This is a genomic window from Microbulbifer mixtoriginis (SeqCode) (assembly GCF_052467945.1).
This window is the reverse complement of sequence record NZ_CP174328.1, coordinates 636,885-1,559,630: the sequence shown is the minus strand read 5'-3', so window position 1 is coordinate 1,559,630 and position 922,746 is coordinate 636,885. Positions and strand designations below refer to the sequence as shown.

At 48.2% G+C, this 922,746-nt stretch carries 815 protein-coding genes, 15 tRNA genes, 10 pseudogenes and 2 riboswitches (2 of these 842 running past the window's edge); of the genes and pseudogenes, 306 read left to right on the top strand and 534 right to left on the bottom strand.

The genetic code is table 11. The features are described from left to right. The 11 genes from ACJJIJ_RS06880 to ACJJIJ_RS06830 all read right to left on the bottom strand — a co-directional run. Positions 1 to 832, bottom strand: partial view of a sulfatase-like hydrolase/transferase gene (locus tag ACJJIJ_RS06880; RefSeq protein ID WP_444939032.1) — the beginning only. Its footprint begins 878 nt before the window's first position; the window shows 832 of its 1,710 coding nt (coding positions 1-832); the start codon lies at positions 830 to 832; the stop codon falls past the left edge of the window. Between the two features lie 264 nt (positions 833 to 1,096). Further along, positions 1,097 to 1,663, bottom strand: a complete 567-nt coding sequence (gene pgsA, locus ACJJIJ_RS06875) for a CDP-diacylglycerol--glycerol-3-phosphate 3-phosphatidyltransferase (RefSeq protein WP_252085819.1) — start codon at positions 1,661 to 1,663, stop codon at positions 1,097 to 1,099. A 106-nt stretch (positions 1,664 to 1,769) separates the two neighbouring features. After that, positions 1,770 to 3,584, bottom strand: a complete 1,815-nt coding sequence (gene uvrC, locus ACJJIJ_RS06870) for an excinuclease ABC subunit UvrC (RefSeq protein ID WP_444886106.1) — start codon at positions 3,582 to 3,584, stop codon at positions 1,770 to 1,772. Positions 3,585 to 3,623: 39 nt separating this feature from the next. Then, positions 3,624 to 4,277, bottom strand: coding sequence for a response regulator (locus ACJJIJ_RS06865; protein WP_252085817.1), 654 nt, complete (start codon positions 4,275 to 4,277; stop codon positions 3,624 to 3,626). Positions 4,278 to 4,759: 482 nt separating this feature from the next. Beyond that, a complete protein-coding gene (gene murB, locus ACJJIJ_RS06860; protein ID WP_444939031.1) occupies positions 4,760 to 5,776 on the bottom strand; it encodes a UDP-N-acetylmuramate dehydrogenase in 1,017 nt (338 codons plus the stop codon). A gap of 10 nt (positions 5,777 to 5,786) precedes the next feature. Further along, complete coding sequence (gene kdsB / locus ACJJIJ_RS06855) at positions 5,787 to 6,554, bottom strand: 3-deoxy-manno-octulosonate cytidylyltransferase (RefSeq protein WP_252085814.1); 768 nt, start codon at positions 6,552 to 6,554, stop codon at positions 5,787 to 5,789. Further along, the gene (gene lpxK / locus ACJJIJ_RS06850; RefSeq protein ID WP_444886104.1) at positions 6,544 to 7,578 is read right to left on the bottom strand and encodes a tetraacyldisaccharide 4'-kinase; all 1,035 of its coding nucleotides are present in this window, start codon (positions 7,576 to 7,578) and stop codon (positions 6,544 to 6,546) included. Before lpxK ends, kdsB begins: the two co-directional genes overlap by 11 nt. A gap of 8 nt (positions 7,579 to 7,586) precedes the next feature. Next, complete coding sequence (msbA, locus tag ACJJIJ_RS06845) at positions 7,587 to 9,401, bottom strand: lipid A export permease/ATP-binding protein MsbA (protein WP_444939030.1); 1,815 nt, start codon at positions 9,399 to 9,401, stop codon at positions 7,587 to 7,589. A gap of 116 nt (positions 9,402 to 9,517) precedes the next feature. After that, entirely contained in the window at positions 9,518 to 9,937 is a 420-nt protein-coding gene (locus ACJJIJ_RS06840; protein WP_252085811.1) for an ExbD/TolR family protein, read from the bottom strand. A 15-nt stretch (positions 9,938 to 9,952) separates the two neighbouring features. Beyond that, complete coding sequence (locus ACJJIJ_RS06835; RefSeq protein WP_252085810.1) at positions 9,953 to 10,576, bottom strand: MotA/TolQ/ExbB proton channel family protein; 624 nt, start codon at positions 10,574 to 10,576, stop codon at positions 9,953 to 9,955. 73 nt (positions 10,577 to 10,649) lie between these two features. Then, positions 10,650 to 13,223, bottom strand: a complete 2,574-nt coding sequence (locus tag ACJJIJ_RS06830; protein ID WP_444939029.1) for a DNA internalization-related competence protein ComEC/Rec2 — start codon at positions 13,221 to 13,223, stop codon at positions 10,650 to 10,652. A 285-nt stretch (positions 13,224 to 13,508) separates the two neighbouring features. Between ACJJIJ_RS06830 and ACJJIJ_RS06825 the strand changes: the two genes are divergently transcribed. After that, a complete protein-coding gene (locus ACJJIJ_RS06825; protein ID WP_444885053.1) occupies positions 13,509 to 14,486 on the top strand; it encodes a porin in 978 nt (325 codons plus the stop codon). A 130-nt stretch (positions 14,487 to 14,616) separates the two neighbouring features. Here ACJJIJ_RS06825 and ACJJIJ_RS06820 read toward each other — a convergent pair whose 3' ends face one another. Next, positions 14,617 to 16,101, bottom strand: coding sequence for a bifunctional 2-methylcitrate dehydratase/aconitate hydratase (locus ACJJIJ_RS06820; RefSeq protein ID WP_444939028.1), 1,485 nt, complete (start codon positions 16,099 to 16,101; stop codon positions 14,617 to 14,619). A gap of 230 nt (positions 16,102 to 16,331) precedes the next feature. Here ACJJIJ_RS06820 and ACJJIJ_RS06815 point away from each other — a divergent pair, with 230 nt between their 5' ends. From ACJJIJ_RS06815 to ACJJIJ_RS06755, 13 genes are all read left to right on the top strand, one after another. Beyond that, positions 16,332 to 16,949, top strand: coding sequence for a Crp/Fnr family transcriptional regulator (locus ACJJIJ_RS06815; RefSeq protein WP_444939027.1), 618 nt, complete (start codon positions 16,332 to 16,334; stop codon positions 16,947 to 16,949). 117 nt (positions 16,950 to 17,066) lie between these two features. Next, positions 17,067 to 17,627, top strand: a complete 561-nt coding sequence (locus ACJJIJ_RS06810; RefSeq protein ID WP_444939026.1) for a cytochrome P460 family protein — start codon at positions 17,067 to 17,069, stop codon at positions 17,625 to 17,627. Positions 17,628 to 17,850: 223 nt separating this feature from the next. Beyond that, positions 17,851 to 19,149 carry a prephenate-dependent tRNA uridine(34) hydroxylase TrhP gene (trhP, locus tag ACJJIJ_RS06805; RefSeq protein ID WP_444939025.1) on the top strand — a complete coding sequence of 433 codons (1,299 nt, stop codon included), beginning with the start codon at positions 17,851 to 17,853 and terminating at the stop codon, positions 19,147 to 19,149. Positions 19,150 to 19,648: 499 nt separating this feature from the next. Further along, positions 19,649 to 20,899 (top strand): efflux RND transporter periplasmic adaptor subunit, encoded by a 1,251-nt coding sequence (locus ACJJIJ_RS06800; protein ID WP_444939024.1) that lies wholly within the window; start codon positions 19,649 to 19,651, stop codon positions 20,897 to 20,899. Positions 20,900 to 20,934: 35 nt separating this feature from the next. Beyond that, positions 20,935 to 21,651, top strand: coding sequence for an ABC transporter ATP-binding protein (locus ACJJIJ_RS06795; protein ID WP_444939023.1), 717 nt, complete (start codon positions 20,935 to 20,937; stop codon positions 21,649 to 21,651). Beyond that, positions 21,648 to 24,083: an ABC transporter permease gene (locus ACJJIJ_RS06790; protein WP_444939022.1), complete on the top strand. Its 2,436-nt coding sequence runs from the start codon at positions 21,648 to 21,650 to the stop codon at positions 24,081 to 24,083. Before ACJJIJ_RS06795 ends, ACJJIJ_RS06790 begins: the two co-directional genes overlap by 4 nt. An 89-nt stretch (positions 24,084 to 24,172) precedes the next feature. Then, complete coding sequence (locus tag ACJJIJ_RS06785) at positions 24,173 to 25,069, top strand: alpha/beta fold hydrolase (protein ID WP_444939021.1); 897 nt, start codon at positions 24,173 to 24,175, stop codon at positions 25,067 to 25,069. Between the two features lie 191 nt (positions 25,070 to 25,260). Continuing rightward, positions 25,261 to 25,578 carry a heavy metal-binding domain-containing protein gene (locus ACJJIJ_RS06780; protein ID WP_252085798.1) on the top strand — a complete coding sequence of 106 codons (318 nt, stop codon included), beginning with the start codon at positions 25,261 to 25,263 and terminating at the stop codon, positions 25,576 to 25,578. Between the two features lie 243 nt (positions 25,579 to 25,821). Then, positions 25,822 to 26,700, top strand: a complete 879-nt coding sequence (locus tag ACJJIJ_RS06775) for a S1 family peptidase (protein ID WP_444939020.1) — start codon at positions 25,822 to 25,824, stop codon at positions 26,698 to 26,700. Positions 26,701 to 26,744: 44 nt separating this feature from the next. Then, complete coding sequence (locus ACJJIJ_RS06770; RefSeq protein ID WP_444939019.1) at positions 26,745 to 27,206, top strand: nuclear transport factor 2 family protein; 462 nt, start codon at positions 26,745 to 26,747, stop codon at positions 27,204 to 27,206. 1,002 nt (positions 27,207 to 28,208) lie between these two features. Continuing rightward, entirely contained in the window at positions 28,209 to 33,335 is a 5,127-nt protein-coding gene (locus tag ACJJIJ_RS06765; protein ID WP_444939018.1) for an alpha-2-macroglobulin family protein, read from the top strand. A 44-nt stretch (positions 33,336 to 33,379) separates the two neighbouring features. After that, complete coding sequence (pbpC, locus tag ACJJIJ_RS06760; RefSeq protein ID WP_444939017.1) at positions 33,380 to 35,698, top strand: penicillin-binding protein 1C; 2,319 nt, start codon at positions 33,380 to 33,382, stop codon at positions 35,696 to 35,698. A gap of 16 nt (positions 35,699 to 35,714) precedes the next feature. Next, the gene (locus ACJJIJ_RS06755) at positions 35,715 to 36,086 is read left to right on the top strand and encodes a hypothetical protein (protein ID WP_444886090.1); all 372 of its coding nucleotides are present in this window, start codon (positions 35,715 to 35,717) and stop codon (positions 36,084 to 36,086) included. Positions 36,087 to 36,123: 37 nt separating this feature from the next. Here ACJJIJ_RS06755 and ACJJIJ_RS06750 read toward each other — a convergent pair whose 3' ends face one another. Next, positions 36,124 to 36,555, bottom strand: coding sequence for a MarR family winged helix-turn-helix transcriptional regulator (locus tag ACJJIJ_RS06750; RefSeq protein ID WP_444939016.1), 432 nt, complete (start codon positions 36,553 to 36,555; stop codon positions 36,124 to 36,126). 121 nt (positions 36,556 to 36,676) lie between these two features. Here ACJJIJ_RS06750 and ACJJIJ_RS06745 point away from each other — a divergent pair, with 121 nt between their 5' ends. From ACJJIJ_RS06745 to ACJJIJ_RS06735, 3 genes are all read left to right on the top strand, one after another. Then, positions 36,677 to 37,006: a cupin domain-containing protein gene (locus tag ACJJIJ_RS06745; RefSeq protein WP_444890406.1), complete on the top strand. Its 330-nt coding sequence runs from the start codon at positions 36,677 to 36,679 to the stop codon at positions 37,004 to 37,006. 147 nt (positions 37,007 to 37,153) lie between these two features. After that, entirely contained in the window at positions 37,154 to 37,702 is a 549-nt protein-coding gene (locus tag ACJJIJ_RS06740; protein WP_444939015.1) for a GNAT family N-acetyltransferase, read from the top strand. Between the two features lie 107 nt (positions 37,703 to 37,809). Further along, positions 37,810 to 38,286, top strand: a complete 477-nt coding sequence (locus ACJJIJ_RS06735) for an AgmX/PglI C-terminal domain-containing protein (protein ID WP_444939014.1) — start codon at positions 37,810 to 37,812, stop codon at positions 38,284 to 38,286. A gap of 130 nt (positions 38,287 to 38,416) precedes the next feature. Here the strand turns inward: ACJJIJ_RS06735 and ACJJIJ_RS06730 are convergent, their stop codons facing one another. Both ACJJIJ_RS06730 and ACJJIJ_RS06725 read right to left on the bottom strand, forming a co-directional pair. Further along, complete coding sequence (locus ACJJIJ_RS06730) at positions 38,417 to 39,019, bottom strand: nitroreductase family protein (RefSeq protein ID WP_252085787.1); 603 nt, start codon at positions 39,017 to 39,019, stop codon at positions 38,417 to 38,419. A gap of 117 nt (positions 39,020 to 39,136) precedes the next feature. Further along, positions 39,137 to 40,042, bottom strand: a complete 906-nt coding sequence (locus ACJJIJ_RS06725) for a LysR family transcriptional regulator (RefSeq protein WP_444885071.1) — start codon at positions 40,040 to 40,042, stop codon at positions 39,137 to 39,139. A gap of 103 nt (positions 40,043 to 40,145) precedes the next feature. Here ACJJIJ_RS06725 and ACJJIJ_RS06720 point away from each other — a divergent pair, with 103 nt between their 5' ends. Then, positions 40,146 to 41,090: a DMT family transporter gene (locus ACJJIJ_RS06720; protein WP_444939013.1), complete on the top strand. Its 945-nt coding sequence runs from the start codon at positions 40,146 to 40,148 to the stop codon at positions 41,088 to 41,090. Positions 41,091 to 41,139: 49 nt separating this feature from the next. Here the strand turns inward: ACJJIJ_RS06720 and ACJJIJ_RS06715 are convergent, their stop codons facing one another. Further along, on the bottom strand, positions 41,140 to 41,385 hold the full coding sequence (locus ACJJIJ_RS06715) for a DUF2164 domain-containing protein (protein ID WP_152453703.1): 246 nt from the start codon (positions 41,383 to 41,385) through the stop codon (positions 41,140 to 41,142). A 197-nt stretch (positions 41,386 to 41,582) separates the two neighbouring features. Here ACJJIJ_RS06715 and ACJJIJ_RS06710 point away from each other — a divergent pair, with 197 nt between their 5' ends. After that, positions 41,583 to 42,419, top strand: coding sequence for a DUF4349 domain-containing protein (locus ACJJIJ_RS06710; protein ID WP_444939012.1), 837 nt, complete (start codon positions 41,583 to 41,585; stop codon positions 42,417 to 42,419). A gap of 143 nt (positions 42,420 to 42,562) precedes the next feature. Here the strand turns inward: ACJJIJ_RS06710 and ACJJIJ_RS06705 are convergent, their stop codons facing one another. Further along, positions 42,563 to 45,190, bottom strand: coding sequence for a TonB-dependent receptor (locus ACJJIJ_RS06705; protein ID WP_444939011.1), 2,628 nt, complete (start codon positions 45,188 to 45,190; stop codon positions 42,563 to 42,565). A gap of 271 nt (positions 45,191 to 45,461) precedes the next feature. Between ACJJIJ_RS06705 and ACJJIJ_RS06700 the strand changes: the two genes are divergently transcribed. After that, on the top strand, positions 45,462 to 45,929 hold the full coding sequence (locus ACJJIJ_RS06700) for a transposase (RefSeq protein WP_444939010.1): 468 nt from the start codon (positions 45,462 to 45,464) through the stop codon (positions 45,927 to 45,929). After that, positions 45,824 to 46,258: pseudogene (locus ACJJIJ_RS06695) on the top strand (IS5 family transposase); the annotation flags it as partial. The gene ACJJIJ_RS06700 and the pseudogene ACJJIJ_RS06695, both read left to right, overlap by 106 nt. Positions 46,259 to 46,329: 71 nt before the next feature. Here ACJJIJ_RS06695 and ACJJIJ_RS06690 read toward each other — a convergent pair. From ACJJIJ_RS06690 to ACJJIJ_RS06665, 6 genes are all read right to left on the bottom strand, one after another. Beyond that, positions 46,330 to 47,004: a 2OG-Fe(II) oxygenase gene (locus ACJJIJ_RS06690; protein WP_444939009.1), complete on the bottom strand. Its 675-nt coding sequence runs from the start codon at positions 47,002 to 47,004 to the stop codon at positions 46,330 to 46,332. Positions 47,005 to 47,299: 295 nt separating this feature from the next. Then, the gene (prpF, locus tag ACJJIJ_RS06685) at positions 47,300 to 48,481 is read right to left on the bottom strand and encodes a 2-methylaconitate cis-trans isomerase PrpF (RefSeq protein WP_444939008.1); all 1,182 of its coding nucleotides are present in this window, start codon (positions 48,479 to 48,481) and stop codon (positions 47,300 to 47,302) included. Then, the gene (acnD, locus tag ACJJIJ_RS06680; protein ID WP_444939007.1) at positions 48,482 to 51,079 is read right to left on the bottom strand and encodes a Fe/S-dependent 2-methylisocitrate dehydratase AcnD; all 2,598 of its coding nucleotides are present in this window, start codon (positions 51,077 to 51,079) and stop codon (positions 48,482 to 48,484) included. A gap of 129 nt (positions 51,080 to 51,208) precedes the next feature. Beyond that, entirely contained in the window at positions 51,209 to 52,336 is a 1,128-nt protein-coding gene (prpC, locus tag ACJJIJ_RS06675) for a bifunctional 2-methylcitrate synthase/citrate synthase (protein ID WP_444885078.1), read from the bottom strand. Positions 52,337 to 52,434: 98 nt separating this feature from the next. Further along, positions 52,435 to 53,313: a methylisocitrate lyase gene (gene prpB / locus ACJJIJ_RS06670; protein ID WP_252085778.1), complete on the bottom strand. Its 879-nt coding sequence runs from the start codon at positions 53,311 to 53,313 to the stop codon at positions 52,435 to 52,437. A 3-nt stretch (positions 53,314 to 53,316) separates the two neighbouring features. Next, positions 53,317 to 53,997 carry a GntR family transcriptional regulator gene (locus tag ACJJIJ_RS06665; RefSeq protein ID WP_444890418.1) on the bottom strand — a complete coding sequence of 227 codons (681 nt, stop codon included), beginning with the start codon at positions 53,995 to 53,997 and terminating at the stop codon, positions 53,317 to 53,319. A 305-nt stretch (positions 53,998 to 54,302) separates the two neighbouring features. Between ACJJIJ_RS06665 and ACJJIJ_RS06660 the strand changes: the two genes are divergently transcribed. Beyond that, complete coding sequence (locus ACJJIJ_RS06660) at positions 54,303 to 54,830, top strand: DUF2062 domain-containing protein (protein WP_252085776.1); 528 nt, start codon at positions 54,303 to 54,305, stop codon at positions 54,828 to 54,830. On the opposite strand, the gene ACJJIJ_RS06655 is transcribed toward ACJJIJ_RS06660, so the two are convergent. The 6 genes from ACJJIJ_RS06655 to ACJJIJ_RS06630 form a co-directional block, all read right to left on the bottom strand. After that, complete coding sequence (locus ACJJIJ_RS06655; protein WP_252085775.1) at positions 54,820 to 55,242, bottom strand: hypothetical protein; 423 nt, start codon at positions 55,240 to 55,242, stop codon at positions 54,820 to 54,822. The two genes, ACJJIJ_RS06660 and ACJJIJ_RS06655, sit on opposite strands and share 11 nt — an antisense overlap. 10 nt (positions 55,243 to 55,252) lie before the next feature. After that, positions 55,253 to 56,512, bottom strand: a complete 1,260-nt coding sequence (locus ACJJIJ_RS06650; protein WP_444939006.1) for a lipoprotein-releasing ABC transporter permease subunit — start codon at positions 56,510 to 56,512, stop codon at positions 55,253 to 55,255. Continuing rightward, positions 56,505 to 57,257 carry a lipoprotein-releasing ABC transporter ATP-binding protein LolD gene (lolD, locus tag ACJJIJ_RS06645; RefSeq protein ID WP_444939005.1) on the bottom strand — a complete coding sequence of 251 codons (753 nt, stop codon included), beginning with the start codon at positions 57,255 to 57,257 and terminating at the stop codon, positions 56,505 to 56,507. Before lolD ends, ACJJIJ_RS06650 begins: the two co-directional genes overlap by 8 nt. Before the next feature lie 72 nt (positions 57,258 to 57,329). Then, on the bottom strand, positions 57,330 to 58,571 hold the full coding sequence (locus tag ACJJIJ_RS06640; protein WP_444939004.1) for a lipoprotein-releasing ABC transporter permease subunit: 1,242 nt from the start codon (positions 58,569 to 58,571) through the stop codon (positions 57,330 to 57,332). 51 nt (positions 58,572 to 58,622) lie between these two features. After that, a complete protein-coding gene (locus ACJJIJ_RS06635) occupies positions 58,623 to 60,257 on the bottom strand; it encodes an alpha/beta hydrolase (RefSeq protein WP_444939003.1) in 1,635 nt (544 codons plus the stop codon). A 135-nt stretch (positions 60,258 to 60,392) separates the two neighbouring features. Further along, positions 60,393 to 62,027 (bottom strand): alpha/beta hydrolase, encoded by a 1,635-nt coding sequence (locus ACJJIJ_RS06630; protein ID WP_444939002.1) that lies wholly within the window; start codon positions 62,025 to 62,027, stop codon positions 60,393 to 60,395. Positions 62,028 to 62,211: 184 nt separating this feature from the next. On the opposite strand from ACJJIJ_RS06630, the gene ACJJIJ_RS06625 reads away from it, so the two are divergent. Together ACJJIJ_RS06625 and asnS are read left to right on the top strand one after the other, a co-directional pair. Further along, positions 62,212 to 62,508 (top strand): hypothetical protein, encoded by a 297-nt coding sequence (locus tag ACJJIJ_RS06625; RefSeq protein ID WP_252085769.1) that lies wholly within the window; start codon positions 62,212 to 62,214, stop codon positions 62,506 to 62,508. A 274-nt stretch (positions 62,509 to 62,782) separates the two neighbouring features. Then, positions 62,783 to 64,189, top strand: coding sequence for an asparagine--tRNA ligase (gene asnS / locus ACJJIJ_RS06620; RefSeq protein ID WP_252085768.1), 1,407 nt, complete (start codon positions 62,783 to 62,785; stop codon positions 64,187 to 64,189). A 58-nt stretch (positions 64,190 to 64,247) separates the two neighbouring features. Here the strand turns inward: asnS and ACJJIJ_RS06615 are convergent, their stop codons facing one another. Then, complete coding sequence (locus ACJJIJ_RS06615) at positions 64,248 to 66,209, bottom strand: GMC family oxidoreductase (RefSeq protein ID WP_252085767.1); 1,962 nt, start codon at positions 66,207 to 66,209, stop codon at positions 64,248 to 64,250. 582 nt (positions 66,210 to 66,791) lie between these two features. Here ACJJIJ_RS06615 and ACJJIJ_RS06610 point away from each other — a divergent pair. The 3 genes from ACJJIJ_RS06610 (at position 66,792) to ACJJIJ_RS06600 (ending at position 68,544) form a co-directional block, all read left to right on the top strand. After that, complete coding sequence (locus ACJJIJ_RS06610) at positions 66,792 to 67,166, top strand: hypothetical protein (protein WP_252085766.1); 375 nt, start codon at positions 66,792 to 66,794, stop codon at positions 67,164 to 67,166. Positions 67,167 to 67,458: 292 nt separating this feature from the next. Then, positions 67,459 to 68,100, top strand: a complete 642-nt coding sequence (locus ACJJIJ_RS06605) for a hypothetical protein (protein WP_252085765.1) — start codon at positions 67,459 to 67,461, stop codon at positions 68,098 to 68,100. Between the two features lie 174 nt (positions 68,101 to 68,274). Next, positions 68,275 to 68,544: a hypothetical protein gene (locus ACJJIJ_RS06600; RefSeq protein ID WP_252085764.1), complete on the top strand. Its 270-nt coding sequence runs from the start codon at positions 68,275 to 68,277 to the stop codon at positions 68,542 to 68,544. A 108-nt stretch (positions 68,545 to 68,652) separates the two neighbouring features. Here ACJJIJ_RS06600 and ACJJIJ_RS06595 read toward each other — a convergent pair whose 3' ends face one another. From ACJJIJ_RS06595 to ACJJIJ_RS06570, 6 genes and pseudogenes are all read right to left on the bottom strand, one after another. Continuing rightward, positions 68,653 to 69,528, bottom strand: a complete 876-nt coding sequence (locus ACJJIJ_RS06595) for an alpha/beta hydrolase (protein ID WP_252085763.1) — start codon at positions 69,526 to 69,528, stop codon at positions 68,653 to 68,655. Between the two features lie 359 nt (positions 69,529 to 69,887). Next, entirely contained in the window at positions 69,888 to 71,258 is a 1,371-nt protein-coding gene (locus ACJJIJ_RS06590) for a M23 family metallopeptidase (protein WP_444939001.1), read from the bottom strand. Positions 71,259 to 71,261: 3 nt separating this feature from the next. Continuing rightward, the gene (locus ACJJIJ_RS06585) at positions 71,262 to 72,758 is read right to left on the bottom strand and encodes a peptidoglycan DD-metalloendopeptidase family protein (protein ID WP_444939000.1); all 1,497 of its coding nucleotides are present in this window, start codon (positions 72,756 to 72,758) and stop codon (positions 71,262 to 71,264) included. 22 nt (positions 72,759 to 72,780) lie between these two features. Beyond that, positions 72,781 to 73,158: a BlaI/MecI/CopY family transcriptional regulator gene (locus ACJJIJ_RS06580; RefSeq protein ID WP_444938999.1), complete on the bottom strand. Its 378-nt coding sequence runs from the start codon at positions 73,156 to 73,158 to the stop codon at positions 72,781 to 72,783. Between the two features lie 375 nt (positions 73,159 to 73,533). After that, positions 73,534 to 73,728 (bottom strand): annotated as a pseudogene (locus ACJJIJ_RS06575) (DDE-type integrase/transposase/recombinase); the annotation flags it as partial. 17 nt (positions 73,729 to 73,745) lie between these two features. Next, positions 73,746 to 73,949: pseudogene (locus ACJJIJ_RS06570) on the bottom strand (transposase); the annotation flags it as partial. Between the two features lie 316 nt (positions 73,950 to 74,265). On the opposite strand from ACJJIJ_RS06570, the gene ACJJIJ_RS06565 reads away from it, so the two are divergent. Further along, entirely contained in the window at positions 74,266 to 74,427 is a 162-nt protein-coding gene (locus tag ACJJIJ_RS06565; protein WP_444938998.1) for an FAD-dependent oxidoreductase, read from the top strand. Between the two features lie 8 nt (positions 74,428 to 74,435). Beyond that, complete coding sequence (locus ACJJIJ_RS06560) at positions 74,436 to 75,374, top strand: FAD-dependent oxidoreductase (protein ID WP_444938997.1); 939 nt, start codon at positions 74,436 to 74,438, stop codon at positions 75,372 to 75,374. A gap of 212 nt (positions 75,375 to 75,586) precedes the next feature. On the opposite strand, the gene ACJJIJ_RS06555 is transcribed toward ACJJIJ_RS06560, so the two are convergent. From ACJJIJ_RS06555 to ACJJIJ_RS06540, 4 genes are all read right to left on the bottom strand, one after another. Further along, positions 75,587 to 78,715 (bottom strand): efflux RND transporter permease subunit, encoded by a 3,129-nt coding sequence (locus ACJJIJ_RS06555; protein WP_444938996.1) that lies wholly within the window; start codon positions 78,713 to 78,715, stop codon positions 75,587 to 75,589. Next, on the bottom strand, positions 78,712 to 80,070 hold the full coding sequence (locus ACJJIJ_RS06550; protein ID WP_444938995.1) for an efflux RND transporter periplasmic adaptor subunit: 1,359 nt from the start codon (positions 80,068 to 80,070) through the stop codon (positions 78,712 to 78,714). The genes ACJJIJ_RS06555 and ACJJIJ_RS06550 overlap by 4 nt, the downstream gene beginning before the upstream one ends. A 27-nt stretch (positions 80,071 to 80,097) precedes the next feature. Further along, positions 80,098 to 80,766 carry a TetR/AcrR family transcriptional regulator gene (locus ACJJIJ_RS06545; protein ID WP_444885096.1) on the bottom strand — a complete coding sequence of 223 codons (669 nt, stop codon included), beginning with the start codon at positions 80,764 to 80,766 and terminating at the stop codon, positions 80,098 to 80,100. A 355-nt stretch (positions 80,767 to 81,121) separates the two neighbouring features. After that, a complete protein-coding gene (locus ACJJIJ_RS06540) occupies positions 81,122 to 82,522 on the bottom strand; it encodes a tryptophanase (protein WP_444938994.1) in 1,401 nt (466 codons plus the stop codon). A gap of 959 nt (positions 82,523 to 83,481) precedes the next feature. Between ACJJIJ_RS06540 and ACJJIJ_RS06535 the strand changes: the two genes are divergently transcribed. Continuing rightward, positions 83,482 to 84,306 (top strand): hypothetical protein, encoded by an 825-nt coding sequence (locus tag ACJJIJ_RS06535; RefSeq protein WP_444938993.1) that lies wholly within the window; start codon positions 83,482 to 83,484, stop codon positions 84,304 to 84,306. A 285-nt stretch (positions 84,307 to 84,591) separates the two neighbouring features. Here the strand turns inward: ACJJIJ_RS06535 and ACJJIJ_RS06530 are convergent, their stop codons facing one another. Both ACJJIJ_RS06530 and ACJJIJ_RS06525 read right to left on the bottom strand, forming a co-directional pair. Continuing rightward, complete coding sequence (locus ACJJIJ_RS06530) at positions 84,592 to 84,957, bottom strand: VOC family protein (RefSeq protein ID WP_444900876.1); 366 nt, start codon at positions 84,955 to 84,957, stop codon at positions 84,592 to 84,594. 181 nt (positions 84,958 to 85,138) lie between these two features. Then, entirely contained in the window at positions 85,139 to 86,362 is a 1,224-nt protein-coding gene (locus tag ACJJIJ_RS06525; RefSeq protein WP_444938992.1) for a CaiB/BaiF CoA transferase family protein, read from the bottom strand. Between the two features lie 141 nt (positions 86,363 to 86,503). Between ACJJIJ_RS06525 and ACJJIJ_RS06520 the strand changes: the two genes are divergently transcribed. After that, positions 86,504 to 86,821, top strand: coding sequence for an Mpo1-like protein (locus ACJJIJ_RS06520; protein ID WP_252085752.1), 318 nt, complete (start codon positions 86,504 to 86,506; stop codon positions 86,819 to 86,821). Between the two features lie 6 nt (positions 86,822 to 86,827). Here ACJJIJ_RS06520 and ACJJIJ_RS06515 read toward each other — a convergent pair whose 3' ends face one another. Next, a complete protein-coding gene (locus ACJJIJ_RS06515) occupies positions 86,828 to 88,252 on the bottom strand; it encodes a TyrR/PhhR family helix-turn-helix DNA-binding protein (protein ID WP_444938991.1) in 1,425 nt (474 codons plus the stop codon). A gap of 195 nt (positions 88,253 to 88,447) precedes the next feature. Between ACJJIJ_RS06515 and phhA the strand changes: the two genes are divergently transcribed. The 3 genes from phhA to ACJJIJ_RS06500 all read left to right on the top strand — a co-directional run bounded on the left by phhA (position 88,448) and on the right by ACJJIJ_RS06500 (position 91,266). Further along, positions 88,448 to 89,254: a phenylalanine 4-monooxygenase gene (phhA, locus tag ACJJIJ_RS06510; protein ID WP_252085750.1), complete on the top strand. Its 807-nt coding sequence runs from the start codon at positions 88,448 to 88,450 to the stop codon at positions 89,252 to 89,254. Positions 89,255 to 89,553: 299 nt separating this feature from the next. After that, positions 89,554 to 90,030 (top strand): Lrp/AsnC family transcriptional regulator, encoded by a 477-nt coding sequence (locus ACJJIJ_RS06505; RefSeq protein WP_252085749.1) that lies wholly within the window; start codon positions 89,554 to 89,556, stop codon positions 90,028 to 90,030. Positions 90,031 to 90,096: 66 nt separating this feature from the next. Further along, positions 90,097 to 91,266 (top strand): cation:proton antiporter domain-containing protein, encoded by a 1,170-nt coding sequence (locus ACJJIJ_RS06500; protein WP_252085748.1) that lies wholly within the window; start codon positions 90,097 to 90,099, stop codon positions 91,264 to 91,266. On the opposite strand, the gene ACJJIJ_RS06495 is transcribed toward ACJJIJ_RS06500, so the two are convergent. From ACJJIJ_RS06495 to ACJJIJ_RS06485, 3 genes are read right to left on the bottom strand one after another with little or no spacing between them, the layout of a single operon-like run. Beyond that, positions 91,263 to 94,412, bottom strand: a complete 3,150-nt coding sequence (locus ACJJIJ_RS06495) for an efflux RND transporter permease subunit (protein WP_444938990.1) — start codon at positions 94,410 to 94,412, stop codon at positions 91,263 to 91,265. The genes ACJJIJ_RS06500 and ACJJIJ_RS06495 overlap by 4 nt on opposite strands. Beyond that, a complete protein-coding gene (locus tag ACJJIJ_RS06490; protein ID WP_444938989.1) occupies positions 94,405 to 95,643 on the bottom strand; it encodes an efflux RND transporter periplasmic adaptor subunit in 1,239 nt (412 codons plus the stop codon). The genes ACJJIJ_RS06495 and ACJJIJ_RS06490 overlap by 8 nt, the downstream gene beginning before the upstream one ends. Beyond that, complete coding sequence (locus tag ACJJIJ_RS06485; protein ID WP_444938988.1) at positions 95,643 to 97,079, bottom strand: efflux transporter outer membrane subunit; 1,437 nt, start codon at positions 97,077 to 97,079, stop codon at positions 95,643 to 95,645. The genes ACJJIJ_RS06490 and ACJJIJ_RS06485 overlap by 1 nt, the downstream gene beginning before the upstream one ends. Positions 97,080 to 97,394: 315 nt before the next feature. Here ACJJIJ_RS06485 and ACJJIJ_RS06480 point away from each other — a divergent pair, with 315 nt between their 5' ends. After that, positions 97,395 to 98,579 carry an acyl-CoA dehydrogenase gene (locus ACJJIJ_RS06480; protein ID WP_252085744.1) on the top strand — a complete coding sequence of 395 codons (1,185 nt, stop codon included), beginning with the start codon at positions 97,395 to 97,397 and terminating at the stop codon, positions 98,577 to 98,579. Positions 98,580 to 98,654: 75 nt separating this feature from the next. Here ACJJIJ_RS06480 and ACJJIJ_RS06475 read toward each other — a convergent pair whose 3' ends face one another. After that, on the bottom strand, positions 98,655 to 99,536 hold the full coding sequence (locus ACJJIJ_RS06475; RefSeq protein WP_252085743.1) for a DMT family transporter: 882 nt from the start codon (positions 99,534 to 99,536) through the stop codon (positions 98,655 to 98,657). 267 nt (positions 99,537 to 99,803) lie between these two features. Here ACJJIJ_RS06475 and ACJJIJ_RS06470 point away from each other — a divergent pair, with 267 nt between their 5' ends. The 3 genes from ACJJIJ_RS06470 to ACJJIJ_RS06460 are packed head-to-tail and all read left to right on the top strand — an operon-like array spanning position 99,804 to position 102,992. Next, positions 99,804 to 100,421 (top strand): trimeric intracellular cation channel family protein, encoded by a 618-nt coding sequence (locus ACJJIJ_RS06470; protein WP_252085742.1) that lies wholly within the window; start codon positions 99,804 to 99,806, stop codon positions 100,419 to 100,421. A gap of 52 nt (positions 100,422 to 100,473) precedes the next feature. Further along, positions 100,474 to 102,117, top strand: coding sequence for an alpha/beta fold hydrolase (locus ACJJIJ_RS06465; protein WP_444938987.1), 1,644 nt, complete (start codon positions 100,474 to 100,476; stop codon positions 102,115 to 102,117). Positions 102,118 to 102,152: 35 nt separating this feature from the next. Beyond that, positions 102,153 to 102,992, top strand: coding sequence for a sulfurtransferase (locus tag ACJJIJ_RS06460; protein WP_444938986.1), 840 nt, complete (start codon positions 102,153 to 102,155; stop codon positions 102,990 to 102,992). Between the two features lie 143 nt (positions 102,993 to 103,135). Here the strand turns inward: ACJJIJ_RS06460 and msrA are convergent, their stop codons facing one another. Further along, positions 103,136 to 103,759 carry a peptide-methionine (S)-S-oxide reductase MsrA gene (gene msrA, locus ACJJIJ_RS06455; protein ID WP_444885109.1) on the bottom strand — a complete coding sequence of 208 codons (624 nt, stop codon included), beginning with the start codon at positions 103,757 to 103,759 and terminating at the stop codon, positions 103,136 to 103,138. A gap of 174 nt (positions 103,760 to 103,933) precedes the next feature. Here msrA and ACJJIJ_RS06450 point away from each other — a divergent pair, with 174 nt between their 5' ends. After that, positions 103,934 to 104,467 carry a J domain-containing protein gene (locus ACJJIJ_RS06450; protein ID WP_444938985.1) on the top strand — a complete coding sequence of 178 codons (534 nt, stop codon included), beginning with the start codon at positions 103,934 to 103,936 and terminating at the stop codon, positions 104,465 to 104,467. 24 nt (positions 104,468 to 104,491) lie between these two features. On the opposite strand, the gene ACJJIJ_RS06445 is transcribed toward ACJJIJ_RS06450, so the two are convergent. From ACJJIJ_RS06445 to ACJJIJ_RS06435, 3 genes are read right to left on the bottom strand one after another with little or no spacing between them, the layout of a single operon-like run. Next, positions 104,492 to 105,289, bottom strand: coding sequence for a methyltransferase (locus ACJJIJ_RS06445; protein ID WP_444938984.1), 798 nt, complete (start codon positions 105,287 to 105,289; stop codon positions 104,492 to 104,494). Continuing rightward, a complete protein-coding gene (locus ACJJIJ_RS06440) occupies positions 105,286 to 105,615 on the bottom strand; it encodes a nucleotide pyrophosphohydrolase (protein WP_444924953.1) in 330 nt (109 codons plus the stop codon). Before ACJJIJ_RS06440 ends, ACJJIJ_RS06445 begins: the two co-directional genes overlap by 4 nt. Continuing rightward, positions 105,605 to 106,333, bottom strand: a complete 729-nt coding sequence (locus ACJJIJ_RS06435) for a DUF599 domain-containing protein (RefSeq protein ID WP_252085735.1) — start codon at positions 106,331 to 106,333, stop codon at positions 105,605 to 105,607. Before ACJJIJ_RS06435 ends, ACJJIJ_RS06440 begins: the two co-directional genes overlap by 11 nt. A gap of 175 nt (positions 106,334 to 106,508) precedes the next feature. Here ACJJIJ_RS06435 and ACJJIJ_RS06430 point away from each other — a divergent pair, with 175 nt between their 5' ends. From ACJJIJ_RS06430 to ACJJIJ_RS06415, 4 genes are all read left to right on the top strand, one after another. Next, on the top strand, positions 106,509 to 109,418 hold the full coding sequence (locus ACJJIJ_RS06430; protein WP_444938983.1) for an insulinase family protein: 2,910 nt from the start codon (positions 106,509 to 106,511) through the stop codon (positions 109,416 to 109,418). Positions 109,419 to 109,539: 121 nt separating this feature from the next. Continuing rightward, positions 109,540 to 110,283 carry a carboxy-S-adenosyl-L-methionine synthase CmoA gene (gene cmoA / locus ACJJIJ_RS06425; protein WP_444938982.1) on the top strand — a complete coding sequence of 248 codons (744 nt, stop codon included), beginning with the start codon at positions 109,540 to 109,542 and terminating at the stop codon, positions 110,281 to 110,283. A 6-nt stretch (positions 110,284 to 110,289) separates the two neighbouring features. Then, entirely contained in the window at positions 110,290 to 111,267 is a 978-nt protein-coding gene (gene cmoB, locus ACJJIJ_RS06420) for a tRNA 5-methoxyuridine(34)/uridine 5-oxyacetic acid(34) synthase CmoB (protein ID WP_444938981.1), read from the top strand. Between the two features lie 187 nt (positions 111,268 to 111,454). Beyond that, positions 111,455 to 112,840, top strand: a complete 1,386-nt coding sequence (locus ACJJIJ_RS06415) for an L-serine ammonia-lyase (protein WP_444938980.1) — start codon at positions 111,455 to 111,457, stop codon at positions 112,838 to 112,840. Positions 112,841 to 113,105: 265 nt separating this feature from the next. On the opposite strand, the gene ACJJIJ_RS06410 is transcribed toward ACJJIJ_RS06415, so the two are convergent. Further along, a complete protein-coding gene (locus ACJJIJ_RS06410) occupies positions 113,106 to 113,573 on the bottom strand; it encodes a hypothetical protein (protein WP_444938979.1) in 468 nt (155 codons plus the stop codon). Between the two features lie 128 nt (positions 113,574 to 113,701). On the opposite strand from ACJJIJ_RS06410, the gene ACJJIJ_RS06405 reads away from it, so the two are divergent. Then, positions 113,702 to 114,886: a serine hydrolase domain-containing protein gene (locus ACJJIJ_RS06405; RefSeq protein ID WP_444938978.1), complete on the top strand. Its 1,185-nt coding sequence runs from the start codon at positions 113,702 to 113,704 to the stop codon at positions 114,884 to 114,886. Positions 114,887 to 115,002: 116 nt separating this feature from the next. Here ACJJIJ_RS06405 and ACJJIJ_RS06400 read toward each other — a convergent pair whose 3' ends face one another. From ACJJIJ_RS06400 to ACJJIJ_RS06390, 3 genes are all read right to left on the bottom strand, one after another. Further along, positions 115,003 to 116,970: a hypothetical protein gene (locus ACJJIJ_RS06400; protein ID WP_252085728.1), complete on the bottom strand. Its 1,968-nt coding sequence runs from the start codon at positions 116,968 to 116,970 to the stop codon at positions 115,003 to 115,005. 402 nt (positions 116,971 to 117,372) lie between these two features. Next, complete coding sequence (locus ACJJIJ_RS06395; RefSeq protein WP_444938977.1) at positions 117,373 to 120,492, bottom strand: efflux RND transporter permease subunit; 3,120 nt, start codon at positions 120,490 to 120,492, stop codon at positions 117,373 to 117,375. 9 nt (positions 120,493 to 120,501) lie between these two features. Then, positions 120,502 to 121,614 carry an efflux RND transporter periplasmic adaptor subunit gene (locus ACJJIJ_RS06390; RefSeq protein WP_444938976.1) on the bottom strand — a complete coding sequence of 371 codons (1,113 nt, stop codon included), beginning with the start codon at positions 121,612 to 121,614 and terminating at the stop codon, positions 120,502 to 120,504. A gap of 104 nt (positions 121,615 to 121,718) precedes the next feature. Here ACJJIJ_RS06390 and ACJJIJ_RS06385 point away from each other — a divergent pair, with 104 nt between their 5' ends. Both ACJJIJ_RS06385 and ACJJIJ_RS06380 read left to right on the top strand, forming a co-directional pair. Next, positions 121,719 to 122,285, top strand: a complete 567-nt coding sequence (locus ACJJIJ_RS06385) for a TetR/AcrR family transcriptional regulator (RefSeq protein WP_444938975.1) — start codon at positions 121,719 to 121,721, stop codon at positions 122,283 to 122,285. A gap of 19 nt (positions 122,286 to 122,304) precedes the next feature. Then, positions 122,305 to 123,204 (top strand): ABC transporter six-transmembrane domain-containing protein, encoded by a 900-nt coding sequence (locus ACJJIJ_RS06380; protein ID WP_444938974.1) that lies wholly within the window; start codon positions 122,305 to 122,307, stop codon positions 123,202 to 123,204. A gap of 232 nt (positions 123,205 to 123,436) precedes the next feature. Here the strand turns inward: ACJJIJ_RS06380 and ACJJIJ_RS06375 are convergent, their stop codons facing one another. The 5 genes from ACJJIJ_RS06375 to ACJJIJ_RS06355 form a co-directional block, all read right to left on the bottom strand. Next, positions 123,437 to 123,784, bottom strand: coding sequence for a hypothetical protein (locus tag ACJJIJ_RS06375; RefSeq protein WP_252085723.1), 348 nt, complete (start codon positions 123,782 to 123,784; stop codon positions 123,437 to 123,439). Continuing rightward, a complete protein-coding gene (locus ACJJIJ_RS06370; protein WP_444938973.1) occupies positions 123,765 to 125,075 on the bottom strand; it encodes a thaumatin family protein in 1,311 nt (436 codons plus the stop codon). Before ACJJIJ_RS06370 ends, ACJJIJ_RS06375 begins: the two co-directional genes overlap by 20 nt. 306 nt (positions 125,076 to 125,381) lie before the next feature. Continuing rightward, the gene (locus ACJJIJ_RS06365; protein WP_444938972.1) at positions 125,382 to 127,076 is read right to left on the bottom strand and encodes a hypothetical protein; all 1,695 of its coding nucleotides are present in this window, start codon (positions 127,074 to 127,076) and stop codon (positions 125,382 to 125,384) included. 432 nt (positions 127,077 to 127,508) lie between these two features. Continuing rightward, entirely contained in the window at positions 127,509 to 128,150 is a 642-nt protein-coding gene (locus ACJJIJ_RS06360; protein WP_252085720.1) for a Fic family protein, read from the bottom strand. Positions 128,151 to 128,440: 290 nt separating this feature from the next. Then, entirely contained in the window at positions 128,441 to 129,196 is a 756-nt protein-coding gene (locus tag ACJJIJ_RS06355; RefSeq protein WP_444938971.1) for a tyrosine-type recombinase/integrase, read from the bottom strand. Positions 129,197 to 129,767: 571 nt separating this feature from the next. Here ACJJIJ_RS06355 and ACJJIJ_RS06350 point away from each other — a divergent pair. Next, positions 129,768 to 132,008: pseudogene (locus ACJJIJ_RS06350) on the top strand (ribonucleoside triphosphate reductase). A 2-nt stretch (positions 132,009 to 132,010) separates the two neighbouring features. Continuing rightward, positions 132,011 to 132,637 carry an anaerobic ribonucleoside-triphosphate reductase activating protein gene (locus ACJJIJ_RS06345; RefSeq protein ID WP_444938970.1) on the top strand — a complete coding sequence of 209 codons (627 nt, stop codon included), beginning with the start codon at positions 132,011 to 132,013 and terminating at the stop codon, positions 132,635 to 132,637. A 141-nt stretch (positions 132,638 to 132,778) separates the two neighbouring features. Here the strand turns inward: ACJJIJ_RS06345 and ACJJIJ_RS06340 are convergent, their stop codons facing one another. Next, positions 132,779 to 133,552, bottom strand: a complete 774-nt coding sequence (locus tag ACJJIJ_RS06340) for an FMN-dependent NADH-azoreductase (RefSeq protein WP_252085717.1) — start codon at positions 133,550 to 133,552, stop codon at positions 132,779 to 132,781. A gap of 121 nt (positions 133,553 to 133,673) precedes the next feature. On the opposite strand from ACJJIJ_RS06340, the gene ACJJIJ_RS06335 reads away from it, so the two are divergent. Further along, positions 133,674 to 134,549, top strand: coding sequence for a LysR family transcriptional regulator (locus tag ACJJIJ_RS06335; protein WP_444938969.1), 876 nt, complete (start codon positions 133,674 to 133,676; stop codon positions 134,547 to 134,549). Positions 134,550 to 134,642: 93 nt separating this feature from the next. Here the strand turns inward: ACJJIJ_RS06335 and ACJJIJ_RS06330 are convergent, their stop codons facing one another. The 4 genes from ACJJIJ_RS06330 to ACJJIJ_RS06315 form a co-directional block, all read right to left on the bottom strand. Then, on the bottom strand, positions 134,643 to 134,852 hold the full coding sequence (locus ACJJIJ_RS06330; protein ID WP_020412807.1) for a cold-shock protein: 210 nt from the start codon (positions 134,850 to 134,852) through the stop codon (positions 134,643 to 134,645). Between the two features lie 315 nt (positions 134,853 to 135,167). After that, a complete protein-coding gene (locus ACJJIJ_RS06325) occupies positions 135,168 to 135,995 on the bottom strand; it encodes an SDR family NAD(P)-dependent oxidoreductase (protein ID WP_444938968.1) in 828 nt (275 codons plus the stop codon). Position 135,996: 1 nt separating this feature from the next. Further along, on the bottom strand, positions 135,997 to 136,965 hold the full coding sequence (locus ACJJIJ_RS06320; protein ID WP_444938967.1) for an SDR family oxidoreductase: 969 nt from the start codon (positions 136,963 to 136,965) through the stop codon (positions 135,997 to 135,999). 13 nt (positions 136,966 to 136,978) lie between these two features. Then, positions 136,979 to 138,322 (bottom strand): flavin-containing monooxygenase, encoded by a 1,344-nt coding sequence (locus tag ACJJIJ_RS06315; RefSeq protein ID WP_444938966.1) that lies wholly within the window; start codon positions 138,320 to 138,322, stop codon positions 136,979 to 136,981. Between the two features lie 117 nt (positions 138,323 to 138,439). Between ACJJIJ_RS06315 and ACJJIJ_RS06310 the strand changes: the two genes are divergently transcribed. Continuing rightward, a complete protein-coding gene (locus ACJJIJ_RS06310) occupies positions 138,440 to 139,444 on the top strand; it encodes an AraC family transcriptional regulator (protein ID WP_444938965.1) in 1,005 nt (334 codons plus the stop codon). Positions 139,445 to 139,548: 104 nt separating this feature from the next. On the opposite strand, the gene ACJJIJ_RS06305 is transcribed toward ACJJIJ_RS06310, so the two are convergent. The 15 genes from ACJJIJ_RS06305 to ACJJIJ_RS06235 form a co-directional block, all read right to left on the bottom strand. Next, positions 139,549 to 139,872: a hypothetical protein gene (locus ACJJIJ_RS06305; RefSeq protein WP_444938964.1), complete on the bottom strand. Its 324-nt coding sequence runs from the start codon at positions 139,870 to 139,872 to the stop codon at positions 139,549 to 139,551. Positions 139,873 to 139,966: 94 nt separating this feature from the next. Then, a complete protein-coding gene (locus ACJJIJ_RS06300) occupies positions 139,967 to 140,284 on the bottom strand; it encodes a hypothetical protein (RefSeq protein WP_252085710.1) in 318 nt (105 codons plus the stop codon). A gap of 162 nt (positions 140,285 to 140,446) precedes the next feature. Further along, positions 140,447 to 140,749: a hypothetical protein gene (locus ACJJIJ_RS06295; RefSeq protein WP_252085709.1), complete on the bottom strand. Its 303-nt coding sequence runs from the start codon at positions 140,747 to 140,749 to the stop codon at positions 140,447 to 140,449. 206 nt (positions 140,750 to 140,955) lie between these two features. Next, positions 140,956 to 141,468 carry a hypothetical protein gene (locus ACJJIJ_RS06290; protein WP_444938963.1) on the bottom strand — a complete coding sequence of 171 codons (513 nt, stop codon included), beginning with the start codon at positions 141,466 to 141,468 and terminating at the stop codon, positions 140,956 to 140,958. 430 nt (positions 141,469 to 141,898) lie between these two features. Further along, positions 141,899 to 149,050, bottom strand: a complete 7,152-nt coding sequence (locus tag ACJJIJ_RS06285; RefSeq protein ID WP_444938962.1) for an FG-GAP-like repeat-containing protein — start codon at positions 149,048 to 149,050, stop codon at positions 141,899 to 141,901. Positions 149,051 to 149,741: 691 nt separating this feature from the next. Beyond that, positions 149,742 to 150,638 carry an SMP-30/gluconolactonase/LRE family protein gene (locus tag ACJJIJ_RS06280; RefSeq protein ID WP_444938961.1) on the bottom strand — a complete coding sequence of 299 codons (897 nt, stop codon included), beginning with the start codon at positions 150,636 to 150,638 and terminating at the stop codon, positions 149,742 to 149,744. A gap of 116 nt (positions 150,639 to 150,754) precedes the next feature. Further along, positions 150,755 to 152,128, bottom strand: a complete 1,374-nt coding sequence (gene gad / locus ACJJIJ_RS06275; protein WP_444938960.1) for a glutamate decarboxylase — start codon at positions 152,126 to 152,128, stop codon at positions 150,755 to 150,757. A gap of 14 nt (positions 152,129 to 152,142) precedes the next feature. Next, the gene (locus tag ACJJIJ_RS06270; RefSeq protein ID WP_444938959.1) at positions 152,143 to 153,660 is read right to left on the bottom strand and encodes an amino acid permease; all 1,518 of its coding nucleotides are present in this window, start codon (positions 153,658 to 153,660) and stop codon (positions 152,143 to 152,145) included. A 134-nt stretch (positions 153,661 to 153,794) separates the two neighbouring features. After that, a complete protein-coding gene (locus ACJJIJ_RS06265) occupies positions 153,795 to 154,598 on the bottom strand; it encodes a class I SAM-dependent methyltransferase (protein ID WP_444938958.1) in 804 nt (267 codons plus the stop codon). A gap of 35 nt (positions 154,599 to 154,633) precedes the next feature. Beyond that, positions 154,634 to 155,002, bottom strand: a complete 369-nt coding sequence (locus ACJJIJ_RS06260) for a SpoIIAA family protein (RefSeq protein WP_252085700.1) — start codon at positions 155,000 to 155,002, stop codon at positions 154,634 to 154,636. 77 nt (positions 155,003 to 155,079) lie between these two features. Then, positions 155,080 to 155,643 (bottom strand): hypothetical protein, encoded by a 564-nt coding sequence (locus ACJJIJ_RS06255; protein ID WP_444888870.1) that lies wholly within the window; start codon positions 155,641 to 155,643, stop codon positions 155,080 to 155,082. A gap of 291 nt (positions 155,644 to 155,934) precedes the next feature. Then, complete coding sequence (locus ACJJIJ_RS06250) at positions 155,935 to 156,390, bottom strand: hypothetical protein (RefSeq protein WP_444898332.1); 456 nt, start codon at positions 156,388 to 156,390, stop codon at positions 155,935 to 155,937. Positions 156,391 to 156,730: 340 nt separating this feature from the next. After that, a complete protein-coding gene (locus tag ACJJIJ_RS06245) occupies positions 156,731 to 157,378 on the bottom strand; it encodes a YiaD family glycine zipper/OmpA-like lipoprotein (protein WP_252085697.1) in 648 nt (215 codons plus the stop codon). Between the two features lie 675 nt (positions 157,379 to 158,053). Beyond that, a complete protein-coding gene (locus tag ACJJIJ_RS06240) occupies positions 158,054 to 158,281 on the bottom strand; it encodes a SlyX family protein (protein ID WP_252085696.1) in 228 nt (75 codons plus the stop codon). Beyond that, positions 158,278 to 159,423, bottom strand: coding sequence for a serine hydrolase domain-containing protein (locus ACJJIJ_RS06235; RefSeq protein WP_444938957.1), 1,146 nt, complete (start codon positions 159,421 to 159,423; stop codon positions 158,278 to 158,280). The genes ACJJIJ_RS06240 and ACJJIJ_RS06235 overlap by 4 nt, the downstream gene beginning before the upstream one ends. Before the next feature lie 109 nt (positions 159,424 to 159,532). Here ACJJIJ_RS06235 and ACJJIJ_RS06230 point away from each other — a divergent pair, with 109 nt between their 5' ends. Then, positions 159,533 to 159,997 (top strand): PaaI family thioesterase, encoded by a 465-nt coding sequence (locus tag ACJJIJ_RS06230; RefSeq protein ID WP_252085694.1) that lies wholly within the window; start codon positions 159,533 to 159,535, stop codon positions 159,995 to 159,997. Between the two features lie 51 nt (positions 159,998 to 160,048). Here the strand turns inward: ACJJIJ_RS06230 and ACJJIJ_RS06225 are convergent, their stop codons facing one another. After that, positions 160,049 to 160,882, bottom strand: coding sequence for an ion transporter (locus tag ACJJIJ_RS06225; RefSeq protein ID WP_444888866.1), 834 nt, complete (start codon positions 160,880 to 160,882; stop codon positions 160,049 to 160,051). A 186-nt stretch (positions 160,883 to 161,068) separates the two neighbouring features. On the opposite strand from ACJJIJ_RS06225, the gene yciH reads away from it, so the two are divergent. Then, positions 161,069 to 161,392: a stress response translation initiation inhibitor YciH gene (gene yciH / locus ACJJIJ_RS06220; RefSeq protein WP_252085692.1), complete on the top strand. Its 324-nt coding sequence runs from the start codon at positions 161,069 to 161,071 to the stop codon at positions 161,390 to 161,392. 34 nt (positions 161,393 to 161,426) lie between these two features. Here yciH and ACJJIJ_RS06215 read toward each other — a convergent pair whose 3' ends face one another. Further along, positions 161,427 to 163,967 (bottom strand): hypothetical protein, encoded by a 2,541-nt coding sequence (locus ACJJIJ_RS06215; RefSeq protein ID WP_444938956.1) that lies wholly within the window; start codon positions 163,965 to 163,967, stop codon positions 161,427 to 161,429. Between the two features lie 189 nt (positions 163,968 to 164,156). Next, positions 164,157 to 164,807, bottom strand: a complete 651-nt coding sequence (locus ACJJIJ_RS06210) for a TetR/AcrR family transcriptional regulator (protein ID WP_252085690.1) — start codon at positions 164,805 to 164,807, stop codon at positions 164,157 to 164,159. A 215-nt stretch (positions 164,808 to 165,022) separates the two neighbouring features. Here ACJJIJ_RS06210 and ACJJIJ_RS06205 point away from each other — a divergent pair, with 215 nt between their 5' ends. The 6 genes from ACJJIJ_RS06205 to ACJJIJ_RS06180 all read left to right on the top strand — a co-directional run bounded on the left by ACJJIJ_RS06205 (position 165,023) and on the right by ACJJIJ_RS06180 (position 172,785). Beyond that, positions 165,023 to 165,916: an SDR family oxidoreductase gene (locus tag ACJJIJ_RS06205; protein WP_444938955.1), complete on the top strand. Its 894-nt coding sequence runs from the start codon at positions 165,023 to 165,025 to the stop codon at positions 165,914 to 165,916. Further along, positions 165,916 to 167,523: an acyl-CoA carboxylase subunit beta gene (locus ACJJIJ_RS06200; RefSeq protein ID WP_444938954.1), complete on the top strand. Its 1,608-nt coding sequence runs from the start codon at positions 165,916 to 165,918 to the stop codon at positions 167,521 to 167,523. The genes ACJJIJ_RS06205 and ACJJIJ_RS06200 overlap by 1 nt, the downstream gene beginning before the upstream one ends. An 83-nt stretch (positions 167,524 to 167,606) precedes the next feature. After that, positions 167,607 to 168,773 (top strand): acyl-CoA dehydrogenase family protein, encoded by a 1,167-nt coding sequence (locus ACJJIJ_RS06195; protein WP_444938953.1) that lies wholly within the window; start codon positions 167,607 to 167,609, stop codon positions 168,771 to 168,773. Positions 168,774 to 168,782: 9 nt separating this feature from the next. Then, positions 168,783 to 169,586, top strand: a complete 804-nt coding sequence (locus ACJJIJ_RS06190; RefSeq protein WP_444938952.1) for an enoyl-CoA hydratase/isomerase family protein — start codon at positions 168,783 to 168,785, stop codon at positions 169,584 to 169,586. Next, complete coding sequence (locus ACJJIJ_RS06185) at positions 169,586 to 171,610, top strand: acetyl/propionyl/methylcrotonyl-CoA carboxylase subunit alpha (RefSeq protein WP_444938951.1); 2,025 nt, start codon at positions 169,586 to 169,588, stop codon at positions 171,608 to 171,610. The genes ACJJIJ_RS06190 and ACJJIJ_RS06185 overlap by 1 nt, the downstream gene beginning before the upstream one ends. Before the next feature lie 11 nt (positions 171,611 to 171,621). Then, a complete protein-coding gene (locus ACJJIJ_RS06180) occupies positions 171,622 to 172,785 on the top strand; it encodes an acyl-CoA dehydrogenase family protein (RefSeq protein ID WP_444938950.1) in 1,164 nt (387 codons plus the stop codon). Positions 172,786 to 172,869: 84 nt separating this feature from the next. Here the strand turns inward: ACJJIJ_RS06180 and ACJJIJ_RS06175 are convergent, their stop codons facing one another. Further along, on the bottom strand, positions 172,870 to 174,615 hold the full coding sequence (locus ACJJIJ_RS06175) for a DUF885 domain-containing protein (protein WP_444938949.1): 1,746 nt from the start codon (positions 174,613 to 174,615) through the stop codon (positions 172,870 to 172,872). Between the two features lie 947 nt (positions 174,616 to 175,562). Between ACJJIJ_RS06175 and ACJJIJ_RS06170 the strand changes: the two genes are divergently transcribed. Beyond that, entirely contained in the window at positions 175,563 to 176,195 is a 633-nt protein-coding gene (locus ACJJIJ_RS06170) for a YrbL family protein (RefSeq protein WP_252085682.1), read from the top strand. A gap of 178 nt (positions 176,196 to 176,373) precedes the next feature. Here the strand turns inward: ACJJIJ_RS06170 and ACJJIJ_RS06165 are convergent, their stop codons facing one another. From ACJJIJ_RS06165 to ACJJIJ_RS06110, 12 genes are all read right to left on the bottom strand, one after another. Beyond that, positions 176,374 to 176,814 (bottom strand): hypothetical protein, encoded by a 441-nt coding sequence (locus ACJJIJ_RS06165; protein ID WP_444938948.1) that lies wholly within the window; start codon positions 176,812 to 176,814, stop codon positions 176,374 to 176,376. Between the two features lie 94 nt (positions 176,815 to 176,908). Beyond that, positions 176,909 to 177,355 (bottom strand): GNAT family N-acetyltransferase, encoded by a 447-nt coding sequence (locus ACJJIJ_RS06160; protein WP_444938947.1) that lies wholly within the window; start codon positions 177,353 to 177,355, stop codon positions 176,909 to 176,911. 51 nt (positions 177,356 to 177,406) lie between these two features. Then, positions 177,407 to 177,868 carry a GNAT family N-acetyltransferase gene (locus tag ACJJIJ_RS06155; protein WP_444938946.1) on the bottom strand — a complete coding sequence of 154 codons (462 nt, stop codon included), beginning with the start codon at positions 177,866 to 177,868 and terminating at the stop codon, positions 177,407 to 177,409. 167 nt (positions 177,869 to 178,035) lie between these two features. Then, the gene (ybaK, locus tag ACJJIJ_RS06150) at positions 178,036 to 178,503 is read right to left on the bottom strand and encodes a Cys-tRNA(Pro) deacylase (protein ID WP_444938945.1); all 468 of its coding nucleotides are present in this window, start codon (positions 178,501 to 178,503) and stop codon (positions 178,036 to 178,038) included. A gap of 377 nt (positions 178,504 to 178,880) precedes the next feature. Beyond that, entirely contained in the window at positions 178,881 to 179,534 is a 654-nt protein-coding gene (locus ACJJIJ_RS06145; protein ID WP_444938944.1) for a hypothetical protein, read from the bottom strand. A gap of 184 nt (positions 179,535 to 179,718) precedes the next feature. Continuing rightward, entirely contained in the window at positions 179,719 to 180,255 is a 537-nt protein-coding gene (locus tag ACJJIJ_RS06140) for a hypothetical protein (RefSeq protein ID WP_444938943.1), read from the bottom strand. A gap of 90 nt (positions 180,256 to 180,345) precedes the next feature. Further along, positions 180,346 to 180,768: a hypothetical protein gene (locus tag ACJJIJ_RS06135; protein WP_444938942.1), complete on the bottom strand. Its 423-nt coding sequence runs from the start codon at positions 180,766 to 180,768 to the stop codon at positions 180,346 to 180,348. 278 nt (positions 180,769 to 181,046) lie between these two features. After that, positions 181,047 to 181,481: a hypothetical protein gene (locus ACJJIJ_RS06130; RefSeq protein WP_444938941.1), complete on the bottom strand. Its 435-nt coding sequence runs from the start codon at positions 181,479 to 181,481 to the stop codon at positions 181,047 to 181,049. A gap of 122 nt (positions 181,482 to 181,603) precedes the next feature. Then, entirely contained in the window at positions 181,604 to 182,059 is a 456-nt protein-coding gene (locus ACJJIJ_RS06125) for a DUF2059 domain-containing protein (protein WP_444938940.1), read from the bottom strand. A 1,316-nt stretch (positions 182,060 to 183,375) separates the two neighbouring features. Continuing rightward, the gene (locus tag ACJJIJ_RS06120; protein WP_252085672.1) at positions 183,376 to 183,840 is read right to left on the bottom strand and encodes a DUF2489 domain-containing protein; all 465 of its coding nucleotides are present in this window, start codon (positions 183,838 to 183,840) and stop codon (positions 183,376 to 183,378) included. Continuing rightward, positions 183,840 to 184,769, bottom strand: coding sequence for an AEC family transporter (locus tag ACJJIJ_RS06115; protein ID WP_444924917.1), 930 nt, complete (start codon positions 184,767 to 184,769; stop codon positions 183,840 to 183,842). Before ACJJIJ_RS06115 ends, ACJJIJ_RS06120 begins: the two co-directional genes overlap by 1 nt. A 6-nt stretch (positions 184,770 to 184,775) precedes the next feature. Further along, on the bottom strand, positions 184,776 to 186,191 hold the full coding sequence (locus ACJJIJ_RS06110; protein ID WP_444938939.1) for a DNA recombination protein RmuC: 1,416 nt from the start codon (positions 186,189 to 186,191) through the stop codon (positions 184,776 to 184,778). Between the two features lie 31 nt (positions 186,192 to 186,222). Between ACJJIJ_RS06110 and murI the strand changes: the two genes are divergently transcribed. From murI to ACJJIJ_RS06095, 3 genes are all read left to right on the top strand, one after another. Then, complete coding sequence (murI, locus tag ACJJIJ_RS06105) at positions 186,223 to 187,263, top strand: glutamate racemase (RefSeq protein ID WP_444938938.1); 1,041 nt, start codon at positions 186,223 to 186,225, stop codon at positions 187,261 to 187,263. A 102-nt stretch (positions 187,264 to 187,365) separates the two neighbouring features. After that, entirely contained in the window at positions 187,366 to 190,065 is a 2,700-nt protein-coding gene (locus tag ACJJIJ_RS06100) for a PD-(D/E)XK nuclease family protein (protein WP_444938937.1), read from the top strand. Next, positions 190,062 to 193,520, top strand: coding sequence for a UvrD-helicase domain-containing protein (locus tag ACJJIJ_RS06095; protein ID WP_444938936.1), 3,459 nt, complete (start codon positions 190,062 to 190,064; stop codon positions 193,518 to 193,520). Before ACJJIJ_RS06100 ends, ACJJIJ_RS06095 begins: the two co-directional genes overlap by 4 nt. A 419-nt stretch (positions 193,521 to 193,939) precedes the next feature. Here ACJJIJ_RS06095 and ACJJIJ_RS06090 read toward each other — a convergent pair whose 3' ends face one another. After that, complete coding sequence (locus ACJJIJ_RS06090; RefSeq protein ID WP_444938935.1) at positions 193,940 to 200,089, bottom strand: NACHT domain-containing protein; 6,150 nt, start codon at positions 200,087 to 200,089, stop codon at positions 193,940 to 193,942. Positions 200,090 to 200,137: 48 nt separating this feature from the next. Then, positions 200,138 to 200,476: a helix-turn-helix domain-containing protein gene (locus tag ACJJIJ_RS06085; protein ID WP_444938934.1), complete on the bottom strand. Its 339-nt coding sequence runs from the start codon at positions 200,474 to 200,476 to the stop codon at positions 200,138 to 200,140. A gap of 124 nt (positions 200,477 to 200,600) precedes the next feature. Between ACJJIJ_RS06085 and ACJJIJ_RS06080 the strand changes: the two genes are divergently transcribed. Both ACJJIJ_RS06080 and csrA (ACJJIJ_RS06075) read left to right on the top strand, forming a co-directional pair. After that, positions 200,601 to 200,801, top strand: coding sequence for a hypothetical protein (locus ACJJIJ_RS06080; protein ID WP_444938933.1), 201 nt, complete (start codon positions 200,601 to 200,603; stop codon positions 200,799 to 200,801). 981 nt (positions 200,802 to 201,782) lie between these two features. After that, positions 201,783 to 201,971: a carbon storage regulator CsrA gene (gene csrA / locus ACJJIJ_RS06075; RefSeq protein ID WP_282932586.1), complete on the top strand. Its 189-nt coding sequence runs from the start codon at positions 201,783 to 201,785 to the stop codon at positions 201,969 to 201,971. 204 nt (positions 201,972 to 202,175) lie between these two features. Here csrA (ACJJIJ_RS06075) and ACJJIJ_RS06070 read toward each other — a convergent pair whose 3' ends face one another. From ACJJIJ_RS06070 to ACJJIJ_RS06060, 3 genes are read right to left on the bottom strand one after another with little or no spacing between them, the layout of a single operon-like run. Further along, positions 202,176 to 202,337, bottom strand: coding sequence for a hypothetical protein (locus tag ACJJIJ_RS06070; protein ID WP_157954055.1), 162 nt, complete (start codon positions 202,335 to 202,337; stop codon positions 202,176 to 202,178). Further along, positions 202,334 to 202,867, bottom strand: coding sequence for a hypothetical protein (locus tag ACJJIJ_RS06065; RefSeq protein ID WP_108733461.1), 534 nt, complete (start codon positions 202,865 to 202,867; stop codon positions 202,334 to 202,336). Before ACJJIJ_RS06065 ends, ACJJIJ_RS06070 begins: the two co-directional genes overlap by 4 nt. Before the next feature lie 48 nt (positions 202,868 to 202,915). After that, positions 202,916 to 203,887 (bottom strand): 5'-nucleotidase, encoded by a 972-nt coding sequence (locus ACJJIJ_RS06060; RefSeq protein ID WP_444901483.1) that lies wholly within the window; start codon positions 203,885 to 203,887, stop codon positions 202,916 to 202,918. 461 nt (positions 203,888 to 204,348) lie between these two features. Here ACJJIJ_RS06060 and csrA (ACJJIJ_RS06055) point away from each other — a divergent pair, with 461 nt between their 5' ends. Then, entirely contained in the window at positions 204,349 to 204,528 is a 180-nt protein-coding gene (gene csrA / locus ACJJIJ_RS06055) for a carbon storage regulator CsrA (protein ID WP_299587153.1), read from the top strand. A 174-nt stretch (positions 204,529 to 204,702) separates the two neighbouring features. Here csrA (ACJJIJ_RS06055) and ACJJIJ_RS06050 read toward each other — a convergent pair whose 3' ends face one another. From ACJJIJ_RS06050 to ACJJIJ_RS06030, 5 genes and pseudogenes are all read right to left on the bottom strand, one after another. Continuing rightward, positions 204,703 to 204,978: a hypothetical protein gene (locus ACJJIJ_RS06050; protein WP_444938932.1), complete on the bottom strand. Its 276-nt coding sequence runs from the start codon at positions 204,976 to 204,978 to the stop codon at positions 204,703 to 204,705. A 468-nt stretch (positions 204,979 to 205,446) separates the two neighbouring features. Then, positions 205,447 to 205,887 (bottom strand): acyl-CoA thioesterase, encoded by a 441-nt coding sequence (locus ACJJIJ_RS06045; protein ID WP_444938931.1) that lies wholly within the window; start codon positions 205,885 to 205,887, stop codon positions 205,447 to 205,449. Continuing rightward, complete coding sequence (locus ACJJIJ_RS06040) at positions 205,884 to 207,050, bottom strand: iron-containing alcohol dehydrogenase (RefSeq protein ID WP_444938930.1); 1,167 nt, start codon at positions 207,048 to 207,050, stop codon at positions 205,884 to 205,886. The genes ACJJIJ_RS06045 and ACJJIJ_RS06040 overlap by 4 nt, the downstream gene beginning before the upstream one ends. 1,253 nt (positions 207,051 to 208,303) lie before the next feature. Continuing rightward, on the bottom strand, positions 208,304 to 208,903 hold the full coding sequence (locus ACJJIJ_RS06035; protein ID WP_444938929.1) for a dihydrofolate reductase family protein: 600 nt from the start codon (positions 208,901 to 208,903) through the stop codon (positions 208,304 to 208,306). A gap of 70 nt (positions 208,904 to 208,973) precedes the next feature. Next, positions 208,974 to 209,497, bottom strand: a pseudogene (locus ACJJIJ_RS06030) (GFA family protein). A gap of 537 nt (positions 209,498 to 210,034) precedes the next feature. On the opposite strand from ACJJIJ_RS06030, the gene ACJJIJ_RS06025 reads away from it, so the two are divergent. Continuing rightward, a complete protein-coding gene (locus tag ACJJIJ_RS06025; protein ID WP_444938928.1) occupies positions 210,035 to 210,916 on the top strand; it encodes an SDR family oxidoreductase in 882 nt (293 codons plus the stop codon). On the opposite strand, the gene ACJJIJ_RS06020 is transcribed toward ACJJIJ_RS06025, so the two are convergent. Then, the gene (locus tag ACJJIJ_RS06020; protein ID WP_444938927.1) at positions 210,911 to 211,816 is read right to left on the bottom strand and encodes a LysR family transcriptional regulator; all 906 of its coding nucleotides are present in this window, start codon (positions 211,814 to 211,816) and stop codon (positions 210,911 to 210,913) included. The two genes, ACJJIJ_RS06025 and ACJJIJ_RS06020, sit on opposite strands and share 6 nt — an antisense overlap. A 113-nt stretch (positions 211,817 to 211,929) precedes the next feature. Here ACJJIJ_RS06020 and ACJJIJ_RS06015 point away from each other — a divergent pair, with 113 nt between their 5' ends. Then, positions 211,930 to 212,352 carry a PACE efflux transporter gene (locus tag ACJJIJ_RS06015; protein WP_444924895.1) on the top strand — a complete coding sequence of 141 codons (423 nt, stop codon included), beginning with the start codon at positions 211,930 to 211,932 and terminating at the stop codon, positions 212,350 to 212,352. A gap of 706 nt (positions 212,353 to 213,058) precedes the next feature. Here ACJJIJ_RS06015 and ACJJIJ_RS06010 read toward each other — a convergent pair. Further along, positions 213,059 to 213,307, bottom strand: a complete 249-nt coding sequence (locus ACJJIJ_RS06010; protein ID WP_444938926.1) for a hypothetical protein — start codon at positions 213,305 to 213,307, stop codon at positions 213,059 to 213,061. A gap of 223 nt (positions 213,308 to 213,530) precedes the next feature. Continuing rightward, the gene (locus tag ACJJIJ_RS06005) at positions 213,531 to 213,872 is read right to left on the bottom strand and encodes a DUF1877 family protein (protein WP_444938925.1); all 342 of its coding nucleotides are present in this window, start codon (positions 213,870 to 213,872) and stop codon (positions 213,531 to 213,533) included. A gap of 260 nt (positions 213,873 to 214,132) precedes the next feature. Here ACJJIJ_RS06005 and ACJJIJ_RS06000 point away from each other — a divergent pair, with 260 nt between their 5' ends. Next, positions 214,133 to 214,267 (top strand): carbon storage regulator, encoded by a 135-nt coding sequence (locus ACJJIJ_RS06000; protein WP_444938924.1) that lies wholly within the window; start codon positions 214,133 to 214,135, stop codon positions 214,265 to 214,267. A 220-nt stretch (positions 214,268 to 214,487) separates the two neighbouring features. On the opposite strand, the gene ACJJIJ_RS05995 is transcribed toward ACJJIJ_RS06000, so the two are convergent. The 5 genes from ACJJIJ_RS05995 to ACJJIJ_RS05975 all read right to left on the bottom strand — a co-directional run bounded on the left by ACJJIJ_RS05995 (position 214,488) and on the right by ACJJIJ_RS05975 (position 218,596). After that, positions 214,488 to 215,045 carry a hypothetical protein gene (locus ACJJIJ_RS05995; protein WP_444938923.1) on the bottom strand — a complete coding sequence of 186 codons (558 nt, stop codon included), beginning with the start codon at positions 215,043 to 215,045 and terminating at the stop codon, positions 214,488 to 214,490. A gap of 66 nt (positions 215,046 to 215,111) precedes the next feature. Further along, complete coding sequence (locus ACJJIJ_RS05990) at positions 215,112 to 215,693, bottom strand: hypothetical protein (protein ID WP_444938922.1); 582 nt, start codon at positions 215,691 to 215,693, stop codon at positions 215,112 to 215,114. A gap of 518 nt (positions 215,694 to 216,211) precedes the next feature. Then, positions 216,212 to 216,664, bottom strand: coding sequence for a hypothetical protein (locus tag ACJJIJ_RS05985; protein WP_444938921.1), 453 nt, complete (start codon positions 216,662 to 216,664; stop codon positions 216,212 to 216,214). Further along, entirely contained in the window at positions 216,651 to 217,325 is a 675-nt protein-coding gene (locus ACJJIJ_RS05980) for a response regulator (RefSeq protein ID WP_444888822.1), read from the bottom strand. The genes ACJJIJ_RS05985 and ACJJIJ_RS05980 overlap by 14 nt, the downstream gene beginning before the upstream one ends. Then, positions 217,325 to 218,596 (bottom strand): sensor histidine kinase, encoded by a 1,272-nt coding sequence (locus ACJJIJ_RS05975; RefSeq protein ID WP_444938920.1) that lies wholly within the window; start codon positions 218,594 to 218,596, stop codon positions 217,325 to 217,327. The genes ACJJIJ_RS05980 and ACJJIJ_RS05975 overlap by 1 nt, the downstream gene beginning before the upstream one ends. A gap of 190 nt (positions 218,597 to 218,786) precedes the next feature. Between ACJJIJ_RS05975 and ACJJIJ_RS05970 the strand changes: the two genes are divergently transcribed. After that, complete coding sequence (locus ACJJIJ_RS05970; protein ID WP_444938919.1) at positions 218,787 to 219,614, top strand: DUF2306 domain-containing protein; 828 nt, start codon at positions 218,787 to 218,789, stop codon at positions 219,612 to 219,614. A 357-nt stretch (positions 219,615 to 219,971) separates the two neighbouring features. On the opposite strand, the gene ACJJIJ_RS05965 is transcribed toward ACJJIJ_RS05970, so the two are convergent. Continuing rightward, positions 219,972 to 220,736 carry a hypothetical protein gene (locus ACJJIJ_RS05965; protein ID WP_444938918.1) on the bottom strand — a complete coding sequence of 255 codons (765 nt, stop codon included), beginning with the start codon at positions 220,734 to 220,736 and terminating at the stop codon, positions 219,972 to 219,974. An 89-nt stretch (positions 220,737 to 220,825) separates the two neighbouring features. After that, the gene (locus ACJJIJ_RS05960; RefSeq protein WP_444938917.1) at positions 220,826 to 221,332 is read right to left on the bottom strand and encodes a GNAT family N-acetyltransferase; all 507 of its coding nucleotides are present in this window, start codon (positions 221,330 to 221,332) and stop codon (positions 220,826 to 220,828) included. Positions 221,333 to 222,396: 1,064 nt separating this feature from the next. Here ACJJIJ_RS05960 and ACJJIJ_RS05955 point away from each other — a divergent pair. Continuing rightward, positions 222,397 to 222,891, top strand: a complete 495-nt coding sequence (locus ACJJIJ_RS05955; RefSeq protein ID WP_444904556.1) for a DoxX family protein — start codon at positions 222,397 to 222,399, stop codon at positions 222,889 to 222,891. Between the two features lie 447 nt (positions 222,892 to 223,338). On the opposite strand, the gene ACJJIJ_RS05950 is transcribed toward ACJJIJ_RS05955, so the two are convergent. The 3 genes and pseudogenes from ACJJIJ_RS05950 to ACJJIJ_RS05940 all read right to left on the bottom strand — a co-directional run bounded on the left by ACJJIJ_RS05950 (position 223,339) and on the right by ACJJIJ_RS05940 (position 224,717). After that, entirely contained in the window at positions 223,339 to 223,740 is a 402-nt protein-coding gene (locus ACJJIJ_RS05950) for a VOC family protein (RefSeq protein ID WP_444938916.1), read from the bottom strand. A gap of 180 nt (positions 223,741 to 223,920) precedes the next feature. Next, positions 223,921 to 224,352 (bottom strand): annotated as a pseudogene (locus tag ACJJIJ_RS05945) (IS5 family transposase); the annotation flags it as partial. Then, on the bottom strand, positions 224,250 to 224,717 hold the full coding sequence (locus tag ACJJIJ_RS05940) for a transposase (protein WP_444938915.1): 468 nt from the start codon (positions 224,715 to 224,717) through the stop codon (positions 224,250 to 224,252). The gene ACJJIJ_RS05940 and the pseudogene ACJJIJ_RS05945, both read right to left, overlap by 103 nt. Before the next feature lie 739 nt (positions 224,718 to 225,456). Here ACJJIJ_RS05940 and ACJJIJ_RS05935 point away from each other — a divergent pair. Beyond that, entirely contained in the window at positions 225,457 to 226,509 is a 1,053-nt protein-coding gene (locus ACJJIJ_RS05935; protein WP_252085628.1) for a DMT family transporter, read from the top strand. 162 nt (positions 226,510 to 226,671) lie between these two features. Here the strand turns inward: ACJJIJ_RS05935 and ACJJIJ_RS05930 are convergent, their stop codons facing one another. The 10 genes from ACJJIJ_RS05930 to ACJJIJ_RS05885 form a co-directional block, all read right to left on the bottom strand. After that, positions 226,672 to 227,115 (bottom strand): hypothetical protein, encoded by a 444-nt coding sequence (locus ACJJIJ_RS05930; RefSeq protein WP_444904554.1) that lies wholly within the window; start codon positions 227,113 to 227,115, stop codon positions 226,672 to 226,674. Positions 227,116 to 228,502: 1,387 nt separating this feature from the next. Further along, on the bottom strand, positions 228,503 to 229,861 hold the full coding sequence (locus ACJJIJ_RS05925) for a serine hydrolase domain-containing protein (protein WP_444938914.1): 1,359 nt from the start codon (positions 229,859 to 229,861) through the stop codon (positions 228,503 to 228,505). A 717-nt stretch (positions 229,862 to 230,578) separates the two neighbouring features. Continuing rightward, complete coding sequence (locus tag ACJJIJ_RS05920; protein ID WP_444938913.1) at positions 230,579 to 231,739, bottom strand: acyltransferase family protein; 1,161 nt, start codon at positions 231,737 to 231,739, stop codon at positions 230,579 to 230,581. Between the two features lie 255 nt (positions 231,740 to 231,994). After that, complete coding sequence (locus tag ACJJIJ_RS05915) at positions 231,995 to 232,351, bottom strand: VOC family protein (protein WP_444938912.1); 357 nt, start codon at positions 232,349 to 232,351, stop codon at positions 231,995 to 231,997. Positions 232,352 to 232,456: 105 nt separating this feature from the next. After that, a complete protein-coding gene (locus ACJJIJ_RS05910) occupies positions 232,457 to 232,783 on the bottom strand; it encodes a hypothetical protein (RefSeq protein WP_252085622.1) in 327 nt (108 codons plus the stop codon). A 488-nt stretch (positions 232,784 to 233,271) separates the two neighbouring features. Continuing rightward, positions 233,272 to 233,766 (bottom strand): HD domain-containing protein, encoded by a 495-nt coding sequence (locus ACJJIJ_RS05905; RefSeq protein WP_252085621.1) that lies wholly within the window; start codon positions 233,764 to 233,766, stop codon positions 233,272 to 233,274. 489 nt (positions 233,767 to 234,255) lie between these two features. Continuing rightward, positions 234,256 to 235,203 (bottom strand): 2-dehydropantoate 2-reductase, encoded by a 948-nt coding sequence (locus ACJJIJ_RS05900; protein WP_444938911.1) that lies wholly within the window; start codon positions 235,201 to 235,203, stop codon positions 234,256 to 234,258. Positions 235,204 to 235,717: 514 nt separating this feature from the next. Next, positions 235,718 to 236,302, bottom strand: coding sequence for a hypothetical protein (locus tag ACJJIJ_RS05895; RefSeq protein WP_444938910.1), 585 nt, complete (start codon positions 236,300 to 236,302; stop codon positions 235,718 to 235,720). 16 nt (positions 236,303 to 236,318) lie between these two features. Further along, positions 236,319 to 237,455 (bottom strand): dipeptidase, encoded by a 1,137-nt coding sequence (locus tag ACJJIJ_RS05890; protein ID WP_444938909.1) that lies wholly within the window; start codon positions 237,453 to 237,455, stop codon positions 236,319 to 236,321. A gap of 18 nt (positions 237,456 to 237,473) precedes the next feature. Beyond that, positions 237,474 to 239,141 (bottom strand): amidohydrolase family protein, encoded by a 1,668-nt coding sequence (locus ACJJIJ_RS05885; protein WP_444909831.1) that lies wholly within the window; start codon positions 239,139 to 239,141, stop codon positions 237,474 to 237,476. 184 nt (positions 239,142 to 239,325) lie between these two features. Here ACJJIJ_RS05885 and ACJJIJ_RS05880 point away from each other — a divergent pair, with 184 nt between their 5' ends. The 9 genes from ACJJIJ_RS05880 (at position 239,326) to pcp (ending at position 248,057) form a co-directional block, all read left to right on the top strand. After that, positions 239,326 to 240,231: a LysR family transcriptional regulator gene (locus ACJJIJ_RS05880; protein ID WP_252085616.1), complete on the top strand. Its 906-nt coding sequence runs from the start codon at positions 239,326 to 239,328 to the stop codon at positions 240,229 to 240,231. Continuing rightward, positions 240,203 to 241,489: an NRAMP family divalent metal transporter gene (locus ACJJIJ_RS05875; RefSeq protein ID WP_252085615.1), complete on the top strand. Its 1,287-nt coding sequence runs from the start codon at positions 240,203 to 240,205 to the stop codon at positions 241,487 to 241,489. Before ACJJIJ_RS05880 ends, ACJJIJ_RS05875 begins: the two co-directional genes overlap by 29 nt. A 694-nt stretch (positions 241,490 to 242,183) precedes the next feature. Continuing rightward, positions 242,184 to 243,257: a 3-deoxy-7-phosphoheptulonate synthase gene (locus ACJJIJ_RS05870; protein WP_444938908.1), complete on the top strand. Its 1,074-nt coding sequence runs from the start codon at positions 242,184 to 242,186 to the stop codon at positions 243,255 to 243,257. A 282-nt stretch (positions 243,258 to 243,539) separates the two neighbouring features. Beyond that, entirely contained in the window at positions 243,540 to 243,995 is a 456-nt protein-coding gene (locus tag ACJJIJ_RS05865; protein ID WP_444909833.1) for a hypothetical protein, read from the top strand. A gap of 182 nt (positions 243,996 to 244,177) precedes the next feature. Beyond that, entirely contained in the window at positions 244,178 to 244,786 is a 609-nt protein-coding gene (locus ACJJIJ_RS05860) for an OsmC-related (seleno)protein (protein ID WP_444888801.1), read from the top strand. A 260-nt stretch (positions 244,787 to 245,046) separates the two neighbouring features. Further along, the gene (locus tag ACJJIJ_RS05855; RefSeq protein WP_444938907.1) at positions 245,047 to 245,448 is read left to right on the top strand and encodes a hypothetical protein; all 402 of its coding nucleotides are present in this window, start codon (positions 245,047 to 245,049) and stop codon (positions 245,446 to 245,448) included. 707 nt (positions 245,449 to 246,155) lie between these two features. Beyond that, positions 246,156 to 246,617 carry a hypothetical protein gene (locus ACJJIJ_RS05850; protein WP_444938906.1) on the top strand — a complete coding sequence of 154 codons (462 nt, stop codon included), beginning with the start codon at positions 246,156 to 246,158 and terminating at the stop codon, positions 246,615 to 246,617. 257 nt (positions 246,618 to 246,874) lie between these two features. After that, positions 246,875 to 247,294 (top strand): ester cyclase, encoded by a 420-nt coding sequence (locus ACJJIJ_RS05845; RefSeq protein ID WP_444890558.1) that lies wholly within the window; start codon positions 246,875 to 246,877, stop codon positions 247,292 to 247,294. A 94-nt stretch (positions 247,295 to 247,388) separates the two neighbouring features. Next, positions 247,389 to 248,057, top strand: a complete 669-nt coding sequence (pcp, locus tag ACJJIJ_RS05840; RefSeq protein ID WP_444890559.1) for a pyroglutamyl-peptidase I — start codon at positions 247,389 to 247,391, stop codon at positions 248,055 to 248,057. Positions 248,058 to 248,211: 154 nt separating this feature from the next. On the opposite strand, the gene ACJJIJ_RS05835 is transcribed toward pcp, so the two are convergent. After that, a complete protein-coding gene (locus tag ACJJIJ_RS05835; protein ID WP_444938905.1) occupies positions 248,212 to 248,673 on the bottom strand; it encodes a cupin domain-containing protein in 462 nt (153 codons plus the stop codon). Positions 248,674 to 249,052: 379 nt separating this feature from the next. Here ACJJIJ_RS05835 and ACJJIJ_RS05830 point away from each other — a divergent pair, with 379 nt between their 5' ends. The 3 genes from ACJJIJ_RS05830 to ACJJIJ_RS05820 all read left to right on the top strand — a co-directional run bounded on the left by ACJJIJ_RS05830 (position 249,053) and on the right by ACJJIJ_RS05820 (position 254,398). Further along, entirely contained in the window at positions 249,053 to 250,537 is a 1,485-nt protein-coding gene (locus ACJJIJ_RS05830) for an MFS transporter (RefSeq protein ID WP_444938904.1), read from the top strand. Positions 250,538 to 250,642: 105 nt separating this feature from the next. Further along, the gene (hrpB, locus tag ACJJIJ_RS05825; RefSeq protein ID WP_444938903.1) at positions 250,643 to 253,219 is read left to right on the top strand and encodes an ATP-dependent helicase HrpB; all 2,577 of its coding nucleotides are present in this window, start codon (positions 250,643 to 250,645) and stop codon (positions 253,217 to 253,219) included. A gap of 177 nt (positions 253,220 to 253,396) precedes the next feature. Then, positions 253,397 to 254,398 carry an endo alpha-1,4 polygalactosaminidase gene (locus ACJJIJ_RS05820; protein WP_444938902.1) on the top strand — a complete coding sequence of 334 codons (1,002 nt, stop codon included), beginning with the start codon at positions 253,397 to 253,399 and terminating at the stop codon, positions 254,396 to 254,398. A gap of 68 nt (positions 254,399 to 254,466) precedes the next feature. Here ACJJIJ_RS05820 and ACJJIJ_RS05815 read toward each other — a convergent pair whose 3' ends face one another. From ACJJIJ_RS05815 to curA, 8 genes are all read right to left on the bottom strand, one after another. After that, positions 254,467 to 254,901: a nuclear transport factor 2 family protein gene (locus tag ACJJIJ_RS05815; protein WP_444885221.1), complete on the bottom strand. Its 435-nt coding sequence runs from the start codon at positions 254,899 to 254,901 to the stop codon at positions 254,467 to 254,469. Next, positions 254,885 to 255,760 (bottom strand): patatin-like phospholipase family protein, encoded by an 876-nt coding sequence (locus ACJJIJ_RS05810; protein ID WP_444938901.1) that lies wholly within the window; start codon positions 255,758 to 255,760, stop codon positions 254,885 to 254,887. The genes ACJJIJ_RS05815 and ACJJIJ_RS05810 overlap by 17 nt, the downstream gene beginning before the upstream one ends. Before the next feature lie 234 nt (positions 255,761 to 255,994). Continuing rightward, the gene (locus tag ACJJIJ_RS05805; RefSeq protein WP_252085601.1) at positions 255,995 to 256,873 is read right to left on the bottom strand and encodes a patatin-like phospholipase family protein; all 879 of its coding nucleotides are present in this window, start codon (positions 256,871 to 256,873) and stop codon (positions 255,995 to 255,997) included. Positions 256,874 to 257,000: 127 nt separating this feature from the next. Then, on the bottom strand, positions 257,001 to 257,879 hold the full coding sequence (locus ACJJIJ_RS05800) for a patatin-like phospholipase family protein (protein WP_252085600.1): 879 nt from the start codon (positions 257,877 to 257,879) through the stop codon (positions 257,001 to 257,003). A 35-nt stretch (positions 257,880 to 257,914) separates the two neighbouring features. Beyond that, entirely contained in the window at positions 257,915 to 258,775 is an 861-nt protein-coding gene (locus tag ACJJIJ_RS05795) for a patatin-like phospholipase family protein (protein WP_444938900.1), read from the bottom strand. A gap of 304 nt (positions 258,776 to 259,079) precedes the next feature. Further along, positions 259,080 to 259,670, bottom strand: coding sequence for a Fe-S biogenesis protein NfuA (gene nfuA, locus ACJJIJ_RS05790; RefSeq protein WP_252085598.1), 591 nt, complete (start codon positions 259,668 to 259,670; stop codon positions 259,080 to 259,082). A 117-nt stretch (positions 259,671 to 259,787) separates the two neighbouring features. Then, complete coding sequence (locus ACJJIJ_RS05785) at positions 259,788 to 260,468, bottom strand: type 1 glutamine amidotransferase domain-containing protein (RefSeq protein WP_444938899.1); 681 nt, start codon at positions 260,466 to 260,468, stop codon at positions 259,788 to 259,790. 41 nt (positions 260,469 to 260,509) lie between these two features. Beyond that, the gene (gene curA, locus ACJJIJ_RS05780; protein ID WP_444939570.1) at positions 260,510 to 261,532 is read right to left on the bottom strand and encodes an NADPH-dependent curcumin/dihydrocurcumin reductase; all 1,023 of its coding nucleotides are present in this window, start codon (positions 261,530 to 261,532) and stop codon (positions 260,510 to 260,512) included. A gap of 257 nt (positions 261,533 to 261,789) precedes the next feature. Here curA and metH point away from each other — a divergent pair, with 257 nt between their 5' ends. Together metH and ACJJIJ_RS05770 are read left to right on the top strand one after the other, a co-directional pair. Further along, the gene (gene metH, locus ACJJIJ_RS05775; RefSeq protein ID WP_444938898.1) at positions 261,790 to 265,485 is read left to right on the top strand and encodes a methionine synthase; all 3,696 of its coding nucleotides are present in this window, start codon (positions 261,790 to 261,792) and stop codon (positions 265,483 to 265,485) included. A gap of 10 nt (positions 265,486 to 265,495) precedes the next feature. Beyond that, a complete protein-coding gene (locus ACJJIJ_RS05770; protein ID WP_444938897.1) occupies positions 265,496 to 265,717 on the top strand; it encodes a DUF2970 domain-containing protein in 222 nt (73 codons plus the stop codon). 919 nt (positions 265,718 to 266,636) lie between these two features. Here the strand turns inward: ACJJIJ_RS05770 and ACJJIJ_RS05765 are convergent. The 9 genes from ACJJIJ_RS05765 to ACJJIJ_RS05725 all read right to left on the bottom strand — a co-directional run bounded on the left by ACJJIJ_RS05765 (position 266,637) and on the right by ACJJIJ_RS05725 (position 280,942). After that, positions 266,637 to 267,602, bottom strand: coding sequence for a polysaccharide lyase (locus ACJJIJ_RS05765; protein WP_444938896.1), 966 nt, complete (start codon positions 267,600 to 267,602; stop codon positions 266,637 to 266,639). A 161-nt stretch (positions 267,603 to 267,763) separates the two neighbouring features. Then, positions 267,764 to 268,057 (bottom strand): hypothetical protein, encoded by a 294-nt coding sequence (locus tag ACJJIJ_RS05760; protein WP_444938895.1) that lies wholly within the window; start codon positions 268,055 to 268,057, stop codon positions 267,764 to 267,766. Positions 268,058 to 268,429: 372 nt separating this feature from the next. Next, entirely contained in the window at positions 268,430 to 268,693 is a 264-nt protein-coding gene (locus ACJJIJ_RS05755) for a TonB family protein (RefSeq protein ID WP_444938894.1), read from the bottom strand. A gap of 128 nt (positions 268,694 to 268,821) precedes the next feature. Continuing rightward, a complete protein-coding gene (locus ACJJIJ_RS05750; protein WP_444938893.1) occupies positions 268,822 to 269,112 on the bottom strand; it encodes a hypothetical protein in 291 nt (96 codons plus the stop codon). Positions 269,113 to 269,278: 166 nt separating this feature from the next. Continuing rightward, positions 269,279 to 269,617, bottom strand: coding sequence for a hypothetical protein (locus ACJJIJ_RS05745; protein WP_444938892.1), 339 nt, complete (start codon positions 269,615 to 269,617; stop codon positions 269,279 to 269,281). Then, entirely contained in the window at positions 269,614 to 278,601 is an 8,988-nt protein-coding gene (locus ACJJIJ_RS05740) for an RHS repeat-associated core domain-containing protein (RefSeq protein ID WP_444938891.1), read from the bottom strand. Before ACJJIJ_RS05740 ends, ACJJIJ_RS05745 begins: the two co-directional genes overlap by 4 nt. A 690-nt stretch (positions 278,602 to 279,291) precedes the next feature. Then, positions 279,292 to 279,792: a hypothetical protein gene (locus ACJJIJ_RS05735; RefSeq protein ID WP_444938890.1), complete on the bottom strand. Its 501-nt coding sequence runs from the start codon at positions 279,790 to 279,792 to the stop codon at positions 279,292 to 279,294. Positions 279,793 to 280,016: 224 nt separating this feature from the next. Then, complete coding sequence (locus tag ACJJIJ_RS05730; RefSeq protein ID WP_444938889.1) at positions 280,017 to 280,349, bottom strand: hypothetical protein; 333 nt, start codon at positions 280,347 to 280,349, stop codon at positions 280,017 to 280,019. A gap of 347 nt (positions 280,350 to 280,696) precedes the next feature. Then, on the bottom strand, positions 280,697 to 280,942 hold the full coding sequence (locus ACJJIJ_RS05725) for a hypothetical protein (protein ID WP_252085590.1): 246 nt from the start codon (positions 280,940 to 280,942) through the stop codon (positions 280,697 to 280,699). 876 nt (positions 280,943 to 281,818) lie between these two features. Here ACJJIJ_RS05725 and ACJJIJ_RS05720 point away from each other — a divergent pair. The 4 genes from ACJJIJ_RS05720 (at position 281,819) to ACJJIJ_RS05705 (ending at position 287,580) form a co-directional block, all read left to right on the top strand. Next, entirely contained in the window at positions 281,819 to 282,079 is a 261-nt protein-coding gene (locus tag ACJJIJ_RS05720) for an SDR family oxidoreductase (RefSeq protein ID WP_444939569.1), read from the top strand. 768 nt (positions 282,080 to 282,847) lie between these two features. Then, complete coding sequence (locus ACJJIJ_RS05715) at positions 282,848 to 283,810, top strand: alpha/beta hydrolase family protein (protein ID WP_444938888.1); 963 nt, start codon at positions 282,848 to 282,850, stop codon at positions 283,808 to 283,810. A gap of 1,576 nt (positions 283,811 to 285,386) precedes the next feature. Further along, complete coding sequence (locus tag ACJJIJ_RS05710) at positions 285,387 to 287,048, top strand: nitrite/sulfite reductase (protein WP_444938887.1); 1,662 nt, start codon at positions 285,387 to 285,389, stop codon at positions 287,046 to 287,048. Beyond that, positions 287,032 to 287,580: a DUF934 domain-containing protein gene (locus ACJJIJ_RS05705; RefSeq protein ID WP_444938886.1), complete on the top strand. Its 549-nt coding sequence runs from the start codon at positions 287,032 to 287,034 to the stop codon at positions 287,578 to 287,580. Before ACJJIJ_RS05710 ends, ACJJIJ_RS05705 begins: the two co-directional genes overlap by 17 nt. 187 nt (positions 287,581 to 287,767) lie before the next feature. On the opposite strand, the gene ACJJIJ_RS05700 is transcribed toward ACJJIJ_RS05705, so the two are convergent. The 4 genes from ACJJIJ_RS05700 to ACJJIJ_RS05685 all read right to left on the bottom strand — a co-directional run bounded on the left by ACJJIJ_RS05700 (position 287,768) and on the right by ACJJIJ_RS05685 (position 290,041). Next, entirely contained in the window at positions 287,768 to 288,274 is a 507-nt protein-coding gene (locus ACJJIJ_RS05700; protein ID WP_444938885.1) for an IQM protein middle domain-containing protein, read from the bottom strand. A 200-nt stretch (positions 288,275 to 288,474) separates the two neighbouring features. Further along, positions 288,475 to 288,681: a hypothetical protein gene (locus ACJJIJ_RS05695; protein ID WP_444938884.1), complete on the bottom strand. Its 207-nt coding sequence runs from the start codon at positions 288,679 to 288,681 to the stop codon at positions 288,475 to 288,477. Positions 288,682 to 288,922: 241 nt separating this feature from the next. Then, positions 288,923 to 289,723 (bottom strand): nucleotidyltransferase domain-containing protein, encoded by an 801-nt coding sequence (locus tag ACJJIJ_RS05690; protein WP_444938883.1) that lies wholly within the window; start codon positions 289,721 to 289,723, stop codon positions 288,923 to 288,925. 138 nt (positions 289,724 to 289,861) lie between these two features. Further along, the gene (locus tag ACJJIJ_RS05685) at positions 289,862 to 290,041 is read right to left on the bottom strand and encodes a hypothetical protein (RefSeq protein ID WP_444938882.1); all 180 of its coding nucleotides are present in this window, start codon (positions 290,039 to 290,041) and stop codon (positions 289,862 to 289,864) included. A gap of 300 nt (positions 290,042 to 290,341) precedes the next feature. Further along, positions 290,342 to 290,458: riboswitch (TPP riboswitch) on the top strand. A gap of 57 nt (positions 290,459 to 290,515) precedes the next feature. Here ACJJIJ_RS05685 and ACJJIJ_RS05680 point away from each other — a divergent pair. The 6 genes from ACJJIJ_RS05680 (at position 290,516) to ACJJIJ_RS05655 (ending at position 295,946) form a co-directional block, all read left to right on the top strand. After that, positions 290,516 to 292,684: a TonB-dependent receptor gene (locus tag ACJJIJ_RS05680; protein ID WP_444938881.1), complete on the top strand. Its 2,169-nt coding sequence runs from the start codon at positions 290,516 to 290,518 to the stop codon at positions 292,682 to 292,684. 141 nt (positions 292,685 to 292,825) lie between these two features. Beyond that, a complete protein-coding gene (locus ACJJIJ_RS05675) occupies positions 292,826 to 293,101 on the top strand; it encodes a hypothetical protein (RefSeq protein ID WP_444938880.1) in 276 nt (91 codons plus the stop codon). Beyond that, the gene (gene pnuC / locus ACJJIJ_RS05670) at positions 293,094 to 293,756 is read left to right on the top strand and encodes a nicotinamide riboside transporter PnuC (RefSeq protein WP_252085582.1); all 663 of its coding nucleotides are present in this window, start codon (positions 293,094 to 293,096) and stop codon (positions 293,754 to 293,756) included. The genes ACJJIJ_RS05675 and pnuC overlap by 8 nt, the downstream gene beginning before the upstream one ends. A 21-nt stretch (positions 293,757 to 293,777) precedes the next feature. Then, complete coding sequence (locus ACJJIJ_RS05665; RefSeq protein WP_252085581.1) at positions 293,778 to 294,650, top strand: choline/ethanolamine kinase family protein; 873 nt, start codon at positions 293,778 to 293,780, stop codon at positions 294,648 to 294,650. Positions 294,651 to 294,883: 233 nt separating this feature from the next. Continuing rightward, positions 294,884 to 295,345 carry a nuclear transport factor 2 family protein gene (locus tag ACJJIJ_RS05660; protein ID WP_444888773.1) on the top strand — a complete coding sequence of 154 codons (462 nt, stop codon included), beginning with the start codon at positions 294,884 to 294,886 and terminating at the stop codon, positions 295,343 to 295,345. Positions 295,346 to 295,502: 157 nt separating this feature from the next. Next, the gene (locus ACJJIJ_RS05655) at positions 295,503 to 295,946 is read left to right on the top strand and encodes a YtoQ family protein (RefSeq protein ID WP_444938879.1); all 444 of its coding nucleotides are present in this window, start codon (positions 295,503 to 295,505) and stop codon (positions 295,944 to 295,946) included. A gap of 146 nt (positions 295,947 to 296,092) precedes the next feature. On the opposite strand, the gene ACJJIJ_RS05650 is transcribed toward ACJJIJ_RS05655, so the two are convergent. After that, positions 296,093 to 296,221: a hypothetical protein gene (locus ACJJIJ_RS05650; RefSeq protein ID WP_444938878.1), complete on the bottom strand. Its 129-nt coding sequence runs from the start codon at positions 296,219 to 296,221 to the stop codon at positions 296,093 to 296,095. Positions 296,222 to 296,341: 120 nt separating this feature from the next. Between ACJJIJ_RS05650 and ACJJIJ_RS05645 the strand changes: the two genes are divergently transcribed. Next, positions 296,342 to 297,004: a class I SAM-dependent methyltransferase gene (locus ACJJIJ_RS05645; protein ID WP_444938877.1), complete on the top strand. Its 663-nt coding sequence runs from the start codon at positions 296,342 to 296,344 to the stop codon at positions 297,002 to 297,004. 101 nt (positions 297,005 to 297,105) lie between these two features. Here the strand turns inward: ACJJIJ_RS05645 and ACJJIJ_RS05640 are convergent, their stop codons facing one another. Next, on the bottom strand, positions 297,106 to 298,398 hold the full coding sequence (locus ACJJIJ_RS05640; protein WP_444938876.1) for a phosphoinositide-specific phospholipase C-related protein: 1,293 nt from the start codon (positions 298,396 to 298,398) through the stop codon (positions 297,106 to 297,108). A gap of 938 nt (positions 298,399 to 299,336) precedes the next feature. Between ACJJIJ_RS05640 and ACJJIJ_RS05635 the strand changes: the two genes are divergently transcribed. Together ACJJIJ_RS05635 and ACJJIJ_RS05630 are read left to right on the top strand one after the other, a co-directional pair. Further along, positions 299,337 to 300,467, top strand: a complete 1,131-nt coding sequence (locus tag ACJJIJ_RS05635) for a hypothetical protein (RefSeq protein WP_444938875.1) — start codon at positions 299,337 to 299,339, stop codon at positions 300,465 to 300,467. A gap of 2 nt (positions 300,468 to 300,469) precedes the next feature. Beyond that, on the top strand, positions 300,470 to 301,297 hold the full coding sequence (locus tag ACJJIJ_RS05630; RefSeq protein ID WP_444938874.1) for a hypothetical protein: 828 nt from the start codon (positions 300,470 to 300,472) through the stop codon (positions 301,295 to 301,297). Positions 301,298 to 301,534: 237 nt separating this feature from the next. Here ACJJIJ_RS05630 and ACJJIJ_RS05625 read toward each other — a convergent pair whose 3' ends face one another. After that, a complete protein-coding gene (locus ACJJIJ_RS05625; RefSeq protein WP_444938873.1) occupies positions 301,535 to 302,542 on the bottom strand; it encodes a zinc-dependent alcohol dehydrogenase family protein in 1,008 nt (335 codons plus the stop codon). A 675-nt stretch (positions 302,543 to 303,217) separates the two neighbouring features. On the opposite strand from ACJJIJ_RS05625, the gene ACJJIJ_RS05620 reads away from it, so the two are divergent. Continuing rightward, entirely contained in the window at positions 303,218 to 303,592 is a 375-nt protein-coding gene (locus tag ACJJIJ_RS05620; RefSeq protein WP_444938872.1) for a SirB2 family protein, read from the top strand. Between the two features lie 60 nt (positions 303,593 to 303,652). On the opposite strand, the gene ACJJIJ_RS05615 is transcribed toward ACJJIJ_RS05620, so the two are convergent. Together ACJJIJ_RS05615 and ACJJIJ_RS05610 are read right to left on the bottom strand one after the other, a co-directional pair. Next, positions 303,653 to 305,125: an alanine/glycine:cation symporter family protein gene (locus tag ACJJIJ_RS05615; protein ID WP_444885250.1), complete on the bottom strand. Its 1,473-nt coding sequence runs from the start codon at positions 305,123 to 305,125 to the stop codon at positions 303,653 to 303,655. Between the two features lie 310 nt (positions 305,126 to 305,435). Continuing rightward, positions 305,436 to 306,290 carry a beta-keto acid cleavage family enzyme gene (locus ACJJIJ_RS05610; protein WP_444898427.1) on the bottom strand — a complete coding sequence of 285 codons (855 nt, stop codon included), beginning with the start codon at positions 306,288 to 306,290 and terminating at the stop codon, positions 305,436 to 305,438. A 291-nt stretch (positions 306,291 to 306,581) separates the two neighbouring features. Here ACJJIJ_RS05610 and ACJJIJ_RS05605 point away from each other — a divergent pair, with 291 nt between their 5' ends. Continuing rightward, the gene (locus ACJJIJ_RS05605) at positions 306,582 to 308,528 is read left to right on the top strand and encodes a S9 family peptidase (RefSeq protein WP_444938871.1); all 1,947 of its coding nucleotides are present in this window, start codon (positions 306,582 to 306,584) and stop codon (positions 308,526 to 308,528) included. A gap of 38 nt (positions 308,529 to 308,566) precedes the next feature. Then, complete coding sequence (gene greB, locus ACJJIJ_RS05600) at positions 308,567 to 309,067, top strand: transcription elongation factor GreB (RefSeq protein ID WP_252085569.1); 501 nt, start codon at positions 308,567 to 308,569, stop codon at positions 309,065 to 309,067. A gap of 122 nt (positions 309,068 to 309,189) precedes the next feature. Here greB and ACJJIJ_RS05595 read toward each other — a convergent pair whose 3' ends face one another. Next, positions 309,190 to 310,413, bottom strand: coding sequence for an enterotoxin (HBL) (locus ACJJIJ_RS05595; RefSeq protein WP_444938870.1), 1,224 nt, complete (start codon positions 310,411 to 310,413; stop codon positions 309,190 to 309,192). A gap of 542 nt (positions 310,414 to 310,955) precedes the next feature. On the opposite strand from ACJJIJ_RS05595, the gene ACJJIJ_RS05590 reads away from it, so the two are divergent. The 3 genes from ACJJIJ_RS05590 to ACJJIJ_RS05580 are packed head-to-tail and all read left to right on the top strand — an operon-like array spanning position 310,956 to position 314,316. Continuing rightward, a complete protein-coding gene (locus tag ACJJIJ_RS05590; protein ID WP_444938869.1) occupies positions 310,956 to 312,536 on the top strand; it encodes a hypothetical protein in 1,581 nt (526 codons plus the stop codon). A gap of 10 nt (positions 312,537 to 312,546) precedes the next feature. Next, positions 312,547 to 312,909 (top strand): hypothetical protein, encoded by a 363-nt coding sequence (locus ACJJIJ_RS05585; protein WP_444888763.1) that lies wholly within the window; start codon positions 312,547 to 312,549, stop codon positions 312,907 to 312,909. An 18-nt stretch (positions 312,910 to 312,927) separates the two neighbouring features. Further along, positions 312,928 to 314,316, top strand: a complete 1,389-nt coding sequence (locus tag ACJJIJ_RS05580; protein ID WP_444938868.1) for a hypothetical protein — start codon at positions 312,928 to 312,930, stop codon at positions 314,314 to 314,316. Between the two features lie 27 nt (positions 314,317 to 314,343). Here the strand turns inward: ACJJIJ_RS05580 and ACJJIJ_RS05575 are convergent, their stop codons facing one another. Next, the gene (locus tag ACJJIJ_RS05575; protein WP_444939568.1) at positions 314,344 to 314,691 is read right to left on the bottom strand and encodes a hypothetical protein; all 348 of its coding nucleotides are present in this window, start codon (positions 314,689 to 314,691) and stop codon (positions 314,344 to 314,346) included. A 580-nt stretch (positions 314,692 to 315,271) separates the two neighbouring features. Between ACJJIJ_RS05575 and ACJJIJ_RS05570 the strand changes: the two genes are divergently transcribed. From ACJJIJ_RS05570 to ACJJIJ_RS05560, 3 genes are all read left to right on the top strand, one after another. Beyond that, positions 315,272 to 316,996 carry a hypothetical protein gene (locus ACJJIJ_RS05570; protein WP_444938867.1) on the top strand — a complete coding sequence of 575 codons (1,725 nt, stop codon included), beginning with the start codon at positions 315,272 to 315,274 and terminating at the stop codon, positions 316,994 to 316,996. A gap of 227 nt (positions 316,997 to 317,223) precedes the next feature. After that, entirely contained in the window at positions 317,224 to 317,661 is a 438-nt protein-coding gene (locus ACJJIJ_RS05565; protein WP_444938866.1) for a MarR family winged helix-turn-helix transcriptional regulator, read from the top strand. A gap of 13 nt (positions 317,662 to 317,674) precedes the next feature. Then, on the top strand, positions 317,675 to 318,409 hold the full coding sequence (locus ACJJIJ_RS05560) for a siderophore-interacting protein (RefSeq protein ID WP_444938865.1): 735 nt from the start codon (positions 317,675 to 317,677) through the stop codon (positions 318,407 to 318,409). 215 nt (positions 318,410 to 318,624) lie between these two features. Here ACJJIJ_RS05560 and ACJJIJ_RS05555 read toward each other — a convergent pair whose 3' ends face one another. After that, a complete protein-coding gene (locus tag ACJJIJ_RS05555; RefSeq protein ID WP_444938864.1) occupies positions 318,625 to 319,170 on the bottom strand; it encodes a hypothetical protein in 546 nt (181 codons plus the stop codon). A 491-nt stretch (positions 319,171 to 319,661) separates the two neighbouring features. On the opposite strand from ACJJIJ_RS05555, the gene ACJJIJ_RS05550 reads away from it, so the two are divergent. From ACJJIJ_RS05550 to ACJJIJ_RS05540, 3 genes are read left to right on the top strand one after another with little or no spacing between them, the layout of a single operon-like run. Continuing rightward, entirely contained in the window at positions 319,662 to 321,200 is a 1,539-nt protein-coding gene (locus ACJJIJ_RS05550) for a type I restriction-modification system subunit M (protein ID WP_444938863.1), read from the top strand. Beyond that, positions 321,190 to 322,455, top strand: coding sequence for a restriction endonuclease subunit S (locus ACJJIJ_RS05545; protein WP_444938862.1), 1,266 nt, complete (start codon positions 321,190 to 321,192; stop codon positions 322,453 to 322,455). The genes ACJJIJ_RS05550 and ACJJIJ_RS05545 overlap by 11 nt, the downstream gene beginning before the upstream one ends. Continuing rightward, on the top strand, positions 322,452 to 323,159 hold the full coding sequence (locus tag ACJJIJ_RS05540; RefSeq protein WP_444938861.1) for a YecA/YgfB family protein: 708 nt from the start codon (positions 322,452 to 322,454) through the stop codon (positions 323,157 to 323,159). The genes ACJJIJ_RS05545 and ACJJIJ_RS05540 overlap by 4 nt, the downstream gene beginning before the upstream one ends. A gap of 556 nt (positions 323,160 to 323,715) precedes the next feature. Here ACJJIJ_RS05540 and ACJJIJ_RS05535 read toward each other — a convergent pair. Further along, the gene (locus tag ACJJIJ_RS05535) at positions 323,716 to 323,895 is read right to left on the bottom strand and encodes a hypothetical protein (protein ID WP_444938860.1); all 180 of its coding nucleotides are present in this window, start codon (positions 323,893 to 323,895) and stop codon (positions 323,716 to 323,718) included. 149 nt (positions 323,896 to 324,044) lie between these two features. On the opposite strand from ACJJIJ_RS05535, the gene ACJJIJ_RS05530 reads away from it, so the two are divergent. From ACJJIJ_RS05530 to ACJJIJ_RS05515, 4 genes are all read left to right on the top strand, one after another. Further along, the gene (locus ACJJIJ_RS05530; protein ID WP_444938859.1) at positions 324,045 to 324,665 is read left to right on the top strand and encodes an NHL repeat-containing protein; all 621 of its coding nucleotides are present in this window, start codon (positions 324,045 to 324,047) and stop codon (positions 324,663 to 324,665) included. A 373-nt stretch (positions 324,666 to 325,038) separates the two neighbouring features. After that, the gene (locus ACJJIJ_RS05525) at positions 325,039 to 328,338 is read left to right on the top strand and encodes a type I restriction endonuclease subunit R (RefSeq protein ID WP_444939567.1); all 3,300 of its coding nucleotides are present in this window, start codon (positions 325,039 to 325,041) and stop codon (positions 328,336 to 328,338) included. Between the two features lie 7 nt (positions 328,339 to 328,345). Further along, entirely contained in the window at positions 328,346 to 329,140 is a 795-nt protein-coding gene (locus tag ACJJIJ_RS05520) for a M48 family metallopeptidase (protein ID WP_444938858.1), read from the top strand. Between the two features lie 46 nt (positions 329,141 to 329,186). After that, entirely contained in the window at positions 329,187 to 330,491 is a 1,305-nt protein-coding gene (locus ACJJIJ_RS05515) for a patatin-like phospholipase family protein (protein WP_444938857.1), read from the top strand. 49 nt (positions 330,492 to 330,540) lie between these two features. Here the strand turns inward: ACJJIJ_RS05515 and ACJJIJ_RS05510 are convergent, their stop codons facing one another. From ACJJIJ_RS05510 to ACJJIJ_RS05500, 3 genes are all read right to left on the bottom strand, one after another. Beyond that, a complete protein-coding gene (locus tag ACJJIJ_RS05510; protein ID WP_444898436.1) occupies positions 330,541 to 332,220 on the bottom strand; it encodes an NAD-dependent malic enzyme in 1,680 nt (559 codons plus the stop codon). Between the two features lie 683 nt (positions 332,221 to 332,903). Continuing rightward, the gene (locus tag ACJJIJ_RS05505) at positions 332,904 to 333,353 is read right to left on the bottom strand and encodes a GyrI-like domain-containing protein (protein ID WP_252085556.1); all 450 of its coding nucleotides are present in this window, start codon (positions 333,351 to 333,353) and stop codon (positions 332,904 to 332,906) included. Positions 333,354 to 333,528: 175 nt separating this feature from the next. Continuing rightward, positions 333,529 to 333,912 (bottom strand): SpoIIAA family protein, encoded by a 384-nt coding sequence (locus ACJJIJ_RS05500; protein WP_444938856.1) that lies wholly within the window; start codon positions 333,910 to 333,912, stop codon positions 333,529 to 333,531. Between the two features lie 274 nt (positions 333,913 to 334,186). On the opposite strand from ACJJIJ_RS05500, the gene ACJJIJ_RS05495 reads away from it, so the two are divergent. Beyond that, positions 334,187 to 334,654: a transposase gene (locus ACJJIJ_RS05495; protein WP_353505443.1), complete on the top strand. Its 468-nt coding sequence runs from the start codon at positions 334,187 to 334,189 to the stop codon at positions 334,652 to 334,654. Beyond that, a pseudogene (locus ACJJIJ_RS05490) lies at positions 334,552 to 334,983 on the top strand (IS5 family transposase); the annotation flags it as partial. The gene ACJJIJ_RS05495 and the pseudogene ACJJIJ_RS05490, both read left to right, overlap by 103 nt. 483 nt (positions 334,984 to 335,466) lie before the next feature. Here the strand turns inward: ACJJIJ_RS05490 and ACJJIJ_RS05485 are convergent. After that, positions 335,467 to 336,627, bottom strand: coding sequence for a serine hydrolase domain-containing protein (locus ACJJIJ_RS05485; RefSeq protein ID WP_444938855.1), 1,161 nt, complete (start codon positions 336,625 to 336,627; stop codon positions 335,467 to 335,469). 472 nt (positions 336,628 to 337,099) lie between these two features. Beyond that, positions 337,100 to 338,554 carry an arylsulfatase gene (locus tag ACJJIJ_RS05480; protein WP_444938854.1) on the bottom strand — a complete coding sequence of 485 codons (1,455 nt, stop codon included), beginning with the start codon at positions 338,552 to 338,554 and terminating at the stop codon, positions 337,100 to 337,102. Between the two features lie 47 nt (positions 338,555 to 338,601). Here ACJJIJ_RS05480 and ACJJIJ_RS05475 point away from each other — a divergent pair, with 47 nt between their 5' ends. Then, positions 338,602 to 338,769: a hypothetical protein gene (locus ACJJIJ_RS05475; protein WP_444938853.1), complete on the top strand. Its 168-nt coding sequence runs from the start codon at positions 338,602 to 338,604 to the stop codon at positions 338,767 to 338,769. A gap of 289 nt (positions 338,770 to 339,058) precedes the next feature. On the opposite strand, the gene ACJJIJ_RS05470 is transcribed toward ACJJIJ_RS05475, so the two are convergent. Next, positions 339,059 to 340,108, bottom strand: a complete 1,050-nt coding sequence (locus ACJJIJ_RS05470) for an HAD family hydrolase (protein ID WP_444938852.1) — start codon at positions 340,106 to 340,108, stop codon at positions 339,059 to 339,061. Positions 340,109 to 340,315: 207 nt separating this feature from the next. Here ACJJIJ_RS05470 and ACJJIJ_RS05465 point away from each other — a divergent pair, with 207 nt between their 5' ends. Beyond that, a complete protein-coding gene (locus ACJJIJ_RS05465) occupies positions 340,316 to 342,526 on the top strand; it encodes a tetratricopeptide repeat protein (RefSeq protein ID WP_444938851.1) in 2,211 nt (736 codons plus the stop codon). 50 nt (positions 342,527 to 342,576) lie between these two features. Here the strand turns inward: ACJJIJ_RS05465 and ACJJIJ_RS05460 are convergent, their stop codons facing one another. From ACJJIJ_RS05460 to ACJJIJ_RS05380, 17 genes are all read right to left on the bottom strand, one after another. Then, on the bottom strand, positions 342,577 to 343,926 hold the full coding sequence (locus tag ACJJIJ_RS05460; RefSeq protein ID WP_444938850.1) for a hypothetical protein: 1,350 nt from the start codon (positions 343,924 to 343,926) through the stop codon (positions 342,577 to 342,579). A gap of 18 nt (positions 343,927 to 343,944) precedes the next feature. Next, positions 343,945 to 344,688: an outer membrane lipoprotein-sorting protein gene (locus ACJJIJ_RS05455; protein WP_444938849.1), complete on the bottom strand. Its 744-nt coding sequence runs from the start codon at positions 344,686 to 344,688 to the stop codon at positions 343,945 to 343,947. A gap of 37 nt (positions 344,689 to 344,725) precedes the next feature. After that, positions 344,726 to 345,955, bottom strand: coding sequence for an ABC transporter permease (locus ACJJIJ_RS05450; RefSeq protein WP_444938848.1), 1,230 nt, complete (start codon positions 345,953 to 345,955; stop codon positions 344,726 to 344,728). 2 nt (positions 345,956 to 345,957) lie between these two features. Next, positions 345,958 to 346,662: a hypothetical protein gene (locus tag ACJJIJ_RS05445; RefSeq protein ID WP_444938847.1), complete on the bottom strand. Its 705-nt coding sequence runs from the start codon at positions 346,660 to 346,662 to the stop codon at positions 345,958 to 345,960. Continuing rightward, the gene (locus ACJJIJ_RS05440) at positions 346,659 to 347,393 is read right to left on the bottom strand and encodes an ABC transporter ATP-binding protein (protein WP_444938846.1); all 735 of its coding nucleotides are present in this window, start codon (positions 347,391 to 347,393) and stop codon (positions 346,659 to 346,661) included. The genes ACJJIJ_RS05445 and ACJJIJ_RS05440 overlap by 4 nt, the downstream gene beginning before the upstream one ends. After that, complete coding sequence (locus ACJJIJ_RS05435) at positions 347,393 to 348,127, bottom strand: tetratricopeptide repeat protein (RefSeq protein WP_444938845.1); 735 nt, start codon at positions 348,125 to 348,127, stop codon at positions 347,393 to 347,395. The genes ACJJIJ_RS05440 and ACJJIJ_RS05435 overlap by 1 nt, the downstream gene beginning before the upstream one ends. Positions 348,128 to 348,148: 21 nt before the next feature. Next, the gene (locus ACJJIJ_RS05430) at positions 348,149 to 348,403 is read right to left on the bottom strand and encodes an acyl carrier protein (protein ID WP_252085543.1); all 255 of its coding nucleotides are present in this window, start codon (positions 348,401 to 348,403) and stop codon (positions 348,149 to 348,151) included. 2 nt (positions 348,404 to 348,405) lie between these two features. Next, entirely contained in the window at positions 348,406 to 349,542 is a 1,137-nt protein-coding gene (locus tag ACJJIJ_RS05425) for a hypothetical protein (protein ID WP_444938844.1), read from the bottom strand. Next, positions 349,539 to 350,453: an alpha/beta fold hydrolase gene (locus ACJJIJ_RS05420; protein WP_444938843.1), complete on the bottom strand. Its 915-nt coding sequence runs from the start codon at positions 350,451 to 350,453 to the stop codon at positions 349,539 to 349,541. The genes ACJJIJ_RS05425 and ACJJIJ_RS05420 overlap by 4 nt, the downstream gene beginning before the upstream one ends. Beyond that, positions 350,450 to 352,417, bottom strand: coding sequence for an NAD(P)/FAD-dependent oxidoreductase (locus tag ACJJIJ_RS05415; protein WP_444938842.1), 1,968 nt, complete (start codon positions 352,415 to 352,417; stop codon positions 350,450 to 350,452). Before ACJJIJ_RS05415 ends, ACJJIJ_RS05420 begins: the two co-directional genes overlap by 4 nt. Then, positions 352,417 to 354,270 (bottom strand): acyl-CoA dehydrogenase family protein, encoded by a 1,854-nt coding sequence (locus ACJJIJ_RS05410; protein WP_444890617.1) that lies wholly within the window; start codon positions 354,268 to 354,270, stop codon positions 352,417 to 352,419. Before ACJJIJ_RS05410 ends, ACJJIJ_RS05415 begins: the two co-directional genes overlap by 1 nt. Next, positions 354,263 to 355,282, bottom strand: coding sequence for a hypothetical protein (locus ACJJIJ_RS05405; protein WP_444938841.1), 1,020 nt, complete (start codon positions 355,280 to 355,282; stop codon positions 354,263 to 354,265). Before ACJJIJ_RS05405 ends, ACJJIJ_RS05410 begins: the two co-directional genes overlap by 8 nt. Before the next feature lies 1 nt (position 355,283). Beyond that, entirely contained in the window at positions 355,284 to 355,811 is a 528-nt protein-coding gene (locus ACJJIJ_RS05400) for a hypothetical protein (RefSeq protein WP_444938840.1), read from the bottom strand. After that, positions 355,808 to 356,644: a hypothetical protein gene (locus ACJJIJ_RS05395; protein WP_252085536.1), complete on the bottom strand. Its 837-nt coding sequence runs from the start codon at positions 356,642 to 356,644 to the stop codon at positions 355,808 to 355,810. The genes ACJJIJ_RS05400 and ACJJIJ_RS05395 overlap by 4 nt, the downstream gene beginning before the upstream one ends. After that, positions 356,641 to 357,681 (bottom strand): hypothetical protein, encoded by a 1,041-nt coding sequence (locus ACJJIJ_RS05390; RefSeq protein ID WP_252085535.1) that lies wholly within the window; start codon positions 357,679 to 357,681, stop codon positions 356,641 to 356,643. Before ACJJIJ_RS05390 ends, ACJJIJ_RS05395 begins: the two co-directional genes overlap by 4 nt. A 3-nt stretch (positions 357,682 to 357,684) precedes the next feature. Beyond that, positions 357,685 to 358,833, bottom strand: a complete 1,149-nt coding sequence (locus ACJJIJ_RS05385) for a type III PLP-dependent enzyme domain-containing protein (RefSeq protein WP_444938839.1) — start codon at positions 358,831 to 358,833, stop codon at positions 357,685 to 357,687. A gap of 150 nt (positions 358,834 to 358,983) precedes the next feature. After that, the gene (locus ACJJIJ_RS05380; protein ID WP_444938838.1) at positions 358,984 to 360,456 is read right to left on the bottom strand and encodes a class I adenylate-forming enzyme family protein; all 1,473 of its coding nucleotides are present in this window, start codon (positions 360,454 to 360,456) and stop codon (positions 358,984 to 358,986) included. A gap of 974 nt (positions 360,457 to 361,430) precedes the next feature. Between ACJJIJ_RS05380 and ACJJIJ_RS05375 the strand changes: the two genes are divergently transcribed. After that, on the top strand, positions 361,431 to 363,002 hold the full coding sequence (locus ACJJIJ_RS05375) for a DUF1254 domain-containing protein (protein WP_444938837.1): 1,572 nt from the start codon (positions 361,431 to 361,433) through the stop codon (positions 363,000 to 363,002). Here the strand turns inward: ACJJIJ_RS05375 and ACJJIJ_RS05370 are convergent. Beyond that, complete coding sequence (locus ACJJIJ_RS05370; RefSeq protein ID WP_444938836.1) at positions 362,996 to 364,012, bottom strand: AraC family transcriptional regulator; 1,017 nt, start codon at positions 364,010 to 364,012, stop codon at positions 362,996 to 362,998. The two genes, ACJJIJ_RS05375 and ACJJIJ_RS05370, sit on opposite strands and share 7 nt — an antisense overlap. A 111-nt stretch (positions 364,013 to 364,123) precedes the next feature. Between ACJJIJ_RS05370 and ACJJIJ_RS05365 the strand changes: the two genes are divergently transcribed. Further along, positions 364,124 to 365,653 (top strand): flavin-containing monooxygenase, encoded by a 1,530-nt coding sequence (locus ACJJIJ_RS05365; RefSeq protein ID WP_444939566.1) that lies wholly within the window; start codon positions 364,124 to 364,126, stop codon positions 365,651 to 365,653. 322 nt (positions 365,654 to 365,975) lie between these two features. On the opposite strand, the gene ACJJIJ_RS05360 is transcribed toward ACJJIJ_RS05365, so the two are convergent. From ACJJIJ_RS05360 to ACJJIJ_RS05350, 3 genes are all read right to left on the bottom strand, one after another. Further along, positions 365,976 to 367,988 (bottom strand): alkyl/aryl-sulfatase, encoded by a 2,013-nt coding sequence (locus ACJJIJ_RS05360; RefSeq protein ID WP_444938835.1) that lies wholly within the window; start codon positions 367,986 to 367,988, stop codon positions 365,976 to 365,978. Between the two features lie 269 nt (positions 367,989 to 368,257). Then, entirely contained in the window at positions 368,258 to 369,412 is a 1,155-nt protein-coding gene (locus ACJJIJ_RS05355) for an acyl-CoA dehydrogenase family protein (RefSeq protein WP_444938834.1), read from the bottom strand. 303 nt (positions 369,413 to 369,715) lie between these two features. Next, positions 369,716 to 370,225 (bottom strand): Lrp/AsnC ligand binding domain-containing protein, encoded by a 510-nt coding sequence (locus ACJJIJ_RS05350; protein WP_252085528.1) that lies wholly within the window; start codon positions 370,223 to 370,225, stop codon positions 369,716 to 369,718. Between the two features lie 141 nt (positions 370,226 to 370,366). Between ACJJIJ_RS05350 and putA the strand changes: the two genes are divergently transcribed. From putA to ACJJIJ_RS05330, 4 genes are all read left to right on the top strand, one after another. Beyond that, positions 370,367 to 373,513, top strand: a complete 3,147-nt coding sequence (putA, locus tag ACJJIJ_RS05345) for a bifunctional proline dehydrogenase/L-glutamate gamma-semialdehyde dehydrogenase PutA (protein WP_444938833.1) — start codon at positions 370,367 to 370,369, stop codon at positions 373,511 to 373,513. A 377-nt stretch (positions 373,514 to 373,890) separates the two neighbouring features. Beyond that, entirely contained in the window at positions 373,891 to 374,244 is a 354-nt protein-coding gene (locus ACJJIJ_RS05340; RefSeq protein WP_444888726.1) for a hypothetical protein, read from the top strand. A gap of 115 nt (positions 374,245 to 374,359) precedes the next feature. After that, complete coding sequence (locus ACJJIJ_RS05335; protein ID WP_252085523.1) at positions 374,360 to 374,899, top strand: hypothetical protein; 540 nt, start codon at positions 374,360 to 374,362, stop codon at positions 374,897 to 374,899. 72 nt (positions 374,900 to 374,971) lie between these two features. Continuing rightward, positions 374,972 to 376,155, top strand: a protein-coding gene (locus tag ACJJIJ_RS05330; RefSeq protein ID WP_444938832.1) for an IS3 family transposase whose coding sequence is annotated in 2 segments (ribosomal slippage) — positions 374,972 to 375,254 and positions 375,254 to 376,155 — 1,185 coding nt in all. Because the reading frame shifts where the segments join, the coding sequence is not laid out codon by codon here. A 150-nt stretch (positions 376,156 to 376,305) separates the two neighbouring features. Here the strand turns inward: ACJJIJ_RS05330 and ACJJIJ_RS05325 are convergent. Next, positions 376,306 to 377,349: an AraC family transcriptional regulator gene (locus tag ACJJIJ_RS05325; RefSeq protein ID WP_252085522.1), complete on the bottom strand. Its 1,044-nt coding sequence runs from the start codon at positions 377,347 to 377,349 to the stop codon at positions 376,306 to 376,308. A 229-nt stretch (positions 377,350 to 377,578) separates the two neighbouring features. Here ACJJIJ_RS05325 and ACJJIJ_RS05320 point away from each other — a divergent pair, with 229 nt between their 5' ends. The 5 genes from ACJJIJ_RS05320 to ACJJIJ_RS05300 all read left to right on the top strand — a co-directional run bounded on the left by ACJJIJ_RS05320 (position 377,579) and on the right by ACJJIJ_RS05300 (position 383,681). Continuing rightward, on the top strand, positions 377,579 to 379,441 hold the full coding sequence (locus tag ACJJIJ_RS05320; RefSeq protein WP_444938831.1) for a DUF3604 domain-containing protein: 1,863 nt from the start codon (positions 377,579 to 377,581) through the stop codon (positions 379,439 to 379,441). A gap of 104 nt (positions 379,442 to 379,545) precedes the next feature. Next, positions 379,546 to 380,460, top strand: coding sequence for a peptidylprolyl isomerase (locus ACJJIJ_RS05315; RefSeq protein ID WP_444938830.1), 915 nt, complete (start codon positions 379,546 to 379,548; stop codon positions 380,458 to 380,460). Continuing rightward, positions 380,450 to 381,511: a HupE/UreJ family protein gene (locus ACJJIJ_RS05310; RefSeq protein ID WP_444938829.1), complete on the top strand. Its 1,062-nt coding sequence runs from the start codon at positions 380,450 to 380,452 to the stop codon at positions 381,509 to 381,511. The genes ACJJIJ_RS05315 and ACJJIJ_RS05310 overlap by 11 nt, the downstream gene beginning before the upstream one ends. Before the next feature lie 635 nt (positions 381,512 to 382,146). After that, on the top strand, positions 382,147 to 383,004 hold the full coding sequence (locus ACJJIJ_RS05305) for a hypothetical protein (protein WP_252085518.1): 858 nt from the start codon (positions 382,147 to 382,149) through the stop codon (positions 383,002 to 383,004). Between the two features lie 197 nt (positions 383,005 to 383,201). After that, the gene (locus tag ACJJIJ_RS05300; RefSeq protein WP_252085983.1) at positions 383,202 to 383,681 is read left to right on the top strand and encodes an AAA family ATPase; all 480 of its coding nucleotides are present in this window, start codon (positions 383,202 to 383,204) and stop codon (positions 383,679 to 383,681) included. A 19-nt stretch (positions 383,682 to 383,700) separates the two neighbouring features. Here the strand turns inward: ACJJIJ_RS05300 and ACJJIJ_RS05295 are convergent, their stop codons facing one another. Together ACJJIJ_RS05295 and ACJJIJ_RS05290 are read right to left on the bottom strand one after the other, a co-directional pair. After that, positions 383,701 to 384,336: an MIP/aquaporin family protein gene (locus tag ACJJIJ_RS05295; RefSeq protein ID WP_252085517.1), complete on the bottom strand. Its 636-nt coding sequence runs from the start codon at positions 384,334 to 384,336 to the stop codon at positions 383,701 to 383,703. A gap of 278 nt (positions 384,337 to 384,614) precedes the next feature. Continuing rightward, positions 384,615 to 386,018: an MFS transporter gene (locus ACJJIJ_RS05290; RefSeq protein ID WP_444938828.1), complete on the bottom strand. Its 1,404-nt coding sequence runs from the start codon at positions 386,016 to 386,018 to the stop codon at positions 384,615 to 384,617. A gap of 136 nt (positions 386,019 to 386,154) precedes the next feature. Between ACJJIJ_RS05290 and ACJJIJ_RS05285 the strand changes: the two genes are divergently transcribed. Further along, the gene (locus ACJJIJ_RS05285; protein WP_444938827.1) at positions 386,155 to 386,946 is read left to right on the top strand and encodes an amidohydrolase family protein; all 792 of its coding nucleotides are present in this window, start codon (positions 386,155 to 386,157) and stop codon (positions 386,944 to 386,946) included. A 54-nt stretch (positions 386,947 to 387,000) separates the two neighbouring features. On the opposite strand, the gene ACJJIJ_RS05280 is transcribed toward ACJJIJ_RS05285, so the two are convergent. After that, complete coding sequence (locus ACJJIJ_RS05280) at positions 387,001 to 387,966, bottom strand: UDP-glucuronic acid decarboxylase family protein (protein ID WP_444938826.1); 966 nt, start codon at positions 387,964 to 387,966, stop codon at positions 387,001 to 387,003. A 372-nt stretch (positions 387,967 to 388,338) separates the two neighbouring features. Between ACJJIJ_RS05280 and ACJJIJ_RS05275 the strand changes: the two genes are divergently transcribed. Continuing rightward, positions 388,339 to 389,058 carry a glycerophosphodiester phosphodiesterase gene (locus tag ACJJIJ_RS05275; protein ID WP_252085513.1) on the top strand — a complete coding sequence of 240 codons (720 nt, stop codon included), beginning with the start codon at positions 388,339 to 388,341 and terminating at the stop codon, positions 389,056 to 389,058. 107 nt (positions 389,059 to 389,165) lie between these two features. Here the strand turns inward: ACJJIJ_RS05275 and ACJJIJ_RS05270 are convergent, their stop codons facing one another. The 6 genes from ACJJIJ_RS05270 to ACJJIJ_RS05245 all read right to left on the bottom strand — a co-directional run bounded on the left by ACJJIJ_RS05270 (position 389,166) and on the right by ACJJIJ_RS05245 (position 396,699). Beyond that, the gene (locus ACJJIJ_RS05270) at positions 389,166 to 390,347 is read right to left on the bottom strand and encodes an FAD-dependent oxidoreductase (RefSeq protein ID WP_444938825.1); all 1,182 of its coding nucleotides are present in this window, start codon (positions 390,345 to 390,347) and stop codon (positions 389,166 to 389,168) included. A gap of 9 nt (positions 390,348 to 390,356) precedes the next feature. Further along, on the bottom strand, positions 390,357 to 391,331 hold the full coding sequence (locus tag ACJJIJ_RS05265) for an NAD(P)-dependent oxidoreductase (protein ID WP_444938824.1): 975 nt from the start codon (positions 391,329 to 391,331) through the stop codon (positions 390,357 to 390,359). A gap of 15 nt (positions 391,332 to 391,346) precedes the next feature. Then, complete coding sequence (locus ACJJIJ_RS05260) at positions 391,347 to 392,369, bottom strand: class I SAM-dependent methyltransferase (protein WP_444890645.1); 1,023 nt, start codon at positions 392,367 to 392,369, stop codon at positions 391,347 to 391,349. Positions 392,370 to 392,749: 380 nt separating this feature from the next. After that, a complete protein-coding gene (locus tag ACJJIJ_RS05255; RefSeq protein WP_444938823.1) occupies positions 392,750 to 394,141 on the bottom strand; it encodes an MFS transporter in 1,392 nt (463 codons plus the stop codon). Between the two features lie 166 nt (positions 394,142 to 394,307). Continuing rightward, the gene (locus tag ACJJIJ_RS05250) at positions 394,308 to 395,369 is read right to left on the bottom strand and encodes a LacI family DNA-binding transcriptional regulator (RefSeq protein WP_444890647.1); all 1,062 of its coding nucleotides are present in this window, start codon (positions 395,367 to 395,369) and stop codon (positions 394,308 to 394,310) included. Between the two features lie 76 nt (positions 395,370 to 395,445). Next, the gene (locus ACJJIJ_RS05245; RefSeq protein WP_444890648.1) at positions 395,446 to 396,699 is read right to left on the bottom strand and encodes an MFS transporter; all 1,254 of its coding nucleotides are present in this window, start codon (positions 396,697 to 396,699) and stop codon (positions 395,446 to 395,448) included. A gap of 430 nt (positions 396,700 to 397,129) precedes the next feature. On the opposite strand from ACJJIJ_RS05245, the gene ACJJIJ_RS05240 reads away from it, so the two are divergent. Both ACJJIJ_RS05240 and pgmB read left to right on the top strand, forming a co-directional pair. Continuing rightward, positions 397,130 to 399,481 (top strand): glycoside hydrolase family 65 protein, encoded by a 2,352-nt coding sequence (locus ACJJIJ_RS05240; RefSeq protein WP_444938822.1) that lies wholly within the window; start codon positions 397,130 to 397,132, stop codon positions 399,479 to 399,481. Further along, a complete protein-coding gene (pgmB, locus tag ACJJIJ_RS05235; RefSeq protein WP_252085505.1) occupies positions 399,478 to 400,149 on the top strand; it encodes a beta-phosphoglucomutase in 672 nt (223 codons plus the stop codon). The genes ACJJIJ_RS05240 and pgmB overlap by 4 nt, the downstream gene beginning before the upstream one ends. A 485-nt stretch (positions 400,150 to 400,634) precedes the next feature. Here the strand turns inward: pgmB and ACJJIJ_RS05230 are convergent, their stop codons facing one another. From ACJJIJ_RS05230 to ACJJIJ_RS05205, 6 genes are all read right to left on the bottom strand, one after another. Continuing rightward, entirely contained in the window at positions 400,635 to 401,087 is a 453-nt protein-coding gene (locus ACJJIJ_RS05230) for a cupin domain-containing protein (RefSeq protein WP_252085504.1), read from the bottom strand. Between the two features lie 68 nt (positions 401,088 to 401,155). After that, the gene (locus ACJJIJ_RS05225) at positions 401,156 to 402,154 is read right to left on the bottom strand and encodes a hypothetical protein (protein WP_444938821.1); all 999 of its coding nucleotides are present in this window, start codon (positions 402,152 to 402,154) and stop codon (positions 401,156 to 401,158) included. Between the two features lie 142 nt (positions 402,155 to 402,296). Then, positions 402,297 to 402,704, bottom strand: coding sequence for a PaaI family thioesterase (locus tag ACJJIJ_RS05220; RefSeq protein ID WP_252085502.1), 408 nt, complete (start codon positions 402,702 to 402,704; stop codon positions 402,297 to 402,299). A 246-nt stretch (positions 402,705 to 402,950) separates the two neighbouring features. Continuing rightward, positions 402,951 to 404,324 (bottom strand): nucleotide 5'-monophosphate nucleosidase PpnN, encoded by a 1,374-nt coding sequence (gene ppnN / locus ACJJIJ_RS05215; RefSeq protein WP_252085501.1) that lies wholly within the window; start codon positions 404,322 to 404,324, stop codon positions 402,951 to 402,953. A 455-nt stretch (positions 404,325 to 404,779) separates the two neighbouring features. Then, a complete protein-coding gene (locus ACJJIJ_RS05210) occupies positions 404,780 to 405,652 on the bottom strand; it encodes an alpha/beta fold hydrolase (RefSeq protein ID WP_252085500.1) in 873 nt (290 codons plus the stop codon). Between the two features lie 433 nt (positions 405,653 to 406,085). Next, entirely contained in the window at positions 406,086 to 408,368 is a 2,283-nt protein-coding gene (locus ACJJIJ_RS05205; protein WP_252085499.1) for a TonB-dependent receptor, read from the bottom strand. Positions 408,369 to 408,755: 387 nt separating this feature from the next. On the opposite strand from ACJJIJ_RS05205, the gene ACJJIJ_RS05200 reads away from it, so the two are divergent. From ACJJIJ_RS05200 to ACJJIJ_RS05190, 3 genes are all read left to right on the top strand, one after another. Continuing rightward, positions 408,756 to 409,112, top strand: a complete 357-nt coding sequence (locus ACJJIJ_RS05200; protein WP_252085498.1) for a hypothetical protein — start codon at positions 408,756 to 408,758, stop codon at positions 409,110 to 409,112. Between the two features lie 334 nt (positions 409,113 to 409,446). Beyond that, on the top strand, positions 409,447 to 410,073 hold the full coding sequence (locus tag ACJJIJ_RS05195) for a LysE family translocator (protein WP_444938820.1): 627 nt from the start codon (positions 409,447 to 409,449) through the stop codon (positions 410,071 to 410,073). A gap of 62 nt (positions 410,074 to 410,135) precedes the next feature. Continuing rightward, complete coding sequence (locus tag ACJJIJ_RS05190; RefSeq protein ID WP_252085496.1) at positions 410,136 to 410,492, top strand: DUF4870 domain-containing protein; 357 nt, start codon at positions 410,136 to 410,138, stop codon at positions 410,490 to 410,492. A 189-nt stretch (positions 410,493 to 410,681) separates the two neighbouring features. Here the strand turns inward: ACJJIJ_RS05190 and ACJJIJ_RS05185 are convergent, their stop codons facing one another. The 7 genes from ACJJIJ_RS05185 to ACJJIJ_RS05155 form a co-directional block, all read right to left on the bottom strand. Further along, positions 410,682 to 411,431 carry a M12 family metallo-peptidase gene (locus tag ACJJIJ_RS05185; protein WP_252085495.1) on the bottom strand — a complete coding sequence of 250 codons (750 nt, stop codon included), beginning with the start codon at positions 411,429 to 411,431 and terminating at the stop codon, positions 410,682 to 410,684. A 226-nt stretch (positions 411,432 to 411,657) separates the two neighbouring features. Further along, positions 411,658 to 412,335 carry a protease inhibitor BamI-like protein gene (locus ACJJIJ_RS05180; protein ID WP_444938819.1) on the bottom strand — a complete coding sequence of 226 codons (678 nt, stop codon included), beginning with the start codon at positions 412,333 to 412,335 and terminating at the stop codon, positions 411,658 to 411,660. Positions 412,336 to 412,826: 491 nt separating this feature from the next. Further along, positions 412,827 to 413,648 (bottom strand): reprolysin-like metallopeptidase, encoded by an 822-nt coding sequence (locus ACJJIJ_RS05175; RefSeq protein WP_252085493.1) that lies wholly within the window; start codon positions 413,646 to 413,648, stop codon positions 412,827 to 412,829. A gap of 246 nt (positions 413,649 to 413,894) precedes the next feature. Further along, positions 413,895 to 414,509 carry a protease inhibitor BamI-like protein gene (locus ACJJIJ_RS05170; RefSeq protein ID WP_444938818.1) on the bottom strand — a complete coding sequence of 205 codons (615 nt, stop codon included), beginning with the start codon at positions 414,507 to 414,509 and terminating at the stop codon, positions 413,895 to 413,897. A 389-nt stretch (positions 414,510 to 414,898) separates the two neighbouring features. After that, the gene (cobN, locus tag ACJJIJ_RS05165; RefSeq protein WP_444938817.1) at positions 414,899 to 418,831 is read right to left on the bottom strand and encodes a cobaltochelatase subunit CobN; all 3,933 of its coding nucleotides are present in this window, start codon (positions 418,829 to 418,831) and stop codon (positions 414,899 to 414,901) included. A 20-nt stretch (positions 418,832 to 418,851) separates the two neighbouring features. Then, the gene (locus tag ACJJIJ_RS05160) at positions 418,852 to 419,199 is read right to left on the bottom strand and encodes a DUF2149 domain-containing protein (RefSeq protein ID WP_020414951.1); all 348 of its coding nucleotides are present in this window, start codon (positions 419,197 to 419,199) and stop codon (positions 418,852 to 418,854) included. Then, positions 419,199 to 419,729 carry a MotA/TolQ/ExbB proton channel family protein gene (locus ACJJIJ_RS05155; RefSeq protein WP_444938816.1) on the bottom strand — a complete coding sequence of 177 codons (531 nt, stop codon included), beginning with the start codon at positions 419,727 to 419,729 and terminating at the stop codon, positions 419,199 to 419,201. Before ACJJIJ_RS05155 ends, ACJJIJ_RS05160 begins: the two co-directional genes overlap by 1 nt. Before the next feature lie 225 nt (positions 419,730 to 419,954). Here ACJJIJ_RS05155 and ACJJIJ_RS05150 point away from each other — a divergent pair, with 225 nt between their 5' ends. After that, entirely contained in the window at positions 419,955 to 422,126 is a 2,172-nt protein-coding gene (locus ACJJIJ_RS05150) for a TonB-dependent hemoglobin/transferrin/lactoferrin family receptor (protein ID WP_444938815.1), read from the top strand. A gap of 257 nt (positions 422,127 to 422,383) precedes the next feature. Here ACJJIJ_RS05150 and ACJJIJ_RS05145 read toward each other — a convergent pair whose 3' ends face one another. Next, entirely contained in the window at positions 422,384 to 422,590 is a 207-nt protein-coding gene (locus ACJJIJ_RS05145) for a DUF2905 domain-containing protein (protein WP_252085488.1), read from the bottom strand. Positions 422,591 to 422,710: 120 nt separating this feature from the next. On the opposite strand from ACJJIJ_RS05145, the gene ACJJIJ_RS05140 reads away from it, so the two are divergent. From ACJJIJ_RS05140 to ACJJIJ_RS05130, 3 genes and pseudogenes are all read left to right on the top strand, one after another. Next, on the top strand, positions 422,711 to 423,490 hold the full coding sequence (locus ACJJIJ_RS05140) for an NUDIX hydrolase (protein ID WP_444938814.1): 780 nt from the start codon (positions 422,711 to 422,713) through the stop codon (positions 423,488 to 423,490). Continuing rightward, positions 423,491 to 424,414 (top strand): ADP-ribosylglycohydrolase family protein, encoded by a 924-nt coding sequence (locus tag ACJJIJ_RS05135; RefSeq protein ID WP_444938813.1) that lies wholly within the window; start codon positions 423,491 to 423,493, stop codon positions 424,412 to 424,414. A gap of 225 nt (positions 424,415 to 424,639) precedes the next feature. After that, positions 424,640 to 424,840, top strand: a pseudogene (locus tag ACJJIJ_RS05130) (IS481 family transposase); the annotation flags it as partial. A 94-nt stretch (positions 424,841 to 424,934) separates the two neighbouring features. On the opposite strand, the gene ACJJIJ_RS05125 reads toward ACJJIJ_RS05130, so the two are convergent. From ACJJIJ_RS05125 to ACJJIJ_RS05090, 8 genes are all read right to left on the bottom strand, one after another. Next, a complete protein-coding gene (locus ACJJIJ_RS05125; protein ID WP_444938812.1) occupies positions 424,935 to 425,687 on the bottom strand; it encodes a hypothetical protein in 753 nt (250 codons plus the stop codon). A 512-nt stretch (positions 425,688 to 426,199) separates the two neighbouring features. Next, a complete protein-coding gene (locus tag ACJJIJ_RS05120; protein WP_444938811.1) occupies positions 426,200 to 426,505 on the bottom strand; it encodes a hypothetical protein in 306 nt (101 codons plus the stop codon). Continuing rightward, entirely contained in the window at positions 426,498 to 426,734 is a 237-nt protein-coding gene (locus ACJJIJ_RS05115) for a hypothetical protein (RefSeq protein WP_444885327.1), read from the bottom strand. Before ACJJIJ_RS05115 ends, ACJJIJ_RS05120 begins: the two co-directional genes overlap by 8 nt. Positions 426,735 to 426,746: 12 nt before the next feature. After that, positions 426,747 to 426,998: a hypothetical protein gene (locus tag ACJJIJ_RS05110; RefSeq protein ID WP_252085482.1), complete on the bottom strand. Its 252-nt coding sequence runs from the start codon at positions 426,996 to 426,998 to the stop codon at positions 426,747 to 426,749. A gap of 4 nt (positions 426,999 to 427,002) precedes the next feature. Then, on the bottom strand, positions 427,003 to 427,200 hold the full coding sequence (locus tag ACJJIJ_RS05105) for a hypothetical protein (RefSeq protein WP_152453974.1): 198 nt from the start codon (positions 427,198 to 427,200) through the stop codon (positions 427,003 to 427,005). Between the two features lie 24 nt (positions 427,201 to 427,224). Further along, positions 427,225 to 427,449 carry a hypothetical protein gene (locus tag ACJJIJ_RS05100; protein WP_444938810.1) on the bottom strand — a complete coding sequence of 75 codons (225 nt, stop codon included), beginning with the start codon at positions 427,447 to 427,449 and terminating at the stop codon, positions 427,225 to 427,227. A 59-nt stretch (positions 427,450 to 427,508) separates the two neighbouring features. Then, positions 427,509 to 427,778: a hypothetical protein gene (locus ACJJIJ_RS05095; RefSeq protein ID WP_444938809.1), complete on the bottom strand. Its 270-nt coding sequence runs from the start codon at positions 427,776 to 427,778 to the stop codon at positions 427,509 to 427,511. Positions 427,779 to 427,877: 99 nt separating this feature from the next. Beyond that, positions 427,878 to 428,192, bottom strand: coding sequence for a hypothetical protein (locus ACJJIJ_RS05090; RefSeq protein ID WP_252085480.1), 315 nt, complete (start codon positions 428,190 to 428,192; stop codon positions 427,878 to 427,880). A gap of 149 nt (positions 428,193 to 428,341) precedes the next feature. Here ACJJIJ_RS05090 and ACJJIJ_RS05085 point away from each other — a divergent pair, with 149 nt between their 5' ends. The 6 genes from ACJJIJ_RS05085 to ybiA all read left to right on the top strand — a co-directional run bounded on the left by ACJJIJ_RS05085 (position 428,342) and on the right by ybiA (position 436,460). Continuing rightward, positions 428,342 to 429,808, top strand: a complete 1,467-nt coding sequence (locus ACJJIJ_RS05085) for an MltF family protein (protein ID WP_444938808.1) — start codon at positions 428,342 to 428,344, stop codon at positions 429,806 to 429,808. 22 nt (positions 429,809 to 429,830) lie between these two features. Further along, positions 429,831 to 430,253, top strand: coding sequence for a DUF805 domain-containing protein (locus ACJJIJ_RS05080; RefSeq protein WP_444916243.1), 423 nt, complete (start codon positions 429,831 to 429,833; stop codon positions 430,251 to 430,253). 1,170 nt (positions 430,254 to 431,423) lie between these two features. Next, positions 431,424 to 431,825 carry a hypothetical protein gene (locus ACJJIJ_RS05075; protein WP_444885330.1) on the top strand — a complete coding sequence of 134 codons (402 nt, stop codon included), beginning with the start codon at positions 431,424 to 431,426 and terminating at the stop codon, positions 431,823 to 431,825. A gap of 1,010 nt (positions 431,826 to 432,835) precedes the next feature. Then, positions 432,836 to 433,897, top strand: coding sequence for a PQQ-dependent sugar dehydrogenase (locus ACJJIJ_RS05070; RefSeq protein ID WP_444938807.1), 1,062 nt, complete (start codon positions 432,836 to 432,838; stop codon positions 433,895 to 433,897). Between the two features lie 109 nt (positions 433,898 to 434,006). Further along, positions 434,007 to 435,653, top strand: a complete 1,647-nt coding sequence (locus ACJJIJ_RS05065) for an amidohydrolase (protein WP_252085476.1) — start codon at positions 434,007 to 434,009, stop codon at positions 435,651 to 435,653. Between the two features lie 249 nt (positions 435,654 to 435,902). Then, a complete protein-coding gene (ybiA, locus tag ACJJIJ_RS05060) occupies positions 435,903 to 436,460 on the top strand; it encodes a riboflavin biosynthesis intermediates N-glycosidase (protein WP_252085475.1) in 558 nt (185 codons plus the stop codon). A gap of 190 nt (positions 436,461 to 436,650) precedes the next feature. Here the strand turns inward: ybiA and ACJJIJ_RS05055 are convergent, their stop codons facing one another. The 4 genes from ACJJIJ_RS05055 to ACJJIJ_RS05040 all read right to left on the bottom strand — a co-directional run bounded on the left by ACJJIJ_RS05055 (position 436,651) and on the right by ACJJIJ_RS05040 (position 444,413). Next, the gene (locus ACJJIJ_RS05055; RefSeq protein ID WP_444938806.1) at positions 436,651 to 438,903 is read right to left on the bottom strand and encodes a M12 family metallopeptidase; all 2,253 of its coding nucleotides are present in this window, start codon (positions 438,901 to 438,903) and stop codon (positions 436,651 to 436,653) included. A gap of 564 nt (positions 438,904 to 439,467) precedes the next feature. After that, on the bottom strand, positions 439,468 to 441,684 hold the full coding sequence (locus ACJJIJ_RS05050) for a M3 family metallopeptidase (RefSeq protein WP_444938805.1): 2,217 nt from the start codon (positions 441,682 to 441,684) through the stop codon (positions 439,468 to 439,470). A 501-nt stretch (positions 441,685 to 442,185) separates the two neighbouring features. Beyond that, positions 442,186 to 442,980 (bottom strand): class I SAM-dependent methyltransferase, encoded by a 795-nt coding sequence (locus ACJJIJ_RS05045; RefSeq protein WP_444938804.1) that lies wholly within the window; start codon positions 442,978 to 442,980, stop codon positions 442,186 to 442,188. 23 nt (positions 442,981 to 443,003) lie between these two features. After that, entirely contained in the window at positions 443,004 to 444,413 is a 1,410-nt protein-coding gene (locus ACJJIJ_RS05040) for a serine hydrolase domain-containing protein (protein WP_444938803.1), read from the bottom strand. 375 nt (positions 444,414 to 444,788) lie between these two features. On the opposite strand from ACJJIJ_RS05040, the gene ACJJIJ_RS05035 reads away from it, so the two are divergent. Then, positions 444,789 to 445,589: an IclR family transcriptional regulator gene (locus ACJJIJ_RS05035; RefSeq protein WP_444938802.1), complete on the top strand. Its 801-nt coding sequence runs from the start codon at positions 444,789 to 444,791 to the stop codon at positions 445,587 to 445,589. Between the two features lie 76 nt (positions 445,590 to 445,665). Here the strand turns inward: ACJJIJ_RS05035 and ACJJIJ_RS05030 are convergent, their stop codons facing one another. Both ACJJIJ_RS05030 and ACJJIJ_RS05025 read right to left on the bottom strand, forming a co-directional pair. Further along, complete coding sequence (locus ACJJIJ_RS05030) at positions 445,666 to 446,793, bottom strand: acyl-CoA dehydrogenase family protein (RefSeq protein WP_444938801.1); 1,128 nt, start codon at positions 446,791 to 446,793, stop codon at positions 445,666 to 445,668. A gap of 27 nt (positions 446,794 to 446,820) precedes the next feature. After that, complete coding sequence (locus ACJJIJ_RS05025) at positions 446,821 to 448,020, bottom strand: acyl-CoA dehydrogenase family protein (protein ID WP_444938800.1); 1,200 nt, start codon at positions 448,018 to 448,020, stop codon at positions 446,821 to 446,823. 457 nt (positions 448,021 to 448,477) lie between these two features. On the opposite strand from ACJJIJ_RS05025, the gene ACJJIJ_RS05020 reads away from it, so the two are divergent. The 5 genes from ACJJIJ_RS05020 (at position 448,478) to ACJJIJ_RS05000 (ending at position 455,339) form a co-directional block, all read left to right on the top strand. Then, the gene (locus ACJJIJ_RS05020; protein ID WP_444938799.1) at positions 448,478 to 450,355 is read left to right on the top strand and encodes an acyl-CoA synthetase; all 1,878 of its coding nucleotides are present in this window, start codon (positions 448,478 to 448,480) and stop codon (positions 450,353 to 450,355) included. 56 nt (positions 450,356 to 450,411) lie between these two features. After that, positions 450,412 to 451,614 carry a 3-oxoadipyl-CoA thiolase gene (locus ACJJIJ_RS05015; protein ID WP_444938798.1) on the top strand — a complete coding sequence of 401 codons (1,203 nt, stop codon included), beginning with the start codon at positions 450,412 to 450,414 and terminating at the stop codon, positions 451,612 to 451,614. Positions 451,615 to 451,674: 60 nt separating this feature from the next. Continuing rightward, positions 451,675 to 453,777: a 3-hydroxyacyl-CoA dehydrogenase NAD-binding domain-containing protein gene (locus ACJJIJ_RS05010; RefSeq protein ID WP_444938797.1), complete on the top strand. Its 2,103-nt coding sequence runs from the start codon at positions 451,675 to 451,677 to the stop codon at positions 453,775 to 453,777. A gap of 128 nt (positions 453,778 to 453,905) precedes the next feature. Continuing rightward, positions 453,906 to 454,856: a DMT family transporter gene (locus tag ACJJIJ_RS05005; protein ID WP_444938796.1), complete on the top strand. Its 951-nt coding sequence runs from the start codon at positions 453,906 to 453,908 to the stop codon at positions 454,854 to 454,856. A gap of 21 nt (positions 454,857 to 454,877) precedes the next feature. Continuing rightward, positions 454,878 to 455,339, top strand: a complete 462-nt coding sequence (locus tag ACJJIJ_RS05000; protein WP_020414922.1) for a PaaI family thioesterase — start codon at positions 454,878 to 454,880, stop codon at positions 455,337 to 455,339. 104 nt (positions 455,340 to 455,443) lie between these two features. Here the strand turns inward: ACJJIJ_RS05000 and rho are convergent, their stop codons facing one another. The 4 genes from rho to ACJJIJ_RS04980 form a co-directional block, all read right to left on the bottom strand. After that, positions 455,444 to 456,382 (bottom strand): transcription termination factor Rho, encoded by a 939-nt coding sequence (gene rho / locus ACJJIJ_RS04995; RefSeq protein WP_083922871.1) that lies wholly within the window; start codon positions 456,380 to 456,382, stop codon positions 455,444 to 455,446. Positions 456,383 to 456,527: 145 nt separating this feature from the next. Further along, positions 456,528 to 457,418, bottom strand: coding sequence for an alpha/beta fold hydrolase (locus ACJJIJ_RS04990; RefSeq protein WP_444938795.1), 891 nt, complete (start codon positions 457,416 to 457,418; stop codon positions 456,528 to 456,530). 59 nt (positions 457,419 to 457,477) lie between these two features. After that, positions 457,478 to 457,726, bottom strand: coding sequence for a hypothetical protein (locus tag ACJJIJ_RS04985; protein ID WP_444938794.1), 249 nt, complete (start codon positions 457,724 to 457,726; stop codon positions 457,478 to 457,480). 260 nt (positions 457,727 to 457,986) lie between these two features. Further along, the gene (locus ACJJIJ_RS04980) at positions 457,987 to 458,874 is read right to left on the bottom strand and encodes a LysR family transcriptional regulator (RefSeq protein WP_444938793.1); all 888 of its coding nucleotides are present in this window, start codon (positions 458,872 to 458,874) and stop codon (positions 457,987 to 457,989) included. 126 nt (positions 458,875 to 459,000) lie between these two features. On the opposite strand from ACJJIJ_RS04980, the gene ACJJIJ_RS04975 reads away from it, so the two are divergent. Beyond that, positions 459,001 to 459,609 carry a short chain dehydrogenase gene (locus ACJJIJ_RS04975; RefSeq protein ID WP_252085459.1) on the top strand — a complete coding sequence of 203 codons (609 nt, stop codon included), beginning with the start codon at positions 459,001 to 459,003 and terminating at the stop codon, positions 459,607 to 459,609. A 300-nt stretch (positions 459,610 to 459,909) separates the two neighbouring features. Beyond that, entirely contained in the window at positions 459,910 to 460,005 is a 96-nt protein-coding gene (locus tag ACJJIJ_RS04970) for a helix-turn-helix domain-containing protein (RefSeq protein ID WP_444938792.1), read from the top strand. Between the two features lie 936 nt (positions 460,006 to 460,941). Here ACJJIJ_RS04970 and ACJJIJ_RS04965 read toward each other — a convergent pair. Both ACJJIJ_RS04965 and ACJJIJ_RS04960 read right to left on the bottom strand, forming a co-directional pair. Next, positions 460,942 to 462,117, bottom strand: a complete 1,176-nt coding sequence (locus tag ACJJIJ_RS04965) for a glycosyltransferase family 4 protein (protein WP_444938791.1) — start codon at positions 462,115 to 462,117, stop codon at positions 460,942 to 460,944. Between the two features lie 270 nt (positions 462,118 to 462,387). After that, a complete protein-coding gene (locus tag ACJJIJ_RS04960; protein WP_444938790.1) occupies positions 462,388 to 463,311 on the bottom strand; it encodes a DMT family transporter in 924 nt (307 codons plus the stop codon). A gap of 502 nt (positions 463,312 to 463,813) precedes the next feature. On the opposite strand from ACJJIJ_RS04960, the gene ACJJIJ_RS04955 reads away from it, so the two are divergent. Both ACJJIJ_RS04955 and ACJJIJ_RS04950 read left to right on the top strand, forming a co-directional pair. Further along, positions 463,814 to 464,188 (top strand): transposase, encoded by a 375-nt coding sequence (locus ACJJIJ_RS04955; RefSeq protein WP_444938789.1) that lies wholly within the window; start codon positions 463,814 to 463,816, stop codon positions 464,186 to 464,188. Next, positions 464,178 to 464,609: pseudogene (locus ACJJIJ_RS04950) on the top strand (IS5 family transposase); the annotation flags it as partial. The gene ACJJIJ_RS04955 and the pseudogene ACJJIJ_RS04950, both read left to right, overlap by 11 nt. A 217-nt stretch (positions 464,610 to 464,826) precedes the next feature. On the opposite strand, the gene ACJJIJ_RS04945 reads toward ACJJIJ_RS04950, so the two are convergent. The 10 genes from ACJJIJ_RS04945 to ACJJIJ_RS04900 all read right to left on the bottom strand — a co-directional run bounded on the left by ACJJIJ_RS04945 (position 464,827) and on the right by ACJJIJ_RS04900 (position 471,224). Beyond that, complete coding sequence (locus ACJJIJ_RS04945) at positions 464,827 to 465,051, bottom strand: hypothetical protein (RefSeq protein ID WP_444938788.1); 225 nt, start codon at positions 465,049 to 465,051, stop codon at positions 464,827 to 464,829. A 310-nt stretch (positions 465,052 to 465,361) separates the two neighbouring features. Then, the gene (locus tag ACJJIJ_RS04940) at positions 465,362 to 465,784 is read right to left on the bottom strand and encodes a DUF4279 domain-containing protein (RefSeq protein WP_444938787.1); all 423 of its coding nucleotides are present in this window, start codon (positions 465,782 to 465,784) and stop codon (positions 465,362 to 465,364) included. A 106-nt stretch (positions 465,785 to 465,890) separates the two neighbouring features. Then, the gene (locus ACJJIJ_RS04935) at positions 465,891 to 466,529 is read right to left on the bottom strand and encodes a LysE family translocator (protein WP_444890687.1); all 639 of its coding nucleotides are present in this window, start codon (positions 466,527 to 466,529) and stop codon (positions 465,891 to 465,893) included. Between the two features lie 125 nt (positions 466,530 to 466,654). Next, on the bottom strand, positions 466,655 to 467,068 hold the full coding sequence (locus ACJJIJ_RS04930) for a DDE-type integrase/transposase/recombinase (RefSeq protein WP_444939565.1): 414 nt from the start codon (positions 467,066 to 467,068) through the stop codon (positions 466,655 to 466,657). A 12-nt stretch (positions 467,069 to 467,080) separates the two neighbouring features. Then, a complete protein-coding gene (locus ACJJIJ_RS04925) occupies positions 467,081 to 467,449 on the bottom strand; it encodes an IS3 family transposase (RefSeq protein WP_444938786.1) in 369 nt (122 codons plus the stop codon). 44 nt (positions 467,450 to 467,493) lie between these two features. Beyond that, positions 467,494 to 467,847, bottom strand: coding sequence for a transposase (locus ACJJIJ_RS04920; RefSeq protein WP_252085131.1), 354 nt, complete (start codon positions 467,845 to 467,847; stop codon positions 467,494 to 467,496). Positions 467,848 to 468,458: 611 nt separating this feature from the next. Then, positions 468,459 to 468,959, bottom strand: coding sequence for a hypothetical protein (locus tag ACJJIJ_RS04915; RefSeq protein WP_444938785.1), 501 nt, complete (start codon positions 468,957 to 468,959; stop codon positions 468,459 to 468,461). An 89-nt stretch (positions 468,960 to 469,048) separates the two neighbouring features. Continuing rightward, the gene (locus ACJJIJ_RS04910; protein ID WP_444938784.1) at positions 469,049 to 469,672 is read right to left on the bottom strand and encodes a LysE family translocator; all 624 of its coding nucleotides are present in this window, start codon (positions 469,670 to 469,672) and stop codon (positions 469,049 to 469,051) included. A gap of 164 nt (positions 469,673 to 469,836) precedes the next feature. Beyond that, positions 469,837 to 470,469, bottom strand: coding sequence for a hypothetical protein (locus tag ACJJIJ_RS04905; RefSeq protein ID WP_444938783.1), 633 nt, complete (start codon positions 470,467 to 470,469; stop codon positions 469,837 to 469,839). A 521-nt stretch (positions 470,470 to 470,990) separates the two neighbouring features. Continuing rightward, entirely contained in the window at positions 470,991 to 471,224 is a 234-nt protein-coding gene (locus ACJJIJ_RS04900; protein ID WP_444938782.1) for a hypothetical protein, read from the bottom strand. A 683-nt stretch (positions 471,225 to 471,907) separates the two neighbouring features. Between ACJJIJ_RS04900 and ACJJIJ_RS04895 the strand changes: the two genes are divergently transcribed. After that, a complete protein-coding gene (locus tag ACJJIJ_RS04895) occupies positions 471,908 to 472,849 on the top strand; it encodes an IS110 family RNA-guided transposase (protein WP_252082793.1) in 942 nt (313 codons plus the stop codon). 43 nt (positions 472,850 to 472,892) lie between these two features. Here ACJJIJ_RS04895 and ACJJIJ_RS04890 read toward each other — a convergent pair whose 3' ends face one another. The 17 genes from ACJJIJ_RS04890 to ACJJIJ_RS04810 all read right to left on the bottom strand — a co-directional run bounded on the left by ACJJIJ_RS04890 (position 472,893) and on the right by ACJJIJ_RS04810 (position 485,508). Then, complete coding sequence (locus ACJJIJ_RS04890; protein ID WP_444938781.1) at positions 472,893 to 473,186, bottom strand: hypothetical protein; 294 nt, start codon at positions 473,184 to 473,186, stop codon at positions 472,893 to 472,895. A 99-nt stretch (positions 473,187 to 473,285) separates the two neighbouring features. Next, positions 473,286 to 473,594 (bottom strand): immunity 53 family protein, encoded by a 309-nt coding sequence (locus ACJJIJ_RS04885; protein ID WP_444938780.1) that lies wholly within the window; start codon positions 473,592 to 473,594, stop codon positions 473,286 to 473,288. Positions 473,595 to 473,700: 106 nt separating this feature from the next. Beyond that, on the bottom strand, positions 473,701 to 473,994 hold the full coding sequence (locus ACJJIJ_RS04880; RefSeq protein ID WP_444938779.1) for a hypothetical protein: 294 nt from the start codon (positions 473,992 to 473,994) through the stop codon (positions 473,701 to 473,703). Positions 473,995 to 474,117: 123 nt separating this feature from the next. Next, positions 474,118 to 474,711 carry a hypothetical protein gene (locus ACJJIJ_RS04875; RefSeq protein ID WP_444938778.1) on the bottom strand — a complete coding sequence of 198 codons (594 nt, stop codon included), beginning with the start codon at positions 474,709 to 474,711 and terminating at the stop codon, positions 474,118 to 474,120. Between the two features lie 128 nt (positions 474,712 to 474,839). Continuing rightward, the gene (locus ACJJIJ_RS04870) at positions 474,840 to 475,226 is read right to left on the bottom strand and encodes a hypothetical protein (RefSeq protein WP_444938777.1); all 387 of its coding nucleotides are present in this window, start codon (positions 475,224 to 475,226) and stop codon (positions 474,840 to 474,842) included. Between the two features lie 511 nt (positions 475,227 to 475,737). Further along, a complete protein-coding gene (locus ACJJIJ_RS04865) occupies positions 475,738 to 475,926 on the bottom strand; it encodes a hypothetical protein (RefSeq protein ID WP_353374909.1) in 189 nt (62 codons plus the stop codon). A gap of 103 nt (positions 475,927 to 476,029) precedes the next feature. After that, positions 476,030 to 476,347, bottom strand: a complete 318-nt coding sequence (locus ACJJIJ_RS04860; protein ID WP_444938776.1) for a hypothetical protein — start codon at positions 476,345 to 476,347, stop codon at positions 476,030 to 476,032. A gap of 70 nt (positions 476,348 to 476,417) precedes the next feature. After that, positions 476,418 to 476,849, bottom strand: coding sequence for a hypothetical protein (locus tag ACJJIJ_RS04855; RefSeq protein ID WP_444938775.1), 432 nt, complete (start codon positions 476,847 to 476,849; stop codon positions 476,418 to 476,420). 85 nt (positions 476,850 to 476,934) lie between these two features. Next, positions 476,935 to 477,546, bottom strand: coding sequence for a hypothetical protein (locus tag ACJJIJ_RS04850; RefSeq protein WP_444938774.1), 612 nt, complete (start codon positions 477,544 to 477,546; stop codon positions 476,935 to 476,937). Between the two features lie 991 nt (positions 477,547 to 478,537). Further along, positions 478,538 to 479,038, bottom strand: a complete 501-nt coding sequence (locus ACJJIJ_RS04845; protein ID WP_444938773.1) for a hypothetical protein — start codon at positions 479,036 to 479,038, stop codon at positions 478,538 to 478,540. Positions 479,039 to 479,152: 114 nt separating this feature from the next. Next, the gene (locus tag ACJJIJ_RS04840; protein ID WP_444895879.1) at positions 479,153 to 479,428 is read right to left on the bottom strand and encodes a hypothetical protein; all 276 of its coding nucleotides are present in this window, start codon (positions 479,426 to 479,428) and stop codon (positions 479,153 to 479,155) included. Between the two features lie 120 nt (positions 479,429 to 479,548). Further along, positions 479,549 to 479,959, bottom strand: a complete 411-nt coding sequence (locus ACJJIJ_RS04835; protein ID WP_444938772.1) for a hypothetical protein — start codon at positions 479,957 to 479,959, stop codon at positions 479,549 to 479,551. 128 nt (positions 479,960 to 480,087) lie between these two features. Next, a complete protein-coding gene (locus ACJJIJ_RS04830; protein ID WP_444938771.1) occupies positions 480,088 to 480,543 on the bottom strand; it encodes a hypothetical protein in 456 nt (151 codons plus the stop codon). 541 nt (positions 480,544 to 481,084) lie between these two features. Beyond that, positions 481,085 to 481,471 (bottom strand): hypothetical protein, encoded by a 387-nt coding sequence (locus ACJJIJ_RS04825; protein WP_444938770.1) that lies wholly within the window; start codon positions 481,469 to 481,471, stop codon positions 481,085 to 481,087. An 860-nt stretch (positions 481,472 to 482,331) separates the two neighbouring features. Beyond that, complete coding sequence (locus ACJJIJ_RS04820; RefSeq protein WP_444938769.1) at positions 482,332 to 483,723, bottom strand: class II 3-deoxy-7-phosphoheptulonate synthase; 1,392 nt, start codon at positions 483,721 to 483,723, stop codon at positions 482,332 to 482,334. Between the two features lie 68 nt (positions 483,724 to 483,791). Continuing rightward, positions 483,792 to 484,982 carry an amino acid aminotransferase gene (locus ACJJIJ_RS04815; RefSeq protein ID WP_444888645.1) on the bottom strand — a complete coding sequence of 397 codons (1,191 nt, stop codon included), beginning with the start codon at positions 484,980 to 484,982 and terminating at the stop codon, positions 483,792 to 483,794. 25 nt (positions 484,983 to 485,007) lie between these two features. After that, positions 485,008 to 485,508, bottom strand: coding sequence for a MarR family winged helix-turn-helix transcriptional regulator (locus tag ACJJIJ_RS04810; protein ID WP_444898529.1), 501 nt, complete (start codon positions 485,506 to 485,508; stop codon positions 485,008 to 485,010). Between the two features lie 266 nt (positions 485,509 to 485,774). Between ACJJIJ_RS04810 and ACJJIJ_RS04805 the strand changes: the two genes are divergently transcribed. From ACJJIJ_RS04805 to ACJJIJ_RS04785, 5 genes are all read left to right on the top strand, one after another. Next, positions 485,775 to 486,908 (top strand): homogentisate 1,2-dioxygenase, encoded by a 1,134-nt coding sequence (locus tag ACJJIJ_RS04805; protein ID WP_252085437.1) that lies wholly within the window; start codon positions 485,775 to 485,777, stop codon positions 486,906 to 486,908. Between the two features lie 75 nt (positions 486,909 to 486,983). Then, positions 486,984 to 487,613, top strand: coding sequence for a maleylacetoacetate isomerase (gene maiA, locus ACJJIJ_RS04800; protein WP_252085436.1), 630 nt, complete (start codon positions 486,984 to 486,986; stop codon positions 487,611 to 487,613). A gap of 190 nt (positions 487,614 to 487,803) precedes the next feature. Continuing rightward, entirely contained in the window at positions 487,804 to 488,088 is a 285-nt protein-coding gene (locus tag ACJJIJ_RS04795; protein WP_252085435.1) for a 2TM domain-containing protein, read from the top strand. Between the two features lie 338 nt (positions 488,089 to 488,426). After that, entirely contained in the window at positions 488,427 to 489,902 is a 1,476-nt protein-coding gene (locus tag ACJJIJ_RS04790; protein ID WP_444938768.1) for a ricin-type beta-trefoil lectin domain protein, read from the top strand. A gap of 509 nt (positions 489,903 to 490,411) precedes the next feature. Beyond that, on the top strand, positions 490,412 to 490,855 hold the full coding sequence (locus tag ACJJIJ_RS04785) for a CopD family protein (RefSeq protein ID WP_444890698.1): 444 nt from the start codon (positions 490,412 to 490,414) through the stop codon (positions 490,853 to 490,855). A gap of 184 nt (positions 490,856 to 491,039) precedes the next feature. On the opposite strand, the gene ACJJIJ_RS04780 is transcribed toward ACJJIJ_RS04785, so the two are convergent. Together ACJJIJ_RS04780 and ACJJIJ_RS04775 are read right to left on the bottom strand one after the other, a co-directional pair. After that, positions 491,040 to 492,044 carry a hypothetical protein gene (locus ACJJIJ_RS04780; protein ID WP_444938767.1) on the bottom strand — a complete coding sequence of 335 codons (1,005 nt, stop codon included), beginning with the start codon at positions 492,042 to 492,044 and terminating at the stop codon, positions 491,040 to 491,042. A gap of 544 nt (positions 492,045 to 492,588) precedes the next feature. Next, positions 492,589 to 493,254 (bottom strand): phytanoyl-CoA dioxygenase family protein, encoded by a 666-nt coding sequence (locus ACJJIJ_RS04775; RefSeq protein ID WP_252085431.1) that lies wholly within the window; start codon positions 493,252 to 493,254, stop codon positions 492,589 to 492,591. 1,109 nt (positions 493,255 to 494,363) lie between these two features. Between ACJJIJ_RS04775 and ACJJIJ_RS04770 the strand changes: the two genes are divergently transcribed. The 8 genes and pseudogenes from ACJJIJ_RS04770 (at position 494,364) to ACJJIJ_RS04735 (ending at position 501,829) form a co-directional block, all read left to right on the top strand. After that, positions 494,364 to 494,978, top strand: a complete 615-nt coding sequence (locus tag ACJJIJ_RS04770; protein ID WP_252085430.1) for a bactofilin family protein — start codon at positions 494,364 to 494,366, stop codon at positions 494,976 to 494,978. A gap of 71 nt (positions 494,979 to 495,049) precedes the next feature. Then, positions 495,050 to 496,282 carry a class I SAM-dependent methyltransferase gene (locus tag ACJJIJ_RS04765; RefSeq protein ID WP_444938766.1) on the top strand — a complete coding sequence of 411 codons (1,233 nt, stop codon included), beginning with the start codon at positions 495,050 to 495,052 and terminating at the stop codon, positions 496,280 to 496,282. Further along, positions 496,282 to 497,592 carry a MotA/TolQ/ExbB proton channel family protein gene (locus ACJJIJ_RS04760; protein WP_444890702.1) on the top strand — a complete coding sequence of 437 codons (1,311 nt, stop codon included), beginning with the start codon at positions 496,282 to 496,284 and terminating at the stop codon, positions 497,590 to 497,592. The genes ACJJIJ_RS04765 and ACJJIJ_RS04760 overlap by 1 nt, the downstream gene beginning before the upstream one ends. Further along, positions 497,585 to 498,286, top strand: a complete 702-nt coding sequence (locus ACJJIJ_RS04755; protein ID WP_444890703.1) for an OmpA/MotB family protein — start codon at positions 497,585 to 497,587, stop codon at positions 498,284 to 498,286. Before ACJJIJ_RS04760 ends, ACJJIJ_RS04755 begins: the two co-directional genes overlap by 8 nt. Continuing rightward, positions 498,283 to 499,296: a hypothetical protein gene (locus ACJJIJ_RS04750; protein ID WP_252085426.1), complete on the top strand. Its 1,014-nt coding sequence runs from the start codon at positions 498,283 to 498,285 to the stop codon at positions 499,294 to 499,296. The genes ACJJIJ_RS04755 and ACJJIJ_RS04750 overlap by 4 nt, the downstream gene beginning before the upstream one ends. 443 nt (positions 499,297 to 499,739) lie before the next feature. Continuing rightward, complete coding sequence (locus ACJJIJ_RS04745; protein WP_353505443.1) at positions 499,740 to 500,207, top strand: transposase; 468 nt, start codon at positions 499,740 to 499,742, stop codon at positions 500,205 to 500,207. After that, positions 500,105 to 500,536 (top strand): annotated as a pseudogene (locus ACJJIJ_RS04740) (IS5 family transposase); the annotation flags it as partial. The gene ACJJIJ_RS04745 and the pseudogene ACJJIJ_RS04740, both read left to right, overlap by 103 nt. Positions 500,537 to 500,674: 138 nt before the next feature. Then, entirely contained in the window at positions 500,675 to 501,829 is a 1,155-nt protein-coding gene (locus ACJJIJ_RS04735; RefSeq protein WP_444938765.1) for a serine hydrolase domain-containing protein, read from the top strand. A 501-nt stretch (positions 501,830 to 502,330) separates the two neighbouring features. On the opposite strand, the gene ACJJIJ_RS04730 is transcribed toward ACJJIJ_RS04735, so the two are convergent. The 5 genes from ACJJIJ_RS04730 to ACJJIJ_RS04710 form a co-directional block, all read right to left on the bottom strand. Beyond that, a complete protein-coding gene (locus ACJJIJ_RS04730) occupies positions 502,331 to 502,492 on the bottom strand; it encodes a hypothetical protein (RefSeq protein ID WP_444890705.1) in 162 nt (53 codons plus the stop codon). Positions 502,493 to 502,731: 239 nt separating this feature from the next. Continuing rightward, a complete protein-coding gene (locus ACJJIJ_RS04725; RefSeq protein WP_252085423.1) occupies positions 502,732 to 503,106 on the bottom strand; it encodes a hypothetical protein in 375 nt (124 codons plus the stop codon). Then, the gene (locus ACJJIJ_RS04720; RefSeq protein ID WP_444938764.1) at positions 503,099 to 503,653 is read right to left on the bottom strand and encodes a sigma-70 family RNA polymerase sigma factor; all 555 of its coding nucleotides are present in this window, start codon (positions 503,651 to 503,653) and stop codon (positions 503,099 to 503,101) included. The genes ACJJIJ_RS04725 and ACJJIJ_RS04720 overlap by 8 nt, the downstream gene beginning before the upstream one ends. 10 nt (positions 503,654 to 503,663) lie before the next feature. Continuing rightward, positions 503,664 to 504,464 carry a DUF6249 domain-containing protein gene (locus ACJJIJ_RS04715; protein ID WP_252085421.1) on the bottom strand — a complete coding sequence of 267 codons (801 nt, stop codon included), beginning with the start codon at positions 504,462 to 504,464 and terminating at the stop codon, positions 503,664 to 503,666. Positions 504,465 to 504,529: 65 nt separating this feature from the next. Further along, positions 504,530 to 504,817 carry a hypothetical protein gene (locus ACJJIJ_RS04710; protein WP_252085420.1) on the bottom strand — a complete coding sequence of 96 codons (288 nt, stop codon included), beginning with the start codon at positions 504,815 to 504,817 and terminating at the stop codon, positions 504,530 to 504,532. Between the two features lie 177 nt (positions 504,818 to 504,994). Here ACJJIJ_RS04710 and ACJJIJ_RS04705 point away from each other — a divergent pair, with 177 nt between their 5' ends. The 3 genes from ACJJIJ_RS04705 to ACJJIJ_RS04695 all read left to right on the top strand — a co-directional run bounded on the left by ACJJIJ_RS04705 (position 504,995) and on the right by ACJJIJ_RS04695 (position 506,857). Further along, on the top strand, positions 504,995 to 505,600 hold the full coding sequence (locus ACJJIJ_RS04705) for a DUF924 family protein (protein ID WP_252085419.1): 606 nt from the start codon (positions 504,995 to 504,997) through the stop codon (positions 505,598 to 505,600). After that, complete coding sequence (locus ACJJIJ_RS04700; protein WP_444885390.1) at positions 505,600 to 506,217, top strand: LysE family translocator; 618 nt, start codon at positions 505,600 to 505,602, stop codon at positions 506,215 to 506,217. The genes ACJJIJ_RS04705 and ACJJIJ_RS04700 overlap by 1 nt, the downstream gene beginning before the upstream one ends. A gap of 343 nt (positions 506,218 to 506,560) precedes the next feature. Further along, complete coding sequence (locus tag ACJJIJ_RS04695; protein WP_252085417.1) at positions 506,561 to 506,857, top strand: YebG family protein; 297 nt, start codon at positions 506,561 to 506,563, stop codon at positions 506,855 to 506,857. Between the two features lie 170 nt (positions 506,858 to 507,027). Here ACJJIJ_RS04695 and ACJJIJ_RS04690 read toward each other — a convergent pair whose 3' ends face one another. The 3 genes from ACJJIJ_RS04690 to ACJJIJ_RS04680 form a co-directional block, all read right to left on the bottom strand. After that, complete coding sequence (locus tag ACJJIJ_RS04690; protein WP_444938763.1) at positions 507,028 to 507,423, bottom strand: MAPEG family protein; 396 nt, start codon at positions 507,421 to 507,423, stop codon at positions 507,028 to 507,030. 167 nt (positions 507,424 to 507,590) lie between these two features. Beyond that, positions 507,591 to 508,892: an amidohydrolase family protein gene (locus ACJJIJ_RS04685; protein ID WP_444938762.1), complete on the bottom strand. Its 1,302-nt coding sequence runs from the start codon at positions 508,890 to 508,892 to the stop codon at positions 507,591 to 507,593. Next, positions 508,889 to 510,301 carry an amidohydrolase gene (locus ACJJIJ_RS04680; RefSeq protein WP_444890708.1) on the bottom strand — a complete coding sequence of 471 codons (1,413 nt, stop codon included), beginning with the start codon at positions 510,299 to 510,301 and terminating at the stop codon, positions 508,889 to 508,891. Before ACJJIJ_RS04680 ends, ACJJIJ_RS04685 begins: the two co-directional genes overlap by 4 nt. Before the next feature lie 318 nt (positions 510,302 to 510,619). Between ACJJIJ_RS04680 and ACJJIJ_RS04675 the strand changes: the two genes are divergently transcribed. Beyond that, the gene (locus ACJJIJ_RS04675) at positions 510,620 to 512,254 is read left to right on the top strand and encodes a two-component system sensor histidine kinase NtrB (protein ID WP_444938761.1); all 1,635 of its coding nucleotides are present in this window, start codon (positions 510,620 to 510,622) and stop codon (positions 512,252 to 512,254) included. Between the two features lie 102 nt (positions 512,255 to 512,356). Here ACJJIJ_RS04675 and ACJJIJ_RS04670 read toward each other — a convergent pair whose 3' ends face one another. The 7 genes from ACJJIJ_RS04670 to ACJJIJ_RS04640 are packed head-to-tail and all read right to left on the bottom strand — an operon-like array spanning position 512,357 to position 517,407. Beyond that, positions 512,357 to 513,523 carry a glutathionylspermidine synthase family protein gene (locus tag ACJJIJ_RS04670; RefSeq protein WP_444904411.1) on the bottom strand — a complete coding sequence of 389 codons (1,167 nt, stop codon included), beginning with the start codon at positions 513,521 to 513,523 and terminating at the stop codon, positions 512,357 to 512,359. Positions 513,524 to 513,526: 3 nt separating this feature from the next. Beyond that, the gene (locus ACJJIJ_RS04665; protein ID WP_444938760.1) at positions 513,527 to 514,150 is read right to left on the bottom strand and encodes a DUF1190 domain-containing protein; all 624 of its coding nucleotides are present in this window, start codon (positions 514,148 to 514,150) and stop codon (positions 513,527 to 513,529) included. A 12-nt stretch (positions 514,151 to 514,162) separates the two neighbouring features. Then, positions 514,163 to 514,579: a DUF350 domain-containing protein gene (locus ACJJIJ_RS04660; RefSeq protein WP_252085410.1), complete on the bottom strand. Its 417-nt coding sequence runs from the start codon at positions 514,577 to 514,579 to the stop codon at positions 514,163 to 514,165. A 15-nt stretch (positions 514,580 to 514,594) separates the two neighbouring features. Beyond that, positions 514,595 to 515,248 (bottom strand): YjfK family protein, encoded by a 654-nt coding sequence (locus ACJJIJ_RS04655; RefSeq protein WP_252085409.1) that lies wholly within the window; start codon positions 515,246 to 515,248, stop codon positions 514,595 to 514,597. After that, entirely contained in the window at positions 515,233 to 516,306 is a 1,074-nt protein-coding gene (locus ACJJIJ_RS04650; protein WP_252085408.1) for a potassium channel family protein, read from the bottom strand. The genes ACJJIJ_RS04655 and ACJJIJ_RS04650 overlap by 16 nt, the downstream gene beginning before the upstream one ends. 4 nt (positions 516,307 to 516,310) lie before the next feature. Further along, the gene (locus ACJJIJ_RS04645; protein WP_252085407.1) at positions 516,311 to 517,006 is read right to left on the bottom strand and encodes a PspA/IM30 family protein; all 696 of its coding nucleotides are present in this window, start codon (positions 517,004 to 517,006) and stop codon (positions 516,311 to 516,313) included. Next, a complete protein-coding gene (locus ACJJIJ_RS04640) occupies positions 517,003 to 517,407 on the bottom strand; it encodes a DUF2170 family protein (RefSeq protein WP_444885397.1) in 405 nt (134 codons plus the stop codon). The genes ACJJIJ_RS04645 and ACJJIJ_RS04640 overlap by 4 nt, the downstream gene beginning before the upstream one ends. Positions 517,408 to 517,555: 148 nt before the next feature. On the opposite strand from ACJJIJ_RS04640, the gene ACJJIJ_RS04635 reads away from it, so the two are divergent. Then, complete coding sequence (locus tag ACJJIJ_RS04635) at positions 517,556 to 517,861, top strand: DUF6471 domain-containing protein (RefSeq protein WP_252085405.1); 306 nt, start codon at positions 517,556 to 517,558, stop codon at positions 517,859 to 517,861. A 101-nt stretch (positions 517,862 to 517,962) separates the two neighbouring features. Here the strand turns inward: ACJJIJ_RS04635 and ACJJIJ_RS04630 are convergent, their stop codons facing one another. The 6 genes from ACJJIJ_RS04630 to ACJJIJ_RS04605 form a co-directional block, all read right to left on the bottom strand. Continuing rightward, positions 517,963 to 518,265 (bottom strand): hypothetical protein, encoded by a 303-nt coding sequence (locus tag ACJJIJ_RS04630; RefSeq protein WP_252085404.1) that lies wholly within the window; start codon positions 518,263 to 518,265, stop codon positions 517,963 to 517,965. 104 nt (positions 518,266 to 518,369) lie between these two features. Beyond that, on the bottom strand, positions 518,370 to 521,069 hold the full coding sequence (locus tag ACJJIJ_RS04625) for a DEAD/DEAH box helicase (protein WP_444938759.1): 2,700 nt from the start codon (positions 521,067 to 521,069) through the stop codon (positions 518,370 to 518,372). A gap of 91 nt (positions 521,070 to 521,160) precedes the next feature. Further along, positions 521,161 to 521,712 carry a GmrSD restriction endonuclease domain-containing protein gene (locus ACJJIJ_RS04620; RefSeq protein ID WP_252085402.1) on the bottom strand — a complete coding sequence of 184 codons (552 nt, stop codon included), beginning with the start codon at positions 521,710 to 521,712 and terminating at the stop codon, positions 521,161 to 521,163. A gap of 257 nt (positions 521,713 to 521,969) precedes the next feature. Further along, positions 521,970 to 525,077, bottom strand: a complete 3,108-nt coding sequence (locus ACJJIJ_RS04615) for an efflux RND transporter permease subunit (protein ID WP_252085401.1) — start codon at positions 525,075 to 525,077, stop codon at positions 521,970 to 521,972. Between the two features lie 45 nt (positions 525,078 to 525,122). Next, positions 525,123 to 526,187, bottom strand: coding sequence for an efflux RND transporter periplasmic adaptor subunit (locus tag ACJJIJ_RS04610; RefSeq protein ID WP_252085400.1), 1,065 nt, complete (start codon positions 526,185 to 526,187; stop codon positions 525,123 to 525,125). A 34-nt stretch (positions 526,188 to 526,221) separates the two neighbouring features. Next, positions 526,222 to 526,749 carry a TetR/AcrR family transcriptional regulator gene (locus ACJJIJ_RS04605; protein ID WP_252085399.1) on the bottom strand — a complete coding sequence of 176 codons (528 nt, stop codon included), beginning with the start codon at positions 526,747 to 526,749 and terminating at the stop codon, positions 526,222 to 526,224. Between the two features lie 172 nt (positions 526,750 to 526,921). On the opposite strand from ACJJIJ_RS04605, the gene ACJJIJ_RS04600 reads away from it, so the two are divergent. Then, positions 526,922 to 527,317, top strand: coding sequence for a YchJ family protein (locus ACJJIJ_RS04600; protein ID WP_252085398.1), 396 nt, complete (start codon positions 526,922 to 526,924; stop codon positions 527,315 to 527,317). Here ACJJIJ_RS04600 and ACJJIJ_RS04595 read toward each other — a convergent pair. Both ACJJIJ_RS04595 and ACJJIJ_RS04590 read right to left on the bottom strand, forming a co-directional pair. Next, on the bottom strand, positions 527,314 to 527,538 hold the full coding sequence (locus ACJJIJ_RS04595; RefSeq protein ID WP_252085397.1) for a hypothetical protein: 225 nt from the start codon (positions 527,536 to 527,538) through the stop codon (positions 527,314 to 527,316). The genes ACJJIJ_RS04600 and ACJJIJ_RS04595 overlap by 4 nt on opposite strands. Before the next feature lie 133 nt (positions 527,539 to 527,671). Then, positions 527,672 to 528,835, bottom strand: coding sequence for an RtcB family protein (locus tag ACJJIJ_RS04590; protein WP_444938758.1), 1,164 nt, complete (start codon positions 528,833 to 528,835; stop codon positions 527,672 to 527,674). A 499-nt stretch (positions 528,836 to 529,334) separates the two neighbouring features. On the opposite strand from ACJJIJ_RS04590, the gene ACJJIJ_RS04585 reads away from it, so the two are divergent. Then, positions 529,335 to 530,075, top strand: coding sequence for a pseudouridine synthase (locus ACJJIJ_RS04585; protein WP_444938757.1), 741 nt, complete (start codon positions 529,335 to 529,337; stop codon positions 530,073 to 530,075). Positions 530,076 to 530,176: 101 nt separating this feature from the next. Here ACJJIJ_RS04585 and ACJJIJ_RS04580 read toward each other — a convergent pair whose 3' ends face one another. The 6 genes from ACJJIJ_RS04580 to ACJJIJ_RS04555 form a co-directional block, all read right to left on the bottom strand. Next, on the bottom strand, positions 530,177 to 531,442 hold the full coding sequence (locus ACJJIJ_RS04580) for a patatin-like phospholipase family protein (RefSeq protein WP_444938756.1): 1,266 nt from the start codon (positions 531,440 to 531,442) through the stop codon (positions 530,177 to 530,179). 168 nt (positions 531,443 to 531,610) lie between these two features. Then, entirely contained in the window at positions 531,611 to 532,624 is a 1,014-nt protein-coding gene (locus tag ACJJIJ_RS04575; protein WP_252085393.1) for a YhdH/YhfP family quinone oxidoreductase, read from the bottom strand. A gap of 54 nt (positions 532,625 to 532,678) precedes the next feature. Next, positions 532,679 to 533,824, bottom strand: a complete 1,146-nt coding sequence (sohB, locus tag ACJJIJ_RS04570) for a protease SohB (RefSeq protein WP_444938755.1) — start codon at positions 533,822 to 533,824, stop codon at positions 532,679 to 532,681. 47 nt (positions 533,825 to 533,871) lie between these two features. Then, the gene (locus ACJJIJ_RS04565; RefSeq protein ID WP_444938754.1) at positions 533,872 to 534,522 is read right to left on the bottom strand and encodes a cation/multidrug efflux pump; all 651 of its coding nucleotides are present in this window, start codon (positions 534,520 to 534,522) and stop codon (positions 533,872 to 533,874) included. 45 nt (positions 534,523 to 534,567) lie between these two features. Continuing rightward, positions 534,568 to 535,383 carry an NAD(+) diphosphatase gene (gene nudC / locus ACJJIJ_RS04560; protein ID WP_444885409.1) on the bottom strand — a complete coding sequence of 272 codons (816 nt, stop codon included), beginning with the start codon at positions 535,381 to 535,383 and terminating at the stop codon, positions 534,568 to 534,570. Positions 535,384 to 535,403: 20 nt separating this feature from the next. Continuing rightward, positions 535,404 to 537,113 (bottom strand): FimL-related protein, encoded by a 1,710-nt coding sequence (locus tag ACJJIJ_RS04555; RefSeq protein WP_252085389.1) that lies wholly within the window; start codon positions 537,111 to 537,113, stop codon positions 535,404 to 535,406. Positions 537,114 to 537,487: 374 nt separating this feature from the next. On the opposite strand from ACJJIJ_RS04555, the gene nhaB reads away from it, so the two are divergent. Beyond that, positions 537,488 to 539,023 carry a sodium/proton antiporter NhaB gene (gene nhaB / locus ACJJIJ_RS04550; protein ID WP_444939564.1) on the top strand — a complete coding sequence of 512 codons (1,536 nt, stop codon included), beginning with the start codon at positions 537,488 to 537,490 and terminating at the stop codon, positions 539,021 to 539,023. 113 nt (positions 539,024 to 539,136) lie between these two features. Here nhaB and dnaQ read toward each other — a convergent pair whose 3' ends face one another. From dnaQ to ACJJIJ_RS04535, 3 genes are read right to left on the bottom strand one after another with little or no spacing between them, the layout of a single operon-like run. Further along, complete coding sequence (gene dnaQ, locus ACJJIJ_RS04545; protein WP_444938753.1) at positions 539,137 to 539,865, bottom strand: DNA polymerase III subunit epsilon; 729 nt, start codon at positions 539,863 to 539,865, stop codon at positions 539,137 to 539,139. A 19-nt stretch (positions 539,866 to 539,884) separates the two neighbouring features. Further along, the gene (gene rnhA / locus ACJJIJ_RS04540; protein ID WP_252085386.1) at positions 539,885 to 540,316 is read right to left on the bottom strand and encodes a ribonuclease HI; all 432 of its coding nucleotides are present in this window, start codon (positions 540,314 to 540,316) and stop codon (positions 539,885 to 539,887) included. 50 nt (positions 540,317 to 540,366) lie between these two features. Then, complete coding sequence (locus ACJJIJ_RS04535; protein ID WP_444938752.1) at positions 540,367 to 541,155, bottom strand: class I SAM-dependent methyltransferase; 789 nt, start codon at positions 541,153 to 541,155, stop codon at positions 540,367 to 540,369. A gap of 223 nt (positions 541,156 to 541,378) precedes the next feature. On the opposite strand from ACJJIJ_RS04535, the gene gloB reads away from it, so the two are divergent. Then, positions 541,379 to 542,161, top strand: coding sequence for a hydroxyacylglutathione hydrolase (gene gloB, locus ACJJIJ_RS04530; RefSeq protein ID WP_252085384.1), 783 nt, complete (start codon positions 541,379 to 541,381; stop codon positions 542,159 to 542,161). Between the two features lie 203 nt (positions 542,162 to 542,364). Continuing rightward, positions 542,365 to 543,921: a LysM peptidoglycan-binding domain-containing protein gene (locus ACJJIJ_RS04525; protein WP_444938751.1), complete on the top strand. Its 1,557-nt coding sequence runs from the start codon at positions 542,365 to 542,367 to the stop codon at positions 543,919 to 543,921. Positions 543,922 to 544,014: 93 nt separating this feature from the next. On the opposite strand, the gene ACJJIJ_RS04520 is transcribed toward ACJJIJ_RS04525, so the two are convergent. The 11 genes from ACJJIJ_RS04520 to ACJJIJ_RS04470 all read right to left on the bottom strand — a co-directional run bounded on the left by ACJJIJ_RS04520 (position 544,015) and on the right by ACJJIJ_RS04470 (position 559,461). Then, entirely contained in the window at positions 544,015 to 545,898 is a 1,884-nt protein-coding gene (locus ACJJIJ_RS04520; protein ID WP_444938750.1) for a SurA N-terminal domain-containing protein, read from the bottom strand. Positions 545,899 to 546,017: 119 nt separating this feature from the next. Beyond that, complete coding sequence (gene hbs, locus ACJJIJ_RS04515) at positions 546,018 to 546,290, bottom strand: non-specific DNA-binding protein Hbs (protein WP_067086576.1); 273 nt, start codon at positions 546,288 to 546,290, stop codon at positions 546,018 to 546,020. A gap of 257 nt (positions 546,291 to 546,547) precedes the next feature. Continuing rightward, complete coding sequence (gene lon / locus ACJJIJ_RS04510) at positions 546,548 to 548,953, bottom strand: endopeptidase La (protein WP_252085381.1); 2,406 nt, start codon at positions 548,951 to 548,953, stop codon at positions 546,548 to 546,550. A gap of 274 nt (positions 548,954 to 549,227) precedes the next feature. Further along, complete coding sequence (gene clpX / locus ACJJIJ_RS04505; protein WP_252085380.1) at positions 549,228 to 550,514, bottom strand: ATP-dependent Clp protease ATP-binding subunit ClpX; 1,287 nt, start codon at positions 550,512 to 550,514, stop codon at positions 549,228 to 549,230. Positions 550,515 to 550,678: 164 nt separating this feature from the next. Then, complete coding sequence (gene clpP, locus ACJJIJ_RS04500; protein WP_252085379.1) at positions 550,679 to 551,320, bottom strand: ATP-dependent Clp endopeptidase proteolytic subunit ClpP; 642 nt, start codon at positions 551,318 to 551,320, stop codon at positions 550,679 to 550,681. 186 nt (positions 551,321 to 551,506) lie between these two features. Continuing rightward, positions 551,507 to 552,820 (bottom strand): trigger factor, encoded by a 1,314-nt coding sequence (gene tig / locus ACJJIJ_RS04495; protein WP_252085378.1) that lies wholly within the window; start codon positions 552,818 to 552,820, stop codon positions 551,507 to 551,509. 183 nt (positions 552,821 to 553,003) lie between these two features. After that, a tRNA-Leu gene (locus tag ACJJIJ_RS04490) sits at positions 553,004 to 553,088 on the bottom strand. 170 nt (positions 553,089 to 553,258) lie between these two features. Beyond that, complete coding sequence (fadA, locus tag ACJJIJ_RS04485) at positions 553,259 to 554,434, bottom strand: acetyl-CoA C-acyltransferase FadA (protein ID WP_444890727.1); 1,176 nt, start codon at positions 554,432 to 554,434, stop codon at positions 553,259 to 553,261. An 11-nt stretch (positions 554,435 to 554,445) separates the two neighbouring features. Further along, positions 554,446 to 556,602 carry a fatty acid oxidation complex subunit alpha FadB gene (gene fadB, locus ACJJIJ_RS04480; protein ID WP_444938749.1) on the bottom strand — a complete coding sequence of 719 codons (2,157 nt, stop codon included), beginning with the start codon at positions 556,600 to 556,602 and terminating at the stop codon, positions 554,446 to 554,448. Between the two features lie 279 nt (positions 556,603 to 556,881). After that, a complete protein-coding gene (locus ACJJIJ_RS04475; protein ID WP_444890729.1) occupies positions 556,882 to 557,511 on the bottom strand; it encodes a helix-turn-helix domain-containing protein in 630 nt (209 codons plus the stop codon). Positions 557,512 to 557,604: 93 nt separating this feature from the next. Continuing rightward, a complete protein-coding gene (locus ACJJIJ_RS04470) occupies positions 557,605 to 559,461 on the bottom strand; it encodes a beta-ketoacyl synthase (RefSeq protein ID WP_444890730.1) in 1,857 nt (618 codons plus the stop codon). Positions 559,462 to 559,599: 138 nt separating this feature from the next. Between ACJJIJ_RS04470 and ACJJIJ_RS04465 the strand changes: the two genes are divergently transcribed. Continuing rightward, a complete protein-coding gene (locus ACJJIJ_RS04465; RefSeq protein WP_444890731.1) occupies positions 559,600 to 560,586 on the top strand; it encodes a GlxA family transcriptional regulator in 987 nt (328 codons plus the stop codon). Here ACJJIJ_RS04465 and ACJJIJ_RS04460 read toward each other — a convergent pair. Both ACJJIJ_RS04460 and ACJJIJ_RS04455 read right to left on the bottom strand, forming a co-directional pair. Next, positions 560,566 to 561,219 carry a class I SAM-dependent methyltransferase gene (locus ACJJIJ_RS04460; protein WP_444938748.1) on the bottom strand — a complete coding sequence of 218 codons (654 nt, stop codon included), beginning with the start codon at positions 561,217 to 561,219 and terminating at the stop codon, positions 560,566 to 560,568. The genes ACJJIJ_RS04465 and ACJJIJ_RS04460 overlap by 21 nt on opposite strands. Position 561,220: 1 nt before the next feature. Next, positions 561,221 to 561,712 carry an Hsp20 family protein gene (locus ACJJIJ_RS04455; protein WP_252085371.1) on the bottom strand — a complete coding sequence of 164 codons (492 nt, stop codon included), beginning with the start codon at positions 561,710 to 561,712 and terminating at the stop codon, positions 561,221 to 561,223. A gap of 147 nt (positions 561,713 to 561,859) precedes the next feature. Here ACJJIJ_RS04455 and thpR point away from each other — a divergent pair, with 147 nt between their 5' ends. Next, positions 561,860 to 562,450 carry an RNA 2',3'-cyclic phosphodiesterase gene (gene thpR, locus ACJJIJ_RS04450; RefSeq protein WP_444938747.1) on the top strand — a complete coding sequence of 197 codons (591 nt, stop codon included), beginning with the start codon at positions 561,860 to 561,862 and terminating at the stop codon, positions 562,448 to 562,450. Positions 562,451 to 562,514: 64 nt separating this feature from the next. Here thpR and ACJJIJ_RS04445 read toward each other — a convergent pair whose 3' ends face one another. Then, entirely contained in the window at positions 562,515 to 563,513 is a 999-nt protein-coding gene (locus ACJJIJ_RS04445) for a coiled-coil domain-containing protein (protein ID WP_444938746.1), read from the bottom strand. Positions 563,514 to 563,997: 484 nt separating this feature from the next. Between ACJJIJ_RS04445 and ACJJIJ_RS04440 the strand changes: the two genes are divergently transcribed. Next, positions 563,998 to 564,351: an HPF/RaiA family ribosome-associated protein gene (locus ACJJIJ_RS04440; protein ID WP_252085368.1), complete on the top strand. Its 354-nt coding sequence runs from the start codon at positions 563,998 to 564,000 to the stop codon at positions 564,349 to 564,351. A gap of 168 nt (positions 564,352 to 564,519) precedes the next feature. Here the strand turns inward: ACJJIJ_RS04440 and gorA are convergent, their stop codons facing one another. Then, positions 564,520 to 565,875 (bottom strand): glutathione-disulfide reductase, encoded by a 1,356-nt coding sequence (gene gorA, locus ACJJIJ_RS04435; RefSeq protein WP_444938745.1) that lies wholly within the window; start codon positions 565,873 to 565,875, stop codon positions 564,520 to 564,522. A gap of 229 nt (positions 565,876 to 566,104) precedes the next feature. On the opposite strand from gorA, the gene ACJJIJ_RS04430 reads away from it, so the two are divergent. Further along, positions 566,105 to 566,617 (top strand): hypothetical protein, encoded by a 513-nt coding sequence (locus ACJJIJ_RS04430; protein WP_252085366.1) that lies wholly within the window; start codon positions 566,105 to 566,107, stop codon positions 566,615 to 566,617. Between the two features lie 66 nt (positions 566,618 to 566,683). On the opposite strand, the gene ACJJIJ_RS04425 is transcribed toward ACJJIJ_RS04430, so the two are convergent. From ACJJIJ_RS04425 to ACJJIJ_RS04410, 4 genes are all read right to left on the bottom strand, one after another. Next, the gene (locus tag ACJJIJ_RS04425) at positions 566,684 to 567,820 is read right to left on the bottom strand and encodes a TIGR01620 family protein (RefSeq protein WP_252085365.1); all 1,137 of its coding nucleotides are present in this window, start codon (positions 567,818 to 567,820) and stop codon (positions 566,684 to 566,686) included. Next, the gene (locus tag ACJJIJ_RS04420) at positions 567,820 to 569,289 is read right to left on the bottom strand and encodes a YcjX family protein (RefSeq protein WP_444938744.1); all 1,470 of its coding nucleotides are present in this window, start codon (positions 569,287 to 569,289) and stop codon (positions 567,820 to 567,822) included. Before ACJJIJ_RS04420 ends, ACJJIJ_RS04425 begins: the two co-directional genes overlap by 1 nt. Before the next feature lie 104 nt (positions 569,290 to 569,393). Next, positions 569,394 to 570,203 carry a GIN domain-containing protein gene (locus ACJJIJ_RS04415; protein WP_444924674.1) on the bottom strand — a complete coding sequence of 270 codons (810 nt, stop codon included), beginning with the start codon at positions 570,201 to 570,203 and terminating at the stop codon, positions 569,394 to 569,396. Positions 570,204 to 570,336: 133 nt separating this feature from the next. Next, entirely contained in the window at positions 570,337 to 570,765 is a 429-nt protein-coding gene (locus tag ACJJIJ_RS04410; protein WP_252085362.1) for an HIT family protein, read from the bottom strand. A 334-nt stretch (positions 570,766 to 571,099) separates the two neighbouring features. Here ACJJIJ_RS04410 and ACJJIJ_RS04405 point away from each other — a divergent pair, with 334 nt between their 5' ends. The 4 genes from ACJJIJ_RS04405 (at position 571,100) to tcdA (ending at position 573,339) form a co-directional block, all read left to right on the top strand. After that, the gene (locus ACJJIJ_RS04405) at positions 571,100 to 571,459 is read left to right on the top strand and encodes a globin family protein (protein WP_252085361.1); all 360 of its coding nucleotides are present in this window, start codon (positions 571,100 to 571,102) and stop codon (positions 571,457 to 571,459) included. A 131-nt stretch (positions 571,460 to 571,590) separates the two neighbouring features. After that, positions 571,591 to 572,055, top strand: coding sequence for an FKBP-type peptidyl-prolyl cis-trans isomerase (locus tag ACJJIJ_RS04400; protein WP_252085360.1), 465 nt, complete (start codon positions 571,591 to 571,593; stop codon positions 572,053 to 572,055). 35 nt (positions 572,056 to 572,090) lie between these two features. Further along, positions 572,091 to 572,546 carry a thiol-disulfide oxidoreductase DCC family protein gene (locus tag ACJJIJ_RS04395; protein ID WP_444924672.1) on the top strand — a complete coding sequence of 152 codons (456 nt, stop codon included), beginning with the start codon at positions 572,091 to 572,093 and terminating at the stop codon, positions 572,544 to 572,546. Then, entirely contained in the window at positions 572,533 to 573,339 is an 807-nt protein-coding gene (tcdA, locus tag ACJJIJ_RS04390; RefSeq protein WP_444938743.1) for a tRNA cyclic N6-threonylcarbamoyladenosine(37) synthase TcdA, read from the top strand. The genes ACJJIJ_RS04395 and tcdA overlap by 14 nt, the downstream gene beginning before the upstream one ends. Here the strand turns inward: tcdA and ACJJIJ_RS04385 are convergent. Then, positions 573,336 to 574,187, bottom strand: coding sequence for a LytR/AlgR family response regulator transcription factor (locus ACJJIJ_RS04385; RefSeq protein WP_444938742.1), 852 nt, complete (start codon positions 574,185 to 574,187; stop codon positions 573,336 to 573,338). The genes tcdA and ACJJIJ_RS04385 overlap by 4 nt on opposite strands. 164 nt (positions 574,188 to 574,351) lie before the next feature. Here ACJJIJ_RS04385 and ACJJIJ_RS04380 point away from each other — a divergent pair, with 164 nt between their 5' ends. After that, positions 574,352 to 575,548, top strand: coding sequence for an acyltransferase family protein (locus tag ACJJIJ_RS04380; protein ID WP_444938741.1), 1,197 nt, complete (start codon positions 574,352 to 574,354; stop codon positions 575,546 to 575,548). Positions 575,549 to 575,551: 3 nt separating this feature from the next. On the opposite strand, the gene ACJJIJ_RS04375 is transcribed toward ACJJIJ_RS04380, so the two are convergent. Beyond that, a complete protein-coding gene (locus ACJJIJ_RS04375; RefSeq protein WP_444938740.1) occupies positions 575,552 to 577,216 on the bottom strand; it encodes an aminotransferase class V-fold PLP-dependent enzyme in 1,665 nt (554 codons plus the stop codon). Beyond that, on the bottom strand, positions 577,213 to 578,001 hold the full coding sequence (locus tag ACJJIJ_RS04370; RefSeq protein WP_444890740.1) for a TatD family hydrolase: 789 nt from the start codon (positions 577,999 to 578,001) through the stop codon (positions 577,213 to 577,215). The genes ACJJIJ_RS04375 and ACJJIJ_RS04370 overlap by 4 nt, the downstream gene beginning before the upstream one ends. Before the next feature lie 32 nt (positions 578,002 to 578,033). On the opposite strand from ACJJIJ_RS04370, the gene ACJJIJ_RS04365 reads away from it, so the two are divergent. Beyond that, positions 578,034 to 578,666, top strand: coding sequence for a LysE family translocator (locus ACJJIJ_RS04365; protein ID WP_444938739.1), 633 nt, complete (start codon positions 578,034 to 578,036; stop codon positions 578,664 to 578,666). Positions 578,667 to 578,750: 84 nt separating this feature from the next. Here the strand turns inward: ACJJIJ_RS04365 and ACJJIJ_RS04360 are convergent, their stop codons facing one another. Next, on the bottom strand, positions 578,751 to 579,233 hold the full coding sequence (locus ACJJIJ_RS04360; protein WP_444885437.1) for a hypothetical protein: 483 nt from the start codon (positions 579,231 to 579,233) through the stop codon (positions 578,751 to 578,753). A gap of 499 nt (positions 579,234 to 579,732) precedes the next feature. On the opposite strand from ACJJIJ_RS04360, the gene ACJJIJ_RS04355 reads away from it, so the two are divergent. Further along, a complete protein-coding gene (locus ACJJIJ_RS04355; RefSeq protein ID WP_444938738.1) occupies positions 579,733 to 580,857 on the top strand; it encodes a M14 family metallopeptidase in 1,125 nt (374 codons plus the stop codon). Between the two features lie 72 nt (positions 580,858 to 580,929). Here ACJJIJ_RS04355 and ACJJIJ_RS04350 read toward each other — a convergent pair whose 3' ends face one another. Further along, positions 580,930 to 581,811 carry a hypothetical protein gene (locus ACJJIJ_RS04350; RefSeq protein WP_444938737.1) on the bottom strand — a complete coding sequence of 294 codons (882 nt, stop codon included), beginning with the start codon at positions 581,809 to 581,811 and terminating at the stop codon, positions 580,930 to 580,932. Positions 581,812 to 582,189: 378 nt separating this feature from the next. Between ACJJIJ_RS04350 and ACJJIJ_RS04345 the strand changes: the two genes are divergently transcribed. The 3 genes from ACJJIJ_RS04345 (at position 582,190) to ACJJIJ_RS04335 (ending at position 585,778) form a co-directional block, all read left to right on the top strand. Continuing rightward, the gene (locus ACJJIJ_RS04345) at positions 582,190 to 582,732 is read left to right on the top strand and encodes a hypothetical protein (RefSeq protein ID WP_444938736.1); all 543 of its coding nucleotides are present in this window, start codon (positions 582,190 to 582,192) and stop codon (positions 582,730 to 582,732) included. Beyond that, positions 582,632 to 583,834, top strand: a complete 1,203-nt coding sequence (locus tag ACJJIJ_RS04340) for a phosphatidylinositol-specific phospholipase C domain-containing protein (RefSeq protein ID WP_444938735.1) — start codon at positions 582,632 to 582,634, stop codon at positions 583,832 to 583,834. Before ACJJIJ_RS04345 ends, ACJJIJ_RS04340 begins: the two co-directional genes overlap by 101 nt. Positions 583,835 to 584,014: 180 nt before the next feature. Beyond that, complete coding sequence (locus tag ACJJIJ_RS04335) at positions 584,015 to 585,778, top strand: M28 family metallopeptidase (RefSeq protein WP_444938734.1); 1,764 nt, start codon at positions 584,015 to 584,017, stop codon at positions 585,776 to 585,778. Positions 585,779 to 586,350: 572 nt separating this feature from the next. Here ACJJIJ_RS04335 and ACJJIJ_RS04330 read toward each other — a convergent pair. From ACJJIJ_RS04330 to ACJJIJ_RS04270, 13 genes are all read right to left on the bottom strand, one after another. After that, entirely contained in the window at positions 586,351 to 587,985 is a 1,635-nt protein-coding gene (locus ACJJIJ_RS04330) for an AMP-binding protein (protein ID WP_444938733.1), read from the bottom strand. A 140-nt stretch (positions 587,986 to 588,125) separates the two neighbouring features. Next, on the bottom strand, positions 588,126 to 588,473 hold the full coding sequence (locus ACJJIJ_RS04325; protein WP_252085347.1) for an SCP2 sterol-binding domain-containing protein: 348 nt from the start codon (positions 588,471 to 588,473) through the stop codon (positions 588,126 to 588,128). An 83-nt stretch (positions 588,474 to 588,556) separates the two neighbouring features. Continuing rightward, on the bottom strand, positions 588,557 to 590,350 hold the full coding sequence (locus tag ACJJIJ_RS04320) for an acyl-CoA dehydrogenase C-terminal domain-containing protein (RefSeq protein WP_252085346.1): 1,794 nt from the start codon (positions 590,348 to 590,350) through the stop codon (positions 588,557 to 588,559). Positions 590,351 to 590,526: 176 nt separating this feature from the next. Next, positions 590,527 to 591,597, bottom strand: a complete 1,071-nt coding sequence (locus ACJJIJ_RS04315; RefSeq protein ID WP_252085345.1) for an AraC family transcriptional regulator — start codon at positions 591,595 to 591,597, stop codon at positions 590,527 to 590,529. A 4-nt stretch (positions 591,598 to 591,601) separates the two neighbouring features. After that, a complete protein-coding gene (locus tag ACJJIJ_RS04310) occupies positions 591,602 to 591,802 on the bottom strand; it encodes a hypothetical protein (protein WP_252085344.1) in 201 nt (66 codons plus the stop codon). 339 nt (positions 591,803 to 592,141) lie between these two features. Next, a complete protein-coding gene (locus tag ACJJIJ_RS04305) occupies positions 592,142 to 593,530 on the bottom strand; it encodes a class II fumarate hydratase (protein WP_444938732.1) in 1,389 nt (462 codons plus the stop codon). Between the two features lie 58 nt (positions 593,531 to 593,588). After that, positions 593,589 to 594,035 (bottom strand): DUF4399 domain-containing protein, encoded by a 447-nt coding sequence (locus ACJJIJ_RS04300; protein ID WP_444938731.1) that lies wholly within the window; start codon positions 594,033 to 594,035, stop codon positions 593,589 to 593,591. Between the two features lie 294 nt (positions 594,036 to 594,329). Beyond that, entirely contained in the window at positions 594,330 to 594,764 is a 435-nt protein-coding gene (locus ACJJIJ_RS04295; RefSeq protein WP_152456343.1) for a hypothetical protein, read from the bottom strand. 211 nt (positions 594,765 to 594,975) lie between these two features. Continuing rightward, positions 594,976 to 597,027 carry an NAD-dependent DNA ligase LigA gene (gene ligA, locus ACJJIJ_RS04290; RefSeq protein ID WP_444938730.1) on the bottom strand — a complete coding sequence of 684 codons (2,052 nt, stop codon included), beginning with the start codon at positions 597,025 to 597,027 and terminating at the stop codon, positions 594,976 to 594,978. Positions 597,028 to 597,182: 155 nt separating this feature from the next. Beyond that, on the bottom strand, positions 597,183 to 598,217 hold the full coding sequence (gene zipA / locus ACJJIJ_RS04285; protein WP_444938729.1) for a cell division protein ZipA: 1,035 nt from the start codon (positions 598,215 to 598,217) through the stop codon (positions 597,183 to 597,185). A 23-nt stretch (positions 598,218 to 598,240) separates the two neighbouring features. Beyond that, positions 598,241 to 601,744, bottom strand: a complete 3,504-nt coding sequence (gene smc, locus ACJJIJ_RS04280) for a chromosome segregation protein SMC (protein ID WP_444938728.1) — start codon at positions 601,742 to 601,744, stop codon at positions 598,241 to 598,243. A 328-nt stretch (positions 601,745 to 602,072) separates the two neighbouring features. Next, on the bottom strand, positions 602,073 to 603,326 hold the full coding sequence (gene ccmI, locus ACJJIJ_RS04275) for a c-type cytochrome biogenesis protein CcmI (protein ID WP_444938727.1): 1,254 nt from the start codon (positions 603,324 to 603,326) through the stop codon (positions 602,073 to 602,075). Beyond that, the gene (locus tag ACJJIJ_RS04270) at positions 603,323 to 603,841 is read right to left on the bottom strand and encodes a cytochrome c-type biogenesis protein (protein WP_444939563.1); all 519 of its coding nucleotides are present in this window, start codon (positions 603,839 to 603,841) and stop codon (positions 603,323 to 603,325) included. The genes ccmI and ACJJIJ_RS04270 overlap by 4 nt, the downstream gene beginning before the upstream one ends. Before the next feature lie 184 nt (positions 603,842 to 604,025). Here ACJJIJ_RS04270 and ACJJIJ_RS04265 point away from each other — a divergent pair. The 6 genes from ACJJIJ_RS04265 (at position 604,026) to ACJJIJ_RS04240 (ending at position 605,545) form a co-directional block, all read left to right on the top strand. Next, positions 604,026 to 604,101, top strand: a tRNA-Val gene (locus ACJJIJ_RS04265). Positions 604,102 to 604,149: 48 nt separating this feature from the next. Further along, positions 604,150 to 604,226, top strand: a tRNA-Asp gene (locus tag ACJJIJ_RS04260). Between the two features lie 446 nt (positions 604,227 to 604,672). Beyond that, a tRNA-Val gene (locus ACJJIJ_RS04255) sits at positions 604,673 to 604,748 on the top strand. A 48-nt stretch (positions 604,749 to 604,796) separates the two neighbouring features. Further along, a tRNA-Asp gene (locus ACJJIJ_RS04250) sits at positions 604,797 to 604,873 on the top strand. A gap of 471 nt (positions 604,874 to 605,344) precedes the next feature. Beyond that, positions 605,345 to 605,420: transfer RNA gene (locus ACJJIJ_RS04245), tRNA-Val, on the top strand. Between the two features lie 48 nt (positions 605,421 to 605,468). Beyond that, positions 605,469 to 605,545: transfer RNA gene (locus ACJJIJ_RS04240), tRNA-Asp, on the top strand. A 110-nt stretch (positions 605,546 to 605,655) separates the two neighbouring features. Here ACJJIJ_RS04240 and ACJJIJ_RS04235 read toward each other — a convergent pair. Further along, positions 605,656 to 606,114, bottom strand: a complete 459-nt coding sequence (locus ACJJIJ_RS04235; protein WP_444938726.1) for a GFA family protein — start codon at positions 606,112 to 606,114, stop codon at positions 605,656 to 605,658. A 375-nt stretch (positions 606,115 to 606,489) separates the two neighbouring features. Further along, on the bottom strand, positions 606,490 to 607,350 hold the full coding sequence (locus ACJJIJ_RS04230) for a patatin-like phospholipase family protein (protein ID WP_444938725.1): 861 nt from the start codon (positions 607,348 to 607,350) through the stop codon (positions 606,490 to 606,492). Between the two features lie 182 nt (positions 607,351 to 607,532). Between ACJJIJ_RS04230 and ACJJIJ_RS04225 the strand changes: the two genes are divergently transcribed. From ACJJIJ_RS04225 to ACJJIJ_RS04215, 3 genes are all read left to right on the top strand, one after another. Beyond that, the gene (locus ACJJIJ_RS04225; RefSeq protein ID WP_444938724.1) at positions 607,533 to 608,030 is read left to right on the top strand and encodes a PH domain-containing protein; all 498 of its coding nucleotides are present in this window, start codon (positions 607,533 to 607,535) and stop codon (positions 608,028 to 608,030) included. A 111-nt stretch (positions 608,031 to 608,141) separates the two neighbouring features. Beyond that, on the top strand, positions 608,142 to 608,876 hold the full coding sequence (locus tag ACJJIJ_RS04220) for an esterase/lipase family protein (protein ID WP_444938723.1): 735 nt from the start codon (positions 608,142 to 608,144) through the stop codon (positions 608,874 to 608,876). Between the two features lie 140 nt (positions 608,877 to 609,016). Continuing rightward, positions 609,017 to 609,478, top strand: a complete 462-nt coding sequence (locus ACJJIJ_RS04215) for a GNAT family N-acetyltransferase (protein ID WP_444938722.1) — start codon at positions 609,017 to 609,019, stop codon at positions 609,476 to 609,478. Positions 609,479 to 609,496: 18 nt separating this feature from the next. Here ACJJIJ_RS04215 and ACJJIJ_RS04210 read toward each other — a convergent pair whose 3' ends face one another. From ACJJIJ_RS04210 to ACJJIJ_RS04190, 5 genes are all read right to left on the bottom strand, one after another. After that, complete coding sequence (locus tag ACJJIJ_RS04210; protein ID WP_444938721.1) at positions 609,497 to 611,005, bottom strand: PepSY-associated TM helix domain-containing protein; 1,509 nt, start codon at positions 611,003 to 611,005, stop codon at positions 609,497 to 609,499. A 46-nt stretch (positions 611,006 to 611,051) separates the two neighbouring features. Then, positions 611,052 to 611,690, bottom strand: coding sequence for a hypothetical protein (locus ACJJIJ_RS04205; protein ID WP_444938720.1), 639 nt, complete (start codon positions 611,688 to 611,690; stop codon positions 611,052 to 611,054). A 38-nt stretch (positions 611,691 to 611,728) separates the two neighbouring features. Further along, positions 611,729 to 613,933: a TonB-dependent siderophore receptor gene (locus ACJJIJ_RS04200; RefSeq protein WP_444938719.1), complete on the bottom strand. Its 2,205-nt coding sequence runs from the start codon at positions 613,931 to 613,933 to the stop codon at positions 611,729 to 611,731. A gap of 437 nt (positions 613,934 to 614,370) precedes the next feature. After that, the gene (locus ACJJIJ_RS04195; protein WP_444890760.1) at positions 614,371 to 615,945 is read right to left on the bottom strand and encodes an AbgT family transporter; all 1,575 of its coding nucleotides are present in this window, start codon (positions 615,943 to 615,945) and stop codon (positions 614,371 to 614,373) included. An 89-nt stretch (positions 615,946 to 616,034) separates the two neighbouring features. Beyond that, positions 616,035 to 617,045 carry a tryptophan--tRNA ligase gene (locus tag ACJJIJ_RS04190; protein ID WP_444938718.1) on the bottom strand — a complete coding sequence of 337 codons (1,011 nt, stop codon included), beginning with the start codon at positions 617,043 to 617,045 and terminating at the stop codon, positions 616,035 to 616,037. A gap of 613 nt (positions 617,046 to 617,658) precedes the next feature. On the opposite strand from ACJJIJ_RS04190, the gene ACJJIJ_RS04185 reads away from it, so the two are divergent. Beyond that, complete coding sequence (locus ACJJIJ_RS04185; RefSeq protein WP_444938717.1) at positions 617,659 to 618,342, top strand: glutathione S-transferase family protein; 684 nt, start codon at positions 617,659 to 617,661, stop codon at positions 618,340 to 618,342. Between the two features lie 213 nt (positions 618,343 to 618,555). Next, positions 618,556 to 619,290 carry a 4'-phosphopantetheinyl transferase family protein gene (locus ACJJIJ_RS04180; RefSeq protein WP_444938716.1) on the top strand — a complete coding sequence of 245 codons (735 nt, stop codon included), beginning with the start codon at positions 618,556 to 618,558 and terminating at the stop codon, positions 619,288 to 619,290. Between the two features lie 43 nt (positions 619,291 to 619,333). Here the strand turns inward: ACJJIJ_RS04180 and ACJJIJ_RS04175 are convergent, their stop codons facing one another. From ACJJIJ_RS04175 to ACJJIJ_RS04165, 3 genes are read right to left on the bottom strand one after another with little or no spacing between them, the layout of a single operon-like run. Further along, a complete protein-coding gene (locus tag ACJJIJ_RS04175) occupies positions 619,334 to 619,852 on the bottom strand; it encodes a MaoC family dehydratase (protein ID WP_444885459.1) in 519 nt (172 codons plus the stop codon). Between the two features lie 25 nt (positions 619,853 to 619,877). Next, positions 619,878 to 620,405 carry a MaoC family dehydratase gene (locus ACJJIJ_RS04170; RefSeq protein WP_444890765.1) on the bottom strand — a complete coding sequence of 176 codons (528 nt, stop codon included), beginning with the start codon at positions 620,403 to 620,405 and terminating at the stop codon, positions 619,878 to 619,880. A 45-nt stretch (positions 620,406 to 620,450) separates the two neighbouring features. Beyond that, positions 620,451 to 621,311 (bottom strand): HpcH/HpaI aldolase/citrate lyase family protein, encoded by an 861-nt coding sequence (locus tag ACJJIJ_RS04165; protein ID WP_444890766.1) that lies wholly within the window; start codon positions 621,309 to 621,311, stop codon positions 620,451 to 620,453. Between the two features lie 185 nt (positions 621,312 to 621,496). Between ACJJIJ_RS04165 and ACJJIJ_RS04160 the strand changes: the two genes are divergently transcribed. Then, complete coding sequence (locus ACJJIJ_RS04160; RefSeq protein ID WP_444938715.1) at positions 621,497 to 622,708, top strand: CaiB/BaiF CoA transferase family protein; 1,212 nt, start codon at positions 621,497 to 621,499, stop codon at positions 622,706 to 622,708. Positions 622,709 to 622,764: 56 nt separating this feature from the next. Here ACJJIJ_RS04160 and ACJJIJ_RS04155 read toward each other — a convergent pair whose 3' ends face one another. From ACJJIJ_RS04155 to ccmA, 8 genes are all read right to left on the bottom strand, one after another. After that, positions 622,765 to 623,358 (bottom strand): IMPACT family protein, encoded by a 594-nt coding sequence (locus tag ACJJIJ_RS04155; protein ID WP_444938714.1) that lies wholly within the window; start codon positions 623,356 to 623,358, stop codon positions 622,765 to 622,767. Next, positions 623,321 to 623,905, bottom strand: coding sequence for a DsbE family thiol:disulfide interchange protein (locus ACJJIJ_RS04150; protein ID WP_444885463.1), 585 nt, complete (start codon positions 623,903 to 623,905; stop codon positions 623,321 to 623,323). Before ACJJIJ_RS04150 ends, ACJJIJ_RS04155 begins: the two co-directional genes overlap by 38 nt. A gap of 17 nt (positions 623,906 to 623,922) precedes the next feature. Then, complete coding sequence (locus ACJJIJ_RS04145) at positions 623,923 to 625,908, bottom strand: heme lyase CcmF/NrfE family subunit (RefSeq protein WP_444924643.1); 1,986 nt, start codon at positions 625,906 to 625,908, stop codon at positions 623,923 to 623,925. Then, a complete protein-coding gene (ccmE, locus tag ACJJIJ_RS04140; protein ID WP_252085318.1) occupies positions 625,905 to 626,354 on the bottom strand; it encodes a cytochrome c maturation protein CcmE in 450 nt (149 codons plus the stop codon). Before ccmE ends, ACJJIJ_RS04145 begins: the two co-directional genes overlap by 4 nt. 82 nt (positions 626,355 to 626,436) lie before the next feature. Then, a complete protein-coding gene (ccmD, locus tag ACJJIJ_RS04135) occupies positions 626,437 to 626,661 on the bottom strand; it encodes a heme exporter protein CcmD (RefSeq protein ID WP_252085317.1) in 225 nt (74 codons plus the stop codon). Position 626,662: 1 nt separating this feature from the next. Beyond that, entirely contained in the window at positions 626,663 to 627,406 is a 744-nt protein-coding gene (locus ACJJIJ_RS04130; RefSeq protein WP_252085316.1) for a heme ABC transporter permease, read from the bottom strand. Positions 627,407 to 627,419: 13 nt separating this feature from the next. Further along, the gene (ccmB, locus tag ACJJIJ_RS04125; protein ID WP_252085315.1) at positions 627,420 to 628,133 is read right to left on the bottom strand and encodes a heme exporter protein CcmB; all 714 of its coding nucleotides are present in this window, start codon (positions 628,131 to 628,133) and stop codon (positions 627,420 to 627,422) included. Further along, the gene (gene ccmA, locus ACJJIJ_RS04120; RefSeq protein ID WP_444938713.1) at positions 628,120 to 628,794 is read right to left on the bottom strand and encodes a cytochrome c biogenesis heme-transporting ATPase CcmA; all 675 of its coding nucleotides are present in this window, start codon (positions 628,792 to 628,794) and stop codon (positions 628,120 to 628,122) included. The genes ccmB and ccmA overlap by 14 nt, the downstream gene beginning before the upstream one ends. A 314-nt stretch (positions 628,795 to 629,108) precedes the next feature. On the opposite strand from ccmA, the gene ACJJIJ_RS04115 reads away from it, so the two are divergent. Further along, positions 629,109 to 629,816: a 2OG-Fe(II) oxygenase gene (locus tag ACJJIJ_RS04115; RefSeq protein ID WP_444898607.1), complete on the top strand. Its 708-nt coding sequence runs from the start codon at positions 629,109 to 629,111 to the stop codon at positions 629,814 to 629,816. 391 nt (positions 629,817 to 630,207) lie between these two features. Here ACJJIJ_RS04115 and ACJJIJ_RS04110 read toward each other — a convergent pair whose 3' ends face one another. Next, entirely contained in the window at positions 630,208 to 630,390 is a 183-nt protein-coding gene (locus ACJJIJ_RS04110; RefSeq protein WP_444898608.1) for a PA3496 family putative envelope integrity protein, read from the bottom strand. Positions 630,391 to 630,822: 432 nt separating this feature from the next. On the opposite strand from ACJJIJ_RS04110, the gene ACJJIJ_RS04105 reads away from it, so the two are divergent. Next, positions 630,823 to 630,898 (top strand) — tRNA-Arg (locus ACJJIJ_RS04105). Between the two features lie 336 nt (positions 630,899 to 631,234). On the opposite strand, the gene hdeA is transcribed toward ACJJIJ_RS04105, so the two are convergent. Both hdeA and ACJJIJ_RS04095 read right to left on the bottom strand, forming a co-directional pair. After that, entirely contained in the window at positions 631,235 to 631,717 is a 483-nt protein-coding gene (hdeA, locus tag ACJJIJ_RS04100; protein WP_444938712.1) for an acid-activated periplasmic chaperone HdeA, read from the bottom strand. A 289-nt stretch (positions 631,718 to 632,006) separates the two neighbouring features. After that, entirely contained in the window at positions 632,007 to 632,678 is a 672-nt protein-coding gene (locus ACJJIJ_RS04095; protein ID WP_252085310.1) for a hypothetical protein, read from the bottom strand. A 307-nt stretch (positions 632,679 to 632,985) separates the two neighbouring features. Here ACJJIJ_RS04095 and ACJJIJ_RS04090 point away from each other — a divergent pair, with 307 nt between their 5' ends. Then, positions 632,986 to 633,228: a hypothetical protein gene (locus ACJJIJ_RS04090; protein WP_444938711.1), complete on the top strand. Its 243-nt coding sequence runs from the start codon at positions 632,986 to 632,988 to the stop codon at positions 633,226 to 633,228. A 97-nt stretch (positions 633,229 to 633,325) separates the two neighbouring features. Here ACJJIJ_RS04090 and ACJJIJ_RS04085 read toward each other — a convergent pair whose 3' ends face one another. Together ACJJIJ_RS04085 and ACJJIJ_RS04080 are read right to left on the bottom strand one after the other, a co-directional pair. After that, positions 633,326 to 633,643: a hypothetical protein gene (locus ACJJIJ_RS04085; protein WP_444938710.1), complete on the bottom strand. Its 318-nt coding sequence runs from the start codon at positions 633,641 to 633,643 to the stop codon at positions 633,326 to 633,328. Between the two features lie 125 nt (positions 633,644 to 633,768). After that, positions 633,769 to 635,709: an aconitate hydratase gene (locus ACJJIJ_RS04080; protein ID WP_444938709.1), complete on the bottom strand. Its 1,941-nt coding sequence runs from the start codon at positions 635,707 to 635,709 to the stop codon at positions 633,769 to 633,771. 833 nt (positions 635,710 to 636,542) lie between these two features. Between ACJJIJ_RS04080 and ACJJIJ_RS04075 the strand changes: the two genes are divergently transcribed. Further along, positions 636,543 to 636,782: a hypothetical protein gene (locus tag ACJJIJ_RS04075; protein ID WP_444888564.1), complete on the top strand. Its 240-nt coding sequence runs from the start codon at positions 636,543 to 636,545 to the stop codon at positions 636,780 to 636,782. 364 nt (positions 636,783 to 637,146) lie between these two features. Here the strand turns inward: ACJJIJ_RS04075 and ACJJIJ_RS04070 are convergent, their stop codons facing one another. Further along, positions 637,147 to 637,371, bottom strand: a complete 225-nt coding sequence (locus ACJJIJ_RS04070; RefSeq protein ID WP_444938708.1) for a hypothetical protein — start codon at positions 637,369 to 637,371, stop codon at positions 637,147 to 637,149. Positions 637,372 to 637,797: 426 nt separating this feature from the next. On the opposite strand from ACJJIJ_RS04070, the gene ACJJIJ_RS04065 reads away from it, so the two are divergent. Then, positions 637,798 to 638,478 (top strand): hypothetical protein, encoded by a 681-nt coding sequence (locus ACJJIJ_RS04065; protein WP_444938707.1) that lies wholly within the window; start codon positions 637,798 to 637,800, stop codon positions 638,476 to 638,478. Between the two features lie 28 nt (positions 638,479 to 638,506). On the opposite strand, the gene ACJJIJ_RS04060 is transcribed toward ACJJIJ_RS04065, so the two are convergent. Continuing rightward, on the bottom strand, positions 638,507 to 638,938 hold the full coding sequence (locus ACJJIJ_RS04060; RefSeq protein WP_444939562.1) for a 3TM-type holin: 432 nt from the start codon (positions 638,936 to 638,938) through the stop codon (positions 638,507 to 638,509). Then, positions 638,931 to 639,176, bottom strand: coding sequence for a D-Ala-D-Ala carboxypeptidase family metallohydrolase (locus ACJJIJ_RS04055; protein ID WP_444890777.1), 246 nt, complete (start codon positions 639,174 to 639,176; stop codon positions 638,931 to 638,933). The genes ACJJIJ_RS04060 and ACJJIJ_RS04055 overlap by 8 nt, the downstream gene beginning before the upstream one ends. Before the next feature lie 430 nt (positions 639,177 to 639,606). On the opposite strand from ACJJIJ_RS04055, the gene ACJJIJ_RS04050 reads away from it, so the two are divergent. Then, positions 639,607 to 640,218: a hypothetical protein gene (locus ACJJIJ_RS04050; RefSeq protein WP_444938706.1), complete on the top strand. Its 612-nt coding sequence runs from the start codon at positions 639,607 to 639,609 to the stop codon at positions 640,216 to 640,218. 254 nt (positions 640,219 to 640,472) lie between these two features. Here the strand turns inward: ACJJIJ_RS04050 and ACJJIJ_RS04045 are convergent, their stop codons facing one another. Then, a complete protein-coding gene (locus tag ACJJIJ_RS04045; RefSeq protein ID WP_444938705.1) occupies positions 640,473 to 642,389 on the bottom strand; it encodes a hypothetical protein in 1,917 nt (638 codons plus the stop codon). A gap of 1,103 nt (positions 642,390 to 643,492) precedes the next feature. Here ACJJIJ_RS04045 and ACJJIJ_RS04040 point away from each other — a divergent pair. Beyond that, complete coding sequence (locus ACJJIJ_RS04040; RefSeq protein WP_444939561.1) at positions 643,493 to 644,578, top strand: tyrosine-type recombinase/integrase; 1,086 nt, start codon at positions 643,493 to 643,495, stop codon at positions 644,576 to 644,578. Between the two features lie 214 nt (positions 644,579 to 644,792). Further along, positions 644,793 to 645,293 (top strand): hypothetical protein, encoded by a 501-nt coding sequence (locus tag ACJJIJ_RS04035; RefSeq protein WP_444938704.1) that lies wholly within the window; start codon positions 644,793 to 644,795, stop codon positions 645,291 to 645,293. Between the two features lie 108 nt (positions 645,294 to 645,401). On the opposite strand, the gene ACJJIJ_RS04030 is transcribed toward ACJJIJ_RS04035, so the two are convergent. Next, positions 645,402 to 645,710: a LexA family protein gene (locus tag ACJJIJ_RS04030; RefSeq protein WP_444939560.1), complete on the bottom strand. Its 309-nt coding sequence runs from the start codon at positions 645,708 to 645,710 to the stop codon at positions 645,402 to 645,404. A 1,222-nt stretch (positions 645,711 to 646,932) separates the two neighbouring features. Between ACJJIJ_RS04030 and ACJJIJ_RS04025 the strand changes: the two genes are divergently transcribed. Further along, positions 646,933 to 647,775, top strand: coding sequence for a hypothetical protein (locus ACJJIJ_RS04025; protein ID WP_444938703.1), 843 nt, complete (start codon positions 646,933 to 646,935; stop codon positions 647,773 to 647,775). A 40-nt stretch (positions 647,776 to 647,815) separates the two neighbouring features. Here the strand turns inward: ACJJIJ_RS04025 and ACJJIJ_RS04020 are convergent, their stop codons facing one another. Continuing rightward, entirely contained in the window at positions 647,816 to 647,938 is a 123-nt protein-coding gene (locus ACJJIJ_RS04020) for a hypothetical protein (RefSeq protein ID WP_444938702.1), read from the bottom strand. A gap of 138 nt (positions 647,939 to 648,076) precedes the next feature. Between ACJJIJ_RS04020 and ACJJIJ_RS04015 the strand changes: the two genes are divergently transcribed. Both ACJJIJ_RS04015 and ACJJIJ_RS04010 read left to right on the top strand, forming a co-directional pair. Beyond that, a complete protein-coding gene (locus ACJJIJ_RS04015; RefSeq protein WP_444938701.1) occupies positions 648,077 to 648,562 on the top strand; it encodes a hypothetical protein in 486 nt (161 codons plus the stop codon). Further along, positions 648,556 to 648,852, top strand: a complete 297-nt coding sequence (locus ACJJIJ_RS04010; RefSeq protein WP_226646540.1) for a hypothetical protein — start codon at positions 648,556 to 648,558, stop codon at positions 648,850 to 648,852. The genes ACJJIJ_RS04015 and ACJJIJ_RS04010 overlap by 7 nt, the downstream gene beginning before the upstream one ends. Before the next feature lie 60 nt (positions 648,853 to 648,912). On the opposite strand, the gene ACJJIJ_RS04005 is transcribed toward ACJJIJ_RS04010, so the two are convergent. After that, positions 648,913 to 649,314, bottom strand: coding sequence for a GmrSD restriction endonuclease domain-containing protein (locus ACJJIJ_RS04005; RefSeq protein ID WP_444938700.1), 402 nt, complete (start codon positions 649,312 to 649,314; stop codon positions 648,913 to 648,915). On the opposite strand from ACJJIJ_RS04005, the gene ACJJIJ_RS04000 reads away from it, so the two are divergent. The 3 genes from ACJJIJ_RS04000 (at position 649,274) to ACJJIJ_RS03990 (ending at position 650,588) form a co-directional block, all read left to right on the top strand. Further along, on the top strand, positions 649,274 to 649,606 hold the full coding sequence (locus tag ACJJIJ_RS04000) for a hypothetical protein (RefSeq protein WP_444938699.1): 333 nt from the start codon (positions 649,274 to 649,276) through the stop codon (positions 649,604 to 649,606). The genes ACJJIJ_RS04005 and ACJJIJ_RS04000 overlap by 41 nt on opposite strands. Then, positions 649,606 to 650,253: a hypothetical protein gene (locus ACJJIJ_RS03995; protein WP_444938698.1), complete on the top strand. Its 648-nt coding sequence runs from the start codon at positions 649,606 to 649,608 to the stop codon at positions 650,251 to 650,253. The genes ACJJIJ_RS04000 and ACJJIJ_RS03995 overlap by 1 nt, the downstream gene beginning before the upstream one ends. 113 nt (positions 650,254 to 650,366) lie before the next feature. Continuing rightward, positions 650,367 to 650,588, top strand: a complete 222-nt coding sequence (locus tag ACJJIJ_RS03990; protein ID WP_444938697.1) for a helix-turn-helix transcriptional regulator — start codon at positions 650,367 to 650,369, stop codon at positions 650,586 to 650,588. Between the two features lie 128 nt (positions 650,589 to 650,716). Here the strand turns inward: ACJJIJ_RS03990 and ACJJIJ_RS03985 are convergent. Continuing rightward, a tRNA-Ser gene (locus tag ACJJIJ_RS03985) sits at positions 650,717 to 650,804 on the bottom strand. Between the two features lie 140 nt (positions 650,805 to 650,944). Further along, the gene (locus ACJJIJ_RS03980) at positions 650,945 to 651,511 is read right to left on the bottom strand and encodes a nitroreductase family protein (protein ID WP_252085300.1); all 567 of its coding nucleotides are present in this window, start codon (positions 651,509 to 651,511) and stop codon (positions 650,945 to 650,947) included. Between the two features lie 241 nt (positions 651,512 to 651,752). Here ACJJIJ_RS03980 and ACJJIJ_RS03975 point away from each other — a divergent pair, with 241 nt between their 5' ends. Further along, positions 651,753 to 653,147, top strand: a complete 1,395-nt coding sequence (locus tag ACJJIJ_RS03975) for an adenylate/guanylate cyclase domain-containing protein (RefSeq protein ID WP_444885488.1) — start codon at positions 651,753 to 651,755, stop codon at positions 653,145 to 653,147. A 13-nt stretch (positions 653,148 to 653,160) separates the two neighbouring features. On the opposite strand, the gene cyoD is transcribed toward ACJJIJ_RS03975, so the two are convergent. The 17 genes from cyoD to msrB form a co-directional block, all read right to left on the bottom strand. Further along, a complete protein-coding gene (cyoD, locus tag ACJJIJ_RS03970; RefSeq protein WP_252085298.1) occupies positions 653,161 to 653,481 on the bottom strand; it encodes a cytochrome o ubiquinol oxidase subunit IV in 321 nt (106 codons plus the stop codon). After that, positions 653,474 to 654,100, bottom strand: a complete 627-nt coding sequence (locus tag ACJJIJ_RS03965; RefSeq protein ID WP_252085297.1) for a cytochrome c oxidase subunit 3 — start codon at positions 654,098 to 654,100, stop codon at positions 653,474 to 653,476. Before ACJJIJ_RS03965 ends, cyoD begins: the two co-directional genes overlap by 8 nt. A 6-nt stretch (positions 654,101 to 654,106) precedes the next feature. Continuing rightward, on the bottom strand, positions 654,107 to 656,182 hold the full coding sequence (locus tag ACJJIJ_RS03960; protein ID WP_252085296.1) for a cbb3-type cytochrome c oxidase subunit I: 2,076 nt from the start codon (positions 656,180 to 656,182) through the stop codon (positions 654,107 to 654,109). Continuing rightward, a complete protein-coding gene (locus tag ACJJIJ_RS03955; protein WP_444890781.1) occupies positions 656,179 to 657,054 on the bottom strand; it encodes a ubiquinol oxidase subunit II in 876 nt (291 codons plus the stop codon). The genes ACJJIJ_RS03960 and ACJJIJ_RS03955 overlap by 4 nt, the downstream gene beginning before the upstream one ends. A gap of 376 nt (positions 657,055 to 657,430) precedes the next feature. Next, positions 657,431 to 657,907: a hypothetical protein gene (locus tag ACJJIJ_RS03950; protein ID WP_444938696.1), complete on the bottom strand. Its 477-nt coding sequence runs from the start codon at positions 657,905 to 657,907 to the stop codon at positions 657,431 to 657,433. 85 nt (positions 657,908 to 657,992) lie between these two features. Further along, positions 657,993 to 659,555, bottom strand: a complete 1,563-nt coding sequence (locus ACJJIJ_RS03945; protein WP_444888546.1) for a hypothetical protein — start codon at positions 659,553 to 659,555, stop codon at positions 657,993 to 657,995. Positions 659,556 to 659,847: 292 nt separating this feature from the next. Continuing rightward, positions 659,848 to 660,678 carry an NADPH-dependent 7-cyano-7-deazaguanine reductase QueF gene (gene queF, locus ACJJIJ_RS03940; RefSeq protein ID WP_444898620.1) on the bottom strand — a complete coding sequence of 277 codons (831 nt, stop codon included), beginning with the start codon at positions 660,676 to 660,678 and terminating at the stop codon, positions 659,848 to 659,850. A gap of 8 nt (positions 660,679 to 660,686) precedes the next feature. Further along, entirely contained in the window at positions 660,687 to 661,460 is a 774-nt protein-coding gene (locus ACJJIJ_RS03935) for an ABC transporter permease (RefSeq protein ID WP_252085291.1), read from the bottom strand. Beyond that, a complete protein-coding gene (locus ACJJIJ_RS03930) occupies positions 661,457 to 662,392 on the bottom strand; it encodes an ABC transporter ATP-binding protein (RefSeq protein WP_444938695.1) in 936 nt (311 codons plus the stop codon). The genes ACJJIJ_RS03935 and ACJJIJ_RS03930 overlap by 4 nt, the downstream gene beginning before the upstream one ends. 200 nt (positions 662,393 to 662,592) lie before the next feature. Next, a tRNA-Gly gene (locus tag ACJJIJ_RS03925) sits at positions 662,593 to 662,668 on the bottom strand. Between the two features lie 39 nt (positions 662,669 to 662,707). Beyond that, positions 662,708 to 662,783, bottom strand: a tRNA-Glu gene (locus tag ACJJIJ_RS03920). Positions 662,784 to 662,897: 114 nt separating this feature from the next. Further along, a tRNA-Gly gene (locus ACJJIJ_RS03915) sits at positions 662,898 to 662,973 on the bottom strand. 34 nt (positions 662,974 to 663,007) lie between these two features. Then, a tRNA-Glu gene (locus ACJJIJ_RS03910) sits at positions 663,008 to 663,083 on the bottom strand. Between the two features lie 118 nt (positions 663,084 to 663,201). Then, a tRNA-Gly gene (locus ACJJIJ_RS03905) sits at positions 663,202 to 663,277 on the bottom strand. Between the two features lies 1 nt (position 663,278). Continuing rightward, positions 663,279 to 663,354: transfer RNA gene (locus tag ACJJIJ_RS03900), tRNA-Glu, on the bottom strand. 161 nt (positions 663,355 to 663,515) lie between these two features. Then, the gene (locus tag ACJJIJ_RS03895) at positions 663,516 to 664,292 is read right to left on the bottom strand and encodes a DUF1499 domain-containing protein (protein WP_444910063.1); all 777 of its coding nucleotides are present in this window, start codon (positions 664,290 to 664,292) and stop codon (positions 663,516 to 663,518) included. Beyond that, positions 664,289 to 664,708 (bottom strand): peptide-methionine (R)-S-oxide reductase MsrB, encoded by a 420-nt coding sequence (msrB, locus tag ACJJIJ_RS03890; protein WP_252085288.1) that lies wholly within the window; start codon positions 664,706 to 664,708, stop codon positions 664,289 to 664,291. Before msrB ends, ACJJIJ_RS03895 begins: the two co-directional genes overlap by 4 nt. Positions 664,709 to 664,833: 125 nt before the next feature. Between msrB and ACJJIJ_RS03885 the strand changes: the two genes are divergently transcribed. After that, positions 664,834 to 666,048: a pyridoxal phosphate-dependent aminotransferase gene (locus ACJJIJ_RS03885; protein WP_444939559.1), complete on the top strand. Its 1,215-nt coding sequence runs from the start codon at positions 664,834 to 664,836 to the stop codon at positions 666,046 to 666,048. Then, on the top strand, positions 666,048 to 666,449 hold the full coding sequence (locus ACJJIJ_RS03880) for a hypothetical protein (RefSeq protein WP_252085286.1): 402 nt from the start codon (positions 666,048 to 666,050) through the stop codon (positions 666,447 to 666,449). Before ACJJIJ_RS03885 ends, ACJJIJ_RS03880 begins: the two co-directional genes overlap by 1 nt. 27 nt (positions 666,450 to 666,476) lie before the next feature. Here ACJJIJ_RS03880 and ACJJIJ_RS03875 read toward each other — a convergent pair whose 3' ends face one another. Genes ACJJIJ_RS03875 through ACJJIJ_RS03855 form a run of 5 tightly spaced genes read right to left on the bottom strand, consistent with a single transcriptional unit; the run spans position 666,477 to position 671,213 of the window. Then, on the bottom strand, positions 666,477 to 667,424 hold the full coding sequence (locus ACJJIJ_RS03875; protein ID WP_444938694.1) for a class I SAM-dependent methyltransferase: 948 nt from the start codon (positions 667,422 to 667,424) through the stop codon (positions 666,477 to 666,479). After that, entirely contained in the window at positions 667,425 to 668,588 is a 1,164-nt protein-coding gene (locus tag ACJJIJ_RS03870) for an ATP-NAD kinase family protein (protein ID WP_444938693.1), read from the bottom strand. Further along, positions 668,579 to 669,730, bottom strand: a complete 1,152-nt coding sequence (locus tag ACJJIJ_RS03865; RefSeq protein WP_444938692.1) for a 4-phosphoerythronate dehydrogenase — start codon at positions 669,728 to 669,730, stop codon at positions 668,579 to 668,581. Before ACJJIJ_RS03865 ends, ACJJIJ_RS03870 begins: the two co-directional genes overlap by 10 nt. Next, a complete protein-coding gene (locus tag ACJJIJ_RS03860) occupies positions 669,727 to 670,620 on the bottom strand; it encodes a 5'-3' exonuclease (protein ID WP_444938691.1) in 894 nt (297 codons plus the stop codon). The genes ACJJIJ_RS03865 and ACJJIJ_RS03860 overlap by 4 nt, the downstream gene beginning before the upstream one ends. Then, complete coding sequence (locus ACJJIJ_RS03855; protein WP_444938690.1) at positions 670,617 to 671,213, bottom strand: elongation factor P hydroxylase; 597 nt, start codon at positions 671,211 to 671,213, stop codon at positions 670,617 to 670,619. Before ACJJIJ_RS03855 ends, ACJJIJ_RS03860 begins: the two co-directional genes overlap by 4 nt. 292 nt (positions 671,214 to 671,505) lie before the next feature. Here ACJJIJ_RS03855 and ACJJIJ_RS03850 point away from each other — a divergent pair, with 292 nt between their 5' ends. After that, positions 671,506 to 672,192 (top strand): hypothetical protein, encoded by a 687-nt coding sequence (locus tag ACJJIJ_RS03850; RefSeq protein ID WP_252085280.1) that lies wholly within the window; start codon positions 671,506 to 671,508, stop codon positions 672,190 to 672,192. 89 nt (positions 672,193 to 672,281) lie between these two features. Here the strand turns inward: ACJJIJ_RS03850 and tusA are convergent, their stop codons facing one another. After that, positions 672,282 to 672,548 carry a sulfurtransferase TusA gene (gene tusA / locus ACJJIJ_RS03845; RefSeq protein ID WP_444938689.1) on the bottom strand — a complete coding sequence of 89 codons (267 nt, stop codon included), beginning with the start codon at positions 672,546 to 672,548 and terminating at the stop codon, positions 672,282 to 672,284. A gap of 74 nt (positions 672,549 to 672,622) precedes the next feature. Between tusA and ACJJIJ_RS03840 the strand changes: the two genes are divergently transcribed. Then, the gene (locus ACJJIJ_RS03840) at positions 672,623 to 672,913 is read left to right on the top strand and encodes an antibiotic biosynthesis monooxygenase family protein (protein WP_444938688.1); all 291 of its coding nucleotides are present in this window, start codon (positions 672,623 to 672,625) and stop codon (positions 672,911 to 672,913) included. Here ACJJIJ_RS03840 and ACJJIJ_RS03835 read toward each other — a convergent pair. The 4 genes from ACJJIJ_RS03835 to ACJJIJ_RS03820 form a co-directional block, all read right to left on the bottom strand. Continuing rightward, positions 672,888 to 673,526 (bottom strand): alpha/beta family hydrolase, encoded by a 639-nt coding sequence (locus ACJJIJ_RS03835; protein ID WP_444938687.1) that lies wholly within the window; start codon positions 673,524 to 673,526, stop codon positions 672,888 to 672,890. The two genes, ACJJIJ_RS03840 and ACJJIJ_RS03835, sit on opposite strands and share 26 nt — an antisense overlap. Then, entirely contained in the window at positions 673,519 to 673,743 is a 225-nt protein-coding gene (locus ACJJIJ_RS03830; protein WP_252085276.1) for a YheU family protein, read from the bottom strand. Before ACJJIJ_RS03830 ends, ACJJIJ_RS03835 begins: the two co-directional genes overlap by 8 nt. 81 nt (positions 673,744 to 673,824) lie before the next feature. After that, positions 673,825 to 674,637: a class I SAM-dependent methyltransferase gene (locus ACJJIJ_RS03825; protein WP_252085275.1), complete on the bottom strand. Its 813-nt coding sequence runs from the start codon at positions 674,635 to 674,637 to the stop codon at positions 673,825 to 673,827. A 22-nt stretch (positions 674,638 to 674,659) separates the two neighbouring features. Further along, entirely contained in the window at positions 674,660 to 674,959 is a 300-nt protein-coding gene (locus ACJJIJ_RS03820; protein WP_444938686.1) for an MTH1187 family thiamine-binding protein, read from the bottom strand. 130 nt (positions 674,960 to 675,089) lie between these two features. Here ACJJIJ_RS03820 and ACJJIJ_RS03815 point away from each other — a divergent pair, with 130 nt between their 5' ends. The 4 genes from ACJJIJ_RS03815 to mnmC all read left to right on the top strand — a co-directional run bounded on the left by ACJJIJ_RS03815 (position 675,090) and on the right by mnmC (position 678,733). Then, complete coding sequence (locus ACJJIJ_RS03815; protein ID WP_444938685.1) at positions 675,090 to 675,620, top strand: glycine cleavage system transcriptional repressor; 531 nt, start codon at positions 675,090 to 675,092, stop codon at positions 675,618 to 675,620. A gap of 94 nt (positions 675,621 to 675,714) precedes the next feature. Further along, entirely contained in the window at positions 675,715 to 676,188 is a 474-nt protein-coding gene (trmL, locus tag ACJJIJ_RS03810) for a tRNA (uridine(34)/cytosine(34)/5-carboxymethylaminomethyluridine(34)-2'-O)-methyltransferase TrmL (protein ID WP_252085272.1), read from the top strand. Between the two features lie 12 nt (positions 676,189 to 676,200). Beyond that, on the top strand, positions 676,201 to 676,740 hold the full coding sequence (fldB, locus tag ACJJIJ_RS03805) for a flavodoxin FldB (protein ID WP_444938684.1): 540 nt from the start codon (positions 676,201 to 676,203) through the stop codon (positions 676,738 to 676,740). Between the two features lie 13 nt (positions 676,741 to 676,753). Continuing rightward, positions 676,754 to 678,733: a bifunctional tRNA (5-methylaminomethyl-2-thiouridine)(34)-methyltransferase MnmC2/FAD-dependent 5-carboxymethylaminomethyl-2-thiouridine(34) oxidoreductase MnmC1 gene (mnmC, locus tag ACJJIJ_RS03800; RefSeq protein ID WP_444938683.1), complete on the top strand. Its 1,980-nt coding sequence runs from the start codon at positions 676,754 to 676,756 to the stop codon at positions 678,731 to 678,733. A 51-nt stretch (positions 678,734 to 678,784) separates the two neighbouring features. On the opposite strand, the gene ACJJIJ_RS03795 is transcribed toward mnmC, so the two are convergent. After that, on the bottom strand, positions 678,785 to 679,417 hold the full coding sequence (locus ACJJIJ_RS03795) for a DUF502 domain-containing protein (protein ID WP_252085269.1): 633 nt from the start codon (positions 679,415 to 679,417) through the stop codon (positions 678,785 to 678,787). A gap of 9 nt (positions 679,418 to 679,426) precedes the next feature. On the opposite strand from ACJJIJ_RS03795, the gene ACJJIJ_RS03790 reads away from it, so the two are divergent. Continuing rightward, positions 679,427 to 680,218 (top strand): glutaminyl-peptide cyclotransferase, encoded by a 792-nt coding sequence (locus ACJJIJ_RS03790; protein ID WP_252085268.1) that lies wholly within the window; start codon positions 679,427 to 679,429, stop codon positions 680,216 to 680,218. 2 nt (positions 680,219 to 680,220) lie between these two features. On the opposite strand, the gene ACJJIJ_RS03785 is transcribed toward ACJJIJ_RS03790, so the two are convergent. Then, positions 680,221 to 680,652, bottom strand: coding sequence for a hypothetical protein (locus ACJJIJ_RS03785; protein ID WP_252085267.1), 432 nt, complete (start codon positions 680,650 to 680,652; stop codon positions 680,221 to 680,223). A gap of 163 nt (positions 680,653 to 680,815) precedes the next feature. Between ACJJIJ_RS03785 and recQ the strand changes: the two genes are divergently transcribed. From recQ to ACJJIJ_RS03770, 3 genes are all read left to right on the top strand, one after another. Then, positions 680,816 to 682,621 carry a DNA helicase RecQ gene (gene recQ / locus ACJJIJ_RS03780; RefSeq protein ID WP_252085266.1) on the top strand — a complete coding sequence of 602 codons (1,806 nt, stop codon included), beginning with the start codon at positions 680,816 to 680,818 and terminating at the stop codon, positions 682,619 to 682,621. Between the two features lie 161 nt (positions 682,622 to 682,782). Beyond that, on the top strand, positions 682,783 to 684,294 hold the full coding sequence (locus ACJJIJ_RS03775) for a CoA-acylating methylmalonate-semialdehyde dehydrogenase (protein WP_444938682.1): 1,512 nt from the start codon (positions 682,783 to 682,785) through the stop codon (positions 684,292 to 684,294). A 123-nt stretch (positions 684,295 to 684,417) separates the two neighbouring features. Beyond that, positions 684,418 to 684,690: a hypothetical protein gene (locus ACJJIJ_RS03770; RefSeq protein WP_252085264.1), complete on the top strand. Its 273-nt coding sequence runs from the start codon at positions 684,418 to 684,420 to the stop codon at positions 684,688 to 684,690. 103 nt (positions 684,691 to 684,793) lie between these two features. Here the strand turns inward: ACJJIJ_RS03770 and ACJJIJ_RS03765 are convergent, their stop codons facing one another. The 3 genes from ACJJIJ_RS03765 to djlA all read right to left on the bottom strand — a co-directional run bounded on the left by ACJJIJ_RS03765 (position 684,794) and on the right by djlA (position 687,565). Continuing rightward, positions 684,794 to 685,699, bottom strand: a complete 906-nt coding sequence (locus tag ACJJIJ_RS03765) for an OmpW/AlkL family protein (protein ID WP_252085263.1) — start codon at positions 685,697 to 685,699, stop codon at positions 684,794 to 684,796. 612 nt (positions 685,700 to 686,311) lie between these two features. Next, complete coding sequence (locus ACJJIJ_RS03760) at positions 686,312 to 686,620, bottom strand: BolA family protein (protein WP_444938681.1); 309 nt, start codon at positions 686,618 to 686,620, stop codon at positions 686,312 to 686,314. 162 nt (positions 686,621 to 686,782) lie between these two features. Continuing rightward, positions 686,783 to 687,565, bottom strand: a complete 783-nt coding sequence (gene djlA, locus ACJJIJ_RS03755) for a co-chaperone DjlA (protein ID WP_444938680.1) — start codon at positions 687,563 to 687,565, stop codon at positions 686,783 to 686,785. Positions 687,566 to 687,803: 238 nt separating this feature from the next. Here djlA and ACJJIJ_RS03750 point away from each other — a divergent pair, with 238 nt between their 5' ends. Beyond that, positions 687,804 to 688,421, top strand: a complete 618-nt coding sequence (locus ACJJIJ_RS03750) for a hypothetical protein (RefSeq protein ID WP_252085260.1) — start codon at positions 687,804 to 687,806, stop codon at positions 688,419 to 688,421. A 42-nt stretch (positions 688,422 to 688,463) separates the two neighbouring features. On the opposite strand, the gene ACJJIJ_RS03745 is transcribed toward ACJJIJ_RS03750, so the two are convergent. Next, positions 688,464 to 689,366, bottom strand: a complete 903-nt coding sequence (locus ACJJIJ_RS03745) for a LysR family transcriptional regulator (protein WP_444938679.1) — start codon at positions 689,364 to 689,366, stop codon at positions 688,464 to 688,466. Positions 689,367 to 689,499: 133 nt separating this feature from the next. Here ACJJIJ_RS03745 and ACJJIJ_RS03740 point away from each other — a divergent pair, with 133 nt between their 5' ends. The 4 genes from ACJJIJ_RS03740 (at position 689,500) to ACJJIJ_RS03725 (ending at position 693,071) form a co-directional block, all read left to right on the top strand. Then, positions 689,500 to 690,147, top strand: coding sequence for a hypothetical protein (locus ACJJIJ_RS03740; protein ID WP_444938678.1), 648 nt, complete (start codon positions 689,500 to 689,502; stop codon positions 690,145 to 690,147). A gap of 1 nt (position 690,148) precedes the next feature. Then, the gene (locus ACJJIJ_RS03735; RefSeq protein WP_444890803.1) at positions 690,149 to 690,811 is read left to right on the top strand and encodes a type 1 glutamine amidotransferase; all 663 of its coding nucleotides are present in this window, start codon (positions 690,149 to 690,151) and stop codon (positions 690,809 to 690,811) included. A 271-nt stretch (positions 690,812 to 691,082) separates the two neighbouring features. Then, entirely contained in the window at positions 691,083 to 691,634 is a 552-nt protein-coding gene (locus ACJJIJ_RS03730) for a hypothetical protein (protein ID WP_252085256.1), read from the top strand. Positions 691,635 to 692,549: 915 nt separating this feature from the next. Then, the gene (locus tag ACJJIJ_RS03725) at positions 692,550 to 693,071 is read left to right on the top strand and encodes a hypothetical protein (protein WP_444938677.1); all 522 of its coding nucleotides are present in this window, start codon (positions 692,550 to 692,552) and stop codon (positions 693,069 to 693,071) included. A 362-nt stretch (positions 693,072 to 693,433) separates the two neighbouring features. On the opposite strand, the gene ACJJIJ_RS03720 is transcribed toward ACJJIJ_RS03725, so the two are convergent. The 4 genes from ACJJIJ_RS03720 to ACJJIJ_RS03705 form a co-directional block, all read right to left on the bottom strand. After that, on the bottom strand, positions 693,434 to 693,895 hold the full coding sequence (locus ACJJIJ_RS03720; RefSeq protein ID WP_252085254.1) for a THO complex subunit 7 family protein: 462 nt from the start codon (positions 693,893 to 693,895) through the stop codon (positions 693,434 to 693,436). Positions 693,896 to 694,220: 325 nt separating this feature from the next. Further along, positions 694,221 to 695,537 carry a sodium ion-translocating decarboxylase subunit beta gene (locus tag ACJJIJ_RS03715; RefSeq protein WP_252085253.1) on the bottom strand — a complete coding sequence of 439 codons (1,317 nt, stop codon included), beginning with the start codon at positions 695,535 to 695,537 and terminating at the stop codon, positions 694,221 to 694,223. A gap of 19 nt (positions 695,538 to 695,556) precedes the next feature. Next, on the bottom strand, positions 695,557 to 697,344 hold the full coding sequence (gene oadA / locus ACJJIJ_RS03710) for a sodium-extruding oxaloacetate decarboxylase subunit alpha (RefSeq protein ID WP_444938676.1): 1,788 nt from the start codon (positions 697,342 to 697,344) through the stop codon (positions 695,557 to 695,559). Positions 697,345 to 697,400: 56 nt separating this feature from the next. Beyond that, positions 697,401 to 697,634 (bottom strand): OadG family protein, encoded by a 234-nt coding sequence (locus tag ACJJIJ_RS03705; RefSeq protein WP_252085251.1) that lies wholly within the window; start codon positions 697,632 to 697,634, stop codon positions 697,401 to 697,403. A 591-nt stretch (positions 697,635 to 698,225) separates the two neighbouring features. Between ACJJIJ_RS03705 and ACJJIJ_RS03700 the strand changes: the two genes are divergently transcribed. After that, positions 698,226 to 699,245 carry a tRNA dihydrouridine synthase gene (locus tag ACJJIJ_RS03700; protein WP_444888919.1) on the top strand — a complete coding sequence of 340 codons (1,020 nt, stop codon included), beginning with the start codon at positions 698,226 to 698,228 and terminating at the stop codon, positions 699,243 to 699,245. A gap of 18 nt (positions 699,246 to 699,263) precedes the next feature. Here the strand turns inward: ACJJIJ_RS03700 and ACJJIJ_RS03695 are convergent, their stop codons facing one another. The 10 genes from ACJJIJ_RS03695 to ACJJIJ_RS03650 all read right to left on the bottom strand — a co-directional run bounded on the left by ACJJIJ_RS03695 (position 699,264) and on the right by ACJJIJ_RS03650 (position 709,046). After that, the gene (locus ACJJIJ_RS03695) at positions 699,264 to 700,076 is read right to left on the bottom strand and encodes an outer membrane lipoprotein-sorting protein (RefSeq protein ID WP_444938675.1); all 813 of its coding nucleotides are present in this window, start codon (positions 700,074 to 700,076) and stop codon (positions 699,264 to 699,266) included. Then, positions 700,069 to 701,283 (bottom strand): ABC transporter permease, encoded by a 1,215-nt coding sequence (locus ACJJIJ_RS03690; protein WP_444938674.1) that lies wholly within the window; start codon positions 701,281 to 701,283, stop codon positions 700,069 to 700,071. Before ACJJIJ_RS03690 ends, ACJJIJ_RS03695 begins: the two co-directional genes overlap by 8 nt. Beyond that, on the bottom strand, positions 701,271 to 701,954 hold the full coding sequence (locus tag ACJJIJ_RS03685) for an ABC transporter ATP-binding protein (RefSeq protein ID WP_444938673.1): 684 nt from the start codon (positions 701,952 to 701,954) through the stop codon (positions 701,271 to 701,273). Before ACJJIJ_RS03685 ends, ACJJIJ_RS03690 begins: the two co-directional genes overlap by 13 nt. A 23-nt stretch (positions 701,955 to 701,977) precedes the next feature. Then, positions 701,978 to 702,586, bottom strand: coding sequence for a hypothetical protein (locus ACJJIJ_RS03680; RefSeq protein ID WP_444938672.1), 609 nt, complete (start codon positions 702,584 to 702,586; stop codon positions 701,978 to 701,980). A 335-nt stretch (positions 702,587 to 702,921) separates the two neighbouring features. Then, the gene (locus ACJJIJ_RS03675; RefSeq protein WP_444938671.1) at positions 702,922 to 704,205 is read right to left on the bottom strand and encodes a gluzincin family metallopeptidase; all 1,284 of its coding nucleotides are present in this window, start codon (positions 704,203 to 704,205) and stop codon (positions 702,922 to 702,924) included. A gap of 511 nt (positions 704,206 to 704,716) precedes the next feature. Next, a complete protein-coding gene (locus ACJJIJ_RS03670; RefSeq protein WP_444938670.1) occupies positions 704,717 to 705,778 on the bottom strand; it encodes an Ldh family oxidoreductase in 1,062 nt (353 codons plus the stop codon). A gap of 122 nt (positions 705,779 to 705,900) precedes the next feature. Next, entirely contained in the window at positions 705,901 to 706,662 is a 762-nt protein-coding gene (locus ACJJIJ_RS03665; protein ID WP_252085242.1) for a LytR/AlgR family response regulator transcription factor, read from the bottom strand. Then, positions 706,650 to 707,672, bottom strand: coding sequence for a sensor histidine kinase (locus tag ACJJIJ_RS03660; protein ID WP_444888503.1), 1,023 nt, complete (start codon positions 707,670 to 707,672; stop codon positions 706,650 to 706,652). The genes ACJJIJ_RS03665 and ACJJIJ_RS03660 overlap by 13 nt, the downstream gene beginning before the upstream one ends. Before the next feature lie 8 nt (positions 707,673 to 707,680). Beyond that, a complete protein-coding gene (locus ACJJIJ_RS03655; RefSeq protein WP_444938669.1) occupies positions 707,681 to 708,859 on the bottom strand; it encodes a TonB-dependent receptor in 1,179 nt (392 codons plus the stop codon). Continuing rightward, a complete protein-coding gene (locus ACJJIJ_RS03650) occupies positions 708,810 to 709,046 on the bottom strand; it encodes a hypothetical protein (protein WP_444938668.1) in 237 nt (78 codons plus the stop codon). Before ACJJIJ_RS03650 ends, ACJJIJ_RS03655 begins: the two co-directional genes overlap by 50 nt. A 301-nt stretch (positions 709,047 to 709,347) precedes the next feature. Here ACJJIJ_RS03650 and ACJJIJ_RS03645 point away from each other — a divergent pair, with 301 nt between their 5' ends. The 3 genes from ACJJIJ_RS03645 to ACJJIJ_RS03635 all read left to right on the top strand — a co-directional run bounded on the left by ACJJIJ_RS03645 (position 709,348) and on the right by ACJJIJ_RS03635 (position 711,761). Beyond that, positions 709,348 to 710,934: a VCBS domain-containing protein gene (locus ACJJIJ_RS03645; protein ID WP_444938667.1), complete on the top strand. Its 1,587-nt coding sequence runs from the start codon at positions 709,348 to 709,350 to the stop codon at positions 710,932 to 710,934. A gap of 14 nt (positions 710,935 to 710,948) precedes the next feature. After that, on the top strand, positions 710,949 to 711,242 hold the full coding sequence (locus ACJJIJ_RS03640; protein ID WP_444885542.1) for a hypothetical protein: 294 nt from the start codon (positions 710,949 to 710,951) through the stop codon (positions 711,240 to 711,242). Positions 711,243 to 711,431: 189 nt separating this feature from the next. Then, entirely contained in the window at positions 711,432 to 711,761 is a 330-nt protein-coding gene (locus ACJJIJ_RS03635) for a hypothetical protein (RefSeq protein WP_252085237.1), read from the top strand. 170 nt (positions 711,762 to 711,931) lie between these two features. Here the strand turns inward: ACJJIJ_RS03635 and ACJJIJ_RS03630 are convergent, their stop codons facing one another. Then, the gene (locus tag ACJJIJ_RS03630) at positions 711,932 to 713,143 is read right to left on the bottom strand and encodes a hypothetical protein (protein WP_444938666.1); all 1,212 of its coding nucleotides are present in this window, start codon (positions 713,141 to 713,143) and stop codon (positions 711,932 to 711,934) included. A gap of 190 nt (positions 713,144 to 713,333) precedes the next feature. Next, positions 713,334 to 714,920, bottom strand: a complete 1,587-nt coding sequence (locus tag ACJJIJ_RS03625; protein WP_444938665.1) for a sodium:solute symporter — start codon at positions 714,918 to 714,920, stop codon at positions 713,334 to 713,336. 265 nt (positions 714,921 to 715,185) lie between these two features. Between ACJJIJ_RS03625 and ACJJIJ_RS03620 the strand changes: the two genes are divergently transcribed. From ACJJIJ_RS03620 to ACJJIJ_RS03600, 5 genes are all read left to right on the top strand, one after another. Then, positions 715,186 to 716,406 carry an ROK family transcriptional regulator gene (locus ACJJIJ_RS03620; RefSeq protein ID WP_444938664.1) on the top strand — a complete coding sequence of 407 codons (1,221 nt, stop codon included), beginning with the start codon at positions 715,186 to 715,188 and terminating at the stop codon, positions 716,404 to 716,406. A 96-nt stretch (positions 716,407 to 716,502) separates the two neighbouring features. Continuing rightward, positions 716,503 to 717,486: a glycoside hydrolase family protein gene (locus ACJJIJ_RS03615; protein WP_444938663.1), complete on the top strand. Its 984-nt coding sequence runs from the start codon at positions 716,503 to 716,505 to the stop codon at positions 717,484 to 717,486. A gap of 450 nt (positions 717,487 to 717,936) precedes the next feature. Continuing rightward, positions 717,937 to 720,441 carry a TonB-dependent siderophore receptor gene (locus ACJJIJ_RS03610; protein WP_444938662.1) on the top strand — a complete coding sequence of 835 codons (2,505 nt, stop codon included), beginning with the start codon at positions 717,937 to 717,939 and terminating at the stop codon, positions 720,439 to 720,441. Between the two features lie 205 nt (positions 720,442 to 720,646). Then, positions 720,647 to 721,567 (top strand): ROK family protein, encoded by a 921-nt coding sequence (locus ACJJIJ_RS03605; RefSeq protein ID WP_444938661.1) that lies wholly within the window; start codon positions 720,647 to 720,649, stop codon positions 721,565 to 721,567. Between the two features lie 231 nt (positions 721,568 to 721,798). After that, entirely contained in the window at positions 721,799 to 722,698 is a 900-nt protein-coding gene (locus ACJJIJ_RS03600) for an alpha/beta hydrolase (RefSeq protein ID WP_444938660.1), read from the top strand. 68 nt (positions 722,699 to 722,766) lie between these two features. Here the strand turns inward: ACJJIJ_RS03600 and ACJJIJ_RS03595 are convergent, their stop codons facing one another. The 9 genes from ACJJIJ_RS03595 to ACJJIJ_RS03555 all read right to left on the bottom strand — a co-directional run bounded on the left by ACJJIJ_RS03595 (position 722,767) and on the right by ACJJIJ_RS03555 (position 731,323). Continuing rightward, the gene (locus ACJJIJ_RS03595; RefSeq protein ID WP_252085229.1) at positions 722,767 to 723,777 is read right to left on the bottom strand and encodes an alpha/beta fold hydrolase; all 1,011 of its coding nucleotides are present in this window, start codon (positions 723,775 to 723,777) and stop codon (positions 722,767 to 722,769) included. Between the two features lie 442 nt (positions 723,778 to 724,219). Continuing rightward, positions 724,220 to 725,176 (bottom strand): hypothetical protein, encoded by a 957-nt coding sequence (locus ACJJIJ_RS03590; RefSeq protein WP_444938659.1) that lies wholly within the window; start codon positions 725,174 to 725,176, stop codon positions 724,220 to 724,222. A gap of 242 nt (positions 725,177 to 725,418) precedes the next feature. Beyond that, positions 725,419 to 725,793, bottom strand: a complete 375-nt coding sequence (locus tag ACJJIJ_RS03585; protein ID WP_444885553.1) for a hypothetical protein — start codon at positions 725,791 to 725,793, stop codon at positions 725,419 to 725,421. 78 nt (positions 725,794 to 725,871) lie between these two features. Then, positions 725,872 to 726,243 carry a hypothetical protein gene (locus ACJJIJ_RS03580; RefSeq protein ID WP_444885554.1) on the bottom strand — a complete coding sequence of 124 codons (372 nt, stop codon included), beginning with the start codon at positions 726,241 to 726,243 and terminating at the stop codon, positions 725,872 to 725,874. A gap of 382 nt (positions 726,244 to 726,625) precedes the next feature. Continuing rightward, positions 726,626 to 727,054, bottom strand: coding sequence for a hypothetical protein (locus ACJJIJ_RS03575; RefSeq protein ID WP_444888485.1), 429 nt, complete (start codon positions 727,052 to 727,054; stop codon positions 726,626 to 726,628). Positions 727,055 to 727,183: 129 nt separating this feature from the next. After that, on the bottom strand, positions 727,184 to 727,783 hold the full coding sequence (locus tag ACJJIJ_RS03570) for a hypothetical protein (RefSeq protein ID WP_444938658.1): 600 nt from the start codon (positions 727,781 to 727,783) through the stop codon (positions 727,184 to 727,186). A 74-nt stretch (positions 727,784 to 727,857) separates the two neighbouring features. After that, positions 727,858 to 728,205 (bottom strand): cupin domain-containing protein, encoded by a 348-nt coding sequence (locus tag ACJJIJ_RS03565; RefSeq protein ID WP_444938657.1) that lies wholly within the window; start codon positions 728,203 to 728,205, stop codon positions 727,858 to 727,860. Then, positions 728,205 to 729,632 carry an RDD family protein gene (locus ACJJIJ_RS03560; protein ID WP_444938656.1) on the bottom strand — a complete coding sequence of 476 codons (1,428 nt, stop codon included), beginning with the start codon at positions 729,630 to 729,632 and terminating at the stop codon, positions 728,205 to 728,207. Before ACJJIJ_RS03560 ends, ACJJIJ_RS03565 begins: the two co-directional genes overlap by 1 nt. Then, positions 729,632 to 731,323 (bottom strand): Hsp70 family protein, encoded by a 1,692-nt coding sequence (locus ACJJIJ_RS03555; protein ID WP_444938655.1) that lies wholly within the window; start codon positions 731,321 to 731,323, stop codon positions 729,632 to 729,634. Before ACJJIJ_RS03555 ends, ACJJIJ_RS03560 begins: the two co-directional genes overlap by 1 nt. A 263-nt stretch (positions 731,324 to 731,586) precedes the next feature. On the opposite strand from ACJJIJ_RS03555, the gene ACJJIJ_RS03550 reads away from it, so the two are divergent. Next, positions 731,587 to 733,248, top strand: coding sequence for a SulP family inorganic anion transporter (locus tag ACJJIJ_RS03550; RefSeq protein ID WP_444938654.1), 1,662 nt, complete (start codon positions 731,587 to 731,589; stop codon positions 733,246 to 733,248). Positions 733,249 to 733,467: 219 nt separating this feature from the next. Here the strand turns inward: ACJJIJ_RS03550 and pdxH are convergent, their stop codons facing one another. Next, positions 733,468 to 734,106, bottom strand: a complete 639-nt coding sequence (gene pdxH / locus ACJJIJ_RS03545; RefSeq protein ID WP_444938653.1) for a pyridoxamine 5'-phosphate oxidase — start codon at positions 734,104 to 734,106, stop codon at positions 733,468 to 733,470. A gap of 277 nt (positions 734,107 to 734,383) precedes the next feature. Here pdxH and ACJJIJ_RS03540 point away from each other — a divergent pair, with 277 nt between their 5' ends. From ACJJIJ_RS03540 to ACJJIJ_RS03505, 8 genes are all read left to right on the top strand, one after another. Next, on the top strand, positions 734,384 to 736,012 hold the full coding sequence (locus ACJJIJ_RS03540; RefSeq protein WP_444938652.1) for a 5-guanidino-2-oxopentanoate decarboxylase: 1,629 nt from the start codon (positions 734,384 to 734,386) through the stop codon (positions 736,010 to 736,012). Between the two features lies 1 nt (position 736,013). Beyond that, complete coding sequence (locus ACJJIJ_RS03535) at positions 736,014 to 737,447, top strand: aldehyde dehydrogenase family protein (protein WP_444898682.1); 1,434 nt, start codon at positions 736,014 to 736,016, stop codon at positions 737,445 to 737,447. Positions 737,448 to 737,512: 65 nt separating this feature from the next. Continuing rightward, positions 737,513 to 737,641: riboswitch (SAM-I-IV-variant riboswitch) on the top strand. 58 nt (positions 737,642 to 737,699) lie between these two features. Continuing rightward, positions 737,700 to 737,915, top strand: coding sequence for a hypothetical protein (locus ACJJIJ_RS03530; protein WP_152454298.1), 216 nt, complete (start codon positions 737,700 to 737,702; stop codon positions 737,913 to 737,915). Between the two features lie 80 nt (positions 737,916 to 737,995). Further along, complete coding sequence (locus tag ACJJIJ_RS03525) at positions 737,996 to 739,195, top strand: glycine C-acetyltransferase (protein WP_444924578.1); 1,200 nt, start codon at positions 737,996 to 737,998, stop codon at positions 739,193 to 739,195. 87 nt (positions 739,196 to 739,282) lie between these two features. Next, positions 739,283 to 740,308, top strand: coding sequence for an L-threonine 3-dehydrogenase, zinc-binding type (gene tdh, locus ACJJIJ_RS03520; RefSeq protein ID WP_444885566.1), 1,026 nt, complete (start codon positions 739,283 to 739,285; stop codon positions 740,306 to 740,308). 157 nt (positions 740,309 to 740,465) lie between these two features. Further along, positions 740,466 to 741,284, top strand: coding sequence for an AraC family transcriptional regulator (locus ACJJIJ_RS03515; RefSeq protein ID WP_444890848.1), 819 nt, complete (start codon positions 740,466 to 740,468; stop codon positions 741,282 to 741,284). A 118-nt stretch (positions 741,285 to 741,402) separates the two neighbouring features. Next, a complete protein-coding gene (locus ACJJIJ_RS03510; protein WP_444938651.1) occupies positions 741,403 to 742,020 on the top strand; it encodes a LysE family translocator in 618 nt (205 codons plus the stop codon). 383 nt (positions 742,021 to 742,403) lie between these two features. Continuing rightward, positions 742,404 to 743,315 carry an alpha/beta fold hydrolase gene (locus ACJJIJ_RS03505; protein ID WP_252085211.1) on the top strand — a complete coding sequence of 304 codons (912 nt, stop codon included), beginning with the start codon at positions 742,404 to 742,406 and terminating at the stop codon, positions 743,313 to 743,315. 153 nt (positions 743,316 to 743,468) lie between these two features. Here ACJJIJ_RS03505 and ACJJIJ_RS03500 read toward each other — a convergent pair whose 3' ends face one another. The 4 genes from ACJJIJ_RS03500 to ACJJIJ_RS03485 form a co-directional block, all read right to left on the bottom strand. Then, positions 743,469 to 744,713: a cation:proton antiporter gene (locus ACJJIJ_RS03500; protein ID WP_444938650.1), complete on the bottom strand. Its 1,245-nt coding sequence runs from the start codon at positions 744,711 to 744,713 to the stop codon at positions 743,469 to 743,471. 589 nt (positions 744,714 to 745,302) lie between these two features. After that, positions 745,303 to 746,586, bottom strand: coding sequence for a hypothetical protein (locus tag ACJJIJ_RS03495; RefSeq protein WP_444938649.1), 1,284 nt, complete (start codon positions 746,584 to 746,586; stop codon positions 745,303 to 745,305). Positions 746,587 to 746,939: 353 nt separating this feature from the next. Continuing rightward, entirely contained in the window at positions 746,940 to 748,238 is a 1,299-nt protein-coding gene (locus ACJJIJ_RS03490; RefSeq protein WP_444938648.1) for a hypothetical protein, read from the bottom strand. A 215-nt stretch (positions 748,239 to 748,453) separates the two neighbouring features. Then, a complete protein-coding gene (locus ACJJIJ_RS03485; RefSeq protein ID WP_444938647.1) occupies positions 748,454 to 749,053 on the bottom strand; it encodes a LysE family translocator in 600 nt (199 codons plus the stop codon). Positions 749,054 to 749,187: 134 nt separating this feature from the next. Here ACJJIJ_RS03485 and ACJJIJ_RS03480 point away from each other — a divergent pair, with 134 nt between their 5' ends. Next, on the top strand, positions 749,188 to 749,658 hold the full coding sequence (locus tag ACJJIJ_RS03480; RefSeq protein WP_444938646.1) for a DUF6841 family protein: 471 nt from the start codon (positions 749,188 to 749,190) through the stop codon (positions 749,656 to 749,658). Between the two features lie 46 nt (positions 749,659 to 749,704). Further along, the gene (locus ACJJIJ_RS03475; RefSeq protein ID WP_444938645.1) at positions 749,705 to 750,166 is read left to right on the top strand and encodes a hypothetical protein; all 462 of its coding nucleotides are present in this window, start codon (positions 749,705 to 749,707) and stop codon (positions 750,164 to 750,166) included. Between the two features lie 244 nt (positions 750,167 to 750,410). Here ACJJIJ_RS03475 and ACJJIJ_RS03470 read toward each other — a convergent pair whose 3' ends face one another. After that, the gene (locus ACJJIJ_RS03470; protein WP_444938644.1) at positions 750,411 to 751,559 is read right to left on the bottom strand and encodes an epoxide hydrolase family protein; all 1,149 of its coding nucleotides are present in this window, start codon (positions 751,557 to 751,559) and stop codon (positions 750,411 to 750,413) included. A gap of 128 nt (positions 751,560 to 751,687) precedes the next feature. Here ACJJIJ_RS03470 and ACJJIJ_RS03465 point away from each other — a divergent pair, with 128 nt between their 5' ends. Both ACJJIJ_RS03465 and ACJJIJ_RS03460 read left to right on the top strand, forming a co-directional pair. Further along, the gene (locus ACJJIJ_RS03465; RefSeq protein ID WP_444888466.1) at positions 751,688 to 752,776 is read left to right on the top strand and encodes a PA0069 family radical SAM protein; all 1,089 of its coding nucleotides are present in this window, start codon (positions 751,688 to 751,690) and stop codon (positions 752,774 to 752,776) included. A 60-nt stretch (positions 752,777 to 752,836) separates the two neighbouring features. Then, positions 752,837 to 753,115, top strand: coding sequence for a GIY-YIG nuclease family protein (locus ACJJIJ_RS03460; RefSeq protein WP_444885578.1), 279 nt, complete (start codon positions 752,837 to 752,839; stop codon positions 753,113 to 753,115). 31 nt (positions 753,116 to 753,146) lie between these two features. Here ACJJIJ_RS03460 and tmpT read toward each other — a convergent pair whose 3' ends face one another. From tmpT to ACJJIJ_RS03445, 3 genes are all read right to left on the bottom strand, one after another. Further along, positions 753,147 to 753,785 (bottom strand): thiopurine S-methyltransferase, encoded by a 639-nt coding sequence (gene tmpT, locus ACJJIJ_RS03455; protein WP_444938643.1) that lies wholly within the window; start codon positions 753,783 to 753,785, stop codon positions 753,147 to 753,149. A gap of 274 nt (positions 753,786 to 754,059) precedes the next feature. Continuing rightward, positions 754,060 to 754,587, bottom strand: a complete 528-nt coding sequence (locus tag ACJJIJ_RS03450) for a DUF1097 domain-containing protein (protein ID WP_444888464.1) — start codon at positions 754,585 to 754,587, stop codon at positions 754,060 to 754,062. A gap of 290 nt (positions 754,588 to 754,877) precedes the next feature. Then, the gene (locus tag ACJJIJ_RS03445) at positions 754,878 to 755,573 is read right to left on the bottom strand and encodes an SDR family oxidoreductase (protein ID WP_252085199.1); all 696 of its coding nucleotides are present in this window, start codon (positions 755,571 to 755,573) and stop codon (positions 754,878 to 754,880) included. Positions 755,574 to 755,627: 54 nt separating this feature from the next. Between ACJJIJ_RS03445 and ACJJIJ_RS03440 the strand changes: the two genes are divergently transcribed. The 6 genes from ACJJIJ_RS03440 to ACJJIJ_RS03415 all read left to right on the top strand — a co-directional run bounded on the left by ACJJIJ_RS03440 (position 755,628) and on the right by ACJJIJ_RS03415 (position 761,372). Next, positions 755,628 to 755,948 carry a DUF3301 domain-containing protein gene (locus tag ACJJIJ_RS03440; RefSeq protein ID WP_444888462.1) on the top strand — a complete coding sequence of 107 codons (321 nt, stop codon included), beginning with the start codon at positions 755,628 to 755,630 and terminating at the stop codon, positions 755,946 to 755,948. A gap of 14 nt (positions 755,949 to 755,962) precedes the next feature. Beyond that, positions 755,963 to 756,211, top strand: a complete 249-nt coding sequence (locus tag ACJJIJ_RS03435) for a DUF1653 domain-containing protein (protein WP_252085197.1) — start codon at positions 755,963 to 755,965, stop codon at positions 756,209 to 756,211. Positions 756,212 to 756,372: 161 nt separating this feature from the next. Then, positions 756,373 to 757,440 (top strand): saccharopine dehydrogenase family protein, encoded by a 1,068-nt coding sequence (locus ACJJIJ_RS03430; protein ID WP_444938642.1) that lies wholly within the window; start codon positions 756,373 to 756,375, stop codon positions 757,438 to 757,440. Between the two features lie 254 nt (positions 757,441 to 757,694). Continuing rightward, positions 757,695 to 758,201, top strand: coding sequence for a phosphatase PAP2 family protein (locus ACJJIJ_RS03425; RefSeq protein ID WP_444888459.1), 507 nt, complete (start codon positions 757,695 to 757,697; stop codon positions 758,199 to 758,201). After that, entirely contained in the window at positions 758,198 to 759,271 is a 1,074-nt protein-coding gene (locus tag ACJJIJ_RS03420) for an MJ1255/VC2487 family glycosyltransferase (RefSeq protein ID WP_444888458.1), read from the top strand. The genes ACJJIJ_RS03425 and ACJJIJ_RS03420 overlap by 4 nt, the downstream gene beginning before the upstream one ends. 298 nt (positions 759,272 to 759,569) lie before the next feature. Beyond that, complete coding sequence (locus ACJJIJ_RS03415; RefSeq protein ID WP_444938641.1) at positions 759,570 to 761,372, top strand: acyl-CoA dehydrogenase; 1,803 nt, start codon at positions 759,570 to 759,572, stop codon at positions 761,370 to 761,372. Between the two features lie 31 nt (positions 761,373 to 761,403). On the opposite strand, the gene ACJJIJ_RS03410 is transcribed toward ACJJIJ_RS03415, so the two are convergent. From ACJJIJ_RS03410 to ACJJIJ_RS03355, 12 genes are all read right to left on the bottom strand, one after another. Then, on the bottom strand, positions 761,404 to 762,756 hold the full coding sequence (locus tag ACJJIJ_RS03410; RefSeq protein ID WP_444938640.1) for an ATP-binding protein: 1,353 nt from the start codon (positions 762,754 to 762,756) through the stop codon (positions 761,404 to 761,406). Between the two features lie 12 nt (positions 762,757 to 762,768). Further along, positions 762,769 to 763,443 (bottom strand): response regulator transcription factor, encoded by a 675-nt coding sequence (locus ACJJIJ_RS03405; RefSeq protein WP_252085191.1) that lies wholly within the window; start codon positions 763,441 to 763,443, stop codon positions 762,769 to 762,771. Between the two features lie 39 nt (positions 763,444 to 763,482). Further along, positions 763,483 to 763,800 (bottom strand): PepSY domain-containing protein, encoded by a 318-nt coding sequence (locus ACJJIJ_RS03400; protein ID WP_252085190.1) that lies wholly within the window; start codon positions 763,798 to 763,800, stop codon positions 763,483 to 763,485. A 63-nt stretch (positions 763,801 to 763,863) separates the two neighbouring features. Continuing rightward, a complete protein-coding gene (locus tag ACJJIJ_RS03395) occupies positions 763,864 to 764,436 on the bottom strand; it encodes a glycine zipper 2TM domain-containing protein (RefSeq protein ID WP_444888455.1) in 573 nt (190 codons plus the stop codon). A gap of 89 nt (positions 764,437 to 764,525) precedes the next feature. Further along, positions 764,526 to 765,044 (bottom strand): DUF3106 domain-containing protein, encoded by a 519-nt coding sequence (locus tag ACJJIJ_RS03390; RefSeq protein WP_444910134.1) that lies wholly within the window; start codon positions 765,042 to 765,044, stop codon positions 764,526 to 764,528. Further along, positions 765,037 to 765,321 (bottom strand): hypothetical protein, encoded by a 285-nt coding sequence (locus ACJJIJ_RS03385; RefSeq protein WP_444938639.1) that lies wholly within the window; start codon positions 765,319 to 765,321, stop codon positions 765,037 to 765,039. Before ACJJIJ_RS03385 ends, ACJJIJ_RS03390 begins: the two co-directional genes overlap by 8 nt. Continuing rightward, a complete protein-coding gene (locus ACJJIJ_RS03380) occupies positions 765,305 to 765,670 on the bottom strand; it encodes a hypothetical protein (protein WP_444885591.1) in 366 nt (121 codons plus the stop codon). Before ACJJIJ_RS03380 ends, ACJJIJ_RS03385 begins: the two co-directional genes overlap by 17 nt. Then, complete coding sequence (locus tag ACJJIJ_RS03375) at positions 765,667 to 766,206, bottom strand: RNA polymerase sigma factor (RefSeq protein ID WP_252085185.1); 540 nt, start codon at positions 766,204 to 766,206, stop codon at positions 765,667 to 765,669. Before ACJJIJ_RS03375 ends, ACJJIJ_RS03380 begins: the two co-directional genes overlap by 4 nt. A gap of 120 nt (positions 766,207 to 766,326) precedes the next feature. Then, a complete protein-coding gene (locus tag ACJJIJ_RS03370) occupies positions 766,327 to 766,773 on the bottom strand; it encodes a hypothetical protein (protein ID WP_444910137.1) in 447 nt (148 codons plus the stop codon). Positions 766,774 to 766,905: 132 nt separating this feature from the next. Next, entirely contained in the window at positions 766,906 to 768,270 is a 1,365-nt protein-coding gene (locus ACJJIJ_RS03365) for an L-cystine transporter (RefSeq protein ID WP_444885593.1), read from the bottom strand. A gap of 145 nt (positions 768,271 to 768,415) precedes the next feature. Further along, complete coding sequence (locus ACJJIJ_RS03360; protein WP_444938638.1) at positions 768,416 to 768,769, bottom strand: TlpA family protein disulfide reductase; 354 nt, start codon at positions 768,767 to 768,769, stop codon at positions 768,416 to 768,418. A gap of 22 nt (positions 768,770 to 768,791) precedes the next feature. Then, entirely contained in the window at positions 768,792 to 770,183 is a 1,392-nt protein-coding gene (locus tag ACJJIJ_RS03355; protein ID WP_444910139.1) for a YihY family inner membrane protein, read from the bottom strand. A gap of 108 nt (positions 770,184 to 770,291) precedes the next feature. Between ACJJIJ_RS03355 and arsC the strand changes: the two genes are divergently transcribed. The 4 genes from arsC to sppA all read left to right on the top strand — a co-directional run bounded on the left by arsC (position 770,292) and on the right by sppA (position 773,561). Beyond that, the gene (gene arsC, locus ACJJIJ_RS03350; protein ID WP_252085180.1) at positions 770,292 to 770,636 is read left to right on the top strand and encodes an arsenate reductase (glutaredoxin); all 345 of its coding nucleotides are present in this window, start codon (positions 770,292 to 770,294) and stop codon (positions 770,634 to 770,636) included. After that, a complete protein-coding gene (gene wrbA, locus ACJJIJ_RS03345; protein WP_444888452.1) occupies positions 770,637 to 771,251 on the top strand; it encodes an NAD(P)H:quinone oxidoreductase in 615 nt (204 codons plus the stop codon). A 10-nt stretch (positions 771,252 to 771,261) separates the two neighbouring features. After that, entirely contained in the window at positions 771,262 to 771,609 is a 348-nt protein-coding gene (locus tag ACJJIJ_RS03340; protein WP_444890870.1) for a DUF2069 domain-containing protein, read from the top strand. Positions 771,610 to 771,692: 83 nt separating this feature from the next. Then, positions 771,693 to 773,561 (top strand): signal peptide peptidase SppA, encoded by a 1,869-nt coding sequence (gene sppA, locus ACJJIJ_RS03335; protein ID WP_444938637.1) that lies wholly within the window; start codon positions 771,693 to 771,695, stop codon positions 773,559 to 773,561. Between the two features lie 35 nt (positions 773,562 to 773,596). On the opposite strand, the gene ACJJIJ_RS03330 is transcribed toward sppA, so the two are convergent. The 21 genes from ACJJIJ_RS03330 to leuC form a co-directional block, all read right to left on the bottom strand. Further along, complete coding sequence (locus tag ACJJIJ_RS03330; RefSeq protein ID WP_252085176.1) at positions 773,597 to 773,890, bottom strand: DUF3175 domain-containing protein; 294 nt, start codon at positions 773,888 to 773,890, stop codon at positions 773,597 to 773,599. Positions 773,891 to 773,962: 72 nt separating this feature from the next. Then, entirely contained in the window at positions 773,963 to 775,183 is a 1,221-nt protein-coding gene (locus ACJJIJ_RS03325; RefSeq protein ID WP_444938636.1) for an MFS transporter, read from the bottom strand. 24 nt (positions 775,184 to 775,207) lie between these two features. Next, positions 775,208 to 777,232 (bottom strand): transglutaminase TgpA family protein, encoded by a 2,025-nt coding sequence (locus tag ACJJIJ_RS03320; protein ID WP_444938635.1) that lies wholly within the window; start codon positions 777,230 to 777,232, stop codon positions 775,208 to 775,210. Further along, positions 777,232 to 778,233, bottom strand: a complete 1,002-nt coding sequence (locus ACJJIJ_RS03315) for a DUF58 domain-containing protein (RefSeq protein ID WP_444938634.1) — start codon at positions 778,231 to 778,233, stop codon at positions 777,232 to 777,234. Before ACJJIJ_RS03315 ends, ACJJIJ_RS03320 begins: the two co-directional genes overlap by 1 nt. A 4-nt stretch (positions 778,234 to 778,237) precedes the next feature. After that, entirely contained in the window at positions 778,238 to 779,149 is a 912-nt protein-coding gene (locus tag ACJJIJ_RS03310; RefSeq protein ID WP_444885921.1) for an AAA family ATPase, read from the bottom strand. Positions 779,150 to 779,328: 179 nt separating this feature from the next. Next, positions 779,329 to 780,510, bottom strand: a complete 1,182-nt coding sequence (locus ACJJIJ_RS03305) for an O-succinylhomoserine sulfhydrylase (RefSeq protein WP_444938633.1) — start codon at positions 780,508 to 780,510, stop codon at positions 779,329 to 779,331. 102 nt (positions 780,511 to 780,612) lie between these two features. Next, on the bottom strand, positions 780,613 to 782,100 hold the full coding sequence (purF, locus tag ACJJIJ_RS03300) for an amidophosphoribosyltransferase (RefSeq protein ID WP_444885603.1): 1,488 nt from the start codon (positions 782,098 to 782,100) through the stop codon (positions 780,613 to 780,615). Between the two features lie 42 nt (positions 782,101 to 782,142). Then, entirely contained in the window at positions 782,143 to 782,637 is a 495-nt protein-coding gene (locus ACJJIJ_RS03295; protein ID WP_444938632.1) for a CvpA family protein, read from the bottom strand. Between the two features lie 365 nt (positions 782,638 to 783,002). After that, positions 783,003 to 783,662 carry an SPOR domain-containing protein gene (locus tag ACJJIJ_RS03290; RefSeq protein ID WP_252085169.1) on the bottom strand — a complete coding sequence of 220 codons (660 nt, stop codon included), beginning with the start codon at positions 783,660 to 783,662 and terminating at the stop codon, positions 783,003 to 783,005. Beyond that, positions 783,643 to 784,914 carry a bifunctional tetrahydrofolate synthase/dihydrofolate synthase gene (gene folC, locus ACJJIJ_RS03285; RefSeq protein WP_252085168.1) on the bottom strand — a complete coding sequence of 424 codons (1,272 nt, stop codon included), beginning with the start codon at positions 784,912 to 784,914 and terminating at the stop codon, positions 783,643 to 783,645. The genes ACJJIJ_RS03290 and folC overlap by 20 nt, the downstream gene beginning before the upstream one ends. An 81-nt stretch (positions 784,915 to 784,995) precedes the next feature. After that, positions 784,996 to 785,850, bottom strand: a complete 855-nt coding sequence (accD, locus tag ACJJIJ_RS03280) for an acetyl-CoA carboxylase, carboxyltransferase subunit beta (RefSeq protein WP_252085167.1) — start codon at positions 785,848 to 785,850, stop codon at positions 784,996 to 784,998. Positions 785,851 to 786,010: 160 nt separating this feature from the next. Continuing rightward, positions 786,011 to 786,820, bottom strand: a complete 810-nt coding sequence (gene trpA, locus ACJJIJ_RS03275; RefSeq protein ID WP_444938631.1) for a tryptophan synthase subunit alpha — start codon at positions 786,818 to 786,820, stop codon at positions 786,011 to 786,013. A 92-nt stretch (positions 786,821 to 786,912) separates the two neighbouring features. Next, positions 786,913 to 788,136 (bottom strand): tryptophan synthase subunit beta, encoded by a 1,224-nt coding sequence (gene trpB, locus ACJJIJ_RS03270; protein WP_252085165.1) that lies wholly within the window; start codon positions 788,134 to 788,136, stop codon positions 786,913 to 786,915. Between the two features lie 189 nt (positions 788,137 to 788,325). Beyond that, positions 788,326 to 788,937, bottom strand: coding sequence for a phosphoribosylanthranilate isomerase (locus ACJJIJ_RS03265; protein ID WP_444938630.1), 612 nt, complete (start codon positions 788,935 to 788,937; stop codon positions 788,326 to 788,328). 137 nt (positions 788,938 to 789,074) lie between these two features. Beyond that, complete coding sequence (gene truA / locus ACJJIJ_RS03260; protein ID WP_444938629.1) at positions 789,075 to 789,968, bottom strand: tRNA pseudouridine(38-40) synthase TruA; 894 nt, start codon at positions 789,966 to 789,968, stop codon at positions 789,075 to 789,077. A 163-nt stretch (positions 789,969 to 790,131) separates the two neighbouring features. After that, positions 790,132 to 793,560 (bottom strand): motility hub landmark protein FimV, encoded by a 3,429-nt coding sequence (locus ACJJIJ_RS03255; RefSeq protein WP_444938628.1) that lies wholly within the window; start codon positions 793,558 to 793,560, stop codon positions 790,132 to 790,134. A gap of 197 nt (positions 793,561 to 793,757) precedes the next feature. Then, on the bottom strand, positions 793,758 to 794,753 hold the full coding sequence (locus ACJJIJ_RS03250; protein ID WP_252085161.1) for an Asd/ArgC dimerization domain-containing protein: 996 nt from the start codon (positions 794,751 to 794,753) through the stop codon (positions 793,758 to 793,760). A 190-nt stretch (positions 794,754 to 794,943) separates the two neighbouring features. Then, positions 794,944 to 796,059: an aspartate-semialdehyde dehydrogenase gene (asd, locus tag ACJJIJ_RS03245; RefSeq protein ID WP_444938627.1), complete on the bottom strand. Its 1,116-nt coding sequence runs from the start codon at positions 796,057 to 796,059 to the stop codon at positions 794,944 to 794,946. 87 nt (positions 796,060 to 796,146) lie between these two features. After that, on the bottom strand, positions 796,147 to 797,205 hold the full coding sequence (gene leuB, locus ACJJIJ_RS03240) for a 3-isopropylmalate dehydrogenase (RefSeq protein ID WP_444939558.1): 1,059 nt from the start codon (positions 797,203 to 797,205) through the stop codon (positions 796,147 to 796,149). Between the two features lie 30 nt (positions 797,206 to 797,235). Beyond that, positions 797,236 to 797,883 (bottom strand): 3-isopropylmalate dehydratase small subunit, encoded by a 648-nt coding sequence (gene leuD / locus ACJJIJ_RS03235; RefSeq protein WP_444938626.1) that lies wholly within the window; start codon positions 797,881 to 797,883, stop codon positions 797,236 to 797,238. Continuing rightward, positions 797,883 to 799,331 carry a 3-isopropylmalate dehydratase large subunit gene (gene leuC, locus ACJJIJ_RS03230; RefSeq protein WP_444885613.1) on the bottom strand — a complete coding sequence of 483 codons (1,449 nt, stop codon included), beginning with the start codon at positions 799,329 to 799,331 and terminating at the stop codon, positions 797,883 to 797,885. Before leuC ends, leuD begins: the two co-directional genes overlap by 1 nt. Before the next feature lie 154 nt (positions 799,332 to 799,485). Here leuC and ACJJIJ_RS03225 point away from each other — a divergent pair, with 154 nt between their 5' ends. The 3 genes from ACJJIJ_RS03225 (at position 799,486) to ACJJIJ_RS03215 (ending at position 802,596) form a co-directional block, all read left to right on the top strand. Then, positions 799,486 to 800,358 carry a LysR family transcriptional regulator gene (locus ACJJIJ_RS03225; protein WP_252085156.1) on the top strand — a complete coding sequence of 291 codons (873 nt, stop codon included), beginning with the start codon at positions 799,486 to 799,488 and terminating at the stop codon, positions 800,356 to 800,358. A gap of 210 nt (positions 800,359 to 800,568) precedes the next feature. Further along, positions 800,569 to 801,306 carry a TIGR04219 family outer membrane beta-barrel protein gene (locus tag ACJJIJ_RS03220; protein ID WP_444885614.1) on the top strand — a complete coding sequence of 246 codons (738 nt, stop codon included), beginning with the start codon at positions 800,569 to 800,571 and terminating at the stop codon, positions 801,304 to 801,306. A 237-nt stretch (positions 801,307 to 801,543) separates the two neighbouring features. After that, entirely contained in the window at positions 801,544 to 802,596 is a 1,053-nt protein-coding gene (locus tag ACJJIJ_RS03215) for an NAD(P)H-dependent flavin oxidoreductase (RefSeq protein ID WP_444898719.1), read from the top strand. Between the two features lie 521 nt (positions 802,597 to 803,117). On the opposite strand, the gene ACJJIJ_RS03210 is transcribed toward ACJJIJ_RS03215, so the two are convergent. The 21 genes from ACJJIJ_RS03210 to ACJJIJ_RS03110 form a co-directional block, all read right to left on the bottom strand. Next, complete coding sequence (locus tag ACJJIJ_RS03210; protein ID WP_444938625.1) at positions 803,118 to 803,876, bottom strand: sporulation protein; 759 nt, start codon at positions 803,874 to 803,876, stop codon at positions 803,118 to 803,120. A gap of 169 nt (positions 803,877 to 804,045) precedes the next feature. After that, complete coding sequence (locus ACJJIJ_RS03205; protein WP_444938624.1) at positions 804,046 to 804,384, bottom strand: hypothetical protein; 339 nt, start codon at positions 804,382 to 804,384, stop codon at positions 804,046 to 804,048. 170 nt (positions 804,385 to 804,554) lie between these two features. Then, positions 804,555 to 804,926, bottom strand: a complete 372-nt coding sequence (locus tag ACJJIJ_RS03200) for a VOC family protein (protein WP_444938623.1) — start codon at positions 804,924 to 804,926, stop codon at positions 804,555 to 804,557. Between the two features lie 378 nt (positions 804,927 to 805,304). Continuing rightward, entirely contained in the window at positions 805,305 to 805,826 is a 522-nt protein-coding gene (locus ACJJIJ_RS03195) for a P-loop NTPase family protein (protein WP_444938622.1), read from the bottom strand. A gap of 402 nt (positions 805,827 to 806,228) precedes the next feature. Beyond that, a complete protein-coding gene (locus ACJJIJ_RS03190; protein WP_444885620.1) occupies positions 806,229 to 806,744 on the bottom strand; it encodes a hypothetical protein in 516 nt (171 codons plus the stop codon). A 445-nt stretch (positions 806,745 to 807,189) separates the two neighbouring features. Then, complete coding sequence (locus ACJJIJ_RS03185) at positions 807,190 to 807,657, bottom strand: GNAT family N-acetyltransferase (RefSeq protein ID WP_444938621.1); 468 nt, start codon at positions 807,655 to 807,657, stop codon at positions 807,190 to 807,192. 36 nt (positions 807,658 to 807,693) lie between these two features. Next, complete coding sequence (locus tag ACJJIJ_RS03180) at positions 807,694 to 807,837, bottom strand: hypothetical protein (RefSeq protein WP_444885621.1); 144 nt, start codon at positions 807,835 to 807,837, stop codon at positions 807,694 to 807,696. 864 nt (positions 807,838 to 808,701) lie between these two features. Continuing rightward, a complete protein-coding gene (locus ACJJIJ_RS03175) occupies positions 808,702 to 808,986 on the bottom strand; it encodes a hypothetical protein (protein WP_444885622.1) in 285 nt (94 codons plus the stop codon). Positions 808,987 to 809,156: 170 nt separating this feature from the next. Further along, positions 809,157 to 809,519, bottom strand: coding sequence for a hypothetical protein (locus ACJJIJ_RS03170; RefSeq protein ID WP_252085146.1), 363 nt, complete (start codon positions 809,517 to 809,519; stop codon positions 809,157 to 809,159). 170 nt (positions 809,520 to 809,689) lie between these two features. Continuing rightward, entirely contained in the window at positions 809,690 to 810,019 is a 330-nt protein-coding gene (locus ACJJIJ_RS03165; protein WP_444885623.1) for a hypothetical protein, read from the bottom strand. 94 nt (positions 810,020 to 810,113) lie between these two features. Continuing rightward, positions 810,114 to 811,010, bottom strand: a complete 897-nt coding sequence (locus ACJJIJ_RS03160; RefSeq protein ID WP_444938620.1) for a hypothetical protein — start codon at positions 811,008 to 811,010, stop codon at positions 810,114 to 810,116. A gap of 710 nt (positions 811,011 to 811,720) precedes the next feature. Continuing rightward, positions 811,721 to 812,056, bottom strand: a complete 336-nt coding sequence (locus tag ACJJIJ_RS03155) for a hypothetical protein (protein ID WP_444885625.1) — start codon at positions 812,054 to 812,056, stop codon at positions 811,721 to 811,723. A gap of 148 nt (positions 812,057 to 812,204) precedes the next feature. Next, a complete protein-coding gene (locus tag ACJJIJ_RS03150) occupies positions 812,205 to 812,744 on the bottom strand; it encodes a class I SAM-dependent methyltransferase (protein ID WP_444885626.1) in 540 nt (179 codons plus the stop codon). 129 nt (positions 812,745 to 812,873) lie between these two features. Then, entirely contained in the window at positions 812,874 to 813,125 is a 252-nt protein-coding gene (locus ACJJIJ_RS03145) for a hypothetical protein (RefSeq protein WP_444885627.1), read from the bottom strand. A 69-nt stretch (positions 813,126 to 813,194) separates the two neighbouring features. Beyond that, the gene (locus ACJJIJ_RS03140; RefSeq protein WP_444885628.1) at positions 813,195 to 813,821 is read right to left on the bottom strand and encodes a hypothetical protein; all 627 of its coding nucleotides are present in this window, start codon (positions 813,819 to 813,821) and stop codon (positions 813,195 to 813,197) included. Positions 813,822 to 813,899: 78 nt separating this feature from the next. Then, a complete protein-coding gene (locus tag ACJJIJ_RS03135) occupies positions 813,900 to 814,457 on the bottom strand; it encodes a hypothetical protein (RefSeq protein WP_444885629.1) in 558 nt (185 codons plus the stop codon). Between the two features lie 112 nt (positions 814,458 to 814,569). Further along, positions 814,570 to 815,157 carry a GNAT family N-acetyltransferase gene (locus tag ACJJIJ_RS03130; RefSeq protein WP_444885630.1) on the bottom strand — a complete coding sequence of 196 codons (588 nt, stop codon included), beginning with the start codon at positions 815,155 to 815,157 and terminating at the stop codon, positions 814,570 to 814,572. A 537-nt stretch (positions 815,158 to 815,694) separates the two neighbouring features. Beyond that, complete coding sequence (locus tag ACJJIJ_RS03125) at positions 815,695 to 817,059, bottom strand: IS4 family transposase (RefSeq protein WP_444938619.1); 1,365 nt, start codon at positions 817,057 to 817,059, stop codon at positions 815,695 to 815,697. Between the two features lie 197 nt (positions 817,060 to 817,256). After that, the gene (locus ACJJIJ_RS03120) at positions 817,257 to 817,559 is read right to left on the bottom strand and encodes a hypothetical protein (protein ID WP_444938618.1); all 303 of its coding nucleotides are present in this window, start codon (positions 817,557 to 817,559) and stop codon (positions 817,257 to 817,259) included. A 76-nt stretch (positions 817,560 to 817,635) separates the two neighbouring features. Further along, positions 817,636 to 818,025, bottom strand: coding sequence for a hypothetical protein (locus tag ACJJIJ_RS03115; protein WP_444898732.1), 390 nt, complete (start codon positions 818,023 to 818,025; stop codon positions 817,636 to 817,638). Positions 818,026 to 818,095: 70 nt separating this feature from the next. Next, positions 818,096 to 818,533, bottom strand: coding sequence for a hypothetical protein (locus ACJJIJ_RS03110; RefSeq protein ID WP_444938617.1), 438 nt, complete (start codon positions 818,531 to 818,533; stop codon positions 818,096 to 818,098). A 1,209-nt stretch (positions 818,534 to 819,742) separates the two neighbouring features. Between ACJJIJ_RS03110 and mutS the strand changes: the two genes are divergently transcribed. From mutS to ACJJIJ_RS03090, 4 genes are all read left to right on the top strand, one after another. After that, positions 819,743 to 822,403: a DNA mismatch repair protein MutS gene (gene mutS, locus ACJJIJ_RS03105; protein WP_444938616.1), complete on the top strand. Its 2,661-nt coding sequence runs from the start codon at positions 819,743 to 819,745 to the stop codon at positions 822,401 to 822,403. Between the two features lie 137 nt (positions 822,404 to 822,540). Then, the gene (gene fdxA / locus ACJJIJ_RS03100) at positions 822,541 to 822,864 is read left to right on the top strand and encodes a ferredoxin FdxA (RefSeq protein WP_252085117.1); all 324 of its coding nucleotides are present in this window, start codon (positions 822,541 to 822,543) and stop codon (positions 822,862 to 822,864) included. A gap of 66 nt (positions 822,865 to 822,930) precedes the next feature. Then, on the top strand, positions 822,931 to 823,599 hold the full coding sequence (locus ACJJIJ_RS03095) for a polysaccharide deacetylase family protein (RefSeq protein WP_444938615.1): 669 nt from the start codon (positions 822,931 to 822,933) through the stop codon (positions 823,597 to 823,599). Positions 823,600 to 823,690: 91 nt separating this feature from the next. Further along, a complete protein-coding gene (locus ACJJIJ_RS03090; protein ID WP_252085115.1) occupies positions 823,691 to 823,858 on the top strand; it encodes a DUF1328 domain-containing protein in 168 nt (55 codons plus the stop codon). 44 nt (positions 823,859 to 823,902) lie between these two features. Here the strand turns inward: ACJJIJ_RS03090 and ACJJIJ_RS03085 are convergent, their stop codons facing one another. Beyond that, on the bottom strand, positions 823,903 to 824,445 hold the full coding sequence (locus tag ACJJIJ_RS03085) for a carboxymuconolactone decarboxylase family protein (protein ID WP_444938614.1): 543 nt from the start codon (positions 824,443 to 824,445) through the stop codon (positions 823,903 to 823,905). Between the two features lie 85 nt (positions 824,446 to 824,530). Here ACJJIJ_RS03085 and dinB point away from each other — a divergent pair, with 85 nt between their 5' ends. The 5 genes from dinB (at position 824,531) to ACJJIJ_RS03060 (ending at position 828,918) form a co-directional block, all read left to right on the top strand. Next, a complete protein-coding gene (dinB, locus tag ACJJIJ_RS03080) occupies positions 824,531 to 825,610 on the top strand; it encodes a DNA polymerase IV (RefSeq protein WP_444938613.1) in 1,080 nt (359 codons plus the stop codon). A gap of 445 nt (positions 825,611 to 826,055) precedes the next feature. Beyond that, entirely contained in the window at positions 826,056 to 826,577 is a 522-nt protein-coding gene (locus ACJJIJ_RS03075; protein ID WP_444909065.1) for an RNA polymerase sigma factor, read from the top strand. Positions 826,578 to 826,590: 13 nt separating this feature from the next. Continuing rightward, positions 826,591 to 827,040, top strand: coding sequence for a hypothetical protein (locus ACJJIJ_RS03070; protein ID WP_444909064.1), 450 nt, complete (start codon positions 826,591 to 826,593; stop codon positions 827,038 to 827,040). Positions 827,041 to 827,111: 71 nt separating this feature from the next. Continuing rightward, positions 827,112 to 827,660, top strand: a complete 549-nt coding sequence (locus tag ACJJIJ_RS03065) for a hypothetical protein (RefSeq protein ID WP_444885640.1) — start codon at positions 827,112 to 827,114, stop codon at positions 827,658 to 827,660. Between the two features lie 493 nt (positions 827,661 to 828,153). Then, positions 828,154 to 828,918: a substrate-binding periplasmic protein gene (locus tag ACJJIJ_RS03060; RefSeq protein ID WP_444938612.1), complete on the top strand. Its 765-nt coding sequence runs from the start codon at positions 828,154 to 828,156 to the stop codon at positions 828,916 to 828,918. A gap of 162 nt (positions 828,919 to 829,080) precedes the next feature. Here the strand turns inward: ACJJIJ_RS03060 and ACJJIJ_RS03055 are convergent, their stop codons facing one another. The 5 genes from ACJJIJ_RS03055 to ACJJIJ_RS03035 all read right to left on the bottom strand — a co-directional run bounded on the left by ACJJIJ_RS03055 (position 829,081) and on the right by ACJJIJ_RS03035 (position 833,699). Next, on the bottom strand, positions 829,081 to 829,857 hold the full coding sequence (locus ACJJIJ_RS03055) for an SDR family NAD(P)-dependent oxidoreductase (protein ID WP_252085108.1): 777 nt from the start codon (positions 829,855 to 829,857) through the stop codon (positions 829,081 to 829,083). Position 829,858: 1 nt separating this feature from the next. Continuing rightward, on the bottom strand, positions 829,859 to 830,635 hold the full coding sequence (locus ACJJIJ_RS03050) for an SDR family oxidoreductase (RefSeq protein ID WP_252085107.1): 777 nt from the start codon (positions 830,633 to 830,635) through the stop codon (positions 829,859 to 829,861). 70 nt (positions 830,636 to 830,705) lie between these two features. Next, positions 830,706 to 831,761 (bottom strand): phosphotransferase, encoded by a 1,056-nt coding sequence (locus ACJJIJ_RS03045; RefSeq protein WP_444938611.1) that lies wholly within the window; start codon positions 831,759 to 831,761, stop codon positions 830,706 to 830,708. After that, entirely contained in the window at positions 831,754 to 832,986 is a 1,233-nt protein-coding gene (locus ACJJIJ_RS03040) for an acyl-CoA dehydrogenase family protein (protein ID WP_444938610.1), read from the bottom strand. The genes ACJJIJ_RS03045 and ACJJIJ_RS03040 overlap by 8 nt, the downstream gene beginning before the upstream one ends. A 35-nt stretch (positions 832,987 to 833,021) precedes the next feature. Then, complete coding sequence (locus ACJJIJ_RS03035; RefSeq protein ID WP_444938609.1) at positions 833,022 to 833,699, bottom strand: histidine phosphatase family protein; 678 nt, start codon at positions 833,697 to 833,699, stop codon at positions 833,022 to 833,024. A 108-nt stretch (positions 833,700 to 833,807) separates the two neighbouring features. On the opposite strand from ACJJIJ_RS03035, the gene ACJJIJ_RS03030 reads away from it, so the two are divergent. After that, the gene (locus ACJJIJ_RS03030) at positions 833,808 to 834,701 is read left to right on the top strand and encodes a LysR family transcriptional regulator (protein WP_444938608.1); all 894 of its coding nucleotides are present in this window, start codon (positions 833,808 to 833,810) and stop codon (positions 834,699 to 834,701) included. Positions 834,702 to 834,913: 212 nt separating this feature from the next. Further along, positions 834,914 to 836,950: an NADPH-dependent 2,4-dienoyl-CoA reductase gene (locus tag ACJJIJ_RS03025; protein ID WP_252085102.1), complete on the top strand. Its 2,037-nt coding sequence runs from the start codon at positions 834,914 to 834,916 to the stop codon at positions 836,948 to 836,950. A gap of 138 nt (positions 836,951 to 837,088) precedes the next feature. Here the strand turns inward: ACJJIJ_RS03025 and ACJJIJ_RS03020 are convergent, their stop codons facing one another. After that, positions 837,089 to 838,360, bottom strand: coding sequence for an MDR family MFS transporter (locus ACJJIJ_RS03020; RefSeq protein ID WP_444938607.1), 1,272 nt, complete (start codon positions 838,358 to 838,360; stop codon positions 837,089 to 837,091). A gap of 574 nt (positions 838,361 to 838,934) precedes the next feature. Between ACJJIJ_RS03020 and ACJJIJ_RS03015 the strand changes: the two genes are divergently transcribed. The 3 genes from ACJJIJ_RS03015 to ACJJIJ_RS03005 all read left to right on the top strand — a co-directional run bounded on the left by ACJJIJ_RS03015 (position 838,935) and on the right by ACJJIJ_RS03005 (position 845,981). Further along, positions 838,935 to 843,314 (top strand): CapA family protein, encoded by a 4,380-nt coding sequence (locus ACJJIJ_RS03015; protein WP_444938606.1) that lies wholly within the window; start codon positions 838,935 to 838,937, stop codon positions 843,312 to 843,314. A 542-nt stretch (positions 843,315 to 843,856) separates the two neighbouring features. After that, positions 843,857 to 845,422 carry a carboxylesterase/lipase family protein gene (locus tag ACJJIJ_RS03010; RefSeq protein WP_444938605.1) on the top strand — a complete coding sequence of 522 codons (1,566 nt, stop codon included), beginning with the start codon at positions 843,857 to 843,859 and terminating at the stop codon, positions 845,420 to 845,422. Positions 845,423 to 845,432: 10 nt separating this feature from the next. Further along, positions 845,433 to 845,981: a histidine phosphatase family protein gene (locus ACJJIJ_RS03005; RefSeq protein ID WP_444938604.1), complete on the top strand. Its 549-nt coding sequence runs from the start codon at positions 845,433 to 845,435 to the stop codon at positions 845,979 to 845,981. A 78-nt stretch (positions 845,982 to 846,059) separates the two neighbouring features. Here ACJJIJ_RS03005 and pepN read toward each other — a convergent pair whose 3' ends face one another. Further along, a complete protein-coding gene (gene pepN / locus ACJJIJ_RS03000; RefSeq protein ID WP_444938603.1) occupies positions 846,060 to 848,690 on the bottom strand; it encodes an aminopeptidase N in 2,631 nt (876 codons plus the stop codon). Positions 848,691 to 849,690: 1,000 nt separating this feature from the next. Here pepN and ACJJIJ_RS02995 point away from each other — a divergent pair. The 3 genes from ACJJIJ_RS02995 (at position 849,691) to ACJJIJ_RS02985 (ending at position 853,405) form a co-directional block, all read left to right on the top strand. Continuing rightward, a complete protein-coding gene (locus ACJJIJ_RS02995) occupies positions 849,691 to 852,681 on the top strand; it encodes an intermembrane phospholipid transport protein YdbH family protein (protein ID WP_444938602.1) in 2,991 nt (996 codons plus the stop codon). Between the two features lie 191 nt (positions 852,682 to 852,872). After that, complete coding sequence (locus tag ACJJIJ_RS02990; protein ID WP_252085095.1) at positions 852,873 to 853,067, top strand: YnbE family lipoprotein; 195 nt, start codon at positions 852,873 to 852,875, stop codon at positions 853,065 to 853,067. 11 nt (positions 853,068 to 853,078) lie between these two features. After that, positions 853,079 to 853,405, top strand: coding sequence for a YdbL family probable chaperone protein (locus ACJJIJ_RS02985; RefSeq protein WP_444885655.1), 327 nt, complete (start codon positions 853,079 to 853,081; stop codon positions 853,403 to 853,405). A 115-nt stretch (positions 853,406 to 853,520) separates the two neighbouring features. Here ACJJIJ_RS02985 and rpoS read toward each other — a convergent pair whose 3' ends face one another. From rpoS to ACJJIJ_RS02915, 14 genes are all read right to left on the bottom strand, one after another. Beyond that, complete coding sequence (gene rpoS / locus ACJJIJ_RS02980) at positions 853,521 to 854,570, bottom strand: RNA polymerase sigma factor RpoS (protein WP_252085093.1); 1,050 nt, start codon at positions 854,568 to 854,570, stop codon at positions 853,521 to 853,523. A gap of 202 nt (positions 854,571 to 854,772) precedes the next feature. After that, entirely contained in the window at positions 854,773 to 855,510 is a 738-nt protein-coding gene (locus tag ACJJIJ_RS02975) for a peptidoglycan DD-metalloendopeptidase family protein (RefSeq protein WP_444909052.1), read from the bottom strand. Between the two features lie 221 nt (positions 855,511 to 855,731). Next, the gene (locus ACJJIJ_RS02970; protein ID WP_444904172.1) at positions 855,732 to 856,694 is read right to left on the bottom strand and encodes a DUF368 domain-containing protein; all 963 of its coding nucleotides are present in this window, start codon (positions 856,692 to 856,694) and stop codon (positions 855,732 to 855,734) included. After that, positions 856,691 to 857,362 (bottom strand): protein-L-isoaspartate(D-aspartate) O-methyltransferase, encoded by a 672-nt coding sequence (locus ACJJIJ_RS02965; RefSeq protein ID WP_444885658.1) that lies wholly within the window; start codon positions 857,360 to 857,362, stop codon positions 856,691 to 856,693. The genes ACJJIJ_RS02970 and ACJJIJ_RS02965 overlap by 4 nt, the downstream gene beginning before the upstream one ends. Before the next feature lie 48 nt (positions 857,363 to 857,410). Beyond that, positions 857,411 to 858,376 (bottom strand): tRNA pseudouridine(13) synthase TruD, encoded by a 966-nt coding sequence (gene truD / locus ACJJIJ_RS02960; protein ID WP_444938601.1) that lies wholly within the window; start codon positions 858,374 to 858,376, stop codon positions 857,411 to 857,413. Further along, complete coding sequence (gene ispF / locus ACJJIJ_RS02955) at positions 858,366 to 858,851, bottom strand: 2-C-methyl-D-erythritol 2,4-cyclodiphosphate synthase (protein ID WP_252085088.1); 486 nt, start codon at positions 858,849 to 858,851, stop codon at positions 858,366 to 858,368. Before ispF ends, truD begins: the two co-directional genes overlap by 11 nt. Next, complete coding sequence (gene ispD / locus ACJJIJ_RS02950) at positions 858,851 to 859,570, bottom strand: 2-C-methyl-D-erythritol 4-phosphate cytidylyltransferase (protein WP_444938600.1); 720 nt, start codon at positions 859,568 to 859,570, stop codon at positions 858,851 to 858,853. The genes ispF and ispD overlap by 1 nt, the downstream gene beginning before the upstream one ends. Continuing rightward, the gene (locus ACJJIJ_RS02945) at positions 859,567 to 859,854 is read right to left on the bottom strand and encodes an FtsB family cell division protein (protein ID WP_444885661.1); all 288 of its coding nucleotides are present in this window, start codon (positions 859,852 to 859,854) and stop codon (positions 859,567 to 859,569) included. The genes ispD and ACJJIJ_RS02945 overlap by 4 nt, the downstream gene beginning before the upstream one ends. 85 nt (positions 859,855 to 859,939) lie before the next feature. Next, positions 859,940 to 861,226, bottom strand: coding sequence for a phosphopyruvate hydratase (gene eno / locus ACJJIJ_RS02940; protein ID WP_444938599.1), 1,287 nt, complete (start codon positions 861,224 to 861,226; stop codon positions 859,940 to 859,942). A gap of 226 nt (positions 861,227 to 861,452) precedes the next feature. Further along, positions 861,453 to 862,298, bottom strand: a complete 846-nt coding sequence (gene kdsA, locus ACJJIJ_RS02935) for a 3-deoxy-8-phosphooctulonate synthase (protein WP_444885663.1) — start codon at positions 862,296 to 862,298, stop codon at positions 861,453 to 861,455. A 55-nt stretch (positions 862,299 to 862,353) separates the two neighbouring features. After that, a complete protein-coding gene (gene pyrG, locus ACJJIJ_RS02930; protein WP_444938598.1) occupies positions 862,354 to 863,988 on the bottom strand; it encodes a CTP synthase in 1,635 nt (544 codons plus the stop codon). 125 nt (positions 863,989 to 864,113) lie between these two features. Beyond that, entirely contained in the window at positions 864,114 to 865,436 is a 1,323-nt protein-coding gene (gene tilS / locus ACJJIJ_RS02925) for a tRNA lysidine(34) synthetase TilS (protein WP_444938597.1), read from the bottom strand. A 199-nt stretch (positions 865,437 to 865,635) separates the two neighbouring features. Then, positions 865,636 to 868,215 carry a glycoside hydrolase family 3 protein gene (locus ACJJIJ_RS02920; protein WP_444938596.1) on the bottom strand — a complete coding sequence of 860 codons (2,580 nt, stop codon included), beginning with the start codon at positions 868,213 to 868,215 and terminating at the stop codon, positions 865,636 to 865,638. A gap of 303 nt (positions 868,216 to 868,518) precedes the next feature. Continuing rightward, positions 868,519 to 869,850, bottom strand: a complete 1,332-nt coding sequence (locus ACJJIJ_RS02915; RefSeq protein ID WP_444938595.1) for a sugar MFS transporter — start codon at positions 869,848 to 869,850, stop codon at positions 868,519 to 868,521. A gap of 353 nt (positions 869,851 to 870,203) precedes the next feature. Between ACJJIJ_RS02915 and ACJJIJ_RS02910 the strand changes: the two genes are divergently transcribed. Beyond that, positions 870,204 to 871,376: a sensor histidine kinase gene (locus ACJJIJ_RS02910; protein ID WP_444938594.1), complete on the top strand. Its 1,173-nt coding sequence runs from the start codon at positions 870,204 to 870,206 to the stop codon at positions 871,374 to 871,376. Then, positions 871,373 to 872,209 (top strand): LytR/AlgR family response regulator transcription factor, encoded by an 837-nt coding sequence (locus ACJJIJ_RS02905; protein WP_444938593.1) that lies wholly within the window; start codon positions 871,373 to 871,375, stop codon positions 872,207 to 872,209. Before ACJJIJ_RS02910 ends, ACJJIJ_RS02905 begins: the two co-directional genes overlap by 4 nt. A gap of 178 nt (positions 872,210 to 872,387) precedes the next feature. On the opposite strand, the gene ACJJIJ_RS02900 is transcribed toward ACJJIJ_RS02905, so the two are convergent. The 7 genes from ACJJIJ_RS02900 to ACJJIJ_RS02870 form a co-directional block, all read right to left on the bottom strand. After that, positions 872,388 to 873,647 (bottom strand): sugar MFS transporter, encoded by a 1,260-nt coding sequence (locus ACJJIJ_RS02900; RefSeq protein WP_444938592.1) that lies wholly within the window; start codon positions 873,645 to 873,647, stop codon positions 872,388 to 872,390. 328 nt (positions 873,648 to 873,975) lie between these two features. Continuing rightward, positions 873,976 to 874,932, bottom strand: a complete 957-nt coding sequence (locus tag ACJJIJ_RS02895) for an acetyl-CoA carboxylase carboxyltransferase subunit alpha (protein WP_252085077.1) — start codon at positions 874,930 to 874,932, stop codon at positions 873,976 to 873,978. 92 nt (positions 874,933 to 875,024) lie between these two features. Then, the gene (gene dnaE / locus ACJJIJ_RS02890) at positions 875,025 to 878,543 is read right to left on the bottom strand and encodes a DNA polymerase III subunit alpha (protein ID WP_444898768.1); all 3,519 of its coding nucleotides are present in this window, start codon (positions 878,541 to 878,543) and stop codon (positions 875,025 to 875,027) included. A 58-nt stretch (positions 878,544 to 878,601) separates the two neighbouring features. Continuing rightward, a complete protein-coding gene (locus ACJJIJ_RS02885) occupies positions 878,602 to 878,817 on the bottom strand; it encodes a DUF1289 domain-containing protein (protein WP_444898769.1) in 216 nt (71 codons plus the stop codon). Next, entirely contained in the window at positions 878,810 to 879,346 is a 537-nt protein-coding gene (locus tag ACJJIJ_RS02880) for a gamma carbonic anhydrase family protein (protein WP_252085074.1), read from the bottom strand. The genes ACJJIJ_RS02885 and ACJJIJ_RS02880 overlap by 8 nt, the downstream gene beginning before the upstream one ends. A gap of 98 nt (positions 879,347 to 879,444) precedes the next feature. Next, complete coding sequence (locus ACJJIJ_RS02875; RefSeq protein ID WP_252085073.1) at positions 879,445 to 879,969, bottom strand: methylated-DNA--[protein]-cysteine S-methyltransferase; 525 nt, start codon at positions 879,967 to 879,969, stop codon at positions 879,445 to 879,447. Then, positions 879,966 to 881,432 carry a DNA-3-methyladenine glycosylase 2 gene (locus tag ACJJIJ_RS02870; protein WP_252085072.1) on the bottom strand — a complete coding sequence of 489 codons (1,467 nt, stop codon included), beginning with the start codon at positions 881,430 to 881,432 and terminating at the stop codon, positions 879,966 to 879,968. Before ACJJIJ_RS02870 ends, ACJJIJ_RS02875 begins: the two co-directional genes overlap by 4 nt. Before the next feature lie 604 nt (positions 881,433 to 882,036). On the opposite strand from ACJJIJ_RS02870, the gene ACJJIJ_RS02865 reads away from it, so the two are divergent. Beyond that, a complete protein-coding gene (locus tag ACJJIJ_RS02865) occupies positions 882,037 to 884,622 on the top strand; it encodes a thrombospondin type 3 repeat-containing protein (RefSeq protein WP_252085071.1) in 2,586 nt (861 codons plus the stop codon). Positions 884,623 to 884,680: 58 nt separating this feature from the next. Here the strand turns inward: ACJJIJ_RS02865 and ACJJIJ_RS02860 are convergent, their stop codons facing one another. The 6 genes from ACJJIJ_RS02860 to ACJJIJ_RS02835 form a co-directional block, all read right to left on the bottom strand. Next, a complete protein-coding gene (locus ACJJIJ_RS02860; RefSeq protein ID WP_252085070.1) occupies positions 884,681 to 885,463 on the bottom strand; it encodes a PhzF family protein in 783 nt (260 codons plus the stop codon). A 198-nt stretch (positions 885,464 to 885,661) separates the two neighbouring features. Continuing rightward, complete coding sequence (locus ACJJIJ_RS02855; protein WP_252085069.1) at positions 885,662 to 886,093, bottom strand: hypothetical protein; 432 nt, start codon at positions 886,091 to 886,093, stop codon at positions 885,662 to 885,664. A gap of 385 nt (positions 886,094 to 886,478) precedes the next feature. Then, positions 886,479 to 887,138, bottom strand: coding sequence for a glutathione S-transferase family protein (locus ACJJIJ_RS02850; RefSeq protein WP_444938591.1), 660 nt, complete (start codon positions 887,136 to 887,138; stop codon positions 886,479 to 886,481). A 311-nt stretch (positions 887,139 to 887,449) separates the two neighbouring features. Further along, positions 887,450 to 889,168, bottom strand: a complete 1,719-nt coding sequence (locus ACJJIJ_RS02845) for a DUF8614 domain-containing protein (RefSeq protein WP_444938590.1) — start codon at positions 889,166 to 889,168, stop codon at positions 887,450 to 887,452. Positions 889,169 to 889,240: 72 nt separating this feature from the next. Then, positions 889,241 to 891,073: an ABCB family ABC transporter ATP-binding protein/permease gene (locus ACJJIJ_RS02840; protein ID WP_444938589.1), complete on the bottom strand. Its 1,833-nt coding sequence runs from the start codon at positions 891,071 to 891,073 to the stop codon at positions 889,241 to 889,243. A gap of 121 nt (positions 891,074 to 891,194) precedes the next feature. Beyond that, positions 891,195 to 891,980, bottom strand: coding sequence for an SDR family NAD(P)-dependent oxidoreductase (locus ACJJIJ_RS02835; RefSeq protein WP_252085065.1), 786 nt, complete (start codon positions 891,978 to 891,980; stop codon positions 891,195 to 891,197). Between the two features lie 430 nt (positions 891,981 to 892,410). Here ACJJIJ_RS02835 and ACJJIJ_RS02830 point away from each other — a divergent pair, with 430 nt between their 5' ends. From ACJJIJ_RS02830 to ACJJIJ_RS02815, 4 genes are all read left to right on the top strand, one after another. Further along, entirely contained in the window at positions 892,411 to 892,917 is a 507-nt protein-coding gene (locus ACJJIJ_RS02830; protein WP_444938588.1) for a DoxX family protein, read from the top strand. Between the two features lie 95 nt (positions 892,918 to 893,012). Then, positions 893,013 to 893,888, top strand: coding sequence for an SMP-30/gluconolactonase/LRE family protein (locus tag ACJJIJ_RS02825; protein ID WP_444938587.1), 876 nt, complete (start codon positions 893,013 to 893,015; stop codon positions 893,886 to 893,888). Further along, positions 893,888 to 894,349, top strand: coding sequence for a cupin domain-containing protein (locus ACJJIJ_RS02820; RefSeq protein ID WP_444938586.1), 462 nt, complete (start codon positions 893,888 to 893,890; stop codon positions 894,347 to 894,349). The genes ACJJIJ_RS02825 and ACJJIJ_RS02820 overlap by 1 nt, the downstream gene beginning before the upstream one ends. 350 nt (positions 894,350 to 894,699) lie before the next feature. Then, positions 894,700 to 894,891, top strand: coding sequence for a hypothetical protein (locus tag ACJJIJ_RS02815; protein WP_252085060.1), 192 nt, complete (start codon positions 894,700 to 894,702; stop codon positions 894,889 to 894,891). Between the two features lie 393 nt (positions 894,892 to 895,284). On the opposite strand, the gene ACJJIJ_RS02810 is transcribed toward ACJJIJ_RS02815, so the two are convergent. Both ACJJIJ_RS02810 and ACJJIJ_RS02805 read right to left on the bottom strand, forming a co-directional pair. Next, the gene (locus tag ACJJIJ_RS02810; protein WP_444938585.1) at positions 895,285 to 895,929 is read right to left on the bottom strand and encodes a hypothetical protein; all 645 of its coding nucleotides are present in this window, start codon (positions 895,927 to 895,929) and stop codon (positions 895,285 to 895,287) included. 246 nt (positions 895,930 to 896,175) lie between these two features. After that, complete coding sequence (locus ACJJIJ_RS02805; RefSeq protein WP_252085058.1) at positions 896,176 to 896,547, bottom strand: nuclear transport factor 2 family protein; 372 nt, start codon at positions 896,545 to 896,547, stop codon at positions 896,176 to 896,178. Between the two features lie 114 nt (positions 896,548 to 896,661). On the opposite strand from ACJJIJ_RS02805, the gene ACJJIJ_RS02800 reads away from it, so the two are divergent. Next, entirely contained in the window at positions 896,662 to 897,540 is an 879-nt protein-coding gene (locus ACJJIJ_RS02800; protein ID WP_444938584.1) for a LysR family transcriptional regulator, read from the top strand. A gap of 108 nt (positions 897,541 to 897,648) precedes the next feature. On the opposite strand, the gene ACJJIJ_RS02795 is transcribed toward ACJJIJ_RS02800, so the two are convergent. Beyond that, positions 897,649 to 898,689, bottom strand: a complete 1,041-nt coding sequence (locus tag ACJJIJ_RS02795; protein ID WP_444938583.1) for a helix-turn-helix transcriptional regulator — start codon at positions 898,687 to 898,689, stop codon at positions 897,649 to 897,651. A gap of 212 nt (positions 898,690 to 898,901) precedes the next feature. Here ACJJIJ_RS02795 and ACJJIJ_RS02790 point away from each other — a divergent pair, with 212 nt between their 5' ends. Next, entirely contained in the window at positions 898,902 to 899,408 is a 507-nt protein-coding gene (locus ACJJIJ_RS02790; RefSeq protein ID WP_444938582.1) for a nuclear transport factor 2 family protein, read from the top strand. A 61-nt stretch (positions 899,409 to 899,469) separates the two neighbouring features. Here ACJJIJ_RS02790 and ACJJIJ_RS02785 read toward each other — a convergent pair whose 3' ends face one another. The 3 genes from ACJJIJ_RS02785 to ACJJIJ_RS02775 all read right to left on the bottom strand — a co-directional run bounded on the left by ACJJIJ_RS02785 (position 899,470) and on the right by ACJJIJ_RS02775 (position 904,699). Next, positions 899,470 to 900,081: an NUDIX hydrolase gene (locus ACJJIJ_RS02785; protein ID WP_252085055.1), complete on the bottom strand. Its 612-nt coding sequence runs from the start codon at positions 900,079 to 900,081 to the stop codon at positions 899,470 to 899,472. 110 nt (positions 900,082 to 900,191) lie between these two features. Further along, positions 900,192 to 903,356, bottom strand: a complete 3,165-nt coding sequence (locus ACJJIJ_RS02780; RefSeq protein ID WP_444938581.1) for an efflux RND transporter permease subunit — start codon at positions 903,354 to 903,356, stop codon at positions 900,192 to 900,194. A gap of 32 nt (positions 903,357 to 903,388) precedes the next feature. Beyond that, entirely contained in the window at positions 903,389 to 904,699 is a 1,311-nt protein-coding gene (locus ACJJIJ_RS02775; protein WP_444885690.1) for an efflux RND transporter periplasmic adaptor subunit, read from the bottom strand. A 102-nt stretch (positions 904,700 to 904,801) separates the two neighbouring features. On the opposite strand from ACJJIJ_RS02775, the gene ACJJIJ_RS02770 reads away from it, so the two are divergent. Together ACJJIJ_RS02770 and ACJJIJ_RS02765 are read left to right on the top strand one after the other, a co-directional pair. Next, a complete protein-coding gene (locus tag ACJJIJ_RS02770) occupies positions 904,802 to 905,341 on the top strand; it encodes an NUDIX hydrolase (RefSeq protein WP_252085052.1) in 540 nt (179 codons plus the stop codon). A gap of 102 nt (positions 905,342 to 905,443) precedes the next feature. Continuing rightward, positions 905,444 to 905,971, top strand: coding sequence for a hypothetical protein (locus ACJJIJ_RS02765; protein WP_252085051.1), 528 nt, complete (start codon positions 905,444 to 905,446; stop codon positions 905,969 to 905,971). 43 nt (positions 905,972 to 906,014) lie between these two features. Here the strand turns inward: ACJJIJ_RS02765 and ACJJIJ_RS02760 are convergent, their stop codons facing one another. The 5 genes from ACJJIJ_RS02760 to nhaA form a co-directional block, all read right to left on the bottom strand. Continuing rightward, entirely contained in the window at positions 906,015 to 906,344 is a 330-nt protein-coding gene (locus ACJJIJ_RS02760; protein ID WP_444890953.1) for a YqfO family protein, read from the bottom strand. 79 nt (positions 906,345 to 906,423) lie between these two features. Next, positions 906,424 to 907,278: a thioredoxin gene (gene trxA / locus ACJJIJ_RS02755; RefSeq protein WP_444938580.1), complete on the bottom strand. Its 855-nt coding sequence runs from the start codon at positions 907,276 to 907,278 to the stop codon at positions 906,424 to 906,426. Between the two features lie 39 nt (positions 907,279 to 907,317). Continuing rightward, positions 907,318 to 907,698: an MmcQ/YjbR family DNA-binding protein gene (locus ACJJIJ_RS02750; protein WP_444938579.1), complete on the bottom strand. Its 381-nt coding sequence runs from the start codon at positions 907,696 to 907,698 to the stop codon at positions 907,318 to 907,320. Positions 907,699 to 907,707: 9 nt separating this feature from the next. After that, the gene (locus tag ACJJIJ_RS02745; protein WP_444938578.1) at positions 907,708 to 909,078 is read right to left on the bottom strand and encodes a hypothetical protein; all 1,371 of its coding nucleotides are present in this window, start codon (positions 909,076 to 909,078) and stop codon (positions 907,708 to 907,710) included. 97 nt (positions 909,079 to 909,175) lie between these two features. Next, positions 909,176 to 910,669, bottom strand: coding sequence for a Na+/H+ antiporter NhaA (gene nhaA / locus ACJJIJ_RS02740; RefSeq protein WP_444890955.1), 1,494 nt, complete (start codon positions 910,667 to 910,669; stop codon positions 909,176 to 909,178). Between the two features lie 124 nt (positions 910,670 to 910,793). Between nhaA and ACJJIJ_RS02735 the strand changes: the two genes are divergently transcribed. Together ACJJIJ_RS02735 and ACJJIJ_RS02730 are read left to right on the top strand one after the other, a co-directional pair. Then, positions 910,794 to 911,555, top strand: a complete 762-nt coding sequence (locus ACJJIJ_RS02735; RefSeq protein ID WP_444898788.1) for a TlyA family RNA methyltransferase — start codon at positions 910,794 to 910,796, stop codon at positions 911,553 to 911,555. Positions 911,556 to 911,860: 305 nt separating this feature from the next. Further along, positions 911,861 to 912,364 carry a thermonuclease family protein gene (locus ACJJIJ_RS02730; protein ID WP_444898789.1) on the top strand — a complete coding sequence of 168 codons (504 nt, stop codon included), beginning with the start codon at positions 911,861 to 911,863 and terminating at the stop codon, positions 912,362 to 912,364. Positions 912,365 to 912,524: 160 nt separating this feature from the next. On the opposite strand, the gene ACJJIJ_RS02725 is transcribed toward ACJJIJ_RS02730, so the two are convergent. Continuing rightward, a complete protein-coding gene (locus tag ACJJIJ_RS02725; protein WP_444938577.1) occupies positions 912,525 to 913,916 on the bottom strand; it encodes an amidohydrolase family protein in 1,392 nt (463 codons plus the stop codon). Positions 913,917 to 914,964: 1,048 nt separating this feature from the next. Here ACJJIJ_RS02725 and ACJJIJ_RS02720 point away from each other — a divergent pair. Next, complete coding sequence (locus tag ACJJIJ_RS02720) at positions 914,965 to 915,963, top strand: bile salt hydrolase (protein WP_444939557.1); 999 nt, start codon at positions 914,965 to 914,967, stop codon at positions 915,961 to 915,963. 119 nt (positions 915,964 to 916,082) lie between these two features. Here ACJJIJ_RS02720 and ACJJIJ_RS02715 read toward each other — a convergent pair whose 3' ends face one another. The 3 genes from ACJJIJ_RS02715 to ACJJIJ_RS02705 all read right to left on the bottom strand — a co-directional run bounded on the left by ACJJIJ_RS02715 (position 916,083) and on the right by ACJJIJ_RS02705 (position 917,527). Further along, positions 916,083 to 916,478, bottom strand: coding sequence for a GNAT family N-acetyltransferase (locus tag ACJJIJ_RS02715; RefSeq protein ID WP_444938576.1), 396 nt, complete (start codon positions 916,476 to 916,478; stop codon positions 916,083 to 916,085). A 49-nt stretch (positions 916,479 to 916,527) separates the two neighbouring features. Next, positions 916,528 to 916,995 (bottom strand): OsmC family protein, encoded by a 468-nt coding sequence (locus ACJJIJ_RS02710; protein ID WP_444888354.1) that lies wholly within the window; start codon positions 916,993 to 916,995, stop codon positions 916,528 to 916,530. Positions 916,996 to 917,182: 187 nt separating this feature from the next. Then, entirely contained in the window at positions 917,183 to 917,527 is a 345-nt protein-coding gene (locus ACJJIJ_RS02705) for a 4a-hydroxytetrahydrobiopterin dehydratase (protein WP_252085039.1), read from the bottom strand. Between the two features lie 264 nt (positions 917,528 to 917,791). Here ACJJIJ_RS02705 and ACJJIJ_RS02700 point away from each other — a divergent pair, with 264 nt between their 5' ends. Next, positions 917,792 to 919,615 (top strand): DUF885 domain-containing protein, encoded by a 1,824-nt coding sequence (locus ACJJIJ_RS02700; protein ID WP_444938575.1) that lies wholly within the window; start codon positions 917,792 to 917,794, stop codon positions 919,613 to 919,615. Positions 919,616 to 919,635: 20 nt separating this feature from the next. Here ACJJIJ_RS02700 and ACJJIJ_RS02695 read toward each other — a convergent pair whose 3' ends face one another. After that, complete coding sequence (locus ACJJIJ_RS02695; protein WP_444938574.1) at positions 919,636 to 920,322, bottom strand: sterol desaturase family protein; 687 nt, start codon at positions 920,320 to 920,322, stop codon at positions 919,636 to 919,638. A gap of 212 nt (positions 920,323 to 920,534) precedes the next feature. Here ACJJIJ_RS02695 and ACJJIJ_RS02690 point away from each other — a divergent pair, with 212 nt between their 5' ends. Beyond that, the gene (locus ACJJIJ_RS02690) at positions 920,535 to 921,452 is read left to right on the top strand and encodes a LysR substrate-binding domain-containing protein (RefSeq protein ID WP_252085036.1); all 918 of its coding nucleotides are present in this window, start codon (positions 920,535 to 920,537) and stop codon (positions 921,450 to 921,452) included. Positions 921,453 to 921,637: 185 nt separating this feature from the next. Here ACJJIJ_RS02690 and ACJJIJ_RS02685 read toward each other — a convergent pair whose 3' ends face one another. Further along, on the bottom strand, positions 921,638 to 922,746 hold the 3' portion of the coding sequence (locus ACJJIJ_RS02685) for a fumarate hydratase (RefSeq protein WP_444890964.1). Its footprint extends 400 nt past the window's final position; only the last 1,109 of its 1,509 coding nucleotides appear in the window; the start codon falls outside the window, past its right edge — the gene reads right to left on this strand; it ends in the stop codon at positions 921,638 to 921,640.

Below are 922,746 nucleotides of genomic sequence, written 5' to 3'. Positions count from 1 at the left end.
GCTTGTTGGCTTCAGCGTTCTTACGAATGAACGCTATGGTACGGCGCTCCGCCTCGGGGTCGAACTTGCTGAAACACTCATTCGAAGTCCCGCACCACTCCCTACCAGGCTGTCCTTTTTCACCTTCAATATTCATGACCCAACCGGTGGGAACCAAACCGGGGTTATCCAGGCGATAAGGGTCTGGAGGGTATATCTCAGGAAACATACCCAGCACCGCATTTACGGCATTAGCTTGAGGGTTAAAAAGAGAGGTTATCTGGTTCATTGGGGTAAATAACGCCTCATCAAACCCCTGGTTGTGCAAGTAGCTCTCCTCAATATCTCCTAAGTGGCCTTTCCCAAAGAACCCAGTGGCATACCCGGCTCTGGACAGCACCTCCGCAATGGTTACTTCCTCAGCACGAAGCCCAGAAAATTCATGGGGCATCCCCACAGCCCCCATGCCATAACGCACCGGATGGCGACCGGTAAGCACAGCAGCACGGGTTGGAGTACAGGAAGGTTCAGAGTACATGCGAGTAAAGTTGATACCCTCTGCGGCCATCTTATTTAAGTTGGGTGTTGAGTAACCGAAATTTTTTTGTAATGCAGGAAATCCAACAGCGCCAAAGGCGGTGTCATCCCAGAGAAGGAAAACAATATTGGGGGGCTGCCCATATTTATCCCGTAGAGCCTGTAACCGCCTGGTTATTTCTGAGTCTTCTTGCTGCCAGCGCTCACCATTTTGCATTTTCAACACATAGTATTCAGCGTCATGCACTATCTGTGCCTGCACAGGCATCCAGCTCAGAAACACCAGTAACCCGATCAAGATTTGCCTCACTTTCACAGTCCATCCTCCCTCAGTAAGTGTGGCTGGAAGTGCAATACTTTTATTAACAGTGTTACAACCCCAATGCATCACTCTAGAAGAAAGGTGTCATAGGAGCGCTATAAGTGGCGACAACTAGAAAGTTTTTATGAGTGGCCAGGACTTACAGAGGCCCTGCGGTTCTGCCAGAGTGGAAAGAATTTAAGTCGTGGAGGGATAGGTGCCCCACAGGATGCAGAAGGGCACCTAAAATAACAAGATTGGCAATAACAGGGATCTAGATCACAGAGACTTATGATTATCAGCCATCAATACAGGCCAGGCTGCGCGTAAGTACATCACCATGGTCCAAAGGGTCAGAGCCGCGGCAATATACAGCAGTAGATAGCCCAGAGTTTCCATTACAGGAAAGTCGCGGACATCAAAAGCGAGAAGAACTATGATTGCCGCCATTTGTGCAGTTGTTTTTATCTTCCCGACATAGGACACAGCAACACTACTGCGCTGCCCCAGTTCTGCCATCCACTCGCGCAAACCTGAGACCGCGATCTCACGGCAGATAATAATGGCTGCAGCCACAGTGAACCAGGCACTTTTGTGCAGACCCACAAGCAATACAAGCGCAGTAGCTACCATTAACTTATCTGCAACAGGGTCAAGAAAGGCGCCAAAGGCAGTGCTCTGATTAAGTTTCCTTGCCAGGTAGCCATCAAGCCAGTCGGTAACTGCGGCAGCTGAAAAAATAACTGCAGAAGCAATGTAACTCCATTTATAAGGTAAATAGAAAACCAAAACCAGGACAGGTATCAGTGCGACGCGAAGCAGTGTAAGTTGGTTGGCGAGTGTCATACTTTTCTCTGTTCTTGCGGAGGGCGTACGTTATCAAGCTGTGGGACAAATTGAAACGCTCAATGAGAAACCCGGAGAAAAAATCCGCCGCCTGTGCCCTGCATTTTTACTCGTGATGTAGTGCCGAGTATATATCCTGCGCAAGCTTGCGACTGATGCCATCTACACTAGCAATTTCTGTCACTGTAGCCTTCTTAATTTCCTGAAGACCGCCAAAATGGCGAAGCAATGCGCGTCTACGTGCGGGGCCCACGCCAGCAATACCCTCCAGAGGGGACTCCCTTCGTTTTTTGTCACGCCGCGCGCGGTGCCCGGTAATTGCAAATCGATGGGCCTCATCTCTAACCTGTTGAATCAGGTGCAATGCCGGGGAGTCCGCCGAAAGTACCAGCTCCTGATTACTGGAAACGATATGTAAGGTCTCGAAACCTGCTTTACGGGTAGTGCCCTTGGCCACTCCGATTATCTGAACACCTACAACGCCCAGGCCATTGAGGGTATCCACCGCCTGACTGACCTGCCCCTTGCCACCGTCAATTAACAGGATATTAGGGAACTTACCCTCACCTCCCGATAGGCGCGTGTAGCGACGCTTAAGTGCCTGCCCCATTGCAGCGTAATCATCACCAGCCTGAATGCCATCAATATTAAAGAGACGATAATCTGACTTAACTGGACCGCCTGAATCAAAAACCACACAAGAAGCAACCGTGGCCTCACCCGAGGAGTGGCTGATGTCGAAACATTCCAGCCGCTCAGGCAACTGTTCCAGTCCAAGCACTTCTTGAAGGGCCTCAAAACGACTAAACAACTTCTGCTGCGCTGCAGTGCGGCTACTTAAATTCTGCTGAGCCGCCTGCTGGGCCATTTCCACCCAGGTAGCGCGCTTGCCTCGCAGTTTATGGGTAACTGAAATGTCTCGCCCTGCCTGAGCACCGAGTGCCTGCTGCAGCGGAACCACATCTTCTATAGATTCCGAGGCTAGAATTTCACGGGGAATTTCTCTTGGACTACCGAGATAAAATTGAGCTACAAAGGCCGAAAGCAATTCAGGGTGGCTTAAGCCCAATCGCTCACTGGGAAAAAAGCTGCGACTACCAAGAATTCTCCCCTGTCGGATAAAAAGTACATGAACACAGCAGCTACCACCCTCGGTGGCAACACCATGGACATCAACATCCCCTGTATCACCCTCTGCCACTTGATCTGCTTGAAGACGCCGTAGTGCGGATATTTGATCCCTGAAGCGCGCGGCCTTTTCAAACTCCAACGCTCTTGAGGCTTCATCCATTTCATCGGCCAGTTCACGAATAATATTATCGCTCTTGCCAGTGAGAAACATTTCTGCGTGGCGTACATCCTGGCGATACTCCTCGGGACTGATGAAGTCTACACAGGGTGCCGTACAGCGCTCAATCTGATATTGCAGGCAGGGCCTGGATCGATTGCGAAACACGCTGTCTTCACAGGAGCGAATACGAAAAGTCTTTTGCAAAAAATTCAGGCTATCACGTACAGAAGAGGCGTTGGGAAAAGGACCAAAATAGCGGCCTTTCTTTCGCTTAGCTCCACGATGGAGTGCTATACGGGGAAAAGTGTCAACACTGGAAAGAAAGATGTAAGGATAGCCCTTATCATCTTTCAGCATCACATTGTAAGGCGGACGCTGGGATTTAATCAGGCTCTGTTCGAGTACTAATGCCTCGGTTTCACTACGAGTAACAGTTACTTCGATGTTGCCGATCTTCTGCACCAGCGCCATGGTCTTGGCTGTGAGCCCAGAGCTGCGAAAATAACTGGCAAGCCGATTGCGTAAATTTTTCGCCTTACCCACATAAAGTATATGGTTACTGGCATCGAACATTTGATAGACGCCAGGCTTACGGGTAACTGTAGAGAGAAAACGCTTGCTATCGAACATCTGACAACCGGTCTTGCCGCTTCAGTAAATACACGGATATTAGAGCGCTGCTTCCGGGTCGAGTATCTGGTACTTGACGGCAAGCAAGGTCAATTCCACATCGCTGTTAATATTCAGCTTTTCAAATATCCGATAACGGTAGCTATTTACGGTTTTAGGGCTGACCGAAAGGGACTTGGCAATCTCAGCAACCTTGGCTCCATTCACAATCATGTCCGCAGTTTGCAACTCACGTTTAGAAAGTTTTTCAAAGGGAGAAAGGTTATCCGATTGGCCTGAGACATTGCGCAGAGCCATTTTGGTAGCCATGGAGTTACTTATAAAAACTCCACCATTCATTACTGTATGAATTGCACGCACCATCTCTTCAAGATCTGCCCCCTTGGTCACATAACCCATAGCACCGGCTTGCATAAGGCGGCCAGGAAACAGGTCGTCATCCAGGGCGCTAACAGCCACTACTTTGACTTCAGGACAGCGGTTTAACAGCTTGCGGGTCGCCTCCAAGCCACCCATTCCTGGCATTTTTACATCCATCAAGATGACATCAACCGCAGTCTCACGCACGAATTCCAGCGCTTCTTCGCCACAATTCGCATCGCCAACAACTTCAATATCCTCGACGTCACTCAGCATGCGCGAAATCCCCATTCGCACAAGGTCGTGATCATCCACCACTAAGACTTTGATCAAGCTATCCCCAACTACGGATAAGTGCAGTGGCTACGCAGCGTACAATCCCCTCGCGCGTGCTCTTGAACTGCGTTCTTCTTTTTACTCACGGAGAAACTACTCCGCGCAGATCCTCCCCAAGAATCCAGTCGCAACATACCAGACAAAAACGCTACTGCAAAGCGCCACCACCGTTTCAAATGCTGTTTAACCGATGTTTAGCCGCAGGATCTTGGCTTGTATATAGCGATTAATTATAACCTAGAAACGTAACAGCTAATCATTCTGCACTCAAGCCGGCCTTTGCCGCATGACTTGAGGAAACGAAAATTCAAGAAATAAAAAAAATTTTTTGTACTTTGCAATAGTCAATAGATTTTATATTTCTAACAGCTATAGCAGAATTCTTTATAGAAACCAGTATAAAGTCCTGCCATCAAAACCAGACAGGACTTGGGGGTCGCACTTTGCGAATACTCGAAAGGCAGTTTATTTACTGAGCTTTAAGGGTAAAAGCGTGGCTCCGGCTCGAGGGAAACACCAAATTTTGAATGTATATCGGCAGCAATATCCTGAGCAAGCTGTACTAATTCACGGCCTGCTCCCCTACCAGGATTAATCAGCACCAGTGCCTGGCGCTCATGGACTCCAACCGCACTGCGTCGTAAACCACGCCAGCCAGCGCGATCTATTAACCAACCAGCGGCAAGCTTCCAATCCTCGCCGGCAGCGAAAGCAACTAGATCGGGATGCTCTGCTTTTAGACTCTGATAGAGATCCGTATCTACCACCGGGTTTTTGAAAAAACTCCCGGCATTGGGGATCTCAGTAGGCAAAGGCAGTTTGTTACTCCGGATATCAATAACTGCTTGAGCAATCTGAGTAGGTGTCGGGTGGTCTGCATCCCAATTGTGCTGCGAAATATATTGGCGCAGTGCCGGGTAGTCTACGCGCGGCTGCCAGTCTTGTGGCAACTGCAAATTCACCTGGGTAATAACATACTGGTCGCGCAGACGCCCTTTAAAAACACTATCCCGATAGGCAAAACCACAATCGTCTTTAGTAAAATCGTGCAGCTCACCTGTGGCAACTTCCATAGCCTGCAAGCTTGTAAAGCGATCACACAACTCGATACCGTAGGCACCTATATTTTGGATCGGTGCCGCACCAATCTTACCGGGAATCAGAGCAAGATTTTCAAGTCCACCTATGCCACTGCTGACAGTAGCCATAACCAGCTGGTGCCAATTTTCCCCAGCCGCAGCTTCAATAGTATGCCCCTGACTATTGGGCTCTATTAAAAGTCCTCGCAAGTCGACCTGGATAACAAGACCTGGGAAATCATCGGTCAACACAACATTGCTACCACCCCCCAAGGGTAAGATTGGTAATTTCTGTGTTCTGGCGAAGGCCAATGCCTCTCGCAGCTGATCCAGGTTTTGCACCCTGGCAAAGTGGGCGCTACGAGCCGAAATTGCCAAGGTATTGTGGGGCTGCAGGTCAATATCAGTTTCTATCATGCAGGTAACTTTAACCGAGAAGCTCACGCATTCGCTGGAGATCCTGCTCGGTATCTACACCACCGGGCACCTCCGCACAGGCAACAGCCACATGAATATTCTCATCGTGATACAAAAAACGCAGCTGCTCTAGGGCTTCAAACTGCTCCAGTGGCGCCACTGGCCAAGTAACAAAACTTTGCAGCAGCGCTACACGATAAGCATAGATACCGATATGACGGCGCGGTTCCAACCCCTGCGGCAACTCATTTGCGTGCACAGCAAAGGCATCGCGCGGCCAAGGTATTGGCGCACGGGAAAAATAGCGGGCTAACCCGGATTGTGCAGCAACCACCTTAACAATATTAGGGTTGCGGAAATCTTCCACCGCAAGAATAGGTTCGCACAGGGTAGCCACACCGGCGCGGGTATTTTCCGCAAGGTTAGCGGCTACTTGATTAATTACCTGAGCGGGAATTAAGGGCTCATCCCCCTGTACATTCACCAGAATACGGTCATCGGCTAAACCCAGGTTAACAGCGACTTCCTGTAGGCGGTCAGTGCCCGATGCGTGATCAGCAGAGGTCATACACACCTCACCGCCAAAGCCACGAACTGCCTCCGCTACTCGCATATCGTCGGTGGCAACGATGACCCTCTCTGCATCACTCTCGCAAGCCCTCTCAAAGACATGCTGAACCATGGGTTTGCCGGCAATATCTGCCAAGGGCTTGCCCGGTAAACGACTGGAGCCAAAGCGGGCGGGAATAATGACATCAAATGAGTGTTTATTTTTCATCTTTGGAGAACTGTTGCAGGTGCTGGTGCACCTTCTGATAAAAAAGATCTGGCAACTTGGCACGCACTTCCAGCGCCCACCAGTGACTCTCCCAGAAATCGCGACACTTCACCGCGTCTTTCATCGTCATAATCACTGGTGTCTCGCCATCGAAATGCAGCTCCTGGGGGCTGAACTGGTGATGATCCGCAAAGGGCTGCTCCATCACCTTGTAGCCCATACGTTGCAGTGCGCGGAAAAAACGTTTGGGGTTTCCTATCGCTGCCACCCCATGGCAGGGGCCTGGCTCAGGGCCTGAGGTCAGGCGCAGCGTAGAGGTCTGATCAAGGTTAAACTGGTGCCAGCAGGCAGGCTCCAGAGTCATCTGGTATTCCAGTAGCGCACCGCACTGCTGTTTCACACTGGCTTCAGGCTCGCCATTACTCACCACCAAATCGACACTCTGTAAACGACTAATGGGTTCCCGCAAAGGGCCACGAGGGAGCATATGCCCATTGCCGAGACCGCGACTGCCATCCACCACGCAGATTTCAAAGCTTCGCCAGAGGCTGTAATGCTGTAAACCATCATCAGAGAGGATCACATCACACTGGTGGTAATCAACTAACGCCCTCGCCGCTTCGCTGCGATTGGGGGAAACCATCACCGGTACCCCGGTGATCAAATGCAACATCAGCGGCTCATCACCGGATTCCAGAGGGTGAGACTGAGCAGTTACCTGGTAGGGATATTGCTCTGCACGACCGCCATAGCCACGGCTAACAATCCCGGGATTTTTACCCCTCTCTTTTAGCCAGCGAGCCAACTCTGCCACCAATGGCGTCTTACCGGCACCACCGACGGTGATATTGCCTACAACAATAACAGGTACCGATAGTGGTTCCGGTGGGGTGCGGGAACTGATCACTCTGCGCCGATTACTCACTCCGCTATAGAGCAACTCCAAAGGCGTAAGCAGAGATAAGGCAGGGCTTGTACCGTCTTTCTTGTACCAGCGCTTGTTGAACCAGTCTTCCAGTGACATCCAGTGCCCTAACCCATTGTCTGCTGTTGTAATAATGTGGCATAGCGCCCACCGCGGGCGAGCAGTTCGCTGTGCTTGCCGCTCTCTACGATACGCCCTTTCTCCATAACCAGGATTCGATCGGCACTTTCAATCGTACTGAGACGGTGGGCTATCACAAAGGTGGTGCGATTTTTCATAACTTCTGTCAGAGCCGACTGGATATGGCGCTCTGATTCATTGTCCAGTGCTGAAGTTGCCTCATCGAGAATCAATACCGGTGCATCTTTTAATAGCGCCCGCGCAATAGACAATCGCTGTCTTTGGCCACCGGAAAGCATCTGGGCATTGTCTCCCAATACAGTTTCCAAACCTTGAGGTAGCTCCTCAATAAAGTTAGCCGCATGCGCCAACTCGATAGCCCGCAAGACATTCTCTTTCGGTGCGCCTTCCAAATCGCCATAGGCGATGTTGCGATAGACGCTGTCGTTAAATAGGACGATATTTTGGGACACCATGCTGATATGTCGGCGTAAATCTTGTAGGGGAACCGTTGAAATATCGACTCCATCAAGAAGGATGCGCCCGCCAGTAGGCTCGTAAAAACGCGCCAGCAGACTGGCAAGCGTTGTTTTACCGGAACCCGACGCCCCTACCAGCGCAACTGTTTCGCCCGGCTCCACCGAGAAGCTAATATTCGACAGCACCGGGGGAGCGGCCTCATCGTAACTAAAATCGAGAGACTCAAAGGTAACCGCACCACGCACCGGCTTGGGCAACACCTCGCGGCCGCCCTCTGGCTCACTGGGGGTATCCATTACTTCGAAAATACTTTCCGCGGCGGCAATTCCCTTCTGAATATCTGCAAAAACTTCTGAAAGACTGCGAACCGGCTTGGCCAGAGAAGCTGCGGCACCAATATAAGCGGCAAAGACCCCCGCGGTCATGGATTCCACCATACCCGGAGCCAGGGCAAACCACACAATAGTGGCAGTAGATAGGCCAACCAGAATCTGAATCACCGACACGCTGGCATTGTTGGCCACCACCAGCTTCATAAATTGTCGGCGGTTATTGTCACTGGCAGATTCAAAACGTGAATTCTCATATTCTTGGCCACCATACATCCGTACTACTTGATAGCCATTAATCGCCTCCTGGGTAACATGAGTGACATCACCCATGGAGTTTTGGATGCGATGGCTCAGTTTACGGAATCGTTTGCCCACCGTACGCACGATTAGAGCAATCAAGGGGGCAAAAAGGAAAAAGGTCAATGTCAGCTTCCAGTTCACCAACAACAAGTAAGCCAGCAGCGCAACGGTAGTAAAAGTCTCGCGAAATAAAACCTTAACCGCCTTGGTAATGGAATTGGTAACCTGCTCAACATTGTATGAGACTTTGGAAATCAGGTAGGCACCCGTGTAACGATCAAAATAAGCACTAGGCAGCTGGCCAATCTTCTCAAACAACTGCGAGCGCAACTGGTGAATAATTGCGCGCCCCACATAGGCGAGACCATAACTGCCAACAAAGTTACCAATCGCACGCAGGAGAATAATGATGAGCATGGCCAGAGGTACCAGCCAACGCGCAGTCTCCTGTGGCATTACCCCATCAGGATAATAGGAGGCTACGTATTTCGAGAGAAAACCTCTGCTTTCTTGGATGCCAGCGCCCACCGCATCTAACAGCAGCTCCGTAACGGCAATTAAGCTGACGCCCATGGTGGAAAACAGGAAAAATCCCAGCACTGCAACAGCAAAAATCGCTAGGTGCGGCCGAGCGTACGCGAGTAAACGACGATAGGTGTGCGCCCCGTGCTGTGGTTTACGGGGGGGCATGGTTACTTTCTTCATACAGACCAATGACTGGACTCGCCCCAACCCCTTAGGCAGTGGGGCGAGTACGCTCGCAAGGCTAATCGTCCATCCCTGGCATTAAAGCAAAGCCTAGCGCGCTAGTTCTCTTCTGGTTGCCGTGTAGTAATGCTTAGGTTGACAAAGCCTAGCTGTCCAGCGGCATCCATTGCCCGCACCACAGCCTGATGGTGAGCTGTAGCGTCGGCGGTTATCACAAGCGGGCGATTGTACTCGCCTGCAGAAACTTCCGACAGCGCAGATTTCAAAGTGGTCAACTTTTTGTTGATCAACCCCTGGCCATTTACCGAATAAGAACCATCGGCACTGATCAGAATTTCAACAGAACGAGGCTGCTCTTCTGCCTGAGGCCCAGCGGCCTCGGGCAAATTTAACTTCAAATGGCTCTCTTTGGTGAATGTGGTCGACACCATAAAGAAAATCAGCAGAAGAAAGACCACATCGATTAATGGCGTAAGGTTTACCCCATCCTGCTCTTTGGTTTGGCGGCGAAATTGCATCTATTGCTACCTCACTCAGGCCGCTTTTTCAATTTTGCGGTCACTGTGTAAGGCATCCACCAGCTTCACGGCTTCCTGTTCCATGGTTACCACAATAGTATCCACTCGGCGCTGGAAGTATCTGTGCGCCATTAGCGCTGGAATCGCCACAGTCAAACCCGCCGCCGTAGTAATCAGAGCCTGGCTGATACCACCGGCCAAAATACCCGCATTGCCGGTGCCCTCCAGCATAATTGCCGTGAAAACCTGGATCATACCGATGACAGTCCCAAGCAAACCGATCAATGGCGCAATCGCGGCGATGGTGCCGAGGGCATTGAGGAAACGCTCCAGCTCGTGTACTACCTGGCTTGCAGTTTCCTCAATACTGTCTCTCATTACTTCACGGCCGTGGCGGGAATTGGAAAGTCCTGCGGCAAAAATTCGTCCGAGTGGGCTGGAATCACGCAGCTCCTTAAGTTTCTCACTATTGACCTGGTTGCTTTTTAGCCACCCCCACACTTCTCCAAGTAAAGTGCGCGGTGCAATACGCTGGGGATTCAGCGTCCAAAAACGCTCAATGCTGATAGCAATAACAGCAACGGAACACAACAGGATCGGCAACATCAACCAGCCGCCAGATTTTATTATTTCAAACACTTTTCTTGGCCCTAAACAGCGAGAGGGATTTCAGGAATTTCTTCTGCATCTTAGACGCAGGAGTCGCACTTTATCACAGCTGCTCTCGGCGGCTAAGTCTTCCACTAGGCTCAGCCTCACCATTGTGATCCGCATACCAAAACCGTGGCGCTGAACGACCCCAGCTGATCACAGGCTCCGAGGTGCCTCTTTGCCAAGAAAGCTCGACAGCTCCACTTTGTGCTGTATTAAAAATTTGTGTATCCATCGCACGATAACGTGCGACTACATTCGCATGGGGATGGCCAAAATGATGACGATAGCCTGCGCTGAATATCACTCGCTCAGGCCTTGCCCAGCTCAGTAAAGCCTGGGATGAAGAAGTCTTAGAACCATGATGAGGCGCCACCAATAAATCTACTGGCTTCTCCATTGGATAAAGCTCCACAAGACGGCGTTCTACGGAGCTTGTGATATCCCCAGTAAGTAAAATACGCACCTGTTGCCATTCAATTAGAACCACACAACTTTGATCATTTTCCTCTCCATCAATTTTTTTTTGCAGTGGCCATAACCAACGTACAGAGAGCTCACCGAAATAAAGCCTTTCACCCGCGACACAGGAGTCTGCTCGAATATCAAAATCCCCCACCAGTTTTTTTCCCAGTTGCCCTGGAGCATAGAAATTATTGACGGGCAGTGACTGCAATAGCGCCGCCACCCCACCCGCATGATCCCTGTCACCATGGCTGACGACCAACACATCGAGCTCTCTCACCCCGACTCCACTCAAATAAGGAGCAACGATGGCCCCTCCAGCACTCCAACCCGATGGCGAGAGAGGTCCGGTGTCAAAGACAAGGCGCGCTTCTTGGGAGCGGACCGAGAGAGCCAGACCCTGGCCAACATCCAAAGCGGTGAAAGTAAGCCCCTGACGACCTGGTGTCGAAACAGGCAGCATAGATTGGAGCAAAGGAAGCAGAAACAAGCAGCCGAGATATCGTCCCGGCACCCCCCTGGGTAAGATTAATAACAGGGCGCCCAGTGCGGATAAGACAAGCAGGGTTGTGCTTTGAGGCGTTATCAAAGGCTGCCAGGTAGGAACAAAATCCCGGGCATACTTCAGCATTTCCATGAGAAGAGTCAGTTGCCAGTCGGCAAATTTAAAGCACCAGATTCCAAGGCCAGTCCCTAACAGTAAGGTGCCAAGCATCAAGGCCGGCAGTATTATCAAGCCAAGCCAGGGAATTGCCATCAGGTTCAGCAGCATTCCGCCAGAGCTGTACCCAGAAAAATACACTACCGAGGGTAAAATCAAACCCAGCGCCACCAGCCATTGGCTACGCAATAATTGTACAAAGGTGGAGAACCAGCGTAAAAACCAAGCTTCCACGTGCCTTTTCATCCCCACATGAGCACTCGCCTCACTTCCCTCCACACCGTTCTCCGTTGTCCTCTCTTGCCTAACAGAGCTACGCCCAGAAAACCCCAAGAGAAGCGCACCCACAGCGGCGAATGACAGCCAAAACCCGACTCCGAAGAAAGCCAATGGCTGGATAAATAGCACTAATGCCAAAGCGAGAGAAAAAGCCAAGCCAGCACCTACCCGTCGCCGCCAATGCCAAGCCAGCAGCAATACCCAGGTCATCACCAGGGCCCTTTGGGCGGAGAGAGGAGCGCCAGCCAACAAGGTATAGGTTAGAGTGCCAATAAGCGCCAACAACATCGGAATCCACCTGGGACAGGTCCCCATCAATACCCCGAGAGCCCTCGCCAATACCTGCCCCAACAGCAGTAAAAACCCAGCCACCATGCCCACATGCAGGCCCGATATTGCCAAAAGGTGTGCCGTCCCTGTCTGCTTTAACAGGTCACTGTCGGCACGGGAAAGGCCGCTGCGATCCCCTAGTAACAGTGCTGTAACCAGAGCGCTTTGGTTTATCGGTAGCCTTTGAAGCTTCTGCCTAAAAGCATCTCGCAGGGCGGATAGCCCCATGCCCTGGCTCAACCACTGTGGGTCGCCATTTTGCGGGCGCACATACCCCGTTGCATAAACACCCCGCCGTAAGAGCCAGCCCTCATAGTCAAAGGTATGGGGATTTACACTACCGCGTGGACGCTTTAACCGCACCGGCAAATCCCAGTGGCTATTACCTCGCAGCAGCCTTTGCACCTCAACATCTGCGCGGTACCAGGTGAGATAAAGAAGGCTGCCTGAATGAACTTCCCCCGGCCCCGCCTCCAGTATTCTCGCCTGGAAGCGTATATCCCGGGTAGCGCCCCTCTGTAACGCTGGATTACTCCTCACCTCGGGGAGGGATACAACCTCAACCCTTAGGCGTTGATCAATGCCATGAGCCGATTCAGGTAAACGCTGCTCAAGCGCGGCTTTATTGCTCGATAAAGCCCAGAGAGCACCGAGTAACGAGATGACAAGTAATAGGCAAAGAGCGCGTGTTTGAGGGAGGGAAACCAACAATAGGAAGGCAATAATATATACCCACAGTACTCCCCCTATTTCTGGTAGAAACGGCAACAAACCAATAGCAGCAACTGATAGAGAGAAGACCCAAAGGGCCAGCGTAGGGCTCCATAGCCACAGAGTAGTCTTAGGGTCCCAATCCACATCCAGCCTGCACTTTTTTTGTACAGGATTTATGGTTCTCATCCTTGTCCGAAGCCCCGTGATAGCAATAGATCAGAAAATTTGACACCGCACACAAAACAGGCACCATAGAACCAAAACATGTCTATAACCGGCGCGCCATGCCGCATAGTGACTGCCTTAACTGCTATACATGGCACCCGCTGGTCATATTTTTTTAAGAAAAATGCCATGTTTAACATGTTTGTAATATTCAGGTCGCAGAATCCGCACCAAATCGAGGGGCAACCAACAGACTGAACGGAAGGCTTCCCCTCAACCCACAACCATAAACTGTGCGAGACGACTATGAATAAGACCGCTCTCTCTCTGGCCATTGTTGCCATGATCCCGACTCTGGCCAACGCCCAAGAAGAAGGCGATGTCCTCGACTTTTACGGCAAAGCCAATGTTACCTTCCAGTCTGCTGACGAAGGTGACGGCTCTGTAACCGATGTTCAAAGCAACGCTTCCCGCCTGGGCGTTAAGGGTGAGATCGCCCTGACCGACGGCATCAAGGGTATCTACCGTATGGAATACGAAGTAGATATGGACGGCGACGCTGATGACACTTTCTCTCAACGCAATATCTACGCTGGACTGGAAGGCGGCTTCGGTCAGGTAATCGCGGGTAAGTTCGACACCCCTTTGAAAGTTGCCCAGAAGAAAGTTGACCTGTTCAACGACCTGGAAGGCGATATTAAAAGCCTGATCACCAGCAGCGACAACCGCGAAGAAGACGCTCTGCAGTACACTACCCCGTCTTTCGCGGGCTTCAAAGCTTCTGCTGCTTATATCAGCAATAAAGATGAGGTAATTGGTTACGAGATCATTGGCCAAAATGATGATGGCAGTGACATCTTAGGCAAAGAAATCAAGCGCAATAACGGCATCTCCACTTCTATTGCTTACGATAACAACGGCGTTTACATGGCCTACGCTTTCGACCAAGACGTTGAAGGCCAGGACGTTGACGTTCAGCGCTTTGTAGCCCAGTACAACATCGGCCCTGTACAGGTTGGTGCCCTGTTTGAAGACCAGGAAAACGCTGACGGTGAAAACGCTGACGGCTGGATGAGCTCTGTAGCGTACAAAATCGAGCAGTGGACTCTGAAAGCACAGTACGGTCAGTCTGACATTAAGAAAGAAGACGGCGAAACTTACAGCCTGGGTGTTGACTACAAGTTCAACAGCGCCGCTAAAGTATTCGGCTTCTACACCGATGAAACAGCTGATGGCGATTACGACCGCAGCTATGCCGGTATCGGTGCTGAATACAAGTTCTAAGAGCGCTTTTAACGACGATCATCCGAATTGGGAAGCGCTGTTTGACCGTCGTATGATTTAAGAGCTTGAATTAGGCGGCCTATGGTCGCCTTTTTTATTGGAAATTCCAAAGCTGCAATGCGGCAGTTTATCAAATTACCAACTTATCCATAAAAAGATGTACCGGCATTGCCTGCAGCCGCTGCTGATCGGCAAATATAGCTAAAAGCTTCTTCACGTGACCTGAGGGGAAACGGCTAGCCAGATTGAAGCGACATTTTTCCTGCAAAAGCGGTATCCCTTCCTTACGACGGCGACGATGACCGAGCGGGTATTCCACCACTACATTCTCTGTTGCCTTACCCCCCCTAAAAAATACCTGCACACCATTCGCAATTGAACGCTTATCCGGATCAAGGTAATCCTTCGAATAGCAGCCATCCTCAACAACGGTAATTTTCCCGCGCAGCTCATCAATTTCCGGATGGGACTGATGGAATTCATCCTCATAAAAACTAGCCTGCAAATCCCCAAATAAAAGAGCCACAGCCACGATATATTGCAGGCAGTGATCGCGGTCCGCCGGATTGGAGAGGGGGCCGGTTTTACTAATAATTCGTATTGCGGATTCGTGAGTAGTCACGACAATTCTCTCTATGTCTTGCACCCTGCCCCTTACCAATGGATGTAAAACTATCGCGGCTTCACAGGCCGTCTGGCCATGGAATTCTGCCGGGAAGGAAATCTTGAAAAGGATATTCTCCATTACATAGGTGCCGAATCGACGCGGAAACCGGAACTGCCGCTCCTCCAACGGTTTTATTACCTGATCAGCATTGGTTTTACTGAAAGCCACGTCATAAAAGCCCCACTGCTTCGCAGTAAGTACGGTTGGTATACCCATCTCACCACGCATGGCCATATCCGCCAGGAGAACTCCCCTTGCCGAGGCATCTCCTGCCGCCCAAGATTTACGCGAACCCGTATTGGGGAAGTGCCTGTAGGTACGCAGGGCACTACCATCTACCCAGGCCTGGGAAATCGCCGCCAGTAATTCTTCCCTGCCTCCCCCCATCAACCAAGTAGCAATCGCTGTAGAAGCCACGCGAACCAACAATACATGGTCCAAGCCGACGCGGTTAAAGCTGTTTTGTAATGCCAGAACACCTTGGATCTCATAAGCCTTGATCATCGCCTCCATCACCTTTCCCATTGTCAGGGGCTCTTCCCCTGCACTCAGCCGCTTCTGAGAAAGGAAATCGCACACCGCCAAGATAGCGCCCAGATTGTCAGATGGATGCCCCCACTCTTCGGCCAGCCAAGTATCATTGAAATCCAGCCAGCGGATAGTACAGCCTATATCCCAGGCAGCTTTAACCGGATCCATGCAAAATTGGGTACCCGGCACACGAGCCCCATTGGGCACCACCATCCCCTCAACTAGAGGGCCTAATAGTTTCGTACACTCGGGAAAACCCAGTGAAAGAAAAGCACAACCCAAGGAATCCATCAGGCAGTAGCGCGCTGTTTGCCAGGCCTCATTGGAATAAACTTCAAAATTGAGAACGTAATCGGCTATATCCTGGATTACCTGATCATAAATTAGATGGCCAGTTTGGTCTGAGTCGGTGCGCATAGCAGAAGGCCTGATAGTACTGTGAAGAAATTAAATAAGCCTAGTAATTTTTTAGTTGTATCTTTCATTTTGTAAATGGATAACAAGATTTGAGCGCTACGACATTGATGGCTTGCTTTTTTGTGTATATTGTCATCCTGTGAATTTCACTAATATTCGACCGAGATTGAAAAGGTAAGAGGGTTTGTGATTAGTCTATACACTCCAACCTCCAATAAGAAAACACTAAATTGCAAACAATAGCGACTAAAACAAAAAGAGTATGCTGTACCACAGAAACAGTTTTATTTCGTCAGGGAGTGGCCTCCCGAAATATTTATTTTATACATGCCGGTTATGTTCTTATCCATAAAGTGGACTTTAATGGCAACCGGGGACTTGTAGACCTGTATGGGCCAGGCTCCTGGTTTGGCCCAGGTCTTGGCGGAAATTCACAAGAAATAGAAGCAATTGCCAAAATAGGTTGTGAGCTAGAAGTCGCTTTTCCAGAAAATCTCAATGACCTGTTACATTCACTGTCACAAACCCAGCAAGACCTTATAGAGCATCTAGCCAACAGAGAGTCTTTATTACAACAGCGTATATTTCAGCATATAACCGCGCCCCTAGCTGTCAGATTGGCAAGTTTATTATCCCAACTCTTTCATTTTCAGGGGCAACCTTGCGCTCACGGGCATGAATTAGATGTAAAGCTTTCCCAATCTGAGCTAGCGGCTATGGCCGGCGGCAGTAGACAAACCGTTAGCCAACTACTTAGCACCTGGAAACACAAAGGCATTATTGATTACACACGCCAACATATTTGCCTACTAAACAAAGGCGCCCTCGAAGGCTTAGCGCAAGGCTAAATTTGGTTTTAGTGTCAGCTAGCTGACAGTTGATCGTCCCTCTCCTCCCTATACTTCCAAAAAATGAGGGCTAGACCTAGTCCCCACCTCCATGGAATCAACATAGGAAGAGGCATTATGCGCACAATCTGCTTTGTAACACTGGGAATACTGTTTAGCCTACAGGCCATAGCCCAAGAGAATCTAAAGTCCACTTTCAGTCATTTCGTTGACGCACAGGGAAACATCACATTACCCAAGGATTACCGCCAAGAATGGACATTTCTCGGCTCTTACCAAGTAAAGTCATCCAGCGGCAAGGGCTGGGATACTCACATTGTTTACACTCAACCTGAAGCAGTTAAAGCCTTTCGCAAAAATGGAAAATTCCCGGATGGCGCAGTCCTGGTAAAAGATGTCAACAGCACCAAATCAGAACCATTAACCACAGGCTTGGCTTACTACTCTACTGATCTCCAGTTCACCTTTATGATGGTAAAGGACACTGAAGGGAGATTTCCCAAGAATGAGGCCTGGGCAGAAGGTTGGGGATGGGCTTTATTCAAGCCAGGGGTAGCAAAAAGTGAAACCAAAACCTGGAAGGGCAGCGGGCTTAACAACTGTTTTGGATGCCACTTACCAGCCAAGAATAATGACTGGGTGTATACACAAGGCTATCAACAGGTCCTAAAGGATTAACAAGTAAGCAGCATATATAGAGGTTATTTGTCAATTATTCGGCTATAGAAACAAGCATAGCCCTCTCCAAATCAGCTTATCACTTCCACCCCAGCACTAATTGATTTATATCAATTAGTGCAATCTTGATTACCGTTAACATGCGGCCGCGTCCGACTATTCCACTATGAGTTTTTCTGTGTTCAAACCTGAGTTACTGTCCCCCGCAGGGACTTTAAAAAATATGCGATATGCGTTTGCCTATGGTGCCGATGCCGTTTATGCAGGCCAGCCCCGCTACAGCTTGCGTGTGCGCAATAATGAATTTAAAAATATTGAAACCCTGCGCCTAGGTATAGAAGAAGCACACCAGCAAGGAAAACAGTTCTATATCGCTTCCAATATCGCCGCCCACAACGATAAAGTTCGCAGTTACCTGCGGGACCTGGAAGAAATTGTTGAAATGGGACCTGACGCCCTGATTATGTCCGACCCAGGCCTGATAATGATGGTAAGGGAGCGTTGGCCTGATCTGCCAGTCCACCTATCCGTACAGGCCAATGCGGTAAACTACGCGACCGTAAAGTTCTGGCATCGCCAGGGGTTATCTCGGGTGATACTTTCCCGAGAACTGTCCCTGGATGAGATTGAGGAAATTCGCCAGAAAGTGCCTGAGATGGAGCTGGAAGTCTTTGTCCACGGTGCACTCTGTATCGCCTATTCCGGGCGCTGCTTGCTATCCGGTTATATGACCCATAGAGATGCCAACCAGGGCGCCTGCACCAACTCCTGCCGCTGGCAATACCAAGCTCATGAAGCCAAAGAGAATGAAGTTGGCGAATTGATTCATGTGCAAAACCAGGAATCTATCCAAAAACCCATCCAGCAACCCACCTCCGCCAGTGACAATACTTCCCAGGCCTTTTTACTACAGGAAGAAGGTCGCCCTGGCGAATATATGCCGGCCTACGAAGATGAGCACGGTACCTACATCATGAACTCCAAAGATTTACGGGCCGTACAGCATGTCAAGCGCCTCACGGAAATGGGGGTTCACTCTTTAAAAATCGAAGGTCGCACCAAATCCCACTACTATGTGGCTCGTACTGCTCAGATCTATCGTCGCGCGATAGACGATGCTGCAGCAGGAAAAGACTTTGACATGAAGATGATGGACGAATTGGAAACCCTCTCAAACCGGGGCTACACGGAAGGTTTCTACCGTCGCCATCCACCAGCAGAATACCAGCAATATGAAAAGGGGTTGATATCAACTCCGGGCCAACAGTTCGTAGGCGAGCTTATTGACGGAAGTCCTGAGTATTTGACGATTGATGTTAAAAATCGCTTTGAACGCGGTGATCAATTGGAGTTAATGACTCCCAGCGGTAGCTTGTTCTTCCCCTTGGAACAAATGGAGAATACGGAAGGCAAAGCGATCGATGTAGCGCCGGGATCCGGGCATATCGTGCAGATACCTCGACCAGAAGGAGTCGATGACGATCAGCTTCAACAGGCGCTATTAGTCAAAGCTCTGGGATAACCCTGGGTTTGTAATTTGCACTAAGGCTTATCTAGCCTCTCGTTTTGCAAACATATTTTGTTAAAGGTGTAGTGGTTTAGAAAATCTACCGGATTCACTAAGCCACGACACCTTTATTCCCACTACATCTCCACAATTTTACTTGTGAATCGATCCTCAAAATTCATTGGGTCATCGTTAAACTTCTCAAGTGACTGCCCTCCTCACAATATTCAAACCGTCCTGTATTTCCCCACCATTCACCGCAAGCAACTGGTTCTTGTGCCAATTTTCCTGCATTTTCTGCCTCACCTAAAACCCTTATACAGCCCTGAGTTTTGATCACAAAAATATGCTCGACAGTACTAATTACAAGATAAGAACCCGCCCTCCCTCGGAGTTCCAACAGGAATACACCCGTTTTAAATAGTTATGATTTTCCACCTCTAACTCGCCTCCGCATCAAGGTTTCACAGCAGAAAAGCGTGTAACGATTGCTTAACCAAGGAAATGCCGCAATATGGATATTATTAAACCTAAGAAACGCCCCCTGATTAAGCACCCTTTAATGCTGGGTGGCGCTGCTCTAGCTTTTGTGGCATTTACCAGCACCCTCCTGTTACTTCCTGACAGCGCCTACAAAGTTGAGCGGGAACAGCTGATGTTGGGTACCGTCCAACGGGGAGACCTGCAAGTTGTGGTAGATGGCTACGGTAGGCTGCGTTCAGACAAGCAGACTTTAATTACCGCCCTAACCGCAGCGAATGTTGAAAAAATCATGTTGCGTCCCGGTGCAGAAGTACAAAGTGATAGCATCATTATGCAGCTGAGTAATCCAGAGTTAATGCGCGACCTGGATGCAGCCGAAACCTCCCTGGAACAAGAGGAAGCTAATCTGCGTCGGCTTGTTCTGAACAACCAGCGCGATGTTCTCGCGGAGGAAGCCATACTCGCGGAACTGAACTCCAATTACCAAGTGATCAAGTTGCGTCGCGAAGCTGAGGACGAGCTGGTAAAAAGTGGAGTGGTTTCCCAGCTCACCTACCAAACCACCGTCTTACGCCAGGAACAGATGAAAAAACGTGTGGACCTGCAAAAACAGCGTATCAACCACCTGCGCAAAGTCGCTGTCGAATCAGAGTTAATCCAGCGCGAGCAAATCAACCAAGCCCAGACCCAACTGCAGAGTATCCAGCAACGTGCAGACCGACTGACCGTACGCGCCGGCCTGGACGGCATACTACAACGACTGCCAGTAGAGCTGGGGCAAGGTGTCGCCCCCGGCCAGGAGCTGGCGCTGATCGGCAGCGAGACAGATCTACTCGCCCTGGTTCAAGTCCCACAATCCAAATCAGAGCAACTGGAGGTTGGCCAGCCCGCTGAAATTGATACCCGCAGGGAAAAAGTTGAAGGTATGGTAACCCGTATTACTCCTGAAGTTCGGGACGGCAATATTGAAGTGGAAATTGCTTTTAGCGCGGGCACGCCAGAGTCTGCCAGGCCACAGCTCAACGTCGATGCCCGGATCTTCACTGCCACGATGGAAGATACGCTGTTCGTCGAGAGGCCTATCAATGTGCAGAGGCACAGTGAGGCCAATCTCTTCCTGATTAATGAAAACGGGGAGGAAGCGGCACTCCAGCCCATCAGCTTCGGCGAGGAGTCAGGTCGATATATCCAGATCACCCAAGGCCTCAATGAAGCGGACCGTATCATCCTCTCGGATATGGCCAATTTTAATGAAGCTGAGCATATCCAGATTATTGACTAAAGCCTGAAACCCAAAGCGAGAACAGGGAGTTCGCAATGTCCAAGCCAATCCTTCATATGGCCGGGATCACTAAGGTGTTCAGCACCGAAGAAATGGAAACTCACGCCCTGCGGGGCGTTGACCTGAGTATTTACTCGGGGGAATTTGTTTCTATCTGCGGCCCCTCGGGTTGCGGTAAATCCACACTTCTCTCGATTCTCGGCCTGCTGGACCTCCCCACCAGCGGCAGCTATGAGATTGAAGGCACTGAAGTCGCTCAATTGACGCTAAGTGAGGCGGCGACAATTCGTAACGAGAAAGTAGGCTTTATCTTCCAGTCCTTTAACCTGATTGACGAACTCTCTGTGTACGACAATATCGCCCTGCCCCTGCGATACCGACGCAATCCCATTCCCAAGTCTGAAGCCGACAAAAAAGTGAAACACTGCCTGGAGAAGGTGGGGATGAGTCACCGGGCCTCTCACAAACCTAATCAGTTATCCGGTGGCCAACAGCAGCGAATCGCCATAGCCCGGGCGCTAGTTGGCAATCCATCCCTACTGCTGGTGGACGAGCCCACCGGCAACCTGGATTCCCACAATGGCGATGCAGTAATGGAAATGCTGCAGCAGCTCAACAATGAAGGGACCACCCTGTGCATGGTGACCCATGACCCTCGTTATGCAGACATGGCCAGCCGCCAATTGCATCTGCTGGATGGAAAAATCTCAACGCCGCAGCCAATAAAAGAGCCCCATGAGATGGCCCTATGATCACCACAAAGGACCTGTCCATTGCCTTCCAGTCCCTCAATCGGGCGCGGGGCTACGCCACCACTATTATTTTAACCCTGGGTATCACCCTCGGCGCCCTGGTAACGCTATTTAATCTCAACTACCAACTGTTAGCCGCACCCCTACCCTACCCGGACGAAGATCGGCTGTATGTCGTGAATGGTAATCTCTACCAAAACAAGCAGCTGCGGCTGGAAAACAACAGCCAATACCCCGCCCTGGTTAAAATCTATAAAAACGACAGTTTCTTCGAGTCCAGCGCCCTGGTGTACTTCTGGGAAGATGTGGTTCGCAATTTATCCGGATCACCACGGGTTAACGTTTCCTATGTCTCTCCAGAATATCTCCAGCTGGCTGGAGCACCCTTGGCCCTGGGCAGACAATTCAATGCCGATGAAGGGCTCGACAGCCGAGTCCCTGTGGCGGTTATCAGCTATCAAACCTGGGAGCAGATGTTCCGGCGCAACCCAAATGTCTTGGAGCAAAGCCTGCAATTTGGGGAGGTGGACTTTCGCATTGTCGGCGTCACTGCCAAAGACTTCATTGAACCCCAAATCTATAAGCAGGGCCGGCAAACGGCGGTCTGGCTGCCCTGGGATTTTAACGATACACAAGTAGAGCGCAGAAATAATTGGAGAGGCTTCCTGCCTTTCCGCATGCTCACAGGAAAGCTGAAGCCGGGCATTGACCCCGCCAGTGCGGGGCATGAATTGAGCACATTAATGGATGCCCAGTATCAAGCGGCCCTAGCGGGAAGATCCTCTTCGGTAGAAAGGTCCGTTGAATACCGACTCACTCCCTTCGCCAATAAAGTACTTGGCGACAGCGCCACGCGAACCCTAATGGTTATGGGCGGTACACTGGTACTTCTGTTAATTGCCTGTGCCAATGTTACCAACCTGATTCTTTCTCGTGCAGCCAAACAACAACGCAATATGGCGATACAGGTCGCATTGGGCGCACACAAAAAACATATCTTTTTGGCCCTGCTATGTGAAATCGGCCTACTAATGTTAGGGGCTGCATTACTTTCTCTACTTTTAGCCCTGGGATCGACGGAAGTACTAAGGGTGATGGCTACGGAACAAATTCCTCGCATTCAAGAGCTCACCTTAAACTGGCAGACACTGGTTTTTGCACTGTTGTGTGCCTTACTTCTCGCCCTATTCTTCTCAGCCATAGTCAGTCGCCAGGTTAATTACCGCGCACTGAATCAAATGCTGCAGAGCAGCGGCAAAGGCTCCGGTGTACAAATTTCACCACTGATCCGCAAAGTCCTCATCAGCAGCCAAGTGGCGATGACCAGTTTGCTTATCGTCGCCAGCTTGCAGATTTTCCTGCAAGCTAACCGACTGATTAACCAGCCCTTTGGCTTCCCCTTGGACAACGTTCAAGTGATGACTCTGAATATCGGCAATCTTAGGAGCGCCCCCACTACCGAACGGGAGAGTTACCTAAAGGCCATCAGGCAGAGATTGCTGGAGCACCCTAAAGTACAAAATGCCAGCCTGAGCTTAAACACTCCTATCTCTATCAGCCGGCCACTCTGGACCACCTCCCTGAGTCATGATGCCAGCCGACAAAACCCGATGATGGCCAAGACCACAGTAGTCGACGAAAACTACCTTTCCATTTTGCGTATGCCACTGGTAGCTGGCCGCCATATCAATGCGGCTGAGTTTTCCGATAACAATCGCATGATGCTCGTCAACGAAACCCTGGCCCAGCAACTGGAACCGGATGGAGAAGTGTTAGGCAATCGCTACTACTGGCGAGGTGACTTGCCCTACCAAGTGGTAGGTGTAGTGCGCAACGCAAGCCTGCCTGGCAAAATGGAACCCGCCCGCTTATTTGTGCGCGGTATCAACGTGAGCTATCCCCTACTGGTACTCAGACATAAGCCTCACCAACCACTCAGCACCACAGAAATCAATTGGGAATTTGCCCAAGTAAACAGGCAGTACAAAGTTTCCGAGCTATTCTCCCTGGAGCAGGCGCGAGACCTACTCCTAAGCAATGACCGAGTCTCAGTTTGGGTAACCACCGCCCTAACATTACTGGCACTCAGCCTCGCTGCCATCGGTATCTTTGGAGTGCTCAGTTACAGTGTACAACTGCGGCGCACTGAGCTTGGCGTGCGCATGGCAATCGGCGCCCGCCCAGCGACGATTTTCTATCACACCCTGATCGATAGCCTGATTCCCGTAGTTATCGGTATCGCTGTAGCGACTTTGGTAGTGGTCCCACTGGCACTTTGGCTTGAGCAAAGCGAGTTCAGCATTGAAACCAGCCTCTGGGGCTGGCTGCTGCCACCACTGCTTATTATCGGCCTGACCGCTTCGGTTACCCTGCTTTCTGTATGGAAAATAATCAACAAGCCCGCGATTTACGCATTGCAAGGAACAAGATAAATACTTTCCATCTGATAGCCGCTGCTTGAGGTTGCGCGCTCATCGTGCAATCTTTACAGCAAGTACAACAATAAGAAATGGAGCAGCCAATGCAACCTCAGCAATGGTTATCAAATGGAAAGATATTTGATTATCAAAACCACCAACTCTTCTATGTCGATAGCAACCCAAGCTGTCGACATAAACCAGTACTGCTTTTGATTCACGGTTTTCCAACCAGTAGTTATGACTGGCAAAAGGTATGGACCCAACTGACAGAGCACTATCGCTGTATTGCTATGGATATGCTGGGCTTTGGCTATTCAGACAAACCCAAACAACATAACTACAGTATCCACCAGCAAGCTGATTTACATGAAGCTCTTCTGCAACATTTAAACATCAACAAGGTCCACCTGTTGGCGCATGACTATGGGGATTCCGTAGCACAGGAGTTACTCGCCAGAGCCAACAACGGCGGCACTACAGGGTATATCTCGGTATGCCTGCTGAATGGCGGTCTATTCCCAGAAACTCATCAAGCTCGCCTCGTGCAGAAACTCCTGCTTTCTCCTATTGGCTCTCTAATCAATAAACTCATGCGCTACCAGCAGTTTTGCCGCAGCTTCAGTGCCATTTTCGGACCAGAGACAAAACCCTCCGACAGAGAATTGCGAGACTTGTGGCAAATTCTCCAATATAAGAATGGCAACCGGCTCCTCTATAAACTGATCACCTACATGTACGACAGGCGCAAACATCGTCAGCGTTGGATCGACGCGCTAAACCTATACCCTGGCCCCCTACTGCTAATCAATGGCTCATTGGACCCAGTTTCAGGGAAGCATATGGTGGATCGATTTCGTCAATTGATAGATCGGGCAGCAGACATTATTGAGCTGGGAAAGATTGGGCACTATCCGCATTGGGAGGCGCCTGATCATGTGGTAAGTGCGTACTTAAATTTCGTAGAGGCGGAGAAAAAAGAGCATTTAATGCTTTCTTGAATATCCTAGATAGTTCTCTATTGCGATCATGATGGCAAGAAGCTGGGTGTCAAAATCCCAGTCTAATTCCAAGCATCCCCAATAATAAGGCGTATTTTTAGTTTCATCAAAATGTAATACTTTCTTCTTTTCAAGGCATGTCCCATGCAATCATAGTAAGAACCATACCAAGCAACATTAAGAAATGTATCATGATCTACTCAACCACTGAAACCGTACCAGGATATGAAATTAAAGAGATACTCGGAGTGGTTACCGGTAACGTTGTTCAATCCAAGCATATTGGTCGTGATGTTATGGCGGGCTTAAAGAGTATCGTTGGCGGTGAGATAAGAGGCTATACAGAAATGCTATCCGAAGCCAGAAATAAGGCCCTTCAACGGTTGATTGATAGTGCCCAGCAGAAAGGAGCCGATGCCGTAGTAGGTATCCGATTTTCAACAAGTGCCATTATGGAAGGGTCTTGTGAAATGATGGTCTTTGGGACTGCCGTCAAACTAAGGAAGTGATATCCCCTAACCAACAATTAGTGCCTATTTTGAAAGATTCCGTAAAATATAGCTTTTACTGCTAGTTAGCTTCAATTCAGGGATACGAGGTTCCGAAATTAAATTCAATGGAGCCTCTAATTTACAGCCCAATATCTGGCGATAGGATTCACTAGTGGCAACTAGGCCAAGGCCTCTACGTCAGATCTATTTTTTTCAGACATCAATGATCTATATAACCAATAACTTACAGAAAGATCGCTCATGATACGCACAATTAAATATCTTTTTCTTTCCTTCCAATTAGTATTAACACCTGTGGTAATAGCAATAACCATTCGCGATGATGTGAGTGACTCAAGATACCGTATCGATGCCTCTGAACTCCCCGCACTTGTAGATTTACCGGAAGAAGGACACGGTGTACTTATCTCCCCAGAGTGGATTGCGACAGCTGCGCATGCCGTTACTTGGCAACACTGTATTGAAGAGGTCACCATTAAAGGCACTTCCAGAAGGATCGATAAGCTGGTGATACACCCCGGCTACAAGAAGATACCTCAAAGGATGATTGATGAGGCACTAGAAACGGGAGATGCCAGTGAAATTGAAGCATTATTGGCCACATCCGATGATATTGCCTTAATTAAACTCTCTCAGCCTATGATTGGTGTTAATCCGGTAGGAATTTACCGTGAAAGTGATGAGCAAGGAAAAATAGTAAAACTGATCGGAAAAGGAGCAACGGGTACAGCTGACCTCGGCCATGACCCCAAAGGCCCCAATCGAACAGAACTCCGCAGAGCATTTAACATAATCTCATCAACTCAAAATCGTTGGCTTGGCTATGACTTTGATCAAGCCCCGAATGCGTTGCCACTTGAAGGTATGTCTACAAATGGCGACAGTGGCGGCCCAGTACTAATTGAAATTGATGGCCAGTGGTTACTCGCAGGACTCACATCCTGGAAGCACGCGGAAAACGTTGATATACGAACCTTCCGCCCTGGCACCTATGGCCAGACTTCCTATTCCATTCGCTTAAGTCATTATGCAAGCTGGATTGACGCAATGATTTCTAATGATTCATCTACTCAGCAATCTGTCAAAGCAGAATCTGATAGCTCATCAACTAACCAATAAACCGTTATTCTACAACTCCCACAACAAGAGTTATCCAAGGAAATATGATGTACAAATTAATACCTTTAATCCTGTTAACTTTTTTAAATTCATATGTATATGCCAATTCCGCTGAGGACAACATCAAAATACGCAGAGCCGTACTCGATTACATTGAATCACAACAAAAAGTTGAACCAAGCCTAATGGAAAGAGGTTTAGATACGAAACTAGCCAAGCGAACCTACTGGAAATCCAAAGATGGCTCAGAATTCATCATGGAAACAGACTATGAAACCATGGTTTGGTTGGCCGAAAACTACAATAAGGAAGGCGATAAATTTACAGAGTCCCCCAGGGTTGACATCAACATACTTGATATTGATAACCGGGTAGCCTCGGTAAAGCTTACAGTCGATGATTGGATTGATTATATGCACTTATATAAGAATGATAAAAATAACTGGAAAATCATTAACGTTCTCTGGCAGTACCATGATACGAAAAGACATATTAACAAAAAATGAACTAGACATTAAAAATACCCTGTGGGCTTCCCACACAAATAGATACTACTTCTTAAGAAGTTCTTATTTATAAAAAAATATCCCCATAAGCTTAACAGGCTAAGTGCTAGAAAAAGTAGCAGCGAATACCATAAAAAATGATGACTGTTTCAAAAATCTGTCTTTGCCTTATAGCAAGCTCAATATCAATTCTTATTGCCACTATGGAATACTGGCTAGGCCTAGATGGTAACGAGTTGTTTCTAGCCAGAAGTGTTTCAGCTATGGTATCTGTCGGGCAGAGTAACCTAATTTATCCAGAACCGACTTTAGTTGCTGGCAATGGCGGTATTACAGAAGTTCGAGTCATCTTCATGGCGCTGTGTCTATCGACTCTCCTGGCCTTAGGCTCATTCGTATTGGTCACAGTTAATAGAATCAAACATGGTTCCCACAAACTCTATCTACCTTTAGCATTCTGCTCTGCAGTTCTCTGCCTAAGCATTATTTATGTTGGGTTTCGGTCTGGCATTCAGTATAGTCTTTGAAGTGTGCCAAGCTCGAGCCTGTGCCCACACACAACACAAAAAGGAGCACCAAATTGAAGAGGATCACCGTCGCCCTACTATTCTTACTAGCAGCCATTGCCTGCTATGTATTTGGTGTGCCTGTTGGCGGGGCCTTTTTTCTCGCTTTGGGTGTTGTTTTTGAGGGGATCTTTTGGATAAAACTATTCAAACGCAGAAGAAAGTCAGCCTAATAACTTGATATTTCTACCTAGGCAAAGACATGTTGGCAGTTTAATCGAGCCTAAGCAACCCTACTTGCGCGACTTCATTTAGCAATAACAAACCATATTCTCCTATTGCCGATATTTCCTTTGCTCCTTATCCCACCTTCGCTAATACTCATTACCAAGCTCAATACCCTTACTAACTCACATTGAGCAATACGAAAGCTTGAGACAACGTTCAAGACCAACTAAATTATCCGCCACTTTCTTCTACCAACTAGGAAATATCCATGTTCACTCACCGCTTACCGCGTTGGATTGCGGTCTTTCTTCTCTGTCTTGTTGCTATAGCCTGCACGCCAGAGAAGCCAGAAAAGCTGAGCGAGCCCTCTACTAAAAAGGCATCTACCCATGGGGCACTCAAAAGCGGTGATGAAAATTCAAAGGAAGAAACACCCCCATTAGTCTCTACCCCAAGGGCTAGTGTTAATGAGGCTAGTAGTGAGACCGGATCAACAACTTCCGATACCAAATCCCTAAGCAAGTCCAGTGAAGAAGCTCCTTCGCAGGCTGCTACTTCCAACAACGACACGATGCCGCTGGTTGCGGATTCAACGGAAAGTGCTCTTAAGGTGCTCCATATAGGTGAGCGGGTCTACAAAGATGCGCGAGCTATTGCGGTGATTTTTTCTGACCCACTGCTGGGGAATGCCCATTTTGGTTCCTACCTAACCCTCACCCAGGAAAATGGTGAAGATGTCGATGGGGGCTGGGTTTTATCTGACAACCAAAAGATCCTTTACTTCACCAACATCGAGCCGAATACACGCTACAGTGTAGCGATACACCCCGGCCTGCCCAGTAAGGATGGATTCGAGTTACGAAAGTTAAAGAAGGAAACTGTTCACACTCGGCGTATCGAACCCAGTATCAGCTTCTCCAGTAACGGCAGTATATTTCCAGTTACGGTAACACCTGGGTTGCCAGTGACTGCCGTCAGCATTGAAGCGGTGCAAATCCATTTTCACAGAGTGAAGCCTGAACACTATTCCGCCTTTCTTAGTCTGGTTAACAATCAGTCTCTGAAGTACTACTACCAGTTAAGGGCACTGAACAATGTTGCTGAGTTAGTCTACAGTGCACATTTTGATCTAACCCAAGAAAAATATGTTCAGCGAGATTTCGACCTCTCCATAGGCCATATTGAACCATTAAATCAGCCAGGCATTTATGTTGCTGTCATGCAGCCGGCCGGTGTGTACAACACCAATCTTTTCGATGTCACCCACTTTTCTATTTCCAACTTGGGTTTACATGCCCGTTACTACCCGGAAAGCATTGACCTCTATGTTTCCTCGCTGGATAAAGGAGAGTCTCTGGAAGGCATCCAGGTGGAGTTATTGGACAATAAAGGTGGGTTGATCCAGCAAGACAGCACCTCTGAAGAGGGACATGTTCGTTTTCTGCTCAGCCAGGAGCAGGAAAACTCTCAGCGCTTTTTTGTTGCGAAAGACCCGGATACAGGCCATTTCTCTCTGTTGGACTTGCGCGAACCGGCGCTGGACCTGTCAGACTTTCAATTAGGCCAACGCCCTTCCCGGCCGATGGAATTCTTTATCTATGGTCCCAGGGACTTGTACCGTCCCACAGAATCTATCCAGGTTAGCGGCCTGCTACGCAATTACGACGGGCGCTATTTAAAAGACCTGCCAATCAAGGCGGAATTGATTAAACCCGATAATACCAGTGCCCGCTCATTCACCTGGCACGCCAGCGCGCCGGGATACTACGAGAAGCTGCTTCCCCTACCTCAAAATGCTCCGACGGGTGACTGGCGCCTGGAAGTCGAATTGGCCGATGGACGCAAAGTGCGCTACCCATTCAAGGTGGAGGAGTTTCTACCGGAACGTATGAAGCTGGTATTACAGGATGGTGAAGAGCGCAGCCTGGTTCAGGGGCACGATAAAGCCTTGGAACTGGAAGTTGAAGGTAGCTATCTGTACGGTGCTCCGGCCGCCAACAACCGCTTGGAAACTCTGGTACAAGTCAGCCACTACCGGGAACCCTTCCCTCAATGGGAAGGGTTTTTGTTTGGGGACGCCACTGAGCGATTGCCCGCGCGCCAGTTTAATGCGTCCACCATTGAGCTGGATGCTGAAGGGCTTGGCAAATTACCGCTGCGATCCCGTTGGAATCACGCGAAGAGCCCGCTGAAAATTAATCTGGTTTCGAGCCTGTTCGAGTCCGGCGGCCGCCCCGTAACTCGGCAACATCCCGTTCTGGTTTGGCCCGAGCATCCAGTAGTCGGCATTCGCCCTAACTTTGGCAAGGAGAATCCCTCGGCCAATAGCCGACCGGAATTCGAAATTGTTGTAGCCGATGCACTAGGTGAACCGGTCACAGGCCGCAATCTCAGTGCGGTATTAATCTCAGAGGATCGCCAATATTTTTGGGAGTACTCCGCTAGCCAGGGTTGGCACTATGAATACTCCACTGCCGAGTTCGAATCTTTCAGCCGCCAACTGCAATTTAATGAAGAGACTCCCCTGAAACTCACGGTGCCTGTGGAATATGGCCACTACCGTTTAGAAATTACCGATACTAATAGCGGAGCCACCAGCAGCCTGCGCTTCCATGCTGGGCGCGACTGGTATTACTGGTGGCGTAAGGACCAAGTAGCGAAAGGCCAGGCGGCCCGCCCGGATACCGTGGCTTTATCTTTAGATAAACCCAAATACTCACCTGGAGATTTAGCACAACTCACTATAGTGCCGCCGGCAGACGGTGAAGCGCTGGTGTTGGTAGAGAGCGATCGATTGCTGTGGTCCGAGCGTGTATCGGTAGAGAAATCGGGCACCAAAGTTGAAATTCCCATTTCAGCAGACTGGGACAGTCACGATACTTATATTTCCGTAACCGCACTGCGCCCGGCCGATAAGAATGAGCGTATCGCCCCTAATCGCGCTTTCGGACTGGCTCATTTGCCACTGGACCGGGAAGCTCGACGCTTGCCTGTGCGCCTGGAAGCCCCGGCACGCGCCCTGCCCGGCTCAGAGATAGAAGTCACCGTAATCACGGACCTGGATTCCATCGGCAAAAGTGGCGGCACAGCCTGGACCACCTTGGCAGCAGTAGATGTGGGCGTACTCAATATCACCCGCTTCGAAACACCAGATCCCTTTGAAGCCTTTTTCGGCCAGCGCCGCTATGGTGTCGATGTCCGCGATATCTATCACCGAATTATTGAGTCTGGTAATGGCAAGCTGTTGGAGCAACGCTTCGGTGGAGATGCTGAACTGGCGCGTGGTGGAGAAGAGCCTAACTCCGATGTGCAGATCGTTTCGCTATTTTCCGGGCCAGTGAAATTCGATCAGCAAGGCAAAGCGAAAGTTTCCCTTCAGCTGCCGGAATTCAATGGCAGCCTGCGCCTAATGGCGGTGACATTTAGTAAAGAGGGGTTCGGCAGTACTGAAGGAGATCTAACAGTAGCCTCTCCATTGGTGACCCAAGCAGCACTCCCCCGCTTTATGGCTCCCGGGGATAGCAGCAAGCTGGCGCTGGACCTCAATAATCTGAGTGGCCGTAGGCAAAAACTAACGGTGGAAATGCAATCTGTCGGTGCAGTAGACATGAAAATGGGGGAGCGCTTGTTAGAACTGGCCGATGGCGAGCGCAAGACTTTGCGATTTCCAATTACTGCCAAAAACGCCACTGGTGAAGCGGAGTTCCAACTGATAGTAAATGGTGCAATAGATGAACATGGCCAGAATATCACCATCGAACGCCAGTGGCGCCTGGGTGTTCGCCCAGCCTGGCCCGCCACCACGCACACCCAGCGCCGTCTTCTAAAGCAGGATGAGAGTTTCAGCCCGGATAAGGCTTTCCTGGATTCTCTGATGCCGGACACGGTACAAACATTAGTATCCCTGGATAGCCGCCCGCAATTGCAACTTCAGGGCCACCTAGCAAATTTGCTTCGCTATCCCTATGGCTGCTTGGAGCAAACTTCCAGCCGTGTTTATCCACTGGTGATGGCAACGCCGCTACAGCAACAAAAATTGGGCATCGAACCCCTGGACGAAATCGAGCGTGCAAGACGTATTGATACAGGTATCGAACGTATCTTCAGTATGCAAAAAAGCAACGGCGGTTTTGGCCTGTGGAGTGCGGAATCAGCAGAGAACCAATGGCTCACCGCTTATGTGGCCGACTTACTTCTGCGCGCTCGTGATCAAGGTATTGTGTTCGATAACACACGCCTGGAGTCCACCCTCAAGCGTCTGCAGGAATATGCCCGCGAGCGCGGTAGCTTTTATCAACAGCGCTACAGTAGTGACCCTGACTTTTACGCTTATGCTGCCCGTTCCTATGCCGCCTATGTGCTATCCCGTGTGCAAAAAATCTCGCTCGGCCAATTGCGCAGCCTTTACGAAAGCGGTGCTGACTTAACCCGATCCCCTCTACCACAGTTACATATGGCAATTGCCCTCCAGGCCATGGGCGATAACACCCTGTCTCAAGAGGCCTTACAAAAAGCCCTTTCCATTGAGCGCAAGCGCCTTAGTTACTACGGCGATTATGGCTCTAACCTGCGCGATACTGCACAGATGATCTCCCTATTGCTGGAGCATAATTTGGCTACCGACAAAGCCGAAGAGATGCTGTTTGAAATGGTGAATCTGCTCCGTGAACGGGAGTACCTAAGCACGCAGGAACGAGGCAGTATATTTATGGCCGGCGTTCAGTTACAGCTTAATGGCGGTGAAAATTGGTCTGCTTTTTTAAAAACCATTGATGGTTTACGGGAAGTGAATGATGATAATCCGCACAATACTCTCTTCCGTGGTCGTGAAGCTGCAGAGGTATTTGAGGTAACCAGCCAAATAGAAAAACTCTTCGCTGCTATTACCATTAATGGCTACAGCATACAGGCACCTACAGAGGTGATGGATAAAGGCGTTAAAATCACGCGCAGCTACCATAATCTGAATGGTTCAAGTGTAATACCAACTCAGGTGCGGGAAGGTGAACTCTATCTGGTGCGCCTGCAAATCGACGCGGACCGACGCCTGCCCGATCTTCTCGCAGTAGACCTGCTACCCGCAGGGTTTGAGCTGGAAAACCAGAACCTCGCCGATAGTGTCAAAGTGGATGAGCTTAAATTCGACGGTAAGAGTATCGCCCAATGGCAGGACGACCAGGACAATATACAACACATGGAATTCCGCGATGATCGATTTGTGGCAGCCTTGGATCAATCTGAGTGGAAACCCACCAACCTCTTTTATATCGCCCGAGCAGTAACTCCCGGTCACTACCAGGTACCACCTCCCTTTGTGGAGGATATGTATAACCCTGAACGCTTTTCCATTGGCAAGAACCCAATGGCGCAAGTACAGGTAATCGGCAAGCATTGAAACTGTTAGCCACACTAATAGCTCGATGGAAAAACAGCAGCCGCATGTTTCGCGTGCTGCTGATCTCACCTTTCTTTCTTTTAGTCACATTGTTGGCCCTGGATACTATTTTCCCCCCACCTTTGCCTGAAACACATGGTTTTGCGCGGGTAGTGGCTGATCGCCATGGTAAGCCACTGCGTTTCTTCGCTGATAATCGCAGCGTGTGGCGTTACCCCATCACGCAAGATGAAGTAGCGCCACGATTTATCGAGGCACTACTCACCTATGAGGATCGCCATTTTTATCAGCACCCAGGTATCAATCCCTTTGCGCTCGTTCGGGCGGCCAGCCAATACCTTCGCAATGGACATGTGGTCTCCGGTGGCTCCACCCTGACCATGCAGGTAGCGCGCCTGCTAGATCCACATCACAGGACTTTAATCGGTAAGACCAAACAAATGTTGCGCGCCCTGCAATTGGAATGGCATTTCAGCAAGCAGGAAATTCTCGATCTCTACCTCAATCTGGCACCTTACGGCGGCAATATTGAAGGCGTGGAAGCCGCCAGCCGTTTATACCTGCGTAAATCGTCCGCCGATCTCACCCACGCCGAAGCGGCACTTCTGGCAGTATTACCCCAAGCGCCCAGTCGCTTGCGACCGGACAGGTACCCAAATCGAGCACAAAAAGCTCGGGATAAAGTTCTGACCCGGTTACAGGTCTACGGCGTTTGGAGCGCAAACGAGGTCGAGCGCGCGCAGCTAGAAAACGTTTATGCGGAGCGTCTGGAATTTCCACAGAATGCCCCTCATTTATCCCGCTGGCTGGTAGAAAGCATCGGTGATCAAGAGGTGATTAACACCACCATAGACGGCAATATTCAGCGTGGACTGGAGGACTATCTGCGCGATTATATGGAGAGCTATCCGCAGAAAACTTCTGCCGCCGTTATAGTACTGGAGAATTCCGACTTATCTGTACGCGCCTATGTGGGAGCCTCCCATTTCGGTGACAAACGTCGATATGGCTATGTAGATATGGCGAGAGCCACGCGCTCGCCCGGCTCTACTCTCAAACCATTTCTGTATGGACTGGCAATCGATGGAGACCTGATCCACAGCGCCTCCTTGCTCAGTGATGCACCGCGAATTTATGGAGATTACCGCCCAGAGAATTTCCATCGTGGTTTTTCCGGCCCGGTCAGTGCTACTGCCGCTTTGCAGCGTTCTCTCAATGTCCCAGCCGTGCAATTGCTGGAGTACTACGGCCCCGGCCGATTCGCAGCGACACTGGAAAATGCCGGCCTCTCACTACAATTTCCCAGCGGCGGCAAACCTAATCTAGCCATGATTTTAGGTGGCGTTGGCACCCGCCTGGACCAACTCACCGGACTTTATGCAGCCCTAGCGCGCGACGGGCTATCCGCAGCACCCCGCTATTTACCCGAAACTCCACTGCGAGAGCGGTACCTGATGTCTGCAGAGGCCGCCTGGATCACATTTGAGATGCTGGCTTCCAACAGTGGTGGCTCACGCCGCTGGCGCAATCTAGTAAGGCAAAGCAAAGCAGATATTGCCTGGAAAACAGGCACTAGTTACGGCTACCGCGATGCTTGGGCGATCGGTGTAACCCCCAGCTATACCGTAGGAATTTGGGTAGGTCGCCCAGACGGCACCCCCCTCCCGGGCTACTACGGCTCCATCAGTGCAACGCCATTGTTAAACGCAGTGATTTCATCTCTACCAGGTAACAAGCAGCAACGCCTGGCAAGACCCGAATCAATAATCCAAACAGAAATCTGCTGGCCGTTAGGAGGCCAGAAGTCGTTAACCGAAGATGAACTCTGCCACCAACAGCGCAATGCCTGGCTTATCAAGGACCGGGCGCCCCGAACCCTCCCCCCAAAAGGAGAACCTTTACGTGCTGCACAAACTTACCACTTCTTTGCCAACCAACAGGGCTTGCGAGTAAAACCCAGCTGTATGGACTCCTCTGCTACAAAGAGAAGCCTTGCCCTGTGGCCAAAGGAGCTGGAGTCCTGGTTGCCCACCAACCAAACTCGGAACCAACAAATCCCACCGACAGCGCCCGAATGTAACGCCCCAACCGCAACTACGGGTACCCCACTGAAAATTGTCGGTGCCATCAATGGTAACCAATACCTTCCTACCGGTAACAGCGCTCCTTTACCACGTATAAATCTCAGCGCGATAGGAGGACAAGGGAAACGCTACTGGTTTATCAACGGCGAACCCAAGGATGAAACATTGGGCACTCAAAATTTTGCACTCTCACCACAGAGTGGGCAACATCAAATTGCAGTGTTGGATGAGAGCGGGAATGTGGATCGGATTGAAATATATGTAGGAATTAACGATTAAATTTAGCACTATCAATATGGACAGAGATAAAAGCTATCGCAGGGCTTGTGAGCTCCAAACTTCTGGGAAGCTTTCTCAAGCTCTCCAGCTTTATGCACAGTTAACGGCCTCATCTAATGACCCAAGATATTACATCGCTTATGGTATGTGCCTCCAAGAATTAAATCATTGGAAACAATCTATAGCGGTTTTAAAAAGAGCCATTGATCTAAAGCCCCACTACTGCCTACCAGATGCACAACTTTCTCTAGCGATAGCTTACCTTAAAGTCAATCAGAAAAAGGAAGCGATAAAGCTACTGAGTCTTTGTGCATCAAGGGCTCCTGAATACCCAAGTTATGAGTCAGTTCCAAACAAAGCCAAAGAGTTATTAAAAAATCATAAATAACAAACCAAAGTGATGGACGATTGAATAAGGTCCAACCCTATTTTTTCAGCCGGGATAAAATTTTATGACACAGTGAGGTCAAGTCCTGTTGCTCTTCAGCCGTTAATCTGACCTTGCAGGCCATATCTTCAAGTATATGAGAGGTTTTCTGCTTTAGATCGCGCCCTTTTCGAGCGAGGACAATCACTTTTGCCCGCTCGTCCACGCTGGACTTTTGCCTCTCGATAAACCCTTTAGCCTCTAGGCGTTTCAGCACTTGAGTCAAGGTGCCTGCATCCAGGTAAGTCTGATGGCTTAGCTCTTTGATAAAAACAGAGTCTTCATTCCAAAGGCTCATCATCACCAGAAACTGCGGGTAGGTAAGATCAAACTGATCAAGCTCCGGCCTGTATTCACGCACCATAGAGTTCGCTGTCGAATATAAGGCAAAACACACCAACTCTTGGAGATTGAACTCTTTTGGAGTCATTTTGATTACTCACTGAACAGATCTATATATTATGCGCGCAAAGTACTTGACGGTAAACCCGAACTTAAACAACAATACTTTGCGCGCAAAATATTGTTGTTTAAGATGGAAGAGTACTGCTATGAATCAAGTGAATTTTTCTGGCATCACGTCTAGTCACTGGAAGAATATTGAAGCCAGGGAGGTTGCTCCCGGCATATTCGAGAGAAGTCTTTGGAGAGAGGAAGCAGGAAGCTGGGTGTCTGTCTTCGAGTTTCTACCTGGAGCCAGATACCCAGGTGTGGAAACACATATTGACGGTGCAGAACAAATTTTTGTGATTTCAGGGATCTTTAATGATGGCAGAGACGATCATCCCGAGGGATCATTTATTCACAACCCCATTGGCTCAGCACATATTCCCCAGTCAGAAACAGGATGTACTGTCTTGTTGAAATTTCAGGCAGCTTAAAATTTTTTTTTACCGTCTTGGGGTCCTATTCCTGGCATAGGGCGCCCGGGATGCAGTCATTTACAGCCGTCCCTTTTCCCCTTCTGCCAACTCAAATGTTTTAACAATTCTTTAAAGATTACACAGCTAATTTTTATAGGCTAAATTTTGCTTTCACCCTATTCATTACTCGAATTCCCAGGCATTACTTTGAAATTAGTACCCCCTTCAGCAATCTATGAGGCTAGTTATCGGCAATATATAGAAGAGCTGAATGATGAAGAGCGCTATCCCTTTCCTATGGATTTTGATCATGCAAACTTCGAAGCTCTCATCCAAAAGCTCATTAACTTTGCACAGGGTAAAAACCTACCGGAAAGCTTTGTCCCAAGTTCTACACTATGGCTTATTGATAAAACTGAAATCGTAGGCGTCACCAATATTCGCCACTACCTGAACGATAGAGTTACCCACTGCGATGGGCACATTGGTTTGGGGATCAGACCCAAGTATAGAGGTAAAGGGTACGGTAAACGCCTGATGGAGCTCTCGATCCAGTGGCTTCAGGAAATGAAAGCCGGGACAATTCACATTCACTGTCACAAAGACAACCCCGCCTCTGCCAATACAATTACGGCATGTGGTGGATTATTGGATTCTGAGATCGAAGCAGATGGGAAAATTGTACAAAGATACCTTGTAAAGCCTGGCGATTAATTGTTACAGAAAATTCACGAACCTTAGGTTTAACCAATTAATACGCTAATCTCCCCCTAGAGGTAGCATCTAAAGTAGACTAAGTACTTGGTCAAGAATATCGAAGTATGAATGGAAAAATGAACCGATTTACTTATCAAAGCTTATTCTGTATCAGTCTCACACTCTCCAGTAATCTTGCAAGCGCGGAAATTTATCAGTGGGTCGATCAAAGCGGAAACGCCAGCTTCTCTGATAAAAAACCACCAGCCATAGCAGATGCCACCCTTAAAAAAACCGTTAAGAAAAAGCGAGAGCGTAGCAGAGTAGAAATTCAGCAGGTATTTGATAAACACAAAGGCCAGCTTTATCGTTTATACTTGAGTGCGCGCAAACAAGACCCTGACCTTGAAGGCGGCGCGGAATTTATTATCGATATTGAACCTAGTGGTGAAGTCGCCAATATCGCATTGGCCAGCTCCAGCCTCGATTCCAAGCCGTTTACTGATCAGTTAATGGCAAAGATTCAGGAATTTAACTTCGGTGCCAGCGACACACGAAGAATAACAATTCACTACCCGATTCATTTTTTACCCACCCAATAACCGCCAATTGACTTTGTGCTCTAATCCACTTGTGATCAATTATCCCACTAGCGGAGATATGGATAATTGATCACAAGAACAGCCTACAGATTGCAAGCATAAATACTAAACTACGGTATGTAAGTTATGCTCAAAATTGGTTTTCAAATAACACTTCACCCAATGCTAACTGGCCACCACGTCCATTCGCTGCTTTGCTAGCCTTACCCACGACTATCATCATTCCGATCAGATAACCTTCTGGCAGGTTTATAAGCTCGGCCACTTTATCTGAGTCAAACCCAACCAGTGCGCCGGTGTCATAGCCCAGTGCTTTTGCCGCAAGCATCATGGTTTGCGCCGCTAAGCCACAGCTCCTTATTGCTTCATCTCGCTGCAATTGAGGTTTATCTCTATAGAAATCAGTTAGCATCGGGACTAAAAGTTCCCTCGCCTCTCTGGGTGCATCAGCCCAATAGCGTTCTGGTCGATCTTTCCAAGCGTTTATATCTGCACAAAGAATAATCAGCTCAGACGCATCTTCCACTTGCTGTTGACCCCAGGCAGCATCCTTAAGTCTGCTTCGAAGCCTGGAATCTGTTACTCGCAGGAATCTCCAATGCTGAATGTTATAGGATGTTGGCGATAACATTGTGGCTTGGATAAGCTGGTTAAACTCACTTGATGTCATCTTTTCAGATACATCGTAATGCTTGACCGAACGGCGAGTTTCAACAGCAGTGAACAGGTCCATAATTTCCCTCTGACAATTAATCATCTTGTGAATGTCGATGAGAGAAAGCTTATTGGGTTTCTCCTGGCTTGATAATGGGCTCTTTTGTTAAAAGATTGTTGAGAAAAAGTTTACAAACTAACAATCCCAATAGGGAATGTCGCCACCAAAGTACTCAATGGCAAAGTCTATAAAGGCCCGTACTTTGGCAGGCATATACTGCCGCTCCGGAAATACGGCATAAATAGTCTTGGCCGGCATTTGATATTCTTCAAACAAAGGCACCAGGAGACCACTCTTGATATCCGCTCCTGCGACAAAAGTCGGCAGGCGGCCGATGCCAAGCCCCTGGAGAATGGCTTCCCGCAGCGCTTCACTGTTATTGACCTGGTAGTTACCCCTGACTTCTATGGTGTGTAGATGGTTATCCTGAATAAAATTCCACTCTTTTACATCCCTGGAATAAGTAAACATCAAACAATTGTGCTCTGTTAACTGTTCAAGCTCGATCGGTTTGCCGAACTCTTCCAAGTACGCGGGAGAGGCACAGAGCACGCTTTGCAGAGGCGCCAGCTTGCGGGCAATCAAACTGGTATCAGGCAGGTCACCACCACGGATAGCGATATCAAACCCCTCTCCAATCAGGTCTACCACCTTATCGTCCATCACCAGATCAATCGTGATTTTTGGATAGCGCTTGAGAAACACTGGGATAAGCGGTGCCAAATGCAACCTGCCAAAGGACATTGGGGCATTGATTCGCAAGCGCCCCTGAGGCTCACCTTGAAGCTGAGTCACGGCATCCTGAGCGTCCTGTGCGGCCTGATAAGCGATTCGGGCATGCTGAAAAAAATGCTCGCCCGCCTCTGTCAAGCTCAGCTTGCGGGTGGTGCGATGCAATAGTTTTACCCCAAGTTGCTCTTCCAGCTGACTGACCCGTTTACTAACTGCAGACTTGGATATCCCCAGCAACTTGGCGGCCGGGGAAAAGCCACCGGTTTCGGCCACTGTGACAAATACCGGTATGGCTGCAAAACTTTCCATAAACTACTGTTTCCTTTTTCTCAACAGTATGTATCTTAATTGATGGATTATCAGTTTATCAGAAACAAGTTACTCTGATCTCGCTTTTATTGAGGGAAGAGTCATGCGCGAACTTTCAAGGGGTATCAACCCTACAGCAACGGCAAGCAGCGGCACATCATTGTGGTGGGTTCACGGCTTGATGATAGCCTGCACATTACTGGTCGCTGGCTCATTTCCTGTTGGTGCGTTAATCGCCGATTCGTTACCGGCAGATTGCTTGATGATGATTCGGTTCTTAATTGCAACAGGGCTATTTGCGCCCTTCATATTCTTAAAGCATGGATTTCAGCTTCCACACCCCAAAAAGCTACTGGGTTATGCGCTACTCAGCATCCCATTGGTTATCTTTTTCTGGTGTATGTTTGAAGCGCTCAAATACACCACAGCAGTAAATACCGGCGCCCTTTTTACAACCGTTCCTGCAATGACTGCCGTCTTTGCCTTGATCATCAATGGTGAGCGTAGCAGCGCCCGCAAAGTCATCGGTCTTACCCTTGGAACATTGGGTGCGGCCTGGATTGTATTTGAAGGGAGTATTACAACAGCGATAACGCTGGATCTAAATAGAGGGGATTGGATATTCACCTTAGGTGCTATATCGCTCAGCTTGTATAATCCACTGATCAAGAGAGTCCACTCAGGGGAGCCTACAGAGGTTATGACATTCTGGGTTATTCTATTTGGCGCCCTCTGGTTATTACTGCTTTCATTCCCAAGTTTAAGCCAAATAGAATGGCGGAATATACCTATCGAAACTTACGGAGGGCTATTCTATTTAGCCTTATTCACAACATTAATCAGTTTTTTCCTACTGCAATTTAGCACAATAAGAATCGGGGCGACCAAAGTTGCAGCATACAGCTTCTTGAATCCGGTATTTGTACTGGCATTGGCTACAGCATTGGAAATGACGAAATTTTCTATCAACTTTATACCTGGAATAATCTTAGTATTTGCAGCCATGTTATTTATCCAGGCAGAAAAACCCAAGAAAAAATACCCCTGAACAACTCAAGAACAATAGAATCAAATTGCCATCAATAGGGGCAACATTTCTAGTCGACAGTCTTTTCTATTTCATAAATTGCATCAGAAATATCTTCCAATTTAGAGGACACTATTACCTGAGCATCATGTAAACCTTGATTATAAAACCCTGCCCCCATCTCCTTTGCAAGAAAATCAATAAAGAACTCCGCTTCAAAACTGCCAATCTCCAACTCAAATTCTTTAGATAAATAACCCCTAATCTTTTCGATTAGCTCTAACTTTCGCCTTTCTTCCAGTTCTATTGTCGACATCACCTATCTTCCATCAATACACAAATTTAGAACAAACACTCAGCCCCATATGAGAATAACATAAATGTTGAGACCCTTAATGAATCCCAAATGCATGACTCCAAGTAAACAACATGTACAGCGGCGCATATCTTTATAAGCAAACCGGACAATGTTAGATTCGAATCTATTCGGATTAACTAAAAAACGGGATCAAAATGAGACTCTTTAACTACGTCTTTGCCCTGCTTATATTGGGCAGTAGCTCTGGCTGCTCAGAATCAAGCAGTGATAGATCAACAACTTCATACAGTCCCAATGCCCATACCACCAGCAACAGGGTTGCAGATATCCGGTTCCCGGAACCTATCACAGCGGGCAATCGAGGTGGACAAGATCAGTATATTGCTTACGAACATTTCCTGACAGCTGAACTACCTGCTGAAGAAGTTGAACCTGTATACCACAAACTCCAATTACTTTGCCAACAGGAGATGGAGAAAAAATGCACTATATTGCATTCTAGTCTCCGCAATGATGAAAAGCCCTACGGAAGGATTCACCTTAGAATACACCCCACCGGAGTCGATAAAATCATTGATCTGGCATCAAAGCAAGGAGGAGTGATACAGCGGGAAACCAAAGCAGAAGATTTACAGGATGTCATTATCGACGGCCAAAAACGACTTGAAATGTTACTCCAGTATCAATCGAGACTTATAGAACTGGAACAAAAATCTGCGAGTGACATTGATACTCTAATAAAGGTTGCTGAAAAGTTAGCATCGGTACAATCTGATATTGAGTATTCACAAGGTAAAAAAGCTAAACTGCTCAAGCGAACTCAGATGGATGTGGTTGAAATTGAGTTACACTCAAAATCTTATACTTCTTTCTGGAGTCCCATATTAGACTCCCTATCTCATTTTGGTGAAAATTTGTCTGATGGGCTATCTGAAGCAATCACTGCAATCGCCTACCTTTTACCCTGGATGCTTATCGCCCTATTTGTATTTTATCTGATTCGCATAATTTGGCGTAAAACCAGAACCTAGCAGTTTACATAGCCCCAAGATACACGCATGTCTTGATATGGGCTAAAGTACTCGTGAGAAGTTTTGACTTCACTCACAAGCCATAAAAAAAGCCGGACCATCTAAATTGACCCGGCTTTTTACTATGGAGTAACAGTAGCTACTTAGAAGTTGTAGTTAAAGCGTACACCGTAGCTCATTGGAGTGGAGAATGGCCCAGATACGAGGCCATCACTTCCATCAGCGTAGTAGGGAACAATCTCATCAGTCAGGTTATTACCAAAGGCTTCAACGTTCCACTGATCGTCCGGACTTACATACTTCACGGAAGCATTTACCATCCAGAAGGAATCACGACTGTCATCAAAAGCAGAAGTATCACCAGTGGGGAAGTCGTGCTTGTCAACATTCCAGTAGGTCAGATAAGACTCATCTTCCCAGTGGATGCCTATAAACGGAATAATTGCACCGCCGTGGACCAACTCAAAGGTGTGATCATAATTGATTGTGAAGCTGAATTCAGGTGATACAGGCAGCTCATTACCCTTCAAATTTCGGAAGAGCTCTTCATTAGTATTGTCATGAGCTAAACCGTAATCCGAAATTTCGAATAACGCTTGGTTATTGAAATTCCAGCGGTTCTGAAAATCAGAGGTGATTTCTGTTTGCATCCAGGTAGCAAAACCACTGATTCGGCCATTCGGATAGGGGGCCCAGTCAAACTCTAACTCTAGCCCCATAATCTCTGCGCTAGCAGCATTCTTAGTAAGGTAAATGACGACGGGCTCGGTCGTAATTTCACCTGCGTTCTCACCTTCTCGCTCTACCGCATAGTACGAGTATGCAGTATCAGGTGCAGCTAGCTGCATATCCTTATAGTCGGAGAAAAAGAAGGTACTAGCCAGATTTAGTCGACCATCCAAGAAGGTACCTTTTGCTCCTAGCTCCCAAGTAATGACCTTCTCCTCATCATAGCTAGTGTCAATTACCTGTTGAACAACCCGGTTTCCCTCATCATCGTAGATGTACTCAGCCGTGTCCGGGTCTTGCTCATATTGGATGACAACATCACCCAAACCCCCGGACTTAAATCCACTTGCAACATATGCATACAGCATGACTTCATCTGTCAGGTCATAATCGAGACCAATTCGAAAGTCGGATGAATCCCAGCTCTTGCTGGCATCATTGTAAGTATCAATTGTATAAATTGAGCTGTCAGCAAAGTGGTTGGTAGAGAAGCTATTAAAGGTGCCCTGTAAATAGGCAGGGAAGCAGCCATACTCTTCATCTGATTCAGTGGACCAGTCTCGAGTGCAACTCAGGTTATTACCACCTACATCACTCTTCTCATCTTCCGTATATCGACCACCAACAGTTAGGTGAAGGCTATCAGTAAGGTCATAGGTAGCCTGAGCAAATACTGCGCTGGCTTCTATAGTTCTATCTGGCTGCTTCCAGAATACGGCATTATCTAATGAGGCCAGGAAGTAACCATTCAGATCAGTGGTCTCGTGGAAATAAAACAAACCTGTAATCCACTGTAAGGGACCATCACCTGTAGATTGCAACTGTAACTCATGGGAGTAAGAGACATTTTCTGAGTCTCTAATGCTCATACTCATATCCCAGGTATTGCGACCAGCATCAATATCAATCAGGTTGCTTCGTTCCTGAACTGCATACCCGGTGTTATACACAAACGCCATGGTATCGCTGAAATCCCAGCGGAAGTTAGAACGGAATGAAGTCATGGTGAGATCAAGTTCACCTGGTACATTCACCGCTACGGTGTACTCATCAGCACCGGAGCCGTAGTAGGTTTCACAAGTTGTTCCATCTTCGCGCTGCTCAGCCTTTTCACAGTCAATAGTGTTGATGCCGCCTGCACTACTATCCTGATAGTGTTCCGCTACGGCATACCAAGAAATATCGTCAGTCGGTTCCCATAACGCACCTATACGCACCGCTTGCTGATCAACATTCCCATAAAAATCTTCAGCATCCGCCCTAACCAGCTGATAGTCTGTGGCTCCTTCAGCGTTATTCGCCTGAATAAAAGTTGTGATTGCGTTATCAGCTAATACGCCCGCACCTACAGAGTCAGCATCAATATAGCGATTATCCCACTGGTTAACGTCATAAAACCCGGTAAGGTAGGAATCCCGTGTCTCATCCATAAAGGACGCACGAAGAGCAAAGGTATCTGAAACCGGAATATTGATAACGCCTTTGACCAGCTCTTGATTCCAGCGACCAAGCTCAACGCCCACGGAACCTTCGAACTCATTAATTACCGGTCTTTTTGAAATAACATTAATGGCACCAACAGTAGAATTACGCCCGTAAAGAGTACCTTGAGGCCCACGCATGGCTTCTACCCTTTCAGAGTCAAACATCATTGCCATTGCAGACTGGGGGCGCGAAGAATAAATACCGTCGAAGTGTAAGCCAACAGCTGGATCACCAAACTCAGTAGTATTGGTAGAGCGAACACCACGCATAGAAATCACTGGTGAAGACTGAGAAGCATCATAGCCGATATCCACATTGGGAATTGTACTGCCCAGATCTTTTACATTCTTAATACCCTGACGATCTAACTCTTCCTGGGTGAAAGCGGAAATGGCTACTGGAGTTTCCATCAGGTTGGTTTCGCGCTTCGTCGCAGTTACAGTGACTTCTTCCAACGCCCAGTCATCTTCTTGATTACTAGCTTCCTGTGCCCAGGCTGAGGCCACCGCTATATTGGCCATTGCAATCGCAAGGGTAAGTGGTTTTTTAATTGTCATTGATGTCTCTCCAATCTGCTGCAACAGGAAAGCCGGTTTGATTGTTATGCGTGGCTTACCTACGGGCCGTCGGCTGTACGTCGGCTAGGTTAAAGTCTCAAAAAGGAGAGTTCTGTGAAACTGAGATACGATGGGGCGGATCGCGATTAGGATCAATCGGATCTCTAAATCAATCGAAAGGTGATTTAGTACCCTATAAACCCTGCGGTTACCGCAGGGTACTAGAAGCTGTTTCATAACTTGAAATCAGTTATTCTTGCGACCTCATGGAATGATAAGACCAGTAAGTGTGAGTAGATTTAAGTCAGAATTAACCGACGCTCAGTGGAAATTGATTGAGCCTTGCCTTCCCCAGCTAAAACGTGGAAAAGGAGGTCCCAAACCCATTGATAACCGTGCATGTTTTGAAGGTATCTTGTGGATTTTGCGCTCAGGAGCACGATGGAAGGATCTCCCCCCATCTTACCCTTCGCCGAGTACTTGCTGGAGAAGGCTCCAGTTTTGGGAAGAGCAAGGCGCTTGGTTGGAGGCTTGGAGAAAATTTCTCGGACAGCTTGATCAAAGATCCCTGCTTAATTGGGAAGAAGTCTTTTCGGATGGTAGCTTTGCTTCAGCAAAAAAAGGGAAGCAGAAGTCGGAAAAACTAAGCGAGGAAAGGGTACAAAGTGGATGGTGGTGGTCGATGGCGAAGGTATTCCATTGGGAGGCACCGTTACTTCGGCCTCACCAGCAGAAGTAAATTTATTACATCCACTACTCGATGTTACCTATGAAAATACAAAAATTCGACGACTAGTGTACGACAAGGCTGCAGATTCTGATCCACTACGCCATAGTTTGGCCCGCCGTGAAATTGACCTGATTTGCCCTCACCGTAGGAATAGAAGAAAACCTTCGAAACAAGATGGCAGAAAGCTTAGGAGATATGTGCGACGTTGGAAAGTTGAGCGAACTTTTGCATGGCTAGGGAACTACCGTCGTTTAGTTGTCAGGTGGGATCGCTACTTATCTTCATACAGAGCTTTTTTCTATATTGCCTGCATGTTAATTACGCTAAAGAAATTATGAAACAGCTTCTAGTAGGTTTACCTAGGTAGGTGGCTCACTAGAGGTTAATTTTAAGCGGGTAACTCATTAATTTAACGGGGCGGATCAACCCGATCGGTTACTGAAGTATTTACCCGAAACCAGCCTGCAATGGAGTAGCGATCCCGATTAGCTGGTAGAACTTCGTGGGGAAACTCCTCACTTAAGAAAGTCACTACCGTTCCCATTAACGGCGTTACTTTGGTGCCGACCCTATCCTGCTCATCTTTGTAGAGCACAAGCTCACCAGCATCCGCAGTGCTCCAGCCTGGATTAAGATAGACGACCAATGAGAGCACCCGGTTCGCCTCTCCGCGAAATGCATCGTAGTGCCTTTTGTAGTAGTCCCCAGGCCGGTAATGGGCAAAATGGCTTTCAAATGAGAAGAGCCCCAGAAAAAGATGCCTATTGAGATAAACCTGAAGCTGGCCCGCCCAGCTGAACCAATCTCTTCCTGTAGCAGATTCCCCGGTAATCCAACAAATTTCATCCGTTCGCACGAATTCATTCCGTAGGTAATCGTCACCTCGCCCGACCCCTGCATCAATAAATTTCTCTCCGTTCATTTCCTGCTGATAGGTAAAAAGCGCACTGGAGAGTGATTCGGGTAGTGCGGCATGGCGAATACTATAGCCCTGCTCGGTAAGATCCCTAGCGATGTGTGCAAATAGAGTTTCATCTATAGTGTTATCGCCACCGAGCGACATTAACGATTTGGCTGCTACCAAGTTTATTTCCTGCTAACAATAAGAGGCACGGCGATGTGTAATTTCGCCAAGAGCACTACCTAATAATCAAACTGTATTCTTATAGAAACAGCGTAAGACCCGAGTGAGACTGCGGCCAGGATAAGCCAGGGGCTGGAATGGGTGGCTCGGGGTGCAGGGAAAGGTAGCCCAAAGCTGTATGAGAGTCTACGAAAGTATTGTGTGAGCCGGCTAATAAAATAGAAACCCTTCAAGAGTACAAGCCGACCACTAAAAAGGGGCGTATCACGCCCCTAAAGATGTGATTATACCAAGACTAGAAACTATCGCCTGGCACTCGCACCCAGCCTTCCATCAGGATGCGCGCACTACGGCTCATAATGGCTTTGGTGGCAACCCACTGGCCATCCACGACTTTAGCATGGGCTCCAACCCGCAATGTGCCGGAAGGGTGACCAAAGCAGATGGAGTTACGATCACCCCCACCGGCAGCGAGGTTTACCAGGGTGCCGGGAATCGCAGCTGCAGTACCGATAGCTACAGCAGCGGTACCCATCATGGCGTGGTGCAGCTTACCCATGGAGAGGGCTCGCACGAGCAAATCAATATCTTGCGCCGCTACCTTTTTTCCACTGGAGGCGATGTAGTCCTGTGGCTTGGCGACAAAGGCAATCTTCGGCGTGTGCTGCCGGGCCGCGGCCTCCTCCACAGAGGAAATCAGGCCCATATTCACTGCACCGTAGGCACGGATGGTCTCGAACATGGCGAGTGCCTTGCTATCGCCATTAATGGCATCCTGAAGCTCAGTGCCGGTATAGCCAATATCTTCCGCATTGACGAAGATGGTGGGGATGCCGGCATTGATCATGGTCGCCTTGAGTACACCAATCCCGGGCACTTCGAGATCATCGACGGGGTTACCGGTGGGAAGCATGGCACCCTCGCCGTCCGAGGGGTCCATAAACTCAATTTCCACTTCGGCTGCCGGGAAAGTTACACCATCCAGCTCGAAATCCCCGGTTTCCTGCACTTCACCATTGGTAATAGGCACATGGGCGATAATGGTTTGGCCAATATTGGCCTGCCAAATGCGCACTGTACAAATACCATTTTCTGGAATTCGCGCAGTATCCACAAAACCGCTATTAATCGCAAAAGCTCCAACAGCCGCAGTGAGATTACCGCAGTTACCACTCCAATCGACCATGGGCTTATCGATGGAAACCTGGCCAAACAGGTAGTTCACATCGTGATCGGGCTTATCACAGGCAGACAGGATCACTGTTTTGCTGGTGCTCGAAGTGGCTCCACCCATCCCATCGGTATGCTTTCCGTAAGGGTCCGGGCTGCCAATTACCCGCAACAGCAAATTATCACGGGCCTCTCCTGGAACCTGTGCAACTTCGGGTAGATCCTGTAAACGGAAGAAAACGCCCTTACTGGTGCCCCCGCGCATATAAGTCGCGGGGATTTTGACTTGAGGAGCAAATTTCAACATTTAAGCCGTCGCCTCTGCTTCGAGGAAGTCTTTCGCAAAGCGCTGCAAAACACCCCCAGCCTCATAAATGGAAACCTCTTCTGCAGTATCCAAGCGGCAGGTTACCGGAGCTTCAACTGTCTCACCGTTGGCGCGGTGGATCAGTAGAGTCAGCGTGGCATGGGGGGTACGCTCACCGATTACGTCGAAACTTTCAGTACCGTCGATACCCAGGGTTTCGCGAGTAATTCCCGGCTTAAACTCTAGCGGCAACACACCCATACCGATCAGGTTAGTGCGGTGAATACGTTCAAAGCCTTCGGCGGCAATCGCCTCCACGCCGGCCAGGCGTACACCTTTCGCAGCCCAATCACGGGAAGAGCCCTGCCCATAGTCGGCACCGGCAATGATAATCAGCGGCTGCTTCCGATCCATATAAGTCTCGATCGCCTCCCACATACGGGTAACCTGCCCTTCCGGCTCGACACGAGCCAGAGAGCCCTGGCGAATCTCGCCCTTATCATCGCGTACCATTTCGTTGAGCAGCTTCGGGTTGGCGAAAGTTGCACGCTGGGCAGTGAGGTGGTCACCACGGTGGGTTGCGTAGGAGTTAAAGTCCTCTTCCGGCAATCCCATCTTCGCCAGGTATTCACCGGCAGCACTGCTGGCCAGAATGGCATTGGACGGAGACAAGTGGTCGGTAGTGATATTGTCACCCAGCACCGCCAGCGGGCGCATGCCCTTCAAGCTGCGCTCGCCTGCCAAGGCACCTTCCCAATAAGGTGGGCGGCGGATATAGGTACTCATCGGGCGCCAGTCGTAGAGTGCGTGGCCCTGCTCTTCTGCGGCATCCCGCTCTTCGAACATGGGAATATACACATCGCGGAACTGCTGTGGCTTCACGCTCTGACGTACGATCGCATCAATCTCTTCGTCGCTGGGCCAGATATCTTTCAGGGTAATCGGGTTACCATCGGCATCGTATCCCAGCGCATCTTTTTCGATATCAAAACGGATGGTGCCGGCAATAGCGTAGGCAACGACCAGCGGCGGTGAAGCCAGGAAAGCCTGCTTGGCATAGGGGTGGATACGACCATCGAAGTTGCGGTTTCCGGACAGGACTGCAGTAGCATACAGATCGCGGTCGATCACTTCCTGCTGGATTTTCGGGTCCAGGGCACCGCTCATGCCATTACAGGTGGTACAGGCGAAAGCCACTACGCCGAAGCCCATCTGCTCCAGATCCGGTAGCAGGTCGGCCTCTTCCAGATACATTTTTACCGTTTTGGAACCCGGTGCCAGGGAGGACTTGACCCAGGGCTTGCGGGTCAGGCCGAGCTTGTTCGCATTGCGGGCAATCAGGCCTGCGGCAATCATATTGCGCGGGTTGCTGGTATTGGTGCAGCTGGTAATCGCGGCAATAATCACAGCACCATCAGGCATCTCACCAGCTTTCTCTTCCCAGGCCTTGGCGATACCGCGATTGGCCAGTTCCGAGGCCGGCAGCAGCGCGTGAGGGTTGGAGGGGCCAGCAAGGTTACGACCTACTGTGTCCAGATCGAACTTCAGTACGCGCTCGTATTCGGCATCCTTCAAGGTATCGGACCAGAGGCCCGTTTCCTTGGCAAACTTCTCTACCAAAGCTACCTGCTCATCATCGCGGCCGGTGAGTTTGAGGTAGTCGATGGTTTGCTCATCGATGGAGAACATGGCCGCAGTAGCGCCATACTCTGGAGTCATATTGGAAATAGTGGCGCGATCCCCCAGGGTCAGGTTGGAAGCCCCTTCACCGTAGAATTCCAGGTAGGCTCCGACCACACGCTCGCGGCGTAGGAATTCAGTGAGGGCCAGTACCAAATCGGTACCGGTAATCCCGGGCTGCAATTTTCCGGTAAGTTCGACCCCAACGATATTCGGCAGACGCATATAAGAGGCGCGGCCGAGCATCACGCTCTCAGCTTCCAGGCCGCCAACGCCCACAGAAATCACACCCAGAGCATCGACCATCGGCGTGTGGCTGTCGGTACCAACACAAGTATCAGGGAAGGCCACGCCTTCGCGCACCTGCACCACCGGAGACATTTTCTCCAAGTTGATCTGGTGCATGATGCCGTTGCCGGGGGGAATCACATCCACGTTTTCAAACGCGGTTTTGGTCCAGTTGATAAAGTGGAAACGATCTTCGTTACGGCGCTCTTCTACCGCACGATTTTTTTCAAAAGCATCCTTCTCAAATCCGGGGTGCTCAACCGCGAGGGAGTGGTCCACAATCAACTGGGTGGGAACAACTGGATTTACCTTGGCGGGATCACCGCCTTTATCGGCAATGGCATCGCGCAGACCGGCCAGGTCTACCAATGCGGTTTGACCGAGGATATCGTGGCACACCACTCGCGCCGGGAACCAGGGGAAGTCCAGCTCGCGTTTGCGCTCGATAATCTGCTTCAGGGAGTCGGTCAGTTTTTCCGGCTCGCATCGACGCACCAGGTTTTCCGCCAGAATACGTGAGGTATACGGCAGTTTGGCATAGGCTCCGGGCTGGATCGCGTCAACCGCGGCGCGGGTATCGAAATAATCGAGGTCGGTACCGGGCAGTGATTTGCGGTAATCAGTATTCATAGCTAGGTAAATCAGTTCAGTCGAATCTTTTTAAAATCGTATCTCTTCTGAGAGAGGCTCCAGATCACCCAAAAAGGCAACCTGAAGCCGGCACACTGGGTGTGCCTCATTTCAATAGTGAAATGAAAATTAACCGCGCTCGGCGATAGGCGGTACTTCGCGCGGTTCGACACCTACATATTCAGCGCTCGGGCGAATAATGCGGTTGTCTGCACGCTGTTCAAATACGTGGGCAGCCCAGCCAGTAACACGCGACATTACAAAAATCGGCGTGAACAATTTGGTGGGAATTCCCATAAAGTGATAAGCGGATGCATGGAAAAAGTCGGCATTACAGAACAACTTTTTCTCGCGCCACATGACTTCTTCGCAGCGTACGGAAACCGGGTACAAGACCTTATCGCCCACATCTTCAGACAGCTTTTCAGACCAGGCTTTGATGATCTCGTTGCGCGGATCGGATTCGCGATAAATCGCATGGCCGAAGCCCATGATTTTCTCTTTGCGCTCCAGCATACCCAGCAGCTCTTTCTCTGCTTCATCCGGGTTGGCAAAACGCTCGATCATTTCCATTGCCGCCTCGTTGGCGCCGCCATGCAGCGGGCCACGCAGAGTGCCGATCGCTCCAGTAATACAGCTAAACAGATCAGACAGAGTAGAGGCACAAACACGCGCAGTGAAAGTGGACGCATTAAACTCGTGCTCTGCGTAGAGGATCAGGGAAACATTCATCACCTGCTCATGCAGGGCATTGGGTTTCTCACCGCGCAGCATATGCAGGAAGTGGCCGCCGATGCTGTCATCGTCGGTATCCGTTTCAATGCGCACGTTGTCGTGGGTGAAACGATACCAGTAGCAAATGATGGAGGGAAAAGCAGCCAGTAAGCGGTTGGCTTTTTCCAGCTGCTGCGCGAAGGACTCTTCCCCTTCCAGGTTGCCCAGCATGGAGCATCCAGTACGCATTACATCCATCGGATGGGCATCGGCGGGAATACGCTCCAGCACTTCTTTCAGTGCTTGCGGCAAACCGCGCATACCTTTTAACAAGGCCTTGTATTCCGCCAACTGGTCGCTGGTGGGCAGCTCCCCGTAGAAAATCAGGTAGGCAACTTCTTCAAACTCGCAGTGTTGGGCCAGGTCTTTGATATCGTAACCGCGGTAAGTGAGGCCGGAGCCGGATTTACCTACCGTGGACAACGCAGTTTTACCCGCAACCTGGCCACGCAAGCCGGCGCCACTCAATGCTTTTTCTGCCATCTTCCTTATCTCCCCTTTGTAGGCACAGTTTCTGTGTTCGTCCGAAAACCGCCATGCAAGCAACCTAACCCGGCATCTCACACGGTTTATAAAGTGAATTACTTCTTGAACAGCTCATCGAGCTTCTGCTCGAATACGTGATAATTGAGGTAGTCGTAAAGCTCCTCGCGGGTCTGCATGGTATCCACTACCGCTTTCTGGTCACCATTTTGCAGAATGCTGGTATACACATTCTCCGCCGCACGGTTCATAGCTCGGAACGCCGACAGCGGATACAGTACGATATCTGCACCGGCTTCGCCCAACTCTTTGGCGTTATAGAGCTCGGTTTTACCAAATTCGGTGATATTCGCCAGAATCGGCACGTTCAGCGCGTCTTTAAATGCGCGATAGTGCTCCAACTTGGTGACAGCTTCCGCAAAAATACCGTCTGCACCAGCTTCGATACAGGCCTGAGCGCGTTCAACAGCGGCATCCAAACCTTCTTGGGCGAAGGCATCAGTGCGGGCCATGATAAAGAAGTCATCATCGGTGCGTGCATCCACGGCAGCTTTGATGCGATCCACCATCTCCTGCTTGGAAACAATCTCTTTATTCGGGCGGTGGCCACAGCGCTTCTGTGCCACCTGATCTTCGATATGCACCGCTGCGGCACCGGCGCGAATCATTTCTTTGACAGTACGGGCGATGTTGAAAGCGCCACCCCAGCCGGTATCAATATCCACCAGCAACGGCAGCTCACTGGCTGCAGTAATACGGCGCACATCCTCTAGCACATTGTCTAGGCTGGTCATACCCAGATCCGGCAGGCCGTAGGAAGCATTGGCAACACCAGCACCGGAAAGGTAAATCGCCTTGTGGCCAATACGCTCGGCCATAATGGCGGAATAGGCGTTTATGGTGCCAACCACTTGAAGCGGTTGGTTCTCGGCAAGGGCGCTGCGGAAACGCGCGCCGGCGGAAGGCTTTTGGCTCATGCTCTACCTCAGTTTATTTTCAATATTCTGCCTGGAAGCACGGATATGTCGGCGCATCAACAGCTCCGCCAATTCACCATCCCCCGCTTCTATGGCTTCGATAATGTGGCTGTGTTCGCGAAAAGCGCGCTGTGCCCTGGGGCTGGCCATGCCCAGCTGGTAGCGATACATACGAACACGGTAATAAAGACGGTTGCACAGGGTGTCGATCAGCAGATCATTCTTCGAGGCCTGCACAATACGGAAATGGAAGTCGAAGTCTCCCTCCGGCTGAAAATACGCCTTACCGGCTTGCAGCTCTTCCTGCTGTTCGTGGCGCGACAACATCTGGCGCAGTTCCAACAGGTCTTCCTCGCTGCGCTGCTCGGCGGCAAGGCGGCAGGCCATGCCCTCCAAAGCTTCGCGCACTTCGTAGAGTTCCAGCAGACCACGCTCACTCAGCTCCACCACACGGGCACCTATGTTTACCCGGCGCTCCAGCAAACCCAGAGACTCCAAACGCATCAAGGCTTCACGCAAACTGCCGCGACTGGCATTGAAGCGGCGGGCCAATTCCGGCTCACTAATCTTGCTGCCTGCAGGTATGCGACCTTCCACAATTTCACCGCGCAAGGTCAAAAACAGGCGCTCAGCCAGGCTCTGATGTGGCTCCCGCAAGGGGCTGTTGGCTCCAGTGACACCCATATGACTTTAACATTGTCGACAATTCTTTGGGATTGCAGACCATAAATGAGTGCGACCTGGGCGTCAACTCGAATCCACATGACTAATTGTTGACAATTAATGGCGTAAAATGACTTCTTTCACGGTAGTAGTTTTGCCATCACTAAGTGGGCATAATAGCGCCCGCGCCAGATACGGCATGCCCTACCACCCTGGGCGCTCTATGCTTATCTGGGGTAGGGAAAAAATCCCGACGAACGAATTTTCCAAACCCCGGTACAGCACTCATTAACAAGGCTGCCAGCACCCAGGTTTCAGATAGAGTTATGCCGAAGAGTATTATCAGGCGATGGCTGCCAAGCCCCGAAGAAATCCGAGCCAAGAATGGGCTCAAGTTTCTGGGGACTCTTCTCCACGATCCCAACCTATTTCACCTGAACCGACACTCAGTTTCAGTCGCCTTTGCCGTTGGCGTGTTCACCAGCTTCCTGCCATTGCCAGGGCAGATGATTATTGCCGCACTGCTCGCTCTATGGCTGCGCTGCAATCTTCCGCTATCGATTATTCTGGTATGGATCAGCAATCCGGTGACTATGCCGGCAATCTTCTACAGCACCTATAAACTGGGCGCATGGATTCTGGGCACGCCCCCGGTGGACTTTGATATCGAGCTCTCTTGGGAGTGGTTGACGGAAGAAGTAGGGAAAATCTGGATGCCGCTGTTTTTTGGCTCAGTGCTGGCGGGGGTTTTCTTTGCCACTATCGCCTATTTTTCTATGCGCGCCCTGTGGCGCTGGCATGTAGTAAAACGCTGGAAGCTACGTATTGAGCGCCGCTCAGCGGTCAGCAGCTAGCCTCACTTCCAAAGCACTTGTCGACCCAACCCAAAGCCGCAGCGCCTGCTGCTATGGCCAGCAATGCTGGCAGGGCATGATCGGTGACAGCCCCCAATGCCAGGGCTACAAAAGTCCCTAGCAAAAAAGATATGGATGCAGCCTTAACCCGACTTCCTGCGGCGGTTAAGGCCACCACCCAAACCACCACCAAGGCAGAGATCATAGCGCCCAGGCAGATCAACCATAGAGGTAAGACCTGCCAACCTGCGGCATAGCACACAGATCCTTCGCGCATACCATCCGGGCAGAAGGTCATTACCCGCCAGCTTTCAAATTTAAGGCTCGCCACAAGAACGAGGACCCAGGCAGTAAGTGCCGCCGGTAGCGGCAGCAGTTTGCGCAAAACATGGAAAGCCTTGCTCGGCACCAATCAAAACCGCCTATTCGTTACGCAGCGCCGCGGCAGGCTGCACACGACTGGCCTGGAACGCAGGATAGAGCGTGGCCAGCAGACTGAGCAGGAAGCCCGCACCAACTACCAAAGCCACATCTGCCCAAGATAGTTCTGATGGCAGATAATCCACCGGATACACATCGGACTTAAGGAACTGAATGCCTAATGTGGATTCAAGGCCCGCCACCAGGTCGGTGACCGCCAGTGAAGCCAGGACCCCCAATACACCGCCAACGAGCGCGCCAACTAATCCCACTAACGCCCCCTGACTGACAAAGGTGAGGAGAATCTGCCGTGTGCTAGCGCCCATTGTGCGCAGAATGGCGATATCCGAGTGCTTGTCGATTACCACCATCACCAAAGTCGAGACCACATTAAAAGCGGCAATGGCAATGATCAGCAGCACCAGCAACCCCACCAGATTGCGGGACATCTGGATCGCTTGGTAGAGATTACCGTGGGTGCGACTCCAATCAGTACCGTAATAGCCATCGCGAGGCAGGTCTTTCAAAAGTCGCCGCATAATCCAGTTGGCTTCCAGCATTTCGTTCACACGTAACTGGATGCCGGCGCCACCCTTTTGGCCAGCCAGGCCCTGGGCCTGCTCCCAGGAAACCAGGGCCAACGATTGATCCAGAACTGTCCCAGAATGAAAGACCTCCGCCACCTTGAAACCGGCCACACGAGCGGCGCGGCGGCTACCCGAGGCAGCATCGTTATTGGGCACTATCAAAGACAGGTAATCGCCCTGCTCCACTCCCAGTTTTTCTGCGATTCCGCGCCCGAGAATTACTCCCGGCTCGGAATCATCAAGCATGGCTGAGAAAGCATTGGGGCTGAGGAAATCATTAATATTCGATACATTGACGATGGTGTCCGGATTTACGCCCTGCACCAACAGTGGTGTAACCTCACTGCCACGACGAGCCAGTGCGTTCACCTGCCAAACTTCCGCCGCGGACTCCACCTCAGCATCCGCCGCCAGCTGATCGCGCAGAGCAGGCCAATCCACCGCCACAGTGGCGTTATAGATAGTCGCGTGGGGCATGATGCCAAGAATACGCTCACGCAGCTCGCGATCGAAGCCATTCATTACCGACATCACCACGATCATCAAGGCAACGCCGAGAATCAGACCAATCATCGACAGGCCGGAAATAAATGACACAAGGCCTACGGAGTCATCGCTGCGGCGCTGGGCCCCGGCATAGCGCAGGCCGATAAAGGCTGGGAGTGGCTTAAACATGATCACCTTGGTGCCAATCACTGAGAAGCTCGCCATCCACTAGGTGCAAGCAGCGATCCAGGGCTGCGGCAAGGTCCGGGTCATGGGTGACAATCACAAAGCTGATACCCATCTCCTGATTGAGTCGGTCCATCAATTTGTGAATCTCCCCTGCCGTGGTTCTATCCAGGTTGCCGGTGGGCTCATCCATCAGCACACAGGCAGGGCGAGTCACCAGCGCCCTCGCAATCGCTACACGCTGGCGTTCTCCCCCGGAGAGCTGCGAAGGCTTATGATCAACCCTCTCACCCAGGCCTACCGCTTCCAGCATGGATTTGGCCTCGGTCCGTGCATTGGTCACGCTGTGCTTACCGATCAGCAGTGGCATTGCCACATTTTCCAAGGCACTGAATTCATTGAGCAGGTGGTGAAACTGGTAGACAAAACCGAGACTGCTATTACGCAACCAGCCGCGCTCATTGGCATTGAGTGTCGCCAGGTTCTGACCGGCCACCCAAACCTCTCCACTACTCGGCGTATCCAACCCGCCGAGTAAGTTGAGCAAGGTGGATTTGCCGGAGCCCGAGGCCCCCACGATGGCAAGCTTCTCACCCCGCTCTACTTGCAACTCCACACCACGCAGAACCTCAAGATCTCTGCCGCCCTGGCGATAGCTCTTGCGCAGCTGGCGGCAGGCCAGGACAGCATCACCGGGAGCCGTTGCCGGCCTCGCCTTCTCAGTGTCTATTTCCACTCGACTATTCATCAATATTTGCCGCTTCCAAATTCTGAGAAATCACTTTAGATGTTGATCGTATCTATATGATTTATATGACAATTATTCGTAACGCAAAGCTTCCGCTGGCTCGATTTGGGCCGCCCGCCATGCGGGCAGCAGTGTCGCTAATAAACTCATACAGATAGCGGCGGATAAGACTACCACTGCATCGCCAACACGAAACTCCGATGGCAAATAGCTCACGAAAAATACCCGCGGATCAAAAATCTTGGCGCCCAAAAGGTTTTCCATCCAGCTCACCATCTCGGTGAGATTGAGCGCGATTAGGATACCCAGTAAGGCGCCAGCAAATGCGCCTATCAGCCCGATCGCACTGCCCTGGACAACGAACACTGCCATTATTTGGCGTGAAGTGAGCCCAAGGGTTCTGAGCACGGCGATATCGGAGCGCTTGTCCGCCACCATCAGCACCAGGGCCGAGACAATATTAAAAGCCGCTACGGCTACGATGATCATCAACATTAAAGTGACCACCGTCTTCTCCATCTTCACCGCCTGAAACAGGCTTCCCTGGGAATGGCTCCAATCCTCACCACTAAAACCCTCTCCGAGGGCCGCGGCGTAGGGCTCAACCCTACCCAGAGCATTATCCATATCGTCAAAACGCAGCTGTAATCCCTGCACCCTGCCGGACATGCGCATTAATCGGGCTGCATCCTCTACATTCATCAATGCCACATTTTGGTCCACCTGAGCGCCTACCGAGAAAACTCCGGCGACGGTAAAGCGTTTGGTGCGTGGGAAGATACCAGCGGGAGTTACTGCCACCTCGGGCAGGGTCAGAGTGACAGACTCGCCGGGCAGCACATTGAGCTGCTGGGCGAGAATACGGCCGAGCACTATTTGGTAACTGCGGGGCTGTAACTCATCCAGGCTGCCCATCACCATGTGTTCGCCCACTTCAGAGACATCGCGTAGGGCCTTGGGATCTACACCTTGGAACTCGACCCCGTGGCTATCGCCGTAGGCGCTCAACAGGGCAAACCCTTTTACAAAGGGACTCACCGCCTCCACATGGGGCTGCTGTTCAAGCTTCTGAGCCACGCCCTGCCACTCTTGCAAGCCGCCTTCGCGCTCGATAAAACCGTGGGGAACCACGCTCAATATTCGCGTTTTCAACTCACGATCGAAGCCGTTCATCACAGAAGTCACGACGATCAAGGCAAGAACGCCCAACGCCATGCCAATCAGGGAGAAGCCATTAATAAAGGAAATGAACTGCTGCCTGCGGCGGGCAGCCACATATCTCAGGCCAATAAAAAGGGGGACAGGTTTTAACATAGAGCCGATTTAAACGGAAAATAGTCAAGAAATCCAAGGATTTAGACAACTTCAGCGCTTGGGAAAAATTTTTAGCTTAGCCCGCAGGCGCTGCAGCTCTGCCTCGCTCCAATCCGGAGGCTCGGTCAGGGCAATCCAGGCGAGCGTGTATCCTGCTGCCGAATAGCGGTGTCCGAAATCCCGTGGTGTGACCCCTACATTAAAGTCCGCTAACAGCTGCAACATAGTGACAACAGGGAACCAGCGAAGGTCCGGAGACACATCGGGCCCTCTGGGGCGCTCCAGCCAGTCAGGTCTGCGAAACGCCCAGCGAAAGTCAAAAAAGACAATCGGATCACTCGCATGCTGCAGGAAGGCGATACGGAATCTACCCCAGGGCTTCTGCCCCAAATAACCACCGTACTGATTTCCAAAGCGCACCACCTCTCCCCCTTTAAACTGGGGGAGCCAAGCGGGAGTGCCGGGATCACGATTATCGGTAATCATTCTCCAGGACCGCATACTAAACGGAGGGCCAGCCCAAAGAGCACCATTAATGGGGCTATCAATCACATCGTAGAACTGAAAGGAGTCTTCAGAGAGCTTGGCTCCTAAACTTAGCCCGTATAGATAAAGTCTGGGGCGAGTGTTTACCGGTAGCTCCTCCCAGTAATCGTAAATCACCTTGAACAGTATGCGAGCGGATGTTCTGATCGACTGAGCATCTGTAAACAATACGATGGGGCCCGGTAAATACGAGTACTGTACGGCCACTGTAGCTACATCTCCTCGGTACAGAAATTCAAGAGAATTCACTGCCCCTGGGTCGATCCAGCCATCCCCAACCGGGGTTGCAATCAGCAAAATTTCTCGCTCAAACGCCTTTACGCGCTTCAACTCTTCAAGTGCCAATAGTGCACGCTGCTGTGGCGTGTCTGCTGAGTGCACTCCCACATAAACTCGAATGGGGTCCATGCCCTCCCCTGCAACCTCCCGAATATCCTCCGCAGATGGCCCAAGAGACAAAAATCGGCGCCCCTCATGTCCCAACCTATCCCAGGCAAGTAGCGAGTTCGCTCCACCTGACTTGCTGGGATCTTGCGGAGGCGGCAAGTTCGCAACAACAATCAGATCCAGCTTTTCATAGATAAGTGAGACTGCATAGAGGCCCGACTGCAACAACACTCCATTCAACACACTCCAATAAAGTAGCAACGCGACAAGCAGCCCAGTAAGGGCTGCCACCCTTGGAGGGATGGTCTTTTCTAAACGGGCAGATACGCGCAAAACCACCCTGAGAAAGCCTTTGCCTGCCCATCTAAAGAGCAGGAATACGCAGAGCGCAACAACACCAATCGTAATTGGGGCGACGCCAGAAATTGCCGGCATGCCCATCAATGAGCGCACTGAATTCTGCCACTCCGTCCCCTGCCTAAGAAAAACTAAAATAAGGCTGACACCCAAAATAATTATCAGCCCCCTCAGTATTTGTCGCTGCCGATGGTCTAGCGGGATATCGGGAACCACCAAATACTTCCAAACATAGCGGACCAGCACAGACAGTGAATATCCAACGGTGAATGAAAAACCGGAAAGAATACCCTGCACATAGGCATTGCGAGGAATCAAAGAAGGAGTGAGGCTCAGAGCGAAGAATATCGCGCCCAACAGTAAACCTGAAATTGAGAAAGCGGTTAATTTTTGCATTCATGCCGCCGATAAGCTTGAGCCCCAGATCAAAATGGCTTGTGCCAACTTCTCACCGAACAGCCCCATGTAACCCAATAAACAGCCAGAAATGTTTTTGATCTTGAAAGAGTACCTTCTTACGGCAGACCGCACTCAACGCACTGGATAAGTTCTGAGCTTTTCCCGTAGACGCTTTAACTCCTCGTCACTCCAGTCGGGCGGCTCGGTTAACGCCATCCAGGCGAGGACATACCCTTCAGGTGCATAGCGGTGTCCGAACCCCAGTGGCGCAATCCCCAAGTTTAGGTCTGCCAGTAGTTGCAGCATGGTCACTATGGGAAACCAGTAGAGGTCTGGAGAGACATCCGGCCCTCGTGGGCGCTCCAACCAATCCGGCATTTGAAACATCCAACGCAGATCAAAAAAGACTATTGGATCACTGGCGTGCTGCAAAAAGGCGATTCGAAAGCTTCCCCAGGGTTCCTGCCCTAAATAACCGCCATATTGATTACCAAAACGAACAACCTCTCCCCCCTTAAACTGCGGTAGCCAGGCTGGGGTTCCGGGGTCGCGACTATCCGTGATGATGCGCCAGATGCCTGTGCCAAATGGCGGCCCTGCCCAGAGTACGCCATCGATAGGATCATCAATAATGTCATAAAAATCAAAGGAGGCTTCTGATAACTGAGCACCGAGACTCAAGCCAAAGAGGTACAGCCTTGGGCGAGTTTCAACTGGCAGTTCCTCCCAGTATTCGTAGATCACCTTAAACAAAGCCCTGGCGGAATCCAGCCCATATTGATTATCTGTTAATAATGCAATCGGGCTTGGCAAAAAGGAGTATTGGGTAGCGACGGTAGCCACATCCCCTCGATAAAGAAATTCCAGGGAGTTTATAGCCCCAGGATCTAACCAGCCTTCGCCAGTGGGTGTCGCAATTAGCAATATCTCTCTATCGAATGCATTGAGGCGCTTTAGTTCAGCAAGTGCCAGGAAGGCTCTTTGCAATGGCGTTTCTGCAGCCCGCAAGCCTACAAAGACCCTTATCGGCTCTTTACCTAACCCGGCAACCTCACGGATATCCTCCACAGAGGGGCCAAGGGTTAAAAAGCGACGCCCCTGATGCCCGACACTTTTCCAAGTTAATAGAGAGTCCGCACCGCCAACCTTGTCGGGGTCCTCAGGTGCCTTCAGCCCTTCTGCAATTGCCTGATCATGTTTTTCCCAAATGACCGAGACAATATGCACTCCTACCTTCAGGAGCACCCCATTTAGAATGCCCCAGTAAAGTGCCACTGCCACCAGCAGCCCAATGAGCAAAGCCACCCTTTCAGGAATATGCACGGATAGATACTTGGTAACAGCATGAATGACTCGGCGAAACCCTTTACCCATCACCCAGAATGTGAGAAAGACCAGCAGGGCCACGGACCCCACGGTAAAGGGCCCGATCCCGGTAACCGGCTGCATACCCATCAAGGCCCGCACCGAGTTCTGCCAGTGCGCCCCCTGCCAAAGAAAAATAATGATCAGGCATATGCAGGCAACCAGCGCTAAGCGTTTAAGCACTCTGCGCACCCCAGGACTGAGAGGAATGTCGGGAAGCTCAAAGTAATTCCACAGCCAGTGCATAAACAAGCCGATCACATAGCCAAAAGTGAAGGAGGTTCCGGCGAGAACACCTTGCATGAGGGCAGTGCGTGGAATCAGAGAGGGCGTAAGAGAGAGAGCAAAGAGAATAGCGCCAAGCAATAGCCCCAGAACTGAGAAGGTTTTTGAGAGTCGCATCCATGCCCGCCCACAGGACTAAGCCCAATGGTCAGCCTAGCACACACATACCCTCCTTCCCCGGACCTTTTTCCCCTGCAAGGCGCCTTCTTCGGTATAAAAACGTGAAGAAGTCCAAGTGTTTTGGCATTTTTTCTGTTTTAATGGCCCGGCGTATTCGAACACCTAAATCGGAGAACAATAAATGTTCAGCAGAAATCGCAACGGAGTGGCCCAGATCGCTGGTACCGTGGCACTTCTTTTGGCATTTGGCGCCCAGGCAAAAACCCTGGAGATTCCTGTAGGCTCCCAGGGCGCAGAGCTGTCCTTTGGTGAAGCTCGCGGCATGAAGAAAAACGATATCAGCACGCGCCTTGGTGAGCCCCTCAGTATTATGGGCCCCGTCGGCGAGCCCGCTATCACCCGCTGGGAATACAACGACTTCTATGTCTTCTTTGAGCGAGACACAGTACTGCACACGGTGAAGAAGCCGCGCGGCTAGGCCCGTGCGATTTTGGGGCAGGTATCGAATCCAAGCCCCACTCCCTCTTTCCGCAAGCCGCCAAGCGCTTTCTTTACCCACGCAATCCTGATGCTTTTCAATGGCGCCACCCAAATAGGCCCCTATCCCGGCAAGCTTTCAAATTGCCAAGGGACTGGATTTCCCCTCAGCAACAGGTCAATATGCCCGCCGTAACTTCACCTTGGTGGCGTGGTCAGCTTTTAGGCAAGCCGGCAGAACACCACCTTCAGGACTAGCGAGAAACCGATAGAAAATGACAGTAAAAGTCGAATCCGTAGATAGCCTATTAAAATCCACCGGCCGTGAGGGCGAAGAAGTTCGCGTACAGGGCTGGATCAGAACCCGTCGCGACTCCAAAGCCGGTCTTTCTTTCCTGGCAGTACACGACGGCAGTTGCTTTGACCCTATTCAGGTCATTGCCGAGAATCATCTGCACAATTACCAGTCTGAAGTGCAGCGCCTGACCACCGGCTGTGCAGTGGATATTGTTGGAACCGTCAAGCCTTCAGAAGGCAAGGGCCAATCGATCGAGTTGTTAGCTTCTGAAGTTCAAGTGGTCGGCTGGGTAGAAGACCCGGACACCTACCCAATGTCCCCCAAACGCCACACCATGGAGCACCTACGCGAACACGCGCATCTACGCGTCCGTACTAATGTCAGCGGCGCGGTGGCTCGAGTTCGCAACTGTATCGCTCAGGCGATTCATCGCTTCTACCACGAGAACGGCTTTAACTACGTACACACGCCCATTCTCACCGCCTCTGACTGTGAGGGCGCCGGAGAAATGTTCCGGGTTAGCACTCTGGATATGGAAAACCTGCCACGCAACGAGCAGGGCGCTATCGATTACAGTAAGGACTTTTTTGGCGAGGAGAGCTTCCTTACCGTATCTGGCCAGCTGAATGTTGAGAGCTACTGTCTGGCCCTATCCAAGGTTTACACCTTTGGCCCCACCTTCCGTGCGGAGAACTCCAACACCACTCGCCACCTAGCCGAGTTCTGGATGGTAGAGCCGGAAGTGGCTTTTGCCGATCTGGCCGATATCGCTGATCTATCTGAGCAAATGCTGAAGTACATCTTCAAAGCCGTACTGGAAGAACGTGCCGACGATATGGCCTTCTTCGCCCAGCGCATCGATAAAGAGGCCATCAGCCGCCTGGAGAACATCATCGAGAATGATTTCGCTCGCATCAACTACTCCGATGCCATCGAAATCCTGGAAAACTGTAAAGAGAAGTTCGAATTCCCCGTCTCTTGGGGCATAGACTTGGCCTCTGAGCACGAACGCTACCTGGCTGAGAAACACTTCAAGAAGCCAGTGATTGTTCTGAACTATCCGAAGGATATCAAAGCCTTCTATATGCGTATGAACGATGACGGTAAAACTGTAGCCGCCATGGATGTACTGGCACCGGGTATCGGTGAAATTATCGGCGGTGCCCAGCGTGAAGAACGCCTTGAGAAGCTCGACGAACGCATGGATGAAATGAACATCCCCAAAGATCACCTCGACTGGTATCGCGACCTGCGCCGCTACGGCACAGTGCCTCACGCAGGCTTTGGTCTGGGCTTCGATCGCATCGTGTCTTACGTAACTGGCATGGGTAACATCCGCGATGTTATCCCCTTCCCGCGCACACCAAAGAACATCTCGTTCTAATTAAAAAGCCCCGCTCTGCGGGGCTTTTTCTTTTTCAACCTGGGTTTAGCAGGCCCTATCAGGCAATCTGGCCCGTTGCCGCCGCAATAATATCATCGCTAGCTTTTTCACTAATCATATACACCGGCACCACGATAAAGAAGCCCGGAATACGTGGAAATACCGAAGCATCCACCACTCGTAAATTATTGGTGCCATGTACCCGAAATTTACTATCCACTACTGCCATTGGATCACTGGCTGGCCCCATTTTATTGGAACAGGAAGCGTGGTGACCCCATGCCTGATTTTTAACAAACTGACCGATTTGCTCATCGGTCTGCACATCTCCACCGGGCAATAACTCCCTGGCTACCTGCTGGCCAACGATAGGGGCCGACATAATATCCCGGGATATTTTTACACCCTCGACTACCGCCTGTAAGTCTTTTTCATAATCACCACTACCCTCATCAAAATAGTGAAAATTAATCTCTGGGGTGTCCTGCGGATTGGCAGAGCGCAAAGTTACCCGCCCAGCCGTATTATTAGTATGACCTTTAAGTACGATCCAGGAGAAGCGATCTTTGTAGTCCCTTAGCGCCTGAGAATAACCGGGGTAATAACCGTGGAAATCAGAGGGCGCTCCAAAAATAAACAAATCAGGATCTGGTAGGTCGGGGTGGGAGCGCTTCACCAAAGACAGTACTGGACCATTGCCACTGTAGGGGCCTTTATTCAGCCAACCGTAGCGATATCGATTCAGACAGGGATCACCCTGCTCGCCCCAGGTACAATCCTTGAGAAGGGCCAAATCCTCGGTCATCTCACTAACAATGCCGACTTCGTAGCGATCCTGCAAGTTTTCACCTACACCCGGCAAGTCAACTATCTGATCAATTCCGTGCTGAAAAAGCTCTTGGCTAGGACCCACTCCGGATAATTTCAGCAGCTGAGGACTATTGAATGCCCCTCCCGAAAGAATCACCTCCCTACTCGCCCTCACCTGCCGCATAGTACCAATGGAGCCGGCATCATCGTGATAAGGGTCAGCCTTATAGAGGTTCGCCCCCTCCATAAACTCCACCCCAATAGCCGTTTTACCTTCAAACATCACCCTTGTTGCCAGCGCATTGGTGCGAATATGTAACAGGTTTGGATAGCGACTCTGGGTATCCAAAAGGTGCTCCCGTACGCTCTTGCGACGACTCCTGCTATCTGCAGCCATCGGGGCAATAAAAGGCCCCTCCTCTCCCGAGGCCACATCCCAGTGATTGATATCTAAGCGTAGGTTTCCAGAAATAATCTGTTCAAGGGCTCCCTCCAGTCCGTATTTCGCCAATGCTGCCTTGACGATTTTTAATATTGCCGGGTCTTCCAACAGCAAAGCCGGATTACCTCTGTTAGTAGGAAGCCATCCATCAAAACCATGGCGAGAGGGATTCGAAAAAATTGGACGGGAAACATATTGGCATCGCTCAAGCCGCTCAAAATATCGCCGCATATTGCTGCTGCCCCAAGAACTATCTCCTGTCGCTTGAGCAATACGGTCAAAGTCATTGTTGTGGGGATAGACAGTAATCAGCGCATGGTGTGTCGTACAGCCCCCTATAGTACTAGCCCGCGGATATAAAACACCTTTACCTGGAATATACTTATCATCCAGCTGTTGTTGATTAAAATCCGCGTAATGCTTAATAAAGAAATCCCAGCTCAGCTTGCGGTCTTCTGACGCAAAAGGGTGCCAAGCGGGAATATTATGTGTGTCATCACTAGGGTCATTGGCCCCCGCCTCAAGCACCAATACCGAAAAGCCCGCCTTTGCCAGGTTTGCCGCTAATGGACCCCCTCCCGCACCAGAACCAACAATTACGTAATCATAAACATCATAAAACTGATTTGAACTACCCGAAAATGCAGAGCCAAACCCAGAAGCAACAGCACCTGCTGCCAAGCCCATTTGAAGGGCGCGCTTGGTAAAAGTTCTTCGGTCAATGCCTGCTAGATGATTTTTTTTCTCCGGCGTTTTCTTCTTATCCATATTAGTTATTCGCTCTAATGTTTTAAAGGCTGCACGACGCACGCTAAGGGATGAAACAGATACAATCTAAAAAACCAATACTAATTATTTAACTCTAAAGCTTTTCAAGCCTATCTAGAACGTATTTTTAAGCAACCAGTAAAATCTCGTTTTAAAACGAGCATCGCAAAATGTCAGCACAATGAGTTATAACAAACTAAGCCTTTTCGCCACCCAGAACTCCAATCTCAACCCCAAGAGAACCTTCTCCAACAACGCCTCTATCAAAGCCATTACCCTCATAAACTGGAATTTTTGATTAACTTGCGAGTTGAACTCCCCCGGAGTTACAAAAGGCGACAAAATGTGAACTAGTGTGAACTTTACACTCGCCAATTATCGAATTTTATAAAATATAACAGTTAAACAATCGTACTTGTTGCGCCAAACACCAAGCCACAGTTATGATTCAAGTCATGAAGCAAAAAAATTAAAAAAAACACTTCTGCTTTCAAAAAAGCAGAGAAGATAAAAAGCTTCTGAATTAGCAACTATCAACAGCTATTGACCAATGGCCAAATTGGTTTTAAAAGGGAGAAAGAGATGTCCCTCAGAGAAATCTATATTGACTCCAATTCCTTACCAAAATTTGGTTATTCCAGAGAGGAGGATGTCAATATGCTGATATCTAATCTGGATACTACCTTTCTAAATAATATCAGCATCGTTATTGCAAACGGAAAAGGAATAAGAATCTTCGACCAAGAGAGCATTAATCAATCAACGCTCATCGGATGGGTCTGTCGCTTCCCTGCCGGAACAACCCCTCCAAACGGCCTAAGAATTACTGAGCAAGGCCCTGGGCAATATTACATTTCCCCTGAAAGAAATATGACAGCAACACGTTTTATCGAACTGCTAAAAGAAATGTCTCTGAAAGCAATAACTCTTTTCAAAAGAGCCGATAAAGCCATTTAGTGCTATTAAACACAAGCAAGCAAACCAATAACAATCGAAGGTCTTTACTGCCTACAGACTTACTAAATAATACTGTAGGCAAAAATTAAAAAAGGCTTTTCCCTGAAGATTTTATTTAATCCACTCTCTTTTAATTTACCTTAACTGTAAGTAATACTAAAGAAGTGGCCACTTAAACATTCCTTTTGAAAATAACTACGGATTTAAATCAACATCAATTCGTTTTGCCTTAAAAAACCACCTTAAAAAGAACCCAATAGAAACAACCCCCTATATTGAAGGAGAATACGCTATGCCCAATCAAGTCCGGAGTCGCACTACTGCTACCAGTTGCAATGACATGCTCGCCGATCTGAGCACCGCTCTGGGAGTACCTCAAGCCAATATGCGTTGTATAGGTGTTATGATACAAGCAGGTAAAACCCTAACGTCATTTAGTAATTTTAAGAAGACCATAGGCGGTGGACATGTATCACCATTTGTTGTGGACGCCAACGGATTACAGAGCTGGGACGAAGTCTGCGACAGCAGCTGGCAAACCTGGGCACAAAACTCTGCCACTGGTGAAACCCATGGGACTGTAAATGATGTTATGTTCTACCCAAGCTCAGCAAATGACATCACTATCTATGTACACCCTGCTACAAATACCGAAGTAGCAACTGTTGTAAATAGAGCCCAACAGCTCTTGAACGCCACCAATCTTGTTTATAACCACAACCCAACTCTTACCTCCAGCTTTCCCACAAGTGGAGACTGCGTTACCAAGAGTGCCTGGGTAATGGGGGCCTTCTCCTATTCAAAACCTATGCAAGGTGCAGTAACTCCCTGGGGACAAGCGGTAATCTATGAAGCCTACACATCACCAGTTAACTTTATGAGTAAATGGGTTAAGATTAAAAACAAGGGCTGTAAGCTTGGTGTGATGAACTAATATCTGGCTATAAGATAAATTCTTTATCAAGGCACCTGCACCTATAACCCGGCGAAGAGTTAGGCAAGTTCTGTTCTCTTTTGCCGGGCCTCTAACTGACCACATCGAAGAGAAGTGTTCGATGCTATAGTTAGTCCAGACGCCCCCTAATAACCACTGCTTGAGGAATATCTAATGGTTTACCTCTTTATGCAGGCCTCAGTGAAAGATTTTGATAAATGGCAGAGAGTCCTTATAGACTTCATGCCAATTTTAAAGCGAATGGGCAGTACAAATACATCAGTGTATCAAGAAATAGGCAGCCCCAATAATGTGACCGTGATTCATGAATTCACCTCCAAGGTGAAAGCTGAAGCATTCGTGAACAGTAACGAGTTACATGACTCCCGAAAAGAGGCTGAAGTCATAGGTACACCTAAGATTTGGTATACCGAAATGCTATAAAAAGACTAGCTTCATATACACACCAAGGTGCCCTCCACTACTTAGGTTTCACCTATTTACTTTGAGCAGATGATCAAAGAGCTTACCTGAATTCAATGTCGTGATGCATTAGTGCATCTTCCACTGATCCTGATAAAGCCACCTTAAACCTTTTGCCAAGCCAATTGGAAAGGTTGAATAGTGATCAGCCCCGCTTACCACCTCATCATTGAGAGACATACCCTGATAATTTCGTGAACGCAAACGCCCAACAAAGGCCTTGTGACCGCCCACCATGTCATGATTCATCCTCCCGTTTTCTTGAGTCTCCAGAGCACCAGTTGCAAGGTAAATATTTGCACTTAATGACTTATTCCTTTTTGAATACGCCTCCTCAACATCAAAAATCATTTCATTTTTATACCAAAGCGATGGGCTAGTGAGAATATAACTGGAAAACAGATCCGGCTTATTCAACAATACCCAGGCTCCAAATGACCCGCCTAAAGACTGACCAGCCAAGATTCTTTTTATAGGATTTGTACGATAATTTTTCTCTACAAACGGGATAACCTCTCCCTCAATAAACCTAAGATATTCTGGAGCACCGCCGGTCTTGTAGCGCCTCCAACTTTTATCAACCACCGGGGTAAGATCCCGCACTCGACTAAACTGTCCCAGCTCCCCTTGCGCAAAAGAGATACCGATTACAATCGCCTTATTCATACTTTTCAGATGTGTCACACCTGCAGCAACTTTGAAAGTATAAGGGCCATCATTTAGATAAAGGGTGGGATAAGTTTGATCACTCTGAGAATCATCATAATAGCCAGCAGGCGTTTTAATGTATAAATCATATTTTCGCCCTAATATTTTTGAATGAATTGTAAAAACCTCAGAATTATCTAGCTCAAAAGCTCCAGGCTTGGGAACAACAAGTTCTTCAGCCAGCGCAGGAACGGAACATAGGAATAACACGACTACAATATATTTTAACTTATACACACCCTACTCCTCAGAGTTTACTTTTATACTCTAAAAACTTTTTCCTACCCAAATAGCAATCAGATCATAAAAGCATCAATTACCACAGGTATATGAGAGACACGCGGCATAGAAGCGAAAATAAAAAATTACTTGGCAACAAGTAAGGAGTTTAGATTTTTATATCCAACCGAGACAATTATCTCACTCAAAGGTAAATCTCAGGTCTCTGCTTTCCTACTCTCATTATTAATAAACGATCACTATCGGAACCAAACATGCAGTACAGCTAAGCTCAAGCTCTGCCACCCACGTAAGATAGAAAAATGCTCTATCATTTATACTGGGCCCCTAGCTCAAACAAACAAATAAATAATCTTTCAGCTTTTAAGTGCCTTGTAGACCCTTAAGGTTTCATCTACCGCCTCAACAAATTCATAAAAGCGCTCCAAACTTTTTCCTGTTAAACGATCAGAAGTAGGAAGATCCAATCTAAGTGGATCTATTGCTTTACCATTTTTATGAATTTCATAATGTAAATGCCGCCCCTTAACCCTACCTGTAGCCCCGAGATAACCTATCACCTGCCCTTGCTTCACTTTCATACCGGCCTTGACACCCTTGGCATAACCTTTAAGGTGCGCATAAATAGTTTGAATACCCGATTTGTGGACAATGCGAATATAATTTCCAAAGCTACCAAAGTAAGAGGCCCTTTCTATAGTGCCATCTCCAGCGGCAAGTATTGGTGTACCTGATGGAGCACCAAAGTCAAGGCCATTATGCATTCTTGTATACCCCAATACTGGATGTTTGCGTCTGCCGTAATATGATGATAGACGTGCATTCTTTAATGGGGTCTTCATAAGGAAGCTTCTTGAGCTTTTTCCACTAGGGTCCAAGTAATCAACAACGCCTGACTCACGATCTTCATAGCGATAAAGGGAAACGAAATCACTTTCTAGAGAAATCTTAGCAACATGTATTGCATTGAAAACTTCATCACCCTCTATATCATCCCTCAAAGTACTATAAAAGATGGAAAAGCGATCACCTGAACGAATCTCACGCTGAAAATCTATCTCGTAACTTAAAATTTCATTCAGCTTAGTCAGTATCGCATTATTCAAACCAAGCTGTAGACCAGACTTATATAAGCTACCTGTAATCTCACCTTCCACATAATGTTTTTGCAAAGTAGTTGGGTTTTTCTTCTTGATAACGATGAGTTTTTGACTAGATTTCTTAATCTCTAGACTCTCAGCAAATGCCAATTTCACCCCAACACTTTGAAACCGTAATTGCTCATCAAAAGTTAATTGAAAAACCTTCCCCACTGGTATTGCATTGACATCAAAGTGCTCAGATAAAAGCTGTATGACTCTATATGCATCCTTATAACCAACGGAGTTTTCAATAAGCAAGGATAACAAACCCTGATTTTTAGCAAGCGATACGGACTTTATTCGGTCATATTTATTGGTAACAAGGGATACACCACCCATTTCAGACTCATCAATTTGAGTATTTTCCACCCTCAAATAGAACCTATCCGTTTTTGCCGAATAAAATATAGACAGAACATCTTCATTAAGCTTAAAGACACTCTCTTTCTGATCAAAAGACTTTGCCTGCAGTACCTTTGGGTATAGCAGCACCATCATTAGAATATAAATCAATTTAAGAGTAATACTGCCAAAAGAAAACGGTATTCTTTCAGAATCAGCATTTCCAACTAGATACTTTTTCATATTTCAACCAAACCACAATGCAAGCAAATGTTCCGGATCAACTCTTTCACCTTGCTCAATCAACTCAAAATGAAGATGAGGACCTGTTACTTTCCCTGTAACACCAACTGTTCCAATCTTTTGCCCGGCTTTCACATTTTCACCTACCCTCACCTCCCGAGAATCTAAATGCGAGTAAAGTGTCTGTGTATTATCTCCATGATCAATAATAATTATCTTTCCGTAATTTCTATGTTTGTAGTGATCAGTTGAAACAACAACAATTCCACTAGCAACAGAAACTATTGGCGAACCCAGCGGAGCTGCAAAATCCGTACCAAGGTGAGATTTCCTTCTGAACTCCTCTAAACCTCCAAATTGACTGCTTATACGTGCACCTTCAACCGGGGCTGTCCATGTTTCTTTTTTAGAGCTAGCGATTGAAAAGCTAGAACTTACAAAAACTCCAAAAAATATTAGAAATATGGTAAAAAATACAAGTGTTCCCCTAAAGATCCCTGAAGCCAACCTATTAAGCTCAGAACTTTCACAAGCAGCCTCCCTGATATTCACCACTCTCTTTTTAAAAAAAGATAACTGATTAGCCTCTTCAAATACTGAAAAGGCAGCAACACCCTTACAACTGTCTTGCCCAGAGCACTGCTGTAATGTTCGTAACATTGCCTGGGCATATACTCTTCCACTTCCTATTTCGGAGGATTTTAATACTTCTCGGTCGCAGGATAGCTCAATAGCCCATAACATTTGCTCTTTAGCCCACCTAACAAATGGAATGAACCATAAAAAACTCACCAAAACATGGGCAACCATGATAAGCAAAGGGTCTCGCCTTCTTATATGGGTTAATTCGTGCTCCATAATTAATTGTCTTTCCTTGGTATCCATCGATATTAGATAACCAGGCAAAACGAGCCTCAAGTTAAGCAAACCAAAAACGAAAGGTGAGCACTGGGCCTTTGTAACAATTAGCTTTACATTCTTTTTAGACAGGTAATCAGACTGTTTACTGGTTAGCAGATTATTGACAACTTGTCGCTTGAGGTCCACCTCATTAGCAATATCCAGCATTTTAACCAATCGACTATGCCTTCTAAACATCATTATCAGGCTTAGTAATACCCCACCAAGATACAAAATCATCCAGGAGCCCGTTAGAATGTCGATATAATTCAAAGTTAGTGTTTTATCCTCCAGCTGGGCACTTTCAATTACTGTATAACTAAAAGCCGCCTCTGGAGGCGTAAGATCATATCTAAATTCAGGCACCAAGCCTGTTGAAAAGAAACCCAATAATTGCGCAAGAAAAAATGGCAGACTAATCACACATAAAACACACCCCCAAAAGCTACGCCAGCTAGTAACACGCCTAGACTTAAAACTGGCCAGAGAGGTTATTGCTCTTACAGTGATATAAATGAAGCATGCCCAAATTACGGAAAATATGGATGTAACAAAAAGATTGGGCGTAAAGAATAACAACGAGGATAGTAATTCCTGCATATAATCTCACAGCCTCCCCGATTCAGTCTGCTTCAGGCCAGGCATTCAACATTTCCTGTAGCTCTTCCAGGTCTTGGTCATTCATTAATTTACTGTTAGCAAACATAGCTATAGGAAGCGGACCATCCAGCTCAAGAACCCGTAAGGCGAAGTCTGTGGCATATTGTGCAAGTGTTTCGACCTTTTCAAGAGCTGCCTTATAGACTTGAATGCCGTGTACTTCAGACTGAATCACAAAAGACTTATCCCGCATTCTATCCAACGTTTTCCTGGTGGATGAATAGGACCAGCAGAGTTCTGATTTCACCTCTTCATGCAATTCTCTTGCACTTAGTGGACTCTGCTTCCAGAGTGCCTTTAGCAAAGTAAGCTCTGAGGGGGAGGGTTTGGCTTCTCTCATTTATTTTCTTCTCGTGACTTTAATCGCATTTCCGCTACATCTGGCGCAAGTGTGCGACATGAGTCGCATGGGGTCAATTCTAAAGTTGTCACAAGAAGTACCTATCAGACCTTGGTTGATTTTTAATCAAGACTGGTAATAGAGGGGGCCCTTAATAAAAATTACAACACATGAAATATTTAGGGGCACAAGCTCAGCGACTAAATAGAGTAGTGCTAAAGAGTGATGACAGACTTAAAAGAGCACTTATGTAGTGGTCTACTATTTCCGGACAGTAAGTAAAAGTTTTTCTTCCACTTCGCAGGCGGTATTCCATCATTGTGTTGGTACGGACCCTACCAATTGTAGTAAGTCATCAGGTAGTGATTTTGTTTCGCCTTGATACAACTGGAACATAACTCCATCGGGCCTTCCTCGCTGCTTCCAGGCCATTTCCAGTGCCATTATAGTTAATGCTGTATCTGTTTCCCCTGAGAGGGCCCACCCAACGATACGGCGAGCATGCAAATCTATAACGGCAGCTAGATAACACCGGCTTTGACCAGCCCAGATATAGCTAATGTCACCACACTAAACTTTCCTCACCCCTTGATTTTTTGTTGCTCGGTGATAAGCCCTTTACTTGTAGGTGTCTCTCGACCACACTCTACCTCTAGTTGCTCCACCCAACCTCGGATAGCTGTTGTACCAACATTTAGCGACCGGGTCGCTTCAGGGATTGAAGAGCTTTGATCTACTACTAGGCGGGCAGCATCTAGTTTATATTCGGGGCACCATACTCCAAATTTTATTCGACTAGCTTGTTCATGAACCTACTCTTTACATTCTTAGTTGTAGCTTCAGATCGCTCACTCGCAGTCCCACCCTACCAATAGCACCCACAAAAAAACAATGCTATTTTCTACAGCACTCTAAATAAATGACAATAGTCTGAAACGCCCCCTCAACATTTAAATTTGATCCATTTATTATTGTTGCACCAAGCTGTAGGAAGGTATGTCGATTGGATGCCAGGTAATATATTTTTTTTAAAATCATCAAGTTAGCCCCCAGAGATAGCAAGCACATCAACCCCCAATAAACTATATTTACTAGCCCTTAACCAAGATGCATCCTTACACTCAAATGCAAATTAAAACGCCAGGAGTTAATGAATTGAAGATATTAATTGTTGGTGCTGGCCCCACCGGCTTAACTGCCGCGATAGAATTAGCAAGACGTGGAATAACTCCAACTATTATTGACAAGCGAGAAGGCACCTCCACATAAGCCGAGCAGTGGGCATAACACCAAAAAGTCTCCAACTACTCTCACCATCCGGAGTTTCAGAACGACTAATAAAGGAAGGAGTAGAAATGGATGGATTACGAATTTATAGAAATAGCTCATTGGTATTAGAAATGCCTCTCCATTCTGAGCATACATTTTTTCCAACAATTCTAGGATTACCCCAAGATAGAACCGAATCGATAATGGTTGATGTATTTAAAAACCTGGGAGGCTCAATTAAATATAATTTAAAGTTAAACGATCTCAAGGACAATGGAGAAAGCGTTCTTTCTATATTTTCAGATGGATCAGAAGAAAATTTCGATACAGTTATAGGGGCCGATGGCATTAAAAGCGCTGTTAGAGAATTATCTAACATCAGATACCCAGGTACTGACCTCAATCAACTTTGGTCAATCGCCGATGTCGATGTTAGAAATTGGCGACACCCGGGAAAAATAACATTAGTTCAAGTCTCACCTGGAATAGTGGTTGTTGTTGCGCCAATGGGAGCTATTCGCTATCGACTCGTAGCAAGCCACGAAGACGCCTTGGCAGCCTTGCCCTTACCAATAGATGTCATTAAGCTCCATCGAAAAGGCACCTTTCGCATCTCGATTCGCCAGACGGATACCTACTCCAAAGCTAATATTCACTTAGCTGGAGACGCGGCACACTGCCATGCCCCGGCAGGAGGGAGAGGCATGAACTTAGGTATCGCTGACGCAGCAGAATTAGCTAGAAGAATTGTCGAGGGAACTGTTGAGGGTTATTCTTCCCTCCGTCATAAAGAAGGCGCCGAAGCGATACGAGTCACCGAAGAAGGCCGTGCGATGACGGCCGGAGTAAATTGGCAGCAAAGAGTAAAATTCAAAATGCTCTTATCCTTTGCAAACACTTTCGGATTTGTCAAACAGAGAATTGGACGCTTTCTTGTTGAATTTTAGCCTAACAACCTAAACAGAATCTTTATCACTTGAAAAATGTAACAAGCTAAAGAGCACAAAACTAGCCTTATAACTTCGAAGAAGATAAAAGAGTTTAAAGTCTGAAATGCATCGATAACAAGAAAGCACTCTCTAACACTAATTAAAAAGTGCACCAATACCAAATGACTACCTCAATGTTAGAATTTAGAAAGCGTCGACTCACTTTTTTCTTACCCGGTAGCAAGTACTCCGTCCCCAGATAGCTCCCTCCCCTCAACTTCCTCTTGAGGTTCCGTAAACCCAAAGTCCTCCAAAATTCCATAAAGCGCCGGCAGCAACAAAAGGATCAACACCGTTGAGCTACTGATTCCAAATACAATACTGGTTACCAGGGGTACCAAAACCTGGGCTTGCAAGCTTGTTTCAAACAGTAGGGGCAAAAGACCAGCGATCGTTGTAAGGGAGGTCAAGAAGATTGCGCGGAAGCGGTCGCGACTGGCTTGGCTTGCAGCGCTATGAACATCCATACCCTCGCGTACACGCCGCTTTACAAATTCCACCAATAGGATGGAGTCATTCACCACAATACCGGCGAGAGAGACAAAGCCCATCATACTTGGCATAGACATATTCTGCCCCATAATTAGGTGGCCCCAGATAACGCCGATCAACGCTAGTGGAATGGCGACCAATACAATTAAGGGCTCTACATAGCTGCGAAATTGTAAAGATAATATCAGGTAGATACCAATAGCACCGACCAACAAGGCGCTGCCGATGGACTTACCTGTGACTTCACTGTTCTTAATCTCTCCCTGCATATCGACACGAAGACCGGGAAATTCTTTTTTAAGTTCAGCGAGGAATTTCTCTTGGGTATCCCCAAGCACCTGGCCCGCATTAGCTTTCTCAGTAAAGACGTCGGCAAATACACTTACTACTCGTTCACCATCTATTCGCTGAACCCGTGCGTAATCACGATTCATCTCAACATCGGCAATGGCAATCAAGGGGACGCGCTGCTTGGTAACAGGATGGATAATGACCAGTTCATCAAAACGGCTCAGGGCTCCACGGGAATCCGCATCCATACGCACTTGGATCTCATAGGTTTCTCCCCGGTACTGAATCTCATCAATCTCCATTCCTTGATAAGCCGCACGTAACTGGTTGGCAACATTACTGGCATCCAGGCCAGATGCGTAGGCACCCTCACGCATTTTTATGTTTAATTGCGGCTTGCCTGGACGTAGGTCATCCACCACATTCACTACACCGTCGTATCCTCGCAGCCAATTCTGCAAGCGAATAGAAACCTCTTTCAGCTGATCCAGCTCCAGTCCGCTGATGCGTATGTGAATAGCACGGCCCGCGGGACCTAAGGCTGGTTCTTTATAAAGAATCGCGATCGCACCAGGGGTTTCACCTGCAGCCTCACGCCAAGCATGGCGCAATTCATCCAAACTGGTTTTACGCCCTTCCGCAGCCAGTAAGTCGACATTAATCGTTGCCACATGGGGTCCAGTTTCAAAGGCATCGCCATTGACACCAAAGGTTACACTTGCGTGATTGACGAGAGGAGCGCTTTCCCTTTCAGAAAATTCAGCGGCTACTAAATCAAGAGCATCTAACTGTTTATCGACCAGTTTTTCCATATTCTGCAAGGAGGTACCCTGAGGCATTAGGATGCGAGCTTGCAGCAGATCGCCCTCCAAAGTTGGAAACCCCTGAAACTTCACAATCCCAGCCGGCAACAAACTTACAGTCAAGAAGAATAGACCGAGCACCCCACCAACAAAGGCGTAACGGTATTTAACAGCCCAATCTGCCGCACGCCCCACACTCTCACGCCAGCCTTCAAAGCGTTTGGCAAAAGCCTTCTTCCAAGCGGGTGTTCGGCTTTTGTGTTCAAGCGCATGGCGCAAGTGTGCAGGCAAAATTAAGAAGGCTTCTAACAAGCTAACAATTAATACTGAAATCAGGACAATCGGCAGCACTTTAAGCACCTGCCCCATATCCCCTTTAATACAGATCAGCCCACCAAATACCATCACTGTGGTTGCAAAAGAAGACAGGACTCCACGGGCAACGCGCTTGGTCCCAATCACTACAGCCTCTAACGGGGAGCGACCATCGCGATGTTCGCTGGCAATACTTTCTGAAAGTACTATGGCATCGTCCATCAAAATACCGATAGCAATTAGTAAACCTACCAAGCTGATCATATTGATGGATACGCCCATGGCGGTGATCAGGGCAAAGGAGCCTAGAAAGGATACCGGCAGTCCCATCACTACCCAGAATACATAGCGACCACTAAAGAAAAGATATAGCGCTAGGGCGACCAGAATCAGGCCCTGCCAGGCATTGGAGATAATCATTTGCAATCGATCGGCAACGATGGAGGCGCTGTCTTGGGTAAGGGTTAGCTTGATCCCCTCGGGCAACTTCGCACTTTCACGATCGACAAAAGCACGCACAGCTTCCAGTACACGCAGGCTATCATCCACACTGTTTTTTTCTACATTGAGCAAGGCTGCGCGATGACCATCGAAAATAATCTTGTCCTCCGCCAGCTCAAAGCCATCATAAATTTTCGCGATATCGCCAAGGCGCACTTCGGCACCATCTTCGCCTTTAAGGACTACAAGATTTTCCAACTCTTCTACGTTACGGCGCTCTTCAGTAAAACGCAGCTGATATTCACGATCAGGTGTGGATACCTTGCCGGCAGGCATATCAATGGCTTGCTGATCAATAATATTGGCCAACTCCATCACACTGAGCCCGTACTGGCGCAGGTTGTAATCGGATATTTCGATCTGCAGCTGATGATCTGAGAAGCCCGAGATACGCACTATAGGGATGGCTGGGTCACGCAGTAATTCGCGGCGATAGTGTTCCGCCAATTGATTCAATTGTGGCAATGGCAGATCGGCACTGATAGCAATACTGACAACGCCTTGAGTGCGCCCCATTTCCTTGACTACCGGGCGCTCGCTCTCTGCTGGCAGCGAACCAATGCTATCAACCGCAGACTCCACATCCGCAACAAACTGGTTCATATCTCCAGCTTCCTGCATTTTCAGGGTCATCAGCCCGAGATTATCCTTAGCTTCACACAAGCGTTCATCAATAAAGCTGATACCGTCAGTGGCCTCCTCCAAAGGAAGGCAAATACTGTCTTCGACCTCAGCAGCGGCGGCACCGGCATAGGGGACGGAAACCTGCACTTCGAATTTATCGATTTCCGGCATGGTTTCGCGCTTCATACTGGGTAGGACAAACAGTCCGCTCAACATGAGTGCAACCATTAACAGGTTCGCTGCGGTGGGGTGTGCGGCAAAAAAACGAATCACTGCAGTGTACCTCCAGTATTCACCACCACGGCCTGCTGGCCGCTGCTCACAGACACGTCCATACCATCAATCGCCGGTATCACATCGGTGACAATAACCTGCTCACCGGGCAACAAGCCTGCACGAATTACCGTAGTATCGCCCTGATGGTAATCCACCTGCACCTGCCGCAGGCGTAACTTGCCATCCTCCACCAGATACACCCTACCCTCATGCAAGGCCCGGCGGGGAATGGCTAGGGCTGGAGCGGAGGGTGCTATTAATTCAACACGAGCATACATGCCTCGAAACAGCGGCGGCTTTTTTCCGGCGAGGGCTTCGCCATAGGGGTCGTCTACGGCAACCATTACTGAAAGCGTACGACTGGTACTATCGAGGGCCCCTCCCAGACGTACGACCTGGCCCTTCCACTCATTGTCTCCAGGCCCACCAACCAGAGTGATGCGCGCCTCCAAGCCCAATAGTATTTTGGGAAGCTCTTCTGGCGCTGGCACAAGGTCACTGCCTGGCCTGAGATTACGCAACAGTGGCGCCACATGAAGCATGGGAAGCTCAGCTGCAATTTCCACTTGATCCAGACCACTGGCATCGAATAAGCGCGCATTGCCTGCCACATATTGATTTTCCTCTACATGGACCTCACCAATACGCGCATCGAAGGGTAAGGTTACCTGGGTACGCTCCAGACTGTATTTACTATCGCGCACTTGAGCCTCAGAGCGCGCAATCTGGGCCTCGATTACCTTGCGGCGCGTTGGAAATAAGGAGAGCTGACTGGTTTGGTTTTGCACTTCCTGACGCAGGCGCAGTACATTTTGCTCTTCGACATCCACACTTGAGCGAGAAACCGTGCCCTTGGCCACTAACATTTGCTTGCGCTCTAACTCTTTCTCACCCAGCTTCAACGTACGTTCGGCAATCTCCAAAGAGCGTTGGCTATTGACCTCCTCCACCTTGAGTTCCTGCAAATTAGCACGGTTAGCTGCCAAATCACTTTCAGCCCGCGCCAAGGCTAATTGGTAGCTAGTGTCATCAATTTTCAATACCAGGGTGCCGGCAGGAATAATATTTCCACTCTCTAACTCCGGCGCCGTGTAGACTATCCGACCACTCACCTCAGCATTGGCTTCAAGAAAGGTGCTGGGTTTCACTTCACCGTAAGCTACTGCTTGGGCACGTAGCGGCAGCTCTTGCACCAACACAACATTTACCGGGGTGATCAATGCATCCCGCACATCGTGGTTGGGCGGGCTCTTACTCATGACCAATGCCATTGAAAGAGAAATACCAACGGCAACAAGAATAGGAAGCGTCAGGCGGCGATTCATCAGTTTCTGTAGCTGGACCTTTTTCATCACCACCAATCTCCCAATATTCGACTGTTACTCGGCTATAGCGTTGTTGGCCACTCCATGGAGCAGCAACTTAACGGTGTGGTCAATCCACTTATCGCTGGTTTCTTCATCCAACCTAAAAGAGAAAATCTCCTTGAAGGGATCCCCCGCGATAAAGGGGAATGCAACCAAACTGACAAAAGAAATCGGCATAAGATTAATATCTAAATCTGGACGTAGGTGGCCGGCGCATTGAAGTGCCTGTAAGAGCTCCCGCAACATAGGGCCCAGTACAGATGCCAGTCTATCGGTGAATAAATCGCGCATTCGACCAGGCTTGGAGGCCACCTCCCCCACAATAAAACGGGGTATCCAGGGCTCACGGATATAAAGGCGGATAATACGAGCCATTGCATCCCTCAGGGTTTCTAGACTGGGCTCCTTATCCCCCAGACTCATAGTGAGAAATGCCGGGCCACTCTGCATAAACTGACCGCGTATAACCTCGATAATCAGCCCTTCTTTACCGTCAAAGTGATAGCTGATCATGGCGGAATTTACCCCAGCACCCTGAGCGATCTCGCGAATTGAGATATCTCGAAACGCTTTCTCACGAAGAAGTCTATGGGCAGATTGCATCAGGGACTCACGTACCTGCCTTTCACGCTCTGGGTCCCTGGGCCGTCCACGGCCACGACTGGGTGTGGTGTTAGTCAACTTGATATCCAATTTAATTAATCGATTGATTAATTAAATTGGATATTTGCCGAGAATACAAGATAAAAACCAGACTAATAAGTCACAAACTAAAGGGTCTCTCCGCGGCACTCACACAAAAAGTACTGCCAGACTGCCCCGTCATTCCAGGAGCCCTTGGCTCATTAGAAAACTGGGGAGCAGCCTTTAGCACCTGGGTACATTTATCGCCAACGGACAGGGAAAGAAAAAGCCAGCGCGTAGTAGCAGATCAGAACTTCAGACAAAAACAAAAAAAGGCCCACGAAGGGCCCTTTTAGGGAGGTAAATGACCCAGCAGAAAAAACTAAAAGAAATTTCCTGAGCCATCCATTACTTACAGAGACTTAAATCTAGCCGTAAAGTGTCGCAACACTGGCGGCTCATATTCAAAGGTCAGCCCCTTCAATTCATGTGCTCGATTCTGCAGCTCTATAATCGCATCAGCGATATAGTCCATATGATCATTGGTATATACACGACGCGGAATCGTCAGGCGCATCAATTCCAAATCCGCCTTCTTCTGTTCACCGGTTTCCGGGTCACGCCCCAACAATAAGGAGCCAATTTCCACCGCACGGATACCCGCTTCCAGATACAGCGCGTTAGTTAAAACTTGTGCGGGGAATTGCTCTGGTGGGATATGCGGCAGAATCTTAGCCGCATCGACAAACACCGCATGGCCACCAGTTGGAGACTGAATGGGCACCCCACCCTCGCGCAAACGCTCACCTAAGTAGGCTACTTGGCTGATGCGGTATTGCAGGAAATTTTCATCGGCGGCCTCATAAAGACCCCGCGCCAATGCTTCCATATCACGCCCCGCCATGCCCCCGTAGGTTACAAAGCCCTCCATAGGTACGCAGCGGGTACGCACCGCCTGGAAAAGCTCCTCATGATCACGGATACAACATAGGCCACCAATATTCACCATCGGATCTTTTTTGGCAGACATGGTCAGCATATCGCCGTATTGATACATCTCGCGAATAATCTCCAGGATCGACTTGTCCTGATAACCTTCTTCGCGCTGCTTGATAAAGTAGGCGTTCTCACAGTAACGTGCCGAATCGATCACTACTGGAATATCGTATTTCGCGGCTATCTCATATACTGCGCGCATATTCGCCATGGAAACTGGCTGGCCACCCGAGCTATTGCAAGTTACCGTGGTGATAATTGCACAAATATTATTCGCCCCATGCTCCTTAATGGTCTCGACCAAAAGATCCAGGTCAAAATTACCTTTCCAGTCATAAGCCGTTAAGGTATCAAAGGCCCGCTTGTCCAACACATTAACCGCTTTGCCACCATTCAACTCAATATGGCCCGCGGTGGTATCGAAGTGATAGTTGGAGATAAAGACTGGTGTAGTACCACCACGTACCTGGCGCATACGCTCAATCAGAGCGGGAAACAGGATCTGTTCAGCACCACGGCCCTGGTGGGCGGGAACGGTTAATTTATAACCAAAAAAGTGCTCCACTGCTTGGCACAAGTTGTAATAGTTGCGGCTACCTGCGTAAGACTCATCCCCCAACATCAAACCGGCCCACTGGTTATCGCTCATGGCCCCAGTGCCAGAATCTGTTAGCAGATCAATATAGACATCATCACTGCGCAGTAAGAAAGGGTTCAAACCAGCTTCCGCCAGAGCCTTCTCTCTATCGGCCAAAGTGGTCATTTTGATCGGCTCAACCATCTTAATCCGGAATGGCTCAGGAATACGCTTCATCATTATTTTCCTTATCAATCCTGACAGCGTGAACTGAATTATTGACTCAGTCACACTGCATGCTGTTTTTAACGCGGATATAGTACAGATGAAGTGGTAAATGTGCGAATGAGAAGTGATTGGAAGTAGGATTGCCTTACCTGTGAAAGGTATAGAGGGTATCAAGATACTAGTAGCGTGGACTAACCCTACATATATGGTTTTGACGATTTTTTATAGGCATATATACCAAACATGAAAAAGATTGCTGGTGATAGAACAGTTGCAAAGAAAAATCTTAGCTACTTACCATGCCAAAGTAATAACGCCGCCAGTGATTTAAAAATCAACTTCTGGGTAGCCAGGTGCGTCAACTTTTAACATTCTAACTGGATCCATCTCGGCCATTTCTTCAAAATCTCTCTGAGTAATGGAAGGCCCATCGAAACAGCTTAAACCCACAAGTGAGCCAACACGGACAGGCCTCATAGTAGCCACATTGCTAGACCCTACCTAAACCCACTCACCGTAAAAATAAACTCACTTGCATGAATATTCATACACGTTTCTACTCTGCCAATATAACGAAGCATATTCACACAAGCTCACCTAATCATTATTAAACCTTAAAAGAGCAAAAGACTAACAAATATGGAATTACAGTACCAAATACAGTGCACACCTTGAAGCCAGCTTTATTTACTTATTTAAAACCGTACTGTAAGCTCTCCACAAATTATCGGATAATTTTAATCACGGAGGGATAAATTAATTCAGATATTTTGCCTCAAGCGATCAATCGTTTGAAAAAACTGAAAGTTTTCACAACTTATTTCACACTTAAAGACTTAAGGTCCATCTTTCAAGAGACACTATTTCAAAGTGTGACATTTAACACATCAAGTGGGCAGGCCAACAACCTTACTATTTAGACCTTCAGCATCACTTGATGAAAAAATACAATTATTAAGCAGTAGATTGATATGTTTCCTAAATATACCTTAGTAGCAGCTATTTCTGCAGCGTTCCTTGCCTTTGAAGCACAAGCAAAAACCTTCAAATACGAAATTCAAGATATTACTTCATCTAATGCCTCATTACAGTATCCAGGCCTCGACTTAAATGGAGCCGACTCTGCAACACTGATCATTGATCAAGCAGATCCTTCATCTCCCGCTGTGATAACCTCGCTAGATGTAAACTTCCCCAATGCGTCCAAATTATCCGTAAGGAATTTCAACTCCACTAATGGATTACACCGGGCCACAGTTGGCAACACCTGGGTATACCGCCAACTCAACATTGAAGTGCATGGTGTAGATTTTCAAAATTCTAGCGATCAGAATATTTACATTGACGGCTTTGTATCTGAAGCAGAGAGTTTTATCGGTGCAAATCAACCAGGAAACCAAGGACAGCCATTATTTCATGTCGGAGGTCGCTTGGTTGATGTAACCCCAGGAAAAGTCACTGATATTAAAATTCTTACTCTCGACGGGAACAGGCTCAGATTATCACTAAACGACAAGATAGCGGCGAACCCAAACAACAACCATGAGAGTGTCATCGTTATTGATTCACTATGGTTTGGAAACGGGGAAGCAAAGCTATATATCCCGATCCCTATGGCTAACAATGAAGCTAAATTTGCTGCGCCATACAAACTCAACATATCTACAACTTCTGGTCCTGAAGGGGATGAACACTTCATTCATGTACTCGCAAAAGACGAGCGCGGCAACGAATTCCCCACCGCGGAATTCCCCCTCCAGCATCTGCTCGAGGAAGCTTACCGTAACCACCAATAGTTTTAGTTAAACCCTAATACTCTAAAAGTGGAAATGAGTGGCTTTGCTGGATTTATTTTACAATACTCCTTCAAAGTCACTTCCATATCTATACTCTTTATCCAGAAATGGAAAAGTCTAAAACCAACAGCTCTATAAATTTCCAATTGATCATGCTGAGCGACAACAACGTTGACAAACCTGTTGCTCCCAGCCGACTGATGATAACTACTGATAAGCTCTTCCAATGTCAGATTGAACATCTCAGATCAGTAACATAAAGCCTTTTAGCGGGTCTTTAACCACCTAAACCAACGCATTCACTTCCACCTTGATCCCCACCGGATCAAAAAATACCAACTGCCTTAGATTACGGCCCGGTACATCCCTTTGCTCGCTGGCAACACCCAACGAATCCAACTGTTGTTTTATCGGTTGAAGATCCTCGGTAAGGAAAGCCATATGGTCCAAATAGGGCTTTGTCGCTTGTTGTTCAGAGACTTCTCCCTCCATGAGATGGACAATCGGTTTGCCATTACCGTAGAGCCAGAATCCGTTGTTTTTAAGGCTTGGTCGCTCTCCCTCTGTGAGGCCAAGGACTTTTGTATAGAAGTCCCGCAACTGCAGCAGCTGACTCCAAGGTGCAGTGATATTGAAATGGTCCAATTGCATAACGCTTCCCTGTGCTATTTCCTTCATAAGATATAGGCAAAAAATAAACCGTTTACGAGCCTATCACGATCTATTCACAGCATGCCTTAAGAGCCGGGCTTCCTTGCCTCCCCCCAGTTAAATCTGACTCAATATTGTGATTTAAGCCCGGTAAAATATGTTTGCCGGGCCCAGGTATTAACTACACGACGCCGTTGCGGCGCAGTTGGTTAATTTGCTGCTCATCTTTTCCCAGTAACTCGCGCAGCACTTCTTCGGTGTGCTCACCCAATACCGGTGGAGCCTGCTGGTAATCGAGGGCAGATTCGGAAAAGAGTACCGGGTTGCGAACAGTTTTTACTTTGCCGGCTTGTGGGTGATCCTGCTCCACCACCATACCTCGCGCTTGCACCTGTGGATCGGCAAAGACCTCTTCGAGAGTATTGATCGGTCCACAAGGCACATGGGCTTCGCTGAGTTTTTCCAACCACCAGGCAGAGTTCTGCTTGCGGGTGGCATTCTCAATTTGAGGGATCAGCTCATCGCGGGCTATTACCCGTGAGGAATTACTGACATAAGCGGGATTTTCTGCAAGCTGTTCTATACCCGCGATCTTACAAAAACGCTTGAACTGGTCGTCGTTGCCAACCGCCAACATAAAATAGCCGTCTTGCGAGGGCACAGCCTGGTAAGGCACGATATTGGGGTGGCCTGTGCCCTGGCGCTCGGGACTTTTACCCGAGGTGAGGTAGTTCTGGGCCTGATTAGCAAGCCAGGACACCTGGGTATCCAGCAGGGCCAGATCAATATGCTGCCCCACTCCCGTCTGCTGGCGGTGCACTACGGCGGCAAGCACCGAGGAAACCGCATACATGCCCGTCATCAGGTCGGCAACGGCCACCCCCACTTTTTGCGGCCCGGCACCTGGCTGCCCTTCGGGCACACCAGTGATACTCATCAATCCGCCCATCCCCTGAATCATGGCATCGTAGCCGGCGCGGTTTTTATAGGGGCCGGTTTGACCGAAGCCGGTAATGGAACAATAAATCACTCCAGGATTAATGGCCTTGATAGCTTCATAATCCAGGCCGTATTTTTTTAGGCCACCTACCTTGTAGTTCTCCAGAAGAATATCGCAGCGGGCAGCCAGTTGTTTAATCAAGTCCTGGCCGGCTTCCGTGGTGATATCTACAGTGACCGATTTCTTGCCGCGGTTGGCACTCAGGTAATACGCAGCATCGGCGGTGTCATTGTCCTCGGCGTCTTTGAGGTAGGGAGGGCCCCAGTGACGAGTGTCATCACCGCGCTCAGGGCGCTCCACCTTAATCACTTCGGCGCCAAAATCGGCGAAAACCTGTCCGGCCCAGGGGCCTGCAAGAATACGACTGAGATCGAGTACTTTGAGATGCGCGAGCGGTCCTGCCATAACTTCCTCGTTTCACTAATACGGGGTGCATCCCCGAAAATTTTTGCGGCAGACTAACAGATATTCCCGATATGCGCCCAGCTTGGAAGACTATTGAATTGGCCTTACACTGCGGGAGCAATAAAAATAAGGAGGCATAGCATGGCTGCTATAGAAGCCCAAAAATTCGAATCTTTCCGCGACTTTTACCCATTCTACCTGCAAGAGCACAGCAATCTAACCTGCCGACGATTGCACTTTATTGGTACCAGCCTCGTATTTGCCACCGTGATCGCAGCGATCAGCACAGGCAATATGCTGTGGTTTGCCGCTACACCGCTGGCTGGTTATGGTTTTGCCTGGATTGGGCATTTCTTTTTTGAACACAATCGTCCTGCCACTTTTAAGTACCCCTTTTATAGTTTTATGGGGGACTTTGTGATGTTTAAGGATATGCTGTTGGGGCGTATTGAACGCTGAACTCGCCTATTTTTTGTGGGCCGACAGGCCGTATTTACGCAGCTTGTTGGCCACAGCGGTATGGGAAATGCCCAACTCCTTGGCTAGCTCTCTAGTAGAGGAGCGCCCCACCAACAATTCACTGAGTAATGATCGCTCCAGCTGCTCCATCATCTCTTTGTAGCTGAGCCCCCTGCCCCATTCCCGCCAGGGTAAACTCGCCGGCACGGTTAAGTCCGGAAGGTCCTCAATATCTATTGTGCTGGCGCCACGACGTTTACAGCTGCCCAGGGCAGCTGCCAGGTAGTCACGTAAACCATTGAAGTTTTGCGGCCAGTCATGGCGGCGAATCAGTTCGAGCACCTCCACTGGCAAAACAGGCGCCTCCTGATCGGGGAACTCCTGTCGTAAGAGTGTTTCAGCAAATCGTGGTAGCGCCGGTCGCATATTACGCAAAGGAGGCAAGACCAAGGAGAGCGCACTAAAGTGCTGAGCTAGAGCCGGCACCAATGACCGAGGCTCGGAACAAGTGGCCACTAAGCGTATTGAAGGTGGCAGGCCGCGCAACCGGCGGGCGATTGTCAGCTGGGCCTCGCCATCCAGCTGATGAAGATCCTCCAAAATTAAGGTTCCAGTTGAGCGCAGATGCCTGGGGATTTCCATTTTCCCATTCTGGGGCACAATACGGTGGCAATCTGCACGGGCAGCAGCGGATGATAAATAATGCACCGCACAGGCAAAAGTAGTTTTACCGGTCCCCGCCTCGCCACAAACCAGCAAAGGAGAATTCAATTCAGAGAGGTCCTGCAGTTGCAGGCAAGTCTCCCGGCGTAAATCAAAATCCCACAGCGCCACAGGGGGTGGAAGTCCTGCAGCAAACTCACTTTTCTCCGCAGGTTGCATACGCAACACGGCACCGGCCAAAGAGTCCACATCACCAGTGTTATCTAAGGCTATCGGTGACCAGTCCACTCGGAAATTTTGACCCCGCACCACAACTGGGAGCCCAAAACGGGGCACCGCAAAATCTCTCAGCAGCTCGGCCACTTGCATCAACGGTAGAAAACGCTGTAACTGTAAACCCGGTACCCGATCGAGACTGACCCCGAAGGCGCGCGCAGCAGCAACGTTAGCGGCAATAACCCGGCCGGCATGGTCCACGCTGAGCACTGGATCGGTCACGTGCTGTAAGAGGGTATCCAGTTCAAAATATCGCCGTTCCAAGGGTAGCAACGAGATGCGCCTGACCCTTTGGACACCGGGAACACGGTAGAGAGACTTCTCAATAGCCTGGTACTGGGTTGTGAGCATACCTGGCGCCAACAGGTAGACCTTATCTCCACTGTCCCCCCCCAGCTCCCCAGAGGTTACATTAATCCGATATTCGCCAAATATTTGCATAATTTCATGCAAAATACCGACACGATTAGCGCAGGTTATTTCGACTCTCACCAGCCCACCTGTAAAGTTTTCTTTACAAAAAGTGTAAGAGGTTTGTATTGGAGGGCGCAATACCTCCACGCTAAGCCTCCCCTAAATGCAGGCCTCTGACTAAAAATAGAGGAGACACATAACAACAAGGATTCAGCGGCGGGGCCACTAGCCTTCAACACTTGGAGAGACTGGCAGGCCGCAGGAGACAAAATCATGAAAAAAGAAGCAGCCAAGAAGAGCACCCAGTACGTGGCCCGAGAGCCCAACGCCGAGGGCTTTATTGAGTACACCGAGCTGGAACATCAAACCTGGCAGCGCCTGATAGAGCGCCAGCTGGAGGTATTGCCCGGTCGCGCTTGTGATGAGTATATGCACGGCCTTGAGCTGCTCGACCTGCCCCGCGATCGCATCCCCCAGCTTGAGGAAATCTCCTCTGTACTGCGCCGGGAGACTGGTTGGGAAGTGGCACGTGTACCCGCTCTGATCGGCTTTGAAACCTTTTTTGGCCTGCTCGCCGATCGCAAATTCCCTGTTGCCACTTTTATTCGTACCCCTGAGGAATTCGACTACCTACAGGAACCGGATATCTTCCACGAAATTTTTGGCCACTGCGCCATGCTCACCAACCCGGCCTTCGCCAACTTTACCGAGAAATATGGCCAGTTAGGTCTAAAAGCCTCCCCTAAAGAGCGTGCTTATCTGGCGAGACTCTACTGGTTCACCGTGGAGTTCGGTCTGCTCAGCACCGAAGACGGCCTGCGTATTTACGGAGGCGGTATCCTTTCCTCTCCCAAGGAAACTCTCTATGCACTGAGTAATGAACCAGAGCGCTTCGACTTCAGCGCCATCGACGCACTGCGCACGCCTTATCGTATCGACATTGTGCAGCCGGTTTATTATGTACTGAACAATTTGCAGCAGCTGCAGGAGCTTACCGAAATTGACCTGATGGCCATGGTGCGCGAAGCCATTGAGCTTGGTTTGTTCGAGCCCCGCTTCCCGCCGAAGAATGCCGCCTAAAAGTTATCTGCCGGGCGCTACCGCAGCGCCCGGCACTCTCTCTCCCATATCCTTTCAATACCCGCATCCACTTCCTATTTGCACAAAGTGCTCTCATTGAAGTTGCACTTGGGGAAAATTCCACTACCGGCGCAATTCCCATGAGCCTATCGTTACGTCAGGTGGAAAAGGAAGAGGCAAACTACCTGCCAGCCTTCTAACCACCCAGAACATCAAACCACCGCCAGGGCAATGCCAGTGAGGGCTTCTACTTCGATACAGGGACACAAGACCCTAGGCCAAGGGAGCGCTGTAGCACTATGTCCTCACTTGACGCGATTGATAGACACCTGCTCGCTATTCTGCAATCGGACGTCAGCCTTTCTATTGAGGAGCTGGCGGAGCGTGTGGGACTCACAAAGACCCCTTGCTGGCGCCGGGTGCAGAAGCTGGAAAAAAGCGGCATCATCCGCCGCAAGGTCGCCCTGCTCAATGCGGAAATTCTGGGCCTGCCAGTTTCGGTGTTCGCCCAGGTAAAAACCGACCAGCATACCCCGGAGTGGGCAGAAGCCTTCTCAAAGCATGTAGGACAACTACCGGAGGTGGTGGATTGTTACCGAATGGCCGGGGACTACGACTACCTGCTGCGGGTGGTAGTGAGCGATATTTCTGCCTATGACCGCTTTTACAAGGAGTTGATCAGGCACGTAGGCATCAGCGATATCATTTCGAATTTCGCTCTGGAGCAGATCAAAAGCACCACTGAGCTGCCCATTCCCTCAGAAAACCAGGAGTGATAAGGGTTTAGCTGTTCGCCCATCTGTGGATAATGATGAGACCTCGCTCACTTTCAAGGATGACTTGTGGCGGACAGCTCCCTCTTCCAATCCTTCTTTCTCATTTTTAGTGGCGCCGCGATAGTTGCCACCCTGGCACTCTTCGGCCGCCAACCCTTATTAGTCGCCTATATCGCCCTGGGTGTACTGCTGGGACCATCTGGGCTTGCGGTCATCGATAATCTGCGCCTGCTCTCAGATATGTCCAACGTGGGCATCATTTTCCTGCTGTTCCTGCTGGGGCTGGATATGCAGCCCCAGGCATTGGTCTCGGTGCTGCGCAAGGCCACTTTTGTTGGCATTATCAGTTGCGCCATCTTCCTGGGTATTGGTTTTTCTATCGGTCAGCTGTTTGGCTTTACCACCATGGAGAGCTGGGTGATCGGTATGGCCTTGATGTTTTCCAGCACCATTATCGGTATCAAGTTATTGCCTACCACGGTACTACACCACAAGAAGCTGGGGGAGTTGATGGTGGGCCTGTTACTGTTTCAGGATTTTGTCGCCATCGTCTGCTTGATGATTCTGCTCAGTGACAGCAGTGGGGATATGCATCTGGGACAAGTAGCCCTATCTTTCGGAGCCCTGCCCTTATTAGTAGCGTTTGCTTGGGTAGTGGTGAAATACCTGTTGCTGCCACTGTTTAGCCGTTTCGACCGCTTTCACGAGTATGTATTTTTGATGGCGCTGGGCTGGTGCATGGGCATGGCGGAACTGGCAGAAACGCTGGGGCTGTCACGGGAGATTGGCGCATTTATCGCCGGCATCACCCTCGCCGCCAGCCGGATTTCCCAGTACATAGCCCTCAATTTGAAACCACTGCGGGATTTCTTTTTGATCCTGTTTTTCTTCAGCCTTGGCGCCCAGTTCAAACTGTCAATGCTGCCGGAAATTCTGGTTCCTGCACTGGTAACTGCCGTGGTGGTGCTGCTAGCCAAGCCGGTGGTATTCCGCTATCTACTCGGTGGCCACAGCGAACTCAAAATATTGGCCTGGGATATCGGCTTCCGCCTGGGGCAAATCAGTGAATTCTCCCTACTGATCGCCCTACTCGCCTTTAGCCAGAACCTAATCGGCAGCGAAGCTTCGCACCTGATACAGGCCACCGCCATCCTGACCTTCCTGGTGTCCTCTTATATCGTGGTGATGAATTTCCCCAACCCTATCGCCACCAAAGACGAACTGCGCAGGGATTAAACCTGCGCAGGCCTGACTAGGGATTTAATCGCTACTTTCGCCTTCTCCAACAACAAGGGAATATCCTTTCCGAACATCAGGTAAAGGCAGGGAACCAACAAAAGAGAAATAGCTGTAGCTGCGAGAATTCCGTAGCCGAGGGAAATCGCCATCGGAATCATAAAGCGCGCCTGCACCGAGGTTTCAAAAATCATCGGCATCAGGCCGCAGAAAGTGGTAACCGTAGTCAGCACAATTGGGCGAAAACGGCGCGCCGCTGCGCGCTTAATTGCAGTTTCCAGATCAGCACCCTCATTGCGCAAGCGGTTGCTGTATTCGATCATCACCAGGGTATCGTTAATAACCACCCCGGCGAGCGCCACCATACCCAGCAGGCTCACCATACTGAGGCCATAGCCCATCCCCAAATGGCCGAGCAACGCGCCGATCACACCGAAGGGAATGGCAATCATCACAATTAATGGCTGTATGTAGCTCTTCAGCGGAATCGCCAGCAACAGGTAGAGCACCGCCATCGCCAGCATAAATGTCATCCCCAGTGAGGCGAGCCCCTCACGCTCATCCGCCTGACGTCCCTCATAGGAGATACCGAGGCCGGGAAATTCCGCTTTCAGTTGCGGCATCACACTGATATTCAGCTCGTTAATCACCAGTGCCGCCTGATCGCTGGGCTCCACATTAGCAGTAACCGTAGTCACCCTACGCCCTTCGCGACGGTTGATTTTGGCGTAGGCCCGCCCCTGCTCAATTTCGACCAGGTCGAGAAGTGGCAGCCACTGGCCATTGCCGGCGCGGATCATCATATTGTGTATATCGTCCATCGTAACCCGCTCAGTTTCCGGCAGGCGCACCATCACCTTCACCTGGTCCCGTCCGCGTTGTTGACGCAAGGCTTCGGCCCCATAGAGGGAGGCACGCAGCTGGCGGCCAATTTCCTCCGCAGAAACGCCCAAGCTCTTGGCCGTTTCCGTCAGGGTCAAGTCGAGCTGGGTTTTACCAAGAGAAATACCTGCATCGATGTCGCTGACATTAGGGAATTTCTCCAGCTCACCAGCCAAGCGTAATGCGGCCTGTTCCAGTATGTCCGTATCCGTGTGGCGGAGCTCTACAGTGAGAGAGGAACCGGCACCGGGCCCACCGCGATCGGATGCAGTAATTGCGCTGAGAGAACCGGCTATCGGCCCCACCTCCCTTCTCCACTGACGTACAAACTCCCCGGTAGAAAAACTGCGCTGATCCGCCGCAACAAAATAGGCATCCACCTGAATCGCATCATCCCCGATCAGGCCACGACTACCGAGGAAAACCCGATCCCGATCATATTGTTCGAGCACTCTATCGGCCGCATCAATAATCTGCGTCCTGGCTTTTTCCAACTGCTGTTGAGGGGTACCGGTAGGGAAAGTTACCGCGAAACGTCCGGAATCCCGCTCCACTCGCGGCATTAAGGTAAAGCCCATACGCCCGCTGGCCGCATAGCCCGCCATCACCAACAAGATGGCAATAGCGATGGCAATGGTGCTGTAGCGGTGCGCTACACAAAGGTTCAAAAAGGGACGGAAACGCCTCTGCACAAAACGGTCCAGACCACGAGCCAACAATTTTTGTCGAGCGGCGAAGCGGCGGGCCCGCCGGCTCTTATAACCCCGACGTGAATGGGCCAGGTGCGCCGGCAAAATAAACAGCGCCTCCACCCAGGAGATGATAAATACCGAGCCCACCACGAAAGGAATTACGCCAAAAATCTTGCCCATAAAGCCGGGCAATTCCATTAAAGGAATGAAGGCGACGATATTGGTGAGGATGGCAAAGGTCAGTGGTACCGCTACCTGGCGAGCACCGGCAATAGCCGCCTCTATATTGCTATAACCTTTCTGCCGCCATTCGTGAATATTTTCCCCCGCGATAATGGCATCATCCACCACAATACCCAGGGCGATAATAAAGGCGAACATACTCACCATGCTGATTGAGATATCCAGCCCAGGCAGAAACAGCAGTGAACCGAGGAAACTGGTGGGAATACCGAGGGTCACCCAAAATGCCAGACGCAATTCCAGGAAGGCACCGAGTACCACAAATACCAGCAGCAGGCCGATAAATCCGTTCTTCAACAGCAGAGAGAGGCGCTCTTTAAAGATCTCCGAGTCGTCATCGCGAATGGTCAGCGTCACTCCTGGCGGCAGGCTGGCTCTGACCTCATCGATCACTTCCCGCGCCGCCTCGCTGACACTCATCGGTGTCTGCTCACCTACGCGGTAAATTTTGATACTGACGGCGGGCTCCCCGTTAAACACCATATTGCGCGCCTCGTCCTCGAGGGCATCGCTGATATTGGCGATATCACGCAGATACACCGGGCCGCCGCCACTGCCACGGGTCACCACCACATTGCCGAACTCGCGCGCCCAATCACGCCGCTCGGTAACCCGAACCAGGATTTCGCCGGCATTGGATTTAACACTGCCGGAGGGAATATCCACCGCCGCGTTTTTTACCACCTGGGCAACTTCTGTCAGAGTCAGGCCATAGCGCCGCAAATCGTCGCGGCGTATCTCAACGGCCACTTCCAGATCTCGAACGCCCTGGGCCTCCAACTGGGTGATACCGCTGTGCGCCTCCAGTTTGTCGTACACCTGCATGGCCAGGGCGCGCAAACTGCGATCATCCAGATTGCCATGCAGGACCAGGTCCAATACGTCGCGCTTGCGCTCGGCCAGACTCACCTGTGGGCGCTCAATGTCACCGGGGAAGGTGGTCACCGAATCAATGGCCTGCTGAATATTCTGAAAAACCAAATTGGCATCCGCATCGCCCTCAAGTTCCAGAATCAGTGAAGCGCTACCCTCGTTGGCCGCACCGCGCATCTCTTTAATGCCAACAATACCCTGTACCGCCTGTTCGGCGGCCACCAATACACCACGCTCCACCTCTTCCGGACTGGCGCCGGGATAAGAAATGGAAACCGTCACCCTATCCAGACTGAACTCAGGAAAAACCTCTTTCTTCACCACCAGGGAGAAAACCAGCCCGCCCACAATCAGGACCAACATTAACAGGTTGGCGGTTACATGGTTGCGCGCCATCCAGGCGATAGCGCCCTGGCGGGTATCAATAGTCGCATCACTTCTTTTGCGCTCAGTCATTGTCACCCCCAGTTTCACGGCGCCGCGCTCCGGCACCTGGGGCCTCACTGGCTGAAGCGGCAGCATCGGCGGGCAGCTCTTTGACCGAACGGGGGCCTGCGGCAATCCGCACCGGCATACCTTCAGTAACAGTGATCAGGCGAGTCGTAACCAGTGTTTCGCCACCGTTTAGCCCCTTATCGAGCACAGCAAAATCGCCGCTGGTATAGGCAACCTCAACCGGCTGGATACTGGTGCGATTGTCGCGCACTACCCAAACCAGGTTGTCATCTTGCAGGGCCGTAAGGGGGATTCGCACCAGCGCCTCCTCAGCTCGTGAGACAATTTCCACCCTGGCCAAATCATTCAGCAAAAGCTGCGGCTGAGAGGGGTCCAATACAGAGAGAGGATCTTTCAATTCCACCAGTACGCGTGCCAGCCGCCCCTGCTCCTCAAGCACCGGTATCACCCGAACAAACTCTCCATGGCGGAAACTGCCGGCGGACCACTGACTGCCATAAATGCGGACTTCCACATCGCCGCTATCCAGACGGTGTAATTGGCTAGCAGGTACCTCAACAGCAATCTGGAAGCGGCTAGCGCTGGCCAAACTGTAGAGATTAATCCCGGGGGATACTCGATCCCCCACATCCACATTACGCGCCACCACCAATGCGTCAAAAGGAGCACGCACTTCGGTCAGGCGCAGATTGCGCTGCGCCAGAGCCACCTCGACCTCCGCCGACTGCACGGCTGCTTCGGCTGCAGCTTTCTGGGGTTCACGCAATACCAGTGCGCGGTCGGCTTCTCCCAGAGCAGTGCCGAGCAGCTCGTACTCTTCCTGTGCCACCTGCTGCTGCCCCAACTCCTGCTGTAACTCCGCACGCCGGCCAGCGAGGGTGCTCTGAGCGGATTTCAGGGCCAATTGGTAGGGCTCAGAATCAATACGCAGCAGCACTTTACCTTTGGGTAGAACCGCGCCCGGCCCCAGATCGTAGTCGAGCCATTCCACCTGTCCGTCTACCAAAGGCTGCAACTCCGCCAATTCGCGCGCGGTCACTTTTCCCAGGGCGCTTAAAGTCATGGGGAAACTCCCTTGCTCCGCCACCGCCACATCCACAGCCGGCGGTGGCATCTTGCGCTCACCACGAGAGACTGTGGGTTTCTCCCGCAGCATCCAGGCGGCAATCACAGCCGCCAACACCAGTAAAGCCACAGGTATGAGCGAGCGCGGATTGAACTTCTTTAACATCAACTATTTCCCTCCAAGTACAACTCCAGGTCTACGGGCTCCGGTTCGGGCAGGTCTTGTTGCGGCAGCCCCCCGGACAGTGCGCGATATAAGGTGACTCGGTTTTGCAGCAGCTGGCGTTCGGCAGACAACACTTCACGAGCCAGGCTCTGCTGTTCGGTGGTAGCCGTCAGCAGATTGAGAAAATCGACAGCACCGCGTGTATAGGCACGGTTGCGCCGCTGCACGATCAGGTCGGATAAACGCTTTCGTTCTCGCAGGTGTTCGAGTTCCCGATTCAAGGCACCTTCGCGAATCAGGGCCTGCTCGACTTCTGACAGTGCCTGATTCACGGTTTCTCGATATAGCGCCCAACGTTCCTGCAAAGCCGCATCCTGTTGCTGCCTTGCGGAACTGAGCGCACCGCCATCGAAAATCACCCCTTCCAGGGAGGCGGCGATAGCCAACAGCCAGTTCTCGGTAATATCACTGATGAGGCTGGTACCGTTACTGGCCACAGCAGATAGACTCAGTACGGGCAGCCTGTCCGCCCAGGCCTGATCAGCCAGGTGGTAATCCTGCACCAGCTTGCGCTGGGCTTCCCGTACATCTGGGCGCCGTAGCAACAGTTGCGATGGGATGCCTGTATCAGGCAGGGCCGGCAAAAACGGCAGACTCGCCTCTTTGTGGATATATCCAGTCAACTGATCCGGATTGATGCCCAGTAAAGTGGCCAGTTGCACCTTCAGCACTTCAATATCGGCGCCTGTCTGTTCCAGCTCCTGCTCAGAGCGCTGCACCAACTGGCGCTGCTGCAGCACATCGGCGGCATCGCTGACCCCGCGTGCAAAACGCGACTCCAGCACCCTGAGAGACTTCCGATTAATTTCCAGCTGCTGCAGCAGTAAGTTGTGCTGCCCCCACTGTTCGCACAGCTGCAACCAGGTTGAGGAGACTTCCGCCGCGAGGCTCAGAGCGGCGGTCTGTAGATTTTGCTGCTGGGCCTGAAGCCCTGCCTCAGCCGCGCTGGCTCCGGCGCGCACGCGTCCCCAGAGATCCAGCTCATAACTGGCAGCGATACGGGTACTCCAGCTGTTACCCTCGTTGGAAGGGTCGGTAAATTCCCCAGAGGAGTAGCGCTGCTCGGTATTTTCTATCTGGGCCGTCACTCGGGGGAACAGCCCTGAACGGGCTCCACGGGCCGCCGCCGCAGCTTGGTGCAGGCGCCAATAGCTGGCCTGCAAGCTGGGATTATCCCGCAGAGACAGTTCTACCAGCTGGTCGAGCTGAGGATCTTCAAACCCTCGCCACCACCGGACATCGGCCGCCTCAGTACCCGAGGCGCTGAATGTCTGCGGCAGAGACAAAATATCCTGCGGCTCGACAGTCTCAAGGGGCTGAGAGGAACAGCTGGCCAGCAGTGGAACACAAATTGCCAAAACACGGTAAAAGCCCAAGAAAAATCACCGGAAAAGTTTTTAAAAACAGGAAAAACAGAGAATTATTGCGCCCATTATCTTCCGACAAAAATAGCTCGCAAGGCGTTTTACCCTTGTTTACACAGCCATGCTCAAACCAGTCTAAATTTTGCTGCCGTTAGGAGTGCCCCATCGCAGCTACTTAGGTATGATGCGCCACAATAAACTGAATGGTCACTGGGTTTTGCCGCGGGATGCTTGCCAATGTCCCTTTCAAGATTCGGCAACTTTTTTGCCGGATTGGCGACAAACCCCAGTGCCGATTAATAACGGAAGAAGTAGAAGAGACTAGCCATGAGTAAACATCAGCCACTCGCCCACTGGGACGACATCCTGCTGCTGGACCAGCAGTTGACCGACGAAGAACGCATGGTGCGCGATGCCGCACGCGAATACTGTCAGAACAAGCTGATGCCGAGGGTCTTGGAGGCCAACCGCCACGAGATTTTCGACCGTGAAATCATGAGCGAAATGGGCGAGCTGGGCCTGCTGGGCTCCACCATCGAAGGCTACGGCTGTGCCGGTCTCAACTACGTTTCCTACGGCCTGGTAGCCCGCGAAGTCGAGCGGGTGGACTCTGGCTACCGCTCCGCAATGAGCGTGCAATCCAGCCTGGTAATGCACCCGATCTACGCCTACGGCAGCGAAGAGCAGAAACAGAAGTACCTGCCCAAACTGGCCAGCGGAGAGTGGGTTGGCTGTTTTGGCCTGACCGAGCCGGATGCAGGTTCCGATCCCGGCGGTATGAAAACCCGCGCCAAAAAAGTAGACGGCGGCTACCGTATCAGCGGCGCCAAGATGTGGATCACCAACAGCCCCATTGCCGATGTATTCGTGGTTTGGGCCAAAGATGACGAAGACATCATTCGCGGTTTCGTACTAGAGAAGGGTATGGAAGGCCTGAGCGCGCCGAAGATTGAGGGCAAGTTCTCCCTGCGCGCCTCCATCACCGGCGAGATCGTGATGGACAATGTCTTCGTACCCGAAGAAAACAAGTTCCCCGAAATTGGCGGACTGCGCGGCCCCTTCGGCTGTCTGAATCGCGCCCGCTACGGTATTTCCTGGGGCGCCATGGGTGCCGGTGAGTTCTGCTGGCACGCAGCGCGCCAGTACGGCCTGGACCGCAAGCAGTTCAACCGCCCACTGGCTCAAACCCAGCTGTTCCAGAAGAAGCTGGCCGACATGCAAACCGAAATCACCCTGGGTCTGCAGGCTTCCCTGCGCGTTGGCCGCATCATGGATGAGAACAAGCAGTTCGACCCCACCATGATCTCCCTAGTGAAACGCAATAACTGCGGCAAGGCCCTGGATATCGCCCGCGTTTCCCGCGATATGCACGGCGGCAATGGTATCTCCGACGAGTTCCACGTGATTCGCCATGTGATGAACCTGGAAGCGGTAAATACCTACGAGGGCACCCACGATGTTCACGCCCTGATTCTGGGCCGTGCCCAAACCGGCCTACAAGCGTTCGTCTAACGCCTCACCGGGCGCCACCCGCGGCATACGCGGGTGGCGCGCTCGCAGTAAACTTTTCTCCCTTTTAGCGCACTGCTATTGCCTGGCCTGTGCCTCTATCGCCTGCACATTAATCACACAAAAAGCAATTCCGATAAAAACCAATAGAGATGCACCCCACTCCATCGCATCCATCGATTCGCCTAAAATCACCCAGGATCCCATCAAACCAAATACCGGGACCAGCAGCCCAAAGGGGGCAACAAAAGCAGCTGAATAACGCCTAATCAAGTCCCCCCACCAAACATAAGCGAGCAACGTAAGGAATAGGCTTTGATAGAGGATCGCACCCCAGGCTATTGGCGAGGCCTCCAGTAAATGCTGAACGGGCTTTCGAGTTTCCAGGAAATAGGACAATACGAATAGAGGAATTGGCGGCACCAGCGATGCCCAGACCATCAGATGGAATAAATTTACTCCCCGCATTCTTTTCAAAGCCAGATTAGCAATGGCCCAAGCCATACCCGAGCCCATCAAGAGCAAAAACCCTTTCTGCGTTGTGGCCCCTCCCTTATCAGCATCAATGAAAAACAATGTAAAGCCAGCGGCCGCTATCAACAGACCCACAAGCTGCTGCCAACTTATTTTTTCCGCAAAAAAGCAGATACTGAAAATTAAGGTAAAAATCACTTGTGACTGCACCAGCAGCGAGGCAATTCCTGCCTGCGCATCAGTGCGCATCGCCAAGTAAACCAGTCCCGTAGTGAGAAGCTGTAAAAATACGCCGATCAGGACAACATTCCATACTGAGGTTTTTGGAAAAGGGAAAAACCAAACAAATGGAATAGACGCCAAGGCATATCTCATCGCCGTGAGCATCAAAGGGGGAACATCACTGAGAGCCAACTTAACAATCGGATAGGCCATACCAATGATGAATACACAAGCCAGTGCTTTTAAAATGCTATGAATTGGCATGTTAAGAGTTATCCATCCTGTGCTTCTGCCCGTTTCGCTGCCACTTCAGCAGGCTCTCTTTTTAGCGTTTATAGGGGGGTAAAAATTTTTGGAGCGGAAGAAAACAACTCCCCGCTCTGCCAAACATAGCAACCGCTAACGGAATTGCTCTAATGCCCCACTCTGCACGACCTCACACTTCTCTCCAGCGGCAAAGTAGACGATTCCCTTTGCTTAAATAGAAGTGCTATTCTCCCCTGCCCGCCAATTCCAGGATGTAATGATGATATGGATGAGCTGCTGCATTGGTTCGATATGATCGGTATCGCAGTCTTTGCCTTTAGTGGCGTACTCGCTGCAGGTCACAAGCAGATGGATTTATTTGGCGCAGTAGTACTCGCCTGTGTTACCTCTACGGGAGGGGGCACCATCCGGGACATCATCCTCAATATCCCCGTATTTTGGCTGCAGGACACCTACTATTTGTGGATTGCTGTCGCGACCGGTGTAATTAGTTTTTACCTGATACGCTATCTACAGGTACCCATGCGCCTGCTGATGGTGGCAGACGCTATCGGCCTCTCGGTGTTTGTAGTAATCGGCACGCAGAAAGGTTTAGAACTTGGCTATTCCGCCACTATTGCGATCGTAATGGGCATGATGACCGCCACCTTCGGAGGAGTAATTCGCGATGTACTTTCCGGCGATATCCCATTGCTCTTGCGCCGGGAGATCTATGCCACAGCAGCTCTTACCGGCGCCGCTGTATTAGTTGCCTTGGATGCCAGTGGCAAGTTGCCGGGGGATCTGGTGATTGCCATCGCTGTAGTGGTGACCTTGTCAATTCGCTTAGCGGCCTTGCGATGGAATCTATCCGCTCCCATTGCCCGATTTGGCAATCATTGAGCGACTCAATTTACAAAACCCAGAACTTTTTCGGCCCACAGGAATACTCTTAGTGCGAAACTTCCGCCCACTGACCGCCTCCATCATTTTGATCGGCCTGCTGATGAGTGCCTGTGATCGGTCTGAACAGGGGGCAACTTCCCCCGCAGCGAAAAAGCCCAGAAGTTATACCCACCTATACCCCAGATCCTGCTGGTTCAAAACAGACGACAGCTGGCCCGCCACTCAGTGCTTCATGATGGAGGTACCGGAGGATTACGCCCATCCAGAAAGGCGCAAAATCCGCTTCCCGGTTATACGCTTTCGCGCCAAGAATCCAGCGCCAAACAAGGCCCCGCTGCTGCATCTCGGGGCGGGTGGCCCCGGTGCCAGCATGGGCCTGGAACCAGAAAACGCCAGCGATTGGCTATGGCTGAATTACGCCGCCATGACTGTAGAGGATGGGCGCGATCTGATTGTGATAGACCCGCGCGGCACCGGCATGGCAAGGCCGCGCCTTACCTGCAGCGAATTTATCGAAGATGCGCAGACAGCTTTCCAGCGCAATCTCTCCCCGGAAGAAGAAGCACGAGTCTTCGCCTTCAGTATGGAGCGCTGCTATAGCCGCCTGAGCAAGGGCGCAGATATGGCGCAATACAACAGCTCGGTGATTGCGCGGGATGTAGATGAACTACGCAAGCGGTTAAAAATCGATAAACTCGACCTCTACGGCGTTTCCTACTCCTCTCGCTATGCCCTCACCTATGCGCGGGATTTTCCCGATTCAACCCGCGCCTTGGTACTCAACAGCGCCGTCTTTCCTAATATTGTCTACACCCAACAGTTGGCACAAGATTCACTGGCAGCTTACGAGCGCGGCCTCAAGCACTGTATTGAAGATGCGAAATGCAACAGCCGCTACCCAGACTTGCGCCGCCGCCTGGAAAATCTGGTGCAAACCCTGGATGAAGAACCGCGCACGATCTCCATCAAACACCGCTATTCCAACCAGCCCTATCCCTTTGTACTCACTGGCCAACGTTTGCTGCGGGTACTGTTCCAGGCCCTATACAACGAGAACTTTTACAGTGAATTACCAAAACTCATTGAGGGCCTGGAAAACAGTAGCGATGAAGGTCTGAAGCCCGCGCAAAAGGCCATAGGGCACTTTATGGAGATCGTATTGGACCCCTACTTCGGCGATGCCGCCGGAGTTAGCCATTTCTGCTATGAGGAAGCCCCCTTTGTCGATTTCGACGAGGCCCGCGAGAGCGCCGAGGACACTGGCATTCTCGGCGGTGCCGTACGCTCAGACCTGAAGCTGCTACAGTTACAATGCCGTATCTGGGCGATTCCCGCCGCACCACTGCTGGAATCACAACCCATCGCCACTCCCGCGCCGGTTATGGTGTTACACGGCGGCCTAGATCCTGTTTTATCAGCCGAAGATGTAGATGTAGCGCGCAAGGCACTACCCAATCATCAGTGGCTGCTCTTCCCTCAATTGGCACACGATATTATTTCCGCCAGCAGCTGTGCCGAAAAAGCGGCAGCACGCTTTCTCGATAACCCCACAAGCGACCAGACCGAGCCCACCCAAACCTGCCGCAAGCAGGAACTGGCCGATCAGATCCAGGATGAACAGCAGGGGCAGAACCAAGATGAACAGACAGAGGCTCCTTCCAGCGGAGTACAGGCCCCAGAAAGCAGCCCTTAATCAATTGGTGTCTTTGAACGACAGCAGGAAACAGCATGGACAGAGTTCGCAGCGCTTCGCTTATTGAGGTGGAAGACTTACAGGAATTAATCGCTAACAAAACCGTAGGGATTCTGGATTGTCGCTATGACCTCGCCGATAAGGAGAGTGGCGCCCTGGCGTATGCAGCGGGGCATATTCCCGGAGCCCACTATGCCAGCCTGCATAGGGACTTGTCGGCCCCTACCCATCAATTAGGTGGGCGCCATCCTATGCCCAACAGCGCTCAGTTCCAACAGTTCGCTCGCAAACTGGGGATCAACGCCGAGACGCCAGTCGTTGTCTACGATGATAATCGCCTGGGCTTTGCCGCACGGGCTTGGTTCCTGTTTTTCTTCTTTGACCACACCAATATTAAGGTTCTCAATGGGGGCCTGCGGGCTTGGCTCGATGCCGGCCTATCGCTAGAGACCCGTGAACCCACCATCACACCAGAGGGTAATTTCAAAGCAAACCCCAAAGATAACCTGCTGGTGCACTACGAAACCCTCAAGGCCTCCCTGGGCAATGCACCCTGGCAGCTGATCGATGCCCGCGATAAGGATCGCTTCGCCGGAAAACACGAACCCATAGACCCTATTGCCGGCCATATTCCCAGTGCGATTAACCAACCCTGGCGCGAAATGACCGATGATGAGGGTAAAGTGAAGTCAACGGTGGCACTCCAAGCACTATGGGACGCTCGCTCCGATGGACGTCCTATTCTGAATTACTGCGGCTCCGGGGTGACAGCTTGTGTGAACTATTTTGCCCAACAACTTGCCGGACGCCGGGACTCCCTGCTCTATCCCGGCAGCTGGAGTGACTGGTGCGCGCATCAACGGCAAGGGAAATAAAGCGGAAAGCAGTGCTCCCAATAAACGCACCATGAGCTGACATGACAGACCATGAAAAAGCTGAGCAAGAAATAAAATAAGATTATTGGGCAGGCAGGATTAAGGGGCGGTGGTTACCGCCCCTCTGGCCGAACGGATCTGACTCAATCGTACATAGGGTTGCGTAATATTGGGCAGATGGCCTCTTTATTTTTCGCCATATACTGCTGGTGGTATTCCTCGGCGTAATAAAATGGCTGGGCCATGCTGATTTCGGTAGTAATCTCACCGCGCTGCTTTTCGTTCAAGGCTGCTTGCACCGCTTCTTTACTCGCTTCCGCTTCTTTCTTTTGCCCCTCGTGAGTGCAGAAAATACAGGAGCGGTATTGGGAACCGATATCATTGCCCTGGCGCATTCCCTGGGTGGGATCATGCATATCCCAAAAAGTTTTTAGTAATTCCGAGTAGCTGACCTTGTTGGGGTCAAACACTACCTTAACGACTTCGGCATGCCCGGTACGCCCACTACATACCTCATCGTAATTTGGATTCTCGGTGGCACCATCCGAGTAACCCACCGCAGTAGCATAGACACCGTCAATGTCCCAAAACTGTTTCTCCGCACCCCAGAAACATCCCATGCCAAAAATTGCGACTTCCATGCCTTCGGGGAATGGCTCCTGGATTGAATTGCCGTTGACATGATGGATACCGGTGATTTCCATCGGCTGTGGTCGGCCGGGCAAAATCTGATCCGCATCCGGGATCTGGAATTTGTCGTATTGCATACTGTTATCTCAAGTGCTGAAATTTTCTTCAAACAGGATAGCCTCAAGCCCTCATTCCGCCCAGAGATTGGAAAGGCTTGAGGCGAGCCATGTTAACCTGACAATCCATGGGATCGAAAAGATATTTAAGCCCTGGGCACAAACTTGGCAAGTGCAGAACCTAAGGAGCCGCCATTGGCACGTTTAATTCTTCTAATACTGATCTTACTCGGCATCTGGTATGCCTGGCAGAAAATCAAGTCCAGCTCTAAAGGCGATAGGCGCAAACAGATTTTCTTTATCACCCTACTGGGTGCAGCAGTCATCGTAGTGTTACTAGCCGTCAGCGGAAGGCTGCACTGGGTCGGTGCCATGGTTCTGCTGATCCTACCGGTGCTGGGCCGCCTGCTCAATCAACTCACTCGTTTAATGCCCTGGCTGGCCCCCTTGTTTGAGCGTTATGCACGCAATCGACAAAATCAAAGCCAACAACAAGAACAAGAACAGGAACCCCATCAGGAACAAAAAGCCGCCCAGGCCGACCAAGGGCCGCCTCTGAGTGAACACGAAGCGCGACGAATTCTAGGCGTTGGCGCCAATGCCGGACGCGATGAAATTATCGGCGCTCACCGCAAGCTTATTCAAAAACTACACCCGGATCGCGGCGGCAACGACTATCTAGCCTCACGAGTAAATGCCGCCAAAGAACTGCTGCTGAATACGCTCTGATCGCAACTCTTTATCAGGGCAAGGTTATTCTGGTACACGACACAAGAGGTGAACATAGCGCGCCAACTGGCGATAAGGATCGGTCTGAGAATACTCCAATTCTTTTTGTACGATTGCCGCAGCGGGTAACTTGTCACGAATAGCAGGCGTCATAAAATCGTGAAAGCAACGAATACCGCTGTGGCAGATCACCTCAAAACCGGCCTCCTGCAGCCAATTACTCACCCACTCCAATAGCAGTGGGTTTTGTGGTGTCAGGCTCCCGGGGTGCCCACCCCAATAGTCTTCATTGATATTGCGCTCCAGCTGGCGAAAACTGCCACGCTGCAACAAGCGAAATTCCAGCGCGCGCCGATTGTAAAAAGTGAGGGACAAATGGCCACCCGGCTTGAGCAAACGGTGTAGCTGCTGTAAGGCCAAGCGTGGCTCCTCCAGCCATTCAAGCACTGCATGGCAAATCACAAGGTCCGCGCCCTGCAACGCTTTCATCTGCGCCAACGCCTGTAGGGGCTTATGCAAAAGGGTTACCCGCTTTTGTAAATGTCTCGCCTCAACTTCAGCGGCAGCGTGCTCCAGCATTTGCGCCGAAATATCTGCCAAGTACACCTGATGCCCCGCAGCCGCCAGGTCCATGGCAAAGTGCCCCTGGCCACCACCTGCATCCACGATTTTTAAGGTGCGCGACTCCCGGCTGACGATCGCAGCTAAATCCCGATTCAACACCGCCAGACGGATATCCCCCTTGAGGCCGCCATAAATACGATCGCGAAATCGATGCGCCAGGTCGTCAAAGTTCCTGTCACTGAAACCTGCCTCACTCATGGAGCCCCACCATTTACAACTTCTCTCGCGCGGCGCTCGTTTTCCGCAATCTTATCGCGCAGCGCTAAATCCATATTCACCCCCAGCACCTCTGCCAACTTACACAGGTACATCTGGATATCCGCCAGCTCTGTAGCAACTTCTTTAGCATTCTCACTTTGCATCAGCGAATGAATATCCGCGTCTTCGCGCCATTGAAAATGCCGATTCAACTCAGCCACCTCTACCGAAAGTGCCACCCCCAGGTTCTTTGCCGTATGTAGTTGCTCCCAGCCCCGCAGCTTGGCTACCTTGTCAAAAGCTGCCACAATTTCACTATTTTCCACTGAACTTCTTCCTCTGCTGGCGCTCCAGGCCGCCCTCCCGCGCCGCCAAAATCGAGTTGAGTGCGCGGGACATAAATTCCCGCCGATACAAGACACAAACCACAAAAAGGTAACCGGCAATAAACAGCAGCGGATGGATAAACCAGCCCAGCACCGACATGGAAAAGTAATAGGAGCGCAGGCCGTAGTTATAACTGTGCCCGGCGTGGTCGATCACCTTAGCGGTGCTGATAGCAAAACGAAGGCGCTCATCCTCCGACAGTTCACCCGCTTCCGGCGGAGGTGCGGCTCCAATCAACACATTGGCAAACGAGTATTGGCGCAGGGACCAGGTGAAATTGAAAAAGGCGAAAATAAAAATCAGGATAAGCAGCATCACTTTCAGTTCGAACTGCTCAACCGTGGTGGGCTCGGCAAAAGGCAAGCTGGTGAGCACTTCGATGGCAGCTTTGTTCGCCGTTAAGGCCGTCACCAGGCCCGCCAAAATTAGAATACTTGTGGAGGCAAAAAAACCAATCACCCGCTCCAGGTTACTGAGGATTGCGGTATCTGCCATGCGCATATCCCGATCGAGCATGCGCAGCATCCACTCCACCCGGTACCACTGCAATGATGATGTGAGACACCAAGTCTCTTTGGCTTTCTTGCGTGCAAAGACGGTGTAACCGACCCATGTGATTAAAAAGCCAGTGACGCTGGCGATATCCAACCAGGACAACCTCTATCTCCCTGTTCGTCTACATTTATGCCGGGGCTTCGGTAGGTGAAGTCTTCGCCTTGCTGACATCCTTGTCAACACTGTCTTTCCGGTGTGTGCAAGCGGTAGAATAGCGCCCTTTCACCGGCAGCAGAGGCCGGCCAGAAAATTTTCTATAACTCCAGGGAGCTGTCTTTTGAACAACTCACATCCTGCATTTGAACTGGTTACCAGCGCAGATATCGATTCCCTCGGCGTACGTGTCGAGGAATACCGCCACACCACCACCGGTGCCCAACACCTGCACATTGCCGCAGACAACGCGGAAAATGTTTTCCTGGTGGCACTGCGCACTGTGCCTCACGATTCCACCGGTGTGGCCCATATTCTTGAGCACACCGCACTGTGCGGCAGTGACAAATACCCGGTGCGCGACCCTTTCTTTATGATGATTCGGCGTTCACTCAACACCTTTATGAATGCCTTCACCAGCTCGGACTGGACCGCCTACCCCTTTGCCAGCCAGAATCGCAAGGATTTCAATAACCTTCTCGATGTCTACCTGGATGCGGTATTTTTCGCCACACTGGACCCGCTGGATTTTGCCCAGGAGGGGCACCGCCTGGAATTCGCCGAAACCGAAAACACCAGCAGTGAGCTGGTTTACAAAGGCGTGGTGTTCAATGAGATGAAGGGCGCCATGAGCTCGGTCAGCTCGCAGCTTTGGCACACCCTGAGTAAATATCTGTTCCCCACCACGACTTACCACTTCAACTCCGGTGGTGAGCCTACAGATATCCCCAAACTCAGTTATAAGGAATTGGTAGATTTCTACCGCAGTCACTACCACCCCAGCAACGCCATTTTTATGACTTTCGGCGATATTTCCGCCGCCGAACACCAGGCAGCTTTCGAAGAAAAAGCGCTGCACAAATTTGAGAAGCTGGACAAGACGATCGAAGTGGGCCGCGAAGACCGCTATCACGCCCCGCTCAAGGTGGAAGAGCACTACCCGCTTAGTGGTGAAGCACTGGAAGAAAAAACCCATATCGTTCTGAGCTGGCTACTCGGCGACGTTACCGATCTGGAAGAGGCCCTCACTGCACACCTGCTCGCCGGCGTGCTGCTGGATAACAGCGCCTCCCCACTGATGAAACTGCTCGAGACCACTGACCTCGGCACCTCCCCCTCCCCCCTTATCGGGCTGGACGATTCCCAGCGGGAGCTGGTATTTGTCTGTGGCATTGAAGGCAGCGAGCGCGAGCGCGCCGACGAGCTGGAAAAACAAGTGCTCGCCGTATTGGAAGAAGTCGCCGAGAAAGGCATCCCCTACGAGCAAGTAGCTGCCAGTCTGCATCAGTTGGAACTGCAACAGCGCGAAATCGGTGGTGACGGCTACCCCTATGGCCTGCAGCTAATCCTTACCGCACTCACCGGCGCCACTCACCGCGGTGATGCGGTTGGCCTGCTGAATATCGACGCTACCCTGGAAAAATTGCGCGATCAGATCAAAGACCCGATGTTTATCGCCAATAAAGCGCGCGAACTCCTACTGGAAAACCAGCACCGCGTGCGCCTGGTGATGAGCCCGGACGATAAACTGGCCGGGCGTAAAGAGCAGGCGGAAAAGGCGCAGCTGGCACAGATCAAAGCGCGCCTTAGCGAGCAGGAAAAAGCGCAAATAGTCGAAACCGCCAAGGCCCTCACGGACCGCCAGAATCGCGAAGACGATGCCTCCATCCTGCCCAAAGTGGGGGTAGAAGATATTCCCGCAGAAATGCCGGATGTCGAGGGTGAAATCACTGAGATCGGCGAACAAAAACTCACCCGCTACAGTGCTGGCACCAATGGTCTGGTTTACCAACAAATGGTATGCGCCCTGCCCGAATTTAGCGAAGAAGAAAAGGCGCTACTGCCCTACTACTGCCAGGTATTGAGTGAGGTTGGCCTCGCCGATAAAGACTACCTGGAAGTCCAGCAGTGGCAGACCCGTGTCGCCGGTGCCCTGCACGGTTTCACCAGCAGCCGCACCGCCATCGACAACCTGGATCACCTGTCCGGCCACTTTATTCTCTCCGGCAAGGCACTCTCTCGAAACCAGGGTGAACTCACCGAGTTGATGCAGGCCACCATGGCGCAGGTGCGCTTCGATGAGCACGCCCGTATCAAAGAGTTATTGCAACAGACCCTTGCGCGCCGCGAACAGGGTGTTGTCGGCAACGGCCATGCCCTCGCCATGGCAGCCGCCAGTGCTGGCTACAATCGCGCAGCCTGGGAGAGCCACGCCAGCGGTGGACTGCTTGGCCTGCGCAACCTGAGAGCCATGGTCAAAGGGCTCGATGAGAAAGATGGCCTGCAGCAACTTTCTGCGCACTTCCAGGCAATCCACAACAAAATCCTCGCCGCCCCGCGCCAGTTCTTGCTTATTGGCGAAGAGGAAAAACTCAGTGACTTCAGCCAAGCACTGGCACCACTTATCTCTTCATCCAGCACGGCTGCGGCCAATCCGGACGCACCTTTCGAGCGCAGACGGGTACAGGAGCTCTGGGTGGCCAACAGCCAGGTGAATTTCTGCTCCAAAGCTTACGCCACCGTACCCATGTCGCACCCGGATGCCGCACCGCTGTCCGTATTGAGCGGTTTCCTGCGCAATGGCTTCCTGCACCGCACGATTCGCGAACAGGGCGGCGCCTACGGCGGTGGTGCCGGACACGACAGTAATATCGGGGTGTTCCGCTTTTACTCATATCGCGATCCGCGTATGGGAGAAACTCTAGAAGACTTCGATGCCTCTCTGCAGTGGTTGGCCGAAGGCAAGCACAAAGAAGAGCAAGTGGAGGAATCGATCCTCGGTGTGATCGGCGGCCTGGATAAACCCGGCTCCCCCGCCGGTGAGGCCAAAAAGAACTTCCACTCAGGCCTCTATGGACGCAGCCACGAAGTACGCCAACAGTTCCGCAAGCGGGTAACCGAAGTTACTTTGCAAGACCTGCAGCGCGTTGGTGCCACTTACCTGGAACCGTCCAAAGCCAGCACCGCGATTGTCACCGGCCCCCAGGGCAGTGAAGCGGCTGCGACGCTCAACCTGCAAGAAGAAAAACTGTAATTGAGGCAGGCCCCCGGCAGCTTTAGCTACCGGGGGCCTGTTTTACCCGCTTGCAAATAAATAGTACTCGGCAGTAATCATTTCTCCTGGATCCATGCCGTGATCCCTAAGCGAAGTCCCGATGAGCAAACAAGATAATATCTACGCAAACCCACTGGGCCAGGTGGCCGGCTTTGAATTTGATCGGCAGGTGGTGCAAGTCTTCCCGGACATGATCAAGCGCTCCGTGCCCGGCTACACCACCATCGTGGCCATGATCGGCACCCTCGCGGAACGCTATGCCCAAGCGGGCAGCCGTTGTTATGACCTGGGCAGCTCACTGTGTGCCGCCACCCTGGCCATGCGCCACCGTATTCCCGCAGCAGACTGCGAAATCATTGCCGTAGATAATTCCGAAGCGATGGTATCCCAGGCGCGCACTGTACTCGAAGCGGATAGCGGTGAAGTACCCGTGCAACTCATTTGCGACAACCTGCAAAACGTAGCGATTGAAAACGCCTCCGTTGTGGTACTGAATTTCACCCTGCAATTTATTCCGGTTGAGGAGCGCGAGGAAATCCTGCGCAAAATCCAGCAGGGGCTGCGCCCCGGTGGCATCCTGATTATTTCCGAGAAAGTGGACTTCGCCGATAAAGACCACAATGAACTGATGATTGAGTTACACCACTCTTTCAAGGCCGCCAATGGCTACAGCGCACTGGAAATTGCACAGAAACGTTCCGCTTTAGAAAATGTGCTGATTCCAGAGACCTTAGACACCCACCGCTCTCGCCTTAAGAGCGTCGGCTTCACTAGCGTCGATGTCTGGTTCCAATGTTTTAACTTTGCCTCCCTGATCGCCATCAAAGGCACCCCCGATAAGTAAGTACCCGTGATTGACTACACCCAACTCTACCAAGGCCTGCAACATATCCCAGAGCTGCGCAGCTGGCTGGCTCAGCTTCCTCAGCAGGTAGCCGAAAACCTAAGTCCGCATCGCTGGGGCGACCTGCCCGACTGGCGCGCAGCTGTCGAAGCCCTACCGAATATCGCTCCCTCCAGCATCGAGCTCAGTAATAGCGTGCGTATCGGCAAGGCCAGCGACGCCTCGCCTCAGCAATTGCAGCGACTGGAACAGGAACTGAGAAAACTACACCCCTGGCGCAAAGGCCCCTGGGAAATATTCGGCCTGCCTATCGATACCGAGTGGCGCTCCGATTGGAAGTGGGACCGGGTACTGCCGCACCTCGCGCCTATGGAAAACAGACTGGTACTGGATGTTGGCTGCGGCAACGGCTACCACTGCTGGCGCGCCTATGGCGCTGGGGCCCGGCGGGTGATCGGCATAGATCCCTCGGCAAAATTCGTCGCGCAGTTTTACGCCCTGAAAAAATATCTCGGCGACGAACAGCCGGTAGACCTGCTGCCACTCGGCATCGAAGCCCTGCCCGCAAATCTGCGCGCCTTCGATACCACCTTCTCCATGGGTGTGCTCTACCACCGCCGCTCTCCAATGGATCACCTGCGCGAGCTGCGTGAGACCCTGCGCCCCGGTGGCCAGCTGGTGCTGGAGACCTTGGTGATTGATGGCGGGCTCGGGGATTGCCTGGTGCCAGAGGGCCGCTACGCTAAAATGCGCAATGTATGGTTCTTTCCCAGCTGCGCCACACTGGAAAGTTGGCTGCGCAAGTGCGGTTTTCGCGATCCTAGGACAGTAGACATGAATATCACCAGCCTGGAGGAACAACGGCGCACCGACTGGATGCACTTTGAATCACTGGCCGACTTTCTCGATCCGCAATCACCGGACAAAACAGTAGAAGGTCACCCCGCGCCCAAACGGGCTGTTTTGGTCGCGGAAGCGCCATAGCTTGTTTCACAGCCACAATCTGGAAACTCATAAATTCCGCAAAAGCCGTAACAAATAGAATTTTGTACGGAATAGCGACTGCCATCTTGATTGTTGCGCCTTGTAGGGCAAAGTGCGCCCCCAAATGGTGCAACTATATCCTTAAGGGAAGGCCGCGACTGTGTGCGGCCCAGCGCAGAGAATTTATATGAGTATTAGCGTATTTGAACTGTTTAAAATTGGCGTAGGCCCCTCTAGCTCCCATACGGTGGGCCCAATGGTCGCCGCCCGCCAATTTGTTCAGGACCTGCGCGACCGCGACCAACTCGCAAAAACCGATCGTATTCAAGTACACCTTTACGGTTCCCTGGCCCTGACCGGTATCGGCCACGGCACCGATATGGCGGTACTGATGGGACTGCTTGGCCAAACCCCCGATACCATCAATGTCGATAGTATCGATGAGAAGATGGCCGCCATTCACAGCGAACAAGCGCTGACACTTAATGGTGACCACAAAATAGAATTTGTTCGCGATCGCGACCTGCTCTTCCATATGGAAGAGTTCCTACCGCAACACTCTAACGGCATGACCTGCCAAGCCTATTGCGGCGAAGAACTACTATTCGAGCGCAGTTATTTTTCCATCGGCGGCGGCTTTGTTCTCTCAGAAGAAGACTTCGCTCACAAAGAAGAAATTGCCACGCTGCTGCCCTACGATTTCAGTAGTGCCGAACAGCTGATGAAGATCTGCGATCAGCACGACTGGACCATTGCCCAGTTGGCCATGGAAAACGAAAAAGCATTTCGCAGCGAGCAGGAAGTCAAAGACCGCCTGTGGAATATCTGGAAAGTGATGAAAGCCTCCATAGAGCGGGGCTGCCAACAAAAAGGAATTCTGCCCGGCGGCCTGAAGGTACGCCGCCGAGCCGCCGAGCTCTATCAGGAGTTGAGCAAACAAACAGCGGAAGAACGCAATCGCGGCCTCGCCATCCTCGACTGGGTGAGTTTGTTCGCGCTTGCCGTCAATGAAGAAAATGCTGCTCGCGGACGTATCGTTACCGCCCCAACCAATGGGGCCGCCGGTGTTATTCCCGCAGTGATCGCCTATTACGTGGAATTTGTGCACGACCCGAAAGTGCACGGAGAACTCAAAGAGCAGGTGGTGAAATTTATGCTCACTGCCGGCGCCATCGGCATGCTATTTAAGAAAAATGCCTCTATCTCCGCCGCCGAAGTGGGCTGCCAGGGTGAGATCGGCGTAGCCTGCTCAATGGCCTCCGCAGGCCTGGCCGCCGTGGAAGGCGGCAGTAATCAGCAAATCGAAAACGCTGCCGAGATTGGCATGGAGCACAACCTGGGCCTCACCTGCGATCCCATCGGCGGCCTGGTGCAAGTGCCCTGTATCGAACGCAACACCATGGGCGCGGTAAAAGCCATCAACGGCGCACGCCTGGCCCTACGCGGCGACGGCTCCCATATCGTACCGCTAGATAGCGTGATCGAAACCATGCGCCAGACCGGTATCGATATGCAGAGCAAATACAAAGAGACTTCTCTGGGCGGGTTGGCCGTTAACGCCGTTAACTGCTGATGGGTTTCTTTATGCCGGGGCTGGGTTTGGCCTCGGCAAGCTTGCCCTTTCAAAAATGCACACCCTAAACATGCTCATCTCTTGTCATTAAGGCAGGATCACTATCGAGAACTATTCAATTGGAACCTTAGAACCACGGTATTGTTGGAATGTCTCATGTCCCCTATCAGTTGTTTACTCCGCACTCTCTTAGTAGCTTCATAAACCATGAACATTATTGAGCAAAGGTGTTATTACTCCATAATTCACCTTCCTCAAAGGCAAATTATTGTTTAATAGAATGCTCGCCATCTGAATGAAGTGCAACTTCAGTAAGTGCCCGTTTTATTTCCTCGAGCTTTTCGGGAAGGCTGAACCCCAGATGTTTATTGAGCCTATCCAGTGAACGCTCTAACTCCTGAAATGTTTCAAGTATTTTCTCTACCTGCAGCTTTCCTTTATCTGTCAGAAAGAAAAGCCTCCTTCGCTTATCACTTGAGTCATCTTCATGCTTAATGAGTGAGAGCTTAAGTAACTTCGGAAGTTTCTGCTTAATAAGCTGAGGGGAGGAGTCTGTCTCACGAGCAATTTCATTCAATGACAATCCATCCAATCGATGCAAAGTCACGATGATTGAGCAAGATTTAACCGGAACTTGCACACCATTTCTCGTGAGAATTATCTCGCACTGCTTGGTGATAAGAGTAGAGATAGTCTCCGCAGTCTTGCCAATAAAGTAATTCTCAGGGCTCATAAAAGACAACTCTCATCCATCTTTCAAATTAATTTGGGGCTCATCAGCAGAGTATTGATGCTTGATTCTACCATAACCTTCAAATATATTTATAAACATGTTTATAAATATATTTATGGAGGGTAGCAATGCGGACAAAATGGATCATCTTCACTCTTTTCTTACAGTCTTGGGGAGCGCTAGCTCAAACAAACTGCTCTGTTCAATTACAAGACCTTTCAAAGGATATTGAAGCTCTTAGAGTTGAGGCCGATATACCGGGGATAGCGATAGGAGCAGCGTTAGACGGAGAATTGGTGTATGAAGAAGGTTTTGGCTTTGCTGACAAGTTACACAAAACACCGGTTACTCCCTCCACTATTTTCCAGATTGCCTCAGTAACCAAGCCAATCACAGCTTTGGCGGTAATGGAGATTGCTGATAAGCACTTGGTCGAACTAGAAAGTTCTGTGACTCTTGAACCAGGCTCTCTCCTAGTAAACCCCCATCACCCCTCAAAGGAAATCACCCTACTCCAACTGCTTACACATACATCCAGCATACAGGATGGTATGTATTATGAGGTGGATTTCAGAACGCCCGGGCAAGATTCAGCAATGAAGCTTTCCGAGCTGCTGGAAGATATCCTTCTAGAGAATGGCAAATATTATTCAGCAGATAAGTCTTTCCTGAAATCCCCGCCCGGGGAGCAATGGAGCTACAGCAATATGGGCTATAACTTGTTGGGCAACTGGGCCGAGCAACAATCTGGATTGAATTTAAAAGATTGGACTCAGAAAAACTTCTTTGAGCCATTGGGAATGGATCATACCTTCTGGACTATAGCAGATACGTCTGGGTTAGAAGTCGCAACGCCTTATCAAGCCCTTTCTGATGGCCAGCTTGTCGCAGTTGCACAAAGTAGTACTCCCGGATATCCGGCAGGAATGTTGCGCTCAACAGTTTCAGATTTGACAAAATTCTTCGGTGCGGTTGCTAATTCAGGTGTATTTATGAGGGAGACTATTTCCTCCCAAAAGGTGCTTCAAGAGATGTTTGCTGAGCGCTCCATGAGTGGCATTCCAGACCATCTGGAAAGTCAACTTGTTGCATGGAATAGCTATAACTACAAAAAGCGCTCCTATTTAAGCCATTGGGGTGGCAATATTGGGGTATACACGGCCGCTTATGTTGCTCCTGAAACAGGGCTTGCACTTGTCATTCTCACCAACAGGAGTGCAGAAAGGCCTCAAATTAATATGCTTAAAGAGCTATCTAAAAAAATCTATGATGTAGTTGAAAGATGTAATACTAAGACTGCAGTGGCAAGTTAAAATCATATTAAATAGATACGAATTGAGCCTTTAATTATTTTAAACTCACAGAAGCGGTGCAAATATAAGCATCAGAAATTGCGAGGGTAGGCAAGCCTACCCCCGTAAAAAGATGATTAGTTCACACTTTTAGAGTGGTAAACAATCGCTTGCCAGACGTTCTGCTGCCCGCCGATGTAGTTCTCAAAGGTGGGGTTCTTGATATAGTTCCAGGCAACTTTGCCGTTACCTAGATACATTGGCTCATCCAATCCACCCCATCCATAATCGGTGAGTTTTACTGGCCCTTCAAGTACATTGAGGTCTGCGTCAATCTCCATCACATAGTAGGCTTTAGGTACCAACATACGCATAGCCTCGCCTTTCTTGTTGTAACTGCGATTGTAGGGAAGGTTATCGGAAATACACTGGAACTGTGCATAACCAAACAAGTAGCGGCCATTCTTCAAGTCGACGAGCTGGGGGTCACTAATTTGGCAGTCGGAATCTTCCGCCAACCAATTGATACCAACTCCCTCAATATTACCTTCCCAATCAACCTTAGCAATACCTACACGAGTTAAGGAGGATTCATCCAGGGCGCCGCCAGAATAGAGTCCTTGCCTTGGTATCAGTGAATAGTCACCCTCATCATATTCGATTTCCTCGAGATACGAGAAGAAGCAATTCTTATTGGCCTTATCAGCACATTGATCATCAAAGGGACCATCTCCACTGGTATCAATACCGAGTGTATCCTGTAAGAACCTATCCATATCCTCATCTTCGATGTACTTCGGTGAGACGATAACAGATAAATTAGTATTAGCATCAACTGGGACTACTGTGTGCCCTCCCCCGTTGGAAATCATTGCACTTGTTGTAGGAACCACGTGATTGTAGGTGCCTTCAAGGACAGAGGAGCCATCATCTTCCATTTTGATGGCAATTGCATTCAAGCCAGGAGAGGGATGGTATTTATTCCCATCACTGGTACAGAGCGCACCAAACATTTCGTTGCCAGGGTTATAGAAAGCCCGGATATTCAGTACATGACCATGTCCACATAGCCAATACCACCCCCTACGCTCATCCCCAGTCATGGTCATTGACCAGTCGTCCCGGTCGATCACTGTAAGTCCCGCAGAATAGTGAGAACCGCTAACCAGTACTCGAGCAGTCACGGAAAATGCATAACTGGTTCGTCCCTTACTGTCATCCTCAACATATAATAGTTCTTGGGTGCCAAGATGAGTGCCACCATGCATTTTATTAACAACGTAAGCATCAGGTACTTCGGACAAAGGCTTGTTATCCCACTCCATCAGCCAAATCTGATCGTTATACTTTTTCTCATTATCGGTACCTGCAACAGCGTCAAGATTGTCCTCAATCTTCATCCAGCCAATACCGTGCTCTTCAATTAGATCTTTCTTAACATCGTATCGCTCACTAGCCTTATATTCTGTGTTACACAAAACAGCAACCCTGGAGCAGTCTGCACTAGCTGTTATACCGTGAGACTCATAACACTGTTTCAGAATCGTGGTATTGCCAGTTTGATCAAAACTTGAAGTTTCAGGGTTGTATTGGAGTTCATAGACAGAGCCATAGGTTGGATTTGAGGCACTTTGTCCTTCAGATAAGGTCGTGGATACAAACATCCGAGGCTTATCTGTATCAGTCGCGCAGGTCGCAGTGTAGCTACGAATAGGGATATCGATATTTTCTTCATCTTGCTCACTATCTGTTCGGCCAATATAGTGTGCAAGCTGGTAAACTTCCTGGGCGTTTACCATTGCATCAGGTAGGGTGATATCTGTAGCAGTTATAGTGGCAAACCCCAGATCGGAAGTAGAAACATCTCCAACCGTTACCGTTGAGGGATCATTATCGGGAAGGGGCGTATCGCTCCCAGTATCGCCGGAACCACTATCACCTCCTTGGTTATCGCCACCCTGATCACCACCATTATTACTGCCACCATCACCCACAGCTGGTGTCTCAGGTTCAGAGTCTGAAGAACCGCCCCCTCCTCCGCTACACGCAGCCAAAGCTGCAGTTAATGCCAGCACCAGTAAATTTTTGCTAAATAACTTGTCCATAATCGCCTGAAATCTTATTTTTTGATTTGTGTGTTAGGTAAGGATTAAGAATTAAGTTCCAATGAGTTACGAAATGAAAATACGAAAAGAATTTTATTTTTTCGTGAATAATTTTCTGTGTCGCATTTAAAAAAATGAAGAAACTAAAGCCTGCCTATATCGGTGCCTTTCTGACGATATTTGTCACCTATATACAAATTGCGTTAGAGATGCTCTCTACACTCATAAAGCTCTATTCAAAATGGGGGATATTATTCAGCATGAGCACTCCCGAATTGCTTATTGATGACAGCCGAGCACCTGCTTCCGCAAAAAACTGGAGGCTTTAGCAGCAAATAAATGAACGTCTAGCCAGCGCTCGCTCCTAAACGTTAACTCATCAGCTTAACCTTACAGCTTATGTCACCTAAGCGAGACTTGCCCAGGATAAGAAGCACTATCGCTTTTCGAAGCAATTTTGCTCTGCCTAAAAGAAAGCAACAGAGGGATCAGGATTAGAGTAATCGGTGTAGCAAATAGCTCCCCGAACACTAGGGATATAGCCGCTGGCTTTAAATATTGGGCTTGCTCGCTGGTTTCGGCTAATAAGGGTAGCAACCCACAGATAGTAGTCACCGTAGTTAAGAAAATTGCCCTTACGCGACTTTTCCCAGCTTGAAGTAGCGCTGTTTTTACTGGCACACCCTGCGTGTAGAGTTGATTAAATCGGCTCATTAATACTAGGGAATCGTTAATCACTACCCCAGTCATTGCCATCATTCCAAATAAGGATAATAAGCTTACTGGGGAGCCCAGTAGGCCGTGTCCAATAATTGCCCCCGCAAAGCCCATTGGAATCACCGACATAATAATCACTGGTTGCCAATAGGATTTTAATGGTATCGCCAACAAAACGTAGATAAGTAAAAGCGTCAGCAACATGGACTTCTTAAATCCAGCCTGTACTTCTACTATTTCGGCAAATTCACCAACAGCTTTAATTTGGACACCTGGGTAAAGGCGCTCCAGTTCTAGCACCAGCTCTTCCTTTAGCCGCTCCCAGTTTTTTTCCGGTGAACTGACAGAACGATTCTGACGCCAGTAGATGCTGACCACTTCATCGCGATCTCGCCGATAAATTACCTCCGGTTCCCGCTCATACTTCAGCTTCGCTATTTCACCTAAGCTTACGTAGCTGTTGTTGCCCAGGTTAATGGGAGTGGCTTTTAACTGCTCGATTGTTTTAGTCTGCATTTGAGGTAAGCGAGCCAATACCAATGTCTCTTCCCCGTTATCCAACAGCCTGTGTATCTCAATCTGGCCGAATGCACCTCCAATCACAGAAGCCAGATGACTTTGATCAATTCCCAGGCTGGCTCCCCGCTCATTGACCATAATTTTCAGCTGTCTTTTGGCTAGCTGGCTATCATCGTAGACATCATTCACGCCGGGTAACTCTGCGAGTGAAGCCTTGAGACGGTTAGCCACTTGTTTCGCCTGATCCCGATTGCTGGCAGAAACCGCAATAGCAGTATCGCCCGCCGGTTCTTCCGTAAGGCTAAACTTCACTGCATAGCTCCCCTCTAAAACACCTGTTTGCAGCCGTAGCTCCTGCAAAAAGCGGTTGCTCTCTACTCTGGCCAGGGCGTCATGTGTTAATTCCGCTGTCAACTCTATGGTCTTGGTGCCTTCCTTTGACACGATATACTTGCTAACAGGTGACTCCGGAAGTTCATACTCCTGTTGCAATCTATTTGCGGTGCGCTTGATGGCCTGTTCAAGTTGATCGGTATTACGTTCCGCTAAAGTATTTGCAACTCCATGCTGCATAGTGACTTTAACCGTGGCATAGCGTCCTGGAATTTCGGGAAAGAATACTGAAGCGATATGTCCCTTGAACATAGCGCCATATGCCAGCAGCAAAAAGGTGACAAATAGACTGATACTTGTTTTCCGGTTTGCCAGGCTCAATGACAAAAGCGGAATATATATCTTATCTGAAAATTGATTTAATAAACGGTTACATTTCTCTCTGGCGATCTCAATCCATCGTTTTATTGTGCCACTAGTTTGAGTATGCGTTTTTGGATAGCTTAAATGCGCGGGCAATATAAATTTGCTTTCAATTAATGAAAATATCAGTGCAAATATCACTACAGCAGAGAATCCTGACAGCACCTTTGCCAACTCATTTTCAATCCATAGCATCGGTGAGAAGGCCGCGATTGTAGTCAATACGCCAAAAACTGTGGGCACGGCTACGGCTTCAACCCCCTTCCAGGCAGCTTCTTTGGTGTCAGTTGTATTTTGTCTCGCCTGGTGAATACTTTCACCGACCACAACGGCATCATCTACCAATATCCCCAGTACCAAAATCATACCGAATAAAGTGATATCGTTGATGCTGTAATCCAGGGAAGGAAAACCCATCAATGTAATCGCACCAGCCAGGGATATGGGAATACCTAAGGCAACCCAAAAGGCTAGCCGCGTATCTAAAAAAAGCACCAATAGCAATAAGACGATTAATAATCCCTGCAAGGCGTTGGAACTTAGCAAGTCTAATTGCTCGGAAATATAGGGAGACATATCCGCCATTACATCCAACTGCATGTTCCTGGGTAATGTCGATTCCAATGATTCTAATACTGATTTTGTGGCTTCATGGATATGAAACAGGTTGTCTTTTTGGCTGGTGGATACCATCAGTGCGACTGCAGGTTGCCCTTGATATCGAACAATACTGTCGGTTTGCTCATAATCTCGCTTAACAGTAGCGATATCACTGAGTCTCACTCGTGCCGTCGATGTAGTAATAATGGGGATATTCCTCAGTTCCGCCAAATTGTCAGCCAGGGAACTACCCTGCAGCACAATATTTCCATTAGCCGTTCTTAATTCACCACTGCGATATTCCACTGACCACTGGCGAATACGTTCCGTTAGGTTTTCAAGAGATAAACCGTAGCGTTGAAGTTTCCTGAGGTCTGGCTCTATAGCCAATAGTTGCTTTCTTTTACCCAGGTTTGTCACTTTGGAAATAGCAGGATGTTTCTTAAGCGCTCGCTCTACTCGTGAGGATACCTGCTGAAGCGAATCATTATTGTCACCGCCGTAGACCATGACAAACGCCGCAAGATTCGTATATTCACTGCGATAAATACGCGGCCGCTCCGCCAATACGGGAAAGCCTTCGATACTTTCAACTTGATTACGAATATCTTCAATCAAACGATCCAGCTTCACATTAGTATTTTTTTTCACTACTAATAAAGCGTAACCTTTGCTTGATTGGCTGGTTATGCGCTTTATTCCTGCAACACCACTAATAGCTTCCTCAATACGCTGTGTAATGCCTTCATCTACCTGGCGGGCAGTACCGCCGGGGTAGACAACGGAGATTTCGACTTCCGTAGGTGGAATTTGTGGAAAGCTTTCCACCCGCAGATTTTGAAAGGTCAGCGTGCCTGCAACCAGAATGAACGCCATGAGAAGGTTAGCGGCAACTGGGTTATCCAGGAACCAGTGTGAGAGTGTTTTCATATGCAGGCCTTAGTGGATAGTCATTGCAACCGCTTGACCTTCTAAAAAGTTGGTCAAAGGAAAGCGAACAAGCTGACGATTCTGATGGGGTCGATTCTTGTAACGAAATAGAACCGAATCCGGCCGCATATCCAGTAGCTCTATCTCTTCCAAAAGTAGGGATTGTTCAGAAACGCTCCATACTTTCCCATCTTCTGTAAGAACCGATGCTGGTGCACTGACAACATAGCTCTGTGTGTTGCCTGCAAACACTACATCGACCTGTTGATCAGCAAGCAAAGGGGTCTCGCGCTGAAAGGGGTTAGCCACTTGCAACATAAGGCTGCGCTGACGGGTGGCCGCATCCATAATTGGGCTTAGGTAACGGACCGAGGCCTTCCATTGTTGTCCATCAGGCGCCTCCATTGTGATTTTGTAGGGGCCTTGCTGAAGGCCGTTTAAGCGCTGCCAAGTCTGCTCGGAAAGCTCAACTTTGACATCCAGGTAGTCACTGGCTGCTACTCGAAAGAGTACATCCCCCTCATTTATCCATTGGCCAGGATGGATTAAATCGGCAATAACCACCGAGTCAAAAGGTGCTTTAATTTGTGTATCAGCCAGCCTCTGCTGGGAGGATGCGAGAGCTCCCCTCGCCGCTTCTCGATTTGCCTCTGCGGCTTTGACATGCGGCTCTAGTCGGCCAAATGATGACTTCGCTTTATCCCCGCGTTTTGCCACGTATTGACGCATGAGTATTTCGGCCAAGTTGAGTTCAGCCTCTGACACCCTGGCTTGAGCAGCACGGATTTCAGCCAGGTAAAAAGTATCCTGTAGCGACGCCAGTATTTCTCCCTTCCTAATGAGACTGCCCGGCATTGCGTGGTTAGTAATATGGGTGACACGCCCGCTCACTGATGCGATAACCTCAGTCGCCCAGCGGGGTTGTGTTATGCCTGTTGTTTTTACTTCAAGCTGAGCATCCGCCGGTACTGCCTCCACGACAGTAACAGTAAGGCCAGACTCTTTGGGCTTCTCCACCATGGCTGCAGGCTGCTGCTCAGCCATAAGCCATAGCCCCACCAAGACCAGCAAGCTGGTGGCAACAATACCTGCAGCTCGCCGCTTTAACCAGATTCCCGCCATTTTCATCATGCCTAGGCAACTTACATTTTATGGAACACACTTGAACCATAACCAATAGTACATTATGATACAAGCATGTTCCATAAAGTTCAGGTAATAACTCCATGGCTGATCACCTAGATGCACGTATTCAGAAGTCACAAACTGCGATCATGAAGGCGGGTATGGAACTCCTGAGTAAAAATAGGGAGGCATCCTTTAGCGATATTGCCCGGGCGGCCGGAGTTGGGCGCACTACCCTTTACCGCCTTTATGACACGAGAGAAAAGCTGATTAAGGCGGTTGCGATTCACTGCCTGGAGGCATTTGATAAAGCCACCGAACACTTGGAAAGCGAGGCTGAATCGGCTCTGCAAGCCTTCCACCTGATGTTCAAGGCGATTTTTCCGCTGTCGGCCGAAATGGAGTTTTTAATGAAATTGGGAGACTTTGATGAAGATGACCCAGAGCTCACCACAATCTATGAGAAACAAGAGAGTGAAATCGCGACATTGGTGGAATACGCAAAATCTGAAGGCAGCCTGTCCAAGAAACTTCCTACTTCCTGGGTGGTAAACCTGGTAGAGGGCCTGCTTTATACATCCTGGCTAACAAAAAATACAGAATCCATAGATCACGATACGCTGGCCGATTTAGCGTTTCACACATTTTGCAATGGCGTTGCTCGTTAAGCATTGAGAGTGTTGTTAAATGACTCAGCCAGTTACCACTGTTTCAAAGTCAACAGATGATGATTATACAAAAGGCAAGCACAAATATTCTTTACTTTCGATTTTTACCCGATTTAAGTGGCGAGTATCCTTGACCCTATCGCTAGTCGTTATTGAAACACTCCTCGAACTACTTTTTCCACTTGCCATCGGCTGGGCTATCAATAGTCTATTAGAACAGTCCTACAATGGCATCTATCTTTTGGCAACCTTAGGTAGCATTTCTATTCTTATAGGAAGCGCCCGAAGATTTTACGATACCAGAGTCTACGCACATATTTATCAAGTAGTTACTTCGGAAATGGTAGCCCGTGAAAAAGTAAAGAAGCAGTCTGTATCGACTATTACTGCGCGCTCCAGTTTGTTAACTGAAATTGTCGAATTTTTTGAAAACAGCCTACCGGAAATTATTACCGTTACTATTGGCACGGTGGGGTTACTCATTATTATTAGCGCCATCAATCTCAATATCTTTCTCGCTTGCCTGGCTCTCCTAGCTCTGATTACCCTGATCTATTGCGTAATCGGGAATACCAATTACCAGCTGAATGAATCTTATAATAATGAGCTGGAATATCAGGTTGATGCGATTAAACAGCCAAATGTTGAGCACGCAAAAGCCCACTTCCGGCGTCTTATGCGGTGGAATATTGAATTGAGCGACCTGGAAACAGGCACCTACTTTATATTATGGGCTGGCATAGTCGCTTTGTTTGTTTACGCTCCCATAGCGGCAATCGATGGGGGCCTGGTTAACTATGGATTGATCGTTGCCCTGTTAATGTACGTCTTCGACTTTATTGGGAAGGTATCTGCGTTACCACTCTATGTTCAGCAGGTTATTCGTTTGAAGGAAATTTCAAATCGGATTGGCTCATAAGGAAAGAGTATTTTTATTGTCAAAGGCACTTCCCCTTGTTCAAAACAGCTGGGGAATTCACCAAATACTGGCTCTATATCAAACTAAACTTTGAAAGTCGCTTTCAAAGCTTAGTACAGTCACAATTGACTGCCGGCACTTTCTTTCTGCTATTGAACCTACCCATAAACAACGGACACGTCACTAAGACGACAAGTAATCATAGATGTTTTCTATCCCCAATCGCCTTATATCAAAGGGCTTCTTCGCCGCTATTACCTAGCAACAAGTAGAGTGCTGGCCACTTATCATCCAAAGTAGCTGAAAATTCTATGCAGCACCTCTTCCCACCAGCTGGGAGATATTGACTATTGACATCATATTCCAATAGCCCTTGAATCCCCCAAGCTGGGAATTTGTTTAAACACAATGAGCACTCTGCTTGAAATTTTGCGCCTGACATACACTTATATTCTGGCGCAACAAATTCATTCTTACACTCTGGGCAGACTACTTTCCAGATGATTTCAGACCACGCCTCAGGAACTTCCTGTACTTTCTCTTTGTCTGACAACTTCCAGCTATTTAAAAACAATAACAAAATCTGTTTCTGCGGGACACGCGAAATCCCCGATGGCATCATCAAAAGCATAGCGATAAACATGTTTAGACGTGGGCGCTTTTAAGTTTTTGACATACGTAGAATTATTCGCCCCAATTTTACCTGGAGACTGGTCACAACTTGTCGGCGAACTGTAGTCCCCTGTACAGCAAAACAAATCGACTTCATTGTTAGATTTAATTCTCGCATATGTACAGGGGCTCATACAGCCTTTAAAGTTATTTTTTTTAGATACCAAAGTAAGATCCCAAGGCTTCCCGTCATTTTTTGTAGGTAATTGAGAGCTGGCTTTACAAACAGATTCGTCGATACGCAGCACACCCAAAGGATTACTAGAATCATAATAACCGGCACCTAGAATATTTGAGTTCTCTGGGGGTATTGTATAGGTACAATACGCTGGCGCTGCGGGATAAGCTATTACACTGATGTTATACCCGTCTACCGCAGACACATCAAAATTAGTAGCGCCCTTTGGGATTTGTTCATTATCTTTGTTTATTTTTACAGACAAACTTGTATATTCAATTTTTGTGGCATAGGGATTTTTACCATTTCCGTAACCTCCCGTATTCACCCATTCGCATTGACTGTTTGGGCATATTTGGTAAGCGGTCATAGTAAATGCGGATGACTTTAATCCAGCGAGAAATTTAGACCCCCCCCCTGATTTAACATCAACCGAAAAAACCTTGCTGGACCCTTTGTCAATCTCAAACAGATTTTGCGTATTTTTACAATTATTGTTCTTTGGGTTGACCTTTTTGGTGCAAATCATACCAACTTGAATCTTTGGGTATTTTGTTTGATTCTTAAAGGTAATTTTACGATTACCATAATTTGTTATTGCCGGCTTACTCGGGGCCGATTTCCCAGGCCAAACCTGTGCACCAAAGGCAACTGTATACACATTTGAATTACTCACAGGATTATTAATAACCGCTCCAGGACAGCTTGTAGACTTACTATTAACTTTTCCGTTTTTCATAGCAAATGTACAGCTTATCCATTCATTTTTTTTATTTTTGTAATAGAGCTTATAGGTACCTTTTAAACTAGCGTTATACTCTCCAAGAAATGCCTGCTGCGTAGAACTATATAGATAATCAATTTGTACGCCTCCACTATACACATAAACCGGGTAGCTAACATTAGTAGGTAATTGCCACATTAAGTAATTTTTTGCGCCTGCCAAACTCACATTTGGGACTACAATGCCCGCCGATAGTGAAATGCACCATGCTGAAACGTGTTTTATTACATTTTTCATATAGTGTCTCCTTCCAATTTTATAGCCTGTCGCAACGACATGTGAGATATTTGCTATTTCTGTGCACCGCCATCATCGGCTAAAACCGATGATAAAACGTTTTTCCCCACAGTTTACCAGGTTCATTATGAACTTAGTCAACCTATCACTATTTCACCAATCTGATTTACAAGACACCATTATTAATACCATACATCTCTACCTATTTGCTTCGTAAGCGGATTGTCATCGCCTGAGCTTCGGTAGTCGCCTTTCTATTAATGATGATTATCGGCTCCTGATTCATATTCCAATGCTCTCCAGCTTCTATTCCCCGTATAGCCCAGATCTATATAGTTTTGAAGTGTCAATTTCCCATTTTTCCTGATTTATTGTATGACCTTTGAGCCTAAAAACCTTTTTCTCTAGCGTTGGAGAAGCAAGCTTTGTCACGCGCTCAATGTACTTATCTACGAGATCAGGCAACTGCGCTAATCCATCACATTTGGGAAGTACATTCTTCAAAATATTGCAGTTAAGTGCTTGAATTCTGGCGGACTCCAAATTATTCCAACTTTTATATGATCCAAAGCTGGAATTTACCAGAACCCCTTTTTGATAGGTAAGAGCTTTGGTATCAATTATATGGGGAAAGCAATCTACTATATACTGAGTTCTTTCTATTTCGGAAAGGGTGTCAAATTTCTCATGTTGAGTAATCGCCTCATTTATACGTCTCTCCAGGTTCTTTACCATACGTGCGCCCTCTGGATAGAGTGTGGCTTTGGCCTGAACTAACAAGACAACGCTAGTCCGTTCGCAATATGCTAATAGATCGATTTCGGTGCTGCCAATATCCTTCCCAAGGAAAACATTATATCCGTTCGACTCAAAATGTTCCTTAGCTCTATTTAGCAATATCGGTTCAAATTCCCTGGAAATCTTCTTATCGAAGTTGTATTTTCTCCTCAGAGACTTGTTATTCATAATACTTATCACGAGATTTCTGCTTGATAGTAGTGTTGTTGTCGCCCCTGGAGAGAAGTAGATCTGCTCTTGTAAATTCCAAAATGGAGGTAAAAACCTTTTACTGATACTTTCCCGATTATCAGCATCGCTGAAGAAGAACTCGGTGAATTTTTCAAAGTCCTGACCATTTGATTTGGTCAATTCGTTCACCAGACTCCTCAATTCCGACTTCTTAGCAACAACCATTGCGAGGTCATGGTATAGATCTTTTTCGGCAGCACTTCCTATGAGCTGATTTACCTCGAGGTAGCTGTAGACTGATTGAGTAGCAAGCAAGTAGGCTTCGCAAATAGCCAGAAATGCCCGCCTAGTGTCTCTAAAACCTTTAGGGCTCGAGAATCCTATTTCACAGTAGAAGGAATCAGGCACAATGAAAGCTTCACTAAAGGAATTAGCGTTTAGCTCGTAAAGCCGTTTGATGAGTGTTTTTCCCTTCAGTACCTGTAGCGGTTCGCTCCGAGATAAGCGTCGCTTTGTAGCTTTATGAAATTCAAGCTTTGCTCCAGAATCGTTACCTTGAGAGTTCTTATAAAAAGGCAGACTCAAGTGTGTCAATACCTCGTCACGAATCTCAAACTTAGCTATCTCCTCGGAGGCATAGAAAATAGATGAACTTTCGTTATCTGTTCGCTCAAACTTATAAACACCAGCGTGAAGTAACGGAAATACTTGATTCAAAGTAGCGCACTGGAACAAAATATCGAAATCCCTATGTTCAATTTCTAATAATCGATTTCGGCATTCTATCGTGCTCATAGGTGTGAAATCGAAATTGTCTTTTTCGAAGATGAACATAAATGGGGTGAGAAAGGCTGAATCTGGTGTGCCGGTTTCGACTAGATGGAGAGCGGTTATTTCACACATTAAGTTGAATGCCATACAAAACGGAAGTTCTAGTATGGGGTTAGCATTAAAGTCCTCGTCAATTTTTGCTTCTAACGCTTCCAAGGCATGATCCTTTATAGTGGTGCAACTACCTACAAGTGGTTGCACACGAACAGCCCAAAAATCGAGAAGTTACCAATAGAGAATCGTTGCAATAAATTCATCTACAATACAAAGCTACTCATCTTCCTATATCCTCTGATTTGATCAAGATTCCGTAGATCCAGTTAATCGAGTCACCATTAACTTGCCACTATCAGGTTTTATTTTCTCAACATATTCAACTACTCGATCAGCACTTCGGAAAACTTTGGCTCCAGGGCGCCCAGTCAGCATTAGAAGATAGCGTGGCTTACATGGATCAGAGGCATCTGCTATCCATAGGTGAAAGCACCGTGATTTGGCAGCCTTCTTCGGTTTAACTACCTCAAGTTCAAACTCTATAATACGACCTGATGCAACTAACGCTTTTAGTCCATTCTCTTGGAGGCCGTATTGAATTGATTCAGGCATTTTGCTTCCTTTCAAAATGAGTTGCTGTTATCCAAAGTCAACGTGATACTTTGCCAGAAAATCGATCATCTCAGACTCATTACCGTTATCATAAAACCGGATCATTTTGGTATTGAATTCAAGCTTTGCTTTTGCAGGCACCAAAATAGGGGAAATACCTTCGGACAGCAGGGCACCATTCATCATCAGCCGGCCAGTGCGCTTATTCCCATCCCAGAAGAACTGATTGCGAGCCATCTGCAAAAATAGGGAGCAAGCCCGTACCTTAGTGTCCTGAATCGTCCCCAGTTTGCCGATCATTTCGTTCCACTTGGCATCCAGGGTTTCTGCCTTTGGAGGGGTGTATTCAGTACCAGAGATTCGTACATTGCCAGTTCTAAAGCAGCCCCAATCCAGAGCCTCTTCTTTGGCAACCAGGTCTTGAAGACTGCACGCTACCTCTTTTGTTACTGCGAAGCGTTCGGCCTCGATCAGTCCAAATAGCTTCTCCCAGCTGGCCTTCTGGTTTAGCACCAGGTTCTGCTCGCTCAGGGTATGCCCACCAACTGTAATCCCATCTAACAGCGTTTGGACCTCTGGCAATGTGAAAGGTGAATCTTCCAGTGCGGCAGTATCAAACACGAACTGCGTCATATAATGCTTGCACTGAAAAAGTAGTTTCTTATTCATATAAAAATCCATTAGTTTTGCTTCCTCAGTCCTTATGGTCACTGGACAATCAACCCTTGCGTCCTATTGAGAGTAAATATATTATGTACCACCCCATCAGTCAATATATTATTTACCTATTTTGAAGAAAATTCTCACCCCTGACGAAATTATTGATCAAATGAAAGATCGTTTAGATCTCACTACCGATGTTGAATTGGCCAACCTTATTGGCGTAAAAAAACAAAATATTAATCAGTTTCGTCAGGGAAAAGGAGGGAACTTACCTTGCCGTCTTTTCACCGCCCTGCTTAATGAAAATCAGGCAATTTCAACCCTAAACAAGAATTCTTAAATACTTCCTTGATACGTTTTTCCCAAGGGTCGATATAAATTAAGGTCATATCTGCTGTAGAATGACCCAAAATATCTTGAATCAATTGAAGGTCAAATCCCTTACGGTCCATCCAGCTCGCAAGACTACGCCGCCCACTATGGCTAGAACCACCATGAATTCCGGCTTGCTTTATAAGGTCACGCGCAAGGTTCTCGAATGAACCACACACCAGAGTTGTTTTTATATTTCCATCGGCATCAGGATATTTCTTGAAATTGAAAGATAGCTTGCGCCACTGTTTACCTTTCAGAGATAGAAATACCGGACTATCTGGTGCTAGCCCACCAAAAGTCCCATCTTCACTGAGCATTACACGATCCTCTATGCGCTGTGCCCGAAGATCCTCTAGTGAAGCTCTCTGCTGTGGAACTAAAAGGTATACCGTTCGAGGCTTCCCTGTCTTGGTATATGTTCCAGGCAGCCTAAAAGCCTGCTTTAGCTCACCTGTTGAGTGGTATATATCCCCAATTTTTAGCTGTGCGACTTCATTGATCCTTAGTCCGCTACCAAATAACATCCAAATCAGAGCTACATTCCGCTTCCCTGTATCGCCCCGCGAAGCTGCCCACAGGATATGAGCCAACTGCTTTGGCTGCTCCACGATCTCAGCCTGTCCTGAGCCAGGCACAGTGACTGACTCCAACCTATTCACAGGTCTAGTTCTAGCCATAGGTTTCCCCTGATTATCACAAATACATCATATCTCGTACCTGTGACAATGGTTGTTAATGCGCCATCTGATTAGCTCAAAGCTAGCAAAACCGGGCCTTGATGGGAATGTTTGCAGGCGGGCAACTCTAGCGAAAAAATCGGGGGACTGACACGTGTCAGTGCAGTTGTTTTTAAAATTATCAGCTGGGAGCCAGGTATAAATTTAGTAAGCATCCCACCCTTTGTCGGTACAAACTTGGCAGCCACTAAGCTCCGATGAGTCAAGCTTTAGTTATTAAGCTCACCTCGGCTTTTGGTGCTACAAAGGTTCCGGCCATTGCCGGGTTTGCAGAAGCGACAATTCCAGGTAGTAAACGAAACGTGCTAGTTACAACTCCGTTCGTGGTCTTCATATCTTTCCCCATTTTCAAATTGCCACTTCCTTAATATTTTTTAGCTAGACACCTCAGCTACCTAACACCACATAATGTGCCACAAGTTAGCAGTACGCACTATATATAGTGATCCAGATCAAGTGCTTCTACCTTGCTCTTTTATAAGCTTCCCGCACAATCTGTGAAGGAAGGCCCATGACAAGTACCACTACTCCAGAAATTGACAGTGCGATATCTCCTACTCAAAACCTAAGCAGTTTTCTGGTGCGAAAGCGGGATGGGCGCGCTGTGGCCTTTGACCCACAACGAATTACCGCGGCGTTGATACGCGCAGGACAAGTAACTGGTGAATTTGGTGAGGATGAAGTTGATTGGCTAACCCAGGGCATCTTGAAGGTGATTAATCATCGCTTTGATGCAGCGACACCAGTCGATATTGAGGAAATCCAAAATATCGCCGAGCAAATATTAATCAATTGCGATTACATAGATACAGCACGGGCCTATATCGCCTATCGGGAGCGGCATGCGCGCATACGCAATGACCAACAAACTCTGGTAGATGTTGGGGCTTCCATTGAAGAATATCTGGAGCAGGCGGACTGGCGTGTCGCTGCCAATGCCAACCAGGGCTACTCCCTCGGCGGCCTGATTTTAAATAGTGCCGGTAAAATGATTGCCAATTACTGGCTAAATCATGTCTATTCCCCGGAGATTGGTGCAGCCCACCGGGATGGCGATTTACACATCCATGACCTGGATATGTTAGCCGGCTATTGCGCAGGCTGGTCACTACGTACCCTGCTGCACGAGGGGTTGAATGGGGTTCCCGGCAAAGTGGAGTCTGCACCGCCCGCCCACTTGACCAGTGCAGTTGGGCAGATCGTTAACTTTCTTGGCACATTGCAAAACGAATGGGCTGGAGCCCAGGCATTTAGCTCCTTCGATACTTATCTCGCACCCTTTGTTCGCAGGGATCAGCTGGATTACGCCAGTGTGCGCCAGTGCATGCAAGAGCTGATTTTTAACCTGAACGTGCCATCCCGCTGGGGCACCCAGACTCCCTTTACCAACCTCACTTTCGATTGGGTTTGCCCTCAAGACTTGCAAGACCAGGTGCCGGTGATTGCCGGCAAAGAAATGCCATTCACTTATGGTGACCTGCAGATGGAAATGGACCTGATTAACCGCGCCTATATTGAGGTGATGAGTAAAGGGGACGCGCGCGGCAGGGTCTTCACTTTCCCAATTCCAACTTACAATATCAGTGAGGACTTTCCCTGGGAGAGCGAAAATGCGGAACGGCTATTTGCCATGACTGCCCGCTATGGACTGCCCTACTTCCAAAACTTTATTAACTCAGACCTCAGTCCAAACATGGTGCGCTCCATGTGCTGTCGCCTACAACTGGACCTGCGAGAGCTGCTTAAACGGGGCAATGGATTATTTGGCTCCGCGGAACAGACCGGCTCTCTCGGTGTAGTAACGATCAACTGTGCACGTCTGGGCTATTTGTATAAGGGGGACTGGGACCTCCTGCTCGCCCAGTTAGATAAACTACTGCTACTTGCACGGGATTCCCTGGAAGTGAAGCGCAAAGTGATTCAGCGGCATATGGACGCCGGCCTGTTTCCCTACACGCGTCGCTATCTTGGCACACTGCGTAACCACTTCTCCACCATTGGCGTTAACGGCATTAATGAAATGCTGCGAAACTTTAGTGAAGACCGTGAAAGTATCGTCACAGAGCCTGGTAAAAAACTTGCCGAGCAATTGCTCGATCATATTCGTTTGCGAATGACACAGTTCCAGGAACAAACCGGCCACCTCTATAATCTCGAAGCCACACCGGCTGAGGGAACTACTTACCGTTTTGCCCGCGAAGACCAAAAGCGCTATGAGGACATTATTCAGGCCGGCAGCACGGAAGCACCTTACTATACCAACTCATCCCAGCTGCCAGTCGGCTTTACCGATGATCCTTTCGAAGCTTTGGCCCGGCAGGAATCCCTACAATCCCGTTATACGGGTGGCACTGTGCTGCACCTATACCTGGGCGAACAACTGCCAGATGCCGATAGCTGCCGCCGCTTATTACAGCGCGCCCTGAAAAATTATCGGCTGCCCTATATCACAGTAACTCCCAGCTTTTCTATATGCCCAGTACACGGCTACCTGAGTGGCGAACACGAATTCTGTCCCCGCTGCGATGAGGCCCTGCTCGCTCGTGAGCAATCTTGCTGCAGCGATTAAAACCAACCACCAAGGAGAGACATCATGAATAAACCAACCTCACCACTCAAAAATGAAGAGCGCACGCGCTGTGAAGTCTGGAGCCGGGTGATGGGCTATCACCGCCCGGTCTCCTTCTGGAATCCAGGCAAACAATCGGAACACAGGGAGCGCCGCTTTTTTGTTGCTGGTAGTGACAAATAACCATGGCTGAAAAGCTGCGCATTGGCGGTTTTACACCATTTACCGCTATCGACTTCCCTGGTGAATTGGCCGCGGTAGTCTTTTGCCAGGGATGCCCCTGGCGTTGCCGCTACTGCCATAATGGTGATCTGTTGCCGGCCCGCGCGCCTAGTGCCTACGACTGGGACCAGATATTGGGGTTCCTCGCCAGCCGGCAAGGACTGCTGGATGCGGTGGTATTTTCTGGCGGGGAGCCAACTGCCCAGGGGGCACTGGAAGCCGCCATTGCCCAAGCCCGAAGCCTGGGGTTTAGGATAGGTTTACATACTGCCGGGATCTACCCTCGAAAACTGAGTCGCTTGATCCCCAGTTTGGACTGGGTTGGGCTGGATATAAAGGCGTTGCCGGAAAATTACCCAGCCATTACCGGGGTAGAAGGTAGCGGTACCGCACCCTGGCAAAGTGTAGAGCTACTCGTCAAGGCTGGAACACCTCTGCAAGTACGCCTTACCAGACATCCTCACCTCACCAGTGATGAGGAGCTAGCTCAAATTCAGGAGAAGCTTCACAACAGTGGCGTTCATCATTTAGAGGTGCAACGCTGTAATACTGAGCAAGCGCTTGACCAAACCCTGAAGTTTATTTCATAGAGCTAAAAAACTTGGGGGACGAAATAGAATCGATGGTCGGCCAAGGACATCTTCTTTTTATGACTCTTCTGATGGCGGGCTCAAAGGCCAGTAAAGAGGCCTAGCTTGGCCTCTTCCCGATAGGACACCAGTGCCAGCAGTTCAATCTTGCATTTGAGCAATACCTTGCTTTCTTAGGGCGAGCGCTTTGGGCTGTGTTGAATGAGAGTGAGTAAGTTGGCTTTTGAGTTTAGTCGCAAGCTCTTCGGCCAATGACTGACTTTGCAATAAAGCCTGGTTTACCGAATTTCGATGCCGTTGATCCGCAAACTCCTGGAATTCCGCATTGATTTCATATACTTGATCGACCCCCAGGTAATGGCTCAGTGTCCTGATATGAGGACCCAAGTGATTCATGTTCTCGCGTATTCCTCCCTCTGCAAAGCCAAATTCTCCAGCAGAAGTAATTAGCACCAGCATCTTTCCCGACATAATGGGCTCAAGCGGATAGTCTCCACGGGCCAAGTCAAAGGTGAAGGTCTTATTAATACGTATCACCTGATCGAACCAAGCTTTTAAAGCCGCCGGCATACCGTAGTTGTACATTGGGGAAGACATTACTATGACATCCGCCTGGTCAAGCTCATTAATCAAAGTATCCGATAATGCAACTAGGGATTTTTGCTCTTCACTACGCTGATCTTCTGGAGTGAATACAGAGGCAATCCAATCCTGGGTAATGAATCCTGGCGGGGTCTGGCCAACATCCCTATAGATGAGTTTATCTCTTGGTCTTAGCCCAAGCCAACGCTTCACAAAACTTGCGGCAACGGCCTTGGAGATAGAGGAGTGTTTTGGTATGTCCCTATACTCCTCCGGCACCTGAATAGCCCCAAAAATCTGGGCGCTGGCTTCAATATGAAGAAGGGTTTTCATCTACTAGACCTCGAAAAATTCATCATTTGGTCCAGCGATAGTGCAGCCTACAAGCATTCTTGACAAATGAGATATTTTTCCTTATAGATGAATTAATTTCATCTATAAGGAAGAGTAGTCCATGTATCCAAACCTACCCTCCCTCAATTCCTTAAAGGTTTTTGATGCGGCTGCGAGGCTCGGTAGCTTTAAGAAAGCTGCAGAGGAACTCTTTATTACCCCTACAGCAGTATCCCATCAGATAAAAAGCCTGGAAGAAACGCTAGACAGTCAGCTGTTTGAGCGTAAAACCCGCGCAATACAATTAACAGAAGAAGGAAGGCTACTCGCAGAAACAACTTCACGAGCCTTTCAGCAACTTGCCGCAGCAATAGGTGAAATCGCTAACTCAAATCGTGTGATTGCTGTCAGTACAACTTCATCTTTTGCGGCTCTGTGGCTGGTTCCCCACCTGGAGCGCTTTTATCAGAAGCATCCTGGTATCGAGATATCCATTTCGACCGGTGAACAGATAGATGATATTGAGCGCGACCGACACATTGATGTAGCTATTCGCTACGGTGAATTTGATCCAAAAGCCAAAAATAGTACAAGGCTTATTACTGAATCAGTGGGTATGTATGCTACGCGGAACTACTTAGCAAACATAACCGACCTCGAGCAGGCGCAGCTATTAGAAACCAAATGGATCAACCAATCTTTAACCCCATTCAGTTGGAAATCCTTACTTGGCGACTTCAATAAAAACCTTACCATTCGTCAATATGATCAGGAGTATCATGTCATACAAGCCGCATTGGCTAGCCAGGGGATTGCTTTAGTCAGTTCCCTACTAATTCAGAATGCCTTACAGAACAGATGGTTGTTGCCGTATAAAAGCACAGCTATAAAGCAAAAGGCTGAAGGGCTTTCATATTACGCAGTAATCCCAGGCCGTAATATAAATAACAAGCAGATTAGTGTGTTTCTTGATTGGCTACTCGAAGAAATAGAATAAACTATATATACAATTTATACGATATCGCCCTTACGAGCAAAACTCGAAAGGGCGATAAACAAGCCATCACTAAAAAGCAATAAGACTTAAAAATTAAAGGCAAATAATATTTTCTGCCTGAGGGCCCTTGGCACCCTGGGTCACTGTAAATTCTACAGCTTGCCCTTCCTGCAATGTTTTAAAGCCACTGCTGGCAATATTGCTGAAGTGTGCAAAAACATCGGGGCCGGATTTTTGTGCAATAAAACCAAAACCCTTGGCTTCATCAAACCACTTAACAGTACCAGTCGTTGTGTTAGACATAATAAATATCCTGAGAAAATAAATTGATCATAGTTGACCTGTTGGTCGAGCGGGCAAAAACTGAGAATTTAAAAGAGACAGAACGAAGGATTATGACTAAAACTACGAGTTGAACTAAAATAAAAACTGGGCGTTTATACCAGCTATCAGGATAGTAGCACCTAAAGCTAACTCTTGTCTATAAAAATAGAAATTAAGGGAAGGAATGAAGCAGATAACTCAATAGCTGTATTATAAATGGCCTACTTTAAAGATTTTCCTCCTAAGCTATAGTTCACTCAGCGTCCTAGAGTGCTCCCACTAGGGAGTTGTACCTTAGGGAGTGGTACCTAGCTCCATACGAAAGCGCCTTCTTAACTGTTTGAGAAAGGTCGTCGGGGCCAGCCTGTACAAGTAGGCTCCAATCAGGCTTATATCTTTTGGAAACCAACGCTCCCTGCCCTTTTCCAGTGACGTCAAAATCTGATTGGCCATCCACTCAGGGCTACGCACCGCTCCCACGGTGCTCCTTTGGTGCCTGGCCTGCCCACCATCTCCAGCTAGAGCGTTTTGCTCAATCGCTGTAGCCAGGAAACTTGGGTAAACCATTAATACACTAACTCCATCGTTCCGCACTTCCTCACGGAACACCTCAAAATACTGGTGCAATGCACTCTTGGCTGCACAATAGCCCGCGCGCCCCAATACCGGCATCCATCCAGCCATTGAACTGATATTTACCACACAGCCAGAGGCCGCTTTTAGCCCCGCAAACAAGCCTTGAGTAAGCTCTACCGGTGCATGGTAATTCACCACCATCACCTTGCGAATAACCGTGCTGGACGTTTGTGAAGAGAGACTTCGATGCGTAATGCCGGCATTGTTTACCAACAGATCAACTCTCGAGTACTCATTCTGTAAGGATTCAACCAGCTCCTCTACGGCCAAATAATTTGATAGATCAACGGTATATATTCTGACCCGAACATCGAGAGCCCTAAGCTGGGCCTCTCTTTGGCGAAGTTTTTCGGTTGAAATATCGACCAGAACAAATTCAGCTCTATATTTTTTTGCAAGGCACAGGGTAATTGCCCAACCCAAGCCTTCGGCAGCCCCTGTAATCACAAAAGTCTTCTGTAAATTTTCCGGCTGATTTTTGTCCATTTCAACTGTCCTCCACAAGCAAGGGCGATTTACTGGAGAGCGCTACAATGCCGAGAGATTTTTCTGCAAACAGGCGGAAGACTTCTCTGGAAGTCTTCTCCGGAATAAAGCCCAACTCTTCTTTCAAGCGGCGGTTATTCAATACCGGTCTGTATTGCAAAAAGGCTACATGGCCTGGGTGGGTATCTGTTAAGTAGAGGCTGTAACCCAGCCAGAGAACCGCTTTTATCAGCCAGACTGGTGGCCTTACCAGTGGCTTAGACAGAGTCTGAGCTATTTCCCTGGGGCTAAGACTGCCATCACCGGTTAGATTGAATATGCCACTAGCCCCAGTACTCACACCAAACGTAAGTGCGCGGATCACATCCTGGTCCCAGATAAAAACAAAGGGGGAATTGTGCCCACCGGGATCCAGAAGTACTTTTCGGCTAAAAAGTGCGCTGATTTTGTTATTGGTCTTTGCACCCAACACAGAAGACACGCGAAAAACCAGCTGTTTGAGATACGGATACCGCTCACGGTATTCAGCCAGCAACTCCTCTACTTTACGCTTGTTATTGGAGTAGCCAAATTCAGGGTTCCCCCTCAAAGGGTGATGCTCTTCGAGTTTGGGCGGATTATCCGGATAATAACCATAGGCGGCGCCGCTACTTGTCACAGTGATATGTTCAACCCCAGCGTAGAGACAAGCCTCTAATACATTCCTTGTGCCTTCCACATCTATACGGTATTCAGCAGCATGATCACGGCCCGCTGCCATCACCGACGCTAGATGAATCACATGGGTTATAGATTCCGCCTGAATAAACTGGCCAAGGTCTTTATCACAAATATCCCGCGCCAGAACGGGAAAACTTGCGGTTCTAGTTCGAATATCCACCCCGATCACAGGGAAAGTCTTCCTCAATTGCTCCCCGAGCTGATGACCGATATATCCCGCCGCCCCAGTAATCAAAACCCGTTTGTTCATTCTGAGGCTCCTGTCAGGAAGTCGCTTCTGATCTAATTGTATGAAAAACCTCCTCTCGTGGTAGCAGGTCTTTTTGCAAACCTGCCTTGTGCGTTCTGAGTGCCTTTAAATAGGCGTCTTTGTGTACGTAATACGCCATGCGCTCAAGGTCCAGATAATGCATACCGCCGTTTACACGATTTGCTGATCTCTGCTGGATGATTTTCCTAAATCTACTAGCAGACGGCGCACCAGAAATTAATTGGCGAATATAAAGGGCAACAAGCTCTGCTTGCTTGTTACGCCCTTCCCAGCCCAATCCAGCCGCCTCCACCATACCCATCATAAATAGGTTATCGGATTCAGGATGAAATACATTCAGATACAGGCTCGGTGCATAACCACTCCAGTTCAGTTCACTGCTATCGATAAACGGATAGTGCAACTTGTAACCGGTGGCCTGTACGATCAGGTCATATTCTCCACATCCACCCTCTGAGAACTTCACCTTATTCCCATGCACCGATTTGATATCAGACCTAGGGTTGATATCGCCATGGCCAATATGATGCAGCAGTAAGGAGTTGACTACCGGGTGGGATTCAAAGAGTCGGTAATTGGGCTCTGGCAAACCATATTGAGATGGGCTGCCTAAAGAGAATTTGACCAGCGCTTTTGTAAGGCGCCGCTTAACAAAGAGCGGTAACCGAAGCTTGCCGCCCAGCTGATCGATAGGCTTACCGGCTATGTACTTCGGCAGAAAGTAATAGCCTCGGCGCAGGCTGATATCAACGCTTTTCGCTTTATGGACTGCGTCTACAGCAATATCCGCTCCACTGTTGCCACAACCAATCAACAGGACTCTTTTTCCAGCAAAGATTTCAGAGGACTGGTATTGTGCAGAATGTAACAACTCCCCACTAAATTGGCCTGGAAGTGCGGGTTGATTGGGGTGGTGCAAAGTGCCGCTGGCAATGAGTAATCCGCTAAACTCCCGAGTTCTTTCCTGCCACTTTCTACGAGTGGTAATCAGCCAGTTTTCTCCACTGCGCTCGCATCTCAAAACTTCTGTGTCGAACTCGTAATGGCCGTAAAGGCCAAATTCTCTCGCATAGGAGCAAAAGTAATCCCGCATCTCCCGATGGCTTGGGTAGTCAGCAACACTCTCCCCCATCGGAAACTCAGCGAATTCAGTCATTTTCTTGGAGGAAATAAGATGGGCCGACTCATACATAGTGCTGGTGGGGTTATCAATATCCCATAAGCCACCCACATCACCGTGCAACTCAAAGCCGATACAGGGAATACCATGCTTGAGTAAATTTCGAACGGTGCAAAGCCCCATAGGGCCGGCACCAATTACGGCGTAAGGTTTCACGGTAGTTACCCCTCCCTGTTGACTTGTTTAAGAGCCGAGTCAGAAGGAATATATCGTGACAAACACCCTAAGGATCGTCATTATCGGGCAGGTACTGGTTATTTTGGGACATTCATAATGGATTTGACCGACACCAGAAGCGTTAATCTGAGCTATACCAAAGCTTTACTAGAGGCTCTAGCCAGCATGGATCTCCCTATACCTGGGGAAACCAACAGAATCCTGTCCCAAATACACCAGAAGGAACGCATCTCTATTCATCTGCAGGAGCGGCTGTGGGAGTCGGTAATCAATAGCTACCCCGACACTTTACTGGGTATTAAGCTCGGGCTTGCCATGCAGGCCAACCAAATCGGCCTAGTAGGTTACCTGCTGATGACGCAAAAAGATTTGGGAGAGGCGATAGAGCAACTGATTAGTTACCACCCACTGCTGGGCGAAGGTGGGCACTTTGAACTGCGACGCGATGCGTTCTCGGTAAACCTCTGCTACCACCCCAACTTCCTGAATTTCGCACAAATCCGGGTAGAAACGGTGCTCGCTGCCTGTATTGCGCAAACCCGAATTTTAACCGGTGGGAAGTTTCAGCCCCTTAAACTACTGCTCGCCTACCCTGCGCCTAGCCTTGCCCTGCAGCAACGCTATCAGGCACTGTTACAAATACCCGTTGAGTTTAATGCAGGGGTTTCGGCAATCCAATTCCCCACTAAAGATCTGTCGCTGCCATTAATCGCCGCAGATAAAGAAGTGGAGGCCTGTTTAAAGCCAAAGGCAGAAGCCCTCCTACAGGCACTTACACAGAAAACCCAGCATCGGAAAGTAACCCTATTGCTGCAGCAAACTCCAAACTTAACACGTGAACAGGTCGCACAGCGCCTTTGCCTTAGCCCAAGGCACCTAGCGCGAAAATTACAAGAAGAACAGCTTAACTTCCGTGTACTACAGGATGAGGTACGCAGCTATTATGCAAAACAGTGGTTAAGAGAGGGGGAAAAAACCAACCTGGAAATCGCTGTAGCGCTTGGGTACACGGATGAGAGTGCGTTTGGAAAAGCTTTTAAGCGTTGGGGTGGAGTAACACCCAGCGCTTATAGGGAAAGCCACATTATAAATTCTGAATAAACTTGATCAGGTCATTTAGAATTCATTGACTTACCTAGCTTATAGGCAGCCGGCAACAGAGCTAGTCTTTACCACTGCCTTTGCATCTATCATTACCACAAACCTTAAACGTCTTCAGAAACTCTAATAGAGACAGCATTCATATCGCTGCCATCACAGCCTTTCACCCTAAGGGTCACCTTCGAGTTGGTGTGATAAGCGGAGAGTGCTATGGAGAGAATATGATCAAACATTGGGTTAGTTAAACTGACCTTTAATCTTGCAGAAGCACAGTCTTCCACTATGACATTTTCATTAGACTCGATATAGAGCTCGGCCAAGCCCCAACCTATCCCAACACTTTTAATGGTAATTGGAGGCGTAGTTGTATCCGCCATAGCAACTTGAGAAATAAAGAACAACAAAAAAACGCAAATATATTTTTTCACAAAAACTTCCGATACTATCATTCGACTCAACAACAAATCCTAACCACGCAGGATTCTATTTGGCCCACACTCATAAGCCTAAGAGCTTAAGGGATTAGTCTGTAATCTTGATCGCCACTGCATTCATATCGGTTCCATCACAGCCTTTCACCCTAAGGGTTACTTTCGACTTGGTATGGTAAGCGGAGAGTGCTATGGAGAGGATATGGTTAAACATCGGATTGGTTGAACTTACCTTCAACCTTACATTTGAACAATCTTCCACAATGACATTTTCATTGGACTCAATAAAAAGGTCACTTGACCCCCAGCCGGTACCAATAGCTTTAATAGTAATTAACGGAGTGGAAGTATCCGCCAAAGAAGCCTGAGCAACAAAAGACAATAAAAAGACAAAAATAATTTTTTTCATAAAAAAATTCCGCAAACCATACTTACAGCACTTAACAGGCAAGACCTGACATACTGATTGCCACCCTACCAAAAGCTACCAGAGTAGCCTCAAAACCTTATTATCAAGCATTAAAACTTCAGCCGATAAAAAATCACAAAGCCCACTTGGAAATTTAAGAGGTTAGAAATCCTGATAAAGATAATCTATTGACTTTCTATTACCCTCACAAACCTCAACCCTCACTGCAACCTCAGCACCTGTAGCTGCCGCTGATAGCAATATAGAGAACCATGCTTTTTTAATTTCAGAATCAAGTGCAAATTCATAGTACTCATTAAGAGAGCCATTACACGAATCTTCTTTTAACCGGAATTTTACAGATTCGCCACTAGGGTAAATCCTATCAACCAGACCAATATTAGTCACAGCTAACGACTCTGCCGATAGAATAAAAAGAAACAATAAAATGGATGCTTTTTTCACACCAACCTCCAAAAAACCACAAACGAAACAATAAAAACAGCTCAAAGAAAATAAGACAGATCTTATCTTGCCTTTAACTTGGCCTTACCTGGCCAAAAAGATATTCTCGAAAGCCAAACCAGCATCGGCAATTCACCCCCAACCCTAGCATTCTCACAAAGAGCCATATAACGCCAATACTTTATTCTTACCCCAGTAAAAGTTAGCTATTGCCGATCACAACCCAGCCACTTAATCTCAAGCCTTTCAGCAATATCTTTATGACCACGGTACTTTAGAAACTCTAAGGACTCAGGGTACCGCTCACTCAACTTACAAACACCGTTTAATCTCTCAAAATAATTGAGAAACCTCTCATTTCCTGACGCCAACGATACCCAGTAAAGAGCTTCATCTTCTAATGTAAAGTATCGCCTATAAGCATCTATACCTCGCTCACAAGGAAACTCCTCTCCTGTCATCAAGAGCAAAGAATTTTTTATAAACAAATACTTTTCCCTCTCACTTGTATCAGGATCTATAGAACATAAAAACTTATCAGTATAGACAGGCTCACCATTCGAATAATTACGCATTTCCGGAATCAACTTTATCAAAGTTGATTCTGCCCCATCTATAAAACCAGATACCTTTCCACTCAAATCTGAATGCCCAGTATCTGATTGTGCCTGAGAACAGCCACAGAGAAGCACTATTAAAACTATCAAAGACCTAGCCATCAAAATACACTATAAAAAGTCATTCTCGAAAGCCAAATTAGCACCGACCACTTACCCAGAATCCTACTATTCTCACAAAGAGCCATATAACGCCAATACTTTACTTTGACTCCAATTATTTCTGCCTCCTTCGCCTCTTCCCATCCACCGTACGGAAAAGTAAAGGCAAAAGAAACACCCTGCAAATTCCTCCTAGAAGAATCGTCAACAGTATCGGCCAAGGTGAATGTAAGTAGATTGAGCATACCGACAAAATAAGCAAAGCCGCCCCCTCAACAGTCAAGTAAGAGAACTTAACAAGCTTATTCAGAGCAAAGACTTCTCCACATAAATTACATCTAACTTTACCACTTACTGAATAAGCAATAACATCAAGTGAAGAAACACCATTTCTTCCACAGTTTTTACATTTCATACCCATCAACTTCAATTACTTACCCAATAAAATCCTGCTAGTGATCCCATCAAGTCTATTCGAGACTCTTTCTCGTGTGGCTTCAGGTAGCTGCGGAAGAATCGGCTGAGTTACATCCACAGTATCAAAGAAAATCTGATTATCTTTGGCAATTTGTTCAATATTAAAATAAACATCCCCCATACCAGCTACGAAACTTAGAGATGGGCCGGCCCCTCCCCCCAGAAGATACCCTGATCCAATTGCCGTAAGCTGCCTGGATAAGAGCAACTCTCCATTATCTAAAATTGCATCCCAACCCTTGTTCAAAACCTGTTGATTCGCATGAAGTGATAATCCAATAGCCTCTCCTAGCAGCATATTCTCAACAGTTGTTGCTTGCACTTGCTCACCTTTTCCATACCCTCCCAACAATCTAGATTCATGCCTGGCATACCTATGTACCCCCCTAAAGAAAGACTTGATACCAGATCCAACTTCAGACGCTTTTTGTGCGAGGCTTGAACTTTCCTGGTTAAATAAATGGGCATATGCTGCAGTTTCGGCACCATTGGCAAACTTACCGCCAGTAATTTTACTTATAGTTCCTCCAACTGTTGCAGCGATGGTTGTGCGCCCAAGAATACTCCCCATACTTTTCCCGCCGACTGCTGATATCCAGCTGGAGCTTGCATATTTTGTAAATCCTGCACTAATAAAGCCATGCCCAAACTTTCCACCCTGAAGCTCACTCATTATCCCGCCAGTCATTCCATGAGCTAAAACAGTTGCAGTATCACCTATCATATAGGAGGCTCCCCCAATTGCGCCAAAAAGGCCGCCGGATAGCGCTCCAATTACTCCCGACTTTAGAACATCTCCACCTGATGCCCCACTTAATGCCGCAGCCGAAACGCCACTAACAAAGCCCGCAGCAGCACCGGCCAAACCACTAGCAATAATAGATCCATTGATAGAACAAACTAATCCTGTTGTTGCCAGGTAAGCAGTCGCTGCGCCATAAGTCACTACCGATAGTGCAACCACAGCAGCCACTTTGAGCACATCTTTAAAAGCGAAATATCCACTTGGGTCAGTTGTATTCAGCGGATTATTCCGTACATAGCTATAGCGGTTGTACATCTGTGTATCGGCAGCGGCTTGAACAAACGGGTCCGCCTGCATAAAGCGCCCCAAACGCGGATCATAGATACGGCCATTCATATGAATCAGCCCCACCTCATCCAGCATTTCATGGCCGGTGTAACCACGGGTGGTTCGGCTGTGATCGAAGTTCGATAGCGCCGTAAGGGATAACGTATTCCAATTGGCGCTATTGCGGCGCTGCCCCCAGGCATCGAAGGACATTTCCTGCACCACCTTACCGGCCTTATCGGTAATCAGGTCCATGGAACCCAGGTGGTCCTTGTAGAGGAACAGCTTATCGGTGGAGAGTACCTTGAATTCCTTGTCGGTTTTTACGGTATAGACCGCCGTACCCAGCAAGTGACGCTTCCACTCGATCTCATTGGGCTTACTGGACTTCTGGATACGCTCGATACCGCCGATATACCAGGTCTCTGTCACTTCCCCGTTACTACTATTGGTGTCCTTGCGGTAGTAGCGGCTATGGCTGGGGCCATAGAGGAACTCAGTGGTGTTATTTCCCTTTTTAATCAGGGAGGCTTTATCGAAGGTGGTGTAGTTAATAGTACGGCCACCATCAAAGCCATCGGAAGTCATATTGCCGTTGAGGTCATATTTATAGCTAACGCCTCCGGCGGTTGTTACCGCATGGGGGCCAGCACCATTTTCACCATAGACATACTCCCCTACGCCGGCTTTAAAAGTGATATTGCCGATAGCGTTATAACGGATATCCTGTTCGGAGACGCTGAGGCCACTACAGTTGACGTTGCTGCTACCTATGTGGGTTTTAATCAAACGGTTGAGCTTGTCATAGCAGAAGCTCTCTCGAAGATCCTTGCTTCCACTCTGGTTGTGACGGCTGGTGAGATTGCCGAGGGTATCCCACTGGTAGCTGATATCTTGGATACCAAAGGTTCCCAATACCGTAGAGGTCTGCTTTGTTAGGCGGCCGCTGGCAGCTTCGTAAGTAAAATTAGACGTTGCGCCGTTACCCAATAGCTGCTCTTTCAGTTGGCCGCGAGCAGTCTGGGCTTTCACTTCCTGAATCAGGTCTCCGGTGGCCAGATCTACTACCTTGTAGAGATATCCATAGGTATTGTAGAAATTATGAGTCCCTGATTTGCCACCATCGAGCATGCTATCGAGCGCATCGTAGCTGTATTCGACACGACCATGGCCATCAAATACCGTGGTGGTGACATAAGAGGGTTGTGTACCAGCCCCATCAAAGTCCACCGCCTGGATATGATTTCGGCCTACCTGGTCATATTCGTACACCACCTGATAGCCAGAGACGCTGTCCATGACCATCTCCACCTGGCCCAAACCATTGGCGGCACTGTCATAGAACCAGGAGACATCGCTAGAGGGGGCACTAGAGCCTTTAGACTTTTCAATACGCGTGGACTGTCTGCCCAATTGGTCGTAGGTTAACTCTACGGTGTGGCCATTCGCATTGGTTTGCTTTTTCAACTCACCAAAGCCGGTATATTCGTAGTGCCACTCTCCCTTATCGGGATCGTCCATACGGACTTTACGGCCCAGATCGTCATATTCGATTGTGACCACAATGGGATAACTGAGACCGTCGCCCTCATCGATATGTGCACCGGCAGTATTCGCCTTGCCCCAAGATTTGGCTTTATGCAGATTACCCTGGCTGTCATATTCGTAGGTGAGGCGGCCATCGATCGCATCGATGACTTCTACCAACTCACCAGCCACATTTTTGATCTCAGTTTTTTGCTGGCCTTTATCATTGGTGGTGATCGTCTTTAGGCCGCTATAAGTCATACTGGACACAGAGTCATCAGACGCAGTGACACGGCTTGGGCGGCCGAGCAGGTCATACTCCATTTTGGACCATAGGCGGGTATCACCAGAGAAATAAGGCTCACTGGCAAACTTCACGCGGCCCAGGTTATCGTATTCTTTATCGGTATAGATTTTCCTGTTGAAGCCCTTGGTTTCAGTTCTTATAGAGCGCCCCAGTGCGTCGAAGTATTCCCTACTCCAGCTACCGGTACTGCTATGAGTGGTCACCATATATTGTGCACCGGCCGGACAGGCGATAACACAGCGCTCATAGTCCGTCAGTTTATCCGCGCCGGTATTACTCTGACTGATGGTTTCACGGCCGAACTTATCGTAGGCAAACCCGGTTTCCAGCCCATTCATCCCCTTCACTTCCAGCGGTGCGCCAAAGTGATTTCGGGAAACCACCCTTTCGGTTAGGTGATCGAGGGCATTGTAGCTTTCAAACACATAGCGGCCGGAAAGGTCATACACCGTTCTTGCACTACGAGCGGCTTCGCCGGGAGCAGTTACCGTCTTCTTATTAACGTTGCCAAAATTGTCATACTCATAAGCGGTAGTCTGCTTGTATTCTGGCTTATTAGGCTCAATAACCTCGGTTTTTAAAAGACCGTTGAGCACACCCGATGCATAATAAGTAAAGGCTGACTCGCGGATATGGCTGGGCATACCCGGGCGAGTACTGGTCACCTTTGTTGCAGTTAGGCGGCCCTTTTCTTTTTCCCAGACACTGCTGCCATAGGTATTTTCCGTTTTCTTAACAAACTGGTCGCCGGAGATGCCGTCTTTTGTGACAACGTCGATACTGAGCGCATTGCCATAGGCATCGTAGCTGTTTGTGGTGGTAACGCTTTGCAGCAATTCTCCCTGGGTGCTACCGGCATCCTTCAGGTCATAAGTTTCTTCTACTGCTTGATAAATATAAGGTTGATAAGGCGGCAGTGGTTTCCCACTACCATTCCAGCCCTGTAGACGCCAATTGTTGCTCGCCCGGCTGAGCAGCTGCCCATCGGCAGTGCGGGTTTCGGTCTTTAGCGGCATGCCCACAAAGGGGAAGTCCTGACGGTAGGTAGTTTCCGTCACTACGCCGGTTTGGTTATCGGTTGTGCTAATTTTCTGGAAACCCAACATACCCCGGCCAGCGGCCTGGAGTTTCATCTGATGGTAGTGGTAGGAAACCGAGCTGAGGGCAGACTGGTTAACAGAACCCGGTGCGGCAGCGGCGGCAGGGGCAGAACTTTCCACCTTAGCAACCAGGTACATAGGGCTCAGAATATCCAATACCGGCTTATCTTTACCTAAGGTGTGACTATCCGCAGGTAAATCCCAATCGCCATTCAGTGCGGTATAGAAAGCATCAGTGCTGCCTTCCGTTGCTACATCCAAACGAGTGTAAAGCTCGTCGTAGCGCATGTTCTGATAAGTAATATTGGTAATATTACCAAGGCCATTATCTATCTTATTAATTACATTGCGCGGAATATTTTTATATTGAGAATCGCGGGTATTATCCAGGCGGGTGTAAACGATACCACTAGAAGCATCATAGCGGTGATAATCGGCTTCTCCATCGCCATTCGTGTCCGCAAACCATATCATGTCATTTGAAGCTATAGTGCCACAATAGGTAGCACTGCCCGAGCAATCAGAGAGATGATCAAAAAGTCTGCTATCGGAAGAGTCAATAAATTCGCCGGTATTTTGATCAAAGTAGCGAACTTTCACATCATTCCAAGGAGAAGAAACCGGCCAGACGAAATCCTGATAACCATCGTTATTCAGGTCTACAAAGGAGCCCCTGCTACTTCCAAGGTATCCCAAATCCTTAAAGCCTGTGCCAGTGCTGAGCATGCTATAAAAGCTACCGGAATTCCCAGGGTAGGCAATATCCGTGAGACCGTCGCCATTAATATCTATTGCAATAGGGCTTTTTGAAGTATTCGTCGTCGAGAGCACGCCGATAGAGCGGAATTCCTTCGCTTCTTGATCAAATACGGCGGCTTCGAATCCAGCGGAAGTGGCCACCAGAATATCCATAGCGCCATCACCATTAAAATCGCCCAAGGTATCGGGCAGACGTCCGCTGGACTTCATACTGGCAGCGCCAGAAATATTCAATGGGTAACTGGTGTATTCATCACTAAATTTATAGTAATTTTTAATTGACACCTCTCTCCCTGCCGACTCTAAAAGGCGTACAACAACTTTCGCTCCAGAACTGCTGCTGTAGCTAATAGAAATATAATCGGCCAGGCCATCACCGTTAAAGTCGGCAAAAATGACATCTTTATTGGTTCTACGGGTAGTAATTGGCCTGGAATCCAATTTCCAGCGCTTGCTCGCGGTATCGTAACGACTTAGATAAACAAGCCAAGTGTTCGCAGGGAGACCACCATAATTGGAGCGTGGGTCATATATGGCCAGATCATGGCGACCGTCACCATTAAAATCCAATACCCGGATAGCGAAGTCTTCACCAACATTAGCGCCGGTAAAGTACTCAGAAGTGAACACGCCGCCGGTAAAGTCCTGCTTTACAAAAACTGAACCATATGAAATCGCATATTTAACGCGAATATCCGTATCGTTCCCATCATCATCGTACCCTTCGATCCAGACGATATCCTGCTTACCATCACCGTTAAAATCGGCGTACTTGTAATCAGATAGGAAACGGTGCTTAGTGGGCGAGAAATCGATAGCTTCCCACTTCTCTCCAAATTGGTGCCATGGCGCCTGTAGCCATTCGAAACTGATCGCAGGGAGGCAACTAGAACCTACGCACTCCTGTATGGATGTCAGCAAGGAAGTTCGATCATTATAATTTTCCTTGGGAATGAAGGGCAGAACTGGGTTATACCCCAGATTGTACTCACGAATTACTTTACCATTAGAGCTGGAGGTGATTTTTTCCAGGCGCTGAGTGGTTTTAAGTTCATAGCCTGCGGTATAGCCCCGAAGGTGCTCTGGGCGGTCTTCATAGAAAAATCTTACTTCCGCTTCATAGGAGCCCGAACCATAGGCATAGCGGATAGACCGAACTCGGTGCCCTGACTCCGAATCACCCTCATACAAAAACTCGATTGGATTACCAACACTATCCTCAAAACGATTCTGTGCCCAAGTGAGTACATTGCTCCCTGCAAGTTGCTTGGAATCACTACTATTCCCGTAGTAACTGATCGATCCATCTTTACGTTCCACTTTAAAATAAGACGGCTTACCAAGGCTGCCACCTATTGATGTGACTGTGGCAAAAGAATCCATCTCAGTTTTATATACCGCACCAACTGCGCCATATTGAGAGCCACTAACTTGTATTAGGCGCTGACCATCGAGGCAGAATCTATCTGATTCGGTCCAGTTAATAGGCCGAACATTACCATCAATTGATAGTGTCTGGCGGCAGCGGGAAACCCCAGAAAGGCCACCAATAGCCCAGCCTTTACCAACCAGGCCATTGCCTCCACCACTGCTATAGTTCAGTGAAATTTCTGGTACAACTCCCGCTGTACCTGCAGCAGTTGCGATTGGGAAGGAGTAGGTTGCCGCGCCGGATTCATTGACCCGGAACTGCCCACCAGAAGCCCCAGCCATATTGGGCGATTGGATAGTGGCTGGAGTGGAATATTCACCAAAAGCGCCGGATTCGTCTGCATGAAAAACAAAGTCCCCCGCAGTGATATCCTCTCTGCCATCTTCATTCTTATCCTGTATCACAATAGAGTCGACACCTACACTGGCGAGGATTGCTGCCGCATAAGCTATTGTGTCATCACTGTTATCGGTGGAGAGAGTTTGAATAAGCGCTGGCAAGCCATTTCCCTGTGCATGAATAATCAGAGGCATAGAGGCAAGAAGGAGCAAATCTGTTGCACCGTCACCATTAAAATCGCCAAATAAGGAAAGGTTTTTTTCTAATTTTTGAAGATTGGCAACTTCCAAATCGGTAAGAGTCGTCTCTAACGGATCGTCATAACTTTCCTTGTCCTTGTTTAAGTACAAGACAAAATTAGGTAACTGAGGCATTACCAGAGGGGTAACAATGTCTCCATGTAAAAGAACTAATGGACGATTATACTCAAAGTATAAGTCTTCACGGCCATCATCGTCGATATCACCCTGATAAATGGTATATCCATTTTTTTGAATCCCCGTAGCTGCAACTACTTTAGAAGAGAAAGCGGCACAAAAAGCCAACAGAAAAAACAACGAAATACGCATAAATATCTCTACAAAGACATCAACGGGGATTCAATCTATCAAGGCAAAAAATGGAGACTTATACCTTATAACTACGCTTTAGAAGTATTATTTTCTAACTAAAACTTCTTAAAAATAAGCATCCTCGGATCACAGCAAACCCCTTTAAATACACTGATCCCGAGGGAGCGCGGAGTATAATAGGCGCATATTTTTTAAACAAACCAAAAACCTGACCTGAAATTTATTTTGACTTCTCGGTCAATAAAAGTCGGGATGCAATTTCATTAAAATGGCGTTAAAGATAAAAAAAACCAAATTAACGTAATAAAAAAGAAAACAGTTTTAAAAATTAGGTATCAAAATATGCAAGAAAAGTTCAAATTTTTATACAGCCTCACTCAAATAAATCACGACTCACAACCACCAAGCAGTCATATTTTTTAACCTGTAAATCCTGCATCACCCAAACAAGCAACAAGAAACTAAATAATGAAAACAATAGAAAACAGCACACCAATTTAAAATAAGGAATTAAAATTTTTTAAATGGTTATACAAAGTCCACTCAGGTAAATCGATAACCTTCGAGAAGAAATTAGAGAATCACAGGCTATTGACCCTGAGCAAGACTTAAACGCGAAAGGCAGTCACATTGACCAAGGAAATTTAGCAGCTAAGACCAATCAACCCCACTGTTTCATTATTAAAAATTATTGTCCCCTAGATAAATCTTGTATCTTAGGACGATAGAGGTATCTACCTCGGCAGGGCAGACCAAACCACTCCAGGCAACCAGCATCTAAAACTGTCACCACTGCCCCACCCTTTTGATCTTCACAAAAAGCGATATTGGTGGGGCGCTTCCCGCAAGTCGGAATGCGCTCAGCCACCCTGCCATCGTGATCTAAAACACTCACATCACCCTGACCAAATACGGCACAGTAAAGGCGGCCATCATCACCAAAAGCCATTCCATCAGGCCCAATAAATTCTTCTGGTGATCCCAGGTTAACATTTCCAAATAGCTCAGATTCACCGAGGGCTGAGGAGCTGAGATCGTAGCGGTAGATATTTCCTGTTAGGGTTTCTGCCACATACAGTAAGTCATCGGCATCAAATGCAATGCCATTTGGGAATAACAAACCCGTATCTACTAAGCGTAATACGCGGCCATTACGAGGGTCAATTTCAAATACCCGCCCATCATAATCACACTTTCGGAAGTCAGGGCGGATTGCCTGCCCCTCAACAAAGCTATCCGGATCAATGCCGGAGTCCGTCATATACAGCAAACCATTTTGACTAAATACCAGGTCATTGGGCCAAAGATAGGGGCGATCTGCAGGTCCCTGATAAGTATTGAGGACTGTTCCATCGGGCCTCATGCGTACCAGCTTTTTCCCCCCGCCTCCCGCTATCCAAAAATTGCTATCGCCATCGATCGCCATTCCATTGGGCCGCCAGCCGGGATGGCCGACCTGATGATATCCTCCTCGTATATCAATGCGACTAACACAATTCCGTGCGCTCGACATTTCAGCAACAAATACCTGACCATCAGGCAAACAGACCGGGCCTTCCGGTTCCTGCAAGTCACTGTTCAGCACACACCTTTCCATAGGATTTACCGTTGAATTCGATCTTCTCTGCAGAACAATTTAAGTCGCTCTACTTTTTTACTCATCGATTATTTAAATAATCATTACAGAGATATCTCAAATTCTTAACATTTACTCGCCGCTACCTTATGAGGATCATGCAATTTTGGTGGAGTGGCATTACCCCCATGCTGCTCTAGCCACTCACACGCATGGATAATATCGTCAGCAAGGCCTTCAATCGCATTCAGATTAAGGTGTGGGCGCACTACAATACGCAAGCAATTTACCGATTGAGCATTAGGCGGCATTGAATAGGCGGATAATACCCAGCCGCGTTCACGTACCTTGTCAGATATATCGTATTCATTGAAATTGGTATATTTAGAATTCAGGGTCATCGACACTACAGGAATACGCTGGGTTTTATTCATAATTTCGAAGTAGCCGCTTTCTACCAGACGATGGCGTAATTGCTGCGCATTCGCCAAAGTGTGCTGCATAATATCTCTATAACCTTCGAAACCGAGACGAATAAAGTTGTAGTATTGATAGGCAACCGGTGATGCATTCCGGCTGAAGTTCAAAGTTGCCGTGGGCATCTCTCCACCCAGGTAATTGACATAAAACATCAGATCTTCATCAAAAACGGAACGCTCTCGAAAAATCACCCAGCCTAGCCCCGGTGGCACCAAGCCAAACTTATGCCCCGACGCATTAATAGATTTCACCCGCGGCAGGCGAAAATCCCATTGATAGTTGGGGTATAAGAACGGGTTTACAAATCCCCCAGAGGCACCATCAATATGCATTGGGATATCATGACCTGTTTTCTGCTGGTAGCGGTCTAACCAATTATGGATAGCGCGAAAGGCGTCGTCTTCTCCAGTGAAAGTCTGCCCGGCAATCGCCACCACCGCGATGGTATTTTCATCTACCAGCTCATCCAGATGCTCGCTATTAAAGCGGTAATGCCCAGGCTTTAGGGCTGCTATGCGCGGCTCCACATCGAAATAGCGCATAAATTTTTCCCAGACAATTTGAACATTGGCCCCGGTAACCAGGTTTGGCTTGGAAGCATCCCTGCCGGCCTTCTCTCTCTTTTTGCGCCAGTTCCATTTATGGGCCAATCCCGCCAACATACAAGCCTCGGAGGAACCTATAGTTGCAGCGCCATAGGGCTCCACTCCTTTAGGGCCATTCCACAGTTGATGCAGCCAGCGCACCATACGCGCTTCCATAGCAAATAACTGCGGATACATATCGTGGTCGATATAATTTTTCAGGTAATGTTTTTTAGCGACATCGAAAGCTTCTGGCTCGGTAAATGTAGTGACAAAAGAAGAAAGATTCATGGCCGGCTTGGCATCAGACCAGGTCTCACTGGTAACAATCGCTTCCGCCGCATGCGCAGAGATACTCCCCCTGGGGAAATGATCCTCGGGGATATCCTCATTGTATTCATCGAAAAACATATCGAATGGCGACTTTTGCTTCACGACCGACCTCCTTGTCACTCGTTAATGTCGGAAAAAGATTGCTGCTTATGCCCACCCTCTTTACGCCAGGAAGGCTTACGCAAGTAGAAAATAAATAGCGGAATAGTCACCGTAATAACAATTCCGGAAAAGACCAAAGCTACATACAGCCTGGGGTCACTCACTGAAAGCTGCTGAGGAGGAAAAAAGGACACCAACAGCGCAAAAGAAACTGCGGCCATGCCAGTGCCTGCAGTAATCCAAACGCCGGGGATTCCACCGGGAATTTTAAAACCCCTGGGAAGGTCTGGCTGGGTGTAGCGCAAACGGATAACCGCAGCAAACATCATTAAGTACATAATGATATACAGGCTTATCGCCATGACCGAGATCAAAACAAAGGCGGTCGATACATTATCCACCAGGATATAAATCGATGAGATGAGCAAGACAATCAAGCATTGGGCGTAAAGGATATTTTTCTGTACGCCGCGAGCATTTTCCCGCTGAAACCAGGGGGGCAGCATGCCATCCTGGGCGGTGGCCAATAGCCCTCTGCTGGGACCGGCTAACCAAGCCAGGGCTCCCCCGAGGGCACCGTAAGCAATCAATCCCGCCAGAATCTGAACCGGCCAACCAATACCCAGCAACTGGGAAAACCCCTGACCAAACGCTGTGAATAACCCCGTCTCTATAGATATCTGTTGATAGGGAAGGATGGCAGAAATGGCGAGCGCCCCAAGCGTAAAGATCAGAAAAGAAACGGCAGCGGCAATGCCAATAACAACCGGATAACCACGGCGGGCGTTGGGCATTTCTGAGACATGGCTGGCCTGGGCCTCAATTCCTGCGAAAGAGAGCAGTATCCCTCCAAGAAAGGCTACTGCACCGAGACCAGTAATGTGGGGAAACCAGCGTGGATGTACTTGCCCATCTTCCCTTACAGCTACAGCCGGGTCGGTAGCGGTTTCCCAGCCCAAGGGGTTTCCCATCACCACCCAACCCACTGCCAGGGCAATAAGAATCAAACAAGGCATGAATGTTCCCACCAGGAATCCATACTTGGTGACTACCACCAGAAACCTGGTTCCCGAAAGGGCGACAGCAGTGGCAATAAGGTAGGCAACGATACAGAAGCCGCCGATATAGTAGGTATTACTGGCGAGATTCTGCTCTCCGAGCGCATAAGCAATAGCGGCTGCGGCAAACCCCAACTCGGTGGGATACCAGACCACACACTCCACCCATTGCAGCCAAATAGCGACAAAACCCATTTTGGGCGTAAAAGCCTCTCCCACCCAGGTATAAACACCGCCGGTGCGGTCGGAGAAAGCACTGCCCAGTTCGGCTGCCACCAGTCCTGCCGGAATCAAAAATAACAGGGCGGAAATGCCGATGTAGAAAAACATCGTCATCTCCTCCTGCGCCATCATGGGCAAATTGCGAAGGCTGGTTACGATCGTTGCCGCGGTGAGAAAGCCTAGAGCGCTGGCAGAGAATATTTTACGGTTGGATATATCTGGTTGCTGCGATTCGCCGATGTTACGCCTCACAGCTACCCCCCCACTCTATCGGATTAGGTACTTAGCGAATGACTATCTGCCAGTGTAGATAAGTTAGGCAATGACTTAAGGTGTAGAAAATCCAAAAATACTAGTAGGTGCCAACTCTATTTAAAATCCGCCTATTACCCCGGCACACCGTGCTTGGTATAAATATCGAAACGCCCTGACTTCCCTTCAAAAGAAAGCATTGGCTTTTTATCTGCAAGATATGGTGCCAGCTTGGGACGTTTGACCACGGTGCGGTAATAACAGGCCCTGAGCGCCGGCTCTAGCAGATCGTCCGCGTCCAGGTCTTCTCCAACCAAGTGATGAAAAGCCACCATCTCTTTTTTTACCTTGGCACTTTTGCCCCGGGGCGGAAACATGGGGTCCAGATAAACAACCGGCCAAGATTCCTCACTCTGCTGGGCCAGCCAGTCTGCGGCCGGTGCAATATCATCGGCCAAAGATAAAAGCCCAGCAATGGCGGCCAATTCCGGGTCGGCAGTGGCAGCCTCCTGCAATCGCCGCAAGCCATCCTGAAGGAGCAAGCGCACAACCGGATTGCGCTCAAGCATCTTCACTTCGCAGCCCAGAGTCGCCAGGACAAAAGCATCACGGCCCAACCCGGCAGTGGCATCCAATACGCGAGGGTAAAAACCAGGGCGCAAACCCACAGCCTTGGCAACTGGCTGGGCTTTACCCCCACCATATTTGCGTCGGTGCGCCAAAGCCCCACCAACGAAATCGACAGAAACTGGCCCCGGTGCTTTGCGCCCGGTCGCACAGAGTTGCAACTGCTCTCCACAAGCTAATACTTGGGGAACCTCATTAATTTCGCTGGGGGAAGCAACACCCAAACAGGGAAGGTTGAGTTGACTGGATAATTCCTGGGCGTTGGGCAGGTCTGCGGAAGTCGTCGCAATAATGGCCAAGACTGGACTCACCGGCACTCCATATAACAGTTAAACGGTGCGCGATGCTAACCCGGATTTTTTAACCATGCCAGGGCTTCAGGATAATCATTTAGGGGGAAAGGCCGAACCTCCGCACTGATAAAATGGCAAACCAGGTGCGGCATAAATTTCAGAACCGGGTTGTCTGACACCACCGCAATCCTCTGGATATGCTTCTCGTGATTATGTACAAAGCGAAAATGCGAGACCATCGCGACAAAATTTTCCCAGCCCGCAAAATCTTCAGCGTCAATCAGTAAACCCTCTATCCTGCCCTGCTCGCGAATAATCGGATCTATTTTTTCTGCCAGCTGATGAAAATCCTCTGCGGTAAATTTTCCACGCGGCCGAACCTGTAAAACGGTATGTCCCTGTAGCCATTTATGTTCGATCATTTTGCACAGGTTGCGGGCCGCCTCAACAGGTGGCCCGCAATATCTCCTTATTAACTGAGTATCTAATAATCCTTTTACTAGGGCTGGTCTTCGTTGTTGTCCACGCCCTGATCCATCTCACTATCGCCATCCGGTGTAGTGCTATCCATATTGTCTGCACCTTCCACAGCTTTCTGGGCCTCATTGGCGGCATCTTCCGCTACGCTGCCCGCTGGGGTATCTGAACCTGCATTGGGCGTATCTGCAGAGTCCCCTTCTGCGCCAGGCTCACCAGGACGCCCACGAAGAGCACCCGCGGCGCCAGCATCCCCTGTCGATCCAGCCCCCGATCCAGCCCCCATAGTATCCGGGCCTTCCCCACTGCTGGAGCCATTCCCCCCAGGCGGTGTTGGATCTGTCTGCCCAGAGCCTTGTGGCATCTGTGCATCGGGGTTACCCATACCGTCTGGTGGCGTGGTAGTACTATTGGGAGTAGTTGAATCACTTCCGCTGCCAGGTGGCTTGGAACTGTCATTCATCTGCTCACTATTGGGAGTGTTCATCGAATCGTAGGCTTCCTTGGCCTTATGTTCGCCGCTACGCGACATAAAGTATCCGATGATCAGCAGCAGGATGATCAGTGGAATCAATAGCTTCTTCATATATCGACCTCTCGACCCCAGGCAGTTACAAGAATTGCGCTCTTGCTTGGCCAGCCCCCAGGGTTCTGGGAACCTACTTCCGCGCGATAATCGCTGGCCTTGCAGCCTCTTGACGCCGAAGCAAAGGAAGTTCAACTTCAATCGGCCAAAGAAGGTGGCGCCAATAATGATAAGAATAACCCGGCATGAGGGTTCTTCAAGGCTCGGGGGTTACGCAGAAGAGTCTGGATTGCTGTAACTGGCCCGCGACTTACAACTGAATATTCTAATGAGTGCGGCTTTTTGGAGAAATCAGCCTTGGGAGCTGAATTCATTGAGCTCAGCCAACAGTGCCTCAGCCTCCGATTCAACAACCGCGGAATCACAGCTCTGCAACTGCAACCTGCCGTAGCTATCGAGCCTGGCAAAAATCAGATAGCGCTCGCCCTTTTCAAGCTTCTTGTCGCAATATTCCAACCCCAGGCGAAAGGTAATTTGGTCCGCCACAATACCTTTCCAGACTTGGCCTGGCACCGCGGAATAGACATAGCCTGAAATCGCCGTGACACCCGGCTCCGACAGCGCGCTGTCTACATCCCGGTGAATACCAATGACCTCCACCTGTGCCACTACGGCAGCCGCGCCAAATCGGACCTCCAGGTTAGTGCTGGATTCCGCCATTTCCTCCTGCCAGGCAAAAACCTGGATGGCCACTAGCACTAAGGCAAAGACCCATAAGGATTTCCATTTGAACAGGCGATGACTCACGGCTTTGCTCCACTATTTACTTATTAGTAGATGTAGAGATAGCACAGCCAACCAGCCAGTCGCCGGGTTTTTTAGCCTTCAGCTATGCACCGGAATCATTTGTCGGAGCAAAACTTATATGGGTGCAAAAAACGTCCAGGGTATCCGCTAGAACCTTGTGCAACTCAGTGCCTAATAGAAATCGAAAGGAGAAGATTTATACAGAGGGAAGGGCTTCAACTGGAATTTTATTAGCTGAAAAAGAAAAGTAACTTCACTGCGAACAAGACTTCCACCTGGGCTTGGGGTTATCGAGACGCAGTGATTGACAGTGCAGCCGTTTACCCGCTGCACAAAGTGTTTACAGAGGCAGTAACTCCAACTCAACACGACGGTTGGCCTGACGGCCAGACTCAGAACTATTGCTGGCCAGCGGGTAGCGCTCACCATAACCAACAGCCTGTACGCGGCCGGAAGAAACGCCGTTATGGCTGAAGAAGCTCGCCACAGAGTTAGCCCGCTGCTCACTCAGGGACTGGTTATACACGTCGGAACCAGTGCTGTCGGTATGGCCACTCACGCGGATGGCGGTCTTATTAAACTCCTGCAAAACTACCGTTACGGATTCGAGCGTGTCATAGAAATCCGTGCGAATATCTGAGCGATTGGAACCAAAAGTGATGTTGCCCGGCATGATCAGGCGAATGTTGTCCCCTTCACGTTGGACTCTCACACCACTGCCTTCCAGACGCTGGCGCAAAGCCATTTCCTGGCGATCCATGTAGTAACCGATACCACCACCAATCGCGGCACCGCCCAGAGCACCAGTCAGAGCTCCCTTCTTGCGGTCTTTCTTACTCGCTGTTGCCACGCCGACAATAGCACCTGCTACGGCACCTATTCCGGCCCCCTTGGCGGCATTACTGGTTTTGCTTTCACCGGTGTAGGGATCCAGGGTGGAACAGCCTACCAGTGAGCCCATAGCGAGAATTGCTACCCAATGTTTCATTATTGGTTCTCCTAACGCACTTTTAATAAATGGGTATCGGGACGCACTGAACCCAGTGCTCCATCACAGTGCCGGCATTATCCAGCTAAAAGCTGACCGGCGGCTGAATCAACCCAACCAAATTATGTGAAGATTACGGCGAAGCCATTACCAGTTCTATTGACCAGTCCCCATTGCAAGCATCGAATTTCCAGCTTGCGGCACTTTCGCACTAAGTTGCTGCACAAAAAGTAAACGCTGCAAACTTCTTCCACAGCTTCTGTGGATAACTTTGTGCATTAATAAACGAAGGTCCCCGCCAGGCGGCATTGACTCTCGCTTACAGCGATTTGTTTATTTTTTAAACTCTCTAGTTTTCTCTTTAAAAACAACGAGTTATAGGCGACGCAAGAAATTATGTACCAGCTGGGCCGATAAATACTAGAGCGCCAGTTAGCCCACTATTGAGTGTGGAAAAGTTTGTCAATAGCAAAGACGATACAATACAAACTTTTTTAGACGCTTTAATACTTAAGGCAGCGCCGAAGTGACATCGAGTTATTTTCAATAAATTTTGGCGATGCCTGTCGACATAAATTTCATCAAAGCCGGCAAATTTGTATTTCTGCGCCAGCATATTATTAAGGCAATCAAGTGGCGTGCCCGCCTACTTTATTGCCCTGCTTTTAATGTTCCTCAGTAATGAGGGGGTTTTTCGTCGACTGGCTTGCCGCCAGCCTGCATTTCAAAGGTCAGCGCGCTGTACTTCTCTCCAAGCTCACGCATTCTTGCTACTACAGAGCGAATATCCGCATCTTGGCGTGCAATGACATCATTCAATTGAGAAATCGTATCTTCCTGAAAAGCCAAGCGAGTCTCCAGCTCGTCGATTCGCTCCATCAGTTTTAAAACGTCTTCTGTCATTTCAATAATCCGTACAGAGTCTCGACCAAGCTAACTGCGCGGCGATCCATAAACAGGCTCTGCCCCAGTCGTGTAGTGATATAACCCACCCCCAGTCCCTGCTCCGGATCGGCAAAGCCGACGCTGCCCCCAGCACCAGGGTGACCAAAACCTTGCTTTCCACCAAAACGCAGATCGGCCGCCTGAGTACTACGGATAAAGCCACAGCCAAAACTCACCTCGGCCTGCAATACTTTATCCCGCCCACGGCTCTGCTCTCGTGAAGCCTCATCGACCCATTTTTGCCCCAGGGTAATTGGATTTCCCCCCGCCAGGTCCCCGTAAACTGCAGCAAGATCCCGCGCACTGAAATGGCCATTGGCTGCAGGAATCAGGGCACCGCGCCACTCGGGGCTATTGGTGCCCATCATCAAGCTAACGGGGTTGCTAAACGCCATGGCCACGGGGCCTTTGCGATCCTCTTTAATTGCCCGGCCAATGGCATTCTCACGCAACTCCGGCAATGGCTGTTTCAATGGGCTCACATCGGCAATTCGGCTTGAACTATGCCCCAGCGCACCAAAGCCGCCATCGAGATTGAGGGGTTTGGCTAGCATTTCCCGATAAAGTTCCAACAGAGGTTTTTCAGCAACCCGTTCGATCAGGCCGCCCAGGCTCCAGCCGTAGAGAAAAGGCGCATACCCCTGTTCACTACCCGGCTCCCACCAGGGGGCTGTTTCGGCAACCGCATCGCAGGCCGCTTGCCAATCGTAAATAAGGTTGTCTTTAACCCGCTCGCGAAAAGCGACCAAACCACTGCGATGGCTAAGTAATTGTCGCGCGGTGACAGATTCTTTGTGCTGTGCAAATTCCGGCCAATAGTCTGCAACCGGGCGATCCAGATCCAGTTTGCCAGCCTGTACTTGCTGCATAGCTAGCAGTGCCAGTACACCTTTGCTGGATGAAAACACATTGACCAGAGTCTCTTCGGTAAAGGGTTGCTCCCCATCCCGATCGGCGCTGCCCGCCCACAGGGAGCAGATCAACTCGCCATGCTGGCGCACCGCGAAGGCGGCACCGGTATCTCCACACTCGCGAAAATTCTTTGCGAAAGCCTCTAAAAGGGCTTCAAAACCGGGGGCGCAAAAGCCGTATATTTCCATGTATCTAGGTCCAAATAATTTGGGTAACTCTATTGCAGGTCCGCAAGGTTAGTTTCTTCCCCTCCCTGGCGCAAATCGTTACTATGCGCGTCCACAGCGAGGGATAGTTATGACTGAGCAAATCGCCATTCAGGATCAGATTCAAGGCAACCACTGTTTTGGCTGCGGGCCGGACAATGACCAAGGCCTGCGTATTAAAAGCTATTGGGTAGAGCCGGATAAGTCCCGCTGTCTATTCACTCCCAGCCCTTACCACAATGCAGGGCCCGCTCAATATTTGAACGGTGGCATTATCGCCACAGTCATCGATTGCCACACTGTGTGTACCGCTATCGCCGATGGCTATCTGCAGGCTGGTCGCAAGGTAGGTAGCGGAGACAAGATCTGGTTTGCCACCGGCAAGCTGGACATAAAATACCTGGCTCCCGCCGCTATTGATCAACCAGTACTCTTGGAAGCCACCATTGTCGAGCGCGGCCCCAAGAAAACTATCCTGCACTGTGAACTCAGCAGTGACGGGCGCCTCTGCGCTAAGGCCGACGTGGTCGCGGTACGTGTACCCGATGAATGGTAATCCGCAAAAATTTGGGTTAGCGGGAGCCTCTGTGAGGCACCCGCAATCAAATCAAACCTCTTCCACTTGTAAAGACGGCTCGAGCCGGTAACCACAAAACTTGCAAAATTCAGCATCTGGATCATGGACACTGCGCCCGCAGTTGTTGCAGCGGTGATGCTTGCGTTCGCGATGCATCTCACCGGCCAGCTCTGCAGTCAAAATTCCGGTGGGTACAGCGATAATTGAATAACCAATCAACATGGTCATGGCCGCTATCGCCTGACCCAGTGGCGTATGCGGAGAGATATCCCCGTAGCCAACCGTGGTAATCGTTACAATGGCCCAGTAAACACTGGTGGGGATGCTGGTAAATCCATTTTCCGGCCCCTCTACCACAAACATCAATGAGCCGAAGATGACGCACATCACTAGTACGCTGGAATAAAACACCAGGATCTTTCGCCGGGCCAAACCCAGGGCCCGCAGTAGCAGGTTGGCATCCTGTAAATAACGCACCAGCTTCAATATCCTGAAGATTCTCAACACCCGCAGCAAACGGATTACCAACAGGTAGGTTGCACCGGTATACAGAAGAGCCAGATAGCTAGGCAGAATTGCCAGCAGATCAACAACACCGTAGAAACTGAAAATATACTTGCGTCTGTTTACTGAACAATAGATACGGGCGGCATATTCCAGGGTAAACAGCCCGGTAAAAAGCCATTCCAATGTGATCAGGAGCGTGCCGTAACGGTCAGCTATTGGTCCAATTGAAGCCAGCAGTACCAGTGCCACACTAATTAAAATTGCCCAGATCAAAAACACATCAAAGTTGCGCCCTGCGGGCGTCTCGGTGCCAAAGATCACTTCATTGAGCAGTTTGCGACGTCCAGTCAACGCCATGGATCAACCTCTTCTACCAGCTACCAAGGATTTGCGCTCAAATTTTACCTGCTGGGGGCTGGTGGGTCGCCCCCTATTCCATTCTCATCCAGATATTCAGCCGCGACCTCTTTGACTTCCCCCACGCCTCGGGCACAATCGCGCCCCAGTTACCCTGTGCAACAATTTTTTGGAGAGCGCCCAACCATGGCCAAGGAGAACCGTCTCGTTTATTCCACCGACCGCGGTCGTATCAAAGAAGAGCCCGCAGCAGAGAAGCGTCACCAGGGTGATGGGATTGTGCGCATCCAAAGAGAGACTAAAGGACGCAAGGGCAAAGGGGTTACCTGTGTGCGTGGCGTGGACGGCACCGATGGTGAGCTGAAGTTACTACTGGCGGAATTGAAAAAACGCTGTGGCTGCGGTGGTGCCCTGAAAGACGGTGTGATCGAAATCCAGGGCGACAAGCGCGCGGAAATCAAAGCGCTATTGGAATCCAAAAACTACAAAGTGAAGCTTGCCGGCGGATAGAGCCTGGCGACAACTCATTGAATACCAACAGGCTCTAAACCGCTTGCAGGAGACGTAAAGGATTCACTTCCAGCTGCCCTTCTCTATGCAGACAACGTTGCAGCAGGGCCGCCAGCTGGATTTGATAGCGCTCCAGAATTACCGTACTTGCATAGTTACAGCGGGACTCCATAGTACGCACCACAGCCAATGCCTCCTGGTGGCGCTGCGGTAGCTGTTGCAATGGCTCGCGTTTTGCCTTGATACAAAGTGCGCTATCCAAACCCTGGGCTTTTAATAGCTCAGAAGACTCCACTGTGGCAAAGGTCGCATCCAACTCCCGAGCAGAGAGGGCCAGGTATTTCTGTACCAATTCCCGCTCGGCAAGACCTGGAGATAAGCGGCGTGAGAATACAGAGAGACTGGTGCTGTACCCCGCAAGGCGCTCAAGGTGTGTGGCCAGAGCGTCGTAGGCAGCCAACTGGCTAAGCATTCCCCTAGCCTGCTGGCGCTCCCGTGCCGGCATAGCGACTAAAGCCAAGCACAACCGTTGGTAAAACACCGAGTAGATCTTCTGCAGCTGACGCTCGATTTCCTCCAACTCAGACCGCTTTAACGCCGATGCTTCCTGCGCCGCTGCAAGGCTTGCGCTATTCAGAGAGTATTCCTGTGGTTCGATACGCACCTTGGCCCGAATCAGCGCCGCGCCAAGTTGCACCGACACCATAAGTTGACGTGTGCTCTCACGTTGTTCCCGGAGTTCACGCAGCTCAATGAGCTTGCTCCTTAGCCAATTGATACTGGCCTGTAAATCCATCGCCTGCATTTCCTGAGTCGCAGGCCTGCGTAGTGGCAGCAGGTTGAGCGGCGGCAGACGGTTAAAATAAACAACCAGGATCTGTAGCGCTTCCTCCGCTTCGCGACTGGCACAAAGTAATCGGCGATTCTCCACAACCTGACAGTCCGACGCGCCAGCCTCCCCGCTGACCTCACTGGCCAACTTGGGAAAATCGGCAAAAAGCTCCGTGCAGCCAAGCTCCCTTTGTAGACGCCCACTAATATTGCGCTTTTGAACCACCTCAATACGCTGTAGATCCGCCGCCTCAAAAACATCCCAGGGGTCACTGGCCTGAGCCATCGCAAGCTCAATGGTATTACTGGTTTCCTCATCCAGATTGTTCAGTGTCCAGGCTACAGCGGCAGGGATGTTCTCAAAACACTGCCCCACTGCCGAGGCCTCGCGGGCGGTCTCGGCAACCATTAGGTCGGCATGCACCAGGCGATGCCAGTTACCGGCAAATTCGGCAAAAGCCCCACTGCCAATCAAGTCAGCAGCCCAGAGATCAGCTCGGCATTCCAGATAGCGTGCGCTACCCCGAGTGACAATACGGTGCAGGTTTTCTAGCCGCTCAATCAATGGCAACAGAAAGTGGCCACAAGTTGCCAGTAATTGATGTAAGGATTTCAGCGGACCCGGCTCCCCGTTTCGGTACAACACACTTCGCTCATTTTCCAGTGCCCACTGCATCAGTTCCAAGCGCCTAACACCATCTAACACCAGCCAAGCCAGTAGCCCATTGAGTTTTCCCTGATAAAAGCCAAGGCTGCGTGCCACTAACGCCAGGGTATCGCGGCCACTAAGGGAAGCCACACTGGCCAGGCCCAGGTTTAACCGCAATTGCTGACGCATCACCTCAGAAAACCTGGGCTCGCAATAAATACGAGCGTCTGGGCTGACTATCAGCCCCTGCACCCTAGGCAGTTTCGTTGCACTAGACAATTGCTCAAGTAAGGGCAATAAATCTTGGTTGTCCGCTTGCTTCAGAGGGACTTCGCCAGGCCTTGGACGCATTTCTCGAGGGAAGCAAAAATAAGGTAAAGCGACCAGCAACAATAAAAAAATAAAGACCGCCGCCCCCCCTAGACTGATGAGTAAAGTGCCACCAGTTAACTCCCCCTGCCAAACTGCCAAGGGAGTTTGCCAGAGCAGTGCACCGGCACCATAGAGACACAGAGCTGCCAAGCCGATAAAAATTGTAGGTACCGTTAAAGCAGGGAGTAATCCGAAAAGCACTCGCCAACCCACTGTAGCCAGCTGCGTTTTTCTATTGCTGAAGAACGCCCTCTTTTCATTGGCTTCAGGCTCTGTTGCCTGTGGTTTGACCTTTTCGGAATCCATAGGGGGGGCAACGCTTCCTTTGGCATTGCTCACCGAAAGCGATTTCTCTACCTCTTGCTCTCGTGCAGTCCCAACCTTGGATGCACCTGCCGTGGCCGTACTTGTCGGCATCTTTTCTGCTGCATTGGCCTTGCGCCGTTGGGCCACTTTGATTTTTGCAATCAGCTGTTGGTTATCGAACTTTCCCGCAGGGCAAACCTCGGCACGAAGACCGATCTTGTGCAGCTTGGCCCTGTACTCCAGGGCCTGTGACGATGCCAGGCTGTCTTTAATCACCCAGCCTTTTAACAGTAATCTGCGAGCCTGGGCCTCAGGAACCGAAAATAGTTTGGCGATATCCCGAGTCACAGCCCCTGCTTCTTTGGCGTGGAGTGTCCTTCCCGTGGAAACCACCTGGTATAAATCCTGGCCCGCCATTCCCTTCTCCTGTCACCAAGTGACACTTATTGTCACATTCTTATCATCTTGCGCGCAGGGTAAAAGATTCGGAGAAAAACAGGTGCGCACCAGTTCTCAGGAAACTCTTCAAAAGAGAGAAATTGGCAGGAAAGGTGGCAAAGTGCACAGTTTTAACGGCACCTTGCCAGTAACTCGTATTGTTAACGCTTAGGATTTGGGCGCGAAGATTTGATAGGCCCGATCGGCGAGCTCGGGAATGGTCAATCCATTTTCCCTGGCTTTAAACCAGCTGTAGGTATGGCTCAATGCACCAACCATAAGTCGGCGCACCACTGTGGCATCCCCACCTGGGCAACGGGCGGAATTGATTGCATCCAGCCATATTTGCTCGTACTCATCGCGCAGCAACAACACCTCTTTCTGGCTTTTATCTGACAGACTACGCCACTCCATTACCAAGATGGAAAAGCCCGGCACCGCCCGCTCGTGAATCGCCTCAAGCTCTGACTGAATACAGGCCCGCAGTCTTTCCTGAGGTGACGCGGCCTGCTCCACCGCACTACGCATACGAGCACTGGCGAAAATAGTTACCTCCTTCATCACCTCGCAGAGAATCTGCTCTTTGCTGGAGAAGTGATGAAAAATACTGCCAGACAGAATGCCCACTTCCGCCGCCAGGTCTCGCACAGTAGTACGTGAAAAGCCCTTTTGCTCAAACAGGCGCGCGGCAGCATTGAGCAATCGCCCCCGCGGGGAGGCCGGGTCAGTAAGCTCTCCTGCCTTTACCAGGGTTCCAATCAGTTGCTGTGGCGACATAGCACCTTGCACCTCTACCACCACTTGTGCGCCCTCTTGCACGAAACACTCCCAATTCTTTGCTTTCTTTTTTGCTTTGTTTTGCAGACTAATCGGCAACCTAACAATCACACAATCAAAAAGGCGCCAACCCTTGAATACCAAGCGCTTGCTTGGTAGCGTTAAGCTATTCTGCGTTTTCCCACACGCAGGCGCAAGCGCCAACAAGAACAATAAAAACTGAATAGGCCTTAAAGGCCCAAGAAAAGGAAACTTTCATGCGCTATCAAAGCCAGCTGCGCTCAGGCAGCTTTAGCGAGCAAACCTATATCATCACTGGTGGCGGCAGTGGTATTGGCCGTTGTATCGCCCACGAACTGGCCAGCCTCGGCGCCCATGTTGTATTGATTGGGCGTAAATTGGACAAGCTGGAAAGGGTTGCCGGTGAAATCAATAACGATGGTGGCGAGTGCAGTTTGTTCAGTCTGGATATTCGCGATGAAGAGGGTGTTCAGGAAACGGTTGGGCAAATTGTCCAGGCCCGAGGCCAAATTCATGGATTGGTGAACAATGCCGGTGGCCAGTTCCCCTCCCCCCTTGAGCAGATCAACACAAAAGGCTTCGATGCTGTTGTACGCAGTAACCTGCTCGGTGGATTCTTAATGTCCCGAGAAGTCTTTGTGCAGTCGATGAAACAGTATGGCGGCAGTATCGTAAATATCACCGCAGATAACGCCGGCGGCATGCCAATGATGGGCCACTCCGGTGCCGCTCGCGCAGGCATGGAAAATATTACCGAAACCGCTGCATTGGAGTGGGCGCCTTTTGGCGTTCGAGTTAACGCCGTGGCGCCAGGCTATATTCTTTCCAGCGGCTTTGATACTTACGACCCCAAATTCCTGCGCGAGCTACTACCGGGCTTCCGTAACAGTATCCCCCTCTACCGATTGGGAGAGGAAGCGGAAGTTAGCGGGGCCGTGTGCTTCCTACTTTCCGATGCGGCCAGCTATATCACCGGACAAACGCTGCGTATCGATGGTGGCTCCAGCCTCAAGCACCACTCTCCTCTTTGGCAGCCACAAGCCGCGAACAACTCTAAACGCTTTAACGGATTCCATCGCAAACGCCGGCCTCAAGTTGTGGAAGAGTTGGAAGCGGAGGGCAAGCTCTAATGCAGCCGATTGATTCCCAGCTCGACAACCGCTCGGCAGAATTCAATGACAACCAAGCTGCCATGCTCGAGCAGATCAACCAGTTTCGTGAAGCTGAGCAACGTCCGGTTCAAGCTGAAAAAAGTAAGGCTGCCCGCTATCGTGAACGGGGCTGGCTGCTGCCACGGGAGCGCCTTAATTTGCTCCTCGACCCCGGCGCCCCTTTTGTCGAACTGTGCTCCCTCGCCGGCTATAAATTGTTTGACGACCAGGACGGTACCGGTGCAGGTGGCGGTGCCATTTGCGGCATCGGTCAAATCAGTGGTCGACGCTGTATGGTGCGGGTTGATAACTATGCCGTAAAAGGCGGCACCATCTCACCAGCCGGGATGGATAAAGCCCTGCGAATGCAGCGGATCGCTCTGGAAAATCATTTGCCGGTAGTCGCCCTGGCGCAAAGTGGTGGCGCCAACCTGATGTACGCCAGTGACACTTTTGCTCCCGGTGGGCGGGGTTTTGCCAACCAGGCGCGAATGTCCGCCGCCGGTATTCCGCAAGTTACTGTGGTACACGGCGGCGCTACTGCTGGCGGCGCCTACCAGCCAGGCCTGTCAGATTATGTCGTCATGGTGCGCGGGCAAACCGGTATGTACCTGGCTGGGCCGCCGCTACTAAAAGCTGCCACCGGTGAAATTGCCGATGCGGAAAGCCTCGGCGGAGCAGAAATGCACTGTACCGAATCCGGCAGTGGCGATTACTTAGCAGAGAACGACGCCGATGGTATTCGCATAGCAAGAGAGATTGTTGCTGCCCTACCCTCACCCATTAAAAGCTCAGTACAAAAAGATTACCGAGACCCACTGCACCCTATCGACGACCTGCTCGGCCTGATTCCAGCAGACAGTAAAAAGCCTTACGACGTGCGCGAAATACTGGCTCGTATCGCCGACGGCTCCGCCATGCTGGATTTTAAGCCGGAATTCGATCGGCAAACCGTGTGCGGCCATATTCGTATCGAAGGCTTCCCTGTGGGAATTATTGGGAATAACGGCCCGATCACCCCCAAGGGCGCCAACAAGGCCGCGCAGTTTATTCAGTTGTGCGAACAGAGTGGCACGCCACTGCTGTTTTTGCATAACACCACCGGGTTTATGGTGGGTACCGAGGTGGAGCGCAACGGCATCATCAAGCACGGCGCCAAAATGATTCAGGCCGTGGCCAATGCCAGCGTACCAAAACTCAGCATTGTCGTGGGCGGCTCCTATGGGGCCGGCAACTACGCCATGTGCGGTCGCGGATTCGATCCCCGCTTTATTTTTGCCTGGCCCAATTCCCGCACCGCAGTGATGGGCGCAGCCCAGGCCGGTAAGGTAATGCGCATCGTCACAGAGCAGAAAATGCAACGCAGCGGCAGTGTGGATGAGGCGGTATTAGACAAATTGGAAAACGATACCAGCGCATTTATGCAGGGCAATTCCGATGCTCTCGCCTGCAGTGCGCGTCTCTGGGATGACGGCATTATCGATCCCCGCGATACGCGCAAACTTTTAGGTATGTTGTTAGAAGTTTGCAATGAAGCAGAGCAGAGCAAACTTAACAAAAATACCTTTGGCGTAGCTAGGTTTTAATTCGAAAAACCTGGGCAACAAGGAAGTGCAGTTGCCCATTTACACAATCACCGGGTTCACACTTCAAGGCAGGGAAAATAATAATGATATTTAGCGATCAACACCGGGAACTGCAGCGCACCGTACAAAACTTTGTACAGCAGGAAATCAATCCCAACGTGGCCGAATGGGAAAAGGCCGGCCGCTTTCCCATCCGCGAAATTTTCCAACAACTGGCCGGTCTGGGCCTGCTAGGCATCAGCAAGTCCACAGACTTCGGTGGCCTGGGTCTCGACTTCAGTTATGAAACCGTTTTCCTGGAAGAGCTGGGCGGTGCCCACTGTGGCGGCGTGCCCCTGTCGATTTCGGTACAGACTTCCATGTGCACCCCTGCCCTGGCCAACTTCGGCACCCAGGATCTCAAAGAGCAGTTCCTGATTCCCGCCGTGAACGGAGAGATGATCGGCGCAATCGCCGTATCCGAACCCGGCGCCGGTTCCGATGTTGCCTCAATTAAAACCACTGCCAAAAGCGATGGCGACGACTATGTGATCAACGGCAGCAAGATGTGGATCACCAACGCCCCCTGCGCAGACTTTTTCTGCACCCTGGTGAATACCAGTGAGGGCAAAGCCCACAGCAACAAATCCCTGATCATTATTCCGGCAAAAACGCCAGGGGTACGCATCGGCGAAAAGCTCGACAAACTGGGCATGCGCTCATCAGAAACCGCCCCTATCTTTTTTGACAATGTGCGAGTGCCCAAACATTTCCGCATCGGCGATGAGGGTGCCGGATTTCTATTGCAGATGCTTCAGTTCCAGGAAGAACGCCTGGCCGGCGCCGCGCTGAATTTAAAAGGCCTCGAGCACTGTGTAACCAGCACCATTGACTATGTGCGCGAACGCCATGCCTTTAAAGCGCCATTGATCGACAATCAAACTATCCATTTTGCCCTCGCAGAAATGCAGACTGAAGTGGAATGCCTGCGCTCTCTAACCTGGCGTGCGGTGGAAGCTTATGTGGCAGGTGAAGATGTCACTACTCTTGCTTCAATGGCCAAGCTCAAGGCTGGCCGCCTGTCCCGCTCTATCCCCGATCAGTGCCTGCAGTTCTGGGGTGGCATGGGCTACATCGAGGAGACTGTCATCAACCGCGCATACCGGGATAGCCGTCTCACCGCTATCGGCGGCGGTGCAGATGAAGTAATGCTCGGCATTATCTGTAAGCTGATGGGCATACTGCCCAGCAAACGCAAACCCACCGCGTGAGGTCATGCCATGGAGACAATTATTGATGAAACCATCGGCATCGCCCGCCATCTCACACTAAATCGCCCGCAACAGCGCAACGCCATCAGTTTGCAAATGGTAGATGAGCTTCTGCAAAAACTCGCAGAAGCAGAAGAAGATCCTCAGGTGCGAGCGTTGGTACTGCGGGGTGCAGAACACAACTTCTGCGCCGGTGGCGATATTGCCGATATGCTCAATGCTCAGCAGGGCGCAAGCGATGGAAATAGTGATGCGTTCTTCCACCTCAACCGCCGATTCGGCGAATTGATGGAGCGATTTAATCGCACTCCCCTGGTAGTCATTGCGGTATTGGAAGGTGCCGTAATGGGCGGTGGTTTTGGGCTCGCTTGCAGTGCCGATATTGCCATTGCCGATCGCAGTTGCCGCTTTGCCCTTCCGGAAACCCGCCTGGGTTTACCGCCTGCACAAATTGCTCCCTTTGTCGTGGCACGGGTCGGCCTCTCCCAGGCCCGGCGCCTGGCCCTGAGCGGAGCAAAAGTCAATGCACAGCAGGCCTTGGAAATTGGGTTAATCCATCAGCTACTCGATAATTCCGAGGCCCTTGAAGGCGCGCTGCAGGAACACCTGGGCGCGATCAATGCCTGTGCTCCCGGCGCCCTGGCAACGACCAAGCAAATCTTGCTGGATGCGGCGCGGGTGAGTGATGAGACTGCCCTCGGCCAACTGCTCGACAGCGCTGCGCAACAGTTTTCCCGCGCAATTCAAGGCCATGAAGGGCGCGAAGGCGCCCGTGCATTTCTGGAAAAACGATCACCGGAGTGGCAGCACTGATGTCGACAACAGAGACCCTGTTAATCGCCAATCGAGGCGAGATCGCACTGCGAATTATGCGTACTGCTCGGGCGGAAGGCTATCGCACAGTCGCCGTCTACAGCGATGCGGACTCCGATGCACTTCACCCACAAGCTGCCGATATCGCCGTAGCCATTGGCGGGCAGACTTCGGCAGAGTCCTATCTGGATATCCAAAAAATTCTCGACGCGGCTAAAAAATCCGGAGCCACCGCCATCCACCCCGGCTACGGCTTTCTCGCTGAGAATGCGGAATTTGCCAGCGCTTGCGAAGAGAGTGGACTGAGTTTTGTTGGCCCGAGTGCCGAAGTCATAGAACTGATGGGCAACAAACGCAAAGCCAAGGAGTTTGTTGCCGCAGCCGGCGTACCCTGTATTCCCGGCTTCCAGGGTGCCCAGGACGACGACACCCTGATCGCCGAGGCGCGGCGCATTGGCTTCCCGTTAATGATCAAAGCCGCCGCAGGCGGTGGTGGGCGCGGCATGCGCCTGGCTCACGGAGACAACGAGCTGGCCTCCCAGTTGCGCGCTGCCCGCAGTGAATCCATGAGTGCATTTGGCAGCGACGAGTTAATTCTGGAAAAGGCACTGGTCAACGCTCGCCATATCGAAATCCAGGTATTTGCGGATCGTCATGGCAACTGTATTCACCTGGGGGAGCGAGATTGCTCCGTACAACGACGCCATCAAAAAGTGGTCGAAGAGTGCCCTTCCCCGGCGGTCGACACCCAGCTGCGGGAAAGAATGGGGCAAGCCGCAGTCGACGCCGCGCGAGCCTGCGGTTATTTAGGCGCGGGCACCGTAGAGTTTCTACTCTGCCCCAACGACGAATTCTATTTCCTGGAAATGAACACCCGCTTGCAAGTAGAGCACCCGGTAACAGAAATGGTAACCGGTTTTGACCTGGTAGCTTGGCAACTGGCAGTAGCACGCGGCGAAGCCCTATGCGTTTCCCAGCAGCAAGTCACCCAGCATGGCCACGCCATTGAAGTCCGCCTGTATGCCGAAGATCCGGAACAACAATTCCTGCCCCAGGCCGGAAAAGTGCTCCACTGGAAGGCGCCAAAGGGGCAAGGAATCCGTATCGACCACGCTTTGAAAAGTGGTTGCGAAATTACGCCATTTTACGACCCCATGCTCGGCAAATTAATTGCCTGGGGGCAGGATCGAGAAGAAGCTCGGCGTAAGCTAACCCAAGCCCTGACCCAGCTGGAATTTATCGGCCCTAAAAACAATATCCATTTCCTGCAGAAGATCCTGGCCGAATCACAGTTTATCGCTGGCGATGCCGATACCAGTTTTCTCGACCAAAACAGCACGCTGACATCCGCAGAACCAGTTCCAGCAGTAATCGCAGCCCAAGCCACATTACTTAATCACTTGCACCAAGCCAACCCTCAGGATCGGCGTAGCGGCCGCAGTGACTGGCGCAGTGGTGACAACAGCGTGCCGATCAACTACCGACTGGAAATTGCAGGACAAACCCTAAACTGTGAGCTGCTGGCGTTAGTAGATAATTCTTATCAAATCTCAGTAGGCGACCAGCAGTTCCTGATTCAGTGGGTCCATTTTGAGAAATCACAAAAAGAAACTGGAGTTTATAGCGCTGAACTCCTGCTGGATGGCGTTAGCCAAAAGAGACTGTTTCTAGCCAACCCAAGCAATCTGCATCTCCTGTTAGACGGCAGGCAATTTCATTTTGTCGATATCACCCACGCCCCCGCCAAATCGAGCCTTAACGAAGGCAGTGGCCGTATCACGGCCCCTATGGACGGTTGCCTGGTGCAGGTATTGGTTGAGCCCAATCAAAGCGTTCAGCGGGGAGACACTATCGCCTTAATGGAAGCCATGAAAATGGAGCACGCCCTGCGCGCAGACCGCGACGGTACCGTAATTAAACTAGGCGCCTGTGAAGGAGACCAGGTACGCGGTGGCCAGCTGTTAGTTCAGATCGAAGCCGCTCCCACGGAAACCGCCAAAATCCCCAGCGACGCTACTTCCTAAAGGAGATCAGCATGTACGATATTGATGCCTCCCGTATGGCAAGCCCCTTCTATGACGAAGGCCATCAGGAATGGCGCACCCAGTTGCGCCGCTTTGTCGACCGCGAGATTACTCCCTACATTACTGAATGGGACGAAGACGGCCAGCTACCCGCCGAGCTTTGGAAAAAAGCCGCAGAAGTTGGCCTTCTGCAGATGAGTTATCCGGAAAACTACGGCGGCATCGAAACCGATGTCTTCCATATGATTGTTGCCGCAGAGGAGTTAGCCCGTCCCGGCGCTGGTGGCCTCTACGCCAGCCTAATGGTCCACGGCATTGCCCTGCCCCCGTTACTGCACTATGGCAGTGAAGCCCTTAAAGATCAGGTTATTCCCTCGGTATTACGTGGCGAAAAGCATATTTCCCTGGCAATTACTGAACCCGGCGCAGGCTCCGATGTAGCCAATCTCCAGTGCCGCGCAGAGCGTGATGGGGATGGCTATATCGTTACCGGCGAAAAGACCTATATCACTGGCGGCATGCGCGCTAACTGGTTTACTGCTGCCGTGCGCACTGGTGAAGAAGGCTTCGGCGGTATCTCCCTGCTCTTAATCCCTGCGGATACCAAAGGGGTTAGCCGGCAGCTCCTCGATAAAAAGCAGGGCTGGTGGTGCTCTGATACGGCCAGTATCTTTTTTGATCAGGTGCGCGTGCCCGCGAGCAATCTAATTGGCGGTGAGAACCAAGGTTTCTTACCCATAGTGCACAACTTCAATCGCGAACGCCTGGGCATTGCCGCTTCCTGTGTAGAATTCAGCCGGGTCTGTTTGCAAGATGCCATTGAGTGGGCCCAAGAGCGCCAAACTTTCGGAAAGCGCCTCGCCAATCACCAGGTGATTCGACACAAGTTTGCCCAGATGCTTCAACGCATCAATGCCACCCAAGCCTATCTGGACCTCTGCGCCTGGGCGGAGCAACAGCATCAGCTCAAGGTAGCCGATATCGCTCTACTCAAAGTCCAAGCCACAGAAACCCTTGAATTCTGCGCCCGGGAAGCGATGCAGGTGTTAGGTGGCGCAGGCTATATGCGTGGCAGTCGGATTGAGCGTATCTATCGTGAAGTGCGGGTGAATGCGATTGGTGGCGGATCTGAAGAAATAATGCGGGATCTGGCTTCCAGGCAGATGGGAATTTAGAGGAGCAGGATAAAAGCCTCTTGCTAAGCCTATTTATAACTCAGTCCCGCATGGGTGTGGGACTGAGTTAGTAAAGATCCTAAATTAACCTTTCTTCTTTTTTTCGATAAAGTCCCTTACCTGTTCACTCAGTACGGCCATAGGGACATTGCCATTTCTCAGAATAATCTCATGGAAGTCCTTAATATCGAAGTCCTCACCCAGTTCATTCTGCATCAGTTCTCGCAAGGCGAAAATCTCGAGGGCACCAGAATCATAAGAGGTAAGCTGGGCGGGCATTACTGCCATTCGGTCCATTAGAGTCCTCGGGCCTTTCGCAAATGAAGCGCCAGAATCCTGCAAAAACTCCGCAACTTTTTCATCACTCCAACCGAGTACATGCATTGCGCTATCCGCTACCATACCTCGGGCAGGCCAAGCACGCCTAAGGATTTTGGTGGACCCGTACTGATACATCCCAGCTTCTTCCGCTAGATGTTCAGAGTACCTGCCCCAACCTTCAGCAAAAGCAGAGTTAGACAAGGCATCTTCTATTTTATGAAACTTTTCCTGCTCTTGAACGAGAGCAATTTGCATATGATGGCCCGGGTATCCTTCATGGATAGTTACCTTCTCTGCAGAAGCGTATGACTCATCCTGATAGGTTGTCGGGTCATATCCAAATCTTGCCTTTCGCTCCTTAGTGCCCGGAATATAGTGTGCACTGCGACCAGAACCCTGCTCATGTTCAGGGATGGCCTTCACTTCCATTTCGATCAAAGGCATTTCATGGAAAAAGTCTACGGTTAAATCTCTAGACTTATCTACCAAGCGCTCAAAAAACTGATGCATTTCATCAGCGCTGTTAAATTTCTGAGTTTTATCCTCACTGGCACTTGCCACTGCCTCAGAATAGGAATCTACTTGATAGAACTCCTTGCCTAAGCGAACCACTTCGCTCTTGTTTGCGTTGACAGCACTTAAACCCAACTCAAAAACTTCTTCTGGTGTTCTCTGCAATGTCGTATAAGAACGATACTGAGCCATATAGCATTCACGGCCATTAGGAATCGCATGGATGCCAAGCTCGGCTCTGGCTTCAGGTAAATAGGTGGATTCTAGAAAATTCTTATAATTCACCATTGAGGGGATAACGTGATCTGAAAGCACCTGTTTAAATGCTGCCTTAAATTCCGGGTCCTTAGCTTTCTTCGCTAAACCCAGGAAAGGATGCTCATCAATGGGTACTTGGGTCAAACCATCAACTTGCTGAATGACTCGCTTCACCACGCTTTGGGGTGCGGAGTAACCTTGCTCCAACCCACGGCGGAGATTAGCTATTTCTTGCTGATAATAACGAGCCGCGTCAAGCCAACGCTCAATCGCATCTGCCCTTTCTTGGGCAGTTTCAACCGGCTGAACCTCCGTCAAAAAGCCAAGTATGATATGGGGACCGAACATATGATCAACAGACCAGAGTTCAGTCTTACAGACCCTTAAGCCAACATTCGACTCCAATCGCTCTTTCAGCTTGAAGTAGAACACTTTCTCTTGATCACTTTTTAGCCCATTCAGATCTATTTCAGCCAATTTACTGAGAATTTTGTCCTCAGAGGCCGCTAGAGAGGCAGAGTTCGCGGGGGAGTTACTTAAGAAAAGGTTGTGTTTCTCCAGCTCCATATCGGAGAAGTAAGCATATGGTTGGAAGTTTTCTAAATAAACCTCAGCATATTGATCCGCTAGGTCATGGAGTAGTGCTGAGTCATCTACAGCTTCACTGCCTGCCACATCAGTTTGGTTATCGGCAACAGTGCACCCCATAAGAACCGATGAAACTACCAATGCACCCAAACCCGCTCTCTTTACATTAATCATTCTTATAAGACCGCAACATAAAATTAACTAAAAAGGCTTCTAAAAAGAAAACTTCAATTTTCTATTTTATAGTAAGCACTGAAATAAAATGAGTTTCAACACCCCAAATGCGAAGTATCGGCGAAGCGAGGGTATTGATAGATAAACCCCAAAGATAAAGTGCATGACTCTTTTAGCTGATAGAGTCAACAGTGGGGAGGAATAGTCATTAGGCTTCGGTTAGACTATTGCTTGTGTCTGAAAATTTAAGATAGAAAATCATCGCAGTAAATGATAAGAAGCATAAGTTAATCTTTAAAAAAATCGAGCATTATCAGATTTCATTAAACCTAAAGAAAATACTTCTGCTCCTCACCGGCAATAGGTATGCCCACATAGCCATTGACGGCAGCTTTCCCAAAAGAGCACCCTTAGCACACATATAACCTCTATTCAATTTATAAAAACATATTCCTTCAAACGTTTTGCTTAGCACTCTCTATTACTTTCTCAAATCAGATTTTCGATTATTTTTCGTGCACGCAGCATCAGTGGCCTCCATGGCCAGCCCTTACGGGGCTTGCAGAGCCATTCATACTCAGCATTGCGACTGTTTGAAAGGTCTAGACACTCCAGCAAAGCCACGTCTTGATTTAAAGCCAGCGGCATCACGAAATTATTCAGAGACTCTCTTAGTCTTCAGAAACATACATCTACTCACTCCCTAACTACCAATTTCTAAACCACCGCACCTATACAAATAAAGTCCACTAGAGTTTACAGCCAGTATCAGCACAGCAGTTAAACTCATTTTCTTTTAACTAACATTTCGCAAGAGAAAAAGTAAATATTAACTATAATTAAGCAGTCATTCCCTTTGATCAGCTACCAAGCCTCAAAGTGGAATACAAAATAAAAAAGACTAGCTTTCTTGAGCAAGCACTATGGATATGCAGTTAAGGTTAGACCAAGCCATCGCAAAGGGAAATGAGAAACTAGTATTTCCTCACCCGGAGTCAGATGATCTCCTTATTAAAGTAATCAGTGATCAGTTTAGAAGAACAATGGATTACAAGTTTTCCATTTCCACTCGGCTACGCCGACTTACTTACTATTGGCCATACATAAAGGAGGTTTCTGAGCACATCTATTTACGTGAAGGTAAAGTGAAAGATACGCACTTTGTACAAGAATTTAAAGGATTCGTGGATACTAACTTAGGACTGGGTATTACTGTAAGAGCCGTTAAAAAACATACCGGAGAGCTGGCTGACACTCTTCATAAACTGATCAGCAGCAAGGAGTTCAACCAAAAGCATATCGACGGTCTTATTGACCTACTGAAATGGCTAGAGCAGACCTTTATTGTCGTTCGTGACTTACGGACAGTTAATATTGTATGGGATGAGATTAATGGTCATTTTGTGGTTATTGACGGCATTGGTAGCCGCAGACTCCCTTCTCTAAGAACGATATCCCGCTTATATAACCAGAGAGCTAACCGAAGGTGCACAGCCAAATTACGTAGACTCGTGAACAAAGAACTTAAAAAGTCTGGGTATGAGTTACTCTTTTAGAGATACATCCAACCCCATATACCCTCTTCTTTGAGATAGCAAAGTTATGTTGGCCACATCAGATATTAATGCAAAGCTTTTAGAAACTACTTCTATTTTGAGCAAAAGGATCATGCAAATTATGCGATGCTTTAGGTTCTTACTGTTGTATTTTTAGTGACAATTCTTAACAGCTTGGTTAGGCCTCGCGGGATAAACGCTCCCATGACTGATACAAGCCTAGCAAGTAGGTTACACCTAAAGTAAAACACAATGCTGAACTAACAAGCCAAAAGGTTAATGAGTTATCTGGAAAAGCCGGCATTATAAAGTAAAAACCGAGCGCCCTCACAAGCAACACTAGAGATATAAGTGTCAGCCCTGTGCGTAATAATGGGACTCTGAGTATATGGCCAGCCCCGGAAAAAGCATAGGCAGACCAAACTAGCAAAACACTCACAATAATCCCTGTAACTATTGTAGGATAAGAATCTCCAGCTTCAGCCATTTGAGCCATTGCCTCTCCGGCACCTAAAAATCGATACCATTCCGCACCAAACAGAATACAACCAGCATGCAACCCTGCAACGATCAGAGTAAGTATTCCCGCCAATCCCAAATAATTAAATCTACCAGTCATATTTGATTCCTTAGAAAGAGCTAGCCCATCGCCTAGGTAAAATTAGGACAACCTCTGGGAGCCCTGTAGGGTCAGAGTATTAAGCATCGAGATGCTAACACTTCTTATTTGAACAAACCATTTCGATAGCCTGCACCGGCGTACCATTATATTCAGCAATGAACTCTTTAGTTGTTTCAAATCCAACCTTTTGATAACACTTGATTGCAGGCCAATTAGATTTTGCAACGAACAACTTAGCTTGGCCACTGATCTTTGTTAGCAGAAACTCAAGTATCGACTTCCCTACCCCTTCCCCTCTGGCACTCGGGTATACAAACAGAGCTCGAATTTCTTGCTGGAACATTGCGCCATAGCCAAGAATTGTTTCATCTTCGTAGACGTAAATATCTGACTCCCTTAGCGCTGACAGCCTCTTCGCATCTTTTTCCAACGGCAGAAACTCAAATTCCACAGCTTCAAATCTAAGCTCATCTAACTTAGAGAGAGTATAGATCTCCAAGATTCTTGGAAAGTCTGTAGCAATGAACGTTCGAATCATACTGAATGCTAAATTTTCTAGTGCCTATCGCACATTGATTTTTGCTCAGTGTCATTTCAACTTAACTTTATACGTTGTAAATTTACTGCCATATATTTCAGATTCATAAATATCCTCAGAGATTTTTTCCAAGAACTTATAAATAGGACGAGTATGATGAAAGTTGACCAATACCTCATCATGATTAAGCTCCCGCGCCCACCTCATTAGATCTTGAAACACTATTCTACCTACCCCCCAAAACTGGTCATCAATGACAATCGCGATCTCATACTTTCCACATTCTTGTTGAATTCCACACCAACCAGCTAATTCATCATCAACAATAATGGCTCTAACTCTACAACCTGCCTCTTTATCTACCTCTATTTTTGAATGCATCCACTCTGTTACTGTTTTAAGTGTAAATATCTCATGCTCAATCAAATGCTTTCTTGTCTTATAGCCATTTAATATAGGCAGAAATTTGTGCGGATTAACCTCGCTAAATTTTAGATATTCGATAGCTTTCATAGTATTTTCAGCTTTATTGTTCGCAATGGTGTATCAATCCCCATTACCAGCACACCCCTTGTGTAGTTTGAAGCGTATGGAATTGCTAAGTTTAGCCCTTGAAAGTTTGTATTTTGATCATAATCACTCCCCACTAGTTTAATCACTCAATACAATTAGATGTCGAATTACTGACATATTTCAGAAAAAACTCCGCTGACAAGACTTGCCAAGTCATCAGGAGACAGCTCTATTTCAAGCCCCCTACGGCCCGCACTAATATAAATCGTAACGTTATTTCTAGCCGAAGAATCAATGATGGTTTTAAGTCGCCTTTTTTGACCTAATGGGCTAACACCTCCTAACACATAACCAGTTGATCTTTCTACATCTGATTTTGGAGCCATTGTGGCTTTCTTAGCGCCAACAGATTTTGCTAAGAGCTTCATACTGAGCATTGATGAAACCGGAATTATCCCAACGGCCAGCTCTTTGTTTTCCAGGCTAACAACTAGTGTTTTGAAGACCCTAGACTCAGGCACCCCTAATTTTTCAGCAGCCTCCAATCCGTATGATTCACTCGATGAATCATGCGTGTATTCATGTACTTTATGAGAGATTTTAGCCTTCTTGGCCATACTAATTGCTGGTGTCATTTTACTCCTGAGCCTCTAATATCCGTAACTGGGCGACAGGTAAGTAGCATTACTTTCTCATTGAAAACCAAAGGTCTCTACAACCTATTAGTGTTTATGCCTTGCCATACCTTATCAATTAGTCACCATAACAGATTGCAGCTCTCAAACGAATGAAGAAATCTAAAGAACCCTGATCAATTAGTTTTAGAGTAAAATTTTTACGGCGAGAAGGTTTTCATAGATACCAAAGAAACTCAAGCTAAGATTAATTCCTATTTTTTTAGATTCAGTCGTTACATTGTCTAAAACTTCATACAGCCCAATACTGAAAATTCGCACCAGGCATTCCCCATGCAGCACATAAGCGAAATAAAGCTGCGATTAATAATCATGTATTAAGAGGACTGATTGATGCGTGGTATCGCCCAACGTACAACCCCTGCAATCCATAGAAACCCTATAAGGCCTCCTAGATAAACATTCATAGTTCCCCCCGGGGCTATAAAGCCTTTGTGACCGAATACAGTAATGGTTTCAATTGCCTGCTCTATAAAGAAAATGACACTGAGCCATGTAAGCCAGCGCGGGATCTCAACATATTTATCAAATCCTACAACAAGGAAAGCTACCGCCATCGCAGTTGTTGACCCATTCACCAAAGGCCCCCAATAAGAAGATATGTCAAAGAGTGTACGCGCAACTGCAGGCTCTAATCCTTCAGGATGAAGTGCCAACCCTGCCCATAACCAAGCCTGTACCTGGGCAGTGATGGCAAACCCAAGTACACCTGCCAGAAAGATATACCTACTCGGCTTTGGTAACAAAGCTGAAACCTGCCCACCAAAGATAGCGAGGCCAAGAGAAAAGAAAGCGGCTGTCCAAGCATAAAATCGAGCACTCGATCCATTATTTAAAAACCAATGGACTATTTGCTCACCACTAGAATCGATAGTTGGATACGAGCTGCCTAATGCGACAAAACCAGCCACATAAAATGCGCCAGTAATCAATATATTTATCAGTAAAATCTTTGACGGTTTTATGCTCATATAGGGCAGACCTTTATGAAACGTGAAACATCACCATTTATAGACCTCTGCATCAGAAATGGTAACCATTCAGCCTAATAGAGATGTAATGACAGTCGCTTTAGCCGTCTATATTGTACTCCTGCGGCCTCTTAGCCAGATATAGGTTGCACCACTTCGCCTATTAGTAGAATTTAAATGGGGCTCAGCTTACAAGAGGCGGCTTAGTCTGGTTTTTTACTCTCCATACCACCCTTTCTAATCGAATTAGGTAAGCGCGTCTGTAGACAGCATAACTACCCCAAGCAGCACCAATTGAAGCGACACAGAAGATAATATAAAAGCTTGATAACGCTTGATACCTTACCAAAAAGCTAACGGCAGTAAGCATACATAAAGCTGCCACACCAGCCACTTTCATTTTTCCGGTAATTATCGCATAACCTCTATAAACAGAAGAGTGATATAGCCCGCAAACTACCGAAATAACAATACATAAAATCAACCCCTCAATATCGAAATTAGGATTAGCCAAAATAATGAAGGGGAAAAGACACCCTGAAGCGGATGAAATTTTTTCTCCCTTAAAGCCAGCCTCCTCCCAAAAAATACTGTAAAGATGATTGGGATCTCGCTCTGACTCAGTTGACGCCTTTAACCAAAGCGAAATCAAAAAAATGACCCCAAACAGACCTAGGACAAGAAGACCAAATAAAATCACCCCAAGTAAAATATCATTCATAATCTAATTTGTACTTAAGACCTCAGGCGCCCACAGCTAAGAACTAACAACATAGAGTGCGGCTATCGGGTGACGATATTTATTAACTTATCAGCAGGATTCAACATGAAGCCTCCACTCAGGTGAATAGCGCGAGTAACTATAGTCTTCTGAGTATTCACTGATATAACTGTACCCGGGACCTCGCCCAGATAGTTTGACCAGAAACTGCTGAAAGTTAGCAAGGATATCACCACTTCCGTATACTCTTAAAATGTTCCGGCTATTCCAATCATCCATTGAGAAGTAGTCGTTAGCCCTGTTCTGAAGAGCCGTAAAAAGCTCCTCTTTTGTTTCATCACAAATAATCTCGATTGATATTTCTGACTCAGACATCATGAGCATTGGCTTATTTGAACTAATAGCTATTCCAACAATATCAGCGAGCCGTAAGTAATCCTCTGAATTCGCATATAGGACAAGATCATCAATCAACCCATTTGACTGAAACATTTGTCTTGCTTCTATTTTCACTACATTTCCCCCCGCAATATCCGAAATGCTAACAACTCACATCTTTCACCATCCACTAACAAATGGTGATACTCATATTTAGACTGACATATCCAGAACCTCAAGTTTAGTGTAGGGGTTAATTTAGACAGTTATCCAAACAGATAAAAACGAATCCTATATAGCTAGTCAGTGGTTTTCACTATAAAAATTCGAGACAGAAACAACGTATCTTTCACTTCCAGCTTGGATTTCATTATTTACACTTAACGATTTATCGTTTCGCTCGCCCAATTTTCTCATGCACTTTCGAAAATCCGAAGGACTTTTTCACCCACCCAAATCATAAAACCCATCATTAAGCAGCTCATGCCACCACCGAGCATTGCGGCAGCCAGTGCATTAATACCGTATGCCTGCTCACCGTTTACAGTGATTGCTCCAAGATTAAAAAACCCAACAATGCCAAGAAGCAACCATAACAACCCAATACTGCAACAGCATGCTAAAAGGCAACGTTTGAAAGTAAATGTGTTTTGACTTTCATCCATCGCCCCCTGCAAAGGGGTGGATCCAGACAACTTCACAATCTGAGCATTTAGCTCTTGAATCTCCACCCTCTTCTTGGATAGCTCAGACTGAAGTTCACTATATTTTTCTCGGTACTTTTCCTGATCTATTCCATCAATAGCTTCTTGCAACTCTTGAATGGTGTAATCTTCAACTTTCTTCATAGTTAACACGTCATTTATCTCAGCTTTTACACATGGCAGAAGCGCATCACAATAAAATAATGGAAAATTAATTTACCCCCCAAGCACCCCTCAATTCTTAATCAAGCCCCTCCAGCTTTTCTTTAAACTCTTGATCTATCGCAGCTAATTGCGGAAGTACAGATTGAACCTGCCCCCTCTGATATCTTTGTTATGCCCGCTACAATTTCTGGAAAATTTTTCGAGAAAGCCTTTCCGTGATCACTTTTATAGAATGCCAGTATACTTTTCAGCTCTTCTTCCGAGAATACACTTGCGTACAAATCTGCATACTGCCTCTTTACCTCCTCGGACTGAAAAGTAGAGAAGAGTAGATTATTGATTTCGTCCATGTACTCCCTCATTAATGGCTTGGCTTTTTCAGGAATATCGAACTGCTCCAACTGACGAATTTGCATAGCACTTAGATTCTGAACTATAACATCCGTTTGAGAATCAAAATCCATAATCGCCATCAACTCCATAGCCAAATCAACCTTAGGCTGCTGAGCAGACACCCCCACAGAAATAAACGCAACCAAAAATAATATACTTTTCACTTTAACCTCTATACTTCACCTTGAAAATTAAACACATCAATCAGTCAAGCTATTAAGATACTGAATTCATACCTCATGCTTATCTGGCACAACCTTAACAAACCTCACCAGTTCAAACAGTGAGCCTTCGGGCCTTAAGAAGCCACCCATAAAATATTCACATATTTGACTAACATTATTTCTTTGGCCAAAGGGCACATCTTCAAACTCCTGAATATATCCAGCCACAATTTTAAATACCGAAAAAATATTTTTTCAGGAAACCCCTGCAATTCCTTCTAGAATATTATCTTTCCTTTTTTGTACTATTCATAACCAACCACCAATGACGTAGCACCCAGCGAATGCGATCTCCCAGTGAGGTCAAGGATGCAATAGAAAATCCAGCGCTCTACTTTGGCTTGTTAGTCATTAACCGTCCGAATGAATCTCTTTGGGTCCGAAGGATATAGTCTGAGCTCTTTTCTCTGACCATTTTTTTCATATAAGAGCAAAACTCCCACGGAACACTTCTCAACTTTTACAAGATCTATTTTCTTCAACTGGCACTCACACCCCCAAATTTCTGGCAAGAAAAATAGCGAAAATGGAAAGTGAGGGCCAATTTCTATTTCTCTCCCTGTGATTTTAATCCACAAGCAATTACTAGCCCCGCCAAGCACTCGAAAGATACTTAATGAGCAACCTGAAACCCACTTATCCACATAAGTTGCACCTTTCATATTAGGTCGAAATATATGCTTCCCGTTTGCTTTTCGAAAAATAATGGAGAAAAAGAGGACTATTAATACTTCCATACGCTTTATATCAGCTAGCAATTAACTCTATGCAGGCGCTTTTATAACACCCTTCTCTACATCTCTAATCTGCTTAAAAAGCAGAAATAAGAGCTTCAGTAAATGAAAGCTATCGACGATAGAGTCACCTGGCAGACAGATAACACCGGCTCTTTACATATTCGCTTTCTTTACTTTAGATAAAACTGCTAATTTCATTAAAAATCAATGAGTTAGCCCACTCCCAAGTGCGGCAAACAGACGAAGCTGGTTTTGGCTTTAGATACCTTGAGCGGATTAGGCTAAAAAGCAGGCTATATGTCAACTTATAAAAACAAGGAAACATATCTAAGCTGGCGTTTACACTTAATAGCAGGTGAGTTAATTGGGATATATTTTCACAAATATGAGATTTAATAAAAAAATAGTCCGAGAGGAAATTCAGAATAGCTTGAAGAGGAAGGCTTCGCCTAATCTCAACGAGCAGATTTCTGCTCGCTGAGTACTTTTAAATAATGAATCACTTGTCAGTTTTTGAGTTCAAAAAGTACGACCCAAAATACGCTTAGCTGCATCTAGGGCGAAATCTTTATAGTCCGCTTCCACCTGCGCCATCTCCAACTCATACTGGAATTGTTCTTTGCGCGGGAGTGCTTTCCATTCTTTTAGAATTGGAATATGGCTGGTTTTTTCTGCAATGGTGTAGAAAGCAACAAACTCTTCTCGCACACTATCTTCCACCTGAAGCGCATCCAGAAGTACGCGGATGCGAATGGAAGCTTCAGTAAGCCCTACTCCATCATCCAGTAGTGAACGCGCAATAATCTGAATGCTATCGTTCACTCTTTGGCGCTGCTCTTGTGCGGCCTGCTCCAATTCAGCTAGTTGTTCGGCCTGTTTTTTTTGCGCTGCGGAGAGCTTGCGCAGATAGTAGCCGGCAATAACGGCGAGGGTGAAGATAATTAAAGCCGCAATAACCAGCAACCAGATGGGAAATTCCGTCATTAGATATACACCTTAAGCAAAGCCAGCCCAATGCTGGCAGATACAACAGAAAGCAAAGTGCTGAGACCAACAATATTGGCCGCCAGCTGGCTGTTACCACCCATGGAGTGGGCCATAACAAATGCCGATATCGCACAGGGTGAGCCGGTAATCAGCAGCAGGTAGCCGAGATACTGTGGGCTCAGACCCATACCCCAACCAATAGCTACTGTGAGCGCCGGCACAGCCACTAGTTTCAGAAATGAAGACATTAAGGCCGTTGGGGAACTGCGCAACAGCTGGCCAAACTTCATGCTGGCGCCTATACAAATTAGCCCCATAGGCAGACTGGCAGAGGCCAGAATTTGAATCGTATCGAGCACCACTTCTGGCAACTGAATACTCACCACTCTAAAAAGAATGGCCAGAATTACAGCGATGATGAGCGGATTCTTACCCAGCTCAGCCAGTAACATACCCAGGCCAAACTTTTTGTCCTTATCGTAAAAAACGAACAGGATCACCGCGAATACATTGAATTGGATGGTAAGTGCTGCCACCAGCACGGCCGAGTGAGAAACCCCAACAGTGCCAAAGGCTTTTTCCACCCAGGCGAGGCCGACAATAGCTACGTTGCCGCGGAAGGCGCCTTGGATAAACGCGCTTCTATCTTTCACTGCTATTGGTCTGGCCAGTAACCAGGAGAACGGCAATATAGCGAAAGTCCCCAAAACTGCTGCGGTGATCAAGGGGATTTCTTTGGATGGCTGCACGGTGGAACTATAAATACTGTTAAAAAGCAGCGCCGGCAGCATTACATTGAAAACTAATGCAGTAGCATCATTAATAAATGGCTGATGCAGCATGCCCTGCCGTGTGAGCAGATAACCACCGACGATCATTAAAAAGATCGGGCCGGTAACCAGCAGAGCAAAAGCCAGATTTTCCATCGTTATTTATTCGTCCAGTGCCAGTTCAGCCTGGGGAAGTGCCTTGAGCGCTGACTCTTCGGCTTTATCGCGCAAGTCTGCAGAAATTTGTTTGCGGGTCTTGGCACCCAACTTACGCAGACTATCGATACGTTTCACCGCATTACCGCGGCCTGTCGCCAGTCGCTTGTAAGTCTGTTGATAAGCGTCATCGGCCTGGCGCAGGCGGTCACCCAAAGCATCCAGTGACTCCAGCACCATAGCAAACTGGTCATGCAGCTTGCCGGCTTCGTCGGCGATTTTTTCCGCGTTCTTGTTTTGTTTCTCGTAGCGCCAGATATTCTCGACGGTGCGCAGGGTCGCCATCAGACTAGTGGGGCTCACCAGGACAATTTGCTTCTCATAAGCGAAACGGAACAAGTCCGGGTCCGCCTGCATCGCCAACATATACGCAGCCTCAATAGGCACGAAAATAAAAACGAAATCCAGGGTGCGCACACCCTCCAGCTGCTCGTAGGCTTTCTTGTTAAGGCCGGTGATATGGGCGCGCAGGGAATTCACATGCTGTTTCAGGGCTTGGGTGCGCTCCTCATCGGTTTCCGCCGAGCTATAGCGCTCGTAGTCCACCAGGGAGACCTTGGAATCGATAATCAAATCTTTGTTTTCCGGCAGGCGCACAATCACATCCGGCTGGCGCCTTCGGCCATCACTCGTCAGCGTTACTTGCGTTTCGTATTCGCGCCCCTTCTGCAAGCCGGATTCCTCCAGCAAGCGCTCCAACACCACTTCACCCCAGTTACCCTGAATCTTGCGATCTCCCTTCAGGGCCGAAGTCAGGTTCAGGGCCTCATCACTGATGCGCTGGGTTTGCTCGCGCAGGGCTTTGATCTGCCCCAGCAGGCTGTTGCGCTCGGCATTTTCGCGATCGTAGACATGCTCTACTCGTTTGCGGAAATCCCCCAGCTGGCGCTCCAGCGGATCGAGACTTTTGCGCAGGCTGTCTTCACTGCGGCGCACGAAGCTCTGCTGCTTCTCCTCAAAAATCCGGTTGGCCAGATTCTCGAACTGTTCCCCCATAGCAACGCGCATCTGCTCCATCAGCTTGCGCTGCTCCGCCAGGGCCTGCTCTCCTTTTTCTACCAGTACCTGGCTGCGGGTGAGCTGTTGTAACTTAGCCGCCAGCTCACCGCGCAAAGTATCCACCTCTTCACCCAACTGGGTTTCCCGCTCACGGCTGGTATCCAAGTGTGCCTGTATGACTTGCTGCGCCGCTAAGGTTTCTCTCTGAGCTGCTACCGCCTCCTGCTGCGCTGCTTGCACTTGCAGGATTCTTCTGCGCCCAGCAGAACGGCCCACCCAGAAGGCGAGTCCCAGCAAAATCAACAAGGCGATAGCCGCTAATAGCACGTGATCGGCGTTTAATTGCAGCGGGAACGCTGGCATATAGAGGTACTCCCAGACCCGGAATAGAAGTGTGAAGCAGGCTTCTGCTCAGACCAAGCGCCCGCAATCGACATACCCACTACTAGCCGTGGGCGAGGCGGCCATTCTAACAGCTTGGCCAGGGAAAGTACTCTTAACCCCAATGAAGCCTGCCGAGGATGCGTGGCGCAGCAGTAACTTACAAAGGGTTTTGAGGTATTCTTTGAAGATTGGTTTCGATGTTGGTACTCCAGAACGCATGCACAAACACAGCGCCCACCCAGATAGCCTAGCCCCCAGCGCCCTGATCTTTGATTCCGGCGTGGGCGCCATCAGCATTGCGCGGGAAATCCGCCGCCTGATGCCGGGCCTGACCTTGCACCTGGGTGTGGACAACGGATTTTATCCCTACGGCAATAAAAGCGAAGAGGAGCTGCGCCCCCGCATCGTCCAGCAGGCCCAAGCCATGATGGAGCACTGCGGGGCCGATATTTTAGTGGTGGGCTGCAACACCGCCAGCACCCTGGCCCTACCCCAGTTGCGCGAATCTCTGAAAAAACCCGTAGTGGGTGTTGTGCCTGCAGTGAAACCCGCCGCTGCCGCCAGCCGTTCCCGCACTATTGCCCTGATTGCCACCGAAGGCACCGTCAATCGCCGCTACACCCGCGAGCTGATCGAGCAATTTGCCAACGGCAACCGGGTAATTAATGTGCCCGCACCGGAATTGGTGCATCTGGCGGAAAGCAAATTGCGCGGCGAAGCCATCAACGCAGAGGATTTAGAGCCTGTCTTGCACCGCGTATTCCACACCGCCGGCGGTGACCAAGTGGATATTGCCGTATTGGCCTGCACCCACTTTCCCCTGCTGCGGGAAGAACTGGACCAGTTCGCCCCTCGCTCAATCCAATGGCTGGATTCCGGCGAAGCCATCGCCCGGCGCGTACGCTGGTGGCTGGAAGAACTTGAGCTGATGCTGCCGGATACCCCAAACACTGGCCGCCTGATCACCAGCACGGTTGACCTAACCGGCAATATAGAACGGGCCTTCCGCGAGTTCGCTCCAGTTGCCGAACCCCTCGCACCTAACCCCTAACAACAAGCCATTAAATAACGAGAACCGCGTAACAGAGTTGACAGCTCCGTCACAAACCGCGACCGTTCCCCGAATAACAAGCCCTAACCGGTACCCGAATTCATGCTGAAGCCGGCATTTCCCGCTCTCGAAATATTTGCACAGCTGCCCCCTGGCGGACTGCTGCTCACCCCCAACAACCGTTTGCGCAACCGCTGCCAACAGGTGTTTGCCGCGCAGCAGTCGCCCGGTGCCTGCTGGATGCCGCCGCCGGTGGAATCCCTGCGCAGCTGGCTGGACAAGCTCTGGTTCCAGCTGCAACAGCGCAACTGGCAGCCCGCCTTGCAACAGGTATTGAATCGCGAGCAACGGCAATTACTCTGGCAGCGCGCCCTGGATGAATCCCTGGACCGGCAACTGCTCAACAGCCAGCAACTGTGCCGGGATGCCGATAGCGCCCTGGCGCAGCTGCTCCAATGGCAGCTGATCTCCGATCTCTCGCAAATAGATGAAGCGCTAACTCCCCTACTGGAACAGTTCGCACTCTCTATGCGCAGCGACGAGCTGCCGTTGTGCGCCATGATCAAGGCCTTTGCCACTGAGCTTCAGGCCCACAGCGCCATCACACCAGACCAGCGAGATCAATTGATCCTGCGCGCATTCCAGGAAGGCATTCTGGAACCCGTCGCGCAAATTGATACCGCCGGCTTTGCCCAGATTTCGCCCCTCGCCAATGCCCTGATTCACGCAGGTGCAGCAAGTGTTTTCGAAAGACCGGGACTCACCCAGCAGAGTGAATTATCCGTAGCCGCCTGCGCCGATTTGGATGAAGAACTCTATCAGGCGGCCCTTTGGGCCGGGCAAAAGCTCGCCGAAAACCCCGGCCACAGTGTTGGCATAGTGGTGAATAATCTGGGCCAGTGCCGCGCCCAGGTGGAAGCCGTATTTTCCCGCGTGCTCGAACCCCAATACCTGGACCCGCAGCAACCGCGCTACACACTGCCGTTTAACTTCTCCGCCGGTACGCCACTGGCGCAAACACCGGTCGGCAGCGCCGCCCTGCAATTGCTATCACTACTGCAAGACGAATGGGATTACCCTCAATTGCAAAATATCCTGTTCAGCCCTTTCTGGGGTGACGACAGTGAAACCTGGCTGCGCAGCGCCCTGTTCCGCCGTTTACAAAAACTGGAACTTCGCCGCATCGACGGCGCAACCCTGCGCTACTGGGCCGAGCGCAGCGCAGAAGTCCTCCACTTGGAATCACCGCAACTGCCCCGCCAGCTGGAACAAATGGCCGAACGCGCCCGGCGCTGGCAGCGAGCCCCCGCAGAAATTTGGGCCGCGCGTTTTTCCGAAACACTTAGCGCATTAAATTGGCCCGGCAGCCGCAACCCGGACAGCCAGGAATACCAACAGCTGATGCAGTGGGAATCCATCCTGGAAGAGTTCGCCGCACTCAGCGCCTGCGGTGGCAACCTTACCCTCACCCAGGCCCTGCAATTGCTGCGTCAGATTGCCAGCCGCACCCCCTTCCAGGCGGAAACCCGCGATGGCCCCTTACAAATTCTCGGAGTACTGGAAGCCGGCGGCCTCGCTTTCGATCACCTGCGCCTGGTCGGCTTCGGCCAACAGCAATGGCCACCGGCACCCGCACCCAATCCGCTGCTGCCGATTCAATGGCAAAAACATTGGAAGATGCCCCGTGCCAGCGCCGAGCGGGAATTGGAACTGGCCCGCGAACTCACCGCCGACTTGCTTAATGCCAGCGGCAATATCGTCGTGAGTTACACCTGTGAAGAGGACGGTGTGCAGCAAGGCCTGAGCAGCTTGTTTGAAAGCCCACAACAAGCCCAGCACTTTGCCGAAGGCGCCCTGCACAATCACTACAACCAACTGGCGCAAGCCTGCCAGCTGGAAAAAATCGAAGACAAAAAGCTACCGCCACTCACCCCCGCCGAATGCGAGCGGGTGCGCGGCGGTGCCTCGGTGCTCAAGGCCCAGGCCCTGTCCCCATTAAATGCGCAATTGCGCTTCCGCCTCGGCGCCAGCAATTTTACCCAACCGGATATCGGTCTCGGCCCCGCCGAGCGCGGTAATGTGGTGCACCAGGTGCTGGCGGAATTCTGGCAACAGTGCGGCACCCTCGCACAACTGCAAGCTATGGACGACGAGCAACGCCAAGCGCAAATCGAGCGCGCGGTGGAGCGCTCCCTCGGCAGTGTGCGCAAAAAATACAATCACCTGCCGATCGGATTTTGGGCCATGGAAAAGCAGCGCCTGGAGCGCCTGCTGCAACAATGGCTGTCCGTGGAACTGGACAGGCCCAATTTCTCCGTAGAAAAAGTCGAATGGGAACAAGCCGTGGAAATCGGCGGGCTGCACTTTAACCTGCGCCTGGACCGGCTGGATCAACTCGCCAGCGGCGAACAATTGGTGATCGATTACAAAACCGGCGTCCCCAGTATTCGCGACTGGCTAACCCAGCGCATCCGCGAACCCCAGCTGCCGCTCTACGCCCTATTCCAACCGGACGCCCACGCCATCGCCTTCGGCCAGGTGCGCAACGGCGACTGCAAATGGAATGGCTGCGGAGACCTGGAGCACCCCATTACCGGCATTAAAGCCGTGGGCGATACGGAAAAAGAATCCCCCTACGGCACCTGGAGCAATCTGGTTGAGCACTGGCGCTACAGCCTGGAATCCCTCGCCACTGAATATCGCAGCGGTGTAGCCACCCTCGCCTTTGATCGCCCCACCGATAACAACAGTGACCTCTGGCCCCTAAACCGCTGGCCGGAAAGGGAGCAAATAACCGAATGAACGAAGTCGTGACTACTCCCGCCCTGCGCCGCCCCATCGATGCCGACGCCCGTAGCCAAGCCCTGGATATCAGCCGCAGTTTTGCCGTGTCCGCCCCGGCGGGCTCCGGTAAAACCGGCTTGCTCACCCAGCGCGTATTAAAGTTGCTCGCCGCCTGCCAGCAGCCAGAAGAAGTGTTGGCCATTACTTTCACCCGCAAAGCCGCCGGTGAAATGCGCGAGCGCCTGATCGACGCCCTGCACAGCGCCCGCGACCAAGTCCGGCCAGATAATCCCCACGATGCCATCACCTGGGATTTAGCCTGCGCCCTACTGGAGCGGGATCGCGAACTGGAATGGGAACTGCTGCAAACACCCCAGCGCCTGCGTATTCAAACCATCGACGGCCTCTGCCGCAGCCTCGCCAGCCAACTGCCGATCGAAAGCGGCCTTGGCGCACCGGGTGAACCCCTGGAGCGCACCCAAATCGCCTTCGAACTGGCCGTGGTGAACCTGCTCAAACACCTCGATGGCGAAACCCCAGATGCAGACCTACAGCAACTACTGCTCCACCTGGACAACGACCTGGGCCAGCTCAATAAGCTACTGCGCATTTTGTTGGACAAGCGCGAGCAATGGCTCAGCCCACTTTTGAGCGTTAACTTCGACGGCGCCCAGGATTATTTCCATTTTGTCATCGATGAACTGGTAGCAGAAAAGCTGCAAGATCTCACCACAGCCCTCGGCAGTTACGCCGGGGAACTGCTGGAGCTGGCCAGTTATGCCGGCGGCAATTTGCAAAAGGAAAACCCCAGCCACGGCCTGTGCCTCTTCGCCGAACTGGACGATTTCCCCAGCACAGATAGCAGCGGTCTGCCCGCCTGGCTCGCCCTCGGCAGCCTGCTCCTCACCACCACTGGAGATCTGCGCAAAGGCGGCGGCATCAATAAAAAACTCGGCTTTGGCCTGCCGGATAAAAAAGATCCCGAACGCCCCATCGCCGAAGAATACAAACAGCGCATGAAAGACCTGCTGGCAGAACTGGCCGGCAACGAACTGCTGCTCTCCGCCCTGCGGGAAGTGGGCAAACTCCCCAGCGGACTGCAACAGAGCCAATGGCAACTGCTGCAAGGGCTCGCCCAGGTACTGCCCAAATTGGTCGCAGAATTAAAGTTGGTCTTCCAACAGCTGGGCGCCACCGACTATACCGAAGTGGCCCAAGCCGCACTGATTGCCCTGGGCGATAGCGATAACCCCACAGACCTGGCCCTAAAACTGGACCTGCAAACCCAGCATATTCTGGTGGACGAGTTCCAGGACACCTCCCACACCCAGCTACAACTGCTGGAAAAACTCACTGCCGGCTGGCAGCAGGGAGACGGCCGCACCTTATTTATTGTCGGCGATGGCATGCAGTCCTGTTATGGCTTCCGCAATGCCAACGTGGGTATTTTCCTGGATGCGCGCGCACGCGGTATCGGTGAAGTGCCCCTGGAAACCCTCGACCTCCAGGTAAATTTCCGCTCCGAAAGTGCAGTGGTAAACTGGGTCAACGAGACTTTCCAAAGGGCCTTTCCGCAAGCGGACAATATCGGGCGCGGCGCCGTGCGCTATCTGCAATCCGAAGCTTTTAAAGGCAGCAAATGGGCCGAACCCTCGGTAAATTTTTACGGCTGCATCGATGACGAAGACCGCAGCCGCGAAGCCACCCAAGCGGTTGAACTGGTGCAGCAATTACAAGCGCAAGATCCGGAGAGCCGCATCGCCATTCTAGTGCGCAAGAAAAAACACCTGCAGAAGATTCTGCCGGCCCTAAGCGCCGCCAATATCGCCTTCCAGGCCCCAGAACTGGCGCCACTCGCCAGTAAAATGGTGGTGCTGGATTTACTCAGCCTCACCCGCGCCCTGCTCGATCCCAGCGACCGAATCAGTTGGCTGGCCGTACTCCGCGCCCCCTGGTGCGGACTGCAACTGCCAGACCTTTACACCCTGGCCAACTGGGGCAATGGGGATATCACCGTAACCGATACCAGCGCGCGCCCATTATTAATGGCCTTGCAGGAAGTGGACGATATCGCCCTGCTCAGCGATGAAGGGCGCACACGCCTGGCCCAAGTGGCTCCCAAACTGCTGCACGCCTGGCAACAGCGCGGCCGCAAACCCCTGCGCACCTGGATTGAAGGCCTCTGGCTGGAACTGGGCGGCCCCGCCACCGTCGCGCAAAAATCTGACCTGAATAATGTGCAGGATTTTCTGCAATTATTAGAAGCCTTCGATACCGGCGGAGCCATTACTGACTGGCAACAGTTCACCCTGGCCCTGGAACAGCTCTACGCCCGCCCCGCCCAGGATGCCAAAGTGCAGGTGATGACCATTCACAAATCCAAAGGACTGGAGTTCGAACATGTACTGATCCCAGGCCTGGACCAAGGCGGCAAACCCGGCAGCGACCAACTACTGCGCTGGAGCGAATGGCTCAGCCGCGAAGGTGAAAGCCGCTTCCTGCTCGCCCCCAAAAATGCGCGCGGCGGCCGCGACCCGGTTTTTGAATACCTGAAGCACGACAACAGCGATCGCGAACGCCTGGAAGGCACCCGCCTGTTGTATGTAGGCTGCACCCGCGCCATCCGCTCGCTGCATCTTTTAGCCTGCATCAATCGGGATGAAAAAAAGGGCCACCTGAAAGCCCCCGGTAGCGCCGCCCTACTCGCCGGCATCTGGCCCAGTGTTTTGCACCATCAGGAAAGCGACTGGTGCCACTGGCTGGAAGCGGAAGAACCCCTGCTCAACCAGGAAGAAGCCAGCAGAGATCACGACTACCTACTGCGCCTGCCCAACCAATGGCAACCCCAAGCCATGCCCCGGCAGGAATGGCTGGCCCAATACCGCATGCCAGACTACCAACCCAAAACAGAGGAAGAAGACAATATTCCCGAACTGGGCCAGGTAGCCCTGCGCTGGTTAAAACACGCCGGCACCGTAGCCCACGAAACCCTCGCCACCATTGCCGAGACCAATATCAACGACTGGACACCCAGCAAACTGGAAGCCCAACGCCCCCTATGGCAGCTGCGCCTGAAACAATTGGGACTATCCGCCACCAGCCTGGACCGCGCCGCCGAGAAAGTGGAAATCGCCGTACGCAACAGCCTCAACTGCCCCACCGGCCGTTGGCTATTGGATGGTTCACTAAGGGAGTCCGCCTGCGAACTGGAACTCCACAGCGGCGGCCGACAGTTAAGGCGCTCCATTGTTGACCGCACCTTTATCGACAACGAAGGTACCCGCTGGATTGTCGATTACAAAACCGCAGAGCCCGGTGGTGAGGAAAGCCAGGAAGAGTTTATTGCGGCTCAGCTAGAGCAGTATCGGAATCAGTTGGAGAATTACCGCAAGCTCTTTTATGCGCGGGGGGAACGGAATATTCGGTGTGCTTTGTATTTTCCGTTGATGCAGAGGTTGGTGGAGTTGGATTAGATTTAGTATTGGAACTTGAACTTTTTGATTCCCTAAAAAAGTAGCAGAGAGCCACACTGGTAAATGAGCATCTATTGCTACTTTATCGAAATGTTGCTCTTCTTCTCTAGGGAACATGCGGAACGAGCTTTCAAAGAAGCCCAACTCAATTCTAATCAGTAGTGTGTTAGAGGTATGCCTCAGTACGTTTTTCGGGCCTTCCTGTTGCAACTGTAGCTATTTTAAATGAGAGGGCAAGGTGCAGCTGTATTATTTTCTCCCCCTGGAGCACTCAAAGATAAGCCATTTATAACCCTTTCGGCTTCTAGAGAAGATCTAATTGCGGAATACTATAAAGGCGAATTACCTAGCATAAAAAGCGCAGTGGGAAAACCAATAAACATCTGAGAAACATAAAGCCACTCTACATCTAAATACAGTTACCACCTATTTCTTCGCTGAATATTCTGTGTCACAGGATCATATGTACCACGGCCATAACTCCGCACAACAGCATTAGCTTTAACTGCAGCATTACCAGTGTTTTCTCGGATTTTGACTATTGCATCATCTGAGGCAACGACTAACCATCCATTAGAGCAGATGTCATCCATTTTGGGAGGTTGCCGGGAGATAGGACCATCTTTCCAATAGATGCTTTCAACCATTACATCACCTTTCTCATTTACCCATCGAAACGTTCCCTCATTCGAAACAGACCACCCCAAAGAAAAACCTATAGATGGATTTAACGCTAGCCACTCATTGCCTCCGTGATCAATGTGTGAACCTGTACCATAAATTACCAGCGATGGCTCATCAGTAGCAATGATTTCAGGGTAATCAATTGCAGACCAGTGCATCATGCTTGGAAATAAAGCAGTAGGTGACTTAGCATCTACATCACTATTCCAATCTGGATGACAGACTGTAGACATACGAATTTCCGTTGGCAAATCCCAATCTAACCAACTCCAAGTTGTTAGCTCACCAATAATTTGGCTCCCTGCTTCAATACTATCAACAAACTGCGTAAAACCCTGTTCAATGTCTCCCAACCATTCATCATAATTGTGGGGTATATCTCGATCTTTCGCGTTAGGTACAGCAATGCAATCAGGCCGAATCGTGGGTTCAAGCGCCAATAGCAATTCATCACTACGTTTGAAAATAGCTTGCAGAAGATCTATTCCCTGGTGAGGTATTCGTCCTGCATCCCACAATTCGCATACCACATAAGAGAGTGCAAGCTTTGCCACTTTAGGTCGCAACCTATGATAGGTCAGCTTGAGTCCAATCCCCTCCATCCAGTTTTTATAAGCTTCTTCCGCTTGCTTATTCCACTCACTCTCTGGAACCAGAGTTTTCATAAGTTCAGAAACCCTGTATGCCAAATTCTCAAATGGTACGTTTGACATATCAGCCACAAGCTTTACTTCAGCCATTAAAGGCCTAAGCAGCTCAACCGGATCATCAACATCAGGAAAAGTTTCCCCAGGACGGATGGCGGAAAAAGGAATAGCTTCCTTTCTATTATTTATTTCTGGCAACTCCAGTTCGTATACCAAGGGCAGATTTGATCGCTCTTTTGGAGGCAATCTACCTTTTATTTCTAGCCTATTAGACAAATCTAAGGCAGCCATTCTCACACTAAAGTCATCCGACGCACATAGTGAAGATATTTCATCTTCAAACTGAAGAAAAAACCCCTTGAAATCATCCGCCAAGCTACTTAACAAAGACAATATCTTTATCTGTGTCAGTCCAACTTTGTCTATTCTATTAGCCACTTGCCTCCGAACTTCTGGCCAATTATCTTCAAATTTAGACAAATCAACGATTGCCTGGTGAGCCATATCCCCTAACTCTGGAATTCCTACATCGAACATTTCGAATGCGAACTCAATTAGTAAGCTGGCATGAGCCTTCTCTTCAATGCCAGCTAACAGAGTCGGTGGCTTTTCGGCACTTTGTTTAAAATCGTCTAACTGGTATACGTGATCTTTGATTTCCTTCCAAATAGCCAGAACGTCTCTATCCTCGAAGAGGATGTCGGCTATCTCTTCCAAATTCCAAACTAAACTGCTCGGGTATCGAAATTCACCAATATAATCATCCACCAAGCATGAAATCGCTTTAGGTCGCCACTGTTTAGCATCTATTTCAACAAGTGCCTTAAATATCGACTGCCTAGAACCTCCATCCCAATGCAAATCCCAGCCTTTAGCGTCCGAGTTATCGAATAGACCTTCAAGCAAGCTGTTCGCCTTATCTACTTCACCGAGTGAAGACAGAGCGCCAGCAATAGAAGAAACAACATTATTATCAGGCTTAAATGGCTTTAATAACTTATGAAGCTCGTCCAATTGATGGAGGTTCATGCCCCCTAAAAATGGTTGAATCAAATTCACCCACCGAAAAAAATCGACAGACTCTATAGATCGAAGAAGCTGGAATAAGCTTTCAGCTGAGTTTACTTTCAACTGAACTTCTTCATCTGTAAGCTTTTCCCCTGTATTTAATGTCAGAGAGGGCTCATGAGTAACATGTTTTTCTTGAGGTGTAGAAATCGCCATAGATGCATAAGGACTATTGTCCAACCCAGCTTCCCTGACGCCAAGCGCTACCCCCTCTAACCACGAGTATCGATTTGAAGGTAATAGATGTGTTCTGATAGATGTGATTAGTTCTTCTATCTCCTCCGTCACGCCATCATTAGAAGATAGGCAACGGTGAGACACCAATTTTTTGGGCAGTTCAGAAGGGTTGTACTCTTCGAAAGGAATCAGTAGCTTTCTCACCGTCACCGATATTTCTTTAAAGGGGGGATCAGAGCTATCAAGTATTCCAGAGAGTAGCCCTGTTAGCCCCGGAGCATAGTGAAGTCCTTTATGGTCGAATAACCATCTCAATAGCTTTAAACCATATTGTGGATTCCAACTCGTGGCAATAGCGATTAGATCAAGCCCTGCCTCATGAGTGCCGCGACCATTTCCCGACTGTTCCAAATTTACTAAAGCCAAAGAGAATCGACATATTTCATCGTAAGCCAAATCAGGATATTGATTGACCAACCTACCCAGCCAAGATACCCAATGAGAGAACTGCCTATCTTTTCTATGATGTATTCCAAAAGACCCCATAAAGACCTTTGGCACCAGGTTGGTCGCTCGACCAGGCTCACCAATCTTTGACCAAATTATAGAAAGCTCATAGTACTCAGATATTTTGGAGTGAATTTCGTCGAAATCGGGTATCTCTTTTTCGATTTGATCGAGAACGTCAACTAAACCATCCCTGCCATCCCCTTCTTCATACAAAGTAAAAGCGATTTCTCTTCGCCAGCTAGTCGGCCAATATCGTCTATTCCAATCTTTTCTAAAAGCATCAGCCAAAGCCAAAATACAGTCATGCCCGTGCTGAGATGTAGCCCTTATTACGAAGTTAAAGTAATCTACAGCTGCTGATTCAAACTCATACCACCCAGTCCAATCTCTTGTTTGACTATACGGCTTACGTAACAAATCAAATGATGGCTTTATTTCTTGAACGATAAGACTTGGCAGTATCTTCTCTCCAGCCCAACCTCGCCCCCAAATGCTTGAAAACCTGACTAAAGCACGTTCAAATAAGACGTTTCCTGTGTATCTTTCGTCACTTTCTTTTGGAACCACCTTAACTGGGTCAACATCTTGACCTAACGCTGCCAGTAATCTATTAAGCCTAATTCTATCTGTGAACGGGCTTAAGTTCTTCCATTGGCCGTCAAGGCCATGCTTATACAGTTTTGGCTGTTCTAAGTTTTCAAACCACTTTTTAGTTTTCTCTAATCTTCCGTTGGTTCTGTAATCCAGCTCAGCAACCAAAAACCTTTCTGAAAACCCCAAATCATCGCCTTCATTTTCAGACCAATCAATAACTGTTTTGAATGCAGCGCCTATCAAAGCCGATGGATATTGGCTAATACATATCGAGAAGCATAAATCTAAGAGGCTATCAAAGTGCTCTTTTTTTTCTGACAAGAAAGAGAAAAGTTCATCTATTTTTCTTTCGGCTTTTGTTTCGTAAACACCATTGATCAGCCGCCTCATTAAGCGAGCGTGCAGGTCTTCATCATCGCTACTCCATAACCCCGCATCATCATCTTTATACTTCGTCTGATGTATAGTCGATACAATATCACCTAGCGGAATGAAATGATGAGCCACATCAGCCCATCGCTTCAAATCTTGAGATCCACCATGATGAGGATCAACTCTATCCCCACCCGACAAATAACTTAGCGGCTCGGCTGATTCAAACACTCTTTTAGCTTCACTAAAGAACCCGTTCTCAGCAAGAACTTTAGAAAACATGAGTGCTTCAGAATCGCTTACCCTGAGCAACTCCCCATCGAACATATAATTAAGCGCTGAACCTATCCCCTCAGATGAAAACAAGAGATTAAGTACATCGACCTCATTAAGGGCGTCCGCTCGCTCTCTGAGTTCACACTCAATTAAGATACACCTAACTACCGCAAGCGGATCATTTAGCTCCTTCGCTGATAATAGGACAGCATCAATGTCATCTGTCACACTCGAAATATTCCGAAGACTAAAGAACTGCTCTCTAAAATAATTTTGCGTCCCTGCATCAATGACAGCTTCCATCTGCTGAGAATTAAAAAGATGGTAAACAGCCTCCCATCGCATTGGATCGCTATCAGATGATTGAAGACAGCGCTCAGCCAATACCTTGTGATATTCTATATTTTTCGAATCATCAAAATTTCCAAATAGATTTCGGCTAGTTTTATCCAAAATAAACTGCCTAAAACTGTTATGGAAAAATCGCCAACTTACATCACTATCCTTCTTAAAGTAATGTGATGCACTCGATATAAACTCGCGAATGGTTGAGTGATCTGACCATTTATCAAGAACTTGAGTATTTAATGGCACTCTCAATCTTGATAACAACGCAAGCAAATCAACAAGGTTCTGGTTGCTCTCTATTTGCCTCCAATAAACCGAGTAACTTTGCTCAATATGCCCTTGGTAAAGAGGAAACTCATCAATAACTTCATCAAAACTCCTACCCGAACTGCCGGTGATAAATTGCAGCAAATAAACCAAAGACAGTGGGTGCCCCAACGATTTTTCGAAAATCTTCTTTTTATTATCATCTGTTAGTTCGGTACAACCTGGCCATTCGTTTATGGCCGCATAGACGTTTGACCGAGTTAGAGGGGATATGACAATGGTTCGGCCTTCATATCTGACATGCTCTTTTATCATGTCAGAGAGGTTGTCCAACTCTAACGTCTGACTCCCAAGAATAAATATCACGCCTTCAGGCACGGTGTTAGGAGGGGGTAAATCTGACAACAAGCTCTGTAGCGGATTTTGCTCTCGCTGGATGTGGTCTAAACCATCTACCATAACAATGGTGACTACGTCATCATTTTTCCATTTTTCGTGGGCTTGCTGAAGTTGCTCCCCTAACAACGACAGATATTCTTCTCTTGACCCAGCCTGCCCAGAACTTTCACCACGAAAACCGTGACTTCTTAGCGACAAGGTTATGTCATGAAGAAACGTAGTCGCTTCACCACGCCCTTGGTACGTGCTATCTGGAACATACGCATAATATCTAACTAACTTATATCCCGATTTATATTTTAAAGTATGGGTAAGCGTTGTTGACTTTCCCGAACCAGGACTTCCTAGCAATGCAACATAGCCTTGCTTGGTTTCTGACAAAACATCAGTTATTGAACTAACAGTTTCTTCAATTTCTTGATAAGTTCGATCGATAGGGAATTCGTGAACAAACTTATACTTAAATCTATGGGTCCATGCCAACCTATCCAACATATCATCTTTAGATAGCTCAATAATTCGACGCTCACCTCCAGCCATTTGCGTTAGGAGGATGTATATTTTTCCAATATCCTCTTGTTTTCTTGCTTGCCCCTGATTAGTTACAGGAATGTCGGCTGGCCGTTTATAGTTGAATTCAAGCTCACAACAACGAATAAATATTAAAAATTGATCATCGTTAAACCCAGATCTACGCTGTAGATCCAACAATGTCTCCTTCCAGCACGCGGCGGCATTATCAAGGCCTGTTGTGCACCATGATCTATCGAACCAGCACTCTTTTAAAAATGCTTGAAAGTGAGCATGTTGGGGTGGTGTTTCGCCCACAGGAATTTGGGCTTTAGGGTTTGAGCTAGGTACTAGTTTGTGAAGCAAATGGACCTTTACTATTCTTTCTTTGTAACGCTCATTTAGGTCTGTCCACCCTTCTGTAAGCTGTCTGAAAAGGCTAAGTTTTTCATCTCCCTTTTTTGTAGTACTATCTCTTACAAAATCGGCATAACTTATTGCTTCAGTATATTCCGCCCACTTCACCTGATACGCATCAAGCTTACCTGTAGTCGCTATAAGTATGTCATCCAAGCTTCCTGCATCTGGGTCAGCTACTCGAAACCACTCTAGACTTCCATCAAGCAAAGCTTCATATATTAGGCTTGCCGCTATTTCATACTGCGGCACATAACCTAACATTGCTGTACGCTCACCATCCCCGGAGTTAGTACCCATAACGGTTAATTAGCTCCTTTGGCTGTTTATCTTTGTTTTTCATGCTTATCAATTTGCAATTACCAATGCAGCTATTGCCGCAGCACTTAGTAGCAACAACCCAGTATTTGATTTCTTCTCGGTCTCTACAGCTATACCATTCTTTATCGCGTTATCGAACGTTTGCTCAATACTGGCCGTCACTTCTGCCATAGACACACCATAGCGCCTCGACAACTCAAAAAGCTGCTCCATGCTTAGCGAATAATCGCCTTTCTCTAACCTAGATAAGCTGGACGTCCCTAGGCTCAAGCCATCCACTGCTTCGCTCTGATTCAAACCAGCAGTTTTACGATAGTGAGCCAACACAGCCCCAACCACCTGATCAAACACAATTCCAGATTGCATGTTGAGAACACCGTAGAGTTAGTGATTCGCTAATTTAGCAATTTTAATATTTTATCAATTATGAGGAATTTTAATGTTACAGGTAGTTATTGTCTATATGGGGCTGTACAAGCACTGAGCTCTTATGTCCGATAGAGCGAGGGATGGCAAGCCAATGTTGATATCCAACACTTGGCGAAATGGCACAGTTAAGGAAGAGTCGTGGGATCAAATCGTCGGCAATTGGAAATTTGAAGTTCACGATATTGAGATAGTCACAGCACCGAGCTTAATACTTGCCAAAGCGAGAAGCTGTATCAACAGGGTTAAATACGACCTTTTTTAATACAACTAGGCATCCCCTCCTTTCCATCGAAAGGAGATCCATATAAGGATCGAAAACGAAAAAAAAGTGGGCAGTAGAGACGGTGAGAACGGATTCACAATGAAAGGAGCCCTGCCCAAACCTCCTCCCCTTTTTTATCGTCATAGTGGCATCTTTGAGAGCACACTATCTCCACACGTATCAGAATGCAGCTTCCCAGGCTCTATAAGTGAAAAATCAACACTAGCTGGAATGATCAGCTGAGTTCACTATATAGCTAGCGTTGCTGCAATCTTTTTACACTAACTTCTATCAGTTACCTTTTCCCATTCATCTTCATATCCGACTGAACGAAAATAGGTCATCAACGTAAAGAGCAATCCTGGGCACCCACCAATTACAAAATATAATCCCCAGCTATATCGACTAAAGCATTAACCAGCACCAAATACGGGAGCACAATAAGCAATTAAGGAAACCAGCCTTTCAGCACAGAAACTTAGAGAAATATAGGCGCGTAAATTTTCTTATTGGAATATATTAAGTTTTATTCAGTGTCACAGCTAAGTAGAATTGATAAATGTCTATCAGTATGGCGGGTTGCGATCAAGCAAATTTCTACGATCGCTGTCCTCTAGCAAAGATCCCGAAATTCCTGAAGAGTCCATACTTTCAACGAGAGAACCACAACGTGAATTAAGAATAGAGAAAAGGCGCTGACCCAAGGTGCTGCAACACCAGGGGCCAGCTAACCAAATTGATAGAACAAGTATCAAGATGGCTGTATGCATACTACGCTAGAAACCCGCTCGTCTTCAATAAAGTGGAGCACAATCAGCAGCTTGGAGCGATTCCCCAAGCTCTGGGGGCCTAGCGCCCACCTTTTCCTATTCTGCGCCCACCGTCCCCGCGCCCCACCCCATTCTTCCACCAAGAACCACTTACCAAGCTCCCCCACCAAGGAATGCCCATCCACAGCTAGAGTATCGGTAGGAAGAAAACATGTTGATCCTAAAGCGCCGTACAGGCGAAAACCTGAGAATTGGAACGAATGTCTCGATCACAGTGTTGGAAGTGAAGGGAAATCAAGTAAAGATAGGCATCCGCGCCCCCAAATCCCTCCCCGTCCATCGTGAAGAGATCTATGTGCGTATCGAGAGAGAACGAAAAATAAGCAACGGAAGGCGTTGAGGAAAGGTTCTCCAAGGAAGGAAGCTCCACCTCAATAAAGTCGCTATTAATAGCTAGTTATCTTCGAGGTATAGGGCAGTGAACTTACATAGCCCTCTTTACAACTACAAAAATTCACCTCTCCACAGAAAGGTAAAAGTCAACACAAATTCGATCGAACAAGCAGTATAACTAGTTCGCAGAAGACTGTGGTCGTTTTTTAACCTATTCTTCTTCATCACTACGATCTATTAAGTTTTCCGGTGAGCCCAAAGTGCTATCTTTTTCAAGCTCTTCCTTAATATCTTCAGGAAGTGGCTTGAACAACTCTTTTGCCCTCTCTTCGGCTTTCTTTTTTGCCTGTTCGTATCTTTCTTTATCGTTCATAAGTCTCTTACCAGATAATGTGGATTGCCTTTCTTTGAACCAACCAATTTAAACCCACCATGAGACATATAGTACTTTATGAGTTTGTCATTCATAGGCTCCATGATGCGAATTTTCTTTGCACCAATTAGATCCCCATAAATTTCATACGCCAATAGAGAAATACTGAACATTTCACCGGCGTATGGACAATTCTTAGGCGCTCTCTCTATAAAATCTAAACGCATTTCGGTGCCCTTGAATGTAGGGCGACCAAGGGACATTGAACATAGAGTATTTCCTAACCAAACTGACATATCGAATGACTTCGGGTAGAAAATCTTATAGCTCCGGGAAAATTCCCAATCCCATGAAACCTTTCGTTCAGCAGTATCCTTCCAAGCCTGGAAAGCATTTAAGGTTTTGTGGTCTATACCTTCAACATTCAGAACGCCCTTCAGGTTTCCGGGCAGGCTTTCTTTTGCTATATCTCTTGCTTGCGCTCGAAATACATCATACCGCTCTAACGTTTCCTTATGTGACGGCTGCATGTTTCCTCCTTAAATATGCTTACTGAGATTAATGATAATCATTCAGCTTTAGGTAACCAACTCTAGCTGGTCACCAGCACTTTCGTGTTTAAGATCTGAGTTATTAGCAATACCAAATGGAATATGCACCATAGGTATATCACCAGTATCTGACTTAAGGTGACTTCTTTGGTCATCAAAAAACATGTGAGGTTTAAGCCTGGTTAATATCCTCTCTTTTACCATCCCACCTAAAAAGAACATTTCATTAGCACTTACCCCCCAATCTTCAAGAGTTGTAATGACCCTTTCATGAGCAGGTGCATTTCGGGCAGTTACAATCGCAGTCCTAAGTATACGCTTATAGTTTCGGTCTCTTTCAACCTCTTTATCCTCTAATTCTTGTAGAGAGGATAACTTTTTAAATAGATCTGCCAGCGGCCCCGGTTGATGAGGAATTGCAGACTTTTTTACTTCATATTCATGAAACTCTGGTAAGTCCCCATCTTTGAATATGGCTTCCGCCTCATCATCAGCAATCACACCATCAAAATCGAATGCGATTCTTAACTCATCATCACCATCATCGTTTACAATCTTACTAGGTAATACAACACCAGCAGGGAATCCTGCATCTATTGCATTTTGGACATCCACTTCATTTGCTGAAAGAAAGAGTGATGCATTAAACGCTGGAACATACTCATAAGGAGACTTCCCTTCGACAAAAGCTGCCCTAGAAATATCAAGCTCATAGTGTTTAATAGAGCGGAATACTCTTTTGCCTGTGGTAGCAGAATTCCTCGATAATAAAACCACTTCAACCGGGACCTCATCCTTAAATCGCTGATTTACCTGAAGGAACCGTCGGATAAATGGAAAAGCAACACCTTTTTTAAGAACATTATTCAGATTCGCTTCTTGAAATTCTTTGTAGGCTTTTGGGCCTTGATTTTCGAAAACGGCATTTGATTCTGACAGGTCAAACAATGCACTCGATGATACTGCTATCACAAGCTTACTTTCGATTGGATATGGCATCAACTATCCTTCAGGTTGATTAGGCGTCCTGCGCAGCCACCGCAGAAGCGGTACCATGCAACCATGGACATCCACTAATAAAAGTATAAACCGGCAAGATTCATAATTGAACAGGGAAATAGCACAGAAAATAAAGATGCATTAAGAAATATAAACCAAACAAATTATTTAAAATAATTTAATTAGCCTGTATTTATCTTTCTATATTCTGTGTGTACTCAACAAATCTGGACACCCACCAAATAGAGTTGTGGTCCGACCAATCATGGACATTAATAAGTGAAAGCCTGATATAGATGGGTAATGATAACGCGAATGACCATTTGAGCCTAGCGCCCGCCTTTTCCTATTCTGCACCCACCGCCCCCGCGCCCCACCCCACTCTTCCACCAAGTATCACTTACCAAGCTTCCCCACCAAGGAATGCCCACCCACAGTTTGAGTATCGGTAGGAAGAAAACATGTTGATCCTAAAGCGCCGTACAGGCGAAAACCTAAGAATTGGAACGAATGTCTCGATCACAGTGTTGGAAGTGAAGGGAAATCAAGTAAAGATAGGCATCCGCGCCCCTAAATCCCTCCCCGTCCATCGGGAAGAGATCTATGTGCGCATTAAAAAAGAACACAAAGTAGGCAATTGAGAGTGTTGAGGGAAGGCTCACCAAGGAGGGAGGCTCCAGACGATCCTCCTTCCTTTAGTTAACAAATCTAGCTCTTTGCTGAGCCGTAACCAAATAGTTAGGCTTGAGTTTTGCCACTGCTTGCTCGGTCAAGCAACATTGAAGGCAATACATCAGCGCAATAACTTGTTAGAGCTAAAGTGGTTCCCTGCTGAAATTGGTAATTTGTTGACCAAAAACTTCTATTGCTTGATTTTCTAAACGTTCCTTGAGGCCAATAACTTCTAGATAATCATTCCCAGCATCTGCCACTTCATCCTCATCTTCAGATGTTTCACAAATAGACTTTAAACGCTCAGCTTCATGAGTTATTGCTTCAAGTATTATCCGAGTTTCCCAATCACATAGTGATGAGTTCATTTCTTTTATATGTGTCATAACGCAATCTGCTTTTTGAATACCTTCTGACATTTCAATGCCAGTTTTGAAAGTAGCCCCTTGAATTCATCGAGGGGCATATTTGCTGTTGGAGCGATACTATTATGCCTATCAAAAGAGAACAAAAAGTAGGCACTGAAAGGCAGTGGGAGCAGATTCACAATAGAGGGGCCCCACCCAAACCTCCTACCCTTTATCATCATAATGGTATCTCTGAGGGCACACTATCTCAAAGATAGCCAATGTCGCAGCTCTATAGTTACCTTCATATGTATCAGAAAGCAGCCCCCTCTATAAGTGAAAAACCAACACTAGCTGGGACGATCAACTGAGTTCAAGACATAGTTAGCGTTACTGCAGTCTGTATACTCTAATTTTATCAGTTACCTTTTCCCATTCATCTTCATAACCAGCTGAAAGAAAATAGGTCATCAGTGTAAAGAGTAATCCCGGACACCAACCAATTAAAAAGTATAATCCCCAACCCTATCGACTAAAAAGTTAACCAGCACCAAATGATGCAATTTGTAACGCCTTGAGTAATTGACCAGAAATTTTTGTCGGCTGTTCGGTATGGCGATTAACAAAGACATGCGTCATAGAGCCATGCGCACATGCATTTTCTTGATTTTCTTTAAAAATCGCGACACCATATTCCACCGAAGAATTGCCTATTCTATTAACCCTAAAAGCACCAAGGATTTTTTCAGGGTAAGAAATACCGGCCAAATAATTACAATCAGATTTGACTATGTAACCAATGTTCTCACTGGCTTTAATATCTAATTCAGCCTTATTAATCAAAAAGCTGTTCACAATGGTGTCAAAATAGGAATAGTAAACTACATTATTTACATGCCCATACACATCATTATCCATCCATCTGGTAGTTAACTCTTCAAAATAAAAATAATCTGTACGTAACACAGCCAGCTTACTCACAAAGCCTCCTCATAAGCAGCCTGATAAATCAGGAGTGCATCATCATGAGACAGCGGTTTCGGATTATTGATTAGTAAGCGAGTTTGTAGCATTGCATCAGTGGCGAGCATCTCTAAATGGTGCTCGCCAATATCTAATTGCTTTAAGGTCCGGGGTAATTTTAATCGTTCAATTAGCCGCTCAATAAAGGCAATGAGATCAGAACACACTTTTTGATCTGATTGAGACGTATTTATGTGTTCACAAATATATGGCGCCAATTCACTATAGAGCTTGGCTGTATCACTCTGATTAAAGCGCATTACATGTGGTAATACTAACGAGTTGCCCAATCCATGAGGTACATGAAAATGCCCCCCTAATGGGTAAGCTAGAGCATGTACAGCGGCAACTGGTGCATTGGCAAAAGCCTGACCTGCAAGGCAGGCACCCAATAACATATTTTGTCTTGCTTCTATGTCCTCGCCATGATGTGTGGCCTGTTCTATATTTCTTGATAGCAATAACAACGCCTGCTTAGCTAGCATATCTGAATAGGCATTTTTTTTATGCTTAGACGTATATGCCTCTATGGCATGCACCATAGCATCAATGCCAGTTGCAGCAGTCACATGAGCTGGTAAACCTAGAGTTAATTGTGCATCTAATAAGGCAACATCTGGTAATAATTGTTTAGCGACGATGCCATCTTTGGTGGTTTCCCCTGTTGTTAAAACCGCGATGGGTGTTACTTCTGAACCGGTGCCAGCAGTGGTAGGTATTAAAACCAAAGGTACGCGACCTCCTTGAACTCGTTCAAGCCCATATAGCTGTTCTAGAGGTTGGTGAGAATCCATCATTACAGCAACAACTTTAGCGGTATCCATTGAACTGCCACCACCAAATCCAATTACACCATCAACATTATGCTGCTTTGCTAAGGCTACTGCCGACAATACGATCTGCTCTTTAGGATCAGCACTAACTCCATCAAAGATAATGGTCGCGAATTTACTATGTAATTGCTCCTTCAGTTTCTCAACCAAACCACAATTTACAATACCTTGATCAGTGACCACTAACAACTTAGTTATATTTAGTTGGTCACATATCTCACTAATTTTATTTAACCCGCCAGGGCCGTTTATAATCGATTTTGTAGTATTAAACTCAAAACTTAACATAGGATTGCCACCGCCTTAATTATTATGTGTTACAGTTTCGTTTGGCTATAGTTCCATTTCAAATCCTAGGGAACTTCTGATTAGCTCAAAGTGAATTTGGTGCTAATCAGTTGTCAGTCAAGACTACGATAAATGAATCACCAAGTCACCAAGTCACCAATGTAGATACGCCGATTAAAGGGCTACTCAATAGTATTGCGAAATAAAGATGCACGTTGATACTGATCGTATTATTGGGCTTAGTGAATAGCCGGTTTGGCTGAATAGGTCCCATGCAAAGCCTTATAACGCAAACTCCCGACTGCAAGTCTACCTGGATGTATTCAAAATGTGCCGCAAGAGGCCTATGTTCTTTACTCTTGCTCCAATAGTACCCTTTATAGTAACGGTATTTCATTTATTCTAGAAATATTACCTCAAGCAGAGATATGAGATTTATAAGATTCTCTGACGTATCTAGATCATTTGGCAGCTAAACCTCTCTCCAGCCCCTCATCCAGTGTGAGCACGCTCAACGTATCTGGTAATGACGCACGAGATTGGGCACGGGCCAGCGATAAATCCAAGGCTTCAATGCCATATAGACTAGGCCGTTAACCGAAGTTTATACCTAACTTTCTTCTCCTTCGCGCTACTCCACCATTGGGGAACTCAGGCCAAAGGCGCTTTTCAAACGATATATTGAAGTTCACAGAGCCGAAAGACGATCCTGCAAATTTAGCAAATTGTGAGCGTAAAAAAGAACCAGAAGTAGACACTGAAAGGTGGTAAGAACAAACTCTTTAAGAAAGGAAACTCCAGCCGAGTCTTGTCTATAGAAGATAAAATTGTATTAGACGGCAAGATACAGATATCGCACAAACACCCAAGTCAGTAACTGCATTGTTTACCGGCTGATGCATTGACCGGTTATGCCCTTTTAACCTAAAGGGATGAAGTCGATTGGGATTTTAGACAGCTCATTGTGTAAATCTTGATCGATTTTACCAGTCTGATTTCTGCCATTCCACAATCTATTCAGATGGGGTATGGTATGTAATATTCTACCTAAAATCTTCATCGTCGATTAAACCATCATTTTGTATTTGGTTTGCAAATAGCTCAATGTGCTCTTTAATCTTGTCGAGTGCCATTTGCATCAATGGTCACTCTGTGGATTCTCTTTTGCGTTAACAGAGAAAATTACTCAACACTAAAAAAAATATTGCCTTGCATCAAAGACCATAAGAGTGAGTGTCTATCTAAGTATAATTTCATACTGCACTGCGATCTAGTGATTGATAGAAGTGCATAAAGGCTCCTGAAGGACACGTCGCAAATTTTATAAGTTTGTATTTCGACGAAATTTCACCGTTTTCAAATAAGCGTTTTCCTTCGCCAACAACTATTGGAAAGGTCCAAAGTCTAAGCTCATCTACCAAGTTATGCTTAAGAAGTAACTGCACTAATTGCCAACTACCGTGTACCTGTAACAGGGGCCCATCCATTTCTTTAATTTTGGCGATCTCTACAGCTGCATTAGAGCCCTTTAGTTTGAATGAATTATTCCATGCTAGGTCATCAGTACCTGATGTTACCACGTATTTTTTTGCCATATTTAGTTTGTCTGCTGCTGGATTATCAGGTTCGGCACTGGCAAAATTTGAGGCAAATAAATTATATGTATTACGCCCTAATAGCAGGTCATACGGTTCCTTCATTGCCTCCTTTGAAACCTGTTCCATAACGTCATCCCAACAATCTTTTGCCCAACCACCATGACGGAAGCCGCCTGAAAAATCTTCCTCGGGTATACTGGGTGCTTGCATTACACCGTCAAGAGTTTGAAATATCAATATGGCTAAATTTCTCATTGGCTGATTCTCTCGAGGGGTAAATCCTTTATGGCATCTTATGCAGGCTTACCCGTGGAAATAAAAATCTTCAAACGTTGTATAAAACGCCTCTTAATAACAATCTCAAACAAGCAGGAACGTAATAAGCTCCCACTAGACATAGCTCGAACTGTCTTGTAGGCCTCTGGCCCGAGTGGCTATAATCACATCTTTGGCACTTTTTCAATCTTTGTAAATCTGGGTCCATATAATCCCAAGGTTCGCCGCTACTTTCATATACGATCATCGTAGGGTTGAATTGCTCCAAATCATGAAGACTTCCGGCATGGACAAATTCTAACCACGGCATACCACTGTTTTCTGCATAATTATGCGAACCGCAACGAGGACAAAAACCCCTCCTTGCTGCATTTCTACTATCCGCCTGCTTCTCATGAAACGCAAGATCACCGTTTATGATTAAATTCCGCGAGGAACAGCAATATCGGCAATGTGCCCTGCGGCACTAACTTTCTGGCAATCTGTACATTGGCCATGCCCCGCCATTACAGGCTCTTCGGAGCAATTATAACTAATAAAACGGTACAAACACTCTCCGGATATTTTGGGCATGAATTTCTACCATTACTTACGAAATTAAAGTCACTAGTCTACCATTTCATTTTTTATGTATAAGTGTGTGTATGAGCCCTGACGATCAACTTATCCGTTCCGATTGCCCTATCTTGAATGGACTGGATGTATTTGGCGATAAATGGACGCTAGTTATTCTAAGAGACTTGCTATGTGGTAAAGAAACCTATAGCGAATGGAATACTTGCCATACATTAATAATAAATGGATTAGCAAAATAAACTGAATACCAATACCCGATGACACCCGCCACCCAAATTAGGTGATCATTTAATCAGAAGGCGAAATCACAAATTTCAAATCTGATGCAGACGATATTTTAGTATTTAGACTGGAGAGTAGTCAGTCATGGTCCACTTTAAGTTAATTACCCCCTAAAACCTGTCGGTCGCTTAGATACGTTGATGCAGCGAAAACTTTCGTAGTATCTGTTTGATAGATGGTACATAACTGTAAGATTTTTTAGACCTTAGGCAAAGTATGGGCTACTTCATTCATTACTTTAAAGGTTGAATCATGCAGAAAACTATTACGATTATTGGCGCCACAGGTCATTTAGGTCGTCAGGTAGCACGAAAACTGGATCAAAAAGGTGTAAAGGTAACTGCGATCGTGAGGGACGTAATTAGCGCTCGCACTAACCTCCCAGAGAGTATCCAGCTTGTCGAAGCAGATGTCTCGGACAAAGAGAGCTTGGTCTCGGCATTGGTTGGTACCAAAACGCTTTATATTACCCTGAATACTACGTCACTTGACCCTAGCTTACCCTTTCACACTGAACGTGAAGGAGTGATTAATATCGTTGAGGCTGCAAAGGTTACTGGTGTGCAGCACATTATGCAGATTGCGGGTATTGATTATCTACACCCGGAATTAGCAGACAAGGGCCTAGAGTATGAGACCAATATAATCCGTAAACCAGGTATAGAGGCCATTAAAAATTCTGGCATTGATTACACTTTCTTCTTCTGTTCGTTCTTCCTAGATACTTTTCCTACATTCATTGAGAACGATCAATTTGCTATCATCGGTAATCATGTTCACCCTATCTATTACACCAATACAACAGATCTGGCAGAGATGATCGGTAATGCTATCGGGAATGAGATGGCTTACAACCAGAGTTTTTCGGTTCAGGGTACTGAGGGGATGTCTTTGCCTGAAGCAGCCAAGATGTTTGTCGAGGGCTATTCTCCGGGAACAGAAATTGTCCTTCACCCTATCGCCGCCATTGCAGAAATGGGACTGCCCGAAGAACAGGCAGTATTCATGGAGCATATGCTGACTTACGTGGAACAGCTAAAGGAGCAACCATTAAGTCAAAAAACTTGGCAGGTGTTAGGTAAACCAGAAACAACTATCACAGATTTTGCCCGAGATCTGTCAAACGCTTCATAGCGACTGATCCTTGTTCAGTATTGCGTCCTCTGTGCTCAGCCACTTCATCAAATCAGTGGCTGCGGGACCCAGTGGACGCTTACTGGACCAGATAATATCTACACCATGTGACAGCTCTTTCTCCTGCTCAAATACTAGGGGAAGCTGTATCAGTTTTTTCGCCGCTATCCCCTTCGCAACCACGTGTAGTGGCAATACTGCCCAGCCCAAATTGGCCTCGACAAGGTCAAGTGCATCATCAACCCGTGACACACTCCACACGTCGGGAGACACCAGCCAGCGAGTTTGGCTGGATATCTCAAACTCCTGCAATAAGATTTGTCGGTATTGTTTCAGGTCTTCCCAGGTAACTTCAGTGAGTCTCGCAATCGGATGATCAACGCAGGCGATGCCTGTAAGCTTCAGTTGGCCCAGGGCTCTGAAATCGCATCCAGCGGGCACTTCATCCAGTTGTGTGATAATCCCGAGTTGGGCTATATCCCCTTCAACCCAGGTCTGTACATCCTGAACACTTCCCGCTCTGAGCGTAATTTGAACATTCGGATATTTGGTCTCAAACTCTTGAAAGAGTCCACCCAGGTTTTTAATACGAACATGCTGGGCAATAGCCAACGTCAACCGGGCCTCGACATCCAGAGACAACCCCTGTGCGATCGCCATCAATCGCTCACGCTGCTCGATAAGATTCCGTGCGCGTTCCAGCAGTGACTCACCAGCGTCCGTCAATCGCGGGTATCGTTGACTTCGATCAAATAGATTGACTCCCAAGTCAACCTCAAGGTTCGATACCAGTGAGCTGATTACCGACTGTGCCTTTCCACATTTACGTGCAGCCGCTGAGAACGAGCCAGCCTGCTCAGTAGCTACAAATGCTTCCAGTTGTTCAATAGAAACTGCCATTCATTCAATCTATCTATTTAACGTATGGTATCTAACTTTTTCCATCTAACTTAACTATATATCATTCAAGCACATTTTCTCAAGCAGAGTGAGTATGGTTGATGACTTATTCATTGAAGAATCGTTTAGTACAAGCAATTTCCTACGAGTTTTTTCTGCTGCTCACGGGTGGCCTACTAGTGGTTCCAATATTTGATTTGGAGGTACACCAGTCGCTCGCAATTGCTGTTGGACTATCACTATTTGCGTTGGTCTGGAATATGATTTTCAATCACGCCTTTGACTGGTACTTATTGAATATACGTAAAAACCCAGAAAAGACATTTATCGTTAGAGCCATACATGCGTTATTGTTTGAGGGGGGTATGTTGGTACTGACGTTGCCAGTAATCGCCTGGAGCTTTAATCTGACTATCCTAGAAGCATTTATGCTTGAGATAGTCATGGTGATTTACATCGTGATATATACCTATGTATTCAACTATTGGTTCGATAGACTGCATAGCTCGTTTCGAGTTACTGCACACAAACGTTAAAGGTCTGCTCCACAGTCTATTTTAGGTCAGATGTAGGCACCAATTAAAATACACTACGTCAAAAGCAAGTGCCTATTTATCTGTAATTTTTCCTTTTCTTGTTATATTTTATACCAGTTAATAAAAAAATAATGATAATCCTGGCTCCCCATTTCTGCCAGACTCAGAGTAATTGAGCCAAAGCAACATCCACCCAAGAGGGAGAGTTGCCACCACGAATCGAATTAAGAGAACAAATATATTGACTTGATACTTGGCATAACTTCCGTTTGATTTACAAAACATGGCAAACGTACAAAGGATTGCAAATAACTTGGTTTATATAAAAAATACCGAAAATTTGAAATTATTACCTCTATCACAACTCACCTAAAAATATAACCCAAGCATGGACCCGCCGAAGGTCGAGTACACCCGCCTTTTAAAAATCATACTCAGGAATTGAACCCTAAGCTCTTCTCATTTTTTATGGTTTGGATTTTGGAGAATGGGTATTTTCATTCCAAGATACACGCACTCAGCGCCACATGAGGGACACAAACCATTGAATTATCTGTTAGATCTCACTTGAGTGCTTGCAAACATTCATAACAAACGAATTTATGAGTACTCATAATTCTCTACTATTGATACATAACGTTCATATTTGCGGTGGCTGAACACTCCGACTTCGATAGCGACGCACAATATAGGCTTGTTAATTGATTTAACAACCACCATCACCACTCCCTCCATCTCCACCACTAAAGCCACCAGAATCACCACCTCCGGAGTCACCAGCAAAGCCAGAGCGCTGAGTCACTCCAAACTTCACAATAAACCATAGCAAACTGGATATTAAAAAAGCTGCAAATACAAACGGGGCAAAAGTAGAATTAAGCGGCTTCTTGGAAGCAAGATCAATCAAATACCACGATCCAACTAAGCCGATTAGATTAATGAGGAATGATTTCATCTACTCTCCATGGATCATTTGACGTGGTTATATAGACCTTTTGTTATGAAATGTAGTTTGAGGTACTATGGCGTGACCACCCAAAAATGAAGCTTAGTAACAAAAGACACTAAGATAAATTTGTTGTGTTCTGCTAGCATATTACCACCAATATTCCGTTACCCACGTTTTTTGCGGACCGAACAAAATCGGTAAACTGAACTAGGTAGTTACTAATATCTATTTAGGGGTAATCAGCTTCATATACACCTAAGTGCCGCAAAGTGTGTGAATCATAACGCTGCATAATCGCTGACGACTCACATTCGTCTAAATACATTGCAAGCTCACTGATAGCTTCAGGTGAGTGAGCTTCACAATGTTCACACACATCTTCACATTGCCTGCCGGTATTTAGAAATGATGCATTTTCATCTTGGGTTATCAGATAACTGATGCAGCCCCAAGACCTATCAAGTGATAGCGGCGTAACAGACTCATCTATTCCATCTACATAGCTCTTACCTTGACCGGTCTCTCGATATTGTTCCTTCGTGATCTGATAAAGAGTCGCTCTTAAACCCATACTTGTAATTTACCTAAGGCACATAACTGTTAACTCAAAATTAACATCTATTTATCATGCTTCCTTATAATTCGAAAGCCCGTCAGCTTAACGACACAAAAAGTCAGCAGCTTGGAGCAATTTTCCAGGCTCCGATTGCCTAGAATTCGACTCTTTTATTCTACACATCGCTACCCTCTATCCTTTTACCTGGCATCAATGACCAAGCTTCCACACCAAGGAATGTTCACTCACAGCTTGAATGCCTTTAGTAAAGAAATATGTTGACTATAATACGTCGAATCGGCGAAAACTTAAGAATCGGAGCGTATGTCTCAGTCAAATTGACAGAAGTGAAGGAAAATCAAATAAAGAGATTCATCCATGCCCCCCAAATCCCTCTCCATCCGCCGTGAAGAGATCTATGTGCATATCAAAAGAGATACAAAATAGACTTTGAGAGTAAACTCAATAAGGACGAAGACTCCGGCTAAGCCAGCTCTATAGAAGTCATAATTTCGTTTGGCAGTAAGATACAGTTATCGCACTAACGCTACCGTAATACCCCGAAAGACACTCATCGGTTTGAGGTCCTGCACAACTTTGCTGCCCTTTCGCTAATGAGCTTTTTACAATTCACTTTCGTTTCCAAATATCGAAATCGCAGTTGCTGGCAACTGCGAAGTAATCTCCACACCACGAAAACCCAAAAGCTTCAATAAAATCAGTTCTTAGCTTTATGCAGCCATCTTGGAACCTCTCAGATAAAGGGGCAGCAGTTGGGTCGCAAAAGTACAAATCATGTTGTGGCCAATTAGGAGAATAACATATCAAAGATTCTCCAATACATGTACTATTGGGAAGTCCTCCACCATTTTGACCGGCAATCAAGATACGTTCCTCAGATAACTCTCCTATCCCCTCACAAAATATTCCCGAATCATCAATTCCTACAAATTCTTCATAATCTCGAGCTACTTTTTCAGCCGAGTCACAGTTAACAAGCGATCTACCAGAGGTTGATACGATAAGTGCTAAATTACTTTTTTCCTTAGAGAAGCCGAAGCCAATAAAGCCCCTAATCGCGATACCACCTACACGCTCCCATCCCTCTGGACAATCCGAGTTTTGGATTTTTGCCAAGAGGTTTATAAGCCTCTTTCGGTTTTCTTCAAGGTATCCAGGCATACTCATAAATTATAATGACCCCGTAATAGACATGTACTTGTGAACAACCTAATTGTCACGTTTGTTAAATGCTTACTTAGTTGCACTGCTTAACACCCAAAATCCGATGGGCCAAACTGCTAACAAAGAGTAAGTGATCAGGTTGGCATTACGCACCTTAATCTTGACACTTACTGAGGGTAGCGTTTTGTTTAGCTTTTGCGAAATAAAATACTCTGACCACCATGACGCAAAGAAGAAAGGGATCAATAATATCAATCCTGCAGCTGGGATCATCCAGTTTAGGTCTTCCTCATATGGTATTAGCCATGGCGCCTGCCAAGTAACCGCTAGTATTTTACCCATGAGTGAATCAATTCCGTAGACTCCACCGCCACCAGTAACTAGTTGAATCAAAACAAGAAGAAGCCAAGCAAGAGGAATACCTATAATTGTTGAAGCTACATTAGAAATACTTACTGTTTTCAAAGATTGGACGAGAGGAAGCGTCATGCCCTTTGATATATAAAGTGTTTCTATGGCTATGATCGGTACAAGCGAAACCAGAAATGTTGGCATAGCCAAAAATAACATCGGTACACCAGCATTAGCGTAGGCTATACCGGGAGCAAGTAGGGCTAAAAAAGCTAATAAGATTTTGCTTGATTTATGCACACTTCCCTCTTGGCATTTAACTGGTAATTCAAAAGCAGCATCTATATATCATGCTTCTCCCTAATTCCAAAGCTCATCAACCTGATCACACAAAAAGATACAGTGGATCAAGAAGCCTTCTGTAACGGGTATACATATTTAAGGAAAGATTTTGATAGAAGCCTGAACAAGGATCTGCTGGTCTAAACATTAATCATCAAGCAGGTAAATATTGTTTCAGCAAAGCTTATGCAGGAAGCTATCGATCGAGCTTCGGAGAAAAAGCAATGCACTTACCGGGAAGATTCTTTTCGAGTCACTTCGTGATAATACTAGCGGACAGGTGTTTTACTTTGAAAGTTTTGGTGGTGATCAAAATCATTTAGACGGGTGAAGTTGTTTTCCAAAAACGACCCGGTTAGGGCTTCAAAAGTACAAAGAGAAATCGATTTGTCTGACTTCAGAAAGAAGCTAGCAAGTTAATAACAAGCTTGGGGTTTAAGGTGCCGGGTAGCTAGTGCAATCCCCGAGCGTATACATTACTGCATGCCCTTCTCAACCGGCGCTTCTGCTACCGTAGGCCAGACCAGTCCCGCCCTTGTTACTACGAGCAGCAGTACAAAAGACATCTCCAATGCGAGGAAAACGCCAATAGGGTGATTGGGTACGCCGCGTAACAACAGGTAGAGCAAATAGCTCATGGCAAGCAGATTACCCACAAGCGTAACGTTAAGGCCGTAACCACGTTCTTGCCAGAGTGGTTTGCAGAGCAGGAAGTTCAACACCGCGGTGCCGGCAAGCATCATGCCGGGCAACATCAACAGCAAGCGACGGGATAAACCCATTCCGTCGCTGGTTACTAGTGGCCAAACGGCTGTAAAGTGACCTTGAGCTCCGAGGGTGAGGAACAGCCCCAGAATTACTGCGCCGATGGCAGCAAGCCGATACAGTGCATTGCGTTGCAAAGCGCGTGTTGACCTAGAAACCGACATCGCGCTCCCCTACGGTGGCCAGGCCACATTCGTAAGCGAACACGACCGCCTGTGCACGATCGCGTAACCCCAGTTTGGAGAGCAAGCTGGAAACGTGGGTTTTCACAGTGGCGGGGCCAATAAACAGAGCCTCGGCAATCTCGGCATTGCTCTTGCCAGCGGCGATGGCCTCCAGTACCTCACGCTCGCGAGTAGTGAGGCGTTCCAGGCGTTCTGACAGGTTGCGCCCTGCCCCCAATTTCTGTGCGAACTGGCTGATCAGGCGTTGAGTGATGCCCGGTGCAAGCATGGCACCGCCCTCTGCTACGGTGCGTACTGCCTGCACCAGTGCCTCCGGGGGAATATCCTTGAGCACAAAGCCACTGGCCCCTGCCCTCAACGCACGAAACACGTATTCATCGGGATCGAACGTAGTCAAAATAATGACACGGCAAGTTGCATCACTAGCTTCCAGGATGCGTGCCGTGGCTTCCAGCCCGTCCATCTCCGGCATGCGGATATCCATCAGGATGATATCCGGCTGATGCGCTCGTGCGGCTTCAACTGCCTCAATGCCGGTACCCGCCTCGGCGACCACCTCAATATCGGGCTCATTGTTCAGGATCAGCGCAAAACCACACCGTACCAAAGCCTGGTCATCCACCACCATCACTCGCAACATTATGTTTTCACCATTCCTATGGGTAGTTGTGCATATACCTCAAAACCACCACCATCTACTGCGCTGGCATACAGATGGCCGCCGAGCAATTCCGCGCGCTCGCGCATGCCTGCAATGCCGTGCCCACCGCCAGGCTGCTCGTCAATAGTTGCTTCCACCATGGGCCGGTCGCCAGTGGTGTTGCCATCATCGGCTACACGAATCACTAGAGTCTCATGGTCTACGCGCAGGCTCACTTGAACCCGCGCAGCAGCTCCAACGTGCTTGATGACATTAGTGAGAGATTCCTGAACGATACGATAGGCGGTGAGAGCGACGCTGGTCGGTACATTTTCCAGCATGCCGTGGGTTTCGTAGTCGACCTCGGTTAACACCTGCCGGACCTTTTCAATCAGAGCCGGTAAATCATTGAGACCCGGTTGCGGCGTGAGCGCGGCGTCGCTACTGGCCGGGCGCAGTACGCCAAGTAAATGGCGCATTTCTGTCATGGCCTGACGGCCAGCAGCCTCCACCGAAGCCATGGCCTCACTGGCGGCTTGCGGGTTATTGCGGCTGATGGCCCTGGCGGCACCGGCTTGCACGGTCATAAGGCTCACCTGATGCGCCACCACATCATGCATCTCGCGGGCGATTCGTGTGCGCTCGGCCGCTACCGCACGCTCAGATTCGGCATTGCGTTCACGCTCCAAATACTCAGCTCTCTCTTCCAGTAAACGGAGATATTCGCCGCGAAAACGCAGCCGGCGACCGATATACCACAACGCCCATACCAGCATCACCGTTACTGTGCCTGCCGCAGTTGGTTGAACCGGAATACCCTGATCAATCGCCACAAAAACCAGCGTTGCGATAACTCCGATAAAACTAGCCCGGGTGTTGGCCTCGTAGCGGCCAAGGCTATACAGCGAAACCGCCATGGCAACGATGCCATCCGCCGGTAAACCCAGTTCCAGCAATATTGTTGCGCCGAGAATAACGGCCTGTACCTGCCAGGGGTGTGTGCGACGCCACAACAGAGCGAAGGAGCCAACGAACGCACACTGGAAAGCAATAACATCCCCCAGATTTTGCATGGCCAGCACTTCCCGCGCCTCGTCGCGCGACCACATCAGTAGCGTCAGCAAAAACATGAGCAAGGCGATGAGCAGATCAGTCAGGTGCGGCCAGCGTTCGAATGGCCCGCGGAAGGGCTGCCACACCGGAAGCTTGGGTAGTTCCGAGCTGGTGTTGAGCGGATTCGACGCAGGTGTATTTAGGGACGAGGATTTCATTTCCGCATGCTAAACCAGGCGCAACCAGCTGTCATGGGGCTTTCGGGGGAGGCGGGAGCAGTCGCATCTCCACCTTTTGGGGGAGGTCAGATTCCTGCCTGTGGCCGATGTGCGTGTGCCTGGAAAAACCGAACATGCTCGGCAGGCACATTCAGCCCAAGCACGCACCATAAACGCCTGGAGAAACCCCATGAACGACGCTGTACTCAGCCAAACACTGCCGCGACCATTCGACACCCGGCGGGCCGTTTACCTGTCGGTAAAAACCTGGTTCTGCATCGCAACCATCGGCCATGCGATCTTCTTTGCCTATATCCTGGCCGTCTTCTACCCACCCATTGCCGAATCGGGGGTGCACGGCTTGAAAGGACTGCACCTTCCGGCAGGCTTCCGCGAGGGAGATACACTGGGTAATCTCGCTTCGGTGAGTCACGTGCTATTGGCCGCAATTGTAATCGGCGGTGGGCCCCTGCAGCTGATCCCTTCGGTGCGACGGCATGCCCCCAACTTCCATCGCTGGTTGGGACGCAGCTATCTGCTGACTGCCGTCATCGCCAGTATTGCGGGGCTCTACATGACCTGGACGCGGCACACTATTGGTAATTTAGTGTCGCAAATCAGCATCACCATGGATGGCATACTAATTTTGGCGTTTGCCTTTCTGGCGGTGCGTACCGCGATGACCAGACGCTTTGCTGAGCACCGTCGCTGGGCCTTACGCCTATTTATGGCTGCCAGTGCGGTGTGGTTCTTCCGCGTGGCCTTGATGGGCTGGGCAATGCTCACCGGCGGCTGGGGGGTCAACTGGGAATCTTTTACCGGGCCATTCCTGTATGCACTGGGCTTCGGTCAATACCTGCTCCCGCTGGCCATGCTGGAATGGTATTTTCACTGTCAAAAGCGTGGAACCGCACAAGGTACTCAGATTGCTTTTGTCAGTACCCTGATACCTTTGACTGTGTTTATGGCCATTGGTATTTTTGCCGCTACGATGGGAATGTGGTTGCCACGGATCTAAGCTCATATAGCCAAATTATCGTGAATGAAGCTCTTCCTTTAGTTTGGCTGTAGAAGTCCAGGGTTCGTGAATCTAGCTGTTGCAGAGATACTCAAGCTACTGACTGCACTGCGAGAGCTAAACAAAACACTATGAGCCAGCTAACTAAATGGAAGTAGAGACTTACTACTAAAAACTCGCGGAGATCTCCTTATCATCCACAGTATAAGAAAGCAGCTTCAACCACCTTGTACCACAGCAAAAAAAACTGTAAGGATTGGTAGCTTAAAAGCTTGAAAAGGTAGCAACGTCAATTTTTATACTAGTTCAGATAGAGTTTTATGATGAATATTAATCAAACTATGCTATGAGACATAGTTAACTAGCAGCTATCAAATTATCCCAATAATCTGCGCTGTTATCTGTCCAAAAGAAGCGATCTGGATTCGATTGGCTTCGTGCATATGTATAATCTTTAACCACTCTTTTATTAAATAAGAGTTTTACTGACTTTAATTCATTATGTATCCTATAATCAGACGAATCTGGACTTGAGCATAATTTGTTATAAAATATAGACTCAAAGACTTCTAAGTCTCCATCAATAATTTTAATTTCGGAGCTATCTGACTCACCAATGATTGAGGTTTGATCAACCTCCACAACACTATTCTCATTCCACAATCTTATATAGTTACTCGCTTTAAAAGTGGAGGAGATATCACACAACAACGTATTCTCAGAGGTTAGTAAACTATCATTACACCTTTCACCAAGTAATTTCTTAATAAAACCATGTAACTTATATATATTTCCGTTGATTAATATTTGGTTTGCAGTATATACGGCAGGCCTGTAGCTATCTTGGACATTAAGGTGAGCAAAGCAATCATGAAAACCACCTTCGTCTGACGTCAATAGCCAAACATCATTATAGCTGAGTATCTTATCCAAATTAGGAGGGTCAAAAGGTCGCTGTGAACAAAATACAAAATCAGTAAAGTTTCTGCCGGTACAGACGGAGTATAAAACTTTCCCGTAGCTAAAATGGTTAATTTCAAATAAAAGCATCTCAATTAAAGATTTGCTTATCTCATTGTTTTTTGGGGAAACACGTATCCGATTTGTAATAACATTTGTCAACTTAAAGTCTCCTTGTCAAGCTGATATAAAACGACTAAAAAAACGGCAAGGCTTAACAAGGCTAAGTAGCCAATCAACGTGACCGATTCTTAACCTTGTACCGAGAATGCCTCGTGGTACGCAACCTCTCCCTGCGGAAAACTGCTACCAAATGACAGTGCCAGGAAGTACTCAGCTGGAACCCCTGGCAAAACCAATCCATCGATCACCTTGAAGCCAAAGCGCCCATAGTAATTAGGGTCCCCAAGTACTACACAACCCTCTGCCCCCTTTTCTTTAAGGTTTGCAAGAGCTTTCTCCATAAGCTTCGAGCCAACTCCCCTTTCTTGATACTCTGGCAATACTGAGATCGGCCCAAGTCCAAACCAGTTGGTCGAGCTATCAGAAATGTTTACTGGTGAAATGGCAACGTGACCTACAATTTCTCCATCTGACTCAGCCACCAGAGATAAAGATAATGCACCTGCCTTGCGAAGACCCTCCACAATAAGCTGCTCAGTGTGATTAGTATGTGGAGCATCCCGAAATGCTAGGGCTGTAACTCGGTGGATTGCCTCAACATCTCCACCACTTTCATTACGAATTTCAATATTCAATTTATGATCTCTTAAAGAGGTTAACAGTTAATTCAAAAATAGCTGTTCTATATTATGCATCTTTAAATTTACAAAATTTATCATACCTACTATACAAAGAACACAACCCAGGCCCCAACCTTACCTTCCGGCTTTAAGCCACTTTCCAAGCGAACTCATCAAGGAATGCCCACCGCAGTTTGAGCACCGGTAGAAAAGAAAGAGATTGATCAAAAATACCGAAACGGTAAAAAATAACAACTGGGGATAATATTTCGGTTACAGAAGAGGAGGCAAAATGGGCAAATCTTTAAAGAAGAAAGAGTATGCTTTTTTGCTCTTGTTTTTGTCCGAGCTTCTTATAAATTCTTGAATTAAGCCAGGCGGCATTTTCCATTTTTACATTTCTCCCCATTAAAATCTCTCTCCTTGATATAGCCACTCACTGCCTCCTGTTCCTTATCGATTATTTTGTTCACCACGATTGCAAAAGGGCTACAGGATATTCTGATCCATCTCCACACTTGACCATAAGTGAGTTCCGGCAAAAATCAGAAATAGGTGTAAAGCTTCCATTGGATAAGTAGCTCTGCGGGCCTCCCAACCACAAACACGTCATATGGCGCGAAAAAGGTCAATCATCGATTTGATTTGCCCTGACATTTGAATAGGCTAAGATGGTGGAAGCATTGCGGATTGTATTGCATTTGTCGTGTTTTTTAATATCTCTCTAGCTTTCGCCCCCGAAAGTGAGTGCGCAGTCAAGATAGGTCACTGGCATTTATGATATGCCCAATCATGCCGATTCGATGTATAACGAATAAGGCAATTTGCGTCTGCGCAAGCTATTTTAGCTGCGCTTAATACCCAAATAAAAATAATTTATTTACGACGCAATATTAATGACTGAGCTGGTTACTTGCTTGCAGACAGCTCCCAGAAAAAAGACGTTAAAATATACACACCCACAGGTGGAAATATAAATATCTCAACATTTGGTACCGACTGCAAGGAAGACTTTAAAAGCATACGAAGCATTTAAAATTAAACTGACAGTTAGAATACAGCCATATAAGAAGGCGCTTATGTTTACACAAAATTCTCCACTGACGAAGAAAATACTTGTTGGTGCTCATAATTGGGAATGGATACCTATCTTAGTAGCACGTGTGTCATTGGGGTTATTCTTCTCAGTATCTGGGTATAACAAGCTATTTGTACCTGAGAGACATGCAGACCTAATAAATTTAATGAAAGAAATAGGAGTGCCCTTTCATGAGCTTATGGCTATATTTTTAGCTTCTGTAGAATTTTTTGGTGGCTTACTATTAATAGCAGGGCTTTTTTCTACAATTGTTGCGATTATACTAATTATCGTAATGATTGTTGCTATCACCACTGTTGAAATTGAGCATGTCATCCCCAAAGGCATAGGGCCATTGGATTGGCTAAGCTGGTTTATTTACCTACCCCAAGTTTTATATATTATTTTATTTGTATGGTTAATAACTACAGGTCCTGGTCGATTTAGCTTAGATTACCTAATCGCTGATAAGCTAGGCATTAATAACCACAATTAAAGAAGTTGAACTGCTGTCATAGTTAGTACAGTTATTTCTTCAATCTTAATCCGAATCTGGCAACCCTATTGAAAACATATACCCCTAGACACCTACAAAACAGAAGTACAATTCATCTAGACTAACAGTTAAAAAGAATACTTAGAAAAATTAAAAATCAACCAGCCAACTTTACATCCTTTAATATGAAATTCGAGTACCCTGAATAAATTGAAAAGCCCCCAAGCTTTAAGAGCCTATTGCCCGCCTTCCCCATTAAAGCCCATCACTTACTCTGCCGCCAGGCACCAGGCATCGCTCACAATGCTTCCCCACCGGGAAACACCCCGAATTGATCTTCAATAAAGATAAACAGGTTGAACTTGATTAGACTGCAAGATGCATCAAGTCTGGATTGTCGAACTAACTTGCTAAGTAATACACAGCTATAGCTATTAGCTGTCTTTTTTATTTATTGTTACCAGCCACAGTGCCTGAAAAATTATTGTAGTATTTAAACTCAAGTAAATTGCCCGCCGGATCTTTAACCACAAATTTACCAGCCTCACTTTCAGAATCCTCACCTCTCACTAGTGGTTCCAGTACAAATGGGATCGAATTGTCTTTGAGTAAAGCTAATATTTCACTCCACTGTTTTTTCTCTAGTAATGGGCCAAAGTGATCTATAGGCTTGGCTACCATTCCATCCTTTTCTTGATGTATAGTAATTTGATGTCCATAGAATATTATATCAATCCATTCTCCTGTATCTCGGCCTACAGCACAGCCAAGTAGGTTTACGTAGAACTCCCTTGCCTTTTCTAGGTTTGGAACAACGAACGATAGATGAAACGGCTTGATATCTAGCACTCCTTTCACAAAGATACAGTCGAAGTAACCATTGGCTACCCACCAGCAAAGTATAAACTACCAAGACTATTGACTGAAGAAGAAAGTTAAACGAAGCATGAAGAACCAGCTAACCAAGTTAGTTCGAGATAAAAGAGTAAAATATATTCATTACTCTGGAAAAAATCCCTAGAAGCTGTTTCATAACTTCTTTAACGTAATTAACATGCAGGCAATATAGAAAAAAGCTCTGTATGAAGATAAGTAGCGATCCCACCTGACGACTAAACGACGGTAGTTCCCTAGCCATGCAAAAGTTCGCTCAACTTTCCAACGTCGCACATATCTCCTAAGCTTTCTGCCATCTTGTTTCGAAGGTTTTCTTCTATTCCTACGGTGAGGGCAAATCAGGTCAATTTCACGGCGGGCCAAACTATGGCGTAGTGGATCAGAATCTGCAGCCTTGTCGTACACTAGTCGTCGAATTTTTGTATTTTTATAGGTAACATCGAGTAGTGGATGTAATAAATTTACTTCTGCTGGTGAGGCCGAAGTAACGGTGCCTCCCAATGGAATACCTTCGCCATCGACCACCACCATCCACTTTGTACCCTTGCCCCGCTTAGTTTTTCCGACTTCTGCTCCCCTTTTTTTGCTGAAGCAAAGCTACCATCCGAAAAGACTTCTTCCCAATTAAGCAGGGATCTTTGATCAAGCTGTCCGAGAAATTTTCTCCAAGCCTCCAACCAAGCGCCTTGCTCTTCCCAAAACTGGAGCCTTCTCCAGCAAGTACTCGGCGAAGGGTAAGATGGGGGGAGATCCTTCCATCGTGCTCCTGAGCGCAAAATCCACAAGATACCTTCAAAACATGCACGGTTATCAATGGGTTTGGGACCTCCTTTTCCACGTTTTAGCTGGGGAAGGCAAGGCTCAATCAATTTCCACTGAGCGTCGGTTAATTCTGACTTAAATCTACTCACACTTACTGGTCTTATCATTCCATGAGGTCGCAAGAATAACTGATTTCAAGTTATGAAACAGCTTCTAATCACTAGGACCTAACACCCACCTTTAACAAGTCGAGACTCTCTACCTTATGTTCACCAAACTGAGACTACAGGCACCACTTATTACCAAGCTTCCCCAGCTCAGAATACTTACCTTGATCTTGAGTGTCAGCAGAAAACGAGCCGATTAACCATTAGCGCTCAACCGTCCAAAACTAAGAATTATTTACAGTGTCTCAGTCACCGTGCAGGAAGTGAAAAACGATCAAGTAGTTATGGACTTCCAAGCCCTAGACCTCACTCTATCCACCGAGAAGAGATCTACCACCTTAGGCAGTCGAACATCCATTAGCGTCACTAACTCATAAAAACTTTCAGCTCTTAAAAATATCCATCTCTTGACTGTTTGACGATGCAGCATAAGAGATGAAATTACGCCTATAAAATCCATCCGCTCAATCAGATTTCACAATCATGTTTTCCGAACTAAATTCGAATATTTTACTGAGCGCAGGTGGAAAGTGTGTAACATTGCCTCAAACATTGACCAGAAAAATCACTCTGACGTAGATATATAGATTAATTTTAACTGCTTTTAGGCAGCCGATTATGAGATTTAGTCTAAACTAATCCAGATTAGAATGACCCACTTTCACTATCAGATAAGTCGTAGTTGGTAAAGGGCGAGGTAAATCCGTTTAAGCTTGCCATAGCACTCAGGGGATTCAAAATGGAAAATCAGCACACCGTAAAAAGTACCCGATTTTGGCTATGGATTTCGATTCTTATCTTTGCCGCTTCCAACTCTGTTGTTGCGAAAATTGGGGAGCTCGGTGCCCATCATCTCATTAATGGAAACAATCCCATATCATTTTGCAACCTTTTGTTCGCAGGAAATCTCTTGGCGGGTATCACCCTTTTGATAATCTATAGGAAAGATTGGCGCCTCAGCATCTTAAAACAGTACCCTTTCAAGGACTGGTTTTACATGTTTGTGCTCATCTTGATGTCTGGTGTTCTTGCCCCAGCTTTCTTTTTTATTGCTCTAATGATCACAGAGGTGACCAATGTCGTTTTAATCGCAACTTTAGATGCTCCCTTAGGACTCTTATTTGCTTTTTTAATGTTCCGGGAGAAGCCAACAGGGTTCTCAATAGTGGGTGCCCTTGTGGTAACGGTTGGTGTTATTGCAATTTTTGTGCTACATCAACCTCCGATGGAAGATCCAATGAGCATGAAAATGCTGAATCTTGGAAATCCAGCAATGAACCAATTCCTAGAAACCCTCCCCAAAGCTGGAGAAATTTTAACCGCTGTAGCAACACTCTTAGGCGTCATTGCCGTTCAGGTCAGTCGGAAACTGCTTGATCGCGTCCCTATTGGCGTCTTTTCAGTTTTCCGCATGCTTGCAGGTGTGATCCTCTTCTCCGTCATTGTCCTCTCTGTATTTGGAGCCAACCACTTTAACGACCTCCTTTCCCCATTCCTCTGGGTGTGGATGCTTGTATATGGAGCGGTCATTATTGTTTTTGGGCAGATCACCTGGTTTAAAGGGCTCCAAGGAGGGGCCAGCTCTGCCGACATCTCTATCGCTACCGCCATCACCCCCGTAGCAGGCACTTTCTTCGCCTTCGTTATCCTTCAAGAGATTCCAAACTTTGCTCAAATTATTGGAGGAATTATTATCATGGCCGGAATAGGAATCTCACTACTCGGTCAATATCGTGAACAAAAAGCCGTCGAAATGAAGTATGAAAAGCCATGCTCATTTAAGGGTGTATAAATCAGTATTTTACTGATCACATTTTATATTTAATTTAGAGTTACAGGTTTAAGTTAAATCTATCATTAAAATAACACCTTAAGCTAGATCATTAGCTTACGTTTTCAAAAAACAGGGTTCAGAAGCATAGGGAATTTAATTGACGGATATGCTGATTAAAGGTTATTCAAGTATTTGACTTTCAATTCTTTTTAAATCTGCATGAAAAGCCGCCTCCATCTCTTCAAAAAAATCGTCAGAGGCTTCTTTATCTTTATTTTTGATTTTTTCCATCATTTTTTCCCGCCAAGCTTCAACACTTGCTTGAGATCTATATACCCTTTCAAAATATGGCTTAAGAGCATTTATTTTAACTCCAGCAACCAGCATATCTCTTTCAGACCTGGCGTTATGAAACTCCAGGACAGCTTTCCTTATACCTTTATATGCTTTTTTACGCTCTTCTAGCTCTTTCATAAGGAGCTCTTGCCTTACCAATAATTTTGCCTTTTTTATATCATTATCATATGAAGCATTTAAAAGTAAATATTGGGATACACCCGTTAAGAAAGCCCCAGCGAAAGCGGAGAGTAAAATAACTTTCCACTCTACTTTAACTTTCGACATAGATTTAACCTTAAAATATAATGTTTTAATGAAAAATACTCAGAACAATGAAAAGCCCAACGTAAAACGTAAAGCCCTTCAACTAGCGCATATTTAAACCTAAAATCTAAATCCATTATAACATATAAAAAAGAACCATTTGAAACCAAGGTCTTTTAGTCACCCCAAATTTGCCAGATTAAACTGTAGTTAAAGGCTTCCTTATTAAAATTTACATGCACCCAAAATGCGTATTTAACTGTATTACTTGTCTAAGCAGGGATATATGGCGATCTTGTAAAAATTATTCTACTCAGGCCAGGCTTCATAATTAGATTAAGTACCGAACCGTCGACCCAATGCTTTGATCACATGCTTAAATCTGAAGCCAGCTGAGCCAGAGATACTTTAATCATTCTCTAGCGGAATACTTGCATATAGATTATTGAGTTAAGATAAGAATTAAACTAATTGTTAGAGAGAGAATCCACGTCCCCTAAATTCCTTCTCATCTACCACAAAGATGATTTATATGGAGATCAAAAATTGATCGATTGTAGGGCTTGTAGAGAGTGAACCTAGCTTCAATCATCGTAATAAAATCAAGACAATTTTCGAGCTATTACTCGATGGCTAATAAAATTACCCTTGTCAAACTTGCCAAAATCCATGATCAACAGCGCCATTGATATAAATAGCGAATATCCCTTTACCAGGTATCTCTAATAGTGGAACCGCAATCTTTGCCCCTTGAGCTTTAATAAAGCTTATGGCTTTTTCTATGTCCTCAACAAGCCAATATGGGCGAACTACGAGCTCTTCTGACTCTCGTAAAGGTCGAAGCACATCGACGATACTGCCATCTTTTAAGCTACATGTTCGAGCTCCACCGAGAAGTTCATCAGCATCATCAAATCAGACATTATGAGCAGCTTCGTATGCTGCACATACTTTATCTACATTTAGAGTAACAATTTCTAAATGGTGTATTTTCATAATTCTCAATTAGTAGATTGAATTACAAATTCTTCAGATATGGTTACTGAATATGATGATATTACTCTTTGATTTTTTACAGGGTGATTCCGACATTTCTTTTAATTTATCCAAGCCATTTCAGTTGATTGCCCAAGCGACTTCTGTCGAGCCTTCTACTTTAATTCTACTGTGCGAAACAAAACTACAAGAATCTTCATGAGTTTCTGGGATTACCCCCCCTATTATTAGAATAGGCATTAAGAATATACCTATCGTAGCAGTGGGAGCATTATCCATAAGAAGCTTTCCCATATTTGATTACACATGAATACGATAAAGAAAGATTAAGTCAACTTTCATATTATCCTTATACCTGATGACGGCAATTTACCCCCTCTCTATCCTTCTTTTAAGAGGGGGTAAAATATTTCTACAACTTGACTGCCTGCTGGGGCTTTACGGCGAGATCATTATAGAAACTCATGACCTGCTTACCATTTTTATCCTGCTCAATAACCATATAGGTCAAAGTATTCTCGAAATAGAAACTATTCTCAGACATTGGAATAATTTCGTATTTTGGACCACCACTTCGTTGAGAATAAAAAATTCCATCTTCCAAAGATAATGTCCTAACGGAATTTTCATCAATCTTATAGCTACCCAGAAGCCCTTTAACTTTACTTTCATCTAATTCGACTGATTTAAACTTCGGCACAGGTATATCAAGAACTTCAGCTGCTAATAACTTACTAATTAAACTTGGGTTACGGCTACTTAGATTACTTAAGGCGGCAATGTACAAATCTTCAGATGGAATATAAAATGCATCAGTAGTAAAACCTGGTATACCACCACTGTGTGCTACCATGTCATATTCATTAAGTTTTCCGATGCCCAACCCATAGCCATAATTTGACATAGAATCATCATTCAACTTGAACGGTTCAATCATTTTCTGATAACTTTCTTTGGAAAGTACCTCGCCATCTCGTAAAGCTTTGAACCATATATCCAGATCTGTCACAGTAGATAAAAGTGCTCCAGCAGCATGAGGCCACATCATATCGATATACGTAGCATTAACTACGCCATCAGGTGATGTATCATAACCATTAGCCCTATTTGGGATAACTTTGGAACCACCATAGTAGCTAGATTTCATACCGACTTTCTTAAAAATATTTTCATCGATAAAATCAGCATATGATTGCCCACTAGCAACTTCAATAATTTTTCCCAAAAGAACATAACCCGTATTCGAATAACGCATCTGCTCGCCTGGCTTAAATTTCATCGGGTGCTTGGCAAATCGAATTAGCATATCGTCAATGGTTGTCGGCAACCGTATTTCTTTAGCAAAAATCTCCTCATCTTCAGTGTAATTAGCAATACCAGAAGTGTGAGTTAAAAGATGCTCAATGGTTACATCACTCCCTTCAGTTGGAAAATCAGGTGCATATTTATGAATATTATCCGTTAGTGAAAGCTTACCTTGTTCCTGCAACATCATTATTGCTGCTGCAGTAAACTGTTTAGTGATAGAACCCAAGCGAAATACACTATTAGCTGTCAAAGGTATATTGTGCTCTAGATTTGCGAGGCCATGAGCTCCCTGGAAAATCACCTTTCCTTTTTTACTGATAATAACGGCGACACCAGGCTCATCTATTTTAACGTTTTCCACCAAAATTTCTTTGTAACGCCTCTGCCTATCCTCTATCACATCAGCAAAAGACACATTTAAATTCAACATCAGTAGAAATATGCCAAGTATTAATCTTTTCATTTTACCCCTATCCTTTTGTAACGAATTTGCACAAAGAAGCTTCTCAAAAATCGAATATAACATTGATTTTATTTTTTATTAAAAAATTATTCCAATTTTCACTTTAAGTAACTGCTATCTTTACAGTTTACTTAATCAAAACTATCAATTTAAGAAGAGCAATTTTCCGAATCAGTATATGATAGGGTGAGACGTTGAGTAGTCCGGGTTTACTCTGAAGTAAAATTGATACTATAGTCTTACTTGCCATCTTCTAGGTTAGATTTTTGTACCAGATATATTGAGCTGTTCTGCTGTAGTGAGGATTACCATTCATGGCCAGGCAAACTCCGTAGTCCAATTAAACTTGCAAGAGTTTCTTTGCTACTCTTTTCCATTTAAGTACATCTACCGTCTAAGGGACCACCACGCTCCTCCAGTAAGCCCCCTCATCGCAGAGCCCACTTACAGCTTTATCATCAGTGGGAAGTTAAGATTTTAATACTAACTCTCAGAACCAGCTACATCCAAAACATTAAAACATACGTCTCACCTACAATACTAGGTGCTAAAAGTAGCTGATTAGAGACAGATGCCCTCAGCCAAAGTAGTCCTATAAATTATTATGTGACCACTCTCCTAATAAATTTAGAAAAACTCATCACGGTACTCCATCTACTCTTTATAACAATCATGCCTTATCAGTTAGAAACTGCAATTCTCAAACTTACACTGCGATTACCTGACAGTCCCGTGAATTGTTTTATTGCAAACAATATCATCACTTACGTTACTTCTTCTAGGCTTAAGCCCAAAGAGTCTACGAGTTACGTTGAATGGATATACAACTAACAAGCATATAGCTGTAGTTATCAAAAAAGAACCAACAGCTAGTACCATAGCTTTATACGTCAAAGACATTGACAAGCTAATTACAAAGTAACCAAGCACAACGATGACCGTTTGGTGAAAAATGTAAAATGGATATATCAGTTCATTACTAAATTTTAGCCATTTAGGGGTGCTTGCTAGGTGGCGCTGAGCATAACCTAACAGGGTCAATAACGCTGACCAGGCGACCAAACAACCTACAAACCACCAAATTGACCAACGAGCTTGCAACGACAAATACTCGCTTAAGTCCGGAGAATAGTAATAAGCATAAAAAATTAATGAGCTGACCAGCAACCACAGAAAGTTTACCTTCCGATACTTCTCTAATGATGCCCAAACCTTCCGAGACTGTATGAAAAACATACCGACAAAGAAGAAATAAAGATAAAACAAAGTGGAAGACAGGTTGCCTATACCATGACCATTATCAGGAAAATATAATTTCAGACCCACTCTGATTACAATCAATACCAAAACTAATCCAAATAGACCACTTGATGTATCCGACAAACACTCTACAAATCCTTTAAATGAATTTGACCATTGTGACCTTAGAAAAAAATAAAACGGTACTGCAAGCAAAGAAAAGAAGACCAAGTACTCAATAAACCATAGATGGTTTGAATCAAACTTAAGAGCAAGCTGAGGAAGGGCCTGCAAAAATGAGTCATATTGGCCAATATCCTCAATATAATTCTGAGGCGGCACAACAATTAACACCCCTACAAGTAAAGGAATAAACAATCTGAAAAATTTATCTCGTAAAAACTGAGATGGATAGACTTTGCGGAGCAACAATACACTTCCTACACCAGCAACAAAAAATAGTGTTGGCAGCCTGAATTGCTCAAAATATACCATAACATCATCAAGCAGCTTGCTAGACTCCGCATTCATGATATGCCATTCATCCCCATTAAATGGCATTAATGCATGGTGTAGGAATACCGCCAAAATCAATATGACTCTCAACCAATCCAGCTCGGAAACCCTGACGTTATTCATACAGCTCTTTCCATGACATTCTAAATTTCAATAGCATATAACTTGCCTACATTCCCTTTTGGCGGCAATAAAAAACAATTTTAGCAGACTTAAGCTTTAACAAAAGCTGCCATAAGGCCGCTATGCATTACTCTTCTTTTCAAGACGCTTCCTATCAAACTCTATCAATTGATAGTTATAACTCTATAAACTATTACACCAAAAGCAGACAACCTAAAGTTAAAAATCACCCACCTCATTGAAATAACATAAATCCTATTCAAAAAAACATATTTTGTTTCCATCTAAACCTCTTACATATGCGGCAAATTTCAAGCCCCGCTGAGCTGGTTTACCCGCACAGGTGCCACCCAATTCAACCGCTTTATCATATAGTCTTACCACCTCTTTCTTTGATTCAGCATTAAATCCAACCATTGTTCCATTTCCATTCGTAGCTTCTTCCCCATCAAAGGGCTCTGCCACCGAAAATGTAAACTCTTTGTACCACCAAAAAGTCATCCTTTCATTAGAGAATAGTTGTTCAAATCTCGTATCTTCAAAAAGTGAATTGTAAAACCTTATTGATGCCTCCAGATCATTACTACCGAGAACCACATAGTTCATCTTCATATCATGACTCCATAAATGTGGCCAACAATATTAAGCACTCAACATAAGAATACATAGATTCTTCACCACAGAGAGGCTGGCTACAAAATATCTACCCACCATGACTTAACCGTCCTTCTCATAATATATCCACAGACAGAAAAAGCCGACCACTGTGCCGACAGGGAAATTGAGTAAGCAGAATATTGAATAAGGGATAGCTATTTTGTATGCCCCTCTATCCTCTTGAATCAGCTTTATACCTGCTGCCAGACCAATAGAATTGATAGACATCAATAACACTAAAAGAACTATGAATGCCCACGATAACAACTCAGGAAATTCACTAAAAAAGAAAAAATAGAAAACAACAAAACCCAAAATATATATTATAAGTGATAGAAAAGCATATATTGATAACGCCCAACCAGCCAACTTTTCTTTGCTGCACATTACAATCTTCCCTTGGTGCCCAGCACCTTATTTATAATCTTTATCTAATACGAGTATCATTTCACCCTCAAACCTGATGCAAGTTATATTTCAACTCACTATCGAATCTAAAGATTACGGCGCCAATTAAAAATGAGTTCAAATCCCAACCAAAAATAAACCCAAAAACTTCTATGTTTTAAGTAAGGTTCACAGTAATTCGGCTATCAAGGCTTAAGACTACTCAAAACAATCAAGTCGACAATACCCCCTTGATCTGTTAGCATCGGTTTCCACATCCTACAAAAGCAGATCAAGCAGTAGATAATCACTGGCTTCTGCCAACACGTGCATCATTTTTCCCAGTAACCATATCAGGATTTAAGGAAAGAGATATATCAATTGGCTGTTAATTTATAATCTTGGAGTTTCTTAATAAAGTGACGTCAATTTTGAATGCTTCTTATTAGAAAAAACGTACCATTTTACTCAGAGGAATCTCGAATAATCTATCCTCTAGTGACACTCCGCTGTAACCGCTTAAGGCCTTCACTAGCAATACTCTCAAAGCATAAATCTAATTCGGAGAAGATATCCCAACGTTCCACATCTAAGATATGTGATATTCGGTCTATTATTTGGAGCTCAAGCTCCTCTACGCGCTTACCTTTCCACAACTTGTCTGAGAGCGCTATCGCTAGCTCTTCTATCGTACATTCCATATCACTCCAACGGGCATGAGAAAGACAGCATCGAGCGATTGCTGGTGTAAAACCTTTTGATAGTAATATCCTTTCACCTTCAGGTTCATGCTGTGATCCTGGGCCATACATTTCATTGGTATGTATAATTTTCCCAATATCATGTATCACTACACCAACACGGACAAAGTCCGGATCGAAATTCACTTTCATTTCGATAAACTTTTTAATCAGGAGATCGGCCGCCTCACCAACTAATGTAACGTGATTAATGAGATGCTGGGGCGCATCCAGATTGTCCAATAACTGAAATGCTTCTTCTCTAGTTCTCAGAATCTAGTCCTCTAGTTGTTACGAGCGTGCCTTTACTTAGTGGGGATGCCTCCCCTTCATTTACCTGCTGCCTGCTATCTATGGTCCGTGCTGAAGCCACCTTTTAGGTGAGGAACACAGTCACGGGCCCCTCCAGCTAATATTATTACTATAACAATCGTTTTCGATAATGACATCACACTGATCCGGTAGCTCCAGGGGATTCCGGATACACGAGACCATTGAGGCGTAGTTGTAATGGGGAGGGCGAGATAGGTCACTACATGACCACATTGGCGGAATCTGGTTAAACGGGAGTTATCAACTACTCCAAACCATTAACCCAAGAACTCCATGATTGTGTTTTTATGAAGTAACCCCGAATCCGACTCAGCAACGGCTTATTTTTGTACACTGATCAAGGAAATGGGAGCAAAACGTTTGAATCAAGCGCTATATACGGGGTGTTTACTCAACTTGTTATACCCCATTGCGCATAGGCTCGCCATTGGCCCAGGGCTTCAATGCCCCGTAGACAAAACTGTTAACCGGTGTTGCTACCTTCAGCTGCTTCCCTCTTTGCACAACAGCACCATTTAGAGACTCAAGCTCTAGGCGCCTTCCAGATGCTATATCGAAGTACATCGAACCAAGAGTCTTATTGAGTACTCCAGGGGGCAACTCCCTCTCCATATGCCTAATTGTACGCTCAACCGTATCCTCCGAAAGCTCTATTCCACTTCGCCGTGCTAAGGAATAAACCTCACACATAATGTCAACAAATAACTCACGAGAGGCATGGCAGGCTAGAAGCGTACCCACAGGCAATCGTGTGAGTGCTGTCATTCCATTCACCGCACAGATGAACAGGAACTTCTCCCAAATAGCCCGAGTGATATCATCACTGACATCAGCGACAACCCCAGCTTGTATAAATGTATCTTTAAGCACTTGGGTGCGCTTTGAGCCAGTTGCATTTGGATCACCAAAGACAAGTGGGCCGGGATATCTGTGCCGCACAACTCCAGGCTCTTCGATCGCCACATTAGTCCATGAGATACCGCCCAGAATAGCTTTTCGCCCAAAGGCTTCGTTCAGGGAATCCAAGGAGTCGACACCATTCTGCAGGGTAAGCACCTTTGTGTCTTCACCTACAGCACGGGCGATAAGCTTTATGGCTGCTTCGGTATCGTAAGTCTTAACGCAGAATAGGATTAGATCCACTCCCCCCACCGAAGTCGTAGTCTCCGCAGCATCAACCTGGATAGTAAAGGGCTCTTCTTCAAGTGGCAGCACCGTTAAACCACGCTCTTTAAGTGCCTTCAGCTGCCTCCCTCGAGCAATAAAGAGCACTTTGTGTCCTGCCCTCGCCAGGTGGCCACCAAAGTAGCTTCCGAGGGCTCCGGCGCCCATAACAATAATATTCATCTCGTTCTTTTCCCCGCGCTTCAAATGGTCTTTTAACCATATCGACTTGCTAAGAATAGCAATCAAAAGGGCTTTGAAAGCAACGCCTAACTATTACTTTAGCTTTTGCATTAAGACCTGGAGAAAAAAATCTACTCGACTATTGCTGTTAGGAAAAACGAACCATGTTATGAGCCCAACCAGGTGTGTTTCTCGTAAAAAGATAGATAGCCATCCCCCAGCCTTTGAATGCTGGTAGTAGTGTAGATCCTTTAAAGATAAGGGATACTTTATATAAAAAAGAATTTACTGATAGCCGGATACTAATAAATTGCCGGCTAGGTTGCTACCCCAGACAGCCAAGTCATTGCGTATGACGAATGGAGCTGGCCCGAAGCAGAGAAACACTTAGGGCCTATTCACCTAAAAGACCAAAAAAATTTCTGAAAATCAGATGAGTATAAGCTGTGCGCTCTCTATGGTTTCCCCTAAAATAAAATACTTTATAAGGATTGATAATATTTGATTTTTGTCACTAACAGCTTTTGGGCTTTATCGACTGAAGTTCTCTCCATACAGGATGAGAGGAATTCTGTGGAGAAACAATAAAGTACCACCGAAGCTCACTCGTTTTTTTACAGTTAACTTGATCCCCTTTAAAGTAGAGGGTCTGTTCTTTTTTAGTTACAAATGGCTCAATCCACTTTATCTGGCCAGTATACTTGCCATCAACCCACTCCATTGTAATAGCAGGGTCATACTCTTTGCCTTCAGTGACAGCTTTGTACAACCCCCTATAGTAGGCGGCTATAAAATTCTGGATTTCGAACTTTCCAAAAACTTGTTTCTTCTCTGGCTTGTGGGTCCAAGAAAAAGCATAACTAAAAAAATCTTCTTTTTCTTGTTTATACATGCCAGGCAGAAACACAAGCTCTTCAATACCATTCAAGGTGATATCTGAGGCAAATTCGATCGGAAAAGGAATTACTTCAGTCTTTGAATTTTTTGGAAATTCTGAGTAAGTGCTAAGCTCTTCAGCAAAAAGAAAAGGTGAAAAGAGAAGCGTAACACAAACAACCAGTCGAGATAGAACATCATCAAACTTTATATATTTAACCATTGAATCTCACCTTCCTTTAATTCCATACGGTAGCAAAAACACGCAACCAGTTTTTACCAATTATTTTTTCTACCACTCGATCAGGAATTCCTTTTTGGCTTAACTTATAGGCAATAAGCTCCATCCGTCTCTCGGAGTTTAATTCCGGAATAAAGGGTGGACGATTTGGTGTTTCGCCGGGCGCCGAAATTCCAGCCGCAATACGACGCTCAACTTCCTTACGAATACTTTCTCGATACTCAGGACCATCATTGACCGGCACTACGCCTTGGTCACTACCTATGGCAACATGATCTTCACCGCATACTTTATAGGCATGCAGTATATGTTCGATTACCACATCGGCCTTTATTTCATGCTCGCCACCTTCCAAAAATGGCATTAAGTAGATTCCAACCAAGCCACCGGTGTCTGCAGCAGCTTTTAATTCTGTATCGTCATTATTTCTAGGGTGGTCGTAAATTGCGTTGCAGCCAGTATGAGAGATCACAACCGGTCTTTTTGATTGACGGATAGCACTGGAAACTGTCTTCTTTCCTGAATGCGAGAGGTCGATCAGAACTTTCTCCGCCTCCATTATTTCTATGGCTTTCTTGCCAAGGGAAGTTATCCCTGAATCCTCCTTAACGAGACCACCGCTGCCAAGGATAGAAGGACCATTATAGGATACCTGCATTATCTTAACGCCCATTTTGGCGAATTCTGAAATACCTGAAAGTGACTCATCAAACATTTCAGTTGATTGGAATCCCATTATGATACCGAGTTTACTCTCCTGCTTCGCTTTCAGGATATCTGATGCGGATTGAATTAAGCGCAAGTAGTTTGAGTTCTGCTCGATGATGGACTTGGCTTTTTCAACCTTCTTTAAAGTCTCGGAATAGTCATCACCTGGATAGGGAACTGTCATATTCAAGGCACTAATCCCCGAGCTCTTGAATATTCCCAGGGCTTCTTCAGAGACTGGCTCCCTGAGCGAGAATGCTACGCTGAGACCATCAATTACAATCGATGAACCGTATGAATTCCACGTTGATTTTCCTGCATTACCCCCAGAAAAAGCATTTAATATACCCGAGTTAATAGCCAAATATGAACCAACGCCACCTGATACTAGAGATTTAATTAGTGCTCTTCTATTTATATCGCTCATAAGATCCCCACTCCAGAATTAATCAGTGCTTCGTGAAGCAATACATTCCACTTCAGCTTTGGCATCAAGTGCCAGGCCGCTCGCTGCAAAAGCACTCCTCGCTGGTTTTTTCCCACTGAAGTACTGGATGTAGACGTTGTTCGCCGCTGGCCAATCATCAATATCAGCGAGCATCAAAGTACACTTAACTACATCGTCAAAGCCCAGGTTTTTGCTCTCAAGAACTTGGCCAATATTCTTCATTGTTTGATGCATCTGAGCTTCCAGACTTTCACCTGCCAAGGTTAAAGTTGAAGGATGATTACCGATTTGCCCGGATAACCAAATGGTTCCATTCATTTCACGTGAAGAAGAGAAAGGCAACTGTGGATCGTCACCAATAAAAATAAAACGACCGTTCTTTACTACATGAGCTATCGCCTGGCTATTTTCAATATTTGTTTCGGGACTTTCTGAAAGCACAACCATGTTTGCTTTCTTTCCCTCTTCAATACTACCGACAGAACCTTCTATCCCTATCACTTTCGCAGCATTTAAAGTTGCAGCTTGAATTGCCTCGAGAGGTGTCATGCCGATTTCATCTACGAGCAGCTTTAGCTCATGATGAATCATCGGTGTAGTGTCATTTTCAAGGTCACTAAATGCATCCGTGCCAGCAGCAATGGTAATGCCGCTTTGATAGGCAAATTGTGTCATTTGTGTACTGAGCTGATCAAGCTGCCTGTATTTTTCGTTTAAGTCATTTCTTCTTTCAAATACTGTAAGCGTCGCATCTAATATTGTCCCTTTCTCTTTCATCGCGTCAAAAAGATCTAAATAGCTATCTTTTTGTAGCATTTTTTCCCAAGTTGAATCATCGAATTCAGCAGTTTTCCTGCGCCACGCCTTGAAGTTATCAACTAACTGAGCGGACATATCAGAGGCATGTGAAATAGTCTCAACACCAGCATTGACAATATCCAAAGGTTTGGAGGGGCCAATATAAGCATGCGACCAGACTTTTAAACCATGTCTTTTGGCTGCATTTGCAAGCAATGGCACTGTCTCGGCCTCAACATCTGCATATATCTTGATGCCTGTTGCACCAGCGCCTATGGCCTGGAGCATTACTGAGTCCATATCTGAATTATGATCTACCGCTCTCATCCATGTTGTGTGGCCTGGTGTACGCCCTTTAGCTGAGGCAATGGTTCTCGGATCCGAGAAGAAGGATTCCCCACCAATAATGACTGAAAAGTAGATATCTGGCGAAGCGATGGCGTCGACCTCTGCTTGACGTCTTAAGTAGGCCAAGGCTCGCGCATCACCGCCCATATCTCTCACAGAAGTGACGCCACCACGAAGCAGGTATCGAAGTCGCTCAGTAGTGATTGACAATTTATCCCAGCTATCCGGATCTGTTGCATGGTGGACATGCGCATCTATCAGGCCGGGGATTACAAACTTCCCTTTTAAATCGACAACACTGGCCCCCCTCACTTTGGAGAGCTTATTCGTTGAAGAGATTCTCTTGATCTTATCGCCTTCGATAAGAATCGACTGTCTTTCATCAATTTTGAGCGATTTAACGTCCACTATATTGGCGTTAATGAGCAAGACTTGCTCCAGCTTACTATCCTCTGCGAATACAACGCCGTTGGTAGCAATGCATAGAGCCACTAGAATAAAAATTTGTTTTATTTTCATGTACTTATCTAAAAGAAGACTGTGGGGATTTTTAACCTAATAGCAAAATTTTGCGTCATTTGGGATGCACTTTAAATGTCATTTAAGTTTATAGTGTATAAACTATTGGTTTATTATACTTATCGGTAAACTCCAGTTTACGCCCACCGTAAGAAGAGAAGAAGACTAGCCATCAGGGGAGTCAATGAACAAGTTACACGCCCTTGAGGCATACTGTTTGGTATGCGAAAAGCAAAACTTTGCAGCTGCTGCTCGCGAACTCGGCATTTCCGCAGCAATGGTTGGTAAGTACATTAAGCAGTTAGAAGAGGAACTTGGCTGCCTGCTGGTGATGCGCAATACACGCAAAGTATCAATAACCGAAGCGGGCGATGATTACTATAAGCAAATTTCACCAATACTAAAAAAACTCCACTCCGTCGACCAGGCGATGTCAGAATATAATCAAGAGCCCAGAGGCAGGCTATCGATATCGACCAGCATAGAGCTAGGCAGTCAATATTTTTCAGGATTGATTGCCAATTACCGCAGGCTATACCCTCAGGTATTTCTGGATTTTCACCTCAGCAATGACCCACTCGATTTACTCGACAATAAAATCGATCTCGTTTTTAGAATCGCACCAGAATTACCCGACTCTAGCTATATCGTCCAATCTATCGCGAAAACTAAGCTAGCACTCTGGGCAAGTGATTCTTACATTGAGAAGAATGGGCTCCCTGAAAACATGGAATCATTAAAGAAGCATCAATTACTTTTCTTTAACCACAGCATACGAGGGGATCACTGGCTATTTCAAGACAAAGAAGAGATAAAAAAAATCAAACTCCCCTGGGCTTGGCAATCTAACAATGGGAGGCTATTGAATGAAGCAGCTGCTGAAGGACAAGGAGTAATCCAAGCGCCTTTTTACTCTGTCAAATCTTATGTCGACTCTGGCCAACTCACTGAGATTTTACCTAAATTCACAATAAAGCCACTGACTATTTTTGCGCTCTACCCTCATCGCTGCGAGCTTTCCTTGAAGGTTAAAACCTTTATCGATGTGGCTAAGAGCTATTTTGAGCAACATCATTCCGAGCAGTTCTGATTTAATGGATGTATTTAAACGCACTTTCTCAAACCTAGGCCCTGGAATTATTTGGGCCGCAAGCAGTATTGGCGTGTCTCATATCGTGCAGTCTACTCGCGCAGGAGCAGATTACGCCTTCGCTTTGATTGGTTTTATTTTCCTAGCTCATTTAGTCAAATACCCTTTTTTCAAAATCGGTCCAGAGTATGCAGCTGTCACCGGCGAGAGTTTATTGGAAGGCTATAAAAAACACAGTCGAGTTGGTTTTTATAGTTATATGGCTCTCACATTTCTAACAATGTTCTTTGTTCAAGCTGCAGTTACGATTGTCACCGCTGCTTTAGCGCTCAATTTATTTGGCGATATCCTAAATGTTTCAGAGTGGTCTGCCATCATTCTGGTCATTACCTGTGCAATATTGATTGCTGGCCAATTTAAATGGCTGAATGAAAGCTTAAAGTGGATGGTCCTCATACTGGCTATTGCCAGCTTGATCACACTCATTTCTGCAATAAGTCAATATGGGCTTCTTCCCTCTAAATCCTATTTAACAGCCGATATAGCACCAGCTGTGAGCATCGCATTTGTTGTCGCCTTAGTCGGCTGGATGCCAACTTCGATTGAAGTTTCTGTTTGGCACTCTATTTGGTCGGAGCGAAGGATAAAGGAAAAACCAGATAGAGGGTATGCCAGGAAATCTCTCGTATTTGACTTTAAGGTTGGCTATTTCACCAGTTTGTTATTAGCGATTGTATTTGTATGGTTAGGTGCACTAGTAATGTTTGGGAAAGATATTGAATTATCCCAATCTGCAGGCATATTTGCTGGTCAGCTAATCAATATTTATACCGAATCTCTTGGTGACTGGAGCCATTTAACAATCAGCATTATCTGTTTTGTCGCGCTTTTCTCAACCACCTTTGCAGTCTCCGATGGCTTTCCTCAAGTTTGGCGAAGTGCCTTGAGATCATCGAATAGCATCAAGATTCCAGAAAATAGAGTCTACGTATCCACCCTTGTTATACTAAGCCTTATAAGCTGGTTTATTATCTCCCTATTTGCTGATCAGTTAAAAAACCTTATCGACTTTGTAACTACTTTATCTTTCGTTTGTGCTCCAATCTTTGCTTTACTCAACATTCTTGTTATGAACGGGAAATGGGTACCAAGAGAGTATCACTTAAAAGGGTGGTACTTAGTTTATACTTATGCCTGCCTGTGCCTAATGATAGGTTTTAGTTTTTACTTTATTTATTGGCGCTTCTTGAGTAACTAACGATTTCTTTGCAACATCAACAGACTTGAAAAGTCTATAAAAGTAAAGCTCAGGGATGAGCGCAACATCTAAGGTCATCTAAGCCTTAGAGATCAATCCCTCTTCATCTTAAGCTTTCCTAGTACTTTGTTGACACAAGTTGCAGTCCGGGGAAATCAGCTTTCGCCATGAATACTGCCCCTCATTTTCAGGGGTACTTCTGAACTCTCCTGCACAGGTTATATAAGTAGTTTTAGCTACAGACTAAATTTTTTACCCTGAGTTAAGCCACCTAAGCAGTTGGCATTAGATCTATCAAGGTGGTTACTTGGAATGCTATTCCTACCTCTGTAAAACTGAACTTCTCACATAATGAGTGGCTCACCATAAGCTAGCTCCTTTCAGCATGAACAACCCCGAAAGGAAGGCCCATTGATCACCTCTTAATCACTGGGTACTCATAGGTAGGCTTGTACTCAACTGATGAAGCTCCAAATCATCACTTCTTCCACGCCAAAACTCTCCTAAGCGACTTCCTCTAAACGCTCCTGAAGTGCCAAACTGTCATAGGAAAAATTCAAATGTACATCCCAAAATCAGGCCAAATATTTGGTTGCAAATGAAACCCTCGCCCTATTCTTTGCGGCACAGTAGGATAAGTCATCCGCCTGCAGGTGCAGAGCGGCACTAAGGAACAGAGTAATCAGAAGACGCTATGACTACACAGCAGTTCGACGACCTGAATGTCGTCTCCCAGGAAGTCCTGATCAGCCCGGAGATGCTGAAAGCAGAGCTACCCATTAGCGATGCAGCCGAAGCGACCGTCGCCAAAGGGCGCAGCGCCGTGCGTGATATCCTCGATCGTAAAGACCACCGCTTGATGGTGGTTATCGGACCTTGCTCCGTTCACGATGTGGACGCTGCAATGGATTATGCCAAGCGCCTGAAAGCGGTGGCAGATAAGGTTTCCGATACCCTGCTGATAGTAATGCGAGTCTATTTCGAAAAGCCCCGCACCACAGTTGGTTGGAAGGGCCTGATTAACGATCCCCACTTGAATGATTCCTTCAAGATTGAGGAAGGCCTTCATATCGGCCGCAAGCTACTTTTAGATGTCGCCGAACTGGGGCTGCCCACCGCGACAGAAGCACTGGATCCAATCTCTCCCCAATACCTGCAAGATCTGATTTCCTGGTCAGCCATTGGCGCACGTACTACCGAATCCCAAACCCACCGGGAAATGGCCAGCGGCCTCTCCTCTGCTGTGGGCTTTAAGAATGGTACCGATGGCGGATTAGAAGTAGCGATTAATGCCTTGCAATCTGTCGCTAATCCCCACAGATTCCTCGGTATCAACAAGCGCGGTCAGGTTGCCATTATTCATACCTCCGGCAACCCTTATGGCCATGTTGTGCTTCGCGGCGGTAATGAAAAACCGAATTACGATTCGGTCAGTGTTGCCATGTGTGAAAAGGAACTGCGTAGCGCCGGTATTACCCCCAATATCATGGTCGACTGCAGCCACGCCAACTCCAATAAAAATCACGAATTACAGCCCCTGGTGGTAGATAACGTGACTCACCAGATTCTTGATGGTAATCAATCAATTATTGGCATTATGGTGGAGAGTAATCTGAAAGCCGGTAATCAGAAGATTCCCGCCAATCTGAATGACCTGGAATACGGCGTCTCTGTTACCGACAAGTGTATCGATTGGGAAACTACCGAGTCCCTATTACTGGGTATGGCCGAACAATTGCGAGAGCCACTGAAGAGTAGAACTTTCTAAGTATGTGACTTTATAGGGGGCTGTGCCCCCCCTTTCTCTAACTGGCAGCTATTTATTTCTAATACTGGCTGCCAGCCCCTCCCAAGCGCCCTCATGGCGAGCTTAGATATCTCCTAACCACCAAAAGCCTCAGAAAGGCTGACAATGGGACGCCGTAGGAGTACCCTCCCCACAGTAAACAGGGCATAGGAAGCGGTTTTCCCCCAGTTTTCCAGATAGGCAGGGAACCAAACCTGTATAAATATTGATCAAGAATAAATTTTTTAGAATAGAAGCAGCTAAATGGAACTGCAGTCTAATAAAATACTTACCTATATACTGGGTGGTTTTGTTCTGATATGGCTCTTTGTGAGCCTTAGCTTTGCCCTAGATACTGGCTCTGTATTCTCCTGGATTGCCACCACCCTACTTTGCCTTCTCGCCGTAATCACTTTTTCGTTCAAGAAAGATCACTATATTGATTTTGAAACTAGGCAATACGTGTCTCAAAATCGAATTCTCTGGCACAACTGGACAGAAGAAAAGCCTCTCACGATTTTCAAAGGTATTAAAATAGTTTCCTACTCTTACCACTCTAAAGAGAGCAGAAGTGGCCATACCAGCTATCAGGTAGTGCTTATTTTCAAATACGCGACTTTTAATGAGGGCATTACTGCAAGGTCCTACCAGCAATTAAAAGAAGCTCAACGCTATGCTTATGAGTTAGAACAACGGACAGGCCTAGCACTGCTTGACTAAGATCATTAGACAGATACCATAATTCCTAAAGGCTCTGCGAAAAACATCACATTTAAACACCCTGATTTTCCCCCAGCAATTGGGGAGCCCTCAGCAGAAACTCTAAACTACCGACATTTATATACTCTTTTCAGCATCTGGCACTTTCAAAGCCAACCCACAACCATTAAGAGGTACCCACTATGGAGTCCGTAGAATGGGATATGTCCTCGACAACCATTGTTCGTAAGCTTAATGATGACGCTGAGCAAGATACATTTCCTCCACCTCACCTGGACAAAGTGAAACAGGGGGAGCTTTTAAGATTTCATGCCCATATCAATGTGGAACAAATGCCCCAAGGACATCACCTAAAGAAGGCAACTATTTTCTCGAATGTACCTAATGGAGGAACTTGGGAGCTGATATGTGATGAAGGAACTGCGGTTGGAGGCCGGGGTAGCGCTCCATCACCCATCATGTACTTTTCTGCAGGGTTGGCACTCTGCATGATGTCTCATGTAGAGATGCTGGCACAACTCTCTAATATTCAACTTAAGCAGGTTAGGCTTGAACAAAAGACCGAATTTTCAACCACTCTTAACTTTGGTGGAATTCAACCCGAAAAGGTATTTGGCCAGGGTGACCGGGTGGAGATTCACTTGATTATAGAAAGTGATGAGACGGAGGAAAAACTCGTGGAGTTTGCCCACTGCTGCCGGCAAGCCTGTATGTCGCTGCAAACGGTAGCCAAAGCCACACCTGTCACAACCTCTCTTTATCTCAACGACAAACCTATACCTTTTACATAAACCAAGCTGGCTTCGTGATACTCAGGGTGAAGCGCTAACAGACAGACCATGAAACCAAAAGCTTCTGAATTTAGACCTTTACCCCCTATGTAAAACCACCTATAGATTATTTTGCTCAATTTTTGTAGAAAAGTGAAAATGTCTTTATAAATCGCATTAAAATTATCTTTCTCACAGCAGATAGGAGCCCTAAAACACACATTGGGGCTTACATTTGACTAAAGTAAAATTCTGCTAGGTTGCGCGAGGGAGGTCGCAGAATGCATTTTTTATTTTTGGTACTATTGTTATTATACTTTGCCAATCTCAGCACTGCTCAAGAGCGACTCGCACAACTTCCAGCTGACGCCCAGCCACTACAAATTTTCGGAAAAACTTACTACCAAAGTGGCAATAACTTCTATGCATTTAGTGAAAAGGGACGTTACTACTATCCGGTAGATCCTCCTACCGCTATTCGCCAATATGAACGCCCAAGAAACCTATCTTTTCGTTCTACTCGTCCGGAACCAGGGCCGCGGCTGACTCGAGGACAAATTGCAGGCTGTATGAATATGGCAGCAGACAAGGCTAATGCCAATCCTGCTAAGGGCGGCAAAGTCTATATACGCGAATACAATATGTGTTTAGAAAACACCCGTAGGCTATTACCAAACCCGTAGTAAATGAGGAGCTTAATTCAGAAGACTTTTTAACCCCCCCATCTTTTGCGAGCGACTAATAGCTAGACTGGGTGACTTTTCATCTGCGCTCAACAATACGCTTTGATACACTATGATAAGAGATTAAGAACTATCAAAACCAGCCAAATACAAAGCAACAATCCCACCAAGTCAACCGATGTAGCAATAAAACATAGTAAATACCCTATCCAGCCACTAGCCAACCCTGCTCTGCATGGCAAACATCACTCCCTGGAAGACATCCGCACCTCCAGAAAAGCAGGCCCCACTAGTGTCCTTATATAGGTTAAACACAACAGGTATCATTAATACTCACAGAATCCCCCCCCCACAGCCACGCAACTGAAAATAAAAAAATACATTCATCTCATGGCAAAGCCCTTTTCAGGGCTAGACGACCAAAAGATAATCAACTTCATATCCCCCCAACTGAAAAACACTTTTACCTGCCCTGTTGTTACCTTTGCCATGTAGTAGAATTTAAATTCCCTAAAAACATCATCAATTAGAGCAATTTTTGCACCCCAAGAAAATATCAGAAAACTTTACTATTGGTTTATTTTCCTTTATTTCGTTGTAGTCTTTAAAACTAGTGGTGAAGCAACCGAAACTTCCAATAGAGCGCATTGGGACACAACACACATTTGAGTAGACTTGTTGCCAAGTTGGGAGAAGGAGAAAACGTTATGCGCTATTTATTTTCAATGATCTTACTGTTCTCTCTTGCGGGGTACGGTGTAGCCCAAGAGCGTCTCGCTCAGCTACCTGCCGGCTCTTCACCAGTACAAATACTCGGCAAGACTTACTATCAAAGCGGAAATACCTTTTATGCCTTTAATGAACAAGGCCGTTATTTTTACCCAGTAAATCCGCCCACTGCTATCCGTCAATATGAGCAGCCCAGAAATATGTATTGGCGCGGTTCTCAGCCCCGTTACTACTGGCGCGGTTCTCAGCCTCGTTATTACTGGCGCGGTTCTCGACCTAACTACTATTGGCGTGCGCCTACGCCTCGCTACTACGGTCTGACTCAAGACCAAGTAAGAGGCTGCATGAATTTCGCGGCAGACAAAGCGAACCGTAACCATGCGAATGGTGGTAAGGTCTACATCCGCGAATACAATCAGTGCATCAGTAACTACCGCTAACAGTATGAGTAACTGATGACCTATCAATAGAGTTTGCGAAGCAAACTAAAGGGGCCGCAAGGCCCCTTTCTTGTTGATTGAACCTTTCTGAAACCTTTGTCGAACAATATCAAAACAATACGCAATCGGAAGACTGGTCGAATAGCCGTGTAAAAGGAAAATTTCTAGCAGCCTCAATAGGGCATTTTTCCTTCTCTACACTATGCTTGCCCTGCCTAACAACACAAATGTCGCCATCCACAATCTTGGAGAGCACTATGTCCGCCAACCATAAAGCAACTTCTAAAAAGTTACTTGAGCTCTGGGGGGACAATACCCCACATGAAGCCTCAGATTATTTATCTGCCAATTACAAAAATCACCAAATGCCAGATGCCTCTGGAGGTACATCAACAGAAACACTGGAAGAGTGGCAAGACTTAGTGAAGGAGTTTCACAATAGCTTCTCCGACGTAAAAATGGAGATTTTACTGCAAGTTGCAGAGGGTGATTATGTATGTACCCGTTGGCGCGTAACGGCCACTCACACAGGTAAATTCATGCAGTATGAGGCCACCAATAAAACCAGCAGCTGGACAGGCACCCATACCGATCGCTACGAAGGTGGAAAGATGGTAGAAAGCTGGGTGGATTGGGATAAATACTCTTTCCTTGAGGAGTTGGGGCTGATCAAGTAAACCCTAGGAACTAAAACCCCGGATCTGGCAAATGTGAATTCGGGGATTTAGTTAGATACTGATCTCATCGAATTACTATCAACAATAAACTGCCATGACAAAAGTTCTTGTTACTGGATTTGAACCCTTTGGCCATACACCAATCAATCCGGCCGAATCCGTGATGCGTGTACTGGATGGCACCCGTATTGGCAGCGCTGAAGTCTGCGGCCTACTTGTGCCAAACAATTTTTTCGAATGTATCGAGGTCGTCACGAGAGCTATTAACGAACTTCGCCCACAAGTAGTGATGATGCTCGGTGAATATGCCGGCCGTGCAGTTATCACTGTAGAGAGAATTGCACAAAACTATAATGACTCAACACGCTACCGCCTTAAAGATAACCGTGGGGTGGAGATGCAGGATGAGCCCACCATACCCAATGGCCCGGTGGCCTATCGCAGTAATCTACCGCTTCGCGCAATGGTAAAAGCCATGCGCAATGCCGGTGCTCCCGCAGATATTTCCGACACTGCCGCCACCTTCTGCTGTAACCACCTGATGTATGGGGTACTTCACTATATTATTACCAATCAGCTGGATATTCGCGCAGGCTGGATACACCTTCCTCAATTACCTCAAGTAGCCGCGCTGGCAGAAAACATCGGCACCCCCAGCATGTCGAGAGAGACAGCGGCTCTCGGAGTACATGCCGGAATTGAAGCTGCACTGGGGCACACTGAGGATATTGATGAACCTATTCTCTCCAAGCCCCAAATTTAGCCCGGTTTCAGTGTTGAATATTTACACTGCCTGATGCCCAGAGAGATGTATTTCTAATGAAAAGCAAACCTGCTCCGATAGGCTCACAATCAATAATTCTTCACTTAACTCATGGGTGGCATATCCTTCTCCACTAGCTTTTAATAGTCCGTCGCTAACCGATAGCAGTATCGCCCTGGGCACTGATTAATACGAACGCAATTCTGCAGGGTTTATCTCCCCGATTGACCCAGTTATGAATGGTAGCTCGCTGAATTAAAGCATCACCTTCCGATAAGTGGATTACCGTATCCCCCCCCATCTCCATGTCGATCTCTCCGGAGAGTACAATTGCATAATCCAGGCTATCTGTGCGGTGTATACGAGGAGTTACCCCAGGACCAAACTCCACCACCTTGAAGATTGAGCCACCAGGTATCACAGTGCCAACCTCACGTGCGCCCTTATCACTATTCTCTGAGTCAATCTCTACGGGCAGCTCAACTGTCGTCCAGAATTGTTGCTGTTCCATATGCGAGCGCCAGCTAGATATATGTTCACCGCTGTCATCTAGAACCACAATAGGTCTACCAGAATTATCATGCCCTGTTACTACACGCCTTAAATTTAGCCCCATACCTTTCTCCACTCAGATTTCAGATCAACTTAATCAACAATAGATGCCCCCTAAAATTTGATAGGTTCAAGTAGACAACCAAATAATGAACATCACTGTCATATATTGTTACTGTCCAACCCAATAAGTAATAGCTCCCCTATAACAAAGCTATAACTTCTAATATCAAGCATTCAATTACCATACATAATGAGATTCTAGAGACACTCCAAAATTCTGATAGCAGATACATCTTCATTTATTGAGATATTTTACTTACAAGCTAAAAAGATCCCCTCACTTTCCCTAAAGTCATGATTAATTGGACGGCATGAGTAACCAAACGGAACTTCCTTATCAACATCGATGGTGGGTACTAGGCGGCCTTGGACTTGGCCTAATGATCATCAATATTGATGTCACCGTGATCAACCTTGCGATCCCTACTATAGGAGAAAATTTTTCCGCAAAAATCTATCAGCTGCAGTGGGTTAACAATATTTATCTTATTGCTATGGGCGGGCTAATCATTACTACGGGTAAGTTTGGAGATCGATTTGGTCATAAAAACACCCTCATGCTGGGCATAACCATTTTTCTTCTAGGATCAGTAATTGCCAGTGTAGCCCCCAACCTTGAGACCATAATCGCCGGCAGGTTTATACAAGGATCTGGCATGGCAGCCTCTTTCGGCATGATTTTTGTTCTAGCGGAAAGCCACTTTCAAAAGTCTGAACAAGGCCTAGCCGTTGGCCTACTGGTGATCTTTACCGCTACAGCTCAGTCAATAGGCCCGATTCTAGGCGGCTTTATTGTCACCCACCTTGGTTGGAGATGGGCCTTTTTAATCAATATTCCTGTATGCTTATTATGTCTCGCCATCTTGCAAATTTTCGCAAAAAGAGACGTTCAAAACAAAAAAATATATATCCATTACAAATCAGGATTTCTTATTCTTGCTGCCTACCTCCTAATATTACTTTCACTTAACCTTGAACCTCACAAAGGAATAGCCAGCTTTCAGTTTATTCTGCCTCTTGTATCTTCTTTAGTAATCTTAATTTTTGTTTTCCTATGGCAGAGAACCTTACCCCAACCATTGATAAACTTAAACCTACTCCAAAGCAAACTTTTCCAAGGATTACTTATAACTCGTGCATGCTTTCAAATGATATTTGGCTCTTTCTTATTTATTTTACCTTTATACCTAGAGAATATACTTGGTTATGAAGCTGCCAAGGTTGGCCTCATCATTCTCACAATGACAATATTCTTATGTTTTTCCTCAATTGCAACTGGAATATTCAATAATAAATTTAACCCCATCCCCTCCATCGTCTTTGCCCAATTTACCTGCCTAACAGCTGCTCTATCACTAATACTGATGCCAGATAAACTGTCCTGGCATTACCTCATATTCGGCATGGTTTTTATGGGCATTACTGCTGGAATAATGTACTCCTCAACCAATCTTGCAGCAGTTCAAAGTGCCCCAAAAAATGAAAAGGGAGCAGCTTATGGGCTGTTCATCTCTAACACCTACCTCTGGTATGCTGCAGGAATATCATTCACAGGAATAATAGTAAGCACTGTCAGTGTCCGAACTTTCACAAAGCTCTCAAAAGAAACTCTCCCCAATGAGTACCAAGTTAGTATGTTGGATGTTCTCCCCTTTATAACTGGAGCTCAACCTCTTAAAAACATAACAAAATTTTTCCCAGATTCTTCGCTACATTCTCAGGTTTTGGAGTGGGGGCAAGCATCATTTCACTCTGGATTTCATGCGTTAATGATCGCTTTTCTCTGCTTATCGCTGACTGGGTTACTGGCTAGTTTACTTTTCAGAAATACCACTCAGTTTCTTAGCAAAGATGGGGCATTATAAGTAGTCATCAGTTACAAATAGTACTCAGTGCCAAATAATTACTACTTTGTAGGAGTACAATAGCCCCATACACTCACATCCCTTAATCCTCTATAATTCTCTGCTATGCCAGAGTTACCAATTTATTCCGCCCTACCAGAGTTATTCAAAGCACTGGAAATACACAACAATGTGGTACTGCAAGCTCCTCCTGGCGCAGGCAAGACTACCGTTGTTCCCTTGGCCCTGCTCGAAACCGATTGGTTGGGGCAACGCAATATCATTATGTTGGAGCCCCGTCGCCTGGCTGCGCGCACGGCTGCGGCACGTATGGCTGCCCAGCTCGGAGAGAAGCTAGGCGAGACTGTGGGTTACCAGGTCCGCGGGGAACGGCGGCGAAGTGCGAAAACCCGTATCCTGGTTGTTACTGAAGGTATTCTTACCCGGCTGCTACAGTCTGATCCGGAACTGTCAGAAACCTCGCTGGTTATTTTTGATGAGTTTCACGAGCGCAGCCTGCAAGCCGACCTATCCCTGGCACTGTGCCTGCAATCCCAGGAATATCTGCGCGAAGACCTGAAACTATTGGTGATGTCTGCAACCCTGGAAACCGAGGCGGTAGCCAGGGTGCTCGGCGGTGCGCCAGTGGTCAGTAGTGAGGGGCGCAGCTTCCCCGTACATATCGATTACCTTGGCCAGCGGGAGGATCCTGAAGATCACCGCTCTATGCCCACGCTCATGAGCCGCAAGATTCTCGAAGCACTTCGCAAAGAGTCAGGCAGTGTACTCGCATTTCTTCCGGGAGTTTCCGAGATTCGCAAGGTGGAGGAGTTACTGCGCGAACAACTCGCCTCTGCGGATGGTCTCAAACCAGATAGCATTATTCTCACCCCACTTTATGGAGACTTGACCCGCGAACAGCAGGATCAGGCCATCGCCCCGGCCGCTCCCGATCAATGCAAAGTGGTGCTAGCAACCAATGTGGCAGAAACCAGCCTGACGATTGAGGGAATCAGCATAGTTGTGGATTCCGGCTTAATGCGAGAGTCTCGCTTCGATCCTAACAGCGGTATGAATCGGCTGGAGACCTGCCGAATCTCACAAGCCTCTGCCACCCAGCGCAGCGGCCGCGCCGGGCGCCTCAGCGAAGGGTTCTGCCTGCGACTGTGGAGCGAGGGCCGCCAACGCAGCCTCAGCAGTAAAAACACCCCCGAAATAATACGCAGCGATTTGGCCCCCCTGGCGCTGGAATTAGCCCAGTGGGGAGTCAGTGATCCCACCGACCTGAGCTGGCTGGACCTTCCCCCCACAGGTCCTCTAGCCCAAGCCCAGGCACTATTAAAGCAACTGGGCGCACTAGACCAAGACTTGCGCATCACTCCACACGGCAGCGCCATGCTATCCCTGGGTTGCCATCCACGCCTCGCCCATATGATGCTTCGCAGCCTCGACTGGCATCTATCACAACAGGCCTGCCTACTCGCGGCGCTACTGTCAGAGAGGGATATCTTCCGGGGGGAAGCACGCTGGGATAGAGACATCAGCAAACGTATCGAAGCACTACAGGCCCATCCTAAGGGGCAAAATATCGACCGCGGTGCGGTGCAACGTATTCGCCAGCAAGCCAACACTTGGCAAGGGCAATTAAAGGATTTCAAGCCGCAAGAACCTCGTATCAGCGATAGTATTGATCAGGCCGATAGAGTCGGGGTGCTATTGGGGCTCGCCTATCCGGATAGAATTGCCAAAAGCCGCCAAGATAGTGCACGCCGCTACCTGCTTTGCAGCGGCCGAGGCGCACATTTCTCGCACGAAGACGCCCTGGCTCTCAGCGACTTCCTTGTGGTTGCCGAACTGGATGGACTGGGGCGCGATGCGAGAATCCAGCAGGCCGCTCCAATTTCAAAAAACGCCTTACAGCGCTGTTTTTCCGACCAAATCGAGAAAAATACCACTATTCGCTGGGATGATACCGCCGGGCGTGCCGAAGCCCTGGAGCAGGTCACACTGGGCAAACTAGTGCTGCAGCAGCAAGTCGCCAAAGATGTTCCATCAGAGTTATTGAGCCGGGCACTACTTGATGCCATTCGCCAAAAAGGGCTTTCTCTACTGCCTTGGAGTAAAGAAGCCCTACAATTTCGCGCGCGGGTGGCGTTTTTGCGAAAGGAGGAAAGTGGCAAGTCACCACTGGAAGGCACTCCGCTGCCCGACTGGAGTGATGATACGCTGTTGCAGGACCTTGAGCGCTGGCTATTACCGCATCTACATGGCTTCCATAAATTTGAGCAGCTCAAGCAGCTGGACCTGCTCAATATTCTGCGCGCACAACTCGACTGGGCCCATATTCAGCAGGTTGATGAGCTGGCTCCCAGCCACTACACCGTACCCAGCGGCTCACGCATTGCTATCGATTACGAAGCATCCCCACCAATCCTGGCTGTGCGCTTACAGGAACTCTTCGGCCTGGCACAAACCCCCGCAGTTTTGCGTGGGGGATACCCGCTAATGATTCACCTGCTCTCCCCTGCTCGTCGCCCGGTACAGATCACTCGCGATCTGGCTAATTTTTGGGCAAACACCTACGAAGAGGTCAAAAAGGAGTTGCGTATCAAATATCAGAAGCACTACTGGCCAGATGACCCCCGTACCGCGGTCGCCACCAACAAGACTAAAAAGAGAATGGATAACCCCAGGGGCTCCTAAGAGCCCCAAATCAAGTTTTTCAGCCCTGTTAAGTCCACATTCAGCAATCCCCCACTAGATTGCAGCAATTTAAGTTGGCGTTTGCCAATGGGGAACAATATCTGTACTTTTCTGCCAATAGATTACTAACAGACAAAACATCTAAGCTTAACTATTACATCTAGTTGGAGAACGACCTTGCATAGGAAGCTAGCGCTATTTTTCAGCCCACTACTCTTTCTTGGCTGTAGTGATGATTTACCCGACATCATTATTCCCGTAAATATCGATTACGATGAAGAAATGCGCCTGTTTGTGGAGGATATCAGCAAGTATGCAAAGGGCCTTGAGCGAGACTTTATTATCGTTCCGCAAAACGGTATTGAGCTGATCACCACCAATACCAGGACCAATGGCCCGGTAGATGACGCCTATGTGAACTCTACCGATGGTATCGCCCAGGAGGCGGTCTTCTTTGGGCAGAACGGTAATGTAGACCAACCCACCAGTGAAACTGAAAGTAAGCGCCTGCAGGACTATCTCAACCTGGCCAAAGAGAAAGGCCGTGAAATCCTGGTGACCGATTTTGCCAATAGCGAACGCAATATTGACGAGTCTTACGAGAAGAACGAAAACGCCGGCTACGTCTCCTTCGCTGCCGACGATACGCTTCTGGACAATATTCCTTCCTACCCAGAAAAACCTTTCAATGTGAACAATGACGACATTGATAAACTGGAAGATGTCAAAAATTTCCTTAATATCACCAATACTACGAGCTTCTCCACACCCCAGGAATTCGTGGACAAGTTATCCGAAACCGACTACGACCTGCTGATCATCGACTTATTCTTTAGGGATAACCAGACCTATACCGAAGAGCAGATCAAGCAATTAAAGAAGAAGAACAATGGCAGGAATCGCCTGCTGATGGCCTATGTCAATATTGGCATGGCCCAGAGTAACCGCTACTACTGGCAAAGCTCCTGGCCCGCCGATCCACCGGCCTGGCTACTGGACGAAGTCCCCAATGAATCGGGCAACTATTACGTGGAGTACTGGAAAGCCGGCTGGCAGGACATTATCTATGGCAACAACAGCTCCTATATCTTCAGGATCGTAGATGCGGGCTTCGATGGTGCTTATATGGATGGCATCGACGTTTTTGAGTATTTCGATTCCCTCGAAACCGAGGAATAAGCGTAAACCTCACTTTCATGGAGCCTAAAACTCCACCCATCACCAACTGGATGGGTGGAAATTGGAAATCAGGCCGGCTGGGAGTCCTTGTACTGAGTCACATACTGGGACAGGCGGCCGGACATCTCTTCCGCCAGCTTCTGCAGGGCGTTGAGGGGACGTATCATCACCTCAAACTCCACGATCTTGCCATTCTCATCAAAGCGAATGATATCCAGCCCTTTAAGGCTCTTGTCACCGATGCTGGCCTTAAACTCCAAAGCCAAATCGCGGCCTGACTCGGTGGTGAAGCTGCGATCATATTCAAAGCTTTCAAATACCTGCATCACTGTATTGAGGATCAGGCAGACCGCCGCAGAGCTGTGGTAAGGCTTAAAGAACGCCGGTGAGCGGAATACCGCATCCTCCGCAACGATAGTGGGCAGGCGACTGAGGTCCCGCTCCGCAACCATCTCGTGCCACAGGGCGATTGATTCCGCTATTGGGTTATTGGTATTGCTCATCGAGCATCTCCTGTTCAAGCATATGTTTTTGTAAAAACTCCCGACCATCGGTACGGCCGAGCTCGTAAGTCTTTTGTGCCAACTCAGGGTTGGTGTAGTCCCAAACGCTGAGATAAGGCGGCCGCGAGGGCTGCACATAGGTCCAAAGCTGCTCTCCGCGGCGCCTGGTGAAGCGGCTTGGATAGCGGGGGTAACAGCGGCTGAGCAGAATCAACACCCGTCCCGCCTCACTATCCAGCCCAGCCACGGGGATATTGTCCACGACTCCACCATCGAGCACGGGATCTCCTGCACGACGCAAACGCGGTGTAAAAGGCGGCGTACAGGATGAGCAAAGAATGAGCTCCACCAACTCTTCCACACTCTGGCAATCCTGTGCGCGGTAAAAGTTCTGCTTGAAACCCAGGCCCAGAGCTATTTTTGGATGAAGACTGCGCAATAAGTGCTTATCGGTGTAATAGGCCAAAGCCCCCACCCCAAACGCCAACCCTGCGGGCAAAAGGCGCGGCGGGTGTACAACACCAATCTGCAAATCTGCAGCCGCACTCAGGGGCTCAAGGCCATCGCGAAATAAATCCAGCATGGCATTGCGGTAAATTCCGTACTGGGGAAACACCCGCTCTTTCTTTAGCACGTTGCCCCAATAAGCGTTCTTGCGGTTGGCGGCAAAAGCCGACCAGAAGTGCTCCCTACCCGCCTCAATACGCCCCATCAGGATCAGGCTTGCCATTAGCCCCCCAGCAGAAACTGCGGTTACCCGCCTCGGAGACAGCCCGATTTCTGCGGCAACAGACTCCCAAAAGCCAATCTGCCAGGTACAGCGACCGCCGCCACCTGCAAATACAACCTGATCAAACATGCATCCTTTCCTGTTCAATGGGCAAACTGCCCTTGTAAAGCCTAAAGCCGCTCTCCACTTAGGGCACCGCCGCACAAAGCTTATATGCAACTAATTGCATAAGCTAATGGATTCAGCAGGCTAGTGCAACCAGAGGCCTCAGCACTGCCATCCCAGGCATTTCCACCAAGAAAGCAGCCCCCTATACTCCCACGCGGAGTCACCCAACTTTTAAAATTAATCAGCAAAATTAACTTAAAGCGCGATTAGGTCATCACTAAGGGTTGAGCCCTCTCTAAGCCTTCTCAATACGGCCTTACCATCAGCTCGACCTATCTCCAAAGTCTTGTTAACCGCTTCCGGGTTAGTGAAATCCCACACTTTAATCGGCAACGTTTTAGAGGGCTGCACATAGGTCCATAGCTGTTCACCTTGACGCTGGGTGAAACAGTCAGGGAAATCACGGAAGCGACTGGTTAGCAGAATTAACACCCTGCCCTCTTTGCTATCCAAACCGCCAACCGGCACATTGTCCACGATTCCGCCATCCAGAATTTCCCTGCCATTCAGATGGAGCCTTGGAGTAAATGGGGGGGTGCAAGAGGAACTCAGAATTAGATGTTCCAGTTCATCCATATTCTTACAATCTTGAGCGCGGTAAAAATTCTGGCGGAAGCCAAGTTTAGTGGCTGCCGTGGAGTGCAGATTGCGGGTAAATCCCTTGTCGGCATAATAAATAACTGCACCAAAAGTTAGCGCCAAAGGGCCGTACATCCAGGCGGGCGGGTGGCTAACCGCCAGACGCAGCTCAGCCACACTCTGCAGGGCCTGAGGCCCGTTTTCAAACAGCTGTCGAATCCCATCGCGGCAGATAGCGTATTGGGGAAAAACCGCCTCCTGCCTAAATAAATTACCCCAATAGATATTTTTGCGATTGGTACTAAAAACTGAGCGAACATAGTCCACCGCCTCCGGGCCCCTGTCGATCAGCAGTAAGCCCGCCACAAGACCACCCGCCGACACAGCACTCACCACTCTGGGGGATAGATTGATTTCACCAGATACAGATTCCCAAAAACCAATCTGCCAGATACAACGGCCGCCACCGCCGGCAAAAACTACCTGATCAAACATTGAAAAGCTCCCTGTTACCACTGTACCGCTCTTCCTGAGCCGGCACTTACCGAACTTCCCCCGTTGAATAAATCTAATCTGTAGCAATCATCTCTTGGCAACTGTTTATGCCGGTTAAAATACCGGGTTACTTTTTCTGCGAGCCCGTATAAAAACCCCGCTCAGCCAACATGTTCTGCATAAATATACGTCCATCGCGGCGCCCTATTTCATAAGCATTGATCAAGCCTTCAGGATTAGTGAAGTCCCAAACACTAATGGGGGGCGACTGTGATGGCTGCACATAAGTCCACAATTGCCTGCCTTGAGACTGGGTAAACCAATCGGGAAAGCCCCGATAGCGACGGGTCAGTAAAATAAGCACTCGCCCTTCACCAGGGTCAATGCCCTCAACCGGTACATTGTCCACTACCCCACCATCCAAAACTTTTTTCCCCGCCAAACTCAACCTTGGCGTAAATGGTGGTGTGCACGATGAACTCAGGATCAGCTGCGTAAATTCTCCGATATCAGTACATTCCTGAGCGCAGAAAAAATCCTGTTTGTAACCCAACCGCCGCGCCACTTTTGGATGCATTTTGCGGTGCAAATATTTGTTGGAATAATAAATTGCCCCTCCAACAGCCAATGCCACTGATGCTGGCAGCCAATTGGGTGGCCGGGAAACAGCAACCCTGAGTTCCGCGGCGGATTTCAAGTCTTTAAAGCGGTCGCTAAACAGCTCTTGGATACCTTCCCTATAGATTTCATAATGGGGAAACACTGGCGCCTTACCCAAAAGGTTTCTCCAATACACATTGCGAGGATTCGCATTGAATACCGATGAGAAGTAATCCACCGAAGCAGTTGCTCTACCAATCAATATCAAACCTGCAATCATGGCCCCCGCAGAAACCCCTGTGAGCACTCTCGGTTTGAGCTTTATCTGGTCGGCAATCACTTCCCAAAACCCAATTTGCCAGGTACAGCGCCCACCCCCACCGGCAAATACCACCTGATCAAACACCCTTTAATTGCTCCGCCTAGCAATAACCCAATTCTTCACTTGGCGCTCCCCTCTGGAGAATATGCCGCCAGGAATGCCTCTCCATCGGCATAACCCGCATCAAAGGCCTGCCACACACTCTGTGGATTGGAAAAATCCCAGACGCTCACCGGCAAGGGCCGGCTCGGCTGCACATAGGTCCAGAGTTGCTCACCCTTTTGGCAACTGAAATGATTTGGGTACTGGGGGTAATTGCGGGTTAACAGAATCAGTACCTGACTAGGCCCCGGCTTGAGCCCGCCTACCGGCACGCTATCTACGATACCGCCATCCAGGACCTCTCTACCCCGATCCTGTTGCCGGGGAGTAAAAGGTGGCGTGCAAGAGGAGGAGAGGATCAGTTTTTGCAGATCGCCCACATTGTTACAGTCTCGTACCGAGTAAAAGGACTGTCGATAACCAAGGCGCTTGGCGGTGTTTGGGTGCAGAGAACGAGTGAGAAAGGTATCGGAGTAATCAATACCAACTCCGATAATTAGTGCTAAAGAGCCATTTAACCAGCCCGGCGAATGGCTAACTGCTATTCGCATTTCTGCAGCCTCTCGCAGGCGTTCAAAACCGCCCTCAAACAGTCGGTTCATACCATTACGGTAGATGTGGTGATGGGGAAATAGCGGGTCTTTACGAAAGAGATTGCCCCAGTGAACGTTGCTGGGATTTTCCTCGAAGGCCTCGGCAAAATACTCTACTGCATCCAAGGACTTGCCCATCAATATCAGGCTGGAAACCAGGGCGCCGGCTGAGACGGCACTCACCACCTTGGGTCTAAGTTGAATCCTGTCTGCAACAGACTGCCAAAACCCAATCTGCCAGGTACAGCGCACTCCTCCACCGGCGAATACCACCTGATCGAACATAGAACTCTATCCCGGCCTGCCCGCTATAGCCACTGAAGTCAGAGCGCCTACAAGGCGCCATACGCCCCTTTTGAGCGTGGATACCACCCCAGCTACAAATCCAAGAGGTCTTTAAAATATATACGGGGCAGGCAAAGTCCGGGGCGGCCCAGGCGCCTTCAGAAGTAAATAAGGAGTGCAGCGACAGGTAAGAAGGGAGGCAAAATCATAAGAAAGGAACTAACCAGTTCAGACAAGCAAGAAAAAAGGCGAAGTATTACTTCGCCTTTTAATTCTCTCCGGGAAGAGCATACGGTCCCAACTATTAGTAATAAGCCTGAGACTTATCAGTGTGATCGGTAATATCTTTAACACCGGCCAGTTCGGGGATTTTCTCTTTTAGAGTTTTCTCAACACCTTCTTTCAAGGTCATATCCACCATGCCACAACCCTGGCAGCCGCCGCCAAACTTCAACACGGCAAATTTATCCTCTGTGACCTCCACCAGGCTCACCTGGCCCCCGTGAGCCGCCAGCCCGGGGTTTACCTCATTGAAGAGTACATAGTTAATACGGTCTTCTATTGGGCTGTCATCGGTGATCTTCGGCATTCGCGAGTTGGGCGCGCGAATGGTGAGCTGGCCACCCATTTTATCGGAGGAGTAGTCAACCCTGGCATCGTCCAGGTAAGGCACACTGCGGCCTTCAAAGTAGGCCTTGAGGCCGTTCATCTCCATCACCACATCTTCTGCCTCCTCCTCGCCGGGGCGACAGTAGGCAATGCAAGTTTCGGCACTGGGAGTACCTGGATTGGAGACAAACATACGAATCGCGATTCCCTCGCAGTCCTGCTTGGCCAGCAGTTCCTTCAGGTACTCCTGCGCGGATTCAGTGATGGTGACATTCAGTTCTGACATAAGCCTTCTCAAATAACCGAGCTTCTTTGTCGGGTATTTTACTCTCAGAAACGCCCAAGTGAAACCGGTGTGTTTTTCGGGAGGGTGGCGGCCCCGGACACCCCCCCAAAAAATGGCTCATACGGGGATCATTCCCATCAGGGTTTGTGCCACATCCTCCGAAGAAGCGGGGTTCTGACCAGTGACCAGTTTGCCATCCACGACCACATAGGGTGCCCAATCGTCTTCGCTGGAGTAGTTGCCTCCGCGATCTTTAAGCATATCCTCCACCAGAAAGGGCACAACATCTACCAATCCCACCGCCTCCTCCTCGGAGTTACTAAAGCCGGTGACACTCTTGCCGGAAACCAAGGGATGGCCGCCTTTGCACCGGGTATGGCGAAAAATGGCCGGTGCATGACACACAGCACCTACCGGCTTATCAGCCCCATAGAACGCCTCAATCAGGGAAATGGAATCCTTATCCTCTGCCAGATCCCAAAGGGGGCCGTGACCACCGGGGTAAAAAACAGCATCGAAATCCGCCTCCTGCACATTGGCAAGCTTGCCCGTATTGGCAAGCGCTTGCTGGGCTGCCGGATCCTGGCGGAAACGCAGGGTGGCATCGGTCTGGAAATCTGGTTCATCACTTTTGGGGTCTAGCGGTGGTTGCCCGCCCTTGGGGGAAACCAGAGTAACTTGCGCCCCGGCATCTTTGAAGACGTAGTAAGGCGCGGCAAATTCCTCCAGCCAAAAACCAGTCTTCTTACCGGTATTGCCCAGCTTATCGTGTGAAGTCAAAACCATTAAAATTTTCATCGGCGACCTCCCTGGTGCCTGTTATTGATTCAATTCTGCAATTAATCATCGGTACCCAAGCGCACCACGACTTTGCCAAAATTCTCCCCCTGTAATAACCCCATCAGGGCGCGGGGCGCTTTTTCCAATCCCTCCACCAGATCCTCACGGTATTTGATGCGACCCTCGCCAACCCAGTGACTCAAACCAATAATAAAATCGCCGAAGCGCTCATATTGATCAAAAATAATAAATCCTTGGATTTTAAGGCGCTTGGTAAGGATTTCACGCATCAACAAGCTCAGGCGATCCGGACCCTCAGGCAATGACGTAGCGTTGTAGTGAGCAACCAGCCCACACACGGGAACCCGGGCAAAGTCATTGAGAAGCGGTAAAACTGCATCAAATACATCTCCGCCCACATTTTCGAAATACACATCCACACCGTCTGGACAGGCCTCCTCCAACTGCTCGGGAAACTCCTCCGCTCGGTGGTTGAGACAGATATCAAAGCCCAACTCCTCTACCGCGTAGCGGCATTTTTCTGCTCCACCGGCAATACCAACTACCCGGCACCCCTGAATTTTACCAATCTGCCCTACAGTGGAGCCCACAGGGCCAGTAGCTGCAGCGACAACCAGAGTATCCCCTGCTTTTGGCTGGCCAATTTCCAACAGCCCGTAATAGGCGCTAATACCCGGCATACCCAAAACACCGAGTGCGTAGGAGGGATGGCTGGGATTTTTACCAAGATTCACCAACCCTTCACCATCTGAGATTGCGTAATCCTGCCATCCGCAATATCCCAGCACCCAGTCTCCCTCTTCGAAATCATCCAGGTGTGACACAAGCACCCGACTTACTGTGCCACCCACCATAACGCCCCCCAGGGGTACCGGCTCTGCGTACGATTTGGCATCACTCATACGGCCGCGCATATAGGGGTCCAGGGAAAGAAAAACCGTTCGTAACAACACCTCACCCCGAGCAGGTTCGGGCACCCCCAACTCCTCAATACTAAAATTGTCTTCGCTCGGTGCCCCTTCGGGCCGGGAAGCCAATACAACCCGGCGGTTCTTATCCATTGATTGCACGATGTGTCTCCTTCACTGAGCCAGACTTTCACTTGGCACAACCTTTTGTACCATTGGCGAGCCAGGCCCTCTCCTGAGCTTTTATGTCTGCTGAAGGCCAAACTATAGATAGAAATTGCACGCCGTTAGCAAAAAATTACCGGTTATTGTGTCGTGGTATTTTTTGTCCATCAATTTAGCCCCTGTTGACAAGTATCCGTGTGCTAAGATTGATGCCTTTCCCGCCATAGACAATTAAGGATTGGTCAATGTCTGCGCTTTCCCGTAATCAACGCCTGGAGCAACTCAAAGCCGCGCTCGCTCAGCGCATCCTGATTCTCGACGGCGCTATGGGAACCATGATTCAGCGGGAAAAATTACAGGAAGAAGATTACCGCGGCGCCCGCTTTGCTGACTTCCATAAGGACCTGAAAGGTAATAACGACCTTTTAAGCATTACTCGTCCCTACCTGATCGAACAAATCCACCGGCAATACCTGGAAGCTGGCGCCGACATTATCGAGACCAATACTTTTAATGCGACTGAGCTGTCCCAGTCTGATTACGACATGGAACATCTTGTAGTAGAGCTGAATCGAACCTCAGCAGAAGTGGCCCGCCGCGCGGCGGATGCCCTCTCCACCCCAGAGCGCCCCCGCTGGGTGGCCGGGGTGATTGGCCCTACCTCACGTACCGCCAGTATTTCCCCGGATGTCAACGACCCGGGTGCGCGCAATGTGACTTTCAATGAGCTGGTACACAATTATGTGGAAGCCGGCCGCGCCCTGATTGAGGGCGGCAGTGACCTGATCCTGATTGAAACCATCTTCGACACGCTCAATGCCAAGGCGGCCATTTACGCCATGCAGCAGCTGTTTGAGGAGCTGGGCTTCGAGTTGCCGATTATGATCTCCGGCACCATCACTGACGCCTCCGGCCGTACCCTCTCCGGCCAGACTACCGAGGCGTTTTACTACTCCATCGCCCACGCCAAACCGATTTCTGTAGGCCTTAACTGTGCCCTCGGCGCCACTGAGTTGCGCCCCTATGTGGAGGCCCTATCTGGTGCCTGTGTCACTTATGTTTCCGCGCACCCCAATGCCGGCCTGCCCAATGAGTTTGGCGAATACGACGAAACCCCGGAGCAAACCGCGGCGATTGTGGCGGAGTTTGCCCGCAGTGGCTTTATCAATATTCTCGGCGGTTGCTGCGGCACCACGCCGGAACACATCCGCGCCATTGCAGAGGCGGTATCCGATATCCCTCCGCGCCAGTTGCCCGAGATCAAACCGGCTTTACGCCTTTCCGGTTTGGAGCCTTTTGTGGCCGACGAAAGCGCCCTCTTCGTCAATGTGGGCGAGCGCTGTAATGTGACCGGCTCCGCCCGTTTCAAGCGACTGATTCTTGAAGAGGATTACGATACCGCCCTGCAGGTCGCCGCCGCTCAGGTGGAAGATGGCGCGCAGGTGATTGATTTCAATATGGATGAGGCGATGCTCGATGCACACGCCGCCATGCGCCGTTTTCTCAACCTGGCAGCCACCGAGCCCGACATCGCTAAGGTGCCCTTTATGGTGGACTCCTCCAAATGGGAGGTGATCGAGGCCGGGCTGCAGTGTATTCAGGGTAAACCCATCGTGAACTCCATCAGCCTCAAGGAAGGCAAAGAGGAGTTTATTGAGAAGGCGCAACTGTGCCTGCGCTATGGTGCCGCCGTAGTGGTGATGGCCTTTGATGAGCAGGGTCAGGCGGATACCTTTGAGCGCAAAATCGAAATCTGTAAGCGCAGTTATGAAGTATTGGTAGAGGAAGTCGGTTTCGACCCCACCGATATTATTTTCGATCCCAATATTTTCGCTATCGCCACTGGTATTGAGGAGCACAACAACTACGCGGTGGACTTTATTGAGGCCTGCCGTTGGATTCGTGAGAACCTACCGGGTGCTCAAATCAGCGGTGGTGTCTCTAACGTTTCCTTCTCTTTCCGCGGCAACAACCCAGTGCGTGAGGCCATCCACTCGGTATTCCTATTCCACGCCATCAAAGCCGGCCTGAATATGGGCATTGTCAACGCCGGTCAGCTGGCGGTCTATGACGAGCTGCCTGAAGAACTGCGGGAAAAGGTGGAAGACGTCATCCTCAATCGCAATGACGAAGCCACCGAAGCCCTACTGGATATCGCCCCCAAATATATGGGTGAAGGCGGCGGCACAACGCGCAAGGAAGACCTGAGCTGGCGTGAGCTGCCGGTCAAAGAACGTCTGGCGCACTCCTTAGTAAAAGGAATCAACAACTATATCGAGGCAGACACCGAAGAGGCCCGCGCCAATAGCAGCCGCCCCCTGGATGTGATCGAAGGTCCGCTGATGGACGGTATGAATATCGTTGGCGACCTATTTGGCGAGGGCAAGATGTTCCTGCCCCAGGTGGTGAAATCGGCACGGGTGATGAAGCAGGCCGTCGCCTATTTACAACCGTTTATCGAAGCGGAAAAAACCGAGGACAGCCGGCCCAACGGCCGTATCCTTATGGCCACGGTAAAAGGCGATGTGCACGATATCGGCAAGAATATCGTCGGGGTGGTGCTGGCCTGTAACAATTACGAGGTAATCGACCTCGGCGTGATGGTGGCCGCAGAAACTATTCTGCAAACCGCCCGGGAAAAGAATTGTGACATTATCGGTCTATCCGGTTTAATCACCCCCTCCCTTGATGAGATGGTGCATGTCGCCGCAGAAATGGAACGCCAGAAATTCGATATTCCTCTGCTGATTGGCGGTGCCACCACTTCCAAGGCACACACCGCAGTAAAGATTGATCCCCAATTCAATCGCAATCAGGTAGTGTATGTGGCCGATGCCTCGCGCGCTGTGGGGGTGGCCAGCAGCTTGATTTCCGAAGAACTGCGCCCCGCCTTTGTTGAAAAGGTCCGCGCGGAATATGAAAAGGTGCGCACCCGCACCGCCAATAGAAAGCGCAACGACACCCGGCTGACCTATGCGGAAGCCCGCGATAACGCCCCTGAATTCGACTGGCAAAATTACCAACCCGTAAAACCCAAAAAATTGGGAATTACCGTTATCGAAGATTTTCCCCTGGAAAACCTCCTCGAGACGCTAGACTGGACACCCTTCTTTTTATCCTGGGATCTGGCGGGCAAGTATCCGGCTATCCTCAAGGATGAAGTGGTCGGCGAAGCTGCCAGCGATCTCTACCACAATGCCCAGCGCCTGCTGAAAGAGATGATTGCCAAAAAGCAGCTGCGCGCCCGCGCTGTGTTCGGTTTGTGGCCCGCCAATAGCATCGGCGACGATATCATTGTGTACAAAGATGAAGCGCGCAATGATGAACTGGCGCGTTTACATCATATTCGCCAACAGGTACAAAAGATGGGCGGCGATGGTCTGTGCCGTTCACTGGCGGACTTTGTCGCGCCTCTGGATTCCGGCTATATCGATTATGTCGGCGGCTTCGCAGTTACCACTGGCATCGGCGCCGACGAACTGGCACAGAGCTACGAAGCCAAGCACGATGACTATAACGCAATTATGGTGAAGGCCCTGGCAGACCGGCTGGCAGAATCTTTTGCTGAAACCTTGCACCGCCAAGTACGCAAGGAATACTGGGGCTATGCGGCAGACGAAGAGTTGAGCAATGAGCAGCTAATCAAAGAAGCCTATCAGGGTATCCGCCCGGCGCCCGGCTATCCCGCCTGCCCGGACCACTCAGAAAAGGCGACTTTGTTCAGTTTATTGAACGCCGAAGAAAATGCCGGGGTCAGCCTGACCGAGCATTTCGCCATGATGCCAGCGGCCGCAGTCAGCGGCTGGTACTTCGCCCACCCGCAGGCCAAATACTTTAATGTCGGTAAAATCGGTCGGGACCAGCTGCAAAGCCTGGCCAAGCGCAAAGGAATTAGTGAACAGGAACTGGAGCGCTGGCTGCGCCCAAATCTCGAAGAGTGAGGATCCCCCCATGCAGGAAAATAATAAGAAACGAGCAAGGAAGCCCGGACTAGGCCAGATTGTACTAAGCACTCTGGCAGGGGCCATTGGAGTTCAGAGCAACAAGAACCGAGAGAAGGACTTTCAAAGCGGCAGCATGATGCACTTTGTTGTCGCCGGAATTGCCTTCACCATTTTGTTTGTCTTAACCCTAATACTGATCGTAAAGACCGTACTGGGCAATATGGGCTAAAGCTCTCCCCCAGCTAGAATTCTCTCAGCAAAAGCGGGCTCCTCGCCCGCTTGATCACTCAAATTTCTGCCTAAATAGATTTCAGCCCAAGCAGATAGCCCCAAGGAAGGTATTGCTGTGAGTCATAGAGGGGGATTTACGGAGAAGTACCCGGTACGGCTCGGCTCCGGGTCGGGACATCATATGGGTCAGCGGGTAGCAACCCAGAAAATACAGGTTGCAACAAAGATAGCGACCAGAGCTACAGCGGCGATGGCATCTGCGAAATTGTCTTCTTCCGGGGTAACAGCTACTTCTTCCTTCATCGAATTTCTCCGATTACACATTATTGTTATTCAAAGTAGGTGAGCCGCAGGCAGCGGCATATCAAGTAGAGCAAATTGAGCCTGCAGTTGCAAGGCAGGCCGGGGTTGGATTGTAGATCCGTCCATTTATAGGGACAGGGCCTGTCTTATCCAGCATTTAATGACCGATATTACTGCGATTGCAACTTGAGTGATTACAGGCTCTCACGCTTAGGGCGCTAACTATATTCGCCAACGCACCGGCAATTTCCATACTAAATCGGTAATGCTACGCATGCCCTAAATTGTACCGTGAGCCCATAATGGGCTTGAGCTGTTAGTAGGCGCATTTCTAGTACAATTCCCAAGACTCTGCGTGACCAATCACGATAGATTTACCAACTTACAGGACCGCTTCGTAGATAGATCAACCATTAGTAAAAGTGGAAATTATAAAGCTAAGCGCATCCATGGTGTTATGAAGTTTATAGCGCTTATACTTATTACTTGGCTCAAATATAAAAACCCGGAACCCTTATTAGGAGTTCCGGATTTTTCCTAACCAGATCAACAAACCAAAGAGTTCAATTGATCGTCTTTAAGAATTTCTATTAAGAATTTTAAAAAATTAACATTTAAAGAGAACACGGGGCATTTGTAGCCGGATAGGAACAAAGAGGTGCCTCATTTACAACCTTAAGACTACAACAGGCACTCGCACCCCCTGGCAAGGCTCCGCAACCAGTTCCCCCACATGAACCACAGGAATTCTTACAGCAGGCACCATTAGTTGTATATATTCCGCCTTCTTTATATTCACACCTCCAAGCATCCTTGCCGGCGATACGTTTACCGTTTTTTACAGTAAAGTTATCAAAGTATGCCTTAACAGTCTTTGTTGGCGCCCACTCCTTAGTTGAGCCTCCATGAAAAGTACTGAACAGAAAGGTATCTACCAGTGCATTCATGCTGCCTGTTAGACGTAGCCCATGCTTCTCGCTAATTTTATTACCATCCACATAAAGCTCGGCGAAGCCATCCGCATTATTGGCAGCAGTATTCATTTGTACAAAAAGCTCTACTCGATACCATCTGTGTAAATCAAATTTAAAGTCTGTTAAGTTGGCAAAGCTATCACCGCAGGCTCTCTGTCTATCCTGGTGATAAACATATAACTTCGGACTACCCTCACCATCAAACATGACACGAACACTCCAGCCTTTAGGATCTATAGGTTTGCACCCCGTAGTACCTGTTCCTCCACCTAAACCGTGAAGCTTGCCTCCCCTAACGAACTGGAAATCACTATGAAACTTCACGTCATAACTTAGGGTTGCAGAACTAACAGAATCGGTCAGTGGTAATCTGCCTGTAATGCGCTCAGAACCTTCGCTATAAGGCACATAGCTAGCCTCAAGTAATCTGTTGGGGCCTATAGTAGGAAAAGTAATCACTTTTAAGTGATTACTTTTTATTTTGAGCGGTGAGTTATACTCAAAATTCATTCTAAATAAAGCATGGTCTGTATATTCACTTGCAATTGAAATGTTTGAAACCATTAAAACAGTTACAATCGTTAAAAAGGTAAAAAGTTTCTTCATAATCCTTACCACTCAGAAAAGCCCCTAAGGCTAGCCAACTTCGGAAAGAAGCTAAAGCCTCACTCCATGATTGACAATCGAACAACCGACTATCACGCCCTGAATTTTAACAGCTTAAAGGCCTTCCTTCGACAACAACTTTCAAACAAGTAAATATCTTATCAACCAATTTCAATATGCTTCAAACCTATCCATATTTTCACTTCATATTCAACTAAAGAAGGAATCATATTTGGCAAGATAAATAGCATAATCTGATTTAGTGTTCTCAATGACCTTTCGAAAATACCAATCTGCAAGATGATCACAGTGCTTTTACCATTGTCGTCCACCCGCTTAAAGCAGCTGCGAACTGGGCCGTAGGTGAAGCGTGTATCGTGGCCGCCTTTAGTGACCAAGCTGGGTTTATCAAAGACGGTATAGTCCAGCGTACAGCTGCCCGAGTCGCTACTCATGCTGCCGTTGTTGTCGCACTGATAGCTGGTATTGCCGGTATCATAGTAGCGTATCTCTTGGGTAACAGTTTAAATACAAGTCTGATAGAGGCATACTTGGCACAGGCAATTGAAGCCATTCTATTCAAAGCTCTTTAGCAAGCCCTAGCTATAGCTGTGATCGCCACAAAGATCGGTTTTTGGCAAAATTATGAAACTCAAAACTTATTACTGAGTTCGAAAAGGGGGATATATCTTAAAAGCAGAGCCCCAACAAGTACTTTGCCGAGGCTATTAAGTAGTGGTTCCGTTAGATAGAAAGTGTTATTTAAGCGTAGGGAATTCAATCTCCTCTTTATCATTAGGGACAAAATAAATATCTAGCTTTCCTCTCTATCCTTTATATCTAGGATGCTCTTCACCTAACTCAAAAATTATTAGAAAGTAATAATCCTTAAGAATAGAGGCCTTACCTTTCTGCTTATAGGGTTCAAACTGGGAGCCCCTTAGATACCTTATTGCAGCTGAATTAAATGCAGCGCTCGGGCTGAAATCTACCACATTAAGATTATTCGCAATTCCTTGCTTACTTATATCTCCTCGAACAAGCACCCAACCTTCTTGGCCTTTATCAAACTCAGTTTTAGGGTAAAGCATTTTCGGTTAAATAGTTCTTCGAATCTTCCACTCAACCCCCCTATTCAGCATTTGTATATTTGACTTTTCGCTGATAGGTATCACATTTAGTGACATGCAAGAAGCTAGAAAGAGGTAGCACAAGAAAATTAATTTAGTTTTCGATAGTGACATAATCTTAGTTCTCCACTGGTATTACCGGCTTTGGTTACCGCACGGGGGCGTGGGCCACTGTACTCATAGCTACCAACGCCCGTTTTATAGGTGATATTACCGGTATCATCGTAGCGCACCTCCTGGATGGGAGTTTGGCTGCCGGCCTGATAGTGGCGCGCATAGCGCAGGCGGTTAAGGCCGTCGTACTCAAAACGTTCCCGCAGGTCCTTGCTGTAACTACCATCGCCACTGAGGTCGGTTTTGGACAGTGTTATAAAGTTCAAGTACAAGACCTGGTACTGGACTCGGTCAGGGTGATATACACTAAAAACAAAACCCCGGCAGATTACTCTGCCGAGACTTCTTAAATAACTGCTCAGCCAAATCGAATGATTTATTTTGGCGCCAACACTTTATTCAGACCCTCAATATTCAGAGAGTTCTACATGCTTAGCGGATAAAGTGAGAGTTTATTACCTCTTGTTTTGCGTTGATTTCTACTTTAAAGCTTGGCATTTTTGGAGAACTCCCTCTCTGCCCAGCAGGCATATTTGGATCTGAAAAAATCACGACATAATTATCTCGCCCAGCTTTATATAGAGATATTTTATACTCTTCAAAATTATTAATTTTTTTCCTTAATTCGGAAACAGCAATCTCAATAACTTTATAGTCTTTCATGGTTATTACACTTAACTCGTCAACCATACCCTTACTTCCCTTGTGATCTGCAAAAACTGCTGAAGACAACATCAACATAAAAAATAGTATAATTTTGATTCTTCTCATTTGATAATATACTCCATTCCATTTGATGGATTATAAGCCCTAAACACCCCACTAGGAGTCCCCAAATAGCCTCTGTAATATGATTTCCCTTGCCCATCAATAGTAATACCATAAATATCACCTGCCCCTAATTCATTTGAGAAATGATCAGAGTTAAAATCATCCCTAAGAGGGTTACTCGTTCTAATAATATCTCCGTTCGAGTTTATTATGGAGTAATCTGCATGCGTATGATAATCACCAACAATAACGGCCCCTTCAGGAACAAGGTGCGCAGCAGAAGAAAGATTGAATCCATCTTCTGTGCCTGCCATAGGTTTTGTATACCCGTAAGTACCATTTTCGCTCCGGTAAATATACCCACCGTATTCAAGGTTATCTTTGATTGACTGAGGATTTGCTACTGATAAAGCTTCAACGGCTTTCTGATCTTGAACACTTGCACACTCAAGTGGAACAGAACAAAAATTTGTTGTGTCTGCACTACCACTCTTATTTCTAGCGCTTAGATCTCCTGGATTCGCTATCGAACTAACAATACTCGCAAAAGCAGCAGTCGCCGCCCCATTAATAAACTTGCCACCTGTAGCCTCAGATACCAGCCCTGAAACCACCATCTTAACGGCTATATGCGTATTTTTCCCAAATCCACCACCGACTCCCGACGAGACAAAACCATGGGCAAACTTTCCACCACCCAGTTTTGCCAATATACCTCCGGTTACTCCACGGATTGCAATATTAGTCGGACTCCATCCTTGAGGCATGGCGGAAAAGGCTGCCGCTGAAACTGCTGCAAAGACACCATTGCGGAAAGCTAACCCTATATCTCCAGTTACCTGATACGTCTGATTCGCATTATAAGCGGCAAGAGCCGCCGGACAAGCAGCATTAGAAGCTACGCAAATAGCAACTTGTGCAACAGCATTCAAAAGTGGCTTCCCAGCCATATAACGATGAAGATCACGGTTATTTAAGAAGGCATTCCTGAATTTATTCCAGGAACTATACCCAGAAGGATCCGTATAACTCAGCGGATTATTGTGTACATAGGCATAGCGGTTGTAGCCTTGTACCGAAGTTACCCCATCAATTAGCGGATCAGCGGTTAAGAAACGTGACAGGTTGGGATCGTACACCCGGCCATTCATATGAATAAGGCCCACCTCATCCATCATTTCATGACCTGTGTAACCACGGTTACTACTTAAATGATTAAAAGCACCAACGTTTAAAGTCTTAACCGTATTCGAGGGGCCAGAACCGATACGCTCCCAGTTCAACGGGTTGCGGCGTTTGCCCCATGCATCAAAGCTGTATAGCAACTTGTTACCTGCAGCATCTTCTGCAACCTGCCCCTTACTATCAGTAATGACATCCAGGGAGCCCTGTAGGCCTTTGTGTAAATACTGAGTGCTTGTACCGGCAATTTCATCCGACGCATCTAGTTGTACTCGCTCAACAGCAACCCCCGCAATATTGCGGCGATAGAAGCTCTTTATATGGGCTCCGGAGGTACTGCGCTCAATCACTTTCTCGACGCTGCCGATCTGCAAGGTAGTCACAGTACCTTTGCCATTGTCGTCCACACGCTTGAAGCGACTACGGTCGGGACCATAATAAAGGTGGGTTTTATGACTATCTTTGGTGAGTAAACTTGGCTTATCAAATACCGTATATTCCCTTATGCGGTTATTTGAACCGCGCACCATGTTGCCATTTTCATCGTATTCATAACTAAGGCTTCCAGCTTTTGTCACAGCATGTGGTCGAGCACTATCGTAACTATAATTTCCAACCCCACTTTTAAATCTGATGTTTCCGGCATCGTTGTAACGCACTTCCTGTACGCTAGCTTCGCTACCACCACTATAGAGCCGTGCATAGCGCAGGCGGTTCAGGCCATCGTACTCAAAACTTTCCTGTAGATCCTTGCTGTAACTACCATCACCACTGAGATCGGTTTTAGACAAAAGGTTGCCGATAGCATTCCAGTCGTAATGCAGATTCTGCACTTGACCTACCCCAGGGTTAATATCTGTGAGGATACTGGTGAGGCGATAGTGCTGAGGGTGATACTCATAAGTGGTTGTGAGGCCATTACCCAATAATACTTCTTCTACCTGTCCGCGCAGGTTCATGCGCTTCACACGGTAGTAGTAACCCTGCCCGGCAGGAGCCTTCACATCCCGCACACCCACCTTATACCCATAGCTGTTATAAACAGTTTCCATGCCATATAGGTAATTTTGTTGGCGAGCTACCTGCTGATTACTGGCGTCAAAGCTACGCTTGACACGGCTGTACTTGTCATAGGTGACCTTCTCATAAAAATCTCCTTCGCCATCAAGTACACCCAACACCGTCGTAGTTTCACCCAGGCGACCGTAGATATCGTAGTGCATTAGCTTAAGGAAGCTAATGTCCTCCATATTTGTATTGCAGCTACCGTTAATAACTACGGAAGCTTGGGCTACGGCCACCAGTTTGCCATCGAATCGGTATTTGGAATTACAACCAGGATCCTGGTCGTAGTACCAACGGCTAAAGTTCTGTAGCTTGCCTGTTTGGCTACTGGAATTGAAACTAGTGTAATCGGCTCGAGTCACCATACGGCCAAGGGCATCATAGGTCATGGTGGTACCCTGCCCCTTGGCATCCTTCTGCCAAGCCAACTCGCCAAAACCGTTATAGCCGTAGGTCCATGTGCCCTTATCCGGATCTACCAAGCGTTTCTTACGACCCAGATTATCGTATTCAATACTGGTTACTGAAGTTTCGCCACCTCCGCTATTCAATACACGAACATGTCGGAGGTTGCCATCAGCAAAATATTCATACTTAAGTTTTCCTCCGATGTTATCAGTGACTTGGGCCAGCTCACCGAGCACATTTTTCTGGGTAACCTTAGTTTGCTGTGCACAATTTTTAGTAGTTTCTCTCAGACCATTGTAGGTAATGGTGCTATCACATTGGCCACTGGGTGCATCCACTTTGGTGGTGCGTCCTAGAATATCGTAGGAGTAAGAGGTCCAACGCGGAGAGCTGCCGCTTTTATAGGGATCGGAAATCTTTTTAACACGGGACTGCACATCGTACTGGGTATCTACAAATACAGATTTACCATGAAAGTCCTGAGTTTGTTTGCGGATCTCCCGGCCCAGACGATCGTGGTACATTACCGTTTTTGTTTTATCGATACCGGTAGAAGTCACCTTAAAATGCGCCGGTACACCAGCGACCGTAGGGCAGCCACCGCTGTCAGCGCAGAATGTACTCAGGGTCGTGCTATGACTACCTGTCTCATGATGCTCAAAGTAGCGAGTACCAAATTGAGAGTAGGCATAAGTGGTGGCCACCCCACTAATATCAAATACTTTACCTGGTTGGCCAAAGGCATCCATTCCCAAATACTGCTCTACCGTTTGACTAAGCGCATTAGTCTTACTGGTCGGAAAGCGCCCATAGCTGTCATAACCCGTATGGCTAGTACGGCTTTGACCAAGCGCATCGGTCACAGTAGCTGCAATACGATTACCAAAGCGATCGTGTTCGTAACGGGTGTGCAATTCTTCTACGCTACCTTTGGCTACCCATTCATCAGTTAAAAGGCCGGTCTGGCCGTCATAACCAAAATGTACAGTGCGCTTGATCTGTGGTGCAGCCAAGCTACCTTGCCTCTGAGTAGTGACGCTGCTCTCACTCAGCCGCGCCAAATGCCAGCGGCTGCTGCTAACCACATTATTATATTTGTTACTTGTGGTTTTGCTCTGAACAAGGTTATTTGAAGCATCATAATTTTTAACCACCACAGAGCTCACATTGCCATACTTGATATCAACATCAGCCGTGTAATTAGTGGTAGTCACCACCTTGCCCAGATAATGTCCATCCAAGCTATAAGACTTATCCTGCGCTTGGCTGATATAGGGCATTACTGTTTTACCGGATACCGGCTCAACCGATTTAAGCGTATTAATAGAACAGCTAATCAGCTTAAGGCTGGATTCACTACAGGAAGCCGGAGTTTTGATATTGCTGGCATTGGGCTCTATTACTTTAGCCGTTTGTGAAGGCATCCCTATGTAAGGGTAGTCTTGGCGATACCGGGTTGTTATCTTCACCTTGTTTTGAGGGTCATAAGTGGTAACCGACTCAAAACCGAGGAAGCCGCGCCCACCACTCTGCATACGCGCACCTGCATAGTGGTAATGAGCCTCTACAGTATTGTTATTGTCATTCGCCGCCGGCGCATCAGAAATCACTTTCTTCACCACGTACATCGGTGAATACAAGTCAAAAACGGGTGAACCGCGTCCATAATTTAGCTTGAAGGAGCCCTTCTTCCGATTATAAATATTAGCACTGTCGTCATTTAGGCGTGCATATTGAATTTCTGTTCTAACGCCGAAACCATTCTCAACAGATTCAAGAATATCAACTGGTTTATTACCATGCTTAGGTTTGAGGATACGCACATACTTATCTGTAAAACCAGAACCACTAAAGAACCCTGAGCGGGTGCGCATATCATCGCAGTGGTTTTCTTTTTCATCACGGTTAGCGCACTTTTCAACGATTTCAGGGCGACCATCCCCAGTCACATCCATAATATAGTGACTGTGGTCACTCTTATCTACGCCAAGTATTAACCCAGTCTTGACTCCTGTACCAAAGCCATTTGATTTATTGGGGAGCACATATAAATACTGGTATTCGTTATTTATTTTATCGTTAGCGTTCGGGTAAAGAATGTCGACCAGACCATCCATATCCCAGTCATATAACTGAATATTGTCATCTACGATGGCTGGTAGAGCTTTTGCGGTTATAAATTTAACCCCATTAAAGTGATAAACACTCCAGGCACTTTTATTGCTGACCCTAAAGAGTAAATCAGGTAAGCCATCACCATTGAGATCACTCACCATGTGCTCAGTGGACCCACCACTATTAAAAATTTGCCTTGAAAAGACAGTAGAATGCCCACCATTAACATTGGACATCAACACAACAAAATGATAATCGGTCTTTGAAGTAATATCATTATAACAATCGATAGATGGCTCGGTACAACGCCAGTTAGTTGACACAATCGCAGTTAAGTCTGCAATTCCGTCACCATTGAAATCAGCCACGATATCTTTATCACGAACATTCACATTAGTTCGATTTATATATAAGCCAGTTCTTCCCCCAGGCGGGGTAGAACTGGGAAGAGACAAACTTCTTACTACTTCACTATTTTTGAATGATAACTTACCCGAGCTGCTGCGCTGCAGCTCCCTGATTTTAAGGTTAGGTGATTGACTCCTGAAATGATCAGCGTTACCCCCAGTAAAATAGATATAGTCGGGCAAACCATCTGCATTAAAATCATGCATTTTACCCAACTGACCTTTTTGGAAAGTAATTGCTGTAGGAGTATCAGTTACATTAAACCCAGATCCATTAGAGTAATTGACTTCCCAATATGTAGAACTGTCGGAAATTGGCGCATGCAGTAAATCATCTTTACCATCATTGTTGTAATCTAATAGGTGCCATTCCTCACGCTCATTGGAACGAATTCGCATTTGCCCGGGCTGAATGGCAAGCGACCCTTGCTTAGTGCCTAAAGCAACTCGAATATAGCGTTTTCCATGACTACCGTCGTAGCGAATAAATACAAAGTCTGTAAGTCCATCACCATTTACATCGCCATATTTACCACCTTCAAAGCCAGAGTGAAAAATATTGGGATTAGCAAGCCCTTTAACAAGACCAGCACCATCAGACTTTGAATAGGTAAATACCGTTGGTTTACGACAATTACTCTTTACACATTCCTCTACTTCTTCGAGCAATAATCGACCTGTCCCACTCTTTTTATAGGAAAACTTATAGCGCCGTATTTCCTCGGACTCTGCCGTAGAGATGATTGAGGTCAATCGTCTCGTCGAAGCGGACTTTTGTCCAAAACGATAGCCATAGCGTTTATCTGAACGATTAGTATCGTAGTTAAACTCTATTCGGTTAACGAGAATATCATTACTTCCACCCGAATAATCTATGTACTCAATGAGGTGTTCACCAATATTATTATCTTTAAGATAGGAGTATTCAATTCGATTGCCGACACTGTCTGCTTGCTTGTTGATATACCAAGCATTGATACTCTGAGAATCATCTGTTAGGCCATAGTAAGAAATGGACCCATCCTTACGATAGACCTCAAAGCCTTTTTTACTACCGACGCCGGTCGATACCACCTTGACCCTGAGAAAAGAATCCAGGGATGTCCTATATTGAGTGCCAATACCACCGTATTGGCCAGATGAGACTAATTTTAGGCGCAGACCATCGAGACAGAATCGATCAAACTGGCTGCCATTCACTCCATCTTCTTCAAAAGATTTTCGACAAGCGGTTATTGCTGAGAGCCCACTAATGCCCCAACCAACACCCAGTGGACCATGCCCCCCAGAACTACTATAGCTAACACTAACGCTAGGCACACTACTGCCCGATGAGGGACCAACTGGAATCGGTAGGCTATAGGTGGCCGCACCAGACTCACTGACACGAAACTCTCCAGGCACAATACCTACACGATCTGAGGCCAATACTGCGGGATCAGTATTCGCTAGGGCAGTAGCCTTGTGTGGTGGTGTATCTACGGAAACAGGAGGAGATGAAAGCTCTACCTGCACAACTTCTGTTACTGCTGTAGCAGAGCAACTAGAAAAACTGGAAACCTGATTACAGGCACGGATTTTATAAGCAAAGAATCCACCATCAAGACTAAAAGACTTAGACAGATTATCCAGGTTTGTATGTTTGATTACTGTAGAGTTATTCCAAGAAACAGTTCCATCCACGGAAGTGGCTGTACCTGAAAAAATTTCATAACGAACCAAGTTGCCACTGCTACTTCCCCAATTCAGGTCAACACTTCCCGTTCGGGAGAAAAGCGGAGATAAATTTAAACTATTAGGCTTACCCGGTTTTTTAGCCACAATAACAGACTTATAGTTACCCGTTCCCGAACACCCCCTCAAGTTACAAGCTACAAGATGATATTTATAAACACCATCATCCCGCTTCAATTGTGTACCTGTAACCTTGGATGGAGAAGTGGAACTAGTAGAAACAGTTTTTAAAAATTTACCTCCTTCATAAATTTTGTACTGATATACAAACTCATTGGAGCGATCACTCCAATTCAAACTTATACTGCCGTTAGAGCTATTGGCTATAGAGTCCAAAACGGGGGCAGACGGAAGAGGCTGATTCCAAACAGTAATGCCTACTGTAGCGCTCCAACTAACGCTGCAACCTGAAGAGTTACAGTTTTTACTACGGAACTCCCAGCTTCCATCTGTTAAACCTGTAGCAGTAAAATCTACTGCTCCAGCTGTGCTGTAAGAGCTATCAGAGGGCCAAGCAGTGCCTTTTTTTCGCTTCTGCCAACGTACGGAGCTGATCGGCCCAGTACTATGGGATTTTAAACTGGCATTACCATTGTAAGATTTATTATTTTTTATCGAGAGAGTAGCCTTATTGGGAACAATGACTACCGTAGCTGAAACGGATGCATAGCCTGCATAATCAGGCTCCGGGCAGTTAGGAAAGCTACCTAATAAACACGTTTGGCATGAATATCGATAGCTGTAGGTCCCACTAGCACTCAAAGTCTCAGAGAATATTGCCCCAGAACTGAATTTAGCACTGCTAACTTTGACATTATCTCGCTTTAACTCACAACGCTCGGCCCTTGGCCAATCAGTATTAAAAACTAAAATCACCTTTCCAGACTTGGATACTGACTGCAATGCAATGTTGGGTAACTTTAGATTAATTGTCTTTTTGCTTGTCCATCCACTACAAGACTCAACCTTATTATATGTTTTACACGCCCTCACACGATAGGAATAACTACCGTTTTTTGTTTTAGTAAATGTTTTACTTAATCCTGTTTGGCTCCAGTTCCCTGTAGCATCACCCGTCTGTTCAACTTTATACCTAGAAGCGCCAGATACCGAGTCCCAGCTGATCTTGTAAACCCCGTTAGAATCATTACCGGGAACAACAAGATTCTTAGGAACACCTGGAGCCCGGGAAACAGTGACATTTGATGAAGTTTTATACGAGCTTGTCAAACTCCCTTGAATCACGGCAACCCTATAGCTATAGATACCGGTTCCCCTACCTGTCAGCGTCTTTTTAGTGAGATTTCCCTTATATACTTCGACCCATGAGCCACTGTTTTTCTTCTCTTGCAGTATATATTTTGACGCACCAGAACCCGCATTCCATGAGATTGCAACACTCCCATTTGTACTTTTAGAGGGGACAGTAACCGAGGTCGGTGTTCTAGCAACGGTTATTGCCTGAGAGTACACATAGCTGCTACACGCAGTAAAGCATGCTTGCACTCTATATTCATATTTACCCGTTGATCGACCAGCCAATGTCTTTGAAAGCCCCCCACCGGAGTAAATATCACTCCAGGCTCCTCCGTTCTTTCGCTCCCACAATATGTACTTACCTGGAGTTTTTGATGCTTTACCCCAACTAACCTTAAACCCGCCAGTTTTGCTAGTTTTAGGTAAAGTAACAGCGCCTGGTCCAGCAATACTTACCTTGACCGTATGGCTACCTCTTTTAAAGAAAAAACCCGGTTCATAGCAGTGCCCATTGCGACCCCATTGTAGACATTCATTCCCAGCCCACAAATCAAAACGATAAGTTCCAGTCCCTAAGTTATAAGTCTTTGTTCCTCCGCTAGGACTTACGCTATAGGTTCGATAGAGCGAACCACTCTTATAAATTCTAAACTCAGCCTTTGAGGCAGGAGAAATCTTAGAGTAAGTAAGCTTGACAGTTCCCGTGGAACTATTGGTTGTTCCGGATATGACTCCAGCCAAGGCAAGACCAGAGAAAGAAAAGTAAAAAAATACAAATGTAAAAATGCTAAAAATAGCCTTCCAATCCCTGGACACACTGAACTCCGATGTAATTAACTACGAGGCTTCCACCTCAAAAACAGGTCGCGGAGTCTATCGTATAAGCTTTCCAAAGGGAAATTATGCGCCTTACTAAAATGCACAAACTGTCTTTATACTCCAATTGAAACCATCGTTCAGATTTAGAAACTCTATTTAGCCACCAAAAATCCTCACAAAAACCAACCAAAAAACACCCTAGAATAAAATACCTTGATCCACATCAATTAAATTTCAGATCAAACAAATCAAGCTTACACAGAAAATAAATTTCCACTCTAAAAGTGCGTGATTAGCCCCTACACTAAAGCCTTTACCGGCATAAGTCCCATCCAACCAACATTTAGGCGGAATAGTTAAACCAAAAAAAACGACATCAATAAACACCTAAAAATGCAAAGGGCAAGGCTTACAAAAATACAACCCATATTAAAAGTGCAACTTCAAGATATCAGCTGAGCGACCCTTACACTCATGGCCACAAACTATTACAACTTCATCTGCAAAAACTCACAAAACGACCAATATCATCTATAAATTGCACACCTGTACAATACTTACATTACTCTTAGAAATATTCACAATACAGCCCCCAAGAGAACCTCTCTCTTGAAGGCCACATTGTCTATTTCATAATTTTCAACAGCAGAACTTCATTACTTAAGACTGTAATTCACTTAACTATAATTAGAGTGCGACCCTGATATCTTTCGGCGGATGACAATGAAATACTACATAGGTGGTATCCGGAGTGTAGTAACATGTAACATCATAGTGATAACCATCATCTTGCTCATTTTTTTGCACAGAGGGGAACATCTTCTTATTTTCTTGAAGTGTCTGTCCTTTTAACCACTGATTAACAAAGTAATCTTTTACTATCACTGCAGCAGTCTCTGCACGCGCCTTGTAAAAGGTACTCAGCACTTTATCTGCACTAGGGTTATCCTTATAATAAATCTGGCTTCCATCGGTATTTCTTTGTTGTATATCGTTTTTACTGCAATATCCATGCACTATTTTATCGTGCTTAGACTGATAACCGAGCTCAAGATATACCGATACATTCATCGTCAAAATAGAACGGCTACCATTTTCATGGGGCTTTGGATTTTGATAGTGCAAATCAAAATCACCAACAGGGTGAACAGCAGCTCCCATCTCCTTTATATCTTTTGGTAATGGCATAACATTTCCTTTTATGAAGTTAATTTAAGTTTTCGCTTCAATCCAAATTACACAACCTTTTTTCTCATGTGTAATCCTTACTCAAACAATCATGAGCGATCTCAATATGGGAGATAAGGGAGTTGTTATACAGAGTGAAGCTTTTCATCTTCATAAACACGGAAATTAAATTTTTTCAATTTCCTAATCAGGGTATTCTGGTACCTGTTTGGGCCAGCAAATCTTTAAACTAGTTTGTTACCAGCAGTATCTTTGTCTACCAGCCCATTACTATCGTTGATGAGATTCAAAGAGCCTTGGAGATCTTTGCGTTCATCCTGTTGGCTGGCGGATTCACCGTGTGTATTCAGATCGACACACTCGATAGCAATCCCTGTAATATAACGGCGATAAAAGCTCTTGATAGTGGCACCGGAGGTGCTGCACTCTGTCGCTTTCGCTACCCTGTCGATCTGCAGGGTGGTTACAGCACCTTTGCTATTGTCGTCGACACGCCTGGAGCGGCTGCGGTCTGGCCCGAAAGTAAGGTGTGTATCGTGGCCGCTCTTAGTCACCAAGCTAGAATTGTGTAGTCCAGCGTACGGCCGCCCGAGTCGCCACACATGTTGCCGTTGGTATCGTACTGAGAGATGATATTGCGGCTTTGGTTACCGCATGGATGGGGACGTGAGGCATTATATTCATGGCCACCAACGCCAGTTTTATAGGTGATATTGCCGTCATCATTGTAGCGAATCTTCTTGGTGGTAGCTTGACCGCCGACCTGATAGGGGTGCGCCTAACGCTGCGATTGAGGCCCCCGCACTTCAAAATGTTCTTTCAGGTCCTTACGATTGCTACCATCACCATTGAGGCCAGTTTTAGAGAGCAGGTTGCCGATGGCATTCTAGTCGTAATGCAGATTCTACACTTGACCCACACCGGGGTTGAACTCCGCGAGACATACTGCAGAGGCAGTAATCTTGTGGATTGTAGTAGTGAGATCATTGGCAAGCAGGACTTCTTCCACCCGGCCACACAGGTTCATGCACTTAACCCGATAATAGTAACCACTGCCTGCGGGGGCGGTTACACCGAGCACACCCACTTTATAACCGAGTACGTTGCAGGCTGTTACTACACCGCGCAAGTAGCCCTCACCATTGGCCACTTACTTGCCCTTAAACTCGATACATTTACAAGCGGGTACATATTGAAGAACCAACGGCTAAAATTCCGAAGAATGCTCAGTTGGCTATAGGAATTGAAGCCTATGTAATCGAAACGAATCATTATGTGACCGAAGGCATCTCTGGTTGTGTACGAGAGTATCGCAGGAGTAATTCGTCCAGCGAGGGGAGCCACTACTGATACCCGCCCCTCCCTGAGAGTCATTAATACCGAAACTACTGAGCACTCTGAGCGCCGAGGTACTACCACTGAATGAAGAGCTCACCTACAGAGGAATAATATAGGTCTCCAAGCCGGATTCGCTCACGCAAAACTCCCTGGGTAAGATGCCAATATAATTGGGAACTAACACATGGGTGACGATAGCCTTACAGTTCGACACCTTCACAATGACCGGTGGCGGAACTTCATCAACCATAACAATACCCATAGAAATCGTATTTAGCAGCTACTGCAACTCTATACATGGTTACTGGCACGGACCTGAAAGGTAAAGAAGCCTTTTTACCCAACGAAAGCGTTTTGCTCAAACGCTTGGAATCTGTGTACTTACTTAGAGCAGCTATACTCCAACTTACCCACCCTTCTGCCGAAGATACAGTACCGAAAACTATTTCAAAATGCACTGCTGTACCACTAGCACTTCGCAAGTGAGATCAACTTCACCGGTGCGCGAGCAATTTTTCTATAGATTGAGAGATTTTGGTGCATCTTTCAGTGATGCACAAATAAATCTGTTCGCGACAGAACGAATGTATTGCAAGTTTTACCCCCTACTAATAAGATTTACAAGAAGTAAAATATAAAACCTATTAAAAAGGAAATTACCTTTCCGAAACATAGACCTCAGTTATAAATTAAATGGTGCAACTCTATTCACTCTGGGGCAATTCTGCCCCCCATGTGGGATGCAATGCTAGGGCAAGGCATTGAGCGTGAAACAGCAATAGAAGGGATTTCTAAAGAAATACCTCTTGGGGTTATGGGAGAGCCAAAGGATGCTGCATACGCAGCCCTTTATCTAGCCTCAGAAGAATCTAAATATATAACTGGCACTGATTTGAATATCGATGATGGCATTTTAGCTGGCAGCACAGCAACTCCAAACAAGGAGTAAAAAAATATAAAACACAACTTCCTATTAGGGAGCATATAACGATGAAGCAACATTTGTTTATTTTCAAGGAGAGCCTGCGCAGACCCTGCCCTTCCCTGCCGTTCAGAAAAACTATAAACATTTATATCAAACTAGTATTTTGTCATACACCTTAACTATACCAACACTATCACACGTGGCCTTTAGTGAATTTTTTTGAAAGGGATGGTGTTCGCCATATTTATATGAAAGAGAGATAAAGAAAGGGCTTTCATTTGAAGCCATACATGTACAACAGATAGCGCCACACGAGCAGATAAAATTAAATCTTACTCGAGAATCGAACTCTAAGAGCCCAGCGACCATAAAGATATTAGAGAAATTTGGTTGGCTGTTAATATTTAAACCCAGCAAACAATTACAACTTAAGCCGGAAATACTTACGGTGCAAACTCACTCGCCAGGCTTATTATGGAAATTGAAATATCAATAGAACATATCAAAGAGCAAATTAATCTTCCCCCAGACAACTTTAGGATACTCACTAAAACTTAAAAAATTACAAGCACCAACCTTATTACCATGGAAATATAACGTAAATTTAGCCACTAGGATTTTCCTAAATATACCTTATTAGAATTAATAAACCATAAAGCATGATGGATCAATTTTAACTTGAACATACATACCACCAAGGTGCAATCAATTAAACTACCGCATCAATACGTCAAGAAAGACTCCTTACAGGGTCTAAGAGCATTCTTTTTGAACAAGTTACTGAGGCGCAATATGAAAACTCTCCTTAAATTATTTTTTATAATCTTTCTTGCCGGTGCCGCTAAGGCCAACAGCATTGATGAGCATAGAGTTAAAAGAGCTGATGACACCAATATATCCTATTATCAAATTCAGCAATCACCTAGCAAACCAAGTGAAACTTTACTACTGATACTTCAAGGCTCAGACTGTAATAGTGTTTTAAAAATAGAATCAATATTTACCGATTATAAAAACATATGGCCAGAAGCTGACCTCCTCCTAATTGAAAAGTACGGCATCGACAGCAAATTAAGCTACAGCCTAGAGGATGAGCGAACTGACTGCCCTGATCAGTACATCCAAAATGATAACCCTGAACAGCGTGTATCTGACATTCAAGATGTTTTAGATGCTGTCAGAAAAAATTATAAATATCAAAATTATATAATACTTGGAGGAAGCGAGGGCGCAGTAATAGCCAACTTAGCTACAGCAAGGATTGATTATATTGATGCAACCATCTCTTTTAACGGAGGAGGCCGCAAGTTTATTGACGACCTCATACACAGCATTACATTAAATCACCCAGTTAGTGAAGACCCAGAAATGAGTATTAAAGAAGTTAAAAATTTTGCAGCTCAGATTCTTAATAGTGAAGAATTTGACTTTGAAGCAAGCCAACATAGCTATAACTGGTGGCATCAATCACTCGCAATTGATCAACAAGAAGTTCTTATGAGCGTCGACATACCTTTGCTAATTATTCAAGGTGGGAGAGATTTATCTGTTTCTCCTCAAATGGTTGATAAAATGATGCTAACCCTTGAAGATCTTGGAAAAGATAATATTGAATACCGAAAATACAAAGAACTTGACCACGGACTAAAGGATATCAACGGGAGAAACATGCGCAAAGAGGTGGTTAAAGATATTAATCTGTGGCTAAAGTCCAAACTTAAAACTTCTAACAAATCTCAGATACCGGCCAATTAAAATACTAGAAACCACTTCATGGCTTCTTGATCTCAAACAATAAGTACAATTGGTAAGGGAGGCTCAGGTGATTGATTCACCCCCTCCCAACCTAGAGAAAAGAACTAATAAGCTACCACCAATTGAGCGAAAACGAACGGTACCAGCTTTACAGATTGCGAACACCCTTAGGAAGCAATTGCTAAGCTACTGGGGAAACATCTCTCGATGACTAATCGAGAACTATAACGCAATACTGATTTTCGGGGAAAAATCACCCATAGCAAGCTTACAAAGTAAAAAGAATAATTAATGGTGTATGGCAACAAATAAACAGCCTTACCCGGAAAGAGTGAAGCCCTCAAAACTTTACGTACCCCAGAAGAAAATCTTGAGCATACCGCCCTACGCATGCCATATTTATGTTTATATAAGGGCTGTGAAAAATAATTTTTCCGCAAAACTCCGCAACGCAAATAGCTCTTAGCTTTTTCAGGATTCATAAAGTGAAAAAAATCTGCAGAAAAAACTAGCATGAAAGATTTATCAGGCTGGACTTACAATAATAACAAGCCGATCACATCTCTTCCCTTTACGTGGTTAGCGGGAGTGGCTATTAAAATGAAGGTACGAATAACACGTACAAATATAATAGCATTAAAGGGAATAATTTGCGGCACGTTATAGAGGGGCAAGGATGAGAGGATTCGGGTGGAGCATCCATCTTTTCTTTCAGGCTAAATTCCAGAGGAAACCTCAATGCTGGCCGGGAAACCTTCTGGAGCCTAGACGGGGCTTTTTCTAACGCCGGTGAGCCTGCGGAGAGCACGCCTAACCGGAATCAGTGCCAACCAAAACTGAATTCTTTCCCCCTTGTCTTCACCAAATGTTATTCAAATGTGATCTGAACCTGGCAAGTGAATTGAGAGCATTAACGGGGCGCCAATAATGAAGAACTAACCCCATTTCTTTGCCACCTTGCAAGAATTCCATTATCGGAGCCGAAGCTACACCCACAATCTACGCTCATTATAAGCGCAGTACAGCTGCATCAACCTCAAATCGAGACTCTTGGTGTGAGCGATGATGGATTCATTCTCGCAGAGAATACACGAGGGGACTCCTAGGAATGTAATCCTGCGAGAGCCGCTATAGCCACCCAGCCAATAAAATCAGACTTACAGCAATCCAGAACCGACATACTTGAGCATCTCCCCCAGAGATTCTTAAACCAGCAACCTCCATAACAAGCTCATGACCATTATCGAAGACCGTAAAGGTGAGCATCAATGTTGCCCTCTCCATTGGTGCTCCTTGGCTTCACACGAGTTACCCAAGCTACCCCTCAGAAAAGCGTTGTCGCTATACTCCACAGGTACAACCGCAATCAAATATGATCAACGGGGACAGAAGACGCTTACTTGCCGGTTCTCCTAAGCTAGCGGTACCCCTCTTATAACTGTTGGTTACAGACATAGCGGAAAATATTGTTATTTATTGCATAAGCGTACTGGTATGTTAGGCGCCAGCGGAGAACCATCCGGGGCTTGCCCCCCTCTCCACCATCCGCGCACAAAGGCAATGGAATCAAGCTGTTATGTATCGATACGACGACCGGGATCGCGCCATCATCAATGATCGCGTTGCCCAGTTCCGCGGCCAGACGGAACGTTACCTCGCCGGCGAGTTGAGTGAGGAACAATTCCTGCCACTGCGCCTGCAAAATGGCCTCTATATTCAGCGACTGGCCCCCATGTTGCGCATCGCCGTGCCCTACGGCCTGCTCAACAGTAGCCAGCTGCGCCGTCTCGCCCGCGTCAGCCGAGACTACGATAAAGGGTACGCGCACTTCACCACGCGCCAGAACCTGCAGTACAACTGGCCCCAGCTGGAAGATGTACCGGCCATTCTGGCCGAATTGGCCGAAGTGGAGATGCACGCTGTACAGACCAGCGGTAACTGCATCCGCAACACCACTTCTGACCCCTATGCGGGCATCGCTCTCGACGAGATTGCCGACCCCCGCCCCTACTGCGAGCTAATCCGCCAATGGTCCACCTTCCACCCGGAATTCGCCTTCCTGCCGCGCAAGTTCAAAATCGCGGTTAGCGGTTCCGAGCAGGACCGCGCTGCGATTCGTGTACACGATATCGGTGTGCAGATTGTGAAGCGCGGCGAAGAGATTGGCTTCCAGGTGCTTGTCGGCGGCGGTCAGGGCCGCACGCCGGTTATCGCCGAAACCATCCGCGATTTCCTGCCGGAGGAAGATCTGCTCTCCTATCTGGAGGCGATTGTACGGGTATACAACCAGCTGGGCCGTCGTGATAACAAATACAAGGCGCGTATCAAGATTCTGGTGAAAGCCCTAGGCCCCGAAGAATTTGGCCGCCGCGTGGAAGAAGAGTGGCAGCACATTAAAGACGGGGTAGAGAAATTGACCCCAGAAGCTCTGCAGTGGGCCAAGTCCTTCTTTACCGAGCCTGACTACAAGAGCTTTGATGGTACAGCCAGCGAGGCAGCCCTGCAGCAGCAGGCTGATAGCGACAAGGCTTTTGCGCGCTGGCTGGACCGCAATACTTACCCTCACCGAGTACCGGGTTACCGCGCTATCAAGCTCTCCACCAAGCCAACGGGTGTGCCCCCTGGTGATGTCACCGATCGCCAGCTTGAGGCCATCGCCGATCTGGCCGATGCTTACAGTTTCGGCGAAGCCCGTGCCACCCACGACCAAAACGTGGTATTGGCCGATGTGGAACAGGGCCAACTGTACGAGCTGTGGCAACAAGCGCGCAAACACGGCTTTGCCACACCCAATATTGGCACTCTCACCGATATGATTTGCTGTCCCGGCGGCGACTACTGCTCCCTGGCCAACGCCAAGTCGATTCCAGTCGCCGAAGCCATTCAGCGCCAATTCGACGATATGGATTACCTCTACGACCTGGGCGATCTGAATCTGAATATTTCCGGCTGCATGAATGCCTGTGGTCACCACCATGTGGGCCATATCGGCATCCTCGGTGTGGACAAGAAAGGCGAGGAGTTCTACCAGATACAACTAGGCGGCAGTGCTTCCAACGAAGCCAGTCTGGCCAAGGTACTGGGCCCCAGCTTCTCTCGCGCAGAAGTTACCGGGGTGATCGGCAAGATCCTCGATCTCTACATCGAACAGCGCCAGACAGAAGAGCCCTTTATCGACACCTATAACCGCATCGGCCTGCAGCCCTTCAAGGAGAGAGTCTATGCCAAAGCCAGTTAAGCTGGGCCCACAGCCGGGCAACCCCTCCGAGCTAATTCTCAATGGTGAGGTCAGCGCCAATGATTGGCAGCTACTACCTCAACTGGAGGAAGAGGGAACCATTGATCCAAATACCCTGCCCTCCGGCAAGCTGATCCTACCGCTGCGCCAGTGGTTAGCCCATCGGGAGGCCCTGGCAGAACGCAGTGCAGAAGTAGGGGTCTGGATAGACAGCGACGAAGGTGCTGAGCTTATCGGCAACGAGGCGAATAATTTTCCGTTGATCGCAGTTAACTTCCCGGCATTTGCCGATGGCCGCGGCTTTACCGCCGGCCGTATGCTGCGCGAGCGCTTTGGCTTTAAAGGGGAGCTGCGTGCGGTGGGTGGCTTTATGCGCGACCAGCTCACTTACCTGCAGCGCTGTGGCTTTAACGCCTACGCTTTTGAAGGCAACCAATCCCTCACCAGCCTGAGAGAATCCCTACAGGATTTTGGGGACAGCTATCAGTCCGGTGTAGATCAACCTCTGCCAATGTTCCGCAGACGCTTCTAAGGTCGATACTCGACTGAGTGTGCCCCTGTCCACATAGGCAAGGGCACACTGCTTCTACCCCGGCATTATCCTCTTCTATTTCCCCAATTAAATACCTTGCCTGAACCCCCTCACAAATCTCATATACAAAAAACCGAGGTCTACCCAAGCCCTTCCCAGCCCCCCTATTAAGCACTAACCAAACCAACTAGATCGCCGCGTCGAGAAGTGCTAACCCATTACCATAAACAACATCGGGCCCAGCCCCCGATACACGAAATGGTATCTGATTCAAATCCCCACCGAGCGTACTAATAGCAAGCGCCACCCGCTTCAATTCCCGGGCACCTGGCCTGTAGTGGCCACTGTGGTTATTGACCTCAAGTATTTGATAACCAGCGCCCAGCACAATGGTTCCTGCACCCAACACCGCCCCCCCAGCCAGAAATGAGGAATGATGGAAATGACCTAAATTTTTTCTTCCGACATAGAAATTACGCTGTGAATCCACAACATAAATTATGTTGCCCGCAGTGTTTTGCAGGATACCCAGCTCAAACCTTCTTTGCGTAGGAATAACCAGCATGTTTCCTGTAAATGTGGCCAGATGTTTCTGCCTATCCCGGTCGGAGAGATAGCGGACATTGCCATTACGGCCATGGGTCGCCTGGTGGTTGGGATGATGAACTTCCGGCCAATAAGGAGTGGCTACCATTTTTGCCCCCCTTGAGCGACCTAAAAGCCCCAGCGTTTTCAATGTAGAACGCAAATGTCTCCAGCGACTTCTTGCTCTCTGTCTTTTCTCTGCCTCAGTCATAAGATGCTTCCTTCCATCCGGTGAATAAAGTTGAAACAGGGGATCTCCCTAAAGTTCACTGAAAGAATATGGAAAGCAGCATGAACAGCTAATGAACACTATGATTTTAAAAATGCCTCAAGGTGAAAATCACCCTTCACCTGTAAGACCATGTAATGATACCCAGAAATTTTTAAACCATTTTTTAAAAGAGAGCCATGATAAAAGCTGGCCTCCCGTGAAATAGAAAGAAGAAAACTTGATGCTTGAGTTGCATTTACAATACAAGCAATATCTACTGAGAAAACTACAGGAGGTTTAACCAATCCATTTCCATCCATCCGGAATGGTAAAATTGTTCAACTGCTCCCTGAAAAAGTAGTGCCAGGACCACCGGTAAGCGCCCTAATCCCAAGCGGTAGAGCTATGCCAACCAAAACAAAAGTCTTTGTTGATTTTTTTGAAAAATGAACTAACTTAAGCTCGCAAACAATAAAACTGAGAAGCCGAGAATAAAATACCCACTATCCAAGCTGAATCAGCCAGGCCCCAAATTTTAAAGAAATATCACTTAAGATTTACACCAAGCACCCAATGAAAAACCTTATCAAAACTTTGTAAATCTAATTTAGGTCGTTCTTCAATTGAGTTAGCCACTCCGCGATCCAGCTTGGCATTAATCCAATCATCAAGTTGAGCATCCAGAATCACAAAACTGCCTTCATCCAACCCCTTTTTCTGCTCAATCAAATTGACTATCAGCTTGAATAGCCATTCCTCTTGATCATCCTCTAGTAATTCTTCGCACACTTGCATAAAGTTGACTGGAGGGATTGACAGAAATCTTTTTATATAAAGTACATTTAGAATTGAGCGTATTACATATAACAGCTTTTTAACCTTAATTTCCTTAACACCAGCGTCCTTTTCTTGCACAAATTTTGTATAACAGTTAAACCCCATGCTGATATAGTGATGCGCTAAGGCCCGCGGCTGCCAACACTTGAGTGCCAGGCTCCGAAGTTCATCCAAAACCTCTTGCCGTTTGAAATACACTTTTGGTGAAAACAGCCACTCGATTAATGTCGGATTGCTGCCCCTTAACAGTCCCAGGGTTTTATTGATATCCCAGCCAACAAGGTCAAGCTCATCCCCCAAGGTCTTATCGAAAGGCACTTCTACAACATCTCTTGGAGTCCCAAGTGTCAAATAGTGGTTAAGATCTCGCTTGTAAATAAAACGTACATCCCAATCACTATCCGGCGACTCAAAGCCCCACGCCCGACTACCAGACTCACAGGCATATAAAATTTCTATACCTTTCTCAGCTTCAAGTGCTTTTAACTTTTCTTGTACTACCAATTCCATCAATTTCTCTCTACCAATCTACCATGGGCAATGGACAAAAGTTACTATTCAAGAGAGTGACACTGCCTTTGAAAGGCCACTATTAGCCCCTTCAACGTAGGAAGTCACCACACGATGAATACTTGCATATACCCTACTCTACTTACCGCCCCTTTTCTGCACCTTGTAGCCACCAACCAAATACCCCAGCAACGATCCGATAAGCACTGGGATAGAGATCAAACCAATCAGCAACCAGCGGTCCTGCTTAAAATGCACATCGAAGTGAACTAATGCGGTATAAGCAACTGCACCCATCATTACAACAATGACAAACATTACAAGCCAAGTGACAAAATTTGCTGACAAATTCAAACCGCAGCTTTTACAGACACATTTTATCGAGTTGAGACCACTACACCAGCCAATCAGAGAGATAGGCTTCTCATTACAACCTGGACAATTTTTCACTGTTACTCCAACCCTAAATCTAGCCACAGCCTGGCAACCGAAAACTAAAATTATATTGGATATTCTTTAATACCAATACTTCTGCCCCCCCATAACCAGGCGGCCTAATCTCAATCAAAAACGCCTTCCTGCCCATAAAAGGCGAAACATCTGCTATCATCGCGCCCGCAAAAACCTAAGGGGTGGCCAAGGCCTGAGATGCAAAGGGATCAAGAAGATCACCTTAAGCAAACCCTTGAACCTGATCCGGTTAATACCGGCGTAGGAATAGGTAGGCGTGCCAAAGCCCTCCCCTCGTCGCTCTCCGGGTCTCTTTCATTAGTGTTGATTCGAGAGAGAACCATGAAAAAACTGTTCACAATCCGCCCGATTGCTCAATCTATCGGCCTTGTGGCTGGCCTGTCCGCTGGGCTAGCAATGGCCGCTAAGCCCATGGAGGGCGGGCTTGAGGAAGTGGTAGTGACAGCTCAATTACGTGATACCAACCTGCTAGATCTACCCGGCAGTGTCAGTGTAATCGGCACCAGCAGTATTGAGGCGCGCGGAGCTGGCAACCTGGACCAACTCCTGAACATGGCACCTAATGTCAATTTTTCTACGGGCGCCTCACGGGGGCGCTTTATCCAGGTTCGCGGTATCGGTGAACGCAGCCAATTTATCGACCCAGTAAACCCTTCAGTCGGCTTGGTTATTGATGGTATCGACTTCACAGGCCTTGGCCTGGCCGCCAACACCCTGGACATAGAACAAGTCGAGATTCTACGAGGCCCGCAAGGCACCTTGTATGGTGCCAATGCCCTAGCAGGCCTGGTCAATATGCGCAGTGCCGCGCCCACTTCAGAAACAACGGGCAAAGTCTCCGCCGAGTTGAGTGAATACGGTGGTCGCAGCCTTACCGCCATTGGCAGCGGCAGCCTGACTGAGCAGCTTGGCTACCGTATAGCCGCCAGCGAGCGAAAGTCCGACGGCTATATAGAAAATCAGTACCTAGGTCGTGATGACACGAACAATATTGATGAATCCGTACTGCGCGGTAAGCTGGCCTATTCTCCCAGTGACGATTTAAAACTCGGCCTCACCCTTTTCTACCTTGACGCCGATAACGGCTACGATGCCTTCTCTCTATACAATACCCGCAAGACCCTCTCCGACAAGCCCGGTCGGGACCAGCAGGAAAGCTGGGCTGGCGCTTTAACTGGGCAGTGGTCTGGTAACGAGAATTTCACTCTTGAAGCCACCCTAAGCCATGCCAATTCCGATACCGAATACGGATACGATGAGGACTGGAGCTATATCGGATTTCACCCTTTGGAATACAGCCAAACTGACAATTACCAGCGGGACAAAGACAACGCCAGCCTGGATTTACGCCTGCTCTCCACTGAAAGCTCCAAACTCTTTGCGGGGCGCACTAGCTGGGTACTGGGGGGTTATCATCGTAATGAGCAAGAAGACCTCCTGCAGACTTCAGGAAAAACTAAAGGCACAATCACGGAATACAGTTTTTTTAGCAGTGAGTTTGATACCAAAAACAGCGCTGTTTACGGACAGCTGAGCACCACACTAACCGACGCTCTCAACCTGATTACCGGGCTTCGCCTGGAAAAACGCAGCGCGGATTATTCTGATTCCTATTCCACTAAGGCAGATAGCAATGAGGATTTGTGGGGTGGAAATATAACCCTGGAATATCATTATTCTGAAGACACGCTACTGTACGCCACCGTTTCACGCGGCTATAAGGCAGGGGGTGTGAACGGTGCGATCATCGCAGAGTTCGCGGGTAATGAAGAAACTTACAGGGAGATGTTCGAGTTTGATACAGAGCATTTGCTTAACTACGAACTCGGCGCCAAAGGCAGCTGGCTGGATAACCGCCTACAGGCGCAGCTAGCAGCTTTCTACCAAGACCGCAGCGATGTTCAAGCCAAACAATCACTCTTTAATCCAGAAAGTAAAAAGTTTAGGGAATACCTGGGTAATGCAGCAGGTGGTGAAACTTACGGCTTTGAGGCGGAAATAAATTTCCAAGCCACGGATACTGTGCGCCTCTTCGCTTCTGCAGGCTGGCTAAACGCCGAGTTTGAAAACTTTATAAGCAGTACCCACGTAGATACAGAGAAGGATGAAGAAACCGGTACGGTACTATCTCCGGTAAATCTGGATGGGCGTGATGTAGCTCATGCGCCAAGCTATCAGTTCTTCACTGGCACCGAGATTGATCTCACTACCCACTGGGTACTGCGTCTGGAATTGGAAGGCAAGGATGAGTTTTACTTCTCTAATAGCCACAATGAAAAATCCACGGCCTACGAATTGGTTAACGCCCGCCTCACCTATCGGCTTGATAACTGGGAAGTCTCTCTATGGGGTAGAAACCTGACAGGTGAGGATTACTATACCAGAGGCTTTTATTTCGGAAATAACCCAGTTAATGGCTATACCTCAGAAGCTTATTATCAACAGGGTGAACCACGTATTGCCGGGATAACCGGTACTTATACTTTCTAATAGGACACCTTGTAATTTAGCAAATAGCCAATGGTTAACGCCCGTGAATTATCAGATACATAGCTATCTGATAATTCACGAACTTAATCGGGTTGGATAGATAGAAGCCAAGGATAGTTACCCCCTGGCTCTCGGCGAATAATGAGAAAAGCTATGCAGCTCTCCGCAGAAATCAGCATGTACCCTCTCAAAGATGAGTACATACCCAGTATTCGAGCCTTTATTGGACGCCTGAATAGCCATTCAGGCCTGAGAGTAATCACTAACACTATAAGCACTCAGGTATTTGGCGAATATGATTTGCTAATGGATGTTCTCAAAATAGAAATGCGCAAATCCTATGAGCAGTTTGGACGCGCTATTTTTGTTTGTAAATTTATTGATGGCGACCTAGCCCCGGCAAAACCCCATGCTTAACTCAGAGCTCCTAGAAATTCTGCGCACCTCAATTGCAGCCATGTCTCTTTGGGAAGTGGCAGCTGTTGTTCTCGCCCTTGCTTACCTGTTATTGGCGATGCGCGAGAAAATCAGCTGCTGGTATGCTGCCTTTATCAGCACGGCAATCTATTTAGTTTTATTTTGGGATGTCAGCCTGCTAATGGAATCAGCACTGCAAGTGTTCTACCTGGGCATGGCGATTTTTGGCTGGTGGCAATGGCGTCATCACGAGGATAAAAACAAAGATTTAAGAATTCATCGCTGGCCACTGCAAACCCACTTGATGGTGATTAGTGGTGTTTTCCTGCTAACCCTAGTATTCGGTTATCTGCTAGATAACTTTACCAGTGCCGCCCTACCCTATCTCGATTCTTTCACCACTTTGGGAGCTGTGGTCACCACCTATATGGTGACCCGCAAAGTTTTGGAGAACTGGATCTACTGGATTGTAGTGGATGGGGCCTCCATCTACCTTTACCTGGATAGAGGGTTGTACCTGACTGCGCTCCTCTTTTTACTCTACGTGGTATTGGTTGTTATTGGCTTTTTCCAGTGGAAATCCATCTACAATAAGCAAAATCAGCCCGGGCTAACCTCTTTAACGGGAAGACAAGCTTCCGCCGCTTTACAGTAGCAATTCGCCCTCTCTATATCTATGAGCCAAAGCCCAAGCGACATCATTCCCTGCGACTGGCATCAGTGGAGCCAGTCCAGACCTAGGTTTATACAGACCTTGGCAGGTGGGCAGACCAATCGAACCTATTTAGTTTCATCAGGGGAAGAGCTCCTGGTTATTCGCCATAACTCCCCACTTAGCCAAGCGCTGGATCTCGACCGGGCAACAGAGGCCCAAGTCCTCAACCAGGCCTCTCGCGCCGGGCTCTGTGCTCCCCTTATCTATTGTGACCCTCATTATCACTATTTGGTAACAAGGTTTATTCAAGGCCAGCCCTGGCACAAAGAGGGCCCCAGCGCTTTGAAGCGGCTTGCCAAACGACTTAATAGCATTCACTCTCTCTCGCCGGTTAAGAACCACCTGGATATTGATCAGAAAATAGACCGCTATTGGTCATCGATTAATACTCAAGCTGATTTCTATCCACGCCTTAAACAATTACACGGTCAACTATCCAGCAGTATTAGCGCTTTAAAGGCTGTAAGTGATACTCCCAGTCTCTGTCATAATGACCTTACCAAAGAAAACCTGATCGAAAGTACCAACGGAGAGCTAATCGCAATCGACTGGGAATATGCTTCCATGGGAGATCGATTTTATGACCTTGCCGCTTTGGTTGAGGAGCACCAATTTTCCCCTGCGGAGCAACAACAGCTACTGGTCAATTATCTCCATCGCCCACCAAATGGAGATGATAGGCAGCGCCTTTACCATTGGCGGCTTATCTATAAATATCTATGTGTGCTTTGGCATGCACTGCAATGGAGTGCAAAAAAGGCCTCTTGTGACTCAAGCGCCATCGAATCTCAATGCCAGGCGATATTAGAGTTAGCTGCATCCCGGCCGGATTAGTAGCTCCTTAGTAAGCCCACCTCATCAACCCGGCAAAAGCCCTGCCGAGCCCCCAAATAAACATAACAGGAATTAAAGGGGAGCCTTTATGGGTGAAGCCTTCCTAAATAATACAGCTCAAGATACCAACCACATAAGATCAGTATTGACCGGCCATTGCTTTGCAAAGATATAATCACTGCAGACCTGCAAAGGTTTACATCAAAATGCACGAGTATAGGGAGATACACATTATGACCAGAACTTTCTTCGGCTTGCTACTCCTCTTCGTCACCGCCAGCTGCTACGCCGACAAGAGGCCTGAAGCTTTTAACACCATCGACAAACTTTTTGCCGCCATGTCAAATTTTGATCATCAGGCAATGAGAAGTACGGTTACTGATTCATTCATCCTTTTAGAACATGGGGAGATCTGGACCATAGAGGATCTTGTTAATGTAGTTAAGCCCGCTGGTTACACCCGAACGAATTACTTCAGCATCATCAACTACGAGCAGCAAGGCGAATTACTGACTGTCAATTATTGGAACAAAGCCAACTTTACCCAGAAAAACAAAAGCGAGGATGTTATCTGGCTGGAGAGTGCCGTCCTAGCCAAGGTAGATGGGAACTGGTTACTCCGCCAAATGCATTCTACCCGGCTACCAGCTGGTAAAACGCCCGATAAAGTAACCTTTATCAAGCAAAAACTCTAAATTTAAAGTTAAGCTCAATGTGCTGGCCTTAGGGCCAGCCCTACATTCACTGTAGAGGCTACAGCCAATACCGTGTCTTTTCCTATCCACTGCAGCATCATGTAAAATAAGCCGAACTATACGATACATAGTGCTTATTATCCCAAGAGGCGGCCCCATGAAGCTAAAAGTGTACCTTTCCGGTGAAATTCATTCTAACTGGAGAACCCAAATTATAGAGGGTTGCAAAAATCTAGGGTTAGATATCACCTTTTCATCCGCAGTGACTGATCACGATGCCAGTGATGCAGCGGGTGATGGCCTTGGTGAAGAGTCCAACTCTTTTTGGCGTGATCATAAATCGGCCAAGGTCAATGCCGTCCGAATCAAACACTCTATTGAGAACTGCGACCTGGCCATCATTCGCTTTGGAGAAAAATATAAGCAGTGGAACGCCGCATTCGATGCCGGTTACTGCGCAGCTCTGGGAAAGCCTTATATCACCCTACACGATGAATCCCTGGTTCACGCCTTGAAAGAAGTCGATGGTTCAGCCCAAGCCTGGGCCCAGAGCCCTGCACAAGTTATCGATATTCTGAAATACCTCACTTCCCAGGCTTAACGCCATATGTCACCATCTCCGGCCAATGACCGGCGGTGGTTTGTCGTATAATCGCTCACCTTCATTTTCCCCACTCTTTTTAATCTGTAGCTACTTATGCCTGGAGTAACTGATCGGTTTTCCCCTTGATATGACCTATTAATCCATTAGTATTTCATACCAACATCTTCATGTTTTGCTATATCCCACTGTGTCCAACCAATCCAGTAATAGATGGCGCAGACATAAACCGAGGCAAGGATACTGACCTTAAAGGCCACAAATGTACGATTCATATAATTAAACTCAGGAGATCAATTAAAAGGTTCTGGCGGGTTTCCCACGATAAACGCTTACATCCTCAATCAGGAACAACCTTATCAGCTATCGGCCACCCCAGTAGCTTGGAGAGTATCATGAGAATAAGTAAAGAAGTCTGGAAGGGCCAAGCCGCATATTCCAAGACACTGTTATGGCTATATGATTTTTGGGTGTTATTTTTATCAAATCGCTTTATTTGGCGCTGCCCTACACCAATAATTCTTCGGCAATTTGATGAAAATGTAAGCGTCAATCACTTGGACGTGGGTGTCGGCACTGGCTATTTTATGGATAAATGTCATTTTCCCTCACCTCATATCAGATTGGCACTTATGGATTTAAACCAGAACTGCTTGGATATCTCAGCAAAGCGTGCTGCAAGATACAAACCTATTCTATTTCACACAAACGTACTGGGTGAAATGCCTAATGATATAGAGCCATTTGATTCCATTTCTGTTAATTATTTATTCCATTGCTTACCGGGGAGACTATCAGAAAAGCTTATTGCCATAGATTATCTTAATAAACTACTCTCAGATCATGGCACTATCTTTGGCTCTACAATTTTACATGAAGGTGTTTACAAAAGTGCAATCGCCAAACGATTAATGACCTTCTACAACAAGAAAGGAATATTTTCTAACACCCTAGACAGCCAGAAAGATCTGGAGAATTTCCTGCAAAGTAGATTCTCAGAATATTCAATAGAAATTCGGGGCTGTGTTGCACTTTTCTCAGCAAAGAACAAGCGATAAACCCAGCCCCCAACAATTGCGAGAATACTTGGTAAATATTACTTCATCATTAAGGCCACCTCTCTCCTTGATTTCCTCTTATTTGAAGCAGCAGTATTATTCTATTGTTTGTTCACACCCTTTTGCCAAAGGCCTTCCTGATTTAGGTCATGATACGCTAGCCAAACTGTGGAAACCCCAGCTCCGATCTTGGCACTCATAAGGCGTGCATTGTCATAGCCATTGAATGGAACATCAAAAACTGATCCTGGGTACTCATATTTACAAGCCACTTCTCCTTGAGACCAGTCCGCATCAGCAGCAGTAACCTTCCAGTCACCTTCATCACGGCAAGCAAAGCGATAGCTTTTGGAGCACGCTACATCATTAAAACGACCGTTCACCTTTGAAATAGCGCAATGCTCATTGCCATTCCAGTTGTTCGGCTCCGTACTTTCCCAAGACCAGAGTAGGTCTTCGGGCTCAAGATGCCCAGCACTACCATCACCATTGAACCAGAACATTTCAAATATATTGAGCCCACAGGAAAGATAGCTTTTTACATTAGACTCAGTGATTTCTTTGTCTTGCGGCCCTTTACCACCACTACCAATGCCATAAAGAGTGCTTGGATCGTGTAACCGCGTCATTTGCTTGCTTGCCGAGGTCGTCATTAACTCACAAGTATTGGGATCTGTAGGTTTACTAAATTTGTCTTTGTGGAACCCCTGATATTGCAGACCGAGATGTACCACAGACCTAAAGCTCCCTGATTGTGGACAGATTAAATCCGTATTTACAACGACTATATTTTTTCCAGAATCCAACACATTCTGCTTACTCAAGGAATCCACCGGTAAGCCGGCACAACGATTAGATCCCCCTCCAGAGAAACTCGCCTCATAAAGATAGCTTCCTAACTCAGCTCTCAACTGACTGGCTATCTGGCCATAATGATCAGAATTTATTTCAAGTTTCAATAATATGACTGACTGAACATTCCCCTCTTCCAACCAACGAACAATACTTTCCAGCCCACGGCGAAACTTTTTTTCACCACCAAAGCAGACACCATGACATAACCGCAGCTGATTCTCCCCAAAAAATGTTCCGTAATCGCCGACATCTAAAGTAAGCTCACGCACACCAGAGTTTAACTGATCATAGATTGAAATATCCTGATTGGGATCCGCCCAGTAGGCACTGTCCCACTCCCGCGCATTATAAGAGTTGTGAGTACCCACCCATTGCGAATGGTTGAAAGGCACATCTTTATCTAACTGTTCTTGCAGGGACAGTTGTATAACACCCTGAGTTGTTGTCGACTTGACGCCCGGAACTAGAAAAAGGCCCACCATAAGAATTACTAGCCGCCGATAAAGGGATAATTTGATCATTTGTTTTTTTATTGTCATGATATACCTGTGTCACTATAGTGACTTTATTGTTATTTCGCCTTGCGAAAGGCATATATTCCAAGTCGGAACCTCTAGATATTAATCAAACAAATAATCAAATCATAGAATAAAACCAAATCTGATTGACTGGATAGGTATATAAGGAACAACAGCTTCTATTTTTACCTGACAGTAAAGCCACCCAAAAGAAAATCAATTTGACTTTAAAGACGCCAGGTTCATGCTAATAGTACCAATCCTTAAAAAGCATACAGCTGACCCTCACATAAACCCATGCTTATAACCGCACCTGGAAAGCAGGCCAATCCCATCACTCAACACAGTTAAAATAATTTATATTTTTTATTGAAATCACCAACCAAAAAGCGAAATAAAACTATACAAAAAAGGGCTGTATTTCTTGCCCCAATAATGAACTCAAACAATTGGATTTGAGAGCCAACCATAAAATTCAGACCAACAACTTCACTGAAGAGCATCGCCTCAGTTACTCCCTCCCAACCGCTATAAAGCGAGAAAAGAATAGGACTTACAGAAAATTTTCTCTGAAAGAAAAACACTAGAAAATCATTTGTGGATCGCAATAATACGTATCGCAAAACACAAAAAAAATCGCTAAGACAGCAGAAAATCAAGTGATCCAACAACAGCCATAACCAAAAAGGACACACCCAACCTCCTCTCAGGCGACTATGTTAAGGTTATTCTCAGCACAAAAATTACAGCCAATTACACCTAAGCAAGACTCTCAACTCATCACCCACAACCCCAAAATATTACACACGTACCACATTCTCTCTATGTGAAATAAATCACATAAAAACCCTTATCGGCATTAGTTTAGATTGGCAGATATCAAGTCACTCCATGATATGATCGCGCAATGGATTTAGCGCCTTAGCGCTATGGTGAATGACTATCAGGGATGAGAGTATATGGCTAACCCTCACAATATTGACTACACAGGCTTTATCTTTTTCCACGAAACCACTAAAGGACAAAATGGAAAGCCTGTCTTTATTGATCCAAAACTGCTTCCTCGGTTTATTGATTTGATCGATATCAACTCGGAGGCGGGCAGAAAAACGGCAAACCAAATGAATCAGCTCAGCAGTACCGCTGCTGGAATCACCTCCGAAAGTAACCAAACTAATGGCTTTCAACACCGCGAAAATATAGGGGCTGTACAGGTTAGCTATACCGTGTATCAAGAGGGCAATAGTCATAATAGAGGCCCTGGTGTTTATATCACAGAGCTCAAGCGGGCCAATGGAGAATCAGGTAGAGAGTCTCTACCCGCAGGCTTCTATCTATCAAATTTTAAGAATAATGAGTGGAGGCTAAGCACGATTAAAGATGACACTATTCCTACAGTAATTGGGGCAATTGGCGCAGTATTTACTGGTACGGCTTACAGTGCCCGTACTAGCGCAAAAGCATATGGTGACTACTTAAAGACCACAGGAAATGCAAACCAAAAGCAACTAAATGATTGTTTTTCGCTCTACTATGCTCCAAGCTATCTCGTCGATGAGCTTGGAGTCTGGAAAACGGCGACTCAGAAACTCTCTGGACCAGACGCCGGACCTCGAGAACTTGCCCGTCTGTTATATAAATCGCTACCTTGGGATGAGAGAGATCAAACCTTAAAGCATCATTGGTATGTTTTCGGAGAAGGTGCCAAGATGCTCCATCGCACCTTGAAGGAGTTTAGCCAGATAGCCGGAGGAAAAAAGCTACAGCAGCACTGTTTTTATTTTGTCAACCCACGAGAGAATCTAGGGCTTTTGATGCGGGAAATTGAAGCCGTAGGTGCACAGACGAAAAAGACCAGTTACAGGCATAGCCTGGATGATATAGCCAGTAAGGTGCACCAAGTAAAGGATGGAGATAACACGGTGATTGGTCTGCAGAAAATGGATGCACCTTGGTCTGAGTTCGACAAAATGATACAGGGGGGCAGCAATTATTATCAAAACAAATATATAAATAGTATTGACAATAATCGTACTTTCTCAGACGCGGCTATAAGATTTGTAAGAAACTTCAAAGATGGATGGAGTTGAGTATGGCCCAGATAGATTCACTGGACTTAAGCCGCCCTACTATTGAGCAACTTGATGATCTTTACTGGTTACCCTTTGATGCGCTACCCGTACACCACTACGACTTAGGCGACTGGCACCTGTCATTTACTGGGAGACTGGAGCTACAAACTTATGGGGAGCACCGTTATGCCCCATATACTACACCTATCGACAAAGAGGATAGCTATCCAAGATTTTATGGTGGACAACCACTTTGGGACAATAAGAGCCCCTATATTTGGTTTGAATTGCATTCAATCAATGTCGGCTGCAGTGTAGATGTTGGGCCGGACGATGCCTGGATTGTTGGCACCGCTTGCTTCGAGATCCGAGTGATCCAGATACGGGACCCATCCAAATCTGGAATCTTCGACCTCGCTGATCAAGACCAGTTAATGCAATTTATATTCAACAAGCATAAAAATAACCTAGATCACTTTCAAGAATTCGGAAGCGAGGATTTCTTTAGCGCCTGGAGTCCCGGTGAGATCCAGGAGTATATGTTCAAGGGAAGGAACTGGTACGAAATAATTGATGGAAACAGAGGCCTAAATTGGTGTTTTAATTTGTATACTAATTTGTCAGACAAACACCTTTTGCATATCGCATATACACCAGACCAGTTCTGGCCTCCATATCATATTCCCAGCGAAAAAGCCTTGCGCATTAGCAAATCTCCTTTATGGGACTTTATGGATAACCTGGAGCTTACCAAAATGGAGAAAGGCAGCCAGGTCGTTACTGGTACCATAGAGCGAGAGACTACAAGCTCCTGGGGAGAAGATACAGAAGATCTGAGCGGCTGGTAAAGTATTTTAATTAGCGGGCTTACCTAGAGCAGCTTACATATTTAAACATTATTATTTGCGAAAACTATAAAATACAGATTCTTATTTTCTCCGGTAAAAAATTAACTAGCTGACTAGAGTGTAAAATAAGGATAGCCTGAAGTTAATAAGCTACTCCGCAACTCCTAATATAGAGTGCCCTAAAAGGGCACCTATAAGTCAGTGTGACGCTTTTCTTACCAGAAGATGTCTTGTGAGTTAAATGTTTAGCGACTCACCAACCAAAAGAACCTTACCGTTACGCTCACCTGCCGCAGCAACTTTAACGGCTTCCTTCACATCGCTAAGGGGATAAGTTGCATGAATTGGTGCAGAAAGCTTACCCTGGGCAACGAGGCTCGTAATGGTTCCAAACACTTCCTGCTGCCGCTCAGGTGAAGCATTAGCAAACCACTTGGCCAGCCAGAACCCACGTACAGTAATATCCTTAAAGATAATCACCCCTGGAGCAAGCAGACATGGTTCACCGCTCAGGGCACCATAGTTGACCAGTGTGGCACCCTCACTAAGGGCTTCACCCAGCCTAGCAGTAGCCATTCCCCCAACGGCATCTATACCCAAGCGAATCTCAGCACCTGCGGTTGCAGCTTTAACCCTCTTGGCTAGGCTCTCCCCTTCCTGATCACCATCTACCAGCACCACATCGGCACCGGCTTCTAGCATTGGCTCAATCAGCGAGGATCTGCGAACTACATTGACTACCTTCAGACCACGAATTTTTGCCAAACTTGTCAGATAAGTTCCTACCGCAGAGTTTGCTGCGTTTTGAATCACCCAGTCTCCCTCTTTCAGATCGACGAACTCACTGAGCAGGAGGTAGGCCGTTGGGGGATTAATGGTAATCATGGATAGTTGTATGGGATCTACCTCATTTGGCAGAGGAATAAGTCCCTTAGCATTTGCCACCATGTGCGTGGCCCAGGTGCCACTGCCAACGGGCAACAGAACAGTTTGGCCAATATCAAGGCCTGACACATTCGGACCCTGCTTAACTACCTTGGCAACACCTTCGTTCCCGCCAATGGCAGGCAGAGGCGGTAACATGCCATATTCACCGGTCAGCGTGAGTACATCTGAGGGGTTGATAGGTGTAGCCAGCATTTCCAGTAATACCTGCCCCTCTTCCAGTTCCGGCTCATTAAACGGAACCGCCTCAATCACATCCTGCGGCACAGGGCCGCGCTCACGATACTCTGCCTTTAGCATATCGACATATCCTTTAAGAAAAATAGCTTTCACTAAGCCGTAAACAATTTCTCTCACTGCCTCTCGAGTAACACTCGTATTTACCGGCCATTTCGAATTGTTCAGTCTACTCACCATGAGAGAGAGTTCAAGAATATCCACCAAACAGATGTAGGCTAACTGTAATCGTGCGATAGAAACAGGACTGAATCGTAAAGTCAAAGTATCTATTGAAAGCAAGTTGCTTTACAAAAGCTCACTGGTCACTCAAACAAATATCTTTGACACCCAGCATCTACTCGGTTGATTTTTTTCAAACTTAATAAAAGCCTGTTACCTCTTTACTCCTTATCTCCTCAGACTCTCACACTATCCTGCATCAGCAACGCAACAAACACTCCAAGATTAAAAAGAAATAGAGGTAAGCCTTAGAGAACATCACCGGAGTGCAAATCACCAGCAACTTATCCAAATGTCAACATGGAGCCGCTTGCCCCTTCACCACTAACTGATAAATATTGAATATGGATAGGGTTCAATTTCTTACGCAGAAAAGTACCCTTCTATCTTTTTGATGTACAGAATCGCGATGAGCCGCTATTATCAGCAGCGGCTCTAGTTGCACTCTTAGCAAACTTGGTGACTTTTACACCATGACTAAGAAATTTAATTTGAAACAACCCTTTAGCTTTATAGATGTTTACCTACACACTGATTAAGCATACCCATATCACAGCCGCAGTACTTAGCCTTTCTCTTTTTCTGTTGAGAATGGGGTTGGAGTTCTCAGGAAAGCCTCACTGGAGAAAAACCTTCCTTCGCTGGATGCCCCATGCCAATGATACTCTGCTGTTATCTGCGGCTGTAGCGCTGGTTGTTATCGGCAGCTGGAATCCGGCTGTCTTCCATTGGCTTGCAGTAAAGGTTGCGCTAGTATTCGGTTATGTGATTGCCGGATTCTTCGCACTGCGCCAGTCCATGCCTCAACCTACACGCATCATTGCGGCTCTTTTGGCCATGGTGCAGATTGGCTTTATTTTTTATCTGGCAATTCAAAAGCCTGCTCTCTAATACAACTTTTTATTTAATTTGCCCACAAAGCCAGTGCTCACAACTCAGTGGGCAGCGAGCTCAATTCCGATCCCATACTGTGTGATCAATCCCTTTAATATCGTATTTTCTCGCATCAAACACCGGCTCCTTAATTCCTTGATTAAGCTGTGCTTCATAGTCTCCCAGCACTTTGAAAGCGACACCGGAGAGCAAGGTAATAGCCAATATATTGGTAGAGGCCATAAATCCCATCGCCACATCTGCCATGCGCCAGAGCAAGGTAAAATTCTCAGTACTTCCACTGTAAGAAACCCAGGCACCAAACAGGATAAAAATTAAAAAAATTATCCGATAACAAAATATAGAAGTGGGAGTATGGTAAAGATAAAAAATATTGGTTTCACCGTAATAGTAATTACCAATAATCGAAGTAAAGGCAAAAAACAGCAGTGCAAACGCCACGAAACCACTTCCCCAGGAACCCACCACGCTAGACAGAGAGTCCTGAGCTAATTTAACTCCCTCCACATTGCCCACCATATACACATCGGCAACTAAAATAATTGCCGCGGTACAGGTACAGATAACAATGGTATCTAGAAAAACGGAAGCCATTTGCACATAGCCCTGCACTAGTGGATGCTTAACATCCGCTGCTGCACCCACATTCGGTGAAGAGCCAAGCCCCGCCTCATTGGCAAATAGCCCACGCTTTATTCCATTGGAAACTACCGCCCCCAGGGCTCCTGCGCCAGCCTGTTCCAGCCCAAAAGCATTCCTTAATATCATACCCAGAATCTTGGGCAACTCCCCCAAGTTCATCAGCAAAACCATAAACGCCACTGTTAAATAGGCGATAGCCATAAAAGGCACCACCACTCCGGCAAAGCGCGCGATAGAGCGGATACCACCAAACACAATAATGCCCGCAATCACAGCTACCACAATCCCGACCAGCATGGGGTTGATTTCCCAGGCGTCGTTTAGGGCCGTGGCCATTGCGTTCGACTGAATGGAGTTGAAGACAAAGCCGTAGCACATCAGTAAGAAGATGGAAAAACTTACTGAAAGCCACTTCCAGTTAGGGCCTAGGCCTTTTTTGATGTAGTAAGCCGGTCCTCCACGGAAGGTCCCAGGTTGCTCACCTTTCTCTTTATAAACTTGCGCGAGGGTATTTTCGACCATGCTGGTGGCCATACCGAGCCAAGCCACCATCCACATCCAAAAAACCGACCCAGGACCCCCAGCAGTAATTGCCACGGCAACACCCGCCAAACTACCGGTACCAATCCGTGCTGCGGCACTGGTGGCAAACGCCTGAAACGCGGAAATTGAGCCCGGATGATCCTTATGAATACCGCGCACCATTACCATCGCCATGTGACCAAAGTGGCGGAATTGAATAAAGCGACTGCGAATGGAAAAGTAAAGGCCAATAGGCAGCAAAGCGATAATGAGGACACCGAGCCACCACTGCCCTTCAATCCCCCCCCACAAAAGCCGGTTGGCCCAATCAATCGCCTTGATTATTCGGTCCAACAACTCTTGCATCCACCGCTCCCTGGCACAGCCTATATTTATGCATAGATCAACCGCTGGAAACGGCTATCCCCACTAAAGACTAGCAGCCGCTACAGTGCTAACGGGTAGGTAACCAAGCGGACCTTTTGCAGGAAAAGTAAGAATCACTTGGTTCTACGGCGCTTAAAAAATCCAGACCAGCTGGAAAGGGAGGCGAAAAGGATTCTCGGCGCTCAATCAAGATAGAGCAGGCATAAAATGGGGAAAAATCGACAGAAGGTGGGCTCTGAGAGATAGACCAGTGACACTGAGGGCCCACTGGTCTATGCACTGAAAAGAATTAGCAGAAGATTTCCCGCGCCCGCTCTGGAGACACCACCTTACGACCACTCTCTTCTGCGATCACGGCCAAAGCCTCAATCAACTGGCCATTGCCAGAGGTGCGCTCGCCACCGGGCAAATAGAAAGTGTCCTCTACTCCTGAGCGTAAATGGCCGCCCAGCTCCGCGGTCTTGCGGTGCACCGGCCAGATTTCCTCGCGCCCAATCACAGTACTCTGCCACAAGCTATCTGCACGCATATATTTAGGCAGCAACTCCAACAGCTCGGGATCCGCTGGCATACCAGAAGCCACCCCCATCACCAGGTTATAGTTGGGCTTATCTACCATACCCACATCGGCATACATACCAACGGAGCGGACAATACCTACATCAAAGCACTCAAACTCCGGCCTGGTACCCGTTTCACGACATACCGCCAGCAGTTCCTCCACTTTGTCTACCGGATTATCGAACACCATCGGCGGCCAGGCCCAGGTGCCGTTGGAACGGGCTTTTAAGTAATTCAAGCTGCCCGCATTGCAGGCGGCGATTTCCGGCTTACCTGCGCGCACACACTCGAGAGGTCCGCGCTGGTCCCGACCGATAGTGCCGGTGGAAAAATTTAAAATAACTCCGGGGCACTTAGCCCGAATTGCATCGGCAATTTCCAACGCCACTTGCGGTTCCCAGCTGGGAAGATGCCCCTTGCCCGGCTCTTGAGCCCGAAAATGTACATGCATTACCGAAGCCCCGGCATCAAAGGCTTCGCGGGCTGAGTTTGCCATTTGTTCCGGCGTTACCGGAACCGGGTGTTGTTGCGGATTGGTGAGCACCCCGGTTAGGGCGCAGGTGATTACCACTTCATCGGACATCGCAGGCTCTCCTGAATTATCTTTATTTGGGCCGCTTTAGGTTCGGCACACTAGGCTTTGCCGAATTCCGCTGATTGTCATGCTCTCAGTACCTGCGCCTCATCCGTGCGCGAAATACCCTGAGCCGCATCCATACTTTGGGGTTAATGAAGGAGGTATCAAACCCCGCCACCAAGCGCTTGCTTGGTCATCAAAGACTAACACAGGCTTTAACCCGTAAAAAGGCACCTTGTATCGCTAAAACAGGCCCGGCAGAATGCAAAAAAATCTAATTTAGGAAACCGGTATCCGATGAGTGATCACTCCATAACAAACTCCACCCCTTATGGCAGCTGGAAATCTGCAATCAACGCAGAATTATTGGTTGAAGGCAGTGTTCGCCTGGCGGAAGCCAGCTTGGTGGATGGGCGTTACTACTGGTTAGAGTCGCGTCCTTCAGAAAAGGGGCGTAATGTTCTGGTGCAGTATTGCCCGCAAAATGGCCGGCGCGATCTTACCCCCACCCCACTGAGTATTCGTTCCAAGGCGCACGAATATGGCGGTGGTAGCTACCTTGTCCACGGCGACACCCTGTACTTTGTACTTGCGGAAGATCAGCGTATTTACCGGATGGAGATCGGCAGTGACCTGCCTGAGGCTATTACTCCAGAGAGTGAATCCCGCTATGCGGACCTACACCTCGACACAAAAAGAAATCGTCTGATTTGTATTGAAGAAGACGACAGCGGCCACGCTAAGGGACAGGAAGCACGTGCACGAATTATCGCCATCGACCTACAGTCTCCGCTGACTACCCCCCCAAGGGTTTTGGTTGAAGGCGCAGACTTCTACTCAAACCCCACCTTGAACACCAGCGGAGACCAGTTGAGCTTCTTGCGCTGGCATCACCCCAACCTGCCTTGGGATGGCACCGAACTGTGCCTGGCCACTCTGAGTGAGCAAGGAGAGGCCATTGAGATCACTCAAGTGGCCGGCGGAGATAACGAATCCATATTCCAACCCCAGTGGTCGCCATTGGGGCAGCTTTACTATGTCTCCGACCGCAATAACTGGTGGAATTTATACAAGCTGGGACAAGATACCCCGCTTTGGAAAAAAGAGGCTGAATTCGCCACACCGCAGTGGGTGTTTGGAATGTCCACTTATGGCTTTATCAGTACTGAGGAAATTCTCTGTACTTACACCGAGAATGGCCTTTGGTATTTGGCCAGCGTAAATACCCTTACTGGTGAACACCAGCTGATCCAGCAGCCCTACTGTGATATCGAGAGCCTGCGCTGTGAAAATGGCAAAGCGATTATGATTGCCGCCGCAAGAGACAGCTTCCCTGCAATAATCACTTTTGATCTGGCAAGTGAGGCCCTTGAGACAATCGCCAGCAGTAACAAACGCTCACTGCCTGCCGAACTCTTCTCCAGCGCCCAGGCCATTACTTTCAATGTCGATGAGCGAGAGGTACACGGATTTTACTATCCCCCACACAACCCGGACTTCAAGGCACCAAAGGGCGAAAAACCTCCGCTTATTGTTTTTAGCCATGGCGGCCCCACTGGAGCCACCTCTGCCGGCCTCAATTTGAAAGTACAGTACTGGACCAGCCGCGGCTTCGCCATTCTGGATGTGAATTATTCCGGTAGCACCGGTTATGGCCGCGAGTACCGCGACCGCCTTACCGACAAATGGGGCATCTATGATGTGGAAGATGTCTGTGCAGGCGCCGAATACCTGGTCAATCAGGGTTTGGCCGATCCAGAGCGGCTGCTGATCAAGGGTGGCAGCGCAGGCGGTTATACCGTGTTAGCAGCACTGACTTTTCACAACACTTTCAAAGCCGGGGCCAGTCATTATGGAATCGGTGAATTGAGCAGTCTCGCTAAAGACACTCACAAGTTTGAATCCCGCTACCTGGACAAATTAGTCGGCCCCTGGCCATCCGCCGAAGCAATCTATCAGCAACGCTCTCCTATTCATCATGTGGAGCAACTGAGTTGTCCGGTGATTTTCTTCCAAGGTTTGGAAGACAAGGTAGTACCACCAAACCAGGCGGAAACTATGGTGAGAGCCCTGAAAGAGCGCGGTATTCCGGTTGCCCATATCACCTTTACCAATGAAGGGCACGGCTTCCGTAGTGGAGACAGCATCAAAATGGCCCTGGAGGGAGAGCTGGAATTTTACAGCCGTATTTTCAATTTTCCCCTGGCTGAAGCCGGCCCCGGAATTACCATTGAGAATCTGTAATCAATCATCCCAAACCTTTAGAGGAAGCCATTAATACCATGGGAAGATGGAGACCACCGCGCCCGCGCGGCTCCCGCTATATCACTGCGGAGGGCGCGCAACGTATGCGCGCCGAAGTTAAGCATCTATGGGAGGAGGAGCGCCCCAGAGTCACCCAGGCGGTAAGTGATGCCGCTAAGCTGGGCGATCGCTCGGAAAATGCCGACTATATCTACGGTAAAAAGCGCCTGCGTGAAATAGACAGCCGTGTGCGTTTTTTGACCAAACGCCTGGAGGAGATCACCGTAGTAGATCAAGTGCCTGAAGACCGTGAAAAAGTCTTCTTCGGTGCCTGGGTCACGTTGGAAGATGAAGAAGGTGTAGTCATAAGCTATAGAATCGTTGGGCCAGATGAGTTTGATGTAAAAGCCGGCCTGATCTCTATGGATTCTCCCGTAGCTCGTTCATTGCTAGGGCGCAGACTCGACGATGAGATAGATATTCGTCAGGGGGAAAAATGGCAGACTTATTTTATTACTGAAATCCGCTACGAAGAGTAGAAGCCAACTCCTCATAACTCTAAGCATAACAGCAGGAAAAATAGATAGATTTTTTATTGATAAATAAAAAAGGCTTATTTCCCTCGAAATAAGCCTTTGAATCAATAGTGAGTTATCTATTTCTAGAGGCTGTTGTAGTACTGAATTACTCCAACCGCTTTGCCACTGGCAAAAGCAGACTGAACCTGATCTGAGCTCATACCAATTGTCAGGTCTGCATCATTCACATTAAGCTCAAGATACAAGCTGCCCGCCTGGGAATAGGCATCATCCCATTCAGTAATCGCATCATTGAGGTCATTGATTACGGCCGAGAAATTAGCGCCCTCCTCGTCAGAAATGGCTGTCTGAATATCACTAATGGCGCCAGATACATCACTTTCAAGAGTTTGCCACTCTTGCAATACAGCCTGCAAATTATCTTCTACCTGCTGGGTCTCCTCAGCGAGCTGCCCAAAGCTTTGCGACAACATCTGAAGAGTTGATACATCTGCAGTTACCAGATTCATTTCTGCTTGCTTAGCCTTGATGCTCTTTTGGTCTGCAACAATTTTGGCAGCATCCAATGCAATAAAGGTGCTTGCCACTGCAGCCACTGGCCCCATAACGAACCAGGTTAACAGGCCTTCAGGGAAGGCTACTATAGAAGCGACAGTACCCAAAGAAATAGCCGTAGCATCCGCAATACCAAGAGCAACAATACTTGTTGTCAGTGATTTGATATCTGCCTGAAGATTTTTTATTTCTTTCTTTAAATCAGCAATTTGCTGTTCATCGGCCTGCGCATCCTGAACAGACTTATCGGCAATTGACTGCAATTGAGTCGCCATATCAGGCAATTTATCCTGAAAACCTTGAATTGCCTGAACTGCGCCGCTGATAAAGGTCGAAACAATACCCAGTTGAGAGGTGATTGAATCCAGGTCGTTCTTCAATATATTAAGAGCCGATGTATTACCTGGGTCACTATTGAGTGTATTCGCCTGGGTTAAAGCATCCTGCAACAACTGACTGATAATACCGTTGTAACTTTGCACCTCACTGGGCACATCCAGAAGCCTGGCCAGTACATTATTTACCCAATCGAGCGCGTCGGTATTGGCCTGTGTATAGGCCGCTACAAACTCACTCCAATCCGGCGGATTTTGATTTAAGGTAGGCAAGCTTGAGGACAAAACGCTAGTCACCAGAGTGTTTATTGCAACTACATTCTGCTTGTATGTATTCTGAGTTTCGCGAATAGATGGAGCACTATGCTTGAAAGCTTTTGCTAATGAAAGTTTCACCACCACTGGGCTGGAACTTTTCTCCGCCACCAAATCTACGTCATCACTTACCTGTGACATATTTATTTCTCTCTTAATGAATATTTAAGATGAAACCTGAAATCTCCAAGAAACACCTTGATTTAGGCGCAGCCCAATATAGCAAGCTTTAACTGTAACCAATATGCCACCCCTTATAATGAATCGGAAATAGAAATATATTTATATTCACATCTCAAATATAGAGTGCCAAACCCAACGCAATGAGCACCTCAATAGCCAGTAAAAATTGAAATAAGGGATAGATTTCTCAACAGTATGCCTGACGGAAAACTCATTTGCTCTGACCTATAGAACTATAAATACCGCACCCATTTTTCAATCCAATAAAATCGTTGAATTAAAGGGTGTTTAAAATACCCCCTGAAAACCTAAAATTTTAAACTTAATCAGACCGACCTATCTTTATATAAGCCCCAACCCCAAGTAAGCATCAAAGCAAATAAGCCGCCGAAAGTATATCCGCTCAACAATTTACTATGCTTAATAACATGCCAAATAGAAAAGGTTGCAATTCCGCCAATAGTAAATATTGAGCCACCCATCGCATCCAGGAGACACCGATGCCAATGGCCAATGAAAGCCCCTACCCACTCAAAGATGCTTTAAAGCGTGCCCGGTTTGATTTACTCCCTGCCTTTAACAAACAGCCTACTGAATTATTGAAACTCTTTCGCGAGGCCCTGACTCTTCAACAATCGATATTATCTCACTCATGGAAAGAACTAGATCAACAGGCACGGCTCTGTATAGGGTTGGGCTATGGTGAGTATCGCAATCTTCAAGGCCACTTAGAAAGCACCAACTATCTGCACTCTCTGCATCACCGTATGGGTTTAGAGTTTCTGTTTGTGCTGCGTGGCATTGCTATTGGTGAGAGTCGAAACCAATGGTCTGAAAACCTTGAGCAGCGAATTCGCAGCATGGACCCCGAAGATCGGTTAAATAAGATTCTCGTTAAAGCAGAAGAATTAGCCGGTAATAAGCTCTCAGAACAGACTCTCACGCGTTTACGCAAAAAAATTGCAGGCCTGGACGAGAGAATTAACCTGCAGGAATCCATGGCCAGATTAGCTAATGGGGAGATAAAAAATATAGACTTGTTAAAGGCTTATTTTCCAGAAAATACATCTTCAATGGCCCTGAGATTAAACAGTGCCGCAGATGCTGTCATCATGTGCCTAAGTCGAGGGCTACTCGCGCTAACACATGCTCAATTCAATATTGCTCTAGATACTGAAGCAGCTAGTACCGACTTTTCCAAGCGCAATATACATTCCATTAAAACGATTATAAAAGTATTTTCCAGCCTACTTAAAAGTGGTCACAAGCGTATTTACAGCGCCCTACTTCTTGGAAAATCAGTGGAGATCAAACAGGCGTGCTTGTTTCTGGCCGGAGATATTGAGAGCAAGCTCCCCCAGTTCGCAAGCGCTCAAGCTGTAATACACAACACAATTACCGAATTATTGCGACGTGGTAGTGGCGGCTTGGCGGAGAGGCTTGGCGATCTCGCGGTGGATGCGCACTTTCTCACCCGCATCGCCATCGCTAGCCAGGCTGCCTGTTATCGACTTGCGCTTGGTTGCGAGGGGCTTAATTCCGATAGAGAGATCAAAAACCTTCAAAAAAATATCTACACCATGCCTTTTTCAGCAACGCTTCCCAACGGTAAAAATAAAGAACTGGCGAAGCTAGAAGCCAGTCCAGAGGGAGAGTTTGTTGAAATCAGGGGCTTTGTCGAAGAGGTCACCTCCCCACCTCAGGAGGGCGGCATGCTATTAAGCCACCTGATGTTGAAAGATCCCTCCAGTAATGCCGAGGCAAATGCCGTGGTGCGCTTTGCTCACCTACCACATGCCGGTATTTGTCCAGGCGCTTTCTGCAGACTCAGTGGCACTTATAGACATCACTCAAGCCTGTTCGATGGTAAACCCGCCGTTGAGGTCGATTCCCTGGCCCTGGCCGAGATTGGTAAGTCCAGCTTCGAAGTGAGCTTTATAAGGCTCGCCAACCGTTGGTTCCAGCCCTGGCGTAGCAACGCCAATCTCTACTGGTCTCTTGGTGCCCACCAAGTTGATGAGCACTCTGAGGCCACCTTGGGGGCCGGAGAGCTACTATTTACGCCCCTAATTCGTCCTTAGGAGGGCTACTATGCCACCAGATGATGGATGCATGACAGAACTGGACAGAGTCCACGACCAGATTGCGGAATTAGATGTACTTCTGGCGATGGCACAGCTGGCAAAAGCGGAGTGGCACGCCGCCAAAGAGGCAGTGCGCAGCGAATGCCTGGAGACAGCGATACCCAGCCTGCCCAACTTACATCAAAAGGATGAAATGGATTTTCCCATAGAGCCAATGGATCACGCAGTATCCGAGTGCATTGAAACTCACCCAGACGTGCTCGCTGCCTGGGACCTGTTCGAACAGATAGCCCTGGAGCTCGAAATTGAGTTGGAAGTAGCCCACGCACTACTTGATGAATACAAAGCCTGCTCCCACGCACTGATTTGAGGAGACTTTTGCTGGCAAATGACCACCATGCGATTTATCGCCAATTTACGCCGGCAGACACTGGATGCCTTTGCCAACCATATGATTACCGCCGGAGGCTACCTGCTATCTGCCCACCGGATTACCAATCCCAATCTGCAAATGGCGGCAGAAGTGCGCCGCAGAGGGTTGCCCCTGTTTGCCGATAACGGCACCAAACAACTGATTGATGCGGTCATCTCGCAGTTCTCTGAAGAAGCCCGACAAGTAACCCTGCGGGTAAAAGCTCTGCGCCGTCAACTGGGTCAACTGCCCCGCGGTAATGAAGTCCCAAAAGATTTGCGCATATTGGCAGATACACTGGCGGAGAGAGTACTGGCCAACTGTAATGAGCGTTCAAATAGCATTGATACCAATCTCCCGCTGCAACGCCAGCTATTAATGCATCCCACCCACCTGATCGCTCAGGAGGACTTTGCCACTACCTGCCTGGTGGCTTTGGACCTGGAGCGGGAAATTACCGGCTGGCGACCAGAGCGTATCGCCGCGCGTAATCGTCAGAGCCTGAGACTATGGGAAAAAATCTCTGAACACCCACTAAGCCAAGGCTTGACTGTTTATGCAGTACTGAGCGCAATGGATTACAACACCGGCCGGGACGCCGGCCGGCTGGCCGCACAAAGCGGAGTGCATTCAGCTGCCATAGGACTGGCCAGTATTTGCGGGGATTTAAATGCGACAGACTTCTTTGTGCTCAACCGAGCCTCTTTCAAACTGGATAGGCCTGTACCACGCCGTTATGTGCGCTTGGCACAAGTGCTTAAAGGCATTACAGATGGCTACCAGGATCACAACATACCCTTGCAAAGATTCCACTGCCTCGGACTCGGTGCTCCATCACTGCTGCCAATTGCCGCAGCTGCCCTGCCGGCAAATACCCAGATTACCGCCGATGCCACCAGCCCAATACATGCCGCAGCTAAAGACCGTGTGCTCTACGATCCGGAGAATTTTGGCGACCGGGCAACCACCAGAGAAATCGTTGAGCGAATAGTAAAAGGGGGCAACTGGCCCTTCCTCAGCCCATTCACCCAATCTTTCAAACAACGTTTTGGACACGACCCCGAAGCCGCCCGAGACTGGTGGAAAGCCCAAGGGCAACCACCTATTAGCAGGGAGACCTTACAACAACCCAGCAATCTCAGCACGGCACTGCCCCTATTCTGCGAGGCAAACCCACAAATTCGGTCTATCGCTCGGGATACCTGGATAGCACACAATCACTGGGTTCTGGGGGAATTAACTGAGAGTAGAAGCGGCCCGCAAAGACACGAACTTGCTTATCGTATTATTGATCACTGGCTGGAGGGGCCTTCAACAACGACCAGCCGGGGCTTGAAAGCCGCCAAAAGAATCCTGTTAATGTAAACCGATCAAAAAAGGAACCAAGCGGAATTACTCAGCCCACTTTATGGTAAGCGCGGCAACAATCCCCCAGATCCAATTAAAAAATACTACAAAAATTGGGGTAAGCGCCCCCAGCTCAAGCCCTGCCATACCTTTACCGGCCATCACAGGAAAAACAACAAAAAGCTGGAACGCCGTGGGGAGTAGGCTCAAGATGCTTCCTTTTAACAACAGCTTTGATGGTAGGAAAGGAAGAATAAAAAACAGCCCCCAAATGCCACCCCATACCACTCTGGGATATAGCCATTCAGCAGATAATGAAGGGGTGATAGATACCCCAAGAGATGGGGTTATTCCAAAATCCCCAAACAGCCAGACCACAACGCTATTTGCCACAGCACCCAAACAGCCGGCCGCAAAGAAAATTAGTAGTTTTTTCATTTTTTGCCCCAGAACCTGTAGAAGCCTAAACCTTAAACGCTGACTTTAAAGTAGCAAACTTAAATCCGCGCCAAGATTTCACGCCTGAATAAATTAGAGACGTCCAAGCCAAGCTCCTTATCAACAGACTAACACCACCACTACAAATTTTTACGGCAGCAAAAAGTAGCAACCGTTCAACGCCTTTTATTCGCACCCTCCTGCACAGCCCTCAAAAGACTACAAAACCCACCAACCTGTAATAGACCATCTACCCCCTAAGCAAATAGCAAACTTATTTTTAATACCAAACCGTACCAATTAACAAGCACTAAAATTCATTGTTAAGACATAAAAAATAAACAATCAGCCCCAAAAGAAACCTAAGTAAAAATATATTTTAAAAGTGAGAACCAAGGGACCCAGCTGATCGAATCGGCAACCTTCAGCGAGAGAAAATACCTATCGTTTAATCCAATAAATTCCTGTAATACACAAGTGGTACATTTATGGTGTTTAGCACCAGAAATCAAAATCAAAATAGGAACAAGTACTGATGAAAGTGCCAGTAGTAGGAATGCTGTACCCGATTTTTTTAGGATTGGCGATACATTCAGCCAGTGTCAATGCGCAGTCTTTTGATCAGAGCGCCTATCAAGATAGGCAGCTGCAATATATTGAAGAGGGCGTTTCTTCCACTAATGATACCGCTGTCGTCTTACAGGCATACACCGGCGATGAGCTCAATTGGGAGGCGCTGAATAAGAATTTGGATGTCCTGCGTAATGGCGGCAAGAAGAATTCAGACTTCACCCTTACCAGACTCATCCGTATACTGTTTTTCCGCCCAGAAATCAAAGATGAACTCTTTGCTGCTTTGGACGGATACCACTTCTGGTTTAAGGAAGGCGGCACTGGGGATCACGTCTTCGCCTCTGAAAACCATATGATCATGTACACATCTGCCCAGTATCTTCTACAGGAAAAGTACGGTGCATTTGAAGACGACAGAACTTACAAGCGCTTAAAGCGCTACCTGGAAGTAAAAAACCAGTATGGTTTCTATGAGTTTTACTCCCCGGTCTATTACCCCTACACCTTATCTGCGCTACTTAACCTCGTCGATTTTTCTGAAGATGCAGAAATTCGCGAGCTGGCCACGGGCGCTGCGCAACGCTTGCTGCAGGACATACTGCTGGTCACCAACGACCAGGGCATCCTTTTCTCAGCCGCAGGCCGCAGTAATGATGGCTACCGCAGGAACGGTTCCGGCGGCAACATCAACCGCATCATTTACCTGCTAACGGGGCTCGGTAAGGAATCAGTGAGAACACCGAGTCCCGCAGGGGTAATGCTGGCCACCTCTGGCTTGGAAATTACCGATGATATCTTCAAGTATTTCGGTAAAGACCTGAATATGAATTACTCGGTAGGCCACTCTCTCGGCGATGCCAGAAACGATATTTATGCTGATTTCCCCCGCGAAGAGCGCGTGCCTTTCTATTGGAGTCAGGGAGCTTATTTCCACCCGGATGTAGCTGCCGATACCGCTTGGTTCGTCAGTAAATATCAACTTGAAGGCTATGAAGGACTGAAGGCCTTCGACCAGTTCCTGGGGCTTTCAGAAGCTGCCGCCCCTGCTGCCGCCAAGGCCGGAGCGGTATTCAGCCGCAGCTCCGTGCTCTCTGGCGCTAACTTTTCCATGTATAAGGATGGCGGTGTGATGATGCACTCCATTCAGAATTACTGGGGTGGTCGCCAGGGCTATCAGCAAACGCCTTGGATTGCCACTACCGGCACCCAATCGGTCTGGGCGAAGGTTGGCGATGGCAACAGCACCATGCAAAACGATCACCATCCCAAGATTAAGCAGGTGAATAATGTTGCCGTCATCCAATACAACCCCTATCCGGCAATTGAACTGTTCCATTCGGGCGGCTCCAACGTGGCATTGCAGTGGCCCGAAGGTTTCGAGGAGGAGAAGCGCAGCGGTAACTGGAAATTCGGCAAGGAAGACGACGGCTATATCGCCGTGCGCTATCCCTGCGGCAACGGCGACTCCAACACCGTTAGCTGCGACTGGAACGAGCAAACCTGGGTAGTGATTATGGGTAGCGAGGAGCGCTATGGCAGCTTTGAAGCCTTTAGTCAAAAGGTGCTCAATGAAGTCAGCTACGATGCCGACTGGGAGTGGCACGGCTCCTTCTGGAAGGGCACATTGAAATATGTGTATGACTCAGACGTAAAGTTTGATGGAACTGATATCAGTTTAACCTGGTAAGCGTGACTCCTTTCGCTCTTGGGGAGGGGCTCCCCTCCCCTTTAGTCGGCTTTTTAGCTTTCAATACTCCGCGCCCAAAGGCGAAAGCTTTCTGCAAAGCTCTCGCCCTAATCTCTCCGCCGCCGAAAAGCGTCTTTCGGCCCAAAACAATACTCTTCAATTTAGTTGACACAATCAACCACCTAAAATAAAGTTGACAATATCAATCAAGTTAATGCGGCAACCCTGTGAGCTACTCAGTCAACGAAACCCTGCACCAGCTGATCCACGCTTACAAAAAGCAGCTGCGGATCAGCATTCAGGAGCAAAGAATTGACCTTCCGGTAAATCATATTCGCGTGCTCAAGGGAATTTGCAAGTATCCGCAGAGTACCGCACGGTCAATTGCACTGCGAATGAATCAAGATAAGGCCCAGATTACACGGGTACTTAATGAGTTGGTTCAATCCAAACTTATCAAAAAAACAGACAACCCTAATGACCGCCGCAGTCAGTTCCTTGCTCCCACAGCATCAGGAAAAAAGATTCTTGAAAAAGTGCATAACCTGGAAACAGAGGTTATCGCTGTAATGACGCACAACCTGAGCGAGAAAGAACTCAAGGCATTTGCCCATATTGCCAGCGTTATGATCGAGAACCTGACCGAATACTCTACTTCAGATTAAGGAGCCTCAATACATGGCTGAAAAACGCACACGAGAGCTGGTCGTTTTGCGCTCCACAAAAGTCTCAGAACACATGCTACGTATCACTCTGGGTGGCGAAGGGTTGGAATCCTTTCCCTGCGACCAGGAAAGCGCCTATATAAAACTGGTTTTCCCCCAGGGTGAAGGTGAACGCCCACTGATGAGAAGCTATACCATCAGGCACCAACGGCAGGCAGAAATCGATATCGACTTCGCTTTGCATGAACATGAAGGGCCAGCCTCAAATTGGGCGGCCAATGCACAACCCGGCGACTCTATTCTGATAGGAGGGCCAGGCCCCAAGAAGCTAGTTAACCCAGAGGCCGACTGGTTTTTGCTCGCTGGCGATATGACCGCCCTACCCGCCATCAGTGTTAACCTGGCCCAACTACCCGAGGAGGCCAGCGGATACGCGGTGATAGAAGTTTCAAGCGAATCGGATATTCAGCCACTGAAACACCCAAAAAACCTCCAACTGTACTGGGTGGTAAATTCCTTCCCCACCGGCGAACTACTGCTTCCTAAGATTCAGGCACTGCCCTGGCTTCCAGGCCAAGCCGCCATTTGGGCCGCCTGCGAATTTAATAGCATGCGTCAGTTACGAAAATTTTTTAAGCAGGATAAAGAAATCCCCAAAACCCATATTTACATTTCCAGCTACTGGAAACTTGGGGACTCTGATGAAGGGCACAAGCTCGCGAAAAAACTGGATAACGAACAGGCCTAAAGGGAAAAACTAACAGGTTTTAGAGGCCAAAAAAGCAGCGGGGAGTAACCCCCTCTGCTGGGGGCTTATTCGGCACTGACACTATGTACGTCAACCCCAAGTGCGCTAACCCCAAAATAGTTTGCCCGCATTTCACAGCGGCGTTATGTTTTCACACCTCAGTAGCAGAAACTCTCCATTACTATAAGGAAAACCACTTTCGCGAAAATTACTCTTTATCCTGATCGATCCATCCGATACCAATAATTAGCAATATAACCCCGTTCATCTACCTGTAGCGCCTGGCGGGTAATTTCTGGAATGCCATTCTCACAGTGCCATGCATAGATAGTCACCCGCCCAGTTACAACGGCTGGTATAGATTCCGACGCAGGGTTGCTCTTACAGTAAGCGGCAATTGCCTCACTTGGCTCCTTCGAAGTGTCCGCCTTTTCTTCACAGGGAAGATTGGCGCCGACAAAGCACGCATAGACTCCGCCATGCATACAACGCCAAAAAGTACCCCCCGCAACCCAATCCCTCGGGGCACCGGCAGAAATACCAGCCGCCTGGTAAATACCCGATAACACTACCTGCGGTTTTGCCGGGCCGATATAGGGTTCTTCCGGGCTATCGGCATTGACCACAACTCGACAATAAGCCACGGGGTCATTAAAGGCCCCAAGATACCTTCCTTTATTTTGCTCCGTCTCGGCCAGGCTCAAACTCCCACTGAATCCCAGAACCAGGCTCGCCAAGATACATGCAATATGCCGAATCATATTTGACCTCCTCTCCCTGCTAACAAGCCCCAGCCACTGCTCTGGCGTCATTAGCGCCTCAACAGTCCTTCCGCGAACAAGGCTCTCTATAGATTAGCCAGCCCAGCCATACCGAAGGCCCACCACAGCAGCGCAAAAAATAATCAAGGAGAGTCTGTCGCCAACACGAATTATCCGGCAGTGACTTCCACGACCTAAGCCGCTGCATCACGCTCAGGATATAAGGGTATAAATGCCCTTGACGCCATCCGGCAGCTGAATCACCATCCCCGACATTTAGCGCAACGCGGGCTTGGCCCGGCCTTGTCTGGGAAGCTCCCACACCATCGGGCAACTGTTCCAGAGCAGGCCCGACCAGCGAGCCATCCAAACAGACAGCAGCGTAAAACCGGGTAACAACGCCCGCGACAACACCTGTAGCAATGCCAGCGCAAACCGAATTCAATTGGACCATAGCGCCCCAGCAGTACACAAAGGACAAGAAGCACCCCATGAGCAGCAATAGCGCCGCCGAACAAATCAGCCAGGACAGCATCAACAAGGCCCTGTGGAATGCCTGCGATACCTTTCGCGGCACCATCAGCGCCGATACCTATAAAGACTTTATCCTCACCATGCTGTTCCTCAAGTACATCTCCGATGTGTGGCAGGACCACTACGAGGAGTATGTGGAAACCTACGGCGACGAGCCGGAGCTTATCGAAGAGATGATGAAGAGCGAGCGCTTTGTACTGCCGCCCAGTGCCAGCTTCTACACCCTGTACGAGCACCGTCACGAGCCCGGCAATGGCGAGCGTATCGATCAGGCCCTGCACGCCATCGAAGAGGCCAACGGCACCAAGCTCAAGGACGCCGGCAAGAGCGTGTTCCAGGATATCTCCTTCAATACCGATAAGCTGGGCGAGGAGAAGCAGAAGAACACCATCCTGCGCCACCTGCTGGAAGACTTCGCCAAAACCGAACTGAACCTGCGCCCCAGCCGCGTGGGCAACCTGGATGTGATCGGCAACGGCTACGAATACCTGATCAAGAACTTCGCCGCCAGCGGCGGCCAGAAGGCCGGCGAGTTCTACACCCCGCCGGAAGTGTCTGAGTTGATCGCCGAACTGCTCGACCCCCGCCCCGGCGATCGTATCTGCGATCCTACGTGCGGCTCCGCCTCCCTGCTGATGAAGTGCGGGCGCAAGGTGCGGGAACACCACAACAGCAAGCAGTACGAACTCTACGGCCAGGAAGCCATCGGCTCCACCTGGTCTCTGGCCAAGATGAATATGTTCCTGCACGGCGAGGACAACCACAAAATCGAATGGGGCGATACCATTCGCAATCCCAAGTTGCTGGACAAAAACGGCAACCTGGACCTGTTCGATATCGTCACCGCCAACCCGCCCTTCTCCCTGGACAAATGGGGCCACGACGAAGCCGGCAACGACCCCTTCGGCCGCTTTCAGCGCGGTGTACCGCCGAAAACCAAGGGGGACTACGCCTTTATCCTGCATATGATCGAAACCCTCAATCCCAAGAGCGGGCGCATGGGCGTGGTGGTGCCCCACGGCGTGCTGTTCCGGGGCTCTGCTGAGGGCAAGATCCGCAAGCAGCTGATCGAGGAGAACCTGCTGGACGCGGTGATCGGCCTGCCGGAAAAACTCTTCTACGGCACCGGCATCCCCGCCGCCATCCTGATCTTCGCCCGCGACAAGCAGGACGACAGCGTGATGTTTATCGACGCCTCGCGGGAATTTAAAGCGGGCAAAAACCAGAACCTGCTTACCCAGGACAATATCGACAAAGTGGTGGCCACCTACCGCCAGGGCGCCGACCTGGACAAATACGCCTATGTGGCCAGCCTTAAGGAAATTCAGGATAACGACTACAACCTGAATATCCCCCGCTATGTGGATACCTTCGAGGAGGAGGAAGAGATCGACCTGCTGGCCGTGCGTGCCGAGCGGCAGCAGCTTAAGGCTCAGTTAAGCGAGCTGGAAGGGGAAATGGAGCAGTATTTGCAGGAGTTGGGTTATGACTCATAAAACAGTGGCTGGCAACCTACCAGATAAGTGGGTAGGAGCTTTAATAAAAAATGTTTGTAGGGTTGTAAGGGGTAGTTCTCCTCGCCCGGCTGGCAGCCCCCTATATTTTGATGGTGATTTTTTGCCATGGGCAACAGTTGCAGACATAACCAGTTCAGCTGAAATGTATCTGAAATCTACTAAATCCATGCTTACTAAAGCTGGGGCTGAGAGGACTCGTATAACAGATCCTGGAACTCTGATGCTCACAAATAGTGGAGCAACGTTGGGTGTTCCTAAAATTTCCTCAATAAAATGTGGTGCAAACGATGGAATTGCGATGCTGTTAGAGCTTGACGGTATCGCAACAGAATATGCCTACTATTATTTATTATCAAAAACTCAGTATTTTCGTGACGTTGTCGCCCCCGGTGTTGGACAGCCAAACTTGAATACCGACCTAATTGGCGATTTTCCGATACCTATCCCACCGCTCCCCGAACAAAAAAAGATCGCCCAAATCCTATCCACCTGGGATAAGGCCATCGACACCACCGAAAAACTGCTCGCCAGCAGCCGCCAGCAGAAAAAGGCCCTGATGCAGCAACTGCTGACCGGCAAAAAGCGCCTAAAAAGCAATACGATTTCTTTCAAGAAGACTCGATATGGCGAAATACCTGAAGACTGGAATTACCCAGCCATAAAGGACATCGCTATTCAACTCTCTGAAAAAAACAACAAAAATCACAACTATCCAGTTTTATCTTGCTCAAAGCATACGGGCTTTGTGGACTCTTTAAAGTACTTTAAGAAAAAAGTATATAGTGATGACACCTCTGGATACCGAATCATTCCTCGGAATTGCTTTGGGTTTCCGTCCAATCATATTGAAGAGGGCTCTATCGGCCTTCAAAAGTTGTACGATTTTGGAATTGTCAGCCCAATCTATGTTGTCTTTGATATTGATAGGGCCAAGGTGAATGGCGACTACCTTATCGCAATTCTAAAAACTGAACATTATCGTCAAATATTCTGTGCAGCAACAAATGCATCTGTAGATCGTAGAGGTAGCCTGCGTTGGAAGGAATTTAGTGCGATTCACGTTCCTTTACCGCCACTAGAGGAACAACATTCCATCGCATCTATTCTAGCAAACGCCGATCGAGAAATCGAAACCCTACAACAAAAACTCGACTGCCTAAAGCGGGAGAAAAAAGCCCTGATGCAGCAGCTGCTCACCGGCAAGCGCCGGGTTCAGATAGGGGAAGTCCAATGACTTTTAGCGAAACCCTCGATCTCGATACACCCATCAGTGAAGCCGATCTGGAATTTATTGAGGACGTGCTGCTCAAATACGGCAACGACGATTCGGTACTGGATATCTGCGAACTGGACGGTTTTCTCACCGCCCTGGTGTCGGGCCCGGAAATGATTCCCCCCAGCCGCTGGTTCCCCGAAATCTGGGGCGGCCCCGGCAATGAACCGGAGTGGCAGAGCGAGGAGGAGATGCAGCGCTTTACCGCGCTGCTGTTCCAGCTGATGAACAGCAATGCCATGATGCTGGTGGAAACCCCCGCAGAGTTCAGCGCCCTATTCCGCATCACCGAGCGAGAGGGCGAAGCTCCCTTCGCCATCGTCGAGGAGTGGTGCTTCGGCTATATGCGCGGCGTCGACCTGGGCCAATGGCCCAACCTGCCCGCAGAACTGGATACCCAGCTACAAGCCATCGCCCTACACGGCCGCGAGGAACACTTCGATCACCTCGGCACCCTCACCGATACGGAGCATCAGCAAAGCATCACCCAAATAGAACCCGCCGCCCGCGCCCTGCACCGCCACTGGCTGCAACAGCGCGCCCCGGAACTCTCAACCAACCCCAGCCCCCACCGCACCAAGCCTAAAACCGATTCCAAAACCGGCCGCAACGACCCCTGCCCCTGTGGAAGCGGTAAAAAGTTTAAACGCTGCTGTTTGCATTGATAGCGGCCATACACAAGGCCGCGTATAAAATACAGAACGCTTTCCCACTGAACAGAATACGCTGCACTTCAGATGTCCTGTGAAGACATCTAAGAAGCGCCCAATCGACATCTATACCCTACAGGGTCCGGGCACAGCGTGTTCTCTTTCTTCCTCTTTCCAGTAACTGCTCCTTTCCAGTCGACGAAAACACACACCGCCCAAATGCCAACTTTTAAAAACCCATTGCTGAGACGAATCTATTTTTGAAAATTCAGTGGCTGCCGCTCCAACCAAAAAATTCACGACACCCTATTTCACAAAGCCAAATTAATTGATAAACGCGTCACGGCAACAACCTATAAATACCGCCCCAACTAGCCCGCAATTATTTAATTTTTACAATTTACTTTGAGCTGGCTGACCACTTCCAAGATGGCACCAACCACCTGTAGGAATCCCCGCCCTTTTAACGGTGGAGCATATTAAATAACAGGCCTTTGCTTTAAGATCGCTTGAAACAACTGATTAGGAGGTTTTTATCAAGCCGAGTGGCCAGCTCTGTTCTTTAGCCCTGCTATTTAGTGGAAAGAAATATAACCAGCCACAAAGCCTCAATCTCACTTTTTGCAATAATAGCCGCCACTGGATAGGCCGTATCCAGCGTTTGAAAAATAAATAGGCTAGCACAATGTAAGTCTTTGCTGGAAAGTGCTAAGTGCATATAAAACACTTTTCCTTTCAAAAGACCGCGCATACTTTTTGCCTGGAAACTTTTGACAAAAATGACACCAAGGCTCCAGCTGGCTTATTTGTTAATTATCCAGTGAATTCACTTTTAGCCTTCATATTTTGGTACCCCGAAGCATCAGAAAAACTGATCCCAAAACCCAAAGGAGATTAACCATGGAAATGAACTTTAAAGACAGAGGATTCCTCTCAACGTGGTACTTAAATATGGTCACTTTTGATAGAGAAGATAACCTGTGGTGTGTGGGAACTTCTAATAATATCGGAAAGTGGAATTCAAGAACTTTTGGTCTCGTTGACAAAAAAGAGTACAACCAATCCTGGGATTCCAAGATGATTGCATTTGATAAATCAAATGCCATGTGGAGCGTTGGGACTAAAGGTAATCTTGCCAAGTGGAATACCACCACTGGAGCCTGGGAGGAACCGGACATTGCAAAGCCCTGGGACCTAAAGATGATTGCCTTCGATAACTTTGGAGTAATGTGGTGTGTAGGCGCCGACGGTAATGTAGGTCAATGGAACCCCATTGACGGCAAGTGGGATGATCAGGGTGATCTCGGCGGCTGGAAACTGGATTGGATTGCCTTTAGGCCCGGTGACCCAAGAAATGATATCTACTGCGTGGGAACCGAGCACAACCTGGGACTTCACGACCCCAAATTCCCGAATGACACTTTCCATATCGCCTCCAATTTTGAATGTAAAAGCCTCTTTTTCCATGAAATATTTGGATATTGTATCGGTACTGAAGGCAATATGGGTGTCTCAATTTAATAGGCACTAGCTTTAGCGACTGGATAATATCCACACGCTAGTTACAGCCCCGCCCAAGGAGTGCCTTTTCCCACTTCTTGGCGCGGTGCAATACTCACAAGGACAATAATCCAGCAGTGAGATAAGCACTCCGCTACTCAGTACAGATACCCATACCAGGGACCCCCCAAAACCACCGGCCAGTAAAAGCAACAACAACAGCTAGCCTACGGCTTCCAACCTCACAGCTCTCAAACCAACGCCGCTTGCGGCACCATCTCGCAAGCGGCGGGCTGGCAATCGCCCCTTTCCACTTGCTCCACAGCCCATAAACGGAGAAACTTTTATCCCAATAAAAATGGATTTCCCTTTGGAGACATGCATTACCGTGGAAATGGATTACACAGCAGTACCGAAATTCCAAGAAGAATACACCGCAAAGATCCCCGCCCTGGCCCTGTTGTGCAATCTGGGCTGGTCGTTTTTACCACCCGCCGAGGCCCACCAAGCCCGTAGTGGGCGCCAGGACCAGGTGGTGCTCACCAAAATACTGCGCCGTGAGCTGGGCAAACGGACCTTCCATTTCGCCGGTAAAGAGCAGCCTCTCTCGCAAAAATCCATCGACCACCTGATTGGTATCGTATGCAGCCCTGCGCTGAACAAAGGGCTGCCGGCAGCCAATGAGGAGCTGTACAACCACCTGCTCTACGGCATTTCGGTGACCGAATTTGTCGATGGCAAAAAAGCCACCCCCACTATTGCCCTGATCGACTGGCACACCATCGAAAACAATCACTTTGCCTTTACCGAGGAATTCAGCGTAACCCGCGCCAGCGGCGTAGAGACCCGCCGCCCGGATATGGTGTGTTTCGTTAACGGTATTCCCCTGGTAGTGATCGAAGCCAAGCGTCCGGATGGCAAGAAAGGCCCCTCTATCGACGAGGGTATCTCCCAGAGCCTGCGCAACCAGCGCCACGATGAAATCCCGAAACTGTTCGCCTACAGCCAACTATTATTGTCAGTCAACGGTGCCGAGGGTCGCTACGGCACTTGTAACACCCCTGCAAAATTCTGGGCGGCCTGGCGCGAGGAAGATATCGCCGATGAGGAAATGCTGGCGATCAAAAACCGCCCCCTTTCCAGCGAACAAATCCAAACTCTGTTTAAACAGCGCTCCCCATCAGATCTGGACTGGTACCAAACCCTGATCGCCGGCGGCGAGCTGGCCCTGGGCGGCCAGGATCGGTTGTTAATCAGCTTGCTATCGCCCCAGCGACTGCTGGAGATGGTCCGTTACTTCACTCTGTTCGATAAAAAGGCCGGCAAAATCGTCGCCCGCTATCAGCAGGTATTCGGTATCAAACGGCTCTTGGAGCGCATTGCCCAACGCAGCAATGACGGCGCGCGGGAGGGCGGCGTAATCTGGCATACCACCGGCTCCGGCAAATCCTTCACCATGGTGTTTTTAAGCAAGGCGCTGATCTTCCAGCCGAGTCTCAAACAGAGCCGCCTGGTTATTGTCACCGACCGGGTGGATCTGGAGCGCCAGCTCAGCAATACCTTTGCCAGCGGCGGCGAACTGGCGGGCAAGAAAGATAAGGAAGCGGCGATGGCTACTTCCGGCAAGCGTTTGGCCCAGCAGATTGGCAGCGGCAATGAGCGGATTATCTTCTCGCTGGTGCAAAAATTTACCGGCGCCACTGCGCTGCCGGAATGCCGCAATGACAGTGCCGACCTGATTGTGCTGATCGACGAGGGCCACCGCAGCCAGGGCGGCGAAAACCATATCCGTATGCGCCAGGCCCTGCCCAATGCCGCCTTTGTGGCCTTTACCGGCACGCCTCTGCTGAAAGACGACAAAACCACCAATAAATTCGGCCCCATAGTCCATGCCTATACCATGCAGCGGGCGGTGGAGGATCGCACCGTAACCCCACTGCTGTACGAAGAGCGTATCCCAGACCTGAATGTTAACGAGCGCGCAATTGACCGCTGGTTTGAGCGCATTACGGTGGGGTTAAGTGAGGAGCAGCAGGCAGATTTAAAGCGCAAGTTTGCCCGTAAGGGAGAGATTTACACTGCAGACGATCGCATTCGACTGATTGCTACCGATATCGCCACCCATTTTGTTAATAACATCGATGCGGGTTTAAAGGGCCAGCTGGCCTGCGATAGCAAAGCCACTGCCATCCAATATAAAAAGTACCTGGATGAGGCCCAACAACACTGGCCAGAAGCGCAGAGATTTAAATCGGCGGTAGTGATCAGTGCACCGGATACCCGCGAGGGCAACGAGGCGATAGATGAATCCTCGATGCCGGAGGTGGTGAAGTGGTGGAAAGACAATGTGGGCTCGCAAAATGAACAGCGCTACACCCAGGGAGTGATTGAGCGCTTCGATAAAGACGACTCCCTGAAACTGCTGATTGTGGTGGACAAACTACTGACAGGATTCGATGAGCCCAAGAATACGGTGCTGTATATCGATAAGCCCCTCAAGGAACACAATCTGATCCAGGCGATCGCGCGGGTCAACCGCCTGCACCCGGATAAAAAGTTCGGCCTGCTGATCGATTACCGGGGCATCCTGGCAGAGCTGGATACCACCATGCAGAAATACCAGGATCTGGCCGCGCGCACCCAGGGCGGTTACGATATCGACGATATCGCCGGGCTCTATAGCCCCATGAGCAGCGAGTACAAGCGCCTGCCCCTGTTGTATAAAAACCTTTGGGGCATTTTCGCCGGCGTAAAAAATAAGCAGGACACCGAGCAACTGCGCCAGGTGATAGTGCCCAAAATTGAACAGCGCAATGGTGAGCTAGTTGATGTGAACCTAAAAGTGCGCGAGGACTTCTACGAGGCACTGACCCACTTCACCACCTGCCTGAAAGTAGCCTTGCAATCGGCCACCTTCTTCGAAGACAAAACTTTTACGGATAGTGATCGCCAGCACTACAAACAGACGGTTAAACAATTTGCCAGTTTGCGCCAATGGGCGCTACAGCAAACCGGAATCTCTGTGGACTATGACCAATACGCGGCCCAGGTAAAAAACCTGTTGGATAAGCATGTGGTGGGCGTGGAAATCTTAGAGCCCGAGGGTAAATACGAAGTCAATAAAATGGGCAAGGCGGAGCGGCCTGAAGATTGGGGGGAGGACAAAACCCGCAACGAAACCGATATTATCAAAACCCGCGTCACCCGCATGATCGAACAGGAGTTGCGCGACGATCCCTATGCCCAGGAAGCCTTTTCCAAGTTACTGCTGCAAGCCATTGAGGAGGCGGAAAAACTGTTCGACCACCCACACAAGCAGTACTTACTGTTCGAAGCGCTGGAAGCCCAGGTAAAAGCCCGCACCCTGGATGAAATCCCCAATGCCTTTGCCGATAACCGCCACGCCCAGGCCTATTTTGGTGTATTCAAGAAAAACCTGCCGGAGGTTTTTGCGGTTGGTGATAGCCAGGTGCAGGATAAGTGGATCAAGCTAGCTTTCGAGGTGGATACGGCTGTTAACCAAGCCGTAATGGAACACTCCATCAACCCGGAAAATATCGAGTCAGAGATCAAAAAAAAGCTGACACCCAAATTATTTATGGAGTGTAAATCCATCGGCAGTGGTATGGAGCAAACCAGGAAAATGGTGGAGATGATCCTACAGATCACCCGCGTTGGTTTAAGCGGAGACTAACCTCGGCATGAATGTGCCCATTACTTCCCCCCCAACTAACCCCAACTCCCGGCAACTGAGCTTTGCCTATGGGGATGAACGCATCACGTTTGAATGCCAGCCCCGCTCCCAGGCCAGTGGGCGAGTGCTGATCAAAGTGCACCCCGACTGTCGTGTGGTGGTCAGCGCACCGGAGCCTATCGATAACGATGCGGTATTAAAGGCGGTAAAAAAACGGGGACGCTGGATTTACCAGCAGCTGCGGGATTTCCGCAAAGCGTTGGAATATATAACGCCACGGCAATATATCAGCGGCGAGAGCCACTACTACCTGGGCAAGCAATATCTGCTGAAAGTCATTGAGTCTGAAGACACCCAACAACAGGTGAAATTACTGCGCGGCAAGCTGGAAGTATCCGTGCGGAAAAAAGACCCCGAAAGGGTGCGCCTGCTTTTGGTCGAATGGTACAAGTCACGCGCCAAAGAAATTTTTCACCGCCGCCTGGATACTCTGCTTGAGCAGACCCTGTGGGTTTCCGGGCGCCCGCCCCTGCGTATCCTCAGTATGAAAACCCAGTGGGGCAGCTGCTCCCCCCTGGGGCGTATTACCCTCAATCCCCACCTGGTAAAAGCGCCGCGCCAGTGCATCGACTATGTCATTTTGCACGAGCTCTGCCATATCGCCGAACACAACCACAGCGAGCGATTTTACCGTTTAATGAATCAAGTGATGCCCAGGTGGGAAGGCACGAAAAACAAACTGGACGCTATGGCGAATTTGATTCTGGGTGATACCCTGCCCCATTCTTTTAGCCGATACTAATTTCAACTTTCGTATGGAACCTACTGCCACCTCAGGGAAAGATCATATGAGTAACACAGCGTGGGTGACCAGCGCCATCTCCGAAGCCGATACTCTTTGGCAAAATTCGCGTACATCGATCGAAGGCAAGTCATTTAGTGATGTGCAGGACTCTAACGGCCTCCAGTATGTCGACCTGGTGATGGAAGGCGGTGGCATGCTAGGGATTGCACTGGTGGGCTACACCTACATCCTTGAGAAGGCCGGTATTCGCTTTCGCAAGGTTGCAGGTACTTCTGCAGGTGCCATCAATGCACTATTTTTAGCCGCTGCCGGTACGCCGAGCTCACTTAAGAGTGCAAAGTTACTGGATATTATGGCTAAGGCGGACTTTGCCAGCTTTGAAGATGGTGAGCGCTTTGCGCGTAAAACCGTGCAGCGCCTGCTCAAAGGCAAAGGGCTTTTTAGTAGCCTGGCCCTACACCCATTCGACTCCCTGCGCACCTGCAAACAGCTATTGCGAGATAAGGGTCTCAATCCTGGCGACACTTTTAGCCAATGGTTGCAAGAAGAGTTACGCCAGCTGGGCATTACCAATACCGCACAACTTAAGCAGCGTATCAACCAGTTTCCCACTCTCCATTATCGGGGAGAACCAGATCATCAGGTGGGCGCTGCAGAAGTGGCGCTGGTAGCAGCGGATATTACCACTGAGACACGGGCTGTTTTTCCCGCAAAAGCCCCTCTCTACTTTAGCAACCCGGATGCGATAAATCCTGCCGAATTCGTACGGGCCTCTATGTCTGTGCCGGGCTTTTTCAAACCCTATACAGTGAAGAATATTCCCCAGCTGGATGAATGCAGCTCAGTGGCTGAGAACTGGCGCAGTATCAAGGGAATTGGTGATCCCAGGCTGTTCTTTAAAAATGGTTTCCCTAAAGAAATTCAGTTTGTGGATGGTGGCCTGGTATCCAACTTCCCCTTTGATATCTTCCACAAGCCAGTCGGTACCCCCAAACTACCCACTTTTGGCATTAAGTTGGAAGTGGACCACTATCAACCCAAGTCTGACAAGGTGGGGCGCTTTGCCATGGGGCTAATCAATACCTGCCGTAACATGCTCGACAACCATGTGCGGGCCAGCCTAAATGCGGAATACCACACGCTGGTGAAAGAGATCGCTATAGAACCTATGACCAACGGCGAGCATCCTCACTGGTTGGATTTCGCCATGCCAGGAGAACACTGCGAACACCTGTTCCTGTCCGGCGTAAGGGCGGCGATCGAGTTCCTAAGCAACGGATTTCAATGGGAGGATTATCTTGTTCTGCGCAGGCCGGAAGTTTTCTACTCTGGGGAGCAGTTGGCTTAAGGAAAGAAAGCCGGGTAAAAAGTACCCGGCATAGATTTTTTAAGGGTGATTAGAAGGAACGGCGTCGATAGCTGCGATAGTTTGCGTGCCAGAAGTTGCGCTTGAGAGACCTCTCTAACTGCTCGTGGCTCACTTTCGGGGCAACTCCATCAAGCTGTGCCTGGGCAGCTACAGCTCTGGCGATATCAATGCTCACCTCACGAATATCATCCAAGTGCGGTAGCAGTGCGCCCTCCCCCTGTTTCACCACTGGAGCCTGCTCCGCCAGGGCGTTAGAAGCTGCCATCAACATGCCATCGGTAACCCGCGTGGCGTTGGCTGCGATCACCCCAAGACCGATACCTGGGAAGATATACACATTGTTGCACTGAGCAACCGGATGGTGGCGCCCATCAATTTCCACGGCAGCAAAAGGACTACCGGTAGCCACCAGCGCCTCTCCCTTAGTCCAGGTATATATTTCCGTGGGAGTCGCCTCCGCGCGGGAGGTGGGGTTTGAAAGCGGCATCACCAGTGGGCGCTCATGGCCAGCTTGTAACGCCTCAATTACTTGTTGGTTAAACAACCCACCCTGCCCGGATACGCCAATAAGAATACTCGGCTTCACCCTACTGATCAGACTCTGCAGGTCTGACTCGGGCGCCCCATCGAAGATATCCGGTGACTGAGCCAGCGCCGCCTGGAAGTCATGCAGCCCCTTCATATCCGAGGTGACCAATCCATAGCGATCAAACATAAAAATACGCGAGCGCGCATCCGTATCACTAAGCCCCGCCTGTACCATGGCGGACACCACCTGCTCAGCAATTCCGCAACCGGCAGAACCAGCACCCACAATCAAAACCCGCTGGGCTGTTAAGGGCTCCTGCCAGGTTTTACAAGCAGCCAAAATAGTACCCAGGGTAACAGCGGCGGTACCCTGGATATCGTCATTGAAACAGCAGATTTGATCCCTATAGCGCTGCAGTAACGGCATGGCATTCGTTTGAGCAAAATCTTCAAACTGCACCAAAACCTTGGGCCAGCGACGCTTCACCGCCTCGATAAACTGCTCTAAAAACTCATCGTACTCCTTCTGAGAGATACGCTCATGGCGCCAACCCATATACATAGGATCGCTGAGCAGAGTGCGGTTATTGGTGCCAACATCCAAAGTGACCGGAAGTGTGTAAGCTGGGCTGATACCACCACAGGCGGTGTATAGAGACAATTTTCCAATGGGAATACCCATGCCACCAATACCCTGGTCGCCAAGACCGAGGATACGCTCACCATCGGTAACGACGATAACCTTGACGTTTTCCTTAGTGGCACTGCGCAAGATATCATCTATGTATTCTCGGTCTGGGTAGGAAACAAACAGACCTCGATGGTTGCGATAAATATTAGAGAATTCCTCACAGGCCGCCCCAACGGTAGGCGTATAGATGATCGGCAGCATTTCATCAATATGATGCTCAATCAGGTAAAAGAACAACGTTTCATTATCGTCCTGTATACCACGCAAAAAGATATGCTTATCCAGGCCAGTCTTACACTGTTGGTACTGGTAATAGGCCCGTCGAGCCTGTTCCTCAATAGTCTCTACATTGGTCGGCAAGAGACCCGCCAGATTAAACTCGAGCCTTTCCTCTAGGGTAAATGCACTGCCTTTGTTTAGCAGTGGCATTTCCAGTAGAGAGGGGCCAGCATGCGGGATATATAAGGGACGCTTTTCGTTGTTGCTCATAAACCTGCTTTTTCAATGCGGTGATAGACGAGACATATTGCGCAAAAAGCTTCCAACCTTACTGAATAATGCAAAGGGAGCCACTAATTTGCACAGACCCGCCAGTCCAAGGGGGCTTAAAGACTATCTAGTGTTATGGACTTTAACAAGGCCTACCCTCTGCACCTTGGGATCAGGATAAGTGCCTTTTAATCATGCTAGCTTGCTTTTTACCGATGCTCTCAGGGCTGAGACTAAACGACTCCAGGAACAACGAGAGTAAGAAATAAACAACTGCGAAGCCTGTAAGGAGAAGTGTGCTGCCCACCTGTATTTCCCTCCTAGCCCCATAGTTTCATGGGAATTTTCAAGAGGAAGTTAGGAAAATGTGGTTAGAAAACTTGAAGGAGGAAGAATTGGTACCTGCAAAGACAAAATATCGAAGAGGCGGAAAATAGGATGTCACCAACCAGCACCTAATGCACAAGCGAACCGAGACAGCAATAGTAGTACTGTCTATTTTGGCACTAGGACATGTCCATAGTGACCATGCTGTCTATCTGGGCGTTTTGAAGTTTTGGTAAAGCAGGCGATCATTTTTCAACCATCAGAAAGCCTTTCGGAAAAAGCTCTTTGTAGAAGCGAAGCAAGATAGAGGGGCCCTAAACCTGTAGGCACAGTCTTCTTAGGAACCCCCAAGGCCACTATTTGATTGAAATGGCAACTCTTATCTCATTTGGGCTCAGGTAATGTTCAAAGTCTGTGGTGTAGGCTCTTTGATGAGGACAATCTGGAGAGGAAAAGTAATTCCATATCTCACCCCATAAGTCGATAACCGTCTGCGGCATTTCTCCCTGGGCGGAAAACACCAGATACTTACCCGATTGCACATGTATCGGCTTGAAATCTTCGGACATATCTGTTGAAAGCAGATCTGAGCAAGCATAGATATCAAACAACCCGCTATGGTCTGACTCATAGTTGGTATAGACCCCATAAATCTGGGGAGCTCCCGTAAACTTGGGAGCTGCCTCGGTACTAAACTTCTCCCACAGGGGAGCTATTTGCGCAGTAGAGGCATCCGCCTCATTCTCATTCTTTGTTCTTGCGCAGAGCCCCACCAGATCAAAGCCGGGAATTTGTTCAACGACCATAACTACCTCATTTTTATCAATTATTGATGTTACTTGTAATCCAATACACAGCTAAGTGCATGGATGAACAACTAAAGGGGTTCACCTTAAAGCTAAGGGTAGCTACTTCCATGTAGTAATTTCCTTGCTTTGAGCCCCAAACCGAAGAAAAATTCCACAACTACCTCTTGTTGAGTTAATCGAGTTTTTCTGGCCTGTAACGGTTGAGAAATTGAACCGCCTCGTCACGCTGTTCCAAAGAGAAGCACTGGATATCTATATTCCTAAATATCTTATCTTCAGCCTTCACGATCTTTTGTAGCCATTGCTTATCCGTCAGAATGGCTGCCGCAGAGATATTAGAAATACCAACATTAACCAAGTATTTCAATTTTTCTAGCACTGCCGAGAACTCAAGCCCCTTAAATGACTCAATTTCCTCATAGATAGTGATCCTCTTATACTTCTCACCAAGCAACTTTGCTTGAGCCAAAGTCTCGGAAACATCACTTTCAGTAATTGAATCAGATACCCTGAAAGCGAGGCTATTAGGAATACCGATATCTATCGCTTTGATCATCTCGTTAATCCCATTTCCAATAATCTATAGTCAGGAATTAAAAATATGGTGTGGACAGTACCATCCCATTTTTCACATTAAGCTTATTTTAACCGCAGGGTAAAAGTATCAGGAGGAAATACTCTACAATGCTCTGCTAGAATCTGCTTTCTCTTTGATTTGCAAGGCCATCTCTTTCGTTAAGATTTGCCCACCTAACGACCAGTTTTCTGCCTCAACCAAGTCTAGAAGCTGTTTCATAACTTGAAATCAGTTATTCTTGCGACCTCATGGAATGATAAGACCAGTAAGTGTGAGTAGATTTAAGTCAGAATTAACCGACGCTCAGTGGAAATTGATTGAGCCTTGCCTTCCCCAGCTAAAACGTGGAAAAGGAGGTCCCAAACCCATTGATAACCGTGCATGTTTTGAAGGTATCTTGTGGATTTTGCGCTCAGGAGCACGATGGAAGGATCTCCCCCCATCTTACCCTTCGCCGAGTACTTGCTGGAGAAGGCTCCAGTTTTGGGAAGAGCAAGGCGCTTGGTTGGAGGCTTGGAGAAAATTTCTCGGACAGCTCGATCAAAGATCCCTGCTCAATTGGGAAGAAGTCTTTTCGGATGGTAGCTTTGCTTCAGCAAAAAAAGGGGAGCAGAAGTCGGAAAAACTAAGCGAGGCAAGGGTACAAAGTGGATGGTGGTGGTCGATGGCGAAGGTATTCCATTGGGAGGCACCGTTACTTCGGCCTCACCAGCAGAAGTAAATTTATTACATCCACTACTCGATGTTACCTATGAAAATACAAAAATTCGACGATTGGTGTACGACAAGGCTGCAGATTCTGATCCACTACGCCATAGTTTGGCCCGCCGTGAAATTGACCTAATTTGCCCTCACCGCAGGAATAGAAGAAAACCTTCGAAACAAGATGGCAGAAAGCTTAGGAGATATGTGCGACGTTGGAAAGTTGAGCGAACTTTTGCATGGCTAGGGAACTACCGCCGTTTAGTCGTCAGGTGGGATCGCTACTTATCTTCATACAGAGCTTTTTTCTATATTGCCTGCATGTTAATTACGCTAAAGAAGTTATGAAACAGCTTCTAAAGAAACCCACACATGCTGCCTAAAACTCTCATCTCCGCCGCCTTCGACCTCCACCATAATATCACTGATTTTTTTGCAGTAACTCCTTCTTCACACGCTCATCAACTAGCTCTTTAACTGTTGTAATTGTTACATGTGGCATAAAACCCTCCAATTGGTACTAAGTGAAATTTAGAAAATCAATCAAACTTAAAACAACTCTACAGAAGACAAAAAGGTATTAGATAGAACCATCTCTCGATGGGATGTAATAACTGCAGAGCTAAAAGATGCAGGGTAGCAATGACTAAAAATTCATTCTTAAACTCAAACTCTCCACAGGTCAGCACCCCTTCTACTACAAACCTACCAAATACTGTATATAAATACAATACTGGATCAACAGCAATTAATTTCAACTCAGGATCGGGGATACCTCGCAATCCAGAGACTACGAGGCCGACTTAAGGTACACGCAGAGAGTTGAGTCTTCTATTTTACTTGCTCATTACTATGAAAGAGATCTAGGGTCTTTAGAGAAAGGGCAACCAGATCCACACTGGATTCCAAGTCCACGTTCTTTATAACGGTCACTGCCCGCTGGTGTTCAGGACAAAGTATCAGCACACTTGTACTTCCTATACTTAGCCCCGTGTGGTATAGCAAATTAGGGTGTACTTGGAGAATACGCCTTATATCCGCATACTCTTCCGAGTTATATCCAGCTAAGAAATCTTGCCCCCCAAGAAACCAACCAATACCAATATTGGTTTCTGTTCCATCTGAAAGTTTAGAGTTAGTAAATAGCTCAGAAATGGATTCCTCCTGCAGAAAACCAGGCTTCAGATGAGAAAGCGCAAATTTCACCACATCTTTTGGCGTGGATAATATTCCACCTCCAGCATACTTATAGCTACTATTCACCTCTGGAGAATTTATAAGCACACCTGTAAAAAAAGAATAAGCGCCCTGTCTACTTGGGATAATTGGTGCCGCATCATCAAAGGTAGTTCTCTTCAATCCTAGAGGTTCAAAAACTTCAGTACTAACTATCTCCTTAAAGGTTTCCCCTTTTGCTGACTCCATTGCCGCACTCAGTAGAGTCCAATTATAAGTAGAATAACTCTGATCCGAACCGGGAATAAAAAGCAAAGGGTCATTTTTAAAAATATTCAAAGCTTCTAAAGTGTTGTTGTATTGCACATTCGAGAGAAACTCATGCGGAATAATGTAGTCACGAATTCCAGCGGTATGATTGGTTAACTGGCGCAAGCTTATCGCTGGGTGGGTTTCAGGCCAGTCTGGCACCAAAAGTCTTACCTCTGAGTCCAAATTTAAAACTCCCTGCTCTACCAGACGCATCAAAGCAGCCGCAGTAATCACCTTAGAAACGCTTCCAATACGGAGTTTTGTTTTTTTGGTCATAGGAACTTTAGACTCAAGATCTGAATACCCAAATCCTTTAGCCCACTGAGTGCCATTAGTATCGCCAACGGCCACGCTAATACCAGGAACAGTATCTGAGGAAACGGCCTGTTCAAACAAAAGTTTTGCTTGCTGTGGAGCACTAACAGCGCCCTTTGATTGTAGGGGCAACCATAGAGCCGCTGAAGCGATCAATATTATAAATTTATACATATCACCAAATTCCATTTGTAAATTTCATATACAGAAACGCCGATAAGGCGCCTGAGACACTATACAGGCATATAAAGGGAGTAAGCTAATTTAACTTTTGATCAGGCAGATAAGGTACGATAGAACCGAAAACAAGGGGGAAAGATAACTTAAAATAACTTTTTGACTTTAAGAATTGAACACTATTCAAACTTTGGGGAAACGCCTTGTTTTAGATTAAGGGCAAAATCATTAGGTTACCTTTAAAACCACAGCAACTATAATTGACACCCCTAAACCTGAATGACGATTTGTATCAAACCAGAGCGTTGTTAATTACAACAGCTTATTGCTACGCATCAAAGTGCATCCAGGAGAAATCACCTATGTGCTTTACTTGACTTAAAGCGATTACTATAGACCTGAGCTTCCTACCCTCCCTCTCTATTTAGAGAGTAATTCATCACCTTTTCATGCCCTGTGACCTAATTTAGCGCCCTATGAAAATTCAGTTACTACCCGAAGCCCCAGCCTCTAGCTGTTTTTGTACTTTTTCCAAATTGAAAGAGCCGGGAACTTGACTGGGGGGGTATTCCTTCATGGTGCTCAGGAACTTGGCAGCGAGCTGCTGCATAGGAACCAATACAAATGCACGATCAATAAACCAATCATTATAGGTATTGGAGCTATGTTGTGCTTTTTCGAAAGGATCCTGACGTAAATTAAACAGTAAGGGAATACGCAGTTCAGTAAAAGGTTCGCGCCAGACTTCAAAACCTTTACCACGATTCTCCAGGAAAATGGCTTTCCATGGCTCGTAACGCATAGCGACTATTTGACCATCATCATTAACATATATAAATTCCTTTCGTGGTGACAACTTGGCCTTACCAGAAAAGTAATCCAACATGTTATAACCGTCGACATAGTTGCGATAGCGGCGACCGTTCAATTCTACCCCCTGCTTTAGTTGCTCTTTGATATTAGGGTTTCCGCCGGCGGCAGCCAGTGTTGGCAGCCAGTCTTCATGGGAAACGATGCCTGTTAGGGTAGTGCCAGCTGGAAATTTTCCAGGCCAGCGAACAAAAGCCGGTACCCGATAAGCCCCCTCCCAGTTGGAGTTCTTTTCACTGCGAAAGGGAGTTGTGGCCGCGTCAGGCCAGGTATTGAAGTGTGGTCCATTATCGGTGGAATAAAATACAATCGTATTGTCAGCAATTTTCAGACGATCGAGTAAACTCAGTAATTTTCCCACCAGGATGTCATGCTCTACCATGCCATCCATATACTCGTTGCTGTTCGGCCCAGCCAGATTTTTATGCTCCTCTCGCACATGAGTACGAAAATGCATCCGAGTAGCATTCCACCAGACAAAGAAAGGCTTTCCGGCCTGATGAGCACGCTCTATAAAGTCAATAGCTGCAGCTAGAGTTTCATCATCAATTGTCTCCATGCGTTTTTTAGTGAGCGGGCCTGTATCCTCAATGGAGCCACCCGCATAAGACTTGATCACTCCGCGTGGGCCAAATTTTTTGCGGAATTCAGGATTTTTGGGGTAATCGCGATTCTCTGGCTCTTCTTCAGCATTGAGATGGTAGAGATTTCCGAAAAACTCATCAAACCCATGGTTAGTGGGCAGATGTTCATTCCGGTCACCCTGGTGATTCTTACCAAACTGACCAGTAACATAACCGAGGCTTTTCATAACCGTGGCAATTGTCGCATCACTCTTTTGCCAGCCTTCCTTGGCTCCTGGGAGCCCTACTTTGGTCATTCCAGTACGCACTGGCACATTACCTGCCAGGAAAGCGGCCCTTCCGGCCGTACAAGATTGCTGGCCGTAGTAATCGGTAAATGACAGCCCCTCAACAGCCAATCGATCAATGTTGGGCGTGGCATAACCCATCATGCCTCGGCTATTAAAACTGATATTCCAAATACCGATATCATCCCCCCAAATCACCAGGATATTGGGCTTTGTAAGCGGGGTGTCCTGAACTTGAACCTCCGGTGGGGCTTGAGTTTGCCCCTGCTCCTCCAACTGAGGCTGAGGCTGAGGCTGAGGCTGAGGCTGAGGCTGAGGCTGAGGCTGAGGCTGAGGCTGAGGCTGAGGCTGAGGCTGAGGCTGAGGCTGAGGCTGAGGCTGAGGCTGAGGCTGAGGCTGAGGCTGAGCAATAACGTGCCATTGCAAAAAACACAATACAATTGCACCCATGAACAATCGACGGAATACCAGAGGGGATGAAAACATATTGGGTCTCATAAATCATTTAACACCTATAGAGAATGCATATAGCGACAAATAAACCTCTATTGACAACAAAACCCTTTTAAAAATTACTGGTGTCAATAGATGTAAATTCACGCTTTTTTGGAAGGGTAATACAACAAGATTAGACAAACTTGTTTAAAGCGTTCATTAGAGAAGGTTTTGCGGCAATGAATTTAAGGGCATGAAAGATGGATGTTAACCACCATCCTCAACCGGTGTTTCAGATATTTCCTTTTCAGGTGTGGTGACTTTAGACTGAGGAAAAACCATTGCCCAGTCTTTTGCCATATCTACTACCGTCCACCCATAGAGTTTGGCAGCTTTTAAAGCCTTATCCAGGTGCCCTACCTTAGAGCCACTATCATAAGACCACTCCCTCTTACTGTCGGTATGGTGAACTAACATGCCAAAACGAGGCCCTTTACCGGAAGTAGACCACTCCAACATCTGCAAATCACCGTCTGAATTTCCAGCAACAAAAATTGGGCGGAACCCAATAACCTGGCTTATGCCAATAGGCTTACCTACACCATCATTCACGAAGTCAAGTTTATCCGTTGTAATGATTTGAGGATGACCATCATCATCTTCATACCGTAATTTAAAACGGCTACCAATAACCTGTTCTGGCGGGATACCGTAGAAGCTCATTGAGAGTGCCCTAATGAAATCAACTCCACCACCTGAAGAAATATAGGTTTTAAAGCCATTTGCACGCAAGTACTCCAGCAATTCATGCATCGGCTGATAAACCATATTTCGATAAGACTTTCCCGTAAGGGGGTTTTTGGCGGCAGTAAGCCAGGAATTTACAACCTTATTAAATTCCGTATCTGTCATACTTGTTTGAGTCGTACTGATTATTTTTAACCTATCCGCTTTGCCAAGGGTCAATAAGCTATGAAAATCTCCTTTTAGAATGGAGGCAAAAGGTTGCTCCTTCTGCCACTTCGGGTGCTCAGGTGCCAATCGCTTAATCTCATCTATCGCAAAAAGTAACTGAACGTAAGCAGGCTTCTCCGCCCACAAAGTGCCATCGTTATCGAATACAGCAATACGCAGCTCTGGAGGAACAAAGTCGGAACTGCCTTCTCGCGTCACTTTTTTTACAAAACTTATGATGTCAGATTTTGTTGACGTATTATTCCATGATGGAAGATCTGCACTCACACCTGTGCTGGAAAAGAAAATATTTATCAGAAGCAGCAAGCAAAAAACTGTCAATTTTCTTTGAGAGAAAGCCATTAGGTTAAGAGACTCAAGTAAACATGGATTGCTTGAAGTGGCACACAATGAACTAATCTTGGCTTGTCAAAGCCAGATCAATCCAACAGAAAAGTCAATAAAACTAAATATATGATAAATATAGCTGGAAAAATTTACATAATTTTCATTGTTCTCGTTCTATTACCACTAGCTGGATGTGGCGGGCATAAGAATGAAAAATCCGAAATGGGTAAAACTGATGAAAACGAACCTATCTTAACCACTACCCATCAGATAAATCATTCGAAGAAAGAGCACGCAACATATACCGGTTCAGCATCCTGCCAAAACTGCCACCAAAAAGAAAGCACTGCCTGGAAAGACTCCCATCACGCGCAAGCCATGATGCCAGCCAGTGAAGACACTGTCCTCGGCAACTTCGATGGAACCACCTTTGACCACGGCGGAGTAACTACAACCTTTTACAAGCGCAAAGGAAATTTTTTTGTCGAGACCGAAGGAACTGAAGGTGTTCTAGAAAAATTCCCCATTTCATACACTTTTGGGGTAACTCCTCTCCAGCAATACTTGATTCAATTTTCCGGCGGGAGGCTACAGGCGCTCAGTATCGCTTGGGATAACCGTCCAGCAGTAGATGGTGGTCAACGCTGGTTCCATTTATACCCTAATGAAAAGATCGAACATACAGACTACCTACACTGGAGTGGTATTAATCAAAACTGGAACTTTATGTGTGCGGATTGCCACTCTACTAATCTACAAAAAAATTACGATCTTCAAACCGATACATTTCAAACCAGTTGGTCTGAGATAAATATCGCTTGTGAATCCTGTCATGGGCCCGCCTCCAAGCATCTTCAATGGGCTCAGAATCAACAACAGAGCCTTCAAAATTTTGGCTTTACTCATGAATTACAGAGGATAAATACAAACCAGTGGAAAATGAACCTTGAAACTGGCATAGCCTCAAGCAAATCAGCCAAGGTCGCCAAAGAAATACAAACTTGTGCACAATGCCATTCCAGGCGCGCGACATTCTCACCTGGCGCAACTGCTGGGAGTAAATTTTTGGATCACTATAACCTCGCCCTGCTACAACCACCCCTCTATCATGCGGATGGCCAAATTAACGAAGAAGTCTATGTCTATGGCTCTTTTTTACAAAGTAAAATGTATAGCGCAGGCGTCACCTGTAGCAATTGTCATGAGCCCCATAGTTTACAGTTACGTAGCAGTGGCGACGGGGTTTGTGCCCAGTGCCATCTATCTGAGAAGTTCGCTCAAACCGATCATCATCTTCACCCAATAAACAGCCCCGGATCGCGATGTATCAATTGTCATATGCCAGCAAAGAACTTTATGCAGGTAGATAGCCGCCGCGATCACAGTTTTCGCATCCCCCGTCCAGACCTTTCAGATCAATTAAAAACACCAAATGCCTGTATCAATTGCCATAAGAATCAAAGCAATCAGTGGGCTGCTGAAGTTCTGCGCAAGCGATTTGGCCCGGCAGAGACAAACCACTTTGGCGAGGCTCTACACGCAGGCCTTACAGGAGCATGGGATGCAGAGAAGAAACTAAGTAAATTGATCCTAGACCGAGAACAGCCAGCAATCGCTAGAGCAACCGCTATAACCTTTCTGGCGGAATACCTCAGCCGCGATTCTGTACAATTATTGCAATCCATAGCACAAAGCAATGAACCACTACTCAGTCTGGCACTGGCACAGTCATTAGATAGAATACCGGAGCAATTACGACCTGCCTTGGGAATACCTCTACTCTACGAGCGAGAACGCGTCACCCGCTCTTTGGCCGCCAATGCTCTAGCAACCTTACCCCTGGGAAATTACCCTGCTCAGGTTCGCCAGCAATTTTCTCTGGCACTTCAGGAATATATAACCTCAGAATTGTTTAACAGTGATCGACCAGAATCCTTATCCAACTTGGCGGGTCTACATCAACAGAGAGACAACTCTCAGCAAGCAGAAGTATTCTATCTTCGAGCTATAAGTAAAGCACCCTATTACACACCTGCATACATCAATCTGGCAGACCTTTATCGAATAAAGGGAAAAGAGAAAAGTGCAGAAGAAGTGCTGCGAAACGCTCTGGATAAAGCAGAGAGGAAGGCAGCAATACAACACTCCTTAGGGCTATCATTAATACGACAGAAACATCACTCAGAGGCTATCGCTTATCTCAAACAGGCCTCTGAGTCTAAACAGACTGATAGCCGCTATATATATGTCTATGCGATCGCACTACACTCCGCCGGCAACTCTACACAAGCCCTGGCAACGCTTGAGAAGGGGCTTGAGCAATTCCCTTCCTCGATAGATATCCTTCGGGCTTTAATCTCCATTAATCGAGAATCCGGCAACCTGGAGAAGGCTAAAAAATATGAAAACTTCCTTGCTGGAAGCAATCAGTAGTCCCAAAAGCCTTCTATTGTTTTAGTTGAAGCTAAACAATTAGTAGATGACTAAAAATCGTAATAAAAACTCAAGCGGAGCAAGTGCTCATTCGGAATTAGACCAAACTCACAGCTCTCACAGCCACTAAACACTTGGGCCTGAAGTCTAGTGCTGAAATGCTCTGTCCAATTTTGGATTAATTCCAAGTTATGATACTGGCTCTGATCATCAATGTTATATTGAATACTCTGACGATACTGAAACTTGCGTTCAATCCGGGTGTTACCCCACATAAAAAACAAATACTCCCGGCGCAACTGTCCCACCGATAACAGCTCATAGCTATCAATCAGGAAATTAAAGGCAGCTGGCGCCTGAACGGACTGTAAACCTTGCTTGGCAAGATCCACTTGTTCGATAACCTGGTCCCACTCTTCTGACTCATACCCATGTTCGTTGTATAGATATTCTGCCGTAATATCCCAGCCGCCTTTAAGGCTCATCTGAGCACCTAGCACTGCTTTTAGGTAACCGTGATCCTGTAGACCTCCATAGGAGATATCACTAGCCACTGGCAGCTGGCGCTGCTGTTCCCAGGCCCCTTCAAATCGTAGAGTTATATTATCACGTGCCAATGCACTCAAACCCAGGGCCGCATTCAGTTCTCCACCGTCCAACTGGTGTACTACTAACCTGGTATCCAGATCTCCCTCCCTATTCAGAACCAATGCATATTGATACTCGTGGTCAGCAAACGGATGGTCCAGATTCCGATCCAGATTATCTTCCACTTCAGCAATGTAGATACCCGCGTTCCAGTCACCGTAGCGAAGATCCAGATGCGCCATATCCCAACCCTGTTGTTGGGTCAGATCATCTGTATCCAGATTTGGCCGGTCATAGACAGGCTTGAGTAAGTTGGCAGGGGACCAATTGTAACCATTACTCCACTGAGGTTTGATCCTGCCAATATTAATACCCAATCTCCGGCTAGATGTGTACGAAGATAAGTAGCCCTCCAATAGGTAGGCATTGAACTCTTCTGAAGAGGCGCCACCATCATCCACCTTATAGTCTTGAATAAAGGTTAGGCGAGTAAAAGTAGAAAAGTGTGACCCCGATAAAAACTGACTACTGAAATCCAGTGCTAGCAAAGATTCTCTTTCACTAAATTGTAGATTTCCTGGGTTAAAATACTGGTCTCCCCGCACGCTATTCTGCTGCTGATAGGCAATAGCGGAAATATCATAATTCCAATAATAACCACTTTCCCTATTACTGGATGAAAGATCTTGTAATTTAGAACTCTCAGAGAGCTCATTAGAGAAAGGGTCTTTATACTCTTGCGCACTAGCTAAAGCAGCTGAGGCAGAGACACTTAAGATTATGGCCAGTTTATGCTGGATTAAATTTGGCATCGCCATGGTCTTTCTATATTAATTCAGCTTACCCAATGAAGCCTTCTGGAAAATAGCCTGATCCAATTCCTTGAGATGGTAATCATCGAATTTCATCCAGGTATAGTTTTCCTGCAACAAGGCATCCACGAGAAGGAGCTTATGTAATTTCAATTCATCGCCAAAGGTTTTATATTCTTTGTAAAAAGCTGTTTTCAGCAGACGATCTGACCGGGAATAGAATTCACTCTTAAAGGGTTGGTTTCCTTCTGTCTTTTCCATCCACACTTTCACTTTTGCATAAGCCACACCTGAAGCCGTTGAAGTTAACTCCAACAACCAGTAATCCTGCCCTTCGAGGGTTTCTTCTCCAATAATTTCTGCACGATAGTCTCTGGAGAAATTAGTCCCAACAACATCTCCATTACTGGTTTCCCCGATCAGTCGCTGAGACGGTGCAATACGAATAACTCGGCGAGTTCCGGGAATATAGAGCCACATATTGTTACCTTCCTTTAACATGGCCCTCCCCTTTTCACGAGCGGGAGATTCAAAGTGAATCAAAGACTTATCGTTAAACACTTTAACACTAAGCGTATTAGTTCGAGGTTCTTTATCTTTCTTATAGCTTATATTAGTAATATTAAAAACAAACCCTTGATCCTTATACCCCCTAACTTCATCTAATCGATTCACCAGGGATTCAGCCGTTACCTCAGCCACTGCTGGTACAACTAGGGAGAATAAAAACCCAACAAAAAAAATAAAACGGCTTCTTTTCATCTCTTTACCCTACACCTATAAACCTATTGCATTACCGTCAAGTGAACCTCAACGCATTCACTACCGGTATCCTGGAAGCCTTTACTGCTGGATAAACACTAGAAATTAAGGAGACCAAAAAACCCAAGGCAAAGGTTTTGATAAGAATCTCATTAACCACAAATACCCTTATCGGGTAATCCTGAGTACTGCCCGGCGGCCGCGGCATCATCCATTCGGCATAAGTAATGCCCTTTGCCGCAAGAATTCCGATAAGCAATCCTAAGAGGCTACCGATAATACCTAAAAACACAGACTCTAAAAGAATTAAGCCAACTACCTGCGTAGGTGTCCCGCCCATGGCTCGAATAGTCCCGATCTCTCGGGTGCGCTCCATCACAGCCATCAACATGGTATTGGATATGCTTAGAGCTACAATCACCAGGACAATTACGGTGATAAAACCAAACACTCCATTAAATAGGCCAACAACCTGATGATAATAAGCCGCCAAGTCCCACCAGCTTCTTAATTCCAGCCCTAGATTCTGTTGCTTAAATGCCTTACGCAAGGCGTCTACAGCCAGATCGGTTTGTTCAGTTTCTTCAAGCAATACAACCAGCCGGGTTAGATCCGAGGTATAAAGTAATTCCTGCGCAAGGGGCAAATTGACTCTGAGTAAGCGATCATCCAATTCCTTCACACCAGTGGTCACCACACCGGCTATCTGAATGTCTACCGCATTTATTGCTCCATCCTGGGTGCTTGCAAGCAATGTTAGGTAGTCCCCTACCTGAGCGTCCAGGGAGTTGAACAACCCCTCTCCCAAATGCGCAGCAGCAACATCCTCAGGAAATAGATCTTCACCTTCTACAATATGGATTGCAGAGGAAAGTAGTACCTCTTTTTCAGCATCGATACCAATACCCGATATTGCAATTGACTGCTTCCCATCACTCAGAAGACCATTAAAATTCAGTCGCGGTGCAACAACTAAAGCCTGGCTCTTCTCTTCAATTAGCTGGGTAATCTGCTCTAAGCTGGCAGAGGGAATCAGGTACTTTTCTGGCTCGGCTTTACCATATTGGTTGTAGCCATCGGCATAAATCTGGATATGCCCTAGCTGCGATCGAATCATGCTTTCACGCATGCCATCGTACATGGACTGAACAAAACCACCGAACACAATCAAGCTGGTACAGCCAAAAATAACCGCCGCAAGGGTGATTATACTGCGTCGACCGTTTCTAAGAATATTTAACAGCGCTACCTTCCAACCCAGAGTCATAACTAAAGTTTCTCCAGGGCCAGGCGAGATTTTTTCGCCCACTCGGTTTCTGAAGCTGTCAACCTTGTCCAGAGTTCTCTGGCTTTATCTGCCTGATCATTACGTTCATAGGCCTGTGCAAGGTAGTAGTCGACAAATGCCTGGAACTCATCACCGTACTTACCACCAATTTTTTGTTGAACTAACTCCAGGTCTTCTACTGCATAGCGGGCCCGTTTCAAGAAGGCCGGCATATTTGCGCAGCTGATGCCCCTCTGCAATCTTGCCCCAAGATTGAAAGGGGCCTGCTTTACTGCCCTATCCATCATGCGATTTCCCCGCCTTGAAAATAAGGATAGCTTTGCTAATTGATCGAGATAGAAACTAGATCGAAAGGAAATTGCCGATCCTAGAGCGGCACTCAACTCTGGATCATTGTTCAGCGTGCTCTTCAATTTGGTCATTTTTTGTTCCAGGGATTCCACTTGTTCAACTCGTGTATCCCCTGAGGAAGTCAGCAATGCCAATTTGGCCAAGTAAGCAATTTTCTTTTGTTCTGGTGTGGATTCTTCATTTAAATCTTCAACCAGGCGAACTCTCTCGAGGTTAGAAGAGGGGATCTCTGAAGGGGGTGTGTACTCCTCAGCAATCACCTTTGGAAGGCTGACAAACAGAAAAAAGAAAGCTGTAAGTACCTTCAGAAACTCCTGTGTGCTAAGTATTTTCATACCTCAACCCCCGAACTTGTAATACTGGATCTATCATACCCATTGGCCAGAACGTCACCACTAAGGCGATCACTCACTAACTCTCCATCTAAAATAGTAATCACTCTGGATGCCAGGCTAGTTACATAATCGTCATGTGTTGAAATAACAAAGGTTATGCCCTGCTCTCTATTCAACTTCTGTATCAGCGCCATGATCGTTTCTGAGGTTTTCGAGTCCAGATTTGCCGTAGGCTCATCTGCTAATACAATATCAGGCCGTGTGACAATCGCCCTGGCTATAGCTACCCGCTGCATCTGCCCCCCCGATAACTGGGTTGGTCTTTGCCCAGCCTGTTTTTCAAGGCCTACATCTTTCAGTGCCTGCAGAGCCCTTGCTTTGGCATCCTTCACTCCCCTGAGAGTCAGTGGATACATCACATTTTCCAGGGCTGTAAGCACTGGTATCAAATTAAAGGACTGAAATACAATGCCAATGTGCCGGTTTCGGAATTTTGAACGCTTGTGCTCTCCCAATTTACCGATATTGACACCGCCAACCTGAACAGTGCCGGAATCGCACTGATCAAGAGCCGACAAAATATTAAGCAAAGTACTCTTACCACTACCGCTAGGCCCCTTCACAGCGAGAAATTCGCCTTTTCCCAAGGAAAGAGTGATATCTTTTAGGGCGTCTACCCAGATATCACCCATGGCATAGCGTTTAGATACATTGCGCAATTCAACCAACATTAGGCTTCGCCCAAAGTAATAACCATTTGACTCAACTGCTCACAGGCATCCAGCATGGTAGAAGGACATTCAGCCAAACTTTCTGCTTTCTGGTAATAATCCAGAGCTATATTAAGTTCATTACTATTATCCAACCCTTTAATCCTGTAGGCATTAGCGAGAGCCAGATACACAAGTTGTTTGACTTCCCCAGGTAAAGCATCATTATCTTTTTCTATCAGAGCTATGAACCAGTCTTCATCTTCAAACACTCTGTCAAAGTGACCGCTAACTTCACCAACAAAAGAAAAAGTGAGCAGCCGAACCAGTCGCACATTAAAGTCAGAGCTAGCTTGTAGCGCCGCTTCATCCACTTGATTCATCGCTTGACGCAGACGATAAAGTTTATACAACCCCATGGCCGGATCGAACATGGCACCAGCCAACTTACCTTCATTGGAAAAATAGGCTGCTTTAATCAGCATATTTTCAGGATCTTGTTGGTAGGCGGTAGCCAGTAAATTATCCGCTCTGTCTATTTCATTGTGGTAGCTGTACAGCTGCCCAAGTTGCAACATTAATTCAGGGTCAGATTGATTCTGATCCAGCTCAGCTATCAGAAACTCCAATTGTTCAAATTCAGTTTTGCTATAGTCTATCTTTTTGAAGTCAATGGGAGCAGCCCCTGAAAACCAGGCAATAATGTTACCAATCAGAAGACTACTTATTAATATTGTTAGCATTTTCTTAAACATGGGCTACCCCCTAAAAAAGATTTAAATCTCAGCTGAATTTTCGAGCAACTGTGTATCCATTTCCTTTAGGGTAGTGTGCTCATCAAAAACCAGATTTTCTGGGCTCATCACACCAGGATAAAGCTGTTCACAAATCAATATCACTTCAACAATATTGAGTGAATCCACACCCAACTCAGCAATAGGGGTATCCGCATCAACAGAATCAACATTCAGCATAAGAGCGATCTGCTCACAGAGTTCCTGTACTTTGCTCTCTACGACTGCTGTAGACATACCTAATCTCCAGTTACATTACCAACTTTCAAGGGATAGAATCGCAACAAATAATCTAGGGTCAAAGCATATATACATACATGCTGCTCACCTTCAGAGTATTTCTGTTGCCGCTTAATAATCTTGGCGCTAATCATAGGGGGTATAAAAAACCAGATACGTGAAAGCCATCGGTTTCCGTAAAAAAACACCCTCTGAAAAGACTCATAAACATTAACTACAGGGTTGTCACCCAAAGAGAAAATTTGATTCAGACCATCCTTTTCTTTCAAATTACTCTCGTCGACAAGCCTGACCTCCTTACCTAACTCTGCACCCAGAATATTCAGATGAAAAAGAATAAAAGGATGATACAAATACTCTGCCAGGTAGACATCCCTATCCTGTTCCTTACCAGAAGCTTCCCAGCTCGATTCAAGCTGATCATTAATCTCTCTAACATAGTTTTTCAGATCAATGCCTTCAACCTTTCTGGACTTGTGCGCCGCTTTAAAGATATCTGACCTTTGACGATTAAACCCAAATTTTCGGGGCAGGCTATTTTTACTAATTTCGCACAAAAGCTCTTCACAAGCTTCTACTTGCTCAAACACTTGAGCAAAGAACACATGATCGAAAGGTGTAAATAATTGTGAAGCCACCATGGGGAGAAGATTGTATAAGGCCTCCCCTCTGCTTTGAGGCTTTACCAAAGCAGCCTTCAAATTAGGTTCTGTAGCAAGAGTATCATCCAGCCAGATTAATGACTCAGCTGTGATCTTCACCTCATCACCCGGAAAAATCATTCTGACATTTTCCAGCAGGCTTTTTCTTTCAGTAGGAAACCCGAAATATTCAAGCTCAACCAAATAGTTCAGATCGACTTTATCTGCACCTACGGCCAAAAATGAGGACAATTTCGCACTGATGAACAGTTGCTCATTCAGGGTAAAGTAATACAGGGGCAAATTGAACAAATCTGCAACTTTAATGTGAAAGCAATTGCGATCACTTCTCTGGATAACACCCTTATGCTTAACCTCTGATGTGCTCAATAATTTTTTATATTTATCGGGGTATAAGTCCAACACAGAGAACTCCGCACCCACTGCTAGTGTTACAGGTTTTACCCCAGAAATATCATAAACCATTTGTTTCACAAAGCAGCCTCCAATCGCCTCTCTACCACCTTATCGAGCCAGCTGGAGATCGGTTTAGCCGAAGCTGAGATAGCTGACATATGGGTAGCATTGGGAATCTCAGTTAAATAGGATTCTACTTTAGGTGAGATATACCAATTCATTACCGTATATAAGGTATGTGCATCGACTACTTCATCGTACTGGCCCACGGTGATATGACACGGGATATCAATACTGGCGAATAGATCGGTATATCTCTTAATAGTGTAAGCACTAAGTAAGTTGAAGCTACAATCAAGTACCCTACCCTGATTACCAGCAGCTGAACCTACTGGAGGGAAGCTTAAAACAGGCATCCGCCTGAATGCAGGAATAAGCATCGCCAGCCAATATTTCCAAAGATTTATTTTGGGCAAATTTTTCTGCTCTGGGCCCGCCATTGGTCTGCTGTGTCGCCGTTTACGAAAATAGCGGATAAAGTACTCAAGTCCTGAAGTGGCAATATCATACTTTCGAGTTTCTTCTGCCTGGGTTAGCGGTGGTGCTATAGCAAAAAAACCCACGATGTCCTTGGTACCATATATTCCGAGGTATCTCAGAGAGGCAAGAGAGCCGGCGCTATGCCCACCGAGTACAAAACGGCGAACTCCTCTCTCCTTGAGGTGCGCTATCAGATCCTGCAGATCATCCTGTAATTGGTTCGGATAATCCAGATCTCCAGGACGCCCCTCACTTTTCCCATGCCCTCGCCAATCCGGTAAGCAAATGGACATTCCCTGTTTGTGTAGCATTCGCCCAAACATTAAATACCACTGACTGCTAAAAGTGCTGCCGTGCATACATATGAGCGCGGTCTCTGTATCTTCTGCTGGCAGCCAGCGAAATGCCAGATTCTTACTATCACGCGCTTTGAAAAACTCTTGAATCACACCGCCTCCACTACAGGACTTTCTGAGGCTTGTTGATCCATTCCCATAGCTTTTCTCTGGTCAATTACAGAATCCATAATGCTGTCGGGTTGGCTACGTGCAAATGCCAAGAAAACCGGTACCATACCTGGCATCGCAATGTATTCCTGATTTTGAGACCAGAGCGATTTGGCTTTTTTAGCGAGCTTGTCAAGTTCATCTATAGTTAGCTCTCCGGAAGAATCCTTAATTTCCAGTGCTTCCGTATGGAAAGAGTCTTCCGTCACTCTAACTTGAACAGGGCGCTCCGCCTCATCTGAGAGTATTCCTGAGAATTTTTCAGAAATTTTCTCCAGCAACCACCCCTTGTCGGCAGTGCTTAAATTGGGCCTCCCCAATAAATCCGGCAACAATATACTTTGCTGAACTACCATTTTGTTAGCTAGCCCAGGGAAATCCAATTTGGCCTCAATCACCTTGAGAAATATCTCAACCCACAACTTTACCCTTAAATCAATGCGCCAACCATCCCGACCAGCAGTACCCATCAGGTAGACAAAATACTTGTAATGATCCGCTCCAGACTCAAAAAATCCTTCATCATTCCTACGGTAATAACGACCTTCCGATTTAAGAACTTTCGCGGTATCTATCAACTGCCTCTGCAATATAAGCTCCAATGCCATATAACCCCGGCGCAGGTAACTTTTACGTTGCCAGTACTCCTGATCCAGGTAACTGTCTGACATATAGTCCCAGGCGATTTCCAGAAAATAAGCAGCAGTGTTATATGCCAACAGAGGTGAGCAAAGCTCAGCAGAATCAATAACCGGGTATACATTGGCCACATGAGCATAGAGGCCTTGATAAAACTCTTTTACGGTCTGATTCGCAATGGCTAGCTCCTGATTCAGTATATTCTGGGCTTTACCTCTATCAGGTTCAGCGAGATCCATAAGGATATATTTACAGATATGATCATTAAACAAAGCGATCATATCGCCACCACCACTGAACAGGGGATCAAGAAACATAGAGGCAAAACCAGAGGTAGCCCAACGATCGGGGAAAATAAATTCATCCGCACGATAGGCAAGCTGCCCCCAAGCTTCAAAATCCACCAGCTCAGCGCCATCTAACAATTCTGAAATTGCCTGATAATTCATCAGGAATTCCAGGAAGCTTTCACGCTTGGTGGGTGGTTTTTCAAACTTATCCTTTTCACCGACAATTCCGACACTGGTGTAGCCACCACTCAGTGGAATAAACCACACCCAATAGCCATCTCCGGAAAAATGATTGGTAGATAAGAAACGGCCAAAAGCCCGTTTTCTCCAAGATTCATCTCCCATGGAGTCAATATCCCGGATATTCTTGAAGCGTCCCCAGGAAGAGAAGTGCTCGGGTACATTCTCCTGGCGTGTTAACTTTTTATGTTTCTTTGCAAAGCGATTGCGCCCACTACAATCCACCAACCAGCGAGCTGCAATCTCAGTGTTGCAATCAGCCACAGACAGCTGAATGGAATGACGGTTATCGTCAGACTCAATACTGAGGCCCTTGGCTTTCACACCCATAAGAACTTGAATACCATCTTCCCGGTTCATTTCAACCAGGTCCGCCTCCAGGCGAGCTCTGTCCAGCTGGAAGGCTGGATGAGGCGGAATACTAGTAGTTCCGTGCTCACTCATTTCGGTTAGAGACAAGCTGTGATCAGGTTTATCAAAGAAAAAGCGCAAACCGTTTTTCGGAAGGTGGTTCCTATAGAGATAATTAACCAAGCCCAACTGCTTCATAAAGTAATGGCCGGTCATCTCAACAGTAGCCTCCCCCACTTTTGCACGGAAACTATCACTGGCTTCTACAACCAAAATTGAAACATCCTGGCCACCGCGTCTAATTTGCCGAGCCAGAGTCAACCCGGCCCAGCCACCGCCAATGATGACAACGTCATATTCTTTTTGTATTTGATCGAAAGCATTCATCACAGCGATTCCACCCCAGTGAGAAGAGAATCCCATACGGGAGAGTCAACCTGACAAAATGAATCATGATCCTGAATAATGTCCATCACCATCTTGGTTCTGGGTAATTCATTCCTGATAAAGAATTTAGCGCTAGTGACCTTCGACTCGTAGAAAGCTTTATCCCCCTCTCCTTTACTCAGGCGACTGGATGCACTACAGGCAGCTTCTAGCAACAACCAGGCAAGAGTAATGTCCCCCATCATGTGCAGAATACGAGTACTGTAAGCCGGAATTTTGAACATCTCTTTGGTCCTGACCCACACATGTACGGTTGTCAGGACAGTCTCCAAGTGCTCAAAGGATTCTTGAAGGCGGCTAAATTCGGTTTTGAAATTGGGGAAATCACCCGCTCTATTAATAAATGATTCAAACTCACTCTTATAAATTTGAAACAGCTTGCTGGAGTTGCCCAGCCCTAACTTATCTCGGATAAGATCCTGGCTTTGGATATAATTAGTTCCTTCCCAAATGGCGAGTACCTTGATATCCCGAGCATACTGCTCAATACCCAATTCTTTCAGGTAACCTTGGCCACCACAGGTCTGAATGGCCAGTTCACAAATGCGCCATGCCTGATCACTGATATAGGCTTTCACCACGGGAGTCAGCAGGTTTACCAGCCCCTGATGATAGGTAGCCTCAGTTTTCTTAGCCTCATCCCCCTCGAATGTCTTGAGTAAGCTTTCAGATAGGGTCAGCTTGGCGATCAAGGCCCTGCAGCCCTCAACCTTGGATTTCATTTCCAGTAACATGCGCTGCACATCTACATGCTCAACAATATTGACCCTGCTTGCCGTAGCGCTGAAGCTTTCATGAAAACGTTTACCCTGAATGCGTTTACTGGCATAGGCTAGAGCGTTGTAGTAAGCCGAGGAAGCCATTCCCAGGGCATAAACCCCTGTGCTAATTCTTGCCTGATTCATCAGGGTCAAGAACTGCAATAATCCAACATTTTCCCGATCACCTAGTAAATATGCACGGCATTGGCCATTCTTGCCGAAGGTAAGGTGAGTATTGGCACAACCTTTAAAACCCATTTTGTCAGCAAGGGAGATACATTCAACATGATTAAACTCTCCTAGGCTACCATCTTCTTCAACCCAGTATTTGGGTACGATAAAGCAAGACAAGCCATAGGTTCCCGAGCCACTCTTCTCCCCTCTACCCATCACAAAGTACAAGGTATTATCTGTTAGGTCGTGCATACCAGCACTGATTAGGTACTTTTCGCCGGTGAGTAAATAGGTACCGTCTGCTTGCCGCGCGGCCTTGGTATCGACCAGGGAAACATCACTGCCAGCCTGTGGCTCAGTCAAACAAAGGCAAGAAGTCCACTCAGAAGTAGCCAATTTGTCCTTAAATAGTGCTTTTTGAATTTCTGAACCATATTTTTCTACCAGGGTAGAAGATGGCAAACAAAAACCACCATAGGTCATAAAGCTGGGGTTGGCCCCCATAAACATTTCTAACAGCATTTGCATTATAAAGGGCGGAAGATCGGTTACCTGACCGCCACTGCTAGAAGATAAGTCTCCCCATTCCTCTTTAAAACGACTCCACATCTCCGGAAAAGAGGAAGGCAGCTGTACCTTGCCATCAACCAAGTGGCAACTTTGTTCATCAGCCTCTTGATAACCTGGTCCCAATACCTCAGTAGCAAATTTTTTCGCACGCTGCAGAACATCATCTACGATTTCAGCAGAGCAATCACTATAGCGTGGGTGCTCAAATAGTGTTTTGGCCTGATGAAACTGGTCTTCAATAAGAAATTTAAATTCCCGCAAATCAGACTTATAGATATTTCTACCCATGTTTGGCTCCTTGATTTTCCAAGAGTGACCGCCAGCTGCCGGAACCCAGCACCCAGTGAAATATTTGATTATGTCTTCCCCGGTATTTTTTCTGGGGATAAATCATGGCGCCGCGAACATGAGGAAGGTGATCCTGGCCGTGTGCATCTTCGAGACTTTGTGCTGCATTAAAACCCTGATAAGCCTCTTCAAGAGAAACGGTCTCTGTGTTCACCAGACGGGAAAGCAGCTGTCCATTTGCTTGTGGGGTTCTGTGTACCCGGAGGCAACCAGCCCTACCACCGCCACCAAGAGTGATTATCCAGAGACCTTCAATTTCGTCTCTCAAACAATATTTATCAATCTCCGCAAGAGGCTTAATACTAAGATAGTGAAGCCCATCAAGCTCAACACTAGGCAGCCAATGAGTTTTATCCTCATGAGAAAAGCCTTTCAGCAATCCTTTCGCCCAGCGAGATTGAATATCAAAGGACACTACACGGCAGGAATTGTCCAGATCAGTCGCCATTAATTTCTTGAGGTTTTGCACCAGCTCAGGCGCCCCATTGAGTGATGGCGCTTGCGATAAAATATCACAACTGGAAATTTGGCATAAACTCCGTTCGTGGTAATGCCTACATAACCAGGAAACTGCCACTCCTGTAATCACATCCAAACCGTCCTGCCCAGGCTTTATTCCTATACCCAGGGCATCCAGGCATTCCTGCTGCCGCTCTTTACCCAGCTCTAAATTTATAACTAGGGCGTCTTCTTCATGACGTTTGGAATAACTTAAAAGCGCAGCATGAAAACTGGTACATGCACTACCTACAAATTGAATGTTATGCCCAGCCTCTTCCAGCTGAACTAGAAACTCAACAACCGGTCGCTCCAGTAACACATTAGCCTCGCCGGCTGAAACGATATATACAAGCTCTGGGATATAATCCAATCCTGAAAGGTAATGGTTTAGGGAGTTCAACAGTTGCTCTGTTTCCCCTTTATGATCAACCCAGAGGCTTCTTATATACATTTTATGCGGTTCCTTCCCTGGCCATTTTTTCAATGGAACCAAAACCTAATTCCAATAATTTTTCAGAGTATAAAGAAACTAATTTTTCACAGTTCTCTGTAGCAGATATCCTGATGTGAATACTATTATTGCCTGCTTCCAGAGGGTGTCGTACCAAGTTATCCTCAATAACCAGATACGGTTTGCCCTCCCTTTGTAAGATATATTCCTCAGCCTGAATATCCTGCAACATTAAGACCCGCTCATGTAGAAATACTTTTGGCATTCTTCCACCAGCAGGCATCTGCATTCTCATCAAGATTGTTTCGATCAAAACCCCAGATTGATCCAAGCACTCCAATAGCTCAACCAAGAGTTGATAGTGCTCAGCAAAGCTTAAAAGTACTGGTGTTGTACCCACCGGTAACTGAGAAATTGCTAGAAAATCAGATTCACCTTTCAAGGGCAATGTCTGGGCTGCGCAAAGTTTAGGGGTTTGCGGATAGGGATTGCGCAGTAACCTACTGGAAAGCTCTATCACTTTACTCATACCGCCTCCGCCAAGTAAAAAGTGCTACCCTGGTCAACCCTAACTTCAGCCGTACAGTAATAGCCATTGAGAGCAATAGAACATACCAATAGCTTCTCTTCCTCTTGGAATCTACCCTCAACTCCGTGGCTAATAATGTTTAACCAGGGATCACTACCAAAACAGTGCCCCCACCTTTCATGAAGATCGGGAAGCTGCTGGAAACTACTGAGTAAACGGGTAAATATTTGTCGTATGTTTTCTGGAAAAAATGGCAAAGATAAAGTTAGATCCTTCCCAGCACTGGCCATCTTTCTGATAATTGTTGCAAACTCTGGTGTTGTGTTATAGGTAACCGCACAACCGGCTGTAATATCTTCCACTCTGAATGAGTCGACTTCCAAGAGCAATGTGCATAAACCAAAGCCGCTCCTGCCCCAATTTTCATTACTCTGCCAAAAGCTTAAATCCAGCACATTGGCATCCAGAATACTGACTAGTACATAACGTACAGCTGGATTTTGTCGCAAGTAATAGCGCAGGCTGTAACCCCAGGATGCACACTCATAAGTGTTCACAAAACTGGTCACAGGAATACTTGGTCGATTTTTCAGAGAGTTTAAATCGTCCGTATTAACGGCCCCAGTCGTAAAAGGTAGCTCAATCATGGTTGAACAAAGAAAGTGTCGGTTAATCTCAGCCCTTACCTCCTCTGGAATAACCTCTGTTACACGAGCACTCTGTTCAGATATAATTTCACCGATTTGTGCGAAGGCTTCTTGCAAGCCTCCACTCTCTGCAAAAGTAATATTTTCTATGGGGGTAAATGCCGCTGACTTCAGGTATAAGCTCATAGCCGATGCCCTTTCGCCTTACTATAAATCTCGAAAAAGCAGCGGTAGGAACTTCCTTCCATCTTGGTAAACGCCAGCAAATCCCGCTGGCGAGTTTTGCTTTGTACCTTACCCGAAGATACCAAGTGCAAAAGTAATTCGTTACTGGCAAATTTTGTTGCCAGCACTCTATTCACACTATGCATTGAGAAGATGGTGGCCGAGGTTTGCTCATTACAGAGATAAATCAGATACTCGACAATCTCCTGATCCGCAACAGACAACTCAACCTCCCCTTGATCTCGTAACCAAAGCACAAAGTGCATCAGAGACTTCACAAAACGGGGACGCACAAGTGTCAGGAAGCGATTAACACTCCCCAGACCACCTTTGCTAAGCAGCATCTCTTTAGTAACTGGGACACGACCACGGCAGTTCCCCAGTTGCAGCTTGCCATCCAGGAAGGGCTCACCAACAGATGACTGCTTCAATTCAGCACAGAGTTCAGGAGGCAGCATCAATGTAACTGGGAATGGCCTTGCTGCCTGTTTGGCAACAACCATGGCAAACCCTAGCTTTTGTGCCTCTATACCATGAATTTTATTGATATTAAGCTGCAAAACACCATCATCATCCTGTATCTCAGTCTTCCAGCTCTGCAGGCTTGGGCCACCGGGGTCTGTCATCAAGAAGTGACCAAAAATCCCCTGCTCCACCCAGTTATTCACTTGAGCCAGCTGATCTTCAGTCGCCGTCAGGCTCATCATGATGGAACCAAACAGTCCTATCATTTCATGGAAATGGTGGGCCAACCCCTCATCGCGCACCTTGTCAATAATTTGATCAATAACAAAAGTTTGTTCAAATTGTTCTAGTGGCTGCTTGACCGATGGCTCTCGAAGAGGGGCAGGCTCTGTCAGAGGGTCTTCAATGATCATTGAAGCGTCGAACAGACGCACACAGGCCTCCTCAAGAAGCCCTTGCAGTGAAGCTGGCACTGGAGAAACGGAAGAAAGCTGATTGATTACAAAGCTGCCGGCAATAGATTGCAGTTCCATAAGTTACTCCATGAGGTAGGATTTAGCAGAAGGTAAACTCAGGAATGTAGCAACGGTATAGCTCGCGTTATAGGCTCCGCAATTGCTGAAAACAGCCAGGTCACCAGGCTGTACAGGTCCGCCTTTTATTTCACCGATCACATCTTCCTTGTTACAGGAAGTACCTACCAGCAAACAGCTCTCTGTACTGCTCTCAAATTCCAATATTTCATCGCCACGCAATATCAGTGGCTGACTGAAGCGTTTAAAAGTACTTTCCGTTTTCGCTAAAAGAAAGTTCTGCGCCATGCCGCCATCACAGATTCCGTACTGCTGCCCTTCTATCGATTTCACGTAGCGAATCTGAGTTACAAAATATCCCGCACTGGCAACCAGAGCACGCCCACTTTCGTGGGCGATTTTTATGTGAGAGGGAAATTCACCAAGTAATTCCCTATATTGTTCAAAATTAAAATCAATACTTTCCCAATCCAGATCAAAGCCACCGCCAAGGTTAACTAAATCAATGGCATAGCCGAGCTCCCTCTCAAATTTCTCAACTATTTGCAAAGCTGCTTGCGCAGTATTAAAAGCGAGCTTTGCGAAATTATAGGATCCTCGGAACACATGGAATCCATCAACTTTCAACTCATGTTTTTTACAGAATGCCAATGCCATTTCAACATCACTCCAACCAAAGCCAAAGTGGTCTCTTCTCGTGGTTACCGGAGCCTTCTCAAATTGATCCAAGGTACTGGGGTTCAAACGAAGTATCAGCGGATTAATCGGACGCTTCCCCTGAAACTCCTTAACGATTTCTAACTGGGATAGATTATCGATCACCAGTGTGCACTTACTTGCAATTGCCGCTCTGAGGAAACTTTTATCTGCGGAAGGGTTATTGATATAGCGAGGGCTTTCACCTCGAGGGAGAAGATTCAACTCCCCCACAGAAGCAATTTCAACTCCATCTTCAAAAACATGACCACTACGTACGACAAGATCAAGGCAGCTATTCGCCTTTAGGGAATATATGAGAGATGTTCCCAGGCGGCCTTTCAGTTTTTGGTAGTTATCGGCAATATCTTTTAGGGAGTAGACATAGCACGGTGTTGAAAAGTGTTGCCTTTGCTGGCCCAGCTGGGCAACGAGCTTTTCCAATGAAGCTTTCATGATATCACCAGGATAAATTTAAATTCATTCTTATATAGGGCACAAATATTTCAGCCGTATTTACGACTTACCGGTCTAAAATATTATTTATTAATAAGCTAGTACGCTGCCCGCCGACCAAATAGTCTCAGTATTTCCAACTGAGAAAACTCATGCTTGAAGCTCTTGTTCAAGTTTTTTCTTATCAATTTTGCCGTTTGCTGTTAGGTCGATTGATTCAACAAATCGCACTTCCCTCGGAGTGTAATCAGCATCCAGATTCTCTTTCAACCACACTTTGAGCTGCTGTTGATTTTCGGGCGTGTTTTCCTGCAGTTCAACTACACAAACCGCAACCTCATTTTGAAACTTATCTAAAGAACCGAGCACTACACTGAGGTGTACCAACGGGCATGTATCAATTACGGCTTCCAAATCTTTGGGGAAAAGGCAAAAACCTGCTTGCTTGATCAGATCCTTGGAGCGCCCCCTGAAGTAATAGAAACCCTCCTGGTCCCGACTAAATAAATCGCCAGTAGCAAGCCAGTTATCATCCCGGTACAGACCATTAAAGATTTGTGCCCCCCCTTGAGCACAGGGATCGTAATATGCCTGCATAACTCCGGAGCCACGCACGAAAAGCTCACCAATTTCATTGGCCTCGGCCTCTCTATAGGCGTTGGTACCGGCATCCATCAGAAAAATTCGAGCATCTAGGCCGGGAATAGGCTTACCCACAGACCCCATCTTCTGCTCCCAAAGTTCCGGTTCCAGATAAAGGGCCCTTTTACACTCAGTGAGACCATACATTGAGAAAACATCGAGCGCCGGACAATATTCTTTCCAAGTGCGAATGACATACTCAGGTAGGTGCCCACCAGTATTGGTTAAAGCGCGAAGTACAGAAAGATCAGGTTTTACCAGTGTCAAAATTTTCGCCAAGGAAGCCCCCATCGCCGGAACAATGGGTAACACTGAAATTTTCTGATCAGATATTACTTTCAAAGCATGAAGAGGGTTGAACGTTTTATCGTAAAGAATTGTTGAGCACCCCGTTTTGAGGGCAAACAACACCTGGTATAAACCGTAATCAAATGACAATGGTGAAAGGCAGAGTATGCGATCCGTCTCAGCCAAGCGAAGATACTGCGAGAGTGAATCCAGAGAAGTAAGCACATTCTGGTGGGTGAGCATTATGCCCTTTGGCTTACCGGTACTTCCCGAGGTGTAGATAATGAGGGCCAGGTCAACACCTGTCACCCTGACAGGTGTACTGAGTTCAAATAATCGCTGCTGCGATCGATAAGTAGCCAGCGAAATAACTTTTTCACCTTCCACAATGGCTTTGGCATTGCAGTCGCTTGCTATTGCACTCACTGCGGATTGTGAGGCATCACCCTTGACGGGAACCACCACCAAACCGAGGTGCCAGGCCGCCAACATTGTTGCCACTGTAGGAATATCGTTTTGCGCTCTGATTACCAGCCTGTCTCCATGGACCAACGGAGTATCGGCCAACTGCAAAAGAGACAGAGCCCTCTCACAGCATTGATTTGATAAGTTTTCCCCAGTCAGATTTTCAAGGCTTCCACTCCAGAAGCCACTAATAACCCTATCGAACAGGTCGGCAAGCGAGAACATCATTAGTCCAAATATTTTTTTTAAAAATTATTCTATAGCTCCCGACTTCCCCCCAAAAAAGAAACTGGAGCTACCTAGATGGCACGATCATTTTATAAAGTGAGCTCTCCATAATGACAAGCATTATCTTGAAATCCTGTGATGAAGTTTTCATTCCGGCTCATGCAGTTCAGGAAAGTCATAATTTCCTAAATTTTTTTTATGTTGACTTTTGATTATTATTGAACAGGACATTCAGCAGAAAAATAATTTTATTGGTGAGCAGCAAAGGGAAACTATTTTTTAGTGACACCTTGAATTCCGCAAATCGGTTATTAATGTGCAAATTATTTCCATTATTAATGAGGTTTATCTCTAAAGTATCTCACCACTCTCAATAGTCACATGGCCAACCTAAACTTTTGAAATTGACATTATATCTTTAAGTTGTTGACCTTTTGTTACATTAAACATCTAACAAAAAAATTATTTACTGTGCTTCTCGGCATTAAATCCATCAAGCACCACGAACTCAGAAGCAACACAGCCATTCCAGTGCGCTCTTTGAGGAGTTATTGGCGACACTTCCATCAGGCTAATGGCCAAACCCTTAACAAGAATTGGTGGAAAATTAAGCCAAAAAAGGCTTTTAGAAGTAGCGGCTAATATAATCAGACCAACGCTTGGTTTTGATCATGAAGAGTCTTGCGGGATTCACTTGGCTTTTAATTTCATGCGGCACAAATAGTTTCACTGGAAACAATATAGGCAAAGCAGAAGCCGATTTATTGGCTTCCAGCCGCCGCAAAAACCTGAACCATCAGTCACTAAATATTTCCCAGGATGTGCTTGCGTCGATAGTTTTTTGAATCGCATTCCGGTCAATGCATCTCGCTACAGAAGTTGTAAACGATAAAGATGATTTATGTGATTTGCAGCCCGAGTTTTTACTGCATCAGTCTTATGAGCTGTCATAGAAAATCAAAGAGGAATTGAGATTGAACAGTTGGCCATTGCCGCTCACCCACCAGCCGCAAAAATCCAACATAACCTCGCGGATGATTTTTCTCACTCCATTAATCCTCATTGCGCTATTGCATCCTAACCTAAGCGCTGATGTGAGTAGGGAGTCTGTAGAATCCATCAGTACACCAGATAAAGTAGAAAGCAGCATTGGGCTGCTCAAGTTTCGCGATGGCGCCCCTTATCCCGATACGGCAGAGAAACTCTACGACTACCTGGATCATATGCGTGCAGTAGATAGCTTCTTAAAAGGCATTCAAGGGGCCTCGGTGCACGGATTAATGAAAGGCGCTCGTGAGCTGGGAGCTAAAGCCGCCAATGAGGTTTTAATCTTTGATCGGCTGATGAATTCTGAATCTCTATTTCTAACCGGAAACACATCGACGATTTACACCCTCGCCTTTCTGGATCTCAAGCGCGATGGCCCCACTGTGCTGCATTCACCACCAGGGGTTTCGGGAGCATTTAATGATGCCTGGTTCCGCTATGTGGAGGACATTGGTCGCTCCGGGCCAGATAAAGGGCGCGGCGGTAAATATCTGGTTCTTCCGCCAGACTACAAAGGCAATCTGCCCTTTGGGTATTTTCCCGTCTACCCTCGCTCTTTTCGAGTATGGGTATTTATGCGCTCACCTGGGGAACAGCCATTGGAAGCCGCCGCCCAAAGTGTCAAAGACCACCTCAGGATTTACCCCCTCTCCAGAAAGGGAACCCCCCCGCCGATGGTGTTCATTAGCGCTTCGGGCAAGGCCTTCAATACCATTCATCCCAACAACTACAAATTTTATAAACACCTCAATGAAGTCATTCAGTACGAATGGATTGGCATGCTGAACCCGGAAACTCGCGGCCTGTTTGCCTCTATTGGTATCGAAAAAGGCAAAGCGTTTAGCCCCGATGAACGCATGACCAAGATCCTTACCGATGCCGTTGCCATCGGCAATGGCATCGCCCGCTCTATCGTCTGGTATCCCCGCACCGACAAATCCCTTGCCGATATCAAGATCTACCCCGGCACCGACAGCGCCTGGGTAATGGCATTTCCCGGCAAGAATATTTTCTTTAATGGCCCCGATGGCAAAACCATCAATAGCGATGCACGGGTCAGCTATTTCTACCCCTACACTGGGGTAAGTCCGGCAATGATTGCCCTTGAGCCCGGCAAGGGCTCTGATTACGCCATCGCCTTTGTCGATGAAAATAAGGAGCCCTTCGATGGCACCAAGAAGTACAAACTGCACTTACCGCCGGAGGTGCCTGTCAACGCTTTCTGGGCCGTTAATATCTACGACAGCCAGACCCGCTCACAGCTCAAGACAAGCCAGAAATTCCCCTCGGTAAGCAGCCAGAGCAAAGGGGTCAAACAAAATTCCGACGGCTCTTACGATATCTACTTTGGTCCCCAAGCCCCCAAGGGCTTCGAACACAACTGGCTGGAGACAGTACCGGGCAAGGGTTTTTTTGTGATATTGCGACTCTATGGCCCCCTGGGGCCCTGGCTAGAGAAGACCTGGCGCCCAGGAGAGGTTGAGCCCACAGACTATTGATCGGCAGGGGCCAGCCGGCGACGGTAGTTACGCGGCGTATCCGAAAACCACCGCCGACAAGCGCGCTGAAAAGTGCTCTGCTCCGCATATCCCAGCAGCCCGGTAATCTGTCCCAGAGCCAGCCCGGTATTTGCCAAGTACTCCGCAGCCATCTCCCTGCGCACCAGGTCCAACAAGGCATCAAAGCGCAAACCCTCACCTGCCAGACGTCTCTGCAGAGTACGTGGGTGCAGACTTAAGTGGGCCGCGACCACCCCCACCTGATACTGGCCAGTAGGCAGCAATTGCCGCATCAAGTCCCTAACCTGTGTACTCAGAGAGGCATCAGAAGAAACAGACTGCTGCTCTAAATAATTGATGGCCAACCGTTTGGTAACCGGATCGGCACAAGCGAGCGGAGTATCCAGCTGCTCTGCCGGGTACTCCATGGCGCAGTAACCGGAAAGGAATTCCACCGGGCAGGAAAAGTATTCAAAGTAATCGGCGGGATCGGTCAGAGCGGCATGTGGCAACAGGACTCGCTGCGGTGCCACATTCGCGCCCATCAGCATTTGCAACATCACCAGCGCATTCCCCAAGGTTTGCTCATGGATCTGATGAAAGCACGATAAAGCCGGATCGAGTTGATCGAATACCAGGCGCTCTAAAGTACCACCAGGGACCGATTCAATCCGCAAGTGAATAGCGGGGCTGTGCAATGACATAAATCTAGCCACCACCAGAATCGCCTCTCTGGCCGAAGTGGAGTTGCAGGCTATCACCGCAATCCCCCCCAATCGATCGACCCCCTGTCTTGCTGCCAGACGAAGGGCAAAGTCAGCGCACTGTAACCGCTCGGCGGTTAGCTCCAGCAAGCGCGCTACCTCCAAGTGTGACAGCAAGCGGCTATCCGATATGACAATATCCTCAGGAATACTGAATTTCGTAAGAAATGTGCGGGCATCTCCTCCAAGCTCCGATGCCAGTTCGCTATACCCCGTAAGCACACTGGCTCGTATCAAACTACCCATTGCTCCTCCAGGGCGCCAGCTGACGCCTCAAGATAATTTTTTGTCGCAATGTAGCAATAAAAAGGCTCCACATCTACGCAGTCTATTGCGTCTAAAGACACAAGAAGGATGATGATTTTGCAACCACTTCACTTTGATTTGCTAATTATTGGAGCCGGGCTTTCCGGTATCGGAACCGCCTGCCACCTGCGCCGCGAATGCCCCTCCAAGAAAATTGCCATCCTAGAGCGTCGCTCTCAAATCGGAGGCACCTGGGATTTATTCCGCTACCCAGGTATTCGTTCGGATTCAGATATGTTCACCTTTGGCTTTGACTTCCGCCCATGGCCGGGACTGAAAGTACTGGCTGATGGACCCTCTATCCGCCAATACCTCATTGATACTGCAGACGAGTATGCAGTTAGTAGAGATATTCACTTTAATGTCGACCTCTTCAGCGCCAACTGGGATAGCCAAAAAGAACTATGGATTCTGCAGGGAAGCAATACTCAGAGCGGCAAGCCCTGTTACTACAGCTGTAAGTTTTTAATCTCATGTACCGGGTATTACGATCATTCCCAGGGATATCTCCCAAAAATTCCTGGTGCCGAACAGTTTCAGGGTGACTACATCCACCCCCAGCACTGGCCGGAAGAACTGGATTACCAAAACAAAAAAATTGTTGTGATTGGCAGTGGTGCCACCGCTATTACCCTGGTACCCGCCCTGGCTGATCAAGCCAAGCATGTCACCATGTTACAGCGCTCTCCTAGTTATGTTATTTCCGTACCCGCGTTCGATAAACTCTCGGCGCTGTTACTAAAGTTTCTACCAAAATCCTGGGTTTTTAATTTTGCGCGCTGGCGAAATATAAAAATACAACGCTGGCTCTTTAAGGCTTCTAAACACTGGCCACATTTTATGCGTAAACTGTTCCTGCGGGGTGTTCGCAAAAGCCTACCCAACGACTTTGATATGCGTCACTTCACACCGAGCTACAGCCCCTGGGATCAACGTATTTGCGCAGTGCCCGATGATGATTTCTTTGCAGCAATAAAATCAGGCAAAGCCTCAGTAGAAACTGGGGAGATAAAAGCCATTGACAAACAGGGTATCGAGTTGGAATCAGGGCAACAGATCGATGCGGATATCATTATCACAGCTACCGGATTAAATATCCAAGTGCTCGGAGGCATGCAGCTGAGTGTTGATGGCAAGAAAGTACCCATCAGTGAGAAGCTCACTTACAAAGCTGTGCTCTTAGAAGGTGTCCCCAATATGTCTTGGGTGTTTGGATATACTAATGCCCCCTGGACCCTAAAAGCAGATATCTCTGCACGCTACATCTGCCGTTTAATCAATTATATGGACGAGCATCAACTTGATATATGTCTACCGGTTGATAGCGAGGGGTGCGCAGAAAGTGACTCTGTGATGAGCAGCCTGAGTTCCGGTTATGTCAGAAGAGGTAATCATGCACTTCCCCGCCAGGGGAATAAATATCCGTGGCGCCTACTGAACAATTACGAACAGGATTGCAAAATTTTACTACAGGGATCTATTGCGGATGGAATCCTTACCTTTCAGAAGGGAAAAAATGCTATAGAGCCAGAAACAACACGATTAACAAGCAATCAAACAGAGGAAATCGCTACTCATTGAACCTCACTTACAAATATTAAAAATCAACTTTTCATCATGGGCCACACATCTTTTTTAATACACCTTCGCTATAGAAATTAGATAATGTGGCCTTACAAGCCCACACATAAACAGTCAGAGTAAAAATCACCATGAATTAAATCTTTATATTTTATCTCCAAGAAACTCTAAAGTTCGCAATCTCTTCCAGAGCACCATTACCTTCAAGCATTTCTACCCAGGTGCTTCATCCATAAACACTCCGAATCAAGCCCGGAAGATTTAAAACACAAAGATTTACATAACACTAAACCATCTCCAACAAGAAGTATAAGAAATGGCATTACGGCTGCTCCTCTGGAGCATTTATATTCATAGGTTCTGGAGTAACCAGATTCCACCAAAAATCAAACTTATCCATAAGGGAAAGCAATACCTTTAATTGCCCCACATCCCCATCAATTTTCACCGCACCTTCATTCATTTTTTCCTCTATAGAGGATGCGCCCAGGATAATATCGTTGAGATCATTGCGATTAAGAGTAACGAAACTTTGGGGCTTTTCTATTGGGGGGCCGTAGTTGAGCACAGCATTCTCAAGAACAAGAGAGTAAGCTTCCTGTATGTCCGGCAAACTAATATTAATAGCAATCTGCTTCCCGGTGGCCTTGGGACCATTTAATCGAATCCCCAGGTAATCAAAAATAAGTACGGTAGGCATACTGCGGATTGTATCGGCGCTTGCTGTTAATGGTACTGGCAATCGCTCTATACCATCGCGCAACTCCCTGGCGCCACTTAAAAAAAAGTTTCTCCAGGTTCCATTTTCTTGTTGGTAACCCATCTGCTCCAGCGCATTCGCCAGCAGATCACGTGCGGCGCGGTTGTTAGGCTCAGCAGAAACGAGCTTATCCAACACCTCCGCCACCCAGCGGTATTCTCCAGCCTCATAGTCCTTTTTGGCTTGTTTTATGACATTAGCGGCCCCACCCATATATTGGACGTATTTTTTACCCGCAGCAGTGGGTGGCATCGGGTAGAGACGCGCTGGATTTCCATCGAAAAACCCAAGGTAATAGTTCCATACCGCGCGGGTATCGTGATTGACACTGCCATAATATCCACGATTGGCCCAGTATTGGGAAAGCTCTGGGGGCAGTTGCATTAACTCAGCAGTCTGGACCATGTTATAGCCATGATTAGCCAATCGCAGGGTCTGGTCATTGAGGTACTTATACAGGTCGCGCTGCTTTTTCAAGTGGTTGACGACCTTCTCCTGCCCCCAGGTGGGCCAGTGGTGTGGAGCAAAGAGCACCTCCGCCTGCCCCCCCCAACGCTGAAGTGTCTCATTGAGATAGCGGGACCAGGCCCGGGCATTGCGCACCTTGGCGCCGCGCAGGGTATAAAGGTTGTGCAGTGTGTGAGTGGCATTCTCCGCAGCAGTAAGCGCCTTTAATTCGGGAATATAAAAGTGCATTTCTGCTGGGGCCTCGGAGCCCGGTGCCATCAAAAACTCAAACGTGAGGCCATCAATTTTTCTTGTTTCACCAGTTTTACTGATCGTATCAGTAGGCTCAATCAGAGTGACGGTACCTGTGGACGTTTCCAGCCCCAAGCCCGATCCCAGAGTACCCATTGGGCCTTTGGGTATAAGGTTGCCATACATAAAACTGGCACGGCGTGCCATATGATTACCGGCAAACACATTTTCACTGACCGCCTCAATTAAAAAATCTTTGGGTGCGATCACTTTCACCTTGCCAGATTTTACCTCCTCCTCATTAACTACCCCACGTACACCGCCGTAATGATCGACATGGCTGTGGGTATAAATCACTGCCACTATCGGTTTATTTCCCCGGTGCTCACGATATAAATCCAAGCCGGCTTTTGCGGTTTCCGTAGAGATTAAGGGATCCATAACAATGACCCCGGTATCCCCTTCAATAAAAGTGATATTGGAAAGATCTGCGCTGCGTACCTGATAAATATGCGGAATCACTTCATAGAGACCGCCCTGGGAAATTAACTGGAGCTGGCGCCAGAGGCTTGGATTAGCGGTGGCTGGGGCTTGTTGATCATTCGCGAACTGAAAGGCCTGCAGATTCCATACTTGATTGCCTTTTTCATTGTTGATAATGCCGTCATTCAAAAGCGGGGCAATAAACCCCCTTTTTACATCGGCAAAATCCTCTCGATTGGCAAAGGGCAGCTCTTTCAGCACTGCCTGATTTGCTTTTTTTGTAATCACGCTGGCAGGCTTTGGTTCATGTGCCAGCAGTGAGTAAGGGATGGAAAACAACAAAAATAAGATGAGAGTAGTATTTTTAGTGAAACTATTTTGGTGTTTTTTCATTTTTCTCACCCGATCTTAAGCCGCGCCAAACCCTGCAGCGGACCTGTCGATAAACAAAAAATAATGATAGAGGCCAAAACTCTCCTATAGAGGACAGGAGGGATTATAGGCAGGTAGAAGGCAATCGTTTGGAACTGACCCCGCGAAGAAAGGCGGGGCCAGCTAGGGTGTCCTGGCTGGGACACTATAAGGTGCGGCTCCGGGGGCACTGGGCAAGTCGGAAATAGTCCACCTCCCCAGGGCCACAAGTCACTGGCTACATAAATCCATCAACGCACATCGAGTAGATGCCGGGCGATAATCAGGCGTTGTATTTCGCTAGTTCCCTCGTAAATAGTGGTAATGCGTACATCGCGGCTCATACGCTCCAGCGGATACTCGCGGGTATAACCCACCCCACCGTGAATTTGTAGGGCCAGGTAGCAGGCTTCATTGGCTTTTTCACTGGCAAACAGCTTGCCCATAGAGGCCGCAGGGCCGAATGCCTGACCGGCATCTTTTTGCCATGCGGCTTGTAACAACAGCAAACGAGCACCTTCCAACTCGGTATATTTATCAGCCAGTTGCCACTGCAAACCCTGGAATTGCGCCAACTTCTTGCCGAATTGCTCGCGCTCGTGCATGTAACTGCGAGCACAGTCCAATGCCTCAAGACCGATGCCCAGCGCTAGTGAGCCAATACCAATGCGCCCACCGGCCAACTCGCCGGCGGCAATGCGGAAACCGCGGTTCTTTGCACCCAACAGATTGGCGGCGGGGATTCTGCAATTGTCGAAGGATACTTCATTGGTAACAGACGCCTTCTGCCCCATCTTCTCCTCGGCCTTACCGATAATCAGACCCGGTGTGCCAGCCTCCACCAGGAAGCAACTAATGCCTTTGCCTTTGGCCGCCTCGGGATCGGTTACTGCCCAAACTACAAAAATGCCAGCGAACTCAGCACTGCTGATAAACAGTTTGCTGCCACTGAGCACATATTCGTCACCGTCTTTCACGGCGCGGGTGCGCATGGCTGCGGCATCGGAACCTGACCCCGGTTCTGTCAGGCAAAAAGAACCCGCGGCATATTCACCGCTGCAAATCTTGGGTAAATACTTTTGTCGCTGCTCTTCATTGCCGACGGCCTGGATGACCTCGGCCACCATATTGGTAACAGAAGTGGTCGTAGCCGTGGAACTGCAGCCGCGGGCGAGCTCGGTAATCGCCAGGCTGAAAGCTATGGTGCCGGCACCGGTGCCACCGTAGTTGGAATCGATATTGATCCCCATAAAACCCAGTTCAGCCAAGGCTTTCAGCTTGGCCAGCATCAACTCGCGGTTACCGGTTTTATCGAGCTCTGCGGCGATGGGCTTCAGTTCGCTCTCGGCAAACTGACGCGCCGCATCCTGAATCATCTGCTGCTCTTCGCTCAGTGAAAAATCCATACAGTACCTACTTTATCGTTATCGCGGTTGGATGGGCGGCACAGGGCACCGCTCACTCATAATGTTGAGGATAATAAAATCCTGGCAGACATTGGTTGCCAATTCGCCATTTTCCCCTGGGAAATCTGCAATCAATAGAAAGGTTTGCGGTGCTGGGAAGTGTTTAGGTGTGTAGCCCTGTTCGAGCTTATCCCAGAAAGATACCTAAGAGTGCTCTCTCCCCCACCGTCTCGGCAACCTTGTTTGTTTATTATCTGCCAAGTGGTGAGCGTTTCGGCCATCCTTGACCGTTCAAACGCAGGCCTAGCGCCTGGTAGTTTTACCTTTAGGCTCTGGATCAGGTACCGCCACGGCAGTATCTGTTTTTACTTCCTCCATCACCACATAGGTGTGGGTTTCCCGTACACCCGGTACCGAGGCCAGCTTCTCACCGAGAAAACGGCGGTAACCCAGCATATCCTTAATGCGAATCTTCACAAGATAATCAAAGCCGCCGGCCACCATATGACATTCCTGCACTTCCTCAAGGCCTGCCACATGCTGGTTAAAGGCCTCCAGGGCCTCGGTAGCGGTGTTATTCAACGTCACCTGGATGTATACCACCAAGCCGGCATGAACCTTGAGAGGGTCCAGCAACGCCACATAATCACGGATAAAGCCCTCTCGCTCGAGGCGCTTGACCCGCTCCAGGCAGGGGGTGGGACTGAGGTTCACACGGCGCGCCAACTCCACGTTTGGCAGGCGGCCATGCCGTTGAAGAATCCGCAGTATTTGGCGATCGATACGATCCAGATCTTCCAACTGTCGAGACATTACAAAATACCCTACTGGCAATCACGCATTTAGGCGTGATATTTAACCACAACCGTCGCCAAAATGGCGATTAATTCTAAGCACTTTCGCACATAATCCGGTCTTTTATTCTGACCCTAGATATAGAGCTTGGGAGACGATATGTCGACAAACTTCGCCGGAGATCTCCAGAATGCCCGAGAGCGGGCACACGAGTATTTGCACGCCGACGAAAACCAATGTGTTAGCGAGCTCCTGGCCGCCCCCCGCCCCAGTGACGCCCTACGCAAGAAAATTCTGAACACCTCGCGCGAGCTGGTGCGCCACTCGCGCCAGCAGCGCAGCAAGCGCGGCACACTCGATGCCTTCCTGCAGCAGTTCGGCCTTTCCAATAAAGAAGGCGTGGCACTGATGTGCTTAGCGGAATCCCTCCTCAGGGTTCCCGATGCTGATACTGCCGACAAACTGATTGCCGAGAAAGTGCATTCCGGCAACTGGTCCAGCCATCGTGGCCAGTCAGATTCTCTGTTCGTGAACGCCTCCACCTGGGGGCTGATGCTCACCGGCAGCGTGGTCGAGCTGGACCCGGATATCACCGAGCGCCCCTCTCATTGGATGAAGCGCCTGATCAGCCGCATCGGCGAACCCATGGTGCGCACTTCTATGATGCAGGCCATGAAAATTATGGGCGGCCAATATGTATTGGGCCGCACCATCGAGGAAGCCCTGAAGCGCGGCCCCAAGGAAAACCTGCCCGGCACCCGCTTCTCCTTCGATATGCTCGGCGAAGGTGCGCGCACCATGGCCGACGCCCAGCGCTATTACGACGCCTATATGATGGCCATCGAAGCCATCGGCAAAGACAACAGTAAACGCGATGTCGTCGAAGCCAACGGCATCTCTATCAAACTCTCCGCCCTACACCCCCGCTACAGCGTATTGCAGCGCGAGCGTGTAATGGGCGAACTACTGCCGCAGGTAAAACGCCTGTGTGTGGCCGCCGCCAAATACGATATGGGCCTGAATATCGATGCGGAAGAGGCCGAGCGCCTGGATATTTCCCTGGATATTTTTGAAGCCCTGGCCCGCGACCCGGAACTGAAAGATTGGCAGGGCCTCGGCTTTGTTTTGCAAGCCTACCAGAAGCGTGCCCCCCATGTGGCCGACTGGCTGATTGCCCTGGGCCGCGACACCGGCCGCAAGCTGATGGTGCGCCTGGTTAAAGGCGCTTACTGGGATAGCGAAATCAAGCACGCCCAACAAATGGGCTTGAGCGATTACCCGGTGTACACGCGCAAATGCCACACCGACTTGTCCTACCAAGTGTGTGCAAAAAAACTGCTGGACGCGGAAGAAGCGATTTACCCGCAGTTCGCCACCCACAACGCCTATACCGTGGGCCTGATTTTGGAAATGGCCGGCGAGCGCACCAATTTTGAATTCCAACGCCTGCACGGCATGGGTCACCTGCTCTACGCACAGATCGAAGCCGTACACGGCAAGCGTGTACCCGTGCGGGTTTACGCCCCTGTGGGTGCCCACCGCGACCTGCTGCCCTACCTGGTGCGTCGCCTGTTGGAGAACGGCGCCAACAGCTCCTTTGTGAACCGCTTTATGGATGAAGACACACCCATTGAAGCACTGGTGCAGGATACCCTCGATTTAAGCGAAGCCTGCAACCCACTCCGCCACCCGCAAATTCCTGTACCGGAGAATATTTATATGGGCGCAGAGGCCCTGCCACGGAAAAATTCACACGGCATAGAACTGACCGACCCACTCGCAGTAGAACCCCTGCTGGAAGAAGTACAAAAACAACAAGGCAAGCACTTCCTCGGTGGCCCTATTGTTGATGGCGTAATGGGCAAGTCTGAAGAGCCGGTTTACAACCCAGCCAGCGGCGAAGTAATCGGCCATACCGCCAATACCGACAAACATTTAATTGAGCGGGCCTACGCCTCCGCCACCGAAGCGCAGATCGACTGGGACCGACAGGGTGGCAACAGCCGCGCTGAGATTCTCGATCGTATCGCCGACTTCTATGAGAAGAAAACCAACGAACTGGCAGCCATTATCTGCCTGGAAGCGGGCCGAACTCTCAACGACGGCATTAGTGAAGTGCGCGAAGCGGTAGACTTCTGCCGCTATTACGCCAATGCCGCGCGCCAACACTTTGCTGAGCCCACCGAGCTGCCCGGCCCTACCGGTGAAAAGAACCAACTGTTCCTTGGCGGCCGCGGCGTATTTGTGGCCATTAGCCCCTGGAACTTCCCCCTGGCCATCTTTACCGGCCAAGTGGTTGCCGCCCTCGCCGCCGGTAATGCCGTACTGGCCAAGCCCGCCGAGCAAACCCCAATCATCGCCGCCCACGCCGTGCGTATCATGCTCGACGCCGGCGTTCCCCCCAAGGTGCTGCACCTGATTACCGGTACCGGCGCCGCCGTGGGTAAACTGCTGATCGAAGATCCGCGCCTGGGCGGCGTAGCCTTTACCGGCTCCACCGAAACTGCGCGCCTGATCAACCAACAGTTGGCCGCTAAAGAGGGCCCGATCGTACCGCTGATCGCCGAAACCGGCGGCCAGAATGTCATGGTCGTAGACTCCACTGCCCTGCCCGAGCAGGTAGTGGACGATGTAATTCAATCCGCCTTCCTGAGTGCCGGCCAACGCTGCTCCGCCCTACGTATTTTGTGTGTGCAGGACGTAATTGCAGATAACCTGCTCAATATGCTCAAAGGCGCTTGTGAAGAATTGACCCTTGGCGACCCCAGTAAACTGGAAACCGATATCGGCCCAGTGATCGACGAAAAAGCCCTGGTCTTGCTGGAAACCCACCGGGAACGTATGGCCAAAGAAGCAAAACCGCTATTTGCCTTCGACGAAAACAAAAAACCCGGCCAAGGCACCTTCTTCGGCCCGCAAGTGGTAGAAATTGAAGATTTCTCCCTGCTCAAGCGCGAAGTCTTCGGCCCCTTCCTGCACGTGGTGCGCTTTAAAGCCGAAGAACTGGAGGACGTGATCCGCCGTATCAACGCCACCGGCTACGGCCTCACTTTCGGCCTGCACTCCCGCATCGAAGGCCGCGCCGACGCGGTATTCAAGCGTGTGAACGTGGGTAACTGCTACGTAAACCGCGATATGGTAGGCGCAGTGGTAGGTGTAAACCCCTTCGGCGGCCAAGGCCTCTCCGGCACCGGCTTCAAAGCCGGCGGCCCCCACTACCTGTTCCGCTTTGCCACCGAAAAAACCAAAACCATCAATACCGTTGCCACTGGTGGTAATACGCAACTGTTTAGCTTGGGGCAGTAAGCCTTCAGCGCTGAGAGAGCGGGCCAAGCCCGCTCTTTTTACTTTAAAATCACAATCACCGATCACCCCCTCCCCACCTCACAGCCCCACCCTATTTAGCCAAACCCACAGATGTCACTGTTAAATGGCAATAATGCTTAAAACAATGTAGCTACGGCGCTGTTCGCTCGATTATGCCAAAATCAAAAGCCACGAAATAACAAGGTAACTATGCAGCTTCTTATATCCACATTTTTACGTTCGTACTAATTATGTCTTAAAGACTGAATTTTCTTGTTTTTTTCGCTAGGCCGGTAGCTTATGGTGTTGGGATATATGAATGGGGATATAATACAGCTGCTTTTGAATACACTGTTATGAATCAAAAAGGTGAATTTATGGATGAAGTTAACGGCGCAATGGAGAGTGTAAAGGTTGGTTTGTCATTACTCTCAGATGCCATTGGACTTGCCAAAAAAACTAAAGATGCTCTGCCTAATTCGAAAGATAAAGATCTAATTGATAAGGGGCTTAACGAAGCTGAAAAAGCATCGAAATTGGCGGAAGCTCAGATTGCTCAAGCTTTGGGATATAACCTCTGCAAGTGCACATTTCCTCCTCAAATAATGTTGTCAGCAGGTTACAAAGAAAATATAGAAGATTTTCGTTGCCCAAAATGCTCTAAAAGTTCTATTGCTCCAAAGAAAGTAGTTTCCAGACCTCAGACTATCAAGCCTATGGGCCCAAGGTAGAAACTCATAACAAGCACATCAACTTCGCTCCAGCCACTACGTGGCTTCCGCCGAACAGCCCACGCTTTGCACGGTCTGCCGGTTATGCGGGGCGTTATATGTATGGAAGCATCTCATGAAATTTAAAGGTTATTTTTTCATATTGATTCTGGTTGTCTCTGGCTGTACCACCTACCAGTTAGAACCCGTAGTGAAGCAAGCAACCCATGAATCTCCCATAAAAATACACTCTTATTCAATTAGTATTAGTGAAAATACAAAAGTATGGACTAGGAATGATATTCTTGAAAAAACCAAAGAATCCCTAAATACTAGCGTTAGGCTAGACTCCGTCCCAGTACACACAGCCCAAGCTAAGAGCAATTACCACCTTGATATAGATATCAAATATTGGCACGGAGGTGCAGGTGGCGATTCTTTTATTAGTGCGCTGAGCTTAGGCCTCATCCCAACTTGGGGAGAAAATAAAGACCTCTTCATATATAAATTTGACCTCTATAAAAACGGAGAGCTCCATCATTCTAATACCTATTCAGTTAATGAAAAACATTATAGTCATATACTCCTACTACCTTTTACAATCATAGATTTAGTGTCGCCCAATAAACCACTTGAATACTATGTAGAGACCCTACATGCTAATAAAAACATATAACAAGGCGTTCAAAATGGACACTGATCTTGCCCCGTTTTAACGGACACCAAAGTCAAACAGACGAGGTGTCTTATGCCGAAATACAACAAACCTAGAAAGACTTGGCAGTATTCAAACGAATTCAAAGTGAAAGCGGTAATGCTTAGCTTGATAGAGGGTGTTCAAGTTAAGGAAGTGGCCGAAACTCTCGATATTCACCCTTTTATGCTGTCACGATGGCGAAAAGAGTTTCAGGAGGGGAAGATTGTGGCAGATAAACGAAGAAAGCTTACTGGTGCAGTCTCTAAAGCAGAGAAAGAACTTTCTAGGGTAAAGCGTTTAGAGGCGGAGAATCGTAAATTAAAGCAGGAGCTTGATTTGTTAAAAAAGTGGCAACGGTTTCTTGCGGAGGAACATCAGCAAGATATCGATTCATCCAGAGGTTCGGATCAGAACTAGGTATCAAAAGAACTTGTCAGTGGCTGGGAGTATCGCGCAGTGGCTATTATGATTGGCTGAAGAGGCAGCGATCGCACCGAAAACACCAAGATGATGATCTAAAGGTTCAGATTCAAAAGATTTCGGATGACTCTGCAGGGCGCTATGGTAGTCCAAGAATTTGGAAAGCCCCGCTGACCAAGGGATATGAAGTTAGCCGTAAGCGCGTAGCCCGGCTGATGCAGGAATTAGGAGTCGTAGCCAGAGTTACGAGAGTGACACGTAGGGCACCAGGCATAAAGCGTTTCCTAGCCTCTGGGGAGAATCTTAGACCGGATGGAGCTGTGCCTAAAAGCAAGAATCGAGTTTGGGTTGCTGACATAACCTACCTTAAAATTAAGGGGCAATGGCAGTACTTGTCAGTGGTGATGGATTTGTATTCTCGCCGAGTAATCGGTTGGAGTTTAGATACGAAAAGAACAACAGAATTAACCCGAAGAACCCTGATGAATGCTGTAAGGAAAAGAGGATCACAACCGGGATTAATATTACACACGGACAGAGGTGTAGAGTACAGAGGGTCCGAGTATCAAAAAGAGTTGAAAAAATATGGAATCCAGCATAGCTTGAGTAGAGCGGGTAAATGTACGGATAATGCCCATATGGAGTCGTTCTTTCATAGCTTAATAGCTGAACTGATTAGAGAAACTAGATTCCAGACAATGAGCCATCTAAAGTATGCTTTGGCTCGATATATTAATGATTTTTACAACCGTAGGCGGCTGCATTCAGCTCTAGGCTATCAATCACCAATAGAATATGAGCGAATAGCAGTATGAAAAGTAGTGTGTCCGTTTTATCGGGGCAAGATCAAGCCTCAAGAATGTCAGGGTCACCGACACCAAACAAAAGAATATTTAGACTCAATTAGTCTCACATATAAAAAATTCAAATATAGCCGTTGTCTCTTTGGAAGATCATACTCGCACTCAGTCTATACCTATTTCAATCGAGACATTTTCACTACAATTATTCCGGAATTCGCGCGGTGATTGTCCAGTCCATTTTTTGAAGCTTCGAGAGAAACTACTAGTATCACAGAAACCTAGTTTATAGGCAATTAAAGTGATAGGAAGCTCATGTTGTTTAAGGTATTGAACCGCTTGATATTTACGTATTTTATCCAGAATGATCTGATAACTGGAATTTTTTTCTTTGAGTTTTCTATGTAGGCTACGACAACTAATAGCAAGCTCCCTGGCCACTGCCTCTTGTGAAAAATCTCCTGAGGGCATCAGGTCAATAAGCACTCTATTAGTCATGCTGACTATGTCACTCTTCCGCAATCGCTCTAAATAACTTATCAAGGCCTGTTCATTAATGCTAACTAACTCATTGTTTCCTGAAGCGAGCTTCCGGTCAACAAACTCTTGCTTAAATCTAATCTCACAAGAATCAGCCGAAAAATTGATCGGACATCTATACATCCGTTGATGGTATTTAAGAACGGAAGGTCTCGGTCTCTGTAGATTAATAGATATTAAGTGTTGATGGACATCTGGGCATATCTTCCCAATGGACTTTATTAGCAAAGCCATAAAGGCATCTATAGCATGAATACTTGGTTCATAAATAAAGTCATCGACTTTTTTCCAAGATACTATAACTTGCTTCTTTTCATCATGTATATTAATTCTCATTGCGGTGGTGACCACCTCTGAAAATCGTGCTGACCTCAATAAACTTTCTCTAATGGAGCTACTCGACAAGTGAGCATAACTTAGAGCGTGAAGATTTGTATGTTTGACGTACTTAGTAACTTGCAATCCAATACAATCATCACCTGAGATAGCTTCGGCGAATTCCCATAGTTTTTTCATATTATCTAGAGGTATTCTTTGATTTGCATCCTCAATACATTTTGGGTCAATTTCTGCACACCGTAGGATTTCTTGGGCAGAACAATATGGTTTCAAGGTCTCAATAATGGGTAATACCCAGGTTGCAATGGTCGTGTGTCCATACTCAGCCATTTACACATATGTCCTAATTAGTCAAGAGATTGGCCTTATCGGCAAAGAAACCTATAAGCCAATCGATTAGCATCCACTGACTCATTTCCTTGCCTGTCAAGATTATCCTAACAATCTTGGCATGTTAAGTGAGTCTATGCTTTAAAAAAGCTAACCGACTATAACAATTAAAAACATGAAAAGTCTTATAAAAAAAGTTGTGTATCTTACCGGGCTGGCAGTAATCACTGTGCATCATGTTGCTATTGCCAATGAGCCGACTCAGCTTTTTTGGGGAGATATGCACCTTCATACCTCATACTCATTTGATGCCTTCTTAAGCCAAAATTATTCGGCAACCCCGGATACCGCTTACCGCTGGGCAAAGGGGCAACCGGTCATTCACCCTTATACCCATGCAAAAGTACGTATCGATACACCTCTGGATTTTCTAGTAGTATCGGATCACGCTGAAGGATTGGGCGTTATGAGAGCAGTGGTTAATGAAACAGATGAGCTCGATAGCGAGATGTCCTTTTATCAGTCGATGATGCGCTGGTTTGCCAAGCAGCATATTCGCTATAAGGTATCGATCAATGAGGGTATGGATATTTTCAATCAGCTCCTGCCAGCTAAAGCACTAGACTCGGAAACCTACCTTGATCCTGTCCAGGATCCAGCTAACCAGCCCCCGGAACCAGTGCTTGGAGATTTGAATAAAACCCGGACAAACGCCTGGAACGATATAATCGACGCCGCAGAGCGTCACAATAACCCCGGTACCTTCACCAGCTTTATTGGCTGGGAATGGAGTTCAACACCAACCGGGGCTAATTTACACCGGGTCGTGGTGTCCCCAGATGGTGCAGAAAAGGCTAAGCAGTATCTTCCTTTTGGGTCTGACCAGAGCCAGTATCCAGAGGATTTATGGTACTGGTTAGATGAGACTTCTCAACGAACTGGCAGTGAATTTATTGCCATTCCTCATAACTCCAATGTTTCCAAAGGCTACATGTTCGCAGAAACCACACTGCGCGGTGAGCCAATTGATGCACAGTATGCGCGCACACGTATGCGCTGGGAGCCCTTAGTCGAAATAACACAAATTAAGGGGGATTCAGAAACCCATTCAAAACTTTCACCGCGAGATCCCTTCGCCGACTTCGAAAATTATCCATTTTACTTACAAGCTGATCCAGAGGCTTACCGTATTGCTAAAGGTGACTTCATTAGATCCGCCTTACGTACTGGCCTTGAGATACAGGATAAGATTGGTGTAAACCCTTATAAGTTGGGTTTTATAGGGTCCACGGATTCACATACTGGTATGTCTACTGCAGAGGAGAACAATTTCTGGGGTAAATTTGCCCATGATTCCATACCAACTAGCAAGCGTACCAACACTGTCATTGGCGGGACCAAGGCTACTGGCTGGAATATGTCTGCTTCGGGACTCGCTGCCGCTTGGGCAGAAGAAAATACAAGAGAGAGCCTTTTCGCTGCGTTTAAACGCCGTGAAGTCTATGCCACTACCGGACCTAGAATACAGGTACGTGTCTTTGCCGGCTGGAACTTCCCTAAGCACGCCATAGATGCTGAAAATATCGCCGAATTGGGATACATCCATGGCGTACCTATGGGAGGAGATTTGACCAAACCACAAGAAGCTAACAAACCAATTCAGCTGCTCATACGTGCGGTTAAAGATCCAAAAGGAGCAAATCTGGATAGAATCCAAGTTGTTAAATCCTGGTTGGATACGACAGGAAAAAGCCATGAAAAAATATTCAATGTTGCTTGGTCTGGGGAACGTACTCTTAACAACCAAGGGAAATTAGATTCTGTGGGTGATACAGTAAATCGAGAAACAGGACAATATACCAATAAGATTGGTTCTATTGAATTATCCACTTTATGGCAAGACCCAGATTTTGATGTAAATGCACGCGCTTTTTACTATGTTCGAGTATTGCAGATCCCTACTCCACGCCATTCACTCTACGATGCCGTAGCCTCAAAAGAAATTAATGATGGAAGTATTCAGATACCACCTGAAGGGCCCGCGGTTCTCCAGGAGCGTGCTTACACCTCTCCTATCTGGTATACCCCTTAACATCTTTAATAAACCCGATAACTAAAGAAGCCTGATGGTTAATTTCGTTAATCCATTCTGATGAAGAATAGAAACTCTCTATAAATATCAATGGAGGACATTAAATGCAGTGGAAGTTTGAAGAACTAAGAAAAGAACCCCTGCTACACTTTTTCATTATCGCATTAATACTATTCATCGCTGCAGAATTTCTAAACAAAGATAATAAATTCAATCAAGAATACACCCTACTTATAAACGAAGACAAGATCATTGAACACCTCCAATTTCAGAAAAAAACATTCAACCAGACATTTGCTAGACGCTATTGGCAAAGCCTAACTCAAACTGAAAAATTCAACTTGATTGATGATTACATTAGGGAAGAAATACTTTATCGAGAAGCGATTAATCTAGGTTTACAGGAACATGATCAAATTATACGAAGACGCCTTATTCAAAAGCTGGACTACGTAACTGGAGGATTTTCTAGTAAAATAAGTATCACTGATGAAGATTTGAAAAATTACTTTCAACTTAATCAAGAAAAATATCGCATCGAAGCATCAATTACTTTCACCCATGTTTTCTTTGATGCAAGGCATTACTCTAAAGAAAATTTAGAGGAGACCGCCAAGCAGACTTTGGATCAACTTTTAAAACAATCAATCCCTTTTGAAAAATCCTCCCTCTATGGGGATAGGTTTCTTTTCCATCGAAACTATGTAGAACGAACTTATCAACTAGTAGCTAGCCATCTCGGAAATACTTTGGCGCAGAATGTTTTCGACCTGCCCTTAAACACCTGGTCTGGCCCGCTTGAGTCCCCCTATGGTCTACACCTTATATTGGTTAGCGATCACAAAAAAAGTCGCCTACCCAGCCTTACCGAGGCCTACCCCTTAGTTCTAGAGGATTATCGACGAGAAAAACTGGAAGTGAATAAAAAAATGAAATTTAAAGAATTGCTGGCTGAGTATAGAGTTGAGTGGGATAACTCCTTACCTTATGTGCCTATGGACACAACCTATGCTAAATAGAAGTCTCTACAAGACCATTACAACCATTATAATTTCGTTACTAGGTACAATCTTTAATAATCTAAGCTTTGCGCATGATGGAAGACCGCTTTACATTGAATTAAAAGAGATCTCGGAAAGCAGATACAACCTTCGCTGGAAAACACCGCCAGTTATGCAACCAGGTACTGAGCCTGAAGTAAGTTTGACAGGAAATTTTTGCCAAAGGCACTCAACTACATTAGATTTTTCTGGACGTCATGTTAAGAGCTATCTATGTCAAGCCTCCCACCTTCATGATTTTAAAGGAGCAGAAAACACCCTTAAACTAAAAATCTCATACCCAATTGCTAACCCTGCCTTATCAAGCTTAATTCAATATAAAAAATTTAAGAGTGACACAATCAACATCTTTAATGGCCCAAAGATCTTAGTAATAGACTTGCCTTACAAATTAACCATTTGGGAGTGCGTTAAACAGTATATCGAAGCTGGATTTCTACATATACTAGAGGGCTATGATCACTTGCTTTTTGTATTTTGTTTAGTATTTATTGCCCAAGGTCTTAAGAGTATTTTAGTCGCTATTAGTGGATTTACATTAGGACACTCCCTCACATTGGGGCTCGCAAGTTTAAATCTATTCTCCATTAGAATTGATGTTGTAGAAGTTTTGATTCCATTAAGCATTATGTTTCTAGCCGCAGAAATTGTATACGCCATTGAGCGAGGTAATAAAAACACTTTGACCTGGCGTTATCCTGCTATTGTAGCTGGTGGATTTGGGTTGTTACATGGGTTTGGGTTTGCCAGCGCATTAACAGAATTAGGTCTTCCACAAAGTCAGAAAATCATCGCTTTATTTAGCTTTAATATAGGTGTAGAGCTTGGGCAAATACTCTTTGTTTTAGTCTTGATTGCTTCAATTTTCCTGATCAAGTGGATCTTTTCAAGATGGAGCGTTTCATTTTTTTATAAATATACCTTGGCGCCGTCAAGCTACATTATTTATCCAGTTGGAGTAGTTAGTGCATATTGGTCAATCGACAGAGCTCTGGGTTTGATTTACTAAGTTAAGTAAACTGTTAACTTTAGGTTAAATCGATATTAATCCAATAAAGCATTTCGAACCCTGAAAGATCCAAAAGGGTCAGCTATATCGTATTATTTGTACTATCGCTATGAAAAGAATGCTGCGCTTGCAGTGCTGCAACTCAATGAAACATCGTTCAAATCATACCCTGCAGGGGTATCAGACCGACATATGATAAGATTCATAAGGTGCCAAACTTTCCATATCTGGTACATTCCACTTCATCATTGCCTCATAAAGAGACTAACTAAAACGTCAGTACAGATATTGAAGTCCCACTGAAGTGTGCACATTGGTGCCAATTAGGTGTAAGTGTTCATAGCTGGCTCTTTTCAGATTCTTTCATCTCAAGCCAGTAATCCAACCCTTAAAGTCAGTGTGCCAAGAGGTAATTTGCTTGAGAAGTGAGTATGCTAGTATTCGCTCGGTTTGTAACGGGTAGCTATAGGTAAAGGCATTTGGTATACAGCCTCTTCAAAATATGGTTTATATCAAATTTTACTCACAACCTGTCTTGCTATACCTATACCTTTTGGTTAAGTAATTTTCTTACGCTTGAAGAACTAATAATAATGAGAAAATGCTGAACATTTAATTTCATCAAGGGATTTCATATGACTCCAGATATTTTCACCGACTTAAAAATCCAGCAAATGATTAAATTTTGCTCTACTGGCTATGATGTATGGGGTAAAATTATCAAGAGAGATGTCAGCAACAACTACGTTGCTGGCCGCGATCGTTCTATAGAAGGTCAGATATATTGGAATCACCTTAACAGTGAAGTTAGTTGTATTTTGGCTATTCACTCCTTTCTCAGGGAATACTTAACTTCTAAAGTGCCAGCTAGTGAAATCTCACAGCTTGACGCGATGAAAAACAGCTTTTTGTTGACGGTTGTAGATTATCAAAGACTTTGCTCCACAGCACACCTTGCAAAAAATATTGACAATAAAATTGAGAAAAACAATGCTCTCAAAAAAGACAGAAAAATTAACCTTGGCATTTCAACTTCTTCTTTAGCATCATCCATCCATGATATCCCCTCAAAGATCAATGGAATTGTGGCCACTATACTTGCACTTAAAAGTCTAAAACAAAATCTTGGGGCGGTGGATACCAGTTGGAGCGAACACTATAGAGCTGTCCGTCGTGATTTTCTGGCTATTGCTTCAAATATCATTGGTCTTTTTGCACCAACAGCGGTAGGAAATACAATTATTGTCGCGTGGATGTATAGCGATATACGAGACCTTAAAAATTTTAATAAAACCGGTCTAGAATTATCAGAAAACAAGCAGAAACTCTTAGATGCTGCTGGCAAATTCAGTGGCGATACATCCATAGGCGACTTCTATACTTACGTGCTTGTAACAGCGCTGGCAGAGCATTACGGTTTTTCTCCGAACAACGGAATTAAGTATAATCCACAGCATCCGCATCTGAATATGGCGAAAGTTATTATGGGGTAGAGTATAACTATCGGCTATTTTACATCACAAGAAAATATCTATTCAAAGCGCAGAAATAGTAATATTGGTCAACCTTAGTATCGAGACAAGCTAGGCACATACATCGTTCTTTGCTACTACTTCTGCTCTTAAAATCAACAGGAAGAGTTATTAACTAATTCTATTCAACTATTTTATAGGATACATCATTGAGCAAGGTGTTAATATTTGGTAACTCAGCCTCAGGGAAATCCACTCTAGCAAAGTATCTTTCCCAGAAGTTAGGACTTGCACATTTAGATTTAGACACTTTAGCATGGCTGCCAACCTCTCCCCCGCAAAGAATGCCTCTAGATGAATCTCAATTGAAGGTCATTGACTTTCTAGAGAAACATGAAAACTGGGTGGTAGAGGGGTGTTATACAGATTTATTAGAAATTCTGGCTGACCAAGCCACTGAAATCATATTTATGGATCTTAGCATTGAGCAATGTATACACAATGCCAAGTCTAGGCCATGGGAACCGCATAAGTATGACTCTAAAGAAGCTCAAGATTCAAATCTAAATATGCTGGTTAATTGGATAAAGGATTATAAAACAAGGCTAGATACCTTTTCTTACGACTCACATTTGAAATTTTATGAATCCTTCCAAGGAAAGAAATCTATTTACAATAAAAATCAAACTTATACTTAAGAGGGGTGATTCTACAATGCTACTGAGTATGTTTACTGGGCCTAAATAGTAAATAACTAATCAATGCTCCTACAGCTCCACCAACAAAGGGCATGAATAAATAATCCCAGCTCCAGGCCTTTGTTGCCAAAGCCACAGCCGGGTTTAAAATTCCGTATGAAGCGTTGTGGGATACAATCAACCCTAGCAGTAGTGAGCCACCCACAACAATCCCTGAGGTGGCCTTACTTATATCTTTATTATATGTCGTAGACATAACCCCAAAACTAAAGAAAGCAGTCCCCAATGCTTCACCAATGCCGCTAAAAACAGAGGCTTTATGAGAAACCAGCCAACCTTCCTGCCCCAATGGCACATACATAGTTACCATCAGCAACGCCAAAACTCCTCCACAAATTTGAACAATTACATAACCCAGAAAGTCTTTAAAGCTAATCTTCTTGGAAATTAACATGGAAAAAGAAATTGCTGGGTTGATATGACAGCCAGAAATGCCCCCAAGGAGATATACGCATAAGCCCAATGCAAGCCCCGCAGCAATAGGTGTCGCTATGGGAAAAGGGTTGGTTGGGGTTAGAGAGGTTAATACCGCTGCAGCGAGAATGAAGGTACCAATCAATTCTGCAGATAACTTTTGTATAAAAGTATAATTCATAGGCATCCTCTCAACATCAGCAAATTACTCTCAGCATTAATACAATCGGTTTGACTGAAAAATTGTTTTTCTATTGGGCACTTAAAAAGTGCCTAGATGATTGTAGACTATCAAACATCATAGAATAGCTTGATTTAGATCCGGTTTTACGTGCTTTTTATTTACCAAAGATGTTTCTATTGATTAAATAGCTTTCAATCATTGAAGAGTGATCACTGAGAATCTATGGCCTCCCTAATAACTTAAGTTAGAGCACCTAATAAATTCTCTAAAGAGCTTCACAAAATCCCCTCTTCTTCATAATCTACCTTCACATCTTTACCTGTTACAAACAAAACACACACTACAAAGCCTGCCAAGGCAAGGTAGGCATTGACTGTAAAAGCTCTATCAATACCAGTGGGAAGATCTGGAGCCATAGCAACGATGGTGGTATTCATTCCTAATCCTAATGCCCCACCGGCTATTTGATACATATAAAGTATTGCTCCAGCTAGACTTGATCGCGATGGATCGACTACCGTTATCGCCGCAGTCGTTATTGTGGAATAGAAGAGCCCAACCCCCGCACCCAGAATCATCAAGCCGGGAATAAGCACCGGATAGGTGGTATTGGCAGTCATATGCGAAAGCATAAACATTCCGATACACATACAAATGGTACCGGCAGAAACAATCACTTTAGCTCCAAGCTTTTCATACAAACTGCCAGATATATAGGAAACTATGCCAAATACCGCCATCATTGGTAACAACCCTATTCCAGAAAATGCTGCTGAGTAACCCCTAACCTTGGTCAGAAACTGAGGGATATAGAGCAATACTGCAAAAAAGACCACAGAGAGTAGTAATGTTGCCATGCCCGCCGCAAAGAACTTATTATTTGTAGCTACATCTTCAGGGATTAAGGCATTCTTGCCAGCATTGCGTTCTACGATGATAAAAAGCCCCAAAAATATCAAGAAAACTGCAAATAAAGAGACTATCCAGGGGCTTTTAAAGCCAAAGTCTACCGCCAAATCCAGCGCAACGAGCAAACCAAACAAAGAGATAGACAGGGTCGTTACTCCTGCATAATCTATTTTTTCATCAATTTTATCCGGACTGTCATCGGCGATCACCTTCCAACAAACTAGGCAAGCCAGAATCGCAATGGGGATGTTAATAAAAAAGATCCAGCGCCAACTAGCTAAATCAGTTAGTATTCCTCCCAACATTGGCCCAATGGCATTGGATGCTCCGCAGACTGTCATAATTAGGCCACCCGCCAAGCCTGAACGATCCTCCGGCATTAATCCATAGATCATCCCAAGAATGGCCGGCCACATCATTGCGCCTCCAATACCCATTAGTGCCCGAGATATTAGGAGCATCCACATGTCTACAGCCAGTCCACCAAGAAGAGAAAAAAAGACAAAGATTGCAGTGCCGATAAAGAAGATACGTCGGCGCCCAAACATATCGGCCAAGCGCCCTCCGGAGATGATTAGAACGCCAAAGACCAGGGTATATCCGTTTATTACCCACTGAGCCGTAGTGATATCAGAGTTAAACTCCTTCTCCATTGCAGGAATCGCTACAGAGAAAGCTGTGAAGTCATTTGCAATAAGAAATACCGCTAGACTGAGTGCTACCAAACCCCAAAATTGGGTTTTTGTCAGGGGAGTCCTAGTTTCTGTCATGGTATCCTTCCCGGCACTTATTTTTACAGCATGAACTAAAAAATCATTCTAGAAAGTTTGGCCTATCTGACCCTTTTAGTATTAATTTTTTGTGAGCGCATTACTTTTAGAAAGTCACTCAACCCAAAGTCTTTAGATGTTATTTATTATGCCTACAGATAGAACTGCTATTTTCGACAGTCATTTTCACATTATTACCCCTGGTTTTCCTCTTTTTTCAAATCAAGGATTTACGCCTGATTTCTTTACCACCAGCGACTATTTGGACCGGGTAAAAAATTACGACCTTCTCGGTGGTGCAGTTATTTCTGGGTCTTTTCAGCGTAATGATCACACCTACCTAATCGATGCTCTAAAAAACCTAGGGAAGAATTTTGTAGGAGTGATCCAGCTTCCGCCAGATACCAGAGATGAAAAGATATTGGCGCTCAATGAACATGGCGTCCGTGCTGTAAGATTCAATCTAAAGCGTGGGGATTCAATCTCTGCAGCAACTATCAAGGATTTCGCACAAAGAGTCTATGATCTGGCCAATTGGCATGTAGAACTCTATGTAGATTCAGCCAACTTGGCCCCTCTAGAAAGCACCTTACTAACCCTACCCAGCGTGTCTATTGATCACCTGGGATTGAGTCAATCTGGGCTCAAGTTGCTGCTATCTCTTGCCGAAAAAGGTGTACGAGTGAAAGCAACAGGATTTGGGCGCCTGGACTTCAATCCATCTAACGCCATTAAAGATCTTTATCAGGCTAACCCTAGCTGCCTTATGTTCGGTTCAGATTTACCGTCTACTAGAGCACCGCGTCCTTTTCGAGATGAGGATGTCACATTAATTAAAAATACTCTGGATGAAACGGGAGCTAACCAAGTACTTTGGCAAAATGCAAAAGCATTTTATTTTCACCAGAATGAACGGATAGGAAGTTAATGTGTATTAATCTATCAATCAATATTGCCAACTTCAATGTTTAAGGCTTTGAAATTAATTTTTCAATAAGCCAGAGCTCCCTCTTGCACAAAGCAGCTTCTCAAAGTAAATAATGGTTTGTTTAAGTCCATCGTTTAGCTTTACTTTGGGCTCCCAATTAAGTAAAGATTTTGCCTGATCAATAACTGGTTTACGCTGACGAGGATCATCTCTAGGTAACGGTAGGTAGATCAATTTTGAAGTTGACCCCGTTAATGAAAGTATTCGCTGAGCCAGCTGACTAATAGTAATCTCAGATGGATTTCCCAGATTAATGGGGCCCGTTATGTTTGCTGGTGCCCCCATCAAGCGAATCAATCCTTCAACTAAGTCATCAACGTAGCAAAAGCTTCGTGTTTGTTGGCCTGTACCATATATGGTTATATCATCACCCTTAAGCGCCTGAACGATGAAGTTACTTATTACACGCCCATCATTTGGGTGCATTCTTGGTCCGTATGTATTGAAGATCCTACCTACTTTTATTTGCAATCCATATTGACGGAAGTAACTGAAAAACAGGGTTTCAACACACCGCTTCCCTTCAATATAACATGAACGCATACAAACCGGATCTACCTTTCCCCAGTACTGCTCAGACTGAGGATGCACTTCAGGGTCTCCATAGACTTCGCTTGATGAAGCCTGGAGTATTTTGGCGTTAACTCGCTTTGAAAGGTCAAGCATATTAATTGCGCCATTAATATTAATCTTTAGCGTCTGTACTGGATCAACCTGGTAATGAATTGGCGAAGCTGGGCAAGCCAGATTATAAATTTCATCAACATCAACATATAATGCGTTTGTTACATCATGCTGAATAAAATTGAAACATGAATTCGATAACAGATGTTTTATATTGTGCTTTACCCCCGTGTGTAAATTATCAGCGCAGTAGACATCATGTCCCTCTCCCAATAATTTTTCACATAGATGAGCCCCTAAGAAGCCGGCGCCACCTGCAACCAATATTCGTGACATTATAATTCCACATTTAAAATACCAAACCTATAAATCATAGAATCGAATAATACACATAAGCCATAAACCTATCAAATACACCATCTTTAAGATAGAGTTAAATATAGCCACTTATTATTTATGCCCTAAAGATAGTTGTATCACAACATTTCACGCCACTGTTAAATGGTAAGCCCCACAAGGATTCATAATTCAACCCATTACAGTGACCTATTAAGACTCAGCCAAATTAGCTAAGGAAACACATTACTACTTGAGAGAACACCCATTAACACTTACAAACCAATATTGATTAGTATTAATAACAACACAATCTTCTAGAATATACCTTATAAATCATTTATTTATATCAACTACTTGGACTTTCTGAAAATGGCATTAGGCACCCTCTTCTGCTTTGCTCACCGAGGTTACCAAGGCTTGTTTAGTGAAAACACGCTACAGGCAATTGGCGAAGCACTGGATTTGAAGGTTGGAGGAGTAGAAATTGATATATGGAATATTGGCGGTCAACTTCTTGTTACTCATGATAGGCGCCTAGGTCGTTTGCAACCTGGGAATACAATTATTACAGACATGCAACCAGAAACTCTTAGAGCTATGCCTCTACCCTGCGGCAGTAAGATTCCAACGCTACAAGAAGTCTTAGACTTAATAGGTGACAAGGCTCAATTAAACATAGAACTCAAAGGCCCTAATTGTGCGACACTATTGGCACAAGAGATTCGTACATTTGTTACAGATAGCGGGGCTACTTTTGATCAATATATAGTATCTTCATTTGATCAATTACAATTATATGAATGCCTACGCCTACTACCAGAAGTTCGTCGCGGTGTAATAATAGTTGGGGTTCCCCTCGATCTAGCCGCATGTACAGCCCCTTTGAAAGCTTATTCACTACATACTGCCTTGGACTTCCTCCACAAAGATTTACTTAACGATGCCAAATATCGAGGGTTAAAAAACTATATTTTCACAGTAAATAACCCTGACGACTTAGCACTACTTGCCTCACAGGGTGCGGATGGAGTATTTACTGACAGACCACAAATGGTCTTGGATTTCAACAAAAAAATTATGGGCGCATAACCAACCAATCAAAAACTTAATCGGCAATTATTTTTGACTTAAAAATAAAAACATTTACGCGAACATTTAGAACCTATCTTAATTGATCCTCGCGCCCCCTTAACACTTCAAACTTGCAAAGCGGCTCTTTTTACAGACCAAGGTGACAAATCAAACAAAGGTGCCTCATCCAATACTAGGCGCTTTAAATTTTCCCCAATCACTGGGGCAAACTTAAAGGCTTGACCTGAACCATGGCTAAAAATAAAAATATTTTTGCTCAAACGGTCTAATACAAACCCTGCATCTGTACTCATTGTATAAGGACATAAGTGCGCCTCTGAGCGGGATCTAACACCTTCTATATAAGAAAATACAAAATCGTCTAGAATTTGCAGTAGCTCTGTAGGAATCGTCATATTCGCAGAGGGAGTGTAATCTGACCTTTTTAACTTGTCTGGTGCCCAATCAATACCTATTTTGATCAAATCTGTGCCGTTCTTCTTATCCCCCATACAAGGAAACCCATAGTAAAGCCCTTGATCAGGATCATTCTTTGCTTTTTCCTGAAAACAGAACCACTGTGGATAGGTATCCATACGATCTCTTTCAATCGTATAGTACGCCCATAACATTGGCCAAATCTGAAGCTGTACCTGATACCCAAATAGTTCAAGGAAATATCTAGACCAAGGGCCTGCTGCTATAATACAACGCTTGGATGAAGCTTTAGTACCATCCTCAAGTAGGACATTTACATCAGTACCATCAGAGACCGAAACCACTTTGGTTCCTAACCTAATTTTATGGCCACAACGAATCACTTCATTTTTCCAAAAACTTAAGGACTCGCAGGATAACACAGCGCCTGCTGCTGGCTCAAATAGCCCTTGCCAGCCGGGCTTGGTGCGCAGTGGCCAGCGCGCACTAATTTCCTTTGCAGTCAACTCTTCAAGAGGTATTGATTGCCTCTGCATGACTTGTTTAGCCGCACAGATACTCCCTTCAATGGTTTCCTCCCCCCAGTCTTCACCATAAAATAACAGGCCATGGGATACTCTAAGTTTTTTACCATAATGTTTTTCCTGAGATTCCCAAAGTACATTAGAATATTTTGCAGCTTGGCAGTAATATGGATTGGAGTACATCGCTCTGAACATTCTCGTACTACCGGAGCTACTACCAAAAGTATTTCCAATCTGGAATTGGTCACAAACTAGAATGGAATCCACAGATTTGCGTAGCGCATATGCTGAACTAAGACCTGCCATACCCGCACCAATGATTATCACATCGTAGTAGCTTGTCATCTTAACGCTCTAACCGTAGCCAACAAACTGTCTTCCTAAATAACTAAGATGGGGGTACCCAGATTCCAATTTTTTAAAGCAGGCTTCAGAAATTTTACTAAATATAAAATGATAGACTTGCCGTGGATTCACAGACCGCCAAACCTCTGGGTTGTAAAACTCAATAGAATCAGCCATCACTGCACCGGCACTAGAAAGTCCTTCATCAAATACTATCGTGCCTTTTTCTTCCAATATTTGTTGAGCTCCAGATACAAAAGGTAAGTTAGCCACACAAACCAATACTCTAGCCTTTAGATTCCTAGCCAAAGCAACATCAATTATCCGGGAGGCTGAGGCGAGAACAACAATATCCCAGTCCTGTGAAATCCAATTTTCTATATTTTCAGAATTGACGGCACCTGAAATACTACCTCGCTCCAAGATATGATCATAGACAGATACCAGCTCTCCCATTTTTACCAACCTTTTAACGATTCTGCTCCCAACAGCACCTGCACCATGCACTAAAACTCTTGCCCTGGGGATATTGAGTGCGGATTTTCCCGCTGCAATAGCACCTAAAGCACCTGATGCCGTAGCTTCTGCATAATGCATCTTTGAACCTAATGCGGCTAACACATATTGGGTTTTCGCAGCTAGACGCATCACTTGTGTATCTCCAAAGTTAAGGTCTGCACCAGTGAACATATCTCCTTTTCTTTTATTGAGCTCTGATGATGCTATGGTAATAATTTCACCAAAGGATGCTTGCGATATGCTATTGACATTTGCAACAATTTTCCCCCCCCTAAATCCTGTATGATAGGTTTGGTGCTTAACCTGCATTCGCTCTGCTAACTGACAGGCTTCATCAGCAGCATATTCATCCTTCTGATATTCTAATACTCTCAGACCGCCATTCGCTGGCAACGAACTTCTTTTAGCGCAAGCGAAATGGATTGTTCCACATGACATTTCAATCGAAAGTAAATCTACACTCATGATAGATCCACCATATCAGCGACGCTCCAAGCGAATATAGTGATGAACATAATCCATACTATATTGATTGGGACTATTGAAAATACGTTCCTGCAACTCATCATATAACTTTGCAATCGCAGTAGAACTCCCTCCATACTCAACAATTGATGTATGGAATGTTCGCTCACTCCAACTCCGTATAGTTTTCATCAGCCCCTCGGAAAAGGCTGAAGCATTTCCATCCAAATCAAACTGACTGCGATATGGGCATGGTGTCATTTGTATTGACACTTCATGCACGATCCAGTTTTTCTTATGATGAGGCATATTAAGAACCTGCCAAATATCTTCATCTGTACGATAATAATTTTGAAATACTGCACCTTCAAAGGCACTTTTCGATATTTCCCCAGCTTCATACAGCTGCAACCAAATATCATACAGCGTGTCAAACATATCTTTATCTTTTGCGTTATTACCCAGCAAATGGCCGCTTTCATCCTGAGCCAAATCCACAAGAACAAATTGACCACCCACCTCAAACTCCCAGGCTCTCGCCTCAAGCAGTGAATCAAAATCATTCACGGACTGCGCTCTGAAGGGTTCGCGCCGAAAGCCACTCACCTTGTTTGCGTGTATGTGTTCTAAAAAAGTGTCAGGCATTTTAGATAGCCAGTGCATTGTGGTAGCCGCCAGAGCAATATTGAGTGAAGCCTGGGGTGCCACATGATTATAAAAGCTACTGGGTTGTATAAAGACCACTAGATTTTCAAACTTAGCTCTTAATTCGTTTAGATTATCAGCGAGTGTTAACAGATCACTGGATGGTAAATCATTAGCGATATGGTATATCGGTTTATCACCGAGTTTTTTAAATAGTCGCCCCCATAATTCCATAGAAGTTCCACCATCTGCAGCGCCATAATCGATAGTGTTACAAAATTTTTTATTTGGTATAGAATCCAAGGCACACAGAAATAAAGGCCAACTTTTATCAATACAGATCTTAGCTCCCAAAGTTTCCTGGGAGTAATTCTGTAACATCCCTATACTCATAGACTAATCCGCCCTCTGTGTTTCTTGCCACTTCCTGTCTAAACAGGAAACATTTAGAGTAATTATAATGTTGACAGATTACCGCAAGGTGGGGCGAACTCTTAATAATTACTAAGCAAACAATACAGACTAGCATTTTAACCATTATTAGAAATAGCCTCTAAAATCTAGCTGTTTTTCTCCGTATCAACTCTTCGTACACTCTCACCCTATACAATTAACTCTATAAAGACTGTTTACCTAAGAATGAATCCTCCTAGAGGTATTTTTCCCAGAAAAATATTTACGCTGGTATAAATATCCAGACAACATTGATTGTTAGAAAAAAGGAGGCTTTAGGCTTTTTGAAAATAAAAGGAACTACTACCCTCTTAGATATTTTATTTTGTACTCCCTACCCTACGAGGCTCCCCCTCAACAAAAAAAACTGATACCACCAGCCCAATGAGTGCTAAGTAGGCATTAATTGTGAAAGCTCGGTCTATACCGGTTGAGAGATCTGGGGCTAAGGCAATTATGGTGGTATTCATTCCCAAGCCTAATGCGCCGCCGGCGATCTGGAACATATAGATAATCCCGCCTGCCAGACTCGATCGGTTGCGAGCAACAATGGTCACTGCAACTGTAGTCACTGTCGAAAAGAAAAAACCAACCCCGGCACCAAGCACCAATAGGCCTGGTATCAACTCCCGGAAACTGGTATTTACTTGTATATGGGAGAGCATGAACATTGCTACACTGATAAATACCGAGCCTATCGCTATGATCACCTTGGCTCCTATTTTTTCGTAAAGCCTACCGGATATATAGGAAACTAAGCCGTAAGCCATCATCATCGGCATCAGCCCAATGCCGGCCAATGTTGGGGAATAACCCCGCACTTTGGTGAGAAACTGTGGAATATATACAAGCGCAGAAAAGAAGACTACTGAAAGCAATAAGGTCACTACACATGCCGCAAAGAAACGCCTGTTACTCATAACATCTTTGGGAATTAGTGCATCACTTCCGGCATTACGCTCAACAGCAGTAAAGCCTCCCAGAAAAAACACGCTAATGATAAATAAGAGGACAACTATCGGACTTTTAAAGCCCAGTTCTACGACAAGATCCAAGGCCATTAACAAGCTAAACAAAGAAATAGAGAGTATCGTCACTCCCAGGTAGTCAATATGCTCGTCAATCTTCTCTGGCTTATCATCAGCGACCGTTTTCAAGCAGCCTAAACACACTAATGCTGCGACTATAACATCGAGAAGAAATATCCATCGCCAACTCGCAAACTCGGTTAAAAAACCTCCTAACATTGGGGCAAAGGAGTCAGAGATTCCACACACACCCATGATTAGACCGCCGGCCAGGCCCGAGCGCTCTTTTGGTATGAGTTCATAGACCATCCCCAATATTGCCGGCCACATCAGCGCCCCACCAATTCCCATCAAGGCTCTGGACACTAGCAGCATCCAAATATCCATGGAAAAAGCGGCAAGCAGCGAAAAGAAGGCAAAAAAACCTGCACCTATAAAAAAAATGCGTCGCCGCCCATAAATATCAGCCAAACGTCCACCCGTGATAATCAGAACACCAAATACGAGGATGTAGCCGTTGATAATCCACTGGGCTCTTGTAATGTCAGAATTAAACTCTTGCTCAATGGTGGGGATGGCGGCGGGGAATATGGTTAGATCATTTGCCACCAAAAATACAGCGAAGCTGAGGCCAATCAGCGCCAACAACCTCTCTTTACTTTTGAAAGTATTGGAATCTGCCATTGAGTTCTACCGAGCGCGCTCTTTTATCAGAGCAAAGATCGTTGCTTTGACAGTTTGGCTTATTAGGTTGTAGAGCAACGGACTCGGCGGAAGACTGGCGTGCCTGGAGAACCAGAAGAAATTCAAGAGCGCTTAAGACAGCTCCAGGGGGAGCTGCCAAGATTGATTACTGACTATATTCCTGGATCGGTTGGAAATCAGGGTTGGCGCCACAGGAAGAGCGTACCACCAGTTCGGTTGGCAGCACTGCTGGCTCTGCTGTCTTATCACCGATCAACTGCATCATCTTCTCCACCATCAGCTCACCGCCACGCTGGATATTCTGGCGCACAGTCGTTAGTGGGGGCGTATAGAAAGGCGCGATGGGGATATCATCAAATCCAACTACTGCAATGTCGTCGGGAACCTTGTAACCCTGGCTCTGCAAAGCCTTGATGGCTCCCATTGCAATGCTGTCACTTGCGGCGAAAATCGCATCGAAGCTCAACCTCTCGGTTTTTAGCAAGTCTGCAATGGATTGATAACCGCTTTCGCTGGAGAAAGAAACCTGAATTTGACGCTCGCTATTACCCAGCCCCTCTGCGGTAAGTGCGGCCCTATACCCCTCGTAGCGACCGTAAATTTCGGGGTGCGCAGTATCACCAAGAAAGAGGATGTTACGACGTCCCAGCTTGAGTAGGTGCTCGGTGGCCTGGCGCCCTCCCATCTGATTGTCACTACTTACAATGCAGTAATCGAGATCTGGTTTGGTAGTACCTCCCCATACTACCAACGGATCGCCCTGGCGTTGTAGTTCACGCAGGGGGCTGTCGTCCACCCCTTGTCCAATCACAATTACCCCATCGGCGCGGCGAGACCCCATTAAGTAGGCATGCCAATCGTCACTTGTAACGATACGATTTGAAAACAGTAGATCATATCTGTGCTCGGCCAAGCGATCGGCAATCGCGCCAATCATGTCCAACATAAAGGGGTCGGAAAAAGTCTGACCTCCGGCGCTTCCGGTATTGATGACGACAGAAATGGTATGGCTGCGTTTTAAACGCAGATTGCGTGCACTCTCGTTGATTTTGTAATTCATACTACGCGCGATTTGCTGAATACGCTCCCGAGTCTTTTCATTGATTAGCGGGTTGTTATTCAGCGCGCGGGAAACAGTGGATTCAGAAACTCCCGCCAGCCGTGCAATATCGGACATGGAGACGGGAGAGGAGGAATCCTTAGGCATGCGTACTTCACCTTGTTCGCGGGAAATACGCCATCTTAGGCGTGCTACAAGAGTTTGTAAAATGAACTCTGATAGCTCAAACCGTCAACTTAGCTGAGGCCCCAACTTCTCGCCCTTCCACAGCCCTACGGAAAAAGAACAAGCTGACTAGAATTACCGAGATCGGCACCAGTGATAAGTAAAAGGCCACCTGACCATCAAAGGCTTCAAAAACCGAACCCGTAATCAGTGAACCGGTAGTGCCCCCTAGCGCAGAAAAAATCACCAGAAGCCCGGTCATCGCCGAATGCTGATGGGTCGGTAGTGAACTCAGCATCACCGAGTTGATTGCCGGATAAATGGGGGCCATAAACAGGCCAATCAGAGGCAGAATAAAGGCCGCAATCGGCGCATTGAACCAGTTGATATCCGGGTTGGCCTGCACATCACTGGATAGCGGCAGAGTCAGTACCACCAGTAATGCCATTGCCAGCAGGCAGACATTCAGCACTGGGTACCAGTGTAAACGCCGCATAATAGCCCCAGCCCCCAAGCGGCCCAAGGCGAGCCCTGCGGCAAAAATACTGGCAGCCTGGACGCTCATCGCCGCTGGTAGCTTCAAAATTTCATTGTTAAACGTGGGCAACCAGCTGCCGATACCCTGTTCGATCAACACATAGATAAAAACGGAAATTACATAAATATAAACCAGGGGCTTGGCCATCAGTTTTATCATTGCCCAGAAATCCTGCCGTGGACTGGTGCCTTCAACCCGGGTACCCGACTCATCCATTTTTGTCAGCGACAATAAAATAAAGGCAAACAGACAAATCGCAGCCAGCACCCAATACACACTCAGCCAAGCTATGGAACCTGGATTGGCTGAGTCGATAAAGGCACTAAACAGCCAATACCCACCAAGAACCCCCACCATAAATACCCCCTCCAGGGTATTCACCATACTCGCATGTTCATTTGGACCACGGGTTAACAGGCCCACAGTTGAATAAACCGCGACCTTCACCAAGGCAAATGCGACTCCCACGGAAAGGAACAGTAGTTTTGCTGTCCAGAAACCTGGCAATAGGGGCATGGCAATACAAGCCCCGGTAACAATAGCGAGCCCCATCAGCATGGCCCGCTTAAATCCGAAACGCGGCAGTTGCGAAGCCACCAGAAAAGATACGATGCCGATGGGGATATCCTTAAAGCCCTCCAATACACTGGCTGCAGATTTACTCACGCCGTAAGTATTAATCACCTGCAGTATCACAGTACCGACACTGTTCAAGAGAATGGCGAATACAAAGTAGATGGCGAATAGGGAAAGCAGTATGCGCTGATTGTTCATAAGGAAATCTTTATCGGTCTATGGCTCAGGCGTGCAGCCGTACCAGCCTGTTATTGTACATTTTTTGATCTCTTGGTGTGGGTTGATGACTGTAAATTTTCACGCCCCCAGAACTCAACAGTATGACTTACCACAAAAGAATTGCAATCGTTTGCAATGTTTCAAACTGCCAAATAGAGACCATTCAGCGATCGCCGGTCAGACTAGCGGGTTACTAGATAACAACAATGCTAATAAATTCATTATTATCAATAAGTTAAAGAATTTTTACACTCACAAATAGCACATAGCTACCGTAGGAGGAGATTTTTTTACCTCCGAAATGCAATCGATTGCATTTTAATGTGTACAAGCGATAGACTGCAGGGAGTTGCTCGAAGCGCTAATCACTTCGGCAAAGCACCTAACCATCAGTTTCTGTGTAAGTGGTATGAAGAAAGAACAACAACATAAGCTTGAAATTCACCCCTGGGGCCTGCTGGAAAGAGAGTTTCAAGCGGATGACTACCCTCTTAACGCCACCCTATTCTCCCTGGGCAATGGTTTTATTGGCCTGAGAGGCACCTTTGAGGAAGGCTTTGATCCCGAGCCCTTTTCTGATGGCTGTTACCTCAATGGGGTCTATGCCAGTGAACCTATTCGCTACGGCGAGGCTGCTTACGGCTACGCCCGCAATAATCAGCGCATGCTAACAGTACCGGACGGCAAGGGTATTCAAATCTGGGTTGATGGAGAGCGTTTCAACCTCGCTGAGGGTGAAATACTCGAGTATGAGCGCCATCTGGATATGGCCAGCGCAACCCTTGCGCGCAGCCTTACCTGGCGTTCACCTCTTGGAAAAACCCTCAGGCTCAAAACCCAGCGCCAAATCTGCCTAACTGAAAAACACCTAGTGCTCATCCATGTTGAAATCACTCCACTGGATTTTGGTGGGGAGATACGCTTGTTAACGGGGCTGGATGGCAATCTCGACCAAGCCGAGCGCAGTGACGATCCACGCCTGGCTTCCCCCATTGACCAAGGGGATATCCAATGGCTGAATAACGTCGCCGATGGTGACTACTTGGCACTGGCGCTCTCAGTTAGAAGCAGTGGCTATGAGATTCGCTGTGCCGCCACACACCGCCTGCAGGCCAGTGCGGGCCACACAATGACTAATCTGCGCCATGAAAACCGAGTAGCCACCGAATACCGATGTGTTGCCCAACGGGGTAAACCCATAGGACTGACCAAATACCTAGCCTACTTCGCAGAGCAAAGGGCTGAGCCGATTGAAGCTGGATCACTTCGCCAATACCTTGAGCTCAACGCCAATAAAAGTTTTGCTGAATATGCCAAGGCCCAACGCATAGAGATGGATAAATTCTGGCAAGAATCCGATATCCAGGTACTTGGCAACGACAGCCTACAGCAAGGTATTCGATTTAATCTTTTCCACCTATTCCAATCCCTAGGCAGGGATGGACGTACGAATATCGCTGCTAAAGGGCTCTCGGGAGATGGTTACGACGGCCATTACTTCTGGGATACAGAAATCTATGTATTGCCGTTTTTTCTCTACACCCAGCCCAATATGGCCCGCCACCTGCTGGAGTATCGCCACTCGATCCTGGATGCGGCCCGTGCCCGTGCCCGAGAGCTGGCGATCAGCAAGGGCGCACTCTTTCCCTGGCGCACCATTGGCGGGGAGGAGTGCTCTGCATACTACCCTGCCGGCACCGCCCAGTTTCATATCAATGCGGATATCGCCTATGCGGTTCGCCACTACAGCCGAGTCACTGGCGATACAGAGTTTCTGCGGGCAAAAGGGGCGGAGCTGGTTATTGAGGGGGCCCGCCTATGGATGGAAATTGGCCACTTCAACCCTCGCCGAAACAACCAATTTTGTATTAATGAAGTCACTGGCCCGGATGAATATACTGCGTTGGTAGATAACAACTTCTATACCAACCTGATGGCCCGTGCGCATTTGGAGTATGCTGCAGAGGTATACCAATGGTTGCAATCCTTTGATCCAGAAGCGTGCCTGGCCTTGGCCCAGCGTATAGAGTTGGGCCCACAGGAGCCCATGCTTTGGGCAAAAGCCGCAAAGGCCATGTACCTTCCCTACGACCAATCCCAAGGTATCCACCCGCAGGATGATGGCTTCCTCGACAAGCCAGTGTGGGACTTTGAGCAAACACCGGCAAATCATTACCCCCTGCTACTGCACTACCATCCACTGGTAATTTATCGACATCAGGTTTGCAAGCAGGCAGATGTAGTCTTGGGACTATTGCTCGAAAGTTCCGAGTTTTCCATCGAACAAAAACGCCGCGACTTCGATTTTTACGAACCGCTCACTACACACGATTCCACCCTATCCGCCTGCATCCACAGCATTATTGCCAGTGAGGTGGGATACCCTGAAAAAGCGCTCGACTACTTCCAGCAAGTAGCACGAATGGACCTGGACAATCACCACAATAATACCCAGCACGGTATCCATACCGCCTGTATGGGCGGCACCTGGATGTGCATGGTGCAGGGCTTTGCCGGTATGCGCCTGCATGGTACCGAATTGAGCTTCGCCCCGTTTGTACCCGAGGGTATGGAAGGTTATCGCTTCCGTCTGCAATTCCGTGGTCGCACCCTGGAAGTGGACATCAATTACAGTAATGCCAGCTATACCCTGATAACTGGCGAGCCCATCAACCTTCATCACATTCATGAACCCGTATTTCTCGCAGTAGGCGAAACCCAAACATTTGAGATAGCACCGCCAGTGGAGGTAACACAGTGATCTATCGTGCTGCAATTTTTGATCTGGATGGTGTACTCGCAGATACCGCACGACTACACCTGAAAGCCTGGCACCAACTGGCCCAAGAACTCAAGCGCCCATGGGCTGAAGATACCGGTGAAAGGCTTAAGGGATTGGAGCGTATGGCCTCATTGGAAGTGATTCTTGGGGAAGAGAGCGATCGGTTTAGTGAAAAGGAAAAGATCGATCTAGCTAGCAGAAAAAATAGTTATTATCAGAAACTGATTCGCAGCTTATCTCCAAAAGATCTACTGCCCGGTGCTGGGGAGCTTCTCGCCTGGTTAAACGAGAAACAAATCCCCATCGCCCTGGCCTCAGCCAGTAAGAATGCGCAGGCCGTTTTGCAAGCATTGGAGATATCACATTACTTCTCAACAATTGCCGATCCAGAACAGTCCGCACCTAAACCCTGCCCGGATATTTTCCTCGCAGCAGCGCAAGGCCTACAAGTTGAACCTGAACTCTGTGTTGCCTTTGAGGATGCTGCTGCCGGGGTCGCTGCGATCAAAGCCGCCAAGGGAATGACTGCTGTTGGGGTGGGGAGTGAAAATTCCCTGAGAAAAGCTGATTTTATTGTCGGCAGCCTGTCGGAGTTCGTCCCTAAAGACTTTTTTCTTTCTGCTATCCACGCAGCTTCAATCAGTTAAATGTAAGAACTGTTTCAAAATCAATATTCAAGCTGAATAGAAAGATTGCTCTCCTTCTATTCAGCATTACTTGCTTTCTAATATTGTAAAGAGGTAGCCCACTAAATAGCGACTACTAACAGTCTCTCCCTAAAGCTAAACTTTACTGCTACAATATATTTAACACGCACTAAGGTTACTTCCAAAAACCAACCCCGACAGAAACGAGATATGAAAGAAAGGGCCACCAATCAATAGATTGGGGAGAAATCACCCTACGCATATATGGAAAATACGTGTACTCGAAGAAATAAAAACCAGAATAAGTATCTGACCTTTCCTAAGAATTCACTGAGTGATTGAGCAAAATTACCAGCCCCATTTCCCCAGACTTATAAACCCCAAACCAACGATCAACCCCTAAATATAGTAAGGAATATATGATCTACAATGCTATTGACACCCTTTCCCCCTTCATTTGCATGAGAACAACCACCCATCTAAAACTAAATAAACTTCAACATGTCGGAATTTATGGAAATTAATTTTTTAGCCTCAATCGATTGTGGATCTATCAGACTAAAATCAGCAAATTCAAATCCTGGCCCAACGGAGCAGCCTACCAGTACTGTCTTTCCAATAGGTTCAGCTGCCTGCCAAGTTCCAGCTGGAACAACCTGACAAAACGTATTATTATTGGACGAAATTTCCATCCTCTGAACATTCTTATCCAAGTCATTCCAAGTATAAAGATAGAGTCCTGCGCCTTGATATAAATTCCACACCTCATCCGATTGCACTTTATGAAATCGGCTTACCTCGCCTTTATCTAATGAAAAATAAATGTGAGTGAGCGCTGATCTTCTCTGCCCTTTGTTATTGGTCACCACTGCATTGGACCTGAACACTTCAAGAAATCTCCCCCCTTCAGGGTGTTCAGATAATTTGATAGGCTGCATGACTATTCCTTTAAGACCTATAATGAAATTAACAATAACCTTAAAATTGATCCCAACCAAAGAGGCACTTAATTCTCACGTTTTTCTTTTGACAGATTTTTGGCAATATTAGCTATCGCCTCTTCCATTAAAACCAAACCATTCAAGTAAGGTATCCAATACTTATCAAGAAGGGATTTATAATTCCAGCGCCCAACATATAAACCGTTCAGTGTTGCGTAATCTGTGAAATTTGGCTCTTCCTTTGAAATAACTCTTCTAACAACTTCACCAACTGTATAAAAATGAATTGGATGCCATATATGTTTATGAGCCTTTAAGCCATATTTATCAAACTCACTGCTGATTATCCCTTGAAGTTTGCTTTTGCGATTTACACTGTTAGCATGTGTTAACTCATGAAAAAACATTTCTAATGCAAGCCAGCCTGAGTAATCTGAATAGGTACTATTGATAATAGTTTGAGAACTTCTTCCTGAAGTGGTAGCTCCCTGTCGCATACCAGGCTTATAGACAATATTTACTGTATGCGCATTTACTAGCAGTTTTTCACCAAAGAGGTCTTCGAGCCGGCTAGCAATTGGGTCACCATACACATCCAGTTTCTCCCGTAAGCTTAGATACCACCTAAAGTTACTTTCTCTATGCAGACCCCACATTTGCTCATTATAAAGAGTGGAAAGCTCCTGCAAATGAGCATATAAGTTATTATTAACTGATTCAGAATCGACAGGAGTGCCTGATAAAAGCAGGGCTGTTAGATCTGCCACTTCCCCGCTAGACCGAATAATATTAATATTTTGTTCAGCCCCATGTGTAATATAATCATTGATCGTCCTCTCGAAGAGGTACAACTGATCAGCAACAATGCCTTCCTCCTTCTTTAAAGCCGCATATAGATTTTTATCTCTTGCCAATTCATACAAATATAGATGTAAATTCAATAACGGCTCATTTTTAAAGCTCACCAATCGCCAACCATCTAACTGGTCAGATGCCTTTTCTTCTGCGAGAACGGGAAAAACTAAAGAGAGCAATATTAGAGCAAGTAGAAATGGACGAAGCATTAGAAAAGCACCAGCGGGTTATTCTTATAAGGCAAGGGAAGAGTGACACTGATCGATCATCCTCCCAATATGGTAAGAATATAACTTCCAGAAGGAGCCCCTGCAAATAAGTACTGCTGTTCAAGCTGGGGGCAATCCTCAGTCACGGGTATAAAATCAATTGCGTGCAGCGAAACAATGCCAACTTTTTACCCGTACTCTTACAAACTACAGAAGCATCCCATACCTGAGTGGTCCGCCCCATATGAACAGGTGTTGCAGCACAAAGAACAATCCCATCCCGAACTGTTCCCAGATGATTCGACTTCAGTTCAACAGTAGTAAAGCCAGAAGCCTTTTCTGGTAAGTTCGCCAAGCAACCAATACCACAGGCCGTATCGGCCAAAGAAACGACGCTACCAGCATGTAAGTAACCATTAGGTGCCAAATGAGGCTCCAAAATTTTCATCTCTGCATGGATCTCGCCCTCAGCAACTTTCACAAGTTCAATCCCCAGAAGCCCTGGAAGCTTACCTTTGCAAATCTTGTTGTAATAGTTATGGTCCTTCATATAAATCCTTATTAACAACTAACTGGTCATAATAACAACCCAATTAAGGCAAAAATTTCTCTTTAGCCCCACTAAACATCTTCTTATATCTAGGTTTCACAGCAAACTTACAAAGGGAGTGTAGTTATTCTGTACATAATAATTATTTTCCCAGGGGCCTTCTCAAATAGAGGACAGCACTGTAAAGAACCCTACCCCACCTAGCACCCCCTTGCACATTACTATTTCTGGTAGAAAATTCTGAAACTACTTGGAAATTACCTTATAGCAGGGAACATACTCTTTACCCGGCAACTTCATTCTCTGTTGTTTCACAAAAGACTCCAGCATAATATCAATGCTGCGCATAATGCTCGAATCACCACGCAGCTCATAAGGTCCATACTCCTCAACCATCCGAATCCCTTCATTTTTCACATTGCCAGATACAACGCCAGAGAATGCACGTCGCAGATTGGCAGCTAATAGATAGGGTTCTTGGCTTTTATGTAAAGCGAGGTTCAGCATACTTTCATGAGTTGGTATAAACGGCTGCTGAAATTCATTAGCGACTTTTAACTTCCAGTTAAAATAATAGGCGTCATCCGTTGCTTTGCGGAAGGACTTGACCTCTTGTATGCCTACCGACATTTGTCTAGCCACTTCCTGTGGGTTATCAATAATAATTTGGTATCTTGAACGAGCTTCCTTACCCAAAGTAGAAGCGATAAATTCGTCAATACGAACAAAATATTCCGTTGCACTAGGTGGGCCGGTGAAGATAACAGGGAATGGCTGATCCTTATTTTCTTCGTGTAGGAGTATCCCCAGGAGATAGATGATCTCCTCAGCAGTACCCGCCCCCCCTGGGAAAACCACAATTCCGTGGCCTGTGCGTACAAAAGCTTCTAAGCGTTTTTCAATATCTGGGAGAATAACCAGTTGATTGACGATTGCATTTGGTGCTTCTGCAGCAATAATACCGGGTTCGGTAACACCAAGGTACTGTCCATGGCGATCGCGCTGCTTGGCATGTCCAATAGTGGCACCCTTCATTGGCCCCTTCATTGCTCCCGGCCCACAACCGGTACAAATATCAAGGTGGCGCAAAGCCAACTCATAACCTACCTGCTTAGTATAATCGTACTCTTCAGATAAGATTGAGTGCCCTCCCCAGCATACTACCAGCCTAGGCGTGCGGACTCTATCGAAGGTACCGGCATTTCTCATAATATGAAAAACCGCATCGGTAATGCCCTGAGAGGAGGTTAAGTCATGTAACTTACTGCCGGTGATTTCACTATTTACATAAATAATATCTCTCAGTACCGCAAACAAATGCTCTGCAATACCACTGATAATTTTGCCATCAACAAAAGCACTGGCTGGAGCGTTTTTAAGCTGTAGTTTTATACTGCGCTCTGTGGGGACAACAGAGATATCAAAATTAGCAAAGGTTTCCAGAAGCTCCTTACCATCATCCATAAAACCGCCACTATTTAGCACCGCTAGTGAGCAGTTTCTAAAGGTTTGGTATTGTGAACCACGACTCTCGCTACTAAGCCGATTAATTTCATACTTGGATAGGATCTCAAACTGCCCTGTAGATGAAACCTGTGCATCGATAAGATCAATAGACATGCAACCCTCTTATTGAACTGAGATTGGGATCTTTACATAAAATAGTGTTCTGGTGCTATAGAAGTGTAATCTAAGTTGATGACTAGGCTTCTTTTTAATTAAACCGAGGCAATTGGATTTAATAGCCAAGAAAAGTTGACGTACAACTAAACCATTCACCTGAGACAGGAAGTGCCAACAGAGGAACACAGGCCTAACTCTTTGGGACTGAGTCGCGATTCACATTATTTTGACCCAGTTTACATCTTGATCACAGGTACTCTTTGGCTGGTCATTGCAAGTAGGCACTACTTATTAAGCCCGTACCATGAAAACCGTCCCACCTATTGGTTCAGGCTTAATTTGACCATTACCCTTTTTAGGGACAACACATTACCAGATCAACCCTGAACACATTTATAAAAATAAAAATTCTCACTAAAATTGAGCTCGGGACTCTTTAATATCATCAAACTTTAGTTTGATGTCCTACGTCCCAGGCCTTCTTCAGGGGAAGGCTTAACTTTAGATAAAAGTTGATTCAGTTCTTCAAGTACAATCCACGGATCGGTTTTATCGTACAGATGCGAGGAGTATTTCATAATTACATGCTTGGCGTTGTCACTAATCTTGGTGAGTTCAATTTGCGACTGATCCCAAGTCCTGTTGTAAACGTCTACATCTGCATAACTCATTTTAGTCTGACGAATTGCGGTATGTGGCAACCCTCTACTCATAACCGTGATTGGAATCTCTTTCTTTAACTCATAACGCTCTGGTTTTGATGCAGACTCTGCAAAATCTTCGAAGGAATGCTTTTCCTTTTCCCACTCCATAATCCACTGCATCGTTGCCCATCCCTCCTTGGATAAAGAAGACTTCAGGTTTCTGTACCAGGATTCATGGGCTGCATCCACAAATAGAAGGGCAGACACCCTGCTGGGGTTTTCACTTGCAAATGCCCTTGCTACTAAACCACCAAATGAGTGGGCCACAAGAACTACGGAGTCCCATTTTTTAAACTCCACAAAAGCCTCAAGCTCAGCAGAAAGCACATCCATCGATCTAACTTTTGGAACGGCATGAGCACTTTTTCCAACTCCAGGCCGATCGTAGATACAAAGCATAAAATCATTAGAAGAGAATTTATGAAAGGTATTTTTATAGGTACTATGCGCATCTAACCCCATACCTGAAACCATCAATACTACTTTTTTACCCTCACCCTCCTCTTTACAAAGATAGGATATTGTATTCCTTCCAATGGTAACAAACTCATATTTATGCTCATCTTGCGCCCAAACTGAGCTACAAAGAACACTGAGTAAAAATGCGGTATAAATTTTCATAATCTTCCTTGGAATTTATAGCTTACATAATATCTACGGTGAGTATCGGCACCCAAAACATTGTCAAACCAGTAACTCCTGTCCCTCATTCACCTAAATCAAATAACACTATTTACCCGACACAGACGTAGCTCTTAATGCTGCATATTTAACTGAAAAATATACCTGCCGAAAGAACAACTCGTACAACTTACCAATTTAGCCAGCAACATCTACAAGCACTATCCCAGAAAACCTTTGCCAGGGAAATCACTATAATATTTACTTTATAAGAGGCTCGTTAATTGATAGGGACAATAATCAATCTTAATAATGCTGAAAATTTGACCAAGTCGAGCATTTTAAGGACAAGTGGCAAGAAGGCATAAAAAAGCCGCACAATAGAAATTGTGCGGCAAAGCTCATAAAACCTGCGGGAGAGGTTTGAGTCAAACTAGAAGTCGTAAGCGATGCTTAACTTGATATTGCGCGGCAGGATATAACGAACATTGGTTGCCTGAGGATCCCTTGGGTCTCCCTCGGTGATACCCTCCTCATCGGTGAGGTTATCCAGTGCAAGCTGAACGGTAATATCGTTTAAGTAGGCCACTGCTCCAAAATCCACTTTGGTATAACCCGGCAGCGTCACAGAGTTTTTACTGTCATTGAAACGATCACCCACTCGGCTTACTCCACCAAACATCGCCATATCAATATTGCTGATCGTGAAATCATAGTTCTGGCTTAGGCGTACTTGGTACTCGGGCTGGCGCATCACTTGATTACCTTTAAAGTCACCGCGGGTGATTTCTGGCTTCTGCAAAGTTGCATTCAGGCCCAAAGTGAAGTCACCCCAGTGGGCCTTGCCATCAAGCTCAAGGCCCAACGCCTCTGTTTCCAGGCGAGCGCATGTGGTGCTACCAATAATGCAATCAGGCATTCCCTGGGTTTCATTGTAGAAAAGGGTGGCAAACAGCGAGTAGTCTTGATCCTGCAGCTTGTAGCCCAGCTCATATTGGTCAATATCGATAATCAGATCGGAACCCGCGCGGAAGCTCTCGCCAAACTCGCGATAATTATCAAAGTCCGCGAATTTGAAGCCTGAATTTATACGGAAGAAAGCCCCCATATTCTCAGCGAAGGCCCAATCTACTGCAGCTGTATAGGCAGTACCCTCTTCATCCGCCTTATAGGTGTTAAAAATACCATCACGAACACCTTCATCTACTGAGTAGTTAGTTTCACGATTTGCAGAGCGCACACCCAAATCAAAAGTGAAATCGCCCAGGTAAAACTCACCAGCAATGTAGAATGCGTTTTCTCGGGCATCACCTATCGCTTCAAGATCATGGCTCCAACAGAGAACTGGGTCGAGTTCTTTATCATCACAAGAAATATCGCCAGCAACTTGCTCACCATCATGACCAAGTACATAGTACGCTTGGTTTCCAAGACTCCACCACTCATCAACTTCCCAACTAGAAGTGTAATAGCCTGCGGTTACCTTAAAGTCATCCCACTCTTTGGCTAGGCTGATATCGTTGGTCGTTGCCTCAATATCTTTTCGTACTACCCAAGCACCGAATTGCTGCAACAAAGTTTCATTACTGACCTCAGCCCCAGACACGGTAGTAGCTGAAGTCACGCTTGTACCATCGTCGTATCGCAACTCACTAGGTAATACCGGGCGACCATTGGGTACAAAACCTAAAGTATCAGCATTACCACTGGTCAAACCAAAACGCTCAGTAAGGCTCCAGCCATTACCCAGGTCCAGCTCAAGGTAGGCGCCAGATACGCTGCCGTCCCAACCACGGCCTTCTCCCATATCAAAAGTTTCCCAGCGCGTTTCAGAGCCACCATTTCCGTCGGCCTGGGAAATGGGCACTGAAACTTTGCGATTGCTGGGACCCACTTGGGTGTAGTCAGTTGCCAGGAAGGAAGCATTTGGCAGATACCAGGTGCCAGTATCTTTAGTATCTCGTACGTAGAAACCGGCTTTGCCGTTGTCCATCTCTTTAGTCAGGTGCAAGGTGAACTGGTGACCTTCTTCCGCATCAAAACCGGCATCGCGAATACCGGGAGAAGAACTCACATACCCACCCATCATGTAGTACACATCTTCGCTGAGCTTCCCGGTCAGAAGGGCATCAGCCCTTTGAAGGTCATAGTCCGAAGTGGTGTATTTAAAGCGACCCTCGGTTTCTTCGGTCCCCTCTTTCAAAATGAAATTGGTCGTGAGACCCGGCTGGCCGTTAGAGTAGACCGGATTAGGGCCACCGCGCAGGCCTTCTACACGCTGGATCGTCTCATCCACACGGAATAGAGAGGAGTTTTCCATGAAAGAAAGAGTCGGTGCCGGGTAAAGTGGCAAGCCATTCATAGAGACCGTCACAAACGGAGCGTCACTGCCGCCCGGAAATCCCCGTACATCAATGTTTGCACCAGATACGCCGCCAGAGCTTTCAACCCAAAGACCTGGGATAGACTTCAGCAAATCTGCAGTGCTAGACGGGGAGGCTTTACCGATTTCATCGTCACTCAGGGTTGTGATTGAAAAGCTCGCATCCAGCTTTTTTATACCGGCACCACCTGGGGTTCCCGTGGTGATCACTTCCTCAATCACCCTATCTTCAGACGCCAATGGTGAAGTGGCTTCCTGAGCTGTGGCATAGCCCCAGAAGCCCAGCTGCATGGCCCCAAGTGGTATAGCCAGCGCTAGAGGATTCTTCTTCATTAAAACTTCCCTCTCATCGTCATTCTTATTGGATTTTGAGATGTGTCTGGCACACGCCAATGCAAACGATTGCAATTTATGTACCCGTCCTGTGAGACGACACTTTGGAACAACTATAAAGCAGGATTGCAATCGATTGCAATGCGGTTGGCAGGGTAATTTGTGGCTATTTCCTGTATTTGGTCATATTTGCTAAGGAAGTAAGATTCCGCCAGACATCCTCCCGGTGAAGTGAGCAGACGCTGCCACAGACTTTAAGACGTATTTATTGCTTTGAAAGGGGCCAATGCGTTTCTAAAGTAGAATTATGTGAATACACGGAAGGAATCCTTGATGTAGCTGACAAGGATGTATTTAGAAGTTCAGTGCCACCATTGAGGGCTCAAAATGACCAGTTCTTCATGTCATCAGGCGGACAACCACTCCCATAAGCACGGCCCCCACTGCGGGCATGCCGCTATACGGCATGGAGACCATGTTTGTTATTTGCACAATGGCCATCTACACCATCCCCACCATGGCCACTATGATGAGCACGTGCTGGAAGTCAGCAGCAAAAATCCCGCGAGCTGCAATCCTATCACTACCAGCACACACGCCACTCATGTCCATGGGGAAAACTGCGGACACGAACGTATTCCCCATGGAGATCACGTCGATTATCTGGTAGATGGACACCTGCATCATGTGCACGGTGATCACTGTGATGATCATGGCCCAGTGGAAATGATACAGGAGCAGTAGGGGCCTACTGAGAAGCAGAGGCGGGGTTGATTGTGCGAAGATCCAAATAAACTAAAGGTTACACTATCAACCCTAGCCTGCTTTCGAAAAAGGTGAATACCCCTTTACAACCAAGAGACTCACAAATAAATACTCTTAATAAAGACTCATTTTCTGACTTAAACCCAAGACTCTGATTATCTCACCAATAACCTTCCTCTCCAGATAATTACGCTGCATCATCTAAAGCAAAAGTACAATTTGCATTTCCTCATAACATGACATTACTTTTCAGGGGAAGTACTGATCCCAGGGTTATAATCCCCCAGCTACAAGTCCCCTAGGAGCTTTCTTTGTGCCCGAGATTCATATTTTGACCGCCTTCCTTGGTGCATCTGCCCTATTGGCCATCTCACCAGGTCCAGATTTAGTATTGATATCGACCTACTCCGCCACAAGAGGTTTTTTGGCTGGATTTTTAATCGGTTTGGGGATTTTCATTGCAGGACTTATTCAAACGCTACTCGTCGCATTTGGCCTCGGCCAAATAATGCAGGCCATGCCATTGGTCGCCATAGTAGTAAAAACTGTCGGAGCCCTCTATCTTGCCTGGCTTGGATTTAATCTATTGCGTAGCTGGCGCGCCAACCTCTCTGTTCAGAACACTAAACCTGTAACAGAAAGGCTAACTCCTTGGCAGCTCGTCAGTAGAGGCCTGATTAATAATTTAATGAACCCGAAGGCGCTTTTATTTTTTAGCTTGTTCTTACCGCAGTTCACCACAAGTACAGAGCCCCTTACGCCCCAAATATTACTTCTTGGCATTCTGCTCAGTACCACAGCCCTCATAGTCAATACAATATTTTCTCTTTCATTTAGCCGGTTGGGACACGTATTTAAACAGCCTGCAGCATTTACTCGACATTCGGAGGGCATCCTGGGGGCTATTGGCCTTGCCGCTCGCCTAGCAACAGAACGCTAGCCGGGTGAAATTCAGCCATATTAAAGTTTACATGAAACGTAAAATCGCAAGAGAAGGCATTTATGGATAGCTATAAACCATGGGGACTAGATAGAAATACGTTTCTAATGCTCCTACACCTGAGTCAACTGGCCTGGATTATTATTCCTGGTGCAGGCTTTGTATTACCAGTCATTATGTGGGCAACCACAAAAGATCAGGTTCCAGAGATTGACAGGCATGGAAAGATGATTTTCAACTGGATGATCAGCCTGTTTATTTACTCTATTGTGAGTACTATTCTTATCGTTCTCGGCGTAGGTCTTTTGGGGTTGATCGTGCTCGCTTTAATCAATGTAGCTTTTATTCTTATTGGGGCCATCCGAGCCAATGAGGGCGTTTTTTGGCGCTACCCACTCAGTATTCGCTTTTTTCAATAAGTTTAAAGATTGCCTGCTCCAGACGTGTATAGCTTAAGTGGTATCCGCGTAATTTTAGCGACTAACAGTCGTCAAACTAAAAAGCCGGAGAAAACCCCGGCTTTTTTCTAGTCAAAGACTAGAGGTGCAAGCAACTGCCACTAAATATAAAATGACGGCTTGCTTTGATCATATAGATACAGCGAGTTATTAGTAATAACCTGCAATATCATCTACGATCGGGCCAATTGCGCGGTACGCGTTTGAGATATCAACACCATTTCTTCTTTCACCACAAGGTAAACCATCACAGGCTACCCAATCCGGATCTGAGAAAATATCAAACTGGGTTGTAGTACCGAATACATGCGGATAAGCCATAATCGTGGTAAACCTATTTTGTACACCATGGCCATAGCCATAGGAGTACACGCCAGGAGTACCTTGCTGAGCAGTAGAGTGACTCAGGCCCATATTGTGGCCAAGCTCATGAACGAAAGTGTTGTAGCCACAGTCTACGGCAGTGATGCTATAAGCTTGATCACGGGTAGAAGCATACATTGTGCCATTGCTACCTTGACCAACCCAGGCGATACCACAAGTGGTATAACGACCATCAGTTTCGGCCATGCCCAACAAAATGATCATGTCCGCTTTTTTTGAAGCACGCCAGTTCTGGTAGCTGCTACTCGCGGTGATAGTATCGATGTCACTTTCTGTAGGGCGGCGATCTGTGGAGGTTCTCGCTGTACCTACCAAGTTTAGCTGAATATCAACAAGGTTATTTTTAAAAGAATTATTGGCATAAGCAATATACTGATCAATTTTTGCAGAAATATCGCCAGTATAAGCTGCCGCTTGATCTGTATATACAATGCCTACATCAACAGTTTCAGCCTGTGCAAAACCGGAAACTGCAGCAGCTGCAACGGCAGCAGCTAAACTTTTTTTGAGACTCATTGTAGTCTTCCTTTTTTTTATATAATTAATGCATGTACTTTTTTGGCAGCTGCAAAAATTGATCAACTGCCAACATGACATGCTTTTGCACCCTAACCCGCAAAGAAACCATCCTTTTTTTCCAACCTATCGAGAAAATAAACTCTTAATATTTACGGGTTACCTATAGACACATCCCTTGTCAACCTAAAGATTTGAAACTATGCATCCCTCATCTTTAGATTCTTTACAGCTCATCTTCAACTAAAAGATCGCCGCCTTCTAATTTCTTACCTTGGGACGATGGTTTTCTACGTAGATCACCGTTTTCTACATGACCCTGAATTAAAGCCCCATTAGGCGCAATCCATGCAAAACCATCTTGTGCCTCCATAGTGTAAGAGCCCGATGGCAGGTTCAGCTGAGCATAAACCACATCCTTTCCTAGCGTTATTGTGGCCCCAAAGAGGCGTGCATGCCCCGGAAAGTTTAATTCCAAGCTTTTGTTTCCACTCGTGTGCTGTTGAATACTTCCCACCTGAGCATCGTAGTCACCTTCCACTCCAGGAAGATCCATATCAACATATTCGCCTATCTCTAAATTCCTTAACATATCCACGTTAAGCTCAAGATAAGTTTCACCCTTGAGATCTTTTGGTAGGCGACCATTTTCATGAAGTACCTGCTTGGCTAACTCTGACTCTTCCCAAAGAATATTTTCAACTTCTTCCAGAGGCTCATCCATTGCAGATGCCTCACCTTCAACAACTTCATCCAAAGAGTCTTCTACAGGAAACCTATCAATAGCCAGTTTAGGCTCTGGAATTTTTGCGACCTGTCTTTCAGTATTAGACTGCCCTTTAGACCAAAAATAATATCCAGCCCCTAGCAAGATCACCAAAACAGGAATTATCAACTTCTTCACAGCTCACCACCCCAACATTCATTTATTAAAATAACACTCCCGAAACCCCCAAGCTTCAGAAGAAAATTTTTTCTCGCAACATCAACCAGAAAAGGTTACTTCCAGACATTCTCGCCATCGCCCAGACTCAGACGAAGAATGGTATCAGGACCTCAAAATATTTTTTTAAAACACTTCACAGATAAGAAAATAAAAAAATGATCGCAACTGAAGCCGACAACAAAATCATAAAAAACTGCAAACCTCATCGCAACCAACAAATATAAGTCCTTAAAAATATTGAGAAGTTCATCCACTTGAGGAACTTAAATGGTTATAAAGCTATAACCAAAAAAAAGGATGCGATAAATTACACCAAAAGATAAAAAAGACACCTGCAGAACAAGTCAACCCAAAAGTTAAAGAACAAAAAAAGGGAGGGCAAAGCCCTCCCCAAAACAATGGAGTTAACAGTCAATAACTTCTCAACAAATCAAGAGAGTAAAAGTAGATTAATAATAGCCAGCTACATCATCAATAATCGGCTCCAATGCTCTATGAGCATCAGCCCGATTTCTCTCGCCACACGGTAACCCGTTGCAGATTTTGCCTGGATCAGAAAATGTATCCAGTCTTTCAGCGCTTCCAAATGCAGATGGATACGCCATAATAGTGGAGAAACTGTTATTTACACCGTAACCAAGTCCCCAACGGTAAACATAACCACTGGTATCACCTTGTTGGCGAGAATGAGTCAGCCCCATGTTGTGGCCCAGCTCATGAATAAATGTAAGATCAGTACCCCCACAATCAACTGCAGTCAAACTATAGGCCAAGCGCTTGGCACTAGGATCCATTACACCGTTACTACCTATTCCGCCCCAGGCTACTCCACAGCGGGTACCAAGAAAGCGTCCATCTTCCCAAACTTCTTCGCCCTTGCCTAACAGAGCAACCATGTCGGCTTCAAAAAGTTGACGCTGCACCCCAACTGGGCCGGGAGCAACTTGCGTAATTTCAGCGTAGGTCGGCGTACTATCCTCGGCAAAGTACTCAGTTAAGCCAGAAAATTCATTGAGGTTGTCTCCATTAATGAGGAGGTCCTCCTTGGAATACTCTCTTGAGTCTACCAATTCCAGCTGAATATCCAGGCCATTATTCTCGTAAATACGGTTAGAAGTACTGATCAGATTATCAACCATTACGGAAATATCACCAGTATACTGAGCCGCAGGGTCGGTATACCAAACCGCAATTTTTATCGTCTCCGCACTTGCCGCCCCAGAGATGGTAAGAGCCGTTATAGCGGCAGCCAAACTGTTTCTTAGCTTCATAGCAGTTCCTTTTATTATTAAATTATTTACCCCAACCTTTGTGATCCAACCAATGAAACCGGTTACATCTTTGGTCAAACTGATCAAATCACAAAATGCACTCGCCTTAACTGGAAAATAGATTACTCCCTACTCTCTTTTCCACCTGTACAAGCAATCGCTTCTGGCAGTAACAGGCACTTCAAGCAGCACTCCCTTTGCTGCTAGCCAGGTAAGGTAACTCCTACCCCAACATTAGATAAATTCTTACTTTAATTTTACCTCTTCCTCCAAGTGACTCCTGGTTAAATCTTTTTTCGAAGCCACCCAAGCATAATTTCCCTGCGCCTCTAGGGAGTATGAGCCTGAAGGCAATGTTAAATTACCATATACCGAGTTTTTGCCAATTGTGAAATTTACAAAATACACGCTACCATAACCAGGCAGGTTCATTTGTACACTTTTATTCCCACTGGCATGCTCCTGGACTTTATCCACCTGAGCATCGTAATTTCCCTTCACCCCAGGCATTTCTATATCAACATAGTCTCCAATAGATAAATTCTTCAGAGCCTCTACATCAATCTCAAGATATGTCTCTCCATTTAAATCAAGCGGCAAGCGTCCTGACTCATGTAAAACCTGCCTTGCGACATCCGATTCTGCCCACATCAAGGCACTATCAGGGTTCGCCTCTTGCTCTTGGGCGGAAGGCATCACTACCACTTCTTCTGTAGATTTAGTTTCAGTTGGAACAATTTTCTTGGAGGGAGGTGAGACTGGTTTTTCAGTAATCGGTTGTGGGCTATCTGTTTGACTCTTTGCCCAGAAAAAATACCAGCCCGCACAAAGGAGAGCAATCAGTGGAATTATTTTTCTCATTAGCTTCTCACTGCAAAATATTTATGCTAGCTCAGAAAAAATCTCAATGGTGCTGATTACTTAATGAGCTACAGCAAAACCGAGACTTAACCTTTCCTAACATGGACCACTATGCTGAGACGCTTAATGCTAATTTCCACGCAATTAATTTTTCAGAATTATTTCACAAAAATGTCATCCCTGAATGGGTAGCCTGTGAGTGTTCTCTGACTTTACCTGCTGGATACGAAAAAATATCGACAGGTTCCTGAAAAATGACAACAACATTAGCTTAAAATTTTTTCTGCCAAAAAAGAAAAAGCCAGCAACGCTGGTAAGAATTGCTGGCCTTAACTGATCAAAAAGTGACTTTAGGATTGGCTTTTATCGCCACGGGTAACCCCCAATGCCTAGACATGGGTCACTCGCAGCCCTCCCCCCTCAAAAAAGCGCTCAAAAAATACGCTAATAAATCCAGTGATAACAATTGCCAACAGTAATAACCACAAGAAGTCCCGGGGCTTATCCTGAGCTGCGGGCTCTTTTACTTCTTCTAGTTTCTGCCCACTAACTTGCTGAGACGCGGGAGCGCTGGCAGCGACATTATCTACCGTCTGGCCACTCACAAGCGGGGCAAGACCAAATCCAAGGGCCTGCTGATTCACAAAGTCAGTAAATTTCTCATTGTCTGTTGCTACGTCGTGCTGGTTGGCGAGCTCGGTGTAAGTCTCCACCATTTTCCTTAGCGTTTCTGCATCGGCAGGCCAGTAGCCTTTGCGCACAGCCTCCAGCATACGCTCCAGCATTTGTGCCAGGGCTTCCGCATTGTGCTCCTCAAAGAACTCACGCATATCCATTTGGTATTTATCCTCCACGTAGACCTCAAACATCTCCTGCCATTGGTCGTCGCGGATGGTTTCCGGAGTCATCACCTCCCAGCCCCACATGTTGTTCACGCGATCCAGGATTGCCGTTGCGCCGGCATAGCCGGATTCCTGCATCGCCTCAATCCAACGGGGATGGAAATAACGGCTACGCATTTCCTGATTGACAAATTCTCCCAGGGTCTGGGTTTTAATGTTGTCCTTGCGACGCAAGTTGGAGACATACATTTCGGGTGTCTTACCGTCGAGATTGCGCACCGCAAGCCCCATACCACCAAAATACTGGAAAGGGTCATCATTAGTCATCATTGCGTAGAGATTGGTGGAGCGCGAGAATATCACTCCATCGGTACCGGAAAGCACCTTGCTATAAAGTGCAACATTGCGCTGGTCATCGCTCCAACGGGATTCATCCTTACCATAGGCAAAGCCCATGCGGCGCATATACAGATCGGCCAGCTTGTCGTCTGTCTCCCAGCTGTCGGAAGCCAGGCTGGCACCATTCAGGCCGGTACCATAATTGCCACTTTCATTGGAGAAAATGCGTACAGAGGAAAGATAGCGCGCATCTTCTTCGGAACTGCCTTCTTCCTTTAATTGCTTTAATAAGGCCTGGCTGTGGCGATAGACAAAGTTGTTCTCCTCCTTCATCTGCGCCACTTTATCGATGGCTTCCGCCAGCCACAGCATCACATTAGGGAAAGCATCGCGGTAAAGACCCGTAGCAGAGATCACCACATCGATACGAGGGCGCTTTAACTCTGAATAGGGAATCACCTCAGTTCCAGTAACATTGCCCTGCTGATTCCATTTGGGCTTGAGACCCAGCGCATGCAGTATTTGTGCTTCCAACGCACCTTGGTGGCGCATCGTCTCCAGGGACCAAAGGGAAAATGCCAGCTTATCCGGGAAACGGCCATGTTTTTCCCGATAATCGGCAATGGTCTGCTCCATCAGTCGAACACCGGCCTCATAAGCCTCCTTGGATGGCACCTTAGCCGGGTTGAATCCAATCAGGTTGCGACCGGTAGGCACTGCCTGCGGGTTACGAATAGGGTCACCCCCATAGCTCACCGGAATGTACTCACCGTCAAGCGCCAACATCAAGTTTTGTAGCTCGGCGACACCGGCAAAGTTATCGGCATACTCCCGACCCTGCTGGAGGTGATTTTGCAGCTCTTCAGAAAGTTCCGGCAATTGGTGGCCAGCCAGGTAGGCATTTAACAGCTGATAACCCGGCTGTGCTTCTAAGGCGACTACATTGCGTTCATCCAGCAGCTGCTCCGCCGGCAAAGCCAGGCCCTGCTCCTTCTCATATTGGCCAGCAGCTGAAATATAGTTTTCACCCAGCATTTGCAGCATGGTGCTGGTGAGATGCTCTGACTTGGGCAGCTGACCAAAACGATGGATACCCAGTGGTTGGCTCATTTCAGCCAGTTGGGCCAAGTGGTCCTGAAGACGACTGAGCTGGCCATCGAAATCAGCTTGCAGGGTTTCAGCGCTGATTTCCAGATCCTTGAGCATATTCAGCTTGTCCGCCAGGGTGATAATACGCTCCTGGGTATTCAGCCGGGTTTGCCCTTCTTCCAGAATCAAGTAATTACCAATCAACTCAGAGAGTTCTGCCACTTCGGCATAAAGACCCGCTTTAGCGAAGCCTGGTGTTAAATGGCTGATCATCGTCGCACGTCCGCGACGCTTGGCCTGCATAGCTTCACCTACATTATCAATAATGTAGGGATAAAATACCGGGATATTACCCAGAGCCAAATTTGGGGCGTCGAACACAGAGAGCCCGCGCTCCTTACCGGTTAACCATTCCTGGGAACCATGTGTTCCCAAGTGAATATAGGCATCTGCCCCGAAAGTTTTGCGCGCGTAGAGATAAACCGCCAGGTAGGCATGATTTACCGGCGTTTTCATATCGTGGTAGAGGGAGGCGTGATCTTTGGCATTATCCGCGCGCACCCCTTGTGGCAGGACAATCAGGTTACCCAATGTCATGCGTGGGATAACGAAAGCCCGCTCACCATCATAATTTGCCAACATGGCGTTATCTTCCGGCTTACCCCACCGCTCCACAATGGGATCACGCACAGAGGCCGGCAAACGATTAAACCAATCGACATAGGTGGAAAGTGGCATCCAGTCCGCCAAACCTTTATCAATCAGTGCCACGCTGTCTTCACGGCGATAATAAGGGCGCAGCAATTGGCCTGCCCAGGCGATCAGGGTCTTGGAGTCCTGCTGTTCTATTTGATAGCCACGCTCCTCCATGGCTTTGGCGATAGACTCAATAGAAGAAGGGACATCGAGGAAGGCCGCACCAATATTCTTCTCACCGGGAGGGTAGTTCCAGATAAAGGTAGCCACTTTTTTCTGGTTGTTTTTTTTGTAGCCAAGAGAGGCGTGACTCCAGGCGCGTTCCACCAATGCATCGAGCTGGTCTGTCATTACAACCTTATTGCCACCTTCACTTGCGGCAACAATTACCGGATCGATACTACCGGTGTCTTCAGGCATCACCAAGAAGAATGGAGTTAACGAAGGAGAAACCCCACTATTATCGGCAAGATAATCCGCTTCACTGCCCTCGGTATAGTTCAGAGCATGAATCACCGGGACACCCAACTTTTCGAACTCCGCACGACGTTTACTCACATAATGGAGAGAGCGGTAATTGATCATAAGATCAACACGCGTTTGCCCCGCTTCGTCTTGCAGTAACTCCGGATAGGAAAGCGGCAGATCCTCACCTTCAAAGAAAAAGGCGAAAGCCTTAGCACCTTTTTCTTCTAGGCCAGCCAAGATGGCATCTACAACCTGCTGCTGCTCGTAATCCACGACTGAGCGATGGATAGCCAAACCTATAACCGGCTGCTCTGCGGATACCTGCAGCCAATTAAAGAAATCCCCTTCACTGTCAGCCACCAGGTTTGGCAGACTTGGATGATAAAAACCCACTTTAGGCACAATAATAGGATCGGCTACAGGCAGCTCGGTAAGGCCAAAGACTCCCGCGGAGAGGAACTGCATCAAATGCCGGTAGTTCTGACGCCCAGCATTATTGAAATACGCAGCGATGGATTTGTGCTGTTCAGAGGTCAGCCCCTGGTTCATGGAGGCGTTATCGGCATCCCCCAGGGAAACCACCGGCACTTTGGAGTACTGGGTTAGCAGAGGTTGGTATTTTCCAAACATAAATTGGGAGAGTACCGGATTGATACCGTCAAGCATCACCAGGCTGGAGGAACCCCAGGCCTGCGCTATTTGCTCTTCACTTTTCCCTTTGCTGTTAAATATCTCCAGGGTAAACGGCTGGTCCGCAGCCAAATCAGATAACAGCTCCCCCTTGGCTTTCGCGGTATGGCTGGACATCATCAGCAAAACTTTGGGTTTATCGTTAGCCTGCACCATCATCGTAGTGAAGGCTATTACGACAAAGCATGCCAATTGCATACAAACCTTCTTCAACATGACTATTTACCCCCTACAGCCTTGTCTTTTGCAGACTCTTCTTTTCCTTCCGGCACATAGACCAGGCTGCCGTCTGCCATCTGGTAAGCAACACCAGCGCGCGTGCCCTCTCCGGAACCAATTTCACCGGTGGATTTGTACTGCTTAATTTCTTCCCCATCTTTTACGATGACTTCCATATTGGGCTCACCGGCATTTTTGATGACTGTGACCTTTTCATTGGAAAACACGTTTAGCGGGTTTTGTGCGATAGCGATAAGCAGTGCGGCAATAATCACCAGAAAAACATCAATCAAGTTAACCGCACTCAAAATCGGGTTGAGCTCTTCATCTTCATCCAGGAAGCGCATTAAACAGCCTCCTTCAATTTGCGAATGTTAATTAGCTCAGCAGCAAACCAACGCTTCTTTACCGAGGCCGGCCAGAAGGTCAGGGTAGAAATTGCGAGACCCCAGATCACAGCAGCAAAAGCGATAATCAGGTTTTCACTGATCCCCTGGATATTGCCATCGGCCAAGGCTCGCAACGCCGGCCCCATCGGGATCATGGTGGCGATCAAGCCCAACATGGGGGCAATGCGTGTTGCCATACGCAGCATCTCCAACTTTTTCAGTGCAAAAACTTCCAACTCGTCATCACATGCCAAAGGGTGTCGCACGTAATAGTTGTGCACCTGATAGCCGGGCAGCTCCTCTTTCCGACCTTGCTTTAAGGCCAAGCTGTAGGTGCCAGCATTGCGGCGTCGCAGCAGCCATAGGGAGATAAAGCGTCCCGTTGCGTAAAGTGCGTAGATAAAAAGAACCAGAATCGCCAGTAATACTGGGGCCATAAACAAATCAGCCACATCGGCCATCAGGTTCTCAATTATCGAAATATTCATTGCAAGTCTCCTCAGCCCAGCACTTTCGTTCTGTATTAATGGCCGCGGAAACTAACGGAACTCTCTATCAACGTCAAATTTAATCTAATTGATAGTGATTCGCATTTAGCTTTACATTAAGAAAATCATCCCTATAATCCCCCCTCAATCGGCGCCAGTGGTGAGCAACCAACCACTGCCGACCAACAAGAGCAGAAGTACAGAAATTACCTCAAGGACAACACCATGAAACTTCGCCCAATTGCAGCGGCCATACTGGGCCTGGCTTCCGTCGCTAACCTGCATGCCGAAACTTCAGGCTCAGCAGCCAACAGCGACCTGGAACTGATTGTGGTCAGCGGCCGCGCGGAAAAGCCGCTGAAAGATGTCGCAGGAAGTGTTTCTGTTGTCACCAATGAGGACATCGAACAGCTTCAGCTGAACGATATGAATCAGCTGTTCCAATACGAGCCCGGAGTTGAAGTAACCGGCGCCGCCGGCAGTGCACAAAATATCCTGGTACGCGGCATGGGTGGCGACCGGGTACTGATTATCAAAGACGGTATGCGGGTTAACGAAGGCTATGGAGCCAATGGTAAAAATGACATCGTGGGCCGCGGCTTTATTGAAATAGATACCCTGAAACAGGTAGAGGTGGCCAAGGGCGCTGCGTCTTCTTTATACGGCTCTGATGCGCTTGCCGGCATCGTGGTATTCACCACCAAAGATGCCAGCGACTATCTGGAGGATGGAGAGCAATTCGGTGGTGCGATCAAAACCGGATACACCGGTATTACCAATCAATCACACATCTCCCCTACCCTGGCTCTTCGCACCGGCAACTTTGAACAACTACTGCATACCACCTTCCGCGATGGCGAAGAGCAACAAAATTTCGACGAAAACCAGGACCCCTTCGATATTGAATCCAAGAGTCTGCTCTACAAGGCCAAGTACAACTTGGGCGGCGAGGATTTTGTCAGTTTTAGCATCGATCACTGGAATCAGGAAAGCACCGGCAACAGCGCCGATGGCCTGCTCCACTACTTCCGTGGGCTGGCCGATTACGGCTACAGCATCGTCAAGGAAGAATCGAACTCCGATAAAGAGGTCCGCGCTTACCAACTGCGTTACCACAGCGAGACCCCTAGTGCAGTCTATGACCAGCTAAATATCAGCCTGTATAAAAACGAATCCGAACAGCAAGACGAGCAGTATGGCCAGCTGGACATCAATGCCCCTATGTTCGGAGTTTTTGAAATTCGTGATATGTGGGAAACTGGCCTTTATAGCCAAGATACTATTGGCTTTCTCTCCAATGCCAGCAAGGCCCTGAACGAAACCCACACCCTGGGATATGGCCTCGACCTGGAAAAAACTGAAAGCCGCCGTACCATGCACCAGTATCGTGAAGTGGAAGGTAGTTCCACCCTGGATGTGACCACCGAAAAATTCCCGGAAAATACCGTCTCCCGCGCGGGCTTATTCCTGAACGATGAAATGACTTTTGCCAATGGCCAGCTGATTGTAACCCCCGGGGTACGCTACGACTGGTACGAAATGGACCCCGATGGAGCAGAGAAAGCTGACGGCACAGCCTTTGCTACGATTGAAGAGAGCAACTTCTCCTTCAACCTGGGTGCCTTATACAAAATCAACTCCCGCTTGTCTGCCTTCGCGCAGTATGGCCAGGGATTCAAAGTACCGGCCTATGATCTGGCCTATATCGAGCATTACCTGCAACCAACTTCTACCTATGCTTATGAAGTATTGCCAGCGGACGACCTGTCCCCTGAAACCAGCGATACTTTTGAGCTCGGCCTGCGTGGACACCTGGGCCCAATCGCCTTCAGCGCTGCCGCCTTCTATACCGAGTACGACGACTTCCTCGAAACAGTGCTTATTGAAAGCGAAACTTTCTTTAACAACGATGGCAGTTTCTCTCACGTATTTGAGCAATACCAATACCAAAACATCGACTCAGTGACGATCAAAGGAGTGGAGCTGAGCACAAATTGGTACTTGACTCCAGCATTCGAGCTATTTGCAAATGCCAGCTATCAACGCGGTGAAAACGATACCACCGGCGAATACCTCACCAGTATCAGCCCGCTTTCTGGTGTCGTTGGTGCCAGCTACACAGTCGCACAACTTTCCAGCCAAGTACTAGTGCGCTGGGCAGACCGCATGGAACATGTCAATGAAGGCGAAACAGGGACTCCAGGCTATGGCTCTGTAGATTGGACACTGGGCTACCAGCTGATGGAGCAGATGTCTCTCAACCTGGCCGTCAACAACCTGCTCGACAAGGAGTTTGTGCCCTACCTAAATGTTGCTGGCTGGGATGAAGGCAGTGATATCTACGTAAACTCTGCTCCGGGCCGTACTTTCTCTGCATCCATTAAGTACGATTTCTAAAATATTAATCCGGCTAATTTGTGGATAGCCGGATTGATACGACGCAAGGAAGCGTCGTCGCTGGTCACGGCCAGCAAAGCCCCTGAAATACAAATCACTCTGCGCTTTTGCGCAATTTCAGAGGCTGAATCAGGTAGGTCACGGACGACCTTTTTTGACTAGCGGAGAACGCACCCTCCTTTTCTCATACTCTCCTATAAGTCCCTTGCGGCCGCCCCAATGCGGCCTTTTTTTATTCTGCTGCATCAATAGAATATTTATCTGCGGAAAAAATTAACTAAGAGGCTTAATATCAGGCTGACAATAATCATCGAGACAATTGGAAAATAAAAACGAGTGCGGCTAGATTCAATACGAATATCCCCCGGCAACCGGCCAAACCAGTTAAATAGCCAGGGGGCAAAATGCAGCGCTATACCAACGACTATCAGGACCAATCCAGTAATAATCAACCAGCGTGACATAGCTCTCCTCTCATTTTGCTCTATTCAATTGACAAGAAGAATTTGTTTACCCCTCTAACCCCCTTGAGCACGCAGGATTAGGCAGCTACCATAAGTGACCAACTGACACTTAGTGAGGCAATGAACGAGAAAGAATTCCTTGCCGCCTACTACAAGGGCAACTTTGAAGCCCCTCTAGTTACCGTAGATGCCGTCTTGTTTACTTATCAAGATAGTCAACTCAAAGTTTTGCTGGTAGAGCGCTCCAATCATCCCGAACAGGGAAAATGGGCGCTGCCCGGAGGTTTCATTTCCGAGAGCGAAGATAAGACCCTAGAGGATACGGTCACCCGAAAGCTCAAGGAGAAAACCGGAGTTGTTCCCCCTTATGTTGAGCAGCTAGCTACCTTTGGTAGCGCCTCCAGAGATCAGCGAGGCTGGCCTGTAACCATTTGTTACACGGCTCTGATCGCTCATCAGGCCTGCGAAAGCGAATTAGAAACCATCTCCGATGTCGCCTGGCTGCCTATCGAAAAAGTTAAGAAAATGAACTTGGCCTTTGACCATCTCAAAATTATTAATAAGGCAAATAAGCGTCTTATTCAAAAGGCTCTTTACAGTATTATCCCAGCCTACGCACTGCCCAGAAAATTCATTCTACCCGAGCTTCAACAGGTGCACGAAGTCATTATCGGCAAACCTCTACAGAAAAAGTCCTTTCGCAGAAGGATTGAGCAGACAGATCTTCTGATAGATACCGGTGAAAAACGTACTGAGCGAGGTCGCCCGGCCGCGTTGTACAGTTTGCGCCAGGTTCAGGGAAACATACTTTCGTGTGGAATCTGGAGCAATAGCCCTGCCCCATTGTCCCTAATTTTATTTAGCAATCACTCTCAAGCAGGTATAAGAAGGATTTTATAGGTGAATATTGAAACGTTAGACAAGGTAAAAGGCTGTTTAGTCGGGCTCGCATGCGGTGATGCTGTGGGTACCACGTTGGAGTTTAAGTACAAAGGGGAATTCACTCCTTTATCAGACATGGAAGGTGGAGGCCCATTTGGATTAAAAAAGGGGCAATGGACCGATGATACCTCCATGGCGCTCTGCCTGGCCCACAGTTTACTCCAGAAGAAAGGCTTCAGTGCGACTGATCAGATGAATCGTTACTGTAACTGGTACCAATATGGGTATATGAGCTCTACGGGTGAGTGCTTCGATATTGGTTCAACAGTTTTATCCGCATTAAATCGATATCTGCAAACAGGTGATCCTTTTAGTGGTTCAACATCTACTCGCTCGTCAGGTAATGGTTCACTCATGCGCTTAGCGCCAATTCCCATATTTTTTTCTTCAACAGCTTCGGATGCCATTTATTTCGCAGGGGAAAGCTCCAGAACCACTCATGGCTCGGACGAATGCATCGAAAGCTGCCGACTCCTCTGTAATCTTATACTTTCCATGTTTATTGGCATCAATAAAAATGAGCTTCTCGCTTCTATCGAACAAACTCCAACTAATGAAAAAGTAAAAACCATTGCCAGTGGGCAATTTCTAGACCAGCACTATGAAGAGTTAACCGGAAGTGGTTACGTTATCGAGTCCCTAATATCGGCGCTTTGGTGTTTTTTCAATACCAATAGTTTTCGGGAAGCCATTCTTTTGGCAGCCAATATTGGCAACGATGCTGATACAACAGCAGCCATTTGCGGACAAATAGCCGGAGCTTACTACGGAGTTTCTGGAATACCTGAGGAATGGGCCCAGCAAATCTCTTTGTCGGAAGAAATTCACACCTTGGCAGAAGATCTCTATAAGGTTGGACTATCAGTCGCCAATGAATGGTAAAGCCGGTATAAGCCGGCTCTTGAACGCGATGTAATAAGAAGAGCTCAGATAGCTGTTGCCAGCATCCCCTCCTGTGTGGGCATTTCTGCCAGTAAGCGGACGGCCTCAAAATCCTGATCGACCAACAGCTTGCCATCGCGAAATACTGGGCGAAGCTGATTGATATACTCTCCTAACTACTGCTCGCGAATCGTTTGGTACTGGCCATCGTGAGTGCTTCCATAAACTATATTACAAGAGTTCTACCAACCATCGTTGCGACGAAAGATCTATGGATCAATAGAAGACCTACAAAAGGATCTGGACGAATGGCTCGTATATTACAATAATGATCGAACTCATCAGGGTAAAAAGTGTTGTGGTCGCACACCGATAGCAACCCTTGAAGAGGGTAAAAGTATCTGGAAGCAGGAGCTCGTAAACTGAATTTGACCTGACAGAGCACCTTCTAAAAAACCGGTGACTGTCAGATCAAGTCTGAACTACAACAGATTAATAATTTGATATATTTATTTATCCGTTAATTTTGAGCGTTACCGTTACCGTTACCGTTACCGCCACGAGGAGGTTCTGAAATTTCAAGTACCGTCCAATTTTTTGCTAGGAGTTGACCTTGTAAAGTTTCATTCTCATTTCTGACGTAGGCATCGGGCCCAAACCTTAGATGGTCGGGTCCAACTGGATAAGCTATGAGTGCCCCTGTGTTAGCATAGGTGCTTAGAGAAGTGGCCATTTGGTTGTTTATCAATGGCGCATTTCCATTTTGTCCATATCTAGGATCATAACGCCTTCCTTGTTCTGCAGAAAAACGATAGGGCTGAGCATCAGTATTTAGACGATAGCCTTGATCAGCAAGCTCGGCGCTAATTGCACCTCTCAAAGAGGGGTCGTATGTAAGTAGGTTTTGATCACCAATTAATGATAATTGTTTCTGGGCCCCACCATTGGAATAGAGTCTATCATTAACTTCAATAGGTTCTTCAACTGCTATCATCGTGTCGGGAATATTTAAAATTGCAGTTGCAGTATTTTTTGCAGCTGCTCTTATATCCTGAGATTGTGCGCCATGCCTTTCTCCCATTATGAGAAGTGCACACATGTCTCCTTCATGATACATAAGTATCGGAGGTGGCATTTGAAAGTCGGCTCCAGTGTCCGGTATTTGTGCGAAAGCATCGCTCATTGTGGCGACCACATAAATATTGTACTGATCTATTGCACTCCAAATTGCGCGAGCATTAGGTAATTGGCTAAGTTGTGTTACTGGCATCATTAATTCCTATCTTAAAAAATTACAGAGTGTTCAATAAGCTACATTGACATAGCTAGCAGAAGTCTAGGGCTAACTAGAAAGGTTTTTTGTCTTTATGTTTCTCCTTTTTGTATACTCTTGGCATTTACTTTGTATCTTAATCCTTAGTTTGATTACATATACATTTATTTCATGGTGAATAGATTAAGCATTGGAGAAGCCGCTAACGAGCGGTGTAGAAAAACAGATTAACCAAGCCCTCTATCCATTCAATCGTCGCCATCTAAATTTCTGAAAATTTTTTCTAGAGAACTATAATTATCTCAATATATAAAAATTTAGTTTCTTGTAAGCGACCTTAAATCACAGCCAAATGGCCGAAATGAAATGGCTGGAAGCGGCCGATAAAAACCGCAAAATCATAATCTGGCTGCATTGCAGCAAGCTCCTGCTGTATTTTCTCTCCCCGGTCTCTCCAGGAAACCCCAGGAGTTATTGCCCTCTAGTCACTAAAGGTCAAATGGAGCGCTATGTTAACTTTTATCACTCTTTTGATGGACCATTTCAAGAGCATACTGATAAGCTTCTCTGACATCGTCTTTTAGTGAGTTGACACCTATACCACTTAATACTTCCTTATAGCTGGTATTGGATGGATTCTGAAGCCACTTCATCATCACACTATTTTTTAACATGATATTGCTAAGTCTTTCATCCCTTAACGAGTCAGATTTTCCTTGTAAAATGTGAATTCCTTGTAGCTCTACCGCGTTTCTCACAATTTGCTTGGAAATATTACTCACATCCAGCTGAAAAGTATTTTTAGGCTGATTACTCATTATCTTCTCCTTGCCCCTTTATTTGGTCATCCATCTCAAAGCCTGTAGTTGATATATCCGAAAAGGATTTTGTCAATGCATCGTTAACTTCTCGGCAGATAGCCATGATTGACTGCTGTAGTTCTTCACCCAAGTCAACATCGGTGCCTTGACTGCTAATCAGTTTATCCAGCTGCTCTTCAAAATCCGGAGGGAGGTAACTTTCTCTTGTAGGTTTTGTATTAGGCATAAGTTGAAATCCTTAACGCATGAACATTGAAAGCAACAGCATCAAGAAACTCTGAATCACAGCCACGATCAACTGTATATGTGCAACGATAATTATCAGCAGGAAGATGAGGTTGAATGGTTGGGTCAACCATTTCTGAAATGCTTTCCCGGCAACTGTAGAGGTTTGTAAGGCTGTATCCCTTACATGATCGGCTGCACTTTGAACCAAAAAAGAGGAAGACATACGCTTCCCTTCTTTTGCCGCCCCCCCCTCGTCTTTCATAAAATTACAAATCAACTATTTTATTTAGCTGCTTAGTCATCAACAACATACGCTGGTTACGCGCATTGACTTGATCTTGCAGCGTAGTTTCCACAGCGCTATTGATGGAACGCTGCAAGTAAGCACTAGACATCACATCAATCAGCCTCCCCTTCCCTGCGGAGAGCTCCCTAAGCGTTGGTGTATCATCATCCTTTGCCATCTGTTAATCCTTTCAGACAGTAAATTAGAAGGTATCTCTAAATGTGCGCGCCCCAACTGCCGACATTTGCAGGATTGAATTTGCTGTTGCCTGCATTTGAGTTGCGCCGGTATGGGTAAATTCACGTACTTGTAGTTTAGATAGTGCAGACAAATCGCGCAGACCATCTAGATGAAGGCTAAGTGCTGAAGAAGTTGCCATCTGATCAACCACTTTAGTCGCCAGGCGATCTCGGAAAGTATTTCTCATAACTTGCTCCTTTTATTAAGGGGTAGCGATAAACCGCTACCCCTTGAAGGTCAAAAACCTTACTTACCGCCATCCATGATGTAATTTACGGCCTTTGCACCTGCCGCCGCCATTTGCGTCATAGCATTGGAGGTTGCTTGCATTTGTGTTGCACCTGTGTGAGTAAACTCACGAACCTGCAGCTTGGAGAGCGCAGACAGGTCACGTAGACCATCCAGATTCAGGCCTTGTGCTGAAGAACTGGTTGTCTGGTCAGACACTTTAGGGTCAACACGATCGCGATAAGGGGAAGGTTGAATACCGTCTACAGTATTGGTTTCATCAGACATAATTTTTTCCTTTCAATCAGTTAATTAATCAACCCAGTTATTGGGCTATATCACTGTACGGAAAATCCCAACCACTGATAATCGGGAAACTTTTCTCCATCAGCGATTAGATAGCTGTGCAGTATCTTTCTGCCCCTCCCCTTTACTACCATTACCCAAAATAGCATTTACCGCAGTGGCGCCAGCCGCAGCCATTTGTGTCATGGCATTGGATGTGGCCTGCATCTGGGTAGAACTGGTATGAGTAAATTCACGTACCTGTAATTTGGAAAGTGCAGAAAGATCGCGCAATCCATCTAGATTTAGGCTTTTCGCAGCACTTGAAGTGGTTTCATCAGATACTTTGGGGTCGAGCCGATCCCGGTAAGGCGAGGGATCAATTCCTTCCAAGTTGCTATCAGTTTCATCAGACATGTTTTTTCCTTCTCTTAGAGGGTTGCTAGGTATGTAGCCCGATCACTCTAAACCGCGATTTATAACCAGTTAATCGGGAATTGCTTCCTCCTTTTGGCTTAGCGAGACATCGATAGGCTCCAAGATTTAAACCAAGTCAAGGAGCTATCATGAAGTCATTCAATAAAAGTTGGATTTTCCTTCTCTCAGCAATGATCCTCTCAGGAGTCATTATCTATGCCTGCACGATCCCGAAGAATCGACTCAACAGTATCCTGGCAATAGACACGTTAACTGTAGCCACACGAATGGATGGGGTGGGCTGTTATTATCATCGTGGTCAACCTGCCGGGCTGGAATGCGATTTACTACAAGCTTATGCAGAGCACCTGGGCGTAAATATTGAATTCAAAAAAGTGTCATCGATTAACAAAATTTTAAATTTAGTGAAAGAAGGAAACGTAGATATAGCAGCTGCAGATCTTACTCACACCCGCAAACGGGAAAAACAAATAACGTTTAGTCACACATTATTTGAAACACGGGAGGTACTCGTACAGCGCAAAAAAAAAGCTCTAGCCGTATTCAAGGATCTAAAAGGAAAAACACTCACTATTCATCAAGATAGCGCCTATCTTGATGAGATAGAGGAGAAAGCCCTATCTCAAGAAATTCCCCTGACCTATCCCGGAAGCGCAAAAAACATGACAGCAATCAGAATTGGTTTTGCGGATAAAACAGTATCAATTCTTGAACTCATTGATGCCGTTAGCATGGGGGAAATAGATTTCACTATCGCCGATGAACACATCGTGAATGGAAGTAATGGTTACAGAAATAACTTAGATACCTCGCTGGTATTTGGGGAAAATCGAAGGGTTGCTTTTGCTTTAACCAAGGATAATGATACTTCTCTCCTAGACGATCTCAACAGTTGGCTGAAAAGTGCAGAGGCCCAGACAATACTCCAGAAATTTCTGAGCCAACCGAACAAGCTAAGAGTAGGCTACCAACAAGAATATATCCTACCCAATAACACGTTAAGCCCCTGGGACAAGCTCTTTAAACGCTATGCAATTGAACCTTTCGATTGGGTATGGCTTGCCGCACAAGCATCTACAGAATCCAACTTTAGGCCCAATGCCATATCCCGCGCCGGGGCACAGGGGCTAATGCAGTTAATGCCTGAAACTGCCAATGAAATGGGAGTAAAGGATAACTTTAACCCGGCACAAAATATCCAAGGTGGCTCCAAGTACAATCTGAATCAATATCAACGTTGGATGAATTTACCGAAACGGGATGCCATGGCCTTTACTTTTGCTTCCTATAACGCAGGTGCAGGACACGTCTTAGATGCCCGCCGACTAGCACTGCAGGATGGGGTGAATCCTAACCAATGGTTCTCAACCAGCAACAGCAAAGGAGTTGAAGATTACATCGTACTCTTGCAAAAAGCAGAGTTCTACAATAATCCAGAGGTAAAATATGGCTATTGCCGCGGCACAGAAACCCGCCATTATGTGCGCAAAATATTTCAGAGAGAAGCCGATTACCGATCCCGGCTTGAGAGCCTTAAGAAAAATGGTGAAGCAATTCCCGATGATAATACATTACCTCGTAACCACACCATATAAGCTCTGACAATCAGATGAGGAAATGCTCATGAGGGATCAAGACTATCTGGATTTTTATTTCAACTTTGATGGTAACGTAACGCGGCGACAGTTCTGGCTGCTTTTTATAATACCGGTGCTCTGCATTCAGTTTATTACTGGGCTAATATTGGAATATGGCAATTTTAATTTCAGCGATGGAATTTGGAAAACCGCAGAAATATTTATGGCGGTAGTCAGTGTCCCGGTTCAGCTAAGCATAATCTGGGTTTCGCTAACAGTATGCAGCAAACGCCTTCGCAGTTCTGGGCTACCCCGTCGTATGTTGATCGTTGCCATACCAGGCATTGGAGCAATATGGGTTTGCGCAGAGTTATTTTTTGCCCCCAATGCAGCCAGGAATTCAAACAGCGAAAAGTTGCTAGAACCTGAAGACACCTTGTACAACAGACCTGACACTCAGTAGGAAAATAGCGCCTGGCCATCCGCTGGGCGCACTTACATCAAACATTACCATACAGTGCCACCTATCATATCCAGACAACCACCCTCCTAATTACAAAATAGTTTTTAGCCAACTTCAAAACCAAAATTTATTAAAAACACTGACACCTCTAAGAAAAAACCACTATATTCTTAGAGAAAGAATACCCTACAAGCATTATTGCGATCCTTCATGGAGCCAATTTTTAAGACTTAAACTCTACACATCAATGTAATTCACTTACATAGCAAGTGAATCACATCACAATTAAAAAATAAATTTATAAACTCTTACTTTCTATTTACCTCTTTTAATCGAATAAAGACAAATAGAGCATCCTCATAAGCTGTAAAGTAAAGTCTGTACCGCAAAGAAGATAGGGAGCAAAGAAGCCTCAAACACCTATATAGACTTCTCTTCCCATAGAATGATAGAAGGGCGTGAGGCATGTGTATTCAACTCTTGAATGCCACCCCTCACCCAACAAACTAACCACTATTCTCTAAAGTGAACATTCTCTCTCATCTTTTAGTATCGCCCTACCTATAAATTACAGCTAAAGAGCATAAAGCATCTAAGGATTGACTCCTAGGAGTATGGGCAAAAAATACCCCCCTGATAGTTGCATCTACATGGTTTTAAGCGGCTACTAACTTTTATCAGCTCCTCTCCCAGACAATTATTTCAAGAGGGCTTGCTTCATAGAACGCCCCTTAAAAGAAGAAAAGTTCAAGTAGAGATAAACCAATGATTAATTCCACCCAACCAAGAAGTATTAAATCATTGACATTTATTGAAAATGTCAACATTCATCATTAACAACGAGCTACCATAGAACAATGAATTAAAGTATTTGGCTATCGGCTAGTAGGTCAATGCCTTTGAGCCCACATATATTCCCTAAATATCTACAAAGATCAAAAAATCAAAATTCAATCCCGGATACTGCAAACTCCGGTGTTACTTTTCCCCACAACTTGTAAATACTACCTTTCCTTTCATCATAAAATCTTTTTTCACTTTCATCCATTCCTAAAAAAATCAAAAGAGCACAAAGCCACACCATAACGCACTGGGAACCATTTCACTCTACGCCAGGGTATATCGTTAATCGTACTCTCGTTGCATGTTATATCTGACAAGGATGACAAAATGCAGCAAGGGAACCAAAACCGCTTTTATAGTGTGGAGATTGATCACAAGAAGCTACCAGATCTGATGCAAGAGCTTATCGAGCTAATTGGCTATAGCGATATGCTTATACTGATAGCTTCTTTTGGAGGGCAGGATGTTTATATCCCTAAATATCCAGAGAGAAGCAAGCTGATAGATATACTACCCATCCAATCCTTGCAAACCCTTAGTGACATCTATGGCGGTACCTATCTCACCTTACCCACATCACGACAAATCGACATTCAGGCACGTAATCGTGAGATTTTACAAGCTTTGCACTTTGGTGAATCTCGATCAGCAGTTGCCAAAAGGTTCGGGCTTGGGGTAAGGCAAGTGGCAAATATAAAAGCAACTGCTAAACACAACAATCGTCACTAAGACAAAAGTATTAAAATAGTTTTGTTTGAAATAAAAATATAGAGAGCTGCTTAACACGTTATTTCTATCTCAACAAATAACAACCCTAACTAGTAGATATGGCTTTTTATCCTGCGTAAAACTAAAATATTAGTTGCCTGAGTAACAGATATTCACCAATGAAAGGAAAAGCAACAGGCTTTCTTTAACTCCAGCCTGTGCCGGTAGCCATTACTCCTTGGTTGATACATGGAGTACATATATGCTTGCTTTCAAAAAGAAGGGATTTAACTTCTTTGTTTAGCCTCAATGAGGCTGGGGTAGAATCCGCTGAAACATCAGATTTTCTTGAGAAGAACTCTTTAAGAGTTGTTATAGCCTGCTTAAATAGCAAGGCCTGTCAATGTAGATCTTAAACCCCAGAAAATGAAGGCCATAGCATTAACATAGGTATTACATACCATGCTCAATTAATATACCGCTTAACCATAAAGTCTATAAAATCGAATTACATACCCTAAACAACTATCCCCCTTAGCTATTTTTTTCACCAAAAGAGCTGCTATTCCCCCGTTATCTGCTATTCATTGACACCCATCTACTCCCACAAGTCAAAAGTATTTTGGCGCCACATCAACTAATTTCACTACCATTATCACAATCTCGACATAAGTAGAACGTTGAAAAACCTAAAATATTTTGGGTAAATTATTCTCCTACTACTTTTAGCTGATAAGCTGAAAAGATTGATTATCTCACTATTGAATTTTTACAAAATAAAAAATAATTCAGTATAGGCTAGGTAGCACTAAGAAAGAGACTCTTCATGCAATGCGTAGTGCTCATTGCACTAGGCAAATCGACATTGTTGTCAATAGCTCTATTGTTATACTGTTCGGCACACCCACCTACCCCAGGGGTCGCCTAAAGTGAGAAGGATTTCTTTTTATACAACATTATTAGCTTTCACTTGCACAATCATCTCTGGTGTAAGCTCTGCTGATACTTTTCTTTCCCGGGGCGCGATCCCCGTGATAGACAAAATTAAGATTAGTAAGGTGACAGGCCCTATTCCATATCCATGGGGTATAGCCTTGCTCCCTGATGGCACTCTAATCATCACTCAGCGAGATGGTAAGTTACGCACCATAAGCAACAATACCCTTTCCGAAGCTATTGATTTTCCAGCGCAGGTTTTCTTTGAGGGGCAAGGAGGGCTTCTGGATGTAATTGCCAGCCCAAACTTTGACAAAGACCAGCTACTTTATTTTAGTTACGCTAGTGGCAATACCGAAAGTAACCGCCTAACTATTGGTAGGGGAAAGTGGCAAAGTGGCCAGCTGGTGGACTTTCAAGAGATATTCAAGGCAGCTCAGGGTAAAAAGAATAGCGCACATTTTGGTTCGAGATTTGCCTTTCTCCCTGACGGTACCCTCCTGGCCAGTATTGGGGACGGCGGCAACCCCCCACAGGATTTTCTCGACATCTTTGCCCGTGAGCAGGGACAAAATCTACAAACACACTTTGGTTCAATAATCCGTATTAGCCCTGATGGTTCAGCACCTGGTGACAACCCCTTTGTAAATACCAAAGGCGCCCTCCCAGAGATTTGGAGTTTTGGCCACCGCAACCCTCAGGGGCTTGCTATCGACCCTGAAAGCCAGGTTATCTGGTCCTCAGAGCACGGTCCTGCAGCTGGAGACGAATTAAACCAAGTCCAAAAGGGCGCTAACTACGGTTGGCCCAGGGTGACCTTTGGTAGAGATTATCGGGATGGATCCAACATCTCTTTCAAAATTGCCAGCCCGGAATTTACCTCTCCTTTCCTTGCCTGGATTGATACTCATGCCCCCGGCGGCCTAACCATTTATACCGGCACAGCATTTCCACAGTGGCGTGGTCACCTCCTTTCCGCTGGTTTGGTCACCCAAGACCTGAGGGTAATCAATCCGCAAGGGGATCCGCTGAATATTGAGAAAAGAATTGTCATCGGTGAGCGGGTTCGAGACGCTGAAATCGGAGCAGACGGCAATCTCTACATCATCACCGATGGACCCCAGGGCCATTTACTTCGTATAGAACCCGATCAGTAAGAAGCCCCTACTCCCACACTCATTAACCCAGTAGCCATTTAATCTACTTTTCAGGGGGCATGAAGCCACCATAGAATGGCCAATAACGAAAACAACAAGGCATTCCAATATGCGTCTAGCCCAAACTTTGGCGGCGACACTGCTTGCCGCCACTTCTTTCAGCTCCCAGGCAGTGACACTCATCCATAACTTTTCAGGATACCAAACCACGGATAAAGCGTTAATTCAGTTCAATGCCATGGCCTTCGACCAGGGCAAGGTGCTGGATACTGGTAATTTTACTGAGCTGGATGAAAAGTATTCAGATGCTGAACGGATAGATGCCAAGGGCAAGACCTTACTGCCCGGCCTGATTGATGCTCACGGACATATGCTGGGCCTTGGGCAACTTAATGAGTTGCTGGATCTGCGCGACCACTCTCTGGAGGATTCCCTTGCGGCGATAAAACACCAAGCCGAGAGACTGGAACCAGGCCAGTGGCTGCTTGGCCGCGGTTGGAACCAAGTCACCTGGCCCGGTAAGCAATTCCCCAGTCGTGAGCAACTGGACGCTCTGGAGATTGATCACCCCATCTGGTTGCGGCGGGTAGATGGCCACGCAGGCTGGGCAAACTCCAAAGCCCTGCATCTTGCCGGTATCGATAAGAGCACGCAGGCCCCTGAGGGCGGAGAGATTCTGCGGGATAGCGAAGGGGAACCCACTGGGATCTTAATTGACAACGCCATGAGCCTGCTACAACAGGCAGTACCTTCCCCCACCCTAGCCCAGGAAAAAAAGTCCCTGCAAAACGCCTTTACTACGGCGCTTTCTCTGGGATTGACCAGTGTGCACGATGCGGGTATCAACGAACAAACCCTCACTGCCTACCGAGAATTGGCCAAGGAAAACGCCATTCCTATGCGGGTTTATCCAATGTTATCGGTGGACAGCCACAACTATGTGAAGTTGCTGAAGGCTGGCCATATCGGCAGCCCAGAAACGCGACTCTATATGCGCAGCATTAAATTATCTGCCGATGGTGCCCTGGGCAGCCGTGGCGCAGCGCTTCTGGAACCCTATCACGACCGCCCACAGGAGAAGGGGTTGCTGCTCTACCCAGAGAGCAAAATGTTATCGCTACTGAAACTGGCCACGGATAACAACTTCCAGGTGAACGTACATGCGATTGGCGATAGAGCCAATCATATCGTACTCAACCATCTTGAGGCCCTGGATAAAAAGAAAAGCCAGCAAGAGTATCGCCACCGCGTAGAGCACGCACAGGTTATAGAGGTGAAGGATATTCCCCGCTTCGCACAGCTCAACCTGATTGCCTCCATGCAGCCCACCCACGCCACTAGCGACAAAAATATGGCGGGTGACCGCCTTGGTGATAAACGCCTGATCGGCGCCTACGCTTGGCAAACACTTCTCAACCAGGGCACACCAATAGCCGCTGGCTCCGACTTCCCGGTTGAACCCGCCAACCCTTTGTTTGGCCTTCATGCCGCAACCACCCGCCGCGACCGCCAGGGTAACCCTAGCAAAGGCTGGCGCACCAAAGAAGCAATGACGCTGGAGCAAGCCCTGCGCGCATTTACCCTGGATGCGGCCTATGCCGGCCACCAAGAGAAAGTAATAGGCAACCTACAGCCCGGAAAATTTGCCGATTTTATCTTGCTAGATAAGAATATTTTTGAAATAGATTCACAAGAAATCTGGCAGGTACAAGTTTTACAGACTTGGGTTGAAGGGGAAAAAGTGTATCAGCGATAGCCAAAATTGGCTTGGCGCTACCATTTTTCGATAAATCGCTACATGCTTGGGTAAACCCATACCAATAAGCAGGCGATCCGGGGCTCCTGGAGCCCCAATGCATCTGTAATGTACTTTTAAAAAATGAGCCTATAACTTTTCAGTAGCAAACTCGCCGAACATGGAGTTTTGCACAAAAGTAATCCTTACTTTTGTAATAAGCCTTAAATGCCACCATAGAAGTCTTATAAATTAACTACTGGAGTAAAAATGAATATAAGGTCAAGAGATCAACTTATCGACTTCGTAGATAACGGAAATACAGTTAATTATGTCTTTTTTTGGGGGCATCAAGAAATAGATAACCAGATCTCAAAGAGCTGTCTTAGCCAGTGGTATGACACCAAATTCGAGGAAGATGGGTATCATTTTATTACCGCTGAGCACTACATGATGTATCACAAGGCCAAACTTTTTAAGGACCATAAAGCCTGTGAGAAGATTCTAACCTCAGACCACCCAGGTAAAGCCAAGGAATTAGGCCGGCAGGTTGTTGGTTTTAACCATGATATCTGGATAAAAAAACGATTTGAGATTGTCGTTAATGGTAACCTTGCTAAGTTTTCCCAAAATAATGACCTGAAGAGATTTCTGCTCAATACAAAGGATAGGGTTTTAGTGGAGGCTAGCCCCGTTGATAAAATTTGGGGGGTAGGTCAAGCGCAGGATAGCTCGACAATACAAGACCCAAGAACCTGGGCAGGCCTTAACCTTATGGGCTTTGCACTTATGGAAGTGAGAGATCAACTGAGCTTTAACCCCTCCTAGGATGAAGCCCTAAGTAGTTTCAACCAATATCGCCAATAAAGTATGACCCAACCTTCCCTAAGTCGCTTTCACTGAATCAAGCACACACACAAAATATTGCAATTGATCGATTTTTTAAAAGCAAAGCAGGCAATGGGTTGATTTAAATTTAAATCAACCCATCACCCAAAATAAATAAATTACCTAGCCGTTAATAATCAACACTTAACCAGAGATTTTCAAAATCAGTGTAGCCATAAACGGTAACATACCAGACGCCTGCTTGAGGCGCACTCACATTTATAGACTCATGACTGGTCCAGTTTTCTGAAGTGAAATCCGAGTTGCTCACAGAAGCCTCCTCACCGTACTTTATATACAAATCTGCATCACCAAGAGAAGCGATAAATGAAGGTCCGGTGGCAATAGAGAGTTTGGCTACACCCTCTGGCACTTGAATTTTAAAAGTGAGCGCATCACCCGCTTTGCCATCCAAGTCTGCAATGGTCTCACCAGCTACGAGGAACTCTTCTGGGGTAAACCTTTTGAAGGAGCCCATTAAAGAGACTTGCTCAAAATCCGCATAGCCCAATAGCATAATATGCCACACACCGGCTTTCGGATTAGCAATTGAAACAGTTTCGTCATTACCGCCTAAATAGGGACGGTAATCATAGGCAGATTCTGTTGGTTTTTCTCCAAAGCGCACATAGAGGTCCGCATCACCACTGCCGCCATTCATGGCAAACTGTAGATCTTTAGCATTTTGGGGAACGTTCATGGTGAAGTACAAGGCCTCCCCCTTACTGGCAGCCAACCCACCTATTTCCTGAAGGTTGACTAGCTGGTTGCCAGGCTCACCTCCCAAATCCAGAGTCGCGGTTAGATCCACGCCTTCAAATGAACGCTCAACTGGTGTTAGCAATACATGCCAACGGCCTGACTGAGGCGAGATGATCTGTATGTTTTCGATATTACCGGTATTTTCAGACTTGTAGTCAAAATCTATGGTATCGGGTAGGCGGTTATGAGCCACATATACATTCATCTCACCGCCTATTTCCGACTCTTCTGTTTGAATAGTCAGTTTTTGAGCATTTTCAGGGACATCAATGTGAAATAGCTTGCCATCTTTCCCCCGCAAGTCGACCCTTGGTTTGCCAGAAATAAGTGTTCGCTCCGCTTCTTCATCACAAATAAATGTTCCACCGCCCTTAACCGGGCTGTATTGGATATTACCTCCCTCGATCACACCATTAATAAAGGTGAGCATTTCACAGGAATAAACATCCAATAGATTATTGGTAAAATCTGCCTCTTTCAGGAAAGGCTTATCCGTTACCCACTCAAATTGAACCGAATCCAAATAGTTACCAGAAAAATTTATTGACTTCAAGCGTTTGGGCAACTCAGGTATTTCCGTTAGATTTTCATTGGCGGCAGTGAGGTGTTTTAAGTATCGGAATAAATGTATACCTTGCAAAGATTGAATTTCACCGTTTCCAGGGGTATGAATTTCCTCAACCTTCGCCGCCTCTAAACTACTTATTTCACCATCATTATCTGCATCGAAGTAGGCGAGTAAATAAGCTTTAAATGCCGAATCAGGAATATAGATGTTCACAGTACCATAGTGTGAGGCCGCCCCTACCTGATCACCAGCCCCTAGGTCAACACGCTGCCCTACTATACCGTCATATTCCTCATAGCCTTTTTTGGGGACAATAGTCGCATCGCCATTCACGCTATATGCATGGGAGGGATAGTGCATAACTGACAGAAAGTCGTATTCACCGTAGTTGTGTGATTGACGAACATCAAAATTGTAGATATACGCTGGCTTTATATTATCTTCAAGGATAATCACATATTGATCCCGATCAGAACGCTGCTGCTCATGTCTCATGCCGATGGCATGACCCAGCTCATGAACAATGATATATTTCATATCCCAGTTGTTCATACTGAAAAACTGGCCACCGCCGGACATTCCAACCATAGACCGATTTTCACTACCATTTCGCACATAGATATAATTGGCTTGATCCGTGCGCAGTTTAAATTGTAAATTTGCAACTTCCTCCCAAACCTTGGTGGCATCAACGAAGCGCTGGCGATTTTCCTCTGTTACATCTTCATAAAAATCATAATAGACAATACCTTCAGGCCACTTATTTGCTGACAACTCAAAGGCTGACATAACACTGACTTGCTCAGAATCCTGCGAAAGAGGCTCCAGCATATCACCAGTTAACTGATAGAGCTTGCCATCAAGCATTACCTTTCTCGAGGTGAACTGCTCTTCCAATTGAGCAAATTCAGTCGCAGTAAAGCTTGGAATACCATTAGCCTCTATCTGACTTAATGACATTGTCGATTGACTCAATAAGGCCAAGCTTGTGGCGACCCCCAGTAATGCTCCGGTTAACTTTTTCATTTTCATGTTCCTTCTCTGAAAATTCACGGATTTGTAACCTAATCTGGTGTTCAAGATCTCGAAAGACGACAAACTCAATTGATGCAAATCAAAATATTTAAACGTCCATGAGCGTGTCGCCGCGGGCAAGAATACAGCCGCTAAAAATTAAGGTCGATAGGATATTTATTGCTAATTTATGAACGTAAGGGCAGAAAGCGAGAAGAATACTTCAAGAGGCAGCTTCATAATATTTTATTTAAATTTCATCTATCAGCAACAACAAGAAAAATACGGAACAAAGGAACCAGTTACCTGAATTCGATAGAAATAGACAGCAGCAATTATAGTTAGGGGCTCATTTTTTAGAAATGAAGACTTTAGCCAAAAAAGATAAGTCACCCAGAATTTTCTACTCTGTATCCACAGACGAGCTAAAAGGAGAAGCAAAGGAAGTATTAATAAGGAAGGCTTTTACAGTTTAATGGGCAGGCATCGTAAGCACGATCAATATATTTTTAATTCCTATGCACCTCTTAATTTAAAGACCACTTAAAAAAAGCCGCATCCAAAGATGCGGCTTTTTCATGAACAATTTATTAAATCAATAAACTAGTTCTTTGAGGCAACCGTACTCTCTTTCTTCTCCGGGATCGGGAAGCCACGATCGCGCATCAACGCTTCGATATTGGCATCACGACCACGGAAAGCACGATAAGCATCAGCGGGGTCTACAGCATTACGCGGTGCAAACAGGTGTTTCACCAGCTTGGCTGCTACCTCTTTGTCGTAGAAGCCACCTTTGGACTCGGAGAAGGCCTCAGAGGCGTCGGAAGTCAGCACGTCGGCCCACATGTAACCGTAGTAACTGGCTGCATAACCTTCACCAGAGAAGATATGACCAAAGTGCGGAGTGCGGTGACGCATGACCAGCTCTTTCGGCATACCCAGCTTGTCCAGAGTTTCACGCTCAAACTTATCTGGGTCAATGCCCTCTGGGTCAGCGGTGTGGAACTTCATATCAATCAAGGCGGAGGCCAGGTACTCAGTAGTGGCAAAGCCTGAATTGAATTTGGCAGCCTTCTTGATCTTCTTCACCAGATCCGCAGGAATAGGCTCGCCAGTCTTGTAGTGCACCAGGTAGTTATCGATGACAGCATCGGTAGACAGCCAACGCTCCAGCAGCTGGGACTGGAACTCGGTGTAGTCGCGAACACCGCTGTTCAGGGTCGGGTAGGTCACGTTGGAAGCAAGGAAGTGCAGGGCGTGGCCAAACTCGTGGAAGAAAGTCTCGGCATCGTCCCAGCTCACCAGTACAGGCTCGCCCGGCGCACCCTTGATAAAGTTGGAGTTGTTAGAAGACAGGACGTTCTTCTTGCCATCAAAGGTGGAGTGGTCACGATACATGGTTGCCCAGGCACCGGAACGCTTACCAGCCCGTGCGAATGGGTCCAGGTACCAGAGGCCGATATGGTCGCCACTGGTCTTGTCAGTGACTTCCCAGACTTTAACATCTTCGTGGAATACCGGTACGGAACCTTCTTTCACCGGGGTGAATTTGAAGTTGAACAACTCACCAGCTACGTAGAACATGGCTTCACGCAGGTTATCTAGCTGCAGGTACTGCTTCACTTCATCGGAGTTCAAGTCGTACTTGGCCTTGCGAACCTTCTCGGCGTAGTAACGATAGTCCCAGGGCTCAATAGTGATATTGGCTTTCTCGGCATCCGCCACCGCCTGCATATCAGCTACTTCTTCTTTTACGCGGGCAACTGCTGCGGGCCATACCGCTTCCATCAGGTCCATGGCTCGCTCAGGATTTTTAGCCATACGGTCTTGCAGACGCCATTCAGCGTAGTTGTCAAAGCCCTGCAGGCCCACACGCTCATCGCGCAGCTTCAGGATCTCAGCAATGATGGCGTTATTATCACGCTCATCGCCATTGTCGCCACGGCTGTAGTAGTTGGTCCACACTTGCTTGCGCAACTCTCGGTTATCGGAGTAAGTGAGGAATGGGTCCATGGAGGAGCGGGTATTGGTAATTGCGTACTTACCCTTCTCGCCCTTCTCTTCCGCCAGGGCTGCCGCCGCGGCTACGAAGGATTCCGGCAGGCCGCTCAACTGATCTTTGCTCAGGAAGATATCGTAGCCTTCCTCATCTGCCAGTACATTGTTGGAGAACTTGGTATAAAGCTCAGCCAGGCGCTTGTTGATTTCCGCATAGCGCTCCTTGGCCTTACCTTCCAGGGTGGCACCATTGGTAGAGAACTGGGTATAGATCAGCTCAACCACACGCTTCTGTTCAGCATCCAGATCCATCGCGTCGCGCTGGTCGTAGATTACCTTAATGCGCTTAAACAAGTCTTTGTTCTGGTAAATTTTGGACTCGTAATCAGCCCAGATCGGTGCCAGCTCTTGCTGAACTTTGCGGAACTCCGGTGAAGACATATTCGCAGCCCAGATTCCATAGTAAGCCGTTGCGCGGCCCAGCTCGGCGCCACTGCGCTCCATTGGCACAATGGTGTTTGCAAAGGATGGCTTAGCGGAGTCTGAGGCGATCGCATCCAGCTCAGTAAGGCTTATCTCAATGCCTTTTTCAATTGCGGGCTTGAGATCTTCCAGCTTCATCTTGTCAAACGCAGGTACACCACCAAAGGGACCAGTCCACTCTGCCAGCAGCATGTTACTGGCGTGCTCTGGAGTTACAGCCATGGACTCTTCGGCTTTCACAGTGTCTTTCGCTACCTCAGTCTGTTTTGCCTTTTCACCACAACCGCCCACAACCGCCAGGGATGCGGCTACGGCTAGTGCGATCATTGTCTGACGCATTTGCTATCTCCTCGTAAAAAAGGGTCTTTTAATAGTTTTAAGAGCGGGATTCTACCCTCTCTTGGCCTATGCCGGCCAATTCTACCGTCTCAGCAGTCTGAAACTGCGGCTAAGTGAGTGATTTGTGCGACAACCTCCCCCTTTGGACTACCGGCGCCACCATGGGCATAAAGAGTACACTCAATTTTGATAACGATTTATTAAGTGTTTTCATTTGTACTTATAAATCATTCGAATAATTAGCCAATGTGGCTCATTTAGCCTCACAATAAAGCAAATTAGGCGATCTCAATACAGATGCTGCTGCCCAAGAAATCTACAGAACACCAAGTAGACAGCAGTGGCACGCCCGCTAAAACATTGAGTTTTCACCGCCGGAAGAAATATTATTCGTGTAAACACGAAAATTCAGGAATTTAAGACTTAAATTCAATGGCAGGCCTCTTTTCTTAGCCTATTTCTACTGGCTCTATAGCTTAGGACCTTGGTGAACGTCAAAATCTATAAGTCCTTTTTCCAACAAGCCAGCATTGCCATTGGCGGAACACATTCAGAGCTTTCCAAATCTCCACACCAATTACCCACATTCTTCCCGAGTTCAACAAACTTCTGTAGAGATAGATTACTTTCAATTGCCGCCATCAAAATATCGGACAAGGTGTGATGAAAATTATAATTTTCTTTAGCCTGATATTTTCTACCATCCAGATAGCCCAAACCTTGATCATCCTTTTGCGGCTCGCGATTGAAATAAGACATGGTAATGTGTGAGGGATTACCTTCCTCATACATATTTAGAACCGGATGTATTTCTTCCATTAAAAGATAACCACCCGGCTTCAGCAAGGAAGTACAAATTCTCATAAACTGCTTTAGATCCGGCATCCAATTAAGTACGCCAATAGTGATAACCGCAAAGTCAAAACGGCCGATATACTCATCAGGCAACTCATAGATGTTAGAACATACGATTTCTACATCCGAACACCTAGAGGCATTTACCAAAAGCCGAGCTTGATCGACAAAAGCTTGGGATCCATCAATCCCCACACAGAGCCCGGCACCTTTCTTTTTGATGGAGATTAAATCTTTCGCATTATTGCAGCAAATTTGAACCACTGACTTTCCGGAAAGATCAAACCCATCCAACATACCATCAAAGTCTTGTTCTAAGGCATTAAAATTAGACTCGGAAACTTTCTCAAGTAGCCGCTTGCTGAATTCCCAGTGAACAGGCCCAGCCTCACCCCAGGAGGCCAAGGATTTACTGACAAAGAAATCTATATTTTCTTTCATGGAACACCTCTTTAGCGCCCAGCTTATATTTTAATGAACTTGACTGATCCATTCTGGGACTTAACAACGCCCTTATCCTGAAAATGAAATGAAAGATCTCTTTGGAGCGCTCCTAAATGCACCTTATATACCTCCCCAGTTTTTAGCAGTGGTCCACTGAGCCCTCCCCAGCTCACCATCACTTTATCACCCTCGATATAGAGTTTTTGCTCCGGCCAGCCATTATTATTAACATAGGTACCAAGCAAGTTTTCCGAGAAATTATCGGCGCTAACAACCAAGGCAGGATCTGGCGCTTCCAATAGCTCGCCTTGAACAGACTTCTTCAGCCGGTTCATCTCCTGCTCAAAAAACGTATCCCTATTTGCTTTATTTAAAATTGAGTTATAAGTATAATTCGCTATTACATGGGGTAACATATAAGCTGCATCCTGATTGGTAAATGCAATTACACCTATCTCTCTTTCTGGTATAAATGATACATGGATGCTATATCCACCATAATTTCCAAAGCGAGTTAAAAGGGTCTCTTCATTATACTCTGCCAGATCCCACCCCAAGGTGTAGCCTGTTCTCTTATAGGTGAAATAGGTTTTTGATTGATCTACCTGCTTTTCATGAAGCTCATCAAAAATATTAATCTTAGATATATTTGACCTATCTTTGTTTATATTTACCTGAAGCCATGTCGCCAAATCACTTACAGTAGAAACCAAGCCTCCTGAGGGGTGCATCGTTAGATCAGACTTAAAATGTCCTGAAGTAAAGATATTACCATCACTGGAGGTGATGATAGATGGAAGAAAATTTTCCACTTTGGATACCTTATTCGTAGTCGAATTCATATCCAGAGGCTCAGTTATATACTTCTCTATAAGCTCTCCCCAAGCTTTTCCAGTGACATTCTCTGCAATCATCGACACGACTATCGGGCCCGTATTTGAATACCTAAAGTTGTAATCTGGCGCTATAAGCAGATTCTCACTTAATGAATGTACCAGCTCCTCTGTACCGGAATAACCTAAAAAAGCTGACTTAAAGGTATGTTGAACACTTGTAAATCCAGACGTATGGGTAAGTAAATCCCTAACACTGATTTTATTGGTGTCAACTTTTCCCTCAAGCCCCAGCTGGAGCTTATAAGATGATATAGGTTTATCTAAATCTAACTTGCCCGAGTTATGCAGGATAGCCATCAAAGTACTGGTAAAAGACTTTGTGTGACTTGCGATTAAGAAAGGCGTATTCTCTTTAACTTGAGGACCACCTTCAGAAGAAGCATAAAAGAAATCAAGCCCGTTCTTATCAACTACCGCAACAAAATGTGAGCCAATTAAGCGGTTGCTATTAGACAGCTCTTCCAGAGCTGATTTTATTTCTTTTCCAACTTTATCATCTATGGCATAACAGTTACTAACGACCATCAAAGCCATTGTGATACTAATGAGAAGCCTTATTATCATATCTAAAATTCTTTTTTAAATGAGCTCAAACCTGGAAAAGTTCACTGGTAACGGATTCAAACACTAATTTCAACTTTGAAACAAGGAGCAACTATGCAAAATACGATAAATAGAATGTATATATAGGTATTCCGCAAAAAATACAATTAAACCATATCGGCATTAAAGAACACTCTTGCCCCGGATTCACAGTTGCCCCCCAAGTACAACCACAATTTACGCTACTGCTCATTATTTTCCAAACACCCTTCACAGCCCTAAATTTCTCTTTAAGGCTAAGTATCTAACTTCAGATCCAGGAGTAAAATTTGTATACTTGCTACTATAGAAGCAGGATTTAAGACCATGGCTCCGCTGAGTGATCTCCCAAGAAAGAAAAGCGCAGAACCCGATCGCAAGTTTATTGAAGCTCTCGCGCGAGGACTGGATGTTCTGCGGGCATTTCAGCCCGGTGATGGCTTTCTGGGTAACCTTGAAATCGCCCAACGCACAGGCTTGCCTCGCTCCAGTATTTCACGGTTAACCTATACTCTGACAAAATTAGGCTATTTGACCTACTCAGACCGACTGGAAAAGTACCAACTAGGTAGCGGCGTACTAGCGCTGGGTTACTCTTTCGTCTCTAATCTGGCTATTCGGCAGGTTGCCAAACCCCTAATGCAAGACCTTGCAAACTCCACAGGAACTGCTGTAGGGCTGTCTGACCGTGATCGACTCGACATGATATTTGTCGAGTTTTGTGCAGCCGCTAATGTTACGACTTTTCGCTACGAAATAGGTAACCGTGTTTCTTTAGCTACCAGTGGTTCAGGAAGGGCTTTCTTGGCAGCGCTACCTCAAGAGGAGCGCGAATACTTTTATGGGCATCTGGAGAAAAGGAATAGCGAGCGCTGGCCAAAAATCAAGGTTGGAATTGAAGAAGCGGTAGCAAGCTATAAACAGCGCGGCTTTTGTTGCTCCTTTGGCGACTGGAATCGCGATGTTAATGGTATTGCTGTCCCCCTACAATTAAGCCAGGGGCGCATTTATACATTTAACGCGGGCGGCCCTGCTTACCGCCTGGGTCCAGAATTCCTGGAAGAAGAAGTCGCCCCCCTATTGAAAAATATGGTCGGCAATATAGAGGCCATGCTGATCCGCTACTAGATAGCTTAACCCCAGGTTAGTAGCTCAATGCGACCAACCTGGGGGACAACTCATCACCTCACAGCTGCCTGCCTCGCTAGTGCCCGGCAAATCGGCGGGTATGATAATCCGTGCTACCGAACAAATACTGGATTGTGGTTAAACGTTTAAAGTAGTGGCTTACATCCAACTCCTCTGTAACCCCTATACCGCCATGTAACTGAATTGCTTCCTGGCCTACTAACCGGGCAGCTTTTCCAATGCGGCTTTTTGCTGCAGAAATTGCCTTAGGGGCAACGCCATTATTCACATCCAACTGTAACGCTGCCATTAACAGAATAGAACGGGCCTGCTCATATTCGGTAAACATATCCACCATTCGGTGCTGCAAAGCCTGGAACTTACCAATGGCAACACCAAATTGCTCTCGGGTCTTTGTATATTCCACGGTCTTTTTATAAATTTTCTCCATGGCCCCTACTGCCTCGGCACACAGCGCCAGTGTGGCCCGGTCAATTGTCTGTTCGATTACTGGTAAAGCGGCTCCCTCTTCCCCAACTCGATTTGCCACAGGAACCATCACGTTATTAAACTTTATTTCAGCCGCACGATGCCCATCCACAGTGGCATATCCCTGGCGATGAACACCCTCAGAGTTGGCATCTATCAATAATAAAGTGATACCTTCACAATCATGTTGACCGCCGCTAGTACGTACTGCCACCAATAGTTTATCTGCGGCTGAACCGTTCAAAACAACGGCTTTGTGGCCATTTACTACGTAGCTGTCTCCGCTCCTTATAGCTTTAGTGGCAATATCAGACAGATTGAAACGGCTCTGGGGCTCAGCAAATGCAAATGCCAGCTGCAACTGGCCTTCCATCAACAAGCTAATTAGCTCTCGCTTCTGCGCCTCATTGGCACCGCTTGCTATTAGTCCACCACTTAAAACTGCACTGGCCAGGAAGGGTTCCACTACCAGGCCACGACCAAACTCTTCCATCACTACCATCAGATCAACAGCAGAGCCACCCAAACCACCGTCTTCTGCACTAAATGGAACCATTAGCCAGCCCAGCTCGGCAAATAACTTCCAATTATCTTCACTAAACCCAGTATCGCTATCTATTAACTTACTGCGACGATCAAAGTCATAATCCTGTTGAATAAATTTGCTCACACTGCTTTGTAGCATCTGCTGCTCTTCACTATAGGAAAAATCCATCGTTCCAATCCTCATTAAACGTCGCGTTTACAGGCCAAGTACCCACTTGCTGATAATGTTTTTTTGAATTTCGTTACTGCCACCATAAATCGAGGATTTACGGTTATTTAAGTAACGGGGCACGCTGCTGGTAATAACTCCAGGGCCTACTTGCTCGCCATCAAATCCGCTTTTAAATTGCTCTCGGACAAATGGCATTCCGTAGTAACCCGCAGTTTCCATGTAAAGCTCATCAATAAGTTGGGCGATTTCAGTTCCTTTAATTTTTAAAATGGAGGATTCCGGCCCCGGTGCATTACCGGTACTCACTGCCGCAAGTGCTCTTAGCTCAGTAAACTCCAAAGCTAAAAGATCTATTTCAACTTCTGCGAGCTTTTGCGCAAAGGCTGGATTTTCCAGGAGGCTGGCGTCACCATCACAAGTATCACCTGCCAGCTTTTTTAAAGTCTGTAAACGTTTTTTGGAAGTAGCAACCCTTGCAATGCCTGTGCGTTCATGGGTCAACAGTACCTTGGCATAGGTCCAGCCGTGACCTTCCTCTCCAATACGGTTGGCCACTGGTACCCGTACATTATCAAAATGCACTTCATTCACTTCATGATGGCCGCCCAAAGTCATAATGGGCGATACAGTAATGCCCGGGTGGTTCATTTCAATTAACAGGAAAGTGATTGCGGCCTGGTTTTTGACTTCGGGGCCTCCGGTACGAACCAGGCAGAAAATCCAATCGGCCCAGTGTCCCAGAGTCGTCCAGGTTTTGGTGCCATTAACGATATACTCATCGCCATCTCGCACTGCTGTGGTTTTTAACGACGCCAAATCAGAGCCCGCATTTGGCTCCGAATACCCTTGGCACCACCAAACATTACTTGCCAAAATATCCGGTAAAAACCGCTGTTTTTGCTCTTCACTACCATAAGTGAAGATAACCGGTGCAACCATTTTAAAGCCGAAAGGAATTACATCTGGCGCGCCGAAGTTGGCACACTCATTGGCCCAGATATATTTTTGTGTTGGCGTCCAACCGGTACCCCCATATTCAACTGGCCAGTTAGTCGCAGCCCAACCCTGTTCGTACAGGATCTTTTGCCAGCGTTCATAGTCCTCTTTTCCCAGGGGAATTTCATCCAGAGTCCTCTCACTGATATCCGCCGGAAGCTTCTCTTGCAGGAATTGCTTAACTTCCTGCTGAAAAGCTAATTCTTCGGGGGAAAAATCTATATTCATTCGCTTGCTCCTGTTTTTATGGGTGCAATTGGCAGAGATTTTTCAGCTAACTTCCTTCACCAACTTGCACAATCAACATGTACTAAATTCGGAAGTTCCCTTATACAAGCGGAATAAATTCACTTTCGATCTGGCTCGGCGAGCTCCACTCTTTGTCTTAAGTAAACCTATCTACAAACAATTTCAGGATGATATTGATATCTGAGCATCGCTATTTTGACTTTTTCCGACTCACGCAAGTAGGTCCTCAATTATCGAGCCAACTCTATTGACGCAACTTTCTGCTTAGTGGCGTTTATATATAGCTGGTGTAAATATTTATCCGCCAATTCCCACCAATTAGCTTTCAAATAACTACTCGACGCACAAAACGTTACCATTGAATTCCGCAGAGTGGAATGCTCTTTTCACTTTTGATATTGTCACCAACATAATAACCATAGTGAGAGAAGCCCCCATGTCTATCACGTCCACTTCCACTGGCAGTCCCATGCTGCAATCTCTTGCAGAAATCCAGGAATATGAAAAAGTACCTTTGTTACAACGTTACCCCTGGGAAAACACCTACGATTTAATTCGGCAGGCCGCCCGTCTTTACCAACAAGATGCAGCCATCGAATTTCTTCCCACCGCTGTACCAGATGAAGAAAGTGTGACAGTGAGCTACTCACAGCTATCCGAAAAAGTTCACCAAACCGCCAATCTACTCCATTCTCTCGGTATTAATTCGACAGATACCGTTTCATTACTATTACCCAACCTTCCTGAAACGCATTTTGCACTCTGGGGTGGACAAGCCGCGGGAATCGCCAGCCCTATCAATCCGTTGCTGGAACCGGAGCATATCGCCGAGATCATGAATGCCACCAAAGCTAAGGTATTAGTCAGCCTTGGGCAGGATCTCAGTGAGGAGATTTGGGAAAAGGTTGCGCAGGTCATTAAGCAGGTTCCAACCTTGAAGGCACTGCTGCTAATCAGTAAAAAACCGGTTAGCACCCTATCCATACCTTCCGGCATTAAGGTAGAGAATTTTGTATTGGCTATTGCCCAACAGCCAAATGACCATTTAATTAGTGGGAGAACTATTCAAGGCGATGAAATTGCCAGTTACTTCCACACCGGAGGGACAACCGGGCGGCCTAAAATTGCACGCCTGACCCACAGCAATATTGCGTTTGTCGCACAGCTGAGTGTGGACACAACATCCAGTAAGGGGCGATTTGCTACCCTCAGTGGCCTTCCTCTGTTTCACATTTTCGGCACTGTGGTCGCCGGCATTGGCACTCTGCTCGCCGGCCGCACGATTGTTATAATGACCCCCTCAGGTTTTCGCTCCCCCAATGTGCTCCCCAACTGGTGGCATCACGTCGCCCGCTTCCGTGTACAGGGCTTTGGCGCCGTGCCCACTATTCTCGGCATCTTGATGCAAATCCCTGTGGGCGACAATGACATCAGCTGCCTGACAGATGTTGGCTGCGGGGCCTCGCCTTTACCCGCAGCGCTTAAGAGTGCGTTTGAGGAAAAGTTCAATGTGACGGTAAGCAACGGCTATGGCATGACAGAGTCCAGCTGCCTGCTGGCCCGCCCGCCAACAGATATGCAAGCACCCGAGGGCAGCGTCGGCCGCCGCCTCCCCTATATGGAAATGAAAATTGCCGAAGTAGATGGAAACCGACTAGTGAGAACCTGCAACACCGGTGAAGTCGGTATTGTGCTTGCACGGGGTCCACATATTTTTTCAGGCTATCTCTCCGAAGAGGATAACGCCAAGGCTTGGGTTGACCACAGTTGGTTTAATACTGGCGATATGGGATATATCGATGGCGATGGCAATCTTTATTTGACCGGGCGAGCCAAGGATTTAATCATTCGTGGCGGCCACAATATAGATCCAGCCTTGATTGAAGAACCTCTAAGCCGTCACCCCGCCGTGGCTATGGCCGTTGCCGTTGGTCAGCCCGATGCCTATGCCGGTGAGGTTCCGGTGGCCTACGTCACTCTATACCCGTCCGAAAATCCACCCACAGAAGAGCAGCTTATCGACTACTGCCGCACCCAGATTTCTGAACGTGCAGCGATACCCAAGCGGGTAGAGATTATTGATGAAATTCCCCTAACCGCAGTAGCCAAGGTATTCAAACCCGCATTGCGCAATCGCGCTACCGAATATGTTATTGGCCAGGCACTTCAGGAAAAAAATATATCTGCAGAGTTTTCTGCCCGTTTTGATAGTGCCCTGGGCCAGGTTGCAAAAGTTCGTCTGGAAAAACCTTCAGCTAAAACGGTAGCAGAGGAGGCATTGGAAAACATTCCGGTAGCGCTGGAGTTTGATTAAGCGCGGACATTTTCTACTGCTCACAAAACAATAATCAGTCATTGGGAAAACTGACAATGCCACAAGCTTATATCTATGATGGCGGCCGAAGTGCTTTTGGTCGCCATGGAGGTAGCCTTTCCAGTATCAGGCCAGACAATATGCTCGCGCATGTCATTAAAACCCTGGTTGAACGTAATAATTTCGATCACAAGCAATTTGAGGATGTGATTGCCGGAAATACCAATCAGGCCGGTGAGGACAGTCGTAATATCGCCCGCTTTGCCGGGCTAATTGCAGGACTGCCAATCTCCACCGGTGGTATTACGGTAAACCGCTTATGTGGTTCAGGCTTATCTGCCGTTGCCGATGCAGCCCGCTGCATCAGGGCCTCGGAAGGTGATTTGTTCATTGCCGGTGGTGTTGAATCCATGAGCCGCGCCCCTTTGGTCCTCTCCAAAGCAAGCAGCCCGTTCGATCGCACCCAGCAACTGGCGGATACCACTTTGGGTCCGCGCTTCACCAATCCCGATATTGTTGCAGAATTTGGCAGCCATACCATGCCGCAAACTGCAGACAATATCGCCGCAGACCTGAATATTCAGCGGGAAGAGTGCGATATCTTTGCGTTAGCTTCACAAGCAAAATATGAAAGCGCGCGTTTTGATGGCTTTTTTATCGATGAAATTATTCCTATTGAAGTGCCACAGGACCGAAAGCAACCACCCCGCCTTATCGATACTGATGAGCATCCCCGCCCCGATACCAGCCTGGAGCGCCTGCAAACGCTACGCCCGCTATTTGAAGGCGGCGTAGTAACTGCCGGAAATGCTTCTGGAATCAACGATGGTGCCGCAGCACTCATTATTGGCAGCCAGGAGGCCGGGCAGGCCGTAGATCTCAAGCCCCGCGCACGTATTCTCGCCAGTGCTATTGTGGGAGTGGAGCCAAGAGTAATGGGGTTCGGCCCGGTCCCGGCTACCCGTAAGGCATTGGCTCGTGCAGGCTTGAGCCTGGCAGATATGGATGTCATGGAGTTTAACGAGGCTTTTGCTGTACAGACCATGGGCTGCCTGAAAATGCTCGAGATTGATTACGAGGACTCCAGGGTAAACCCCAATGGTGGTGCAATTGCAGTTGGGCATCCGCTCGGCGCCAGCGGAGCCCGCATTCTACTCACAGCACTACGCCAGCTGGAGCGTAGCGGTGGGCGCTACGGGTTAGCCACCATGTGTATTGGTATTGGCCAGGGAATCGCAGTGATTATAGAGCGTATATAAAAACCGGCGAGCCCCTCTAGGAGAAACCATCTAATAGTCATTTAAGATCTGGAGATAACAATGTCTACCGTAAATTATGAACTTATTGGCGATATTGGTGTTATTCGACTTAACAACCCCCCTGTCAACGCGCTTTCCCACGGGCTGCGCGAAGGCATTTGGGGAGCGATCAAGAGTGCCCAGGAAGATGCCTCTCAGGCACTGGTTTTGATATGTGAAGGCCGCACTTTTATTGCTGGTGCAGACATCACAGAATTTAGTAAGCCACCACAGGCACCTGCCTTATCTGAAGTGATTACCGAAATCGAAAACTCTCGTAAACCGGTGATTGCAGCTATTCACGGTACCGCATTGGGCGGGGGCTTTGAGGTGGTACTGGCTTGTCACTATCGCTGTGCCCAGGCTTCTGCCAAAGTCGGCCTGCCTGAAGTTAAATTGGGGTTATTGCCTGGGGCCGGTGGTACTCAGCGCACTCCACGTCTGGCCGGCGTTGCGGCTGCATTAGAAATGATCACCAAAGGTGCCCCAATCCCGGCCGCGAAAGCCAAAAGCATGAAGCTGATCGATCACGTGGTTGATGATGATCTATTCGAAGGGGCCCTCGCCTTTGCTCGTGAGCTAATTGACCAGAAAGCCCCACCACGCAGAGTCCGGGACATCACAATAGATCCTGCCAGTATTCCAGAGGGCTTGTTCGATGATTTCCGCCAGCGACTGGAAAAAAGAGCACCTGGTCAACTGGCCCCACAGAATATTGTCTCCTGTGTGGAAGCAGCGGTTAAACTGCCATTCGATAAAGGGCTGGCTAAAGAGTTGGATCTATTTATCGAATGTCTGCTCTCAAGTCAGTCCGCCGCCCTGAGGCATATGTTCTTTGCCGAGCGACGTGCGACAAAAGTTCAGGGTCTCTCCAAAGATACCCCTATCAGAGAAATAAACAGTGTCGGCATTATTGGCGGCGGCACTATGGGGGGAGGTATCGCCATGAATTTTGCCAATGCCGGTATCCCAGTCAAGCTGCTGGATATCGATCAAGCTGCCGTAGAACGTGGCCGAGCAGTAATCGACAAGAACTACAGTATCAGTATGAAAAAGGGGAAGATTACAGAGCCCCAAAAAACACACTGCCTCTCACTAATCCAGGGCACCACTGACTATTCCGACCTGGTAGAGGTAGACCTCGTTATCGAAGCTGTGTTTGAGAATGTAACGCTTAAAAAGGAAATTTTTTCCAAGCTGGACCAATACTGTAAACCCGGCACCATTCTCGCAACAAACACTTCCTACCAGGATATCGACCAGATCGCCGCTGCTACCAATCGGCCAGAAAATGTTATCGGGTTACACTTTTTCAGCCCCGCCAATGTTATGAAACTTCTAGAAGTCGTTCGTGGCTCAAAGAGCGCCGACGATGTTATCGCTACCGCAATGCGGTTGGCAAAAACTATCAAAAAAGTTCCCGTCCTAGCCGGAAACTGCTATGGGTTTATTGGCAACCGGATGCTGCGGCCCTATGCCCGTGAAGCGCAACTCTGTTTGATAGAAGGAGCCACCCCGGAGCAAATAGATACCGTAATGCAATCCTGGGGCATGGCCATGGGGCCCATAGCGGTTGGAGATTTGGCCGGTCTCGATATTGGCCACAAGGCCCGCGAGGGCCTGAGCGAAGCAGAAAAAGGCGACCCCAAAACCTACTGCATTGCGGATGCTTTAGTAGAGATGGGACGCCTGGGCCAAAAGAGTGGAGCCGGTTATTACCGCTATGACCCAGAAACTCGCGCTCGTACCAGTGACCCCGAAGTCCAAGCAATTATAGAGGCTCAAGCCAAAGCTCATGGGATAGAGCGGCGAGAAATCTCCGATAAAGAAATTCTTAATCGCCTTACTTTCGCCTTAATTAATGAGGGAGCCAGAATTCTGGAAGAAGGGATAGCCCAACGCCCCAGTGATATTGATGTTGTGTATGTTTATGGCTATGGTTTCCCTCCCCATCGCGGCGGCCCCATGTTTTACGCAGATAGCATCGGCCTGAAAAAGATCTACGATACTATTTGCACATTCCGTGACCAACATGGCGAAGCCAATTGGACTCCCGCACCATTGCTCGTCCAACTGGTAAAAGAAGGTAAAACATTTGCGAAATGGGCAGACGATCAGCGATAGTATTCGCTTCTCAAGGGTAACCGGTAAAAGTACCGGTTACCCTTTTTGCCAAAGTTGAGAGATTTTTAATTGGCAACACAATGACAAGGCCTGATACCTTAATAGAATCGAAACTACGACCGAGCCAGATGCGGTTTAATGAGCTGCAGCTCGAACAGTCACCAGAACCGTTAGATCACCACAAAGCGATCCAAGCCAGGGTTAAGAGAAACAATTGGAAAGGCATAGGTTACGCACTGGCCACCGCCATGGTTGCCAGTACAGCCGCCGCAGCCAGTAAATGGATATCACCCGCCGTACCAGTACCTTTAATAGTTCTCAGCCAATACAGCATCTGCTTACTATTACTTATTCCCTGGCTGGTGCGCCAGTCACCCCAACAGCTCATAACACAACACTGGAAAACCCATTTACTGCGAGGCTTTGCAGGCTGGCTCTGCTTCTTTTCCTACTTTTATGCACTCAGCCGTATTTCATTGATGGAGGCAGGCTTACTACGCAATGCCGCCCCTATTTTTGTTCCACTTGTAGCCTGGCTTTGGGCGCGTGCACAGATTCCCGCCACAAGCTGGCTACCCATTGTGCTTGGACTACTTGGTATCGCACTGATTCTTCAACCTGATATCCATGGTATCAGCAGTGGCCACGCCTTCGGCTTACTGTCAGGTATTACTCTAGCTGTCTCTATGGTGGGCACACGTATTCTGTCTCGTACTGATAGGTCGAGCCTTATTTTGTTTTACTACGTCCTTATCTCATTTATGTGTAGCCTGCCCCTGGGTATCTACTACTGGCAGTCAATACCTACCTGGACTATTCCCTACCTGGCTTTTAATGGGGTTTCTGTTTTATTAGCGATATGGCTCTATACCAAAGCTTATAGTTATGCAAAACCCAGTGTAGTTTCACCAATCAGTTATTTTGGAGTAGTTATTGCCGGCATTTTTGGCTGGCTGATATGGCAGCATCTGCCTAACACAATTGCGCTGATAGGAATTCTTATAGTGGTCACAGCGGGTCTGCTCACAGTGTATTTCTCCACCCTGCACGCTGCCCGAACGCACCCTGTTCTGAACTAATTTCCCAAAAGGTAAGTCCAAATGAGCTGGCAAAATAAAAAACAACCACCGTTCAATGATCATTTGGGTGTGAAAATTGATGAGTGGCAGGAAGGCCGTGTAGTGATCAGCGTAACCGTACTCCCTGAGCATTTGAATAGCCACGGAGTACCCCATGGGGGGTTTATTACAACGTTAATTGATATTGCCGGATCCTACTGTGGTCTCTACTGCCCGTACCCAAATCGTCGACGTAAATCCCTCACGCTATCATTAACAACTAATTTCACCGGTCGAGCCAAAACCAACCAGTTAACCGCCATAGGTAAGTTGACCAGCTCGGGGCATAAAATCTTTTATTCCTATACCGAAGTTTATGACAGTGTAGGAACTCTGCTTGCAACTGGCCAGATGACAATGCGTTACCAAACTGGTAGTGAAATACTAGAGGGGGAAGCCATTGAAGAGTATCCTGCAAAAACACACCATAGAATTGACGTGTGAAGCCCCCGACTGACTAACAGTTGTCATAATAAGGTCTCGGGCGTTCAGTAACTAACTCCTAAAATGCTAAGCGGCTAAATACTCCCCCTAAACTTAACTAAAAATTAATGGTCAAGTAACTCCGCATTAGTCGGGTACTTTTTAAGGAGTTCAATAAGTTTTTTAGTGCCATCTACAGGCTTAAGGCCGGCAAGCGTTCTTCGTAAAGCTCTTATCGTTGCAATATCTTTCGAGTTAAACAGGACTTCCTCACGGCGAGTACTGCTTTTAGCAATATCCAAGGCAGGGTAAATTCGCTGTCTCGCAACTTCCTTTGATAATACTACCTCCATATTTCCCGTACCCTTAAACTCCTCAAATATCACCTGGTCCATTCGGCTTCCGGTATCCACGAGTATCGTTGCCAGAATCGTAAGTGATCCACCACCTTCAATCTTTCTCGCAGCGCCAAACAGCTTTCTGGGTATCTCCATAGCCCTGGCATCTATCCCACCTGACATTGTACGCCCCCTACCACTCTGCTGCGCATTATGCACCCGTGATAGCCTTGTCAACGAGTCAACCACGATCATTACATCCTGGCCTTCACCGGCTTCCTTACAAGCCCTATCAAGGAGTTCTTTAGCTACCCGCACATGCTCTTTATAGCTATGATCAGAGGAGGAAGCATACACTTCTGCCGGTACACTTCGCTTAAAGTCAGTAACCTCCTCTGGCCTTTCATCAATAAGCAAAGCGTACAGCTTTATTTCGGGGTAAGCCTTCCCCACTGCTTGGCAGATATGCTTGAGGATAGTGGTTTTGCCACAGCCCGGAGGGGCCACAATCAAGCCTCGTTGCCCCTTGCCAATTGGCGTAATCAAATCCATCGCCCGTACCGTAAGTTGCTGAGAACCTGACTCAAGGCGAATAGGCTCAGATGGATTAATAGCTACGCCATTTAAGAACCGCTTCTTTGGATCAGAAGTATCCTCTTGCTTTTTATCAGCCTTCTTAGGCTCCGTATTTCTTTTTACCTTTAAGGATAATATTTTTCTAGACATAATATGCGCTTTACAAATCATTCCCCATTGGGGAGCACTTTAACTTTTAAAACAAAACTACAGAGAACCAGATTTTCTTGATCCTCTGTGTTTATCACCACGAAACCACTCTATACATAAGTTAAGTAAAGCAGGGGCTTATATATTATTTATCATTCTCTATGGCAGAAAGAAACTGATCGAGTACCTGATTAAACTCTCTGGGTCTCTCCCAAAACATCATGTGTTTTCCCATATAAACAGCAGTGGCAGACGGTGTATTGGCCTTGATCCATTTATCCGCAACACTTTTAACTTCCTCTCTCACAACATACAGTAGGGGCAATTTACCTTCCAATGCTACAAGATCATCACTATAGTCCAGGTAAAATCCGGTCGCGTTGGTAATTGAAGCGACACTACTAGAGGTCTGATTAGCAATTTGGGTAACCCAGGCAATATTTTCCTTTGAAGGGTTTTCAAGCATCCATTTCACAAATTCACTAATTACATTATCTCGATCCTCTATAATGCCCTCAGTAAATGAGCGTGAATAGCCGTCCGAATCATCATTTAGATACCAAACCCACTCATCACGGCTTGCTCCCGCTATATCTGGTCCAGTATCAATCATGATCATCGCTTTCAGTTTATCGGAACCAAACTGATTCAAATATGCCAATTGCTCCGTTACGCCATATGACCAACCTGCCAAGATCACCTTGTCTATATCCAATGTCTCTATTAACTTAGCCAGGTCTCTAGCATGTTGTTGATAGGTGTGCCCTTCGACGGGCTTTGATGATTTGCCCTGCCCACGGGGATCATATGCCAGCGCGCGGTACTTTTTAGAATCTTTAAAGTGGGCAAGTTGGTGCTCAAAAACGTCTGCCGACATCATCCAGCCAGGAATAAAAATAATGGCAGTATCACCACTCCCCGATTGTTCATAATAAATAGTGAGGTCTTTATCTATCTCGACTTCTTCTGCAGCTACATTGACCACAGATAAACCAATCCCGATAATTACCATTCTTAAGAAGTTTCGCATTTTCATAACTCTTACCCACTCCCAATCATGTTGTTAAATCGTCACTCCAATGAAAATCAAGGCATTCAAGCCTGGTAACTTTCTACCGTCAAATTAACTGACTTATTAAGCTGGTACCACTTCAAACTGGCTTGAATAATTAACAATTCCATCTCTTTCGATAAGTTATTAACTAATCCATGGGTTCCAGCTATTTTATTTAAAATTACACCTTCAGCGGAAGCTCGTGTCTTCTCGTCCTCGATAGTCAAAGTGCCTTTAGCTTTTAAAATGACATACATCTCCTCAATATCACAATGAGCAAGCTCACCCACAGAGCTAAACCGTGGCATCACAACAGGAATAGCAAAATCTCATGCTCTATTAAAATCTCTGCATTTAAGGGCTTGATATATTTCTATGCCACCCTCTCCGCCGCGCCTCTCCTGTTCAACTTTTTATGCACGAATGAAAATCAAGAATCATTTATTTTCCCGATAAAATTGCGTTTCTAAAGATCTCATTTACTCAGTAACTCCTGAATCCCCTATGCCACTCTCGCACCTTTATGTACTTTAATATCAACTAAAGAATACTAGACACACTCTCTCAACAAGTTTACAACCCAATTATGTAAAGCATCATGATCTGAACGAGGGTGCCATGCGGCTATAACATCAAACTCTACCGGCTTGTTTTTCAGATTAAGAATGGCAAGGTTTGAATCACTCGCTACCCGGTTAGGTAAAAAAGCAAGCATATCTGTTTTCTTGAGATATTGTGGAACCGTGGTAAAACATGGCGTAGACATAACAACATTTCTACGCAAACGGTGCCTTGCAAACCAACCATCAATAATTCCTGCCGCACCAGACTTAAGCGGAGATGCCATAAGATGCGGCTCAGAAGCTATTTCCTCCAAACCCAGCTTCTTCTTTACCAGAGGCGAACTCTTTGCCGCAACGCAGACATAGTAATCAGTAAATAATGTGATAGAAGAGTACAGGTCAGAATTTATATCCGAATCTGCAACTATTAAATCCACCTTGGCTTCACTCATTAACTCTTCCAGTCTGTCTGTAGCAATATCCCGTATTACCACTTTCAAGTTGGGAGCTAGCGCTCTGAGTTTAGGCAATAAGCCGGGAAGCACCACTTGTTGGGAGTAATCTGTCGCAGCGATGGTATAGGTTTGTGCTATTTTAGATGGCTCAAAAACTGCTGGTTCCAACAATTTATCTAACCCTTGGAGGATCGCATCAACCTTTTTCCCTAAGTTTATTGCTGTCGGCGTTGGAATTAGTCCATTGCTTTTCCGGAGAAAAAGTTCATCACTAAAAATATCTCTCAACTTTTTTAAATGTTCACTAACAGCTTGCTGAGTAAGGCCGACCTGACTTGCGACACGAGATACACTTCTTTCAGATATTAATGCCTGGAATATTCGGAGTTGCTTGACCTCCAATCGATTTATTTGGTTCACACTTGTATCTCTTACAAATAAATACTGTTTAACATTGTATCACAATAAAACTAGCATTCTCCTAGTAATTGAGCAGCATCGCATTGCAGCAAATAGCAAATTCTTCATATAAAACAGGTACTTAGAGTGAAAAATGTTATCCTCATTGGCGCACAAGGTAAAATGGGACAGGCCGCATTAACAGGGTTAAGCAGCCACAGGGTTATCACAGCAAGTCGCTCGGGCAAGGGATGTGACTATCAGGTTGATATTACTGATGAAGAGTCTATCAGGCGACTGTTTGAGACAGTGGGTGACTTCGATGCTGTCGTAAACACCGTTGGTTTCTGTGAATACGCAGACTTTGTCGATATGACTGAGCAGCAATGGATGACAACGGTAATGAGCAAGATGATGGGGCAAATCAATCTTGTAAGAATAGGTCAAGAGTATATCGCCGATAAAGGATCCTTTACGCTAATATCCGGCATTCTAAACATAAAGCCGATCCCCATGGCAATTGCCGATGCAACAACCAGTGGAGCAATTGATACCTTTGTCAAATGCGTTGCTTATGAACTCCCCAGGGGGATTCGAATCAATGCGGTTAATCCGACGGTATTGGAAGAAGCCTGGGATGTCTACGGTGACATGATGCCAGGCTTTGAGCCCGTACCGGGGCACTTGGTCGGAAAAGCTTTTGAGCGTTCTGTAGATGGATTTATAACTGGCGAAGTAATCTTCGTTGATGCCTAGTAGCCTCCTTTCTTGCGTGAAGGAACTAATTATAATCGTTGAGCGGACCCCCTACGATTTCTATAAGTATCCTTCACGGATTGGTACAGTTTATACTGCAACAAATCTTCTACTAGAGACTTACGGGAGTGACAATAAATACCATCCACCTACAGATATCATACATACATTTTAATATGCTCCCTTTCGTTTATATTCATGAATCCTAGATTCCCACAATAACCAACACACTTGGCAATAGTAACGGAGTCCAACTAGCCGTAGGCTGATTCACTTCCACACAAACAAATCAAGAACCCCATGAGAACCCACACCAAACAGCTGACCTTGAAAGAGCGATACCAGATCGAAGCCCTCATTAGACAGAGCTATTCAGCTCGAGTCATTGCGATATAGCTCAATCGCTTTCATCCTTTTCAGCAAGCAGCTAAATCTATGATATGGAACTTTGATTCTCTAAGGATTAACTGCTCATTAACCGCCCAAATATGAAGTCAGCAAAACTTTATCGTAACCAGGCACTCCCTATACCATTTGACAAAATAGAAACACTTCATTTACACGACCTATTGAATACTCGATTGGAATTACAATAGGACAGCAAAAAAAAGCCTATCAAAATTGCATAAAATTTAATCGGGGAAGTAATTCTTTGTGAGCTGAAAATTCCAGTTTTTTTGCGTCTATAAAAAAATTAAAACCGAGGTCACGATTATCCCTTTCAAGCTGAACTTGATAAAATAAAATTAATTGAATTTCTTGAGTTCACATACTCCGAAACTCTGGAGAAAAAAATTGGAGCAAGTCTTCCAGCCCCCCCTAAAAGGTCGCATAAATAAATATACTATATGTATTGAGAAATCATTGAATCCCAAGTGATACAATTCAATCTATTTGGTTTTACTGCAAAAAAGCTTCCTCCCAAACCTTAAAAAAACGATATATAACCCTACAATTAGTAAAGTGTCTGAACTAGATAAAGAGTCAAAATTTTTTATCGCCTTTGCATAGACATATCGCATCCCCCTCCCTATCCGTGACAAATACCATCTATAGAAGTAATTTCGACTCCTTCCTTCTGAGCTCTGATTAGAGCAACGAGATGTACTAAAGAAGCAATAACTGCAAATGCATCCAAAAACTCATCAATCACACTTAAGCTATTCCACAAAACACTAAAGTTTAACCCTCACAACCTCCCTTCCTATTCCTAAAATTAACTATTATGCCGTAGAAAATTTTTATCAGTAAAAATCTGAGCATTTCAAATCACATAGATCTATTCTCGCAATAAGATATACATTAATCCTTTCCAAATCATCAGAGTCATACTCAAGTATCTGGTACACTATATTCTTCCAACAATTCACAAGGAAGAGATCTAGCTTCATCATATAATGCCATAATCTCACGGTACTGATCTAACAACCACACATCCCAATACTTTTGATCATGAGAGTCTAAAACCCGCTTCCTTCCAAACTTACCAATCGAATCAAGTTTTTCATCATCATAGATGATAGAATTTATATCCTGAAACAATTCACCAGATATATAATCTTTTTCACCAACACCTCCAAAGTTTGAATAGGAACCTTTATACCAATTTCCTTCATCTATAGCACCAATATAGCCCTGTGAACCAATCGCTATTACCGGCCGATTACTCGCCAGACAATCGAGAGCGCTCCGCCCTGGTGCCACTACTAAGTCAGCCGATTGATAAAGAGCACTAAGCTTATCCTCCGACTGCCAACCTAAAAACGTTATGCACTTATGGCCAAGATACTCATTAAGTTCATTTGCCGCCAGCTCTAAATCAGCTTTTCCAGGGCCATCACCAGCTACAATCCACCGCCAAGAGTCTATCTTATACCTAGCCTGATATATCCAGGCATCCTTAACGCAGTTTAAAATAAATTTTTTATCTATCCCCATTCGACAAGAAAAAATAATTATTCGACAGCCCTTTATCATATTATTATCAATAAAACATTCAACTTCTTTAAGACGATCTAGTCTACTTTCATGGCCGGCGTAGAAAACTTCAGTGTTAACTGCATTTGGGTACACAAAAATCTTATGAAGGCTTTTAATACCGTTTTTAACAAGATGATCCCTGACTCCAAGACTGACGCAATAAATACGGCTGAATTCATCACAATCATCTACTAAAGTATCAGTGTACTTACCGTGGACTGTAAGTAATATGGGTATATTTAAGTTTTTGGCAATACCTTGGCCTATCTCCCTGGATGCAAAGGGGTGCGCATGAATGAGATCGAACTTAAAACTTTCAGATATTTCAGCAATTGATTTGGATAAATCGCTAAAATCATCCTCAATAATTTCTATACCACTATCACGACACTGTTGTGCGAAAGGGCCAGGCTTACATAATATAGTGCAACGCCATCCTTCACGGATAATTGCTTTAGCTTGAGCGTACACATGTGAGTGAAGCCCACCTAACGGCGCCTTAAAAAAGACAGGAACAAGAATATGCATACTCCCTCCTTAAATTTATATTGAAGACCGACTTCTCATAGAGCATATCCTGCTATTAAAATCAAACCTAACAAAAGATATAGATACAGCAGGCTATAGAGATAATTAGGCTAGCATCAATCACCATAGTCAACCTCAAACTGAACATCCCAAGTTAATACCCTAGAAAGTTAAGACAAGAACTTTAAAATGCTCCAAGCCAGAAACATTCACAAAAGCTTCCCCATACTTCATAGACCATGATAAAATCAGAAAGCAATCAAGTAGAGCTTAAGTAATTTTATTCGAAAACTTTCGAATAAAATTAAACCCCTTTTTACTTGCAATAAAAGAAAGACCACTCATTCTCCGACCAGCGTCTGATGTATAAATACCAGCACTCAAGACTATAATCGCCCCAAGTATTGTAAATCCATCTGGGAATTCGCCAAAGATAAAAAAACCAATCGCTATCGCCCAAAATAACAAGGTATAGTTAAAAGGCTGCAAAGTTGAAGCTCGAGCATAGGTAAGAGCTTTAATCAATAAATAATGGCCCATTGCACCAAAAAGCCCATTAAGTATTAATAGTTGCCAGCCAATAAAAGTTGGGTCTACCCAGTTAAAGGGTGCTAGTCCACCAAATACAATGAGGCCTATAAAGGCCGTATAAAAGACTGTTGTAGCGGAACTATCAAATTGGCTGACATGACGAGAAAGGACTTGATAGGATGCCCATAAAATGGCTCCACTGATCGGTATAACAACATACCAGCTCAAAATACCCAATCCAGGGCGAATAATAATCAAAGCACCTATAAAGCCAATAGCGACAGCAATCCAACTTCTTCGGTCTACCTTCTCCCCAAGAAACCATCCAGCCATTAGCATAGCGAACAATGGGGCCATTGTAGCGATTGCATGGACATCTGCTAATGGCATCATGCTAAAAGCAAGTATAAATACCGTAACCTCAACCACAAGTAAAAGTGACCTTAAAACTTGAGTACCCCAAATATTACTTCGAACCTGCTTGAGATCACCTTTGAGTGAAGCTATAAGCATTACAATAATAAAAAAAGTTGCAAATCGAACAGCCATAATTTGCACAATAGGATAGGTTTGAACAAGTAGTTTACCGGTTGCATCCATACCGGCTATACAGAGCATAGCTACAATGCTGAGAAATATTCCTCGACTGCTTTTTACCTTCAATTTTCTATATCCATCAATAAAAATCAAAATTCACAAGAAAACACTTTAATCCAATACCCTCCCATATAATTTCAACCTTTTAAAACTGCACTAAGAAAATCACGAGCTAAATGTATTAAAAATTATATCTGTCGATCACCAACTTAAAACATCAACAGATCACCTAGCAAGCTTAGGGAGAGATATTTCAATGTAGATACCACCTTTATTCAGTTTATACGAAAATTTTTTCATATTACCTCAAATTTTGAACCCAAGTAAACCATATCCTAGCTCTCAGCACTTTATTGGCTTTGTCAAACTTTCAAATAGTACAAGAGACAATTTTACCAAGACCAAACACTTTGACTTTTCATTTGCGAAGTTACTCAACTGACGCATCACAAAATTCAACCCCCTTATTTTCGTACAAATGGGGCGCTTTGCTTTTACTACACTCTTGATAAAACAGTCTAGAAGCTGTTTCATAACTTGAAATCAGTTATTCTTGCGACCTCAGGGAATGATAAGACCAGTAAGTGTGAGTGGATTTAAGTCAGAATTAACTGACGCTCAGTGGAAATTGATTGAGCCTTGCCTTCCCCAGCTAAAACGTGGAAAAGGAGGTCCCAAACCCATTGATAACCGTGCATGTTTTGAAGGTATCCTGTGGATTTTGCGCTCAGGAGCACGATGGAAGGATCTCCCCTCATCTTACCCTTCGCCGAGTCTTGCTGAAGAAGGCTCCAGTTTTGGGAAGAGCAAGGCGCTTGGTTGGAGGCTTGGAGAAAATTTCTCGGACAGCTCGATCAAAGATCCCTGCTTAATTGGGAAGAAGTCTTTTCGGATAGTAGCTTTGCTTCAGCAAAAAAAGGGGAGCAGAAGTCGGAAAAACTAAGCGAGGCAAGGGTACAAAGTGGATGGTAGTGGTCGATGGCGAAGGTATTCCATTGGGAGGCACCGTTACTTCGGCCTCACCAGCAGAAGTAAATTTATTACATCCACTACTCGATATTACCTATGAAAATACAAAAAATCGACGTCTAGTGTACGACAAGGCTGCAGATTCTGATCCACTACGCCATAGTTTGGCCCGCCGTGAAATTGACCTGATTTACCCTCACCGTAGGAATAGAAGAAAACCTTCGAAACAAGATGGCAGAAAGCTTAGGAGATATGTGCGACGTTGGAAAGTTGAGCGAACTTTTGCATGGCTAGGGAACTACCGTCGTTTAGTTGTAAGGTGGGATCGCTACATATCTTCATACAGAGCTTTTTTCTATATTGCCTGCATGTTAATTACGCTAAAAAAGTTATGAAACAGCTTCTAACACATACTCTTTGAAAAGCAACGCCTGCCCTAGAATACTGAGATGGACCGTTTTAAATTAAATGCCTCCACCAGAGGTACTTAGTTCAACCCAGATCGGAAGCATTTTTTCTTAATGTGTAGACATAAGGCAACACAATCACACTTGATTTTGAAATGCTAAACAATCCTTGACTATCAACTCTTTTTTCATGTTATTTTAAAGCTCAAAATGTTCTTCCGAGAGCTGTATACCAGTTTTTACCTGCAACCATTTCACCTGCTTCTATTAGATACCGGATATCTTTAGTATCAATATATTTCTGACATAAACCTCCCATATCACTATTTTTCAATTCATCTGGAAGTTTTTCCCAATCTCTTAGGTCATTATGTACTAGGGAGTAAAAAGCAAATGTGATCGCTCTCCAATCTTCTTTATTGGCTTTCATCAGGTAAAGTTCATGGATAAGTCTTATGCATAACGCTCGTAGGATGAGAAAAACGAAGGCGTAGAAACTGAAAAAGACATTTCCTCGCCCCACTTTCCTCATTCCTTCATGTTCTTGTTCACCTCCAAGATATAGAAAAAACAATGAACCCAACTGCCAACGCGGCGATACAGGATATTAAAATAAGATGTAGCTGACTAAGGCTATTCCATCTGTACTCATGATCACCTAATGCCTGCTGGACAGACGGTAAAGCTGCACAGCGATTTGGAAGCCCAAGATACGAAGTGGCCAGTTGTGCTTGCGCTTGCTATACATTTTCATCATCCGGGCCATATATATCAAAATCCACTTCAACTCCACGCTGCCCCAACGCAAGCAGCGCTTCTGAGCTTATACCTATACCCTCCATCGAGCGCTCCATGAAGAGACCACAAAATAAATCTAACCTATATTTCTCTGAGAGTTTTTTCCAAACTTCTAAATCATGAGTCAACTTATTTAGAATTTCGAATATTTGAGAATCTAAATCACCTGGCACTTTTTCATTAGCTTCAATACGCCACATTCCAGACCTTGCTATGCGAGGTTTTCCACTATGCATCCACGAAAATGGCTCACCTTTAATCATCTTCACTGTAGGCTCACTGCCTAATAACTCACTGATTTCGTCAGGTAATAATTCATCTCCGATAACCCTCAAGCTTGCTTTAGTTTTTGATAGAGTCGCCATGATTTTATGTATATCTAACACTCCAAGGTGGGGCAATAACAGGTGGGCCATAATACGGAACGGAGTGACGGGAGCCCACGTATAATTTTCCCGCTTACTTGGTTTGTTAGCCGCTCTTCGCCAAGGCCAATTTAGTGCCAAATCCAATAAATACAACACCCGTAATAGAGTTTAACCAAGTTTTGAATTTAGGGTGGCTGGTAGTATTTTTTACCTTGGTTAAAGTGAAGACCATAGCCGAAAACCATACAACATTAACCAGTGAGTGTGCAGTAACAAGAGAGTATGCACTGAAAGCACTGCCATCTACGCACATAAATTGCGGAAAAGCAGCGAGATAGAAGATTGATACTTTAGGGTTAAGAGTATTAGTTAAAAAGCCTTCAAGAAAAGCCCCTTTTATAGATGTTGGCTTTTGCTGCAATACTGCCTCTAAGTTATTTGCAGCTGTGCTTTTACTTATAGCATTTCTAAGTGCTTTTAAACCCAGCCAAATTAAATATGCAGCGCCCAGCATTTTAAAAACAAGAAAGGCGTTTGCAGATTGCACCAAGAGAATAGATATACCAAATATAGATAGCGTACCATGTACATAGAAAGCAGCCACGAACCCCGAGATATTGGCCAAACCAGCTCGATACCCTGACAAAGGAACTGTTTTCGTTATGAGGAATCCATTAGGCCCAGGAGAAATCACGAGCAATGTTGCCACAGCAATAAACGTAAAAATATTGTTCCAATCCATTTCAATTCTCTGAAAAAAAGTAAATGCTAAATGGCAGCTAACGCCCAAAGCAGCGACGCGCTTTAGCGCGTCCAGACCGGAGGCGAAGCCTCCCCCCTTAAAGTAGACGCCACCTTATATTCATCTTATGTGGCCATTCTTTCATATTCATCTGGGCTTTTGAACCCAAGTGAACCATGTCTTCTTTTAAAGTTATAGTAACTGTCAAGATACCAAGCTAAGTTAGTTCTTAGCTCCTCAACGGACTCAAAATTAAACCCTTTAAAACTCTCAGTTTTCAGTGTTTGAAAAAATGATTCTACATACACATTGTCATTCATAAACCCTGGACGATTCATGCTCGGCTCAATACCCAGCTCTTTGAGCCGGTTTTGGTATGCATAAGCACCGTACTCAGAACCTCGGTCGCTGTGAAATATTAGATTTGATTCTATATTTCTACGACGAACAGCTTTATTTAGAGCTGACAGTGTTAGCTCAACGGTTCGAGTATCCGACAGCTCCCAACCCAACACTTTTCGGGAGTAAAGATCAATAATTACAGCTAAATATTACCATTGCCCATTGATCTTCAGATAGGTTACATCACCAGCCCATTGAGAGTCTGGTTTACTCGGCATACCATGCTCTTTTTGTAAGTTTTCAATCTTAATGCAAGAATTTTCAGGCAAAGGGCGTCGACGATAGATCCTTCCAGCTTTCCCCACGATTCCAGCTTCTCTCATAAGGCGTTCAACGCGTTTGTGATTTATTCGTTCACCATTAGCTTTCAGCTCTGCGCAAATTCTTGGACTTCCATAATTACCATCATGCTGCGCATAGATAGTTTCGATACACGCTAGAATTCGCCTATTTTCTATGTCTTGAGTGCTCTCATCACGGTTGAGCCACTTATAAAACCCTTGGGGTGAAACATTCAAGTATCTACATAAGTACCTGACACCAAAGTCTGATCGATTAAGAGCTATGAACGAGAATCTTTCAGCTTTGGATCTTTCAGGTACATTTCCCACTTTTTTAGGAAATCATTCTCCTTTTGCAATTTCTCAACCTGCTTTTTTAGACGTCTTATCTCTTTATCATCAGTTTGAGACTGAGTTTTCGTTGTCTTTGCCATACTTATTCTACGACTGGGCTTCTCGACCAACTTGCCTTCTCTACTTTCCTGTCGCCATCTATACACCATTACTGGATGCAAACCAATAATGTTGGCGATAGTGGTCGTATCTACTTTCAGTTGATTAGTGAGAGCTACCACTCTAACTTTAAACTCTGTTGAATATTCAACAACCCGCTCTTCACTCAGTATTTTCGGCATTTTTTCCTACCCTATTCAAAAGGTAGGCGTCTACTCAATGGGGGAAGGTTTCTGCGGAGGTCCAGCCTCGAAGGGGCGACATTAATTGTCTTGTTAGGTGATAGAACAGTTCGCGATAAGTACATACTTGCCCTTGAGTTTGTTTACAGCCAAATTGCGATTTCGCTGTAGTAGATTCGCCGGCTTCGACTCCACTAAAGTCGAAGTAGAGGACTTCATTGTCGGGCTTGAGCCGAACGCTAAAATTACCGCCTTCCTAATCCCATCTTCTTTCTAAGCCGTGCAGATAGTATCTAGCGGGTATGCGTGAATCATAGAATTTCACATAGGAAATTTTTCCATCTTCGACAAGCCACAGGGTATGCTCGGCTTTTGATTTGTAATAACCTCCATTATTGCACTCCCAAATTTTCCGATTATCTTCGGCATGAGCTTGAGATGAAAATACTATGCTTAGCAACAGCAAAACCCCAATGCCTTTTATGTTCCCTAGCATAATTTTGTTTCTCCGAACTATCTTTTCACCTAACGCCTACCAACACGGGCCGGAGGCGCGATAACGCCGGAGGTCCAGCAAATGCTTGCATTTGCGATCGTGCTTGGTCTTGTTACTAACCGAGCTTCCGAATCAATCCAAATTTTGAATTAAGAACCTCTTGAAGTGCTGACTTCAATTCAATTAACCAGTCCCCAATGAATTTAATATCTTCTACTTTTCCTTCTAACGAAGAACCTTCCGTAATCTCAGACAGGTTATCTAAAGCTGTTACCACTTGCTCGTAGGTGATTATTGCTATAGGGCCAAAACCAAAATCCACACCATCTCCACAATCTTCTCCAAATTGGTAGCTAAGTTGCTCTAGAGATTTGATTATTCTGGGATATCTTGAATCTAAAACTTCCTTAACCCAATCAACAGTTTTAATATTCCAGTCATCAATTAAAACTGACCCTTCTCTGCTACTAACCTTAAAGTCCGCAGGAGGCACTTCACCAGTTTCCTCTTCGTAATACTCACTATCCTCTAATAGCAACCAATAAAGAAATTCATTTTCCCTAATCTTCTCGATGTTTTCTGGGCTTATTGGATGAAAGGTATAATTTGTACTCACTAGTCTAAATTCCTCAACTTGCTCGAATTAATGTATGTTTAGTAACGCTTGGTTCAAGTGCGCCGTAGGCGCCACTTGCTAGCTACCGATTACCTTGATGCTGATGCCAATATACAACCGGCACCGATGAATGTTGAGCCAAATACTTTACCTGCAATAGGACCTGAAAATATTTTGGCTGTTTTGTTCTTTGCTCTCCGTGCCAGATACGAATATGTAGATAGACAGACAAACGATGAACACATAAAGCTTAAAACCAGCACAGTGAACTGTGGAAGTAATGACTCTGAAACTACTATGAATTGTGGGAATAATGCTGTTGTAAAAACAATCGCCTTAGGATTTGTAACGGAAACCAAAATACCCTGAAAATATAGACTGATAGTATGCTTCTTACCTTTTTTTGTTTGCTTTAATTCCATTGGTGTTATGCCTTTCCTCCATAGATTTACGCCCATGTAGATAAGGTAAATTGCACCTGCGATTTTTAATACAGTAAAAGCAATAGCCGAATTGAGAACAATTGCACTCAAGCCTAAAACAGAAAAGCTGGACATAAGAAGTAGTCCAGAAATATTACCCAAAACCGTGATCAATGATTTTTTGAAGCCATACATCAAACTGTTTGTTGATACCAACAAAGTTGCTGGTCCTGGAGTTGCTGTTGCCAACAAAGCAATCGAACAGAATGCTAACCAACTTTCTATTTGCATTAAACTCTCCATAGGCAGCTAACGGTGGTGTTCATCAGGTAAGGGCGTTCGTTTGGTTGGGTAGCTGGAGGAAGGACGACGCCCTTATTCCGGTGCAACGCGTTGTTATCTGGCTGTTGCCATTTTCCATTGATTGAGCGCGTCCGTTAGCTGCGCAGACATCTTTATTCAAGATACTCCATTCTCCAGCGTGCAGGGCCGATGACTTGGGTGACGGCTTTGGCCCCAGCCGAACCGCCGCTAAAGCTGCCGATAAATGGGGTGGCGCAATCAAAAGTTAAAAGCCAGCCAGCATCGGGCGTGGGGCAGGCAAGATATACTTTGAACGTCTCGCCCGAAGGAATACGGAAGTGCACAACCAAACCGCTGCCGCAGAGAAGTTGTACCACGTCATCGACAGGCGTCCCGTCGGCGCTAATGTTCACATGCATTCGGTCAAAACGCGAAAAGTCCTCACCTTCCTGTGCGACATACAGTTGCGGATAGGAAACGCCATGAGTCTCGTCCAGTGTGGTCAGCTCTCCGCCTCCGGGAATATGGGGCTCGCGTCCCGCCTGGGCGATGATTTCCAGTAGACGTTCACGGGATAGCAGAAAGTGTGGCATCACTTCCGCGACACGCTCCGTCGAAGGTTTGGTATCGGCCAAAAAGGCCTTAAGGTCGTTGGAGAGGCCCGACCAATCCTGCGCCCAAATCCGGGCGCCGATCGGCGCCAGCGCTGTGTTGATTTCGTCGAGTGCATACAAGTCAGCTTGCTCGCCGTCGCTTTCTAACCGGATCCCGCTGTCGAGTTTCATTTGAGTCTCGGTCGATTAATGCCCCACTGGTTCAACTTCACGCCAGATAACGCCTTGCTCAGCCGCCATCGGAATGGAGCCGCTTTGTGCTAGCGTACAGTACAGTACAAAGCGAGCAGAGTGTAGGTGGTCGGATGCAGCAACTTGTTATCATGTACTACCGGTAATTAGTTAGAAATAAAGTAAAGAGAGCAATAAATATAGGGAAAAATATCAAACCAGAAATTGCAGAACGCTTGAAACTCATTATCCGTTGCTCATCCATTTTTTCTATTTCATCGCTACTGAAATCAATGTGACAAAGATGACAATCAAATCTTCGCTCCTCGTGTGCAGCTCCGCAGTGAGGACAATTCGCAGCACGCTTTTCATACAACCATTGAGCTTGATCAAGTAAATGAAACACGAGCTACCCCTAAATTTTCAAAAGCCACAAATGATAACGCAAAGCTAAAAGGCCGGGGGCGTTTTTTGCCGGAGGTCCAGCCCACGTTTTTTGGGGGCGAATTTTCAGTGTTTTGTTATAACGTCTCATCTGACCTCTCTAATACAGAAAGGCTTTTTCTAAGTAGTAGCGAGACCAAATATATAATTGCCAGTGGAGGTAATAATGCCATAAATCCACCAACTATAACCGTTCGTTTAACCTTTAAGGTTTTTTTGATAGCTAGCATATAGCTAAGAACTAATACAACACAAAACCATAGCAATATACCCAGGGCTTCGATGTTGGAAATATTAAACAGCTCGTTCATTGCGCATGATCCATTAAGGAGCTATAACGTCCGGCGCACAGGCGAAGCACGCAGTGCTGAGTCCAGGCCGAAGGTCGATTGTGCCGCCGCTGGTTATATTTCATTATGCGATTGGCTCCAAATCAGAGGGAAAAGAACGAAACTCCTCCCATTGAGATTCACTCATCTCACCTTTGAAATCACGGGAATTCCACGCTCGATTTAAGTGCGCATATATATGAGCTATATCTATAGAATAGCCCTCGATATCGACGCTCCCCTAGATCCCATTTCTTTAATGAGATCACCTAGATGCTCATGTGCATCTTCTAGCTCACTCATTAATTGACTCCATTCAACTGGATTTTTCTTGCTATCTATCATGATTTCTCTGAAATATAACGCCTAGCACACGGGCGGCCGAAGCAAAGCGTAGGCCGTCCAGCCCACATATTTTGTGGGCAATCTTGCTGCTTTTTGTATGGTTGTTCTTGTCCAATTCTGATGTTGAAAATCCTTTTCGCTAACGGGTAAATTGAGACCCACCTTCGGCGGCCACCGAAGGCCTTGTTTGTCACAGTTCGTTGCTGCGCCGGTTCATAAAGACCGTTAACAAGTATGAACGTGACAGACACTCACTAGGCATAACTCGAATAGTCATGTGGGCCTCGAGCCCGAATAGCAAGGCGGAGATAGCTTATCTTATGGAACCTCAAGAGATCAATGTCGGTATCGATACCAGCAGTAAACAACTCGATATATATGTGAGACCTAATGGCCAGTTCTTTAGTGTTACCAATAACAAAGAGGGTATTAAAGACGCCATTAAACAACTACAACCGCTTAAACCGCAAAGAGTATTAATCGAGTCCACAGGAAGACTAGAATTAGAATTCGTCTGTGCTGCTTATAAAGCGGGACTGCCGATAGTTGTTTGCAATCCTTTACAAGTAAGAAACTTTGCAAAGTCAGCGGGGCGACTCGCCAAAACAGATAAGCTAGATGCAATTGATATCGCACATTTTGGTGAAGCAATGAAGCCAAGATTGTCATCAATCAAACCAGAAAAACTTAGAAATATTAGTGATTTACTGACGGTCAGGAACCAGTGCTTAGAAATGAGCACAATGCAAAAGAATCGCCTCAAGAGAATGCCCAAATCTGTTCACAAGCCCATTCAGGCTATCTTAAAAGCCATCAAGAAAGAGCTAGAAGGGGTCGATAAGCAACTTGATAAACTTGTTAACAGTGTTGCCGAGTGGCGACAAAAACGCGATCTCTTATTAAGTGCTAAAGGAGTTGGCAATGTACTGGCTTACACGCTAATGAGCGAACTTCCTGAGCTGGGCAAGTTGAACCGCAAAGAGATTGCGGCACTTGTGGGTATCGCCCCGATGAATCGTGATAGCGGCAGCTTCCAGGGTAAGCGCTATATTCGAGGTGGGCGACATCGTGTACGCACGGTTTTGTTTGTTTCTATGATGTCGGCAATACAATGCCACCCTAAATTAAAGCCAATGTATGAGCGCCTGGTCGCTGCTGGTAAACCAAAGAAAGTAGCCCTTATCGCATGTATGAGGAAGCAACTTACCATTCTAAATACGATGGTAAAAAACAACACTTACTGGGATGAGAAAATGGCTTAAATACTTGACAAAGGACCATAGTCACTTGTTATGCATTACGGACTTAGCCAAGTGCAGCACCTTCGAGAATATTGGTTTCACCGGAATTTTTAATAACTTTGCCCAATACCGTTCCCGCAATACTCAGCCTTCCCCCATCATTTATTACGTTGCCGGTAACCATACCCGGGATATCTACTATCGCCCCCGACTCTACGGTTAAAGACTTCGTGGCCATACCATGCAGAATCAAGTGGCCGCCTTTCTTGACTACTACATTTCCAGTGAAGATACCATGCATCTTTAACTCTGAAGTGATTTCAACATCACCTTCGATTTTTCCATGCTCTACTTTCATTATTTTCTCCTTGATGCATAACGCCCCGCACAGGGGCAGACAAAAAAGCGCAGCGTTTTGGCTGTCCCAGCGACCAACGGGAGCGATTGCTGCGGCTTGTTAAGCATTTTTTACCCACTTTAGAAAGAGCTTTATCAGCTCGCTTAGTTTGTGAGGGCCGCCATAACCAACAAACTTACCGCCTTCTAGTTTTGTAATAATCCAGTCGTTCCCACTCGCTTCGGCGTCATCACCTACACCGTAGGAAAAACCTTCATAATTCTTTTCTTCTATATCTGTATCGGTGATGTCTACCTTTAGAAACCAGCCTGGATTATCAAGAGTACCGATTTCAATGCCATAGGTATGTTCCCAGTCCTCATTGCACTGAGAAAAATACCATTCTTCAAGTTCTTTGAGAGCTTCCATGTTTTTGATGCTTAACGCCCTCAATAACCGGCAGACCGCGCAAAGCGTGGGCTTTCCGGCGGAAGCCGCGTAGCGGTTGGAGCGAAGTTAATTGATTTGTTATGCACTAGTGCTCAGGCGGCCATTCGTCCGGCCATCCTGGATAGCACTTTTTAATAATATCTACATATTGCCAGATTGGGGTCGTTAGCGGAGCGGGTAGATCGCCTTTAAAGTAAAATCGGATCTTTTCTTCAATTTCTTCGCCCATCTGACCGGTAATATCATCCAAAGAAGCAAGATCGGAAACGAAGCTAGGCTGAAACTCTGGGTCGGGTTCAATTATGTTAATGAGTAACTGAACCTCTCTATGTCGCCCATCGATTTCAGTGGTCTCCGCTGGTCTCAATTTGTTAGTCATAATTCGCTTTCTGGAGTGCATAACGCCTTGCTCAGCTGCGCATTGAACTTAGGGTGATTTTGCGCATCAGCGCGAAATTCAAACTAAGTTCAAGGTGTCAGCTGCAGCAATTTGTTAGGTATTTTATTTTTGCCCACCAAGATATTCCAATAAATATTCTTTAGCAATCCATTTACAGTTTTCCCAGCTGTAACATATTTCCCTTTCTGTTTCTAAAAGTTTTTCAGGTGTATTGATATCCACATAACGAGTAGGAAGTAATATGGCATCCTTGTATCCATTTTCGCTTGGGCGCTCTAACTTTCTAATACCATAACCACTGTGCATGACAATCAAATCAGGAAAACTTGATAGACAATTTTTCCGTAATTCTGCCTCAGCTGCTTGCGAAGTAGAATTCGTACTCATTAAAGGTCTAAAGACACTTTCTTTCCTATTTAGAAATACAAGATAATAATTACCTAAACCGTGGCCAATAAAATAACCGAACTCTATATATTCACCTACTTTTGAATTTTTTATAGGATTGATTACCTTTGCCTTGTAAGAAACTCCACATGGCTTCTCTTCAGTTCCTAATGTACTACCATTTTCTATTCTAACAATAGCAGTAACATCTGACCGATCTAGCAGCTCACCAATTTCAACCCTCGGCAAAGTAGTACCGGCCGATACAACTGGAAGAAAAAGTAAAATCAATAAAATAAACCTATTCATACTCTCCCCGAACCTAACGCCGCGGTCACCGGCGGACAATGCTGTGCACCTTTGTGCGAAAATGGGAGCGAAGCGACCAGCACAAAGGTGCATAGCGTTGGCCGTCCGGTGCAGCGCCTGGTTAGAGCTTAATTGCCACCGGGTTTACCTTGCACCCATTCACCATTACTGGAATGATGAAAATAGTACCAGCGAGCAATTCCCTCTGTTTTAATAGCTCCCTTGCTCTTTGTATTGTGAGCACGAACTACAGCAGCCTTCAAGCTTGCTTCATCAACCTTTTTCCTAAAACCCTCCCATACTTGAGAAAGCTCGTTATTAATTTCTACATCATCGTTGATACTCACGTTGGACTCGTAATCTAGAGTTAGCGATTCAACTCCATTTACGTCCGCTTTAGAAATTCTTAAAATAGTAATTTCTAAACCACTAGGCATTTGCGCTCTAAATGACTCATCCGCTTGACCGCAAGCAACCAAAATGATTGCCGCCATTAAAAAAACATATACTTTCATACTAACATTCTTAAGCTCTAACGAAAATAGATATGCGGAACCGTTAAGGAAGTTGGCGGTACCTTTGCGCAAGCAAAGGGAATGACAACTTTTAGGTTTCCGCATCATCGGGTTGTTATTTGTTGCTCGTGGCATTGTGTACAAATCCACTACAAATATCTTTCTTGCTACTGTCTACCACGATTCGGAGAGAGAAATTAGCAGCTCTAGGTTCGCGGCCTTGCTTCGAAGCGGCTGCGCCGTCCGCATCAACTTCGTTATGCGAGCGTCGCTGAAGCTTCGAAGCTTACACGAAGGTCGAACCGTTGACTATGGGCTCCCCCGCCAATACTGTTTTTTTATACAGCACCCCAATAATCATCTGCTATTCTTAACGGAACCCTCACAAAACTGGAGCGAGCGACCAATAACGCCCCGCACAGGGGCCGACAAATAAGCGCAGCGTTTTGGCGGTCCCAGCGACCGACGGGAGCAGTTGCTGCGGCTTGTTATGTGAACGCGCAATATGCATTTACCGCTCACTCTCAATCTCTTTCATTTGCTTTTTGTAGCTGCGCCTTTCCCGCTCAGAGTTTTTATATGAGTACTTTTTCCCAAGCTCTTGAGTGTCGGGATCATTCTCGTTCAGCATACGATGCATCTCACGAGCCGACTTTCCGCCATAAACTCCTTTTACGGTTTGATGGATACTTCTACTCATATTCGATGGTTCCTAGTACACATAACGCCGTGGTTTGGGGCGGCGGAGCGATAGCGTAGCCGTCCCGCACCGCGTTTTATGTGGTGCGCACAACACCACCTTGTTATGTGTTTTTAGCATGCTTGAAATTTATATACTCCCCTAAAGGCACCGATTCTAAATATTGTTTCACCAGGGACTTTAATGCCGGCAAATGCTCCGAGTAGTCAACACACCCATTGCTAGAAAACTCTAACCACTCTCCTTCTAAGGTGACGCCCATATCGATAACGCCATCCCGGTAAGGCTGTGGAATTTTGCTCAAAAAGCTTGGGTCATTTGAGCTAACAAGGCCAAGAGCGAACTCTCTATCCATAACCACTTGTGGCAAAGAATATTTCTTATCTGCATCAAGCAACTTATTAATTTCTTCGTCATTCATACTTAGGACACATAACGCTTACGCCAGTGGTTGGTGAAACGCAGTGTAACCAATCCACTGCACGTACTTGTTAAGCCTTTTTCCATGACCAAAATGTAAAGTGTCCTTCTCTTTCTTCAACCCTATAAAGTGAGTGGCAGTTAGTACATTTACACATGTAATAATCAATCCATTTCCCATCAATCTTTGCGACTTCCGATATGGTAACACTGCATGCCTTTTCCTCATAAATCGGGTTGAAAAACATGTACTCAGGATAGAGGGAGCAAAGACAACCTCCTCTTTTCCTCACAACACGGAGCTTCTTCAACGCAAACTTTAAATGGTAACTATTTGGGCAGAAACCACCTCCTAGATCTATACCGGCAGTTGCTTGCTCAATAACCTCAAGATCGTCTGAAATAGAATCGAGTAATTCTAAGTTCTTGCATTTGGCTACTTCACAGCTAGCAGACCAAATTTCATCAGGGCTTCCAGACATAAATTTTTCTAGAATACTCATAAACACTCTTGAGGCTTAACGCCGCCAGCAGAGGCCGAAAAGCCTGAGCGAAGCGGCGGTTTTTTGGTCCTTCTGGCTGGCTTTGTTATGCATCATTTTCTATTAACCACTTACAAAATGGATCCTTTGAATCTTCATCTCCATATTCCGCAGGCTTTTTGACTATTTCACTGGCTTTACTTGGAATAGAAGTTTGAAACTCATGAATTAGCCAATCTTGATATTTTAAATTTGGCTGAACCGTAAAGTTACTATTTTTGAAGCTTTCGCTGGGTGTAAGATCGAACTCATCATTCCAGCAGATCTCATCGTACCCTATGGCGATAAGCCTTAAAAAGTCCAAAGGATCATCACATAAGACACAAGCGAGCATGGACCCAGAGCCCGACCCTATATGTACAATTTTTTGCTGCCCTTCATCATCAATCCAAAACGCAGCCATTGACCCATCACCACCGGTTCTGGCGAAGACCCGAAGTCGACCCTTTGTTTTTTCATTTATGAAGTAGAATAAATCACAGTCTTTCTCTGCATAGAATTCAATCAGCGTTCCACCAGGCCTTTCATTGCTACTCCATTCAGATCTAAGCTTGCCGATTGGATATAGGTAGCCAACTCTCCCATCTTCCGCATCTTCGTAGAAGCCGTTTTTTTCAATCCAGCTGAAGAGCTTCTCAAAAGCATCTGGAATCTTCATCGGCTCCAGTAAAATATCGTCTATTTGATTGGATAGAGATATCAACTACAAAGCTCCTTTTGTGCATAACGCCTGCCGCACGGGCCGGAGGTGCGAAGCACCGAAGGTCCAGAAAATGCGAAGCATTTGCGGTCGTGCCGGCACTTGTTATGTATTTTTATTTCTGTGGTTCTATAAGCCACTGTGAAAAACCACCTTCTTCACTTGTACTGCACGAATAGACGAAACCGAATTCATATGATTTTGGCATGTTTTTCAGGTATGCCCCCGATTTTGACATATAGCGATGAAAAGGTTCTACGCTATTTTCTTTTTCAAAGAAGACAGAGTAATTAGAGTTCCCAGTTATACAACAACCATTACCCTCACAAGCTACCCCCTCAGAGATAGAAACCTCGACCGCTACTTCAGAAGTACTAATTACGGTCGCATCGCCTTTACAAACACATGCGCCAGATGCCATGGCGTTACTAGAAATTATAAATAGAAGTAGAACTATCGATCTCATAACGGCCTACACATAACGAAAATAGATATGCGGAACCGTTAAGGAAGTTGGCGGTACCTTTGCGCAAGCAAAGGGAATGACAACTTTTAGGTTTCCGCATCATCGGGTTGTTATTTGTTGCTCGTGGCATTGTGTACAAATCCACTACAAATATCTTTCTTGCTACTGTCTACCACGATTCGGAGAGAGAAATTAGCAGCTCTAGGTTCGCGGCCTTGCTTCGAAGCGGCTGCGCCGTCCGCATCAACTTCGTTATGCGAGCGTCGCTGAAGCTTCGAAGCTTACACGAAGGTCGAACCGTTGACTATGGGCTCCCCCGCCAATACTGTTTTTTTATACAGCACCCCAATAATCATCTGCTATTCTTAACGGAACCCTCACAAAACTGGAGCGAGCGACCAATAACGCCGCCATAAAAGGCGAGCAACTTGTTGCGAGTCCAGCGCTGGAAGCGCGGTTTTTAATGGCTTTGTTATTGGGCTTTTAAAAACCATAGACTTCCTGCGCAGATATTTCACAACCATTAAACTCACTATAGTAAGTATTGTTTTTTGGCAAAGGGACATCTCGGATCCGCTCCTCGCTTGGAGTAATAAAAACTGCTAAAACAGGTCTCTGCCAATACTTTTCGTTTTCTACTCTCTTAATACGTCCATACGGAACACAAAGAGAGAATGTACCGCCAAGACCACTCTCCGCATCTTTTTCTCCGTAGTGCATTATCTCAACATCTGGAAGACTCGGATACCTAAACTCTTGCAACTCGTTAGCAGGGATTATGATAGATCGTCCGCCAGTAGATATTGATAAAAGCTCAATGTAACCATCCCCATTAACTTTCATATTTATTTGGGTATTACCAAAAGGTGGAAATAGCTCGTATTCCAGAGAAATCTTTTTAGCGTATGCTTGAGAAGGCTCCCAGGCTAGAGCTTTGGAGCAAACTAACATAAACAATAAGCTAATAAGTACATTTAATTTCATGTTCAATATCTTGGTTAGATGTGGCAGGCCCAATAACGTTGCCAACAGGGGCGGCCGAAGCAAAGCGTAGGCCGTCCAGCCCAGCTGTCAGCTGGGCAATCCTGCTTGGCCTGGTTAAGAGGCATTTTTATTGCGATGCCACAACAAAAATAACAATATTAGAATTAGTGTATAAGATAACCCCATAACAACTACACTTCCCTCCAACTTACTTTGTGAACGACCTAAATAATCATACAAAGTGAATGGCACTGCAATGGGGCTAAAAAATAAGGCCATACTTTCAAAGTGGCTTTCTGAATGCTGGAAAAGACTAATAGCAACACCAGATAAATACCAACCAAATGCTCCAATTAAGTACCAGGTTGCACTATATTTAATCAGTCTCAAATTTGCCTCTTAACGCTGAGCTCTGGGGCGGGCTACTTTGTGTTCATTTTATGCAAATATGCGAGCGCAGCAAGCCGCATAAAATATGCACAAAGTAGGCTGTCCCTCAGCAGCGAATTGTTATAGCTGGAGCTTGCCCTGCCGCTTGAGCCAAAGCGCACGCTCCTGCTCTTTTGATAATTTTGGCCTTGTAATTATGAGGACTATAAACATGTTCATAGGGCCGATGAAAAAAGTAAACGGATTTCCTGTTTCATACAGCAATAAAGGTCCAAGTAGAAATAATAAACCGGCAGGGATAAGCCTAAGTTTCACACTATGCGCGCTTATCGCCAACCTAACAAAGCCTCCAAGGACTGCTCCTGGAATAACCCACCCCAAAATAGAGATAAACAATTCTGGTGCAGCATAAAAAACTGCCAAAGTTGGAAAAATCCCAATAATTGTAGCAATCAACATACCCCAAAAGCTTTCTTGTTTTTTCAGGCTTCGCAATATTTCTTTTTCTTTTTTATACTCTTCTTCTTTCATCTCTAGCTCAACCACTCATTTAGCCATAACGCCGCCAGCAGCGGCGGCCGTAACGTTTTTAGCGCGAAGCGCGTTGTGTAGGCCGTCCGGCGGAGGCGCGCAGCGCCGGAGCGTACTGCCTGGCTTGGTTAGCACTGACGCTGCCTATTTGCTTTGTTTAAGTCTTTAATGCCCGGAGCATTAGCCACAAGCTTTTTACCTAAAGCATCGGGTAATCCGATGAATAGGGTTGCGCTACTATCCCAGCATACAATTTCAAACTGAGAATCTTGAAGTTGTTTTTCTGGCTCTCCTTCCCAGAACTCAGGATTTCCATCGGCAAATGGTTTGTCTGTGGTAAATGGCTCAGTTCCTTTTGGAAATGCAGAAAGAACAGACCAAACAAACTGATAGTCATATTCCTTAAGCTTTACGGCTAGCTCTTCACCACGCACCCATGAGGGATCATCCAGCTCGGGCCAAGCTCCTTCTATATCGGAGATATGCCAATCATAATCTTTGGGATCGATTTCAAGCCAACGAGCCACATCATTCATGCTCGTATAGAAATCAACTTCCGATGTATTTTCCTGTATGTAGTTCATGGTTTGTTTTGAGTGCTAACGAAAATAGATATGCGGAACCGTTAAGGAAGTTGGCGGTACCTTTGCGCAAGCAAAGGGAATGACAACTTTTAGGTTTCCGCATCATCGGGTTGTTATTTGTTGCTCGTGGCATTGTGTACAAATCCACTACAAATATCTTTCTTGCTACTGTCTACCACGATTCGGAGAGAGAAATTAGCAGCTCTAGGTTCGCGGCCTTGCTTCGAAGCGGCTGCGCCGTCCGCATCAACTTCGTTATGCGAGCGTCGCTGAAGCTTCGAAGCTTACACGAAGGTCGAACCGTTGACTATGGCCCCCCCCCGCCAATACTGTTTTTTTATACAGCACCCCAATAATCATCTGCTATTCTTAACGGAACCCTCACAAAACTGGAGCGAGCGACCAATAACGCCCGCAACAGGGGCGACCAATGCTATGCACGTTTTGCGCGAAACTGGGAGCGCAGCGACCCGCACAAAACGTGCATAGCGTTGGGCGTCCCGCGGAGGCCCGAAGGGCCGTAGCATACTGCTTGCGTTTGTTATGCATTTTTTGGAGCTCTAGGACGAACCGCCCCACCCAAATATGCACCCAACAATGACGCGACTACGAGCGAAGCCCCGTAAAGTAGTTTCAAGTAAAATGGAGCATCTGAGAAGTTCAGCAACCCAAACAATACAAACGAAGGCAAAACTTGCAATAAAGCAAGACCGAAAGCGGCCTTTCTGAATAAATAACCTGTAATAAGCCCCATCACTAAAAACATGAATTGGACCGGGCCTGCAAATATCAGAAATTCGCCGCCGAAAATTTCCGCAAGATGATTGGACAATTTCTGTGCATAACCGATGAATGGCGGCCAGAAATACCAGATTAGGACAACCCCTAGCCCAATAATAAAATGAATTAATGGTGTAAGACGCTTCATGCTTACTCCAGCTTAGATTTCGATCTCAGATGCATAACGTTGCCAGCAAGGGCAGCCGAAGCAAAGCGTAGGCTGTCCAGCCCTGCCTCCGGCTGGGCGATCTTGCCTGGCCTGGTTATAGCTGGCGCGCACTGAACAACCTAATTGCTCTTTGCCAGCCACCTTTGGCTGGCCACTGCCCGATAAATTTGCAAGGGAAAATACCATACTTTCCCAACCAATTAACTATCTGACTGGCACTCCACAATGAAGCAGCTGGCTTACAGAACTTGTTGGCTTAAAACGAAGGCACTTGAACGAAACTGTGGTACCAGTTTGCAGGAGAACTCTCTGGCGAAGCATGTTTAGGTAGGGATTGTTACTTGCAGCAACTACAAACTATCTAATAATTGACCGCCACAATAACATTTATATAGTGATCATCACGACCACTATTATCTTGATTACTATTTCAGATGCAAATTCCCGCCATGGCTCTGACTTCCCCTCAAAAATCAACTAGATACAATCAAGTGGCACCATCTTCACAAATGGAAAAATGGTCATCATGACCACTATCAAAGATTTCTTGCCGCATCCAACCCGTTGATTTCATTAGGCTTTCATCACCAATCTACAAATACTCAGAAATAACGGTCACGACGACCGAAATCTCTGGTCTGTTTGGGTCACGAAATGGATATAGGTTTCAAATTTGAAATTATTGAACGCTGGAACTACTAACTGGCACTCAAGCTGGGGGCCATTTCTTAGCTCCCGGCTTTGAACTCTCAGCTTTATTTCCAGTAAAGAAAAACCCCTTGTCCAACTGTCGATCTCAGAGCAAGGGGTTTTAATGTATTAGTATTTAAATTAAGCCGTTAGGCAATCCGACCTGCACGCAGCCATTCAGATACGCAGAAAGCCAGCTCCAGCACTTGGTCGGCATTCAGTCTTGGGTCGCATTGGGTGCGATAGCAGCTGGCAAGATCCGCTTCGGAAATTTTCCAAGCGCCACCGGTGCACTCAGTCACATGTTCACCGGTCATTTCCAGGTGGATACCGCCGGGGTGACTACCTTCGGACCAGTGTACCGAGAAGAAGTCACGGATCTCTCGTAAAACTTTATCAAAATCGCGGGTTTTGTAGCCATTGCCAGCTTTTACCGTGTTGCCATGCATGGGGTCGGTACTCCAGACCACAGAGCGCCCCTCTGCTTGCACTGCACGCACCAGTGCGGGCAGCTTATCGGCGAGGATATCGGCTCCCATACGGGTAATTAAGGTAAGGCGGCCAGCTTCGTTCTCAGGATTGAGCTTATCGATCAAGCGCAGCAGCTCATCAGGCTGCATATTGGGGCCGACTTTTACGCCGATAGGATTGCAAACCCCGGAGAGGAATTCCACATGGGCACCATCCAGCTGGCGAGTTCGCTCACCAATCCAGAGCATATGCGCAGAACAGTCATACCATTTACCGGTGAGGCTATCGGTGCGAGTGAGCGCCTGCTCGTATTCCAGTAATAGTGCTTCGTGTGAAGTGTAAAGCACCGTCTCTCGAATTGCGGGAGTATTTTCTGAGGTAACACCGCACACCGCCATAAATTCCAGCGCTTCTTGCAGGCGCTCGGCTAAGAGTGCGTATTTTTCACGCTGCGGATTGTTTTTAAGAAAGCTCAGGTTCCAACCATGCACCTGGTGTAAATCAGCCAGGCCGCCCTGGGCGAAGGCGCGCAGCAGGTTGAGAGTCGCCGCCGACTGGTTATAAGCGGTGACCATACGCTGGGGATCTGGCTGGCGAGCTTCCGTAGTAAAGTCGATACCGTTGATAATATCTCCACGGTAACTTGGCAGCTCAACACCATTAATCGTTTCTGTATCGGCAGATCGGGGCTTGGCATACTGGCCGGCCATCCGTGCCACTTTTACTACGGGTAAATTACCTGCAAACGTCAGTACTACAGCCATTTGCAGCAGCACTTTAAATGTATCGCGAATGCGGTTTGCGTTGAAATCGGCAAAAGATTCGGCACAGTCGCCGCCCTGTAACAAAAACGCCTTACCCTCCGCTACCTGGGCCAATTGACGGCGCAGCTCACGCGCTTCGGCAGCAAATACCAAAGGTGGGTGGCCAGCTAACTGTTTGGCAACCTGGGCAACATCATCGGTGGACGTGTATTTGGGCTGTTGGTGTGCGGTGAAGTTTCGCCAGCTCTGCGGGGTCCAGATTTGGGTGGGGGATTCAGACACTGGGACTCCTAGCTCAACTTCCATCTTTCACTCTTACTTCTTTGGGTAAAACTTAAGGGTGAGCAATACGCTCACCCCCAAATGTGCCGAATTTACAGCACGCTGGCAACTGCCTTGCAGAAGTATTCCATATTGTTGGAGCTCAAACCGGCAATACTGATGCGGCTGGAGTCCACCATATAGATGGAATAGTCCTTCTGCAGCTGCTGCACCTGCTCTGGACTAATGCCCAGGAAGGAGAACATGCCTTTCTGCTGGCGGATAAAGCCGAAATCACCAGCAGCTCCGGCAGCGGCCAAGCCTTCTACCAAACCGGCGCGTAGCCCGTTGATACGTTCACGCATCTCGGTCAATTCCGCTTCCCAGTTCGCTTTAAGGCCTGCATCTGTAAGGATAGATTCCACAATCGCTGCACCGTGGGAAGGTGGCATGGAATAGTTCCCACGAATGGCACTCAGCATCTGGCTATGGCCTTTATCAGCGCTCTCACCGTTGGCATAGATCACCATCGCCAGGCCTACACGCTCACGGTAGAGGCCGAAGTTTTTAGAACAGGAGGCTGCCACTAACATCTCGGGCACAGATTCAGCCATCAAGCGCAGACCATAGGCATCGTCTTCCAAGCTTTCGCCAAAGCCCTGGTAGGCCATATCGATAAATGGGGTGAAGCCCTGTTTTTGCGCCATTTCTGCCAGTACTTTCCACTGCTCGCGAGAAAGATCCGCACCGCAGGGGTTGTGGCAGCAGGCGTGGAACAGAACCACATCACCCTCACCCACGTTCTTTAGGGTCTCCACCATTTTGTCGAATTGCAAGCTGCTGGTAGCGCGGTCGTAATAAGGATAACTCTTGATGTTGAGGCCAGCGTTACCAAGAAGAGGAACATGGTTTGCCCAGGTAGGATCGCTCACCCAAACCGTGGCCCCGGCCTTGGCGCGATTGATCAGCTCTGCCAGAGCGCGCAGGGCTCCACATCCACCGGGGGTTTGCGCTGAGCGCACTCGGCCTCCAATCATGGCCGGATGCCCAGCGCCCAGTATCAGCTCCTGCATCACCGAATTAAACCCTGGGGTACCCGCAGGGCCAATATAGGCTTTGGTTTCCTCGCTTTGCAGTAAGCGAGTCTCTGCCTCTTTTACCGCCTGTAAAACGGCAGTGTGGCCGGCCTCATCCTTGTAGACCCCTACCCCAAGGTCAATTTTGCTGGGGTTTTCATCCGCACGGTAGCTGGCCAGCAGGCCGAGAATTGGGTCTGGCGGTAGGCTGCTTAAATGCTCAAACATTTGAAAACTCCTTTATTTATCCTATTTATTGGTCTATCAAGCCGCGCTCGGACCACTCCTTAGCGCGAACCATCAGTTTTTCGATAATGCCATCCAGTTGCTCCCGCTCCTCAGAGGAGAGCGAGGCGATCAAATCATTTTCATACTGCTGCGCGAGCGGCACTATGCGCGCATACACCTCACTCCCCAGCTCAGACAGATTCAAAACCTGACGACGGCGATCCGCAGGATCTTCACTGCGAGTGATGTAATCGTTCTTCAGTAGAGAGGAAACAGCGCGGCTAATGGCCACTTTATCCATGGCTGTCTGCTCCACCAGCTCAGCGGCGGAAAGATCTGGAAAGCGCCCGAGAATGGCCATCACCCGCCAGGCAGGAATGGTGAGATGGAAGCGCGCACCATACGCTTGAGAGATGGCGTTACTCACGCGGTTCGAGAGCACCGAAAGGCGATATGGCAAGAACTTCTCCAGGCGCAACTCATCCTGCTTTACCGCCGCATCCGGCGCATTGTGGTCATTGGTCATGGCTGCTCTCACACCTGCCTATCTTCGAACCCCGGTTGTACCAGATGTCCAATTTAACTAACATTGGTTTCAATTGTAACCACTGCGCGCGCGAATGTTGCGCAGCAACATCCTGGAGCACCGGACAAAATTGGTCGCACAGTATAGGGTTTTCAGCGCCATTTTTGTTACCAGTCTGCCGGTTAAACGCAAAAAACATGCGTGGCAGTCCATCGAGTTGATCAATGTTCCGCCAGCCGCCCTGCGAGCAAGATGCGAGGCCGCCCATGAACAAGTGGATTCGCTTTCCCCGTGTTGAAGGGAAGACCAGCCGACAGGCCCATGCAGATTTCCCGGCCAATACCTTTGAGAGGGAAATGGGCAAGGAGGGCTTTTTTGGCCCCTGTACGCATTTCTACCATAGCCATCCCCCCACAGGCTGGAGCCAATTCACAGGCCCACTGCGACCACACGCCTTCGATAGCACCAAACTGCAACATTCAGGCGATAGCCCCTGGGACCAGAAACCCCTTCTGCGCAATGAAAATAGCCTGGTGGGCCTGTGGATTTGCCGGGAACCCATGGACCATTTAATACGCAATGCCGATGGCGACCAACTTCTCTTCGTCCACAACGGCAGTGGGAAGCTGTTCTGTGATTTTGGCCGGCTGAGTATCCGCGATGGTGACTATATACTCCTACCGCGCGGGACCATGTGGAGACTCTCCCCCACCGAAAACGAGCCCCTGGAATTACTGCTGATCGAGGCAAGCGGCGGGCATTTCCAGCTCCCAGAGAAGGGGATTCTCGGCCCCAATGCTATCTTTGACGAGGCAATCTTGGATGTGCCGAGCATCGACGAAGCCTTTCTCGCCCAACAGGGAGACACCCAGTGGCAGGTAGTGGTGAAGGCACGCCAACAACTCTCCAAGATCACCTACCCATTTAACCCACTAGATGCCACTGGTTGGACCGGTGACAACCTCGCAGTAAGAATCAATTGGAGAGATATTCGCCCAGTAATGAGTCATCGCTACCATCTGCCCCCCTCTGCCCATACCACCTTTGTGGGCCCGGGCTTTGTCGTAGCCACTTTTGTGCCGCGCCCCATTGAGAGTGATCCCGGCGCTCTAAAAGTGCCGTTTTTTCACAGTAATGACGATTACGATGAGCTTATCTTTTACCACCGCGGCAATTTTTTCAGCCGGGATAATATTCACCCCGGCATGCTCACATTGCACCCTATGGGATTCACCCACGGGCCCCACCCAAAGGCATTTGCCACCGGCGTAAAACATGCTCGCAAGGCAACCGATGAAGTGGCGGTAATGATCGATAGCCGCACCCCATGGGATATACTGCCGGATGCCGAGGCGATAGAGTTTGAAGATTACGTGAACTCCTGGAAAACGCCACAATAACAGGGGAAAGAATTAATAAATTAATCGGCAGCTTTCCCAGCCGCCACCATAATGACTGACAATAAAGGAAAGAGAATGGACCTTTACGGATACTTCCGCTCCTCCGCAAGCTACCGAGTGCGTATTGGGCTTAATTTAAAGGGCCTGAGCTATAACTATCTCCCAGTCAATCTAGTGAAAGGCGATCAACACAGCGAGCAGTATCGCCAGTTAAACCCCCAGGGGCTTCTGCCAACGCTCAATGACGGGGACATCAGCCTCACTCAATCTATGGCTATTTTGGAGTGGTTGGAAGAAACTCACCCAGAGCCAGCGCTCTTGCCCAGAGATGCCGAGGCTCGCGCCCATATTCGAGCCCTGGCACAAAGCATTGCCAGCGATATCCAACCCCTGCAAAACCTCCGCGTGCTCAAATATCTGGTTTCTGAATTCAAAGTGACTGAAGAGCAGAAAATTCAGTGGATTCAGCACTGGATTCACTTGGGATTTGCCGCCCTGGAGAAGCAGCTAGAACCCGCGCCTTTTGCCGCTGGTGACACCCCTGGGCTTTTTGAGTGCTGCTTACTGCCGCAGGTGTATAACGCCGAACGTTTTGGTATGGATATGAATCAGTACCCCAAAATACAAAAGATCACCCAGGCCTGTAACGAATTAGCGGCCTTTATTGATGCTCACCCCGAAAAACAGCCCGATAGCACTGTATAGTCTATTTAAGTAAGCCAGATCCCGGCTTATCCGGGCTCTGGCTTACATGAATATCCAGTCATAAAACTCTTAACAAAACTCAACTGTTATCCCAGCTTTTACACTTGCCCACCATAGCGCGCAGTGGTTAAGATTCTGCACATAGGCAATAAAATATAACCACCGCAGTATCTATCACTGAGATCAAAAAATGCAGCCTGAGCAAGCAACTTCTGCAAGAGAGAAGGAAGCCATCGAGCATGTAAGAAAGCTCAAAGGCTTTTACCAACACCTAATTACTTATTTGATAGTGATTGCTGGACTTTTAATAGCTAATTTAATCCTCACTCCAGAGTACCTTTGGTCTCTCTGGGCAGCCCTTGGTTGGGGCATCGGAATCGCCTCCCACGCTGTGCGAACTTTTAAACCTTTTACATTGTTTGGGCCTGAGTGGGAGAAAAAGCAGGTAGAGAAAAGATTAAAAAAGAAGCCTTAAGTCAAGACACAGCCTTACCGCTTCAAGCCTGGTTACACTCTCCTCCGTGTACACCTTTATAAAAGATCTACAAACCATTTTAATCAGTGCAGGCGCTCTTTAGTTATTAACGCCTCGAGAGAGCAGGCTTGCTAAATTTAACCCACTAGTCGCCGAAAAATCCAAACGCACAGTCTGTTCTCTAGAATAATGCTTTTAAATAAAAATCGAAAAGCATGGTCAATGCCGTGAAAATATAACATCTTATTAGATGTCATATCATTTTCACATACCCATACTAATATTGCCGCCCTATCAATTAGGGCAGCCTTATAATAACAGTCGAAATGGATATCCTTATGCCAAATAAAGTTAGTTTTTCATTTTTATTTCCCCTACTCTTATTTTTTTGTGCAAGCCCACAAGCAAGCATCGCTTCTACACCAAAATTAATAGCGGAACTCCCTCAAGATGATCACCGTATCGACCAACTCTACTACCTCCAGCCTCACAACAGTTATGAGCGCCTTGCAACTGAAGAATCTCTTACGGATTGGCTGGATAAGGGCTTTCGCTCGTTGGAACTGGATGTTGTTGACCACGGTCCCTGGCAGGGTAGTAATCATGGGCCCTATGTAGCCCACGGCCAGAGTGATATCGGCAATCATATGTGTCGTAGTAATGGTGACAATGATCGACTGGTTCATTGCCTTGATGACATCAAGGCATGGCTTGACAACAACGAACTCAATGCACCGCTAATGCTATATATTGATATGAAGCCAGACAGTAATTGGTTCGCTGCCTGGTATGACGATGAGATATATGTGTTGGATCAATATATCAAGCAACAGTTGGGAGATTTGCAATTCAGCTACCAGGACTTACTAGCACATCTACAGGCAAGCTCCCCCTCCTCCGACTATCGAAACACCCTAAAGAATATAGGTTGGCCTACTTTGGGCGAGCTGCAATCGCAGAATAAGAAAGTCCTCGTCATGTTTACCGGTGGCCAGAGTGGCAACGTCAATGATCGTATGGAATCTGCACTGGATAACTACCCATTACATGCCTTCCTCTGCCCTGATGTAGATACTGCCGATCCTGAAGAGTTTTCTGGCAATATAGATTCCATGGATTCCAGCAGCTCCCAGAAGGTATTTTGCGGTAATGTAAAAGCCGGCGATCACTACCAAATAACAGCCAATGAAGCGGCGAACAGTAAACAATTGATGCATTTGTGGAGCAGCTCTGGCGATTTCAGCAATACAGATTTTGGCTATTCCTATATCGCGGCTGCACACGGCGCTACCGCTATTGGCATGGATCCAAATACCGTCAATGACACGCCGAGCCATACCAGCCAAGCCATACCCTTTGTCGGTGTGCGAAGAAGCCTACCTGGTTATTTTCGTATTCAGTCCAGCCAAAACCCAAATTTCTGTATGAATGTTTCTCAAGGCTATGGCAATGGCTCCAACCTGACCTTGGCCAACTGCAACTCGAGCAACGAACAGCAGTTTGTCTACACCGCTGAGGGACAGTTAAGACCTAAAGGCAACAATAAATACTGTGTCGACTACAACACGGGCTCTGCAGACAATGGTGATAAAATGCACCTGTGGGATTGCGATGGTGGCAATTCAGAAAAATGGCAGGTACAGGAAAGCGGTATTATTCAAAATCGCGACAAAGATTGGCAATACTGTATTGATACACCAGGGGCAAGTGCCGACAATGGAGAACAACTTCAAATTTATAGGTGCAACAGTAGTGACACTGGTCAGAAATTTTCCCTGAATGCTGTGAATGAATGGAAACAAACAAGCTTTTAAGTATTACTTTTTATTCAGACTCTCAGGAATCAAGTATAAAGAAGAGTATTGTTGCAGTTAGTAAAGGCGTCGGTCTTAAGATTGATCAAAGATCGACAGCCTTACAGTAGAAGCACCAGTTAACTCGGGCATGTAGAAATCTCTTAACATGCCCAGTTAATCAGTAATTAGTTCAGTTCGCCAGCTTCACACTGCCCCCAGTCACCGAAGGTGCCGTCAACTGCGACTAGGTTTCATAGATAAAGGTAGTTATATAATGGAGTAATGTAGGGCAAATTAGTTAAATGCTAATATACAAAGGACATGATATCTCAGCACCATTAGTCATCAGACTCTTACCACATAATCCAACTTACTTTCTTGATTAACATCAATTTCCACCTCGTTTTCTACATAAAACAATCCCACTAACGATACCTAAAAAATATTCATTATACCCACCCAAGAAATTAGTGGGCACCCATTGCATTTATAGATATAGTGCTTAAAAGGACTAAAAAGGAATAAAGATGTACGAGGTAGTACTTTTTTTGCATTTGCTAGGTGCAACTATTTGGACTGGGGGGCATCTGGTGCTGGCATGTACAATCCTCCCTTCCGCCCTAAGAAGTCAGGATATAGAATTTATCTCAAGGTTCGAAAGCAGCTATGAAAAAATTGGTATCCCTGCCCTTCTTGTACAGATTATTTCTGGCATCTATCTAGCTTTCAATCTCTTGCCCGATATATCCCAGTGGTTTAACTTCTCGAATCCGGTTTCGAGACTTATTTCATATAAGCTAATCATATTGGGCTGTACATTCCTTCTTGCTATTGACGCAAGACTCAGGATTATTCCGCATCTTTCCACCAGAAACCTAAAAGCACTCGCTTATCATATAATTCCAGTAACACTTCTCTCCGTTCTATTCGTATACGTAGGAATTTCCTTCAGAACAGGCTGGCTATATTAAACTATCATTTATTGGTTCAGCAACTAACTACCCGGCGTAAGTACAAGTTAATCACTCACTTATTGAAACCCCACAGAATAAAAGCTTAACTAGTTAATGAGGACTGCTTAACAGCAGCCCTCACACTCAATCAATTAGATATACAAATATTGAATTTTAGATTAATTAAAATCAAGGTAACGAATTAAAAAACTTCTTCCAAATGCTTTAAAAAGGGTACCACGGTTTGATCTCTCACAGCTGGGTACATATCTCGATCAATAGTAATATGATCCAAATTGACCCAACTTTGAGCATACCAACCTAGATTGATATCTTCTACTGCATAGACAAAAGAGTGCACCCCTGTAAATTCAATAACTTCGTCACCGCCTGCCAGTTGACGGATGTATAAATTGTCCTTATAGGGGAACTGAGCATTGAGATCAGTATAGTAGCTCAAATAAGTTGAGTTTTCGGGGTTACGGAAAAAAGAAGAAGTTACTCCCATTTCATTCTGATCCCATTTACAGACGCCATCAAAACTATGAACAATAGTTCGAATGCTACGAAAGTCCGGATCATTGCGCAGAGCCTTTGCCAAGCGCATTGCTAAACAACCACCTCTGGATGATCCCGCCAAGTAGATGCTTTCAAGATTGGAAGCATAAGCTTTTGACTTTAACCAATTAAGGTAGGCACTTTCTATACGAGATTTCTCACCACTATTCACCATATAGTTAAATTGTGCATCAAAAGCTACGGCAAAGAAGGTGTCATCTGCTGGAAAATACTCTGAATCCAAAACCTGCCGGGCAAGCGAGCGGCCATCTATGCTTCTGGAACAGGATTTTTCTGAGATACCACAGTTTCTTTTAAAATTATCTCCTTGGCCTGTTACCGCACTTTCAGAGCCGTATCCCGGAGGCTGTTGTCCAGCTGCAATAAATACCAAATTTCGCACATCTTCTCGTTCTGGCTGCCGTACTCTTGCAATCTGAGTGTATGATTGGTAAGTATTACTGACACCTTCTTGCTCCCAAGCTAGATACTCAGATTGAGTAGCTTGCTGGGTACACCAAAAGTTTTGACAGTAGCGGACACGCTCCAAGCTCACCGATAAATCTGATTTAGGCTCAAATGCCTTAGCTTGAATAGAGCCCCAAAAAAACACCCAACAAGCTAAAATCCTTATTATTTGATTATTCATTTTTCACCATTTTCAATATGACCATTCTTATATTTAGAAGGTTAAACCCTCCATCCAATCAAATAAACCAACCCCTTATCTGACCGCAGATGATTTTAACAGACGAAATGCCACCAAATAGAGAAACCAATAAAAAAACAAATTTTAAATTTTCAAATAAGAAAAGATCAAATCCAAGACAAAAAATACAAAAATAGGAAAGACCTAAACAACAAATTGATAAGCAGCCAACAGTATTTTCCAGCACTTAAAGAGCCCTTAATTTAGCCAAGACAGCTAAAAAACCATCGACTTATTTAAGGAAACATAATCGCCGACCAACCCTTCAGAACACCTGAATACTATGTAAATAATTATATTTTTTACCCAACCTCAAGAAGAAAGCAAAAGCAGTGGACCTCACCCCAACAGGTAACGCCACACGACCTTTCATGCTTTAATTTCGATCGTAACGTAACATACAGCACGAACATCTTAATTGATAGCAAGGTAGTGTAATGGGCGTTAACTCGTACATCATTACTAAAAACTGAATCTAGTTGCACTATGCCCAAGTAACTCCAGCTAGCAACTCATAGCAACTATATTCCAGGTGTATCACTCTGCGACGCCTAGGGAATAAAGCTCTATCAGAAGCATGAAGAATATGAGGATACATAATTAGTGCAGAACCGGATTTTGCCTCACAGGCAACTGGATCATGCTCTTTAACATATTGATATATTTCTTCTTTCTTCAAAATTCCATGTTGCTGGCTGCCAGGAATAAGCTTTAAGCAGCCATTATTAGCATCAGTATCATCCAGATGAATACGGATCGTAATCATTTGCTTAAGAACATGTAGAGGAGGCTGCACATGGTGAAAGCCATCCTTAACACTCCAGGGGCCCCATCCAGACTTAGTAAATTTTGAAGAGACCGCTACAGTCTTATCCTGATGCCAAGTAACAAACCAGTTACATTTTTCATTTTTATCAAATAGGATACTCCTTACCAATCGAGGGCGCTGAATTAAGTACCTCTGCGCTAAATTTACAATCAAGTCCGATGTTGCCAAGGCCGCTATAGAGCTATGCTTTTTCTCTACATTGCGTATGCCTCCCGTCCCCCTAGCGAGCTTTAAATCTTCAAACTCATTTTGAAGAACCTCAAGCTGGCCTTCCGGAAAGATGTCATTAATTAAGGAATAACCTTTTTCCAAATCGATCATTATTTAATAACCACAAAAAGGAGTCCGGATTTTATGTACAGCTCACCCAACGAGCGAAATATTACCGACCAGAAAGTGGTTTCTAGCTGGAATTTTTATTTCCGGAAACTTTTGTTTAGGCTTTCCCCATTTACGCATAGACACTACCCGCATTTTGTGGTTTAGACTCTAAAGATCATCTTTGCCAGCTCATAATACATGAGGAATTGTTCCACGTTTCATATTACCTACCCAGCAACACACTCCTTAATAGCGTATGGCACTGACACTGCTGCACTTGGAACACCAAAGCAACTGCGAGCCAAGTCAGGGCTGGAAAAAGGTGCTCCGTGTCACACTTTTAACGTGGAATCCGTGCTAAATTCAACCCATTCAAGTCGAGGTCAGCTTGATTGATTGCCGAGCCGTTTTACGGTGGCTTTCGCGCTGTAAGGTAGTAACAACTCAATCTATATTGATGTATGCCCAGTAGAACTCAATACCCATCAGCAGATAATAAGCAGTATGCCCTCCACAACAAAAAGTAAATATTCACTTACAAATTACACCTTAATGTATAAGTAAGAATGTGACGTTATGTCGAGCAATCCCAGCAATTCATCGTCACTAGAATTAGGTAGTAGGACTATTTTTGTACAGTTAAAGGTTGTGGGTTCAGTTTTGTAAATTGCTTGGTGTGCTCACTGTTGTCATGCTCCCATACTGGCCTAAATTAATTTTCTAGCCTGGCACAAACCGCCTGTGAAAAAGTTGAATCTACTAAGAGTAGGTATGAAAAATCTACTAGAGATTTATGTACAGGTGAAACCATAAGTACGTAAATTTTCTTGCTGAATGAAATGTGTATTTCAGCCAAATTCTCCAATACCAAGAGCATGGATAAGAGATAAAGATGGTTTAATAATAGAAAATATTTGCTTAATGGCACCCATGTTTCTGTGAAAAAATGAACATATATCTTTTGCCATCGAGAGATTACGGTTCACGCATTGAGCTTTCGTGATTTTTCGACTCAATGTATTACCTAGCTTACGGATAAGACTTCAGCCGAGGGCCTGGCTACAAGAGTTTTATAGCTGACTTTTTCCACAACGAAGAGATTTATTTAGATGAGCACTGACAAAAGTAATGACTCCACACCTTTTCTAGCAGGCATGAGCGCTGGTGAACAGCAATCATCTCTCTCGAATTCAGGCGCCAAATCAGTGCTTGGTGAGGGTATCAATTTTCGCGGTGAGTTGATTGGCACCGAAGATCTTCATGTAGAAGGCACCGTAGACGGTACAGTAATTATGGTTGGCCACAACCTTTCTGTTGGTACCGGCGGCGCAGTAACTGCAAACATCCATGCAAAAAATATTGTTGTTGAAGGCACACTGGACGGCGACGCACTTGCCGATGAGTTAATTGAGATCAGAAATACTGCCCAGGTAAACGGCAACCTGATTGCCCCTCGAATCAAACTCGACGACGGTGGTAAGTTCCGTGGCTCTATGGATATGGTAGATACCGACTCCGAAATGAAAGAACGCCACAAGGAATTCTCAGACCGATTGGTGCACCCAGATCTGCCGGCAACGGAAGACAAGCCAGCAAACCGCTCCCAGAACAACTCCTCCTACACTTCTAGCAGCTCAACTGCGAGTGATTCATCCCGTCTATCCGATACCAGCGACTATCTGTTCGGTACCAAGGAGACTGAAGAGGAAACAGTGGAGAGCTGAGTTAACTTCCTCAGTTAATCCTCCATACGAGCCCCGGCTATTGCCGGGGCTCTAGCTTTTGGTGTGAAAGTATGTTGCAGCATCATTCGTTTGGTATTGCCGCCTTGGTGGACGAGGTGATTCAACCAGGTGGTAAAGTATTGGATTTGGGGTGCCTCTCATTTGGCACTACACAAACCTTTTTGGAACTGTCCTGCCAGACATTTATTGAGGATTTACGTAGCCTGCTACTTGAAATCCACTCATTCGACCTGCAGACACGAACTATAAAGTTAACTGAACACCTGACCAGAAAGCCGCAACGGGTAAAACTTGATGTCGTGCTCTGCTGGGACCTGTTCAACTTTATGGAACCCGAGCTTATTGCCCAATTAATTGAGGAAATCCGACCTCACTTAAAAGCTGGCACTGTCTTCCACACAATGCTCTACACCGGCACAATGCCTAAAGCCCCCGCTGACTTCAAGCGTTTGTCCGGCTTCACTTTTAACTCATCCCCCCTAGCACTACCGGAGCCATTACCTACATACCGATACTCTACGCTCAACCTGATGAAAACCATGGGTAACTTTTCTCTGCGCTCCTCTCTCCTGCATAGAAAAGGCATGCGTAAAGACCTTATTGAGCTGATGTTTGAATACGGTAATGTAAAGTCACAAAACGCTATACGTGCGGGGGGAACCTCAGCTGCAATTTCCGCCTTTAGACAAACAAGCCTTACCGAAATCCCTTTGACAGCACTTGATCAAGCATTAATGCACGCCAAGCGCTCTCCCGTCAGTAAAGCTCTGGATGTAGGGAAAAAAGCCGGAAGGAATATGCAGCACCTCCAGCGAGAAGTGGGTGAACTATTTATTTCCGATCTCTATTCTGCAATTCTTTGGCAATGTAGCCGCAAGGTACCCTTTGATAGCGCGGTACAGGCAGCATTACGACAGGCCACCCTGCCTGAAAACCTGGATTGTATTTTACTCTGGGATCTTCTGAATTTCTTTTCCACTGAACAAATTCAGTTAATCACGCATGCGCTATATCAGTATCTCAGCAATGGCGCTGTGATGCATTTTCTGTTGTTCAAGCAAGAGCGACTTCCGGTTAATTGTGGTGTTTTCGAGATTCAGCCATCAGGCCTTGTTGGAACCTATATCCAAGCAGCTGGAAATAAGCAGGCAAAGTTCCGCACTATTACCGATGTAGTGAAAGCACTACCACAAATGAAAGTTCTAAGTCAGGGCACTGGAAGAATACCCAACGGGCCCTTTTATCACGAAATAACAATGCAGAAAGTTGTAAAGGATCAATAATGACCCAGTTTTTCTACCACTGGTTGACTAAGTTATCTCCTGAGCAGGTAACAGACACCTTTCTTATAGTTATGCTTGCCCTTGGCACTATAGCCTTGACCCTTTACCCATTTGGCAAGTTTCCACGCTTCGTAAAAGAAACGCCTTCTCTACTGACCGCTCTTGGAATTCTGGGTACCTTTATCGGTATTATTCTTGGTATCTATGGTTTTGACCTTGCTGATATCGACACCTCAATTTCAGAACTTATGCAAGGTCTGGAAACCGCCTTTATGACTAGCATCTTAGGCCTTTTCCTCTCATTGGTCTTGCGCACTATCTTCCAAATATTCAGCAAAGATCAGCCAACCAAAGCCACTGCAGATGATATTTTGCAAGCGATCAATCACCAGCGCCAGGATTTGGCAAAGTTTCAACACAGTATTAGTGAAGAGGTTCTGCAGTCACTAACTTCAGTTGTGGAGAAGTTTAATCAGGGGCTGAACGCACAAATGGGTGATAACTTACAGCAGTTTATTCAGCAGCTGGAGGCCGTATCCCCTGCCTTGCAAGCATTAATCGATCAGCATGAGCAACACGCCGAGCTTGCTGCAATCTACCGTGAGCAAACTACATCTCTACTGATTGAAATTAACGGTGCGCAGGAGAACCTTCTGCAGTTACATCAACGTATTACTGAATTACCGAAAATCTTTAACGTTATTCCTTCGCTGGTTGAACAGCAGCGCACTCACTCCGAACAAATCTCTGTCATGCTTAATGAACAGCAGGCATCCATTGAAATACTACAAAAATCTATTCCGGATATCGCGCCCAAGTTTGAGTCGATTACCCAGGGAATCGAAAAAGCGAATCAGCAGTTAGGCACTCAAGTTCAACATCTAATCTCCCTGAGTGAAACCCAGGCGAAAGTCTTTGAACAGAGGACGAATAAGGTCGTTGCTCTTGCCGATGTCCTGAATAATATCGACCCCAACCACTTTTCCAACATTATACAAGAGACTGCAAACAGCCATCGTGAATCAATGGTTGAGCTTGCGCAGCTTATTGCCAAGACCCATCAACAGATGATTACTGAGTTATCCCAAGTGATCACTCGTGATTTGACTAATGCAGACGTAAGCATCAAGCGCCAGTATGAGTTACTGGATCAACGCTTACATAGCGAAGTCGAGAGTGTAATGGCTGCGATGGGTGATGCCCTAGGTACCTTGAGCGGTGAGTTTTCACGGGATTTTCGCCAGTTAATCCAGCAAATGAAAAGAATTGACAATCAAGTGAAGCAGGCCGCTGGAGAGGAGCATGTTTGAGAGCGCTCACTCCAACAGTGAATCCAGTGAAAGCCAATGGATCAGCCTATCTGATATGATGGCCGGCCTAATGATGGTCTTTCTCTGTATTGCCGTCTTCGTGATGCGTTCCCTAATAGATGAACGAGCCAAAATTCGAGAACTTGCCGAGTCCTATCGCGATACACAGCTGGCAATTTATCAAACTTTACAACAGGAATTCTCCCGCGACCTTACTCGCTGGGGAGCCTCTCTGGATAAACAGACCCTAGCTATCTCTTTTAACAATAGCGATGCGCTGTTCAAGACTGGTGATTTTACTTTGAGTGACAATGCGCGTGAAATTATGTCCTCATTTGTGCCCCGCTATATTGCTGCACTCACCCCCTATATGGATTCCATTGCTGCAATACAAATTGAAGGTCACACAAGTTCTGAGTGGGGTGAGCAGTCGGCGCCAGAGGAGGGGTATTTTCATAACTTACGTCTTTCTCAGCAGCGGTCACGGGCGGTAATGCAATATGCCCACTCGCTACTATCCCCAAATCAAGCCGTTTTAGTACGTGCAAAAGTTGCAGCCGTAGGTTATTCATCCGCCCGCCCGGTCCTCAATAACAATGGTATTGAGGATCCAGATCGCTCTCGTCGCGTTGCATTCCGAGTAGTGCGAGACTCTGAAAGCCACATTTTGCAGATTCTTGAGGAGGCCCTGTGAAACTAACCGACTTGCGGCCTATTCATAAGCGTCAAAGGCAAAGCCCTCAAAATCTTCTCAATCCCGAAACTATTTGCAAGCCGAGTCGAAATAGCTTGGCGAGCGCCATTCGTTTAGGTATTCAGCTGGACTATTCAGACCTCGATATACTTTCTTGCGGTTGGCGCTACCGGGGCATCCCAGTATTTGTATTTGGTCTTGAGTATTCACCCTCAACACAGGAAGATTCTTTTGGGCAGGTCCATATTTCTCCCAAATGCCCTTCGGTAAGTAATTACCAAGGGCCCCTCTGGGCGAGCAGCGACTTCGCCGCCGTACAAAAATCCTTTCCGCGAGACAACCTAAAGCCTTGTCCGCACTGCTTGCGCCACCTTTATAGTTTGGATATTCCAGATTTACTGCACAAAGACCGCTTTGGTAATGTTACCGCTATCGATTGGTTAATTTACGCACGATACTTTGCCGGTGCAATTTTTGAAAAATACCCACTCTTCTGGCGCAACGGTGAACGCCCACAAAAAGTGACTGCACTATTCACCACTGAACCCCCGAGGTATTCCTGCTCAATTTGTCAGTGCCATATTAATGCCAACGGCTGGGCGATTAACCCTAAGCTGGCTGAACTCAGTAGTCTCCCCAGAGAAATTTGCCTTCTTTGCGCCGAGCGGAGAGCTCGTACTGTATTAGTGGCACCCCCTCAAGCAGCGCTGCGTGCAGCAACCCTGCGCTACGAATCCCTTACCAAACAGTTGGGTAGTGAACCCCAAGCATCCTGGGCAATCGCCGAGCAAGTAGTTCCCGCCTCTTGGCTTCCGCTGATCCAGAAACTGAAAACTTTGATGGGGCCGCCCAAGGTCTTTCAGGTGATCGCTCCGAAAATTTTAGCCGTTTTATCCTGGCCCAGTATGAAACGTGCCATCATTGCTGATAACACCAAAGAAGCAAAACTCCCTTCTCACTATTCCGTTTGGCGCAAAGCCCAAATTGAGCAAGAACTGGGCTTAGGCTGAGCAATTACTTCATAGTGCTGCCTTCGGGCAGCTGGCTTTTACAAACATCCGGCTTCCTCACTCTCAAAATCTATCAAGAAGAAAAACTCTAGAAGATTCTTAAAGTTGTACGCAGGTATTTACTACTGCGGCTTATTTGATTTAGATATAGCAGACCATCACAACTTACTATTTCTAATAACCTTATAAACGCATGACTTAAATAAATTATTTGATATTATTTTTAATAGAAACTCTATTAAATGCTTTTTATCCTATTTATACTCTCAACTTCTTTTACAAGCTATGCACAAGCAGCTTCTTGGTATTGGAGGTTATTAACATCATCATTACTGTATAAATTACCACCAGAAATTTTCTGCATAGGATTTCCCCCTCACAATTACATGCTTTTTAGAAGCTGTTTCATAACTTGAAATCAGTTATTCTTGCGACCTCATGGAATGATAAGACCAGTAAGTGTGAGTAGATTTAAGTCAGAATTAACCGACGCTCAGTGGAAATTGATTGAGCCTTGCCTTCCCCAGCTAAAACGTGGAAAAGGAGGTCCCAAACCCATTGATAACCGTGCATGTTTTGAAGGTATCTTGTGGATTTTGCGCTCAGGAGCACGATGGAAGGATCTCCCCCCATCTTACCCTTCGCCGAGTACTTGCTGGAGAAGGCTCCAGTTTTGGGAAGAGCAAGGCGCTTGGTTGGAGGCTTGGAGAAAATTTCTCGGACAGCTCGATCAAAGATCCCTGCTCAATTGGGAAGAAGTCTTTTCGGATGGTAGCTTTGCTTCAGCAAAAAAAGGGGAGCAGAAGTCGGAAAAACTAAGCGAGGCAAGGGTACAAAGTGGATGGTGGTGGTCGATGGCGAAGGTATTCCATTGGGAGGCACCGTTACTTCGGCCTCACCAGCAGAAGTAAATTTATTACATCCACTACTCGATGTTACCTATGAAAATACAAAAATTCGACGATTGGTGTACGACAAGGCTGCAGATTCTGATCCACTACGCCATAGTTTGGCCCGCCGTGAAATTGACCTAATTTGCCCTCACCGCAGGAATAGAAGAAAACCTTCGAAACAAGATGGCAGAAAGCTTAGGAGATATGTGCGACGTTGGAAAGTTGAGCGAACTTTTGCATGGCTAGGGAACTACCGCCGTTTAGTCGTCAGGTGGGATCGCTACTTATCTTCATACAGAGCTTTTTTCTATATTGCCTGCATGTTAATTACGCTAAAGAAGTTATGAAACAGCTTCTAGGAACTTAAACAAAACGATCTAGTCAGAAATCGAAGTAGTACGCCAATAACCTCGAAATTTCGTACCACTTTTAGCGGTAACTAAGATCTGACTCAGTTTTCATGTTACTTTTAATACAGGCTTATCATGATGCATAGTCGGCACACAAAAATTCTGTCAAAGATTTTTCTTACAACTGCACTCTTAGCAGTAACCGTTGCTGTACGTGCGGACGAAGCGTTGCAGACATTTCTCGAACAGACACTTACCACAGCACGTGACAAAAACGATCTTCCTGCCGTCGCCGCGCTGATTCAAATCGATGGCAAGACTGCTGCTATAGCTGCAGACGGTTTTCGCGCGCTTGGTCATATGGAACCAGTCACTATCGACGATCGTTGGCATATTGGATCGAATACCAAGGCGCTAACTGCAACAATGATCGCACGCTTAGTTGAGCAAGGTATCATGCGATTTGAGGATACACTCGCTGATTCTTTTCCGGCTTTCGCAAAAAATATGGACCCCGCTTACCGCAACATTACGATCACGCAATTGCTCAGTCATACCGCAGGTTTACCACCTCTGACCGACGATAATGAACTTCCTCAATTTGAAGATTTAATCGAGTCAGTACCCAGTATTCGGGCGCAACGTATTGCGGTTGCACGCAGTTACCTTGCAATGCCACCTACATCCGCAACTGGTTCATTTAAATACTCCAATCTCGGTTACATTATCGCGGGTGCCATCGCCGAGGCACGAACAGGCAAGACTTGGGAGGATCTCATCAAGGAACAGATCTTTACTCCGCTCGGCATAAAGAATGCAGGATTTGCAGCGCCCGGATCCTCTGGCAAGTTGGACCAACCGCGTGGTCATAAAAAAACCTGGTGGGGCAAGCTCGTACCACTCGATCCCGCCGACATACAAAGTGATAATCCTCAAGCGCTCGGCCCTGCCGGCACAATCAATATTTCTCTTAAAGATTGGATTCTCTTCGCAGAGGACCAACTCAATGGCGTACACGGCCGCGGTAAATTATTGAAGTCCGAAACCTATCGCAAACTACACTCACCCGTAAATGGTCATTACGCACTGGGCTGGGGGGCATTGTACGATCCAGAGTTATTGCTGCTTACACACACCGGTAGTAACGGCTATTGGCTCACTGACGCACGTATCATGCCAAAGCACAACATGATTTTTCTAATCGCGATGAACTCCGCTGGTGATACTGCAGAAAAATCAATGAAAGATATCCGCAAGCTTCTTATGGAGCGCCTAAAACCATTTGAGTGAATCTAAAAAGCGGACTTGTCTTGACAAGTCCGCAATCCAGCGGCTACTGGAATATATACTTGATAATTAATTAAAGTCAGCAGCGCGAATCGGATAGCTATCAGAGCCCGCCTCCAAGATCCAAGCCCATGTCTCTGCGAATAAAGCGAGTCAATTATATTCCTGACAGAATAATCTCACGGAAAACACATACCGTCACCCGCCACAAGAATCCTATTTATCACACATAGTACTGAGCAATTTATTTAAATATAAAGACTCAATAATACACTGCAACCTGATAAAGCTATAGCTTTCAATAGTGAGAATTCTTAAAGATGTAATCTAGAATTTCCATTCAGAGAAAAATTATAGCTTTCGCTTGCTGCCTATTAAGAGCCACAAGTTCCAACCTAATTCATCCATGCCAGCCAACATAAAATTTAAGAAAAATGGCCAGTAAAGCCTATGGAGAGTTTTGATGAATGGCAGCCACCTTTTAAGGCTCCATCACTGTTTGAATTAGAAGAATTGAATATTACCGCAGAGCGTTAAACAGGCTTTGCCCACTGCCATATTAAGTGTGGTGGCACTCTTCTCGATGGCAAGGAAGTTCGTGATACTGTTCGAGCGATTTTCTGCTTTATCAAATTGGAAGAATCGTGACATGTGGCGCACCGCCATATCTCCACACCAGCCAACCAAGGTGCATAGAAAATATAGCGTTCAAGTCAACTCAATGCTGAATGCATTAGCGCTGCTCAGTAAATCGGGGCCTTAAGTTATAAAAGACATCGGGCTTTTGAAGAGAGGAATCTCCAAGCCCATAGAAGCCTGGGGGTATAAGGTATAATAGTCCGCCTCTAATTCATCATTAGAGGCGGCACAGATTTTGTGTGGTGTGCTTCCCCGCTACAAGATGATCAGCGACGAGCGGCAAAGATACCGCCGGCCATCACTACCAACGAGGAGAGCATTCCCACACCAACCAAACTATAAAGACTGATAGACTGGCGCGCGGCTTCGTTAAGCACTTCGCCAAAAGGAAATTGCCAGGCAACAATACCCGAAGCCGCCAGCACAGCGATGTATTGAACGCGACTGGCGCGACGTTCGTTCTTCTTGGAGGGCATTGGCAATTTTGCCATGACGCTCTCGCAGAAACCGTCATCGTCCAGGTAGGGCTCATCGAACTGCAGCTGCTCTGCCAGCCAAGCATCAAATTGTGGGTCTTTGCCCTCTATAGTTAAATCGCCCAAGGCGCCACCCTTTGTGTTGCGCTGTTCAAAGTTAACCATTGACCACCTCCTCGCGCCACGGCTGCAACAAGTTCTGTAGCTTTGCTCGCGCGCGGTTGACATGGGATTTTACCGTACCTAGCGGCAACTTCATAATACTTGCCGCTTCCTCATGGGAGAAGCCCCGCTGCATGCACAAGTGTATCGCCTGGCGTTGGGCATCGCTTAAAGAGTCCATTGCGGAGTTCAGGTCCCGGGCCATCCCCAGGCGCTGAGACTCTTCAACCGACTCTTCCGCCTGGGCCCGATCGACCGCCTCCTGATCCACTTCTGGGGCGTTCTTGCGTTTGTGGCTCATGACGAGATTGTAGGCGATCCGGTACAACCAGGTGCTAAAGCGGGCATCTCCCCGAAATGCCGGCAGCGCCTTATAGGCCTTAATAAAGGCCTCTTGCGCCATATCATCGGCCAGGCCCTGATCGCCATCACACAGCTTGCGGAGCGAGAATCGCAGCTGGGATTGATAGCGACGCACCAGCTGGGCATATGCCCGCTGGTCCCCGTCTTTGACGGTGCGCCTGATCAAATCCTCATCATTGAGGTCCATATTTCGGTCCCTACGCCTGCTTAGTATCGAGCTTCCAGTTGATAAAGCGGGCCAGGCCGATAAACAGTGGGATCAAGCCCAGACTACCTACCCCAAATCCTGCAAGGGAAGTGAGCCAGATAAACACTGCAGCACCCACTGCGATTAGAGTAATCCCTCTGTCCCCAGTATTCTTAGGGCTGCTATCTTCCAGCATATCCAACATCTCAGGCGGCACATCCCGACCATCGGCCACCATGTTATTGATATTTTCCATCACCAGCTGTTTCTTCCTGTAGCTATTGCGAGTTACCAGCCACACGATCAACACCGGCATACCGAACACACAAAGTAAGGCCAGAATTGGTAAAGTCACCACTTGGTGGAAGCCAGAATCTGATTGAGACTCTTCCCAACCCTCATGTGAAGAGCCATATTTTTTTGACAGGCCAATCTGCACATTGTCTGGCACACTATCTAGCGCCTCTTCAGCCACCTGTCCCCGCTCATCGAGAATCCCCTTGCGCTCCAGTTTCTCGATAATGCGCTGGCTCAGAGGGCCTCCGAACTCAGCTCCCAAGTCCACCTGGACCTCACTGCGCTCGCCGTCCTCTCCCTGGGTTTTGATGGTGAGCACCCCCTCCTCATCACGCATGATGCGTACACGCGTATCTGGCTTAGATCCCTCACTTTCCATTGCCGGCGGCTTTGGCGGGTTGGGTATTGTGCTGCTGTCATCCTGTGCCCAGCTGCCCATCGCGGCAAAAGTAGCTGCCAGCGCCGCCAACCAGTAGGTAGCTACCCGCAGGGGTTGTGAATTTCTCGCTCTCATTAGTTACTCTCTAATCGTTGTCTTTCTTGTACTGTTTAACCGTCGGCCCGGGGAAGCCCTGCACGCTACATCACTGTCATGCGGCCTCGGCTGTAAGGTCCGGGGGTGGCGCCTTGGGGAGCTCTCTCCTCGGCAATCCGCACCGGGTAGGGAAGCCCGCTGCCTTCAACCTCACTGCCTGACTTACATTCATTGAGCTTTTGCATAAAGTGCTGGTCTGTTTTCTCAGTAAGCTGACGATGAATATCATCCACCGAGAATCCCAGCTCCGCCGCTCCGGCCTGCATGCCGCCAAGCGCCAAAATCAGTACGGCGCAAAATTGTACCTTCTTAAATGATCCCGCAGTAAACATTGTGACCTCCAGATCGCTTTTCCTTGCACACCTCTATGACGGAGCCAGAACCGATTTTGGATGCAGGCGCAAAAATATTTTTTTAAACATTTTGTAGAAGGACTACTTCCTATGGCTACTGGACCAATAAGTACAAAAGTCGCAATAATCGGCCTGTAACCATTGGGGAGCTCGTAGATGACCGGTATTAAGGAAATACTGATCTTTTGGTTTGGTGATCCCGCTTTAAATTACCGCCCTACACCTGAGCGGCAGAAGCGGTGGTTTTCGGCAGACCCAAAGCTGGACAAGCAAATGGCTGAAGACTTTACCGAAATCACCAATATGGCCCTTGAGGGAAAGCTGGATCACTGGCGCCAAAGTCTGGAGGGCGAGCTGGCCCTGTTGCTGTTATGCGATCAATTCGCCCGCAATATCCACCGCGGTAACCCTCTGGCCTTTGAGGGGGACCCACTGGCTCTCGATATCACCGAGTCGATTCTACAGAGGGCAGATGAGCAAAAACTTGGGCTGTTTCAGCAGATTTTTGTCGGCATGCCACTTGAGCACAGTGAAAACTCCGCTATCCAACAGCGCTCCGTGGCATACTTCGCCCAGTTGCAGAAGCAGTACGGGGATGATGAGTCCATCGCCCCTTATCTCGCCACCCACTATCGATACGCCCTGGCCCACCAGGCGATTATCGAGCAGTTTGGCCGCTATCCGCATCGCAATGCGGCCTTAGGCCGCAATTCCACTGATGAAGAAAAGCACTGGCTGGCACAAGGGGGCGGCTTTAAATAATGGATTTACTCGGATGGTTATCACTTGCAGGTATCTGTGCCCTAGGCGCAATGTCACCAGGCCCTAGCCTGCTTATCGTAATGCGCTGTTCCGCCTCCGGTCTTCGGCAGGGCCTCGCCAGCGCAATTGCGCACGGCGCGGGCGTTGCCGTTTACGCTGCGCTGACAGCCTTTGGCCTCGCAGTACTGATTACCAGCTCTCCACTACTATTCAGTATTCTGCAATGGGCCGGTGCAGCCATGTTGGTATACCTGGGCTGGAAGGCCTTCCGAGCCCCGGCTCCCGGCTCAGGAACGACCCAGTTGGAAGCCCCCCACATGAGTGTTCGCCGCTCGATCGTACAAGGTTTCGGGGTGGCCTTCTTTAATCCCAAGATCGCGGTATTCTTTACTGCCCTATTCAGCCAGTTCGTATCTGAGCAGCAGGCTCTCACAACCAAGCTCGGAATGGCTGCCATGGTTTCAGGAGTCGATACACTATGGTATTGCATCGTTGCCCTGGCAGTTCATGCCAGCCGCAAACGTCAACTGGTTAGCAAGCACCTCGGCCACCGCATCCAGCAGCTGTTTGGTCTGCTCCTGATTGGCTTGGCCGCACGTTTGGTATTCACTATTTAGTGGGTAGGACCTAAGCACCATCTCCGTACAGGCGTGCCAAAATCGAAACTTTCCCCCGTAAGAATGATGATTAGGCACTCCAAAAAAACAGGCCCGCAAACGGGCCTGCACAGTGCGGAGGTTGCAGCCTGGATGCCTGGGGGGAGTACATCCGGCTGCAGTGGCGCATTATGACAGTTACAACAGCTTCCTAAAGACGAATTATCGCAATAGCCACTCTCTTGAGCGCAACGAAACAGCCGCCATTTCAGTTCCAACCACCATTGACACTGAATATTTATACAGTTACCGTATAGCCATACAAGCAAACTGGAATGTCTTAAAGGCAATTGGGAGGCATATCATGGCCGTAGTAGCTGTTTGGAAATGCGATCGAGACGGAGCAATGTTCGACAACAAAAAAGATGCTGAAGAACACGATAAGATGCTGGAGCTTGCAGCCAACATTACCACGCTCATTGAGCGCAGTATTGAAGGTATTGATGAGCAGGTGAGCGAAGAGATCGGCCTGTTGCTGGCCAAGCGTCGCGATGCCCTGGCCAAAGCCTGCAAAGGCAAACCAGAAGTTCTGTTGGAAGAAGATGAGAGCGGTGAAGAGTCCTCCGACGAGACCGTTACTCCCTTTGCTGCAAACCAGTAAAACTACCAGAAGAAATTTTCTGGTAGTAGTTTAAAGTTTCATCCCTGTACTCTGCCCGGTTCAACCGGGCTTTTTTGCTGGGCTTCAGTATTTAGCTGAAGCCTCTCACCGCATAAAGATCGTTAATCGTTCCAGATCGCCTAAAAAATTCTTTACTGCTACAAACGCTTTTACAGAGATCTTATCGATATCACAATATTGATCACTGCGAGTATTAGTATCACCAGCCAACTGATTAATGTGCCCCAAAAGCGTCCGGCATGGGTACCTCCCCTACCCGCTGTCAGGCCATAAGCGTGGAAAATGCGGGATAGAAAAAAGGCGATTCCAAAGACATGCAACCACAGTGCAGATAAGCCCCCTAGCTCCGCAAGCAACAAGAGCAGTAATGCGATGGGGCTATATTCAACCGCATTCGCGTGCACACGCACACGAATCTCATTATGACGATCCTCGCCAGTGCCAATGCCTACTCGCTTAGTGCGACGAAACTGAACGACTCGGCCTGCCAAGTAGATAATGAGGATTGCACAGAGGCTGGCATACAGCGCTGTAATATTTACCATGGCATTTTCCTTTTTCTTATTAATACGAGATGTAAATATATCTCTATCACCACACAGCTCACCACACCAATGCTAAACAAGTGGCTGGACCTTTTTGTTCATTTTTCGTCACACAAAAAAAGAGCGGGCTTTGCCCGCTCTTCATCTGCTCACAAACTAAGCACTAGTTAATTGCGATAGCCAAAGTCGTGCCCCTTGCTCGGCTTAAGATGACGATCGCGCAGGCGGGTTGAACGAGTAACCAAAGATTGGGGCTTTCCCTCAATCAGTACCTGTTCAGGGTAGCTGGTTACTTCCAGTGGGTCACCGCTCCAAACTACAATATCAGCATCGGCACCTTTCTCCAGGGTACCGCCACTAAGGCTAAAGATATCTGCCACATTTGTACTGATAGACTTCAGAGCCTCCTCGTAGGACAACCCGTGGGCAACAGCATTACCAGCAGACTGACGTGAGAGGTATACATTGTGGGTAGAAGCGTAGTCGGGACCACTAATGGCAACTTTCACACCAGCTTTGGTTAACAAAGCAGCATTATCCAGGCGGGCGCCAAGGCTGGAGAAAGAAATGGGCAGGTTGTTAATCGCATCAATCACGACAGGCACCTGAGCTTGGGCCAGCTGCTCCGCCACCATCCAACCTTCAGCCGCCCCCAGCAGCACCAGCTTTACATTGTAAGTCTTAGCCAACTCAATAGCCGCAAGGATATCGCTGGCACGATTAGCTGTAATTAATAGCGGTTCCGTTCCATTAATCACCGGCTGTAAGGCCTCGAGATCCGCAAGACTATAATTCAGCTCTCGCCACTCTCCCAGACGAATCGCTGCACGATTGTCCCGGTACTCCTTAGCCTCATTCAAGGCATTCTCAATTTTCGCATAGGCGTTTGCACGGCTACCACCGGCCAGTTGAGCACCGGCCTCACCCAAATAAGCCTTCTGGGCAACATCTTCCGCCTCGACACTATCGAACTCACCATTGAGTTTGATAGCAAAGCCGCGTCCGGCAAACACTCTCTGAGCCTCTACCGCAGCGCTATCCCAAGTACTGATAGCTGGAAACACCACTGCGCTGGTAACACCACCAGCCCGGTTAAAAGGGATCAATGTAGATTTGGGGTTGTATGCGGGTACAGGATTGAAGGCGCTGCCGATACTCTCACCAGTTACCGCATGGTCGTTGGTGCCACTGGCTGCGCTGATCTCCACCAGCCCCAATTCAGAAATGGGAGCAATAACTCCAGGAGTCACCACCTTGCCTTTCGCATCAATTACCCGGTCGGCAGGCATATTCAGCGAGGGAGCCACCTGCTCCACTTTACCGTCCACTACCAGCACATCGGCAGATTCCAGTGTGCCCATATCAGCCAGAGTGTGTACCTTGCCGCCCTTAATCAGGATACTTTGCGCCTGAGCCCCTGCTGTCAAAACCCCCAGGGCCAGCGCATAGAATACAGCTATTTTTTTCACAGTCGCTCTCCCTCTGCATTGAGAATACCAAGCTCAAAATCACTGCGCGGTTGGCGCTTTTTATCGGAGCGATCGAACATCAACTCCCCATCGATAAAGACCTGATCAACATGGGTATAAACACTGAACGGGTTGCCAGACCAAATAACGACATCGGCCATCTTACCCTTCTCGAGGCTGCCGGTTTGCTTATCGATACCCAGTGCCTTAGCGGGGTTCATAGTCATCCAGGTCACAGCATCTTTTGGCTGAATATCGAAACCAGCGCGCTGGCCTGCGGTCATCGCTTTAGCAACTTCTTCATTCAGGTGCTGAACGCCCACACCGGAATCCGAGTGAATCATTGCACAGGCCTTGGCCTGATCGACGATAGCAATATTTGCCTCTGTCATATCGAAGGCTTCGTGCTTAAAGCCCCACCAGTCAGCCCACATCGCAGCACATACATTGTTCTCCGCCAGCAGGTCGGCGACTTTGTATGCTTCTACTGCGTGGTGGAACGTAGAGATCTGGAAATCGAACTCCTTGGCGACATCCATCATCACCGCCATTTCCTCTCCGCGATAGCAGTGATTGTGTACCAGGATATCGCCGTTCAGAACGCCTGCCAGGGTCTCTAGGCCCAGGTCTCGCTCTGGTTCATCTCCACCCTTCTCTACATATTCCTCCCACTTCTTCTTATAATTGCTGGCCTCAATCCAGGCATTGCGGTAGCCAGCTACATTACCCATACGGGTTGAGGGGGAAGTACCTTTACCACCATAAACACGCTTAGGGTTCTCGCCACAGGCCATCTTCAGACCGTAGGGCGCACCGGGAAATTTCATGTCCTGTACGCTGCGACCCGGTACATTTTTGAGGGTTACACTGCGGCCACCGAACAAGTTGGCAGAGCCCGGTAGGATCTGCAATGTGGTCACACCGCCAGCCAGGGCTAAGGGGAACTGGGGATCCTGTGTCCATACAGAGTGTTCCGCCCATACCTGCGCGGTGTTGGGGGATGTCATCTCATTGCCATCCTGAGAGGACTCAATAGAGGGGGCAGGATAATCTCCCAGGTGAGAGTGCACATCGATAATTCCGGGGGTCACCCACTTACCTTTGCCATCAACCACCAGGGCGTCCTTGGGAGCCTCAAGATCTTGACCGATCTTTGCAATCTTTCCGCCTTTCAATAAAAGGTCTGTGTTCTCTAATTGCTCCCCAGTCCCAGTAAGCAAAGTGGCATCCTGAATCAGCACTGGCCGAGACTGAGTAACAGAATAAGTTGAAGGGAAAGCATCCAGGCGAGCAAAATCCAGGGATCTCTGCTCACTCCCGGCTTTCTTCTCTCCGCAGGCAGACACCAACAGCGAGGCACAAAGCAAAGCCGCGATGCCGCGCCCGAAAACTCGAGAATGCAGCTGCATAGTTATTCATCCAATGGTTTTGAAGATGGCGGTGAATGCTATCAGTTTGTCTGATCTTAGCCACTACTTAGAGAAGAAAAGTTCGCTTCTGAGGAGAAAAGCCCCAAAGAATTTACGAGAAACTCATCTGCTCTGCAAGTGGATACCCATCACATTTGAATAAACACACAATTACAAAAGGGTTTATAAATGTCGGCATGTCAGCAAAGACTGCAAACCAGCTCTTAAAAGGCCCCAGGTTCCCTATATACTTTTTTGTTTCTACATGATGCAGTTTCTGGTGAAAAAATACTCAATAATTATTCCGGAGGAGAATAGGTGATCAAGGTAAACAGCTTGCCGGTATTCCCCACATCCACTTATGTCACCAGTAGCCAAAGCCGGGATTCCCAGCAAGTCTATGAGGCTTTACGTAAAAGTGAAGAGCGCTATCGCGAACTGGTTGAGCATGCGAATTCCATCATTATGCGCTGCGACAGGCACGGGCGAATCACCTCTTTTAATGAATATGCTCAACAACTTTTTGGCTACTCTGAAGCAGAAATTATTGGGCGGCACCTGATCGGCACCATAGTGCCCGCCTGTGAGTCCAGCGGCCGGGATCTACGTCAACTCATTCAACATGTTTGCGATAATCCACAAGAACATCGCTACAACATTAACGAGAACATCACCAAGTCTGGCAAGAGGGTTTGGATTGCCTGGACTAATAAAATCCTTTCAGATGAAAGTGGCTGCCCAACAGGCATACTCAGTATTGGAACCGATATCACCAAACAGCGCCTGCTGGAGGAGGAGTTACGCCAAGCGCAAAAAATGCAGGCTATTGGCGAGCTAGCCGGCGGCATCGCACACGACTTTAACAATATGATTCATGGAATCAGTGGTTATGCCGAGGTTATCCAGCAGATAGCAGAAGATCCCCGTATCAGCGAATACACTAATCATATACTCACTACTGCCCGCCATGCCGCTGAGCTGACTAAGCAGCTGCTTACCTTTGCTCGCAAAGGTAACTATCAACTAAAAGATTGCAATACCCATGAAATCACCCGCGATGTCTGTGCCATGCTTGAGCGCACCATTGATCGGCGTATTCGCGTTGAACAGCAACTAGAAGCTGGCCGGCCTCATGTAGTCGGCGATCCCGCCCAGTTGAAAAGTGCATTATTAAATATCGGCATCAACGCCAAGGATGCCATGCCGAGTGGAGGCACTCTGCGTTTTAGTAGTAGTAATATTACCTTTGAAAACATTACTACTATCGCAGATTTTGAAGTGCAACCTGGTCATTACCTGTTAATCACCATTCGCGATAATGGTACAGGTATGCCCCCTGAAGTGCGCCGCAGAATTTTTGAGCCTTTCTTCACCACTAAGGAATGCGGCCGGGGTGCCGGACTGGGTCTCGCCGCAGTGCATGGCACCATCCATTTGCATAAGGGGGCCATACAATGCCATAGCATTGAGGGAGAGGGCAGCACCTTTAATTTGTACCTGCCGATTGCCGAAGCAAAAGTAAGTAGACAGCAAAAACAAACTGTACCGCAATCTGCCAAACGCCAACTTCGTATTATGGTGGTGGACGATGAAGCCATTGTCCGCAGCTATTCGAAAACACTATTTGAAATGAATGGCCACAGCGTAACCACTTTCGCTTCGGCGGAACAGGCGATCACCTATTACCGACAGCATTACGAACAGGTAGACCTGGTGATTCTCGATATGATTATGCCCGGAATGGATGGCCAGGAACTATTCGCCTTTCTGCAGCGCATCAACCCGGAGGTGAAAGCATTGCTTTCAACCGGGTTTAGTGTCGATAGCAAAGTCCAGGAAGTTATCAAAGATGGGGTTCTCGACTGTATCCAAAAACCTTTTACTTACGATAGGCTCAGCAACAAAATTGAGGAATTGATTTTAAGCGGGCAACTGATAACAACAGAGCTTTGAATATCTAAAATAACTTGTGTCTTAAAGCAAAAAAGCCACTTACTTTAAGAAAGTGGCACACTTACACGAATACTTGCCAGAGAAATTACACTGGCAAGTATTTTAAAGGATAATATGCGGAAGGTAGCGACTCATATCCTGAGTTATAAGATTACTATCCTCGCGAATTGAAATACCCGCAGCCATATCATCCACTAGCCAGCTACCCACCAGGGTAAAACTCTGACCAAACTTCGGCAGTGGATGCATAGCCTGATAGATAAAGCCCTCTTCTCCATAGGGCCCATCCGAAAGCGATTGCACATCTTCTCCGCGTACTACTGAAATATTGGCTCCCTCACGGGAGAAAATGGGCTTCTTAACCAGCTCCGAATAGCCCTCAGCTTTATCCAGCTCATCTTCGAAAAATGAAGGTAGTAAGTTGGGGTGCCCAGGAAACAACTTCCACAACATGGGCAGGAGTGCTTTATTGGATAATATCGCCTTCCAGGGTGGTTCCAACCAACGTACGTTATTGCCCCCCAACAGAGAGCCAAATTCCTCGCGGAACATAAACTCCCAAGGGTACAGTTTGAACATCCAGGTAATTACCTGATCGTCTAAATCGGTAAAATCTCCCTGCGCATCACAACCAATATCTTCGATAAATACAAAATGATTAGTGATGCCGGCTTCACTGGCACAATCTTGCAAATATTGAACCGTACCGCGGTCTTCTACCGTATCTTTGCAACAGGCAAAATGTAGTTCTCGACCAGGGGTCAGGAACTGTACATCGCGAAAGCGATTAACCAGCTTTTCCTGCAGGCTGTTAAATTGATCAGACTGTAGGGGAAGTGCCCGCCTATCTACATTATCCTGCAACCAAAGCCACTGCCAAAATCCCGTTTCATATAGGCTGGTAGGCGTGTCGGCGTTATTCTCATAAAGTTTGGCCGGCCCCTGCCCCGAATAGGCAAAATCCAAGCGAGAATAAAGGCTGGGGTCACCATTTTTCCAGGAAGCACGGACAAAATCCCAGTGCTGCTCCGGTATGCGGAAGCGCCTTAACAACGCCTCATCCTCAAGCACCTTAGCGACAACATCCAGGCACATTGCGTGGATTTCTTCGGTGGGGTCCTCAATATCCTGCTCTATCTGTTCCAAAGTGAACTGATAGTAAGCAGTTTCATCCCAGTATGGCTCCCCATACATGGTGTGAAAATGAAAACCAAACTCCTGCGCCCGCTCTTTCCAGCGCGGGCGCTCACCGATCGGCAACCTCAGCACCAATCAGCCCCCCCAGCTTCGGGAGCGACTGCTACTAGAGCGTCCGCCACCCCAGTTGGATTTGGCTGAAGCGACCGCTCCAAAGCCCCCCCGTGAAACCGTCTTGGTAACCTTGGGCTTGGGATCCATCGCAGTTTTATCTACGGTATAGGAGTTTTTACCGTAGCGGCCGATAACCTGACCATCAGCGGTCATCAGGCGATCATAATAGCGGGAGCCGGAGGCAGAATAACGGTATACCGGGTTGTAATGACCGTAGGAGTGATGGCGCCGGTCATTATCATTCAATATGGAGGCGACCATAAAACCGGTCATCAGTGGCATCCAAAAACCGCTGCTACTCTCGCGACAACTACCGAACTCCGTCTCACACTGGGACAAATTGGCATATTTGGGCCCAGTCCGCTCAGCTTCCGCGAGGGCCTTCTGGTAGGCCGCCTCACATTGGGCTTCATCGAGCTGTGTATTATTCACACAGTCCTCGACAGAGGACACCACCTTAACCTCTTCATCGGAGGAGCAGCCCACAAGAGCCACGGTGATACCCATAGCCAGGGGGCGTAAAACAAAACTTGCCCCCCTGCCCTTGCGCATCCGCGCAAGATTAATATTTTTACTACGCTTCATCCTCACCTCCGCTTAATAGCTCATGCAAGCCGCGTTGAGGACACCAACGGAAATAGTGGTAGCTGCCAGCATAATACCCGCGCTAACTTCACCGTCTTCAATACGCTCAACAATACGTGGCATAAAGCCAAAACGAATAATCGCAAAGGCAATAAGCTGAGCGATTAGAGCAACCACTGCCCAAGTGGCAAAGTCAATAATGGAAACAGAGTTACTGGCAGCGCCGCCAACAGCAATGGCAAAACCCAGCACCGCACCACCAAATCCAATGGCAGCGGCTGCGTTTTTGTCTTCACGGATCAACTTCCATTCGTCATGGGGTGTCACTAGTGCATAAAGAAATTTAAACGCGATTAAAAATACCAGTGACAGGCCAAAATAGGCCGCAAAATGGAGGATACCAGTCATCAAATCGTAGGGCTGGTCCATTAATACATCTCCTTATTATCCGTGAATAGTCAGCTGTGATGGTGTCAAAGTTATACCGGTACTAATCACCAGACTGCGACTCAGGTAACCTGCGTCCTCCTCTTTCTCTTCCGCTGAAAGGAACAGGGATTCGGTACGCTGATCGGACAAATCGCGTTCGAAAAGCATGGTGAATTGGTCGGTGAGGGAATAGTCCCCATCGGCATCATAGGTCTTCTCGGCCATATGCACCGGGTTGTGATAATCACCAGTAGCAGTCCAGACTCTCTGATAGTTACGGTCCTGCAATTGGTAATTAGCCGCACCGATTTCCTGCTTTAGAAGCCTGTCCCAAACCTGCTGATTGGCGACATCGAGGGTATCGTAAAAGTGAAACAGCTTTACGTCTACTACATGCTCATCACTTTGACCGCCTTCTGCCACAACCTGTAGCCAGGCATCGTCATCAGTATAAAACCGATAAACCCAGGCTCCATCGAGCTCTACAATTCCGGCGGCTTTGATAATCTGCGTTGGAGAACAGGATTCAATCGTGAGTTCATCCAGTATCAGGCGAATAGCCAATGGGTCCAGTTCAAAACTTGCGCCGAGTCGCAATCCCATAATTTCCGGGGTTTTCACCTTTGGAATATCTTTACCTTTGAGTTTGTCAATCAGCTTGGTAAACACGTACCTGTCCCCTCTCCTTCATTCATTTTTATATCGAAGCAGCGCTTTTCTGTAAGCCGCTTAGCAGAAATGTAATAGAGCATATCCCCCCTGTTCACCTCATCGGTCAACGCGGGGTTTACATCAATTTTAACTATTCCCTGACGACGCACGGCAATCAAGGTTGCGGACAAATTCTTTTTGAAATGATCAAACAGAGCAGAAAATAACAAAGGCCGTTCACCCTGATACTCAATACTGTACTGAGTCATTCCATAAGTGCTATCCAGTAGCTGCCTGTGTAATCTGGCAGAACCGGGGTCCAGGGAGGATTTAGCCAGTAATTCCACCGCTACTGAGGGGATGCATTCAATATTCGGGCAGTGTGAGCGCAATAGTTCACCGACATTTTCATCCTGGAAATAGGCTGTTTTATGACTATTGGGACTGAGTTTGTCACAGAACAAAGCTGTGGTGAGCGTGACATCATCCAGGGGATTATCGATAATTATTCGCGCGGCATCGACAAGTGCGGCGCGCTGCATGCTCTCAATATGGGAAAAGGATTCAACCCGGACAAAATCAATTTTACCCGGCATGGGGTTCTCGATATCGGCTTCGACACAAAGCACGATATCTGTTGCTGTACCATTGGTTTTCGATAACAGCAGCTCTATCAAACGAAGGGTTCGCGTTCCATTCCAGCCAATTATAACCGTGTGATTTACATGGTTTGTCATGCGCAACCCTCTCTTTCCTCTATGCACAAACTCTGAAATTACAAAGCCCACCTTGGTAAGCACCAAAGCGAATAGACTCAATCCAAAGGGGATCACCCAGGTTGCCACAACCACTTTACCTGCGGGCGTTACCGGCGAGAAATCGCCATAGCCTACTGTGGAAGCAGTCACTATCAGCCAATATATAAAGTTGGCGGGGTCAACAATCTCATGCTCCCCTGCAGCACTGAGTAATAGGTAACTCCCCATTACATAACCCAGCACGCCGACAAGAATGGTTAGTATATTGGCCTTAACAAAAAGCGACGCCAGAAGGCGCCGCACTCGATAAAGTAGCACTGGATCAGGCCTTTTGGCGGCTCGCCAGTAGCTGGGCCAGCTTGTCGCTGCCGCTGACCTGGCCACCGGGCTTAATGCCCGCCGCCTTCAGCTTGGCGTCCAGACCAGAGCCGCTTTCCTCTGTTGCCAGCTCTTCAGCAGCCTCCAGCTCCGCAGCACGCTCCTGTTGCTTGGTCTTGATACGATCAAGGCTGTCCAGGGCCGTTTTGATTTTGCTGTTAGCCCCCATATGGCGGGAGGAAACGGCTACTTGGGCCTTTTGTACAGATTCGGTGGCCTTGATCTGGTCAATCTGCTGCTCCATACGGCGGACATTAATTTTCGCCTTGGAGATATTCCCTTTCAGGGTACGCTCAGAGTTGATGAAGCCATCCAAGAGGCTCTGTTCCGTTTCGAGTTGAGCTTCCAGCTCAGTAACACGCTCGGCACACTCCAAAGCCAGGCTATCATCACCTTTCTCGCTGGCACTGATTGCGTGGTTGCTGTAAGTCTCAATATCGGCTTTTAGAGACTCTACCTTACTTTCTGCCAGCTTGCGCTTGGCCATGATTTTAGTCAGGTTCTCATCACAAGCTTTCAATTCGGCCTTTGCCTCCCGCAGTTCTTGATCGAGGATACGGATAGACTGGCTGTCCGCAACGGCTTCAGTTCCTTCATTGACCGCGCCTTTCAAGGCAGTCCAAATTTTTCTCAGGCTCATGCTACACCCTCCATTTCAAAATGATCAGCATATAAATCCAGGAAGTCACCCACATTGGAGAACAGGGTTTCAACTTCTTCAATTACCACTTCGTCCTTACTGGACACTGACAAAGCGCCAAAAGCGACATAGTAACGCTCACCGCCAATCATGGTGATGGCGATCGACGTCAGGGGAACCAGTTGATGAGTCTGGAGAATCAACTCATTAAGGGCGACCACGTCGGCTACCTGGCTGACCGGGAACAAGATGCTCTCGACAACGATTTGCTTCTCACCGACATAAACGAATGCATCGACTCCTTCGTCATTGGAAATACTGAGGCACTCTCCCTCAGATTCCACCACCCATCCGGTGTGGCTTTCCGCCAAATGGCGTAGATTCTCATGGTTCCAGGTCATCTCGACTCCCTCGCTGTGGAATATTAGTCACAAATATAGCATCAAAAAAAAGGCGGTCAATAACTTATTTCAAACTTATGTTGCAAATAATACACACAAAGATAATATTTACCACATAAGTGACATCAACTGTAACGGAGTCGAGCCCATGGACCACAAGCAAAGCCTCAGTAACCAGCAAGCACTGGCTCCGTACAAACAGGCTATCGCCCGCTATGTGCGCGCATCTATGGCTTTGCGGGGTATGCGTTACGGGGATCTCGCCCAGGCCCTGGCCGAAAGAGGGATTTCAATGACCACGGAAAACCTGCGTAGCAAGGTGAGCAAATGCATGTTTTCTGCAGATCTCCTGGCAGCCATCATTGATGCCTTATCGGTGGAAGACAGCGCCATGCCTGAAATCCTTAAGCAAGCGCGAGAACTGCAAGATCAAGGACTCAATACCGAACAATAGAGAAGCTAACATGCTCTATCATGCAGTACCAATAGGAAGTAAATCGCTAAACTCGAAGACAGAGCATGCTATAAAATCTAGCAACCAGGCCCGCTGAATAGCTAGTAGTGATGGAGCTTATAAACCGGCTCACCGTTACCACACTTACCGACAACCTCTGGTTCAGAGAGTTTGGCTCCTGCCGGTATTATTTTATTGGTTGGCCACCATACAAAACAGGCATAGCGAAAATTGACTGCCCAGTTACAGTAAAGGCGGCCGTCATCCTCCTCATAGAATCGCGCCTGACAAAAGCTTAAGGTCGGGCTTCGCACCCCCTGTTGCTGCTGGGCATCCACAAATATCACATCCACAGCTGCTACGGCAGTCACCCAAAAGCAGGGTATTAATAACCACAATTTCATAGGCGTACTCGGCTAAACTGCAAGCTGAACTCCTATAAAGCCTAGCAGCCCCGGCGCAACTTTCATTTTGTGTATCCACTTCTAAGAGTGAGCCCCCCACTACCCTAAAGGTGATCCCTCTTCAAAACCGCAAGAATACGTCTAAGGCAGTTCTCTGGGTCACGCTTCCAGCTGGCATAGGGTAATGGCAAAACAGTAACCCCCGCCCTGTGCAACACTTTATAAGTCTGAGTAGTAAAGTGATACCGATACTCCCCAGGAAAACCGATCAAATCCACCCCCAGGACTCGGCCGTGGTATTCGCAAACCACATCAATACGCTGGCCGGCGATAGGGAATGCAACCCAATGTCTGACCTCCGCCATCCGTAGGCTCGCACTTACCTCTTCAGCAAACTCGCAGGGAAAAACTTTTTGTGGAGCACTTAGGCCCACCTCATGTTCAAAATCAACATAGCGGCGCAGCAAGTGCTCAGGTGACAGGGATTCTGGGCTGATGGAATAAGCTACCAACTGTCTCTCTTTAGCCCGGGTCACAGCAACATTAAACATGTCGGCACGATTAAGATAAGTCGCTGCACGCAGGGACTGATTGTCTACAGAAAAAGACAGGAGCATCAGGTCCCGCTCCTCTCCCTGAAATCCGTAAGGGGTTGCAACCAAGACGGAGAAACTGCGCAGCACATCTGCCGGGAAGGCCTTATCCACTTCGGATGCCAGATAATCCGCCTGCTCCCTGAAAGGAGAAAGAATTCCAACCGTTGGCTTGAGTGGTGAGTCGGCATAGCGATGAGTATGTTCACGCAGCTGCTCAAGTATCCAATCCTTTTCCAGCCGATTTCTGCCATTTTTTGCTCGCTTTCCCTCCAAGTAATGCAGAGTTAAAGTCCTCTCACTGGAGGCTACCGGTCTAGCCTGCATTACCTTGAGTCGATCTGTATAAAAAGAGCTATTGCTAAAAGCAATTAACTCCGGCTGACTACGATAGTGTTCATCCAGTAAGGTAACGGCTTGCTGACTACCCAGGGAGTCAGAGACAATATCCAACAAGGACTGGTCCCGGTAACTCAACTTCATAGGTAATTCTTCAAGGCTGCCTAGGTCTTCCCACAACTGTTGTTGTTGCGCCACAGATAAAAAGGAGACGTGACGCAGCTGCTTGCCATCCCCGACGACAACCGCACGTTTTGCTCGCTGCAATGCTGGTAGGGCGCTGGCGATATCACACTGGGTGGACTCATCAAAGATAACGAGATCAAAGAGCTCGCGGGAGAGAGGCAATACTTCATTTAGCTCATCCAGGCTCACAAGCCAAATTGGGTACGCCTGTAAAACAACCTGCATATTCGTTTGAGCAAAATGCTCTGCTTGTGTTTTGGAGGTTCTAGCCCTGAGAGCCTGATTGAAAGCCGATAAATGCCTTCTTTCATGCTTTAAAAGATTTAGAAGGGCCTCTTTTCGATAAGCATTAATAAATCGAGACGCATGCCGCTCAAAATTTTTACGCAAGGTTCCGATTACCTCCTGGAATTCCCACAGTGATTCCGTATCCAGTTGCCTACCTAAAATACGCAATCTCAATGCCACCAACCAAGCGGCAAAACCATCGGAACCGAGTTTCTGAGCAGCTCTTAACGCCCCATTAAAGCGGCGCTCAGCTTTACGCATTGATTTGAGTGTTACTTTAAGACCACGCTTTAGGTTGGCAGCGCTCACCTCGGGAGCTTCAACCCCTTCTTTGAGCAAAGAATCCAAATGAAATTTCAGGCTGGGTATAAACCCCTTTTCACCCGCATGTACATACCCTTCCTGTAAGTCATAGTCCTCACGCAACTTCTGCCGTACAACATCTATGGCCTGGGGGGTTTTAGAAACTACCAAAACAGTATTGCCATGCAGCATTTGGTCAATCGCCATTGCGGCAATGGTAAAACTCTTACCGGTGCCTGGCGGGCCAGAAACCAGACTCAAGGGCATCTTCGCGGCATTTTGCAATGTCCTTTCCTGAGCTTCACTCAAAAGTCCCGGCAGCATCTCCGGCTCACTGTCACTTTGCAGGAAATCAACAACCTCCTCCCCAAGGGCCAAATTTAATGGAGCAGAAAAGTTTCGTTCTCGGCCTAGAAGTTTCAGCTCATGAAGGACACCTCGCGATCCCCGCGACCTATCAGCCAGAATGAGGGCGCAAGCACTACTTATTGCCAGAGCTGGAGCCCTGCCCAACTCATCACAATCAACCGCCTGTAGATTCGGCCAGCGGCTAATCTCTTCAATACCAGTTAACCGACTGTTTTGTTCCAGCCAGCGCCCCATGGCTGCCACCTGGGGACTATCCAGCGGAAAGCTCGGTATAGGGAAGCTATCTGTTACTCTTGAGTCTATATCCGGCTTAAGGATCAAGCGCAGCAGTGGAAGGTTGATATGGAGATCAGCCGAGTTGACCTCCACAAAATACTCTTCGTCAGAACAAAGACGGGCAGGAAAATACAGTAGCGGGGCACACAATTGACGCTTGGAACTAAGCCCTAGCTGGCTCGGGAGTTCACCAGAGATCAAGAACACCGAATAGATTAAACTGCGCTCTTTTCGGTAAGCATCCGTTAGCTCTACGAGCTTAGTAACCGAGGTCCCCACCAATGGTACTCTGGGCAACTCTCCACTGGCTAAAAAGTCCCGCTCTCTGAAAAATACCCGGCGATTACCCGAAAGCCGGGCAATATTACTCAGTGATAAATCATGACTATCCGCCTGATAGCAGCGTCTGAAATATTCGACCAACAACTTGGAGGAGTCCCGCATAACCATCCATGCTTCCAATTAGAGGCAAAGTCCTGCCCGAAATTGTACCACCGGGACGACACTCCCCACTCAATGTGCCAGTTGGCATTTAGACTGGCTAGCCCTCACTCGCTATTGTGCGTAGTTTGCGAGATTCATCTCGACTCAGGCTCAGTCCATATTTCTCTACTATAGAAATAAATCGCTGAACATATATTTTACCGACGGGCGCATAGGGTGGCATCCACTCATCAGGCCCTTTGTGCCCTTTACTTTGATTGCGGCCATCATCCACCAACCAGAGGTTATCGATATCCTCAGCAAAGTGCCTTTTCTTTGCGCGGCTCCACCCAGCTCCTCCATGATCATGGGCCCACTTAAGGGGCACAATATGCTCCACATCCAGATCAGAAGCTTTGCTGTAAAAATTGCCGGTATAAGGATCTAGCCACAACCCAGTATCCACCTTACAGCCGTTGGCGCGAGTATAAGTAACTGGCGAAAGGGAGTACCGTATCAACAGCTCATGTCGGGTATCTTGGCAATCCCTATCTGTATCAGACCACTTGGGTAACCACTCTGATCTCTCATAACTAATCGCCAGAGCAGAAAAGCTGAAAGAAAATAAAAAGAAGCACACACAAAATCTTGAAATTGACCGAACACTCATACATCAACTACCAATCAAATCAGATCTTTAGATTACTAGAAAACTGATCGGGATTGTATGTACCGGTTCAAACTGAGGTAAAACGAAACCATTAATTACCTACAAGCAGCGAAAGGAAAAAATAAGTGTATGAACCGGCGCAACGGAGGCAGTTAGAAACCACGAGTACCAGGGAAAGGAAGGATGATCCCACGCAATACTTAAAAAGGCATTGCGCAGGATCTCGAATTACCCACCATCAACGCAGGCTCATCGCACTATACAGAGACAATCTCTTTAGCAGGGGCTGGCTGCGACTTTAAATTCACCTCATCTAGATTACCTTCCACCTCATTAGGCTTAACCTTGTGGAAGACCGCGTAGAAAACAGGGATAGCAATCAGCGTAAGCACAGTGGCAAAACCCAGCCCCCCCATAATGGTTACGGCCATATCCGCAAAGAAAGCATCAAATAGCAGTGGCGACATTCCTAAAATAGTGGTCACAGCTGCAAGGAAGACCGGACGCAAGCGACTTACGCTAGCACGCTGAATAGCAGTGAGTCTGGGCAGGCCCGCATGTGTTTGCACTTCGATCTCATCGACCAAAACCACAGCGTTTTTAATCAGCATTCCGGATAAACTCAATACACCAAGAAGTGACATAAATCCGAAAGGCAGCCCCGTCGCCAACAAGCCTACAACTACGCCCACCAAACACATGGGAACTACCAGCCAGATAATTACGGGCTCACGTACAGTACCGAACAACAAGATCGATACCAGGATCATGATTAGGAAGCCAAGTGGCAAGCCTTTACCCAGAGACTTCTGTGCATCGGTAGAGCTTTCATACTCACCACCAAATTCCACTTTAAAGCCTGGTGGTAACTGCATACTTTCTACCCAGGGGCGAATTCTCCCAAACGCGGCCATAGCAGTAACGCCTTCCGGAGCATCGGCACTGATAGTGATGGTCGGAACCCTATCGCGTCTTTGGATCAGGCCCTCATCTGCAGTAACCTCAAAATCCGTGATCAACTGTCCCGCCGGAATATACCCTTGCTCGTTAGGGCTCCAGACCAAACGATCCTCCAGGGAACCCACTTGATTCCTATCCCCTTCCGGCATTCGCGCAATAATAGGGATAATACGATCGCCGCTCTCAAAATCACCCACGGTATAACCGGCAGAGGCAAATTGAATCATCCGGCTAATATCGGTATTCGTGACACCAGCTACGCGAGCGCGCTCATCATCAAGGTGCGCATGGATAGTCGGCTCTCTACTGCGCCAATCATGGCGAATATCTTCCAGGCCCTTCTCGCGAAACTGTTGCTCAACATCTACGGCAAGCGCACGCAAGGTCTGAAAATCCTGACCAGAAATTCGCACTTCCACATCGGCACCACCACCAGGGCCAAACACCAGGCGCTTAAAGGTAATCAATGCTTCAGGCTGCTCTTCACGTAACTGCGCCTTTGCCCTCTCTATCAGTTGAGCGATCTGCTCGCGATTCTCAGTGCGAACAATTAGCTGACCATAGGAAGCGTTGGGCGGTTCAGGAGCATAAGTGAGCATAAAGCGATCGGCTCCCCGACCAGCTACAGCCGTTACCGAAACCACCTCATCCTGCTCTTTAAAATACTTTGTTGCCTGTTGAAGAGCCTTATCAGTACGGTTGATATCACTGCCCTGTGGTAAGAAGTAATTCACATAGAACAGCGGTGCATTGGAGTTGGGGAAGAATCCCTGCTTTACAAACCCAAAAGCAAAATAGCTTACTAATGTAACGGCAACGAGTAAGCCGATGGTGAGGCCACGATGCCTTAATGCTCCTGCTAAGGCTCCGGAATACATGTTATAAAAACGACCATTATAGGGGTCTTCAGAATCTGAATTCTTACCGGGTTTGAACAGGTGATACCCCAAATAGGGCGTTACAGTTACAGCGAGAATCCAGCTGAGCAGCAATGAAATCCCAATCACAGCAAACAGCGAGAAGAGGAATTCACCGGTGGCATCATCAGACAGTCCAATACCAGAGAAAGCCATAATACCAATTACAGTGGCCCCCAAAAGCGGCCAGAATGTTTGGCGCACTACCCGGCTGGCAGCGCTCTTGGGCTCCTCATTTCGTTGAACCCCCATCAACATGCCTTCTGCAACTACGATAGCATTATCAACCAACATACCCATGGCAATAATGAGGGCACCAAGAGAAATCCTCTGCAGGTTCAAACCAAACAGGTTCATGATTAATACGGTACCCAGAACCGTAAGACCAAGTACGGTACCCACCACCACGCCAGAGCGCCAGCCCATAAATACACAGAGTACGAGGGTAACGATCACAACTGAAGAGACCAGATTAAACAGAAAGCCATCGACACTCTCTTCTACCACTTGGTGCTGGGCATAAACCGGGTGAATTTCCACCCCCAGCGGCAGTGCCTGTTTTATCTCCTCAAGCTTGGCCTCTACAGCCTTACCAACATTAACAATATTGGTATTTTCAGCTCCCGCTATACCAAGTAATACCGCCTGATTTCCATCATAACGGGCGATAAAGCTAGGGCTTTCATCGTAACCCAGGGAGATATCTGCGATATCTCTGATGGCCAACATTGCCGTTGAACCAGGTACGCCCACAAGAATATTACGGATTGCTTCCAAGTCACTTGCAGGATTATCCACTACGATGCGGGTGCGCAAATCCTGACCACCGATTTCCCCAACTTTCTGTGTGGAGCTTTCCGATTGCAGAACCTGGGCTAGATCATCGAGAGAGAAACCAAACTGGGCGAGTCGGGACTCATCAATATCCAAATAGGCGACTTCATCAATGATTCCAGAACGGGAAACTTTCGCCACCCCCTCAACACCGAGCAGTTCACGACGAATCGCTTTGGTGATTTCACGCATTTCGGTCAGGGAAAAACCCTCGCCGGTAATCGCATAATAAATACCGTAGACTTCACCGAAGTCATCATTGACCACCGAGGGATATGCCCCACTGGGAAGGTCACTTTGGGCATCATTAACTTTGCGACGCAGCTCATCCCATACCTGAGCCAGTTCTGCGGAGGCGTATTGATCCTTAATCTCTACACGGATTTCCGACATTCCCGGACTAGAGGTAGAGGTTACCTTATCCAGCTGTCCCATTTGCTGGATAGCAACCTCAAGCTTTTCCGTAACCTCCTCTTCCACCCTTTGTGCACTGGCACCGGGATAGAAGGTATACACTCGCGCTTCTTTAATGGTAAAGGCAGGGTCTTCAAGGCGGCCAATATCCGAAAGCCCCCAGAGTCCGCCGATCAGGCAAATCAACATTAGTAGCCAGCTATAAACCGGCTTTTCGATAAATGTGTCAGAAATCTTCACAACATTTCCCCCCTGTTCACAGGGCCAGAGCTCTCAAGCAAAAAACTAGTGCTGTACATAATTGCGAACTTTTGCACCGTCATAGAGATGCTGACCGCCCGCAGCTACCAACTTCATCGCTGCTGACAAGCCCTTAGTGATCTGTACGGCTTCACCATTGGTACGGCCAAGAGCCACCTGAACCTTGGAAACCGATTGATCTTCATTAATTTGCCAGACATAGGGTTTCCCCTCACTATTGCTCTGCACCGCCGCCAGAGGAATCCAAAAATCTCCGCTGCCCTCTTTCATTTTGACCGTCACTCGGGCAGTCATACCAGGAAGGATCTGAACATTCTGCGGTCGCGGCATCCCCAGTTCCACCGCGTAGGTCTGGGTTACACTGTCGGCTTCCGCTTGGTGTTCACGGTATTGCAAAGCAAACTGCTCACCCGGAAGAAACTCAAACTCCGCTAACACTGAGCTTATTTGCTCTTCGTTGACAGTAGCCAACATTTTTTCCGGCACAGAAATTTGTATACGCACCTCAGAAATATTCTGTAAGCGCACAATGGGCTGGCCTGGCTGAACGTTAGTGTAATTCTCGACAAGCTGCCGTGTTGCCAACGCATCAAAGGGAACCGTCAGCTTGGTATAAGCTAAATCCTGTTCCGCTCTTTCCAGGGTTACTTTGGCAAGGTCAAAGTTACTCTCGGTTTCATCGAGCTGCTGCTGGGAAATCACTTTGGAACTTGCCAGTGAGCGCTGTCGATTCAATGTTTTCTCCAGAAGCTCTACATTTACCCGGGCTTCCTTTACCCGGCGTCGGTAATCGCGATCGTCAAGCTCGGCAATCAAAGTGCCTTTAGGAATGATTTCGCCCTCTCGAAGATTTAGCTTATCGAGCTTACCGCCAACCTGAAAAGAAAGGTCCACGCTCTGCACAGCTTTTACCCTGCCTGCAAATTGGCGATCTGCCACTTTATTGGTGCTCTGAACGGTGGCCACTTTCACCGGCCACAACCGCTCAGCACGTTGCTCTTCTTTCTCCGAGCCGGAGCAACCCGCAAGAATGACCACCGCTGCCATAAGCAGGGCTAGTGGGGCACGAGAACTTACCGACAATTTCATATTCGTCATCCAAAAAGCGTGTTTAAGAAAAAAATCAGGTGAGATCTGCAGAAAGCATCAACAAACGTTCGCGTAAACGGGTGAGCATCGGATCTTCTGGCTCCACCACACCCAACACACGCCCAAAGAACATACCTTGGGCTGCGAGAATCAACAGCTGTGCAAACTCGGGGTCTTTGTAGGTTTGGGAGATTTCACTGCGCAATTCAGCCTCCTTAACCTTAACTGGTTCCAGGAGCGCCGGATCTTCGGCTACTGCTGCAATCAATGAACGGGGCAAGCCTTCATCATCTTCCATTAGTTCAAAAATGGAACTCAGCCGAGAGGTCAACAAGTCACCGCCAGCTTTGGTGCAAGCTTCAGCACTGGCATCTTCCCTGGCAATCGCTGCCTCCAACATCGCTTTGAGAAGAGACTGTTTGGTTCTGAAGTGATGAATTAAACCACCCTTACTTAACCCGCACTGGGTAGCCACTGCATCGAGAGTGAGCTTGCGTGCCCCCTTCTCTCGCACCACCTCTTCGGCAGCACGGACAATGGCAGATTTATCGACTCTGGACACATGACCTCCCGGGATTACCCAACAAACCAACCGGCTGGTCGGTATCTTAACGCTCCTCAGCAAAAGATCAAGCTATGCTACCCTCTGTCACCGTCAAGCAAGGTTAAAAAGTGTTTACGAAACGCGCTGACCTAACCAGTGAAAGTCAGCGCCCCCGATTACGGAGTTACTTATGACGGATCACGCCTGCCCCTGCGGCTCAGGTAAGAAATTTCAGAGCTGTTGCAACCTCTTCCTCTCTGGGCAAGCCTATCCCAATACTGCAGAGAACCTGATGCGCAGCCGTTATTGCGCTTATGCGATGGGAAACCTGGCCTATCTGCGCAAAACTTGGCATCCAGACACCTATCCAGATCTTCGCCAGGAGGACCTGGAGACCCAGTGGACGAGACTGGAGGTTATTAAAAGCAAAGCTGGCCTGAAGAGATCGGTGGTAGAGTTTAAGGCGTGGTATTCAGAAAATGAGCAGGAACATGTAATTCATGAAGTATCCCTGTTCAAACTCTACAAAAAAAAGTGGGTGTATCTGGAAGCGCTCCCCGAATGGCCTGAAGAAGGCAGAACCTAAAAACCGGCAAGAGTCAGTGGCAAAATAAAACGAACTGCAACTACAAGAGAGTAAGTATCGCGGGAGCCCCTCCACTCCCGCACCTCCTTCCTCATTTTTTGTTTATTTAAAAAACGTTTTCCTGACTTTGCTTTAACGTGCGCACCACCCTTCCCCATAAGTGGATTACGCGCGATATAATTGCGAAATTTCCCACTCCCCTTAGGTGGATTTTTTTTCATATACATTCTCCTTTGTCGAAAATTTTGGCAGCTAAGTGCCAACAGCTAAGGTATTTTCCTGCTAGTCTCAGCCAAGTAACCGGCTTATGCCACATCAAATAACTCCTTTTCAAAACTGCTACAAACTAGAAGTCTACCCCTTAATACATATTACCTGACGCAGGGTATGCTCCACTTCGACAAGGTCTGACTGATTATCCATAACTTGATCTATATCTTTATAGGCCGCCGGAATTTCATCAATCACTCCCTTATCTTTACGGCATTGAACACCCCTAGTCTGCTCTTCAAGATCCTGCCTGGTAAACCTCTGGCGCGCTGCGCTACGACTCATTTTGCGGCCAGCTCCATGAGCGCATGAGTGGAATGATTCGGCAATACCACGTCCACGCACAATATAGGACTTGGCTCCTATTGAGCCTGGAATAATTCCCAGCTGATCTTTTTTCGCACTGATCGCCCCTTTACGGGTAATAAAAATATCCTGCTCAAAATGGCGTTCGCGCATTACATAATTGTGATGACAATTGATTGCCTCACTGGTGAGCGTAAATTTTGGCAGATGATTTTTGAGACAATTCAAAACCAACTTCATCATTTCTTCCCGATTAACTCTAGCGTACTCCTGGGCCCAGCTTACCGCCTCGATGTAATCATCAAGATGGTGGTTACCTTCGGAAAAGTAAGCCAAATCTTTATCTGGCAGATTACGTATATGTCCTGCCATATCCTTTCGAGCCAACTGGATAAAGTGCTGTCCAATAGCATTGCCAACACCTCGACTGCCTGAGTGCAGCATCACCCAAACCGCATTATTTTCATCCAGACAAATTTCAATAAAATGATTGCCGCCACCCAGGGTCCCCATCTGGGTAACCCAAGTTTTCTGTGGCTGATGCAGTCTTTTTAGTAGCCCAGGATGTTTTTCAAACAACCTATCCACACCGGGAGCTAAAAGTTTGCAGGCAGATTCCCTGGCACTGATCATCTTGTGACGACCCTGTCCAATGGGTACTTTCACCTCAATGGCCTCCCGCAATGCTTTCAGGTTGTCAGGCAACTGATGGGCATGTAACGAAGTTCGCACTGCATTCATTCCGCAGCCAATATCCACCCCTACCGCTGATGGGATTACCGCATTTACTGTTGGGATCACAGAACCAACGGTTGCCCCTTTTCCTAAATGTACATCCGGCATTGCCGCAACATGGGAGTGTACAATTGGTAACTGAGCAATATTTTTTAGCTGCTGCAAGGCCTGCGGCTCGATTTCATCGGTATATATTTTTACCGGCACACTACCTTGCTGTGCATTTTTATTTAGCACAATTTTTACAGGTATATAGAGTCCTTGGATTGATCCAATAAATCATTAAAAGCTCTCCAAAGCCCCAAACAAAAAAGCCCCGGCAAATGCCAGGGCTCTAGAGAATTCTGGCTTGAAAAGCTCAATCACTTTTCAAGCAGATGCACATGAAAAGCGATCAAAAAAACAGGTTGTTAATATCCACATTTCGCATTTCATGGCTCCTTCGTGGCTGCGTTCCACGTCAATCAAGAAATAACTAATAAAAATGCCAGCTTTAAGCAACTCATGCCGACAACAAACTATGTGACAAATTTTATTGCCTAGCCGTAATAAGTCAACCTAAATTTAAACTACTTTTTAGTATTTTTTCTCAACAAGTTACTATCAGGTATTAATAACCAATTAACTGAGGCATTTTTTATATGCAATCACCACGCTTCGGCAATACACTAAGTAGCCGACATATGAGCCTGTATCAGATCAAACCATGAGTTGTGAACCAGAGATTATCTATGAGGACGAACACCTACTTGCCGCTTATAAGCCTGAAGGCTGGCTTGTTCACCGTTCCGAGATAGACCGTCACGAGACACGTATCCTCCTGCAGCACCTCCGCAATCTAAGTGATTATCATTTATACCCAGTTCACAGACTAGATAAGCCTACATCTGGAGTTATTATTTTTGGCAAAAGCAGTGCGGTCGCCGCTCAGCTCCAACATCAACTGGAAGGTAAGGGCTCCCTAAAGAAATATCTTGCTGTTTGCCGCGGATACTGCCCCGAACAGGAGACCATTGATTACCCACTCCCACCGGTAGCAGACTTTAAACACCAGAGGAAACGCCCCAAGTCAGAGCTTCACCGCCAGGAGGCCATCACCCTCTTTCAGCGGCTCGCCACCATAGAACTACCTTATGAGGTGGATCGCTATCCCACCAGCCGATATTCACTGGTAGAAATTCAGCTGAAAACTGGTCGCCGACATCAAATCCGCAGACACTTCAAGCATATTCACCACCCCTTAATTGGTTGCCCCAAATATGGAAAATCTTCCCACAACCATTTTTTTTCTCAGCAGTTTAATTGTGGGAGACTGCTACTACATGCCGTAAAATTAGAATTACAGCACCCAGCCAGTCAAAAATTATTAGTATTACAGGCCGAACCACGAGGAAAGTTCATGAAGCTTCTGCAGACATTTGGCTGGTCTGATGCACTCAACCACTGAAGCAAAGGGAATAAAATTAGAAAACCAAGAAACACTGAGTTCGAGCGAGATATCCTAAATAGAAATCACACTTAATTCAAATCGTTAGCAGGCAGTCCAAATTACGGCGAAACATCTCCCTGCCCAAGCTGATCCTCGATACTCTTTTTACGTGAACCAAAGAGGCCTCTTCGCTCCACCTCAAGTTTGGGCTGAGGCCTCAAGAAATAGCGCAATTTATCTTTCTCCCACATTGCATCCTGGTAGCCAAGCTCAATCAACTCCTCAATATAGGGCCGCTCAAAAAGCAAGTAACTTGCCGCGGAGACTCCGCCTCCAGACCGCGTCGCACCTGTGGAGCGAAATAACCAACGCAACGCCGGCGGTAGATACTTTAGTTTTCTCCCTCCCAATCTGGCGAGACTCTGCGATGGTTCAATAACCACGGATTCTACTGGCCGAAGAGGAGAGAGATCGGCAAATTTATCTTCTTCCACAGAATCCAGTAAGGTATTAACCCTATCCAAATGTTCCAAATCCCCTTCCAAGCTATCAATAAAAGCAGCATTGAACCACTGAGCAGTAATCTGGGCCATTGAGGGAGAATGGACCTGATTATTGCTACGCCGACTACCCCAGTGAACTGGAGAGCGGTTATCGGAAACACCTACGATAAAGACACGCTTAGCTCCAAGGTGTAAGGCCGGGCTGATGGGAGCCATTTGACGAATTGCACCATCGCAGTAGTAAATATCGTCGATTTTTACTGCAGGAAAAATTGCGGGGATTGCAGATGAGGCGAGCAGGTGATCCACCGTCAAGCGGGTGGAAACTCCAAACCGGCGAAAACGCTGCCAACCTCTCACACCATCCGCAGCTTGATAAAAGCTCACCGACTCGCCCTCACTATATGAAAGCGCATTAATGCAAGTTGCGTGTAGATGGCCTGCGTCGATATTTTTTTGGATATTATCGAAATTAATTACATCCAGTAAAAGCTGACGCAAGGGAGAATTATCGAGAAGTGCAAGGGGTTTTTCTCGCCCAACACCCTGATTAAACAGCGAACGGCTAATAGACAATAAATTACTAATTAAGCTAAACCAGCTAGTGCGGTACACCCGCTCCACACTCAGGTTCATCCACACCGAGCACATACTCTCGATCGCTTCTTTAAATGTACCTGGGTGAGCGGCCAGCATCATGGCATTCATTGCGCCAGCAGATGTGCCGCAAATAATTTTAAAAGGGCGCGGGTTATCTTCGGGCACAACTTCTGCTAGGGCTTTGAGAACCCCGGCCTGATAAGCAGCACGGGCGCCACCACCCGAAAGCACTAACGCGCTGTTCTGCACCGGAATCAGGGACTTTTCGTTACCTTGAGACACTGTCATCTTCCAACAGAAACAGGCTATAAATCACGCTACTGGCTATAAGGCTATTGAAAAGCACAGGCACAGACAAACACCATTACTTATATAAAGAGGCAGATGACTGTCAATCGCCTGTTCAGCTGTAATTTTTCCTCCAAATAAACTCTGAAATACTCAAGAAATCTAAAGTGCCATATTAACGACATAACGGCCGATGCCATGGCCTCGGTGTAACCGTGCCAGAAATTCCGGTGCCTGTTCAAGTGATATATCTTCCGCAATAAGTTTTAGCTTATCGCCGATATACCATGGGCCAGCTAGCTTTTGCCAAACCGCAGCTTTCTTTTCTACTGGCAGCTCTACACTATCAACACCCAGCAGACTGATACCTCGCAAAATAAAAGGGAATACATTTGCATGAAACTGTGCGCCCGAAGCCATACCACATGCCGCTACACCACCACCGTATGCTAGGGATTTAACCACATTAAAAAGGGTTTCCCCGCCTACTGTATCTACAGCCCAAGCCCATAAGGGTTTAGCCATGGCCTTGTTGGCAAATGGCGCTAAAGTATCTCGGTCAAGTACCTTCCAAGCACCCAATTCAGCGAGAAAGTCTGCCGCTTCAAGTTTCCCGGTCACCGCAGCTACTCGAAAGCCCAACTTTGCCAGCAGCGCCACCGCAATTGACCCGACTCCGCCAGTAGCACCGCTGACCAATACTTCACCATCTTCTGGCATGGCTCCAGCCTCCAATAGCCGGTCCACACAGAGGGCAGCGGTTAACCCAGCAGTACCAAGCGCCATAGATTCCCTGGCGCTGAGCCCCTCTGGAAGCGGTAGAGCCCACTCAGAGGGAACAGCAGTAACCTCCGCCAAGCCGCCTGGGGTATTCATGCCTAAATCATAACCTGTGACTAAGAGTTCAGTTCCTGGCGTGAATTTACCACTTTGGTCTTCGAGCACTGAGCCTACGGCATCAATCCCTGGAGTGTGCGGGTACTCTCTGGTAATACTGCGGTTTCCAAATGCAGACATAGCATCCTTGTAGTTCAGAGAGGAATAGGAAACTCTAAGCAACAAGGGGTTACTGGGCAAATCTCGGAGATGTCGCTTCACCAGTAGTTGATCAAATTTTCCAGCGGCCACCTCTTCCACCCTAATGGCCCGAAACTCCCTTTCCTGAGAACTATTCATGCCTGCTTTATCCTAATGACAAACTTCCCTATAAATTGCCCTTGTCGACATCTCTTACTGGGCGTGATGACGCCATGCGCTCAATCTTGAGAATAGACGTGTCAGGGCCGACTCTACCCCGGCCTCAGCAGCCAACCCCATTTTCTTGGCGATATTTTTCTTCTCTTTGTATTCCACCTGAAACAGGTCAGCATGTTTAGCACAATCTGTCAGGTACTCATCAGATGTTTTCAGCTCATCCACAAGGCCCATTGTCAGAGCCTTTTGCCCAAACCAAACTTCTCCTGTCGCAACCTTGGCAACATCCAAGTTGGGGCGGTACTCACTGATAAAGTGCTGGAAAAGTACATGTATTTCCTCCAGATCACTCTGGAACTTCTCACGTCCCTCTTCAGTATTTTCTCCAAACATGGTTACTGTGCGCTTGAACTCACCCGCAGTGAAAAGCTCATAATCCACATCGTGACGCTTTAGCAAGCGATTAAAGTTAGGCAGCTGCGCCAAAACACCGATAGAGCCCAGCATTGCAAAAGGTGCGGCAAGAATTCTGTCTGCCACGCAGGCCATCATATAGCCGCCACTTGCCGCCACTTTATCCACTGCAATAGTGAGCTGAATGCCCGCACTACGTACACGTGCCAACTGGCTTGCGGCCAGACCATAGTTGGCCACCATTCCTCCGGGGCTTTCCAAACAGAGCAGCACCTCATCACCAGCCTCTGCAACTTGAAGAATTGCAGTAATTTCCTCCCGCAAACGCGAAAGCTCACTGGCTTTGATGTCGCCATTAAAGTGGGTGACAAAAATACGCTTGCGCTCATCTGTCGAATCCGAGATTTTCTCTGCCTCACGGGCATCAGCTTGTGGCTCTTTCGTCTCACCCCCTAGATTGCCTTCTTTGGAGGTTTTCTCTTTGGCCGCCGCTTTATGCTTTTTAGCCAGGGCTTTTTCCTCAGCTTTCTTATCCTTTACCAGCTGCTTTTTACGCTGATTAAACTCGTGTTTTTCCATAACGGCTTCGAGCAGAGTTTCTTTAAACTGTTCGTAGCGGTCATTCAATCGAGTAACACTGATGTGTCCCTGCACCCTCTCTTTAAGCTGCTCTCGATTAGCAAAAATAAAACCTATCAACACCATCAGAGCAACGATAACAGTTACTATTTTTGCCAAGAACAGGCCGTATTCAATTAAAAATTCCACTTATACTCCAGATTGCTGCCATGCAAATTAAAAATTATTTAGCCGCCCTACTGCCAACCATCCAAGGCAGTGGTCGCCTGCTGATTTAATGGTCGCGCCAACAAGCCGCTGTGACTGATACGCACCTCATAAACTGCACCATCCTCCATGGGCAAAAAGGTTGCGCTCCCGTAGACGGCATCAACGAAAGGAAGATTTTTATCAAACCCTCGTACAAACTGCCAAATATCAACCCCATAATTGGTGCCATCAATTTGATGCACAGAGCGTTCGCGTACTCTTTCGTCTTGCAAGGTAAGATAACGACCGCTCAGGCGATCCAGGCGATAAGCTGGCTCGATACCCCAGCGTATCAATGGGCCTTGCCACTTCAGCATACGGGCATCCAATTGCCACTGATCTCCATACAACTCAAATTTTTGCGAAATACCATCGGCATCAGAAAACTTCACTTCAAACTGCTGCTCCGCGATCTTTTTAAATGACACAACGCCAACGCTATGCTCATTACCTAGATTTCGATAACTGTATACATCCGCAGCAACCAAAACGATCCAAAGGGCCAAACCAAAGGAAACCAGCCCTACAGAGCCGCGTAAAAAACCCATCACCCAAGAGCCACTCAATAGTACCCTCGCTCCCCAAAAGACGAGGAACAGAGCCACTACCGCTATTAGGAAGGTGATCACGATATACATGATGATACTTAACTCCTCTCTGCCAATTCCTTAAAAACGGAAGGTCTACAGCTTCAATCCGCCTGCCAATAAATTGGAAAACGTATGAATCAACTGTCCAGATAAAGTTTGCACTGGCGGAATAGCTGGCAGCGAACGATAGTGGAACCACTGAGCCTCCTCAATCTCATTTGGATCGGGGCATAGCTCCCCCCCCTGCCACTCTGCCAGATATCCCAACATCAACTGCCCCGGAAAAGGCCAGGGTTGGCTACCGACGTACCTGAGTTTTCCCACCTCAAGTCCAACTTCCTCTCGGACTTCTCGCCTTAAAGCCTGCTCTGCACTTTCACCTGGCTCAATAAATCCAGCCAGCGCGGTATAGGTGATATTTCTTCGATTGGCATGGCGAGCGAGTAGGCACTCCTCCCCACGGGTGACCAACATGATTACGCAAGGAGAAATTCTTGGGTAAACCGTCAACTGACAATTTGGGCAGGTCCTGGCCCTGTCTAGAGAATGGTAATGGGTTTCTGTGCCGCAGCGGCCGCAAAAGCGGTGATCTCGATCCCAATAAGCTACCTGCAGAGCTCGGCCAGCTAAAGCAAATAGATACTCCTCTGTCGAAGTAAGCAGACTACGCAGGTTACGCCAGTCATGCCCATGAATCTCAAACTGAGCTGAAAGTACTCTAACACCGCAACTGCGACCTCCCAGCTCACCGAGATAGTGGCTTGAGATAGCAGTAGTAGGTGGCAATTGATCCACCTCGTGAATGAACCGGTCTCCACTACAGAGAACCAGGCCCTCCGCTACAATAATTTGCTGGGAGAACTCGGGAGCCTCCCAAACATTTGCGGCAGGCTCAAAGCGATCAACCAAAAAGTGACTCCTTTCTCAAGTTAGGCCGTTTCAACAGGACAACCTAGCGCTGCCAAGCTCTCCACTGCAAGATTCAGAGATTGAACATCTGCCTGGCGATGTAGCTTTACTTCGCCTAGGTAGTATTCCAGGCTAATAATCGCATCGGCAAAGATATCCAGCAGCTGCTCCACCTCAGGGGCCGCATCATGCCTATCCACCGAGCTTTCAACAAAGTTCAGCAAACCTTCAACCACGGCTGCGGCACGGCGGAGGTTGAGCACAATCAGCCCCCCTCGAACGGAATTTAAAGTGGTGGAAACATTGCGGATATGCCCGTGATCAAAACCAGAGTCTGCATAGGCAGCCAGCGCTCGCTTGATGAGGGCAAGGCCCGCTTCCGCCTCTTTAAGTACTGCCACCTCGGCCTCGGCCAGCTGGCTGCACTCAAATGCAATATCCGCATGACCGTACTCATCAAGATCAATACTGGTGCTTTGCTTTAGCGCCCGTACAGTACTATCTACCATTAGCACTTGGCCTGTGAGCTTTTGCAACGCTGCATCCGCAACGGAGCCACCAGCACCTGCTTCGCTCTGGTATTCGGCTATGGCATTACGCAGGCTCTCCCCAATCCGTCTGAAATTGAGCATTTGTAAGGTGCCGGCAACCTTTTGCAGGGTAGTAGTCAGGCCATCATCCTCATCAATACCCGATACCCCAATCATCTCGATGTCATCAAGCATTCTCCGCACACTAGACAATTCTTCATCAAGGGCACCCGCAACTGCAGCAATAGCCGTTGCACCAGGGCCGCCGAGGCTTGCGCGCTCTCTTTCCAGTTCATCCTCAGTGTATTCGAGTTCCTCCGCAGAAAAAGCTTCAAGCAGTTTCTCTCCACTTTTATCAGGGCGTGAAAGAGCCAGCCAATAGATACATTCTTTTAAAAGAATTGGCGGAGCCGGTTGATCCAGGGCCGTATCACACTCTTTCTGTAATGCACGCAGCCAGCGGTCAAACATACTGAAAACCATCACCCGCGAACGGCTGATCCGCATTTCAGCCGCAGCCATGCCGCCAAGTGCGGCTCCAGCTACCAGCCATAGGCGCCCATTGGGGCGGCCTGTGGTAATACTGGCAATACGCTCTAGTGCTCGCGCCATCATCGTGAAAGCGGGCCCCCTAGGCTTTCCACGCAACAGCGCCAATAAACCAACTTGGTACATATGACGAAACCTGCGCACAAAACTGCGAAGGTCTTCGGACATTACCGCCGAAGCCCCCAGGCCAGGTATCGAAGCACTTAGATTACAGCTAAAAAAGTGACTCTCTGGCACAGGAGGCTCGGAACGCGCCGCACGTAAATTGTTAATAAAAGGTATTAACAGCTCTGGGCGCGCAATCGCTCGGTTTTGCACGAAGTCAAGATAACGACCCAGCACATAAAAACCCGTACCCAAGGCTTCCATCAGCTCTTCTGTGGGCTGTTGGCGCCCCTCCAGCACCTCGGTCAAAGCGGCGATCTTTTCCTGCGCTAGCAATTCACCCGCATGGAGTTGCACCATTTGCAGCACTCCACTCACTTGCCTAAGAACAGCGACACACTGCTCCAAAGACTGTTTCTGGGTGGTATCTGCTGCAAACTTATCCAGGTGAGCGGCGGCATTGTCTATTGCAACAACCAGCTCGTCCTTGACTACATTGACAGAAGTGATGTTGATCTTGCGCAATTCACTTTTTGCCTGCACCACTACATTCTTCCTGTAACCGAACAAAAAACAACCAACTCCTGTGGAGTAGGCCTAATAAACGGCAATTTATACCAATAGCGAAAAGAGTCCACCTTTCCGCAGACAAATTCCACCGAATATTCGACAAAACCCCCGGCAATAAGGCAGACAGCCCTAAATTACTTGAATTTTCCGGAAAACCCAGTAGCGTTTGCTATTTTGATATTTGCGTCTGTACGCATTTTGTTCTTGCGCACAAAAAACAACCAGTACAAAAATTAACAGCTTTGCCGCAAGGGGAAGAGACAGGGGAGTAGGCACATCACTGCTATTCTCGCCAATCAATTCCAACACTCCAATTTGGCCCTTAACTGGGTAAACCATGGAAGTAAATGATGAACACCTACAACAATGCAATTACCGCGTCTGGAAGCGGTTTTGGCCGGGCTTTTGCAGATAATTTTCTCGGTGAGGCTCCGGACTGGTACAAATTAACCATCGCCGCCTTCCTACTTTTAAACCCTCTCCTACTCTATGTCAGCGGCCCCTTCATCACCGGCTGGGTGCTAATCGGGGAATTTATTTTTACCCTGGCCATGGCTTTAAAATGCTACCCATTGCAACCAGGCGGACTGCTTGCAATCGAAGCCGTGTTGATGGGCATGACCAGTACTGATGCGGTTTACCACGAGGTAGTAGAGAATATAGAAGTTATCTTGTTGCTAATGTTTATGGTGGCAGGCATCTACTTTATGAAGAGCCTGTTACTATTTGTCTTCACCAAGATCCTTATTCATGTAAATTCTAAAAGCCTATTGTCACTATTGTTCTGTGCAGTGGCAGCTGTGCTTTCCGCCTTTTTGGATGCACTTACCGTAACAGCTGTTTTGATTGCCGTTGCTGTTGGCTTTTATTCGGTATACCACCGGGTTGCATCACAACAACCCCATCACCACCATAGTCACGATCACTCCAACGATGAGCATGTGGTCGAGTATCACCGTGAGGATTTAGATCAGTTCCGGGCCTACTTGCGCAGCCTGATCATGCACGGCGCTGTCGGCACCGCACTCGGCGGAGTATGTACCTTAGTGGGCGAGCCGCAAAATCTCCTCATTGCCGAGAAAGCCGGATGGGAATTTGTGCAGTTTTTCCTACAAATGGCTCCAGTGACCATCCCCACCCTGTTTGCCGGACTAATAACTTGCGTAGTCTTGGAAAAAACCAAGGTATTCGGTTACGGCGTACAGCTTCCCCTAGCGGTTAGGGAAGTTTTAGTAAACTTCTCCAAGGAAGAAGAAAGCAAACGTACCAGCGCCCAGGTTGCTGAGCTCTGGGTACAGGGTATTGTTGCACTAGTTCTAGTATTCGCCCTGGCCTTCCACGTTGCAGAAGTTGGCATGATTGGCCTGATGATTATTGTATTGCTAACGGCCTTTAATGGGGTGGTTCAAGAAGCTCGTATCGGCCATGCCTTTGAAGAAGCACTGCCTTTTACTGCACTTTTAGTTGTGTTCTTCGCGATTGTTGCAGTCATTCATCAACAACACCTATTTGAACCCGTGACTCACTTCGTACTATCGCAAAAGCCTGAACAACAACCGGCTTTACTGTTTGTTGCCAACGGTATTCTATCCATGATCAGTGATAACGTGTTTGTCGCCACCGTATATATCAATGAAGTTAAATCGGCTCTCGTTGCTGGCGATATAACTCGGGAGCACTTCGACAAACTAGCTATTGCCATCAATACTGGCACCAACTTACCGAGTGTTGCCACACCTAATGGGCAGGCGGCATTCTTATTTCTTCTGACGTCGGCCCTTGCGCCCCTCATCCGCCTATCCTACGGCCGCATGGTGATTATGGCCCTACCCTATACATTAGTACTCAGTGCTGTAGCTCTGTTTTGTGTGATTTACACTCTCTAGAGAATAATTCGCCGGCAAATACCCAGTATTAGCCGGCAGCCCCAAAGCTATGACCCAACGATAAGAAGAGTAACCAGCAATAAAAAAGCCCGCTTAGCGGGCTTTTTTATTGCTTACCATAAGTGCTTCCCAGCAGATTTCTGCAAAAGCTCAAGCATAGACAGGTGCGCTTCCTGCTCATGTCCCGAAGCCTGGATTACCCTGAGAGAGGGCCGATTCTGCGGAAGCCTGCGAATTACCGATGATACACTCTCCCCCTTTGCCTGCTCACTCTCCTCAGAGCTTTGCCCATCACCCCCCTGAGCCAACCCCAAATCGGTTTGGCCTCCAGTCATCATCAGGTAGACGTCGGCAAGTATCTCCGCATCTAGCAGAGCGCCATGCAGATCTCGCTGTGAATTGTCGACGAAATAACGTTTACACAACGCATCCAGGTTGTTCTTTTGACCAGGATGCTTTTCTCGCGCAAGGGCCAGAGTATCCAACACACTGCAATGAGCATTCACATGCTGCCAGCGTGGACTGCCCAACAACTTTAGCTCGGCATTTATAAAGCCAACATCAAACGGGGCGTTGTGAATAACGAGCTCAGCACCCTCGCAGAAAGCCATAAATTCGTCGGCGATCTGCGCAAAAACGGGCTTATCCGCAAGGAACTCGTTGGTGATACCGTGAACTTCAATCGCCCCATCATCAACCTGCCGCTGAGGGTTTATATATTGATGATAATGACGCCCTGTAAGCTTACGGTTTTCAAGCTCCACACAGCCTATTTCAATAATTCGGTGGCCATTCTTGGGATCTAGGCCGGTAGTTTCGGTGTCCAGTACAACCTGGCGCATAACTCACTCCCCGTCAGAATTACAGCTCATCTATACCACGATTGGCTAACTGGTCAGCCCGCTCATTTCCAGGGTGGCCAGCATGGCCCTTCACCCAGTGCCACTCGACCTGATGCCTGGCAACGCCTTCATCCAACTGACGCCAGAGATCGGCATTTTTTACTGGCTTTTTACTCGCCGTCTTCCAACCATTCTTTTTCCAGTTATTGATCCAACCAGTGATCCCCTGCCTTAGATATTGGGAATCGGTATGTAATTCAACCTCACAGGGCTGCTTCAGGGCTTCCAATGCCTTGATCGCAGCCATCAGCTCCATACGGTTATTGGTGGTATGGGACTCCCCTCCACATAACTCTTTTTCATGCTCTCCGTAAACCAGTAGAGCTCCCCAGCCACCTGGACCCGGGTTGCCACGACAGGCGCCATCTGTGTAGATAGTAATTTGCTTCAAAATCAGTGCCAGAAATAGGAGTAAATCAGCTTCTGGAGACTCCCCCAGAGCTATCGCTTCTGATGTTTTCCCCGTGCAGCGACACGGGGACTTGTAGGTGTTGCTACCAGGGCAGGCTTACGCTCAGCACGCCAATCTATCTTGATTGTCCGCACCCGCGCCACTTCTTTGCGCGCGACTATGATGTAAAAGCCACCCCAAGGCAAGCGCAGGCGGTTAGCGAGCCTCTCCATCCAGGCCGACTTAGCGAGTAGCTCACGTTGCTGTAAAGGCAGACGGAAGAAGCCTCGATGCATCTGTTCAGCCTGGAGATCCAGTAGGTTCATCCAGTCAGCAATCCTGGCTGCCCTCAATTGATTGCCTTTTTGATAGGCTCCACGTGAAAATAACAGGCGTGATAGACCCAACAAAGAAAAGGGATTGAACCCCACTAGCAGCATGTGACCGCCAGGTATCAGTACTCGCGCCGCTTCACGCAAAATTTGATGGGGATGAGTGGAAAAGTCCAGCAAATGATGTAAAAGGACCACATCAATTGACTCAGAGGGGAGTGGCAGGTGTTCCATCTCTACAATAGCCGACCCTTGCTGCTCCGGGCAAACCGCCAAGCGAAAGCAATGATTAATACGGCTAGAAGCGGCAAAATCTACGGCATCAGTAACCCCCGCCTGCAATAGATGGTAACCAAAGAATCCTTCAACCAAAGGCTGGGTCAGCGCCAATTGCTGAGAAAGAATCTCCTGCCCTAGACTACTTGAAAACCAGTGAGAAAGGGCCGGACTGGCTTTGCGCAATAGCGATGACTCTATCGACTCACGAGATCTGGACTTATCAGTCATTCACTCTCCTTAAGAACCAGGCAGAAATCAAATTGATTATCCTGCACTCCCGTAGCCATCCTTTACGGTGGTTAGCTCTAAATGCTATGCAGTTTAACATCATGTCGATCATTCATTTACGAGACACTACAGAAAGCTTGCTGCTAGGCAAGCACACTCCTCTACACCTTTCGGTTAATATCCATGATATCGTTCCGGCATTGAGTTGGCAGGCAGAACAAATATGCTCTCCGTAACCCCTATTCCCGCATTAAATGACAACTATATCTGGCATCTTGAGAAGGATGGTGAGCACTGGGTCGTCGATCCCGGTGAAGCCGAGCCGGTAATCAAGACCTTAGGGGAAGCCCCCCTAAGTGGCATTTTAATTACTCATCATCATTATGATCATACAGGCGGCATCAAAACACTGCACAAGCATTATGAATGCCCAGTGTTCGGCCCCGAATCCATCAAAGGAGTAACCAATCCAATTGCCGACGGGGATACATTTTTACTGTTAGGACTACCAACTGAAGTCCGGGGTATTCCCGGCCACACCCTGGACCACTTAGCGATAATTCTGAAAGAGGAATCTGCCAGCGGCAGTCGGCAGCCTCATCTATTTTGTGGTGATACACTTTTTGCCGCCGGCTGTGGCCGCATATTTGAGGGAACCCCAAAGCAGATGCTCAATTCCCTACAAATGCTAACCAAACTACCAAAACATACCCTTGTTTACTGTGCCCATGAATACACGCTCAGTAACCTCCGGTTTGCCCATACTGTAGAACCTGGAAATACTGCGGTTAGTGAACGACTAGCCCACACCCAAACCTTGCGGCAATCCGGCGAGCCGACCCTGCCTAGCAGCATTTCCGAGGAACTGGCAACAAACCCTTTCTTGCGCTGCCAATTTCCAGAGGTTGCTCAAAGTGGTGCCCATCATCTGGGGCGGGAAACGCCCGAAGAGCTCAGTGAAGTTGAAATATTTTCCAGCCTTCGCGACTGGAAAGACCATTTCTAATAGAGGTGGCCATAACGCCATAAGTCATGACCAGCAGCTTAGCGCCCTCAAATACTGTCTGTTTTTTATCCATCTACATTGACCGAAACTATTCCCACTAATTAGAATCAGAAGGCTATGATCCAATGCTCAGTGTTAGCAAAAAATAAGCGCCTTCGCGCGAGCTGAGTGGGAATTAAAAGAATTACTCGCGGATATCAAACATGGTTCACAAGAATTTTGCCGCAGCATTGCTGGCCGCTACGGTTGGAGCTTGCTCGCAAATACCTGAGACTGGCTCATCTCCCGATAGCGAAAGTCAGCAGACGCAAGAAACCAGCCCTGCAAATAACCTTGAGATATCTTCCCCTATTTCCACGGAAGCAACCCCGCCCCCTACAGATATCTGGGAGCGCCTGCGCCGGGGATTTCGCCTCAATCACCGCACTGAAGATCCGAAAGTGCAGGATTACATCGCTTATTTCTCTCGTAATGAAGGCTATATGTCGCGGGTTACAGAGAGGTCTCGCCGCTATATCTTTCATGTTGCAGAGGAGTTAGAGCAGGCAAATATGCCTCTTGAGCTCGCCTTATTGCCTATAGTGGAGAGCGCCTACGATCCCTTTGCTTACTCGCATGCACAAGCCTCCGGAATGTGGCAATTTATCCCCGCAACCGGTCGCTCTTTCGGCCTCCAGCAAAATTGGTGGTATGACGGACGCCGAGATGTACATGAATCGACCCGCGCAGCCGTAAAATACTTCAAATACTTATTCGAGCGTTTTGATGGCGACTGGGAGCTTACTCTAGCAGCTTACAATGCTGGGGAAGGAACTGTGCGTCGCTCAATAGAGCGCAACCGCCGCAGAGGACAAGGAACTTCTTTCTGGGAAATCAAGTTACCACGCGAAACAAAGCGCTATGTACCACAGCTTCTAGCACTTGCTGAGGTAGTATCCCGCCCAGAGCATTACAAGGTACCTCTACACGAAGTCGCTAACGAACCCTACTATGCCCGCGTCAATGTTGGCAGCCAGATAGATCTTTCCCAAGCCGCAGAGCTTGCTCAAATCGAGTTAGATGAGCTTTACCTACTCAACCCCGGGTTTAACCGATGGGCCACTGACCCCAATGGCAATCACCACCTGCTTATTCCAGTAGAAAGCCTAGAGCGCTTTGAGTCGGCCTTGGAAGAACTGCCCGTAGAGCAACGCGTAACCTGGGAGCGCTATACTATCGCCCGCGGAGATACGCTTTCTACCATCGCGCGGCGCTATCAGACAACCATCTCAGCCATTCGTGAAGCCAACAAGCTGCGAAATAACAATATTCGCGCGGGTAAAACCCTACTTATCCCTAGCGCCTCTGGTCCAGAGGGCCAGTATGCGTACACCGTAGACCAGAGAGTGAAACAGCGCCAAGCTACTCACCAAGGGCAGAGGTCGAGCTACACAGTACAACCCGGTGACAGCCTTTGGGCCATCTCGCGCAAACTGAAAGTGAGCGTCAAGGAGCTCGCTCATTGGAATAGCATGGCTCCAGGGGACACCCTTCGCCCAGGCCGGACACTGGTTGCCTACAATGGGGATTCAGGTAGCAGCAACCGTACCACTCGCAAACTCTCATACAAGGTAAGAAACGGAGACTCCCTCTACCGAATTGCCAATAAGTTCAGTATCAAAATCGACGATATTTTACGCTGGAACAAAATTCCCAAGTCGAAATATCTACAACCCGGCCAGCGTTTAACTCTCTTCGTCGATAGTGCACATAACAGCTAATCTTTTTTCCAAACGCTATTAACCGCAATAAAAAACCCGGCAAAAGCCGGGTTTTTTATTGGCCAAATTGACCGGCCTATACAGGCTTACCTGCTATTCGCCTGTAGAACTAAGCTCCACTTTGGCCTGATCAGACAGGTAACGGCGAATTGCAGCCAATTCTGCACCACCATTCACTGATGCTAACTGCTGCATCAAGGCTCGGCGCTGCTCCTTACTCTGCTGGGAGAGGTCGCCTGGACGCACATCACGCAATGCCAAAACAATCTGGTTGCCGTTGCTCACTGCAAAAACAGCCAACTCCTCAGAACCTGCCGTAGGCACAGGCATAGAGAAAGCTTTACTATTGATCTCAGCGCGCTCACCGAAACCACCTCGACGAGTCTTATCACTAGCCTCCAGGGTCAAGCCCTGCTCCTGGGCCAGCTCGGCAAAATCACCGCCAGATGCCAAACTTTCTTTCAAGCTTTCCGCCTTTTGGGCAAGCTGAGCGCTCGCCTTGTCACGCTTCAGAACGTCAACAATCTGCTCGCGCACCTCTTCCAGCGGGTAAATACCTGCAGGTTTGGAGTCTGTCACTCGCAATACGACAGAATGCTCATTATTGAGATTCAGCACATCAGAGGTATTGCCGTCCTCCATCACCTCTGGAGAAAAAGCAGCCTCTACTACCTGGCCATTAGCCAGTACCCCACTAGCATTTGAGCGAGAGAAAAGGCCGCTGGTTTGTAAGGATACCCCTAATTCCTCAGCCGGGCCTGCCAAGCTTTCAGCATTGTAGGCCAGATCTGCCAAGCGACTCAGGGCATCCAGAAACTCTCTTTCCGCTGCCGCAGTACGCAACTGATTTTCAATAGCGCTCTTACGCTCTTCAAAAACCGGCGGCTCACTCTCTTCCACTTCTAAGAGCTTAATAAAATGAGTGCCACTATCAGTGGTAACTGGAGCAGAAACCTGCCCAACTTCCAGAGAAGCAAGGGCCTCTTCAAAAGCTTGCGGGAATACATCGCCAGTAGTGAAACCGAGGTCTCCCCCTTCATCACGGGAACCAATATCCTCCGAGTAACTTTTGGCCAGTTCAGCAAAATCTTCACCGGCGTCGAGTTTCACCTGAATTTCATTCAATTTTTCCTGATCTGCATCTTCCAAAAGAATATGCGCTGCACGACGGCGAAGATCAGAACCAAAATTAGCAAGCTCCAGGTCATATTGAGCGCGAACATCCTCTTCAGAGATATCAATGTTGGAGGCAAAAACCTCCGGAGTCAGCTCGATATACTCAACCGCTACCTGCTCAGGCCGCTGGTATTGACTCTGGTTGGCTTGGTAATACTGCTCAACTTCAGCATCACTAACGTCTGTAGAGGCCAATAACTCCTGCACAGGCAACACAACGTAGGAAAAGTCGCGCTCTTCCATAGAGGCTGCAACTATCTGCTCAGCGTCTTCCTTGGTGGTAAAGGCACTGGCAGTAACGCTATCCGCATATTGTTGCAAAGACAGATCGCCCTCAACAATTTGCGGGAAACTAGCTGTGCTATACCCCATACGGCGTAAAGCATCACGATATAGCTGGGTGTTAAAGGTACCGTTGACCTGGAAGGCCGGAATATCGGTAATCGCCTTATTAACCGCAGCGGTACTCATTACCATACCACTCTCCTGAGCAGCCTGGCGCATGACTGAAGTGGAAATCAATTGGCGTAAAACCGGTTCACGCAGCTGCTCATCACTGATCAAGTCCGCCGGAACATCCTCTCCGTATTGGCTCATGATCATACTGCGGCGGTTTTGTATGGCCCGCTGCAAATCCATATTAGTGATTTTTTCACCATTGACCTCGGCGACCGCGTCGGTGGCACCACCACTGGCACCGGTAAAAAAATCGATTCCCCCAATGACCATAATGAACCCAAAGAATGCCGCAACAATAATGGCTGCCGTTCCCTTCAGGTTATCGCGCATGGACTGAAGCATGCTCAGCTCCGAATTTTCACTCTAATTGTTCAACTGTTAGCAGATACAAAAAAGGCGTATCGAAATTGACACGCCTCTTTGCACTTCGACTTTTACAAGGTTTCGAAGTTCACCGAAACTTAGTTTACGGCGTCTTTCAGGGCTTTACCGGCCTTGAAGTTAGGAATTTTTGCCGCTGCAATTTCAATCGGGTCGCCAGTGCGTGGGTTGCGGCCAGTGCGGGCTGCACGCTCTTTTACTGCAAAAGTACCAAAGCCCACCAAGGCAACCTGATCGCCTTTTTTAAGCGCATCAGTAATGCTGTCAACCATTGCGTCCAAAGCACGGCCAGCTGCAGCTTTAGGAATATCTGCAGACTCAGCAATAGCTTCAATCAGTTCGGACTTATTCACGCTTAATCCCTCTGTTCTTTTAAATATGTTTAGGGCATGCCCTCAGGCAAGGCATCCCTTCTCGTAACTTTCTAACCACCGGCAATTTTAGCGCCGGCCAAATAAGGCCCGTTTTATACCAACTGCCCGGTAGCGGGTCAAGGAACCATGCGGGTTTCCGGCCGGTAAGACAAACCTCAGGTAACAAAAATCAATTTTGTGGTTAGATTTTGGTCTTGTAAATTGTTACGGGGTGACAGTTGTCACCCCGAATGCGATTAATGGGTTTGAACGGATCTCTGTGAGCGCTCTTCAGCCTGCTTTTGCAAAGCAGAATATTCCTCATCAGTAAGAGACTCGGGTTTGTGCTCAAGCGCCAATTCAAGAACCTGATCAATCCATTTAACCGGTTTTACCACCAGATCCTGAAGAATATTGTCGGGAATATCCTTCAAGTCTCGCTCGTTATCGGCAGGAATCAGCACAGTTTTTATACCGCCCCGATGCGCCGCCAATAACTTTTCCTTCAGACCTCCAATTCGTAAAACTTCTCCCCTCAGGGTGATTTCTCCGGTCATTGCCACATCCGAACGAACTGGAATATTGGTCAGTACGGAAACCAGTGCCGTGCACATGGCGATACCCGCAGAGGGCCCATCTTTTGGCGTTGCACCTTCCGGAACATGAATATGGATATCCCTGGTTTCATGGAAATCTGGGCCAATACCGAGTGCCTGGGAGCGTGAGCGCACCACTGTCAATGCAGCCTGAATAGACTCCTGCATCACATCGCCGAGAGAACCGGTCTTGATCATGCGCCCTTTACCCGGAACAGCAGAGGCCTCAATATTGAGAAGCTCACCACCCACCTCTGTCCAGGCTAGGCCGGTAACAATCCCGATCTTGTTCTCTTCCTCGGCGCGACCAAAGTCAAACTTGCGCACACCCAACAACTCTTCCAGTTCCTCAGGCTGCACTATCGCTTTTTTGTCCGAAGGATTACGGACATGCTCCGTTACAATCTTGCGGCAAACTTTGGCAATTTCCCGGTCGAGCCCCCGCACACCCGCTTCACGAGTGTAGTAACGAACGATATCCCGGATTGACTGGTCAGAAAGCTCCAGCTCATCCTCTTTCAACCCATTGGCTTTACGTTGCTTGGGTACCAGGTAGCGCTGAGCAATGTTGAGCTTCTCATCCTCGGTATAACCGGGGATACGAATAACCTCCATGCGATCCAGCAAGGGACCGGGGATGTTCATGGAGTTTGAGGTGCACACAAACATCACATCCGAAAGGTCGTAATCCACCTCCAAGTAGTGGTCGTTAAATGTCTTGTTTTGCTCTGGATCAAGTACTTCGAGCAGGGCCGACGCGGGGTCACCACGCTGATCCATACCCATTTTGTCGACCTCATCGAGCAGGAAAAGCGGATTCTTAACGCCGACTTTGGATATTTTCTGTACCAGCTTACCTGGCAGAGAACCTATGTAAGTGCGTCTATGCCCGCGGATTTCTGCTTCATCACGAACGCCACCAAGGGCCATACGCACATACTGGCGGTTAGTCGCACGAGCGATAGACTGCCCGAGTGAGGTCTTACCAACCCCGGGAGGCCCAACCAGGCAAAGGATCGGCCCCTTCACTTTCTTGACACGTTTTTGCACAGCAAGATATTCGAGGATGCGCTCTTTCACCTCTTCTAGGCCATAGTGCTCTTTCTCGAGAATCTCTTCGGCTTTCTTTAGGTCATGTCGCACCCGGCTAGCTTTTTTCCAAGGAAGGCTCAACATCCAATCAATATAGCTACGCAATACCGATGCTTCTGCCGACATGGGCGACATCATTTTCAGCTTGGCCAGCTCGGCACGGGTTTTCTTTTCCGCCTCTGCAGACATTCCTGAATCTGCAATCTTGTTTTCCAGCTCCTCAATTTCATTGGGCTCTTCAGTAATTTCGCCCAATTCTTTTTGAATCGCCTTCATCTGCTCATTGAGGTAGTACTCGCGCTGGCTCTTTTCCATCTGCTTCTTAACACGGCCGCGAATACGCTTCTCCACCTGTATCAGGTCGATCTCGGAATCCATCAAACCGAGCAAATGTTCCAGCCGCTCTTTGACATTGGAGGTTTCCAGCAGCTCTTGTTTCTGAGCCAGCTCGAGGGACATGTGCGCGGAGATGGTATCCGCCAGGCGCCCCGGCTCATCAATGCCAGACAGCGAGGTAATGACCTCATTGGGGACCTTCTTACTGATGGAGACATACTGCTCGAACTGAGACATAACCGAGCGCACCAAGGCTTCAGCCTCTCCCTCGGACAGCTCAGTAGTTTCTATAGGCTCGACAGTAGCCTCAAAGTGATTATCGTGCTCGGCAACATCGAGGATATTGACCCTCTCCCCCCCTTCCACAAGCACTTTCACAGTGCCATCTGGAAGCTTGAGAAGCTGCAGAACACTGGCAATAGTACCAACGCGATAGATGTCCTCGGCGCCAGGGTCATCTTCCGATGCTCTCCTCTGGGCTACGAGTAGCACTTGCTTATCCCTGCGCATGGCCTCTTCCAGAGCCTCAATGGATTTTTCCCTGCCGACGAACAGCGGAATCACCATGTGGGGGTAAACAACAACATCGCGCAATGGCAACAATGGATATTCAAGCTTGGTGTCGGATGACTGATCCATAGAACTCCTCTCGGCCCTATCACTGGGTATTTGGCGCGGCATCATGCTGCTGTTGAAATTGACAGCTTAATTTGGGCCACCGCCCGTCAGTTGCTAGAGATGGGGGGGGAGAGCCCGGAATACAAGTCTAATCTCGCGACCAATTTGTGCCGAATTCAACTGAATACTGGCTGGCCGCTGGTAGTTAAGCATGTCAAACAGGTAGAAAGGATAGATTTGAATAACAATTGGCTATAAAAAAAGCCCCACAAGTGGGGCTTTTTAATATGGAGAGTTATTCCTCTGGCGCCGCCTTTTGCGGCTGGCTTTCACTTTCGTAAACCAACAGCGGTGCCGACTCCCCCTTTATCACCGCCTCATCGATAACGACCTTAGCGACATCATCAGAAGATGGAATATCATACATAGTTTCCAGTAACACCGACTCCATGATAGAGCGAAGTCCCCGGGCACCAGTTTTGCGCTCCATAGCCTTAGTAGCCACAGCATCTAAGGCGTCTGGACGGAAGTCCAGCTCTACATCTTCCATTTCGAAGAGTTTTGCATACTGCTTGGTCAGAGCATTGCGCGGCTCAGTGAGAATTTGCACCAGAGCCTCGCGATCGAGCTCCTCCAGGGTCGCGGTAACCGGCAGGCGCCCAACAAACTCTGGTATAAGACCATAGCGAACCAGGTCTTCGGGTTCGAGGTCACGCAGAATTTCACCAAAGTTACTGGTTCCATCCTTAGACTTCACTTCAGCGCTAAACCCAATCCCCCCCTTCTCTGAGCGATCGCGAATCACCTTGTCAAGGCCCGCAAAGGCACCGCCACAGATGAACAGGATGTTAGAGGTATCCACTTGCAGGAATTCCTGCTGCGGGTGCTTACGACCACCCTGAGGGGGAACGGAAGCCACAGTACCTTCAATCAGTTTTAGCAGTGCCTGCTGCACACCCTCACCAGAGACGTCCCGGGTGATGGATGGGTTATCGGATTTACGTGAAATCTTGTCAATTTCATCGATGTAGACAATTCCCTGCTGGGCCTTCTCAACATCGTAATCACACTTTTGTAGCAGCTTTTGGATGATATTTTCTACATCCTCACCGACATAGCCAGCCTCAGTAAGAGTGGTGGCATCGGCGATGGTAAACGGCACGTTCAGCAGCCGCGCAAGGGTTTCAGCCAGCAGGGTTTTACCGCTACCAGTTGGACCCACCAGAAGAATGTTGGACTTGCTCAGCTCAACATCATCTTTGCCTTTAACGCCAGTTTTACTACGCAGGCGCTTATAGTGGTTGTAAACCGCAACCGCCAGGACACGCTTGGCCCTCTCCTGGCCAATCACGTACTGATCCAAAATCTCGGTGATTTCACGCGGCGTGGGTAGGCGCCCCTCCGGGCCCTCCGCAGTCTCCTGGACCTCTTCGCGAATGATATCGGTGCAGAGCTCGACACACTCATCGCAGATAAAGACTGACGGCCCAGCAATCAGCTTCCGCACCTCCTGCTGGCTTTTGCCACAGAAGGAGCAGTATAGCAATTTGCCGCTATCTTCTCCGCTGCTTTTGTCGGTCATCAAAATACTCCGTGGTCACTGGCCTACCAGGGCCTTTAATTCAGCTATTACAGCAAGATGCTGTCTCTTGGCGTTTTTTTCAAGCCCCCTCTGCCTGAGAAATGACTTTGAGAGAACTCAGGTTCTCTCTTCACGCCTTTAGCAAAATATTTTTGTTGATAGTGTTACTTTTCAAGAGCCTGACGTCGGGAAAGTACATCATCCACTAGACCATACTCCTTCGCCTCATCGGCACTCAGGAAGTGGTCACGCTCAGTATCTCTTTCAATATCACTGACCGGACGGCCAGAATGGTGGGCCATCAACTCATTTAAGCGATGACGAATTTTGAGGATTTCCTGAGCATGAATATGAATATCGCTAGCCTGTCCTTGAGCGCCACCACTGGGCTGATGGATCATCACCCGGGAGTTAGGGGTGGCAAACCGCTTACCTGGCGCTCCCGCCGTCAGCAGGAAGGCTCCCATGCTGCAAGCCTGACCAATACACATGGTACTCACATCCGGCTTGATAAACTGCATAGTGTCATAAATGGACATACCTGCAGTTACAGATCCACCGGGAGAGTTGATATACAGATGAATGTCTTTATCAGGATTTTCTGCTTCGAGAAACAGTAACTGGGCAACTACCAGATTAGCCATGTGGTCTTCCACAGGGCCAACCAAGAAAATAACCCTTTCCTTCAATAGACGTGAGTAGATATCAAAGGAACGCTCACCCCTGGCAGTTTGTTCTACCACCATGGGCACCAAACCAGTCGCTAAGGGGTCAATTGAGGCTTGGGGATAATCGATTCGTGCCATAGGTACCATTGCTTCCTTTTGTGGCGTGTTCGGCAGGCCAGCATGCAAGCGCTAGGCGCCCGTGCTGAAAATTAGGTTTTCAGAGCTTAACCGGTCAGGCAGGATAAAGCCAGCCGGTAAAAAGGAAGGAGATGCAACGACGCCCGACTGAAGCGGGCGCCAATGCATTCGGAGATAAAGAGATAATTAACCCTGCTTCTGCGGCTTGATCACGTCGTCATAAGTACTTTTAACTTCTTCGACTTTTGCAGACTTCAGTACAAAGTCCACAACCTGATCTTCCAGAACTACCGATTCAACTCCAGAGAGCAGCTCGCGGTTATTATAGTAGTATTCAACCACTTCTTCCGGTTGCTGGTAGGTAGAAGCCAGCTCCTCAACCTTAGCCTTCACCAGGTCTGCATCTACAGACAGTTCGTTTTTCTTAACGATCTCACCAACAACAAGACCTAGAACTACACGACGCTTGGCCTGATCTTCGAACATAGTGTCCGGCAACATACGCTCAGCATCTTCAGCTTTGATCTGGCCACCAAACTGCTGAACCATTTGTCCACGCAGAGTGCTAACCTCACCTGCGACCAAGGCAGAAGGCAATTCGACCGGATGCTGTTCAAACAACTGGTCCATCACCTGGGTTTTAACCTTGTTCAGCGCTGCGTTTTTCAGCTCACGCTCCATGTTACCGCGAACTTCTTCGCGGAACTTCTCTTCTCCACCCTCCTGAACACCATATGCCGCGAAGAATTCTTCATTCAGCTCGGGCAGCTCAGGCTTTTCAGAAGAGGTAACTTTAATATTGAAGGTTACCGCAGCACCACGTAGCTCTTCAGCTTGGTAGTCTTCAGGGAAGGTCAGGTCCAGATCTTTCTCTTCACCGGGCTTCATGCCGAGGATACCTTCCTCAAAACCGGGGATCATCTGGCCGGAGCCCAGTACCAACTGGTGACCTTCGGCCTTACCGCCCTCAAACTCTTCACCATCTTTACGGCCCAAGAAGTTGATCACAACACGATCACCTTTTTGTGCCTTGCGCTTGGTATCCTTCCAGGAAGACTGCTGTTTGCGCAGCACATCAACCATATTGTTAACATCCGCATCAGTTACTTCTGCAACTGGACGCTCAACGCTAACCTCAGCCAGGTCGGCCAATTCTACTTCTGGATAAACTTCAAAAGTGGCGACGTATTCCAGATTCTCGCCAGCTGCAGTTTGCTTTGCCTCAATGCTTGGCTGACCGGCAGGCTTAACTTCTTCCTGCTGAACCGCATCGTAGAAGGAACGGCTCATAACCTCGCCGAGCACTTCCTGGCGAACGCCGGCACCAAAGCGCTGACGCACAACTTTCATCGGCACCTTGCCTTTGCGGAAACCGTTTATACGAACAGTCTTAGCCGCCTGCTGAAGGCGCTTGTCCACTTCTTTATCGACGACTTCCGCCGGCAAGTTGACCGTTAAGCGACGCTCCAGACCGGAAGTAGTTTCGATGGAAACCTGCATGTTTATCCTCGTGAGACTATCTCTTTAATCGCGCCGCAGCGCCAACGAATACCGGGTCACCGAGACTTAGTCAGCAACCTCATGGGGAAACATCAAAACAATATTTTGAGCTTCCGCCAAATACACAAGAAGCCCGCACCCACCCCTCCAGGGTAAGTCACACGGACTTCAAGGTTTTTGATTTGGTGGGGACGGGGAGACTCGAACTCCCACACCTTTCGGCACCAGAACCTAAATCTGGCGTGTCTACCAATTTCACCACGTCCCCGAAACTCTCTTACCGCTAACCCATTGATATATATAGGGTTTCGATCTTTTTTAAGACCTCATCGCGACAAGGGGTGCAGATTGTGCCACAGCATTTTAAAGGCATCAACACTTTACTGAAAAAAAATAAAAAAGGCGCCAGAAAGGCGCCTTTTGTGGGGGTTCGGGAGATTAAACTCGCTCAACAATCGTAGTGATTCCCTGCCCCAAGCCGATACACATGGTGGATACACCAAGGTTTCCACCCTCGTTTTGCATAACGCTCAACAAGGTACCGGTAATGCGAACGCCTGAGCAACCGAAGGGGTGGCCAAGAGCGATAGCGCCACCGTACAGGTTGACCTTCTCATCCATCTGCTCAAGCAGATCCAGGTCCTTCAGCACCGGCAGCGCCTGCGCTGCAAATGCCTCATTCAGCTCAAACTTGTCGATATCGCCGACAGTTAGACCCGCTCTCTTGAGCGCCTTCTTGGTGGAAGGCACCGGGCCATAACCCATAATGGACGGATCAACACCAGCCAGCGCCATTTCTTTCACGCGGGCAATAGGAGTCATACCCAAAGCCTGAGCGCGCTCAGCGGACATTACCAGCATCACAGAGGCACCGTCGGTGATCTGAGAGGAGGTGCCAGCTGTTACCTGACCGTGCTTCGGATCGAATGCTGGCTTCAGCTGAGCCAGACCTTCCACGGTGGTGTCCGGACGGATGGTTTGGTCCGTCTCAACCAGGAAAGGTACGCCGTCATCGTCATGACCTTCAATAGCGATAATTTCGCGATTGAATTTGCCAGCCTTGGTAGCTTCAGCGGCGCGATGGTGAGAGCGTGCACCGAACTCATCCATCTGCTGACGCTGGATACCGTGCATCATCGCCAGGTATTCAGCAGTCATACCCATGGAGCCGGCAGCTTTAGCCATATAGCGACCCAGCATTGGGTTGGGGCTAACATGCTCCATCATGTTCAGGTGACCCATGTGCTCAACACCACCCACAACGTACACATCGCCAACGCCAGCCTGGATGTTGGCAGCTGCAGTATGCAGGGAGGACATAGAGGAGCCGCACAGGCGGTTGACGGTTTGCGCCGGGATAGTGTGTGGCAGACCAGCGCGCAGCAGGATAAAGCGAGCTACGTTAAAGCCCTGCTCATCGCGCTGCATAACACAGCCCCAGATCAGGTCATCGATCTCGGCGGGATCGAGCTTGTCATTGCGCTGCATGAACTTTTTCAGCAGCTCAGCGGACATATCATCGGCGCGAACATGGCGATATACGCCATTCTTCGAGCGACCCATGGCCGTACGCGCGTAGTCGACGATTACGGCATCTCTAGGATTTAAACTCATCGCTATTCTCCTTACTTGTCGCCGTAGTAGGTTTTGCCACTTGCGGCCATTTCACGCATGCGATCGGTCGGCTTGTACAGCTCACCCAGATCGGCGTACTTATCGGCAATCTTCACGAATTCATCCAGACCAATGCTGTCCAGCCACGCGAAGATTCCACCGCGGAACGGAGGGAAGCCAATGCCGTAGATCAGCGCCATATCAGCTTCAGCTGGGGAATCCACGATACCCTCTTCCAGGCAGCGAGCCAGTTCGGTGGCCATAGGCACCATCATGCGCTCGATAATTTCGTCTTTTTCAAACTCGCGACGTTCAGCAACGTGCGGCTTAAGCAGCTCGTAGGACTCTTCAGTAGCCACTTTCTTCGGGCGACCTTTTTTGTCCTGCTCGTAGTTGTAGAAGCCTTTGTTGTTCTTCTGGCCGTAACGACCCGCTTCATACATAACGTCGGAAGCAGCGGTAAAGGTTTTACCCATGCGATCGGGGAAGCCTTCAGCCATTACGCTTTCTGCGTGAACACCGGTATCGATACCGACAACGTCCATCAGGTAAGCGGGGCCCATCGGCCAACCCCAACGCTCCATCACCTTATCAACGGCCTGGAAGTCAGCGCCATCGCGCACCAGCATGGAGAAACCGGCAAAGTAAGGGAAGAGAACGCGGTTAACCAGGAATCCAGGGCAGTCGCGTACAACAATAGCCTTCTTGCCCATCTTGTTTGCGTAGGCAACAACGCGAGCTACAGCTGTGTCGGAAGTTTTCTCTCCGCGAATCACCTCAACCAGCGGCATTTTGTGCACTGGGTTGAAGAAGTGCATACCGAGGAAGTTCTCCGGACGAGAGAGCGGCTCAGCCAGCTGGTTAATAGAAATAGTGGAGGTGTTAGAAGCGATTACAGTGTCTTCGCTTACTTTGGTTTCCACTTCTTTCAATACTGCATGCTTCACCTTGGGATTTTCAACCACGGCTTCCACAACAACATCGATATCGTTGAAGCCGTCGTAGCTCAAGGTAGGCTCGATACGGTTGAGCACTTCACCCATTTTAACGGGGGTCAGGCGCTTGCGATCAACCAACTTGGACAGCAGCTTGTTCGCCTCATTCAGACCAAGATCGATACCCTTCTGGTCGATATCCTTCATCTTGATCGGAGTGCCTTTGTAGGCAGACTGGTAAGCGATACCGCCACCCATAATGCCAGCACCCAATACTGCCGCACGCTCAATCGGCTTATCGGTCTTCTTCTCCCAACCTTTGGCAACTTTACCAATTGCCTGGTCAGCCAGGAACAGCCCTACCAGAGACTTCGCAGTGCCGGTCTGCGCGCAGAAAATGAACTTCTCTTGCTCGATTTTCAGCGCTTCATCACGGCTCAGCTTGTAGCCCTGCTCGATTGACTCAACCGCAGCTACTGGAGAGGGGTAGTTTTTACCCGCCTGCTGACCCACAAATGCCTTGGTGGTAAAGAAGGCCATTAGCGCTTCAGTATCATTCAAGGGGATTGGAGATTTCTTCAGCTCGCGAATGGCTTTGTAGTCCAGCTCGCCATTAATAGCGCGCTCAAGCAGCTTGACCGCTGCATCTTTGAGCTTGGCAGTGGGGATAACCGCATCAACAGCGTGAGCCTCCAGAGCGGCGGCAGGCTTCTGCTCCTTACCCGCTGCAATCCACTCAGCAGCAACATCAACACCCACTACACGCGGCAGGCGAACAGTGCCACCCCAGCCCGGAATCAGACCCAGCTTAACTTCCGGAAGGCCAACTTTGGCCTCTTCGCCCATCAGGCGGAAGTCACAGCCAAGACACACCTCAAAACCACCGCCGAGCGCGTAGCCATTAATTGCTACCGCAGTCGGTACCGGAAGGTCTTCCAGGCGGTTGATATTTTCGTTGTTCTGATTCATCAGATCAGCAACGCCCTCTGCACCTGCAGAGAAGGCACCACCAAACTCAGTGATATCAGCACCAACAATGAAGACGCCTTTACCGCTGGTCAGCAGTACACCTTTTACACCATCCGCTGCTTCGATAGCATCCAGCGCTTGGGAGAATTCAGAAACCGTCTGACGGTTAAATTTATTGACGGATTCGCCTTGCAGGTCGAATTTGAGCTCGGCGATGCCGTTGTCCAGCATCTGTACCGTGAGCGCTTTGCCACTAAATAACATTGATTGACCTCTTTTATTCTGGGCCGCGATCCTGGGCCCGGGGTCGGAATTTTTTTGCAACCAAGGGCCGCCCCGCAGGGTGCGGTGACACTTTGGCCCAATATGGTCAGCCGTAGTATAGCCAGATTCAAACGATTGTTTGAATACTATTTCTTACAAAAGAACTGGCACCAAGAGCGCCAAAGTACAGAAAACAACCAGCCATATCTCACAGGCTGGTTACACAGGCGGAGTCAGTCTATCGCGGATCAATCCACCTTTTCAGCACGGTGGCGTAAATCACCCTTTATAGAAAGACTCGTTTGGACGGGAAGCGCAGGGAATATTCGATGAGGGAGTGGCAGCCACGGCACTGAAAACCACACAGTCAATACTTCCGGGGTTGCGGAAGCGATGTGGGCGCCGTGCATTTAAGTAATAACCATCCCCCTCCTCTAGCAGGGCAAACTCTGATCCTGCTGTAACCTCCAGCTCTCCAGCAATAACAATCCCCCCCACCTCCCCATTGAGTAGCAATTGGCCTGAACCGGTATCCTGCCCAGCGGGAAACACTTTACGGAGGATTGTCATGGCGCGACCCTGGCGGGAGCCGCCGAGCAAATGACAGAAAACCCGACCATTACCAATATCGGGCATTTCATTGGCGCGAAAAAAAATTTGTTCTGGCTCGGCAAGTTCCAGGGAGAAAAACTCAGCCAGAGACATGGGGACACTATTCAATATCTTCTCAAGCGATCCCACAGATGGGCTGACTCGACCCTGCTCTATAAAAGACACAGTGGCATTGGTAACGCCCGCTTGCCGCGCAAGTTGTCGCTGGGAAATCCCATAAATTTTTCGCACCAGCTTCAGCCGGGCACCAAGATCCCCGGCATCACTAACTTCACTACAAACATCCATGCCTGACATTGAATCTCTCACTCCGCCAACTGCCAAAGGAGGTTTCCCCCTTAATTGGCAGGAAAAATTTTAAGCATCATACATTACCGATGCACGGGCCTTTTAAACCATATCGGTAAAGGGGTTATCAACATCGAGCTCTACAGGAGGAAACCCTGGAAATGAGACCTTATCGACAGAAAGACCTATTTGAGCATCATCTACCAGCCCCTCTCCAAAACGGTAGATAGTTTGTAAATCTCCTCTGCTTGCTTTTTCATCGTACGCTACAGCATGCTCCACGACAGACTCATTTTTTCTATGATGAGCAAGCATCTTTTTTGACCCGTAGCGTTTTTCCAGCATTGAGCGGGTCAAGTGAGGAGAGAGTACAGCCGCAGTCGCATTATTCCCCCCAAAACCTTTAGAATTCAGGAAAGCGAGATCCAGTGAAGCGGGATCTCTCTCCACATGCTCACAAGAGATCTGCAGGTTATTCTGGTGAACATCATCTGCCACTCTGTCAATCGTGACGATACCCGGTAAAATTCCCCTATCAAAAACTCCCAGGGTCGAAATTAACTGGTCACCACTCGCCACCGCTATCGTGTGCCCAAGATAAGCTTTAACAGCACAAACCGGCCATTCCTGCACACCAAAAACGGAAGCCAAACGATCGAGAATCGCAGACTCTGTTACGCGATTTTGCGGTGTGCTAGATCCATGGGCCTGAACAAAACTGCGCTTCTTCAGACTTTCATCCCCGACAATAGCTTTCGACTCCGCCATCGCCCTGGCCATCGTTAGATAATTACCTGGCCCCGGTGCGGAAATCGACTTTTTGAAGCCATCAGCATTGATATACACCCCTGTAACCGCACCGTGGACACTCGCCCCCAGTTCAACAGCCAAAGCGTCATCCATCAAGATGGCCCACTGGGTACCCTCCCCCAAAGTAAAACCGCAATTCTCCCCAAACGGGCGACTAGTGCGGCGGAAGTCCACTTCGCCCGAAGAAATCTTTCGCAGATTTTCAGTGGTAGCAAGCGCTCCCATGGTTGAGTAACCATCAACAATCTCGGGAACCAATGGCGCTTCAGTAGCACCAACAACGGCCACCCTGGCCCGACCACTGCGAATATCCTCTACCCCTGCGCGCAAATTGTATAAATAGCTCGCACAAGCTCCGGTAACCGCCCCAGTAGAACCAACATTACCCAGCACATAGGCGTTCACAAAGTCTGCCGGCATACTATTCAGCCCAAGCGCCAACTGCTTGGAGCTAACCCTGGAACCGCGCAAGCGGGACTGCATCAAGCCTCCGTTTCCATAAGGGTCGAGTTGACTCATCGCTGAGGAGGCGTAAACAGAAATATTACCGGGACCAGCTGCAGCAACAACATCCTGCCAATCCACCCCCATAGAGAGAACAGCATCAGATGCACCCAACACTGCCAACTGCAATCCCCTCGGGTGGAATCGGGAATTGTAAAGCTCACCAGGCTCAAAGCCTGTGGGCAGCTGTCCTGCCGCCCCCACTGGGATCTCGCGAAAGCTATCCAGCATGACTGACAAACTTGATGTAGCCACACGAACCCTACCACTACCAATAGTTTCCACTTGCCATCCCTCTGGCAGTGGATGGGGTAATTGGCGCGTAGAAATCTCAAAAGAAATACCAGCGGGATTTGAAAGATTCGCCGCCTGGTGAAAATGACACCTGTGGTAATCGTAGATTCGCGCTTCCAATTCTCGCACCAAGGTGCCCTTGAGAACCATTTCCTCCAGCGCTGACTCGAGGGGGCCTTTGGCCTCGACGCCTGTACGCAACCCCATCAATGCGGCGAGATCAGAAAGCGTATCAGTCCGCTCCCTCTGTCCGAGTTTGTCGAGCACCATGCGGGCATAGCCCCGGTGAAAGGAGCTGCGTCCTGCAGGGTTAAAACCACCGAACGCGGTAATTACGGGAAGGCGCTGCATCCTGACCTCCAGCCAAGCTAAACACTACAAATTTGATATTTGGGAGTGTAGGGGCTGGCGATTCCGTCCAGTTATGGGCATACTGGCCAGCAAAATTGAGTGTTTTGGCCAATGGCGCAACCCCCGCCTGAGTATGTAATGCGAACGGTTACCTTTCTTCTGATTGATCAAATGCTGGCCACCGGCACAGTTCTGCCCTTAGAAATGCTGCGCGGTGCCGAAAGCCGCGCCCGAGTGGAAAGGCTGGCAGAGCCCTTGCGCCTAGTAACAGCCAGCATAGATGGACAAGCGGTAAAAACCCGCTGCGGCTTTACCTTTCAACCTGACGTGTCTTTGGAAGAGGCACCAGACAGCGACTTGATCTACATTCCTGCGCTTTGGCGCAATCCCCGCCCAGCCCTGAAGCGCAGTGGAAAGCTTTTAAGATGGCTACGGAGCCAGGCCGAAGGTGGAGCTGCGATCAACGCCGTGGGTACTGGGGTTTGCTTTCTAGCCGAGGCAGGCCTCCTTGATGGCAAACCCGCCACTACACACTGGCACTATTTCGACCAGTTCAGCGCGGACTACCCAAATGTTAAATTGAAGCGCCAGTATTTTATCACTCAGGCTGACAAACTTTTTTGTGCCGCCAGCGTAAATGCCTTGGCAGATGTCACGGTTCATATGATTCGCCAGCTCTATGGAGCCGCTGTAGCCAGTCATGTGGAGCGTAACTTCTCCCATGAAATTCGCCGACCATTTGAGGAAATTGCTTACTCAGAAGGTTCGGTGCACCTACATCCAGACGAGGATATTGTACAGGCCCAGGCATGGCTAAAAGAGCACTGTAATACCGAGGTGCGTCTCAGTGAGGTAGCGCAAATGTTCGACATGAGTGTGCGCTCCTTCAACCGCCGCTTTAAATTAGCTACAGGACAGACACCGCTGCAATATTTGCAAAATGTTCGTGTAGATATGGCCCGGGAACTGCTGCAATCCAGTAATCTATCCGTGAATGAAATTGCCGAAAAAGTCGGCTACCAGGATATGGGGCACTTCACTGCACTGTTCAAAAAATTCCTTGCCACTACACCAAGCGAATATCGGGCCACCGTCAGAGCCAAGCTATTCCGGGTCAATACCTGATTTCTTCAGGAAGATAACATCACTATCTGCAAAGTGTAGTTCCGCACCTAATTTTCGCGACAGCCATTGAAAGGTTTCAACACAAAAGAAGGAAATATGTGTTGGGTCGCGAATATAATGCCAGCTGGCAAAGCGTTCTCGAGAAATAACCAGCTTGGTCATCAGTGCCAGCACACCGCCAACACGTAATCGTGCCCACAAAGCCGACAACTCATCGCCAGGCGCGCTCAAGTGCTCCACCACTTCTGTCGCCACTATGAAGTCGTAGCTTTTTTCCTGCACCCGACGCTCAGGGAAGTAATAACGGTCAAACAACTCAACTTTATGGCCCTGCTCCTCTAAAATTCGCGCCAATAATGGCGCTGGTCCACAGCCAAAATCCAGCCCCACACTAGTAACAGAAAGCTCTTTCAATAAGGGCTTGGCACAACGGCTTAGGAAACGGCGATACCCTTCATCCTCCATAGAATTTTCATGCAGATTGTAATAGGCATGCTCTTCAACTGGAGTCAAATGATATTCTGCGGGTACAAACACCAATTCGCAGTTATTACATTGGTAATAACTGCGAAATTTATCTCGATAATAGAATTGTGCCGCGCGATGGCGGCACAGGGGGCAAGAAAGTGTCAACTTATGCAGCTACCGTGTCAGGCTTTTTTTTCGCCGTGACGCTTTCAGCCTGCTCATGATTCAGTAAAGCGCCTTCACTGATCTGGATTTTTCGAGGCTTCATCGCTTCAGGTATTTCTCTAACCAGCTCTATATGAAGCAGGCCGTTGGCAAGCTTCGCATCAGTCACTTTGACGTGATCTGCTAGCTGGAAGCGTCGCTCAAAATTTCTCGCAGCAATTCCTCGATGGAGAAAGTTTCTTTGTGCAATATCTTCTGGTTTTTTACCGCTCACACTCAAGCGATTTTGCTCAACCTGAATATCGAGTTCAGATTGCTCAAACCCAGCCACAGCCATAGTAATTCTATAGCTATCTTCACCAGTAAGTTCTATATCATAGGGAGGGTATGAGGGTTGTTTTTGCTCACTGGAGCTCATTGCATCCAGCAGACTGGCCATACGATCAAAACCAATTGCAGATCGATACAGAGGGGAAAAATCAAAATTACGCATAGTTATATCCTCAATTCAGAGCAATATTCAATTTTGCTCGCCAATAAGCACGAGCATTGCTAACGGGGCACTTTCACACTCAAAGCTACCAGCCGTACTCAATAGGTATGGGCCACAAGTTTTATTTCAAGGTCCCAAAGGGAAAAAATGCAAAGAGAAGAAAATTTGTCAGATCAATCCACTAGCAGGTTATTTATTGGTATTAAACCTGATGTGGCATCACAAGCATTCCTAGACGAGATAACCACTCAGTGCCAAAAGCAGCTAAAAGACACAACTACTAACCATATACGCTGGACAACCCCCAATAACTGGCACCTGACCTTGGCTTTTCTTGGGAGCACTCCGAAAGAAAAAATCCCCCAACTTAAGCAGGGACTTATTGAGCTTGCACACTGCAAAGGAAGTTTTCAAAGTAGGGTTTGTTCTTTAACCCCTTTCCCAAAACAGCACTCCAAAATTCTTGCTGTAGAATTAGCCCTAAATCCTAATTTAACTGAACTCCATGAGGAATGCCGGCAATTTATTGGCGAGCTTGGAATGGAACCAGAAAGTCAGGAATATCGACCCCATATCACCTTAGCGCGCAGTCGCAATAAAGAGGGATTTCAGCATATTGCACCGCGCAACCTAAACTCATCCGTGTTAGTCGAAAATGTCACTCTTTATGAGAGTGTTCCCCTGGCAGGAAAAAGCCACTACCACTCCTTACTCAAAGTACCCTTACTAAATGACTAAAGCGTAGAATAAAAAAGCCCGCACTGAGCGGACTTTTTGCATCCTCTTGAGAGGCTGAGACTTCCTATTTGAGAGCGTCTAAGACATATTCTGGATACATCACTAGGCGGGGACGTGAAAGGCGCCGAGCATCAAAAATAAAAACATAGCGTTCGCCATCATCTTCTGCAGGTATGGTACGACGGAACTTCCAAGTGTTGATTTTGTACGTCTGTCGACCAGCATGAACTGTTGCCACTAAACGATACTGGTTCTTCCCCAGGAACTCAAAAGGTTGACGCCCCCCACTAGATGGCTTCAGAAGCAAATTGCGGAAAGTCTGTTTGTTTTCCCCCTCTTTATCGGAAAGTAAAAGACTCAGACGTTTCTGTTCCCGCTTGACATAGGCAAGCAACTCGGGATCAATATCTCTCTTAACAGTCGGAATCGGCTCAGGTTGCACCTGTCGTTTCTGGGGTTTCTCAATTGCCGCTGTCTTCAGCTTAGGAGGCTTTGGCTTTGCTGCTTCAGCTTTAGCACTTTTTGCCAAAGCGGCACGCCTCTCAGAAGCCTCTGCCTTGGCCAGCATAGAATCCACCACCTGGCTAATCTTATCCTGCTGAGCAGAAACCTTGGCCTTGGTCTCGGCAATGCCTTTTTTCTCTTCGTCGAGCCTAGCCAAAAGCTCTTGGTGGTTCACCTTGATAAACTCTAAACGTCGGCTGCGGCTATCCACCCCTCGCTCGGCCATTGCAAAGCCGTGCTTGGCTTTGGTCAGGCGACGCTCAGAATCTGAGGTGCCATTGGATTCATGGAGCCTACGCGCCTCCTCGAGCTCGACACGGCTCGCCTCATACTCTTTGCGAAGCTCGTTGAGAGATTCCTGCGCACGCTCGAGCTTATACTCATAAGAAAGCAATTCATTCTCAATATCTTCCAGCTCAACCTGCCTGTTTTCCAGGGACTGCTCCAGGCGCGCCAGTCGGTTTTTTTCCACAGTGAGGTTTGACTGCGCCTGCGCTGCCATTCCGCTAAAAACTACTAAGCCCGCCAAGAAGAGCGAGCAATACCGCTTTACCGCCATTGTCCAGAACCTGTTTCTCGATTTTTCGACACTCGTAAGATAAAAGCGCAGAGGTTAAATTTTGTTCAAAACTTTATGTACTCTGTCGCAGCACTGTCAATTTTACGCAGGCCTGAGCTCGCGAGCAATGACCTCTCGTCCACCCTTTGCCCCCATTTGATGAATAATCCCCTTAAACCTAAGTGCTAAAGTCGTCTTAATGACGCTTCGCCGAATTTTATGTGACATTTTCAAGCGATAGCGCTTGATTTTTTTTTTAGCGGAAGCATTATGGGTAACAGGGAGACGATCGCTGAACACAGCGGAAACCCGACCCGGACGTAAAACACCCAGAGCTGCTCAGACAGCAATTATTCGTTGCGCTACCGGCGACTCGGCGATTCAACTGCGGACTCGACCCCTCCCATTAGGGCGCCCTACCTTCTTTGAATAGCAAACCGCACAAGCGGCCTGCATGGTTTCCTATAACCGGAGGTATTTATCCATGAAATCAGCGCCTAACGATAACATTGTGTTCCGCGATATCGACAAATCTGCTGCCCTGTCAAATACGGTATCTAAGAAGTTACACAAACTGGAACGTTATTGTGGCGACATCATACATAGTCGTGTAGTTCTGGAAGCTCCCCACCAACACAAAAGCAAAGGCAAGCAATACAAAGCCTCCCTTGAACTTGCCATTAGTGGCAATCCCGTGACCATCAGTAATGAAAATGAGTCTATCCACCGAGCGGTGAATGACACATTTGCCTCCGCAGAACGCTGCCTAAAAGAGCGTAGCGAGCGCAAAAAAGCGCAGCGTCATCAGGCGCTTTATGAAGTCGAAGAAGAATCCTAGAAGAGAGCAAAAACGGCGCACCAGCGCCGTTTTTGCATTAAACCCCGCTTTAAAAGCAGGGGGGGATTTTAAGATTTTTCTTTAGCGGCCCTCAATTTTAGAGCTAAATACTCAAGAGGCGCCTCGAGCATAGTCACCACAAATTATATCCACTACCAGATAAACACCTTACTGCACTGGTGTACGCATAGTGACGAACTCTTCTGCTGCCGTTGGGTGAATTCCGATGGTTTCATCAAAGACTTTTTTGGTCGCCCCCGCTTTCAAAGCAACAGCCAAGCCCTGGATAATCTCACCAGCATCATCACCAACCATATGAACACCAATCACCTTATCAGTATCGGCATCGACCACTAACTTCATTAGGGTGCGCTCGGTATTCCCACTTACTGTATGACGCATTGGTCTGAATTCTGACTTGTAAATGGTAACTCTAACTCCGGAGTCCCTGGCCTCTTCCTCTGACAACCCTACAGTTCCAATATTGGGCTGACAAAATACTGCGGTGGGAATATTGTTATAATCAATCTCCGCAGTTATTCCAGTACGCCAATGCTTTACTAGAGCCATCGCCTCCGCAAGGGCCACAGGCGTTAACTGTGGCTCACCGGTAACATCCCCAAGGGCATAGATAGAATGGACATTCGTGCGGAAATTGTCATCCACTGAGATTGTGCCATCGCGATGCAACACGACCCCTTGCTCCTGCAAACCGAGCCCTTCAGTATTGGCAACTCTGCCTGTTGCATAGAGGACCATGTCCACATTTAAACTGGAGCCGTCCTCGACATGTACTAAAAAACTACCATCTTGCAACTTTTCAATGGCACTCACTTGATGGTTAAACTTCAAATCAATATTCTTTTTTACCATCTCATCACGGACAAAATGGCGAATATCGCGATCAAAGCCACGTAGGAATAAATCACGCCGGTAAGAGAGGTGGGTCTCAGCACCTAAACCAGCAAATATCCCAGCAAACTCAACGGCAATATACCCCCCACCAACAACCAGTACCCTATTGGGGAAGGCTTCCATGGAAAACACCTCGTTGGAAGTCAGGATGAATTCTTTTCCAGGAATATCTGGGACAAAAGGCCAACCTCCTGTTGCTACCAGAATTCTCTGTGCGGTGTATTCGCGACCATTCACCATCACCTTATTGGCACCAGTAACTTTGGCACGGCCGTCAATGACCGTCACATCTGAGTTTGCTAATAGGTTTCGATAAATATCGTTGAGGCGGGACACTTCACGTGCATTATTTTCACGCAATGTTGGCCAGTGAAATTCAGCCGGCAAACTGTTCCAACCATAGGCTCTAGCATCGGTGAAGTCCTCTTTAAATCCACTGGCATAGACGAATAATTTTTTGGGAACGCACCCGACGTTTACGCAGGTCCCCCCCATGTAGCGATCTTCAGCCACTGCCACCTTCATTCCCTGGGCGGCAGCCATACGCGAAGCTCGTACACCACCAGAGCCCGCCCCAATCACAAATAGATCAAATTCATATTCAGCCAAAGCAAACCTCTGTCTTTAATTTATTACCTAACTTACAACGCAGGAGATACTTCCCCACAACACACCTTTCGCGCCAGAGCTGTCACTCCGCACTTAATAACCGTTGACACCTATTTGTCGCTTCTATATTCATGTGACAACTATCACAAAAAATACTTCGCTAAACAAAGTGTTAGAACAACTGAGCAGGTTTGGCGGATAGAATAACAGTCACTAGAAAGAGTAACCCATGGGCAAGACAATGAACTCTCCTTCTTTAGCCATCCTTCGAACCTTGGGGCTTTTGTCTTTGCTGATTTCAAGCTCCCTTAGCAATGCCAATACCCATCCTAGTTATCTCACAAAAGAATACTGCAGCAGTGTGGTAGAGCAGTTTGTCGGGGCAGGCATGCGCAGCCTAGACAAATATGTAAACGAGCACTTCAACCCAGAATATAAAGGCGGTATCCGCAATACAATTCGATTTCTTGAACAGCGGCTTGAGTGGCTAAATGAATGTAACGCCTACTTGGTGGATACCAATAACGCTTACGTTTTTCATAGCCAGGACGATACTCAAAATATTTTTTCGGCGATAAACGAGTTAACTCGAGAACTGCAACATGTCCGCTCAGGCGTTGAATATCGGGACGATGCTGGAAATAACAACCCCGCCCCCTTTATCAAACGACGCTTTGCCACCCTGGCAGAATTGGTGGATCGCCACCATACACGTCTGCTGATGAAAAAGCAGTTCCAGTAGGGCCGTCACTACATCCTGAAAACATTCGGCCCGCAGTATCTTGCGAGCCTTGTCGCAGCGACGAAATCAGCTTTTTCTGGTGAACTTCGTCGCGGGCTTAGCGGGGGAGCTGCCAGCCCGACTGCCAAGCCCGACCATAGAAAAAACATCCGGCATCCGCTCTTTCAACCCGATTCCAATGCGTTTAACCAATGCGCCTAGGCGCGGGCGCTGTTTTTCAGTAAAAGGGATGGGTCTACAGCTCTGCATCGCAGAAAGTCCAATACGCGCCACAAAAAAACTTGCGCCCACACCTTGCCCCAAACGGGTAGAAACTGTACTAACAACACTGTCGCCGACCAAATCTGGCCATATCTCGCTGATCGCATATTCACTTGCACCACTATAAGCCACCAGCGCAAGTACTTTCTTGAAAAGGCGCCAGCGCACTACAAGCGAAGGTTGAATGCCATAAATTTGTGCAACATCATCAATCATTCGTAACGATTGGCGCAGGGCAACAAGGATGTCAATACTGGCAAAAGGACTGAGACCTACCAATGCCCCAGTTGCTGTTGCGTGACGAACTACGCGGCGTTGTGCCTCCTGGTCGAGTGCATCGAGAAAAGTCACTTCCAAGTGCTGCAGTAACTCACTACTGTCATAATAATCTGGCGCCTCATCCAGTACCCGGTTGAGCAGTACACCCTGAGGTTTTCCTGAAAAATGCAGCTGCAACTGTCGACGGAGAGATTCCGCTTCTTCATGGCTGCGACACTCTCGCATGTCGGCCGCCATTGCCTGTGTTTTTTGCAGCTTGCGCAGTGGCCGACCAGCACGGAAAAATTCCCACAGGGAACTGACTATTGCCGCTGCAAGGCTCGCTATTACCACTCCTGCGAGAATACCAAGGCTCCAGTGCTTATCTGCCGCCCAGGTATACATCTGGCGTAATTCCCAAGCGAGTACAGCCACTATTAATGCAACGCTTGAAAGCAGTGCCGGCTTTAACCATTTCAGGCGAAAAACAGGCAGGCGCAACTCAGAAAAGGCAATCCTATCGGGTAGTGATTCTCCCGTGGTAATAGATCTCGGAATGTCCTCCCCTTCCTCTTGCAGGGTTTCTACACGCGTAGTATCCCGGTGAGGGGCTTCACTTTCTGGTTCCTGCAGGGACTCTATCCGCGTTACCCGGCGAGGAGCCTGTTTATTCTCATCACCCATCAAACTTTATCTCCAAGCAACAAATTCAAAAGCGCATCGACGCGGATATGAGGAATGGAACCTGAGTCCATACCTTGCGGGGGGCGCAACTGGGGTGGAGCAGCCCCGGTATAATGACCCCAGCCACCCTCTTCACTGGGCAGGCGCGAGAAAATCTCGGCATTCTCAAAACCCAGATAGCGACCATCCAGGTCATATCCAACCAGCATACGCCGCCCATTACGCTGATCCTCGTGGGAACAACGCACAGCAGCAATGGCTTCACTAAAGATCGGCAAGCCACGGTGGCGCGCTCCGGTAAAAGTTTGCTGCAGTTGCTGGCCAAGCAGCTGACGCAAGGCATCGTGATCAGCCGCAAGCACCTGATCAACCTTAGTCGCGGCAAAGAGCAAGCGATTCACCTTAGGACGCCATAACTTACTCAGGAACCCAGACTCTCCATAGCGGAAAGTATCGGCAATATGGGTAAAAGCCAGACGCATATCCTCCAAGGCCTGCTCACCCGCAAACAAGGTGCCGATCATATCCACCAGGACCAGCTGTCGATCGAGGTGTTTAAAATGGCTCTCGAGAAAAGGGGCCACCTTCCCCTCCACATAAGCCTCATAAAGGCGACGCAGAACCTGATAATTACTACCATCAGGCAACTGTTTCAATTGATCGGCACTAAAGCCTCTGAGATCCAGCAGAGGTAATAGCTGATAATCCTCGTCATCCAACAATGCTCGTCCCGGCTGCAGATAGCTGAGTTTTCGCTTTTCGCGGCAGTCCAATAGAAATTGACGATATTCCCGCCACAATGCCTGCAGTTCTGACTCCTTTGCCTCAGCCTCGGGGGAGAGCGCTGCCAAGCGTGTCAGCAGCCCCGGGGCCAACCCCGCGCGCGTATCGCTCGCAATAATATGGGCTTGATGGCGACACCAGTCACGAAAATCCATTCTCAGCATCGGCAAGTCCATCAACCATTCACCTGGGTAGTCCCGCAGCTCCAGGATCAAGGTTTTATAATCGCCCCCCCCAAAACGACGATGCCGTCGCAAGTGAATGTGCAATTCCATTGCCGATACATCTCGGGTACTTTGTGGCCATCTCGGTGGATGCGACATCAAAGCACTCAAGCAGCCTTCATAGTCAAAGACTGGCAGGCCAGAATCGAGAGCGGGCTTTAACTCCGCCCCCAAAAGGTCTCCATTTAGCGCTGGGGCAAAACCCGGTAGTTGTGCTTTCTGCGGGTGACTCAACTGGTAGATAAGGCTGGTAAGCAGAGTCGATTTACCAGCCCCACTCAAACCTGTCACTCCAACACAGACACGGCGGTCCATGAGGCGCTCTGCCAACCAATGAGATTTTTCCTGCGCACCCCGTCCCCAGTGACGCAACTTTTCCTTGAAACGCTTACTGCGTTTGTCTGCTTGATCTAAAGGGTACTCCAGGCTCACTTGCCCGGACCCTGTCGCCTGCGATTCCATGGGGAGTTCACTTCCAAAATAGAAAACTGGGCTGAAGAAGGTTTGGCCCTAATGAGGAGGGCACTGCGCTGTGGCAGTGCCTACTATGCAGATCAATAGAGTGGTTAGTCTACCAGTGCAACATCACCAGACCCCATAACGGAAAAAGAATCACTTTGCGGGCGTTTTAGAACGATATCCCCTGATCCCATGACCGCGCCACTGGCATTATCTGCGCGCAGGCTGCGGCCGACAAAGTCACCAGACCCCATGATACGAATATTGACATCTGCTACACGGCCACCGACTCGCATATCACCGGAGCCCCTGATTTCCGCTGAGAGCTTCTCTCCTGTGATGCCTCCGAGGAAAATATCGCCCGAACCGCTGATGGCAATCTCGCTGTTGACCGATAGTGCCTTATCCAGAATCAAGTCCCCAGAGCCTGTCACGTAAGCACTGAGATTTTCTGCCGCAGCCTTGGCAACACGCACAGTACCAGAACCCGTGACTCCAAGGTCAATGGTTTCACTTTCCAAGGTTTCTGCCACGGCCTGCCCGGAACCAGCTACCTCTAATGCCTCAACCTTTGGCATGGTGACCGTGAAGTGCACCTTCTGGTCCCTATCACGGGTAATGGTAATCACACCGAACCAGTGTTGAGTGTTGTCATCCACATACAGCTCCAGAGTGTTGCCCTTCACCTCCGCTTTGACATGGGGCATAACTTCAGCCGGACCACTGGCACTCACGGCAAAATGATCCCCCTGAATCACTTCAACGTGAGAACTGCCCCGTAGAGATACCCGGGTAAAGCCATTGACATCGAAACTTTTAGTTTCTTTTTTATCTCCCTCAGCCTGGGCGCTACTGAGGACAAAAAGGGCCAGCAGAGCAAACAGCGGGGCTAAAAAAGCTTTTTTCATGGTTGCCATTGCAAAATTCTCGTAATTATCACTGTTACGTATTACTTGACTACCCGAGTATACGAATTGGATGCAGTGCCTCTAGAAAATTTATGAAGGCACAAAGTGGGTGACCAAATAGTCTCTAAATTGCGTTCAGAAATTAACCTCTGACACACTCTGCCTCCGAACAGCCCTGCTGAACGAGTGCGCTACGAATTTTCTCAGCCTCAATAGCCAACTGCTCAGATGTTGCACTCTTTTGCAGGGAAAAATCAAAATCTGTCAATTCATCGACAGGAATCAGGTGTATATGGGTGTGCGGTACCTCCAGCCCTGCAATCATCACACCTACACGCTTGGGTGAATACACTGCCTTTAGTCCCTTGGCGACTTTTTGTGCAACCAACATTAAGTGTGCCGCAAGCTCGGCTGGCACATCATCCCAGTGGTTAATTTCTTCAACCGGGATTACCAGGCAATGCCCCGGCTTAATGGGGGAAATGGTCATGATTGCAATCGCTTTTTCATCCCTCCAGATAAAGTGGCCCGGTAAGTCCCCATTCAAAATTTGAGTAAAAATGCTTGCCATAATTTAATCCAATCAGTTGCAAATTTTTTATTTAGTTCAAGCGTGCAGTCTAACATCTACGCTAAAAAACTCAGAATAAAGGGATAAAAAACACTATCTTAAAAGCAATTTTTTATTTGGCGTAGATAAAGGCAAACTGGACTACTACCTGTCGAACAAAATGACAATTTTCTTAAAGCACGTTGGCAGTCCGAGAGAATATGACTTACGCTGCTGAGCAATTAATGTTGTACCGTTAATGAGCCAGTGCATCCTGTGCATTTTTTCTATCACAATATTTTGGGCTCTGCGGAATTTTATATTTCAGTACCAACTGCTCACCGGGGGGAGAGATATGAACAGCCTGTTAGAACAGGTCGGTGGTGCTAAATTTGTCTGTCATACAGTCAATGAATTTTACGAAACCATAGGCCGCCACCTTTCCAGTTACGAAACCTGTGATCATCGCAAACAACAAAGCCGCCAAGCACAATTCCTAAACCACGCCTTTTCTGAACAGCCCGAGCCTGATCGCAGTAGTCGCGCCAGTTTCCTGGCTCGCGGCCTGAATCCAGCTCTGTTTGACGCCCTGCTCGAATATCTGGAAGCGCGCTTGGAAGAGCTGGGGTTTCCATGGCAGCTTAGTACAAGTCTTATACAAACAGCGAGTAGTCTTTACGGTGGCTGCGAGCAAGACCTTTCCATCGCTTGTTAACCCCCACTTGCGCCGCACAAGTTGCGGCGTATGTAACCTCTCAATACAATTGCATCCTCACAGCCTTTACCTCCCGTTTTCCAGCGCAGCGGTAAGCGCTAATTCACTCACTCTTCAATCAGAGACTATCCATGAAGATTGCCAACCACACAGTTGTGGAAATCAACTACACCCTGAAAGATGCTGACGGAACGGTCATCGACTCCTCCGCAAATGGGGAGCCGCTTAAGTACTTACAGGGCGTGGGCAATATTATTCCTGGCCTTGAGCGGGAAATGCTGGAAAAAGCACCAGGGGACAAGTTCACTGCGGTGATCTCTCCTGAGGAAGGTTACGGCGTGCAAAACCCAGAGCTGATCCAAACTATGCCCCGCAGCGCCTTTTCCGGTGTAGAAGAGCTCGAAGTTGGCATGGCTTTCCACGCCCAGAGCACCGATGGCCACCCCATTGAAGTCGAAATTATCGATATTGATGGCGATGAAGTTACTATTAACGGCAACCACCCTCTGGCCGGAGTAGAGCTGCACTTTGAGATCGAAGTTATCTCAGTGCGCGACGCAACCGCGGAAGAAATCGATCACGGCCACGTTCACTAAATATATTGGCGGCCTCCGGGCCGCTATTTTCCCCCATGCCCCCCTCTCTTCCTGAAAAAATCGTCCTCTTCGACAGCCAGTGCAACCTTTGTAACGGCTGGAGCCATCTGCTCATAAAGTACGACCCTCATTGTCGCTTCACACTCTGCCGAGTACAGTCCCAGGCTGGCCAGCACTACTTGAGGAAGCTAGGGCTACCCCTGAAAACCTATGAGACCGTGATTCTATTAGAGCGACAGGGAGATTGCTTCCAGCAATACCATAAGAGTGAGGCGGCCCTTCGTATCTCAGCCAACCTTGATGGCTACTGGCGTTATCTTGTGGTTTTGCGCTACATTCCGCGCTCAGTGCGGGATTGGCTCTACGATTTGGTAGCGCGCAATCGCTACCGCTGGTTTGGCCGGCGCAGTAGTTGTTTACTGCCCTCTGCGGTAGACAAGCACCGCTTTCTGGAAGAAGTATCGGAAAAGAGCCCCAATGAGTCTGTCTGAACAATACCTACAACGCTTTGGCGGTATCGCCCGCCTGTATGGTAACCATGCCCTGGAGATATTGAATCGGGCCCATATATTAGTTATCGGCATCGGCGGTGTGGGTACCTGGATCGCTGAGGCACTTGCCCGAAGTGGTGTAGGCGCCCTGACACTAATTGATCTCGACGATATATGTATCACCAACACTAATCGCCAGTGCCACGCCCTCTCCTCAACGGTTGGACACATGAAGATCGAGGTCATGGCCGACCGACTCAGGCAGATCAACCCGGAGATTCAGGTCACCGCTATCGATGACTTTATCGCCACAGACAATCTGGCCGAGCTGATCGACCCCGATAGAGATTGTCTGGATATTGTTATTGACGCCATCGATAATGCGCGAGTTAAAGCTTCGCTGGTTGCCTACTGCAAAGCGCGAAAATTGCGCCTGATCACCGTTGGCTCCGCCGGTGGTAAGCGCTCTCCACAGGCCATTGAGTGTGCGGATCTCGGTCGCACCATCAACGACCCTATGCTAGCCAAGGTGCGTCAGCATCTCTATCGTTTTCACAATTTCCAAAAGAGCAGCAAACGGCAGTTCGGTGTGGACGCCATTTTCTCCCGCGAGTCGATGGTTTACCCGAAACCCGATGGTGACGTTTGCCAGCAGAAAAGCGCCATGCAGAATGGGGTTAAATTAGATTGCAGTGGTGGCTTTGGTGCAGCCACCATGGTTACCGGCACTTTTGGCTTTGTGGCAGCTTCCCGAGCTATAGAAAGGCTTCTACAGGCAAAAAGCACAAGCTAAGCCGACCTCAACTGAGTCCTGAGCAGATCCCTGTAGCGACGACTTACAGGGATTTGTTGGCCACCTTTTAAGCAAATACGCGCATCTCCACTTTCAAGGGGAATTATCTCGGCAATGGAATCCAAACGCACAATATAAGAGCGGTGCACCCGCACAAAGTCATCTGGGTCTAAACGTTCCAGTAACTTTGCCATGGTATCGCGAAGGGGATAAATTCTGTCTCCCAAATGTAAATTTACATAATTCCCAGCGGCTTCCACCCACTCGATATCTCTTACATTCACCAGAAATTCTTTACCCAGCTTCTTTATTAAAAGGCGCTCCAGGCGCTCAATAGAGTCTTTAGGTCGCCCTTCATCCGGGGGTTCTAGTGACTCACCTTGTATGCGGCGTAGGAGAAAACGATATAAATAAACAGCCCCCAGTAGAAAGCCATAAGTACGAAAATCTTTCAGGTACTCATAGAAAAATTCAATTCCCCAGTGTCCAAAATTGTAGGAGCCACCTTCGAGGTAGTAGATCGCCGTACGCAGTGCCACCATAGCAACAACATGTAAAAGCGACCAAGGCAGGGTCAGCAGTAGATGTATAAATAAATGTCGAGCAAGTGTTTCCTTACTTAGGGGAAAGCGACGATCCCAGATCAGAATCAATGGGAACAACAGCCCCACAACCAGAATACTGGTGCCCTCCCAAACCAAAAACTCCCAAGGCTTAAACCTGGACTCCGCTCCGAGATGCTCCAGGTACACTACTGTAAATTGCACCAGCCATAGTACGAATAAGAACAGAATGCAGAGCCCTATTTCAAATTGCCGCCTGCGCGCCAGGTACATTTGTACCGTCATTTATTCCAATCCCCATGCATTTTTGCCGGTAGCATAGCTTCAACTCATCCCTGAAAACCACCATTCACACCTTTAGCAATGCATCTCACGTCCTTTGCATAGCAGACAGGGTATTTTCCCAAGGAACATAGCGAAACTTGTTTCAAATCCAAATGAAGGACGCCATGCAAAAAAACAATCATCGCCGCCATGACATTGATGCCCTGCGCGTGCTCGCTTTTGCCCTACTCATTTTGTATCACCTGGGGATGGCCTATGTGGCTGAATGGGGCTGGCATGTAAAGAGCACTTACCAGAGTGAACCTTTGCAGATCCTGATGCTGGCAGTTAACCAGTGGCGAATGCCATTGCTGTTCCTGATCTCTGGGGCCGCAACATACTTTCTGCTGGCTAAGCTTGGGAGCGCTCGGTTTCTGCTGAGGCGATTGCGACAGCTACTTATCCCACTTCTCTTCGGCATACTGGTTATAGTGCCACCACAAGCTTACTATGAGGCGCTCTCCAACGGCGTCATAGAGCCAGGTTACCTAAGCTTCCTCTGGCAATACTTTACGTTTCAACCCTGGCCGGCCGAGAGCTTTGCAGGTAGCCATGTTGGCTTCACCTGGAATCACCTCTGGTATTTACCCTACCTGCTCTGCTACACACTAGCCATTATTCCAGTATCTTATTTTCTGCATACCTACGGGCCAGGACTAGGACACTGGCTATCTCGCTTTAGAGCCTGGCAGCTTCTATTCATGCCGCTGCTACCCCTCACTTTATACGGCCTCTATCTCTTCCCGCTTTTTGGTGGAATTAACTACGCCGTTGTTGGTGATTGGTATACCCATGCACAATTTTTCACTTTCTTTCTATTCGGCTACCTGCTTGTCAGCAATGAGGCTCCATGGAAACTGCTAGTGCGCCTGCGCTTCTTCCTGCTGATTGCAGCTCCGCTTTGTTTTTGCCTATTCCTGCTGTTCGATCGGGTATTGGAAGAGGATATAATTCCTGGGCAGTCTTTAATTCAACTGATAGTGATTTATGCCAATCGTTGGTTCTGGCTACTTACAGTATTAGCTTGGGGACACTACTGCCTCAACCGCCCGTTTACATGGTTGCCCTATGCCACAGAGGCAGTTTACCCCTGGTACATCCTGCACCAGACAATTACTGTTGCGGCGCTCTTTAAGTTGAAAGAGTTTTCCATGGGGCCGGTTATCGAGCCCCTACTGGTCTTTTTAATAACGGTGATAGGGTGTCTCGCTATTCATGAATTTATCATTCGGCGGGTGCCCTTGCTGCGATTACTGTTCGGCCTGAAAGCTAAAACGCCCGGTAGAGTCCCAAGCCTCAGCCCTGCCAACCAAGGTGTATAACCATCAAGACCGCTCTGCGCCGCTCTCTATCTGATGTAATGCGCGGCGCATCAAAGCATAGAACCCATTACTGCGAGACTGACTCAAGTGCTTACTCAGCCCCAATTCATTAAATAGCTGGGGCAGATCCAATGCTTGGACCTCGTCCGCAGTGCAACCATCTATCTGAGAAAGCAACAGTGCCCCGAGCCCTTTCACCACCCGACTATCGCTGTCGAGTCCAAAGAAGTGACGCCCATCTTTTTCCCTGTGAACTAACCAGGCCTCAGATTCACAGCCACGAACGAGATTCTCCGGATTGCGGATCTCGGGCTTACGGGTAACCACTTTACTCCACTGCAATAGCTCACGATAACGCCCCTGCCAATTTTGATGAGAGGCCAGGCGCTCAAGTTGCAACAGGGAAAAATCATCTCTTGCCCAGCTTTTGGAGTGAACCTCTACCCCAGATGTGACCAGCTGTTGGACCTCACAATAGTCCTCTAACGCCTGCAGAAATGCCCTGATATCATCGTCGGTGTTATAAGCCGCTATAGAGGCGCGCACTGTAACCTGATTGCCACTGGTTCGCCCCAGTATTTGCGCACAGTGATGCCCCACCCGCACGGCAATATCCCGCTCATCCAGCCAGTGCATTAAATCCGTAGCACTGCCTTCGAGCGGCACAAATGAAATTATTCCGAGGTTGTGACTAGCTTGACTGATCAAACGAAAGTTTGGGGATGCATTGAGTTCCCGGTGCAGCCAGTGTGTCAGTCTTTGTTCATGTTCGGCCATAGCGGTACGATCCTGTCGGGAGAGGAAATCCAGTGACGCCCCCAGCCCGGCTATTGCAGCCAGTGGTGATGTGCCCGCCTCAAATTTATGAGGTAATTCGGCGTAGTGGCTCTGCTGGAATTCCACTTCCGCTATCATCTCACCCCCACCGTGCCAAGGGGGCATTGACTCCAAAAGGGTTTCGCGCCCGTAGAGAAAACCGATCCCACTGGGGCCGTAAAACTTATGTGCGGAACAAACAAAGAAATCACAACCAATTTTTTGTACATCAATTTCTTCATGAGCGGCCAACTGAGCGCCATCCACGATCCACATAAGTTGCCAAGATCGTAACAATTTTCGAATTAATGAGAGATCTGGACGCAAACCTATTGAGTTGGAACCACCGGTCAGAGAAACCACTCGCGTACGATTGTTCAACACCTCTCCCAGTCGATCAAACTGGGGAATTCCTGCAGTGTGGGGCACATAGCGCAGAATCAGATTATGGCGCTTGGCCATCATCTGCCAGGGTACGATATTCGCGTGATGTTCAGCGGTGGAAATAACTATCTCATCGCCAGGCAGTAATTCACTGCAAAGACAATGGGCGAGCAGATTCAGGGCCTCAGTTGCACCGCGACAAAAAATGATTTCTTTGGCACTAACGGCATTCACAAACTGCTTGGTTTCATTGCGCACCTGCTCGACCATTTCAGTAGACCTGCGCGCCAATCGATGACTAGATCTATGAGTGTTGGCACTACTGTGAATATAGTAATCCCGCATCGCATTAATAACGGATAGCGGTTTTTGCGTGGTAGCTGCATTATCCAGGTAGACTAATCCTGCATTTTCCTCCTGGGCAAAAAGTGGAAACTGCTTCTTGAATTGCTCTGCAGAAAAACTCATAGGGCAAATAATATCTCAGTATTCTTTCGTGTTGCGCTGGCAATTTCTTGTAAAGAAATACCGCGAAGCGCCGCTAACTCCGCGGCTATTAATGGCAGATTTTCTGGGCTATTTCGCTGTCCCTGCCGCCCTGCCAGTGGCATATCGGGTGCATCGGATTCCAGTATCAGACTCTCTAACGGCATACGTGTAACGGTCTTGCGGGTTTTGGCCGCGCGACTGTAAGTGATAGTGCCACCAACGCCCAAATAAAAGCCCATTTTCCAGTAGTCCATAGCCATCTGCTCACTACCACTAAATGCATGTACCACTCCTCCCCTTGGTAGAGGGTATTGCTTCAATAGCTTAAGTACTTCGTTGTGCGCCCGATGCACATGTAAAATCAGTGGTAGCTGTAAGTCACTGGCAACTTCCAGCTGTGTTTTAAATACAGCAATTTGTTTTTCCAACGGAGTTGCTATAGCGGCATCCAGGCCACACTCTCCGACAGCAATACAGCGATACTGCTGCAGATGCTCGGCTAGTGCACGGTTCAGTTGCACCTCATTGATGCACTCTTCATCTTCCTGGCAGTTTTTTGACACCCACCAAGGATGGACTCCAGCAGCCGCATGCCAATGGGGCTGACCGTCAACCAACAGCGCAAGCCTTTGCCACTGGGATTTACAAACACCGGGGATAATCAGTTGACTGATCCCCTTGGCGACACAGCGCTGCCAGACCTGAGCCCGATCGGTCTCGAAAATTTGAAAATCAAAATGACAATGGCTGTCGATCAATTTCACTTGTGCTTCTCTGGTTTTGCCTGCATCTTAGCATGATGCCCACAATTGACCCTGAGGCCCCCTTGATAGAAACGCTGTTGCCCATTGCCCTTTTTGTCTTTTCCACCAGTATCACCCCTGGCCCCAACAACTTAATGATCATGTCCTCTGGATTAAATCACGGCGCCGGCCGCTCCTTACCACACCTGCTGGGTATCTGGCTTGGGTTTCCCGCAATGGTCATTGCTGTAGGGCTGGGCCTCGGCTCGGTCTTCAGCCAATTTCCAGTACTTCACGAGATTATCCGCTGGGTAGGCATTGGCTATCTGCTATATCTGGCCTGGCTGATCGCTTCAACCCGCGAGATAGACTCCACCAGCGATCGCCATCCCTTTTCATTTTTTCAGGCCATCGCCTTTCAGTGGGTCAACCCCAAAGGCTGGATTATGGCCATAGGTGCCCTAGCAGCATTCACAAGCCCAAGTGGCGAAGTGTGGAAAGACATATTGCAGATCGCCCTAGCCTTTATAGCCATAGGCGGTCCCTGTGTCGCTGTTTGGCTGTTCTTTGGTATAGGGCTAAAGCGCTTTCTGACCAAACCCAACCACCTGAGACTGTTTAATATCACCATGGGCCTTTTACTGGCAGCCAGCGTGGTTCCTTTGGCACTAGAAGGTCTGTATTGAACCAGCGCTCATGAGACGCAGGAAAAAGGGACTACAAGTGCCAACTTGTAGTCCCCATAAATCAAGGAAAGAAAGCGGAAAAATTTAGCGCGATGCGGTCTGGGTGGCAGTTGCAGCCCGCAAGGCTGCAGAGTCCTCTAGCCAAACGATATCACTGGCATCGATCTGGCTTTCGGTGACATCAGATAAGGTTTTCCCCAGGCTCTGCAGGGTCTTCTCTTCCGAGGTGAAAGTTTCTATCGGCATCTCAAGCCAGGCCTGCCCCTCTTCGTCGATTACCTGACGCACTTCGCCTCCATCCAGGCTACTGACGTGGCGGTCGATTACAGAGCTACTCCCCGGCGGTAAATAAATGGTGCCATTGGTGATATCTACCGCAAAAGCCACAATACCGGGGATGATACCAAATAACAGTGCGGCCCCATCTAGTATCAATACAGCCGGGTCAACCCGTCCACCACTCTGCCCTTTGCGCTCCGGATACAGAAAGTAACCACAAGCACTCATATTGATCACCACGGTCAGCAAACCGCTGAATACAATGCCACGCTTTAGATTTCTATTCATGGCCTACCTCTATTATTAACTTTGATAATATTGTCCAGGCGGATACTTCCCCTGTAATGGGCTCCGCCAAGCTTTCGAGTTTCTCCCCTACAGCTCTCAATCAACTCATTATCGACGGGGTGAAAGATAAGCAAATTTACGCCTATCTGCACCAACGTACAACAATTGCCCAATCGAACTGCCTAAACTTTAACCAGCACTTGTTGCGGGATGTTAAGGAGATGTAGTCGATTTCTGACAGTGTGGATTGACGCACTTGTGATCAGGCCGGGCAGTGAGCAGTCGCCAGGGGTCCGACACCGGAAATTTCAGGGAGCAGTAGTCGTAGCGGGTGCCGCCATGGAATGGCTAAAGCACGGTATCGAATTCGGTACCGTGCTTTTTTAATTTCAGAAAGCGCAAAATTGCACCCTCAAGTGGCGAAATCCCCCACCCTCCCCCTGAAAAAATCCCTCCAGAGCTGTATCCTGCGCCCAACAACAAGAGTGGAGCTCACTACATGTACATAACCAGTGCCTTTGACAGCGGCAATATCGAAGTGATCAACGCTGAAAGCAGTCCTATTCAGCTGGCTATACACCAGGATAATAACTCCGATTTCTACCAGTGGTTTCACTTTCGACTAGAGGGTGAGGTGGGCGCAAGCTATCCACTGAGTATTGTCAATGCAGGTAAATCCGCCTACCCGGAAGGCTGGGAAAACTATCGGGTGTGCGCTTCCTATGACCGTCAGAATTGGTTCCGCATCGGCGCCAATTACGATGGCAAGACTCTCGACTTTACCGTAACCCTGGATGAGCCCAGTATTTACCTGGCTTACTTCGCACCTTACTCCTGGGAGCGCCACCTGGATCTGCTGGCCTGGGCTCAGAGCAATGAGCGGGTAAAAATCCAAACCCTTGGCAAAACCCTCGACCAACGTGATATGACCATGCTCACTATCGGAGATGCCGAAACCGCCAAGCATCGGGTATGGATGATTGCACGCCAGCACCCCGGAGAAACCATGGCGGAGTGGTTTGTAGAGGGATTCCTTGAGGCGCTGTTGGATGATGCCAACCCTCAAGCCCAGAAACTGCTGGCAGATACCGTTTTCTACGTAGTCCCCAATATGAACCCCGACGGCAGCGTTCGCGGCCACCTGCGCACCAATGCCGCTGGTGCCAACCTCAATCGCGAGTGGCTCAATCCCACCATGGATCGCAGCCCGGAAGTATTCCTCGTTCGGGAAAAGATGTTGGAAATCGGCGGGGATATCTTCTTAGATATTCATGGAGACGAAGCACTTCCCTATAACTTCGTTGCTGCCTGTGAAGGTATTCCCGGCTATGACGAGCGCCATGCAGAACTGGAAGAAACCTTTAAACAGGCCTACGAGGCTATCAGCCCCGACTTCCAAACCGAGCACGGTTATGAGCTGGACAAACCTGGCGAAGCCAACCTTACCATTGGCACCGCCTGGGCCGGTCATCAGTTCCGCACTCTGGCATTGACCCTGGAAATGCCATTTAAGGATAACGACAACCTGCCTGACCCTGTAGAGGGGTGGTCCCCAGCCCGCAGCCAGCAATTAGCCCGCGATATTTTGTTCCCAATACGCGAGACCCTAAAAATCCTGAAGTAATTTCAAATCAGCTTGAGCCCCGGCCCAATAAACCGGGGCATTCTCCGAAATAAAGCTGAGCCTATCAGCAATTCACTTTACAGGTCGCTCAACAAACCAGGCCAGCCCCATCTGGCTGCGCCGTTGACGAGAGATCTGCCCGCTGTGTAAATCCTCCCAAATTAAATCAAGCTCACCTGCAGTACTAACTTTAGCCCCCCAAAGAACCTTACTTTTTGCATATTGGTTAATACTGGAATCCAGGAAATGCTTTGGAAGAAAAGTTTGCGGTAATTGCGCAATGACTTCTCCCTCAGGTGAAATTTGCACTGAGATAGGTACCAGTTCCGCTACTTTGTTTGCAGCAATTTCTTTTTCTAATTTTTCCTTTGTCAAATCTAGCCTACCAAGCCGTATCGCCCACCCTCCTTCCACAGCATCCACTAACTGGGACTTTTCACCTTCAATAGTGCTACCGGCGCGATCATGTTGAAACACCATTTGCCAGGTTTTACGAGGGGGCTCGGTAAAGCACCAGATTGAATGGACGCGATCTTCATTTATTCTATTGGAGTGTTCAAAACGTCCGAGTAGAATTCCACGACTATCCAGCAGACCATGCCACTGCCCAAAATCTGTGGAAAGCTCTATTTTTCCATCCTCAACTCTGGGAATTTGTCGGTGTACAGACTGGACCTTGGTCGCCACCTCTCCCGATACCACACTGGTAAATTGTGCATCTGACCAATGCGTGAGATCTGATTGTTTATCTCCATCGAAATCCAAATCCCAGCCCACCCGCATTGGTTCCCCACTGAGGGCAACATTCACTAGTCTCTGCTTGGAACCAGCAATCACAACTCCATCAAAATCTATTTCCAGAATGGGATTGGCACAATACGCTGACTGATACGCATTGGCAGCAACAGAAAAACCAAAGAATAAACTTATCAACAAACACTTTATTTTTATCATTTTAAGCACCGGCAATTATTCAACATTAAATTAGAGAGCAATATACTTTCCCCTCTTGTAACGCATAAAATTTTATACCTCACTTACAAGAACTCAAAAAAGAATAAAAGCTGAAATCACTTAAACTCAAGTCAAACCGATGTACACTTTGCAGAGCACCCCCAAAAGCAACTAATCATATGCAAGTACTGCTATCTTGGAGAACGACCAAAGAGCAATATAAAATTTAAAAAAATATAGATTTTATTGATTCAGAATAGCCCAATATTGGCACCCCATAAATCCACTTAAAATTGGATGAAATAGTATCGCAACTTCAAATCCTGAGTTCCCCCCCTTCCTAAAGCAAAAGGAGAAAAATGTTCAGATCAAACATCTATGACTTATGGCAATAGCCAAAAAGAAAAAAAGACCCACCAACCCATCACACAGCTTCCGAGGCAAGTGGGCATAAGGGGTTTATCATGCCAACAACTCTGCCCTATGGCATCAATAGCGACCCTTAACTGGAGTATTTTTGCATTAAAAAACCCCGCAAAAATGGAATACCTGGTCACTACAGAACATTATCAATGGGATATTGGAACTTTCTATCCAAGCAATCCCAACAAAACCAAACCAATATCCCAAAAGCTGCTAAATCACACCACTTTCTCTAGACAGAAAAATCCGCCCATAGTAAAAAAAGAAAACAATAAAAAGGTACCAATAGGGTTCCGCAAAATAATTGAGCAAAAAAGATTAAAAAATCTTTCTCTTTATCTTAAAACCCCAAACGAACGAAAAGGCTATCCATCCAGAAAGCCCCCGGAGAATAATAATGAAACTCAATATCATGCAATCAATCCAGATTACAGCCGTTTTGTCGCTGCTTATCTGTTCACCACTATGGGCAGACACAGTTTCCGACTTTCAAAATAGCTGGACAGGCAGAGCCCTGGACCTGCAACGTAAAATCGATAACCACACCCCAATGAGTGAGAATAATATTCTCGGTACCCACAACACTTACAACTCAGAGGTCTATCGAGCCTGTAATTTCTCCGTTGGTTGCCGCTATCTCGACCCCCAGCAGGAATACTCCATTAAGGATCAACTGCGAATGGGAGCAAGATTTATTGAACTGGACGTCCACTGGACGGCAAAAATGGAGAACCTCTTCTCCTACCCCAAACGCCTGCTGCTTTGCCATGGGCTCTGCAGCCTGAACGACAAGTATGCTACCGAGGGCTTTAATGAGGTGAAAGCCTGGCTTGAGGACAGCGCCAATCAGGATGAGGTTATTATCCTATACATTGAAGACCACTCCGACGGACGCCACCAGGATCTTTACGACCAGATTACCAGCCGCTTTGGCAACAGAATCTACTACAGCGGCGGCTGCCAGAGTATTCCAAGCACCTTGACCAAGAATCAGGTGCTGGCTGCCGGAAAACAGGTTGTCGTATGGAAAGATGGCGGATGCTCGGGTAATAGCAGCATGAAGAATATGGCATTTACCGGCCTCGGTGAGATTGGTCGCGTCTGGGAAGACAGCACCACTATCGGCACCATTGGAGAAATCTTCAATGGCGGTATTGAGAGGATCACCGCTAACGATGTACGCAATGGCTTTGCCCAGGGTCATAACATTATCAACCTGGACAATATGAATACTAGTGACGGCCGTATCGCCGCCGCAATCTGGTCCTGGGATCAGAACGAACCCAATAACCTCAACAATGAAGACTGTGCAATGCAGTGGGGTAACGGACGTTGGAATGATGCCAACTGCAGCAATCAATACAGCTTCGCCTGCAAGAATGTAACCGACGGTAGCTGGGTCGCCACTGCCTCTACCGGACCCTGGGCTTACGGTAGCGCCAACTGCCAAGCCCTTGGCAGCCAGTACGTCTTTGAGGTACCCACCAACAGCAAAGACAACCAAGCCCTAAAAGCAGCGAAGGAAGCCACGGGCTACGACAAGATCTGGATTAACTATCAAGACCAATCCACTGAAGGCCAGTGGCTGCGCAGCGAGTAATCCCAGCCCAACTCTTCACTTACAAACATCCTTTAGAGTCCGCGTTAGTATGCGCGGGCTCTCCCTTTTCACTTCCCAGCGATACCAGCCTGCTTGACTAGCCGACTACCGAAGAATTGTCGTTAGTTTGCTCTATATCGTGCATAATCCGTGTCTGAGCAAGACTCACAGGACATAATTATGCGAATCCCTACTCTTTGGCGTCGCCTCGGTTTGACCATTGCCGTCGGCAGCGCACTAACCGCTTGTGGCAAAAGCACCACTGAAGCGGCCAAGCCGGAGGCTGATCACAACGCAGCCCATGCCGAACACCACCATGCTGACAGTGCCAAGTTATCTCTCAGTGAAGCCGAACAGGCTCAGGTCGATGCCATAGCTGCAGACCTGCACAAACACATTGCGATCCTTGCTTCCGACAAGTTTGAAGGGCGCGCTCCCGCTACCAAGGGTGAAGAGCTCACCGTGAATTACCTGGCGGAGCAATTCAAGGCGCTGGGCCTGGAGCCTGGGGCTATGGATGCGGCCGGCAAACCCAGCTGGTTCCAGCAAGTCCCTATCGTGGAAATGGAAATTGAAACCACTCCCCTGACATTCAAGGGCGATGGTTTCGAGCAAAACCTGCAACCAATAGACGATATGGTGGCCTTCACCCAGAGACAGACCGCAGGCTCTTCCCTGGAGAACAGCGAGTTGGTATTTGTGGGCTACGGCATTGTCGCTCCAGAAAATAACTGGAACGATTACGCCGGATTGGATATGAAAGGCAAGACTGCGGTTATTTTGGTGAATGACCCCGGTTACGCGACCCAGGACAAGGCCTTGTTCAATGGCAATGCCATGACCTATTACGGCCGTTGGAGCTACAAGTTCGAGGAAGCCGCCCGCCAAGGAGCTGACGGTGCGATTATCATTCATGAGACCGGTGCTGCGGGCTATCCATGGGAAGTGGTTAGTGGCTCCTGGTCCGGTGCGCAAGTCAGCCTCGAAGCCGAAAATAAGAATGCAGACCGGGTTGCTATTGAAGCTTGGATGACCAATCAAGCCGCCAATACGCTATTCCGCTCCGCCGGCCTCGATCTGCAAAAGGAAATGGACGCAGCCAAAACTCAGGGCTTCAAACCCAAGGCTCTGGGGATAACCGCCAGCGTACAACTGAAAAACAGCCTGCAGAAGTCTAATTCTCGCAACGTGGTTGCCAAGCTTTCGGGCAACAAGCACCCCGACGAGGTGATTGTCTACACCGCGCACTGGGACCACCTGGGCGTTAACAAAAATGCAGATGGTGAAGACCAGATCTTTAACGGGGCCGTCGATAATGCCACCGGTACCGCTGGTTTAATCGCTATGGCCGCTGAGGCGGTGAAGCTGGATCGCCCAGAGCGCTCACTGCTGTTCGTTGCCGTAACGGCTGAAGAGTCAGGCCTGCTCGGCTCCAAGTACTACGCCGAAAAACCTGTCGCTCCTTTGGAGAAAACCGTTGCTGGCATTAACTTTGATGCCATGAACGTATTGGGCCCAGCCCGCGACATTACTGTAATCGGTTATGGCAGCAGTGAGCTGGAGCAAATGCTGGAGGTATCCGCCAAAGGACAAGGCCGCTATTTAGCCCCGGAAGAGCACCCGGAGCGCGGCTACTTCTATCGTTCAGATCATTTCAGCCTGGCGAAGAAAGGCGTGCCCATGCTGTATTTCGACTCCGGCAGCGACAACTTTGAGCATGGCCGCGAGTGGGCCCAGGCAAAAGGTGCCGAGTATGTTAGCCAGCACTACCACAAGCCTGGCGATGAGTACGACCCCTCTTGGAATCTGAAGGGCTCGGCAATGGACCTGCAGCTTGGCCTAAAACTAGGCCTGAAACTGGCCAACAGCCGCGATTGGCCCAACTGGTATGAGGGCAACGAGTTCCGCGCAATTCGCGATGCGAGTGCCGAAGCCCGTAAGTAACCCTCTCTCCAGCCACTCTACGGCAGTGATACCATCAGCACTACTGCCGTAGAGTCCATATCCCCCTCATCGACCTTGCCACCACTATAAACTCTTTGGAAATTGATTCATTCAGTTTTGCAGCACCTGCCGTCACTTTAATCGCGAGGCATGGCAATCGGACAAAAGCTAAACTCCCCCTAGACAAGATAAAAATACCCAAGCAAATCCTAGATAATTGTCACGCGTTATAGAGAGCCCCCTTCCATTAGACCTGTGTACATCGGGGTGAGGATAGCCTACTAATAAATGGTCACTTTAACTTCAATGGGTTATCCCAAAAAAAGATAAGGAAATTAACAATAAAAAAAGTTGGCCACGAAAGCATTAACAGCGGAAAGGTCCGAGCACTTTTTCAAGGTGCACTTAAGTGTTCTAGTCGCAACTGAAGATATATTGAAACAGTTGAGACCAGCGGAGAATGGCAGATTTAAACAGGCTTACTAGGGGGCGGGATTTAGGAAACGGCTATCGTTGGCGACACATCCTTGTGTCGCAGTTATCCGCCAATTAATTGCCGGATAAACTTATAACTAAGCGCCGATAGCATCCTTTTTCTTCAGTTCTTCATCGCGAAGTTCACGACGCAGGATTTTACCGACATTAGTCTTTGGCAAATCTTCACGGAACTCGACCTTTCTCGGCACCTTGTATGCCGTCATATTCTCTCGACAGAAAGCGATAACTTCTTTCTCAGTCAAAGACGGGTCAGCCTTGATAACAAAAAGCTTCACCTGTTCACCACTTTTTTCATCGGGAATACCAATTGCAGCGGCTTCGGTCACTTTTGGATGGGCACTGACGATATCTTCAATTTCGTTGGGATATACGTTGAAGCCAGACACAATAATCATGTCCTTCTTGCGATCCACAATCTTGATGTATCCATCATCCTGAATCACCGCCATATCACCGGTGTTCAACCAACCTTCACTATCGAGGGTATCGGCAGTGGCTTCTGGGCGCTGCCAGTATCCCTTCATTACCTGGGGACCACGCACACAGAGCTCACCGGGAGAGTTATTCGGCAGATCGTTGCCATTTTCATCCACGACTTTAACTTCAGTTCCCGGAACCGGGATACCCACAGTACCCAGCTGTACGCCCTCGGTGGGGTTAAAAGAAACAACCGGAGAAGTCTCGGTCATACCGTAGCCTTCCATAACCACACAGCCGGTCATATCTTCCCAGCGCTTGGCAGTGTCTCTGGTCAGAGCCATACCACCAGAAGCCGTGGAGTGCAGTTTGCTGAAATCCAATTCGGCAAAATCTTTATTCAGCATCAAGCCATTAAACAGGGTGTTCAGACCAACAAAGCCGGTAAAGCGCTGCCCCTTCAAGGTTTTCACAAAGCCGGGAATATCGCGCGGGTTTGGAATCAGCAGAGAGTGGTTGCCGGTGGAGAAAAGGCACATGCAATGGATAGTGAAAGCGTAAATATGGTAGAGCGGCAGCGGCGCAATATAGAACTCCTCACCCTCTTTCATACCACTACCAAACGCTTCAAGAACCTGCTGCATATTGGCAACCAGGTTGCGATTGGTCAGCATCGCACCCTTGGCAACACCGGTGGTGCCACCGGTGTATTGCAACACGGCGATATCTTCTGGTGCGCGCTCAACATCCTCACTGCCCTGCTGTGCACCGAGAGCCAGTACCTCACGGAAATTTACCTGCTGGGCAAAAGAGAATTCCGGCACCATTTTTTTGATGTGCTTGGCAACGCCGTTGATCAGAACCCGCTTTAAAGGGCTGTGCAGGTCTGCGATCTCAGTAACGATCACTTTCTCCACACTGGTTTCAGCAACAACAGCCGAAGCGGTATCAGCGATATTCGCCAGTACAACCAATGCTTTGGCACCGGAGTCATTCAACTGGTGCTTTAATTCACGCTGGGTATACAGCGGATTGGTATTGACGACCACAAGTCCAGCTCGCAAAGCACCAAATACAACTACAGGGTACTGCAGTACATTGGGCAGCTGGATAGCGATGCGATCACCGGGCTTCAAATTGGTGTGATTTTGCAAATAAGATGCGAATTTCGCGCTCAAGGTGTCGATATCACCGACAGTCAGAGTTCGCCCCAGGCAGGTGAAAGCCGGTCGGTCACCAAATTTGGCGCAAGCGCCTTTAAATACATCGAGAATGCTGCGATCAATGTCCAACTCTCTTCTCCCATTCCTGATTGTTGTTATCGCTTGCTCACATCTCTCGCCCTTATAGACGAAACCTGCCATTTTTCGGAGCCAGCGAGAATTTATTTATTGTTTGTAGTATGTTGCGAGACAATAAAAAAGAGACTTATTCATGCCTCTCCAAATCCATCGTCCTCTTTACCCTGCGCAGGAAACAAACCTGCCAACGCAGCGGCCAATTCTCTATCTCCAGAGTACTGGACATCTCCCAACAAAAAAGCATGTCTAGCGTTTAAATGGCCAGCCAAAATCGCATTCAAAGTGTGATTAGCCATTTCCAATATTAGCGCCGGTTCTTCCGTTTGCCCGAACTCAGAAACCACTTCGAGATCATTCGGAGCTCCTTTTACGTAAACATAAAAGTCACAGGCATCCGGCAGGCGGAACTGTACCCGAGCAAGTGGGTGCAAACAAGCTATGCGCCGCAGGCGCTCCTGAACTGAATCCGGCAATTGCATCGGAATGTCTCCGTCATTGGCCACTTCGGCGCCGGTAAAAAAAACCGCCGGTGAAGACCGGCGGTTTTTTATTGAGATTGGATTTAGAACGCGAAATGTTCTGCGTCCAGATCCATCAGGTTGGCCGCACCGCTCAGCATGGTTTCAGCATGACTGGAGGTACGCGGAAGGATGCGCTCGAAATAGAAACGGGCAGTCTTCAGCTTGGCTTGATAGAAATCTACTTCAGCAGTGCCTTCAGCTAACTTCTCGTTAGCTACTTTAGCAGCACGCGCCCACAGGTAACCCAGCACGGTGTAGCCGGAGAACATCAGGTAATCCACGGAAGCCGCACCAACTTCGTCCGCATTCTCCATGGCCTTACCGCCTACGTGCAGAGTCAGGTCGCCCCACTGCTTGTTCAGCTCTTGCAGCTTGGTAACAAAAGGCGCAAGCGCTTCATTATCAATTTCCGCCTGGCAGAACTTGTGCACTTTCTTGGTGAAGTGGCGCAGCAGCTCACCCTGACTCATCAATACCTTACGACCCAGCAGGTCGAGTGCTTGAACGCCAGTGGTACCTTCGTAGATGGTGGAGATACGCGCATCGCGCACATTCTGCTCCATGCCCCACTCGGCGATGTAGCCGTGGCCACCGAAGCACTGCAGGCCCAGGTTGGCAGACTCAAGACCGGCTTCGGTAATGAATGCTTTAGCGATCGGCGTTAGGAATGCCAGCAGATCTTCCGCTTCTTTCTTCGCTTCCTCATCACCTTTATGAGTGATGTCAACCAGTTGCGCACAAGTAACAACCAACATACGGCTGCCTTCAGAGATGGCCTTTTGGGTCATCAGCATGCGACGTACATCAGGGTGCACGATAATTGGGTCAGCGGGACCCTCTGGGTTCTTAACGCCAGACAGGGAGCGCATTTGCAGGCGATCTTTAGCGTAAGCCAAGGACTTCTGGAAGCCGATTTCGGAGTGGGCAAGGCCCTGCAAAGCGGTACCCAGACGCGCAGTATTCATAAAGGTGAACATGTAGTTCAGACCTTTGTTGGGCTCGCCAATCAGGAAGCCTTTAGCACCGTCAAAGTTCAGTACTGCGGTGGCATTACCATGAATACCCATCTTGTGTTCCAGAGAACCACATACAACACCGTTGCGCTCACCGATAGAGCCATCAGCGTTAGGCATAAACTTGGGCACGATGAACAGGGAGATCCCCTTGGTGCCAGCCGGCGCATCTGGGAGGCGTGCCAGCACGATATGCACGATGTTGTCGGTCATGTCGTGCTCACCGGCGGAGATAAAGATCTTGGTACCGGTAATCGCGTAAGAACCGTCGTCGTTGGGCTCAGCCTTGGTGCGCAGGATACCCAGGTCGGTACCACAGTGAGGCTCGGTCAGACACATGGTGCCGGTCCAGCTGCCTTCAACCAGCTTGGTCAGATAAACCGCCTTCTGCTCGTCGGTACCGTGCTCTTCCAGGGTGTTCATGGCACCATGGGAAAGACCGGGGTACATACCCCAAGACCAGTTAGCAATACCCACCATTTCACTCATGATGGTGCCCAGAGAGGGCGGCAGGCCCTGACCGCCGTATTCGGGATCGTGGGGCAGCGCCGGCCAGCCGGCTTCTACAAACTGCTGATAGGCCTCTTTAAAGCCTTCTGGAGTGGTGACTTCACCGTCTTTCCAGGTACAGCCCTGTTGGTCGCCGATCTGATTCAGCGGAGCCAGTACGTTTTCACAGAACTTAGCACCCTCTTCCAGGATGGCATCCACGACATCAGGAGTGGCCTCCTCAAAACCCAGAGACTCGTAATGCTTATCTGAGTCCAGCATCTCGCGCATTACGAAACGCATTTCACGCAGTGGCACTTTGATATCGGTCATCCTGATACCCTCAATTCGGTTATGTTAAGACCAGCCAGAAACTGCCCGGTCATATTTGTGACTAATTAATAAGATTGGTTCATCATAGTAGTAAGGCTACAGCCCTCTCTATGGCGAAATCCGTCCAAAGCGGTGACAAATCGAGGCGGGAATTCGAAAAAATGTGACCAGGCCAGTCAAATATCCAGGCCAGCAGCGGCTCGACCCCCGCGGCGGTATTCGCCTGGCGTGATCCCAGTCCACTTCTTAAAGGCGCGGAAAAAAGCACTGGATTCATCAAACCCGAGCATCTCGGCAATCTGTCCATTGGAGAGATCCGGGCAACTCAGGTAGTGGAATGCCGCTTCCATACGGCACTCATCTTTCAGTTTCTGGTAAGAAGTGCCCTCTTGCTGTAGGCGGCGGCGCAAAGTTGTCACCGACATATTGAGCCGCTCTGCCACAGCTTCGGCGGCGGGCATGGACTCGCTGACATCCCTGTTGAGGATGGTTTTAACCTTGGTTTTGATGCTGTTGGCGCTGCCGTCGCTAATCACCAGATGATAAGGCGCGGTGCGGATAAAATCCTCCACCATCTGGGGGCTCTGCACCACCGGGTAATCGAGATAACGTGCATCGTACTCGAGGGCATTGAATGGCTGCTCAAAAGACAGTTCGCCCGCTTCGCTCTGAGCCAAGCTGCGAAACTCTTCCGGACAGGAGAAAGAAAAATGCAAACGTGCCAGCGGGATTTCACGCCCTGCCAACCAGCAGTAGAAACGGTGCCAAACTGCCAAGGTAGTGCGCACCACACTGGGGCTAGTGGCGGCCAACAGCCGATCAAACTCCCCTTTTTCCAGGGAGCTGATACCGTGGATTTCTACCCGCACGCGGCCATTTTCTCCATCCTGCAGCTCCGGCTTCACCTTAAAGCCGCGACAGATCTCCATAAACTCGGCACAGAGCGTAATTGCCTGGCGCAGAGTGGCACAATTGACCACCGCCATACACAGCAAACGGAAAGAGCCCGAACGCACTCGCCCGCCACTGAGCATGCCAAACCATTCATTTTGGGCCAGCCACATAACCCGCTGGTAAAGACGGCCGTATTTTATCGCGGAAAATGCCGCCACACCCTCCAGCTCATGCTCATCAATACCGACCGACTCGAGCAGTTCGGCTTTGTCGCAGCCGTGGCGTATCGCCTCCTCTAGCAATCGCTCCAGGTAGGCAATGGGTATACGAATATCCTCTTCTGATGCCGCCATCTGTCTACTTTCGCCTGCGTAACCAGCTCAATACGGCCCCAAAACCCAACGCAGCTGCAATAATGACAAACAGCGCTAACAGCAAAAGGACCAGGTAATAAAGGACATCCTTGACAGGCAGGTCCCAGCTAAAGATCGCCGCCGCAACAAATGCGACACAGGCGAGCACGCTGGTAATAAAGGAGCGGCGACTTTTATTGGCCATGGTGATCTGGATACATTGATTTTTAAAACAGGTGAGATAGCCACTTCTTGTGGCGCTACCATTGTATTGTCGGCACCTAAGAGCCTGTAAAAAGCCCCCATGAAACATTGTGAAATTAATCAAATGTTCCCCAGCTACCGACGCGGCGTCGAATCGTGAGGGATCGGCAGGTATCTGTCAACGCCGCAGGAGGCGCAAATGCCCAGAAGAATGCTGGAACCCGAAGATCAGGCTACCCTGCTGCGTCTCTTCCGCTGGATGATACTTATGACACTGATTGTCACCCTGATAATGCTGGGCATCGCGGTCTTCGCCTAACCCCCCCTATTTAAAGAGTCGCTACTCCCCCACCAACCCTCCCTTCGCCAGATGTGCCGGATCCAGCAGTCCCTCAAGAGTTTTGCGATCCAAATCGGTCATCTCCAGCGCCACATCCATCACCGGACGACCACTTTTATAGGCCGCTTTAGCAATTTCAGCGGCCTTCAGATACCCGATGACCGGATTCAGGGCGGTAACCAAGATAGGGTTCCGCCCCAGGGTTTCGTCAATATGGGCGCGATTCACGGTAAAGCTTGCGATAGCCCGATCCGCCAGCAACTGCGCTGCATTGGCGAGCAAGTGAACGCTCTCCAACAATGTGCTGGCCACCAGGGGCAGCATTACATTTAACTGGAAATTGCCACTTTGTCCGGCCACTGTGATGGTTGCGTCGTTACCCATCACCCTTGCCGCCACCATTGCGGCAGACTCAGCAATTACCGGGTTCACCTTGCCGGGCATAATACTACTGCCCGGCTGCAGGGCTTTGAGCTCAATCTCCTTGAGACCTGCCAAGGGACCACTGTTCATCCAACGCAAGTCATTGGCAATCTTCATCATGGATACAGCCAAAACCTTGAGCTGCCCAGACAGCTCCACTGAAGTATCCTGGCTGGAAATCGCCTCAAAAAAATTCTCCGCTGGGCGGAATTGCTGAGAAGTGTGTGCACTCAACTTTTGCGCAAAAAGCTCGGCAAAGTCAGCGTGGGCATTGAGACCAGTACCCACCGCCGTGCCGCCTTGGGCCAACTGTGCCAGGCGCGGCATACAGCCACGGATGCGCTCTCGACCAGCTTCCACCTGTGCCGCCCAACCACTCAGCTCCTGGGCCATAGTGATAGGAACAGCATCCATCAGATGGGTTCGGCCTGTCTTGACCACGCTCTCCAGCTCGACGCTCTTATTACATATTCCAGTATGAAGGTTACGCAACGCCGGCAGCAGCTTGTCGCGCACTGCCAGCAGAGCCGATACATGTATCGCCGTGGGAATCACGTCATTACTGCTTTGACTCATATTGACATGATCATTGGGGCTAATAGACAAGCCATTGCCCTCTGCAGCGAGGTGCGCCAGCACCTCGTTCACATTCATATTTGAACTGGTGCCGGAACCGGTTTGGTAAATATCCACAGGAAAATGGCGCGCAAACTCCTCATCGCCAAGTCGATCACAGGCGTCGATAATCGCTTTCGCCCTCGCCTTATCCAGCAAGCCCAGATCCCTGTTGGCCTCGGCAGCAGACTTTTTAATCAGCACTATGGCCCGGAGAAATTCAGCGGGTAGGGGCTTGCCACTGACAGGGAAGTTCTCTACGGCACGCTGGGTCTGTGCTCCGTAAAGCGCCTCCTGTGGCACTTGGATCTCGCCGAGACTGTCCTTTTCAATGCGGAATTTATCGCCCATTTGTGTCCCTCAGGGTGCACTCTTGTGCACCGTTCAGAAATGTGGAATTGCCCGGGATCTACTCGACTACAACGGTAATCTTTTTCGATACCACCGGATTCTTGTGAGGCACATGCATATAGTTGCCCAGCACCAGTTGTAGCGTATGTTTACCAGGCGGCAAGGTGACTTGTGTCTCTGTCTGACCACCACCAAAGTGAATGATATTTTCAGTCGCGGGCAGGGGCTTACTCAGGTCCGGCATATCATCCACATCAATCAACAGGTGGTGGTGACCGGTATTTTCACGCTCTACACCCGCCGGAGCCACACCCATGCCGGACAGGCCAAATTTCACAGTGAAAGTCTGTGGCACCTTCTCGCCATCTTTCGGGGAGATAATATAGAGCTTGGTTTGCTGCGGGGCCTTTTCCGCAGCTTCGGTCTTGCTGCCGTGTTCCGCAGCTTGTAACAGCGGCGACAATATCAAGGCACTGGCGAAAAGTAGAGAGTTCACTTTGATCATAATCTTTGCTTCCTGATAAGGCGCCTACGGCGCCAATTCTTATCATCTGGCTGAACAGCCCACCAACCCCACATTCTACGGCGGGGTGGCAAACAGCACTTTACCAGACCAAAGTCCCACTGAAAGGGGGATTCAGGGAATATAGTTGCCGAACCGAAGGCGAGCGCCAAAATCTGTGACTGACGCCTCGCGAAAAGCCTTAGGCAGAGGAAGACTCTGTAAAGAAGGAGTATTAAGAGCTAAAAGAAAAGACCCAGGATACCGGGGATTGAGACGCGGAGTGAGCTTGCCAAGTTAAACACTCACCCGCCCCTCCTGAGTCCATTCACAGCGTACCTGCATGTCGCCACTACCGGGTTCATGATAGAGGCCAGCAGCCTCCCAACTAAAGGAGTGCACTCCGGAAAGCTCGGTTTCCAAATGCACAGTGGCGGACACCCAGTACATGCTTCTCAGCAATTCCTCAAACTTCTGAATCCACATATCCCATTCATACTCTACCGCACGATAGGAGGCACCAAAGTGGATCACATCCGTTTGGTATTGGGATTGCTTCATTTTAATGGTGGGAATAGAAAACATATCGCGACAGAGAAAGGGCCACTCGTCGGCACTGGGCAGAGCGAGTACCGCATTGCGGTTAATACGACGGCGTTCGCTACCTCCGGCAAGGCTATTGCTGTCTTTGATACAACCGTAGACTATGGATTCCTGATCGCCCTGAAGCATTAATTCCTTTCCTTACCGCAGCGCCACCGGACATCAGGTACCCAGGGCAAAAAAGATCTAGGAGATGCACTTTAACGGCGAAGCGGCCAGAAAGCCATAACTCCACAGGTGATCATTGGCATTACCATAGTCATCGCCGATTTATTTATAAATAATTTGTGAGATTTAACGGGAGGCGCGAGCACCAATTCACAGTGCCCGCAGCGACAGATTAAATTTCAAATCCCCGTTGGCGCAACATATCCATCAGACCCTCTTCATCCATCACCGGAATGTCCAACTCCCGTGCCTTGTTCAATTTTGAACCGGCACCGGGGCCCGCCACTACATGGTGCGTTTTTGCAGAGACACTACCAGCCACCTTGGCACCAAGACGTTGCAGGTAATCCTTGGCCTCGCTGCGTGACAGCGTTTCCAATTTTCCAGTCAGCACCCAGGTCTGGCCCGCCAGGGGTTGCTCCTCGGCTGCGACTTCTTCCACCACCCAGTGCACACCCGCCTGGCGCAAGGCTTCGACCTCCTCCTGGGCGTGAGATTGCTGGAAGAACTCGGCAACAAAATGGGCAACAACAGGTCCCACATCTTCCACCTCCTGTAGCGCCTCTTCACTGGCCGCCATCAATACCTCCAGGGAGCCGAAATGGCGAGCTAGGTTACGCGCAGTCGCCTCTCCCACCTCGCGAATACCCAGGGCATAAAGGAATTTGGGCAGGGTTGTATCTTTGCTGCGCTCCAAGGCATCGAGTAGATTTTGTGCAGATTTCTGTCCCATGCGCTCGAGCCCGGCAACCTGCTCGAGATCGAGGTGGTAGAGGCCGGAAACCGAGTGCAGCAACCCCTCATCCACCAACTGCTCCACCAATTTGTCCCCCAGGCCATCGATATCCATCGCCTTACGCGAAGCGAAGTGTTTGATCGCCTGCTTACGCTGAGCGCTACAAATCAAACCACCACTGCAACGGGCAACGGCTTCCCCGGGAGTGGATTCTACCGGCGAATCACACACCGGGCAGTGCGCTGGAAATTCAATTACACGGGCATCTTTCGGGCGCTTACTCTCCACAACCGAAACCACCTGGGGAATCACATCCCCAGCACGGCGAATCACCACGGTATCGCCGATCATCACACCGAGGCGCTGGATTTCATCGCGATTGTGCAAAGTCGCATTGGAGACGGTTACCCCGCCCACAAACACCGGCTTAAGACGCGCCACTGGGGTCACAGCCCCAGTGCGCCCCACCTGAAACTCCACATCCAGAAGCTCAGTCATTTCTTCCTGAGCGGGAAATTTATAGGCCATAGCCCAGCGCGGCGCCCGGGCAACAAAACCCAAACGGCGCTGCAGGGGAATACTATTGACCTTAAACACAATGCCATCGATATCGTAGGGTAAGCCCTCGCGTTTATCGCCGAGCTCGCGGTGGTATTCGATGCAGGCCTGAATATCCGCCGCCAAACGCATTTCGCTATTCACCCGAAATCCCCACTGCCCCAGCAACTCGAGCGTTGCCAGATGCTCTTCCGGCAGAGAGGCCCCCTCGACTAGCCCAGTACCATAGACACAAAGCTCAAGCGGGCGCTGCGCGGTAATGCGGGAATCGAGCTGTCTAAGACTGCCCGCCGCCGCATTGCGAGGATTGACGAACAGCTTCTCGCCCGCGGCGGCAGCCTTGCGATTTAACTCGGCAAAGCCCGCCTTGGGCATATAGATTTCACCGCGCACCTCCAGCACTGTCGGATACGCAGTGACCCCCTTTTCTCGACGCAGACGCAGTGGCACCGAGCCCACAGTGCGTACATTCTGCGTTATATCTTCGCCAGTGGTGCCATCACCACGGGTCGCCGCACGCTCCAAAATGCCATTGCGATAGAGCAGACTGATAGCGATACCATCCAGCTTGGGCTCACAGGCATATTCGATTGCGCCCTTGCTATTCAGGCGGTCTCTCACCCGCCGATCAAACTCCAGCAGCTCCTCGTCGCTAAAGGCATTATCCAGAGAAAGCATGGGCACTTCGTGGCGCACTTCCGAAAAGGAGGATAGCGGCTCTGCGCCGACCCGTTGGGTAGGCGAATCCGGGCTCAGCAACTCTGGGTATTGTTGCTCTATATCCTGCAATTCTCTTAGGCGGCGATCGTACTCCACATCCGGTAATTCCGGATTATCCAACACATAATATTGATAATTAGCTTTTAGGAGCAGCTCGTGCAAAGCCTCTACTCGCTCGCGTATTGACTGGGGTATGGATTGTTTGGTCATCGACTGTTCGAGTGAAAATAAATCAAAAAAATTAAACTCAAATGCAACAACGGCCCCAGCTCGCGGAAAAGCCCTCAGGCTCAACCGCGGCCTGGGGCCGCGTTGTTACAAAGCAAGAATTGTAAAACTATGCGAACAAATAGTGTTGCAGGTTATCAGCCTTGCGCCTTACTCAGGGCCCGGCGACGCTGATACTCCACGACACGCTGACGATAGTGCTCAGCAGTCTGGGCAGTGAAAACACTGCGATTTTCATCTTTCAACTCGCCCCCGAGCAACTCGGCAATTTTGTAAGCGGTAGAAAGCATTTGATTGAATGCCTGGATCGCCTCGCCCTCAACCGGCAACGCCAGGAACATACTGACCCCCGGGGTGGCAAACTCCTCCATTTGCGCCAGGTCAAAAACACCCGGCACCACAATATTGGCCAGGCTAAATATCACCGCACCATCGGCACCGCCTCCCTCGTGGTAATGGAAGATATTCATCTCTCCAAAACGCATACCAGAGGCCACCATTACCCGCAGAAGATCGTTGCCCTCAAAGTAATCGCCTTCGGGTGCCATCACATTAATAACCAACACTTCATCGCGGACAGAGCTTTTTTCTACAGCGGATTCTTTGCTTGGCGACACAACCGCATCGGCTTCGCGGGCTTGGGGCTCATCCCGCGGGGATGTGGGCTCTATCCGCTCTTCGGTGAGCGCATTGAAGCTCTCAGACTCATCCAGCGCCGGCTCAAAGCGCTGCTCCTCGCCCACAGAATCCATCAAGGTGGGCACCTGCTCCTCCAGGTCCAGCACCCCCTGCTCATGGGCGTTGCGCTGCGGTGCACTGCCCGCGAGGGGCTTACGCGAGGAAATAAAGCTCTCCTGCACTTGGCGGTTCACATGCAGTGCATCTTCCATAGCACGCCTCTGCACAACACGCACCTGACCTGGCAATTCACTGGTTGCCGGTCGCGGCTTTGTCTCTTCCTGGGAATCTCCGGGGGTCCCACTTGTTTCAGGCGGGCGAGCCGGTTCCTGCACAAGGGGGTCCGCATCACCCCCCACTTCGGATTGCATCGCTTTGGACAGATTCCGCGATACCTTCACCGCGGCTTTCTGCCGTAAAATTGCGCGGCGTACGCCGTCCAGCACCACTACAAGCAGCACTACCACGAGGATCGTAACCAGCCAGTTATCCATTTAAGCGCTCCTCCTTTTACGCCTTATGCAGAAGCCAGCTCAGCTGCTTCTTCTACATTCACCGATACCAGGCGAGAGACACCCGGCTCATGCATGGTCACACCCAACAGCTGATCCGCCATCTCCATCGCAATCTTGTTGTGGGTAATATAGATGAACTGAACGTGTTCTGACATTTCTTTAACCATTCGTGCGTAGCGACCTACGTTAGCGTCATCGAGAGGAGCATCCACTTCGTCCAGCATACAGAAAGGTGCTGGATTCAAGCGGAAAATAGAGAATACCAGGGCGATTGCCGTCAGCGCTTTTTCCCCACCGGAGAGTAAGTGAATCGTGCTGTTGCGCTTGCCCGGCGGGCGCGCCATGATCGCGATCCCAGTATCGAGCAGGTCCTCGCCAGTCAGCTCCAGATAGGCGTTACCGCCCCCAAAAACTTTCGGGAAGAGTTCCTGCAAACCCGCATTGACCTGATCGAAGGTCTCCTTAAAGCGGCTTCTCGTCTCTTTGTCGATTTTCTTAATTGCATTTTCCAGAGTCTCCAGCGCCTCCATCAGGTCACCGTACTGGCGATCCAAATAATGTTTACGCTCAGACTCCTGTTTGTATTCATCAATAGCGGCGAGGTTGATCGGGCCCAAGCGTGAGATACGCGCGGCTACCAACTCCAGATCTTCCTGCACCTGGGGAATCGTCAAGTCCCCGGGTAGCTGTTCGAGCAGCTGATCCAAATCCTGTTCGTCTTCGCGCAGCTGTTCTACCAGGCCGTTGCGCTGCACTTCGAGGGTTTGTGCGGAGAGACGCTCCTGCTCCAACTGGGCGCGCACACCTTGTAAAGCCGCCTCAACTTTGTGCCGCTCCTGCTCCTGTTCGCGCAGCCCTGTCTCCACCTCTTCGAGTTTTTTACGGGCTTCAGCCAGCTCCGCTTCCACCTCGATACGCTCACCCAGCTTCTCCTCCAGCTCCATTTGGAAATCCTGAGAAGGGTCCTGGGTTTCAGCCATCTGCTCCTGCAGCTGGGCCCGGCGGCTACGCAAGCGCTCCAGCTGCTCGCCCATCACCTGCAACGTACGCTCCAGGGAAACCATCTGGGTGCGCACAGACTGTTCACGCATAGCCAGCTCGTGGGCGCGATCCTTGTCCTCGCGCGCACGCTGTCTGGCGGCATCCAAAGCTTCGCGCAGGGCTTCGCGCCGCTCCATCAGCATTTCGCGACGATCGGTATCATCACTCATGGCCTCCACAGCTTCCTGCAGCATCAGACGCGCCTCGGAAAGCGACTCACCTTCAATTTCCTGCTGCTCACGCACCTCGGCAATTTCCTGTTCGATGCGATTGCGGCGCTCACTCATCTGCTCGGCGCGAGCGCGGCGGGCAGAGAGTTGGCTGCGCAATTCGGCTTCGCGCCGCCCGAGTTGCTCCGAGTCGTTGCGGGCTTGCTCAATCGCCCGCTCAACACCGGTCACTTGTTCGCGCAGAGATTCACGCTGCTCACTGCACTGCTTAATCTGCTCTTCGCACAGGGATATCTCTGCTGACAGTGTTTCCAGATCCTGCTTGCGAGCGAGCACCCCAGTCTCGGCATCGCTGGCACGGCTCACTCGCAACCAGTTAGGACCCAGCCAGAGCCCATCCCGCGTCACAATAGACTCATGGGGTTGCAGGCCAGTGCGCTGTGCCAGCGCTTCATTGAGAGTGTCCGCGGTATAGATGCCGGCGAGCAGACCGGTAAGAGAGGACGGCCCCTGTACAACGCTTGCCAACGTGGGCAGCTGCCCAACGGTCGCTGCTCCCACCACGGTGCTATCGATAAAGACAGCCTGGCCATTTTGCAGCTGCTCCAAGCTCTCAGTCAGACTTTCCAACTGCTCGACGCAGACCGCCTGTAACTGTTGACCGAGAACGGTTTCCACCGCTGTTTCCCAGCCCGCTTGTGCCTGGATTTGGTCAGCCAGGCGTGGGCGATCGCTCAGGGATTGCTGCTGCAGCCAATTTTCCACCGCTTTGCCCTGCCCCAACGCAGCCTGTTGCAGCGCCTCAAGAGAAGCCTGGCGGCCCCGGCTGGTTTGCAACTGCAGGCGCAGCTGGTCCAGCTCTGTCGCCAGCTCCCGCTCGCGATTGCGTATTTCCTGCAGGGATTCTGCTCGCTCGGCAACTTCCTCGCGACGCTCCTGTACCTGCATTTCCAGCTCGGCAAGCTGTTCATTTAACTGCTGGGTTTCCTCATCATCCTCGGAAACCTGAAGGCCGGACTGCTCTGCGGTGAGCTTGTTAATCCGCTCCAGTAGTCGCTGCCCGGAAGTCTCCAGATGTTGGATGCGAGACTGCTGCACCTCTGCTTTCTGGCGAGAGCCAGAAGCCCCCTGATTAAATTGATCCCACTCGTTTTGCCAGTTGCGCATCTGCTCTTCGGCTTCGAGTAGCCCGGTGGCGGAATCCTCCTCTGCGGCGAGCACCATTTCCAGATCTGGAACAATTACTTCTAGCTCTTCCTCAAACTGGGCTGCCTTCTCGCGATCTACTTCCAGGTTGGTCTCCGCTTCGCGGAACTCCTGCTCGGTCTGGGCCAAATCGGAATGCAGGCGAGTGGAGCGCTCGCGGGCATGGGCGATACTCTGCTCCAGGCGGGCAATGTCCGCACCCACCGCATAGAAGCGTCCCTGCACTTCATTAAAACCATCGGATAACTCGTGATAGCCAACGCGCTTTTGCTCAATGCCGGTATCACAGTTCACCTGCCGGGTTACCAATTCCTCAACGGTAAGCTCCAGTTCGCCAATCTGTTGCTGCTTGGCGACAGCCTGCTCATTGAGTTCGCGGTATTTTAGGGCTTGCAAATTTGCCTTATGGCTGCGCTCTTCCTCTTTAAATCGGCTGTATTTTTCTGCCGCGGCGGACTGTCGCTCCAAGCGAGACAATTGCCGATCCAGTTCATCGCGAATGTCGGTGAGACGCTCCAGGTTTTCAGAAGTACGGCGCATACGGTTTTCCGTATCCCGCCGCCGCTCCTTGTATTTGGAAATGCCTGCAGCCTCTTCGATATAGACCCTGAGCTCCTCGGGCTTGGCCTCAATCAGCTTGGAAATCATGCCCTGTTCGATAATCGCATAACTACGCGGACCGAGACCGGTCCCCAGGAACAGATCAGTTACATCGCGGCGACGGCACTTCTCCCCATTTAGGTAATAGTTATTCTGGCCTTCGCGCGTGACCTTACGTTTTACCGAAACTTCGGAGAATGCGGCGTAGGCGCCAGTTAATTTGCCGGCAGAATTATCAAATACCAGTTCAATAGAGGCCTGGCCTACAGGTTTACGACCACTGGAGCCATTAAAGATAACGTCTGTCATAGAGTCGCCGCGCAGATTTTTTGCGGACGACTCACCCATTACCCAGCGCACAGCATCGATCGTATTCGACTTACCACAGCCGTTAGGGCCAACCACCGAGTTGAGGTTTGTCGGGAAATAAACAGTGGTGGGGTCAACAAAGGATTTGAAACCCGCAAGCTTGATGCACTTCAGACGCATGTATTCTTAAACTCGGTATTTTTATCTTTGCCGGCCCGATCACCAAGCACTCAATTGTACATGGCGCCACCGGGGCTTTCAGCGCGGCTTTTCACAGTATCTTTTCACGCGGATTATCGGCCGGAATGGCCAGTGGTCAAGTCAAGATCGCGCAATGGCTTTAACTGGTACCCAATGCCAACATTTCAAGCGGCACAAAATCATCACCAGTGGCAAAACAAAATCTATTTCTACCAGTGCGGCTGTGACCGCCCAGGCGCCAAATAGTTCTCAGGCCGCAGCACTCTCCTGAACACTGCAGCCTGCCAACGCGATGCTTGAATAGGGCCTAAAGCTCCCGGTCAATAACGATAGACTGCGACTCACTCCAGCTGGATTTAGGTAGGGTCTTGATAGAGCCCTGCCAATCGCCCGCCGCGGGGCGCGCGTCACCACGCAAAGCCAAGCGTGCGACCAATTGCACCGTATCTACGGTTGAAATGGAGCGCCCTGGCATCATAGCCTGGGATTCATCCAACACCACTTCGGCTGGTAACTGGCCAGCGGTTAGCCGAACAATCGCCAAAGGCATTGGGCTATCAGTGCTGCGGGCATAAATGAACACCGGCGTTGACGGATCTGCTTTAACTTGATCACCCAAGCTCACTTGCACTCGAATTTCCGCTGCGGCCTCACCCGCAACTCCAGCATTTTCCTCTACAGCGGCTTGAACTATCTCAACCGCACCATCTTTACCATCTTCGCCCAGGGCCTTTTCGGCGCGGGCAACACCCGCTGCCAATGCCTCTGCCGCCGCAGACCCTGGAGCCAGCTGCGCAAGGGCACCCTGCCAATGATCACGCGCCTTGCGGTAATCCTTGTCCTCATAGGCTGCAATTCCCGCCAAGCCTAATGCTGTCCCATTGCTGGGCTGGGCCTCTAGCACCTGATCGACCAGAGTGCGAATTTCATCCGTTATTTTAGAGCCGCCCGCAAAAAATAACGCTTGCGCCAGCTCGGCCTTAACCATAACTGCCTCGGGTTCGCGTGCCAGCACATAGCGATAGGCCTCTACCGCTCCGGCGATATCACCAGTGACCAGAAGCCGTTGAGCCAGAACAAAGCGACTACTCAAATCCTCAGGGTGAGTTTCTGCCCGCTGCTTTAACTGCTGGGTGATGCGCTCTTCAGCTGAGGAGTCTGTTTGCCCCTGCTGACTGGCCAACATTTCACGGTACAGAGATACTTCCTGGGGGCGCTCAGAAAAGACATAGGCCCCCACTGCAATCGCAGGTACAAGAACGGCCAGACCAATCAGCAACCCGGAGCCTTTACGCGAGGGAGTTACGGCATTCGCTTCTTCTTTGGCGCTCAATAATTCGCGTGCCATCTCCGCTTCCAGCTGGGCAAATTGCCGCTCATCCATAGCGCCACTTTGCACCGCTGCGCGAAGCTCCCGCGTGCGCTCTCGATACAGCTGCGCCAGGGCTTCACGCTTATCTCCACCGGAACGCCGGGCACCGGCTCCACGCAATCCCGGTAAAAGGAAGATAAATGCCAACAGCAATAACAGGATCGCTAAACCAAACCAAATATCAGTCATTTGCTCTTCTTCCCAGGGTCAGTCAAATCGTCCAGGTTATCACCTAGCAGTTTTTTCAGACGGCGCCTCTCTTCTGCAGTCAATTCTCCAGAGTCATCGTCCTGACTGGCACCAGTGCCACTGCGAGAACGCACCACAATCACAATCAAAGCCAGTAGACCCACCAAGGCAAAGATGCCGGGAGCCAGCCAAAGCGCCAGAGTATTGCGCTGTACCGGGGGCCTGTAGAGAACAAAGTCCCCATAGCGGGCCACCATGTAGTCGGTAATTTCTTTGTCTGTAAAACCCTCTTCCAGTAGCCGGCGAATTTCCCGCCGCAAATCTGCGGAAATCGACGCATCCGAGTCGGCCAGGTTCTGGTTCTGGCATTTTGGACAACGCATTTCTTCGATCAGCACCCGGTAGCGCGCCTCCAGTTCCGGAGAGGACAACTTCTCCGTCTCCACCACCGCCTGTGCCACTACGGATAGGCACAAGAGGCCAAACGCAAGTAGAAATTGCCCCAACCAGCTCATCTGTTTCACGGCTTACTCCACGCTCACACCCTGGAAATTTACGCGATTATAACAGTGTCGCCACTTGCCGGACACGCCCACCATCTCGCTCTTAAACGCCTTAACTCATTGAAAGACAAAAAAAAATTCAAAAAAGGCGTTGACGCCGCAAAGAATATCATTAAGATACGCAGCTCCTGACACGGGGTGGTTAGCTCAGTTGGGAGAGCGACGGCCTTACAAGCCGTAGGTCACAGGTTCGACCCCTGTACCACCCACCACTTCTCTTACTCTTGCCAGGCAAGAATTATCAAGAGAAGCAGGAATGCGGACCGGTAGTTCAGTTGGTTAGAATGCCGGCCTGTCACGCCGGAGGTCGCGGGTTCGAGTCCCGTCCGGTCCGCCATACACAAAAAAGCCCTGCTCGCAAGAGCGGGGCTTTTTTGTATGTGCAGACATTAATACCCTGTAAAACTCCTTCTCCAAGCTCCTGCGCCACCCCCAACACCCACCTGCAGCAACTCAAGCAATTAACAACAATAAGCGGCAGTAAAAAATCACTCCCCGCACAACCATTATTACCAGCCTCGCGTGCACACAATTTTAATCGCCAGTAACAAGGCAACCAACAATTCCCAACCCCAACAGGTTTCTTCCACTACCATTTAATTGTCAGCAGGATAAAAAACCAGCAAGTTATTTTTAAGTTAAATAAATTCAGCGGATAAAACTCCGAAAGAAAACCCACCGCCTAACTGATGTTTTTTTATCCTAAATCAAGTTTTTAGAATTTTTTTGTCATAGTTGTTGACCGCTAAAAAAATATCATTAAGATACGCAGCTCCTGACACGGGGTGGTTAGCTCAGTTGGGAGAGCGACGGCCTTACAAGCCGTAGGTCACAGGTTCGACCCCTGTACCACCCACCACTTCTCTTACTCTTGCCAGGCAAAAGCCATCAAGAGAAGCAGGAATGCGGACCGGTAGTTCAGTTGGTTAGAATGCCGGCCTGTCACGCCGGAGGTCGCGGGTTCGAGTCCCGTCCGGTCCGCCATATACAAAAAAGCCCTGCTCGCAAGAGCGGGGCTTTTTTGTATATGCTCCGATCCCATAAGCAGCTCAAAGAAATTTTTGTTAAAAAAATTAATTAAATTTCGAAACTATACCCGGCAACCCGTTAAAGGGATGGCGCAAGTCTGAGCGATCGCCAGCCTGCTACAGAAAATCTCATCGAAGTAAATTCTTACCAAAAGCTTCCTTTGTGGACCACACCAAACAATCACTTCACCCGATAAAATTATCTGCCAGCCCACACCGAAATATTCTTTAGGTTTATTTTTTGCTGACGGCCAGCAAAGACAAAACAGCTCTTTATCTGCCGGAAAAACATTCAGCTAAAAGGTAAATTAAAAAAAATAATTGGGAATTGATGATTTTTCGATCTAAATAAATTTTTATTTAATTTTTTTTGTTAAAGCTATTTACCACAGATAAAAAATCATTAAGATACGCAGCTCCTGACACGGGGTGGTTAGCTCAGTTGGGAGAGCGACGGCCTTACAAGCCGTAGGTCACAGGTTCGACCCCTGTACCACCCACCACTTCTCTTACTCTTGCCAGGCAAGAGCCATCAAGAGAAGCAGGAATGCGGACCGGTAGTTCAGTTGGTTAGAATGCCGGCCTGTCACGCCGGAGGTCGCGGGTTCGAGTCCCGTCCGGTCCGCCATATACAAAAAAGCCCTGCTCGCAAGAGCCGGGCTTTTTTGTATGCGCCAATAATCAACAGAGATTGAGGAAAGTAGAATTGCCTAATGGCTTTTTAGAGTATGCTGCACCTCAACTTTCCAGTAACTCACCCTCTTCTCTTTCGATCACTTCGTGCAGCAGTCTACTCAGCTCATCCATTTCAGGCATCTCCGCAAAATGCTCGGCCTGACCACCAATCTCATCCCAGTACGCTTTAGAATCAACGTGTAAGTGGGCCATCACCTTGCCGCGAAACTCTCCGTCTAGTAGCCCAGCCGGCACCCAAAAGTGCGTAGTATTACTCATCAGGTGAGGAACAGAGCTGCCGCATTCACTACAGAAGTCGGAACGAAAACCGGTAGGTTTTCGATAAGAGGAAATTTTGTCCAATCCACGCACCCAGCGAAACTTTTCACGACTGATGAATAATGCGGTATCTGATGCGGAACCACTTAACTTGCGGCAGAGTGAGCAGTGGCATTGATAGAGACCGGGCAGCGGCTCTTCCAGCTGAAACTCAACAGCGCCGCAGAGGCACTTTCCGTTCATTATCTACTCCTTTACCTTAAGTTTGTTATTCAAAATTTTGCTTGGAATCCCACGAGTCACAGAACCATTCTCCTTATAGCCCTACAACTCATCCCATCACGGCAAGAAGGGGCAACTTAATAATCCCGAGCCAGGCAACCCTTCAAGCCGTCAGAAACACTATGAAAATTCAAAGGTTCCTTAGGTTAGCAACATTCTCCCCCCTTCACACAAGACTCCTAGAGGTCAAAGAAGAAATAAATGCCAATACTGGGCAAACTCCAGTGAAGCCTCCAGCCAACACGCCCCCCCAGCCTTACTGGCATACATGTAGCTGCCACCCTAGTGGTGAGCACCCGCAGCCCTTTACGGGCTGTCAGGTCCTATTGGCGGCAACTAATCCCTTGAATTTCTTAGAAAGCTTCGACCCAGCTCACTGCCGACCAGATACCCTTTCTCCAGCAACTCAACCTCCTGAGTAAAACGCTTAACGGGAAAGTCCGCAGGAGGCGCTATCACTGACACCCGGCAATCCGGTGGTGGCGCCTGGATAAAGTCTAAAGCGCGGTTGTAGCGCTCTCCGCGCTCCAAGACCGCTTCAAACAGGCGGGCGTGATCGTGGAAAAACTGCTTGATGAACTTAGGAGCTGAACCCACTGGTTTTCTATAACCCAGTGGGCGAGACAGAATCACAGTAATATCCCGCGCCCCCTGCTCGTATGCTCGAATAACCGGGATTGAGTCAGCCAGGCCACCGTCGGTCATTGGTTCCCCAGCAACAGGAGGAAACTCCCGGTAAGCCATGGGGATAGCGCAGGATGCAGGAAACACTTCATGCATATTCTCGGGCGTGACGCATACGTAATGGGGCTGCCCGCTGTTGATGCTAGTTGTCACCGCATAGAGAGGCACGCCATTTTCCGTATAGCGCTCAATATTCAGAGGGAAATCATTGTAAGAGGCATGCCATAACCAACTGATATCGCAAAAGTGCCCCCCTCGCAAATAGCGCCGCCAGTCAATAAAGTCCGCGCGTGTGGCATGGTCAAGTAAAATCTGGCGGCTACGGCCATGGTCTCCCGCCAGGTAACCAATCAGGTTGGTTGACCCCGCAGAAACGCCAATGGCGAAGTCAAAGGGGCAAAAATCCACCTCGATAAAAGCATCCAAGACTCCGGCTGCAAAAATTCCGCGCATAGCGCCACCCTCTACCACAAGGGCTGACGTGCTATCTCGCTCTTCAATCCGATTCGCCATAGTTAATCCATTGTGAAAATCGATGTTGCTCAAAATCTATTTTTGAAAACCTAAGCCGCGCTAAATCTATTTAGCCTCTCCTTTTATAAAGGGCCAATTACATAGACTGCGACTTTGCCAAGCCGATTCCATCAGCACTATGATTGAGACATTCAAACTGCCCATTACTTATTGAGTAATTTATGCCTCTTGTTGTTTTTCAAGCCCCCTGGAGCCGCCAACTGAAAATCATCAGCGCACTGAGTGCTTTTCTACTTTTGGCAATACCCTTCGTGCTGATAGCAAAATCCCAGCAAAGCCCTTCCCTCCTCTATAGCGTTGCTATTGCCCTGCCACCGGTCATTTTGCTACTAGGTGCCGTGTTTGCCATCCGCGGTTATACCCTCGCCAACGACTGCCTGCAGATACTAAGGCCAGGCTGGAGAACCTCCATCTCCCTAGAAGGCTTGCAGGAGGTCAAAGTCGACCCAACAGCCATGCAAGGATCGGTCCGCATCTTTGGCAACTCCGGCCTCTTTGGCTACATCGGGCTCTTCCAAAACCAGCAACTGGGTCGTTATCGGGCCTTCGTCACGGATCAAGAGAAAGCTGTTGTTTTATATTTCCCCGGTAAAACTCTGGTCATTACCCCGGGCAAACCCGAACGCATGGCCGAATTACTGCGCCAACGTATTAGATGACTAAGCGGTACTCATTTAATGATGCTCCCCTCCTCACTGAGCGAGCATCTTGGATTTTTACAGGCCCCGCAGCATACTGCAGCCACGAGAGCCACTGCTGAAAGAAAATCAATGAAGAAGTTTTTTCTCACCCTATCGCTATGCCTTGGGTCTGTATTCCTGGGCGCACCGTCAGTAAACGCCCACTCGGCCTGTGTAATCTTGCTGCACGGCCTGGCCAAATCGGATAGTTCCATGACAAAGCTGGAGCAAGCGATCAGCGCCGCAGGCTACAAGACCGTCAATGTAGATTACCCCTCTACCCGCTTCCCCATTGAGGAGCTGGCCGGCAGGGCCATAGCCCCGGCACTGGATCATTGCGCAGGACAGACTGAAATCAATTTTGTTACCCACTCCATGGGGGGCATATTGGTTCGCCAGTATCTGAGACAGGTTAAGATTGAGAACCTCAACCGCGTGGTTATGCTGGGCCCTCCCAATAAGGGCAGTGAGGTGGTGGATAAGCTCGGTAGTTTCCCAGGGTTTGAATTTGCCTTTGGAGATGCCGGCCTACAACTAGGTACAGGCGAGCTGAGCATTCCCAATAAACTAGGCAGCGCTAATTTTGATGTGGGTATTATTGCGGGTACTCGCAGTATCAACCTGATACTGTCACGACTAATCCCTGAGACTGATGACGGAAAAGTCTCGGTTGCCAGTACCAAGCTGGAAGGCATGAATGATCACTTGGAAATGCCTGTCACCCATGTCTTCATGATGAAGGACAAAAAGGTTATTGCGCAGGTACTCCATTATCTCGAGCACGGCTCCTTTGCAAGGGGTACTCAGGAGGCCCCTCTCAATTAAAATAGCAACCAGCCACTGGGCCTTTGTGAAAAAAATCAGAGGCCCACTACATACTGACTTTTTTTACCCTACCTGCCGGTTTAATATCCAATCTACTCCTAATAAAAAATACAAACCCAGTAAACCAAGAGGCAATACAAGTGCAGTGGCAATGGTGTAGCTTTCAACAACTCTCTATCGATCAGCTTTATGAAATCTTGCGGACACGCCAGGAGGTTTTTACGGTAGAGCAGGATTGCCCTTATCAAGATGCAGATGGCAAAGATCAAGAAGCCTGGCACCTAATCTGCTGGGACAAGGAGAGCCAATCCCCACGATTGATGGCTTACCTACGAGTGGTATTTCCAGGCAAAAAATATTCCGAGCCCTCAATAGGCCGTGTGCTTACCGCAGAGTCTAGCCGTGGCACAGGGCTGGGCAAAGAACTGATCCGCCGCGCGGTAGAACAAACCCTGAATGAATATCCAGGTTTGGGGATTCGTATTTCCGCCCAAGAGCACCTACGTAAGTTTTATGGAGATTTTGGCTTTGAGCAGGTCTCCACCCCTTACGAGGAAGACGGTATACCTCATATCGAAATGTTGCGCCCGGCATCGGAGTAGATACCGGGCTATGCCAGCTTAGTTACTTCCAACTGCCCCACCAACAGTGGAAGCAAAGGCGCCATCCCGGTGGCGCACCCAGGTATAGAGGCAGGAGGCCGCGATACCTGCAGCAATCAGCAGCCACACAGCATTGGCAACCAGTGAGGCCCTCACAAAGGAATCCGCCCCATACAGGGAAGCGTGAACAACCACAGCCAGAATGCAGGCTGCGGTGGTAGCTCCGCGGAGCAACATAGACCAACCGACAACAGTCCCCACAAAAGCAGCTATCACACTTAAAACGATTGTGGTCAACCAGAATACCTGAGCGGCAGGAATAGCAAAGGCCAGGTAAGTCACAGCACTGAATGCAATAGCAAAAGGGATTCCCCAGACCTGAGCCATCCAAATACGCTCAAGGCGCACCGCTGGCTGACCCCGCTGGCGCTTGCGCACCAACCAGATATTAATACCTGAAACCACCAGCACACACATGCCAATGCCCAGTAAGAAATAGGCAATTTTTACTGGGAAACCGGAGAAATGCCCGAAGTGCAGACGGAATGTGGAGAGGTATACCTGCTTGGCCGCATCACCTTCAGACCATCCCTCTTTTTCTATCAGGCTGCCATCCCCATTAAAGTGGTAGCGCTCTCCCCAAACCAGCTTTTCGGGAACCCGCGTCCAAACCTCCACTACCTGCCCCTCGCGGCCAGGGAAGGCAACCTCAAGCTTAGTACGTTCCTCACCCGGTGCGATCTGCTCCATTTGTGCAAGAATCGCAGCAAAATCTGGAAGAGGCACCTGTGCGGCATTCTCTTTCATCACCGGGTGCTCGCGATACAACATATGCTCAACCTTCTCGGTATCCCCAGCAAAGAAAACACCAGCAATTGCAAAAGCCGCAACCTGTGAAAGTCCAATAAAAGCGCCGGTAATAGCAATCGCCAAGTGAAATGGTGCAGCCCAGACACCCAGCCGGTTGTGCAAGTCCACTTGCTGCAAGCGCTTTGAACCCGCCAGGCGCAAAGAGAAAGCATCCTTAATGATTTTCGGGTGTGCCAATAATCCAGAGATAATCAGTGCGGTCATCAATACACCGATCAAGCCTACAAGAGGAACCCCCAACCCCAGGGGCAAATTTAGTGCAAAATGCAAATAAGCGAGGAAGTGCGTCCACTCATGCTGAACCTCACCCAGCAAAGAACCATCCTCATCGACATAACGCTCAATATCACCCACTTCCACAGTCAACCTGGGCATATCTGAGTTGGGGATGGTAAATTTTACTGATTCAAATTCTTCGTTTTGCTCTTTCGCCAGGGCAACCGCCTGTTCGGTAGCAAGCTGATATACAGAGGGACTGACATCGAGATTTTCCAGCTCTGAAGCCTGCTCCCAGCGTTCAAATTCATTGTAAAAAACCGCAAGTGTTCCACTGACACAAACGATATAGAGCAGAGTGGAGATGGCCAGACCGAGAACCGAATGTCCGTCAGTCATATCACGCACAAAAGCAGGGGTTGGCTTTAGGGAAAATTTCACGTTGAATTCCTAGTGAGGTCTCTTTGATCTCAAAATCGTTATTAGCTTACGCCGCTGGCATTACGGCAATGCCACTCGCCAGTGAAAAAACTACTAGCGCCGCACTGGGGCGCAGCAGTTTCTTATCCGCACTACACCAAACCATCGCCAGGGTCCAAACAATAACGGCAACAAAAGCGCCCCCTACAAGACGGGCACTCTCACCAAACCCGGTGAAGCCAAAATAAAGAAGGCCGGCCAAAAGACCACTGGCTGTTGGTAACAATGCGATAGCCAGAAAACGTAAAACACCTCGAAGCCATAATTGCAGCAAGGCCTCATTGGATGCCGCCCCGCCCGATCTCTGTTTTTCCTGCCGAGGGGGGCCGCTCGGCCAATCACCTTTTAATGCGAGCAAGATCAGGGCGGCCAGCATGGCCAGGAGAGTGGCAATACTCACACCATATTCCCCCCCCACCACTGCACTCCAAGCGAATGCCGATAACAACAACAGGCCCCAGCCACTCCAGCGGCGCAACGGCTGGGAGCCGCTACGCAGCCAGGCTGAATAGAGACTAAAAATACCGGCAGTGGCAAAAATAGTGGCCAGTCCGGCAATCAAATAGAAGGAACTCGGCATAAATATCACACTGGGAGATTTCAGCTCCCGCCCAATAGTGAAACGCAAAAAAGGGAGCTTGCCCACAGACTCCCCCTGCGGACAAACTCCCAGTCTACTCTAACTTAGAAAGTGTAACGTGCCTCAGCAGTCACGTAGCGACGCTCGCCGTAGAAGCAATCACCACGGCTCAAACAAGAGGTGGTGTGAACTTCATCGGTCAGGTTTTTCACATTCAGCTGGAATTTCCAGCTTTCCAGGGTGTAGCCGATGGTTGCGTCATATAAGGTGTAGGATGGATTTTCTGTGGGGAAATCTTCTGCACCAGCCGGAAGACCGCCATAATAGAATGCGTACAGCGGAAGCACTTTATCAATACCGGTATAACTCTCACCAACATGACGAGCACCTGCCCCAACGCTTAGACCGGGAACCCACTCACTAAAGTCATAGTTGCCCCAGAGAGAGAATTGCTCCTCAGGTACAGTCTCGATCTCAGTGCCAACCTCAAATGGATTGCTGCTTTCTAGCACTTCAGTATCCATCTGGCTGTAATTAGCCACTAGCGCCAGATTGCCCCACTGTCCACTGGCCTCAAGCTCAAATCCATCAATCTGCGCCTCACCGATTTGTCGGAAAGATCCGTCAAGACCGTAAGTTAAGCGATTTTTTTGCTTAATCTCAAAAGCAGAAGCAGTCATCAGGATATTAGTACCTTCTGGCTGGTATTTAATACCGGCTTCAACTTGCTCCCCTTTAACAGGCTCGTAGGTACCACCCTGGCTATTCGGATCGGCTAAAACAGCTTCAAAAGATTCTGAATAGCTAACATAAGGCGATACACCACTGTCGAAGGCATACATTAAGCCAAATCTTTTAGTGAGTTCCGTCTCTCTCTGTTTGCCACTTACATTTTTAGCAACATTACTTTGTGTTCTCGATGATAATCTATCTTCACGCAAGCCCAAGTTAAAAATAAAGTTACCAAGGCTAACTTGGTCTTGGAAATAAATACCTACCTGCTCAGCATTGACATCGGTATTTTCTCTATCCCGCTCTTCCAGTCCTTCTGGTACAGAACCATAAACCGGGTCAAAAATATCAATGTCGCCACCAAGGCCACGCTCTCTCAGAATGCTGTTATCGATTTCTGCATTCTGGCTATCAATACCTGCAGAAATCTGATGCTCAAAAGCACCAGTAGTCAACTCGCCTGATAAGCGCAGGTCAAAAATCAAAAGATCGCTTTTCGCATCTTTCATATAGACAGTACGCGACACTTCACGAAGATCTTTTTGTAAGCGCAGATCATGAGTGTAGTCAGCATACATCGAGTTGTAGTCGACATCCCCTTTTGAATAACGGAGGCCTGCATTGATGCCCCAGCTATCGTTTAAGCGATGATCAACCCACAAGCTATAAGCGGTTTGTTCCGTGTCGTACTTATCCCAACCTGGCTCACTAATAAAGGTATCGGTCGGGATTTCACCGTTTACGTTATCAACAATGGTGCCGCCCCAGGGCAGGAAGGCCGCAGTGGTACCAGTGTTTTCTTCTTGATGGTTCACCAAGAAAGTAATTTCAGTATCCGCACTGGGACGCCAGGAAATGGAAGGCATAAACAGAATGCTGTCGTCATCGACATGATCAACCTGAGCATCTGCATCACGAGCATAACCCACTACGCGGTAGAGCCACTCTCCATCGCTATCCAGGGCTCCGGTAACATCGCCAGCAATTACCTTACGATCATAGTCTCCGCCCTGCACCATCAGTTCACCACCAAACTCCTCTTTGGGGCGTTTGGAAACCAAGTTGACGATACCTCCAGTAGAACCCTGCCCATAAAGGACTGAAGACGGCCCTTTAAGAATTTCGACGCGCTCAAAAGCGTAGAGGTTTGCACGTGAGCCGGTATAGCTACCGAAGGTTGTTTTTAGTCCATCGACAAACATGACTGGGTCAACAGCACGCACGGTAGACCAGTCGCCGCGAGCATCAACACCAAACAAGCCGCCATTCACTCCAGAAGAGTACTGCAGGATATCCTGCACGGTTTTAGAGCCAGTAACATCGAAGAAGTCTTTATCACGCAGAGAGATAGAGAACGGTGTCTCATCAACCGGAATATCTTGCTTACCAATAGAAGTCTGGCGGGACAGGTTCAACTCGCCGGTTACGTTAACCTCTTCAAGAATTTCATTTTTATCTTCGACAGCAAAAGCTGCTGAACTGCCTGCAGCAACAGCCAGCGCCAACAGCGAACGGCTAAGGCCGGAGATAACAGGAGAGGAGTTTTGGCGTAAACCTTGGAAACGAGCGGTGCCCATGGGGATCCCTCAACAATCATTGGAAGATTTTTGTTGCCACAGCTTCTGCTGCCGACATTTGATGACGCGGATCTTAATAGGAATCGTTATCACTTACAACATTATTAGAACATTTTTTTACTAGTGCAACTCACCAAATAGACAAAGGCTCGTAAACAGACAGGACTAAACCGGGGTAGAAACTTAACTGACACCCCAAAAATGATAAGTTGAGAACCTTAGGCACGATGGAGCTGATTAATACAGCCAATCTGTAAGAGCAAAAATTAGCCAATATTTTTATATTTTGGCGGTAGCGTGAAGAGCGGGCTGGAAGGTGTTCGGTTAATTTTCAACCGCAGCTGAGAGGGATAAGAGGCACCCAGAATTGGGGCGCCTCTTATAGAGAATTGTTTTGGCTCCAAAGCGGGTAAACACACTCAGGGGCCAACCACTCATTAAGGTGTCGGATAGGTATAGCTCGCCTGCAGCCCCAAAGGCATACCCAGGTTCCAGTAAAGAACGAGGAACAGGGTCCAGCAGATCAGGAACACCACCGAGTAAGGCAGCATAATAGATACCAGAGTACCTATACCTGTACTCTTCACATAGCGCTGACAATACACCACTACCAGCGGGAAGTAAGGCATCAATGGCGTAATGATATTAGTGGAGGAGTCACCAACCCGGTAAGCCGCCTGAGTCAGATCCGGAGAGAATCCAATCTGCATCAGCATGGGCACAAAAATCGGGGAGAGCAACGCCCACTTGGCGGAGGCAGACCCTACAAACAGATTGATGAACGCCACCAGTACAATAATCCCCATCAGGGTGATCGGGCCCGGCAGGTTCATAGCCGCCAGTAGACCACCCCCCTCAATCGACAACAGAGTACCTAGGCCTGAGCGGGCAAATTCGGAAATAAACAACGCACAGAAAAAGGCCATCACGATGTAATAGGCCATGGAACCCATGGTCTTGGACATCGCATCGATTACATCCTTACTCTTGTGGAAAGTCCCAGCGGCAAAGCCAAAAACGACTCCCGGGATAATGAACAACAGGAAGATCAGCGGCACAATAGACTTCATCACCGGCGCAGCAAAGGAGGCGAGCTGCCCCTGGGAATCGCGCAATGCAGAGGTCTCCGGCAACATCCAGGCGATAAGGCCAACAATGCCGGCAACCATTACGGTAACTGCCAGGTACATCGCCTTCTTCTCGCGGGCGCCCAGCTCCTGCATTACCGGCATATCTTCTTTATCGCCATCAATGGCAACATTCTTCAGGCGGGGCTCGATCACCTTATCGGTCAGCCACCAACCCAACATGGTCACCACCAGGCAGGACGCCGAGGTGAAGAACCAGTTGTTAAGCGGGTTGACCTGCATCTCCGGATCAACGATCTGTGCCGCGGTTTGAGTAAAGCCCTGGAGTAAGGGGTCAATGGCCGAGGGCACAAAGTTCGCCGAGAAACCACCTGACACGCCGGCAAAAGCGGCGGCAATTCCCGCCAATGGGTGACGACCGGCCGCATAGAAAATTACACCACCTAAGGGAATCACCAACACATAGCCGGCATCCACTGCGGTATGGCTGACAATCGCCACCAGAATCAACATGGGGGTAAGCAGCATCTGTGGTGTTACCGCCAGCAGCTTTTTCAGCACTGCATTGATAAAGCCACTCTGTTCCGCGACACCCACTCCCAGCATAGCCACCAACACGACGCCGAGAGGTGCAAAGCCGGTAAAGGTTGTCACCATACTAGAGAGAAAGCGGGCCAGCTCACTACTGGAGAGAAGATTGGTTACCTGAATCGCTTCTCCCGTGGCTGGGTGCAAAGTATCGAAACTCACACCAGATAACAGCCAGGACAGCACCCAAATGGCCACCATCAATACCAGGAAGAGCACCGCCGGGTCGGGCAGTTTATTACCCACAACCTCAATAAAATTCAGTGCCCGGTTGATCCAACCATTTTTGTTATTGGCATCATCGCCCCCAGTGGGACCTGCCTGAACATTTTCCATATCGAAACCCTGTACTTTCGTTATTTGTTATTAGAGTGAAAGGCGTGGGAAGAACCTCGTAACAGCAGCTCCCCACGTTGTAAAAATGGCTACTGGCCAATCTTGCGAATACCCACCGCGTGACGCAATTTCTCGATAAAAGGTGCCGAATAGGCACGGGCCTTGGCTGCGCCTTTCTCCAGCTCCTCTTCAATTTGGGAGGGGTTCTCAAGCAGAGCGTTATAGCGTTCACGCGCCTCACCAATCTGGCCATTGACCAGTTCGAAAAGCTGCTTCTTGGCCTCACCCCAGGCAATGCCCTCTGCAAAGGCCTTGCGCATTTCAGCAGTTTGCTCCTGAGTAGCAAATGCCTGCCAAATTTGAAAAACCGTGGAAGTCTCTGGGTCTTTGGGCTCGCCCGGTTCCAAGAGATTGGTCTTGATCTTGTTGATATGCTTTTTCAGTTTTTTCTCAGGCAGGAATAAGGGGATGGTATTGCCGTAGCTCTTGCTCATCTTGCGGCCATCCAGTCCCTGCAGAACAGCCACGTGGTCATCCACTACCGCCTCGGGTAGGGCAAAATGCTCACCATAGTGATGATTGAAGCGCTGAGCGATATCGCGGGCCATCTCAATATGCTGCACCTGGTCTTTACCCACCGGCACCTTGTTGGCATTGAACATCAAGATGTCTGCAGCCATTAGGATCGGGTAGCTATAGAGACCCATGGTGACGCCAAAATCGGAGTCTTCGCCATCTGCACGGTTGGCATCCACGGCGGCCTTATAAGCATGGGCGCGATTCATCAAGCCTTTACCAGTCATACAGGTAAGCAGCCAGGTCAACTCAGGGATTTCATGGATATCCGACTGACGATAGAAAACCACATTATCTGTATTCAATCCCAGCGCCAGCCAGGTTGCCGCAATCTCCAAGGTGGACTGATGCACCTGTTCCGGGTCCTGGCACTTAATCAACGCGTGATAATCCGCCAGGAAATAAAAAGACTGGTTGTTCTCGTCCTGGCTTGCGGCGATGGCCGGGCGAATCGCACCAACATAGTTACCCAGATGGGGAGTACCGGTGGTCGTGATACCGGTCAATACGCGCTGTTTGCTCATAAATCCTTCGTTTTCCGTACTGAGTTCAGGCAATAAAGGAGGAATCATAACCTGTTCGCGCCCGAGGTTGTATCAGCCGAAGGCATCCACTTCCAGGCCTTGCCCCAGCCATACCGGAGTACGTATATCGCTGTCCCTAACGCCAAAACACCAGAGAACCCGACATCAGCAGAAAACTTCCCGCAGTACTGACTGGCTGAAACCCTGAAGGCTCTGCGAAAGTGGTAACAAAGAGTGGTGCAACTTTCAAAACCGACCAGCTGGACTGATAACTCACCGACTCCAGCGCCTTTCTATGTAGTACACCCCAATTCAACCTGTGCAACCTCACTGTGTGCCAATATGTCTACGTGTAAAGTCTCCAACTTTCCTATCATGCTACTCTCCTCTCCTAATAACCAAATTCCTTGCACGTTCCGACTAAACCACAAAAAAAAGTTATTGGCGCAAAGTTAGCGCTAATTGGCCTTCAGGCCAGTCGCAGCGGATAGCAATTATGAGGATATTATTCCTCATGCAGTGATATTGATCAGATATCGTCTGGCGATGATGGAAGCCAAAAACCGCTGTCCAACCATACCTCCAGCACCAAAACTACATATAGAGGAAGCTTATGTATCAATTGTTTATTGGAAATAAAAACTACTCCTCCTGGTCTCTTAGACCTTGGTTGTTGATGCACCATTTGGAGATACCTTTTAATGAAAAGCTGGTTACCTTTGAGGAAGGCGGTAGTTGGGAAAAATTTCACGGCTTCTCTCCAACCGGACAAGTGCCCTGCCTGAAAACAGAAGACGTGACGATTTGGGATTCCCTAGCAATTACTGAGTACATTGCCGAAGACTTCCCGCAGGTCTGGCCGAGTGAGCGAGTAACTCGTGCCTGGTCACGCAGCGCTTCCGCAGAAATGCATTCTGGCTTTTCTGCGCTGAGAAATATCTGCCCAATGAACTGCGGCCTGAGCGTTAAGCTGCATGAAATTTCAGAGCCCCTGCACAAAGATATCAAGCGGATTGATGAGTTATGGAGTGAAGGTATTAAGAGATTCGGCGGACCATTTTTGGCTGGCGAGGAGTTTACCGCTGTCGACGCCTTCTTTGCTCCAGTAACAATAAGGGCCAAAAACTATCATTTACCTGTTAGCAAAACCGCGAAGCAGTATATTGATCTGATTCACAGTCTTCCCTCAATGCAAAAATGGATAGCGGATGCGATTCAAGAACCCTGGAGGGAGACCGCTCATGAGGAGGAAGCCCGGAGTTTTGGAACGATTGTGGCGGATTTACGCCAAAAATAGCCCTTACTGGCTTTTTTAATTAGATGCCTCCGGCTCCCAAAAAATTACTGATTTTTAGTTCTGGAGCATAGTTATTCATACAACATGCCCCGGTGCAGCCAAGTACTGCTGCATCGGCAACTGCTCTATGGCAGAATGTCTTACAAAAATTTGCTTTGTAAAACTCACTCTACAAGCAGGTAGAGGCAGCAGCCACAAGTTCCAATAGCCGTAATGTTACACACCAAGCAAGAAGCACCTTTAAACTATAAATTTGGATTTATTACAGATGCTTCACCCATTAAGCCCCTGAATTTTTCAGGCCTGGTACTGGAATGCCAATTCGACCAGGACAATTATCAGGATGATTTGTATTCAAAGCTGGGTATCCAATTTCCATCTGAAATCACCCACGCTTATAAAAAACGCAAAGCCGAATTCCTTGCGGGCAGGTATTGTGCGCACCTTGCACTAAGTTATTTTGGGCTTATTAACACACCTATACCCATTGGCCCCAACCGAAGCCCTCTATGGCCAGCAGATATCTCAGGCTCTATCACCCATGCGGATAACCTTGCCATATGTGCCGTAAATAATGAGCCACAGGCCCTGGGCATTGATTATGAGCCGACAATCGCTATAAATACTGCGAATGAAATAAAAAGCCATATAATCAACCGAGCAGAGGAAGTCCTCCTTAGTGAAAGCGGGTTACCCTTCCGACAGTGGATGACCATTGCCTTTTCTACTAAAGAGAGCTTATTTAAGGCACTCTACCCTACTGTTAAGCAATACTTCGATTTTCTCGATGCCGAAATAGTGCATATTGACTCTAAAAACCACAAATTAGTATTAACTATCAAGCGCGATCTGTGTACCGCTGTCAGTAAAGGGCAGCTGTTTTCAGGAACCTATAGGTCCCACAGGGAGGGCATTATTACACTGGTTGAACATCAGGAATTATTGTAGGCGCTCTTGGACAAGAGTCTGGAGCTTCTCGATTGTATCGAAGTTAATATCCAGCCCTTTCATAGGGCCCAAGATTGCGTCGGTAGATCAATAGCTTACGCTCAAAAGAACATACGCAGGCACCATGTTGGTTGAGAGCACGGGAACTAACATGCAGTAAACCTTGATCGGGGCGTGATTTGGATTTTCGCTTACCCAATACTTCCGATTCCAAATATAAAGTATCTCCAGCGTAAACCGCATCCACTTTGCAATTTACCATGCTCAAGTTGGCAACCACTTTACCAAATGTCCGGGTTGTCAAAGCCATTGCACTCAAAACAAAGGTCTCAGGCACTCTAACTCTGTCACCATAAACTCTACGAGCATAGCGTTGGTCAGAATATCCAGGGCTCAAATCAAAAGAGTGGCGCGCATAGCGTAAGCAGCTAGCCTCAGAGAAAGTATGACCTGGCCGATGCTCGAATACCTGCCCTTCTTCGAAATCTTCAAAGTCAACACCACAGGTTTCGATATAGGTATTTGGCTCAACCTCCCTGAGAAAATGCAACGAATCCTTCACAACTTTCTCCCAACCAAAATAGTAATCAATAATTTTTTGCGGAAAATGGCAGATGTTCTCGCTTGTAAACCAGCATGGTACAACGTATCTCACAAGTTTTTTGTTGTTTTTGATTGGAGCCGCTCAGTAAAATCTCAATCAGGCCAGACTCCGAATCTTTCAGATTGGCACCGACAAACAGCACTTCACTTTCGGCATATAAAGTATCACCTCCAAATACCGGAGCCAGCATATCAATACCACCCCACTCAACAATTCTCTTGCGACGGTAGTAAGTTTTCCAAATCATACCCATTAAACGCTGAACGATCAGAGTTGTATTAATGAGAGGTCTTTTAAATTCGGTGTGTTCGGCATAGTACTCATCAAAATGAATCATCGCCTGGTTAAAAGTATTCACACACTCTTCGACATTATCTTGCTGACTGATCGTCACCCCCGGTCGGTGACGAAAAACCTGCCCCACCTTAAAATCCTCGAAATCCAAACCATAACGCTCCCGGTAGCGATTATTGCCAAGAAAAATATACGCGGGGAAACGATATCGATCCATAAGAGCCCTCTGCTTTAGGCATTAATACCAGTAGTCCTGCTTGAATTACTGCCTATCTACCAAGGTAACCAATTTTCTCGCCCGTTCTACCACTGGTAGATCCACCATGCGCCCATCAACCACCACTACGCCACTGGGATTCTCTTTAAACGCCTGTACGATTTTTCGCGCTCTTTGCACAGTTTCTTCTGTCGGGGAAAGCCCTTGGTGAACAGGGTCGATTTGCCTTGGATGCAAAACTATTTTTCCACGAAAACCTAATGCGGCTACATTTTGGGTTTCCTGTAACAAACCCTCAAGATCCTCTAGATCCAGATATGGGCCATCCACAGCATCTATATGCGCGTATGCCGCAGCCTGTAGAATACGACCCCTAGCGTAACGCAAGGATTCCCAGCTTATGTCCGCCCCCACTTCTGCACAAAAGTCTGCAAAACCAAAACCAATGGCCAGTACATTATCGGAACTGGCGATATCCAAACTGTTCTGCAGGCCTTTTGCCGATTCAACCAGCGGCAAAAGCCCGATTGATTGCTCAACTGGCGCCAACAAGTCATTAAACCAACTGATTTCTTCGGCAGATTCCACTTTGGGGAGAATTACAATATCTGGTTTTGACCCCATCCCCAACAGTAACAAAACATCCCTTAACCCTGCCTCTGATGACAATTGATTGATACGCAGCGCTCTCAAGGACGATTGAGTGTCTGGAGGTGGAAAAAATTCTGCTACATTCTGTCGCGCCGCCTTTTTAAACTCAGGGGCGACGGCATCCTCTAAATCTATGCAGGCTATATCTGCGCCACTCGTGAAGGCTTTTTGATACCTATCCGGTCGACTGGCAGGCACAAATAAAATGCTGCGACAAAGAAAGCTCTTCTTTATATGCATAGCAGTAGTATTCACTTATTGGCCCCATTCCCCGACCGCTCTTGTACCCATGCATAGTAGCAGCCGACCTCCGCCTTAAAATAAAAGGTACATTAGATTTAGCAATAACCTTGCCTATACAAAGAACCTTCCCGCTATACGCTTTATATCTAACCTAAACTTGCACTCACCAATATAGAAATCATCGGGAATGTCACTCTATGCTCCCCCTGAAAGACGTACGCGTGGTTGCTGTAGAGCAATATGGTGCCGGTCCTTTTGGCACACTCTATTTGGCTAATTTAGGTGCGGAAATCATCAAGGTGGAAGATGTCTCTCTGGGTGGTGATGTAGGCCGGACAGTTGGCCCTTACTTTGTAAAAGGCGAAGAGGAGGAGGAAAACAAGGATAACAGCAGTTTGTTTTTCCAAGGGTTTAATCACAACAAAAAAAGCCTGTCACTCAACCTCAGAACCGAGGAGGGACAGCAGATACTGCAAAAACTTATTGCCACTGCCGATGGAGTTAGCTGTAACCTTCGCGGCGATGTCCCAGAAAAGCTAGGCATCACCTACCAAGCCTTAAGAAAAATTAATCCACGAATTGTGTGTGCCCACCTTACGGCCTATGGCAGAAGTGGAAGCAGGGCAACCTGGCCCGGTTATGATTACCCCATGCAAGCAGAGGCGGGATATTTCAAATTAACAGGAGAACCCGAAAGCCCCCCTACACGCTGTGGACTCTCTTTGGTGGACTTATCTACGGGAGTGGCTATGGCTCTAGCCCTGGTATCCGGCATCCTCAGTGCCCGGGAAACGGATCGCGGCCGCGATATAGATGTCAGTTTATTTGATAACGCGCTGTATAACCTCTGTTACGTCGCCATGTGGCAATTAAATGCCGGTCACAATCAACAGAGACCGCCTCGCTCTGCACACTTTTCCCTAACCCCCTGCCAGCTGTACACCACCAAAGATGACTGGATTTACTTGATGTGTAACAAGGAAAAATTCTGGGTTGAGCTGTGCAATGCCGTAGGGCACCCAGAACTGTGCCAAGACCCAAGATTTATTGACTTTAAAGCGCGCTTAAAACACCGCGACAGCCTAACGACTGAGCTGGATAAAATTTTCTCAAAAAAAACTACAACAGAGTGGCTCACTATACTAACCGGCCGGGTGCCTGCAGCTCCTATTTATGATGTTGAGCAAGCCCTGAATAATCCTTTTGTTACGGAAACCGGCAGAATTCGCTCCATGACTAGCGATGCGGGCAACGAGATCAAAATCCTGGCGCCATCAATACACTGTGGAAATGAAACGGTAGAATTCCGGCGAGCTCCACATATGGGGGAAGATAACGAGTCTATCTTACAAGAATTGGGTTACTCTGCCGAAGAGATCGGAAAATTCGCCAAACAAGGTATCATCTAGCCCAAATAGCTCAGCTTCTACGAGATTATTTAAACACCTCGAGCAAGCTGGAAAAATTAGTCCTGAAACTCAAATGCCTCCGCTAGCAGCAGCTCTCGTAGGGACTGCCATTGATCTTGCGGTAAAGAAATAGACACTGTTACCTTGCTGGCATAATCCGCCTGGCCGCAACTGCCCTGATGACGGGCCACCAGAAAACGCAAGCGGGATTCCTGGGCAAAATCACAGCATACAGAAGCCTGCTGTAACGGCACAAAGGTCTCCAAAGGCATAGCCTGTAAAGCAGCACCCACCGATCCCCGATAGGCACGCATCAGGCCGCCAACCCCTAATTTGGTTCCACCAAAATAGCGGGTCACTATAGCGCCCACATTGCCAACACTCTGCTTGAGGAGCAGTTCCAGCATTGGGCGCCCTGCACTGCCGCCGGGCTCACCATCATCATCGGCTTGCATCATAGTGGGGTTGGCGGGATTGCCGACAATCAACGCCGTGCAGTGATGACTGGCATCTGGGTACTGCTGGCGAATTTGTTTGAGTTGATGCTGAAAGGCCGTTTTATCTGTTACTGGTCCCAACCAACAGATAAAACGGCTTTTCTTCTCTTCAGTCTCACTGACAACGGGAGATGAGGGAATCTGATAGGTCACCGGCAAATGCGTCCCAGTGCTGGCTTTTTAGTTTTTCGTAAAGTGGCTGTAGTTTAGTTTGCCACACCTTATCGTCCACGATGCCAACGTGTTTACAGCGGATAGTGCCCTCGGCATCCACCAGGAAGGTTTCTGGAGCACCAAAGACGCCCAGGTCCAGGGCCAGGCGCCCGTCCCTGTCGGCAACGCTAAAGAGATAGGGGTTGTGAAATTTATCCAGCCATTTTATGGCCGCTGAATCATCATCCTTGAGGTTAACACCAATAATAGGTACGCCCTGCTCTGCAAGGGCGTTGAGGTAGGGGTGCTCAACACGGCAGGCCACACACCAGGTGGCCCAAACATTGAGAAGGTGCGGCCCCTTGGGCAGATCGCCTTTTTGCATGACTTGCTTGTTATCAGCAACCTTTTCCAGGGAAAACTCCGGCACTGGCTTATTCAGCAGCGCCGAAGGCATTTCCTGGGGATTCAAAAACAAACCACGCCAAAACAAAAGCGCCAGGGCCACAAAAATTATCAGGGGTAAAAAGAGTTTTAATCTCGACATTTAATTCTTCCCGAAACTTAGGCCGCCGCCAAATTACCGCTGAGAGATGCCTCGCGCGCCGCCTTAGCTTTGCGGTAACGCTTATCCGCCACGGCAATGCCACCACCAATAGCCATAAGCAAAGCACCCAACCAAATCCACACCACAAAGGCCTTGTATTGCAGGCGCACGGCCCAATCCCCACTAGGATTACTGCGGTCCAATGGCTCGCCGAGGGCAACGTAAATATCACGGAATAAGCCAGTATCAATTGCCGCTTCGGTCATCGTGTTGCCGCCAGAGAAATAATTGCGCTTCTGCGGATACAACTCTGCAACCGGTTTGCCATTCTTGCTAACGTGGATCACGCCCTCGAAAGCACGGTAATTTGGGCCTTGTGCCAGGCGTACTCCACCGAAATCAAAGTCATAGCCAGCCACCTGGTGGCTATCGCCAGCACCCATACGCAAATCTTCTTCCACGCTGTATACGGTCGTTAACACTACCCCCAGCACTGCCACTGCCAAGCCTATATGGGCAAGATGCATCCCGTAGTAACTGGCACGCTGACGCTTAAGGCCGGCGACAAAAGATTTGGCATTGCGGGTTTTGGAAACGATATCTGCAAGACTCGCGCAAAATACCCAGGCGCCAATAAAGAGGCCGAGTACCGCACCCCAGTGGTAATGGTCAAAGGCCAGAGGCCAGACCAGAGCCACCACCAGGGCTGCCAGGAATGGCAGGCGCCAGGCGCTGAGAAGCTTGTCCCAGCGGCTGTCTTTCCAGTTCGCACGCACCCCCATCCCCAGCAGCAGGCAAAGCACCACCATCAAGGGCACAAAGAACAGGTTGAAGAAGGGAGGGCCAACACTGATTTTGCCCAGGTTCAAGGCATCTGCCACCAGCGGATATAAAGTGCCAGTCAGCACCATCGCCATAATCAAGATCAGCAGGATATTGTTACCGAGCAGGAAGGTCTCCAGTGAGCGGAAGGAAAATACACTGCGAGCACTCACTGCTGGCGCGCGCAGCGCAAACAACAGCAAGGAGATCCCCACAACCACCGCCAGGAATCCGAGGATAAAACTACCGCGCAACGGGTCAGTGGCGAAAGCATGCACGGAAGTAATTACCCCGGAGCGCACCAGGAAGGTGCCCAGCAAGCTCAAACTGAATGCAAAAATTGCCAGCAGAATAGTCCAGCTTTTAAACAAGCCGCGCTTTTCCGTGACGGCCAATGAGTGCATTAGTGCGGTGCCCACCAACCAGGGCATCAGCGAGGCATTCTCCACAGGGTCCCAGAACCACCAACCGCCCCAGCCCAATTCGTAATAGGCCCACCAACTACCCAGAGCGATTCCAAGAGTGAGGAAAGCCCAGGCGACTACAGTCCAGGGTCTGGCCCAACGAGCCCAAACCGCATCCAAATGCCCGCCCAAGAGCGCAGCAATGGCGAAAGCGAAGGCTACAGAGAATCCCACGTAGCCCATATACAATAGAGGCGGATGGAAAATCATCCCTGGATCCTGCAGCAGCGGATTCAGGTCGGAACCCTCCATGGGCGGGAATGGCAAAGTGCGATCGAAGGGATTAGACGTCAATATAATAAAGAGGAAAAAGCCGATCAGTACCACACCCAGCACTGAAAGCACTCGCGCTAGCAGCTCCGGCGGTAACTGGCGGCCAAATAGCGCCACAGCCGCAGCCCAGCCTGCCTGGATCAACAGCCACAGCAGAATAGAGCCCTCGTGACCACCCCACACCGCGGTGACCTTATAGTAAATCGGGAGAATACTGTTGGAGTTTTGCGCTACATAGTTAACGGTGAAGTCGCTCTGGATAAAAGCGACTGTCAGGCAGACATAAGCGATAAAAACAAATGCAAAGACGCCCAAGGCCAGTGGCCTGGCGGCCTCCATCCACAGGGGACGCGCACTATAACTGCCTGCTATTGGCAATATCGAAAGCGCAAGAGACAGCAGCAAGCCGACTATCAGCGCAAAATGGCCCAGTTCAGGGATCATATCTTCGCTCCATCGGTGCAGCCTTCGTGGGAAACCATGCTTTCCGCAACTTCAGGAGGCGTGTAGTTTTCATCGTGCTTGGCTAGTACCTGATCGGCACGCAAGACGCCACTGGGCATCAGCTGCCCGCTAATCACTGCAGCTTCACCTTCTGCAAATAGGTCCGGCAGAATCTTATCGAACACGACCGCCAATTCCGCCTCACCATCGGTAATAACAAACTGAACATCCAGGCTGTCTTCCGCGCGTTGAACACTGCCCGGTACGACACAACCACCGGCGCGGATGCGCTTCTCAAAAGGCACCTCACCTGCGGCAAATGCGCTGGGAGCATAGAAATAATCCATATTTTCTCGCATCGCATAGGTGACAAAACCTACGGCGGCACTGGAAAGGGCGACCAGAACAAGTACCAGGATCAGACGTTGCTTGCGTACGGGATGCATTGTTTAGGTGAACTCCATAAGTTTTTGATCTTATCTGCCCGGCCACAGTAGCCACCGGGCGAAAAACCCTATCGATTACCAGCTAGGCTGGCTCTTCCATATCTGCCTGCTGCGCCTTAGCCTTGCGCCGGCGCTGTGCAATGCGCTGCTGCTTAAGCAACTCCCGCTGTAGACGCCGCCGCGCCAACTGTGGGTAGAGGACTAAGGCTGCGAGAGCCGCAAAAGTAACAGCAAAGGAAATCCACACATAAATGCCGTGGCCATCCATCGCCAGAAAGTCTGCAAAATTGGCAAATTGAAACTGCACTTTACTTCTCCCCAGCTAATTCCTGCTGTACCCATTGGGTTTTCATCTCGCGGCGTAGTATCAACGCGCGAGTATGCATAAGCAGGGTCCAGGCATAGGTACAATAGAAACCGATAATCATTACCAGCAGCGGGTAAAACATACTGGGATCGATACTGCTGGATTCTGTCAGGCGGATAGTTGCCGGCTGATGGAGGGTGAACCACCAGTCTACCGACTTGTAAATAATTGGGATATTCACCGTCCCGACCAGGGCTAATAGCGCACTGGCTTTGTCCGCCACCTGCTCGCGACTAACCGCTTGGGACAGCGCCATCACACCGATATAAAGAAACAGCAGGATCAACATTGAGGTAATCCTGGCATCCCAAACCCAGTAGGTGCCCCAGGTGGGCTTTCCCCAGACCGCGCCAGTAAAAAGGGATATAAAGGTGAGTACCGCGCCGATTGGAGCCGCTGCGCGCATCACCGCAAAGGAGAGTTTCATCTTCCAGATAAGGCCTATGGCGCCGCTGATCGCCATAATGTAATAGCCTGCCAGGGCCAGGAAAGCCGCCGGCACATGGATAAAGATAATACGATAGCTATTGCCCTGCTTGGCATCCTCAGGGGCAAACCCCAGACCCCATACCGAACCCGTCACCAACAAAACAACGCTGGCCAATGCCAGCCAGGGCAACCAGCCACTGGTTTTTTGATAGAACCAACGCGGTGAACCCAAACGGTGAAACCATTGCCAAGCCAAGAAGACCTCCGAATCAATTATCCAGGCTGATACGTATTGCCCCCGCTGCCGCCAGTGGTGCCAGGGCTGCGGCAGCAGCCAACAGTGCGGCCAGAATCGCCAGCTGCGCGCTGTAGGCATAGCCATCTATTGCCGCCTGCACCGCGCCGGTGCCGAAGATTAGCACGGGCACATAGAGTGGCATAACAATTAACGCCAGCAACAACCCGGGGCGGCGCAGAGCCACAGTGAGCGCCGCACCTATAGCGCCGATCAGACTGAGGCTCGCGGTCCCCAAAAACAGCGACACAAACAAACACAAATACCCTTCAGAGGGCAAATTCAACATCAACGCCAGGAGCGGAGATAAAAGTGCCAGTGGCAGGCCCGTTGCGACCCAGTGCACCAAGGATTTAGCCAATACGGCAAAATATAGGGGCTGGGGCAACAGTGCTAACTGCTCCAAAGTGCCATCTTCAAAGTCCCCACGGAACAAACTCTCTTGAGAGAGCATGGTGGCAAGCAACGCCATCACCCAAATCATCCCCGGCGCCATTTTCGCCAATAGTTCGGGCTCTGGTCCCACTCCCAATGGTAAGAGAGCGAGAACCGTTACAAAAAATAATAGTGGGTTGGCAATATCTGCTCGCTTGCGCAATGCCAGGAGCATTTCAATTTTAAAGAGCGCCACAAAACCTGGGGTAGCGCGTGCTCCAACAGACTGTAATTGGACATCAGTTAAAGACATGCTCTCCCCCCATATCATTAAAAGATTCCTCAACTGCATAGTCAGACAAATCGACAAAGTCCAAGCCAGGCAGGTTGAGAGGCTGGTGGGAGGTCAGAAGGAGAGAGCCGCCACATGCAAGATGGTCAGCCATTTGTTTTTCCAGTGCCGCAACACCGGTGACATCCAGAGCGGTCAGGGGCTCATCGAGAATCCACAAACAGGGCGACAGGGGAAGAAAGAGTCGCGCCAGCGCCACTCGGCGGTTCTGGCCCGCCGATAAGCTGCTGCAAAGAGCACCCTCAAAGCCGAATAGATCAACCCTGTCCAGAGCCTCCATCGCCGAGGTCTCTGTAGCCCCATACCAAGTAAGGTTTTCCAGAGGCGTAAGACCTCCCCGAACCCCACCGCGGTGGCCGATATACAAAAGGGACTCGCGCATAGCGCGCAGCCCCTTGGGAAAGGGGCTATTGCGCCAGAGAATCTCCCCATTGAAATCACTGGTGCTGCCGATCAAGGTACGTAACAGTGTGGTCTTACCGGCACCATTGCTTCCCTTGATCTGGATTGCCCCGCCGGCATCCAGCGAGAAATCAAGACCCTCAAACAAGCGCCGGCCATCTCGCTCACAGGCGAGATGGCGCACTTGCAATACAGCTGGGGACTTGGGAGTCACAGACATTGCTTGGATTAAACCACTCTGATGAAAATCTGAACGGCATTATACCGGCACTTGTGCTAATTGCATGATATTCAACGCTCCTGACCTCACTAACTTGATCTCAAGCAAGAATCTTAAGGAATTCAGCGGGTTTTTTTACGCCAGTATTGGCCCCATGCCCAAGCTCTGATATTTTCCTGAGGGTTGTGAGTTGGTACCCAGTACCACCCCTCATAGGAATTCGAGGGAGACTCAGTAGTCAACATCAACAGAAACTTTTGATGTAACCCGGTGCTGAATAAAAACACCGGACCAGCCTGTAAGGACACACAATAATGACTAGCCTAGCTGTGGATGCCAAACGCTGGCTTGATACCAGCGCCATTAAAAGCGACGATACCTTAGTCAATCAACAACCCTTCCCATTCTTTGTGGCCAGCGACGTTCTAACCAAAGAGATGATGCCTTCATTTCTAAAGGACTTTCCCCAATTAAAAGGGGCCGGCTACCTCCCCTACGAGAAACATGAATGTGGAGACTCCATCAATACCCTGATTGAGGAATTTACCCATCCGGAATTCGCCGATGCGATTGGGGAAAATCTAGGAATAGAAAAACTCTCCCAGTATCCGACCTATGTATCTATCAGCCGTACCCTGAAAAAGCGTCACGGCAGAATTCACACCGATGGCAAATCGAAAATTGCCACGGCCTTACTCTACCTCAATCCTGAATGGACGCTGGATGGCAACGGCTGCTTGCGCTTTCTAAAGCGCATTGACGACTTCGAAGATACCGTCGCCCCAGAAGTTCCCCCTTCTTACGGAACACTTGCTGCTTTTAAGCGCGCCGAGAATTCCTTCCATGGCCACCTCCCCTTTGAGGGACAGCGCCTGGTTATTCAAGTTGCCTGGCTGGTAAGCGCTGCCGATAAAGAACGCAAAGCCAAGCGAGGAAAGTTTTCTTACAAACTCAAGCAGTTGATGGGCTGGTTTGGCGGCAAGAAAAAAGAAGACAAGGAAGATACGGTTACACAAATGTAAATTGTTCTGGCCATTCATGTTTCACAGAGGGTTCTGGCCTATGGCCGGCACCCCCTTCCTACTCAATTCCAAAATTAATTCCCATTTTAGAAACCAGCACCAGAGATGGTTTAAAAATACTAATAACCCTCAGCATGAAGCTCAATGACCGGCTGTTGGCCGCTTGATTTTTATCAATTGAAATAGACGAAAGAAGGTAGGCGAGATACTTATAACGTAGATCCAGCTAGCTTCGATTAGCTGGTACTAATGCAAACCAAGCATTAACAAGAAAGAGTGCAAAGGCGAAAAATTTAATTGTGCGGCGAACCCTGTTAACGCTCTTATATCACCTACATCAACCTGGCAAACACCGCACTATCCTAAGACTATTGGTTAATTGTTTTTTTAACTAGGCATCAAAGTCGTAATCCAATAATTCTCGACTTAAGCGTCTTTCCTCCAGTTTATCCTCAACCATGCGACGAGCATCCCGTGGCGGCTGAGATGTAGCTTGCCTTAGTACTTCATTTGCAATTTGTGGAATATCCACATCATCAAAAACCATGTGCTTTTCGTTTACGTTAACACCCATACGAAACTCCATAATCTTGATCCGTGAAAGCAGAAACATCCTTATCGCACTTTACGGTGCATTGGCAGATTAGCGATGCCAAACAATCCTGGTCAAGCAGAAATTTACAAGACAACTATGACAGGTTTACTGCAGAATATTTTAAAATTCCGTCATGCAAAATCATCCGCGAATTAACCCATTAAATGTTACAAAGCTAACAAGATAAGTTGAGAAAATTACCAAGAATTGCCGAAAGTGAAAGAGAAGAGAAACTGCGGGAAGTGCAGTAACCCTGTCGCCGTCATGTTACTTCAAGTGACAAGGTTCAAATTTTTAGCGGTTTCTGGAAAAGTAAGGGGACACTCTCAGATAGACAGAGAAGATAAACACGACATGACATTTGTCCTCGTAACAGATAGAATGGCCGCCCTTCGCAACCAACTGCGATCTGCCCCCGTCGGTTAACAGGATAAACCACGGACCTCCTAAGTCCGGACTGGTGGTTCGAGTCCACCCGGGGGCGCCATTAATCACTCCCCCGCAACGCATCAACTTTACTTCAACACCTCTGTCAGCTTATGAAACCAGTGCTTTAGCTGAATGCATAAAAAGCGCCAGAAAAAGCCCCGCCAGAAGAAGACCACCCCAAAACATCCTAGCAGAGCGGTTTATATTCCTGCCTCGCTTCGCCTCTTCCCTCGCCGCCTTCGTCATAACTCAACTCCCTTTGTTGCGCACTATCGGGCAACAATAGCAGCTCCTCCTCAAAACAGCACGCTTAGAGGCCTCCCCAAGCCCCTCTCCCAAACAAGCAAAGCCCGGGCTAAGCCGGGCTTGTATCACCTTAGTTAGCTGATAGGCGCTACTGTTTCTGCTTTTGCTTCTGCATATTATTGTTACCGCTGCCATCATTAGTGCCATTGGGGGTTGTGCCTGGATTCGTAGTGCCATTCGGGCTGGTACCTGTATTATTAGTACCGCTACCACCCTGCATATTCATCACCTTATTATCAGACTTGTCCTTGCCGTGATGACGCCCCATTTTATGCCATTCATCCTTAAACTTGGCCCAAAAAGACTCCTTCGGCGCTTTGGTACAAGCCGTAATAATCATCGGTGTCACCTTTTCAGTGCCATCGATATCCAACATGTCACCCTCTTCCTTACCACGCTTTGAGTAAGCTGAAGCCCAGTACACCGCCTTTGGCTTAAATTCATCGTCAATAGCCAGGAAGTCGGCACAGGTCCAGTCCTTTGCTGGCTTCTTGGGATGTTTGTCTGCCAGGGCAGCAGAAGCAGCAAGACTGGCAATTACCAAGGGAAGGATGAAATGCGTGCTTTTCACAATAAAATCTCCAAGGTTTTCAGGGGCATTACCCCGTGAATTGACAGCAGGTAATATGCAATCCGCTCGCTTCCCAGGAGCAGACCAAGCCGATACCGACTGGTCACTTTGGGCTGTGCGCAATATAGCGAGTTACTACCTTACAGGCCTCACTCCAGCTCCATAACAGCGGAAACACTAGCCAAGGCACCTCGTGAAAGACTACCTGACCCAATGAAAGGATAGACGCTTTTTTCATTTTTTGGCGTGCCATTCAAAAAACCGTCGGAAAATTCTCTTGATCTCTCAGCTACCTATTAACTATCTCTGCTCCCACCCAATCATTTCCCTCTTGCTCTTTCCCAAGCAGGGAAATTCCAATCCAGATAAACCAGACGATCTGGCTTACGCCAAATATTTCCTTAAAAATTTCCTCTGGATAAATAGTGGCGACACCTGCAGTACCAACGATCAGGCCAACTAGATTCAGGTATATTGAAAACACTCTCGCTCGCAAAGCGACTGAACTTATTATGAGTACCCAGAGGCCACCCACCAACTCATTGCCACCCCCCAGGCTTTCAACCATCAGGTAAATCACACCCCAAGCTTCAAAAGCCTTATCCGGGCTGAGCTCCATCAATCCAATGGCATAGGCAAGCCCAATATTGGCAATCATACCGCTAGCAATCACCAATCCCACCCAGATTGCCCCAAACAGCGACGCCAAAATGGTGAGTCCAGCATTTTTATTTTTTAGCTCTTCATATAAACCTACTACCAAACACCCCAACAAGACAGCAAAGACTAAATACATCAATGTGTATACAATATTAAAAAGCAATTGACTTTCCTCCAAAAAATTCATCTTTTCAGCAGGGCTTCCGGCGGACGGGAAAGCCCAAAATAAACCAAAAAATATAAAAGCAGCGATATAGATTAGCCCCATACCTACGGCCGAAACTCCCGCAATTCTATTCATACCCCCTCCTCTAACTGGAAACTGATTTAAGGTGTTACTTTACCAATTTATGATGCCTAACGGATCAAGAATATCTTCAATTATGCGGCCTTCAATAATCACATCACTACCACAATCCCCAACGCACTAGAAGTTCAAGTGATCGCAGAACCTAGCCTTTAAGCCAAAGGTAGAAGGTGTCCCTTATCACTAGGCTGAAATTAATGTCAGAATTCTTTAAGAACCCCAAAGAGATTTCTATTGATGTCCACAATTCAGATACAACAACCAGCTACCAGTAAATAAATTAGCCAGCCAAGAAAGTAAAATGGGATATTGGAAATTCAAAAAAGAAGAGGAAGGATCGATAACAGAATTAGCAGCCTTGAAACAATATAATTTGATTGAAAATGATTACACGCAATGTAAGAGATCACTTTATAGCAAGCCAGCAATAAGTGGCTTGCTATGGGGTGTACTTCTCAATTTTTTACTGAGCGAGCCTGTACTTTCTGGCAATAGCTCTAAACTGCTGCATATAAATAGTTCGAGCGGGCTGATAAGGAGGTAACCACTTATCAGGCCCTCGGCCATTCCGGCTCAGGCCGTGCCCCTTGCCAATCAACCAGGTATTGGCCGGGTCTTCAGCAAAGACCCTACGTTGCTTGCTACTCCAGCCCCTCGCCATGACGAAGAGCCCACGACTCAGGAACAACCGATTCAACATCCAGATCGGAAGCCTGTTGAATAAACTTGCCGCTATAGGGGTCCATCCACAAACCTGAGACCACCTTGCAGCCATCTTCTCCGCCCAGTGTGACTGGAGCCAGGGAAAGGCGGACTAACAACTTATACCGATTGCTTTCACAATCCTCTGAAGCCTCCCCTTCTATAGGCCCCGCCAAATCAGATGACGATTGCAATGTACCCTCATTACAACCAACAATTACAAATATCAATACCATGGATATAATACGTAGGAACATCAAAAAACAACCCGAAAAAGTAACAACACTTCTAAACGCTTATCCTAATAAGTATACAATTTTCTGATAAGCCAACCTACCAACAAAACCTACAATTTTAATTAAAATATTCCACCACCTTCTATTTATCCACCAGAAACACCCTTGATATAGTTAATCCTTCCGCCAAACTTAATTACCTCAACTTCCCTATCAGATAAGTCATTCCTTAACCATATCGTTTTATTACGGCTAAGATTCTTAAGCTCCAAATACGTATTGTCACCAGTGAGACTCGCAAGATCAAAAAACTGAAGTCTATCTCCCTCACCAAAAAACTGATAATCACTCTCATTCCCCATGGTCAATATCAATACTCCGTGATCAATAAGGTTTTTCCTATAGGGCAAAGTAACACTTTTAGCGATGACGCAACGAACACCTAAATAGCGCAAAGTAATTGCCGCATGTTCTCGTCCAGATCCATACCCCAAATTGTGCCCCGCTACAAGAAATAGATCCTCTTCAATTTCTCTCGCTCGCTCATAAAAGGAGTTATCAATTCTGGAAAAGGTGTGGCGACTCAATTCTGGGATATTTGACCACATTGGCAATACCTCAGCACCAGCGGGAATAATATCATCCGTAGTGACATTATCCTCTACTTTCAATATAACCGGCCCATCAATCACGCTAAGCATTTTCTCCATAACCGGCAGTTTTTTAATATTGGGCCCTTTTTTTAACTCCACTTTTACGGGAATTTCTTGCGGGGCCCCCATCAGCGGTCGCATATCCAACAAGGTTTCCGGCTCTTCATAAACGGGATAATCCATCTCCATTTCTCTGGGGTCTGTAATTTTCCCAGTGAGCGCACTCACAGTAGCGGTTTCTGGGCTGCACAAATAAACCTGGTCCTCTTTGGTTCCTGAGCGGCCAGGGAAGTTGCGCGGTACCGTTCTGAGGCTATTATGACCACTCGCTGGGGCCTGCCCCATCCCAATACAACCGCCGCAACCGGTATCATGCAAACTAGCACCCGCCCCTATTAACCTCTCGAGATCACCGCTCTGGATCAGGCCATGTAGCACTTGGCGCGAGGAGGGATTTATATCGAAAGACATATTATCTGGCACATGACGACCACTCACTATTAATGCCGGTATAGAGAAGTCACGTAAGCCGGGATTTGCCGAAGACCCAATATAGCTCTGGGAGAGCGGTCTGCCGCTAACTTCTTTAACTTTCACCACCTTATCTGGTCGCGAAGGGCAAGCAATCATTGGCTCGAGCTCGGACAGATCAATAAAGGCCTCTTCATCATAAGTAGCACCTTCATCAGCGCTCAGTTCTGTAAAATCTTCCTCTCTAGACTGCTGGCGAAGAAACAACCTAACCTGATCATCAGCCGGGAAAACACTGGTTATAGCCCCCATCTCATGCCCCATATTGGCAATAACATGCCGATCCATAGCAGTTAGGTTTTTTAATCCGGGTCCGTGATATTCAACAATCTTATTCCAGCAGCCACTAGCGGTGTATCTACGTAAAAGCTCCAAGATAATATCTTTTGCACTTACCCATGACTGCAGATTACCCTCCAAATACACCCCTAAAACTTTCGGCATGACCAAGGTGAGTGGACATCCTATCATCGCCAAAGCAATCTCAATTCCCCCTGCGCCCATTGCCAGCATGGAAAGTGAACCTGCAGCACAGGTATGACTATCAGCTCCAAGCATTGTTTTGCCAGGAATTCCAAAACAAGACATATGTACAGGGTGACTAATTCCGTTTCCGGGGCGTGAATACCAAAGTCCAAATTTTCGACAGGCGCTCTCCAGGAAAACATGATCATCCCCATTTCTGTGGTCTGCCTTTAGAAGGTTATGATCTACATACTGCGCACAAAGCTCAGCTTTTACAGATCTAGCCCCCAGAGCCTCAAGCTCTAGCATGACCAATGTACCCGTGGCATCCTCACTGAGAACCTGATCAATTTTGAGCTGCAAAACCTCCCCTGGAACCATTTTTCCACTAATCAAATGACTCTCAATCAACTTTTCAGCAAGATTTAACCTGCACAAACCACCACCCGCTTTCGAGAAGACTAATTGGAAATAACAAAATTGCTCTAATTAGATACTAATCTGCTTGAATAGAAATTAGCAGTTTTGGAGAAAATTAAGTAAAAGGCGAACCTCTAATGATATTTAAAAGACAAGCCCTGTGAAATTTTTTAAATTCAAATTACAAATATATCAACCCATTCAGCAGCTATTATCTAGAACCAGAATCCAATAAATGGGCATTACAAGCACAAACTAATTTACAGCTTCACCCAATAAAAATTATCAATACCCATCAAATAAACCAGAAATAGAAAACCATTACAATACTGCCCTTAAATATTTAAACCATAAATCTATAAAAAAGTCTCAACAACCCTCCACCTCCTAACTTAAGAAAAAAATCATTATTCTATTTAACCTTAAAAAGAAGGCTTATAAAGAACCAAACCCAAAAAAACAAGCGCTCAACTGCTGGCCAATAATCAGTTTGAAAGAGCCTGAAAATCAATATTATAAAAAAACTTTAGATAGGCTGACCAGCCAGCCAGTAAAGGGCAAAAAGAAAGAATCCAACACAATCTCGGCATCCAAATCAAGAGCCAAGTGCAACCCCTACATCCTCATCGAACATACAACCACTATTGCATACTTAGTCATACACAAGACATTCCTCTAACAGAAGTAGATTGCCGTTTATCCAGCCATAATGGTATCTGGATACAGTTCTGCTACTATTGGCTGGAATAGTACAAAACTATCATTTGATGATCATAAGAAATTTCTTTACCCTAGATTTCCATACACATTTAACCAGTGTCTCAATTTTTAACTTAACGAGGATTTTTATATTGAAATATTTGCAGCTTACCAGCTTTACTCTGATGCTACTTTTAATGGGATGTTCTTCAGAAAACTCTGGAGATCCTAGCCCTGGTGTAGGCTCAGATAAGGATAAACATGGATGTATAGCTTCAGCTGGCTACCTTTGGTGCGCAAAAACAAACGCGTGTGAACGCCCATGGGAGCTGGCAGAGAAGGCTGGTTTTCCAAACACCTCAGATGATTTTGAAGAGTATTGTGGTAAGTAAGAGTGACAGTAAAATATTCGCTGACCCTCAATGCCACGCCAAGACTTATTTCTTTAACCAATCAAGCTACCAACCAAGACAAATACCTCTTCTGATGTAAGCTAACAAACCTGCTATAGCCTCTACATCTATTGCGTGCTTCACACTCACAGGGAATCGGCTTGTACTATTTGCCAGCCTGCTCATTCTGGAACTGAGCCACCCAATGAATGACTGTGAGGCCAGACTAAACAAGCTGTAGCGCCTGGAGGGTAGCACTCTGTATATTCCTGAATGATAGAATTGCCGTTGTACTGCATGTTCTTTACGGTCTCATAGCTATAATTCGAAAGAGGCTCTCCGCTAGTTGGCATCAGCTAAATTCTTACCCTTTTTTTGACTCAAAAAGTTCGGGATGCTTATTCTTCCAATTGTTGATTGTTTGCTGTGTTGCCTCAAAGAATTGGCCTAGCTCTTTGTCAGCCAGAACCAATTCAATGAGCTTTGTGGCCTGCTCAATCAACCGCTCCAACTTGCCATCAATGCGCTGGAGCCTGGTTTGAATGTCGCCCTTAAACTCAACCATGTGTTTTTGCCCCAGAACGTGCATAGCTGATTCATGCTGAATTGCCAGGGTGTTGGCGGTTATCCCTTTCTCAACATCAGAACCCTATATGAAAAAACCAGCCACCAATAAGATAATGCTGGCAATTTGGGTAATAATTATGCTTTTGCTAAGATGCCAACATTCTGCTGCTTGGGTCATAGGATTTACCAAGCAGAATTAATTTTCTACGAAATTTGATTGATAGAAGGTTTGCTTTGAGGGCAAAAGGGACTTCGATTACAGCCCTTTAAGTGCCCATATTTCGACATCCCTCGCTTTAAAAAAGGTCCAAAATCTAAAAATTTATGTCCAAAACTTAAAACCAGCCAAGCGATATCCAAGTAGATTGTTCATGTTAGAGCAAGGTTATTTAGTTAGTATAAAAGTCTACTCATGCCACCTAGTGGTGCTTTTACAAGGAGAGTCACTATGCCATTCGCTGAACCATGGAGAAGATACTGTTCTGGAGACTTTTTTTATGGGTTTTCGGGAAGTAGAGCGAGGCTAATTCAACAGCTAACGCAAAGAACCATGCAGGATTTTGCCAGCAAAAACACGGTCGCATGGCTTGATCAATTACTAACCGGCACTGCTGTACACGATTGTAATTACTTAAATGAAGACTTTAATAATTTCTGTCGTAGTAAAGAAAAATATAAATGTGTTGTATCAGATGATTCCAGTACAGAGCCACCCCAAACAGGGGAGGAATCTGAAGACAACAAAAGGTTCAGAAGAAAGAGTAAAGCTGGAATCGAGTTCTTAGTAAAACACCATCACTTCATACATTTTGCAATAGACTATGATATGGATTGGAATGCCGTAATTACCAAACCAGGACAAGGTGAAGGTTTAGTAGAAGCAAAATTTCCATTTGAAAGAAAAACAATGTATCAGTATGACTTCGGTAATGGTTTAAAAAATCGTGTTATTACATATGCAGAAATTAGATTTATCTATAGAAACAGGAATGACGCAGATTTCATGAAAAGAATACAGTTTTGGTATCAAGATGCCGCTAACTCTGATAGCGCGTTCAGTCCTGAAGCCCCTCCTTGGGAAAGATACCCTGAAATCTGGGAAAACTATAAACCAAAAAGTGAAGCTTGATTAACTGACAACCCATAAAAATCACTATTTATAGTTTGTCCGTCTGAGTACCATGCGTTTTGTCATATGAACGCATGGCACCTATTCCGAGCATGGCCGCTATCATCGAGAACAGCACATCAGTTTCTAGCACTGGCGGTGGAGTCATCCCTGTAAATATTGAGCCCTTAGCGCTGTAGATAGCCCAGACCCAACACAGCAATGGATATAAAACAAACTGATAAGCGAGAGCCAAGCCCCCAACCCATCCACTACAGGGACGCCAGCCAGTGACAAATATGCTTTTATGCTGGGCTTCGGCTTTGTTGACCTCCAGCTGTCCGAGAAACAATTGAATTTGAGTATTTAGCTCTACCAAGCTGCCCCTTTGCTTAAGCTCCTCCAGCTTCTGCACTTCCCCAGCACATTTAACCCGGTCAGGCCAACTGCGCTCAATAGCCATTGTGCCTGCATCAAAAATTGCTGTTAGTGGGTCGTAACTCCACTCTGTGAGGCGGGTGCGCTCGCCTGGCAGTATGAGTCATGGTGGCATTAACATGGGCGTTGTGTACGGGGCAGCAGCAACCGGAATTAATGACTATTGGCTTGCCATGGCACTCCCTGACTTTAATCAGGCGATTGAGCGTTTCATCTTTGAAATGGTTTTTGCCACAACAACAGGCGAACTCCGGCTCTGTGAAGTAGTCTTTTTGGGACATTGGCCTCAAATTTTAGGCATAAAAAAACCGGCTGGGGGGCCGGCTTAAGAAAGGATGAACGGTCGCTGCATGAAAACCAGAGCAGCTATGGGTATAGTAACCCCCGCCCACACAAACTGTCAATATATACAGCTGTTTATTTATACAGACCATTACACTGACTTAAGTTTCAACTCGCCAAACTGGCACAAAAAACCCCGCATTCAGGGAATTTCGGGACATTTAGCTAAGGAATTTCGTACTTATCCCAGTATGGGGCTTCTATATAGTTCTGACAAAGAGAAAGTCAAAGGTTTTCTACTTGCCAATATGGCACCACATTAACTTTTCTCGCTTATTAAACTGCCAGCATAGGTTTACCGCTTGACATATTAACTTCGCCTCACATTAAATTTTACATCGCCGCCTAATCAAAAAATGGAGAGGACCAATGAGGGCCTACCCGATAATTTTTGCATTAATAATTAACTTATTTTCTTCAAGTAATACATTCGCCAATAAAAGCATGGATAACGTATTAGAGGATTCGAATTATAATTCGCTAAAATCCGTATCCGAACGTTCAATAGCCAATGAAGATATTTCTCGCTCAGACTTAGTTCAACTCACAAATAGAGCGCAGTTTCAAGTAGAAGAATCTAACGCATCCATACAGGCAGATTTATCTGTTGATGGTCAATCAGTAAGATTTATTACGGAAAAATCTCAGAGTAACCCAGACTTTCTTAACATAACCATCAGGGTTGCTAGCGCGAACTACAGCATAGAGTTAGATCTCGAAAACTCCGAGTATGTAGTGTCTGGTTATGGCTCAAAACTTGGTATTGAAGGAAAACTACTTATTGCCGCTATAGCTTGGAAAATGGAAGAGAATAACTGGCATATATCCGAAAACTTATACAAATCCAAATCATACAGGATCGCCAACTGGTTCTCTGAAATGCCAGCAGGAATGATAATGCATACTATTGACTCAAGAATCAAACCAGAAAAGGGCGAACCAGACTCTTATAATAGACAATTCATTGTACCAAAAATATAAGTATTAGCTGGATTAGTTCAGACATGATCTGACAGTTACCGGTTTTTCAGGAGGTGCTCTATCAGGTTAAGTTTGAACTACTACAGATGAGCGAATATTAGTATGAAAAGTGCTATGTCCATTTTATCGGGGCAAGATCACTACTGAAGAAGGATAACCGGAATGGGGTTTTTATAGAGTTCTGACATAGAGGGGGTTAACCTTCCCCCCCCATTTTGGAAAAAACTCTTAATCAATCTCAGAAGAGTTACTTACTACCTTAGATCCAGTCTATGATAAATTCCATTGTTTAAAGCACTTGTTGTCCCATTACCCGCCCAAATCTGAGTATGAGTAAGGTGTAAAGTTGTAAAAGAGGTTACCAAACTTACCACTCCGTTATCATCAAAAACGCCTGAGGTTAGTGCTGAAATATCCCAAATCGTACTATCATAAAAAGAATGAGTAGTCGCAGAATTTATTCCATCCGCATTATAAATCTTAACGTCCCCACTCGATTCATGCCTAAATGCCGTGACCAAGGAGGGCACCACCGAATTATTGTAACAATTTGCCTCCATATCACTAACGGTCCACTGGGAACTTGAGTAGAAATACCCATAATTAACAACAGAGCTTGTACCTTCACCTCGGTAGATCCTTGTCCCAAATGAAGACTTATAAGCCGTAATAACCTGGTCTCTACCAACACCAGAAAAATCACCGGAAGTCATTGCAGTTATATCCCAGTTATTGATACTGTAGAGACTACCTAAATTTAATATACTTCTAACCCCATCGCCTCGAAAAACCTTAGTTTCATCAGAGTTCATCTTCAAAGCAGTCACTACCTCTGAAACACCATCACCATCAAAATCACCAGAGGTCATCGCGGATACTTTCACTCGCCCACTTGAGTAAATGAGGCCATAGTTCAGTAAGCTAGAGTCACCATCTCCACGAAAAACAATCGTGTGCCCAGAGCCGTCAAGCTCAAATACAGTTATGACCTCATCCTTACCTCTTTCCGAAAAATTCCCAACAGCAAAATCAGTAACATTAAGATAAGGAGATATATAAAGGACGTCTTTTAGATACCTACCCTGCCCGCCTATTGTTCTTACAACCTTACTAAAAGTGCCATAATTAAAGGCAACCAGCAATTCATCCACCCCATCTCCATCAAAGTCGCCCGCGGCTGTAGCGACAACCTCCTCGCTATCAATCTGGGCCCCATGGAAGTATTTTTGCCCTTCATCAACAAAAGTACTTTCATCCCCGCTCCCACCCAGATTTGCTGTCAGATTAATATTTTCAGATGTTTTATATGGAAAGGTTACAATGTTATTTTCAACAACATTGTCATATGAGGACTGCTCACCATTAACAGAATTATGCCAGCTAGATAAAAACGCCCTCTGCCCAACTCTATCTGCGTAATTATCATATATAAGATTATCACTACTCCGATCTCTAACTCTGATCGGATCACCAGAGACCAAGTAAAAATAGTTGTCATAAATTTTATTGCCTACACTATCATGGGCGAGATAGACCGCATGAAGCAAGGATTCCTGAGAAGATATATTTTCCGCCCTATAAAACACATTGTTATATATTGAATTATTATCTGAATTTACAAAATCGACTACGCCATACCCTTTGCAGTCACCAGGACAATTAGATACATCAAAAAGAGTCCCAATCTCTATAAAATAGTTATCATGTATATGGTTACACCCATTCCAAGTTGTTAATTTATTATCCCTCCCACCATTGAGAAGAATTGCATAGCTAGCGTAGTGACTTATAGTTAGACGGCTTATCTCTACATTAGTACACTCTCCAACTCCCACTTCTAGCCTAAAAAATACAGCATTCCCCTCCCCCTCAAAAACAGGCTTTTCATCACCGTAAGCAGTTAATTTCAACTTAAATTCACGCGATGTTTTAGTCCAAGAAATAGTCTCACCATAATAGACTCCCCCCCTAATGAAAACAGTAGTATCTCCGTCACTGAAATCGACTAGATAATGCACCCTGCTCAAGGTTTTGACGGGATCAGAAAGAGAAAGCCCTGAATTTTCATCATCCCCATCCGTCGCCATGTAAATAATTTTTGAGAAACCAATCAAAGGGAAACTAGCAAACACCCAAAAGACCGCAACCTGAAAAAGAAAAAAAGTTTTCACAATAGCACCCTAGTGTTATCTCTTACTTTACTAACACATACTTCCATTTAGCCTAATTGATTTACCTGCCAACAGACTCACATCAAGAATGATAGCAACAAAGTTACACTCGAAATTAAACATCCACATTAGATATAAAATTAGATTTGACGCCGCTTTAAGGAAGCAGCTAAAAATGGGCAAGTGCTCGACATAATTAAGGGTCAAGCAACCTATCTTGCCAACCCCAAATCCTACGACATTCTCGACCCCACTGACCTTTATTATACCTAAGCAAATGCGGTTCCTGACGAAGATTAATTCATCTCCCTGTTGCACCACATAAAGTAGAAGGCGGCATACCCAGCAAGTCAGCGATTGGTATGCCACGAGAACAACAGTTACCCACCTATAAAACACTTGGTGCTGTCGCCTGCTGCCCCGATTTGCAATATGTATAGTGAATTAGATTTATCCATGCCGAGAGTAATACAAATTAATATGGCGAGGGATGTGGAATGGCATCAGCCTTAATATCTAGAAAATTTCTTAGCATACCTCGTTGACATAAAGTCGAAAGATTCACAGACTATAAACATAGTAGTATTTATCGAATGATTTAAGAAAAAGGCTTTCCTCATCAACGACAAATAGACCCAGGAGCCGTGAGTTGGCATAGCCAGAAGATCGAGGCTTGAAGTACTTGAAATAGATGTAAGGTTTGATAGCAACACATAATGCTAGGTCGAAGCCGAGCTGCTCTCTATCTACGACCATCATTGAATAATTGCCTGTTAAGGAGCAAAGCGGAGGCCTGACAGGGGACTGAAGATTCTTGAAACGAAAAAGCCCGGCATCAGCCGGGCTTTAAAATATGGCGGTGAGGGAGTCCGCCTCTATGGTTTCCAGCCCAACCCCATAACTTTCCCCAAACCTTAGTGTTTACTGGGGTTGCAGGTTATATTTCTTCCAAAGCCACCCAGCCCTCACCTATAGAATCCGCTGCAAAGTGGGGGACTGAGTGGGGGAACAGAAAGCAGCAGGGAGCGCATGGGAAAGCTAACAGCAAAGGAAGTTGAGAACATAACAGCCGCCGGGAAGTACGATGACGGTGATGGCTTGCGATTAGTCGTAGGGCCAAGAAGTGGGTTCTCCGCTACCAGCTTCACGGTAAGCGTCGTGAAATGGGACTGGGTAGCCTAAGTGATGTAAATCTAAAGCAAGCAAGGTTAGAGGTAGGGGCTCAAAAGCGACTGCTTCTAGATGGCGTAGACCCTATCGCCGAACGCCAGCGTATCCAGCAAGAGCTGAAAGCCAGTGCCAAGAGCGAGCTAGCGAAGGCCGCTACTTTTAGTGATATGGCCGATGAATATATAAGAGTGCATCTCAAAGGCTGGAAGAACACCCTCCAGCAATATGCTTATCCCGTTATAGGTGAGAAAGCCCCCTGTGAAATTACCACCGATAATTTATTAGAGATATTAAAACCTATCTGGTTTGAAAAGCCTGAAACAGCCAACAGGGTTCGCAACCGGGTAGAACTGATTCTGGATGCCGCAAAAGCAAGAGGATTGCGGGAAGGCGAGAACCCTGCCCGCTGGCGTGGCCATCTGGATAAGCTGCTCCCCAAGCGCTCAAAGGTCCGCCAGGTGAAACACCACAGCGCATTACCCTGGGTCGAGCTACCCGAATTCATGCGGGAGATTTCCAAGCGCAACGGATTAGCTTTCACGGCGATGGAGTTGACCATCCTGACCGCAACCCGCACCAAAGAAGCCCTAGGAGCGACCTGGAGTGAAATAGACTTTAAAGCTAAATCGTGGACTATCCCAGGCGAGAGAATGAAAGCAAGTAAGGAGCACCGAGTTCCCCTAGCACCGCCCGTGATAGCTTTGCTTGAGTCGATACCTCGAATTGATGATAGCCCCTACATTTTCCCTGGCCAAAGAAGTAGCAGACCACTCTCAAATATGTCCATGCTTATGGCGCTGCGCAGAATGGGGCGGAACGACCTAACCATTCACGGGTTTAGGTCAACCTTCCGGGATTGGGCTGGAGAGGCCACTCCACACTCCCGTGATGTTTGCGAGCAAGCTTTAGCTCATAGCTTGGGGGATTCTGTTGAGGCTGCCTACCGGCGCGGCGACCTCTTCGAAAAGCGAAAGCTGCTTATGTTCGACTGGGCAACTTATGCAACTTCAGCCCTGTAATAGGTAAGCTCCATAAAGGCATCCCAATTATTGGATAACTGATTTAGGTCCATTTGCAATCAGATTGGCTGTGAGCTCTCTCTTACCGTGACTAGTTATAGGTAGGCTCTTAAAATTTTGACAAGAGCCTTTATAATAAAAAAGTTATAAGACTACGAGTGGTCACGATGATCACTATATAAATATTATGTTTTTATGTGAAAGAGTCAACCGCATGGGAAAATCAGTTTTTACACTATTTATAAGTATTTTTTTATCTACAAATTTATCAGCACAAGACAGGTCTTTTGAAATTAATGAGTGGAGCAGTAGTGGCTTTGCTAGATTTTCTCAAGTAAGTTATGAATTGACTGATGGTAGTAGGAAATCTTTCCAAGTGACAATTTCTGACGATCCCAAAGGAAAGCAAGTGGTTGATTTCCGCTATTACCATAGTAGATTGAATTTATGCACTTACCGCGATACTGATAAGTTTTCTGAAACAATCATGAGAATAAACGGAAAAAGAGTAATGATGATAGTTGGTTGTACTGGTGGAGCTTTAGGTGTTTATTCTCTTAGGTACTTTGCAAAAACCAATGAGGGTAGAGCGCATATAGTCACATCATTCATGAACAATGAATATGTTCCTGTCCGAATGCAAGGGTTTGACCTTAAGCTTCCCGCTATTGGATTCAACGAAGCTTGGAGAGACTACGGTGGTGATGCAATTTAATAGAATTAGATAGAGTGCGCGTCTACGAACAAAACGACCGAGGGGGTGAATCCTCCCGATCGTACCATGCAAATCAAAGGGCTCACACCTAACGGTGTAAGTCGATTTCTACCCTCCTCGGTGATACCTAACTGACGCCTTAACCACCCCCTCCACAATCAGCTCTTGCCCTTCCCAAATGGGGATTGGCGGATACTTATCATTTGCCGACAACAGCCTCCCCCGCCCTCTATCCAAGATTTTGCAGGTCAGCTGCCCATCCAGGGCCACGACCACCACATCCCCATTCACTGGCGCAAAGGAGCGGTCAATGATGAGGATGTCCCGGTCGAAGATTCCCACCCCTTGCATAGAGTCGCCATTGGCACGAGCCATGAACGTCGCCGGGCCATTGGTTATTAAATGCTCATCAAGGATGAGGGCTTTGAAGGTTGTCTATCTCGTTATAGTCAGCAAAGCCAATTCTGTTAGTGCTACTCCTGGCTTCGATCCTGATTATTTTTTCGTGGTCCCCACTGCAGCACCAGCTGACCTCCTGAATCACTGAGCCTTAACGACAATCTCACATCACGGCGTGGGCGATTCCGAGGAATATTTAGTAGCCAATAAATAAAACGGTTCATACTCTTCAGGCAAGTTTGTATTTCATCTTTAGTTTCTAGAAACGTCATATTCAACTCCATCTTGCTGTTAGTTAGGCCTTCATATTCCCATGACGAAAAGTTCTTAAGGGTCATGAGCACCCTGGGTTGAAGCGGAGCTCATGGACGCTCAACTTTCTGGTGGAGCTTTAAGCTGCATAGGAGCAATCTATCAGAGTACTGTATATACACAGGCTTATATGCTTTGACCGTATCAGGGAGGCACCCTATCGACCATCAAATTGTGCTTCAATCAGGACTGCTTACTCAAGCTGGCTGGGAAGATAATAATATTGAGAAAACTTGTAAAATCTATTTTTATATGTGCAAATTAGTAGCACATAAAAGAATTTCACCCTTAAAATCAATCAAATACCGATGTTTTATAAAATCAACGATTTGGAGTAATGATCTAGGGACCAGACGGACTCGCAGTACCATCAACCAAATTTTCAACCATGAAGTACTGCAAATTTTGCATGTGTATGTTTTCTAATATAGCTTTACTGATAGTAAGCAGAAAGGAGTTTAGCCAAGTGAGGTTTGGAAAACAGGTCCTAGCACCAGAGTGTCAGCAAGGAGCTAGCTACTTCTCAGTAATCCCTTGAACAATCGCCCCTCTTTTGTAGTACATCCAGGCTTGAGGGTACCCTAGATAGCAAATTTAACGCGTCCATTTAGCAATCCTATCTTGCTATAAATCTGGGTTAAGATATTTCGGCATTTGCTCACAACATTAATCCAAAAGGAGTTAGAAGTTGATAAAAAGAAGTTTTGAAAATCCACTATTTACCAATTTAATTATTATTACGAGTGGACTGATAACACTCTTCTCATTAGCTATTTGTCCTTACCTATTTGTAACGCTCACAACAATAAGTTTATGCCTATACTGGAAATACTGTCGAGAACTTAAGGACTGGTGGTCTCCCCAAAAGCCCATAAAAGAATGTAATCTCTGACAGTCTGGATACTTTAAACTTTTCCTATTTCTCCCTGTGGCGCTTTCAATTATTGTCTATGGCGTTATTTGCCAAAATAGCAACTTTTCATTTGACCCATCATATGATGGTTGGAACCGTCTATTTGATTACTTTAAGTTTCCATTATCACTTGCAGCACTCTCCCTCCCTCTTACTGGCCTTTTTGCGGCGCATCACAGATCATCACAAATGGCTGAAACCCTTAAAGAGGCGTCGACGCAAAACGTAATTACAAAATACTACTCTCACAAAAAAGATTTCTTTGAGCTGCTAGAGAAAATAGAATCAGAAAAAGAAATAAAATTCAAGTACAACTCACTTTATCGAGCTCTATTTCCACACAATGATATAAAGAAAGTAAGCCCTGTTTTTAGCCCAACGTCGACCGGACATGAAACACAGCCTGATCTACTAACAGACTTAACCAATTATTTCATTGGTGTTAATGCCGACTACGAGGATATAATAAGGAATATAAATCTTAGAAAGCTAAGCAAAGAAGGAGGAGTAACAATTCCCGGTGTGGGAGAAGAAGAAATTAGGCATGCCATATCAGAGTACTATAAGAAAATAACACAAGCCTCCAATCAGCTTCTGTTTACTATTGTAACGGAAGGCGACACCACAACCATCTGTAAGACTAAAATCCTATTTAGCAAAAGCAATCCTAATGCTCAACTATATTTAATCAATGAAATTATTGAAGAGCTTGTTAGATTTTGTGATGTTGAAGAAACCGCTGGAGCTTTGGGCTATGTATCGCCACATGAGGAGTTTAGTGGTATGGCAAATTCAACCATTGGGCGCAATGAACAAACCTATAAGCACCTTGTAAAGAATCTCATCAAGGATCCATAAGCTAGGATAACTTAATGGCTCCAATGAAAATGCTTATATGTTAATCATTTAGAATGGCTAATATCTGGGCTGATTCCTGTTCTGAGAACACCAGCCCATACTTTTCCACTATCGCAATAAAGCGCTGCACATAGATAGCCTGTACTGGCTCATTGGGTGGCATCCACTCGTCTAGGCCCTTGTCGTCCTAAATACATCGCCGGAGAGAAACTCTTAGTGCCCTAGATAGACTGATATGACAAAATGCTTGTCACCAATAAGCAATAAAATGAGGGATCACTTTATGGCTGGACACCCCGCCTTGACTGAGAAAGATGAGCGTACGGATGTATTGCTTTACGGTGGTAAAAAATACAACATAAAACTCAGCTTTCACCAAGTCAAAAATATGAATGGGCACGCCGTAGGACTCAAGTTTGAAGATTCCACTGGCAGCATGGATTCATCCAAAACTGGCGTTTTGGTCTCTGGACGAGGACTCGCAAGAGCAATAGGCCTTAGAGCGGTTGAGATGCTGGGCGATTTACGCGGTGTTGATTTCTTTGGCTTTTATCTTCTTACGGAAGGGCTTGATGAGAGACAAATAAGACTAAAGGATGCTCTTTATAGTATTCAGGCAAAGGAGATACACAAAGCCGTTAAGGATACCTTGCCACACGGTATCAAAATTGATGTGGAAGGCGGCATAGGCTGGGGAATGAGTCGCTATGAACCTCAAAAGCTGCCACAGATGCAGCTCTTCCTCAAAGAGTTGGGCAAAACTATTAGGGAGTCCGCACTATGTTAGTACGATTTTATGAAGACAGAATTGATGAGCTTCCCGATGATGTCGCAAAATTTTATCTGTCTCGAATGGGCGTAGAGTTTATTGCTGAAATGACAGCGCAAGAGATCAACGCGCTTATAAGCGGCTCAATGACAGGCAACACGCTGGAGGAAGCCATAGAAGAGGCTAGACGTGAGATGGTCGAGCTAAGCGAGGAAGAAGACCGCTTAACAGATGAGGCTCTAAAGCGTTATGCAAAAGAAATAACGATTGAAAATATTGGCATGGTTAAGTTCAACGACATGTTTTGAGCAGCCCCATTGGCACTAAAAGTCGGCGGTTCAACCCCCCGTATGCGGGGGCACACCCAATCACATCAACCCATACTTCTCGGCAATGAGCTGAAACTGTTGGGCATAAATGGTGCGGGCGGGTTGGTATGGGGGTAACCATTCATCGGGGCCTTTATCACCCTTGCTTGGATTGTGGCCGTCATCCACCAGCCAGAGGTTGGCCGGGTCTTCGGCAAAGGCACGTCGCTGTTCCCGGGTCCAGTTGGCACCACCGAGCTTATGGGCAAGTGGGACTATATGCTCAACATCCAAGTCCGAAGCCTTTTGGAAAAACTGGCCAGCATGGGGGTCCACCCATAAGCCCGACTCAACGGTGCAAGCCTTCTCATCACTAAAGGTCACCGGAGCCAGAGACAGGCGAATCAGCAATTCCTGACGAGTGTTCTGGCAGTCACCATCGACATCGGACCAACGGAGCAACCGCGGCGCCGTTGGCGATATAGCCCGAGCCAAGCTGCAGCAAGAAATCCTCAATTGGCAACACCACTGGCTGGTAACGGTTTTTGTCGAGTGCAAAACCCCAGAGGGAGAACACTATACCGACTCCACCGAGTTCGAAGCGCGCGGAGTCCGCCTAAACGATTTGGCCGAACTGGTGCGCCCAGAGCTGGACAACATCCAAAACCAAGCCAACCCCAACCACTCTTACTACCACGGCTGGCAGGCGGAGATTCTGCCGAATCGCAAGCAGGAGAAAGGGAGAGCAGCATAATGAAGGAAAGACCTATTTTATGTAATGAGGATATGGTGCGTGCAATTTTGGATGGCCGTAAAACTCAGGTGCGCAAGCTGATAAAACCGCAACCATTTAATGGCGCAAGCGATGAAGAGGCCATAAAACAAATTGGCGGCTTGCCCCCTAGACCCTCCTTGCATCAGGTAATTAACCAAGCATGGCGAAGCGGGTGTGCGGATATCCCTTGCCCCCTTGGTAAACCTGGTGACCGCCTATGGGTGCGCGAAACCTGGAAATCTTCTATTTCTCATTCGTTCGCAATGGACACCTGTGACTGCGAGGATGTACAGGTCGAGTATTTAGCTGATGGTAGTTTCAAATTCTTCAGAGATGACAATATCGCTGAAGGTTGGGCCATGCCCAAGTCAGCTCAGGAAGGAAACAATACACCCTCAATCCACATGCCCCGCTGGGCCAGCCGTATCAACTTAGAAATAGCTAATATTCGCAATGGACGTATTCAAGAGATCAACGAGGAAGATGCAAAAGCCGAAGGCGTTGATGGCCCTGAGTCTGCAGCCGCTCAATTCTGTGGATGGTATGAAAAACCGCGCCCTGCATTCCGCAGGATTTGGGAATCCATTTACGGCGGAGACAGCTGGAACAAAAACCCCTGGGCTTGAGTTATCGAGTTTCGTAGGGTTGAACGGGCAGAAGTGGCGGTATGAAAGTGCAGAGCGGAATTATTGAGGGCGGAATAGTTATTACAGTTGCACAGTTATTTGAGGGGTAAAAGATGAACCATCAAGAATTAACGGACAAGGATATAAAACCACCTCGCCGCATTTTACGCTTACGTGAGGCTGAGAGACTTACCGGATATAAAAGCAGTAGTATTTACCGCATGGTTAAAGAGGGAGTTTTCCCCCGGCAAAGGCGGATAGGTCCGGGCGCTGTCGACTGGGATAGCCGGGAAATCGATGCTTGGATAGAAGAGAGGCTCGACGGTGCTGCATAATGATGGACAGCCAATCTTGGCTGAACCAACTCCCACCCTGGCACAATTGTCTAGCAAAAAAATAAGCGGGGGGCTGAGAAATCTAGAAATAAAAAAGCCCTGAAAAATCAGGGCTTTTTTATGCAAAATGGCGGTGAGGGAGGGATTCGAACCCTCGATGCCTTTCGACATACACACTTTCCAGGCGTGCTCCTTCGGCCACTCGGACACCTCACCAAATTGTCACCCTCCGCGAGGGTAATCCTCTTTTCAGAGGAGCTCTCTCTTTAGCAAAATCTTCAAGGAAATCAGGAAGATAGCTGCTGTCTCATCGAGAGAGCGCGCACTTTACCCAAATGTTTCCGGTTGTGCAAGTACTAATTCGCTTTCCACTGTGAAAAAAAATCATCCACTTGTAAATCCGGTGCCTGGCGTGCCGCTTTATCGGGGGTTCCACAGTAGATAAACCCATCAATACGTTCATTTTCAGCCAAACCCAAACCTTGGGCAACCTGGGGATTATTGGCTAATGGTCCGGTGCGCCAGTAAACACCCACCCCCTCGGCATAAGCGGCTGTGAGCATTGCCTGCACCGCTCCTGCTGTGGACATATGTTGCTCCAGATGGGGAACCTTGGGGTGTTCCTGTAACCGTGTAATTGCCACAATAATCAAGGGGGCGCGCAGGGGCATCGCCAAGGTGCGTTGACGCTGAGCTTCAGTTAGGGGAACACCTTCAGACTGCTCAGCCGCTTTTAGAAATATTTCCCCTAGGCGCTCGCGCTCTTGGCCCTCTACCATTAGAAACCGCCAGGGGCGTAGGCAGGCGTGATCCGCTGCACGCAGTGCTGCGCGAAAGATATTTTGCCGCTGCTGCTCATTGGGTGCAGGCTCGACCAGCTTGCCCGTTGAAACTCTATTATGCAGGGCGGTCAGGGCATCCATCGTTCTCTCCATTTACTGACTGAGCGCTGAGTGTACCCTAACCCATCTGCGCAGCGCATACGTACGCCCCACATAAAAACCCTGTACAGGCATCGGTTTTTTAGCAATCTGGCTTTTGTAGGAGTACACTTCGCCCAGTAAATCACTGCGCAACCACTTGCTCCCAGAACTTTCCGGGACCAATCTGTGGCCTGCCTGCGGTTTGTTTATTACTGCTTAACGGACAAAAAGATAACCACAAATGCAGGACCAGCTTGAGGGGAACAAAGGGCGAAATATCAGCCCGCATTACTCGACTTATTTTCGCTGCCTAATTCTTTTTGCGGCTGCGGGAACCCTGGTAACTGCAATCGAGTGGTCATCTTCTTGGCAACCGGACAAACTGCTCAATGTTGGTGCAGCGGCTTTTATGCTGGTTTATTGCACTTTTGCTCAATTCATACTCTACAGATCCCGCGATAAGAAGGCTTATAAAACCCGTCGCATCCTGAGATTTTCCGATACCGTATTGGTAGGCATTACCGTTGCCCTGGCTAATTTCAGCATGCTGCCATCTCTGTTATTCATTACGATGGTTCAACTCAATGCGCTTTCCCTGGGAGGGGGGCGCCAGTGGTTTGAGCACAACACCGGCCTTTTAGTCGGCGTGGTACTGGGTTATCTGATGCACAGGCCGGCATTATTGATTAACGCCGACCTCACCATAAGCACCATGAGCCTGATTGGTATCCTGGTCTACCTCTGTGCCTATGCCTTTTTTACTCACCGCCAGATTGGCAAGCTCAAGGAAGCCAACCACACCCTGGCAACAGAGCAGCGCGTAAGCAAGGTGCGCTCTTACAAACTCTCCAAGTATTTGCCACAACGCCTGTGGCGCTCCGTAACCACCGGCGATGAAGAAGCACTGACTACCCAGCGCAAGCTGCTTACGGTGTTCTTTTCCGATATCAAAGATTTCAGCCAGTTGACCGAAGAGCTCGAAGCGGAAACCTTTACCCTCCTACTCAACAACTACCTCTCAGAGATGGCCCGAATCGCTGGCCAGTATGGGGGCACCATCGACAAATTTATTGGCGATGCGGTGATGGTGGTCTTTGGGGATGATGAAAGTAAGGGCCCCAAATCCGACGCCCTGCGCTGTGTGGCTATGGCTTTGGCGATGCGCAAGCGGGTACGGGAAATGAAGCAGGAGTGGTACAACAAAGGGATTTCCCGCCCTTTGCAGGTGCGCATGGGCATTAACACTGGCTATTGCACCGTGGGTATCTTCGGCACAGCCAACTACCAGTCTTACACCGTAATGGGCACCCACGTGAACCTGGCTTCCCGCCTTGAAGGCGCAGCACAGCCGGGGGAAATCCTGATTAGCCATGAGACCTGGGCAATGATCAAACACACTGTTATGTGCCGAGACAAAGGGCATATTACGGTGAAGGGCATCAGCACCCCGGTTAAAGTCTACCAAGTCACCGACTTGCGTAAGAATCTCGGCGGACAGCAGAGTTACCTGGAGGAGCACGCCCCAGGCTTTTCTATGCACCTAGACTTGGATAAGATTCGCAACTACGACAAGGTCAAGGTACTGCAATCCTTGGAAAAAGCCACAACCAGCCTTAAAAGCAAAGTGATTATCTGAGCTTAGCGACCCGTCACATTGTGGTATGCATTCTCATTGCCAGGTTCCCCATGATCCAGGCAGTCCCCAAGACAATAATCAGTAAAATCAGCGTTGAAAAAAGGATCAGAGCCAGGTTATCCCGCCCTTCCTTTTGCGTTGTCACATTCAAGAAGCATTTGAGCTGTACCGCCAATTGGGCCACCCCAAGTAAACCTACTAGTATAAGTACACTCTTGTATTCCTTACCCAGAGCCAGTACCGCCCAGAATGCAGCCAACGTAAACACAACCGACAGCACATACCCGGTAAGATAGGTGCGCAAATGTGCGGAAAAACCGGATTTTTCAGCCATAGACCCAGCCACCAAAATAAACTACTGAGAAAATCCCAATCCAAATCAAATCCAGGAAATGCCAGAACAGCGCCAACCGTAAAAAGCGCAACTTCACCAAATCAGTCATGCCCACTGTAAGTACCTGTGCGATCATGACCAGCATCCACAGGCAGCCAAAGCTGACATGTAAACCATGTAGGGGCACCAAACCAAAGAAGGCTGATAGATAGCCGCTGCGCTGGGGCGTCCCTCCCTTGGCTGCCATTTCAGAGAAATCGAGCAACTCAAGAGTTAAGAAGCCCAGCCCCAATAGTAAAGTCACCACCACCCAAAACAGGAAACTACCCTGGCTGCGCTGGTGCTTCATGGTGATAGTGGCTATCCCCACAGTGAGACTGCTGGTGAGTAGCAACATGGTCTGCGCAAAAAGGCTGCCGAAATCAAATAACTCCCTGGGACCAGGGCCGCCTGCGGTCGCACCAATCATGGTGATATAGATAGCGAAAACGACCCCGAAAAAAATCAGGTCGCTCATCATAAAAACCCAGAATCCAAAGATCACCATATCCGGGTCTTTATGAATGGCTCCAGGGCTCTCTCTCATCCCCTTATTTAGCGCTGATGAATTCCCGTTCATCGGTTACTAATGCTCCAACTTAGCGTAGCCATGGTTTTGCGGAGTATTTTCCAGATCCCTGCCCACCGGTTCGGTATTTTTCACTAGTGTCAGCCACTTCTCCGTATCCTGCTGTACCTGACTCGCCGGAATAATTTGCTCACTGTCCCAGCGGAAGGTAGAGACGATTACCACAATGATAATGGCCAGAACGGAAATCAGGGCCAACCACCACATGTACCAGACCAATGCAAACATCAGGATGCCGCTCAGAGCGCATAGAATAAATCCCAAAGGGTTATTCTTGGGCATCTCTATATCCCGATAGACTTTTGGCGGTAAATAAGCACGCCCCTGCTCCTTAGCCTCATTAAATTCATCCCGGTCCGTTACCCTCGGCAGTTCCGCAAAATTGTAGGAAGGCGCAGGGGCTGGGATCGACCATTCCAGAGAGCGCCCATCCCAAGGGTCCCCCACAGGAACGCGATTTTTCTTGCGATCCCGTAAACTGACCAGCAACTGCAATACCAGGCTGATCAATGCGCATAACACCACCATGGCCCCGATAAAAGCCACCACCATGTAGGGTTTGAAAGTCAGATCCATATAGCTGAATGAGCGCCTTGGCATCCCCAGTAATCCTGCACCATAAAGGGGAAAGAAAGTGAGCATAAACCCGGCTACCCAAAGATATGCCGACCACTTACCCAAGCGCTCATCCAGGCGAAAACCAAACGCCTTGGGGAACCAGTAGTTATATCCGGCCAGCAAACCAAATAGCACTCCTGGAATTAGTACATTATGGAAGTGCGCCACCAAAAACAGGGTATTGTGTACTTGGAAATCTACCGTGGGGTTCGCCAGAATCACTCCAGACAAGCCACCGATCACGAATAAAATCAAAAATCCGATGGCGTAAATCATTGGAGTGGTAAAGCGAATTCGCCCGCGATACATCGTCGCCATCCAATCGTAGACTTTGACCCCGGTTGGCACCGCGATCAGCATGGTGGCGATACCAAATACAATATTGATGGTAGGACTCTGCCCCATGGTAAAGAAGTGATGAAGCCACACGGTAAAACTCAATACGGCAATAGACATGGTGGCAATTACCAATGACTTGTAGCCATATAGGCGCTTGGCGGAGTAAGTGGAGAACACCTCAGAAAAAATACCGTAGGCCGGCAGCACCAACAAATAGACCTCCGGGTGTCCGAACAGCCAAAATAAATTGGCATAGTTCATCATATTGCCACCGAGATCATTGGTGAAAAAGTGAAAATCCAAATAGCGGTCGAAACCAAGCATTAACGCCGCAACACTGAGTGGCGGCATAGCAAAAATCATCAGGATGGAGGAACACAATACCGTCCAGCAAAACATGGGCATACGGAAAAATTTCATGCCCGCAGCACGGCATTTTAAAATGGTGACGGTAAAGTTAATCCCCGTAAGAGTGGTACCGGCCCCGGAAAATACAATCGCCCACACCCAGTAGTCTGGTCCCACGCCGGGATTAAAGTCCGCCCCCGTATAAGGCGGGTAAGCAGACCAGCCCCCAGTAGAGAATTCCCCCACCACCAGCGAGACCATCAACAGAATCCCAGAAGACACGGTGACCGCCAGGCTAATCTGGTTAAGTACTGGGAAAGCAACATCGCGAGCACCAATCTGTAATGGCATTACAAAGTTGACCAGACCCACAACAAAAGGCACGGCAACAAAGAAAATCATAATAGTGCCGTGGGTGCTAAATAGCTGAGCGAAGTGATCTGCGTAGAGGAAACCATCTGGGGCAGCAGCCTGCTGTGCCCGCATCACCATGCCTTCCAGCAGTCCTCTGGTCATCATCACCAGTGCAAAGACTATGTACATGATGCCAATTCTTTTATGGTCTGTGCTGGTCAGCCATTCAGACCATAAAGTGCCCCATACGCGAAACCAGGTCAGTAGAGCGAGGATGGCGATGGTGGCAAAAACAACAATGGCACCAGCGGTACTGGCCACCACTTCACTTACCGAAAAATCGGTAAACAGCTTGCTGAAAACGATAGAATCCCAGCCCAGCTTTCCCAGCCAGCCATAGTCGGTAATATTCATGGCTGCGCACCCTCTGTTTTATCCTCACCCTGACCAAACTTCACCGTGCCGGGTTGCTCTTCCATACTAAGGGGCTTGCCCGAGTGATATCGCATAACAATGCTTTGAAACAGCTCGGGATCGGCAATGGTAAAATAGAGGGCATTGCTGGGCATTTGAGGCGTGGCCAACTGCTTTTGCATCTCTTTGCGGGTACTTCTTTCAGCCAGGCGATTATAGGTCTGAGCATCCAGCTCAATCCCCCTGGCCCGGACCTGTGCAACCCAGGCCTGAAAATCCTCTTCACTCTTAATCAATACATCAAATTTCTGCTCGGTAAATCCCTTGCCGGTATATTGGGTGTTTTCACCCTGGGTTTTACCATTTTTAGTTGCAATAAAATTGAGTCGTGTGGTCATGCCCGGCATCACATAGATCTGCCCCGCTAACGCCGCAATCCAAAAAGACTGCATCACGGTATCGCTGGTTAAAATCATGGAGACCGGAGTGTGTACAGGAACAACCAGTTCACCCACTGTGGCAATTTTTAAGTCTGGGTAGATAAACAACCACTTCCAGTCCAGTCCCACCACTTGCACTTGGACAGGAGGAAATACGCCTTCTATTTCCTCATAGGGGTCCAGAGCAATGGTTGCGCGCCAAAGCATAAAAGAGAGAACAAAAATCACCATAAAGGGAACACCCCACATGACGACTTCCAAAGGGCCGTAAGACTCCCACTTGGGCGCATAAATACCTTTTCCCTTCTTACGGCGATACTTAAATAGAATGACTGGCACCAGAATAAACACGGGCAGCACCGCTACCATGGTAAGTGCTGTCGCCCAGAAAAAATGTGTTTTCTGTTCATGGGCAACGGGCCCCAAAGGCATCAGAAAACTTTCAGTGGCAGAGCTTGAAGAGGGAATCAAAAAAAGAAAAAGAAATGCGAAAAGAAGGCATACTAGCCAGAAGGATCGGTACTCAATACAACCCCAGTAGCGAACCCAGTATTGCACAAACCTGACAGGGGCCACGGTATTCCAATCCATTGCAATGCCTACCGACCTTAGGATTCAGCAGGCATTCCTATCAGATTACCCGCCACAAAAAATTCACCGTACACATAAACCACATCAGGTGCTCAGCACACTCTTCCGTACGGCTCTTCTCACCAGAATAGCTGAACAAATTATGTTTTAACTTCACCTACCCCGCAGGAGGAAATGGTTTGTGGTGGCCAACTCCATGAAACGATGGCATCAGCGCCTAGAAAACACCATCCTGCATCATTTGTTGAATAACGGTTTCCACATATTCCAGGGCATCTCCCTCCCTGGGACGGCGAATTTCCCCCATCATATAGTTCGCCAGGAAACTTTCGGATTCCAGGGACCAATACACCTCTTCCGATGGCGCAAAATATAAACGGGTTTCGACAATGGCCACTTGAGAGTTGGAAACATTCCTATTCAGTTGTTTAAAGCTGATCAACTGTGTCACCAATAGCGTGTCAAATTGATATTCAGCCAGGACATCAGCCAGCTCCCCCATCGTGGGAACCTTGCCATCGGCTGCAAAATCACTCCATGAGAGGGCATTCACGCCATAGCGGCCCAACTGCTCCACCCAAATACTCTCCACATAGATACCAACTATTGGGCGAGGAACCAAGGTAAAGGCCAGGACCAAAGTTTTTCCCAGCGAGCGCTCTGCAACCAGCGGCGAATGCCAAGTGTCAGTCACCACTGTTCTCGGTGAATTACAGGAGGTTAAAAAACCGCATAGCAAAATAAAGCGCAACACTATTGATATCGCACATCTGAAACCACTAGAACGAGATGCGGCTGGTGAACTGGGTCCGCCAGACTGAACCATAGGCTCCATCTTTGTCCTCCCTGGTTCCATAAAGGGCCTCAACGCCAAACAGCCAATGCGGCGTCGGGGTCCAGGTCAGATTAATACTGCTGTATTGGGTTTGATAAAATGAGGAGCCCGGCTGGAAATCCAGGTTGTCCTGATGCACCAGCCCATAGGTTGCCACGGTATAGAGGCACGGACTCCACCAGTGTTGATAAGCCAGATACCAACCCAGAGTTGGAATTGCCTCCAGCCGATTATTGACGAAGTCATAGCTCGCATCGGGGGGCTCATCATCCAGAAGGCTTCCATAGCCATAGCCATAGCTAAAGGAGTAGGAGGCAAAATCCGGCGCAAGCCTACCGGGCATATCAATCACGCCACTTAAATTGATACCCCATCCGGTATCCGAAACGGCAGACTGTGGTTCCCCACTGCCACGCAGGTCCCGCAGGATAAAACTGCCCTGAAAGTTAATGCGGTCTGTTTGGGAAATAACCGCTACCACAAAGTCCGGCCAGCGAGACACTTCCAGTGCATTCTGAAAAACCCGATCAGTTGGCGCATCCAGGGAGACTTGCAGAGTGAGAGTTGGATCATATTTACGGCTCCAACGCGCAACCGGACGCATGAGCGCTAACAGTGAGTTGGGGCCTTCGTAATCCAGGGTGTTTGGTGAGGCGGTTAAATTACTGAACGTGGACCAGTCGAGGCCCAGCCGTAAATCTCCGCCCAGCAAAATATCACTGACCTGGCCGTATGCTTTGCGCAGACGCAGCAAAGGCTCACTGACTGTCGGATCGCGAAGGAAATCCATAGAAAATTCATTTTCGATTAAACGACCGCCCCAGGGCGTTCTTGACTTGAGCACTAGTCTCGATACCTGAACGGAAACATTGGTCTGACCATCCTCACCCTCCGCTGCGGTTCTATTGCTGGTGACAATAGCACTGGTCGTGAACTCCGCCGGGCTGACAATGGCGCCGGTGTCATAGTTAGCATCCAGCTCGGCGAAGCCATTAATTTTTATTCGAGTGCGACTGCCGAGCACAGGGATAGACCCCGGCCAGTCGGTCGGTACACTGGAAATGATTTCTTCGATATCCGTCTGTTCCGGATGCTTTGGGTCTCCCCTGGCCCGAGGGGGCGGTAGGGAGCCAGGCGGGATATCTTTGCGTATGAGCTCTAATTGATCGCGCAAATCATCGAGCGCAACGCCATCCACAGGCTCACTGTATTCTCTCGATGGAGGAACTGACGGCATTGGTACTGCCGGAACTGGCGCAGCCGGGGAATTTTCTGGGGGCCTCGCCCTGCGCAGCTCTTCCACCTGTTGCCGCAAAGCCTCTAGATCAGCCTTTTGCTGTCGGATTTGCGCTTCCTGTGCCTCGAGTTGGCGCTGCTGCGCTTCGATCACCTTCATCAATTGATCGGCTTCAACATAAACCTGGGCATTGGCGGGAGTGGAGGAAATAATTTGGATGAAAACCACAAGCACAGCGGGTAGCGCTGGAGACTGTGTTTGGATTTCCATATCTAGGGGGCCTATGGATCTGTGTAAATCATTGGCGATACACCAATTGCAGCTTATTTACTTTTTATCGAGCCAAGAAAAGTGAATAGCCACTAATGTAACTGTACAGGCCCATCAATAGGCTACATCCAATACACCTGCACCCAAAAAGCTATCCAGGAAAGCTTAGCCCAAGAGGGAACAGCGCCACGTGTGACACAAGGTTTAAGGCCGGAGTGTTTTAATGCTGTGGGATTTGACGATATTGGCCACAGAAATACCTGAGACCAATATCACCTGTATTAGCAATAATTTACTGACGGGCGAAGCGCGGCGGTAGAGGCTTCTCAATACGGGTGGAGCGCAGCGGGTTGATATCCAGCCCTCCCCTGCGGGTATAGCGGGCACAAACTGTTAACTCGGAAAAGTCCGCAAGGTTTTGCAGATCGCAAAAAATCCGCTCCACACAGTGTTCGTGAAAATCCTGGTGCTCACGGAAGGAAATAATGTAAGCCAATAGCGCTTCGCGCTGCAGCATCGGCCCCTTGTATTCCACCATTACCGTCGCCCAATCCGGCTGGCCGGTAACCGGGCAATTACTGCGCAACAAGTGGCTGTAGAGAGTTTCAGTAACCTCCACACCACTCTCTTCCAGCGCCAGCAGTGTCGAGTCCGGCTGGTATTGCTCTACGGCAATATCCAGCTGGTCGAGACAGAACCCTTGCGGCCTCTGCACATCCAGGGAGATATCTTCCACCTCCAGCAGGGTCACTTCCACAGCCATACCCACCGCAGCGCTTAGATCCCGCACCAGGGTATCCTGAACCAGCTGCCAGGAATCAAAGCGGCTTTGGTTAAAGGAGTTTAAGTACAATTTGAAGGACTTGGACTCCACCATACAGGGGCTTTCCGCGGGAAAGCTGAAGCGCGCCACCGCCACTTGGGGTTTGCCCCTGGTATTGAGCCAGGAGAGCTCAAATCCCCACCACTCATCTTCCCCAAAAAATGGCAGGGCGCCAACGGACAGCCCCAGTTGGGCTCGGGAAATGGATCGCTGAATCGGGTGCAGTAGCTCTGGGTTATAGCTGGATTCGTAAACGGTTTCCCGACCCAGCGGGAGGTTCTGCCAATCTTCTCTGCTCATACTCAACCTCAGTGCCTCAATCGCTTGCCGTGACTCATCAGGTAAAGTCCCCAGCTGGCGAGAAGCGCAATAAAAACCAAGACCCCAACAAATGCCCAGGCCACATTAATGTCGGAAACACCCAGGATTCCATAGCGAAAGGAGTTCACCATATAGAGAATCGGGTTCAATTTCGACAATCCTTGCCAAAAGGGCGACAACAGATCGATGGAGTAGAAAACACCCCCCAAATAGGTAAGCGGGGTCAAAACAAAAGTGGGAATAATCGATATGGCGTCAAAGCTGTTGGCATAAATCGCATTGATAAAACCCGCCAGAGAGAATAGCGCCGATGTGAGAAACACAATAGCGATGGTGACTCCCAGGTGTTCGACTCTGAGAGAAGTAAAAAACATCGCTACTAGAGTGACAATCAGGCCTACAACCAAGCCACGCGCAACACCGCCCAGTACATAGCCAGCCATCACCGCCCAATTTGGCGTGGGCGATACCAGCAGCTCCTCAACACTGCGCTGAAACTTAGCACTGTAAAAAGAGGACACGACATTGCCATAGGAGTTGGTGATCACTGACATCATAATCAGCCCAGGTACCACAAACTCCATATAAGGGTATCCACCCATTTCACCGATACGGCTGCCAATAAGAGAGCCGAAAATCACAAAGTACAACGTCATGGTGATCACCGGCGGCACCAGGGTCTGTGGCCAGATGCGCATAAAGCGGCGCACCTCCCGGCGGAAAATGGTGCTGAAGGATATCCAGGTCAACTTACCGCTCACGAATCCAACCCCTCTTCTTTTTCCTCGGACAACATGGAAATAAACAATTCTTCCAGGCGGTTGGCACGGTTGCGCATACTGGTCACGGTGACGCCCTGGGCCTTGAGCTCGACAAAGACCTCTGTCAGTGACTGCCCTTTTTCTACAGTGATTTCCAGGGAATGATTATCCAACAGGCAGCATTTAAACCCCGTAAGCTCCGGTGCCTCACTTAGGTATTCGCTGCAGTCGAGAATAAATGTCTCGCGGTTGAGAGTCTTCAGCAGGGACTTGATAGAGGTATTCTCAACGATAACACCCTTATCGATAATGGCGATATTGCGGCACAGGCTCTCCGCCTCCTCCAGGTAATGGGTAGTGAGAATAATGGTGGTACCTCGAGCGTTAATTTCCTCCAGGAAGCTCCACATGGAGCGACGCAGCTCGATATCCACCCCAGCAGTAGGTTCATCCAGAATCAGTAGTTTTGGCTCGTGAATCAGCGCCCGTGCAATCATCAGGCGGCGCTTCATCCCCCCAGACAGCATACGCGCCTGGGTGTGTCGCTTGTCCCAAAGTCCCAACTGCTTCAGATATTGCTCTGTGCGCTCCTCTGCCAACTTGCGCGGCATTCCATAGAATCCCCCCTGAGTAGCCACAATATCGAAGACTTTTTCAAACTGACTGAAATTGAACTCCTGCGGCACCACGCCTAAAAGGCGCTTGGCAGCGGCAAAATCACTGTCGATATCGACACCAAAAATCGACACACTACCGGCAGTCTTACGCACCAATGAGCAGATAATGCCAATAGTGGTGGACTTACCTGCACCATTGGGGCCCAGCAGAGCAAAGAAGTCCCCCGGCTGCACTTCGAAGCTGATCCCTTTCAGGGCCTGGAAGCCGCCTTCGTAGGTTTTTTGCAGGTTATGGATAGATAGTGCGGCGGTCATTGTGAATTCCTATGCTGAAGGCGCCATTCAACGCGCTTGCCCGAATAATTTCAACCGGCGGAAACACAGGGAAGCCCAAAGCCGCGGAGGCGGAATTCCAGGCGCACAGTCGCACTCCGGCAATACCAGTGCAAGTAATAAACTTAGAAGCAATATATCGGAAAATAAAAAAGCCGCTCGAGTGAGCGGCTTTTTTATTTTGGAGCGGGAAACCGGGTTCGAACCGGCGACCTCAACCTTGGCAAGGTTGCGCTCTACCAACTGAGCTATTCCCGCGTTTTGTGTTGGCCCGGCAGCATTGCTGCCGGGCCGTATTGGCATCCCCAAGGGGAGTCGAACCCCTGTTACCGCCGTGAAAGGGCGGTGTCCTAGGCCTCTAGACGATGGGGACAGAAACTTTGCACTACAACCTCTTCGGTCCCGTGCTGCCACGCTGTCCATGGCTTTGCCACCTCGCGGTGACTTTACTTTTGAATGGGGCCAAAGATCCATCCAAAAATAAAATTGGAGCGGGAAACCGGGTTCGAACCGGCGACCTCAACCTTGGCAAGGTTGCGCTCTACCAACTGAGCTATTCCCGCAATTTGACCCGGTAGCATTGCTAACGGGTCATATTGGCATCCCCAAGGGGAGTCGAACCCCTGTTACCGCCGTGAAAGGGCGGTGTCCTAGGCCTCTAGACGATGGGGACAGAAACTTGCACTTCGACCTTAAGGTCCGGTGCTGCCATGCTGTCCATGGCAATGCCACTGATTTCTCGGTGGCGTGCTTTGTGAGCTGACTAGAGATCATCTCGCAAAGCGGAAACTTGGAGCGGGAAACCGGGTTCGAACCGGCGACCTCAACCTTGGCAAGGTTGCGCTCTACCAACTGAGCTATTCCCGCGTGGCATCCCCAAGGGGAGTCGAACCCCTGTTACCGCCGTGAAAGGGCGGTGTCCTAGGCCTCTAGACGATGGGGACCCAGAAACCTTCTGTCGTTTCGCTGCGTTTTAAAGTGTAGCTCTGCGTCAGAAGTGGGGCGCATTCTATGTACCGTTCGGGATACTGTCAACACCCGAATTGAATTTTTTTTCTTTTATTGTCAGATACTTACCTAACACTGCCGGTTGCGGGAAGATAATTTAGGCGTCAGAGGGTTCTCCGTACTGCTCGCTGAGTACACGCAGGTGCAGCTCCTCAATAAACTCACGAATACGCTTTGCGTTGGCCCCTAGGTCACTGACTCCCACACGGGAACTAGAACGCACGTCCACCCGCGAGCCACCATCATCTTCCGGCCGTACTCGCACCACGATGTCGTCGGTAAAGCCTAACAGCAAGGTTCGGTCGGTTGCCTCGATATGCCCCTTCTCTGGTTCGTAAGACACAATCTTCCAGCCCAGTTTCTTGGCAACCTCCGCCGCCAGCTCAGTGGTGCGGGCAACAGGCATATGGACATGCAGTGGATAGATGTCGGAATAGATATCGGTTTCACGCTGCAGGCTCGCCACAGGCTCGCCGCCGTATGCGGCACTATTGTCCCCAGGCTTACGCAAGTCGAGGACTGCTTGGTATGCCGGGGGGTTGCGGGTATCGGTAGTGATATCGTGGATTTTTGGTGCATTGAAATTATCTTTGCCCACAGTAATAAGGGGCACAGCTACTGGCAGCAGTCCCAGCAACGCAGCCCAGAGGGCATTGCTGCGCGCCTGGGGCCTGTGATTGCGCGACCCCCAGACAAACACCAGTAAACTCACCAGTGCGACAGTCAGTGCCGCCCCACCCGCGTAGGTAAATATCATGAAGACCAATTCGAAGCGCAACAATCCGAACCGCAGTGCCATGCCTGCGAGCACAATAATCCCGAGTAGCCCCCACTGCACCCTGAGTAGCCAGCGGCTCCAGTGTACTCTCCTCACTTGCCCTCCTCTTCGCCGTCTTCGTTGAACTCCTGGTCCAGCCTCACCGACAAGGAATTAACACAGTATCGAAGGCCGGTTTCAGTAGGCCCATCATCGAACACATGCCCTAGATGACTGTCGCATTGACTGCAGCGAATCTCGATACGTTCCATACCAAAACTATTATCGGCTAGCTCTCGAATAATCCCCACGCTAAATTCCTCATCGAAGCTGGGCCAGCCACAGTAGCTCTGGAATTTTGCTCCCGCATCAAACAAAACCTCGCCACAACAGCGGCAGCGGTAGAGACCTTTGTCAAAAACATCCCAATATTCCCCGCTAAATGGCGCTTCTGTCCCCCCTTTGCGACAGACCTCAAACTCCTCATCTGTCAGCTGATCTCGCCAGTAGTTATCGTCTTTTGCTTTTGCCATACTGTCTCGTTCCGTTTTAATCGTTCTCGCAGGAGCGGTAACCGCCGCCAGTGGAATCCCGCCTATCGCGCAGCTCGCTCGCGGCTGAGGCTGCTCCTGCCAAGCTACAGGGCTGCCGCACCAACATGAAGGACATCCATAAATCTGAAAAACTGCACGGCGTCTGCTATGAGATTCGCGGCCCGGTGATGGAGCAAGCCCATCGCATGGAGGAGGAAGGCCACCGTATCCTCAAGCTGAATATCGGCAACCCCGCCCCCTTCGGCTTTAACGCCCCCGATGAAATCATCCAGGACGTCATCCACAATCTCTCCCAGGCCCAGGGCTATGTGGAGTCCAAGGGATTATTCGCCGCGCGCAAAGCTATTATGCAGGAGTGCCAGACCCTGGGTATCCAGGGAGTTGAAATTGATGACATCTATCTGGGCAACGGTGTCTCCGAGTTAATCTCCATGGCCACCCAGGCACTGCTCAACAATGGCGATGAGCTGCTGCTGCCCATGCCCAACTACCCCCTGTGGATGGCCGCTACCAATCTCGCTGGTGCCAACCCGGTACTCTACCGCTGTGACGAGGAATCCGGCTGGCTGCCCGATATTGAGGACATAAAAGCAAAAATCACGCCTCGCACCCGCGGCATTGTCGTGATCAACCCCAACAACCCCACGGGGGCGATTTATCCCAAGGCTTTGCTGGAAGAGATTGTAGAGGTGGCGCGCAGCCACAATCTGGTGATTTTTGCCGATGAAATCTACAGCAAGATCCTCTACGACGACGCCGAGTTCACCCCCATGGCCAAACTGGCCCCGGATGTGCTCTGCCTGAGCTTCAATGGCTTGTCCAAATCGTACCGCTTGGCCGGCTTCCGCTCCGGGTGGATGATCATCAGTGGAATCAAGCATCGCGCCAAAGGCTTTATTGAAGGGATGGAAATACTCGCCTCTATGCGCCTGTGCGGCAATGTACCGGCCATGTATGCCGTGCAAACCGCACTGGGGGGCTATCAGAGTATTAACGACTTGATACTGCCCGGCGGCCGCTTGCGCCAGCAACGCGATCTAGCCTACCGCATGCTCAACGACATTCCCGGTGTCAGCTGTGTCAAACCTAGTGGTGCCATCTACCTGTTCCCCAAGCTGCACCTGGACCACCACAAAATCGATAGTGATGAACAGCTGGTATTGGAATTCCTGCGCCAGGAGAAAATCCTGCTGGTACAGGGCAGCGCTTTCCATTGGGACGCGCCCGATCACCTGCGCATTGTCTTTCTGCCCCGCGCCGACGACCTCTCCCACGCGATTGAGCGGCTGGGTTACTTTTTGGAGCGATATACCCGCTGATGTTGGACGATTTACATATCCACGACTTTTATCGCGATGCCGGCAGAATTCTGCTGGCACTGTTTGGTCAGTTCCCCCTGCCCTCCACCATTTACGTGGAGGACATTGCCGGGCCAGACACCCCCGACGAATTCGGCCTGCACTCACCACGGCACCTGGCCTGCCTGGGTGCCCTCAGCTGGTTAAAACAGAGCGGTTACATTCACTTCTCCCAGCTGGTGCGCCAGGAAGCTGCGGAGGAAGTGGTACTGAGCCACCGGGGATTTCTGCTGTTGATCAACAAGGAAGAAAATTCTGGCCAGAGTAACGCACAGCTGCTCAACAGCGCCGTGCGCGATGGTTCCTCTGCAAAGTTACAGGCGCTGGTGGAGCGCCTGATGCGGGAGTTTGCCGCACTGTAAATAGAGTGGTTTGAGCATCACCGCTATTTAGTATCGCAAACTCTGACGACGATATTTAACGTGCAGCATTTTTAGGGCGGCATCCGGGTCCCGATCGGGAAAATCCGGGTTTTGCGCCAGCCGCTCTACCACTTCATAGCCGCTATCGGCACCGAGTATCAACTCGCGAAAGTGCGCTTCGCTGTGGCGCGGGGAGTTGATCACCATCAGCAGATCTGCCTCATCCGCGAGGCAGGCAGGCAGTTGTTGCAGCAGTTTTTCGTAGTTGTGACTCACATCGAAGCGGCCTTTCTGGCGTGTGGGTGGGTCTACGATAGCGAGATCAAAGGGCCCCCGGCGGTCGAAGCGCTTGAACTGGCGCAGTGCATCGAATTGCAAAAATTGAATACCTCGCAGGGACAGGCCATTCACCTCGTGGTTTTCTCGGCCGCGATTCAAAACGCCCCGATTCACATCCACATTGACGATCTCAATATCCCCAGCGGCTCGAGCCACAGCAGAAAAAGCACAGGTAAACGCGAACAAATTCAGCATCTTCACCGATTTGCGCTCCGAGCGCTCCCGCACCTGCGCTTCAAGCCAGGCGCGGCCGGGTTCGATATCCAGAAAGAAGCCAACATTCTGACGATCAAAGGTCAGCGGAAACTGCAGACCGTTGCGCTGTGCCACTGGTGCGGCAACCGATTCGCCACACAACCACTCCAATGGTGCACCGGGGAGATAGCGACGCTGCGCGGCCACCCCCTGATAACCGTATGATTCGGCCATCTGCCAGAGCTTCTCGCACAACTCCCCTTCCCCCTCGTACTCCTCAAAAAAAGTAACCAGTAATGCAGGGGAAAAACTATCGACACAAACCTGCTCCAGGCCTGTAAAACAGCGACCACGCCCGTGAAACAAACGCCGGCTGTCACCGCCGCCCTGAACTAACTTGGGCTCTACTTGCTGCAGCAACACTTGCCAATCGGTAGACACTCAGACTTCTCCATTGCTTAGGGGGTAGAGGATCGCATCGCGGTAGCCGGTTACCACACGGATAAAGCCGCTCCACTGCCGATCCAGTTCGGGGTCACCACTATCCACTAACAGGGGGCGCCCGCCGAGTTCAGTTATTTTGGTTTTGGTGGCGACAACCACCAGGTTTTCACGACCCACTTGGCTTAGGACTCTGGGGGAGAATTGCTGGTTACCGCGGCCGATCAGATGGCCCTGGCCTCCGATGGCAGTGAGAATAATTTTTACCTGACCATTTTTTTTCACACTCTTGTGTGCGGCAATCGCTGCCTCAATCTGCGGCGCGCTCACATCTTTTTGCAAGAGGGCGCCATCACAGAGCAGGTCCACCCCCAGCAGGGTGCCGTCACACCCCAATTCACTAAAGACAGCTAAGGTAGTTGAACCGGGACCGACGATATACAAGGTATCCGGCTCTAGTTCCTCGACAATCTCCGCGGCGATATCCGCCACAGCCAGCTCTTCCACCTCGCGCCCGGCGTTCTTTACTGCCTGCAGGAAGTGGCCCTCCTGGGGCACCAGCAGCTCGCCGTAGTGGCGAGTGCTCACCCGCCCCTGGCGGAAGCTATTTTCATCGATATCACGCACCTCGCGCTCACACAAATCCACCAGCTTACCGGCCAGTAATTTACGCAAAACTTCTCCACCGGCCTTGGGGGAAATCGCGAAACAAGCGGAGTGCATTTTGACACCGGCGGGAATACCCAGTACTGGAAAGTGATCACCCAGGACGTTGGTCATATTGCGCGCAGTGCCGTCACCGCCAATAAAGACGATCAGGTCGGCACCGGCGTCGCGGATCGCCATTGCCGCTCTCTCGGTGTCCTCGGGGGTTGATGGGGTGGACTCGGCTGCACCCACCTCACGCACGGCAAAGCCCAGTGCACTAGCCGTATCCGCCCCCATATCACCGGCAAAACACAAAAACTCCAGCTGCTGCCGAAACGGTAGCAAGGCCTCCAGGGCAATCGCGGCACGCTTGTGGGATTGCGGCTCAATACCAGCCGCCAGGGCCTGCGCCACTGTCTCGGCTCCATCGCTGCCCTTAAGCCCCGCTGGGCCGCCAACACCGGCCCAAGGATTGATAATCAAACCCAGTTTCTTAACTTGTTTTTCTAATCGCACATGAGCCCCAGTACTGCCAACTCTTCTCTCTCTTTTTTACCCAGGGCCTGCGCTGCGGCGCGGTAATGGGAAAACTCCAAACGCTCGGGATATTCACGGCGCAGGCGGTCGAAAGCCTTGGCCATAGGTTCTATCCCTCGAGCCACTTCGCGCAGGCGCGCATCATCTTCGCGTGGGTCATACATTTGCAATAACAAATTCGCTATTGGCGCCGCCCCACTAATCACCGGCTCAAGTTGCCTTCTAGAGACTTCAGCTTGCGTATCGCAGGTGGCGCCAGTGTTTTCAGGCTGGGCCAGATCCAGCGCATTGGAGAGCGCCTCGCGAATTATGCGGGTGCCTGTGAGCTTGCCATCCAGGCTATAGCCGGCAATATGCGGGCTCCCCAGGTCCACCAACTCCAACAGCTCAGTGTTGATTCCCGGCTCCCCCTCCCAGACATCCAGCACTGTCATAAAACGCTTTGCCCGCTGTAACACCTGTAATAACGCGCGATTGTCCACCACCGCACCGCGACCGGCACTAATCAAAACAGCGCCGTCGCGAATCTGTGCCAAATGCTCAGCACCGATCATATGCAAACTGGGGAAGGGCCCATCTTTAACCAGAGGGGCGTGCAGGCACACAATGTCCTGACTCAGTACGTGTTCAAGGGGAGCAAAGTCGGGGTTATCTGGCAGCCAGGGATCGTAGACTGCACAGCTCGCACCCAGGGCATGCAAGCGCTTCTGCAGCAGCCCTCCCACATTGCCACAACCGACAATGCCAAAGCTGCGCCCTCGCCAGTCCACCGCTAGGGCGGCCAAAGTACAAAATACATATTCAACCACGGAGTTGGCATTGCAGCCCGGCGCGGCACTCCAGTAAATACCATTGCGCTCCATCCAATCGGTATCCAGATGATCGGTGCCGATGGTACAGCTACCCACGAAACGTACCGGCGTGCCTTCCAGCAGGCTCTGATTCACTCGTGTGACGGAGCGCACCAATAGGATATCGGCATCAATCAATTGCTCGCGCGTCAGTGTGCGGCCCGGATAGCGTAACAGCGTACCCAGATCGCCAAAATATTGCTCCAGTGCCGGTATATTCTCATCGGCAACAATCTTGAGGCCAACGCCCTGTGCGTGGCTTTCACTCATGTAGATTCTCCTTCAGCGCTCACCAGTGTGCGCTCCATTTTTCCTGCCAGCCTGCCGATCCCGAACTCCTTGGCCAGAGCCGTGGCCAACTCAACATCCACAGGTTGTGGACGCAAATCACTCACCTTAATGCCAAGGGGGATATCCTCCACCAGGCTTGCGAGGCGTTTTGCCAAGCGCAGCTGGTCGGAATATTCCCCCAGCCGCTGGGCGAGTCCTTTCGCACCCCGAATGGGCAGTGTTGTCACTCTCTCTTGCTGTGCCAACAGCGCTTCGACATCATCAAACTCGCTCAGCAATCGCGCCGCAGTCTTGGCACCAATGCCGGGTACTCCGGGAATATCGTCACTGCTATCCCCCACCAACGCCAGGTAGTCGGCAATCTGCGCGGGTTTTACACCAAACTTCTGCTCAATGGCCGCGCTGTCCATATGCTGGTTTGCGGCAAAATCCCAAAGACTGGAGGCTCCGCGAGCCAGTAACTGCCCCAGATCTTTATCCCGGCTCACAATGATCGGGGCATGATTGCGCAGTTTTCGCGTCAAGCTGGCGAGAATATCGTCCGCCTCATAACGCTCACTGGAGAAACTGGCGATACCCAGGGCTTCCGCCATCCCCCGGCAGGCCGCCAGCTGAAAGGCCAGGGCTTCATCTGGCAATGCGCGACTGCATTTATAGTCCGGGTAAAGCGTATTGCGGAAGCAACTACCGAGAGATTCATCGAAAGCGCAGGCGATGTAACGTGGATTTCTCGCCAAAAGATCCAGCAGGAAGTTGGTGAAGCCGTAGACCGCTTCTGTGTCGTAACCACTGCGACTCTGCCAGTTGGGAGGCAAGGCGAAGTAGTAGCGAAAGATATAGACAGAAGAGTCGACCAGAAAACTACTCACGATAGCTCCCGCAGCTGATAGATATCGCCGCTCAATGGATCTGGCTGAGTAAACACCCCTGCAAGCGCAAGAGCGAAAGTACGCGCCCGCTCATTGGGCCCCTCCGCACAATAGCGCTGAACCTGACGCCAAATAGCCTCTTTGAAACTGGTGCTGGGACCAAGGCCACTCTCCAAGTTGTCCGCACTGACACGGAAGCGGAGACCACATGCACGGGCGAAAATCCATTCCAGCGCCTGGGGTTTGACCTCCACCAACTCGAATTCTGCTTGTTGCTCGGCACTGCGCCCATCTGGAGCATACCAATAGCCATAGTCGGGCAACTGTCGGCGGACCTCACCGGCCACACACCAATGGGCCACCTCGTGCAGTGCGCTGGCCGCATAGTCGAGAGTGAACTCGACCTGATGATGGCCCTGCTGGCCCCCAGCGGGCCGATAGTAAGGTTCGGAAAAACCGCCGCAAAGTCGGGTATTTAGCCCTTTTGGACTGGAAAAACAGCGATTGAAGACCGCCACAATACGCTCGGCAGTGGATCTGGCTGCTAGAGGAGTATTAGAAACTGGAGCCATTTCTAAGTGAGTGACGGGCAAGATGTTCTCCGGGATACCGCAAAGGCGGGGACTATATCAACGGGAGCGCCTCGATCAAAGCCGCGCCGCTTCTGCAGGCGTTAGCGGGCCGGTTGTATTTCCGGAAATCAACATATACCTTTACTCACAGGGAGGCCGCTGAACACCTGCCTTTTCAGCGTATTCCCCGAGGAGGGGTCTAATGCAGTCAAATACCCTCCTGCCCCGGTCTTCTTTCAGAGATAGGGCCTTGGCAGTCGCACCTTGATCTGATCGGAGACGGTATATAACCGGCCCTGCCAGGAGGTGTTCCATGACAGACCACAGCATCAACAATGTGGTTGACCTCTTCACCGGCGAGCCGATCGAAACTTCTGCGGACAGGCGCTTTATTCGCCTTTCGCCGGAGCTAGACGGCTTGGAAATGCTCTACTCCAACAACTCCAGCGGTACAGACCTATACAGCTTAAAAATACTCTGCTGGGGGCTTAAAGCGAATGGCGAGGTCGTTGGCCTCGTTCCCTGGTTAAACACCATAGTGGCCTGTCCAGATATCAAGGACCCTTTGGACGGACGCTTCGAAGGCTACTACGATCCCGGTATTGAAGACATCTTCCACCATCCCCCAATCCACAAAGTCGTCGAGTTGGAGACTGCGGCGGAATACTTTGAGTTTGAGAGCAGCAAACCCGAGGAAGTTCTGCAGGAGATTCCCGATACCATCGGCACCCATGCGGTGTTTATGGATAAGGACAGGGAGAACCTGACACTGATCGAGGTCATCAGCTGGAGGCTGCACGCCGACGGCGTTATTCACGGTATGCTGATCGATCACGATGTCGTTGAGACCACTCCGGTACTACCGGGAGATCACTGCCTATACCCAGCACAGGAGAGTGAAGGCTTTCGCTACTTCTTCCAACATCATATCGCCAACAAGATCAAATCTGAGGACCCTGAGGCACTAGCCGCGATCGCCGCTCTAGTAACGGCGCCATAAGAGTTAACAGGCCATAGAGTCAGTACAAAACTTATTCGGGAGTGTGCCCCCGGTGCCGTCGAAGCGGGACCGGGGCGCTATCTGACCAACTATTCCGCTTTCTTGATCCAATACACGAACTCGTCGTTCTCCTCTGCGTGCTGCACCAGTTCATAGCCGAGAAACTGGCAGAACTTGGGCACATCCCGCTGCGTCGAGGGATCGGTGGCCATCATTTTCAATACTTCCCCATCGGCAACATTTCTCACCGCTGAGTGCAGCATCATTACGGGTTCCGGGCACAACAGGCCGCGGGCATCGAGGGTGTGATCAAACTTCATAATATTTATTGTGCGCAATTTAGCGCACTTCGTCATCTAGAAACTGGCTGCCGACTCTTCCGCTGACAGCCGCGCTAAAATCCATTTAGGCCCTATCGCATTGTGGGGAGATGATGATCTATGTATTGATTGAGCGAGAAATTGCCGCCGAAATGCAGAGCAGCTACGAGGAGGCCGCACGAAGAGTCCTTACCTGTGCCTACCGCACCGTTGGTTTTATCGAGGGACAGACCTATATCGAAAAGGGCAATCCATTGCGCCGCTTTACCCTGTCTAAATGGCAGTCAGAACTGCACTGGCAACACTGGTACACCAGCGAGGAGCGACGCGCCCAAATGGCCCAGTTGGCCCCACTGCTAGTGGGGGAAGAGCGCATCACGATCCTGGAAACCGCTGCATAAACCCCGCCACTTTATCCACCGCAGTCTGCCAGTGTTGGGCTTGGGTAAATCCACTCGCGCGACGGGGCTTAAAATCGTGGTCACCATCGGCCAGCCACTCAATCTCAATAGCCTCTGCCAATCCATAAGTATTCACCTCTGCAAAGCTGCCAAGTGGATCGCGATCTCCCTGCACAATCAAAGTGGGGCAGGCAAAATCTAGCAGGTGCTCAGTGCGGAGCTTCTCCGGCTTGCCCTGGGGGTGAAATGGATACCCCAGGCAGATAAGCCCGGCAACCACCCCCTGCGCATAGCTGTCATTGGCCAGGAGGCTCGCTACCCGCCCTCCCATCGACTTGCCCCCAATAAACAGGGGTAAATCACCGGCAAACTGCTCAATCTGGGCGTTAAAGTTCTCCTGTAACTGCAACATGGTGTTAGGCGGCCGCTTGCCGCCTCCGCTGCGGCGCTGGGCCATATAGGGAAACTCGAAACGCACCACTTCGATACCCTGCTCACACAACCCAGCGGCCAACGTCTGCATAAATTCACTGTCCATGGGCGCACCGGCACCATGGGCAAACAGAAAGCGCGCTTGAGGGGCTTGGGGCTCATCAATAAGGTATTCAGACATCGGTAGGCAGATCCTCGGCCAGCACCAGATTGACGGTCTCCTCGCCGGGATCGAACCAAATTACCACGTCACCGGACTGCAACTGACGGCGCAGGCTAGCCACCTTCTCCGGTAGCTCCACCTCGCGCTCACCATACTCGGTGCCCTCACGGGTAGCATACTCTTCCAATAGGTTCTGCAAAGTGTTGGGATCCAACTGCGCAAAGGGAATGATCATACAACTTTCATATCTAGGTGAGATGGGAGCGACGAACGCCGCTCCCGGTGTTTACCTGTATTGGTAAGTGGTTATTTAAACTTAGGATTTTGGCTTGCGGAAGCGTAGAGTCATGCGGTCACTCTCGCCGATGGCCAGGTACTTGTCTTTGTCCTCATCACCCAGGCGGAGAGAGGGTGGCAAAGTCCAGACACCTTTCGGGTGCTTGGCGCTATCTTTCGGGTTGGCGTTGACCTCACTGCTCTCTTCCAGCTCAAAACCAGCCTTCTTGGCTGCTTCGATAACATACTCCTGAGTTACATAACCGCTCTTGACCATATCCTCTTTACTGGTACCAGGCTTGGCGCGATGCTCAACCACACCGAGAACACCGCCGGGTTTCAGAGCGCTGTAAAAGCTGGCAAAAGCCTTATCTTCATAACCGCGGTACATCCAGTTGTGTACGTTGCGGAAAGTCACCACCGCATCGGCACTGCCTGCTGGGGCTATCTCACGGCCGGTTTGCGGTGAAAACTCGGTCACTACGACATTCTTATAGGCCTTCTTGTCGGCAGCTAGCTTGTCTTTAAAGCTTTTCAAAGAACGTTGATAGTAAGAGGACTCGCTATCCTCGGGGAAGTGCGCTGCATAGAGCTTGCCCTTCTTGCCCAGGTAGGGCCCTAGGATTTCGGTGTACCAGCCACCGCCAGGAGTAACCTCCACTACCGTCATATCTGGCTTAATGCCCAAAAATTCCAGGGTTTCTGCCGGGTTACGGTACTGGTCTCGCGCAACGTACTCTTTGCTGCGGTGATCCCCCTGAATGACAGAATTCAAGTCGGCAGCCTGGGCGCCACCAGCCAGGGCCAGAGCGCCGGCCATAGCGAGCAGAGATTTCTTGATATTGATCGTCATAATCGTTCCTGTGTTGTTATCGTTAATCCAGCTTCGATCGCACACTGTCGATCTTATCCTGTAATGACTGGTCCCGGTCTATACGGGTTCCCAATTTCAGACTGGTAGTGATGCGATCGGCGCCCATCGCGTGTACTCGCTCATGGCAGATTTTTACCGCAGCCATCACCGTATCCCAGTCCCCTTCTATGTTGGTGCCATAGGCATGTAGATGGTGTGTCAGTCCGGCTTCCACCAGTACTTTTTCACACTCCGCAACATACCTACTGACAGACACCCCCACACCCATGGGTATCACGCACAAATCGGCAATGACCTTCATTGACAGTCCCTCGCTAAGTTACCTGTTGCCGGGAAAAGAAAAATGGCTTTGAGATTGGACGATAGAGTTATCCGACGAGATCCTATTACAATGCAAATGATACGTCTCCACTGAAGCAAAGGAACACTATATGCAACAGCATCTCGTTATCTCCATGATCTGCAACGATAAGCCCGGTGTTGTGGAAAAGCTTTCTGCAGTCATTGCGGATAACGGTGGCAACTGGGAAGACAGCCATATGGCCCATTTTGCCGGAAAATTTGCCGGTATATTGCGCGTTGCTGTTCCCGGTGACAAAACCCAAGGCTTAAAGGTCGCTCTCACTAACCTCGCCCAGGATGGCTATAACTTGATCGTTGAAGACGCGATCGCCGTTTCCACTAAGCCTCAACAGACACTGACATTGAAGCTGGTAGGCAACGACCGCCCCGGTATTGTGCGGGAAATATCCCGCGCACTCAGCGCCCACCATATCAATATGGATCAGTTGGAAACTACTTACAGTAGTACTCCGTGGAGTGGCGAGCCTTTGTTCACTGCCGAGTGCAAGATCAATGTGGATGAAGATATGGATCTCGATGGCCTGCGCGACGAACTCGACCAGATCGCCAATGAGTTGGGGGTGGAGATCGACTGCGAGGAGATCGCCACTCCCCTCTAATTGTGGAATAATCCGCTGCCATGCGGAGCCGGGCCCACCGCCCGGCTCAAATCATTCAAGCTAGTTAGTACCGCTCCAGGGCATCCGCCAAGTAATGTTCAAAATTGTTCTATTCCAACCGGAAATTGCCCCGAACACAGGCAATATTATTCGACTTTGCGCCAATACTGGCGCCGAGCTACACCTAATCGAACCCCTTGGCTTCGATATGGACGACAAACGCCTGCGCCGCGCCGGGCTTGATTACAGTGAATACAGCCGCGTGGTTCGACACCCAGACTGGCAGGCTTTTGTCGATAGTGAGAAGCCTTCGCGGGTGTTGGCCCTGTCCACTAAAGGCAGCCACAGCCATACCTCGGTGGAATACCAAGACGGCGATGCGATTGTGTTTGGCCCCGAAACTCGCGGCCTGCCGGCGGAGTTTCTACAAATGGTGGGTCCAGAGAACACCCTGCGCATTCCTATGCGCGCAGAGAGCCGCAGTATCAACCTGTCCAACGCCGCCGCCATTGTGATCTATGAAGCCTGGCGACAGCTCGACTTCAACGGCGCCATAGACCAGCAGTAAGAACTTTTTGTTATGCCAAGCTCCCAAGCTCCCATAGGCCTGTTTTACGGTTCCAGCACCTGCTACACCGAAATGGCTGCAGAAAAAATCCGCCAATACATTGGCCCCCAGTGGCTCGACCTACACAACGTAGCCGAAGCGGATATTGCCCTGGCCGAAAGCTACGATTTCCTACTATTTGGCATTCCCACCTGGGATTACGGTGAACTGCAGGAAGACTGGGAGAATATCTGGGACGACCTGGCCGAGCTCGATCTGAGCGGTAAGACTTTTGCTCTGTTTGGGCTCGGGGACCAGGAAGGCTATCCACAGTGGTTCCAGGATGCCCTGGGCTATTTGCATGCCCAACTGCTCGCCTGCGGCGCCCGCGCCGTAGGTTACTGGCCTGCCGAGGGCTATGAATTTGAGGAATCCAAAGGACTGACTGAAGATGGCAGCCAATTTGTCGGCCTCGCCCTCGATGAAGAGAATGAATTTGACCTCAGTGAAGAGCGTATTGGCCGCTGGTGTGACCAGGTAATGCATGAATTCGGCCTTAAGGACGGAGCCTGAGGATAGTAGTGAAGTGAGCAAATCCGGCAAACACGCGGACATCCAATGGCGCGAAGACGGTCAACCCCTGTCCCTCGCCTATGACGATATCTATTTCTCCACAGCTTCCGGTCTGGAGGAAACTCGCTACGTATTCCTGCAACAAAGTGCCCTGGCGGAGCGCTGGGCGACCCTGCCCGAGAATGCCACTTTTACTATCGGCGAAACCGGCTTTGGCACCGGCTTAAACTTTCTCGCCGCCTGGGAGCTATGGCAGAAAACCGCTCCGAAAAGTGCACAGCTGCACTTTGTTAGTGTGGAGAAATTCCCCCTGCACCCCCAGGATTTGCAGCGTGCCCTAGCACTGTGGCCACAACTGCAGGCCTTCTCCCAGCCACTGATTGAAGCTTACCCACCATTATTAGCCGAAGGTGTTCACCGCCTACAGTTCGGCCCAGTAAAACTGACCCTGATTATTGGGGAGGCCAGCCGGGCTTTGGATAGCCTGCGCTTACAACAAGAGAATCGCGATCGCTACATCGACGCCTGGTTCCTGGATGGTTTTGCGCCGGCCAAGAACCCGGACATGTGGACAGAAGAGCTGTTCACCAATATGTCCCACCTGAGCCGCCCCGGTGCTACCTTCGCCACCTTTACCTGTGCAGGGCTGGTTAAGCGTGGACTGCGAGAGGCGGGCTTCGCCCTGCGCAAAGTACCGGGATTTGGCAGCAAGCGGGAAATGCTGTGCGGCACCCTGGAGCAGTTACACGGCTGCCAGCAGCAAAGCACCCCCTGGCACCTACCCAGCACCGAAGCACAGCATCCGCAATCTGCCACAGTGATCGGTGGCGGTATTTCCGGCGCCACCATTGCCAGAGCACTCGCTGAGCGCGGTGTACAAGTACAAATTATTGAGCGCGGACCTGCCCCCGGCAGCGGCGGCTCCGGCAACGACCAGGGCATACTCTACGGCAAGCTCTCCCCCAAACCGGGCCCAAATGGAGACTTCAACCTGCATGCCCTGATGTTCGCCCAGCGATATTACAAGCAACAATGCCCGCAGCTCGCACATTTTAACGGCCTCTTGCAACTGGCTCAGAGTGATAAGGAGAGGCTGCTACAGGAACAGATCGCGGCTAGCCTGGCAGAACACCAAGGGCAAAACCTGGCCAGAATGGTTACCCGTGAGGAGGCCTGTCAGCTCGCCGGCGTAGATCTTCCTTTTGACGGGCTCTACTTCCCCAATGCAGGCTGGCTGGAACCCCAAAAGGTATGTGCTGCGCTACTGGAACACCGAAACATCACCCGTTATCAGGGCCGCGCAGTAGAATCACTGACTCGCCAAGATGACAAGTGGCTGCTGCGTACAGAAGGCAAAGAGATAGAAACGGAAGCGGTCATTCTCTGTGGGGCCAATGATATCCGCAGCTTTGCACCGGCTGCAGCCCTACCCCTACGGCCAATACGCGGTCAGGTATCGCGCGTGCACGCCACAGAGGTCTCTGCAAAATTAAAAATTGCCCTCTGTGGCGAAGGCTATATCACACCCGCCCACGAGGGGTGCCAGAGTTTCGGGGCCACCTTCAAGCTCAAGGAAACCGCCACAGAGTTACGGGAAAGTGAACACAAGGAGAACCTGCAAACACTGGCAGAACTGCTGCCACACTTTGCCGAGGAATTCTCCAGCCAGGATTTCAATGGCCGCGCCGCACTGCGCGCCGCTACACCGGATTATTTACCAGTTGCCGGACCAATTCCCGACTGGGAGTCCCTGAACAACACCTACGCAAGCTTGCGTAAAAACCGAAAATTATTCATCCCCGAGCACTCAGGTTATCAGGCGGGACTCTATGTAATGGGCGGCCTGGGCTCACGCGGCTTTACCTACGCACCGCTAACCGCCGAATTACTCGCCAGCTGGATTATGGGCGGGCCCTTACCTGTTAGCTCAGATCTGGCGAAAGCCCTGCATCCAGCGCGCTTTGCCATCCGCAACCTGGGTAAAAATCGCTAGTCGAGTGGGGCTTAGGCTCCTCTTATCGCAAAGCTTTTAAACGCCCCCTCCCTAAGCTTTCTCTGCCTGAGGCCTCCCCGGTGGGGCCAACAGACTAGCGCTACCGGCGCCACAGGCCACGATGGTTTTCATGGCAGCCTCAACGCTAACACCGGGCAGTATTTCTACACACTCCGCCGGCACATGGAATACAAAACCCGAAGTGGGTACTGGAGCCGTTGGCACGTAAACCGTCATCTCACCATTGGCATGCTGAGAGGTCACTATCGCCGTTACCGCAAGCGGATTGTCTGCACCGTGGATGCGCACCCGAGCCACAGGCCCGGAAAGTACCCCCTCATCACCACCGCCAATAAATTGCACAACCAAATCTTTAATAGTGCTATACCCAGGTGCCAGGCGACCAAGCCAGTGGTCAACATGGCGGTGTAGCCAGTTACCAATGCTGGTCTTTACCAATAGACCAATCAAGAAACAGCCCCCAAGAATCAGTGCTATCACCACAAGTCTGGCGAGGGTATCCTTAAACTCCGTATGGGCTTCCAGCCAAGTAACGGCGGGGGCGACAATTTCACTGACCTGGCCAAACAGCCACTGGAATAAAAGTACTAAGATTGCAATGGGCAGCACTACCGCCAAACCACCCAAAAGGGTCAAGGTGACAAAGGTTTTTACTCTGGTCATAGATAATTGATGTACCGACTTACTATCCGCAGCTACATACTGCTGCTCTTATCCTGCCTGCTGCCAATAGCAGCACAAGCACAATTGAAGGCAACCCCCTTCTCCATTTTGGAGGAGCGTCAACGTGGTGGGAATCATTTCACCCAGGGGCTTTATTTCGATGGCCAGCGCTGGTGGGAAAGCAGTGGCCTTTACCGTCGTTCCTGGCTTGCCGAGTATACCGACCCCAGTGAAAAACCTGTAAGGAGAAAGTGGCTGCCGGGCAGGCTATTTGCCGAAGGTCTTACTGTTCTGGGCGATAAGCTCTACCTACTGACTTATAAAGCCGGTGAGCTACATATTTACAATGCCAGCAACCTACAACATTTGGAGGTTAAGCAATACAACGGCGAGGGTTGGGGCCTTACCAGTGACGGCGAGTCCCTGATTATGAGTAATGGCAGTAATAAACTGACCTACCGCGATCCAGATACTTTTGAAGTCAAGCGTCAGCTCAAGGTACATGGCGCCGGGGAGGTCTGGTCGAATCTGAATGAGCTGGAATTCGCCGAGGGCCTGATCTGGGCCAATATCTGGCAAGACAGCCGCATCATCGCCATAGACCCCATAAGCGGACAAGTGCGCGGTGCTGTTGACCTGAATCGGTTAAATCCCAATGTCCGTAAACACCCTGACACGGTTGCCAATGGGATCGCCTGGGATAAGAAGCGAAATGGGCTCTGGGTAACAGGAAAATTTTGGAAACAACTGTACCTGATCCGGCCTGAAGGGCTGGGGTTTAGAAAAAGCGCAGCCCAATAAGGCTAGCGCCTGCGATCTATCACGGTCAGCACCCCACCATTGCGCAAGTAGTCCATAGAGGAGAGCTGCAACTGCAGCCGAAAACCATGATCGCGACTCTGCAAGCTGACGCCATCAAGCCCGGCTTGCCCATCGTAAAGCATGGTGGATTCCCCCTCTTCACCCTGCCATTGAATCCCCTCCACATTGCGCATGCCGGGGAGTTCCAAAGTTACCAGAGTAAATTGCTCCGGTAACGGCTGCAGCTCGACCTGCGCGACACCGGAAACTGTCGCCAGGGAGAAGGCTAACTGATTCTCCGGTGCTGGCCGCCAGCCCAGGTGAGTATCCGCTACAATAGATTGCGCAAAACTACGCGGAGCACTAGAGGAACAGCCAGAAAGCCCGGCCAGAACTGTCAACCACAACACAAAAAGCACGATCAATGTGCGCATAGACCTATCCTTAGGCGATCGCTGTGATGAGATGCGGGGTGAGATGTGATTATAACCCGTGAATTCAGTCACAACTCCTAAGCTGCCATTGCAGGGTATTTCAAGGCAACCCCATCCTAAAACCCACCGCACAAAGTCGCTACGCGGGGTATACTCCGCCGCCATGAATTCCCCACAACATATTCTCGAACACGTCTTCGGCTATACCCACTTCCGCGATCCTCAGGAAGCGGTAATCAATACACTGATGGCCAGCGATGACGCCCTGGTACTTATGCCCACCGGAGGCGGCAAATCTCTGTGCTACCAGATTCCTGCCTTGGCCAGGCCCGGTTGCGGCGTGGTGATCTCTCCACTAATTGCCCTGATGCAGGACCAGGTGGAAGCCCTGCAGGAAGCCGGTATTCGAGCCGCCTACCTCAACTCCTCCATCTCCTATGACGAGGCCCAGGCCATTGAGAACCAGTTGCTCTACGGCGAACTCGACTTGCTCTATTTGGCCCCGGAACGCCTGCTACAACCCAGAACCTTGGCTCTTCTCCAGAGAGTAGAACTCTCATTGTTTGCCATTGATGAGGCTCACTGTGTCTCTCAATGGGGCCATGACTTCCGCGCTGATTACCTGCAACTCAGCTGTTTGCACGAGCAGTTCCCCAGAGTACCGCGCATAGCGCTGACTGCTACGGCGGACAAGCGCACCCGCGCGGAGATTGCCCTGCGCCTCGATTTGGAAAGCGCCCGACACTTTGTGAGCAGTTTCGACCGACCGAATATCCAATACCGGATCGAGCCCAAGGACAACCAGCGACGACAGCTCCTGCAATTTCTAAAAAATGGACAGGAAGGCCAAGCAGGCGTCGTGTACTGCCTGTCCCGCGCCAAAGTGGAAAGTACTGCCGAATGGCTCAGCCAGCAGGGCTATACCGCCCTCCCTTATCATGCGGGTCTGCCGGCGGAAACCCGCGCTGAACATCAGCGTCGCTTTTTACGCGAGGAAGGGGTAATCGTAGTCGCAACCATTGCTTTCGGTATGGGTATCGACAAGCCGGATGTGCGTTTCGTTGTGCATCTAGACCTGCCCAAAAGCGTCGAGGCCTACTATCAGGAAACCGGGCGAGCGGGACGAGATGGAGAAACCTCTATAGCATTACTGCTCTATGGCCTGGAAGATGTGGTCAAACTCGGACAAATGGTGGAATCTTCCGAAGGTAGTGAAGAGCACAAACGCCATGAACGCACACGCCTCAATGCCATGCTGGGGCTATGCGAAATGACCAGCTGCAGACGTCAAGCACTGTTGCATTATTTTGCTGAAACTCTCGAGCAACCCTGTGGCAACTGTGATATCTGCCTGGAGCCACCCGCTACCTGGGATGGCAGCGAAGCCGCTATCAAGTTGATTTCCTGCGTTTACCGCACAGGACAGCGCTTTGGTGCCAGTCATGTCATTGACGTGCTGCGCGGCTCAGATAATGAAAAGGTTCGCAAGTTCAATCACGACAAACTCACTACCCACGGCATTGGCAAGGATTTCAGCGGCAGTGAGTGGAAGGCTGTGGTGCGCCAATTAATTGTAAGAGGCTATTTGGAAGTTGAAGGTGAATTTCAGGGGCTCAAACTCACAGAAAACTGCCGCCCATTACTGCGTGGAGAGGAAAAACTGCAACTGCGCAAACTCCCCAAGAAAGCCCCTCGCGCGCAAACCCGAAATACGGCAGTTCTAGAAGACCTAGAGCCAGGAGAGGAGCCCCTCTGGCTAGCACTTCGCAGCTGCCGTAAACAACTGGCCGAAGAGCGCGGGGTACCGCCTTATGTCGTCTTTCACGATGCCACCTTGCGCGGAATGGTTAAAGCACACCCGCAAACCCACAGTGAACTCCTGGCCGTCTCCGGTGTTGGCGATAGCAAATTGGAACGTTTCGGCGATGCTTTTCTCGCCGTACTTAGGGGCTTCCCCAAACATGATTAAGGACCAAAAACTCATTTAATTAGTAAGAAATTAAAGCGGTACAAGAGGTCCATTCTATTTCGGGCTGCAACAACTGATGAATTTTCCTACCTGGGGTTACCTGTGTTACAAAGGCACAAAGAGGTAAAAAATAACGTATAAATCCCCAACGAGAGGAAACCATGAAAGTTATTGGTCACCTGATTAATGGCAAACTATCTGCCAGCGACGATTCGGCCCAGCACCCTCGCCTACAAGACCTAACCAATCCCTCAACGAATGAAATAATCGGCAAGGTCGCGCTGGCCAGTAAAGCTACCGTTGAAGAGGCTATCTCTGCCGCAGAAGCTGCCTACCCCGCCTGGCGCAACCTACCCACAGCAAAGCGTGTACGCATCATGTACCGCTTGCGCGACCTGCTGGAAGAAAATGCGGAGAAGATCTGCGAGCTGATCACTCTGGAGCACGGCAAAGTACTTAATGATGCCATGGGTGAACTGCAACGGGGCATCGAGAACATTGAATATGTCTGCTCTGCCCCAGAGATGCTCAAAGGGGAGCATAGTAAGAATGTAGGCCCGGCTATTGACTCCTGGAGTGAATTCCAGCCTCTGGGCGTCTGTGCGGGAATCACCCCATTTAACTTTCCCGCCATGGTGCCTCTATGGATGTGGCCAATGGCGATTGCTTGCGGTAACACCTTTATCTTAAAACCTTCTGAACGCACCCCCTCTTGCGCCTTATTTATTGCCGAGCTGGGTATCGAAGCTGGCATCCCAGCTGGGGTTTTAAATATCGTCAACGGCGACAAAGAGGCAGTAGATACACTGCTGACAGACAAGCGTATTCAAGCGGTCAGTTTTGTTGGCTCAACTCCCATTGCAGAATATGTCTACACCACAGGGACTGCCCACGGCAAAAGAGTTCAGGCCTTCGGTGGCGCAAAAAATCACGCCATCATAATGCCGGATGCTGACCTGGACAATGCGGTCGCTGCGTTAATGGGTGCAGCCTATGGTTCCTGTGGCGAGCGCTGTATGGCTATTTCTGTAGCCGTTGCGGTTGGCGATGAAACAGCCAACACTTTAGTAGCAAAGCTGAAAGAGCAAATTGCCCAACTAAAGATTGGCGATGGCATGAACAACCAAAACGATATGGGACCTTTGGTTACCCAAGCACACCTAAACAAGGTGGAAGGCTTAATCAGTGCCGGTATCGAAGAAGGCGCGGAGCTGGTGGTAGATGGCCGCAATATGAAGGTTCCAGGCTACGAAAGGGGCAATTATCTGGGAGCCTGCCTATTTGATCGTGTTACCGAGGAGATGGCGATACACCGCAGTGAAATTTTTGGTCCCGTCCTCTGCGTAATGCGTGTAGATACCATGCAGGAAGCGATGAATATCATTGATGCTCACGAGTACGGTAACGGTACTTGTTTGTTTACTCGAGATGGGGAAGCTGCCCGTTACTTTAGTGACAACATTAAAGTAGGCATGGTCGGCATCAATGTGCCTTTGCCAGTACCTGTTGCACACCACAGCTTCGGCGGCTGGAAGCGCTCCTTATTTGGGGACCTGCACGCTTATGGACCTGATTCTGTAAGATTCTATACCAAGCGTAAGACCATCACCCAGCGTTGGCCGGCAAGTGGGGTGAGAGAGGGAGCACAATACAGTTTCCCAAGCAATGGCTAATTATTAAAGTTAGGGGCGGATACCCGCCCTCTAACCGTTTAAGCACTCCTTCCCCATCTAAACAATCAAGCCTCCCTTGATGTATCGGCAATAACATAAGCCCAGCAATCTTAGGAGATAGATATGTTTCAAAGAACCAATAAAAAAACAAAAATAAAAGTATTTTCAGCCTTACCTTTTTTCTTGCTTACGCTCTCTACATCTTCTATAGCTCTAGCCCAGAGTGCGACGCTGAAACAGTGCCAAAGCTGGAGCAATAAAATTGAGCACTACCAGGAAAAAAGGAAAAAGGGCGGATCAGGTAAAAAAATGGATGAATGGAAAGGAAAAATTCGAAAATACCGAGACAAATTTAGAAAAAATAAATGCAGCAGGTACGGAAGAAGGTTGGGTTAAAGTCGCTAAACACAACGCAGAATAACCTCAACTTCACCCTCCAAGTGTTTATAAAAACAATAAAAAAGGGCGCAACGCGCCCCTTTTCAAAGGATAAGAGTGATTACCAGTTGAAATCAAACTTATAGCCTACACCGATTTGGAACACCCAGGGATCAAACTCGTAGTCGCCACCGAATCTGTGCTCCCAAAAGCGACCGAAGTCATCATCATCATCACGGAAGTTGCGATAGAAGGTATCTACTTCAACATCGGTAGTGACATCATAGTAAATAGCTGCCAGATTGATCAGCCAGCTACTATCGTGACCAAAGGTGAAATCAACACCAATTTGCCATGTATAACCCCAGCTATCGCCAAAATTCACACGGCCATCCCAGTCACGGAAAACCAGATCATCATCATCGTTACGATGCCAGAAGCCCCAGTGTCTTAGGCGCTCATCACTAAAGTCGGTATAGTTAATACCGATACCAATATAAGGCTGCACCAAACAGCTGGGATCCAGTGGATACCAATTCAGGTATGCAGCAGTCGTTTGGGGCTTCCAACGAGCAAAATCACCGCGACGACGACGATCAAATAATATATCGTCATCCCAGTCATCATCCCAAAAACGATAAAGCCAGGGATCACGACTACCACCAGTATGGCGATCGCCTTGCTGGTAACTCAGTGAAACACTCCAGTGATCGATAGGCTTCCATTCAGCATTAATAAACCAACCCCACTCGCCATCTGGATCAAGATTGGTTCGGAAAGCACCCCAATCACGGAAACGATGATAGTCATCATCATAATCATCGTCATCGTAAAAGCGCAGCCACCGATCAGCAAAGGTTACATTGTCTGAGTTTGGTGACCAGTATGAACCGCCAATCCGTATCTTAAACTCCTGGGTAGGAGGAGGGGGTGGTGGGGCATAGCCAGCAGGTCCTGCCGAAGCGACACTAGAGATTGCTAAGGCGAGGGGCGTCATAACGGGGATCAGAATACGCGTCATCTTCATTTGTGGTAACTCCATTGATATTCAGCAGATCAAACAGCAATCAGCCCAATCAATGGTCAGTCTAGTCGCACGAAATCACAGATGTAGAAAAAACAAACAAATGTTGGCGCTCAAATATAATTCTACGTTTTTATGGCACACAAAATATCTTTTGTCGTTGAAATTCACATATTGGTGTTGCTTCCAAAAGAAAACCAACGACACCCATTATTACTGCACTGCAAATTTGGACAACGTGCACTGCTTCAAATTCCACAACCTATTTTGAACAGGAGCTGAAATATTCTCACTCAAAGAAAAAGACAGAGACACCGAAAAGCGCCAAGTTATGATATTTCGGGAGAAGTGAAATCCAACTGAATGCACACAGAGGTTAATTAGCCGGTAAAAGGTAAATAAGAAACAACAAACAGATACACAGGGAAATTGTGACTTCACTGGCGAAAGGGGTTCAGGCTATTCAATCCAGTGGAACTCCAGCCAACTTTTTGATCTAAAACGCCCCAACCCATAGCGTACTTCTGAGGAAGGAGCGTCACTAAAACCTGCAAGAAATAGCAGGTTAAATTCGCAAATAAACTCTAAAGTTTGCTAGCTAAACTCTGCTGCTACTTACCCTTTCTTGCTACCACCCTGGCATTCAGGACTTTTGGGAGCATCGCCATCCCACTCATCCGGCGCATAAGTATGAAGAGCAAGGGCGTGGATCGGGCCAGCCATTTCATTCGCAAGCGCTGCATAGACCCTTTGATGACGCTGGACTTTCCGAATGGAATCAAAAACCTCACTCACAAGCACCACACGAAAGTGCATTTCAGACCCCGCCGGCACATTATGCAAATGACTTTCGCATTGAACCTCAATAAATTGGGGATGGAAATTGGCAGTTAACTTTTCTTCAATTTGCTTTGCAAGACTCATAAACTCTCTTCGCAGTGTTCCAGATGATTATGCAGGGGTTTAAATTCAGAAATTGCGCTGAAACAATCAACCTATGTAATATCTAGCCAGAGCAAACCGCTAAATTACCCGCAGGTTATCCCGCCGTTTGGCAAGCTCTAATACGCTAATGTCACACCAAGATTAACTGACAACTTTTGCTTTACTCTTTCGCGCATCAACAATCGCCTCATACGCAACGGTGATACTCTTCATTTGATCTTCAGCGTGGCGCATAAACTCCTCTGGAAGCCCCTTGGAAGCGATCTTATCAGGGTGATACTCAGCAGCCTTGCGGCGATAGGCCAGTTTTAAATCCTTGTCGCTAGTTTCCTCAGTGCAACCTAGCACTGCGTAATGCTGCTGAAGATCGGAAGCACTGCCTCCCCTCCCATGCCCAAATTGATTTTGCATGGCATCAAAAAGCGATTCATGTAAACCAAGATCCGCGGTAATTTTCCTGAGAATTACCTCTTCAGAAGCATGTAAATCACCATCGGCATACGCCACTGCAAATAGAAGGCGATAAACCATTTCCCGCATCGCCTGATTCTGCACCAACATCCGATACTGCTTTGCGTAATCGTAAATGCTGTACTTATCCGTTTTCGCATTCTCAAAAATCTTGATGGCATGCTTGCGATCCTCAGCGCCCAGACGAAGATTATTCTGAATAAAATCCTCAATCAGCTGAACTTCTGCTTTGGATACTTGGCCATCCGCCTTAGCCATCTTCGCCAGCATGGAAAACAGGGTAACGATAAAAACTTTCTGAGCCCCTTCCCTATTCAGAACCGCAGCGGCATTACCCAGGCGCTTGAGGCCAGAACCAAAGGAGCTACCTATCCAGGCACCCAAGGCCGCACCAATAGGGCCCCCAAACATAAAACCAAATCCGGCACCTATACCCGCCCCTAACCAGGACATATTCTCTCCTCTGAGCGCCAAATAGCGCTCCACTGTCATCTAAATCAAACATTTACATCCGGCCTATCTTACCACGTGTAAGAGAGCGTCAACGGATAGGCGTGACCACAAGGTCAAATGAGCCTCACATTAAGCAGTCACTTCGATCACTGCCAGGTACATTTAGTTGCCTAACAGTCCCCAGCTATCTGCCACAATGATGTACAGGGCATTCTCATAGGAAATGAGGAACAGCTAAATGAAACTGCGGCAAGAGGTAGACTTATTGCGCCACATAACAATAAGTCTTCTTTTATTACTGGCATTTACAGGATGTGGAAACCGACAGGACACTACTGGTCAGGATAGCCAGTCACAAACTTCCCAGGTTGATAATACTGGCCATCAAGACTGGGAGACGATTGTCGAAGTTCTCCTGCACCCCCGCTGCTTAAACTGTCACCAGCTGGAATTGCCACTTATCAATCAGGGCTCCCCCCATGTACCCCGGGTTGAGCGAGGCCCCGAAAATATGGGGATGGGGACAATGCGCTGCAGTAACTGCCACTCTGACCAGAACAACCCTGTGACAGGCGCACCCGGCGCACCCGGTTGGGCCATGGCTCCAATAACCCTTAATTGGTCTCGTATGTCATCGGCCCAAATCTGTGCGCTGTTAACCACTCCCCAGGACAATGGCGGTCGCTCCCCAGAGCAATTGATGCTGTTTATGAGTGAGAACCCCCTAGCTTTATGGGGATGGAACCCTGGGGGTAAACGAGAACCAGTCAATATCCCCCACGGCAAGCTAGTTGAGGCATTGAAAAGCTGGATAGCCGCGGGAACGCCCTGCCCACCCCAGGCACCATCTAGTTAACCCCTAAAAGTTAACCCCTGATAAATCCAAATAAGAGGGGCGCTAATTGAGCCCCTCAATTCCTGAGATGGCCTGAGCCAAGTCCTCTAACCAACCATCACTTCCCCCTCGCCAGGCAATAAAAATCTCTTCTCTGGGCTCAGTAAATTGGCCAGCGACATCGATTTTTACCCCACCGATATCCTCTGCCAACCCCTCTGGCAATAAGGCAAGAAACTGTCCCGTTTTTACCAGGCCGCACAATACACCGTAATCATTTACCACAACCTGGACCTTACGGACAGGTAGGTTATCCCCCCACCCATCACTGCCAATACCCCTCTCCTCGCCACAGAAAGGAGAGATTCTAGGAGCCGCAAAGGGATACTGCTGAATAACTTCGATTGGCACTTCCACATTTGCCCACTCCCCAGAAACCAATCGGTGGCCGGAGCCCGCGACAATACACAAGCTTTCTGTGCCCAGCTTACGCGTTGCTATCTGGGTGGGGACCTGTCCCAACAGCGCACCGGTAATCATGGCCAAATCTACCTCTCCCCTAACCAACATTCTCAAGGCCAAGGATTCATAGGCGGAAGTCAATGAAAGGCACGCTTTTGGCTGGATTTCTGCCAGCTTGCTTTGAATAAATGCAGCCCAAGTCAATTGCAAGACTGCTGGGGCAGCTACCCGGCACTCCGAAAACTTTCCCAGCTCACCCAGTTCAAATTGCACCTGGCGTGCAATGGAAGTGATCTCAGCCGCTTTACCTTGTAGCCGGCGACCAGCATCATTTAGTCGGATTTGCTTACCTACCCGGTCGAACACGCGAGTATTCAGCGCCGTCTCCAGGCGACGTAAAACCTTACTTAAGGCCCCTGGCGTTGTATCTAAACGATCTGCCGAGCGCTGCAGGTTTTCTGTCGCGGCAATAACAAGAAATTTTTCAAGATCTTCTATTTCCATATTGGAATCAAAAGTTGCCCAAAATGAATCGATTCGTAACTAATGTACGTCTAGAATCGCTTGCTGCCAAGTACGCAGAGGCTCAATAGGAAAGCCTGCCGCTAACCCGTAAAGAACAGGAGCTGAATGATTTATGATCACGCTTAATAGGCTCTGCAGTATTACTATCGCAGCTGTCTTAACCATGGCCTCCACAAGCAGTTATGCAGACGACTCCATTGGCACTCATGGAATGGCGTTATTTTCAGTTAACGGGCAGCTCATTGCATCGCATATGCCTCTTCACGGCAAACGCCATGGACATCAGTTTATTCTTGCTTTGGAATCTAAAAATAAGAAAGAAGTGATGAATCTGACCCAGAACACGCCGCTTATCTCTCTCAAGCCTGAAGTTTTCTCTTTAAACCAATTGCGCAACGGTAAGTTAGGCCTCTTTAGCGGCGAAGTATTTAATGGCCACTTTGAGCGAAAAGGCAAAATTCTGCTTAGCTCAATAGAATTTACGGTAACCGACAAGCTATTAGACCTACCGCTCTCAGGTAAAAAGAATGGTCATTACCGCCTGGTGCATCTGAGCGACACGAGTCTACTTATTCATGAAATAGCCTCCCCGCCAAGTTTTGACCAAATCGTCGAAGTTACAGCAAAAGAAACTCTATCCAAATCCATAGATACCGGCAGCAAACTTCCCATTTCAGAAAAAAATTGGCCTGAAGCTCTCAAAGAAGCAGGTATTGCTTTTCGTAGACAAGTTTATTTGGAAACACGGGACTTCCAATAAAATGCAAGAGCCAATTCTTATTATCCAGCATGAAGAACACGAAGGGCCTGGATATATTGCAGATTGGGCGAGTCAACGCCAGATTCCGACAATTCTTATCAAACCACAGATCTCAACATTTCCCAATACGGGCTTTAGAGGAGTGATTATTTTAGGAGGGATGATGAACGTAAAAGATCACATCTCACTACCCTGGCTTGCCGGTGAAATACACTGGGTAAAAAGTATTATTAATCGGCAAGTCCCCATTCTGGGCATTTGCCTCGGTGCACAAATCCTTGCCCATACACTGGGAGCAGATATCAAATCAATGGAGCAGGAAGAACTAGGCTGGCAGCCTATTCATTGGACGGCTGAAGAACCCCTCACAATAGATAAAGCATTCCAAGCACATAGTTACTATTTTGACATTCCAGAAGGCGCTAAGCGCCTAGCAAGTTCAGAGCTATGCCAAAATCAAGCATTTTTATACAAAAACAATATTCTGGGCCTTCAATTTCACTTGGAGTGGTCGCAACAACAGGTCACACAACTCTTCCCAGAGTACACCCAAAAATACGGATCACCTGAGAACAATCACTTAGCTAACCGTGAGATACTATTTGAATTACTGAATAATCACTTCATTAAGCGGCCAATAAAAAATTACATTAAAGAGCCATAAATAATCCACATCAAAAGAGCGCCTCATGCAGAAAAAAGTCAATCAAGTAGGCACTCCCTCAACCCGCGCCCTTTACAAAAAACCTCTCCCCAAAATAGGAAATTACTATCACAAAATAGTAAATTCCTCCCGAATACTTCCAGAAAAAACGCCTGAGATCATTCAGCTTACTTTACGGTCTATTATTTTTAGGCAAAGACTGCTTACCAAAGATTGATCTTTGCATTTTCTATAACATGAATGTTATTTTTTTTGTACAAGGATGTTTCAAATGAAGATATTAAGCCAAAAAGCCCTGGCATCCATAGCCACTGCCGTCCTAGCACTCGGCTCTACCACATCGGTACTATCCCAAACGGATACCGAATTCAGCACTATCACACTAAATTACATGACTACGCCAATTATTGACATCGCCTTTGTGGATAATCTTGACCTCCTGGCACCACCAGATGGTACTCCAGGCCCCATAGTCGACGATGATACATTCTGCGTTTCTGGAATGGGCTTTACACTTTTTAGTATTGTTTTTAGAAATCCAAACAATCCTACAGGTGGACCGTTTGAATTAGACTCTTCCGTACCCGGCGAGTCACCAATATTCTATGAAGTTTTCTTTAAAAACGACACTAGTCCAGGACCAGGCATGATGGTCTCCCCCGACACACCCGAGTTTGGAAACATGATACAAACAGCTATGTGCATGGACCCAACAATGGATAACGCAAAGTTTGATATCAGCATTCCCAATGCAGAATGGACTGGCAGAGCAGCCGGCGCTCCATTTGTTGGCGTACTCGAGATCATGGTCATGGCTGAATAAGCTTAAATTCAGCCTTCATCATCTCTAGCTGCGCCAGGTTTTTATTCTGGCGCAGCACTTAAAAAGAAAAATAGAAAACTTAAAAACATGATCCAATCAATGAGTCTCAAAGAAAAATCTTGACTACGACCATATACCATATCAACAAAGAAACCTCAGGTAACGATGCAATATTCTACCTCCAGAAAAACAACAAACCACCCTCAATTATTAGCACACTCCACTAGATTTTATTTAAATCACAAACTAATCATACTCACTCAACAAGCATCTTCACTTATCTTTAGTTTGAGCATTTTTTATTCACAACCATTGTGTACTTTTAAGCAAAATGAAGTAGCTATAATATCCACCCTCAAATCACCAACATCTATAGCCGCTACCGATCTAGATCTTGCCCCCACCCTTCAACACTGAACCTTTAAAATCTTTTTTAACTTCACCCCCGAAAACCCATAAAACGCACGCCCCCAATCAAAGTGCCCTAAACATATAACGGAATTATTTGGAACTCACCTTCACTTGACACCTAAACACCACTTACATATGAAACGATAGACCCGCCAACAACCAACTTACAGACATATTAACAACTTCAACACAATACAAATACCTCTTAGTGCCTCACTAAAAATCATTTCCAACCACAACAAACAATCATAGAATTATACGACCTACATATAAAAACCCCCCCTAACAATAAAAACTGAAACTGACATCAAAAACAAATAAGAAATTATTCCTAAGCGCCAATAATTTATTCCCAAATTTCCCCTGCAAAACATAACCTTCCACACCAAAAAATATAACATCCGCTATCATTCATTCACCAAGAGTTTTTAGCCATCTACACAAGGCTATATTTTGGCGCTGACATTAACTGAAGAAAATTCTTTTTTCGCAAGGAGGTCTCTTATGAAAATTCTCAAGCAAAAGCTATTCACATCCATTATTGTGGCTGGCCTGACATTAGGCTCAACCAATATTGCGTTATCTCAAGCAATGGATAGCGACACAAGTATTATCACCTTGACATTTTCTAATTTTATTATCATAGATAATGTAGATGCAGTCACTATTGCAGATCCGACTCCCGGAAGCGATGCAATGGGATCAGACATCTTCTGTGTTGCAGCAAGTGGCTTTGGTAGTTTTAGCATCACATTTGCTAATGTTGGCTCAGACCCAACCTTTCTCTTACAGAGTAATAATGGCACGCCAGCCATTCCTTACAATGTAGGCTACGCCAATAGTACTGGAGGACCAGCACAGCCTGTAATGGCTGGTGTTCCTCTGGGCGGACAGGGAATACAGGCAAGTAATTGCCTTAATGACAATGCACGATTTGATATTGATATCGCAGCCACAGTATGGAATGGTAGAGAACCTGACGCGCCTTTTACAGGTACGTTAATGATTACAGTTCAGGGTGAATAAGACATTTGAAAGTTAACGTATTAGATACACCAGACCTAGAATCTGGTGTATCTAAAAATCACATATCCAACTTACCTAAAGCAAAACAATCAAAATTTTAAGCCAAAAACGAAAACCAAAAATTCAATAAAATCAAAGCTCACGCTACTGAGTCAACCAAGCACTACAGCCTTGCTTTATAAGTTAACGTAAACATTATTATCCGTCGACAAAGCCTTGAATCCTAAAACAGAGAAATATATAGCCACTACCCTTCACTGAAATTTGGCCTTAAAACGATATATATCTCATTGGCCAGCAAAGCTTCCTTAGGCATGCTCCAGATCTCTCCCCGAGTGTCTTAAACTGTAGTGAACCCAGTATTACTCAGCTGAACAGGTAATTCTATTTTCAAAACAAACACCGCCCCGAGTAGAACAGGTTTCCAGCAGTTTGCCTTTGGCCTCTACCTCAGAAAAGCCTTTGGAGTGCATACCGCCAGCCCGCATATCTTTCATATAGCAGGCCCATCTGGGGCGCTCCTTTACTGGATGGAGAACGACTTCTGGTTGGGCATTGTTAGATTGACCTTCTACCAGGGCCTGTAGGTCCACAATCAGGTCCTGCATGGAGCGAATATCCTTGCGCAACCTGACAACCTCTTTCTTGAGTTTGCGCATTTCATCCGCCTCTTGATTTTCATCCTTCAGGGCATGTACTTCTTTGCGAAGTTTTACCATCTCTCTTTTAATCTCGTGCAGATCTTCAGCGGTGCGATGATTGTCGTGGGCCAGTACAGGAGAGGAGAACAGAGCAAGGGAAATTAAAAGCGGCAAACTACGCATGGTCTTACTTCCAGTAAAATTTCTTATTACAAGCCAAAATTCGGGAAGGAATATAGCGCAAAAAACCTTAACTCAAAATGAATCGTGTCGAGCACCCATTAATACTACCCACGCAGCTCTTGAGAGAATATGTAGTAAGAAGCCATTTAAAAGCATTCAGGGAGCTAGAGAGCCGTATTTTGTTTGCCTGTCCATCGAAAATTAAACAGGTAAATAGATATTCCTGACAAATACCTTGCAAATACAGCCATATTCCACTTTAAATTTTATCAAAGAAAAAGGCGAACCGAAGTTCGCCTTATCAGGAATGGCTTTGTGGGCCAAGTCAGCTGCCGGTTAAACTGCGTACCATGCTGATCATGACTCCCGCAGCAACCGCAGAGCCAATAACCCCAGCCACATTCGGACCCATAGCGTGCATCAGCAGGAAGTTGTGCGGATTGGATTCGAGCCCCACTTTATTGGATACCCGTGCAGCCATGGGCACGGCAGATACACCGGCAGAACCGATCAGTGGGTTTACCTTGTGCTTACTGAATACATTGAGCAGCTTGGCCATCAATACCCCTGCGGCAGTACCAATGGCAAATGCCACGATACCCAGGGCGAGGATTCCCAGAGTTTTTGGGTCAAGGAATTTATCTGCGGCCAGTTTCGAGCCGACCGAGAGACCTAGGAAAATCGTGGTGATATTGATCAACGCATTCTGAGCGGTTTCGGAAAGGCGAGACACCACACCACACTCACGCATCAGATTACCGAAGCAGAACATACCCAACAGCGGAGCTGCAGCAGGGAGAAACAGGGCAACCAGAATCAACAGCAACAGCGGAAAGGTAATTTTCTCGCGCTTGCTTACATGACGCAGCTGCACCATCTCAATTTTGCGCTCCTGCTCTGTAGTGAGTGCGCGCATAATCGGTGGCTGAATCATGGGCACCAATGCCATATAGGAATAGGCTGCTACCGCAATCGCACCCAGCAAATCAGGGGCCAAAATGCTGGAAACGTAGATTGCTGTGGGGCCATCTGCACCGCCAATAATACCGATAGCCGCGGCATCGGCGATGGAGAAGTCCATAATCCCCGCAACTGAGAGTCCGACAGCACCCAGTACAGTGGCAAAGATACCGAACTGTGCCGCCGCACCAAGGAACAGGGTACGCGGATTAGCGAGCAGCGGGCCAAAATCGGTCATGGCCCCCACCCCCATAAAAATCACCAACGGCGCGACACCCGAAGCAATAGCCACAGAATAAAAGTTATACAGCATGCCGTTGCTGAAACCGGCATCGCTGGCAAACTCTGCGGCCTGTAGCTGCACCGCAGCCGGGGCAGCACCCAGGGCAGCTTTTAAATCCTCGAGACTGGCAACAGTCTCCAACCCCAAGATCTGGGCCATTTGGGCAAGAACTGCTGCATTTCCCTGGGCCAATGCGGTCTCTGCTGCAGAGAGTGCCAGATCTGCTCCGGGAATATTGGCCAGGATACCGCCGAAGCCAATTGGCACCAGCAACAGTGGCTCAAAGTTTTTGCGAATAGCCAGAAACAGCAGCCCCAATCCAACAAAGATCATGACCAGCTGCCCCGGCATCATTTGTGCGATGCCGGAGGACTGCCAAAGCGTGAGTAAATTATCCACTTGCGACTCCTACCCCAATCTATGCGATAGACAGCAGGGCATCACCCACCGCCACGGAATCGCCCTCTTTTACCGCTACGCTGGCAACATTGCCACTGCGCGGCGCACTCACTACGGTTTCCATCTTCATGGCTTCGAGCACAATAATGGCCTGGCCCTCGCTGACCTTGTCACCAGGCATCACCATCACCTTAAAGATATTGCCCGCTAGGGGCGCATTGACCGGCTCACCTCCAGTGGCTGGAACCGAACTGGCTGAACTGGCTGCAGGGGCGGCCGCACCTACCGGGGCAATATTGGTCAGATCGCCACCATCGGCCACTGTCACGGTGTAGCTCTGGCCTTCCACAGTGACCGTATACACCTCTTCCCCGTTGTCATTTTTCACTGTGGAGTTTTCATTGCCAGTAGGCACCGGCTCAAAGGCATCGGCGTTGCCGCGATTTTTCAGGAACTTGAGGCCGATTTGTGGGAAGAGTGAATAGGTGAGCACATCGTCAATTTCACCTTCGCCATTGGTCAGGGCAATGTCCTCTGCCCCGGCTTTTTCCTGTAACTCCAAGGTGAGCCTGTCCAACTCTGGAGCGATCAAATCCGCAGGGCGGCAGGTCACTGGCGCTGCGCCTTCCAATACCTTCACCTGCAGCTCCTGATTCACTTCGGCAGGGGTCGCGCCGTATTCCCCTTTCAAAACAGCTGCCGTTTCTTTAGAGACAGATTTATAGCGCTCACCGGTCAGCACATTTAATACTGCCTGGGTGCCTACAATTTGTGAGGTGGGCGTTACCAGGGGGATATAACCAAGATCCTGGCGTACGCGGGGAATCTCTTCGAGTACCTCATCCAGGCGCTCACCGGCACCCTGCTCGCGCAGCTGGTTTTCCATATTGGTCAACATGCCACCGGGCACTTGGGCCACCAAAATGCGCGAGTCCACGCCTTTAAGGGAACCTTCAAATTTCGCGTACTTTTTACGCACCTCGCGGAAATACGCGGCAATTTCTTCGAGCAGATTAATATCCAGGCCAGTATCCCGCTCGGTACCTTCAAGCATGGCAACCAGTGTTTCCGTGGGGCTGTGGCCATAGGTCATGGACATGGAGCTGATGGCGGCATCCACATTGTCGACGCCCGCCTCGATACATTTGAGTGCGGTGGCAATAGAAAGACCCGTGGTCGCATGGCAATGCAGATGGATGGGAATATCCACCGCTGTTTTAAGGCGCTTTACCAACTCGTAGCCTTCGTAGGGGCGCAATAGGCCGGCCATATCCTTAATGGCAATGGAGTCCGCCCCAATATCCTCAATCTGACGCCCCAGCTCTACCCACAAGTCCATGGTATGTACCGGGCTCACGGTATAGGAGATAGTGCCCTGAGCGTGCTTATCTTGTTTTTTTACCGCGGCCAGGGCCGTCTTCAGGTTGCGCATATCGTTCATGGCATCGAATACGCGGAAGACATCCACCCCGTTGACCGCGGCACGCTCAACAAATTTTTCTACGACATCATCGGCGTAGTGGCGATATCCCAGAATATTTTGCCCTCGGAACAACATTTGCTGCGGGGTGTTGGGCATGGCTTTTTTTAATTCGCGAATCCGCTCCCAGGGGTCTTCGCCGAGATAGCGAATACAAGCATCGAAGGTGGCGCCCCCCCAAGATTCCAGCGACCAAAAGCCGACTTGATCGAGCTTTTCTGCAATCGGCAGCATATCGTCCAGTCGCAGGCGGGTGGCGAATAGTGACTGGTGGGCGTCACGCAGGACTACATCGGTAATCCCCAATGGCTTTTTAACCTCAGTCATGGGTTATCTCTCTCGGCAGAAATTATTGGATGTTCTAATGAAGCGAAATTTGGCGATTAACGTTTTTTTCGATGTTGTTCGATGGCCGCCTTGATAATGGCGTGCAAGCGGGCATTGTCATCGTTACCGCTAGCGGGCGGAGTGGCGACGGGCTCCGCTTCGGGAAAGTGGCGAGTAATAATTCGGGACATGATACCGGTGCCTATCACCAGTAACAGCAGGAAGGTAAAAACAATTCCCATACCGAACAGGGTAATATCCAACCCCTGTTGAAGTAGCGTATCTTGCACTCTGTATCCCCCTAAGCCTTCGGATAATAAAAGGTTAATATCCGGGCGATTATTCTTCGGCCTGTGGCCGTTTAATGTTAAGCAGCCACTATACTTGGGCGCCTATAAAAACTGCCAAACAGCACCGCTAAACTTCCGCACAATTCCCAGCTTGACCAACACCAAGCCACTCCAACTGCAATCCCCAAAATTCTGCGACTGAGCGCAGTGATCTAATTGGTAACCTGCCTGGCTGGCAACTCATTTACGCCCGGCAATCTAGTCTTCAAGCAGGGCAAATACAACCTCGTTGGCGGTTCCACCCCGACAAGTAACCATACTATCTACTGCCGGAGGTTTCTTCTGCAGCATGGAAGTGCAGTCAATTTTCTATTATCAATACAAGTTGCTTTTAAAATCAAACACTTAATGGTTTCAGTGGCAACGGTGGCGCATGGTTCATTGCGTCCTTTATTGGTGCAAACACGCTCGAATTTGAGTTCAAATCTCCTATTAAAACTACCAGCCGAATGATCATTGTTACGGAATAGCGATCACTTGCTGATAGAATATGCGCCAACCGTCACACCAATTTTTCCTATTTCCAGCTTTATGACCGATAAGACAATTTCCCTGCAGCCGAAGATTTACCAGGCACCCATGGAAGGTGTTATCGACCACCATGTGCGCAGACTGCTTTCAACGATTGGCGGAGTCGATATCTGTGTAACCGAATTTGTGCGTGTTACCGATACCCGTCTACCCCGCAGGGTTTTTACTCGTCTGTGTCCGGAGCTCTTGGAGGGCGCCAAAACGGCCAATGATGTCCCGGTACGCTTGCAACTTCTGGGGGGCAATCCCGAGGCCATGGGCATCAATGCCGCCAAAGCGGTTGCCGTGGGGGCAAAGGCGATCGATCTGAATTTTGGTTGCCCAGCCAAGTCGGTCAATAACAGCGATGGGGGCGCCTGCCTATTGCAAAGCCCGCATCGGGTAGAGGCGATTGTCGGCGCTGTGCGCCGGGCCGTACCGGATCACATCCCTGTCACCGCGAAAATCCGCCTGGGGTTCAACGACCGCTCTACTTATATGGATAACGCCCTGGCCGCAGCCGCCGGTGGAGCCAATGAGTTGGCGGTTCACGCTCGCTCTAAAGTCGATGGCTACAAGCCCCCGGCCTACTGGGAATATATCGGTGAGATACGGGAAAAACTACAGATTCCAGTAGTCGCCAATGGCGATATCTGGACACTGGCGGAATTTCAGCGCTGCCACGAGCAAACCGGTTGCCAAGCCTTTATGTTTGGCCGCAGCCTGTTGGCAAGGCCTGATTTGGGGCTGCAGATCAAGGCCTTCTGCGCCGGAGTAGAATATCAGCCGATGGCATGGCCGCAGATTGTCGAGTTACTCTGGGGTTACTATCAAATTACCCGGGAAGTCTACCCGGCCAAGTATCTGGGTAACCGGATCAAGCAGTGGCTCGCCTATCTCAAGCTCGCGTTTCCAGAGGCCCAGGTATTTTTTGAGAAACTTAAACGCCTGCGCGAGGCTGAGGCTATTGAGGCCATTTTTTCCCAGGAATTGGAGTCACCCCAGGAAATCATTAACCAGAAAGCTATTGCAGCCGCTTAATAGCGGCTGCAAAGTTCGTTAAAGCTCAGCGGTTGACTGGCGACTTAGGTAAGCCGGGTTGTAATACTTTTCCGGCAAATCATGGGCCTGGACACTCTCATAAATAACCCGTGTCTCTGTGCCAGTATTGATCGTATCCTGCAGCCGCATTTCCGCCACTACCTGCCGCCCCTCTCTTTGCCCAGAGATAAAGTGCGCAATCTTGGCCAACTTGCCGGATTTCAGGTAAAGCTCGGCTTTTACCGGAAAATTACTTTTGCTATCCACCCACAAGTTAATACGCTGATAACTGGCCCCTTTGGTTTTAGCGGTAAGGCTCAAACGGTTTACCAGCTGATCCTGTAATGGCTCCTGCCCGGCATAAACGCCCTGATAATCCTCACTCCAGGTGAGTGTGGCTACATCCCCTACCGATGCACCCCCCAAGAGTTTTTGCATAGGTGTAATGCGTATGGGACGGCGGCTTCGTGGCATCAGCATCCAATAGTTATCCTGCAGCATTAACATTTTGGTGCCCTCCTCTCCCTTGCCTTTGAAGACCACCAGAGATTTACGTTGCGGACGAGTGTACACATGGTATTTATCCATGCTGTCCAGCTCACCATTCTTATAAACCTGAACCTCTGTCACTACTCGAGCAGAATCTTCGTGCAAACGATAGTGATCGGCTTTGGCAAGCATGCCCTCCACCTGCTGCACGGTGTAACTTATCGCGCCGCTGGTTCCGCTATTGATATCTAGTGGACTGGCCAGTGCCATTGGAGCCACTGCGATTACCAGAGCGCAGCCCAAAAGTTTCCAAGCAGTTTTCAGTTTCGCTAACTTATACATGTACCAATGCCTCTGTAATCGGTTTGTTTACACCTTTGCGCGCTGCCATAAAGGAAGACAGAACACAGATTGCCGCTACTGCCAGTGAGATTATCCAAGCTAAGTTCATTGAGAAATACACCACCAGGGGATAGCTCTCGGTTTTACCGGGAGGGGGCGGCATGGTGACTTCAAACACCATCAAACCCATACTCACCGCAGCTGCCAGCAAGATGCCCACGATCGCTCCTACCAGGGACAACACCAATGCCTCTAACACAAAGCCCAGCAGTAATTCGGCGCGGGACGTACCCAATGCGGAAAGAGTGCCGATCTCACGGGTTCTTTCTGTAACCGACATCGCCAAGGTGTTGAAGAGAGAAACAAAAATCACCATCGCCATGATCACGCCCATCAGACCAAAAATTCGGTCGTAAAGGCTTTTCACCCCTTGGTAAAAGAAGGCGCGATCCTCCCAGGTGGTAATTTCCAACTCGGGAGCCTGCTCAGCCAGACGCGCCTTTAATACTTCGGTGTCTTCCAGCTCATAGCCGTACAGGTGCATGGTGCTGACCTTTTCACTATCGAGAATAAACTGAGCAGAATTTATCGAGAGATACACCTGACGCTTATCCATGTCAGGAACACCAGTTCCAAAAACACCCTGTACTTTAAAATCCAGTGCGTTAAGCGCCCCATCTACAGTGGTCGACATCAGGGTGACATAGTCCCCTGTTTTTACATTCAGATTTCTGGCCAGATCCTTGGCCAGCATAATCTGCGGATCGGTAGGATCTTCATTCTTACTCAGAATGCCACCTTCGGTCATATTTAAGAAAGGCCCTTTTACCCGAAACTCGCTCGGCAAAATCCCCTGCCCCAAAAATATGGTCGACTTATCTCCATTGGAGATCAAGCCATTCAAATAGATACGTGGTTGTACCGCCTTAACCTGGCTATCGGTCAATAAGCGCTTTCTCAATTCGTCGGCATTTTCCAAGCCATTTTGTAATGGATACTCTTCATCGCTATTGAAATATCCCGGCTGGGTAAACACCAGATGCCCCTGACTGCGCGCCGCGCCTTCTTTCAGGGATTTATAAGTGTATAGACCAAAGCCCCCGGAAGTCATCAGAGCCATCACTACAATAGCGACAATTGCGACGGTCAAAAGGCTGCGGCGGCGGTTGCGTAATAAATTCAAAACTGCCAGTTTTAAGCGACGCATGGGGCTTCCTCCTGCAAAATCACACCGTCTTGTAAATTGATCACTCTGTCACAGTGCTGAGTCATACGATCATCGTGGCTGGCCACAATAAAGGCCGTTTTCTGTTCCCTGCCAAGATGTTTCATTAATTCAATAATCTGCTGAGCCGTTATACTATCCAAACTAGCGGTGGGCTCATCAGCTATCACCAACTTGGGCTTGTGCACCAGTGCTCGAGCTATCGCCACCCGTTGTTGCTGGCCGCCTGAGAGGCGGTCGGGGCGATATCGGGCAAACTCGGCCAAACCCACATAATCCAACATCTGCATTACCCGCTGTTTAACCTCTGCAGAATCCACACCATTGAGCTGTAATGGGTAGGCGACATTTTCAAAGGCACTCATCACCGGAACCAAATTAAATTTCTGAAAAATAAACCCCATCTGAGTGCGACGTATCTTCATTGCCTGCTGGTAGTCCCTGGTCATTAATTCACCGGAAAAATGCACCACACCGGAATAATCCTGGTCCAATAAGCCACAGATATTTAGCATGGTACTTTTACCGGAGCCTGAGGGCCCACAGAGGGCCACCATAGTACCGGGGCGAATGGCCAGGTTGACATCTCGCAAAGCCTGGTGCTTTATTTCACCTGTCGTATAGGTCTTTTCTATATGTGTTAGCTGCAACATCGGTCTTTCTCCAATCCCAATTACTACTCAATATCCAGCTTACAAAGTGCCAGAGCCCCTCTTGTATTGACCTTTGCCTGCCATTCACTTTTCTGATCTGATTTTTCACCCAAATCCGCAGCCTCCAGGGCACCACAGTAGATCCAACTCACTGCCTGTACCGGCATGTGCGACAGACGCGGATCATTCATCAGCTCCCCATAGAGCTCAAATCCTCGATCGAAAGCATTGAAGAAAGCGGGTACCTTGGTAAAAGTGGTGGCCGCAATCCCTTTAAAAAGCAAATCCCGGGGCACCCCCCTAGCCGAGCGGCCAGGATTTTCAAGCTCCTCCAACATCAATAGGGCTTTATCCATACGGGCGATCCCATTTTCTGCATAGCTCACCTTCTTCCACGGCAACCAACTCTCCTTGGCCATCAGAGTCTCACTGGCACCCAGGTAGAACAGGGCTGCAGGGTCTGTGGGATCTTGCTGCTGGGCAACTTTGAAAGCCTCGTAAGAAACTTCAATGGCATCCCCACCCTGCTGCGCCGCCTTGTTATATAGCCCTTCTAACTGCGCATCCACTGCAGCAAAAGCGGAAATAGACATACCCAGTTGAATCAGTGCCGCCGCAATAATCTTCTTCATGATTTCTCTCCTTGCGTTTAGGTTGGGAGCAGGTTAGCGCTGGTTATGGAGGTGGTCTTGATCGTGCGATAAAAGGGGAAGGAGATGGATAAACGGGAAATCTTTGGGCTGAATGGAGTTAGAAGCCAGGGATAAGTGGTAAATGGCGAGGCGTAAACTATTTTGGCAAGTTACTTCTAAGGAAACGGTACAGCAGAACCAGTTAATTGAAGTTGTTCCTAAGCGACCTATCAAATCAGCTCGAACACATACATAAATATTAGGCCCAACATATTGAGAGGGTAAGCCCAAACTCACCCATCTGTAAGCAAGCCATAGTATTGAAAAATTGATTCTTAGGTACTGTCAGCTATCAACTTGCTAATAAATTTTAAAGTAGAGAAGCCAGGGGTGTTTAATTTTTCTAAATTTTTAACCATTGCTAAAGGTAGATAAGGCTTGGCTGCAAACAGAAATTGAGCCGCCCCGGCTGGTGATTCAGTTGAAATCTTAGAAGAATAGAGATTCCATAATTCATAAATAGAAATAGAACCCTGCTCTTTTAACTGTTGATCTATCGCATTTATAATCAGCAAACCACAGTCATAGTGAATGCGTGGATTCTTACGTGACGCATCCAGATAAACCGGATTTTCCCCCAGGCTGGCAAGGCATTTCTGCTCTGCTTGCTTTATCTTCTGCGACAGATAACCCTTAGAAAGGATACTCTCGAACGCCAAACCGGCAAAATAATCAGCCGCTCCCTCATGAAGCCAGGAGTCAGCTGTATCTATAACATCTGCGCCCTCTCTCTGATATAAATGGGCAACTTCATGGGAAAAAAGCCAAAACAATTCATCGACATCAATTGCCTCAACAACAGACTTCTTACCATACCAATGCATAAATATCTGGCCTGGCAGAGTTCCACCTTGATGACCATGTCGACCATCGTCTGTAGAACTAAAAGAAGCAAACAACGCGGGCCTATAGCCAAGTGTGCCCATTTTATCAGCAAAGAAATCCATCAACTCAGGCAACTGAGTGCTCATCTGATGTTGCAGCTTCTCTGGTAGAAGTTCATCGATCACACTTACAAAGTGATCACTTTGTATCGGTTCTCCATGACCAATATAGACCTTGCTGCCTTCATCGAAAGCCGCCCACCCAATACTTCCCTGATAGATCCTGCCATGCAGGATAATATTGTCAGACTCGGGAGCAACAATCGTCAAATACCACTTACTTAGGCTAGGTTGACAAGAATCTGCGCAGGCAAAAAATCTCCCCGTATGCAATAGATAACTTCCGTCCGAAAACGGGGAGAAAGGGGCATATTCCTTGGGGAGGGCCGTATAAGTAGGGGTAAGATGAAAAGTAGCTTCTGTAAAGGCACTGCCGTCCTCACGCACTAAACTCTCTACCTCATCAACAAACTCAAACTGATACCCGTTAGAAGTAGGAGCCCAACGCTTGCTTCTTGAGTTATCTGGAGAGCTTTTAAAGGCGAGCTTCTTTATGGGCTTTTCTGACACAAAGGTAACAAACCAGTTACCATTTCCCTTCTTTTCCAGCTTGGTGCTAATAGTATTTGCAACTGCTATAGAGCTGAATCCTAAACAGCTACATACCACAGCCATAGTAATTGCAAGGGCTATTGTACGAAACGATTTTTTTATTATCATTCTCAACCTTAATCACAAAAAGCTTGTACTCTGAGCGTTTGAATAAGCACTTAATATTTTTTTAGCATTATATCCATGAATTACCTCTCCATTAATAAGCAAGACATTCCTCATGCAAAGACCCTATAAATCAAAGAATCAGGAAAACAACCTCTTAGCAGCTCAACAACAATTTTAGAAAGTAGAAGATAAGCCCGCAATATGTACCAACTTAGGTGGTTCAGTATTTTATCTATAAGGCTTACTAGGGTGGTTATGCAAGATGTTTACCTTCAACTTTCCATCCTCACTCATAACATCCTTACAAATATCAGCCCTTGAGCCATTATTTTTATTACATCCTCTTAACGTCCCCACCGACACACTATCAGGCGCACCAAGGGTTTCGTCTTTAATGTAGTGTTGAGCTGATGCTTTTGCTGCAACTAAGGTGATCACTCTAAGAGAATGAATTTGTCAGTAAAAATTAGCTCTTAGTTAATACAGAGGGAAGGGGAACCTGTAATTTTTCAGCCCAGGGCTGAAGATCCTTGATAATAGAGGGGTATAACTCTACCCCATCACGCAATTGCCGTGTTCGATTCGCCCAAGCACGCTGGCCAGGCACTCTTACAGGCTCATCGCTATCACTGCGGTTTTGCTCCCAGAGGTTACTTAAAGCAATGGTTTGACGAAGAAAGTCTGCTTTTGCCCCAAAAGCTTGGGGATCAATTATCTGTAAGAAAACCGAGTTGGCCTCTTTATCGTGTTTGGCTGAATCATCGTCACGGCCATAGCCTCCAAGTGCCATCGACAACACCTCCAACATCGCACTTAGTGCCGCCCCCTTGTAACCGTGATCAGCACCACCAATCGGTAAAATACTGCCACCATCTTTGAACGCCGAGGGATCATCAGAAATCTTGCCATTATGATCTTTGAGGCAAGCTGAAGGCATTTTCCTACCTTCTCGCTTTGCACGTGACACATAGGCACCAGCTGTGATAGACATACTCACATCAAACAACAGAGGGTAATCTCCGGCCGGAGCCGCAAATGCCAGGGGATTCGCAGAGAACAATGGATCAATTCCCCCTTGAGGCGATACAGTATTTTCTCCCGGAGTTGAACAGGTTAGAATCGCCACATAACCCGCTTCGATTACCTGAGGTAAATAGGCAGCTAGGCAGGCAATATGCTGGCTGCGGCGAATAGTAGCGGTAACAACACCCTGTTCAGATACTCGTGACAATGCCTGTTCAATGGCTTTGCTAAGCACCCAGGGACCAGGTAAAAATTGTGCATCCCAGTTAAAGCAGTTACCCCTATCGGACAACACTCTGGGTTCACCACTAAGCTTGGACTCACCACTTTGTAACCACTCTAAATTGCTCACAACCCGGTGCAAGCCATGGGTGGTAAAACCGAGCAGGTCTGCCTGCAAGAATACATTAGCGATTATGTCGGCCCTGTCCTTAGCGAGCCCCATACGCTGGAATAAAGCACTGGCAAAATCTCTTAATTCTGTGGAAGAGTAATAATCTTGCATCGTGACTCCGTGTCATTCTTAGTTAGGACAATTAAGAACCGGCGCTTACTATGAACCGGTTATAATTAATCCGCCTTACCACCTTAAATTTATTCTCTCTATGTAACAAACAAAAAATACATTCACATAGATTTAAACATTGCTGCGGCCCTACGGCTCACAGAAAACTTTTGCCCATCATCCATAATTACCGTAGCTGAGCCCGTTAGCCCTCGGCTAATCTTATCGATTCGCTTAATACAGACAATCGTTGATCGGTGTATCTGCCAAAAAAGATCAGGCTCCAACTGCGTCATCAATTCCTTAAGCGGTGTGCGTATAATATGCTGGCCCTGGTCTGAGTAAACAGTGGTGTACTTGTCCTCAGCGACAAAAGCCGAAATTTCATCACAGGAGATTAGGTGTACATCCTCTCCCTTACTAGCCCTGACCCAGCGTAGATATTCCGGCTTACCGACATTGAGTTGCTGCAATAAAGCCGCAATATTCGGACTCACTTGCGCCTGCTCTTCCGCTCTACTTTCCAGACGCTTCTTGATACGTTCACAAGCTAGCTGAAGTCGCTCATCATCAATGGGCTTCAACAAATAATCTACGGCTTCCTGCTCAAAAGCATTTACTGCATATTCATCATAGGCAGTAATAAAGACCACTACGGGTTTGATTTCCAGCTTGTTAAGCGCGGAAGCAACCGCAATACCGTCCAAACCCGGCATACGGATATCGAGAAAAATGACATCAGGCTGTTCTTTCTGGCAAAGAGTTAATGCCTCCTGACCATCAGCTGCTTTACCAACTACCACAAGTTCCGGAAAAACATCAGCCAACATTTTATCCAGATGATGACGCAACAAGGGTTCATCATCGGCAATTATTGCGCGCATGGAAACTCCAATCTAGCGGTAACCCCGCCCAGTTGATTACTACTTATCTGCAGCTTGCCTTTTTCCTGGTATAGAGTGGCAAGACGCTCCTTGATATTATTTAAAGCCAAACCATTGTGCTTGTTTGACTTTGACTTATTGGTTGCAGCCTGCAAACCAATTCCACTGTCCTCCACTTCTATGATCCACTGACTAGCTTTCGTAGCCACCCTGAGACAGACCAACCCTCCTTTTTGTGAAGGTTCAATACCATGGAAAATGGCATTTTCCACCAATGGCTGTATTAATAGGGGCGGAACTTCCGTTGAAGGGTTAACGGTTTCTGCCAGTTCGACCCTATACTGCAAGCGCTCACCCAGTCGGATTTGCTGAATAGCCAAATAGCTTTCAAGACTGCGAAGCTCATCTTTCAAGGACACATAGTCAGAACGCGATTTATTCAAACTAAAGCGCAAGAGATCGCTAAAATTATCCAGTAGTAGCTCTGCCTTCTGTGGATCGTGCCTAATCAGCATCTTAAGATTGGCCAGTGTATTAAACAGAAAGTGAGGTTCTATTTGACTTTGTAATACTTTCAGTTGGCTTTGCACCAGAGTTTTTTGTTGCTGGGCCTGTAGTAACTCTGCTTCCTTGCGCTCAGTCTCCAGCTTGTGGGACTGTTCACGATTAAGATAAAACTGGTAGAGTAAAGTCGTCAAAAAGATAGCCAGAATTAGTGAGTAAATCAGGGCATTAACCGCAGGAAAAACTCCAAAGCCAGAGACCCACCACCAAACATTAATAGAACCCAGCACCGTCGTTGCCGAAATGGTTACTGCATACTTGAGTACATGTGGCCAGTTCGGTTTTAGGTGGAGCATAAGCTTGCGAGTAGAAAAAGCAACAAAGCCATAGGTTAGGGATATACCAAAGTTGAGAGAGTAACTCCCTCCCCACACTTGTTTAGTGATTAGGGCCACAACAATACAAAGAATCAATATACGTAAATATTCACTGAGCAACTTCACCATGATTCCTTTTATATCTTCATGTTCGCAGTCAAAGTAACAAGGGTTTCATTAGGCAATTGTGTAAAATACGATTTTTGAGCGCCGCCAAAATACCTTACTGATGCACCCAGAGTCCAATCGCCCTTCATTTCATGGTTAATACCAGCAGTCAAAACCATGCCTCTATCGCCAGGGGAATATAAAATATCCAATTTGGGATTGTAATTGTGATTAGATAAGCTCCAGTGCATCATCAGGTTATGGCGATTGCGTGCTTCGCTTAAAAAAGCTGCAGCAGAAGCATATCTGGTAGCATCCCATCCCTCCCCCTGTTCACTGTACCAGCTGGCATTGTCTGCAAGCCTTTGCCAATCGCGAGTATGCCACGCCCTGCTATCAAACCAGTATTCAGCGATGATTGTATGCCCTGCGGTATGGGTCCAGGTCATGCCCAACAGAGCCTGCCAGCCATCGCTCTGTTCTCCCTCTCGGGGTAAAGTGCCAGCTCCTGGAGAACCGGGCTTTAGCCATTGACGATAACGCTGCTGGTAACGGCCTTCGCTATGTAATTCCCATGACTCCCCATAGGTCGCAACCCAGCTGGCGCCGATATTCAAGCCACGCTGATCATCCAAATAACCGAGTAGTTGCCATTCACTCACACCTTTCAGCTGGTACCAACGTGCAGCCAAACCTCTCGGAAGCTCTTCATTAATAAGTTGACTAGCATTAGCATCTACCAACATCAGGCTCAGCTCTCCACTTGCTGTGAAGCGGCTGGCTGATACGACGGCAACGCCCTCATCAGCCCGCAGAGATACCGGGTTGCGCTCCATAGGCAGGAATATATCCAAAGGTCTGTGAGCGTAGCTAACACCAAAATCCAGGCGACGCTTACCTGCAAGCAGGTCCCACCCGAACCTATCCCCCTGCCAAAATAACTCTTCCACAACAAGTTCTGATTCCTCACCAGCGCCACTACCTGCCTCATGCAGCATGGAAACCTGTCCTTCCCAGTCCGATACCTGCAGCGCACCTTGTAATTTAACTTGGCGCTCATAACCTGACCCAGAATCGAAGAGGGCACTTTTCGATTGATTCTTAGCGCTAACAGCCATTGCCAACTCCCACTGCTGAGTAAGTGACTGAGCATTGAGTTCACCCACCAAAGACATCATCAACAGCAGCCAAAAAGTATTCCTTTTCATCATCACCTCCAACTTGATAGAAGCAATTTAGCAACACGAGTTGTTGTCTCCAGCCTAAGTGATGAGTGGTCTCCATGATGGACAAGCCGTAGATGGTTGGGATAAATGGTGGATAGCGGCTAGTGCTGGCCAGCGAGTGACGAATAAAGCTGGCCAATTCACAGATCAGTAATGAGGCCACCATCATCAATTCTGAACAGCAACCAAAGTGATCGGTGGGCCATAACGCTCTATATCTAAACGCTCTGTCACCCAGTGCAAAAGGTCTCTCACTTCAGGCTATCAGAAGTGTTCCTCTTGGAACCCTCCTGTGCTCACCAAACCACAAAACAGGCACATAAGAAGTGAAAATTTTTAGCTTCCCGCGACGAAATCAATAAAAAATACTCTTTAAATCACAATTGGTGGAACCGTACCAGTTGATAGGAGTCCATCTTTTAACTCATTAAACACCGGCCATGACCTTATAGAGATAAATTGGGGGAACAATGCCTGGTCCACTTAAAACGTTTAGCGCTCTCACATTAACCGTAATTCTGGCCGCTTGTAGTGGAGGCTCTGGAGGCAGTAATAATTCTGATAATAATCAGCCTAATAATGAAACAAATGGCGGATCTAACACCGGCACAGATGCCGATAACAACAATGATAATGATGGGGGCAACACCGATACTAGCGACTACAGATTCAATCCTAGCACTCCGCTAAGTACATTAGTGGTGGGAACTAGTGAATATGCCCAGGGTACACTGCAATTAGAGGATGCCGATAGTACCAGCCCCACCTTTCAGTCTGGGACTTATGCCGGAAAGTATGGTGACTTCAAACTATATGACAGCGGCAATTGGGAATACCAACTGAACAACAATGCCAACGATTTAAACAGCGGCGCCTCGGTAGAAGATACTATCGTTTTTTCTCTCAGTAACGGAGATCAGCTAAACATAACTTTTGCGATCCAAACGATTGAAGCCACCCAAAATAGTATCGTTTTTATATTGGTTAATTTTTCCGATGCCGCCGTAACGGATGATGTCAGCATCTCCCAGCTTGCGGATATGACATTCAACGCTACCGACTCCCTCGATAACACTTACAAAGAAAACTCACTGGGCCAGCTAAAGTTCCAGCGCCATCTCAGCAGCAATAATTCTCTAGCACAATATTGCTATGGTGAGGACAATAAAGAAGAAAGCTCTATTGACTGCTTTATATACAGCATCCCCGACAATCAAAACGGAGGGATTTTAAGTGTTCAAAATGCTCAGAACCGTGCCACAAGCTCTCAGGATGGGCAATATTCCGATGGAGGTTATACTTGGAGAGATAACGCAAGCCGCTGGGTAGAAAGCAATTTTGTCGATGCCAATAATCGCCCAGTAGACCTCAACGCATGGCGCCATCGAGTATTTATATTCCCAACCGCCGCTTACAATGCCGGGTTAGTTGGTACAGGGGTCGCGGCGGTCAATGGCCGCTGGAGTATCGTTACTGCAGATAGCGATCAACTAATTATGGGGCATGAACTGGGTCATAACATTGGTTTAGGCCATGCAGGCAATGATAACAACAACGATGGGGATACCAGCGACCGAGGGGAAAGTGAATATGGCGCTGCCGCAGCCTTCATGGGCAATAGCTGGCAGTCACGCTTATTTGGCAGCGCTCATAGGGACTTTATGGGTTGGTACAACAGCTTCCCTGGCTATTCCAAATCTGTTTCTAAGAGTATGGGGAATACTTCAGAGGTTCAAATTCAGGCTATCGAACTTACCGCCGGCGAATTAAATAAAACAATGCCACAGATTATAAAGGTGGAGAGTAACGGTAGCAGCAATCGAGAAAATCACTATTTCGTGGAATATCATATTTCCCACCCCATTCTAAACCCTCGTTCACAGCAAGATAAGGCCGTTACTGTGCATTATCTGAAAGATGACACCGCCAACCAAGTAGCCACTCTTGAAGAGCCCGGCAGCAGCTTCACAGATTCGGCTGCTGGAGTCACCATAGAGTTTAAATCCAGAAGTGGTGAAATGAATACTGCCACCATTTCAGTAAGCTATACAAATTAAAGAGAGAAATAGCAATGAGATACTTACTCACAATAATTTCGACCTTACTGTTAATCCCCACCGCCTCTGGTCAGGAAACTATAACGGGAGTACTGGAAGAAGAGGTTTCAGAAAATTTTAAAACAGGAAAAATTGATCATCGCTTTTCCATCAAAGATGAAAACACAGGGCAGTATTATTTTATAGATGCCAAGGAGATCAAAAAAAAGGGCATGAGATCTGGTGAGCGAGTCAGAATACGAGGAGAAAAACAAGAGCGTCGTCGGCTTCATATCAAGGAAACAGAGAGAATCATTTACGAAGAATAAGCACGTAATATCCAGCCGCTCATAAATCTACGCCAGGGCATATACTTCATCAAAATAGCCCTGGCGACGTAAAAACCTACCGGATAGCACAACGCAATAAGCCGCCCTGTTTTTGCTATTATTTCACTGGTTATGTCTAGGAATTTGCCAACCCCTTTTGTTGGCGATACACATGCCAGGGAGTAACGGATGAAAACAGTTGTATCAATCGTTCTGGGTATCGCTCTATCTCAATCACTTTCAGCAAGTGCCGCCTGGACTGAACAGGCGCGCATTGACTATCTCAAAGTTCACAGCCAAGGAGTAGACGTTCGATTAAAAGGATTTGAAAATACCAGTGCTGAAGTGGCATGCTCTGACACTAAGACATTTGTACTAGTGAATGATGAATCTCAAATCTATGACACCAAAGTCTCTTTTTTATTGTCTGCTTTTATGTCAAAGACCCCAGTAAATCTGAGTTACTATGGATGCTATGAAGATAGAATCCGCTTGTATTCCGTCATAATCAGGGACTGAAACGCCATCAAGCGATGTTTGGAATAACAATATTTTATCTGGAAGGATACATGGATGTATCCACTCAACTCTTAAAGAAGTATTTCACCAAATTCAATGTATAAGACCCGCATAATATTTAAGCGGATCTTATACAGGCCACTCTGACCTTAATTATAAACCTACGGCACTTAAATCACGGGATCAGAGATTATCGTGACATTTTCCAGGCCATAATACTCTACAACCCAAGAATAACTTTCATACACTTCATAGCGGTCTGGGAAAGCTTTACCCACCACATCCCAGCGTTTACGCGATTTAGAATAACTTGATCCTTTAATCACACCAGTGAAATTGAATTCGTCACCGTTATGGGGATTAGTCACAGTAGTGGTATAAGGGATTTCAACCTCGCTATTTTCTACCATCATACGTGCCACCAGTAGGCTATAAGCGGGTACACTCGCGGGCATCGCTTCCTTAACGGTTCTCTGATTACTAACCGTCGAAGTTTCTCCAACCGTAGTTGAGGCTGAAAAAGTTTCAGAAAAATTGAACGTGATCGAGCCACTATTTTCAATGGTACCCGGAACTCCAACCTTGTAACCCTCAGTCAAGCTCACGCCGGCAGTCACCGAGATGCCGAGTGTATTGGTCCAAGTATCAGTTTCGCTCTTGCCATCCGTATACCAAACTTCGGTACTATCACTCTGAGTTACGCTAGAAAAATTCTCTAACAATCTCTCACCAAAGAAGGTTTTTGTATTCTCAGGGGTTTCCACAATTTGATCCCAGTGTATTTCAACCCCACTCTCAACCAGATCAAAACGGTCAGCCACACAAGGGTAAATACTCCAAATCTTGCTATCTCCTGCGGTACCAGCAAAACCCACAACTGAACGGGTACCAATACTTAGCTGATACTCTTGCCACTTATGCCAACCATTATTACTGCCAAAAGTTATCTCTCTAGTAGAGTTATTTGACATATCTTTTAAGTAAACACGGATACGAGAAATATTGCCATCGCGTTTCTTATAAAAACGCCAGCCCTGGATATATTCCATATCTCCAAGGAGTTTGCGGAATCCTGAACCAGTCGTTTTACCCACCTCGTCATCATCAGCGTATAGATATTCAAGCTTCAAGCCTTTGATGCGTTCATCCCCGCTATAACTGGTAATAGCAGCTATTTTATCTCCCGGCACACGCTTGGTGGAATAGCTATCACACATGTCAAAGTCACTGCCATTACCACTCTTACCATAGGAGAATATTTCATCATATCGTAAGGTTCCGCCTTTATCTGCGGTATTAAAATAGAGATCCAATATATTGGTAGCTGCTAAAACTGGGGCAGAAAGAAAAAACCCGATCACCACTGTAAAGATATACCTCATGGCATTACCCTTTTATTAATTGTGCTATCAGTCCGTCATTGTTAGTTACCTCATTACCTCTACCACCTAAGTATTTTCTCTTTTCGCACCTCCTTTAATTGCTTATTAAGGGGCTCCATCCTGTGTGAGAGTCTTTTAAATCAGTGAATAGCTTTTATCGGTTATATTCATTGGAACACAAACTCAACAATCACCAGAAACTGCCCACCACCAGGGCAGTAGTAATCAGCAGTAATACTGAAAGTACACGATAATTGCGCCATAGGGGCTCACTGCGCAGCGCCTCGGTTTCCGCATCAAAGTCTTTGCGAGACCAAACAAACTGCCTAGCTTCCTCACTAATCTTTGCCGGGCTTATCAAGCTGGAAGCCACCAACACCATGGAGCAGAAAACAAAGAGGATTGGCGCTATATAAAGGAAATGTAAATTAGTCCAACCCAGCACCTCATTAGCGAGGAATAGAGTTACTCCTCCGGCAGTGCCCAAAACCAAAGTGGTCATTGCGCCCTTGGAGGTCGCTCCCCGCCAAAAAAAGCCAATTAGGAATAGAGCCAAAACAGGGGGTACGGCATAGGAAAGTACTTTTTGCAGATATTGGAACAGAGAACCAAAATTCTCTATCTGCGGCGCCCACAGCACAGCCAGAACCATAAAGATGAAGGTGACCAGTTGCCCCACGCGCATCAGCTGATGCTGGTTTAGCGAGGGAAAACGCTGTCGCACGAAATCCATCGTCACCAATGTAGATGCAGAGTTCAGCGTGGAGTCAATCTGAGACATAAGCGCTGCAACAAAACCAGCCAAGACCAAGCCCAAAATACCCACAGGCAACAATTCAAATAGCAAGGTTGGATAAACCATGTCCGCCCGTTCCAGCTCGGGGAATAGGACAATCGCCATGGTGCCAGGCAGGACCATAATAAACAGCACCGGTAATTTCAGAAGACCGGCAAACAACGCTCCCCAGCGTCCGTGGTTAATATCCTTGGCGCTCAGCACCCGCTGTACCATGAATTGGTTGGTACACCAGAAATAGAAACCCAGTAGGGCCACTCCAGTGACCAGCCCAAGCCAAGGCACACTGGAATCTCCGATTGGACGGATCAAACTCAATTGATGGGCGGATACCTGGGAAACCACATTCTCCCAGCCACCAGCGCGATCCAGAGCGAAGATACTGATCAGAATTGAGCCGAAAATCAGCAATAGAGCCTGGATAGTATCGGTGTAAATTACCGCAGCCAAACCGCCGGCAATCGTGTAAATACCCGCAATCACCGCCAGAATCGAAATGGTCACTGACATCGGCATTTCAGGAAAAATCAGCTTCATTACCAACCCTCCGGCATAGAGGCTACCAGCGGTATCCACCACGATATTCAGGAAAATTGTCAGACCGGAAAAGTAAGTCCTGGCGGTGCGATTAAAGCGCCGCTCCAGCATCTCGGGCATGGTGTAGATACGGGAGCGAAGTATTGTCGGCAGATAAAAAATCGCGAAAAACACCAGGATGACTGCAGCCATCCACTCATAGTTGAAGACCGCAATGCCGGTACTATAAGCATCGCCTGCCAAACCAATCAGGGTCGTGCTGGAGATATTAGAAGCAAACAGGGAAAGACCTATCAGCGGCCAAACCATCTTTCGCCCAGCAAGGAAGTAGTCTTCTGCGGTGTCGTGGCGACGACTGAGATAGAGCCCCAGTCCAATTGTGAAAACGAAATAGACGACCAAAATGATCGCATCGATGGGGTGGAGACCAAAATCGACCGACATAACTTCCTCGTTCACCGCTAGCTGCGTATTTTTTATGATTTGCTGGAACTTGCAAAAAATTAAATCACAGTGGTTTAATTAAGTAAAGCAAACCATAAAAATCCACATAAATCCTTTATAATCAATATCTTATGGTAAAAACTGTTTATCTCACTTTCATTGCTTACTCTAAGTAAAGGCAATAAAATCCTATATGGGCCTATTTGTCACAAATAGCCTCAGATCAAACTCTCGGGCAAGCGTTTTCTAAAAAAGGGGCACAGAGATGGGTAAGGGAAGTAATTCCAGCGGCCTGCGTCGCTACAACGAGCGGGTTTTGCTAACGGCGCTACGCAAGACAGGCACTGCATCCAAGTCCGACCTGGCCCGCCTCACCAATCTCACCCCCCAGGCCGTTACACGCATTGTGGATGAACTGGAGAGCACCGGCATGGTTATGCGGGAGGGACGCAGGCTTGGCGGCAAAGGCCAACCCTCCATTATGTACACCATCAATCCCACCGGCGCTTACTCCATAGGCATTAAAGTCGGGCGGCGCAATATTGAATTATTGCTGATGGATTTTGGCGGCAACATTCTTAAGAAAATGTGCCAGGAATTTGAATGCCCCGAGCCCGATTTTCTACTCAGAAACATAGAAGCAGGTATCGAAAGTTTAAGTGCAGAATTAGTCAAAAAAGACCAATCTAAGCTCGTCGGCGTTGGTATCGCCATGCCCTGGTTTATCGGTGCCTGGACAAAAGAATTGGAAATGAGCGATACCCTGGCGAACAAATGGCGAGAAATTAACTTCGCAGAAGAGGTTTCCAAAGGCACCCACCTACCCGTCTTTTTTGAAAATGACTGCTCTGCTGCAGCAGTCGCCGAGCTGCAATTCGGTAAAGGCACTGAAGTTTCCGATTTCCTCTACATATTCGTTGGCACTTTTATCGGTGGCGGTCTGGTACTCAATAGCAGCCTGGAGGCTGGTGTACATGGCAACTCTGGCAACCTGGCCACCATGCCGGTACCAGCCTCCAAACTCAGTAGCGCCCCAGAAGCCGAAGGAGCTTTTGAGACGCTACTTAATCGAGCCTCACTGTTTGGCTTACGCCGACACCTGCGCGCCAACCAGATCAATATCAATGACTCTGCCGACTTATTGTCGGTGATGGATCAGGCCCGCCCACTCATACAGGAATGGCTGGACGACTGCGCAGATGCACTGGTTTACTCCATTCTCTCTGCAGTCAGCGTGCTGGACCTTGAGGCCGTTATTATCGATGCGCACCTTCCGCGATTCCTGCTGGAGGAACTGGTGGAAATCATCTCCAGGCGAATGCAGCAAGCCGCCCCTTCCGGAGTTTTCAAGCCCCAGATAATGAGCGGTAAGATCGGTATTGATGCCATCGCTATTGGCGGTGCCATCCTGCCCTTTTACTCCAATTTTGCACCAGATAAGACCGTACTGCTGAAGGGCGGAGTACCTGAGCGGGTTCCGGTTTAACCTGAGAATACAGCGGGAAATCAAGGTTCAACCAATTAGGCATTAAAACCGTATTGGTTCGTTTTACATAATCATAACAGTGAGGTGAACAGCGAAATGGCGTTTAACCTAAAAGACAAATGGGTCTGGGATTTTTGGTTCGCTGTTGATGGCGACCAATACCATATGTTTTATCTACAAGCAGATAAATCCCTTGGCGATCCAGAACTACGCCATTGGCATGTTTCGATCGGCCACGCTATTTCCACCGATCTGATTCATTGGATTCCAGTGCAAGACGCCATAAAACCGTCCCCTTATCTGGAAGGTGATCGCCATGAGGCAGCAGACTCCTACACAACCTGGACCGGCTGTGTACATAAAGAAGGCGACACCTGGTATATGTTTTATACGGGCACCAAGCGTTCAGAAAAGGGGCTTATTCAGCGAGTCTGCCTGGCCACCTCTAAAGATCTTTTAAACTGGCAAAAACACCCGGAAAATCCTCTAGTGGAGTTAGATTCCAAGTTTTATGACGGTCTAAACCTGGAATACTGGCATGATGCCTCCTGGCGTGACCCCTGGATTATCAAAGATCCCGATCAAGCCCTTTATCACATGTATGTCACCGCCCGCTGCAATCAGGGCAGCCCCGACGGGCGCGGCGCAGTGGGTTATGCCAGCTCCACCGACCTCCTTCACTGGAAAGTTGGAGAACCCATACTGGCACCCGGCTGGTATGGAGAAATGGAAGTCCCGCAGATTGAAAAAATCCAGGGCCGCTACTATCTCTTCTGCTCTGTCTCCACTCAGTATCACAGCCAAGTCCACCGTCAGTCTATGAGCGGAAAACCACTTACCGGCACCAAGTATTTTGTCTCCGATGCCCTAAATGGGCCCTATACCGTTATTGGTGATGGATTCCTCGGTGCTGACGAGCAGGGCAGCCTATATTCCAGCCGGGTGATACAGGGGCCAGACCAACACTGGTATCTGCTCGCCTTTAACCGCGACGATGCTCAAGGCAATTTTATCGGCGGGATTTGTGATCCCAAGAAGATCGAATTTCTTGCGAATGGGCAACTAAAATTGGCAGAGTAGCGATAGATGGCCGGCGGCATCTTGCGAAAGCACCGGTGCCGTACCGCCTGCCAAATATCCGCCAGGGCCGAAGACTTCATCTAACCAATCAAGCACTCAATAGTTGAAAACTTCCCATTAATTGGAGTTTCTTTAGATATTTACTCCCAAGATCACAATAAAACCCCCTCCCTTTACCCCCACTCCCCACAAACCAAGCAAATTTTCTTCAGCACTCAAGCAGTGCCTGCCCCCCCTCACCGATGAATAACTCTCACTGATTGATTTAGTTGCACCTTTAAAATCAACGGACAAATTTCCCAAAAAAATCTATTGCCCAGATTAAATCACAGTGGTTTAATAAATAAAAAATGGCCGTCCAGCCATGCGAATCATGAAAGCAGAAGAGCCCAACCTAAATGGGCCAGCAGTGAAAACTAATAACCATAAGTGATGATTGAGGAGAGCGTCGTGAAGGCAGAAGACTTTCAAGCCGATTGCAAACGGGTCGGAGGCTTTAAACCAAGTTCAATCGCCCTGGCGATAGCGGTGACATCCAGTGTTAGCGCTGCGGTAACCGCCCAAGAGCAGTTGGAGATCGAAGAAGTCATCATTACCGCTACGGCACGCCCCGTAACGAAAATGGAATCCAGTATCTCCGTTAGCGCCCTAGATACCGAAGAACTGTCTAACTACGCCCCCCGCTCAACCGCAGAAGTTTTCCGCAGCCTGCCAGGTATACGCGCTGAATCTTCTGGTGGTGGTGGCAATGCCAATATCACGGTAAGGGGAATTCCGCTTGCCACTGGTGGCTCCAAGTACATGCAGATCCACGAGGATGGGCTGCCAGTACTCGAATACGGCGATGTCAATTTCGGCAATACCGACAACTTTATTCGAGCAGATTCTTCCCTATCCCGCATTGAAAGTGTACGCGGCGGCTCCGCTTCCACCTTTGCCAGCAACTCCCCCGGCGGTGTGATCAATATGATCAGCAAGACCGGAGAAGAGGAAGGCGGGAATATAGGCCTCTCCTTTGGTGCAGATTACGATGAAACCCGCCTGAACTTCGGCTACGGGCACCACCTCAGCGACACCCTGCGTTTTTATGTAGGCGGCTTCCTGCGCGAGGGGGAAGGTGTTCGTGAAACCGGCTTTGATGGCGATTCCGGTGGCCAATTGAAGGCCAATCTCACCAAAGATTTTGACAACGGTTATGTGCGCCTTTACTACAAACACCTGGACGATCGGGTGACCACTTACCTACCCGGCCCGGTAACTTATAAAGGCAATGGAGAGTTCGGCACTGTAGCCAACTTCGATGCCAGCAGCCAGACCCTGCACTCAGACAATTACCGCAATATCTCCACTTTCGATGCCTATGGCAACCCGGTAAATCGGGATCTCAGCGACGGTATTGAATCCCTGGTAGAAGCCTATGGATTTGAGAGTCAATTTGAATTTGAGAATGGCTGGACCATTACTGACAAGTTCAGAATTTCCGATATAAGCGGTAGCTTTATCTCCCCCTTTACTGACACCTTTGGCAATTACGGCCCACAATCCGCACAAAGTATGGCAGACCTGATCTGTGTCAATGCCGTTAGCGGAGAGGGTTCTGCAGTGGACTGTAGTGCAGGAACCACTGTGACCTACGCCAATGGCGGAGAGGTCGATGAATTAGCCTATCTGAACTTGTTGTTCGATACAGAAATCCATGATCTGGGATTGATCGTCAACGATTTCAAAGTCGATAAGCTCATTAATGACAATATTGTTGTTTCCGCAGGCTTCTACTACTCCAAGCAAAATATCAAGACCAGCTGGAATAGTTGGAATGCCCTAATCCAAAGCGTGGATGGCAGTAACTCCCAGAATCTAACCATCACAGCGAATGCCAACGGGGATTTGTTAGTCGATGATGGCCTTTGGTCGGCAAGCTTCCTATCCTATGCCTGGGACCTGGAATATGAAACCTACGCTCCTTATATGAACGTGTCTTTCGATGTTGGGGACTTCACCTTCGACGTCAGTGCACGCCACGATATGGTCAATGCAAAGGGCTCTCTGGTTTCCAGTTGCTGTGGTGGTGATACCGATTACGATATCAACGGAGATGGCATTATCAGCGATGTGGAAGATGCGAGCGCATCAGATGCCTTTGGTTTTACCGGTGGCATTATCACTATGGCTAACGGCAATACCCAGCTAGTCGACTATGATGCAGATAACACCTCCTTCTCCCTTGGCGGCAACTATGCAATCAATGACAGCATGGCGGTTTTTGCTCGCTACAGTGAAGGTGGCCGCGCAATTGCCGATCGCCTGCTGCAAATTAGCGGCGCTTTAAATAGTGATGGCAGCCTCAGCGACACCACCGATGGCTTTGATTCTGTTGACCAGCTGGAGATCGGTTACAAGTTTACCGCTGGTGACTTTGATATTTTTGCCACCTATTTCAATACCGTCACCGAAGAGACCAATGCGGAAATCACCAGCGGCCTAACTTTCGTACGCGAGTATGAAGCACAAGGTATAGAGCTGGAAGGCTCCTATATTTATGGCGATCTCTCGGTTAACGGCAACCTGACCTGGACGGATGCCGAAATCAGCAAAGATGCGAATAACCCATCGGTAGTCGGCAATACTCCCCGCCGTCAGGCAGATATTATTTACACCATTACCCCGCAGTATAATTTTGGTGACAGCCTAACCTTCGGCGCCAGCCTGCAGGGCTCTACTGAGTACTACGTTTCCGATTCCAACCAGCTGAAACAAGATGGTTATGTCTTGGTAAATCTGTTCGGCTCTTATTATGTTACTGAGGATCTCACCGTTTCCTTTAACGTAAACAACCTTACTGATGAATTTGTTGTAACTGAGGTTGAAGAGTCTTACGCAGAGGCGGGAGATATTGTTCGCGGCAGGGCCATCAGCGGCCGCTCCACCAGTATCAGCTTCAATTACGCTTTTTGATCGTTATCCTCCCTACTCCAGTAAGTCGTTTGCAGCCCGTTTAGGGCCGCTTGCAAACACCGGGTGTCCAGCCTCCCCGTTGGCACCCGGTCTTTTTCTTTGACGAAAAACTTACTGTAGCCACTCCTCCAGAGGAGTAGCCTGTTAAAATTAACCGACCAAATATTTCTTTAAATAGAATACCCAGCCAGTGGAGCAAATTAGGATGGAAGTGCAAGGCAAAGCAGTAAATACCTTGCTTGGAGGCATAGAAGCCGGCGGCACAAAATTTAATTGTGCAATCGCCGCAGGTCCCAATGATGTCTGGGAGAGGGCCAGCTTCCCAACCACCACACCGGAAGAAACCCTCGGTCAGGTCATTGAATTTTTCCAGGCCGGCGCCCAACGCCATGGCCCTATTTCCACACTGGGTGTCGCAAGCTTCGGCCCGGTAGATTTGAACCCGCAATCGAGCCAGTACGGGTTTATCACTAACACCCCTAAAAATGGATGGTCCAATACCAACCTGGCCGGTCAGTTACAGGGGGCACTCTCTATTCCTGTAGCTTTCGACACTGATGTCAATGGCGCAGCGCTGGGAGAACACCTGTGCGGCGCCGCTGTAGGTGTAAAGAATTTTGTCTACGTCACCATCGGCACCGGTATCGGCGCCGGGGTAATGGTAGATAGCAAACTAGTAAACGGCGCCATGCACCCGGAAATCGGCCATATGTTGATGCCGCAGGATCGACGAAGAGACCCCTACCCAGGCCACTGCCCATTCCATGGCAATTGTCTGGAAGGCCTTGCCTGCGGCCCCGCTATTGAAGACCGCTGGGGCCTGCACGGCCAGAGTATGGACAGTGACCACCCAGCCTGGGATCTACAGGCGGAATACCTAGCCACCATGTGTATAAACCTGACCAGCTGCTACTCACCGGAACGAATTATTCTCGGTGGCGGCGTTATGGAACAAACACACCTGTTCCCACGCATTCGCCACAAGTTTCTCGACCTGGCAGGTGGTTATTTCCCCCAGGTATCCCAAGGCAACATCCGCTCTTTTATAGTCCCACCAAAACTCGCCGGCCGCTCCGGAGAGGTGGGTTCTCTGCGTATGGCCCAGGCACTTTGCTCCAGCTTTTAGATAACCAAATCCTCCCTCACAGGATGTGGAAGCGCCAGGGGAATATTCCTGGCGCCACTCCACCCGCCAAACTGCGCCCCACAACTCCCTTTCCAACTTATATACTCATCTTTGCGACTGTTGGCACAGCGCAAGGTAGCTAGTCTCGTATCCGATCTGATAGGCTTGTCAGTCTTGACCGCCCACTGACGCGGCTGAGCACACTTAAGCGTGGCTCATTAAGGGACAAAGATGAAAATAATTAAAATATTGCTTATAGGCTTAATGGTTTTTGCCACTCAGTTTGTGCAAGCCGGCACCGCTGAACCCACAACATTTACCCGCCAGGGCATTCTCTCTTACAACTTTCATTCCGACTTACTGGGGCGTGGATTTGTAATTGATGTGCTACTGCCGCTCTCCTTTAACCCCGAAGACAATACCCGGTATCCGGTCATTTATATGACCGACGGGTATATGAATTTCCCCATGGTGGCACCGAACCTGATCCACGAACAGGTACCCGATGAGAAAGGCAATACCAAGCTACCGCCAGTAATTTTGGTGGGTATCTCACACCCACTGGACAGTTCCAACTTCACCTTACGTTTAACGGATTTTACTCCAGTACCTGGAGAGATTAGGGGGAATACTCTGGGTGGTGGCGCCAACCAATTTCTGGCGTTTTTGGAGAACGAGCTCAAGCCTTTTATCAATAATTCTTTCAAGGGAGATGAAAGTGACGAAACACTGGCTGGCCACTCCCTCGGCGGGCTCTTAGCCCTGCACGCCCTCTTCAATCACACCGATAACTTCGACCGCTATGTGATCGGCAGCCCCAGCATCTGGTGGGCGGATAAGCAAATTCTAGAAAGTGAACTCGCTTATGCCGAACACCAGACTGACTTACCGAAAAGCGTGTATATGTTTATTGGTGGGGAGGAAATCTGCTTAGAAGAAGGAGAGGTTTGCGGCGTTCAAGATTTTAGGGACCTAGCCCAGCGACTCAAGTCCCGAGATTATGAAAATTTGACTCTACGCAAACGGGTCATTAAGGGTGAAAACCACGATACCGTAGTTAATCCTGGTTACGATAAAGGGATAGAACAGGTTTTTAAAAGCAAAGTGCTACCACGAAAGTATTCGTTTTAATCGAACCTGCCGGCCCTAGAGCAGAGAAACGCTATAGGGCCCTAACTACTCGCCTGGCTTGCTATCCATTACTCATACGCGCCACTAATACACTCCTCGGCCTCTAAAAAGACTAACATAGTCTTCTCCAGACTTTCTGCTGCGTCCATAAAAGGCAAGTGATGGCTATCTTTTAGTACTGAGAAACATTTACTCCCTTTATACCTTTTATAATCTGCCTTTACCTGTAAAGGCGTGGTAATGGAATCATTCTCACCGACAACGAATAGCGCTGGTATCTGTAAATGATCGATACCTCCATTAACGCTCATCGCCTGAAGCTCATCGTTCATCTTGTCAGCCAGGCTTCCACGCCGCTCCTGCCACCCAGGGAACTCTTCATCAATTTTTTCAGCGGCTAAAAAACCTCGAATATCAACTCCGTTCGCGATACCACCATTCGCTCGACTCGCCCACTTGGATAGCAGCAAATAATGCTCAGAGGGAGAGTCTTGATATTTTTGTAACTCCTGTATGGCTAATTGGTTGCCTTCCCTTTCCGCCCATTTCAGAGTTACTTCTAAGCTGGTTTCTGCCTGCTTCTGCGCATCCTGGAAGGAAGAGATAAACACCAACCTCTCTAATGTCTCAGGATACTCACTCGCATAGAGAGCTGCAAGCCCCCCACCCCAAGAATGACCAACTAAGGTAACCTTATCTTTCTTATAGTGCGCTTTTAAAAAAGAAATCACATTGTGCACATCTTGAATATTGTTCTTTATCGTTAATGTGTCTTCGCTCACCTCAAGAGACTTGCCGGCCCCTCTTTGATGAAGATAAGCCACTAAATACCTTTCTTCGAGCGCCCGCCCAACAGTTACCTGAAATGGAACCAACCCCAACTCCACATCTCCCGGGCCGCCATGTAGAAATAGGATTAATGGTTTAGATAGGTCACGACCTGACACCTCTAGATGCAGCTTTGCACCATCACTATCCACTACTCCTTTATAAACGACCTCTCCCGCAAAGGTGTGCCCGGCAAATAAAGCAAGAGAAGTCCTTACAAGGAAAACATTCAACCACTTCAAATTTAACATATCTTCACCAAAATAAAGTTATAAAAGAGCTTAGGATTTTCAGTGCCCAACTAACAAGATATAAGACAACAATACGATGCTCTGACTTCAAAGAATTTTTATTATAAAAAACCATACAAAACATCAACTTTGAGGTGAGACGAGAATAAAATCAGGTAAAGTAGGAGCCCGCTGAAAAATCTAAAAGCCCACATTCTTAATGGTTAAGAGATACACCAAATCCAAGATCTATTAATAGGAATGTGCAGCTCGTGCCACCAGGGTTTAAGTGGCATATTTTTTTAAAATCAGTGCGACCACCAGCTGAATCAAAGTTTATTGCTTCACAGATCACAAATAGCCGACCTTCATCGTCCCAAGCATTTAAGCACCAAGAGAAATTCAAGAATTTCATGGGTATACTACGAACTACCCAAGCAACAATTCACAAAGATGATAAATTTTAATCCCGCTCCAAAAGTTGGCCGACATTGTGCTCCTTGTTAGCTACCTTTAGAGCCTCCCCAAAACTCAAAATAGAAGAACTCATTGATCTCGGTGATAGCGCCTTCAAGTTTTTCACTGAAATCTCCTCAACGTCGGAGAAAGGTGCAAAAAGTGAAACCTCTTCTAATATATCTAAATCACTACTATAAGATTTTAGCGGAGATACTCTCAAAATATCGCCAGGTATATTTGGGATGTGTACATCAAGGCAAAAACCGTTAATAAAAGCAATTTTAGAAAGAATAAATGGCCATGGCGAAAACAACCGATGCTCCAACCCCCAACAAGGCTCAGCATCTCGATGCCTTAATACCTTTGGAGACAAAAGTTCACTTATAGCCGCCTCCATCTCATAAATATTCCCTTCGCACAGAGCAATATAAAATCGGCAGTCAATAGCGTAAAGCTTGTATTTTTTAGGAGACCCTGACAAAAAGGCCTCAGCTCTACTTTTCAACAAGCCCCAATCACCGGCAAGCGCCAGCCTAAGTTGCAGAGCATGGAATTCAGGATTGTTTATATTATCGCAAACATATTTACCCTGACTTTTCCTTAGTAAAGGAATGAAATATTGCTTGCCCCAATGGATTAATTCCGGACTATCTGATATCAATGGATACAGGAGCTGACTATCTGGACTCTTCCCCATATCAGCTGGATAAAAGTGTGAGTATAAAGCTAGCACCCTACCAACATCAAATGCAGATTTTTTTGCCTGTTCGATATCACCCTGCTTAAATAAAGCCTGTAAAGTCTGCGCTACAAGAGCATCCATTAACATGAGCAAAGGCCCACTTACTTTACCTCCTTCACTCAGGAAGCGCTTAAAGTTACTTTCACAGCGCTCTATTCTTCCGGGCTTATCAGAAATTTCCAGCCGCTTTAACCCATCCAAGAAAACTTGATCACTCATCTATAAACAACTTATTAAAAATTAACACTAAAGCCCTTAAGGCTAATAATTACAAAATATTTTCATAGCCACCGGGCATACAACATAGAAATTCAAACTCCTCAGACGATCTTTTGGACCAAGGTGAACGAGATAATCTCTATAAGGTTTTAGATTGAATAGATATATACAAACCCACAAGTCCACCAGATCCCTATGACTAGGCGACATTGAATCAACGATAACCACCTTCACTAATAAACTTATCGTCCATGCGCCTCTAGAAAGTCAACCCACTGCTCGACCAGATCTTTAAACTCCACTGTTGACAGCTCTAGGTCAGGAGAACCCAGACCGCTTATAAACTTCGTGTTCTGGTGCTCGATATAAGCCAACCCAAAAATCTCGGCACCGAGCTCAGTATATTTTTTCTCCCCAGACAAAACTGAATCTATTTCCGGCAACACATCCTCTTTAATTTCTTGAGAGGCTGCCCACACCTGAAAAAAACCTTCCAAGACCTCCTCTTCATCCAGCTTAGGATACAAGCTATAGCTATCATATATTTTGACTATGTCTATTCTTCTGTCTGCAGTCCTTAGCTCGCCCACCACAGAAAAAGGAGCGTAGATTTTCATCGATTGTATCCCCACAAAAAAATTCCACTTGACATCAAAGACAAGCCGTACCGAAGCAACGATACTCCCTCATTAAACTTATTGGCCATGTATCTCTAGAAAGTCAACCCACTGTTTGATTAGCTCTCTAAACTCCATTGTTGGCAATTCCAGGTCAGGAGCAATACCCCCTATAAGCTTCGTAACCTGAGGCTTGATATAAGCCACGCCAAAAATATCAGCATCGATATCAGTAAACTCTACATCACCAGATAAAACTGAAATTACTTCCGGCAACAAACACTCCTTAATATCTTGAGAAGAGTCCCAAGCTTGAAGAAAATCATACAAAATCACGTCTTCATCTAGCTCTGAATACAGAAAATAGGTGCCACTCTTTTTGATTATATCTATTCTTCTATCTGCGACCTTTAGCTCGCCCACCACAAAGAAAGGAGGATAAATTTTCAACGACCATATTCCCAAAAAAAACTCACCTAAGCTCAAGCGCTAAGCTGTGTTGAAGTAACATCTTTTAGCAAGTACAAGCAATCGCAGCCCACCCCGCAATCTAATTACGCTGATCGATGGTACGGCTTGAGCTGAGGCGGCCGTACATCACGAACCCCACCTAAAAAACAGTTAAACAACCAGCCGTTTTACCCAGCGGTAAGGTGAGAGTGAAGTTCAGTAGGCACCAAAGACTGCAACCATTGCCTTTTTACTCAGTTTTTTTCTAGTGACCTAATTGGCCATCAATAGATAAACCAGGTAACGAATTACCAGTGCCGTTGGTGTCCACGCCTACCAGCCTGTTATCACAATAGAAGCGACAAAGCCACCCATCTCTACATCATTTTACTTGCAAATATTTACTGCCAATATATCGCCCACCAATAATACAGGGAATATATATTACTAATGCATAAATAATGGCCCACTCAGAAGAATTCATAAAAGCAATAAAGGTAACCAGCAAATAGGGGACCGCCGCAACAGCCAATACAATTTTGGCATTCATTGAGGCAGTATCCTCACTTGTACGCGCAGCCATAACGCCACCCAATAACAATATTAGGGGTAATGAGATAATACTCACCAGTAAGTACAGAGAGCTGAAAGGAATAGCAGATAATAGATACAACCAAGAGGCCAAACCGGCAGTAATGGTAAAGAATGCTATACCACATGCCGCCGGGCTTTGCGGTATATTCTTACTGGTTGCTGCACGGTAAAGTGCAACCAATATAGCAACAGCCCCAATTATTAACAAAACATTCATATTAAACCTCAAATCTGTTATCTACAGCCGCACAAAAAAGCCTAGAAAAGAAAATTCACCAAAAAATACATATCAAAAAAATAACAACCAGCTACAAAAATAGGGCTGCCCCAGCCTTACAACTAATCTTTAAGAGAAATAATCATAAATTTTACCAATAAGCTCTAAATCCTGATAACCCATAGGATCAATTTCTTTGCGAAGAACCCTTTTTATATAGTCGATATCTCCCAGCAACCCTTTCACTACACAATAATAAGCACAACCAAAACCACGTGTTTCCTCTGGAACACTTTCATAAAAGCCCTCCCTAGACTCAAAGTTATACTGATTAGTTAAATAATCTTTACCCACAGTAAAAATACAATCCATTCTGTGTAAAACTTCAGCAACGGCCTCATCTTGACTCCCAAAATCTTGAACATAAATCCTACGACTATGAGTCTTATCTAACGCTTGATGATCCAAATCAATATAGAACATCAACCGTCTCACTGGGATACAATCATCTAACTCACCGTAAATTTTATCAACCTCTGGAATATAGATTCCGGCTGCTGGCTGTAAAAGAATTGATGAAGGGGACCCATGAAAACTCCACTCTGGATCAATAATTACTTCACAATACTTTTCCGGCTGGATGTAATATTTATTATAAATAAATTTCCAGCCGTAATATTTGGTCGCCTTAGTTTTGACGGCCTTTAATATCTCGGATTTAAAAGTCACGCCAATCTCATGCAATAGAATGAACTTTACTTATTCTTAGCTTATATTTTGTCAATTTGTCGATTTTTGTGTAACTAATTTTGCAGCTCCACCCGACCCCCATGGCTAGGCGGCGTTGAAGTAACGATAAAAACCAAATCTATGGAGGCCTTATTGAACAGCTGATGAGGAATCCCAGCGGCTATATGCAAACCCTGGCCGGGAGAGAGTAAATACTCTTCACCACTACATTCAATCGTGGCCACGCCTTGTAGAACAAAGAAAAACTGTTCAGATTGCCGGTGCAGGTGTCGAACTTCTGAGCAGCCAGGAGGCACTCTCTCCTGAATCACACCGAGAGAATCTGTTCGTACCAAGTGCCAGCCATCGCAGCCCTCTCCCCAGGAGTAGTGCTCGACATTCTCTTTTGAGACTACTGGCATCACCCCTCCCCCCGCAATCTAAGCAAATACTCCTCGCGGGATTTACGCATATTGATGACATGGCTTGAGCTGAGGCGGTCGTGCATCAGGTTTCCGCCTAAGAAGCAGTTAATCAACCAACCGATCTTTCCCAACGGTAGGGTGAGAGTGAAGCTCAGTAGGCGCCAAAGGCCGTGGCCATAGCCTATTCGCTCAAATTTTTTGTTGGTGACCTTATAACCCATCAGATATTTACCCGGCGTCGCCTGAAAGCGGGAGCTCTCTGCAATCCAGGCCATCAGTAGATAGGCCAGGCAACAGATCCCCAGCGCCATGGTTGTGGCGGCGCCTTCTGGCATATCGTATACCTTCATCATCACAATCGAGGCGATAAAGCCAACCACGACGTACAACAACAATAAATCCAGTAAGACAGCAACGCCTCGGGCCAGCAAGTGGCCAAAGTAGTATTGATCATAGGTTTCTTCCGGCTGGGTGATTTTCTGCCGGATCAGCTTGCGCCCACCTCTAAGCCCTTGGGCAGGGTCCACAGTAACTTCTTCGCTTTGCAGCGAATTAAAAATTACGACACAAAGGGACTCGTCCAAGGCGCCGTATAAATAGGAGGCATTACCATTCCAGTCGAACAAGCTATTGCAGTACTGAAGAATATTGTTAGAAATCTGAGCTTGTTTTTTACCTTTAGAGGTAGCTTCACTAGCCTGCAAATTTATTCTGGCAAAACGTTCGAAGATTGAAAGGCCCAGATTCCAATTATATTCCTCATCGAGCATATAGGGTGTATCGGTGAGAAAACGCCAATTCTCTTTTACATTGAATTTACTGGGCGCTTGCAGCAGCCTATCCACTTGCTCCAACACCCGATGGTACTCGGTAATTCGCAGTGCTCGCTGTGGGTCTTGTTCAGTGTCATCCTCTTCAATAGGATTTTCTTGCACATTATCTTCTTGTGCATTCTTACCTTCAGGATGCTGCTCTTCAACATGTTTCTCTGTAGAGGCCTCCTGCTGTCTCTCACCCCCAGTTTCCTGATCCTGGGCTTGGTTCAGGTCAAGAGAGACTTTTGATTGAGCTTGCTCAATAGATTCTGATGAGACTGGGGAGTAGTCTTGATGATTCGGCTCACTATTTTGTTGCACCTGCGGCTCTGCCTGTCCCTGTAATTGCACAGCCTCAGGGGAAAGTGCAGCCCCCTCAGCACTGGCAACTTCCGCAAGCACCTCGTTATTTTTCGGTTCCTCACTTTCCTTTTTCTCTTCTTTAAGCTCCTCGGCGGCTTTCAGGGCCCATTTATAGGCGCTATGTAACTGCTGAAACTCTTCGGGCTTTTCATCCGGGCGGGTTTGCTTCAGTTTTTTTGCGTAGGCGCGCTTGATGGCTCGCGCATCATCACAGGGCGCTAGTTCGAGTATCTCCCAAGGACTCATTAAATCCAGTCCTCACCGTCGAGCTTATCGAAGATTTCAGTGAGTTCGGCACGCGCCTTGCCAATCTCCACCAGGTTTTGTTTATCCAAAACCCGATCGAAGCTGGCGAGCAATTTAGCAATATAATCGCGCTGCTCGCCGAGGCTCGCTTCATACAAGCGTTCACCACGGGCGAGCAGCGCCCGGTTTTCCTCATCTTCACGGGGATGAAATTTGAGCTTGGCCAGTTTTTCCAACGCTTGGGCTTTATCCTGTTCATTCAGGGCGCCCGGTGTAAATTCCACTAACTTATTAAATGTTTTACCGGTGGAAACGACGGTGACATCCACTTCCAGCAAACCGTTCATATCATAGCTATAGCGCACTTCCACCACTTCCTCGCCCCGGGGTTTCTTGGGTACCGGCACCGTGAGTTCGCCCAGATAAACATTTTTCTTTACCAGGCGATTTTCTCCCTGATAAATATCGATACAGACTTCGTCCTGATCATCGCGGGCAGTGCAGACGCTGCGCACAATACTGACAGGCACCACGGTGTTGCGCTCAATAATCGGCAGGAAGTAATTGCCCAGCTGCGGGCTGTCTTCATTCACTATGCCGGTACCCAGGGTGTAGGGGCATACATCGGTGAGGACGATATCATCCAACGCGGAATTTTTTTCCTTGAGCCCGGCTTGAATAGCCGCTCCCATGGCGACAACAGTATCCGGGTCCAGGTGGCAGGAGGGTAAGCGGCCAAACATACGTCCCACCATAGAGCGGAACAGGGCCAGGCGGGTGGAGCCACCCACCAATACCACTTCGTCAATTTTAGCAGGTGGCAAATCGGCATCACGCATAGCGCGCTCAATCGGGCGCTTGGCTCGCAGCAGCAACGGAGTGCTGAGTTTCTCAAACCATTCGGGAGTCGCTTTCCATTCGAGTGCACGCCCACCGAGGTTTAATTTAAGTAACTGCTCTGCCTGCTGGCTGATACGGCGCTTGGCCGTTTCCAGCTGCATATACAGATTCTGCAGTTCGCGCGGTTTCAGGGAAGATTTTTTCAGCTGCAATTCTTCCAGAACGCTGTCGATCATTGCCTCGACAAAATCCTCACCGCCCAGGTAGTTATCCCCGGCACTGGCATGTACTTCCATAATGCCATCGAAGAATTCCAGGATGGAGACATCGAAGGTACCACCGCCCAGGTCTAGCACCAGGAAATTCCCCTCCCGCTTATCGTGCAGGCCGTAGGCAATTGCCGCAGCGGTAGGCTCGTTGATCAGGCGCTCTACCTTGAGGCCTGCCAGCTCTCCAGCCAATTTTGTCGCCTGGCGCTGGTTATCGTTAAAGTAGGCGGGCACACTGATTACCGCTTCGCTGACCTCTTCCCCCAGGAAGGCCTCGGCATCCTCTTTGAGAGAGCGCAGTACCAAGGCGGAAAGTTCGGTAGCAGTAAATTGCTGGCGACCCAGTTTGACTTGATGATCGGTGCCCATCAGGCGTTTAAAGGCGGCAACGGTGGTATCACTGTGATTGATCAGGCGCTCTTTTGCGGTTTTCCCCACCACTAGCTTGCCAGTGTCATCCAAACCAACCACCGATGGGGTCAAGGCCTCTCCCAGACGATTGGAAATCAGCTTCACGCCATCTTCCGTTAAAACCCCACAGGCGCTATTGGTGGTACCCAGGTCAATACCAATAATGGCCATAAATCCCCCTACCTATTTTTCTCAAAACTTGATCAAGCACAGCCGTACCAACGGGTTTTTATACGGTATTTCCCGCAAGCTGGTTGGCGCGATATTCTAAGCGTCCCTGCACAAAAATAGCCAGAGAGTGCAAGCACACGAAAGGCAAGTGCTGAAAACCACACAAATAGACTGGCCGTAAAACAACCCTCCTTATGGCAGTTCTACATAATTGCCATATCCTTAGAGTCATTCGAAATCCACGAAGAGGCGCGGCCTTGTTGATGGGTAGATTTGAGGGAGTGAACCTTAAAGGGGATCTCTTTGGTGGAGTCACCACAGCCGTGGTTTCGCTACCCATGGCACTGGCGTTTGGGGTTGCTTCTGGGGCAGGAGCCAGTGCAGGGCTGTGGGGGGCCATTCTAATCGGGCTATTTGCCTCCTTGTTTGGGGGTACCCGCATCTTAATCTCTGAGCCTACCGGTGCCATGACAGTAGTAATGGCTGCGGTGATCACCACCATGATGGCAGAGCACCCCGACCAGGGACTGGCAATGGCCTTTACCGTGGTCATCATGGCGGGCATTTTTCAAATTGCTTTGGGGGCGTTAAAGCTTGGCAAATATATTGTCTTGATGCCCTACAGCGTGGTCTCAGGATTTATGTCCGGGGTGGGTATTATTCTGGTAATTTTGCAGATTGGTCCGTTACTCGGCCAACCCACGCCCGCTGGCGGGCCGATGGAAACCGTTCAGGAATTGCCGGAGCTAGTCAGAAATACCCACTATGGGGAACTCTTCCTCGGTTTACTCACCCTCGGAATGCTGTTTTTTTTACCAAAGAAACTCAAACAGCTGGTTCCACCCCAACTGGTGGCACTAGTCGCCATTACCTTGCTTTCCATGGTGTTGTTTGACAACGAAGAGATCCGGCGCATCGGCGAAATTCCCAGTGGCTTGCCCTCCCTGGTTTTACCCGACATCACTTTTGATATGTTGTCCACCATGCTGATTGAAGCGTTGGTGCTCGGCACTCTGGGCTGTCTCGATACCCTATTAACTGCGGTAATAGCAGATAGCCTGACACGCAGGGAGCACAACCCCAGCCGGGAACTGATCGGCCAGGGCATCGCCAACACCGTATCCGGTTTATTTGGCGGCCTGCCCGGCGCAGGTTCCACTATGGGGACCGTGGTGAATATTCAAGTAGGGGCACGTTCTCCCCTGGCCGGCATAGTGCGCGCACTAATCTTGCTACTAGTGGTGCTCTGGTTTGCCCCCCTGACCCAACCGATTCCTATGGCGGTATTAGCCGGTATCGCGGTGTTCGTCGGCATTAATATTCTCGACTGGAGTTATATCCGACGCGTTCACCATCACCAGGTGGCAATATTCCCAACCTTTATTATGTACAGCGTTCTGCTGATGACCGTGTTTGTGGGCTTGATTTATGCCGTGGCAATTGGTGTTTTCCTCGTCAATATCATCACCATTGAGCGGCTCAGCCGTATCCAGGAAAAAAGTGTTAAAGCGATTTCTGATGTCGAGGAAGGCGATCCCCTCAACCGGCAGGAACGGGAGATGCTGCGGCAATCGAAAGGCCAGATCCTGTTTTTCTTTCTATCGGGCCCAATGTTGTTTGGGGTATCCAAGGCCATTACCCGACAGCAGGCCGCAGTGGGAAAATTTAAAGTCATCATTATGGATTTGAGCACAGTGCCCATGATTGATACCACTGCGGCACTGGCGCTGGAAAATACCATGCGTGATGCCATTAGTTTGGGTTGCAAAGTCTATCTGTACTGCCCCAATGAGCCAACACTGGACAGGTTGGAGAAATTACATATCCGGGATTGGATGGACGAGGATTGTTTTGTAGAAAGCCGGGTTGAGGCTCTCATCAAAGGCTTGGACTTTCTCAATCGCGAAGGCGAAAAAAAGGCCTGATCCGCTCCACTAATAAATGCAGTGTTTCTAGAATAAAACTTCTATTTTACCTGCAGCCTTTAAATGACATTTAAATGGGTAAGCTTTTTTAATTTGGCAAACATTCATACCCTTTTCTATTTTGCCTGAAAGTAAAATGATAAAAATCAAAGCAAAAAGCGGAGTCAAACACCCCGCTCAAATTTTCCACGCCACACTTTAGCTAAAATTCTGCGGCCACTAGGGAGACAGACGATCCAGCGTCCACAAACCACTATCATCGGCGCGGTAAATAAAGCGGTCGTGCAGGCGATTGGCACCACCCTGCCAAAACTCCACCGCGTGCGGCACTACCCGATAACCGCCCCAAAAATCTGGCAGCGGCACTTGTCCATCTGCAAAGCGCGCCTTTTCTTGGTCAAACTGTTTTTGCAGTTCCTCACGGGATGACAGTGGCTGGCTCTGGCGCGAGGCCCAGGAGGCCAGCTGACTTTCCAGTGGCCGGGACTGGAAATACTGCTCGGCATCCTCACGCGTCACCGACTCCACATTGCCGCTAACAATGACCTGACGCTCCAGGCTGTGCCAGGGGAACAGCAGGGATACCTGCGGGTTCTTCTCCATATCATGCGCTTTTTTGCTCTGCAGGTTTGTGTAAAAAACAAAGCCGCGCTCGTCAAAACCTTTTAGCAATACAATGCGCTGGGTGGGCTGGCCGCTGCTATCGGCCGTGGCCAGGCACATGGCACTAGGGTCAGAAAGTTTGGCCGCCAGAGCCTCCTCAAGCCATTCGCGAAACTGCTCCACCGGGGTGGCTTTTAACTCCGAACGGCGCAAACCGCCAAGCAGATATTCACGACGCCATTGATCGATTTCCATGGTGCTACTTCCTAAGTTATTCAAGCTCAAAATATATCCAGCCAGCTGAAGCAAAGCGATTTTTATTCCAGCTACGCGACAAATCTTCTTGTATCGCAACTCCCTTTACACAAGGAATCTTGCGGCTCGGGCGCCAAGTTTCCTGTCGCGATAGGGGACGAATCTCAATTTTCCTGCGTATTTCCCCTCGCAGGTGCAGACTCTGCGGGCGCTTGCGTGCTTTTTAGTGGGCCGCTAGGCTCACGGCATTTTTACACAAATAAGGAAAATGGTGGCTATGTCCTCTGCGCCCACATGCGCCCAGGTGCTCATGCGCCTGCTGCGCGACTACCAGGTGGAAAAAGTCTTCGGCATCCCCGGTGTCCACACCATCGAACTGTACCGAGGTCTGCCCGGCAGTGACCTGATGCATATCACTCCGCGCCACGAACAGGGTGCCGCCTTTATGGCGGATGGCTATGCCCGTGCCAGTGGCAAGATTGGTGTCTGCTTCCTGATCACCGGCCCCGGTCTCACCAACGCCGCCACCGCCATGGCGCAAGCCTATTCCGATTCGATTCCCATGCTGGTGATCTCCGCAATCAATCGCCGCGAAGACCTGGGCATGGGCCGCGGTCGCCTACATGAACTGCCGCAACAGAGTGATGCCAGCCGCGGCTTCTGTATCTGGCAGCACACGCTCAGCCAGGCTGAGCAATTACCAGAGGTGATGGCACGGGCATTCCAGCTGCTACAGTCCAGCCGCCCGGGGCCTGTGCATATCGAAATCCCCATCGACCTGTTCCCGGCTCCCATGCCCGGCCAGCTGGAAGACTACAAAGCTGCACCAGCCGCTATGGCCCCGGCGGCAAATAGCGCTGCTATCGCCACGGCCGCCGAATGGCTGCAATCCGCCCAGCGCCCGGTCATCCTCCTCGGCGGCGGTGCCCAGAGCGCCGGCGAAGCGGCTACCCAAATTGCTGAAAAAATTGCTGCCCCGGTATTTCTGTCTCTGGCCGCCAAAGGCGTTGTAGATGAACGCCATCCACTGTGTGGCGGTGCCAACCTGAGTTTCGATTGTGTACGCAACCGCGTGGAGAATGCGGATGTGGTGCTGGCCGTGGGCACCGAACTCTCTGAAACCGATCGCAACCTGGTGCGGGACGATTACGCCTTCTCCGGCAAACTGATTCGTATCGATATAGATGCTGCACAGCTGGTATGCAACGCCCAACCGGATCTGGCGATCTATGCTGACGCCAAAGAGAGCCTGCAGCAATTGGAAGCCGCCCTGATCCAACGCGATGCAACAGCAGGCGAACATTCTGAAAAAGAGGTAGCCCAGTTACTAAAAGACTGTCGCAAAGAATGGTGGGATGGCTCCGAACAACGCTTCCCTTGGGTTGAGGCCCTGCGCGAAGCCCTGCCGGAAAACGGTATCCTGGTGACAGACTCCACCCAGCTGGCCTATAACACTAACCACGCCCTGCCCCTATATCATCCGCGTAGCCATGTGACCTGCACTACCGGTTATGGCACCCTGGGCTTCGCCCTGCCTGCGGCAGTTGGCGCCAAGCTCTCTAGCGAGCGGGATGTGATCGCCCTGATCGGCGATGGCGGCTTGATGTTTACCCTGGGCGAATTGGCGGTGGCTGTTGAGCAACGTTTACCTCTGCCCATCCTGGTATGGAATAACGCCGGCTACGGAGAAATACGTGACTTTATGGATGCGGCGGAAGTGCCGCAGGAAGGTGTAAACCTGAGCACCCCGGATTTTGTTGCCCTGGCCAAGGCCTTTGGTGCCGAGGGCTGTCGTATCAACCAGCCCGGCCAATTGGCGCAAGCAGTAGCCGATGCCCTGGGCCGTCAGACCCCAACCCTGATCGAAATCAGCGCGCCTTCAGGCGCAGAACAAATGGAAGCGTGACATGACAGATCTCAGCAAACTGCCCACGGGCAAGCTGTTTATTAATGGCGAATGGCGCGAGCCTCTGGGTACCGGGACTCACCCGGTGATCAACCCGGCCACCGAAGAATTCATCTGCCAAGTGGCCGAAGGCTCGGCCGAAGATGTGGATCTCGCCGTGGAAGCCGCGCGCCAAGCCTTCCACAGCTGGCGCAACAGCACTGCACAGATGCGCCGCGAACTGCTCAACGCCATTGCCGACGGTATGGAAAAACGCAAGGAAGATCTGGTTCAGGCCGTGTCCCAGACACTCGGCTGCCCCGAACATATCACCCGCTGGTTGCATGTGGATGGCCCTATCTATGCCATGCGCTACTACGCCGAGCGCACCGCGGAAATGGAAAAAACAGAGAAGGCCGGCCATTCCGTTCTATTCCGCGAGCCCGTGGGCGTGTGCGGTTTTATCACTCCCTGGAACTACCCACTGCACCAGTTTGTGGGCAAAGTGGCTCCGGCCCTGGCCGCCGGCTGCACCATGATCACCAAGCCCGCCGAGATCACACCGCTGCAGGATTTTGTGATGGCGGAAATTATTGAAGAGGCCGGAGTCCCCGCCGGCGTCTTCAATCTGGTGCCCGGAGCCGGCTCCGAAGTGGGTGCGGCGCTCTCTGCCCATCCCGGTATCGATATGGTCTCCTTCACCGGTTCCACTCGTGCCGGTGTGGAAGTGGCCAAGGCCGCTGCGCCCACGGTGAAGCGCGTAACCCAGGAATTAGGTGGTAAGTCCCCTCTGATTATCACCCCCGATGCAGATCTGGAAGCCGCCGTACGCTGGGGCTGCGAAGATGTGTTTATCAACAGTGGCCAGACCTGTACCGCCCTCACCCGTATGCTGGTACCTGCCGAGCGCTATGACGAAGCGGTAGAAATCGCCCGCCAGGTGGCCGAAGACATCGCCATGGGCACCAATGAAAATGCCTTTATGGGCCCACTCTCTTCCGCGCGCCAGCGCGAGATAGTGCGCGGCTATATCCAGAAGGGTATCGACGAGGGTGCGCGCCTGGTCACTGGCGGCGCCGAGGTGCCCACCGGGCTGGAGAAGGGCTTTTATGTGAAGCCCACAGTATTTGCCGATGTACACAACGATATGAGCATCGCCCGAGAAGAGATCTTTGGCCCTGTGACCTGCCTGATCCCTTACAAGGATATGGATGAGGCAATTACCATCGCCAATGACACCGAATACGGCCTATCCAGCGGTGTTTGGGCAAAAGATGCAGAGAGCGCCATGCCTCTGGTGCGCCGCATCGAGGCAGGCCTATGTTTCGTCAATGGCGGCGAGTTTAATTACGACGCACCCTTTGGCGGCTACAAGCGCTCTGGCAACGGGCGCGAATTTGGCGAGGCCGGCCTCGGCGAGTTTATCGAACTGAAATCCGTGCAACTGCCGGCATAAACTTCTGCACCGCCTGCAATCGTGGGCGGTGCAGTTGACTGCCAATCCCCTCCCCGCTATCTTTGCTCGCACATCACGAGAGTGGCTGACGCCAACGCCAACCTGCCGACCGGGGCAAGGTGGTTCTCTCTCTGCTGGCACACCAAAGCCTGCGGGGAGGATGGGGCTCTACAAGAGCAATCCAACCGGATTAGCGAATACCCTTTCGCCGCTTCCACGTCAGCCCTCCAAAGTTTTACCCTTGGAGGGACCATGTCCGAATCACCGTTATCCAGTAAAGACGTTATAGAAATTCAAATTGCCAACCAACGCAGCCGCACCGCGGTGAGAGCCGTGAGACGGGCCGATCGGCAATTGTTGTGGCAACTACTGTTCGACACCGCGGAAGAAGCTTTAAAATTCGCCACCAGCTGCCGTGCCAGTGAGCAGCCAATCACTGCCCACAAGGCCTGCGAGCTGGCGGGATAAACGAGAATCCAGTGGCGCCATTTTGATTCGCGCCAGATACCTAGTGCCACGAGCACCCGACAGGAGCTAAAAACAATATCATGTCCAAGCCAGAACAATTCTTTGAGCACCTGCGCAACGAGCTAAAACAAATTGAAGCCGACGGCCTCTATAAGCGGGAGCGGATCATTACCTCCCAGCAGGCCGCCGAGATACAGGTGAACAACGACACCCAGGTACTGAACTTCTGTGCCAATAACTACCTGGGCCTGGCCGATCACCCGGACCTGATCAAAGCCGCCAAAGAAGGCCTGGACCAGTACGGTTTCGGTATGGCCTCAGTGCGCTTTATCTGTGGTACCCAGGACATCCACAAGGCACTGGAATCGCGCCTGTCAGAATTCCTACACACCGAAGACACCATCCTCTACACCTCCTGTTTTGATGCCAATGGTGGCCTGTTCGAAACCCTGCTGGGTCCAGAGGATGCAATAATCTCCGATGCCCTGAACCACGCTTCAATTATTGATGGCGTTCGTCTGTGTAAGGCCAAGCGCTACCGCTACGCCAACAACAATATGGCGGAGTTGGAGAAACAACTACAGGCAGCTGACGCCGAAGGCGCCAAAACCAAGCTGATCGCCACCGATGGTGTCTTCTCCATGGATGGTGTGATCGCCGACCTAAAAGCGATTTGCGATCTGGCTGACCGCTACAATGCCCTGGTGATGGTCGACGACTCCCACGCGGTAGGCTTCCTCGGTGAACACGGCCGCGGCACCCACGAATACTGTGATGTCATCAATCGTATCGATATTATTACTGGCACTCTGGGTAAGGCCCTGGGCGGTGCTTCCGGCGGTTTCACCTCTGGCCGCAAGGAAATTATCGATCTGCTGCGCCAGCGCTCTCGCCCCTACCTATTCTCCAACTCAGTAGCCCCAGCTATTGTCACTGCCTCCCTGAAAGTGCTCGATATGCTAATGGAAGGTGGCGAACTGCGGGAGCAGTTACGCGAAAACTCTGCGTATTTCCGCAAACGTATGTCCGAAGCTGGCTTCACCCTGGCTGGTGCCGACCATCCAATTATTCCGGTCATGATCGGCGATGCCGCCCTGGCCCAGAAAATGGCAGACAAGATGCTGGAGCGCGGCATTTATGTAGTGGGCTTCTTCTACCCTGTAGTACCTAAAGGCCAAGCCCGTATTCGCACCCAGATGTCTGCGGCACACACTCAAGAGCAGCTCGACCAGTGCATTGATGCCTTCATTGAAGTGGGCCGCGAGCTGAAAATTATTTAATTCCCAAATAATCGCGGCGCTGTCTAACAACGGATCAATCCTATTGCCAGATGGTGCTGCGCCTTTCTTTTTGTAGTTTTAATGACAATGAAAGCACTTTCTAAACTGAAGTCCGAAGTGGGTATTTGGCTTACCGATGTGGAAATCCCCGAGCCAGGCCACAACGATCTGCTGATCAAAATTCATAAAACCGCTATCTGCGGCACCGACATGCATATTTATAACTGGGATGAGTGGTCGCAAAAAACCATCCCGGTTCCCATGGTAGTTGGGCACGAATATGTAGGTGAAGTGGTTGGTATGGGCCAGGAAGTCGCCGGTTTTGAAGTGGGCGACCGCGTTTCCGGCGAAGGGCATATCACCTGTGGCCACTGCCGTAACTGCCGCGCCGGCCGCCGCCACCTTTGCCGCAACACTTACGGTGTTGGTGTAGACCGCCAGGGCGCTTTTGCCGAATACTTGGTAATCCCGGCATTAAACGCTTTTAAAATTCCAGACAATATCTCTGATGAGCTGGCCTCCATTTTTGACCCCCTCGGTAACGCCGTACACACCGCCCTCTCTTTCGATCTGGTGGGCGAAGATGTATTGATCACCGGCGCCGGTCCTATCGGCATTATGGCCGCAGCAGTCGCAAAACATGTTGGCGCACGCCATGTGGTCATCACTGATATCAACGAATATCGCCTGGATCTGGCCCGTAAGATGGGGGCCACCCGTGCCGTGAATGTCTCCAAGGAAAACCTTAAAGATGTGATGACAGAATTGGGCATGAGCGAAGGCTTCGATGTGGGCTTGGAAATGTCCGGGGTTCCCGTTGCCTTCCGCGATATGCTCGAGGCAATGAACCACGGTGGCAAGATCGCCATGCTCGGTATTCCCGCCGGCGAAATGGCTATTGACTGGAGCCAGGTCATCTTCAAAGGTTTGATCATAAAAGGGATCTACGGCCGCGAAATGTTCGAAACCTGGTACAAGATGGCCAGCCTGATTCAATCCGGTCTGGACCTGACCCCGATTATTACCCACCAGTTCCCAATCGACGATTTCCAGAAAGGCTTCGACACCATGGGCTCTGGTGAGTCCGGCAAAGTGATCCTCAACTGGCAATAACTATTGCTCTTGGCCGTGGATAACTCCACGGCCTTACCTCCCGCTTTCCCCTCTACTAATAGATTTTTTGCCCAGCTCTTCCTCTTTTTGTATCTTGTAATGCTCGCAGCTGAAACAGCTGTATTGATAAATAAGATCTGATGAATTAGACCTATAGATGCAAAAGGAATTTTCGGCGATTTGGCGTAGCCCAAAACACAGTGGCATAGAACTATTTCATGCACACTTTCGCAGTTTTGCCTTTAATAAACATTGGCACGATGAATTAGCCATTGGCATTATCCAGGCAGGCGCGGAGAAATTAGATTATCGCGGGCAAAGTAATATCATCCCCCAGGGGAACATTGTCGCCATTAACCCCGGTGAAATACATACAGGTTACAGCGGTAGCGAGCAAGGCTGGCATTACCGGATGTTTTATTTTGATACAAAGCTGGTTACACAAATATTGCGGCAACATAGTAGCCCTGGTAAAACCCCGATGCCTTTCCTTAAGGGCCCTATTATTCATGATCCTGAGCTTTTCAAGCTACTCTTTCAACTTCACTGCAGCCTGAATGGTACTCACTTACCGCTTGCCGTAGATAGCCTTTTAACGTTGGCGCTTACCAAGCTATTCGCCAATCATGGCGACCAGAACATCAGCCCTCGAAATACAAAAGATATCTCAGCCGCAATAAAAATCCGCAACTATTTGTGTGATCACTGGCAATACAACGTAACCCTTGAGCAACTATGTCAGCTCACGGAAATGAGCCAATACCAATTAATCCGCTGCTTTAGCAAGCACTATGGTATAGCTCCCCATCAATTTTTGGTTCTTTACAAAATTCATCAGGCCCGCCTTTTGCTACAGCAAGGGCTAAATGCTGCCACAGCAGCAACCGAGTGTGGTTTCTTTGATCAAAGCCATATGAGTAGAAACTTCAAGAAGACTTTTGGTATTACGCCTGGGCGTTATCTAAAATCGATATAGCGCAATTTTATACAAGATAGTAATAGCTCCTCTCTATAGACTCATCCCTCACCGCCAGTAAAGCTGTTTCCACAACCCTCAACTGGTAACTTCTGAATGTTTGGCATAGGTACGTCTTATGAGTATGAAATTTGTTCTCGCGTGGATGGCTGTTATGTTTCCACTTATCTTTAGCCCTGGTCCTGCCAATATCACCTTCGCTGCAGCCGGAGCAAGCTTGGGTATCCGCAGGTCACTGCCACTAATGGCCGGAATAGATTTTATTTTTATTGTGAAAGGGTTCTTAGTTGGCTTTGGCTTAATGACTTGGTTAACCAGCTACCCTTTTGCCTTAAGAGCACTTCAAGTTGGCGGTGTAATCTATCTAATCTATCTCGCTTATCATTTCGCCAAACCTAAGTCGCCACTGAGCCAGGGAGAAGCGCCGAAGATTTCAATATGGAATGGAATGTTGATTCAAATTCTAAACGTTAAAGGCTGGATTATAACATTTACCATGTTTTCTATCTTTGCGCCTAACCTTCAGTACGAACCCACCACAACCATCCTATTACTAATCGCACTAATGACCATCCTTAATCTATCAACACACCTCTGCTGGATTGTATTCGGAAGTGCACTCGCAAAATTCGCTACTAATGATAGAAGCCGAAGAGTACAGGGAATGCTATTTTCTTTGAGCTTGCTCTCAGTGGCGTTATGGATAGCATTAGACAATCCAATTATGTTGATCTAAAAAAGAGTGATTGGCAATTAAATGCTTTAGACACGAAAAACAACACTGGCTGGCAATAGCAACCTAGCAATATGCTCATAGCATATCTAGTGAACCCGGCATCCTTTCTCTGCAAGTTAGCAGAAATCCAACATCTTCTCTTGAGGAAATATTATGTGCCAAAATAGGTCCATATCATACATTCCAATTTGATAGCCTTTACAGCCCTGTTAGTATTGAAGGATTATACAAACTTCAAACAACTAAATCGTTGACTCAAAATTTATAACCAATGTGGATATCAATCAAATGGGCTGATCAATGAATGATCAATGAATGATCAATATCCTACTGAGCAACATCGATTTTTCAGTTAAGTAATTATAACCACTACAACCAATACAATGAATTTAACTTCCATTACCCATACACTTTTCACTCTTGGAACTTTTGCTGAAAGAAAAATATCGGGCCTAAAGCTCAAAAAAATTGAAATTGAAGAGGGGGAAATTAGTTACTTGCAGGGTGGGTCAGGTACACCGCTCGTTCTCTTACATGGTTTCGGGGCTGACAAAGATAACTGGGTTCGCTTAGCTAGATATTTAACCCCACACTTTCAGATCATTGCACCCGATTTACCTGGATTTGGAGAGAGCTTTAAAGATCCAGACTTAAACTATGATGTCCTACCCCAAACTCAACGCCTGAACAGCTTTGTGAATGCAATGGGTTTAGAGCACTTTCACCTTGCAGGCAATTCAATGGGTGGATACATAGCTGGAAACTATGCTGTAGAGTTTCCAGAAAAGATAAATAGCTTATGGCTTTTAAACCCTCTTGGAGTGGAAAGTTCACCCAGCAGCCCAATGTTTGAGCAAATTTTACGCGATGAATTACCTGTTATTCTGTCCAAGAACAGAGAGGAGTATGAATCGCTATTAGATAATGTTTTCCACAAAAGGCCTTTTATACCAGGCTTTGCAATATCAGAGCTATCAAAAATAGCTGAAAATAACTTTTCACTGTACCAAAAGATATTTAAAGACATTCATCAGATAAAAGATGGAAGTATCAAATTTTCATCTCCACTAGAGGGAAGATTAAAGGGGTTTTCCAAGCCTACTTTAATTACCTGGGGCGATAAGGATAGGATACTTCATCCTAGCGCAGGCACAATCCTATCAAGAGAAATTATTAACTCCCAACTACAGCTGATCAAAGACATTGGGCATTTACCAATGCTTGAATCTCCGAAAACTACAGCCGACCAGTTTATCTCATTCAAATCATCCCTGCCTGAAGCAGACTCTTACTAAAAGCCGCCATAACATAAATAGAAAAGCACAACAGCAAATGATAAACCTCAAATCACGACACAATTAAGCAGAAATATCATCAATATCTCTCAAACTTTTTTCCCAGATTACTCCTGCCTGAAAATCGGACAGAAAACATCCAGTAGTTAAGCTTTAGATATCCAGCTTTCTTATTAAACGCCCGCTGGTAGTGCCTTGCACTAGCAAGGAAAAAAGTACTACACCAAAAACCATAGATTGGATAGTCCACCAGTAGGGCAATTCAACGGGAAGAGAAAGTACCAGGGCTACAGCAATCACTCCACGCAACCCTCCCCAACTCATCAGCAGTCGCCAAGACTTTGGAATTGGCGGACCTACGAAGCGCGTTAATGGTGCTACCAGCACCACCGACAGGGCCCGAGCGCCCAGTGCTGCGGCCGTGGCAATTAACATCGCCAACCATTGATGGGTAAACATTTCGAAAGTAATGACCAACCCCATGATCACAAAAATAATTGAAGTAAAGAGAAGCCCCAACCACTCCCAAGTGGTTTCTGCATCTACCAGATAGGTTTTCCTTTGTTTTCGCAAGCAGGCTCTAGCCACTATGGCACAGGTCATAACAGAAATAATGCCAGATACATGCAAAATGCTTTCTGCAAGGTAAAAGCTACCAAAAGCCACAATCACTAGAGTCATTAATGCTGCACTTGGTGTTCGTAGGAACAAAATAACCAGTGTTGTCAGCAGCCCCAAGATCAAGCCTACGGCAACGCCACCAAAGAATATCATGCAGAAATAGAGCGTTACTGAACTAACACTCAGCGATGGAGCCTCAGCGCCTACACCGGCCCCCTGTACAATTGAGTAAGTGGCCAGCCCTAGGACCAGAGAATAAAGGACTACCGCTGCGGCATCATTAAATAAGCTTTCCCCTTCAACAAGAGAAAGTAAATCTTCTCCAGTTTTTTCTTGTCGCAACTTATTCACTACCGATACAGGATCGGTAGCCGCCAGAATAGCACCAGTCAACAATGCCGCTATCCAGGGAAATCCCGCAGGATGGCCAATTCCATAATAGGTAATTGCTGCAATCAGGAAGGCACAAATGACCAACCCTAAAGTCGAAAATAATAGAATCGGACCAATCCAGCGTTTTAAAATCCTTGGCTCAAGCTGCCAGGCAGACTCAAAAATTAGAACCGGTAAAATCACAAAAAAAACCAATTCCCTTAAGCTGGTTGCCCTCAACCCTGTATCATAATCGATTACCGGTAACAAAAAAGCAGCCAAAACACCAGCCAATAAGCAGCCTAGTGTATTATCAATTCTTAATATCCGGGAAATACCCAAACCTATAATTGCTGCTACAGCCAAATAGAGCCCTTGCCCTACAATGACAACCACATCATTCACAAGTTTACTCTCCAGTGAAATGTACTATTTCCCATCTCCTCAGAAGGATACAGCCTTGTGCCGTCATCTGTATAAAACTCTATGAAATTAACTCTTTCCCGCCAACTAATTAATAAATCCCTAAATGACCACAAAGCCTTAGCTACATATGATTTGATGATTTTGATCAACCTGTAAAAATTCCTAGCAATCACAATCTATTAGGATTAATAACTCATCAAAAATGCCGATATAGTTCATAACTAATATTCATGCAACCGAACTACATCACAAGAATCTCTCACCCTGCCGGACAACATCACTCAATAGAAAGTCAGCACTAGTGCTGCTCAGAGGTTTGATGCTCCCCCGCTTAGAAAGTGAAATTTGGCCCCCAAAATCCGACCTGGCAGTCATCCTCTTAGAGTTAGTATCTTGGGAATGCCGCTCGAGAAAGAATGGCTCTAAGTACATATTTGAGCCCTACATTGGTGGAAGTTGTCGTATAGAAAGACTACACAATCAGTATTCAGTATAGGAGAAAGGGGGGGGATGAACGGCAATATACTGATTTAAAAATAGAACAAACAAGGGTTCATCAGTTCAAACCTCATGAGGAACAAACAAGCTCTTGCAATAACTCCATATACTGATCAGCCATAGCTTTCGCACTATTTCTACTAATAAGTGGATCACAGTATCCAAAAACAAACACCCCATTTTGATTGGTAGTATAGGCAATCACCATCATAGGGTGGTGACCATGATTTTGAACAAGCATACCAGCAGCGATATCAAAATGTTTCAGTTCACCACACAACCCTCTCATACTACCTAAATTCGAAACGCAAATACCCGATGGAAATGACTCTATTTTATGGGAGTATTCATGTGCAGCTTGTATGATATCTTTTAGCCTGCAACTAGACTCAAAAATTAAACCTTTCAACTCTCTGGGGTTAAATCTTTCATTCAAATTATTTTGTATTTCTATGGCCAAGTCCAAAACTCCCACACCAGAGTTGTGCGGTAAAACTTCCAAAGTTGTTATCGCGGTAAAGGCCCCGATAACATTTAAACCTATCTTTGGTTTACACAGACCACGTACATCCATTGGCAATACGATCTCTGTCCAGGGTCGATGATTGGCCAACTGTTGAGATGAAATAACTGCCAAAGCACTGTACAGCGCAGTAAAACCTACTTTTTTCTCTTTGATTAATAAGGCTAACTTTTCTACATCATCGAAACATAGAGTACGCAGGATTGCTCTACTTTGACGTCCCGCTAGGTCTGCGGTTTGTTCAACCGGCCATGAAAGATAGTCCTTACCTGGTCGAAGCAGATGATCACCACCACTGTACCCCGCTTCCTTAAGATATTCCTCTATAGGCTTATACAATGGCAACGACTTTAGCTCTAGATTTCCACCTTTATTCAAATATAAATCTAGATAAAAGAACAAGACCATTATTGATCTACCGTCAATAGCCGCATGATTTGCAACTATGGAAATCCATTCCACACACTGGTTATTACCAATGTAAAGAGTAATCATATAAGTATACTTTTCTATATCTATAATTTTTTTAGACTGCCTCATATACTCCAACTCAAAATTGAAACCATGATCAAGCACATAAATTTCTAAAGGTATTGAGCTAAAATCCACATTACATTGCCATTTGAAATTCGTCCCCAATTTAACCCTTGCTCTCAACATAGGATGCAAATGGTGCACCCAGGCCAGCCCGTCTTGTAAAGTCCTCACATTTAATGATTGAAGTACCTTAATAAAAGAGACAATTTGAGTCCCCCCATGACACTCCCTGGCAAACTCTACCATCAAGGCCTCGACCGCACCTAACTCTCGTGAATATGGCTCTGATTGCATAGCTTCAATCCTGCACAGATGTAAATCACAAGTTAAGATGACTATTCCATTAGTATAGAAAAATAAATAGATTACTTAATATCGACACGCCCAAACATATTTTCATTTTAACTTCTTTAAACAAAAAGAGACCGATATCCAAGGTGTGGTCAATCTTCCAGCAAACCCTTAAATCTATTCATCTATAACCAACCATCTATAACCTGTCTGACACCTACTGTCGACAATCACAGCAAACTTGAGAAATCTTACACTCTCACAACAACTCAACTAACAGTAAAAAACTGGGGAAGTCCAGGAATACATCTAATAGTTATAAACTAAGGAAGAACTGCTATACTTTTAAACCAGCTTTAATCAATAACATAACCATTGGAAATATCGGTAATTAATTCCATGTAAGTTTTCACATATTTAAGGGCGCTACTACTACTAACAAGCGGCTCGCAATAGCCAAAAACAAAAAATTCCTGCTCATTTAGTGTATAGGTAACCAGCATTATGGGATGTGCCCCATGATTCTGAACTGTCATAACTAGGCCAAAATCGAAGAACTTCAGTGGACCTGTGATCTCATGCACATCCCCCATATTAGATACACAAACACCTGAAGAAAAGTGATCTTTTTGGGAGGCAGCACTTTTAGCCAGGTTCTCGATTTCACTGGGACTAAAATTAGGCTCTATTGGCGGCTCATAAAAAACTCCATTTCTCAATTGAAAAAAGACTTTTTTTTGAATTAAGCGCGCAAGGCTAAGCAGATCAAGGCTGGTATCCTCTGGGGATAAAGATAAAGTTATCGTAGTTGTACACTCACCCACAACCTCTTTATCTATAAGAGGTTTACATAATTGTTGAGCGTTTATAGGTAACATCAATTCCACCTTGGGCTGGAAGCTTGGAAGCGAGCGTGCAGCCAGAATAGCAACAGCACTATAGATTGATGTAGCCTGAATATTTTTCTGCCGAAAAAGTAGATGCAAGCGGTCATAATTTTTTTTGGGAAGAACTTGATAAATAGAACATCCTCTTCGATATGGGGCCGCCACTGCTTTCTCTACTGGCCATTTAAGGGGCGTGCAATCATTAATCCTTTCAGTCAGCTGTGATCTTTTAATATTTTTCCTTGAGCAAACATATTCCACCACTGATTTGTCCATTATGGAAGCAGAAGTTTTATTTCTTTCATGCCCTCTCAAGTACCTATCCAGATCACGAATCAAGATCAATACTGAACGCCCATCAATAGCTGCATGACTTACAATGAAAGCAACCCAAATTACATTACCATGTTTGTCAAGGTAAATGTTCAAACGATAGCTATACTTATCTAATTCAATTTTTTTTCTTGCCAAGCGCTTAAACTCTACCTGATAACTTATAGAGGGTGTATTTTTATGAATCTCAAGAGGGATATCTTCAAAATCCACATCACAAAACCAATGCGCATAAGCCATTTTTTCTATACGAGAACGTAGCATAGGGTGCAGGTTATGTAAGTATTTCATCCCCTTTAATAGCCTTTCTACACCTAGAGGCTTACAAGCCCTAAAGAAGACAAGCAGCTGTACCGCACCATTAGACTTTTCGGCCAACTCCATGAAAAGTGATTCTTGAGCCCCAAGCTTACGAAAAGGTTTTGTTTTTTCCATAGCAGGCTCGCCCCTAAAGGGAGGTTACTGCCAATTAGTATAGAAAAGAAATAATATAAGACTTAATCATAAATCAACATTCCCTTCCGGCTTCTCAGTATCATCGCGAGCATCAATCTTACAGGGTTAGAAAGCACAATTAATGAATATATGTAGCGATTTGGTCGCGAGAGATCCGGTTCACCAGTCAAGCCAAGCACTTTAGCTGAAAGGTGCTATTTTTCAAGAAATTGGTTATATAGCAGATAGATAGCGGAAATTGCTAACAATGCCCCCATCACTCTATTAAATATTTTAATTCTCACTTCAGCTCCTAACACCAGCCTGATTCCATCCCCCATAAGAGCCCAAGCGGCTAATGACAAATAACAGACAAAAAAATAAATCCCCACAAAATAAAATAAGCTGTTACTCTGAGGGCTGGAAAACAGGGCAACACCAGAAACACAGGCAATCCATGCCTTTGGATTTAACCATTGTAGAAGAAACCCCTCATGGAAGCGTGGCAGGGTACGTTCAGCAACAGCTATCTCTTCCGTGGGCCCGCTGGCAATCTTGTACCCCAGATAGATGACATAGAGTGATCCAGCAATAGCAAGATACTGCAACACCTGTGGATAACGCTCCAGTACCTGGTAAAGTCCAAAGCCGATCATGGCAAGCAGCAAGGTAAACCCTATTGTCGCTCCAGATACAAATGGAATGGTACGAGCAAAACCATACTGCACTCCAGATGAGACGATTACCATGTTTACAGGCCCTGGCGTAATTGACATAGTGAGCGAAAACCCAAACATCGCTAAGAACAAGGACATATTTACACTCGAATATTATTTAATTTATCATCTTAAAAGAATGATTATTATTGGGACGCAATCACGATAAATAAGCGCTACTGAGAATGGCGAACCCTAAGAGAGTTGCCCCAATTTAACTAAAGGAAATCAAGTTGAAAAGAATTATTCTCCTAGCAACCTTGCTCATGTGTACCAGCTTTCAATCACTCGCAGAGCCCACAGTCGAAGAACATATCACAGACTTCATTAATGAATTTTCTTCGAACAACATAAAAGGCTCCGCATCTCACTTCTTCACAGAATCACCTCACTTTATCTTTGGCCCACACATTTTAACCCCACAAGATTCAGCACAAGTAGAAGAAGTACTATCTAAAATACGTGATGGTCTAGCCAAGCGAGGCTATAAAAATTCCGAGATCCTTGAATTCAAGACATTCTTTCAGGGTGAGAATATGTCCGTTACAACAATACTGCTTAAACGCTACACCTCAGAAAAACAGGTTCTGGATTATCAATGCAGTACTTATACATTGGCCAAAACTGAAGAAGGGTGGAAAATCTTATCCTGGCTCCCTTCCGAGCCAGAAAGTAATACAAAATGTTTTATCTATAAAAGTTAAACAATAAAACAGTAGTAGCCCCTAAAAAACCTAAAGGGATTTAGAAATGAGATCTCATAGTAAAATCAGAGTGCTTCTTACAGAATTGTATCAAGTAATTTCTGGCCCAGAAGGGTTCAAGCGCGACTGGAAAAAACAATTATCGCTATTCACACCTTACGCAAAAGTCATCCGAACTTCTTTAGATGGTGAAGGTAATCCCCAGGCACTGGTCATGAACATCCAGGATTACCCTGAAAATTTTCAGAGGGTGGTTGGAGATGCCGCTTTTTATGAGGTAGAAATTCACAATATTATTGAGTCTTTCGGCAATATCGCTCACGCATTCAGTAGTTACGAAGCCTGGAGAGATAGTGATAAAACCCAGTTTATCAAGCGGGGGATAAACAGCATTCAGCTTTATCACGATGGGCATTCATGGAAAATCGTCAATATGATTTGGGATGATGAGCGGCCCGGACTAACCATGCCACCTAAATATAACCCCGAGACCGAAAGTGTCTCGTAATCCCAAATTGGCCCCAGAATAATTGATATCTCGGCAATTAGATTCATTAAGCTCAATAAAACCCTTTCGTATTGGAAACTGAGCAAATAATCTGTAGCCAGTTAGTAGAGAAACTCTACCAATTTTTGATATGACCAGGTTCTGCGTAACACTGAGGCTCTTATCAATGGATGAGAACTTTATGGGGGGCCGGCTCTCGCCTTGAAGGGTGAGGGCTATCTTAATGGGGAGAAGTTACCAGCTTCTACTGCAAGCTTCTCTTCCAGGCCCTTATTTCCTCGACATATAATTCGGGCTGTTCAAAAGCCGAAAAGTGCCCTCCTCGTTTCAAATGATTCCAATAACAAATGTTCTTATAACGCCCCTCAGCCCAAGAACGGGGTATTCTTACCATCTCCCCAGGATAAATACTGACTCCAGTAGGCAATTGCACTACCTTTTCCTGATCGGGGCCATAGGGGGCATCGAAGCTTTCCCAAAATAGTCGCGCAGAAGAGGCCGCTGTATTTGTCAGCCAATAAAGCATGATATTGTCTAGTAATTCATTCCTGGTAAAAATACTCTCCAAAGTTCCCTGGCAATTGCTCCATAAATGAAACTTCTCTAATATCCAGGCAGCCTGTCCTATGGGAGAATCCGCAAGACTATACCCCAGTGTTTGAGGGCGGGTGCTCTGTTCCTTGGCAAAACCGGAATCCCAACAATTGAAGAATCGTATTCCGGCCAGAGCCTCTTTCTCTTCCTCGCTGGGCCAATGCAAGGCTTCAGCGGTTGGCTCTTCCTTGGGATTATTGATATGAATAGCCCTGCACGCGCCCAGATTCTGTATGCCAATTTCAGTGGTCACCGACCGGCCCCAATCTCCCCCTTGAGCCAAGTACGATTGATACCCCAGGCGATGCATTAGGGTATCCCAGGCAGCGGCAATTCTTGGGATACCCCACCCCGTCGTTTCAGGCTTACCCGAAAAAGCGAAACCAGGGAGCGATGGGCATACCACATGGAAAGCCTCCTCAGCACTCCCCCCATATTGAGTCGGCTCAGTCAGGGGCCCTATCACTTTGAGAAATTCCACAAAAGAACTGGGCCAACCATGGGTTATTACGATTGGCGTGGCGCTGCTATGACTGCTTTTGACATGAATTAGATGAATTTCCAGGTCGTGAATGGTTGTTATGAACTGGTCATACTGATTCAGCCTCTGCTGAGTGGCATACCAGTCATAGTCATTTAGCCAATAGTCACAGAAATCCTTAAGATAATTCAAAGGGATTCCCTGCGCCCATCCATCTACGGTTTCTGCCTCAGGCCAACGTGCCTCCCGTATCCTTCGGTGCATATCAGCCAGCTGAGATTCTTGTATATCAATCCTGAAAGGTTGGACCTGAGCCATTCGTAGATTCCATCTCCTGAGTGAGCTGACTAAAGAGCCGCGGATAGACAATTACAAAGATTGATTGGCCATTGCTTTGTGCTGAACCAAAATCGTAAACTGTACAAACATACAGCATCCTAGTTCCGATGAAAAAGATAGAATCAAACAATCCTCAGCCCTTACATAAAGGGCGCGGAGCCGCCAGTAATATCAATGGTCGTTTTGCCGAGCACATCAGTACACGGGAAAGCGATGGTTGGCAAACCGAGGCTGAGCCTCTGGAGCGACTACTGACTACCGCCATTGAAGAGAAGGCCAAGTCGATTATCGCCACCAATCAATCGCCCGACATCCCCTTTACTCAGTCTATCAATCCTTACCGTGGCTGTGAGCATGGTTGTGTCTATTGCTACGCGAGACCAGCTCATGCCTATATGGATCTTTCCCCAGGGCTCGACTTCGAAAGCAAGATCTTTTTTAAGGCTAACGCGCCCGTATTGTTGGAGCAGACGCTGCGCAAACCAAGCTACACCTGTAGTCCCATAGCACTAGGCGCGAATACAGACCCATATCAGCCTCTAGAGAAAGAGAAAGGCATAACCCAGGCATTGCTTACAGTAATGCAGCAGTTTCGACAACCGGTCACCATTGTCACCAAGAGCCAGCTGATTTTACGGGATCTTCCCATCTTGGCTGAGATGGCACAGGACAACCTTGCTCAGGTGGCAATTAGTGTGACTACTCTGGAGAGGGATTTAAAAAGGAAATTGGAACCTCGCACAGCGGGGCCTTCTGCCCGCCTGCGTACTATCGAACAATTGAGCAAGGCTGGGATACCCACGGCCGTACTTGCAGCTCCAATGATCCCCGCACTTAATGACTGTGAGCTGGAAGCTATTTTGAAGGCCGGGCGGGATTCAGGTGCCGAGAGGGCGGCCTATATCCTCCTGCGGCTACCCCATGAGGTGGCGCCACTTTTCCGTGAGTGGCTATCACTACATTACCCACAAAGGGCCGACCATGTAATGAGTCTGATACAACAGAGCCGCGGTGGGCGGGACTATCAAAGTGACTTTTCCCAACGCAGAACCGGTACAGGGGTTTTCGCTCAGTTACTGCGGCAGCGGTTTATTGTCGCCATTAGGAAATTGGGGTTAAATCACCGGCGCCTATCCCTGGATAGCAGCCAATTTAATGCACCACCCCTAGCCGGCGAGCAGCAGTCTCTTTTTTAACTGAGCTATGCGTTTTAACCTACAAGAAACTGAGAAAAATCCCTTGCGGACAAGATTTTAATGGATGCCTGGTTTTTGTATTTAATCCGCACTTCCAGCGGTACCCTCTATACGGGGATAACTAAAGATATTCAACGACGCTTTGCCGAGCACTGTGGTGGCGGGGCCAAAGCGGCCAAGGCCCTTCGCGGTAAAGGGCCTCTCACACTTGAATATCAGGTAAAAACTCAGGATAAATCTTCTGCACTGAAATTGGAAATCGCCATCAAGAGGTGGCCCAAGCATAAAAAAGAAGCGCTTATTGCCGGCACAATGGCATTGCCTGATTTACCCAGCTAACCATCATTGTGCCCTCGTGAGCCCTAAGCGACTAGCGCCTGGTAAGCAGCCAAGCCACTTCCCTCGCTGGTACCAGCCCTTTTAAGTCACCTGGCACATCCCTGGAGGCCAGCATCTTCAGGTGGTAATCCGCATTGTAACGCTCAAAAATCTCCTGAGAGCTGATGGAGAAGGGGGGACCCGCTAACTCAGACTGCTCATACTCAAAAGATATCAGTAATTGAGGGGCCACTTTTGTCATCGCCATCAGGTGCTGGGCATACCCTGGGCGAATGTCTTGTGGCAACGCCACCAAGGCGGCACGATCATAGGTACCATCAACTTCCTGTAGTATTTCCTTATCCAGGTCGAAAATATCCCCTACATAAATATCAATATTACTGGCCTTATAGCGCTTAAGGTTGGCAATTTGCTCGACTTCTGGGGTTATATCCATCTCTTGAAATAGTTGCTCTACCGCCATTTCACTCAGCTCGGCACCGACGACTCGATAACCTCCAGAGAGCAACCAGGCGATATCACGGGTTTTGCCACATAGTGGAACAAATACCCTATCGCCTTTAGAGAGAGAAAGCTGTGAAAAGAACTCCGACAGTAAGGAATTTCCAGATGCTTCGTGGAAAGCTATATTATTTTTCTTCCACTTCTCATGCCAATATGTCGCTTCCATGTTGCACCCCCATGTGCTTTCTAACAGTTATTTCTGATAACTTTGACGGATAATTCAGAGATCCTTCACACTCACTAAATCTAATATAAAAGGTATTCCAGTTCAGACTCTGCTTCAGGACCGGAAGCCTCGGGCTCAGTGAAAGCCAGTGCAGTTAAAAAAACAAAGGCCCCTGTAAATACGATGCTCTTCAACATTACCGATACCTCAGGTCAATTCTTTCACAGATGTAATGGGAAACCGGAGTACTCTCTCTTTCTTCAACAGCCAAAAGTTATTTGCTTTTCGTCGATCCAGAGATAAAGAGTTTTCCCGGCCAGATAAAATCAACCAACCCCGCGACTATCGCGCCAAGTACAGCAGCAGTAATAAGCAGGAAATAACCATCTAAAGAGATCGGTTGCTGAGCTGTGAAAGCGATCAAGATACCAATCCCATAACTAATAATATTGCCAACCCCAGTAACCAAACCCATTGCCCAGGCCCCAATGGCCGATAATAATAAGGCCATAGGTAAAGCTAACCATGGTTGTTCCAGTTGCCACCCTGCAGTTCCCACAATTGCGACCAATCCTAGCCCAAGTCCTGTAACTGCACAGGCCAGGTTATAGCCACCGGAACGCAAACTGCCGCCTCTGGCAAAATAGGTAACAGCACCCAGGGCCGCCACCCAGCTGGGCACACCAACAAGCTGGGCTGCCACAATCGCCAAAGAGGCACTCAGAAAAATCCGCAACCCAGTAAAAAGACGTTCCTGAGATTGCCCGTTACTATGTTCGAGACTTTCAGTTACGCTATTCATTACTTTCTCTCAATCTCCGCTGCACGCATTAATGACTGGCAATTCCTTGCCTAAATGCTTTCTACGCCACGCTGACTACTGATAACAATAAGTGGAGGAGCTATAGTCATCCCTCCATTAAGTGTATTTTCTCGCGTCTTTTGAATTTGCGGGTAGCAGACTTCTTCCGCATCCTTGCCCAATCTTGCAATCGGTACAAACATGCGGCAAATTCAGGGAGTGGTTCTTCCTACCCAAAGGGCGTTTTCTTAGTAGGTGATCAACAGAGGCCAATTGAGGAGATATGGGGATTACCAGGGGATTTCACTGCCATCATAATTATAAAATCGTCCACTCTTACCCTGACCCGCTTGCGTAAGCAGCTTCTTCAGTGCAGCCACACTTTGTGCCGTTGAAATCAGGGCACCGGGACCTCCCATCGCAGTTTTCACCCAGCCCGGGTGCAGGGCCATAACTGTGATTCCGCGATCATGGAGATCAATCGACAAGCTTTTAACGATCTGGTTGAGTGCTGTTTTGGAGCTTCGATAAATATAACCACCCCCAGAGCGGTTATCGGCGATACTGCCCACCTTGCTACTCATCATGGCTATCAGCTTGTAGTCGCTGGCCGCTACGTTATCGCAAAAAGTTTCCGCCATCATATATGGCGCAATGGTGTTGGACTCTAATACGCGGCGCCATTCTTCCCGGTCCACTTTTCCAAAACCAGTGCCTTTTGGGCCGTAATATCCCGCATTATTGAGCAAGATATCGATAGGCTCCCCTTTCAAGGCCTTACCGAGAGCAATCATTTGCTCATAGTCGGTTACATCCAACTGGATGGGCTCTATCAATGGGTATTTAGCCTGTAAGGCGTTGAGTTCATCGGCCTTTTTCAGATCTCTACAACAGGCGAATACACGCCATCCATCCTTGGCAAACTGGGCAGTCAACTCCAGACCTATGCCTCTATTACAGCCGGTGATCATTATGGTGCCAGACATCGCCTCTCCTTCAGTGTTATTCTTGCGGATCGCGATCATAGCAACTGTAGAACAATGTACTACTCACCCGACAATCTACTTTGGTTATTACTATTAGCTACCGTGGCTTGGTATATCTGGGCCAATATGGCAGCAAAAGAACATGTCAGGCGCGCTGCGGCCAATCACTGCAAACAACTGGGAGTGCAACTTCTCGACGATACGGTTGTGCTGGTACGCACCCGCTTAAAACGTGACCGTCGAGGCCAGATCAGCCTGCAACGTAGTTATGAGTTTGAATTTACTTCCACTGGAGAGCACCGCTATTCCGGTGTGGCAATTCTCCACGGCCGCCGAATTGAGCAGCTACAGCTGTCTCCACACCATTTGAGTTAACTTGGTATTTGTTGATGAAACCCGGCCTTTATCGCCACTACAAAGGAAATCTTTACGAAGTCCTACACACAGCTATCCATAGCGAAACAGAAGAGCTCCTGGTGATCTATCGCGCTCTCTACGGAAACTATATTGTTTCGGCTAGGCCCTACGCTATGTTTAGCGACACAGTCTCAGAGGATGGAAAAACATTCCCCCGCTTTAAACTCGAAAAAGCCTTCGAAATGATGGATAACACCCACGTAAAAAAAGCGCCAGAATAAATAAATCCAATCAGTCTCCAATCCCTGTCTTGCGCCATTTAATGCCAGAGGGATAACCTCTCGTGTCAGACAGAAGCCGATATTAATCGATAAAATTTGGCGCCCGACAAACAAGCTTGATCCTCTCGGACAACCCGCTCTCGAACCCACAAGGAAAACCGGTGAACAACAAGAATATTATGATCTATGGCGCCTATGGTTACACTGGTGAGCTGATTGCCCGCCAAGCTGTAGCGCTGGGTTATCGCCCCATTCTAGCTGGTCGCAATGCTCAAAAATTACAGCCTCTGGCAGAAGCCCTTAATCTCCCGGCCATGGCCATCGAATTGGCTAATACGGAAGTCTTGGAACGCAGCTTGCGGGACGTTTATCTGGTTATCCACTGCGCCGGTCCATTTTCTGCTACCGCTGAATCCATGATCAGGGCCTGCCTCAACACCCGTACCCACTACCAGGATATCACTGGTGAAATTTCCGTTTATGAGACGGCACACCGTCATGATGATGAAGCCAAAGCCAAGGGAGTCGTACTTTGCCCTGGTGCGGGATTCGATGTCATTCCTACTGATTGCCTCGCTGCCGCATTACACAGGGCTCTACCGTCAGCCACGCACCTGGCGCTTGGCTTCGACTCGGAGTCGAGTTTAAGCCCCGGTACAGCCAAGACCTCTATCGAAAGCCTCGGTATGGGAGGCGCCATTCGGCGCAATGGCAAAATCGAAACCATTGGCCATGGGCAGCTTACCCGCACCATCGATTTTGGCCGAGGTGAAAAGTTTGCTGTCGCAATTCCCTGGGGCGATATCTCCACTGCCTTCCACTCAACCGGTATTCAAAACATTGAGGCCTACATCCCCATGAGCCCTGCAAGGGCAAAGAAGCTAAAGCGCCTGAATGGATTTCGTTGGCTGCTTCGTACCCAGTGGCTACAAAACTGGCTGAAAGCAAAAGTGAGCAAGTCTGTTCGAGGCCCCAGTGAAGAGCGTCGTGCCGGCCAGAAAACCTGGGTTTGGGGAGAAGTGCGCAATGACCGTCGCGGTGAGCGTAAAGTTGGCCGACTCACCACCGCCAACGGCTACGATGTTACCGTTTCTGGTTCCCTGGCAATCATGCAATATCTCCTCGACTATCAGGGCGAAGGGGGCTATTTCACGCCATCAAAACTCTGCGGCCATAAGCTGGTGGAGAATCTACACGGCTCTGGAACGATCGAAATCAAATCGGCCTAGCCACTATTCTCAAAACCTTTCTGCTTTTTTCTAACGGGCAAATCATGGAGCCGCGGAAAGCTGCTCCGACTCTCTTTCCAGCCATTCCTTTCTTAGCGCCTTGTTCACCTATCCTGGATCAATTTTCTGCCAAGCTTTTTAAAGCGGTATATAGGCGTAAATAACATCTATTTTGAGATTTCACTATTACGACATCATTTGGTCAACTCCGTGCAATAATCAATTTTTAAGTTTGCGGCATGCGAGACTTATCCATGAATTTGAAGAGTATTGATGTGTCCCTGGTTCTGTATCTCACGGAACGGGCGTCACGTCCCACTTCACGCAGACGGTACCTTTGGCTATCCAAATCTGGAGATGGCTGGCTCACCGTCGCCGTACTCCTCAGTTATATTATTTCCAACGCCGCCACTCAGCTTTTTATTGCCGCATGCTCTGGCTTGGCGGTAGAGCGCTCTCTCTATTGGACAATCAAAAATACGACCCGCCGCAGGCGTCCACCTCAGGCTATCCCCGGTATGCGCCCGATTATTATCGCCCATGACCGTTTCAGCCTGCCCTCGGGACATACCTCTGCAGCCTTTCTTTTTATTACATTTATGACTCAACAAGTCAGCCCAATGTGGGGACTAGGTTATATCTGGGCGACCGGGGTAGGCGCCGCCCGTGTAGGCTTGGGAGTACATTTCCCTTCTGATATTTTCGCCGGTGCCCTTCTGGGTTCATGTGTCGCATTAGCCACTGGCGCCGTCCTTTTATGAAAATACTCTATGGCGTTCAGGCCACCGGCAATGGACATATTGCCCGTTCGCGCACATTGGCAAAGGCATTGCAACAATACCCAGAACTTGAAATCCAATGGCTGTTTTCAGGTAGACCCAAGGAAAACCTGTTTGGCATGGAATTGTTTGGCGACTATTGGTGGCGGGAGGGAATGACCATTGTCCACAGTGAGGGGCGCCTCAGAAGCTTGGCCACGGTTGCCCAGGCTAAATTGCGCCAATTAATCCAGGATGTCCGCAAACTGCCAGTCAGCGAATACGACCTAATCATCAGTGACTATGAACCTGTCACCGCCTGGGCGGCGAAAATGCACAAAAAGCCAAGTGTGGGTATCGGTCACCAATACGCTTTTTTACACTCGATTCCCATGCCCAGGTATAACTGGCCTTTTCATACCGTTTTACGTATCTTTGCTCCCACAAAAAAAAGCCTGGGTTTGCACTGGCATCACTTTGGCAACCCCATATTACCGCCCATAGTCCCCCCTCAACCCAAACCCGAGAGTGACACAGAAGATTACATTCTGGTCTACTTGCCCTTTGAACACCCAATACCCATGCTGGAGGAACTGGCCAAAGTAGAACGGCAATTTATTGTTTACGGTGTGCCAGAAAATCTGCCCACGGCAAACAATATCCAGATAAAGTCGCCGTCCACACTAGGATTCCAACAGGACTTGGTCAATGCCCGTGCAGTAATCTGTAACAGTGGTTTTGAATTACTGGCAGAGACCCTGGCTCAAGGCAAACCCATCCTAAGCCGACCATTGGCCTATCAATTTGAACAGGAAGCCAATGCCCAAGCACTAGAACAACTAAAGCTGGCGAAGATCGTACGCTCCATAGATGCCAATAGTATTCACACCTGGTTGCAGGAGAGGCCAAAATCTGTACGTATCCAATGGCCAGATGTCGCACAAGCTATTGCTGCCTGGATAGCACAGGGCTGCAAGCGAGACCCCGCAGATCTTGCCCGCAGCTTATGGCGACAAGTGACCCCCCGCCCCACCGAAGGGTCTGCACCCACTTACCAGAACGCTACTGACTAGTCCTTCTTTTTTTGCGATATGCACAATTGTAAAGACCACTGCCAGTCTATGGCCCACGGCCTTCTACCACCATATCGCCAAGCGCATTCACACAAAAAGTCATTGCCCAATTTTGAGCCTCAGCGTTTACTTATCTGCCATTCAATCACCAACTAGACATTTATTTATCCAGCACTCAAAAAAATATTTGATCAGCACGGCACGAGAGTCTATCTCCAGCAATAGTGCAGTGGATTTGAAATTTTTGTAGTCGGACTAATATGTACATTTGCTCCATAAAAAAAATAATGAGGTAAGCATGACTAATTCATTGCTCAACGACCGTGATACCGAATTTCTACTCTATGAATTTCTCGATACCGAAGCGCTGCTACAGCGACCACGTTACAAGGAGCATTCCAGGGAAGTTTTCGATGCAACACTGAAAACCGCACGCACCATTGCCGAAAAATTTTTCGCCAACCACAATGCCAAGGGTGATGCCAATGAGCCCAACTTTGACGGCGAAAAAATACAGATGATCGCAGAGACCAAGCAATCTTGGGATGCCTTCTCGGAGGCCGGTTTTCTCGCGGGGCACTGTAATTTTGATGAAGGCGGTATGCAGCTGCCCAAAGCGATAATCAGCACGGCCCTTGGCTATGTTAGTGCCGCAAATATTGCCAGCGCTTGCTACCCCTTCCTGACTATTGCCGCCGCCAACCTGCTGCGCTCTTTTGCCAGTGACAGCCTAAAGGCAAAGTTTTTGCCGCAGATGCTCGATGGCCGCTTCGCCGGCACTATGGCCCTCACAGAGCCCGATCAGGGCTCAGCTCTGGCCGATATCCGCACCAGTGCCGAACAGGCCGAAGATGGCAGCTACCGTATCCGCGGACAAAAGATGTATATCTCCGGCGGCGACCAGTCTCTGACAGAAAATATCGTTCATCTGGTATTGGCAAAAATCAAGGGTGCTCCCGCCGGCGTTAAGGGAATATCCCTATTTTTAGTGCCTAAAATGCTCCTTGATGAAAACGGCCAGGTAGCCCAGCCCAACGATGTAAAACTGGCGGGATTGCTGCATAAAATGGGCTTTCGCAACACGACCTCTACAGTATTGAGCTTTGGTGAGGATCAGGGCGCAGTGGGCTACCTGATCGGTGAGCCTCATGAGGGGCTCAAATATATGTTCCAGATGATGAATGAGGCTCGGATCAGTGTCGGCGCAGGGGCCTCTATTCTGGGTTATCAGGGCTATGCCTACTCCTTGCAGTATGCCAAGGACCGCCCCCAGGGACGCCTGCCTTCCAACCAGGACCCCAGCGCCAAGCAAGTACCCATTATTCAACATGCAGACATTCGCCGTATGCTGCTGATGCAAAAGGCCTATGCCGAGGGTGGCCTGGGCTTAAGTATGTACGCCACTTCTCTTTATGAAGACCAGCACAGCGCACCCACGGAAGAAGAGAGCCAGCTGGCAGCCACTCTGTTAGACCTAATTACTCCGGTAGTGAAATCCTGGCCCTCCAAATACTGCCTGAAAGCCAATGAACTGGCCATCCAGGTACTCGGCGGCGCCGGTTATATTCGGGAATTCCCCCTGGAACAGCTTTATCGGGATAATCGCCTGAACGCCATTCACGAGGGCACTGAAGGTATCCACGCCCTCGATCTACTCGCGCGCAAAGTGCCCAGCAAAAATTTCCAGGCCTACCAGCTGTTACAAACAGAAATCCGTAAAACGGTATTGGAAGCACGGCAGAAAGAGAGCTTGATTAGCATGGCCGATACCCTGGAGGAATCCCTGCAAAAGCTCGACGAAACGGGCATGGCCCTGTTTACGCAATTACAGGAGGATGTGGATCGCGGGCTCAGTAATGCCACTCTCTACCTGGATGTTTTCGGCTGCATTATGGTGGCCTGGATCTGGCTGCGACAGGCGCTTATCGCCGCGAATGCCCTGGAAGGAACTACCAGCGAGGAAGATGGCAATTTTTATCGTGGCAAGTTGCACACTGCCCTCTTTTATTTTGAATGGGAACTACCCAATATCCAGCCGCAAATAAGCCTGCTGCAAAGTGGCAATAACCTGCCGTTCGATATGCGAGTCGATTGGTTTTAGCGAGTGACGATCAGGAGGGGCCACGTAGCAACTACAGCAGTACAGTAATTTCCGTGCCCCCCTCGGGAAGAGATTCAGCGCTGATTTGCCCCTGGTAACTCTCAACAATATCAACCACAACAGCCAGGCCAATACCCTGGCCAGGCTGTTGCTGGTCGGCACGTACTCCGCGCTGGGTTACTTCGCGCCATTTATCGTTATCTAGGCCGGGCCCATTATCAGCGACCCGGATAGAGAGCTTGCGCCCCTCCTCGGGGTTCTCAATAACAACTCGAACCTGGCCGGCACCGTACTTGTAAGCATTATCGAGCAGGTTGCCAAGCAGCTCCATCAAATCGCCCTCATCCCCATAGAACAGAGCGTTCTCAGTACACTCCCTTCGCACTTCACAGGGCCTGCTGCGATAGACTTTTTCCAGGGCATCCAGGATCTTTTCCAGAAGTGGCGCCACGGCAATACCGCGTAGGATAGATTTGGGAGAGCTGGCTACCGCACGCTGAAGTTGGTAGCTAATAATGCTGTCCATACGCTGTACCTGGTCCGCAAGGGTTTTTCCGGCGGCATCGGGGTCCTTTTCCAGGCTCAACCCTTTGAGTACCGCCAGTGGCGTTTTCAGACTGTGGGCCAGGTCCGCCAGGGTATGGCGGGTCTTTTCACGCTGACGCCGCTCATTTTCAATCAACAGGTTCAGGTTGTCGGTAAGCGGGCGCAACTCCAGCGGGAAGTTTCCCTCTAGGCGATCGCTGCCACCCTGCTGCATATCGCGCAGGGCCTGCGCCAGTGCGCTTAACGGCGCAAATCCCCAGCGCAATACCAGCCATTGAGCCAAGACCAGTAACAGCGCCGCCACCCCCAGCCACTGCCAGATGGTCGAACGGAACTGCCCGACCTGTGCCTGTAGCGGCGCCGCATCCTCCAGCACTACAAAGGTGAAAGGGTGCTCATTTTCCAGACCCCAAGCCACTCCCTGGCGGAAGCTGCTGTAATTGGCATCGCCACCTGGCAGGGAAATACGCATAAAAGACTGCTGCCCTTGCGGCAGCGGGGAAAATTCCACCTCTGGCATTGCCAGAGCCGATTCAGAACGCCAAATTACCCGCCCTTGCCCATCCAAAACTGCGCCAATCAGGCCGGAATCCGGCTGGTTGAAGCGCTGTTCGGGCAGTTCGGGCGGCAGCACCAGACTCTCGCCCTCAGGTTCCGCCAGTGCCAACAGGGTGTAGATATAAAGCTGCAGCTCGCGCTGTTTGGCCTCATTCAAAGAGGTGCGATAAGCGTGCTCCAGCACCCCGGAAATCAGCAGCACAAAAGCCACCAGCACCAGGCTGGTAACCAGTGCCAGGCGGCCTTTTAGGGAATTCAGCCAAAAGGAAAACAGTCGCATTACAAATCAGGGTCAACTGGGAGCCATAAAGCGGTAACCGCGGCCACGCAGGGTTTCGATGGGCTTAAGCTGTGCCGCCGCATCAAATTTCTTGCGCAGGCGCCCGATAAACACTTCGATCACATTGCTATCCCGGTCGCAGTCCTGTTCATAGATATGTTCGGTGAGGGTGGTCTTGGAGACTACTTCATCCGGGTGCAGCATCAGGTATTCGAGCACCTTGTATTCAAAAGAGGTCAACTCCAGCTCGGTGTCGTTGACTGTGACCCGCTGAGAGCTGGTATCTAGCAGTATCGGGCCCGCTTTGATCGTGGGTGAAGAAAACCCGGCGGAGCGCCGCACCAGCGCATTCAATCTCGCCAGTAACTCCTCGGTGTGGAAGGGCTTTACCAGATAGTCGTCACCACCAGCTTCCAAGCCGGCCACACGCTCCTGCCAGTGGCCGCGAGCGGTGAGAATCAGGATAGGGAAATGCTTGTCTTCGCCACGCAGTGTCTGAATCACCTGAATGCCATCCATTTTTGGCAGCCCCAGATCCATAACCGCGACATCGTAAGGATATTCACGCCCCAGGTAGAGCGCCTCTTCTCCATCCGGCGCCTCATCTACGGTATAGCCAGCGCCGCGCAGTGATTCTGCCAGCTGCTGGCGCAGTAAAACTTCATCTTCGACTAATAGTGCGCGCATATTCTTTCCCTTGTACTGCGAGTCTGTGGTAGCGGGTGATTAACGGGAGATCCTGCCGCTCTTCTTGTCCACAAAAACTACATAGACCTGACTCTTATCGGACAGCCCCTTTACCCGGTAGACCACCTGGCCCTGTTTGCGGGTTTCAGAGACCGATAATATTTTGCCGCCAAAACGCCGTTTCACAATCGAAGCGGCCTTTTCCCGGGAAACACCCCCGTCCTGTACCCAGCGGAACTCATGCCGGAAGTTTTCCCTCTGCGGAGCCGGCCCACCCTGCCAGGAGGCAGCACATAGACCGGGAAACAAAACGATAAGGAAAAGAAAATGCCGAATAAAAGTGCGGCTCGATTTCACTGTGCGGCTCCTGTGGATGTCCTGGTTTTCCACCTTTTACTATTTCGACCGCCTTCCGCCGGCTCAAGGCGCCGGCGAGACTGCGACACGAACCCGGATTCTCTCGCCCGGGTGGTAATCTGTACGAGTCAGATAAACCTGACCATTATACCGATAGCGCACATCGTATCCGACTAATTCCCGCTGTGTACTGAACTCGTCGACAACCTGGCAACGAGATTCCGTGGCGTAATAAGTTGGGGCGTTGGCCCGACTGATCTGGTTACCCACCAGCGCTCCCACTAGTGCGCCCGCAACAGTGGCACCAGCCCGTTGGCCGTGATGGTGGTGATAGCGACCGTGATGACCGCCACGTCCCAAGCTGTTGCCAACAGCGGCACCGATCAGCCCGCCAACCACAGTACCCGCCGGAGAAGCGGGCTCCCGGTAGGCCACCTGCTCATCCCGGCAGTAAGTGCGCGGGTTACGGACCTGAATATCGGTGTAAACGGGAGTAACCTCGGTGACGCGGGCAAAGTCGTAGCTATCCGCACCGTAGGGGTCTGTATAACCATTGGGGCCCGCTTTGGCGGTAGCACTCAAGGCCACCAGCGCGGCGACTGCCGCGCCAGCGATAAACTGCTTGAAGAGTTGCACAATCGATCTCCCGTTATTCATCAACGGGAGCCAGAGTAGTCAAATTCATCTGAATAGACGCTGAATTACACCTGAGGTGGTAAGAAATATCAGGTTCTCTCCGTTTCCTCTCGCCTCTGCTGCCGCCGCTCCTGTCTCTCTCTGCGGCGCCGTTCCCGCTGGTTCCGCCTTTCCCGATTCTCCGCACGGCCGCGTTTATCCTTCTCCCATTGTTCCCGCAACTGTTTACGCTGCTGGGGAGGCATCTGACGGAAGCGCTTGCGCGCCTCGCGAATACGCTGACGCTCCTCCTCTGGTAGGTCCATAAAGCGGCGATAAGAGTCCCGCAACTGGGTGCGCCGCTCCCTGGGTATATCTTGCCAGCGCTTATACTGTTGACGCGCTTCTTGGCGCTGCTCGGGGTTCATTTCACTCCAACGCCTGGCCCCGCGTAACAATTGTTCCCGTCGATCTTGACTCAATTGTGACCAGCGCGTCTCAAAATTCTGTAAAAGTCGGCGCTCACTGTCACTGAGACTCTGCCAATCCTGTGCCTGAGAAACATTCACAAAGAGCGATAAATACACGGCGGCCAGCCAACCAATCAATATGGTTCTTCGCTCACTCATCGCTCAGCTCCTCGTGGGTCTCCCCTCCCCCGGTATTTGGTCTGCCTGTTATGGCTGGTTTTTCCGGCTTGGGTAACAACATCTCCAGCGCTTCCGGCGCTTGTATATCTCCCTGCTCATCGGCCCACTCCCCGACAAACATCAGGAAGTCCTCATCCAGTGGCTGCAGATCCTGCGCCAGTAGCGGGGCTGCAAAAAAGAGCACCGTATAGAAAAGGCCTTTAGCGATACTTTTCTTAGGAAAAAGGACTTTTTCATCACTAGGAGGATTGCCCATTCAACTCTTCCGCCAACCACTGGTAGAACTCCATATCCTCAACCATTTCGACATCCATTTCCTCATATAAATACCAGTCAGTGGCACTCAGCAATTCGGTAGCGGCCTGCTCGCTGGATACAGGCCAAAACAGCAATAACAACAATGATGCACAAGCGCCAGTGAAAACTAGCCAGCCGGGAGAGTCACGATAATACGATTTCTTTGCTGCCACTGCGCGTTGTCTGGCTGCAGCAAGCCGCGACAGAGTCTCTGTATCAATATCACGCTCCCGCCGGACAACTGCATGCTGCGCAGCTTTCTTTAATGAATCACTCTGCACGACTGGATTTTCTTGCCGACTATTCATTGCGTTGCCTCTAGTTGGAATGCCTCTAGATGGTTGCGCAAACTGCGCATAGCTCTTGATAAATGGGTCTTAACACTCCCCTGACTGCAGGACATTGCCCGCGCAGTTTCGGCAACATCGAATTCCTCGACACAGCGCAGCAGGAAGGCCTGCTGTTGGCGCAGGGGCAACTTGGCCACAGCACTATCGATGGCTTCCAATAGGCGTTCGCCAGCAAGGACCTTATCCGGGGTGGGATTATGGCTATCGACCCATTCCAGCGGCGCTGGATCTAGCTCATCGCTGTTTGCCGGTAGCTTTTCCCGAAATAGTTGCCAGCGGGATAGCTTATTGTTACGCCGGTGCCAATCGGTAATCCGGTTATTGAGAATAGTGAAAAACAACGGCCGCCACTCGGCCCGATCGCGGCCACTATATTTCCTCACCAACGCCAACATAGAATCCTGCACGATATCCAGTGCATCATCCCGATTGCCAACAGCGTAATTCGCCATGGTGAATGCCCGTTTCTCCACCTGGGCGAGGAACTGATTCATAGAAACCGGCTGAAGTCCTTGCGCAAAGAATACTCTTCCAGATTCTTTTTATTGATTTTGAAGTCGTCATACAAAGACTTCGCCCGCACTTTTTTATTTATGCCACCCCAGTTCTCGAGATCATCCCTCTTCACGCTTGCGAGCCTTGGCACGTCGATCCATACGGCGATCTGTGCGTTCTCCTTTTTTGTCTAGCCGGTTATTGATTTTTGCACCCTTGTTATCCAAGCGTTCGTTAATTCGCTCGCCTTTCTGGTCAAGCCGGTTGTCGATACGATCCCCTTTGCGGTCCAGTCGCTCAGCCAATTTATCATTGCCATTAGCAGCAGCCTGCTCAGCTCTTTGATCCAAGCGTTCATTGATGCGATCACCCTTGTTATCGAGGCGCTCTTCAATGTGATCTCCCTTTTGATCCAATCTCGCCTCTATGCGATCGCCTTTTTGATCGAGACGATCTTCAACATGGTCACCGTGGTCATGCGGTTCGCTCTCATCACTCTGTGCATAAAGGGAGTAAGGAAAAGCCAGGCCAATAGTCAACAGCGAGAGTCCAATCAGTTTTTTCATAAATCACTCCATTTCCATTTGAGGAAAACCAATAAGGTTTAAACTGCAATGATTAGAACGCTCTACTGGACCAGAGGTTGACAAGAAATTTTATTTTTTCAGGTGCTTATTCCATAGGCCTGCGACTCTTACTTATCCTTCTACGACCTCTGGACCGGGCACCTCATCCCCAAGCCAGCGCTGGGTCAAGGTACCCGCCGTCATAGCGCCATTCACGTTGAGAGCAGTTCGCGCCATATCAATCAGCGGCTCCACAGAAATCAATAGCGCCGCGATGGTAACTGGCAAACCCATTGCCGGCAGCACCACCAGTGCGGCAAAAGTTGCCCCACCACCCACTCCGGCAATACCGAAGGAGCTGATGACCACCACTACCAACAGGGTGCCCAACCACATTGGGTCCCACACGTTAATACCCATCGGCACCGCCACCATGGTGGCAAGCATCGCAGGATAAATTCCCGCGCAACCATTTTGACCAATAGTGGCACCGAAGGATGCAGAGAAGTTGGCAATAGCCGGTGAATTGCGCAGTTCATCTACCTGGGTTTCCACATTCAGGGGAATGGTGGCGGCACTGGAACGGGAGCTAAAGGCAAACACCAGCACCGGCCAGACCTTGGTGAAGTAGTGCAGTGGATTCACTCCATTTACCAACAGCAATAAACCATGCACCAAAAACATTAGGCCTATCGCACAGAAAGAAGCCACGACAAAACCAAACAGATTGGCAATATCCGCCCAGCTGGATTTGGCAATCAGTCCAGCAACCAGCGCCATAACTCCGTAGGGCGTGAATGCCATAACCAAACGCACCAACTTCATAATCCAGACTTGTGCGACATGCACAAAGCGCTCGATAGCGGCACCTTCCTGCGGAAACTCACGGCGTACAGCCAGGGCCGCAAGCCCCAATAGCACAGCAAAAATAACCACTGAAATTACAGAGGTGGAGCGGGCCCCGGTCAAATCCAGGAAAATATTGCGCGGAATAAAAGAGGTGATAATTTCGGGAATCGAGAGATCGCTGACCCGCCCAATTCGCTCATTGAGCACTTCAACCCTTGCCGCCTCACGGGTTCCTTCGACAAGACCCGCAGCAGAGAGCCCAAACAAATCGGCCATGGCCACACCTATCAGGGCGGCAATTGCAGTAGTGCCGAGTAAAACCCCCAGCACCGACACACTAATTTTACCCAGCGCCTGGGTGTGACTCACTTTTACCACTGCCACCAGAATAGAAGTGAGTACGAGTGGCATAACCAACATATACAATAGGTTTACATAGCTATCGCCCAACATCTCAATCCAGGGCAGAACCTCACCCGGAGCAACACCCCAGTTACGCGATAGCTGTAGAAGCGCCCCAAAAGCCACACCCAGTAACAGCCCAGCAAACACACCAGGGGCAAGGGTGTCCCTGCCACGCTGCCAGCGGTACAAGCCAAACATTAAAACCACAAAACCGAGAAGCAGAACAAAAGCGCCGATGTGCATGGTATGAGAATCCCACCCTGGGCAAACTAAAAAAGTGGCGGCATGCTATCAGCGATATGCCAATGCCCTATAGTTACCTTGGTTATAGATACTTTGGTTATAGTTATATTGATTAATTTTTTTTAATTATCTTAGAGAGACAACTTTACTGGAGAGCCACCTTTAAGTCCTCAGCAGTCTGAGGGCCAACCAGTGTTTTTATCCAGCGACCATCTTCACCAATCACTAAAGTTGTAGGCAGTACTTCAGGCCAGGGTTGCCCCCAGCGGCCATCTGGCTCTTGGGCCAACAGCGGAAATTCTATGCCCAGTTTCTGCGCCTGCTCAATTGCTGCAGGTGTGGGCAAACCATCAAAATTAACCCCCACCACTACCACATCACTATTGATTTGCGCCAACTCATTAAGTACCGGCACTTCTTCCCGACAGGGTTTGCACCACTCCGCCCAATAGTTGACCAGGACTATTTTCCCCTCGGTAACAACCGGCGCACCACTCACGGAGTGCAAACGCCTGTCACTCTCACAAGCGCCGATTACGCTTACCAAGAATAGAGAGGTTACTACCAGAGTTTTCTTCATTTTTTTTATTATCAGCAACATCATCCTGACCCTCCGCTTCCATAATTTCATTTTCTAAGTGTTTTGGTATTTCCGTTTCACTGGCTTCGGCCTGCTCCTTTTCCAAGGCTGCGGTAAAAAGAGATCCAATTGTGATTCCCAGCTGTTCCCCGGCAGTCCCGCGCGCCTTGGCAAAACGACTCTCCACTTCGCTATACCACTCGAACCCTTGTAAATCGCTTGGATTACCACTGGGAATCCACTGAGGATTCAACCAACCGGAAAGCTCCATGAGCGATACTGCATTAAGATCGCGCAGTAGGACATAATCACTCCCATCGGTCTGGGCAATCACCCGATGTGCTTGTAAGACGTCCCGCAAGCGACGCCACTGGCCAAATTTAATTCCCAACAAAGAAATATCACGCTCGCGCAAAGGTTTGCCATGCCACCCACCTTTAAACATTTGCCAGAGGACAATCAAAGTGGCGACCAGGTCTGAATGCTGACGGCCTTGGGTTGCAGCGCGATACACAGAAAGGGTTCGCACCAGTACACAGCCTGCCAGCACCAACATCCACATCATATAAATCCACAACAGGAACAAAGGCACAAAGGCAAAGGCCCCATAAATAGCCTGTACAGAACTGCGCGCAACGATGGCACCAAACAGGTATTTCATGATTTCAAAGGCAATTGAAGTGACCACCCCTCCCTCAATACCATGGCGCAGGGACACATAGCAGTTAGGCACAGCGACAAAAAGCAGGGTGAAAACAATCGTGGTGAAAATAAAAGGCAGCACCCGCAGCACCACAGCCATCATGCCGATACCCTCTTCCCCGCCTAAAAACAGCTTCTGTGAGAGCAAGAAAGTACTGGCAGCAAGCCCTGCCCCTAATAAGATGGGCCCAAGACTGAGAATGGCCCAGTACAATAGAAAGCTCGAAACCCCACTGCGCCCACGGGATACATCCCAGATAGAATTAAAGGTGCCCTCAATGCTGCGCAGTGTAAGTCCCGAAGTTACCACCAGCATGGCAATACCCAGCCCGGTAAGCCGCTGCGCCTGGGCAGAAAAACTGCTGATATATTCCTGAACCTCACGCCCACTTTGCGGCACAAAGTGGGAAAAAAGCTGTTCCTGCAAGCGAGTTTGCAGGCCGGCAAAGTCCGGGAACAGCGACAACATCGCAAAACTCACTGTCACCAGCGGCACTATGGCGAACAGAGTCATATAAGTGAGAGCCGCCGCACTTTTTTGGCAGTTTTTCTCCACAAATAAAGACCACAAAGAGGTCGCAAAGCGCCGCCATTGAACGAGCCAGTCTTTCACGCTTGATTTCAATTTCATTCCCTGTGTGCGACCTCCGCCAAATGCAGCGAGTACTCGACTTGCGCCTTAGAATTCCGCTACGGTATTCGGTTAGAATACGCCAAACAGTAACAGGATACCGACATAATGTGGACGATCTACCACAACCCGCGCTGCTCAAAATCCCGTCAAACCCTGCAATTGCTGCAGGACAACGGTGTGGAACCGGAAGTGATTCTCTACCTGCAAAACCCTCCTTCTGCTGAAGAGCTAAACCAGGTACTGCAAAAACTCGGCATCCCTGCACGCGACCTGTTGCGCACCGGAGAGGAGCCGTATAAGCAACTCAACCTGAAAGACGGGGACCTTGACGAAGCTCAGCTAATCAAGGCCATGGTAGAAAATCCCATCCTGATCCAGCGCCCGATCGTAGTAAGAGACGACAAAGCCACGATCGGCCGCCCACCAGAAAATGCGCTGGAGCTGCTCTAAATGTCGCCCGAAAGCGAAGCCTATGTGCTGATTCTCTATTACAGCCGCAGCGGCGCCACTGCGCGCATGGCTGCTGAGCTAGCACGGGGGGTGGAAGCCAGCGGTATCGCCGCGCGACTGCGCACCGTACCCGCAGTGTCTCCCGACTCCGAGGCCAGTCTGGCCCCTGTGCCAAGTGAGGGCGCGCCCTACTGCACCCTCGACGACCTGCGTCAGTGTGCAGGCCTGTTGATGGGCAGCCCCACCCGCTTTGGCAATATGGCATCACCGCTGCGCTATTTTCTCGACCAGACCAGCGACATTTGGCTGGATGGCAGCCTCACTGGCAAACCGGCTGCGGTATTTACCGCCACCGGCAGCCTACACGGTGGGCAAGAGACCACACTTACCTCAATGATGCTGCCACTTCTGCATCACGGCATGTTGATTGCTGGCATTCCCTACTCTGAAGCGGCCCTCATGCGGACCAGTACCGGCGGTACGCCCTACGGCGCTTCTCACTGGAATAAAGGTCATACCAGCGACCTGAGCGAAGATGAAATCACCCTGTGCAGGGCGCTCGGTACACGTGTCGGCCAACTGGCCCAGACCCTAGCGGTTCCAGCTGCCAAATAAAGGATTCAACGTGAACGACACTATTCAGCGCAAACTACACATTGCGCTCCGTATTAATTGGTTTTGCTATATCGGCCTGTTGGTGCTGTTTGTGGTGCGGAACCTGTTTGTCGAGGGGGGCTCTCTCTCCCTTTGGCTGATTCAGACGGTACCGTTACTGCTGGTGCTGCCGGGCCTGATCAAGCAACGTTATCGCAGTTATCTCTGGCTCTGTTTTATTCTGCTTTTGTACATTACCACCAGCATTGTCGACGTAATGATGCCTACACGAGGCTGGGAGGATGGCGTAATGATGGTTTTGAGCCTTATCCTATTCTTTTCTGCAATGATGAGCAGTCGCTGGCATCGCATGCAGTAACCCCATGACGGAATTTCCGCCAATGGTTCCAGACACAAAGGCGTGGAAACATGCGCTTTCCACGCACTGAGGAGTTTTGAGGTTTGACTGATTCACCCCAGAAAAAAGGGTTTGCCCGAGGCTTTTTAGCTGCGATTGGCGGCTCCATCACTTGGTTACGACGAGTATTCACGAATATCGTCTTCCTGCTGATTTTGCTGTTTCTAGGTATCGCCATTTTCAGCAAGGACGAGCGTTTAGTGGTTCCACAGGGCGCGGCCCTGCGCGTAGCGCCCCATGGTTTTCTTGTGGATGAACTGGCCCAGCCAGCCACTTTACCGATTTTCCTGGGCGGCAACCGCGGCCCCGCAGAGGTGCGCGTCAAAGATCTGGTAGACGCTATCGACAATGCCGCCACGGATAAGCGTATCTCCTCACTGGTGCTAGAGCTGGACCACATGGTGGGTGGCAGTCTTAGTAAGCTCGATGAAATAGGCGCGGCTCTGCAACGCTTTAAAGCTGCGGACAAACCTATTTACGCTGTGGGTGACAACTTCACGCAACCCCAGTACTTTCTCGCCAGCCACGCAGATAAGGTCTACCTCAATCCTATGGGCTCAGTGATGCTCACCGGCTTCGGTGTTTATCGCAACTATTACAAGAGCGCCCTGGAGAAACTCAAAGTCAACTTCCATGTGTTCCGCGTGGGTGATTACAAAGACTTTATCGAGCCCTACACCCGTGACGATATGTCCCCTGCCTCGCGTGAAAACAACCAGCGCTGGCTGAATGAACTCTGGGGAGAATACAGCGAGCAGGTAACCGGCCTGCGCAACCTGCCCGCCGAGAGCATCGACCTGTTTATCAACGAGTTGCCACAAAAACTGCAGCAGCATCAGGGCAGTTGGGCCGAAGCCGCACTAGCCAATAAACTGGTGGACCAGCTCGCCAGCCGCATTGAGGCAATGGAGGAGCTGAAAAAGAGCATCGGCGAAGATGATAGTAAAAAGCGCGAGTACAAGTTTATTGACGCCCTCGCCTACTTGCGCAGCCATAAACTTGCCGAGGCAGCCAAGCCTATCCGGGAGTCCAAGAAAATTGGTCTGATTACCGCCAGTGGTTCTATTGTCGACGGCCAGGCACCTGCCGGTCGCATCGGCAGTGAAAGTCTCGGCAAATTAATCCAACGCGCCCGAGAAAAAGAAGTGGATGCCCTGGTACTGCGTATCGACAGCGGCGGCGGCTCCGCCTTTGCCTCCGAGGCCATTCGCCAGGAGTTGCTGGCTACCCGTGAAGCAAAAATTCCAGTGGTGATTTCCATGGGCAGTCTCGCCGCTTCCGGTGGCTACTGGATCGCTACTGGCGGCGATCGCATCTGGGCCTCCCCGGCCACACTCACCGGTTCTATCGGTGTATTTGGCGCCTTCCCGACGTTTGAGAACTCCCTCGAGCATATCGGTGTTTACACCGATGGCGTAGGTACCTCGGACCTGGCCGGCAGTATGCGCCTGGATCGCGCCCTGTCGCCAGCAGCAGCCAGCATTCTGCAGCAAGGGGTGGATAACACCTATGCACGCTTCCTGCGTATTGTCGCCGAAGCCCGCGGCAGCACTCCCAAAGAGGTGCACAAGATTGCCCAGGGGCAGGTATGGACCGGCCGCGCCGCCAAGAAATTAGGATTGGTAGACGATCTCGGCAATCTCAGCGACGCCATCGCCGACGCCGCGCAGCTTGCTGAAATCGAAGAATACGACGTAGTAGAGATCCAGCGTGAACTGAGCCCCGGCGAAAAATTCCTGCGCGCTTTGAGCGACAATGTAGACGCGAAAATTGCCGCGAGCCTTGAAGCCAATCTGCCACTCGGCGCCTGGCTAAACAGCGTGCAGCCGGTATTGGCGCCAATCTCCGAGCTGCAGAGCTATCGCGACCCGCGCGCCCTCTATGTGCGCTGCCTGCCCTGCCAAGCGCCCTAAAGTTTTTCATCTCAACACCACATTCCGCCGCCGGCTCAATGCCGGCGCGGACGCCCGTAAAGCCCGCGTAATTCTTCCTTGGCCTGTTCCAGTAGTCGCCGCCTTTTGGCCGGCAGCCTCTGTCCCGCCCGGTTGATATAGAACGTCAGCATAGACATAGCGGAGCGATAGGGGTCAGACTTGCGCCGCTGGCTGGATTCCGCAGCCGCTTTCAATCCCTGTGCGATCGCTTTCGGGTCCTCCAGGCTAAAGAGGCCCTCACTCAAATCCAGGGCATGGCTGTGGCGCGTGACCTCTTTCGACCAATTGGCCTTTTTGGCGGGACTCACCAACACCTCCACTCATTGGCTGACCCACCTAACTATATGGTGGCGGCGTCTATGTTGGTCGCAAGAAGCAACTCAGACCTCGCTGTCAGTGATTTTGACCCGGCGCAGGGCACCACTTAAAGCCACCAGGGCAAAGGCGAGCAGACTTAAAATCCCCGCCCACAGCAAGGTGGTCAGGGGGGCAGCGTATTCACTCAAGACTCCAGCGACCAGTGCCCCAAGAGCGGCGGAGCCAAACAGCGCAAACTGATAAATGGAGATGATGCGGCTGCGGTATTCCGCTGGGGCGAGCAACTGCACTATGCCGCGACCGAGGCCAGCGGAAGCCGCCGCCACCGCCCCCCAACACAGACACAGCAGGATTAGGCCAAACTTCGTAGGACCGAGGCTGATGGCAATCAACAGCGCTGCGCTATAGAGCAGGCACATAAGAATACCGCGCCCAGGTTCAGCCCCCTGGCCACGGCGCAACATAGTCACCGTAGCAATTACGGTACCAGCTACGAAGGCCAGTTGCAGCGTGGCGTAATAACCGGCGCCGCGACCGTAATCCTCCGCCAGCAGCGGCAGTACCACCAGAAAAACACCGATATGCACAAACCCATTAAAGGCCATCAACGCGGTCAACTCACGCAGTACTGGATGCCGCCAGGCCTGGGATAAGCCATCGAGAATCAGGCTGTGGGTGATTTTTTCCTTAGTCATGCGGCTGGCCCCACTCGCGCGCAGACTAATCAAGGCTGTGGCCGCCAACAGCAATACCCCTATCTGTACTAACAGCAGGGCTTGCAGCCCCCAGTGTTCGAAGCGGCTCGCCAGCAACATCCCCACAGCCTGACCACCGTATTGGGCCAACATCATCCAGGTCACAGTTTTCTGCACCCGTCGCTCGGAGGTTTGCCCACCGCCTTGGCGTGCACTGCGCTGTACCAGATTGTCCCGCGCCGGTTGCAGGAAAGCGCTACAAATCCCAAGGCAAATACCGTAGAGCATCAATATCGGCAGGGAGATCATGGACAGGAGGTAAACCAGCAGCAGAGTTGTGTGGCAGAGGACCAGACCAATGCAAGCCAGTGCGGAGACAGTGGCCGGATCACGGCGGTCGGCCAGGGCACCGCCGAACAGCAGGAACACCAGATTGGGCAAAAGCACCGAAGCCTGCACCCAGCCCAGTTGCAGAGCCGGCAAATCCACCACGGTGAGCGCAATCCAGGGCAGGAGAATCACCTGCAGCCCGGTAGCCAGGGAAGTGCCGCTGTAGCCCAGCAGAAATTTTTGCAGCCTATGAGGCATCTTACGCGATAGACTTTCCAAGAGTTAATGACCCATCAGCCGGCTTTTACGTGCCGACACCCTAAAAGAGAGCCCCAAGCGCCAGCGCAGTAGTCGGCGCAGCTCATTCAATGCTTTTTTATCCCCGCCATAAGCGGCGCGCTCAAAGGCGTCTGTCGCACGCCCGGAAAACTCAGCCAATGGGGGGCTCTCCAGTGCGATACGTTCGGCGAAGTCCCGCGGCGCCTCACCGGGTCGCCGTGTGATACCTGCCCGAGCCATGCGCTTACAGAAAACCTCATAGAGGCGCTCTACCACAGGCTGTTTTCGTCCACGCCCAGTAAAACGGGTCCACAGAAGAATGCCAAATAGTACAACCGCCACCGGTGTGGCAAAAAAAAGGGCCATCCGCAGGGGGGAGAGCTCTCCCACCAGGCGCTGCAAGGTGTCCCGCTGCTTCTCACTATCAAAACTAATCACGGTCTGATACCAGCGGTAATTGATCATGTCCCACTGCAGGCGCAGCTTCACCAGAATATCGAAGCGGTGCACCGGCAGTAGCGAATCCCGCATAAACTCCTCCCCGGCAGCGCTCTCCAGACCATCCCGGACCCGCTCCGGGGCAACCGCAGCAGTGGGGTCCACCCTCTGCCAGCCGCGTCCATCGAGCCAGATCTCGGCCCACGCATGGGCGTCGTACTCGCGCACCAGCAGGTACTCCTCACCACTCACCCACTCGCCACCCTGGTAACCCGCCACCACCCGTGCCGGCACTCCGGCGGCGCGCATGGCAAAAACATAGCTGCCGGCAAAGTGCTCACAGAATCCCTTTTGGCTGTCAAACAGGAATTCATCCACACTGTCTCTGCCGAGTGCCGGTGGGCTCAAGGTATAAGTGAATTCGCGATTGTAGAGGGCCAGTAACTGTGACGAGATCTCCTCACCGCTCAACCCCCGGCGGCGCAGGCGCTCCACCCAGTCTCGGATGCGCAAGTTTCCATCTGCCGGTAGCTGCAAATTGCGACGGCGCTCGGCACCGCTGAGTGTGGACTGAATAACCTGGGAATCCCGGGGCCAAGAACGCACCTCATAGGCAAAGCGACTATATACCGGGGAACGTTTTACCAACCGGTCGTCCGTGGTTTCTCCCACTCCCGCACTGTCCGAGGCGGGTCTTGCCAGGGCGAACAACCAAGGGCTGCGGCTCGCCTCCTGGATCACCTGGTAGCGGTAGCGTGGACCGACTTGTGGCAGTGGACGCTCGCCACTATTCCAGTACACCCGGCCACCATTGCGCGGGTCCACACCAAAACCCTGCCGCCAGGTACGCCCATCGAATTCGGAGTACACCAGCCCTCGCCAATAACGTTGCTCCGGCGGCGGTATGGGTCCATCGAAAGAGATACGCAGTGCCGGCTTGGCGGATTTGGATAAACGGGTGAAATCACCCGGTGCCATAGAGTCACTCACACCAGTGCGGCCGGCAGAAGTATCCTGGGGCACATTCCACAGAGGGCCCAGGCGCGGCATAACCACAAACAGCAGCAGCATCAAGGGTGTAGCCTGCGCCAACAATCTTAAGGAGAGCCCCAAGGCCCGACGCGGCCGCGCGCTGAAGCTTCCCAGCTGTGCTGCCAGCGCAGCGGTAATCACCAGGGTCGCGATCAATCCGTAGAGGGCATAGGGAATCGATTGCTCACGCACAAACAGGGTCGCGGCAACAAAATAGGCCAGCAACAAACTGACAAAGGCATCGCGACGGCTGACTAATTCCAGGTTTTTCAGGGTAAAGGACAGAGCCAGCAGCGCCACCATCGGCTCCAGTGCAAACCAACGCTGGTAGGATTGCGCCAAACCCGCCACTGTAAGCGCAATCACCAATAGTTTGAGGGCGCGCCCTGGCAAATCACGGCGCCCGCGAAAGACCTCCAAGCGCCAATAGACCGCAAAAGCCCAGGCAAAACCAATCCACAGTGGCAACTGGCTCAGCTGTGGCAGTAAGGCGACAAACTGCGCAGCGAAAATCCACAGTAGGCTTTCGCGCGGCAATAGATCCCGGTTGCTCGCCATCAGCCACCCCACTTGGGAAACAGGGCCAGCGCTGACAACACTCGCTGCTGGTGCTCGGTGCCGAGAAAGGGCGGCAAAGTAGTGCCGGGGATGCGCAGGCCATAGGCAATTCCCTGCTTCTCCGCCTGCAAGACCCAATCACACAGGTTGCTCAGGCGGGTCTCTACATCGCGCCCATCCAACAACTCCCAGTCGAGCCAGAGACGGGTATCGGTGCGGCTCTCATACTCCTTGCTATAGAGATCGCGACCGGCGGCATATTGCTTCCAAGCCAAATGGCGCAAGGAATCACCGGGCTGGTAGGGTTTGAGAGAGGCATAATCATCCCCGCCGCGACGTACCTGGCCGGATGTACCCTCTGCCTGGGCCTCTCCCAACGGCAGGGGGCCAGCGGCGAGTGGTCGCGGATACACCAGGAATTCAACATCCAGGTCGATGCGGCTCCAGCAGCGAAACAGCCCCAGTGGAAAGCGGCTCTCGACTCTTAAGCGCGGCGCCTGAATTCGCCCCCGCTGCAGGGCTGGCAGCGCAATACGGAAGTCCGCCGAGAGCTCCTCACAGAGATCCACATATGCGCCCTCTTCCGGTGGCCAACAAATTTGTATCCACTCCCGTAGGCGTTTGTCCGCTCGGCTCAGATTAATATGTGCCTCGGCGAAATCGCCGGCAAAGGCCGCTTCAGTGCCCAGCAATTGCAGGCGCAGTCCACTCAAATTGGCGAAGGTATGCACAGGCAAGATAACGAAAACACTGATCAGCAAAAAGGTCAGGGCAAAAACCAGATTGTTCTCGTAATTGGTGGCCAGCAGCCAAAGCAAAGCGGTTATCAATAAATAACCAAGCCCCGCACGGGTGGGCAGGATAAATAGGCGGCTGTGATTTAGGGTGATGTCCCGTGAGCGAGGCGCTCGTCGGCTGAGCCAGCGCTCACCCAGCCTGCGAAAAAAATTGCGCGAGCTTGTACTGGAAGCCTGTCGGGGAAGGTCGCGGATCACACTCATCTGTTTAGGCCGCGATAATATCCACCTGGCGCATAAGGCGCTCTACCAGCTGATCGCCATTGCCGCCATCACTCTGCAAACGGTGCCCAGCCACCGAGGGCAGCACCGCCTGGATATCTTCCGGCAGGACATGGCCGCGATTATGAATCAGCGCCCAGGCCTTGGCCGCACGCAGCAGCGCCAGTGCCCCTCGGGGCGATAAACCCACCGCACAATCTGGGCTCTGGCGGGTATGCAACACCAAACGCTCTAAATAATCGAGCAGACTGTCAGAAGCCTTCACCTGACCCACCAGACTTTGCATTTTTTTCAGAGTAGCGAGGTCGATACGCGGCTTTAGCTTGGCCAGCTGTTGGCGGGGATCAGCGCCTAAATACAGTGCACGCTCAGCTTCGCGGTTGGGGTAACCGAGGCTGATGCGCATCAGGAATCGGTCCAGTTGTGACTCCGGCAGGGCAAAAGTACCGGACTGCTGCAGTGGGTTCTGGGTGGCAATCACAAAGAAAGGCTGTGGCAACGCGCGGGTTTCGCCGTCGACACTGACCTGGCGCTCCTCCATTGCCTCAAGCAAAGCACTCTGAGTTTTGGGAGAGGAACGATTGATCTCATCGGCCAGCAGTAGCTGGCTGAAAACCGGCCCCTCATGAAAATGAAACTGCCCGGATTCCCGCTCAAAAATTGATACACCGAGAATATCCGCCGGCAGCATATCGCTGGTAAATTGCACGCGTTTATAGGAGAGACCGAACACCTGCGCCAGAGCATGGGCCAGAGTGGTCTTGCCCATACCTGGCAGATCTTCAATCAACAGGTGACCTTTTGACAAAAGGCAGGCCAAGGCCAACTTCACCTGACGCTCTTTTCCCAGCAAAACACTGCCAATATCGGAAACGATGGCGGAAACTATTTTTTGCACGGCAAATCCATTACTGCTCATTTTTTTCTCAGGCCAAGGAGCGGCCCGGTGTAAGCACCCGCCAACGCTGTGGGGCGAGTACTATGGTGCCAAACTCGCAAAAAAGCGAATTTGGCACCCGCTATTAATCATAGGAAGACAGGGAGTGCCCTGGTTTAAGCAAAGGCCCTGCAAAGCGCCTACAACAAAGACAGCCCCCGCATCAGATCGCGCTTCAGGTCTTCTGCATTCTCCAATCCGACGGAAATACGAATCAGGTTTTCGGTGATGCCCGCGCGGGCCTTGTCCTCATCACTGAGACGCCCGTGGGTGGTAGTGGCCGGGTGTACGATAGTGCTCTTGGCATCGCCGAGGTTAGCGGTGCAAGACAGGATTTTACAGTTGTCGATCACCTTCCAGGCTTCCTCGCGACCACCGCGCACGGAAAAGCTCAACACCGCACCAAAGGCATCCTGTTGTTCGCGGGCCAAGCGGTGCTGGGGGTGTTTGGGCAGGCCGGTGTAGTTGACCTTTTCCACCATCTCCTGTTCATCAAGCCACCAGGCCAGATCCAGGGCGTTGGTGCAGTGGGCCTGCATACGCAGCTTGAGCGTTTCCAAGCCTTTAAGGAAAATCCAGGCGTTAAACGGGCTCATACTGGGGCCGGCAGTGCGCAGGAACACCACCAGCTCATCCATAACCTCTTTGCGACCCACGGCGACACCGCCCAGGGCGCGCCCCTGGCCATCGAGGAATTTGGTTGCGGAGTGCACCACGATATCGGCGCCAAGCGCCAGTGGGCGCTGCAGGGCCGGAGTACAGAAACAGTTATCCACCACCAATAGAGCGCCGGCGCTGTGGGCCACCTCCGCCAGCGCGCGGATATCCGCCACTTCACACAGGGGGTTGGACGGGGTTTCCATAAACAGCAGCTTGGTGGAGCCATCCACCGCCTGCTTCCAGGCATCCATATCGGTGAGATCCACATAGCTCACACGCACGCCGAATTTTTCCAAATAGCGGCCAAACAGCGCGGTGGTGGTACCAAACACACTGCGGGAGCAAATCACCCGGTCGCCACTTTTCAGCAGTGCCATACAAATACTGAGGATCGCGGCCATACCACTGGCCGTGGCTACCGCAGCCTCGCCACCTTCGAGCGCGGCGATGCGCTGCTCGAACATACGAACGGTGGGATTCGTGTAGCGAGAGTAAACATTGCCGACACTCTCGCCGGTAAAGCGCGCAGCGGCTTCTGCAGCAGAGGGGAATACGTAACTGGAGGTGAGATAGAGGGCTTCGGAGTGCTCGCCCTCTTCCGAGCGGACCTGCCCGGCGCGAACGGCCAGAGTTTCCAGAGCGTAACCGTCGTCTTCAAACATATACCGCTTCCTAGTCAGTATTTTTTGGAAGCGGTCATATTAACCGAAACAGTCGTGCATGGCGCCCTCTTCTGCCGTGAACAGAGCGCCGCCGGAGATAACTTACAGAGTGCTGGTGTCGGCCTTCTTGTGCTTAGCTTCGTCGTTGCGCGCCGCGTGAAGGCTATCGAGGTAATCTTCGTCCACATCGCCGGTAATATAGTTACCGTCGAAAACGGAGCAGTCGAACTGATCGATTTTCTGCTTACCTCCGCTGGAACTTACGACCAAGTCTTCCAAGTCTTGGTAAATCAACCAGTCTGCACCGATTTCTTCACAGATCTCTTCAGTCGTGCGGTCGTGCGCAACCAGCTCACTGGCAGACGGCATATCAATACCGTACACGTTGGGGTACTTCACCGCTGGTGCCGCGCTGGCGAAATAGACTTTCGCAGCACCCGCATCGCGAGCCATCTGAATAATCTGCTTACAAGTGGTACCGCGCACAATGGAGTCATCCACTAACAGCACATTCTTACCGCGGAATTCCAACTCAATGGCATTCAGCTTTTGGCGCACTGATTTCTTACGCTGTTTCTGCCCAGGCATGATAAAGGTACGGCCGATATAGCGGTTCTTCACCATCCCCTCACGGAATTTCACCCCCAGCCGGTGTGCCACAGTCTGGCCGGCGGTGCGGGCGGAATCGGGAATGGGGATCACTACGTCGATATCGTGGTCGGGGCGCAGGCGCAGAATCTTGTCTGCCAGGTGCTCCCCCTGACGCAAACGCGCCTTGTGTACGGAAACGCCATCCATAATGGAATCCGGGCGGGCGAAGTACACATGCTCAAAAATGCAGGGGGTCAGGGTCGGGTTTTCCGCGCACTGCTCAGAGTGCACAGTACCGTCCAGCTCGATATACAGCGCTTCACCGGGGGCCACATCGCGCACCAGAGTGTAACCCAGTACATCCAGGGCGACAGACTCAGAGGCCACCATATACTCGGTGCCTTTCTCGGTCTCACGCTTACCGTAAACCAGCGGGCGAATACCGTTGGGATCGCGAAAGGCGACGATACCGTAACCCACAATCAGGGCCACACAGGCATAGGCGCCGCGCACACGTTTGTGCACACCGCGCATGGCGGTAAAAATATCTTCAGCCTTAGGCTGCAGCTTATGTAACTTATGCAGCTCATGGGCGAATACATTGAGCAGTACTTCGGAGTCGGAATCCGTATTAATGTGGCGCAGATCCTGCTGGAAGATCTCTTCAACCACATCCCGCACATTGGTGAGATTGCCATTGTGTGCCATGGCAATGCCATAGGGAGAGTTCACATAGAAAGGCTGCGCCAGGGCGGGACCGGAACTGCCCGCAGTGGGGTAGCGCACATGGCCGATACCAAAGTTACCTTTCAGGCGCTCCATATGCCGCGCGCGGAACACATCGCGCACCAGACCGTTGGCTTTTTGCTGGTTCAGGCGATCATCGTCACAGGTCACGATGCCCGCAGCATCCTGCCCCCTGTGCTGCAACAGAGTGAGCCCATCATAGAGCTGCAGATTGACATCACTCTTACCGACGATACCGACGATACCACACATATATTTGACCCTATTGATCGAAAAAGCGGCGCTAGCGCCCGATTAAAATAACTCTACGAAATAGTCCTTCACAGACTTGGCCAGCTCCCGCGCACTGCCCTCAAATTCGAGGAAATGGGGAATTAACACCGACTCACTCCACCAACTATCCTGCTCCACCGGCACCAGTGCCGGAGCCAGAATCAGCAGTGCCATCACCACAATGGCCCCACGCGCCAGACCAAACACCATGCCCAGTACCCTGTCGGTACCCGATAAGCCAGTGGCCTCAACAAAAGCGGAGAGCATCATATTCAAAAGCGCCCCAGCCAGGAGCGTTCCGAAGAACAGAATGGCGAAGGCGGCAATCGCCTGGAGGGATGGGGTGTCGACAAGGTTTGAAAGCAGTGGCGCCAGCTGTTCGCGAAACATCATCGCGACCACAAAAGCGGCAATCCAGGTGAGCAGTGACAGGGTTTCGCGCACGAAACCTCGACTAAGGCCGATAAGTGTGGAGATACCCACAATAGCCAGAATGCTCCAGTCAGCCCAATTCATTCAACCCTACCTGCGTGGCGGCTGCTGCCGCGAAGAGCGCGCATTCTAACTTAAGGGACTAAGCGCGTGAAGCCGTAGACGAATCGATTGGAATTTCCTTTCCAAACTGCAAAACTCCGTAGATTAATCACCTTACGGCAGTGGATTTATGCCAAAAAAAGCGCAGATGAATTGCCCTTTAGACGTGCCTCTGCGTGAGGACAGCCACAGGGCAAACAACCAGAGCAAGAAGTGAAAGAAGCCCGGCCAATATCCCAGCCATCCGCGAAATACTGGCACAAGCTGGATAGGTTGCCGCTACTTTGGTGACCAGACCGGCACACCCTCTTTACCAAAGTGCCAGCCCGCCGCAAGCCACAGAAACCTCAAGCTTTGAAGCGAAGCACCAGGGTTTGCGCCTGCAGTAGTGCGTCCAGCTCCCGCTTAATAGTCTGTGCGTCGGCTTTATTCACTTTCGGCCCTACAAAGACCCGCACAAAGCGCCCCTTATCCGTTTCCACAGCGCGGGTGTACGCGCGATACCCCTCATCCATCAAACGCATGCGCAGCTGCTGTGCACGGGAATCATCTTTGTAGGAAGCCACCTGAACCACCCAGGCCATCGGCTGCCCCTGATCATCAACCAATGGCGATGCCGCCTGCTTGGCAGTATCAACTTCCACTGATGAAGTGGAATCATTTGTATCTTTTCCCTTCTCCGGCTGTGTATCGGAGACAGCAAATTTTGCCGCACCCTCTGCGGGGTTAGAGAACTTCTCGGGTACTTCCGGCTGAAAAATTTCCCCAGCCTTCGGTGCTGGCGCCACACCGGCAACAGGCTCCGGCTGAGCAATCTCAATAGGGCTGATATCCGGCTCAGCCGGGATCTGGCTTACCTCGCTGATATGCCCCTTTGACTCCCGGTCCAGCAGACTTGGCAGGAAAATCACGGCGAGCGCAATCAGCACCAGCGCACCGACAATACGCTGTTTAAAGCCGTCGTTCAGCCGCCCTCTGCGGGAGGCCTTATCCTCGCAATTCTCCATTACCCTCGTCTCGCATCTGCTGCAGAACTTCCGCCACAGTAAAGAAGGATCCATATACAAGCAACCTATCCTGTGGATTGAGGGTTGGCAGCAGTTGCCGCAACCCTTCAGCCACTGTTGGACAGCGACGATCCACATTCGTCTCATCTACCCCAGCTTCTAGCAGACCGGTGCACAGTGCCTCACCCTCTGCGGCACGACCATTTTCCGGCAGCAAGGCCGGGTGCCAACGATCTACCAACTTACGCAGAGGAGCGAATAGACCGACGAGATCTTTATCTTCCATCGCCGCAATCAAGGCGTGGGTCTTCCCCTCCACCGGATTGTCCTTCAACCAAGTAGCCAAGTGTTCAGCCGCCGCCGGATTATGCCCCACATCCAACAGCAAATTTCGCTCACGCCAGTAGACTTGCTGACAGCGCCCTGGCAGGGCTATTTGGGCCAAGGCAGCCTCTACTCCCTCCCGGGGTAGCGCATCCAGAAGCGTCAGCGCGGTAAGCGCAGCAGCAATACTGGGGCGCGGCAAAGTGATATCCGGTATTGACAGAACCAAATCGCCAAAGTGATAAATCTCACTCTCACCACTCGAAGTGATACTGAAATCCTGGCCGATAAAATAACTGGAACTGGCCTGCTTTTCTGACGCAGACAGCACAGATTGGGGTGGAGAGCTATCTGCACAGACAAAAGGAGCCCCGGGACGCAGGATGCCCGCTTTCTCGCGGCCGATGACTTCCCGATCGCTACCAAGCCAATCCTCGTGATCTACTGCCACGCTGGTAATAACCGCCAAGTCGGCATCCACCAAGTTGACTGCATCCAACCGACCACCGAGACCGACTTCCAGCAAAGCATATTGCACCCCCGCGCCCTGGTATAACCACAGTGCAGCCAGGGTAGTGAACTCAAAATAGGTAAGGCTGGTCGCCCCGCGAGCAGCCTCCACCGCGACAAAGGACTCCACCAACTGCTGATCGGATACCTCCTCGCCATTGATGCGTATCCGCTCATTAAAACGCAATAGGTGTGGAGAACTATAAGCGCCGACGGAGTAGCCGGCGCGGCACAAGAGTGCCTCCATAGTCGCTACGCAGGAGCCCTTGCCATTGGTTCCAGCCACGGTAATCACCGTAGGGGCGGGTTTTTGTACCCCCAGGGCAGCTGCAACCGAAGAGACACGCTCAAGACCGAGTTCGATTTCAGAGGGGTGCAACCGCTCCAGGCGGGTGAGCCAATCTTGTAGTGAGGACATAATTGGATAGATCGCTGGTAGGAGGCAGCAGCCAGGCTTTTACTGACTGCTCTTAAGAACCTCCGGGGAATTGGGAAATAATTAATTACCGCTCAGTTTACCCAATAAGCGCGAGACGGTGGTACGCATATCCTTGCGTGGAATAATCATATCGATGGCGCCATGTTCCAGTAGGAATTCACTGCGCTGGAAGCCCTTGGGCAACTTCTGGCGGATGGTCTGCTCGATAATATTGGGGCCGGCAAATCCGGCACGCGCACCCGGCTCGGCCGCATTGATATCGCCCAGCAGGGCCAAAGAGGCTGAAACGCCGCCGTACACTGGGTCGGTCATAATGGAGATATAGGGTACTCCCGCCATCTTCATTTTTTCCAACACCGCCGAGGTCTTGGCCATCTGCATCAAAGAGATCAGAGCCTCCTGCATACGCGCCCCACCGGTGGCAGAAAAGCACACCAGCGGAATACGCTGTTCCAAAGCGCGTTGGGCCGCGCGGGTAAAGCGTTCACCCACCACATAGCCCATGGAACCGCCGTGGAAGGCAAATTCGAAGGCCACCGCTACCAAGGGCTCTCCATTCAGGGTGCCTTGCATGGCGATCAGTGCATCTTTTTCGCCAGTGGATTTTTGTGCTTGCAAAAGACGGTCTTTGTACTTTTTGACGTCTTTAAACTTCAGGCGGTCCACTGGCAACACATCGGTAGCCAGCTCTTCGCGTCCATCTTCATCGAGGAATATATCCAGGCGACGGCGGGCGCCGATGCGCAAATGGTGGTCGCACTTGGGGCACACATCCAGGTTGCGCTCCAGCTCCGGGCGGTAAAGCATGGCGTCACACTTGACGCACTTCTTCCATACCCCCTCTGGGACCTTGCTGCTGCCGGCACGTCGCTCGGTGCGAATTACCGCGGGAACAATTTTTTCTAACCAGCTCATCTCGTTTCCAAATCCGGATGCTTTCTGTAGGCCGGTGCATTTTACCGACCGGTGAGTTTCAGGCTACGAATTAAAACACTAAGCTGAACATCAAACTGAGCCAGATCAGCCGCTATTTTTGGTGATCTGGCCAGTTTTTCGCTTAAACTTGGGTGAAAGCCTAGCGGTCCAGTGCCTGGCGCATCTCGCTGACGATTTCCCCCAGCCTCGCCTTGGCTGCAACTAGGTCCGCAGCTTCATCCACCGCGGACACCAGTACACTGCCCACTACCGCCCCGTCGCCATGGGCACTGACTGAGCGCGCCGAGCTGCCATCTTTGATACCGAAACCCACACACAAGGGCAGATCGGTGAAACGGCGAATATGTTCGAGGTTATCGCGCACAGAATCCAGGTCCAAATGGCCAGCACCTGTGACCCCTTTCAGGGAGACGTAATACACAAAACCGCTGGCCAGGCCGGTAATCTCGCGAATACGCTCCTCAGTGGTGGTGGGCGTCAGCAAGAAGATATTGCGCAAATTGCGATCGGCCAATAGCTTGTTGAGCGGACCCGACTCTTCCGCAGGTAAATCCACCGTAAGGGCACCATCAACACCGGCCTCTAGCGCCGCATCGGCAAACTCGCGCTCGCCCATACGCTGGATCGGATTGGCATATCCCATCAGGATAACCGGGGTTTCCGCATCCACCTGGCGGAACTCTTTCACCAACGCCAAGCACTTGCGCAGCGAGGCGCCATTGGCCAGGGCGCGTTCATGCCCCTTTTGGATTACCGGCCCCTCAGCCATGGGATCGGAGAAAGGCACCCCCAGTTCAATAATATCCGCACCACTGGCCACCAACTGATGCATCAAGGGTACGGTATTTTCCAAGCCGCCATCACAGGCGACGATATAAGTTACCAGGGCCTTTCGGCCCTCGCCGCGCAGTCTGGCAAAGCGGCGATCAATTCTATTTTGTTCTGTCACTGTGTATTCCCTGAGCTACTTCTGGCCTAGTGCCAGCTCACTTGGTCACGATTATTTCGATACGCCCACCCGGGCAGGTGGGCAGAACGCCGCTAAACCTCAATGCCATCGATAGCGGCAACGGTGAAAATATCTTTGTCCCCCCGGCCGGAGAGGTTCACCACGATATTTTGCTCAGGCGCCATTTCAGCTGCGAGCTTCATCGCATAAGCAACCGCGTGGCTGGACTCCAACGCCGGCAGAATACCCTCGGTGCGGGTGAGACGACGGAAGGCATCGAGCGCTTCTTTATCATCGGCGGTAACATACTCCACACGGCCGATATCTTTGAGCCAGGCGTGCTCGGGGCCAACACCGGGGTAATCGAGGCCCGCAGAAACGGAGTGGGTTTCGATAATCTGGCCGTCCTCATCTTCCATCAGGTAAGTACGGTTGCCATGCAGAACACCGGGAATACCATCGTTGAGTGGCGCCGCGTGCTTACCGGAGGCCAGGCCTTCACCGCCAGCTTCAACGCCAAACATCTTCACCTCTGAATCATTGAGGAAAGGGTGGAACAGACCAATCGCATTGGAACCACCGCCGACACAGGCCACCAGGGCGTCGGGCAACTGACCAAAACGCTCCAGACTCTGACGGCGCGCTTCGCGACCGATAATAGAATTGAAATCCCGCACCAATTGCGGATAGGGATGAGGGCCAGCCACTGTACCAATAATGTAAAAAGTATTATCGACATTCGTTACCCAGTCACGCATGGCCTCATTCATGGCGTCTTTGAGGGTCTTGGAACCGGACTCCACCGGTACGACTTCGGCACCCAACAACTTCATGCGGTAGACATTGGGGGACTGGCGTTTGACGTCTTCAGCGCCCATATAAACGGTGCACTGCAACCCCAAACGCGCGGCTACGGTAGCGGTGGCCACACCGTGCTGGCCTGCGCCGGTTTCGGCAATAACACGACTCTTACCACTGTGCTTTGCCAGCAACGCCTGGCCCACGGTGTTATTTACTTTGTGTGCACCGGTGTGATTGAGATCTTCGCGCTTAAGCCAGATTCGCGCACCGCCCGCCTGCTCAGTCAGTCGCTCAGCAAGATACAGCGGCGATGGCCTGCCTACGTAGTGCGCCAGATCGTGATCAAAGGCAGCGACAAAATCCGGATCATCTTTCAGGCGGCTATACATTGCCTGAAGCTCATCCAGTGCGCTGATCAGCGTCTCCGATACAAAGCGACCGCCGTAGGGACCAAAATGTCCGCTCGCATCCGGGAAGGTGGAAAAATCGATAGCACCTGGCTTACTCACACTCATACTCCGTGGGTCACGTGGTTTTTAAACTATTTGCCTATTTATTAATGCTTGAATAGTTCCTCCTGAACTATTCAAGCATCGCCAGAAAATACTGCCGCAGATGCGTGGATCTGCTGGTATTTACTGGCTCGCGCCGACATTGCCGGCAGCGACACATTCTTGTGGCGCTAAAATATTCTGTCTCGCCAGCTAGTTGTTCTTAGCTGCACGAATAAAAGCACTCACTTTTTGTCGGTCCTTGATACCCGGCGCCTGCTCTACGCCGCCGCTGACATCCACGCCCAGAGGCCGCGCTGCCGATATTGCTGCAGCAACATTATCCGCTGTCAGTCCACCGGCAAGCACTATGGACCGGCCGCTTTCCTGAGGAACTCTATCCCAGTCAAAAGTCTCACCGGTACCACCGGGAACACCAGGGCGATAGGCATCCAGTAAAAACCCGCGCGCTTTGGGGTGCTCCTGCATTACTGCGACAACATCCAAGCCCTCCTTCATACGCAGGGCCTTGATATAGGGCCGGCGAAACTGTTCGCAGTAACGGGCAGCTTCCTCACCGTGAAATTGCAATAAATTAAGAGGAACCAACCCCAAAGTCTGGTCCACTTCACTCTGGGCAGCATCCACAAACAGGCCGGTCAGGGTAACAAAGGGAGGAACCGCCTCGGCAATCACTGCCGCAACCTGCGGATCGATATAGCGGGGACTCGCCTTGTAGAAAACCAATCCCAGTGCATCCGCACCGGCATCAATCGCCATCAGGGCATCTTCTACACGGGTGATGCCGCAAATTTTCACTTGCATCGCTTAACCTGGAGCCAGCCGAGCGGCCAACAAAAATGAGGGAACGCTGGATACTAGCAGATTGACACCGGGGGCGAAACGCGTGCTATTCAAGTGGCGTAGCAGCCTCACGGCTGCATCGGAAGCAAAAGCTAGTGTTAAGGCTGTGCAAGTGAGCCGAGCGGCAGAGGCACCAGCAGAGGACCCGGATCACAGCTAGGCAACTGAAACTCCTTCGGGTATTGCACATCCACCAGATACAAACCAAATGGCGGCGCGGTAACTCCACCCGCGGAGCGGTCGCGCTTCTCCAGCACTTCTCCTACCCAACTCGAGCTGCGCTCACCCCGGCCCACCGCCATCAGCACACCGGTAATATTGCGCACCATATGATGCAAGAACGCATTGGCGCTCACTTCCAGCACGATCAGCTGGCCAACACGGGCAATATCCAAGCGGGTAATTTCCCGCACAGGGCTTTTGGCCTGACACTGGGAAGCGCGGAAACTGGTGAAATCCTGGCGGCCAATCAAGTGCTTCGCCCCCTCGCGCATGGCATTCAGATCCAGCGGGTGCTGGGTCCAGGTCACCTCTGACGAGCTGTGCGCCGAGCGGGTCGGGGCACTGTGAATCAAATAGCGATAAGTCCGCGCATGGGCGGAAAAACGCGCATGAAATTGCGCCGGCATCTCACGAACCCAGCGCACACGCACAGAATCCGGTAACTTGGTATTCACCCCTTGAACCCAGGCGCGCTCCGGGCGCTGGGCACGGGTATCGAAATGAATCACCTGATTGGTGGCATGCACACCGGCATCAGTTCGCCCAGCACAGACCAGGGTGACCGGCTCTGCCGCAATATTTGACAGGGCACGCTCCAGGTGGGCCTGCACAGTTTCCGCCGCTGACTTCTGCTTTTGAAAACCGTGTAACCGCGCACCGCAGTACTCAACTCCCAGCGCAATACGACGCAACCCCTCGGGCAGTTGCTCGCCAGGGGGAACTTCGCCATTGGCCTTGTAAATATATTCGCGTTCAATTGCCTGCGTCATAACGGCAAAATTACTCTATTGATGCCACCTCAAAGTCGAGGAGAGCGTAAAAAAGCAAAATCCAACAATCTGGATATAAACTGGGGGAAACCGGGAATTCTCCGACAACATAAAAAAACCTCGCAACCAGTGCGAGGTTTTTTCAGGCGGAGTTGAGAAGCGCTTAAACCATGCGCTCCAACAACTCCTCTGCGCGACTCTTATGCTCGCCGCCGCCATCCTGGGCCACTTCTTTGAGAATATCCTTGGCGCCCTCTTTGTCACCCATATCCATATAGGCCTGGGCCAGCTCCAGCTTGGTGCCCATCTCATCGCCGCCTTCGAGTAGGCTCAGTTCGGAGTTGAGATCATTTTCCAAGTTGAAATCCAAGCCGGCAAATTCAGACTCGGTCTCCTGCTGCTGAGTGGCAACAGCCTCATCCGCTTGCTGCTGGGACACTTGCTCAGGGAGTCCCTGAGCTTGGTCTGCCATAGCCTCCAACCCCAAGTCACTTTCGAGGTCCAGACCGGAAGACAGATCCCCATCGGTGGACTCGTCAATCAGGGCCAGCTCCTCCTCGAGAGAAAACTCTTCTTCCACTGAAGCCTCATCGAGAGACAGCTCCTCTCCAGTCGCTTCCAGAGAGGCCATATCAAAATCGAGATCCTCTTCCTGGGGCAGGCTATTGGGCACAGTCGTATCCGCTACAGCGGCGCCATCTTCACTCTGCAGAGATTCAGTAGAGGCAAGGTCCCCGGCAATATCATCGAGATTAATACTATCGAGGTCCAGTTCCCCATCGAGCTCTGAACCAATCATATCCAGGTCACTCTCGGAGAAAGTCTCCAGTGAGAGCTCATCTTCGCTACCCGCGCTGGACGTAATATCGAGATCAGCCTCCAGAGAGTCCAGTTCCTGGGTCTCAAGGCTCTCCTCAATTGCCAGGGCCTCATCGGCTTGCGACTCTTGCGCGGCCTCTTCCATCATGGAGAGATCCAACTCGAAGTCCAGACCACCAATGGAACCACCGGACTTCGCCTTGTCAGCCGCTACTGCAGCCTCTTCAGGCTCCGCTACCAGCTCGTCGGCACCCACCTCATGGCTCTCAGCGCTATCCAGCGCCAGGGAATCAAGATCCAATTCTGAGGTATCGAAATCAATTGGCGCCAAGTCTGACGCATTCTCGGCGGCAACTTCCTCTACTGGCGAGTCTTGCAATGCCAATTCCGAAGTTTCACCTGTATTCAGATCGCCGAGATCCAACTCACCAAGATCGAGGTCGTCGAGGTTTAGTTCTTCATTATTGTTGGACGCCAGCTGGGAACCATCCTGCTCACTGTCAAAAGCACCATCGAGATCCAGGTCATCAAGGTTGAACTCATTGTCCAGATCGAGGGATTCACCCGCCTCCAGCGCAGGTTCTGTAAAACTATCCTCCAAATCAAGAGACAGTTCTTCAGAGGCTAATTCGCCATCTGCTTTCTCACTATCCAGCTTCTCACCATCCTGGGAGAGATCCATGGTGAGGTCGTCAAGCAGTGAATTGTCGCCATTAAAATCGTCTATAGAGGACTGGGCCGGTTCTGCTGCGGAGAAATCCTGATCCAGTGCAGCACCGATATCATCCAGTTGCGCCGCTTCCAGAGACTCGCTGGAAAAATCCATCGCCGGGGCTTCAAAGTCTGGAGCATCAGCAATAGTTTCACGCAGGCGCGCGGCGCGGTCGGCCGCAGGGCCATCGCTGATAGCCAGCAATTGGATGTAGTGATCGTCGAACTTCTCAACGTCCTGATTGTGGGCGTAAACTTCCATCAACATCAGGCGTGCATCTACCACCTGGGGATCTTTTTCCAGGCCCAGCAGCAATTTACTTTCTGCCTCTTCGTACTGCCCAAGGGACAGGTGAATCTCGGCCTCGGAGATGGGGTCATCGGTGCCCACATCACCCAGATCGCCGAGATCGAAAGCGTTATCGGCTTCCATGCTCTCTACGGCAGCCAATGTCTCATCCGCTTCAGCGGTCTCTTCCGGCATCACCTGCAGAGATTCCTCTGCGGCCAACTGTTGCTCCAGTTGCTGCTCTGCTTCTTGCTCAGCCTGGCGACGACGCCAAGTAAAGAAGCCAAACAGGCCCACTAGCAAACCCGCGGCACCGATGCCGACCAGTTGCATATTGTCGCCAAGCTTCTCCATCAGGCTGGGCTCGGGCTGGGTCTGAACAGACACTACGCGATTGCGCGACTGCGGTTCAGTTTCAGCGACCTGCATATCATTCTGTTCTGTTGCGTCATCCAGAGACTCAGCGGCGAGGGACTCATCCAGCTGCGTCTCGTCACTCCCCAGCGTATTATCTGCCAGCTCAGCGCTGTCAATATCACTGGTATCAAGGAGCGGATCAGACAATTCGGCTGCGGCTTGCACCGCAAGCATCTCCTCATTGGAAACCTCTACCAAGGCCTCCATGGTATCGATCTGCTCATCGAGTTCGGCGATACGCTCGCGCAGCTCGGTATTTTCCAGCTGCGATTTATCCAGCTCTTCCTCGGCCACGGTCAGATTGCCTTCCAGCGCCTCGCTGTCTTCTGCACCGCTTCCGGAACCCGAAATTACAGACTCATTGTCGCCGGGCGCAGTCAGGCTGACACGCCCCTCAACCTCATTGCTGACAATGCGTTCTTCCTCTACCGGGCGTGCATCCAGCGGCGCGCCCGTGGCGACTTCCTCAACACCGCTGCGTTGGCGCCAGGAATCATTCTGTTGTGCGACCTCTGAGATTGCCTCGGTGAGGCTCAGGCTGCGCAGATCCTCACTGTTTGGCAGACGCAGCACAGCACCTTTTTTCAACAGGTTAATATTGCCGTTGATAAAAGCTTCCGGGTTCAGGCGCTGAATCGCCAACATAGTTTGCTGAACGGAAAAATCACGACTCACACGATTTTCCAGGGCGATCTCCCACAGGGTATCGGCAGAGGAAACCGGACCGTAAACTTGGCTGCTGTCGCCGCTATCTGTGGCAGCGCGCTGCGGCTGACGGCGCACAGGCTCGGGCTGTTGCGCCGCCGGCGTTTCTGCGGGCTGCTCCACTTCAGGCTGGGCAACCGGTTGCTGGGCAGGCTGTACCGGGCGCGGCGCGGGCCTCTGCACCTGGGTGTCGCGGCGTACCTGCTGGCGCTCGCGCTCAGCGGCGCGCACCGGCTGTTGGGCGCTGTTTGGTGAAAACGCCGGCAGGTCCATTAATAGGGTGTATTCACGCAGTAAGCGGCCACTGGGCCAGCGGGTTTCCACCAGGAAATTCAGGAAAGGCTCGCGGATTGGTTCGCGGCTGGTAATACGGACCACCGGCTTGCCACCGGAGTAATCCACATCAAAACGCAGTGAAGTGAGTAGGTAAGAGCGTTCCACACCTGCGCGGTCAAATTCATCCGGCCCCGCGAGGCGCACTTTGATCTCAGCATCGTCCAGGCCGCGGGTTTGCAGCAGGCCAATTTCCGCATCGAGTGGCTGATTAAGGGTGGAGTTGAGTTTGATCTCCCCCAGTCCGAGCGCCAGAGCCGCATTGCTTCCCAGTGCACCGACTAGACCAACTGCAAGTGCCAACTTACGCACACGCATATCCGATTCCCTTTATTGTTAGAATCTTCCCAGGGCATCTGAAAAGCGCGCCTTCAGAAAATCCCCATTACTGAACAGTAATCGTTCGACTATTTGACCGCCGTGCAGGCGGCCACCAACCTTGGCGATTATTTCGCCATTTGCAGCCGGACCAAAGTTAAGATAACACCTTCACTATGGCGGCTAAGTATTAAGTATCAGTAGTTTTTTAGCAACAAGTGAGCAATTTGTGCACAGTTCATTGCAACGTCTTTGCGCAGATTATCCGACACCGCACAAAGATTTATCTGACGCTTGCCCAAAAGGCTTTGCCGCAGGCGACCGATGATTGTCACGTCACTGCCCACAGCGTTTTCCGCCGAGGGTTGCTCTGCCAACTGAAGGCGCACACCATTGGCTAACAATGCGCGTATTTTTTCCAGGTCCACGTCTTCGCGTAAAACGATACCCAAATTGGCCAGCTGCCCGTGAAACACAGAAACGGTGTTAATGCTGGCATCCACCGCAACGTTATCGCCGAGCAAACGGCGCAAATCGTGTATCAACGTCAGTTCGCCGAGCGTGTGGCCACTGGCGAGCAGGGCTTCACTGGCACTGAGCTGATTAAACGCGAGGCGGTGCCCAATGGCGGGGTCGACTTCCGCTTCCTGACCGCTGAACATACGCGCTGTCTGCGCCGCTGTGGCATCGATGGCGGCTTTACCCAGTGCAGATACAGGCTGATTGAGTTGCACCTGTACACCCTGCAGTTGTTCTGCCAGTGGAAATAGCGCTTCGGCTACCATGGCCGCACCGGCGCTGGGCAATGCCACCAGACGGCGCTCTGCGTTAGCCAGTTCCGCCGCATTAAATGCCGGATGGATCAGGGCAACGCTCTCATCGCCGCGGGTATTGTTGGCCGCATCCACCACCCAGGCACCACTGTTTTCAGCGCTGGTCATCGCCGCGTTAATGGCATCGCTGGAGTCCAGCAAAATCACCACCTGCCCCTCAGCAAAAGCGAATTTTTCCAGGGCTTGTACAGAGATACTGCGATTGGCGAACACCTGGGGGTCCACTTCGCGCTCCTCGCTCTCCAGCAAACACAGCTGCTCGGCGGTAATAATTTCCCGCTCCTCCAGGATTTCAAGCAGAGGGGCAAAGGCGGCGTTATCAACACCGACGATGACCAATTCGCGGGCGGCTTCGGACATGGCTATTCACTTCGTTGAGTTGGAAAGGAAAAATGAGGGGGCGATTATACCCGTGGGGAAAAATCGAAAAAGCCGCTATGACAACCAGTAGCGGCTTTTTACTTGATGGGGTTCACAGCTTGGCAAAATGTCCTCTATTAACAAACGCTGCAACATGCGCCTCTGGAGCACTTACACCAAGCTGTACCAGTTACAGCTTACCCAGCAAAATCAGCAGAATACGACGCAGCGGTTCGGCTGCCCCCCAGAGTAATTGGTCGCCCACGGTAAAGGCGTTCAGATACTCTGGACCCATGCTTAACTTGCGCAGGCGCCCCACTGGGATATCCAGCTTGCCAGTCACCGCTGTGGGCGTCAGCTGCTGCAGAGTGGCTTCGCGCTCATTGGGTACCACATTGACCCAATCATTAGCGCTGTCCAGCAACTGCTCTATTTCTGTTAGCGGCAAATCTTTTTTCAGCTTCATAGTAAAAGCCTGGCTGTGGCAGCGCATTGCGCCGATACGCACACAGGTACCATCCACCGGAATTGGACTCTGGGTTTGCAGAATTTTGTTGGCTTCCACCTGGGCCTTCCACTCCTCACGGCTCTGGCCATTCTCCAACTGAGTATCAATCCAGGGCAACAGGCTGCCGGCCAGAGGCGCGCCAAATTGCGCAGTGGGGAAATCTGCCGAACGCATGTCCGCAACCACCTTGCGATCGATATCCAAAATGGCGCTGGCAGGGTTTTCCAGCTCTGCTGCCACGCCGTCGCGGATCGCACCCATCTGTGTAATCAGCTCACGCATATTCTTGGCGCCGGCACCGCTGGCGGCCTGGTAGGTCATGGCACTCACCCACTCCACCAGACCGGCCTTGAACAGTCCGCCCAGAGCCATCAGCATCAGACTGACAGTGCAGTTGCCGCCGATAAAATTCTTCTGCCCGACAGCAATTGCGCGGTCGATCACATCGCGGTTGACCGGGTCCAGTACGATTACCGCGTCTTCCTGCATACGCAAGCTGGATGCCGCATCGATCCAATAGCCCTGCCAGCCGGCCTCGCGCAGGCGAGGGAAAACCTCTTTGGTGTAATCACCGCCCTGGCAACTGACAATGGCATCCAGCCCTGCCAGCGCATCAATATCGTAGGCATCTCCAAGTGGCGGCAGATCGCGGCCAATATCCGGCGCCTTGCCGCCAGCATTAGAGGTGGAGAAGAAAATCGGTTCAGCGATATGCGCAAAGTCGTCCTCGGCGCTCATGCGTTCCAGTAATACCGAGCCGACCATTCCACGCCAGCCGATAAAACCTATTTTCTGCATTGCTTTGTCCTGTTAGTGATGTGATCAGCGTGCGCCACCGAGAAAGCGGCGCGATAGTAAAAAAGGTAAATGTGTGACGCCGCGTGCTTACAGCGCGGCGACAACAGCGGCACCCATCTCCGCTGTGGAAACTTTACGGCAACCTTCTGTGTAAATATCAGCGGTACGCAGCCCCTGTTCCAGTACCTCACTTACCGCAGCCTCAATGGCATCCGCCGCCTCCCCCATATTCAGGGAGTAACGCAACATCATCGCCGCAGACAGGATAGTGGCCAGGGGGTTGGCAATGCCCTGCCCGGCAATATCCGGGGCGGAGCCATGACAGGGTTCATACAGACCAAAACCATTTTCGTTCAGGGAGGCAGAAGGCAGCATTCCGATAGAACCGGTGAGCATGGCAGCGGCATCGGAGAGGATATCACCGAACATATTGCCGGTTACCATGACATCGAACTGCTTGGGAGCACGCACCAACTGCATCGCGGCATTGTCAACGTACATATGCGACAGCTCCACATCCGGATACTCCGGCGCCAGGCGGTCCAGCACTTCGCGCCAGAGCACGGTGACTTCCAGTACATTCGCTTTATCGACGGAGCAGAGCTTGCCATTGCGCTTTTGCGCCGCTTCAAATGCGGAGCGCGCGATACGCTCGATTTCCGATTCGCTGTACACGTAGGTGTTGTAACCCTGGCGCTCACCATTTTCCAGGGTGCGAATTCCGCGGGGTTCACCAAAATAAATTCCACCGGTGAGTTCGCGCACAATCAGAATATCCAGCCCAGCCACCACTTCGGGCTTGAGCGAAGAGGCGTCGGCCAGTTGCGGATAGAGAATGGCCGGGCGCAGATTGGCATAGAGACCGAGCCCGCTGCGAATTTTCAGCAACCCCTTTTCCGGACGAATTTCACGCGCCAGGGTATCCCACTGGGGCCCACCGACAGCGCCGAGCAATACCGCATCACATTCGCCTGCGGCCTTGAGCGTTTCGTCGGTTAGGGGCTCGCCATGCGCATCGATGGAGGCACCACCAATCAGACCCTGCTCAAAAATAAGGCCCAAATGGTATTTACCGGATACGACCTCCAGCACTGCCATGGCCTGTTCAACAATTTCCGGGCCAATGCCGTCACCCGGCAAGATCATCACTTTCTTTGTCACAGGAGTTTCCTTTAATTATTGAACCGCATCGAAAAGCCACGGGGCTTTTTCTCGTCGGGCCGCCTCATAGGAGCGGATATCATCAGCGTGCTCCAGGGTCAGGCCGATATGATCGAGGCCATTGATCAGACAGTGCTTGTGGAAGGCATCCACCTCAAAGGCAATCGCCTCACCACAGGGCTTATGTATATGCTGCTGCTCAAGATCGACCGTAAGCGTGTAACCTTCCTGTGCGTGAGTTTCCTCGAACAGGCGGTGCACGACTTCTTCTGGCAAAACGATTGGCAGCAACCCATTTTTAAAGCAGTTGTTAAAGAAAATATCGGCAAAGCTGGGTGCAATGATTGCGCGAAAACCGTGGTCTTCCAGCGCCCAGGGGGCGTGCTCACGGCTGGAGCCGCAGCCAAAATTTTCCCGCGCCAGCAGCACCGAGCCCCCCTCATAACGGGGGAAGTTCAGAGGAAAATCCGGGTTGATCGGGCGGTTCGAGCAATCCTGGCCGGGAAAACCCTCATCCAGATAGCGCAATTCATCAAACAGATTGGGGCCGAAGCCAGTGCGCTTGATAGACTTCAGAAACTGCTTGGGAATAATCAGATCCGTATCCACATTGGCGCGATCCATAGGCACCACGATGCCCTGGTGCTGGGTAAATGCTCTCATCAGGCCATCTCCTCTTGCGCTTGCACTGGTGCCATCTCACGCACATCAACAAAGTGTCCGGCAATCGCCGCCGCAGCTGCCATCGCTGGGCTAACCAGATGCGTGCGACCGCCGTAACCCTGACGCCCTTCAAAGTTGCGATTGGAAGTGGAGGCGCAGTGCTCTCCAGCTCCTAATTTGTCCGCATTCATTGCCAGACACATAGAACAGGAGGGCTCGCGCCACTCGAAACCGGCTTCGACAAAAATTTCGTGCAGCCCCTCGCGCTCCGCCTGGGCCTTGACCGCCTGGGAGCCCGGTACAATCAATACCTGCTTAACACTATCGGCCTTGCTGCGGCCCTTGGCTACAGCGGCTGCTGCGCGCAGGTCTTCAATACGGGAATTGGTACAGGAGCCGATAAAGACGCGGTCGAGGCGAATATCACTGATCTTCTGCCCGGCACTCAGACCCATATACTCTAAAGCTCTCAGCATGCCGGTACTCTTGGTGGCATCGGTTTCGGCGGCGGGGTCCGGCACACTGGCGCTGATGGGCACAACCATTTCCGGCGAAGTCCCCCAGCTCACCTGGGGCTCAATTTCCTCACCTTGTAGTACTACAACCTGATCAAAATCCGCATCGTCATCGGAGTGCAGATGACGCCAGGCCTCAACTGCCCGATTCCACTGTTCGCCTTTTGGCGCGTAGGGCTTGCCTTTCACGTAATCGAGGGTGATCTGGTCTACCGCCACCATGCCCGCGCGGGCACCGGCTTCGATGGCCATATTGCACACGGTCATGCGACCTTCCATGGACATCTTGCGGATGACTTCGCCACCGAACTCGATGGCATAGCCGGTACCACCGGCAGTACCGATCTTGCCGATAATCGCCAGTACCACATCTTTGGCAGTAACACCGGGAAGCAGAGTCCCATCCACACGCACCAGCATATTCTTCATCTTGCGCTGGATCAGGCACTGAGTGGCCATTACATGCTCCACCTCTGAGGTGCCAATACCGTGGGCCAAAGCCCCCAGAGCACCATGAGTAGAGGTGTGGGAATCACCGCATACTACCGTCATCCCCGGTAGAGTGGCGCCGGTTTCCGGGCCAATCACATGCACAATACCCTGCCCCGGCTCGTTGATACCGAACTGCACCACATCGAAATCCCGGCAGTTCTCATCCAGGGTCTGCACCTGAATACGGGAGATATCATCGCGGATACCACTGACACCGGCGGCGCGTTCAGCGCTTTCGGATGGCACATTGTGATCGGGAGTAGCGACCAGGGAGTCCCTGCGCCAGGGTTTGCGGCCAGCCAGGCGCAGCCCTTCAAAGGCCTGGGGGGAAGTCACCTCATGAATCAGATGACGGTCGATATATATCAGTGCGGAGCCATCGTCACGGGTCTTGATCAGGTGGTCCTGCCAGAGTTTGTCGTAGAGTGTTTGCCCTGCCACAGCCGTTCCTCTCAATAATTGTAACCCCGAGTCTAACTAGGCCTGGAAAATAACACCAATTTATATTTATTATTCAATCTATTCCTTTATGGAATTTGAACTTTACTCTGAGGCGCTACCGTGGCCAGAGTTCCCTTATTAGGAGGTATACCGATTGGAAATTCAGTGGTTGAGGGCATTCCTGGCAATTGCCGAGCAGGGCTCGGTATCCGGGGCTGCAGAACAGCTGCACCTGACCCAGCCCGCGGCTAGTAAGCGCCTCGCAGCCCTGGAGCAGCAGTTGCAGGCCCCGCTGTTTGACCGCATCGGCCGGCGCCTGCAACTAACCGATGCCGGGCGCGCCCTACTGCCCCGCGCTCGCCATATCCTCAACGAAATCAGCGATACCGAGCAGGAGTTGCGCGCCCTTGGCAATAATGTCAGCGGCAGCCTGCGTATCGCCACCAGCCACCATGTGGGCCTGCACCATCTGCCGCCAGTGCTGAAGGAATTCAGCAATCGCTACCCACAGGTTGCCCTGGATATCGACTTTGTAGATTCTGAGCAGGCCTACGAAGCCCTAATGGCCGCCAAGTACGAACTGGCCGTAGTTACCCTGGCCCTCAAGGATTACCCCCACCTAAACGCACAAGTCATCTGGCCAGACCCTTGTGTGGTAGTGGCTGCACCCGGCCACCCACTCACCAGAATCCCTGAGCTGGAACTGGCTGACCTAGCCAACTACCCCGCGATCTTGCCGGATCTCAACACCTATACCGGGCGGCTGATCAAGCGGGAGTTCGACGCCTTGGGCTTAAAGCTCACCGCCAAGCTCGCCACCAATTTTTTGGAGACGATCAAAATGATGGCCTGTGTCGGACTGGGCTGGAGCGTTTTACCCCAAACCTTGGTGGATGAGAGTTTGGCGGTATTACCGGTAAAAAAATTGCAGGTCCTGCGTAACCTCGGCGTAATCAGCCATCGTGGCCGCACGCTCAGCAATGCTGCCAGCGCACTGCAGCAGATGCTTTTTGAAGCAAACCCGTGAATTTCTATTTGGCAATTGGTTGATCGAGATTCCTTCTAAATTCATGCCACTTTTCTGACATGACTTCACACTTTTTCAAGGAAACAGAAACATCTTATAAACGTCAGTTCGCTCTATTGGCCGACAAATTTGTAAAAATGTGCAACTTACAGCAACAGAAAAAAAATAACCCTGTACACTCCGCGACAAATTTATCACGGAGAGAAGCTCATGAAGAAATCTGCTATTGCACTGTGCGCCCTTCTCGGCAGCGCTACCGCCAACGCGGATACAGTTCTCGGTTTTGATGCCAGCATCGGTGCCTGGCTGCCAAATTACAACGGGGATATTGGTAAAGATGATTTCAATGTAGATGAGCTTTCCCTCAGCGAGGACCACATCACCTTTATCCAGGCCGCACTGGAGCACCCGATCCCCTTAGTACCCAATATCATGCTTGCTCACAGCAATATTGATACCGATGGCAGCGCTGAACTGCAAAGCACTGTGACTTTCGACGATGAAACCTTCCAGATCGGCGCAACCATCAACACCGATCTCGACCTCACCCATACCGACGCCACCTTCTACTACGAAATTCTGGATAACTGGGTAAATCTGGACTTGGGAATTACCGCGCGTAAGTATGACGGTGAGTTTACCGCCATTAGTGAAGACCGCGCCGAAAATATCCAGCTAACTGGCTACCTGCCAATGGCTTACGGAATGGCCCGGTTTGACTTGCCATTTAGCGGCTGGTCCATTATTGCTCAGGGCAATGGCACAGCTTATCGCGGCGATACTCTCACAGATTTCACTGCAAAAGTTCGCTGGGATTTCGTACCTGCTGTGGACCTGGCGATTGAGGCCGGCTACCGCGTAATGACCTTAAACCTCGATGAGCTGGATGACCTGCAAAGCGATATTGAAATCAAAGGGGCCTATATTGGCCTCAACCTGCACCTGTAAGCCCAAGCCCTGAATCATTCCCATCGATTCGCAAATTACTTCCGGCACGCTATAGCTAGCGCGCCGGAATTCCCCTAAGGTGGGTTCATAATTTCGCCCCTTGAGATACCGCAATGCGAAGCACGAACCTCTCTCAACATCACCGCTTAATATCCCGCTAGGTATTCCTGAGGGCCGCAGAAACACAGTAAACTCTCCAGAGTTTCCTTTGAGCATGAACAGCGAGGCGAGCGGGCAGTGCAACCTTTTCTGCAAACACTAGGAATTTCCCACCCCATTCTTCAAGCACCAATGGCCGGTGTATCTACCCCTGAATTGGCTGCGGCCGTCTCCAATGCGGGCGGACTCGGCGCCATCGGGCTCGGCCCCTACTCCCCGCAAAAAGCCGCCGAAAAAATCCAACAAACCCGTGCACTTACTCAGCACCCTTTCAACGTCAATGTCTTTTGTCATCAACCTGCAGTTGCAGATGCCCAACGTGAGGACACCTGGCTCAATTTCCTGGCTCCATATTTCTCAGAATTAGGGGCAACACCTCCACAAACATTACACGAACCCTACCCAAGCTTTCTTGGTAACCGCGAGATGCTTGAGATGCTCCTGCAGGAAAAGCCCGCAGTGGTAAGCTTTCATTTCGGATTGCCCGATCAAGCCACAATCAATGCGTTAAAAAATGCTGGTATCACCCTGATTGCCACCGCTACAACCCCAGAGGAAGCAAAATCCGCAGAAGAAGCGGGAATGGATGCCTTAATTGCTCAAGGTATAGAAGCCGGTGGCCATAGAGGGGTGTTTGTACCTGAGGAAGACCGGGAAATAGGTACACTCGCTTTGGTTCGCCTGCTTTGCTGCCAAAGCAACCTGCCTATTATTGCTGCAGGAGGCATTATGGATGGAGCCGGAATACATGCGGCTCTTTCCCTGGGCGCCAGTGCTGTGCAAATGGGAACCGCATTTATACTTTGCCCAGAGTCCGCCGCTGACGAAAACTACCGAAAAGCACTTAAAAGTGAGCACGCCCATAACACTGCTGTTACTGCGAATATCTCTGGGCGCCCTGCTCGCGGTATCTCCAACCGCTTTTACACTGATCTAAACCACAACGCCCCGACAAGACCTGACTACCCAATCTGCTACAGTGCTGGCAAAGCGCTCGCCAACGCTTCAAGTACAGCAGACAGTGATAGCTTTGCCGTGCAATGGGCCGGCCAGGGAGCCCCTCTATGCCGGGCACTACCCGCAGCAGAGCTGATTACTACCCTGGTGGCCGAACTGGAAGCCACAAAATAAGCTGAAGGGCATCAGCGGGAAAAGATCGCTATCTTATTTCCATCCAGATCGTGGAAATAAGCCCCTCAAAAGGCTCCAGGGTCTCTATGGCCAAGTTCACCTTCGCTCACAGCACCCAAGCTAAGAGCCATAAAATACGATCAACCTCCTTTTTATTTTCGGCTTTAAGAGCAACCATAGTGCCATCACCAAAGTTGGCAGACTCATTATTGAAAGGCACAGTGAGCACGAGTTTCGTAGAGGCGTTGAGAAATCCCCAAAAGACCACTGTACCAGACGCATAAATCTCCTTACCCCCAAGTAAGCTAATTAACCGGCCATAAAAACTGCAGCCGGCTCCAGATTATTGGTACCAAGTGAAATATGTGAAATCACTACAATCACTCCTGTTTAGGGTAATTGACGTAAGATATTGTTTTTAGGAGCAGCGAATCAAAATATAGCCGGGCTATTACCCGGCAACATTTTGTTTATTGCTGATCATCTGAGGCTATCGCCCGAAAGTTACATAACAATCGAGGTCAGCGGGAGAGAATTGCTTCAACCGCAGTTTGAACCTCATTATCACTGGCATTGATACCGAGGCAGAAAGACCGATATTCATCACCGCTCCCGCCAAACCTACGATCAATCTCGACCAGGCAATGAACCATTTCACCATCCAATATAAATGAAAGCTCTATTTCCTTCGCCCCGAAGAAGCCACCGCCCTTAAATTCAATTTCTTGGTAGCACCCAGATTTAGAAGAAAAAGCGCCGCCATTCAAATAGCCCTTTTCAACATCTGTCTTCACCAAATCAAAGCCTTCGCCCTCAATCATTGCAATAATAGACTGCACCACCGGCAAGGGCTTTATTTCCAGGTAATCTCGATCCTTAGGATCAATGGCAAAATCAATATCCAGTGCCGTTTCCAACCAAACCCGACACTGATTCTTTCGAGCCACCAATGCAGTGATGGGTGTCTCGTCGTTTAGTTTGAATTCAAAGGGAATCTCTCTACCCTCACAGGCACCAATGGTAAATGGCTCCATAATTCTTACAGCGCTCAAAATCATGTTGAAATAGCTAGTACCATTGTCATTTTCAACTTTCACTTCGGTACAAAGCTTTAAGTTAATAGCTTCAATCGCCTGTTCAATATCACCCCCCTGAACATGGACATTCCCCGTGATTAGTCCTCCCTGAAATACACTCGCGCTTTCCAGCACCGTATCAACCTTAGCCGCACCAATTCCCAGAGAGGCCTTTAACTTCTGCAACATAATTTCTACCAACAATTAAAACTCATCGACCAATACTAAACACAGTACCTTCGATAAAACAAGCAGGATCACACAAGTGGAGCGCAGCGGCAGAAAAAGTCTTCCTTAGTCTAATAATGATTACACTGCATATTCACTTAAATAAATAACACTTCAAATAAGAATAGAAACCAATGAAAAACTATCATCTACGAATAAAACCGATCATCAGATAAAATAGACTATCAACAACTATCACAACCAAGAAAACGAAAAGGCCATATAAAAATGACCGCCCCCAAGATAAATCAAACTGCAGACGCAACATAAACAAGGGCACGATAAAATACAAAAGCGCTAGCGGAACCAAAAAACGCTTGTCAACTCCAATTATTCCAGCTCCAATATTGGCCAATAAGATCAGTAGTGCTGGCACAAGAACAAAAGCTATAGATACAAACCCATCCAACCCGCGATTTTTACCCCGCTCAAGGAACTTTAACAAGATAAAAACCACACCTGCCGATATCAATACTTGAAGCATAAATTTCTCCACCTATGTATTTAAAAGCAGCATATTGATTGGCTCTTAGCGCACCACAATAAATCCCAATATACATTAGAAAAAATCACTACGGACAATAAAAACGCAGGTAAACCTTTCATATATATGGACAGTGTATTGAATTCATATTAACCCCACAAACATAGCATTTAGTCCGCAGAAGATACACGGATAACATGACCATCAGGATCCTTTACCAAGAAGGTCTCACCAAAGACATCTGTATATAAGTCTTTATATATATTTATCCCAGCATCCGCCTTCCACTCTTTATAAAGCTCTTTCACTTCGGCATCAGTCTCAAGATTAATACCAATCTCTGCAAATCTTGGTGACTCATGCTCTGGAGACTCGCCACCTGACCAAATAGCAAAATCCGCAACCCCATCAACCTTAAAAACTACATATCTAGGGCTTACAAAGTAGGGTTCAAAATTAAATAAATTCTGATAGTATTCAGCAGAGTGCTGTATATCCGAAACATAAATTAACTGTAAATTGGGCTTCCTGATCTTTATCATGAATACATACCTTTAGTTGTGATTCCAAAACATCCGAAATGAACATGTAACAGACAAATCTGCATTAAGGGTACTATAAATACAATGTATACTCTATCTGGAATTATATAGAAATCACATGAAAAAAGGCTCGTTAAATCAACATTTATAAAACATAAGTTAAGGCTCAGAAAATCCAAGCAATCGTTTTCATTAATTTTATAAGTTTCATCACTTTAAAATTCGAAAACTGATAAATGAATATTCCTACTGACCACCTCAGACTTACCCACAGATGCCGATTCAAACTCAACCAGAAGCTTACTGAAGGAATAACTTTTCGATACTTTCAGCATGACCGGATATAGAAATTTTTGTACCACATTACTAGATTATTTATTACACATTTTTCTCAACAAAGCTATTCAATTCAGAAATCGACCGAATAACATACAAATTTTTATTTACCGATAGCTTTTCCAATCTTTGTAAAAATCTATCATTCCAAAATTTTGGGCAGAACTTTAATATTTTGTAGCTCTCAAGCGTTCCCTTTAAAATGGAACTCCCATTAGGCCAGCCTTCTGGTTTCTTAAACAATCCTGTAAAGAGCCGCTTCGTCACCAACCAATAGGTAACAAAGTAAGGTAAATCTATATAGATAAGCGTATCAGCTTCGCTTAAGCGTCTATTAAAAGAATCCAATGAGCTTATTGGCCCAAAGCCTTCAATAATCCACTCTTCGGAAGCGAGAATGCTCCCGTGAGTCTCTTCATAGCTATGAAGATCTACCTCTTGACCACTCTGCTGATATAAAATGGAATCCAAAGCATACAATTTTATACCGGTTACTGACGCTAGCTTTTTACCTAAAGTAGATTTCCCATTAGCTGGCTTACCAAAGATTGCTATTTTTTTCATTCTAGTTCCTTCACCTAGTGCAACCCCCAGAGGCAGAGACAAAAAACCCGCCTCTTTGGCGGGTTTGATAAATTAGTAACACATCAACAATCCCACCATTCTTATGGAATGATAAGAATAATTCGAGCAGTTGGTTGAGTTGAAATTGTATTCATTTAATCATCTTGATTTAAGCATCACTCAATGTCAACCACTTGCCTGATAAAAACACCTCACCGGACTGCGCTTTGGCCACCTTCCCTCTAGGCATTGGAGATACCAGCCCAGAAACTAAGAAAAAACAACTACTAAAAACGGTGTCAGTAATTTCTTAGTTTGTGGCGCAATTTTGGCGACTTTATTGTACCTTTTACAATAAAGTCGCCGAGCTTGGAATCACGATTGATGCTGTTAAGAATTTTCTTATTGCGAGAAAGCTATTGTTTTGTCAACCAAGCAGCCATTAACAGATTTGGGCTCATTAAGTTTGTCAATAAGCCAACACTCTTCATAGATTGAACAATAACAGAGCTCTATACCTATAAATTTATCGGCTTCGTCAAATTTATCCAATTCTTTCCCTGTATAGGATAATGGCTTAACCGTATTTTGTGGTGACAGTATTCTATTGCTAATGTGGGATTGAGTAATACTAGGTAAATTTGGAATGTCATTCCAAAATTTGATAGGCTCAGTTTTGTATTGAACTATCCCATACTTAATTACAGCAGGACCATTCCCACTATTCGTTACACTATATTCAAAATGTGTGGTGTTTAAATTACGATGTATTTCCAACCTTGGCCAAACAGAAGCTCGAGCATAAGCACGATCTACATAAGCAGAATACATGCTAACTATAGCCGTAACGAAACTAATTAATAGAGCTGAGAAAGCAACAACCATCTCAGGTTTTTTGTACCATTTCACATTATCCATGCATTCATATTCCTAAACTTTGGCTCTATCAGCCATATAGCCAATTAACATTGCCAATTAACATTGCCAACAGGAGCAGCCAGACCATTTACGGTCAAAGCGGGCTGATCAACCAACTGGCTCCCTGCCAACCATTTTTAACTGGCTACAGCCTGATAAATTTGCTGGGTAAAATAGCATATATTCCTTACCAGTTAACTATCTGATTAGCACTCCACAATGGAGCATCAGGCTTGTAGGACTTGTTGACTTAAAAGAAAGGCACTTGAATGAAACTGCACTAGCAGTTTGAAGGAAAACTCTCTGGGAAAATGTACTCAGGTAGAGATTGAAGCTTGCAGCAACTACAATCCTTCCAAAAATTGACCGCCACTATAACCGGCATTCTAAATACGCGCTATAGCGCAGCGGAAGCATACTTCAAAATATCTGATTCATTGCCTTGTTATACGGTGAGCTCTCTCTCCATTACAAGGACTTCTAAGCCGCAATAAGTAACTTTTTCTATTGGATTCCAACCCAAACAACTATAAAGACCGCCGTTTAGATGCTCCGTTTGGAGATAGAGCTTCGACACACCAAGCTGTTCTGCTAGTGAGATAATTCTGTCAATGATTGCTTCTGCGATTTTCTTTCCGCGATGGGACTTGGAAACATACACACCACCGAGCCAATGTTCCTTTTCTGGGTAAATAGTCATTTCACAATATTTCAACTGTGCCGCACCCAAGATTTCTCCTGAATCAACTGCTATAACGAGAAGTGGTATTTTATCGATGTTTAGGTAGTCAGAAAGCGATTCTCGAGTTTTAGCCAGGCTATTGCTTTCCCTTAGGTAACCCCATTCCGTAAAATACCACTCCGCAACAATTGGTAACGCTTGTTTATTCTCGGCTAACAGTTGTAATTCCATCTCTCAACCTTTCGTTTGCAGCTTGCCACATAACATTCACATGCGGTGGGTGAAGCGTAGCATAAGCCGTTCGCCTGCGATAGCGGCGAACAACATGCCCTCGTTAGCTGATTTAACACCCACCATCACCACCCCCTCCATCTCCAAAACCTCCAGAATCACCACTGCTAAAGTGACCATCCGAGCTAGAGCCCTGAGTTACTCCAAACTTCACTATAAACCACAGTACACTAGAAATTAGGAAGCCCGTAAATACTAACGGAGCGAAGACTAAATTATGCAAATTTTCGGAAGTTAGATCTATCATGTGCCAAGCTCCAACTAGACCAAAAAATTTATTGTGAATGATTTCATTTACTCTCCTTGTATCACTTAACGCCCCGCAAAGGGACGAACAAATAAACGCAGTGTTTTGGCTGTCCCAGCGACCAAAGGGAGCGATTGCTGCGGATTGCTATGTGTTATATTTTACCCACGAAAGATACCTTCTGAGAATTTCCATTTGCCGAGCCATAAACCTTGAAAAATTAACTGCACTCCATAATATGAATGCGAGAAGCACAAGTAGTTAATAAATATGGAAGACTCAGGCAATAAAATTCCCCACAATATATACCAAAATCACAGCCGCAAATACAATCCCTGACGAATGGCTTCTTCGACAAAAGCTAAAGAACTGGCTTTCCTTATTTTCCATCAATAATGAGCCTTAATCCTTGAGCTGAATTAAAAGATCTCACATAAAGCTCATAATAAAGCCTGCGAGGCATCTCTAAGAACGAATCCACACCCGAATGTTCAATTTTAATCCAATGTAACACTCTTAATTTCCCTTAATTTTAATGTGACACCAAACGACGGCAAAAAACAAACACCACGCTTTATGGCTAGTTTAGAGTGGAACAGAAAACTAGTCCGACAACATGCATTGTTAAGTGGTTCACTCAAGTGCAAGGTCATTTGATTTACCGTAAGCACCACACAGGCAACACATTTCTGGATACTAAAACACTTGTAAGAATGGAATATGCCCTTCAATCTTTTTTAGATCGAAAGTAAAACATACTCAGTGCCTCTTTCTTTTAAATGAACTCTTTTTGAATATTCACCGAACCTATACTCAGAATTTTCAGGATAGTATTCTATAGTTGCTTCAGCTCCGTAATTTAAGCCCTCAGCATTCATAGGAATAGTCGCCTGGAATGTATTCGATGCAATCTTTTCTACTTTAATGAGCTTGTCAAACTCAGACCCCATTTTAGGAGCGGTACAAGCAAACGCCAAACTAGAAGCAACCAGACATACAAGAGTGATTAGAAATCGATTCATAGCTATTCACTTAACGTAAAGCCAACTTGCGCGGGTGTTCTGGTACGAAGCCGGTTAGCACAATAAAGTTATTACTTTAGCACTTAAATCAAAAAACCCCTCAAACCCCTTACGCCTGGTTCAACGCCTCGTTATGCGCCTTTCCACTACCGCACACAATACCATTGCCACTAGCGATCAGGGATATCACCAAAAAAACCTATTACACAAGATACTTTTCCTTGCCCATCTATTTCTGTTACATCAAACCCAGCCATAAGTAACTTGCCTTCCTGATGTATAGCCCAATGGTAGCGATGAAACCCATGCTGAGAATCTACTCCGCTAGTTCGAGAGTAAACCGCACCTGGAAGCTTTGATTTCACTTCATGGACATTTTTTTCAAATCCATCAATACCAGAGACATCAATGGACGGATCAACAAACCGGACATTGTTACTTAGGGCATTTTCAAGGTGATCGCGCACTTTGGTAGAGTCAGGCTCGTTCCATGCCGCCAGCATATAGTCGAGCGCTTCTGGGTAGTCTGCCATATTTTCTTTCTCAAATATCTAGAAAAATTCAGGGTTCAAAAAACGTGATCGCATAACGTTTTGCTCAGCAGGTACCGGAAAGTGCTACCGTAGCGTACAGCACAAAACGCCCAGGGTGTAGGTGATCGGATACGGTAACTTGTTATGTACTGTGGATAGCCAATAATAAATCAAAAGCATTGCTTTCTTAGCTCCTTAAATAGTTCTTTGCCTTTTTCATTTAGTTTACCTTCATCCCGGCCACAAACTTCGATATAAGGTGAATTTATGTGTATTGCTTTAATAGCTCGCTGCCGAATTACTTCTAATTTTGGGTTAGCAATCTCACAGGCCTCAAAGTAATCCCAGCTTTTGTAGTCAACATCATCCTTGATCCATGACTCAAGAAGATTTGCAACCTCCTCAGGCTTCCACTCAACCGAACGCACCTTCCACTTCTTAAATAAGTAGAAGGCAATAACAGCCAAGCCACCTAAACCCAGCCAATATAAAATGCTCATAGTGATTTACACATAACGCCTGGCGCAACGGCGAAGCACGTAGTGCTGAGTCCGGCACGCGCAGCGTGCGAATTGCCGCCATTTGTTAAATGCTTTACTGCGATTCATTTGGACTAATTTCTGCTTTAAACTGCCGAAACATTTCTTCCGGTGTTTTTCCATACACAGACAAGAATGCATTACCAAATTTCTCTCCATTTTCTATAGCCCGAAGTAACTTTATACCCCCTCGTGGGTGAATAAACTCATAGAATAGCGATGCTTGGCGATAGTCCATATGCTGCTGCGTCCAAGCATCTTCGGAGGGCGGATAATTCAGTGGCCAGCGTGTGCTAAAAAGTGCCCCTTTGTCTGCCGCAACGATATGGCTCCCTGAACGAATAGAAGCTAGTGCCTGCTCTTTACTGACACGAGTAGCACCGCCACCTTTAGACGCAAAGGTTGCTAAACCGTCGTGATACCACTGAGGTATAAATGTGGCTTTGAATATTGAAACCTGCTGGAATAGGTGTAGGTGCGACAACTCATGCGCCAGCCAAATGGGATAGTCCTCGTTTGAAATCACGTAGGATGAGAGGAATAGGCCGTTTGAAGTTACAGCAGCAAGAATACCCCCTTTTAAACCAGTGTATGAGTTAAAGCATTCTCGGGTATCACAAATATGGACGATTACCTTTTTCGAGAAAGGCTTGTCATGCACACCCTCAATTAGTTTTATTTGATCATCTAGGATTTTTTGAACGAGTAGGGCATTTTCCTCCATGCCTGGCTTGAACAAAATGCGCTCATCAGCAGCTAACTTGCTAAATTCGTCCTCTACGGGTGAATGACCCTCTAGCGGAGAAAAATTATCGCAACCCGTAGATAGGACAAAAACTAGTATGGCGAAACAGGTATAACAGCATTTCCTCCATAAACTTTGTAACAGAGGCATTTTCTCAATCCTGTTTGCTTGGCAGAAAAAGAGCGAACGGTATTGCAATGGGGCCAAAAAGCCCTCCCAAGATAACCCATAAAACTCGATTTAGATTCCTTTTCCGTGCGATTGCTAGGCAAACGACCATGCACACAAGGCTCAATACAAATAGGATGCTAACCATTTCATAATCTCTACGTGGTTGGTTCAGACATTTAACATTTAACGTTGCCGGCAGGGGTAGCTTACCTTGTACGCATTTTGCGCAAAAATGGGAGTACAGCGACCTGCGCAAAAGGTGCGCAAGGTAAGCTGTCCCGCGGAGGGCCGAAGGCCCGTAGCAAATTGTCCGGCCTTGTATGGGAATTTTTCACCGTGCTCATCATATGTATACTTTGCCCAGTCTGTGAAGCTGCTGCCATGACATGTAACTACGAACTCGATGCACGGCCACCACCTGTATATAAAAGCCAAAATCTGGTTTTGACGATACTGAAGAATTAAATGGTTTTAACCCCTCAAGAGGCAATTGATTCTTTTTTAAATATGTCTCGATTGTTTCTCTAGCCTGACCTTCCATTTCTGGAGTAAGTTCTCTAGCTTGTTTGCTACAGTCTACCAATAAAAGGATACTGGTTAGAAAAATCATTCTCATTATTTATTTCAGACCTCAAGCCTCATAACGCCGCTAGCAGGGGCAGCCGAAACAGAGCGAAGCGGCGTGTAGGCTGTCCCAGCCGCGCGCCTTCTGCGCGGCGAACAACACCACCTTGTTAGAAGTGAAGTTATTTTCTACGAAGCTCAATAGTACGCTCCTCAGCTATAACGGTTATGGTGTCTTTCTCTTGATCGTAAGTAAGTGGTAAATAATCACCTTCCTCTGTATTTCCGACTTCATCCAGGAACCACAATTCGTAAGAATTCGCCCCTATTTTTTGATACTTACACTCAGAAGCCATTCCATCGACAGACCCACCCACAAAGATGAAACAGTCATCTCCATTTTCAAACCTTATCAGAGTGTGGCTTTGATCACTTGCATGGTGCCATTCACCTTTGATCATATTCCCTGTGCAGGCAACTAAAAGAAACAAAGCTAGAATAGAGATTACAGTCTTCATACCTATGCACTTCTAACGCCCGTAACAGGGACAACCAATGCTGTGCACCTTTTGTGCAAAACTGGGAGCCCAGCGACTTGCACAAAAGATGCATAGCGTTGGGTATCCCGCGGAGGCCCGAAGGGCCGGAGCAACCTGCTTGAGTTTGTTATGCACGGGTAGCCCTAAACTCCAAAATAGTTTTCGGCATGCTATAGCGATCTATAGTCTTTTCCACAAAGAACGAGATATCCCATTTTTTGTTGAAGAGCCTACGTAAGTCAGCTTTGTCGAAGAAACGCTTAGCTTGATTATTTACAATGAAGAGGTTCGATTCAACTTCAGAGTAACCAGTTGCTCCGTAGTTGGTATCATTTTTCGAATTTACTCGGCCTATTAACATACCACCAGGCGTTAATACCCTGTAAAGTTCGGATACTATCTCTTCAGTTTTATTCCAATCGAAGTAATGTAAGCAGAGACTTGCTACGACCACTTCAAAACTATTTGATTCATATGGCAATGGCTCGCTATGATCTAGCTCTTCAATATCCAACGGATCATTTCGCACCAAGTCAGTCGCTATCAGTTTACTCGCAATAGATCTAAGAATCTGCGTATCTATACCCGTACCTGCACCAAGCTCTAGAACTGACTTCCCCTTTATCTCTTTTACCCAGCTGTCTAGCCACTTGTAATCAGATTTCATATTAGATTCAGTGCATAACGCCGACCGCAGCGGCTTGCAAAATGGGCGGTTGTTTTGCGGTTTTTTGCAAAACAAGTGACCGTTTTGCAAGTCCGTTGCCGGCCCTTGTTAAGTGCATAATTTAAACAGTTATTCATAATATGAAATGTCTAGCAATGAACTCGGTGCCTTTAGTTTGATATAGTCCGCTTCCATAGCCAATAGATGAATTTCTTTCTTGGAGAGTATTCTCTCATATAGGGCTTGCGCAGCGATTTTTTTGTGCTCAATAGGCAACTCAATACCATCGTCCATTTCAGTAAAAATCCTAAGCATTGACTCTTTTTCTGCTTCTACTTTTTCTGCATCAAAGGTCACAATTACTGATCGTTCATCTTCCATAAATTGACTTACTCAAGCACTTAACGCAGTAAGCACCGGAGAGCGAAGCGAGTCCGGTACCTTGCTTTGTTATACCTGCTTTGTGAAAGTTTCTAACAAGCGATTGAAAATTTGGTACTCTCTGTTTTTTACAGTTTCTTCGGATGGGTTATACATACCATCAAAGGACCTAGAAATATCGGCCTCGACCACATAGTAACCTTGGTTAAGGTATACCACCCCACACAAAAGCCACTGAGATGGCCCCATTTTGAAGGCTACGTAAAAACCTTTATTGCCATTAATCTCGATTTCAGTGTTCACGAGCTGCTCCGCCGTGTGAACCTCCCGATAGGGCTGCATTTTGGTTAATTGATTAAACAGACCTTCCGAATGTTTAGATATATCGTCAATAGAAGGAGCATTAACTAATGTGACATGATAATAATTAATATCAAACGCAGCTGGCCCAAACACTACCTTTGTGTACTTTTCTTCCTGGTGTTCGTGAACCTTTGTGTACGTCCACTCGTATCCATCAATGCTTGGAGGATGCGGCAAGCCCACCTGAAACACACGACCCTCGGCAATATACATATCGCCTTCGACCTCTCCTTCTAGAAACTTTGGCGCTGGTACAAGGCCTCCAATAATTCCTCCCGTTCCAGAACACGCTGTTACAAACACGCACAAGAAAAAAAGAACGACTTTTTTCAATTTAGTTCTCCTTTGTTTGAAGAGGTATAACGCCCAAAGCAGCGCGGCGACGCTTGCGGCGTCCGCTGCCTTTACTGGTTATGTGCTGATTGCCGTAATACACTCTTCTCTGGCCTTCCAAATCTCTTCAAATTCAGATTCACCATATTCATTCCGAATGTACTCTTTATGAAATTCCTGCTTTTCCTCACCAATTCCACTTGGTTCGACGACTTTCTCAGAGAAGAAGTCGTTTATCACTTCATCGGCTTCAATTCCGTATCGTGTCAGATCCACTCTAACGCCTTGATAGCTAAGATAGCAATGAGCCTCTGGAATAAACTCAAAGCCATATTCAGTCAAGACATTACCAACACCAGGAGTGTTGGCTTCAGTCATGGGGTAAATACCAACAACTAAATCAATGCTGATTTCCAACTCATCGGCTAGCTCCTTTAATAAAGCGTGCTTTGTACTGCATGCACCCTGGCCTTCGGTTAAAATAAGCCTCCAATTAGCTCTATCGCTCGTTCTACCGTAAGGTAATTTCCATACATACTCGCACGCCTCATGAAAACTCGACAATCCAAGCTTACTAAAAGCTTGAGACAGCTCACCGGCTTCTGATAAATTCCTATTTGGTAGAGATTCGTACATAAAATTTCTCACTACACATAATGCCGTGATATGCGGCGGGCACTGCAAAGCGACAACCGTCCGATGGAGGCCCACAGGGCCGGAACAAACATCATCACCTTGTCATATGGTTTTATATTTCAGCCTTCATGAGCAAACAGCCACCTTTATGAGGAATAAGCTCATGTGACTCCAATTTGATATTTTTTACTACTCTAAATCCTTGGGTTTTATAAAGGCCAATAGCTCGAATATTGTCAGCAAACACAATGAGACTAAGTTCATTGTAACCGTCATTACTTGCTTTTTCTTTTGTATGATTTATCAATGATTTACCAACACCCAATCTTCGATACGATTCTTCAACACACATAGCATCGAGAAAATAGCTTCCTTCAACTCTACTGGTATAAAACTCTCTGAACCTTTCAATTCGATTAGCTGGTAAAAAGTTTGTTAATTCTTCAGTTATACCGTGATAGTGCGCCGGATATGAGAGGGCCATTCCGATAATTTTTTGATCAATTTCAGCCACAATAGCACTGCGAAAAGTATGAGGGTAAACGTCTTGTTCTAATCCATCACAAAGTAGCTGCAAAGCAGAACAACCCGGTATCAAATTGTGAAAAAGATATTCAACTGCACCGTCAGATGCCAAGTAATCAAGTTCAGCTATACGTTGACAGTCTACTTTAGTTCCTTGCTTATAATTTACGTTCATTTTTCATACCCTGAACATTTTTGATTAGTGGCACCGCCATATAATGCCCCATTAAGCGGCGGGGGCAAGCTGTTCTATACTTTTGATCACAGCTTGTGACTGTCTGACTTCAACGGCTTGTTATGTGTTTTACGCCAGATGACCACCAATACTAACTCCTAAGACAAATGCCGTTAATGAAGACGCAGCAAAGATATATAATACCCAATTTGGCCAGATAGAATAAATGTATCGACCAGACCTTGGATCAAATTTAGTGTACCAATTCGTTTTATAACTGCCGCTTCTACAATCACTTACAATACTAAAGAACAACAACATGAAAAGCACCTGAACAAACCACCAATAAAATGATTTAACATCAAAACTAAACAACTCCAACCCCGACAAAAACCCTAAACAAACTAAAACAAATGGGGCTACAAAACCGTAAAACAAATGATACAAAATTAACCTACTTCATTGATTACGTATTCAGCATTAATATTGGTGACTATCGATAAAAACACATAACGCCGTGCCTGTGTTTTATACACATCATTTAAGTCCATTTAAAGCCTCCGCTGCCTCCATATAATGGAGAAGTTTAGTGTACCCCTGCCAAACGGTTTTAACTCCAGGCTCACCATCGCCGCTCCGCCCCAGAAAGCCTCCAAGTCCTGCCAGCATACGAGTTATATCTCTCATACTTGGAGCTTCACTTGGTGGGGAGGTTTTAGCCTGCATTATCCATATCATACGCCACTCTTTTTCAGAGTAGACTTTCGTACACGATGTATCAGGAAGCGTTCGTGCTCGTGTTGTCATGGAGTGTAGACGCCACCCAATAATCATATAGATTGCAATACAGTTCAGCATTCGCTGCTCGGTTCTAAAGCGATTACTTTCTATCTGGCATCCGCCTTTCACCACTCTAAAATAGGTTTCAATTTCCCATCGACTTCGATACCACTCAATGATAATCCTTGCTTGCTTAAAGTCCTCAACTGCAAGATCGGTCAGCAGCATCCATTCAATACCTTTCTTGCCTTCTGGTGGGCCTAATTCCTTAGCAAAAACTGCGTAGATATAAAGAGGTCGTTTTGATTTTCCTTTTCCCTGCAATCTTACTTCTGCAATGGATACACTGACCTTAGCTTCCCTTTCTGGCTCTCCATTTCTTTTGGGGATACCTACTGTGTATTTTCCGATGGACTTCTGTTTGGTCAAATAGTCCCAAAGTAAAGTCGTATCTTCTCCTTCGATCTCTAAACTACGATTAGCCTTGGCTCGAACAATATAGCTTGCACGCCGATGTTCATTTTGATCTTCAGCTAATTGAAACCACTCATGAATATCCCCCTCTCTATCCGCGATGCTCACAATCGTGGTTTCAGGACAGTGCTCTTGTATCTCACAAGCTGATTCATAATGGTCTAGCCAACGTCGACTCTCTTTATCTTGTATCGACTTGGTATATCGAGAATTAGCACTAGATTCTTTATCTCGCTGCCACATGCTACCCTCAATAATACCCAGATTATCTCTGGATGGTGTTATAGCGATAGACGTATGTAGGAGCTGCTGATTAGTCTCTTTGCGTCGGAGTGTTCCCATTTCTTTGCTTTCTAAATCGGTAGCAAAATTTAGGAAAGTGGTATCCTGAGGGATAAGAACAACTGGTTGAACCTTGATTCTTTCAAGAGTGGCTGATTTATGGCCACTCATAATGGAGTCAAAGCTGACTTTATCATTTTCGATAAATCGATAGGCTGCAAAGGTTTCTGCCCAAGACTTGTTTGCACAGGGAATACTGCTCTTTGGGTCGGAACTTAAATTACTGAGAATATTGGACAACCGCTTATTCAATCGTGTATCACCCATAACCTGATTTTTCACTTCGTCCCTGACCCAGTCCTGCATAATTATCCAGCCAAATCTGTAGCTCCTATACCGCACAAACTGTAACTCATTGATTTTTATAATAAAACTGAAAAAACTTGTGTATAAAACTTAGCGCCGTGCTAAGCGGCTGATTTTTATTGGTTTAATTTTGCGTCATTTAAGCACAAAATTGAAGCGACGAAAATGAGTCCGACTTGAGCGCCTTGTTATGCGCATTACTCCCAAGTAACCTCAGATATGCCGAATTCACTTAGCTCATTAAAAACAGGCGTGAAACATGGTTTCTCGAATCTTATTTTAGAATTAAGATTTTCAAATGCATCCTGTGCTAGCGAATCGATAGTTTGCCAAGGCAGATCTGCTGAATTAAACCAGACGCTGGTAAAGTTGGTTTCCTCAATATTGTGTGTAACAACTACGGGAAAATTCGACTCCTTGCCACCTAGCAGCACCACAATAGCTTCACCAGAGTTTTGTATATCGCCAACAGTACGAAATTTACTTTTTAAAAATCCCAATATTCTATCCGTGCTTGAATTCTCTATGTAAATTTCCATGGTCGATTACGTATAACGCCCAAAGCAGCGGCGCGCGTTAGCATGTCCTGCCCGAAGGGCGTTGCTGCCTTTGCTTGTTATATGTTTGGCTGAATGCGAAGTGATAACCAACGCATACAACGAAAATAAAACTGCCAATATTTAAGGCTTGTACGTATAAAAACCAGATGATTGGGTTTTGCTCAATAGTTGGTTCGGAGTGCCCAAGGGCGATTGAATGTACGCTAGGTATTAACATGTGCGCAACCCTTGAGGCGGTAACTAATATTCCTGCGAAAAGTGAAAGCCCAGATAAAATGGAGCGCTCTCTATAGAACCACACTAATGATGCAGCAAATAGAAAGAAGGGCATAAACCAAGCAGTAAAGTCGTTAATGCCACCAAATAGCTGCCAAAATGTTGTCGGGCTATATACATGATCTTCCATATCTATTTACACATAACGCCAAGCTCACCCGCGGAGGCCCGATAGCGCCGGAGTCGGGTGCAGCTTCTTGTTAACCCTTTTTATTTGAAACATGACTTTGAATTTGGTCAGCAATGTTTGCGTAAACTGACTTTAGCTTATTTGGGTCCAGTGTTGATTGAAACTCAATAACTAGGCCCTCAAAGCCATTTTGCGTTGTGCTAATAACGAGTTCCATTGACGTGTTTTCTTGGAACTGATGTAAGTCTATGCCAGCTTTTGCAAGTTCTGAGCTTAATTGTGCCTCGTTGAGAGAGAAGCTCCCCAGTTTTTCTTGTAACTCCTGAGCGCTAGAAACTGACAACTCGTTTGCAGGAATCTTGTAATCAAATCCTCGTGTTACAGCTGGCTCTATGATGCCGCTCTTTACAGCTGCATAGATAAGTAAGATGACGAGTACAGTGCCATTAGCGAATTTGGAAAGCTTTGACTTTCCAAGTGTGATGAATGGTTTTCTTTCTTGAGTCATTACTTTCCTCGTTGGGTTAACGAAAATAGATATGCGGAACCGTTAAGAAAGTTGGCAGTGCCTTTGCGCAAGCAAAGGGAATGACAACTTTTAGGTTTCCGCATCATCGGGTTGTTATTTGTTGCTCGTGGTACTCTGTACAAATTCACTACAAATACCTTTCTTCTTATTGTCTACCACGATTCGGAAAGAGAAATTAGCAGCACTAGGTTCGCGGCCTTGCTTCGAAGTGGCTGCGCCGTCCGCATCAACTTCGTTATGCGAGAGTCGCTGAAGCTTCGAAGCTTACACGAAGGTCGAACCGTTGACTATGGGCTTTTCCGCCAACACTGTTTATTTATACAGCACGCTAACAATCACCTGCTATTCTTAATTGAACCCCTACAAAACTGGAGCGAGCGACCAATAACAGTTAATTCAAAAGCAGCGTCTACATATCACCCTTCTATATAATTCTGCTGTCCTCAATCAAAGCCAACTTAAAAAGCTAGTAAAGTCAAAGAACTACATTGAGTGTCACAAAATAAAACAGGTAGATATATAGCAGCGTCTTTATAATTCCACGCTCTCCCTGCTTTATATCACTTTTCACATCCGTTAAAAATCAACAAGTTATAGAATTTTCCCTAGAAATAGGAGAAGCGTCTTTTGAATTCTGGTATACGAAGCAGGGCTTAGCTATCAGTACTGTATTTCACCAACCTACTATGCACACATGTCCTAACTGGAAGGATGCACTACCAAGTAGAAAATTGGCTTTCTTAGTACACGGTCTTGAAGAGTCGGATACCCCCCTTGAAAAATTCAACAACAGTCTTTTTGGAGTAAAGAAAAGTGAAAGCCCTTACCTCAAAAGCAAAACATCCCGCTTCTCTATTAAAGTTCTCATAAAATCACAGGGTCGCTAATAGCCATCTCTCCAGCGCTTGATAAGCCATCCATAGTGGTTTGTCCTCCACTCTGCTATTCTGCGCCCCCTATAAAGAAGCTCTTCGAACTTTGGCCTGGACCTTTCTGTTCAGATCTACCCCGATTGCATGCTTCAAGAACATCAGGTTTGGGCTTGCCGTTCATTATTTGATCGAACGCTTCTGCTCATTAAGCCCCCAGGAAACCTGCCCCCTACCCCAATCTGAGCCGACCGCCACTCCTGCGGGGCTCTTGGGGTTTGCGAACACTTTTGTAACTTACTGATTTTCTTAGAGAAAAATGCCAAAAACCGCAAACAAGACTAAGGCCGCGAAACCCGAACACACCCCCATGATGCAGCAATACATGCGCATCAAGGCCCAGCATCCCCAAGAGCTGGTGTTCTATCGTATGGGGGACTTTTACGAGCTGTTCTTTGATGATGCCAAGAAGGCAGCTGAGCTGTTGGATGTCACTCTTACTGCGCGTGGCAAGTCCGGGGGTGAGCCTATACCCATGGCCGGTATTCCCTACCATGCAGCTGAGGGCTACTTGGCGCGGCTGATTAAAGCTGGTGTTTCCGTTGCCATCTGTGAACAAATCGGTGATCCCGCCACCAGCAAAGGGCCGGTTGAGCGCCAGGTAGTACGTATTGTTACTCCGGGCACGGTCACGGACGAGGCACTTCTCAACGATCGCCGCGATAACCTCCTGGCTGCTATTTCGCACTTGGGCGATGTATTTGGCCTGGCACTGCTGGACCTGGCAACCGGTCGTTTTGTGGTTCAGGAAACAGATTCTCTGGAAGCCCTGGCCGAGCAGGTTCAGCGCCATAACCCGGCTGAGCTACTCGCGCCAGAAGACCTCTCTTTGCCAGTGGAAATTGAACGCCGTGCCGGTGTACGCCGCCGTGCGCCTTGGGAGTTCGAGCTGGAAACCGCCCTGCGCCTGCTCAATCAACAATTTGGCACCATGAACCTGGAAGCCTTTGGTTGCAGTCATATGCACGGCGCCATAGTGGCCGCTGGCTGCCTGCTGCAATATGCACGGGATACCCAGCGCACTGAGCTGCCACACATTCGCGGCCTGCACACCGAAAGCGGCGATGAAACCGTGGCCCTGGATGGCGCCAGCCGTCGCAATCTGGAAATCGATCTGAACCTGAATGGCGGCGATGATAATACCCTGCTGTCGGTTCTCGACAGCTGTAAAACCGCCATGGGTAGTCGCCTGCTGCGCCGCTGGCTGAACAACCCGCTGCGCCAGCTCACTACCCTGCGCAACCGCCAGGATGCCATTGCTGCATTGATTGAAGAGTATGGTTTCGAGCCCCTGCGTGACGCCCTCAAACCCGTGGGTGATATGGAGCGCATTCTAGGCCGCCTGGCACTGCGTTCCGCACGCCCCCGCGACCTGGCAAGGCTGGGTCAGTCTCTGGCACAGTTCCCCGAAATCCTACAGCAGCTAAATGAATCAAATGCCACTCTAATAAAAGAGTTATGCGGTCAGATCGGTGAATGGCCTGAAACTGTTGAGTTGCTGCAAAAAGCGATTATTGAAAATCCGCCTGTCGTGATACGTGATGGCGGCGTAATCGCCACCGGCTACGATGAAGAGCTGGATGAGCTGCGCGCTATCAGTGAGAACGCAGGGGATTACCTGGTACAGCTGGAACTGCGCGAAAAAGAGCGCACCGGTATCCCCACATTGAAGGTGGGTTACAACCGGGTGCACGGCTACTTTATTGAAATCAGCCGTGGACAGAGTGACAAGGCACCGGCGGAATATATCCGCCGCCAAACCCTGAAGAATGCCGAACGCTTTATTACTCCCGAATTAAAAGAGTTCGAAGACAAGGCACTTTCAGCCAAAAGCCGCGCCCTGGCGCGAGAGAAGGCCCTCTATGAGGCGCTGATTAATCAACTGAATGAGTCTCTGGCTGAGCTGCAAGCCGCTGCGGCTGGTATTTCTGAATTGGATGTTCTGGCCTGCTTGGCTGAACGTGCCGACAACCTGCGCCTGTGCCGCCCTGAGCTGGGCACCGATCCTGGCCTGCATATCACCGGTGGACGTCACCCGGTGGTGGAACAGGTATTGGACGAACCCTTTGTCGCCAACGATATCGAGCTGCGCGACGATCGCCGTATGCTGGTCATTACCGGCCCGAATATGGGTGGTAAATCTACCTATATGCGCCAGACTGCGCTGATTGCCCTGCTGGCGCACTGCGGCAGCTATGTCCCAGCAGACAGCGCCCAGATCGGTCTGCTGGATCGCATCTTTACCCGTATCGGCAGTGCCGATGACCTGGCCGGTGGCCGCTCCACCTTTATGGTGGAAATGACCGAGACCGCTAATATCCTGCGCAATGCCAGTGAACACAGCCTAGTGCTGATGGATGAAATCGGCCGCGGCACCAGTACCTATGATGGTCTTTCCCTGGCTTGGGCCTGCGCTCATTACCTGGCCGGAGAAGTGCGCGCCTTCACCTTGTTCGCCACCCATTACTTCGAGCTGACCGATCTACCCAATCAATGTGCCGAAGCAGCCAACATCCACTTGGACGCCACAGAGCACGGTGAGGGCATCGTCTTCCTGCATCGCATTCAGGAGGGACCCGCCTCCAAAAGTTACGGTTTACAAGTGGCCAAGTTGGCGGGGATTCCCGCCGATGTACTCACAGAGGCCCGTACTCGCTTGGCGGCCTTGGAGGCCGGCGCCCAGTCAGTAGATGTACCCGTAGTGACTCCCAAGTCCACTCAAGCACCTGAGCAGGCAACGGAAACGACTATAGCGCCAGTGCTCTCAGCACCAACTCAAGCTGATTCTCCCCAACAGGTCGATCTGTTCGGCAGTCCCAGCCACCCGGCAGTGGACGCGCTGGAGAAGCTGGACCCAGACGATCTGACCCCGCGCCAGGCCCTGGAAGCGCTCTATGCTTTACGCAAGTTATTGAAGTAAAAGGCTGGGCGGCAATTGTCGCCCAGTGCAACTTGTTATAAACAGTGAACTAAATCGACTGAAAAGCCACTACAATTCGCGCCAGTAATTGATAGAATCCGTGCACGAAAGAATCAGTGCACTATTGAGGGACAATCATGACATTCGTAATTGGGGAAAACTGCATTAAGTGCAAATACACCGACTGTGTAGAGGTTTGCCCGGTAGACTGTTTTTACGAAGGCCCTAACTTTCTAGTGATCCATCCCGACGAGTGTATCGACTGCGCCCTGTGCGAGCCGGAGTGCCCCGCCAATGCGATTTTCTCTGAGGACGAAGTGCCCGATGATCAACAGGAATACATCGAGTTGAATGCCGAACTCGCCGAGGTTTGGCCAAATATCACCGAGAAAAAAGACCCGCTACCCGATGCCGAAGAGTGGGATGGCAAGAAAGGCAAGCTCGACCTTCTCGAGCGATAGCAAAGCACAAAAAGCCGTCTCTGACGGCTTTTTTCTTTTCTGGTCCAGATAAAATTGCCGCATTAAATGAGAATAATAATATTTACGGTATCGAGCATTTTCCTATGCCTGTCTCTGGCAGTACTGGCAGAACCCAAAGAGAAAAAACGTATTGCCCTGGCTTTTAGTGGCGGGCCTGTGCCGGGCATAACCGAATCCCTGTTACACCAGCTTGAAGCCCTGCAAATACCCGCAACTTTCTTTCTGGTTGGCAAGGATATGGAGCGTTATCCCAATCAAACACACGCCATAGTGCGTGCCGGCCACCAGGTGGGAAGTCACGGTTACTCCTATGTCGACTTGGCAAATCTACCTTTGAGTAGTGCCAAAGCAGAGATTAAAAAGACCTGTCTGCTTTTACAGCATCATAGCTATCGAGAAAAACCGGCGATCCTGCCCCCTTTTGGCCGTATCTCTGAAGAACTTGGCAGCCTTTTGGCTGCACAAAACTTCGAGTTGGCTCAATGGGACCTTCAGCCTCACCTGCATGTGGATATGAGCAGGCCCGAGCTCATCGCCGACTACATAGTTCAGAATGCCAAAGACCGCAGCGTGGTGATGCTGCACCCAATGTATGCGCATGGTGAGGAGGTGACAGCAGCACTGCCTCTCATCCATGCACAGGCCACGAAACAAGGGTTTTACTTTGTTAGCCTCGATAAGGTCACAGATACTGGCGGTGATAGAAATTTGTAATTAGCGACTCCATTCACTACCAATTAAGAGGTTGGGAGTCTGCCCCCCAAAGTTTTGCAACCGGTTCCCTCTATCTTAACTGGAGACCACCATGCTACGTTGGGCCATCATTTTCCTGGTTATTGCACTGATAGCCGCATTTTTCGGTTTCAGTGGTATCGCCACCACAGCGACAGAAATCGCTAAAATCCTCTTCTTCATCTTTATTGTGCTTTTTGTCCTGACATTGATTTTTGGCAGGGGCCGGCCACCCAAGTAGTACCCTTGCGCTATACAAGATTTTACCCCGGTAATTCACCGGGGTTATTTTTGGTGGGGCGTTCTGGTTGGTACCAGGTCCAGCACTTCTGCCAGGTGGTTGAAGCCCAGCACCAGCTCCATAACCCCCAAGGCTTCCAATAACTCATCATCCCCCGCTCCCAGCTTGCGTGCCTCAGCGATCAGGTGCTGCCGGTGATCGTCTGGGGATGTATTGGCGTTGCGAGCTAGGTCAAACAGTGCATGCTCCTTCTCGGAAAAGTGCACATTCTTTGGGTCTGTGCGAATACGCATGACTTCATCGGAGGTTACCCCGAGCATTTGCAGGGAGGTACTGTGGTGGTAAATGCCATAGTCGCAGTGATTATCCGCAGAGACCGCCAAGCCAATAGCCTCCTTCAGCTGGGCGGAAAGACAGCCGTGTAACATCACTGCCTTGAACTTCTGCCAATTAGCTAGCAGCAGTCCTTGGTGGTGGGCATAAATCCTAAACAGGCTGGGAATCCCACCCAGCTCATCCTGAATTTCTGCAAATACCCTGATGGCTTCATCTGAATCAGGGGTCTCCACTAAAGGAATGCTACTCATCGTTCACCTATCCGTTGTCAAACCGGCTCTGTCTAATGGCAGAAATAACTTCCTGGCGCCATAAAACACTGTATATAATCACAGCATGAAAAAGATTATCCACTGCGACTGTGATTGTTTTTACGCTTCGGTCGAAATGCGAGACGATCCCAATCTTCGCGGGCGCCCACTAGCCGTAGGTGGTAGCAGTGACCGCCGCGGGGTAATCTCTACATGCAATTATGAAGCTCGCAGTTACGGCGTGCGCTCCGCCATGCCAACCGCCCAGGCCAAAAAACTCTGCCCTGACTTGATTGTAGTACCCGGCAACATGGCCAAATACCGTGAAGTCAGTCAGCAGATCCGCGAAATTTTCCTCGATTACTGTGATGATATTGAGCCCCTATCGCTGGATGAGGCTTTTCTAGATGTCAGTAATAGTGGGCGCTGCCACGGTAGCGCTACATTAATGGCGGAGGAGATCCGCCAAAGAGTGAGAGAGACCCTTGGTATTACGATCTCAGCCGGCGTTGCCCCAAACAAGTTCCTGGCCAAGATCGCCAGTGACTGGCGTAAACCCGATGGACTCACGGTAATCACGCCAGAGGAAGTAGATCAATTCGTATTGCGTTTACCGGTGAACAAAATCCATGGTGTGGGCCGAGTAACAGCAGAGAAAATGCACCGCCAAGGAATTCACACCTGTGCCGACCTCAGGCGCTATTCCCAGGTGGAGTTGAGTAAAACCTTTGGGAAGTTTGGGCGCCGTCTCTATGAACTGAGCCGCGGCATCGACGATCGCCCAGTGAGTGGAGATGGCTCTCGCAAGAGTGTCAGTGTGGAGCGCACCTTTAACAAGGATCTCTGTGAGTTTAACGAATGGTTGGAGGAAATGACTCACCTGTATACGCGACTGCTGGAACGCCTGGAAAAACTCGGCGATCGCTATGAAGTTAATGGCGCCACCGTAAAGGTAAAATATGCTGACTTTTCCCAGAGTACTCATGAACGCAATAGTCGCGCAGGTCGAATTTCTGAATTTCGCCAGTTACTGCAGGAATGCTGGGATAAACGATCGACTCCCATTCGCCTGCTTGGCGTAGGTCTGAGGCTAACAGATCTGCGCGCCGAACACGGTCCCTTACAACTGCCTCTACCACTGCCGGATTTGCCGACACATCACTAACCGGGAGACTTCTCAAGCAAATTATTTTTTATAAATAGTTTGCCCTGCCCCCGCAGAATCGGTCGCATTTTTTCTGTCATATTTTCAAACAAAGCGACCATCGACAATTTTAAAGAAAACACTCTTTATTAAGAGAATTTTTGAGTCAAAAAAAGTCATTGCGCGCCAATTACCCCTCAGAAAAAGGTTTAAAGCGCCAAACGACCGTTCATCAAGTTATGGCGTTACCCGTTACCCTCTGTAAGCCCTGGCTAAGCAGGGGCATCTATACTTCGCAGGCCAAGAGAACTTGGGCCGATCTAAAAGCAAGAGGCATCCAAAGTCGTTCACTTGGATAAAAAATTTAATGTCTAAACCGACTACAATTTTTATGATCAACGACGCATAAATCCAGACCTAAGCCACCTCTGGCTTTCGGGTTCACTGCGTACGGAGGCACAACACTTTGTCTCGCAAAGCATTCAAACAATTTTCTGATGAAAAACTGCTCGAGCATTACCGGGAGAAACGCAGTCTTGCTGTATTTGAGCCACTGTATAACCGCCACAAAGACGCTCTCTATCGCTACTGCGTACAAATGGCACCCTCTTCAACCACACAGTTGCTACAGGCCCTGTGGGAAAATATCTTACAGAACCCTCCGCAACTTCATGGCCGGCTATTTAGAAACTGGCTGTTTATTCAAGTCAACAAAGCTCTGCGGGAACATGTAGACAGCACTACACGATCTGAGGCATTAACCAGTGAGAGTAAGGTTGTCGCAGCTATTCAAAAACTCCCCAAGCTTCAGCGCAACGTATTACTACTGCATATGGAGTGCAAACTCTCCCTGGCCTCAGTAGCGGATATAGAGCGTATTTCACTGAAAAAATGTCGAGAGTATTACCAGTTGGCTCGACAACAAATTGAAACCCTGATCTACGGATCTCAAGCAAAACCCTGGCAAGTGGAGGCCATAAAAGAGTGATTGAGGTAGAAGCATGAGTAACTGGGAGCACCAATACCGCGAAGAGGCGTCAGCTTTTACCTCACCGCAAAAGTTAGACAGTGGAATCTTATTACAGGCAAAAGGCTATCAACCGAAAAAGGATATAGGCCGAATCTTATCCGGAGCCTCCCTGAGTTGCGCTTTGGTGACCGCTTTTTTAATGTTGGTACATCCGGCACAGCACCTTGGTGCCCGAACCCCCGCTATGACTCAGAATAATGAGATTCAACTAACCACTCAGGAAATTGCCCAGTGGCAACCTCCTCGGCCAGAACCTGAAGTAAAGGAAGACCCATGGCAGACATTACGCAGCCAGGTTAGTGCCGAAAACTATGTTGCTCTTTGCCAAGAATGGCGCCAACAACAAAATAATATTGCGGAACCGGTCTTACCCCGAGAACTGCGTAAGGCAGCGCAGAAACGCTGTCGGATTCTGCCATAGAAACAGTAGCTCTCTTACCAGTGTGCTACGTCTATTTCTACACTTAAGCATCAGTGTCGTTGCAGTGCAAAATGACACTTATAAACAATAAAGTTACAAAGAGTGAGCTGGCCGTGGTGGGCATCTATGGCGCGGGTGGCTCCAATGCCGGTGATAACCAAGCTTTGAGGGCTTGGGTAACCGAAATGGGCGGGGCCATGTTCGGTCCAACTGAAAAAAGTAGAGCCCGGGATTTTCTAGTGGGGGCATCTCTACAGCAGAAGCACTTATTACTGCTTGGCTACAGCCGTGGGGGAACCACGGCCATCAACCTGGCCAATTTACTCGGTCGCAAAGGCATATCCCTAAACCACCTGATAATCTTCGATGCACATAGTGTCTTCGATAATAGAATTTTTTATCTCAGATATGACAATGTTCAGCAAGCGATCAATTTTCTGCAGAGAAACCCCAGAAGCGCTGGTCGATATGGCTGGTGGGGAACAAATCCCTACTGGGGAAGCCCACTAGTCTCTAACTTTATCAAAGTTCAAGAAATTGACTTTACCGGTGCATTCTTTAGAAAAGGGATGCCGGTTTCCCATTTAAATATCGTGCGTCAATCTCTTGCTTCGCTCTGACTTCTTAAACTCAAAGGCAGTGATAAAAAGTAGCAACAAAAATTCTTTACCCATAAAACTCTAGAGAGAGAACGGAAGGATAACCTACTCATAAACCCCAGCAGTTTTTTCAGCACAAGCAATCACTTAATTTCAACCATCCACTCCCAAACCGGTTTCTTGGCTGCTTCTGGGTTCGTATCAACACATGGTTTACCCATAATTCACTTAGGGAAACAGTTAATTCATCACTGAGCAATCTCCAATCTTCTTACAGAGTCTCTCCCAGCGTATTAAAGACTCCCCATATTCTTTTTGGAAATTAATTTTTACTGGGAATATTCCCTTTAGAGCACTATCTTCATTAATAACTTATTACATCGAAGACTCATATTCCTTTGCCCCCTTTGAAAAAAAAGACAAAAACTCCATATCAAACAAAATATTGTCTTTAGCCTAATATATCTACATTACCCTATTAACCTCAGATATCCGCTAAGCAAGTGAAATCAATATGCCATCAAAAATATTATCGCATCTTAGCCTACTCCTGATCTGCTTCGCCTTCTCAAGCCACGCCAAAGAATTGAAAATTGCCATATCTCAGGATGCCCCCCCCTATGTCATCAATCAGGCGAAGAGTGGGTTAGAAGTCGATGTCATCACCCAGTCTCTTCCAGATTACACCATCTCATTTATCCAAATGGGCTGGGGGGAGATTCTTGGAGCAATAGAGCGAGGTATGGCAGAGGCCGAAGCGAATGTACACGGAAACAATGGAGACCTCTATTATTCAAATGACTATATAGCATTTATCAACTACGCAATCAGCCGAAAAAAAGATCAAATTAAAATCAATCAACTAAAGGATCTAGTAGGACACCACGTAATAACCTGGACAGGAGCACACAAGGATCTTGGGCCAGAATTTAGCAAGCTCTTCTCTCCCGGAAAGATAGGTGCAAAGAATTATGTAGAATTAGAAAGCTCTCAAGATCAGGTAAGGGAATTCTGGAGGGAAGACAACTCAATTATAATTATTGATAAAAGTATTTTTTCTTATTTCTCCTCTAAAGATGGCCACTCTATGAATGAGGTCGATATCCATACAATCGTTGTACCTGTTCTGACATTTAAAATGGCATTTAAAAACAAAGTAGACAGAGATGCCTTCAATCACGGTCTCAGACAGCTATGCAATAAAGGAATATACGAAGCTCTCCTAAAGCGATATAGCGTTGCACCAGAAGCCAACATCTGCAAAAACCTTTCGCAATAAGCTTGCTTTTAGGATTCTCCATCGCGGACTGGTTTTCATCAACCAAAAAAATATCAGGTTGTGGGCTGTTAACACCTATCTGCCTTCTCCCTTGCTCGGCAATAAATCTTCAGGGGTGGCAGTGCAGGTATTAACAGCACGTATTTTGATCCACCTCAGCTATCAATAAGCCGATAAACCGCCATCCACAGCCAGTGCCTGGCCGGTAACATAAGTCATCTTCGGAGAGAGTAGCATTAACATAGCCGCTACTACTTCTTCCGGCTCACCAAGACGCTTCATCGGACAACCTTCGGCGAGAAAAGCCTGAACCTCTTCCGGGCTGGCCCCTGGGGCCTCCACAGAAGTCACCATTGGCGTCAGGCAATAGAATGGGCAAATGGCATTCACCCGAATACCGTACTTAGCGTTTTCCATTGCTGCAGTTTTGGTCAGTCCAATAACCCCATGCTTGGCGGCAGCATAGGAGGCAATTTTGGGTGCCCCCCCCAGCCCTGCCATAGAGGAAACATTGAGAACCACACCGCCTCGATCTTTCATTAATGGCAGCTGGTGCTTGAGACCGAAAAATACGCCCTTCAGGTTTACATTGTATTGATGGTCCATCATCGCTTCGTCAGTCTGCTTCAGGGACATCATCGGTGGAGCGATACCGGCATTATTAACCGCCATATTCAGGCCACCGAACTCAGACTCGGCCAGTCGCACCAGAGCAACGCAATCCGCTTCAGAGGAAACATCGCAACGTTGAGCGCGCACCTGGATACCATCACTACCCAAGTCATCAGCGAGTTGCATCAGGCCCTCTTCATTAATATCTCCAAGTACCAAGCGCGCTCCGCGAGATCCCAACTCTTTAGCCAGCAGTTTGCCAAAACCACTGGCGGCGCCGGTAATTAGGGCAACCTGGTTGTCGAAATCCAATATTGGATCTTGCATATTAAATTCCCCCACAGGAAGTCATTCCGCCATCCACCACTACGCATTCGCCCGTGGTGTAACTGGAGGCGTTGGAAACTAAGTAGAGTACTGTACCCGCCATCTCCTCAGGCTCGGCGTGACGGTGCATAGGGATATGGCCGATTGCGGTTTTATAAATATCCTCGTGGGTGAAGAGTGCCCCGGCAAACTTGGTTTTGGTCAGCCCAGGCAATAGGGCATTAACACGGATATTGAACTGGGCACACTCCTTGGCAAAGGCTTTGGTCATATTGACTACTGCCGCCTTGGTGATGGAATAGATTCCCTGCCCCACACCAGGCTGCAGGGCATTGACCGAGGCAGTATTCACAATCACACCACCACCCTGCTCACGCATCAACTTGCCCGCTTCCACAGACATAAAGAAATAGCCACGAATATTCACTTCAACCGTTTTTTCAAAAGCCGCGAGGTCGGTATCAAGAATATGACCAAAATAGGGGTTGGTAGCCGCATTGTTAATTAGGATATCCAGCCGCCCAAAGCGTTCGCGGACATCGGAAAACATTTTCTGGATATCTTCCATATTGCCGATATGGCAAGGCACCGCTTCCGCTTTACCGCCGGCATCGACAATCGCATCGGCAACAGCCTGACAGCCTTCAATTTTTCGGCTGGATACCAGCACATGGGCGCCCTGCTCTGCCAAAAGTTTTGCAATTGCCTCACCAATACCTCGGCTCGCACCGGTTACCAGAGCAATTTTTCCGGTGAGATCAAAAAGATTCTTTGCCATTTTTTTATCCTTATCATTTTTCCAAAGCACAATAAAAAGCGAAATAAATTGTATCGAGATGACCTTCTAACTAACTCGCCTCACTGGCAATGCTCATTGCCGTTTGTGCCAGTGGCGCTACCAGGGCGCCGAGGCTGGCCGCATTGCGATTAGAGGCGTTGCCATCCTGTGCGCGTTTGGCCACGCCCTGGACTATCGCCGCTAAACGGAAAAAACTAAACGCTAAATAAAAAGGCCAGTGATCAATGCCCTCAATCCCCATACGCTCACAATACTTGGCAACATAGGCCTGTTCAGAGGGGATACCCAGCGAGGCAATATCCAGCCCCAACAGGCCGGACATCTTGTCACCCCCAGCAGGCATACGCATTTGCATGCACTGATAGGCAAGATCGGCAAATGGGTGGCCCAACGTAGAAAGTTCCCAATCCAGCAGGGCGATCACTTTGGCTTCTTTAGGGTGGAAAATCATATTGTCGAGGCGGTAATCACCGTGTACCAGAGCTATCCGACCATCGTCTTCCGGAAGCGCACTGCCAAGCCATTCAATCAACTCTTCCATCGCCGCAATAGGCTGTGTCTCGGAAGCCCGGTATTGCCCCTTCCAGCGTTCCAGCTGCCGCTGAAAATAGTTTCCCGGGCGGCCGTAATCGGATAACCCCATGGCGTCGATGTTGAGACTATGTAATGCGGCAAGCACCCGATTCATTTCATCGTACATAGCACTGCGCGCAGGAGCATCTACCTCGGGAATTGCCGCATTCCAGAAAATCCTCCCCTCACAGTATTCCATCAGGTAAAACATGGAGCCGATCAGATCCCGGTCTTCACATAAATGAAAAACTTTGGGCACCGGTACATCGGTATCTGCCAGTGCAGACATAACACGGTACTCACGATCTACTGCGTGAGCAGATTTCAATAGTTTTCCCGGGGGTTGCCGACGCAATACATAGGTATTTGAAGGCGTTTCCAGCTTAAAGGTGGGATTGGATTGACCGCCGGAAAATTTACTGACTTTCAGTGGCCCGGAAAAACCTTCAACATTTGCGCTGAGGTATTCCTGCAACTTTTCCAGCGGCAAAGCTTCCACTGAGTTACGTGACTCCTTTACGGTTTCAGACATGCTCCTCTCCCTGTGCAATCTCTGCGGCATAACGGGCAGCCAGGTTACGTCCCAGCTGCATCATATGTACTTGGTCTGGTCCATCGGCTAAACGGATAGTCCGCGCGTAAGCATAGTGGTGGGCCAAGCTATAGTCCTGGCTCAACCCTGCCGCACCGTGAATCTGGATAGCGCGGTCAATCACCTTGCAGGCCATTTGCGGTGCAACAATTTTAATCATGGCAATCAGGTCTTTGGCCGCTTTATTGCCAAGCCGATCCATTTGCGCCGCAGCTTTTAAAGTTAGCAAACGTGCCTGCTCAATTTCACAGGCAGACCTGGCAATATCCTCCCGCACTGAGCCCTGCTTGCTCATCGGGCGACCAAACACAATACGATTTTCCGCGCGGCCTGCCATCATTTCCAGGGCGCGCTGGGCCTGGCCAATCAGACGCATACAATGGTGAATTCTGCCCGGTCCCAAACGCCCCTGGGCAATTTCAAAACCACGCCCTTCTCCGAAAATCAGATTAGACGCAGGCACCCGAACATTCTCAAAAATCACTTCCGCATGACCTTCCGGAGCATCGTCGTAGCCAAATACCTGCATGGGCCGAATTATTTTTACCCCAGGGGTATCTGTGGGAACCAGGATTTGCGATTGCTGGCGATGCCGATCCGGATTAGTGGGATCGGTCTTGCCCATCACAATCATGACCTTACAGCGCTTATTCATCAGGCCACTAATATAAAATTTATGACCATTAATCACATATTTATCGCCATCGCGCACGATAGAAGTTTCAATATTCGTAGCATCGGAGGAGGCCACCTTGGGTTCGGTCATGGCGAATGCCGAGCGAATATTGCCCTCCAGCAATGGCCTCAGCCAGGTTTCCCGCTGCGCTTCCGATCCGTACTGGGTCAGCACTTCCATATTGCCGGTATCCGGGGCGCTGCAATTAAAAATTTCTGAGGCAAATAAGACCTTGCCCATCTCCTCCGCCAAAGGCGCATATTCCAAGTTGGTAAGGCCGGCACCATAGCGGGAATCGGGTAAGAATAAATTCCACAGCTCAGCCTCACGGGCTTTTTCTTTTAAAGCCTCCATAATAGGGGGCTCGCCCCAGGGGTCATCCTGCAACTGCTGTATATAGGTACTCTCAGCGGGATACACATATTCCTGCATAAAGTTTTTGAGCCGCTCCAACAGGCCCTGTACCTTTTCTGAATATTCAAACTCCATGTCTTTTCACCTTTAATTGTGTTGTAGGTTTTAATTCAGCTGTAAGTCACGGAAGTGTGGCGCTCATCTCTCTCCAAATGAGGCACGTGATTAAAACTGTTCAAGCTGAGCCCCTGCCCTGCGCTAGAAAAAAAACGGGTAGTGCCGGTATTCTGTATCTGCATATTGAGTTTGATCACCGACTCGGGAGGACCGCCCAATACCTGCCGCACCATCATGGCAATAGCCCCACCGGAACTGACCACCAGAGTTTTACTGCCTTTGGGGCTATCGCTGATTAAATCCAAAACTTCACGAATGCGATTTTCGAATGCCTGCCAACTCTCTGCCGGCGCGATTTCCCCTGCGGACCAGGCGAGCATGCCCTGCATTAAAAAGCGGTAAAAGTCGGCACGGGGTGCATCGGGTTTAGGTGTAGCTGCGGGGTTTTTCTCACTGTAGAGGCGAGCTACTTCAAGGAAGTCGAACTCATTCAATTGGGGAACCACCGTCAAGTGGCTCTCTAAATCGATGCCAAGACCTGCACAGATACCCTCGGTAGTTTGCCGATGACGGCGCAGGCTGCCGCAGAAAATCCGGTCAAACTTCTGGCCAGTGCCCCGCCAGTATTCCCCCAGCCAGCGGGATTGCTGCCAACCGATATCGGAAAGATTGTCGTAATCATCGGCGCCGAAGGACGCCTGTCCATGGCGCACCACGATTGATTCGGCCACAGCGAGTTCCTCTTTTTGTGGAACTCCAACCCTAGTCCTCTCGTTTGAATCATCAAAGTTTATTGTGCGAATATATGATCATTCACACTGGTTATGATTGAGGCACAGATGCAGTTGCAAAAAATGGATATGAACCTGTTCTTGGTTCTGGAGGCCATTTATAACTCGGGCAACCTCACCCGAGCCGCTGAGCAGTTGCATATCACCCAGCCGGCAGTGAGTAATGCCCTGGCACGTCTGCGCCGTACCCTGGACGACCCATTATTTATTCGCGGCCCCTCCGGCATGACTCCCACCCCTCTTACGGAGTCCATCATGCCCAGGGTGCAGCAGGCCCTTTCCCTACTGGGTACCAGCCTGAATGAACACCGCCAGTTCAATCCCGCCCTGGCAAGCAAAACATTACGACTATCTATGAACGACATGGCAGAAACCCTGTTGCTACCGCCCCTCTTGGAGCGTTTGGAAAAAGAAGCGCCGGGTGTGACAGTAGAGTCATTCCATGTACCCAGGGATCAACTTGCCAAGGAGCTGGCAGCCAATACATTGGATTTCGCCCTGGATGTCCCTCTGGCAACAGCGCCCCAACTGCAACAACAGCGCCTGCACCAAGACCGCTATCTCTGTATGTTGCGCAATGAGCATCCCTTGGCTGGGGAGTCGAGCCTGACACTGGAACAGTATTTACAACTGGAACATATCCATGTTTCCAGTAGGCGCACGGGTCCTGGCCTGGCGGATATAGCATTGAACAAACTGGGGCGGCGACGCACCATCAAACTGCGTGTACAACACTACCGAGTTGCGCCTTTAATCGTATTACGCACAGATTTAGCTCTGACCGTGCCAGCGAGTCTGGCCAGTCAGTATTCGGCACGCCTATTTGAACTGCCGTTCCAAATACCCCTAATGGACTGGCATCTGTTGTGGCACAAAAATCTACAAGAAGATCCCGCCAATCGCTGGCTGCGAGAGCAACTTCTGGCGGTTTTGGCTGTATAAGTGAACAGAGCAAAATCCCTTTAAAAACAAGCATTTCAGCCAAATGAGAATGGGACGCAAATAGCTTAATAAAACGTCAGGAATTGATCACTGAATTCGACCGGAAAGGTCACTGTTTCGCGTCAAAGGCTCTTGTTATCCTGCTGGGCAACGATATGCACTTTTTTGCATATATAAATGAACCCCAAAGGTTACAAGAAGAGAATTTTGCCATGTCCCAAGCCTACCCTAATATGCTTGCCCCCCTGGACCTGGGCTTCACCACCCTGAAAAACCGGGTGCTGATGGGCTCCATGCACACCAACCTGGAAGAACACCCCGGTGGCTTTACCCGTTTGGCGGCATTCTACGCTGAGCGCGCCCGCGGTGGCGTTGGCCTGATTGTAACGGGGGGTATCGCGCCCAACGAAGAGAGTGGCGTATTTAAGGGTGCCTCTAAAATGAACACCCCAGAAGAGGCACAACAGCATCGGGAAGTGACCGAGGCCGTTCATGCCGAAGGCGGCAAAATCTGTATGCAGATCCTGCACACCGGCCGCTACGCTTACAACGAAAACCTGATTGCTCCCTCCCCCATCCAGGCTCCGATCAACCCTTTCACTCCGCGCGAGCTGACCAGTGAGGAAATCGAAGGCCAGATTGATGATTACGTACGCTGCGCCACCCTGGCCCGCGAAGCCGGCTACGACGGCGTAGAGATCATGGGCTCCGAGGGTTACTTTATTAACCAGTTCATCGTAAAGCGCACCAACAAGCGTACCGATGAGTGGGGCGGCAGCTTCGAGAATCGTATCCGCCTGCCGATCGAAGTCGTTCGCCGTGTGCGCGAGGCTGTTGGCGAAGACTTTATTATTATCTACCGCCTGTCCATGCTGGACCTGGTGGAAGACGGCAGTGACTTCGACGAAGTGGTTGCCCTGGGCCAGGCTATCGAAAAAGCCGGCGCCACGATTATCAATACCGGTATTGGCTGGCACGAAGCGCGCGTTCCCACTATCGCCACCAATGTACCCCGCGCCGCATTTACCGATATTACCGCCAAGGTGAAACAGCACCTGTCTATCCCGGTAGTTGCCAGTAACCGCATCAATGTGCCGGAAGTGGCCGAAGAAGTGCTGGCCTCCGGGCAGGCCGATATGATCTCCATGGCGCGTCCATTCCTGGCAGATTCCGATTTCGTCAACAAGGCCGCAGAGGGCCGCGCCGATGAAATCAATACCTGTATTGGCTGTAACCAGGCCTGCCTGGATCACACCTTCCAGCTGAAGCTCACCTCCTGCCTGGTCAACCCACGCGCTTGTCATGAGACTGAGTTGAACTACCTGCCTACCGAAAACGTGAAAAAAGTTGCTGTTATCGGTGCCGGCCCCGCTGGTTTGGCTGCCTCCACCGTTACCGCCGAGCGCGGACACCAGGTAACCCTGTTTGAAGGCAGCGACAAAGTCGGTGGCCAGTTTAATATCGCCAAGCAGATTCCCGGCAAGGCAGAATTCCAGGAAACCCTGCGCTACTTCAAGCGTCGCCTGGAAGTGACTGGCGTTGAGGTCAAACTCAACACTATCGCTACCGCAGAAGACCTGCAGTCTTTTGACGAAGTGATAATCGCCACCGGGATCGAGCCGCGCACTCCACCGATCCCCGGTATTGAGAGCGACAAGGTGTTGGGTTATCTGGACGTACTGAAGCACAAGAAACCAGTCGGCGAAAAAGTGGCCATTATCGGCGCGGGCGGTATCGGTTTCGACGTAGCGGAATACCTGACTCACGACGGCCCCCACTCTACCGAAGAGGAAGTGGTTGCCAGCGATAAAGAAGAGTTCTTTAGTGAATGGGGTGTGGATATTGAGCTGGAACAGCGCTCTGGCCTGAAACCCCGCGAAGCGGTAAGCACCCCTCGCCAGGTTTATCTGCTACAACGTAAAACCACCAAAGTGGGTGCGGGCCTGGGTAAAACCACTGGCTGGATTCACCGTGGCAGCTTGCAACACCGCAAGGTTGAGATGATTGCCGGTGCTCTTTACGACAAAATTGACGAGCAGGGATTGCATGTTCGAGTAGGCGATGAAGAGCGACTGCTAGAGGTGGATAACATTATTGTCTGCGCCGGCCAGGAACCTGCTCGCAAACTCTATGAAGCACTGCAGGAGCGCGGAGTGAAGACCCACCTGATCGGTGGTGCTGACGAGGCCGCGGAGCTCGACGCCAAGCGCGCCATTGACCAAGGCTCACGCCTCGCCGCAGAGATCTAAAAAATTCCCCGACAATATTCTTGTCGGGGATTTTCTCAGGCAAATCAGAACGGGAAACTCCACGCTTACTACTGGATTTCCCGTTTTTTATGCCTCACAGACACCATCTATTTCTATATCTGAAAAACCTCTTTTTAACTATCCAGTGATTTTGGCACTTTCACCTGAAGAGATTGTCTGCTCTTTCTGCTCCGGCCACTGTGGGCGGGAGAGGTAAGCTGTTGTGCGATAAAGCACGAATACTACACCGCAAAGCGCCAGCAACATCCAATAAAGCGTCGGTCCACCCCACCACTCTAGAACCACCCCTCCAGCCAGTGGGGCCAAGGCCCAACCGAGAGCGTAAAAGGAAGAGGCCCCAAAATAGGTACCGCGTAAATGCTCAGGCGCCAACCGATCTATCTGTACACTCATGGTTGGAAAGAGAATCGCTTCAGCCAAACTGAGGACAAAGGTCGCCCCCATCCAGCCCCAAAACCAGTGCACCGGATTGAGGGCAAACCACATTTGTGCCGCGGCCAATATCACCAGCCCGATCATAATTCGCCCATTAATATCCAGCTTGCGCATCAACTGCATGAGTGGAAACTGCAATAACACGATGGTCATTGCGTTCACAAAGATCATACTGGATATCAGCTCAACCAATCGCGGAGCCTCCGCCCGTGTCAGATATTGCACCAGACTGGAATCCATATGGGCATAGATAAACATCGTGAGAATATTGGCAAAAATCACCACCATAAACACATGGTCCCTGCGCAATATCGCCAGGGTACTGCCTAAATCGACAGAACCATCACCATTGCTCTTTGAGAGCTGTCCCTTCTCTGTTTTTGCAAATCCCCAAATAAACGCCAGCGCCAAAAGCAGATAACTGAGAGAAGTTAAGCCAAAGGTGGACTGCTGCGCACTAAGCCCCGCCCAGACACCAACAATGGGCCCTAATGCCGCTCCCGCATTAATAAGGAAGTAACGCAGCTGCAGAGCTAACTCACGACTCGCCTGGTTATCCATTAAGTCGCCAATCAATGCGCTGGCTGGCGGTTCCCAAACGGCGCGACCAATTGAGCAAAGAGTCATCGCCAGAATAAATCCCGCTAATGTCTGGGTCACTGCCAACAGCGCAAAAGAACATAAGTTTATTAGCGAACCTAATAGCAGGATATTCCGACGCCCATAGCGATCAGACAAGGCCCCCACAAAAAAGCCCAATAGCGCCGCACCAATTGCTGAGGCACTGAGAATCAAGCCAATTTCCGCTGCACCCAACTCAAATTTATTGAAAAGAAGAATGGCCAGAAAAGGCCAAACCATAAAATAAGTGCCACGACTAAAAAAACTGCCTACTAATATTATCCAGACCAGAGGAGGAAATCCCCTGAGGTTCTGCCACCAATTCCAACGCATTGCCTAATACTCCACTTCTATTTCTTCCTTGATCTCTAAAGGTCCTCTAAGACTCTTTGAGCTCCGCACCTGGTAGTAAGATTCAAACAAAACCAGGGAGGACAACCCTTCGCACAGACTTAACGCCCATGTGCCGCCTTAAAAGTCGACAGGGTAATCAACCGCGAGAACCAATCTTTAATTGGTCGGTTAATAGTTTTCTGACAAAAAAACCGAAAGGGTCGCCTTTCGGGTTTTAGGGATTGGCAAGCGTATAACCTGCAAACTCATTCAACCTGGAGTTAACCCTTTTAAGTTGCTTAAGGGTTAATTGTGAGAACCTTCGGCACTTTGCGTGCCTTCCATTCTTAAGCGCGGTATCCCTAATACTATCTAAGTGGATTAGTTTTGAAAACCTAATTTTCTATATTCATAAAAAATTTATCTGATCAGATTTTTCCTGCAAGATTTCTCTCATTACCAGCAGAATCTGTTCGCATGTCTATACTCCAGCAGGAAAGTCCTCTTTTAGTTACCCAGCAAAGCTATACGAATAATGTAGCCGTCACCCCGATCCACAGAGAATAATAGCGACATGTCCCTATCCAGCATGCTTAGACGAGCACGCCCCATGGTAGAACGGGCACTGCGTGATCTCAGCCCACCCTATACGCTTTTTTTTTCTATCAGTGACGCCAAGCAACGAGCTCAAGTACGGCACACCCACGCTAAGGACTTCCCAAGCGCTTGGCAGACTCTCACTGAAATTACCCATAGGGCAGCTAAAAGCTCCAAAATAGAACCCTACTGGCTACGGGTAGATTGGGTTACCCGCAGGAGCACAATGACTCTTGCCGGTTTACATGAACTTCTCCAGGACACCAAGCGCTCCTACTTCCGCTACGGCCTTGCATTGGATGTCGATTGCAAATTTGCTTTTCTCGAACAAGAGCTTAACGGGAATGCCATGCTACATGGCGGCGATAAAATCGAGCATGGATTCCTCAATGAAAAGAATTTTACTTCATACTTCAAGAAACGTTTTAACCAGCAAGAAGATCTGGATTTCCCCGATGAACGAAGCATTGTACTTCTGACCACTGCAGGGCTTTTTTGCGAAAAAGAACTGGAGCCTTTGTGCCTATATGAATCGGGAATGAATACTGGACGCCGGGTTATTGAAGAGCTGGATAGCCAGAATATTACAAAGATTATTGAAAGTAGCAGCCATTATCTAGCTGGTCAGGTAAAGCCCAGTGGGCATTTTCACTATGGATGGCATGCCTGTTTCGATCAAGAGATCATCAATGACAAAAACTTATGCCACGCAAGTAGCATCTGCGCGATGGTTGAGGCCTGGGAAGTCACCAAAGAGTATTCTCTATTGGAAGCCATAGAGGAGGCATTGAAATATCTTACCTCTAAATTAATCCAAATAACTTTCCCAAACACAAGTGAAGCCGCTGCCTTTTGGGTAGAACAGCATAGTGAAATCAACCTAGCTAGTAACGCGGCAAGCCTATTAGCCCTGGTTAAATATTCTGAGGCTTTGCAGTGCAGGACTTATGCAGACCTGATGGAGCAATTAGCCAGGGGCATAGAATTTATACAAAACCTGAACACTGGGCAGCTTCCCCTTGTTCTGGAGTTTTCTTCTTTCACCATTAAACAACAACCGGCCTCGAATAACCCTCTGGGTAAAGCGGCTTTCGCATTAATATGCCTTTATGGCTGGGATAAGAATCCGCGCTGGTTAACACTGGTAGAGAAAAGCTTGGATCATTTTATAGCGACTGAGCACTGGCGCACTCACGATCACTGGGTGAGCCACTGTGTAAATCTGCTCACGATTTATAGGCCGAAGGAGAAATACTATCAGTTCGGTATCCGTAACTTTGCCAGTATTCTGGACTTTGTCGAGAAGCATATAACTGCATCCCCAAGGTTACTCGAGTTAATGGTGGCTGCGGCAAAGATGATCTCGGATCTAACCACTCAAGAGGCATATCAATATCTACTGGACCAAATTGATCTTGAACACTTTTATCGTGCATTACATGGTAGGGCCAATCACCTATTAAACGGCTATTTTTGGCCTGAGATTGCCATGTTCTTTAAGAATCCGACGAGAGTCACTGGCAGTTTTTTTACTCGTCATGAAAACTTCAGGGTCAGATTAGACGAAGTGAGTCATTGTCTTTCTAGCTTGATCGCCTATAGGAAATATCTTTTATCCCAAGCACCTAAAAAAACAGGGGCAACCGCCAATCTATACCATTCCAAAATCATTACTGATGGGCAAGCCACCGCGCCCCCTATCGTTCAAGATCAGCCAGTGATTGCCTGGGGCGGTGATGTAAATCTGGGGCGCAGACAACACTACCGTACAGCCCAGCTGGGCATTGAACAGGTTCTGGGGCATGTCCCAGCAATGAATAATGCCGATCTCAGCGTTATCAATCTGGAGTGCGTGATCGCCACTAGCGGTGAGCAGGGTATTCCAAAGGGAGAGGCCTCCCCATGTTATTACCGCGCTAGACCAGAGATGCTGTCCATACTCATTAATGCAGGAATAGATATAGCCTGTACTGCTAACAATCACAGTGGTGATTATGGGCCTGCCGCATTAATGGAACAGGGGCAGTGGCTTGATTGCACAGGGATTGGACATTCAGGTTCCGGCAGGAATCTAGAGGAGGCACTCAGCCCTGTAATCAGACCTGCTGGAAATATCAATGTAGCGATATTCTCTCTTGATGCCACCCAGCCTCGTTATGCTGCCGGCCCCACGCATCCTGGTTGTGCTCACCTCCCCCTATCAGTACCAGAGCTATGGTACGACACTCTGCGGCCCCTTATTACTGCAGCTCGCAAGAAAGCCCAGGTGGTTCTGGTAGCCGTGCACTGGGAAGCAAACCATAAGGCTCAACCCTGTCCGCAGCAAGTCATCGCAGCCCACAAAATTATAGAGGCTGGCGCAGATGGTATTCTGGGCTCTGGCAGTTACAATCTACAAGGTATAGAACTCTATCAACAGCGCCCTATTATCCACGGTGCCGGGGACTTACTCTTTGATTGTATCCGTGAAAGCGTGTCCGATAGTGGCGTTTTTCGCCTGCATCTAAGTACCAGTGGCATTGAGCAAATTACATTTGCTCCTGTTGAAGCTGGTTTTGGCTACTCAAAGCAGTTATATGGTGAAGCTGCTAAAGCACACTGTAAAAGGTTTTCCCAAATTTGTTTGTCACTGGGAACTCAACTCCATTTATGTGAAGACGGCACAGCCAATCTAAAGCTTACTCCGCCCTCACGCCTGGCAGGAAAACTCTCTATTAGTAGCAAAACCACTTATCGGCAAGAAAAGATATTGGCAAAACGCCCAATAAACCCCCAATGGCAGGTTCCTTCGGTACCTGTTGATGCCCAAATCCCCTCCCAAAAAATTGGCCCTCTAGTGCTACTGGGGGTTAAATTAACTCCTAGAGAGCTTATATCCCGGCAGATGCTATGGGTGGAGTCCTTTTGGAAAATCGAAAGTAAACTCTCTGAGAATTTCAGACTGGACTTCCGCGCTATACCAACTTTGCAGAGTTCCATGCCCTGCTGGGGAACCTCTATGGACCACGACCCCTGTGACTGGCAGCTCCCCACTAGCCACTGGGAGCCCAACACGATTTACCGCGATTTTTTTGGGCTTAGAGCCCCTGCAAGCAGAGATCTTAGTGATGCGGAGCTACATCTATATGTCGGTTTGATTTCCAATAAAACTAAAATCAAGCCAATACCTATTCCAGGAGTAATGAGCAAACTAAGCCTCACTCCGCAACGTGAATACCAAAAGAGCAAAATTCCAGTTTATAGAACCAAGTTTCCAGACATTATTTATGATCATCTACCTGGGCAAACTTGGAATGCAGAACAGCTGGCCGCTATCTCTGGAGGCACCTGGCTGGAACCTCCCCCTAAAGATAAAGAGTGGTTCGTAAGCAGTGTAGTTTCAGATAGTGGACTTATTGAAGCATCATCAAAGCCAGTTCTCTTCGTTGCACATACAAACTTGGATCGCTCCTACCATGCGCCGATTCCGAAGGTCTCAGCAAAATTCTGGGATTCTCACAAAAAACTACCATCGTTTGCTGACCGGATTTCCGGAGCTATAGTCTCACGCCCTATCCCCGGACTGCCTAAAGGACTGCCAGTGTTAAAGGTGGATGACCCTCTTAAGACGATCATAGAGCTAGGTTTTGCAGCCCGCGAGCGTTTCGATGGTGAAGTCATTGCTATTACTGGAACATCAGAGAGGCTTCCTATACGAAACATGATCACACATACACTTGGTCCAAAGGATAAAGTTCTAACCAATTCTGGTGCAGACAACTCATGCATAGCAGCCCCATCTGTGTTAGCTAGTCTAAATAAGGATCATGAAGCTGCGATTATTGAAGTTACGCAAAGTGCCCTCAGTATGAAGCCTGGGCCAATTACACATCGTATTAAACCGACAATATCTTTAATTACTGAAATTGATTTACCGTCCACTAACCAAACGGCAACTTCAGTAGCCGACATGGCCAAATTGTGTTCCCGGATCTTTGAAGGTTTAACCGGTCCTGCTATTGCAATAGTTGGAGAACACCTTCAATGCTTTGACTATATATTCCAAAAGGCTAAGAAACACGCTCGAAGAGTTATTCTATTTGGGGAAAGCACTAATGCCGAAGTCCGTATCAATAAAACATGCGCAAACGACAATGATAACTCGGTTTCCCTACAGTTACCAAACCGAGAATTAGAGATAAGTTTACCAAACTCAAGTAACGAAGTTTTATATCGCATAGCAGCAGTAATTAGTATCATCTATGCAATGAATGGCAATATTGAAGAGGCAGTTTCTAAACTTCAAAAAATCAATTTGAATGCGAAGCCCAAGCAACAAGCAACCATCTCTCCACCACAATATATCCACTGGACATGATCACTAAACACACAAACTAAGTTACAGTGGTCATCATTAAGGGAACGCATGAAGATCTTCAATCTCATAAGAATAACAAGCGACTAAAAAGTGGGACAAATTATCTCAAACGAGGTATGTTTCTCATAAACGTTATAAATAGTGAAGTCAGCGTTTTCAAAGACAAGAAATTTGAAAATATGAATTTTTTATGAATGTAACATGACCAATCAGCTTGCAACATAAAATTCATGAAATCTCCAACCACTTCTTAAGGCCATCGCTTAATACCCGACCAGCAGTGTACTCCCCCATGACTAATCATCCTTCAAAACCCTAATCTAAACAAACCTCAGACTAATAGACAGCTAATACCCCACCGCCAGCAATCCGCTGACTAAATTATAATTCACCTCATTAAAATTACACTCAGGGTAGAAGTATGCACTCCCCAACAGCGCCTTTTTGTAAATATGATTTCAGTTGAGCCTGTAACAGTCATGCAACCATTCACACTGAAAAAACAAATCTGAGATTTCGCTTTAGAGATAGGGGCGCCAGAAATGACTAAGGATCCAGATATTGGCAAACACTTAAATAAAAATCTGACGCCAATAATTGAAACTAGCTCTGGCCCCATCATCGGTAAAAGTGATTTGAAATTGGGGATCCATAAGTTTCTTGGGATACCTTATGCCCGCCCCCCCGTAGGAGAACTACGCTGGAGTCCTCCTGAAGAGCTACCCCCCTGGACAACTCCATATCATGCAGAAGAATTCGGCATGCCGGCTGCGCAAAACCCATCCACATTAATGGAAGTCCGAGGACGAGATGGCGAAATTCCTGAGCGGGAGGAATGTTTACATCTCAACATTTTTTCTCCTCCAGTCAAGCCCTCACAGAAGCTTCCAGTTATGTTCTGGATTCATGGGGGATCTTTCTATATGGGCTCTGGCTGTCAACCTATTTACAATGGTAGTTACTTAGCTGCCAGTGGCAGGGCCATCATCATTACATTCAACTATCGACTAGGCTCTTTTGGGTTTTTACGCCTCAAGGACATCAGCGAGATTCCCTCTACCGGTAATGAGGGCATTCTGGATCAAATTGCCGCACTTAAGTGGGTAAAGAATAACATCTCCGTATTTGGTGGAGACCCAGACAATATTACACTTTTTGGCGAGTCTGCAGGCGCTATGAGTATCGCCTCTATTTTGAATATTTCTGAATGCCAAGGATTATATGCTCGTGCCATTGTGCAAAGCGGCCACCCCAGAGCCCTTCACTCTATCGAGCAGGCAAACCAGATGGCAGAAGCCTTTACTTTTCATCTCAGGAAAATAAGTAAAGGAAAATCACTTTATCACTATACAGCAAAAGAACTTTTACAAGCACAGAAAAAAATTCTAGAAGCTACACAGCTACATCAAAAATGGGGAAAACTTCCGTTTAAACCCGTTATTGACAATAAACTTATAGAAGATAAAAAACTTAGTAGAAAACCAACGGAAAAAGGCCTCCCACTCCTTTTAGGAAGCAATCTAGAAGAATGGAATTTGTTTAGTGCATCCAATCCGGAAATATATACACTTACTTATCAAAAGATTTGTAAACACCTAGAGTGGTTAATTCCTGAAGATAAGCTAAAACCCATTATCAATTATTATTATCAACAAGCCTCTATAACTAAAGATAATCATTGGCCAATATGGAGTAAAACCTGGAATCTAATGCTTACAGATATGGTATTTACCCTCCCAGGCCTCAGGCATCTCAATGGATATCCCGGCAATTGTTTTCACTACCATTTCACACAACCCCTTGCCTCTCAACCTCTGTTAGGGGCTTGTCATGCAGTAGAGCTCGGCTATGTATTTGGAACCCATGGCGAAGATTCTCTTAAGATGCTGTACGGTGGAGAAACCGAGGCCCATCTGCTCAGCGCCTCTATTCAGGGATCCTGGCTTAGCTTTGCTGAAATAGGTACTCCTGGAGGGGATTGGGATGTCTATTCAGGCACCAACAGTAAGCGATTAGGCCAAAATTCAACCTCTAGAGAATTTAATGCCACGGATTTACTCAACTTATGGCAAGATATTCCCAATGAAGCCTTAAATAAATACCTATAAAATCAAAAGCATGATAAAAATTCTACTTGCCCGTCATGGTGAGGCCGCAAAAGGTCCTCTAATACCTGACCCAACTCTCACCACCTTGGGACATAAACAAGCCTCAACTTTAGCTCAAAGTTTCACTGAAAATACGGATCTCAATATAGTTAGTAGTCCCAAACTACGCGCACAACAAACTGCACAACCTTTAGCAGAGAAGTGGAGGAAAATCGTTACTTTAGAAAACAGAGTCAGCGAAATTCCTACACCCAAAGGGGTCACACTACAACAACGCTTACCTTGGCTACGTTCTTTATTAGATCAGAATTGGGACCCCAACAATACACAACAAAAGAAGTGGCGTGACGGAATCATTCACTATCTTTTAAGTGTTCAAGAAGACACTATAGTATTTTGCCACTTTATGGTAATCAATTCTGTAGTAGCACATGTTCTGGATAACTCTAAAATTCAGCAGTTCCGTCCTGACTATACATCCATCACCGAACTAAAACTACTCAACGAAAAACTTAACTTAGTTAGACTTGGCAGCGAGCGGATAAGACCAATATTATAAAGAAATTTAGAGTGCTTCACGCTCAAGTCAAAAATGGGGCAATTTATAGCCCCATTAAACGAACTTGACAACTGAGCTTTAGTTTATACTTTTACTCACCACCTCAAAAACATCCTTAGATAACCCGCCAGAATCAAGAATACCCTGAAGAGCCTCTCTCATTTTACCCGAAAGATCATCACTGTATTTTTGCCAGCGTGTAATCGGCACAACAAGCCGTGCTGCTATCTGTGGATTAATTTTATCTAGCATAACGACCTGCTCAGCAATAAAGAAGAAGCTGCTACCATCTTCCTTATGAAATTGCTTAAAGTTTCGATTAGCAAAGCCACCGAGTACCGCTCGAACTTTATTTGGATTTTTAATCTCAAAGGAGGGATGCTTTATTAAATTTTTGATATTGGCAAGAGTTCCGTTTCGGGCACTGCTACTTTGCAGCCCTAACCAAAGCTCCACAACTTGAGTATCATCTTTCCAGCGCTGATAGAATTCTTGTATTGCCGAATCAACCTTCGGAGCACTTCCGTAGTTAATCAATGCACTAAGTGCTGCGGCGCTATCAGTCATATTCCCAGCTGTCTCAAACTGCTTTTGTACAATATTTAACGCATCATCTTTTTCTGTAGCTGCAAGATAAGATAAGCAAGTATTTTTCAAGCTTCGCTCAGCAATATCTTTTGCATTGGGACTATAGGGTTTCTGGTGATCCAACGCTGTATATCTTTGTAACAGCTCAGGAGCCAATGCCGTTGCCAAAGTTTTTAAGGCGAAATCTCGCGCTACAACTATCGCTTCAGCATCAATAAGATCATTTATCTCTGCAACGGATTGCTCACTTGGCAATCGTAGTATTTCTGCCACTAAGGCGGGATCTAGTGTGCTATCTTTTAGTACATCCCGGTATGCCTCTATCAGTTCAGGCTGTAACTGAAGTGCCTCTCCACTACGATAGTCTTGCTGTAGTTGTGTAAGGGCCATAAATGCAAGACGCTGCGATGCATCCCAACGGTTAAACGTATCTGAATCATTACGCATCAGGAAAATCAACTGTTTCCCGGTATAGGGGTAACGAACCTTGACAGGCGCAGAAAAATCACGCAGAAGTGATGGCAGGGGTTTTTCCCGAAATCCACTAAACTCAAAGAGTTGCTCGGGCTGAGTAACCTCTAGAACTTCCTCAATGCCCCCTTCATTGTTGAGGATAGAGTCATTTCCATCCACATCCAGCAAACCAATTTTAATCGGGATATGAAGTGGTAGACTTTTATCCTGGTTCGCCCTAGTTGGGCAAGACTGAGAAACTTTAAGGCTATATCTGCCCGTTGCTTGATCAAAGCTGTCTGTAACCTCTAAGAGTGGAGTTCCAGCTTGACTATACCAATGTCGAAACTGGGTGAGGTTTACCTGATTAGCATCTTCCATCGACAGGATAAAATCTTCACAGGTTGCTGCACTTCCATCATGTCGTTCAAAATAGAGATCGCTACCTTTGCGAAACTTCTCCTTCCCCAATAGGGTGTGCAACATCCGGACTACTTCCGCACCTTTTTCATATACTGTTAATGTATAGAAATTGGAAATCTCTATGTAAGAATCTGGTCTTATTGGGTGAGACATGGGGCCCGCGTCTTCAGCAAACTGGTTGGTTCGCAATAGTGAAACATCTTCGATACGCTTAACAGCCCGAGAATTCATATCAGCAGAAAATTCGGCATCACGAAACACCGTAAAACCTTCTTTTAAACTGAGCTGAAACCAATCCCGGCATGTAACTCTATTTCCCGACCAGTTATGAAAGTACTCATGCCCAACGATAGATTCTATTCTCTGGAAGGCAGAATCGGTTGCTGTCTCAGGACTCGCCAGCACACAAGCTGAATTGAAGATATTTAGCCCTTTATTTTCCATGGCCCCCATATTGAAATGATCTACCGCCACGATCATAAAAATATCTAGATCATATTCTCTGCCATATACTTCCTCATCCCAACTCATAGCCTTTTTCAGGGAGCGCATGGCATGCTCGCATTTACCGATGTTTTTTGCTTCAGTAAAAATTTGCAGTTTTACTTCACGCCCGCTACTAGTAGTAAAAGTATCCTCTACATTTTCCAAATCCCCTGCCACCAAAGCAAATAGATAAGATGGTTTCGCAAAAGGATCCTCCCAGGTCGCAAAATGACGACCATCCTCACAATCGCCAAAATCAATCTGATTACCATTGGATAGCAATACAGGATGATCTTTTGGCGCAACGATAGTAGTGGTGAATTTCGACATCACATCCGGACGATCTGGGTAAAAAGTTATCTTTCTAAACCCTTCTGCCTCACATTGTGTGCAATACATACCATTTGAAAGATACAAACCTTCTAAAGAAGTATTATCTTCAGGATTAATTCTATTATGGATTTCCAATATGAATTCAGGCTTATCCACCAATATAGACAATCCCTGGAGGGTTTCTTGATATGAGACCTCGGGAAGAATTGAACCATCAATTGCAATAGATAACAGCTCTAAATCGACGCCATCCAGAAGTAAAGGCGGCAAACCTTGACCCGCCTTGGGGTTCCTACGGATTTTTAGCTGTGACTTTACCAGAGTCGCCTTGGGCTCCAATTCAAAATGAAGATCTGTGCTATCTACCAGATAATCTGGTACTTGATAATCTTTGAGGTAAATAGTCTTCGGCTGAGCGTCTTGCATTTTTTAAATATCCTCATTCAATTCGCCCCCATGGAAGATTAATTCCGTGTAAATTGGGCTCGTATATGCCAACACAGGCTAAAGAAAACATAAATAGATAATACCTCTTCTAATCTTGAATATCTCTAAGATCCATCCCCCGTTTACCAATCACAAATTAGGCTCATTTTGCACAGCTCAAGCAACGCTTCCTAAACAGATTCAATACCCACCCAGAATCATCGCCGTGTTTATCCCTCTAGCGGATGGTCAATTTTTTAGCTATTTAAGCCTCTCTCCACCAATCACCGACTAAAAATCTTATATTTTTAGTTTGATAAGAATGGGGTTCTTGGACTGTATGTTGGTCCATTGACAGAGGCAGTGGTTTCGTAGGGGTAAACTGATCGGCTATCTTCTAATCAATGAAAACTTCTAGTTACCCGCCCGCCACTCCTGTGGCAGATTTCAGCCTGGACAGCAACTCTAACCACGTGCGGACTGCCCCCTATCGTACGTGAGAACCCTCACAACAAAAGCAATTATAAGCCTCTTACTGATAGCTTCAAGCTATTTAACATACACCTTAATCACTGAGTGAGCCTACAAAAGATTCCAGGTGTTGCAGGTCAAGATACCCCTCCCTCATGATGTATCTGCATTGCTATCAAAACCCAATACAGCCTTAATACTTCATTCGAATGGGACTGCATGGCTAAGCCTGTTGCTTTCTGGCTTTTACACCCAAAGCCGGAAAATAATAACAGATGCAATGACACCTAAAACTGCTACAGGACAGAGTGGCTTACACCTTATGACCCAGCATTCATTTCTCATTTTGGTGGGCAGGTGAACCATCTTTGTAGTCAATAATCTAACTCTCACAAAGTATTATCCTGACAGTCTGATAAGATATCTTGTTACAGATCTGCAAAAGACGCTATTAACCCGTTACATGACTGCTGCAGTTTTCTAGCGATTATACGAAATCACCTCCACTCTATAAGTTAAGAGTTTTAAAGTGCGAAAACCCCGTATTCTTATCATTGTGACTACAGTACTCTTAGCTACCTTTCTAGTTGGTAGTTGGTGGAAAAAAGATATTGTTGTCTCTCAGATGATCAACCTATTTGCAGGCGAAGTTGTTATTCAGCAATTATCCGGATTGAAATTAGGCATCAAGGAAGCTTCTATCGAACAAGTCCGCCTTCAGTCCAACCGAAAAAATAACCTTATCCTGAACAAGGTTAAAATACTCTATCCTTTTCATATTATTTTTGATCGGGATAATACGCAAAAGATTGAGCTATCAATTGGCAAACTCACATACTCTGAAATAAAAAACTCTACGTCAAGCAAACCTAACAAAACTGAAAAGATACCCTCTAAAGAAAACACTCTCACCTTAAGTAATTTAACTCAGAATATAATAAGCTTTATACCTGGATCAGTATTCGTAAGAGAAATTGAATTTGGTGATGATTTGAAGGCTGGCCCACTGAAAATTAACCGGCATAATACAGAGATCCATATACAAACACCTTTCAGCTCAATCAAAACCGGAAATCACGAACTTTCACTTAAAGCCAATTTGACTTCAAGCGACATTACTACAGTTACAGAAATAAGCTCTGACTTAATTAAAGAACCTTCTCGACTGGAAATAGATATATCCAAAACCCATCAAAATCAATGGAAACTAGATGCGAGTGCATCATCAAACCTAAATTCCATTGAGTCGATTCTAAACATCTCTGAAGTATTGACCGAAACCCCTGTAGATGGGATGAGAGCCAGTGGGAATATACTGATTAATGCTCGCGCCTTCATTCCAGACGAAATCTTATCCAAGGCAAACTATCAGGATATTCTATTTAAAGTTGAGAGTGATAACCTGGGATTGAGCTTACCCATTGAATCTTCCAATAAAAAGATACAAGCTCACTTGTCAACTCAGTCACCCATAGAACTCAAACTAAAGACTCTAAATCCTATTCAGTTAGAGTCCGTCACTGGTTCTGGCTCAATTGAGGTTTCAACACTAAAAGATTCAGGCAGCAAAAATCTTTTGGCAAATCTTAGGTTCGAATATAGCGATCTAACACCCAACCCTAAGTTCCAATTGAAGGGCTCTGTCGATCTGGCTGGCGCAGAACCACTAATCAAGCCCCTTTTGACTAAGAATTACTTTCCTTCACTCGAAATTACCAATCCCAAAGGATATCTGAGTTTTCAAAGTGAGGCTCACTTAAATTTTACCGAAACATCGTCTATAAATAAAAACTGGCTTGAGCAAATTCGTCTAACTATCTTACCAAAAAGCAATTTACTGTTTGATGCAAAAATAACCGGTCTGAAAGAAGAGTCTCCCTTACTCACCAGCGGGTTAAATCATAATCATATTCAAGCCGAAGTTAAGAAGAACATTCATATTACCGGGAGCCCCTCGGAATCCAACTCCTTCAACTTACAAATTCACGATGGATTAATTGTCACTCAGCTAAAAGCCAAAAACACCCCTAATTCAGCCTCTTCAAAAATTGAACACATTCAGTGCAACATCAAAAATTTTACCGAGTGCAGGTTTAAGTTCGAGGCCAAATCTCCTGTAATAATTGATATGCCCGCGGGTGTTGTTCTCAGAAAAGTGGATATTTCATCTACCATTCACTTCCAGGAAGATGGCAACATTCAGAATTTAAAATTGGAACAAGTTAAAGCCTCACTTGGAGAGCTGAAAGCTAAAGAATTCAAGATTAGGGAAGCGGAACTTATAGCACCTAGAGTCAACTGTGAAATTTTATCAGGTATCAAAAGTTGCATTATTGAAAAATCAAGCAACCATTTTAGCAATCTCTCCAGTGAGCATGCGACTTTATCTGGAACACTAGATCTGAATAATATAAAAGTAATATCTTCAAGAGATAGCACACAGTTCAGCAGTGACTTTAGTAGTAACAGACTTAAGGTCGTTACCCCTGAAAATTATACCCTTGAGACTTCTCTTACTGGCTCTCTCTCCCTGGACGGGAGTAAGCTTGAGGGACAAAGCCAAGTTAAGGCCGGTAATTTACAACTCACATCAAGTTTGCATCATGATATCGAGTTAGCAGTTGGCGCTTTTCAATTTTCACTGCCATATGTTGAGTTCAATTCCGCAGCACCCCTCAGTAAGGTTTTCCAAGGCTTACCTTTAGATATCGTTTCTGGGGGTCTTTCTGCCAGTGGCGCTATATCATGGCCTCGCCAATCAACTGATACTATCGACATAAGTTTAACTAATATCGCTGCGATCTACGATAGTAGCTTCGCTGCAGGAGTTAATGGGAATGTTCTGGTGGAAACTCATAGAGGAAAATGGTTTACATCTAAACCACAGCCTCTGACTATAGAATCCATCAACGCAGGATTACCTCTAAATAATTTGTCCTTTTCTCTGTCTGTAAATAAAACACAAGATCTTATCCTAAACGATTTTTCTGCAGAGTTTCTTGATGGAAAACTGTCTTCCGAAGCTTTGTATTGGAATCTGGATAATATAGAGCGCAACAGTACCTTGTACGCAGAGCATGTATCTCTTGAAAAGCTAGCTCAAGAAACCGAATCGGAAAGTTTCAAGGCCAAAGGACGTCTAAACTTAACCATACCTATTACCACAGGCCCCCAAGGGATTACCGTTAAAAATGGTCATTTGGAAGCAGTCGAGCCTGGCGGAGAGCTAAGATATTATGGTGCATTTTCTCAGCAGATGCTCAAGGGCAATCCCCAACTGAAACTGATCTCAAATGCCCTTGAAGACTATGACTTCCGCACCCTGGAAGGCAATTTGCAATATCCTCCCAGTGGAGACCTATTACTCAACTTAAAACTTGTCGGGCGTAGTGAATCAATGGATTCAGAAAGAGACCTGATTATTAACCTCAACCTTGAGAATAATATTCCTGCAATGTTGCGCTCGTTACAGGCCAGCCGTGACCTGACAACAGCGTTAGAAAAGCAACTGGACCAATAGGTTGCTAGTACAGTAGGCTCTCCCCACTAGTGCATAAGGTCGACTAATTCAGAGCGGGTTAAGGTAGAGCCATTACAATTGCCAAATGTGGTCACTCCCGACGCAGTTGGCGAACCTGGCCTGATTTTTGACGTAACTGCTGAAGATGCAACAAATAAAAGGCGCCTAAGTGGCACCATAAGGAGTATCAGATGAGGGCCAGCCGGCTGATTCTTTTAGGAGTACTGTACACTTTGATTGCTATAGGTTGCACACCTACTGTAGCAGTGAAGGCCCCCAGCGAGCCAATTACTGTAAACCTGAATGTTAAGATTGAACATGAAATCCGGGTCAAAGTGGACAAGGATCTTGAAAACCTGTTTGACGACAAGGAAGGCATTTTCTGAGGAGATAGAATATGAGTATGGTAAAGAAAGCTCTATTAGTTCTGGGCTTGATAATGGCGTTACCCGCAATGGCGATTTCCTTAGAAGAGGCCAAAAAGCAAGGGTTAGTGGGAGAAGCAAACAGTGGCTATATCGCTATTGTGGACGCCAGTTCGCCTGAACTGGAGAAGCTGGTAAAAAAAATAAATGCGGAACGTAAGCAGGCCTATACCGAGATAGCCAAAAGCCACAATGTCGATATTGCCCAAGTTGCGGCACGTGCTGCCGAGAAACTAGAGGCCCGCCTATCCCGTGGGGAGTACTACCAGGACAACCTTGGTCGCTGGGTGAGAAAATAAGCGCTCTTGGATTAGAAAAACGGAAACTGTGACGTATTACATCGCTATCACAGTTAGTTTGAGGAAGCCCCACGAAACACACCTTTCATGGGGCCTCCCTATTTAGGGGCCAAAATTAGAGATTTCCAAACAGGGATTGCCCGTCAAGTCCCTGCTTTTCCATCACTTCCCTTAAACGTTTCAGTGCATCAACTTGGATTTGGCGAACCCGTTCACGAGTGAGACCAATCTCACGCCCAACTTCTTCTAGGGTGCTCGCCTCAAATCCACGTAATCCGAAGCGCCTGGAAACAACTTCACACTGCTTGTCGGGAAGCTCACCAAGCCAGCGATTAATGCTATCGAAAAGGTCACTATCCTGAAGGAGTTCTGCCGGATCAGACTCCTGCTGGTCGGGTATAGTATCAACCAACGTCTTCTCGGAAGAAGGGCCTATAGGGGTATCTACGGAGGTGACTCTCTCATTGAGCCCCAGCATCCGTTCGACGTCCTCTACAGGCTTCTCTAACAAGTTAGCAATCTCTTCTGCAGATGGCTCGTGATCCAGCTTCTGTGCAAGCTCACGAGATGCTCGAAGATACACATTTAACTCTTTTACTACATGGATTGGCAGGCGAATAGTGCGAGTCTGATTCATAATGGCTCGTTCTATTGTCTGACGTATCCACCAAGTAGCATAAGTAGAAAAGCGGAAACCTCGCTCCGGATCAAACTTCTCAACAGCACGAATTAACCCCAAGTTGCCCTCTTCGATTAGGTCTAACAATGCGAGGCCACGACTAACGTAGCGACGGGCGATTTTTACAACAAGGCGTAGGTTACTCTCGATCATACGCTTTCTTGATGCAGCATCACCACGCAAGGCCTTGCGTGCGTAATAAACCTCTTCTTCAGCGGTCAGTAGGGGGGAAAAGCCTATTTCATTGAGATAGAGCTGGGTGGCATCCAGGTTCTTCTGTAAATGGCCATCGCCATCCAACCTGCTAACCCGACTCTTCTCTGTGGGGGAGGAAACGGAGTTATTTTTTGCCGCATTTCTCCGCGTACGGCCACTACTTTTACCTTTTTCGGAATTTAGTTTCTGCTCATCATTCTCTACCGCCAACTCAGGAGGAAAGTCTTCTGCCTGGCCAGTCATGGACTGGTCTTGCCGTTGTGCTTCCATTTCCCCTGCTCCTTGTACTTTGCCAATATCAACCGCATAGCATGAGACCAGAATCGGTCTAAAAAACGACCAATCAGGTACACATGTGCGACAGCCACAGAATCGGCTTGACCATTTGGTCGCCACGATTGCTGTGACCACCCCAAGTGGTATTAGTTAAAAGTCCATTTTTATTTGCAGAGCTTTAGAGCACTCTCCCGACTTAAGGCAGATACGCGAGAGGGTCCACTGGCTGACCGTTTTTTCGTATTTCAAAGTGGAGCTTGTCGCGGTTGGTACCACTCGAACCCAGTTCCGCTATCCGTTGTCCAGCTTTGACCTTACTACCCTCTTTCACCAGCAGTCGGTGATTGTGGGCATAAGCACTCAAGTAAACATCGCTGTGCTTAACGATCAGCAGTTTTCCATACCCTCTCAGTGCACTGCCAGCGTAGATAACAGTGCCATCAGCTGCTGCCGATACAGATTCTCCCTTTTCACCGGCGATATCAACACCCTTCCGCAAGGGGTCTCCAGAGCGGAACTTACTGATGACTTGTCCACGGACAGGCCAACGCCAGTGAATCGCCCCTGTTCGCTTACTTTGAGGCTTCTGGCGCGTAGAGCTTCTCGTTAAAGATTTTTTATTCTTGGCGGGAATAGCTTTTTTTGTGGGCACAGGCTTAGCCACAGTTTTTTTTCTGGCTACAGGGGAGCTTGAGGCGACTTGACGCGGCACTTTACCATTCAACTGTAAGCGTTGGCCGGGATAAATATTATAGGGAGGCTTAATGCCATTGATAGCCGCCAGCTTGCGGAAATCCTGACCGTAACGCCAGGCAATAGAATACAGGGTATCCCCGCGGCTCACAGTATGATGATTGAGACGGATACTTGGAGGCTGATTTAGGGAACTACTCGGTGCTCTGTGGCCAGCACAGGAAACCAGGGCTATAGCCACGACACAGACGCCTAATATTTTTAACATCAAAGTCAAAAAATGACCAATATTAGGCTTATTGTTCCGCCAAAAATGGGCCTCAACTTGTCGTAAAAGATGACATTCCATTATTCTCTTTTTACATCAGACCACGGCATTTATGGAAAAAGTGTCTAAAGAAAAGCTCTAAAAATCATTGGAAAAGCTTCATAAAAAGCTGCCATACCGAGATATTCCAGATCTTATTGCGGTGTGGCGTAGGATTTACCTCGATGCCCCCCTCCGAAATAGTCCACCGCGAGAACCAGTACCGCAGCAACCAAAGCGGCAATAATCGCAGGCCCCAGATTCGCATTCTCACCTGTCTGGGCCATAAAGTTCGACGGGGATGTATTGGCGAGTAATGGCGCAAGCTTACTGGAAACAGTTTCGGCACCATTGATTGGTAGCTTCCAGGGCCAAATTATTTTCAGGCTACCTAATAAGATCCCTGCAAGAAAAGCCAATGTGCGAGCGACATATTTGTGCATCAACCAGGAAAGCAATCGGCTAAAAAGCATTAACCCCAGAGCGGCCCCAACCGCAAAGTACAATAAATTCGACAATTGCAGCTCATGTACTGCAGTGAGCACCTTGGGATAAATCCCAATCATAAGCAGGATAAAGGCACCTGAAATTCCGGGCAAAGCCATGGCACAAATTGCCAATGCTCCAGATAAAAATAAAGTAAGTGGCGTAGCTGGGATGTCCCCAGGGCGAAGCTCACTGACAACAACTGCCAGCGCGATGCCTAGAAAGAGAAAGACCGCTGTCGAAAGAGACCACCTGGGGATATTGCGAAGAATAGGGAAGGTAGAAGCCAGCACTAGGCCAAAAAAGAAAGACCAGACGAGAATAGGATATTGCTCCAAAAGGCCGCTAATAATCCTCGCCAGGCTGAAGATACTGATCAACACCCCTAAAAACAGGGATAACAGGAAGCTGCCATTGATGTGCTTCCAAGTCGCTGATAGCCCTTCCTCCCGCATTATCGTAATACAGTGAGGTCCTATCCGGCTCAAAGAGTCGAGTAACTCCTGGTAGATCCCTGTAATAAAAGCAATGGTCCCCCCGGAAACCCCCGGAACAACATCTGCAGCACCCATTCCCATACCACGCAGCACTACACCCGGGTACCGGCTCTTAAAGAGCTCTCTAAATTTCATCGAACCACACCACTAAGCAGCGGCACAAACCGCACTGCTTCTAGCTTTTCCACATCGAACTGATCGGTATCCTGGCGACGAGAGATCATCATCAGGTGCTGTTGCTCCGAACCCACAGGAATAACCAGCACGCCATTTGGTCCCAACTGTTGCTTGAGTTCATCGGGAACCGTTGAGGGAGCCGCTGCTGCCAGGATTGCATCATAAGGCCCTTTTTCCGGCCAGCCAAAACCACCACTACTGAGATTGTATTCAATATTCTGATATCCCAACTCGTTAAGACGCTGGCGGGCCTTATCGAGCAAGGGTTCGACACGCTCAACAGAAAAAAGTTGTTCAACCAGCCTAGAAAGAATTGCGGTTTGGTAGCCGGAACCCGTACCAACTTCTAAAACTCTATGCAGGGATTTGGCCCTGCTCAGCAGCAACTCTGTCATGCGGGCAACAATGTAAGGTTGGGATATTGTCTGGCCATAGCCAATTGGCAGAGCTGTATCCTCATAGGCGCGGATCGCCAGGGCTTCATCCAGAAAAAGGTGCCTGGGGGTCGAAGCCATCACATCGAGGACTTCTTCATTGCTAATGCCCTCATCCCTCAAGCGTTGGATCAGGCGATTGCGAGTTCGCTGGGAGGTCATTCCCAAGCCTTCGTGTCTTAAGCGGTCCATAAGCTTTTATTCCATCCCCTGTATAACTCTCGCTTTCAGCCACAAATTTTATGTGTCCGAGTTCACATTGACCAGCTGTGCCACCTCCCTTAGCAAGGCTGTTGCGAATGCCCCAGGCGGCAACGCAAATTCCAAGAGGAGGTCATCAGACTGCCACTCAAAACGAAAAGCCTCTGGACGTAGGGCCAATGATCTTCGCTCTTGCTTGAGTCCGCAATGTTCAAGCCAGTTACACCAGCTCAGCCACTTCTCTAGTACTTGCTGCTCCAATTCGCCTAGAGGACCTGTGGCGAGGTTTCTACCGCGACCCCACAAAGGACCACTGGGCTCACTTTGTGGCTCACCCTCAATACTTTGCCGCCAGCAGTCTTGAGTAATTCTTTCTGCCAATACCTGATTAAACAGCCAACTGCGCGCAGCCGACATGGCAAAGGCCTTTTCATTCTTACGACAGCGTCCCTCTTCTTCCGCCAGGTGACGCGCCAGGTCCAGGTTGCCGCCATCGATACCAAAGCGTTGCTCACCGAAGTAATTTGGCACTCCGCCGCCTACCTGTTTAAGCACCTCTTCCGCAGCCGCCCGATCACCGCTTACATTACGCAGGCGAATTTTAAATCGATTGCCTACATGCTCCCCGCGACGTAGTTTACGTCCGCCCCGAAAAAACCTCAGAAGTGAAACTTCTTCACTATTGATCTGCGACCAATCTGCCTCTGGCTTCTGTCCGAGCCAAACACTAAACCACTGCGTGGTTACGGCATGTCGATCCTTCAACCCAAAGTAGCTGACATCCAGAGGGCGCACTCCGGCGAGTTTGGCTAGCTGTTTTGCCACCCAGACAGTATTGGCCCCCCGCTTCTTAATATGCAGGTACACATGCTCCCCGTCCTCTGTAGGTTCTGGGAAAGCCATCTCATCGACAACAAAATCTTCCGCAACAGTACGAAAATCAGCAGAGATTGCCGCCCCACCCAAAGCACGGGGCCAATTTAGATTCCAGACTTCAGACATCATATCGCTCAAGTAAAACAGTGGCCTGGGCCGCAATTCCCTCACTCCGCCCGGTAAAGCCAAGCTTCTCCGTAGTCGTTGCTTTCACACTAATATCGGCGATATCCACACCGCAATCCGCAGCAATATAGCCGCGCATGGTTTCTATATGAGGAGCCATCTTGGGAGCCTGTGCAATGAGAGTGGTATCAGCATTCACCAGGCGATATCCCCTTTCCTTAATTAGGGTCATAACATGTTGCAAAAGGGCGCGACTATCCGCGCCACTAAAACGCTCATCCGTATCGGGAAAATGATGACCGATATCACCGAGAGCCAAAGCGCCAAGAAGCGCATCGCAAAGTGCATGCAGTAACACGTCCCCATCGGAATGGGCTTTTAAACCAAAGCTATGGGGAATTTTTGCTCCACCAAGCACAACATGATCGCCAGGACCAAACGCATGCACGTCAAAGCCCTGGCCAATTCTAAAACTCACTATCGATAATCCTCGGTGGGAGCGTAGCGCAGACGTAAAATGGTCTCTGCCATTACGATATCGGTGGGGTGGGTCACTTTGATATTGTCACTCCGACCTTCAACAAGTTGCGGAGAGTGACCAAAAATTTCCAACGCACTTGCCTCATCTGTAACAGCTTCACCTTGCTGTAATGCTTGACTGAGGCAGGAGCGAAGTAGCGCAAGAGGCGCTCGCTGAGGGGTCTGTGCAAGCCATATCTGGTTGCGATCCAGGGTTTGTTCAACACATTGAACACCGCTTATCTCAGACCCTCTCTTTACAGTATCACTGGCCTGACGCGCTAGGAGCGCGGTCTGTGCAACCTGGCTGTGCAACAGTGCACTAATGTCTTTCAGTGCAACACATGGCCGAGCGGCATCATGTACAAGCACTGGGGTGTCACCATGTTCCCGTTGAGCGAGAAATTCCAGGGCTGAGAGGACAGAATCCGCTCGCTCAGCGCCACCAATTACAGTGTGGATTAATGGGTGAGAAGCTTCTTTCAAATACGGGAAAAATTCATCATCCTTTGATAGGGCCACAACAACGCCAGCAAGTCCCGGCCAACTTAAAATATTCCGCAAGGTTAGGGACAATAAAGGGCGCCCCAGTAATGGTAAATACTGCTTGGGGCGATCGGCTCCCATGCGTTTACCAACACCCGCAGCGGGCACAACCACCCAATAATCTGTAATCACTTTTTAGCCTCTTCCGAGTCCAGGAAGATAAACAGGGTTTCCCCTTCCTTAATCAATCCCAAATCATAGCGTGCCTTGGCTTCGACACCATCAGTGCCCACTTTCAGGCTTCGTACTTCTCTCAACAACTGGCGATTTTCCCGCGCCAAAGCTGCATTTTTTTCCTGTTGCTGAGCAAGCTGTCGTTTGAGACGGGTAACTTCGGCGAGACTGCCATCACCAACCCAGAGACGATACTGAGTGGCAAGCAGAATAAAGATAAGAATTCCCAGCAGCCATTTCATACGAGATTACGATATTTCGCTTGTTCGTATTATAGGTATTGCAGAGGAATCCCTCTGCAATACCAATGTGCGATTCAAATATTGATTATTTGAATTCAGCACGGCCACGGTAAGGAGCGGCACCGTTCAGCTCAGCTTCAATACGCAGCAGACGATTGTACTTAGCTACGCGGTCGGAGCGACACAGGGAGCCGGTTTTGATTTGGCCGGCAGCAGTCGCAACCGCCAGGTCAGCAATAGTGGTGTCTTCGGTTTCACCAGAGCGGTGAGAGATTACAGCGGTGTAGCCTGCATCTTTTGCCATCTTAATCGCGTCCAGAGTTTCGGACAGGGAGCCGATCTGGTTGAACTTGATCAGGATAGAGTTACCCACGCCTTTCTCGATACCTTCTTTCAGGATCTTGGTGTTGGTTACGAACAAGTCATCGCCTACCAGCTGTACTTTTTCACCTATCTTGTCGGTGAGAATTTTCCAGCCGTCCCAATCGCTTTCGTCCATACCGTCTTCGATAGACAGGATCGGATAGTTGGCTGACAGATCGGCCAGGTAGCTGGCAAAACCTTCGCTATCGAACTGCTTGCCTTCGCCAGCCAAGTCGTACTTGCCATCTTTGTAGAACTCGGAAGAAGCACAGTCCAGAGCCAGGGTAATGTCATCGCCCAGGGTGTAACCGGCCTTTTCTACCGCTTCAGCAATCACTTTCAGAGCGGCTTCGTTGGATGGCAAGTTCGGAGCAAAGCCGCCTTCATCGCCAACCGCAGTGTTCAGGCTGTTACTGGACAGTACTTTTTTCAGGGAGTGGAAGATCTCAGCACCTTGGCGCAGGGCTTCGGCAAAAGATTCAGCTTTAACAGGCTGAACCATAAATTCCTGAATATCCACATTGTTGTCGGCATGCTCACCACCATTGAGGATATTCATCATCGGAACCGGCATAGAGTATTCACCCGGAGTGCCGTTTACCTCAGCAATATGCTGGTACAGGGGGATTTTTCTGGAAGCTGCAGCGGCTTTAGCGGCCGCCAGTGAAACCGCCAAAATAGCATTAGCGCCCAGCTTGGCTTTGTTTTCAGTACCGTCGGCATCGATCATCGCCTTATCCAGGGTGCGCTGATCGGTAGAATCCATACCTTTCAACAGATCGGCGATAGTCGTGTTGATATTCTCAACAGCCTTTAATACACCTTTGCCCAGGTAACGACTCTTATCGCCATCGCGCAATTCCAGAGCTTCACGAGAACCAGTGGAAGCACCAGAAGGAGCGCAAGCGGAACCAATGGAACCGTCTTCCAGGATTACATCGGCTTCGACGGTAGGGTTACCGCGGGAATCCAGCACTTCGTAGGCTTTAACAGCGACAATCTTGCTCATTAACAATGGGCTCCGTATTAGTACTAACTAAACTTGTTACTTATTAAAAAGGTAATTACTGAAAGAAATTTTCCAATAGCTGCACGCAACAATTAAGGGTTCTTACTCTTGTGAAACTTTTTCTCACAGTTTTTTGTGAGTATCTCTAATCGTAGCTTCCATAAATAATAGCTACAGAATAAGTACCAAGCGTTCAAAAAGGGCGCGCGCTATGTATTTCTTACTTTTATTCAGTATCCAGAGGCGTAAAGCCTTTGATTAAATCATCCACAGCTTTCATCTGTGCGAGGAATGGTTCCAGCTTCTCCAGTGGCAATGCACTGGGGCCATCACACAATGCCTTATCTGGATTCGGGTGTGCTTCCAGGAACAGGCCGGCAATACCAATAGCCAAACCTGCTCGGCCCAGCTCAGTGACCTGTGCACGGCGACCACCAGAGGCAGCACCGGAAGGATCGCGCATTTGCAGTGAGTGGGTGACATCAAAAATCAGCGGCGCACCGCCGGAGGCATTGATCATGGTGCTGAAGCCCAGCATATCGACAACCAGGTTGTCGTAGCCAAAGCAGGCACCGCGCTCACACAAAAGAATATTTTCATTGCCGCACTCAGCAAATTTCTCCACCACATTTTTAACTTGCGGAGGGCTCATAAACTGGGGCTTTTTGACGTTGATCACTGCACCAGTCGCTGCCATAGCGGCGACCAGATCAGTCTGACGGGCCAGGAAGGCCGGCAGCTGGATAATATCCACGACTTCGGCAACCGGAGCAGCCTGGTGTACTTCGTGGACATCGGTAATCAGGGGGACCTTAAAGGTGTCTTTGATTTCCTGAAAAATCTTCAGGCCTTCTTCCATTCCCGGTCCGCGATAGGAGTTGATGGAAGAGCGATTGGCCTTGTCAAAAGACGCTTTAAAAACATAGGGAATACCCAGTTTTTCAGTGACTTTTACATAGTGCTCAGCCACCTGCATCGCCAGGTCGCGGGATTCCAGTACATTCATACCGCCAAAAAGCACAAAGGGCTTATCGTTGGCGACCTGAATATTTCCGACTTCAATTGTTTTCACTGTCAGCTCCCTGTCATCTCACCCCCAATCACAGAGACCGGGGGCGGATTACTGATTAACCCTGGTTTTCACGCTGCTTCATTGCGGCGGCAACAAAGCTTTCGAACAGCGGGTGGCCGTCGCGCGGGGTTGAAGTAAATTCCGGGTGGAACTGGCAAGCAACGAACCAGGGATGGTTCGGCAATTCAACCATTTCTACCAGGGTATCGTCTGCAGACCAGCCGCCAATTTTCAAACCGGCTTGCTGCAGGCGATCAACGTAGTTGTTGTTCACTTCGTAGCGGTGGCGGTGACGCTCTACAATGACGTCTGCGCCGTAGATATCGCGAGCCTTGGAGTCTTTGGCCAAGCGACACTCCTGGCCACCCAAGCGCATGGTGCCCCCCAGGTCAGACTGCTCGTCGCGCTTCTCGATATTGCCTTCACTATCGATCCACTCAGTGATCAGGCCGATAACAGGGTGCGGGGTTTTGGTATTGAACTCAGTACTGTTGGCACCTTCGAGGCCGAGCACATTGCGTGCGAACTCGATAACCACAGACTGTAAACCGAGGCAGATGCCCAGGTAAGGAATATTGTTTTCACGAGCGTAGCGAACAGATTCAAGCTTGCCCTCTAAACCGCGCTCACCAAATCCACCGGGAACCAGGATTGCATCGGCATCCTTGATCAGGTCAATGCCGTTCTCACCCTCAACGTCTTCAGCGTTGATAAAGTCGATATCCACTTTGCAACGATGCTTGATACCCGCGTGGGTCAGGGACTCGATCAGGGACTTATAGGCATCCAGCAACTCCATGTATTTGCCAACCATGGCAATTTTCACTTCGTGCTGGGGGTTCAGCTTGCCATCGACCACTTCATCCCACTCGGAAAGGTCTGGTGCCTGGCATTCCAGCTGCAGTTTTTCCACAACGATATCGTCGAGGCCGTAACTGTGCAGAAGACGCGGTACGCCATAGATGGTCTTGGCATCGGGCAGCGGTACAACAGCGCGCTCTTCAACATTGGTGAACAGTGCAATCTTGCGGCGGGAGTCCTCATCGATCTCACGCTCGGAACGGCACAGCAGAATATCCGGCTGCAAGCCGATAGAGCGCAACTCTTTAACAGAGTGCTGGGTCGGCTTGGTCTTGGTTTCACCAGCAGTGGCAAGAAAGGGCACATAGCTCAGGTGGATCAACAGGGCGCGGTTGGTGCCCATTTCCACACGCAGCTGACGCACAGATTCCAGGAACGGTTGGGATTCGATATCACCTACGGTGCCACCGATTTCAACAATAGCGACGTCGACATCGCGGCCACCTTCTACAACGCGGCGTTTGATCTCGTCGGTAATATGTGGGATCACCTGTACGGTGCCACCCAGGTAGTCACCACGGCGCTCTTTGCGCAGTACAGTCTCGTACACACGGCCGGTGGTGAAGTTGTTACGCTTGGACATCCGGGTACGGATAAAGCGTTCGTAGTGACCCAGGTCCAGGTCAGTCTCGGCACCATCCTCGGTGACATACACCTCACCGTGCTGGAAGGGGCTCATGGTACCCGGGTCTACGTTGATGTAGGGGTCCAGTTTGAGGATGGTAACCTTGAGGCCACGGGCCTCGAGAATGGCGGCCAAAGAGGCGGAGGCGATACCTTTCCCCAACGAGGAAACCACGCCACCAGTTACAAAAATATAGCGCGTCATGCAAAACCTTGGTCAGTTGAGCGCTCGATGAATGTCGAGCTTACAGGGCTGGCCCGGGCGGATAATCCAGCTTCTCCCGGTGCCTTTGAGACGGGGCGCCAGGGTAGCAGAAAACCCCTCTCCGCTCAATCGAAAAACCGCCAGCTGGGCGGTTTCACCGAAGGTGTTACTGACAAAGTGGAGCAGCCCGCCTTACAGCAGAATAAATCGGCAACTGCCACCAGCTCTCCATCCAGATACACGAGCGGTATCCGGTCTCGCAGCCAGGGTTCCAACGCCCTCTCCTGCAACACCTTCTTGAGAGTCTGGGAGCGAAGTCGGTCGAGAGGCTGGACGCGCTCACCGCCCCGGCGGTATTTCACTTCATATACCCCCTGGGGCCAACCCTGCACCGATTCCAGTACACCACCTCTGGGCAACAGTAGTGCTGACACGCCATCCCATTGAAGGCTTTCTTCGGTGGTAGAAAAGGGCTCCATGACAGGGGTCAGATAGAGGCGCCGCTGAAAGCGTCGCACTACACACCCACCCAGTCGTACTTCCACTTGGGCACCCGCACTCGCTTTCTCAATTTGCGCCAAAGCTTCTTGCAGAACCACGGATTCCGGTGCCATACCACCCTGCAGCAACACCCAACCGCGCAGTAGATTTTTGCGCCGCGCAATACTTAAATTCGTGAACGTCGCTAAAAAGAGGCTCTCCCCTAACCTCTCTCGCCTGATATCACAGATCTGCAAGTCAGCAAGCGCCAACTCCTCTAGCAGTAACGCAGATTCCCTAAGATTATCTGCAGCCCGCTGAATACTCTGCCGTGCCGACCAACGGGTGGATAAAACAGGCATGACCTGTCGGCGTAAATAGTTGCGCTCAAAGGCCTCATCAGCATTACTCTCATCCTCAATCCAGCTGAGCCCCTGTTCAAGGGCCCAGGCTTCCAGCTCACGGCGCCCCACTGACAACAAAGGACGAAGTAAGGATTTACCCTCACCCAACGGCCGACTCTCCGCCATACCCGAAAGCCCAAGGACGCCCGCTCCCCGCATTAGTCTATATAGAAAGGTTTCTGCCTGATCATCCCCATGGTGACCGAGCAAAATTTGATCACCGGAGGACATCACCGAATCAAAAGCCTTGTAGCGAGCCTTACGCGCCCCCTGCTCTATCCCACCACCGCTTCTATCGACTTGCACACGCACCGCAACAAAAGGCACTTGCAGCTCACGGGCAACAGCTTCGCAGTGGTCAAGCCAGCGCTCTGCATTACTACTTAGGCCGTGGTGCACATGCACTGCCTTAACGGGGATACCATTCTGGTTGAGAAGATGCAGCAAGACAGTGGAATCCAAGCCACCAGAAAATCCAACCCATAGCTGTCCCAGAGCCGGGTGGCGCTGCATCGCAGACTTTATAAGTTGCGGTAGAGAATTTGCTGCGGATTTGGAGGTCACTGCCTATACCCTGGAACTGAGATCGACACAGTATACCGGTGCTGGCAACTTGAGTTGATGGACTTCTGAGCGGAAAGCGGGATATTGCAGAGCTACAGCTCTTCAGCAACTCAACCACTTAAAAGAGAGGTGTAACCCAGACCTCAATTTTTACAGACCCGGGCATTTAATTACCGAAAACGGTTAGAGATAAAAGCCACTAACCCGCACAGCGAATATCAGCAGAAGCTGCCGCATCGGGTACCAATCGAACATTGGCTACGGCTATCGCTGCGGCCCCCTCACTCTCCAAGCGGAAGGCACTGAACACCTTGCTAAAGTCAGCGCCAGCTTTGGCGAAGCATTGCAGGTCCACCGAGAGACGGGTCCAGTCATTCAGCGGCATGGTTTTCAGAGTGGATTGCAGCGGCACTCTGGCAATACAGCCCTCTCCACAGGTCACCGCCGCTTGTAACGGTTCACGCAGCTTCTGATCAACGCGAATATTCAGACTCAAGGCTGAGCCCTCCTCCAAATAAATGTCCAAGTTCTGCATATACTCCGCAGACAATTGCACAGCACCGGGGCGCAGGCCCTTCCACTCGATCAAACGCGCATCTTCTTGAGAGGACATATCAATCGAGGTCACAACGATATTGTTATCCTCACCACTGGCCGCTCGGTTGCCATTCACTGGAACTGCCTTGGCTCCGTCCTCGGCAATATTCAATACCCAGGGAGCGCGCGGACGGGAAACCAATAACCAGGCATCCTCCAGTCCACCCGCAGCCATATTTTCGCTGGTCTCAGGCAAGTCGTTGCTGACCAGGGATTCCTCATTCACACTCAAGCCGTGACCCAAAGCAAACAGGGGATCGTAGTGCTCGTGGTATGGATTCAAAACCGTTTGATTGGTGTACATCGGCCAGCTAAAGGGCAACTTACCAGTGAAATCGTAGCGAATCTCACCTTTGGCACCTCGGAATAACACATCGGCCACACCGGCACCCTCAGACCCCGGCAGCCAAGCGGCCACAAAAGCATCCGATGCATTTAATTCACTGTTCACCCAAAGCGGGCGACCGGACAGGAAAACACTGACAACTGGCATTTCCTGTTCACGCAATTTCTTCAACAGGGCCAGGTCTTTCTTGTTACCGCGCTGGTATTCCAGATTTGTGATATCACCATGCCATTCCGCGTATGGTTCTTCACCATAAATGGCAATAGCCACCTGGGGTGCCTTGCCATTGGCAAAGCTGGCATCGGTAAAGCTTCCATCCTCACTCAGTATGGCTTCACCACCCGCGCTCTTTACGGCTGCGGCGATGCCCTCAAAGATGGAAGTAGCACCGGGAAAATCTTCACGGGTATTACCAGTGCCCTGCCAGGATATTGTCCAACCACCACTTTGTTTGGAGAGATTGTCGGCCCCATCGCCGACGACTAGAACATTCTGCTTCGCGGCTAACGGCAACATTTGATCATTGTTTTTCATTAACACCAAAGACTTCCGCACTGCCTCTCTGGCGATAGCGCGGTGCTCGGCATTACCGAGAATGCCAGCCTTGCCCGCTAGGGGCATATTACGTTCGAACAAGCCCGCGCGAAGTTTCACTCGCAGTATGCGGCGCACCGCATCATTCAAGCGCTCACTTGGGATTTCACCGCTCTTCGCCTGCGCCAAGGTATTGTTGAAGAGGGCCTTCCAGTCCGCTGGCACCATAAACATGTCCAGACCAGCATTAATTGCCGCGGCACAACTTTCCAGAGTGCAACCCGGTACGAAACTGTGACCATTCCAGTCCCCGACTACAAATCCATCGAAACCCAAACGCTCCTTCAAGACATCTGTCAGCAAGTATTGATGGCCATGCAGCTTCTCACCATTCCAACTATTAAAAGAAGCCATTACCGTTTGCACACCAGCGGGCAAAGCGGTCAGGTAACCTGCCGCATGTACTTCTGCAAGTTCCTTTTCAGGCACAGCGTTATCCCCGCGGTCGATTCCACGTGTAGTTCCACCGTCACCGACAAAATGCTTAGCCGTGGCGACCAGGTTTTCCCCGCGCAGAAAATCGACTTCGTTCTTGCCCCCCTGCAACCCTTTCACCATGGCTTTTGCATAGTCAGCCACTACAGCCGGATCTTCAGAATAACTTTCATAAGTGCGTCCCCAGCGGTCATCCCGCACTACCGCCACAGTGGGGGCAAAGGTCCAGTCGATACCGGTAACAGCGACCTCGCGGGCGGTCGCGCGACCAATACGCTCGATCAGCTCAGCATCCCTCGCCGCCCCGAGGCCAATATTGTGGGGAAAAAGAGTTGCCCCAATAACATTATTGTGACCGTGCACCGCATCGGAGCCCCAAATCAGGGGAATAGCAACACCGCCATCGGAAGTGTCCATGGAAGCCTTGAAAAAGGCATCGGAAAGCGCGAGCCAATCTTTAGGCGTGGCAAACTTATCGTTGTTTGGAAAGGCACCACCACCGTTTAGCACAGAGCCCAGATGGTATTTCTTAACATCTTCAGGGGTGACGTGGCGGATCTCCGCCTGAATCATTTGCCCCACCTTCTCTTCCAAAGACATGCGCGACATAATTTCGGAAATACGCGCTTCCAGCTTTTCGCTGCGTGGAAACGCGGGCTCGAGTAGCGGCCAGTTTTCCAAGCTACCGCCACTGCTTATCTGGGAGTTATCCTCTTTTGACGGAACTTCTTCCCCCTGCGGCTGACAGCCAACAAGTGCCGAAACACAGAGCATTAAGCTCAGTGAAAATCGTTTTTTAAATTTCACGGATAACTCCCAAAGTTTTCCCACGCGAGTCCTTCTGTCCTACCAATTCCATCGCTATCAGAATGAGTAACACAGATATTATTATTTCAGTGTAAATCCCATACTCCAGCCACAGCCAATAAGGCCCCGATTGGATTTCAGGTATTCCACGCAACGGTATCAACGGAGCAAAGTGCAATACTTGCCGAGGAGCGCCAATAGAAATCCGATGGATTGGGCTAAATCACAGACAAGGCGGAAAACAATTTCTAGCTGGACTACTTAAAAAATAGCCTGGAGAAAAGTTTCAGTTGCCCTTGCCCACTACTCCATCGCAGCGCCACGCAAAGTCGGAGAAAAAGCACCGTAATAAGCGATATAGCAGTAGCACAGCAGCGGTACTAAAAAAGAAATCTGAATACCCGCTTCATCGGCGAGCACCCCCTGAAGCAATGGAATAACCGCACCGCCAACAATGGCCATGCACAGGACACCGCTGCCCTGACTGGTGTACTGACCCAAACCTCGCAACGCCAGGCTGAATATGGTTGGAAACATAATGGAGTTGCAAACCCCCACAGCGACAATCGACCATACAGCCAAATAACCAGAGGAGAGCATCGCAACCACGATAAGCACTACGGAACCCAGCGAACACACCGCCAGTGTTTTTCCCGCAGAGACATAGCGCAGTAGCAGAGCCCCGGCAAAGCGGCCTACCATAGCGCCACCCCAGTAGTAGGAAACATACTTTGCCGCTTCAAATAACTGCATTTCAGCAACAGAGGATTCACTAAAAAAGCTAACCAGGAAACTTCCTATAGCTACCTCGGCGCCTACATAGGCAAAAATACCAATTGCTCCCAGTGTCAATCTGGGAAAGCGCCAAATGGAAAAAGTCTCACTGCGGGGCGGACTTGTACTGTGAGAAAGGCGGTGTTCGGGGATTGTCGGCAAGCGAATCCAGGAGAAAAAAGCCACCATCATCAACAGCACTACTGCCAACCAGAAATAGGGTTTTTCCACCAGGGCCGCCTCCCTGGCGCGAAATTCATCGATACTAGTTGCCGTATCGGGATCGGCGCCCATTGAAATCGCGGCAAAAAAAACGGCACCACCGGCAACCGGCGCCAAGGTAGTTCCCAGAGAGTTAAATGCTTGGGTTAGGTTTAAACGGCTTGGAGCCGTTTTGGCACTACCCAAAGCAATAACATAGGGATTTGCTGATACCTGCAATACTGTAATACCAGAAGCCAGTACAAAAAGCCCCAATAAAAACACTTCATAGATTTGCAGGCGCGCAGCAGGAATAAAAACCAGGCAACCAGCACAAGCCACTAATAAACCAAAGACCAACCCCAACTGGTAGCCAACTCTACGCAACAGCAACCCAGCAGGAACGGAAACCAGAAAATAGGCTGCAAAAAAGTAAAACTGTACCAGGACAGCGCGGGTATAACTCAGCTCAAAAACATTTTTAAGATGTGGCACCAAAACATCATTCAGCCCGGTGATAAAACCCCACAGAAGGAAAAGCGAAGTCAACGCTGCAAGATTTAAATACCCTGGAGAGCGCCCCTCTTGAGCCTGGGCATCTGAATCACAAACAGCCATTTCGTTCGAGTAAAGACTCGACTCAGGCAACATCTGGCGCATTGAAAACCGATCCCCAAATTTCAAACTCGTTTCTCGGCGATTATGCTGTTCTTCCTAAACGCTTTTGAGTCGCCAGCGGAAAATTAAGGACAAAATGTGCAATTTTTTATAACCCTTAATAAAAAACACTTTCACTCAATGAAAGTTGTCTTATGGGTCCAGATTGCCGAAAGTAACTTGACTAATCACCCCGAAAAGCGACAAAAAGGACCAAATAAGGGCTAAGCTGGAATCCTGGCGTGCAGGCCCACTGGCGGGCACCGGTAAGCCAAGGTAATATCTTCCGGATAATAATGAACGCGATGATGAGCGTCTATCCCGTCATTTTCACAAAATTAAATATACGGGACATCATGCAGTACTCTACCCGTCAATACTGGAATGCAACTGCGGAAATTCCTTCGACCCGCTGGTTTTGGAAATTACAGCTGGTCAGCTGGATTGGCATTTTGTTGGTGACATTCCTCTCCCTAACTCTCTGGCATTCACCCACTGAGTGGCCAAGCTTCGAGCCAGCAAATACTATTTTCCAGTGTGCTGTGGCTTTTGTTCTCTCGGTATTCCTAAGACCCATTTTTGATATCGCCTGGGACTCGGAACTGGCCGTTCGCACAGTTATCTATCTACTCGCCGTTGCGGTGATTTCCGGCATCTGGACCCTGGTGCGCATGGAGGCCTATATCCGCTTGAGCGGGGAGCACTCCATCTGGTCTGAATTCGGCGGCTGGTATTATGCCTCCCTCTTTGTCTTTCTTTTTTGGAGTGCACTTTACTGTGGGGTTAAATACCACATACTGCTGCAAGGGGAACACAAAAAAATGCTTGAAGTGGCCGCGGACAACGAGCGCGAGCAACTGCGTAGACTCCAGGCAGAGGCTATCGCCAATGAGGCCCAGCTTAAAATGTTGCGCTATCAGCTCAACCCACATTTTTTGTTTAATACACTGAATTCCATCAACGCCCTGATTCGCTTTCAACAGGCCGATGAAGCACGCGAAATGGTGGTACGTCTCAGCGATTTTTTACGCCTCTCCCTTAAGGAGAGCCCCATGCAAAAAGTAGAGCTCGAGCGGGAAGTACAAGCGGTACTGCTCTATCTGGATATTGAGAAAACCCGTTTTGCCGACCGCCTGGCCGTTGACCTCAGTATCGATGAAACGGCCCGGCATGCACTGTTGCCCAGCATGTTGCTACAACCACTGGTAGAGAATTCAGTAAAATATGCCATCGCCCCCAATGAAATGGGCGGCACCATCGGAATTCATGCGAAAAGTAGTGGCCAACGCCTGTTGCTGGAGGTACAGGATTCAGGCTGTTCCGAAGACTGCGCCGGCGAGAGAAATTTCCAAGCAAGTTCCACCGGTGTTGGACTGAAGAATGTACGGGAGCGACTTTCCAGCCTCTACCCACAAAATTACCGTATAGAGCAACAGGAAAAACCTGATTGCGGCATGTCGATACGAATCGATATACCGCTGGAAAAATCCACGCACCCCACCAATAAAACACAGGGAGAAGTTCAATGAAAAAACTCACTGTCGTGCTGGTGGACGACGAACCCCTAGCCCTGCGCCTGCTGCAAAGCATGTTTGAGGAATTCCCGGATATAGAAATTGCCGCCTGCTGCCGCAATGGGCGCGAGGCGTTGCAAGCCGTATCTGAATACAGTCCAGACCTACTAGTTCTGGATGTACAAATGCCAGGCATGAACGGCTTTGATGTGGTCAGTCGTCTACAGGCCGACACCATACCATTGGTAATATTCGCCACCGCTTTTGACGAATATGCCCTCAAAGCTTTTGAGGTTCACGCTGTCGATTATGTTTTAAAGCCCCTGGATAACGCTCGCCTAGAAACCGCCCTTGATCGCGCGCGCCAGCGCTTGCAATTGGCACATGCCGGCAAAAAAGATACCCGCCAGGAAGAAAAAAACCGGCTGCTGCGCTCTATTGAGGAAATGAGTACAGCCAAGGAACAAGCCTCTGAGACTCGCACCCCAGTGATCAACAATCGCCTGGCGATTAAGGATCGCGGCAGTATCACTATGGTCAATCAGCAGGATATCGAGTGGATTGATGCCGCCGGTGACTATATGTGTGTGCATGTAAAAGGGGAAACCCATGTTATGCGCAGCACTATCAAAGACCTGCAAAAACAGTTGTGTCCGGATAATTTCAAGCGTATTCACCGCTCCACCCTGGTGAATCTCAACTATATCGTACACATCAAAGTACTAACTAAAGGAGAGTACTTTCTCACCTTAACGAGCGGCGCTAAAGTCAAAGTCAGCCGTAACTATCGCCTACCGATCAAGGAATTTCTCGAAGCCAACCGGCGCATAGCTTCAGAAGCCTCCTAAACAGCTTGCCCTTCAACGCCACTCAATACCGGCAGGGACTCGCCGGTATACCAGCAAAATAACCAACCTAAGCAATATCTGATCCACGCCATCCAGTTAATACAGAGAGCCCCTATCTTTACAAAAAAAAGCCGGCAAAAAAATACCGGCTAAACGAGCTCAGAAGAGAAGAAAAAAATTAAGAGCGTTTGTCTGGGCGGTGACCAATGGCACCGTAGTAAAGAATATAGAGGTAGCAGAAAATAGGCAGGACAAATGCCAACTGGATACCCACTTGATCCGCCAATAATCCCTGTAATAACGGCACTATAGCGCCACCGACTATAGCCAGGCACAAGATACCAGACCCCTGACTAGCCGCCTTACCAAGTCTCGCAAGAGCCAAACTGAAAATTGTTGGGAACATAATGGAGTTACACAGCCCCACCGCCAAAACAGCATACATTGCCAGGTAGCCGCTACCGGCTACAGTGATAAGCAGAAGTAGGCAGGAGCCCAGGGCACAAATTGCCAGCACTTTTCCCGCAGAAATAAAGCGCATAATCAAGGCACCGGCAAAACGCCCAACCATGGCCCCACCCCAGTAGAGGGAGATATAGAACGCTGCCTCGGATTCCTCAAGACCGGCAATAGAGTCTTCGGCAATAAAGTTCACCAGGAAACTGCCAATAGAAACTTCCGCACCGACATAAACGAAAATCGCTACCGCCCCTAATACAAGATGGCGATAATTCCAGGCCGAAGCTTCACCTACCTCCGATGGGGTCTGTGAAGTATTGCTGACAATAGACGGCAGATTCAAAAACGCAAAAACCAGAGCCAACACGGCTAGGGTAGCCGCCAGAATCAGGTAGGGAACTTCGATCACTGAGGCACTGACTGCGCCGACGGCAACTCCCGCAGCTGGGAGAATTAATAATGCACCGAATTGTGGGGCTACGGTGGTACCTAGTGCATTAAAGCCCTGGGTCAAGGTTAGTCGGCTGGGTGCCGTTCGCTCATTTCCCAAGGCGGCAACATAGGGATTTGCCGACACCTGTAAGATAGTAATACCGGAAGCGAGAATAAACAGGGCCCCAAGGAAAAGCCCATAGACCTCCATGCGCTCCGCAGGAATAAATAGTAAGCAACCCAATACCGCGATAGTGAGGCCGGTGACGATACCTTTTTGGTAACCAATCTTACTCACCAGACTACCCGCCGGCAGGGAAACCAAAAAATAAGCTCCAAAAAAACAGAATTGCACCAGCATCGCCTGGGCATAGTTCAGCTCAAAAATCCCCTTGAGATAGGGAATCAGGATATCGTTCAAACAGGTAATAAATCCCCACATAAAAAACAGTGAGGTCAAAGCTACCAGCGCAAATTTTTGTCCCGCTTGATCACCAGCTTGCAACTGCACAGCATCCGTTGCCGTATTTCTCTGCAAAATTGCCATATTTGATTCCCAGAAACTTCTGCCGCAACTAAACCGTAAATGGCAAGCCAGCACTTAAACACTCGTTATTCTTTTTGCTTTCTACCATGGAGGCACAGATACGACGCAGCGGTTTTCGATAAGGGGGGCTAAAAATGGGGGCAGTAGGGACAGTGTAAAGTGCCCTGGACACTCTCAGCTAGCGAGGCAAACAAATAACAGAAGACGAATAACCCACCCAATAAACGGGGCATCGCCAAATATAGAGCAGATCTCGTAAAAGGAAACTGGACTCAAAAAAACAAGAAAAAAGGGCAGCGCCATGATCGGGACTGCCCTTTTAAGGATATTAAGAAACGATATTGCCGTAGCTCATCAGGCGCTGGTAGCGCTTTTCCAGCAACTCATCAATAGGAATAGCACTCAACTGCTCCAGTTGTTCACCGAGGCGCTCCTTCAGGCTCTCGGCCATGGCATCCGGATCGCGGTGCGCACCGCCGAGGGGCTCGGGGATGGTTTCATCCACAATACCTAACTCCTCCAACACACTGGAAGTCACCCCCATAGCCTCGGCAGCCAGTGGAGCCTTCTCTACGGTCTTCCAAATAATATTGGCGCAGCCCTCCGGAGAAATCACAAAGTAGGTGGAGTACTGCAGCATATTGAGCTGATCACCAACACCAATTGCCAGAGCACCACCGGAAGAACCCTCACCAATCACGGTACAAATAATCGGCGTGCGCAAACGGGACATCACCGCCAGGTTCTGGGCAATGGCCTCACTGATGCCGCGCTCTTCACTGTCGATTCCAGGGTAAGCCCCTGGAGTATCGATCAAAGTCAGCACCGGCATTTTAAAGCGCTCGGCCATTTCCATAATGCGCAAAGCTTTGCGGTAGCCCTCCGGCTTAGGCATACCGAAGTTACGCGCAACCTTCTCGTTCACAGAGCGGCCTTTTTCTTCACCGATCACGGCTACTGGCTTGCCATTCAAGCGTGCGATACCAGTAATAATCGCCTTGTCATCACCAAAATGACGATCGCCATGTAGCTCGTCCCAATCGGTGAATAGCCGCTCAATATAATCCTTGGAGTATGGACGCTGCGGGTGCCTGGCCACCTGGACCACTTGCCAGGGACTCAGGTCTGCGTAGATGGACTCGGTCAGAGTTCTGCTCTTATCCCGCAGCCGGGTCACTTCATCGGCGATATTCAGCTCATTGTCGTCCCCGACCAGCTGCAACTCTTTAATTTTGCTTTCCAGCTCTGCAATCGGCTGCTCAAACTCGAGAAAGTTGAAATTCATGAAATCTGCGCCTTAACTCTTTTCCATGCCTCTGGGCAATCACAGCGACATAGCTTAACTGTACAGAACCGACCAGTCGAGCCCAGTGGACTTTAACGCCGCTCAGCGTATTGAAGTGCCACCCGCTCACGTCCCAGCAACTCCCGCAGGGACTGAACCATCTGATCATTCGGCTCCACATTCCACTGTGGAGGCAGGCGGTAGAGACCTCGCGCATCGTGGCGCAACACTTCCAGGCTGACACCGCACTGGCCACCGGTATAGGGCTGCAAACACGAGGCCAGACGCTTGGCTAACCCAGGGGCCACAACACCGGTATCGACTTGCAGACGCACACCGGTCACCCGGCTCTGACGCAGCTCATCCAGGGTGGAAACCCCATTCACGGTCATTTTCAGACCGCCGCTGTAATCGTCATTGGCCACGGGGCCTTCGAGTACCAGCAGCGCATCCTTAGCCAGCTTGTCGCGGTGTTCGCCAAATGCCTCACTGAACATGGCCGCCTCAATACGGCCGCTGCGATCATCCAGGGTAACAATAGCCATGGAATCGCCACGCTTGGTCTTCATCACCCGCATGGCAACCACCAGGCCCGCCACTTTTTGCGCTTCGCGGCCAGGTTTTAAGTCGGCGATTCGCGCCTTCACCAGGTGCTGTAACTCACCGGCATATTCGTCAATGGGGTGGCCGGTGAGATACAGACCCAGGGTGTTTTTCTCACCCTCCAAGCGCTCGCGAATACTCCAGCAGCGAGTGCGACGGAAGTCCTCGTACACATCACCATCGGAAGATTGGGGCACCACCTCACCGAACAAATCCATCATGCCTGCATTGGCATTAGCCTTTTGCTGTTCCGCCGCCTTCACCGCTTCATCCAGCGCGTTAAACAGCACCGCGCGGGAATAATCCAAGCCATCACTGCCGCCAGTATCCGGCCCAATGCTGTCGAAGGCACCAGAGCGCACCAGCGCCTCCAGTGCACGCTTATTCACCTTGCGCGGATCGACACGCGAGCAGAAATCGAACAGATCGGTAAAGGGACCGCCCTCTTCCCGCGCCGCAATAATATTTTCAATCGGCCCCTCACCCAGGCCCTTGATGGCACCGAGACCGTAAATAATGCGGTTATCGATATCCACCGAGAACTGGAAGCTACCCAGATTCACATCCGGCGGCACCAGCACCAGCTCCATGGCGCGACACTCTTCGATAAAGGTCACCACCTTATCGGTCTTATCCATATCCGAAGACATGGTCGCCGCCATAAACTGGGCGGGATAGTGCGCTTTCAGCCAAGCGGTCTGGTATGACACCAGTGCGTAAGCCGCAGAGTGCGACTTGTTAAAACCATAGCCTGCGAACTTCTCTACCAGGTCGAAGATCTTAATCGCAAGTTCGGGGTCAATTCCTTGCTCTTTTGCCCCATTTTCAAAAGTGGCCCTCTGTTTGGCCATTTCCTCCGGTTTCTTTTTACCCATCGCCCGGCGCAACAGGTCAGCGCCACCGAGGGTATAGCCCGCCAACTCCTGGGCGATCTGCATCACCTGTTCCTGGTAGACGATCACGCCGTATGTGGGCTCCAGGATCGGTTGTAGTTTCTCGTGCTGGTATTTGGCATCCGGGTAGGCCACCTGAGCGCGACCGTGCTTACGGTTAATAAAGTCATCAACCATGCCCGATTGCAGCGGACCCGGACGGAACAGAGCCACCAAGGCGATCATATCTTCCAGGTTGTCCGGCTGTAGGCGCTTGATCAGGTCCTTCATCCCCCGGGATTCCAACTGGAATACCGCAGTGGTCTCTGCCCGCTTGAGCATCTTGAAGGTTTCATCATCGTCCAGTGGCAGCGCGGCGATATCCAGAGGTTCCAGCCCCTCGCGCGCTCGCGTCTCATCCACCATGCGCTTGGCCCAGTCGATGATGGTCAGCGTCCGCAGGCCGAGGAAGTCGAACTTCACCAGGCCCGCATCTTCCACATCGTTTTTGTCGAACTGGGTTACCAGACCCGCGCCGGTCTCGTCACAGTAGAGCGGCGCAAAGTCGGTGAGCTTGGTGGGGGCGATAACCACACCACCGGCGTGCTTACCCACATTACGGGACACCCCTTCGAGCTGCAGGGCCATCTCCCAGATTTCCTGGCCCTCGTCATCGCTTTCGAGGAACTCGCGCAATATCTCTTCCTGGTCGAAGGCCTTCTGCAGGGTCATACCTACATCGGGGGGAATCATCTTCGACAGTTTGTCTGCGAGGCCGTAGGACTTGCCCTGCACCCGCGCAACATCTCGCACCACCGCCTTCGCGGCCATGGTGCCGAAGGTAATAATCTGGCTCACCGCTTGGCGGCCATAGTTATCCGCAACGTAGCCAATTACCCGGTCGCGCTTCTCCATACAGAAGTCGATATCGAAGTCGGGCATCGACACCCGCTCCGGGTTCAGGAATCGCTCGAACAGCAGATCGTATTGCAGCGGGTCCAGATCGGTAATGTCCAGCGAGTAGGCCACCAGAGAGCCGGCACCGGAACCCCGCCCCGGGCCCACCGGGATATCGTGGTCTTTGGCCCACTGGATAAAGTCCATTACGATCAGGAAGTAACCGGGGAATCCCATCTGGATAATGATATCCAGCTCAAAGCGCAGGCGGTCTTCGTAGACCTGGCGGCGCTCGGTATAGTCCGCAGCGGACTTGTCGAGGATGGTGGCGAGGCGCCGCTCCATACCCTCGTAAGAGACCTTTTCGAAGAACTGGTCTTCGGTCATACCCTCGGGAATCGGGTATTCCGGCAGGAAGTATTTACCCAGCTGGATTGGCGCCGAACAGCGCTTGGCAATCTCCACGGTATTTTGCAGGGCTTCGGGGATATCGCCAAACAGTTCCCACATCTCTTCCGGCGTGCGGAAATACTGTTCGGCGGAATAACGGCGCTCGCGGCGGGGGTCATCGAGGGCGCGGCCTTCGTGGATACAAACGCGCACTTCGTGGGCCTCGAACTCGCTCTCTTCCATAAAGCGCACATCGTTGGTGGCTACCACTGGCAAATTTAATGCCTGCGCCAAATCCACCGCCGAGTGCAGATAGTCCTCATCGCCGGCGCGACCGGTGCGCTGTAATTCCAGGTAGTAGCGGCCAGGGAATAACTCCGCCCACTCCCGTGCCAGCTCCTCTGCCTGGGCGCGGCGCCCCGCTACCAGTGCACGGCCCACATCGCCGTACTTGGCACCGGACAGCATCAGCACCCCTTCGCTGTACTCCTTAACCCATTCGCGTTTGATATAGGCGTTACCGTGGTACTGGCCTTCCATCCAGGCGCGGGAAATCAGCTCGGTAATATTGCGGTAACCATCGGCGTTCATCGCATAGAGAGTAATCAGCGTCGGCTTGCCCTCGCCGCCTTCGCTGAGCCAAAAATCCGCTGCGGTAATCGGCTTGATACCGGCGCCCAAACAAGCCCGGTAGAATTTGATCTGCCCGTAGAGGTTGCACTGGTCGGTAATCGCCAGGGCTGGCATTTCCAGCTCCTGGGCGCGGGCGATGGCCGGCTTGATTCTTACCAGGCCATCGATCAGGGAAAATTCTGAGTGAATTCTTAGGTGGACAAAGGGTTGGGTCATAGTCGCATTTAGTTCCGGGCCCTGCGAGGCCCGGCCCCGACAAAGCGCTATCGATTGTTTACCAGATTCGGCCCATTTGCCGCGCGCGCTCAGTGCAGAGTTTTAACACTGCACGGCGCTCATCATTGTTCATGGAGCCCCAGCGGCTGATTTCGTTACCACTGCGAAAACAGCCCTCGCACAGGTCCTGCTCATTCAGGGCACATACGGAGATACAGGGGGATTTCACCGGGCGCTCTTTCAGCTCCACGGTTTTTACCGGTTGTTCAGACATCTTTAGCCTCAAGCGGGACCAGCTCACTGGCGAAATGTTTGCCGTTGGCCGCATAGTGATCGCTGCTGGCTTTGAGCAGCTCGTAGGTGGCGGGATCGAGAGATTTTACTACCTTGCCGGGAGAGCCCAGCACCATAGAGTAATCGGGAATTTCTGTGCCCTCGGTCACCAGCGCATTGGCGCCAATGATACAGCACTTGCCGATTTTGGCCCGGTTTAAGATCACGGCATTGATACCAATCAGGCTGTAATCTCCAATGTCACAGCCGTGCAGCATCACTTTATGGCCTACGGTGACACCGGTACCGATGGTTAATGGCACACCGACATCGGCATGCAGAACCGAGCCATCCTGTACGTTGCTGTATTCACCGATAGTAATAGGCGCACAGTCACCGCGCACCACCGCGTTAAACCATACGGAGCTGTGCGCAAGCATACGCACATCTCCAATCACATGGGCACCGGGCGCAATATAGTGGCCCTCACCTTCCAGTTGTGGCTGTTTATCCCCCAATCTGTACAGCATTTGGCCTCCGGCTCGATATGATTATGAACCGCTTATTATCTCGCGCCAAAGAGGCCGTGGCTAGGGAGAGATGATTGCGCTTTTCCCAATATTACCCGCTAGAGCAGCTCGCCCTGCTGGACAAAGTTGGCACCCTCAAGGGTGAGCAAGCGCGCTTTCAATGACAGGCCGCCGGCGTAGCCGGTAAGGCTGCCATTAGCTCCGATTACGCGGTGGCAGGGAATAACGATGGCAATCGGATTTGCACCATTGGCCCGCGCCACCGCGCGAATAGCCCGTGGCTGGCCCAACCACTGGGCTTGCTGGCTGTAACTGCGAGTTTCGCCAAAGGGAATTTGCAACAGCGCATCCCAAACCCGGCACTGGAATTCAGTACCCTTTGGCGCCAGAGGCAGATCGAAGCTTTTGCGCTGGCCGGCGATATATTCCCGCAACTGCTGGGCAGCCAAATCCGTCAGCTCCGAGGCGCCCCGCTGCCAACCGCCCCCCAAACGCAATGGTCGTTCATCATCATAAAACTGGAGTGCAACTATACCTCTGGCGCCTCGGGAGAGCCCCTCTTGCTCGCAGGCCGCGATGGCAACATCCCCCAATTCCGTGGTGTAACTCTCATAGACAATCATTTTTTCTCTCCAGATTTCAGGGACTGCCACAACAAAATGGCTCCATATGCCCGCCAGGGCCGCCACTGCTCTGCCCGCTCCTGGGCCTGCTTGGGTTTTGCCTTTTCACCATCACTGCCCAAGGCTTGTAGAATACCCAAATCCGACGCGGGGAAAGCATCCGGCATCGACAGGCCGCGCATAGCGATATAATGCGCCGTCCAATCGCCAATACCCGGCAGTGCTGTGGCTTGGCTGCACCAATCCTCCAGGGACTGATCGGCAAAACTCACACGGCCATCCAAAGTTGCGACAACAAACTCCTGTAGGGTTTTCATTCGAGCCCGGGTCAAGCCCAGATCGGCAAAGTCCGCCTCGGCGAGACGCTCCGCCGTTGGGAATAAAAACCGCTCTCTGCCAGCATCATCCACAAAAGACTCCCCGTAGCGGGCCACTATACGTCCGGCAATAGTGGTCGCCGCCGCGACACTGATCTGCTGACCGAGAATCGCCCGCAGTGCATATTCAAATGGATCCCAAGCACCGGGCAAGCGCAGGCCCGGATTCTTCGCCAACTGATCCGCCAGCAGTGGATCTTCATTTAATACCGTCTGAATCTCCTCAATATCCGCATCCAGATCAAATAGCCGGCGCAGGCGCTGGTTCAGCAGATATAACCCTGCCCCACCTTCCTGACCAAAAACCTCCACTACCAAGCGATTTCGTTTCGGATCGTGGGAAACCTCCATCACGCCGCGACAGGCATCCAATTCGAAACTGCGTGAATAGACCTCCCCCTCCACCTGCTCTACCCCGGCCAAAGCGCGGGTCCCCAAAAAAGCCAGGAGTTGTTGCCAATCTAATGGCGGGCGGTAATCCAGGTACAGCCGTACGCGTGTGGCACTCACCTTCTCGGCACGCACTACGTGCCCCTCCCTGCGCACTTCGGATGGGGTGCGCTGATAGATCTGTTTGAATACACCGTTAAAGCGTCTCAAACTGTTAAAACCAGACTCGTAGGCGATTTCAGCAATAGGCAAGTCCGTATCTCGCAGTAAACGAAAAGCAAACAGTGCCCGCTCAGTTTGCCAAACCGCTAAGGGGCTTACCCCCAGATGCTCAGAGAACAGGCGGCGCAGATAACGGCTACTGACTCCAAGACGCTCTGCCAGTCGCTCCACAGATTGAGGCTCACGCTCACTGCGCATCAGTTTCAAAGCGCGCTGCACGGTGGTTGATACCAATCCCCAAGCTGGACTGCCCGGCGCAGAATCGGGGCGACAGCGCAGACAAGGCCTAAAGCCCGCATTGGCCGCCTCCGCCGCAGTCTCAAAATAAGTGACATTGCGCTCCAGCGGTGGCCGCGCGGGGCAGATGGGTCGACAGAAGATACCTGTCGTCTTCACTGCCGTAAAAAAACGCCCATCAAAACGCCGATCACGCGCAAGCCGCGCGCTGGAACAAATTGCCGCATCAATTTTCATTTGCCCTCCCGAATCTGACCTCCAGTGTATTTCCACGCTGCCTTGGAAACTAGTCAAAAACGGAACTGACCCAAAAACCATTAGACCCGATAGTCATAACAAGACTCAAGCCTTCGTTATCATGAGAAATAAATTCACATAACCAACGTTTGCTGCGGCAATGACTATATCCGGTTGCCCGATTAATTTACGCACCTGATTACTCTTTACAGCTCACAAGAAATTTTCAAAACCATCAACGTCTTTCCGCTTATTCCTCATCAAAAATACACACCGGCAACAAGCTGAAAATTTCTCAGCACAAATGTGCGGGCATTTTCACTCCCCTCACTGCCAACAAGAAAAACTAAAAAAATAAACTGCCATTATTTTTTCAATCATTACCTTTATTCATAGAAATCACACATATTTACCCACATCGAAATTCGGTGGCTTATCTATTCTGATAAGAAATAAAAATCAGGTATTTACTCCACCAATTACATCTATAGGGAAGCAACCTTCAAGAAGTGGGCACTTATTTTCACTTCTATTTTCTCGTAGCAAATGACAGTTCTTCCCCAGCAGATAACAAAAAAGTATTTGTTTCCAGAGATTTCAAAGCATGTCAAAAATTTCGTTAATTGTATTTTTTCTTTCGCTACTGCTATTGAGTGCCTGCGGATCGGACAAAGGAAAAGCCCGAGCCGCCGATAACTTTCCCCCGGGCTCCAACGTGACAGACAGTGATGAAGATGGCGTTCGCAATTCCGACGATAACTGCCCCAGCATCAGTAATCCCTCCCAAGATGACCTCGACAGCGACGGTAGCGGTGATGCCTGTGACAACGATGATGACAATGATAATCATCTGGACTTAGAAGATAACTGTCCACAAATCGCCAACATCGATCAGGCAGATAGTGACGGCGATAAAGTTGGCAATGCCTGCGATGAAGATCTCGATGGTGATGAAGTAGTAAACGATGCGGATAACTGTCCTGCAAACGCCAACCATGAACAGAGTGACATGGATGGCGATGGTGTCGGTGACAGCTGCGATAACGACCTCGATGGCGATGACTTCACCAATAGCCTCGATAACTGCCCCACCGTCTCCAACCCAGACCAAACCGATCAAGACAATGACGGCATTGGCGATCTATGTGATAGCGACAGCGATACCGACAATGATGGCCTGGACGATGGTGTAGACAACTGCCCGCAAGTGCCCAACGAAGATCAAGTGGATACCGACAACGACGGCACGGGCAACGCCTGCGATAACGACGATGACGGTGATAGCATCGAAGATATCAGTGACAACTGCCCTGGCAAACCAAACCCAGCACAAGAGGATCAGGACAACGATGGATTAGGCAATGTCTGCGATCCGGACCTCGATAACGACGGCATTGATAATGAAGCTGATAATTGTCCTGCTATCGCCAATAGCGACCAAAGTGATATCGACTCCGATGGAAAGGGCGATCTATGCGATAGCGATGATGATGCGGATGGCATTGAAGACCATGCCGATAATTGTCCCGTCGATGCCAATGCAGATCAAACCGACACTGATAGAGATGGCAGAGGCGATCTATGTGACTCCGACAGGGATGACGATGGGGTAGACAACGATGCAGACAATTGCCCCCTCGTGGCCAATGAGGACCAGGTAGATACCGACGGTGACAGCTTCGGCGATGCCTGTGATAACAACTCTGATATCGACGGGGATTTAATTACTGACTATGTCGACAACTGTGTAAACATTGCCAATACCAGCCAATTCGACCGAGACGGAGACGGTATTGGTGACGCCTGTGACAGCGATAAGGATGGTGACGGCAGTGCCAACACAGAAGATAACTGCCCTGCCATTCCCAATCGAGACCAAGCCAATAACGATAGTGACCAGATCGGCGATATCTGTGACAGCGACGATGATAACGACGGTATCATCGACCTGATCGATAACTGTCGCTTCGACCCCAATGCCCATCAAAAGGATAGCGATGCCGACTACCTCGGTGACGCCTGCGACCCCGATCTGGATAACGATGGCATCGTAAATAGCAGTGACAATTGTCCCCATAACCCCAACACACTCCAGGAGGATCATGATGGGGACGGCGTCGGGGATGCCTGCGATACCAATACCGATGCAGATAACGATAGCTTCGACGATGGTGTGGACAATTGCCCCGCAGTAGCGAACCCAAATCAATCAGACCAGGACAACGATGGCCTGGGAGACATTTGTGACAATGACCGGGATGGCGATGGTACGACGAATGAACAAGATAACTGTCCCTTCGCTCCCAATGATCAAAGCGATAGTGACGGCGACGGAAGCGGTGATCATTGTGACAACGATGTCGATGGAGATAGCATCGAGGACACCCTAGACAACTGCCCACATGTACCAAACCCGGAGCAGGAAGACGGGGATAAAGATGGCAACGGCGACGCCTGCGATAGTGATATCGATAATGACACCTTGGATGACAGCGCAGATAACTGCCCAGATATTTCCAATCCAACGCAAACAGATAGTGATGGAGACGGACAGGGCGACGCCTGCGACCCCGACGTAGATAACGATGGTGTGGAAAACACCTCAGATAACTGCCCTCAAGCCTGGAATCCGAATGGAGAAGACTCTGATCAGGACGGCATTGGTGACGCCTGTGACTACGATACTGTCCTTTCCTGCACTTCCTTCGAGGGGCTTGAAATAATGGATGGCGCTAGCACAGAGCTGGAACATGGTATCAATGCTCCCTGCGATGGCTGCTCAGTAGTTTCATTAGCCAAAGTAGGCAATGGAATACCCTCCGATGCCGCCAGAATGGAAGTTGCGAGTGGCGCTGGAGGCAGCACTTATATCCAGGTCAACCACAGTAACGTGAAAAGTGGTCGCTACCTGCTTAGCTTCCTAGTGGAAAATACGAGCTCAGTGCTGGATCTTATCTACCTCAACAGCATTACCATCAGTACCTATCTGGACGGAACTGCCACAGGTGAAAGCATCAGCGGTTATATGCTGGCTCCATTTAAGGTCAATGGTGCCCAAAATCACCGCCTGTTACTGGCAAATACTCAGGCAGACTTTAACCAGGTACGCCTGACTCTTGGCGGATTGGAGCTCACCAATAACAAGCTGGATATCTATCTCGCCTGTGCGGTTCCCATAAGCCTGCCGTAGTAAAGCCCTTATAAAAGCAATAAAGCCCCGAGTTCCGGGGCTTTATGTTTACAAAGGTTTATTGAAACGATATTTGACCGCGCATATAGTCAACGGCTTGGCCGATAAGAATAACCTCATCACCTACAACCTCACAGGTGAGCACTCCGCGCCTCTTTGATAGCTGCATTGCATTGAGATGTGACTTACCCAAAACCTGACTCCAATAGGGTGCCAACTCGCAATGTGCAGATCCTGTTACTGGGTCTTCATTGACTCGCAGCTTGGGAAAAAAACAGCGACTGACAAAATCACAGTGATCCCCCGGAGCGGTAATCACCACACCCCTTAAATCGAGCTCAGCCATCAACATGAAATTAGGCTTAACGCTCTTTAGTTGAGTCTCGCTATCCAGTACAACGATATAGTCAAAGGCAGCCAAAGTTTTCACAGGAACCACACTTAAAGCCTCAGCCAAACCTAATGGACATTCCGTTGGGGCAGGGATACTGATAGGAAATCGCATTTTATAGCCGCCTTCGCAGAGCCCCACTTTTAACAAGCCACTGCGCGTTTCGAAGTTGATAACAGGCTTTGCGTACGATAAATGCTTAAACAAAACATGGGCTGCTGCCAGGGTAGCATGACCACAGAGATCCACCTCAGCTTCAGGTGTAAACCATCGCAGCCTATAACCCTCTCCCTCTGGAACAAAAAAAGCCGTTTCAGATAAGTTATTTTCTTCAGCAATATTCTGCATCTGTATATCTGCGAGCCACTCATCAAGTGGACAAACCGCGGCCGGATTGCCAGAAAACATTCTGGATGCAAAGGCATCTACCTGATAAATATTAATTTCCATGTTCTTCTAAACTTCCCACTTATAAAATAACAACTAGATTATTACTAGTAGCACCTCTATTACAGGCAACATATACAACGCAGCACAAAATAAACAAATATAAAAAAGGGACAACTTAGTGCCCCTTTAAGTAGAAACCTGGCTTTAAATATTAAGTTACATTTTCATCTTATCCATACCGCATACTCCAGAACTCTATCAATCCAAAGGGCAAACACTTGCCAGGGAGGTAGTGAAAGCTCGCTTCATAAACTCAAACTGCTCATTGGTTTCCATGTGTGCACTCAAGGAATTTCTGGCCGAGAGAAAGCGCTTTTTCTCAAGCTCCGTCATGCCGTCATGATAGAGGTATAATTTTTCAATCGGCTTCATGGCCGACTTTTCACTTCTATAAAATTTATCCTTGGACATAGCAAGGTCAACCTTATCCCGTATTGACCCATCCGGCATTATCTGAACAGACACACTGGGCACATAGTTTGCAATTGGCCCCTTTAGATTTAACACCTCGGGATTCAACTCACTAAGTTTCTTGGCGATATAGACTTTCAGCTTGTTATTTCTAACTTCCAACTTCACAAACGGCTTTATTATTTTGAATTTATCTTTATCTTCTTCAAACAACTGCACAGACGCCTCCAACATCACCAAACTCTGGGTGTTTAGAAAACGTTCATATTCCTCTAATTGACAAGACGCCTGTACATACTGACTAAAGAAGAAGGCAAGAACCAGGGCTGGTATTTTCATAGTTCTAATAATTATCCTTAATTTTTAGATATGGACCGCCCAATTCCACTGGGCAAATCTGACGTATATCACACCCTATTCTAGTCGTCTTTTTTTCTTGGATAATCTATAGGTTCACATTTGCGGATCTTCCCACAGAAAATACGCAGCTTCCTTCATTTTTCAGGTTATATACGCCATTTGAGGACGACACAAAGAAGCACATAAACTAGTTCCTAAAGTACCCATTGAGTGAGGAAACCAGTAATGGAAGCCTCTCTCCTCTTTACCTTCGGTAGTCATCCAGAATTATCGGCGGCAAGCTTTTGGCTTCCGACATCCACTCTTCCACACTCTCTCTTGCCAGAAGCCTCATTACCCATTGATGAGCCCGGGGCCAATCGCACATTTCCGGGCTATGGGCATACAACCTGATAACTGTGGGCACCAGTACAAGATCTGCGAGGGAGAGATCACCACAAAGGTAAGGGCCACCACTATGGGCTAATTCTTGCTCCCAGCAGTGAAACAGTCGCTCCGCATCTGCCTGCTCAGACTGGGTCATCTGACGCTTATCCTGATAAAAAGCGCTTTCAAAAGAAAGTCGTGGACACAGCCCTGAGAGACCCGCATGTTGCCAACTTAAGAAAGAACGTGCTCTAGCCTTGGCCAAAGGATCTGAGGGAAGTAAACTTCCGCCGCCAATATCGTTGGCATATTCCATAATGGCTAGGGAATCAAAAATAACACTCTGGTTTTCAACCAATACGGGTACTGAAACAGAGGGGGATATCTCACCAATCCGGCGAAGATTTTCAAAACGCTGCGGCTTGCGAATATCAACAACCTGCTCTTCAAATTCAATACCCAGCTCCCTAAAAGGTAGCCATGCCCGAAAAGCCCAGCTGGAGGCATTTTTAGTACCAGTGTATAAAATACGTTCCATGTTTTTCCCTTGAAATTTTTAGATACGGTCTTTAAAACAGATAACAGGGTAATTAAATAGACTCAACTATAAATCCAAAATGATGATCAACCTACTGTAGTATTTCTCCAATGTAAATTTCCTCATTTTTTATGATTAATCACTCAGCTTTTTCTATCAACCGATAAAAGAGTCTCCGTAAAAGCAACATCTGATACTCAATATATGTTGCATCTAAACTGCTCCCCTACTTTCCCCTAAGAGTTTATTCCAGGTAAAAATAAAAAAACCCGGCAAATGCCGGGCTTTTCAAGGTGAAAATTTGCTTAGTTTTACTTCAAGCCAAGAACTTCTTTACCCTGGATGAAAGTAACATCCACGGGTATATCCGCCTCTGCCAATCGATCCAGGTCAGCCTGCAACTCAGGACCGATAACCCCTTTTTCAGCGAGCAGAGTTTTGGCCTGCTCGTAGTTACCATCACCCTGAATAGTCAGGATCAGGCGCGACAGGTTGGTCATGGCCTGCTGCATTTTTTCGAAATCCACACTGTATTGACCGGTTTTCGGATCGCGGGCAAAGGCGCCCTGCTCTTTGAAGAAGTTAAAGCGCATCATATTGGCCTTACCGTGGGCACTGGCTGCACCGAAGCGCACGCTGCGGAAAATACCAGCGAGGAAGGTAACGTAGTTATCCATCAGCTCGCCCTCTTGGATCTCGCCTTTCTCATGCAAGCGGGTCACCATATAAAGGCCGAGAATATCGGCTTTGCCTTCTTCCAGAGAGGAAGAAGTCTCCTTCAACACCTGGCGTACATTTGCTCCGCCGGTCACAGTCTTCTTAATACCCAGGCCGTGCGCCACCTCGTGGAACATGGTATTGGCAAAGAAAGCGGGGAATGTGATGTGCTTGCGCTGATCTGGAGCAATCAATACATCGCTGATGGGCACCAGGATCTTGTCAAACTTGGCACGCATAGCGTTTTTCAGCTGCAGGCGACGAGTGCCTTTCGCCAGCTGAACTTCTTCATCGTTAGGCAGGTTAATGGCAATCGTCTTGGAACCCGCATTGCTGTGACCTGCGTAGAAAAGTACATCGTACGCATTCAGATCAGAATCGGTACCTGGCTCTTCGGCCTTGTACTTTTCTTCTACCGGCAAGCCTTCCTGTAATTCAGGCAACAGCGCAGCAAACTTGGCCAGCTTCTTACTCCACTCTTTATCTTTGAGGAGTACGTAAGACTCGTAAGCCGTGCGATAGGCGAACATTTGATCTTCGTAGTTTTCAATGGGGCCGATCACTACGTCGATATCATTTTCCTTCATGTCCATCCATGCCATATCGCTGGGACGGAAATTATCATTGAGCAGCGCGTCGGCACGCATGTCCAGATAGTTGGCGAATTCTTTACTTTCCGCCAGCGCGGCTGCCTGGCGCAGGATATCCGCTGCCTTCTTCAGGTCAGCATTGTAGGCTTTGCTGTAGGGGATCAGCTCCAGCTTACCGGCATCGTTGCGGCGCACCAGAGAGTAGAGGCCATCTTTTCCAGGTTGGTCCCAGTTCTCAAACTCTTCGCGAGTCATATCTGCCGGGTAGAAGTTGGCACCCAGGGGTTTGAGACCGTAGCCAGTGATAAACGGCTTATTGTCATTGAGGCGATCCCAAGGACCGTAATTAATCTCGGCAAACTTGCGCGCGCGGTTGTCTTCGATATCGGGCAGCAGCACTTCTGCTGGGCCGTAGGACTGCAACCAGAACAGTCGATCCATGATCCGGCTGGCATCAATCAACAGGCCGATCATCTTACGCTGATTCTCGCTAAGATTACTCATATCAGCGGTAAGTTCTACCGGTACATAAATATTAAAACGCTTATCAGCGTTTTCTATGGCTTGGCCTGCGGGCGGTGTGACCGTCTCAGATTCTACAATCTGTGCCTCCGCTTCATCTTTACGGATTTCCTCGGCCTGTTTGTCTTTGCTACAGCCGCCCACCAGCGCCATGGCCAGCAGTGCGGCAGCGATCTTGGTAGTGTGAAAGGGAATGGTCATATCGCTCTGCCTATCATTTTTTTGTTTCGGCGCCACATTAGTCTGGCTACACACAATTATCAAGACAGGCTTTTATGGCTCCGCCACCTGAGAAGCCACAGGAGTTTCCTCTCCTATTCCAGCCGTACGCTCCTGCTGCTGCATACGCCACAGGGTCGCATAGTGCCCGCCTTCCTCCAGAAGCTGGCTGTGGGAACCCTGCTCAACGATCTGGCCTTGATCCATGACTAAAATCTTATCGGCATCCACAATTGTCGAAAGACGGTGGGCGATCACCAGTGTGGTCTGTTCGCGGGCAATTTCTTTCAGAGAGGCGACAATACTGCGTTCCGAACGGCTGTCCAGAGAGGAGGTGGCTTCATCAAAAATCATAATCGGTGGTTTTTTGAGCAGCGCCCGCGCTATGGCAACCCGCTGTTTTTCACCACCGGATAGCTTAAGGCCGCGCTCACCAACCAGAGTATCCACCCCCTGGGGCAGCTGGCGGACAAAATCCGACAGATGAGCATGATGAATTGCAGCCATCACTTCCTCATCAGTGGCATCCACCCGCCCATAACGCACATTTTCTTTGATTGATTGGTTGAATAACACCGCATCCTGGGGCACCACACCAATAGCGCGACGCAAGGATTCCTGACTGACCGTACGAATATCCTGGCCATCAATGCGAATCGACCCATCACTTACATCATAAAAGCGGAACAACAACTTAAACAGGGTCGACTTACCGGCCCCGCTGGCTCCCACAATCGCCACTTTCTGGCATGGCAGCACGGAGAAACTAACCTGGCGCAAAATTTCACGATTGTCTTTGTAGCCAAAGCGCACGGCATCAAATTCAATTCGCCCTTCCTGAACTTGCAAATCTGAGGCCTCGGATTGATCGGCCACCGCTGGCTTAACCCTGAGCAGAGAGAACATCTTTTCAATATTGGCCAGGGCACCTTTCATTTCCCGATAGACAAAACCGAGAAAATTCAACGGGATAAAAATTTGCATCATAAAGGCGTTAACCAGGACAAAATCTCCGATGGTCATCTGCCCCTTGGTCACACCTACTGCCGCCAAAATCATCGCTGCGCACATGGCAGAGGCAATAATCAGTGCCTGACCAGTGTTTAGGCTAAACAGCGAAAGGCGGTTTTTACGCCGGGCCCGCTCCCATACCGCCAGCTCACGATCGTAATGATTCGCTTCGTGCCGCTCATTGGCAAAATATTTCACCGTCTCATAGTTGAGCAAGCTGTCTACCGCACGACTGCTGGCCTGGGATTCGGCTTCATTCAGGGCGCGCACAAAACGGGTGCGCCACTCGGTGGCCACGACAGAGAAACCGATATAAACAATAACGGCAACCAGCACTACCAGAGCAAACACGCCGCTGTAATTCCACCAGAGCAAGCCCGCTACCATGGCGATCTCAAGCAAAGTGGGTACGATATTGAACACCATAAAGCGCATCAAAAAGCCGATGCCACTATTGCCCCTTTCAATATCCCGAGAGAGCCCCCCGGTACGCCGATCCAAGTGAAAGTCCATATCCAACTTGTGTAGGTGCCGAAATACCTCCAGGCCAACTCGACGCTGAGCCCGTTCTGTCACCCGGCCAAAGATGGTATCCCGCAACTCACCAAACAGAGTACTGGAGAATCGCACCGCACCATAAGCCAATAACAGTCCCAGTGGCAGGGCTATGGCTTGGGCAACACCACCGGTTTTATCCAGATTGTCGACGATATGTTTGAGGATAAAGGGTAAAGTGACCCCCGCAATTTTTGCCCCAATCAGGCACAAAATTGCCAGGGCGACAGCCCGGCGAAACTCCAATAAGTAGGGGAACAGGGTTTTCAGCGCACCCCAGTGCACCTCGTCCAGAGAAACAGTGGACTTGGGTCTCGGCATAATCAGTTCCGGAAGGAAAAATAGCCGCCTATTATAAATAGACTTAAAGGGTTAAATAGACGCTCAATCGCAAAAACCGATTGGATACAGTACCCATAGACCAAAAGTTGAGCAGCAAATCTCAAACCTTGGCTACCAAGCCTCCATCCACATTAATCGTTTCTGCCGTGATAAAGCGAGAGTCATCTGACGCCAAAAACACAGCAGCATTAGCAACATCGAGCGGGTATCCTGGCCCCTTCAGCATCTGCGCGGGCTCTAAGAAGTTAGTAAAGACATGCTTGCCCTCTGGAGAGGTAACCGCCTCGGTCAGTATCTGCCCAGGCCGCAAGCAATTGGCTCTGATATTGTGACGTGCCCCAATTCCGGCAATATAACGAGTAAAGGCTTCCACCCCTGCTTTCGAGGCATAGTAAGAAGCTGATGGCAGGAAACTAACCTGCTCCAATTGCGTATCGGTTGGCGCACTCTGCGCAGCAAGCGAAGACACATTAATAATGGCACCACCCCCTGCGCCAATCAGGTAGGGCCAAACCGCTTTACACATCAGAAAACAGCCAGTCAGGTTGACTTTAAAAACCTCCTCCCACTCCTGTAAGCCCTCGTAGGGAAACATATTCGGCGCACCCGTCCCTGCACCGTAAAACAGGATATTGATTGCCCCGTAGCAACTGATTGTCTCCATCACTGCTTGACTGACTAACTTGTTATCGGTGACATCGCAGGGGATATAAGTAGCTTCTCCGCCGGAAGAACGAATGGACTGCTCGACCTTTCGCCCCTCCAAAGCGCGGCGCGCCAAAATAGCCACCTTGGCGCCCTCCTCCGCAAAGCGATGAGTAGTCCCATCACCGATACCTTCATTACCGCCAACAACAATGGCGACTTTGTTGCTTAGTTTTCCCATAGTCGGCACTGCCAAAGTCGATAATTACTGTATTGATGAAGAGAGTACTTATAGTTAAGGAGTCCCTGAAAAATTCCGTAATACATTTGTGGACCCCTAAGGCTGTAGAGGTTAGACAAAACTCCTGGCCAATGGCCTTTGCAAGAGCTGAGACCCAGCAGTTGCAACCTTCAACATCAGCCTTCTAGCTTTCAAAGCAGCCTAAAGAATTATGAAGGAATTCCTTAATTTTAGGTTAGCTATATAAAAGCCTAGTATCACCGTGCGATATGCCAACCAACAAATCGACCAAAGAATATTTTCATGCCTCCATAAAGAACATATGAAAGACATGTAAATATACGACCGCAAGAAAACTAAGCCTCGTTAAAAGTGTGATTTCAGTAAAATAGATTAGATGCCATGGATAGAAATCAAAAGAGAAAGCTCAATGCAAAAATTAATGGAAAAGCCTTATCGCAACCCCGCCGATTTACAACTAGCGCTGATACGTATTTATATTGGGCTTAACTTTACTCACCATTTTGCTGAAAAATTCGGACTTCTAGGCGCCAAGACTTACGAAGAAGTCGTTCAATATTTCACAGCTATAGGTTTCTCCAGCATCATGGTAGTTATATCTGGGCTTTGCGCATTTGCCGCATTTATTGGTTTCACTTTTGGCCTATTCACTCGTTTCGCAGCAATAGGAACGTCACTTTATTTGCTCATCGCCTTGTTTTCAGGACGTCACTATCTCGCCGGCTTCAGCTGGGCTGACCATACAAGCGGCATTGTTATTAATGGTGTAGAGCAAACTGTTTATGGTGGATGGGAATACCCCTTATTTTGGTCATTTATCTGCCTATCGTTCGTGTTAACCGGTGGTAGAAAGTGGTCCTTAGATGCACATTTAAGAAAATGCAGCTCTGCTATTATTAGATTTTTAAGCCAGTGAGTTACTGCGAAGAAAAAATTATCGGTTTTAAAAATCACAAGCCTCTAGGCGATAGGTATCTTTAGCACTGAACAACAAAATCAAAGGGTAAATCTATGCAATATAGCCTTCACCCGCTAGTTGAAACCGATGCACATGAAGGCCTCGTATGGGTCGATTGGCAAAAGAGATTATATTTCACCTCCAAACCTTCAAAAGATTATCGAACTCCATCGGCCATTCGTTATTTTGATTTTAAAGACAGGTCTATACATACGGTAATTGAACGAAGCAATATGGCTAATGGTATGTGCCTGACAGCTGATAAAAATCACCTGCTAGTGGCTGAACAGGGATTCCATGATAGTCCTGGATGTATTAGCCGCATAAATTTAAATAGCTTTTGCCGAGAGATTATTGTTGACAACTTCAAAGGACTACCCTTTAACTCACCTAACAAGATAGTTCAAGCAGACTCCCACTTTTTCTTTACCGACCCCGATTATGGTTACTACCAGGGGTTTAAACCACAAAGCGAATTGCCCACCGGCCTATACTCCTATGATGCACAAGCATCGCAATTATTTTGCCTGGGCGACGAATTTATTGTTCCTCACGGGCTTGCACTCTCCCGCAATCAAGAAACTTTGTTTCTAGTTGATAACTGCAGCATCACAAAAGAAAAGCCTTTTTACGACCTCAACCATGAACAAATTATATTCACCCTCCAGCTCAGCTGTGGGTCAAGCAATGTTCAAACAGAAACAATCATCAAAACACCCCCACAGGGTTTTATCGATGGAATAATTATTGGAGAGAACAAACAGCTAATATTTACCAGCTTAAATAAGTTGATGACCTGTTCAGCACAAGGAGAAAACTTGCAGTGTCTCTACGAAAACTCTGAGGATATTAACTTTGTAAACATAGCAATGGCAGAGGGAAGACTTTACGCCACTTCAGATAATGCCATCCACTATCTTGAAATTTAATGAAAAATATGAAAACAACCCATGAAGCCCAGCAAAAATACTACCACCTTTGGACAGACAAAAGTCATATTTCCAGGACAACAGAGCACTATTTAACTGGCTTTACATTAATCCAATATTCCAATCCCAATCCAGAATATCACTACAAAGATTTGCCAGAGGTAATAAACAGTGAGTTTGCCATTTTACCTCCCAGCTGGGAAAGTGATTTCCACCCAACCCCCAGTCCACAATGGGTCATTACCTTATCCGGCCGATGGAGAACAACAACAAAAGATGGGATTTGTGTAACCTACCAACCAGGTGATGTGCACTTTGGTGGAGATTTACCGCTGAAGGGAGTGCCGTTAAATCAACAGGGTCATAAAGCGCTTAACCCATCCTCAAAAGAATCGACAAAGGTACTGATACTTTCTGTCAACACCCCTCTTTCAATTCCTGAAAGCCAGTTCTGCCCCTAAATACCATAGCTATATATAAAGAACATATGAATTATTATGGAGGATGAAAATATTATTTATGAGAATCTGACAATTTTCGATTTGCTGTAAAAGTTTGACTCTCACTATAGATAATCACGACGCCAAGGTCTGTGCCTCACTATTTACCGAAAATGGCCGCATTGAAAACGGTAGTTTGATGATTAAAGTGCGGCAAAAACTTTATGAATACCTGCTTGTCCACAGCCGTTTGGGTACCCGACATATCACGTCTTCATATCTTTATGTTGTTTCTCTCGATAGGGCGACCGATAAGGGAAAATCAACCATAGTAGTTTTTTGCAGCAACTCGCGCAGGTTATCGCGTGGTAATGGCGGGCCAGTATGACGATGAACTTGTGAAGGTTAATGGTGAGCGGCTATTCCTGCGCCGAAGTGCCATCGCTTCTGGCTTACCTGAAGATCCAGAATTTTCATTACTCAATGCAGATCAGCAAACTGCACATGTAATAAAACCCTTATTAGATGCATGGCAGCAACTGGGCGAACCCATCAGGCATTGATAGCACCAATTGTCGAAGCCCCTATGATAGTTACACGAGCACTAGCCATACTGCAAGAATATGGAAAATCAACAAGAAGACAATGATTCAGCACCTGACCAAAACATAAATAAGATTTGCTGTATTCTATGTTTGCCCTGTGGAAAGATAATCACGTCAATCAGTATCTATCCAGGCTTAACGCAATTGGCTCTGATATTGCAATCTGCCTAAATTCAGGGAATGTAATAAATAAAGCCTCCTACTCCAGCCTCAGAGGGCTAATCATTGACTAGAAATAGGGCTTCAATTGCGCATCCGTCAGTACACTTAGTGCAGCGAGTAGAAACACATTGATGATCGGCCCCCACTCACTATGCTAAGCCGCAATGTCTCGATAATAAAATAAAAGAATTAATATGCTTTAGCCCCAGCTCTGGCTATCCATGCCTTACATGCACCACAAGGAGGCCTTCTATCCGATTTCCCTTTGTGCTTATTGGGCTGACGAGCCGCAAAAATACTATTTTTGATAGATTGACTGTTTTCTCCTGATTTACGCCGCTGACTGAATGCCCTTCTCAGGCAGTCTACCTCAGCACAGGTTCGACCAAAGATATATCGGTCTACATCCAGTTCTGCCGGAATAGTGTTCCAAATCGTATTCGGGATATATCTTCGACTGGTTCCATTCCCTGTTGATCCTTCAAACCACTGTTCTAATACACTGTCGTACATAACTGCTACCATACTCGGTGTGTTCGAACCATTTCCGCCACGGTCCCTGGCTAGTGTTCTAACTTTATTGACGGCCTGATTCCCTAAATTTTGGGCAGAGCCAGCCTTCGGTACTGTCTGAATATATTTGACATATTTTTGGCAATGCAACATTGGCCGGCGCTTAGGGGCTATCCCCTTATAGATAGGACCAAACTGACTGATAACATTATGGGCATGGTAATAGGCATGTTCCATCACCGGAGGAGGCAACGGAGAACCGTTTTCAACCACAAAAATACCACACTTATTACACTGGAACTTATGATGATATTCTGGCATCTTGTATATCCTTTACGTTAACCCAATTTAATTAAAAAGTTAAAAAACTGCTCTTTTTATTTCTCAAAGAAATCTACGCACCCTTCAATTGAAAAAGCACCTCTTAGTCGAGGGTGGATCTGTTTTTGTTACACTTAACACCTATAAAATATCTATTCATTAAAACTGACCAAAAATTCTTGGCCAGCGAGCATTGGCGATACTGCTAGTTAGCAGCGAAAATCAGAAGTATTTATACTGTTACCTTCAGCTTGGTTCTATAGCCTCAAAGTCATCCTCGCGCAGGCGCATGGTTCCATCCTCTTGCAGGACCCATAGTTCCCGAGTGATAACTCCTTGCGCATTGTTCATCTTCCACTTACTGGTAAGAACTGTTGAGGAACCATCAACTACCTCAATCTCGGTATCCTGATAAGCCACATCAGAGAATCCCTGAGCCACTAGGTTTTGCCAGAAAGCTTTTATCTGCTCCCGACCTAGAAATACACCAAACGGCCTGGCATTCATTTGAGCATTCTGTTCATACATTGAAGCGCAGCCTTCAGCATTCCCTTGATTAAAAAACGACTTCCACTGTTCGCTGGCCACAATAGTTTTCTCAATAAGTAGCTTGTTCATATCCGACTCCTCTTGATAAAGGCTTGATCTTTAACTTTCATAAGCATATTGCCCTAACGCACCGCCTGTGATAAACACATATTCAACCAAATTAGTGTTTAGTGAAATTAAACTATGAAACCCAGCCTAGAGGACATGCAGATATTTTTAGCCGTAGTTGAGGCCCGCAGCTTTACTGCCGCAGCAGACAAGCTGGTACGTACCAAGTCGGCAATTAGCCAGGCAGTGACTAGATTGGAAGAAGATCTCGGTACAAGGTTGCTTTACCGGAGCACCCGCTCGCTTTCACTGACGGAGACAGGAGCCCAATTCTACGCTCACTGTCGCGAGATCCGGGATATCTACAACAACGCCCTGGCCGATTTAAAAAGTAATAACAAGGAACTCTCGGGCACACTGACAATCACAGCTCCCCACGCGCTCTGCGAGCCGGTTATAGTCCCTGCAATTAGACAGCTTAACGAGCAGCATCCACAGCTGGGGGTTCGTTTACTGGCGGATGATGCCCCTATGAATTTGATTGATTCCCAAGTAGACCTGGCAATTCGTGTAGGCAACCTGGATATGCAATCCGCCAAAGTGTCAAAGCTGGGAATAATCCGGGAAAGCCTCTATGCGAGTAGAGGATATATAGAGCAACAGGGAGGAATACCTGACGATCTTACCGAATTACGCAACTGGCAACATATTATCAATGATTGGCAAGGCACCCCGGTGAAATATCAGCTGGGTAGTAAAAAAGAGATTCGAGTTATTCCCAAGATACGCTGCAACTCACTACATAACATTTTACAAATGACAACAATGAGTTTAGGGGTTGCAAGACTACCAGACATTATTGCAAAAAAATTGGTTAGAGAAGACTCCTTAAGGCATCTAGCCACAGTAGCTTCAACTCCCGTTCATTATATGCACCTTTTTTCTAAAAGGCCTCCGCCAAAGGTTCAACACTTCACCAAGATTTTGAGAACATTAATGTCATCTTATCACTAGCTTCCGAGTTAACTTCGACTAAGGGGCTATCGAACACAGGTAGGACCTTAGCCTTAGTATCCGATAAAAATTTACAATAAATAAAAAGAAAAAACCCTACAGGCAGGGTCAATTTTCAAGTGCCAGAGTTCTTTCCCGCTCCACAAAAGAGCGCTTTACAAACTCAGAGGCGCTAAGACCCAACTCCTCTTTGAATGCCCGGGAAAACTGGCTGGTGCCGTTAAATCCACAATTGAAAGCCACTTGTAAAATACTCGCATTTTTCCCGGCTGCCAATAACTGTGCGGATGCGGCCTCCACCCTGGCACGTCTCACCAAGTTAATATAAGAGGTCTTATGAAAACGCAACGCTCTATGTAAATAGGAGGTTGAGATATCCAATGACGCTGCCAGCTGTGGCGCGGACAAATCCGAGTCACAACAGTGTTTTTGAATCAGCCTGCAAGCCTGTTGAAAAATAGACTTTAAGCGACTCGGAGTTTCCGACTCCGCCTGCAAATTGCCACGACTCTCCTGGATACAGGCAATAATTAATTCGGCTATCGGATTAAAGAGAAAGCTGGAAGAAGCAAAGGTGCACCTCTGTTTGGCCTGGGGAAACAGCAAAAGATAATTGCGTAATAAGAGGCCGGGACCACTGCTACCATCTATGGTCAGAGGACAGTTATCCTTGGGACCTGAACGAAACCCCTCGAGCTTCTCACGGGGAATGCGACACAATAGCGAGCGACTTTCATGAACCAAATCATGAGTAATTGTCTGCGCCAGATCAACCAAGTAGAGTCCACCGGGATTCATCGGGGTAAAATAACTCCCACGCTGTATAGCACCACGGCCAGATAAAAGATATATCAATGTATAATTGGCATAGCCATCACTCAAGTGATTGCTTGCTCGATGGAAAGAATTCCCAGAGAAGCAGGCTCGAGCAAATGAATCTCCCGTTTCAGGATTGGAAGATACTGCAAATTCCCCATAATACGCACTGTTATGATGAGACTTGAGCAACAATTCACAGCGGTAAGGTAGACCAGCCTCCATCAGCTCCTTCCAGCGGCGCCAGCGTTCATTAACTACAAAATCATCTGTCCTGGCCACCCAGTCAAAAAACGGAGTCTTATCGCGATCCATCGAAACATCAGTCTGCATGACATGCTTATCCTTAAGCTGCCCATTTATGGTATTAAGCAAGAATAATAGATTTTTGAAAGCCTCTTTGTACCCAAAAGTTATTTCGGCGGCATCCTAATTTTTTCTACACCAGGGTACAGGCTGGAGAAGCTGCACCTATAAGTGATCTCCAGAAACACGGCTTAGGAGCTATTTTCATAAATAGTAAAGCGAAATAATCAGTGGATAAAATGATGAATGAACTTCAGCTATTCAGAGACCGATTCGCAATTAGCGACCTACTTGCTCGCTACACTTTAACTATCGATAACTGTGATGCCCGAGGTTGGGCGTCACTTTTTACACTTGACGGTCGCTTCGAGCATGACAATCGAGTAATCCGAGGAAGAGAAAAACTAGAGCGCTATGCAGTCATCCACAACAAACTGGGTAGCCGGCATATTACCTGTTCGCCATTACATCATATTTCAGAAGATGGGCAATCTGCCTCAGGCAAAGCAACTACAGTATTTATTTTAGTGACTCGCTCTGGTTATCGCGTTGCCGTAGCCGCAGAATACCATGATAAATTAGTCAAGGTAGACGGCAGCTGGCTATTTCAATGCCGCCGTGGCGTTATTGCTAAGCTACCGAATGATCCTGATTTTCCCATACTTACTGCTGACCCCAATACTCGTGACCAGTTAAGTCTTTTAGAGGATGCCTGGAAAGACTTGGGTGAACTGATATTAGATTAAAGCTACCAATATAACGAGTATCAAAAAATCCGAATCCGTGAAATATTCCTCTAGAGCAGGGCTAATTCAATGTACGTAATGGCACATCATCCCTGCGCCCAATAGAAGCGCCCAGTATTCTTACCAGGAACTCGGTTAACACTCCGGCAGTAAAGCCCCAGATTTCATAGTCGCCAAACTGGTAGGCGGGTAGATAAATAGCTTGATTATCGATAGTGATTCGGTCAGTGCGGATACGGGGATCGTCAAGAAAAAACGACAAAGGCACACGAAAAATCGCATCCAGCTCACCAGGGTTGGGCCTGAGATGGGTATCTGGTGAGATCACCCCCACCCAGGGAGTGACATGTACCTGCCAGCGAGTAGTGCGTGGCCACAGAGGGCCGAGCATCCGCACCTGATTCATAGGCAGGTCCACTTCCTCTTGAGCTTCGCGCAGGGCGGTATATTGCAGGGAGGGGTCGGTGGCATCCCAACGCCCGCCCGGTAGGGAAACTTCTCCGGAATGGGTAGATAGTGTATCGGCGCGCTTAGTCAGCACTACATGGGGGTCTGGCTCTTCGGTAAGAGCAATCAACACTGCAGCATGGCCATACAATTCTGGCCCTGTTGGTACGCCAGCCTCCAGCTCTTCTATTTGCTGGGAAATTTTCTTTTCGATAATCGATAACATATCCACTTATCCCGCCTCATACAACAAAGGCTCCCTAACGTTCATCATACCGATTCCCGGTGATAACACCGAGCTGTATACCGCAATCTCCATTTGCGGCTCCCAGCCAGTTACTGCCGCTCAGCCGAAGCTGCATCCAGCTGGGACTGGGGCGTATAGCCCCCTTTGAGCTTCTCACGAAGCGCCTGCACCAACGCGTAGTACACAGGCACCAGTAAAGTGGCAAACAGGCTGGCTGCGAGCATACCGCCAAACACGACCAGCCCCAGGGAAATACGGCTTACGGCACCCGCGCCTGTGGCTACCAGCAAAGGTATCACTCCGAGAATAAACGACATAGCCGTCATCAATACTGCCCGGAAACGCAGGCGGGTGGCTGAAATCGCAGATTCGGCAATAGACTTGCCTTTATCCCGTTCCACACAGGCGAACTCAACAATCAAAATTGCGCTCTTCGCCGCCATACCAATTAACAATACCAAACCGATCTGGGTATAGAGATTATTGATAGATCCGGCCAGCCACACCACCAACATGGCACCGCAAATCGCAATAGGCACGCACAAGAGCACCGCAATAGGGATACTCCAGCTCTCATACTGGGCCACCAAAAACAGGTACACAAATATTATGGCCAAACTGAACAGGATGGGAGCCAGATTGCCTGAGGTAACCTCCTGTAAACTGATCCCGGTCCATTCATAGCCGTAGCCTTCCGGCAGCCTGGAGGCCAGCTCCTCCATGGCATCCATGGCCTGACCACTTGAGTAACCCGGCGCCGGAGCGCCATTAATCGTCACACTGTTATAAAGGTTGTAGCGGGTGATGGTTTGTGGTGCCACAACCGGTTCAATAGTGGAGACCGAGGTAATCGGCACCAGACCACCACTGTTGGCGCGCACATAGAAGCCCGCCAGATTTTGTTCGTCATCGCGAAACTGCGCATCGGCCTGGGCGATCACTCGGAATACTTTGCCATATAAATTAAAATCGTTTATGTAATATCCGCCCAGAAAAGTCTGCAGGGTGGAATAAACCTCTGGCAACGGAACACCGAGTACGTGCGCTTTTTCTTTATCAATCTTTAATTCCAACTGGGGGGTAGCCGCCTGGAAACTGGTGAAGGCCTGAGAAATTTCCGATCGCTGATTGGCAGCACCCAGCAGATCAATCATTACTTGTGATAATTCTGTAATACTGCGCCCCTGTAAATCCTCCAACACAAATTCAAACCCTCCCACGGTACCGATACCCGGCAGGGGTGGTATGACAAAAGGCATAATCTGTGCGTTGGGTATCTGCGCCAGTTTTTTCTGTGCCCGCTGCATAATGGCGAACTGGTGATCCTCTTCACTGGTGCGCTCATCCCAGGGTTTTAACACCGCAAACATCATTGCAGTATTAGATGAGACACTGTTGGTAAGCAGGTTATAGCCGGGCACACCCACCACATGGGCCATACCAGGTTCTTCCAATAATATGTCTGTAACCTGATTCACCACCGGGCCCGTGCGCTCCAGGGAGGAACCATCCGGCAATTGCACGTGTAGCATAAACGTGCCCTGGTCCTCGTCCGGGATAAAGCCAGTGGGGATACTACTAAATAACCAAAAGGCCAGCAGGAAAATACCGATAACGGAGATAATTCCGATTAGCGGAATCTTTACGCAGGCTTTTACCATGCCCACATAAAAATTGGTGGAGCGATGCAGCCCTCGGTTGAAAAAACCAAATACCCCGGTCTCCTTCACTCCGGCAACTTCGCCCTCTTCACCCACTTTTAAAATACTGGCGCAAAGTGCCGGGCTCAGGGTAAGCGCATTAAGGGAGGAAATCGCGACCGACATAGAAATAGTAACCGCAAATTGCTGATACATTTTCCCGGTGATACCCGGCATCAACATGACCGGAACAAACACCGCAAACAACACCAGCGTAGTGGCAATGACCGGCCCAGTAACCTCACGCATAGACTGCAACGCAGCCTCCTTTGGCGTTAGGCCGTCACTCATCAGTCGCTGGGTGTTTTCCACCACAATAATCGCATCATCAACCACTATGCCAATCGCCAGAATCAGCGCAAACAAGGTGATGGTATTAATAGTCATACCAAACGCCAGCATCAATGCAAAAGTGCCCACCAGTGAAACAGGAATGGCAATAGCGGGGATCAGGGTGGAGCGCCAATCCTGTAAAAACAGGAAGACCACCGCGATCACCAAGATCAGGGCAATAAATAGTGTCTGCACCACCTCTTTGATAGAGGCCTGCACAAACAGAGTGGTGTCGTAGAGGATCTCTGCCTTTAGGCCATCTGGAAAACGCTGGGAAAGCTCTTTGACCTTGGCCTTGATGCCGTCAGCCACTTCAATGGCATTGGCTTCCGGCAACTGATAAACGCCGATCACTGCCGAAGCCTGGTTATCCAATTGCCCATAGGAGGAATAGGACTCACTGCCTAATTCCACCCGCGCCACATCTTTCACTTTTACCATGGCGCCATCGGGTTTGGCGCGAATAGTAATTTCCTCAAATTCCTTGGGATTCACCAGGCGTCCCTGCACCAGGATGTTGTATTGAAATTGCTGGTCCTTGCGAATGGGCGGCGAGCCAATCTGTCCAGCCGCTACCTGCACATTTTGTGCCCGTACCGCACTGATAACATCCTCGGTGGTAACGTCCAGGGACGCCATCCTATTCGGGTCCAGCCACAGGCGCATGGCGTAATTGCGCGAGCCAAAAATAACTACGCTGCTCACCCCCAATACGCGCGCCAGCTCATCCTTCAAATAAATTTCTGCGTAATTGGCTAGGAAAAGTTCATCGAATTTCTGCTCAGGAGAAAATAAGTTCACGACCAATAGCAAAGTGGTGCTTTGCTTGGAAACCACCACACCATCGCGCTTTACATCCTCTGGCAATTGCGGCGTGGCCTGCTCCACACGGTTCTGTACATTGACCTGAGCGATATCATCGTCATAACCAGATTTAAACGTTACCGTGAGACTGTAAGAACCATCGTTACCACTGGTGGAGGACATATAATCCATGCCTTCCACGCCATTCACTTGGGATTCGATGGGCACGGCAACACTATCGCGCACAACTTCAGCACTGGCCCCGGCGTAATTGGCTGCAACGTTTATTGTGGCTGGAGTAATTTCTGGAAATTGCGCCACCGGTAATAATGGCAACGAGAGAATACCCGCAAGAGAGATCAGTATGGAGATGACAAAGGCGAAACGGGGCCGCCGTATGCAAAAGGCACTGATCATAAATTCGCTAAGCCCCCCCCATTTCAGGCGGGCTATTTATAATCATGCTCTTGTCCCTCGTATCGGTGGCGTTCGCCCTCCTCCACACCTTCAGGAAGTTCCATGTCATCGGGGAGCAGTGTCCCCTGCCCGAAGCCTATAGGCTGTTTGGTACTTTGCTTACCTACGGGAGAAGCGCCACCACTTGCGGGCTCCGCCGGCTTTTCTGATGCGTCGTAGGGGTTTCGTGGCGTGTTTTGAGGGGTCACTGGCTTACCGGCAACAACCCGCTGCAGACCGTTAACGATGACCGACTCCCCAGCAACCAACCCATGGTTGACCGCCCAAAGCTCCCCCTCCCGCTGCCCCAAAGTGACATAGCGTTTTTCAGCAATATTTTTCTTACCCAGCACAAAGAGGTAACGCCCCTGCATGTCCTCCAGCACTGCAGATTGCGGCACCAGCGGTTTAAGTGCCTCACTGCCTGTATACAAACGGATTGAGACCCGAGCAAATTGTCCTTGCACCAGTAGGCTGCCCGGATTGGGAAAGAGTGCGCGTACCGCTACGGAGCCGGTGTTGGGGTCTATCTGGTTATCGATAAATACAATCCTGCCCTGATAGGGGTAAAAATTGCCATCCGGTAGCTCTATACGCACATCCAGCCTCGTTGGCGGCAACCCCTCCCGGCGGCGACGCTCGGCATCCACCTGTACGGCATAGAGTTGGTTTTCAGGAACCTCAAACAACACATAGATTGGGTCCATCTTGACGATGGTAGTGAGCGGGTCCGAATCAGGTCCCACCAGGGAACCCTCAGTGAACTGGGTACGACCAATGCGGCCGGTAAGTGGCGCGTAAATCTTTGTGTAGGAGAGGTCTAGGCGAGCACTTTCCACTTTGGCCCGATCTGCATCGACCTGTGACTTGGCCTCTTCAAAAGTGCCCAGTAATTCATCCATCTGCACCTGGCTGATAGCACCTGTAGCGACCAACTTTCGACCACGTCGATAATTGCGCTCAGCGATCCGCAGAGTTGCCTCGGCGCGCTCCAAATTGGCGCTTTGGTTATCCAATTCAGCGATAAATGGGCGCGGATCTATTTCAAATAGCAGGCGCCCTTTCTTAACCGTTTCCCCCTCTCTAAAATCGCGACTCTGGATATAACCTTGCACGCGGGGGCGCACCTTATACTCATCGGTGGCCTCCACCCGGCCGACAAATTCAAAGCGCGGAATCACTGGCTGTTCTCGCACCACCAGCACCTCTACAGGAGGCGGTGGCGGTGCCTTTTGCTTATCGTCTTTGCCGCCACAGGCCGCCAAGGCGATCAGCACAAGCCAAAAAAATAAAATACGCGCCATAGTAAAGCTGGCACCGCCCTATGAACTTCAACACCTTTAACAACTATAGGCGTCAAAAAGCTGGAAGCTGGCGCTGGAATCTTGCATGGGTATACTGACGCCATGAAATTTTGTAGCCAATGCGGCAGTAATGCCGTCACATTTTCCATCCCCCAAGGCGATGACCGCCCTCGTCACCTCTGTGGCAATTGCGGCACCATCCACTACATCAACCCGCGTGTGATTGTCGGTGTTTTACCCTACCTGGAAGACCGGGTCTTACTGTGTAAACGCGCCATTGAGCCACGCCTGGGACTCTGGACCCTGCCCGCCGGCTTTATGGAAAACGGTGAAACCAGTGAAGAAGGTGCTTTGCGCGAGTCCTGGGAAGAAGCACGTGCCAGCATTCGTGTGGACGAGCTTTATTCAATTTATGACATTCCGCATATCAATCAGGTTTACCTGATGTATCGCGGAGAGCTCACCGATACGAATTTTGGCCCCGGGCCGGAGTCACTAGAAGTGTCACTATTTCGCCAGGAAGAAATCCCCTGGGCTGAAATTGCCTTCCCGATCATGCATAAAACTCTCAAGCACTATTTCACCGACACGGAGCAGGGGCAATACCAGCTGCACCGGGGCGTTATTTCGCGGAAGCTATAGTGGTAGCTGCAGCGCGAGCCAAGCTGAAGATAGTGCACTGGAAGAGGACTCTGGGTGGGAGAAGCACTCACCCACCTGGGTACATTTAAAAAGGATGTTCCAATGAAATACGCCTATATGCTTGCGGTACTGTTATTAGTAGGCGTGGGCTTACCCATGTTGATTCCCGGCCCCGATGGCAAACCGATTATGTCTCCCCAAGACTGGCTTCCCGATCAGAAGACTCTGGACACAGTTCGCCAGCAAGGCCAACGCGCCATTCAAGCGGTGAGCGACAGTACTCAGAAATCTGCCGAGCAACTGGAAACCCTGGTGGAATCCAGTGGTCTTTTGCCAGAAGAGCAACATAAACAGACCAGGGAGGTATTTAGCTGGCGGGACAGTGAGGGCAATTGGCACTTCTCTGATTCGATACCCGAGGGCCTGGATACTCATGTACGTATACATCGGATAAAACCCATCAATACCCTGCCCGCCACACCCAGCAACGATGCTCAGCCACAAGGCCCCCAGGCACAGCTATTGCAGGAGAACCGTGAGGGCGATAGCCGGATTTCACAGATTTTGAAAGAGGTTCAAGCGCTAAAAGAAAACAGTCAGCAGCGCCAGCAGGCACTGGATAACCTTTAAAGCCCTCTCTCGCGAATGGCAGGATACTGTTTATATCCTGTCACTAGCGAATTTTGCCGCCACAACGCTCATCCAGGCGCCAAAGGTCAAAGGCCGGCTCCTCGTAAGGATGTGCCTGGTAGAGGGCTTCAAGTGCTGCATCCACAGACTCATCGGCACACGCCATCTCAACCCGATATTCCTCTACCTGCTCTATCTGCCCGGACTCACCAATAAACGGCTGACTGCCCGCTAGTGGCCGGAACTGACCGACACCCAATACCTGCCAGCAACAACTGTCGTAGTCGCCGATTCTGCCAGCTCCGGCGTTAAACAGAGCTTGTTTGACAACTTCCAGATGACTTGAGGGTATATAGATACAGAGCTTATGCATTCTGCTGATTCACTATTCAACGGTGTATAAAGTAAAGGGGCCTTCAAGGCCCCTTTACAGTGCAATACGATTGAAACGTCTAGAACATCAACGTCATCAGCTTGCGCTGATATTGGGTGGCGATGGGGTCGCCGGCACCCAGGCTTTTCACCATATCGAGAAATGCCTGCTTGGCCGCGCCATCGGCAAAATTCATATCCTTGCGCAGGATATCCAACAACAGCTCCAGGGCTTCCTCGTGACGATTGGCCTGACTGTACTGTACCGCCAGCTTATAGGCAGAATCATAATCCTGTGGGTTCTGCTCCAGGGCCTTCTGCAGCGCCTGAATCTCGGGGGTATCCGCCGCCTGTTGTTTTAGCTCCAGCTGGGCCATCAGGCGCTGGTATTCTGCATCCTGATCCGCCAGCAGAATTTTGCTGAGCACGGTTTCTGCTTCCGCAGCGCGGTTTTGATCGAGCAGCAACGCCGCCAAGTGTTTGGCGATATCCACCCGCTCGGAGGATTCAGCGTAAGCCTGGCGCAGCAACGGCAGGGCTTCATCCACCTTGCCCTCACCGATCAGCGCCAGGGCCTGCTGCAATTTGATGTCCCAGGGTTTGGGCAGATATTTATCGAGCATTTCACGAATCTGGCTTTCCGGCTGCACCCCGGCAAAGCCATCTACCGGCTGCCCCTCTTTGAGCAGCATAACTGTAGGTAAGCTGCGTACCCCCAGCTGGCCGGCGATCATCTGCTCGGTGTCGGCATTCACTTTTGCCAGGAGGAACTGGCCCGCATATTCATTCGCGAGCTTTTCCAAAACCGGCATCAGCTGTTTGCACGGCTCGCACCAATCGGCCCAGAAATCCACCAGAACCGGGCGATTCATGGATTCTTCAATGAGTACCTGCTGGGCGTTTTCTGCCGTTACATCGACAATAAAATCGTTCACAAACTCTCCTGAGTAATGTCTTGCTAATCTGCTGAGGTTCTAGCGGTAGAGGGTATCCGTGCCATAAGCCAGCTCAAGGGATTGCCGCTCAATTTTACGCAGCCCCTTAACCACCAGGCCATAGGAGCGATCCGCCATCCGCTCAATTTCATAATCCGGCACTGTGCCATCGAGCAATACAGTATTCCAGTGCTTCTTGTTCATATGGTAACCCGGCAGCACGCCAGGGAAGATATCCCGCAGGGCCTGAGCCTCGTCGGGATCACACTTTAAATTGGTCGCATCTACCGCGCGATAGCGGCTGAGAGTAGCGAACATACGCCCCTTAATCTTGTACACCGCAACATCGGGACCAAAGGGGAAGTCCTCAATCGCCTCTGGTCGCGCAAGTAAATAACTCCGCAGTTCCGCCTTGTGCATTGTTAGCGCCTACCAGTCTAGCGAAGAGGGTAAGCGTGGCGACGACAACAGCTTGGCGAAACGCTGCCAGCGCTCTTGTGCACTGTTTGTATCTCGCTCCACATAATCAGCTACCAGTTTTTTGCCCCAGTTGTAATTAATGACATAGGCACCGTAGGCATCGACAAAATCCTTGCGCTGCTTTGCCTTGGCCGGGCTCATCAGAGTGTATTTCTCAAACAGTACCGCAACTTGCTCTGGGGCAATTTCACCATCGATATACTGCCGAGCAATTTCATTGCCGGCAAAACTGAGCTTATCCACCAGTCCCATCACCCGCTCATACTTTTGTGCACTTTGTGGATCCAACCCGGCGAGGGGATAAAGTACCTCCATCTCGAAGCGGTTTTTTTCCTCCCCAGGAAAGGCCAGGTCGATACCGTAATTGGCACTGCCCTCGGCAATCAGAGATTGGGGACTGAACAGCGGGTACACGCTGTATTCCACCCAGCCACGGTCTTCCACCAACGTCTGTTCCAACAACGCGTTATAGGTATGATGGCCCGGGTAGCCTTCATGGCAGCCAAGGTCGATCGCGCGATCAATGGTAATCGGCAAGCCACTGTTCACCTGTATCAGGCTATGCGCCCCTCCCTGATACCAGTTGTAACCGCTCCAGGGTTTGTCACTGACATATTCAAGGGCAAAATTTTCATCCTGTGGCAGCGGAATATACTGCTTGGTGCGCTTGCGACACTCCGCAATGGCTGCATCAAAAACCTCTTGGAGCTTGTCCACTGGGATTTCATACTGCTGCCGAAACGCCTGCACTCGCGCACTTAGGGGCTCATTGCCGGGCAACAGCTCATCCAACTCCTGCAAGAGTGGATCGAAATTAGTGAAATTTTGCCTGGGGGGCTCGGTGTCATAAAGCTCGCGCGCTTCTTTGGCAAAGTTGCGCTCGCTTTCGCCAGCAAGGCTGCGGGCGTGAGCCACCAGCGCAGCCAGTTGAGTTCGCAGGTAGTGTAGACGCAGGCCGTCAAGGGAACCATCCACCACGCCGTCCCCGGGTAGCTGAGCGATGAGGGCGTTACCGCGTTTGGCAATATCCGCCGGGCTGGCCTGGCTCTGCTCCGCCTGCTCTCGCCACTGCGCCGGGCCATAATAGGCATCGACATAACTCTTGTCGTGATTACCCAATTCCAACACCAGGGCAACATAGTCCCTGGCCACTGTATCCATGGACATATCCCCTTTCCCTTCTATTGCAGTTTTTTGCCCTTTAACCTCTACTGCTTCTCGTAACTTATCCTCTGATCGCGCTTTACCCTCGCAGGCGGCAAGAAATAGAGGTGCAGCCAGAATTGGCAACAGACACACCGCCTTTACTACTTGTTTCATTATTATTTCTCTTGAAATTTATTTCACATCTGGAAGTTTACTCAGCCGGGAAAACCCCAAAACGGCCTGCTATGGCAGGACCAGGCCGGGAAGCCCCTCAACGTTGACGACCGGGATTTTCCTGAGCGGAACTATCTTGCTTCTCTAAGCCTTCTTGCTGAGCTTCACTGCCCCCCGCAGGCTCAGGTTCCCGGCCATCGGTCTGTACATCAAACTCTTCAGTAACTGGCGCAGTGCGCAGTACCAGGAAACCGGCGATACCGGCAATTACAGAAGCCAGTAAGATACCTGCCTTGGCCTGATTCAACAGGTTATTCTGGTAACTGAACGCCAGTTCGGCAATAAAGATCGACATAGTAAAGCCGATACCGCCGAGTAATGCCACGCCAATGATATGCTGAAAATTAGCCAACTTAGGTAAGCTGCCCAAGCCTAATTTCCAACCGATCCAAGTAGCCCCCACAATCCCAATCAGCTTTCCGAATACCAACCCAGCGATTACCCCCAGGGTTACCGGGTTGAAAACTGCACTTGAGCTAGTAAAGCTATCGAAGGGAATGCCTGCATTAGCGAGCGCAAAGATGGGAATCACCAGAAAGCCAACCGGAGTGTGCAGGCGGGTTTCCATACGCTGCAGAGGAGACTGCGCCAGGTTAACGCCACTGCCTAGGGCCATAACCCGTGCGCGTAAGGCATCATTGGCAATGATTTTATCACCGGGACGGAAACAGCGATCGAAGCTGCGGATAATATCTTTAACAAAGGAACTAAACGCCACTGGATCGTACTTGGGCTTCGCCGGCAGCGCCATTGCAGTTATGACCCCCGCAATGGTGGCGTGAACTCCGGCCAGATAAAATTCATACCACAGCAGAATGCCCACAAATACATAGGGGGGGGAGTTACGCACGCCAGCCGCCTTCAGCAACCACATAATCACAACCAGGCAACCCGCAGCGATCAGCGCGGTCATATTTACCTGCTCTGTATACCAGATAGCGATCACCAGAATGGCGCCCAAGTCATCAACAATAGCCAGGGCCACTAAGAAAGTCACAACCGCGCGAGGCACACGATTACCCAATAAGGCAATACAGCCCACGGCAAAAGCGATGTCCGTGGCCATGGGGATTCCCCAACCGCGCTCCGCCTCACCGCCAGCATTGAACGCCGCATAAATCAATGCCGGCACCACCATGCCACCGATTGCCGCCATCACAGGTAGTACCGCATGGCGTAAATCGGACAGCTCCCCTACCATAAATTCCCGCTTGAGCTCCAAGCCCACTAAAAAAAAGAAGATCGTCATTAGACCTTCATTAATCCAGTGGTGTAGCGATAAAGAAAACTCCCAATTTCCCACAGTGAAACTGATGGGCATATGCAAAAGGGTTATGTAGACATCTTCCAGGGGGGAGTTTGCGATAATGAGCGCCGCCAGCGCAGAAAGCATCAGTAAAATACCACTGCTGCTCTGCCGGTGGATAAACTCTTCAAAAGGTGTCACCAGGCGCCCAAAAGCCTGTTCTAAAGGCGCCTCAAAAACCTTTCCTTTGCGGATCTTGAACTTATTCAGAACGCTTTTTGCCATCGACAACCCCCTCTTTAGTAAAGAGTAGCCCGACTAGAAACGGAGCCGCACTTCTACCTATGGGAGCCAGAGGTTAGCATGACCACACTATTCTTAACCATTTGACAGGACCCAGTAGCAAAACATGACCCGCTTGGACCAACTGCTAGTACAGAGAAAACTCGCCAATTCCCGCACCCACGCCAAAAAACTGGTTGAAGCCGGCAGGGTCACGCTATCCGAGGGCGGCCCCATGGAGCTGGCGCGCAAAGCTGGGCAATCCGTCAGTGAGAACTGCGCCTTAGAAGTCACTGCACTACCCGAAGATCAATATGTTTCCCGCGCCGGCCTAAAACTTGCCGCGATACTCGATCACACAGGATTAAATCCTATGGGCTGGCACGCCCTGGATGTAGGCTGCTCTACTGGAGGCTTTAGTGACTGCCTGTTACAGAGAGGCGCCACTTCCGTAGTAGGGGTAGATGTAGGACGAGATCAGCTAGCACAAAAATTAATAGATGATCCACGTATGCACCTCTTCGAAGGAATTAATGCCCGTTATTTAGAGGCATCACAACTTTCTCCTTACGCAGATACTGGCTTTGATGCCATCGTGATGGATGTATCCTTTATTTCCCAAACGTTGATACTGCCGCAGCTGCCTTCTTTACTAAAACCCGAAGGCCAGCTGTTGACCCTGGTAAAGCCACAATTCGAGGTGGGACCTGAGGGCATTGGTAAAGGGGGGGTGGTGCGTGATGCAAACCTCTACCCACAAGTACGCCAGAAAATTGCATATTTATGTGATGAACTAGGACTTGAGATTAAAGAATATATTGACAGCCCAATTAAAGGTGGCGATGGCAACCGGGAATTCTTACTCTGGGCTGCACATAGAGAAGCATGAGCTAAGAGAACAAAAAAAATTAATATTACACTGCTGAATCCACTTGAACACTCTATCCTGACATAATTTTAATTTACGCTAGGGTCATCATATTTCGAGGGCCCTATCGATTACGTTTCAAAATAAAAATTTCCAGACAGATCTTAGATACCTACCGCTTAGAATTAAGAAACATCCTCATGCTCACCTCTCAAAACACTCTCACCCTTTAACAAAAACTATTTATTACTATCACAATCTATAAATAAACACGTAATAAATACTCCCTATCCTGCGCACATAAAACAACGACGCAGATAACCCCAATGAAAAGATTAGTTTTGCTGTGTACACTCTCCACTTCATTACAAGCGGCTCCACTGACTAACTACAGGATAATAGACGGTGACACAGTTCACGGATACGTCTCTGGTGAATATGTTGAGATACGCCTTCAGTGCATTGATGCACCAGAAACCTATCCCAGCACGCAAATATATGGCCCAGAAGCTACTCAAATCCTGAATCATTTATTGTCAGTTGGCACTGTGGATTTCCAATCGACAGGAAGAGATCAATACGGCAGAGAAACTGGCTATCTGTTTGCAAATGGGTACAACATCAATCAAGAAATGGTTGCAAGAGGAGCCGCTTGGAATTACGCCTACTATTGCGGAGATAAATTCAAGATTGAGCAAGACTTTGCATACTACTCCAACCTAGGGTTATGGGACGAAATGGAAGCAAAAGACCCCTACTGCTTTCGCAAGAACCTAGATCACGACTTTTGCTATTACAATCCGGAAAACAAATTCTTTTTAGATGATTAAAAACTAAATTTTCTGAACATGAATTTTACCCACTAAGCAAACAGCTCCCATAAAGCTCAAAATAAAAAATCATTAGAGCTACCAAACTGGCCTATAACTTACACTATACGGGAGTATATGGGACTGTTTGCTGATATTTTAAGAGGAGATTCCTTCGGTTTTACCTTTGGGAGGTTGGGTAAGATTCTATTGCCTGCCCACCCTTTTTATAGAGGACTCCTCCTTTCATAACCAATGAGACATTGGATAGAAGGTTAATATGCCTCAACACATCCCCTCTTACTGCGATGATATCGGCAAATTTTCCTTTAGATACAGTCCCTGATTGGTCCGAAACCCCCATCATTACTGCGGGCCAGTAGGTAGCTGCTCGAATTGCATCCATAGCGGAAAAATTCATCTCTTCAACCAAAACGGCCAATTCGTTCCAAGTGCTTTGGCAATGAAATTTAGTTGGGATACCACTATCTGTCCCCACAAGAAACACCACACCAGCATCTTTAAGCTGGGAGATTTTCTTTTTCAAAGTTGGTTTACGTAAGGGAGTTAACTGCATGTACTGCAATTGCCCAGGGTTTCTCAATGACTGTTTAATATCGTCAATAGTGTCTGGTTTTAGTCCTTTGTGCCAGCATGTATCATCCAGCCTTTCCGGGTTATCCACAGTGTTACTATAGTTCCAGAGACCTTCTACGGTTGGAGTCCAGAAAAGCGGGCCTCCAGCAACGCGACCCTTAGCAGTGCGCTCTTTTAATAACTGGATGATATCTTCAGGGTACTCAGGTGCTGTTGTCAGCCCTGTATGTTCAAAGTTATCGACACCTATGGCCAGCCCTCTGCGGATCTCATCTGGGCGGTGCGAATGAGCTACAACTTTTAAACCATGCTTATGGGCCTCATCCACGACCGTTTGAGCAACTTCTATAGTCATCTTGTCATGGTCAATCAGCTTAATTATATCGACACCAGCTGTTGCCAGTAAGTTTACTTTCTTTTTTGCTTCAGGGGCACTAGAGACTGACCAACGAAAAGCTTCAGTGCCAGGATAAACTTCATGTTGGATAAATGGTCCGGAAATAAATAGCCTTGGCCCGGCAATTTCACCAGAAATGATTTTGCGCTTTATCTCTAAAGATGCTTCTAGCGGAGCACCCAAATCACGAACACTAGTAACCCCGGCTAGCAGTAATTGTATTGCACTAGCAGGCATTATTTCATTGGTCAGGCGATGTAGGTAGTGTTTGTCCCAATGCACATAGTCCGAGTGTCCACTGAGCATTAGGTGAGCATGATTTTCCCAAAGTCCAGGTAAGACATCCATCCCCTCAGTAGAAATAATTTGATACCCGTCGGGGACGGGAAGCGTTTCAACCGTGCCAACTTCCTCAATTTTGTCGCCCCGAATTAAAATAACACTGTTTGCGATTGGCCGATTACCAAAACCATCGATCAGCCGCCCCCCCACAAGCGCACTTCTCGTCTCCGCCTGAATTGACAAGCTGAACAGCAACATAATACCAAGAGATGATGCCTTAATTATTTTTTTTATCATTAAAATTTCCTTCTATTAGCTGGTGATAAATTCAAATCAACAAAACAGGATAAAAAGCCCCCCACTCAACTAAAAGCGCTTAACATGCATTATCTAAATAGACATACCCAATAGCGCTTCATAGCTTTTCAACCAACATCGAATCGCATAGCTAGTTTTGACCTATATACACCCTACTAACTTAACGAGTAACACTGCAAAGACCATAAATCAGACAATACATTCATCTCTCACATAGTCTAAACAGTTATCTTATCTCTGAGTGTAAACATATTGCAGCATCGCTCACCATCAAGCCCATATTTCATAACGCATAATCAAATCCCGACATAGAGACAACATTAATTTTTCACGACAAACTATCATTATATATCGCACTGAACAACAAAATATACAGACCAAAATACAATCAAGAATACATAAAGAGAAAATAAAGGATAAAAATATTCCGGTCAAAGAACTGGGACTGTAACATTAATTTTTTATGGATTTACAACTCAGTGGCCATCCTACCCACACGCAGTCTTTCATCTCCATTAATAAACTATTAGAAAGAATAAAAATTAGACAAATCAAAAAATAAGCATCTAGAGAACTTACCGCAGCACCTATTGAAATTCTTGCAATCTACTTTACACAATTAACAAATAAACAACTTAGAATAAAACTCCCAAGAAGGAAATGATGACTACACCTAAAGACGACGTAATATCAACCTTCCAACCCTACAACAAATTGCTCAAAACCATAAGGTCTCACGTACCTACATAAATTCCTAGCACATTGCTCAGAAACTTTTATCTTTCGGCAGAGATAGATAAAACCGACCTCACGAAACCCAAGAGAACCCCTTAAAAATTTGGAATCTACAAGCTTATAATGTATTAAATATTGGCTCTTTTGAAGCTAAGATAGACAGACATTCTTAGAAAATACAACTAAACTGCATGCTTTTTACCACCCTAAATATACGAGTTAAGAAGTGATCAAAACAGCTACAAATAAAGTGCCGTTGATTATAACGTTGCTCCTATTTTCCTGACCATCGATACTCTATGCATGCTCCCGGGTTACCTGGAATACTGAGCAAGGTGTTTTTTCCGCCAGATCAATGGATTGGGGACATTCTTTTAAGGATATTCTTTATATAAATCCTCGAGGTATGAAGATGGTTGGTGAAGATGGCCATAACCCCGCCAAATGGACTTCAAAATATGGAAGTGTTGTACAAAGTATTATTCCTTATGCCCACCAATATGGCTTCTCAGATAATGACGGTGCTACCGACGGAATTAACGAGAAAGGTCTAACGGCACATATTCTATATCTTGGAGCAACCCGCTACGCCAAACCAAATAATACGCCAGGAGTATCCTATATGCGCTGGCTGCGTTTTATTCTCGATAACCATGCTACAGTCGCAGATGCTGTCATTGGGATGAAAAATATACACATATCGCCAGTGAAAGTTGGTGGCGAAGTACTTGGTGCACATATGGCAAAAGAGGACCCAAGTGGTGATTCAGCTATCTTCGAAATAATCGATGGTAAACTAGTTGTACATCACGGTAAGAAATTTTCGGTCATGACAAATGACCCACCTTATGGATGGCAGCTTCAAAACCTGCCTTTTTACCAAGGCTTTGGAGGGCTTAAATCTGTTCCTGGAGGGATTGATGGCGCTGACCGTTTTGTTAGATTATCTTACTATCAACACAATCTACCAAAACCTACGAATGATATTCAGGCAGTCTCTTACCTCCTAAGTGTTATCCGCACTGTGGCCGTTCCTTTTGGCGCACCTTATAGCCGTCCCAGTCAGGAAGAAGGAACTAAAGAACCAGCTACTTATCCCACTTGGTGGCTTTCGGTGATTGATTTAAACCGCCGAATTTACTATTTCAACTGGGTCAAAAATCCAAATATTGTTTGGGTAGATTTACATGGAATCGATTTTTCAAAGGGCACAGGAAAGCGGATTGCCGACCCAAAGGACCCCAAATTGGTTGGAGATATCACGGATGTATTTAAGCCACTAAAAAAATGAACAGAAAGAAACACAAGGTGTACAAGTTACTCTAAAAACATCGCTGAATATAAAACACTCTGCCCGATACCCAATATGGCCTTAATTACAGCCAATGATTTACATACTTTGAAATAAATCTACTTCAACATGTACATCCCTTCACTTTCAGGGCTGCTTAACTTAAAGCCAAACTTCTCGTACAGCTCCGGTACATCCGCCATAAGGGTAATATAAGCAGTAGGAAGCGCCTCACGATCCAAATAAGACATAATGTGTTCCATCACAACCCTTCCCAACCCTTGACCTTGATAAGTTGGGGCGACAGCGACATCCACAATCTCAAAATTTAAGGCTCCATCACCAACCACCCGCCCCATGGCAATGGTGGTTGAACGAGTTTGAATGTGAATGCCATAGAGACTATTTGGCAACCCCTTCTCTGCGGCCTCCCGACTTCTTGGGGATAGCCCACTAATCTGCCTGAGGCAAAGAAAATCCTCAACTGAAGCCACAGTTTCAATAACTTTAAACATACTGCCGTCTACATTAGTATTTATGAAACCTACTCACTTCAATGAGTAGTTATACCTCCCGAATCTCAGTAACCACTTCCGTTTTTACGGAGTTAGCAATAAAGCACTGCTTGTGGGAAAGATGGTGGATTTTTTCCAATTGCTCGCGACTAGGTTTCTTTTCACCAGAAAAGCGGATCAAAGGTCTCAGGGTGACCTTAGTCATGGCCAACTTACCCCCCTCTATTGTATCCATCACGCCTATCGCTTCATCGCGATACTCATCAATGACGAAACCCCTTTTTGCGGCAATTGCAAGGAAAAACAACATATGACAACTAGATAGCGACGCCACGAAAGCTTCTTCTGGGTCGACATTTTCCGGGTGTGAGTAGGGGATTGGGACAATATGGGGAGATGAAGAGGCTGGAACTGACAAACCGCCATCAAACTGCCAAGTATGAGCGCGGCTGTATTGATTGTCGGTAAAAATCTGGTCGTCACGTTGCCAGACCACTGTAGAAGTATACTCAGACAAAATCTCTCTCCTTCTATCCAGGGCACACACTTTCAACTATTGATATACAGGGCTACCGAACGACTCCGGAACCAGGAGGTATTTAGCGGAGTGAATAGAGCCGAAGGGTTCCTTCTAGGGCAACCTCAGTTTAGAAATGACGCGGGATGGCAGAAAATTGGGCGCTAGATGCGCCCTTGGGAGATGCTTAGTCTGCATCTACTTGCTGGTCGGTGCGCGCAGCCATAATAAAATCATTCTTGTGCAACCCCTTGGCCTCATGGCTCCACCAGGTCACGGTTACCTTACCCCACTCGGTAAGCAGTGCCGGGTGGTGGCCCACTTCTTCTGCGATGGCACCTACACGGTTAGTAAACGCCAAGGCCTGCTTGAAATTCCGAAACTTGAACACGCGCTCCAGCTGCATAATGCCGTCGCGGGTCATTGGCGTCCAATCGGGAATTTGGCGCAGCAATCCTGGCAGCTCGTCATCGCTGACGAGAGGGGCATCGGCGCGGCAGGCTTCACACTGTTGTTGGGCTAGCTCAGTCATGAATAAATCCTCAAAACCTTGTTTATTATCGGTTATTTCACGTCGGGCTCACTCTAACCGGGGCTCTTCCACGACACAAGCGCAGACGTTAAAAACGCATTATCTACGGTTTTCACTCGCCAATATGGGACAGTGTGCTAAATGCTTGGATATCAATTCACGGTGTAAACAACCATTGTCAGGCTGATCAAGGGTCTCCGGCCGATATGATAATTTTTAAGCAGATACACAAGCGTTTATAAACCCCTTTTGGCAAGGATCGCCATGAAAGCCCCTCTTAAACTGTTGATTTTGACGTCGCTCACTCTTGTTTGTGCCTGTGGCCCCCAAGGTACCGATAGGAAGCGCATAGTGCCCCCTCAAGTTGAAACGATGATTGAAATGCGTGCCGAGATGGAACTGGCCTTTCAGCAGCTGAGCCAACAGTTCGTTAACGGTCTGTGGAAACTGTTTCCTTCCTGGGCAGTCCGCGAAGGCTATTATGAGGCTGCCATACATTTACAAGTGCCTGACAAGGCCTTCCGCGCCTATCTACTGGACTTCGCTCAAACTTATGAACGCAAGTTCGCCGCTCTGGATAGTGAATTACTCAGTATTTCTTCCCTCACCGATATGGCGCTTATTATGAATTTCCTACAGCGCCTGCAGTGGGAATATACCACCTTCAAATCCTACCAGTGGGACCCCTCCATATATAACGTATCCCATCCTTTTGCCCTGATTTTAAATACCGAGTACGCCCCCCTCAAAAACCGACTGCGCACCTTCAATACGCGTATGCGCTTGGTTCCCGATTACTACCAAGCCGCAAAGCAGGCTATCCGTAGGCCCGCCGCGCCACAATTAATGTTGGCTATTCAACAGAACGAAGGTGCCCTGGAAGTTTTTGGGACTAGGGTAGAAAACCTGGTAGAAAGCAGCCAGATGTTTGATGATGAAAAAGAAGTATTCAGGCAACGTCTGCACGCCTCCCGTGAAGCGATAAAAGACTATGTAAACTTTTTAAAAAATTTACAAACCAGCCTGGAAAAATCTGCAAGGTTTCGTGATTTCCGTATTGGAGAAAAGCTATATGAAGAAAAATTCCGCTTTGATATTCAGATTGATACCAGTGCCAGCGCCCTCTACCTGCGTGCTTTGGAAGAAAAAAAACAGGTCCACAGTAAAATGGCAGCGCTCACCGAGCAACTTTGGCCGAAACATTTTCCCGATACCCAGGCACCATCAAATCAAATGGAAAAGGTCCGGCGCCTACTCGAAAAACTATCCCTTAATCATGCCAGTAAAGATACATTCAAAGAGGTGATAGAAAAGCAAATACCACAGCTGGCAAACTTTGTCACACAGCACAATCTACTCGACCTGGACAAAGAAAAGCCACTAATAGTACGCACTACCCCCCCCTATCTTCGTGGCTTTGCTGTTGCCTCTATCAATGCGCCTGGTCCCTACGATAAGGATGCCAATACCTATTACAATGTGTTGCCCATAGAGAATTACAGTGATGAGCAAGCGAATAGCCTGCTGCGGGAATATAACCATTACACTTTGCAAATACTGAACATTCACGAAGCCATCCCCGGTCACTATACCCAGTTGGTTTATGCCAACCAGTCTCCGAGTATTATTAAAACCATCTTCGGTAACAGCGCCATGATTGAAGGCTGGGCGGTCTATGCCGAACGTATGATGCTGGAGGCTGGATACGGTGATTTTTCGCCGGAACTCTGGCTGATGTACTACAAGTGGAATTTACGCGTGATTACCAACACCATTTTGGATTACGGTGTACAAGTCAAGGGCATGACAGAAGCCGAAGCAATGAATTTAATGGTTGATGGGGCTTTTCAACAACGGGCTGAGGCGGAGGGGAAGTGGCGTAGAGCAACTCTCAGCCAGGTTCAACTCACCAGCTATTTTGCCGGATTTACAGATATCCTTGCCTTGCGCGAAGAAGTAAAGAATAAGCTCGGAGATAAATTCAACTTAAAGGAATTCCATGAAAGCTTTCTAAGTTTTGGCAGTGCGCCAGTGCCGATTATTCGAGAACTAATGTTGACCCAACTGGAGAAGACGGGTTCTATTTGAACCAAACACTCTGTAGAGCTCTAACTCTCACTCTTCTGACAAGATCCAAAAGATTTCCAGTGAAAAGTGCCCAGCAAAAGATCAAACAGAGGGATAGTCAAATTAAAATTACATTTATTCATCCACTTACGTTGATGATGTATGCGATGCAATTGAGCCAACTCACGCAAAACAGGGACTCGATGGAACCAATGATTTAGAGGCTGGTGGTATCCCAAGTGCAACAATTCATAACCCAAATGATTTCCCACCATAGTCACAATCAAGAGGTAACCAGCATTCATCGAAAAAAGTATGGAGAAAAAGTATCCTAAAATTGGCGCAATCACTAAAGCAAGAGTCGCAGTTAAATAAGTGGGGAAAAGTACTATTCTCCAGTCTCTAGTAGAGTCAATAGAAAATAGGGGGGGAGAGAAAAAACTGTGATGATCCCCGGTATGTCTGCGATAAAACAGCCCTGCAATCCGAATCTTTTTATGACCAGCCCAACGGTGACTAGCGTATTCAGAAAAATTATATATAACAGTCCCTGCGGGGATCACTAACAACTCCCAGGTTTTTAACAAATCCAATTGAAATATGCAGTAGATACAAACCCCGGCACCGATAGCTAGAATACCCATCAGATGAAGCCACCCATGGTAACGGCCTTTCACTCGCGCCCTGTATCCAGCCCTGAAAGGGGCCGCATCGTGATTGGTCGACATATATGCTCCTTTTTATTAGCGTTGGAATTCCGTAAAACTATATAAACAATCAAAACCCGGCAGTTTGATTACTTCCATCTAATAGCGATGTACAGAGTGCCCCTCATCATTTGCACTAGAAAATTTAAGAATTTGATTGACCAGAAATATAATCAGGCGGATGATGGAATTCTAATAAATAATAATTAACAGCATTATTTGTGAGATTGATAATGTCGAATCATCTCAGATCAATGGACTTGAATTTACTGCCTGTATTTGATGCCCTGATGGTCGAACGCAACCTGACTAGGGCTGCAGTAAAGCTACACATGAGCCAACCTGCAGTAAGTGCTGCCTTAAAGCGTTTGAGATCCACCTATAACGATGCACTTTTTATCCGCACCGCAAAAGGCCTACGCCCTACCGAGCGTGCGCTGGCACTACACCCTTCCATTCACACGGCTCTTGGGGCAGTGAGATCAAGCTTCCGGCAGCTCGACTTTGAACATCGCGAGGCAGAACGGGATTTTTCGATTGTTCTACCAGATGTGGTGGAAACCCTTATGATTCCAGGACTCAGCGCCTGGCTACGAGAGTATGCACCAGGGATAAAGCTCACAATATTACCTGACGAATCAGAGATGACTTCCAGAATGGTAAGCAATGGTGAAGTCGACTTAATTATCGATTATTTACCATTAGAATCTCCCAATTACAGCAGCCTGATTATTGCCGAAGAAGAATTGGTGGTGATCGCAGGGGAGCATAATGAGAAGGTAGGAAAATCCATCTCTGAGGCGGATTTTCAATCAATACCACAAATATCATTGCTGAGAGGAAACCCCGTAGGCTCACCGATGGAGAGGCTGGCCAGACCGAATAAATTGCAGCGCAATATTTGCCTGCGTGTCCCTCACCTTTCCTCCTTTCCTCATATAGTCGCCACCACCGATTTAATTGCCGTTGTACCCGCAAGGATGATGAAGTCCTCTCATTACCGAGCACTACCTGTTCGTACAATTGAGCTGCCTATGGATTTCCCCAAGGTCAGCCTGCAGCTGATTTGGCATAAGTCACAAACCAACAACCCCGCCCATCGCTGGTTAAGAGAAACCATTTTGCAGCTTTACCCAGAGCTGGGGATGTAGAGGCTTTTGGAGTGGGCTGTACCAGAATGAATCTAATTGAGGCATCAGGTTAGGCTTTTACTATGCCTGTTTTACCGTGACTAGCTGAGAAGACAACCTAGTCCCGCCAAACTTCACCCCGAAAAGCTTGAAGACAAAAAAGCCGGGAACCTCGCGGACCCGGCTTATTTAAATTGGGGCAGCCCTTAGGCGATACCCTCCTCAATTTTCGCTTTCCAGATCAATGGTCCCGTGGTATGCACAGACTCACCTTGGCTATCGACTGCTACGGTTACTGGCATGTCCTCCACCTCAAACTCGTAGATGGCTTCCATACCCAGCTCCGGAAAGGCAATTACCTTGGAGGCTTTAATCGCCTGAGCCACCAAGTACGCAGCGCCACCCACAGCCATTAGGTACACCGCTTTATTGTCACGAATCGCTTCAATTGCCATTGGGCCACGCTCTGCCTTACCGATCATCCCTTGCAGGCCGGTCTCTTCGAGCATGGTGCGCGTAAATTTATCCATACGGGTGGCGGTAGTTGGGCCTGCGGGGCCAACTACTTCATCGCGCACAGGATCTACTGGCCCTACGTAATAGATAAAGCGGCCAGTCAGGTCCACTGGCAGCTTCTCCCCTTTCGCTAGGATATCCACCATTTTCTTGTGAGCGGCGTCGCGACCAGTAAGCATCTTGCCATTCAGCAGCAAGGTTTCACCAGGCTGCCAGCTCTGTACATCCTCTGCAGTAACGGCATCCAGGTTGACACGGCGAGTATTGCTGCCAGCTTCTCGAGTAATTTCCGGCCAGTCTTCCAGCTTCGGCGGAGTCTGGCGCGCGGGGCCAGAGCCATCAAGAGTGAAGTGGGTATGACGAGTGGCGGCGCAGTTGGGAATAATTGCTACGGCCTTATTTGCTGCGTGAGTGGGATAATCCTTCACTTTCACGTCCAAGACAGTGGTCAAGCCACCCAGGCCCTGGGCACCAATACCCAGCTTGTTGACGGAATCGTATAGTTCCAGGCGCAACTCTTCGGCACGGTTGGAGGCACCGCGCTCCTGCAACTCCTGGATATCGATAGGGTCGAGCAGGGATTCTTTGGCCAGCAACATAGCTTTCTCAGCAGTACCGCCAATGCCAATACCCAGCATGCCCGGCGGACACCAGCCCGCCCCCATCTGAGGCACCATCTTCAGAACCCAATCCACTACAGAATCAGAGGGGTTGAGCATGGCAAATTTGGTTTTGGCTTCACTGCCACCACCTTTGGCTGCCACATACACTTCCACAGTTTCACCAGGAACGATTTCAT

Excerpts from the sequence above, each read along its gene's own strand:
- pgsA (WP_252085819.1), bottom strand. The coding sequence starts at position 1,663 with ATGACACTCGCCAACCAACTTACACTGCTTCGCGTCGCACTGATACCT.
- uvrC (WP_444886106.1), bottom strand. The coding sequence starts at position 3,584 with ATGTTCGATAGCAAGCGTTTTCTCTCTACAGTTACCCGTAAGCCTGGC.
- murB (WP_444939031.1), bottom strand. The coding sequence starts at position 5,776 with ATGATAGAAACTGATATTGACCTGCAGCCCCACAATACCTTGGCAATT.
- kdsB (WP_252085814.1), bottom strand. The coding sequence starts at position 6,554 with ATGAAAAATAAACACTCATTTGATGTCATTATTCCCGCCCGCTTTGGC.
- lpxK (WP_444886104.1), bottom strand. The coding sequence starts at position 7,578 with ATGTCACTGGAAGACTGGTTCAACAAGCGCTGGTACAAGAAAGACGGT.
- msbA (WP_444939030.1), bottom strand. The coding sequence starts at position 9,401 with ATGCCCCCCCGTAAACCACAGCACGGGGCGCACACCTATCGTCGTTTA.
- ACJJIJ_RS06840 (WP_252085811.1), bottom strand. The coding sequence starts at position 9,937 with ATGCAATTTCGCCGCCAAACCAAAGAGCAGGATGGGGTAAACCTTACG.
- ACJJIJ_RS06830 (WP_444939029.1), bottom strand. The coding sequence starts at position 13,223 with ATGAGAACCATAAATCCTGTACAAAAAAAGTGCAGGCTGGATGTGGAT.
- ACJJIJ_RS06825 (WP_444885053.1), top strand. The coding sequence starts at position 13,509 with ATGAATAAGACCGCTCTCTCTCTGGCCATTGTTGCCATGATCCCGACT.
- ACJJIJ_RS06820 (WP_444939028.1), bottom strand. The coding sequence starts at position 16,101 with ATGCGCACCGACTCAGACCAAACTGGCCATCTAATTTATGATCAGGTA.
- ACJJIJ_RS06810 (WP_444939026.1), top strand. The coding sequence starts at position 17,067 with ATGCGCACAATCTGCTTTGTAACACTGGGAATACTGTTTAGCCTACAG.
- trhP (WP_444939025.1), top strand. The coding sequence starts at position 17,851 with ATGCGATATGCGTTTGCCTATGGTGCCGATGCCGTTTATGCAGGCCAG.
- ACJJIJ_RS06800 (WP_444939024.1), top strand. The coding sequence starts at position 19,649 with ATGGATATTATTAAACCTAAGAAACGCCCCCTGATTAAGCACCCTTTA.
- ACJJIJ_RS06795 (WP_444939023.1), top strand. The coding sequence starts at position 20,935 with ATGTCCAAGCCAATCCTTCATATGGCCGGGATCACTAAGGTGTTCAGC.
- ACJJIJ_RS06790 (WP_444939022.1), top strand. The coding sequence starts at position 21,648 with ATGATCACCACAAAGGACCTGTCCATTGCCTTCCAGTCCCTCAATCGG.
- ACJJIJ_RS06785 (WP_444939021.1), top strand. The coding sequence starts at position 24,173 with ATGCAACCTCAGCAATGGTTATCAAATGGAAAGATATTTGATTATCAA.
- ACJJIJ_RS06780 (WP_252085798.1), top strand. The coding sequence starts at position 25,261 with ATGATCTACTCAACCACTGAAACCGTACCAGGATATGAAATTAAAGAG.
- ACJJIJ_RS06775 (WP_444939020.1), top strand. The coding sequence starts at position 25,822 with ATGATACGCACAATTAAATATCTTTTTCTTTCCTTCCAATTAGTATTA.
- ACJJIJ_RS06770 (WP_444939019.1), top strand. The coding sequence starts at position 26,745 with ATGATGTACAAATTAATACCTTTAATCCTGTTAACTTTTTTAAATTCA.
- ACJJIJ_RS06765 (WP_444939018.1), top strand. The coding sequence starts at position 28,209 with ATGTTCACTCACCGCTTACCGCGTTGGATTGCGGTCTTTCTTCTCTGT.
- pbpC (WP_444939017.1), top strand. The coding sequence starts at position 33,380 with ATGTTTCGCGTGCTGCTGATCTCACCTTTCTTTCTTTTAGTCACATTG.
- ACJJIJ_RS06755 (WP_444886090.1), top strand. The coding sequence starts at position 35,715 with ATGGACAGAGATAAAAGCTATCGCAGGGCTTGTGAGCTCCAAACTTCT.
- ACJJIJ_RS06750 (WP_444939016.1), bottom strand. The coding sequence starts at position 36,555 with ATGACTCCAAAAGAGTTCAATCTCCAAGAGTTGGTGTGTTTTGCCTTA.
- ACJJIJ_RS06745 (WP_444890406.1), top strand. The coding sequence starts at position 36,677 with ATGAATCAAGTGAATTTTTCTGGCATCACGTCTAGTCACTGGAAGAAT.
- ACJJIJ_RS06735 (WP_444939014.1), top strand. The coding sequence starts at position 37,810 with ATGAATGGAAAAATGAACCGATTTACTTATCAAAGCTTATTCTGTATC.
- ACJJIJ_RS06730 (WP_252085787.1), bottom strand. The coding sequence starts at position 39,019 with ATGGACCTGTTCACTGCTGTTGAAACTCGCCGTTCGGTCAAGCATTAC.
- ACJJIJ_RS06725 (WP_444885071.1), bottom strand. The coding sequence starts at position 40,042 with ATGGAAAGTTTTGCAGCCATACCGGTATTTGTCACAGTGGCCGAAACC.
- ACJJIJ_RS06720 (WP_444939013.1), top strand. The coding sequence starts at position 40,146 with ATGCGCGAACTTTCAAGGGGTATCAACCCTACAGCAACGGCAAGCAGC.
- ACJJIJ_RS06715 (WP_152453703.1), bottom strand. The coding sequence starts at position 41,385 with ATGTCGACAATAGAACTGGAAGAAAGGCGAAAGTTAGAGCTAATCGAA.
- ACJJIJ_RS06710 (WP_444939012.1), top strand. The coding sequence starts at position 41,583 with ATGAGACTCTTTAACTACGTCTTTGCCCTGCTTATATTGGGCAGTAGC.
- ACJJIJ_RS06705 (WP_444939011.1), bottom strand. The coding sequence starts at position 45,190 with ATGACAATTAAAAAACCACTTACCCTTGCGATTGCAATGGCCAATATA.
- ACJJIJ_RS06700 (WP_444939010.1), top strand. The coding sequence starts at position 45,462 with ATGATAAGACCAGTAAGTGTGAGTAGATTTAAGTCAGAATTAACCGAC.
- prpF (WP_444939008.1), bottom strand. The coding sequence starts at position 48,481 with ATGTTGAAATTTGCTCCTCAAGTCAAAATCCCCGCGACTTATATGCGC.
- acnD (WP_444939007.1), bottom strand. The coding sequence starts at position 51,079 with ATGAATACTGATTACCGCAAATCACTGCCCGGTACCGACCTCGATTAT.
- prpC (WP_444885078.1), bottom strand. The coding sequence starts at position 52,336 with ATGGCAGAAAAAGCATTGAGTGGCGCCGGCTTGCGTGGCCAGGTTGCG.
- prpB (WP_252085778.1), bottom strand. The coding sequence starts at position 53,313 with ATGAGCCAAAAGCCTTCCGCCGGCGCGCGTTTCCGCAGCGCCCTTGCC.
- ACJJIJ_RS06665 (WP_444890418.1), bottom strand. The coding sequence starts at position 53,997 with ATGGGTGTCACTGGAGCCAACAGCCCCTTGCGGGAGCCACATCAGAGC.
- ACJJIJ_RS06660 (WP_252085776.1), top strand. The coding sequence starts at position 54,303 with ATGCCGAAGAGTATTATCAGGCGATGGCTGCCAAGCCCCGAAGAAATC.
- ACJJIJ_RS06650 (WP_444939006.1), bottom strand. The coding sequence starts at position 56,512 with ATGTTTAAGCCACTCCCAGCCTTTATCGGCCTGCGCTATGCCGGGGCC.
- lolD (WP_444939005.1), bottom strand. The coding sequence starts at position 57,257 with ATGAATAGTCGAGTGGAAATAGACACTGAGAAGGCGAGGCCGGCAACG.
- ACJJIJ_RS06640 (WP_444939004.1), bottom strand. The coding sequence starts at position 58,571 with ATGTTAAAACCTGTCCCCCTTTTTATTGGCCTGAGATATGTGGCTGCC.
- ACJJIJ_RS06635 (WP_444939003.1), bottom strand. The coding sequence starts at position 60,257 with ATGCAAAAATTAACCGCTTTCTCAATTTCAGGTTTACTGTTGGGCGCG.
- ACJJIJ_RS06630 (WP_444939002.1), bottom strand. The coding sequence starts at position 62,027 with ATGCGACTCTCAAAAACCTTCTCAGTTCTGGGGCTATTGCTTGGCGCT.
- ACJJIJ_RS06625 (WP_252085769.1), top strand. The coding sequence starts at position 62,212 with ATGTTCAGCAGAAATCGCAACGGAGTGGCCCAGATCGCTGGTACCGTG.
- asnS (WP_252085768.1), top strand. The coding sequence starts at position 62,783 with ATGACAGTAAAAGTCGAATCCGTAGATAGCCTATTAAAATCCACCGGC.
- ACJJIJ_RS06615 (WP_252085767.1), bottom strand. The coding sequence starts at position 66,209 with ATGGATAAGAAGAAAACGCCGGAGAAAAAAAATCATCTAGCAGGCATT.
- ACJJIJ_RS06610 (WP_252085766.1), top strand. The coding sequence starts at position 66,792 with ATGTCCCTCAGAGAAATCTATATTGACTCCAATTCCTTACCAAAATTT.
- ACJJIJ_RS06605 (WP_252085765.1), top strand. The coding sequence starts at position 67,459 with ATGCCCAATCAAGTCCGGAGTCGCACTACTGCTACCAGTTGCAATGAC.
- ACJJIJ_RS06600 (WP_252085764.1), top strand. The coding sequence starts at position 68,275 with ATGGTTTACCTCTTTATGCAGGCCTCAGTGAAAGATTTTGATAAATGG.
- ACJJIJ_RS06590 (WP_444939001.1), bottom strand. The coding sequence starts at position 71,258 with ATGAAAAAGTATCTAGTTGGAAATGCTGATTCTGAAAGAATACCGTTT.
- ACJJIJ_RS06585 (WP_444939000.1), bottom strand. The coding sequence starts at position 72,758 with ATGCAGGAATTACTATCCTCGTTGTTATTCTTTACGCCCAATCTTTTT.
- ACJJIJ_RS06580 (WP_444938999.1), bottom strand. The coding sequence starts at position 73,158 with ATGAGAGAAGCCAAACCCTCCCCCTCAGAGCTTACTTTGCTAAAGGCA.
- ACJJIJ_RS06565 (WP_444938998.1), top strand. The coding sequence starts at position 74,266 with ATGCATCCTTACACTCAAATGCAAATTAAAACGCCAGGAGTTAATGAA.
- ACJJIJ_RS06550 (WP_444938995.1), bottom strand. The coding sequence starts at position 80,070 with ATGAAAAAGGTCCAGCTACAGAAACTGATGAATCGCCGCCTGACGCTT.
- ACJJIJ_RS06540 (WP_444938994.1), bottom strand. The coding sequence starts at position 82,522 with ATGATGAAGCGTATTCCTGAGCCATTCCGGATTAAGATGGTTGAGCCG.
- ACJJIJ_RS06535 (WP_444938993.1), top strand. The coding sequence starts at position 83,482 with ATGTTTCCTAAATATACCTTAGTAGCAGCTATTTCTGCAGCGTTCCTT.
- ACJJIJ_RS06530 (WP_444900876.1), bottom strand. The coding sequence starts at position 84,957 with ATGCAATTGGACCATTTCAATATCACTGCACCTTGGAGTCAGCTGCTG.
- ACJJIJ_RS06525 (WP_444938992.1), bottom strand. The coding sequence starts at position 86,362 with ATGGCAGGACCGCTCGCGCATCTCAAAGTACTCGATCTCAGTCGTATT.
- ACJJIJ_RS06520 (WP_252085752.1), top strand. The coding sequence starts at position 86,504 with ATGGCTGCTATAGAAGCCCAAAAATTCGAATCTTTCCGCGACTTTTAC.
- phhA (WP_252085750.1), top strand. The coding sequence starts at position 88,448 with ATGAAAAAAGAAGCAGCCAAGAAGAGCACCCAGTACGTGGCCCGAGAG.
- ACJJIJ_RS06505 (WP_252085749.1), top strand. The coding sequence starts at position 89,554 with ATGTCCTCACTTGACGCGATTGATAGACACCTGCTCGCTATTCTGCAA.
- ACJJIJ_RS06495 (WP_444938990.1), bottom strand. The coding sequence starts at position 94,412 with ATGACTGAGCGCAAAAGAAGTGATGCGACTATTGATACCCGCCAGGGC.
- ACJJIJ_RS06490 (WP_444938989.1), bottom strand. The coding sequence starts at position 95,643 with ATGTTAAAGAAGTTCAATCCGCGCTCGCTCATACCTGTGGCTTTACTG.
- ACJJIJ_RS06480 (WP_252085744.1), top strand. The coding sequence starts at position 97,395 with ATGAGTAAACATCAGCCACTCGCCCACTGGGACGACATCCTGCTGCTG.
- ACJJIJ_RS06475 (WP_252085743.1), bottom strand. The coding sequence starts at position 99,536 with ATGCCAATTCATAGCATTTTAAAAGCACTGGCTTGTGTATTCATCATT.
- ACJJIJ_RS06470 (WP_252085742.1), top strand. The coding sequence starts at position 99,804 with ATGGATGAGCTGCTGCATTGGTTCGATATGATCGGTATCGCAGTCTTT.
- ACJJIJ_RS06460 (WP_444938986.1), top strand. The coding sequence starts at position 102,153 with ATGGACAGAGTTCGCAGCGCTTCGCTTATTGAGGTGGAAGACTTACAG.
- msrA (WP_444885109.1), bottom strand. The coding sequence starts at position 103,759 with ATGCAATACGACAAATTCCAGATCCCGGATGCGGATCAGATTTTGCCC.
- ACJJIJ_RS06445 (WP_444938984.1), bottom strand. The coding sequence starts at position 105,289 with ATGAGTGAGGCAGGTTTCAGTGACAGGAACTTTGACGACCTGGCGCAT.
- cmoA (WP_444938982.1), top strand. The coding sequence starts at position 109,540 with ATGAGCAAACAAGATAATATCTACGCAAACCCACTGGGCCAGGTGGCC.
- ACJJIJ_RS06415 (WP_444938980.1), top strand. The coding sequence starts at position 111,455 with ATGAGTATTAGCGTATTTGAACTGTTTAAAATTGGCGTAGGCCCCTCT.
- ACJJIJ_RS06410 (WP_444938979.1), bottom strand. The coding sequence starts at position 113,573 with ATGAGCCCTGAGAATTACTTTATTGGCAAGACTGCGGAGACTATCTCT.
- ACJJIJ_RS06405 (WP_444938978.1), top strand. The coding sequence starts at position 113,702 with ATGCGGACAAAATGGATCATCTTCACTCTTTTCTTACAGTCTTGGGGA.
- ACJJIJ_RS06400 (WP_252085728.1), bottom strand. The coding sequence starts at position 116,970 with ATGGACAAGTTATTTAGCAAAAATTTACTGGTGCTGGCATTAACTGCA.
- ACJJIJ_RS06395 (WP_444938977.1), bottom strand. The coding sequence starts at position 120,492 with ATGAAAACACTCTCACACTGGTTCCTGGATAACCCAGTTGCCGCTAAC.
- ACJJIJ_RS06390 (WP_444938976.1), bottom strand. The coding sequence starts at position 121,614 with ATGGCGGGAATCTGGTTAAAGCGGCGAGCTGCAGGTATTGTTGCCACC.
- ACJJIJ_RS06385 (WP_444938975.1), top strand. The coding sequence starts at position 121,719 with ATGGCTGATCACCTAGATGCACGTATTCAGAAGTCACAAACTGCGATC.
- ACJJIJ_RS06380 (WP_444938974.1), top strand. The coding sequence starts at position 122,305 with ATGACTCAGCCAGTTACCACTGTTTCAAAGTCAACAGATGATGATTAT.
- ACJJIJ_RS06370 (WP_444938973.1), bottom strand. The coding sequence starts at position 125,075 with ATGAAAAATGTAATAAAACACGTTTCAGCATGGTGCATTTCACTATCG.
- ACJJIJ_RS06360 (WP_252085720.1), bottom strand. The coding sequence starts at position 128,150 with ATGAATAAGAAACTACTTTTTCAGTGCAAGCATTATATGACGCAGTTC.
- ACJJIJ_RS06355 (WP_444938971.1), bottom strand. The coding sequence starts at position 129,196 with ATGGCTAGAACTAGACCTGTGAATAGGTTGGAGTCAGTCACTGTGCCT.
- ACJJIJ_RS06345 (WP_444938970.1), top strand. The coding sequence starts at position 132,011 with ATGGCTGAAAAGCTGCGCATTGGCGGTTTTACACCATTTACCGCTATC.
- ACJJIJ_RS06340 (WP_252085717.1), bottom strand. The coding sequence starts at position 133,552 with ATGAAAACCCTTCTTCATATTGAAGCCAGCGCCCAGATTTTTGGGGCT.
- ACJJIJ_RS06335 (WP_444938969.1), top strand. The coding sequence starts at position 133,674 with ATGTATCCAAACCTACCCTCCCTCAATTCCTTAAAGGTTTTTGATGCG.
- ACJJIJ_RS06330 (WP_020412807.1), bottom strand. The coding sequence starts at position 134,852 with ATGTCTAACACAACGACTGGTACTGTTAAGTGGTTTGATGAAGCCAAG.
- ACJJIJ_RS06325 (WP_444938968.1), bottom strand. The coding sequence starts at position 135,995 with ATGGACAAAAATCAGCCGGAAAATTTACAGAAGACTTTTGTGATTACA.
- ACJJIJ_RS06320 (WP_444938967.1), bottom strand. The coding sequence starts at position 136,965 with ATGAACAAACGGGTTTTGATTACTGGGGCGGCGGGATATATCGGTCAT.
- ACJJIJ_RS06310 (WP_444938965.1), top strand. The coding sequence starts at position 138,440 with ATGGATTTGACCGACACCAGAAGCGTTAATCTGAGCTATACCAAAGCT.
- ACJJIJ_RS06300 (WP_252085710.1), bottom strand. The coding sequence starts at position 140,284 with ATGAAAAAAATTATTTTTGTCTTTTTATTGTCTTTTGTTGCTCAGGCT.
- ACJJIJ_RS06290 (WP_444938963.1), bottom strand. The coding sequence starts at position 141,468 with ATGGCTAGGTCTTTGATAGTTTTAATAGTGCTTCTCTGTGGCTGTTCT.
- ACJJIJ_RS06285 (WP_444938962.1), bottom strand. The coding sequence starts at position 149,050 with ATGCGTATTTCGTTGTTTTTTCTGTTGGCTTTTTGTGCCGCTTTCTCT.
- ACJJIJ_RS06260 (WP_252085700.1), bottom strand. The coding sequence starts at position 155,002 with ATGATCGAACATAAATGGCTACAGGGACATACCGTTTTACAGGTTCGG.
- ACJJIJ_RS06255 (WP_444888870.1), bottom strand. The coding sequence starts at position 155,643 with ATGAAGAAGCTATTGATTCCACTGATCATCCTGCTGCTGATCATCGGA.
- ACJJIJ_RS06245 (WP_252085697.1), bottom strand. The coding sequence starts at position 157,378 with ATGAAACATTGGGTAGCAATTCTCGCTATGGGCTCACTGGTAGGCTGT.
- ACJJIJ_RS06240 (WP_252085696.1), bottom strand. The coding sequence starts at position 158,281 with ATGACAGAAGACGTTTTAAAACTGATGGAGCGAATCGACGAGCTGGAG.
- ACJJIJ_RS06235 (WP_444938957.1), bottom strand. The coding sequence starts at position 159,423 with ATGGAAATATACGGCTTTTGCGCCCCCGGTTTTGAAGCCCTTTTAGAG.
- ACJJIJ_RS06230 (WP_252085694.1), top strand. The coding sequence starts at position 159,533 with ATGACTGAGCAAATCGCCATTCAGGATCAGATTCAAGGCAACCACTGT.
- ACJJIJ_RS06225 (WP_444888866.1), bottom strand. The coding sequence starts at position 160,882 with ATGGCGTTGACTGGACGTCGCAAACTGCTCAATGAAGTGATCTTTGGC.
- yciH (WP_252085692.1), top strand. The coding sequence starts at position 161,069 with ATGGCCAAGGAGAACCGTCTCGTTTATTCCACCGACCGCGGTCGTATC.
- ACJJIJ_RS06215 (WP_444938956.1), bottom strand. The coding sequence starts at position 163,967 with ATGGCGGGCCAGGATTTATACCAGGTGGTTTCCACGGGAAGGACACTC.
- ACJJIJ_RS06205 (WP_444938955.1), top strand. The coding sequence starts at position 165,023 with ATGCGCTATCAAAGCCAGCTGCGCTCAGGCAGCTTTAGCGAGCAAACC.
- ACJJIJ_RS06200 (WP_444938954.1), top strand. The coding sequence starts at position 165,916 with ATGCAGCCGATTGATTCCCAGCTCGACAACCGCTCGGCAGAATTCAAT.
- ACJJIJ_RS06195 (WP_444938953.1), top strand. The coding sequence starts at position 167,607 with ATGATATTTAGCGATCAACACCGGGAACTGCAGCGCACCGTACAAAAC.
- ACJJIJ_RS06190 (WP_444938952.1), top strand. The coding sequence starts at position 168,783 with ATGGAGACAATTATTGATGAAACCATCGGCATCGCCCGCCATCTCACA.
- ACJJIJ_RS06185 (WP_444938951.1), top strand. The coding sequence starts at position 169,586 with ATGTCGACAACAGAGACCCTGTTAATCGCCAATCGAGGCGAGATCGCA.
- ACJJIJ_RS06180 (WP_444938950.1), top strand. The coding sequence starts at position 171,622 with ATGTACGATATTGATGCCTCCCGTATGGCAAGCCCCTTCTATGACGAA.
- ACJJIJ_RS06170 (WP_252085682.1), top strand. The coding sequence starts at position 175,563 with ATGGATATGCAGTTAAGGTTAGACCAAGCCATCGCAAAGGGAAATGAG.
- ACJJIJ_RS06165 (WP_444938948.1), bottom strand. The coding sequence starts at position 176,814 with ATGACTGGTAGATTTAATTATTTGGGATTGGCGGGAATACTTACTCTG.
- ACJJIJ_RS06160 (WP_444938947.1), bottom strand. The coding sequence starts at position 177,355 with ATGATTCGAACGTTCATTGCTACAGACTTTCCAAGAATCTTGGAGATC.
- ACJJIJ_RS06155 (WP_444938946.1), bottom strand. The coding sequence starts at position 177,868 with ATGAAAGCTATCGAATATCTAAAATTTAGCGAGGTTAATCCGCACAAA.
- ybaK (WP_444938945.1), bottom strand. The coding sequence starts at position 178,503 with ATGACACCAGCAATTAGTATGGCCAAGAAGGCTAAAATCTCTCATAAA.
- ACJJIJ_RS06145 (WP_444938944.1), bottom strand. The coding sequence starts at position 179,534 with ATGAGCATAAAACCGTCAAAGATTTTACTGATAAATATATTGATTACT.
- ACJJIJ_RS06140 (WP_444938943.1), bottom strand. The coding sequence starts at position 180,255 with ATGAATGATATTTTACTTGGGGTGATTTTATTTGGTCTTCTTGTCCTA.
- ACJJIJ_RS06130 (WP_444938941.1), bottom strand. The coding sequence starts at position 181,481 with ATGAAGAAAGTTGAAGATTACACCATTCAAGAGTTGCAAGAAGCTATT.
- ACJJIJ_RS06120 (WP_252085672.1), bottom strand. The coding sequence starts at position 183,840 with ATGACGGAATTTCCCATCTGGTTGCTGGTTATTGCGGCTTTAATTATC.
- ACJJIJ_RS06115 (WP_444924917.1), bottom strand. The coding sequence starts at position 184,769 with ATGGAAAATCTGGCTTTTGCTCTGCTGGTTACCGGCCCGATCTTTTTA.
- ACJJIJ_RS06110 (WP_444938939.1), bottom strand. The coding sequence starts at position 186,191 with ATGCCAGCGTTCCCGCTGCAATTAAACGCCGATCACGTGCTATTAGCG.
- ACJJIJ_RS06100 (WP_444938937.1), top strand. The coding sequence starts at position 187,366 with ATGCTGAAGCCGGCATTTCCCGCTCTCGAAATATTTGCACAGCTGCCC.
- ACJJIJ_RS06095 (WP_444938936.1), top strand. The coding sequence starts at position 190,062 with ATGAACGAAGTCGTGACTACTCCCGCCCTGCGCCGCCCCATCGATGCC.
- ACJJIJ_RS06090 (WP_444938935.1), bottom strand. The coding sequence starts at position 200,089 with ATGGGTACTAACTCCGGGGATGGTGAGCGTACAGCAATGTTAGGTTAT.
- ACJJIJ_RS06085 (WP_444938934.1), bottom strand. The coding sequence starts at position 200,476 with ATGCAATCTGGAATTGTGTTTGATCAGGTGGTTGGGGCTGTGTTGGCT.
- ACJJIJ_RS06080 (WP_444938933.1), top strand. The coding sequence starts at position 200,601 with ATGTCCGATAGAGCGAGGGATGGCAAGCCAATGTTGATATCCAACACT.
- csrA (WP_282932586.1), top strand. The coding sequence starts at position 201,783 with ATGTTGATCCTAAAGCGCCGTACAGGCGAAAACCTGAGAATTGGAACG.
- ACJJIJ_RS06070 (WP_157954055.1), bottom strand. The coding sequence starts at position 202,337 with ATGAACGATAAAGAAAGATACGAACAGGCAAAAAAGAAAGCCGAAGAG.
- ACJJIJ_RS06065 (WP_108733461.1), bottom strand. The coding sequence starts at position 202,867 with ATGCAGCCGTCACATAAGGAAACGTTAGAGCGGTATGATGTATTTCGA.
- ACJJIJ_RS06060 (WP_444901483.1), bottom strand. The coding sequence starts at position 203,887 with ATGCCATATCCAATCGAAAGTAAGCTTGTGATAGCAGTATCATCGAGT.
- csrA (WP_299587153.1), top strand. The coding sequence starts at position 204,349 with ATGTTGATCCTAAAGCGCCGTACAGGCGAAAACCTAAGAATTGGAACG.
- ACJJIJ_RS06050 (WP_444938932.1), bottom strand. The coding sequence starts at position 204,978 with ATGTCAGAAGGTATTCAAAAAGCAGATTGCGTTATGACACATATAAAA.
- ACJJIJ_RS06040 (WP_444938930.1), bottom strand. The coding sequence starts at position 207,050 with ATGTTAAGTTTTGAGTTTAATACTACAAAATCGATTATAAACGGCCCT.
- ACJJIJ_RS06035 (WP_444938929.1), bottom strand. The coding sequence starts at position 208,903 with ATGAGAAATTTAGCCATATTGATATTTCAAACTCTTGACGGTGTAATG.
- ACJJIJ_RS06025 (WP_444938928.1), top strand. The coding sequence starts at position 210,035 with ATGCAGAAAACTATTACGATTATTGGCGCCACAGGTCATTTAGGTCGT.
- ACJJIJ_RS06020 (WP_444938927.1), bottom strand. The coding sequence starts at position 211,816 with ATGGCAGTTTCTATTGAACAACTGGAAGCATTTGTAGCTACTGAGCAG.
- ACJJIJ_RS06010 (WP_444938926.1), bottom strand. The coding sequence starts at position 213,307 with ATGAAATCATTCCTCATTAATCTAATCGGCTTAGTTGGATCGTGGTAT.
- ACJJIJ_RS06005 (WP_444938925.1), bottom strand. The coding sequence starts at position 213,872 with ATGGGTTTAAGAGCGACTCTTTATCAGATCACGAAGGAACAATATCGA.
- ACJJIJ_RS06000 (WP_444938924.1), top strand. The coding sequence starts at position 214,133 with ATGTTGACTATAATACGTCGAATCGGCGAAAACTTAAGAATCGGAGCG.
- ACJJIJ_RS05995 (WP_444938923.1), bottom strand. The coding sequence starts at position 215,045 with ATGAGTATGCCTGGATACCTTGAAGAAAACCGAAAGAGGCTTATAAAC.
- ACJJIJ_RS05985 (WP_444938921.1), bottom strand. The coding sequence starts at position 216,664 with ATGTCGGTTTCTAGGTCAACACGCGCTTTGCAACGCAATGCACTGTAT.
- ACJJIJ_RS05980 (WP_444888822.1), bottom strand. The coding sequence starts at position 217,325 with ATGTTGCGAGTGATGGTGGTGGATGACCAGGCTTTGGTACGGTGTGGT.
- ACJJIJ_RS05975 (WP_444938920.1), bottom strand. The coding sequence starts at position 218,596 with ATGAAATCCTCGTCCCTAAATACACCTGCGTCGAATCCGCTCAACACC.
- ACJJIJ_RS05970 (WP_444938919.1), top strand. The coding sequence starts at position 218,787 with ATGAACGACGCTGTACTCAGCCAAACACTGCCGCGACCATTCGACACC.
- ACJJIJ_RS05955 (WP_444904556.1), top strand. The coding sequence starts at position 222,397 with ATGTTTACACAAAATTCTCCACTGACGAAGAAAATACTTGTTGGTGCT.
- ACJJIJ_RS05940 (WP_444938915.1), bottom strand. The coding sequence starts at position 224,717 with ATGATAAGACCAGTAAGTGTGAGTAGATTTAAGTCAGAATTAACCGAC.
- ACJJIJ_RS05935 (WP_252085628.1), top strand. The coding sequence starts at position 225,457 with ATGGAAAATCAGCACACCGTAAAAAGTACCCGATTTTGGCTATGGATT.
- ACJJIJ_RS05930 (WP_444904554.1), bottom strand. The coding sequence starts at position 227,115 with ATGTCGAAAGTTAAAGTAGAGTGGAAAGTTATTTTACTCTCCGCTTTC.
- ACJJIJ_RS05925 (WP_444938914.1), bottom strand. The coding sequence starts at position 229,861 with ATGAAAAGATTAATACTTGGCATATTTCTACTGATGTTGAATTTAAAT.
- ACJJIJ_RS05920 (WP_444938913.1), bottom strand. The coding sequence starts at position 231,739 with ATGAATAACGTCAGGGTTTCCGAGCTGGATTGGTTGAGAGTCATATTG.
- ACJJIJ_RS05915 (WP_444938912.1), bottom strand. The coding sequence starts at position 232,351 with ATGAAGATGAACTATGTGGTTCTCGGTAGTAATGATCTGGAGGCATCA.
- ACJJIJ_RS05910 (WP_252085622.1), bottom strand. The coding sequence starts at position 232,783 with ATGTGCAGCAAAGAAAAGTTGGCTGGTTGGGCGTTATCAATATATGCT.
- ACJJIJ_RS05900 (WP_444938911.1), bottom strand. The coding sequence starts at position 235,203 with ATGAATATTATTGTTATGGGCGCCGGAGCCCTCGGAAGCTACTTTGGT.
- ACJJIJ_RS05895 (WP_444938910.1), bottom strand. The coding sequence starts at position 236,302 with ATGGTTAAATATATAAAGTTTGATGATGTTCTATCTCGACTGGTTGTT.
- ACJJIJ_RS05890 (WP_444938909.1), bottom strand. The coding sequence starts at position 237,455 with ATGAGCGATATAAATAGAAGAGCACTAATTAAATCTCTAGTATCAGGT.
- ACJJIJ_RS05885 (WP_444909831.1), bottom strand. The coding sequence starts at position 239,141 with ATGAAAATAAAACAAATTTTTATTCTAGTGGCTCTATGCATTGCTACC.
- ACJJIJ_RS05880 (WP_252085616.1), top strand. The coding sequence starts at position 239,326 with ATGAACAAGTTACACGCCCTTGAGGCATACTGTTTGGTATGCGAAAAG.
- ACJJIJ_RS05870 (WP_444938908.1), top strand. The coding sequence starts at position 242,184 with ATGACTACACAGCAGTTCGACGACCTGAATGTCGTCTCCCAGGAAGTC.
- ACJJIJ_RS05865 (WP_444909833.1), top strand. The coding sequence starts at position 243,540 with ATGGAACTGCAGTCTAATAAAATACTTACCTATATACTGGGTGGTTTT.
- ACJJIJ_RS05860 (WP_444888801.1), top strand. The coding sequence starts at position 244,178 with ATGGAGTCCGTAGAATGGGATATGTCCTCGACAACCATTGTTCGTAAG.
- ACJJIJ_RS05855 (WP_444938907.1), top strand. The coding sequence starts at position 245,047 with ATGCATTTTTTATTTTTGGTACTATTGTTATTATACTTTGCCAATCTC.
- ACJJIJ_RS05850 (WP_444938906.1), top strand. The coding sequence starts at position 246,156 with ATGCGCTATTTATTTTCAATGATCTTACTGTTCTCTCTTGCGGGGTAC.
- ACJJIJ_RS05845 (WP_444890558.1), top strand. The coding sequence starts at position 246,875 with ATGTCCGCCAACCATAAAGCAACTTCTAAAAAGTTACTTGAGCTCTGG.
- pcp (WP_444890559.1), top strand. The coding sequence starts at position 247,389 with ATGACAAAAGTTCTTGTTACTGGATTTGAACCCTTTGGCCATACACCA.
- ACJJIJ_RS05835 (WP_444938905.1), bottom strand. The coding sequence starts at position 248,673 with ATGGGGCTAAATTTAAGGCGTGTAGTAACAGGGCATGATAATTCTGGT.
- ACJJIJ_RS05830 (WP_444938904.1), top strand. The coding sequence starts at position 249,053 with ATGATCATCAATATTGATGTCACCGTGATCAACCTTGCGATCCCTACT.
- hrpB (WP_444938903.1), top strand. The coding sequence starts at position 250,643 with ATGCCAGAGTTACCAATTTATTCCGCCCTACCAGAGTTATTCAAAGCA.
- ACJJIJ_RS05815 (WP_444885221.1), bottom strand. The coding sequence starts at position 254,901 with ATGAGCAATACCAATAACCCAATAGCGGAATCAATCGCCCTGTGGCAC.
- ACJJIJ_RS05810 (WP_444938901.1), bottom strand. The coding sequence starts at position 255,760 with ATGTTTGATCAGGTTGTATTTGCAGGTGGCGGCGGTCGCTGTACCTGG.
- ACJJIJ_RS05805 (WP_252085601.1), bottom strand. The coding sequence starts at position 256,873 with ATGTTTGATCAGGTAGTTTTTGCCGGCGGTGGCGGCCGTTGTATCTGG.
- ACJJIJ_RS05795 (WP_444938900.1), bottom strand. The coding sequence starts at position 258,775 with ATGTTCGATCAGGTGGTATTCGCCGGTGGAGGAGTGCGCTGTACCTGG.
- nfuA (WP_252085598.1), bottom strand. The coding sequence starts at position 259,670 with ATGTCAGAACTGAATGTCACCATCACTGAATCCGCGCAGGAGTACCTG.
- ACJJIJ_RS05785 (WP_444938899.1), bottom strand. The coding sequence starts at position 260,468 with ATGAAAATTTTAATGGTTTTGACTTCACACGATAAGCTGGGCAATACC.
- curA (WP_444939570.1), bottom strand. The coding sequence starts at position 261,532 with ATGGATAAGAACCGCCGGGTTGTATTGGCTTCCCGGCCCGAAGGGGCA.
- metH (WP_444938898.1), top strand. The coding sequence starts at position 261,790 with ATGTCTGCGCTTTCCCGTAATCAACGCCTGGAGCAACTCAAAGCCGCG.
- ACJJIJ_RS05770 (WP_444938897.1), top strand. The coding sequence starts at position 265,496 with ATGCAGGAAAATAATAAGAAACGAGCAAGGAAGCCCGGACTAGGCCAG.
- ACJJIJ_RS05765 (WP_444938896.1), bottom strand. The coding sequence starts at position 267,602 with ATGAAGAAACTTTTTACCTTTTTAACGATTGTAACTGTTTTAATGGTT.
- ACJJIJ_RS05760 (WP_444938895.1), bottom strand. The coding sequence starts at position 268,057 with ATGAGTAGCGACTCGGGCAGCTGTACGCTGGACTATACCGTCTTTGAT.
- ACJJIJ_RS05755 (WP_444938894.1), bottom strand. The coding sequence starts at position 268,693 with ATGCTTTACCCTAAAACTGAGTTTGATAAAGGCCAAGAAGGTTGGGTG.
- ACJJIJ_RS05745 (WP_444938892.1), bottom strand. The coding sequence starts at position 269,617 with ATGAGAAGAATCAAAATTATACTATTTTTTATGTTGATGTTGTCTTCA.
- ACJJIJ_RS05735 (WP_444938890.1), bottom strand. The coding sequence starts at position 279,792 with ATGCCATTACCAAAAGATATAAAGGAGATGGGAGCTGCTGTTCACCCT.
- ACJJIJ_RS05715 (WP_444938888.1), top strand. The coding sequence starts at position 282,848 with ATGAAAACTCTCCTTAAATTATTTTTTATAATCTTTCTTGCCGGTGCC.
- ACJJIJ_RS05710 (WP_444938887.1), top strand. The coding sequence starts at position 285,387 with ATGTATCGATACGACGACCGGGATCGCGCCATCATCAATGATCGCGTT.
- ACJJIJ_RS05705 (WP_444938886.1), top strand. The coding sequence starts at position 287,032 with ATGCCAAAGCCAGTTAAGCTGGGCCCACAGCCGGGCAACCCCTCCGAG.
- ACJJIJ_RS05700 (WP_444938885.1), bottom strand. The coding sequence starts at position 288,274 with ATGGTAGCCACTCCTTATTGGCCGGAAGTTCATCATCCCAACCACCAG.
- ACJJIJ_RS05690 (WP_444938883.1), bottom strand. The coding sequence starts at position 289,723 with ATGGAATTGGTAGTACAAGAAAAGTTAAAAGCACTTGAAGCTGAGAAA.
- ACJJIJ_RS05685 (WP_444938882.1), bottom strand. The coding sequence starts at position 290,041 with ATGTTTGTCATTGTTGTAATGATGGGTGCAGTTGCTTATACCGCATTA.
- ACJJIJ_RS05680 (WP_444938881.1), top strand. The coding sequence starts at position 290,516 with ATGAAAAAACTGTTCACAATCCGCCCGATTGCTCAATCTATCGGCCTT.
- ACJJIJ_RS05675 (WP_444938880.1), top strand. The coding sequence starts at position 292,826 with ATGAGAAAAGCTATGCAGCTCTCCGCAGAAATCAGCATGTACCCTCTC.
- pnuC (WP_252085582.1), top strand. The coding sequence starts at position 293,094 with ATGCTTAACTCAGAGCTCCTAGAAATTCTGCGCACCTCAATTGCAGCC.
- ACJJIJ_RS05665 (WP_252085581.1), top strand. The coding sequence starts at position 293,778 with ATGAGCCAAAGCCCAAGCGACATCATTCCCTGCGACTGGCATCAGTGG.
- ACJJIJ_RS05660 (WP_444888773.1), top strand. The coding sequence starts at position 294,884 with ATGACCAGAACTTTCTTCGGCTTGCTACTCCTCTTCGTCACCGCCAGC.
- ACJJIJ_RS05655 (WP_444938879.1), top strand. The coding sequence starts at position 295,503 with ATGAAGCTAAAAGTGTACCTTTCCGGTGAAATTCATTCTAACTGGAGA.
- ACJJIJ_RS05650 (WP_444938878.1), bottom strand. The coding sequence starts at position 296,221 with ATGAATCGTACATTTGTGGCCTTTAAGGTCAGTATCCTTGCCTCGGTT.
- ACJJIJ_RS05645 (WP_444938877.1), top strand. The coding sequence starts at position 296,342 with ATGAGAATAAGTAAAGAAGTCTGGAAGGGCCAAGCCGCATATTCCAAG.
- ACJJIJ_RS05640 (WP_444938876.1), bottom strand. The coding sequence starts at position 298,398 with ATGACAATAAAAAAACAAATGATCAAATTATCCCTTTATCGGCGGCTA.
- ACJJIJ_RS05635 (WP_444938875.1), top strand. The coding sequence starts at position 299,337 with ATGGCTAACCCTCACAATATTGACTACACAGGCTTTATCTTTTTCCAC.
- ACJJIJ_RS05630 (WP_444938874.1), top strand. The coding sequence starts at position 300,470 with ATGGCCCAGATAGATTCACTGGACTTAAGCCGCCCTACTATTGAGCAA.
- ACJJIJ_RS05625 (WP_444938873.1), bottom strand. The coding sequence starts at position 302,542 with ATGCTAAAGGCAGAGTATCGTGAGCGCGGCCCTGTGCCGCAGGATGTG.
- ACJJIJ_RS05620 (WP_444938872.1), top strand. The coding sequence starts at position 303,218 with ATGTTTACCTACACACTGATTAAGCATACCCATATCACAGCCGCAGTA.
- ACJJIJ_RS05615 (WP_444885250.1), bottom strand. The coding sequence starts at position 305,125 with ATGCAAGAGTTGTTGGACCGAATAATCAAGGCGATTGATTGGGCCAAC.
- ACJJIJ_RS05610 (WP_444898427.1), bottom strand. The coding sequence starts at position 306,290 with ATGTCCGATGAAGTGGTAATCACCTGCGCCCTAACCGGGGTGCTCACC.
- ACJJIJ_RS05605 (WP_444938871.1), top strand. The coding sequence starts at position 306,582 with ATGAGTGATCACTCCATAACAAACTCCACCCCTTATGGCAGCTGGAAA.
- greB (WP_252085569.1), top strand. The coding sequence starts at position 308,567 with ATGGGAAGATGGAGACCACCGCGCCCGCGCGGCTCCCGCTATATCACT.
- ACJJIJ_RS05595 (WP_444938870.1), bottom strand. The coding sequence starts at position 310,413 with ATGTCACAGGTAAGTGATGACGTAGATTTGGTGGCGGAGAAAAGTTCC.
- ACJJIJ_RS05590 (WP_444938869.1), top strand. The coding sequence starts at position 310,956 with ATGCCAATGGCCAATGAAAGCCCCTACCCACTCAAAGATGCTTTAAAG.
- ACJJIJ_RS05585 (WP_444888763.1), top strand. The coding sequence starts at position 312,547 with ATGCCACCAGATGATGGATGCATGACAGAACTGGACAGAGTCCACGAC.
- ACJJIJ_RS05580 (WP_444938868.1), top strand. The coding sequence starts at position 312,928 with ATGACCACCATGCGATTTATCGCCAATTTACGCCGGCAGACACTGGAT.
- ACJJIJ_RS05570 (WP_444938867.1), top strand. The coding sequence starts at position 315,272 with ATGAAAGTGCCAGTAGTAGGAATGCTGTACCCGATTTTTTTAGGATTG.
- ACJJIJ_RS05560 (WP_444938865.1), top strand. The coding sequence starts at position 317,675 with ATGGCTGAAAAACGCACACGAGAGCTGGTCGTTTTGCGCTCCACAAAA.
- ACJJIJ_RS05555 (WP_444938864.1), bottom strand. The coding sequence starts at position 319,170 with ATGATTCGGCATATTGCATGTATCTTGGCGAGCCTGGTTCTGGGATTC.
- ACJJIJ_RS05550 (WP_444938863.1), top strand. The coding sequence starts at position 319,662 with ATGAGCAGCAATAGCGCCGCCGAACAAATCAGCCAGGACAGCATCAAC.
- ACJJIJ_RS05545 (WP_444938862.1), top strand. The coding sequence starts at position 321,190 with ATGACTCATAAAACAGTGGCTGGCAACCTACCAGATAAGTGGGTAGGA.
- ACJJIJ_RS05540 (WP_444938861.1), top strand. The coding sequence starts at position 322,452 with ATGACTTTTAGCGAAACCCTCGATCTCGATACACCCATCAGTGAAGCC.
- ACJJIJ_RS05535 (WP_444938860.1), bottom strand. The coding sequence starts at position 323,895 with ATGCGCGGTCTTTTGAAAGGAAAAGTGTTTTATATGCACTTAGCACTT.
- ACJJIJ_RS05530 (WP_444938859.1), top strand. The coding sequence starts at position 324,045 with ATGGAAATGAACTTTAAAGACAGAGGATTCCTCTCAACGTGGTACTTA.
- ACJJIJ_RS05525 (WP_444939567.1), top strand. The coding sequence starts at position 325,039 with ATGGATTACACAGCAGTACCGAAATTCCAAGAAGAATACACCGCAAAG.
- ACJJIJ_RS05520 (WP_444938858.1), top strand. The coding sequence starts at position 328,346 with ATGAATGTGCCCATTACTTCCCCCCCAACTAACCCCAACTCCCGGCAA.
- ACJJIJ_RS05515 (WP_444938857.1), top strand. The coding sequence starts at position 329,187 with ATGAGTAACACAGCGTGGGTGACCAGCGCCATCTCCGAAGCCGATACT.
- ACJJIJ_RS05510 (WP_444898436.1), bottom strand. The coding sequence starts at position 332,220 with ATGAGCAACAACGAAAAGCGTCCCTTATATATCCCGCATGCTGGCCCC.
- ACJJIJ_RS05505 (WP_252085556.1), bottom strand. The coding sequence starts at position 333,353 with ATGGTCGTTGAACAAATTCCCGGCTTTGATCTGGTGGGGCTCTGCGCA.
- ACJJIJ_RS05500 (WP_444938856.1), bottom strand. The coding sequence starts at position 333,912 with ATGATCAAAGCGATAGATATCGGTATTCCTAATAGCCTCGCTTTCAGG.
- ACJJIJ_RS05495 (WP_353505443.1), top strand. The coding sequence starts at position 334,187 with ATGATAAGACCAGTAAGTGTGAGTAGATTTAAGTCAGAATTAACCGAC.
- ACJJIJ_RS05485 (WP_444938855.1), bottom strand. The coding sequence starts at position 336,627 with ATGGAATTTGGTGATATGTATAAATTTATAATATTGATCGCTTCAGCG.
- ACJJIJ_RS05470 (WP_444938852.1), bottom strand. The coding sequence starts at position 340,108 with ATGGCTTTCTCTCAAAGAAAATTGACAGTTTTTTGCTTGCTGCTTCTG.
- ACJJIJ_RS05465 (WP_444938851.1), top strand. The coding sequence starts at position 340,316 with ATGGGTAAAACTGATGAAAACGAACCTATCTTAACCACTACCCATCAG.
- ACJJIJ_RS05460 (WP_444938850.1), bottom strand. The coding sequence starts at position 343,926 with ATGCCAAATTTAATCCAGCATAAACTGGCCATAATCTTAAGTGTCTCT.
- ACJJIJ_RS05455 (WP_444938849.1), bottom strand. The coding sequence starts at position 344,688 with ATGAAAAGAAGCCGTTTTATTTTTTTTGTTGGGTTTTTATTCTCCCTA.
- ACJJIJ_RS05450 (WP_444938848.1), bottom strand. The coding sequence starts at position 345,955 with ATGACTCTGGGTTGGAAGGTAGCGCTGTTAAATATTCTTAGAAACGGT.
- ACJJIJ_RS05445 (WP_444938847.1), bottom strand. The coding sequence starts at position 346,662 with ATGAAAATACTTAGCACACAGGAGTTTCTGAAGGTACTTACAGCTTTC.
- ACJJIJ_RS05440 (WP_444938846.1), bottom strand. The coding sequence starts at position 347,393 with ATGTTGGTTGAATTGCGCAATGTATCTAAACGCTATGCCATGGGTGAT.
- ACJJIJ_RS05435 (WP_444938845.1), bottom strand. The coding sequence starts at position 348,127 with ATGTTTAAGAAAATGCTAACAATATTAATAAGTAGTCTTCTGATTGGT.
- ACJJIJ_RS05430 (WP_252085543.1), bottom strand. The coding sequence starts at position 348,403 with ATGTCTACAGCAGTCGTAGAGAGCAAAGTACAGGAACTCTGTGAGCAG.
- ACJJIJ_RS05415 (WP_444938842.1), bottom strand. The coding sequence starts at position 352,417 with ATGAATGCTTTCGATCAAATACAAAAAGAATATGACGTTGTCATCATT.
- ACJJIJ_RS05410 (WP_444890617.1), bottom strand. The coding sequence starts at position 354,270 with ATGGGTAGAAATATCTATAAGTCTGATTTGCGGGAATTTAAATTTCTT.
- ACJJIJ_RS05405 (WP_444938841.1), bottom strand. The coding sequence starts at position 355,282 with ATGTATATAAGAAGCCTCTGGGTTGATCATAAAGGGGAAACAGAGCAA.
- ACJJIJ_RS05400 (WP_444938840.1), bottom strand. The coding sequence starts at position 355,811 with ATGAGTAAAGTGATAGAGCTTTCCAGTAGGTTACTGCGCAATCCCTAT.
- ACJJIJ_RS05395 (WP_252085536.1), bottom strand. The coding sequence starts at position 356,644 with ATGAGCTTATACCTGAAGTCAGCGGCATTTACCCCCATAGAAAATATT.
- ACJJIJ_RS05390 (WP_252085535.1), bottom strand. The coding sequence starts at position 357,681 with ATGGAACTGCAATCTATTGCCGGCAGCTTTGTAATCAATCAGCTTTCT.
- ACJJIJ_RS05385 (WP_444938839.1), bottom strand. The coding sequence starts at position 358,833 with ATGAAAGCTTCATTGGAAAAGCTCGTTGCCCAGCTGGGCCAGCAAAGG.
- ACJJIJ_RS05380 (WP_444938838.1), bottom strand. The coding sequence starts at position 360,456 with ATGATGTTCTCGCTTGCCGACCTGTTCGATAGGGTTATTAGTGGCTTC.
- ACJJIJ_RS05370 (WP_444938836.1), bottom strand. The coding sequence starts at position 364,012 with ATGGGTAGTTTGATACGAGCCAGTGTGCTTACGGGGTATAGCGAACTG.
- ACJJIJ_RS05365 (WP_444939566.1), top strand. The coding sequence starts at position 364,124 with ATGATTTTGCAACCACTTCACTTTGATTTGCTAATTATTGGAGCCGGG.
- ACJJIJ_RS05360 (WP_444938835.1), bottom strand. The coding sequence starts at position 367,988 with ATGAAAAAACACCAAAATAGTTTCACTAAAAATACTACTCTCATCTTA.
- ACJJIJ_RS05355 (WP_444938834.1), bottom strand. The coding sequence starts at position 369,412 with ATGGATTTTTCACTGAGCGAAGAGCAGCAGATGATTCAGGATGCGGCG.
- ACJJIJ_RS05350 (WP_252085528.1), bottom strand. The coding sequence starts at position 370,225 with ATGTCTCGACAGTTGGAAGATCTGGATCGTATCGATCGCCAAATACTG.
- putA (WP_444938833.1), top strand. The coding sequence starts at position 370,367 with ATGTCGACAAACTTCGCCGGAGATCTCCAGAATGCCCGAGAGCGGGCA.
- ACJJIJ_RS05340 (WP_444888726.1), top strand. The coding sequence starts at position 373,891 with ATGGATGAAGTTAACGGCGCAATGGAGAGTGTAAAGGTTGGTTTGTCA.
- ACJJIJ_RS05335 (WP_252085523.1), top strand. The coding sequence starts at position 374,360 with ATGAAATTTAAAGGTTATTTTTTCATATTGATTCTGGTTGTCTCTGGC.
- ACJJIJ_RS05325 (WP_252085522.1), bottom strand. The coding sequence starts at position 377,349 with ATGGCTGAGTATGGACACACGACCATTGCAACCTGGGTATTACCCATT.
- ACJJIJ_RS05315 (WP_444938830.1), top strand. The coding sequence starts at position 379,546 with ATGCAGTGGAAGTTTGAAGAACTAAGAAAAGAACCCCTGCTACACTTT.
- ACJJIJ_RS05310 (WP_444938829.1), top strand. The coding sequence starts at position 380,450 with ATGCTAAATAGAAGTCTCTACAAGACCATTACAACCATTATAATTTCG.
- ACJJIJ_RS05305 (WP_252085518.1), top strand. The coding sequence starts at position 382,147 with ATGACTCCAGATATTTTCACCGACTTAAAAATCCAGCAAATGATTAAA.
- ACJJIJ_RS05295 (WP_252085517.1), bottom strand. The coding sequence starts at position 384,336 with ATGAATTATACTTTTATACAAAAGTTATCTGCAGAATTGATTGGTACC.
- ACJJIJ_RS05290 (WP_444938828.1), bottom strand. The coding sequence starts at position 386,018 with ATGACAGAAACTAGGACTCCCCTGACAAAAACCCAATTTTGGGGTTTG.
- ACJJIJ_RS05285 (WP_444938827.1), top strand. The coding sequence starts at position 386,155 with ATGTTATTTATTATGCCTACAGATAGAACTGCTATTTTCGACAGTCAT.
- ACJJIJ_RS05280 (WP_444938826.1), bottom strand. The coding sequence starts at position 387,966 with ATGTCACGAATATTGGTTGCAGGTGGCGCCGGCTTCTTAGGGGCTCAT.
- ACJJIJ_RS05275 (WP_252085513.1), top strand. The coding sequence starts at position 388,339 with ATGGCATTAGGCACCCTCTTCTGCTTTGCTCACCGAGGTTACCAAGGC.
- ACJJIJ_RS05270 (WP_444938825.1), bottom strand. The coding sequence starts at position 390,347 with ATGACAAGCTACTACGATGTGATAATCATTGGTGCGGGTATGGCAGGT.
- ACJJIJ_RS05265 (WP_444938824.1), bottom strand. The coding sequence starts at position 391,331 with ATGAGTGTAGATTTACTTTCGATTGAAATGTCATGTGGAACAATCCAT.
- ACJJIJ_RS05260 (WP_444890645.1), bottom strand. The coding sequence starts at position 392,369 with ATGAGTATAGGGATGTTACAGAATTACTCCCAGGAAACTTTGGGAGCT.
- ACJJIJ_RS05255 (WP_444938823.1), bottom strand. The coding sequence starts at position 394,141 with ATGGCAGATTCCAATACTTTCAAAAGTAAAGAGAGGTTGTTGGCGCTG.
- ACJJIJ_RS05250 (WP_444890647.1), bottom strand. The coding sequence starts at position 395,369 with ATGCCTAAGGATTCCTCCTCTCCCGTCTCCATGTCCGATATTGCACGG.
- ACJJIJ_RS05245 (WP_444890648.1), bottom strand. The coding sequence starts at position 396,699 with ATGAACAATCAGCGCATACTGCTTTCCCTATTCGCCATCTACTTTGTA.
- ACJJIJ_RS05240 (WP_444938822.1), top strand. The coding sequence starts at position 397,130 with ATGAAGAAAGAACAACAACATAAGCTTGAAATTCACCCCTGGGGCCTG.
- ACJJIJ_RS05230 (WP_252085504.1), bottom strand. The coding sequence starts at position 401,087 with ATGCAGCCTATCAAATTATCTGAACACCCTGAAGGGGGGAGATTTCTT.
- ACJJIJ_RS05225 (WP_444938821.1), bottom strand. The coding sequence starts at position 402,154 with ATGCTTCGTCCATTTCTACTTGCTCTAATATTGCTCTCTTTAGTTTTT.
- ACJJIJ_RS05220 (WP_252085502.1), bottom strand. The coding sequence starts at position 402,704 with ATGAAGGACCATAACTATTACAACAAGATTTGCAAAGGTAAGCTTCCA.
- ppnN (WP_252085501.1), bottom strand. The coding sequence starts at position 404,324 with ATGTCTATTGATCTTATCGATGCACAGGTTTCATCTACAGGGCAGTTT.
- ACJJIJ_RS05210 (WP_252085500.1), bottom strand. The coding sequence starts at position 405,652 with ATGAAAATTTATACCGCATTTTTACTCAGTGTTCTTTGTAGCTCAGTT.
- ACJJIJ_RS05205 (WP_252085499.1), bottom strand. The coding sequence starts at position 408,368 with ATGAAGAAGAATCCTCTAGCGCTGGCTATACCACTTGGGGCCATGCAG.
- ACJJIJ_RS05200 (WP_252085498.1), top strand. The coding sequence starts at position 408,756 with ATGACCAGTTCTTCATGTCATCAGGCGGACAACCACTCCCATAAGCAC.
- ACJJIJ_RS05190 (WP_252085496.1), top strand. The coding sequence starts at position 410,136 with ATGGATAGCTATAAACCATGGGGACTAGATAGAAATACGTTTCTAATG.
- ACJJIJ_RS05185 (WP_252085495.1), bottom strand. The coding sequence starts at position 411,431 with ATGAGTCTCAAAAAAAGTTTAGCTGCTGCCGTTGCAGCTGCTGCAGTT.
- ACJJIJ_RS05175 (WP_252085493.1), bottom strand. The coding sequence starts at position 413,648 with ATGAAGCTAAGAAACAGTTTGGCTGCCGCTATAACGGCTCTTACCATC.
- ACJJIJ_RS05170 (WP_444938818.1), bottom strand. The coding sequence starts at position 414,509 with ATGAGAAAAATAATTCCACTGATTGCTCTCCTTTGTGCGGGCTGGTAT.
- cobN (WP_444938817.1), bottom strand. The coding sequence starts at position 418,831 with ATGCAATTGGCATGCTTTGTCGTAATAGCCTTCACTACGATGATGGTG.
- ACJJIJ_RS05160 (WP_020414951.1), bottom strand. The coding sequence starts at position 419,199 with ATGCGCTTCCTGGATGAAGATGAAGAGCTCAACCCGATTTTGAGTGCG.
- ACJJIJ_RS05155 (WP_444938816.1), bottom strand. The coding sequence starts at position 419,729 with ATGAATATTTCGATAATTGAGAACCTGATGGCCGATGTGGCTGATTTG.
- ACJJIJ_RS05150 (WP_444938815.1), top strand. The coding sequence starts at position 419,955 with ATGAAACTTCGCCCAATTGCAGCGGCCATACTGGGCCTGGCTTCCGTC.
- ACJJIJ_RS05145 (WP_252085488.1), bottom strand. The coding sequence starts at position 422,590 with ATGTCACGCTGGTTGATTATTACTGGATTGGTCCTGATAGTCGTTGGT.
- ACJJIJ_RS05140 (WP_444938814.1), top strand. The coding sequence starts at position 422,711 with ATGAACGAGAAAGAATTCCTTGCCGCCTACTACAAGGGCAACTTTGAA.
- ACJJIJ_RS05125 (WP_444938812.1), bottom strand. The coding sequence starts at position 425,687 with ATGATGCCAGTAACACAACTTAGCCAATTACCTAATGCTCGCGCAATT.
- ACJJIJ_RS05120 (WP_444938811.1), bottom strand. The coding sequence starts at position 426,505 with ATGAGTAATCAGCCTAAAAATACTTTTCAGCTGGATGTGAGTAATATT.
- ACJJIJ_RS05115 (WP_444885327.1), bottom strand. The coding sequence starts at position 426,734 with ATGCCTAATACAAAACCTACAAGAGAAAGTTACCTCCCTCCGGATTTT.
- ACJJIJ_RS05110 (WP_252085482.1), bottom strand. The coding sequence starts at position 426,998 with ATGAAAGACGAGGGGGGGGCGGCAAAAGAAGGGAAGCGTATGTCTTCC.
- ACJJIJ_RS05105 (WP_152453974.1), bottom strand. The coding sequence starts at position 427,200 with ATGGCAAAGGATGATGATACACCAACGCTTAGGGAGCTCTCCGCAGGG.
- ACJJIJ_RS05100 (WP_444938810.1), bottom strand. The coding sequence starts at position 427,449 with ATGAGAAATACTTTCCGAGATCGCCTGGCGACTAAAGTGGTTGATCAG.
- ACJJIJ_RS05095 (WP_444938809.1), bottom strand. The coding sequence starts at position 427,778 with ATGTCTGATGAAACCAATACTGTAGACGGTATTCAACCTTCCCCTTAT.
- ACJJIJ_RS05090 (WP_252085480.1), bottom strand. The coding sequence starts at position 428,192 with ATGTCTGATGAAACTGATAGCAACTTGGAAGGAATTGATCCCTCGCCT.
- ACJJIJ_RS05085 (WP_444938808.1), top strand. The coding sequence starts at position 428,342 with ATGAAGTCATTCAATAAAAGTTGGATTTTCCTTCTCTCAGCAATGATC.
- ACJJIJ_RS05080 (WP_444916243.1), top strand. The coding sequence starts at position 429,831 with ATGCTCATGAGGGATCAAGACTATCTGGATTTTTATTTCAACTTTGAT.
- ACJJIJ_RS05075 (WP_444885330.1), top strand. The coding sequence starts at position 431,424 with ATGCAGCAAGGGAACCAAAACCGCTTTTATAGTGTGGAGATTGATCAC.
- ACJJIJ_RS05065 (WP_252085476.1), top strand. The coding sequence starts at position 434,007 with ATGCGTCTAGCCCAAACTTTGGCGGCGACACTGCTTGCCGCCACTTCT.
- ybiA (WP_252085475.1), top strand. The coding sequence starts at position 435,903 with ATGAATATAAGGTCAAGAGATCAACTTATCGACTTCGTAGATAACGGA.
- ACJJIJ_RS05050 (WP_444938805.1), bottom strand. The coding sequence starts at position 441,684 with ATGCGTCAGACAATGATCGCACTAGCCGTAGCCGCATCCCTGGCGGTT.
- ACJJIJ_RS05045 (WP_444938804.1), bottom strand. The coding sequence starts at position 442,980 with ATGAAAGAAAATATAGATTTCTTTGTCAGTAAATCCTTGGCCTCCTGG.
- ACJJIJ_RS05040 (WP_444938803.1), bottom strand. The coding sequence starts at position 444,413 with ATGGCTTTGATGGTCGTTAGTAACTGTTATGCCATAGATGATAAAGTT.
- ACJJIJ_RS05035 (WP_444938802.1), top strand. The coding sequence starts at position 444,789 with ATGGCTCCGCTGAGTGATCTCCCAAGAAAGAAAAGCGCAGAACCCGAT.
- ACJJIJ_RS05030 (WP_444938801.1), bottom strand. The coding sequence starts at position 446,793 with ATGGATTTTTCCTATAGTGAAGAGCAGCAGATGCTACAAAGCAGTGTG.
- ACJJIJ_RS05025 (WP_444938800.1), bottom strand. The coding sequence starts at position 448,020 with ATGAATATAGATTTTTCCCCCGAAGAATTAGCTTTTCAGCAGGAAGTT.
- ACJJIJ_RS05020 (WP_444938799.1), top strand. The coding sequence starts at position 448,478 with ATGTCTATCACGTCCACTTCCACTGGCAGTCCCATGCTGCAATCTCTT.
- ACJJIJ_RS05015 (WP_444938798.1), top strand. The coding sequence starts at position 450,412 with ATGCCACAAGCTTATATCTATGATGGCGGCCGAAGTGCTTTTGGTCGC.
- ACJJIJ_RS05010 (WP_444938797.1), top strand. The coding sequence starts at position 451,675 with ATGTCTACCGTAAATTATGAACTTATTGGCGATATTGGTGTTATTCGA.
- ACJJIJ_RS05005 (WP_444938796.1), top strand. The coding sequence starts at position 453,906 with ATGCGGTTTAATGAGCTGCAGCTCGAACAGTCACCAGAACCGTTAGAT.
- ACJJIJ_RS05000 (WP_020414922.1), top strand. The coding sequence starts at position 454,878 with ATGAGCTGGCAAAATAAAAAACAACCACCGTTCAATGATCATTTGGGT.
- rho (WP_083922871.1), bottom strand. The coding sequence starts at position 456,382 with ATGTCTAGAAAAATATTATCCTTAAAGGTAAAAAGAAATACGGAGCCT.
- ACJJIJ_RS04990 (WP_444938795.1), bottom strand. The coding sequence starts at position 457,418 with ATGAAAATGCGAAACTTCTTAAGAATGGTAATTATCGGGATTGGTTTA.
- ACJJIJ_RS04970 (WP_444938792.1), top strand. The coding sequence starts at position 459,910 with ATGAGAACCCACACCAAACAGCTGACCTTGAAAGAGCGATACCAGATC.
- ACJJIJ_RS04965 (WP_444938791.1), bottom strand. The coding sequence starts at position 462,117 with ATGCATATTCTTGTTCCTGTCTTTTTTAAGGCGCCGTTAGGTGGGCTT.
- ACJJIJ_RS04955 (WP_444938789.1), top strand. The coding sequence starts at position 463,814 with ATGATAAGACCAGTAAGTGTGAGTGGATTTAAGTCAGAATTAACTGAC.
- ACJJIJ_RS04945 (WP_444938788.1), bottom strand. The coding sequence starts at position 465,051 with ATGAAAGCCAATAAAGAAGATTGGAGAGCGATCACATTTGCTTTTTAC.
- ACJJIJ_RS04940 (WP_444938787.1), bottom strand. The coding sequence starts at position 465,784 with ATGGCGACTCTATCAAAAACTAAAGCAAGCTTGAGGGTTATCGGAGAT.
- ACJJIJ_RS04935 (WP_444890687.1), bottom strand. The coding sequence starts at position 466,529 with ATGGATTGGAACAATATTTTTACGTTTATTGCTGTGGCAACATTGCTC.
- ACJJIJ_RS04920 (WP_252085131.1), bottom strand. The coding sequence starts at position 467,847 with ATGCCGAAAATACTGAGTGAAGAGCGGGTTGTTGAATATTCAACAGAG.
- ACJJIJ_RS04910 (WP_444938784.1), bottom strand. The coding sequence starts at position 469,672 with ATGCAAATAGAAAGTTGGTTAGCATTCTGTTCGATTGCTTTGTTGGCA.
- ACJJIJ_RS04905 (WP_444938783.1), bottom strand. The coding sequence starts at position 470,469 with ATGAAACTCGACAGCGGGATCCGGTTAGAAAGCGACGGCGAGCAAGCT.
- ACJJIJ_RS04900 (WP_444938782.1), bottom strand. The coding sequence starts at position 471,224 with ATGAACGAGCTGTTTAATATTTCCAACATCGAAGCCCTGGGTATATTG.
- ACJJIJ_RS04895 (WP_252082793.1), top strand. The coding sequence starts at position 471,908 with ATGGAACCTCAAGAGATCAATGTCGGTATCGATACCAGCAGTAAACAA.
- ACJJIJ_RS04890 (WP_444938781.1), bottom strand. The coding sequence starts at position 473,186 with ATGAAAGTAGAGCATGGAAAAATCGAAGGTGATGTTGAAATCACTTCA.
- ACJJIJ_RS04885 (WP_444938780.1), bottom strand. The coding sequence starts at position 473,594 with ATGGAAGCTCTCAAAGAACTTGAAGAATGGTATTTTTCTCAGTGCAAT.
- ACJJIJ_RS04880 (WP_444938779.1), bottom strand. The coding sequence starts at position 473,994 with ATGACTAACAAATTGAGACCAGCGGAGACCACTGAAATCGATGGGCGA.
- ACJJIJ_RS04875 (WP_444938778.1), bottom strand. The coding sequence starts at position 474,711 with ATGAATAGGTTTATTTTATTGATTTTACTTTTTCTTCCAGTTGTATCG.
- ACJJIJ_RS04870 (WP_444938777.1), bottom strand. The coding sequence starts at position 475,226 with ATGAAAGTATATGTTTTTTTAATGGCGGCAATCATTTTGGTTGCTTGC.
- ACJJIJ_RS04865 (WP_353374909.1), bottom strand. The coding sequence starts at position 475,926 with ATGAGTAGAAGTATCCATCAAACCGTAAAAGGAGTTTATGGCGGAAAG.
- ACJJIJ_RS04860 (WP_444938776.1), bottom strand. The coding sequence starts at position 476,347 with ATGAATGACGAAGAAATTAATAAGTTGCTTGATGCAGATAAGAAATAT.
- ACJJIJ_RS04855 (WP_444938775.1), bottom strand. The coding sequence starts at position 476,849 with ATGAGTATTCTAGAAAAATTTATGTCTGGAAGCCCTGATGAAATTTGG.
- ACJJIJ_RS04850 (WP_444938774.1), bottom strand. The coding sequence starts at position 477,546 with ATGAAGATTCCAGATGCTTTTGAGAAGCTCTTCAGCTGGATTGAAAAA.
- ACJJIJ_RS04845 (WP_444938773.1), bottom strand. The coding sequence starts at position 479,038 with ATGAAATTAAATGTACTTATTAGCTTATTGTTTATGTTAGTTTGCTCC.
- ACJJIJ_RS04835 (WP_444938772.1), bottom strand. The coding sequence starts at position 479,959 with ATGAAAGAAGAAGAGTATAAAAAAGAAAAAGAAATATTGCGAAGCCTG.
- ACJJIJ_RS04830 (WP_444938771.1), bottom strand. The coding sequence starts at position 480,543 with ATGAACTACATACAGGAAAATACATCGGAAGTTGATTTCTATACGAGC.
- ACJJIJ_RS04825 (WP_444938770.1), bottom strand. The coding sequence starts at position 481,471 with ATGAAGCGTCTTACACCATTAATTCATTTTATTATTGGGCTAGGGGTT.
- ACJJIJ_RS04820 (WP_444938769.1), bottom strand. The coding sequence starts at position 483,723 with ATGGAAGTTGAGCTAGGAGTCCCAGTGTCTGAATCCCCCACCCAAATC.
- ACJJIJ_RS04815 (WP_444888645.1), bottom strand. The coding sequence starts at position 484,982 with ATGTTTGAGCATTTAAGCAGCCTACCGCCAGACCCAATTCTCGGCCTG.
- ACJJIJ_RS04810 (WP_444898529.1), bottom strand. The coding sequence starts at position 485,508 with ATGACCAATGACCACAATGCGCCGGATGCGGCGGTAAAGCAGGATGAG.
- ACJJIJ_RS04805 (WP_252085437.1), top strand. The coding sequence starts at position 485,775 with ATGAACAAGTGGATTCGCTTTCCCCGTGTTGAAGGGAAGACCAGCCGA.
- maiA (WP_252085436.1), top strand. The coding sequence starts at position 486,984 with ATGGACCTTTACGGATACTTCCGCTCCTCCGCAAGCTACCGAGTGCGT.
- ACJJIJ_RS04795 (WP_252085435.1), top strand. The coding sequence starts at position 487,804 with ATGCAGCCTGAGCAAGCAACTTCTGCAAGAGAGAAGGAAGCCATCGAG.
- ACJJIJ_RS04790 (WP_444938768.1), top strand. The coding sequence starts at position 488,427 with ATGCCAAATAAAGTTAGTTTTTCATTTTTATTTCCCCTACTCTTATTT.
- ACJJIJ_RS04785 (WP_444890698.1), top strand. The coding sequence starts at position 490,412 with ATGTACGAGGTAGTACTTTTTTTGCATTTGCTAGGTGCAACTATTTGG.
- ACJJIJ_RS04780 (WP_444938767.1), bottom strand. The coding sequence starts at position 492,044 with ATGAATAATCAAATAATAAGGATTTTAGCTTGTTGGGTGTTTTTTTGG.
- ACJJIJ_RS04775 (WP_252085431.1), bottom strand. The coding sequence starts at position 493,254 with ATGATCGATTTGGAAAAAGGTTATTCCTTAATTAATGACATCTTTCCG.
- ACJJIJ_RS04770 (WP_252085430.1), top strand. The coding sequence starts at position 494,364 with ATGAGCACTGACAAAAGTAATGACTCCACACCTTTTCTAGCAGGCATG.
- ACJJIJ_RS04765 (WP_444938766.1), top strand. The coding sequence starts at position 495,050 with ATGTTGCAGCATCATTCGTTTGGTATTGCCGCCTTGGTGGACGAGGTG.
- ACJJIJ_RS04760 (WP_444890702.1), top strand. The coding sequence starts at position 496,282 with ATGACCCAGTTTTTCTACCACTGGTTGACTAAGTTATCTCCTGAGCAG.
- ACJJIJ_RS04755 (WP_444890703.1), top strand. The coding sequence starts at position 497,585 with ATGTTTGAGAGCGCTCACTCCAACAGTGAATCCAGTGAAAGCCAATGG.
- ACJJIJ_RS04745 (WP_353505443.1), top strand. The coding sequence starts at position 499,740 with ATGATAAGACCAGTAAGTGTGAGTAGATTTAAGTCAGAATTAACCGAC.
- ACJJIJ_RS04735 (WP_444938765.1), top strand. The coding sequence starts at position 500,675 with ATGATGCATAGTCGGCACACAAAAATTCTGTCAAAGATTTTTCTTACA.
- ACJJIJ_RS04730 (WP_444890705.1), bottom strand. The coding sequence starts at position 502,492 with ATGGCGGTGCGCCACATGTCACGATTCTTCCAATTTGATAAAGCAGAA.
- ACJJIJ_RS04725 (WP_252085423.1), bottom strand. The coding sequence starts at position 503,106 with ATGGTTAACTTTGAACAGCGCAACACAAAGGGTGGCGCCTTGGGCGAT.
- ACJJIJ_RS04720 (WP_444938764.1), bottom strand. The coding sequence starts at position 503,653 with ATGGACCTCAATGATGAGGATTTGATCAGGCGCACCGTCAAAGACGGG.
- ACJJIJ_RS04715 (WP_252085421.1), bottom strand. The coding sequence starts at position 504,464 with ATGAGAGCGAGAAATTCACAACCCCTGCGGGTAGCTACCTACTGGTTG.
- ACJJIJ_RS04710 (WP_252085420.1), bottom strand. The coding sequence starts at position 504,817 with ATGTTTACTGCGGGATCATTTAAGAAGGTACAATTTTGCGCCGTACTG.
- ACJJIJ_RS04705 (WP_252085419.1), top strand. The coding sequence starts at position 504,995 with ATGACCGGTATTAAGGAAATACTGATCTTTTGGTTTGGTGATCCCGCT.
- ACJJIJ_RS04700 (WP_444885390.1), top strand. The coding sequence starts at position 505,600 with ATGGATTTACTCGGATGGTTATCACTTGCAGGTATCTGTGCCCTAGGC.
- ACJJIJ_RS04695 (WP_252085417.1), top strand. The coding sequence starts at position 506,561 with ATGGCCGTAGTAGCTGTTTGGAAATGCGATCGAGACGGAGCAATGTTC.
- ACJJIJ_RS04690 (WP_444938763.1), bottom strand. The coding sequence starts at position 507,423 with ATGGTAAATATTACAGCGCTGTATGCCAGCCTCTGTGCAATCCTCATT.
- ACJJIJ_RS04680 (WP_444890708.1), bottom strand. The coding sequence starts at position 510,301 with ATGCAGCTGCATTCTCGAGTTTTCGGGCGCGGCATCGCGGCTTTGCTT.
- ACJJIJ_RS04665 (WP_444938760.1), bottom strand. The coding sequence starts at position 514,150 with ATGAAGCGTAGTAAAAATATTAATCTTGCGCGGATGCGCAAGGGCAGG.
- ACJJIJ_RS04660 (WP_252085410.1), bottom strand. The coding sequence starts at position 514,579 with ATGGACCAGCCCTACGATTTGATGACTGGTATCCTCCATTTTGCGGCC.
- ACJJIJ_RS04645 (WP_252085407.1), bottom strand. The coding sequence starts at position 517,006 with ATGAGCCTGAGAAAAATTTGGACTGCCTTGAAAGGCGCGGTCAATGAA.
- ACJJIJ_RS04640 (WP_444885397.1), bottom strand. The coding sequence starts at position 517,407 with ATGACCTGGAACCATGAGAATCTACGCCATTTGGCGGAAAGCCACACC.
- ACJJIJ_RS04635 (WP_252085405.1), top strand. The coding sequence starts at position 517,556 with ATGGACCACAAGCAAAGCCTCAGTAACCAGCAAGCACTGGCTCCGTAC.
- ACJJIJ_RS04630 (WP_252085404.1), bottom strand. The coding sequence starts at position 518,265 with ATGAAATTGTGGTTATTAATACCCTGCTTTTGGGTGACTGCCGTAGCA.
- ACJJIJ_RS04625 (WP_444938759.1), bottom strand. The coding sequence starts at position 521,069 with ATGGTTATGCGGGACTCCTCCAAGTTGTTGGTCGAATATTTCAGACGC.
- ACJJIJ_RS04620 (WP_252085402.1), bottom strand. The coding sequence starts at position 521,712 with ATGAGTGTTCGGTCAATTTCAAGATTTTGTGTGTGCTTCTTTTTATTT.
- ACJJIJ_RS04610 (WP_252085400.1), bottom strand. The coding sequence starts at position 526,187 with ATGAAATTGTCGGTAAGTTCTCGTGCCCCACTAGCCCTGCTTATGGCA.
- ACJJIJ_RS04600 (WP_252085398.1), top strand. The coding sequence starts at position 526,922 with ATGACGGATCACGCCTGCCCCTGCGGCTCAGGTAAGAAATTTCAGAGC.
- ACJJIJ_RS04595 (WP_252085397.1), bottom strand. The coding sequence starts at position 527,538 with ATGAAAAAAAATCCACCTAAGGGGAGTGGGAAATTTCGCAATTATATC.
- ACJJIJ_RS04585 (WP_444938757.1), top strand. The coding sequence starts at position 529,335 with ATGAGTTGTGAACCAGAGATTATCTATGAGGACGAACACCTACTTGCC.
- ACJJIJ_RS04575 (WP_252085393.1), bottom strand. The coding sequence starts at position 532,624 with ATGAATAGTTCTCAGGAAAGGGAGTTTCGGGCCATTAGGGTGGAAGAG.
- ACJJIJ_RS04565 (WP_444938754.1), bottom strand. The coding sequence starts at position 534,522 with ATGTATATCGTGATCACCTTCCTAATAGCGGTAGTGGCTCTGTTCCTC.
- nhaB (WP_444939564.1), top strand. The coding sequence starts at position 537,488 with ATGAACACCTACAACAATGCAATTACCGCGTCTGGAAGCGGTTTTGGC.
- dnaQ (WP_444938753.1), bottom strand. The coding sequence starts at position 539,865 with ATGCGCCAGGTTGTACTGGACACCGAAACTACCGGCCTAGATCCCAAG.
- ACJJIJ_RS04535 (WP_444938752.1), bottom strand. The coding sequence starts at position 541,155 with ATGACTGATAAGTCCAGATCTCGTGAGTCGATAGAGTCATCGCTATTG.
- gloB (WP_252085384.1), top strand. The coding sequence starts at position 541,379 with ATGCTCTCCGTAACCCCTATTCCCGCATTAAATGACAACTATATCTGG.
- ACJJIJ_RS04525 (WP_444938751.1), top strand. The coding sequence starts at position 542,365 with ATGGTTCACAAGAATTTTGCCGCAGCATTGCTGGCCGCTACGGTTGGA.
- ACJJIJ_RS04520 (WP_444938750.1), bottom strand. The coding sequence starts at position 545,898 with ATGCTTCAGTCCATGCGCGATAACCTGAAGGGAACGGCAGCCATTATT.
- lon (WP_252085381.1), bottom strand. The coding sequence starts at position 548,953 with ATGGATCAGTCATCCGACACCAAGCTTGAATATCCATTGTTGCCATTG.
- clpX (WP_252085380.1), bottom strand. The coding sequence starts at position 550,514 with ATGACCGACAAAAGCAGCGGAGAAGATAGCGGCAAATTGCTATACTGC.
- clpP (WP_252085379.1), bottom strand. The coding sequence starts at position 551,320 with ATGGCACGAATCGATTATCCCCAAGCCTCAATTGACCCCTTAGCGACT.
- tig (WP_252085378.1), bottom strand. The coding sequence starts at position 552,820 with ATGCAGGTTTCCATCGAAACTACTTCCGGTCTGGAGCGTCGCTTAACG.
- fadA (WP_444890727.1), bottom strand. The coding sequence starts at position 554,434 with ATGAGTTTAAATCCTAGAGATGCCGTAATCGTCGACTACGCGCGTACG.
- fadB (WP_444938749.1), bottom strand. The coding sequence starts at position 556,602 with ATGTTATTTAGTGGCAAAGCGCTCACGGTACAGATGCTGGACAACGGC.
- ACJJIJ_RS04475 (WP_444890729.1), bottom strand. The coding sequence starts at position 557,511 with ATGTCAGGCATGGATGTTTGTAGTGAAGTTAGTGATGCCGGGGATCTT.
- ACJJIJ_RS04470 (WP_444890730.1), bottom strand. The coding sequence starts at position 559,461 with ATGCAGCGCCTTCCCGTAATTACCGCGTTCGGTGGTTTTAACCCTGCA.
- ACJJIJ_RS04465 (WP_444890731.1), top strand. The coding sequence starts at position 559,600 with ATGCGAACGGTTACCTTTCTTCTGATTGATCAAATGCTGGCCACCGGC.
- ACJJIJ_RS04455 (WP_252085371.1), bottom strand. The coding sequence starts at position 561,712 with ATGCGTAATTTTGATTTTTCCCCTCTGTATCGATCTGCAATTGGTTTT.
- thpR (WP_444938747.1), top strand. The coding sequence starts at position 561,860 with ATGCAAAGAGAAGAAAATTTGTCAGATCAATCCACTAGCAGGTTATTT.
- ACJJIJ_RS04445 (WP_444938746.1), bottom strand. The coding sequence starts at position 563,513 with ATGGCGGTAAAGCGGTATTGCTCGCTCTTCTTGGCGGGCTTAGTAGTT.
- ACJJIJ_RS04440 (WP_252085368.1), top strand. The coding sequence starts at position 563,998 with ATGAAATCAGCGCCTAACGATAACATTGTGTTCCGCGATATCGACAAA.
- ACJJIJ_RS04430 (WP_252085366.1), top strand. The coding sequence starts at position 566,105 with ATGGGCAAGACAATGAACTCTCCTTCTTTAGCCATCCTTCGAACCTTG.
- ACJJIJ_RS04425 (WP_252085365.1), bottom strand. The coding sequence starts at position 567,820 with ATGGGTGATGAGAATAAACAGGCTCCTCGCCGGGTAACGCGGATAGAG.
- ACJJIJ_RS04420 (WP_444938744.1), bottom strand. The coding sequence starts at position 569,289 with ATGGAATCGCAGGCGACAGGGTCCGGGCAAGTGAGCCTGGAGTACCCT.
- ACJJIJ_RS04415 (WP_444924674.1), bottom strand. The coding sequence starts at position 570,203 with ATGGCAACCATGAAAAAAGCTTTTTTAGCCCCGCTGTTTGCTCTGCTG.
- ACJJIJ_RS04410 (WP_252085362.1), bottom strand. The coding sequence starts at position 570,765 with ATGGCAAGCATTTTTACTCAAATTTTGAATGGGGACTTACCGGGCCAC.
- ACJJIJ_RS04405 (WP_252085361.1), top strand. The coding sequence starts at position 571,100 with ATGAACAGCCTGTTAGAACAGGTCGGTGGTGCTAAATTTGTCTGTCAT.
- ACJJIJ_RS04400 (WP_252085360.1), top strand. The coding sequence starts at position 571,591 with ATGAAGATTGCCAACCACACAGTTGTGGAAATCAACTACACCCTGAAA.
- ACJJIJ_RS04395 (WP_444924672.1), top strand. The coding sequence starts at position 572,091 with ATGCCCCCCTCTCTTCCTGAAAAAATCGTCCTCTTCGACAGCCAGTGC.
- tcdA (WP_444938743.1), top strand. The coding sequence starts at position 572,533 with ATGAGTCTGTCTGAACAATACCTACAACGCTTTGGCGGTATCGCCCGC.
- ACJJIJ_RS04385 (WP_444938742.1), bottom strand. The coding sequence starts at position 574,187 with ATGACGGTACAAATGTACCTGGCGCGCAGGCGGCAATTTGAAATAGGG.
- ACJJIJ_RS04380 (WP_444938741.1), top strand. The coding sequence starts at position 574,352 with ATGCAAAAAAACAATCATCGCCGCCATGACATTGATGCCCTGCGCGTG.
- ACJJIJ_RS04375 (WP_444938740.1), bottom strand. The coding sequence starts at position 577,216 with ATGAGTTTTTCTGCAGAGCAATTCAAGAAGCAGTTTCCACTTTTTGCC.
- ACJJIJ_RS04365 (WP_444938739.1), top strand. The coding sequence starts at position 578,034 with ATGATGCCCACAATTGACCCTGAGGCCCCCTTGATAGAAACGCTGTTG.
- ACJJIJ_RS04360 (WP_444885437.1), bottom strand. The coding sequence starts at position 579,233 with ATGAATAGAAATCTAAAGCGTGGCATTGTATTCAGCGGTTTGCTGACC.
- ACJJIJ_RS04355 (WP_444938738.1), top strand. The coding sequence starts at position 579,733 with ATGTACATAACCAGTGCCTTTGACAGCGGCAATATCGAAGTGATCAAC.
- ACJJIJ_RS04350 (WP_444938737.1), bottom strand. The coding sequence starts at position 581,811 with ATGATAAAAATAAAGTGTTTGTTGATAAGTTTATTCTTTGGTTTTTCT.
- ACJJIJ_RS04345 (WP_444938736.1), top strand. The coding sequence starts at position 582,190 with ATGACTTATGGCAATAGCCAAAAAGAAAAAAAGACCCACCAACCCATC.
- ACJJIJ_RS04340 (WP_444938735.1), top strand. The coding sequence starts at position 582,632 with ATGAAACTCAATATCATGCAATCAATCCAGATTACAGCCGTTTTGTCG.
- ACJJIJ_RS04335 (WP_444938734.1), top strand. The coding sequence starts at position 584,015 with ATGCGAATCCCTACTCTTTGGCGTCGCCTCGGTTTGACCATTGCCGTC.
- ACJJIJ_RS04325 (WP_252085347.1), bottom strand. The coding sequence starts at position 588,473 with ATGCAATTGCCGGATTCAGTTCAGGAGCGCCTGCGGCGCATAGCTTGT.
- ACJJIJ_RS04320 (WP_252085346.1), bottom strand. The coding sequence starts at position 590,350 with ATGACCGATATCAAAGTGCCACTGCGTGAAATGCGTTTCGTAATGCGC.
- ACJJIJ_RS04315 (WP_252085345.1), bottom strand. The coding sequence starts at position 591,597 with ATGGCGGCATCAGAAGAGGATATTCGTATACCCATTGCCTACCTGGAG.
- ACJJIJ_RS04310 (WP_252085344.1), bottom strand. The coding sequence starts at position 591,802 with ATGGCCAATAAAAGTCGCCGCTCCTTTATTACCAGCGTGCTCGCCTGT.
- ACJJIJ_RS04305 (WP_444938732.1), bottom strand. The coding sequence starts at position 593,530 with ATGGGCGATAAATTCCGCATTGAAAAGGACAGTCTCGGCGAGATCCAA.
- ACJJIJ_RS04300 (WP_444938731.1), bottom strand. The coding sequence starts at position 594,035 with ATGATCAAAGTGAACTCTCTACTTTTCGCCAGTGCCTTGATATTGTCG.
- ACJJIJ_RS04295 (WP_152456343.1), bottom strand. The coding sequence starts at position 594,764 with ATGCTTCAGGGCGATCAGGAATCCATAGTCTACGGTTGTATCAAAGAC.
- ligA (WP_444938730.1), bottom strand. The coding sequence starts at position 597,027 with ATGACCAAACAATCCATACCCCAGTCAATACGCGAGCGAGTAGAGGCT.
- zipA (WP_444938729.1), bottom strand. The coding sequence starts at position 598,217 with ATGGATAACTGGCTGGTTACGATCCTCGTGGTAGTGCTGCTTGTAGTG.
- smc (WP_444938728.1), bottom strand. The coding sequence starts at position 601,744 with ATGCGTCTGAAGTGCATCAAGCTTGCGGGTTTCAAATCCTTTGTTGAC.
- ccmI (WP_444938727.1), bottom strand. The coding sequence starts at position 603,326 with ATGACTGATATTTGGTTTGGTTTAGCGATCCTGTTATTGCTGTTGGCA.
- ACJJIJ_RS04270 (WP_444939563.1), bottom strand. The coding sequence starts at position 603,841 with ATGAGCTGGTTGGGGCAATTTCTACTTGCGTTTGGCCTCTTGTGCCTA.
- ACJJIJ_RS04235 (WP_444938726.1), bottom strand. The coding sequence starts at position 606,114 with ATGAACGGAAAGTGCCTCTGCGGCGCTGTTGAGTTTCAGCTGGAAGAG.
- ACJJIJ_RS04230 (WP_444938725.1), bottom strand. The coding sequence starts at position 607,350 with ATGGCGAATCGGATTGAAGAGCGAGATAGCACGTCAGCCCTTGTGGTA.
- ACJJIJ_RS04225 (WP_444938724.1), top strand. The coding sequence starts at position 607,533 with ATGCCTCTTGTTGTTTTTCAAGCCCCCTGGAGCCGCCAACTGAAAATC.
- ACJJIJ_RS04220 (WP_444938723.1), top strand. The coding sequence starts at position 608,142 with ATGAAGAAGTTTTTTCTCACCCTATCGCTATGCCTTGGGTCTGTATTC.
- ACJJIJ_RS04200 (WP_444938719.1), bottom strand. The coding sequence starts at position 613,933 with ATGGGCACCGCTCGTTTCCAAGGTTTACGCCAAAACTCCTCTCCTGTT.
- ACJJIJ_RS04195 (WP_444890760.1), bottom strand. The coding sequence starts at position 615,945 with ATGGAAAATGTTCAGGCAGGTCCCACTGGGGGCGATGATGCCAATAAC.
- ACJJIJ_RS04190 (WP_444938718.1), bottom strand. The coding sequence starts at position 617,045 with ATGAGCAAACAGCGCGTATTGACCGGTATCACGACCACCGGTACTCCC.
- ACJJIJ_RS04185 (WP_444938717.1), top strand. The coding sequence starts at position 617,659 with ATGTATCAATTGTTTATTGGAAATAAAAACTACTCCTCCTGGTCTCTT.
- ACJJIJ_RS04180 (WP_444938716.1), top strand. The coding sequence starts at position 618,556 with ATGTTACACACCAAGCAAGAAGCACCTTTAAACTATAAATTTGGATTT.
- ACJJIJ_RS04170 (WP_444890765.1), bottom strand. The coding sequence starts at position 620,405 with ATGGATCGATATCGTTTCCCCGCGTATATTTTTCTTGGCAATAATCGC.
- ACJJIJ_RS04160 (WP_444938715.1), top strand. The coding sequence starts at position 621,497 with ATGCTCCCCCTGAAAGACGTACGCGTGGTTGCTGTAGAGCAATATGGT.
- ACJJIJ_RS04150 (WP_444885463.1), bottom strand. The coding sequence starts at position 623,905 with ATGTCGAGATTAAAACTCTTTTTACCCCTGATAATTTTTGTGGCCCTG.
- ACJJIJ_RS04145 (WP_444924643.1), bottom strand. The coding sequence starts at position 625,908 with ATGATCCCTGAACTGGGCCATTTTGCGCTGATAGTCGGCTTGCTGCTG.
- ccmE (WP_252085318.1), bottom strand. The coding sequence starts at position 626,354 with ATGCATCCCGTACGCAAGCAACGTCTGATCCTGGTACTTGTTCTGGTC.
- ccmB (WP_252085315.1), bottom strand. The coding sequence starts at position 628,133 with ATGTCTTTAACTGATGTCCAATTACAGTCTGTTGGAGCACGCGCTACC.
- ccmA (WP_444938713.1), bottom strand. The coding sequence starts at position 628,794 with ATGTCTGTGACTCCCAAGTCCCCAGCTGTATTGCAAGTGCGCCATCTC.
- ACJJIJ_RS04115 (WP_444898607.1), top strand. The coding sequence starts at position 629,109 with ATGACTAGCCTAGCTGTGGATGCCAAACGCTGGCTTGATACCAGCGCC.
- ACJJIJ_RS04110 (WP_444898608.1), bottom strand. The coding sequence starts at position 630,390 with ATGGGTGTTAACGTAAACGAAAAGCACATGGTTTTTGATGATGTGGAT.
- ACJJIJ_RS04095 (WP_252085310.1), bottom strand. The coding sequence starts at position 632,678 with ATGAATAGAATTGCGGGAGTTTCGGCCGTAGGTATGGGGCTAATCTAT.
- ACJJIJ_RS04090 (WP_444938711.1), top strand. The coding sequence starts at position 632,986 with ATGGGATATTGGAAATTCAAAAAAGAAGAGGAAGGATCGATAACAGAA.
- ACJJIJ_RS04085 (WP_444938710.1), bottom strand. The coding sequence starts at position 633,643 with ATGTTCCTACGTATTATATCCATGGTATTGATATTTGTAATTGTTGGT.
- ACJJIJ_RS04070 (WP_444938708.1), bottom strand. The coding sequence starts at position 637,371 with ATGCACGTTCTGGGGCAAAAACACATGGTTGAGTTTAAGGGCGACATT.
- ACJJIJ_RS04065 (WP_444938707.1), top strand. The coding sequence starts at position 637,798 with ATGCCATTCGCTGAACCATGGAGAAGATACTGTTCTGGAGACTTTTTT.
- ACJJIJ_RS04055 (WP_444890777.1), bottom strand. The coding sequence starts at position 639,176 with ATGTCCCAAAAAGACTACTTCACAGAGCCGGAGTTCGCCTGTTGTTGT.
- ACJJIJ_RS04050 (WP_444938706.1), top strand. The coding sequence starts at position 639,607 with ATGAGGGCCTACCCGATAATTTTTGCATTAATAATTAACTTATTTTCT.
- ACJJIJ_RS04035 (WP_444938704.1), top strand. The coding sequence starts at position 644,793 with ATGGGAAAATCAGTTTTTACACTATTTATAAGTATTTTTTTATCTACA.
- ACJJIJ_RS04020 (WP_444938702.1), bottom strand. The coding sequence starts at position 647,938 with ATGCCACCCAATGAGCCAGTACAGGCTATCTATGTGCAGCGCTTTATT.
- ACJJIJ_RS04010 (WP_226646540.1), top strand. The coding sequence starts at position 648,556 with ATGTTAGTACGATTTTATGAAGACAGAATTGATGAGCTTCCCGATGAT.
- ACJJIJ_RS03995 (WP_444938698.1), top strand. The coding sequence starts at position 649,606 with ATGAAGGAAAGACCTATTTTATGTAATGAGGATATGGTGCGTGCAATT.
- ACJJIJ_RS03990 (WP_444938697.1), top strand. The coding sequence starts at position 650,367 with ATGAACCATCAAGAATTAACGGACAAGGATATAAAACCACCTCGCCGC.
- ACJJIJ_RS03980 (WP_252085300.1), bottom strand. The coding sequence starts at position 651,511 with ATGGATGCCCTGACCGCCCTGCATAATAGAGTTTCAACGGGCAAGCTG.
- ACJJIJ_RS03975 (WP_444885488.1), top strand. The coding sequence starts at position 651,753 with ATGCAGGACCAGCTTGAGGGGAACAAAGGGCGAAATATCAGCCCGCAT.
- cyoD (WP_252085298.1), bottom strand. The coding sequence starts at position 653,481 with ATGGCTGAAAAATCCGGTTTTTCCGCACATTTGCGCACCTATCTTACC.
- ACJJIJ_RS03965 (WP_252085297.1), bottom strand. The coding sequence starts at position 654,100 with ATGAACGGGAATTCATCAGCGCTAAATAAGGGGATGAGAGAGAGCCCT.
- ACJJIJ_RS03960 (WP_252085296.1), bottom strand. The coding sequence starts at position 656,182 with ATGAATATTACCGACTATGGCTGGCTGGGAAAGCTGGGCTGGGATTCT.
- ACJJIJ_RS03955 (WP_444890781.1), bottom strand. The coding sequence starts at position 657,054 with ATGCCTTTGGGGCCCGTTGCCCATGAACAGAAAACACATTTTTTCTGG.
- ACJJIJ_RS03945 (WP_444888546.1), bottom strand. The coding sequence starts at position 659,555 with ATGGAAATCCAAACACAGTCTCCAGCGCTACCCGCTGTGCTTGTGGTT.
- queF (WP_444898620.1), bottom strand. The coding sequence starts at position 660,678 with ATGAGCAGAGAAGATTGGCAGAACCTCCCGCTGGGTCGGGAAACCGTT.
- ACJJIJ_RS03930 (WP_444938695.1), bottom strand. The coding sequence starts at position 662,392 with ATGACCGCCGCACTATCTATCCATAACCTGCAAAAAACCTACGAAGGC.
- msrB (WP_252085288.1), bottom strand. The coding sequence starts at position 664,708 with ATGGCAAAAGCAAAAGACGATAACTACTGGCGAGATCAGCTGACAGAT.
- ACJJIJ_RS03885 (WP_444939559.1), top strand. The coding sequence starts at position 664,834 with ATGAAGGACATCCATAAATCTGAAAAACTGCACGGCGTCTGCTATGAG.
- ACJJIJ_RS03880 (WP_252085286.1), top strand. The coding sequence starts at position 666,048 with ATGTTGGACGATTTACATATCCACGACTTTTATCGCGATGCCGGCAGA.
- ACJJIJ_RS03865 (WP_444938692.1), bottom strand. The coding sequence starts at position 669,730 with ATGAGTGAAAGCCACGCACAGGGCGTTGGCCTCAAGATTGTTGCCGAT.
- ACJJIJ_RS03850 (WP_252085280.1), top strand. The coding sequence starts at position 671,506 with ATGACAGACCACAGCATCAACAATGTGGTTGACCTCTTCACCGGCGAG.
- tusA (WP_444938689.1), bottom strand. The coding sequence starts at position 672,548 with ATGACGAAGTGCGCTAAATTGCGCACAATAAATATTATGAAGTTTGAT.
- ACJJIJ_RS03840 (WP_444938688.1), top strand. The coding sequence starts at position 672,623 with ATGATGATCTATGTATTGATTGAGCGAGAAATTGCCGCCGAAATGCAG.
- ACJJIJ_RS03835 (WP_444938687.1), bottom strand. The coding sequence starts at position 673,526 with ATGTCTGAATACCTTATTGATGAGCCCCAAGCCCCTCAAGCGCGCTTT.
- ACJJIJ_RS03830 (WP_252085276.1), bottom strand. The coding sequence starts at position 673,743 with ATGATCATTCCCTTTGCGCAGTTGGATCCCAACACTTTGCAGAACCTA.
- ACJJIJ_RS03825 (WP_252085275.1), bottom strand. The coding sequence starts at position 674,637 with ATGACGATCAATATCAAGAAATCTCTGCTCGCTATGGCCGGCGCTCTG.
- ACJJIJ_RS03820 (WP_444938686.1), bottom strand. The coding sequence starts at position 674,959 with ATGAAGGTCATTGCCGATTTGTGCGTGATACCCATGGGTGTGGGGGTG.
- ACJJIJ_RS03815 (WP_444938685.1), top strand. The coding sequence starts at position 675,090 with ATGCAACAGCATCTCGTTATCTCCATGATCTGCAACGATAAGCCCGGT.
- trmL (WP_252085272.1), top strand. The coding sequence starts at position 675,715 with ATGTTCAAAATTGTTCTATTCCAACCGGAAATTGCCCCGAACACAGGC.
- fldB (WP_444938684.1), top strand. The coding sequence starts at position 676,201 with ATGCCAAGCTCCCAAGCTCCCATAGGCCTGTTTTACGGTTCCAGCACC.
- ACJJIJ_RS03795 (WP_252085269.1), bottom strand. The coding sequence starts at position 679,417 with ATGACCAGAGTAAAAACCTTTGTCACCTTGACCCTTTTGGGTGGTTTG.
- ACJJIJ_RS03790 (WP_252085268.1), top strand. The coding sequence starts at position 679,427 with ATGTACCGACTTACTATCCGCAGCTACATACTGCTGCTCTTATCCTGC.
- ACJJIJ_RS03785 (WP_252085267.1), bottom strand. The coding sequence starts at position 680,652 with ATGCGCACATTGATCGTGCTTTTTGTGTTGTGGTTGACAGTTCTGGCC.
- recQ (WP_252085266.1), top strand. The coding sequence starts at position 680,816 with ATGAATTCCCCACAACATATTCTCGAACACGTCTTCGGCTATACCCAC.
- ACJJIJ_RS03775 (WP_444938682.1), top strand. The coding sequence starts at position 682,783 with ATGAAAGTTATTGGTCACCTGATTAATGGCAAACTATCTGCCAGCGAC.
- ACJJIJ_RS03770 (WP_252085264.1), top strand. The coding sequence starts at position 684,418 with ATGTTTCAAAGAACCAATAAAAAAACAAAAATAAAAGTATTTTCAGCC.
- ACJJIJ_RS03765 (WP_252085263.1), bottom strand. The coding sequence starts at position 685,699 with ATGAAGATGACGCGTATTCTGATCCCCGTTATGACGCCCCTCGCCTTA.
- ACJJIJ_RS03760 (WP_444938681.1), bottom strand. The coding sequence starts at position 686,620 with ATGAGTCTTGCAAAGCAAATTGAAGAAAAGTTAACTGCCAATTTCCAT.
- djlA (WP_444938680.1), bottom strand. The coding sequence starts at position 687,565 with ATGTCCTGGTTAGGGGCGGGTATAGGTGCCGGATTTGGTTTTATGTTT.
- ACJJIJ_RS03750 (WP_252085260.1), top strand. The coding sequence starts at position 687,804 with ATGAAACTGCGGCAAGAGGTAGACTTATTGCGCCACATAACAATAAGT.
- ACJJIJ_RS03745 (WP_444938679.1), bottom strand. The coding sequence starts at position 689,366 with ATGGAAATAGAAGATCTTGAAAAATTTCTTGTTATTGCCGCGACAGAA.
- ACJJIJ_RS03740 (WP_444938678.1), top strand. The coding sequence starts at position 689,500 with ATGATCACGCTTAATAGGCTCTGCAGTATTACTATCGCAGCTGTCTTA.
- ACJJIJ_RS03735 (WP_444890803.1), top strand. The coding sequence starts at position 690,149 with ATGCAAGAGCCAATTCTTATTATCCAGCATGAAGAACACGAAGGGCCT.
- ACJJIJ_RS03730 (WP_252085256.1), top strand. The coding sequence starts at position 691,083 with ATGAAGATATTAAGCCAAAAAGCCCTGGCATCCATAGCCACTGCCGTC.
- ACJJIJ_RS03725 (WP_444938677.1), top strand. The coding sequence starts at position 692,550 with ATGAAAATTCTCAAGCAAAAGCTATTCACATCCATTATTGTGGCTGGC.
- ACJJIJ_RS03720 (WP_252085254.1), bottom strand. The coding sequence starts at position 693,895 with ATGCGTAGTTTGCCGCTTTTAATTTCCCTTGCTCTGTTCTCCTCTCCT.
- oadA (WP_444938676.1), bottom strand. The coding sequence starts at position 697,344 with ATGACTGAGGTTAAAAAGCCATTGGGGATTACCGATGTAGTCCTGCGT.
- ACJJIJ_RS03700 (WP_444888919.1), top strand. The coding sequence starts at position 698,226 with ATGACCGATAAGACAATTTCCCTGCAGCCGAAGATTTACCAGGCACCC.
- ACJJIJ_RS03695 (WP_444938675.1), bottom strand. The coding sequence starts at position 700,076 with ATGTATAAGTTAGCGAAACTGAAAACTGCTTGGAAACTTTTGGGCTGC.
- ACJJIJ_RS03690 (WP_444938674.1), bottom strand. The coding sequence starts at position 701,283 with ATGCGTCGCTTAAAACTGGCAGTTTTGAATTTATTACGCAACCGCCGC.
- ACJJIJ_RS03685 (WP_444938673.1), bottom strand. The coding sequence starts at position 701,954 with ATGTTGCAGCTAACACATATAGAAAAGACCTATACGACAGGTGAAATA.
- ACJJIJ_RS03680 (WP_444938672.1), bottom strand. The coding sequence starts at position 702,586 with ATGAAGAAGATTATTGCGGCGGCACTGATTCAACTGGGTATGTCTATT.
- ACJJIJ_RS03675 (WP_444938671.1), bottom strand. The coding sequence starts at position 704,205 with ATGGCTGTGGTATGTAGCTGTTTAGGATTCAGCTCTATAGCAGTTGCA.
- ACJJIJ_RS03670 (WP_444938670.1), bottom strand. The coding sequence starts at position 705,778 with ATGCAAGATTATTACTCTTCCACAGAATTAAGAGATTTTGCCAGTGCT.
- ACJJIJ_RS03665 (WP_252085242.1), bottom strand. The coding sequence starts at position 706,662 with ATGCGCGCAATAATTGCCGATGATGAACCCTTGTTGCGTCATCATCTG.
- ACJJIJ_RS03660 (WP_444888503.1), bottom strand. The coding sequence starts at position 707,672 with ATGGTGAAGTTGCTCAGTGAATATTTACGTATATTGATTCTTTGTATT.
- ACJJIJ_RS03655 (WP_444938669.1), bottom strand. The coding sequence starts at position 708,859 with ATGAAAAGGAATACTTTTTGGCTGCTGTTGATGATGTCTTTGGTGGGT.
- ACJJIJ_RS03650 (WP_444938668.1), bottom strand. The coding sequence starts at position 709,046 with ATGATGGTGGCCTCATTACTGATCTGTGAATTGGCCAGCTTTATTCGT.
- ACJJIJ_RS03645 (WP_444938667.1), top strand. The coding sequence starts at position 709,348 with ATGCCTGGTCCACTTAAAACGTTTAGCGCTCTCACATTAACCGTAATT.
- ACJJIJ_RS03640 (WP_444885542.1), top strand. The coding sequence starts at position 710,949 with ATGAGATACTTACTCACAATAATTTCGACCTTACTGTTAATCCCCACC.
- ACJJIJ_RS03635 (WP_252085237.1), top strand. The coding sequence starts at position 711,432 with ATGAAAACAGTTGTATCAATCGTTCTGGGTATCGCTCTATCTCAATCA.
- ACJJIJ_RS03630 (WP_444938666.1), bottom strand. The coding sequence starts at position 713,143 with ATGAGGTATATCTTTACAGTGGTGATCGGGTTTTTTCTTTCTGCCCCA.
- ACJJIJ_RS03625 (WP_444938665.1), bottom strand. The coding sequence starts at position 714,920 with ATGTCGGTCGATTTTGGTCTCCACCCCATCGATGCGATCATTTTGGTC.
- ACJJIJ_RS03620 (WP_444938664.1), top strand. The coding sequence starts at position 715,186 with ATGGGTAAGGGAAGTAATTCCAGCGGCCTGCGTCGCTACAACGAGCGG.
- ACJJIJ_RS03615 (WP_444938663.1), top strand. The coding sequence starts at position 716,503 with ATGGCGTTTAACCTAAAAGACAAATGGGTCTGGGATTTTTGGTTCGCT.
- ACJJIJ_RS03605 (WP_444938661.1), top strand. The coding sequence starts at position 720,647 with ATGGAAGTGCAAGGCAAAGCAGTAAATACCTTGCTTGGAGGCATAGAA.
- ACJJIJ_RS03600 (WP_444938660.1), top strand. The coding sequence starts at position 721,799 with ATGAAAATAATTAAAATATTGCTTATAGGCTTAATGGTTTTTGCCACT.
- ACJJIJ_RS03595 (WP_252085229.1), bottom strand. The coding sequence starts at position 723,777 with ATGTTAAATTTGAAGTGGTTGAATGTTTTCCTTGTAAGGACTTCTCTT.
- ACJJIJ_RS03590 (WP_444938659.1), bottom strand. The coding sequence starts at position 725,176 with ATGAGTGATCAAGTTTTCTTGGATGGGTTAAAGCGGCTGGAAATTTCT.
- ACJJIJ_RS03585 (WP_444885553.1), bottom strand. The coding sequence starts at position 725,793 with ATGAAAATCTACGCTCCTTTTTCTGTGGTGGGCGAGCTAAGGACTGCA.
- ACJJIJ_RS03575 (WP_444888485.1), bottom strand. The coding sequence starts at position 727,054 with ATGAATGTTTTGTTAATAATTGGGGCTGTTGCTATATTGGTTGCACTT.
- ACJJIJ_RS03565 (WP_444938657.1), bottom strand. The coding sequence starts at position 728,205 with ATGCCAGTAGTCTCAAAAGAGAATGTCGAGCACTACTCCTGGGGAGAG.
- ACJJIJ_RS03560 (WP_444938656.1), bottom strand. The coding sequence starts at position 729,632 with ATGAGTCCTTGGGAGATACTCGAACTAGCGCCCTGTGATGATGCGCGA.
- ACJJIJ_RS03555 (WP_444938655.1), bottom strand. The coding sequence starts at position 731,323 with ATGGCCATTATTGGTATTGACCTGGGTACCACCAATAGCGCCTGTGGG.
- ACJJIJ_RS03550 (WP_444938654.1), top strand. The coding sequence starts at position 731,587 with ATGGGTAGATTTGAGGGAGTGAACCTTAAAGGGGATCTCTTTGGTGGA.
- pdxH (WP_444938653.1), bottom strand. The coding sequence starts at position 734,106 with ATGGAAATCGATCAATGGCGTCGTGAATATCTGCTTGGCGGTTTGCGC.
- ACJJIJ_RS03540 (WP_444938652.1), top strand. The coding sequence starts at position 734,384 with ATGTCCTCTGCGCCCACATGCGCCCAGGTGCTCATGCGCCTGCTGCGC.
- ACJJIJ_RS03535 (WP_444898682.1), top strand. The coding sequence starts at position 736,014 with ATGACAGATCTCAGCAAACTGCCCACGGGCAAGCTGTTTATTAATGGC.
- ACJJIJ_RS03530 (WP_152454298.1), top strand. The coding sequence starts at position 737,700 with ATGTCCGAATCACCGTTATCCAGTAAAGACGTTATAGAAATTCAAATT.
- ACJJIJ_RS03525 (WP_444924578.1), top strand. The coding sequence starts at position 737,996 with ATGTCCAAGCCAGAACAATTCTTTGAGCACCTGCGCAACGAGCTAAAA.
- tdh (WP_444885566.1), top strand. The coding sequence starts at position 739,283 with ATGAAAGCACTTTCTAAACTGAAGTCCGAAGTGGGTATTTGGCTTACC.
- ACJJIJ_RS03515 (WP_444890848.1), top strand. The coding sequence starts at position 740,466 with ATGCAAAAGGAATTTTCGGCGATTTGGCGTAGCCCAAAACACAGTGGC.
- ACJJIJ_RS03510 (WP_444938651.1), top strand. The coding sequence starts at position 741,403 with ATGAGTATGAAATTTGTTCTCGCGTGGATGGCTGTTATGTTTCCACTT.
- ACJJIJ_RS03505 (WP_252085211.1), top strand. The coding sequence starts at position 742,404 with ATGAATTTAACTTCCATTACCCATACACTTTTCACTCTTGGAACTTTT.
- ACJJIJ_RS03495 (WP_444938649.1), bottom strand. The coding sequence starts at position 746,586 with ATGCAATCAGAGCCATATTCACGAGAGTTAGGTGCGGTCGAGGCCTTG.
- ACJJIJ_RS03490 (WP_444938648.1), bottom strand. The coding sequence starts at position 748,238 with ATGGAAAAAACAAAACCTTTTCGTAAGCTTGGGGCTCAAGAATCACTT.
- ACJJIJ_RS03485 (WP_444938647.1), bottom strand. The coding sequence starts at position 749,053 with ATGTCCTTGTTCTTAGCGATGTTTGGGTTTTCGCTCACTATGTCAATT.
- ACJJIJ_RS03475 (WP_444938645.1), top strand. The coding sequence starts at position 749,705 with ATGAGATCTCATAGTAAAATCAGAGTGCTTCTTACAGAATTGTATCAA.
- ACJJIJ_RS03470 (WP_444938644.1), bottom strand. The coding sequence starts at position 751,559 with ATGGCTCAGGTCCAACCTTTCAGGATTGATATACAAGAATCTCAGCTG.
- ACJJIJ_RS03465 (WP_444888466.1), top strand. The coding sequence starts at position 751,688 with ATGAAAAAGATAGAATCAAACAATCCTCAGCCCTTACATAAAGGGCGC.
- ACJJIJ_RS03460 (WP_444885578.1), top strand. The coding sequence starts at position 752,837 with ATGGATGCCTGGTTTTTGTATTTAATCCGCACTTCCAGCGGTACCCTC.
- tmpT (WP_444938643.1), bottom strand. The coding sequence starts at position 753,785 with ATGGAAGCGACATATTGGCATGAGAAGTGGAAGAAAAATAATATAGCT.
- ACJJIJ_RS03450 (WP_444888464.1), bottom strand. The coding sequence starts at position 754,587 with ATGAATAGCGTAACTGAAAGTCTCGAACATAGTAACGGGCAATCTCAG.
- ACJJIJ_RS03445 (WP_252085199.1), bottom strand. The coding sequence starts at position 755,573 with ATGTCTGGCACCATAATGATCACCGGCTGTAATAGAGGCATAGGTCTG.
- ACJJIJ_RS03440 (WP_444888462.1), top strand. The coding sequence starts at position 755,628 with ATGTACTACTCACCCGACAATCTACTTTGGTTATTACTATTAGCTACC.
- ACJJIJ_RS03435 (WP_252085197.1), top strand. The coding sequence starts at position 755,963 with ATGAAACCCGGCCTTTATCGCCACTACAAAGGAAATCTTTACGAAGTC.
- ACJJIJ_RS03425 (WP_444888459.1), top strand. The coding sequence starts at position 757,695 with ATGAATTTGAAGAGTATTGATGTGTCCCTGGTTCTGTATCTCACGGAA.
- ACJJIJ_RS03420 (WP_444888458.1), top strand. The coding sequence starts at position 758,198 with ATGAAAATACTCTATGGCGTTCAGGCCACCGGCAATGGACATATTGCC.
- ACJJIJ_RS03415 (WP_444938641.1), top strand. The coding sequence starts at position 759,570 with ATGACTAATTCATTGCTCAACGACCGTGATACCGAATTTCTACTCTAT.
- ACJJIJ_RS03410 (WP_444938640.1), bottom strand. The coding sequence starts at position 762,756 with ATGCGACTGTTTTCCTTTTGGCTGAATTCCCTAAAAGGCCGCCTGGCA.
- ACJJIJ_RS03405 (WP_252085191.1), bottom strand. The coding sequence starts at position 763,443 with ATGCGCGCACTATTAGTCGAAGATGAAGTTTTACTGCGCCAGCAGCTG.
- ACJJIJ_RS03390 (WP_444910134.1), bottom strand. The coding sequence starts at position 765,044 with ATGAGTGAGCGAAGAACCATATTGATTGGTTGGCTGGCCGCCGTGTAT.
- ACJJIJ_RS03385 (WP_444938639.1), bottom strand. The coding sequence starts at position 765,321 with ATGGGCAATCCTCCTAGTGATGAAAAAGTCCTTTTTCCTAAGAAAAGT.
- ACJJIJ_RS03380 (WP_444885591.1), bottom strand. The coding sequence starts at position 765,670 with ATGAATAGTCGGCAAGAAAATCCAGTCGTGCAGAGTGATTCATTAAAG.
- ACJJIJ_RS03375 (WP_252085185.1), bottom strand. The coding sequence starts at position 766,206 with ATGAATCAGTTCCTCGCCCAGGTGGAGAAACGGGCATTCACCATGGCG.
- ACJJIJ_RS03370 (WP_444910137.1), bottom strand. The coding sequence starts at position 766,773 with ATGAAAAAACTGATTGGACTCTCGCTGTTGACTATTGGCCTGGCTTTT.
- ACJJIJ_RS03365 (WP_444885593.1), bottom strand. The coding sequence starts at position 768,270 with ATGCACATCGGCGCTTTTGTTCTGCTTCTCGGTTTTGTGGTTTTAATG.
- ACJJIJ_RS03355 (WP_444910139.1), bottom strand. The coding sequence starts at position 770,183 with ATGAAATTGAAATCAAGCGTGAAAGACTGGCTCGTTCAATGGCGGCGC.
- arsC (WP_252085180.1), top strand. The coding sequence starts at position 770,292 with ATGTGGACGATCTACCACAACCCGCGCTGCTCAAAATCCCGTCAAACC.
- wrbA (WP_444888452.1), top strand. The coding sequence starts at position 770,637 with ATGTCGCCCGAAAGCGAAGCCTATGTGCTGATTCTCTATTACAGCCGC.
- ACJJIJ_RS03325 (WP_444938636.1), bottom strand. The coding sequence starts at position 775,183 with ATGCCTCATAGGCTGCAAAAATTTCTGCTGGGCTACAGCGGCACTTCC.
- ACJJIJ_RS03320 (WP_444938635.1), bottom strand. The coding sequence starts at position 777,232 with ATGGCGAGCAACCGGGATCTATTGCCGCGCGAAAGCCTACTGTGGATT.
- ACJJIJ_RS03315 (WP_444938634.1), bottom strand. The coding sequence starts at position 778,233 with ATGAGTGTGATCCGCGACCTTCCCCGACAGGCTTCCAGTACAAGCTCG.
- ACJJIJ_RS03305 (WP_444938633.1), bottom strand. The coding sequence starts at position 780,510 with ATGTTTGAAGACGACGGTTACGCTCTGGAAACTCTGGCCGTTCGCGCC.
- purF (WP_444885603.1), bottom strand. The coding sequence starts at position 782,100 with ATGTGTGGTATCGTCGGTATCGTCGGTAAGAGTGATGTCAATCTGCAG.
- ACJJIJ_RS03295 (WP_444938632.1), bottom strand. The coding sequence starts at position 782,637 with ATGAATTGGGCTGACTGGAGCATTCTGGCTATTGTGGGTATCTCCACA.
- ACJJIJ_RS03290 (WP_252085169.1), bottom strand. The coding sequence starts at position 783,662 with ATGGAGAATTGCGAGGATAAGGCCTCCCGCAGAGGGCGGCTGAACGAC.
- folC (WP_252085168.1), bottom strand. The coding sequence starts at position 784,914 with ATGTCCTCACTACAAGATTGGCTCACCCGCCTGGAGCGGTTGCACCCC.
- accD (WP_252085167.1), bottom strand. The coding sequence starts at position 785,850 with ATGAGCTGGTTAGAAAAAATTGTTCCCGCGGTAATTCGCACCGAGCGA.
- trpB (WP_252085165.1), bottom strand. The coding sequence starts at position 788,136 with ATGAGTGTGAGTAAGCCAGGTGCTATCGATTTTTCCACCTTCCCGGAT.
- ACJJIJ_RS03265 (WP_444938630.1), bottom strand. The coding sequence starts at position 788,937 with ATGCAAGTGAAAATTTGCGGCATCACCCGTGTAGAAGATGCCCTGATG.
- truA (WP_444938629.1), bottom strand. The coding sequence starts at position 789,968 with ATGACGCAGGCAATTGAACGCGAATATATTTACAAGGCCAATGGCGAA.
- ACJJIJ_RS03255 (WP_444938628.1), bottom strand. The coding sequence starts at position 793,560 with ATGCGTGTGCGTAAGTTGGCACTTGCAGTTGGTCTAGTCGGTGCACTG.
- ACJJIJ_RS03250 (WP_252085161.1), bottom strand. The coding sequence starts at position 794,753 with ATGTCCGAAGCCGCCCGCGAATTGGTCATCGTCGGTGTTGATAACGCC.
- asd (WP_444938627.1), bottom strand. The coding sequence starts at position 796,059 with ATGCAGAAAATAGGTTTTATCGGCTGGCGTGGAATGGTCGGCTCGGTA.
- leuB (WP_444939558.1), bottom strand. The coding sequence starts at position 797,205 with ATGATCTTGCCGGGTGACGGCATTGGCCCGGAAATTGTTGAACAGGCC.
- leuD (WP_444938626.1), bottom strand. The coding sequence starts at position 797,883 with ATGAGAGCATTTACCCAGCACCAGGGCATCGTGGTGCCTATGGATCGC.
- ACJJIJ_RS03220 (WP_444885614.1), top strand. The coding sequence starts at position 800,569 with ATGAAGAAATCTGCTATTGCACTGTGCGCCCTTCTCGGCAGCGCTACC.
- ACJJIJ_RS03205 (WP_444938624.1), bottom strand. The coding sequence starts at position 804,384 with ATGCTTCAAGTATTGATATCGGCAGGTGTGGTTTTTATCTTGTTAAAG.
- ACJJIJ_RS03200 (WP_444938623.1), bottom strand. The coding sequence starts at position 804,926 with ATGATAAAGATCAGGAAGCCCAATTTACAGTTAATTTATGTTTCGGAT.
- ACJJIJ_RS03195 (WP_444938622.1), bottom strand. The coding sequence starts at position 805,826 with ATGAAAAAAATAGCAATCTTTGGTAAGCCAGCTAATGGGAAATCTACT.
- ACJJIJ_RS03190 (WP_444885620.1), bottom strand. The coding sequence starts at position 806,744 with ATGGATAATGTGAAATGGTACAAAAAACCTGAGATGGTTGTTGCTTTC.
- ACJJIJ_RS03185 (WP_444938621.1), bottom strand. The coding sequence starts at position 807,657 with ATGGAATTACAACTGTTAGCCGAGAATAAACAAGCGTTACCAATTGTT.
- ACJJIJ_RS03180 (WP_444885621.1), bottom strand. The coding sequence starts at position 807,837 with ATGGTCACTTTAGCAGTGGTGATTCTGGAGGTTTTGGAGATGGAGGGG.
- ACJJIJ_RS03175 (WP_444885622.1), bottom strand. The coding sequence starts at position 808,986 with ATGAATCGATTTCTAATCACTCTTGTATGTCTGGTTGCTTCTAGTTTG.
- ACJJIJ_RS03170 (WP_252085146.1), bottom strand. The coding sequence starts at position 809,519 with ATGGCAGACTACCCAGAAGCGCTCGACTATATGCTGGCGGCATGGAAC.
- ACJJIJ_RS03165 (WP_444885623.1), bottom strand. The coding sequence starts at position 810,019 with ATGAGCATTTTATATTGGCTGGGTTTAGGTGGCTTGGCTGTTATTGCC.
- ACJJIJ_RS03155 (WP_444885625.1), bottom strand. The coding sequence starts at position 812,056 with ATGAAGACTGTAATCTCTATTCTAGCTTTGTTTCTTTTAGTTGCCTGC.
- ACJJIJ_RS03150 (WP_444885626.1), bottom strand. The coding sequence starts at position 812,744 with ATGAAATCTGATTACAAGTGGCTAGACAGCTGGGTAAAAGAGATAAAG.
- ACJJIJ_RS03145 (WP_444885627.1), bottom strand. The coding sequence starts at position 813,125 with ATGGAAGATGAACGATCAGTAATTGTGACCTTTGATGCAGAAAAAGTA.
- ACJJIJ_RS03135 (WP_444885629.1), bottom strand. The coding sequence starts at position 814,457 with ATGTACGAATCTCTACCAAATAGGAATTTATCAGAAGCCGGTGAGCTG.
- ACJJIJ_RS03130 (WP_444885630.1), bottom strand. The coding sequence starts at position 815,157 with ATGAACGTAAATTATAAGCAAGGAACTAAAGTAGACTGTCAACGTATA.
- ACJJIJ_RS03125 (WP_444938619.1), bottom strand. The coding sequence starts at position 817,059 with ATGCAGGACTGGGTCAGGGACGAAGTGAAAAATCAGGTTATGGGTGAT.
- ACJJIJ_RS03115 (WP_444898732.1), bottom strand. The coding sequence starts at position 818,025 with ATGGAAGATCATGTATATAGCCCGACAACATTTTGGCAGCTATTTGGT.
- ACJJIJ_RS03110 (WP_444938617.1), bottom strand. The coding sequence starts at position 818,533 with ATGACTCAAGAAAGAAAACCATTCATCACACTTGGAAAGTCAAAGCTT.
- mutS (WP_444938616.1), top strand. The coding sequence starts at position 819,743 with ATGCCAAAAACCGCAAACAAGACTAAGGCCGCGAAACCCGAACACACC.
- fdxA (WP_252085117.1), top strand. The coding sequence starts at position 822,541 with ATGACATTCGTAATTGGGGAAAACTGCATTAAGTGCAAATACACCGAC.
- ACJJIJ_RS03095 (WP_444938615.1), top strand. The coding sequence starts at position 822,931 with ATGAGAATAATAATATTTACGGTATCGAGCATTTTCCTATGCCTGTCT.
- ACJJIJ_RS03090 (WP_252085115.1), top strand. The coding sequence starts at position 823,691 with ATGCTACGTTGGGCCATCATTTTCCTGGTTATTGCACTGATAGCCGCA.
- ACJJIJ_RS03085 (WP_444938614.1), bottom strand. The coding sequence starts at position 824,445 with ATGAGTAGCATTCCTTTAGTGGAGACCCCTGATTCAGATGAAGCCATC.
- dinB (WP_444938613.1), top strand. The coding sequence starts at position 824,531 with ATGAAAAAGATTATCCACTGCGACTGTGATTGTTTTTACGCTTCGGTC.
- ACJJIJ_RS03070 (WP_444909064.1), top strand. The coding sequence starts at position 826,591 with ATGAGTAACTGGGAGCACCAATACCGCGAAGAGGCGTCAGCTTTTACC.
- ACJJIJ_RS03065 (WP_444885640.1), top strand. The coding sequence starts at position 827,112 with ATGACACTTATAAACAATAAAGTTACAAAGAGTGAGCTGGCCGTGGTG.
- ACJJIJ_RS03060 (WP_444938612.1), top strand. The coding sequence starts at position 828,154 with ATGCCATCAAAAATATTATCGCATCTTAGCCTACTCCTGATCTGCTTC.
- ACJJIJ_RS03055 (WP_252085108.1), bottom strand. The coding sequence starts at position 829,857 with ATGCAAGATCCAATATTGGATTTCGACAACCAGGTTGCCCTAATTACC.
- ACJJIJ_RS03050 (WP_252085107.1), bottom strand. The coding sequence starts at position 830,635 with ATGGCAAAGAATCTTTTTGATCTCACCGGAAAAATTGCTCTGGTAACC.
- ACJJIJ_RS03045 (WP_444938611.1), bottom strand. The coding sequence starts at position 831,761 with ATGTCTGAAACCGTAAAGGAGTCACGTAACTCAGTGGAAGCTTTGCCG.
- ACJJIJ_RS03040 (WP_444938610.1), bottom strand. The coding sequence starts at position 832,986 with ATGGAGTTTGAATATTCAGAAAAGGTACAGGGCCTGTTGGAGCGGCTC.
- ACJJIJ_RS03030 (WP_444938608.1), top strand. The coding sequence starts at position 833,808 with ATGCAGTTGCAAAAAATGGATATGAACCTGTTCTTGGTTCTGGAGGCC.
- ACJJIJ_RS03025 (WP_252085102.1), top strand. The coding sequence starts at position 834,914 with ATGTCCCAAGCCTACCCTAATATGCTTGCCCCCCTGGACCTGGGCTTC.
- ACJJIJ_RS03020 (WP_444938607.1), bottom strand. The coding sequence starts at position 838,360 with ATGCGTTGGAATTGGTGGCAGAACCTCAGGGGATTTCCTCCTCTGGTC.
- ACJJIJ_RS03015 (WP_444938606.1), top strand. The coding sequence starts at position 838,935 with ATGTCCCTATCCAGCATGCTTAGACGAGCACGCCCCATGGTAGAACGG.
- ACJJIJ_RS03010 (WP_444938605.1), top strand. The coding sequence starts at position 843,857 with ATGACTAAGGATCCAGATATTGGCAAACACTTAAATAAAAATCTGACG.
- ACJJIJ_RS03005 (WP_444938604.1), top strand. The coding sequence starts at position 845,433 with ATGATAAAAATTCTACTTGCCCGTCATGGTGAGGCCGCAAAAGGTCCT.
- pepN (WP_444938603.1), bottom strand. The coding sequence starts at position 848,690 with ATGCAAGACGCTCAGCCGAAGACTATTTACCTCAAAGATTATCAAGTA.
- ACJJIJ_RS02990 (WP_252085095.1), top strand. The coding sequence starts at position 852,873 with ATGAGGGCCAGCCGGCTGATTCTTTTAGGAGTACTGTACACTTTGATT.
- ACJJIJ_RS02985 (WP_444885655.1), top strand. The coding sequence starts at position 853,079 with ATGAGTATGGTAAAGAAAGCTCTATTAGTTCTGGGCTTGATAATGGCG.
- rpoS (WP_252085093.1), bottom strand. The coding sequence starts at position 854,570 with ATGGAAGCACAACGGCAAGACCAGTCCATGACTGGCCAGGCAGAAGAC.
- ACJJIJ_RS02970 (WP_444904172.1), bottom strand. The coding sequence starts at position 856,694 with ATGAAATTTAGAGAGCTCTTTAAGAGCCGGTACCCGGGTGTAGTGCTG.
- ACJJIJ_RS02965 (WP_444885658.1), bottom strand. The coding sequence starts at position 857,362 with ATGGACCGCTTAAGACACGAAGGCTTGGGAATGACCTCCCAGCGAACT.
- truD (WP_444938601.1), bottom strand. The coding sequence starts at position 858,376 with ATGATGTCTGAAGTCTGGAATCTAAATTGGCCCCGTGCTTTGGGTGGG.
- ACJJIJ_RS02945 (WP_444885661.1), bottom strand. The coding sequence starts at position 859,854 with ATGAAATGGCTGCTGGGAATTCTTATCTTTATTCTGCTTGCCACTCAG.
- eno (WP_444938599.1), bottom strand. The coding sequence starts at position 861,226 with ATGAGCAAGATTGTCGCTGTTAAAGCCTACGAAGTGCTGGATTCCCGC.
- pyrG (WP_444938598.1), bottom strand. The coding sequence starts at position 863,988 with ATGACGCGCTATATTTTTGTAACTGGTGGCGTGGTTTCCTCGTTGGGG.
- ACJJIJ_RS02915 (WP_444938595.1), bottom strand. The coding sequence starts at position 869,850 with ATGCGCCAGATGTTGCCTGAGTCGAGTCTTTACTCGAACGAAATGGCT.
- ACJJIJ_RS02910 (WP_444938594.1), top strand. The coding sequence starts at position 870,204 with ATGCAGTACTCTACCCGTCAATACTGGAATGCAACTGCGGAAATTCCT.
- ACJJIJ_RS02905 (WP_444938593.1), top strand. The coding sequence starts at position 871,373 with ATGAAAAAACTCACTGTCGTGCTGGTGGACGACGAACCCCTAGCCCTG.
- ACJJIJ_RS02900 (WP_444938592.1), bottom strand. The coding sequence starts at position 873,647 with ATGGCAATTTTGCAGAGAAATACGGCAACGGATGCTGTGCAGTTGCAA.
- ACJJIJ_RS02895 (WP_252085077.1), bottom strand. The coding sequence starts at position 874,932 with ATGAATTTCAACTTTCTCGAGTTTGAGCAGCCGATTGCAGAGCTGGAA.
- dnaE (WP_444898768.1), bottom strand. The coding sequence starts at position 878,543 with ATGACCCAACCCTTTGTCCACCTAAGAATTCACTCAGAATTTTCCCTG.
- ACJJIJ_RS02885 (WP_444898769.1), bottom strand. The coding sequence starts at position 878,817 with ATGTCTGAACAACCGGTAAAAACCGTGGAGCTGAAAGAGCGCCCGGTG.
- ACJJIJ_RS02880 (WP_252085074.1), bottom strand. The coding sequence starts at position 879,346 with ATGCTGTACAGATTGGGGGATAAACAGCCACAACTGGAAGGTGAGGGC.
- ACJJIJ_RS02875 (WP_252085073.1), bottom strand. The coding sequence starts at position 879,969 with ATGATTGTCTATGAGAGTTACACCACGGAATTGGGGGATGTTGCCATC.
- ACJJIJ_RS02870 (WP_252085072.1), bottom strand. The coding sequence starts at position 881,432 with ATGAAAATTGATGCGGCAATTTGTTCCAGCGCGCGGCTTGCGCGTGAT.
- ACJJIJ_RS02865 (WP_252085071.1), top strand. The coding sequence starts at position 882,037 with ATGTCAAAAATTTCGTTAATTGTATTTTTTCTTTCGCTACTGCTATTG.
- ACJJIJ_RS02860 (WP_252085070.1), bottom strand. The coding sequence starts at position 885,463 with ATGGAAATTAATATTTATCAGGTAGATGCCTTTGCATCCAGAATGTTT.
- ACJJIJ_RS02850 (WP_444938591.1), bottom strand. The coding sequence starts at position 887,138 with ATGGAACGTATTTTATACACTGGTACTAAAAATGCCTCCAGCTGGGCT.
- ACJJIJ_RS02845 (WP_444938590.1), bottom strand. The coding sequence starts at position 889,168 with ATGACCATTCCCTTTCACACTACCAAGATCGCTGCCGCACTGCTGGCC.
- ACJJIJ_RS02840 (WP_444938589.1), bottom strand. The coding sequence starts at position 891,073 with ATGCCGAGACCCAAGTCCACTGTTTCTCTGGACGAGGTGCACTGGGGT.
- ACJJIJ_RS02835 (WP_252085065.1), bottom strand. The coding sequence starts at position 891,980 with ATGGGAAAACTAAGCAACAAAGTCGCCATTGTTGTTGGCGGTAATGAA.
- ACJJIJ_RS02830 (WP_444938588.1), top strand. The coding sequence starts at position 892,411 with ATGCAAAAATTAATGGAAAAGCCTTATCGCAACCCCGCCGATTTACAA.
- ACJJIJ_RS02825 (WP_444938587.1), top strand. The coding sequence starts at position 893,013 with ATGCAATATAGCCTTCACCCGCTAGTTGAAACCGATGCACATGAAGGC.
- ACJJIJ_RS02820 (WP_444938586.1), top strand. The coding sequence starts at position 893,888 with ATGAAAAATATGAAAACAACCCATGAAGCCCAGCAAAAATACTACCAC.
- ACJJIJ_RS02815 (WP_252085060.1), top strand. The coding sequence starts at position 894,700 with ATGGCGGGCCAGTATGACGATGAACTTGTGAAGGTTAATGGTGAGCGG.
- ACJJIJ_RS02810 (WP_444938585.1), bottom strand. The coding sequence starts at position 895,929 with ATGCCAGAATATCATCATAAGTTCCAGTGTAATAAGTGTGGTATTTTT.
- ACJJIJ_RS02805 (WP_252085058.1), bottom strand. The coding sequence starts at position 896,547 with ATGAACAAGCTACTTATTGAGAAAACTATTGTGGCCAGCGAACAGTGG.
- ACJJIJ_RS02800 (WP_444938584.1), top strand. The coding sequence starts at position 896,662 with ATGAAACCCAGCCTAGAGGACATGCAGATATTTTTAGCCGTAGTTGAG.
- ACJJIJ_RS02795 (WP_444938583.1), bottom strand. The coding sequence starts at position 898,689 with ATGCAGACTGATGTTTCGATGGATCGCGATAAGACTCCGTTTTTTGAC.
- ACJJIJ_RS02790 (WP_444938582.1), top strand. The coding sequence starts at position 898,902 with ATGATGAATGAACTTCAGCTATTCAGAGACCGATTCGCAATTAGCGAC.
- ACJJIJ_RS02785 (WP_252085055.1), bottom strand. The coding sequence starts at position 900,081 with ATGTTATCGATTATCGAAAAGAAAATTTCCCAGCAAATAGAAGAGCTG.
- ACJJIJ_RS02780 (WP_444938581.1), bottom strand. The coding sequence starts at position 903,356 with ATGATCAGTGCCTTTTGCATACGGCGGCCCCGTTTCGCCTTTGTCATC.
- ACJJIJ_RS02775 (WP_444885690.1), bottom strand. The coding sequence starts at position 904,699 with ATGGCGCGTATTTTATTTTTTTGGCTTGTGCTGATCGCCTTGGCGGCC.
- ACJJIJ_RS02770 (WP_252085052.1), top strand. The coding sequence starts at position 904,802 with ATGAAATTTTGTAGCCAATGCGGCAGTAATGCCGTCACATTTTCCATC.
- ACJJIJ_RS02765 (WP_252085051.1), top strand. The coding sequence starts at position 905,444 with ATGAAATACGCCTATATGCTTGCGGTACTGTTATTAGTAGGCGTGGGC.
- ACJJIJ_RS02760 (WP_444890953.1), bottom strand. The coding sequence starts at position 906,344 with ATGCATAAGCTCTGTATCTATATACCCTCAAGTCATCTGGAAGTTGTC.
- ACJJIJ_RS02750 (WP_444938579.1), bottom strand. The coding sequence starts at position 907,698 with ATGCACAAGGCGGAACTGCGGAGTTATTTACTTGCGCGACCAGAGGCG.
- ACJJIJ_RS02745 (WP_444938578.1), bottom strand. The coding sequence starts at position 909,078 with ATGAAACAAGTAGTAAAGGCGGTGTGTCTGTTGCCAATTCTGGCTGCA.
- nhaA (WP_444890955.1), bottom strand. The coding sequence starts at position 910,669 with ATGGCAAAAAGCGTTCTGAATAAGTTCAAGATCCGCAAAGGAAAGGTT.
- ACJJIJ_RS02735 (WP_444898788.1), top strand. The coding sequence starts at position 910,794 with ATGACCCGCTTGGACCAACTGCTAGTACAGAGAAAACTCGCCAATTCC.
- ACJJIJ_RS02730 (WP_444898789.1), top strand. The coding sequence starts at position 911,861 with ATGAAAAGATTAGTTTTGCTGTGTACACTCTCCACTTCATTACAAGCG.
- ACJJIJ_RS02725 (WP_444938577.1), bottom strand. The coding sequence starts at position 913,916 with ATGATAAAAAAAATAATTAAGGCATCATCTCTTGGTATTATGTTGCTG.
- ACJJIJ_RS02715 (WP_444938576.1), bottom strand. The coding sequence starts at position 916,478 with ATGTTTAAAGTTATTGAAACTGTGGCTTCAGTTGAGGATTTTCTTTGC.
- ACJJIJ_RS02705 (WP_252085039.1), bottom strand. The coding sequence starts at position 917,527 with ATGACTGAGCTAGCCCAACAACAGTGTGAAGCCTGCCGCGCCGATGCC.
- ACJJIJ_RS02700 (WP_444938575.1), top strand. The coding sequence starts at position 917,792 with ATGAAAGCCCCTCTTAAACTGTTGATTTTGACGTCGCTCACTCTTGTT.
- ACJJIJ_RS02695 (WP_444938574.1), bottom strand. The coding sequence starts at position 920,322 with ATGTCGACCAATCACGATGCGGCCCCTTTCAGGGCTGGATACAGGGCG.
- ACJJIJ_RS02690 (WP_252085036.1), top strand. The coding sequence starts at position 920,535 with ATGTCGAATCATCTCAGATCAATGGACTTGAATTTACTGCCTGTATTT.